The sequence below is a fragment of the Sorangium sp. So ce426 genome, from assembly GCF_051475585.1.
GTDB lineage: Bacteria > Myxococcota_A > Polyangia > Polyangiales > Polyangiaceae > Sorangium > Sorangium cellulosum_B.
Genome location: NZ_CP150341.1, coordinates 6,709,292 through 7,632,037, shown reverse-complemented (window position 1 = coordinate 7,632,037; position 922,746 = coordinate 6,709,292). Strand labels below are relative to the sequence as shown.

At 71.6% G+C, this 922,746-nt stretch carries 685 protein-coding genes, 1 tRNA gene and 4 pseudogenes (2 of these 690 only partly in view); 371 read left to right on the top strand and 319 right to left on the bottom strand.

Going from position 1 to position 922,746, the window contains the following annotated elements; genetic code table 11:
- Window positions 1-3,214 carry the 3' portion of an RHS repeat-associated core domain-containing protein gene (locus WMF44_RS28300; RefSeq protein WP_437293157.1) on the top strand. The gene continues 809 nt to the left of window position 1, outside the view, so the window shows 3,214 of its 4,023 coding nt (coding positions 810-4,023); its start codon lies off the left edge, out of view; the stop codon is at window positions 3,212-3,214.
- A 54-nt stretch (window positions 3,215-3,268) separates the two neighbouring features.
- Entirely contained in the window at window positions 3,269-4,594 is a 1,326-nt protein-coding gene (locus WMF44_RS28295) for a hypothetical protein (RefSeq protein ID WP_437293156.1), read from the top strand.
- A gap of 268 nt (window positions 4,595-4,862) precedes the next feature.
- Here the strand turns inward: WMF44_RS28295 and WMF44_RS28290 are convergent, their stop codons facing one another.
- The gene (locus tag WMF44_RS28290) at window positions 4,863-7,076 is read right to left on the bottom strand and encodes a hypothetical protein (RefSeq protein ID WP_437293155.1); all 2,214 of its coding nucleotides are present in this window, start codon (window positions 7,074-7,076) and stop codon (window positions 4,863-4,865) included.
- A gap of 184 nt (window positions 7,077-7,260) precedes the next feature.
- Window positions 7,261-8,148, bottom strand: a complete 888-nt coding sequence (locus tag WMF44_RS28285) for a glycine zipper family protein (protein WP_437293154.1) — start codon at window positions 8,146-8,148, stop codon at window positions 7,261-7,263.
- Between the two features lie 653 nt (window positions 8,149-8,801).
- On the opposite strand from WMF44_RS28285, the gene WMF44_RS28280 reads away from it, so the two are divergent.
- The gene (locus tag WMF44_RS28280) at window positions 8,802-10,082 is read left to right on the top strand and encodes a lipase family protein (protein WP_437293153.1); all 1,281 of its coding nucleotides are present in this window, start codon (window positions 8,802-8,804) and stop codon (window positions 10,080-10,082) included.
- 112 nt (window positions 10,083-10,194) lie between these two features.
- On the opposite strand, the gene WMF44_RS28275 is transcribed toward WMF44_RS28280, so the two are convergent.
- From WMF44_RS28275 to WMF44_RS28255, 5 genes are all read right to left on the bottom strand, one after another.
- Window positions 10,195-11,319 carry a radical SAM protein gene (locus tag WMF44_RS28275; RefSeq protein ID WP_437293152.1) on the bottom strand — a complete coding sequence of 375 codons (1,125 nt, stop codon included), beginning with the start codon at window positions 11,317-11,319 and terminating at the stop codon, window positions 10,195-10,197.
- Window positions 11,320-11,505: 186 nt separating this feature from the next.
- Entirely contained in the window at window positions 11,506-11,757 is a 252-nt protein-coding gene (locus WMF44_RS28270; RefSeq protein WP_437293151.1) for a hypothetical protein, read from the bottom strand.
- A 645-nt stretch (window positions 11,758-12,402) separates the two neighbouring features.
- Entirely contained in the window at window positions 12,403-13,368 is a 966-nt protein-coding gene (locus WMF44_RS28265) for a hypothetical protein (protein ID WP_437293150.1), read from the bottom strand.
- Window positions 13,365-14,636: a radical SAM protein gene (locus WMF44_RS28260; RefSeq protein ID WP_437293149.1), complete on the bottom strand. Its 1,272-nt coding sequence runs from the start codon at window positions 14,634-14,636 to the stop codon at window positions 13,365-13,367. The genes WMF44_RS28265 and WMF44_RS28260 overlap by 4 nt, the downstream gene beginning before the upstream one ends.
- A gap of 187 nt (window positions 14,637-14,823) precedes the next feature.
- Window positions 14,824-18,033, bottom strand: coding sequence for a Kelch repeat-containing protein (locus WMF44_RS28255; RefSeq protein ID WP_437293148.1), 3,210 nt, complete (start codon window positions 18,031-18,033; stop codon window positions 14,824-14,826).
- Window positions 18,034-18,235: 202 nt separating this feature from the next.
- Between WMF44_RS28255 and WMF44_RS28250 the strand changes: the two genes are divergently transcribed.
- Window positions 18,236-18,802: a hypothetical protein gene (locus WMF44_RS28250; protein ID WP_437293147.1), complete on the top strand. Its 567-nt coding sequence runs from the start codon at window positions 18,236-18,238 to the stop codon at window positions 18,800-18,802.
- A gap of 265 nt (window positions 18,803-19,067) precedes the next feature.
- On the opposite strand, the gene WMF44_RS28245 is transcribed toward WMF44_RS28250, so the two are convergent.
- Window positions 19,068-19,421, bottom strand: coding sequence for a BON domain-containing protein (locus WMF44_RS28245; protein ID WP_437301624.1), 354 nt, complete (start codon window positions 19,419-19,421; stop codon window positions 19,068-19,070).
- Window positions 19,422-19,568: 147 nt separating this feature from the next.
- Here WMF44_RS28245 and WMF44_RS28240 point away from each other — a divergent pair, with 147 nt between their 5' ends.
- Together WMF44_RS28240 and WMF44_RS28235 are read left to right on the top strand one after the other, a co-directional pair.
- Window positions 19,569-20,669, top strand: coding sequence for a hypothetical protein (locus tag WMF44_RS28240; protein ID WP_437301702.1), 1,101 nt, complete (start codon window positions 19,569-19,571; stop codon window positions 20,667-20,669).
- An 885-nt stretch (window positions 20,670-21,554) separates the two neighbouring features.
- Window positions 21,555-22,877, top strand: a complete 1,323-nt coding sequence (locus WMF44_RS28235) for a DUF5690 family protein (RefSeq protein WP_437293146.1) — start codon at window positions 21,555-21,557, stop codon at window positions 22,875-22,877.
- A gap of 100 nt (window positions 22,878-22,977) precedes the next feature.
- Here WMF44_RS28235 and WMF44_RS28230 read toward each other — a convergent pair whose 3' ends face one another.
- Together WMF44_RS28230 and WMF44_RS28225 are read right to left on the bottom strand one after the other, a co-directional pair.
- Window positions 22,978-24,465 carry a hypothetical protein gene (locus tag WMF44_RS28230; RefSeq protein WP_437293145.1) on the bottom strand — a complete coding sequence of 496 codons (1,488 nt, stop codon included), beginning with the start codon at window positions 24,463-24,465 and terminating at the stop codon, window positions 22,978-22,980.
- A gap of 335 nt (window positions 24,466-24,800) precedes the next feature.
- Window positions 24,801-25,313 (bottom strand): hotdog fold domain-containing protein, encoded by a 513-nt coding sequence (locus WMF44_RS28225; RefSeq protein WP_437293144.1) that lies wholly within the window; start codon window positions 25,311-25,313, stop codon window positions 24,801-24,803.
- Window positions 25,314-25,635: 322 nt separating this feature from the next.
- Between WMF44_RS28225 and WMF44_RS28220 the strand changes: the two genes are divergently transcribed.
- Complete coding sequence (locus tag WMF44_RS28220) at window positions 25,636-27,045, top strand: RNA polymerase sigma factor (RefSeq protein WP_437293143.1); 1,410 nt, start codon at window positions 25,636-25,638, stop codon at window positions 27,043-27,045.
- 40 nt (window positions 27,046-27,085) lie between these two features.
- Here WMF44_RS28220 and WMF44_RS28215 read toward each other — a convergent pair whose 3' ends face one another.
- Genes WMF44_RS28215 through WMF44_RS28205 form a run of 3 tightly spaced genes read right to left on the bottom strand, consistent with a single transcriptional unit; the run spans window position 27,086 to window position 31,067 of the window.
- Window positions 27,086-29,347, bottom strand: coding sequence for a hypothetical protein (locus tag WMF44_RS28215; protein WP_437293142.1), 2,262 nt, complete (start codon window positions 29,345-29,347; stop codon window positions 27,086-27,088).
- Window positions 29,344-30,756: a hypothetical protein gene (locus WMF44_RS28210; RefSeq protein WP_437293141.1), complete on the bottom strand. Its 1,413-nt coding sequence runs from the start codon at window positions 30,754-30,756 to the stop codon at window positions 29,344-29,346. The genes WMF44_RS28215 and WMF44_RS28210 overlap by 4 nt, the downstream gene beginning before the upstream one ends.
- Window positions 30,753-31,067 carry a hypothetical protein gene (locus WMF44_RS28205; protein WP_012237857.1) on the bottom strand — a complete coding sequence of 105 codons (315 nt, stop codon included), beginning with the start codon at window positions 31,065-31,067 and terminating at the stop codon, window positions 30,753-30,755. The genes WMF44_RS28210 and WMF44_RS28205 overlap by 4 nt, the downstream gene beginning before the upstream one ends.
- Window positions 31,068-31,399: 332 nt before the next feature.
- On the opposite strand from WMF44_RS28205, the gene WMF44_RS28200 reads away from it, so the two are divergent.
- Window positions 31,400-33,238 carry a DUF2169 family type VI secretion system accessory protein gene (locus tag WMF44_RS28200; protein ID WP_437293140.1) on the top strand — a complete coding sequence of 613 codons (1,839 nt, stop codon included), beginning with the start codon at window positions 31,400-31,402 and terminating at the stop codon, window positions 33,236-33,238.
- Window positions 33,239-33,304: 66 nt separating this feature from the next.
- On the opposite strand, the gene WMF44_RS28195 is transcribed toward WMF44_RS28200, so the two are convergent.
- Genes WMF44_RS28195 through WMF44_RS28165 form a run of 7 tightly spaced genes read right to left on the bottom strand, consistent with a single transcriptional unit; the run spans window position 33,305 to window position 41,427 of the window.
- Window positions 33,305-33,904, bottom strand: a complete 600-nt coding sequence (locus WMF44_RS28195) for a DUF6484 domain-containing protein (RefSeq protein WP_437293139.1) — start codon at window positions 33,902-33,904, stop codon at window positions 33,305-33,307.
- Window positions 33,901-34,521 (bottom strand): hypothetical protein, encoded by a 621-nt coding sequence (locus WMF44_RS28190; RefSeq protein ID WP_437293138.1) that lies wholly within the window; start codon window positions 34,519-34,521, stop codon window positions 33,901-33,903. The genes WMF44_RS28195 and WMF44_RS28190 overlap by 4 nt, the downstream gene beginning before the upstream one ends.
- Window positions 34,522-34,543: 22 nt before the next feature.
- Window positions 34,544-35,788 carry a DUF4150 domain-containing protein gene (locus tag WMF44_RS28185; RefSeq protein ID WP_437293137.1) on the bottom strand — a complete coding sequence of 415 codons (1,245 nt, stop codon included), beginning with the start codon at window positions 35,786-35,788 and terminating at the stop codon, window positions 34,544-34,546.
- A gap of 2 nt (window positions 35,789-35,790) precedes the next feature.
- The gene (locus WMF44_RS28180; RefSeq protein ID WP_437293136.1) at window positions 35,791-36,903 is read right to left on the bottom strand and encodes a beta-ketoacyl synthase N-terminal-like domain-containing protein; all 1,113 of its coding nucleotides are present in this window, start codon (window positions 36,901-36,903) and stop codon (window positions 35,791-35,793) included.
- A gap of 33 nt (window positions 36,904-36,936) precedes the next feature.
- Window positions 36,937-37,938, bottom strand: coding sequence for a DUF2169 family type VI secretion system accessory protein (locus WMF44_RS28175; protein ID WP_437293135.1), 1,002 nt, complete (start codon window positions 37,936-37,938; stop codon window positions 36,937-36,939).
- Entirely contained in the window at window positions 37,922-39,229 is a 1,308-nt protein-coding gene (locus WMF44_RS28170) for a TIGR02270 family protein (protein ID WP_437293134.1), read from the bottom strand. Before WMF44_RS28170 ends, WMF44_RS28175 begins: the two co-directional genes overlap by 17 nt.
- A gap of 2 nt (window positions 39,230-39,231) precedes the next feature.
- Window positions 39,232-41,427: a type VI secretion system Vgr family protein gene (locus WMF44_RS28165; RefSeq protein ID WP_437293133.1), complete on the bottom strand. Its 2,196-nt coding sequence runs from the start codon at window positions 41,425-41,427 to the stop codon at window positions 39,232-39,234.
- Between the two features lie 531 nt (window positions 41,428-41,958).
- Between WMF44_RS28165 and WMF44_RS28160 the strand changes: the two genes are divergently transcribed.
- Together WMF44_RS28160 and WMF44_RS28155 are read left to right on the top strand one after the other, a co-directional pair.
- The gene (locus WMF44_RS28160; RefSeq protein WP_437293132.1) at window positions 41,959-45,456 is read left to right on the top strand and encodes a protein kinase domain-containing protein; all 3,498 of its coding nucleotides are present in this window, start codon (window positions 41,959-41,961) and stop codon (window positions 45,454-45,456) included.
- 128 nt (window positions 45,457-45,584) lie between these two features.
- Window positions 45,585-46,196, top strand: coding sequence for a hypothetical protein (locus tag WMF44_RS28155; RefSeq protein WP_437293131.1), 612 nt, complete (start codon window positions 45,585-45,587; stop codon window positions 46,194-46,196).
- A 107-nt stretch (window positions 46,197-46,303) separates the two neighbouring features.
- Here the strand turns inward: WMF44_RS28155 and WMF44_RS28150 are convergent, their stop codons facing one another.
- Window positions 46,304-47,284 (bottom strand): helix-turn-helix transcriptional regulator, encoded by a 981-nt coding sequence (locus tag WMF44_RS28150; protein WP_437293130.1) that lies wholly within the window; start codon window positions 47,282-47,284, stop codon window positions 46,304-46,306.
- A gap of 134 nt (window positions 47,285-47,418) precedes the next feature.
- On the opposite strand from WMF44_RS28150, the gene WMF44_RS28145 reads away from it, so the two are divergent.
- A complete protein-coding gene (locus WMF44_RS28145; RefSeq protein WP_437293129.1) occupies window positions 47,419-47,874 on the top strand; it encodes a GFA family protein in 456 nt (151 codons plus the stop codon).
- Window positions 47,875-47,940: 66 nt separating this feature from the next.
- Here WMF44_RS28145 and WMF44_RS28140 read toward each other — a convergent pair whose 3' ends face one another.
- From WMF44_RS28140 to WMF44_RS28120, 5 genes are all read right to left on the bottom strand, one after another.
- Window positions 47,941-49,878, bottom strand: coding sequence for a PAS domain-containing hybrid sensor histidine kinase/response regulator (locus WMF44_RS28140; protein ID WP_437293128.1), 1,938 nt, complete (start codon window positions 49,876-49,878; stop codon window positions 47,941-47,943).
- Between the two features lie 353 nt (window positions 49,879-50,231).
- Window positions 50,232-51,593, bottom strand: a complete 1,362-nt coding sequence (locus tag WMF44_RS28135) for an SGNH/GDSL hydrolase family protein (RefSeq protein WP_437293127.1) — start codon at window positions 51,591-51,593, stop codon at window positions 50,232-50,234.
- Between the two features lie 237 nt (window positions 51,594-51,830).
- Window positions 51,831-52,973 carry a hypothetical protein gene (locus WMF44_RS28130; RefSeq protein WP_437293126.1) on the bottom strand — a complete coding sequence of 381 codons (1,143 nt, stop codon included), beginning with the start codon at window positions 52,971-52,973 and terminating at the stop codon, window positions 51,831-51,833.
- A 148-nt stretch (window positions 52,974-53,121) separates the two neighbouring features.
- Window positions 53,122-53,817 carry a hypothetical protein gene (locus WMF44_RS28125; protein WP_437293125.1) on the bottom strand — a complete coding sequence of 232 codons (696 nt, stop codon included), beginning with the start codon at window positions 53,815-53,817 and terminating at the stop codon, window positions 53,122-53,124.
- Between the two features lie 50 nt (window positions 53,818-53,867).
- Window positions 53,868-55,466 carry a sigma factor-like helix-turn-helix DNA-binding protein gene (locus tag WMF44_RS28120; protein WP_437293124.1) on the bottom strand — a complete coding sequence of 533 codons (1,599 nt, stop codon included), beginning with the start codon at window positions 55,464-55,466 and terminating at the stop codon, window positions 53,868-53,870.
- A 2,106-nt stretch (window positions 55,467-57,572) separates the two neighbouring features.
- Here WMF44_RS28120 and WMF44_RS28115 point away from each other — a divergent pair.
- On the top strand, window positions 57,573-59,939 hold the full coding sequence (locus tag WMF44_RS28115; RefSeq protein ID WP_437293123.1) for a hypothetical protein: 2,367 nt from the start codon (window positions 57,573-57,575) through the stop codon (window positions 59,937-59,939).
- 145 nt (window positions 59,940-60,084) lie between these two features.
- Here the strand turns inward: WMF44_RS28115 and WMF44_RS28110 are convergent, their stop codons facing one another.
- From WMF44_RS28110 to WMF44_RS28085, 6 genes are all read right to left on the bottom strand, one after another.
- A complete protein-coding gene (locus WMF44_RS28110; RefSeq protein ID WP_437293122.1) occupies window positions 60,085-62,664 on the bottom strand; it encodes a formylglycine-generating enzyme family protein in 2,580 nt (859 codons plus the stop codon).
- Window positions 62,664-64,148 (bottom strand): PEGA domain-containing protein, encoded by a 1,485-nt coding sequence (locus tag WMF44_RS28105; protein ID WP_437293121.1) that lies wholly within the window; start codon window positions 64,146-64,148, stop codon window positions 62,664-62,666. The genes WMF44_RS28110 and WMF44_RS28105 overlap by 1 nt, the downstream gene beginning before the upstream one ends.
- 196 nt (window positions 64,149-64,344) lie before the next feature.
- Window positions 64,345-64,845: a hypothetical protein gene (locus tag WMF44_RS28100; RefSeq protein WP_437293120.1), complete on the bottom strand. Its 501-nt coding sequence runs from the start codon at window positions 64,843-64,845 to the stop codon at window positions 64,345-64,347.
- Between the two features lie 2 nt (window positions 64,846-64,847).
- Window positions 64,848-68,516 (bottom strand): NACHT and WD repeat domain-containing protein, encoded by a 3,669-nt coding sequence (locus WMF44_RS28095; protein WP_437293119.1) that lies wholly within the window; start codon window positions 68,514-68,516, stop codon window positions 64,848-64,850.
- Window positions 68,513-70,489 carry a CHAT domain-containing protein gene (locus WMF44_RS28090; RefSeq protein ID WP_437293118.1) on the bottom strand — a complete coding sequence of 659 codons (1,977 nt, stop codon included), beginning with the start codon at window positions 70,487-70,489 and terminating at the stop codon, window positions 68,513-68,515. The genes WMF44_RS28095 and WMF44_RS28090 overlap by 4 nt, the downstream gene beginning before the upstream one ends.
- A 36-nt stretch (window positions 70,490-70,525) precedes the next feature.
- Complete coding sequence (locus tag WMF44_RS28085) at window positions 70,526-70,726, bottom strand: hypothetical protein (protein WP_437293117.1); 201 nt, start codon at window positions 70,724-70,726, stop codon at window positions 70,526-70,528.
- Between the two features lie 803 nt (window positions 70,727-71,529).
- On the opposite strand from WMF44_RS28085, the gene WMF44_RS28080 reads away from it, so the two are divergent.
- Window positions 71,530-72,300: a Uma2 family endonuclease gene (locus WMF44_RS28080; RefSeq protein WP_437301623.1), complete on the top strand. Its 771-nt coding sequence runs from the start codon at window positions 71,530-71,532 to the stop codon at window positions 72,298-72,300.
- Between the two features lie 224 nt (window positions 72,301-72,524).
- Here WMF44_RS28080 and WMF44_RS28075 read toward each other — a convergent pair whose 3' ends face one another.
- Window positions 72,525-73,118, bottom strand: a complete 594-nt coding sequence (locus WMF44_RS28075; RefSeq protein WP_437301622.1) for a glucuronyl esterase domain-containing protein — start codon at window positions 73,116-73,118, stop codon at window positions 72,525-72,527.
- Window positions 73,119-73,675: 557 nt separating this feature from the next.
- Between WMF44_RS28075 and WMF44_RS28070 the strand changes: the two genes are divergently transcribed.
- Window positions 73,676-75,454 carry a DUF1592 domain-containing protein gene (locus tag WMF44_RS28070; protein WP_437293116.1) on the top strand — a complete coding sequence of 593 codons (1,779 nt, stop codon included), beginning with the start codon at window positions 73,676-73,678 and terminating at the stop codon, window positions 75,452-75,454.
- Window positions 75,451-77,064 carry a DUF1552 domain-containing protein gene (locus tag WMF44_RS28065; RefSeq protein WP_437293115.1) on the top strand — a complete coding sequence of 538 codons (1,614 nt, stop codon included), beginning with the start codon at window positions 75,451-75,453 and terminating at the stop codon, window positions 77,062-77,064. Before WMF44_RS28070 ends, WMF44_RS28065 begins: the two co-directional genes overlap by 4 nt.
- 99 nt (window positions 77,065-77,163) lie before the next feature.
- On the opposite strand, the gene WMF44_RS28060 is transcribed toward WMF44_RS28065, so the two are convergent.
- Both WMF44_RS28060 and WMF44_RS28055 read right to left on the bottom strand, forming a co-directional pair.
- Complete coding sequence (locus WMF44_RS28060; RefSeq protein WP_437293114.1) at window positions 77,164-82,299, bottom strand: AAA family ATPase; 5,136 nt, start codon at window positions 82,297-82,299, stop codon at window positions 77,164-77,166.
- Window positions 82,300-82,531: 232 nt separating this feature from the next.
- Window positions 82,532-83,113 carry a Uma2 family endonuclease gene (locus tag WMF44_RS28055; RefSeq protein ID WP_437293113.1) on the bottom strand — a complete coding sequence of 194 codons (582 nt, stop codon included), beginning with the start codon at window positions 83,111-83,113 and terminating at the stop codon, window positions 82,532-82,534.
- Window positions 83,114-83,239: 126 nt separating this feature from the next.
- On the opposite strand from WMF44_RS28055, the gene WMF44_RS28050 reads away from it, so the two are divergent.
- The 10 genes from WMF44_RS28050 to WMF44_RS28005 all read left to right on the top strand — a co-directional run bounded on the left by WMF44_RS28050 (window position 83,240) and on the right by WMF44_RS28005 (window position 98,416).
- Entirely contained in the window at window positions 83,240-87,823 is a 4,584-nt protein-coding gene (locus WMF44_RS28050) for an nSTAND1 domain-containing NTPase (RefSeq protein WP_437293112.1), read from the top strand.
- Window positions 87,824-87,973: 150 nt separating this feature from the next.
- Window positions 87,974-88,507 carry a hypothetical protein gene (locus WMF44_RS28045; RefSeq protein ID WP_437293111.1) on the top strand — a complete coding sequence of 178 codons (534 nt, stop codon included), beginning with the start codon at window positions 87,974-87,976 and terminating at the stop codon, window positions 88,505-88,507.
- On the top strand, window positions 88,488-88,865 hold the full coding sequence (locus WMF44_RS28040) for a hypothetical protein (RefSeq protein WP_437293110.1): 378 nt from the start codon (window positions 88,488-88,490) through the stop codon (window positions 88,863-88,865). Before WMF44_RS28045 ends, WMF44_RS28040 begins: the two co-directional genes overlap by 20 nt.
- Before the next feature lie 20 nt (window positions 88,866-88,885).
- Entirely contained in the window at window positions 88,886-91,369 is a 2,484-nt protein-coding gene (locus tag WMF44_RS28035) for a SpoIIE family protein phosphatase (protein WP_437293109.1), read from the top strand.
- A 177-nt stretch (window positions 91,370-91,546) separates the two neighbouring features.
- The gene (locus tag WMF44_RS28030; RefSeq protein ID WP_437293108.1) at window positions 91,547-92,002 is read left to right on the top strand and encodes a hypothetical protein; all 456 of its coding nucleotides are present in this window, start codon (window positions 91,547-91,549) and stop codon (window positions 92,000-92,002) included.
- Complete coding sequence (locus tag WMF44_RS28025; protein WP_437293107.1) at window positions 91,983-92,360, top strand: hypothetical protein; 378 nt, start codon at window positions 91,983-91,985, stop codon at window positions 92,358-92,360. The genes WMF44_RS28030 and WMF44_RS28025 overlap by 20 nt, the downstream gene beginning before the upstream one ends.
- A gap of 17 nt (window positions 92,361-92,377) precedes the next feature.
- Window positions 92,378-94,867, top strand: a complete 2,490-nt coding sequence (locus WMF44_RS28020) for a SpoIIE family protein phosphatase (protein WP_437293106.1) — start codon at window positions 92,378-92,380, stop codon at window positions 94,865-94,867.
- A gap of 288 nt (window positions 94,868-95,155) precedes the next feature.
- On the top strand, window positions 95,156-95,569 hold the full coding sequence (locus tag WMF44_RS28015; RefSeq protein ID WP_437293105.1) for a hypothetical protein: 414 nt from the start codon (window positions 95,156-95,158) through the stop codon (window positions 95,567-95,569).
- Window positions 95,550-95,927, top strand: coding sequence for a hypothetical protein (locus tag WMF44_RS28010; RefSeq protein WP_437293104.1), 378 nt, complete (start codon window positions 95,550-95,552; stop codon window positions 95,925-95,927). The genes WMF44_RS28015 and WMF44_RS28010 overlap by 20 nt, the downstream gene beginning before the upstream one ends.
- A gap of 20 nt (window positions 95,928-95,947) precedes the next feature.
- Window positions 95,948-98,416, top strand: coding sequence for a SpoIIE family protein phosphatase (locus WMF44_RS28005; protein ID WP_437293103.1), 2,469 nt, complete (start codon window positions 95,948-95,950; stop codon window positions 98,414-98,416).
- Window positions 98,417-98,800: 384 nt separating this feature from the next.
- Here WMF44_RS28005 and WMF44_RS28000 read toward each other — a convergent pair whose 3' ends face one another.
- Window positions 98,801-99,475 carry a hypothetical protein gene (locus WMF44_RS28000; protein ID WP_437293102.1) on the bottom strand — a complete coding sequence of 225 codons (675 nt, stop codon included), beginning with the start codon at window positions 99,473-99,475 and terminating at the stop codon, window positions 98,801-98,803.
- Window positions 99,476-99,544: 69 nt separating this feature from the next.
- Here WMF44_RS28000 and WMF44_RS27995 point away from each other — a divergent pair, with 69 nt between their 5' ends.
- Complete coding sequence (locus tag WMF44_RS27995) at window positions 99,545-101,527, top strand: ATP-binding cassette domain-containing protein (protein WP_437293101.1); 1,983 nt, start codon at window positions 99,545-99,547, stop codon at window positions 101,525-101,527.
- 1,065 nt (window positions 101,528-102,592) lie between these two features.
- Here WMF44_RS27995 and WMF44_RS27990 read toward each other — a convergent pair.
- A complete protein-coding gene (locus WMF44_RS27990; RefSeq protein WP_437293100.1) occupies window positions 102,593-103,198 on the bottom strand; it encodes a hypothetical protein in 606 nt (201 codons plus the stop codon).
- A gap of 533 nt (window positions 103,199-103,731) precedes the next feature.
- On the opposite strand from WMF44_RS27990, the gene WMF44_RS27985 reads away from it, so the two are divergent.
- Genes WMF44_RS27985 through WMF44_RS27975 form a run of 3 tightly spaced genes read left to right on the top strand, consistent with a single transcriptional unit; the run spans window position 103,732 to window position 107,292 of the window.
- Entirely contained in the window at window positions 103,732-104,682 is a 951-nt protein-coding gene (locus WMF44_RS27985) for a hypothetical protein (protein ID WP_437293099.1), read from the top strand.
- Window positions 104,679-105,518, top strand: coding sequence for a S8 family peptidase (locus WMF44_RS27980; protein ID WP_437293098.1), 840 nt, complete (start codon window positions 104,679-104,681; stop codon window positions 105,516-105,518). Before WMF44_RS27985 ends, WMF44_RS27980 begins: the two co-directional genes overlap by 4 nt.
- On the top strand, window positions 105,505-107,292 hold the full coding sequence (locus WMF44_RS27975; protein WP_437293097.1) for a hypothetical protein: 1,788 nt from the start codon (window positions 105,505-105,507) through the stop codon (window positions 107,290-107,292). The genes WMF44_RS27980 and WMF44_RS27975 overlap by 14 nt, the downstream gene beginning before the upstream one ends.
- Window positions 107,293-107,352: 60 nt before the next feature.
- Here WMF44_RS27975 and WMF44_RS27970 read toward each other — a convergent pair whose 3' ends face one another.
- On the bottom strand, window positions 107,353-108,273 hold the full coding sequence (locus WMF44_RS27970) for a transposase (RefSeq protein WP_437293096.1): 921 nt from the start codon (window positions 108,271-108,273) through the stop codon (window positions 107,353-107,355).
- Window positions 108,274-108,496: 223 nt separating this feature from the next.
- Complete coding sequence (locus WMF44_RS27965; RefSeq protein ID WP_437293095.1) at window positions 108,497-109,429, bottom strand: LysR family transcriptional regulator; 933 nt, start codon at window positions 109,427-109,429, stop codon at window positions 108,497-108,499.
- Window positions 109,430-109,553: 124 nt separating this feature from the next.
- Here WMF44_RS27965 and WMF44_RS27960 point away from each other — a divergent pair, with 124 nt between their 5' ends.
- Window positions 109,554-110,774 carry an Acg family FMN-binding oxidoreductase gene (locus WMF44_RS27960; protein ID WP_437293094.1) on the top strand — a complete coding sequence of 407 codons (1,221 nt, stop codon included), beginning with the start codon at window positions 109,554-109,556 and terminating at the stop codon, window positions 110,772-110,774.
- Between the two features lie 63 nt (window positions 110,775-110,837).
- On the opposite strand, the gene WMF44_RS27955 is transcribed toward WMF44_RS27960, so the two are convergent.
- Window positions 110,838-111,998, bottom strand: coding sequence for a lactonase family protein (locus tag WMF44_RS27955; protein WP_437293093.1), 1,161 nt, complete (start codon window positions 111,996-111,998; stop codon window positions 110,838-110,840).
- 818 nt (window positions 111,999-112,816) lie between these two features.
- Here WMF44_RS27955 and WMF44_RS27950 point away from each other — a divergent pair.
- From WMF44_RS27950 to WMF44_RS27940, 3 genes are all read left to right on the top strand, one after another.
- Entirely contained in the window at window positions 112,817-113,614 is a 798-nt protein-coding gene (locus WMF44_RS27950; RefSeq protein WP_437293092.1) for a sensor histidine kinase, read from the top strand.
- A gap of 511 nt (window positions 113,615-114,125) precedes the next feature.
- Entirely contained in the window at window positions 114,126-115,574 is a 1,449-nt protein-coding gene (locus WMF44_RS27945) for a hypothetical protein (protein WP_437293091.1), read from the top strand.
- A 65-nt stretch (window positions 115,575-115,639) separates the two neighbouring features.
- Window positions 115,640-117,133: a flavin monoamine oxidase family protein gene (locus tag WMF44_RS27940; protein ID WP_437293090.1), complete on the top strand. Its 1,494-nt coding sequence runs from the start codon at window positions 115,640-115,642 to the stop codon at window positions 117,131-117,133.
- Window positions 117,134-117,151: 18 nt separating this feature from the next.
- Here WMF44_RS27940 and WMF44_RS27935 read toward each other — a convergent pair whose 3' ends face one another.
- Both WMF44_RS27935 and WMF44_RS27930 read right to left on the bottom strand, forming a co-directional pair.
- Complete coding sequence (locus tag WMF44_RS27935) at window positions 117,152-119,002, bottom strand: sigma 54-interacting transcriptional regulator (protein WP_437293089.1); 1,851 nt, start codon at window positions 119,000-119,002, stop codon at window positions 117,152-117,154.
- A gap of 16 nt (window positions 119,003-119,018) precedes the next feature.
- Window positions 119,019-119,165 carry a hypothetical protein gene (locus WMF44_RS27930; protein ID WP_437293088.1) on the bottom strand — a complete coding sequence of 49 codons (147 nt, stop codon included), beginning with the start codon at window positions 119,163-119,165 and terminating at the stop codon, window positions 119,019-119,021.
- 15 nt (window positions 119,166-119,180) lie between these two features.
- On the opposite strand from WMF44_RS27930, the gene WMF44_RS27925 reads away from it, so the two are divergent.
- Together WMF44_RS27925 and WMF44_RS27920 are read left to right on the top strand one after the other, a co-directional pair.
- A complete protein-coding gene (locus WMF44_RS27925) occupies window positions 119,181-119,531 on the top strand; it encodes a hypothetical protein (RefSeq protein WP_437293087.1) in 351 nt (116 codons plus the stop codon).
- A gap of 30 nt (window positions 119,532-119,561) precedes the next feature.
- Window positions 119,562-120,734 carry an amidohydrolase family protein gene (locus WMF44_RS27920; protein ID WP_437293086.1) on the top strand — a complete coding sequence of 391 codons (1,173 nt, stop codon included), beginning with the start codon at window positions 119,562-119,564 and terminating at the stop codon, window positions 120,732-120,734.
- Window position 120,735: 1 nt separating this feature from the next.
- Here WMF44_RS27920 and WMF44_RS27915 read toward each other — a convergent pair whose 3' ends face one another.
- Window positions 120,736-121,080, bottom strand: coding sequence for a BMA_0021/BMA_0022 family TOMM bacteriocin (locus WMF44_RS27915; protein WP_437293085.1), 345 nt, complete (start codon window positions 121,078-121,080; stop codon window positions 120,736-120,738).
- A 256-nt stretch (window positions 121,081-121,336) separates the two neighbouring features.
- A complete protein-coding gene (locus WMF44_RS27910; RefSeq protein WP_437293084.1) occupies window positions 121,337-125,566 on the bottom strand; it encodes a TOMM system kinase/cyclase fusion protein in 4,230 nt (1,409 codons plus the stop codon).
- 560 nt (window positions 125,567-126,126) lie between these two features.
- Between WMF44_RS27910 and WMF44_RS27905 the strand changes: the two genes are divergently transcribed.
- Window positions 126,127-126,990: a hypothetical protein gene (locus WMF44_RS27905; protein WP_437293083.1), complete on the top strand. Its 864-nt coding sequence runs from the start codon at window positions 126,127-126,129 to the stop codon at window positions 126,988-126,990.
- Between the two features lie 259 nt (window positions 126,991-127,249).
- Here WMF44_RS27905 and WMF44_RS27900 read toward each other — a convergent pair whose 3' ends face one another.
- The 5 genes from WMF44_RS27900 to WMF44_RS27880 form a co-directional block, all read right to left on the bottom strand.
- A complete protein-coding gene (locus tag WMF44_RS27900) occupies window positions 127,250-130,024 on the bottom strand; it encodes a hypothetical protein (protein ID WP_437293082.1) in 2,775 nt (924 codons plus the stop codon).
- A 43-nt stretch (window positions 130,025-130,067) separates the two neighbouring features.
- Window positions 130,068-130,193 (bottom strand): hypothetical protein, encoded by a 126-nt coding sequence (locus WMF44_RS27895; protein WP_437293081.1) that lies wholly within the window; start codon window positions 130,191-130,193, stop codon window positions 130,068-130,070.
- 156 nt (window positions 130,194-130,349) lie between these two features.
- Window positions 130,350-131,804, bottom strand: a complete 1,455-nt coding sequence (locus tag WMF44_RS27890; RefSeq protein WP_437293080.1) for a HAMP domain-containing sensor histidine kinase — start codon at window positions 131,802-131,804, stop codon at window positions 130,350-130,352.
- A gap of 43 nt (window positions 131,805-131,847) precedes the next feature.
- Complete coding sequence (locus WMF44_RS27885; protein WP_437293079.1) at window positions 131,848-132,546, bottom strand: response regulator transcription factor; 699 nt, start codon at window positions 132,544-132,546, stop codon at window positions 131,848-131,850.
- A gap of 288 nt (window positions 132,547-132,834) precedes the next feature.
- Window positions 132,835-133,848, bottom strand: coding sequence for a hypothetical protein (locus WMF44_RS27880; protein ID WP_437293078.1), 1,014 nt, complete (start codon window positions 133,846-133,848; stop codon window positions 132,835-132,837).
- 71 nt (window positions 133,849-133,919) lie between these two features.
- On the opposite strand from WMF44_RS27880, the gene WMF44_RS27875 reads away from it, so the two are divergent.
- The gene (locus WMF44_RS27875; RefSeq protein ID WP_437293077.1) at window positions 133,920-134,213 is read left to right on the top strand and encodes a hypothetical protein; all 294 of its coding nucleotides are present in this window, start codon (window positions 133,920-133,922) and stop codon (window positions 134,211-134,213) included.
- 553 nt (window positions 134,214-134,766) lie between these two features.
- On the opposite strand, the gene WMF44_RS27870 is transcribed toward WMF44_RS27875, so the two are convergent.
- Complete coding sequence (locus WMF44_RS27870; RefSeq protein ID WP_437293076.1) at window positions 134,767-135,840, bottom strand: GDSL-type esterase/lipase family protein; 1,074 nt, start codon at window positions 135,838-135,840, stop codon at window positions 134,767-134,769.
- A gap of 930 nt (window positions 135,841-136,770) precedes the next feature.
- Here WMF44_RS27870 and WMF44_RS27865 point away from each other — a divergent pair.
- The 4 genes from WMF44_RS27865 to WMF44_RS27850 are packed head-to-tail and all read left to right on the top strand — an operon-like array spanning window position 136,771 to window position 140,697.
- Window positions 136,771-137,502 carry a sensor histidine kinase gene (locus WMF44_RS27865; RefSeq protein WP_437293075.1) on the top strand — a complete coding sequence of 244 codons (732 nt, stop codon included), beginning with the start codon at window positions 136,771-136,773 and terminating at the stop codon, window positions 137,500-137,502.
- On the top strand, window positions 137,499-138,398 hold the full coding sequence (locus WMF44_RS27860) for a hypothetical protein (protein WP_437293074.1): 900 nt from the start codon (window positions 137,499-137,501) through the stop codon (window positions 138,396-138,398). Before WMF44_RS27865 ends, WMF44_RS27860 begins: the two co-directional genes overlap by 4 nt.
- Window positions 138,395-139,930, top strand: coding sequence for a sensor histidine kinase (locus WMF44_RS27855; RefSeq protein ID WP_437293073.1), 1,536 nt, complete (start codon window positions 138,395-138,397; stop codon window positions 139,928-139,930). Before WMF44_RS27860 ends, WMF44_RS27855 begins: the two co-directional genes overlap by 4 nt.
- Window positions 139,931-139,944: 14 nt before the next feature.
- The gene (locus tag WMF44_RS27850) at window positions 139,945-140,697 is read left to right on the top strand and encodes a response regulator (RefSeq protein WP_437293072.1); all 753 of its coding nucleotides are present in this window, start codon (window positions 139,945-139,947) and stop codon (window positions 140,695-140,697) included.
- Window positions 140,698-140,712: 15 nt separating this feature from the next.
- Here WMF44_RS27850 and WMF44_RS27845 read toward each other — a convergent pair whose 3' ends face one another.
- The 3 genes from WMF44_RS27845 to WMF44_RS27835 all read right to left on the bottom strand — a co-directional run bounded on the left by WMF44_RS27845 (window position 140,713) and on the right by WMF44_RS27835 (window position 146,083).
- The gene (locus WMF44_RS27845) at window positions 140,713-144,657 is read right to left on the bottom strand and encodes a protein kinase domain-containing protein (RefSeq protein ID WP_437293071.1); all 3,945 of its coding nucleotides are present in this window, start codon (window positions 144,655-144,657) and stop codon (window positions 140,713-140,715) included.
- Window positions 144,658-144,758: 101 nt separating this feature from the next.
- Window positions 144,759-145,445, bottom strand: coding sequence for a GNAT family N-acetyltransferase (locus WMF44_RS27840; RefSeq protein WP_437293070.1), 687 nt, complete (start codon window positions 145,443-145,445; stop codon window positions 144,759-144,761).
- Window positions 145,446-145,546: 101 nt separating this feature from the next.
- Window positions 145,547-146,083, bottom strand: coding sequence for a GNAT family N-acetyltransferase (locus tag WMF44_RS27835; RefSeq protein ID WP_437293069.1), 537 nt, complete (start codon window positions 146,081-146,083; stop codon window positions 145,547-145,549).
- Between the two features lie 280 nt (window positions 146,084-146,363).
- On the opposite strand from WMF44_RS27835, the gene WMF44_RS27830 reads away from it, so the two are divergent.
- Window positions 146,364-146,804: a hypothetical protein gene (locus WMF44_RS27830; RefSeq protein ID WP_437293068.1), complete on the top strand. Its 441-nt coding sequence runs from the start codon at window positions 146,364-146,366 to the stop codon at window positions 146,802-146,804.
- Between the two features lie 55 nt (window positions 146,805-146,859).
- On the top strand, window positions 146,860-147,480 hold the full coding sequence (locus WMF44_RS27825; protein WP_437293067.1) for an antibiotic biosynthesis monooxygenase family protein: 621 nt from the start codon (window positions 146,860-146,862) through the stop codon (window positions 147,478-147,480).
- 80 nt (window positions 147,481-147,560) lie between these two features.
- Here the strand turns inward: WMF44_RS27825 and WMF44_RS27820 are convergent, their stop codons facing one another.
- On the bottom strand, window positions 147,561-148,421 hold the full coding sequence (locus WMF44_RS27820; RefSeq protein WP_437293066.1) for a PAS domain-containing protein: 861 nt from the start codon (window positions 148,419-148,421) through the stop codon (window positions 147,561-147,563).
- A 642-nt stretch (window positions 148,422-149,063) separates the two neighbouring features.
- Between WMF44_RS27820 and WMF44_RS27815 the strand changes: the two genes are divergently transcribed.
- The 11 genes from WMF44_RS27815 to WMF44_RS27765 all read left to right on the top strand — a co-directional run bounded on the left by WMF44_RS27815 (window position 149,064) and on the right by WMF44_RS27765 (window position 160,551).
- The gene (locus WMF44_RS27815) at window positions 149,064-150,305 is read left to right on the top strand and encodes an enolase C-terminal domain-like protein (protein WP_437293065.1); all 1,242 of its coding nucleotides are present in this window, start codon (window positions 149,064-149,066) and stop codon (window positions 150,303-150,305) included.
- Entirely contained in the window at window positions 150,302-151,420 is a 1,119-nt protein-coding gene (locus tag WMF44_RS27810) for a hypothetical protein (protein ID WP_437293064.1), read from the top strand. The genes WMF44_RS27815 and WMF44_RS27810 overlap by 4 nt, the downstream gene beginning before the upstream one ends.
- Window positions 151,417-152,190, top strand: a complete 774-nt coding sequence (locus tag WMF44_RS27805) for an SDR family NAD(P)-dependent oxidoreductase (protein ID WP_437293063.1) — start codon at window positions 151,417-151,419, stop codon at window positions 152,188-152,190. Before WMF44_RS27810 ends, WMF44_RS27805 begins: the two co-directional genes overlap by 4 nt.
- Window positions 152,187-153,851 (top strand): MFS transporter, encoded by a 1,665-nt coding sequence (locus tag WMF44_RS27800; protein ID WP_437293062.1) that lies wholly within the window; start codon window positions 152,187-152,189, stop codon window positions 153,849-153,851. Before WMF44_RS27805 ends, WMF44_RS27800 begins: the two co-directional genes overlap by 4 nt.
- Window positions 153,852-153,961: 110 nt before the next feature.
- Window positions 153,962-155,059 carry a PfkB family carbohydrate kinase gene (locus tag WMF44_RS27795; protein WP_437293061.1) on the top strand — a complete coding sequence of 366 codons (1,098 nt, stop codon included), beginning with the start codon at window positions 153,962-153,964 and terminating at the stop codon, window positions 155,057-155,059.
- Complete coding sequence (locus WMF44_RS27790) at window positions 155,056-155,697, top strand: bifunctional 4-hydroxy-2-oxoglutarate aldolase/2-dehydro-3-deoxy-phosphogluconate aldolase (protein ID WP_437293060.1); 642 nt, start codon at window positions 155,056-155,058, stop codon at window positions 155,695-155,697. The genes WMF44_RS27795 and WMF44_RS27790 overlap by 4 nt, the downstream gene beginning before the upstream one ends.
- Window positions 155,698-155,870: 173 nt before the next feature.
- Window positions 155,871-157,328 (top strand): hypothetical protein, encoded by a 1,458-nt coding sequence (locus WMF44_RS27785; protein WP_437293059.1) that lies wholly within the window; start codon window positions 155,871-155,873, stop codon window positions 157,326-157,328.
- Between the two features lie 119 nt (window positions 157,329-157,447).
- The gene (coaA, locus tag WMF44_RS27780) at window positions 157,448-158,374 is read left to right on the top strand and encodes a type I pantothenate kinase (RefSeq protein ID WP_437293058.1); all 927 of its coding nucleotides are present in this window, start codon (window positions 157,448-157,450) and stop codon (window positions 158,372-158,374) included.
- 21 nt (window positions 158,375-158,395) lie between these two features.
- Window positions 158,396-159,253, top strand: a complete 858-nt coding sequence (locus WMF44_RS27775; RefSeq protein ID WP_437293057.1) for a hypothetical protein — start codon at window positions 158,396-158,398, stop codon at window positions 159,251-159,253.
- Between the two features lie 215 nt (window positions 159,254-159,468).
- Window positions 159,469-159,918 carry a hypothetical protein gene (locus WMF44_RS27770; protein ID WP_437293056.1) on the top strand — a complete coding sequence of 150 codons (450 nt, stop codon included), beginning with the start codon at window positions 159,469-159,471 and terminating at the stop codon, window positions 159,916-159,918.
- Between the two features lie 45 nt (window positions 159,919-159,963).
- On the top strand, window positions 159,964-160,551 hold the full coding sequence (locus WMF44_RS27765; RefSeq protein ID WP_437293055.1) for a hypothetical protein: 588 nt from the start codon (window positions 159,964-159,966) through the stop codon (window positions 160,549-160,551).
- Window positions 160,552-160,614: 63 nt separating this feature from the next.
- Here WMF44_RS27765 and WMF44_RS27760 read toward each other — a convergent pair whose 3' ends face one another.
- Window positions 160,615-161,697 carry an AraC family transcriptional regulator gene (locus WMF44_RS27760; RefSeq protein ID WP_437293054.1) on the bottom strand — a complete coding sequence of 361 codons (1,083 nt, stop codon included), beginning with the start codon at window positions 161,695-161,697 and terminating at the stop codon, window positions 160,615-160,617.
- A 153-nt stretch (window positions 161,698-161,850) separates the two neighbouring features.
- Here WMF44_RS27760 and WMF44_RS27755 point away from each other — a divergent pair, with 153 nt between their 5' ends.
- Together WMF44_RS27755 and dauA are read left to right on the top strand one after the other, a co-directional pair.
- Window positions 161,851-162,003 carry a hypothetical protein gene (locus WMF44_RS27755; protein WP_437293053.1) on the top strand — a complete coding sequence of 51 codons (153 nt, stop codon included), beginning with the start codon at window positions 161,851-161,853 and terminating at the stop codon, window positions 162,001-162,003.
- Window positions 162,004-162,005: 2 nt separating this feature from the next.
- Complete coding sequence (dauA, locus tag WMF44_RS27750) at window positions 162,006-163,796, top strand: C4-dicarboxylic acid transporter DauA (RefSeq protein ID WP_437293052.1); 1,791 nt, start codon at window positions 162,006-162,008, stop codon at window positions 163,794-163,796.
- A gap of 81 nt (window positions 163,797-163,877) precedes the next feature.
- Here dauA and WMF44_RS27745 read toward each other — a convergent pair whose 3' ends face one another.
- Window positions 163,878-165,140 (bottom strand): RNA polymerase sigma factor, encoded by a 1,263-nt coding sequence (locus WMF44_RS27745; protein ID WP_437293051.1) that lies wholly within the window; start codon window positions 165,138-165,140, stop codon window positions 163,878-163,880.
- A complete protein-coding gene (locus WMF44_RS27740; protein ID WP_437293050.1) occupies window positions 165,140-165,532 on the bottom strand; it encodes a YciI family protein in 393 nt (130 codons plus the stop codon). Before WMF44_RS27740 ends, WMF44_RS27745 begins: the two co-directional genes overlap by 1 nt.
- A 510-nt stretch (window positions 165,533-166,042) precedes the next feature.
- On the opposite strand from WMF44_RS27740, the gene WMF44_RS27735 reads away from it, so the two are divergent.
- Window positions 166,043-166,975: a DUF2935 domain-containing protein gene (locus WMF44_RS27735; protein ID WP_437293049.1), complete on the top strand. Its 933-nt coding sequence runs from the start codon at window positions 166,043-166,045 to the stop codon at window positions 166,973-166,975.
- Window positions 166,976-167,410: 435 nt separating this feature from the next.
- Here WMF44_RS27735 and WMF44_RS27730 read toward each other — a convergent pair whose 3' ends face one another.
- Window positions 167,411-167,677, bottom strand: coding sequence for a DUF6289 family protein (locus tag WMF44_RS27730; RefSeq protein WP_437293048.1), 267 nt, complete (start codon window positions 167,675-167,677; stop codon window positions 167,411-167,413).
- Between the two features lie 368 nt (window positions 167,678-168,045).
- Here WMF44_RS27730 and WMF44_RS27725 point away from each other — a divergent pair, with 368 nt between their 5' ends.
- Window positions 168,046-171,957: an ATP-binding protein gene (locus tag WMF44_RS27725; RefSeq protein WP_437293047.1), complete on the top strand. Its 3,912-nt coding sequence runs from the start codon at window positions 168,046-168,048 to the stop codon at window positions 171,955-171,957.
- A gap of 20 nt (window positions 171,958-171,977) precedes the next feature.
- Here the strand turns inward: WMF44_RS27725 and WMF44_RS27720 are convergent, their stop codons facing one another.
- Together WMF44_RS27720 and WMF44_RS27715 are read right to left on the bottom strand one after the other, a co-directional pair.
- Window positions 171,978-172,394: a VOC family protein gene (locus WMF44_RS27720; protein ID WP_012237773.1), complete on the bottom strand. Its 417-nt coding sequence runs from the start codon at window positions 172,392-172,394 to the stop codon at window positions 171,978-171,980.
- A 165-nt stretch (window positions 172,395-172,559) separates the two neighbouring features.
- Window positions 172,560-173,510 (bottom strand): sigma-70 family RNA polymerase sigma factor, encoded by a 951-nt coding sequence (locus WMF44_RS27715; RefSeq protein WP_437293046.1) that lies wholly within the window; start codon window positions 173,508-173,510, stop codon window positions 172,560-172,562.
- Between the two features lie 297 nt (window positions 173,511-173,807).
- Between WMF44_RS27715 and WMF44_RS27710 the strand changes: the two genes are divergently transcribed.
- Together WMF44_RS27710 and WMF44_RS27705 are read left to right on the top strand one after the other, a co-directional pair.
- Window positions 173,808-175,583, top strand: coding sequence for a serine/threonine protein kinase (locus tag WMF44_RS27710; RefSeq protein WP_437293045.1), 1,776 nt, complete (start codon window positions 173,808-173,810; stop codon window positions 175,581-175,583).
- Window positions 175,584-176,114: 531 nt separating this feature from the next.
- The gene (locus tag WMF44_RS27705) at window positions 176,115-178,349 is read left to right on the top strand and encodes a penicillin-binding protein 1A (protein WP_437293044.1); all 2,235 of its coding nucleotides are present in this window, start codon (window positions 176,115-176,117) and stop codon (window positions 178,347-178,349) included.
- A 26-nt stretch (window positions 178,350-178,375) separates the two neighbouring features.
- On the opposite strand, the gene WMF44_RS27700 is transcribed toward WMF44_RS27705, so the two are convergent.
- The 7 genes from WMF44_RS27700 to WMF44_RS27670 form a co-directional block, all read right to left on the bottom strand.
- Entirely contained in the window at window positions 178,376-178,819 is a 444-nt protein-coding gene (locus WMF44_RS27700; protein WP_437293043.1) for a hypothetical protein, read from the bottom strand.
- 139 nt (window positions 178,820-178,958) lie between these two features.
- Window positions 178,959-179,870, bottom strand: a complete 912-nt coding sequence (locus tag WMF44_RS27695; RefSeq protein WP_437293042.1) for a hypothetical protein — start codon at window positions 179,868-179,870, stop codon at window positions 178,959-178,961.
- Between the two features lie 90 nt (window positions 179,871-179,960).
- Complete coding sequence (locus tag WMF44_RS27690) at window positions 179,961-180,944, bottom strand: hypothetical protein (protein ID WP_437293041.1); 984 nt, start codon at window positions 180,942-180,944, stop codon at window positions 179,961-179,963.
- A 203-nt stretch (window positions 180,945-181,147) separates the two neighbouring features.
- On the bottom strand, window positions 181,148-181,861 hold the full coding sequence (locus tag WMF44_RS27685; RefSeq protein ID WP_437293040.1) for a hypothetical protein: 714 nt from the start codon (window positions 181,859-181,861) through the stop codon (window positions 181,148-181,150).
- 446 nt (window positions 181,862-182,307) lie between these two features.
- Window positions 182,308-182,598: a hypothetical protein gene (locus WMF44_RS27680; protein ID WP_437293039.1), complete on the bottom strand. Its 291-nt coding sequence runs from the start codon at window positions 182,596-182,598 to the stop codon at window positions 182,308-182,310.
- A gap of 31 nt (window positions 182,599-182,629) precedes the next feature.
- Entirely contained in the window at window positions 182,630-183,445 is an 816-nt protein-coding gene (locus tag WMF44_RS27675; RefSeq protein WP_437301621.1) for an RNA polymerase sigma factor, read from the bottom strand.
- A gap of 246 nt (window positions 183,446-183,691) precedes the next feature.
- Window positions 183,692-184,699 carry an RNA polymerase sigma factor gene (locus WMF44_RS27670; RefSeq protein WP_437293038.1) on the bottom strand — a complete coding sequence of 336 codons (1,008 nt, stop codon included), beginning with the start codon at window positions 184,697-184,699 and terminating at the stop codon, window positions 183,692-183,694.
- Window positions 184,700-185,129: 430 nt separating this feature from the next.
- Between WMF44_RS27670 and WMF44_RS27665 the strand changes: the two genes are divergently transcribed.
- The 7 genes from WMF44_RS27665 to WMF44_RS27635 all read left to right on the top strand — a co-directional run bounded on the left by WMF44_RS27665 (window position 185,130) and on the right by WMF44_RS27635 (window position 193,975).
- The gene (locus tag WMF44_RS27665; protein WP_437293037.1) at window positions 185,130-186,221 is read left to right on the top strand and encodes a PEGA domain-containing protein; all 1,092 of its coding nucleotides are present in this window, start codon (window positions 185,130-185,132) and stop codon (window positions 186,219-186,221) included.
- A gap of 62 nt (window positions 186,222-186,283) precedes the next feature.
- Window positions 186,284-187,849 (top strand): hypothetical protein, encoded by a 1,566-nt coding sequence (locus tag WMF44_RS27660; RefSeq protein ID WP_437293036.1) that lies wholly within the window; start codon window positions 186,284-186,286, stop codon window positions 187,847-187,849.
- Between the two features lie 36 nt (window positions 187,850-187,885).
- Window positions 187,886-189,475 carry a hypothetical protein gene (locus tag WMF44_RS27655; RefSeq protein WP_437293035.1) on the top strand — a complete coding sequence of 530 codons (1,590 nt, stop codon included), beginning with the start codon at window positions 187,886-187,888 and terminating at the stop codon, window positions 189,473-189,475.
- An 882-nt stretch (window positions 189,476-190,357) separates the two neighbouring features.
- On the top strand, window positions 190,358-191,008 hold the full coding sequence (locus WMF44_RS27650; protein WP_437293034.1) for a hypothetical protein: 651 nt from the start codon (window positions 190,358-190,360) through the stop codon (window positions 191,006-191,008).
- Window positions 191,005-191,643: a hypothetical protein gene (locus WMF44_RS27645; RefSeq protein WP_437293033.1), complete on the top strand. Its 639-nt coding sequence runs from the start codon at window positions 191,005-191,007 to the stop codon at window positions 191,641-191,643. Before WMF44_RS27650 ends, WMF44_RS27645 begins: the two co-directional genes overlap by 4 nt.
- 517 nt (window positions 191,644-192,160) lie before the next feature.
- Window positions 192,161-192,739 carry a hypothetical protein gene (locus tag WMF44_RS27640; protein ID WP_437293032.1) on the top strand — a complete coding sequence of 193 codons (579 nt, stop codon included), beginning with the start codon at window positions 192,161-192,163 and terminating at the stop codon, window positions 192,737-192,739.
- Between the two features lie 252 nt (window positions 192,740-192,991).
- Window positions 192,992-193,975 carry a serine/threonine-protein kinase gene (locus tag WMF44_RS27635; protein ID WP_437293031.1) on the top strand — a complete coding sequence of 328 codons (984 nt, stop codon included), beginning with the start codon at window positions 192,992-192,994 and terminating at the stop codon, window positions 193,973-193,975.
- Window positions 193,976-194,110: 135 nt separating this feature from the next.
- On the opposite strand, the gene WMF44_RS27630 is transcribed toward WMF44_RS27635, so the two are convergent.
- Both WMF44_RS27630 and WMF44_RS27625 read right to left on the bottom strand, forming a co-directional pair.
- The gene (locus tag WMF44_RS27630; protein ID WP_437293030.1) at window positions 194,111-195,355 is read right to left on the bottom strand and encodes a serine/threonine-protein kinase; all 1,245 of its coding nucleotides are present in this window, start codon (window positions 195,353-195,355) and stop codon (window positions 194,111-194,113) included.
- Window positions 195,356-195,686: 331 nt separating this feature from the next.
- Complete coding sequence (locus tag WMF44_RS27625; protein WP_437293029.1) at window positions 195,687-197,210, bottom strand: serine/threonine protein kinase; 1,524 nt, start codon at window positions 197,208-197,210, stop codon at window positions 195,687-195,689.
- A gap of 269 nt (window positions 197,211-197,479) precedes the next feature.
- Between WMF44_RS27625 and WMF44_RS27620 the strand changes: the two genes are divergently transcribed.
- The 5 genes from WMF44_RS27620 to valS all read left to right on the top strand — a co-directional run bounded on the left by WMF44_RS27620 (window position 197,480) and on the right by valS (window position 204,620).
- Window positions 197,480-198,805, top strand: coding sequence for a flavohemoglobin expression-modulating QEGLA motif protein (locus tag WMF44_RS27620; RefSeq protein ID WP_437293028.1), 1,326 nt, complete (start codon window positions 197,480-197,482; stop codon window positions 198,803-198,805).
- 158 nt (window positions 198,806-198,963) lie between these two features.
- Window positions 198,964-199,644, top strand: a complete 681-nt coding sequence (locus WMF44_RS27615; RefSeq protein WP_437293027.1) for a hypothetical protein — start codon at window positions 198,964-198,966, stop codon at window positions 199,642-199,644.
- Between the two features lie 912 nt (window positions 199,645-200,556).
- The gene (locus tag WMF44_RS27610; protein ID WP_437293026.1) at window positions 200,557-200,766 is read left to right on the top strand and encodes a hypothetical protein; all 210 of its coding nucleotides are present in this window, start codon (window positions 200,557-200,559) and stop codon (window positions 200,764-200,766) included.
- A gap of 211 nt (window positions 200,767-200,977) precedes the next feature.
- Entirely contained in the window at window positions 200,978-201,712 is a 735-nt protein-coding gene (locus tag WMF44_RS27605) for a ferredoxin--NADP reductase (protein WP_437293025.1), read from the top strand.
- A gap of 202 nt (window positions 201,713-201,914) precedes the next feature.
- The gene (gene valS / locus WMF44_RS27600) at window positions 201,915-204,620 is read left to right on the top strand and encodes a valine--tRNA ligase (protein ID WP_437293024.1); all 2,706 of its coding nucleotides are present in this window, start codon (window positions 201,915-201,917) and stop codon (window positions 204,618-204,620) included.
- Between the two features lie 248 nt (window positions 204,621-204,868).
- Here valS and WMF44_RS27595 read toward each other — a convergent pair whose 3' ends face one another.
- On the bottom strand, window positions 204,869-206,086 hold the full coding sequence (locus WMF44_RS27595; RefSeq protein WP_437293023.1) for an ATP-binding protein: 1,218 nt from the start codon (window positions 206,084-206,086) through the stop codon (window positions 204,869-204,871).
- 100 nt (window positions 206,087-206,186) lie between these two features.
- On the opposite strand from WMF44_RS27595, the gene WMF44_RS27590 reads away from it, so the two are divergent.
- The gene (locus WMF44_RS27590) at window positions 206,187-206,582 is read left to right on the top strand and encodes a WD40 repeat domain-containing protein (protein ID WP_437293022.1); all 396 of its coding nucleotides are present in this window, start codon (window positions 206,187-206,189) and stop codon (window positions 206,580-206,582) included.
- Window positions 206,583-206,839: 257 nt separating this feature from the next.
- Here WMF44_RS27590 and WMF44_RS27585 read toward each other — a convergent pair whose 3' ends face one another.
- Both WMF44_RS27585 and WMF44_RS27580 read right to left on the bottom strand, forming a co-directional pair.
- Window positions 206,840-208,390 carry an ATP-binding protein gene (locus WMF44_RS27585; RefSeq protein WP_437293021.1) on the bottom strand — a complete coding sequence of 517 codons (1,551 nt, stop codon included), beginning with the start codon at window positions 208,388-208,390 and terminating at the stop codon, window positions 206,840-206,842.
- Window positions 208,391-208,403: 13 nt separating this feature from the next.
- A complete protein-coding gene (locus tag WMF44_RS27580) occupies window positions 208,404-208,547 on the bottom strand; it encodes a hypothetical protein (protein ID WP_437293020.1) in 144 nt (47 codons plus the stop codon).
- Window positions 208,548-208,867: 320 nt separating this feature from the next.
- Here WMF44_RS27580 and WMF44_RS27575 point away from each other — a divergent pair, with 320 nt between their 5' ends.
- Window positions 208,868-212,743: a protein kinase domain-containing protein gene (locus tag WMF44_RS27575; RefSeq protein ID WP_437293019.1), complete on the top strand. Its 3,876-nt coding sequence runs from the start codon at window positions 208,868-208,870 to the stop codon at window positions 212,741-212,743.
- Between the two features lie 61 nt (window positions 212,744-212,804).
- Here WMF44_RS27575 and WMF44_RS27570 read toward each other — a convergent pair whose 3' ends face one another.
- Window positions 212,805-213,596 (bottom strand): OmpA family protein, encoded by a 792-nt coding sequence (locus tag WMF44_RS27570; protein ID WP_437293018.1) that lies wholly within the window; start codon window positions 213,594-213,596, stop codon window positions 212,805-212,807.
- Between the two features lie 639 nt (window positions 213,597-214,235).
- Between WMF44_RS27570 and WMF44_RS27565 the strand changes: the two genes are divergently transcribed.
- From WMF44_RS27565 to alaS, 3 genes are all read left to right on the top strand, one after another.
- The gene (locus tag WMF44_RS27565; protein WP_437293017.1) at window positions 214,236-216,347 is read left to right on the top strand and encodes a TIGR04551 family protein; all 2,112 of its coding nucleotides are present in this window, start codon (window positions 214,236-214,238) and stop codon (window positions 216,345-216,347) included.
- Window positions 216,348-216,621: 274 nt separating this feature from the next.
- Window positions 216,622-217,461, top strand: a complete 840-nt coding sequence (locus WMF44_RS27560; RefSeq protein WP_437293016.1) for a HEAT repeat domain-containing protein — start codon at window positions 216,622-216,624, stop codon at window positions 217,459-217,461.
- Window positions 217,462-217,608: 147 nt separating this feature from the next.
- Window positions 217,609-220,365: an alanine--tRNA ligase gene (alaS, locus tag WMF44_RS27555; RefSeq protein ID WP_437293015.1), complete on the top strand. Its 2,757-nt coding sequence runs from the start codon at window positions 217,609-217,611 to the stop codon at window positions 220,363-220,365.
- A gap of 33 nt (window positions 220,366-220,398) precedes the next feature.
- Here the strand turns inward: alaS and WMF44_RS27550 are convergent, their stop codons facing one another.
- Window positions 220,399-220,797 carry a hypothetical protein gene (locus tag WMF44_RS27550; RefSeq protein WP_437293014.1) on the bottom strand — a complete coding sequence of 133 codons (399 nt, stop codon included), beginning with the start codon at window positions 220,795-220,797 and terminating at the stop codon, window positions 220,399-220,401.
- An 890-nt stretch (window positions 220,798-221,687) separates the two neighbouring features.
- Between WMF44_RS27550 and WMF44_RS27545 the strand changes: the two genes are divergently transcribed.
- From WMF44_RS27545 to WMF44_RS27535, 3 genes are all read left to right on the top strand, one after another.
- Entirely contained in the window at window positions 221,688-223,568 is a 1,881-nt protein-coding gene (locus tag WMF44_RS27545) for an HTH domain-containing protein (protein ID WP_437293013.1), read from the top strand.
- A gap of 198 nt (window positions 223,569-223,766) precedes the next feature.
- On the top strand, window positions 223,767-224,654 hold the full coding sequence (locus WMF44_RS27540) for a LolA family protein (RefSeq protein ID WP_437293012.1): 888 nt from the start codon (window positions 223,767-223,769) through the stop codon (window positions 224,652-224,654).
- A gap of 161 nt (window positions 224,655-224,815) precedes the next feature.
- Window positions 224,816-226,300, top strand: coding sequence for a protein kinase domain-containing protein (locus tag WMF44_RS27535; RefSeq protein ID WP_437293011.1), 1,485 nt, complete (start codon window positions 224,816-224,818; stop codon window positions 226,298-226,300).
- 30 nt (window positions 226,301-226,330) lie between these two features.
- Here WMF44_RS27535 and WMF44_RS27530 read toward each other — a convergent pair whose 3' ends face one another.
- Window positions 226,331-227,125 (bottom strand): glycerophosphodiester phosphodiesterase, encoded by a 795-nt coding sequence (locus WMF44_RS27530; RefSeq protein WP_437293010.1) that lies wholly within the window; start codon window positions 227,123-227,125, stop codon window positions 226,331-226,333.
- The gene (locus tag WMF44_RS27525; protein WP_437293009.1) at window positions 227,122-228,126 is read right to left on the bottom strand and encodes a hypothetical protein; all 1,005 of its coding nucleotides are present in this window, start codon (window positions 228,124-228,126) and stop codon (window positions 227,122-227,124) included. The genes WMF44_RS27530 and WMF44_RS27525 overlap by 4 nt, the downstream gene beginning before the upstream one ends.
- A gap of 79 nt (window positions 228,127-228,205) precedes the next feature.
- On the opposite strand from WMF44_RS27525, the gene WMF44_RS27520 reads away from it, so the two are divergent.
- The 5 genes from WMF44_RS27520 (at window position 228,206) to WMF44_RS27500 (ending at window position 235,891) form a co-directional block, all read left to right on the top strand.
- Window positions 228,206-228,955: a hypothetical protein gene (locus WMF44_RS27520; RefSeq protein ID WP_437293008.1), complete on the top strand. Its 750-nt coding sequence runs from the start codon at window positions 228,206-228,208 to the stop codon at window positions 228,953-228,955.
- A 96-nt stretch (window positions 228,956-229,051) separates the two neighbouring features.
- On the top strand, window positions 229,052-230,029 hold the full coding sequence (locus WMF44_RS27515) for a DNA-processing protein DprA (protein ID WP_437293007.1): 978 nt from the start codon (window positions 229,052-229,054) through the stop codon (window positions 230,027-230,029).
- A 128-nt stretch (window positions 230,030-230,157) separates the two neighbouring features.
- Entirely contained in the window at window positions 230,158-232,752 is a 2,595-nt protein-coding gene (gene topA / locus WMF44_RS27510) for a type I DNA topoisomerase (protein ID WP_437293006.1), read from the top strand.
- Between the two features lie 33 nt (window positions 232,753-232,785).
- The gene (gene trmFO, locus WMF44_RS27505) at window positions 232,786-234,240 is read left to right on the top strand and encodes a methylenetetrahydrofolate--tRNA-(uracil(54)-C(5))-methyltransferase (FADH(2)-oxidizing) TrmFO (protein ID WP_437293005.1); all 1,455 of its coding nucleotides are present in this window, start codon (window positions 232,786-232,788) and stop codon (window positions 234,238-234,240) included.
- A gap of 157 nt (window positions 234,241-234,397) precedes the next feature.
- Window positions 234,398-235,891: a DUF2330 domain-containing protein gene (locus WMF44_RS27500; protein WP_437293004.1), complete on the top strand. Its 1,494-nt coding sequence runs from the start codon at window positions 234,398-234,400 to the stop codon at window positions 235,889-235,891.
- Between the two features lie 143 nt (window positions 235,892-236,034).
- Here the strand turns inward: WMF44_RS27500 and WMF44_RS27495 are convergent, their stop codons facing one another.
- Complete coding sequence (locus tag WMF44_RS27495) at window positions 236,035-237,441, bottom strand: RNA polymerase sigma factor (protein WP_437301620.1); 1,407 nt, start codon at window positions 237,439-237,441, stop codon at window positions 236,035-236,037.
- Window positions 237,442-237,878: 437 nt separating this feature from the next.
- Window positions 237,879-238,325 (bottom strand): hypothetical protein, encoded by a 447-nt coding sequence (locus WMF44_RS27490; RefSeq protein WP_437293003.1) that lies wholly within the window; start codon window positions 238,323-238,325, stop codon window positions 237,879-237,881.
- A gap of 454 nt (window positions 238,326-238,779) precedes the next feature.
- On the opposite strand from WMF44_RS27490, the gene WMF44_RS27485 reads away from it, so the two are divergent.
- Window positions 238,780-239,988: a hypothetical protein gene (locus WMF44_RS27485; protein ID WP_437293002.1), complete on the top strand. Its 1,209-nt coding sequence runs from the start codon at window positions 238,780-238,782 to the stop codon at window positions 239,986-239,988.
- Between the two features lie 162 nt (window positions 239,989-240,150).
- On the opposite strand, the gene WMF44_RS27480 is transcribed toward WMF44_RS27485, so the two are convergent.
- The 3 genes from WMF44_RS27480 to WMF44_RS27470 form a co-directional block, all read right to left on the bottom strand.
- Window positions 240,151-241,251 carry a hypothetical protein gene (locus WMF44_RS27480; protein ID WP_437293001.1) on the bottom strand — a complete coding sequence of 367 codons (1,101 nt, stop codon included), beginning with the start codon at window positions 241,249-241,251 and terminating at the stop codon, window positions 240,151-240,153.
- 275 nt (window positions 241,252-241,526) lie between these two features.
- The gene (locus WMF44_RS27475; RefSeq protein WP_437293000.1) at window positions 241,527-242,012 is read right to left on the bottom strand and encodes a DUF421 domain-containing protein; all 486 of its coding nucleotides are present in this window, start codon (window positions 242,010-242,012) and stop codon (window positions 241,527-241,529) included.
- A 7-nt stretch (window positions 242,013-242,019) separates the two neighbouring features.
- Window positions 242,020-242,589 carry a hypothetical protein gene (locus tag WMF44_RS27470; RefSeq protein ID WP_437292999.1) on the bottom strand — a complete coding sequence of 190 codons (570 nt, stop codon included), beginning with the start codon at window positions 242,587-242,589 and terminating at the stop codon, window positions 242,020-242,022.
- A 390-nt stretch (window positions 242,590-242,979) separates the two neighbouring features.
- On the opposite strand from WMF44_RS27470, the gene WMF44_RS27465 reads away from it, so the two are divergent.
- Window positions 242,980-244,104: a phospholipase D-like domain-containing protein gene (locus WMF44_RS27465; protein WP_437292998.1), complete on the top strand. Its 1,125-nt coding sequence runs from the start codon at window positions 242,980-242,982 to the stop codon at window positions 244,102-244,104.
- A gap of 146 nt (window positions 244,105-244,250) precedes the next feature.
- Here WMF44_RS27465 and WMF44_RS27460 read toward each other — a convergent pair whose 3' ends face one another.
- The 4 genes from WMF44_RS27460 to WMF44_RS27445 form a co-directional block, all read right to left on the bottom strand.
- Window positions 244,251-246,221, bottom strand: a complete 1,971-nt coding sequence (locus WMF44_RS27460) for a serine/threonine-protein kinase (protein WP_437292997.1) — start codon at window positions 246,219-246,221, stop codon at window positions 244,251-244,253.
- 114 nt (window positions 246,222-246,335) lie between these two features.
- The gene (locus WMF44_RS27455; RefSeq protein WP_437301619.1) at window positions 246,336-246,779 is read right to left on the bottom strand and encodes a hypothetical protein; all 444 of its coding nucleotides are present in this window, start codon (window positions 246,777-246,779) and stop codon (window positions 246,336-246,338) included.
- Window positions 246,780-247,125: 346 nt separating this feature from the next.
- Window positions 247,126-252,156: a HAMP domain-containing protein gene (locus WMF44_RS27450; protein WP_437292996.1), complete on the bottom strand. Its 5,031-nt coding sequence runs from the start codon at window positions 252,154-252,156 to the stop codon at window positions 247,126-247,128.
- A gap of 533 nt (window positions 252,157-252,689) precedes the next feature.
- Window positions 252,690-253,286 carry a hypothetical protein gene (locus WMF44_RS27445; protein WP_437292995.1) on the bottom strand — a complete coding sequence of 199 codons (597 nt, stop codon included), beginning with the start codon at window positions 253,284-253,286 and terminating at the stop codon, window positions 252,690-252,692.
- Between the two features lie 412 nt (window positions 253,287-253,698).
- Between WMF44_RS27445 and WMF44_RS27440 the strand changes: the two genes are divergently transcribed.
- Both WMF44_RS27440 and WMF44_RS27435 read left to right on the top strand, forming a co-directional pair.
- Window positions 253,699-254,880, top strand: a complete 1,182-nt coding sequence (locus tag WMF44_RS27440) for a mechanosensitive ion channel family protein (protein WP_437292994.1) — start codon at window positions 253,699-253,701, stop codon at window positions 254,878-254,880.
- Window positions 254,881-255,184: 304 nt separating this feature from the next.
- Window positions 255,185-256,303: a CBS domain-containing protein gene (locus tag WMF44_RS27435; protein ID WP_437292993.1), complete on the top strand. Its 1,119-nt coding sequence runs from the start codon at window positions 255,185-255,187 to the stop codon at window positions 256,301-256,303.
- Window positions 256,304-256,501: 198 nt separating this feature from the next.
- Here the strand turns inward: WMF44_RS27435 and WMF44_RS27430 are convergent, their stop codons facing one another.
- The 4 genes from WMF44_RS27430 to WMF44_RS27415 all read right to left on the bottom strand — a co-directional run bounded on the left by WMF44_RS27430 (window position 256,502) and on the right by WMF44_RS27415 (window position 261,171).
- Window positions 256,502-257,050 carry a hypothetical protein gene (locus tag WMF44_RS27430; RefSeq protein WP_437292992.1) on the bottom strand — a complete coding sequence of 183 codons (549 nt, stop codon included), beginning with the start codon at window positions 257,048-257,050 and terminating at the stop codon, window positions 256,502-256,504.
- A 10-nt stretch (window positions 257,051-257,060) separates the two neighbouring features.
- A complete protein-coding gene (locus WMF44_RS27425; protein ID WP_437292991.1) occupies window positions 257,061-257,567 on the bottom strand; it encodes a YtxH domain-containing protein in 507 nt (168 codons plus the stop codon).
- 358 nt (window positions 257,568-257,925) lie between these two features.
- The gene (locus WMF44_RS27420) at window positions 257,926-258,498 is read right to left on the bottom strand and encodes an OmpA family protein (RefSeq protein ID WP_437292990.1); all 573 of its coding nucleotides are present in this window, start codon (window positions 258,496-258,498) and stop codon (window positions 257,926-257,928) included.
- Window positions 258,499-258,627: 129 nt separating this feature from the next.
- Window positions 258,628-261,171, bottom strand: a complete 2,544-nt coding sequence (locus WMF44_RS27415; RefSeq protein WP_437292989.1) for a PAS domain S-box protein — start codon at window positions 261,169-261,171, stop codon at window positions 258,628-258,630.
- A gap of 280 nt (window positions 261,172-261,451) precedes the next feature.
- On the opposite strand from WMF44_RS27415, the gene WMF44_RS27410 reads away from it, so the two are divergent.
- The gene (locus WMF44_RS27410) at window positions 261,452-261,958 is read left to right on the top strand and encodes a hypothetical protein (RefSeq protein ID WP_437292988.1); all 507 of its coding nucleotides are present in this window, start codon (window positions 261,452-261,454) and stop codon (window positions 261,956-261,958) included.
- Between the two features lie 16 nt (window positions 261,959-261,974).
- On the opposite strand, the gene mug is transcribed toward WMF44_RS27410, so the two are convergent.
- Window positions 261,975-262,487 (bottom strand): G/U mismatch-specific DNA glycosylase, encoded by a 513-nt coding sequence (gene mug, locus WMF44_RS27405; RefSeq protein ID WP_437301618.1) that lies wholly within the window; start codon window positions 262,485-262,487, stop codon window positions 261,975-261,977.
- 269 nt (window positions 262,488-262,756) lie between these two features.
- Between mug and WMF44_RS27400 the strand changes: the two genes are divergently transcribed.
- The 8 genes from WMF44_RS27400 to WMF44_RS27365 all read left to right on the top strand — a co-directional run bounded on the left by WMF44_RS27400 (window position 262,757) and on the right by WMF44_RS27365 (window position 279,319).
- Window positions 262,757-265,942, top strand: coding sequence for a hypothetical protein (locus WMF44_RS27400; RefSeq protein ID WP_437292987.1), 3,186 nt, complete (start codon window positions 262,757-262,759; stop codon window positions 265,940-265,942).
- A 161-nt stretch (window positions 265,943-266,103) separates the two neighbouring features.
- The gene (locus WMF44_RS27395; protein WP_437292986.1) at window positions 266,104-267,546 is read left to right on the top strand and encodes a sigma 54-interacting transcriptional regulator; all 1,443 of its coding nucleotides are present in this window, start codon (window positions 266,104-266,106) and stop codon (window positions 267,544-267,546) included.
- 127 nt (window positions 267,547-267,673) lie between these two features.
- Window positions 267,674-270,874 carry a hypothetical protein gene (locus WMF44_RS27390; protein WP_437292985.1) on the top strand — a complete coding sequence of 1,067 codons (3,201 nt, stop codon included), beginning with the start codon at window positions 267,674-267,676 and terminating at the stop codon, window positions 270,872-270,874.
- Between the two features lie 612 nt (window positions 270,875-271,486).
- Window positions 271,487-274,984 (top strand): hypothetical protein, encoded by a 3,498-nt coding sequence (locus WMF44_RS27385; RefSeq protein ID WP_437292984.1) that lies wholly within the window; start codon window positions 271,487-271,489, stop codon window positions 274,982-274,984.
- 70 nt (window positions 274,985-275,054) lie between these two features.
- Entirely contained in the window at window positions 275,055-275,657 is a 603-nt protein-coding gene (locus WMF44_RS27380; RefSeq protein ID WP_437292983.1) for a hypothetical protein, read from the top strand.
- Window positions 275,658-275,796: 139 nt separating this feature from the next.
- Window positions 275,797-276,720, top strand: coding sequence for an MYXO-CTERM sorting domain-containing protein (locus WMF44_RS27375; RefSeq protein WP_437292982.1), 924 nt, complete (start codon window positions 275,797-275,799; stop codon window positions 276,718-276,720).
- A gap of 235 nt (window positions 276,721-276,955) precedes the next feature.
- Complete coding sequence (locus WMF44_RS27370; protein WP_437292981.1) at window positions 276,956-278,425, top strand: alpha-amylase family glycosyl hydrolase; 1,470 nt, start codon at window positions 276,956-276,958, stop codon at window positions 278,423-278,425.
- Between the two features lie 45 nt (window positions 278,426-278,470).
- Window positions 278,471-279,319 carry a glutathione S-transferase family protein gene (locus tag WMF44_RS27365; RefSeq protein WP_437292980.1) on the top strand — a complete coding sequence of 283 codons (849 nt, stop codon included), beginning with the start codon at window positions 278,471-278,473 and terminating at the stop codon, window positions 279,317-279,319.
- A gap of 81 nt (window positions 279,320-279,400) precedes the next feature.
- On the opposite strand, the gene WMF44_RS27360 is transcribed toward WMF44_RS27365, so the two are convergent.
- Window positions 279,401-280,441 carry a phosphatase domain-containing protein gene (locus tag WMF44_RS27360; RefSeq protein ID WP_437292979.1) on the bottom strand — a complete coding sequence of 347 codons (1,041 nt, stop codon included), beginning with the start codon at window positions 280,439-280,441 and terminating at the stop codon, window positions 279,401-279,403.
- Window positions 280,442-280,976: 535 nt separating this feature from the next.
- On the opposite strand from WMF44_RS27360, the gene WMF44_RS27355 reads away from it, so the two are divergent.
- Both WMF44_RS27355 and thpR read left to right on the top strand, forming a co-directional pair.
- On the top strand, window positions 280,977-282,911 hold the full coding sequence (locus WMF44_RS27355) for a M2 family metallopeptidase (protein WP_437301617.1): 1,935 nt from the start codon (window positions 280,977-280,979) through the stop codon (window positions 282,909-282,911).
- A 27-nt stretch (window positions 282,912-282,938) separates the two neighbouring features.
- On the top strand, window positions 282,939-283,526 hold the full coding sequence (gene thpR, locus WMF44_RS27350) for an RNA 2',3'-cyclic phosphodiesterase (protein ID WP_437292978.1): 588 nt from the start codon (window positions 282,939-282,941) through the stop codon (window positions 283,524-283,526).
- A 64-nt stretch (window positions 283,527-283,590) separates the two neighbouring features.
- On the opposite strand, the gene WMF44_RS27345 is transcribed toward thpR, so the two are convergent.
- On the bottom strand, window positions 283,591-285,168 hold the full coding sequence (locus WMF44_RS27345; protein WP_437292977.1) for a sigma 54-interacting transcriptional regulator: 1,578 nt from the start codon (window positions 285,166-285,168) through the stop codon (window positions 283,591-283,593).
- 340 nt (window positions 285,169-285,508) lie between these two features.
- Between WMF44_RS27345 and WMF44_RS27340 the strand changes: the two genes are divergently transcribed.
- Complete coding sequence (locus tag WMF44_RS27340; RefSeq protein ID WP_437292976.1) at window positions 285,509-285,967, top strand: globin domain-containing protein; 459 nt, start codon at window positions 285,509-285,511, stop codon at window positions 285,965-285,967.
- Between the two features lie 47 nt (window positions 285,968-286,014).
- Here WMF44_RS27340 and WMF44_RS27335 read toward each other — a convergent pair whose 3' ends face one another.
- Both WMF44_RS27335 and pdxH read right to left on the bottom strand, forming a co-directional pair.
- Complete coding sequence (locus WMF44_RS27335) at window positions 286,015-286,428, bottom strand: secondary thiamine-phosphate synthase enzyme YjbQ (protein WP_437292975.1); 414 nt, start codon at window positions 286,426-286,428, stop codon at window positions 286,015-286,017.
- 64 nt (window positions 286,429-286,492) lie between these two features.
- Window positions 286,493-287,113 carry a pyridoxamine 5'-phosphate oxidase gene (gene pdxH, locus WMF44_RS27330; RefSeq protein WP_437292974.1) on the bottom strand — a complete coding sequence of 207 codons (621 nt, stop codon included), beginning with the start codon at window positions 287,111-287,113 and terminating at the stop codon, window positions 286,493-286,495.
- Between the two features lie 222 nt (window positions 287,114-287,335).
- Here pdxH and WMF44_RS27325 point away from each other — a divergent pair, with 222 nt between their 5' ends.
- The 9 genes from WMF44_RS27325 (at window position 287,336) to WMF44_RS27285 (ending at window position 300,350) form a co-directional block, all read left to right on the top strand.
- On the top strand, window positions 287,336-288,886 hold the full coding sequence (locus tag WMF44_RS27325; protein ID WP_437292973.1) for a protein kinase domain-containing protein: 1,551 nt from the start codon (window positions 287,336-287,338) through the stop codon (window positions 288,884-288,886).
- A 29-nt stretch (window positions 288,887-288,915) separates the two neighbouring features.
- Complete coding sequence (locus tag WMF44_RS27320) at window positions 288,916-290,073, top strand: hypothetical protein (RefSeq protein ID WP_437292972.1); 1,158 nt, start codon at window positions 288,916-288,918, stop codon at window positions 290,071-290,073.
- Between the two features lie 910 nt (window positions 290,074-290,983).
- Entirely contained in the window at window positions 290,984-292,483 is a 1,500-nt protein-coding gene (locus WMF44_RS27315) for a PQQ-dependent sugar dehydrogenase (protein ID WP_437292971.1), read from the top strand.
- A gap of 242 nt (window positions 292,484-292,725) precedes the next feature.
- On the top strand, window positions 292,726-292,917 hold the full coding sequence (locus WMF44_RS27310) for a hypothetical protein (RefSeq protein WP_437292970.1): 192 nt from the start codon (window positions 292,726-292,728) through the stop codon (window positions 292,915-292,917).
- Window positions 292,918-292,958: 41 nt separating this feature from the next.
- On the top strand, window positions 292,959-295,133 hold the full coding sequence (locus WMF44_RS27305) for a hypothetical protein (protein WP_437292969.1): 2,175 nt from the start codon (window positions 292,959-292,961) through the stop codon (window positions 295,131-295,133).
- Window positions 295,134-295,312: 179 nt separating this feature from the next.
- Window positions 295,313-296,821 carry an FAD-binding oxidoreductase gene (locus WMF44_RS27300; protein ID WP_437292968.1) on the top strand — a complete coding sequence of 503 codons (1,509 nt, stop codon included), beginning with the start codon at window positions 295,313-295,315 and terminating at the stop codon, window positions 296,819-296,821.
- A 4-nt stretch (window positions 296,822-296,825) separates the two neighbouring features.
- Window positions 296,826-297,365 (top strand): crossover junction endodeoxyribonuclease RuvC, encoded by a 540-nt coding sequence (gene ruvC / locus WMF44_RS27295; RefSeq protein ID WP_437292967.1) that lies wholly within the window; start codon window positions 296,826-296,828, stop codon window positions 297,363-297,365.
- Between the two features lie 284 nt (window positions 297,366-297,649).
- Window positions 297,650-298,348, top strand: a complete 699-nt coding sequence (locus WMF44_RS27290; protein ID WP_437292966.1) for a LolA family protein — start codon at window positions 297,650-297,652, stop codon at window positions 298,346-298,348.
- Between the two features lie 469 nt (window positions 298,349-298,817).
- A complete protein-coding gene (locus WMF44_RS27285) occupies window positions 298,818-300,350 on the top strand; it encodes a PrsW family glutamic-type intramembrane protease (RefSeq protein WP_437292965.1) in 1,533 nt (510 codons plus the stop codon).
- An 8-nt stretch (window positions 300,351-300,358) separates the two neighbouring features.
- Here the strand turns inward: WMF44_RS27285 and WMF44_RS27280 are convergent, their stop codons facing one another.
- Window positions 300,359-300,940, bottom strand: a complete 582-nt coding sequence (locus WMF44_RS27280) for a serine O-acetyltransferase (protein ID WP_437292964.1) — start codon at window positions 300,938-300,940, stop codon at window positions 300,359-300,361.
- A 266-nt stretch (window positions 300,941-301,206) separates the two neighbouring features.
- On the opposite strand from WMF44_RS27280, the gene WMF44_RS27275 reads away from it, so the two are divergent.
- The 7 genes from WMF44_RS27275 to WMF44_RS27245 all read left to right on the top strand — a co-directional run bounded on the left by WMF44_RS27275 (window position 301,207) and on the right by WMF44_RS27245 (window position 309,144).
- Window positions 301,207-301,914 (top strand): response regulator, encoded by a 708-nt coding sequence (locus WMF44_RS27275; protein WP_437292963.1) that lies wholly within the window; start codon window positions 301,207-301,209, stop codon window positions 301,912-301,914.
- Window positions 301,915-302,091: 177 nt separating this feature from the next.
- Complete coding sequence (locus WMF44_RS27270) at window positions 302,092-302,868, top strand: energy transducer TonB (protein WP_437292962.1); 777 nt, start codon at window positions 302,092-302,094, stop codon at window positions 302,866-302,868.
- 59 nt (window positions 302,869-302,927) lie between these two features.
- Complete coding sequence (locus tag WMF44_RS27265) at window positions 302,928-303,638, top strand: MotA/TolQ/ExbB proton channel family protein (RefSeq protein ID WP_437292961.1); 711 nt, start codon at window positions 302,928-302,930, stop codon at window positions 303,636-303,638.
- A complete protein-coding gene (locus WMF44_RS27260; protein WP_437292960.1) occupies window positions 303,589-304,050 on the top strand; it encodes an ExbD/TolR family protein in 462 nt (153 codons plus the stop codon). Before WMF44_RS27265 ends, WMF44_RS27260 begins: the two co-directional genes overlap by 50 nt.
- Window positions 304,051-304,054: 4 nt before the next feature.
- The gene (locus WMF44_RS27255) at window positions 304,055-304,501 is read left to right on the top strand and encodes an ExbD/TolR family protein (protein WP_437292959.1); all 447 of its coding nucleotides are present in this window, start codon (window positions 304,055-304,057) and stop codon (window positions 304,499-304,501) included.
- 237 nt (window positions 304,502-304,738) lie between these two features.
- Window positions 304,739-307,636 (top strand): carboxypeptidase regulatory-like domain-containing protein, encoded by a 2,898-nt coding sequence (locus tag WMF44_RS27250; RefSeq protein WP_437292958.1) that lies wholly within the window; start codon window positions 304,739-304,741, stop codon window positions 307,634-307,636.
- Between the two features lie 101 nt (window positions 307,637-307,737).
- Window positions 307,738-309,144, top strand: coding sequence for a hypothetical protein (locus tag WMF44_RS27245; protein WP_437292957.1), 1,407 nt, complete (start codon window positions 307,738-307,740; stop codon window positions 309,142-309,144).
- A 128-nt stretch (window positions 309,145-309,272) separates the two neighbouring features.
- Here the strand turns inward: WMF44_RS27245 and WMF44_RS27240 are convergent, their stop codons facing one another.
- Window positions 309,273-309,920, bottom strand: a complete 648-nt coding sequence (locus WMF44_RS27240; RefSeq protein ID WP_437292956.1) for a hypothetical protein — start codon at window positions 309,918-309,920, stop codon at window positions 309,273-309,275.
- Window positions 309,921-310,126: 206 nt separating this feature from the next.
- On the opposite strand from WMF44_RS27240, the gene WMF44_RS27235 reads away from it, so the two are divergent.
- Both WMF44_RS27235 and WMF44_RS27230 read left to right on the top strand, forming a co-directional pair.
- Window positions 310,127-311,515 carry a sigma 54-interacting transcriptional regulator gene (locus WMF44_RS27235; RefSeq protein ID WP_437292955.1) on the top strand — a complete coding sequence of 463 codons (1,389 nt, stop codon included), beginning with the start codon at window positions 310,127-310,129 and terminating at the stop codon, window positions 311,513-311,515.
- Between the two features lie 956 nt (window positions 311,516-312,471).
- Window positions 312,472-313,776: a GRAS family protein gene (locus WMF44_RS27230; RefSeq protein ID WP_437292954.1), complete on the top strand. Its 1,305-nt coding sequence runs from the start codon at window positions 312,472-312,474 to the stop codon at window positions 313,774-313,776.
- Window positions 313,777-313,849: 73 nt separating this feature from the next.
- Here the strand turns inward: WMF44_RS27230 and WMF44_RS27225 are convergent, their stop codons facing one another.
- Genes WMF44_RS27225 through gltB form a run of 3 tightly spaced genes read right to left on the bottom strand, consistent with a single transcriptional unit; the run spans window position 313,850 to window position 320,894 of the window.
- A complete protein-coding gene (locus tag WMF44_RS27225) occupies window positions 313,850-314,845 on the bottom strand; it encodes an MDR/zinc-dependent alcohol dehydrogenase-like family protein (RefSeq protein WP_437292953.1) in 996 nt (331 codons plus the stop codon).
- 9 nt (window positions 314,846-314,854) lie between these two features.
- Window positions 314,855-316,294 carry a glutamate synthase subunit beta gene (locus tag WMF44_RS27220; protein WP_437292952.1) on the bottom strand — a complete coding sequence of 480 codons (1,440 nt, stop codon included), beginning with the start codon at window positions 316,292-316,294 and terminating at the stop codon, window positions 314,855-314,857.
- Window positions 316,287-320,894 (bottom strand): glutamate synthase large subunit, encoded by a 4,608-nt coding sequence (gene gltB, locus WMF44_RS27215; RefSeq protein ID WP_437292951.1) that lies wholly within the window; start codon window positions 320,892-320,894, stop codon window positions 316,287-316,289. Before gltB ends, WMF44_RS27220 begins: the two co-directional genes overlap by 8 nt.
- Before the next feature lie 230 nt (window positions 320,895-321,124).
- Here gltB and WMF44_RS27210 point away from each other — a divergent pair, with 230 nt between their 5' ends.
- Window positions 321,125-321,967, top strand: a complete 843-nt coding sequence (locus WMF44_RS27210) for a metallophosphoesterase family protein (RefSeq protein WP_437292950.1) — start codon at window positions 321,125-321,127, stop codon at window positions 321,965-321,967.
- Window positions 321,968-322,708, top strand: a complete 741-nt coding sequence (locus WMF44_RS27205) for a 4'-phosphopantetheinyl transferase family protein (RefSeq protein ID WP_437292949.1) — start codon at window positions 321,968-321,970, stop codon at window positions 322,706-322,708.
- Between the two features lie 47 nt (window positions 322,709-322,755).
- On the opposite strand, the gene WMF44_RS27200 is transcribed toward WMF44_RS27205, so the two are convergent.
- A complete protein-coding gene (locus WMF44_RS27200; protein ID WP_437292948.1) occupies window positions 322,756-324,372 on the bottom strand; it encodes a metallophosphoesterase in 1,617 nt (538 codons plus the stop codon).
- Window positions 324,373-324,648: 276 nt separating this feature from the next.
- On the opposite strand from WMF44_RS27200, the gene WMF44_RS27195 reads away from it, so the two are divergent.
- The 5 genes from WMF44_RS27195 to WMF44_RS27175 all read left to right on the top strand — a co-directional run bounded on the left by WMF44_RS27195 (window position 324,649) and on the right by WMF44_RS27175 (window position 330,763).
- Window positions 324,649-325,887, top strand: coding sequence for a YncE family protein (locus tag WMF44_RS27195; RefSeq protein ID WP_437292947.1), 1,239 nt, complete (start codon window positions 324,649-324,651; stop codon window positions 325,885-325,887).
- Window positions 325,884-326,639, top strand: coding sequence for a c-type cytochrome (locus WMF44_RS27190; RefSeq protein ID WP_437292946.1), 756 nt, complete (start codon window positions 325,884-325,886; stop codon window positions 326,637-326,639). The genes WMF44_RS27195 and WMF44_RS27190 overlap by 4 nt, the downstream gene beginning before the upstream one ends.
- Window positions 326,636-327,262, top strand: coding sequence for an endonuclease III domain-containing protein (locus WMF44_RS27185; protein ID WP_437292945.1), 627 nt, complete (start codon window positions 326,636-326,638; stop codon window positions 327,260-327,262). The genes WMF44_RS27190 and WMF44_RS27185 overlap by 4 nt, the downstream gene beginning before the upstream one ends.
- A gap of 226 nt (window positions 327,263-327,488) precedes the next feature.
- Entirely contained in the window at window positions 327,489-328,550 is a 1,062-nt protein-coding gene (locus tag WMF44_RS27180) for a 3-oxoacyl-ACP synthase III family protein (protein ID WP_437292944.1), read from the top strand.
- A gap of 590 nt (window positions 328,551-329,140) precedes the next feature.
- Window positions 329,141-330,763 (top strand): protein kinase domain-containing protein, encoded by a 1,623-nt coding sequence (locus WMF44_RS27175; protein ID WP_437292943.1) that lies wholly within the window; start codon window positions 329,141-329,143, stop codon window positions 330,761-330,763.
- 241 nt (window positions 330,764-331,004) lie between these two features.
- On the opposite strand, the gene WMF44_RS27170 is transcribed toward WMF44_RS27175, so the two are convergent.
- On the bottom strand, window positions 331,005-331,874 hold the full coding sequence (locus WMF44_RS27170) for a BON domain-containing protein (protein WP_437292942.1): 870 nt from the start codon (window positions 331,872-331,874) through the stop codon (window positions 331,005-331,007).
- Between the two features lie 208 nt (window positions 331,875-332,082).
- On the opposite strand from WMF44_RS27170, the gene WMF44_RS27165 reads away from it, so the two are divergent.
- Together WMF44_RS27165 and WMF44_RS27160 are read left to right on the top strand one after the other, a co-directional pair.
- Entirely contained in the window at window positions 332,083-333,798 is a 1,716-nt protein-coding gene (locus tag WMF44_RS27165) for a MutS-related protein (RefSeq protein WP_437292941.1), read from the top strand.
- 49 nt (window positions 333,799-333,847) lie between these two features.
- Complete coding sequence (locus tag WMF44_RS27160) at window positions 333,848-334,831, top strand: aldo/keto reductase (RefSeq protein ID WP_437292940.1); 984 nt, start codon at window positions 333,848-333,850, stop codon at window positions 334,829-334,831.
- 28 nt (window positions 334,832-334,859) lie between these two features.
- Here the strand turns inward: WMF44_RS27160 and WMF44_RS27155 are convergent, their stop codons facing one another.
- A complete protein-coding gene (locus WMF44_RS27155; RefSeq protein WP_437292939.1) occupies window positions 334,860-335,219 on the bottom strand; it encodes a phage holin family protein in 360 nt (119 codons plus the stop codon).
- A 169-nt stretch (window positions 335,220-335,388) separates the two neighbouring features.
- Complete coding sequence (gene argG, locus WMF44_RS27150) at window positions 335,389-336,741, bottom strand: argininosuccinate synthase (protein ID WP_437274770.1); 1,353 nt, start codon at window positions 336,739-336,741, stop codon at window positions 335,389-335,391.
- Between the two features lie 224 nt (window positions 336,742-336,965).
- Here argG and WMF44_RS27145 point away from each other — a divergent pair, with 224 nt between their 5' ends.
- Window positions 336,966-337,793: a GNAT family N-acetyltransferase gene (locus WMF44_RS27145; protein WP_437292938.1), complete on the top strand. Its 828-nt coding sequence runs from the start codon at window positions 336,966-336,968 to the stop codon at window positions 337,791-337,793.
- Between the two features lie 255 nt (window positions 337,794-338,048).
- Here the strand turns inward: WMF44_RS27145 and WMF44_RS27140 are convergent, their stop codons facing one another.
- The 3 genes from WMF44_RS27140 to WMF44_RS27130 form a co-directional block, all read right to left on the bottom strand.
- Entirely contained in the window at window positions 338,049-340,262 is a 2,214-nt protein-coding gene (locus WMF44_RS27140; RefSeq protein ID WP_437292937.1) for an anthranilate synthase component I, read from the bottom strand.
- Between the two features lie 30 nt (window positions 340,263-340,292).
- Window positions 340,293-342,491 (bottom strand): chorismate-binding protein, encoded by a 2,199-nt coding sequence (locus tag WMF44_RS27135; protein WP_437292936.1) that lies wholly within the window; start codon window positions 342,489-342,491, stop codon window positions 340,293-340,295.
- 97 nt (window positions 342,492-342,588) lie between these two features.
- The gene (locus tag WMF44_RS27130; protein ID WP_437292935.1) at window positions 342,589-343,869 is read right to left on the bottom strand and encodes an isochorismate synthase; all 1,281 of its coding nucleotides are present in this window, start codon (window positions 343,867-343,869) and stop codon (window positions 342,589-342,591) included.
- A gap of 751 nt (window positions 343,870-344,620) precedes the next feature.
- On the opposite strand from WMF44_RS27130, the gene WMF44_RS27125 reads away from it, so the two are divergent.
- From WMF44_RS27125 to WMF44_RS27115, 3 genes are read left to right on the top strand one after another with little or no spacing between them, the layout of a single operon-like run.
- A complete protein-coding gene (locus WMF44_RS27125; RefSeq protein ID WP_437292934.1) occupies window positions 344,621-346,024 on the top strand; it encodes an ABC transporter substrate-binding protein in 1,404 nt (467 codons plus the stop codon).
- A 29-nt stretch (window positions 346,025-346,053) separates the two neighbouring features.
- Window positions 346,054-346,986: a carbohydrate ABC transporter permease gene (locus WMF44_RS27120; protein ID WP_437292933.1), complete on the top strand. Its 933-nt coding sequence runs from the start codon at window positions 346,054-346,056 to the stop codon at window positions 346,984-346,986.
- Between the two features lies 1 nt (window position 346,987).
- A complete protein-coding gene (locus tag WMF44_RS27115; RefSeq protein WP_437292932.1) occupies window positions 346,988-347,866 on the top strand; it encodes a carbohydrate ABC transporter permease in 879 nt (292 codons plus the stop codon).
- A gap of 37 nt (window positions 347,867-347,903) precedes the next feature.
- Here WMF44_RS27115 and WMF44_RS27110 read toward each other — a convergent pair whose 3' ends face one another.
- From WMF44_RS27110 to WMF44_RS27100, 3 genes are read right to left on the bottom strand one after another with little or no spacing between them, the layout of a single operon-like run.
- Window positions 347,904-348,440 carry a hypothetical protein gene (locus tag WMF44_RS27110; protein WP_437292931.1) on the bottom strand — a complete coding sequence of 179 codons (537 nt, stop codon included), beginning with the start codon at window positions 348,438-348,440 and terminating at the stop codon, window positions 347,904-347,906.
- Window positions 348,437-349,129, bottom strand: coding sequence for a DUF4166 domain-containing protein (locus tag WMF44_RS27105; protein WP_437292930.1), 693 nt, complete (start codon window positions 349,127-349,129; stop codon window positions 348,437-348,439). Before WMF44_RS27105 ends, WMF44_RS27110 begins: the two co-directional genes overlap by 4 nt.
- The gene (locus tag WMF44_RS27100) at window positions 349,129-349,506 is read right to left on the bottom strand and encodes a hypothetical protein (RefSeq protein ID WP_437292929.1); all 378 of its coding nucleotides are present in this window, start codon (window positions 349,504-349,506) and stop codon (window positions 349,129-349,131) included. Before WMF44_RS27100 ends, WMF44_RS27105 begins: the two co-directional genes overlap by 1 nt.
- Before the next feature lie 366 nt (window positions 349,507-349,872).
- Here WMF44_RS27100 and WMF44_RS27095 point away from each other — a divergent pair, with 366 nt between their 5' ends.
- The 5 genes from WMF44_RS27095 (at window position 349,873) to WMF44_RS27075 (ending at window position 356,110) form a co-directional block, all read left to right on the top strand.
- The gene (locus WMF44_RS27095; protein WP_437292928.1) at window positions 349,873-351,009 is read left to right on the top strand and encodes a hypothetical protein; all 1,137 of its coding nucleotides are present in this window, start codon (window positions 349,873-349,875) and stop codon (window positions 351,007-351,009) included.
- Between the two features lie 59 nt (window positions 351,010-351,068).
- A complete protein-coding gene (locus WMF44_RS27090; RefSeq protein WP_437292927.1) occupies window positions 351,069-351,728 on the top strand; it encodes an RNA polymerase sigma factor in 660 nt (219 codons plus the stop codon).
- Window positions 351,725-352,819, top strand: a complete 1,095-nt coding sequence (locus WMF44_RS27085; RefSeq protein ID WP_437292926.1) for a hypothetical protein — start codon at window positions 351,725-351,727, stop codon at window positions 352,817-352,819. Before WMF44_RS27090 ends, WMF44_RS27085 begins: the two co-directional genes overlap by 4 nt.
- Window positions 352,820-353,327: 508 nt before the next feature.
- Window positions 353,328-355,304 carry a hypothetical protein gene (locus tag WMF44_RS27080; RefSeq protein WP_437292925.1) on the top strand — a complete coding sequence of 659 codons (1,977 nt, stop codon included), beginning with the start codon at window positions 353,328-353,330 and terminating at the stop codon, window positions 355,302-355,304.
- 272 nt (window positions 355,305-355,576) lie between these two features.
- On the top strand, window positions 355,577-356,110 hold the full coding sequence (locus tag WMF44_RS27075; protein WP_437292924.1) for a hypothetical protein: 534 nt from the start codon (window positions 355,577-355,579) through the stop codon (window positions 356,108-356,110).
- On the opposite strand, the gene WMF44_RS27070 is transcribed toward WMF44_RS27075, so the two are convergent.
- The 3 genes from WMF44_RS27070 to WMF44_RS27060 form a co-directional block, all read right to left on the bottom strand.
- On the bottom strand, window positions 356,104-361,038 hold the full coding sequence (locus tag WMF44_RS27070) for a translocation/assembly module TamB domain-containing protein (protein ID WP_437292923.1): 4,935 nt from the start codon (window positions 361,036-361,038) through the stop codon (window positions 356,104-356,106). The genes WMF44_RS27075 and WMF44_RS27070 overlap by 7 nt on opposite strands.
- A gap of 5 nt (window positions 361,039-361,043) precedes the next feature.
- Window positions 361,044-361,361 carry a hypothetical protein gene (locus WMF44_RS27065; RefSeq protein ID WP_437292922.1) on the bottom strand — a complete coding sequence of 106 codons (318 nt, stop codon included), beginning with the start codon at window positions 361,359-361,361 and terminating at the stop codon, window positions 361,044-361,046.
- Window positions 361,362-361,427: 66 nt separating this feature from the next.
- Window positions 361,428-361,592 (bottom strand): DUF1328 family protein, encoded by a 165-nt coding sequence (locus WMF44_RS27060; RefSeq protein WP_012237660.1) that lies wholly within the window; start codon window positions 361,590-361,592, stop codon window positions 361,428-361,430.
- 418 nt (window positions 361,593-362,010) lie between these two features.
- Between WMF44_RS27060 and WMF44_RS27055 the strand changes: the two genes are divergently transcribed.
- Window positions 362,011-363,318, top strand: coding sequence for a DUF362 domain-containing protein (locus WMF44_RS27055; protein WP_437292921.1), 1,308 nt, complete (start codon window positions 362,011-362,013; stop codon window positions 363,316-363,318).
- 46 nt (window positions 363,319-363,364) lie between these two features.
- On the opposite strand, the gene WMF44_RS27050 is transcribed toward WMF44_RS27055, so the two are convergent.
- The 3 genes from WMF44_RS27050 to WMF44_RS27040 form a co-directional block, all read right to left on the bottom strand.
- Window positions 363,365-363,949: a Uma2 family endonuclease gene (locus tag WMF44_RS27050; protein ID WP_437292920.1), complete on the bottom strand. Its 585-nt coding sequence runs from the start codon at window positions 363,947-363,949 to the stop codon at window positions 363,365-363,367.
- 110 nt (window positions 363,950-364,059) lie between these two features.
- Window positions 364,060-364,458 (bottom strand): hypothetical protein, encoded by a 399-nt coding sequence (locus WMF44_RS27045; protein WP_437292919.1) that lies wholly within the window; start codon window positions 364,456-364,458, stop codon window positions 364,060-364,062.
- Between the two features lie 430 nt (window positions 364,459-364,888).
- Window positions 364,889-366,940 carry a B12-binding domain-containing radical SAM protein gene (locus tag WMF44_RS27040; protein ID WP_437292918.1) on the bottom strand — a complete coding sequence of 684 codons (2,052 nt, stop codon included), beginning with the start codon at window positions 366,938-366,940 and terminating at the stop codon, window positions 364,889-364,891.
- Window positions 366,941-367,072: 132 nt separating this feature from the next.
- Between WMF44_RS27040 and WMF44_RS27035 the strand changes: the two genes are divergently transcribed.
- The 8 genes from WMF44_RS27035 to WMF44_RS27000 all read left to right on the top strand — a co-directional run bounded on the left by WMF44_RS27035 (window position 367,073) and on the right by WMF44_RS27000 (window position 376,387).
- Complete coding sequence (locus WMF44_RS27035; RefSeq protein ID WP_437292917.1) at window positions 367,073-368,683, top strand: DUF2169 domain-containing protein; 1,611 nt, start codon at window positions 367,073-367,075, stop codon at window positions 368,681-368,683.
- Window positions 368,684-368,882: 199 nt separating this feature from the next.
- A complete protein-coding gene (locus WMF44_RS27030) occupies window positions 368,883-371,021 on the top strand; it encodes a type VI secretion system Vgr family protein (protein ID WP_437292916.1) in 2,139 nt (712 codons plus the stop codon).
- Between the two features lie 215 nt (window positions 371,022-371,236).
- Window positions 371,237-371,719, top strand: a complete 483-nt coding sequence (locus WMF44_RS27025) for a DUF6484 domain-containing protein (protein ID WP_437301616.1) — start codon at window positions 371,237-371,239, stop codon at window positions 371,717-371,719.
- Complete coding sequence (locus WMF44_RS27020) at window positions 371,716-372,960, top strand: TIGR02270 family protein (protein ID WP_437292915.1); 1,245 nt, start codon at window positions 371,716-371,718, stop codon at window positions 372,958-372,960. The genes WMF44_RS27025 and WMF44_RS27020 overlap by 4 nt, the downstream gene beginning before the upstream one ends.
- Window positions 372,961-373,166: 206 nt before the next feature.
- Window positions 373,167-374,204, top strand: a complete 1,038-nt coding sequence (locus WMF44_RS27015) for a beta-ketoacyl synthase N-terminal-like domain-containing protein (protein ID WP_437292914.1) — start codon at window positions 373,167-373,169, stop codon at window positions 374,202-374,204.
- A 20-nt stretch (window positions 374,205-374,224) separates the two neighbouring features.
- Complete coding sequence (locus WMF44_RS27010) at window positions 374,225-374,953, top strand: hypothetical protein (RefSeq protein WP_437292913.1); 729 nt, start codon at window positions 374,225-374,227, stop codon at window positions 374,951-374,953.
- A gap of 47 nt (window positions 374,954-375,000) precedes the next feature.
- Window positions 375,001-375,582, top strand: coding sequence for an imm11 family protein (locus WMF44_RS27005; protein ID WP_272093933.1), 582 nt, complete (start codon window positions 375,001-375,003; stop codon window positions 375,580-375,582).
- A gap of 1 nt (window position 375,583) precedes the next feature.
- A complete protein-coding gene (locus WMF44_RS27000) occupies window positions 375,584-376,387 on the top strand; it encodes an Imm49 family immunity protein (RefSeq protein WP_437292912.1) in 804 nt (267 codons plus the stop codon).
- Window positions 376,388-376,445: 58 nt separating this feature from the next.
- Here WMF44_RS27000 and WMF44_RS26995 read toward each other — a convergent pair whose 3' ends face one another.
- The 3 genes from WMF44_RS26995 to WMF44_RS26985 form a co-directional block, all read right to left on the bottom strand.
- Window positions 376,446-376,916: a DUF4150 domain-containing protein gene (locus WMF44_RS26995; protein WP_437292911.1), complete on the bottom strand. Its 471-nt coding sequence runs from the start codon at window positions 376,914-376,916 to the stop codon at window positions 376,446-376,448.
- Between the two features lie 25 nt (window positions 376,917-376,941).
- Window positions 376,942-378,024, bottom strand: a complete 1,083-nt coding sequence (locus WMF44_RS26990) for a DUF2169 family type VI secretion system accessory protein (protein WP_437292910.1) — start codon at window positions 378,022-378,024, stop codon at window positions 376,942-376,944.
- Between the two features lie 240 nt (window positions 378,025-378,264).
- Window positions 378,265-381,804: a thrombospondin type 3 repeat-containing protein gene (locus WMF44_RS26985; RefSeq protein ID WP_437292909.1), complete on the bottom strand. Its 3,540-nt coding sequence runs from the start codon at window positions 381,802-381,804 to the stop codon at window positions 378,265-378,267.
- A gap of 660 nt (window positions 381,805-382,464) precedes the next feature.
- Between WMF44_RS26985 and WMF44_RS26980 the strand changes: the two genes are divergently transcribed.
- From WMF44_RS26980 to WMF44_RS26940, 9 genes are all read left to right on the top strand, one after another.
- The gene (locus WMF44_RS26980) at window positions 382,465-383,499 is read left to right on the top strand and encodes a synaptic vesicle VAT-1 family membrane protein (RefSeq protein ID WP_437292908.1); all 1,035 of its coding nucleotides are present in this window, start codon (window positions 382,465-382,467) and stop codon (window positions 383,497-383,499) included.
- A gap of 414 nt (window positions 383,500-383,913) precedes the next feature.
- Window positions 383,914-385,395 carry a protein kinase domain-containing protein gene (locus WMF44_RS26975; protein WP_437301615.1) on the top strand — a complete coding sequence of 494 codons (1,482 nt, stop codon included), beginning with the start codon at window positions 383,914-383,916 and terminating at the stop codon, window positions 385,393-385,395.
- Between the two features lie 21 nt (window positions 385,396-385,416).
- Window positions 385,417-386,412, top strand: a complete 996-nt coding sequence (locus WMF44_RS26970; protein ID WP_437292907.1) for a hypothetical protein — start codon at window positions 385,417-385,419, stop codon at window positions 386,410-386,412.
- Window positions 386,413-386,432: 20 nt separating this feature from the next.
- A complete protein-coding gene (locus tag WMF44_RS26965) occupies window positions 386,433-388,298 on the top strand; it encodes an RCC1 domain-containing protein (protein WP_437292906.1) in 1,866 nt (621 codons plus the stop codon).
- 172 nt (window positions 388,299-388,470) lie between these two features.
- Window positions 388,471-389,415 carry an extracellular catalytic domain type 1 short-chain-length polyhydroxyalkanoate depolymerase gene (locus WMF44_RS26960; protein ID WP_437292905.1) on the top strand — a complete coding sequence of 315 codons (945 nt, stop codon included), beginning with the start codon at window positions 388,471-388,473 and terminating at the stop codon, window positions 389,413-389,415.
- A gap of 109 nt (window positions 389,416-389,524) precedes the next feature.
- A complete protein-coding gene (locus WMF44_RS26955; protein ID WP_437292904.1) occupies window positions 389,525-389,668 on the top strand; it encodes a hypothetical protein in 144 nt (47 codons plus the stop codon).
- Window positions 389,669-389,937: 269 nt separating this feature from the next.
- The gene (locus tag WMF44_RS26950) at window positions 389,938-390,891 is read left to right on the top strand and encodes a hypothetical protein (RefSeq protein WP_437292903.1); all 954 of its coding nucleotides are present in this window, start codon (window positions 389,938-389,940) and stop codon (window positions 390,889-390,891) included.
- 234 nt (window positions 390,892-391,125) lie between these two features.
- Entirely contained in the window at window positions 391,126-392,211 is a 1,086-nt protein-coding gene (locus WMF44_RS26945) for an AAA family ATPase (protein ID WP_437292902.1), read from the top strand.
- The gene (locus tag WMF44_RS26940) at window positions 392,208-393,008 is read left to right on the top strand and encodes a hypothetical protein (protein ID WP_437292901.1); all 801 of its coding nucleotides are present in this window, start codon (window positions 392,208-392,210) and stop codon (window positions 393,006-393,008) included. The genes WMF44_RS26945 and WMF44_RS26940 overlap by 4 nt, the downstream gene beginning before the upstream one ends.
- 30 nt (window positions 393,009-393,038) lie before the next feature.
- Here WMF44_RS26940 and WMF44_RS26935 read toward each other — a convergent pair whose 3' ends face one another.
- Together WMF44_RS26935 and WMF44_RS26930 are read right to left on the bottom strand one after the other, a co-directional pair.
- Window positions 393,039-393,773 carry a sigma-70 family RNA polymerase sigma factor gene (locus tag WMF44_RS26935; RefSeq protein WP_437292900.1) on the bottom strand — a complete coding sequence of 245 codons (735 nt, stop codon included), beginning with the start codon at window positions 393,771-393,773 and terminating at the stop codon, window positions 393,039-393,041.
- A complete protein-coding gene (locus WMF44_RS26930; protein ID WP_437292899.1) occupies window positions 393,770-394,078 on the bottom strand; it encodes a hypothetical protein in 309 nt (102 codons plus the stop codon). The genes WMF44_RS26935 and WMF44_RS26930 overlap by 4 nt, the downstream gene beginning before the upstream one ends.
- Before the next feature lie 169 nt (window positions 394,079-394,247).
- On the opposite strand from WMF44_RS26930, the gene WMF44_RS26925 reads away from it, so the two are divergent.
- Window positions 394,248-395,696: a serine/threonine-protein kinase gene (locus WMF44_RS26925; protein WP_437292898.1), complete on the top strand. Its 1,449-nt coding sequence runs from the start codon at window positions 394,248-394,250 to the stop codon at window positions 395,694-395,696.
- Between the two features lie 67 nt (window positions 395,697-395,763).
- Here WMF44_RS26925 and WMF44_RS26920 read toward each other — a convergent pair whose 3' ends face one another.
- From WMF44_RS26920 to WMF44_RS26900, 5 genes are all read right to left on the bottom strand, one after another.
- On the bottom strand, window positions 395,764-396,213 hold the full coding sequence (locus tag WMF44_RS26920; protein WP_437292897.1) for a DUF3368 domain-containing protein: 450 nt from the start codon (window positions 396,211-396,213) through the stop codon (window positions 395,764-395,766).
- Window positions 396,206-396,457, bottom strand: a complete 252-nt coding sequence (locus WMF44_RS26915; protein ID WP_012237643.1) for a UPF0175 family protein — start codon at window positions 396,455-396,457, stop codon at window positions 396,206-396,208. The genes WMF44_RS26920 and WMF44_RS26915 overlap by 8 nt, the downstream gene beginning before the upstream one ends.
- 365 nt (window positions 396,458-396,822) lie before the next feature.
- Window positions 396,823-396,894, bottom strand: a tRNA-Thr gene (locus WMF44_RS26910).
- Between the two features lie 48 nt (window positions 396,895-396,942).
- Entirely contained in the window at window positions 396,943-397,911 is a 969-nt protein-coding gene (locus tag WMF44_RS26905) for an alpha/beta fold hydrolase (protein WP_437292896.1), read from the bottom strand.
- Window positions 397,912-398,036: 125 nt separating this feature from the next.
- Window positions 398,037-398,813, bottom strand: a complete 777-nt coding sequence (locus tag WMF44_RS26900; RefSeq protein ID WP_437292895.1) for a peroxiredoxin — start codon at window positions 398,811-398,813, stop codon at window positions 398,037-398,039.
- Window positions 398,814-398,891: 78 nt separating this feature from the next.
- Here WMF44_RS26900 and deoC point away from each other — a divergent pair, with 78 nt between their 5' ends.
- The 3 genes from deoC to WMF44_RS26885 all read left to right on the top strand — a co-directional run bounded on the left by deoC (window position 398,892) and on the right by WMF44_RS26885 (window position 402,407).
- On the top strand, window positions 398,892-399,845 hold the full coding sequence (gene deoC, locus WMF44_RS26895; protein ID WP_437292894.1) for a deoxyribose-phosphate aldolase: 954 nt from the start codon (window positions 398,892-398,894) through the stop codon (window positions 399,843-399,845).
- A gap of 64 nt (window positions 399,846-399,909) precedes the next feature.
- Window positions 399,910-401,436 carry an aldehyde dehydrogenase family protein gene (locus WMF44_RS26890; RefSeq protein ID WP_437292893.1) on the top strand — a complete coding sequence of 509 codons (1,527 nt, stop codon included), beginning with the start codon at window positions 399,910-399,912 and terminating at the stop codon, window positions 401,434-401,436.
- A 131-nt stretch (window positions 401,437-401,567) separates the two neighbouring features.
- Window positions 401,568-402,407 carry an aldehyde dehydrogenase family protein gene (locus WMF44_RS26885; protein WP_437301614.1) on the top strand — a complete coding sequence of 280 codons (840 nt, stop codon included), beginning with the start codon at window positions 401,568-401,570 and terminating at the stop codon, window positions 402,405-402,407.
- Between the two features lie 76 nt (window positions 402,408-402,483).
- Here the strand turns inward: WMF44_RS26885 and fmt are convergent, their stop codons facing one another.
- Both fmt and WMF44_RS26875 read right to left on the bottom strand, forming a co-directional pair.
- Complete coding sequence (gene fmt / locus WMF44_RS26880; RefSeq protein ID WP_437292892.1) at window positions 402,484-403,419, bottom strand: methionyl-tRNA formyltransferase; 936 nt, start codon at window positions 403,417-403,419, stop codon at window positions 402,484-402,486.
- A 78-nt stretch (window positions 403,420-403,497) separates the two neighbouring features.
- Window positions 403,498-404,328: a formylglycine-generating enzyme family protein gene (locus WMF44_RS26875; protein ID WP_437292891.1), complete on the bottom strand. Its 831-nt coding sequence runs from the start codon at window positions 404,326-404,328 to the stop codon at window positions 403,498-403,500.
- A 463-nt stretch (window positions 404,329-404,791) separates the two neighbouring features.
- Between WMF44_RS26875 and lon the strand changes: the two genes are divergently transcribed.
- Both lon and WMF44_RS26865 read left to right on the top strand, forming a co-directional pair.
- Window positions 404,792-407,245, top strand: coding sequence for an endopeptidase La (gene lon, locus WMF44_RS26870; RefSeq protein ID WP_012237635.1), 2,454 nt, complete (start codon window positions 404,792-404,794; stop codon window positions 407,243-407,245).
- Between the two features lie 289 nt (window positions 407,246-407,534).
- Window positions 407,535-408,689 (top strand): FHA domain-containing protein, encoded by a 1,155-nt coding sequence (locus WMF44_RS26865; RefSeq protein ID WP_437292890.1) that lies wholly within the window; start codon window positions 407,535-407,537, stop codon window positions 408,687-408,689.
- Between the two features lie 13 nt (window positions 408,690-408,702).
- Here WMF44_RS26865 and WMF44_RS26860 read toward each other — a convergent pair whose 3' ends face one another.
- Both WMF44_RS26860 and WMF44_RS26855 read right to left on the bottom strand, forming a co-directional pair.
- Window positions 408,703-409,875, bottom strand: coding sequence for a hypothetical protein (locus WMF44_RS26860; protein WP_437292889.1), 1,173 nt, complete (start codon window positions 409,873-409,875; stop codon window positions 408,703-408,705).
- A 104-nt stretch (window positions 409,876-409,979) separates the two neighbouring features.
- On the bottom strand, window positions 409,980-410,690 hold the full coding sequence (locus WMF44_RS26855) for a hypothetical protein (RefSeq protein ID WP_437292888.1): 711 nt from the start codon (window positions 410,688-410,690) through the stop codon (window positions 409,980-409,982).
- A gap of 145 nt (window positions 410,691-410,835) precedes the next feature.
- On the opposite strand from WMF44_RS26855, the gene WMF44_RS26850 reads away from it, so the two are divergent.
- Window positions 410,836-411,543 (top strand): hypothetical protein, encoded by a 708-nt coding sequence (locus WMF44_RS26850; RefSeq protein WP_437292887.1) that lies wholly within the window; start codon window positions 410,836-410,838, stop codon window positions 411,541-411,543.
- A 65-nt stretch (window positions 411,544-411,608) separates the two neighbouring features.
- Here the strand turns inward: WMF44_RS26850 and tssG are convergent, their stop codons facing one another.
- The 5 genes from tssG to WMF44_RS26825 form a co-directional block, all read right to left on the bottom strand.
- The gene (gene tssG / locus WMF44_RS26845; protein ID WP_437292886.1) at window positions 411,609-412,742 is read right to left on the bottom strand and encodes a type VI secretion system baseplate subunit TssG; all 1,134 of its coding nucleotides are present in this window, start codon (window positions 412,740-412,742) and stop codon (window positions 411,609-411,611) included.
- The gene (gene tssF / locus WMF44_RS26840; RefSeq protein WP_437292885.1) at window positions 412,706-414,475 is read right to left on the bottom strand and encodes a type VI secretion system baseplate subunit TssF; all 1,770 of its coding nucleotides are present in this window, start codon (window positions 414,473-414,475) and stop codon (window positions 412,706-412,708) included. The genes tssG and tssF overlap by 37 nt, the downstream gene beginning before the upstream one ends.
- 73 nt (window positions 414,476-414,548) lie before the next feature.
- Window positions 414,549-414,968 carry a type VI secretion system baseplate subunit TssE gene (gene tssE / locus WMF44_RS26835; RefSeq protein WP_437292884.1) on the bottom strand — a complete coding sequence of 140 codons (420 nt, stop codon included), beginning with the start codon at window positions 414,966-414,968 and terminating at the stop codon, window positions 414,549-414,551.
- A gap of 46 nt (window positions 414,969-415,014) precedes the next feature.
- The gene (tssD, locus tag WMF44_RS26830) at window positions 415,015-415,500 is read right to left on the bottom strand and encodes a type VI secretion system tube protein TssD (protein ID WP_437292883.1); all 486 of its coding nucleotides are present in this window, start codon (window positions 415,498-415,500) and stop codon (window positions 415,015-415,017) included.
- A gap of 137 nt (window positions 415,501-415,637) precedes the next feature.
- Window positions 415,638-416,150 (bottom strand): Hcp family type VI secretion system effector, encoded by a 513-nt coding sequence (locus WMF44_RS26825; protein WP_437292882.1) that lies wholly within the window; start codon window positions 416,148-416,150, stop codon window positions 415,638-415,640.
- A gap of 536 nt (window positions 416,151-416,686) precedes the next feature.
- Between WMF44_RS26825 and WMF44_RS26820 the strand changes: the two genes are divergently transcribed.
- Window positions 416,687-417,604 carry a hypothetical protein gene (locus WMF44_RS26820; RefSeq protein WP_437292881.1) on the top strand — a complete coding sequence of 306 codons (918 nt, stop codon included), beginning with the start codon at window positions 416,687-416,689 and terminating at the stop codon, window positions 417,602-417,604.
- Between the two features lie 247 nt (window positions 417,605-417,851).
- Here WMF44_RS26820 and WMF44_RS26815 read toward each other — a convergent pair whose 3' ends face one another.
- Together WMF44_RS26815 and WMF44_RS26810 are read right to left on the bottom strand one after the other, a co-directional pair.
- A complete protein-coding gene (locus WMF44_RS26815) occupies window positions 417,852-418,544 on the bottom strand; it encodes a hypothetical protein (RefSeq protein WP_437292880.1) in 693 nt (230 codons plus the stop codon).
- 90 nt (window positions 418,545-418,634) lie between these two features.
- Window positions 418,635-419,927 (bottom strand): type VI secretion system-associated FHA domain protein, encoded by a 1,293-nt coding sequence (locus WMF44_RS26810; protein WP_437292879.1) that lies wholly within the window; start codon window positions 419,925-419,927, stop codon window positions 418,635-418,637.
- Window positions 419,928-420,151: 224 nt separating this feature from the next.
- On the opposite strand from WMF44_RS26810, the gene WMF44_RS26805 reads away from it, so the two are divergent.
- The 11 genes from WMF44_RS26805 to WMF44_RS26755 all read left to right on the top strand — a co-directional run bounded on the left by WMF44_RS26805 (window position 420,152) and on the right by WMF44_RS26755 (window position 437,714).
- Window positions 420,152-422,044 (top strand): transglycosylase SLT domain-containing protein, encoded by a 1,893-nt coding sequence (locus tag WMF44_RS26805; protein ID WP_437292878.1) that lies wholly within the window; start codon window positions 420,152-420,154, stop codon window positions 422,042-422,044.
- 36 nt (window positions 422,045-422,080) lie between these two features.
- A complete protein-coding gene (gene tssH / locus WMF44_RS26800) occupies window positions 422,081-424,786 on the top strand; it encodes a type VI secretion system ATPase TssH (protein ID WP_437292877.1) in 2,706 nt (901 codons plus the stop codon).
- Window positions 424,787-424,899: 113 nt separating this feature from the next.
- On the top strand, window positions 424,900-425,658 hold the full coding sequence (gene tssJ / locus WMF44_RS26795) for a type VI secretion system lipoprotein TssJ (protein ID WP_437292876.1): 759 nt from the start codon (window positions 424,900-424,902) through the stop codon (window positions 425,656-425,658).
- Window positions 425,659-425,839: 181 nt separating this feature from the next.
- On the top strand, window positions 425,840-427,201 hold the full coding sequence (gene tssK / locus WMF44_RS26790) for a type VI secretion system baseplate subunit TssK (protein WP_437292875.1): 1,362 nt from the start codon (window positions 425,840-425,842) through the stop codon (window positions 427,199-427,201).
- 34 nt (window positions 427,202-427,235) lie between these two features.
- Window positions 427,236-427,913: a DotU family type IV/VI secretion system protein gene (locus WMF44_RS26785; protein WP_437274698.1), complete on the top strand. Its 678-nt coding sequence runs from the start codon at window positions 427,236-427,238 to the stop codon at window positions 427,911-427,913.
- Window positions 427,914-427,954: 41 nt separating this feature from the next.
- Complete coding sequence (gene tssM, locus WMF44_RS26780; protein ID WP_437292874.1) at window positions 427,955-431,671, top strand: type VI secretion system membrane subunit TssM; 3,717 nt, start codon at window positions 427,955-427,957, stop codon at window positions 431,669-431,671.
- A 340-nt stretch (window positions 431,672-432,011) separates the two neighbouring features.
- Window positions 432,012-432,986 carry a type VI secretion system-associated protein TagF gene (tagF, locus tag WMF44_RS26775; RefSeq protein WP_437292873.1) on the top strand — a complete coding sequence of 325 codons (975 nt, stop codon included), beginning with the start codon at window positions 432,012-432,014 and terminating at the stop codon, window positions 432,984-432,986.
- 176 nt (window positions 432,987-433,162) lie between these two features.
- A complete protein-coding gene (gene tssA, locus WMF44_RS26770; protein WP_437292872.1) occupies window positions 433,163-434,842 on the top strand; it encodes a type VI secretion system protein TssA in 1,680 nt (559 codons plus the stop codon).
- A 148-nt stretch (window positions 434,843-434,990) separates the two neighbouring features.
- Complete coding sequence (gene tssB / locus WMF44_RS26765) at window positions 434,991-435,482, top strand: type VI secretion system contractile sheath small subunit (RefSeq protein ID WP_012237614.1); 492 nt, start codon at window positions 434,991-434,993, stop codon at window positions 435,480-435,482.
- 3 nt (window positions 435,483-435,485) lie between these two features.
- Complete coding sequence (gene tssC, locus WMF44_RS26760; RefSeq protein WP_437292871.1) at window positions 435,486-436,970, top strand: type VI secretion system contractile sheath large subunit; 1,485 nt, start codon at window positions 435,486-435,488, stop codon at window positions 436,968-436,970.
- Window positions 436,971-437,123: 153 nt separating this feature from the next.
- Complete coding sequence (locus WMF44_RS26755) at window positions 437,124-437,714, top strand: TIGR00730 family Rossman fold protein (RefSeq protein ID WP_437292870.1); 591 nt, start codon at window positions 437,124-437,126, stop codon at window positions 437,712-437,714.
- Window positions 437,715-437,748: 34 nt separating this feature from the next.
- Here WMF44_RS26755 and WMF44_RS26750 read toward each other — a convergent pair whose 3' ends face one another.
- Window positions 437,749-438,309, bottom strand: coding sequence for a helix-turn-helix domain-containing protein (locus WMF44_RS26750; RefSeq protein WP_437292869.1), 561 nt, complete (start codon window positions 438,307-438,309; stop codon window positions 437,749-437,751).
- A 90-nt stretch (window positions 438,310-438,399) separates the two neighbouring features.
- On the opposite strand from WMF44_RS26750, the gene WMF44_RS26745 reads away from it, so the two are divergent.
- The 5 genes from WMF44_RS26745 (at window position 438,400) to WMF44_RS26725 (ending at window position 442,945) form a co-directional block, all read left to right on the top strand.
- Window positions 438,400-439,212 carry an SDR family NAD(P)-dependent oxidoreductase gene (locus tag WMF44_RS26745; RefSeq protein WP_437292868.1) on the top strand — a complete coding sequence of 271 codons (813 nt, stop codon included), beginning with the start codon at window positions 438,400-438,402 and terminating at the stop codon, window positions 439,210-439,212.
- Window positions 439,209-440,234 (top strand): S-adenosylmethionine:tRNA ribosyltransferase-isomerase, encoded by a 1,026-nt coding sequence (locus WMF44_RS26740; protein ID WP_437292867.1) that lies wholly within the window; start codon window positions 439,209-439,211, stop codon window positions 440,232-440,234. The genes WMF44_RS26745 and WMF44_RS26740 overlap by 4 nt, the downstream gene beginning before the upstream one ends.
- A 213-nt stretch (window positions 440,235-440,447) precedes the next feature.
- On the top strand, window positions 440,448-441,005 hold the full coding sequence (locus tag WMF44_RS26735; RefSeq protein WP_437292866.1) for a chlorite dismutase family protein: 558 nt from the start codon (window positions 440,448-440,450) through the stop codon (window positions 441,003-441,005).
- Window positions 441,006-441,951: 946 nt separating this feature from the next.
- Entirely contained in the window at window positions 441,952-442,557 is a 606-nt protein-coding gene (locus WMF44_RS26730) for a hypothetical protein (protein WP_437292865.1), read from the top strand.
- A gap of 244 nt (window positions 442,558-442,801) precedes the next feature.
- Window positions 442,802-442,945: a hypothetical protein gene (locus WMF44_RS26725; RefSeq protein ID WP_437292864.1), complete on the top strand. Its 144-nt coding sequence runs from the start codon at window positions 442,802-442,804 to the stop codon at window positions 442,943-442,945.
- Between the two features lie 152 nt (window positions 442,946-443,097).
- On the opposite strand, the gene WMF44_RS26720 is transcribed toward WMF44_RS26725, so the two are convergent.
- Window positions 443,098-444,774, bottom strand: a complete 1,677-nt coding sequence (locus tag WMF44_RS26720; protein WP_437292863.1) for a hypothetical protein — start codon at window positions 444,772-444,774, stop codon at window positions 443,098-443,100.
- Between the two features lie 395 nt (window positions 444,775-445,169).
- Here WMF44_RS26720 and WMF44_RS26715 point away from each other — a divergent pair, with 395 nt between their 5' ends.
- From WMF44_RS26715 to WMF44_RS26705, 3 genes are all read left to right on the top strand, one after another.
- The gene (locus tag WMF44_RS26715) at window positions 445,170-445,817 is read left to right on the top strand and encodes a TetR/AcrR family transcriptional regulator (RefSeq protein ID WP_437292862.1); all 648 of its coding nucleotides are present in this window, start codon (window positions 445,170-445,172) and stop codon (window positions 445,815-445,817) included.
- An 86-nt stretch (window positions 445,818-445,903) separates the two neighbouring features.
- Entirely contained in the window at window positions 445,904-447,442 is a 1,539-nt protein-coding gene (locus WMF44_RS26710; RefSeq protein WP_437292861.1) for an FAD-dependent monooxygenase, read from the top strand.
- 47 nt (window positions 447,443-447,489) lie between these two features.
- Complete coding sequence (locus WMF44_RS26705; RefSeq protein ID WP_012237604.1) at window positions 447,490-447,891, top strand: group II truncated hemoglobin; 402 nt, start codon at window positions 447,490-447,492, stop codon at window positions 447,889-447,891.
- Between the two features lie 222 nt (window positions 447,892-448,113).
- Here WMF44_RS26705 and WMF44_RS26700 read toward each other — a convergent pair whose 3' ends face one another.
- Window positions 448,114-450,285 carry an OmpA family protein gene (locus WMF44_RS26700; protein WP_437292860.1) on the bottom strand — a complete coding sequence of 724 codons (2,172 nt, stop codon included), beginning with the start codon at window positions 450,283-450,285 and terminating at the stop codon, window positions 448,114-448,116.
- A 50-nt stretch (window positions 450,286-450,335) separates the two neighbouring features.
- Here WMF44_RS26700 and WMF44_RS26695 point away from each other — a divergent pair, with 50 nt between their 5' ends.
- The 3 genes from WMF44_RS26695 (at window position 450,336) to argC (ending at window position 452,771) form a co-directional block, all read left to right on the top strand.
- Complete coding sequence (locus tag WMF44_RS26695; protein WP_437292859.1) at window positions 450,336-450,530, top strand: hypothetical protein; 195 nt, start codon at window positions 450,336-450,338, stop codon at window positions 450,528-450,530.
- Window positions 450,531-450,853: 323 nt separating this feature from the next.
- On the top strand, window positions 450,854-451,513 hold the full coding sequence (locus WMF44_RS26690) for a glutathione S-transferase family protein (RefSeq protein WP_437292858.1): 660 nt from the start codon (window positions 450,854-450,856) through the stop codon (window positions 451,511-451,513).
- 307 nt (window positions 451,514-451,820) lie between these two features.
- Complete coding sequence (gene argC, locus WMF44_RS26685) at window positions 451,821-452,771, top strand: N-acetyl-gamma-glutamyl-phosphate reductase (RefSeq protein ID WP_437292857.1); 951 nt, start codon at window positions 451,821-451,823, stop codon at window positions 452,769-452,771.
- Window positions 452,772-452,823: 52 nt separating this feature from the next.
- On the opposite strand, the gene WMF44_RS26680 is transcribed toward argC, so the two are convergent.
- Window positions 452,824-453,792 (bottom strand): LysR family transcriptional regulator, encoded by a 969-nt coding sequence (locus WMF44_RS26680; protein ID WP_437292856.1) that lies wholly within the window; start codon window positions 453,790-453,792, stop codon window positions 452,824-452,826.
- 76 nt (window positions 453,793-453,868) lie between these two features.
- Between WMF44_RS26680 and WMF44_RS26675 the strand changes: the two genes are divergently transcribed.
- Together WMF44_RS26675 and WMF44_RS26670 are read left to right on the top strand one after the other, a co-directional pair.
- Entirely contained in the window at window positions 453,869-454,537 is a 669-nt protein-coding gene (locus WMF44_RS26675; protein WP_437292855.1) for a glutathione binding-like protein, read from the top strand.
- 134 nt (window positions 454,538-454,671) lie between these two features.
- On the top strand, window positions 454,672-456,234 hold the full coding sequence (locus tag WMF44_RS26670; protein WP_437292854.1) for a hypothetical protein: 1,563 nt from the start codon (window positions 454,672-454,674) through the stop codon (window positions 456,232-456,234).
- A 68-nt stretch (window positions 456,235-456,302) separates the two neighbouring features.
- Here WMF44_RS26670 and WMF44_RS26665 read toward each other — a convergent pair whose 3' ends face one another.
- Together WMF44_RS26665 and WMF44_RS26660 are read right to left on the bottom strand one after the other, a co-directional pair.
- A complete protein-coding gene (locus WMF44_RS26665; protein WP_437292853.1) occupies window positions 456,303-457,466 on the bottom strand; it encodes a PAS domain-containing protein in 1,164 nt (387 codons plus the stop codon).
- 227 nt (window positions 457,467-457,693) lie between these two features.
- Window positions 457,694-458,518, bottom strand: a complete 825-nt coding sequence (locus tag WMF44_RS26660) for a hypothetical protein (RefSeq protein ID WP_437292852.1) — start codon at window positions 458,516-458,518, stop codon at window positions 457,694-457,696.
- A 147-nt stretch (window positions 458,519-458,665) separates the two neighbouring features.
- Here WMF44_RS26660 and WMF44_RS26655 point away from each other — a divergent pair, with 147 nt between their 5' ends.
- Complete coding sequence (locus WMF44_RS26655) at window positions 458,666-459,568, top strand: nucleoside hydrolase (RefSeq protein WP_437292851.1); 903 nt, start codon at window positions 458,666-458,668, stop codon at window positions 459,566-459,568.
- 19 nt (window positions 459,569-459,587) lie between these two features.
- On the opposite strand, the gene WMF44_RS26650 is transcribed toward WMF44_RS26655, so the two are convergent.
- On the bottom strand, window positions 459,588-460,286 hold the full coding sequence (locus tag WMF44_RS26650; RefSeq protein WP_437292850.1) for a transcriptional regulator: 699 nt from the start codon (window positions 460,284-460,286) through the stop codon (window positions 459,588-459,590).
- Window positions 460,287-460,581: 295 nt separating this feature from the next.
- Here WMF44_RS26650 and WMF44_RS26645 point away from each other — a divergent pair, with 295 nt between their 5' ends.
- Window positions 460,582-461,448 (top strand): HEAT repeat domain-containing protein, encoded by an 867-nt coding sequence (locus tag WMF44_RS26645; RefSeq protein ID WP_437292849.1) that lies wholly within the window; start codon window positions 460,582-460,584, stop codon window positions 461,446-461,448.
- Here the strand turns inward: WMF44_RS26645 and WMF44_RS26640 are convergent.
- The gene (locus tag WMF44_RS26640; RefSeq protein WP_437292848.1) at window positions 461,445-462,278 is read right to left on the bottom strand and encodes a slipin family protein; all 834 of its coding nucleotides are present in this window, start codon (window positions 462,276-462,278) and stop codon (window positions 461,445-461,447) included. The two genes, WMF44_RS26645 and WMF44_RS26640, sit on opposite strands and share 4 nt — an antisense overlap.
- Before the next feature lie 547 nt (window positions 462,279-462,825).
- Here WMF44_RS26640 and WMF44_RS26635 point away from each other — a divergent pair.
- Window positions 462,826-465,657, top strand: coding sequence for a DEAD/DEAH box helicase family protein (locus tag WMF44_RS26635; protein ID WP_437292847.1), 2,832 nt, complete (start codon window positions 462,826-462,828; stop codon window positions 465,655-465,657).
- Window positions 465,658-465,676: 19 nt separating this feature from the next.
- On the opposite strand, the gene WMF44_RS26630 is transcribed toward WMF44_RS26635, so the two are convergent.
- The 4 genes from WMF44_RS26630 to WMF44_RS26615 form a co-directional block, all read right to left on the bottom strand.
- The gene (locus WMF44_RS26630) at window positions 465,677-466,444 is read right to left on the bottom strand and encodes a phosphotransferase enzyme family protein (protein ID WP_437292846.1); all 768 of its coding nucleotides are present in this window, start codon (window positions 466,442-466,444) and stop codon (window positions 465,677-465,679) included.
- A 113-nt stretch (window positions 466,445-466,557) separates the two neighbouring features.
- Window positions 466,558-468,567 carry a PAS domain-containing hybrid sensor histidine kinase/response regulator gene (locus WMF44_RS26625; RefSeq protein WP_437292845.1) on the bottom strand — a complete coding sequence of 670 codons (2,010 nt, stop codon included), beginning with the start codon at window positions 468,565-468,567 and terminating at the stop codon, window positions 466,558-466,560.
- Window positions 468,557-469,687, bottom strand: a complete 1,131-nt coding sequence (locus tag WMF44_RS26620; protein WP_437292844.1) for a hybrid sensor histidine kinase/response regulator — start codon at window positions 469,685-469,687, stop codon at window positions 468,557-468,559. Before WMF44_RS26620 ends, WMF44_RS26625 begins: the two co-directional genes overlap by 11 nt.
- Window positions 469,688-469,910: 223 nt before the next feature.
- Window positions 469,911-470,693 carry a hypothetical protein gene (locus WMF44_RS26615; RefSeq protein WP_437292843.1) on the bottom strand — a complete coding sequence of 261 codons (783 nt, stop codon included), beginning with the start codon at window positions 470,691-470,693 and terminating at the stop codon, window positions 469,911-469,913.
- A 294-nt stretch (window positions 470,694-470,987) separates the two neighbouring features.
- On the opposite strand from WMF44_RS26615, the gene WMF44_RS26610 reads away from it, so the two are divergent.
- From WMF44_RS26610 to WMF44_RS26600, 3 genes are read left to right on the top strand one after another with little or no spacing between them, the layout of a single operon-like run.
- The gene (locus WMF44_RS26610) at window positions 470,988-472,715 is read left to right on the top strand and encodes a serine/threonine-protein kinase (RefSeq protein WP_437292842.1); all 1,728 of its coding nucleotides are present in this window, start codon (window positions 470,988-470,990) and stop codon (window positions 472,713-472,715) included.
- Window positions 472,712-475,501, top strand: coding sequence for an FG-GAP repeat domain-containing protein (locus tag WMF44_RS26605; RefSeq protein WP_437292841.1), 2,790 nt, complete (start codon window positions 472,712-472,714; stop codon window positions 475,499-475,501). The genes WMF44_RS26610 and WMF44_RS26605 overlap by 4 nt, the downstream gene beginning before the upstream one ends.
- A complete protein-coding gene (locus tag WMF44_RS26600) occupies window positions 475,498-476,748 on the top strand; it encodes a PEGA domain-containing protein (protein ID WP_437292840.1) in 1,251 nt (416 codons plus the stop codon). Before WMF44_RS26605 ends, WMF44_RS26600 begins: the two co-directional genes overlap by 4 nt.
- Window positions 476,749-476,910: 162 nt before the next feature.
- Here WMF44_RS26600 and WMF44_RS26595 read toward each other — a convergent pair whose 3' ends face one another.
- Both WMF44_RS26595 and WMF44_RS26590 read right to left on the bottom strand, forming a co-directional pair.
- Complete coding sequence (locus tag WMF44_RS26595; protein WP_437301613.1) at window positions 476,911-483,282, bottom strand: DUF4215 domain-containing protein; 6,372 nt, start codon at window positions 483,280-483,282, stop codon at window positions 476,911-476,913.
- A 562-nt stretch (window positions 483,283-483,844) separates the two neighbouring features.
- Window positions 483,845-484,201, bottom strand: coding sequence for an SDR family NAD(P)-dependent oxidoreductase (locus WMF44_RS26590; protein WP_437301612.1), 357 nt, complete (start codon window positions 484,199-484,201; stop codon window positions 483,845-483,847).
- A 423-nt stretch (window positions 484,202-484,624) separates the two neighbouring features.
- On the opposite strand from WMF44_RS26590, the gene WMF44_RS26585 reads away from it, so the two are divergent.
- The 6 genes from WMF44_RS26585 (at window position 484,625) to cobT (ending at window position 491,776) form a co-directional block, all read left to right on the top strand.
- The gene (locus tag WMF44_RS26585; RefSeq protein ID WP_437292839.1) at window positions 484,625-484,876 is read left to right on the top strand and encodes a hypothetical protein; all 252 of its coding nucleotides are present in this window, start codon (window positions 484,625-484,627) and stop codon (window positions 484,874-484,876) included.
- A 136-nt stretch (window positions 484,877-485,012) separates the two neighbouring features.
- The gene (locus WMF44_RS26580) at window positions 485,013-486,284 is read left to right on the top strand and encodes a hypothetical protein (protein WP_437292838.1); all 1,272 of its coding nucleotides are present in this window, start codon (window positions 485,013-485,015) and stop codon (window positions 486,282-486,284) included.
- Entirely contained in the window at window positions 486,281-486,826 is a 546-nt protein-coding gene (locus WMF44_RS26575) for a glycine-rich domain-containing protein (RefSeq protein WP_437292837.1), read from the top strand. The genes WMF44_RS26580 and WMF44_RS26575 overlap by 4 nt, the downstream gene beginning before the upstream one ends.
- Window positions 486,823-488,034, top strand: coding sequence for an MFS transporter (locus WMF44_RS26570; RefSeq protein ID WP_437292836.1), 1,212 nt, complete (start codon window positions 486,823-486,825; stop codon window positions 488,032-488,034). Before WMF44_RS26575 ends, WMF44_RS26570 begins: the two co-directional genes overlap by 4 nt.
- A 64-nt stretch (window positions 488,035-488,098) precedes the next feature.
- The gene (locus tag WMF44_RS26565; protein WP_437292835.1) at window positions 488,099-489,742 is read left to right on the top strand and encodes a flavin-containing monooxygenase; all 1,644 of its coding nucleotides are present in this window, start codon (window positions 488,099-488,101) and stop codon (window positions 489,740-489,742) included.
- Window positions 489,743-489,928: 186 nt separating this feature from the next.
- Window positions 489,929-491,776, top strand: coding sequence for a nicotinate-nucleotide--dimethylbenzimidazole phosphoribosyltransferase (cobT, locus tag WMF44_RS26560; RefSeq protein WP_437292834.1), 1,848 nt, complete (start codon window positions 489,929-489,931; stop codon window positions 491,774-491,776).
- On the opposite strand, the gene WMF44_RS26555 is transcribed toward cobT, so the two are convergent.
- The 3 genes from WMF44_RS26555 to WMF44_RS26545 all read right to left on the bottom strand — a co-directional run bounded on the left by WMF44_RS26555 (window position 491,728) and on the right by WMF44_RS26545 (window position 495,052).
- Window positions 491,728-492,705, bottom strand: a complete 978-nt coding sequence (locus WMF44_RS26555) for a hypothetical protein (protein WP_437292833.1) — start codon at window positions 492,703-492,705, stop codon at window positions 491,728-491,730. The two genes, cobT and WMF44_RS26555, sit on opposite strands and share 49 nt — an antisense overlap.
- Window positions 492,706-492,986: 281 nt before the next feature.
- Window positions 492,987-493,160, bottom strand: a complete 174-nt coding sequence (locus WMF44_RS26550) for a hypothetical protein (RefSeq protein WP_437292832.1) — start codon at window positions 493,158-493,160, stop codon at window positions 492,987-492,989.
- On the bottom strand, window positions 493,154-495,052 hold the full coding sequence (locus WMF44_RS26545) for a c-type cytochrome (protein ID WP_437292831.1): 1,899 nt from the start codon (window positions 495,050-495,052) through the stop codon (window positions 493,154-493,156). Before WMF44_RS26545 ends, WMF44_RS26550 begins: the two co-directional genes overlap by 7 nt.
- Window positions 495,053-495,930: 878 nt before the next feature.
- Between WMF44_RS26545 and WMF44_RS26540 the strand changes: the two genes are divergently transcribed.
- The 4 genes from WMF44_RS26540 to WMF44_RS26525 all read left to right on the top strand — a co-directional run bounded on the left by WMF44_RS26540 (window position 495,931) and on the right by WMF44_RS26525 (window position 503,583).
- Entirely contained in the window at window positions 495,931-498,810 is a 2,880-nt protein-coding gene (locus WMF44_RS26540; protein WP_437292830.1) for a DNRLRE domain-containing protein, read from the top strand.
- Between the two features lie 236 nt (window positions 498,811-499,046).
- Entirely contained in the window at window positions 499,047-500,897 is a 1,851-nt protein-coding gene (gene asnB, locus WMF44_RS26535) for an asparagine synthase (glutamine-hydrolyzing) (RefSeq protein WP_437292829.1), read from the top strand.
- A gap of 909 nt (window positions 500,898-501,806) precedes the next feature.
- Window positions 501,807-502,472 carry a pectate lyase gene (locus WMF44_RS26530; protein ID WP_437301611.1) on the top strand — a complete coding sequence of 222 codons (666 nt, stop codon included), beginning with the start codon at window positions 501,807-501,809 and terminating at the stop codon, window positions 502,470-502,472.
- 286 nt (window positions 502,473-502,758) lie between these two features.
- Complete coding sequence (locus WMF44_RS26525) at window positions 502,759-503,583, top strand: YbhB/YbcL family Raf kinase inhibitor-like protein (protein WP_437292828.1); 825 nt, start codon at window positions 502,759-502,761, stop codon at window positions 503,581-503,583.
- A gap of 252 nt (window positions 503,584-503,835) precedes the next feature.
- Here WMF44_RS26525 and WMF44_RS26520 read toward each other — a convergent pair whose 3' ends face one another.
- Complete coding sequence (locus tag WMF44_RS26520; protein ID WP_437292827.1) at window positions 503,836-504,981, bottom strand: hypothetical protein; 1,146 nt, start codon at window positions 504,979-504,981, stop codon at window positions 503,836-503,838.
- A 72-nt stretch (window positions 504,982-505,053) separates the two neighbouring features.
- On the opposite strand from WMF44_RS26520, the gene WMF44_RS26515 reads away from it, so the two are divergent.
- The 7 genes from WMF44_RS26515 (at window position 505,054) to WMF44_RS26485 (ending at window position 515,513) form a co-directional block, all read left to right on the top strand.
- Window positions 505,054-505,848: an N-formylglutamate amidohydrolase gene (locus tag WMF44_RS26515; protein ID WP_437292826.1), complete on the top strand. Its 795-nt coding sequence runs from the start codon at window positions 505,054-505,056 to the stop codon at window positions 505,846-505,848.
- 285 nt (window positions 505,849-506,133) lie between these two features.
- Window positions 506,134-508,569: a type VI secretion system Vgr family protein gene (locus WMF44_RS26510; RefSeq protein WP_437292825.1), complete on the top strand. Its 2,436-nt coding sequence runs from the start codon at window positions 506,134-506,136 to the stop codon at window positions 508,567-508,569.
- 6 nt (window positions 508,570-508,575) lie between these two features.
- Complete coding sequence (locus WMF44_RS26505; RefSeq protein WP_437292824.1) at window positions 508,576-511,248, top strand: DUF2169 domain-containing protein; 2,673 nt, start codon at window positions 508,576-508,578, stop codon at window positions 511,246-511,248.
- Complete coding sequence (locus tag WMF44_RS26500; protein ID WP_437292823.1) at window positions 511,245-512,318, top strand: pentapeptide repeat-containing protein; 1,074 nt, start codon at window positions 511,245-511,247, stop codon at window positions 512,316-512,318. Before WMF44_RS26505 ends, WMF44_RS26500 begins: the two co-directional genes overlap by 4 nt.
- Window positions 512,319-512,510: 192 nt before the next feature.
- On the top strand, window positions 512,511-513,236 hold the full coding sequence (locus WMF44_RS26495) for a DUF3540 domain-containing protein (protein ID WP_437292822.1): 726 nt from the start codon (window positions 512,511-512,513) through the stop codon (window positions 513,234-513,236).
- 52 nt (window positions 513,237-513,288) lie between these two features.
- Window positions 513,289-513,681 (top strand): DUF4150 domain-containing protein, encoded by a 393-nt coding sequence (locus WMF44_RS26490; protein ID WP_012237562.1) that lies wholly within the window; start codon window positions 513,289-513,291, stop codon window positions 513,679-513,681.
- Window positions 513,678-515,513 carry a hypothetical protein gene (locus WMF44_RS26485; RefSeq protein ID WP_437292821.1) on the top strand — a complete coding sequence of 612 codons (1,836 nt, stop codon included), beginning with the start codon at window positions 513,678-513,680 and terminating at the stop codon, window positions 515,511-515,513. Before WMF44_RS26490 ends, WMF44_RS26485 begins: the two co-directional genes overlap by 4 nt.
- 184 nt (window positions 515,514-515,697) lie before the next feature.
- On the opposite strand, the gene WMF44_RS26480 is transcribed toward WMF44_RS26485, so the two are convergent.
- Both WMF44_RS26480 and WMF44_RS26475 read right to left on the bottom strand, forming a co-directional pair.
- The gene (locus tag WMF44_RS26480; protein ID WP_437292820.1) at window positions 515,698-516,402 is read right to left on the bottom strand and encodes a CTP synthase C-terminal region-related (seleno)protein; all 705 of its coding nucleotides are present in this window, start codon (window positions 516,400-516,402) and stop codon (window positions 515,698-515,700) included.
- Between the two features lie 7 nt (window positions 516,403-516,409).
- Window positions 516,410-518,569, bottom strand: coding sequence for a DUF6055 domain-containing protein (locus WMF44_RS26475; protein ID WP_437292819.1), 2,160 nt, complete (start codon window positions 518,567-518,569; stop codon window positions 516,410-516,412).
- 527 nt (window positions 518,570-519,096) lie between these two features.
- Here WMF44_RS26475 and WMF44_RS26470 point away from each other — a divergent pair.
- On the top strand, window positions 519,097-520,017 hold the full coding sequence (locus WMF44_RS26470) for a transposase (RefSeq protein ID WP_437292818.1): 921 nt from the start codon (window positions 519,097-519,099) through the stop codon (window positions 520,015-520,017).
- Window positions 520,018-520,411: 394 nt separating this feature from the next.
- Here the strand turns inward: WMF44_RS26470 and WMF44_RS26465 are convergent, their stop codons facing one another.
- From WMF44_RS26465 to WMF44_RS26435, 7 genes are all read right to left on the bottom strand, one after another.
- Complete coding sequence (locus tag WMF44_RS26465; RefSeq protein WP_437292817.1) at window positions 520,412-521,695, bottom strand: DUF6688 family protein; 1,284 nt, start codon at window positions 521,693-521,695, stop codon at window positions 520,412-520,414.
- Between the two features lie 348 nt (window positions 521,696-522,043).
- Window positions 522,044-524,026 carry a hypothetical protein gene (locus tag WMF44_RS26460; RefSeq protein WP_437292816.1) on the bottom strand — a complete coding sequence of 661 codons (1,983 nt, stop codon included), beginning with the start codon at window positions 524,024-524,026 and terminating at the stop codon, window positions 522,044-522,046.
- Between the two features lie 93 nt (window positions 524,027-524,119).
- Window positions 524,120-524,566 carry an NUDIX hydrolase gene (locus tag WMF44_RS26455; RefSeq protein ID WP_437292815.1) on the bottom strand — a complete coding sequence of 149 codons (447 nt, stop codon included), beginning with the start codon at window positions 524,564-524,566 and terminating at the stop codon, window positions 524,120-524,122.
- Window positions 524,567-524,596: 30 nt separating this feature from the next.
- Window positions 524,597-525,424: an ABC transporter ATP-binding protein gene (locus WMF44_RS26450; protein WP_437292814.1), complete on the bottom strand. Its 828-nt coding sequence runs from the start codon at window positions 525,422-525,424 to the stop codon at window positions 524,597-524,599.
- 4 nt (window positions 525,425-525,428) lie between these two features.
- The gene (locus tag WMF44_RS26445) at window positions 525,429-526,241 is read right to left on the bottom strand and encodes an ABC transporter permease subunit (RefSeq protein WP_437292813.1); all 813 of its coding nucleotides are present in this window, start codon (window positions 526,239-526,241) and stop codon (window positions 525,429-525,431) included.
- Window positions 526,238-527,269: a sulfonate ABC transporter substrate-binding protein gene (locus WMF44_RS26440; protein WP_437292812.1), complete on the bottom strand. Its 1,032-nt coding sequence runs from the start codon at window positions 527,267-527,269 to the stop codon at window positions 526,238-526,240. The genes WMF44_RS26445 and WMF44_RS26440 overlap by 4 nt, the downstream gene beginning before the upstream one ends.
- A gap of 178 nt (window positions 527,270-527,447) precedes the next feature.
- Window positions 527,448-527,612 carry a hypothetical protein gene (locus WMF44_RS26435; protein WP_437292811.1) on the bottom strand — a complete coding sequence of 55 codons (165 nt, stop codon included), beginning with the start codon at window positions 527,610-527,612 and terminating at the stop codon, window positions 527,448-527,450.
- Window positions 527,613-527,614: 2 nt separating this feature from the next.
- On the opposite strand from WMF44_RS26435, the gene ssuD reads away from it, so the two are divergent.
- The 4 genes from ssuD to WMF44_RS26415 all read left to right on the top strand — a co-directional run bounded on the left by ssuD (window position 527,615) and on the right by WMF44_RS26415 (window position 534,316).
- Window positions 527,615-528,754 (top strand): FMNH2-dependent alkanesulfonate monooxygenase, encoded by a 1,140-nt coding sequence (ssuD, locus tag WMF44_RS26430; RefSeq protein WP_437292810.1) that lies wholly within the window; start codon window positions 527,615-527,617, stop codon window positions 528,752-528,754.
- A gap of 810 nt (window positions 528,755-529,564) precedes the next feature.
- Window positions 529,565-531,169, top strand: coding sequence for a hypothetical protein (locus WMF44_RS26425; RefSeq protein WP_437292809.1), 1,605 nt, complete (start codon window positions 529,565-529,567; stop codon window positions 531,167-531,169).
- 56 nt (window positions 531,170-531,225) lie between these two features.
- On the top strand, window positions 531,226-533,319 hold the full coding sequence (locus WMF44_RS26420) for a hypothetical protein (protein WP_437292808.1): 2,094 nt from the start codon (window positions 531,226-531,228) through the stop codon (window positions 533,317-533,319).
- Window positions 533,320-533,497: 178 nt separating this feature from the next.
- A complete protein-coding gene (locus WMF44_RS26415) occupies window positions 533,498-534,316 on the top strand; it encodes a TetR/AcrR family transcriptional regulator (RefSeq protein ID WP_437292807.1) in 819 nt (272 codons plus the stop codon).
- Window positions 534,317-534,493: 177 nt separating this feature from the next.
- Here the strand turns inward: WMF44_RS26415 and WMF44_RS26410 are convergent, their stop codons facing one another.
- The 5 genes from WMF44_RS26410 to WMF44_RS26390 all read right to left on the bottom strand — a co-directional run bounded on the left by WMF44_RS26410 (window position 534,494) and on the right by WMF44_RS26390 (window position 542,317).
- Window positions 534,494-536,659, bottom strand: a complete 2,166-nt coding sequence (locus WMF44_RS26410) for a cytochrome-c peroxidase (protein ID WP_437301610.1) — start codon at window positions 536,657-536,659, stop codon at window positions 534,494-534,496.
- Window positions 536,660-537,313: 654 nt separating this feature from the next.
- The gene (locus tag WMF44_RS26405; protein ID WP_437292806.1) at window positions 537,314-538,984 is read right to left on the bottom strand and encodes a glycoside hydrolase family 5 protein; all 1,671 of its coding nucleotides are present in this window, start codon (window positions 538,982-538,984) and stop codon (window positions 537,314-537,316) included.
- 277 nt (window positions 538,985-539,261) lie between these two features.
- Entirely contained in the window at window positions 539,262-539,459 is a 198-nt protein-coding gene (locus WMF44_RS26400) for a hypothetical protein (protein ID WP_157906899.1), read from the bottom strand.
- Window positions 539,456-540,430, bottom strand: a complete 975-nt coding sequence (locus tag WMF44_RS26395) for a GAF domain-containing protein (protein WP_437292805.1) — start codon at window positions 540,428-540,430, stop codon at window positions 539,456-539,458. The genes WMF44_RS26400 and WMF44_RS26395 overlap by 4 nt, the downstream gene beginning before the upstream one ends.
- Window positions 540,431-540,583: 153 nt before the next feature.
- Window positions 540,584-542,317, bottom strand: coding sequence for a pectate lyase family protein (locus tag WMF44_RS26390; RefSeq protein ID WP_437292804.1), 1,734 nt, complete (start codon window positions 542,315-542,317; stop codon window positions 540,584-540,586).
- A 136-nt stretch (window positions 542,318-542,453) separates the two neighbouring features.
- Between WMF44_RS26390 and WMF44_RS26385 the strand changes: the two genes are divergently transcribed.
- Genes WMF44_RS26385 through WMF44_RS26375 form a run of 3 tightly spaced genes read left to right on the top strand, consistent with a single transcriptional unit; the run spans window position 542,454 to window position 545,428 of the window.
- Complete coding sequence (locus tag WMF44_RS26385; protein ID WP_437292803.1) at window positions 542,454-543,089, top strand: RNA polymerase sigma factor; 636 nt, start codon at window positions 542,454-542,456, stop codon at window positions 543,087-543,089.
- Window positions 543,086-544,405 carry a FecR domain-containing protein gene (locus tag WMF44_RS26380; RefSeq protein ID WP_437292802.1) on the top strand — a complete coding sequence of 440 codons (1,320 nt, stop codon included), beginning with the start codon at window positions 543,086-543,088 and terminating at the stop codon, window positions 544,403-544,405. Before WMF44_RS26385 ends, WMF44_RS26380 begins: the two co-directional genes overlap by 4 nt.
- 3 nt (window positions 544,406-544,408) lie before the next feature.
- Window positions 544,409-545,428: a hypothetical protein gene (locus WMF44_RS26375; RefSeq protein WP_437292801.1), complete on the top strand. Its 1,020-nt coding sequence runs from the start codon at window positions 544,409-544,411 to the stop codon at window positions 545,426-545,428.
- A gap of 36 nt (window positions 545,429-545,464) precedes the next feature.
- Here WMF44_RS26375 and WMF44_RS26370 read toward each other — a convergent pair whose 3' ends face one another.
- Complete coding sequence (locus tag WMF44_RS26370) at window positions 545,465-546,865, bottom strand: pectate lyase family protein (RefSeq protein WP_437292800.1); 1,401 nt, start codon at window positions 546,863-546,865, stop codon at window positions 545,465-545,467.
- Window positions 546,866-547,275: 410 nt separating this feature from the next.
- Between WMF44_RS26370 and WMF44_RS26365 the strand changes: the two genes are divergently transcribed.
- The gene (locus WMF44_RS26365) at window positions 547,276-548,064 is read left to right on the top strand and encodes an SDR family NAD(P)-dependent oxidoreductase (protein WP_437292799.1); all 789 of its coding nucleotides are present in this window, start codon (window positions 547,276-547,278) and stop codon (window positions 548,062-548,064) included.
- Window positions 548,065-548,124: 60 nt separating this feature from the next.
- On the opposite strand, the gene WMF44_RS26360 is transcribed toward WMF44_RS26365, so the two are convergent.
- The 3 genes from WMF44_RS26360 to WMF44_RS26350 form a co-directional block, all read right to left on the bottom strand.
- Entirely contained in the window at window positions 548,125-549,687 is a 1,563-nt protein-coding gene (locus WMF44_RS26360; RefSeq protein WP_437292798.1) for a DUF1552 domain-containing protein, read from the bottom strand.
- A gap of 64 nt (window positions 549,688-549,751) precedes the next feature.
- On the bottom strand, window positions 549,752-551,365 hold the full coding sequence (locus tag WMF44_RS26355; protein WP_437292797.1) for a DUF1592 domain-containing protein: 1,614 nt from the start codon (window positions 551,363-551,365) through the stop codon (window positions 549,752-549,754).
- 726 nt (window positions 551,366-552,091) lie between these two features.
- Window positions 552,092-553,693 carry a PAS domain-containing protein gene (locus WMF44_RS26350; RefSeq protein WP_437292796.1) on the bottom strand — a complete coding sequence of 534 codons (1,602 nt, stop codon included), beginning with the start codon at window positions 553,691-553,693 and terminating at the stop codon, window positions 552,092-552,094.
- Between the two features lie 640 nt (window positions 553,694-554,333).
- Between WMF44_RS26350 and WMF44_RS26345 the strand changes: the two genes are divergently transcribed.
- From WMF44_RS26345 to WMF44_RS26315, 7 genes are all read left to right on the top strand, one after another.
- Complete coding sequence (locus WMF44_RS26345) at window positions 554,334-555,533, top strand: MFS transporter (protein WP_437292795.1); 1,200 nt, start codon at window positions 554,334-554,336, stop codon at window positions 555,531-555,533.
- Between the two features lie 216 nt (window positions 555,534-555,749).
- A complete protein-coding gene (locus WMF44_RS26340) occupies window positions 555,750-556,976 on the top strand; it encodes a flavin-dependent oxidoreductase (protein WP_437292794.1) in 1,227 nt (408 codons plus the stop codon).
- A complete protein-coding gene (locus WMF44_RS26335) occupies window positions 556,973-557,419 on the top strand; it encodes a DUF3237 domain-containing protein (protein ID WP_437292793.1) in 447 nt (148 codons plus the stop codon). The genes WMF44_RS26340 and WMF44_RS26335 overlap by 4 nt, the downstream gene beginning before the upstream one ends.
- 57 nt (window positions 557,420-557,476) lie before the next feature.
- Complete coding sequence (locus WMF44_RS26330) at window positions 557,477-558,790, top strand: hypothetical protein (RefSeq protein ID WP_437292792.1); 1,314 nt, start codon at window positions 557,477-557,479, stop codon at window positions 558,788-558,790.
- A 291-nt stretch (window positions 558,791-559,081) separates the two neighbouring features.
- Window positions 559,082-560,059: a fumarylacetoacetate hydrolase family protein gene (locus WMF44_RS26325; protein WP_437292791.1), complete on the top strand. Its 978-nt coding sequence runs from the start codon at window positions 559,082-559,084 to the stop codon at window positions 560,057-560,059.
- A complete protein-coding gene (locus tag WMF44_RS26320) occupies window positions 560,056-561,207 on the top strand; it encodes a 4-hydroxyphenylpyruvate dioxygenase family protein (RefSeq protein ID WP_437292790.1) in 1,152 nt (383 codons plus the stop codon). Before WMF44_RS26325 ends, WMF44_RS26320 begins: the two co-directional genes overlap by 4 nt.
- Window positions 561,207-562,367 (top strand): homogentisate 1,2-dioxygenase, encoded by a 1,161-nt coding sequence (locus WMF44_RS26315; protein WP_437292789.1) that lies wholly within the window; start codon window positions 561,207-561,209, stop codon window positions 562,365-562,367. Before WMF44_RS26320 ends, WMF44_RS26315 begins: the two co-directional genes overlap by 1 nt.
- A gap of 89 nt (window positions 562,368-562,456) precedes the next feature.
- Here WMF44_RS26315 and WMF44_RS26310 read toward each other — a convergent pair whose 3' ends face one another.
- The 3 genes from WMF44_RS26310 to WMF44_RS26300 all read right to left on the bottom strand — a co-directional run bounded on the left by WMF44_RS26310 (window position 562,457) and on the right by WMF44_RS26300 (window position 565,353).
- Complete coding sequence (locus WMF44_RS26310) at window positions 562,457-564,049, bottom strand: serine/threonine-protein kinase (RefSeq protein WP_437292788.1); 1,593 nt, start codon at window positions 564,047-564,049, stop codon at window positions 562,457-562,459.
- Window positions 564,033-564,650, bottom strand: coding sequence for an ECF-type sigma factor (locus tag WMF44_RS26305; RefSeq protein ID WP_012237522.1), 618 nt, complete (start codon window positions 564,648-564,650; stop codon window positions 564,033-564,035). The genes WMF44_RS26310 and WMF44_RS26305 overlap by 17 nt, the downstream gene beginning before the upstream one ends.
- A 163-nt stretch (window positions 564,651-564,813) precedes the next feature.
- Entirely contained in the window at window positions 564,814-565,353 is a 540-nt protein-coding gene (locus WMF44_RS26300; RefSeq protein ID WP_437292787.1) for a MarR family winged helix-turn-helix transcriptional regulator, read from the bottom strand.
- Window positions 565,354-565,765: 412 nt separating this feature from the next.
- Between WMF44_RS26300 and WMF44_RS26295 the strand changes: the two genes are divergently transcribed.
- The 5 genes from WMF44_RS26295 (at window position 565,766) to WMF44_RS26275 (ending at window position 578,853) form a co-directional block, all read left to right on the top strand.
- Window positions 565,766-572,458, top strand: a complete 6,693-nt coding sequence (locus WMF44_RS26295; RefSeq protein WP_437292786.1) for an SDR family NAD(P)-dependent oxidoreductase — start codon at window positions 565,766-565,768, stop codon at window positions 572,456-572,458.
- Complete coding sequence (locus WMF44_RS26290; protein WP_437292785.1) at window positions 572,455-573,189, top strand: 4'-phosphopantetheinyl transferase superfamily protein; 735 nt, start codon at window positions 572,455-572,457, stop codon at window positions 573,187-573,189. Before WMF44_RS26295 ends, WMF44_RS26290 begins: the two co-directional genes overlap by 4 nt.
- A 30-nt stretch (window positions 573,190-573,219) precedes the next feature.
- Window positions 573,220-574,857, top strand: coding sequence for an SDR family oxidoreductase (locus WMF44_RS26285; protein ID WP_437292784.1), 1,638 nt, complete (start codon window positions 573,220-573,222; stop codon window positions 574,855-574,857).
- A gap of 94 nt (window positions 574,858-574,951) precedes the next feature.
- Window positions 574,952-576,418, top strand: a complete 1,467-nt coding sequence (locus WMF44_RS26280) for a cytochrome P450 (RefSeq protein WP_437292783.1) — start codon at window positions 574,952-574,954, stop codon at window positions 576,416-576,418.
- A 350-nt stretch (window positions 576,419-576,768) separates the two neighbouring features.
- On the top strand, window positions 576,769-578,853 hold the full coding sequence (locus tag WMF44_RS26275) for a TonB-dependent receptor (RefSeq protein WP_437292782.1): 2,085 nt from the start codon (window positions 576,769-576,771) through the stop codon (window positions 578,851-578,853).
- Window positions 578,854-578,992: 139 nt separating this feature from the next.
- On the opposite strand, the gene WMF44_RS26270 is transcribed toward WMF44_RS26275, so the two are convergent.
- The gene (locus WMF44_RS26270; RefSeq protein WP_437292781.1) at window positions 578,993-580,564 is read right to left on the bottom strand and encodes a glycoside hydrolase family 43 protein; all 1,572 of its coding nucleotides are present in this window, start codon (window positions 580,562-580,564) and stop codon (window positions 578,993-578,995) included.
- 386 nt (window positions 580,565-580,950) lie between these two features.
- Window positions 580,951-582,642 carry a 2-isopropylmalate synthase gene (leuA, locus tag WMF44_RS26265; protein WP_437292780.1) on the bottom strand — a complete coding sequence of 564 codons (1,692 nt, stop codon included), beginning with the start codon at window positions 582,640-582,642 and terminating at the stop codon, window positions 580,951-580,953.
- A 401-nt stretch (window positions 582,643-583,043) separates the two neighbouring features.
- Between leuA and WMF44_RS26260 the strand changes: the two genes are divergently transcribed.
- Window positions 583,044-583,622 (top strand): hypothetical protein, encoded by a 579-nt coding sequence (locus WMF44_RS26260; protein ID WP_437292779.1) that lies wholly within the window; start codon window positions 583,044-583,046, stop codon window positions 583,620-583,622.
- A gap of 268 nt (window positions 583,623-583,890) precedes the next feature.
- On the opposite strand, the gene WMF44_RS26255 is transcribed toward WMF44_RS26260, so the two are convergent.
- The gene (locus tag WMF44_RS26255; protein WP_437292778.1) at window positions 583,891-585,072 is read right to left on the bottom strand and encodes an LLM class flavin-dependent oxidoreductase; all 1,182 of its coding nucleotides are present in this window, start codon (window positions 585,070-585,072) and stop codon (window positions 583,891-583,893) included.
- 357 nt (window positions 585,073-585,429) lie between these two features.
- Between WMF44_RS26255 and WMF44_RS26250 the strand changes: the two genes are divergently transcribed.
- The 8 genes and pseudogenes from WMF44_RS26250 (at window position 585,430) to WMF44_RS26215 (ending at window position 597,071) form a co-directional block, all read left to right on the top strand.
- Window positions 585,430-586,149, top strand: a complete 720-nt coding sequence (locus tag WMF44_RS26250; protein WP_437292777.1) for a hypothetical protein — start codon at window positions 585,430-585,432, stop codon at window positions 586,147-586,149.
- Window positions 586,146-586,910 carry a hypothetical protein gene (locus WMF44_RS26245; protein ID WP_437292776.1) on the top strand — a complete coding sequence of 255 codons (765 nt, stop codon included), beginning with the start codon at window positions 586,146-586,148 and terminating at the stop codon, window positions 586,908-586,910. Before WMF44_RS26250 ends, WMF44_RS26245 begins: the two co-directional genes overlap by 4 nt.
- A complete protein-coding gene (locus tag WMF44_RS26240; protein WP_437292775.1) occupies window positions 586,907-587,629 on the top strand; it encodes a hypothetical protein in 723 nt (240 codons plus the stop codon). Before WMF44_RS26245 ends, WMF44_RS26240 begins: the two co-directional genes overlap by 4 nt.
- Window positions 587,626-588,330: a response regulator gene (locus WMF44_RS26235; protein ID WP_437292774.1), complete on the top strand. Its 705-nt coding sequence runs from the start codon at window positions 587,626-587,628 to the stop codon at window positions 588,328-588,330. The genes WMF44_RS26240 and WMF44_RS26235 overlap by 4 nt, the downstream gene beginning before the upstream one ends.
- Window positions 588,331-588,355: 25 nt before the next feature.
- A complete protein-coding gene (locus WMF44_RS26230) occupies window positions 588,356-589,900 on the top strand; it encodes an ATP-binding protein (RefSeq protein WP_437292773.1) in 1,545 nt (514 codons plus the stop codon).
- A 613-nt stretch (window positions 589,901-590,513) separates the two neighbouring features.
- A pseudogene (locus tag WMF44_RS26225) lies at window positions 590,514-590,714 on the top strand (DUF6531 domain-containing protein); the annotation flags it as partial.
- A 114-nt stretch (window positions 590,715-590,828) separates the two neighbouring features.
- Window positions 590,829-594,551: an RHS repeat-associated core domain-containing protein gene (locus tag WMF44_RS26220; RefSeq protein WP_437292772.1), complete on the top strand. Its 3,723-nt coding sequence runs from the start codon at window positions 590,829-590,831 to the stop codon at window positions 594,549-594,551.
- An 84-nt stretch (window positions 594,552-594,635) separates the two neighbouring features.
- Complete coding sequence (locus WMF44_RS26215; RefSeq protein WP_437292771.1) at window positions 594,636-597,071, top strand: hypothetical protein; 2,436 nt, start codon at window positions 594,636-594,638, stop codon at window positions 597,069-597,071.
- Window positions 597,072-597,093: 22 nt separating this feature from the next.
- Here WMF44_RS26215 and WMF44_RS26210 read toward each other — a convergent pair whose 3' ends face one another.
- A complete protein-coding gene (locus WMF44_RS26210; protein WP_437292770.1) occupies window positions 597,094-597,270 on the bottom strand; it encodes a hypothetical protein in 177 nt (58 codons plus the stop codon).
- 1,024 nt (window positions 597,271-598,294) lie between these two features.
- On the opposite strand from WMF44_RS26210, the gene WMF44_RS26205 reads away from it, so the two are divergent.
- The gene (locus tag WMF44_RS26205; RefSeq protein WP_437292769.1) at window positions 598,295-599,131 is read left to right on the top strand and encodes a hypothetical protein; all 837 of its coding nucleotides are present in this window, start codon (window positions 598,295-598,297) and stop codon (window positions 599,129-599,131) included.
- A gap of 704 nt (window positions 599,132-599,835) precedes the next feature.
- Here WMF44_RS26205 and WMF44_RS26200 read toward each other — a convergent pair.
- Both WMF44_RS26200 and WMF44_RS26195 read right to left on the bottom strand, forming a co-directional pair.
- Window positions 599,836-600,813 (bottom strand): hypothetical protein, encoded by a 978-nt coding sequence (locus tag WMF44_RS26200; protein WP_437292768.1) that lies wholly within the window; start codon window positions 600,811-600,813, stop codon window positions 599,836-599,838.
- A 140-nt stretch (window positions 600,814-600,953) separates the two neighbouring features.
- On the bottom strand, window positions 600,954-601,379 hold the full coding sequence (locus WMF44_RS26195) for a DUF6968 family protein (protein ID WP_437292767.1): 426 nt from the start codon (window positions 601,377-601,379) through the stop codon (window positions 600,954-600,956).
- A gap of 389 nt (window positions 601,380-601,768) precedes the next feature.
- On the opposite strand from WMF44_RS26195, the gene WMF44_RS26190 reads away from it, so the two are divergent.
- Complete coding sequence (locus tag WMF44_RS26190; RefSeq protein WP_437292766.1) at window positions 601,769-602,155, top strand: VOC family protein; 387 nt, start codon at window positions 601,769-601,771, stop codon at window positions 602,153-602,155.
- A gap of 174 nt (window positions 602,156-602,329) precedes the next feature.
- On the opposite strand, the gene WMF44_RS26185 is transcribed toward WMF44_RS26190, so the two are convergent.
- The 7 genes from WMF44_RS26185 to WMF44_RS26155 all read right to left on the bottom strand — a co-directional run bounded on the left by WMF44_RS26185 (window position 602,330) and on the right by WMF44_RS26155 (window position 612,420).
- Window positions 602,330-604,957, bottom strand: a complete 2,628-nt coding sequence (locus tag WMF44_RS26185; protein ID WP_437292765.1) for a galactose oxidase-like domain-containing protein — start codon at window positions 604,955-604,957, stop codon at window positions 602,330-602,332.
- Window positions 604,958-605,727: 770 nt separating this feature from the next.
- On the bottom strand, window positions 605,728-606,657 hold the full coding sequence (locus WMF44_RS26180; RefSeq protein ID WP_437292764.1) for an NAD-dependent epimerase/dehydratase family protein: 930 nt from the start codon (window positions 606,655-606,657) through the stop codon (window positions 605,728-605,730).
- On the bottom strand, window positions 606,654-607,721 hold the full coding sequence (gene rfbG / locus WMF44_RS26175; RefSeq protein WP_437292763.1) for a CDP-glucose 4,6-dehydratase: 1,068 nt from the start codon (window positions 607,719-607,721) through the stop codon (window positions 606,654-606,656). Before rfbG ends, WMF44_RS26180 begins: the two co-directional genes overlap by 4 nt.
- A 2-nt stretch (window positions 607,722-607,723) precedes the next feature.
- The gene (gene rfbF, locus WMF44_RS26170) at window positions 607,724-608,491 is read right to left on the bottom strand and encodes a glucose-1-phosphate cytidylyltransferase (protein WP_437292762.1); all 768 of its coding nucleotides are present in this window, start codon (window positions 608,489-608,491) and stop codon (window positions 607,724-607,726) included.
- Window positions 608,488-609,654, bottom strand: a complete 1,167-nt coding sequence (locus WMF44_RS26165) for a glycoside hydrolase family 26 protein (protein ID WP_437292761.1) — start codon at window positions 609,652-609,654, stop codon at window positions 608,488-608,490. Before WMF44_RS26165 ends, rfbF begins: the two co-directional genes overlap by 4 nt.
- Before the next feature lie 2 nt (window positions 609,655-609,656).
- Window positions 609,657-611,300: a glycosyltransferase family 2 protein gene (locus WMF44_RS26160; RefSeq protein ID WP_437292760.1), complete on the bottom strand. Its 1,644-nt coding sequence runs from the start codon at window positions 611,298-611,300 to the stop codon at window positions 609,657-609,659.
- Complete coding sequence (locus WMF44_RS26155; protein WP_437292759.1) at window positions 611,266-612,420, bottom strand: hypothetical protein; 1,155 nt, start codon at window positions 612,418-612,420, stop codon at window positions 611,266-611,268. The genes WMF44_RS26160 and WMF44_RS26155 overlap by 35 nt, the downstream gene beginning before the upstream one ends.
- Before the next feature lie 219 nt (window positions 612,421-612,639).
- Between WMF44_RS26155 and WMF44_RS26150 the strand changes: the two genes are divergently transcribed.
- From WMF44_RS26150 to WMF44_RS26140, 3 genes are read left to right on the top strand one after another with little or no spacing between them, the layout of a single operon-like run.
- Entirely contained in the window at window positions 612,640-613,314 is a 675-nt protein-coding gene (locus tag WMF44_RS26150; protein WP_437292758.1) for an RNA polymerase sigma factor, read from the top strand.
- Window positions 613,302-614,528 carry a FecR domain-containing protein gene (locus WMF44_RS26145; RefSeq protein ID WP_437292757.1) on the top strand — a complete coding sequence of 409 codons (1,227 nt, stop codon included), beginning with the start codon at window positions 613,302-613,304 and terminating at the stop codon, window positions 614,526-614,528. The genes WMF44_RS26150 and WMF44_RS26145 overlap by 13 nt, the downstream gene beginning before the upstream one ends.
- Window positions 614,518-615,678: a hypothetical protein gene (locus WMF44_RS26140; protein ID WP_437292756.1), complete on the top strand. Its 1,161-nt coding sequence runs from the start codon at window positions 614,518-614,520 to the stop codon at window positions 615,676-615,678. The genes WMF44_RS26145 and WMF44_RS26140 overlap by 11 nt, the downstream gene beginning before the upstream one ends.
- Before the next feature lie 400 nt (window positions 615,679-616,078).
- On the opposite strand, the gene WMF44_RS26135 is transcribed toward WMF44_RS26140, so the two are convergent.
- Window positions 616,079-617,413, bottom strand: a complete 1,335-nt coding sequence (locus WMF44_RS26135; RefSeq protein WP_437292755.1) for a CotH kinase family protein — start codon at window positions 617,411-617,413, stop codon at window positions 616,079-616,081.
- A gap of 439 nt (window positions 617,414-617,852) precedes the next feature.
- On the opposite strand from WMF44_RS26135, the gene WMF44_RS26130 reads away from it, so the two are divergent.
- From WMF44_RS26130 to WMF44_RS26120, 3 genes are all read left to right on the top strand, one after another.
- Entirely contained in the window at window positions 617,853-619,397 is a 1,545-nt protein-coding gene (locus tag WMF44_RS26130; RefSeq protein WP_437292754.1) for a dockerin, read from the top strand.
- Between the two features lie 118 nt (window positions 619,398-619,515).
- Window positions 619,516-620,091: a TetR/AcrR family transcriptional regulator gene (locus WMF44_RS26125; protein WP_437292753.1), complete on the top strand. Its 576-nt coding sequence runs from the start codon at window positions 619,516-619,518 to the stop codon at window positions 620,089-620,091.
- Complete coding sequence (locus WMF44_RS26120; RefSeq protein WP_437292752.1) at window positions 620,088-621,164, top strand: MBL fold metallo-hydrolase; 1,077 nt, start codon at window positions 620,088-620,090, stop codon at window positions 621,162-621,164. The genes WMF44_RS26125 and WMF44_RS26120 overlap by 4 nt, the downstream gene beginning before the upstream one ends.
- 39 nt (window positions 621,165-621,203) lie before the next feature.
- Here the strand turns inward: WMF44_RS26120 and WMF44_RS26115 are convergent, their stop codons facing one another.
- Window positions 621,204-621,596, bottom strand: a complete 393-nt coding sequence (locus tag WMF44_RS26115) for an MAPEG family protein (protein ID WP_437292751.1) — start codon at window positions 621,594-621,596, stop codon at window positions 621,204-621,206.
- 269 nt (window positions 621,597-621,865) lie between these two features.
- Between WMF44_RS26115 and WMF44_RS26110 the strand changes: the two genes are divergently transcribed.
- The 4 genes from WMF44_RS26110 to WMF44_RS26095 all read left to right on the top strand — a co-directional run bounded on the left by WMF44_RS26110 (window position 621,866) and on the right by WMF44_RS26095 (window position 624,630).
- On the top strand, window positions 621,866-622,348 hold the full coding sequence (locus WMF44_RS26110) for a DUF1348 family protein (protein ID WP_437292750.1): 483 nt from the start codon (window positions 621,866-621,868) through the stop codon (window positions 622,346-622,348).
- Window positions 622,348-623,049 (top strand): class I SAM-dependent methyltransferase, encoded by a 702-nt coding sequence (locus WMF44_RS26105; RefSeq protein ID WP_437292749.1) that lies wholly within the window; start codon window positions 622,348-622,350, stop codon window positions 623,047-623,049. Before WMF44_RS26110 ends, WMF44_RS26105 begins: the two co-directional genes overlap by 1 nt.
- 94 nt (window positions 623,050-623,143) lie before the next feature.
- On the top strand, window positions 623,144-623,632 hold the full coding sequence (locus tag WMF44_RS26100) for a hypothetical protein (RefSeq protein ID WP_437292748.1): 489 nt from the start codon (window positions 623,144-623,146) through the stop codon (window positions 623,630-623,632).
- Between the two features lie 38 nt (window positions 623,633-623,670).
- On the top strand, window positions 623,671-624,630 hold the full coding sequence (locus WMF44_RS26095; protein WP_437292747.1) for a phosphotransferase enzyme family protein: 960 nt from the start codon (window positions 623,671-623,673) through the stop codon (window positions 624,628-624,630).
- Window positions 624,631-624,658: 28 nt separating this feature from the next.
- Here the strand turns inward: WMF44_RS26095 and WMF44_RS26090 are convergent, their stop codons facing one another.
- Complete coding sequence (locus WMF44_RS26090) at window positions 624,659-625,861, bottom strand: acyl-CoA dehydrogenase family protein (protein ID WP_437292746.1); 1,203 nt, start codon at window positions 625,859-625,861, stop codon at window positions 624,659-624,661.
- A gap of 373 nt (window positions 625,862-626,234) precedes the next feature.
- Here WMF44_RS26090 and WMF44_RS26085 point away from each other — a divergent pair, with 373 nt between their 5' ends.
- The 3 genes from WMF44_RS26085 (at window position 626,235) to WMF44_RS26075 (ending at window position 628,526) form a co-directional block, all read left to right on the top strand.
- A complete protein-coding gene (locus WMF44_RS26085; protein ID WP_437292745.1) occupies window positions 626,235-626,813 on the top strand; it encodes a TetR/AcrR family transcriptional regulator in 579 nt (192 codons plus the stop codon).
- 52 nt (window positions 626,814-626,865) lie between these two features.
- On the top strand, window positions 626,866-627,729 hold the full coding sequence (locus WMF44_RS26080) for a phosphatase PAP2 family protein (RefSeq protein ID WP_437292744.1): 864 nt from the start codon (window positions 626,866-626,868) through the stop codon (window positions 627,727-627,729).
- Window positions 627,730-628,016: 287 nt separating this feature from the next.
- Window positions 628,017-628,526, top strand: coding sequence for a hypothetical protein (locus WMF44_RS26075; RefSeq protein ID WP_437292743.1), 510 nt, complete (start codon window positions 628,017-628,019; stop codon window positions 628,524-628,526).
- Window positions 628,527-628,749: 223 nt separating this feature from the next.
- On the opposite strand, the gene WMF44_RS26070 is transcribed toward WMF44_RS26075, so the two are convergent.
- Together WMF44_RS26070 and WMF44_RS26065 are read right to left on the bottom strand one after the other, a co-directional pair.
- On the bottom strand, window positions 628,750-630,195 hold the full coding sequence (locus WMF44_RS26070; RefSeq protein ID WP_437292742.1) for an NAD(P)/FAD-dependent oxidoreductase: 1,446 nt from the start codon (window positions 630,193-630,195) through the stop codon (window positions 628,750-628,752).
- Between the two features lie 593 nt (window positions 630,196-630,788).
- A complete protein-coding gene (locus WMF44_RS26065) occupies window positions 630,789-632,714 on the bottom strand; it encodes a type VI secretion system contractile sheath domain-containing protein (RefSeq protein WP_437292741.1) in 1,926 nt (641 codons plus the stop codon).
- Between the two features lie 56 nt (window positions 632,715-632,770).
- Between WMF44_RS26065 and WMF44_RS26060 the strand changes: the two genes are divergently transcribed.
- The 5 genes from WMF44_RS26060 to WMF44_RS26040 all read left to right on the top strand — a co-directional run bounded on the left by WMF44_RS26060 (window position 632,771) and on the right by WMF44_RS26040 (window position 638,555).
- Complete coding sequence (locus tag WMF44_RS26060; RefSeq protein ID WP_437292740.1) at window positions 632,771-634,183, top strand: homoserine dehydrogenase; 1,413 nt, start codon at window positions 632,771-632,773, stop codon at window positions 634,181-634,183.
- Window positions 634,180-635,109 carry a glutamate racemase gene (gene murI / locus WMF44_RS26055; RefSeq protein ID WP_437292739.1) on the top strand — a complete coding sequence of 310 codons (930 nt, stop codon included), beginning with the start codon at window positions 634,180-634,182 and terminating at the stop codon, window positions 635,107-635,109. Before WMF44_RS26060 ends, murI begins: the two co-directional genes overlap by 4 nt.
- A 52-nt stretch (window positions 635,110-635,161) precedes the next feature.
- The gene (gene aroC / locus WMF44_RS26050; protein WP_437292738.1) at window positions 635,162-636,346 is read left to right on the top strand and encodes a chorismate synthase; all 1,185 of its coding nucleotides are present in this window, start codon (window positions 635,162-635,164) and stop codon (window positions 636,344-636,346) included.
- 5 nt (window positions 636,347-636,351) lie between these two features.
- The gene (aroB, locus tag WMF44_RS26045; RefSeq protein ID WP_437292737.1) at window positions 636,352-637,962 is read left to right on the top strand and encodes a 3-dehydroquinate synthase; all 1,611 of its coding nucleotides are present in this window, start codon (window positions 636,352-636,354) and stop codon (window positions 637,960-637,962) included.
- A 209-nt stretch (window positions 637,963-638,171) separates the two neighbouring features.
- Window positions 638,172-638,555 carry a response regulator transcription factor gene (locus WMF44_RS26040; protein WP_437292736.1) on the top strand — a complete coding sequence of 128 codons (384 nt, stop codon included), beginning with the start codon at window positions 638,172-638,174 and terminating at the stop codon, window positions 638,553-638,555.
- 447 nt (window positions 638,556-639,002) lie between these two features.
- Here WMF44_RS26040 and WMF44_RS26035 read toward each other — a convergent pair whose 3' ends face one another.
- Window positions 639,003-639,749, bottom strand: coding sequence for a TenA family transcriptional regulator (locus WMF44_RS26035; RefSeq protein WP_437292735.1), 747 nt, complete (start codon window positions 639,747-639,749; stop codon window positions 639,003-639,005).
- 295 nt (window positions 639,750-640,044) lie between these two features.
- Window positions 640,045-640,650, bottom strand: coding sequence for a hypothetical protein (locus WMF44_RS26030; protein ID WP_012237471.1), 606 nt, complete (start codon window positions 640,648-640,650; stop codon window positions 640,045-640,047).
- Between the two features lie 505 nt (window positions 640,651-641,155).
- Here WMF44_RS26030 and WMF44_RS26025 point away from each other — a divergent pair.
- Entirely contained in the window at window positions 641,156-641,932 is a 777-nt protein-coding gene (locus WMF44_RS26025) for a chlorite dismutase family protein (RefSeq protein WP_437292734.1), read from the top strand.
- Between the two features lie 15 nt (window positions 641,933-641,947).
- On the opposite strand, the gene WMF44_RS26020 is transcribed toward WMF44_RS26025, so the two are convergent.
- The 5 genes from WMF44_RS26020 to WMF44_RS26000 all read right to left on the bottom strand — a co-directional run bounded on the left by WMF44_RS26020 (window position 641,948) and on the right by WMF44_RS26000 (window position 649,559).
- Window positions 641,948-643,723 carry a phospho-sugar mutase gene (locus WMF44_RS26020; protein ID WP_437292733.1) on the bottom strand — a complete coding sequence of 592 codons (1,776 nt, stop codon included), beginning with the start codon at window positions 643,721-643,723 and terminating at the stop codon, window positions 641,948-641,950.
- Between the two features lie 183 nt (window positions 643,724-643,906).
- Complete coding sequence (locus WMF44_RS26015; protein WP_437292732.1) at window positions 643,907-645,307, bottom strand: acetyl-CoA carboxylase biotin carboxylase subunit; 1,401 nt, start codon at window positions 645,305-645,307, stop codon at window positions 643,907-643,909.
- A gap of 117 nt (window positions 645,308-645,424) precedes the next feature.
- Window positions 645,425-646,594: a 23S rRNA (adenine(2503)-C(2))-methyltransferase RlmN gene (gene rlmN / locus WMF44_RS26010; protein WP_437292731.1), complete on the bottom strand. Its 1,170-nt coding sequence runs from the start codon at window positions 646,592-646,594 to the stop codon at window positions 645,425-645,427.
- 65 nt (window positions 646,595-646,659) lie between these two features.
- Window positions 646,660-647,811: a CgeB family protein gene (locus WMF44_RS26005; protein WP_437292730.1), complete on the bottom strand. Its 1,152-nt coding sequence runs from the start codon at window positions 647,809-647,811 to the stop codon at window positions 646,660-646,662.
- A gap of 857 nt (window positions 647,812-648,668) precedes the next feature.
- Window positions 648,669-649,559: a serine/threonine-protein kinase gene (locus WMF44_RS26000; RefSeq protein WP_437292729.1), complete on the bottom strand. Its 891-nt coding sequence runs from the start codon at window positions 649,557-649,559 to the stop codon at window positions 648,669-648,671.
- 723 nt (window positions 649,560-650,282) lie between these two features.
- On the opposite strand from WMF44_RS26000, the gene WMF44_RS25995 reads away from it, so the two are divergent.
- Window positions 650,283-654,143 (top strand): serine/threonine-protein kinase, encoded by a 3,861-nt coding sequence (locus WMF44_RS25995; protein WP_437292728.1) that lies wholly within the window; start codon window positions 650,283-650,285, stop codon window positions 654,141-654,143.
- A gap of 13 nt (window positions 654,144-654,156) precedes the next feature.
- Here WMF44_RS25995 and WMF44_RS25990 read toward each other — a convergent pair whose 3' ends face one another.
- The 6 genes from WMF44_RS25990 to WMF44_RS25965 form a co-directional block, all read right to left on the bottom strand.
- On the bottom strand, window positions 654,157-654,438 hold the full coding sequence (locus WMF44_RS25990; protein WP_437292727.1) for a pyrimidine/purine nucleoside phosphorylase: 282 nt from the start codon (window positions 654,436-654,438) through the stop codon (window positions 654,157-654,159).
- A gap of 131 nt (window positions 654,439-654,569) precedes the next feature.
- A complete protein-coding gene (locus WMF44_RS25985; protein WP_437292726.1) occupies window positions 654,570-655,418 on the bottom strand; it encodes a hypothetical protein in 849 nt (282 codons plus the stop codon).
- 577 nt (window positions 655,419-655,995) lie between these two features.
- Window positions 655,996-656,814, bottom strand: a complete 819-nt coding sequence (locus WMF44_RS25980; protein WP_437292725.1) for a hypothetical protein — start codon at window positions 656,812-656,814, stop codon at window positions 655,996-655,998.
- Window positions 656,815-656,816: 2 nt separating this feature from the next.
- Window positions 656,817-658,037, bottom strand: a complete 1,221-nt coding sequence (locus WMF44_RS25975; protein WP_437292724.1) for an AAA family ATPase — start codon at window positions 658,035-658,037, stop codon at window positions 656,817-656,819.
- Between the two features lie 111 nt (window positions 658,038-658,148).
- On the bottom strand, window positions 658,149-659,504 hold the full coding sequence (locus tag WMF44_RS25970) for an ATP-binding protein (RefSeq protein ID WP_437292723.1): 1,356 nt from the start codon (window positions 659,502-659,504) through the stop codon (window positions 658,149-658,151).
- A gap of 25 nt (window positions 659,505-659,529) precedes the next feature.
- Window positions 659,530-660,276, bottom strand: a complete 747-nt coding sequence (locus WMF44_RS25965) for a response regulator transcription factor (protein WP_437292722.1) — start codon at window positions 660,274-660,276, stop codon at window positions 659,530-659,532.
- A gap of 116 nt (window positions 660,277-660,392) precedes the next feature.
- On the opposite strand from WMF44_RS25965, the gene WMF44_RS25960 reads away from it, so the two are divergent.
- The 13 genes from WMF44_RS25960 to WMF44_RS25900 all read left to right on the top strand — a co-directional run bounded on the left by WMF44_RS25960 (window position 660,393) and on the right by WMF44_RS25900 (window position 674,728).
- Window positions 660,393-661,910 (top strand): TolC family protein, encoded by a 1,518-nt coding sequence (locus WMF44_RS25960; protein ID WP_437292721.1) that lies wholly within the window; start codon window positions 660,393-660,395, stop codon window positions 661,908-661,910.
- A complete protein-coding gene (locus WMF44_RS25955; protein ID WP_437292720.1) occupies window positions 661,907-663,157 on the top strand; it encodes an efflux RND transporter periplasmic adaptor subunit in 1,251 nt (416 codons plus the stop codon). The genes WMF44_RS25960 and WMF44_RS25955 overlap by 4 nt, the downstream gene beginning before the upstream one ends.
- A gap of 1 nt (window position 663,158) precedes the next feature.
- Entirely contained in the window at window positions 663,159-663,890 is a 732-nt protein-coding gene (locus WMF44_RS25950; protein ID WP_437292719.1) for an ABC transporter ATP-binding protein, read from the top strand.
- The gene (locus WMF44_RS25945) at window positions 663,884-665,086 is read left to right on the top strand and encodes an ABC transporter permease (protein ID WP_437292718.1); all 1,203 of its coding nucleotides are present in this window, start codon (window positions 663,884-663,886) and stop codon (window positions 665,084-665,086) included. The genes WMF44_RS25950 and WMF44_RS25945 overlap by 7 nt, the downstream gene beginning before the upstream one ends.
- A gap of 331 nt (window positions 665,087-665,417) precedes the next feature.
- Entirely contained in the window at window positions 665,418-665,906 is a 489-nt protein-coding gene (locus tag WMF44_RS25940; protein WP_437292717.1) for a hypothetical protein, read from the top strand.
- 103 nt (window positions 665,907-666,009) lie between these two features.
- The gene (locus WMF44_RS25935) at window positions 666,010-666,735 is read left to right on the top strand and encodes a zf-TFIIB domain-containing protein (protein ID WP_437292716.1); all 726 of its coding nucleotides are present in this window, start codon (window positions 666,010-666,012) and stop codon (window positions 666,733-666,735) included.
- Between the two features lie 99 nt (window positions 666,736-666,834).
- On the top strand, window positions 666,835-667,989 hold the full coding sequence (locus WMF44_RS25930) for a PAS domain-containing protein (protein ID WP_437292715.1): 1,155 nt from the start codon (window positions 666,835-666,837) through the stop codon (window positions 667,987-667,989).
- 122 nt (window positions 667,990-668,111) lie between these two features.
- Window positions 668,112-668,819, top strand: a complete 708-nt coding sequence (locus WMF44_RS25925; protein WP_437292714.1) for an SDR family NAD(P)-dependent oxidoreductase — start codon at window positions 668,112-668,114, stop codon at window positions 668,817-668,819.
- A 104-nt stretch (window positions 668,820-668,923) separates the two neighbouring features.
- Complete coding sequence (locus WMF44_RS25920; RefSeq protein WP_437292713.1) at window positions 668,924-669,571, top strand: hypothetical protein; 648 nt, start codon at window positions 668,924-668,926, stop codon at window positions 669,569-669,571.
- Window positions 669,572-669,928: 357 nt separating this feature from the next.
- Window positions 669,929-671,221, top strand: a complete 1,293-nt coding sequence (locus WMF44_RS25915) for a pectate lyase family protein (RefSeq protein WP_437292712.1) — start codon at window positions 669,929-669,931, stop codon at window positions 671,219-671,221.
- A gap of 107 nt (window positions 671,222-671,328) precedes the next feature.
- Complete coding sequence (locus WMF44_RS25910; RefSeq protein ID WP_437292711.1) at window positions 671,329-672,399, top strand: FecR domain-containing protein; 1,071 nt, start codon at window positions 671,329-671,331, stop codon at window positions 672,397-672,399.
- Window positions 672,399-673,439: a hypothetical protein gene (locus tag WMF44_RS25905; RefSeq protein ID WP_437292710.1), complete on the top strand. Its 1,041-nt coding sequence runs from the start codon at window positions 672,399-672,401 to the stop codon at window positions 673,437-673,439. The genes WMF44_RS25910 and WMF44_RS25905 overlap by 1 nt, the downstream gene beginning before the upstream one ends.
- Before the next feature lie 53 nt (window positions 673,440-673,492).
- Window positions 673,493-674,728: an RCC1 domain-containing protein gene (locus WMF44_RS25900; protein WP_437292709.1), complete on the top strand. Its 1,236-nt coding sequence runs from the start codon at window positions 673,493-673,495 to the stop codon at window positions 674,726-674,728.
- Between the two features lie 6 nt (window positions 674,729-674,734).
- Here the strand turns inward: WMF44_RS25900 and WMF44_RS25895 are convergent, their stop codons facing one another.
- Window positions 674,735-675,358 carry an RNA polymerase sigma factor gene (locus WMF44_RS25895; RefSeq protein WP_437292708.1) on the bottom strand — a complete coding sequence of 208 codons (624 nt, stop codon included), beginning with the start codon at window positions 675,356-675,358 and terminating at the stop codon, window positions 674,735-674,737.
- A 399-nt stretch (window positions 675,359-675,757) separates the two neighbouring features.
- Here WMF44_RS25895 and WMF44_RS25890 point away from each other — a divergent pair, with 399 nt between their 5' ends.
- Window positions 675,758-676,246: an FHA domain-containing protein gene (locus WMF44_RS25890; protein WP_437292707.1), complete on the top strand. Its 489-nt coding sequence runs from the start codon at window positions 675,758-675,760 to the stop codon at window positions 676,244-676,246.
- Between the two features lie 80 nt (window positions 676,247-676,326).
- Here the strand turns inward: WMF44_RS25890 and WMF44_RS25885 are convergent, their stop codons facing one another.
- Window positions 676,327-677,367 (bottom strand): hypothetical protein, encoded by a 1,041-nt coding sequence (locus tag WMF44_RS25885; RefSeq protein ID WP_437292706.1) that lies wholly within the window; start codon window positions 677,365-677,367, stop codon window positions 676,327-676,329.
- A 422-nt stretch (window positions 677,368-677,789) separates the two neighbouring features.
- Between WMF44_RS25885 and WMF44_RS25880 the strand changes: the two genes are divergently transcribed.
- Window positions 677,790-678,575: a hypothetical protein gene (locus tag WMF44_RS25880; protein WP_437292705.1), complete on the top strand. Its 786-nt coding sequence runs from the start codon at window positions 677,790-677,792 to the stop codon at window positions 678,573-678,575.
- Window positions 678,576-678,580: 5 nt separating this feature from the next.
- A complete protein-coding gene (locus WMF44_RS25875; protein WP_437292704.1) occupies window positions 678,581-680,041 on the top strand; it encodes a hypothetical protein in 1,461 nt (486 codons plus the stop codon).
- Here WMF44_RS25875 and WMF44_RS25870 read toward each other — a convergent pair.
- A complete protein-coding gene (locus tag WMF44_RS25870) occupies window positions 680,002-681,648 on the bottom strand; it encodes a ferritin-like domain-containing protein (protein ID WP_437292703.1) in 1,647 nt (548 codons plus the stop codon). The two genes, WMF44_RS25875 and WMF44_RS25870, sit on opposite strands and share 40 nt — an antisense overlap.
- Window positions 681,649-681,749: 101 nt before the next feature.
- Here WMF44_RS25870 and WMF44_RS25865 point away from each other — a divergent pair, with 101 nt between their 5' ends.
- The 3 genes from WMF44_RS25865 to WMF44_RS25855 all read left to right on the top strand — a co-directional run bounded on the left by WMF44_RS25865 (window position 681,750) and on the right by WMF44_RS25855 (window position 686,510).
- Window positions 681,750-683,048 carry a flavin-dependent oxidoreductase gene (locus tag WMF44_RS25865; protein WP_437292702.1) on the top strand — a complete coding sequence of 433 codons (1,299 nt, stop codon included), beginning with the start codon at window positions 681,750-681,752 and terminating at the stop codon, window positions 683,046-683,048.
- A gap of 944 nt (window positions 683,049-683,992) precedes the next feature.
- Complete coding sequence (locus WMF44_RS25860) at window positions 683,993-685,171, top strand: cytochrome P450 (RefSeq protein WP_437292701.1); 1,179 nt, start codon at window positions 683,993-683,995, stop codon at window positions 685,169-685,171.
- Between the two features lie 418 nt (window positions 685,172-685,589).
- Window positions 685,590-686,510 (top strand): transposase, encoded by a 921-nt coding sequence (locus tag WMF44_RS25855; RefSeq protein WP_437292700.1) that lies wholly within the window; start codon window positions 685,590-685,592, stop codon window positions 686,508-686,510.
- Window positions 686,511-686,822: 312 nt separating this feature from the next.
- Here the strand turns inward: WMF44_RS25855 and WMF44_RS25850 are convergent, their stop codons facing one another.
- The gene (locus tag WMF44_RS25850; RefSeq protein ID WP_437292699.1) at window positions 686,823-688,064 is read right to left on the bottom strand and encodes a hypothetical protein; all 1,242 of its coding nucleotides are present in this window, start codon (window positions 688,062-688,064) and stop codon (window positions 686,823-686,825) included.
- Window positions 688,065-688,239: 175 nt separating this feature from the next.
- Between WMF44_RS25850 and mazG the strand changes: the two genes are divergently transcribed.
- From mazG to WMF44_RS25810, 8 genes are all read left to right on the top strand, one after another.
- On the top strand, window positions 688,240-689,094 hold the full coding sequence (gene mazG / locus WMF44_RS25845) for a nucleoside triphosphate pyrophosphohydrolase (RefSeq protein WP_012237435.1): 855 nt from the start codon (window positions 688,240-688,242) through the stop codon (window positions 689,092-689,094).
- Window positions 689,095-689,546: 452 nt separating this feature from the next.
- Entirely contained in the window at window positions 689,547-689,942 is a 396-nt protein-coding gene (locus WMF44_RS25840) for a hypothetical protein (protein WP_437292698.1), read from the top strand.
- A 79-nt stretch (window positions 689,943-690,021) separates the two neighbouring features.
- Window positions 690,022-691,998 (top strand): proton-conducting transporter transmembrane domain-containing protein, encoded by a 1,977-nt coding sequence (locus WMF44_RS25835; protein ID WP_437292697.1) that lies wholly within the window; start codon window positions 690,022-690,024, stop codon window positions 691,996-691,998.
- The gene (locus tag WMF44_RS25830) at window positions 691,995-692,918 is read left to right on the top strand and encodes a respiratory chain complex I subunit 1 family protein (protein WP_437292696.1); all 924 of its coding nucleotides are present in this window, start codon (window positions 691,995-691,997) and stop codon (window positions 692,916-692,918) included. The genes WMF44_RS25835 and WMF44_RS25830 overlap by 4 nt, the downstream gene beginning before the upstream one ends.
- An 8-nt stretch (window positions 692,919-692,926) precedes the next feature.
- On the top strand, window positions 692,927-693,547 hold the full coding sequence (locus WMF44_RS25825; protein ID WP_437292695.1) for a hypothetical protein: 621 nt from the start codon (window positions 692,927-692,929) through the stop codon (window positions 693,545-693,547).
- Window positions 693,544-694,980, top strand: coding sequence for a proton-conducting transporter transmembrane domain-containing protein (locus tag WMF44_RS25820; protein WP_437292694.1), 1,437 nt, complete (start codon window positions 693,544-693,546; stop codon window positions 694,978-694,980). Before WMF44_RS25825 ends, WMF44_RS25820 begins: the two co-directional genes overlap by 4 nt.
- Window positions 694,977-696,449: a hydrogenase gene (locus WMF44_RS25815; RefSeq protein WP_437292693.1), complete on the top strand. Its 1,473-nt coding sequence runs from the start codon at window positions 694,977-694,979 to the stop codon at window positions 696,447-696,449. Before WMF44_RS25820 ends, WMF44_RS25815 begins: the two co-directional genes overlap by 4 nt.
- Window positions 696,446-697,198 carry an NADH:ubiquinone oxidoreductase gene (locus WMF44_RS25810; protein ID WP_437292692.1) on the top strand — a complete coding sequence of 251 codons (753 nt, stop codon included), beginning with the start codon at window positions 696,446-696,448 and terminating at the stop codon, window positions 697,196-697,198. The genes WMF44_RS25815 and WMF44_RS25810 overlap by 4 nt, the downstream gene beginning before the upstream one ends.
- Window positions 697,199-697,231: 33 nt before the next feature.
- Here WMF44_RS25810 and WMF44_RS25805 read toward each other — a convergent pair whose 3' ends face one another.
- Both WMF44_RS25805 and WMF44_RS25800 read right to left on the bottom strand, forming a co-directional pair.
- On the bottom strand, window positions 697,232-697,972 hold the full coding sequence (locus WMF44_RS25805) for a hypothetical protein (RefSeq protein WP_437292691.1): 741 nt from the start codon (window positions 697,970-697,972) through the stop codon (window positions 697,232-697,234).
- Between the two features lie 18 nt (window positions 697,973-697,990).
- Window positions 697,991-699,781 carry a phosphoenolpyruvate carboxykinase (GTP) gene (locus tag WMF44_RS25800; protein WP_437292690.1) on the bottom strand — a complete coding sequence of 597 codons (1,791 nt, stop codon included), beginning with the start codon at window positions 699,779-699,781 and terminating at the stop codon, window positions 697,991-697,993.
- Between the two features lie 152 nt (window positions 699,782-699,933).
- Here WMF44_RS25800 and WMF44_RS25795 point away from each other — a divergent pair, with 152 nt between their 5' ends.
- Window positions 699,934-701,007, top strand: coding sequence for a sigma-54 interaction domain-containing protein (locus tag WMF44_RS25795; protein WP_437292689.1), 1,074 nt, complete (start codon window positions 699,934-699,936; stop codon window positions 701,005-701,007).
- Between the two features lie 103 nt (window positions 701,008-701,110).
- Here the strand turns inward: WMF44_RS25795 and WMF44_RS25790 are convergent, their stop codons facing one another.
- Complete coding sequence (locus tag WMF44_RS25790) at window positions 701,111-701,416, bottom strand: hypothetical protein (protein ID WP_437292688.1); 306 nt, start codon at window positions 701,414-701,416, stop codon at window positions 701,111-701,113.
- Here WMF44_RS25790 and WMF44_RS25785 point away from each other — a divergent pair.
- Both WMF44_RS25785 and WMF44_RS25780 read left to right on the top strand, forming a co-directional pair.
- Window positions 701,399-702,766, top strand: a complete 1,368-nt coding sequence (locus WMF44_RS25785) for a proton-conducting transporter transmembrane domain-containing protein (protein WP_437292687.1) — start codon at window positions 701,399-701,401, stop codon at window positions 702,764-702,766. The genes WMF44_RS25790 and WMF44_RS25785 overlap by 18 nt on opposite strands.
- Window positions 702,763-704,310, top strand: a complete 1,548-nt coding sequence (locus WMF44_RS25780; protein ID WP_437292686.1) for a complex I subunit 4 family protein — start codon at window positions 702,763-702,765, stop codon at window positions 704,308-704,310. The genes WMF44_RS25785 and WMF44_RS25780 overlap by 4 nt, the downstream gene beginning before the upstream one ends.
- A 50-nt stretch (window positions 704,311-704,360) precedes the next feature.
- Here WMF44_RS25780 and cysK read toward each other — a convergent pair whose 3' ends face one another.
- Together cysK and WMF44_RS25770 are read right to left on the bottom strand one after the other, a co-directional pair.
- Window positions 704,361-705,356 carry a cysteine synthase A gene (gene cysK / locus WMF44_RS25775; RefSeq protein WP_437292685.1) on the bottom strand — a complete coding sequence of 332 codons (996 nt, stop codon included), beginning with the start codon at window positions 705,354-705,356 and terminating at the stop codon, window positions 704,361-704,363.
- A gap of 78 nt (window positions 705,357-705,434) precedes the next feature.
- The gene (locus tag WMF44_RS25770) at window positions 705,435-706,295 is read right to left on the bottom strand and encodes an endonuclease/exonuclease/phosphatase family protein (protein ID WP_437292684.1); all 861 of its coding nucleotides are present in this window, start codon (window positions 706,293-706,295) and stop codon (window positions 705,435-705,437) included.
- A gap of 179 nt (window positions 706,296-706,474) precedes the next feature.
- Here WMF44_RS25770 and WMF44_RS25765 point away from each other — a divergent pair, with 179 nt between their 5' ends.
- The 3 genes from WMF44_RS25765 (at window position 706,475) to WMF44_RS25755 (ending at window position 709,231) form a co-directional block, all read left to right on the top strand.
- Window positions 706,475-706,837 carry a hypothetical protein gene (locus tag WMF44_RS25765; RefSeq protein WP_437292683.1) on the top strand — a complete coding sequence of 121 codons (363 nt, stop codon included), beginning with the start codon at window positions 706,475-706,477 and terminating at the stop codon, window positions 706,835-706,837.
- A 172-nt stretch (window positions 706,838-707,009) separates the two neighbouring features.
- Window positions 707,010-708,008 carry an SDR family NAD(P)-dependent oxidoreductase gene (locus WMF44_RS25760; protein ID WP_437292682.1) on the top strand — a complete coding sequence of 333 codons (999 nt, stop codon included), beginning with the start codon at window positions 707,010-707,012 and terminating at the stop codon, window positions 708,006-708,008.
- 77 nt (window positions 708,009-708,085) lie between these two features.
- On the top strand, window positions 708,086-709,231 hold the full coding sequence (locus WMF44_RS25755) for a DegT/DnrJ/EryC1/StrS family aminotransferase (protein WP_437292681.1): 1,146 nt from the start codon (window positions 708,086-708,088) through the stop codon (window positions 709,229-709,231).
- On the opposite strand, the gene WMF44_RS25750 is transcribed toward WMF44_RS25755, so the two are convergent.
- The gene (locus tag WMF44_RS25750) at window positions 709,220-709,930 is read right to left on the bottom strand and encodes a nucleotidyltransferase family protein (RefSeq protein WP_437292680.1); all 711 of its coding nucleotides are present in this window, start codon (window positions 709,928-709,930) and stop codon (window positions 709,220-709,222) included. The genes WMF44_RS25755 and WMF44_RS25750 overlap by 12 nt on opposite strands.
- A 189-nt stretch (window positions 709,931-710,119) precedes the next feature.
- On the opposite strand from WMF44_RS25750, the gene WMF44_RS25745 reads away from it, so the two are divergent.
- Complete coding sequence (locus WMF44_RS25745; protein ID WP_437292679.1) at window positions 710,120-710,470, top strand: hypothetical protein; 351 nt, start codon at window positions 710,120-710,122, stop codon at window positions 710,468-710,470.
- A gap of 10 nt (window positions 710,471-710,480) precedes the next feature.
- Complete coding sequence (locus WMF44_RS25740; protein WP_012237412.1) at window positions 710,481-710,849, top strand: hypothetical protein; 369 nt, start codon at window positions 710,481-710,483, stop codon at window positions 710,847-710,849.
- A 27-nt stretch (window positions 710,850-710,876) separates the two neighbouring features.
- Here the strand turns inward: WMF44_RS25740 and WMF44_RS25735 are convergent, their stop codons facing one another.
- Window positions 710,877-711,614 (bottom strand): tetratricopeptide repeat protein, encoded by a 738-nt coding sequence (locus WMF44_RS25735; RefSeq protein WP_437292678.1) that lies wholly within the window; start codon window positions 711,612-711,614, stop codon window positions 710,877-710,879.
- A 153-nt stretch (window positions 711,615-711,767) separates the two neighbouring features.
- Here WMF44_RS25735 and WMF44_RS25730 point away from each other — a divergent pair, with 153 nt between their 5' ends.
- From WMF44_RS25730 to WMF44_RS25720, 3 genes are all read left to right on the top strand, one after another.
- Entirely contained in the window at window positions 711,768-712,184 is a 417-nt protein-coding gene (locus WMF44_RS25730; protein WP_437292677.1) for a tellurite resistance TerB family protein, read from the top strand.
- A 175-nt stretch (window positions 712,185-712,359) separates the two neighbouring features.
- Entirely contained in the window at window positions 712,360-713,175 is an 816-nt protein-coding gene (locus tag WMF44_RS25725; protein ID WP_157907782.1) for a protein kinase domain-containing protein, read from the top strand.
- A 48-nt stretch (window positions 713,176-713,223) separates the two neighbouring features.
- Window positions 713,224-714,339 carry a pyridoxal-phosphate-dependent aminotransferase family protein gene (locus WMF44_RS25720; protein WP_437292676.1) on the top strand — a complete coding sequence of 372 codons (1,116 nt, stop codon included), beginning with the start codon at window positions 713,224-713,226 and terminating at the stop codon, window positions 714,337-714,339.
- An 84-nt stretch (window positions 714,340-714,423) separates the two neighbouring features.
- On the opposite strand, the gene WMF44_RS25715 is transcribed toward WMF44_RS25720, so the two are convergent.
- Window positions 714,424-715,011 carry an FKBP-type peptidyl-prolyl cis-trans isomerase gene (locus WMF44_RS25715; protein ID WP_437292675.1) on the bottom strand — a complete coding sequence of 196 codons (588 nt, stop codon included), beginning with the start codon at window positions 715,009-715,011 and terminating at the stop codon, window positions 714,424-714,426.
- A gap of 122 nt (window positions 715,012-715,133) precedes the next feature.
- Here WMF44_RS25715 and WMF44_RS25710 point away from each other — a divergent pair, with 122 nt between their 5' ends.
- The 5 genes from WMF44_RS25710 to WMF44_RS25690 all read left to right on the top strand — a co-directional run bounded on the left by WMF44_RS25710 (window position 715,134) and on the right by WMF44_RS25690 (window position 721,050).
- A complete protein-coding gene (locus WMF44_RS25710) occupies window positions 715,134-716,981 on the top strand; it encodes a hypothetical protein (protein ID WP_437292674.1) in 1,848 nt (615 codons plus the stop codon).
- Between the two features lie 15 nt (window positions 716,982-716,996).
- The gene (locus WMF44_RS25705) at window positions 716,997-718,034 is read left to right on the top strand and encodes a matrixin family metalloprotease (RefSeq protein ID WP_437292673.1); all 1,038 of its coding nucleotides are present in this window, start codon (window positions 716,997-716,999) and stop codon (window positions 718,032-718,034) included.
- On the top strand, window positions 717,973-719,280 hold the full coding sequence (locus WMF44_RS25700; RefSeq protein ID WP_437292672.1) for a hypothetical protein: 1,308 nt from the start codon (window positions 717,973-717,975) through the stop codon (window positions 719,278-719,280). Before WMF44_RS25705 ends, WMF44_RS25700 begins: the two co-directional genes overlap by 62 nt.
- 196 nt (window positions 719,281-719,476) lie before the next feature.
- A complete protein-coding gene (locus WMF44_RS25695; protein ID WP_437292671.1) occupies window positions 719,477-720,109 on the top strand; it encodes a TetR/AcrR family transcriptional regulator in 633 nt (210 codons plus the stop codon).
- Window positions 720,106-721,050, top strand: a complete 945-nt coding sequence (locus tag WMF44_RS25690; protein WP_437292670.1) for an alpha/beta fold hydrolase — start codon at window positions 720,106-720,108, stop codon at window positions 721,048-721,050. The genes WMF44_RS25695 and WMF44_RS25690 overlap by 4 nt, the downstream gene beginning before the upstream one ends.
- Window positions 721,051-721,080: 30 nt before the next feature.
- Here WMF44_RS25690 and WMF44_RS25685 read toward each other — a convergent pair whose 3' ends face one another.
- Genes WMF44_RS25685 through WMF44_RS25675 form a run of 3 tightly spaced genes read right to left on the bottom strand, consistent with a single transcriptional unit; the run spans window position 721,081 to window position 723,763 of the window.
- Entirely contained in the window at window positions 721,081-722,010 is a 930-nt protein-coding gene (locus WMF44_RS25685) for an aldo/keto reductase (RefSeq protein ID WP_437292669.1), read from the bottom strand.
- A gap of 57 nt (window positions 722,011-722,067) precedes the next feature.
- Complete coding sequence (locus WMF44_RS25680) at window positions 722,068-722,901, bottom strand: ABC transporter permease (RefSeq protein WP_437292668.1); 834 nt, start codon at window positions 722,899-722,901, stop codon at window positions 722,068-722,070.
- On the bottom strand, window positions 722,894-723,763 hold the full coding sequence (locus WMF44_RS25675) for an ABC transporter ATP-binding protein (protein ID WP_437292667.1): 870 nt from the start codon (window positions 723,761-723,763) through the stop codon (window positions 722,894-722,896). The genes WMF44_RS25680 and WMF44_RS25675 overlap by 8 nt, the downstream gene beginning before the upstream one ends.
- 262 nt (window positions 723,764-724,025) lie before the next feature.
- Here WMF44_RS25675 and WMF44_RS25670 point away from each other — a divergent pair, with 262 nt between their 5' ends.
- Entirely contained in the window at window positions 724,026-725,252 is a 1,227-nt protein-coding gene (locus WMF44_RS25670) for a PAS domain S-box protein (protein WP_437292666.1), read from the top strand.
- A 65-nt stretch (window positions 725,253-725,317) separates the two neighbouring features.
- Here the strand turns inward: WMF44_RS25670 and WMF44_RS25665 are convergent, their stop codons facing one another.
- From WMF44_RS25665 to WMF44_RS25655, 3 genes and pseudogenes are all read right to left on the bottom strand, one after another.
- A complete protein-coding gene (locus WMF44_RS25665; RefSeq protein ID WP_437292665.1) occupies window positions 725,318-725,554 on the bottom strand; it encodes a hypothetical protein in 237 nt (78 codons plus the stop codon).
- A gap of 547 nt (window positions 725,555-726,101) precedes the next feature.
- Window positions 726,102-728,147, bottom strand: a complete 2,046-nt coding sequence (locus WMF44_RS25660) for an OPT family oligopeptide transporter (RefSeq protein ID WP_437292664.1) — start codon at window positions 728,145-728,147, stop codon at window positions 726,102-726,104.
- A gap of 216 nt (window positions 728,148-728,363) precedes the next feature.
- Window positions 728,364-728,690 (bottom strand): annotated as a pseudogene (locus WMF44_RS25655) (type 1 glutamine amidotransferase domain-containing protein); the annotation flags it as partial.
- On the opposite strand from WMF44_RS25655, the gene WMF44_RS25650 reads away from it, so the two are divergent.
- Window positions 728,689-729,057, top strand: a complete 369-nt coding sequence (locus WMF44_RS25650; protein WP_437292663.1) for a LysR substrate-binding domain-containing protein — start codon at window positions 728,689-728,691, stop codon at window positions 729,055-729,057. The pseudogene WMF44_RS25655 and the gene WMF44_RS25650 overlap by 2 nt on opposite strands.
- Before the next feature lie 277 nt (window positions 729,058-729,334).
- Here the strand turns inward: WMF44_RS25650 and WMF44_RS25645 are convergent, their stop codons facing one another.
- Complete coding sequence (locus WMF44_RS25645) at window positions 729,335-730,108, bottom strand: hypothetical protein (RefSeq protein WP_437292662.1); 774 nt, start codon at window positions 730,106-730,108, stop codon at window positions 729,335-729,337.
- A 132-nt stretch (window positions 730,109-730,240) separates the two neighbouring features.
- Window positions 730,241-730,906 carry a hypothetical protein gene (locus WMF44_RS25640; RefSeq protein WP_437292661.1) on the bottom strand — a complete coding sequence of 222 codons (666 nt, stop codon included), beginning with the start codon at window positions 730,904-730,906 and terminating at the stop codon, window positions 730,241-730,243.
- Window positions 730,907-731,076: 170 nt separating this feature from the next.
- Here WMF44_RS25640 and WMF44_RS25635 point away from each other — a divergent pair, with 170 nt between their 5' ends.
- On the top strand, window positions 731,077-732,534 hold the full coding sequence (locus tag WMF44_RS25635; protein ID WP_437292660.1) for a thioredoxin family protein: 1,458 nt from the start codon (window positions 731,077-731,079) through the stop codon (window positions 732,532-732,534).
- Window positions 732,535-732,616: 82 nt separating this feature from the next.
- Here WMF44_RS25635 and WMF44_RS25630 read toward each other — a convergent pair whose 3' ends face one another.
- Window positions 732,617-733,462 carry an aldo/keto reductase gene (locus WMF44_RS25630; RefSeq protein ID WP_437292659.1) on the bottom strand — a complete coding sequence of 282 codons (846 nt, stop codon included), beginning with the start codon at window positions 733,460-733,462 and terminating at the stop codon, window positions 732,617-732,619.
- Between the two features lie 351 nt (window positions 733,463-733,813).
- Here WMF44_RS25630 and WMF44_RS25625 point away from each other — a divergent pair, with 351 nt between their 5' ends.
- Window positions 733,814-734,695, top strand: coding sequence for an SCE4755 family polysaccharide monooxygenase-like protein (locus WMF44_RS25625; protein WP_437292658.1), 882 nt, complete (start codon window positions 733,814-733,816; stop codon window positions 734,693-734,695).
- A gap of 19 nt (window positions 734,696-734,714) precedes the next feature.
- On the opposite strand, the gene WMF44_RS25620 is transcribed toward WMF44_RS25625, so the two are convergent.
- Window positions 734,715-735,620, bottom strand: a complete 906-nt coding sequence (locus WMF44_RS25620; RefSeq protein ID WP_437292657.1) for a PP2C family protein-serine/threonine phosphatase — start codon at window positions 735,618-735,620, stop codon at window positions 734,715-734,717.
- 84 nt (window positions 735,621-735,704) lie between these two features.
- On the opposite strand from WMF44_RS25620, the gene WMF44_RS25615 reads away from it, so the two are divergent.
- A complete protein-coding gene (locus WMF44_RS25615) occupies window positions 735,705-736,589 on the top strand; it encodes a phosphotransferase family protein (RefSeq protein WP_437292656.1) in 885 nt (294 codons plus the stop codon).
- A 186-nt stretch (window positions 736,590-736,775) separates the two neighbouring features.
- Window positions 736,776-737,279, top strand: coding sequence for a DUF4351 domain-containing protein (locus tag WMF44_RS25610; protein ID WP_437292655.1), 504 nt, complete (start codon window positions 736,776-736,778; stop codon window positions 737,277-737,279).
- Window positions 737,280-737,477: 198 nt separating this feature from the next.
- Here the strand turns inward: WMF44_RS25610 and WMF44_RS25605 are convergent, their stop codons facing one another.
- The 8 genes from WMF44_RS25605 to WMF44_RS25570 all read right to left on the bottom strand — a co-directional run bounded on the left by WMF44_RS25605 (window position 737,478) and on the right by WMF44_RS25570 (window position 744,575).
- Window positions 737,478-738,095 (bottom strand): glutathione S-transferase family protein, encoded by a 618-nt coding sequence (locus tag WMF44_RS25605; RefSeq protein WP_437292654.1) that lies wholly within the window; start codon window positions 738,093-738,095, stop codon window positions 737,478-737,480.
- Between the two features lie 123 nt (window positions 738,096-738,218).
- A complete protein-coding gene (locus WMF44_RS25600; protein WP_437292653.1) occupies window positions 738,219-738,983 on the bottom strand; it encodes a YkgJ family cysteine cluster protein in 765 nt (254 codons plus the stop codon).
- A 7-nt stretch (window positions 738,984-738,990) separates the two neighbouring features.
- On the bottom strand, window positions 738,991-739,674 hold the full coding sequence (gene ung / locus WMF44_RS25595; RefSeq protein WP_437292652.1) for a uracil-DNA glycosylase: 684 nt from the start codon (window positions 739,672-739,674) through the stop codon (window positions 738,991-738,993).
- A gap of 7 nt (window positions 739,675-739,681) precedes the next feature.
- Window positions 739,682-740,314: an endonuclease III gene (gene nth, locus WMF44_RS25590; RefSeq protein WP_437292651.1), complete on the bottom strand. Its 633-nt coding sequence runs from the start codon at window positions 740,312-740,314 to the stop codon at window positions 739,682-739,684.
- 134 nt (window positions 740,315-740,448) lie between these two features.
- Window positions 740,449-742,125, bottom strand: a complete 1,677-nt coding sequence (locus WMF44_RS25585; protein ID WP_437292650.1) for a hypothetical protein — start codon at window positions 742,123-742,125, stop codon at window positions 740,449-740,451.
- A 187-nt stretch (window positions 742,126-742,312) separates the two neighbouring features.
- Complete coding sequence (locus WMF44_RS25580; RefSeq protein WP_437292649.1) at window positions 742,313-743,455, bottom strand: penicillin-binding transpeptidase domain-containing protein; 1,143 nt, start codon at window positions 743,453-743,455, stop codon at window positions 742,313-742,315.
- A 137-nt stretch (window positions 743,456-743,592) separates the two neighbouring features.
- Window positions 743,593-743,937, bottom strand: coding sequence for a VOC family protein (locus WMF44_RS25575; RefSeq protein WP_437292648.1), 345 nt, complete (start codon window positions 743,935-743,937; stop codon window positions 743,593-743,595).
- A 29-nt stretch (window positions 743,938-743,966) separates the two neighbouring features.
- Entirely contained in the window at window positions 743,967-744,575 is a 609-nt protein-coding gene (locus tag WMF44_RS25570) for a YdeI/OmpD-associated family protein (protein ID WP_437292647.1), read from the bottom strand.
- 137 nt (window positions 744,576-744,712) lie between these two features.
- On the opposite strand from WMF44_RS25570, the gene WMF44_RS25565 reads away from it, so the two are divergent.
- Window positions 744,713-745,036, top strand: coding sequence for a hypothetical protein (locus tag WMF44_RS25565; RefSeq protein WP_437301701.1), 324 nt, complete (start codon window positions 744,713-744,715; stop codon window positions 745,034-745,036).
- On the opposite strand, the gene WMF44_RS25560 is transcribed toward WMF44_RS25565, so the two are convergent.
- From WMF44_RS25560 to WMF44_RS25540, 5 genes are all read right to left on the bottom strand, one after another.
- Entirely contained in the window at window positions 744,964-745,191 is a 228-nt protein-coding gene (locus WMF44_RS25560; RefSeq protein ID WP_437301609.1) for an addiction module protein, read from the bottom strand. The genes WMF44_RS25565 and WMF44_RS25560 overlap by 73 nt on opposite strands.
- A gap of 387 nt (window positions 745,192-745,578) precedes the next feature.
- Complete coding sequence (locus WMF44_RS25555) at window positions 745,579-746,112, bottom strand: hypothetical protein (protein WP_437292646.1); 534 nt, start codon at window positions 746,110-746,112, stop codon at window positions 745,579-745,581.
- Window positions 746,113-746,241: 129 nt separating this feature from the next.
- Window positions 746,242-747,051, bottom strand: a complete 810-nt coding sequence (locus WMF44_RS25550) for a hypothetical protein (RefSeq protein WP_437292645.1) — start codon at window positions 747,049-747,051, stop codon at window positions 746,242-746,244.
- A 92-nt stretch (window positions 747,052-747,143) separates the two neighbouring features.
- The gene (locus WMF44_RS25545; RefSeq protein WP_437292644.1) at window positions 747,144-747,599 is read right to left on the bottom strand and encodes an HNH endonuclease; all 456 of its coding nucleotides are present in this window, start codon (window positions 747,597-747,599) and stop codon (window positions 747,144-747,146) included.
- The gene (locus tag WMF44_RS25540; protein ID WP_437292643.1) at window positions 747,562-747,963 is read right to left on the bottom strand and encodes a hypothetical protein; all 402 of its coding nucleotides are present in this window, start codon (window positions 747,961-747,963) and stop codon (window positions 747,562-747,564) included. The genes WMF44_RS25545 and WMF44_RS25540 overlap by 38 nt, the downstream gene beginning before the upstream one ends.
- A gap of 316 nt (window positions 747,964-748,279) precedes the next feature.
- Here WMF44_RS25540 and WMF44_RS25535 point away from each other — a divergent pair, with 316 nt between their 5' ends.
- Together WMF44_RS25535 and WMF44_RS25530 are read left to right on the top strand one after the other, a co-directional pair.
- Entirely contained in the window at window positions 748,280-748,786 is a 507-nt protein-coding gene (locus WMF44_RS25535; protein ID WP_437292642.1) for a hypothetical protein, read from the top strand.
- A gap of 327 nt (window positions 748,787-749,113) precedes the next feature.
- Window positions 749,114-749,968 carry a hypothetical protein gene (locus WMF44_RS25530; protein WP_437292641.1) on the top strand — a complete coding sequence of 285 codons (855 nt, stop codon included), beginning with the start codon at window positions 749,114-749,116 and terminating at the stop codon, window positions 749,966-749,968.
- A gap of 78 nt (window positions 749,969-750,046) precedes the next feature.
- Here WMF44_RS25530 and WMF44_RS25525 read toward each other — a convergent pair whose 3' ends face one another.
- Window positions 750,047-750,871, bottom strand: a complete 825-nt coding sequence (locus tag WMF44_RS25525) for a hypothetical protein (RefSeq protein ID WP_437292640.1) — start codon at window positions 750,869-750,871, stop codon at window positions 750,047-750,049.
- 382 nt (window positions 750,872-751,253) lie between these two features.
- On the opposite strand from WMF44_RS25525, the gene WMF44_RS25520 reads away from it, so the two are divergent.
- From WMF44_RS25520 to WMF44_RS25510, 3 genes are all read left to right on the top strand, one after another.
- A complete protein-coding gene (locus tag WMF44_RS25520; RefSeq protein WP_437292639.1) occupies window positions 751,254-751,829 on the top strand; it encodes a hypothetical protein in 576 nt (191 codons plus the stop codon).
- A gap of 109 nt (window positions 751,830-751,938) precedes the next feature.
- Entirely contained in the window at window positions 751,939-752,334 is a 396-nt protein-coding gene (locus WMF44_RS25515) for a hypothetical protein (RefSeq protein ID WP_437292638.1), read from the top strand.
- Between the two features lie 96 nt (window positions 752,335-752,430).
- On the top strand, window positions 752,431-752,925 hold the full coding sequence (locus tag WMF44_RS25510; protein WP_437292637.1) for a hypothetical protein: 495 nt from the start codon (window positions 752,431-752,433) through the stop codon (window positions 752,923-752,925).
- Window positions 752,926-752,982: 57 nt separating this feature from the next.
- On the opposite strand, the gene WMF44_RS25505 is transcribed toward WMF44_RS25510, so the two are convergent.
- Window positions 752,983-753,531 (bottom strand): EF-hand domain-containing protein, encoded by a 549-nt coding sequence (locus WMF44_RS25505; protein ID WP_437292636.1) that lies wholly within the window; start codon window positions 753,529-753,531, stop codon window positions 752,983-752,985.
- Between the two features lie 291 nt (window positions 753,532-753,822).
- Between WMF44_RS25505 and WMF44_RS25500 the strand changes: the two genes are divergently transcribed.
- Window positions 753,823-754,245, top strand: coding sequence for an ADP-ribosylation/crystallin J1 (locus tag WMF44_RS25500; RefSeq protein ID WP_437292635.1), 423 nt, complete (start codon window positions 753,823-753,825; stop codon window positions 754,243-754,245).
- Between the two features lie 87 nt (window positions 754,246-754,332).
- On the opposite strand, the gene WMF44_RS25495 is transcribed toward WMF44_RS25500, so the two are convergent.
- On the bottom strand, window positions 754,333-756,642 hold the full coding sequence (locus tag WMF44_RS25495) for a hypothetical protein (RefSeq protein WP_437292634.1): 2,310 nt from the start codon (window positions 756,640-756,642) through the stop codon (window positions 754,333-754,335).
- 844 nt (window positions 756,643-757,486) lie between these two features.
- On the opposite strand from WMF44_RS25495, the gene WMF44_RS25490 reads away from it, so the two are divergent.
- Together WMF44_RS25490 and WMF44_RS25485 are read left to right on the top strand one after the other, a co-directional pair.
- On the top strand, window positions 757,487-759,361 hold the full coding sequence (locus WMF44_RS25490; protein ID WP_437292633.1) for a N,N-dimethylformamidase beta subunit family domain-containing protein: 1,875 nt from the start codon (window positions 757,487-757,489) through the stop codon (window positions 759,359-759,361).
- Window positions 759,362-759,513: 152 nt separating this feature from the next.
- Window positions 759,514-760,497: an aldo/keto reductase gene (locus WMF44_RS25485; RefSeq protein WP_437292632.1), complete on the top strand. Its 984-nt coding sequence runs from the start codon at window positions 759,514-759,516 to the stop codon at window positions 760,495-760,497.
- 55 nt (window positions 760,498-760,552) lie between these two features.
- Here WMF44_RS25485 and WMF44_RS25480 read toward each other — a convergent pair whose 3' ends face one another.
- The 5 genes from WMF44_RS25480 to WMF44_RS25460 form a co-directional block, all read right to left on the bottom strand.
- On the bottom strand, window positions 760,553-761,509 hold the full coding sequence (locus tag WMF44_RS25480) for a hypothetical protein (protein ID WP_437292631.1): 957 nt from the start codon (window positions 761,507-761,509) through the stop codon (window positions 760,553-760,555).
- 464 nt (window positions 761,510-761,973) lie between these two features.
- Window positions 761,974-763,650: a tetratricopeptide repeat protein gene (locus WMF44_RS25475; protein ID WP_437292630.1), complete on the bottom strand. Its 1,677-nt coding sequence runs from the start codon at window positions 763,648-763,650 to the stop codon at window positions 761,974-761,976.
- On the bottom strand, window positions 763,560-764,060 hold the full coding sequence (locus tag WMF44_RS25470) for a hypothetical protein (protein WP_437292629.1): 501 nt from the start codon (window positions 764,058-764,060) through the stop codon (window positions 763,560-763,562). Before WMF44_RS25470 ends, WMF44_RS25475 begins: the two co-directional genes overlap by 91 nt.
- 400 nt (window positions 764,061-764,460) lie before the next feature.
- The gene (locus WMF44_RS25465; protein ID WP_437292628.1) at window positions 764,461-764,745 is read right to left on the bottom strand and encodes a hypothetical protein; all 285 of its coding nucleotides are present in this window, start codon (window positions 764,743-764,745) and stop codon (window positions 764,461-764,463) included.
- A gap of 69 nt (window positions 764,746-764,814) precedes the next feature.
- On the bottom strand, window positions 764,815-765,606 hold the full coding sequence (locus WMF44_RS25460; RefSeq protein ID WP_437292627.1) for a hypothetical protein: 792 nt from the start codon (window positions 765,604-765,606) through the stop codon (window positions 764,815-764,817).
- 161 nt (window positions 765,607-765,767) lie between these two features.
- Between WMF44_RS25460 and WMF44_RS25455 the strand changes: the two genes are divergently transcribed.
- Complete coding sequence (locus WMF44_RS25455) at window positions 765,768-766,250, top strand: hypothetical protein (protein ID WP_437292626.1); 483 nt, start codon at window positions 765,768-765,770, stop codon at window positions 766,248-766,250.
- Window positions 766,251-766,753: 503 nt separating this feature from the next.
- On the opposite strand, the gene WMF44_RS25450 is transcribed toward WMF44_RS25455, so the two are convergent.
- On the bottom strand, window positions 766,754-767,017 hold the full coding sequence (locus WMF44_RS25450) for a hypothetical protein (protein WP_437292625.1): 264 nt from the start codon (window positions 767,015-767,017) through the stop codon (window positions 766,754-766,756).
- 59 nt (window positions 767,018-767,076) lie between these two features.
- Window positions 767,077-767,826: a hypothetical protein gene (locus tag WMF44_RS25445; RefSeq protein ID WP_437292624.1), complete on the bottom strand. Its 750-nt coding sequence runs from the start codon at window positions 767,824-767,826 to the stop codon at window positions 767,077-767,079.
- Window positions 767,827-768,463: 637 nt separating this feature from the next.
- On the opposite strand from WMF44_RS25445, the gene WMF44_RS25440 reads away from it, so the two are divergent.
- The 3 genes from WMF44_RS25440 to WMF44_RS25430 all read left to right on the top strand — a co-directional run bounded on the left by WMF44_RS25440 (window position 768,464) and on the right by WMF44_RS25430 (window position 774,215).
- Window positions 768,464-769,390, top strand: coding sequence for a PAS domain S-box protein (locus WMF44_RS25440; protein WP_437292623.1), 927 nt, complete (start codon window positions 768,464-768,466; stop codon window positions 769,388-769,390).
- An 80-nt stretch (window positions 769,391-769,470) separates the two neighbouring features.
- Window positions 769,471-771,012, top strand: coding sequence for an NCS1 family nucleobase:cation symporter-1 (locus WMF44_RS25435; protein WP_437292622.1), 1,542 nt, complete (start codon window positions 769,471-769,473; stop codon window positions 771,010-771,012).
- A gap of 422 nt (window positions 771,013-771,434) precedes the next feature.
- Window positions 771,435-774,215, top strand: coding sequence for a YncE family protein (locus WMF44_RS25430; protein WP_437292621.1), 2,781 nt, complete (start codon window positions 771,435-771,437; stop codon window positions 774,213-774,215).
- Window positions 774,216-774,258: 43 nt separating this feature from the next.
- Here WMF44_RS25430 and WMF44_RS25425 read toward each other — a convergent pair whose 3' ends face one another.
- The 6 genes from WMF44_RS25425 to WMF44_RS25400 form a co-directional block, all read right to left on the bottom strand.
- The gene (locus WMF44_RS25425; protein WP_437292620.1) at window positions 774,259-775,227 is read right to left on the bottom strand and encodes a DUF6602 domain-containing protein; all 969 of its coding nucleotides are present in this window, start codon (window positions 775,225-775,227) and stop codon (window positions 774,259-774,261) included.
- A gap of 7 nt (window positions 775,228-775,234) precedes the next feature.
- A complete protein-coding gene (locus tag WMF44_RS25420; protein ID WP_437292619.1) occupies window positions 775,235-776,506 on the bottom strand; it encodes a vWA domain-containing protein in 1,272 nt (423 codons plus the stop codon).
- A complete protein-coding gene (locus WMF44_RS25415) occupies window positions 776,503-777,861 on the bottom strand; it encodes an AAA family ATPase (protein ID WP_437292618.1) in 1,359 nt (452 codons plus the stop codon). Before WMF44_RS25415 ends, WMF44_RS25420 begins: the two co-directional genes overlap by 4 nt.
- A gap of 193 nt (window positions 777,862-778,054) precedes the next feature.
- Window positions 778,055-778,657: a hypothetical protein gene (locus WMF44_RS25410; RefSeq protein ID WP_437292617.1), complete on the bottom strand. Its 603-nt coding sequence runs from the start codon at window positions 778,655-778,657 to the stop codon at window positions 778,055-778,057.
- Window positions 778,658-778,989: 332 nt separating this feature from the next.
- A complete protein-coding gene (locus WMF44_RS25405; RefSeq protein ID WP_437292616.1) occupies window positions 778,990-779,979 on the bottom strand; it encodes a hypothetical protein in 990 nt (329 codons plus the stop codon).
- Between the two features lie 120 nt (window positions 779,980-780,099).
- Window positions 780,100-781,158: a hypothetical protein gene (locus WMF44_RS25400; RefSeq protein ID WP_437292615.1), complete on the bottom strand. Its 1,059-nt coding sequence runs from the start codon at window positions 781,156-781,158 to the stop codon at window positions 780,100-780,102.
- 587 nt (window positions 781,159-781,745) lie between these two features.
- On the opposite strand from WMF44_RS25400, the gene WMF44_RS25395 reads away from it, so the two are divergent.
- Together WMF44_RS25395 and WMF44_RS25390 are read left to right on the top strand one after the other, a co-directional pair.
- The gene (locus tag WMF44_RS25395; RefSeq protein WP_437292614.1) at window positions 781,746-782,333 is read left to right on the top strand and encodes a DUF3995 domain-containing protein; all 588 of its coding nucleotides are present in this window, start codon (window positions 781,746-781,748) and stop codon (window positions 782,331-782,333) included.
- Between the two features lie 5 nt (window positions 782,334-782,338).
- Complete coding sequence (locus tag WMF44_RS25390) at window positions 782,339-782,932, top strand: TetR/AcrR family transcriptional regulator (RefSeq protein ID WP_437292613.1); 594 nt, start codon at window positions 782,339-782,341, stop codon at window positions 782,930-782,932.
- Between the two features lie 21 nt (window positions 782,933-782,953).
- Here WMF44_RS25390 and WMF44_RS25385 read toward each other — a convergent pair whose 3' ends face one another.
- Together WMF44_RS25385 and WMF44_RS25380 are read right to left on the bottom strand one after the other, a co-directional pair.
- Window positions 782,954-783,652: a hypothetical protein gene (locus WMF44_RS25385; RefSeq protein ID WP_437292612.1), complete on the bottom strand. Its 699-nt coding sequence runs from the start codon at window positions 783,650-783,652 to the stop codon at window positions 782,954-782,956.
- Window positions 783,653-783,668: 16 nt separating this feature from the next.
- Window positions 783,669-784,145 carry a MarR family winged helix-turn-helix transcriptional regulator gene (locus WMF44_RS25380; RefSeq protein WP_437292611.1) on the bottom strand — a complete coding sequence of 159 codons (477 nt, stop codon included), beginning with the start codon at window positions 784,143-784,145 and terminating at the stop codon, window positions 783,669-783,671.
- A 514-nt stretch (window positions 784,146-784,659) separates the two neighbouring features.
- Here WMF44_RS25380 and WMF44_RS25375 point away from each other — a divergent pair.
- Complete coding sequence (locus tag WMF44_RS25375) at window positions 784,660-786,750, top strand: TonB-dependent receptor plug domain-containing protein (RefSeq protein WP_437292610.1); 2,091 nt, start codon at window positions 784,660-784,662, stop codon at window positions 786,748-786,750.
- A gap of 73 nt (window positions 786,751-786,823) precedes the next feature.
- Here WMF44_RS25375 and WMF44_RS25370 read toward each other — a convergent pair whose 3' ends face one another.
- Both WMF44_RS25370 and WMF44_RS25365 read right to left on the bottom strand, forming a co-directional pair.
- A complete protein-coding gene (locus WMF44_RS25370) occupies window positions 786,824-787,459 on the bottom strand; it encodes an NUDIX hydrolase (RefSeq protein ID WP_437292609.1) in 636 nt (211 codons plus the stop codon).
- 163 nt (window positions 787,460-787,622) lie between these two features.
- Window positions 787,623-789,296, bottom strand: a complete 1,674-nt coding sequence (locus WMF44_RS25365) for a carboxylesterase/lipase family protein (RefSeq protein WP_437292608.1) — start codon at window positions 789,294-789,296, stop codon at window positions 787,623-787,625.
- Window positions 789,297-789,609: 313 nt separating this feature from the next.
- Between WMF44_RS25365 and WMF44_RS25360 the strand changes: the two genes are divergently transcribed.
- Complete coding sequence (locus WMF44_RS25360) at window positions 789,610-789,861, top strand: hypothetical protein (protein ID WP_437292607.1); 252 nt, start codon at window positions 789,610-789,612, stop codon at window positions 789,859-789,861.
- Window positions 789,862-789,913: 52 nt separating this feature from the next.
- Here the strand turns inward: WMF44_RS25360 and WMF44_RS25355 are convergent, their stop codons facing one another.
- The 4 genes from WMF44_RS25355 to WMF44_RS25340 all read right to left on the bottom strand — a co-directional run bounded on the left by WMF44_RS25355 (window position 789,914) and on the right by WMF44_RS25340 (window position 794,825).
- Window positions 789,914-791,728, bottom strand: coding sequence for a carboxypeptidase-like regulatory domain-containing protein (locus tag WMF44_RS25355; RefSeq protein ID WP_437292606.1), 1,815 nt, complete (start codon window positions 791,726-791,728; stop codon window positions 789,914-789,916).
- A 287-nt stretch (window positions 791,729-792,015) separates the two neighbouring features.
- Window positions 792,016-793,290 carry a sulfate reduction electron transfer complex DsrMKJOP subunit DsrP gene (gene dsrP / locus WMF44_RS25350; protein ID WP_437292605.1) on the bottom strand — a complete coding sequence of 425 codons (1,275 nt, stop codon included), beginning with the start codon at window positions 793,288-793,290 and terminating at the stop codon, window positions 792,016-792,018.
- 15 nt (window positions 793,291-793,305) lie between these two features.
- Complete coding sequence (locus WMF44_RS25345; RefSeq protein ID WP_437292604.1) at window positions 793,306-794,208, bottom strand: 4Fe-4S dicluster domain-containing protein; 903 nt, start codon at window positions 794,206-794,208, stop codon at window positions 793,306-793,308.
- Window positions 794,205-794,825, bottom strand: a complete 621-nt coding sequence (locus WMF44_RS25340; protein ID WP_437292603.1) for a hypothetical protein — start codon at window positions 794,823-794,825, stop codon at window positions 794,205-794,207. The genes WMF44_RS25345 and WMF44_RS25340 overlap by 4 nt, the downstream gene beginning before the upstream one ends.
- Before the next feature lie 276 nt (window positions 794,826-795,101).
- Here WMF44_RS25340 and WMF44_RS25335 point away from each other — a divergent pair, with 276 nt between their 5' ends.
- From WMF44_RS25335 to WMF44_RS25315, 5 genes are all read left to right on the top strand, one after another.
- On the top strand, window positions 795,102-795,344 hold the full coding sequence (locus WMF44_RS25335) for a hypothetical protein (protein ID WP_437292602.1): 243 nt from the start codon (window positions 795,102-795,104) through the stop codon (window positions 795,342-795,344).
- On the top strand, window positions 795,341-797,764 hold the full coding sequence (locus tag WMF44_RS25330; protein WP_437292601.1) for a molybdopterin-dependent oxidoreductase: 2,424 nt from the start codon (window positions 795,341-795,343) through the stop codon (window positions 797,762-797,764). The genes WMF44_RS25335 and WMF44_RS25330 overlap by 4 nt, the downstream gene beginning before the upstream one ends.
- A complete protein-coding gene (locus WMF44_RS25325) occupies window positions 797,761-798,534 on the top strand; it encodes a nitrate reductase cytochrome c-type subunit (protein WP_437292600.1) in 774 nt (257 codons plus the stop codon). Before WMF44_RS25330 ends, WMF44_RS25325 begins: the two co-directional genes overlap by 4 nt.
- Window positions 798,531-798,887 (top strand): hypothetical protein, encoded by a 357-nt coding sequence (locus WMF44_RS25320; protein WP_437292599.1) that lies wholly within the window; start codon window positions 798,531-798,533, stop codon window positions 798,885-798,887. Before WMF44_RS25325 ends, WMF44_RS25320 begins: the two co-directional genes overlap by 4 nt.
- A gap of 591 nt (window positions 798,888-799,478) precedes the next feature.
- Complete coding sequence (locus WMF44_RS25315) at window positions 799,479-800,744, top strand: GNAT family N-acetyltransferase (RefSeq protein ID WP_437292598.1); 1,266 nt, start codon at window positions 799,479-799,481, stop codon at window positions 800,742-800,744.
- 78 nt (window positions 800,745-800,822) lie between these two features.
- Here the strand turns inward: WMF44_RS25315 and manA are convergent, their stop codons facing one another.
- Window positions 800,823-802,043: a mannose-6-phosphate isomerase, class I gene (gene manA / locus WMF44_RS25310; RefSeq protein ID WP_437292597.1), complete on the bottom strand. Its 1,221-nt coding sequence runs from the start codon at window positions 802,041-802,043 to the stop codon at window positions 800,823-800,825.
- Between the two features lie 105 nt (window positions 802,044-802,148).
- Between manA and WMF44_RS25305 the strand changes: the two genes are divergently transcribed.
- Window positions 802,149-802,781 (top strand): MmcQ/YjbR family DNA-binding protein, encoded by a 633-nt coding sequence (locus WMF44_RS25305; protein WP_437292596.1) that lies wholly within the window; start codon window positions 802,149-802,151, stop codon window positions 802,779-802,781.
- Window positions 802,782-803,003: 222 nt separating this feature from the next.
- Window positions 803,004-804,035 (top strand): endonuclease/exonuclease/phosphatase family protein, encoded by a 1,032-nt coding sequence (locus WMF44_RS25300; protein WP_437292595.1) that lies wholly within the window; start codon window positions 803,004-803,006, stop codon window positions 804,033-804,035.
- 46 nt (window positions 804,036-804,081) lie between these two features.
- On the opposite strand, the gene WMF44_RS25295 is transcribed toward WMF44_RS25300, so the two are convergent.
- From WMF44_RS25295 to WMF44_RS25270, 6 genes are all read right to left on the bottom strand, one after another.
- Window positions 804,082-804,714, bottom strand: a complete 633-nt coding sequence (locus WMF44_RS25295) for a DUF6151 family protein (RefSeq protein ID WP_437292594.1) — start codon at window positions 804,712-804,714, stop codon at window positions 804,082-804,084.
- 48 nt (window positions 804,715-804,762) lie between these two features.
- Window positions 804,763-806,133, bottom strand: a complete 1,371-nt coding sequence (locus tag WMF44_RS25290) for an endo-1,4-beta-xylanase (RefSeq protein WP_437292593.1) — start codon at window positions 806,131-806,133, stop codon at window positions 804,763-804,765.
- Window positions 806,134-806,672: 539 nt separating this feature from the next.
- Window positions 806,673-807,737, bottom strand: a complete 1,065-nt coding sequence (locus WMF44_RS25285) for an SUMF1/EgtB/PvdO family nonheme iron enzyme (RefSeq protein WP_437292592.1) — start codon at window positions 807,735-807,737, stop codon at window positions 806,673-806,675.
- A gap of 411 nt (window positions 807,738-808,148) precedes the next feature.
- Window positions 808,149-808,535 (bottom strand): VOC family protein, encoded by a 387-nt coding sequence (locus WMF44_RS25280; RefSeq protein WP_437292591.1) that lies wholly within the window; start codon window positions 808,533-808,535, stop codon window positions 808,149-808,151.
- A 97-nt stretch (window positions 808,536-808,632) separates the two neighbouring features.
- Window positions 808,633-809,325: a DUF4956 domain-containing protein gene (locus tag WMF44_RS25275; RefSeq protein WP_437292590.1), complete on the bottom strand. Its 693-nt coding sequence runs from the start codon at window positions 809,323-809,325 to the stop codon at window positions 808,633-808,635.
- A complete protein-coding gene (locus WMF44_RS25270; RefSeq protein WP_437292589.1) occupies window positions 809,322-810,119 on the bottom strand; it encodes a polyphosphate polymerase domain-containing protein in 798 nt (265 codons plus the stop codon). The genes WMF44_RS25275 and WMF44_RS25270 overlap by 4 nt, the downstream gene beginning before the upstream one ends.
- A gap of 501 nt (window positions 810,120-810,620) precedes the next feature.
- Between WMF44_RS25270 and WMF44_RS25265 the strand changes: the two genes are divergently transcribed.
- Window positions 810,621-813,044 (top strand): substrate-binding domain-containing protein, encoded by a 2,424-nt coding sequence (locus WMF44_RS25265; RefSeq protein ID WP_437292588.1) that lies wholly within the window; start codon window positions 810,621-810,623, stop codon window positions 813,042-813,044.
- A 34-nt stretch (window positions 813,045-813,078) separates the two neighbouring features.
- On the opposite strand, the gene WMF44_RS25260 is transcribed toward WMF44_RS25265, so the two are convergent.
- The 5 genes from WMF44_RS25260 to WMF44_RS25240 all read right to left on the bottom strand — a co-directional run bounded on the left by WMF44_RS25260 (window position 813,079) and on the right by WMF44_RS25240 (window position 817,984).
- Window positions 813,079-814,155 carry a hypothetical protein gene (locus WMF44_RS25260; RefSeq protein WP_437292587.1) on the bottom strand — a complete coding sequence of 359 codons (1,077 nt, stop codon included), beginning with the start codon at window positions 814,153-814,155 and terminating at the stop codon, window positions 813,079-813,081.
- Window positions 814,156-814,347: 192 nt separating this feature from the next.
- Entirely contained in the window at window positions 814,348-815,364 is a 1,017-nt protein-coding gene (locus WMF44_RS25255) for a hypothetical protein (RefSeq protein ID WP_437292586.1), read from the bottom strand.
- 276 nt (window positions 815,365-815,640) lie between these two features.
- Window positions 815,641-816,096: a hypothetical protein gene (locus WMF44_RS25250; RefSeq protein WP_437292585.1), complete on the bottom strand. Its 456-nt coding sequence runs from the start codon at window positions 816,094-816,096 to the stop codon at window positions 815,641-815,643.
- Between the two features lie 728 nt (window positions 816,097-816,824).
- Window positions 816,825-817,649: an SDR family oxidoreductase gene (locus WMF44_RS25245; protein ID WP_437292584.1), complete on the bottom strand. Its 825-nt coding sequence runs from the start codon at window positions 817,647-817,649 to the stop codon at window positions 816,825-816,827.
- A gap of 68 nt (window positions 817,650-817,717) precedes the next feature.
- Entirely contained in the window at window positions 817,718-817,984 is a 267-nt protein-coding gene (locus WMF44_RS25240) for a hypothetical protein (RefSeq protein WP_437292583.1), read from the bottom strand.
- Window positions 817,985-818,300: 316 nt separating this feature from the next.
- Here WMF44_RS25240 and WMF44_RS25235 point away from each other — a divergent pair, with 316 nt between their 5' ends.
- The gene (locus WMF44_RS25235) at window positions 818,301-822,188 is read left to right on the top strand and encodes a serine/threonine-protein kinase (RefSeq protein WP_437292582.1); all 3,888 of its coding nucleotides are present in this window, start codon (window positions 818,301-818,303) and stop codon (window positions 822,186-822,188) included.
- An 18-nt stretch (window positions 822,189-822,206) separates the two neighbouring features.
- On the opposite strand, the gene WMF44_RS25230 is transcribed toward WMF44_RS25235, so the two are convergent.
- Window positions 822,207-823,148 (bottom strand): hypothetical protein, encoded by a 942-nt coding sequence (locus WMF44_RS25230; RefSeq protein WP_437292581.1) that lies wholly within the window; start codon window positions 823,146-823,148, stop codon window positions 822,207-822,209.
- Between the two features lie 352 nt (window positions 823,149-823,500).
- On the opposite strand from WMF44_RS25230, the gene WMF44_RS25225 reads away from it, so the two are divergent.
- The 3 genes from WMF44_RS25225 to WMF44_RS25215 all read left to right on the top strand — a co-directional run bounded on the left by WMF44_RS25225 (window position 823,501) and on the right by WMF44_RS25215 (window position 826,271).
- Window positions 823,501-824,289 carry an SDR family NAD(P)-dependent oxidoreductase gene (locus tag WMF44_RS25225; protein WP_437292580.1) on the top strand — a complete coding sequence of 263 codons (789 nt, stop codon included), beginning with the start codon at window positions 823,501-823,503 and terminating at the stop codon, window positions 824,287-824,289.
- Between the two features lie 132 nt (window positions 824,290-824,421).
- Entirely contained in the window at window positions 824,422-825,804 is a 1,383-nt protein-coding gene (locus WMF44_RS25220; RefSeq protein WP_437292579.1) for an MFS transporter, read from the top strand.
- Window positions 825,805-825,905: 101 nt separating this feature from the next.
- A complete protein-coding gene (locus WMF44_RS25215; RefSeq protein ID WP_437292578.1) occupies window positions 825,906-826,271 on the top strand; it encodes a hypothetical protein in 366 nt (121 codons plus the stop codon).
- A gap of 45 nt (window positions 826,272-826,316) precedes the next feature.
- On the opposite strand, the gene WMF44_RS25210 is transcribed toward WMF44_RS25215, so the two are convergent.
- Window positions 826,317-827,111, bottom strand: a complete 795-nt coding sequence (locus WMF44_RS25210; RefSeq protein ID WP_437292577.1) for a hypothetical protein — start codon at window positions 827,109-827,111, stop codon at window positions 826,317-826,319.
- A 238-nt stretch (window positions 827,112-827,349) separates the two neighbouring features.
- On the opposite strand from WMF44_RS25210, the gene WMF44_RS25205 reads away from it, so the two are divergent.
- Window positions 827,350-827,868, top strand: a complete 519-nt coding sequence (locus WMF44_RS25205) for a DUF2243 domain-containing protein (protein WP_437292576.1) — start codon at window positions 827,350-827,352, stop codon at window positions 827,866-827,868.
- Here the strand turns inward: WMF44_RS25205 and WMF44_RS25200 are convergent.
- The 3 genes from WMF44_RS25200 to WMF44_RS25190 form a co-directional block, all read right to left on the bottom strand.
- Window positions 827,842-828,675: a hypothetical protein gene (locus tag WMF44_RS25200; RefSeq protein ID WP_437292575.1), complete on the bottom strand. Its 834-nt coding sequence runs from the start codon at window positions 828,673-828,675 to the stop codon at window positions 827,842-827,844. The genes WMF44_RS25205 and WMF44_RS25200 overlap by 27 nt on opposite strands.
- Before the next feature lie 159 nt (window positions 828,676-828,834).
- On the bottom strand, window positions 828,835-829,320 hold the full coding sequence (ybaK, locus tag WMF44_RS25195) for a Cys-tRNA(Pro) deacylase (RefSeq protein ID WP_437292574.1): 486 nt from the start codon (window positions 829,318-829,320) through the stop codon (window positions 828,835-828,837).
- A 174-nt stretch (window positions 829,321-829,494) separates the two neighbouring features.
- Window positions 829,495-830,415 (bottom strand): hypothetical protein, encoded by a 921-nt coding sequence (locus tag WMF44_RS25190; protein WP_437292573.1) that lies wholly within the window; start codon window positions 830,413-830,415, stop codon window positions 829,495-829,497.
- Between the two features lie 419 nt (window positions 830,416-830,834).
- Here WMF44_RS25190 and WMF44_RS25185 point away from each other — a divergent pair, with 419 nt between their 5' ends.
- The 3 genes from WMF44_RS25185 (at window position 830,835) to WMF44_RS25175 (ending at window position 834,766) form a co-directional block, all read left to right on the top strand.
- Complete coding sequence (locus tag WMF44_RS25185; protein ID WP_437292572.1) at window positions 830,835-832,475, top strand: di-heme-cytochrome C peroxidase; 1,641 nt, start codon at window positions 830,835-830,837, stop codon at window positions 832,473-832,475.
- 190 nt (window positions 832,476-832,665) lie between these two features.
- The gene (locus WMF44_RS25180) at window positions 832,666-833,181 is read left to right on the top strand and encodes a hypothetical protein (protein ID WP_437292571.1); all 516 of its coding nucleotides are present in this window, start codon (window positions 832,666-832,668) and stop codon (window positions 833,179-833,181) included.
- 268 nt (window positions 833,182-833,449) lie between these two features.
- A complete protein-coding gene (locus WMF44_RS25175) occupies window positions 833,450-834,766 on the top strand; it encodes a patatin-like phospholipase family protein (protein ID WP_437292570.1) in 1,317 nt (438 codons plus the stop codon).
- A 105-nt stretch (window positions 834,767-834,871) separates the two neighbouring features.
- On the opposite strand, the gene WMF44_RS25170 is transcribed toward WMF44_RS25175, so the two are convergent.
- The 5 genes from WMF44_RS25170 to WMF44_RS25150 form a co-directional block, all read right to left on the bottom strand.
- On the bottom strand, window positions 834,872-835,105 hold the full coding sequence (locus WMF44_RS25170; RefSeq protein WP_437292569.1) for a hypothetical protein: 234 nt from the start codon (window positions 835,103-835,105) through the stop codon (window positions 834,872-834,874).
- Window positions 835,106-835,215: 110 nt separating this feature from the next.
- Window positions 835,216-837,087, bottom strand: a complete 1,872-nt coding sequence (locus tag WMF44_RS25165; RefSeq protein ID WP_437292568.1) for a DUF885 domain-containing protein — start codon at window positions 837,085-837,087, stop codon at window positions 835,216-835,218.
- A 73-nt stretch (window positions 837,088-837,160) separates the two neighbouring features.
- Window positions 837,161-837,475 carry a rhodanese-like domain-containing protein gene (locus WMF44_RS25160; protein ID WP_272093559.1) on the bottom strand — a complete coding sequence of 105 codons (315 nt, stop codon included), beginning with the start codon at window positions 837,473-837,475 and terminating at the stop codon, window positions 837,161-837,163.
- A gap of 188 nt (window positions 837,476-837,663) precedes the next feature.
- Window positions 837,664-839,652 carry a family 2A encapsulin nanocompartment cargo protein cysteine desulfurase gene (locus tag WMF44_RS25155; protein WP_437292567.1) on the bottom strand — a complete coding sequence of 663 codons (1,989 nt, stop codon included), beginning with the start codon at window positions 839,650-839,652 and terminating at the stop codon, window positions 837,664-837,666.
- A complete protein-coding gene (locus WMF44_RS25150) occupies window positions 839,639-840,535 on the bottom strand; it encodes a family 2A encapsulin nanocompartment shell protein (protein WP_437292566.1) in 897 nt (298 codons plus the stop codon). The genes WMF44_RS25155 and WMF44_RS25150 overlap by 14 nt, the downstream gene beginning before the upstream one ends.
- A gap of 199 nt (window positions 840,536-840,734) precedes the next feature.
- Between WMF44_RS25150 and WMF44_RS25145 the strand changes: the two are divergent.
- The 5 genes and pseudogenes from WMF44_RS25145 to WMF44_RS25125 form a co-directional block, all read left to right on the top strand.
- A pseudogene (locus WMF44_RS25145) lies at window positions 840,735-841,007 on the top strand (pyridoxal-phosphate dependent enzyme); the annotation flags it as partial.
- Complete coding sequence (gene epsC / locus WMF44_RS25140) at window positions 840,991-841,848, top strand: serine O-acetyltransferase EpsC (protein ID WP_437292565.1); 858 nt, start codon at window positions 840,991-840,993, stop codon at window positions 841,846-841,848. The pseudogene WMF44_RS25145 and the gene epsC, both read left to right, overlap by 17 nt.
- 109 nt (window positions 841,849-841,957) lie before the next feature.
- The gene (locus WMF44_RS25135) at window positions 841,958-842,380 is read left to right on the top strand and encodes a hypothetical protein (protein WP_437292564.1); all 423 of its coding nucleotides are present in this window, start codon (window positions 841,958-841,960) and stop codon (window positions 842,378-842,380) included.
- A gap of 129 nt (window positions 842,381-842,509) precedes the next feature.
- Entirely contained in the window at window positions 842,510-843,226 is a 717-nt protein-coding gene (locus WMF44_RS25130) for an SDR family NAD(P)-dependent oxidoreductase (protein WP_437292563.1), read from the top strand.
- A gap of 99 nt (window positions 843,227-843,325) precedes the next feature.
- Window positions 843,326-844,036: an HPP family protein gene (locus tag WMF44_RS25125; RefSeq protein WP_437292562.1), complete on the top strand. Its 711-nt coding sequence runs from the start codon at window positions 843,326-843,328 to the stop codon at window positions 844,034-844,036.
- A 141-nt stretch (window positions 844,037-844,177) separates the two neighbouring features.
- Here WMF44_RS25125 and WMF44_RS25120 read toward each other — a convergent pair whose 3' ends face one another.
- From WMF44_RS25120 to WMF44_RS25105, 4 genes are all read right to left on the bottom strand, one after another.
- The gene (locus WMF44_RS25120) at window positions 844,178-845,359 is read right to left on the bottom strand and encodes a hypothetical protein (RefSeq protein WP_437292561.1); all 1,182 of its coding nucleotides are present in this window, start codon (window positions 845,357-845,359) and stop codon (window positions 844,178-844,180) included.
- Window positions 845,347-846,882, bottom strand: a complete 1,536-nt coding sequence (locus tag WMF44_RS25115) for a hypothetical protein (RefSeq protein ID WP_437292560.1) — start codon at window positions 846,880-846,882, stop codon at window positions 845,347-845,349. The genes WMF44_RS25120 and WMF44_RS25115 overlap by 13 nt, the downstream gene beginning before the upstream one ends.
- Before the next feature lie 121 nt (window positions 846,883-847,003).
- Entirely contained in the window at window positions 847,004-848,332 is a 1,329-nt protein-coding gene (locus WMF44_RS25110) for a cytochrome P450 (RefSeq protein WP_437292559.1), read from the bottom strand.
- A gap of 31 nt (window positions 848,333-848,363) precedes the next feature.
- Window positions 848,364-849,554: a PAS domain S-box protein gene (locus tag WMF44_RS25105; protein WP_437292558.1), complete on the bottom strand. Its 1,191-nt coding sequence runs from the start codon at window positions 849,552-849,554 to the stop codon at window positions 848,364-848,366.
- A gap of 518 nt (window positions 849,555-850,072) precedes the next feature.
- On the opposite strand from WMF44_RS25105, the gene WMF44_RS25100 reads away from it, so the two are divergent.
- Window positions 850,073-851,299 carry a cytochrome P450 gene (locus WMF44_RS25100; RefSeq protein WP_437292557.1) on the top strand — a complete coding sequence of 409 codons (1,227 nt, stop codon included), beginning with the start codon at window positions 850,073-850,075 and terminating at the stop codon, window positions 851,297-851,299.
- A gap of 10 nt (window positions 851,300-851,309) precedes the next feature.
- On the opposite strand, the gene WMF44_RS25095 is transcribed toward WMF44_RS25100, so the two are convergent.
- From WMF44_RS25095 to WMF44_RS25070, 6 genes and pseudogenes are all read right to left on the bottom strand, one after another.
- Window positions 851,310-851,669: a roadblock/LC7 domain-containing protein gene (locus WMF44_RS25095; RefSeq protein ID WP_437301608.1), complete on the bottom strand. Its 360-nt coding sequence runs from the start codon at window positions 851,667-851,669 to the stop codon at window positions 851,310-851,312.
- A 222-nt stretch (window positions 851,670-851,891) separates the two neighbouring features.
- Window positions 851,892-852,566: pseudogene (locus WMF44_RS25090) on the bottom strand (response regulator); the annotation flags it as partial.
- Window positions 852,567-852,863: 297 nt separating this feature from the next.
- A complete protein-coding gene (locus tag WMF44_RS25085) occupies window positions 852,864-854,270 on the bottom strand; it encodes a sigma-54-dependent transcriptional regulator (protein WP_437292556.1) in 1,407 nt (468 codons plus the stop codon).
- Window positions 854,267-855,454, bottom strand: a complete 1,188-nt coding sequence (locus tag WMF44_RS25080) for a sensor histidine kinase (RefSeq protein WP_437292555.1) — start codon at window positions 855,452-855,454, stop codon at window positions 854,267-854,269. Before WMF44_RS25080 ends, WMF44_RS25085 begins: the two co-directional genes overlap by 4 nt.
- Window positions 855,455-855,721: 267 nt before the next feature.
- Complete coding sequence (locus WMF44_RS25075; RefSeq protein ID WP_437292554.1) at window positions 855,722-856,381, bottom strand: carbonic anhydrase; 660 nt, start codon at window positions 856,379-856,381, stop codon at window positions 855,722-855,724.
- A gap of 112 nt (window positions 856,382-856,493) precedes the next feature.
- Window positions 856,494-860,465 carry a M36 family metallopeptidase gene (locus WMF44_RS25070; protein WP_437292553.1) on the bottom strand — a complete coding sequence of 1,324 codons (3,972 nt, stop codon included), beginning with the start codon at window positions 860,463-860,465 and terminating at the stop codon, window positions 856,494-856,496.
- A gap of 821 nt (window positions 860,466-861,286) precedes the next feature.
- Between WMF44_RS25070 and WMF44_RS25065 the strand changes: the two genes are divergently transcribed.
- On the top strand, window positions 861,287-862,234 hold the full coding sequence (locus WMF44_RS25065; RefSeq protein ID WP_437292552.1) for a diacylglycerol/polyprenol kinase family protein: 948 nt from the start codon (window positions 861,287-861,289) through the stop codon (window positions 862,232-862,234).
- Between the two features lie 2 nt (window positions 862,235-862,236).
- Here WMF44_RS25065 and WMF44_RS25060 read toward each other — a convergent pair whose 3' ends face one another.
- Both WMF44_RS25060 and WMF44_RS25055 read right to left on the bottom strand, forming a co-directional pair.
- The gene (locus WMF44_RS25060) at window positions 862,237-862,890 is read right to left on the bottom strand and encodes an HD domain-containing protein (RefSeq protein WP_437292551.1); all 654 of its coding nucleotides are present in this window, start codon (window positions 862,888-862,890) and stop codon (window positions 862,237-862,239) included.
- 206 nt (window positions 862,891-863,096) lie between these two features.
- Window positions 863,097-864,209 (bottom strand): DNA alkylation repair protein, encoded by a 1,113-nt coding sequence (locus tag WMF44_RS25055; protein ID WP_437292550.1) that lies wholly within the window; start codon window positions 864,207-864,209, stop codon window positions 863,097-863,099.
- A gap of 101 nt (window positions 864,210-864,310) precedes the next feature.
- On the opposite strand from WMF44_RS25055, the gene WMF44_RS25050 reads away from it, so the two are divergent.
- Entirely contained in the window at window positions 864,311-865,048 is a 738-nt protein-coding gene (locus WMF44_RS25050) for a helix-turn-helix transcriptional regulator (protein WP_437292549.1), read from the top strand.
- A gap of 212 nt (window positions 865,049-865,260) precedes the next feature.
- On the opposite strand, the gene WMF44_RS25045 is transcribed toward WMF44_RS25050, so the two are convergent.
- The 3 genes from WMF44_RS25045 to WMF44_RS25035 all read right to left on the bottom strand — a co-directional run bounded on the left by WMF44_RS25045 (window position 865,261) and on the right by WMF44_RS25035 (window position 867,669).
- Window positions 865,261-865,692: a nuclear transport factor 2 family protein gene (locus tag WMF44_RS25045; protein WP_437292548.1), complete on the bottom strand. Its 432-nt coding sequence runs from the start codon at window positions 865,690-865,692 to the stop codon at window positions 865,261-865,263.
- A gap of 208 nt (window positions 865,693-865,900) precedes the next feature.
- Window positions 865,901-866,764, bottom strand: a complete 864-nt coding sequence (locus WMF44_RS25040; RefSeq protein ID WP_437292547.1) for a mechanosensitive ion channel family protein — start codon at window positions 866,762-866,764, stop codon at window positions 865,901-865,903.
- A 311-nt stretch (window positions 866,765-867,075) separates the two neighbouring features.
- Entirely contained in the window at window positions 867,076-867,669 is a 594-nt protein-coding gene (locus WMF44_RS25035; protein ID WP_437292546.1) for a hypothetical protein, read from the bottom strand.
- 97 nt (window positions 867,670-867,766) lie between these two features.
- On the opposite strand from WMF44_RS25035, the gene WMF44_RS25030 reads away from it, so the two are divergent.
- The 3 genes from WMF44_RS25030 to WMF44_RS25020 all read left to right on the top strand — a co-directional run bounded on the left by WMF44_RS25030 (window position 867,767) and on the right by WMF44_RS25020 (window position 869,970).
- Entirely contained in the window at window positions 867,767-868,378 is a 612-nt protein-coding gene (locus WMF44_RS25030; RefSeq protein WP_437292545.1) for a Crp/Fnr family transcriptional regulator, read from the top strand.
- A gap of 45 nt (window positions 868,379-868,423) precedes the next feature.
- Window positions 868,424-869,395, top strand: coding sequence for a type 1 glutamine amidotransferase domain-containing protein (locus WMF44_RS25025; protein WP_437292544.1), 972 nt, complete (start codon window positions 868,424-868,426; stop codon window positions 869,393-869,395).
- 284 nt (window positions 869,396-869,679) lie between these two features.
- Entirely contained in the window at window positions 869,680-869,970 is a 291-nt protein-coding gene (locus WMF44_RS25020) for a hypothetical protein (RefSeq protein ID WP_437292543.1), read from the top strand.
- Window positions 869,971-870,399: 429 nt separating this feature from the next.
- On the opposite strand, the gene WMF44_RS25015 is transcribed toward WMF44_RS25020, so the two are convergent.
- Together WMF44_RS25015 and WMF44_RS25010 are read right to left on the bottom strand one after the other, a co-directional pair.
- Window positions 870,400-872,409 carry a DUF4139 domain-containing protein gene (locus tag WMF44_RS25015; RefSeq protein WP_437292542.1) on the bottom strand — a complete coding sequence of 670 codons (2,010 nt, stop codon included), beginning with the start codon at window positions 872,407-872,409 and terminating at the stop codon, window positions 870,400-870,402.
- Between the two features lie 113 nt (window positions 872,410-872,522).
- Window positions 872,523-873,005, bottom strand: a complete 483-nt coding sequence (locus WMF44_RS25010) for a peroxiredoxin (RefSeq protein ID WP_012237250.1) — start codon at window positions 873,003-873,005, stop codon at window positions 872,523-872,525.
- Window positions 873,006-873,186: 181 nt separating this feature from the next.
- Here WMF44_RS25010 and WMF44_RS25005 point away from each other — a divergent pair, with 181 nt between their 5' ends.
- Window positions 873,187-874,344: a hypothetical protein gene (locus tag WMF44_RS25005; RefSeq protein WP_437292541.1), complete on the top strand. Its 1,158-nt coding sequence runs from the start codon at window positions 873,187-873,189 to the stop codon at window positions 874,342-874,344.
- A gap of 69 nt (window positions 874,345-874,413) precedes the next feature.
- Here the strand turns inward: WMF44_RS25005 and WMF44_RS25000 are convergent, their stop codons facing one another.
- Entirely contained in the window at window positions 874,414-874,899 is a 486-nt protein-coding gene (locus WMF44_RS25000; protein WP_437292540.1) for a hypothetical protein, read from the bottom strand.
- Window positions 874,900-875,233: 334 nt separating this feature from the next.
- A complete protein-coding gene (locus tag WMF44_RS24995; protein ID WP_437292539.1) occupies window positions 875,234-876,760 on the bottom strand; it encodes a serine/threonine-protein kinase in 1,527 nt (508 codons plus the stop codon).
- A gap of 181 nt (window positions 876,761-876,941) precedes the next feature.
- On the opposite strand from WMF44_RS24995, the gene WMF44_RS24990 reads away from it, so the two are divergent.
- From WMF44_RS24990 to WMF44_RS24975, 4 genes are all read left to right on the top strand, one after another.
- Window positions 876,942-879,674, top strand: coding sequence for a protein kinase domain-containing protein (locus tag WMF44_RS24990; RefSeq protein ID WP_437292538.1), 2,733 nt, complete (start codon window positions 876,942-876,944; stop codon window positions 879,672-879,674).
- Between the two features lie 44 nt (window positions 879,675-879,718).
- Window positions 879,719-880,816 (top strand): serine/threonine-protein kinase, encoded by a 1,098-nt coding sequence (locus WMF44_RS24985; protein ID WP_437292537.1) that lies wholly within the window; start codon window positions 879,719-879,721, stop codon window positions 880,814-880,816.
- Window positions 880,817-881,421: 605 nt separating this feature from the next.
- Window positions 881,422-882,951: a DUF1592 domain-containing protein gene (locus WMF44_RS24980; protein WP_437292536.1), complete on the top strand. Its 1,530-nt coding sequence runs from the start codon at window positions 881,422-881,424 to the stop codon at window positions 882,949-882,951.
- Entirely contained in the window at window positions 882,951-884,327 is a 1,377-nt protein-coding gene (locus WMF44_RS24975; protein ID WP_437292535.1) for a DUF1552 domain-containing protein, read from the top strand. Before WMF44_RS24980 ends, WMF44_RS24975 begins: the two co-directional genes overlap by 1 nt.
- Window positions 884,328-884,436: 109 nt before the next feature.
- Here the strand turns inward: WMF44_RS24975 and WMF44_RS24970 are convergent, their stop codons facing one another.
- The 7 genes from WMF44_RS24970 to WMF44_RS24940 form a co-directional block, all read right to left on the bottom strand.
- A complete protein-coding gene (locus tag WMF44_RS24970) occupies window positions 884,437-885,525 on the bottom strand; it encodes an SGNH/GDSL hydrolase family protein (RefSeq protein ID WP_437292534.1) in 1,089 nt (362 codons plus the stop codon).
- Between the two features lie 276 nt (window positions 885,526-885,801).
- Window positions 885,802-885,939 carry a hypothetical protein gene (locus WMF44_RS24965; protein ID WP_437292533.1) on the bottom strand — a complete coding sequence of 46 codons (138 nt, stop codon included), beginning with the start codon at window positions 885,937-885,939 and terminating at the stop codon, window positions 885,802-885,804.
- A 16-nt stretch (window positions 885,940-885,955) separates the two neighbouring features.
- Window positions 885,956-887,437 (bottom strand): PAS domain-containing protein, encoded by a 1,482-nt coding sequence (locus tag WMF44_RS24960; RefSeq protein ID WP_437292532.1) that lies wholly within the window; start codon window positions 887,435-887,437, stop codon window positions 885,956-885,958.
- A 305-nt stretch (window positions 887,438-887,742) separates the two neighbouring features.
- Window positions 887,743-889,191, bottom strand: a complete 1,449-nt coding sequence (locus WMF44_RS24955) for a DUF1552 domain-containing protein (protein ID WP_437292531.1) — start codon at window positions 889,189-889,191, stop codon at window positions 887,743-887,745.
- Complete coding sequence (locus WMF44_RS24950) at window positions 889,188-890,864, bottom strand: DUF1592 domain-containing protein (protein ID WP_437292530.1); 1,677 nt, start codon at window positions 890,862-890,864, stop codon at window positions 889,188-889,190. Before WMF44_RS24950 ends, WMF44_RS24955 begins: the two co-directional genes overlap by 4 nt.
- A gap of 171 nt (window positions 890,865-891,035) precedes the next feature.
- Window positions 891,036-892,220, bottom strand: coding sequence for an alpha/beta hydrolase family esterase (locus WMF44_RS24945; protein WP_437292529.1), 1,185 nt, complete (start codon window positions 892,218-892,220; stop codon window positions 891,036-891,038).
- A 126-nt stretch (window positions 892,221-892,346) separates the two neighbouring features.
- Window positions 892,347-893,132, bottom strand: coding sequence for an alpha/beta hydrolase family esterase (locus WMF44_RS24940; protein WP_437292528.1), 786 nt, complete (start codon window positions 893,130-893,132; stop codon window positions 892,347-892,349).
- A 1,051-nt stretch (window positions 893,133-894,183) separates the two neighbouring features.
- Between WMF44_RS24940 and WMF44_RS24935 the strand changes: the two genes are divergently transcribed.
- From WMF44_RS24935 to WMF44_RS24915, 5 genes are all read left to right on the top strand, one after another.
- Complete coding sequence (locus WMF44_RS24935) at window positions 894,184-895,326, top strand: hypothetical protein (protein ID WP_437292527.1); 1,143 nt, start codon at window positions 894,184-894,186, stop codon at window positions 895,324-895,326.
- 373 nt (window positions 895,327-895,699) lie between these two features.
- Window positions 895,700-897,394: a DUF1592 domain-containing protein gene (locus WMF44_RS24930; RefSeq protein ID WP_437292526.1), complete on the top strand. Its 1,695-nt coding sequence runs from the start codon at window positions 895,700-895,702 to the stop codon at window positions 897,392-897,394.
- Window positions 897,391-898,767: a DUF1552 domain-containing protein gene (locus tag WMF44_RS24925; RefSeq protein WP_437292525.1), complete on the top strand. Its 1,377-nt coding sequence runs from the start codon at window positions 897,391-897,393 to the stop codon at window positions 898,765-898,767. The genes WMF44_RS24930 and WMF44_RS24925 overlap by 4 nt, the downstream gene beginning before the upstream one ends.
- A 100-nt stretch (window positions 898,768-898,867) precedes the next feature.
- A complete protein-coding gene (locus WMF44_RS24920) occupies window positions 898,868-900,082 on the top strand; it encodes an endo-1,4-beta-xylanase (RefSeq protein WP_437292524.1) in 1,215 nt (404 codons plus the stop codon).
- A 412-nt stretch (window positions 900,083-900,494) separates the two neighbouring features.
- Complete coding sequence (locus tag WMF44_RS24915; RefSeq protein ID WP_437292523.1) at window positions 900,495-901,673, top strand: family 16 glycosylhydrolase; 1,179 nt, start codon at window positions 900,495-900,497, stop codon at window positions 901,671-901,673.
- Window positions 901,674-901,762: 89 nt separating this feature from the next.
- Here WMF44_RS24915 and WMF44_RS24910 read toward each other — a convergent pair whose 3' ends face one another.
- Window positions 901,763-902,803, bottom strand: coding sequence for a Gfo/Idh/MocA family protein (locus WMF44_RS24910; RefSeq protein ID WP_437292522.1), 1,041 nt, complete (start codon window positions 902,801-902,803; stop codon window positions 901,763-901,765).
- Window positions 902,804-904,058: 1,255 nt separating this feature from the next.
- Between WMF44_RS24910 and WMF44_RS24905 the strand changes: the two genes are divergently transcribed.
- Both WMF44_RS24905 and WMF44_RS24900 read left to right on the top strand, forming a co-directional pair.
- The gene (locus WMF44_RS24905; RefSeq protein WP_437292521.1) at window positions 904,059-905,759 is read left to right on the top strand and encodes a DUF1592 domain-containing protein; all 1,701 of its coding nucleotides are present in this window, start codon (window positions 904,059-904,061) and stop codon (window positions 905,757-905,759) included.
- 14 nt (window positions 905,760-905,773) lie between these two features.
- Window positions 905,774-907,150 (top strand): DUF1552 domain-containing protein, encoded by a 1,377-nt coding sequence (locus tag WMF44_RS24900; protein WP_437292520.1) that lies wholly within the window; start codon window positions 905,774-905,776, stop codon window positions 907,148-907,150.
- Window positions 907,151-907,303: 153 nt separating this feature from the next.
- Here the strand turns inward: WMF44_RS24900 and WMF44_RS24895 are convergent, their stop codons facing one another.
- The 3 genes from WMF44_RS24895 to WMF44_RS24885 all read right to left on the bottom strand — a co-directional run bounded on the left by WMF44_RS24895 (window position 907,304) and on the right by WMF44_RS24885 (window position 911,566).
- Window positions 907,304-907,837, bottom strand: a complete 534-nt coding sequence (locus WMF44_RS24895; RefSeq protein WP_437292519.1) for a hypothetical protein — start codon at window positions 907,835-907,837, stop codon at window positions 907,304-907,306.
- Window positions 907,838-908,281: 444 nt separating this feature from the next.
- A complete protein-coding gene (locus WMF44_RS24890; protein WP_437292518.1) occupies window positions 908,282-909,895 on the bottom strand; it encodes a non-reducing end alpha-L-arabinofuranosidase family hydrolase in 1,614 nt (537 codons plus the stop codon).
- Window positions 909,896-910,069: 174 nt separating this feature from the next.
- Window positions 910,070-911,566 (bottom strand): endo-1,4-beta-xylanase, encoded by a 1,497-nt coding sequence (locus tag WMF44_RS24885; RefSeq protein ID WP_437292517.1) that lies wholly within the window; start codon window positions 911,564-911,566, stop codon window positions 910,070-910,072.
- Window positions 911,567-912,541: 975 nt separating this feature from the next.
- Here WMF44_RS24885 and WMF44_RS24880 point away from each other — a divergent pair.
- From WMF44_RS24880 to WMF44_RS24870, 3 genes are all read left to right on the top strand, one after another.
- Complete coding sequence (locus WMF44_RS24880) at window positions 912,542-913,336, top strand: hypothetical protein (protein ID WP_437292516.1); 795 nt, start codon at window positions 912,542-912,544, stop codon at window positions 913,334-913,336.
- Between the two features lie 110 nt (window positions 913,337-913,446).
- The gene (locus tag WMF44_RS24875) at window positions 913,447-914,568 is read left to right on the top strand and encodes a hypothetical protein (protein WP_437292515.1); all 1,122 of its coding nucleotides are present in this window, start codon (window positions 913,447-913,449) and stop codon (window positions 914,566-914,568) included.
- Window positions 914,569-914,756: 188 nt separating this feature from the next.
- Complete coding sequence (locus tag WMF44_RS24870) at window positions 914,757-916,190, top strand: sigma 54-interacting transcriptional regulator (protein WP_437292514.1); 1,434 nt, start codon at window positions 914,757-914,759, stop codon at window positions 916,188-916,190.
- Window positions 916,191-916,245: 55 nt separating this feature from the next.
- Here the strand turns inward: WMF44_RS24870 and WMF44_RS24865 are convergent, their stop codons facing one another.
- Window positions 916,246-917,976, bottom strand: coding sequence for a hypothetical protein (locus tag WMF44_RS24865; RefSeq protein ID WP_437292513.1), 1,731 nt, complete (start codon window positions 917,974-917,976; stop codon window positions 916,246-916,248).
- A gap of 49 nt (window positions 917,977-918,025) precedes the next feature.
- Complete coding sequence (locus WMF44_RS24860) at window positions 918,026-922,048, bottom strand: protein kinase domain-containing protein (RefSeq protein ID WP_437292512.1); 4,023 nt, start codon at window positions 922,046-922,048, stop codon at window positions 918,026-918,028.
- A gap of 28 nt (window positions 922,049-922,076) precedes the next feature.
- Here WMF44_RS24860 and WMF44_RS24855 point away from each other — a divergent pair, with 28 nt between their 5' ends.
- Window positions 922,077-922,746, top strand: the 5' portion of a protein-coding gene (locus WMF44_RS24855; protein ID WP_437292511.1) for a serine/threonine-protein kinase. The gene runs 812 nt beyond the window's last position; the window shows 670 of its 1,482 coding nt (coding positions 1-670); it begins with the start codon at window positions 922,077-922,079; its stop codon lies beyond the right edge, outside the window.

Here is a 922,746-nt window from a genome sequence, read left to right as displayed (position 1 = left end):
CGCGCGCGGCGACCTCGTCGCGGCCGAGGACGCCGCGGGGCGCGCGCAGCGCTTCGCCTACGACGAGGACCATCGCCTGGTGCGGCGGGAAGAGCCCGGCGGTCTCGTGGCGGAGTTTCGCTACAAGGACAGGCGCTGCTTCGAGGCGTGGTGTCACCGCGAGGGCAACGACGCGCTCGACGATGGCGTGCGGGGGACCTTGAGCGACGGTTCGCCGGCGAAGGGGTTCCTGCACGTCAAGATCGACCACCACGACGGCGCGCTCACGGAGGTGGTCACCTCGCGCGCCATCCGGCGGATCGACGGCAACGCCTTCGGCAAGCTCGACAGGATGGTCTGGGGTGCTGGCGGCGGCGTGCACATGTTCGGCTACGACGACACCGGTGCGCTGTGCGGGTACCAGGACGCCCTGGGGCAGGTCTTCCGCTGGGAGCGCGACGCCGACGGGCGGCTGCTGGCGGAGGTCGATCCGGCGGCGAACAGGACCGCCTACGAGCACGACGCGCGCGGGCTCGTCTCGGCCATGACGGACGCGCTCGGCGGCACCGCGCGCTACGATCGCGACGCGCGCGGCGATGTGGTGGCCGTCTACGACGACATGGGGTTCGTCGTCGGATTCGCCTACGACACGCGCGGCCTGCTGATCGGCGCGACCCTGCCGAACGGCGGTGAGACGCGGATGGAGTACGACGCGCTCGCGAACCGCGTCCGCGTCGTCGAGCCCGACGGCGCCGAGCGGCGCATCCGCCACGACTTCCTCGGCCGGGTGATGGGTTTCGTGGACGAGCGCGGGCACGAGACCCGCTTCGCTTACGACGCCTGCGGCAGGCTCGCCGCCGTGTTCGGGCCGAGCGGCGCGGTGACGCGCTACGACTTCGACGTCGATGGCAACCTGGCGAGGATCAGCGACGCCGACGGGCGCACGACCACGCTGCGCTGGGGCGGCTTCCGCGTCGTCACCGAGCTCGTGCGGCCCGACGGGAGCAAGGTGCACTACCGCTACGACCGCGAGCAGGACCTGGTGCGCATCGTCAACGAGGCCGGCGAGGAGCACAGGATCGAACGTGACGCCGAGGGGCGCATCACCGGCGAGCGGACCTTCGACGGGCGGGAGATCCGGTACAGGCTCGATATGCTGGGCAGGATCGTCCGGAGGCAGTGTGGCTCCGAGAGCGTCGACCTCGAGTATGACCCACTCGGCAGGCTCGTGAAGCGGAGCACCTCCGACGGGCGCGCGGACGTGTTCGAGTACGATCCGCTCGGCCGGATCGAGCGCGCGATCAGCGGCGACATCGAGTGCGAGTACACCTACGACCGGCGGGGGCGGGTGACGACCGAGGTGACGCGGCGGGGCGCCGAGGTGCTCGCGGCGTTCGCGTGGACCTACGATGCCATGGGCAAGGCCACCTCCGTGCGCGGGCCGGGCGGCGAGATGAGCGTGCAGCGCGACGTCAGAGGGCGGCCTGTGGCCGTACAGATCGGCGAGGAGAGCGCGCCGCTGCGCCTCGCCTACGACGCGCGCGGCTTCGAGGTCGAGCGGCTCTTGCCGGGCGGCGGCGCGATCGCGACCGAGGTCAACGCGGAGGGGTTGATGGAGCGGCAGCGCGTGCTCGGCATGCCTACGGTGCCGCGCATCGGTCCGGGGGAGCCCGCCTGGGTCGGGCCGCTGCCGTCGCGTGAGACGTGGCGCAGGACGTACGCCTGGTCGCCTGCGGGGCTGCTCCGCGCTGACGAGGACCTCGGGGGCAAGGTGGGAGAGCTGCTCCGCGATGCGAACGGCCGCGTCGTCGAGCGGCGCAAGGGGGGCAAGATCGCTGAGCGGTTCCGCTTCACCGCGGCGGGAGAGATGGAGCGGGCCGGCGAGCAGCGGACGTACGCGCCTGGGGGGCAGTTGACGGCGCGCACCGCGGGACAAGAGACCGTGCGGTACGAGTACAGCGAGCGCGGCGATGTGGTGCGTAAGCGCGTGAGCGAACTGGACGGCCAAGGCGAGGTGCGGAGCGAGCGCGTGTGGACCTACGCCTGGAGCGGCGACGGGCGGCTCATCGAGGCGCGGACCCCGGAGGGGAGGGCGATCTCGTTCGCTTATGACGCCTTCGGCCGCAGGATCGAGAAGCGCGTGGCGCGGCTCGGGAGGACCGAGCGCGTGACCCGATATGCCTGGCGCGGCGATGTCGTGGTGTACGAGCGTTGTGAGCGAGCGCCGCACGGAGAGGCCCCCGTCGTGGAGGAGCGGAGCTACGTCACGCTGCCGGAGAGCGCGCTGCCGCTCGCGCAGAGGGACGGCGCCGCAAGGGCGCTCAGGTACTTCGTACACGGGGTGAACGGGTTTCCGGAGGCGATGGTCGGGGGCGATGGGAGCGTTGCGGCGGAGATCGAGACCGGGCTGTACGGCGACGTGCCGGTCGAGCAGGCGGGGATCACGTCGCTCCGGTTTCCGGGGCAGTACGCCGACGAGGAGACGGGGCTCAACTACAACTGGCACAGGTACTACGACCCGGAGACGGGCGTTTACCTGAGCCCGGAGCCGATCGGGATCGGGGGAGGGCTCAAGGCGTATGCGTATGTTGACAATTTCACGATAGATTGGGTCGATTTCAACGGCCTGGCGCGGATGGAGTGCACCATCACGCGGACGGATGGCTCGACGATAACGGCACCAAGCCGTGGGCGGCGCCGGAGCGATCTCCACCCTGCTGTTCAGGCGGCGCTGCCCCCATCGAACGCTCGCGGCCACGACGCGAACGTCCAGCCACAGGACTGCGCAGAGCCGCAGGCGCTGAGCGCCCATCTTGAGGACTGGGAGAACAGAACCGGCCTATCGTGCCGGCCAGGTGATCCAGACTGGAAGCAGCACCTGCGAAGAGCGATGGGTGAGATCAACCAGAACGACGGCATCGCCTCATCCATGGCCGGAGTCCCACGCGCGTCGTGCCCCAATTGCTCACAGACGATCCCCCGCCTTTACGCGCTTGCCGGGGTGAACCCGCCGAACGGCGTGATCGCGCCCGGGTACGGGAGTCAGGAACGCAGTGGGACTCAGACAAGGACCACCAGACCCACGAGTGGCTTCCTCTCCGACCACGGCAACCGTGCTGCCTCCAGCTTCAACGATCCACGCAACCGCGGCGGGACTCCAGGACAGGCGCCCGGACGCAGCGGGCTCGGCACCTGGACATACGACGAAGAGCGCGGATTCTGGCATCGTCATTGAACCGCTGAGCGCGCCCTCGGCGCTCGCCCACAAAGGCTCTGAGGAACCTATGCCATGGCAAATCCTAGCATGAGAGCAGAGCAACGAGACCCACTCCCCGCGGGAGAATTCGAGTTCAACCTGGTCGAACCGAGCACCTCTCAGCACGCAACGCTGCGCATTCTCGGCCACACCTTCGGGCAGAGCCTCGCGGGCGGCGGCATTCATGAAACCAAGCATAATGTATACGACAGCGCGATCGCGGCGGTGACGGTGTTCGAGCATCACGTAACGAAGCTCCTCGCATCAGGCTTCCGCCATCCCCTGACGCCCCCTTCATCCTACACTGACGTCGAGTCGCTCATCGACGATGAGCCTGAAGAGCCCACAGGTTACCTGCTTCTCGCGGAGCTGCTCCGTGCGTCAGGAGACCCGCGGGGCGAACTCATTGAAATTGAAGCTGCACGCCTTCGAGCGGACACACCGGATCTGCGCAAGCGTGAGGATGAACTACTGCGGGCACACGGGGGCCGCCTCTTTGGTGCCCTCGAGGATGTCCAGCACGCTCTTCCAGGCACCTTCTCGTACGAGCATTTCCTTGGGTTCGTTCGCGAGGCGACCGTGGCGGACGCCGACGCTGTTGCCCTTGCGGACGGATTTGAATCACTGCTGCTGCGCGCCGATCCACGCGACCTCGGCTTCGATCCCCGCGTCGAGCCGCCTGCACCCCACACGTACGCCATCCACGCGCTTCGCCGCTTGCTGCACCATCCTGCCGGACGCTTCATCCGCCGTCTGCGCATCGAGGTCCACGCGGAGCTCGATCCGTTCGTTTCTTTCCTCATGGAGCACGGCCGTATCGACCGCGTCTCGCACCTGAGCGTTACATCGCGAGCCGGAGGCGCGCTTGGACCCTCGTTGCCTGGATTGCTGGCCCTTGCCTGCTACGCCCGAGCGCTCGGCGGCTTGACCGCATCGCCGCTACCCCAGCTCGAGCGTGTCACGGTCCGCTGGGAAGCGGCGGGACTGTCCTCGGTTCTGGCTGCACTCAGCCCTGACCGCCTCCCGGCGCTTCAGCACCTCGCGTTGTGGGACGCTCCGCTCGACGCGAAGTCAACGAGCGCCCTGCTCGACGAGCCGATCCTGGCACAGATCGGGAGCCTCGATCTCTGGTCACAAATCACGCCCCGACGCGGCATGTATGAGGCGCTGCTCGCGAGGCGGAGGGATCTGGCTCATTTGGAGCGGCTCGTCCTCGCGCGTCATGGCGCACCCGCCGATCTCGTCGCTCAGTTTGCCGACTGGCCGGCCGTGATCTGGACGGACCGGACCCGCGCTGGCCTTGAAGAAGCGGATCGAGAGGCGATCGCCGGTTTCCCTCTCGGAGGAGTCCTCTTTTAGCTTCGTGAGGCCACGATGATTTCGAGAAGCTCGTTTCACCGTGGCCTCGGAGGGCACCTCGTCCCCTCGCACGTTCGGGAGCGATTCGCCGATTGGCCCGCCGTCGAATTGGTGAGTCGCGATCGCCGTGAGGTCATCGCGCTCGACATCGCCGCCTCCAGCTGGGCACGGGCACTCCGCCGATTCCCAAGAGGATCAATTCTGAGACTGCGGTGCGCCGAGCACCGAAAACGTCGGGGTGGGCCCGTATCCGAAGCGGGAGCGCCGCTCAGGCGCGCGGGCCGCGCAGCTTCGCGAGCTCGTCGATGCCGAGCTCACGCGCCTTCTGGGCGAGCGCCTCGATCTTCTTCTTCCCGTCGGCGTCGGCGCTCGGCAAGAGCGACGTCAGGAGCCCCGACAGCGTGCCGTCCGAGGGCTTTGCCCCGGGCGCGACGAGCTGCTTCAGGTCCTCCGTGACGCTCGCGTTGCCGTTCAGGTAGTCGCCGGCCAGGGCGCGCACCGTCGCGCTCTGGTCGACGAGCCCGTCGACCGACTGGCCCAGGGTGACCGCCTTGACGAAGCGATCGAAGAACGCACCGTCGCCGCCGACGATGTTGATCTTCGCGTGCTCGAACGCCCCGTGCAGGATCTCGGCCTGCGCCTTGGCGATCTCGGCCCGGATGCGCAGCGACTCGAGCTCCACCGCCCGCTCCTTCTCGAGCCGGAGGCGGAACTCCTCGTGCTCGCGCCCGACGCCGTCGAGCGCCTTCATCGCCGCCGCCTTCTCCGCCGTGCCGGCCGCCTCGGCCAGGAGCCGCTGCTTGATCGCGGTCGCCTCGGCGAGGCCCGTCTTCTCCAGCGCGAGCGCCTCGGCCTCGCGCGTCCGCGCGGCCGCGAGCCCCTTCTGCTCGATGCCCGCCGCCTCGGCGAGCAGCCGCTCCTTCGCGACCGTCGCCTCGGCGCGCCCCTGCTTCTCGATCGCCATCGCCTCGGCCTCCTTGACCATCACCCGCGCGAGGCCCTGCTTCTCCTCGCCGGCGGCGGCGGCGTTCATCTTCTCGAGCGCCACGCGCGCCTCGGCGAACCCCTGCTTCTCGATCGCCTGCGCGTCGGCCTCCTTCACCCGGATGCGCGCCAGCCCCTCGGCCGCGGACTCGGCCTGCAGGCCCTCGGCGAGGCGGATCTTCGCGCGCGCGGCCTTGTCGCTCACCTCGAGCTCGGCGTCGGCCGTGATGAGCTTCTCGCGCGCCCGGAACTTCGCCGCCTCCTCGCTCGCCTCGGCGCCCTTGAGCTGCTTGACGAGCTGCTCCTGCGCCTCGGCCTCCGCGTTGATGCGCGTCACGTCCTTGAGGCGCGTCGCCTCGGCCACCGCGCGCACGTCCTTGATGCGCTCCTCCTCCTCGGCCACCGTCTTGTCGACCGCGATCCGCGCCCGGACCACGTCGGCGATGTCCTTCCTCTGGAGCTCGAGCTCCTTCTCGCGCGCGATCTGCTGGAGCGTCACGTCGCGCTCGCGGCTCACGATCTCGAGCTGACGCGCCTTCTCGACGCGCTCGGTCTCGACCGCGACCTCCCGCTCCTTGTTCTTCTGGGCGACCGAGACGCCGCGCTCCTTCGCCTCGCGGGCGACGAAGGCCTCCTCGTCGTTCTTCTCCTGGAGGAGCAACGTCTTCTTGCGCTCGTCGCTCACGATGCGCGCGGCCTCGTTCTGCTCGCGCGCCTGCGCCACCGCGATCTCCTTCGCCTTCTTCGCCTCGGCCTCGGCCCGGCGCTGCTCGAAGCGGAAGATGGCCTCGTCGGAGTTCAGGTTCTGGCTGCCGATCTCCATCCGCTCCTTCTGGCGGAGCTCGTTCGTCAGCACGTTCTGCGTGACCGTGAGCTCGGTGATCTTCCGGATGCCCTCGGCATCCATGATGTTGTCCTTGTCGAGCAGCTCGATGGGCGTCTGCTCCAGGTAGTCGATCGCCGCGTCGGCCAGCACGAACCCGCTCAGGTCCTTGCCGATGACGTCGATGATGTCGTCCTTGAACTTCTGCCGCTCCTTGTAGAGGTCCTCGAAGTTCAGGCGCTTGCCGACCGTCTTGAGCGCCTCGGAGAACTTCGCGGCGAAGAGCTGCTCGAGCGTCTCGGGGTTCGACGCGCGGACGCAGCCGATGGTCCGCGCGACCGTGCGCACGTCGTCCTGCGTCTTGTTCACCTGCACGAAGAAGGTGACCTTGATGTCCGCGCGGATGTTGTCCTTGCAGATGAGGCCTTCCTTGCCGCGCCGGTCGATCTCGATCGTCTTGACCGAGATATCCATGTACTCGGCGCGGTGGATGATCGGCAGCACCAGCGTCCCGGTGAAGGTGACGATGGGGTCCTGGCCTCTCGTGTTGATGATCAGCGCCTTGCCCTGATCCACCTGGCGGTAGAACTTGGCGTACATCACCAGCATCCCGAGGGCGACGAAGGCGAGGACGCCGACGAGGACGATGATTAAGGGGACGGTCACAGGGGGCACGCGGAGCTCCTTCGCGTTTCGGTGGAGGGGAGGGCGCCGGCCCCCGCGTTCACGTCGGTGAGGGTCGGACGGCCAGGCCCGCTCAGAGCCGGGTCGGGGGCCGAATGATGCCCCCTCGGGGGATGAGCGTACACGAAACAGCCCGCCCGACAGCGGCGTTCAGCGGCGGCGCCCGCGCCGGCGTTCAGCCGCGGCGCTGCCGCTCGTCCGCTGCGCGCGCCGCGGGCGCGTCGTCCTCCTCGACGCCGGCCAGGCGCGCTTCCACGCGGGACGCACCCCGCTCGGCCAGGGGAGGGGGAGGGCCGAGCAGGGCGTCGAGCGGCTCGACGCTGAAGATCTCTCGGTCCGGGTCCCAGCTCACGAGCAGCGCGCGGTCGCCCCGGCGGAGCGCGCCTTCTGTGTCGCACCGGACGTCGAGGATGTGGCTCGCCCCGCCCTCGTCGATCGTCGCCTGGCCGAAGCGCTCGTCGACGCGCCCGGTGGAGATGACGCACACGCGGCCCACGAGATCCTTCTTCGACTGGCCGTGCCGGGTCACGAACAGCGGGCCGAGCGGCCGCACCGCGAGCGAGGTCGAGAGCACGGCCGCGACGAGCGAGCCGGCGAGCACCGCGACGCCGAGCGCCCAGCGAGGCAGCCCCCAGCCGAGCCAGAGCGGCTCGACGAGCACCGTCGACAGGGCGCTCGTGAACCAGCCGAACGCCGCGATCAGCGTCAGCGACACGGTCGCCGGCACGCGGTGGAGCTGGAGCGCGGCGAGGAGCGAGCCGGCGTCTTGCGCGACGCCGGCCCCGTCCGCCGTGCCCGCGCCCTCGAGCGAGCCCTTGACGGCGCCCTCGAGCGAGCCCTTGGCGGCGCCTTCGAGGGCGCCCTTCGCGGCACCTTCGAGCGCGCCCTTGGCGGCGCCTTCGAGCCCGCCGAGGTCGGGGGCAGCGTGGCCGTGCGCGCCGCCGAGCAGGTCGAGGTCGACCGCGCCCAGGAGGACGAACAGCCAGTAGATGAGCGCGAGCGCGAGCGCGACCGTGAAGATCACGGCAGGGAACGCGAGCGATGCGGCGAGCACCTCGGCCATAGACAGACGCGGGCAGGACGCGGCGCCCGCGACCGGCGTCTCCGATAGGATCACAAGGAGGGGACGGAGGGGGCCAAATTCGGCCGCACAGGGTGTTGCCGAAAAGGCTTGACATGCCTGGGTGGGCGCTCGATCGCGGAGCGCAGCGTGGGAGCGCTGAGCGCCGCGCAGACGCCCGGGGCGCGGCCAAGCCGACCTGCCAGGGAGCCGCTTCGTCCAAGGGGGCGCTTTGCGACCCGAGGCGTGCGCGGCGATCCACCCTGGTATGCTTGAATCCCTCTGGCGTCTCTTTCCTCCATATCCTGCGAGGACGCTCGATCTTCTGGCCCGGGTTTTCACCTATTCTCGTCGGAAGACCTGGCAGGCTGTTTGCGGGCCTCCGCCGTGCTCGGGTGGTTGCAGAGGGGGGAGGCGGTGGTAGTTTGAGGTGTGCGATCGACCCGCTCCGGTGTTGGTGGGCGCGGGGCGCGACGTCGGCGCAAAGGTTACGCTGCGGGTCGAACCAGCTCACGATGAGCGCTGGTGATGGAGGCGCGGCTCACGCCAACCGGACTCTGAGCGACGACACGCGCGCGTCCCCGGCCGGAGGCGCGTGCTCGTCGCAGCTTCCATAGCGAACGCCGGCCGAATGGCGATGAGGAGCGAGGTGAGCCATGACAGGCAAGGATTTGTGGCCAGATCATGACATGTCGAGCAGCGCCGACGGCATCCGGATCGCTGAAACACTTCAGCGTGCAATCGCTCTCTTTCCGGAGGAGTGGGCGGCTGCAGCGGCACGTGTGAGAGCCGGTGCCCTCGTCGACGACCTCGTGAACGTGAGTCCAGGTGCATACGACCACACTGCTTCATCTCTTCTCGCTGCCGCGTCGGCATGGGCATACTCGGACAACGAGGAAGTCATCAGAATGATGGAACGCCGCGGATTCTCGAATGTCTGTGTCACGGTCAAGTTCAATAATCAGGGCTTTCTCATGGATTCGCTTGCGCACTTCGCCCTGAGCAGGGATGGGCGGGTGGGAATCCTCGTTTTTCGTGGATCGCAGCTGCAGCCTCTGACCAACTGGTTGGCCAATATCAATATGAAGACGGAGGCGTTCTATGCCGCCGGACGTGTGCACGGAGGCTTCCATCGCGGCATACTCTCGGTGTGGTCACGTGTAAAACACTACCTTGTCGCTGCCCAAAGCGGTGAATCAATCTGTCGAGCATCGGAGCGCGATGCGATAAACAAGCGCTGCGCTCAGGAGTCCTCGGCGGAGGATGTCTGTGTGTCCTGTGGCGAGGATTCGGGCTTGTCGAAGCAAGCTGCCGAATTTCGCAGAAAGACGAGACTGTGGTCCATGGTGGGGGCGCTCGAGGACGCGCTCCGGTTCAAGATGGAGGCGCTCTACATCACCGGCCACAGCCTGGGCGGCGCGCTCGCCGTCCTCGCGGCGGCGCTGATCTACTCGGACGAGAAGCTCCGTGAGTTGCGGCCGCTGTTGCGCGGAATCTACACATTCGGCCAACCGATGGTCGGCGACCGGGCTTTTGCCACGAAGTTCCAGAGGGAGTTCGGGGACAGGCTCTTCCGGCACGTTTATCGCCGAGACGTCATACCGCACTTGCCACCGCGCTCGGCAGGGGTCTTTGAGCACTTCGGTCAGGAGTACAGCTCTTCGGTAGAAGGCTGGATCAACAAAAGGGGGCCGACCGCGGGCCAGGTGCGCATTGGGGGGGTCGCCATGCTCGGCAGCGCTCTTTCCTGGCTCGAGGAGCAGTTCTCCCCTCGCGGCCTGCTCCCCGACCTCGGACCCGTGGAATGGCTCGCGAAGAAGATCGTTCCTCCCTTACTGCGTGAACCGCTCCTGCTTGGCTATTCGCTGGGCGATCATATGCCAATCAACTACCTCCGCGCCTCCCGTGGACCCGTCCCTGGCAGCGAGTTCTTGTGAGTGAGCGCCTTCGTCAGGGCCCGCTATGATCATGGTCGAGCGGGCGCTGGCTTGCCTTTGTATGCCGGCTCCGGGCGCGGCAGGACTCCGTCGTCGGCGTGGATCCTTCCCCTCAGGGATGGACCCTGCTCGGACGGACCGTCGCGATCATCTCGGGGGGCAGCGACTCGATGACGCGCTGACGGATATGGCGAATGAGCTTCTGCAGGTCATCGCAGTAGACGGAGGGGTTGTCGAACCGCCGCTCCCGGCTGAAGCGATGCGGCATGTATCCGCCTCCGCACACGTCCCGCAGATCGCAGGCGTGGCACGTCTCGCAGAGCGCCGTGACGCCGCCCTGCATCGCGCGAACGATCGGCGAGCGACGCGCGTCGTCGAACTCGTTGCGCAGCACGTTGATGCCCAGCTTGGTGAGCCCGTGCTCGCAGCACTTGAACGCGTCGGTCGGCTCGATGCTGCCGTCGGTCTCCACGATGATCGCCCCGGCAGGTCTTCCGCCGATGTTGTCGGTGCTCATCGGATGCCCGAACAAGAGGCGCAGGATGTTCTCGAAATACCGCACGTGTCGATCGGGCCGATTCTGCTCGAACCAGAGGTCGAACAGCTCGATCATCCAGTCCCCGTACGGCATCGCCCCCGTCGGCGGCCGATTCTCATGGTTCGCGTGTGGGAGGTTGATCTCCATGCCCGGGACGTCGAGGAACTGCCACAGCTCGAACATCTCCCGAGGTGGGATGTCCGTGTTGATCACAGCGAGCACGTTCGCGAAGATCCTGGGCCCCCTCGGGTGCGCTTGGAGGCTCCGGATGGCCGCCACGACGTTGTCGAACGACCCGGCGCCCTGGTGGTCCACTCGGTGGCGGTCATGAAAGCGCTTCGGGCCGTCGATGCTGAGGCCCACGTTGATGGACAGATCCGCGAGGAGATCGATCCACTCGTCGTCGATCAGCACACCGTTGGTCTGGACGCTGAAGTGTGAGCGAACGTCGGCCCCCTCCAGCGCGCCCCTGACTTGTTCAACCCACCCGCGGAAGCGGCGCTTGCCGAGCAAGAGCGGTTCCCCGCCGTGCAGGATGACGTGAACGGTCGGAACGTCGTGTCGGGCCGTGTGCGATATGATGCGCCTCGACAACGCCGCCGTGACGTCCTCGCGCATCACCGCGGGTTGGGACACGTACGTCCGATCCGCCAGGTTATACATGTAGCAATAGCTGCAGTTGAGGTTGCAGCGGCTCACCACCTTCACCACATACGTCGATATGGGGACGGCGTGAGATCGATCGGTTGCGATAGGCAGTCTCACGACGGGGGCCATCCAGGCGCTCTCCGTGATCAGTGCGGTTGCGAGGAAGGGGGCTCCGGACAGCAGCCCGCGCCGATCCCGACCTCAGAGAGGGCATGTTTCCTCGGAACGCCGCTGTCGCTAGCCCTCCGGAAGTACGCCGGGCCTCGGCGCGGAGCCGAAGTCAGTCCACTCGCTGAGGGTGAGCGAGTCGTGTCGCCTCTGCCCCTCGCGCAGGGCTGCGACCGACAGCACCGCGGACCTTACGGCCTCTTTCCCGATCTTCCGGATGTGTTCCGGATCGGCGTTCAGAGCGGTAAGGTCTATCTCCTTGAATTCGTCGCCACACGGCTCTGCCGCCGCGTGCAAAGATTCATTCATGTCCTTGTTCATCGTCAACTCCAGATCTCGTACACCCGGCACGCCCATCGGGCGCGGGAGCACCTCATGGTAAGCTTGTGCTACTCGCAGCCACTCGCAATGGGGTGGCAGCGTGGACCAGATCTGGATTCCGAGGTGTAACGGGTCCTCCTGGCGACGCTGGCGCGAGGCTCCGGGAAGCCCAGCCCCGCGCGGGTGCATGGCTCTTCGTGCGACCCGCCGAGCGGGGGCGGACTCGTCGCGGTGGGCATCGACTTCTCCCCGGATGACACGGCGCTGGTATCCGACTATCTCTGGCGCCCCGCCGTGCCGAGCACCACGTCCATCTGCTCCATATGCCGATGAGCCGGTTCCCCATCGTGGTGGACACGCTGCGCCAGGCGGCGCCGCTCAAGCTCTACATTGATGTCGATCGCGGCGGCGGGCGTGCCCGACGCCGCGAAGAGCTCCGTCGATGCCGTCGCCGCGAAGCTTTGGCGTCTGCTCCACCTCGTCGTCACAGTACCTGCCGCTAGCGATGAGCGCGCGACCGTTCGGGAAAAGTGTTGATGAGCGCCAGCTCCTCTCCATTCGCATCGAGGGGAGCGACGACCCCGTGCGGCCCTCATGAAGGGCGACGCCAAATCAACAACGTACCGATGCCTCGAACGCCGTGGCTCAGCGAGCTCCTTGGCTTTCGAGGCTCGAGAGCACGCTGAGGTCCTCGGGCCCACCGAAGACCGGCGCCGGCACGCCGAGGATCCCGAGCTCGAGCAGTTCCCCGAACGACCTCGCCGAGATCGCGAAGTAGCCGTTGCACCGGGAAGCTCTCAGATCGGGCCTCGCGCTCGTCAGCGCGTCGAGGCTGCGCGCGCGCTCGCCCAGGATCGCGCCGACCTCCCGCGGACGCGAGGCATGTTCGGTGAGCGCCGCGTAGCCGATGCGGACCCGCGGCTCGTCCTTCGGCAGCTTCGCGAAGGCGTCGCGCGCCTCCTTCTGAAAACGCTCGGGCACGATGCAGAGCCCCGCGTGATCCGGGATGAGCCAGCCCTTCGACAGCGAGGCGAGGAGGATCGCGCTCCCGTCGTCGAGCAGCGCCCGAGCTTGCTCCGTCGGCGGCGTCGCATAGGCCGAATCGAGGATCAGCATGCGCCGCTCGTCCGCGCGCGCCCAGCGCCGGAGCTGGGCCGCTTCGGGCGGCGACAGGTGCGAGCCCCACGGCTTCAGGGGCTCGCAGATCAACACCGCGTCGAGCCCGTCGAGGACAGGTAACCCGAGGCGCGCATTCCACGGGACGACGGTCGCTCCCGCCTCGGCCGCGAGCTGCTGGTAGACGGGGTAGACGTCGGCGGGGACGCCGACGCGCGCTTCCCGCTTCGCGAGGAGCTCGAACAACGCGCGAAGCGAGCGACGGATACCGTGGCTGACCTGCGTGCGCGGCTTGAGCGCCTGCGGGAGATCGAGGTGCGCGAGGAACCGCTCCGCGAGGTGACAGCGATACGGTGCCTCCGGGTGCGTCGAGGGCGCGATGGCCGGGAAGAGACGGGCGAGGCTCCTGTAAAGGTTGAGCTCCGAGAGATCGACGAGCGAAGGACGCGTGGCCCTGAGCTCCGCGCGGCGCGCGAGAAACGCTTCGTGCTTCATAACGTGGAGCTCGGATCTTCCAGGGAGGCGAGGCAGGACCCGTCAGCCATCACGTTCCACGAGCGGACAATGCCATGAGTCCGTTCCCAGCCGACCGATGGCTCGGTGTAGGCGGCCACGCGGAGCACGCGGCCTCCCAGGGTTCCTTCGAAGACCGGGCTCCCCCAGGGGAGCTCCGCGCATCGCTCGAAGCCGAGGTCCGCGAGCGCGTGGAGCACGAGCGAGAGAGGCACCTGGTTTGCCTCGCAATACCGGTTGGCCGCGCTCGGCGCCCACGGGTTCTCCGAGAGGCTCGAGATGTAGAGCTCCTTGAAGCACACCTCCTGAAACCCCTCTCCGGCGCTCCGTTCGAGGTAGGCGCGCACCTTCGCGGCGTCGTCGACGCCGCCGCGCTGGAGCACGCAGATGGCCCGCGTGCGGAGGCCCGGTGCGCCCCCCAGCGCGCCGGAGTCGACCTCGATCCCCATGATGCGCGCGTCGTCTTCGCGCGTCACGCCGTGCCGGCTCACCGCGAGGGTGGTGAGCCCTGCGTCCCGGAGCCCTTCGACCTGCGCGAGGTCGAGGCGCGCGCCGTTCGTGATGAGGAGGGTCTTCGGGAAGAGCTCGGACAGGCCACGAACGAGCGCGCGGAGCCGTTCGGGCTCGAGCAACGTCGGCTCGCCGCCGCCGGTGATGACGGCGCGCTCGGCGCCGCGCTCCTTCGCGCGCCTCGCCCAGTCGAGGTAGCGCGCCAGCGTGGCGCTCCGCTGGCGCGCGAGATCGGAGGCGCTCGCCTTCGAGAAGCAGAACGCACAACGCGCCTGGCAGGCATTCGCGACGGGCAGCACCGAGATGCTCCGTGGCCGGCATCTCGCCCAGTCGATGAGGCCGGCGTCATCGAGGCGAAAGGCCTCCGCGGTGATCTCCTCGTGCCGGGTGGGCACGAGGGCGCCACGCGCATCGACCCACGCCACGCCGCTCAACGGGATCTCGCTCGACGGCCAGCGCCAGCCGACGCCCGTGCCCGTCACGTCGTTCGGGCGCATCGCGTCGGGCCCGACGGGGAGCCGCGCCCGCAGCGCGACGACGCGATCCTTCGGCCGCCCGAGCCTCGTCACGAGCCTCCGCGCCTTGTCGAGCCCGGGCGCAAAGGGCTCGTCTTCCTTCAGCATGTAGAAAGCGTCGGGGAAGGTCGACTCGCGGATCAACGCCTTCGAGTAACACATCCCGTAGCGATCGAAGCCCCGCAGCCAGTTCGACAGCGGAATGAAGGCAACGAAGGGGACCATGGACGACATGGTCGATGAGTCACCGAGTCGAGTCAACCGGGCTCGCGGGGGCGGACGCGAGGCCCACGGCGCTGCGGGCGCACGCCCGCCGTCGGCCATCGCCATCCGCCTGGCTCTTGCGAGGACGAAACGATTTGCGGGAGTGGGGACGAGCTACAGTGCGATTTGCGCACGTGCTCTCGAGAGCTCAGGCGGCGCGGCGGGGCCTTGCGAGGCGCCGGCGCAGCCGCGTGGCGGCGAGCGCCCCGAGGGCGAGCAGCCAGGCCGGTGCGTCCTGAGGGCCGTTCGCCGTGCGGAAGGCGCAGCCTCCTGCTGCGCTCGGGAGCTCACCGCCGCCGCTGCTCTGCGTGCCCGTCGCGCCGGCGCCGGTGGTCGTGGAGTCATCGCCGCCCGCGCTGGTCGTGGTGGATGTGGCGCCTCCTTGATGGCTGGTGTCACCGCCTTGGCCGCCTGTGGCTGTGCCGCCAGCGCCACCCTCGCCGCCAGCGCCCCCGTCGCCGCCGCCGTGGCCGCCTGCACCGCCGCTGCCGCTCACGGCCCCGCCGCCTTCGCCCGTGGTGCCGCCGCCGGCGCCGTCGCTGCCGCCCCCCGCGCCAGCGCTCTCGCTCCCGCCTCCGCCCGGCACGCAGGCGCCGCTCTGGCACATCCCGGGCGACGCCGGCTGCGCTGCGACATAGAGCCACGCATTGTCGAGACGTTGATGCCCCGAACTGCCGCCGGCGATCAGGATACGGCCGTCGTGGAGCCGCTCCATCACGGCGCTCTGAGCCCTCACGTCCAGCGCCGGCGCGAGCGTCCAGGTGTCGCTCGCTGGGTCGTAGATCTCGGCCGTGAAGGCACCGTCTTTGGCTCTGGAGGGGGACGGGAGGCCCGTCACCAGGACCCTGCCATCGGGGAGGAGCGCTGCGCGGGGGGAGTCCCGTGGCTCGACCATCTCTCCGGTCGGGGTCCACGTGTCGCTCGCCGGATCGTAGATCTCGGCCGGCTTCATGTTGGCTCCGGTGTTTCCTACTCGTCCCCCGCTGACGAGCACCCGGCCGTCCAGAAGCAGCGTTGCCGCGTGGCGGCGGCGCCTCCACTGCATCGAGGCGACGCTTGTCCACGTGTCGGTCGCCGCGTCGTAGATCTCCGCGCTCACCTCCAGGGATTGCCTGTCTCCGCCCGTGACGAGGACCCTGCCGTCCTGCAGCAAGGTCGCCGCGGCGTTGCTTCGCGGAACGTTCATGGGCGCTGCCAGGGTCCACGTGTCGGTGGCGGAGTCGTAGATCTCGACCTTTTCTCCGCCGCCGTCGACGTTGCCGTCGCCGCTGGCGACGAGCACCCGGCCGTCCGCGAGCGGCGTGACCGTCGCGTCGGCCATAGAGCGCGACACGATGGTGGGCGCGGCCGGCGTCCACACGCCCGTCGCAGGGTCGAATCGCACCGTCTGCGAGGGGCGCCGGAGCGGGCCATCGGCGATCCCCAGGGCCGTCCCGTCCGGAAGCGATACCAGCCTCGTCGGGCGCCTCGGCGCGTTCAGCTTCTCGGGGGGCTGCCACGAGCCCGTGCTCGGGTCATAGCGGAGCCAGACATCGCCCGCACGCGGCGGATTCCCTGTCTCGCCGAACCCGATCATGAGGAGCGTCCCATCCTGGAGCAGCGTGGCCGCAGGCAGGTTGAGGAGGACGCCCATCCGCCCCGTCGCCTGCCAGCTCTCGGCGGAGCCCGGGAAATCGCAGAGCGCACCGTCCGGCTTCGCGGACGCGGGCGCCGCACACCCCGCCGCGGGGTCGCACACCGGCGCTTCATGGCAGTCATCGACGGGCAGGCACACCGCGAGGCTCGACCCCACGCAGGCCCCGCCCACGCAAGCGCTCGCCGCGGAGCACACGTCGCCGTCGCTGCACGGCGTCCCGTCCGGCGCGGCCGCGCCGTCGACGCACGCGCCCGCCTCGCAAACACCCCCGACGACGCACGCGTCCGTGTCGTCGCAGGCGACGCCCGTGAGGGGGGTGCAGACGCCATCCTGCGATGCGCCCGAGGCCGCCGCGCAGGCGTCGCAGGGGCCGGCGCAGGCCGCCTCGCAGCAGACCGAGTCCACGCAGAAGCCGCTCCCGCAGTCGCTGTCGGCGTCGCAGGTCTCGCCGAGCGGCGAGCGCTCGCGGAAGAGCACGGCAGACGCCGTGGCGGTCGCGGCGTCGACGTAGCCGCCGGCGATCAGCACGCTGCCGTCGTTGAGCCGCGTCGAGGAATGGTAGGCGCGCGCCATGGTCACGGGCGGCGCGAGGTCGAGGCTCGACCAGGAGAGGGTCGCCTCATCGAAGAGCGCCTGGATCGCATAGAAAGGAACGACGGACGCTGTCGAGCCCGCGGGCCTGCAGGGCTCCGCGCCTCCGGTCAACAGCACCTTTCCGCTCGGGAGCAGCGAGGTGCGCATCCCCTGGATACCCGAGGAGTCCTGCCCGCACGGGCTCGATGCCGGAGCATACGGTCCCGGGGTCGGCTCCCAGCGGTCGTCCTGCGGCAGGTAGAGCTGCGAGAAGGCGTGAATCTCCGGGGCCGGGCCGGCGGGGAGGGTGCCTCCGACGACCAGGACCCCGCCGCCCGGGAGCGTCGTCGCGCCGGGATACGCAAGCTCGGTCGTCGGCTTCACGGCGCCCAGCTCCCAGGTCCAGAGCTGGGTCTCCAGGTCATAGAGGCTGCAGCCGCTTCCGGCCACCATCACGCGGCCGTCCTGGAGCAGGGTCGCGCTCACAGGCTGGGGCCTGTAAGGCAGCCTCACCCACCGGTCCACGGCGTCGCAGTGCGGAAGGTCCGTCCAGCCGCGCGACTCCGGGTCGTAGATGGCTGCGTTCTGGTAATAGTGCAGCACGAACTGGCCATCGAACTCGTCGTAGACGTCTTGCCAGGCCAGCCCGACGAGCACCGGCCTGCCGCCGGCGAGCATCATCGAGGGCGCGGGGTGCGCTATCGGCAGCGGCCCTGCAGGCGTCCAGGTGTCGCTCATCGGGTCGTAGATCTCGGCCGAAGACAGGGAGGTTCCCTGCGCCTGTGCGTTCATCATCCTGCCGCCGGCCACGAGGACATGGCCGTCTGGCAGCAGGATGGCCGCGTGTCCGCTGCGGGCCTGGAGGAGCGGCGCCGCGGGCGACCATGTCCCGGTCGCCGGGTCGTAGATCTCGACTGCGTTGAGGCTCATCGCCTCTCTCGTCGTGTAGGGCGGTCCGTCCAGCTCCGGGTATCCACCCGCGACGAGCACCCTGCCGTCCTGGAGCACCGTGGCTGTGTGCTCGCCCCGCGGGGTGATCATCGGCGACACGCTCTCCCAGGACGGCGCGCTGGCCGCCGACGCGACGCCCGCGCAAAGTGTCACGAACCCGCAGGCAGCGGCGCTCCCCAGCCTTCCGATCGATCTCATGTCCCGATGACCTCCGCGGCCTTCTGTTGCTCGCGGTGGCGCGAAGATTCAGGGCGTGGAGGACGCGCTCCGCACGCTGCCCGATGTGCCGTCGATACAGCAGCAATCGGCTCACCCTGGCGCAGTCTCATCGTCTCGCGCTCGGAAATCCACGATTTGTGCTGGCACATCAGGCTGGCACATCCGTTGCTGAAGGGGCGGCATGAAGACCTTTGTCCGATGGCTCATTCCCCTCGCGCTCCTTCCTGTGTTCGCCTGCTCCGACGCGGTCGAGCAGCCTTCCGGCGGAGGTTCGGGGGGCGGCACGCCCGACGAGCCCCAGTCCTCCAGCGTATCGAGCGGCGCTGGCGACACGCCCGAGGAGACCACGTCGTCCAGCGCCTCGACCGGTGGCGACGCCCCCGTCGCGTGTGATTTCTCAGGAGGGGGCGCGCCGCCGGGGGCGCGCTGCGCGAACGAGGGCGAGCTTTGCGACTACGCCTGCTCCCCCTGCAGCGTCACCTGCACCGACGGCGTGTGGGTCGAGCACTGCACCGCATGTCCCGATACGGCGCCCGAGAACGAAACGGACTGCAGTTCCTACTACGGCGTGGGGCCGTGCAGCTACAAGCGCGAGTGTGGCACAGTGAGTGCCACTTGCGACGGACCGACCGGGTTGTGGGTGGTCAGCTGCGGTGACGAGAGCGACGGGAGTGGCGGGGGCAACGAAGGCGGTGGGGGCAATGCAGGCGGCGGCGGCGAGGACACCCACGGCGGCTGCGGCGGATAGAACGACAAACGGGTTGAAACCCCGAGAAAAGCAGGAATTTCACAGGGAGACGGGGAGGCGGGGAGCGAGAGACGGCAAGAGGGAGAAATTCATTTTCTTTCTTCCTCCCCGCCTCCTCGCCTCCCTGTGAAAATTCTCCGGGTTTCAACATGATCGCTGTTCTAGGCGTGGCCGCGGCGGCTCCCGCCGCCACGTGTGCCGCGCGCTCGGCCTGCGATCGACCGCCGCGCGGCGGCCCGCCCGCCTCGGCCCTTCGCGCCGGCGCTCAGGAGGCGTTCCGGCGCGACTCGTTGTTCTTCGTCTCCGGGGGTGACGTCGCGCCGATGGAGGTCGCGGAGCCCGCCGTGACGCCGCTCGTGCTCGCGGCCGCGCGCTCGCTCGACGACGACCCCGCGCTCGTCCTCGCCTCGCCCTGCTGCTGCTCGCGGTAGAGCCGGATCTCGTTCCGCACGTCGACCACGCCCGAGATCCGCTCGGCGAGCGCCTCCAGCTGGTGCTTCACGCGACGCTCGCGGACGGTCCCGGAGAGGATGACCTCGCCGCTCTGCACCTTCACCTCGACGTCGCTCGCGTCGAGGTCCGGCTGATCGGAGATCTGATCGCAGATGTCCTCGCGGATCCGCTCGTCCGAGCGCTTGTACCCCTTGGGCGGGCGACCACGCGAGCCGCCGGGCCCGCCGCCCTGTCGAACGGTCTGGAGGAAGCTGCGGCCGCCTGAGGCCTGTCCGCCGGATCCCTGTCCGCCGTAGGGCCGAGGGGAAGGGCCTTGATCGCCGTCGAAGGACGACTCGTGGCCTTCGTACCCGCGTTGCTGTCCTGGCCGCTCGTTCCAGCCGCGCTCGTCGTCGGCCCACTGCCGGAGGCCGCCGCGGGCTCCGTATCCTTCGTGCTGGACTCCGCCCAGGCCTCCCTGGCGACCGAAGCCGCCCTGGCCGCCACCAGATCCACCCTGGCCACCGAATCCACCCTGGCCTCCGAGGCCGCCCTCACCGCCCTGGCCGCCGCCGAAGTGGCCCTGTCCGCCGAAGCCGCCCTGGCCAACCTGTCCGCCGAAGCCGCCCTGGCCACCGAAATAGCCCTGACCGGCGCCATAACCGCCCTGGCCGCCGCCGAAGCCACCCTGTCCGCCGAAGTGCCCCTGTCCGCCGAAACCACCCTGTTCGCCCAAGCGGCCCTGTCCGCCGAAGCGGCCCTGTCTGCCCTCATCGCCATAGGCGCCCTGGCCACCGGCGAATCCGCCCTGGCCGCGGCCGGATCCCTCTCCGCCGTGGCCGCCGAAGTGGCCCTGTCCACCGAAGCCGCCCTGGCCGCCACCGAAGCCGCCCTGGCCGCCGCCGAATCCGCCCTGGCCGCCGCCGTGACCGCCTTGGCCGCCGCCGAAGCCGCCTTGGCCGCCGTAGCCGCCCTGGCCGCCGCCGAAGTGACCTTGGCCGCCGTGACCGCCCTGGCCGCCACCGAAGCCGCCCTGGCCGCCGCCGAAGCCGCCTTGGCCGCCGCCGTGGCCGCGCCTGGCGTCAAGATCGTCGCGACCTCCTCGCTGGAAGTCATCACGCTGGCCGCCCCAGTCCTCACGCCGGGCGTCCTCGCGCTGCCCCCAGGCGCGATCCTGTCGGACCTCCCAGCCGCGTTCGCCGCCCTGGCCGCGCCAGCTCGGGTCGCCCTCGCCGTCGCGCTCGCCCTCGTGGCCGCGTCCGACAGACTCTCGCTGATCGGGGCGACCGCGGAGATCATCGTGACCTCCGCGGGAATGGCGCCGATCGTCTCGCTGGAGGACTTGCTCGTAGTTGCCACGATGCCCGTAACTAGCATCCCCGCTCGCTCCGCGCTCGCCACGATATCGCTCATCGCCCCGCTGACCCGGGGTTGACCCAAACCGCTCGTCGTCGCGCCCCGGCGCATCGTTATGTTCCTCGTCGATCCATCCCTGACGATTCGGCATGACTCCTCCGCCTTTCTTGCGAGGAGAGCGACACGGCAGCGAAACTGGGCCGCTCCTCTCCGGTGATCCAGCCGACGCTCGGTCTACATTCGGGCGACGCACGAGCGTGCGGGAGGACAGCCGTATCGGGCCGCCGGTCGTGCGTGCCTGTCCGGCGCCGCGTGGGCTGAAGATCCAGGGCCCCGACGCCCCGGCGCGATCCGTCATCGCACATCGCAAGGGGTGTTCCAGGACGGCGAGGGCGGTATTTCGCTCCGTTTTCAGGGAGATTTCGCCCCGTCAGGCCCGCTGCGAGGCGCGATGCGCCCCATGCCGGAGCGACCAAATCGTCTCACAGAGACGTTGTGCCACAGTGACGACATCATGACTTAGGGCTTCCCCTGAGGGTGACCCGGGAGCCGACGGACGAGCTCACATGACTTTCCGGGCCGCGCGCCGGCGTCGCTCGCCGATGTGTCGACTTCAGGCCATCCGATCTCGACCATCACTGCGCGGATGAGCCCGCTTCATCGATCGCCGATGAGCTTCCTCGAACGCCGCACGCCCGCGGGCGCCCCATGAGGGGCGCGAGAGACGAAGAGCGAGGACCGGAGCGACGAGGGGCGAGCCGCGACACGAGCCGGGAGAAGAATGAGCAGGGCGGAAGGCGAAAAATGCGACCATCGCGGCATACCGGCCGGACGCTCTGCAGGCCACGGCGAGATCCGCGGTTCGCGTGTTCGTGTGCGGGCGGCAGTCCGGCCCGCTCCTCACCGAAAAACCATGCGCGCGCCGCGCGGCCGCGATTACCCTCGCGCCTTCCTCGGAGCTCCCATGCCGGCCCAGCAGCGAAGCGTGACGAAATGGCTCGAGCGAGCCCCTGCGCCGGTGTTCACGGCCTTCGCCGTGATCGCCGCGTTCTCGACCTACTTCTGCATGTACGCCTTCCGCAAGCCGTTCGCGGTGGGCTCCTACAAGGGGATGGTCGCGCTGCCGCTGCTGCCCGCGCTCGATCTGAAGAGCCTCTACATCATCGCCCAGGTGCTCGGGTACTGCGCCTCCAAGTTCCTTGGCATCAAGATCGTCTCCGAGATGCCGCCCGAGCGGCGCGCGCTCGCCATCCTCGCGTGCATCGGGGTGAGCGAGGTCGCGCTCGTCCTGTTCGCGCTCGCGCCTGCGCCGTACGCCGCCGTCTTCCTGGCGCTGAACGGCCTGCCCCTCGGCATGGTCTGGGGGCTCGTCTTCGGCTTCCTCGAGGGGCGCCGCGTGAGCGATCTGCTCGGCGCCGGCCTCTGCGCCAGCTTCATCGTCGCGAGCGGCTTCGTAAAGACCGTTGGCAAAGTCACGCTCGGCTGGGGGGTCCCGGAGGTGTGGATGCCCGCGGTGACGGGGGCCCTCTTCTTCCCGCCGCTGCTCCTCTCGGTGTGGATGCTCGCGCAGATCCCGCCGCCCTCGGTGGACGACGAGGCGCTCCGGACCCGGCGCGCGCCCATGGACCGCGCCGCGCGGCGCGCGTTCGTCCTCGCGAACGCGGGCGGGCTCGCGACCCTCGTCCTCGGCTACGTCGTCCTCACCGCTTACCGCGATTTCCGGGACAACTTCGCCCGCGAGATCTGGGACGCCCTCGGCTACACCGACCAGCCGGCCATCCTGACGACGGCCGAGATCCCCGTGGCGATCGGCGCGCTCCTCTCGGTCGCGGTGATGATCGGCATCCGCAACAACCGCGCGGCGCTCGCCGCGATCCACGGCGTCATGGTCGCCGGGGCGGCGCTCGCGGGGCTGAGCACCGCGCTCTACCAGGCGGGCGTCATCGGCCCCGTCGCCTGGATGATCAGCGTCGGGCTCGGGCTCTACGTGGGGTACGTCCCGTACAACTGCGTCCTCTTCGACCGGCTCATCGCGGCCGTGGGCTCGGTGGCGACGGCGGGATTCCTGATCACCGCGGCCGACGCCTTCGGCTACCTCGGGAGCGTGGCGCTCCTGCTCTACAAGAGCTTTGGCCAGGCGAAGCGCTCGTGGCTCGAGTTCTTCCTCGGCTTCAGCTACGCGACAGCGCTCGTCTGCGGGGCCCTGTTCACCGCGTCCGCGGCGTACTTCTGGCTGCGCACCCGCGGCCCGTCCGCCGCCGCGCGGCCGGCGGCGCTCGACGCCTGACGCGCCGCGCGCCACGCGCCACGCGCCACGCGCCACCAACTACCGGCCGTGCGCGCGAGCCATGGGGGGCGCGTGGCGCCGGCGAGGTGGCGGGAAGGGCTCAGTTGATCGGCGGGATCTCGGTCTTGCAGCCGACCTGGAGCTGGACCTGCCCGCCCGCCTGGAAGTGGGTGCACGTCGCGGGGCACATCACGATCTTCGTCGGCGTGCCGCCGGTCGCGGGGTCGACGTCGTAGTACCAGCCGCCGGCGGTCGCGTCGCAGCGCGCCTCGGTGGCCACGTAGAAGATGGTCGACGGGTCGGCGCCCTCCGGCGGCGTGTGCTGGACGTTGAGCGTGCCGTAATCGAGCGTCTGCCCGGCGGACGGCGCCGGGACCTGGTACTCGCACGCGAGGCTCGTCCCGCGGATCTCGCTGAGCGCGTCGAGGAACGCCTGCGTCACGTCGGAGCTCGTGTCGATGAAGTAGGCCGACGTCGTCCCGCCGCCCTCGGCGATGCGGTTCATCGTGGCCTGGGCGCCGTCGTCGTCCCTGCCGAAGACGCCGATGACGAAGGTCGAGATGCTCGGCGAGCCGCCCAGCCCCTCGGCCGCGATCTCCGCGATGCCGTCGGCGGACGTGGGGTTGCACTCGGTGGGCATCCCGTCGGTGGCGAGCACGGTGACGACCCTGTGGGTCGGGTTCGCCTGGGCGTGGGCCCGGGCCTGGGCGATCGCGCCGGACAGGGCGCCGGCGGTGGGCGTGCCTCCGTCGGGAAATGTCCGGTCGATCGACCCGATGAGCTCGTCGGCCCAGGCGGCGTCGAGCGGCGCGATCGAGACGGCGGGCGTCGCGTAGTCCTCGGTGACGCACGAGTACGGATGCGCGCAGGAGCTCCGGGTCACCTTGTTGCACGTGCCCGCGCGGTTGGGACAGCGCTCGCCGATGTCGCCGCAGACGATGTTGCTGTTCTGGGAGCATACGCCGATGTCGATGCACGCGTCGTCGTCCGGGCAGTCCGCGTCGGTGACGCAGACCTGGATGCCCGTGCGGGCGTCGAACGAGCTGCGACAGGCCCGGAGCGCGCACGGCCCGCTGACGCCGCACTCCTCGTGGGTCCTGCAGCTCATGGGCTGGCCGGCGTTCAGCAGAGGGAAGTACTGGAGCCCGACGCCGAGCCCCTCCGACTTGGGGTCGGTGAAGAAGGCCTCGAGCGCGTCGGTCACGGCGGTCCACTTGGTGCCGCCCGTCGCGAGCCGATCTCTCATCGACCCCGACGAGTCGAGCATGATGTAGAGGTCGAGCGGCACGAGCTCCGCCGTCTTCGTCTCCCCGGCGCACGACGCCTCGCCGCCGGCGCCCTCGCCGGCGCCGCTGCTTGGCCCGGTGGTGATCTCTCCAGGCCCGTCGGTGCCAACTCCGGTGCTCGTCGCTCCGCCTGTTCCCGGGCCGTTCCCCGTGCCATTCCCCGGGCCTGTCCCCGAGCTGGCCCCGGCGCCCGCTCCGCCGGCTCCGCCGGCGGAGACCGAGCCGTCGGCCCCCCCGCACGCCGCGAAGATCACGCTGATCCCCGTCGCGGCGAGCGCCACCATCGCTGACCGGTTCCTCATGAGAAGAATCGAAACACCCTGGAAGCGCTTTGTCGAGCGTGTTGACTCGAACCCTCTGTCCGCGCTCTGGCGCGGTGTGGGGCGGGGTGAGACGCTGCAGGGGAGGTCAGGCGACAGCTGAGCTCCCCGTGTGCTCGCGGGCACAGGATTGCTCCGAAGCACAGGATTGCTCCGGCCAGCAAGGTGCTTTGGAGCACACGTCTGCTCCGGAGCTTAGGGCTCCGCCGCAGCGCAGCGTGCTTTGGAGTACAGGGGGGCTCCGGCGCGTGGCGCTTTGCCGGACTGCAGGGGTCGGGAGCGCCGGGGGGCTCGGTAAGGGCGGCGCGGCGCCGAGCTCAGGGGTGCTTCTTCGGACCGACGAGGCTGCGGAGGACGGCGCGGGCGACCTCGGCCCCCGTCGCGTCGCGCAGGCTCACCGGGATATCGTACTCCCTGCGCTCGCTGGTCTCCGGGAGAGGGCACTCGCAGACGGCGCGGATCGTCCCGCGGGCCTTCTTCACGTACTCGATCGAGAGGCCCGCGACGATGAACCGGGCGTCGTCGGGCAGCGCGTAGGACAGCGCCGTGTTGCCGGTGAGCTCGGCGAGGTTGACGAGCGCGACGGCGTGCACCGAGCGGAGGTGGTTGCGCAGCCCCGGCCGGTCGCGCATCGACACCTCCGCGCGCCCCCGCTCGAGGACCTCGACCTCGGCGCGGATCGTCCCCGTGTACGGGGCCATCGCGCCGATGAGCCGGCTGAACAGGCGCTTGCCCCCCGGCAGGGGGCTCAGCTTGTCCCAGACGTCGCGGATGGTGTTGCGGCGCGAGCTCGCCGCGATCGATGCGAGAGAGAAGTCGGTGAGCTTCATGCGCTGGATCCGCGGAGCGGGGGCGCAGCCTGCCTCGAGTCGCGCGCGGGCGCACCCGGAATCCCCGGCGAGCCGGTGCGTCCCGGCGCCTCCTCGCGCCGCAACCTGGGTGCGGTACGACCCATTCGCCGCATGAATTATTCTACAGAATGCTATTCTATAATCGGATGGATCCGGAGCGCCATTGCGCCCCGTTTTCGCGAGGATTCTGCGGGATTTCCGGCCTCCTGGCGCCCGTGAGCAGCCGTCCGGCCCCCCGTCCGTCGCGCGCGGCCTGCTTCGGGCGGCAATCTCCCGTCCGTGCCCGGAACTGGACTTGTGTATGACAAGACCTCGACGTCCGGGCCAAGGCGGCCCACCTGAAAAAGAGCGCGCTTTCGAGCTTCTCTTTCGTGAGCAAACCTCCGCGCTCGTAGGGCGCTGGCTGACGGGGCTGGGGGTCCCGCTGCGTGATCGCAAGGACCTCGCGCAGGAGGTCCTGTTCGCGGCGTACCTCAGCTTCGACAGATACAACCCCGAGATCTCCCGGCCCGAGCGCTGGCTGAACAGGATCACGGTCCACACGGCCTCGCACTACCTGCAGCGGGCCCAGCACCGCTACGAAGAGCTCGTGCCCGACGACGAGCTCCCTCCCCTCATCGACCCCGCCAAGACCTCGGAAGAGCTGCTGATCTCGGATCAGGAGCGGCTCGTCGTGCTGGAGCTCATGCAGAAGCTCGACGCCGATGCGCACTGGATCCTGGTCGGGCACGATCTCCACTGCACCTCGATGGCGGATCTCGCGCAGCAGCGCGGCATCCCGCTGTCCACCGCGTACAAGTGGCGCGCGCGCGCCATGCGCCTGTTCCACGACATCCTGCTGAAGCGCCGGCGCGAGGACCGGAAGAGGGAGGGCTCTCGCCTCGTGCTGCCCCTGGATCTGGCGGCGATCCTCGCCACCGCGCGGATCTCGCCGCGCGTGCCCGACGACGTCCGGATCTCGATCCTCCGCGGCGTGCAGGAGTCGGTGGGGGCGCTCAAGGCGGGCAGCGCCGGGAACGCCGCCGGGGGCGTCGGCCAGGCGCTGAGCGACGCCGCGACGTGGCTCAAGGGCCTCGTGAAGCTCGTCCAGCTGCCGACCCTGAGCGTGGCCGCGCCCGTCGCGGCCACGGCGGCGGCGGCCACGGGGGCGGCCTGGCTCGCGCTCCAGGCCCCGGAGCCGCCGCCTCCGCAGGAGGTGAGGCACGTCGCGCCCGCGCTCGTCGCCGCCATGCCGCCGCGCCGGCCCGCCGAGCCGGCGGCGCCGCGCGTCGAGCCGCCGTCGCCGCCGGCGGCCCCGGCGCCCGTCGCCGCCATGCCGCCGCGGCGGAGCCCCCCGGCCCAGCGGCGCGCGCGCGTGCCGCCGCCTGACCGGGGGGAGCGCGCGCCGGCGCCGGTCGCCGCCGAGACGATCGAGAAGCTCAAGATCGAGATCGACGGGCCCGGCAGCAATCACGACATCGCCCTGTTCGACGCGGTCACCAAGGCGCTGCAGGCGCGCGATCCGGACCGGGCGATCGCGGCGCTCCAGCGCTACGAGCGCGAGATGCCGAACACCCTCTTCGCGTCGGAGCGCAAGGTGCTCTGGATCCGGGCGTTCGTGATCGCGAGGCGTTACCCGGAGGCGCGCGCCCTGCTCGAGGAGGCGCGGCTCGATACAGCGATCCAGCGGCAGGCGATCGAGGAGCTGGACACGATATTGAACCCCCGGTGAGCGGGCGGCCGGGCCGCCGCGCGCCCCGCGCCGCGGCGGCTCAGTCGCCGGCGTAGGTGCCGAAGCTCGCCCGGCCGCTCGTGGAGACCTGCGGGGCGGCCTGGCCCACCTGCACGACCGCGGACACGAACGCGGCGGGCTTGAGCCCCTCGTCGGGCCCGGCCTCGTTGGTGATGTACTCCAGCCCGAGCCCCGCCAGGAAGCCGAACGACGTGGTGTTGCCGCCCGAGCCGAGGATGGGGATCGTCGGGGCGACGCCGACGTAGCCGAGGAGGCCGACCCGCCCCTCGCCGAGCGTCTGCACGAAGCCGCCGAGCTGCGCCGCGATCGGGAAGGCCCGGCGCTCCACCGGGTCGTAGCGGTCGATCGCGAGCGCGACGCCGACGGCGCTGAGCACGCTGCGCGTGACGAGGGGCTTCTCCACCCACGGCGCGCGGGTGACCTGCAGCGTCGCCAGCATCGCCGGGACGGTGAGGTACGCGCGGAAGCAGGTCCCCGCGGCCTCGAGCGTCTGGAAGTTGTCCTCGCCGCACAGCGGGACCGAGTGGATCGCCACCGATCCCACGAGGCGCCGGGCGCGCTCCGGCTCGCCGGGCTCGCTCGAGCGCAGCGAGCTCGCGACGCGGCCCGCGTCGGAGACGAGCACCACCTTGCCCTGCGGGCTCAGCGGATCGCTGTAGACGGCCAGCCGGAGCCGCGCGTCCCCGTCGAAGTCCTCGGCGAGCGGCGGGAGCGGGAACTCCGCGCTGCTCGGCGTGACGATCCACGTGCCGTTCTGGAGGAGCTCGATCGGCGTGCCGCTCCGCATCTGATCGGTGCGCGTCAGCGAGACGTGGAGCGCGAGCGGCGCCACGAGCCGGTGCTTGGCCTGGCCCGTCAGCCGGATCCGGCAGTTGCCCAGCCGGAGCGGCGCCGGCGAGATGACGACCGCGCCGTGCGCGAGCGGCTGCGGCCCGGGGCGCGATGGATCGACGTCGGGCGCCCGGCGAGGAGGCGGCAGCCCGGCTGGCGGCTGGGCCTTCGCCGGAGGCGGGGCCTGCTTCGCCGCGCCGGCCTGCGCCGTCGGACCGGCCTGCGCCGCCGTCGGAGGCCGCTGGCCGGCGCCTGCGCCGCCCTGGAGCTGTCCATTCGCGCGCGCAGGTCCCCGGCCCGCCGGCGGGGCAGGGGACGCCCCACGCGGCCCGGGCGGACGGGCGCTCCCGGGCGGCGGGAGGCTCCCGGCGTCGGCGCGGGGCGCGATCGGCGTGGGGCCGCAGTCGACCTTCAGGTCGTCGGCGAGCGGATCGGGGAAGAGGAGCCGCGCGGGGTTCGACTCGACGAGGTTCTCGAGCGGCGGGACGGTGACCCGGTACGTCGCGTTGACGACGTTGGCCGCCGCGGGCGCGTGGAGGTTGAAGGCGGTGACCCGGAGCCAGCCGCCGCCCGGGAAGACGCGGAGGACCTTGCCATCGGGGCGCCCGCAGCCGCCCGAGGCGACCTCGAGGACCGGCACAGTGAACGTGCGCTGGAACGGCTGCACACGGGCGTTGCCGCAGCTGTCGACGATGGCGAGGTAGTGGAAATCGGCCATCTCCGACTGCTTCGGCCACTGCATGCCCAGCGTGAGCTCGCCCGCGTCGGCCGGCGGCGGCTCGGGCCGGCCGTCGCGGCAGACGTCCACGCGATCGGGCGATAGCGGCGATAGCGGCGCCGGCGCGGCGGGCGCGCCCACGGGAGACCGCGGGGCGTCGGCGACCGGGCGGTAGGCGCAGACGTGCCGGTACGAGCGGCGGCCGAGCAGCACCGGGTCGAAATCGAGCAGGCGCTGGCCGTCCTCGGTGAGCCGCCCCCACACCGTGAGCGGCAGGGGAAGCGTCGGGGTCTGGAGCTTGATCGAGCGCAGCATCTGGTCGCCGATCGGGCTCTGCCCGGGGTCGCCGGTCTGCGCGGCGCAGCCGCCGCCGCTGCACAGCCAGCGGCCGCCGCGGCGCGCGGCCTCGATCGGGACCGGATCGGTGTCGCGGACGCTCATCCAGACGCGGCGCGCGTCCGGGAAGATCTCGGGCCCGCCGGCCGACGACGCGGCGCTGGCCGTGCCCGCCGGCGCGCGCACGACCTGCAGGCTGCCGCCGAAGTCGGCGGGGACGGCCATCGGCCCCGCGTCGGTCGGGCGCCTCAGGGTGGTGGCCGGCTCCGGCGTCTCCTCTCCGGTCTCCCCGGTGTCCGTCTCGGGATCGTCCTGCGCCGGCGCGGTGGCGGGCGCGGCGATCGCGAGCGCGAGCGCCACGGCCGACAGGAACGTGGCGGATCTGCGTGCGCTCACGGCGAGCCTCCCCCTCCGGCGCCCGGCTCGGGCTCCGGCTCAGTCTCCGTTTCGGTGTCCTCTTCGGCGTCCTCTTCCGGCTTTTGCTCCGGCGTGACGGTGACGGGCTCGGACGAGCACTCGGGGCTCGCGAGCAGGCGGGGCGTCACACGGAGCGTCGTCGTCCCCGGCGCGACAGCGACGCCCTGGATGATCGTCGCCTCGCTGTCCTCGCCGCGCAGGGTCACCGACGCCCCGCCGAGCGCGATCACCTGGTCGTCGCCGACGGTGAGGTCGACGGGGACGGCGATGCGCACGCGCTCGGCGTTGTAGGCGCTCACCTCGAAGAGATCGCCGGGCGTCCCCGCGGCGACGACGCTCCGGAGGGCGCGCACGCGGAGCAGGCGCGGCTCGGGGTCGACGGTGAGCGAGGGGATCGGGTCGAGCGCCTTCTGCCCCGAGCTCACGGCGATCTTCACCTCGCCGCCGAGGTCGCTGAAGCACAGGATGAAGGGCGGGCTCTCCCCGGTCGCGCCGAGCAGCACGCGCAGGCGCGAGGTCCGCTCGAGGCAATCGGGGGTGAGCGAGAGGGCGGCCTCGCTGTGCAGCGACTCGATGATCACGGGCGCGTGCTCGACGACGCCCGGCGCGTTCAGGGGAGGCGACGCGCGGACGCGCGCCTCGCGCGCCCGGATCGCGCCCGGCCGCCAGGTGGCGCCGAGATCGTCCGGAAGGGGGCCGATCGTGCACATGAGGGGGACGTAGGTCGCGAGCACCCGGTCGCTGTCGCCGAGGCCTCCCGCGATGAGCGCGAAGTTGGCGGCGTCCTCCGGCAAGCCCGCGGGGAGGATCGTGATCGGGAGCTCCTCGGTGCGGTCGGCCCACGAGACGACGAGCCGCGCCTCGCCGGACCAGTCGCCCTCCGAGGCGGCCGTGAAGCGGGCGTAGCCCTGGGTTCCGGCGGTGCAGCGGAACGCGCCGTCCTTCACGCCGCACGAGGCCCCGGCTTCCTGGTCGCGTTCCACGGGGTGCAGCGCGAGCGCCTCGCTCGGGACGGCGCGGACCTCGACGTAGCCGCCGTACGCCGGCTCGTTCGCCTCGGTGAGCTTGAGCGAGACCGCGGTCCGCCAGGGGCTCTGGCGGGGCAGCACCGGCTTGCCCGCCTCGTCGAGCGTGTCGGCGGCGAACAGCGGCCCGGCGACGTCGGCGCGGAGCTCGACCTGCCCGCTCCCGGCGAGGGGATAGCCGCGCTCGATGCAGGCCGGGGCGAGCGAGGCGAGGAGGAGCGCGCCGGCGGCCGCCGCGAGGAGCGGCGCGCCCGGCAGGCGTGGGCGCCGCAGGCCGCGCGGGCGAGCTTTCGCGTGGAGCGCGCGTGGAGCGCGAAGTGCGCGCGGGCAGGAGCGGGGCACGGCCGGCCGGGGCGCGCTCACTTCTGGTAGATCTCGGTGTACTCGGTCCCGAGCGGGTGGCGGTGCCAGGCGTAGGCGCTCTGCGGGAACCCGCTCTCGTCGGTGTAGTCGCAAGGGCCGAGCTCCCACTCGGTGTGCCAGACGCTCGCGCCCGTCGCGGGGTCGACGGACATCCCGTGGGCTGTGACGTCGCTCTCCGGCTCGGCGGGGTCGTGCACGACGCGCGTGGCCTCGTCGAGGTAACGCTCGAGGACCGCGACCGGGATGCGCGCCACGCGCTTGCCGGGCATCGGGATGAGGAACACGTCGCTCTTGTCAACGGTGCTGGTCATGGAGCTCTCTCCTGGAACGCGGGGCGCCGTCGGGAGGCCGCCGAGCGCCGGTTTCCGGCCCGCGCGCCGCGCTGGAGCGGGACCTGGGGAGCTGGAGCTGGCGCGCGGCGCTGTCCGTTCACGCTCGCCCGAGGATACCCGCTTCGGACAGCGCGCGGGAGCGCTTCGCGCGGCGCGGGGCCGGTCGGCACGCTGGAGGGCGCTGCTCGGCTTTCTCAGGCTGCGCTGTCGATGGCGCCTCGCCTCGTCCGGTGTCCGGCGCTGCCGGTTTTGGAGATTGACCGGAGAAGGAGACGGCGCAAAAGATCGCGGGTCCTTCTCCTTTGCGCCCCATGGACGTGATCGCCTACGACCCGTTCCGCGCGAGCTCCGTGCTCTGGCGGCCGAGGAGCGACGCATGGACGCTCACCGTGGTATGCAGGGCGACCTTCGCGCTCGTCCCGGGGGTGTCGCGGATCCTCGGCGCCAGCGACGCCAGCGGCGGCGACGCGGGCGAGGCGCCGGTCGATGAGCTCGGGCGCATCGTCGTCGCGAGCGCGCTCGCCCCCGCGAAGCGCTGGCCAGAGGTGCTCCTCGTGGGCCACGCGCGCGCGCCCGAGGGCGCTCCCGTGACGTCGCTCGTGGCGCGGCTCGCCGTCGGCGAGGTGGACAAGGCGCTCTGGGTGTTCGGCGACCGCTTCCTCACGCCGGACGGCACGGTCACGGGCCCCACGCGTTTCGTCGAGATGCCGCTCCGCTGGGAGCGCGCCGCGGGCGGGCCGGGCACCGCGAACCCCGTCGGCGTTCGAACCGGATCGAGCGCGGTCGCCGACCCGTGGGGCCGCGTCGCGCTGCCGAACCTCGTCCCGGTCGGGTTGCCCCTCGCGCACGACCGCGACGTGCCTCCCGTCGGCTTCGGGCCGATCGCGCCGACCTGGCCCGGGCGCGCGGCCCTCCTGCACCGCCACGCGGCGACGTGGGATCCTGCGCGGTGGAGCGAGCGGCCGCTCCCGGACGATTTCGACATTGCCTACTTCAACGCCGCGCCGCCGGATCAGCGGCTGCGGGAGCTCGCGGGCGACGAGCGCATCGCGCTGGAGAACCTCCACCCCCGTTTCGCGCGGCTCGTGACGAGCCTGCAGGTGGCCGCGCCGCGCGCGACCGCGACGTTGGACAGCGGCTGGTCGCAGGACGTGCGCATGCGGTGCGACACGCTCATCCTCGACGCGGATCGCGGGACCGCGATGCTCATGTGGCGCGGGCACGTCGCGCTCGATCACCCGCAGCAGGCGGGCGTCGTCCGGATCGCTCCGGAGCTGGGCGCTTTCGCGGAGACGGCGATGCCCAGCGTCAGGCAGCAGGCGGCCTTGCCGTTCCGGTCGGCCGCAGACGACGCGCCGGCCAGCGGCGCCGCGGCGGCAGCCGTCGTGACGCCGAGCTGGGAGCCGCCCAGCGGCGCCGCGCTGGCGGCTCCGGCCGGTGAGCCGAGCTGGGAGCCGGCCAGCGGCGCCGCGGCGGCGGCTCCGGCCGGTGAGCCGAGCTGGGAGCCGGCCAGCGGCGCCGCGCTGGCGGCTCCGGCCGGTGAGCCGAGCTGGGAGCCGGCGGATGGCGCTGTGGTCGCGGCTCCGGCCGGGGGGTCGGCCGCGCGCCAGGCCATCGCGGACGACGACCCCCTCGACGGTGTCGCGGTGAGCGCGGCCGGTGCGCCCACCGGCGCGTCGCAGGGGGCGCTCCTGCCGTGCGCGGGCGCGGCGGCGCCGCTGCCGCCGTGCGACGCGTACCCGATCGAGCGGTGCGCGAGGATCGCGGCCGAGCTCGCGTGGCGGCCGGACGCCGCGGAAGAGATCCTCTCGGCGGCGGGGCTGTCGCAGGAGGCATGGCAAGGGCTCCACGCGCGCTGGCTCGACGAGATCGAGGCCGAAGGGGCGCGCGGCAAGCGGAACCTGCTGTCGGCCTACGACGCGGCGTACGTGGCGCAGCTCGAAGCGGTGCGGGGCGCCATCGCGGTCGAGGAGCACGCGCGGCTCGTCGTCGCCGCGGAGCGGGGGGCGGCGGCGGAGGCGCTGCGCGAGCTCCGGCTCCCCGCGGACGCGCTCATGCGGATCCGCCGCGCGTGGATCGCGAAGAGCGCGGCTGATCCAGCGTTCGGGGCGCGGTCGCGGCGGGCGATCACGGCCGAGCGCGAGCGTTGATCGAGGCTCCGGGCGGGGCGCGCGGAGGCCTGCGAGCGGCGGCCGCCGCCGGCGCTGGGCGGGAGCTCAGTTGATCTCGACCGAGCCGCCCTGGATCCGGTTCACGCCCGTGGCGCGGCTCGATACGTAGGCGCCGCGCAGCAGGATCTTCCCGGCGCGCGTGAGCGTGATGCTGGCCTCGCCGCACTGGAGGACGATCTCGCGCTCGGCCGTGAGGACGAGCCGCTCCCCGTCGCGGGTGACCTGCAGGCTGGCCGCCGCGCCCGTCGCGGCGGCGTCGTCCGGCGCAGCGGCGTCGCCCGGCGTGGCTGCCGTGGCGCCGGGCGGGCTCGCGGCAGCGGCGGAGCGCGCCGCGCCGAGCCCCTCCGCCATCCTGCCGAGGATCACCGGGCGCGACGGATCCCCCTCCTCGAACAGGAGCGCGACCTCGGCGCCCGGGACCAGCGAGCTCGGCCCGGCGAGGGCGCGCGCCGCGACCCCCTCGGGCGTCCCCGGGAAGGCGACGCGCACGCCGTCCAGGGCCTCGATCACGCGGCCGATCACGATGCCCTCGATGCGTTCCCGGGGGGGCGGGAGGAGCACGAGCTCGAGCAGCTCTTCGCCTTCATCCGCCGGGGCGTCCGCCGCGGCCGGCGGTCCACCCTTCTCTGCCTTCGCCTGGCTCATGGCGCGTCCTCCTCCGCTCGCCGTCTCCAGATGATCTCGCTACCGGTGTCCGCTACCTCCGCGATCGCGCGCTCCACGAGCGGGGCGTTCTCGATGCGCACCCGCACGAGGCTCGTCGGCGCGGGCGTCGGCTCTCCCGGGACTTCCGCCGATCCCGACCGCTCTACCTCGATCAGCACCTCGTCGTCCCCGTAGATCCACTTGCCCACGAGGATCAGGGCATCGATGGGCGTGTCGGGGTCGGCGAGCTCCGCGCTGATCGCACCCGCCGCCGTGCCCAGGCCCGGCACGCGCCTCCAGCCCGCCCGGCCCACGAGGGCCGCGACCTGCTCGCTCACCCGCGCCGCCTCGGCGTCCGAGAGCGGCCCGACGTGGGGGCAGATGCGCGCGCTCGTCAGCTTGCCCGCCACGAAGCGGAGCGCGACGAGCGCCGCCTCAGGCAAGTCGAAGCCGCCGGGCGCCCGCGCGTGGACGCAGCGGACGACCTCGGTGACAGCGACGAGATCGATGGCGTGGAGCTCGACGAGGCGGGGAAACGGGTAGCTCGATTCGGCGAGGAGCGCTTCGACGCCCTCGCCGAGGGTGAACCGGACGGTAGGGGGCTCACCGGGGCTCATGCGCGCGATCCTCTCCAGCCTCTCACGGCAGCACGGTCCCCACCGGCGGTACGGGGTAGTTGGGCGGCGACGACGTGAGGACCTGTTTGCCTTCCAGCTTCAAGAACTCCACGCTCATCCATTTCGGCCATTTCTCTTGGAGCTTGTCGAACGCCTGGGAGACGCGTATCGCCATGTCGATACGGTCCTGCACGTCGATGATATTCCCATTGAAGGGCACCTTGGGGCCGCCGCCGCAGCTCGCGGACAGGTATACGTCCGGGTTCTTCGCGCCGAACAGCCGACCGACGACCAGGTCGTTTCCGACCTTGTTCCCGATGAGCGCGCTCACGAAGAGGGGATCGTTCTTCATGACGTTCTGGAGCGTCACCGCCTGCTCCTGGGTCGCGACCAGCAAGGTCGCCTTCTCGATGCTCGCCTTGTCGCCCTTCGCGAACAGGTTGAACGCCTGCTTCATCTCTGGCGTCATGCCGCCGGCGGCCGCGCACCGCTGCAGCGCGTCGTTCCCGTACTTCGCGTAGAACAGGAACTGCGGGTAGATGTCCCTGAAAATCGCCTTGTTGCCGGCCGCGAGCCCGCGCAGCACGGCCCTCGCCGCCTCCCTGATACCGGCTTTGACCTCGCCGAGCCCCAGGTTGTCCCTGTAGAGCTCCACGGCCTCTTTCATGCCGCACCCGGCCTCCTTGGAGACGAAGGCGCCCATGCCCGCCCACTTGAGCTCGGGGTGCTCTCTGTAGATCTTCGCGTACGCCGCGGTGATGTGCTTGTTGCGCAAGATCGGATTGCGGTCCCCGCCCCGGCGCAGGACGTCGTCCACCTCCTTGCGCACCTGCTTCCACATGGCAGCGCAGTCGGCGTTGCCGCCGACCGGCGGCTGCTGCTCCCCGGCGCAATTGAACGTGTTGCCGTGGTTGTGGAGCATCTTGTCGGTGAGCCGACAGGCCGCGTGCCCCTCGATCTTCACGTCGGCCGAGAAGGTGAGCCAGCTGGCCTCCTTCATGAAGGTGCCGCTCACCACGCCGCCCATCGTGCCCGGCTCGTCGCCCGTGCTCGTGGCGAAGATCGATGGTCTGTGCGCGATCGAGTTGCCCCCGTCCGCGAACACCGTCCCGGTCCCGCCCGCGAGGTCCGCCGAATAAGCGATGTTCGGGTACGGGACGGGCACGCCCGGCGGGGTCAGGCACACGTCCGGCGCGGTCGCGACGGAGATCCCGTCGCTGCCGCGGTGGCAGAGCGAGAGGCCGTTGACGTTGATCGTGACCGGCATGGTTACTCCCTCCCGACGCAGCGGTGCTCGAGGAGCGCGGCGGAGCGCGCGCCGCCGTCGGCGCTCGTCCACACGAGGGCGCGGGGCCCCCGCGCGGCGCCGCGCGCGGCGGCGTGCGCCGACAGCGCGAGGTAGAGCGGGCCGGACGCCGCGCCGACGTCCCCCCACGCGAGCGCGGGCGCGGTGATGCGGCCCGGCTCGGCCAGGCGGCGGGCCACGCGCGGGATCGAGAAGCCCGCCTCGTCGCCGCGCCACCGCTCGCCGTTCAGGTCGCACACGACCTCGTCGACGACCGCGCGCTCGCCGAGCGGCGCGAGCGCGGCCCGGAGCGCGGCGGTCAGGCCCGCGCCGAGCGACGGGGTCTCGGCGCGCGGCGCGACCTCCTCGCGCGCCGTCGCGGCCGCGAGCACGGCCGCGGCGGGGGCGATCGCCCGCTGCTCGGCGAGCGCCCGGGACGCGACCACGCAGAACCCCGCGCCCTCCCCGGCGACGAGCCCCCACCGATTGCGCTCGGATTTCAGCTGCTCCCGCTCGTGGAGCCAGGCGAGCGTGCTCGCGGCGAGGTACGAGTCGACGCCGCCCACGAGGCACACCTCGGCCGCCCCCGCCTCGATCCGCTGGACCGCGTGTGCGAGCGCCGCGAGGCCGGCGGCGTGATCGAGCGGGAACGGCTCGACGGCCGCGGACACGCCCCTCGCGGCGAGCGCCGCGGCGACGCGCGCGCTCACGGCGGCGACCGCGTCGTCGGGCAGGCCGGGGCGCGGGGACGGGACGCCGAGCAGCACGGGCACGGCGGCGCCCGGCGCCACGGGCAGGCCCGCGGCCACCTCGTCGAGCGCGCGGGCGGCGAGCGCCGCGAGGCGGACCGTCACGGGCGGCTCGTCCGCGGGGCGCCACGACGGGAGGTAGGGCGCGGCCGCGATCGTGAAGGCGTGCCGGCCGGCGACGGGGGCGTGCTCGCAGAGCGAGAAGTGCGACACCGAGGCGCGCGCGGCGGCGCAGGAGCCGACCGCCGACGGGGCCGACGCGGTGCAGCCGCCGAAGCCGAGGATCACGGCCGACGGCGCGGCGGGCGCGGCCACGGCCGGGGGCGCAGCGGTCACGGTCACGGTCACGGCGCCGCCTCCGCGCGGCGATCTCCGCCGCGATCAGACATACGTCTTCTCCCAGATGCGGGTGTGCTCGAGGCGGTGCTCCTTGCCGTGGCAGGGCAGCGCCGTGTGCCACACGAGGATCACGCGGCGCGCGTCCGGCTCGATGATCACCGTGTGCAGGCGGGCCCGGTGCTCCGCCGCCTCCCGGCCGAAGGACGTGCGAAAGCACGGCCTCGTCCTCGGCAGCCGGAACCGGAGCAGCCCGCCGGGGGTGAGGTGCAGCAGATCCACCGGCGTCCCCTCGCGCAGGAAGCCCGGGACCCGCTGATCCGCGGGCGCCCCGAAGAAGAAGAGATCGTCGAAGTCGGCCGGCAGGAGCGGCATGCGCTCCTCCTCCCATGCGCGGTCGAAGGTGCCGGCGAGCGCGCGGCGCGGCGCCCAGCCGCGCGCGAGGGGGCCGAAGCCTGCGGGCGTGGGGCGATCCTTCGCCGACGAGATCGGCGCGCCGGGGTCCTCGATGTTCGGCGCCGGCCGCCCGAGGAGGCGCTGGGCGCGCTCCGCGAAGCCCACGCCGGCCGGGTTGCGCGGCTCGCGCGCCGAGGTCTCGGGGTCGGCGCCGCCGAAGGCGCGCTCGTAGCGGATCGGCATCTCCACGAACGGCTCCGGCTCCGACGGGACGACGCCGAGGACACCGCGGCGGTAGGTGCGATCGCCGACGACGACGAGCCGCTTTGCGATCGGCCCGCAGCGCAAGCCCACCTCGACGCGCGCCGCGGGCTTGCCGTTCGGCGCGTGGGCGCGGCCGTGGACGAGGACGTCCGTGCCCGGCTTCGTCAGGACGAGATCGGCGTCGTAGCGCAGGCTCGACCGGTCCGGGTCGCCGAAGTGGAGCGGCGCCAGGGCGACCGGCTCCTGCGCGTCGGCGACCTCGGTCGTGCCGTCGTCGCGGATCGCGAACGTCCCCTTGACCGCGACCAGCCACACCTCGGCGCCGCGCCGGTCGCGGGCGAAGCAGCGCTCCGCGGCGTACGGCGTGTGGTTAACGAGCTGCCACACGGGGGGCCTCGTCGGGGCGTCCGGCGGGGCGGAGCGCCCGCGCCTGGCGGAAGGATGGACCGCGGACCTCGAACAGGGCGCGCCCAGGCTCCAGCGCGGCGAGGTCGAGGGCCGCGCCCGCGCGGAGCGCCTGCGGGACGCGCGCCGCGTGCGCCGGGTCGAAGAGCGCGTCGTGGAGCGCGGCGCGGTCGATCGGCCGGCCGAGCCGGTGCCGCGCCCCCTGGTCGAAGCGCCCCGCGAGGTCGGCCCAGCGGGCGCGGAGCTTCCCCGCGTCGGGCCACGCGAGCCGCGCGTCCGGGTCCATGCCGACGTCGCGCTCCCACGGATCGTCGGTGGGGCCCGCCCGGAAGCCGGGCGGAGGCACCGCGGCGAGCTCGCCCCTGGCCACGTCGACGCCCGTGATCGCCGAGAAGGCCCAGCCCGCGAGGCGCGCGAGGTCGGGCCGGTCCGCGAGCGCGAGGATCCACGGCACGGCGCGCGCGTCGCCCCACGCGGCCGCCGCCGCGAGCGCGCGCCGCTCGCCCCCCGCGGCGGCGATCTCGCGGATGAGCGCCTCGGCCTCGCCGGGCGGGAGCACCCGGACAGCGAGCTCGAGCGCGCGCTCCGCGAGCTCGGCCTCGCCCGCGCGCGCGAGCGCCGGGAGGGCGCGCCGGCACCGCGGATCACCGAGCAGGGCGCCCGACCACGCCGCCCACGCGCGGCACCCGGCGTCCGGGTCGTCGAGCGCGTCGCGCAGCGCGCCGGTGAGGTCGCGCCGGCAGAGCTCGCCCGCGGCGCGCAGCGCGGCGGCCCGCAGCCGGGGATCGCCTGCGAGGGTCGCCCGCGGGAGCGCGTCGCCGGGATCGCGCCGGTGCGCGCGCTGGGCGTGGAGCCGGAGCAGGGCCAGCGGCGCGTCCGCGCGGCCGCCGGCGGGCTCGGCCGTGACCGCGTCCGCGTCGGACCAGGGGGCCCAGCCGAGCGCCGCAACGACGTCGCGCTCTCCGCCGGCCACGCCAGGGCCGAGCCCGGCGCGCTCGGCGGCGTCGCGGAGGAGCGGGGCGCTCCGCAGGCGGATCGCGAGGAAAGCCTCGACGAAGCGGCCCCCCGCGCGGCGCGCCGCGCCGGCCGCGTCATCGCCGCCCTCCGCCGCGAGGAGCAGGCCGTCGAGGTGCGCCTCGAGGCGCTCGTCGAGCGGCGCGAGCTGCGCGAGGCCGTGCGTCCGGGATCGCGCGGCGCGCGACCGCTGCGCCCGGAGGAACATCGCGGCGTCGGCGTGGGTCTCCAGCACGTCGGGCAGGGAGATCGGCGCCATCGTCAGTTGATGTTGACGGTGCCCCCCTGCACCTTGACCGTGCCGCCGGCCTCGACGAGCACCGGCCCGCTCGCCTTGATCGCGACGTCGCCGGCGGTGATCGTGACGTTGCCGGCGGCGTCGACGTGGATCGCGCTGGCGCCGCAGGTGAGGTCGTAGGCGTCGCCGACCTGCACGAGCATCGTCTTGCCGGCGGTGACCTCGTAGCGCTGGCCGACCGTGAGCGCCTTGGCGCTGCCGACCGACTCGGAGGAGCTGATCCCGACGGTCTCGGCCTTGGAGAGCGCGACCTCCACGCTCATGCTCTTGCCCACGCTCATGGAAGCGTCGGCGCCGATCTGGACGCCCTGGCTGCCGCCGACCTGCGAGGTCCTGTTCATGCCGACCACCTGGCTCTGGTTGCCGGCGATGTCCGCGTCCTCGTTGCCGCCGATCGTCTTCGAGCGGTTGTTGCGGATCGTCACCGACTCGTCGTTGCCGACCGAGCGGGAGCGGTCCCCGCCGACCACGCGCGACTCGTCGCGGCCGACGTGCACGGTCTCGTCGTTGCCGACGTTGCGGCTCCGGTCGTGGCCGACGGTGAGCGTGTCGTCGTGGCCGACCTGCTTCACGCGGTCGTTGCCGATCCTGACCGTCTCGTCGTGCTTGACGAGCTTGTCGAGGTCGCGCTCCGCCTGCATCCGGAGGAGCTCCCTGCCGGCGGCGTCCTCGAACATGAGCTCGTTGTAGCCGCCGGTGCCGGTGGTCGAGTTGGTCTTGATGCCGCTCTGCGTCTTGTTGTCCGGCAGCCTGTACGGCGTCTGCTGGAGGCGCGTGTAGACGCGGCCGACGATGACCGGCCGGTCCGGATCGGCGCCGAGGAAGTCGACGATCACCTCCTGGCCGACGCGCGGCAGGTTGGTGCCCCCGTAGCCGGCGCCGCCCCAGGGTTGGCTCACGGGGATCCAGCACGACGAGCCGTCGTCCATCGTGCTCTCCCGGTCCCAGTGGAAGTGCACGCGCACGCGGCCGAACTCGTCGACGTGGATCTCCTCGCCCGGCGGACCGACCACGGTGGCGCTCTCCACGCCGACGGCCTTCGGCTTCGGCGTGGAGAGCGGCGGCCGGTAGGGGGCCTCGGCGCTCACGGCGGTGCACGCGTGGCCCCACTCGCCCGAGCTGGTGCCCGAGAGCCGCGACGCGACGACGAGCAGGGGGCGCTCGGGGCCGAGCTCGCGCTTCGGGTGATCGAGGAAGGAGAGGACGGCCCCCGGCGCGGGATCGAGGGCGTTCGTGTCGAACGAGACGGTGCGCGCAGACGCGCGCTTCGCCTGGAGGCGGCGCGCCGCGAGCGCGGCGCCCTCGCCCTCGTCCGCCCGGTATCTGCCCTTGTCGTCCGCGGCCGGGGTGCTCTCGCCGGCGCCGCCCTCGTAGACGAACGCGCCGGGCACGTAGTGGAACCGCTCGAGCCTCTCCTCGACGTCGGACGAGGCCGCGGCGCTGGCGATGAGCGGGTAGGTGGGAGGCCGCCGGTGATCGACGTCGCGCACCGTGTACCTGCCGGGGCGCAGCGCCCGGCCGATGCGGACCTCGGTGACGTGCTCGGCGTCGGCAGCGGTGGGGTGATCGCGGAACGCGATCGGCGCGCGCCGCGGGTTCGTCTGGGGGGCGTCGTCGAGGACGAGCTGGCTCTCCCCGTCCTCGGCGTCGAAATAGAAGCTCACGCCCGCGTCCTCGAGCATGCGGCAGAGAAAGGTGTAATCGCTCTCGCCGTACTGGACGCGATACTTGCGCTTCCTGTAGGTGTCTCTCAGCTTGAGCTTCGGTGAGACCCCCCAATCGCCGAGGAGCGCGAGCGCGATGTCGACCTCGGACATGAGCTGGAACATGCGGTGATTGCGCCGCTGGCTCGAGAGCCACAGCGCGGGCACGAGCGAGAGCTGATACGTGGACACGCCGCGCTCCTCGACCGCGGTCTGCTGGAGATCCTTGCAGACACCGGTCCACGCGCGGGTGTGCCGGCCGCGGACTACGAACCTCATCGGCTGGCCGACCACGGACTCGAAGTCGATGTCAGGGTTCTCGGAGACGGCGGTCAGGGAGACCTCGAAGAGGGACGAGATGCGCTCGTCGACCTGGAAGCGCCGCACGTCGAGCGCGTCGCCGGATGCGATGGTCGCTTCGAGGTTGACGAGGTCACGCGGGGGCGCAAGGGCCATGGGTCGCTCCGTGTCCCGGCCACACGCTCGCTCGGGCCGAGGCAGCGGATGCTACTGGGCCGCGCGGCAGGGGACAAGCTCATCCGTCCCGGAGGGACGCGAGCAGCTGGTACCCGACGCACCGACGAGCGAGGAGGCCCCGGCGATGCGCCGCGCGAGGGGGCGCTCCGCGCGGCGCGGGCGCGCAGGGCCGAAACGGTCCAGTCCTCCCGGGGCCGGAGGCGCCGTGACCGGACCCGCCATGGGAAAAGAAGGCATCATTCGATGATCTCCTCGAGAAGGGATCTGTCAGCGGCGCTGCTGTGGATATCGCTCGTCCGGTGGCGCCCACCGCCAGGGCGAATCGTGTTGTTCAATGTCATGGACATGCCCTCTCCTCCCGCAGGCGCGCCCCGCGAAAGCATCGCCCGGACGCCTCGCGCCGAGACATCGACGCAGAGCGGAGGCCGCCGGCGGCGCGGGCATCGGCGCCCTCTGTGGTAAGCTGCCCGCGCCGCGGCCCCCCGAGCTCGTCCCGGTCGCGGCCGCCTCATGTTCTCTCCGGATTGCCCGCTCGTCCTTGGTGGCCGCTACCGTCTCCTGAGCGAGATCGGCCGCGGCGGCGCGGGCGTTGTGTACATGGCCGACGACCTCGACGGAGGCGGCCATGTCGCGGTGAAGGTCCTGCTCCGGACACACGCGGCCGGCACGGCGGCGGCCTCCCGGTTCGAGCGCGAGATCCGGGCCATGCGGCTCCTCGACGCGCCCGGGTTCGTGCGCATGCTCGACGCCGGCTTCGCCCGCGAGCTCGACGACGCCCCTTTCCTGGTGATGGAGCTGCTCCGGGGCCACGACCTCGAGCAGATCGTCACCACCCAGGGCAGGCGCTCGCCCGGCGAGGTGCAGCGCTGGCTCGGCGAGGTCGCCGAGACCCTCGAGCTCGCCCACGCGCGGGGCCTCTCCCACCGCGATCTCAAGCCCGCGAACCTCTTCCTCGCGATCGGCGACGACGGGCAGGAGCGCGTGAAGATCCTCGATCTCGGCCTGGTCAAGGCGGTCGAGCCGGGCGCGCTCGGCGCGTCGGGCGGGATCACCGCCACCGGCACGGCGATCGGCACGCCCATCTACATGGCCCCCGAGCAGGCGCGAGGGCGCTCGGACCAGATCGGCCCCGCGGCGGACGTGTGGGCGATCGGCCTCATCGCCGTCCGCCTCCTGACCGGCGACATCTACTGGACCGCGAACAGCATGGCCGAGCTGATGGCGGCGCTCCTCGTGATGCGGCTCTACCCGCCGTCGACGCGCTGGCGGTGGCTCCCGCCCGCGTTCGACGCGTGGTTCTTGCGGTCGTGCGACCGCGACCCGGCCGGGCGTTTCCCTTCGGTCCGCCAGCAGAGCCTCGCGCTGCGGGCAGCGCTCGAGGGCTCCTCGGCGGCCGTCGAGCCGCCCGGCGCCGGCGGGCCGGCGCCGCCCGGGGGTGGCGTGCCCGCGGGCATGCTCAGCACCGACACCATCGAGCTCGCGGGCACGGTCGAGGCCCCGCCCCAGGCGCGCCCCGGCGGCGCGCACCGCGACTCGGACCGGTTCTTACCGCCGCCCGGCCTCCACGGCACCTCACCGCCCGGCGTCCACGGCACCTCACCGCCCGGCCTCCACGGCACTTCACCGCCCGGCCTCCACGGCACTTCACCGCTCGGCCCCCACGGCACCTCGCCGGCCGGCACCTCGCTGCCGCTCGGCTCCTACGGCGCGCCGCCGCTCGGCACCTCGCCGCCGCCGCCCGGCTCCTACAGCACGCCGCCGCTCGGCCTGTTCGGCTCGCCGGAGGCCGAGCGGCCGCGCCACAACCTGCCGGTCCAGCGCACGCCGTTCGTGGGCCGCGCCCGCGAGCGCGCCGAGATCGCCGCGCTCCTGCTCGACCCCGAGGCCGGCCTGCTCACGCTCACCGGCGTCGGCGGCACCGGCAAGACCCGGCTCGCGCTCCAGGTCGCCGAGGAGCTCGTCCCCGCGTTCCCCGGCGGCGTCTGCTTCGTGCCCCTCGCGTCGCTGCGCGAGGCGGCGCTTGTGCCCTCGGCGATCGCGCAGGCGCTCTGCCTCGGCGAGGGCGGCGCGCGGCCGGATCTCGAGCGCGTGGTCCAGTTCCTCCGCGACCGCCGCCTGCTGCTCTTGCTCGACAACCTGGAGCACCTGACGGCCGCGGCGCCGGCGATCGCGCACCTCGCCGCGAGCTGCCCGCACCTCTCGCTCCTCGTGACGAGCCGCGCCGCGCTGAACCTCTCGGGCGAGCGGCGCTACGTCGTGCCGCCGCTGGAGGTGCCGGAGCCGCGCGACGTCACGGTGGACGCCGCGCTGGCGAGCTCGGCGGTGAGCCTGTTCTGCCGCCGGGCCGCCGCGATCAAGCCCGGCTTCCAGCTCGGCCCCGACAACGCCGCGGAGATCGTGGAGATCTGCGCGCGCCTCGACGGCCTGCCGCTCGCGATCGAGCTCGCCGCGTCGCGCCTCCGGGTCCTCACCCCCGCGGCGCTGCTCTCGCGCTTCGGCGACCGCGGTGCCGCCGGGCGCTCCTCCGCGCCCGCGGGCTCGTTCCGCCTGCTCACGGGCGGCGCGCGCGATCTGCCCGAGCGCCAGCAGACCATGCGCGCCGCCATCGACTGGAGCTACGGCCTCCTCGATCCGGAGGAGCAGCTGGCCTTCCGCACGCTCGCCGTGTTCGCGGGCGGCTTCTCGCTGGCCATGGCGGACCAGATGTGCGCCTCCCGCGATCCGGCGCTCGACACGCTCGGGATCCTCGAGTCGCTGATCGACAAGAGCCTCGTGCTCCAGGTCGCGGGCGAGGAGCCGCGGTTCCAGATGCTCACGATCCTCCGCGAGTACGGCCTCGATCGGCTCGTGGAGGAGGGCGCCGCCGAGGCGTGCAACCGGCGCTTCGTCGAGCTGTCGCTGGAGCTCGCCGATCGCGCGGCCGAGGCGCTCTGCGGGCCCGAGCAGGCCGCGTGGCTCGCGGCGCTCGATCTCGAGCACGACAACCTCCGCCTCGCCCTGGAGCTCGCGCTCGCGGGGGCCGACGCGGGCGCCGCGGTGCGCCTCGCCGCCGCGCTCTCGCGGTTCTGGTACATCCACGGGCACTACCAGGAGGGCCGCGCGTGGCTCGGCCGGGCGCTCGCGGGCGCCGCGGGCGTCGCGCCCGAGCACGTGGCCTCGGCGCTCCGGGGCGCGGGGAGGCTCGCGCTCCTCCAGTGCGACTACCGCGAGGCGCGCGCGCTGCTCGAGCGGGGCGCGACGCTCTACCGCGAGCTCGGGGACGAGGGCGGGCTCGCCTCGGTGATCCAGATCCTCGGGAGCGTCGCCCGCGAGCAGGGCGACTACGAGCGCGCGCTCGCGCTGCACGGCGAGAGCCTCGCGCTGGCCACGCGCCGCGGCGACACGCTCGAGGCGGCGCGCGCGCTCGGCTACTCGGGCTTCGCGGCGTGGCTCTCGGGCGACACCGCGCGCGCGGAGGGCGCGTGCCGCCTCGCCCTGCCGGAGCTCCGCCGCGCGGGCGATCGCGAGGGGACCGCGACGGCGCTGCTCTACCTCGGCTGCGCGGCGTTCTACCGCGGGGATCTCGGCGACGCGGCACGCCTCTGCGAGGAGAGCGAGGGCCTGTCGCGGCAGGTGAAATTCAAGGAGGGGATCGCCTGGACGAGCAACATCCTGGGCCTCATCGCCATCGAGCGCGGCGATCTCGCCCTCGCGGAGCGGCGCCTGCGGGCGAGCCTGCGGCTGCACCGGGAGCTCGGCGATCTCTGGCGCTCCGCGAGCGTGCTGGAGGCGCTGGCGTGCGCGGCGGTGCGGGCGGGGAAGGCGGAGCGCGGCGCGCGCCTGCTCGGCGGCGCCGCGGCGCTCCGCGAGGCCATCGGCACGCCGGTGCCGCCCATCGAGCGGCCGGCGCTCGAGGCGTGCGTCGAGGCCGCGCGCGCGGCGCTGGGGGAGGCGGTCGACGATGCGCGCTTCCTCGAGGGCCGGGGCGCCGGGCTCGACGCGACGATCGCGGCGGCGCTCTCGGAGTGAGCCTGTTCGCGTCGCGTGAGGGAACAGGTCTTCAACATGAGTGAACGGGGCGGATCGAGCAGGATTCTGCGCCCTGGAAACGGTGCGGTTCGCTTCCGTCGTGGAGCGCGCCGTGCTCGATGGTGGATATGAAGAGCGCACGATGGGTGTTCGCAGGGTTGATGGGGGTGATGTCGGCCTTGCCCGCATGCTCCGATGACACGCAGGGAGGCCCGGGCGGCAGCGCGGGAGAGGGCGGCGGGGCGGGGGGATTCACGGTCACCGGACCGATCACGGGGGAGGCGGCTCCAGAGGGCGCCGTGGTGGCCGTCGTCTGGATCGTGAGCTCGTCCAGCCCCGACTACGGCTTCAACTTCGGCGAGGGGAGCCTCTCCGGCGCGACGTTCACCGTCGGCTTCGGGTCGGCGCCGCCGCGCGAGGCGCTCAACAGCAACGGTGTCGGCATGGGCTTCGTCATGCTCCTCGCGCCGGGCACCCAGGTGCCCGGGGGCGAGATCGACGCCGACGTGCTCGATACAGCGCTCCTTGGGGTGAGCTCGCGGCACGTCATCGTCTGGCGTGACGACTCCGGCCAGGGGTTCGACTGGTCCGAGAGCTTCCCGGCCGGGTTCGGCTGCGGCAAGTGCGTCGCGGCGCCGCCAGGCGAGGGGTTCGACGTCTACGAGCCAGTCGACTGCTCCGAAGTGGAAGTCCAGGTCGCCTCGGACCCGGATTCGCTCGAGTTCTGCAACTGGACCTGACGTCGCGACCCCGAGGCATCCACTCGAATTCTTCGGAAAATTCACAGGGAGGCAGGGAGACGGGGAGGAAAATAGTCAAAATACTCCCTGTCTCCTCGCCTCCCTGTTCAATTCTCTCGCTGCCCCGCTCCGCTCCGCCCCGCGGCCCGGCCGAGGCGCTCGGCCAGGCGGCGGAGCTCGTCGATGAGCTCCTCGGGCTCGTGCACCTCGAACTCGAACCCCATGAACCCGAGGTGGAACGCGAGCGCGTCGAGGCTCCCGCCGCCGGTGTGGACAACGCAGCGGTCCGGCGCCAGCGCCTCGATGCGCCCCGCCACGCCCGAGAGGCGCTCCGAGACGGCCTGCGCGGGGGCGTGTACGGTCACGCGCGCGCGGATCGGGTAGGCGTCCGTGGAGACCGACTTCGACACGTAGGCGGCCACGTCCTCCGCGGGCAGCGGGCGCGGCTTGAAGCGGCCCGCGGCCTTCGGCCTGCCCTGGATGCGATCGACGCGGAACGTCCGCCAGGCGTCTCGCTGGAGATCGTACGCGAGCAGGTACCAGCGCCGGCTCGTGTGCACGAGCCGGTACGGCTCGACGGCGCGCGTGCTCGCGGCGCCGCTGTGGCTGCTGTAGTCGAAGCGCAGGACCTCGGCGTCGCGGCACGCGTTCGCCATGGCGGCGAGCGCGTCCGCGTCGACGGTGGGGCTGCCGTCGCCCAGCCGCACGCTCACGGCGCCCAGCGCGGTCACCTTGCGCCGGAGCCGCTTGGGGAGCACCTGCTCGAGCTTCCCGAGCGCGCGGACCGACGCCTCCTCCAGCCCCCTCACGGGCCCGGTCGCCGCCGCGCGCAGCCCCACGGCGACGGCGACGGCCTCGTCGTCCTCGAGCGGCAGCGGCGGCAGCTCCTTCCCGGCGCCGAGCTGGTATCCGCCGCCGATGCCGGTGGCCGCGTGGACGGGGTACCCGAGGCTCCGGAGCCTGTCCACGTCGCGCCGGACGCTGCGCTCGGTGATCGCGAGCTCGCGGGCCAGCTCGCCGCCCGTCCAGAAGCGCCGGGATTGCAGCAGCGACAAGAGCTTCAGCAGCCGCGCGGACGTCTGGACCATGTGCCGCCTGTCTCCTTGCGGACCGAATCTGTCCGCAATCCAGTCTAGCTTCCTCTCATCCCGCGGGCGAGGCGCCCGAAGGCGCGTCTCGACGAGCCCTACGGCCCCCGCCCCCATCCCTGGAGCCACCGCCCATGAGCAACGCCGCTTCCGAGCACACAACGACCACCGCCGGCATCCGGACCTACAAGGGCAGCTGCGCTTGCCGCGCCGTCCGCTTCGAGGCCGACTTCGACCCGAGCGCCGGGACGACGCAGTGCAACTGCACGATCTGCACGAAGACGAGGTGGTGGGGCACCATCGTGAAGCCGAGCGCCTTCCGCCTGCTCGCCGGCGAGGAGGTCCTCGGCGACTACTCGCGGCACGAGTCCGGCCATGCCCGGTTCTGCAAGACGTGCGGTATCCGCGTCTTCGGGCACGGAAACATCCCGGAGCTCGGCGGGGAGTTCTGCTCCGTGAACCTGAACTGCCTCGACGACGCGGATCTCACGGGCGTCCCGGTGGTGTACCTCGACGGGCGCCACGACACCTGGGCACAGATCGGCGCCACGACGTACGTGGATCCGTTCTCCGCCGCAAAGGTGGCTTGAGCCGGGGCGCGCCGCGGCTCGGCCTCGCCGCTGCGATGGCGACGGCGCTCCCGGCGTGAGCGGCGCTCAGCGCCCCCCGGCGTCGTCGGGGAGGCCGTCGAGCAGCGGGACGAGCACCCTGGCGTCGATCGGCTTGACGAGGTGCAGCCGGAAGCCCGCCGCGTCGCTGCTGCGCTTGTCGCTGTCCTGGCCGTAACCGCTGAGGGCGATCAGGATCGGCGGGGCGTCCTGGAGGCGCATGTGGAGCTCGCGCCCGAGCGTGTAGCCGTCCATCACGGGCAAGCCGATGTCGAGGATGGCGATCTGGGGCCGGAAGGCGTCCACGAGCGACAGCGCGCGTGACGCGTCGTGAGCGATGCGCACCTCGTGGCCGCTCTTGCTCAACATCTCCGCGATCAGCTCGGCGCCGTCTCGGTTGTCGTCCACGACCAGGACGCGCCGGCGCCGCGTCTGCGGCGGCCGCGATGGAGGCGAGCGCGCCTCGGGCGCCGCCGAGGGCGGGGCCGCCGCCGCTGGAAGACGCACCGTGAACTCGCTGCCTCGACCGACGCCGGCGCTGTTCGCGCTCACGACGCCCCCGTGCATCATCGTCAGCGTTCGCACGAGGGACAGCCCGAGGCCGAGCCCGCCCAGGGCTCGGTCCGAGCCACGTTCCCCTTGCACGAACATCTCGAACACGTGGGGCAGCAGGCTCGAGTCGATGCCCTCGCCGTCGTCCCGGACGCGCAGCACGACATCGCCGCCCTCGCGGCGGGCGGTCACCTCGATGTGGCCTCCGGGCGGGGTGTAGCGCGCGGCGTTCGTGAGCAGGTTGTTGACCACCTGGGTGAGGCGGACCTCGTCGCCCTCGATCGCGAGGCCCTCGGTGGGCACCGACAGGGTGAGCTCGTGTCTTCGCTGGGCCAGGAGCGGCTCCGTCGCCTCGACCGCCTGCTCCACGACCCTCGCCAGCTCGAGCCACTTCTTCGAGAGCGTGACCTTGCCGCGCGCCACCCGCGCGACGTCGAGCAGGTCGTCGACGAGCCGTATCAGGTGCTGTGCCTGGCGCGCGATCACCTCGCGTTCGCGCGGCGTCGCGACGTTGCCGCGCAGCTCCATCAGCTGGACCGCCGTGAGGATGGGGGCGAGCGGATTGCGGAGCTCGTGGGACAGGAGCGCCAGAAACTCGTCCTTCTGGCGCGCCACCTCGTGGAGCCGAGCCTCTGTCTCCTTGAGCCGCGTCACGTCGACGAGCGCGCTGATCGCGCCGCGCGGCTCGCCGCTCGGCTCGCGCAGCGCCACCGCCCCGCCGTACAGGTGGATCGCGCGCCCGTCCGGGAACTCGAGCACGATCTCGTGGGGCGTCACCTCGTCGCCGCGCGCCGCCCGCTGGAGGGGCAGCTCCCCCGGGGGCAGGCTCACGCCGTCGACGAGCACCTTGAAGCCGCGGTCGTCTACCGCGTCGTTTCCCGCGCCCAGGGCCGTCCGTGCCAGGTTCTGCCCCGGATCGCTCCCGAGGAGCGCGTGCAAGGCGCGGTTGCCGTGCAGCTCCTTGCAGCCCGGGTCGCGGGCGACGAGCACCGCGGCCGGGACGGCATCCATCAGCACCGCGAGCTCGTCTGCGCGCGCTCGCGCGAGCGCTTCGGCCTCCTTTTGATCATGCATGTCGAACACGGCGGCCACCCATCGCGTGATCTTGCCGTCGTCGCCACGAATCGGCACCACCCGGCCGAGGTGGAAGCGATAGACGCCCGCCCGGGTGCGGAGCCGGTATTGCATCTCGCAGGTGCTGGAGGTGGAGAGGGCCTCGGCGAAGCACCGCTGCACGTGCGCCCGATCGTCGGGGTGCACGGCGGCGAGCGCGCCCTTGTCCCGGAGCGACTCCTCGCGGCCGAGGCCGGTGAGCTCCGTCCATCGATCGTTGACCCAATCCAGGCGTCCCTCGGCGTCGCACGTCCAGATGATCTGAGGCAGCGCGTTGGCGAGCTTCCTGTAGTCCCCTTGATCGCCGTCGTCAGAGCTCATCTTCCCTCGCCTTCCTCGACGCGTGGGACCGGCCTTTCACGCCCGGATGACCTCCGACCAGGACAATCTCGTTCGTCTCGGGCGGCTTGATCGGCGCGCGGACGGGCATGATAAAGTCACTTATCATTGATGAGGCCGACAGACAATCATCGCATCTTCGATGCTCGCCCCGTCGAACGCACGGGCGCACGGGTGCGCGGGGGCTCGAATGCGAGCGCTGCGGGGGGATCTGGGACGCGCACCTCGGGCGGATTCGCCGCGCTCGGCGTGGCAGCGGAGGACGGCGGCGAGCGACGAGCCACCGCGAGCGCCGCGGGGCGCGCGCGATCGCGGTGGATCGCCGCCGCCCTTGGTTACGGGGAGGTCGCTTTGACGACGGCGTTGATGATCGCGTCCAGGTCCACGGCGTTCGCCATCGCCTGATACCCGGCGTCGTTCGGGTGCAGCTTGTCCGCGTCGTAGGCCGGGAGCAGGCGGCTCGGATCGGCCGGATCGCGCAGGGCCTTGTCGAAGTCGACCACCCCGTCGAAGGCGCCGCCCGTGCGGATCCAGGTGTTCAGCTTCTGCCGCTCCTGCTCGCCCTTGGCGGTCCCGTAGTCACCTTTGTAGGTGCCGTTCGAGCCGGCGAACGGCACCAGGGTGCCGCCGTAGATCTTGAGCCCGGCGGCGCGGGCAGACTGGATGATCTGCTGGATCGCCGGGATCAGATCCGCGGCCTTGGCGGAGCGGTCGCCGATGTCGTTGATCCCTGCCAGCAGGATGATCGCGCGGGCGCCGGGCTGGGTCAGCACGTCGCGCGCGAGGCGGGCAGGGACCGGATACCCGAACTGGAGCTGGGGACGGACGGTGAGCAGCTCGTTCCCGATGATCCCGGCGTTCGCCACGGCGAGGGTCGGCCCCTTCCGGCTGGCGAGGCGCTGCGCGAGGTAATCGGGGTAGCGATGGTTGTCGTTCTTTGTCGACAGGTATCCATCCGTGATCGAATCACCGAGCGTGATCAGGGTGCCGACGACGTCCGGCGAGGCCTTGACGTCGACGCCGGACACCGCCATCCAGCACGAGATCTTCCGTGTGAACTGCTTGTCGGCGCCGTTCCCTGTCCGGTTGCCCGGAGCGAGGAAGTTGTCCTGTGCCGCAAAGTAGTGTTGCGTGATCGGCCCGGTCTTGCCCGGAAGGTAGACGTTCACCGCCAGCGCCTGCAGCGGCTGGACCTTCAGCGCCACGGGGTCGCTCACCGCCTCGCCGCCCGCGGCGATGAGGATCGAGGTCTGGCCTCCGAAGCGCAGCGGCAGGGAGCTCCCCGCGACCGTGGCGGCTCCACCGGCCGAGAGCGCGACCGACGCCGAGCCCACCTTGAGCGGCTCGCTGCCGCCGGCGTTGGAGATGCGCACGCGCACCGAGCTCCCGCCGGCGCTCACGCGGACGATGTTCCGGACCGTCTGTTCGGCGAGGCCGACGTCCGACGGACAATCCTGCGAGTTGAACGTGCCGCCGGGCGTCGGGCTGCTGTGCCATCCGGCGACCCATCGCCCCTCGGGCGCCTTGTCCGCGGCCAGCGCGGGGCGCCCCGGCGCGCTGGTGAGCAGCGCGATCGCCGCGGCGAGGAGGGGAGCTCGTCGTGAGCGACCGTGCCTCGGCTCGGGCCGCGCGGACGAGGAGCGCCGGGCGTCGCGGCGCGTTGAGGTGACTGCGTTATATCTCGGTGAATTATCCATCGGTCCTATCCCGGTTGTTCGCTTGGAGCCGTGGAGCGTGGAGAACGCTCACGAAGTCTCAATCCTCACGGCCTCACGGCGTCCATCGTATGTATTCCCGATCCATGGCTCCAGGTGTCACACACTTCGCAGCACGTCGGCGCCCCCGCCGACCCTCTCGCCGGGCGCAGGGTCACCGTGCGAATCCACGCCCTGCTCGACGATGCTTCGCGCTTCAGATTTCCGGGAACGCCCCGCTCAGGCCGTGCAGCAGAAGGTCGATGGCGCGCTCGCCTGGAGCTCGCCCACGGGCTCGCCGCCGTGCGGCGCGCACGCGCCCGGCTCGACATCCGCGATCAGGGCCGACTTGCTCCCCAGGCCGACGCCCGGAGGCGTCACGACGCAGAACGGGACGCTGGAGCTGACGAGGCTCGACGCGAGCAGGTCCGTGCAGGCGGCGTCGCGGAACACGGACGCCATGAGGGTGCATGAGGCGCCGGTCGGGTCGCCGCAGCCGCAGGGGGTGCACTCGCGGCCGTCGATCACGTCCTCGAAGAAGACGTGCCTGACGGCGTACCCCTCCGGACAGCTAGCGCCGTCGCCCTCGTGGTAGACGCAGGTCAGGAAGCCCGACGGCGCCGCTGGCACGCACGTCGTCGCGTCCTCGCACGCGCTGTACGCGCCGGCGAGGCACGCCCTGGCCCGCGTCGCCCACGGATCCAGAATGGGGACGGGCGGCGGGGCGTCGGTGCGCGGTGTGCACGCGCCTGTCGTGACCGAGGGCGCCGCGATCGTGAGCGACTGCACGCAGGGCTCGCCGTCGCAGCGCTGATCCTCGGGGATCGGGTTCGCCGCGGTGCACGCGCCGTCCCAGCCGTCGGGCGCGGCGAAGGAGGTCATCACGGCGCCCGGCTCGTCGCCGGGGCACGAGGCGGACGAGGACGCGGCCCAGCCGGTGGGGAGCGCGCACGAGGCCTCGGGCGGATCACACGCGCAGTTTGCGCAGTCGAGCGGCGGCTGCTGGAGATCGGCGAAGCCTTCGTAGCCGAGCGTCGGTGCGTCGGCGGGGCAGTCGGGGACGGCTTCGGCTGGGCCGAACCAGAGCAGCGCCGGGCCGAACCAGCCGAGCGGCGCAGGCGGGGTGCACTGGCCGGAGCACAGCGAGCTGTGCATGTCGCCGCCGGCGCCGCCCTGTCCGCCGGCGCCGCCCTCACCGCCGGCGGCGCCCTGGCCGCCGGCGCCGCCTTCACCGCCGGCGGCGCCCTGGCTGCCGGTGGTGGCCCCCGAGCAATAACCCAGCTCCTTCTCTTTGGGTGAGCAGGGGCCCGTGATGATGGTGGGCCCTACCTCGCAGCCAGCGATGAGCAGCAGCCCTGGAAGGACGAATCGTGCCGTGCGCATGGCTGAAACCTTACTTGAACGCCATTCTCCAGCACAAGGCCGATGACGTGTGACGATTCTCATGAACACCATTCCCTGAAGCGAGAGGAATTTCTCTTTCCGTTTCAATTTGTCGGCGCGTTCTGCAGCGTTCACTGTCGAATCACGCTCAGAAGCTCGCCTGTAGACCGACGCCGAGTGCCACGGTGACAGCAGGAGCGCTCCAGACAGGGCGCTCGGGCTCAGGATCGCCTGGGTGGCGAAGGATGGCGGCGGGGGTCACGGGATGAACGACATCCGTGTGTGCTCGGGCTGAACAATTTTCTGAGAGAGGCCACTCGATACTCGCCCGTGCACCGAATCCGGCGCGGAGATTCAGCCGTGATGTCGTGTTGAGCGGAACAGCGGCGACCGTATGGCGTACGCCGAGCTCGGCGAGGCCGCACGCGAACAAGCTCCGGCGGTCCAGACAGAAGACGACATCCGTCGTGAGGGTGGAGACCGACATGGCGGTGACGAGCACCTTGCAGTCGTCGCGCGCGCTGAACCCGTCGGCCCAGCGTCCGTGACCGTCGCCATCGCGGAGGAACAGCGATGCGGCGAGCTTGCCGTGCCGGCGCTCGATGGATGCCGTCATCGTGAACGGAGCCTCCGCATCATAGGGGTCGACCCCGCCCATCGCCCGGGCCGTCTCCGCGCGCAGGAACGGCTCGTCCGGGCAATCCTCGGCGCCTGGCCCGCGGATGAACTCGATCCGCACCCGGAGCGGCGTGGGCGTGGGCTCGGCACGGACCGGCGTGACGCCAACCACGGACATTGCGCCCGCGGCCATCGAGGCGAGCGCCGCGCGGGCCGCCCGCTTCATGCTCGTGCTCTCGTCGTGCGATGTCCGGCGCACGTGCATCGTCCGTGCGGTCACGGAAGCTTCTGCCCCGCCGCGCCGCCGGCCGGCGTCGCCTGCGCCGCCACCGCCTTCGTTCGCAGGCGCTCGCGCATCAGCTTGAGCTGCCCCTCGGGGAACCGTCGCTCGTGGGCGGCGATGCGCTCCAGCGCGGTCGCCCTGTCGCCTTGCAACAGCGCCTGCCTGGCGGCGTCGAGCAGCTGCAGCTCGTCGGCGAGCGGCTCTCGATCCTGGTCGGAGGGAGCGCGCTGCTCCGGCGCGGCGGGCTTGCGCTGGCGGAAGGCATTTGCCGGCGCGGGCGTGGGTGCACGAGGGGGTGGAGCTGCCTTATCCGAGATCGCGTCGGATCGCGGTGCATCGGCGCGCGGTGCATCGGATCGCGGCGCATCGGAGCGCGGAGCGTCGGATCGCGGCGCGTCGGAGCGCGGCCGCCCATCGGGACCGGTCTCCGGTCGCGCATCGGGGGGGACGGCACGCAAGCGGAGGAACGGTGTCGCGATCGGGCCCAGGCGGTGGGCCCAGAGGGCACGCGCCGGCGTGAGCGCGGCGAACAGCGCGGCGCCGCCGACGCCTGCCGTCGCCAACGCCAGCGCCAGGCCGATGAACCGGGCGAGCGCCGGGCGCAAAAACCGACCGAGCGGGCGCGCGCGGCGAGCGGCGCGCCCGGGTCGATCCGCGAGGTCCTGGCGTCCGAGATCGCTCGGGGGCTCGGGACGGGTCGCGGGTGGGTTCGCATCGATCCTGGCGGGCGCGCCGGAGTGGGCGGCCGGCGACGCGACGGCGGAGCGCGAGGAGGTGAGGGAGAGGGAGACGAGCGGGAACATGATCAGGCCGGAGCGGAGCGCGTGCTGCTCCTCGGCGCGCAGGCGCTTCACGGCGGTGCGGTAGTCTTCGCGCGCGAGGCGCAGCCGGCTTGCAGCGGTGTTCTCGTTGAGCCCGAGGGAGCGCGCGATGTCGCGCACCGGGACCTCGACCACATCGGCCAAGATCAGGATGGCGCGCCGTTCGGGTGCGATCGTCGCCAGCAGCCGGGTCGCGATCGCGATCCGCTGGTTCGTGGCGATGCGCTGCTCGCTGCTCGGCGCGACGCTGGTGCCCTCGAAGTACGCCTCATCCGCGAGGCCCACCGGCACCTCGAGGCGCCGGTAGGCGCGCTCCAGATGGCGCCGGACCTTTCGCCAGGCGATCCCGAAGAGCCAGCTGGACTCGGCTCGCCAGCGCGGGCCGAGGCCGTGCGGGCGCGATGGCCGAGGGGGATTGCGCGGCGCCGGCGGAGGGAGCGACGCGGGGTCGTCCTGCTCCTGCTGCTCCTGGGTGGTGTCCGCGGCGGCAGCTGCCACGGCGGACGCGAGGTACTGGAGAAGCGGCGAGGCGGCCGGCGGCGGTGCGGCAGAGCCGCCCGCCGGGGCGGGATAGGCAGGGTTGTACCGGCGGAGGCTCGTGTAGGCGCCGAGGAGGACCTCCTGGGACAGGTCGTCGATGTCGTTCTCGGCGACGCCGAGGTAGCGGAGCATCCCCGGGAGGACGTGGACGGCGGTCGCGTGCATGGACGTCCAGGTGCTGTGCTGGACGAGGTCGTCGGGAGGGGGCGGGAGGGGAGAGAGAAGGCTCATGCATGGAATTGCGGGGATTTCTCGGGATCGTCACAAAATCGACGGGGGCTGGCACCGAGGGGTGGGGCGGGAGCGTGGCCGATGGTGGCAGGAGGTCGGAGCGGTGCGGGGCGCTGGGCGGCGCGGGCGCGCAGGGGGGTCGGGGTGACCTGCTCGGGCGTCATGGCCGGCGGGCTCGACCATGGCAGGAAGGGCGACGCTTCGTGTTCGGGGCCCTCGACGCCGAGCGGAGACGCGGCGGAGCGGGGGCGATGCGTCGATTGTCGATGAGGCCGACGACCATTCTTCCGTCGGGCCGCCTTTCAGCGGTGGAAAGGGCCGAGCGCCTCTATGATGTCGCCTCGCGGGCTGGTGAGCTTCAATGAGGCCGCCGCCTTTCAGCGGCGGAGAGGACCACCAACCCCACCGCTGCCCCACAGCAGGCATCGCTTCAATGGGGTCGCCGCCTTTCAGCGGCGGAGAGGTGGACCAGAGGCGACACGAACCTCCTCTACCCTGGCCGGCATCAATGGGGCCGCCGCCTTTCAGCGGCGGAGAGGGAGCAGACATCGGCGCGGAGGCATCGGATGAATACGCTTCAATGGGGCCGCCGCCTTTCAGCGGCGGAGAGCGGAGCGCTCGCGCGCAGGACGCGCGACCTGCTGGCGCTTCAATGGGGCCGCCGCCTTTCAGCGGCGGAGAGCCGCATCGAGGGTAGAGGCTAGAGCGACAAACGGGTTGAAACCACAAGAAAGAGCAGGAATTTTCACGGGGAGGCGGGGAGCGAGAGACGGCAAGAGGGAGAAATTCATTTTCTTCTTCCTCCCCGCCTCCCCGCCTCCCTGTGAAAATTCTCCGGGTTTCAACGTCGGTGCTCTAGATGCTCTCCCGGCTGAGCTTCAATGGGGCCGCCGCCTTTCAGCGGCGGAGAGAGGTCTCCCAGACATACCTGACGTTTCGCGTACTTGTAACCCGGTTCGCGAGAGGTTCCGGTTCCACCCCTCGCTCCGGCCACCGGGGATCCCTCCGCGGGCCCCCGGACATCTCGAAGACCATCGTCTTTTCAAATACCTGGCGGCCTTGCGAGCGACTCCCGGGTTTTTCGCGTCACTCCACCGCTCGCAACCGGTGCTCCGGCCGTCTTCTACCACCTCCGTTCCCTCCCTCGGCTCTTCCGTCCTGCCCGGCGACCCTGCCGCTCCATCCCGGTCTCCGCCGCTCTCGGTCAGAAGTGTTACCAGGGCTCCGCTCGTACAACTGCGCAGCCCCGCCGTTTGTCCTGCGCAGCCTCGGCGCCCTCCTTCGCAGCCTCGCCGTCCCTCCTTCGCAGCCTCGGCGCCCTCCTTCGCAGCCTCGCCGTCCCTCCTTCGCAGCCTCGGCGCCCTCCTTCGCAGCCTCGCCGTCCCTCCTTCGCAGCCCCGCCGTCCCCCCTGCGCAGCCTCGGCGCCCTCCTTCGCAGCCCCGTCGACCCTCCTGCGCAGCCTCGTCGTCCCTCCTGCGCAGTCCCGCCGTCCCTCCTGCGCAGCCTCGGCGCCCTCCTGCGCGGCCCCTGTGGTGTCCTACGTTACGTTCGGCCCGGTCCAGCGCGGCCCCCGAGCCCCTCCTGTGCGCCCCTGTGGGGGTCCTTCGGGACCATCGTTCGGCTCCTGCGCAGCCCCGGTCGCCCTCCTGCGTCACCTCGGGCGCCGTTTCGCGTGCCCTCTGTCCATGGTGCGGTTCCGCGTGAATGCCGAGCGAGCGGCAGCGGCCGGGAGTCCACCGCGCCGCCGAGCTCGACGTCGGACTTTCCGAAGATCGGAAGGTCGGATGTGTCGGGCTCCCCTTGGCGTCCTTGGGGGCTTGGTGGTTTTTCTGCTGATCCGCGGGCGACTTCCCGCAGTAGAGCTAGCCGCCTCCCTGTCGTCCCGCGGACCATGCCGCGCGAGCGCCGGCGGGCGGGTGACGCCGGCGAGGGCAGCCGAGCCGCGGGCGGCGCGCGGTAGCGCTCGACGAATGCGCTGCTGCGCTCGTGGAATGCTCCACAGCGCATTTGCGTTGAATTTGCCGCGCCGCAGTGCGGTAATCGGCCGAGGGGCCCCCGGATGCTCGGGTGACGCGGCTCGCGGGCACCACCATGGACAGGGACGCGTGACGGGCGGACGAGACAGCGGCGGGGACCTTCCGGCGGGCGAGAGCGTCCCGCCCGCGCCCGTCGAGGCGGGTGGCCCCGAGGGCGCGCCGGGGGCCGAGCTGCGGTCGGTCGCGGCGGGCGGCGCCACGCTCTGGCTCACGCAGGCGCCCGGGTTCTCGCTGTGGCGCGGCGAGGTGGCCGCGCCGGATCGGCTGCGGATCGAGGGGCGCGACGGCTACCTCCACGAGCTCCGGCTCGAGCCGGTCGGCGCGCTGCGGCTCGGTCGCGTGGAGCGCGTGGGCGACGAGCGCAACGAGCTCGTCTACCCCGACGTGGCGTCGCGGCTCGCGGCCTCGCTGCGCCACGACGGCGTGCGCTGGTGGCTGCGCCGCCGCGAGGAGTGCAGCGTGCCCGTGCAGGTCGGCGCGCGGCACCTCGCGCGCGGGGAGGAGTCGCCGCTCGTGCACGGCACCTTCGTCTGCGTCGGCGGCATGCGCGCGACGTTTTTCGACCGCCGCTACGCCGCGCTGTCGGTCCCCGCCGGCGCGGTGGACCCGGCGACGGGCCTGCTCGCGCGCGCCGGGCTGGAGCAGGAGTGCGCGTCGCTGCTCGCGCGGAAGGGCCAGGGCGCGCTCGTCCTGCTGCGGCCGATCGAGGCGGGCGCGCCCTCGCGCGCGGCGGCCGCGCTGGTCGCGGTGCACCGGCTGTGGCCGGATCTGCCTGTCGGCGACGCGGACGGCACGGCGGTGGTGCTCGTGCGGGGCGGCGCCGCGGAGGCGGCCGCCGCGGCCCGGCAGGCCCTGGAGGCCGCCGAGGCCGCGGGGCTCGGGGCGTTCGCGTGCGGCTACTTCACGATCGCCGGCGAGGCGGACGTCGCCGGCCGCGAGGTCGAGCTCGGCCTGCACGCGATCGCGTCGCTCGCGGCGGAGCGCGAGCGGGGCGCGTCGCTCGCGGCGGAGCGCGAGCGCGGCGCGGCGGGCGCGAACGGCGCGTCCACCCCCGTGGCGGAGCTCCGCGACGGCACGGCCAGCGCGCGTTTCGCCGCGCCGTTCGAGGTGATCGAGGCGTCGCGGAGCGGGCGCCGGGCGACGGTCCTGTTCGGCATCGAGGAGCAGAGCGCGCTCGGCGGCGTCGGGCCGCACGTCATCGGGGCGCTCGCGCAGGAGCTCGCGGCGGTCGTCGCGACCCACGCGGGCGCCGGCGCGCTGATCGCGCCGCTCGCGCCCGGCGTGGTCGCCGCGTGTGTGCCCCGCAAGGCGGATCCTGCGGTGATGGCGAGCGCGGTGCAGTGCGACTGGCACGGCCGGCCGCCCATCCTCGACGGGAGGGTCGAGCACGCGCGGACCCTGTCGTGGGAGCTCCTGCACGACGCCGACGCGGGCGCGCGGGCGGCGGAGATCTCGCGCGAGTGCGGCGATCCGCACGGGGTGCTCTCGGCGCTGAGTGGCGGCCTGCCCTATCCCATCGCGGGGCGGGTGCGGGCGGCGATCGGGGCGTCGAGCGCGATCGAGCGGGTGAAGATGCTGTTCGACGTGCTCGAGGGCACGTGGCGCTTCATCGCGACGGTGCTCGTCTCGGCCTTCTTCAGCGGCGGCAGCGCGCCCCCGACCTCCGCGCGCGGCGGCGTCCCGAGCGGGCCGGGCGTGGGCGGGGGGAGCGCGGGCGCGAGCGGGCCGGGCGCGGGCGGGGCGCCTCCCGGGTGGAGCGCGCTCCTCGACTTCCACGGCCGCACGCGCACGCGCGACGGCCTGGCGCTCGGCGCGTGGCGCGAGCTCGCGCGCACGGCCGCGCGGGCGTTCGGCGATCGCGACGATCCGATCGGCTCGATGGCGAGGGAGGTGCTCGACGTCAAGCTGTCGCACAACCAGACGTTCGAGACGCTCTCGAACCTGATGCAGGCCGAGCGCAACCAGTTCGCGCACGGCCACTACACCGAGGCGCGGGCGGCCGCGGATCTGCCCGACTTCGAGCAGATGACGCGCGCGCTCCTGCGGGCGCAGCGGCCGCTCTGCGCGTGGACGCTGGTGACGGTCGAGAAGACGGAGCCGGACCTCTACGGCGATCTCCAGACGGTGGAGTTCATCGATCACACGGGCCCGTACGCGTCCGGGACGCGGCGGCGCATCGGCCTGAACTCCCCTGTTCGCCTGTCGAACGTGGTCTATCTGGCCCGCTTCCGAGAGGGGCTGATGCTGCCGCTCGAGCCGATGGTGCGGCGGCTCGCGCCGGACGATCGGTTCGATCTCTACTGGATGGATCACCTGCCGCGGCCGGGGACGTGCCATATGAGCGCGGTCGTCGCGGGCCGGGCGGTGAAGGCCCCCTGCGATCCGCGGAGGATGCCGCCGGCCCTGAGGGCGCTGGTCGACACGGCGGGCGGATGAGGGGGCGGGGAGAGAGCTAGAGGGGTGGGTGGGGGCGCGTCCACCCGGAGGGAGCTCTCCTGAGGTCGGGAAGGCGGGCAGAGGGATCGTGCCTGCTTCCCGCCTTCAGGGGTCGATCGGAGCGCGCGGAATCATGCAGCGTGACTCACGGCGTCCTTGCGCATCGGGCACCGATGTAGTCCCCACGCCATCCCGGGGAGTCGTTGGAGCGCTCGGACGAATGCAAGTTGGATTCAATATCTGTCCAGCTACCGCCCCGGCGCACCCGATGCAATCCGTTGCTGGTGTTGGCGCAGTCGTTGCATGCTCCCACGACATAGGGATCATATCTATCCAGGACCCACTCCCACACGCCTCCCGCTAGATCCGCATGTTCCCACTTCCCGTCACCCTTCGGCGATCTCACGCCCACCTTCAAAATGTCCTCCCCGCCGCATGTCCAGCCTACTCCCTGCCCGCTGCAGTTGTGCACTGCATAGCTCTGATCGATCGTGACCGAGCTCGGCGGCACCGACCACGGATACTCCCTCTGCTCGCTCCCCCCTGCCGCCGCGTAGTTCCACTCTGCCTCCGTCGGCAGCCTCCCACCATCCCACGCACAGAAGGCGAACGCCTCGAACCAGGTGATGCAGTTCATCGGCCTGTTCTCGTTGTCACCTGCTGCGTCCGTCCACATGTCATATCTATAGCATTTCAGATTGGCTTCCAGCTCCGCTCGATCCGCGGGCAGCTCCCAGTCCCACTCGGGCTGCCAGCCGCTCCCCGCTATCCCTGGGTGCGCTCCTGCTCCCTCTACAGGCTTGCTCGCCGGGTAGGCCTCGACGAACTTGCGAAACCGGCCCACGGTGATCTCATATCGGTCCAGTCGAAAATCACTCACCGTCGCGGGGTGCGCCCCCATGTTGGACCGCTGGTATGAGCCTCCCAGCACCACAGGGCTGAGGCAGCAGTTCTCATTGTCCATCGGCCCGCACGTCGCGGCCAGGCCCTCGCAGCTCGGCCCTGGACACGAACCTGACTCGCACGCCGTGTCGCACTCAGACCGGTCCTTCCAGTGTCCTCTCTCATCGCACGTCTGTGGCGTGTTGCCCGAGCACCTCGCGTCCCCGAGCGCGCACTCGCCCTCGCAGACGCCGTTGATGCATGTCTGGGATTCGCACTCCGCCTCGGCGGTCAGGTCACCGGTGGGGCCGCACGTATACGGGGCATTGCCGAAACACCACACGTCGACCCCGGGCGCGCACGACACCACGCACTCGCCACCGTGACAATGTGTCGGGCCGCCGCACAGCGGCTGGCTCTCCCACGCTCCACCGCGGCACTCCTGCGGCACGTTGCTCGCGCAGCGCTTCTGCCCCGCCGCACAGACGCCCGCGCACCCATCCACGTCGGCGGTGTCGCACGTCTGGTTGACGGTGGAGCACCACCTCTCAATCTGCCACTGCCCGTGCGTGTCGCAGAGCTGCAGCGTATTGTCGTCGTCTTCGCATCGCTTCTGCCCCGCCGCGCACACGCCCACGCAGCCGTCTTCTTCGTCGTCGGCGTCGCAGGTTTGATCGACGCATGCCGGCTGGATTTGCCATTGCCCATCCGGGCCGCATGTATGCAGCGCATTGTCCTCGCAGCGCTTCTGCCCCGCTGCACATACGCCCGTGCACCCATCTGCGTCGGTGACGCTACATGTCTGGTTGACGGTGGAGCACCACATCTCGCCTCGCCACTGCCCGCGCTCATCGCAGAGCTGCAGCGCGTTGTTGTCGGCGTCGCAGCGCTTCTGGCCCGCCGCGCACACGCCCACGCACCCGTCTTCGTCTTCGCCAGTGATATCGCAGGTCTGGTCGACACACGCCGCCTGTGCCTGCCACTGCCCATCCAGGCCGCAGGTGTGCAGCGCATTGTCCTCGCAGCGCGTCCGGCCCGCCGCGCACACGCCCACGCACCCGCCCTCGGCGGCGACGCTGCATGTCATGTCGTCGCTCGAGCACGACCGCTCGTCTTGCCACCGCCCGTGCTCATCGCAGAGCTGCAGCGTATTGATGCTGTCTTCGCAACGCTTCTGACCCTTCGCGCACACGCCCACGCACCCGCCTCCTCCGTCGTCGGCGTCGCAGGTCTGGCCGACGCATGCCGGCTGTGCTTGCCACTGCCCATCCAGGCCACATATGCGCAGCGCGTTGTCCTCGCACCGCTTTTCGCCGTTCACGCACACGCCCACGCACCCATCCTCGTTGGTGGCGTCGCATGTCTGGTCGGAGCACGCCTTCTCGTCCTGCCACTGGCCGTCCGCGTCGCAGCGCTGCAACGTGTTGTCGTCGCACCGCTTCTGCCCGGCCGCGCACACGCCGATGCACGCGCCCAGCTCGGCGCTGCACGTCTTGTCGACGCACGCCGCCTTGCTCTCCCACAGCCCGAGATCGCTGCACACCTGGGGCACCTCGCCCGCGCACCGCGTCGCTCGTGGCGCGCACTCGCCGACGCACGCTCCCGCCGCGCTGTCGCACACCTGATCGACACAGTCCGGCTGGCTCTCCCAGCTGCCGTCCGCGCCGCACACCTGCGGTGTATTGCTGTCCAGGCACCTGCGCGCACCGGCGCTGGGGCAGCCCGCGGCGTCGAAATCCTCGATTCCCAGCACCGAATTGCAGCCGAGGACCGCGGCGCTGCAGCCGAACACCGCCGCCACCGCGACGCCGGTCCGCGCGTACCGTGCTCGTAGCTTGCCCATCAGAACCTCCCTTCGATCTCGAACCGCCCAAGCCCCACGCCCGCACGCCACGCCACGCCGCCCGATGCCTTCGCGCCGCCGCCGGGGCGCCGCTCGTCCCCGCCGGGCTGCAGCACGAACAGCGCCGTCGTCCCCGCCGCCACGCCGACGGCCCCTACCACAAGACCCACCGTCGCCAGCGTCCCCAGGTCGCCTGCCTCGTCCAGCTTCTGCCGCTCCGACTGCGGGCACGAGGTGCCGCCGCACCGAGCTCGGACCTCGCCCACTTCCTTGAGCGCCAGGCCTCCGGTCACCGCGAGCAGCCCGAACCCCAGCGTCCCCACCCCGTAGCCCACCCCCGCCGCAATGTTCCTCGTCCTGCGTTGCGCGTCCGGATCCGGCTCGTGCTCCAGCACCACCTGCACTTCCCGCTGCTTGCGCCGCTCCAGCCGCACCGCTTGCTTCGCGAGCAGGAAGCCCGCTGCGCGCACCTCGACGGCATGCTCACCCAGCGGGAGCCGCCCCTCCCAGGGCGTGCGCCCCACGACCTTGCCGTCGATGTTCACGTGCGCCCCGCTGGGCGTCGACTCGACCCGTAGCGACGCGTCGACGTCCTGCGCGCTCAGGACCACGGGCGTCACCTCATACAGCTTCACGGTCGCCGTCTGCACCGGCGACTCCATCTTCGCGCCCTCGCGCGCCGCCTCCGCGCCGCCAGCGCCCGCCTCCGGCGCCGTGCACTCTGCGAGCGCCTGGAGCCCCACGAAGCCGCGCAGCTGCACCCTGTGCTCGCCAGGCTCCACGAGGCCCTCCCATGGCGTCACGCCGAGCCGCTGCCCGTCGATCTCCACCTCCAGCGCCCACCCGTGCTTCTCGCTCACCGAGAGGCGCCCCTTCCTCGACGGGGCGCGCAGCTCCACCACGCTCTTCTGCCCGGGCTTGACCTCTGCGGTTGCGGCGATGGGCTCGAATCCGTCCTTCTTGACGCTGATCTGGCGCGTGCCTGTGGGCACACGCAGCGGCGCCAATAGCGGCAGTGTGGCGCGCTCTTTCTCGTCGATGAGCAGGCGCGCGCCGACGGGCGTGTCGCCGGTGAGCTCGAGTGTACCAACGCGCTTCCGGAGGTCCTCCACGCCCCTCCTGACATCGTCCATGAGGTTGGACGGGAGCTTGGGCTCCAGCAGGACCTTCTCGTACAGGTCCAGCGACTCGTTGTACCTCTCGAGCTGCCTCAGCGTGGAAGCGAGCGCCGTCATCGCGCTCATCGTCTTCTCTTGCGACAGCGACTTGACGTATTCGTCGTGCGCCTTGAGCCACTCCTTGTCAGCGAAGTACTGGTCCCCCTGCTCGAAGTGCACTTTCGCCAGCTTCGACGCTGTCGGGTCGCGCGGCTGCGCGGCGCCGGGAGCGCTGGACGGTGGAGTCTGCGCCTCCGCTCTCCCGATCGACAGCGCCAGGGCGATCGTGGATCCAAAGACCACCCGCCTGGCAACACGAACTTTCATGTCCTATCTCCATCCGGGCTTCCCATCGCCCGCGGCAGCTTCACGTCATGTCGTCCCGCTGCATGCGGCGGGAGGAGCGTCGCTGCTCGACCCGCGAGGTGCCTCGTCCGTCCGGCGCTTCGAAAGAACAGCCCAGCCAGCTGTTGAGCCTCTCGAAATCTGACGGCTCGAGCGATCGGGCAGAGGGATGAGCCCGTCATTTGCTCGCGCCATCGCCGGGATCCTCGGACCACCGAACCCGGATCGGCTCCCACTGCGCCTTCTTCTCGGCCTTGCGCGCCACCGGCGGGGGCGGCGCGTTCAGGTCCAGGAACATCGGCGAACTATCAGCATCCCCGATCAACACGGTCTTTTCTTCCATGCGCTTCGCCCCCTTGAAAACGCGGACTTTGCGACTATCACCCTTCTTGCCGACCAGCTCGATGATGCCGTTGGTCCGCCGCGCCGGCTGACCGTCGACCTCTACCGATGCATCGCCGGGCACGACGACCAGCGCGACCCGGCGCTCATCCGACGCGAGCGGCCTGTGCTGCGATCGCGTCGCCGTCGTGTGAAACATGGAGCTCTCCCGGGGACCTGCGTCGCCCAGAGCGGTGCTGGACGCCGCCCTCCCGGCGGCGCTGCGGTGGTCGATCGATTCGCAGGCCGTGAGGCCCATCAGCATGCCTCCGGTCCATGCAACCATGCGCATCACCATCCTCATTGTCTTTGAACCTCCGTGAACAAAGGGGCTCGCAGGTGCTCTCGCTCGCACGTGGCATACCGCTCTCGCGCCATGTCTGCGGTATCGCCGAGATAGATGGCCCTCATCTCCGGAGGGAGGCAGTCCGCATTGGCGTCCTTCAAACCCTGTCGCAACGAACCCGTGTCGATCGTCCAGGTGCGCGTCGTGTTGTCGGCCGTGACGACGAGCAGCCTCCGGCCGTCGTCCAGGAACGCCATGGCCAGGGCAGGCGCCGGGACCTCGAGCTCGACGGGCTCACCCGTCCCATCGGCGCGCCACAGGCGCACTCCCCCCTTCAGCGACGAGGTGGCGATGCGCGCGGCATCCGGGCTCCAGACGGCGTGCAGCACCGGGCTCCCGTGCGAGAGCGGTACCGTGGGCGCGCCGCTGTCCGCGTCCCAGACCTGGGCGGTGTCGTCCTCCGAGGCGGTGACGACGCGCGTCCCGTCGGGGCTCCATGCCGCCGCGTGGATGGCGCCCTCGTGTCCCGTGAGCACGATGGGCTTGCCCTGGCCGTCGGCGCGCCAGATGCGCGCCGTGTGATCCCTGGACGTGGTCACGACGCGCTTGCCGTCGCGGTCCCACGCCGCCGAGGTGAGGCCGTCGATGTGCTCTGCCAGCCGCAACGGTTCGCCCGATCCGTCGACGCGATGGATGAACGCGACCTTGTCGTCGGAGACGGTGACCACGTGCGTCCCGTCCGGGCTGAAGACAGCCGCGCGCACCGCGGCCTGATGACGGGGAAGCTCCACGGGCGCGCCCACACCGTCCACCCGGACGATGCGCGCCGTCCCGTCGAACGAAGCGACGGCGACCCGGGCGCCATCGGGGCTCAAGGATGCATTCATGACCCATGCCTTGTCGGCCTGGACCGGGGTGGAGGCCGAGCCTCGGCCCACGATGACGACCTTCGGCTCGCCGGTCTCGTCTGCACCAAAGAGGCGCACTGTCCCGTCGTCGTAGGCCGAGAGAACGACGCCGCCGGCGCCGATGGACGCCGAATGGTAGAACCCCTGTCGCTCCCGCGGCAGCGATGCGAGCCGCGCCGGGCGCCAGATCCTGGCCGTCGCGTCGAGCGAGCGCCCGCCTTCGTCGCCGGTGAGCACCCGCTTGCCATCGGGGCTCCATGCCGCCGAGAGGACCGGCGCTCCATGCCCGCTCATCACAAGCGGCACACCCCCCTGTGCGGGCCAGACGCGCACCGTTTGGTCGAGCGAGGTGGTGGCCAGGTACCTCCCATCGGGTCGAAACGCCACGAACGTCACGTCATGGCTGTGCCCGGAGAGGACGACCGCCTCGCCCTTGCCGTCGGCGCTCCACACGCGAGCCGTATCGTCGTTCGAGGTGGTGGCGACGCGCTTGCCGTCGGCGCTCCACGCGGCATGGAGAACGGCGCCATCGTGTCCCTTGAGCACGATCGGCCTGGCAGCGCGCGACACGTCAAAGATGCGCGCGGTCTTGTCGCTCGACGTTGTCACAAGGCGCGTCCCGTCGGGGCTCAGGGCAGCGAAGTTCACCGCTGCGTTGTGGTCGTTGAAGACGAGCGGCGTCGCCGGGGCGTCGGTGCTCCACAGCTTCGCCATCCCGTCCTGCGACACGGTGAGCACGCGCTTGCCGTCCGGATGGAGCGCCACGACCGTGAGCGGCCCGGTGTGGTCCTTGAATTCCACGGCGCCGCCCGCGTCGTCGGCGTTCAACACCCGCGCGATGACTTCCGAGGGCCTGTCGGGCGATGCGGGCGACACGGAGGCCACGACCACCCGTTTGCCATCGCCGCTGAAGGCCGCCGCCGTGACACGCCGGCGGGGGGCCTCTGCGGCCGATGGAGCCGACACAAGCTCCACGGTGCTGCCCGAACCGTCGGCGTTCCAGACCCGCGCCGCCCCGTCCTCTGAGCCTGTGAGCACCCGCTGGTCGTCCGGGCTGAACGAGGCGACGGTGATCGGTGCGTCGTGGCGCGCGACCACCACCGGATCGCCTGTGCCATCTGCGTTCCACACCCGCGCGATGTTGTCGGCCGAGGCGGTCAGGACGCGCTTGCCGTCGCTGCTCCATGCGGCTGCCCTGAGCGCCTCCTTGTGTCCACGAAGGGTCACCTCGAGCGTGTTCGTGGCGAGGATCTCGCTCGCGAGCGCGACCCAGCCGCGCGCCTCATCGGGCTTCCGCACGCGGGGCAAGAGCTCCGTCGCCCACGCGATCTGGCCGCGGCTCTTGAGCTCGCGGGAGCCGGCGAGCAGCCGCGCGTCGTGCGCCTCGGTCTCCTTCGCCTCGGCGATCTCGGCCGCCTTCGATGCCGCCTTTTCCGCCTCGATCGCCTTGCTCGTGGCCTTCACGGCGCTGTCTCGCTGCTTGAGCGCCCACACCCCCAGCCCCCCCGTGCCCGCCGCCACTGCGAGCGCCGCGAGCGCGACGATCGTCCAGAAGCGCCGCTCCGCCCGGGCCTTGGCGAGCCGCGCCTCGGCCTCGGCGCGCTCGCGAAAGCGCTCCGCCTCCTGCGCCTCCTCGCGCCGCCGCTCCTCCTCGTCCCGCTCACGCTGCTTTCGCTGCTCGTGGACCCTGCTCGCCAACCAGTCGTGACCGATCTCGAAGTACCTGCTGCCTGAATGCGCCTGGGCGTGGAGGATCGCCGCGTCTTCCAGCGCGCGCAGGATCGTCTTGAGCTTCTCCTCGGGCACGTACCCGAGGAGCTCCTTCTCGGTGCGCAGCGTCCGGCTGCCGTCCGCCGTGACGAGCTGATCCTCGAGCAGCCGCCGCGCCTCCGGCGCGAGCGGCCCGAGATCCTCGAGCGTCGCGTCGAAGTACCGTCGCAGGATCGACTCGGCCTCGAACACGCCCTCAGCGCCGCCCTGGGCGCGCTCCTGGAACAGCGCGCGGCACACGATCTGCGCGTAAACCGCCTGGATCTCCGCCGCGTCGGACGCGCTCCCGTCGGGCGCCCGCACCTCCCTCATGAGCCCGCGGAGGTGCTCCTCGTCCCAGCGCTGCGGTGGCTGCCCCTCGGCCGCCGCGCGGCACACCGCCTTGACCATCTCGCCCACCGTCATCGGCCCGAGCCGGAACCCGTGCGCGAGCAGCTCCTTGCGATCTCGCGCGCGATCCCGGAACCGTCCCAGGTAGTCCTCCCGCAACGACAGCACGATCTGCAAGCCCTGGATCGGCGCTCGCGCGAGCCGGTGCACGCCGTCGATCAGCGCCTCGGCGTCGGCCTCGGCGCGCTCTGCGAAGAGCAGCTGCTCGATCTGGTCCAGGTAGATCAGGATCGGCTGCTCGCTCCGGCGCTCGGCGAGGAGCATCGCTTGGTCGAGCGCTTCGATGGGCGGGACGTCCTGAGGGACCACGCCGAGCTCCAGGCCTTCGAAGACGGCGCGCGTGAGCCACGGGAGGGGCGCCTCGCTCGACGGCCACCCGTCGACGCGCACCACCTGGAAGTCGTGGGTCTCCTGCAGCCGGGGGACCACCCCCGCCTGCATCAGCGACGACTTGCCGGCCCCCGACGGCCCGTACAGGGTGGTCGACGGGTGGGCCAGGATCTGGTGCGTGAGCTTCGCCACGAGCGCGTCGCGGCCGAAGAAGCGATCGCGATCCGCGGCGCGGTACGGCTGCGCGCCGGGGAACGGGTTCACGCTCTCCTGAGGATCGCTCACGCGCCGTCCTCCCCTCCGAATGCCTCGGCGAGGTCCTCCATGGAGGCCTCGATGACATCGTCGAGGCCCTCGTTCTTGCCCGGTAGACCCGACCCCTTCTTCCAGAGCTCCCGCTCCGCGTCCTCGGGATCGATCACCGCGAGGCTGCCGCGCGGAACGCCCCGCGGATAGAGGCGGTGGAGCAGGAGCCGGTGGTGCCCGGTGACGACCGACATGCCGAGGAGCAGCGCGGGTCGATAGCTCAGCGTGCTCAGGATCGCGTTCGCCAGGTCGCGCGGGAGCGCGCCGTCGAGATCGCGGAGGCTGAGCTGGTAGTCGTCCTCTGTCAGGAGAGGCCGCGCGAACACGTGCTCGGGCGTGTAGCCGCCGTAGGGCCGAAAGAGAACGATCTCCTGCTCTGGGTCGATCGTCTCGGGTGGCGCGTCGAGCTCCTCCCAATCCGTGCCGCCCGCCTCGCGGCACAGCAAAATCAGGCCCTGGTCCCCCTGGTGGAGCACATAGATCGTGCGCCGCGGGTGCTTCTCAGCCACGGCCTGCTCGAGCCACGGGTGACGCAGCAGCGTCGTGTGCACGCCCGGACCGACGGCGCGCGCCAGCGCCTCGATGAACGGCGGGGGCGGCGCGCCGCCGCGGAACGTCTTCTGAAATTCGGCGTCGAGCTTCGGCACCCCGCGGTGGAGCGCAACCCGTTGGGCGAGCGAGCTCATCGACAGCCCAGGCGCCGCCGGGGCCGCCGCCTTGGCGAGCTCCTTGTGGAGCTTGTCGCGGAAGCCCGAGATCAGGGGGCGCTGCCCTCGGAAGCGATCGCCGAGCAGCAGCGAGAAGGGTTTCCCGAGCATCCGCCCGAGCGCCGGATCGATCCCGCGGGTGACCGGCGTCGCGTGGGTGAGCGGCGCGGGCGGCACGATCTTGCGCCCTTTGAAGTCGAAGATCACGCTGTCGGGGCCGCGGAGGTACACGACCGGCGAGAACGCCTCGGCGCTGCCGTCGAAGGCGACGAGGAGCGCCCGCCGGGCTTCGTTCATGCTGAAGGCAACATCGCCTTTGTTCTGGGAGCCGGCCGCGAGCGCGCGGTAGAGCTCCGCCGAGCACGCGCGCGCCACGTCGGCCTTCACCGGCCAGAGGTGGGCGACGACCGCGTCCACGCCGGTCCGGGCCAGGATCTCCGCGGCGGAGGCGAACGCTGACGGCCGGGCTCCCTCGCACGCCTCGAGGACGATGAGCCGGAGATAGCTGCGGAGGCTCGCCTGGATCTGCTGAGCGAGCAGCTCCGCGGGCACCCAGCGCGCGTCGCCGTCCTCGTCGGCGAACTGCAGGACGGGGACGCCATGGTGCTGGCCGCCGTGCCCGACGAAATGGAGCACGTGCGGGATCGGCTCGCGGCGGAGCCGATCGAAGAGGGCGGATGCGCGCGCAGCCGGCCCCACGAGCGGATCGAGCCACTCCATCTCGCCCGTATCGATCCGCTCGCCGAGCGCGCTCCGGAGCGCGTCGAGGCCCGCGCCGCCGAGCGGCGCGACCGCGAGCACGCGGAGCGCGCCGCGCACCGCGCGGGGCTGCCAGGGTTCGCTCGTCGTCACGCCGCGCACGGGCAGCAGCGCCGGCGAGCTGGCCCAGAACCCCATGGCCTCGCCGGGTCTGCAGAGCGCCTCCCAGGGCACACCCTGGAGCTTCGGATCGAGGAGCCAGAGCCGTACGAGCAGCGGATTGCCCGGCGCCGCGGCGAGCCCGGTCCGCAGCGGGTCGAGGCCGCGGAGCACGGCGCGATGGAGAGCCTGCGCCGCATCGAGCAGGCCCGCGTCGAGAGGCCGCGCGTTTGCGGCGGCGGCACGCACGCCGTCAGCGAAGCGGGCGATCGCATCGACATCGAAGTCGGAGCCCAGGCCGTTGGGGGCGGTCCTGTCTTCGTGGCTCCAGCGCGTGCTCGCGCGCACCTCGGCTCCAGCGCTGGCGAGGTCAATCTCCATGCGCATGCAGGGCACCTTGCAGTCTGGGCATGACAGCGGATGCTACACCAACAGGTGGTGTGCGTGCGGGGCTTCGCGTGCCGCTGGCAGCACCTCCCGCAGAACCTGGCGCTTGCCGAGCCATTTCCGGAGGTTCAGCGTTGCAGTCTGCGATGGGGAGGCCGAGCCGAAAAAATCGATTGCGCTTTCGCGCGAGCCGCGCGGGGATAGCGCGTTGCGAGCGAGCGCGACGCCGATCTGCATTGGCTCGCGCTGGCGGTGCCCGGTCGCCTTCCGTCCGCGGTTCGGCAGTCAACGCGGCCGGAGGAGCACGAGCCTGCGGGATCCGCGGGGGGGGCTCGGTGCGTAGGTGGCCTCGGCCTCCGTGGGAGCCTTGAGCCGGTCGCGGCGTGGGCGGACGAAACGGGCGAGACAGCTTGGCGTGCTCTCGTCTCGAGGGCGGCAGGCAGATCGTTCGAGGGCGGCACGCAGATCGTCCCCGCACATCTCAGCGGCCCCCGCCGCTGCCGGCCGGGTGGCAAGGGCGACTCATTCATGGGCGGCGCGGAGCAGCACGCGCTGGTCTCCGACGGGGCGAGACCCCTGCTGCGTTCGCGCTGGCGTTCAGCCCGACCGCGCCGAACCAGCTCTTCGTGGCGCTCGCCGACAGGCAGGTGAAGTTGCCTGCGCCCGGCGTGGCTGATTATGCGCTGCGGGGCGCCGGATGCGGCGTACCGGCGTCCGCCGCGTCTGTTCCTCTAGCGGTCTCCCTCCTCCCGTCGCGCGGTTTCGCCCGGCTCCCCTCTCGCGTCTCTCGTGCGCGTGCTCCTGCGCGCGCGGGTCTACCATCTACACGCGGCAACAGCCCACCGGATGCTCTCCGGTCCCCCTCGGATGCCCGACCGTATCCTGCGCCGACGTGCTGCTCTCTCTCGTTGAGGCCGCCATCGGGCCTAGTTGCCTGTCACACAGCAAAAGGCGTTCATCGAGGGAAATGGACCTCGACATGGCTCGTTCTTTCGCGACACAGATTCTGAACGGGCTCCCGCGTCTGAGCGTCGCCGAGGCTGTCGGCTGGCGTTGGTACTGGATCACGTCGACACGATAGACCATGTCCGGGTCGTTCCAGCAGCCCCAGGTGTGCACCCCGGATCCGCCATAGGCACACTGCCCCTGGGTCACGCTCCGGAGTCGGAAGCCGGCGCCGGCGCTATCCGCTGTACCTCATCCTCAAGCGCGAGCTCGCGCACACGGCGACCCTCGGCTCAGACCAGTTCGTCTACTGGGACCCGACGACATCGAAGAAGCGCCTCGCCCCCGACGCCTTCGTCCGGCTGGGTATGCCTCATCGGACCTTCCGCACCTGGAAGATCTGGCTGCACTTGGCGCCTGACCTCGGGGTCGAGATCGTGAGCGACTCGGACGAGGGCGAGCCCGCCTGGGACGAGAAGCTCGAGCGCTACCGCGCCGCGGGCATCCCGGAGGTCGTGCGCTTCGATCCCGAGGATCGAGAGCGACCGATCCGCGTCTGGGACGCCCTGGAGGGCGATCTCGTGGAGCGGGCGTCCGACGACCCCGACCTGCGCGCTTGCGAGACGCTGGGCCTCTGGTGGACCGTCGTGCAAGACCCGTCGCTCGGCCCGATGCTCCGGCTGGCGCGCGACCGCGAAGGCCACGATCTGCTGCCGACGCCGGACGAGGCGGAGAGCAAGGCGCGCGAGGCGGAGAGCAAGGCGCGCGAGGCGAACGACAAGCTGCAGGCCGAGGTGCAGGCGCTGCGGGCAGAGCTGGCGCAAGCCCGAGGGAAGCGGAAGACGCGGCGACGCTCGCCGGGATGAGGCGCTCGCTTACGGTCGAACGCTGCCTCGCGCCTCATGTGGCGCGCGCTCTGTCCCGCCGCACGACGGCGGAGCATTCCCTTGATGTCAACTGTGAGCAGCTTTCGGTCGGGCATTGATCTCCGTCCGACGGCGATTCGCGCCGTCATTGGAAGAAACCCGTCTCAGATACCTACCGCGGCGTCCCGAGCTGGCCCCGTGGCCCTGACGGGTGAGCTCTGGGGTCACTGGAGCGTCGTCACCTTGTTGCCGAAGTTCGCGCCGAAGCTCTCCCGGAACCACGGCTGCTCACCGGTCGCATGGGAGAGGGTCTGCACGTTCTCCCCGGCGTCCTTCCCCGCCAGTGAGACGCGCCAGCTCGCCGAGCCGCCGGCGCCCGACTCCTGCGGGATCGTCAGCACGATGCGCTCGTCGAACGCTCCCGCCGTGAGAGCCCCCTTTCCATCCCGCGAACAACCCGTCACGGCGATGCGCCTCGGATCGATGTTGGCCGCCGGGGTCTTCTCCAGCGCGTCGATGATCCGGCTGATGCCCCAGGCCCACGCGATCATCGAGCTGGCCGGGTGGTCCTCGCCGTAGAGGTCATAGAAGATCCCCGTCCCACGCGTGCCGCCGCCGCCCTGGGCGCCCATGTCGTTGTTGTTGAAGATGGCCGTCGCGACGCCGCTCTGGCTGAACACGCTCGCGTCCAGGGTCAGGCTGCCAAAGCCATGGAGACTGATGAGGAGCGGAATCGGAGCGGAGGGCGCCCCGGCAGGCCGGTTGATGTCGACGGAGAAGGAGACGCTCTTCGAGCCCTCGTTGACGCCGACCGTCAGCTCGTTCCCCCGAAAGCTCCCCCGTCACGTCATCCTTGGACACCGCGGGCTTCGGTCCGGACTCGTACTCCTCGACCTGCGCCTTGATCTCGGCGCGCCGACATGCCCATTCCGACTTCTTCGTGATGCGCGATCCATCTAGCATCGTGAACGGATCTTGATGAGTTTCGTGGACAGGGAAAGATGCCGCGTCGGGCAACGTCGGCGCGGGGCAGCTCACGCGCCGAGAGCGTGTCCGGCCGCTCCTGCGCAGGCGTGGTCCGGTTCGCGCGAAGAGCGCATTGGGTCGCGTGGCGCTGTCCGCTGTACGTCGATGTCCATGTGAGCGTTCACAATGATATGCCACTCTCACGCAATAATTGCTGTATCACAAGAGAAGCCGAAATTTTACTCACGCGCCTCGCCCCAGCGCCTTGTAAACCAGCGGATTTGCCGGGCGAAAGCAAACTTGCGCCAAGACGAAAATACGAGAAAACTCGTGATCTGCGACCCGCGACAAGGCATCCTGATGTCTGGGCTATGCCCGATGTGCGAGCCCCTCGGACGAGGTGAGTTCTATGAACACGTGGGCGAGACGGTTCATCGTTCCTGTGCTGCTCACGGCGAGTTATGCAGCCATGGGCGGTTGCACCGCGATGATAGGCGGCGACGACCCTGAGGCGAGCAGCGGCTCTGGCGACGGGCCTGGGAGCGGGTCTGGCGACGGGCCTGGGAGCGGGTCTGGCAACGGGCCTGGCAGCGGGTCTGGCAGCGGAAGCGGCGCCGGAGGGGGCGGCCCTGGCGTCGAGCCGACGGTATGCGTGCCGGGCGTCCCGCAAACGTCGGCGCTGCCGCGCCTGACGAGGACGCAATACGACAACACGATTCGCGATCTGGTCGGCATCGAGAACCAGCCGTCGTCGATGCTCGCTCCGGACGGGGTCGGGAGCGTCGATCAGCGCGCGTGGGACGGGTACAAGACCGCCGCGGCGACGGTGGCGGCGGCGGTGATGGCAGACGCGAGGGCGCGCGCCAAGACCATCCCGTGCACGCCAGCAGGCGACGGCACCGCGTGCGCGAACCAGCTCATCGATACGCTGGGACGGCGCGCCTTCCGGCGACCGCTCACCGAGGAGGAGCGAGGGCTCTTCCAGGCCCTCTACGCCCGCCGCCAGGCGCTCACGCCGACCGGCTCGTTCGAGGACGGCGCCCAGCTGATCATCGAAGGGTTCTTGCTCTCGCCCTCCTTCCTGATGCGCGCAGAGATCAGCGAGAAGCCCGAGGGCGAGTACTTCGTGCTGAACAGCCACGAGGTGGCGTCGCGCCTCTCGTACCTGATCTGGGGAACCATGCCGGACGACGAGCTCTTCGCCGCCGCAGACGCCGACGCGCTGCAGACGCCGGAGCAGATCCTCGCGCAGGCACAGCGAATGCTGGCGGATCCCAAGAGCCGCGGGATGGTCAAGGCCTTCCACGAGCTCTACCTCCACATGGGCCCCGGCACGCGCTGGTCGGACATCCAGCGTGATCCGGCCGCCTTCCCGGACTTCAACGCGTCGATGATCCCGCTCTTGTCGGAGGAGACCGATCGCTTCATCGAGCACGTGGTCTTCGACAAGGCCGGGACGTTCCAGGATCTGGTCACCACGCCGGTGGGCTTCGTCAACGCCTCCCTGGCGCCGCTCTATGACCTGGATCCTGCAGAGTTCAACGGCGCGGAGCTCGTGCCTGTCGAGCTCGACCCGACGCAGCGCTCTGGCCTCTTCACCCGCCTGGGCTTCCTTGTGTCGCACTCGGGGTACGACCGGACGTCGCCCATCCTGCGCGGGGCGTTCTTGCAGAAGGAGGTCCTCTGCGCGGACATCCCGCCGCCGCCGCCGATGGTGGAGGGCACGCCGCTGCCCACGGACGCGAACCTCACGACCAACCGTGCCCGGGTCGACGCGCAGACGGCGGGAGACTCCTGCGCGTTCTGCCATCACACGTACATCAACCCAGCGGGCTTCGCGCTCGAGGCGTACGACGCCGTGGGCGCCTTCCAGCAGACCGAATCGTTCTCTGGCGCGCCCATCGACACGCGGGTGGACGTCGGCGTGGGCGAGGACGTCGTGGCGGTCGACGGCCCGGTGGCGCTCTCCGAGGCCATCGCGAGCTCCCCGGCCGCGCACACGTGCTACGTGCGAAAGTGGGTCTCGTTCGCCTACCAGCGCGAGCTGAACAACGAGGACTCGTGCACCGTGGACGAGCTGACCGCCAAGCTCACCCAGGGCGGCTACACGGTGCTCGACCTCATCGCAGACCTCACACAGAGCCAATCGTTCCGAGTTCGTGCCCTGCAGGCGGAGGTGGAGCCGTGAACCGAAGACTGTTCCTGCGCGGAATTGGCGGCGCGGCGCTCGCCGTCCCCTTCTTGAATTCGCTCGGCCGCTCGGCGCGAGCGCAGGAGGCGCCGTCGCCGCGCCGCCTCGTGATCTTCTACACCAACAACGGTTGCCTGACGAACCGCTGGTTCCCGACGGGGATCGAGAACGGGGCCGGGGCCGTCACCGCGGCGTCCCTGGAGACGACGCAGGCGGACGGGAAGCCCCGGACCCTCGCCGCGCTCGCGCCCTTCGCGGCGAAGCTGCTCTTCCCGCGCGGGCTCGCGATGCCGCTGAACGGCTTCAACAACAAGGTGGACGGCACGGCTTATTTCGATCCCCACGATCAGGGCATGGGCAGCAAGCTGACCTGCGCGCCCCTCGATCCCGCCGGCGATCACTGGGCGCTGTCGCACTCGCTCGATCACGAGATCGCGCAGCGCTTCAACCCGGGCACCAACAAGGTCCCGCTCGTGCTCTCCGTCGGCAATGCCTTCACGAACGTCAAGGGCATCGTGTCGTACTCGGCGCCAAAGACGCCGTACGCGCCCGTGACCAACGCGCGCACGGTGTACAGCAGCCTGACCGGGCTCTTCGTGAGCGGCTCCGAGACCGAAGCGGATTATCGCGTGGCTCGCGGCGAGAGCATCATCGATCTGGTGAGCCGCGACCTGAACGCCTACAAGGCCCGCAAGATGAGCGGCGCCGATCGGAAGAAGATCGACGACTGGCTCTCCCTGCTCCGCGAGACGGAGCAGCGGGTCATCCCCTCTGCTTGCACAGCGGAGTCGGCGACCGCCCTCGGCGTCACGGACGCCGCCCTCACCGAGGCGGGATACCCCGCCCGCGGCGGCGGCTTCCCCAACAACGAGAAGGTGTACACCCTGGGCAGCGAGATGATGATCCGCCTCATCGCCCTCACGATGATGTGCGACAACAACCGTTCCATCGTGCTCCAGTGGCCGGGCTTCGTGACGTTCAAGTGGGACGGCATCGCGCACACCCATGATCATCACGGGCTCTCGCACCGGAACGGGAGCGCCGCCGTCGGAGGCCAGTGCGTGAGCGGCGTCATCGAGCAGATCCACGAGATCGACCGCTGGTATGCGGGGCGCTTCGCCAAGCTGGTGAAGACCATCGACAGCATCGAGGAGGGGGGCGGCACCATGCTCGACAACTCCGCGGTCATGTGGCTGCCGGAGCTCGCCGACGGCAACGCGCACAACAACAACAACCTGCCCATCGTGATCGCCGGCGGCGCCGGCGGTTACCTCAAGCAGGGCGTCTCGGTGAACGTCGCGGGCGGGAAGCTCGAGGCAGGCAACAGCGAAGCCACCTGCTCGAGCGGCACGGAGGGCGAGGACAACAGCGGCAACACCGGCTCGTCGGGCGGAACCGTCCCGCTGAACAAGCTCTACACGACGTTGATCAACGCGCTCGGCGCCGGGATGCCCGACTGGCGTCCGGTCGATCGCTTCGGCGTCTCGGATGCGGTCGCGGTTGGCTTCGGTGGCAGCGGGCCGTCGTTCACCACCGACGGCGCAGGCAAGGTCACCGACGGGCCTGGCATCAGCAACCCGGGGGAGCTCGACGCCATCAAGGCGTGAGGCGACCGAAAGCCGCCGCAGTCCCGGGCCTGCGCGTGCACGAGAGCGCCGTCGGCGCTCTCCGACTTCCACGATCGGTTCGAGCGTGACCGCCCGACCTCACCTCGCCGGCGGGCGCGCGCGGGCTGGCCCCGAGGGCAGCGGCGCGCTCATCCCGGTCGACTGGCCGGCGCGGCGGAGCGCATAGGCGATACCGCTCTGAAGGGTGCCCATGGTGACGATGGACTTCAGCTCGATGTCCAGGCCCACCATCGCCTGGGCGACCTCGGCGCGCGTGCCGGTGAGCACGGCCTCCGTGCCGAGCAGCCGCAGCGCGTTGGCGGTCCCCACGAGCGTCTGCGCGATCTGGGTATCGATGTGCTTCATCCCGGTGATGTCCAGGATCACGACGCGCGCCTGGTGGCGCTGGGCGCCGTCGAGCGCGACCTCCAGCACCTGGGCCGCCCGCGCGGCGTCCATGGTGCCGATGAGCGGCATCACCATGATCCGGTCGGTGATCGGGATGAGCGGCGTCGAGAGCTCCGCCAGCCTCGTCTGCTGCGCCTCGAACATCTGCCGCTGCAGCGCGGCCCGCTCCCGCTCCGCCTGCTCGCGCTGCGTGAGCTCGATCTTCAGGCGCTCGTTGCTCGCGCTGAGCTGGGCGTTGGAGCGCTGGAGCTCCTCGGTGCGCTGCGCGACCTCGGCCTCGAGCCGCCGGTTGGCGTTCTGGACCTGCTCCTTCACCTCCCGCATGCCCGAGAGGAGCAGCGCATTTTCAATGGATATCGCGGCCTGGGACGACAACAGGCCGAGCAGCTCGACGCGGCTCGCGTTGAACGCCCTGCTCGCGGCGTTGTTCTCCAGATAAAGGACGCCGTTCATGCGGCCCTGGTGGAGCAGCGGAAGGCACAGGACGGATCGCGTGCCCTGCCCGAGGATGCACGGATCGTCGGAGAACCGGGCGTCGGCGCTGGCGTCGTCGAGGACCAGCGGCTCGCGGGTGCGAGCGACGAACAGCGCCACCTTGTGCGGCAGGTCGGGGCGCGTATCGAGCGGCTCGCTCGGCCCGAGCGCGAGCGTCCCGGGCTCGACCCCGAAGGTCGCCTCGACGAAGAGCCGCCCGTCCCGCTCCAGGACGAGCGCCCCCCGCTGCGCGCCGGAGTTCCCGAGCACGAGCGTCACGAGGCGCTCGATCACCCGCTCGAGCTCCGTCTCGCCGGCGATGCCCTGCACGGCGCGCACGATCAGCGCGGCGTCCCGCAGGTTGCCGACCGTCGTCCGGCCGAGGATGGTCCCCGCGTGCGCCGGGCCCGACGTCGCCGAGGGGATGGACGAGATCGGCACGCTGTCGCCCGAAGAGGGCAGCAGCGCGGCGTGATCGCGCGCGAGCGCGTCCGCCTTGGCCGTCGCTCCCCAGTGCCGGTAGCCGAGGTACGCGTCCGCCATGTACGCGCGCGCCACCTTCGTCCTGCCCTCGTGGAGGTGCAGCTTCGCGCACAGCTCGTTCGCGAGCGCCTCGTCGTGAGGAAACCCGTTCTCCCGGGCCAGGGAGATCGCCCGGTCGTAAAGGCCCATGGCCTCGAGCTGGTCGCCGGCGACGCGCGCCTCCTCGGCCTGGATGAGCAGCAGCAGGTGCTGGAAGTTCATGGGGGCGCTCGCCGCGAGGCCCGCGATCCGCTCCTTGTGGCGGGCGATGGTCTGCGCGCGGCGCTCCGCCTCTTCGGGCGACGCCGCGGCGGGCAGCCCGAGGAACGCCATGCAAGTGTAGAAATGCAGCTTCGTCGGTTGATACAAACCGAGCATGCCGGCGCCGTAGGCCTCGGCGTCCGCGGCGTGCGCCGAGGCCCTCTCGCAATCGCCGTACAGATAGGGGAGCTGCAGCTTGAGCAGCGCGTAAAAGAAGAGGCCCGTGATCAAGTTCCTCTCTTGGAGGCGCGCGACGAACTCGTCCTCGTCGAACTGGTCGTCGCTCAGGCTGTCGGGGGCCCGCGTCCGCCCCTGCAGGCTCGCGATCGCCTGCCTCATGAGCGTCATCACGGCCGTGCCGCTGACATCCGCGGTTCGCCGCAACACGACGAGGCCTCGCTCCACCTCCTCGCGCAGCTCCTCGAGCGGATAGCCCGCGGTGAACATGTTGCTTGTCACGCAGTTCCACAAGTTGCTGAGGTGGGGGAAGTCGCCCGATTCCAGCAGCCCTTGCCGCGCCTGCATGAAGCGAGAAATGCCGTCGCGCACGTCGTGGAACAGGTGGGAATACGTGGCGAAGATGAAGCTCACCCTGGCGGCCAGAGCGGCGTTCGAGAACCTGTCGCTCAAGGTGATGGCGAGGCGGCCGAACGCATGGCCGTCCGCGGGCCGCCCCTGCAAGACCGCGAGCAGGAACCCGTACGAGGTGTACGCGAGGGCGGACACGTCGGCGTGGCCGTACCGCAGGGAGATGTTGACCTGCTTGAGGACGAACAGCGGGTAAAGCTCCGGCCTCAGGCAGAAGACCGGCCCCATCATATCGCTGATGAGCTGGACGAGCGCCCTTTGCTCCGGGTTGTCCATCACCGGCGCGTCGATCAGGTCTTCTATGCGCCGGCCTGCCAGGTTCGCGTCCACCTCTGCAAGCTCGGCCCCGACGCGCGCCTCTAGCTCCGCCTCGCTGCTCGGCAGCGTGAAGCCGAGGGCGCCGGTGCCCTCGCCGCCCAGGCGCACCGCGTCCGCGAGGTTCCCCAGCGTCACGTGGAGCAGCACGCGAAGGCTGTAGATCTGCGCCCGCTCCACGTTCGACCGCGCCCGGGGCATGAGGGACGTGAAGAGCTCCTCGGCCCGCTCGGGCGCGCCGCTCAGGTACACGCACTCCGCGTTCTCGCGGCTGAGCGCGAAGCAGAGCTCCTCGTGGCGCTCCCAGCGCGCGTCCCCGAGGAGCTCGAGCCCCGCGCTGAAGTGGTCTGCGGCCGCCTGATAGGCTGTCCTGAGCTTGGCAGCCCTGCCCGCCCGCTGGTTGAGCCGGGCCAGGGCCAGCCGCTCGGCCTCGCCGGTGATGCCCCGCGCGCCCAGGTTCAGGTGGCGGACGATCTCGATCAGGTCCTCGTCCGGCGGCGTCTCGCCGGCCCGCGCCCAGAGCAGCCGGCCGATCGAAAGGTGCAGCGCTTCCCTGCGCGAGGGCTCGACCAGCGAGTAGGCCGCGTGGCGCACCCGGTCGTGCAGGAACCGGTACGATACCTTGATCTCCTGGGGGGCCGAGGGCTCGGTGTCCGCGCTCTCGTCGAAGAAGCGATAAGCGCTGTCACGCGGCACGATCAGGCCCCCGCGCAGCGCGTCCCACAGGTCGGCGGCCGTCGCGGCGGGCGATTTCTCGTGGACGGCCGCCAGCGTGGTGAGATCGAACGTGTGGCCCAGGCACGCGGCGAGCTTCAGCGCGCGCTGCGTCGCCGGCGGGAGCCGGTGCAGCCTGTCGAGCATGAGGTCGACCACGTTGTCCGCGGCGACCGCCTCCCGGACGCGCGCCTCGTCCCATGCCCAGGCTTCCGTGGGCGCGTCGAACCACAGCGCCCCCGCGTCGTGGAGCACGCCGAGGAGCTGGCCCAGGAAGAAGGGGTTGCCCTCGGTCTTCTCGAAGACCAGCGTCGCGAGCGGCGCGACAGCGTGCGGCCGCGCGCTCAGCGTGTCGGCGACGATCTGCGTGACCGTCGGCATGTCGAGGGGCTTGAGCGTGAGCTCGGCGATGGCCACGCCCGACTTGCGAAGCTCACCCAGCGTCGCGTGCAGCGGGTGGGCGGCGTCCACCTCGTTGTCCCGATAGGCGCCGATGATCAGGAGGTGGTTGCCCTCCACGTCCGTGAGGAGGCGGTCGAGGATCCTGAGCGACGCCGGATCGGCCCACTGCAGATCGTCGAGGAAGAGGGTCAGCGGGTGGGTCGGCGCAGCGAAGACCCGCAGGAAGCGCTGCACCAGCAGATCGAAGCGGTTCCTCGCCTCGGTCGGCCCGAGCTCCGGCACGGCCGGCTGAGGCCCGAGGATCAGCTCGAGCTCCGGGATCAGCTCGATGAGGAGCTGCCCGTTCGCGCCGACCGCGGCGAGCAGCTTGCGTCTCCACTCCTCGACGGCCGCCGCCGACTCCGTCAGCACCTGCCGGATGAGCTCGCGGAAGGCCTGCGCCACCGACGCGAGCGCGACATCCCGGTTGATCGGATCGAACTTCCCTCTCGCGAAATACCCCCCGTGACGGGCGATGGGCTTGTGGATCTCGTTCACCAGCGTGGTCTTGCCGACGCCGGAGTAGCCCGAGATGAGCACCAGCCCGGCCGCGCCCCGGCGAGCCCGCTGAAAGGCGGACAGGAGCACGTTCACCTCGTGATCCCGGCCATAGAGCCGCTGAGGAACGCGCAGATCCAGCGGCCGGTCGTGCTGGCCCAGCGGGAACGGATCGGCGCGGCCCGTCGCCTCCCACCGCCGGAGGCACTCTTCCAGGTCGAGCTTGACCCCGCGGGCGCTCTGGTACCGATCCTCCGGCATCTTGGCCAGGAGCTTCACGATCACGTCCGACAGCGCGCGGGGCACCCCCGGCGCGCGCTCGTGCGGCGGCGTCGGCATGCGCGCCATGTGGCTGTGGATGAGCGCGGTGGGATCGCCCTCCTGGAAGGGGAGGGCCCCTGTCAGCATCTCGTAGAGCGTGACGCCGAACGAGTAGAGATCGGCGCGCAGATCCACGCTCCGGTTCATGCGGCCAGTCTGCTCAGGGGCGATATACGACAAGGTGCCCTCGAGCGCGTCCGGCGGGAGCGTCTCGGGGGTCTCCCGCGAGAGGCGCGCCGCGATGCCGAAATCGACGAGCCGCGGGCTCTGCGTCTTCTCGTCGATCAGGATGTTGTGCGGCTTGATGTCCTTGTGAATGATCCGGAGTCCGTGGAGCGTGTCGAGGGTGCCGGCGAGCGCGATGGCGGTGCGGAGCGCCGTGCCCACGTCGAGCCTGTGCGCCCTCAGGACGGCGTGCAGCGAGGAGGGGCCGAGGTCCTCCATGATGAGCGCGAGGCCTCTGCCGCACTTCTCGATGGCGTGCGCCTTGACGACGCCGGCCACCTCGCCCGCGTCCCGAAGGATGGCGAACTCGCGCCGCAGCCGCGCGAGATCCCTGGCGGTCGGGAACTCGGACCGAGGCATCTTGACCGCGACCGGCGCGCCGTCCTCGTTCCGTCGGCCGCGGTACAGCACGGTCTCGGAGCCTTCGTATACCCTCTCGAACAGCGTATGACCTGACAGATCGATCATTGCAGCAAGACCCCGTATTCCGCGTCAGCCATCCAAAGGAGCGTGACGCCCCCCACACATCAGCTCGAGCTCCCGCCGTCCCCCGTCGGACAGAGACCCGCCCGCCGGCAGAATACGCGGCAAGGCATGGAAGTCCAGCCTGGCGGCGCTCAGCGCTTCTCGCGACCTCGGGGCGACTCCCCGCTACAGCGCTGGTGGATCGGCTCGATGCGGTGTCGCTGAAACCGTGGATTCAGAGGTTGGTGGCCGCGAGCACGCCCCGATACACGTCGTCCACGCCGATCTCGCACCCCACCGACGACAGCGCAGCCCGAGCGCCGGGGCCGTAGACGCGGAGCACCCAGCTCCCGTCGGCCTGGCGCGCGAACACCTCGATGCGAGGCGCCTTCTGTGACGCCAGGACGACCTCTCGGATCGACGCCACGGTCTGGTAATGCGCGAACTTGTCGCCGCGATCGTACGCCTCGCTCGAGTCGGAGAGCACCTCGATCACGAGGACTGGGTTCAGGAGGGTGTCGCGCCGCTCGTCCTCGAACTCGGGGCGGCCGCAGACGACCGAGCCGTCCGGGTAGACGTAGCGATCCGCGGCGGGGATCTTGATGCGCATGTCGGAGTTGAGCGCCACGCTTCCGCGCTCGCCCAGCGCGTTGCCGAGCAGTCGGCCGATGTTCGCGGCGATGGCGCTGTGCTCGAACGTGCCGCCGGACATCGCGAAGAGCTCGCCGCCGGCGTACTCGTGCCTCGCCTCCGATGCGCGCTCGAGATCGAGGTACTCTTCCGGCGAGAGCTTCCTTCGCGGCGCCGCTTCTCCCATGTGCGGCAGTGTCGCGCGCCGGGCTTCCGATGTCCACGCGCAGCCGGGCGGACCGCCGCGGCGCCGGGGACCGCGGTGAGCGCGACCGTCCACCTCTCGCCGCGCCGGTGATACCGTCGTCTCGCGATGGACCGCACGCTCGTCGACGAGGGGAGCTCCTCCCGCGATCCGGGCCCGGTGCCCATGCCCGCGGGCGGGCTCGCGCACGCCCCCGGCGACGTGCTCGACCGCCGCTACCGGCTCCGCGTCCGCCTCGGCCGCGGCGGCTTCGGCGACGTGTGGCGCGCCGAGGAGCTCCTGCCCGACGGCGCGCCGTTCCGCGAGGTCGCCCTCAAGCTGCTCGTCTCGGACTTCGCCGACGCCGCCGACTGGGCCGACGAGGCCAAGCTCCTCGCCTCGTTCCGCCACCCGTCGCTCGTCACCGTCTACGCCGCCGGCATCCTGCACGGCGCGCCGAGGACCCCGTTCGTCTCGATGGAGCTCCTCGAGGGCCGGAACCTCGCCGACCTGATCCGCTTCCGCCGCCGCATCCCCTGGCGCCGCGTCGTCGCCTGGGCCCGCGACGTCGCCGGCGCGCTCGACGTCATCCACGCGCGCGGCGTCGTCCACCTCGACCTCAAGCCCGCCAACCTGTTCCTCACCCAGGACGGCGCGCTCAAGGTCCTCGACTTCGGCATCTCGCGGCGCGCGGGCGCCCCCGTCTCCCGCGCCCCCGCCGTCGCCGTCGGCGGCGGTCATGACAGCGGCGGCGGCGACCTCGGCACGGCGGCCTTCCTCGCCGAGCGCGACGTCTACGCCTCCACGCGCCGCGCCTTCGCCGGCGCGGACAGCCCCGCCGCCGCGCGCAACGTCATCGGAACGCCGGGCTTCATGGCGCCGGAGGTGCTCGAGATGGCCGAGCCCACCGCCGCCACCGACGCCTATGCCCTCGCCGTCTGCATCGCGCAGCTCGCCACCGGGCGCCTCCCGCACGCCGTGCCCGACGAGCCGGACGACTGCTCCGACCCCGCGAGCGTCTCCGCCTGGTGGACCGAGCTCCGCGCCGCGACCCTGCGCGGCACCATGCGCGACCTCGAGCGCGACCCCGCGCGGCTGCCGCGCGGCCTCGTCGCGCTCCTCCAGCGGCTCCTGTCCGTCGATCCAGCGCACCGGCGCGTCGCGCCAGGGAAGCTGACGCAGCTGATCGACGAGGTCTGGGAGCGGCCCCACGGCGTCCCCGATCGGCCCTACAGGGGCCTCGCGGCGCTCTCGTCCACCGACGAGGGGCTCCTGTTCGGGCGCGACGACGACACCGCGCGCCTCGGGCGCGAGCTCGAGTTCGAGCCGTGCGTCGTGCTCCAGGGGCCGCGCGGATCGGGCAAGAGCTCGCTCGCCTCCGCGGGGCTCGTGCCCCACCTCGCGCGCCGCCACGTCGACCAGAAGGACGACTGGATCGAGGCGCGCCTCACCCCGGGCGACGACCCCGACGGCGCCCTCGCCCGCGCGCTCGCCGCCGTCTCGCCGGAGCTCGAGGCTGCGGACCTCGACGCCCTCACCAGGTTCTGCATGGCGTCCGCCGTCGGCGTCGCGCTGATCGTCGACCCGATCGCGCCCCTCGGCGACGGGCGCCTCGCCGCCCTCGTGGGCGCGCTCGCGACCGGCGAGCCGCGGCGAGGCCTCCGGCTCATCGGCGTGCTCGACGAGGCCGACGACCGCACCGCGGCCCTCCTCGCCACCCCGGCCGGCGAGGGCCTCCGGGCCGCGCTGCGCTACGTGGGGCTGCCCGCCGCCGCCGCCGTGAAGGACCTCGTCGCGGGCCCGGCGAAGCTCGCCGGCGCCGAGGTGCGCGGGCTCGCCCAGGTCGCGGCCGAGGCGCAGCGCGAGCTCCGGCGCGGCGGCGCGGCGCTCTCGTTCATCGCGCTCGCCCTCGCCGAGTGGTGGGAGCGCGCGCGCGCCCTTCGCGGCGCGCTGAGCGGCGAGGCCTGGCAGGAGCTCGGCGGCGTGCGCGGCGCCCTCGCGCGGCACGCCGACGCCGCCCTCGCCGCCCTCGCCCCGGAGGACCGCGCGATCGCCGACGAGGCGCTGCTCCGGCTCGGCGCGATGGACGGGTCGCGCGTCCGCTGGCTCGAGGCGGAGCTCGCCGAGGCCGTCGCCGCGCCGCCCGACGATGTCGACCGCGTCCTCGGCGCCCTCGAGCGCGCGCGCCTCCTCGTCCGCCGCGACAGGTCCGTGGAGCTCGCCCACGAGTCGCTCGTCTCGAGCTGGCCGCACGCCGCCGCCACCCGCGCGCTGCACATGGAGCGGCTCATCCTGCTCGAGCGGCTCCGCGAGGCCGCCGACGTGTGGGATCGCTCCGGCGAGAGCCCCGATCTCCTCCTGCGCCGCGACCTGCTCGAGCAGGTGCAGAAGAGCGCGGCCCTCGCTTCGCGGCTGCCGCGGCGCGAGCAGGCGCTCGTGCGGGAGAGCCTCCGGCGCGCCCGCGCCCAGCGCGCCAAGAACATCGGCGCGGCCCTGGCGCTCGGGCTCACCGTCGCCTCGGGGTTCGTGGCCGAGCGGTGGGTCGCGGCGCGCCAGGCGCAGGCCGAGGCCAAGGCGCGCGAGGCCGAGGAGCGCGCCGAGCTCGCCGAGCTCATCGGCAAGGCGCGCCGCACGGAGGACCCGTACCACCGCGCCGCGTGGATCGCCGCGGCCCTCGCGCGGCGCGCGGACGACGCGGCGCTGCCGCTCGATCTCGCGTCGGCCGCGGTGGGCCTGCCGCGCGCGCGCTTCCTAACCGTCGACGGCGTGGTGGGGCCGGCGCTGCCGTGGGACGATCGGTGGGTCATCGCCGGCGGCCCCGGGGGCTCGCTGCTCGTCGCCGACCTGCGCCCGCCCGACCCGGAGGTCATCGACGACGTGGCGCTCGACGCCGATCCCGAGAGCATCGAGCGCGCCAAATCGCCGCGCGTCCTCGCGCTGCGGCCGCACGACGCCCCGCACGTGGAGCGCGTGCCGTTCGCGTTCGACACGGCGCTCGCGACCCGCTCGGTCACCGGCGAGGTCCGCGTCTTCCGGCTGCGGGAGGGCGGCACCGTCGCGCTGGCCGCTGTCGCGCCGGTGCGCTGCAGCAGCGCCGTCCACGCGGCCGAGGCGGCGCCCGTCCTCGCTTGCTCGACCGACGGCGGGATCGCGCGCTGGGACATGCGGCGCGGCGGCGGCGCCGAGGCGGTCGATCGGCACCCGTTCCGCGGCAACGTGCTCGGCGTCTCGCCCGACGGCGCGCACGTGGCGGCGGTGCTCGGGCGCAGGGCGCTGCTCTGGGGGCCCGGCGGCGGCGCGGGCGCCGAGATCACCCTGGGCGCGCCCGCCGTGCTCGGCCGCTTCAGCCCGCGCGATCCCGTGATCGCGCTCGTGCAGCAGAGCAGGACGTCGATCTACGCCCTCGACCGGCCCGAGGCGCCGCTCTTCGAGCTCGACACGGATCCGGCGCCCGCGTCGGCGCGCTGGGACGCGGGCGGGCTCGATCTGGGCGTGTGCGGCGGCGGCGGCAGCGTCTGGCACTACCTCCGGAAGGGCGGCCGCGCCGCGGGCGATCCGCCGCCCGAGGGCTCGCCGTGCGAGGCGACCCCGGGCAAGGGCGCGCCGCGGCCGCTGCGCGCGCGCGGCGAGGTGGCCGACATCGCCGAGCGCGACGTCGGCCCGCACGCGCTCCTCGGCGGGTGGCGGCTGCCGGACCGGCGCGTGCTCACGCGCGATCTCGTCCTGTTCAGCCCGGGCGCGCCCGCCGCGGAGCGCCTCCTCGGCTTCGAGGGGCTCGACCCGGAGGGGAGCCCCGAGGTGCGCGGCGCGGCCGCCTCGGCCGCGGCCGCGCTGCGGCGCGGGGGCGTCGTCGCCTTCGAGCTCGGCGGCGAGGTGCGCCTGTACGACGAGGCCTCGCGGCGCCGCACGGCCGCGCGGCGGGGCCACCTCTTGCGCGCCTGCGACGACGGCCGGCTCATGGCGTACCGGCGGGACGAGGGGGTGTGGACGCTGTTCGACGCGACGACCGGCGCGACGGTGGAGGTGGTGCCCAGGGCGCCGGCGCTCGTGCTCGGCGTCGACGCCGCCTGCCGGACGCTGTTCACGCAGGAGCTCGACGGAAACGTCGTCGCGACGTCGCTCCGCGACCTGTCGTCCCGCACGATCGCGGTGACCGACGGCTATGTCTACGAGGCGCGCCCGAGCGCCGCGCGCGGCGACGTCGGCCCCGGGCTGTGGCTTTCGTTCAGCTCGGGCGCGCTGGCGCGCATCGACGAGGCGCGGGGCGAGGTGCGGGTCCTCGGGTACGCCACGCCGCGCGCGACCGCGATCGCGGACGGCCCCCTGCCGGGGGACGCGGCCTTCGCGGACGCGACGGGCGTCGTCGTGATCCGCCGCGCCGGCCTCACGGAGCGGGTGCTCGAGGGCGTGAGCGGGGCGGAGTGGGAGGACATCGCCGCCGCGCCCGACGGCAAGACGTTGCTGCTCTCGTCGGCGGACCGGATTGCGGCGCTCGACCTGGAGCGGCACGAGATCGTCGGCGCCATGCCGTCCGAAGGCCGCGAGCGGCTCGCGCCGTGGGACGCCGACGGCTCGGTGCTCTCATGGTCCTTCGGCCGCGTGGGCGGGGCGACCGGCCTCGTGGTGCCCCGGGGGCTGCCGCTCGCCCAGCGCGTGGGAGAGGCGGTGTCGAACCTGAGGGCCCAGGGCGAGCGGCTCGTCCCGCGGCTATGAGGCCGCGGTCGACGCGCCAGGTCAAAGTCAAAGCCAAAGCCAAAGCCCGCCGTCGCGCCGTATTGTAGGGCCTGCCCTCACCCGCGCGCTCGCGACCGCGCTCGCGCGAGAGCAGAAGGCGTTGGCTCCGCTGCGGGAACGACGTAGGCTGTGGCAATCGTGCCCGCGTCCGAACCGAACCTGAATGCATCACTTTTCCTGTGCATCACGTTCTTCCCGAGCGACCGCCTGGCGACCGCGGTGCTGCGGCTCGTGTCCAGTTTCTGCGGGATGATCCTGGACGACGCGAACGTGAGCTCGCGGTTCTACATGGCCGCGCACGAGCTCGCCGAGAACATCACCAAGTATTCGACGGGCCCCAAGGTCAGCCTGGAGCTCGCGCTGGAGGAGGCCGGGAGCTCCTGTATCCTGAAGATCCGCGCGCGGAACGAGGCCTCTGCCGATCGCCTGCGCGAGGTGGAGAGGCGGCTGCTCGAGCTGAAGACGACGAGCGATCCGGTGAAGCACTACGACGAGCTTATCCATGAGACGGCGATGGTAGACGGGGTGTCGGGGCTCGGCCTCGCGCGGGTGCGCGCGGAGGGCGGGCTCGACGTGGACTACAAGATCGAGGGGAACGAGCTGACGATCATCGCGCACGCGCCGGTTGGGAGATGGAGGGGAGATGAGCAGCTTGAGGGTTGAGTCCGTCGTCACGGACAGCTTCGGGATCGAGCCGACCCTGAGGGAGGACACCCTCAGCGTCAAGCTCACCGGCACGGGCGACATGGCGGCGGCCGCGCCGCTCGGCTCCTACTGCAAGGCCCTCCAGGCGGAGGTGGTGCGCCTCTCCGTGAGCGCCGTGGAGTTCGACGTAAGGTCTCTTTACTTTTTGAACTCGAGCTGCCTGAAGGCGTTCATCGGCTTCATCTGCGGGCTCGCGGGCCTGGGGCTGAAGTGCAAGGTGCAGTTCCTCACGGACGCGAGGCTGGGGTGGCAGCGGCGGAGCCTGACGGCGCTCGAGCGCATGTCCCCCGAGCTGGTCTCCATCGCGGACGCCTGAGGCGAGGACTGCAGGGCACGATGAAGAAGCGCCGGACGATCGCCCTCCTCATGGACTACGTACGAGGCGAGTACCAGTCCGAGGTGCGCTTCGGGGTCGAGCGCGCCGCCGAGGCGCACGACGTCAATCTCATCATCGCCTTCGGCGAGACGCTCGCGCTGCCCGGGGCGGCCAGCACGGCCCAGAACAGCATGTATCACCTCATCGGCGCGGAGACGGTCGACGGCATCATCGTCGCCTCGACGACGCTCTGCCATCACGTCGGCACCGAGGGGATGAAGCGGTTCTGCCGGTCCTACGCGCCGCTGCCGATCTGCAGCCTCGGGATGGCGATCGACGGCATCCCGAGCCTCCTGGTCGACAACGGCCTCGGGCTCGATCTCTCGGTCGGACACCTCGTCGACGGCCACGGGTGCCAGCGCGTCGCGTACATCGGCGGGCCGCCGAGCAACGAGGAGGCGGAGGTCCGCGCCGACGCCTACCGGAGGGCGCTCGCGGACCGCTCGCTCCGCGCCGACGAGCGCCTCGTCGCGTTCGGCGGCTTCACGATCGACACGGGGCGCGCCGCGATGCGGGAGATCATCGGGCGCGGGGCCGCGTTCGACGCCGTTGTCGCCGCCAACGACAACATGGCGCTCGGGGCCATCGAGGAGCTCAAGGCGCACGGCCTGAGCGTCCCGAAGGACCTCCCCGTGTGCGGCTTCGACGACGCCGTCATCGCGCGCTTCGCGAAGCCGTCGCTGTCCACCATCCGCCAGCCCATCAAGCGCATCGGCGCGCGCGCCGTGGACATGATCGTGCGCATGATCGAGGGCGAGCCGGTCCCCGAGTACAACCTGTTCCCGGTCGAGCTCACGCTGCGCGAGTCCTGCGGCTGCGGGTACCAGGTGGAGCCCGCGGGCGCGCCTCCGAGCAAGGCGTGGAGCGCGCCGCTCCCGTCCGCTGGCCAGCGGGACAATCTGGAGCGCCTGCTCGAGAAGAGCGTCGCGATCCCCGCCGGGTCGCTCGACGGCTGGGCCCGCCTGCTCCTGTCGGCGCTGGAGGAGGAGCTCGCGGGGACCGAGGGCCGCTTCCTGCGCGCTGTCGAGTCGCTCCTCGACGCGGCGGGGCGCGAGGGCGCGATCCTCGAGCACTTCCAGGGCATGATCACGCTGCTCCGCGAGCAGTTCCGCCGGGGTAACGGGGCCCTCCGGGACGCGGTCCTCGACGAGGCGCTCGAGCGGATCTGGCACGCCTCGCGGATCGTCATCGGGAGCGCGTCCGTGCGCGCCGAGGGGCAGCAGCGGCTCAACGTGGAGCTCGCGTCGCTCTACCTGAGCTGGAGCGCGCGGAGCTTCTCGACCTGCCTGAGCCTGCCCATCCTGCGGCGCATGATGGCGTCGGAGCTGCCGCGGATGCAGTTCTCGCGGGTCGCGGTGTCGCTCTATGACACCGCGCACGACCCGCAGCGCACCACCATGAAGGCGCTCTTCCTGATGGAGGACGGCCGCGAGCTGGAGCCGCCGGCGGAGAGCTTCCCGGCGCGCCGCCTCGCGCCCGAAGGGTTCCTGGGAGGCCGGGAGCGCACGAGCATGATCGCGCTCCCCGTCGCGTTCGGCGACGAGGAGAAGTTCGGTGTCGCGGTGCTCAACAGCGGCGCGAACGAGATGGTCTATGACGCCCTGCGCCTCCAGATCGGCTCGGCGGTCAAGGCCGCGGCGCTGCACTGGGAGGTCGTGCGGCAGGTGGAGCTGCGCGAGCGGCTGGAGCAGGAGAAGGTCCGCCAGGAGAGCGTCGTCGCGGCGCGCATCCAGACGACGCTGGTGCCGGCGCAGCTCTCGGTCGAGGGCCTCGAGCTCTCCGCCGTCATGAAGCCGGCCGCGGAGGTCGGCGGCGATTACTACGACGTGCTCGCGACGGACGAGGGCGGTTGGCTCGGGATCGGCGACGTCGCGGGGCACGGGCTCGCTGCGGGGCTCGTGATGCTGATGATCCAGAGCATGATCTCGGCCCTGACGCGCAACGACCCCCGCGCCAGCCCCGGGGACATCCTCTCTGCGGTGAACGGGGCGGTGTACGAGAACGTCCGCAGTCGGCTGAAGCGGGACGAGCACGCGACGCTGCTCCTCTTGCGGTACGAGCGGAGCGGGCGGGTGACGTTCGCGGGGGCGCACGACGACATCATCGTGTGCCGCGCGCGCACCCGCCGCTGCGTGTGCATCCCGAGCTCGGGCGTCTGGATCGGCGCGCTGCCCGCCATTGACGCGATGACGCGAGACGCCGAGTTCGTCCTGGAGGACGGGGACGTGCTCGTGCTCTACAGCGACGGGGTGACGGAGGCGCGCAACGCGCACCACGAGCAGTTCGGCCTCGAGCGGCTGTGCTCCACCATCGAGTCCTCCCAGAGCGCGCCCGCCGAGGCGATCCGGGACCGGATCCTCGGCGAGGTCGAGGGCTGGTGCCCGAGCCCCGATGACGACATCACGGTGGTCGTGGCGAGGTACAGCGCGCCTCGAACACTGTAACTGTGGCAACTGTGGCCCGAGGCCGCCCGCTTTCCTACATGAGCGCTATCGTCGGTGTCAGCAGAAGGGATTGGATCCGGGTTGAGAACCACGTACGCTGCGCCAATCGTGTCAGTGTCCGAACCGAGTCCGAACGGGTCACTGTTTCTATGCATCTCGTTCCATCCGAGCGAGCGTATGGCCAACAGCGTGCTTCGGCTGGTGTCCAGCTTCTGCAGCATGGTGCTGGACGACGCCAACGTGAGCTCGCGGTTCTACATGGCCGCGCACGAGCTCGCCGAGAACATCATCAAGTACTCCTCGGGCCCCAAGGTCAGCCTCGAGCTCGCGCTGGAGGAGCGCGAGAGCTCCTGCGTCATGAAGATCTCCGCGCGGAACGAGGCGTCGCCGGAGCGGCTGCGCGAGGTGGAGAGGCGGCTCTTCGAGCTGAAGGCGGCGAGCGATCCTGTGAAGCACTATGACGAACTCATCTGTGAGACGGCGATGGTAGAAGGGGTGTCGGGGCTCGGCCTCGCGCGGGTGCGCGCGGAGGGCGGGCTCGACGTGGACTACACGATCCAGGGCAACGAGCTGACGATCATCGCGCACGCGCCGGTGGGGAGGTGGAGGGTCGATGAGCAGCTTAAGGGTTGAGCCCGTCGTCACGGACAGCTTCGGGATCGAGCCGGCCCTGAGGGACGACACCCTCATCGTCAAGCTCACCGGCACGGGCGACATGGCGGCGGTCGCGCCGCTCGGTCTGCTGCTCAAGGACCTCCACGCCGAGGCGGCGCGCCTCCGCGTGAGCGCCATCGAGTTCGACGTGAGGGCCCTTTACTTCCTGAACTCGAGCTGCCTGAAGGCGTTCATCAGCTTCATCGCCGGCGTCGCGAGCCAGGGGCCGAAGTGCAAGGTGGAGTTCCTCACCGACGCGAGGCTCGGCTGGCAGCGGCGGAGCCTGACGGCCATCGAGCGCATGTCTCCGGAGCTCGTCTCCATCGCCGATACCTGACGCGAGAGCCGCGGGAGATGAGCGAGAAGCGCCGGACGATCGCCTTCCTGATGGACTATGTCGGGGGAGACTACCAGTCCGAGGTGCGCTTCGGCATCGAGCGCGCCGCGGAGGCCCACGACGTCAATCTCGTGATCGCCTTCGGAGAGACGCTCGCGCTGCCCGGCGAGGGGGGGGCGGCTCAGAACAGCGTCTATCAGCTCATCGGCCCGGAGACGGTCGACGGCATCATCGTCGCCTCGGCGACCCTCTGCCATCACATCGGCATCGAGGGGATGCGCGAGTTCTTCCGGGCTTACGCGCCGCTGCCCGTCTTCAGCATCGGGATGGCGATCGACGGTATCCCGAGCCTCATCGTGAACAACGGCCTCGGGATCGAGCTCTCGGTCGGGCACATGATCGACGTCCACGGGCGCCGGAACATCGCGTACGTCGGCGGACCGTCCAACAACGAGGAGGCCAGGGCGCGCGCCGACGCCTACTGGGCGGCGCTCGCGGCGCGCGGCCTCCCGCTCGACGAGCGCCTCTTCGCGGCGGGCGCGTTCACGATCGACAGCGGCCGCGTCGCGGTGCGCGACATCCTGGACCGCGGGGTCGAGGTCGACGCCGTGGTCGCCGCCAACGACAAGATGGCCCTCGGCGTGATCGAGCTGCTCGCGGAGCGGGGGCTCCGCGCCCCGCAGGACATCCTCGTGTCCGGCTTCGACGACGCCTTCATCGCGCGCTTCTCCAAGCCGTCGCTCACCACCGTTCGCCAGCCCATGAAGCGGCTCGGGGCCCAGGCGGTGGACACGATGATGCGCATGCTCGACGGCGAGGTCGTCGAGGACGTGGCGCTCCTCGACGTCGAGCTCACGTGCCGTGAGTCGTGCGGCTGCCGGGTCCAGGCGAGCGCCTCGCTCGCGCCGTCGGCCTCGACGCCGCGCGACGGGGCGTCCCTGATCGCGGCGCGGCGGGAGTCGCTGGAGACCGCGCTCAGGAGGAGCGTGGCCATCCCGACGGGCTCGCTCGATGGCTGGCCTGGCGAGCTCCTGTCGGCGCTGGAGGACGAGCTCGCGGGGCGGGAGCACCGCTTCCGGCACGCGCTCGAGGCGCTGCTCGACGCGGCGGGGCGCGCGGGCGCGATCCTCGATCACTTCCAGGGCGTGATCGACGTGCTCCGGGAGCGGCTCGGCCGGCCGCCGTCGGGCGGCGGGGGCGTCGCTCTCTACGACGCCCTCGAGCGGCTCTGGCACGTGTCGCGCATGGTCATTTCGAGCGCGTCGATGCGCGTCGAGGGGGAGCGGCGGCTGACCGTGGAGCTCGCGGCGACGTACCTCAGCTGGAGCGCGCGGAGCTTCTCGACGTGCCTGAGCCTGCCCGGCCTGAAGCGCGTGCTCGCGTCGGAGCTGCCGGTCCTCGGGATATCGCGGGCCGCTGTGTCGCTGTATGACGACGCTCCCGAGGCGCAACGAGGTGTCATGCGGTCGCTCTTCCTGATGGAGGACGGCCGCGAGGTGGACCCGCCGGCGGCGAGCTTCCCGGCGCGGCGCCTCGCGCCCGACGGGTTCCTTGGAGGCCGGGAGCGCACGACCATGATCGCGCTTCCGGTCGCGTTCGGCGACGAGGAGAAGTTCGGTGTCGCCGTGTTCAGCAGCGGCGCGCACGAGCTGATCTACGACGCGCTCCGCCTCCAGATCGGCTCCGCGACCAAGGCCGCGGCGCTGCACCGGGAGATGGTCCGCCAGGTGGAGGCGCGCGAGCGGCTGGAGCAGGAGAGGGTCCGCCAGGAGAGCGTCGTCGCGGCGCGCATCCAGACGACGCTGGTCCCGGAGCGGCTGTCGGTCGCGGGGCTCTCGCTCTGCGCCGTCATGAAGCCGGCCGCCGAGGTGGGCGGCGACTACTACGACGTGCTCGCGACCGCCGACGGCGGCTGGCTCGGGATCGGCGACGTGGCGGGGCACGGGCTCGCGGCGGGGCTCGTGATGCTGATGATCCAGAGCATGGTCTCGGCGCTGACGCGCAGGGACCCGAGGGCGAGCCCCGCCAGGGTGATCTCGGCCATCAACGCGGCGCTGTACGAGAACGTCCGCGGCCGCCTGAAGCGGGACGAGCACGCGACGCTGCTCCTGCTCCGGTACGAGCGGAGCGGGCGGGTGACGTTCGCCGGGGCGCACGACGACATCCTCGTGTGCCGCGCCAAGACCCGCCGCTGCGTGTGCATCCCGAGCTCGGGCGTCTGGATCGGCACGCTGCCATCCATCAACGAATTGACGCGAGACGCCGAGTTCGTCCTGGAGGACGGCGACGTCCTCGTGCTCTACAGCGATGGAGTGACCGAGGCGCGCGACGCCCACCATGAGCAGTTCGGCCTCGAGCGGCTCTGCACCACCATCGAGGCCGTGCAGACCGAATCCGTCGTGGTCATTCGTGACAGGATCCTGAAGGAGGTCGAGGGGTGGTGCCCGAGCCCCGACGACGATATCACGGTCGTCGTGGCGAGGTACCGCGCCCCCCGGCAGCCCTGATGCATCGGTCGAGGCGCGGCGGCGCGCCGGCGAAGCGGCGAGCGCCGTGGTCGAGAGGGACACCGTGAACGGGAACGGCGCGCCGGGGCGCTCGCGATCGTTCGCTCGCCTACATGGGCACACGGCCGATCAAGGGGGATTGGATCCGGTGCAAGAATTACGTACGCTGCGTGAACCGTGTTAGCTTCCGGACTGAGCCAGGACGCTTCACCGTTCTTGTGCATCACGTTTTTCCCGAGTGAACGGATGGCTAGCGCGGTGTTACGGCTGGTGTCCAGCTTCTGTGGGATGGTGCTGGACGATGAGAGTGAGAGCTCGCGGTTCTACATGGCCGCGCACGAGCTCGTCGAGAACCTCATCAAGTACTCGTCCGGCCCGGAGGTCAGCCTCGAGCTCGCGCTGGAGGGGGGCGAGGGCGCGCGGGTGCTCGTGATCCGCGCGCGGAACGAGGCGTCGCCGGAGCGGCTGCGCGAGGTGGAGCGGCGGCTCTCCGCGCTGAGGTCGGCGAGCGATCCTGTGAGGCACTATGACGAGCTCATCCGTGAGACGGCGATGGTAGAAGGGGTATCGGGGCTCGGCCTCGCGCGGGTGCGCGCGGAGGGCGGGCTCGACGTGGACTGCACGATCGAGGGGAGCAGGCTGACGATCATCGCGCAGGCGCCGGTTGCGGGATGGAGGGGAGATGAGCGGTTTACGGGTTGAGCCTGTCGTCACGGACAGCTTCGGGATCGAGCCGACCCTGAGGGACGACACCCTCGGCGTCAAGCTCACCGGCACGGGCGACATGGCGGCGGCGGCGCCGCTCGGCCTTTGCCTCAAGGCCCTCCAGGGAGAGGTCATGCGCCTCTCCATCAGCGCGGTGCAGTTCGATATAAGGGCTCTTTACTTTCTCAACTCGAGCTGCCTGAAGGCGTTCATCAGCTTCATCTGCGGGCTCGCGGGCCAGGGGCTGAAGTGCAAGGTGCAGTTCCGCACGGACGCGCGGCTAGGATGGCAAAGACGGAGCCTGGCGGCGCTCGAGCGCATGTCTCCGGAGCTGGTCTCGATCGAGGACACCTGACCGGAGAGCCGCAGGACAAGATGAAGAAGCGCCGGACGATCGCCCTCGTGATGGACTATGTGCGCGGCGAGTACCAATCCGCGCTGCGGATCGGGGTCGAGCGCGCCGCCGAGGCGCACGACGTCAACCTCGTGATCGCCGTCGGGGAGACGCTCTCCGCCCACGGCCCCTCCGAGGCCGCCCAGAACAGCATCTACCGCCTCGTCAGCGCGGAGGCGGTCGACGGCATCGTTGTCGCGTCGGCGACGCTGTGCAATTTCGTCGGCGCCGAGGGGGTGCAGCGCTTCTGCCTGGACTACGCGCCGATGCCCCTGTGCAGCATCGGGATCCCGCTGGAGGGCATCCCGAGCATCGTCGTGGACAACGGCCTCGGGATCGAGATGGCGGCCGGCCACCTGCTCGACGATCACGCGTGCCGGCGCGTCGCGTACATCGGCGGGCCGGTCAACAACGGGGAGGCGAGGATCCGCGCCGACGCGTTCCGCAAGGCGCTCGCCGCGCGCGCGATCCCGTACGACGAGCGCCTCGTCGCGAGCGGCCAGTTCACGATCGAGACGGGCCGCACCGCGATGGCCGAGATCCTGGACCGCGGGGTCGAGATCGACGCCGTCGTCGCGGCGAACGACAACATGGCCCTCGGCGCGATCGAGCTCCTGAAGGCGCGGGGCCTCCACGTGCCGAGGGACATCCTTGTGTGCGGCTTCGACGACGTGGGCGTGGCGCGCTACGCGAAGCCGTCCTTGACGACGGTTCGCCAGCCGATCAAGCGGCTCGGGGAGATCGCGCTCGAGACGGTCGTGCGCATGCTCGACGGCGAGCCCGTCCCGGAACGGAACATGCAGCAGATCGAGCTGACGCGGCGCGAATCCTGCGGCTGCGCGTACCAGGCGATCGCGATGCGGCCGCTCACGAACCCGCCGCGCGTCGGGGCGATGTCGCTCGGCGGCCGGCGCGACGAGCTGGAGCGCGCGCTCGAGCAGGCCGTGGGGATCCCGGCCGCGTCGCTCGACGGCTGGGCCGGCGGGCTCCTGTCGGCGCTGGAGGAGGAGCTCGACGGACACGACGGGTGCTTCCTGCACGTGCTGGAGCGCGTCCTCGACACGGCCGGGCGCGAGGGGGTGTTCCTCGATCTGTTCCAGGGCGTGGTGACGCTCCTGCGCGCGCGGCTCCGGCGGCCGGTCGAGGAGGGGGGCGACGCCGCCGTGAACGAGGCCCTGGAGCAGCTGTGGCATGCGTGCCGCGTCCTCATCGGGAGCGCGTCCGTGCGCGTGGAGGGGCGGCAGCGCCTCGACGTCGAGGTCGCCTCGATCGACCTGAGCTGGAGCGGGCGGTGGTTCTCGACGTGCCTGAGCTTGCCCCTCTTCCAGCGCATGCTGGCCTCGGAGATGCCCAGGCTGCACTTCACGCGCGCCGCGGTCTCGCTCTACGACGACGCCCAGCGAGCCACCATGAAGACGCTGTTCCTGATGGAGGACGGCCACGCGGTGACGCCGCCGACCGAGGGCTTCCCGTCGCGCACCCTGGCCCCTCCCGGGTTCCTGAGCCCGAGCGAGCGCACGAGCGTCGTCGTGATGCCGCTCACGTTCGGTGAGACCGAGTATTTCGGGGTGATGGCGCTGAACAGCGGCATGAACGAGATGGTCTACGACGCGCTGCGGCTCCAGATCGGCTCCGCGGTGAAGACGGTGGCGCTGCACCGGGAGATGGTGCGTCAGGTGGAGCTGCGCGAGCGGCTGGAGCAGGAGAGCGAGCGGCAGGAGACGGCGCTCGCGGCGCGCCTCCAGACGACGCTGGTGCCGGAGCAGCTGCACATCGAGGGGCTGGAGCTCTCGGCGGCCATGACGCCGGCGGCCGAGGTGGGCGGCGACTACTACGACGTCATCGCGACGCCCGAGGGGGGGTGGCTCGGGATCGGCGACGTTGCGGGGCACGGGCTCGCTGCGGGGCTCGTGATGCTGATGATCCAGAGCATGGTGTCGGCGCTGACGAGCAGGGACCCGGGCGCGAGCCCGAGCGAGCTGCTCGCGGCGCTCAACAAGGCGCTCTACAAGAACGTGCGCGGCCGCCTGAAGCGGGACGAGCACGCGACGCTGCTCCTGCTCCGGTACGAGCGGGGCGGGCGGGTGACGTTCGCCGGGGCGCACGACGACATCATCGTGTGCTCGGCGCGCACGCGGCGGTGCGTGTGCATCCCGAGCTCGGGCGTCTGGATCGGCGTGTTGCCCGTCATCGACGAGGTGACACGGGACGCCCAGTTCGTCCTGGAGGACGGGGACGTGCTCGTGCTCTACAGCGACGGGGTGACGGAGGCGCGCAACGCGCACCGCGAGCAGTTCGGGCTGGAGCGGCTCTGCACCGCCATCGAGGCCGCGCAGACCGCGCCGGTCGAGGCGATCCGCGACAGGATCCTGAGGGAGGTCGAGGGGTGGTGCCCGAGCCCGGACGACGACATCACGGTCGTCGTGGCGCGGTACCGCGCGCCGGCGTAGCGCCCGAGGCTGGTTACCGTCGCGACCCAACCTGGGTGGGCAGCCCGGACGGCCCAACCCGGCCGGCCCAACCTGGGTGGGCAGCCCGGATGGCCCAACCTGGGTGGGTGGCCGCGGATGACCCAACCCGGGTGGGGAGGCGCGGATGGCCCAACCTGGGTGGGTGGCCGCGGATGACCCAACCCGGGTGGGTAGGCGCGGATGACCCAACCTGGGTGGGTGGCCGCGGATGGCCCAACCTGGGTGGGTGGCCGCGGATGGCCCAACCCGGGTGGGTAGGCGCGGATGACCCAACCCGGGTGGGTAGGCGCGGATGACCCAACCCGGGTGGGTAGGCGCGGATGGCCCAACCCGGGTGGGTAGGCCGGCCAGGCCCGCTCCGGCTCAGTCGACCGAAGGCACGGTGGCGTCGACCCGGGTTGGGAGCCCGCGCGCGCCTGCGGGCGCGCGGAACGCTGCGCCCGACAGCTCCCGCCGCATGCAGGTGGCCGCCTCGTCGTAGCGGGGGTCGGACGCACTCCCGATGATCGTCGGCACCACGATATAGCCCTCGGCGTCGACGTTGAACTCCACCCGGATGGCGTCAGGCGGCAGCAGGCTCCCGCCCGGGCCGCGGCAGCGCTGCACGAGGTCCCAGTAGAGCTGCGCCCGCGCCGCCTTCTCGATCGCCGGGCTCGACATGTTGGCCTGCACCATGGGCGCGCCGATCTCGACGCGCGAGCGGGGGGCAGGGGTGGGGGCGGGCGCCGGCTCCGGCGGGGGCGCGGAAGGCGCCGGGAGGCCGGTGCTCGTGCCGATCTTCGCGACGCTCACGCCATCGGCCGGCCCGGGGGCGGCCTCCCGCGCGGCGGCGAGGATCTCCTCGAGCGCATCCGGCTCGACGGACCCCACCGCCGGCGCGCTGTCCGTCCGGAGGCGGGCGCCGCGGTCGTCCAGCGACGCGGCGGCGCCGCGCGCCCAGGGGGTGAGCGCCCCGGCGTCGGCCCCCGCCGGCGGCGCGGGCGGCGGGCGCTCGCAGGCCGCGAGCAGCGGGAGCAGGGCCACGAGCGCGGTGCGCACGAGGAGAGGGTCGATCGAATGCGCGTCGCGCGCAACAGCGCCGGCAGTGTACCGTGGCATCGCACGTCGATGCGCGCGCTCCTCGCGATCCTGCGGATCGGTCTTCGCTCGCTGCGCGAGGGGAGCGTGTCGCCCATGTCGTCGTCATCGGGAGGCTCGCGAGGCGGCTCTTCCAGCGCCGCCGCGCGCCTCGCCCTCGTCGTGGCGCTGTCGTCGCTCGCGGGCGCGCTGTCCGGCCTGCTCCCGGCGATGGCCGGCGTGGCCATCGGCGCCGTCTCCGGACGCGAGGCGCCGCCCTCGGGCGGCATCGGCGGCGCGCTCGCCCGGCTGCTCGCCGGCGCACCGCCGGCGGCCGTGGTCCTCGCAGCGCTCGGCGCCACGCTCGTGTCCGCCTCCCTGGCGGTGCTCTCGGGCCGGAAGAGCTCGGAGCTCGGCGGCGACCTCACCGCCGCGCTCCGCGTCGCGCTCTTCCGGGCGGCGCTCTCCGCCTCGCCCCGCGACGTGGACGCCGCCGGGCGCGCGCTCATCGCGGCGCAGGCGGCGGGGCCCGCGCCGCGGCCGCCGAGCGCCGGGCCCGCGCCGCCCGTCCGGGGCGCGGAGGTCGTGCGGCTCGCGATCGCGCGGGACGCCGGCCTCGTCGCCGATTTCGCGATCGCCGTCGCGACCGGCTTGCCCCAGGCGCTCGCGACGCTCGCCGTCCTCGCCGGGTCGCTGGTCTCGAGCGGCATGGCGCTCGTCCTTGCGGGCGGCGCGGCGCTGTTCGCGGCCTCGCGCCTCGCGGCCGACCGGGCCTCGGGCCGCGTGGCGCGCGCGATGCGGGAGATGCAGCACGCCGACACGGCCGTCTTCGGCGCGGTGGGCGAGGCGCTTTCGGGAGCGGAGGACCTCCGCCTGCTCGGCGCGCGCGCCCAGGCCGAGGGAGAGCTCGCCGCGGCCGCGCGCCGGGTCGCGGACGCGCGCCGCCGCTTCGGCCAGGCGCTCGCCGTCTCCGGCCAGATCAAGGGCACGCTCGCCGCGCTCTCGCCGCTCGTCATCGTCGCCGCGCTCGCGGCCTCTCGCGGGGTCGCCGGCGCGGGTCAGGTCGGAGAGCTCCTGCTCGTGGTGCCGCTGCTGATGGCGCGCCTCGAGGCGCTCGACGCCCTCCGCGCCGGCTTCATCGAGCGCGCCTCCCTGCTGCGCGCGACGCTCGCGCTGCTGCGCCTGCCCGAGCACCCGCCGCGCCCCTCCGGCGGCCTCGCGGTGCAGCTGGACGGCGAGGCGAGGCGCCCCCTGTCGATCGCCTTCGAGGGGGTCACGTTCACGCCGCCGGGCGCGAGCCGCCCCGTCCTCGATGGCGTGTCGCTCTCGATCCCCGCCGGAGCGGTCGTCGGCGTCTGCGGTCGCTCCGGCAGCGGCAAGTCGATGCTCCTGCGCCTGCTCCTGCGCCTCGACGAGCCGTCGTCGGGCGCGATCGCCGTGGGTGGCGTGGATCTGCGGCAGATCCCGCCCGAGGAGCTCCCGCGGCTGTTCGGCGTGGTGGGGCAATCGACGCGGCTGTTCGAGCGGAGCATCGCGGACAACCTGGCGCTCGGCCTCGATCCCGCGCCCACGGAGGAGCGCATGCGCGAGGCGCTCCGCCGGGTGGAGCTCGACGAGCTCGCAGGCGCGCCGCCGGCGGGGGGCGAGGCGCGGCCTGCGCGCGGCCTCGCGACGGAGGTGCGCGCCTCACCGCCGAGCCTGTCGGGCGGTGAGGCGCGGCGGCTGCTGCTCGCGCGGGTGCTGCTGCGCGAGCCGCGGGTCTTCGTGCTGGACGAGCCGGAGGCGGGCCTGCCGGGCGCCACAGCCGAGGCGGTCCTCCGCACGGCGTGCGAGGTCGCCGCCGGGCGCACGGCCATCGTCGTGACCCACGCGCCGCACCTCCTCAGGTCGACGTTCAACGTGCTGCTCGACGGCGGTCGGGTCGCGGCGGTGGGCACGCACGAATCCCTCCGCGAGAGCTCGCCGCTCTACCGGTCGCTCCTGGCCGAGGCGCTGCAGCGAGCGCCTGCTCCCGCGAGGCCGGCTTCGGGCTGACCCAGGGAGGTCGTGGCTCTCGAAGCGGCGCTGCGGCAGGAAGAGCATGGACTGTTCATAAATGTTGAGAAGGATTCGATGGATAGCCAGGGAGCGGTTCGTCGACAGCTCCTTGACCGCGAGCGGCCCAAGGAGATCGACGGAGCCGAGATCCTGCCTGCGAAACGGCCTGTTCCACGGGGTCTTCGGCGAGAGGTCGGCCGGTAGATCGAAGGCGGGGGAGGAGAGATACTGTTGAATCGAGTGCATCGCTTCGCTTTCTTGGCGTTCGTCTGGCCGCGAGCGTGGCGGTCGTGCGGGGACCGACGCACGAGCCCGAGCGGGGCTCGCAGCGCCACCGTGCTCGGCGCAATTGGGCGGGGTCGTCGCCCTCAGGCTCGGCGCGCGAGTGCAATCCACAGACCATGCCCGCACGGAAGGTCGGAGCGGCTTGAATCTGACCGAGGCGCGCACCCCTGGAGCGGGCAGCGGGAGAGCCTCCGCGCGGTCATGGCGCTCGGCAGGGCTTCTGCGCGCAGGGGTCTTGCTCGATCGAGCAACGGTTGGAGACGATGCGGGCAGACTGGACGACGCTTCTCGGGCTCGTGCGCTGAGCACCAGCGCTTCGAGCGACACACGAGCTGCCTATCGGCCGGGCGCATCGGGACGCCCACGGACAGCGCCCGTGCCGCGCCTTTTCAGCTGGGTAACGGGCTCATCACGGGCGCGGTGTTTCGCGTAGAAGGCCGCGCCGGCTCGTCGGATCCACACGTGGGCCGCGTGTGCTGTCCTGCCGAGTCCGGCATCAGCGCCGCTCTTGTTCATGAGGCGGCCTCCATGGTTGTGCGTCAGGTGTCTATTGAGAAGTAGTATTTATAAAGCGGCTGCCGCCGACGAGCGCGACGGCAGCGACGAGGAGCAGGAGGCGACAGGTGAGGCCGCAAGGCGGTTCAGCTCAGGGCGCGCCGCGGGCCGTGCGGATCGAGGGATAGAGGGCGCTCGCCTGACGGGGCTCCGCTGCCGTGCAGATTGGCCGCTCGTCCGGATATCATGGTTGGAAGGGGTCGTGCGCTCGCCTGCGCGGCCTCATCGGTCGCCGGGGCCGCTCGCTCTCACGGTCTGGTTGGCGATCTGCTCGGTATCGCTGCCGGGGCGGAGCGCCTCCTCCGGCACGTCCGCCGGTACATCGGGGGGGCGGCCTGCGAGCCCTCGCGCGAGGCAGACGAGGATGGAAGCGGTCCCCCAGGCGAGCGCGAACGCGACGCCTGCGTCGACGATCGCGCGGTACGGCGGGGGCATCTGCCGGACGAGCACGATGAGCGCCACGATGCCCGCGATGAGCACCCATGTCGCGATCAGCCGGCGGCGCGTCGTGTGAAAGAGCGCCATGCAGTAGAGCGGCGCCAGCGCCACGTGCAGCGGACGACGGTGGTCCGCGAGGTGGAGCGCGCGCGCGACTACCCGCGGCGAGAAGCGCTGCTGAAAGCCGCGATACCCCTCGAAATAGGCGATCGCGACCGTCCAGACCCCAAGCAGGACGAGCTGGCCTGTCGTGAGATCGTGGGCTGTCAGGATGCGAACCGCCGTGGCCCCGAGGCGGTAGATGGCCTCGACCAGGACGGCCACGACGCCGAGGACACCCCAGAGGACGACGGCGAGACGGCGCTGCTGCTCGCGGGTGGACGAGCTCATCGGACCCGCGCCGGATCGAGGGGCCTCGCGGCCGCGGGGCGCGAGCCGTCTGCCGCGTACGGGGGCGATCGCTTCGGACGGTGCGCAAGGCAGCCGAATCGCGGCATGTCGTCGCATGCTAGGAGAGGTTCGGAGCACGTCAACCGGAACCTCAGCCGGCAGGAGACCGCCTGTGGCACCTGCGCCGGCAGCGCTGCACCGGGCCTCTGCCGGCTGTCGGCGCGCCGGCATCGCGCCGGCGGCATCGCCGGCATCGCCGGCATCGACCCGGGTTGGGGGCGCGAGGCGACCCGGGTTGGGGGCGCGAGGCGACCCGGGTTGGGGGCGCGAGGCGACCCGGGTTGGGGGCGCGAGGCGACCCGGGTTGGGGGCGCGAGGCGACCCGGGTTGGGCGACCGGTGGGCGACCGGGGTTGGGCGCGCGCGCGGCGACCGGGGTTGGGCGCGCGCGCGGAGCGGCTCGGCGGGGAGCGGCTCGGCGCGGGCGTCATTGCGGTTCGCTCGAGGGCCCTCCGGCGGTAGCATCGGCGGCCCATGCCGCTCGCCGCCCGCTCCGCGCCGGGTGTCCCGCCCGCCCCGGCGCGGGCCCTCCCGCCCCACCCGCACGCGTTGCGCTCGCCGCTCGCGCCCTTCACGGCGCGCCTGCGCGACCTGCTCTCGACCGTCGAGTCGGCGGCGCTCCTCGGCGCGGTGGAGGCGCGGGTGCGCGGGCTCGGGGAGCACCTGCGCTTCGCGTGCCTCGCGATGCCGTGCTCGGAGGCGCTCGTCGCGCTCGAGATGGAAACGCTCGGGCGGCTCACGGTCCCCGTCGTCGCTGACGCTGTCGGCTTCCGCGCCCCGGGCGCGGAGCTGCCGCCGAGCGGTACCCCGTTCGCGTACCTGCTCGGTGGCGGCGGCGGGCACGCGGTGGAGCTGTCCGACGGCGACCCGATGATCGCGCCGCTCCGGCCGCTCCTGGCCGCCGCGCCGGCGTCCGCGATCTTCGTGCCCATCCGCATCGGCGCAGCGACCGTGGGCGGCGCCGCGCTGTTCTCGCACGAGGCGCCCCTCGGCGGGCGGGAGCTCGACCTGGCCGAGCGGCTGGCCGAGGTCCTCGCGCTCACCGTGGAGTCGTTCCGCACCGAGCGCGTCGTCTTCGAGCTCTTCGCGCGCGCGATGCCGGACCTGCTCGCGCAGGCGCCAGGCCAGCCGGCGGCGGGGCCGGGCGGGCGCGCAGCGTCGGGCGCGGAACCCCCCATCCCGGAAGGGGCGGCCCCGCCGCCGACCTCGCTCCGCGCCGCGCTGGAGCGGCACATCCACGCGCTGCGCCTCACGCCCGAGTACCGCCGCCGCCTGGAGCTCGCCGCGGTGGTGGGCAGGCTCGCCGAGCGCGGCGAGGCGGAGGCCCGCCTGGCCCTCGATCTCCTCGCGCGGATCGACGCCTACGCGAGCGGCGCCGGCGATGCTGGGGAGCCCGCCTCCGCAGGGGAGGGGAGCTCCGCGTGACCACGGCTTCTCCCGCAGGACCGGGCGGCGAGCTCCACGGCGCGCCACGCCCGGGCGCGCGAAGCGGCGCCGGCGTGCGCGTCGCGCTGATCGACTCCGGCGTCGATGCCTCGCACCCCGCGCTGCGCGCAGCGGCGCTGCGGCACGTCGCCCTGGTCCAGCGCGGCGCTGGCGGCGGCGCGTACGGGGTCGCGCCGTGCGCTCCGGGAGATCTCAGCGGGCACGGGACGGCGTGCGCGGGCATCGTCCACCGCATGGCGCCCGCGGCCGAGATCACGAGCGTCCGCGCGCTCGGCGATGACGGGCGGTGCTCGCGTGACGGGCTCGTCGCCGCGCTGCGCTTCTGCGTCCGCGAGCGATTCTCCGTGGTCAACCTGAGCCTCGGCATCGACATCCCGAAGAACGCGCCGCTCCGCCCGGGCGACTACCGCTCGCTGGTCGAGCTCTACGAGGTCGCGGACGCCGCCTACACCGCGGAGGTCGTGCTCGTGGCCGCCGGCCCGAACGCGGCGGCGTTCCGCACCTATCCAGGCCGCTTCAAGTCGCTGATTGGCGTCGGCAGAGGGGACTTCCAGGACCCGGAGGCGCTCCGGAGCGAGCTCACGCTCGACCACGAGATCCTCGCGCCCGGTGACGACGTGCTCGCGCCCGCGCCCGGCGGCGGCGAGCGGCGCTGGACCGGTACGTCGTTCGCTGCGCCCCACGTGACCGCGCACGTCGCGCGGATCCGCGCCGCCTGGCCGGAGCTCTCGATCGAGGCGGTGAAGGCGGCGCTGCACGGGCTCGCGCGCGGGGCGCGCGGCGAGGGGGTGGAGGAGCGCGGTGCTCCCGCTTGATCCGATCGACAGCGTGTCGCCGCTGTCACGGCTGCTGCGGAGCGCGCCGGGCGCGGAGGTCCGCGCCGAGCTCGACCGCATCGAGGGGCTCCTCGGTGTCGGCCGCGATCCTGCGGCGGCGGTGCTCGAGGGCGGGCCGCTCGTCGCGGCGGCGCTCGGCTTCGGGCGCGGCGCGCTCGCGTTGCGTGAGGGGGCGCTGGACGCGGCCGTGCTGCACCTCGAGGGCGCTGTCGCCGCGTTCGACCGAGGAGGGGCCGCCGAGGCCCGGGACCTCGCGCGGTGCGAGGCGGCGCTCGCGCGCTTGCGCCGCGACGTCCGAGCGGCCTGTGCGTCCGCCATCGAGGAGCTCGACGCCATCGCGGCCGCAGGCGATCCAGGACGCCGCGCCGCGGTCGTCGCCGTCCATTACCGCGGTACGGCCGAGCGGCTCCTCGGCGACGCGGCGGCTGCGCAGCGCACGCTGCTGTCGGCGCTGCGCCGCTCGGAGCCGTTCCTCGGCGAGCGCGCGCAGATCCTGAACTCGCTCGGCACGCTCTATGTGACCCTCGGCGCGCACGGCGCGGCCGAGGCGCTGCTCGAGCACGCGGCCGAGCTCCACCGCCGCCGGGGCGACTCCGTAGGCGAGGCGATCGCCTGCGGCCAGCTCGGCGCGGCGGCGCTCGGCCTCGGCGCGCTGGAGCGCGCCCGAGCCCCGCTCCAGCGACAGGAGTGGCTGTGCGCGCGTCTCGGCGACGCCTTCGGCCGGGCGCGCGCACTCACGTTCCTCTCCGAGCTAGCGCTCGAGCTCGGCCGCGCCGACGATGCCCTCGCGCTCGCGACTTCCGCCCGCGACATTGCCGAGCACGCCGCGCCGCCGCTCCGAACCTGGGTCGCTTACGCATCGCGGGCGATCGGGCGCGCGCGGCGGGATCTCGGCGATCCGGGTGCGGCGGCGGCGCTGGATGAGGCGGGCGCGCTCTTTCGCGCGCTCGGCCTTCCGCTCGGCGAGGCGCTCGCCGCCTGGGATCGCGCCTCGACCGAGGCGCTCGCGCTCGCGGAGCCAGCGGACTGGTTCTCCGCTGCCTGGTCGCTCGGCTCCCTGGGTCTGTCCTCGCGGGTCGCGCAGCTCCTTCGGGAGCGTCTGGAAATCGAGCAAGCCGCGCCGCTGCCAGAGAGGGGAGGGCCGGCGCCGGACGGCGAGGCCTGCGAGCGGGCGCTTGCCGCGGCGGCGCAGACCTCGCCTCACGTGGCGATGCAGCGCGAGGTCGAGCTCGTTTACGATCGTCCCGACCACCTTGCCGCGATCGCCGCTCGCCGGACGGCGGCTCAGCGCAACCTCGGTCGGCTCGCGGCGTTGACGCTCGCCCGGCCGGGGCTCATCGTCGCCGCGATCGCGGCATCACCCCTCGGTGCCCGTGGCCGCGCGCTCCCCCCCGAGCGCGCGATGGCGGTCTGCGTGGCCGACCTGCCCGGCCTCACGGTATGGATCTGGCCGGCGGCTGCCACGCCAGCCACCATCGGCAACGATCTAGCCGTGCTGCGCGCGACGCTGGGCGAGCCGCTGCGTGCAGCGCTGGCGTTCGCGCCTGCAGGGCGCGTGCTGTGTCCGCCGTTCGCGGGCGACACTGGCGCGGAGCTCGATGCGGTCGAGCTCGTTGGTCTGATGGCGCTGCCCGCCGTGCTCGCGCCGGGCGAGCTTCGCCTAGATCCGCAGCTCGGCTGGGACGGCGACGCTCGTGCGAGCGTGGAGGCACTGGGATTCGTCGTCACGAACAACCCGTGCCACCCAGGTTGACCCGAGAGCGGCGCGCGCTACCTCACCCAGGTTGTCCCTGCCCTTTTACCCTCAAAGTACCTACATCGCGAGCACAACATCGGCCATATTGGCGCCGTGAAACGTGCACATCCACCACGTCCCTGCCGGGAATACCACGCTGCGCACGCCGGCACGCCACCGCTCGAGCGCCGCGCGGTACAAGGCGCGAAACCCGCGTACAGTGGCACGAGCCGCGCGCCACGCGTCACCCTGCTTCCGGCCGACAGCAAACGTCGGATTGACAGCGCGCGGCGCCTCGAGGCTCGTGATGCGCTCATGGGGCGAGACCTTGCCGGCTTGTTCGGCGCCGAGGAAGCGGCCCCCTCGCTGCTTCACCTCCGCTTGCGCCTGCAATTCTTGCCTCTCGAGCTCGGCGGCGATGGCGTGGCGAAAGTCCTCCGCGCTGTCATGCTCGATGGTCGGCGGCAGCGTGAGTGACAGCGTTGCTTCCTCCGGCCACTGTGGATTTTTGGGGTTGAAGTATGCGGCGGGACGCGCCGCGCACAACACGCCCCGGCCGATCTCGCCCACCTTCACCTTGGCGCCCGGCCACTCATGCGCATGAGGGACGAGTCCAGCGGCCACAGGGTTTGCGAGGACATAGGCGATCTTCTCCACCACCGCCGCGTGTGTCAGCAACCGCACCACGCTCGTGGCCTCATGATCCCATACCGGCCCTTCCCACGCGCGGAGCACCTTCGTGCCGAGCGCGACGATGCGATGGAAGAACTGCAGGAAGCGCGGCAGGACGCCGTTCACGTCGGTCACGACGAGGTGCAGGTGCGTCGACATCGCGCAATGCGCGTGGACCTCGATGCCGTAGCGGTGGGTCGAGACCGCGAGGGCGTAGACCAAGAGCTGAGTGATGGCTGCGTCGGGCCGGAAGAGGAGATGCCGGCGCAGGACGCGACGGGTGATCAGGTAGGTTGCGCCGGGCGCGATCTGGCGGGGCTGGCTCATGGTCGGGCAGAATTCCAAGAGCCGTGCCGGCGATCGTGGTGAACGATCTCAAGTACTTACCAAGTACTTACCCATGCCTGCGGGTGGCGGCGCCATGGCGGACCGTGCTCCGTCACCCGGCGGGTCGGGTCAACCTGGGTGGGTCGGGTTTCCCCGGTCAACCTGGGTCGGATCAACCTGGTTGCAGGTCAGCCTGGGTGGGTCAGGTCCTGGTTGGGTCAGGTCAACCTGGTTGGGTCGCGCCCGCGCGGATCGCGCCCGCGCGGATCGCCTTGCTGAGCCAGGAGCGCAGCCAGCGATGGCCTGGATCGTCGTGCACGCGCTCGTGCCAGACAGCCGAAGATCGGTCCACGCCGAGCTCGACGGGGGGCCGGGCCGCGCGTAGGCCGAAGGGCGTCGACACCGCCGCGAGCGTCGCTGGACACGTCACCACGAGGTCCGAGGCCGCGATCAGGAAAGGCACCGTCACGAAGTGCTGGACCTGCGCGACGATCCGCCGCCGCCGCCCACGCGCTTCCAGCGCGCGATCGACAAGGCTGCCCGGCATGCCGTGCGGAGCGATGAGCACGTGCCCGAGCTCCAGGTAGCGCTCCAGGGTCAGCCGCCGTGACGCTGCGGGGTGGTCCCTGCGCATCAGCGTCACGAATCCCTCCTCCGGCAAGCGCAGCTGTCGTGACGACGGGGGCACGAGGAACTCCGGGACGAACGCGAGATCCGCCGTTCCCCGCTCGAGCCGCCTCACAAAGTCCGCTTCGGCGCGGTCGACCTGCACCGTGATGTACGGTGCCTCGCGCGCCAGCAGGGGCAAGAGCCGCGGCAGCGCTACCGCCTCCAGCAGGTCGTTGCCGAGCAGCACGAAGCGGCGCTCGGACGTCGCTGGGTCGAACGGCGCGCCGGCCTGGACCGCCGCGCGCAAGCTCGCGAGCGCCTGTGCCAGCGGATCGGCGAGCGCCTCGGCGCGCGGCGTGAGGGCCAGCAGCGGCCGCCCCGGAGCGAGCAGCGCATCGCCGAAGAACTCGCGCAGCCGCCCGAGCCGCTGGCTCGCAGCCGACTGCGTGATGCCGAGCCGCTTCGCCGCGCGCGTCACGTGCCGCTCGCGCAGCAGCACGTCAAGCGCGAGCAGGAGGTTCAGGTCGTCGGGGAGCGCCTCGAGCATTAGACACACTGATACATCATATTAGAGCGATTTCCTGTACTAATCGTTCGAGCCGCCTCAATCTCTGCGCATGGCCGTCGCTCGCGGAGCCCGGTCACACGTCCTCTGGAGGATGGAGCGCATCATGGAGAGGAAACTCAAGGTCTCGCGGCGGCGCCTGCTGGAAGGCGTCGCGACGCTCGCCGTGGCCGCGGGAGCGGGCTGGTACGCTGCTGGCCGGGGTGTGTTCGACGATCGGACGGGCGAGCCGTTCGCCCCTTGGACCGCGTTCCGCGGGCAGCGCGGCGGCGAGCTCGCCGAGCTCGTGCGCGCGGCGGTGCTCGCCGCGAGCCCGCACAACACGCAACCCTGGCTGTTCGAGGTCCACCCGGATCGCATCGACGTGCTCTCGGACAGGTCTCGATCGCTCGGCACGATGGATCCGTTCCTGCGCGAGATGCACATCGGGCTCGGTTGCGCGATAGAGAACCTGGCGCTCGCGGCGGGTTCGATGGGATGGGCCCCCCGCGTCGAACTCGAAGCCGGCCCTCTGCCGGGCTCCGACCCGGAGGGATCTCGCGCTCGCGAGCGCGCGGCGCCGCGGGCGATCCGGGTGGCGAGCGTCCGTATCGAGCCAGGCGCAGCGGCGTCCCCGCTGGCGGAGGTCATCGCACGGCGACACACGAACCGCGGCCCGTACAAGGCGCAGCGCGTACCTGGCTCGGCGCTCCAGGAGCTCTCGCGCCTGAGCGAAGCGGGCTCCGATGGTGAGGTCGTCTGGCTGGAGCACCCCGATCAGCGCGAGAGCTTCGCCGCTCACACGCTGCGCGCCACCGAGACCATCGTCCGCGACGCGGCGATGGTGCGGGACAGCGACGCGTGGTTCCGGCTGGCGCCGGAGGCGGTACCGAGCCATAGGGACGGGCTGACCCTCGATGTGATGGGGCTCGGCCCGCTGCTCACCGCGGCCGTCAAGCTGCTGCCGCGTCCGTCGGCGGAACAGATGCACGACGACTGGCTCCGCGTCACCCGCGAGGTCCACCTCGCCGGCGATCCCGCCATCGGCGTCATCACGGTCCGCGACCGCTACGACCTGGGCGCGACGCTCCGCGCCGGGCGCCTGTGGCAACGCATGCATCTCTGGGCGACCGCGCGCGGCATCGCGATGCACCCGCTGAACCAGGTGCCGGAGGTCATCGACCGGGAGCGTATGCTCGGACGAGCGCCGGCGATGGAGCGCTCGTTCACCGAGGCGCTGGGTCCAGGCGACCGGCAGCTCACCTTCGCGTTCCGGCTGGGCTTTCCGGAGCGAGAGGGCGTGTGCGGCCCGCGCCGCGCCGCGGAGGAGGTGATCCGCGCCGCGTGAGCGCCGCGCCCCGGCTGGCGTGCTGACCGAGCGCGGCGAACCCTGGACGCGGAGGAACGACCGTCACCGCACGGCGATGCCCTGGGCGCCGCCGCCGGGCGTCAATCCACCCGCCTCCCCGCGTGGGATCAGGCTGCCGTCGCGGCTCACCTGGAACGCCGCGATCGTCCCGGTGCCCGCGTTGAGGGTGTACAGAAACCGGCCGTCGCGCGTCATCGCGAGGTCGATCGGCGCCGTTCCGGTGGGGAACGAGGCGGACACGCCGTCGTCGAGCAGCGTCAGCGCGCCCCGGGCGTCGACCTGGAGCCCGGAGAGCGTGTTGCTGCCCGTGTTGGCCGTGAAGACATAGCGGCTCCCAGGGGCGCCGGTGATCCAGCAGGTCGCCCGCTGGAAGGTGTCGACCGTGTCGCTGATGACAGCGAGGCTCCCGTCGTGCCCGATTTTATACGAGGACACCACGCTCGTGTCGCCGGTCGCGGGCACGCCGTCGCCGCCGACCTCCGCCACGATGAGGTGGCCGCGACGATCGAAGGCGAAATCGAACGGGACAAGGCCCCTGGAGATCGTCGTGACCGGCGCGTCGCTGGGCAGTCCGCGGCCGCTCATGGGGAACACGTGGAGCTGATTGGACCCCTTGCCCGCCACGACCAGCGCCTCGCCGTCGGGAGAGAAGCCGATCTGACCCGGCGTGGCGCCGAGCGACGGCGGCGTCGTGCCGCCGAGGCCGAGGCCGCGGTTCGATCCGTCGAGCGGGACGAGCTCGCCGCACGGGTTCACTTCAAAGCCGGCGATGTTGCCTTCGCCACCCACGTTGAGGACATAGAGCAGGTCGCCGTGCGAGGCGACGCTCACCGGGAAGTCGCCGCCCGAGTCGACCACATCGAGCAGCGTCAGGCCGCGCGGGCCGACGCGGAACATCGACACCTCGCTGCTGCCCGCGTTCACGGCGAACAGGAGCTTCCCGTCCTCGCTGAGGACGAGCGAGCCCTGGGATCCGAGCGCGTTGATCGGCCGGGTCGGCGCGCCGAGCCCTCCGGTCGCGTACGTGCCGGCGTACGAGAGCGAGCCGTCCGCCGCCCGGTCATACGCCATCACGGCGTTGCCGTCTCCGGCATTGGTCATGACGAAGATCTGGCCGTGCCGGTGGGCGCCGCTGCCGTGCGCCATGGCGTCGCCGGGCGCGCCCGCCGCGAAGAGACCGAAGCTCAGGGCCGTGATGCTCATCGTGCTGCGAAACATGAGAAAGCTCCTGGAGAATGGCGCCGCGAACCCAGCGGCGCGGGCTTGTCGGTGCGTCGATCGTCGAGGCGCATCTCCGTCGTGGCGACGGGCACGGCGCGCCCCGAGCTCGCGGGCGCGCGGCTCTGCGCGCTCCGCCGAGCGGGTTCATCCGCTGCTACGCGGAAGCCCCTCCGCGGTTTCGCTGCCGTCGACCGGTCCGCTCCGGCGCGCCTCAGCCCTTCACTCGAGCGTCGATCCGCCTGCGGCAGCCTGGTCGGCGTGCGTGCGTGGCCCTGCCTTGCGTGACGAGGGACCGATGACGTCTCCGCTGGCCTCGCCCAACCTGCAGATCGCCCAACCTCAGATCGCCCAACCTGGGTCGGGTTGCCTGCCGGATCGCCCAACCTGGGTCGGGTTGCCCAACCTGGGGTCGGGTCGCAGTCGTCCGGGTCGGATCGCCGCCGGATCGCCCAACCTGGGTCGGGTCGCGCTCGTCCCAACCTGGGTCGGGTCCGCCGGGGTCGGGTCCGCCGGGTCGGGTCCGCCCCGGTCCGCCCCCGGGTCAGGTCGCTGCCCCCGCTGCCCCAATCTGGGTCAGGCCGCTCCCCAACCTGGGTCGGGTCGCTGGTCGGGTCGCTCACGGCTTCTTGCGTACCTGAGCAACCGTTCGCCGGGCGCCACGGCACCCCCGCCCTCGGCGGCCCGGATCCAGCGCGAGGTGCCGCGGAAACCGCGCTTCCCCCAGGGCGATGACGCGTGGCATCGCCGATGCTTCGGACGCGATCGCGAAAATCCATCCACTCTCCAACGGGAGTTGAACCATGTCCGTCTCGAACGCCCCGCTCACTGGAACCCCCGAAGCTCGCCGGCCCGCCCGCGGCTGCGAGCCCGACGCAGGCGCCAGTGTTCGGGACGAGTTCCTCACGCTCGCGTCGCACGAGCTCCTGACGCCGCTGACCTCGCTCAAGTTGCAGGTCCAGCGGATGAAGCGGCTGAGCGAGCAACGGGCGGAGGACGGGTCAACGTGGGTCGCCTCGCTCGAGGTCGTCGGCCGGCAGGTCAACCGGCTCACCCGGCTCTGCGATGACATGCTCCAGGCGATCCGGCTCCGATCAGGCCCGCTCGATCCCGAGCGCGAGACCGTCGATCTCGGGGCGCTCGTCCGGGAGGTGATCGCCGAGCTCTCGGTGGAGCTCCGCTCCCCGTCCTCCACGATCTCCATCGACGCCCCGGAGGGCGTCGTCGGCCGCTGGGATCGGGAGCAGATGGGACGCCTCGTGTTCCATCTCGTCAAGAACGCCATCCAGTTCGGCGCGGGCCGGCCGATATCCATCGAGGTGAAGGCCTGTCCCGGCGGAGCGGAGCTCCTCGTCCGCGATCGCGGCGCGGGCATCGCGGAGGAGGACCAGGCCCGCATCTTCAGGTGCTTCGAGCGCGCGGGCGGCGTTGTGCACTTCGGCGGCCTCGGGCTCGGGCTCTACATCGCGCGCGAGATCGTGCGCGCTCACGGCGGAACCATCAGCGTGGAGAGCTCGCCGGGCTGCGGCTCGACGTTCATGATCGAGCTTCCCCTCGAGCCCGAGCCCGCCAGTCGCGCCGCCATCTCGCTCGCTCCCTGACACCGTCGCTCCCTGAGACGTCCTCCCACACGCCGTCTCCCTCCCCATCCCCTCGTCGAGCGCGCGCCCACACCGCGAGGCGCCGCGCATCCCCCACCATCGACGTGAGCTCATCGGTCGCGCGCGTCGCGCGCGTCGCGCGCGTCGCGCGCGGCGCGCCCGACGCCCGCCGCAGCGCAGGCACGCGCCCGCGCGACTTGTCCGCTCGCCGCGAGATCTCGTGATCTCCCGCCTCGCAGAGGACGCCATCACCCGTCGACAACGGGGCGTGCCCTCCCTGGCACGCAATCCATTGCTCGATCGTGTAGCGGTCCGCGCGCTCATCCCCGCTCGCGCGGCCAGCGCCCCGATATCCCCGTGAATCTGCGCGAGCTCCGCCGGCACGAGGTGTGCTCTGGCTCACGTGAGAGCTAGGGCCAGATAGGCAATCCGCGTTCGACGAATGCTCGATCGAAGCGGAGCCGATCGATCGATGGGGCGTCGTCGTGGCGCCCGCGTCGCAGGGAGAACCATGAAGATCGAAGCGACCAGCGACCTCATCCGCATTGTGCTCGGCAAAGGTCACCCCACCATCGTCTCGGAGGCCGCGAAGAGCACCGAGGCTCACGGCGCGCGTCATTCCATGAGCGCGCGACCCGCCGGCCTCGCGGAGCTCGACGGGGAGAGGGCGGCTTCCGGCCGCCCCGCCGCCCCTCGCTACCAGAGCGCCGTGACCCAGCCGGCCGCCGGCCTCGCCAAGGCGCCGGAGCTCCTCGCCGCGAAGCAGCGCGTGCTGTCCGGCAGCAGGCTACCTGCGGCCTCGGTCCGCTTCGCCGGGCCTGCAGAGATCGACGTCTTCCTCGGCGAGCTCGATCAGGCGATCCGTCCTTTCGAGGACTGCTTGCGGAAGGCAGGGGCCCGACACGGCGACAGGGCCGCCCAGCTCAAGGCCATCATCAAGAAGGCCTCGATCCAGACCAGCAAGACCCGGTTCGAGTGCCCCCGCGACATGGCCGAGTTCGACGCCAGGCTCGAGCGGATCGTGCGGACGGGTGAGCCCATCGTGCTGGCCATGCCGGAGGGCGGCGGCAAGGTGCCAGTGCCGCTCAAGACAGGCAGGTTCGGCCGGGGGCCCGATTTCGCGGAGTTCCTCGGCATCAAGATGCGAGCGGCGCTGGCGCGCGTCCTGCGCGAGTTCCACCCTGGCGGCGCCCACGTGGTGGTCGTGCCGGATACGTGCCTTCACACCCGCGACATGGGCTTCTGCGCGGACGAGGTCCGGAGCCACCTCGAGCAGCTCTGGCGCGATCTACCCCGCCTCGGCGTCCGTGACGAGGTGATCGTCGCCGATACCCTCGCGTACCTGCCCGCGGACTGGGGCAGCGTCGTCGAGCGCAGCGCCGCGGAGGTGGTCGCCTCGATCGCGGAGGATGAAGCGGTGAGGGAGGCGGCCGCCGCCCAGTCGAGATCGCTGATGTTCATCAAGGACTGCGGCCTCTCCGACGAGGACGAAGCGGTGCTGTTCTATGCCGCCGTGGCCGGGCACCCGGACGGGATCCCCACCGCGCTCGCCGCCCAGGCCAGGGCCTTCCAGGCGGCGACGGACGAGGTGACGCCCCTCTACATGGCCATCAACCATCATGGCATCCGGGGCCTCGGCCTGATCGAGCGGGTGGTCGACGGGCTCGGCTTCTCGAGCGCCAGCTACCTCCGCGCGAGCGTCCACGCCAAGCCCGGCTGTCCGCGGCCCGCCCTCAGCGTCTTCCATGCCCTGGCGCCGGTCGCCCTCTTGCCGATGCACGCCCTCGGCGTGCGCGTGATCGAAGAGACGCCTCGCTGGGGGCTCTCGTTCGATGTCGTCGGACGGATGCGCGGCTGGCAGGCCGTCTGCGAGGCGACCACCGGGCGCTTCCTGTTCTATGAAACCACGCAGGAAGGCGCGGAGATGGGCGGCGCCTGTGCCGAGCGGGCAGCCGCGTGACAGCGCCGCGGAGGCCGGCGGGGGCGCCTGCCTCACCCCCTGTCCAGGAACCGAGGAGGACGCGCGTGCAAGAGTTCAATACGATCGTGGTCGGCGCCGGCATCACCGGCCTCTACTGCAGCTTTCGCCTCGCCCGGCGGGACCCCGGCCGCACCGTCGGGCTCTTCGAAGCCTCGGAGCGGTTCGGGGGCCGGATCGAGACGGTCGAGCTCGATGGTTTCCTCGCCGAGTGCGGCCCCATGCGCTTCGAGAAGCGCCGGCAGCGCCTGCTGATGGGGCTGCTCGACGAGCTCGGCCTGAAGACCAGGCCGTTCACCGCGTACGCGGCCGAGCCCGCCCAGGGGCCGCGGTTCTCCCTCGCCCCCGACGAGGCCGGACCCGCTCATCGCCCCCACACGACGCTCGAGCTGATGAAGCTCGGTATCCTGAGGATCTTGAGGGACACCCCGTGGGCGAGCCCCGGCAACCCGGACGACCCCAGGGACGCGAAGCACCGGGAATGGCTGAGGCGCCTCGCGGAGGACGATTATGCCAGCATGCGCCGCGGCGCCAGGCTGGGAGGCGCCTTCCTCCACGAACAGGGGTTCTGGAACGCGCTGAGCGACGTCCTCAGCCACGGGGCCGTGCTCGCGATCCGCGATCAGGGCACGTTCTTCCACCTGATTCCCGAGAACCCCAACGCCATGGACTGGATCGTCTTCTGGCTTCGCGCGCTGTCCAGCGAGGGGGAGGGGGACGCCTCGCTCGTCAGCATCGAAGGCGGCTCCCGGGCGCTGCCCCTCGCCCTGGTGCGGGAGCTCGAGCGGCGCCCCGAGCAGGTCGCCATCCACCTTCGCCACGCGCTCACGTCGCTCGCGGCGGCGGAAGGAGGGAAGATCCGCCTGCAGTTCGCCCGCGGCGCGGAGACGGTGGAGGCCGTCGCGAAGCACGTGATCCTCGCCTTGCCCCGCAGCCCCCTGATGCGGCTCGCCGGCTGCTTCTCCCGGGAGATCCAGCGGGATCTCGACGCGGTCTTCGGGTTTCCGCTCCTCAAGTGCTTCCTGGTCACGGACGCGCCGTGGTGGACGGCGCGCACGCCGCCCCACAGGAACGCGTCGCTGATGCCCGCCAGGGAGGTCCATACCACCTACCGCGAGAGCGACGGCAAGGGCATGATCATGCTCTACACCGATCGACCGGCCACGGAGTTCTGGAAGGTCTATGTCCAGGGCGAGGCCCACGATCGCGCGGAGATCGACGGCAGCGAGGCGCTGAAGCGGCAGCTCCTGAAATACCTCGGCGTGGATCTCCAGGACCCGGCCGGGCGGCAGCGCGCCGCCGGCGCCGTGACGACCTGGGCCATCCGGGACTGGAGCCGGGAGCCCTACGGGGCGGGGGCCCATACCTGGCGGCCAGGCGTCAGGTCGTGGGAGGTCCTCGAGAGGCTGAGGGCGTTCGACCTCCCCGGCAGCAACGCGCCTGTCGGCAACGTCCATGTCTGTGGCGAGGCCTACTGCGATTATCAAGGGATCGAGGGCGCGCTCCGCTCGGCCGAGAGCGCGCTCCAGACCGTGCCCTGATCGTCGATGCGGCGCGCGCTACGGCTCCCGCGGGGGCGCGTACCCGAGCCGCTTGATGCCGAGCGCCTTGAGCTTGTACACGAGCGTGCGCAGCGGCATGCCCAGCGCGCGCGCCGCCTCCGTCTGGTTCCCGCTCGCCTTGCGGAGCGCCTCGACGATCAGCTCGGCCTCGCAGCGCTGCAGCCGCGTCTTCAGGTAGTCCCCGCCCGGGGCCGCGGCGGTGAGCTCTCCGACCTGGTACGGCAGCTCCCCCTCCGCCGGCTCGGAGGAGGGCGCCGCCCGGGCGCGCTCAGGCAGATCCTCCTCGGCGATCCACTCGCCCTCGGCGATGACCACGGCCCGCTCGATCGCGTTCCGCAGCTCCCGCGCGTTCCCCGGCCAGGAGTACGCCCGGAGCCGCGCGAGCGACTCGGCGTCGAAGCCGCGGATCGCCCGGCCGTTCGCCTGGTTCGCCTGGTCGAGGAAGCGCAGCGCGAGCGGCTCGATGTCCTCCGGGCGCGCCCGGAGCGGCGGGATCGTCATCGTCATCGTGTTCAGGCGGTAGAACAGATCGCTGCGGAACGCGCCGGACGCGCACATCGCCTCGACGTCGCGGTGGGTCGCCGCGACGACGCGCGCGTCGACGTCGATCGGCTTGTTCGAGCCGACGCGGGTCACCTGCCGCGTCTCGAGGACGCGCAGGAGCGCGGCCTGCACCGCGGCCGGCAGCTCGCCGATCTCGTCGAGGAAGACCGTCCCGCCGTCCGCCGCCTCGAACACCCCTCGCTGCTGCTGCCACGCCCCGGTGAACGCGCCGCGCTCGTGGCCGAAGAGCGTGCTCTCGACGAGCTGCTGCGGGATCGCCCCGCAGTTGACGCACACCATCGGCTTGCCGCTCCGCGGGCCGCTGTCGTGGATCGCCCGCGCCACGACCTCCTTGCCCGTCCCCGTCTCGCCCAGCAAGAGGACCGGGATCGACGAGCGCGAGACCCGCTTGACGATCTCGAAGACGCGGCGCATCGCCGAGCTCACGACGACCGGCTCGAAATTGCAGGCGCCCGGGCCGCTCTTCCAGGTCCCGCCCGGCGCCGAGCGCACCGGCTGCTCCACCGTCGCGCTGCGCACGGCGCTCCAGCACCGATCGAGCAGCTCCTCCGCCACGGTCCCCGCGTCGGGGAACGTCGCGAACCCCGCGAGCACGACGGGCGACCCGCCCCCGGGCGGCGCGGCGAGCGCGCGCGCCACGTCGAGCGCCACCTCCGTCCCGGCCTCGAGCAGCAGCGCCGCCACCACGTCCGAGCTGTAGAGCGCGATCCGGTCGACGGGGCGCAGCAGCGCCCGCACGCGCGGGAACAGGTGGCTCACGTGGGCGCCGGGCTGGCGGGCGACCCGGGCCATCACGACGGCGAAGCTCCGCCCGAAGTACCGCGCGCGCTTCACCTCCTCCTCGAGGGCGACGCGGAGCTGCTCGTGGCTCATCAGCCCTGGCAGCTCGTCCTCGGCCGCCGTGATCGAGCGGACGGCGACAACGACCTTGCCGAGGATCACCTCCTCCCCCGGCTTCACCTCGCCTCGCGTGATGCGCTCGCCGCCGAGCCAGGTGCCGTTGGTCGAGCGCAGATCCTCGATGACGACCTTGTCGCCGGACTGGGTGAAGCGGGCGTGCTCGCGCGAGAGGCTGACGTCGCCGATCTGGACCTGCGACGGCGGCGCCCGGCCGATCACGACCGGCACGCCCGGGCTCAGCACGGCGCGCTCGGCGCCGTCGCGGTGGTAGACGAGCAGGGCGACGCGTCGATCGTCCTGCCTGACCCCCTGGATCGCATCGATGAAGCTGCTGGACAGCGGCGTTGTCTCCGGGCCGATGTCCGTCTCGCGAATGACTGCCACGCTGTTCACCCCCTTCTCACACGACCTCGCCCCCGGGCTCGCGCGCCCCCGCGGCGTGCACCGGCGAGCCCGCCCGCCCGCGCTCCAGGCAGGCGCTCGCTGACGCTGAATTGCGCACCAGCACGGGCGTCTCCGGCGGGCGGCGACGCACCAGCTTGTCCATCAGAATCCGGTGTTCATGAAGCGCATCCCACGCATCCCGCGCCTCCAACGCGTCCAATGCACCCGGCGCACCTTGCAATTCAAGCACCACCTGGGCGTCGAGCTCGCTGGTGACAAGGAGACCGTGTTCCTGATCGGCGAGCGCGAGCGCACCATGCTCCGCGGCCGTGTCGTTCACCTCGTGGGGCCGCCGCTCGACGGCCGGCGGACGGCGGACGAGCTCGTCGCCGCGCTCGACGAGAGGGAGAAATTAACGCAAAGGCGCAAAGACGCAAAGACGCAAAAAAGAATCAATGATTTGTATTTTGCGTCTTTGCGTCTTTGCGTTGAACTCTCTCTCTCTCCGGAACCCTGGCCGGATGTCTGACCTGCGGCACCAGACCAGAGGAGATGTCCCGTGCGCGACGGCTATCGCATCCTCGACGCGGATCGTCACGTGATCGAGCCGCTCGATCTGTGGAAGACCCACCTCGAGCCGGAGCTCCGCGCTCACGCGCCGTACCTCGCGTACGCCGGCGACGGCGAGCCCCTGGCCGACCGCGTGGCGCACCTCGGGCCGGAGGGGCTGCTCCGGCTCCCCCCGCAGCCGATGGTGGATGGCCGGCCGGTCCATCACCGGATGAGCGCGCGGACCTGGCGCGCGATCGCCGCCGCCGGCCGCCGGCGGCTCGGGGCGCTCGCGTCGCTCGGGCGGCTCGATCAGCCGCAAGCGCAGCTCGACGACATGGATCGCGAGGGCATCGACGTGGCGTTCCTCTACCCGACGCTCGCGCTGGCGCTCCTCGGCATGACCCCGCTGGAGCCCGCCCTGGCGAGCGCGCTCGCCAGGGCGTACAATACCTGGTTACGGGGCTTCTGCGATCACGACCCCTCGCGCCTCCGTGGCGTGGCCCTGATGAGCCCGCACGATCCGGCGCAGATGGTGCTCGAGCTCGCGCGCGCGGCCGCGCTCGGCTTCCGCGCCGTCGTGCTCCGGCCGAACCCCGTCGCGGGGCGGACGCTGGGCGACCCTGCTTATGAGGCGTTCTGGGCCGAGTGCGAGCGGCGCTCGATCGCCGTCGCCATCCACGAGGGCACACACGCCTCCTTGCCCGCAGCCGGCGCCGATCGCTTCCGCAGCCGCTTCGCCCTGCACGCCTGCTCGCACCCGATGGAGCAGATGATGGCCTTGCTCGCGCTGATCGAGGGCGGCGTGCTCGAGCGCCACCCCGGCCTGCGGGTGGCCTTCCTCGAGGCCGGCTGCGGGTGGCTGCCTTACTGGCTCTGGCGCCTCGACGAGATCGAGTACCGGGGCCTGGCCGAGGAGGTCGCGCCGCACATCCGCCGCGAGCCGTCCGCGTACTTCCGCCGCCAGTGCTTCATCGAGATCGAGCCGGACGAGCCGTGCCTGGAGCAGGCGATCCCATGGCTCGGCGAGGACAGGGCGATCTTCGGGACGGACTTCCCCCACATCGATCACGACGCAGGCATGGTGGAGCGGGCGCTCGCGCTCCGCGGCAAGCTCCCAGGAGAGAGCCTCCGCAAGATCCTCTGGGACAACGCCGCCAGCTTCTACGGCGTCGAGGGTTGACTCAGCAGATGATGCAAGACGAGCCGGGGTCGCTCGTGAGCTCGGCCAGCGCGACGGGCTGATCCTTCAGCTCCGGCGCTGGTGGGATACAGAGTGTGATGGCGCCCGCCGACGGGTCCCAGCCCCTGCGCTGCTCGCAGAAGCGCAGCGCGTCGCCGCCCGGCGAGCCTGGCTCCCGCGCCTCGCGGATGGTGAGGTCGATCCCCGGCGGCAACGCATAGCCGCAGCGAGCCATCAAGTACCCCCGCGGGTCGCTCTTCAACCGATCGCGCTGCGTCGGATCTTCCCAGCAGAGCGCGACGGCGCGCAACCAGGCTCCTTCCAGCCCCAGGAGCCGTTCCTCCATCGCTCCTCGCTCGTGCAGGAGGCGCGCCTCCTCGTCGAGATGCGCGGGAGCACCGTCGGTTTCCGCGATCCTGGACATGTATTTGAATGATTGATGGGAAAACATGGCCACCTCCAATCGCCGGTGCCGCAGGCCCTGGCATGGGATATGGATCTCATTGAACCGGCGCCGCGCGTCGTCGAGCCCTTCGCGCATCCAATGCAAATGAACGCAGATCCAGATGCGCTGAAAGCGACCGAGGTGCCGCCGCGGCAGATCAATCGGTCACTTCCTGGAGCAGCGCTCGCGCCCTGGCAAAATCGGGAAGATCGGCGCACTCCACAGGCCAGTCGGTGAGCTGCCTCAGCAGGGGACGCGCCTCGTCGCGTCGGGCCTGCTGCACGAGCATCTGGCAGAGCGCCAGCGTCGAGCGCAGCTCGAACGTCCTCGCGCCCTGCTCCCGCGCGACGGCGATCGATCGCCGCAAGCACCGCTCGCTCTCCTGATCCGCGTCGGCGCCCAAGGCGTGAAGAGACAGCCCCTTCAGGCGGTAGAGCTCCGCGACGTAGTACACGTCCCCCGACTCCTCGGCGAGCAGCAGGCAGCCCGCGAGCTGCTCCACCGCGGCCTCGTGTTGCCCGCGCTCGGCCTCGAGCTCTGCCACGAGAGAGAGCCAGTACGGTAGGCCGCTCTGCTGGCCGCCGTCCCGGATCGTCTCGATGTGCTGCCTCAGCTGCTCGAGGTCTCGCTGCGTCCAGCAGCGCAGGGCCCAGCAGTGGGCCGTGACCCAGAGCTGATGATGCTCCGTCAGCTGGAGGAGGGAGTCGAGCATCGCGGAGACCTGCTCCCGTTCGCGGGCATAGTGGTAGACGCCGGCCAGGTGGAGCAGCGCCATCCCGAGGCTGTTCAGGTGATCGAGCTCGCGCGCCCACGCCACCGCGGCCTGCCCGTGGGCGAGCGCCTGAGCTGGACAGCCCATCAGGTAGAGCACCACCGCGAGCGTGTACTGGGCCCACACCTTGACGTCGACGCCGGAGAAGAACGCGTGCTCCCGATGTGCCTGAGGGTCGTAGAGCGCGATGCCGCCATCGAGTTGCTGGCGGGCGTCTGAGAGCTTTCCTTCGAAGAACGAGCACTGTCCCAGCAGCACCATCGACGAGACCAGCTGCGCGGCGTCCTGCGACCGCCTGGCCAGGTCGAGCCACCGCTCCGCTGTCGCCCGCGCCTCGCGGCGATGGCTCCGCATGTGGTGGTACCAGAACATCGCCCAGAGCGTCGGCGGGGTCATCGAGCTCTCCCCGAGCTCGTCGCTCAGCTCCTCGCAGCGGTGGACCGCCGCCTCGAGCTCCCTCGGCATGTACCCGCGCCGGCGTACGAGCGCCAGGATCAGCAGGCTGTTCAGGCGCAGCTCCGCCAGCGCGCGCTCCCGCGCGTCCGCGATCGCCGGCAGCCAGCCGAGCGCCTGCGTCACGTGGACGATCGCCTCGGTGTCGTCGGCGTTCGCGGGCCGCTTCAGCGCGCGCTCCGCCGCGATCTCCGCGTACGCGATCGCCCGCTCCAGCTGCTCGGCCGCCGCGTGGTGGTGCGCGAGCAGGTTGGGCCGCGCCGCGACGATCTCGGGGAAGCGCGCCTCGAGCGTCCGGGCGATGATCGCGTGCACCTTCCGCCGGCTCCGCTTCGAGAGCGACTCGTAGGCCGCGTCCCGGATGAGCACGTGCTTGAACTGGTACGTCGGGTTGCTCAGCCGCCGCTTCCTGTGGATGAGATCCGCGGCCATCAGCCGCTCGAGGTCCTCCTGGACCTGCTCCCCGCCGAGCGCGGACACGGCGCAGAGCACGTCCTGGCAGAACTCCCGGCCGAGCGCCGCGGCGATGCGGGCCGTCTCCTTGGCCCTGCCGAGCCGGTCGAGGCGCGCCACCAGGAGGCCCCGCAGCGTCGTGGGGATCGCGAGCTCCGAGAGCGGCTCGGCGAGGCGGTAGTGGTCCCCCTCCTCCACGAGCGCCCCGGACTCGAGCACCATCCGCGTCAGCTCCTCGACGTAGAGCGGGACGCCGTCGGTCCGGTCGACCACCTGCGAAAGCACGGGCCCAGGCAGGGCGCGGCCGCCGGCGAGGCGCGCCACCAGGTGCTCGACGTCCGACCGATCCAGGCGGCTCAGCTGGATCTGGAGCATGCCCGACATCGACCAGGGCGGCGAGAACTCGGGCCGCGCGGTGAAGACCGCCATCAGCCGCGCCGAGGGCACGTCGGCGATCATCACGCCCAGCCACTCGAGGGTCGTCGGATCGGCCCACTGCAGGTCCTCGACCATGAACAGGACGGGCTGCTCCTCGGCCATGTCGAAGAGCATCGTCACGAGCACGTTGAGCGTCCGCTCCTTCTGCCGCGGCGGCGGGTCCAGCGGGGCCGAGTAGCGCCCGTCCAGGGGGATCGACAGCAGCGCCGCCAGCAGCGGCACCATCTCCGGAAGGTCGAAGCCGCGGCGCGAGAGGAGCGCCTCGAGCCGGGCGAGCCGGCGCCCCGGCGCGTCGTCCCGGCCCGTCTCGATCAACCGCTCCAGGAGCTCGATCAACGGGTAGAGCGCGCTGCTCCGCTGATCGGGCACGCAGCGGCACTCCAGGCAGCTGTGCCGCTCGCCGTGGAGCCGCCGGACGAGCTCCCCGGTGAGGCGCGACTTGCCGATCCCGGGGCCGCCGGTGACGAGGATGCTCTGCCCGATGCCCTGCCGGACCTGGCCCCAGCGCTGGAGCAGGAGATCGAGCTCCTGGCTCCTCCCGATCGGCGGCTCGGTGTCGCGGCCGGCGATGTCCTGGTCCTGGGCCGGGGGAGGGATCTCCTGCCCCATGCGGTAGATCGCGAGCGGGCGCGCGACGGACGAGAGATCGGGCGGCGCCATCGGCTCGAGCGCGAACCGGCTCCGGAGCAGCCTGAAGGTCTCGCCGCTCACCACGATCGTGCCCGGCGCCGCGGCCGCGCTCAGCCGGGCGGCGATCTGCGGTGTCGTCCCGAGGTGCTGTGTGTACCGATGGAGCTGGCCGGCGACAACGAGGCCGGTGTGGAGCCCGATCCGGACCTCGAGCGCCACGCCCCGCGCCTCCGTGAGCCGCGCGCTGCGCGCCTCCACGTCCGCCACGACCTCGAGCGCCGCGCGGGCGGCGCGCCGGGCGTCGTCCTCCTGCGCGGAGGGATAGCCGAAGTGCAAGAGGATCTGATCCCCCAGCGCGCCCGCGAAGCGCCCCCGGTGGCGGCGGGCGATCTCGGCGCAGACGTCCTGTTGCTCGTCGAGCAGATCGTCGATCTCCTCGACGTCGGTTGTCTTCAGCCCCGGGCCCGAGGCCGTGAAGGTGCAGCAGACGACGGTGAGGGGCCGCCGCTCGCCGTCGGGTCGCTCCAGCGCCGGCGCCTCTGGCCCCGGCGGGGCCGGCGCGTCCACGCGCCGGGGCGTGGCCGGAGACGGCATCGTCTCGGCCGCCGCGTGGTCGCTCGGCGGCGCCCGGGGCTCCCGCGAGGGCGCGTCGATCGGCGCCGTCTCGCTCGCGACGACGCGCCACGGGCTCGCGTCCGCCGCGCCTCGTGTCGGGGCCGGCGGCGAGCGCGGCGCTCGCGCGGGCTCGACGAGGTCCTCGCGGCTCAGCGCGTCCACGTCGCAGGCCTCGAGCTCGCGCAGCAGGCTCGAGGCCGTGACGACGCGCGCGGCCATGTCCTTGAGGGTCGCGCGCCGGAGCAGGGCGCCGAGCGGGTGCCCGAGGAGCGCCGGGGGGATCGGGATCGGCTCGGGGCTGGCCTGCCGGAAGAGCACCTCTTGCAGCGATCTGCCGGTGATCGACGGCTTGCCGGTGAGGCACTCGAGGAAGACGAGCCCCCAGGCGTACAGGTCCGAACGCACGCTCACCGGCTGTCCGAGGAGCTGCTCCGGCGCCGCGTAGGCGGGCGTGCAGAGGATCTCGTTGCTCGGGGTGAGCTTGGGATCCACGCCCTCCATGGCCCCGGCGATGACCGCGCCGATGCCGAAGTCGAGCACCAGCGCGTTTCGCCGCGCCCCGGTCGAGACGATCATGATGTTGCTGGGCTTGAGGTCGCGGTGGACGACGTTCTGCGCGTGGGCGCAGCCGAGGGCGTCGAGGACCTGGAGCATCAGGTACCGCGCCTCGCGCGGATCGAGGGCGATCTCTTCGGCCAGCACCTCCGCCAGGTTCTGGCCGGGCACGAACTCGAAGATGGTGTAGAGGGTGCCGTCGTCCGTCTGTCCGGCGTCGATGAGCCGGACGATGTTGGGGTGGTGGAGCTGCGCGCAGAACCGCGCCTCCTGGTGGAAGCGGGCGCAGCGCCGCGCGACGTCGGCGGGCTTGCTGCCCCGGATCGGGTGCATGACCTTGATGGCCACGGTCTGTCCGGTGGCGAGCTGACGCCCCTTGTAGACGTCGGCGAAGCCGCTCTCGCGCAGCGCGGCGACGATCTCGTAGCGCTCCTGGAACACGGCGCCCGAGGCGATGGCGCTGCGGCTCATCCCATCTCCCTCCGCCGGGCGGCCCGGCGCGACCGGGGGAGCGGGCGTGATCGGGGAAGGGCGGCGCGCTGCGCCTGTCGGCCCGCCTCATCGATGAAGCGTCTGGACACACCGGCTGTCGATCTCGTCAGCACAGCTTGTCCGCGGCCGACCTCGCTGCTCACGTGGGTGCATATAGGGTGGAACTCCTTCGACGTCCGTCGATGCCGACCGGCTTCCGGCGCCTTCGGCGAAGAAACCCCCGGAAGACGCTCGCGCCCGGTCGGCTCCGTGGGGTGCGGCTCCGGAGGCGGGCAGACGTGCGCGGGCTCGACTCTCGCGGGGCGGCGGCCGAGCTCCGCCTGCATGTTCGCTTCGGCTACAATCTTCTATCGTGGCTGCTGTCGTGGCGACCGAGCAAGCCGCGGTGAACAGCGGCGAGTTGACCTCTGGCACGGCCGGTGAGAGGGCGGATACGCGGACTTCGTCGGCGCTCGACGCGCGCGGGGCGCCGAGAGCGTTCCTTGGGCGGTGAGCGACGATTCAATGCTTTTCAATCCTTTGTGGAAGGAGCACGAAACATGCTGAGGCAACTGGCGACCCACATCGTTTTGCTCGCGCTGGCGGCGGCTGGTCCGGTCGCGTGCGGGGGCTCGGGTGACAGCCCCGCGGACGCCGGCAGCGTCGCCAGCGGGAGCGGCGGCGAGGCCGCTTCCGGCGGACAGACCTCGGGAGGCGGCGCGACCGGCGGAGGCGGAGGCGGAGACGGTGGAACGGGCGGCAGCGCCTCGGGGAGCGGCGGCGCGGGCGCGGGCGAAGCGGGCGCGGGCGGCGCGGGTGACGGCGGCGCGGGTGATGGCGGCGCGGGCGCGGGCGGCGCAGGCACGGGCGGCGCGGGCGACGGCGGCGCGGGCGGCGCGGGCGGCGCGGACGGCGCGGGCGGCGGCTGCCCGGGGACGGGGGGAATCACCTACACGCTCGCGAAGGTCGCCTCGCCGACGGCGGAGCAGCAGTCTGCGTACGACAAGATCACGAGCGCGATGGACGAGGCGCTGTCGCACTACAACTGTCAAACGAGCATCGAGAAGCGCCTGTCGGTGTCCTACGTGCCGTCGGTCGCGACGGCGGACGGCAACGTCAATGGGTCCATCCGGTTCGGCGCGACGAGCTCCATGAACTACATCACCGCGATGCACGAGATCGGTCACACCCTGGGGGTCGGCAGCCGTGAGTTCGGCGCGCTGGTGGTGGACGGCGTCTTCACGGGCGAGGCGGCGACGCGCCAGCTCAGGGCCATCACGGGCAACGAGAGCGACGTCGTGCACGCGGACACGCAGCACTTCTGGCCGTACGGTCTCAACTACACGACCGAGGTCAAGTCGACGGACGATCTCGTGAACCACTGCAAGATCGTGGTCGCCATCCGCGAGGACATCGGGTTCTGACGGAGCGATTCCGCGGGGGTGAACCGGTGCGATCCGTCGGATCGCGAGAGCTCTCGCACCTGACGCATGAACGAACGTACCGGGGTCGTCGGACAGAGCCCAGCTCCGCCCGCCAGAAGTCCGGCCATCTCTGGCCGGACTTCTGCGCCGCTTCGCGGCGGCTTCGGGCGGGCGGCACTGGCTTTGTTTCCTCGGGCCTCCGCCCCGAACCCCAGCGCCGGCTTCGCGCCGCGGGCTCTGCCGATTCCAGGGCGACGCCTCAGTGAGCGCGGCTGGACGTCGCGCGCGCCGGGCCGACGCCACGGCAGTTGCCGGCGCAAAGCGTCGCCTGCAGGAAGTCTTCGCGGAGCTGCAGGTCGGTGGTGAGCAGGAACGGCGAGAGCCGGCCCGTGCCGTCCGAGCCCCCCGTGCGCAGCGGCGATACGTGGTAGAAGTTGTCGATCACCGGCGCCTCCGCTGCGTGACAACCGTTGCACGTCTGCTGGGCGAAGGCGTGGCGCACCTGCTCGCTGACCCCCGGGACCGTCCATTCGAAGTCCGCGTCCGACTCACCGCCGAGCATCCACCCAGGGACGATCGCGGTGCCAGCAAGGATCGCCGACGCGTTGCGGGAGACGTAGCTCGCAAGCTCCGCGGAGCGTTCGAACGCGAACGACTTGGCAGGCGTCTGCTTGGTGGTGGTGATCCGTAGGCGCGCCGGGCTGTCTGCGACCAGGTTGAACTCGCGCAGCTGCCAGGGGGAGAACAACGGATCGAGCAACTCGTTGGTGCGCAGCTGGCCGAGCGCGCTTCCGTTCACGCCGGCCAGGTTCGCGCCGCGCGCTGCGTACTGGTCGGTGATCATCTGCAGCCGCGCATTGTAGTTCTCGCCGAAGGGCAGCGTGCCGAGCGCGTGGAACCGCTGCGTCCACACCTCCCGCGACGCGCTCGCGGGCAGCTTGTACTCGAAAATGACGGTCATCGCCTGCGCGGATCCGCCCTGGTTCAGGCCGAAGACGAAGCGACCTTCACCCGCTCCGCCTCCCGAGGCGAGATCGATCCGGTTCACGATGGCGAGCAGCTTGAACGGGGATTGGCTGAGATCGATCTTGTTCGTCCCCGGGATCTTCGGCCATGAATCGATCAGCGCCATCACGTTCACCCGATCCTGGACGGGGTATTCATTGACGGTCCCCGCCGCGAACCCCTTGCTCAGCCAGCTCGCGACGAACTCCGACGGGTCCGCGCCCGGGGTCACCATCTGCTCCATGAGCCAGCGGAAGCTCCAGTGCCCGTTCTGCGCGCTGGAGGCGCGCACCGGATCGTTCACCACCGAGGGATTCACGATCATCAGCTCCTTGAACCGCGAGACGGTCTCCTCCGTGGTCCGGGCGCAGAACACGCCGGGGCCGATGGGATCGCAGGCGGCGCCGATGTCCCCCTGGAGCACCGTGTCCTCGAACAGCACGACCGGCGAGCTCGGGGTATCGCCGCTCCGGAGGTTGACCCGGTTCAGCCCGATGACCGGTGACGAGGAGGTGATCTCGACCCACCCGACCGAGCGTCCGTTGGCGGGATCCGAGGCCGGCAGCGAGAGCCACTCGGGATCGGCGCCCGAGCGCCACATGCCACGCCCGGCGATCTGCCGGGTGAAGAACGTCAGATCGCCCGAGCCGTCCACCTTGTGAATCCGGACGGTGATGGTCGCCGGGGAGCTGCTGGGGTTGTTGACGACCAGATCGGTCCACTGCGTGTATCCCGCCGTGCTCGGCCATTTCTTCAGGTAAAACGTCGCGAAGCTCTGGCTGCCGGTGGTCTGGACGAGCGGCTCGTCGTCGAACAGCTTGAAGGGCGAGCTGGCCGTGTTTCCGTCGCGGAACATCACCCGGTTGAGACCGAACACAGGCTGGCTCGCGGTGATCTCGGTCCAGCCGATGAGGCCGGCGGCGCTGGACCAGCTCGCGTCGCCGAAGGCGTTCCACCAGCCCATGGCCGGGATCGTCCTCGAGAACGAGGCGAGGTCCGGGAGGGTGCCGTCCGGCCGCCGCACGACGACGTTGATGGTCGTGGGCGTCGGGTTGGGATTGACGACGACGGGGTGTGACCACTGGGTGCTCGTCCCGCCCGCCGTCGAGCCCTTGAGGAAGAGGGGCGCGCGCAGGGTATGGGCGGCTCCGGCCTGGAAGCCGGAGTCATCGAGGAGGAGGGGCGACGCGTCGTACGTGGCGCCGCTGCGCTTCGCGAGCCGGCTGGAGGCGACGACCGGCGCGTCCGAGAGCACCTCGATCCAGCCGATAGCGCCGCCGTTGCCGGGGTCGGTGGGCGGGATGTTCAGCCACTCGGGTTTGCCGTAGGATGACCAGGAGCCCTTCGCGGGCACGGTGACGTTCCGGGTCGCGTGCACCCCGCTCCCGTCAATCTTGTGCACCCGCACCGTGACGTGCGCCGGCGCGGCGTTCGGGTTGTTCACGGTGACGTCCGTCCACTGGGTGACGCCGCTCATCCCCGTGGGCCAGTTTCGCAGGAAATAGGGAGAGAAGAGCCGCAGCGACGGGGAGTTCAGGAACGGAGCATCATTGAAGAGCGCGACCGGGGAGTTGAACGTCGTGCCCGTCCGCACGTCCAGCCGGTTGTTCGCCACCACGGGCACATCGGAGGTGAGCTCGATCCAGCCGGTCGAGCGATGGTTCACCGGATCTGTCTCCGTTGCGCCGAGCCAGTCTGGCTGGCCGTACGAGTTGTACCAGCCGCGCGCGGGAATCGTCTTCGAGAGCACGGCGAGCGTTCCGGTCCCGTCGTTGCGGTGGATGGTGAGCGTGACCGTGGCCGGGGTGGGGTTCGGGTTGTTGATGACGACGCTGGACCACTGCGTCCGTCCGTCGGTCGTCGGGACGTTCTTGAGGTAATCACCGGCGAACTGATGCGTGGAGCTGGCGATGGACTGTTGGGCGCTGCCGAGCGGCTCGTCCATCGTCCCGTCATCGTCGCCGCCTGCGCAGCCCGCGGCCAAAGCGAGCGCCCCGTACACGGCTGCTGTTCGTATGATCTTGAGCATGACTTCCTCTTTCGATGTTCGTTTTCAAGCGATCAGATGTGATTCATCCGTCTCGCGCGTCCGGCATACGCATGACGTCGAGCTTGCCGCTCGAGGTGCGCACGAGGCACGCCCGCGACGACTGGACCAGCGCCCTGGCCGACGCGTACCGGTCAGGAGCACAGACCACGAAGTTATCCGTCCGGTATCGATGGCCGCGCGTGCGCGCGTGACAGCCATCCCCTGGCGTGGCGTGGCCGGGGGGAGCCTCGCCCTCGGTGAGCGATCAAGCTAGGGTGCGACCTCTTCGACGCAGGAGAGGTTGCGCGACCGAGTTGAATGTACCTTAGCCGCGGCGTGAAACGTCGACGAGCTGGGTGTGTACGCCGTGTGAAAGCAGCGGGAGGCGGATGGTGAACATCGCTCCCTGCCCCGGTGGCGAGGCGACGGCGATGGATCCCCCGTGCGCCTCGACGATGGCCTTCGTGAGCGCGAGGCCGAGGCCGGTACCCCGGCCGCCGGGCCGGTCGGTGAAGAACCGGTCGAAGATCCGGTGCACGTTCTCGGGCGCGATCCCCGGCCCCGTGTCGCTCACCTCGATCTCGCACGCGCCCTCGACGGCGCGCACCCGGGTCACCACGGCGCCCCCCTCGCCGGCGAAGGAGACCGCGTTGTCGAGCAGATTGCGGAGCGCGACCTCGATCCGCCCAGCAATACCCAGGACCCTGGCGGGGGTAGCGTCAACCTCGAAGCGGAGGCCGGCGTGCCGCTCGTCGATGCGCATGGCATCGACCATCCCGCGGAGGAGCTCCGCGACGTCGATCTCGGCACGCTCCTCGTTGGGCAGGCCCGCCTCGGCGCGCGCGAGGTCGAGGAACTGGGTCACGAGCGCGTCCAGTCTGCGGCCACTCTCGAGCAGCGCACGGCCCAGGCGCTCCGCTCGCGACGCGGCGAGCGGCCCCCCGCGCATCGCGTCCGCGGCCGTGAGCACGACGGCGACCGGGCTCTTGAGCTCGTGCACGAGGTCTGTCATGAAGTCGTGATTGCGGCGATTTCGTTCGGCGATGGCAGCGAGGAGCGTGTTGAAAGCACCGGCGACATCGGCGATCTCCACAGGCCCGCGCAGATCGATGACCTCCCCCGACAGCGGCGTGCGGGCGCGTGAGAGCACCTGGTGCCGCAGCTCGTGGAGCGGCGCGATCATGCGCCGGACGAGCCAAGTCGCGACGAGGAAGCCGACCAGGAGCATGTATAAAGTATACTTGAGCACTGGATAGCGCACGTCGTAGAGCGCGAGGAACGCCAATCGCGCGCTTTTTTGCGAGAGCACTACCCGCGAGCCTCCTGGCCCCGCCGTCCGGATCGCCGTATGGCAGACGAGCAACGTGCCGTTGATCGTGCGAACGCAGCCATCGTCGCGGCCATCCGCGAGCGCACGACGGATCTCGGGACGCTCTGGAAGCGGCAGCGCTGCCTCCTCGTAGGTGCGCAGGGTCGGCGGGCCTTCGGGGCCCCAGAAGAGCTCGCCGATCCGGTCCCGGAGCGAGGTGGCGGGCTCATGATCGCAGTCCACGATCACGCGGCCGTCAGCGTCGATCACCCGAACGCGCACCTGGTTGTGAAGGGATGCCGCGTCGACCGCGGCGCGAAGCGCGCTCCCGTCGCGATCATCCATTTCCACGACGGCCTGGGCAGCCTCGGCGCCACGCAGGGCGCGCTCCTGGTTCCGGCGGATCGTCTCATCCGTACTGTCGAGGATCCTTGAAGCGAAGAAGAGCGCGGCGACGGGCAGCGCCAGCACGGTCAGGATCCCGGCGTAAGTCTGACGGCGTAGCGAACCCCTGCTAAGCACCAGGCTCCCTCCAGCGATAGCCCGCGCCGATGACGGTCTCGATGCGCTCGAACGCCGGGTCTATCACCTCGAGCTTGCGGCGCAGGCGCCGGACGTAGGTGTCGACGAGGCGTACGTCGACGGTGGAGTCGTCGCCGCGAGCAAGATCGAGGAGCCGATCACGCGAGAAGACCACGCCTGGCCGTGCCGCAAGCGCCTCGAGGAGCCGAAACTCGGTGAGCGTGACGGTGATCGGCGCGCCGCGGTAACGCGCTTCTAGCCGCTCCGGGTCGAGATCGAGCGCTCCGACTGCCACGACGCGGCGTGCGTTCGGCGAGCCCGCGCGGATCTCCTGCCGCCGGAGGAGAGCGTTGACGCGCGCGAGGAGCACCCGGGTGCTGAAGGGCTTGACCACGTAGTCGTCTGCTCCGAGTTCCAGGCCGAGCGCCTGGTCGATCTCGGCGTCGCGCGACGTGAGCAGGACGATCGGAACGAGGTTCTTGGCCTCGCGCAGGCGACGGCAGAGGCTGAAGCCGTCGAGGCGTGGCATGTTCACGTCGCTGATCACGAGATCCGGCACGTCGCGCTCGATGCGCCGGAGCCCATCGAGACCGTCGTGCGCCCGGAGGACCGCGTGCCCGGCGTCCTCGAACGCGAGCGAGAGCACGTCGACGAGCGCGGCGTCGTCCTCGATGAGAAGAATCCTTTTCATGGGTATCACAAGTCTCGCGAGGGCCTGAATCTCGTCCTCGCGGCGGGCCGGACGAGGTGACCCGAGGGTAACACGGCGTCCTGGTCGCTGAGGGCGCGCGCGCGGGACGCGACCGCATCGCGCCGCGTCCACCGCAGCCCGCCCTAGGTGCGGGGGCATCGCGGGCGCGAATTGCGGCGTGTCCTCGTGCGCCTCCTCCGAGGCCTCGGGTGCGGGCGCCCCCGGGCGAGCGCGCAGCGGGCGAGCACGCTGCGCGGCGAGCGCGCCCCCGGCGCAAGCGCGGGCGGGTCAGTACGTGAGCGAGGGCGTCGTGCAGCCCAGGCCGAAGGCGCCGATGGCTCCGCCCTCGACGACGGTCTGAACGAGGTTCGCGACCTGGTCTGCACCGCAGAAGGTGTCCGGGAACTCGCCGCCGCCGTCGCCGCCCACGCCGTCCGGCCACGTGACGGGGCCGATCTCGACGCGGAGATCGCCGGGAGGTCCCGTCACGAGGAGCGGCGCACAGGCGATGAAGAGGAGATCGAGGTACCTGCCGGATGAGCCGCTGAAGCCCACCACCACCTCGTTCTCCGGGCACACCATCTCCCAGGGCTCGGGGCCCTCGCTGCCCCGGAAAGGGGTCACGTCGCCGGGCATCGTGGTGATGGTGTACGGGCCGTCTCCCGTGAGCTCCAGGTGGCCGCACTGCGCCTGGATCTTGGCATGGATGAGCGACTCCCCCAGCGGTCCCAGGGACCCTCGAAACCCGAGGAGCACCTGGCTCTCCGGGCACCGGTCCATGGCAGGGGTGGCCGTACCGGGGCTGCCGCGCAGCTCGGTGTAGGTCTGCTCCACGACGTCGACGCCTGTCGGCGCCGGGCACGGCTCCCCGTTGCACGCGCCGCCGCCGCCCGCGCCGCCGCCGCCCGCGCCGCCCGCCGCGCCGCCGCCGCCCGCGCCGCCCGCCTCACCGCCGCCACCGCCCAGCCCGCCACCCCCATCGCCAGGCGGGGCGCCGCCTCCTCCGCTGGCGCCCACGCCGTCGAAGGTCAGGCTGCCGATACCCGAGATCGCATTGCATCCGGCGAGGACGAGACCGGAGATCAACGCGGAGAGGCCGAGCAGATGGCGCGTCACCGAGATCAAGTACCCGATCCGCGTCCGGACCGGTAGCTGCTCGCCCAAATGCCGCGCGGGCTGCTCGAGGAGATCCCGAAGGTCACGCATCGCGGGCATGCTGACAAGGATGTGCCGATAGACACGTGGGTCGTGCACGCGCACGCGCACGCGCACGAACACGCGCACGAACACGAACACGAACACGAATACGCGTTCGTGCCGTGTGATGGCCTGCCCCTTTCCCTTGTGGGGAGGCGTACATATGCGACGCTGGGGTGAACTTCACCGAATTCCCGGCCGGGTTGCCGCGATCATCAACACTCGGGGATGAGCGGCGAGAAACGATTCCCGAACAGATCCTCCTGCGTCTTCTCGAAGCAGCGGCAATAGGCCGCAGCTGGGGCTCGACGTCTCCAAAGGGTTTGGATTTTCTTCCCTACATGGAGGCTTCCCGAGGCTGCACAGCAGCAGTGACGGCCATGCGCAGGCGTCGAGCCATGGTGACGCAGGCCACCAGCTGGGCGCGCAAGGAAGCGCTCGAGCTGCACAGGAGCCCTGACATTGTATGATAGGACACCAAAATGCATGTGCAGGAGGGCTGCCGGGGCTGCGCAGGAGCCCTGCGATCCTGCGATAGGACGCCCAAATGGGTGCGCGGGAGGGTCGCCTGGGCTGCGCAGGAGGACGCCGAGGCCGCACAGGAGGCGGCCGGGGACCGCGCAGCAGGGCCGCCGGGGTTGCACAGGAGGGCGCCGAGGCCGCACAGGAGGCGGCTGGGGACCGCGCAGCAGGGCCGCCGGGGTTGCACAGGAGGACGCCGAGGCCGCACAGGAGGCGGCCGGGGACCGCGCAGCAGGGCCGCCGGGGTTGCGCAGGAGGAGGCCGAGGCTGCACAGGTGTACGAGCGGAGCCCTGGTAACACTTCTGACCGGGAGCTGCGGTGACACTTCCTTGAGCCACGGGGCCCTGCTCCGGGAGGACTGGAAACAGGGACCGGATCCTCGTCGACGCGACACGCTCGCCGCACGTTCTCGGACCGCCAGGATCGAACCACGAACCGCTCCCCGTTGTCGCGGTACACACGCGGCTCTCCTCATGATCCGGCGCGCGCGCCGGCGGGGATCACTCGAGGTACGCGGCCAGGCCGAGCTTCTGATCGCGCACCGCGCCGGCCATGACCTTCGCGATCTGCTCCGCGCCGGAGCGCGAGAAGTGCGTGTGATCATCGCAGAAGAACTCGCCCACGGGGCCGCTGGTCGTCGCGCTCACGTCGCCCCCGGGGACCGGGCAGAAGCCCAGGGAGCCGTAGAGCGCGACGCTGAGCTCGTGCAGGTCGATCACCGGCACGCCGTACTCCTTGCCCGCCTCGTGGGTCGCGGTCACGTAGCCGCCGCGCGTCCCCCGGGCCGTGCTCCCGCTGCAGGAGATCGCGCTCACGGGGGTCACGAACACGGGCTGGGCGCCTCGCTCCTCCGCGGCGCGGGCCATCATCCCGTAGCTCGACTTGAAGGCGTCGAGCCCCACGTGCCGATCGCACGTGCGCGAGCCGTCGTTGATGCCGAACTGGATGAACAGGTAATCGCCCCGCTTCATGCCGTCGAGCATCTGGACCCACCTGGCCTGCAGCACGGGCTCGCCGCTCGAGTCGCGCGCGAGCTCGCACTCCCCCGCGCTATCCATGGTGGTCTGCACGTTGTAGAGCCACGTCCGCACGCTGCGGCCGCCGACGGCGCTGTTCACCACGGTGACCCGGTCGTCGAAGAGCGCCGCGAACCGGCCGCCCCAGCCGGCCGGGCAGGGGGTCTGCCCGTTGGCGACCGTGGAGTCCCCCGCGATCCAGATCGTGATGTCCGGCAGCGGCCCCGCGCCGCCCGCGCCGCCCGCGCCCGCGCCGCCGCTGCCGCTCGGCCCACCTGAAGATCCCGCCGAGCCTCCCGAGCCGGCGGGCGCGTCGCCCCCGGCCCCCGCGCCGCCCGTGGAGCCGGCCGAGATCGCGCTGCTGCCCGCGCTCGCGCTCGATCTGCTCCCTTCCGGTTGCGAGCTCCCGCCCGCGCCGCCCGTCCCCCCGCCTCCGCCGGCGCCGCCCGCGCCGGTCTCCGGATCAGGGGAGCAGGCGGCGGTGAGCAACGCGAGGCAGGACACCCGGGCAAGCATCCGGCCGCGCGCGCGCGCGGCCGATCGAACGTTCCAGTCCATGAACATGCCTTTCCTCCAGTCACGACACGAGCATCAGCCCATCCACGCCGGATGGAGCTGGCCCGTCGCCTCCCGGTCCCGCAGGCCGCCAGGGCACGCTCGGTCGAGGAGCCGGGCCCGCGGCACGACGAGCGCGCACCGCCGCGGGCGCAGGGCGCGCCGCGAGCGGCAAGGCAACGCCGGCGAGGCGAGCGGCGGGGGCGACGGGGGGCGAGCACGGCTCGCGTCACTGTGTCGGGAACGGCTCCCAACCAATCACGGACAGGAGTTTTTTTTCGGATCTGCGTGCCGGGGTGCGCTCCGGAGCACACCCATCGCAAGTCTGAAGCAGTGGCGGAATCCAGGCCCAGGCGAGCGCCGGCGCGAGCGCGCCCGTCTGTCCACCCGCCGCACCGACGCCGCGCTCGTGGAGAGGAGACCCGCGGCGGTTCGTTCACGACACATGGCGATGTCCGGCGACGGATTGGCACAGTTGGCTGTGCTCCCAGGGCAATCACGCCGATGCAGGGCAGCGCAGCGCAAGGAGCATGAGGGCGGAAGGTGGACGGAAATCCGTTGAACGGAGATGTGCTGTGGAAGGTATTATTATGCCGTTGACTGACACAAACTTTGTCACGTATGTTTATCAAGGGTGACGCTGGTTGAGGGGTGGCGTCGCACCAAGCGTGTAGACGTGCAGACGTGACCGATGGCACGGATCGGCCAGGCGCGCTCTCGTGCGCCCGCGACGCAGCGGCGCGAGGCTCGGGTGCGCCATGGCCCCAGGGAGACGGCGCTTGTGTCAGTGTCTTTAAGAACTCATTCCAAGCTCTCTCACGGTCGAGGCGACGGCGGCCTCGGCGCGATGGTGCAGAGAAGGGTTCGAGTGCTGCTCGCTGGCGGCGACGGGCGAGCCGCGCTGCGCGCGAGGGCCGAGGAGGGTGGATCGGCATGAACAGCTGGGATCCCCTGGGTGCGGCGGAGCAGGCCGCGGTCGCGGACGAGATCCTGTCCGTGCTGCGTCACGACCTGCGCAACCGCTTTGCGATCGTCCGGAATGCGTCGTTCTACATCAAGCGGAAGGTCGCGCGAGACGCGGCCTACACGGCGGATCCGAGGATCGAGGAGTTCTTCGGGATCATCGAGGAGGAGGTGATCGCGGCGAGCGCGCGGCTCGAGGAGTCGGTCGACGCCGCGAGGCTCTTCACCCGCAGGAGCGTGTGCGTGAGCGCGGCGGGCTGCGTGCGCCGCGCGGCGGCGTGCGCGCGCATCGGCGCGTCCGGGGCCCGCATCGTCCTCTCGGCTCAGGACGGCGACGTCGAGGCGGACCCGATCGAGCTCGCCGTCGCGGTGCGGTGCCTGATCGAGAACGCCGTGGAGTCGACGCCGGGGGACGGCGTGGTCACGGTCCGGGGCACCTCGAGCGCCGCGCGGTACTGCATCGAGGTCACGGACGCGGCGACCGTCCCCTGCGAGTCGGACAGCGAGGCGATCCTGCGGCCGTTCTACACGACCAAGCCGGGTCACTCCGGCCTGGGGCTGAACATCGCGAGGCGGGTCGCCCGTCGCTACAGCGGGTCGCTCGCCGTCGAGCCCCGGGCACACGGCTCGTCGGTCGTCATCGCGCTGCCGCTCGCCGCCGCGCCGGTGCTCCGTGGCGCCGGATCGGAGCCGGCGCCGTGAGCGCGGGCGGTCCGCCCGCAGGGCGCGCGCCGGAGGCCCGGGAGCCAGCGGCCGGGCCCTCCGCGCGGCGGGCGCGCCCCCGGGCCTCGCTGGTCTCGCTCCTTATCGCGTCGACGGCGGCCGCGCCCGCGGAGCCGGAGCGGACGGAGGCAGAGGACGAACCGGCGCGGCCGCCGATCGAGGAGCTTTTCCTCGGCGAGACGGCCTTTCCGCAGGAGGCGCTCGAGCTGCAGATCACGAGCGCGCCGAGGTGGGAACGCGACGGGCGCCAGGTCGGCTTCCGCGTCCCGCTGCTGCTGGAGCTCGGGATCACCGATCGCCTGCAGCTCGGGGGAGAGCTCCCCCTGGAGCTCGCGCGCCAGGACAGCGGCGTCGTGGCCGGGCTCGGCTCTGTCGAGCTGGAGGCCCTGTACAACCTCGTCAACGAGCGGGGGCTCGGGCTCGCGCTGTCCGCGGGGCTCGGGGTCGGGCTCCCCGCCGGCGCGCGCGAGCTCGGCGCGCCGGGTTACGCGCTGGAGCCGTTCGTGAGCCTCGACAAGGCGATCGGGGGCGTGCACGTGGGCATCTCCGCGTCGGCCGAGATCCGGCTCCCGGCCGCCGGGAGCGACGCCACGGAGCTCAGCCCCGGCGCCTCGCTGGGCTTGATCCTGCCGCTCGGCGACGTGGTGCCGACCATCGAGCTCGCCGCCGAGATCGAAGACACGACGTCGCTGCTCCTCGCGCCCGGCGTGCTCTGGCACCCGGCGCCCGGCCTGGAGCTCGGCGCAGCGCTCGAGCTCGGCCTCGCGGGGGAGGCGCCCGACGCCGGGCTCATGCTCCTCGTCACGCGGGAGTTCGAGCTCGCGGGCGACGGCGACGACCACGCGAAGCACGCGAGCAGGAGCCGCTCCCCATGAGCATTCGAGCCACACTGGCCGCCATCTTCGGCGTCGCGCTGGCGGCGGTCCTCGTCGCCGGCGGCGCCTTCTACTTCGCCGTCGCGGAGATGCTCGTCTTTCAGCGGCGCGCCGAGGCGTCCTACGACGACCTGAAGCTGCACGTCACCCTCGCCAGCAACGCCAGCCGCTACATGAACGAGGCGGTCAAGTCGGTGCTCCACGGCAGCGTCAGCGAGGAGCTCACGAGCGCGGCCGAGGCCACGGAGCGCGATCTCGACGCCATCGAGGCGCGCAAGAGGGCGATGATCGCCGACGAGGAGATCAGGGAGAGCGACGAGGAATCGGCGGAGGAGATCGAGCACATCGGCTTCATGCGAGCGAGCTTCGAGCGCATCGTCGAAGGCGTGGCGGCCGCGACCCATGTCGAGCGCGAGCGCACGAACGAGCGGCACGAGATGCTCGTGCAGCTCTCCGACCGCGAGTACAAGGCGGGGTTCCTCCCGCACATCAGCGCGGCCGTGCGCGACGCGGAGCGCGACGTGGCCAGGATCCTCGACGACGAGCGCCACCTCCGGGCGCGGGTGGCGTTGCTCGGCGCGGCGGCGACCGGCGGCGCGCTGCTCGTCCTCGTCGTGCTGCTCGGGCGGCTCCTCCGCTCGGTGGACCGCGGCTTCAACTCGCTGATCGACGGCTCCCGGCGGATCGCCCAGGGAGATCTCGGGCTGCGCCTCTCGGTGCTCGACGAGCACGAGTTCGGTCGCATGAGCGCGGCGTTCAACGAGATGGCCTCCAGCCTCCGCGACGCCCAGGAGGCCAGGATGCGCATGGAGAAGCTCGCCGCGGTGGGGCAGCTCGCGGCGAGCGTCGGGCACGACCTGAGGAACCCGCTCGGCGCCGTCCGGAACGCGACCCATTACCTCAAGAAGCGGATTGCAGGGACCGAGCTCGGCGCGGAGCCCCGCGTGGCGCAGTTCCTCTCGATCATCGAGAAAGAGCTCGCGGCGTGCGCCAGGATCATCGGCAACCTGCTCGACTTCGCGCGCGAGCGGCGGCCGTGCTTCGCGGCGTGCGCGCTGAGGCCCCTCGTGGACGACGCCATCTCGGTCGTCGAGATCCCGCCGCGCGTGCGCGTCGACAACGACGTACCGGACACGCTCCCCGTCGTGGAGATCGACAAGGACCAGGTCCGGCAGGTGCTCGTGAACCTGATCCAGAACGCGGCCGAGGCGATCCCGGCCGAGCGCGAGGGGCGCGTGCGCATCGCCGCGGAGCGGACGGGCGACGGGGTGACGCTCTCGGTCGCCGACGACGGGACGGGCATCTCCGAGGAGACGCTCGCGCGGATCTTCGAGCCGCTGTTCAGCACCAAGCTGAAGGGGACGGGCCTCGGCCTGGCGATCAGCGCCGGGATCGTGGAGCGGCACGGCGGCACGATCGAGGCGACGAGCGCGCTCGGCGACGGCACGACCTTCGTCGTGCGGCTGCCGGTGCGCGAGGCGCCCGAGGCCGCGGAGCCAGCGCTGACGCCGACCGGAACCCAGGGCGTATGACGGGGGGGCAAGCCATGCAGGTGCAGGAGCCCGCGCAGCGGGGCAAGCGGGTGCTCGTGATCGACGACGAGGAGGGCATGCGCGTCACGCTCGCCGCCAGCCTCGAGCTCGAGGGCTACGAGGTGGTGGAGGCGAGGGACGGCATCCACGCGCTCGAGCTCGTCCGGCAGCAGGCGTTCACGCTGGTCATCAGCGACATCCGCATGCCCGGGCTCAACGGCGTCGAGACGTTCCGGGAGCTCAAGAGGATCCAGCCGGAGCTCACCGTCGTGCTGATGACCGCGTTCGCGCTCGAGAGGCTCATCGAGGAGGCGATCGCCGAGGGCGTGTACACGGTGATCCACAAGCCGTTCTCGATGGACCACCTCGCGCGCATCGTCGCCCGCGCGGTGGACTCGCCGGCCGTCCTCGTGGTGGACGACGTCCCGAAGGTCGCCGACTCGATCGTGGCGGTGCTCCGGGCCGCGGGGCTGTCGGCCCACGCCGTCCACGATGGGCGGGCCGCCGTCCAGCACGTCGTCGAGCGGGGCATCGACGTCTGCGTGCTCGATCTCGTGATGCCCGATCAGGACGGCGTGACGACGTGCGCGCAGATGCGGGGGCTGAAGAAGCGCGTCACGGTGATCGCCATGACCGGGCACGCGGTCCCGGAGATGGTCAGCGCGATCATGAGCAAGGGCGGGTACGCGTGCCTGCACAAGCCGTTCGACGCGCGCGAGCTCATCCACACGATCGCCCGCGCGCGCGGGGACGCGGCGCATGGATGAGCGCGCGCGCCCGCCTCACGCGGGCGAGCGCCCGGCCGGGGAGGGGATCTCGCCGAGCCACGCGCGCGCGAGCGAGAGCGTGCGGGCGTTGGCGGAGACGTCCTCGAGGAAGCCCCTCCTGAACGCGGGGTCGCCGATCCGGTCGGCGCGCGCGAGCAGATCGTCGCGCGCCGCGCGGAGGATCTCGCGGGCCTCCTCGACGTCGCCCTTCGCGCGGAGCGCCTGGGCGTAGAGCGCTGGGAGCGCCTCCTGACGAGGCGTGAAGACCACGCCGGCGCGCCGGTCCGCCGCGAGCGCCTCGCGGGCGAGCGCGGCCGCTTCCTCCGCGCGCCCCTGCCGGAGCCGGATCTCGGCCATCAAGGACAGGTGCGTCGCCTGGAGCGGCGGCATCAGCGCGGCCGGGTCCCCCACCGCGCGGAGCTCCTCCTCCGCCTCGACGAGCTCGCCCCGGAGGCAGCGCGCCTCGACGCGGAGCAGGCGCGTCGTCGCGCTGCGGCTCCTGGCGATGGGCGTCGTGGCTTCCCGCTGGAGCGCGGCGCCGGTTTGCTCGAGCGCCTCCGTGAGCCTCCGCCGCTCGAGGAGCGAGACGATCCGGAACGTCAGCGCGCGGCTCGAGACGAAGCCGGGCGCGCCCTCCGCGGCGAGCACGCGATCGAGGTGCTGCTCGGCGGCGTCGAAGGCGCCGAGCCACACGCAGTCCATGGCAGCGAGCACCGACGCCACGAGCCCGTAGAGGTGATGGCCGAGCGACTCGAAGTGCCGCACCACGGCGAGGTGCGCGTCGAGCGCCCCCCACGGGTCGCCCGCCGCCTGGCACAGCCAGGCGCCCCGCGCGATCCGGACGCAGATCTCGGCGTGACGATCGCCCGCGAGCGCCGTGGCGACGTCGCCCTCGAGCCGGCTCAGGTAGCGCTCGGCCAGATCGGGCCTCCCTTCCCACAGCAGGCAGAGGATGATCCGGCACGCGAGCTCCGCTCCCCGGAGATCGGCGGGGAGATCCGCTGGATCGAGCCGCGGGAGCAGCGCGTCGAGCGCCGCCCGGTCGTCGAAGCTCACGACGTAGCCCAGCGCGCCGATCAGGGCGCGCCGGTAGGTGTGACTGCCGGGGGCGGAGGCCTCGAGCGCCCGGAGCGCGGCCCTGTAGGCCTCGTCGTGGGCGTCGCTCCAGAGGAGGCCGTCCATCTGGCGCACATGGAGAGCGGCCAGCGTCTCTCCCGTGGCCCCGCAGTCGAGCCCCTTCTGCGCGCGCGCGAGCGCCGCGGGCACGTCGGCGCGGCGCAGCGCGAGCTCGGCCGCGCGCAGGTGCTGCTCCGCGGCGCGCGCGGGGTCGTCGCCCCGCGCGAAGTGGTCGGCCAGCACCATCGGATCCTGCTCGCCGGCCTCGATCAGCCACTCGCCGGCGAGCCGGTGGCCGAGCGCCCGGTCGCGATCCGTCAGCATCGCGTAGGCCGCCTCCCGCAAGAGCGGGTGGCAGAAGGCGATCTCCTCCTCGCCCGCGAACCGGGAGCTCGGCCGTCGCTCGATGATCTCGCGCTCGACCAGCTCGGCCCACGCGTCGCGCTCGCTCGTCCCCGGCGCACCGGCGCCGAGCAGCGCGCGCACGCCGCCCACCCAGGCGACCTCCCCGAAGACGCTCGCCGCCCGCAGCTGCCGCCGCGCCTCGGGCCCGAGCGCCGCGAGGCGCGCCTCCGCCATGCCCAGCACCGTCTCCGGCAGCGCGCCGCCGCGCCCCTCCGCCAGGGCCCGGATGAGCTCCTCGAGATAGAAGGCGTTGCCCCCGGCCCGCTGGACGAGCGCGGAGATCTCCCCGGGCGCGAGCTGCCTGCCCGCGCCGCCGAGCGCGCTCCGCACGAGCTGCTCGGCCGCGCGGGCGGGCAGCTCGCGCAACCGGAGCTCCGAGAGGCCCCGCTCGGCCCAGAGCCTCGGGAAGACCGCGTGAACCTCGGGCCGGGCGAAGGCGAGCAGCGCGTACGGCCGGTCGCCGAGCTCCCGCAGCGCCCGGTCGAAGATCCCCATCGAGGGCGCGTCCCCCCAGTGCAGGTCCTCGAGCACGACGAGCACGGGGCGCGCGGCCGTCACGGCGCGCGCGTAGTCGAGGTACGCGCGCTGGATCCCCTCGGCCATCAGCGCCGGGTTGTGCCGCGCGGCCCGCAGCGCCGGCAGATCCTCGTCGGGGAGGGGGGCGACGCCGAGCAGCTCGCCCAGGAACCCGCCCACCCGCAGCCCTCCCTCGCCAGAGAAGAGCGGCGCGAGGGCCTGCGCGAGCTTCCGTCGCCGCGCGTCGACGGCCTCGCCCGCGGCGATCCCGAGCGCGCCCCGCAGCGACCCGGCGAGCATCGCGAACGCGGCGCCCGTGCCGATCGAGTCGCCGCGGACGACGCTCAGGCTCACGTCGGGGTGGCGCTGGCGCAGCACCTCGACGGCCTCGTGGCGCAGGCGCGACTTGCCCATGCCCGCCGCGGCGGTCACCAGCGCCACCGCGGCGCGCCGCTCGGCGAAGCTCTCGTCGACGAGGTCGAGCAGGTGGCGCAGCTCCCGCTCGCGCCCGACGTGGGGGCTCGGCTTGCCCAGGAGCTTGCGCGGCCCCTCGCCGATCTCGCGCTCCGCCCTGAGCCAGGAGAGCCCGCCCCGCTCCACGACCTCGAAGCGCACGTCGAGCAGGGCGCGCGTCACCGCGTCGATGTGGACCCCCTCGCGCAGGCTCTCCGCGCGGCCGGTCGCGGCGGCCTCGTCGAGCAGGGCGGCCGCCCTGTCCAGCACCTCGCTGAGCGGCGATCGACCCGCCGGCTCGCCCCACCCCGTCACCAGCACGACCGCCGCGCCGGGGAGCTGCGCGCAGATCTCGAGCGCGCAGCGCGCCACGAGCGCCGCCTGGTCGGTCGCGCTGCCCGCGCTCACCACGAGCGTCACCACCATCCCGTCGCCGAGCTCTTCGACCTGCGCGCTCAGCGGCATGGCCGCGCGGCGCACGACGGCGAGCGTGTTCGGCGGTGACGCGTGCAGATCGAGCGACTCTGTCGACTCGAAGAACGAGGCTTGCGCCGGCCGGACCGCCACCATCGAGACCAGGCGCTTCTCGCCCGTGGTGATGACCGCGCCGGGAAGGGGGGCCGAGGACACCTTGCTCCTCGTCCAGGCGCCGAGCGTGTCCAGGGTGCGCGCCACGGCCGCGCCGTCCTCGGGCCGCGCCGAGGGATCCTTGGCCAGCATCTGCGCGACGAGCTCGTCGAGCGCGTGGGGCACGTCGGGCCGCAGCTCCCTCGCCCTCGGCGGCTCCTCCAGGAGCAGCTTCCACACGAGCGCCATCGGGTGTTGCTTGCGGAACGCCGGCTTCCCGGTGAGGCACTCGTAGAGCACGCATCCGAGCGAGAAGATGTCCGCGCGCGCGTCGAGGGTGTCCCGCTCGCCCCGCGCCTGCTCCGGCGCCATGTAGCCCAGCGTGCCCAGCACCGCCTCCGTCCGCGTCAGCCGCGTCGAGGCGTCCGCCAGCTGCGCGATGCCGAAGTCGAGGAGCTTGACCTTATCGAGCGCGCGTTCGACCAGGAAGAGGTTGCTGGGCTTGATGTCGCGGTGCACGATCCCGCGCGCGTGCGCCGCGCCGAGCGCGTCCGCCACCGTCCTCACGAGGGCGATCGACTCGTCGATGCGCAGCTCCTGCCGCGCCAGCCGATCCGAGAGGCTCTCGCCGGAGAGCCACTCCATCGCGAGGTACAGCTCCCCCGTCGGCGCCATGCCGTGCGTCGCGTAGCGCACGATGTGGGGGTGCTCCAGCCGGGAGAGCGTCTCTGCCTCGCGGAGAAAGCGCGCCTGCGCGCGCGCGTCCGCCGCCTTGCGCAGCAGCTTGACGGCGACCACCGTCCCGCTCGAGCGATCGAAGGCCCGGTAAACGGTGCCCATGCCTCCGGATCCGGCGATCTCCGCCAGCTCGAAGCGGCCGTCCAGCAGCCTGCCAGGCAGCATGCGCGTGAAGGATGCACTCTCCTCGGAGCGTGAGGCAAGGCGGACGAACGGTGCAAATGTGCCGTGGCACCCGCGCGGGGAGGCTGGGTCGCCTCGATGCGTCAGGTCTTCGGGTCGGCGCCCGATCCGCGCCGGAGCTGCTCCAGCAAGAGCGGCATCGCGCCGGTGCCGGCCGCGAGGAGGCGCTCGTCGAGCGCGGCCAGGCCGCAGCGGTACTCATAGACCCTGAGCTGCGCCTCGTTGTGAAAATACCTGAGGTTCAGGCCGGCGCCGGTGGCCGCGTCGATATCCATGGCGACGATGCGGAACCCTGCTTTCAGCTTGGCGATGATCACCGCGTTGTTGCAAGGGGCGTGCTCGCTGACCACGTAGTCGAAGCCGAGCTCTCGCGTGTAGGCGAGGACCCGGCGGAGGAACTCCCGGTACAGGCCGCGCCGGCGGTACTCGGGGTGGATGACCGAGTGCCACATGCGGTAGGTCTCCGCGTCCCGCTGGTGGCCCGCGAACATGGCCACGACCGCCTCCCCGTCGCGCACCGCCCAGAAGTCTGCGAGGGGGTGGGCCCCCTCCGACGCCGTGAGGCGGGAGCGGGCGCGCTCCCCCTCCTCGCCGGACAGCGCCCGGAGGTCGAAGAAGACCTCGGGCGGGAAATGGCGGAGCATCTCGGCTTTGTGCAGCGCCCAGTAGGCCTCGCCGTCGGCGAGGCGCTCGAGCGGGTAGAGGCCTCCGAGCGGCTCGCCGAAGTGCTTCTGTCGTAGCGGCACGACCCAGTCCCACGCGGTGCTCATGGCTCGAGCCCTATCATGGGGGCTCGCTCCACCCCAAGAGGCGTGTTCGCGGAGGCGCTCAGTCCGTTCAAAGGCCCGTGGACCGCGTTAAACAGGAGCCGTTACGAAGCGCTGTCGCCGCGATCGAGGTCGAGCCGCATGGCGCAGCGCTGCGTCGGGTCGAGGCCCTGGCGCGCCTCGTTCTCGAGGATCTCCGCGAGCCGCGGGGACGCCTCGGCCGGCGACAGCTCGCGGAAGCCCATGGAGGCGTAGAACGGCCCGTTCCAGGGGATGGTCCGGAAGGTGGTCAGGGTCAGCGCCTTCAGCCTCGCTGCCCGCGCCCACGCGATGACGTGGGCGAGCAGGCGTCGCCCCAGCCCTTGCCCCTGGCGGTCGAGGACGACGTCGAGCTCGCGGATGTGGAGCTCCTCGCCGGCCGCCTCGGCGCCCAGGAACGCGATCGGCTCGCCGGCGCCGTCGTCCATCACCCAGAGCGTCCCGGCCCGGAGCGCGCCGCGCCAGCCCTCCGCCGGCGTCACGTTCGCCAGGGCCTCGACGTCGAGGTCCGTCCGCCGGAACGCGTCGCTCGCCGAGCGCTCGATCTCGGGTAGGTGAGGCAGGTCGGGCTCGACGGCAGGTCGGATGAACGTTGATGCCATCGGGGCTGCGCAGGCTAGAGCAACGCTCACGTTGAAACCCGAAGAATTTTCACAGGGAGGCGGGGAGGCGGGGAGGAAGAAAAAATGAATTTCTTTCTCTTGCCGTCTCTCGCTCCCCGCCTCCCCGCCTCCCTGTGAAATTCCTGCTTTTTGGCCGCCGCGGACGAAAGAGCGGCGTCGATTGAACGTTCCGCGCGCGTCCGGGAACCGAGGTCCATCCAGTCACGCCGCGGCGCCCCCCACGGAGGGAGGCCCGAGGCGTGCTCGCAAGGAGCCCCAGATGACGCTCGTCTCCTCGGCCCGCGTGGCGCGGAGCTCCGCGCCGCGATCCGCCCGGCGCCGGCTCGTGAAGCCGCTCCTCGGCCTCACGGTCTTCGCGGCGCTCTTCCTCGTGCTCGCGTGGCGGCTCGACACGCCTTCTGTGGCCGCCGGGCCGCTCGACGCGGCGGCCGGGAACCCGCTCGGCCAGCTCTCCCGCGGCGCCGCCGACAGGGCGCCCATCGCCGGCCTCGTCGAGGAGCGACTCCCGGCTGGCTCGTACACCTATGTCGCCGTGCGCACCGGCGAGAGCCTCACATGGGCTGTCACCGTCGGCGACGCGCCGCCGCCCGGCACCCCGGTGCAGGTGCGGAGCATGGGTCGCAAGGCGAATTTCCACTCTCGACGCCTCGCGCGGACGTTCCCGGACCTCGTCTTCGGGATCGTCTCGCGCGCTGACTGAGCCCCCGACAACGGACAGAGCCTCCAGCAACGGACAGAGCAGAGAGGACATGACCATGACGACACGTGGATTCGACCAGATTCCGGGCGCGACGATCGCGCGATCCTCGGGCGCGCTCGCCGCCGCCGTCATCGCGGCGCTCGGCGCGATCCTGTCGGGGTGCAGCTCCGATTCCGGCGGGAAGACGACCGACGCTCCCCTTCCCGAGCTTCCCGAGTGCACGGGGGGCGTGCTCGAAGCCGATCTGGAGGCAGACCCGCTGAGCGGGCCCGGCGTCGATCCGGAGACCGGGAAGCTCCGGCCGCCTCCGGAGGGGTCGTCGTACGCGGTCAGCGCGACGTACGGGGTTCCACGGCCGGGCGACGCCGTGATGCAGCGATACGTGCAGATCTTCGGGGCGATCCAGGCGGAGCTCGCGTCGCAGCCCGGCCTCCTGGCCATTCAGCTGGGCCAGTCGCCGTCCTGCGGCTCCGGGCGCACGCTGGCCGTGTGGGCCTCGACCGACGCGATGTACGAGTTCGTCATGGGCCCGGCCCACCTCGCGGCGGTCAACGCCGCGGACGAGCTGCTCGAGCCCACCTATGTGGTCACCCACTGGGAGACGGCCGAGACCGATGGCATCACGCTGGCCGACTCGGTCAGTCGCATCCGGGCGCTCGACGCTCGTGCGCCATGAGCCGGCGCGGCGGCGGCCTCGCCTGCGCGCGCCGCCGACGCCCGCCCCGGCGCCCGAGCTCTGGGGGCGGGCCCCCGGGCTCAGCGGGCGGCCGCGCGCTGCGCGCTGAGGCGGCTCATCGCGTAGGCGAGCCCGCTCTGGAGCGTGCCTTGCGTGGTGATCCGGCCGAAGTCGATGCCCAGCCCGACCAGCGTCCTGGCGATCTCCGGGCCGATGCCCACCATCACGCTCCGGCAGCCGAGCAGCTCCGCCGCCTGCACGGCGCGCACCAGGTGGCGCGCCACGGCGGAGTCGATCACCGGCACGCCGGTGATGTCGAGGATCACGAACTCCGCGCGCCGCTGCCCGATGGCCGCGAGCAGGCTCTCCAGCGCCTGGGCCGCGCGCCGATCGCTCATCTCGCCGACCAGCGGGATGAGCAGGATCCCCTCCCAGACCTGGATGACCGGCATGGCCACCCGATCGAGCAGCTCCGCCTGCATCTGGATGATCGCGCGCTGCTCCCGGTTCTCGGCCGCCATCCGCTCGGCCTCCATGTGCCGCTGCTTCAGGTCGGTGATGTCCGTGATGAGCCCGCACAGGCCGACCACCTCCCCCTGAGCGTTCTTCATGGGGAACTTGCGGGTCCAGATCGTGCGCGCCACCCCGTCCGAGCCCGTGGCGCTCTCCTCGTTCTCGCTCGGCTCACCCGAGTTGAAGACGACGTCGTCGTAGCTCCAGAAGACCTCCGCCTGCTCCTTCGGCCAGTAGTCCGGGTCGCTGCGGCCGATCAGATCGTCGTAGCGCTGCCCGATCAACCTGCAGAAGCCCGGGTTGCAGGCGATCCAGCGATGTTGCCGATCCTTGACGAAGATGGGATCCGGGATGGTGTCGATCACCAGCTGGAGCAGCCCGAAGGTCTTCCAGTCCGAGACGTCGATACAGCGGAGTGTGAACGCCATTCAGCCAAGCCCATCTCCCCCGACCCCGACCAGCCTCCCTTTATCAGCCATCGTGGATGGCCATGCAAGGGCAGAAATGCGGCGGATCACCGCGGAGACCCGGAGACGTTCGCGCCGCTTCAGGGAGCGCCTGAGTGTGCCTCCCCTTGCTAACTGCCGCTACACGATGACGCGAGGGTTCGACGGGAGGCGCGCGCGAACTCGACTCTATAACGAGGATGCCGTGGTCGCCCTCCAGCGGTTCGCGGAGGAGCGCGGCATGAGAGGAGACGCGGCGCCTGGACAGCGAGCGGCGGTGAACCCCCAGCGTGGCTCCGGCGTGACAGCGCGGCGCGGCAGCGACCTCGGCGCGCCGCCCTCCCGGAGGTCCCCTGCGGCGTCGTCGACGAGCTCGAGCCCTCCGTCCAGATTCGACCGCGAGGTGTGATCAGGGCGACACCGCCCGGGAATTCATCGGGGCCGTACGGCAGGCCCCGCGCAAGCGAGGCCTCCACATGGAGAACCCGCCACCTCGCCGGTTCATTCCCCGCTTTCTGCACGAGGAAGATCGAGCGAGGCGCGTCGGAGGCAGGTGTCCCTGCCCGCTGGGATGCCTTTGTCGAGGCACATTGGACCGCTGGGGGCCCTGGAGTCCCGTCCCGCATGAAAATCGTCGACATCCGCGCCACCACCGTCACCGTGCCGCTAGAAGCGCCCCTGCGTCACGCCAACGGCTGTCACTGGGGTCGCTTCGTGCGCACGATCGTCGAGATCGAGGCGGATAACGGGCTGATCGGCCTCGGTGAGATGGGCGGCGGCGGCGAGTCGGCCGAGGCCGTGTTCCGGGCGATGAAGGGCTACCTCGTCGGCCACGATCCCGCCCGCCTCGAGGAGATGCGGTTCAAGATCGCGAACCCGACGGCCTCTCTTTATAACAACCGCACCCAGGTCCTCGCCGCGCTGGAGTTCGCGTGCCTCGACCTGCTCGGGCAGGCCTTCGGCGTGCCGGTCCACGATCTCCTCGGCGGCAAGCTGCAGGACGAGGTGCCGTTCGCGTCCTACCTCTTCTTCCGCTACCCGAACGCCGACGGGTCAGGCGAGGTGCGGACGCCAGCGCAGCTCGTCGAGCAGGCGAAGGCGCTGAAGAAGACGCACGGGTTCACCTCGCACAAGCTCAAGGGCGGGGTTTTCCACCCGGACTACGAGCTCGAGTGTTACCGCGCGGTCGCCGCCGCCGTGGGCGAGGATCGCGTCCGCTTCGATCCGAACGCGGTCTGGTCGACGGAGCAGGGAATCCGCTTCGGGCAGGCGATCGAGGACCTGAACAACGACTACCTCGAGGACCCCGTCTTCGGCCTCCACGCGATGCGGCGCACCCGCGAGAAGGTGCGGATGCCGCTCGCGACGAACACCGTGGTCGTGGGCTTCGAGCAGCTCGCCGCGAACGTCCTCGACACGGCGGTCGACGTCATCCTGCTCGACACGACGTTCTGGGGCGGCATCCGGCCGTGCGTGAAGGCGGCGGGGATCTGCGAGACGTTCGGCCTCGGCGTCGCCGTCCACTCCTCGGGCGAGCTCGGCGTGCAGCTCGCGACGATGCTGCACCTCGGCGCCGTCATCCCGAACCTCTCGTTCGCCGCCGACGCGCACTATCACCACCTGCGCGACGACGTGATCCAGGGCGGCCCGCTCCCGTACCGGAACGGCCGTATCCGCGTCCCCGCTGGTCCCGGCCTGGGCGTCCGCCTCGATCGCGAGAAGCTCGCTCACTACGCCGAGGAGTACCGCCGGCTGGGCTCCTATCCGTACGACAAGGACCCGCTGCGGCCGGCCTGGTGCGCGACCGTGCCGAACGACCGCTGGGCCGATCCGAAGGACGACCGAACCCCCGAGGTGCCGAGATGACCCTCGCCGAGCGCGTGGCCGCGGCCGTCGACGCCGCGCCCATCATCGATCTTCACACCCACCTCTTCGCGCCCCAGTTCCCCGCGCTGAACCTCTGGGGCGTCGACGAGCTCCTCACGTACCATTACCTCGTCGCCGAGACCCTGCGCGCCGAGCCGAAGGTCACGCCCGAGGTGTTCTTCGCGCTCGACAAGAAGGCGCAGGCCGATCTCGTGTGGGCGTCGCTCTTCGTCCGCCGATCGCCGCTGTCCGAGGCCACCGCGGGCGTGGCGACGGTGCTCGCCGCGTTCGGGCTCGACCCCGCCGCGCCGGATCTGCGCGAGGCCCGCGCCTTCTTCGCCGAGCGCCGGGTCGAGGATCACCTGGAGGACGTGCTGCGGCTCTCGGGCGTCAGCGCGCTCGCGATGACGAACGATCCGACCGACCCGGTGGAGCGCGCGATCTGGGACGCGGGCGCCACGCCCGATCCTCGGTTCTACACGGCGCTGCGCCTCGATCGGCTCATCCACGCGGCCGATCTCGCGCCCGAGCTCGAGCGGTGGATCGCCCGCATGCGGCCGCGCTACCTGGCGATCTCGGTCAACGAGGTCTCGGCGCCGCCCCGGGCCGTGCTGGACGCGTGCCGCGATCACGGGCTGCCGTTCGCCATGATGATCGGCGTCCGGCGCGCGGTGAACCCCCGCCTCGGCGTGGCCGGCGACGGGGTGAGCACGGTCGACCTGACCCCGCTCGAGCGGCTCGCTCACGAGAACCCCGACGTGCGCTTCCTCGTCACGACGCTCGCGCGCGAGAACACGCACCCCCTCTGCGTCGTGGCGCGCAAGTTCGCCAACGTCCTGCCGTTCGGCTGCTGGTGGTTCATGAACAACCCGAGCCTCATCGAGGAGACGACGATGATGCGCCTGGAGATGCTCGGGCCGACCTTCGTGCCGCAGCACTCCGACGCGCGCGTCCTCGATCAGCTGATCTACAAGTGGCGCCACTCGCGGCGGTCGATCGCCTCGGCGCTGACCCGGCGCTACGGGGCGATGCCCGTCCCGCCGACCGACGCGCAGATCGAGCGCGACGCGCGGGCGCTCCTCGGGGGCATCGCGAAGGAGTGGCTGGGATCATGACGAGCCGCTTCGACATCTCGGGCCGCACGGCCGTCGTGGTCGGTGGCACCTCCGGTATCGGGCGCGCGATCGCCCTCGGCCTCGCCGAGGCGGGCGCCCACACCGTGGCCACGGGCACCCGCGCGGACCGCGTGCAGGCGGTCGCCGCCGAGATCCGCGAGCGGGGCGTCCGCTCGATCGAGGCGGCGTGCGACGTCGGCGATCGCGCGACGCTCGACGCCCTGCGCGACCGCGTGATCGAGGCGTTCGGCGGCGTCGACATCCTCGTCAACTGCGCCGGTCGGACCTTCCGGAAGCCCACTGTCGATGTGGGAGAGGCCGAGTGGGGCGGCCTGCTCGACACGAACGTCACCGGCATGCTGCGCGCCTGCCAGGCCTTTCATGGCCCGCTGAAGGACAGCGGCCGGGGCCGCATCGTCAACATCGCCTCGCTGTCGAGCTTCGTCGCGTTCCACGAGGTCGCGGCCTACGGGGCGTCGAAGGCGGCCGTGCTGGCGCTCACCCGGAGCCTCGGCGCCGAGTGGGCGAAGCACGGTATCCGGGCGAACGCGCTCGTGCCGGGCGTGTTCGTGACGGACCTCAACCGGGCCCTCCTCAACGGCACGGGGCGCGGGCAGGAGCTTCTCGCTCGCACGCCGCTCGGCCGCTTCGGCGACACGCAGGAGCTGGTCGGCGCGGCCCTCTTTCTCTGCTCTGACGCGGTGAGCTTCATCACCGGTACGAGCATCACAGTCGACGGTGGATTCCTCGCCTCCGGGGTGAACCAATGACCGCAGCGTCTCCCGTGGCCCCGGCGACCGCCGGCGTCATGTCCCGCACGCGCTGGACCATCTGCGCGCTCCTCTTCTTCGCGACGACGATCAACTACCTCGATCGGCAGCTGTTCTCCCTGCTGATCCCGTTCTTCGAGAACGAGCTGCGCCTCGGGCCGACGGACCTCGCGCTCATCAACGTGAGCTTCCTGCTCGCCTACGGCTTCGGCATGGTGTTCGTCGGCCGCTGGATCGACCGCGTCGGGCCGCGCAAGGGGCTCAGCGTGACGTTCCTGCTCTGGAACATCGCCTCGGCCGGCCACGCCATCGTCGGCAGCTTCGCCGGCTTCGCCGGTATCCGCTTCCTGCTCGGGGTCGGCGAGGCCGGCAACTTCCCGGCCGCCGTCCGCACCGTGGCCGAGTGGTTCCCCAAGAAGGAGAGGGCGCTCGCGACCGGGCTGTTCAACTGCGGCTCGAACGTCGGCGCCATCCTGGCCCCGCTCCTGGCGGTGCGCATCGCGGAGGCCTACGGATGGCGGACCTGCTTCCTCATCCTGGGCGGCGTCGGCGTCGTGTGGATCTTCTTCTGGACGCGCCTTTATCGGCGGCCCGAGGAGCACCCGAAGGTGTCGCCCGAGGAGCTCGCGCACATCCGCTCCGACCCGAAGGAGGCGACAGAGTCCCTCGGCGTCGGCGAGGTGTTCGGGATGCGGCCCGTCTACGCGGTCGCGGCGGCGAAGTTCTTCACCGACGCGCCGTGGTGGTTCTACCTCACCTGGCTACCGAAGTTCCTTGTCAGCGAGTTCAACCTGAAGCCGACCTTCATGGCCTACGCCATCCCCGTCGTGTTCCTCGTGGCGGACGGCGGCGCGATCGGCGGCGGCTGGCTGTCCTCCAGGCTCATCGCGAGCGGCCGCTCGGTCGGCACGGCGCGGAAGCTCGCGATGCTCGCGTGCGCGCTCTCCGCGGTGCCGGTCATGTCCGTCGGGCTGCTCGTCGATGTCCCGAGCGTCGCGGGCATCCCCACGATCTACGTCGCTGTCGCGATCCTGTCGATCGCCGCGGCGGCGCACCAGGGCTGGAGCAGCAACCTCTACACGCTCGTCTCGGACGCCCTCCCGCGCCCGGCGATGGCCACGGTGGTCGGCGTCATGACCGCGTTCGGCGTCGTCGGCGGGGCGCTCTTCCAGATCTTCGTCGGCTGGGCGCTCACGGCCACGGGCTCGTACGTCCTGCCGTTCCTGCTCGCGGGGACGCTGTACCTCGTCGGCCTGCTGGCGCTGCACCTCATCCTGCCGCGCGTCGAGCCGGTCGCGCCGAAGCGGCGCGTGCCGAACGCGGCGGTCGTCGCCGGCGGCCTGGTGATGCTCGCCAGCATCGCGGGGCTGCAATTCGCCCTCAACCGCCCTGCGTACACCTCGGTCGACCAGTACCGGGCGACGCGGCCGGCCCAGCTGAAAGCGACGGGCGCGCCGGTCGAGGGCCCCGCCGCCCACGTGGGCTGGATGGACGCGCGCTGGTACTTCTGGCCGACGGACGCGGGGACCAAGGCGGAGCTCGTCAAGTTCGACCGCGATGGGCGGCCCATCGTCGAGGGGAAGGGCGCAGCCGCCAAGGGCTACACAGGCCCGTCCGCCGCGGAGGTCGAGTCGTCCCGCGCGCCAGGAGGCGATCGGTAATCACCGCCATCGGCCCGTCTCATCGCGATACCCGCGATGGAGGCGGCCCCTTGAACCCTGCCTGTCCACCAGCTCTTCCGCCTCACGGCCTGCACCACTGCAAGGTAGCCATGTCCTTCACGCTCCGTGATCCTTCCACCTGCCGCTGGGATCTCGTGTCCCTCGGCGAGGTCATGCTGCGCCTCGATCCCGGCGACGGGCGGATCTCCACCGCCCGCAGCTTCCACGCCTGGGAGGGAGGCGGCGAGTACAACGTCGCCCGCGGCCTGCGCCGCTGTTTCCGGCTCAGGTCGGCCATCGTGACCGCCCTCGCGGACAACCCCGTCGGCCGCCTGCTCGAAGATCTGATGCTGCAGGGCGGCGTGGATCTCACGCACGTCCGCTGGGCGACGCACGACGGCGTGGGGCGCCTCGTGCGCAACGGCCTGAACTTCACCGAGCGGGGCTTCGGCATTCGCGGGGCGGTGGGCCTCTCGGACCGTGGCCACACGGCCGCGTCTCAGCTGAAGCCCGGCGAGATCGACTGGGATACGATCTTCGGCGCCCAGGGCGCGCGGTGGTTCCATACCGGCGGTATCTTCGCCGCGCTCTCCGAGACCACGCCTGCCGTGGCGAAGGAGGCGATGGAGGCGGCCAGGCGGCACGGCGTCGTCGTCTCCTACGATCTCAACTACCGCCCGTCGCTCTGGAAATCGATCGGTGGTCAGGCCCGCGCGCAGGAGGTCAATCGAGCGCTCGCGCCGTACGTCGATGTGATGCTGGGCAACGAGGAGGATTTCACGGCTGCCCTGGGCTTCGAGGTCGAGGGCGTCGACGAGGGGCACGCCAACCTGCGCGTCGGCGCGTTCGAGGGCATGATCGAGCGCGTCCTCTCGGTGTTCCCGAACATCCAGGCGGTGGCGACGACGCTCCGCGTGGCGACCTCGGCGACGCGCAACGACTGGAGCGCGGTGCTGTACGAGGGCGGCCAGCTCTACAGGGCGCCCGAGCGCAAGGACCTGGAGATCTTCGATCGCGTGGGCGGCGGCGACTCGTTCGCCTCGGGGCTCATCTACGGCTTCTTGATGGGCAAGGGGCCGCAGTGGGCGGTCGATTGCGGCGCGGCGCACGGGGCGCTCGCGATGACGACGCCCGGCGACACGACGATGGCGACCCTCGATGAAGTGCTCAAGGCGATGAAGATGGGCACGGCCCGGGTGGACCGATGAACAAGCAATCCGTGCTCGAGTGGATCGCGCGCGGGCGCATCGTCCCTGTTGTGCGCGCCGGCTCGGCCGGCGAGGCGCTGCAGGCGGTCGAGGCCCTCCTCGAGGGGGGGATCGACGTGCTCGAGGTCACGATGACCGTGCCCGGCGCGGTGGAGGTCGTGCGCGAGGTCGCCGCGCGCCACGGCGAGCGGGCGCTGGTCGGCGCGGGGACGGTGCTCGACGCCCGCACCGCCGAGGCGTGCGTCGAGGCCGGGGCGCGCTTCGTTGTCAGCCCCGCGCTCGACGAGGCGACGGTGAGGGCGTGCGTCGCGATGAACGTCGTCCACGCTCCCGGCGCGCTCACGCCCACCGAGGTCGTGGCGGCGCACCGGGCGGGCGGAGATGTCGTGAAGGTGTTCCCCTGCGATGCCCTCGGCGGCGCCTCGTACCTCAAATCGCTCAAGGCGCCTCTGCCCCATATCCCGCTCATGCCCACGGGCGGCGTGACGCTGGAGAACGTGGGCACTTTCTTCGCGGCGGGCGCGGTGGCGGTCGGCGTCGGCGGTAACCTCGTGGATCTCAAGCTCCTGCGCGACGGGCGGCGCGACGAGCTCGTCGCCCGCGCCCGCGCGTTCTGCGACGCGGGCCGCGCGCCCTGAGGGAGCGCGCAGGAGGCGCGCCCGCCGTTCACCCTGTCGATTCCAGCGGCTCCCCGGGGGGAGACGGCCGTGGTGCGCGCGCTGCGCGGTGCGACGTAAAACGTAGTTAAAACCAATAGTTGCGGCGTTTGCAGGGGATTCCTGGCGCCATGGATAACCCAGGGGCTTCGAACATGAATCAATCGAAGATTGCGAACCTAGTCGGTGCGTCGATTTTCTTCGTGGCGGCGGTCGCGCACGCCCAGACCCCCCCGCCGGCGCCGGACGCGGCCGCTCCGCAGGCCGCTGCGCCGGCCACGCCGGCGGACGCGCAGGCGCCGGCCACGCCGCCTGCGGAGGTGGCGGCTCCGGCGGCGCCGCCGGCGGAGGCCGTCAAGCCGGCCTCCAAGGATCCTGTTCCGGTGACCTCCAAGTGGAAGGCCACGATCTACGGGATGGCGGAGTTCGACATCATGCACGACACCACCGAGAGCTTCGGGGAGTCGGTGGGGGCCACGGTCATCCAGCGCGAGGACACCTACGCCGGCTCGCACGGCCGCACGCACTTCACGGCGCGTAACTCCAGGTTCGGCGTCAGGGTGAACGCGCCCGAGGTGTCCGGGATCAAGACAACGGCCGTGCTGGAGCTCGACTTCTTCGGCAATCAGCCGCCCACCGTCTCCGAGGCCTCGCTGGTGAGCAGCGGCACCTTCCGCTTGCGTCAGGCCCACATCAAGGTCGAGTCGGACTACGTCGACCTGCTGATCGGACAGGGCTATCACCTGTTCGGGTGGCAGCCGTTCTTCTTCCCGGCCACGACGTCCTTCTTCCCGGTGATGAACCAGGTCTTCGGGCGGATGCCGCAGCTGCGCGTCGGCCACAACTTCAAGTCGGACGCCGCCAACGTGGAGATCGCCGCTGCCGTCCTCAAGCCGCCGCAGCGCGACTCCGAGGTGCCTGACATGCAGGCGGGGTTGCGCATCGGGATCAACGGCTGGAAGGGAATCCACACGCTCGGCGCCGGCGGGATGTTGCACGATCCGCTGTCGATCGGCGTCTCGGGCGTGTTCCGCCATCTCAGGGTCAACGAGCACTCCGCGACCCCGCTCGAGCTGCGCTCGGCCAACGGCTACGGGCTCTCGGTCGACGCGATGGTCCCGATCATCCCGGCCGAGGCGCTGGACGACGCCGGGAACGCGCTGACGTTGACCGGCTCGTTCTTCTCTGGCACGGGCATCGCGGACATCGTCGGCGTCGCGAGCAACGTGCCGCACCCGCCGCTCCCTGACGGAGCCGTCTATACACCGAACATCGACAACGGCCTCGTCGTGTTCGACGCGAACAACAACCTGAAGACGATCGGCTGGACGGGGTTCATGGTCGGGCTCCAGTACTATCTGCCGCCCTCGGGGCGCTTCTCCGTCTCCGGCAACTACACCCAGGGCTCGAACGACCGTGTGACCGAGGAGAACGGCTACCGCGATCTCCGCACGGCCTACCACAAGTCGCGCTACATCGACGGCAACCTGTTCGCCGACATCACGCCGGCCATCCGCGCGGGCCTCTCGTTCCAGTACTCGGAGCAGACCTTCGCGGACGGCGTGACCGCGACCAACGAGCGCATCAAGCTGTCCCTCTACAGCTTCTTCTGAGCGACGGCGGCGGGCGACCCGACCCGGGTCGAGGCGAGCCGACCCGGGTCGAGCGACGATCCTCGGCGAGAAAGCTCCGGATCGAGCGGCCTGGAGCGTACTATCGCTCCCGACCGACCATGGATGCCGTCACGACCTACGAGGTCTTCTCCGCCGCGCAGTGGGCCGGCCTGCGCGCGGCCACGCCGCTGCCCCTCACCGAGGCCGACCTGATGGTCCTTCGGGGCCTCAACGAGCGGCTCTCGCTCGACGAGGTCGCGACGATCTACCTGCCGCTCTCGCGGCTGCTCAACCTGCACGTCGGCGCGGCGCAGCAGCTCCGCCGCGTGAAGGACACCTTCCTCGGCCGCCCCGCCGGGCGGCGGCCTTTCGTGATCGGCATCGCGGGCTCGGTCGCGGTGGGCAAGAGCACGACGGCGCGCGTGCTGCAGGCGCTGCTCGCGCGGTGGCCCGACCACCCGCGGGTCGATCTGGTGACCACCGACGGCTTCCTGTACCCCAACGCGGTGCTCGCGTCGCGCGCTGGCCTGCACCGCAAGGGCTTTCCCGAGAGCTATGATCTGCGGCGGCTCGTGCAGTTCCTCGCCGACCTGGAGGCCGGCGTCGAAGCGATCGACGTGCCGGTGTACTCGCACGCCACCTACGACGTGCTCGCCGGGATGGCGCAGACCGTGAGGCAGCCCGACATCGTGATCCTCGAGGGGCTGAACGTCCTGCAGGGCCCCGACCGCGCCGCGGCGATCGCCGTCAGCGACTTCTTTGACCTCGGGATCTACGTCCATGCGGACGAGGCCGACCTGGAACGATGGTACATCGAGCGCTTCCTCACGCTGCGGGCGACGGCGTTCCGCGATCCGTCGTCCTATTTCCATCGCTATGCCGCGATGGGCGACGACGAGGCGCGCGCGTTCGCGCTCCAGATCTGGCGCACGATCAACGGCCCCAACCTCACCGAGAACATCCTGCCGACGCGCGCGCGCGCCGACGTCGTGCTCGAGAAGGGGCCTGACCACGCGGTGCGCGCCGTGCATCTCCGCCGACTCTGACCCGAGAGGAGGATTGTTGCCATGGACTGGAAAGAGAGCTGTCGCTCCCGCCTTCGTGAGCACCTCGACGCGCACGGTGACATCGCTCCGCCGTGGGAGCGCTTCCCCGACTACGAGCGCTACACGATCGGCTGGCGCATGGGCTCCGGTGAAGACTGGCTGGGGATGTGGGGGGTCTTTCTCGAACAGCTCGCGCCGGACCGCGAAACACGCGTCGCCTACCTGCGGCGCCACCCTCCGGCGCCGATCACCTGGGCAGAGGCCGTTCACAAGGTCTTGCACCCGACGGAGGAACGGGCAGATGACGAGGACGGCGACGAGGAGGACGGCGACGAGGAGGAGGACCCGAGCGCGGCGGCCTCGCGTCGATCGGCGCTCCTGGAGCAGGGGTTCATCGCGGTCGACGTCTCCTTCACCATCTGGCTCAGCCAGCAGGACGGCGTGCGCTGGCCATGGGAATCGTACGAGACGCCCGAGAAGGCGGCCCGCTACAACACCCGCGAGCTCTGGTTCTGGTCGCGCCAGGTCGCCGAGCTCCGGAGAGGCGACGGGTGGACGCCCCCCGCCGTGCCGGAGGGTTGGCGAGCGTGCGCGACCGCGCTCGCGAGCGGCGACGCAGAGCCGATCGCGCCTCGCGACGGGCTCCTTTCGCTGGCTCGGCTGCTCTGCGCCGGGCACGTCAAGGCGCCCTGGCAGCTCGGCCTCAAGCTCGCCGACTTCGCCGATTCATTTGACGACGACATGGGTTACGTCGACGCGTTTCGCCTGTGGGGAATGTCCGCCTTCGACGACGCCTACCAGCTGCGTCGCTACCTCGAGGCCACCCGAGTTCCGCCGGGCTGGGAGGCCTGGATCGCGGAACAGTTCCCCGTGGATTGAGCGGCGGGACCGGTCTTGCCGACTCGACCCGGGTCAGCCGACGCAACCTGGGTCAGGTCGCCACACCGGCCGACGCCGCCTGGGTCGGATGACCTCCGGGGCCGGGTGGGCGCCCAACCTGGGTCGGGTCGGCGGCCGGCGGCGTGGCCGAGCGGGCCAACAACTTGGCCGTACGGGCAAAGGCCGGCGCCGGCCGCGGCGCGTAGCTTCCCGGCATGCTGCTCGCTGCTCATCGCACCTCGCGCTTCCTCCAGACCCGCGCCCTCGTGGCCGCCGCCCTGCTGGTCGGGCTCGTGGCCGCCGGCGGCTCGCTCGTAGTCCACGCCGCTGCGCATCCTCGGGCGCACGCTGACCGGGACGTCGCGGGAGACGCGCCGCCCGGCAGCCCGCTAGGCGACCTGTCGAGATCCCTCGGCGACCTCGCGCCCGTGGTCGGCGTCGTCGAGGAGCGGCTCGCGGCAGGGAGTTACACCTACCTCGCCGTGCGGCCGGACGGCGGCAGCCCGATGTGGGCCGTGACCCTCGGCGGCGGACAGCCGGTGGGCGCGCGCGTCTCGGTCAGGAGCTTCGGCAGGCGCACGGAGTTCGTGTCTCGCCGCCTGCAGCGGACCTTCCCCGTCCTCGTCTTCGGCGTGGTCTCGCCCGCGCGCGCGGACGAGCGCTGATTCGCACCCGACACCATCACCTTCTTTCCTGTCATGAGGTCCATCATGTCTCGAACCGACTTTTCTCTCTCTCGCGTCGCGCTCGTCCCGCTCCTCGTCGCGGTCGCCGCCTTCGTCCCGGCGTGCGGCGCGGACGACGGGACACCGAGCAACACGAACGGCGGCTCCGGCACACAGACCGCCGCCTCCGAGTTCACGTGCACGGATGACGATCTGCAGAGCGCCCCGTTCGGCGGGCCCGGGTTCGCGGACGGCGCGCTCACGGGCGCCGCGCAGGACTCCTATGTCGTCTCGTCGACCCTGCTCTGGCTCAAGACCGACGAGGCGGCGCAGCAGAGGTTCGGCGAGGTGATGGGGCCCATCCTCGCCCAGCTGCCCGCGCAGGAAGGGCTGATCGGCTTCACGCTCGGAACGTCGGCGAAGTGCGGCTATGCGAGGACGATCACGGTGTGGAAGGACGAAGAGGCGATGGGGAAGTTCGTGATGTCGGACGCCCACCTCTCGGCGATGAGCGCGGCGAGCGCTGTCAGCGTCCACGGCGTCGTGACCCAGTGGACCGTCGGCGCGGGGGATCTCCCGCTGTCGTGGGAAGCGGCGAGAGAGAAGGTCGCCGCCGCCGAGATATCGTATTGAGGCCGGGCGCGCTGGACGGCCGCGGCCCGAGGCCCCGGGCCGGGCGGGCCATCGCCCCGGCGGTCAGCCGTCGTCCGCCGCGCGGGCCACGCCCGCCGCGGCGCGGCGCCCCGGGGCGCCGCGCGCCTCCTCACGGAACCGGCCGGGCGTCCTCCCGGACCAGCGCTTGAAGGCCCGCGCGAAGGCCGTCACCTCCGAGAACCCCAGCAGAAAGGCGATCTCCGACATCGACGTGTCGCTCTCGCGGAGCAGCTCCTCGGCGGTCTGACGGCGCACCTCGCCGACGATCTGCCGCAGCGTCGTCCCCTCGTCCTCGAGGTGCCGCCGCAGCGTGCGCTCGCTCGTCCCGAGCCGCCGCGCGACGGCGGCCGCCGACGGCTCGCCCGAGGCGAGGAGGTGCGCGATGACGTCACGCACCCGATCGGACATGGGCGACGCGCCGGCGACGCGACGGCGGCGCAGCTCCTCCGCGTGCTGGTGGAAGAACGCGCTCAGGGCCGGGTTCGCGTCGCGAGGCACGAGGTCCAGCAACGCCGCTGGGAAGGCAAAGCCATCACGGGGCGCGTCGAACTCGACAGGGCACCGGAAGAAGTCCCGGTGCGTGGCGAGATCGCGCGGCGCGGCGTGCCGGAAGCTGACCCGGAGCGGCGAGAACTCGACGCCAGCGCACTGGCGGAAGCAACGGACGTGAATCGCCAGGCTGCACTCGGTCGCGACGCGCGCGCCCAGCGTGAAGCGGGGCGAGCGGTGCAGCTCCGCGAACGGCGCGTCCCGGTCCGTCGTTGTATCGGTCACCCAGCGCGGTGTATCCGCCAGGAGCACCATGTAGCGGTCGACACGGTCGAGCGACTCACGGGCGCTCGTGCTCGTCATGACCGCGAAGCCCATGACATGCATCTCCTCCATGCGCGTCTGCGCGGCGAGGCGGATGGGCGCCCCGGGATCGTCGAGCGCGCGTACCACGTGCGCCCACAGCGCGTCGAACGACGTCACCGGCAAGCGGCTGTCCGCGTCGGTCAGCGACTCGGCGGAGACGCCGGCGACCTCGAGAAGATCGCTGCGGCGGAGGCCGCGAGAGGCGGCATACGAGATCACCCGGCCGGCGAGGGCCGTGGACACCGTGGGCCGCGACGGAGAAGACGGCATGCCCGAGCGAGTCTATCATCCGCCGTGGACCGCGAGATGAGCGGGGTGGGCAGGGTGAGCACTGCGGCTCGCCGAGCGCCCGTGATACGGCACGACGGCGACGGGCTCGATGGCCGCGTCAAGTTGTCGTTATATCCGGTACACAAGAAATTCATGGCGACGATTCGTCGTAAACACGGTTCGAGCCCGCGCTCCGACGTGAAACGGCGCGCATCGAGCGACCAACAGAGGACATCGCCGCGTGGCACCGATGTTGCTCAGTATCCGATGTTGCTCGACATCCACGAGCATCCGATGGAGGTATGACGATGTCGTTCCGATCCGAGCGCGTCGCTGCGATCGACCGGCCAGGCCAGGGCCGCGAAGCGCCCCGGCCGCCCACCTCGCAGCCTGCTCCGGCGCGGTATCGGATCCCGGTGGCGTCGGCGCTCCGGCGCTGCCTTGCCAAGGGGTACGGCCTCGGGGATCTCCAGGCCGACCTCCTGGCGGGCACCGTCGTCGGCGTCGTGGCGCTCCCTCTCTCCATGGCCCTCGCCATCGCGGTGGGGGCTCCTCCTCAGCACGGGCTCTACACGGCGATCGTGGCCGGCGCGCTCGTGGCGCTGCTGGGCGGCTGCAAGTTCCAGGTCACCGGCCCGACGGCGGCGTTCGTGGTGATCCTCGCGCCCATCGTGGCGGAGCACGGGCTGTCCGGGCTGATGACGGCGGGGCTCCTGGCCGGCGTGCTGCTCGTGATCATGGGGCTCGCGCGGCTCGGCCGGCTCATCGAGTACATCCCGTACCCGGTGACCACGGGCTTCACCGCCGGGATCGCCACCGTGATCGCGACGCTCCAGGTGAAGGACGTCCTGGGCCTCCAGGCCGGGCCGCTCCCGGAGCACTACACCGCCAAGGTGGCGGCCTTGTGGGCCGCGCGCGGGACGGCCGACCTCTTCGAGCTTGCCGTCGCCGCATCGACGCTCGCCCTGCTCTTGCTCGTCCCCCGCGTCATCAAGAAGGTGCCGGCGCCCCTCATCGCCATCACCGTCGTGTCGCTCGCCGTGGCGGCCGTCGACGCGGTTTACCCCGCGTTCTCCGTGGCGACGATCGGCAGCCGCTTTCGCTCCACCGCCTTCGGCGTGGAGATCGCCGGCATCCCGTCGATCCTCCCGACGCCCTCGCTGCCGTGGGGTGATGGGCTCTCGCTCGAGCTCGTGAGGGAGCTGCTCCCCGCCGCCTTCGCGATCGCCATGCTCGGCGCCATCGAATCGCTGCTGTCGGCGGTCATCGCCGACGGCATGACAGGGACCAAGCACGATCCGGACTCGGAGCTCATCGGCCTCGGTATCGGGAACATCGTCGCGCCGATCTTCGGCGGCATCGCGGCGACCGGAGCGCTCGCGCGGACGGCCACGAACATCCGGGCTGGCGCGCGCTCTCCGATCGCGTCCGCGACCCACGCCGTGGTCGTCCTCCTGTCGATCGTCGTCTTCGCCCCGCTCGTGGCCTACGTCCCCATGGCGTCGCTGGCGGCGCTGCTGCTGCTCGTCGCGTGGAACATGTCCGAGCTCCACCATTTCATCCGCATCGTGAGGCTCGCGCCGAGGAGCGATGTGTTCGTGCTCCTGACCTGTTATGGGCTCACCGTCCTCCTCGACATGGTGATCGCCGTGTCGGCCGGCGTGATCCTCGCCGCCATCCTCTTCATGCGCCGGATGGCCGAGCTGACAGGGAGCCGGACGGTGCTGGACGCCGCCGGCGGATCGAGCGAAGTCGAGCTCCCGAGGCGGGTCGCCCTCTACGAGATCAACGGCCCGCTGTTCTTCGGCGCCGCCCAGAACGCGATGGCGGCGCTGCACGCCATCCGCGGGGACAGCTACGAGGTGATGATCCTCGACCTCGGCAAGGTGCCGTTCATCGACAGCACGGGGTTCGTCGCCCTCGAGAACGCGCTCGACGGGCTCGCGCGGCGCCAGAAGGCGGTGATCCTGGCCGGTCCGCTGCCCAGGCCGCGCGAGATCTTCGACAAGGCGCGCCTCCTGGAGCGGTACCAGCGCATGTACGTCGCGGAGGATCTGGCGGCGGCGCTCCGCCTCGCCGGCGAGCTGGTGAGCGGCTGAGCGCTCGCCGCCGGCAGGTCCGCTGTACCGCTCCTCTCTCGCCGGACACCGCTGCGGCCTCTGCGCGCGCCGCGCGGCTCGCTACTTCAGCGCGTCGCTCAGCCGGGCCGCCTGCGTCGCCAGGTAGCTCTGCTCCGGGATGCTCGTCGTGCGGCTGGCCGCGCGCCTGTAGTGCGCGATCGCCGCCTCGTGATCGCCGGCCCGCTCCAGGAGGTGCGCGCGGGCGGCGTCGAGGCGGTGATGACCCGAGAGGCGCGCGTCGGCGTCGAGCGCGTCCAGCAGATCGAGCCCCGCCCGGGGGCCGTGCACCATGGCGGTCGCGATCGCGTGGCTGAGCGCCACCATCGGGTTGTCGGACATCCGCATCAGCACGCCGTACAGCGCCAGGATCTGCGGCCAGTCCGTGTCCTCGGCCCGCGCTGCCTCGTCGTGCACCGCCGCGATCGCGGCTTGCAGCTGGTAGGCGCCGACCGAGCCCCTGGACAGCGCCGCCGTGACGAGCGCGACGCCCTCGGCGATCGCGCGCTGATCCCACAGGCCCCGATCCTGCTCCGCGAGCGGGATCAGCTCGCCCAGAGGCCCTGTCCGCGCCGCGCGCCGCGCGTCGGTCAGGAGCATGAGCGCGAGGAGGCCCGCGACCTCGCCGTCGTCCGGGAGGAGCGCGTGCACGGCGCGCGTCAGGCGGATCGCCTCGCCCGACAGATCGTCGCGGTGCAGCGCGGGGCCGGAGCTCGAGGTGTAGCCCTCGTTGAAGATCAGGTAGAGCACGTGCAGGACGGCGCCGAGGCGCGCTGTGCGCGCCTCGGGCGTCGGCCGCTCGAAGGGCACGCCGGACGCCTTGATGCTCTGCTTCGCCCGGCTGATCCGCTGCGCCATGGTCGCCTCCGGGACCAGGAACGCCCTTGCGATCTCGGCCGTCGTCAGGCCGCCGACGGCGCGCAGGGTCAGCGCGATCGCGGACGGCGTGGACAGCGCGGGGTGGCAGCACATGAACAGCAAGGTGAGCGTGTCGTCCTCGAGCGCCGCCTCGTCGCTGTCGGCGGCGAGGGCGATCTGCAGCTCGGGCGGCACGAGGCTGACCACGATCGCCTCGCGGCGGCGGCGCGCCGCCTCGCTCCGGACGTGATCGGCGATGCGCCGCGACGCCACGTGGATCAGCCAGGCGCGCGGCTCGTCGGGCACGCCCTCGCGCGGCCACTGCGAGGCCGCCGCGATCAGCGCCTCCTGGACCGCGTCCTCCGCGGCGCCGAAATCTCGGAATCGCCGCATGACGGCGCCGAGCACCTGCGGCGCGAGATCGCGCAGCAGGCGCTCGGCCGTGGCGCCCTGGGACGGAGAGGTCACTAGAGATCGCGGGGCGGCGCGCTCATCACCTCGCGCACCTCGATCCCCATGTTGAGCGGCGCGCCGCCGGGGCCGGGCGCGGCGGACGCTTGCGCGGCGATCTCGTACGCGCGCTCGGGGCTCTCTACCTCCACGATCCAGTAGCCGGCGAGGAACTCCTTGGTCTCCGGGAACACCCCGTCGGTGATCGGCGCGCCGTCCTTGCCAGCGCGCACGAGCTTGGCCTGGTCGGGCCCCGCCAGGCCCTCGGCCGCCACGAGCTCGCCCGACGCGCTGAGCTTCCTGTGGAAGCTCTTCATGAACGCGATGTGCGCCTGGAAGTCCTTCTGCTGCCAGTTGGCGACCTGGTACGGCCCCCCGCTCGGGGTGTTCATCATCAGGATGTACTTCATGATCGGCTCCTTCTCTTCGCTGTCGCCCCGGGATCGGGCGCGCGTTCGTGGGGTTGTCGGAGCCGAGGGCGGGTCCTCGACATCCCGGGCGACGATAGCGAAAAAATCCGAACCCCGACACAAGGGACGGCCGCGTGTGGGTGTAGGTACGCCTGCGGCGCCAGCGGGAGTGTGCAGGTCCGTCGTCGCGAGCGTGTGTCCTCCGCGGTGCGATGTGCTCCGTGGTCGCAGGTAGTCGGCGGAGGAGGGGAGATGTGCGTCGTCTTCGCAGGTCGCCGATCGCAGGGCGGCCCATCACGGGCGGATTCCGCGGATGACGTCCGGCGCGCCCCCACGCGACCTCTCTGCTGACGAAGCGCTCGGGCGTGGTGATTCCGCGCGTCGCCGGCCGTCGTGATCGGTGAAGCGCGCGCCGGCGGACCGCCCTGCGAGTCGACTCTTTGGCTCAGGCGCGGGACATGCACCCTCGCGCTCCGATTCTCACGGATGCATGAACCTGGAGGAGCGTCGATGGAGAAGCGTGTTCCGCAAGGGAAACTTGGACGCCGGCAATTCGCCGGCGGCGCGATGGCCACCGCGGGGGTCTCGCTGCTCGCCACACCGAGCCTCGCGCAGCCCGACAAGAGCTACGCGGTCTGCGAGTCGATCGCGCCCCTCGCCCTCCCGGCAGGGGCCGCCTATACGCCCGGCATCTCGGTCGACCGGCGCTCGAGGAAGCCGGTCTTCCTGCCCGCCCCAGGCGCCGGCTATGCAGCGCACGCCGTCTCGGAGGTCCTCTTCTGGACGGACCAGATGATGGAACATGCGTTCTTCATCGCGCTGCTCATGCCCGGCGACCACCTCCGCGGGCCCCGGGACGAGGCGCGGCAGTACCAGAACCTCTTCGCCAGGCACTTCCTCGCGGCGCGCGACCGGGGGTATGGCGATTACGGGATCTCCTCGCTCCTCACCTCGACGCGGTCGAGCGTCCAGCGCTTCATCGAGTACAAGCGCCGCATGCAGCGCGCGCAGGAGAGCGGCTCGCTCCGGAGCCTCGTCTGGCCGCTCTTCTTCGACCACATCGCGCGGGAGGCCGAGCGCTTCGTCGCCCGGCTGGATCGGCTCGCGTACGGCGACATCGCGCTCCAGAGCGACGAGGTCTCGGCGTTCTGGACGACGATCATGGCGGATCACCTCGAGTTCATCGCGCACCTGCTCGACCCGCAGGAGCGCGCGCTCATCGACCAGGCGACCGCGCGCGCCGGGCAGATGTACCAGGCGCACGCGTTCCGCGTCGACAGCGGGCAGCTCGCGACGATGGCCGACGAGGTCATCGATTTCAAGTCGGCCGCGGAGCAGGGCATCGAGACGGGGCAGATCAAGAGCATCATCGATCCGACGCTCGCCGATCACGTGCTCCGCGAGGCGGTGAGGTTCTCCGACGAGGTCAGGCGCGCCCTGTGAGGCCCTGGGCGCCGCGCGGCGGGGGCGAGCCTGGCCCCTCCTCCTGCTCGCCGCGCGACGCCTGTACAGCGGCCCCGCGCCGGGATACTCCTGGTCGCGGGCCCGGCGGAGCTCTCCGCCGAGCCCGCGGCGCAGAGGCCGTGTCGGAGGGATGGCCGCCTCTGGCGCAGGCAGACCTCGAGCTCGATCGCTCACCACGCACGCCGATTCCGAGCGCGATCCAGGCTGTGCCGTACAGCCATCGAGAAGAACGGTTCTTGTTCATGCCGACCTGAAGCATCCCCCAGAATTTCGGGAAATTCACAGGGAGGCGGGGAGACGGGGAGAAAAATCCAACCAATCTCCCCGTCTCCCTGTTCAATTCCTCTCGCAAGCTGAACGATCGTGGCCGGCGATCGCCATCGAGCCGGCCGCGCGGTCACCGGGGCGCCGCCCTCAGCGAGGAGGCGGGGTGCAGGTGAAGCACCCGCCGCACTCGTAGTGCTGCGTCGTGGTGCCCCACGCGATCCGGTTGTTGCAGCAGTCGCGGCCGTACTGGCCGACGACGGTGGTGTAGCTCTCGTCGCTGTAATAGGTGCAGTTTCCCCCGGGCGCCGCCTCGCTCGAGGGGACCAGCAGGGCAGTGGTTCCCAACATCGCGGTGCCTGCCGTCAGGGCAGCGAAGAAGTAACGAACGCGGGCAGCAGGACTGAGACGGCGCATGGACGCTCCTCTTGTAATGGGGGGCCTGTTTCGGCCTCCGAAGCTATGTGAAGCAGCTTAGACCGCTCGCTCGGCTCGAGCAAGCGCTCCGGCCGGAGTGGGCTTTGCGGAGCTCTGCAAAGTTTCATTCGGCGGTGGGAGGCGGCGAGCTCATGTGCGCGCTTCACGAGGGCAAGAGAGGCATCCTGCCCCGAGGCCGGCTGAGTGATTGCGGTGTCAAGGAAATTCAGCCGCCCCGATGGGGCTTGGGCCGGCGTATCGACGCGGTACGCATCGAGAGGGTCGTTGAGGCGAGCAAGCGAGCGTCCCCAGCGTGACGGCGCCGAGGATGGCTGGACTCGGCCGTGGTAAAAAAGCAGGTGTTCCCCATGACGAGACAGCTCACCGGCCAGCGCGACCGCGTCGAGGAGCGGACCGGCGCGGGCCGCGTCGAGGAAGCGAGCGCCGGGGCCGGGCCGGATCCGGCCTGCGGCGCGCTCGCGGGCGGCGGGGAGATGGGGGCGCTGATACGCTCGATCGACTGGTCGCAGACGGCGCTGGGCCCGGTCGAGGCATGGCCCGAGTCGCTGCGGACCGCGCTGTCCATCCTGCTCTCGTCCGAACACCCCATGTTCCTCTGGTGGGGTCGGGAGCTCATCCAGTTTTACAACGACGCCTACCGCCCGATCCTCGGGTCCAAGAAGCACCCGGCCGCCATGGGCCAGGCGGGCCGCGAGTGCTGGAAGGAGATCTGGGACATCCTCGGGCCGATGCTCGAGAAGGCCTTCGCGGGAGAGGCCACCTACGTCCGCGATGGCCTGCTCGCCCTCGATCGGCACGGCTTCATGGAGGAGTGCTACTTCAGCTACGGTCAGAGCCCCCTCCGGGACGAGAGCGGCGCCGTCGCGGGCATCCTCGTCGCGTGCTCCGAGAGCACGGGGTACATCCTCGGCCAGCGGCGGCTGCAGGTCCTCGGGGCGCTGGCGGCGAGGGCGGCGGACGCGAGGAGCGTTCATGAGGTCTGCCGGGTGATGATGGAGACCCTGGCGCAGGACGGGCGCGACGTGCCCTTCGCCCTGCTCTATCTCGTCGACGATGACGGCGCGCACGCCCGCCTCGCGGGGACCGCGGGGCTCGACCCGGACCACGCGGCGGCGCCGGCCACGGTGGGCCTCGGCGCGGCGGCCGGCGCGGTGTGGCCGCTGCATCGCGCCCTGCGCGAGGACGTGGAGGTGGAGCTGTCGGCGCTGCCCGCGCGCGTCGGCCCCCTTCCGGGAGGGCCGTGGCCGGAGGCCGCGCGCCAGGCGGTGGTGCTGCCGCTCCCCCGCGCCGGCGCCGGAGGCCGACCGGCCGGCTTCCTCGTCGCGGGCGTAAGCCCCCGGCTGGTGCTGGACGACGACTACCGCCGCTTCCTGCGGCTCCTGGCCGGCCACGGCGCGGCGGCCCTGCAGAACGCCCGGGCCAGCGAGGAGGAGCGGCGCAGGCTGGACGCGCTCGCCGAGCTCGACCGCGCCAAGACGGCGTTCTTCAGCAACATCAGCCACGAGTTCCGCACGCCGCTCACGCTGATCCTGGGCCCCGTCGAGGACGGCCTCTCGGACGCCGAGCACCCCTTGCCCGCGCCGCAGCGCGACCGCCTCGCGATCGTCTACCGCAACAGCCTCCGGCTCCTCCGGCTCGTCAACACGCTGCTCGACTTCTCGCGCATCGAGGCGGGCCGCATCCGGGCCAGCTACCAGCCTACCGATCTCGGCTCCTTCACCGCGGAGCTCGCGAGCTCGTTCCGCTCGCTCATGGATCGGGCCGGCCTCGCCCTCACGGTGGAGTGCCCGCCCCTCTCCGAGCCGGCCTACGTCGACCGCGAGCTCTGGGAGAAGATCGTGCTCAACCTCGTCTCGAACGCCTTCAAGTTCACGTTTTCGGGGGGCGTCCGGGTGACGCTGGAGGAGGCCGGGGGGCGGATCGTCCTGGCGGTCGAGGACACGGGCACCGGCATTCCGGAGGAGGAGCTGCCGCGCGTGTTCGATCGGTTCTACCGCGTCGAGGGGGCCAGGGGCCGCAGCTACGAGGGCAGCGGCATCGGCCTCGCCCTGGTGCGGGAGCTCGCGAAGCTCCACGGCGGCAACGTGGCCGTGGAGAGCCGCCTCGGCGCGGGCAGCCGCTTCTCGGTCGCCATCCCGCTCGGGAAGGCGCACCTGCCCGCGGATCGCATCGACCTCGCCCCCGCGCCGGCCGCGGAGGGGCGCGGCGCGGCCCCCTTCCTCGACGAGGCCGCGCAGTGGGAACGCGACGAGCGGGCTCCGGATGCCCTGCCGGCGGAGCGGCGCCCGGCCCCGAAGCAGCCGGGGCACATCCTCGTCGCGGACGACAACGCGGACATGCGCGATTACGTGCAGCGGCTGCTCCTCGACGAGCGGTGGACGGTCGAGGCCGTGGCCGACGGTCAGGCCGCGCTGGAGAGCGCCCGCGCCCACGTCCCGGACCTCGTGCTCACCGACGTGATGATGCCGCGGCTCGACGGCTTCGGCCTGCTCAAGGCGCTGCGCGCCGACGAGCGCACCCGCGGCGTCGCCGTGATGATGCTCTCCGCGCGCGCGGGCGAGGAGGTGCGCGTCGACAGCCTCGGGGCCGGCGCCGACGACTTCCTCGTGAAGCCGTTCTCCGCGCGGGAGCTCCTCGCGCGGGTCCGCATCCACGTGGAGCTCGCGCGCCGGCGGCGGGAAGCCGAGGGGCAGCGCCAGTACCTGAACGACCTCTTCATGCAGGCCCCGGGGCCCATCGCGATCCTCCGCGGGCCGGAGCACGTCTTCGAGGTGGTCAATCCGCTCTACCAGCAGCTCGTCGGCGGGCGAGCGCAGGTGGGCAAGCCCATCCTGGCCGCCCTGCCCGAGCTCGCGGGGCAATCCATCCTGGATCTCCTGGACACCGTGACCCGCACCGGTGAGCCCTACGTGGGAAGGGAGCTCGCCGTGCGGCTCGATCGCAAGGGCGACGGCACGACGGAGGAGCGCTTCTTCAACTTCGTCTTCCAGCCGATGCGCGACCGCGACGGGGCGATCGAGGGCATCTTCGTGTTCGCCTTCGAGGTGACCGACCAGGTGAGCGCCCGCCGGCGCGTGGAGGCGCTCGTCGAGGCGCTGAGGCTCGCCGATCAGCGCAAGGACGAGTTCCTCGCGATGCTCGCGCACGAGCTCAGAAACCCCCTGGCCGCCATCAGCCTGTCGCTCACGCTGCTCGGCGATCTCGCGGGCGAGGCGCCCAGATCGGCGCGCTACCGCGAGATCGCCCGGCGGCAGGTGGGCAACCTGGTGCGCCTTGTGGACGATCTGCTCGACGTGTCGCGCATCACGCGCGGCACGGTGGAGCTGCGCCTGGAGGACGTCGATCTCGCGGCGGCGGTGCGGAACGCCGCCGCCGCGGTGAGCCCGGCCGTGGAGGCGCGGCGCCACGCGCTCTCGGTCGAGGTCGGGCCGGGGGACTTCGGCATGCGGGCCGACGCCACGCGGCTGGAGCAGGTGGTCACGAACCTCCTGACGAACGCCGCGAAGTACACGCCGCCGGAGGGAGCCATCTCGGTGCGGCTGACCCGCGAGGCGGCGGGCGCCGCGCCCGAGGCCGTGCTGCGGGTGCGCGACACGGGCCGCGGCATCCCGGCGGCGATGCTCGAGCGGGTGTTCGAGCTCTTCACGCAGGTCGATCAGACCATCGACCGCAGCACGGGCGGCCTGGGCCTCGGGCTCACGCTGGTGCGGCGGCTGGTGGAGATGCACGGCGGCAGCGTCGTCGCGGAGAGCGCCGGACCGGGCCTGGGCAGCGAGTTCATCGTGCGCCTTCCGCTCGGCCGGGGCGCGGCGCCGCAGCTCGCGCCCGGCGCGGCGCCCCCGCTCGCGCCCGGCGCCGAGCCGCCCGCCGCCCCGCCGCCGGCGGAGGCCGCCGAGCGGCGCCGGGTGCTCGTCGTGGAGGACGTGGAGGACGTGCGCCGGGTGATGAGCGAGTTCATCGAGGCGCTGGGGCACGAGGTGACGGTGGCGGTGGACGGGCTGGACGGCGTGACGAAGCTCCTGGAGCTGCGCCCCGAGGTGGCCTTCATCGACATCGGCCTGCCGGACATCGATGGCCACGAGGTCGCCCGCCGGGCGCGGGCCGCGCCCGGGGGCGGCGCGCTCTGCCTTGTGGCGATCTCGGGCTACGGTGGACCCGAGGACCAGGCCAGGTCGAGGCAGGCCGGCTTCGACCTGCACCTCACGAAGCCCGTGGGCGGCGCGACGCTGCGTCAGGTGCTCGCCGAGCGGCGCGCGTGAGCGAGCGCGCGCCGGCAGGGCTACGACTGGATCGCCTCGGGGGCCATCCAGACGACCTCCCAGTGGTGACCATCGATGTCGTAGAAGCTCCAGCCGTACATGAAGCCGTGATCCTGCGGATCCATGGCGTGCGACCCGCCCGCCGCGATCGCCTTCTTCACGATCTCGTCGACCTCGGCCCGGCTGCTGCACGAGAGCGCGAACATCCCCTCCGTGTGCGTGCGCGTGTTGCAGATCTCCCGCTTCGTGAAGCCCTTGAAGAACGGCTCCGTGAGGAGCATCACGAAGGCTTCCTGGCTGACGATCATGCAGGCGGCGTTGTTGTCCGTGAACTGCGGGTTGAACTCGAAGCCGAGCTTCGCGAAGAACTCCATCGACCGCTTCAGGTCGCTGACGGCCAGGTTGACGAAGATCTTGCGGGCGCTGTTCGTTGTCATGGTCCTCTTCTCCTGTTCGAGCATGGATGCCGGGTGATGCCGGCCACGATCGCGGTCATGCGGGCCGTCGTGCCGGAGTTCACCCCATAGACCCCCGCCTGCGCGGGGACTCATCGGTCGACCGGAAAAAAAAGATCGCCGCCCCGATCCGGCTGGGCGCGGGGGCTACGCGGGGAGCTCGAGCGGCAGGCCGAACCGCGGGAAGATCGTCTCGGTGTCGAGGAAGGACGTCATGCCGGTGATGCGGTCCTCCGCGAGATCGAGCACGATGAGCGCCCAGGCCCGGTGGCCGCCCTCCGGCGCCGGGCGGTACTGGGCGAACGCCGGCGAGCCGCAGGCGGCCGTCGGCACGAGCCGCGACCCGCGGCAGCCCGCGCCCGGGCCCAGCAGCCACGCGCGGATGGCGTCGGGGCCGCGGAGCCAGAGGGTGAAAGGCGGCATCGACAGGGTCGCGTCCTCGTGCAGCAGCGCCGCGAGCCGGTCCACGTCGTACTGCTCGAAGGCGGTGACGTAGCGGTCGAGCAAGGCGGACTGCGGCTCCGGCAGCGTGGCGCGCACGTCGTCGAGATCGCGGCTCGCGAGCGTCGCCCGCGCGCGCTGGAGCGCGCTGTTGATCGCGGCGACCGAGGTGCTGAGGCTGTCGGCGACCTCCGCGGCGGACCACCCGAGCACCTCCGTGAGCAGGAGCGCGGCGCGCTGCTTCGGCGGCAGGTGCTGGAGCGCCGCGACGAACGCGAGGCGGATGCTCTGGCGGAGCACCACCCGCTCCGCGGCGTCGATGTCCGCCGGGAGGGCGTGCGCGTCGGGGACGGGCTCCAGCCAGTGCGTGCGCGGGCGCGTCTGGAGCTCGTCGTCCACGGTGCCGACCGGGCCTTCCTCGATGGGGCGCGCTCGGCGCGCGCGATCGGCCCGCGCGTCGAGGCAGACGTTCGTCGCGATGCGGTACAGCCAGGTGCGCAGCGACGACCGCCCGTCGAACTTGTCGAGGCTCCGCCAGGCGCGCACCATGGTCTCCTGGACGGCGTCGTCGGCGTCGACCACGGAGCCGAGCATCCTGTAGCAGTGCCCGGTGAGCGCCGAGCGGTGTTCCTCGAGCTGATCCACGCTCCCCGACATCGCGGCGACGGTACCACCGGTCTTCGGGCGGATCCACGGTCACGCTCCCTCGCCGCGCGACACGCGCGCCTCGGGCAGGGCGCTGGTCTCGACCCGGGCACTTTTTGTCGGCCTGGTCGGCCTGAGGCCGCGCTCGGCCGGCGACGCACCAGGGACGGCACGCCGCGGGTCGCGCGGTCACGACGAGGTCGCGCGGCCACGGCGCCACGGCCAATCGGCTAGGATGGGCGACGGTCAGGGCGGCGCTGGCGCGCCGCGAGGGCTCCGTTCGGCAAACTGGCAACCTTGAACCCGGATATGGACGACCAGGAACTGCAGCGCAGAGTCGGCGCCGTGTTGTGCGGGAAATGGACGATCGAGCGGCTGCTCGGCTCGGGCGGGATGGCGGCCGTCTACGTCGGCGTGCACAAGATCGGGCGGCGAGATGCCATCAAGATCCTCCACCCCGAGATCGCGCGCATGCCCGAGCTGCGTGCGCGGTTCGATCAGGAAGCGCAAGCCGTCAATCGATTCGTCCATCCCGGCGCGGTGGAAATACGCGATATCGACGCGACGGCGGACGGCTGCCCGTTCCTCGTCATGGAGCTGCTCGACGGTGAGTCGCTCGCCGGGTACGCCAGGCGCCTCGGCAGGATGGACATGGCCGAGCTGCTGGCCATGGTGGACGGGCTGCTGGACGTGCTGGCAGCGGCCCACGCGCACGGCATCATCCACCGCGACATCAAGCCAGACAACCTGTTCCGCCTCCGCGACGGGCGCCTGAAGGTGCTCGACTTCGGCGTCGCCCGTGTCAGGCAGGCCGCGGCCGACTACGTTCGGACGCGCACGGGAACGACGCTCGGCACGGTCGCCTACATGCCACCGGAGCAAGTCAGAGGCGACGAGATCGACGCGCGTGCCGACCTGTTCGCTGTCGGAGCGACGATGTTCCGTCTGATCACGAAGCGGCGCATCCATGACGCGAGCTCTGACACCGATCTGGTCGTCAAGATGGCCACGCTGCCTGCGCCGCCGCTCGCGAGCGTCGCTCCGGAGACCCCGCCGTGGGTGTGTGCCATCGTCGATCGCGCGCTCGCGTTCGATCGAGGCGAGCGCTACCCGAGCGCGACGGTCATGCAGCAGGACGTGCGCGCGGTCCTGGCCGGTCAGCCGCCCGCTTTTGCTCTGCGGTTCGGCGCGGCCGGGCTTCCCGCCCCCGCGGCGGATCCGCTCAGCACCGCCACGACGGTGTGGATACCCCAGGGGCTCGCCCCTTCCTCGGCCGTACCGGTGCGCGCCGCGGGCGCCGGTGGTCTGCATCCCGCCCCGCCGCCGGCGGGTGGCATGGGGAGCGTCCTCCGCGATGTCTCCATCGCCAGCGCCCCGAATACCCCGAGCGCGCAGGGCGCCCCGGGCGGCGGATCGGCCGTCGCTCCGGCTCGCGCCCCCTCACCGGCGGCATCGGTGTTCACCCAGGCGACGCAGTGGACGCCGACCACGGTACGTGGACGGAGGCTGCGATGGGCCGTGCTGGCGTTCCCGCTGCTCGCCGCAGGCGTGCTCGCCGCCGTATATCTGCGTGCGGTGAACGTCGAGCCCGACGCGAGATCGCCGGGGGCGACCGGCGCGCAGCGACCGGCGGCCTCACCGCCCGCCAAGGTTCCCGGCGGTCCGGCGGCGGATCGCCTCCTGGCGAAGGCTCCGGAGCCCGGCCCCGAGAAGAAGGGCGACACGAGAGCTCGCCTCCCTGACTCACCGAGCCCCGGCCCCGAGCAGGGGCGCGGCGCGTCGCAGCGGGCCAGCTGTATGCAGACAAACGACTGCGATCACGTGTGTGATGAAGCGTGCCAGATTGCTTGTCAGGACGGGACCGTCTGCGACATCGGGGCGCGCCGGGACGCGCTGGTCAACTGCATGGGATCGGGGATGCACAAGATCTGGTGCGAGGGCGATTGCTCGGTCAATTGCATGACGAGCGCTCCCTGTCTGGTGTACTGCACGCCTGGATCCGATTGCGTCATCGGCACGTGTCTCGGGCAGATAGAAGCCTGTCCTGGCAACGTCATCGCGTGCGGGGCCCCATGCCCCGACTGATCGTCGCGTCGCGCTCATGCGCTGCTCTCATGGCGTCTGCGAGGAGGGCGCCGCGGCACGCGCGCTCGGCCCGCACCGCGGAGGAGTTGGATGGACATGGACCGGTTCGGCCGTCGTGACGACCTCGCGTCCCCCTCGCCGCGCGGCGAGGATCCCCGCCGTGACGATGCGGCGGTGGGGGAGCCCGCGACACAGCTCTGGGTGCGCTCGCCGCAGGCCACCCCGCCGATCCCCGAAGAGGGGGCTCGCCAGGCCGGACCGGAGCGACCGACGCTACCGTGGTCGCCGCCGCCCGGGGGCGGCGCCGCACGGTCGTCGCCGGCCGATGCCTCCGCCCAGCCGGCCGTACAAGGCGCGCTGCCGGCGCGGCGGCTCGCGAGGGCCGCTGGTCGGATCGCATCGGCGCTGGGTGCTCTGTCGAGCGCGATCGAGCGCGCCGTGGCGGCCCGCCGGGCGCGGGAGCAGGGGCATCCGCGCCCGCGAAAGGTCCAGTGGAAACGACGCTTGCGGCGATGGGCGTGGCGCATCGCGATGGCCGCTTCGACGCTGCTGGGCCTCGGTCTGCTGATGTTTGCGGGGCTCCTCTGGTACTACGGCCACGACCTGCCGCGGACCTCGGAGCTGAGGAGCTATCGTCCGCCGGAGGTCACGCGCATCCTCGCGCGCGACGGGACACCGCTCGCGGAGCTCTTCGTCGAGCGACGCACCGTCGTCCCGATCTCGGCGGTGCCGGCGAGCATGAGGCTCGCCGTTCTGGCCGCGGAGGACGCGAACTTCTACAAGCACGAGGGGCTGAACTACCTCGGCATCCTGCGGGCGCTCCTCGTGAACCTGCGGTCCGCGCAGGCCCGCCAGGGAGGCAGCACGATCACCCAGCAGGTGATCAAGAACGTGCTCCTCACGCCGGAGCGCACCTTCGCGCGCAAGATCCGTGAGCTCATCCTCGCGCGCCGCATCGAACAGGAGCTCACGAAGGACGAGATCCTGGAGCTTTATCTCAACGACATCTATTTCGGGCACGGGCGTTACGGCGTCGAGGAAGCCGCGCGGTACTACTTCGGGAAGAGCGTTCGAGACGTGCAGCTCGCCGAAGCGGCCCTGCTCGCAGGCCTGGTCAAGGGGCCCAGCATCTACTCTCCGCGCGTGGACCTCGCCCGCGCCGAGGAGCGGCGCAGCTACGTGCTCCAGCAGCTGGGCGACAAAAAGTTCGTATCGCGCGCCGACGTGGACGCCGCCGCTCGCCAGAAGATCGCCCTGGCTCCCCCGCCGGAACACGCTTCCGAGCTGGCGCCCGAGGTCGTCGCCGAGGTCGAGCGCGCGCTGGTCGCCGCGGTCGGCCCGCAGGCCAACCGTGGCGGGTACACCGTGACGACCACGATCGATCCGGCGCTGCAGAGGGCCGCGAGAGCGGCGGTGCGCAGCAATCTCGACGCGTACGCCGCGCGCCGCGGGCTCATCGCCCCGCTGAAGCGTGGCAAGGGAGATCCTGCCCCCTTCGAAGGAACGCCCACGCAGGGCAGCGAGCGCGTCTACCACGGCGTGGTCACGAAGGCCGACGACGCGGCAGGCACGCTCACCGTGCGCGTGGGCACGGCGCAGGGCGTCGTGAAGCTGGAGCGAGCGGCGCGCTACAATCCACGCAACCTGCCCCCGAGCCAGTTCGCCGAGATCGGCAAGGTCGTGCGCGTCACCTTTGTCGGCGGCGACCCGCGCAGCGGACGGCTGGAGCTCGCGCTCGGGCCCCAGAGCGCGCTCGTCGCCCTCGACGTCCGGACGGCCGAGGTGCTCGCGGTCGTCGGCGGCTACGACGCGGTGCGCGGCGCCCTCAACCGGGCAAGGTCGGCGCGCCGCCAGCCTGCATCGACGTTCAAGGCGATCGTGTACAGCTACGGGATCCAGACGCGGGCATTCTCCGCGGCGTCCATCCTCGAGACCGATCCAGCCGCGCTCGGCGGGAAATACAGGCCCGACAACTACGACGAGAGCGACGGACAGGCGCCGCGCCGGCTGCGCGAAGCGTTCGCCCAGAGCGTCAATGTTGCCGCCGTATGGGTCCTCGATCGGCTCGGGCCGGCCAAGGTCGCCGAGTGGGCGCGATCGCTCGGAGTCACGTCGAAGCTCGGCGCGGACCTGTCGTTGGCGCTCGGCGCATACGAGGTGACGCCGTTCGAGATGGTCGGTGCGTTCAACGTGTTCGCCGCGGGCGGCACGTACCGCGATCCAGCGCTCATTCGCAGCATCATCGGCCCGGGCGGCCAGCCGCTGCCGCTGCCCGCCGCGGCGCCGGCGCGCCGGGTGATGGGCGAAGCCGAGGCGTACATCACGACGAGCCTCCTGCGTTCCGTCGTCGACTCGGGGACAGCCAAGCGCGCGCGATCCATGAGCACGCCGGTCGCGGGCAAGACGGGCACCTCGAACGCCGCGAAAGACGCGTGGTTCGTGGGTTACTCGACCGACATCGCGTGCGCCGTCTGGACGGGCTACGATGACGCCGTCCCGCTCGGCGCCGGCGAGACGGGCGGCGCGACCTCCCTGCCGGCCTTCATCGCGTTCATGCAGGACGCACACAAGGCGAGACCGCGCACCGACTTCGCCGCGCCGCCGGACGGGCTCGTGCGCGTGCTGATCGACGCGACGACCGGTCAACTCGCGCTGCCGGGCGCCGCGGGGGCGATCGAGGAGGTGTTCCTTGCAGGCACCGAGCCGGCGGCGTACGCCGAGCTTCCGTCGAGCGGCGAGGTACCCCGCATCATGTGGCCATTTTGAGCCTCGGTCAGCTCGGGGGCTGCCTGCTACACCCCGTCTGTCGTACACACCGCGCCGGGCTCGCAGTGGACCACGCAGTCTCCCGAGCCGGGGCACCGCACGTCGCAGTCGCCCTTGCAGACCACATCACAGTCGCCCGACCCGGTGCAGTCCACGGTCGAGCCATGGCCGACCGTGAGCGTACAGTTGCCCGAGCCGGTGCAGGCGATGTCGCAGTCAGGGCCGCAGTCGAAGTCGCAGCTCCCGGAGCCGGCGCACTGGAGACCGCACTCGGCGGTGCAGAAGATCGCGCAGTCGCCGGACGAGGGGCAAATGCATTCGGCGCCGTTGCACTCGCACGTCGGGCCCTCGTTGGGATCGCCGACCGTGCAGTCGTCGGCGGGGTCATCGCCGCATGCGGCGATTCCGCCCCAGAGGAGGGCGAGGAGCGACAGAGCGACGACGTGGTGGGTACGAATGTGCTGGCGCATGGGTCCTCCGATCGGGGTGGATGAATGCAGGGGCGGAACCGACGGCGTCCCCCGAGCTTTGGTGGAGCGGCGAGCTCCTCGCGTCGTGTGGTCATCTGGAGTCCTGGTCAACTCGGGGCCGCGGGCCGCGTTGCCGCGGTCAGTCGCACACGACGGGTGGCAGAGCTTCCAGCGGCGCGACACCGTAGTTGTCGAGCAGCGTCGCGTTGCTCGACGGCACCACCGTCTCACTACAAAACACGTTTCGTACGAACGCCCCCGCGTTGCCCGTGATGCTGACATTGCCCCGGACGAGCGAGAAGCTGATCCCGAAATTGTTGCCTCTCGAGGTGAGATCGCCCGTGATCGTCAGGCCTCGCAGCCGTACCTCCTCGCCTGCCGCCGTGATGCTGCCGTCGATGACCACCGCGCGATCGAGGAAATCCTCGCCGTAGAGGAGCGTGCCCTTCCCGGTGATCGTGATGCTGCCGACGTACGTACCCGGGCGCAGCACGACGACCCGATCGTCCTCGGCCAGGTGACCTTCGATGTCTGCCAGGGGCACCGACGGATCGAGGAAGATGGCGCCCGATGCCTCGCTGACAGCGTAGCGGATGGGCGTGTTGTCGAAGAAGGCCGCAGCCGACCCGGAGAACGCGACAGGCGCATCCACGACATCGCCCTCTGCCTGGACCGTATGCGCGAGGCTGGCTCCCGAGACATCGAGCTCGATGCCGCCGGGCGCCACGCCCACGACCGCGACGCCGTCCGCTGTGACGTCGCTGTCGCCCGGCCTGGCGGTCACCGTGAGCCCATCGCGCGCGTCCCCGAGCTCGTCGGGAACTCCCGTCGTGTGGGGCGTGTTCACCACCGGGTTGACGATCGCCACGATCGCCGTGGCGCCCGCCGCGACGTCGACATCATCCGGGGTTCCCGTCGCGTCATCACCGCCGCAGCTGACGGAGCCGATGCACGCGAGCGCGAACAGGGCTCGTCGTGCAGAGAGGGCGCGCGACGGGATCGTGCCGCCGAAGCCAGCTTTCTCCTCACATGCGTCGTTTTGGCCAGTCATGGCGAGATGTCCCTCCGGGTGAAGACCTTCACTGCGTGATCGCGGGAACGTGGATCGTGAAGCGGGCCGCGGCGCGGCGCGCTTTCATCATCACTTCCAGCGCCACTTGCCCTTGCCCTTCCACTTGCCCTTTCCCTTGCGGACGACGATGACCCGGCGGCCGTCGTCGTCATCGTCGTCGTGCACCACCACGGTCGGCTTGACGTTGACCTTCACGGCCCACGTGGTGGCCACCAGGATGCCGATCACGGGCGCGCTCGCGCCGACCACGATCACCGAGCCTGGGTGGTAGTTGCAGAGGACCACGTGCGTGCGCCCGCCGTCCTTGAGCACCACCGTGATCTTGGTCGGGTTGACCTTCACCTTCAGCTTGCCCGTGAAGTAGAGCCGATCGGGGCCGGGCGCGAGCACGAGCACGTCCGGGCCCGACGCCGTCTGGATCGCGAGCTTGATCTCGCGCTGGCCGATCGGGACCGGCTTGAGGTCGAGATCCAGCACGTACACGCGCACGTCGCCCGTCGCCTTGTCCGCGACGATCTCCACGATGTCGTCCCCGACGGGCTGGAGCACGCCCCCGTTCGGCCCCTTCTTCCCCTCGACCTTGATCGCCTGGCTCTCCTTCGCGCTCTCCTGGAGCTCCCGGGTTCCGCCGCGCGGCACGTGCAGCGCCCCCTTGAACGGCTCACCGTTGACCTTGAGCTCGTAGCCGACCTCCGTGAGCTCGTCCTCGAGCGGCGGGATCTTGGCGACCAGGACTCCCCCCGCCTTGGGCTCCGGCACGAGCTCTGCCGTCGCGGGGGCTCCCTCCTTGCCAGGCACCTTGACCGTGAGGTTGCCCGACACGCCCTCCTCGATGGGCTTGCCATCGCGGTCCTTGACGAGCGCCGTCACCTTCCCATCCGGGGCTACCGTCATGACGACCGAGCCGGGCTCGTGCTGCTCCGTCAGCGCCCAGTTGTCCTCGATGCTCTCCGCCGTGATCTGCGGCGGCTTGCTGCAGGCAGGCGAGGCGAGCGCCATGGAGGCGACCGCGAGCGAGAAGAGCACGGAGCGGAGACAACGTTGGATTCGCATACAACCCTCTCTGGCGACACCTTGAAGGCCTGATCGCCTCACACCTGCTTGCGCGTCACGGACCAGATGAAACCGTCGTACCAGAAGTGCAGCAGGGCGACGCGGGAGCAGGAAGAACGCCCAGTCATACCAGCGGCTGACGATGTACGCTTCGCTGCCCGGTGAGGCGAGGAGCGCAGGAGACGCGGGCTCGGCTCGGGCGCTCATGCCGCACGCTCGACCGCCGCGGGCCGCGGCTCCGGAGCTGCCTGCGAGAAGCCGATCGTCCACCCCTGCACGCCGAGATGGTCGACGAGCGAGAGCAGGAAGAGATTCACGCCGAGCATCTCCATCGACTCCTCGACGAAATCGATGAGCCCATAGACGAGGTTGTTGCTCCCGGCCTGTTCGGTCCAGTACCCGAGCGGCAGCTCGAGGACGAGCGCGCCGGTGACATAGATGCAGCCCGAGAGCAAGAACCGGTTCCTGGTGCCGCGCGGGAGGTGCGCGAGGAACCTGAGGTACGCGACCGCGAACGCCGCCACCACGACGGCCGCCGGGATCACCCAGCTGAAGTAGAGGACCCCGCCCAGATCGAACCAGGAGCTCGCCGCTTCATGGATCTGCACGACCTCGTCGAACGAGATGTAGAGGAACGCGGCGGCGAGCCCCCACCAGTGCTTCACGAACCGGCCCTCGCGGCGGGCACCGGCGGCGATCGCCGCGAGGGTGAGAGCGCACGTGAACAGCAGACACGATGTGTACCACGTGGGCACGTTGTGCTCGTAGCTCAGCGAGAGCAGCGGGACGACGCCGCTGCGGCTCCTCAAATTGAGGATCGGCTTGAGCACCTCGACGGCGAGCCCGGCGCTCGCGACGGCCGCCAACAAGGCGAACAGCGCGACCTGCAGCCTGGCTCTGGCGAGGGTGATCTGCATCGACAAGGAACAGCTACACGACTGCGTGAGTCGCGGTCAATGTGCCTAGCACCGGTGTTGCAGCGCAGGTGCGCCCATGGCGAACGGGCTCAAGCGCGCTCGCACGCCTTCGCGAGGCCATCAACGGCACAACACCGCTTGCGCAAGAGTGACACCGTTGTTCGTCCTCACGGTAGCCGCTACCCCGCCGTGCTGGCCGCCATCGTGGCCAGGTATACGGGCGCAAAGCACAACGTCAGGCACGCTGGCGGCAACGCAAATCGCAGGTACATGAGCGCACATCGCCCCCCCATGCAGGGATTGTCTGAAGGAGCAGTCGCATCGCCGCTCATCGACGGCTCAACAATCGGCAGCTCGGCCGCCCGCCGGCGGTGTCTCCTGTGCGGGTGACCGCCGCTCTGCTGCGGCTCTGGATGGTGCAGAGGGGGGCGGAGACCGCTGTCGTACTAGGCGACAGGCGACGCGCCGTTGGGCGCTGGGCCGGACACCGCCGCGCCGGGCGGTGCAGCGCCGGACACCGCCGGTGCCGCCGTGTCCCGCGGCACGACCGGAGGCGCGGCGCCCGGCGACGCCGGCGGGCCAGCAGGGGCGCCGTCCTCCGGCGCCTCGGCGGTATCGCTCGACGACGCGGCGCGACCGCCGCGGCCCTTGTACAGCGACGGCGCGATCGTGTCGGCGTCCCCCTCGTTCCATCGGAGGTAGGCGATGGCCCGGCGTGTCTGATCGTAGGCGTGCACGAGCAGCGCGAGCCTGTCCAGCTGCCTGCCGCTAACCGGATCCGGTTTCCCGGGGCTGCCCAGCTGCCTGCCGGCAATCCGGTCCGGTTTCGCGAGGCTGCTCTTTCTCTCGCTGCTTCACCTTGCCACCCGGTCGCGTGTGAACCCGAGGCTTCGTGGTGCGCTCCTCCTCCGCAGCGAGGCGCCTCGCGAGCGCTTCCTGCGCGCCGTGGAGCGCTCTCGTGCGCCACTTGTACGCCGTGCTGAGGGGCACGTCTCTCGTCTCGGCGATGTCTCTCATGGGGATCTCGTAGAGGTCGCGCTGGACCAGCACCGAACGCAGCTCGAACGGCAGCTCCCGGACGAGTGATCTCAGCAGGCGCCGCCGCTCCGCTGTGAGCAGGAGCTCGAGGGCGGTCGCGCTCTCGCCGGCCTCGCTCAGCTCCACGGGATCCGTGATGACCTCGTGCCGCCGAGAAGCCTTCGCGTGGTAACGTGCAGCCAGGTTCACCGCGAGGCCGTTCAGCCACCGCCCGATCGGGCCACGCGAGGGGTCATAGTTGCCGAAGCTCATGACAGCCGCCAGGAAGACATCCTGGCTCAGGTCGTGCCGATCGCGCTCGGGCACACGGAGCCGCGCGAGCCACCGGCGAACGCGCCGAATCGTTTCTCCCTGAAGGAGGCATTGGAACGCATGAGCCCGAGACGGGCTCGTGGCAGGCTTCACCTCGTTCCTCCGGGGTCCCGGCTGCGCTGCCGTCCGCTGCGCGGTGCGAGGCGCGCCGGATGCGCTCGAACGAACCGACCTGTCGTGCCGCGCCGGAGGAGCCGCCCCCTCGGCGAAGACGTGTGTTCTGATGGAATGCATCATCACCCCTCGCGAGGGCGGCGCCAGGAGCTCCATGGCTCGCCTCCAGGTGAAATGTGAATGCTCCGCGCGAACGCTCGTCCGCGCGCGGACACGATCGCTCCTCTGCGGGCGTCGCTCGGCGCGCGACGCCCTCTCAGGAGGCGCTCAATCCGCTACGACGAAGGCCGCGAACCACGGTGGTCCAGCGCCGCCTCCGTGACGAAGGCGCACGTCGTGTGCGCAGCGATGCCTATGGCGCGGTCATCACCTGAGCCCGGCCAGCTGCGCCTCGCGTTCACCCGCCAGGCGACCGCGCGGGAATCTCCGCCCGTGCTCCTCCAGCAGGCGTCGCGCCTCGACGAGCGACACGACATCACCGGCCGCCATGGCCGTCCGTGCGCGGGCGATCAGCTCCTGCTCGCGGGAGCTGATCCTCGGGCGGCGCTGCGCCGCTCGCCAGCCTGTCGGCGTGGCGGGGACGGCACCGGCCGTCACCACCCCATCCAGCGCCGGAGGGGCCATCACCGCCCCGTCCAGCGCACCGCTCACGCGCGCCGGCTCGGCGGGGTCCCGCGCGGCCTGTCCGGTCGCTGGCTCGGTCGTCCTCCTGGAGAGCAGGGGGGTCAAGCAGGGGCGGAGAGGCTCGACGGGCTTCATCGGTCCCACGGCCAGCGCGCCGAGCGCCGCGGCGCAGGCGACGGCGAAGCCTCGGGCCATCCAGCGCGCGGGAGCGCCTCGCCGCCAGGAACACCGCTCCAGGAGCCAGGGCGGGAACAGCGCGGCGCGCAGCCGGCGAGCGCCGCGGCCTCGTTGCCTCGCTTCCCAGCGGGCCGCCGCCTCTTCGAACTCCTCCCAGGCCCGGCGCAGCCGACTTCGTGCCGTCTCCAGCGGGATCTCCTGCTCTCGGGCGACGTCGGCGATCGGCCGCTCCAGGAGCTCGCACGCGATGAAAACCCCGCGGCACCGCTCGCCGATCTTCTCGATGAGCTGCCGCACCAGCGCCGCCTCCTGGCGAGCGATGGCGTGATCCTCGGGGCTCTCTCGCTCGTCGCAGAGCGCCGCCTCGTCGAGGCCCGTGAGCGCTTCCTCGCGCCTGCGCGACGCCCGCCGGTGATCGCGGGCCGTGTTCAGGACGACGCTGTCGCACCACGCGCTCGGGTTCCTTGCCGATCGGGCCTGCTCCCGCCGCTCCCAGAGCCGCACCATCGCGTCTTGCGCGACGTCATCGCGGTCCCGCTCGGGCACGCCAGCGTAGCTGATGAGCGATCTCACGCGGGCGGGTACAGGGCAGGTCGGCGTTGGTCGGTCCACGCTCCAGCAGACGATCCTAGCCCGGCCCGACGGTCAAAAAATCGACCGAGCCCTCGCAAGAGGCGCGGCGAGTGGCTCCACGGCGGGCGATCCCGAAGAGACGAGCCGGCGCTCGGTGAGGTCTCCTCCGCCGCCACACCTCCGCCCGCTTCGGATCTCAACGGATGCCGAGCAGGCGTGGGTGCGATGCTCGTTCCGTCCCCAAGGCGCTCCGAGCGGAGCCACGCATTGCATCATCATTGCTGAAATTCTCGTGCATCCGGTGGCTTGAGGACGATTTCTGATCATCGTGAGCTCACTGGACCACGAGGCGAAACTACGAGGCGGCTCGGCGGTCGTGGGGGAACCTGCGCGTTGACATGGGCTTGCGTGCAGGAGTATCCAGCGTGGCGTGCGCCATGCGCTCCTCTCCGTCTTGCCGTGCGTCTTTCTCGGCGTCGTCGCGGTGCTGGAGGGCGTGGCGAGCGCGCAGGCTCCCCATGGGCTTGCGGGGCCGCAGGAGACATCGACCGCGGAGGATCTGCTGCGCCGTGCTCGGCAGGCGCGCGACGCCAGGCGATGGGGCGAGGCCGAGGCGGCGTACGAGGCGGCGCTGAAGGCGGCCGACGCGGCGTGGACGACCGACGCGGAGCGCGCCGAGATCGCCGCGGAGCTCGGCCTGTGCGAGCTCGCGCTGGGCAGCTATCGAGACGCGGCAGACCACCTGGCGCAGAGCTTGAGACACCGCGGCGCGCTCCGCAGCCCGCTGGCGGAGCGGGCCGAAGAAGGATTGCTGAAGGCCGAGCGCCGGGTGGTGACGCTCTACCTGGGTGTGAGTCCACCGGACGCCGAGGTCTTCGTCGATGGCAAGGCGCTGGGTCGACGGGCGCCGACGTACGAGCTGTTCCTGGAGCCGGGGCAGCACACCGTGCGGGCGCGGCTGGACGGCCACGGCGAGGCGGTGGGCGCGTTCGACGGGCAGGCGGGCAAGACCAGCTCGCTGACCCTGAAGCTGCCTCGCGCGCCGGAGCGCGGCGCGCCGGGGGCGGCAGGCGCCGGCCCGGCGCGGCCGGCGGCCCCGTCGCCTCCTCCGGCAGCGCGGCGGGCGCTTCCGCTGACAGAGCTGCGGATCGGGGGCGCGGTGCTGGCGACGGCCGCGGTGGCGGCCGGCACGGTGTTCCTGCTGCGGGCCCATGTGATCGATGACGATGCCGCCGAGCGCGAGGTGGCGCTCCGCCGGCAAGGCTGGACGCCGACGACATGCTGGTGGCCGAACGCGCCCTCGGCGTGTGTGGAGATCCGCGACGACGTGGCGGAGCGGGATCTGTTCGCCACGCTTGGCAACGTGGCGCTGGCGACTGGCGCGGTGTTCGGGATCGCGACGGCGGGCTCCTTCCTTGCAGAGAAGTGGATCCTCGACGAGACGCCGGTCCGCGGGCGCGTGAAGGTGGTGCCGAGCACGACGGGAATGCAGGCCGGGTTCGTCCTTCAGGGCGTGTGGTGAGGCGAAGCGGAGCGATGGGGATGCGCGGGGGGCGACGTCGAGGAAGGCTGCGTTCGATCGCGATGATCGCGCTCGGCTGCGCGAGCGCCGCGGGGGGCGCCGGGTGTTATTATGCCGAGGATTGCGCGAGGACGTTCACGTGCCATCCGCTTCCCGGCGAGATGCCGCCCGTCCTGCCGGCGTCGCCGTGTGACGGCGATCCCGCGACGAGCCCGGCGAAGGACGGGTGCGGGGTGTTCGTCGCGCGGCGCGGGGACGACGCGAGCGACGGGACGAGGGAAGCGCCCGTCAGGACGCTGCGGCGCGCGGTGGAGCAGGCATCGAAGCCCGGGGGGACGCGGCGGGTGTACGCGTGCGCGGAGGACTTCGAGGAGGCGGTCACGCTGCCATCGGGCGTCGCGATCTGGGGCGGCCGGGACTGCGCCACGGCGGCGTGGACCTGGGGCGGCAAGGACCGCCTCACCGAGATCGCGCCGGGACCGGAGCGGGTGCCGCTCGTCGTGGAGGCGCGCGAGGAGAGCATGACGTCGGCGGTGTTCGGCGTGCGGCTCGTGGCGGCGGACGCGACGCGGCCGAGCGGGTCGGCCATCGGGATGATCGTGCGGGAGGGCGCCGCGGTGGACGTGGTGTCGAGCGAGATCCTGGCGGGGAACGGGGCCGATGGGGCGGATGGGGAGAGCGCTCCGCAAGCATGGCGGGCGCCGGACGGGGCGCCTGGCCATCCGGGCGCGCCCGGGTGCCTGGCGGACTGGACCGAGGGCGCTCCACCGGCGGTGACCGTGTGCGAGGACGGCATGAGGTCGATCGGCGGCGCGGGCGGTGATGGCGACGTCGATGCGGGCGGCGATGGCGAGCCAGGCGCACCGGCTCCGGGGCCGGGCTCGATGGAGGACGGCGAAGGGGAAACGGGCGGGCCGATGACCTGCACATCCGGCGAGAAGGGCGGCGCTGGGGAGGCCGGCGCGCACGGGGTCGGCGGCGGGACGGGCGTGGACGAGCCGCTCAAGTACGGAAGCATCAGCGCGCGCGGCTGGCAGGGTTTCTCGGGGCGGGACGGCCAGAACGGCGGGATCGGCCAGGGGGGCGGCGGCGGGGGCGGCGTCGGAACGAACGGGCAGTGCCGCCCTGTGGATCCGCAAGGCGGACCATCCGGCGGCTCGGGCGGGGGCGGCGGCTGCGGGGGGCGCGGTGGCCGAGGTGGCGGCTACGGAGGCGGTAGCTTCGGGATCATCGCCCTGCATGCGCACGTCCTGGTGGACAAGACCGCCATCATCACCGGCAATGGGGGTCGCGGCGGCCACGGAGGGCAGGGGCAGGAGGGAGGCCGGGGCAGAGCGGGCGGCGCCGCGGGAGCGAACTCCACCGGCACCAGCTACTCTGCCTGTGCAGGAGGGCCTGGCGGCGCTGGAGGCGACGGCGGTCATGGCGGCGGAGGGCTTGGAGGCGTGTCCATCGTCATTGCACGCGTGGACAGCAGCGTTGACCTCACGGAGAGCGCGATGTGGGCCTGGGGAGAAGCCGGTGCTGGTGGCGTCGGAGGCGATCCGACCATGAAAGAAGCCTGGGGGGAGCCCGGCACGATTGCCCAGCTCTGGGACTTCCCCGAGCTGGTCGTGCCGCCCCAATGAGATGGCTCACGCGGGGATGAACAGGAAACGAAGAACATGAAGTTCACAGCCACTGCATGGGTCCTTCTGCTGTCCTCTCCCGCCGCCCTGGGGTGTGAAGCGGAGACGTCCACCCCGCCGTGCGCGGAGGGCGGCACCTGCGACGCAGACCCCTCGGCCGAGCCCTCGGAGGAGACGTGTCTCGAGAGCCTCGCCGCGCGGCGCGTGCAAGACCGCTGCGGGGTGTTCGTGAGCGCTCTCTGGGGGGACGACGGCAATCCCGGCACGAAGGAGGAGCCGGTGAAGACGCTCGCCCATGCGATCGCGATCGCGCCGCGCGCACGGGGGCGGGTGATCGTCTGCAACGAGAATTACTTCGAGGCCATCACCCTGCCCTCGGGCATTGACCTGTTGGGTGGCTACGATTGCTTCGGGACCAGGCCATGGTGGAAGCACCACACGGAGAGGATGACCAACTTCTTGGTAACGCTCCGACCACCGTTGGACAACGCCGTCCCGATCACCGTGGTAGCAGCGCAGGGCGACGGCGAGGTGGCGAACGACGGCGTATCCACGATCGTGGACATGAATGTGCTGCAGGAGTGGAGATTGGGGCTGGGCCTCTCGTCCATCGCGATGAGGCTCCGGCCGGGCGCGGTCGTGGAGGTGCTCCGGAGCGTGATCCAGGCGGACGGTGCCGAGAAAGGCGAAGACGGCGAGGACGCGGGGTACTTTGCCCCACCGGCATCGTACGGGGAGATCGGCGCGATCGGCAGGGACGCTTGCTCGGCAGCGACGGTGGCCGGCGCGCCCGCCGTAAGGACCGTGTGCGGCGATCTGGTCTCGACGGGCGGCAAAGGGGGCGATGGCTATCCTGATCGCGGCGGCGATGCAGCGGACGGCAAGCCGCTGCCGACCCCGAATCCCGGGGACGCGGGCCTGGGCGGCGTGGGCGCAAAGGACGGCGCCACATGCGATGACGGCCGCCGTGGAGAAGACGGCGCGGCGGGCGCGCCAGGCGCCGCTGGCCAGGGTGGACGCCTCACGGAGGCCGGTTGGGAAGGCGTGCCGGGCAGCCAGGGCGGCACGGGAGCGCCCGGCCAGGGGGGCGGCGGCGGCGGCGGGGCGCCGGGCGGTCGGAGCGCCTGCGGCAACGCGGCGCTGGGCGGCGCGTCGGGCGGCTCGGGCGGTGGTGGCGGGTGCGGCGGCACGGGCGGCAAGGGCGGCGGCGGGGGCGGCGCGAGCATCGCGATCTTCGCCCATGCGGGCAGCAAGCTGACCCTCCGGGAAACGCGCGTCATCACGGGCAGGGGCGGCGCCGGAGGCAGGGGGGGCGAAGGCCAGATGGGCGGGCAAGGCGTGCAAGGAGGCCCGCCGGGGCTGGATCCGCCCATGCTCGGCGAACACGCCTGCCGAGGCGGCTACGGCGGCTGGGGCGGCAAGGGCGGCTACGGCGGCGGGGGCTCCGGCGGGCCCTCGATCGGCATCGCCTATGCCGACGACGAGCAGCTCACCCTGGATCGCGTCACGTTCGAGATCGGCCCAGGGGGCCCGGGCGGCATCGCGGATGTGGACGACGAGACGCGCGACACGGCGAACCGAGGCAGCGACGGCTTCTCCGCCGAGACGATGCGCTTCTCGCCATAGCGATCCACCTGCGTCCAGGCGCGCTGCCGTCGCCACCTCGACAACGACGCCGAGATCCGTCCAGACGGTCACCAGCGCGGACGCCGCGGCCCTGGGGGCGTCGACGCACTCCGGCGAGCGCGCGCCGCGCGTACTCCGCCCAGGAGCGCAAACCTACTTTGGGAGTACGGGCACGGGGCGGGATGGCATCGCAAGGACATTTGCGTGTCCCAGATCACTACTGACGCCGCGCTTCAGCGAGAAAACCATAGCCAAGTTCGGAATGGACAAGGCGATCCATCTGCGTTTTGTGATTCACATCACTCACCATGCCTGTTCTGCGGTGCCGCTCGCCAGGACAGCGCCCGCGTCGGGTCCGGATGCAACGCCGCTTCCCTGGACGCGAGCGACCCGCGCATGGGCCATGCATCGCCGCCCGTCACGCGTGCGGGGCGCGGGACGTGAGCTTGCCCCCCAAAGGAGATTCGCATGAAGCGATTCGTTTTGCGCGCTGTGGTGCTCATGTTTGCTCTTTGCTCAATCGGAGGAAAGGAATGCACTCCCGGCATCGGAGCTTCTAGTCAAAACTCGGGCCTGCCTTTCTGTCATTCGGACCCGCCCATCTTCTGCGCCGCATATTGCTCTGGTTATGATAGCGTCACATTCAGGCCCGAGTGCTCGGACATCGGCGCCGACACGCTGGAGATCCTATTCGAGCTAAAGGTAATGAGTCTCTATCAGGAGCAACTAAACCAGGACATTCACCTGTGCACCCCAAGCCGATCCATTCACGTTCGTGACGCCGTGCCAGGTTGGCATCATTCCCCAGGAGTGGCCAAATCAGGACCATGAAGTTTGCCAGCCTGTACCCCCAGGCTGTCCGTTGTAGCCGTGAGATGCGCCATGACAATTCGTAGCTCGGTTGCACTCATACTCATTGCCGGCGTTGTCGGCGTCTTCATCGGACGCGCCGTGCCGCACGATGCACCAAACGCCCAAGCGGCGCCGAGCACATCATCCGCGCCTTCGGCCGCGACGCCTGCCGGCCATGACTGCAAGGCTGAACGCGCCGAAGTCGCATCGACCAAAGCGCAACTGGCTATCTGCATGGCATTCGATACGCGTTTTTTCGAGGCTGAACCGTCCGGCGTTCCCGAGCTATCCGAACCCACAGACCCGCAACGCAGGTCGAGAGCCGAGGAGATCCAGCGGAATCGCAAGCTCTTGAAGACCTATCCCGAGGCCGTGATCGTGCAACACCATGACGGGAGGACCGGTGTCTATCGATCCGACGAATGGCCCATCGACGGTGATGGAGTAATCGTCGCGAGAAAGTTACCAAGTGGAGACATCGGATGGTATTCTGGGCCCGATGCCGGACCACGTTCGGATCCTGCCGCATTCCACATCTTCTCCGCGTCGTCCGATTTCATGGAGCCCATCATCGAGACTGCGCCGGACGGAACGATCATGGTAAATGGCGAGCCCGCTGATCCTGTCGTGCAGCGCATGGTTGGCGGAAGGGTCAAGCCGAAGCAGGGAGATGCACCATGACGATTCATCGCTACATCGCCCTTGCGCTCGCACTCATGGCCGGCATCGCCGGCGCCGTCATCGGATACGAAGTGCCGCGCAATGCACCTAGAGCCCAAACGGTCGCGAGCGCATCACCCGCGCCTGACACGGCGCCCGCCGTCCATGACTGCAACGCTGAACGCACTGAGCTTGCCTCCACGAAGGTGCAACTGGCTATCTGCATGGCCACCAGCACACGGGCTCCCGCGACCGCGCCGCATGACGTCCCTGACGCATCTACCCCCAATCCTCAAGAATTTGAGTCTCCAGAGGTCAAGCGCAATCGTGAGCTGTTGGAGAGCGATGCCGAGGCTGTGATCGTCCGGCGCACGGATGGAACGATCGGCATCTATGAACCCGATGAATGGCCGGCCGACGGCGACGGACTGATTATTGGGCGAAAGTTTCCTGATCGACAGATCGGATGGTACTCCAGACCAGTTGCCGGGCCGCGTTCGGACGCTGCCGCATTCGGGCAACCCATTCCCCCAATCTTCCGGGGGACATCTATCGAGCTTGAGCCAGATGGAAAGATCTCAGTACGTGGAAAGCCTCCGCCGCCTTGGGTGACGCGCATGCTCGGCGGAAATGTTGATGAGCCGGCCGGAAACTGACTCTGAGGGCCAGGTGTCGCGTGGAGGCGTCGCCGCCGCACGCGTGAACAGCAGCGTTCACCGCACGGAGAGCGCTACCTGGACCTCCGGAGAAGCCGGCGCTGGTGGGCTCGGCGGCGGCGGCGATCCGAACGACAAGACAGCCAGGGAAATGAGCAGTCGGACCGCCTTCCTCTGGGATTTCCTTCCCCGCGCTGATTGTCCACGGGGTGATCGGAGCGATCGGCAAGGACGCTTGCTCGGCAGCAACCGTGGCCGGCGCGCCCGCCGTGACGACCGTGTGCGGCGACCTGGTGTCGACGGGCGGCAAAGGGGGCGACGGGACCCAGGACAGTGGTGGCGATGCCGAGGACGGCAAGCCGCTGCCGCCCCCGAACCCCAGGGATGCGGGCCTGGGCGGGGTGGGCGCGAAGGACGGCGCCCCGTGCGCGGATGGCCGTCGTGGGGATGACGGTGCGCCGGACGCGCCCGGCGCTGGCGGCCAGGGGGGCGCCTCACCGAGGCCGGGTGGGAAGGCGTGCCCGGCCGCCAGAGCGGCACGGGAGCGCCCGGCCAGGGGGGCGGGGGCGGCGGCGCGCCGGGCGGCCGGAGCGCCTGCGGCAACGCGGCGCTGGGCGGCGCGTCGGGCGGCTCGGGCGGCGGCGGCGGCTGCGGCGGCACGGGCGGCCGCGGCTGCGGCGCGGGCGGCGCGAGCATCGCGATCTTCGCCCACGCGGGCAGCAGACTGGCCCTGCGGGAAACGCGCGTCATCACGGGCCGGGGCGGCGCCGGAGGCAGGGGGGGTGAAGGCCGGACGGGCGGGCAAGGCGTGCAAGGAGGCCCGCCGGGGCGGGCGCCGGACCTGGGCGGCGAACACGCCTGCCGAGGCGGCTACGGCGGCTGGGGCGGCACGGGTGGCTACGGCGGCGGGGGCTCCGGCGGGCCCTCGATTGGCATCGCGTATGCCGATGACGAGCAACTCACCCTGGATCGCGTCACGTTCGAGATCGGCCCGGAGGGTTTGGGCGGCATCGCGGATGTGCTCGACGAGACGCGCGACAAGGCGAACCGAGGCAGCGACGGCTTCTCCGTCGAGATGATGCGCTTCTCGCGGTAGGTTCGCGCGCGGGAGCGCGGCGACCGGTTCCCCTGCCCGATCGGGAGAAGGGACGGCCTCTCGGGTGGAAGCGAGCGCCGCTTCCCGCTGCCCCAGGTTCGCCGCCCGAGGAGCCGTCGATGCCGGACACGGTGCGCTGCGGGGTCGTGCGTGACGGCGTTTGGACGAGCTCAGCGTGGTGTAGACAATGTCACACGGTCGAGTGAGCTCGTCGGAGCTGGTGGCCTTTCGCGCTCGCTCCTGGTGAACGGGATGGTACCCTCCGCCCGCTCGATGGACGACGAGGAGCTCGCGGCGCGGCGTATCGGCACCCAGATCGGGACCTGGACGGTGGAGCGCGTGCTCGGGGGCGGCGGGATGGCGAGCGTCTTCCTTGGCCGGCGCGCTGACGGCCAGGTCGCGGCGGTGAAGGTCCTGCACCCGTCGCTGAGCCAGATCGAGGAGCTCCGGAAGCGCTTCCTGCGCGAGGGCCCGATCGGCAGCGCCCTGGCGGCTGTCGGCCCGCTCTGCGAGGGGTTGCCGCTCGTGCTGGAGTCGGGCATCGCGGAGGACGGCGCCGCTTACCTTGCGATGGAGGTGCTCGAGGGCGAGACGGTCTTCGACCACATGGCCCGCGTGGGGACGCTCGCGGTGGGCTATGTGCTGGCGCTCGCCGAGCGGGTCCTCGATGTGCTGGTCGTGGCGCACGCGCACGGCGTCGTTCACCGGGACATCAAGCCCGAGAACCTGCATATCGGGAGCGATGGGCGGGTGAAGGTGCTCGATTTCGGGATCGCCCGCGTGCTCGATCCGCTTCCTTTCGGGATGGGGGAGCTGCCGGAGAAGACGGCCACGAAGACGGGCGTGGCGCTCGGCACGTGCGAGTACATGGCGCCGGAGCAGGCGAGGGGGATGGTCCGCGAGATCGACGGCCGGACCGACGTCTTCGGCCTGGGCGCCACGATGTTTCGGCTGCTCTCCGGTCGCGCGATCCACGGCCACGTGGCCGAGGCGCGCCTGCTCATCGCCGCGGCGACGGCGCGGGCGCCGTCGCTCGCGCAGTGCGCGCCGGACGTGCCCTCGGAGGTGTGCGACGTCGTGGATCGCGCCCTCGCGTTCGACAAGGTCGAGCGTTACCCGGACGCAGCGACGATGCGCGCCGACGTCCGCGCGGTGCGTGCGGGCCGCCTGCCGCCGTACGTCGTGGCCGTCGAGGAAGGGCGGATCCCGGCGGGGGCCCCGCTTCCTCGTCGCTGAGGGAGCCCACCTCGCGAAGGGCGCCGTGCGCGGCCGTGGCGCGCATCAGCGGCGGGGAGACCGAACCGACGCGGCTCATGGAGCTGCCGTCGAGCGACGAGCCTGCTCCCTCGATGTGGCCTTTCCACGTCTCTGTCAGCTGAGCAGGATGGCGATCAAGAGCGCGACGCTGAGCGAGAGCGATACGACGATGGACGCGATGAGCCACGGCCGCATCGCCGGCGAGGTCCACCTGGACGCGAGCGGTGTCGCGCTCGTCTGGCGCCCCGGAGCGCCGGGCTGCATCGCAACGGTCGGCTCGAGCTGCCTCGGCGCGCCCTCCATCGCCGCGATGGCCCCGTCGATGGCCGCGATCACATTCGTAGCCGTCGGATAGCGCTGGATCGGGTCTCGCTGGACGAGCCGCATCACGAGCGCCTCCACGTCGGGGCGGATACCCGATCCCGGAGCACGCTGGCGGAGCGGGGGCGCATCTTCGAGGAGCCGCTTCCGGAAGGAAGATTGGCCGTCGCTCGCGTCGAACGGGCTTCTCCCGGACAGCATTTCGTACATGATGATTCCAAGCGCATAAAGATCTGCGCGAGCATCGACGGCATCCATGCCGCGCACGGCCTCCGGCGCGAGATAACTGAGCGTGCCGAGGACCTGGTCGGCGGCGGTGAGGTCCTGGCCTTTGAGCGCGGCCTCGCGGCTTTCGGTGGACAGGAGCTCCACATTCACCTTGGCGAGGCCGAAATCGATGAGCTTCACCTGATCACGGGCGCCGAGGAGGATGTTCTGCGGCTTCACGTCGCGGTGCACGATCCCCTTCGCGTGCACCGCCTCCAGAGCCGACGCGATCTGCCGCGCGATGTGGAGCGCGCGTCGCGCGGGGAGCGGCGCCGAGGCGATCACGTCCTGGAGCGGGGTGCCCTCGACATACTCGAGGACGAGAAAATGCGATCGATCCGCGAGCTGGCCGAAGTCGCTTGCCGAGACCACGTTCGGATGCTGGATATGCGCTCCCGCGATCGCCTCGCGCTCGAACCGCGCCACGATCTGGGGGAGGTTCCGGGCGCCCGGCTGGAGTACTTTGATCGCGACCTGCTTGCGGAGGTGCACCTGCTCGCCGCGGTACACGGCGCCCATGCCGCCTTCCCCGATGAGCTCGTGGACGCGGTACCGCTCCGAGATCAAGCTCCCGATCAGCGCTGGCGCTCTGTCGTCTGAGCGCACCAGCGTCGGTGCGTCGTCCGACCACGGCCGCGCCGCGGTCTCGATTTCTTCCACCAGCGCCGAGCTTGTGAGCTCGACGACGGATGCGTCGCGTTGTCTCCCGAGCATCGGCACCGTGACGTCGTCGGTGCTCGAGCGCTCCTTGGGTGGGATTGTCCCTGGCATGCCGGGGAGTGTACACGCACAGAGGTGCTGAGAGCGGAGGAACCGCACCGCCGTCCGAGCGGACATCACGCTTAATCCACGCATCGCACGGGAAAACTGTGCAGTTTCGCGATGTTCGTGGATCTGGATCCATGCACCGGTATCAGCCTACAAGGATGTCCACAGTGCATCGAGCCGTGGCTCGCTGGTCGCCGCCCGCATCGCCGGAACCTCCAGCCCCGCCCCGAAGGCGCGATGAAGACGTCGGTGGCCAGCGATCGAAGAGCTGGGCGGCGGCGTGCTCTTCGGCACGCCGGCACGGTACGAGACAAGGCCGCCGCACCTCACAAAGCTATTGCCATTGAAGCTGGGAGGGGTGGTAGGCTTTGAGGCCGTCAATCGGGATGGGCCCGTCGGGGGTGCCGCTGCACACTTTGACGCCCTCGTCATTCGTGCGTACTGGATAGGCGTGTTTCAGCTTCGACGTGACGCAGAATGGATATTTCCCGTCTTTGATGAGGAGGCGATACTTGCTATCGGAGGCGGGCCGGCGCGTCGGTGGGGGGGCAGCGGTCGAGGATGGCGTGGATGGCGTGGATGGCGTGGATGGCGTGGATGGCGTGGATGGCGTGGATGGCGTGGATGGCGTGGATGGCGTGCTGGTAGTGGAAGACGTGGCCATCGTGCGAGCGCTGCCGCTCGCCTTGTCCTCTTGCGATGTCTCATCGTCCGCGCTCTCACGAGCGTCTTCGGCGGGGGCTCGCGAACGAACAACGAAGAAGACAGCGGCGAGGCAAACGGCGACGGCAAGCGAGCCGATCACTGCAATGATCAAGAATGGCGGATTCGAGCTCGCTCGTGGGCTGGTCGCAGCAGATCGAGGCGGCACCGGCACGACCATCGGCGCCTGCATCGCTTGGCCGGGAGCAGGAGCGACCATCGTCGGGCCATCGACGCTGATTGGAGACGACGCGTCGGCTCGGAACGACACCGGGGCTGGCGCGTGAGGGGTAGCCTTGGCGCCCAGGACCCGCTCGATGTCTTCGCGCATGGCGCGGGCCGTCGGATAGCGGCACGACAGATCGAAAGCGAGCGCGCGATCAACGATGGCGCAGACCTCTGGGCTGACAGAGGGGGCAACGGTGCGCAGGGCCGGCGCATGCTGCGTCGCCATCTTGATGAGGAGCTCGCTCTCCGTGGAGCCCTCGTGCACATGGCGTTTTGTCAGGATTCGAAACATCGTCGCGCCAACGGCGAAGACGTCGGTCCGCCCGTCGATCTGGCCACCCGTGATCTGTTCGGGCGACATGTAAGGTGTAGTCCCGAGCACCGCGCCGGTGCGTGTATGAACATTGGAGCCGCCCTGCTTCATCCGAGCGATCCCGAAGTCGAGGACCTTGACGCCGCCTGAAGAGGTCAAAAATAGATTGTCAGGCTTGATGTCTCGATGGACGATGCCGAGCCCGTGCGCGACGTCGAGCACCTCGAGCACGGTCGAGACGATGCGGAGCAGCTCGCGCTCCTCGATGCCGCCGGAGCCGCGGGCGCGCTTGCCGAGCGAGTCACCGTCGAGCAGCTCCATCACCAGGAACGGCGAGCCATCTTCGCTCGTATCGATGTCGAGGACATTGACGGCCGCGGGGTGGCCGAGCTGGTTTACCGCGAGCGCCTCTTGCTCGAACCTGGCTCGAAGCTCCTTCGAGACCGCGATCTCCGGATGGAGGATCTTGATCGCGCAGCGCCGGCCGATCCTGTGTGTCGCCTCGTAAACCGCGGCCATCCCGCCGACGCCGATGAGCGAATCGATGCGCCATTTGCCCCGGAGGACCGTCCCGATGCGTGCTGTACAGTGTGCTAGCTGGGGATCATCATTCATCGAGGTTCAGGCTCCAATGTATCCCGGAGGCGAGGAGCTGAACAACATGCTCGGCGTGGCCACGGGGAGCGCCGGCGCACGCCCTCGCGCTTGTCTCCCCGGCACAGGCCTGCTGGTTGCCGACAACACGTTGCCGGAGGCCTCCGGGGGCGCTTCGGCGCGCAACCGCTGCGCACGGGCGATCTCGGCAGAGCCCGCGGGCGCTGGCGAGCCGCGAGCGCCCGCGCCGGCGGCTTCCCGCGCCCCGCGGTTCGCGCGAGCATGGGGCCATGAGCATCGACCGCGCCGTGCTGGAGCAGCTCGATCGGGTCGGCGCCCGCCTCTCCGAGGGCAAGGCGCTCCGGCTGCTCGAGGACATCGCCTGGCCTCGCGAGGTCGAGGAGCGCTTCTTCGCCGCCGGCGAGGATCGCCTCCCCGAGATCGAGCGCCGCGTGGATCGCGACGGGCTCGCGCGGCGCATCGCCGAGCTGCGCGAGCTGCTCGGCTCGATCGACGGCGACGCGCCCGCGCTCGACTGGCTGCGGGACAACGTCCGCGCGCAGATCCAGGCCGCGGAGCTGCTCGAGGCGGCGGGGACCCGCGAGTTCTCCGAGCGGTCGCGGGCGCTCTACGGCGGCGCGCGCTCGCGGTTCTTCGGCGGCGAGGTCCGCAACATCGACCTCGCCGAGCACCTCACCGCGCGCCTGCGCGTCCACGGCTGGGACGAGGCCAGCGATCCCGACGAGGCGCCGCTCGACGCCGGCGCGCTCCGGGAGCTGCTCGCCGCCCGCGTCGCCGCGCGGAGGCCGCCGCTCGACATCGAGATCGTGCTCGACCCGAGGATCACGGCCAAGGTGGTGGCGGGCATGAGCCGCGTCCGCATCCGCCCCGAGGCCACGTTCGCGTCCTGGGAGGCCGAGGGGCTGTGGCACCACGAGGTGGAGACGCACGCGCTCACCGCGCACAACGGCGCGGCGCAGCCGCGGTGCGCGTTCCTGCGGTCGGGCGGCCCGCGCACGACGCGCACGCAGGAGGGGCTCGCGATCTTCGCCGAGCTGTACAGCCGCTCGCTCTCCATCGGCCGTCTCACCCGGCTCGCCGAGCGGGTGCGGCTCGTGGACATGGCCGAGCAGGGCGCGAGCTTCCTCGATCTCTACCGGTACCTGCGCGAGCGCGGCGCCGGGCGCCGCGACGCCTATTTCGACGCCCAGCGCGTCTGCCGCGGCGGGCTCGTCGAGGGCGGCGCGCCCTTCACGAAGGACGCCTGTTATCTGGCCGGCCTGCTCGAGGTCTACGCCTTCCTGGCCGCGGTCCTGCGCGGCGGCCTGCGCGACGAGGTGGAGCTGCTCGTCTGCGGCCGGATCGCGCTCGACGACATCGCTGTCCTGGCGGAGCTGCGCGCGGCCGGCGTGCTGGAGCGGCCGCGCTACCTGCCGGGCTGGCTGCGCGCCTGGCAGACGCTGCTGCCCTACTTCGCGTTCACCTCGTTCATGGATGGCATCGACCTCGGCCCGGTGGAGCGGCACTTCCAGGAGCTGCTCCGCGTGGCCGCCGAGGCGCGGCCGGTCGGGGACGGGGAGGGGAGCAAGCGTCGCGGCCGGCCGCGGGAGAGGTGAGCGCGCCGCGATCGCGGGCGCAAACCGGACGAGCGGGACAAGGCGGATGTCCCTGCGCCACGGTTGAGGTATGCCGCTCGCTGATGGGACGAGTCCATTCTTGCTTCGCGCATCCCAGCGCGCCCCCGGCGCGCGCGTCTTCCACTGCCGCGACCGCGGTGCGCCGCCGCCTCGTCGCGTTGGCGCTCGCCCTTGCCGGCGCGGCGCTCGCGTCGAGCGCGGCCGCGCAGGCGCCGGCGGAGGGCGCGGAGCGCGCGCCGCCCCCGCAGCTCGCGCCCTCCGCGCCCCCTGCCGCGCCGGCCGCGGAGGAGCTCCCGCCGCAGGCCATGTGGGAGGCGACGGTCGCTGCGTACGAGGCGAGGATCGAGGCGCTCAAGCACGAGGCGGACGCCGTCCACGATTTTGTTGAAGACGAAGACATGCGAGACGCCCGGGGGCGCCAGATCGAGCTGGAGATCGAGGCGACGAAGAGAGAGCTCCGCAACTTCATGGAGCGGACGACCGAGCGGAACAGCACGGTCATGATGGTCTCGGGGATCGTCCTCGCGGGCCTCGGAGCAGCCGCCCTCGTCACCGGCGCCGTGCTGATCACCGCGAAACACGACGAGGGCGCCACGAAGCACCGTGACACGTACACGGTGGCCGTGGCGACGGCGGCCGGGGGCGTGGCCGCCGTTGGCGTCGGCCTGCCGCTCTACGTGATCGGCAAGAAGCGGGTGCTGCGGCAGGGGCTCGATATGCGCGGGCTGGCCGCCGCGCGCCTCCTCGTCGGTCCGGGCGCCGTCGGCGGGTCGCCTGGAGCGATCCCCCTCGGCGTGGGGCTGCGCTTGACGTTCTGAGCGGTGGCTCGGCGCGCCCGTGCGAGCTCCTGCCGCTCGTGGAGCGGGGGGGAGAAGCAGACGTTGAATGAGGAGAGGAACGCTCCGCGAGGACAGCGCTCCTCCACAGACACAGAACGTGGGTGGTGGGGGAATTCCCCCACCCTGCCGGAATGACCGCCAAGAGACGCCAAGAGACGCCAAAAGACGCCAAGAAAACACAAAAATTTTGGCGTCTCTTGGCGTCTTTTGGCGGTTCAAAAGACCCCATTCTCGGCCGAAGCACCCCACCACCAGAAAATGCTGGGCGATCTCGGGCTCCGGTGCTAGCGTTGCTCTCGACGCGTCGCCCGCGTCAATCATGGACACTTCCCTCTGATACCACCGCTCCGTCACGCGGCCCCGAGGGGTGAGCGCCTGTTGCCCAGGTAGGCACGGCGCCCTTCTGTTGCCGCGCGTGAGCAGCCACGACAGCCGCCCGCGGAACCCCGCGCGAGCGTGGTCGTGTGCTCGCGGGGACGGAGCGTGGCCGACATGCGAACGAGTCCGATGCGCTGGAGGTCGCTGACCTCGCGGGCGCAGCCCCTCGCTCGCTGGCCGCTCGCGCGAAGCACCGAGCCGGATGGTTCGTGGCGCGGCGGGCCGACTCGCCATCTCTCCTGACGGCGAGGCGCTGAGGCGCCTTGCCAGGGGGCGTGTGGTGAGGCGGACCGCCCTGCCCCGGCGATGCGTGGAGGTGCGTCCATCGCGCGAGAGCGCCAGTCGAGCGGCCTTTGGGCGGCGTCCGGAGCCAGCGTCCGTCGCGGCATCGGTGTGCCTGCAATCCGGGGTCGTACGATGAATGGAGGGTGTATGAGAGCTGGTTCTTCGAAGGGTTCGTTCAGCCTTGCTGCTCTTTCTGCCGTGGTGATGTGTGATCGAATGGAGGATTCCATGACCGAGCGACCCGCCCATCTCCCCGAGCGCGCGCTGGAGCTCGGCTCGGCCAAGACGCCCGAGCGGCGCCCGCCGCAGACGGGGCATGTCCCCGCGCCGAAGCCCGCGCATCGGGAGCCGCGCCCGCCGAGCAAGCTCCCGAACCAGGACCGCTCCCGGCCGGCGCTGAACATCCCGCAGCGCCGCCGCATGGGTGTGCAGCGGTAGATCCGCTGCCGCCCCGGCGCCGGGGCGCCGCGAACGGGCGGCGCTCCGGCCGTGCGCGCCGGCGGCGTGGAGCCGGAAGGCCTAGACTTCCGCGACTCCACGCCGTCCGGCTGCGTCATGGCGGCTCCGATCGTGATTGGGCCAGGGCGCAGCCTGCGGTAAGACCTCGCCACCCGCGCGGCCTCGCCGCCGAGGCCGCAGGGGTCCCACCATGATCCAAGCCGAACCGTTCGAAGCCCGCCTCGCCGCCGTCCGGCCTCTCAGCCCCTTCGTGCGAGAGCTCTCGTTCGAGCGCGCTGACGGCAGGGCGTTCCTGTTCGAGGCCGGGCAATGGGTCAACCTCGTCCTCCCGCTCCCGGGCGGCGAGGTGAAGCGCGCCTACTCGATCGCTTCTGCTCCCGACGGCTCGCCTCGCTTCGATCTGGCGGTCACCCGCGTGGAGGGCGGGGCCGGCTCGGAGTACCTGCACCGGCTGGAGCCCGGCGCGACGCTCCGCGCCGTCGGCCCGCACGGGCTCTTCACGCGCGATCCCGGGGATTCCGCGCCTTCCTTGTTCGTCGCCACCGGCACGGGCGTCACGCCGCTCCGGAGCATGCTGCATGCGTCGCTGCGCGCCGGGGCGGCCGCGCACCTGTGGATCCTGTTCGGCGCGCGCTTCGAGGAGGACATCATCTACCGCGACGAGCTCGAGGCGCTCGCGCGCGGCTCGGACCGGATCCGCTACGAGATCACGCTCTCGCGCGGCGGCCCGTCCTGGTCGGGCCGCCGCGGCTACGTGCAGGCGCACGTGCCCGAGCTCTACCGGGAGCTGGCCGGGGCGAGCGGGGATCCGGCCCCGCACGTCTTCATCTGCGGCCTCGATCGGATGGTCTCGTCCGTGCGCGAGCTCGCCCGCGGCGAGCTCGGCGTCCCCCGCAAGCACGTCCACGTCGAGCGCTACGACTGAGCCGCCGTCCCGGCGAGCGCGTCCGCGTCGAGCGCCGCGGCGGAGCCGCCGGCCTCGCCAGGACGGAGCCGCCGATCTCGAGCGGGCGCGAGCGCGGATCGCCCTCCGGTGACGCGGCGCGCCTTGAGCGTTACCCTGGGTACGACGTAGGATGCGCGCCCCCGCGGGCGGTACCTGCGGGGTCAGTTCTGCAGGTGATCACGTGACGACCAAGAAGACGTTCCGCACCATCGATCCAGCGACGCTCCCGAAGCACTTCGACTCGCCCGTCGCCGAGCAGCGCCTGGCCGACGCGTGGGAGGCCGACGGGACGTACCGTTATGACCCCTCGCGCCCCCGCGAGGAGACCTTCGTGGTCGACACGCCTCCGCCGACCGCCTCGGGCTCGCTGCACATCGGCCACGTCTTCAGCTACACGCACACGGACGTCATCGTCCGGCAGCGCCGGATGCTCGGCTTCAACATCTTCTATCCCATGGGCTGGGACGACAACGGCCTGCCCACCGAGCGGCGCGTGCAGAACTATTTCCACGTCCGCACGGACGTGCGCACGCCGTACGAGCGCGGCCTCTCGCTGCCGCAGGCGGCGCCGGAGGCGCTCAAGAAGGAGCAGCCGCGCATCGTGTCGCGGCCGAACTTCATCGAGCTCTGCCACAAGGTCACGCGCGAGGACGAGCAGGTCTTCAAGGCGCTCTTCCGCCGGGTGGGCCTCTCGGTCGACTGGCAGTACGAGTATGCCACCATCGATGATCACTGCCGCAGGACGGCGCAGCTGTCGTTCCTGGATCTGCACGAGAAGGGCCACCTCTACTCGGTCTTCGCGCCCACGATGTGGGACGTCGATTTCCAGACCGCGGTCGCCCAGGCGGAGGTGGAGGATCGCCCGCAGTCCGGCGCGTTCCACGACATCGCGTTCGCGGTGGAGGGCACGGGCGAGCAGCTCGTGATCGCCACGACGCGCCCGGAGCTCCTGGCGGCCTGCGTGGGCGTGACGGCGCACCCCGAGGATCCGCGGTATCAGCACCTCTTTGGCAAGACGGCGCTCACGCCGATCTTCCGCGCGCCGGTGCCCATCTTCCCGAGCACGCTCGTGGATCGCGAGAAGGGCACGGGCATCCTGATGGTCTGCACCTTCGGCGACGCGACGGACGTGATCTGGTGGCGGGAGCAGAAGCTCCCTCTCCGGCAGATGCTCGGCAAGAACGGCCGACTCCTCCCGGTGACGTTCGGGGAGGGCGACTTTCAGAGCCGCGATCCGGCCGCCGCGAACGCCGCGTATGCCCCGCTCCAGGGCAAGGGGGTGAAGCAGGCGCGCACGGCCGTCGTCGAGCTCCTCCGCCGCGAGGAGCACGCGGCGGTGCCCGGCACAGGCCCGGCGCTGCGGGGCGAGCCGAAGCCGATCGAGCGGGCGGTGAAGTTCTTCGAGAAGGGCGATCAGCCGCTCGAGTTCGTGCCCACGCGGCAGTGGTTCGTCCGGCTCGCCGACAAGAAGGAAAAGCTCCTCGAGCTCGGCGACAAGATCCAGTGGCACCCGGATTTCATGCGCCTCAGGTACCGCAACTGGACCGAGGGGCTCCAGGGCGACTGGTGCATCAGCCGCCAGCGTTATTTCGGCGTGCAGTTCCCGGTCTGGTATCCGCTCGACGCCGAGGGCAACCCGGATCACGGTAGGCCGCTGCTCGCGACGCGCGAGGTGCTCCCGGTCGATCCGACGGTCGACGTGCCGCCCGGGTACGACGCGTCCCAGCGGGACAAGCCGGGCGGCTTCACGGCGGAGTCCGACGTGTTCGACACGTGGTTCACGAGCTCGCTCACGCCGCAGATCAGCTCGCACTGGGGGCTCGACGAGGGGCGCCACGCGCGGCTGTTCCCGGCCGATCTGCGCCCGCAGGCGCACGACATCATCCGGACGTGGGCGTTCTACACGATCGCGAAGGCGATGCTGCACGAGGCGTCGGTGCCGTGGCGTCACATCGCGATCTCGGGGTGGATCCTCGACCCCGATCGCAAGAAGATGTCGAAGAGCAAGGGCAACGTCGTGACGCCGATGCACCTGCTCGACAACTACTCGTCGGACGCGGTCCGCTACTGGTCGGCGAGCGCGCGGCTCGGCACGGACACGGCGTTTGACGAGAAGGTGCTGAAGATCGGCAAGCGCCTCGTCACGAAGATCTGGAATGCGGGCAAGTACGTGCTCAGCCAGTCGGCGGAGGTCCATCCGGTCTCCGAGGAGCTGGATCGGGCGTTTTTGCACAAGCTGTCGGCGGTGGTGGCGGACGCGTCGCGCTCGTTCGAGGCGCAGGAGTTCGCGGCGGCGCTCGAGCGGACGGAGGATTTCTTCTGGCGCTGGTTCACCGACGCTTACCTGGAGCTGGCCAAGGCGCGGGCGCGCGGCGAGGGCGGCGCTGGCGAGGCGGCGCGGGGCTCGGCCGTGGCTGCGCTGCGGCTCGGGCTCTCGGTGCTGCTGCGGCTGTTTGCGCCGGTGCTCCCGTACATCACCGACGAGGTCTGGGCCTGGGTGTACGCGGAGGAGACGGGGCAGCGGTCGATCCACCGGGCGAAGTGGCCGTCGGCGGGGGATTTCGCGGAGGTCGCGGCGCCGGCGGACGCGGGGCTCCTGGAGCTGGCGGCCGCGGCGATGGCGGCGGTCAACAAGCGGAAGAGCGAGCTCGGCGCGAGCGTGGGGCGCGTGGTGACGGATCTGGCGTTCGGCGCGAACGCGGCGACGCTGGCGCGGCTCGGGCCGGCGCTGGGGGACGTGCTCGCGGCGGTGCGGGCAGGGGGGGCGCACGAGCTCGTGGAGCGGGCGGAGCTCGCGGATGGTGAGGTCCAGGTGGTGCGCTGCGAGCTGGAGGTGACGGCCGCGGCGGCGGCCGGGGCGGGGGAGGCTGCGGCGGCCACGGAGTAGCCCGGATCGAGGTAGTCGCCCGGCCCTCGCGGAGGGAGCCCGCCGCGCGGCGCGCTCCCTCCACGAGGGCCTACGGCTTTGCTGAAGGGGGAGGGGCTCCCGCGAGGTGACCGGCGCGTGCCGCGCGCGTCATCCGGTCCCGCGCGGCCGGCGTCGGGTTGGAAGGCACGTCGAGAGCGTCCCGGGACAGGCCCTGAAAGACGAGCCCGCTCAGGCGCGGCTCACGACAACCTCGCGGCCGGCAGGGGTCAACGCGTGTTCGCGGCACGTGCGCTCGGCGATGGGAGGCTGTCCCGAGCGCTGGTTGAAGAGGATGAGCCATCGAGCAGGCGATCGGCGTCGAGGCGGCCGTCCTGGGTGAGCCAGGTCGCCGGGATGCGCGGCAGCGAGTCGCGCACCCCGCTCGCGAGCTCACGGACGATGATCTCACGGTAGATGGGGTTGGCGATGACGAGACCGCCTTCCGCCGTTCGGCGCACGAGGCCCAGGTCGACCGCGAAGCGCCGGTCGTCTTCAGGGACGTCGCCCAGGGTGGTGCCGGCGAGCATGGGCTCGATCACGGCGCGGATGCGCGGCTGGCGCAGCCGGTCCACCAGGCTGTCGAGGTGTGTGTCCTGCCGCTCGATGAGGATCTCCCTGGCGCGATCGACGTCCGCGGCCGTGATGGGCAGCGCGCGATCCTTGACCAGGACATCGACGAGCTGGCGGGCGAGCGCGTTCACGAGCCATGGCTGACCCTGGGTGAGCTCGAAGGCCCGGTCCACGGCGTCCGGACGGAAGACCTGGCCGGTTTCGGCCGTGTGCTGGGCGTAGAGCGCCGCGACCTCGTCGTGCGTGAAGTTGCGCAGGGTGAGGGACTCGACCTTGATGTTGAAGGGGCTCGACGTCCCGAGCCTGTCGCTGCCGCCGGACGTGACCTTGTAGTCGCGCACATCGCGCAGGCCGACGAGCGCGAGCGCGTGCGGGAAGTCACTCGGGCGATCGGGATAGCCGCTGCGGATCTGGCGCAGCAGGGAGACGAGCGTCGCGTCGCGCAGGGCGTCGGCCTCATCGAGGAAGACGACGAGCGGACGCGGCGCAGCCTTGGCCCAGGCGCGCAGGGCCGCTCCGATGCGCTGGCCGGGGGGGGCATCGGGGAACGGTGGCGGCCGCAGATCGGCCGGGAGCTGCGAGCCGGCGGTGCCGCGCCATTCGGCGAGCATCGCGAGCTCGGCTGCGCCAGGGTCGTCGGGGAAGGGAGCGCCGATCTCCGCCGAGACGAGGACCGCCACATAGCGCCCTTCGGCCGTGAGATCCCGGGCGAGCGTACGCAGCGAGGTCGTCTTTCCGATCTGCCGCGGCGCGTGCAGGACGAAGTAGGCTTTGCGATCGATGAGCTCGCGCACCCCGGGCAGGCGCTCCTCGGCCGGGAGCATGTAGTGATCGGCCGGATTGCAGGGGCCTGCCGTGTTGAACCAGCGGTGCATCGCGGCGGTGAGCCTAAGGGCGGCGGCGCCGGGTGACCAGCGCGGCGACGCCGGTCGCGTTCGCCCGGCGGCGAACCTCGATGGGATAGGATGCGTGGCAATGTCGAACGGGCGATTCGGAAGCGGCGCGGCGGGGCTGGGTGCGATCGCCCTGGCGGCGGCGATCGGCGGCTGCAGCGGCGCGCCGCCGGCGCAGCCGCAGCCGACGCAGCTCACGCCGGCCGCCCCTCCGGAGGCCTGGCCGCCGCCGGGAGCGCGGCTGGCGAAGCCGGAGGGGCACCTCGCGAAGGTCAACTGCCTGGCGTTCTCGCCGGACGGTCGGCAGATCGTGTCCGGGGGCGAGGATCGGGTGCTGCTCGTCTGGGATGTGGCGACCGGCCAGGTCGTCCAGCGGCTGGAGGGGGTGTGGCTACGAGCGCGCATCGAAATTCCGGATCCGACTCGGTGGTTGAAGTCGAGGCCAAGCGAGGCGCGCACCGCAGAGCCTGGGTGCTGACCACGTAGCCATCAGGACATGCCAGGCGGCCATCAGGACATGCCAGGCGGCCATCAGGACACACCCGTGCCCGTCAGGACATGCCACGCGCTCGTCAGGACATGCCACGCGCTCGTCAGGACACCGCGCGCGTTCCTCTGCGCGTGATTCGGCGCAGCACGGTGAGTGCCGTGCGCATCCTCTGGCCCCGCGGCCGGCGTCGGGGCCGGAAGGCACACCGAGGGCGTCCCGGGACAGCTCCTGAAAGACGAGCCCGCTCAGGCGCGGATCACGACGACCTCGCGGCCGGCGGGGGTCGACGCGTGCTCGCGGCGCGTGCGCTCGGCGATGGGAGGCTGTCCCGAGCGCTGGTCGAAGAGGATGAGCCACCCGCGCTGGAGCCCCAGCCCGGCGAGGTACTCGTCCAGCTGGGCAAGCCCTTCGCCAAGGGGATCCGGGCGGCCGTCTCGCCAGACCTTGAGCTCGATGGCGAGCGTCTCACCCGCATACTGAACGCAGAGATCCATCCTGCCCCGGCCGATGGCGTACTCGCGATCGATGGTGCCGCCGCCGTTCACGACGCGGTGGAGGAAGGCCATGACCACGAGGTGCGGCGCGATCTCGTGGTACGGCGCCGCGCCGAGGAGCGGCTCGCCGTGCTGGCGCCAGAAGGAGAGAAAGGCGTCGAGCAGGCGGTCGGCGTCGAGGCGGCCGTCCTGGGTGAGCCACGTGGCCTTGATCCGAGGGAGAGACGCCCGGATCGGGAACGCGAGCTCGCGGACGACGATCTCGCGATAGATGGGGTTGGCGACGTCGAGGCCGCCCTCCGCGGTCATGCGCACGAGGCCGAGGTCGATCGCGAACCGAAGGTCGTCGGGGGGCACGCTGGGCAACGCGGTGCCGGCGAGCATGGGCTCGATCACGGCGCGGATGCGCGGATCGCGCAGCCGATCCACCAGGCTGTCGAGGTGCGTGTCTTGACGCTCGATGAGGATCTCCTTGGCGCGATCGACGTCCGCAGGCGTGATGGGCTGTGCGCGGTCCTTGACGAGGACCTCGACGAGCTGGCGGGCGAGCGCGTTGACGAGCCACGGCTGGCCCTGGGTGAGCTCGAACGCGCGGTCCACGGCGTCCGGCTGGAAGACCTGCCCGGTCTCGGCGGTGTGCTGGGCGTAGAGCGCTGCGACCTCGTCGCGGGTGAAGTTGCGCAGCGTGAGCGACTCGACCTTGATGTTGAAAGCGCTCGATGTGCCGAGCCGGTCGCTGCCGCCGGACGCGACCTTGTAGTCGCGCACGTCGCGCAGGCCGACGAGGGCGAGCGCGTGCGGGAAGTCACGCGGACGGCTCGCATACCCGCTGCGGATCTGGCGCAGCAGGGAGACGAGCGCCGCGTCGCGCAGGGCATCGGCCTCGTCGAGGAAGACAACGAGCGGCCGCGGCGCGGCCTGGGCCCAGGCGCCCAACGCGGCCCCGATACGCTGTCCCGGAGGCGCCTCGGGAAAAGGTGGCGGCCGGAGGGCGACGGGGAGCTGCCAGTCGGCGAGGCGGCGCCACTCCGCGAGCATGGCGAGCTCGGCCGCGCCGGGGTCGTCCGGGAACGGTGCGCCGACCTCCGCCGAGACGAGGACGGCCACGTAGCGCCCTTCCGCCGTGAGATCCTGGGCGAGCGTACGAAGCGAGGTCGTCTTTCCGATCTGCCGCGGGGCATGCAGGACGAAGCAGGCCTTGCGATCGACGAGATCACGCACCGCGGGCGAGCGCTCCTCGGCCGGGAGCATGTAGTGATCGGCCGGGTCGCAGGGACCTGCGGTGTTGAACCAGCGGGGCATCGCGGAGGTGAGCCTATGGGGGGCGGCGCTGGCTGGCCAGCGCGGCGATGTCGGCCGCGTTCGCCCGGCGGCGGCGCCACAGCGAGCGCACCGGCGTCGTCACAGCGGCCAGCGTCGGCAGCGACGCCGCCGAGACGCCGCGCGGGGGCGTGTTCACGCAGGCGCTCGTCGGGGCCTGGACCGACCCGGCGGCCGTGGATCCCGAAGGAGCCCGTGCGTATCGGCGTGTACGCGGTCGACAAGACGTCGTCGCGAATGCCCCCGGACGCCCGGGCACCGGAACGCGCTGTCGTCGCGAATGTCCCCGGGCGCCCGAGCACCAGAGCGCGTTGTGGTCGCGCTACGACCCAGGTGCCCGAGACCGGCCACACGCCGGGGTGATCGTGGTGTAGATTACATCTGGCTCCCGACAGGGTACCGTGATCCTGCGGGTGAGGGCCGTCGCTGGAGGCCCTTGTGAACGACATCGCAGACGCAATGCGCGATTTGGACGTGGTCGAGGATCGGTTCGAGATCGAGCGGTTCGCCGGTTCGGGCGGGATGGGGGAGGTCTATCGCGCGCGTGACCGGCGGTCGGGGGAGGCGGTCGCGCTCAAGGTGCTGCACAGCGCGAGCGCGGGCGATCTGCGGCGGTTCGCGCGGGAGGCGAAGGCGCTCGTCACGCTCCGGCTGCCAGGGGTGGTGCGGTACGTGGCGCACGGGACGACGGGCGCAGGGCAGCCGTACCTCGCGATGGAGTGGCTGGAGGGCGTGACGCTGGAGCAGAGGCTCGCTCAAGGGCCGCTCTCGATGGCGGAGAGCGTGACGCTGGCGGCGCAGGTGGCGACGACGCTGGGCGCGGTGCACCAGCAGGGCATCGTCCACCGCGACCTGAAGCCGAGCAACCTGATGCTGGTGGGCGGCGCGGTGGAGCGAGCGACGCTGCTCGACTTCGGCATCGCGCGCGAGCTCTGGCACACGCAGAGCCTGACGGCGCCCGGAGCGATCCTTGGGACGCCCGGGTACATGGCCCCCGAGCAGGTGAGCGGCGAGGCGCCGGTGGACGCCCGCGCGGATGTGTTCTCGCTGGGGTGCATCCTGTTCGAGTGCCTCGCGGGGCGCCGGCCGTTCGTGGGCGACAACCTGCTGTCGCTGCTCGTGAAGGTCGTGCTGGAAGAGCCGCCGCGGCTCGGGGAGCTGCGCGACGGCATCCCCGAGCCGCTCGAGCGCCTCGTGGGCCGGATGCTGTCGAAGCCGGCGGAGCACCGGCCGCGCGACGGCGCCGCCGTCGCGGCGGAGCTGGCCGTCTTCGCCGGTGAGGGGCTCGCCGCAGGAGGGAGCGCGATCGCGGCGCGGCGCGCGTCCAGCGAGGAGATCACGACGTCGGAGCGGCGGGTGATGTGCGTCATCCTGGCCGCGCATGGCAGCGAGGAGACCGACGCGACGCTGGCGGAGGCCGATGGGGTCGCGCAGGCGCAGGCGCTGCGGGACATCGCGGCGCGCCACGGTGGGAGGCTCGAGGTCCTGCGGTCGAAGTGGCTGCTCGTCGCGCTGTCGGGGGCCGAGTCTCCGACGGACCTCGCGGTGCGAGCGGCCCATTGCGCGCTGGCGCTCCGGACCGTGGTCGGGGGCGTGCCCATGTCGGTCGCGACGGGGCTTGCGGAGATCGAGGGGAGGCTGCCTGTGGGTGAGCTGGTCGAGCGGGTGGCGCAGCAGCTCGTGGGGCGCGACGGCCCGCCGTCCGGGGGGATCCGGCTCGACAGCGCGACGGCGAGCCTGCTCGCGAGCCGCTTCGATACGGCGCGAGGGCCCGAAGGATGCTGGCTGCGCGGCCGGAAGGAGGAGCCGGACACGGTGCCGAGGCTGCTGGGGAAGCCGACGCCGTGCGTGGGGCGCGAGCGAGAGCTCTCGCAGCTCGCGGCCGAGTGGCGTCATTGCGTGGACGAGCCGACCGCGAGCGCGGTGGTCGTCGTGGGGGCCGCGGGCATGGGCAAGTCGCGCCTCGCCTGGGAGTTCCTGCGCGCCATCAAGGAGCGGCGCGAGGCCGCCGAGGTGTGGATCGGCAGGGCCGATCCGATGGCGGCCGGCTCGGCGTTCGGCCTCGTCGCCCAGGCGCTGCGCCGCGCCATGGGGCTGCTCGACGGCGAGGCGCTGGACGTGCGGCGGAGCAAGGTGCTGGCGCGGGTAGAGCGGCTCGACGGGCTGGGGAGCAAGGGGCCGCACGTGGCGGCGTTCCTCGGCGAGCTGGTGGGGGCGCCCTTCCCCGACGAGGGCGATGTGCAGCTGCAGGCGGCGCGGCAGAGCCCGGTGCTGATGGGCGACCGCATCCGCGAGGCGTTCGAGGACCTCATCCGGGCCGAGTGCGAGCGGCAGCCGGTGCTGCTGGTGCTGGAGGATCTGCACTGGGGCGACCTGCCGACGGTGCGGCTGATCGGCGCGGCGCTGCAGCACGCGAGGGACCTGCCGCTGCTGGTGCTGGCGCTGGCGCGCCCCGAGGTGGACGAGCTGTTTCCGGAGCTGTGGCGCCAGCAGGTCGGGCTTCGGCTGCGGCTGGCGGCGCTGCCCCGGCGCGCGAGCGAGCGGCTGGTGCGGGAGGTGCTGGGCGAGGGCGTGAGCGCGGCGCAGGTGGACGAGCTGCTGGCGCGGGCCGAGGGCAACGCGTTCGTGCTGGAGGAGCAGCTCCGCGCGGTGGCCGAGGGGCGGGGCGAGGGGATGCCGGAGACGGCGCTGGCGATGGTGCAGGCGCGGCTGGAGGCGCTGGGCGTGGAGGAGCGGCGGGTGCTGCGCGCGGCGAGCGTGTTCGGCGAGACGTCGTGGGAAGGCGCGGTGGCTGCGCTGGTCGGCGGCGCGCCGGTGGCGCAGCCGCTGGCGGAGCTGGGGCGGCGGGAGCTCTTGGTGCGGCGGCGCGAGGCGCGGATCGCGGGCGAGGTGGAATACGAGTTCCGGCACGCGCTGGTGCGGGAGGCGGCCTACGGCATGCTGACCGAGCGCGACCGCCGCGTCGGGCACGGCCTTGCGGGCGACTGGCTGGCGCGCGCCGGCGGGGCGGACGCGACGGTGCTGGCGGAGCACTTCGAGCTCGGCGGGGCGCCGGCGCGGGCGGCGGAGGCGTACCTGCGCGCGGCGGAGCAGGCGCTCCGGGGCGGCGATCTGGACGCGGCGATAGCGCGGGTCGACCGGGGCATCGGCTGCGGCGCGGCCGGGGACGCCGCCGGCAGGCTGCGCTGGGTCCAGGCGGAGGCTCACGTGTGGCGCGGCGAGCTCGCGCTGTCCGCGGAGCGGGGGAGCGAGGCGCTGGGCCTTGTGGAGCGGGGCTCGGCCGCGTGGTTCTCGGCCATCATCCCCCTGGTATGGGCCACGTCCAAGCTGGGTCGGCTGGACGAGGTGGAACGCTGGACGACCGAGGCGGTGGGCGTGGCCGCCTCCGGCGACGCGCAGAGCGCGAAGCTGCGCTGCCTGTCCGTGGGCGCGGGCGCGCTGGCGCTGGGGGGGCGGTACGCCGAAGGCGCCGCGTTGCTCGATGTGGTGCAGCGCGCCCTCGCGAGCTCGGAGACGAGGGATCTCGAGGTGGTCGCGAATCTCCACGACGCGCGCGCGGCCTATGAGATGTGCAGAGGCGACCTGGGCTCCTGTGCCGCCAGCCAGGAAGCCGCGTTGCTCGCCTTCGAGCAGGCCGGCGATCATCGCAACGCGCTCAGCGCCAGGGCGAGCCTGGGCGCCGTGTGCATGGAGCTCGGCGACTTCGAGACGGCGCAGTCGATGCTGCGGGCAGCCCTGGAGGCGGCCGACCGGATGCACCTGGACGAGCTGAAGGTCTCTGCACAGGCCAACCTCGCGCAGGTCCTCGGGTACCGTGGTCAGCTCGCCGAGGGGCGGGCGCTCGCCGAGGAGGCGGTCGCGTCGAGCCAGGGAGCGGGCATGGTGCGCACGGAGCTCTTCGCTCGCTGCTACCTTGCGAAGATCGCCCTCGCCATGGGCGATCTCGAGGCCGCCGAGCGCGAGGCGCGCGGGGCCATCGCGCTCTTCGAGAGCGCGCCGACGCTGGGCGTGCAGGCATTTTCCATCCTCGCGCGCGTGCTGCTCGGGCTCGGGCGCATCGACGAGGCGACGCAGGCTGCGGCCGAGGCGAGCGCGCGGCTCTCGGAGTTCGGCACGCTGGAAGAGGGGGAATCGCTCGTCCGCCTGGCCCATGTCGAGGCGCTCGCCGCGAGCGGGAGGCGCGCCGAGGCCGAGGCAGCGATCGCGTCGGCCAGGACGGCGCTGCTCGCGCGCGCCGGGCAGCTCAGCGATCCGGCCTGGCGCGAGCGCTTCCTCCGCGACGTGCCGGACAACGCCCGCACGCTCGATCTCGCGCGGCAGTGGCTCGGCGGCTGAGCCCGCGGCGCACGAAGCGGCACGCCGGTGCCGGCGCCACGGGCCCCTCGCTCGCCGGCGCTTACTTCGTGGCGAGCTTCGTCAGGTCGAGCATTTCGTCGACGTCCGGCAGCACGATCAGGTCGCACCGGCGGTTCTTCTGCTTGCCGGCCGGCGTGTTGTTGCTCGCGATGGGGTCCGTGTCCGCGAACCCGGCTGCGCTCCAGTGCCTCGTCGGCAGCTGGCCCTCCTTGCCGATCAGGAACAGCAGCACGGCCCGGGCGCGCATCAGCGACAGCCCCCAGTTGTCCTGGAACGGGCCGCTCTTGTAGCGCTGGCTGTCGGTGTGCCCGGCGACCTGGTAGTCGCGGTCCACGAGCGACTTGTCGCCCCGGATGACGTCCGAGATCTTCTTCAGGATCTGCTGGCCGTCCTTGCTCAGCGTGTCCTTGCCCGAGTCGAACAGGACGTCTCCGGGCAGCGAGATGACCATCCGGTTCCTGCGGACCTGGACCTCCAGGCCGAGCTTGACGAGCTCCTCGAGCTTCTTCCGGAGCAGGTCGAACCGCGCCTGGATCGCCTCGAGCTGCTTCGCGCGCGCCTTGTACTCGGCCAGCGCCTTCTCGCGGTCCTCCAGCGTCGAGCTCATCTTCGAGATGTCGGCGCCCTGGTCCGCGAGCTTCTTCTCGAGCTCCTCGACGCGCTGCTTCGCGTCGGCGAGCTCCTTCTCGAGCTCGGCCTCCCTCTTCTGGCTCCGGTTCTGGAGCTGGTTGTACTTGTCGAGCTGCGATTTCCACTCCTGCTCGGAGTGGCCGCAGCCCGCGGCGAGCAGCGACGACAGCGCGAGGGGTAGTGCAATGAGTGTCCGGTTCATGAGCGCTTTCTCCATGGCTCCGTCGGCGGGAGCGGGATGCTGCGGGCGAGAGCGTCGCTCAGCTCGGGCGAGAGATCCAGAGGGGAGGACGGCGAGATCCGCCCGTCCGCGCGGCCGTGCGCTGCAGGTGAGGCGGGATCGGGGCTCCGGCGGCGCAGGTGAGAGCGGCGACGGCGCGGCCGGCGACGGCGCTGGCGCGAGCGAGGTGGCCCCGACCGAGGTTGAGGTGGACCCGACCGAGGTTGGGCGGCCCCGACCGAGGTTGAGGCGGACCCGACCGAGGTTGAGGCGGACCCGCCACCCCGACCGAGGTTGAGGTGGCCCCGCCAGCCGTCCCTGCCAGCCGACCGGGGTTGAGGTGGCCGGCGGCCCCTGCTCCGATGCGTCCCGGGTGTGTATCCGTGACCGGGTTCCAGGGCCCGGGGCCGAGCGGTGCCTTGACCACACAGGCCGGGCGTGAGACATCGGCCCCCGGCCTCCGGGCCACCGAGAGCTCGGATCTTCAACCTCTTCCTGCGCGCGGGGCGAAAACGCGCGAACGAAACCAAGCAGATGCCCATCTCGTCGCGGTCTCCGGGTACGTCGTGCCGCCCTGGCTCCCCTCGCCGTCGCCTCCGGTCGGGCCTCGCGCTCGCGCTCGTGCTGGGCGCGTCTTCCGCGTCCGCCCAGCCGGCACGCCGGCCGGCGCAGCCGCCGGCGGCCCCAGCGCAGCCGCCCGCCGGGCAGGCGGGCACCCCCGCAGCGCAGCCGGCCGCGCCGGCCCAGCCCGGCGCAGCGCCGCCCGCCGCGCCGGCCCAGCCCGGCGCGGCGCCTGCGCAGCCCGGCGCGGCGCCGGACGGCGCCGAGACGCCCGAACCCCCGGCGGCGCGCCAGCCGCTCCTGCCGCCAGCCGACACGGCCGCTCCCTCCGCGCCGCAGCCGGCCACGCCGGCGGCCTCGGAGGCGCCCGCTGCCGCTGCGGCGGCCGAGCAGCCCGAGCGGCAGGCGATCCAGGCGGAGATCGGCGCCCGGCCCAGCGAGGTCTACGCCGAGGACTGGTGGTCCCACGCGCGACCGACGTTCGAGTTCCACGGCTACTACCGGCTCCGTTGGGAGCTCTTCAACAGCTTCGCCCTCGGCCGCACCGGCCTCCGTAATGAGGCGCTCTGGCCGCAGCCGGCCGACAACTCCTACACGGGGCACGTGCTCGAGCGCTGCAACCCGAGCGAGACCACGAGCGGCGGCACGCGCTCGTTCGACTCGTGCAAGAACGACACCCAGGCCGGCGCGAACATGCGGTTCCGCCTCAATCCCGAGCTGCACATCAGCGACAACCTGCGCATCCTCACTCAGGTCGATCTCCTCGACAACGTGGTGCTCGGCTCGACCCCGGACGGCTACGCGAACCAGCCGGCGGCGGGCGGCGGCTACCAGGTCGCCCGCCGGGGCGGCTACTCGCCGCTCGGGGCCTTCTCCAGCACCCAGTGGGCGCCCAGCGCCGGCATCAACTCGACGAAGGACTCGATCTCCGTCAAGCGGGTCTGGGGAGAGTACATGACCCCCGTCGGTCTCCTCCGCTTCGGCCGCATGCCGAACCACTGGGGCCTCGGTATGGTGGCGAACAGCGGTGACGGGTACGACTCAGACTACCAGTCGACCGTCGATCGGCTGATGTTCGTCACGGGCATCAAGAAATACGACATCTACTTCGCCGGTGCGTGGGACTGGGCCAACGAGGGCGCGACGAGCGCGTCGATCCAGGACCTCGAGGGCCAGCCGTACGACCTCGCCCAGTCCGATGACGTCGATCAGTACGTGTTCGTCGCCGTCCGCCGCAAGAATCCCGAGCTCCAGAAGCTCGAGCTCGCCCGCGGCAACATGGTCATGAACGGCGGCGTCTACTTCGCTTACCGGCAGCAGACGCTGGCGAACGACATCACCGCCGGCGACACCAACGACGACCTGTCCGCGTCGCTCGGCCAGAGCGCCGACAACGTCGCGGCGGGGTACGTGCATCGGGGTGCGGAGATGATCATCCCCGACGTGTGGTTCCAGCTCCTTTACAAGAAGTTCCGCTTCGAGCTCGAGGCGGCGATGATCTACGGATCCCTCGATCTGCGCGGGCAGGACGAGAGCGATTATGCGAACGTCCTCTCGCCGAAGGACACCGGCTGGGGCGTCCGGCAGTTCGGGCTCGCCACGCAGGCCGAGCTCACCGAGATGGAGGGCCGGCTGCGCGTCCACTTCGGCTTCGGGTACGCGACCGGCGACGACGACGTGCCCGCCCTCGAGCCGCGAGGGACGGAGCTCGGGGCCATGGATCCCCAGAACTCGACCGATCGCACCTACTCGACATTCCGCTTCCACCCCGATTACCGGGTCGACCAGATCCTCTTCAGGAACATCCTCTCTCGGGTCCAGGGCGCCTATTATTTCCGGCCTGGCGTCGACTGGGACTTCGCCCGCGACAAGAACGGCCAGCGCGCCGGCCTCGGCGCCGCGGCCATCTGGAGCCGCGCCTCCGAGTTCCTCCAGGCTCCCGGCAACTCCCGGGATCTCGGCATCGAGCTGAACGCGCAGCTGTACTTCCAGTCCAAGGACGGGACGCTCAACGACGACCCCGACAAGATGGGCGGCTTCTACACGGCGGTGCAGTACGGCGTGCTGTTTCCTCTCGGCGGGCTCGGCCAGCTCAGGGGTGAAGAAACGGTCCAGAAGATCGATCTCGAGACCGCACAGACGGTGCGCTGGTATCTCGGTATCCTCTTCTGAGCCGAAGCCGCCCGGCGCTCAGCCAGCCTCGCGCGTCGCCGCGTGTCTGGAAATGAGCGCTGGGGGCGGCGAAGCCGCGCCAAACGGTGCGAAACGGCGACGTCGTCGCTCTCGTCACGAGTCCTGCATGAGCCATCCGGGGCCAAACAGCCCTTGATCTCGCGACCGTCCTGGCCAAGGATAAGGATTGTCTGGACGCCAGGCGCGTCGCGATACTTCCGTGGCTCACCGAGGAGAACGGGTGGCGCAAGCCGCCGTTCTCCGGAGGGACGTGATGGTTCGTCGTCTCCTCATTGCGATGTTCTTGGCGGCGTCGATGGTGCTCGGGTCGACCGCCCTGTCCGTCGCCCAGGACGCAGACACGTCCGCTTTTCGCGACATCGCGGTCGGCAAGGACTACCGGCTCCGTGTCGCGGCGGCCCTGTCGCTCAGCAGGTCGAAGAGCCCCGGCGCGCGGCCAGCCCTCGAGAAGGCGCTCAGGGATCCACACCCGGCGGTGCGCGCGTCGGCCGCGGCGGCGCTCGGCGCGATGGGCAATCCCGCGGCCGTCCCGGCGCTCAAGGCGGCGCTCAACCTCGAGCCTGCCCCCAACCTGAAGCGCCCGATCGCGGCCGCCATCGAGAAGCTGTCGCGCTCGTCGCCCAAGGCGCGCTTCCTGGTCAGCCTGGGCAAGTTCGAGAACCGCTCCGGCGTGAAGGACGCGAAGCTCGGACCGCAGCTCAAGCAGCAGACGCGCAACCGCGTGGCGCAGTTCGCCGACATCGAGATCGTGGCCGACGGCACGGACCTGGCTGCGGAGGGCAAGAGCCGCAAGCTGCCGGCCTTCACGCTGGACGGCTCGGTCACGCACCTGAGCAAGCGCCATGGGGCGGACGGGGTCGGCTTCGCCGCCAAGGTCGAGTACGTGATCCGCGAGATGCCGAGCCAGACGCTGAAGGGCTCGATGACCGGCTCGGCCCAGGCGCTCGCCGAGGCGAAGCGCGCCCAGGGCCTGAGGGAGCTCGCCCAGCTGCAGAGCGACGCCGTCGCGGGCGCGATCGAGAGCGCGCTCCATCGGGCGCCGCTCGCCCTCGAGGCCGCCTCCGGCAGCAGCGTCGTCGCCTCCGGCCGCTGACCCGGCGGTCCGGCCTCGCCGGCGTGGGCCGGCGCGCACCGGCCCGGCGCAAACCGGCCCGGCGCGCGCGTCTTCCGCGGCGGGCGTCGCGGGCGCGTCGAGCAGGCGGAAGCCGCTCTCCGGTCGTGCTAGACCGCGCGTCCTCCTATGTCCATCGCAACGCCTGCCAGCTCCGACCTGCTCCGCCGCACATTCCTCGAGTTCTTCGCCCAGCGCGGGCACGAGATCGTCCCGAGCGCGCCGCTCGTGCCCCAGAACGATCCGACGCTGATGTTCGTGAACGCGGGCATGGTGCAGTTCAAGGACGTCTTCACGGGCAAGGACAGGCGCCCGTACCAGCGCGCCACCTCGAGCCAGAAGTGCATCCGGATCAGCGGCAAGCACAACGATCTCGAGAACGTCGGCGTCACCGCGCGCCACCAGACGTTCTTCGAGATGCTCGGCAACTTCAGCTTTGGCGACTACTTCAAGGAAGACGCGATCGCCTTCGCCTGGGAGCTCCTGACGAAGGTCTACGATATCTCGCCGTCGCGGCTCGTCGTCACCATCTACAACGGCGAGGGGGGCTTCCCGGCCGACGACGAGGCCGCGGCGATCTGGCGCAAGGTCACGGGCTTCGGCGACGACCGGATCCTCCGGCTCGGCCTGGCCGACAACTTCTGGACGATGGGTGACGTCGGCCCGTGCGGCCCCTGCTCGGAGATCCACTTCTTCCACGGGAAGGAGCCCGATGTCGCGCGCTTCGGCGAGGAGCCGCGCATCGACGGCACGGGCTGGACCGAGATCTGGAACAACGTGTTCATGCAGTACGACCGCGTCGAGAAGGACGGCCCGCTCGTGCCGCTGCCGGCACCGAGCATCGACACCGGCATGGGCCTGGAGCGGCTCGCGAGCGTGCTCCAGGGCGTGACGTCGAACTACGACACGGACCTGCTCCGCGGGCTCGTCGACAAGGCCGCCGAGCTCAGCGGCAAGCCGTACACGGGGGGCAGCGCCGACGACGACGTGTCGATGCGGGTCATCGCGGATCACGCGCGGACGGCCGCGTTCCTGATCGCCGAAGGGGTGATGCCCGAGAAGCAGCGGCGCGAGTACGTGCTCCGCCGGGTGATGCGCCGCGCGATCCGCCACGGGCACCGGCTCGGGATCGATCGGCCGTTCCTTCACGAGGTCGCGCTCGAGGTGGTCCGCCGGATGGGCGAGACGTACCCCGAGCTCCGCGACCGGCGAGAGCTCATCGCCCGCGTCACCGAGGACGAGGAGGTCCGCTTCCGCTCCACGCTGAAGCGCGGGATGAAGATCCTCGACGAGCGCTTCGACGAGATGCGCTCGTCCGGCGAGCGGACGCTCCCGGCCGCCGCTGCGGCCGATCTCTACACCACCTACGGCTTCCCGCTCGATCTGACCCAGGTCATCTGCGCCGAGTCGAACTTCGACGTCGACGTCCAGGGGGTCGAGGCGATCATCAAGGGCGCCGGCGAGGCGGACGAGGCGGACGGCCCGATCGATCCGACCTCCGCGGTGGACCCCGCGCACCGCGAGGCCCGCGCCAAGCTCGCGCAGCCGGTGGTGTTCACGGGCTACGAGCACGAGGAGGGCGACAGCGAGGTCGTCGCGATCGTCCGGGTCGAGGTCCAGGGCGAAGGCGACCGGGCGCGCAAGGTCCGTGCGCTTGTCGAGCGCGCGGAGGCGGGGGCGACGGTCGAGATCGTCGTGCGCGAGACGCCGTTCTACGCCGAGTCGGGCGGTCAGGTCGGCGACGTCGGCGAGGCGACGGCGGACGGGGCGCGCGTCGAGGTGAAGGACACGAAGAAGCCGCTCGCCGGGCTGGTCGTGCACGAGGGCGTGGTCAGCGAGGGGGCGATCGCCGTGGGGCAGCGCGTCCACCTGGCGGTGGACCACGCGGCGCGGTCGGCGACGCGGCGCAACCACTCGGCCACGCACGTCCTGCACTGGGCGCTGCGCAAGGTGCTCGGCGAGCACGCGCAGCAGAAGGGCTCGCGGGTCGGCCCGGACGTCCTCCGCTTCGACTTCACGCACAACCGGCCCCTCACCCGCGAGGAGATCGCGCGGATTGAGGATCTGGTGAACGAGAAGGTCCTGACGAACGCGAAGGTGACGACCGAGATCCTGCCGATGGACGAGGCGCGGCGGCGGGGCGCGATGGCGATCTTCGAGGAGAAGTACGGCGACACGGTGCGGATGCTCACGATGACACCCGAGGTGGTGGAGCTCTGCGGCGGCACGCACGCGTGCGCGCTGGGGGACATCGGGCTGTTCAAGATCACGAGCGAGGGCGGCGTGGCCGCGGGCGTGCGACGGATCCTTGCGTCGACCGGCCTGAACGCGCTCGCGTATGCGCGGGACGTCGAGGCCGAGCTCGCCCGGGCGCGCCAGGTCGCGAAGGCGCAGGGCGGCGATCTCGCCGAGAAGATCGGGAAGATCGTGGCGCACGAGCGGGAGCTCGAGAAGAAGGTCGCCGAGCTCGAGCGCCGGATCCTGGAGGGTGCGGGCCCCGCGCAGGGCGGCGGCGGCATCGACGCGATGCTGGACGGCGCCCGGGACATCGGCGGGATCAAGGTGCTCGCGCGCCGGGTGCCGGACGGCACGAACCCGGGCGCGCTGCGCGATCTCGCGGAGAAGCTGCGCGACAAGCTCGGCGATCGCTCGGCGGTGCTGCTCGGCGCGGCCGTGGGCGACAAGGCGCAGCTCGCCGTGATGCTCTCGAAGTCGGCCACCGAGCGGCTCAAGGCCGGCGAGCTCATCAAGCCGATCGCCCGCATCGTGGGCGGCTCCGGCGGCGGCCGCCCGGACATGGCGCAGGCCGGCGGGACCGACGTGGCGCAGCTCGACGCGGCGATCGCGGCGCTCTACACCGAGGTCGAGCGGGCGCTCGCGTCGTAACGCGCGCTGCCTGCGCCCTGCCGGGACAGCGGTTCAGGCGTCACGCCACTTGGTGCGGGCGAGCGGGAGCAGCTTCGGGGCTTTCCCGCCCCGCGCGGGGCGCGCCGGCAGCCGCGCTGGCTCGCCCGGCGCGGCCGCCCGGGGCCGCGCGCCTCGGCCGTGAGCGCCGATGGTCGCGCGGACGATCGGCGGCAGGAACACGGACTCCAGATCGACGCGCGCGAGCGCGGCCGCGACCGTGGCGATGCGATCCGGCAGCGAAGCGTTGGCGTCGACCAGGATGATCCGCCGGCCGAGCACCGTGCAGAGCCCGCCCCGCGGATTGCGCGCGTCCGACAGGTGCGGATCGAACGCTTCCATCCTGACGGCGATGCCGACCTTGTCCGCCGCCAGGGTGAGCTCGTCGAGCAACCGCGAAAGCTCCACCCACACAGCGTAACCCTCCTGTCCGGCAGATGGCAAAGCGCAAAAGCGCTGTTGTCCGCGCCGCGCCGCGCCGCGCCGCGCCACCGCTGGCCGGGCGAGCTGCGGCCGTGACGACCGCGCGCCGACCGGGGTGCGCCGTCCGGGAGCGCCCGTCCACGCGTAGTTACGCGTGGTTACGCGTGGTTACGCGTGATTGCGCGTGATTGCGCATGGTTACGCATGAACACGCGCGGTCACGCATGAACACGCGCGCTCATGTACGGTGATGCCCGGTCCGTCCAGCGCGCTTCGACCAATCGCTTCCTCCATCATCGCATAGCGCTCCTCGGCCGCGCGGCGGTGGTGCTGTCGTGCGGCGATGCGGTGAGTCGAGGGAGAGCCTTCGACTCCTGGACTCCCGGACCTGTCGTCGCACTCGACACTTCGCCTCAACAGATCAACCCATCGACTCCTCTTCTCCCGTGGTCTTCTCCCGCGCTCCGGACTGGCCGACATCCGCTCACGAGCCACATCGATGCTCGTCCAGGGGGCCCGCGCGCGCCGTTGACTGCGCGCCGCGCGTTCATCGTTCATCCAGCCTGCCGTCGCCGGCCGCCGCGCGCTCGCCTCGGCGCGGCGCCCGGTCGATCCGGGCATCGCGCCGCCCGGCCCCCGGTTCCGTGCCCTAGAGGTCGGCCAGCGGCTTCTCTTGAGCCGGATCGCGCGTCCCGTTGACCGCCGTTTCCGAGCATGCTACGAGCAGGCCGTTCCGCGCGTCGTGGCCGAGTGGGAGCGAATGTGCGTTTCCCGGCTGCGGTGGGGTATCCCGCGCGCTTCGTCAGCCACTTTGGACGGGGCGGCCGCGATGGGGACGACGAGGGCGCCCGCCGGGCGGCGCGCCCGAAGGGCGAACAAAGATGACGTTCACGGATGCAGCCGCCGAGGTGCTTCGCCTCATCGGTAGACCGCTTCACTATAAAGAGATCACCGATATCGCGATCGAGAAGAACCTCCTTAGCCATGTTGGAAAGAGCCCAGAGGTGACGATGGGCGCCCGCCTGGCGGCGACGTTGAAGAAGGACACGGCGGACAACCCCCTGGTGCGCGTGAAGCCGGGCGTGTTCGCGCTGCGCGAGTGGGACGAGAAGACCATCAAGTCCGGGCTCGACGGCAAGAAGGCGAAGCGCGGCGGAAAGCCCGAGGCGGCCAAGGCGCGCAAGGACGAGGAGCAGCCGACCCTGTTCGACGCGGGCGCCGACGACGACGCGGCGGAAGAGAGCGAGCTTGGCGCTCCCGCGGAGATCGAGGCGGAGAGCGGCGCGGTCGAGGTCGAGGTCGGCGCCGCGGACGCGGCGGCGCAGGCCGCGCCTGCGATCGACGATGAGGACGAGGACGACGAGAAGGTCGCCGCCGGCGCGACGAGCGCGGCCGGGCTGAACGGCGTGGAGATCGCGGCAGCGCGCGAGCCCGTGCCGCCGCCGACGCCGTCGTCCCCGCGCGCCGCGAGCACGTACATCGACGAGGAAGAGGGCGAGCTCGACGACGCGGAGCCGCCGGGCCCGGACGAGGCGATGCGGGCCGAGGCCGTCGCCGGCGCCGCGGAGCTCTTCGACGAAGAGGACGACGACGATCAGCCGATCCTCGGCGGCGAGGACCGCGCGACGCCCGGCTCGTCGGGCGAGCAGGGCGAGGGCCGTCGCCGCCGCCGCCGTCGCCGCCGCGGCCGCGGGACCGCGGAGGCCAACCCGAGCACCGGTGGCCTGCCTTCCTACGTCGCGACGCCGGTGTTCGAGGCGCGGCGCGAGAACGGCCGCGAGCCGCCGCGCTCCGACCGGACCGAGCGCTTCGATCGTCCCGAGCGAGGCGAGCGCACCGACCGGGTCGAGCGCACCGACCGGGCCGAGCGCATCGACCGCGCGGAACGCCCCGACAGCTTCGGCGCCGAGCCCGTCTACCGCGGTCCGCAGGTCATCGAGCTCACGGGCGGCGAAGGGCACGCGCTCGACGACCTCGCCGGCCGGGATCTCGCCGATGCGGTCGCGGGCATCCTCTCGACCTTCGATCGGAACGCGGGCGCGGTCTCGCTCCGGCAGATCGCGGAGACGGCGCAGCGCCGCGGCCGCCTCGCCGGCGACGTGCAGCTCGTGCAGTCCCAGGTCGCGGCCGCCGTGCGCGCCGACAACGCGCGCCGCACCGCCGCGGGGCAGCGGCCCCGCTTCCGCTTCGCCGGCGGCAGGATCGCGCTGACGGACTGGCTGTTGCCGGGCGACCTGGCGCGGCTGGAGCAGGAAGCGCTCGCCGCGGTGGAGCGCTACCGCGACGCCGCGCGGCGCGCCTTCGTGCGCAAGCTCTCCGAGCTCCCGGGCCATGCCTTCGTCGAGATCTGCGTCCTCGCCCTCGAGCGCATCGGCATCGGCCAGCTGCGCGCGGTGCGCCGCGCCGGGGCGCCGGGCGGCGAGAGCCACTTCTCCGGCGCGCTCCGCACGGCGGGTGACGAGATCAAGCTCGCGCTGGTCATCCGGCGGGACGGCCGCGAGGTCGGCCGCGAGCGGGTCACCGAGCTGCGCGGCTCGCTCCACCACTACGGCCCCGCGACCGCCGGCTGGATCCTGACCGCCGGTCAGATGCTCTCCGGTGCGCGCGAAGAGGCCGCGATCGTGGGGACCGCGCCCATCTCCCTCTTCGATGGGCTCGCTGTGGCTCGCCTCTGCGAGGACAACGACGTCGCCGTCCTCCGCGCCCGCCTCCCGGTCGCGATCCCCGACGTCGATCTGCTCGAGGCGCTCCGGGCGTCCTGATCCCGCTCGCGCGCGTCCGGCCGGGGGCTCGCCCCGGGCCGGACGCGCGGCCCTCCTCGTCGCCGTCTTCCGGGCCCTCGGCCCTCGCTCGACACCCCTCCTCCACGGCCACGCCCCTCGCGCCGCTCCGCCGGCGGATGAACTCGGCGCCGCTTCCGCGGTTGACGGGCTCGGCGATCCTTGCCAGCGTCCGCGCCCATGCGCCATCGCGCGATCGCCTGGGCCGCGCCCCTCGCCGTGCTCGTGACCGGCTGTGCCTCCGTGGATCCGCCCGCGTCCCGGTTCCCGACCGCCGACGCGGCGCTCGACCGGATGAAGGCCACCTATGCCTGCGTGAACGGCGTCCAGGGCACCGCCAAGGTCGACCATTTCTCGCGCCAGGGGCGGCTCCGCGGGGACATGTACATCCTCGCGGTCAATCCGGATCGGGTGCGCTTCGACGTGGTGAGCCCGTTCGGCGCGACGCTCTTCACGCTCACGTCGAATGGCACCCAGTTCCAGATGCTCGATGTCGGGGAGAAGCAGCTCCTGCACGGGCCCGCGAGCGCGTGCAACCTGGCGCGGCTCACCCGGGTGCCCATCCCCGGGCACGCCCTCGTCTCGCTGCTCCGCGGCGAGGCGCCGGTGCTCGCTCACGAGCCGCGCGGCGCCTCGATCGCCTGGGACGGCGATGGGTTCTACCGCGTGCTGATCCAGGGCTCCCGCGACGCGGTGGAGGAGATCCACCTCGAGCCGCACCCCCGCGACTTTCTCGCGCCGTGGAGCCAGCAGCGCCTGCGCGTCCGCGAGGTCCGTGTCGCGCAGCGCGGGACAGACCTCTATCACGTGGAGCTGAGCCATCACGCGGCCATCCGCACCGCGCCGCCGCGCGTCGATCCGGAGGGGATCGACGATCCGATCCCGCCGAGCGGCGGCGCCTGCCTGGCCGAGATCCCCCGCTCGATCCGCATGCGGGTGCCCAACACCGAGGACGACGTGATCTTTCAGTACAAGGAGGCGAAGTGGAATCCGCCCATCATCTCGGGGGCGTTCACCCAGCCGGTCCCGGGCGGCGTCGTCCGCCGTCATGTCGACTGCCAGGACTAAGGTGCTCTGAGCAGGCGCGTTCAGGCGGCTCCTGAAAGGACAATGGCCATCACGGCTGGCGCCCGCTGGCTCGTGGCAGCGCTCGCCTGATGGCGTGGACGCCGCTCGCTCGAACGTCTAGACAGACGAATTCCACCTCGCCGTGGCCGGAGGAGTCGGCGATGGACGTCGAGCCGGGAACGATCGTCGGCGACAAGTACCGCCTGGAAGGGCCGCTCTCGCGGGGCGGGATGGGCTCGGTGTGGCTGGCCCGGCACCTCCAGCTGGGGGCGCCGGCGGCGATCAAGTTCATGGATCCGGAGCACGCGGCCTCGCCGGAGTTCCGCGCGCGCTTCTACCGCGAGGCGCGGACCGCGGCGAACCTCGGTAGCCCGCACGTGGTGAGCGTGCAGGACTACGGGATCTGGAGGGCTGTCCCGTACCTCGTCATGGAGCTGCTCCGGGGCGAGGATCTCAGCCGTCGCCTGAGGCGGGTCCGCCGCCTCTCCCTCGCCGAGGCGGCGCGCATCGCGGTCCAGACCGGCAAGGCGCTGCGCCGCGCGCACGAGTCCGGGCTCGTCCACCGCGACCTCAAGCCAGGCAACCTGTTCCTCTCGCGCGTCGATGAGGACGAGGAGATCGTCAAGATCCTCGACTTCGGCATCGCCAAGCAGCTCACCGGCAAGCTCCTCACCGACGAGACCACGAGGACCGGCGAGCTTTTGGGCTCGCCGTTCTACATGAGCCCGGAGCAGGCGCGCGGCGACAGGAACCTCGACGCGCGGAGCGACCTGTGGTCGCTCGGGGTGATCCTCTTCCGCGCGGTGACGGGCAAGCTGCCGTTCGAGGGCGACGTGCTCGGCGCGGTCCTGTCGCGCATCCTCGTCGAGCCGATCCCGCTCGCGACGCACCTCGCGCCCGACGTGCCGGCCGATCTCGACGTCTTCTTCCTGCGCGCCCTCTCGCGCGACAGGGCTCAGCGGTTCCAGTCGGCGCAGGAGATGGTGCACGCCTTCGTCGTCGCGATGGGCGATCCGGGCATCCCGCTGCCCGTGCCCTCGACGCCGGCGCCCGTGACGTCGCGGCCGGCGCCCGTGACGTCGCGCACGGGGACGCTGCTCGGGCTGTCGCCGGGCGGCACCGGCGCGCTGGAGGGCTCAGGGGAGCTCGCCCCGCTCTCCCGACCCGGGGACCAGGGCCCGCGCTCGCTGCAGGACACGCTCGCCTCGCTGGCCGATCCGTCCCAGCCCGGCACGCTGACGGCGGCAGCGGCCGGCGAGGTGCGCGCGGACCGCAGGCCTCACGCGAGCGCGACGCTCCGCTGGCTCGTGGCGTGCGGCGCGCTGTCCGCGATCAGCGCGACGGTCGCGGTTACGGCGCTGCGGCCCGTCGGCGTGGAGGGCGCCGCGCCCTACCACGTGGCCGCGCCGATCGAGCCCGAGAGCGTGAGCTCGGCTGCGCCGCCTCTGGAGGTGGTCCGCGCATCGACCCCGGTGATGGCACGCGTGCCCCTGGCCGAGGACGTGCCCGCCGCGGACGCCGCGCGGCGGGCGGCCACGGCGGAGCCGGCGGCGTCCGCCGAGCGAAAGGCCCCGCCGGCTCCGTCGGCCCCGCGCCGGGGCCCGCGCCGCTCGCGCGAGATCATCGACCCCTGGCAGCGAAGGTAGCGCGCGGCCGCGCCTGTCCGACGAAGCCGGCTACGCGAGCGCGTCGCGGATGCGGCGCGGCGCGTCCGTGATGAGCCCGTCGACGCCGAGCGCCGCGAGGTCCTGCGCTTCCCGCGGGTCGTTCACGGTCCACACGTTGATCACGCGGCCCTGCCGCTTCAGGAGCGCGATGCGCTCCGGGGACGCGATCGTCCGCTCGATGTGCGCGGCGAGCGCGCCGAGCGCCGGCGCGAGGCGCACGGCCGTGTCGTGGTAGCGGCTCCGGTGCACGAGGAGCGCGCGCGGGACGGCGGGCACCAGGGCGCCGAAGGAGGCGATCATGACAGGATCGAACGACGAGACGAGCAAGGCGTGGCGCGGATCCCAGGCGCGCACGAGCCGCGCGGTCGCGAGCACGACGGCGGTGCGATCGGGCACGTCCCGCTTCATCTCGATGTTGACGGCGAGCCGAAGGCCGCGCGCGAACGCGAGCACCTCGGACAGGAGCGGCACCCGGTCGCCGCGGAGGTCGACCCGCCGGAGCTCCTCCCAGGGGAGCGCCGCGGCGGCGCGCGGGTCCGCGCCCCCGGTCACCCGCGCGAGGTCCGGGTCGTGCAGCGCCACGAGCTCGCCCGAGCCGCACACCCGCACGTCGAGCTCGATCCCGTCGGCCCCCTGCGCCGCGGCTTGCTCGAAGGCGGCGAGGGTGTTCTCCGCGGGGGCGCCCTCGCCGCGCACGCCCCGGTGCCCGAAGAGGAGCGGCGCGCGCGTGGCCGCCGCGCGTGATGACGCTGCCCGCCCCGTCTCGCGCGCGCTCCTGCGGAAGCGCTGCTCGGCCCAGGTCACCGCGCGGGCTCCCCGTCGAGCTCCTCGGCGACGGCGCGGGCCGCCTCGCGCGCGCGCTCGAGCGCGGAGAGCGGGAAGGACGCCGCGCCGACCGCCGGGTGCCCGCCCCCCTCGTAGCGGCGGCAGATGGGGGCGATGTCGCGATCGCGGGGGACGCCGCACCAGGGGTTGTAGCCGACCGAGAGCTTGTAGTGCTGCTTCTGCCGGGAGAGCGTGACCGAGTACACGCAGTCCGGGTACATCGCGTACGTCATGAACTTGCCGACCGCCTCGAGCGGCGCGTCGGAGAGGTCGACGAGCACCACGCGGCCGAGCTTCCGCGCGCCGCGCTCGATGCGCGTGACGAACGTCTGCCGCGAGACGGAGAGCGGACGCCAGAGCTCCTGGATGTCCGCCTCGCGCGCCACCTCGCTCACCGGCCGCTCGACGAGCCGGGGCACCACGGAGGCGAGGAACGGCCCGTCGCCGTGGTGCTCCACCACGGAGGCGAGCTGCATGATCGGCTCCTCCCGGCTCACGGCGGCCTCAGCCGAGGGGAAGCGCGCGGTGTCGATGAGGTCGGCCCACCGGATGAGCTCATCGGCGCCGGCCATCTCGACGCCGAAGTGATCGCGGGCGACGTCCGCGATGAGCTTCGTGCACGAGCCGTAGGCGGCGTCGTAGAAGACCTGAGGCGCGTCGCCCGCGACCTTCGCGCGCGACGCGCCGGCGAGCGCCGCGTCGCGCTCCTCGTCCGATCCGAACCCGGTGACGTGGTGGTCGAAGTACCACGTCAGCTTCTTCGTCGGCGTGTAGCGGAAGTCGAGGATCGCGTTCTCGTCGCCGTCGAGCCACGAAGGCGGGATCATCGTCATGCCCGGGCCGTACCCGCAGGAGCGGTACCGCAGCGCGAGCGGCTCGCCGGGGCGGAGCGCCTGCATCAGGCGGGTGAACAGCGCCGCGCTCGCCATGCCGTCGAAGCAGTGACCATGCGTCGCGACGACGATGTCCCTGGGTTTCATCGGGCGAGTGGGTAGCACGACCCACGGCCGGCCGCTCGCAGACCGAGCGCGGCGCGGCGGTTCTGGTAGGCTCCGCGCGGTGCGGCGCGCGCTCGCTCTCGTCGAACTCCGTCCGTTCGGGCCGGCGCGCCGCCTGCTCGCTGCGTCGCTCGCGCTCGCCGTGTCGGCGTGCGGCGGAGAGCGCGCCGAGCTCCTGCGCCCTAGCCCGCCGCCTCCGCCGGCCTCCTCGCCCGCGCCCGACGCGCCGCGGAACCCGCCGCCTCCGCGCGACGCGCCCGGGCCGGACCCGGAGGCGTCGCGCCTGTTCCTGAGCCGCGCGGCGGAGCAGCGGCCCGCGGCGAGCGCGCCGGTGCCGCGCGTGACGGCGCTCGCGCTCGCCAACACCGCGCGCGGGGAGGCGAGGGGCATGGAGCCGCTCGGCGACGTCGCGTCGCTCGCCATCGAGGAAGGGGAGAGCGCCGCGATCCCCGTGCGCGTCCCGCGCGGTGTTGACGAGTGCGCGGTGTTCATCGCGCAGGGCGGGCTCGGCGTGATCGAGGTCGACCTCTTCGTCACGAAGGGCGCGCCGCCCGCGCTCGAGATCGTCGCCCAGGACGCGGATCGCGGGCCTGTCGCGGTGATCGGCGGCCGGGGAGCGTGTTTCTCGGCGCCCGGCGCCGCGCCGCTCGCCGTGGAGCTCCACGCGCAGGTGCGGCGCGGCGCGGGCGTCGTGCTCGTCCAGGGCTTCCGCGGCGCGCGCCCGGCCCCGCCGCCCGGCGCCGCGCCGCCCGGCGCGACCCCGCCTGACACGGCGCCGCCGAGCGCCGCGCCTCGCGCGCCGCCCCGGTAGCGCGGCGACCGCGCAGGGAGCGGGCGGCCGCGCGCTCCTCGCGCCGCGATCCTCATTTCGCGCAACTCGTCCCGGGCGTCGGTCGACACGCCGCGTATGGCGTCGATCGAGATCCAGCCCGCAGATCCCTCCTACCCCGCGCAGCTCTGGGCCCTCGTGACGGAGACCGAGGCCGCGCCGCCGACGCTCTACCTCCGCGGCGCGCTCCCGGCGTGCCCGGGCGTCGCGATCGTCGGGACGCGCGCCGCGAGCGACGAGGCGCTCCGGTTCACCCGCGCGCTCGCCGCGGCGCTCGGCGAGGCGGGCTTCTCGATCTGGTCGGGCGGCGCGCGCGGCGTCGACGCGGCCGCGCACGAGGGCGCGCTCGACGCGCGCGCGCCGACGGTCGTCGTCGGCGGCGGCGGCCACGCGCGCCCGTACCCGCGCGAGCACGCGGCGCTGTTCGCGCGCGTCCTCGCCGCGGGCGGCGCGCTGCTCGCGCGCGTCCCCGACGACACGCCGCCGCTGCCGGCGCTGTTCCTCCAGCGCAACGCGGTCCTCGCCGCGCTCACGCTCGCGACCGTCGTGGTCGAGGCGGGGGTCGAGAGCGGCGCCCGCTCCGCCGCCGCCGCGGCCCGCCGCCTCGGCCGCCACCTCTGCGTCGTCCCCCACGCCCCGTGGAGCCCGCGCGGCGTGGGCTGCGCGCTGGAGCTCGTCTCCGGCGCGCGCCCCATCACGCGCGCGGCCGACGTCATCGACGTCCTCGGCGGGCAGGCGCCGCCGCCCCGCGCCCGACGCCGCGCGCGGCGCTCGGCGCGCAACAGGTCGCCCGGCGGGGGCACGCTGCCGCTCCCGGAGGCCGCCTTCGGGGCGCGGACGGGCGTTTTGCCCGAGGAAAATGGGCCACCTCCGTCGATGAGCGCGGCCGAGCGCGCCGTCCTCGACGCCCTGGACGCCCGGCCGGCGCACGTGGATGAGGTCTGCGAGAGGACGGGGCTTCCGCCCAGACGCGCCGTGGAGGCACTCTTGACGTTGACGCTCCAGGCCGTAGTAGTAGAGGGGCCCGCCGGGTTGTTTCGGCGGGCTCTTCGTTGAAGGGGCGCGCCGGCTCACCCTGCCCAGTGCGGTTTCCGGGTGGCCGCCTCCTCGCGGGGGGGCCTCCCTCGCACCGAAGGGCGCCCTTCAATCCTCACAAGCCCGATCTCGTTGCTCAGAAGGTGGTGATGGCCAAGACGCTCGTCATCGTGGAGTCGCCGGCGAAGGCGAAGACCATCAAGAAATATCTCGGCAACGGGTACGAGGTGTTCGCCTCGAAGGGGCACGTCAAGGACCTGCCCAAGAAGCAGAACGCCGTCGACGTGCAGAACGATTTTGCCGAGACCTACGAGGTCATCGAGGGCAAGGAGAAGGTCCTGGAGGAGCTGAAGTCCGCCGCGAAGAAGGCGGACGAGGTGCTCCTGGCGACCGACCCCGATCGCGAAGGGGAGGCGATCGCGTTCCACATCTCGGAGGAGATCAAGAACCCGAAGCTGAAGGTGGCGCGGGTCGAGTTCCACGAGATCACGAAGAAGGGGGTCGACCACGGCGTCCACAACCCCCGCAAGCTCGACGAGAACCTGTACGACGCGCAGCGGGCGCGGCGCGTGCTCGATCGCATCGTCGGCTACGACGTGTCGGCGCTCGTCTGGTCGAAGCTCGCGTTCGGCCTGTCGGCGGGGCGGGTGCAGTCGGTCGCGCTGCGGCTCATCGTGGACCGCGAGCGCGAGGTCGAGGCGTTCGTCCCGGAGGAGTACTGGAACATCGCGGTCGGCCTCGGCGCGGCGAGCCCGCCGCAGCGCGCCCCGTTCGTGGCGAAGCTCGCCTCCGCCGACGGCAAGAAGCTCGAGGTGACGAACGGCGAGGTCGCCGGGAAGGTGCGCGCCGATCTCGAGACCGCGCGCTACAAGGTGGCGAAGGTCGTGCGGCGCGAGCAGAAGCGCAACCCGCCCGCGCCGTACACCACCTCGAAGCTCCAGCAGGACGCGACGAACTACCTGCACTTCGGCGCCAAGCGGACGATGCAGATCGCCCAGGCGCTCTACGAGGGCATCGACCTCAAGCGCGACGGCGGCCCGGTCGGCCTCATCACGTACATGCGTACCGACTCGACGCGCGTCAGCGACGACGCGATCGCCGAGGTGCGCGGCGTGGTCGCGAAGCGGTACGGCAAGGAGTTCGTCCCCGAGCGCCCGAACGTCTACAAGTCGAAGAAGAACGCGCAGGACGCGCACGAGGCGATCCGGCCGACGAGCGTCGAGATCCACCCGGACTCGATCAAGAAGCACCTCAAGGACGAGCAGTACAAGCTGTACAAGCTCATCTGGAACCGCTTCGTCGCCTCGCAGATGACCCCGGCGGTGTACGACCGCACGACGCTCGAGATCGACGTCGCGCCGACGGTCGCGGCGCCCGCGTACCGGAGCTACCTCGCCCGGGCGACAGGGCGGATCCTCAAGTTCGCCGGCTGGCTGCAGGTGACCGAGGGCCAGCAGGAGTTCGCCGGCGAGGAGGAGAGCGCAGGCGCCGCCGCGGAGGGCGGCGCCGCCGCGCCGGCGCCCGAGGCGACCGCCGCCGAGGCGGAGCGCGCGGCGCCGGGGCCCTCGGCCGAGGAGGACTCGGAGGCGCTCCTGCCCGACATGAAGGAGGGCGAGGCGCTCTCCGTGTCGCCCCCGGGGGTCATCACCGACCAGAAGTTCACGCAGCCGCCGCCCCGCTACAACGAGGGCTCGCTCGTGCGCGAGCTGGAGAAGCGCGGCATCGGCCGCCCGTCGACGTACGCCGAGATCATCAGCAAGGTGCAGCAGCGCGCGTACGTCGAGAAGCGGGACGGCGGCGCGTTCCAGCCGACGCTCCTCGGGAAGTTCGTGGTCGACGGCCTCGTCCGGTCGAACCTCGACATCATGGATCCGAACTTCACGGCGCAGATGGAGGAGGAGCTCGACGCCGTCGGTGCCGGCAGCCTGAAGCGCGAGCAACTGCTCAAGAGCTTCTACAAGAAGTTCAGGGAGCAGCTCGACAAGTCGAAGAAGCTCGCGCCGTGGAAGCCCGAGGCCGAGAAGACCGACATCGTCTGCGACGAGTGCGGGTCGATGATGCTCAAGAAGTGGGGCAAGAACGGCTGGTTCTTGAGCTGCGAGCGCTACCCGAAGTGCAAGGCGACGCGCGACCTGTCCGACGCGCGGGGGACCGCCGCCGTCCGCGAGACCGACATCTCGTGCGACAAGTGCGGGAAGCCGATGATCATCAAGACGGGCCGCTTCGGCGACTTCCTGTCGTGCACCGGGTACCCGGCCTGCAAGAACACGCGCCCGGTCCCGCTCGGCGTCGCGTGCCCGAGCTGCGGCGGCGATCTCATCGAGATCCGGCCGCGCAAGAAGGGCGGGCGCACCTTCTACGGCTGCTCCAACTGGAACGCCGAGCAGAAGTGCGAGTTCAAGCTCTGGCAGAAGCCGGTGCCGGTCCCGTGCCCGCAGTGCGGCGCGAAGTTCGTCACGCGCACCGCCGGCAAGAAGGCGATGCTCGTCTGCGCGACGAAGGACTGCGGCTTCAAGCAGGAGATCGTCGAGGGGGAAGGGGAGGACGGCGCCGCCGACGGCACCGCCACCCCGGACGCCGCGGCGGTCGTCGCGAGCGCCGCCCCGGCGCCGGCCGCCCGGCCCGCGCCGGCGGAGCCCACGCCAGCCGGCCGGCCCGAGGCCGCGCCAGAGGGCGCTGGCGCGGCCCAGGGGGCCGCCGAAAAGCCGGCGCGGGCCGTGCGCGCCCGCCGCACGGCGAGCTAAGAAGCCCGCGAGACCCCCACCCTGGTGAGCTGTATGAACGGAGCGGAGAGCCCGCACGACGTCGTCGTCGTCGTCGGGGGCGGCCTGGCCGGTTGCGAGGCGGCGTACCAGCTCGCGCAGCGCGGGCTGCGCGTGCGCCTCGTCGAGATGAAACCTCACCGGCGCACGCCTGCGCAGACGAGCGATCGGCTGGCCGAGCTCGTGTGCTCGAACTCGCTGCGCGGCGCCGCGCTGAGCAACGCGGTGGGGCTCCTCAAGGAAGAGCTCCGGCGCGTGGGCTCGCTCGCCTTGCGGTGCGCCGACGAGACCTCGGTGCCGGCCGGCGGCGCGCTGGCGGTCGACCGCGAGCGGTTCGCCGAGGCGATGACGCGGGCGATCGAGGCCCACCCCCGGATCACCGTCGAGCACCGGGAGGTGACGGAGATCCCCGCCGAGCGGCCCGTGATCCTCGCGACGGGGCCGCTCACCTCCGACGCCCTCGCGGCGAGCCTCGCCGCAGCCGTCGGCGCCGAGCACCTCGCCTACTACGACGCGATCGCGCCGATCGTCAGCGCCGACTCGATCGACTGGTCGCGCGTGTGGAAGCAGTCGCGCTACGGCAAGGGGGGCGCCGTCCGCGGCGACCGGGGCGCGCAGCGGGAGCAAACCGCGCCGCCGGACCGGGCCGCGCAGCGGGAGCAAACCGCGCCGCCGGAGGACGCGGCCGAGCGCCGCGACGACGCCGAGGCCGGCGACGAGGCGTACGTGAACTGCCCCTTCGACGAGGCGCAGTACAAGGCGTTCGTCCAGGCCCTCGTCGCGTCGGAGAAGGTGGAGGCCCGCGCCTTCGAGGAGGTGCGCTACTTCGAGGGGTGCCTGCCCTGCGAGGTGATGGCGGCGCGCGGCGAGCAGACGCTCTCGTTCGGGCCGATGAAGCCGGTGGGGCTCACCGATCCGCGCACCGGCCGGCGCCCCTACGCGGTGCTCCAGCTGCGCCCGGAGGACGAGGCGGCGACGGCGTACAACCTGGTCGGGTTCCAGACGCGCATGAAGTACGCAGAGCAGCTGCGGGTGTTCCGGATGGTGCCCGGCCTCGAGGAGGCCGAGTTCCTCCGCATGGGCTCCGTGCACCGCAACACCTTCGTCGACGCGCCGGCGCTCCTCGGCCCCGCGATGGAGCTCCGCGCGCTGCCGGGCGTGCACCTGGCCGGCCAGATCGCGGGCGTCGAGGGCTACGTGGAGAGCGCCGCGGCGGGGTTCGTGTGCGCCGTCCTCCTCGCGCAGCAGCTGCGGAACGAGCCGCTCCGGCCGCCGCCGCCCACGACGGCGCTCGGCGGCATCCTCACGCACCTCGGCCGGAAGCAGCCCACGTATCAGCCGTCCAACATCACCTGGGCGCACATCGCGCCGCTCGATCCAGCGCACGGCAAGCTGCGCAAGCGCGCCCGCTACGAGGTGATGGCCGAGCGCGCCCTCCGCGACCTCGACGCGTGGTGGGCCGCGGGCTGACGGCGGCTCGCGGCGCTCCCGCATGGCGCGCGGCGCGCCAATCGTGCCCGGGCTGCCCGCCGCGCGCGGGCTTGGATAGCCTGGCGGTGGTGCGCCGCGCGCCGCCCGCGCGCCTCGAGAGCCCGCCCGCGCGGACCCGCGCCCATGGAGGTAGCCGATGAAACTTCGCTTGTTCGCGCTCCTTGCGCTCGCCGTTCCTTCCGCGACGCTCCTGTCATCACCGCGCGAGGCGCTCGCCTGCGGCGGGTGCTTCGCCCCGCCCACCGAGACGACGGTCGTCAACGCGCACCGGATGGTGCTCTCCGTGTCGCCCGTCCAGTCGGTGCTCTGGGATCAGATCCAGTACTCCGGCGATCCGAGCGCGTTCGGGTGGGTGCTCCCGGTGAAGCGCGGAGCGATCCTCGAGGAAGGCTCGGACGCCTGGTTCGAGACGCTCGAGGCGGCCACGTCGGTGCGCATCACCGCGCCGAGCTCCACCTGCGCCCGCAGCGGCGGGGGCTGCGGCTCGACCCTCGGCTCCGCGGACGCGGCGGGGGAGGCGTTCGGCGGCGGCGATCACGTCACCGTGCTCCACCGCGGCACCGTCGGTCCGTACGACACCGTGACGCTCGCGACCGACACGCCCGGCGTGCTGAACGCGTGGTTCGACAGGAACGGCTTCAACGTGGACGAGTCGACGCAGCCGATCATCGACGCCTATGTCGACGAGGGCTTCGACTTCATCGCCATCAGGCTCCAGCCGGGCAAGGACGTGAAGGAGATGACGCCGGTGCGGGTCGTCACGCCGGGGGCGAACGCCGCGCTCCCGCTCCGGATGGTCGCCGCCGGGACGGGCGCGAACGTCGCGATCACCCTCTTCACCATCAGCGAGGCGCGGCTCGCCCCCGAGGGGTTCGCGGCCGCGGCCGTCCCCATCGACCTCCTCGCGTGGGACTTCGCCTCGCAGGAGTCGAACTACGGCGTGCTCCGCGAGAAGGCGATCGCGGCGGCCGACGGCGGCCGCGCGTTCCTCACCTCCTACGCGCAGCAGGGGTCGCTGTTCTCGCCCGTCTCGAGCCCCGGGGCGCCGTTCGGCGTGCGCTACACGACGAGCGGCTCGACCACCCCGGTCGACACGATCGCCGCCGCGTTCGCCCAGCAGGGGTTCGCCAACGGCGAGACCGGCGAGGTCCAGGACGCCGCGTGCGCCGTGCGCTTCGCCGAGATCGCGACAGAGAGCCGCGCCGTGGCGAACCCGTGCCCGGCCGGCGTCCCGCTGTCGGATCCGAGCTGCGGGGAGGTCGCCGCAGGCCAGATCGACGCGCGCGAGCTCGCGTGCGGGGCGCTCGACGACCTCGCGATCGCGATGGTCGGCCTGCACCCGAAGGACGTCTGGCTGACGCGTCTCGAGGCGAACCTGCCGCGCGCCGCGCTCGACACGGACCTCGTCCTGAGCCCCGCGCCGCAGGAGCGGGTCGACAACTGGCTGCGCGCCCGCGTCAGCGTCCACGCCGACGTGCTCTGCGGCGGGGCGACCCCGGTCCTCGACGGCGATCGCCCCTCGCGGACCCGCGGGCAGGGCACGCTCGTCGGCATGACGCTCGGCGCCCTCGCCCTCGCGGCGGCGATCGCCCGGCGCGGCGCGCGCCGCCTCGCCTCCCGCCCGGCCTGACCGGCGTCTCTCGGCGTCGCGTTCGCGCCGTTCTTCGACGTCGAGCGGCTGCGCGACCTGCAGCGTGAGCAGGGCGGCGCCGGATCGAGGCGCTGAGGAGCGAGGCAGCGCCGGCGTTCGCCGGGCGCGGCGTGCCTGGGTCCTCACCGGCCGTTCATGGCCGCGTCGATGGCGCGGAGAAACATGCTGTCAGGGAAGGCCGCGCGGAACCGCTCGGCTCGCGCGTCGGCGTCGGCGCGCCGCCCGGCCTCGATGAGGGCCTGGATGGCCAGCGCCTCGCGCTGCTCGGCTCTCGGGCTGCGCGGATGGTTCCGTGCGTGCAGGGCCAGCACGTCGAGCGCTCCTGTCGCGTTCCCTTCGCTGAGCGCAAGGACGGCGCTGCTGAGCAAGGCGCTCTCCTCGGTCGCGTCGTGCTCGCCGGGCGGGGCGGCCTTGCGAGAGGGGGCGCGTGACGGCGCCGCGGCCGCCACGTCCACGGCCCCCGGGGGCCCGGCGTCCATGACGGCGTCGGCCACGACGAGCCCGCCCGCGGCGCGCTCGCCGACGGCGTCGGCCACGACGAGCCCGCCCGTGGCGCGCCCGCCGCGCCCTGCCCCGGTGCGCTCGGCTCGGTCGGACGCGGCGCCTTCGTCCTCGGCGCTGATGGACACCACCTCGGCGCTGACGGACACCGCTGGCGCCGCGGCAGGCGGCGCGAACGCGGCATAGACCACGACGGCGCCCGTCCCGGCTCCCCCGAGGAACAGCGCCACGCCTGCCTTGATGAGCCTGGATCGCGCGATCGTGACGACCGGCGGCGTGCGCTTCTCCCCGGTAGCGCCGGCGGCCTCCACCGCGTTCCCGGGACGGCGCTGGTGGGACGACGAGGCGCCTGCATGGGGCTGCGCCGCAGGGCCGCCGTGGAGGCCGTCCGTGCCGCGGGCGAGCCCTCCGGTCGAGGCGAGCGACCGCTGAAGCCGCGCCCACAGCGGTCCGGCGAGCTCCTGCGAAACGCCGATCCGGACCCTGCTTGCGTCGAGCAGCATGGGCCTGTCGGCCAGGGTGAACGGCACCAGGGCGAAGCGCAGGCCGCGAAGGCCGAGCGCGTCCGGGTCCCGTGCGGAGAGCCGTTTGACCGCGGCCGTGAACTCGTTGCGGGCGCGCCTCAGCCGATCCCATGCCGTGTTCACGGAGATCTGGAGTGCCTGGGCGATATCGTGCATGTCGCAGCCATCGAGGTCGTAGAGCACGAACACCGCACGTCGTTCCTTCTCGATGTGCTGGATGAGCTCGCGGACGATGCGCTGGGTCTCGGCCTGCGCGACCCGGCGCTCCGCGTCGAGCCCGGGGTCCGCGAGCTCGACGGGCTCGGCGCCGTCGAACTCGAGCAGCTCCCGCTGGTTCCGCGCGAGCTCCCGGTGGCGGAGGGCGACGTGCGCGCTGATGCCCGCGACCCACGATTTGAGCGACCGGCGAGGCACATGGTCCTCGAGGCGCCGGTGAACGACGAGAAACACCTCGTGAGCGACATCGTGAAGATCCCGAGACGCGACGCCGAGCCTCCAGAGCACTGCGAGGACGTACGGGAACAAGGTCTGGTAGACCTCCTCGAACGAGGGCTTCGGGGAAGACCCGATGGCGGGCGCAGAATCACGACCGGGTGCGGTGGCGGGCTCCGGCGCGGGCGCGAGCGCCGCCTCTGGAGCGGGTGCAGGTGCCGCCGCCGGGGCGGGCGGAGGGGCGAGGGCGGGCGCAGGAGGGGACGCGGGGCGTGGTCGGGGTTCTTTCATGGATAGGTAGTCCGGCGAGGCGGCCCGGCTCGTTGCGAAATCGTACAAGGGCTCGACGCGACCGGCCGAGCGGGCCCGAGCGGGGACCGAGAGGAGGCCTCGCCCCGGCGCCGGTGTCACCGAGCGGCGCCCGCACTGAAACCGCAGCCTCGATGAGGCGAGCCTTTCGGCCAGCGCCCTCCTGGCACGACGCAGCCGGCTTGCGGCGGAGTTGGGGTTCATGCGGCGCTTTCGTGCCCAGGCCACGAGGCTGAGGCGCCCGGCCGCCGCGAGGAGGATATCGCGATGGCCCCTGGGCAGCGCGGCGACCTCGCGGAGCGCGGCGCGGGCGAGGAGCGCTCCTTCATCTCGACGTGCGCCTGGCCGGCGGGCGCGAGGGGCGCGCCGAGCAGGATCTCGCAACGAACATGGGCCCTGTCCCGGTAATGGGACACCTGGTGCCAGACGACGCCGTGCAACCAGGCGCGCAGCGCGTGGCGCGGGTGCCGCAGCGGGTCCGGGCGGTACCTGCGCGCTCGGATGGCTTTCCAGGCGCCGAGGAGCACCGTCTGGAGGAGATCGTCTCGATCGCGGGCGGGAACGTGGAGGGCGCGGAGCAGGAGGGCGACGAACGGCCGCTCGGCCCAGAGGACCTCGATCGAGGGTGAGGCTACCGGGTGGAGCACCGCTTTCGGCGCGCTGCGTGCGCGACGGCGCGTCCGGGCTCCCGGCGCATCGGTGGACGGGCGGCGGGCTTCCCGCCGGGGAGGGATCGGCAATGGGGTCTTCATCGGAGCGGAGTCCGGGACTGCCCCGCTTCTCGTTGCACAATCGACGGGCCAGCGTACCCGGGGGTGCCAGAGCGCGCGTTCTGGGGGCAGGCGGGGGACGGGTGCACGACGAGGACAGGTCGACCCCTCGCGAAGGGGCGATGTGCGCTGTCGGCTGGCGAAAAAATGAGAAAAATATCTCGCTCTACGTAATGCGATCGAACGTGGGTGGTCTGCCCGGGGTTGGTCTGGCGGCGCCCTTGGGTTCCCTGGTAACGTGGCCGCACTTACGGCGGCGCGCCGTCAGCGGCGCCGCAGATCATGAGGAGCGGCGATGGCGACGCGGGCGCGACGTTGGCAGCGTGAGATCGTGGCGGTTTGTTGTGCGAGCGCGCTCGGGCTCGGTGTCGCGTCCAGCGGGTGCGGGACGCCGACGACGTACTTCTGCCCCTGGGATGAGGATGAAGGACCCAAGGGAACGCCTTGTGAAGCGACGGAGCCCCCCGATGCCGGCGGAGCTGGCGGGTGTGGCGGCGGTGGCGGCGATGGCGGCGATGCCTGCGCGGCCGAGGACGACACGGACGCCGCCATCGCGTCCGATTTCGGCGATCTGATCCCGTCAGTAGAGGTCTGCGCAGGGCAGTGCGTACCGAAGGAGCCGCTCGGGTGGTCCGAGCCGGCGCTGCTCTGGATCGGCTCTCCTGATGCCGTGCCGAGCTGCCCTGCGACCGCTCCGAGCGTCGGCTACGAGGGCTACGCGGATTTCGCGGCTCCAGCCCCGCACCAGTGCCCCGCCTGCGCGTGCGACCCGCCGGAGGCGACATGCGAGGTGCCGGCGGAATGGAGCGCCTACGCCAGCTTCCCTTGCGGCGGCCCCGAGGCTCCCGCGATCTCATTCGCTGCCCCGGAGGGGTGGGACGGGACCTGCACCTCAGCGAATGCCGTCGAGGCCGGACGGACCTGCGATGGCGCCCCGTGCGTGCAGTCGCTCGCGATCCAGGCGCCTCGCGTCGTCTCCGCAGGTTGCGCACCGAGGGTCGCCGAGGTGCCAGAGAGCCCCGACGAGTTCGCGACGACGGGGAGCTTCGCGATCGTCGCCCGGGCGTGCACCGGAAACGCGTCCCCCCCGTGCGCGGATCCGGGCATGACCTGCACGCCGGCACCGCCGAGCGGTGACGCCGCGCCGCCGGAGGGGTTTCTCACGTGCATCCACCACGAGGGAGAGCAGGACTGCCCCGCCACGTACCCGGACCGATACGTTTTCTATGCCGGCGTCGAGGACACCCGCGGCTGCGCTCCTTGCGGCCGCACGGAGCCCACCGGAGCGACCTGCAGCGTCCTGGCCTCCGCGTTCAGCGACGAAGGGTGCTCGCAGCTCGTTGCGGCCCAGGTGATCACGGCCGCCGCCCCCGACTGCGGGACGGTCGCGACCGGCACGGCGCTCGGAAGCAAGTCGGTGAGCGTCGTCAGCCTTGACCCCGGACGATGCGAAGCGTTCGGCGGCGAGCCGGTCGGCAGCATCGCGCCGACCGCGGCGGCGACGTTCTGCTGTCATCGCACCAGCGCTGTACCGGCCTGAGTCGACGGCTCGTTCCGCATGGGACGCGGCAGCAACCTCTCACGGAGGTGGCAGGCCGCGAAGGACGCGCCTGCGACCCCAGCGCGCCGCACGCGCTCGCAACCCCCGCATGGAAATCGCTCCCGCGCGCGCGTCCGATGCTTCGCGAAACCGCACGAAGGTTTAGAAGAAAGCGATCAGACGGAGCGCCACGGCCTCCGAGATGGGCGCGGCGGACCACCCTTCGCCATCGATTGGCCGAAAGTGCGGCCGAAGCATGTTGACCAAGAGGTCTCCGCTGAGCTGCCCGGCGAGGCGAGCCGAAAGCGGCGCCTCCAGCCCCGCACGAAACCCGAGCGCTGCGTAGGGCACTGCGCGCTCTCTGGCGGTGCTTTCCCTGACGTGCCACACCCCGCCTGCCGTGGCGAGGGCGCAGCCGAAGAACCAGTCCGCGTGGCCGCAGGGAACCAGCGAGCCGCCCAGCCCCGACACCTCAATGATCCTCCCGTGGTAGGGCTCAGTGTCGATCGGAAGATCCCCGCGGGCCTCCAGCGAGAGCGAGAACCTCTCCCAGCGGAGACCGGCGACCCCCGAGAACCCGACCGCCACGGAGGGCGCCACGCCGGCGCCGAGCAGGACCCCGGCGCCCACCTGAAGGCGAGGGCGCTCCGGCGGCGGCCCCGGGCGCGGAGCGAGTCGGGCTGGCGCAGCGACGGGGCGGGGCGGCTCCGAGGCCGGCGCCTCGGGCGGCGCGTCCGGTGGGGTGGGTCGAGCGGCCTCCCCCGGCGCCGGCGGAGGCGACGCTGCGTGGGGCGGCGCGCTCGGCGAGACGGATGGAGCGGCCTCCCCCGGCGCCGTCGGGGTCGGCGGCCCTGAGGGCGGCGTGGGAGCGCCCCCCGGTGCAGGCCGTGGTGGCAGGAACGGGCGCATGAAGATGCTGAGGGAGAGGCCGATGTGCTGCACGAGCACGCCGCAGACCGGGTTCGAGAGCTCCTGGCGGCCGAGCTCCCGGCCATCGCGGTCATGGAGCACGATCTCTCCCTGGAACACCGTCCCCTTGCGCTGGACGACGACCTCGATGTGCCGCGCACCGTCGTGAACGAACGGGTCGACCCCGGCGAGCTGGCTGGCGACGATCGCCCGGAGGCTCGGCTCCTCGAGGCACCCCTCGGCGCCAGGCCCCCGCGTGTAGGACAGCCGCGCGCCGCGCTGCGCGCCCTGCGCGAGCGCCGCGGGCGCCGCCAGGAAGAGCGAGGCGGCGAGCGACAGCACGGCGCGATTCATCCTCCGGATCCGGTTGCGGGCGAGCGCGAGGCGGACATGAGCGGAGCTCCCTCCTCTGTACTATTTACGATGTCCGGCAAGGTCCTCCGGATCGTTGCGAAATCGTGCGCCGGAGCCGAAGAAAGAACGAGCCGGCGAGGCGCCGTCCGTGCGCCGATTCGGCCGGAGGCCCCGGCCGCCGCGCCGGGCTGAGAGCCTCCGCGGCGCCGGGCGCCCGCGCCGCTCACCCCCTCGGACAGCAGCCGCCCGCGCCTCCCGCCCGGCCTGACCGCCGCTCACACGCCTTCGTCCCGCGTCCTGGCCGGGGAGACGGGCAGGCCGTGGCCCTGCTCCGGGACGATGGTGAGAGCGCCGTCCGCCTCCAGGATGGCCCATCGCACCTGGGAGAAGCGCTCCAGCCCGCTCTTGTGCATCTCGGACAGGATCTCCTCCGGCTGGATCCGCTCGCGATTGCACGCCTCCTCCAGGATACGGCCCTTCGCGACCAGCACCGTGGGCGAGCCGTCGATGACCTCGGACGCCTTCGGGAAGAGGTGCGTCAGGAGGGACGTCAGGAACACGAGCACGAGGACGGTGGACACGCCCGCGAGCGCGTTCGCGAGCGACGCCTCGCGCACGAGAGCCTGAGAGACGATCTCGGGGATCAGCATGAGCGTGACGAGCTCGAACGGCGACATCGAGCTGAGCTCGCGCTTGCCGAGCACGCGGAACGCGGCGGCGAGGAACACATAAACGAAGGCGACGCGGGCGACGGTCTCCATGGTGATCTCACGGGAAGATGAACGTGCGGAGCGGCACGTGGACGCCGCGCTCCTCACCGCACGACAGGGTCGCGTTGCCCGAGGCGAGCCAGCTGCGCTCGCCGCGGAGCTCGACGTCGATCCGGCGGCGCTCGCCGGGCGCGAGGTCGCCCAGCGCGAAGCGCCCGAACGCCGCCTCCAGAGGCGTTGTGTGGTGCTCCTCGAAGCTGTCCAGGTACGCCTCGTCGATCGTGAGGGCGGCCGCCCGGCAGGGTTCGCCCGCCGTGTTCTCCACGTCGAACGTGACCCGCTCTATGTCGCGGAAGCGCATCCGCTCGGGGTAGGCGACGCGCAGCGTGAGCCCCTGCGCCGTCGCCTCGCGCGTCCCCCGCGCGTGCATGAACAAGGCGCTCGCGGCCACGCAGGCGAGCGCGAGCGCGCCGATCGCGTGCAGAGGATCCAGGGCGAGCCGGCGCCGCAGGGGCGGCGCGGACGGCGGTGTGGGCTCGGGCTCGGACGGCGCCCGGCGTGACCTGGTGCGCGTCCGGGCGGGCCGAGGAGCGGAGAGCTCGCGGGCGGCGGGGATCATCGCGCCCACGCCGTTCAAGACTGGTGCCGCGGCCCGCTCGCGCCCGCGCGGCCCGCTCGCGCCCGCGCGGCCCGCTCGCGAGGGCGGCCGCTGCGCCGGAGAGGCCGCTTGCCCCGCAGGCGCCGCGGACGGCGCCGTGGGCGTGGCGCTTTGCCACGTGGTGAGCCTCCTGTTGCTGACTTCCCCGCGCGATCGCGCCCTGGCAATGTGGCACACGGGCTGCTTGAGCCACGGCGGTGAGGGCGCGCGGGCCCCTGTGGCAATCGAGCTGCAGCCGCCCGGCGTTCGGGACTCGACATGACCTGCTCGGCGCCGACGTTTCCTGGCTCCAGGGCGGACTCCAGCACCGGTCGCGCTGGGGCAGGGGGCGCTCTCCACACGACGCGCCTCCTCCCCGGGATGAAATGGGTGCTCGAGTCGCTCCTCGACGACATCGCGCTCGCCCGGGAGCGGATATGGATCTCCACGTACATCTACCGCAACGATCTCATGGGTCGTCGCTTCGCCGACGCCTTCGCGAGCGCCGCGCGGCGCGGCGTGGATGTCCGGCTCCTGTACGACGCGCTCGGCAGCCACACGACGCCGGCGGCGTTCTTCGAGGACATGCGGGCTCGCGGCATCCGCGCCCGCGCCTACAGGCCGCTGGGCGCCGTGCTCCGCGGGGGCGCCCTGTTCCCTCGGGAGCACTCGCGCATCGTGGTGATCGACGGCGCCGGGTACGTCGGCGGCGCTGCGTGGGCCGACGAGTGGCTGCCGCGCGACGAGGGCGGCGACGGATGGCACGAGGTCTGTAGCCGGGTGATGGGGCCCTGCGTGACCGACATGGCGCGGGCGTTCGAGTGCCGCTGGATGCTCGCCGACGAGCTCGCGGGGCGCTCCTTCGATTACTGGACGGGCGGCGTCTACGGCGACGTGGAGTTCATCACCGACGCGCCCGCGCCGCCCGCGGTCATCTACGCGCGCCACCTCGCGCGGGTGCGCGCGGCGAGGCGGCGGGTGTGGATCGAGAACGCGTACTTCTGCCCTCCGCGCGGGCTCGAGCGCGAGCTCATCGACGCCGCGCGCCGCGGGATCGACGTGAAGATCATCGTGCCGCGCGACTCCGACCTCCCGGCCATCCGCCACGCGAGCCTCGCGCGGTACACCTCATGGCTGGAGAACGGGCTCCAGATCCACGAGTTCCTCCCGTCGATGCTCCACGCGAAGTTCGCGGTGATCGACGACGACTGGGCGACGGTGGGGACCTTCAACGCGAACCCGACGAGCCTGAGGTGGGTGAGCGAGGCGAACCTCATCGTCAAGCAGCCCGCCTTCGTGAGGGACGCGGCCCGCCTGTTCGAGCAGGACCTCGGGCGGAGCGAGGCTGTACGCCTCGACAACCTGCCCAGGCAGGGCCTCTTCGCGCAGGCGCGCAACGCGCTGTGGAGCTTCGGCCTCGACCTGGTGGAGCCTCGCTATGCGGGCGCGGGCGCGCTCCACGAGGCCGAGCGCGAGGGCGGGTTCCTGCGGGCGCTCGGCGTCTAGAGCGCCCATCTCATCGATCCACCGAGAGATGAACCGCCAAGCGCGCCAAGGACGCCAAGAAGAGGATAAAAATCCTGGCATCCTTGGCGTCCTTGGCAGTTCGAAACTCTGCCCTGTTCAGGCGGTTTCAACCGGTGTCCGAGGCGCTACGGCGCCGCTGGAGCGCTCGAAGAGCCCTCCGCTGCGCCGGCGTCCGCCGCCGGCGGCCCCTCCTCGGTGGTCGCCGGATGGTGGACGCCCGGCTCCTTCTCGGCCGTCCCGGCGTCATCGTAGACCTCCACGGGGCTCGTCGGCGCCTCGGCGGCCGGCGCCGGCGGGCAGGCCGCTTCCCCGCCTTCCCGGCCTTCGCCAGCCGGACAGTCGGCGCTCCCTGGCCCCTGCGCCGAGCCGGCGGCGACCGGCTGCGCAGTCGAGGCCGGCGCCTCCGCGCCCGCGCTGGGCCCGGACGACCCGGGCGGCGCGCTCGCCGCCGGCGCCGGCGGCTTCCCTGTCGCGGCTGGCGTGCTCGCCGCCAGCGCCGCGATCGCGGCCCGCGTGGCGGCCGCGGCCGGCGCCTGAGGCGCGGGGGCCGCGGCCTTCAGCGCGCGCGCCGGGCGCGGCGTCGTGGGCCCGGTCGGCGGCGCCGCGCTCCCGTGCGCCACGCCGGCCGGAGGGGAGCTCACCTCGAGCGCTGGCTGCGCCGGAGACGGCGCCGCGGCCACCCTCGCCACGGGCTGGACCGGCAGCGCCGGCGTCGACCCGCCCGCGCGACCGGCCTTGCCCAGCGCGACGCTCCACACCGCCGCTCCCGCCAGGGCCACGAGCCCGGCCGCCGCGACGCCACGGAGCGGAAAGCGCTCCCGCCACGACGACCGCGGCGACGGAGGCGCCGCCCCCGGCAGATTCACCATCGCGGTCGCCTCGGACCACGCGCGCTCCCCGCTCTCCTCGATCCCCTTGCGCTCCGCCGCCCCCGGCGCGCCGTGACCCGCCGCCGCCCCCGGCGCGCCGTGACCCGCCGCGGCCGTCGCGGGCAGCGGCAGCTCCAGGGAGTCGTCCGCGCGGCGCGAGTGCAGCGTCGGCGCGGAGCTCACCGCATCCAGCCGCGGCGACGGCGACGGGATCTGGCTGGACCGCTCGTCCAGCCATTGCGCGCGGAGCGACGCGCCGCACACGTCCTCCGAGACTCCCCTCGAGACAAGCCACGTCGCGAGCGCGCTGCCCAGCTCGCGCATGCTCCCCCAGCGATCCGCCGGATCCTTGCGCAGCCCGCGCTCGATGATCGACCACAGCGCCGGATCCGAGCCGCACCGCTCGACGAGCGAGCGCACCGGATCCTGGATGATCGCGCGCAGCGTCCCGAACCCGTTCTCCCCCGCATACGGCGTCTCACCCGCGATCACCTCGTACAGCATCGTGCAGAGCGCCCAGACGTCCGCGCGATGATCGATGTGGCCTTGCCCGAGCGCCTGCTCCGGCGGCATGTACTGCGGAGTCCCGATCACGGCCGCGCCCGTCGATCCGGACTCGGGCTCGGTCCACGTCACCTTCGCGATCCCGAAATCGACGACCTTGGGCCTTATCCGCCCGTCGCCCTGATTCGCGAGCATCACGTTGTCCGGCTTGAGATCCCGGTGGACGACGCCCCGCTCGTGGGCCGCGTGCATCGCGCTCGCGACCGGCAGCACGATCGCGACCGCCACCTCGGGGGCGAGCCGGCGCTCGCGGCAGAGCACGTCCCGGAGGGCCTCGCCCTCCAGGAGCTCCATCACGATGTACGGGGTGCCGCCCGCGGTCTTGCCGAGATCGAAGACACGCACGATCCCGGGGTGGCTGAGCTTCGCCGCGGCCCGCGCCTCGCGCAGCAGGCGCTCGGCGATCGCGGGAGAGCGCATCTCCGGCCGCAGCACCTTGATGGCCACATTGGCCTCGAGCGCCGTGTTCGTGGCGACCCAGACAGACCCCATCGCGCCCTCTCCCGCTTTGCGGAGGAGCTGGTATTTCTCGCCCACCACCGTGCCCACCTCGAAGCATTCCCCTGAGGTGTGCTCGAACGCCTGGGTCATGTTGCTCGACATGCGCTCTCCTGCCGTCTGCTCCGGCCATCCGCCGCTCGCCACGCGCCGAGTCTGGAGCATCGCGTGTGCCAGGCGAACCGCTCGGGGAGCTCCTGAAACCCTGCACGGGCGCGTCAGCGGCAGCGCGCCTCAGCGAGGCAAGTTGCCACGTGCCTCCCGCCTTCCCGCGACCGCTCAGATGAAGCTGTCGTAAGGACGCCGCTGCGAGCTCTCGCTCCGGACGTCCTCGGCGCCGGCATACTCGAGGATCAATTCCAGGATCTCTGCGTCTCGCTCGGAGGAAGCATTTACGCCCACGAGGATCGCGCCTTGTCGTAGGCCGCTGTCGTAGATGCTCGCCCGGCGCTCGGGAATGCCGGCGCTCACGAGCGCGTCGACGAGCCCGCCGGCCGCGCCGCCCGCGCAAGCTCCGGCGAGCGCGGCCCCGATGGGCCCCGCCGCCACGAGCCCCAGGCCAGGGAACACCACGCCCGCGCCGAGCACCACGAGCGCGGTCGAGGCCGCCCCCGCCGCCCCGCCGAGGCCCGCCGCCGCGCCCGCGGCTCCGTCCACGGCGCGATGGTCGCGCCCCGCGCTCATGACAAGGCTGATGGCGTCACGCGTGTATCCGCAGCTCATCACGCGCTCAACCGACCTCTCGGCGTCCGACCACGTCCTGACAAGACCGGTCACCAGCTTTGGCCTCACCTACAGCTCCTTTCCCGATGAACGTCCTCGCGCGCGCGCCCTGCCTGTATTCTGGAAACCCACATCGCCACAGAAGGCGACAGCAGGCGGCATGCCAAATGAAAATGCGGAAAATGCTCGGTACTCTGCGCAGTCGATCCCCCGTGGGCCGCGCAAGAGCTTGCGCAGGTGCGCCACACTGAGGCGTCGTTGCAGCGCGGACGAAACTGCCGGACGTGCTCGGGGGCGATCGCGGGGCGTTGTGTGGAGAGCGGCGGTGACGGGAGATGGAGCGAGCTCAGCGATGCAGCCAGATGCGGAGCTGCGCCAGCAGCTGCTCCGTGTCGACAGGCTTCGAGGTGTAGTCGGTCGCGCCCGCCTCCAGGCACTTCTCCCGATCGCCTTTCATCGCCCTCGCCGTGACGGCGATGATCGGTAGCGTCTGGAATGCCGGCTGTTTGCGGATTGCGCGGATCGTGTCGTATCCGTCCATCTCCGGCATCATGATGTCCATGAGCACGACGTCGATCCCGCTCGTGCTCCCCAGGAGCTCGATGGCGGCCTTCCCCGTCTCGGCGGTGAGGGGGGTCATCCCGTAGCTCTCGAGGACGGTCTTCAGCGCATAGATGTTGCGGAAATCGTCGTCGACGATCAGCGCACACTTGCCGGCGAGCGCGGAGGTCGACTCGTGGAGCTGCTCCACGATGAGCCGCGCCGGCCCCGGCAGATCCGAGAGCCGGCGGTGCAGCGCGAGCGTAATCTCGTCGAGCAGGCGCTCTCTCGACTGGACGTGCTTCACGGGCAGCTTCTGCGCCAGCCGGGAGAGCTGCGCCTCGTCCTCCCCGGCGACGCCGGCCGGCGCGTACACGATGGCCGTGAGATCCGCGAAGCGCCCCGCGCGATCGAGGCGCTCGATGAGCTCGAGGCCGGGCATGTCCGGCAGGCGCAGGTCGATCACGATCGCGTCGAACGCCTCGCGATCGAGCGCGTCGAGCGCCTCCTCGGCCGTCGCCGCGCTGGCGACCGTGACCGCCTCGTCCCCGAGCAGCTCGGTCACCGGGGCGAAGGAGGCCTCGTCCGGCGCGACGACGAGCAGCCGGCGCCGCGGCGAGCCGATCAGCCCGGCGAGCCGCGCGAACGCCTCGTCGAGCGCCGTCCTGCTGCTGAGCGGCTTGTTGAGCAGGCCCACCGCGCCCATCCGCCGCGCGCGGCTCCGCTCCTCCTCCGTCTCTGTCGTGATCACCTGGACCGGGATGTGCCGCGCCGAGAGATCCCGCTTCAGGCAGTCGAGCACGCGCCACCCGTCGACGTCGGGCATGTTGATGTCCAGCGTGATCGCCGCGGGCTGGATCTCTCGCACCAGCGCGAGCGCTGTCGCGCTGCGGAGCGCGACGACCGCCTTGAAGCCGTGCTCCCGCGCGACATCCACGAGGAAGCGGGCGAACACGGTGTCGTTCTCCACGATCAGGATCGCGCGGTCGCCGGGGCGGACGCTCTCGCTGTCGTCGATGATCTGGACGTCCGCGCTCGCGGACGTGCGATCCGACGGCCGGCTGCTGTGGACGGCATCCTCGATGGACGGCGGCGCGTCGAGGACGTGAGTCGGCTGCCGCCGCGCCGCCCGCACGGGCCGGAAGGTGCGCGGCAGGTAGAGCGTGAACGTGCTGCCGCGGCCGGGCGCGCTGACCAGCGTGAGATCGCCGCCGAGCATCCCCGCGATCTCCCGGCTGATCGCGAGCCCGAGCCCGGTGCCGCCGTACTTGCGGCTGGTGCTCCCGTCCGCCTGCTGGAACGCCTCGAAGACGATCTGCTGCTTGTCCGGCGCGATCCCGATCCCCGTGTCATGGACGGAGAGGGCGATCACCACATCGGCCCGGCTGAGCACTTCGTTCTCACGGCTCCAGCCGCCGCGGGCCACTGTCACCTCCAGGACCACCTTGCCGCGCTCGGTGAACTTGAAGGCGTTGGAGAGCAGGTTCTTGATCACCTGCTGGAGCCGCTTCGCGTCGGTGAACATCGACGCCGGCAGCGTCGACGAGAAGGAGAGCTCGAAATCGAGCTTCTTCGCCTCGGCGACGTGCCGGAACGTGCGGCGCACGTAGTCCGAGAGGTCCGTGAAGCTGATCTCCCCGACGTCGACGACGACGGTGCCCGACTCGATCTTCGTGAGATCGAGGATGTCGTTGATGAGCCCCAGCAGATCGGTGCCTGACGCGTGGATCGTCTTCGCGTACTCGACCTGCCTCGCGGTGAGGTTCTGGTCGTTGTTCCTGGAGAGCTGGTCCGACAGGATGAGGAGGCTGTTCAGCGGGGTCCTGAGCTCATGGGACATGTTGGCCATGAACTCCGACTTGTACTTGGACGTGAGGGCGAGCTGGCGCGCCTTCTCCTCCAGGGCCTGGCGGGCCTGCTCGACCTCGTGGTTCTTCCGCTCGACCTCCACGTTCTGCTCCGCCAGGAGGCGCGCCTTCTCGCCGAGCGCGGCGTTCGTCTCCTGGAGCTCCTCCTGCTGGCTCTGGAGCTCGCGCGCCAGCGACTGGGACTGCTTGAGCAGGTCCTCGGTGCGCATGTTGGCCTCGATCGTGTTGAGCACGATGCCGATCGACTCGGTGAGCTGATCGAGGAACGCCTGGTGGGTCGGGCTGAAGCGCTCGAGCGACGCGAGCTCGATGACGGCCTTCACCTGCCCCTCGAAGAGCACCGGCATCACGATGATGTTGACCGGGGGCGCGTCGCCGAGGCCGCTCGTGATCGTGATGTAATCGGGGGGCGCGTTGACGAGGAGGATCTTCTCCTTCTCGAGGGCGCACTGCCCGACGAGCCCCTCGCCCAGCTTGAACTGGTTGTCGACGTGCTTGCGCTCCTTGAACGCGTAGCTCGCGAGCAGCTTCAGGACGGGCTCCTCGCCGGAGGCATCCATGATGTAAAAGACGCCCTGCTGCGCCGTCACGACGGTGGCGAGCTCGGACAGGATCCTCCGGCCGACGGTGAGCAGATCCTTCTGCCCCTGGAGCATGCGCGAGAACTTGGCGAGGTTGCTCTTGAGCCAGTCCGTCTCGCTGTTCTTCAGCGTCGTGTCCTTGAGGTTCCGGATCATCTCGTTGATGTTGTCCTTCAGCGCGGCGACCTCGCCCTGCGCCTCGACCTTGATGGACCGGGTGAGATCGCCCTTGGTCACGGCGGTGGCGACCTCGGCGATCGCGCGCACCTGCGTGGTGAGGTTCGCCGCGAGCTGGTTCACGTTGTCGGTGAGGTCCTTCCACGTGCCGGCCGCGCCGGGCACGCTCGCCTGCCCGCCGAGCTTGCCCTCGACGCCGACCTCGCGCGCCACCGTCGTCACCTGATCCGCGAACGTCGCGAGCGTCTCGATCATGCCGTTGATCGTGTCCGCGAGCGCGGCGATCTCCCCCTTGGCGTCGACGACCAGCTTGCGCTTGAGATCGCCGTTGGCGACCGCGGTCACGACCTTGGCGATGCCGCGCACCTGGTTCGTCAGGTTGCCGGCCATCGAGTTCACGTTGTCGGTGAGGTCCTTCCAGGTGCCGGCGACGCCGCGGACGTCGGCCTGCCCGCCGAGCTTTCCCTCGGTGCCGACCTCGCGGGCGACGCGGGTGACCTCGGAGGCGAAGGAGCGGAGCTGATCGACCATCGTGTTGATTGTGTTCTTGAGCTCCAGGATCTCTCCCTTCACGTCGACCGTGATCTTCTCGGAGAGATCGCCGTTGGCGACGGCGGTCGTGACGGCGGCGATGTTGCGCACCTGGGAGGTGAGGTTGCCTGCCATCGAGTTCACGGAGTCGGTGAGGTCCTTCCAGGTGCCAGCGACGCCGCGGACGTCGGCCTGCCCGCCGAGCTTTCCCTCGGTGCCGACCTCGCGGGCGACGCGGGTGACCTCGGAGGCGAAGGAGTTGAGCTGGTCGACCATCGTGTTGATGGTGTTCTTGAGCTCCAGGATCTCGCCCTTGACGTCGACGGTGATCTTCTTCGAGAGATCGCCCTTGGCGACGGCGGTGGTGACGGTCGCGATGTTGCGCACCTGGGCCGTGAGGTTCGACGCCATCGAGTTGACGGAGTCGGTGAGGTCCTTCCAGGTGCCAGCGACGCCGCGGACGTCGGCCTGCCCGCCGAGCTTTCCCTCGGTGCCGACCTCGCGGGCGACGCGGGTGACCTCGGAGGCGAAGGAGTTGAGCTGATCGACCATCGTGTTGATGGTGTTCTTGAGCTCAAGGATCTCGCCCTTGACGTCGACGGTGATCTTCTTCGAGAGATCGCCGTTGGCGACGGCGGTCGTGACGGCGGCGATGTTGCGCACCTGGGAGGTGAGGTTGCCTGCCATCGAGTTGACGGAGTCGGTGAGGTCCTTCCAGGTGCCGGCGACGCCGCGGACGTCGGCCTGCCCGCCGAGCTTTCCCTCGGTGCCGACCTCGCGGGCGACGCGGGTGACCTCGGAGGCGAAGGAGCGGAGCTGATCGACCATCGTGTTGATGGTGTCCTTGAGCTCCAGGATCTCGCCCTTGACGTCGACGGTGATCTTCTTCGAGAGATCGCCCGTGGCGACGGCGGTCGTGACGGCGGCGATGTTGCGCACCTGGGAGGTGAGGTTGCCTGCCATCGAGTTCACGGAGTCGGTGAGGTCCTTCCAGCTGCCGGCGACGCCGCGGACGTCGGCCTGCCCGCCGAGCTTGCCCTCGGTGCCGACCTCGCGGGCCACGCGGATGACCTCGGAGGCGAAGGAGCCGAGCTGCTCGACCATCGTGTTGACGGTCTTGGCGGTCCGGAGGAACTCGCCGTCGAGCGGCCTGCCGTCCACCTCGAGGGCCATCGTCTGCGAGAGATCGCCCTTGGCCACGGCGCCGATGACGCGCGCCGTCTCGGCGGTGGGGTGGACGAGATCGCCGATCAGCGCGTTGATGCACGCGATCTCGTCGGCCCATGCGCCGCTCACCTCGCCGATGAAGGCGCGCTGGGAGAGCTTGCCCTCCTTGCCCACCGCGCGGCTCAGGCGGGCGAGCTCCTTCGCGAGCTTCTCGTTGCGCTCGACGACATCGTTGAACGTATCGGCGATCTTCCCGTCGAGCCCGAGCCAGTGGACGGGCAGCCGCACCGAGAAATCGCCCTTCTTCAGGCCCGTCAGCGACATCAGCAGCGTCCGACGGTCGAGCTCGTCGCTCTCGAGCGGCGCGGCGGCGCGGGGGCGCTCGGCCGGGCGGGCCTTCCTCGCGCGCGCGGCGCCGTCCTGCAGCCCATCCCCGGACGCGGCCTTCTTGCTCTTGCCATTGGCGGCTCTCGCCTTGCGGGCCGCCTTGTCGAGGTCGCTTCGCTGCTCCATGCCGCTGTTCTCCTGGTCCCGCCTGTTGACAGGACCGATCGGTCAGTAAGTCGGTCAGTAAGAAAAATGAGCGCGCGCCCCGGGCGCGGAGGGGCCCAGGGGCGCTCTGGGCCGTCGGAGCCGGTGCCCCGGCGTGATCCCAGGGCGCCGCGCGAGAGGACGGCAGGAGGACAGGCCCTCTCGCCTGGATGGCGGACTCATCCGTAGAGGCTGCGATGGGGCTCTCTGCAGCCGAGGAGCGGGGCCCTCGCTGAAAGGCCGCGAGGCGGCCGTCGGGGCCCCCTCGGGTTCAGGCTTCATGGCACGTCGGCCATGCGCTTCTGCTCCCACCGCGCAGCAGCATGGGCTCGTATTACTAGCAGGCGCTCGGCCGGGCAAGCTTCGCGCCACGCGCAGCACGCAGCGCGCGCGCACGGCGCGCAAGGCGCGCGCGCCCGCGGCGCGCGGTCGGCAGAGCGCGCGCGTGAAGCCGCGGCGGGACACCGGCGGAAGCGGCCCCCCGCGCCGGCGGGGCGGCCCTCCGAGCCGGCGCCTCAGGCCACGTCGGACTTGGGCGTGCGGCGCCTCGTCGGGAGATCGCTCGGCTTGTTGCGCGGCGTGATGATGCTGTAACGCCCTGCCTCTCCCACCCTCTCATGGACGCCCGACTCCATGGCATCTCTCGCGGTCCTGAGCGGCGGCAGCCATCGCGACACGTTCGCGAGGCACGAGGTGCGCTCGGGAAAGGGAGAGTGACGGGGGGGCGGCCTCTCCGTCGCTCCGCGGAGCGGCCGCTCCGACGCCGCGTCGTGCGCCCGCTCTTCGGCGGCTTCAACCGGCCGCTCCGGTGGCCCGTCAACCGGCCGTTCCGCGGCGGTGTCGTACGGCCGTTCCGCGGCGGCGTCGCACGGACGCTCCGGGGTCGCGCTGTGCGTCCGCTCCGGGGGGGACCCGTGCGGCGGCGCGAACGGGGCGGCGCTCTGCGCTGGGAGCGTGCCGGAGGACGCGCGCCGCTTCGCGGTGGTCGCGGCGATCCGGTGCCGGAGATCCTCGACGTGCCTCGCGAGCCGCTCGGTCTCCTGCGTGAGCCGCGTGAAATCCTCCTCGGTGAGCCGAGTGAAATCATCGACCTGGCTTCTGCGCTCTGACATAAACGATCCCTTTGCCGCGTCTCTTCAGCCGATCTCGACGCGCCGTCGGCTCCGCTGCACCTCCCGTTGCGTTTGCACACCGCATGCCGCGCCGCTCGGGTCGGTCGCACGCACCCGGCGCGGGTCGAGCGACGCTGGCGCGGATCGCCGCAATGGGGCGCGCCGGCCTCCATCCGTCCTCGCGAGCTCTCGTCGGCGAGCGGCGGAGATAGGGCTGGACGCGCGGGGGAGGGGTCCGCGGCACGCCGTGTGCCGTGGGGACGCCGCACACACGATGGATGAGCCCGGCGCGCCTCGCTTGGTAAGGGCCCTCTCCGCCGCTCTCCAGAGCGCGGCGGGGAGGCCCGTGTCCCCGGGGCTCCAGGCCACGGAGGCGCGCGCGACGCTGGTGCGCTGGTGAAGGAGTGGACGCATGCAGAGCTCGAACTTTGAATCGCTCGGCGCCCGGCTGGGGATCCCGGGGGATGGAGTGTGGCCGTGGGTGATCGTCGCGGCGAGCGTTCCGGTCGGCTTCGGGCTCGCTCGCATCGCCGCGGGCGTCTTCCGGCGCGCCGGTTCGGTCGTCGCGCGGCGGACCGCGACGCCGTGGGACGAAAAGACACTCGACGCGGCAATCGGCCCCGTGACCCTTTGTCTCGGGGTCGTCCTGACAGCGGGCCTCGCCAAGCTCACGCGGCTCGGCCAGGGCCTCGTGACCGATCTGCGCTCGCTGCTCTCGGCGCTGTTCATCGGCGGGGTGGCGTGGCTCCTTCTGCGCATCGTGGGGATCCTCACCGAGGTGCTGGACGCGCGCGCCTTGCGTCACCTCGAGGAGGGGAGCGAGTCGTCCCGCGGGCTCCGCACCCAGGCGCGCGTTCTCGAGCGGGTCGCGCGGGTGCTCATCGTGATCGTGGCGAGCGCGCTCGTGCTCCTGAACTTCGAGGCGGTGAGGAACGTCGGCGTCTCGTTGCTGGCGTCGGCTGGCATCGCGGGCGTCGTGCTCGGCCTCGCGGCGCAGAAGCCGGTCGGCGCGATCCTGTCGGGCCTCCACATCCTGTTCACCCGCCCCATCGACCTCGGCGACAAGGTCGTTGTGGACGGTGAGTTCGGGACGATCGAGGAGATCCGGCTGACCCACGTGGTCGTGAAGATCTGGGACGAGCGGCGGCTCATCGTCCCGACGGCGAGGCTCCTGGACCAGTCGTTTCAGAACTGGACGAAGCACGGGGCGGCGAAGCTGGGCACCGTCGAGATCTACGTGGATTACCGGACCCCGGTGGACGCCCTGCGGCGGCATTTCGAGTCGCTCCTCCCGAGCAGCGCGCTCTGGGACGAGCGCGTGAAGGCCGTTCAGGTCACGAAGGTGACGGAGCGCACGATCGAGGTGCGTCTCCTCGTCTCGGCGCGCGATCCTGGGCAGCTGTTCGATCTGCGGTGCTGGCTTCGCGAGCAGATGCTCCGCTGGGTCCAGGAGCAGGAGGGCGGCGCGTACCTGCCGCAGGAGCGTTTGACCCGGAGCGCCTCTCTCTCGGAAGCGGCAGAGGGTCGTGGTCCGGCCTCGGGCCGCGCGCGCCGGGCTGGAGCGGGCGACAGGCTGCCCGATGTGGCGCCGTGACGGTGTGCGCCCACCATGTAGCGGAACGCCACACCGCGGCATTCAGGCGACGTGTGATGAGCCCGGCATTCGCTGCGTCCCCCGGAATGGCTCCGCGCGCCGCTCCCTCGCAGGTGAGGCGCAGGAAATCGGCATGTGATTTGCAGTAAAATCAGAAAGATCTGGGACAAATGCCCGTCCGCCGAGCCGTTGTCGAGCGCGCGACGAGGTGTTCGCCACGCCCCGGGGGGAGGGGGCAGTGGCACGTCGGAACTGCGCCTCTCGCCATGTGCAGGTGCCTGCGGGAACCCAGGAGCAAGACACCATGAAGTCGGTCATCAGGATCACGCGGCTCGGCGGTGTTGATGTGTTTGTGCATGCGGCGTTCGGCCTGCTGCTCCCGATCGGGGCGCTCCAGTGGGGAGCGCGGCACGGCTGGAGCGGCGCGCTCTTCGGCTGCGCGCTGGGCGCGGCGCTGCTCGGGTGCGTGGGGCTCCAGGCGCTCGTGCAGGGGATCGTGGCCAGGCAGCTGGGGCTGAGGCTGCGGGAGATCCAGCTCTCGCCGCTCGGCCCGATCGTCAGCCGCTCGCGTCCTGCTGTGGGACGGGCGCAGGGCGGCGCGCTCGGCCTTGCGGCGAACGTGGCCCTCGCGGCGCTCTTCGCGCTGGCCGTCGAGGCCGAGCGCGGGGTGGGCGAGCTCGGGTGGATCTCGGCCCTTCAGGCCGCCGAGGCGCCCTCGCGCGAGGCCGCGATCGTGTGGATCGCCAGCGCGAACCTTGGGATCGCCCTGCTCGGCCTGCTGCCGGCGTTGCCGCTCGCGGGGGGGCGCGCGCTGCGCGAGGCGCTCTCGCCGCTCACCGGCGCCTGGCTCGCGACGTCGATGACGGCGGCGCTCGGGCAAGCGGCGGCGGCGGTGCTGTTCTTTATGGGCCTGTTCGGCGGCCAGCTCGTCGTGGCCGCGCTGTCGGCGCTCCTCTTCGTGGAGGCGCGGCGGGAGTGGAGCGCGGCGCAGGCGGTGATGGCGCCCGTGGCGCCGCCCGAAGAGCCTCCGAGCGAGGGCAGGGCGGTCCAGCTGTGGCCTGGCGAGCTCGTGGGCGACGCCGCGCGGCGGATCCTCGCGAGCCAGGAGCCGGACTTCCCGGTCGTCTACGAGGACCGCGTGATCGGGGTCGTGACGCGCACGGACGTCATGTGCGCGCTGGCCGCCGGCCAGGAGGGGTCGTTCATCGCGTGGATCATGCGCTGCGACGTGCCCCGGGTGGAGGCGGACGTGTCGCTCGACGAGGTGGGGCGGCAGATGATCGAGAAGAACACGCCGGTGGTCGCCGTCTTCGACGGAGAGAGCTACCTCGGGCTCGTCAAGCACTCGGACATCGCGGGCGCGCTCACGCGCGGGGGCCGGCTCGGCAGGATTCACCTGGCTCTTCAGGTCGGCTCGGCATAAGCGTTAACCAAGCTTCCCGCCGCGTCCTCCCACAGCCGAACGTTCACGTAAACGTTCACGTTGGTGACCGATGGGGGCTCGGCGGGATTCCCGCCCTCCGGGATCGGGAGCGAGCGTGGTTCCGGACTCAACGACGCTCGAGCAAAGCGCCCCGCCAACCCGGAGAGGGGGCGGGGCGCTTGTCGGCAACCGCGAAGCTCAATCGCCTCGAACGAAATTGAGCTTGAAGGAGACCACGAGCACGAGCGCGTCCTGACTGATGCGGCGCTTGCCCCAGGCGACCCCGATGTGCAGCCCCTCGATCGGATCGAGGTTGGAGGGGAGCCCCACGGTGTGCGTCAGCGTCTTCGTGAAGTTCCACTCAGGCCGCTTGTTCGCGAGCGCCGCGTTGACCGCCTTCATGACGGTGTGATCGAGGATCGAGGGGATCCCCCGGATGTCCGCCTCCTCGAGCTCGACGTTGAACGCCAGGACACTCCCCTTGTTCCTCTCGATGATCTCGGGGCAAATCAGCACCTTGAGCTCATCGAGCCGGATGGTGGGGTTGACGCCCGCGATGGACCACTGGAGCTCCGCCGGGCAGGTGACCCGCAAGCCCAGGTCGTCGGCCAGGGCAATCTCGGTCGCCTTGCCCAGGTACAGCCAGCGATCGGTCGACTCGTCGTCGTCCAGGTGGATCTTCACCGGGAGGAACTCGCCCAGGATCTGCGCGAGATCCTCCCGCGTGATGATGGCTTCGAGCCACACGGCCAGCGCCTCAGCTCAGGTGATGGCCGCTCTCGCCGCCGTGGGACAGCCCAGCTCCCTCGATGCCGTAATGCGAGTTCGCGGAGCCCGCGTCGGACGGCGCGACCGCGCCCTTCACCGCGTCGACCGCGCTGCCGACCTTGTCCTGGACCTTGCGCTCGGCCTGCTCGACCCCGCGGGTCGCCTGGCGCTTCAGGCCGTCGAGGCGGGTCAGGAGCTCGCGGCGCAGCGCCTCGCCCGACGTCGGCGAGAGCAGCAGGGCCACGCCCGCGCCCACCGCGAGGCCGGCGCCGAAGAGGCCGAGCGCCGTGAGCGGGCTCCGCTTGCGCGAGAGCCCGACCCAGCCGAGCACGTCGTCGAAGCCGAGCGCCCCGACCGTGGCGGCGACGCCGGCGACCGCCTTCGCGACGTCGAACGCCGTCGTCTTGGCCGCCGTCGCGGCGACGCCCGCGCCGGTAGCCGCCGACTCAACCACACCCTTCGCAGTCCCCACCGCGCTGTTCATTCGGTTCGTCATGGCTCTTGTCTCCTCGTGACGGACACGACATCCGCCGGTTCGTGTCAGGAAACCATTGCAGGGCCCGGACCAACCGAGAGCTTGCGCCCCGAGCGCCTGTCCCCGGGGCCGCGGAGCGCCGCCGTGGCGCTCGCGTGACGAAACGCCACAGCTGTCGTGACGCGCCTCGGGCGCAACACGCGCCGTGAGACGGGCGCCGGTGAACCAAGGGCCGCGGCGCGCGGCGCCGTCGCCAACGGAAGAGATGGACTTGGAGGAGGAGAGCCGCCCTGCCGAGAGGGAGAGAGCCAGCTGCAGCGCCGCTCCGGCAGGGCTCCGAGCCGCGTCCGCCGAGCGGGCGAGCGGGCGAGCGCGCGCGTCACCGGGGGGCATGGGCGACGCCGATCAGCGCGACGTCGACCCTGCGATCATAGCCATAGGAGTACATCGGTTGAGCTCCGACCGCCCCTGCGGCGCCCGTCGCGCGCGTCGTGATGCGATCCGCAGGGATGCCCTCCCTCACGAGGATCTCCTTCACCCGCGCGGCGCGGCGGAGCGAGAGCTCCTGGTTGTACGCCGGGGTGCCGCGCGGATCGGCGCGGCCGACGAGCTCTATCCTCGCGCCCTTCAGGCTCGATGAGCGCAGGCAGTCGACGAGCGCCCGGAGCTCCACGTGCTCCTGCGGGAGCGGCTCGGAGGCGTCGAAGGCGAAGCTCGTCTTGGGAAGGCGGCAGACATCGGCGATGTCGGCCCCGAGGGTGAGGCCGATGAAGCGATCTTCGCCTTCCCTGAGATCGGGCCATTCGACCTTGTAGACTCCATCCGGGCCCGGGCTCGGCAACCTCGGCTCGGGCCGAGCCTGCTGCGGGGGTGGCGCCGCGGCGCACGCGGTGAACAGCGAGAGCGCAAGCGCGCCCAGGCAGAGCCTGGGCAGGTTGGACATCGACAGCATGGGAACCCTCCTTTCGAGGTCGGCCGCGACAAGCCGCCTTGTGTTTGGAGGAGGTCGTTCAAGCTCCGTGCCTGTCCGGCGATCGAGGCGTGTCGCCGCGCGCCACGCCCCGCGCTCGAGGCGGGCTCATCAGGGGGATGAAGGCTCCCTGGCCTCGATCTTGGGCCAGGTGAACCGGAAGGTGGCGCCGGCGCCGACGGCGGACTCGACCCAGGCGCGCCCGCCCTTGCTCTGGACGATCTTCTGCACGACCGACAGGCCGATGCCGGTGCCCTCGACCTTGTCGCGCGCCTTCAGCGTCTGAAAGATGCCCCAGATGCGGTCGTGGTACTCGGGCGCGATGCCCGCCCCGTTGTCGGAGACCGAGAACTCCCAGAACGGCCCGGCGTCGCGCGCGCTGATCCGGACCTCCGGATCGGCGCCCCCGGCGTGCTTCAGCGCGTTGCCGATCAGGTTCAGGAACGTTTGCTGGAGCGGCGCGCGCTCGGTGACGAGGACGGGCATGTCGGGGGCGATCTCCACGAGCGTCTCCGGCGGGGGCGCGAGCAGCTCGATGACCTCCCGGAGGAGCTTGCCGACGTCGATCGCCTCGGGCTTCTCGCGGGCGCGGCCCGCCCGCGAGTAGCTCAGGATCCCGTCGATGAGGTTCTCGAGCCGGTGGACGCGCCCGCGCAGCAGATCGAGCTGCTTGCGGCTCTCCGCCGTCATCTTGTCGTTCAGGTCCTCCTCGATCCACTGCGAGAGGTTGGCGATGCCCCTGAGCGGCGCCTTGAGGTCGTGGCTCGTGACGTACGCGAACTGATCGAGCTCCTTGTTGCTGCGCTCCAGCGCCTGGACGAGCCGCTGCCGCTCCTCCTCGGCGCGCTTCTGATCGTCGATGTCCGTGTACGTGCCGAACCAGCGGACGATGCGGCCCGATCCGTCGCGCGCGGCGACCGCCCGGCCGATGAACCAGCGGTACACGCCGTCCGCGCGCCGGAGGCGGCACTGGCTCTCGTACGGCTCGCCCGTGCGGAGCGCCTCCCGGAAGGCCTCGATCGCGCGCTCGTGCTCGTCGGGGTGGATGATCCGGCTCCAGCCCTCGCCGCCGGTGTCCTCCGCGGTGAGCCCCGTGTAGTCGTACCAGCGCCGGTTGAAGTACTCGTGATGACCGTCCGGGCGGTTCGTCCACACGAGCTGCGGCATCGTCTCGGCGAGCAGCCGGAACTGCGCCTCGCTGTGCTTCAGCTCCTCCGCGAGCGTCTCGACCTCCTTGCGCACGGTGACCTCGCGCTCGAAGAGGAGGGCGTTGTCGACGCTGAGGGCGGCGCGCCGGGCGAGCTCCTCGGCGAACTGCACGTCGACCTTCGTGTAGTGCCGGCCCGACTCGGCGTGCGCGAGCGTGATCGCGCCGAGGACGCGGCCGCGCGCCGCCAGCGGCACGACAAGGTACGACCGGAGGCCGAGCTCGCGCGCCATCCGGAGGTGCTCCTCGTCCCGCGCGTTCTCGACGAGCAGGGAGTCCGAGAAATCGGAGGCCCACTCGGCCTCGCCCGTCCGGAGCACCTTCGGCACACCGCGGCTCGCCGCGGGATCGACAGGATAGCTCTGCTCGATCTGGCGGATGAGCTCCGCCTTCTGCGGGTCGGTGTGCAGGACGGCGACGCGCTGGATCGCGCCGTCCTGGCCCTGGATGTCCACGGCGCACCAGTCGGCGAGCAGCGGAACGACGAGCCGGGCGAGCTGCCCGAGCGTCTCGCGGAAGTCGAGCGAGGACGAGAGGATCTCGCCCGCGCCGGCGAGGAGGCTGACGTTGGCCTCGGCGCGCTTGCGCTCGCTGATGTCGAGCACGTAGGTGAGGTTGCGCCGCTGCGTCTCGATGCGGGCGGACCCGACGAGGACAGCGACGCGCTTGCCGTCCTTGCGGATGTACTCCTTCTCGAACTGCCTCGTGACGCCGTGGAGGCTCAGCTCGTTGACCGCGTCGTGGTGGACGTGCTCGTACTCCGGCGGGGAGAGCTCCTGCCAGCTGAGCCGCCCCGCCTTGAGGTCCTCGCGGGTGTAGCCGATCATCGAGAGGAAACAGTCGTTCGCCTCGATGACGCGCCCCTCGTAGTCGCTGAAGAGCAGGCCCATCATGCTGGTGTCCATGATGCGCCGGAACACCTCGTCGCTCGCCTGGCGCTCCAGCTGGCGGAGCGCGGCCTCCTGCCGCTTGATCTGCTCGGCCCTCCGGTGCAGCTCGACGAAGACCGCCACCTTCGCGCGGAGGATGTCGGGATTGAACGGCTTGACGACATAATCGACCGCGCCCTCGCGGTAGCCGCGATACCGTCGGTCCTCGTCCTCCGGCAGCCCCGAGATGAAGATGATCGGCGTGTGCCTCGCCCGATCGAGCCCCCTCACGCGGGCGGCCGTCTCGAAGCCGTCGATTCCGCGCATCTTCACGTCCATGAGGATCAGCGCGAACTCCTCGCGGTTGAGGTGCTCCAGCGCCTCCTCGCCGGATTGCGCGGTGACGAGCCGCTGGCGCAGCGGATCGAGCACGGCCTCGAGGGCGAGGAGGTTCGCGCGGTGATCGTCGACGAGCAGGATGCTCGCCACCGGCTCGGACGGAGCGGACGGGAGGGGAGCGCCCGGCTGGACCGAGGACCTCACCTGAAGCGGGCTCAGCCCTGGCTTTCGGTCGGGCATGACGAAGACGGTTAACGGCGCCCGGACCTTCTGGCAAGCGAAAGCGGCGCTCGCGCGGCGAGGGCCATTCTCCTGCTCCAAGCAGGTATCTCCGGCTCGCCGCGGCACCTCCAGCGCGCAGCGACGAGGCCGCGCGGGATCGGGCTCCGCGCGCCACGCTGTGGCGATCCGTCACGCGCGCCGAACGGAGCGGACCGTCGTGGATGCGGCGCCGCGACGCCGCGGCCGGCAGCGCATGGCTGGCATGGGGCCTGCTGGACGTGCCGCAGAGGGAGCACGTATGCGATTCGGACTCAAGCTGGCTTCATTCGTTGGAGCGCTCGTGGGCGCGCTGCTGCCGTCGCCGGCGGCGGCGGCCGACGGAGCGGGGCTCTTCGCGCTCCCGCCGAGCCGGCTCGACGCGGCGGACGGCGCGGGGATGCCGACCTCCGAGCCGCCTGCGATGTCCGGAGGGACGTTCGTCGAGCTGATGGCGCGCGCGGTGATGGCCGTGCTGTCGCCGCCTCCGTCGGAGCTCCGCGTGGCGCCCCTCGTGGGCCGAGGTGGCGGCGGAGGGCTCCGCCTCGTCCTGCCCGTGTGCGAGGACGGCTGCTCGCGCTACGCGTCCCGCGCCGTCTTCCTCGTCGCGCAGAGCGCGCCCGACTCGCCGTTTGCGTGGCTCGCCGCGGTGGGTCACCGCGGCGGGCGATCGCCCGAGGGGCCGCCCGGCCTCGCGGCCGTCCGGGAAGAGGCCCGCCGCGCGCGCGCGAAGGTGCCTCAGGAGGAGGCGAGCGCGCTGCCCGAGTAGGCGCCCGCTCACCGCGTCACCGCGTGGCCCGGGTCGACGTGGCCGCCTCGTGGAGGGCGCGGAACATCGCAGCGAGCCTGTCCGGCTGGTAGCTGGCGTTGAGCCCGCTGGGGTTCGGAAGCACCCAGAGCCGCGTTGCGCCGAGCGTCTCTGTCTGGGGGCCGGGCACGGCGCGGGGCCTGCCGAACGCGCCTCGATAGGCGCCAATCCCGAGCACGGCGAGGAAGCGAGGGCGGTAGCGTCGCACCGTGGCCTCGAGCCGCCGCCCGCCCGCGGCGAGCTCCTCGGCGGACAGCTCGTCCGCCGATGCTGTCGCGCGCTCGACCACGTTGGTGATCCCGTACCCCAGCTCGAGCAGCTCGCGCTCCTCGGACGGGGAGAGCACGCGATCGGTGAACCCGCCGGCGTGCAGCGCCGGCCAGAACCGGTTGCCGGGGCGGGCGAAGTTGTGCCCGACGGCGGCGGTGTAGAGGCCCGGGTTGATGCCGCAGAAGAGGACGTCGAGGTCCGGGGCGATGACGTCCGGCACCGTCTTGCCGGCGGCGGCGAGGAGCTCGTCGCGGGTGGGTCGTCGGGGGCGGGGAGGGGAGTGCACAGGCTTTCCGGGCGGGCGCAGGGCGCCGCGGCTGCAGCTTACGACGCCGCTGCGCGAAGGCGCGCGGGCGCCGAGGGCGAGGAGCGCGGGCGCCGGGGACGACGGGCGCGAACGCCGGGGGTGAGGGCGTGGGGGGCGAGGACGTGGATCGGCGCTGGACGGGGGCGCGACAACGGATACCGTCGTGCTTTCCCCGGATGCTGGTGCGCTCGCTCGCTCTGATCTCGGCTCTCCTCGCGGCCGCCTGCGCGCGTGCGCCCGAGCCGAGCCCGGCGAGCGGCGCGGGGGCTCGGGCCGCGCGTGCGCCGGGCGCGACCGGCTCCGCCAGCGCTGCCCCGGCGGGGGCGCGCTATTTCCAGGCGCTCTCCGAGGGCGTGTTCCGGGCAACGCACGACGGACCGGCCGCGGCCGTCGCGGCGCGCGTCGTCATGGAGGGCGCGCGGCTCGAGCTCGGCGGAGACGGGCGCGTCGCCGCGGCGGCGTGGGAGGCCGATCTGTGGGCGTCCGGCGAGCCGGTCGTCGGATCACTCGCGATCGCGCCCCACCTCGGCGGGGGCTTCCTGCACTGGACCCGGCGCAGGGCGTTCCGCTCGCGCGGCTTCACGGGGCCGCTCGCGGAGGTGGCGCTCGGCGGCGGCGGCGCGGTGCGGGGCGCCCGCAACGGCCTGCGAGGCGTCGTTGTCTTCACGGAGCAGGGGCCGCGGGAGCTCCTGCCGGGCGAGGATCGGGGCCGGGCGCTCGACACGCCGGCCATCCACGATCTGGCCGCGCTGGACGCCGCGCGGGCGGCGCGCCTCGACGTCTTCGGCCGCGCCGCGACGACGGCGGACGGCGGCAGGACGTGGATCGACGCCGGCCAGCGGCTCGGGCTCGCCGTGCGCGCCCTGAGCGTCGCCCCGGACGCGCTCTCGCTCGACACGGCGCTCGGGCGCGTGGCCGTCCTCCCGGACGGCTCGCTCGGCCGGCCCGACGGCGATCCCCGCGCGATCTGGCAGCCGAGCGGGTCGTTCCAGCTGCTCTTCGCGGGCGCCCAGGCCGCCTCGCGCGACGCCCCCGTCCTCGACGATCTCGCGCCGCTCGCGGCGGCCGTCTCCGCGGGCGCGCTCTTGCCCGACGGGACAGCGCTCGCGGTGTTCGACGGCGGCGTCGCGCGGATCGACGTGAGCACGGGCGCGGTGCGCGAGCGATTCTCCGGCTGGCTCCCGGACGGGCTGGGCTGCGCGCCGGTGCCCGCGAAGGACGGGCCGCTCTTCCTCTGCGCGTGGGACGATTACGACGGCTACGGCAGCTACGTCCTGCGCTCCGAGCGCGGCGAGGCGCCGCGGATGGAGCGCGCCTTCAGCGACGAGGGGTTCTTCGTGGCCGACGATGGCGGCGCGCTCGGCTACGTCGGCGGCTGCGCGGCGTCGCCGCGGGTCGCCAGCGACGAGGAGCGAGATCGCCGCTACGGCGAGGTCGTGATCCACCCGAAGATCTGCGTGCGGCGCGGCCCGGACGACTGGGTCGAGCATGCGGTCGAGCTCGGCGAGTCGCAGGCGCTCGTCGGCTGGGCGCCGCGCCGCGACGGGAGCGCGATCGCGCTGCTGAGGGGCGAGCGCGACGCGCGGCTGCCACCGCCCGCCGGGGCGCCGCGGGGCCGCGACGAGGGGGGCGCGCGGGTCGTGCAGCTCCGCGGGCACCTCCCCGGCTGGTACTGGACGCCGCCCCTGCGCGACGGGACACGGGCGCTCGTCGACAGGCGCTTCCGCGCGCGCGAGGACGGCGGGGTCGACGGGTGGCTGTCGTCGGTCGAGTGGCCCGATCCCGTCGGGCAGGGGAGCCTGGGCGTCACGATAGCGGACGACGGGACGGTCTCGCCGCACGCCCTGCCGCCGGATCCGGCGGGGATGGTGGTGACGGGCGACAACGGCGTGCTCGTCACGGCCGGCGCGGAGCTCTACGAGACGCTCGATCACGGCCGCACGTGGCGCGCCGCAGGGCGCTCGCCGGTGCCCCCGCCGTCGTTCCAGGGCGGGTGCTCCGCGCTCGGCTGTGCGTTGAGCGGCGTGGTGCGGCTCGGCTGGGGCGCGGGCGAGCCGTCGCCGGCCATCGCCGCCGCGCCGGGTCCCGGCTGCGGGGCGGCGGAGGCCGGCCGCGCGGGCGGCGCCGGGGCGGGCGCGGCGGCTTGCCCGGGCGGCGCCGGCCGGATCGACGGGCCGCCGGAGGCGCTGCCGTCGCTCTCCTGTGCGCCGATCGAGCTGCCGGCGCTGCGCCCGCGCGCCGCGCCCGAGGCTGGCTCGGAGCGATGGGCCGTGCCGACGCCGTATGGCGAGACGCTCGAGGTCGTCGCCGACGCGCCGGCGCCTGGGCGCGCCGCGCGGCCGGCCGAGGAGGCGCCGCCCGCCGAGGAGGCCGCGCCCGAGGAGGCGCCGCCGAGCGGCGCGGCGCCGGGCAAGGGCGGCGGGGCGCCGGGAAAGGGAGGCCCGAAGGTCGCGGCGGTCCGGACGCACAGCGTGCTCTACCTGCCGCCGTTCGATCTGCGCGGCGAGGCGCTGCGGCTGAACGCGACCGAGCTCGCGCTGCGCGGCGGGCACGGCGGGAGGCGCGGCGCGTCGATGCCGCTGCTCGCCGCGAGCGGCGAGGTCGGGCTGCTCGTCCTCGCCGAGGGGGGCGAGCTGCTGCTCGGCCCGCAGGGCGCGCTGGCGCTCCCGGCGTTCGAGCCGCGCCGAGGTTACGCGGACACCGCGCCGGGGCGGGCCCCGGGTCTCCTGCTCGGTCCTGGCCGCGCGCTCGTGCTCGGCGAGCTCCGGCGCCGCGTGGCCGTCGAGGAGCACACGCCGGAGCCCCGGCGGCCTGCGCGCCTCGTGGCGCTCGACCGCGAGGAGCTCCGGGGCCGGCCGATGACCCTCGCGTGGCGCGACGACGGCGAGGCCGGCGTGCTGGTGCTCGACGGCGCGGCCCTCGAGATCGCGGGCGCGGCGGTGCTGGACCGCATGGGGGGGACCGCGGGCGAGGTGGCCGCGCTCGCGCCCTGGGCGACGCTGACCGCCGCCAGCGACGCGCGCTGCCGCGCCCAGAGGGGCGCGTGGCGCGCGCTCGTGGCGCTCGATCCGGAGCGCGCGCTGCGCCTCGACAGGAGGGCGCTGCCCGCGATCGCGCTCGGGAACCAGGGCCTCGCGCTGGTGCGCTGGGGGCGCGAGCGCGTCTGCCTCGACGCGCTGCACCTCGCGGCCTCCGACTCGAGGCGGCGCGGTGAGCGCGCGGAGGACGCGGCGCTGATCGCGCGGTGGACGGCCGCGCGGGGGCAGGGGGGCGGCGCCGGCGCCGGCGCAGGACAAGGCGCGCTGCGAGCGCAGGCGACGACGCAGCGCCTCGTGTGCTCCGTGGGCGCGCGGCCCGAGGACGGCTGAGGCGCGGCGTGGATGTGGGTCTGCCGCTCCGAAGACCCCCCGCGAGCACGATCGGCTCGGACGAATGATGCGCCCGGCGGACGGATAGGTTGGTACCATCACCATTTCCAATGCACGGCGACGGGACAGAACGGTCGAAGGACATCGATAGTACAGCGTCAATGCAATTTCGTGCTCCGTTCTCTCGGCAGACCAGCGCCGGGGCGGGGCTCGTGTTGCTCTACGCCGACAACTACGAGCAATTCCGTCCTGCGTACCCCGTGCTCGAGCAGGGCTCGGTCCTCGGCCGCGATCCGACAGCGGATGTGTCCGTGCCGACGCGGAGCGCTTCGCGCCATCATGCCCGGATCGAGCGGCGGGGCGGCGTCTGGCGGCTGACCGACCTCGGCGGCCGCAACGGCACGCTCTGCAACGGCGCGTTCGTCACGGAGGCGCCCATCGCGCACCTCGACCAGGTCCGGGTGGGCGACGCCATCTTCAAGTTCGTCGAGCGCGACGTCGAGAGCTACGCCCGCTACCGCATCGACGGGGCTTACGTCGAGGCGCCGGGCTCGCAGGAGGGGCCGCCGAGCTTCTCGATGGGGCGGATCGTGGGCGGCTACCAGACCCGGACGCTCGCCCGCAGCCTGTACGAGATCGCGCGCAGCGAGCTCTCGGTGCTGATCCGCGGCGAGAGCGGGACGGGAAAGGAGATCTTCGCCCAGCAGCTCCACGACTGGAGCGGCCGGCGCGGCCCGTTCCTGGCCGTCAACTGCGCCGCCATCCCCGCCGCCCTCGTCGAGGGGGAGCTCTTCGGGCACCGGCGCGGCGCGTTCTCGGGCGCCGACCGCGACAGGGCGGGCATCCTCCGCGCGGCCCACGAGGGCACGCTCTTCCTCGACGAGATCGGGGACATGCCGGCGGAAGCCCAGGCGAAGCTCCTCCGGGTGATCCAGTCGAAAGAGTTCACGCCGCTCGGCGGGACGCAGGCCGAGCGGATCGACGTGCGGATCGTCGCCGCCACGCACCGCGATCTCGACAAGCTCCAGCAGACGGGCGCCTTCCGCGCCGATCTGTTCGGTCGCCTGAACGAGCACAGCGTGACCCTGCCCCCCCTCCGCGAGCGCAAGGAAGACATGTTCTTGCTCTGCACCGCGCTCGCGGCGCGCCACGGCCGGTCCGAGATCCGGCCCAGCATGGTCTCCATGACGGCCCTGCTCCACCACGATTTCCCCTACAATGTGCGGGAGCTCGAGGCGCTCCTGAAGCGCTGGGCCGCCGCGGATCGCGGCGCCGAGTTCGGCATCCAGGATCTCAGCGACAGCATCCGCGATCGGATGAAGACGTACGGGGCCCGGGGCGCTGCCCTCGCGAGCCCGCTCGCGGAGGACGCCCGCGCCACGGTCTACCCGCAGTACGACGAGGAGCCCGCGGAGGACGGAGCGTCCGCGCCGGGCGGGCCGCTGCCGCCGAGGACCGCCCCGGAGGAGAGCGTGCTCCGGGATCTCCTGGCGAGGCACCAGGGGAACGTCGCCGCCGTGGCGCGCGTGCTGGGGAGGGATCGCGTGCAGGTGCACCGCTGGATGAGGCGGTACAACCTCAAGCCCGACACGTTTCGCGGGTAGCACGCGCTCGAGGCCGCGCAGAGCGGCTACACTCGCGCCGAACGGGAAGGACACGCGCTGAGCGGCCTGCCCTCGATCGCGCCGAGCACCGCACGGGATGGATCCTGCCCGCCTGAGACTGGATGTCGTGGCTCCTCTCCTCGCCGCGCTCGCGCTCGCGGCGTGCGGCGCGGCCGAGCCGGCGGCCGCGCCGCACGGCGCGCTCGAACCGCCTCCCCGCGCCCCCTCGACCGTCGCGCTCGGCCCGGCCCGGTACGTCGCGCAGCCGTACTTCGGCCTCGTCGAGCGCGTGGTCATCGACGGCCGGGAGGTCGACAGGGCGATCGTCAACGGCCAGCGCGCCGAGCTGCACGGCCTCGATCGGCTCGATCCGCTGGGCGCGGACCGCGTGGTGCTCGCCGGCGGCGCGGCGTTCCCCGCGTGGGCCCGGCCCGGCGGGCGCGCAGCCGGCGTCGCGCGCGTCGCGCCCGCCGCGCGCTACCTGTTCTGGAGCGGCGGCGACATCTACGCCGCCGAGAGCTTCGGCGGGGAGCTCCGCAAGCTCGCGACCCTGCCGGGCGACGTCGCCAGCGCGTTCCCATGGCTCGACGGCATCGGGCTGCTCACGGCGGCCGGGAGCTTCGTCGTCCAGGGCGCGAGCGGCGCGCTGCGGCCGCTCGGCGCGCCGTCCCTCGTCGCGGCCGCGGCGGCCAGCGAGCGCCGCGCGCTCGTCCTGACCGTCTTCGGGCGCGCGCTCCTCACGCTCGACGCGGGCGCTTCGTACCGCGACGTCACGGCGGAGCTCGGCGACGCGATCGCGCTCGACGTCCGCGGCGAGGAGATCGTCGCCTCGCTGGCCTTCGGCCTCGAGCGCGCCGTCGAGCCGAGCGGTCGCCTCGGCGAGCCCCGCGCGCGGCGCGCGCCGCCGGAGGCCGGCGTCGATCCGGGGTGGCTCGGCCGCGCGCCCTTCCAGCAGCTCGCGGAGGCCGTCGCCTCGGGCCTGCCGCTCGCCGACGGCGGGGCCGCGCTCGCCGTGGACGGCCTCATCGGCCGCGTCGACCTCGCCACCGGCCGCGCCTCGTCCGTCGCGCCGCTCCCGCCCGGCAGCGGCGAGTGCGCGCCGTTCCGCGCGGGCGACGCGCTGCTCGCTGTCTGCGCCGGCCCGGAGCGCGCGAGCGTCGTCGACCTCTCCAGCGACGCGCGCGCGCTCCGCGTCGAGCGCTCGTTCGAGCTCCTGCCCGAGCCGGCGCGGGAGACCGATCGCTTCGTCGGCGTCGACGGCGAGGCGCTCGGTTACGTGGGGCCGTGCGAGGGGCGGCCGACGCCGCGGATCGATCTCCGCGCGCTCTCTCAACAAGGGGCGCTCGGCGGCGACGCGACGCAACAGAGCGCGGTGTTCTGCGTGCGGCGCGGGCCGGGGGACTGGGTCGAGCACCGCCTCGACGCGGCGGACGCGAGCGACGTCCTCGCGTGGATCCCGCGCCGCGGCGGGGGCGCGGTCGCGCTCATCGCGCGCCCCGGCACGTTCCTGCCGGACGGCGAGCGCGTCGAGGTGCGCGGCGCGCTGCGCGTCGTGCGGCTCGCGCGGGGCGAGCCGCCGCTCCTCTGGCCTCCGTACGGTGAAGAGCAGGCGGAGCTGCTCTCGCGCGCGCTCGCCGCGCGCGCGGACGGCGCCATCGAGGGCTGGCTCCCCGTGCACGGCTACGCGGCCGATCCCGCGCCGATCACGATCGACCCCGCCGGCCGGCTGCGCCGCCGCGCCGTGCCGGCGCGCGCGCGCTCGATCGCGGCGTCGGGCCCCTTCGCGCTCGCCGAGACCGAGGACGGCGAGCTCTTCGAGACGATCGATCGAGGGCAGCGGTGGGCGCCCGTCGCGCCGCCGCCGGGCGGCGGGGCCGCGCGCCTCGACGCCTGCTCGGCGGTGGGCTGCAGCCTCGGCACGTTCCTCCGGCTCGGGTGGGCGTCGGCCCCGCGCTCCGGCGGCGGCGGCGGCGCCGGAGGCCGCGCCGCGTCGCCGCCCGGCGCGGCCCTTTCGGAGCCGCCCCTCGCGCGGCCCGCGCCGGATCGCGACAGGGCGGCGCGGCCTCCGGCGCCGCCGCCCCTCGCGCGGCTCGCCTGCAGCTTCGCGGGGCCGCTCGACGCCGCGCGCGTGCCGGAGTCGTCCGGGTTCGGCGCCGTCGCCGCGCCGCCCTCGCGCATGGCGGGCACGCTGCGGCTCGGCACCCTCGGGATGCTGGCGCTGCCGTCGTTCAACGTCGGCCAGCCGGGCAGCGTCGGCCCGTCGGGCGGCGGCGGCCTGCCGGGCCCCTCCTTTGCCGACGCGGAGCTCGCGTGGATCGCGCCGCTCGACCTGCGCGCCGAGATCCACCGCGCCACCGTGCCGCTCACGAGCGCCGGGCTGCTCCAGCTCGCGTACCGGCCGTACGAGGCGCCGATCGGGCTCGTCATCGATCGCGAGGGGCGCGTGGTCCCGGTCGCGGCCGGCCCGGCGGAGGCGTGCCTCGCCGGCCTGCTGGACGCCGCGCGCGTCACGCGGCCGGTCGGCGGCTGCGCCCCCCAGCCCGCGATCGGCGTCGATCTCGGCGATCGCGCGGTGTTCCTGAGCCCGCGGCACGACGGCCTCGCGGTGAGCTCGGTCGACCTCCGCGGCGCGCGCGGCGAGGCTCCTCTCGCGCGGCCCGCGGGCGGCGGGCCGCCTCCGGCGATCCGGGAGCTCCACGTGCAGCGCACCGCGCGCGCGGCGGCGGCGCAGCGGGCGCGCTTCGCCTTCGGCGCGGGCGCTCGCGCGGGCGCGCCCGTCTTCGTGGCGGTCGCCGGAGACGGCGGCGCGGTGCTCTCGGTGGTCGACCCCGTGCTCGGCACCCTGGGGCCCGAGGAAGCGCTCGCCCCGCTCGGCGCGCTCGGCGCGGGCGGCGACCCCGCCTGCGCGCCGCGCGCCTTCGATGCGCGCGTGGTCCTGTCGTTCGACACGGAGATCGGCCTCGTGCCCGGCGCGCTGCCGGGGATCACCGCGGCCGGGACGGCCGGCGTCGCGGTGATCCGGTGGTCGCGCGAGCGCGCGTGCCTCGACGCCGTCGAGCTCGTCGTGCGCGACGAGCGCTACGAGGGCGGCCTCGGCTTCTACGAGCCGCCCGGCGTCGTGAAGAAGCTCATCGCGCGCTTCGCGGGGCCGACGCCCGCGGCGCCGCTCGGCGCGTACGCGAAGGGAGGGCGCGGCGGGCCGAGCCCCGCGGCGGCGCGGCGGAGCGAGCCGGTCGAGCGCGCCGGGGGAGGCACCCTCGCGCTCGTGCTGCAGGGCCAGGAGATCCGGCAGCCGGTCGAGTGCAAGGCGGTCGTGAGGGGGCCCTGAGCAGTCTCTGCGCTCTCCAGCGTGGCCTCCGCGCCCCTGCTGTGCGGCCCTGGCGCCCCTGCTGCGCAGCCTCGGCGCCCTCCAGCGCGGCCTCCGCGCCTCTGCTGTGCGGCCCTGGCGCCCCTGCTGCGCAGCCTCGGCGCCCTCCAGCGTGGCCTCCGCGCCCCCGCTGCGCGGCCCTGGCGCCCCTGCTGCGCAGCCTCGGCGCCCTCCAGCGTGGCCTCCGCGCCCCTCCTGTGCACCCCCTTGTGTGTCCTGCGTCACGATCGCGTGGGTCCAGCGCGGCCCTGGCGCCCCTCCTGCGGCGTCTCAGCGGTCTCCAGCGCGGCCCTGGCGCCCCTCCTGCGCACCCCTCCCCAGAGCGACAAGCGGGTTGAAGCCACGAGAAAAAGCAGGAATTTCACAGGGAGACGGGGAGGCGGGGAGCGAGAGACGGCAAGAGGGAGAAATTCATTTCTTCTTCCTCCCCGCCTCCCTGTGAAAATTCTCCGGGTTTCAACGTGAATCGGTGTCCTGGGAGCCATGGAGGATGCTGAAAGCCTTCCTCATCCTCTGAGATCGACACCTCGCTGCCCGCTCCGGTGTGCTTTGGGATCGTCTACAGTGCCCTGCGTGGTCCCCTGGGAGGGCGACGGAGGCGCAGGTCATGGAACGGCAGACCGGACCCGGAACGACGTTCGCCCCGGACCTCATCCGCACCACGACGGCCGCCGGCGTGCTCTGCTGAAGCCGCGGCGATCGCTCCTCCGCCTCGCGACGCTCGCCGCTGCGATCCCGTCCCGCGCAGGCGTCCTCCTCGGGCTCGCCCTCGCCGCTGCCTGCAGCGCAGCCCCGGAGCGCCCTCCGCGGCCTGCGCAGCCTCCGGCCGCGGCGCTCGCCGACCCGCTATCGCTCTCTCCCGCGCGCTACGTCCTCACCGAGGACATCGGCGTCCTCCTCGACGCCGCCGCCGGGGCCGACGAACGCGCGCCCGCGCCCCGCCCGGAGCCCGCGCTCTTCGAAGGGCGCCGCGTTCGCCTCGACGGGGGCGTCGTGCTCGCCGACGCCCCTGCGGCCGAGCTGCTCCGCGGGTTCCGGTCGATCCCGGCGCGCCTCGGGGGCGGGTTCCTCCTGTGGTCCGAGGGCCGCGTCTACCGCGCCGCCGACTTCCTCGGCGAGCTCGCGCCCATCGCCGACGTCGGCGCCCCCGGCGGCGCGCGGCCGTACCTCGACGCGATCCTGCTGCGCAGCGATCGGGGGCTCCTCGAGATCGATCCCTCCACGCTCGCCGTTCGCCGCTTCGGCGCCGCGGGCGTCGTCGACGCGGTGGCCGTCGACGCGCGCCGCGCGGCGCGCCTCGACCTGTTCGGCCGCGCCTCGGTCACCCTGGACGGGGGCGCCACCTGGATCGACGTGCTCGAGACGCGCGGGCTCGCCACGTCGCTCCTCGAGGAGCAGGACGGCGGCAGAGCGGTCGCGCTCCTGGCTCCGCTCGGCGGCGCCACGCTCCACGTGAGCGCTGCCGGCCTCGCACCCGCGCTGCCCCCTCCGCCGCGGGCCGGGCCGAGCGCCTCGCTCTCGCTCCCGCCTGCGCGGGACCCCACGCTCGGCGCCTCCTCGGTCCGCGCGCTGGCCCCGGCAGGGCTCGCGCTTGCCGCGGCCACCGGCGCGCTCCTCCCTGGCGGCCGGTTGCTCGTCGCTCGCGACGGCGTCCTCGCCGTGTTCGCGGCGGCGACCGCCCAGCCCCTCGCGGAGGCGGCGATCGAGAGCCTCGACCCGAGTTATGCGCGCTGCCAGCCGTTCCGCTCGGGCGACGACGTCTTGCTCGCGTGCGCGCACGAGGGCGCCCAGGTGCTCCGGCTCGAGACGACGCTCTCCGCGCCACAGCTGGAGGCCACGTTCCCGCCCCGCGGCCGAGGCCTCGATCCGATCGCGAGCCCGCACGGCGCGTTCGTCGGCGACGATCGCGGACGCCTCGCCTTCCTCGGCCGGTGCGGCAGCGTCCCCCCTGGGCTCCACGACTTTCCGGAGAGCCCGGGAGGCGCCGGCCCGACGGACGACGAGGCGCCATGGCCCCCGCGCTTCGCGCGGCTTTCGCCGGACGAGCCGCGAGAGGACGCCGCGAGCCGCGAGCCCGCAGACGAAGGCGTCACGCGCGTGTGTGTGCGCGTCGGCGGCGGCCGCTGGGTCGAGCGCCGGATCGAGGGCGAGGACGCCGACCGCCTCTACCGCTGGATCGTCGGCGAGCGCGGGACCGTCACCGCGCTCGTGCTGGAGGCGCCGGAGGGGCCGCGGCCGCGGCCGCGGCCGCGGCACTCCGAGGAGGAGGAGGACGAGGAATCTGACGAGGAAGTGCGCCGGCCCTCCGAGGGCGAGGAGGAGGACGGCGCGCCGCGGAGGTCACCTCCCGGCTCCCCCGCGCGCGGGCGCGAACGTCCCGCGGGCCCGCCCGAGGGCGTCCGCGTGGTCCGCGTGCGCGATCGCGACCCGGCGCTCGCGGGCGGCGCCTTCCCGGCGCTCGCGGGCGGCGTCTTCGCGGGGGCCGCCGACGCCTCATCGCCGCCGCGCCTCATCGACACCGATTTCTGGGAGGACGACGACGGCGCCGCGCGCGGCTGGCTGCACCTGCCCGAGGAGGCCTATGGCGTCTCGCCCGCCCGCGAGGCGCTGCCGGAGGCGGGCTCTCTCTCTCGCGCCCGTCGAGCGGAGCGGCTGCTCTCGCGCCGCCGCGGCGGCCGCATCGCCGGCCTGCGCATCGACGCGCGCGGCGGTGTCACCGTCTTTCCCCTCCCGGCCGGCGTCCAGAACGTCGTCGTCGGCGGGCGGTTCGCGCTCGCCGCCACCGGCGACGACCCGCCGGCCTTCTTCGAGTCGACCGACGGCGGCCGCTCGTGGCGCCCGGCCGAGGGGCCGCCCGCACGCCAGATCGAGCCTCCATTCGACGAGGGCGCCCCCTTCGCCTGCTCCCCGATCGGCTGCGCGATGGGTGAGCACGGCCTCGTCCGCCTCGGCTGGGGCGGCCCTCCGCCCTCGCCGCGCGGCGCGCCGCCGCCCTTCGCTCCCGCGGTGAACCCAGCGCTCCGCGCCGCTCCTCCGCCGCTCGTCTCCTGCCGCCTCGACGACGACCCCTCGTCCTTCCCGCCGCCGTCGGCCGCCCCGGCGCCGCCCCCCTCGGGTCGCCGCGCTCCCCGGGGCACGCCCGTGGCAGGGGGCGTGCCCGCGACGGCCCGCCTGGCCGGCGGCGCGCCCCCTGTCGTCTCGCTGTCGAGCGCCCCGTCCTCGCCCCTGGGCGCGCTCCGCGACGGCACCTTCACCGCGAGCGTGCTCCTGCCGTTCGCGCGCGCCGGAGCGCCGCGCCGCCTGTCGCTCCGCGACGGCTCGCTCGGCGCCGCGTCCGGCGACGTCGTCCCCGTGCTGCTCGCGCCAGGCGCCAGGGCGCCCGCGGATCTGCTGCTGCTCTTCGACGCGAGCGGGCCGCACGGGCGGCGCGGCCTCCGCGTGCGCGCGGGCGCCGAGCCCCCGGCGCTCCTGCCGTTCGACAACGCCGGCACGATCGCCGCCGCGGTCGAGCTGCCGGGCGGCGAGCTGCTCGCCCTCGACGCCGGGAGGCGCAGCTTACTCGTCGCCGTGCGGCAGGGCACCTTCCCGGCCTTCGGGCTCGCGCGTGTCCCCGAGCTCGCGGGCGCCCGCCTCACCCTGGGCCGCCGGCTCGACGCCCCTGGCGTCGCCCTCATCGGCTACTCCGTCGCTTCGGGGGAGGTGGTCGCGGGGCCGATCGACGTCGCCCGTGGCCAGGTCGGCCCGATCGAGCCGCTCGGGACCCTCGCGTCGCTCGCGGCGATGGGCGCCGGCGGCTGCGGCGGCGCGCGGCCGTCGCACCGGTTCATCGCCGAGCTGCCCGCCACGCTGCGGGTGGCGTCGAGGAGCGGGGCGCCGCTGTTCGAGGGGGACGCCCCCGCGTCCGCGCTGCTCTCCGGCGGCCGCGGCGCCCTGTGCGTCGAGGCGATCGAGATCCGCGCCGCGGCCCGGGGCGGGCTGGACCTCGGCGTGGTCTTCGGCCCCGACGGCGCCGCCGCGCTCCGCGACGGCGGGGGCGGCGGCGCCGTGAGACTCCGCTGCGAGCTGATGTGAAACCCGCCATGACGGGCGGCGAGCATCCGGAGATTCCGCGTCGGCGGGCCTCCCGTGCTAGGGTCCGCCAATGCCCGCCCTTCGATCCTTGGCCCTGCCGATCGCGGTGGCCGCGTCGATGCTCGCGCTGAACGCATGCTCTGAGCGGCCCACCAACTTCCCCGATCGCGACGGTGTCATCGCCGCCCAGGCCGAGTGGTGCGCCGCGCTCGCCAAGCTCCAGCGCGCCGGTTCTTCCTGGGAGCACCTCAACGCGTGCAAGGCCGCCTACCCGACCTCGTCGCCAACGTACCTCCGCGCGATGACGAGCTGCTTCTCGCGCCGCATGGAAGCCGCCGCCGAGAGCTCGCCGGACCGGAGCCAGATCATCCTGGAGTGCAACGACGAGGTGGCCGTCAAGCTCAACCCGGACGAGCCCGCGGCGGCGCCGGTCATCGAGTCCCGCTGCGCGCGCATGGCCCGCTGCGAGAGGGTGCCCGTCCCCGCGTGCAAGAGCGCGTTCAGCAAGCTCGAGGCGGCCCAGCGCGCGATGTTCACCACCATCTACAACGCCTCCGGCCGCTACGAGATCATCGACTGCCTCGAGAACGCGAGCTGCACCGACAACGAGGAGGCGGGCCGCCAGGCCTGTTACAAGCCCACCTCCGACGCGCTGCTCTGGTTCCCCGACTGAGCCCCGCGCGCCGGCGGTCGCCGCCTCGTCCACGCTGGCGGTGATCTTCTCGTCCACGCTGCCAGCCCTCTCGTCGTCCGCGCCGGACGCCCCATCGTCCGCGGCTCGTTTCCACGAAATCCCTGGTAGCGTGCCGCGTATGCGAACCGCCCGATCTCGAACCGGTCCCCTGTCTCAGCTCGGCGCGCGGCGTCCGCGCGCCGAGCGTCCTCACGCCCGCCCCGCCGCGACCCAGCCCGGCGCGGCGCGCCGCCTCTTCCTCGCCGCGCGCGTGGTCGCCGCCGCGCTCGCGCTGATCGGGGCGTGGCTGCCCGCGAGCGCCGCGCACGCGGCGGGCACCGTCACCATCGTCGACCGCTCGCCCAAGGAGGACAGCGGCCGATGGAAGCTGAAGATGACGATGAACTACGGAGGGATGCCCCACCTCGGGCACATCCCGATGCTGTTCTCGTTCACGCCGACGGTGCACTACGAGCGAGCGCTCACCGACAAGTCGCCCGAGACCCCGGTCCTCGTCCGCATCCCGCTCCAGAACCAGCAGTCGATCAACGAGAGCATGGACGTCGGCTTCTCCGACAGCAGCGGCAAGGTCTATGCGATCACCAAGTTCGACTTCGTCCTCCGGCGCGATCGGGGCTTCGAGGCCGGCGAGTACGAGCTCGTGATCAAGCGCGCGAGCGACGGCGTGCAGATGGGGCAGAAGCAGAAGATCACCCTGCAGGGCGAGAACCCCGTCATCGATCGCCGCGCGATCGTCTTCAGCGGCGAGAAGAAAAAGAAGGACGAGAAGACGGACAAGGCCGAGGCCGAGAAGAGCGACGAGCCCGCCAAGGAAGAGGCGCCCGAGGGCGCGCCCGAGGAGGGCGCCGCCGAGGCGGAGGCGCCCGTCGACGACGCGCCGCCGGCCGAGGCGCCGCCGCCGGTGGAGCCCAAGCAGGGCGGCTGCGGCTGCCGGCTCTCGCCCGACGAGGCCGCGACGCCCCTCGCCCTGCCGCTCGTCGCCCTCGGCGCGGCCGCCGCGCTCGCGCGAAGGCGCGGCGAGCGCCGCGCGCGCCGCGCCTGACGGCGCCCGCGCCGCGAGCGCCGCGCGCGCCGCGCCTGACGGCGCCCGCGCCGCGAGCGCCCGGGATCGAGCGAGGCCGCCTCTGTGCTGGACGTTGCGCGCGTGGCCTCGGCCGGCCGCGCCTGCAGCTCATCGTGATCCCGCTTGCAGGGACCACCCGAGCGCGCAGACAATCCCCGGCCGACGCCCGCTGTCCGCGACTCCCTCGCGGGCCCCGCCGTCCCCAATCCAATCGATGAGCTCCCTAGTCCCTGCCCACCAGCACCCCCTGCTGTACGCGATCTTCGTGCGTGTCTGGCTCCACGAGCTCTCGCGCGCCGCCAAGGCCAGGGTGACGCTCGCCAGCGTGCCCGACGCGGCGCTCGACCGGCTCGCCGCGCTCGGGGTCGACTACGTGCACCTGATGGGCGTCTGGTCGCTCGGCGAGGAGGGCCCGCGCCGCTCGCTCACGGATCCCGACCTGCGCGCCGAGTACGACCGCGTGCTGCCGGACTGGACCGAGGCCGACGTGGCCGGCTCCCCGTTCGCTGTCGCGCGCTACGAGGTGAACCCCGCGTTCGGCGGCGACGCCGGCCTCGCGGATCTGCGCCGGCGCCTCGCGGCGCGGGGCATCGGGGTCATCCTCGACTTCGTGCCCAACCACGTCGCGCGCGATCACCACTGGGTGGCGGAGAAGCCCGAGCTCTTCATCGCCGGCGACGACGGCGCCCCGCTCAGCGGGCGCGATCCCTACATCCCGCCGTGGCCCGACACGGCCCAGCTCGACTACCGCCTCGCGGCGACGCGCGCCGCGTCCGTCGAGGCGCTCCGCGGCGTCGCGTCGCGCTGCGACGGCGTCCGCTGCGACATGGCGATGCTGGTGCTCGACGACGTCTTCCGGCGCACGTGGTCCAAGCGCCCGCCGGCGGAGCGAAAGGCCGAGGCCGCCGGCGAGTTCTGGGCCGAGGCCATCGACGCCGTCCGCCGCGACCACCCGAGCTTCGTCTTCATCGCCGAGGCGTTCTGGGACCTCGAGTGGCGCCTGCAGATGCTCGGGTTCGACTACACGTTCGACAAGAGCCTTTACGATCGGCTGAGCCACGCCTCCGCGTCGTCGGTCCGCGGCCACCTCGCGGCGACGCCCGACTACCAGCGGCGGAGCGTCCGCTTCATCGAGCACCACGACGAGCCGCGCATCGCGGCCGTGCTCCCGCCGGATCGGCGCCGGGCCGCCGAGTTCATCGCGGCGACGGTGCCCGGGATGCGGTTCATCCACCACGGCCAGCTCGAGGGGCGGACGGTGCGCGCCTCGCTGCACCTCGCCCGCGCCCCCGAGGAGCCGGTCGATCAGGCCTGCCTCGCCTTCCACGAGCGGCTGCTCGCGGCCGTGCGCCGCCCCATCCTGCGCACCGGGAGCTTCGCCACGCTCACCGCGCGCGGGCCGGGCGCCGACGCGTTCGTCGCCTACCGGTGGGAGCCGCTCCCGGCCTGCGGCGCGCCCCGGAGCGCGGCGCCCCTCGTGGCCGTGATCAACTTCGCCCCGTCGCGCAGCGGGTGCCGCATCCCGCTCGACATCGCCGGCATCGCCGGCCGCAAGGTCCTGCTCGCCGACCTCATGACCGGCAACGAGCACCCGCGCGACGGCGACGAGCTCGTCGATCTGTCGCGCGGCCTCGGCGTCGAGCTCCCCGCGTACGGCATCCACCTCTTCGAGATCCGGCGCTGAGGCGCGCCTCGCGCCCGCGTCGCCCGGGGCCCTTGGAAATTCTTTATGCCTGATCCTGGCGCGCGCGCGCCCCTCCGCCTCATCACCATTCCCTGGAGCCACTTCTGCGAGAAGGCGCGGTGGGCGCTCGATCGCGCCGGCGCGCGGTACAGGGAGGACGCCTACCTCCCGCTCGCCCACGCGCTCCCTTCGCTGAGGGCCGGCGGGCGCCGCTCCGTCCCGGTGCTCGTCTCGCCGGCGGGCGTGCTCGGCGACTCGACCGACATCCTGCGCTACGCCGACACGCTCGTGCCGCCGGAGCGCGCGCTCTTCTTCCAGCTCCAGGGTGCCCGCGAGCCCGACGCGGCCCGCGCCGAGGTCGAGGCGCTCGAGCAGCGCTTCGACGTCGACCTCGGCCCCGCGATCCGCCGCGTCGCGTACTTTCACCTCCTGCCCGACGCGGAGGGCGCGTTCGCCTTCATGGGCGGATCGTTCCGCTCGCTCGATGGCGCTGGCGCGGCGCCGCCGTGGTGGTTCGGGCGGGGCACCTTCCGCGCTTACTACCCGGTCGCGCGGGCGGTCATGAAGCGCGTCATGCGCATCGACGCCGCCGCCGCCGAGCGCTCGCGAGGCAAGCTCCGCGCGGTCTTCGACGCGGTGAACGAACGCCTGCGCGATGGGCGCCCGTACCTCGTCGGAGACCGCTTTTCGGCCGCGGATCTCACCTTCGCCGCGCTCGCCGCGCCGCTGCTCGCGCCCGAGCACCACCCGTCGCCGCTGCCGCCGCCCTCCGAGCTGCCGTCCGAGCTCCGCGCGCTCGCCGAAGGGCTCCGCGGCGAGCCGGCCGGCGCCTTCGCCCTGCGCATGTACCGCGAGCACCGGCGCGCGAAACCTGAGCGAAGCGCCGGCGGGTGACGCTCGACGCCGCCCGGCCGCGTGCCGGCGCTCACGCGAGCGGCGCGCTCACGCGAGCGCGCGCTCACGCGAGCGGCGCGCTCACGCGAGCGCCGGCACGCCCGCGAGGAGATCCCGCGCCCCGGGCCCTGCCTTCAGCGGGTCGCGGTGCGCGCCGAAGTGCCGCGCGTGATCCCGGACCGCGCCGATCGCCGCCTCGGGGGAGAGGCCGTGCCGGGCGCGCAGCCACGCTGCCAGCACGACGCCCGCGCGGCCCGCGCCGGACGCGCAGTGCACGACGGCGGGCGCGCCGCTGGACTCGGCGCGCCTGAGCGCGTCGAGCGCGCGCTCCAGCGCGTCGGGCGAGGGGAGCGCGCCCCCGTCGAGCGGCACGTGCGTCACCCGGAGGAACTCGCGCTGGTAGCGGCCGAGGAGCGGGATCCGGTGGAGCGCCAGCTCTCCCTCGTCGAGCAGGCAGAGCACCTCGCGCATCCCGTGCCGCGCCATGAAGGCGAGCCACGCCTCGACGGGCGCGTCGCTCGGATCCGCGTGCGCCGCCGGGCTCGGCGGCGCGACGACGGACGAGCGGATCCCGGAAGCCGACCAGCTCGCCATCCCGAAGCCGGGCCGCTCCGCGCCGTGGACGATCCGGTCGAGCGGCGACGCGGGCGCGAAGTTGAAGGGCGCCGGCGTCGCCTGCTCGTGCGCGCTGCGGTAGAACAGCTCGAACTCCGCGACCGACACCTCGAGCTCGGGGTCGTCGATGGAGCCTGGCCGCACGCGCCGCACCTCGGCGATGGCCTCGGACGCCGATCTGCCCAGCGACACGAGGCGGCACGCCAGGACGACCCCGGTGCGCCCGACGCCGCCCTCCCCGTGAACGGCGATCGGCCGCGGCGCCCGGCCGAGGAACGCCACGGCGCGGAGGAGGTCCACGCCCGGGATGCGCGTGAAGTCGGCGAGCGGGCAATGCAGGTGGATGAGCGGGCCCACCGCCGCGGGCGGCGGCGCCCGACGCGAGAGCGACACCAGGCTGCGGAAGCCGAGCTCCGCGAGCTCCTCGACCGCCTGGGGCGCGTGGGGATAGGCCATGCCGGCGAGCTCGCCGGGGATCACGAACGAGAAATTTTCGAGCTCACTCATGGCCGTCGCTCGGTGCACAGGAGGTCGTGGCGCGCGCCTCGGGGTGGGGCATCCGTCTGCACCTCACCTCGAGATCGCAGCTCGTCGCAGCGCTTCGCCGCCTCGCGCTGCGAGGCGACCGGGAGCGGCTGCTCCGGGCCGTCGGGCGGCGGCCGCTCGTCCGTCCTGCGGGCGAGCGGGGCGCCGGGCGGGCGGCGGCGGCGAGGCCGAGGACCGCCGGGAGCGTGGGCCTGGGCGCAAGGGCATTCCTCATGGTGGGGGAGCATTGTAACGGCAGTTCACCGCCGCATGGCAGCCGTCACCGCGGGGTGGTTCGTCCAGGTCACGCCGACCCGTGCGAATCGCGGACGGTACGGGTGAATCGCGGACGGTGCGGGTGACTCGCGGAGGGTGCGGGTGAATCCGGAGGGGCGGCGCGGCGGGGTCGCGCCCCGACGATCACACGTCGCTCCTGGTTCCCTCGGCACGGTCCGGCGTGTATGAAGGGCCCGTGGTCCGCTTTGCCCTCGCCCGGACGGCCATCGCGCGTCCGCTGATGCTCGTCGCGCTCGGGCTGGGCGCGGCGTGCAGCGGCGCCGCTCCGCCGGCGGCGGCGACAGCGCCGCCGCGCCAGGGGGAGGAGGCGCCCGCGACCCCGGCGCCCGCGGAGGCCGCCCCCCCGCAGGCGGCGCCGCCCGGCCCGGCCGAGGCGGAGGCCTTCGTGGCCGCCGTCGACCGGGAGCTGCGCCGGCTGCGGATCCAGTCCGCGCGCGCGTCCTGGGTCAACCAGACCTACCTCACGGACGACACCGACGCGCTCGCCGCCTCCGCCGAGGAGGCGAGCATGGAGTACCTGAGCCGCACGATGAAGGCGGCGGCGCGCTTCGACGGGCTCGCGTTGCCCGCGGACGTCGCCCGCCAGCTTTCGCTCCTCAAGATCTCGACCTCCCTCCCGGCGCCGAGCGACCCGGCGGAGCGCGCCGAGCTCGCCGCGCTCTCGGTCGAGATGACGAGCCTGTACGGCAAGGGCAAGCACTGCCCGAAGGCCAGGCCAGGGCGGGCGGCGACCGCGGGCTTGGGCGCGGCGCGCGCCGCGCGCGCGGGCGCCGGGGCCGAGCCGAAGTGCCTCGCGCTCGACGAGCTCTCCAGCCTCCTGAAGACCAGCCGCGACTGGGACGAGCTGCTCGATGCATGGGCGGGCTGGCACGCGATCGCCCCGCCGCTCCGGCCGAAGTTCGAGCGTTACGTCGCCCTCGGCAACAAGGGGGCGGCGGAGCTCGGCCTCCCGGACGTCGGCGCGCTCTGGCGAGCCGGATACGACATGTCCCCCGACGCGTTCGAGGCCGAGACCGAGCGGCTCTGGGGCAAAGTGAAGCCGCTCTACGACGAGCTGCACTGCTATGTGCGCGCGAGGCTGCGCGCGATCCATGGCAAGGACAGGATCGGCGAGAAGGCCCCGATCCCGGCGCACCTCCTCGGCAACATGTGGGCGCAGGAGTGGTCGAACGTCTACGGGCTCATGGAGCCGTACAAGGGCCAGCCCTCGCTCGACGTGACGCGGAAGATCAAGGCGAAGAAGCTCGACGAGAAGCAGATGGTCGCGCTCGGCGAGCGGTTCTTCACCTCGCTCGGGTTCGACCCGCTGCCTGCGACCTTCTGGGAGCGATCGCTGCTCAAGAAGCCGGCCGACCGCGAGGTCGTCTGCCACGCGAACGCCTGGGACGTGGGCGACCGGGGCGATCTCCGCCTCAAGATGTGCGTCGAGCCGAGCGAGGAGGATCTCATCACGATCCACCACGAGCTCGGGCACGTCTACTACTTCCACCAGTACTACAAGCTCCCGATCCTGTTCCAGTCGGGCGCCAACGAGGGCTTCCACGAGGGGATCGGGGACACGCTGGCCCTCTCCGTGACGCCGCGCTACCTGAGGTCGCTGGGGCTGCTCGACAGGGTGTCCGAGGACGAGAAGGGGGTCATCAACTTCCTCTTCAAGAAGGCGCTCGACAAGATCGCGTTCCTCCCGTTCGGCAAGCTCATCGACCAGTGGCGGTGGGATGTCTTCTCGGGCAGGACGAAGCCGGCCGACTACAACGCGGCGTGGTGGGCGCTGCGGCTGAAGTACCAGGGCGTCGCGCCGCCGGTGCAGCGCAGCGAGGCCGATTTCGACCCGGGGGCGAAGTACCACGTTGCGGCGGGCGTCCCGTACATGCGCTACTTCCTCGCGCACATCTACCAGTTCCAGTTCCACCGCGCGCTGTGCAAGACGGCCGGGCACACGGGGCCGCTCCACGCGTGCTCGATCCACGGCAGCGCGGCCGCGGGCGAGAAGCTGCGCGCCATGCTCTCGCTCGGCGCGAGCCGCCCGTGGCAGGAGGCGATGCGGGCGGTGACGGGGGAGACCGCGGCCGATCCGGGCGCCATGCTGGAGTACTTCGAGCCGCTCCGGAGGTGGCTCAAGGAGCAGAACAAGGGTGAAGTCTGTGGGTGGTAATTGAGCGTGGGTGAGCGTAGGTGAGCTGTGCGCGTCTTCGTCGCCGTTGATCCGGGAGCCGAGCTCCTCGCCAAGGTCGGAGATCTCCTGCGGGAGATCTCGCCGCGGGCTCCGTCCGCCAAGTGGGTGGAGCCTGCTGGGCTGCATATCACGCTCGCCTTCATGGGCGAGATCGGAGAGGAGCGCCTGCCGCTCGTCATCGCTGCTGCCGGGAGCGTCGCCGCGTTCCACAGGCCGCTCACGTTGCGCATCGAGAAGGGCGGCGCGTTCGGAACGCGGCGTCGCCCGCGCGTGCTCTGGCTCGGCGTGGGCGGCGCTGTCGGCGCCCTCACCGCGATCCACCGCGACCTGGAGCAGACGCTCTCGATGTCGACGGGCTACGTCCCCGAGGACCGGCCGTTCGAGCCGCACCTCACGCTCGCCCGCTCGCGCGATCCGCGCGGCGATCCGGCGCTCGACGCCTGCGCTCAGGCGGTAGGCAACGTCGACTTCGGCGAGACGCGGGTCCAGGAGATCATCGTCTACCAGAGCGAGCTGACCCCGAAGGGGGCGCGCTACACGGCGCTCGCGCGCGTGCCGCTCGAGGGGATCGGCGCCCCCGAGCCGGCGCGCTGAGCGTCGTCCTCCGTGGAGGCGCTGCGCTCCGTCCTTCGAGAGGACGGCGTCTCGCTCGGGCTCCTCAGCGCTTGCGCGGCCCGGCCGGGGGGATGAGCCCGAGGCGCACCGCCTCCTTGTAGGCGAACGATCGGCTCAGCCCGAGCAGCCGTCCGGCCGTCGCCGCGTTGCCGCCCGCTGCCCGGAACGCTCGGGCGAACGCCTCGCGGCGGGCCCTCTCGAGCGCCTCTGCCAGGAGCTCCACGGGCTGCTCCAGCGGCGCGTCCGCGAGCCGCAGCCGCTCGCCGGGGAGCTCGATCCGCGGGGCGAGCGAGCGCTCCTGCGCGCCGCCGTCGATCGCGTCGAGATCCTCGCGCCGCACGACGAGCGCCCTGCCGGCCGCGCTCTTGCCGTCCGCGATCGTCCGGCGAAGCACGGCGCGCTCCACGGCGTTCTTCAGCTCGCGGACGTTGCCCGGCCACGCTCCCTGGGCGAGCGCGCCCAGCGCCGGCTCGGTGAAGCCGACCCCCGCCGCGCCGAGCTCGGCCGCGAGCCCTGCGGCGAAGCGCTCGCAGAGGGCGGGGATGTCCTCGCGCCGCTCGCGCAGGGGCGGCACGCAGATCGGGTAGACCCAGAGCCGGTGGAACAGATCGGCGCGAAAGCGCCCCTCGGCGACCTCCCGCCGGAGATCGCGGTTCGTGGCCGCGACGACCCGCGCGTCGACGCGGCGCGCCCGGTCCTCGCCCACGGGCTGGATCTCCCCCTCCTGCAGCGCGCGCAGGAGCTGCGCCTGCGCCGAGAGCGGGAGCTCGCCGATCTCGTCGAGGAAGATCGTCCCGCCGTGCGCCGCCTCGAACCTGCCGGCGCGCGCGGCCGTGGCGCCGGTGAACGCGCCTCTCCTGTGGCCGAAGAGCTCCGACTCGACCAGCTGCGCGGGGATCGCCGCGCAGTTGACGATCACGAGCGCCCGGCTCGCCCGGGGTGATCGCTCGTGCAGCGCGCGGGCGACGAGCTCTTTCCCCACGCCCGTCTCGCCCGTGACGAGCACCGGCACCGACAGCGGGGCGAGCACCGCGATCTCGCGCTCGATCCGCAGCATCCCGGCCGAGCGGCTCGCAGGCGCCGGGCCGATCGACGCCGAGCCGATCGCGCGGCGCGCCTCCGGGCCGGCGTCGAGCAGCACGGCGCCGGCGTCGAGCCGCAGCGCGCCGGCGCAGAGCCCCGCGAACACGCGCGCGTCCTCGTCGCGCAGGCCGCGGAGGCCGTGGGGATCGCAGGCGTCGAGCGTGAGCAGCCCGGCGAGGCGGCCCTGCACGTGCAGCGGCACGGCCATGCAGGCGTGGATCGGGTGGATCTCTCCCGGGCTGCCGAGCAGCCAGCCGCTGTAGGGGTCGGGCTCGCTCGGGTCGAGGAAGCGGATCGGGCCGGCCGCCTGCGTCGCCCTGCGGAGCCGCGGGTGCTCCGCGGGCCGGAAGCTCATCCCCAGGGCGGCCGGCGACAGCCCGATCTGCGCGGCGACGCCGACCGAGCCGTCCTCCGCCGCCGTGAGCACCGAGAGCGCGTCCGCCGCCGACACCCGCGCGAGCGCGCGCAGGATCCGCTGCAGCGCCTCGTCGCGGGCGGGCGCTTCGGACAGGCTGAGCACGGCGTCGAGCAGGGTCACGCGGGTTCCTCGAGGAGACGGAGGCGGCGGAGGTTTCCTGTCGGAGACTCCGGCAGGAAACACCGTGGGGTGCAGCGGAGCAAGGCGCGCGGCGGGGCGGCGCGCGGGTGGGCGCGCGGGTGGACGCCGCCGGCGCGGCCGCGCTCGGCAGCCGGCCGGGTTTCCTGCGGGAAACCGCCGCAGGTCGCCGGGCGCGCCGGCCCGGCGAGGATCGACGCGATCGGCGGAGAAACGCCCCTGGCACAGCCCGTGCGAACGCGTTCGGCCAGCGCGTGCCGACGGGCGAATCGATCGCCGAGGACGGCTAGCACGGGCACCTCGCCCGGCCTGGAGGTTTGTCATGGGATTGAATGTTGGCTTGCTGCGGGAGAGCTTCGAGCTCGTGATCGAGAGGGCGCCCAACCTCACGCACCGTTTCTACGGGATCCTGTTCTCTCGGTATCCGCAGGTGAAGCCGCTCTTCGGGCGCAATAGCCAGGAGCAGCAGGAGAAGATGCTCACGGAGGCGCTCGCCGCGGTCATCGACCGGCTGGAGGACGCGTCGTGGCTCGAGGAGAAGCTCATGGCGATGGGGGCGAAGCACGTCGACTACGGCGTCACGGACGCGATGTACCCCTGGGTCGCCGACGCGTTGATCTCCGCGATGGCCGAGGTCGCGGCCGCGGACTGGTCCCCGGCGCACAAGGAGGCCTGGACCGACGCGCTCGGCGCGATCGCCTCGCTCATGCAGCGCGGGGCGAGGGAGTACGGCGCCGCGAGGCCCCACGCGCCGCAACCCGCGGCGCCCGCGGGCGGCTAGGGAGACGAGCGCCCTCGACCCTGTCGCCAGCGCGCCGGCCGGCGGCGTCACTCTCCCATCGCCTTCACGACGACGCGCTTGCGCCGGCCGCCATCGAACTCCGCGTAGAAGATCTGCTGCCAGGGCCCGAGATCGAGCTTCCCCGCGGTGATGGGCACGATCACCTGGTGGTGCACGAGGATCGATTTGAGGTGGGCGTCGCCGTTGTCCTCGCCGGTCCTGTGGTGCTTGTAGTCGGGCCCCTCGGGGGCGAGCTGCTGGAGCCACGCCCAGATGTCCTCCCAGAGGCCCGGCTCGTGGTCGTTCACGAACACGCCGGCGGTGATGTGCATGGCGCTCACGAGGACCATGCCCTCCCGGATGCCGCTGGCGGTGACGACGGCCGCGACGCGCTCGGTGACGTTGATGAGCTCGCGCCTGGCCTTCGTCTCGAAGTAGAAATAGTCGGTCTTCGATTTCATGGCTTCTCCCCGGCGCGGGTCACGGGGCGTGACGGAGCGCGCCTGATCGACGATCGCGCCGCGCTCAGGGGTAGAGCCGCTCGACGCGCCAGCCGTCGCCGTGGCGGACGTACACGACGCGGTCGTGCAGGCGGTTCTCCTGGCCGTACCAGAACTCGACGCGCTCCGGCACCACCCGGTAGCCGCCCCAGAACTCCGGCCGAGGCACCGGCCGGCCCTCGAAGCGGCGCTCGATCTCGCGCACCCGATCGAGGAGCGCCTCGCGCGAGGGCAGCGGCGCGCTCTGCCGGGACGCCCAGGCGCCGATCTGGCTGCCCCGCCCGCGGGTCTCGAAGTAGGCGTCCGACTCCGCGTCGCTGACCCGCTCGATCCGCCCCTCGACGCGGATCTGCTCCGCGGCCTTCGCCCAGTGGATGCACAGCGCGGCGAACGGGTTCGCCGCGAGATCCATCGACTTGCGGCTCTCGTAGTTGGTGAAGAACACGAACCCGCGATCGTCGATGCCCTTCAGCAGCACCATCCGCGCCGAGGGGCGCCCGGACGCGTCCGCCGTGGCCAGCGTCATGGCGGTCGCGTCGGTCGGTTCGGTGGTTTGCCGCTGCTCGAGGAGCTCGCGCGCGAGGACGAACGGTTCGGTCGGCTCGGTGATCATGGTGAAGCGGTGCTCATGGTGAAATTGCGTCATGCATATACAAGCAGAGCGCGCCGCTGGCGAACCCGCGATGCGAGCAATGCGCGCAATCTCGGATGGCTGCGTGGCAGCGTGGCAGCGTGGCAGCGTGGCTGCGTGGCCGGGTGGCTATGGCGGCGCGGCGGTTTCCCTCGCCCCTCGCTGATTTCCGGGAAAGCTCGCGTTGTCGCGCCCGCGCCGTTTTGATACTAGCGGAGGGGCGGAGCGAGGGCGTGCATGGTCGTACCGGTGAGCGTGGGGGACGTCCTCGCGGAGAAATACGAGGTCGAGCGCGTCCTCGGTGAAGGCGGGATGGGCGTGGTCGTCGCCGCCCGCCATCTCCTGCTCGGCGAGCGGGTGGCCATCAAGTTCCTGCGGCCCCAGGCCCGCGAGCGCGCGGACCTCGTCGCCCGCTTCCTGCGCGAGGGGCAGGTCGCGGCGCGCATCCGGAGCGAGCACGTGACGCGCGTGTACGACGTCGGCACGCTCGCGCGCGGCGAGCCTTACCTCGTCATGGAGTACCTCGAGGGGACCGACCTGAAGGCCGTCCTGCGCGATCGCGGGCCGCTCCCGAGCGCGCTCGCCTGCGACTACCTGCTCCAGGCGTGCGACGCGCTCGCGGAGGCGCACGCGCTCGGCATCATCCATCGGGACCTGAAGCCGGGCAACCTGTTCCTGACCCAGCGGGCCGACGGCAGCCCGCTCATCAAGGTCATCGACTTCGGCATCTCCAAGATGGCCCTCGCGGCGGAGGCGACCGGGCCCAAGGCGCACGACATGACCGAGAGCTCGACGATGCTGGGCTCGCCGTTCTACATGGCGCCCGAGCAGATGGTCTCCTCGAAGAGCGTCGACGCGCGGGCCGACGTCTGGTCGATGGGCGCCATGCTCTATCAGCTGCTCACGGGCGCCGTCCCCTTCCGGGGCGACTCCGCGATGGCCATCTACGACCGCATCCTGGAGGGGCCGCCGCGGATCGACGCGCAGCGGCCCGACGTGCCCGAGCGCCTCGGCTGGGTGGTCCAGCGCTGCCTCCAGAAGAGCCCTGCCGATCGCTTCGGCAACATCGCCGAGCTCGCCGCCGAGCTCGCTCGGTTCGCGCCGCCGCACGCGCAGCACCTGGCCGATCGCGCCGCGCGGGTGCTGCAGATCCGCCTCGACGCGGGCGCCGAGGCGGGCCGCGCGCCCGGGCCGCCCCGGCGCTCGAGCTCCACGTCGCCTGGGCCCGCCGGCGGGACGCCGTCGTCCAGCGACCCGGATGGAAAGGGCGTGGCGGCCGGCTCCGCGTGGTCTGGCGCGCCCACGGCGCTCCTCTCGGACGGCGCGGCGACGGATCGCTCCTGGGGCGGCACGCGCGCCTCGTCGGGCCAGGGCGGCGGGGCGCGCACCCTGGGGATCGCGGCGGCCCTCACGGCCGCGCTCGTGGGCGCCGCGGGGCTCGCGTGGCTCGTGTGGTTCGCGCTCCGCGTCCCCGCGTCGGGTGGGGCGCCGCTCGCCGCGTCGGCGCCCTCGGAGGCGCCGCTGGCGCCGGAGGCACCCTCGCGCGACGCGGCGGTGCCCGCGGCCGATCTGGCGGCGGGCAAGGCGGCCGAGCTCCTCGACGGCGGCCCTGCGCCGCCGCCTGAAGCGCCCGTGTCCGAGGTCGCGACCGCGCGCCCGGCCGCGAGCGGGCCTGCGGCGCCGCGGCCGCCGGCGTCGTCGAAGGGCGCGCGGCCGTCGGGGCGGACCCCGCCGCCGACCCGCCCCACATCGACCGCGCCGCAAGACCTCTTTTCCGATCCGCGATGACATCCCGTGAGCCCAGGAGAGGTGCCGTCTTGCTTTGCCATCGTCGTCTCTCGAGCCCCTGTCCGGAGTCCGGCTGCCCTGCTGCGGTCTCCCGCGCCCCGCTTTCCGGGGCCGGCCGCCGTCGAGCGGTAGCGCTCCTGTCGGCGCTCGCTGCGCTCGCCTCGCTCGCGCCGGCCGCGCGCGCCGCCGAGCCGACCCGGGAGGAGCGCGCCGCCGCTGTCGCGCTGTTCGACGAGGGCCGCGCGCTGATGGCCGCGGGGAAGCACGCCGAGGCCTGTCCGAAGCTCGCCGAGAGCCATGCGATCGACCCCGGCGTCGGCACCCTCTTCAACCTCTCCGACTGCTACGAGCGCACCGGCAAGATCGCGACGGCGTGGATCGGCTTTCGCGACGTCGCGGCCGCCTCGCTCTCTGCCGGGCAGACGGAGCGCGAGCGGGTGGCGCGCGCCCGGGCCGCCGCGCTCGAGCCGCGGCTCTCCCGCCTGCAGATCGTGGTCCCGCCGGCGGCGTCGATCGCGGGGCTGGGCCTCACGCGGGACGGGGTCGCCGTGGGCAGGGCGCTCTGGGGGACGGCGGTGCCGCTCGACCCGGGTGAGCATCGGATCGCCGCCTCCGCGCCCGGGTACGAGCCCTGGGAGGTGAAGGTCGCGATCGACAAGCCGGGCGTGGTGACCGTCACGGTGCCGGCGCTCGAGCGCGCCACGGAGCCGGCCTCCGCCTCGGGATCGGGCGGCGCGTCGGCGCCGGCGGTCGCGCCGCCGCCTCCTGTCCGTCCGCCGGCGAGCGACCCGTCCTCGGCGCAGGGCGGGAGCATCCGCAAGCCGCTCGGCATCGTCGGGGTCGGGCTCGGCGTGGTCGGGCTCGGCGTCGGCACGGCGCTCGGCTTCATGGCGAAATCGACGTTCGACAAGGCCACCGAGGGCGGCCATTGCGACGAGGCGGGCCGCTGCGTCGATCAGACGGGCCTCGATCTGCGCGACGACGCGGTGGCGAAGGGCAACATCGGGACGGCGGTGTTCATCGCGGGCGCGGCCTTCGCCGTGGGCGGGGCGATCCTCTGGATCACCGCGCCGTCTGCGCCTGACGCCGCGGCGTCAGCGCGCGGCCGCGGGCCGACGGCCGACGCCCCCTGGAGCGCGCGCGTCGGCCTGGGCCCCGGGAGCGTGTGGATCGCGGGCACGCTCTGAGCGGAGCGCCACAGGAGCAGGAGCGGGCGTCGTCGCAGCGGGGGAGCTCGCGGGACGCCCCACGACGTCCGGCGTCGGGCCGGGTGAGCCGATTGGCACCGACGGCAGAGGAGAGCCGGAGTGAGCGAGGCGTCCGGAGATACCCGCGTTCAGCGCGGCGCCCCGATTGACACGGAGCCGCTCTCCGACATGGCGCCGTGCGGCGAGCTGACCGATGATGCCGAGTCGGCCGGCATCGATTGCGGTGCACGGGTGAAACACAGCACGTCTCTCCGCCGGGCTCGTCCGGCGCGGTGAGCCAGGCGCCGTCGCGCCATGGCGCGGCGCGGCTGGCCTGCTGGTGACGCCGCGCGCTGCCGGCGAGCGCCGGCGGCGCGGGCGTGGTGAGCGATGATCCGTCGCAGGCGATGATCAGAAGGGTCCTGGACGGGAATATAGCCCCGGCCCCGAGCGGACCTCGGGGACTCGCACGTACCGCTCTGTTTCAAATATCCATCTCGACGAGTGAGCAGCGCATCGATGGCCCACGTCCGCGTGCGCCAGGCGCATTTCATCTGAACGGCTGATCAAATCATGGGCAATGCTGCTCGACGCCGGTCGAGTGGCGCTGTTCTCCCATGGCTCGATTGCGGTGGCGACCAGGCGAGCGAGCCTGTCGAATGCCCTTGAGCCCACACGCCCTGGGGAGGCGCGCGCCGCCGGCGTCTCCGAGCTCGCATCGAGCAAACGTGCGCCGTCGGCCGGCCAGGCGAGCGCGTGTTGACGTCCTGCAGGCATGATCCGTCACCTGCTCACCCCCGGCTCCGATGTCCTGTTCTTTCGCCCGGCGATAGTTCATGAGTGCGCCACGGCGCCTGTCATGTATAGAATGCGTCTCATGACGAAACAGCGTTCAACCTTGGCTTTGTGGATGACCTTCGCGCTGGGTGGCGGCGCGTGTCTCGCGCTGGGCGCCGGTGCGTGCAGCGACGACGGGGCGACCAGCTCTGGCGACGCCGTGACGAGCGGGGGGAACCAGGGCTCCTCCGGTGGGCAGACGGGGACGGGGGCCGGCGCTGGCTCCGCCTCAAGCTCCGGCGCGGGCGCCGGCTCTGGTTCCGGCGCAGGCGCTGGTTCCGGCTCCGGCTCCGGCACCGGCGGCGGCAGCAGCACCACGTCGTCGTCCGGGACCACCACGGGAGAGGGCGGCTCCGGCGCCGGCGGCGGCGACCCGGTGGAGTGCAATGCCAGCGCGGCGCCCGACGTCGGGAAGCTGGCGCTCGCTCCCGTCGTCACCGGCGTGGACAGGCTGGTTTACGCGGCTCAGCCGAAGGGGTCGAGCGACTGGTATCTCGTGCTGCAGACCGGGCAGATCCGCGTGTTCTCCGGCGGCCAGCTCCGCAGCGGGGCCTTCCTCGACGTGAGCAATCAGATCACGCTCGGCTCCGGGCCCTTCGACGACGAGCGCGGGCTCATCAGCATGGCGTTCCCGCCCGACTACGCGACGAGCGGCAAGTTCTACATCATGATGACGGCGACCACGGGCACGAACATGAACCGTGACATGGTGGTCGAGTACAAGCGGTCCAGCGATCCTTACGTGGCGGATGCAAATTCGGCGAAGACGATCGTGCGGCTCGACGCGTCCGCGGTGAACCACAACGGCGGCCATATCGCGTTCGGGCCCGACGGCATGCTCTACGTCGGCACGGGCGACGGGGGCGGCTCCTGCAACAGCGACAAGCCTGGCGGGTCGCAGGACCCGGCGTCGCTGTTCGGCAAGATCCTGCGCCTCGATCCGAATGCTGCCGAGCCGTACGCCGCGGCCGGCAATCCCTTGGACGGCGCGGCCTCGCGGACCTGGCACTATGGTCTGCGCAACCCGTATACCTTCACCTTCGACCGGGGGACGGGCGACCTCTTCATCGGCGATGTCGGCCAGGATGGCTACGAGGAGGTCGACTACGTTCCTGCCGGCACCTCGGGGCTGAACTTCGGCTGGCCGAAGTGGGAAGGCACCCACGCGGATACCTGCCAGGGGCGCACCATGCGCGCGGGCGATACGCACACCCCGCCCATCGCCGACATGGATCGGCGGCAGAGCGCGACAGGGCCGTACCGCGACTACAAGTCGGTCGTCAGCGGGTTCGTGTACCGGGGCAGCCAGGTGCCGCAGCTCCGGGGCGTCTACCTGTTCGGCGACTACACCGGCGGGAAAATGGGCGCGCTCATGCAGTGCGGGGCGCAGACGTCGCCCATCACGATCATCAACAAGAACCCCGATCCGAACGCGCCGAACGCTCCGGCGTTCACGCGTCAGGGCAGCCTGCCGACCTTCAACGCGCTCACCGCGATCGTCGAGGACAACGACGGCGAGCAATACTTCGTCGCGAACCGCAACAGCCTGGTGAAGATCGTTCCCGGGACCTGACCAGGCCGCCCAGGGCGCGGGCGCCGGAATCTCGCGCCCGGCCCTGGATCCGGCGCGCGAGCTCCCGCACGGCTCCTGCACGTTCTTGCACGCGGGCGGCCACGCGCGCCCGCTGCCTCCTCCGCGCAGCCAACCCCGCGCAGCCGCCGTCGCGCCGCCTCCGATGGCGGCGGACGGCGCGCCCCCCTTCCGAGCGCCCAGCGGATGTGCTTCGCTTGCCCCGCTCGTTCAGGAGGAGTCCCATGAAGAATGTCTTGACAGTGCTTGTGGCGCTCGGCGCGATGTGTCTCTTCGGCTGCGAGGGCAAGCCCCAGGCGACGCCCGAGGCGAAGCCCGCGGCCACGACCGAGGCGGCGAAGCCCGCGCCCAAGGGCGAGCCCGAGAAGGCGGCGCCGGCCGAGACCGCGAAGCCGGCGAGCACCGGCGGCTGGTGATCGGCGCGGCGGCGCGGCCCGCTGCACCGCGGCGCGGGCGCATGGCCGCGGTCCGCCTCGCGCTTGCGCTCTCGCTCGGCCTGGCCGCCGTGGCGTGCGACGGCCGCCCTGCGCCCCCGGTCCACGGCGGTGCGCCCGATCCGGACCCGCTCGAGCCGCTGCGGCGCTTCGAGGCGGCGCGCCGCGCGGAGGCCGATTTCTCCCGCGCACCCGGCTCCGACCGGCTGTTCGGGCCCGACCCGATCGCGCTCCGCCCCGTGGATCCGCTGGGCCGCCCCGCCGCGCCGGGCGCGCCCGCGCTGCTCTCTCCGCTCCGCGGCCGCGACGCGCTCGTCCTGCTCGACGCGTCGCTTCGCGAGCTCTCCCGCGCCCCCGCGCCGGCCTCGCCGACAGGGGTCGCGGTCACGCCCACCGGCGAGGTCTTCGCGAGCGGCGAGGCGTCTCCCTCGCTCTTCCGCTACGCCGTCCGCGGTGCCTCGCTCGAGCCCGCGGGGCGCATCGAGCTCGCGGGCCTCCACGGCGTCCGCGACGTCGCCGCCGGCCCCGAGGGCCTCCTTTACGCGCTCGACGAGCGCGCCGGCACGCTCGTCACGCTGCGCCCTGGTCGCACCGGCGCGGACGGGCGCATCGAGGTCGAGCGCTGGGACGAGCCGATCGGCGCTGGCCCGTTCCGCGTCGTGCGCCTCCCGCATCACCTGATCGTCGATTGCCTCCTCGACCAGACGCTCGTCGTGCTCCCGGTCGGCGCCGACGGCCGCCCGCTCGCGGGCGGCGCGGCGCGCGTCCGCCACGACGGCCCGATCTGGAGCTTCGACGCGCTCGAGACGGGCGGCGCCGGGGGCGGGCTCCTTCTCGCGGCCGGCGGGGTCGAGGATCACCCGCTCGACCGGACCGGCGGCTCGTTCGGGTACATCGACTCATTCGTCTTCCTCTACCGCGTCGCCGCCGGCGCCCGGCCCGAGGTGACGCGGCTCTCGGCCGTCAACGTCTCGGAGCTCGGCGTGCTCACCCCGAAGGCCGTCGCGCTCTCGGCGATCCCTGGATCGAGCGGCGTGCGCGTGATCGCGACCGGCTATGGCGGCGATCGCCGGGCCGAGCTCCTCTTCCGCGCCACGGACGCCGGGCTCGCGAGCGCGCCGGAGGTCTCCACCCGCCCGCTTTCCCCCGGCGTGGCCGCCGTGGCCGCGCTCGGCGGCGGCGCCTTCGCCTATGCGAACCCGTTGCTCGACGCGTGGCTGCTCGACGCGGGCGACGGCGCGGTCGTGAAGCAGCCGGTCCTGGACGGCGGCGAGGACGCCCGCTCCGACGAGATCCGCCTCGGCGAGGCGCTCTTCTTCACCTCGCTGATGGCCCCGTGGAACAAGGCCGACGGCCCGCTCAGCCGGTTCACGTGCGAGACGTGCCACTTCGAGGGCTACGTCGACGGCCGCACGCACCACACGGGTCGAGGCGACGTGCGCGCCACGACCAAGCCGCTGCTCGGCCTGTTCAACAACCGCCCCCACTTCTCCCGCGCCCTCGATCCGGATCTCACCGCGGTGGCGGACAACGAGTTCCGCGTCGCCGGCGCGCTGAGCGGCCACGACCCATGGTTCTCGATCTCGAGCGAGGCCGCGCCGTGGCTCGCCGATCTCGGGCTCGCCGACGCCGGGCGCGCCGCGCGGCCGCCCGAGGCGCTCCGCCGCGCGCTCATGAGCTTCCTCATGGCGTTCTCGCACCGCGCGAACCCCGCCGTCCTCGGCCGGACGAGCTTCACCCCGCTCGAGCGCGGCGGCGCCCGGGTGTTCCGGGACCGCTGCGCCCGCTGCCACGCGCCGGTGCTCCGCAGCGACGACCCCGGCTCCGCGGCCCCGTTCGAGCGCTGGGAGGCGCTCGTGCTCGCGCCCGAGGGCCCGATCGTGTGGGGGAGGGCCGGCTACGAGAAGACCGGCGTCGTGCCGTACGTGCACGAGGACGGCGCGCGGGTACCGTCGCTCCGGCGGCTCTACAAGAAGCGGCCCTACTTCACGAACGGCTCCGCGAAGACGCTGCGCGATGTGCTCGAGCGGGCGCGCTTCGAGGACACGGGCGGCCGCGCCGCCGGCGATCACCGCAGCACGGCCGCTGCCGCTGCGCCGGGCGCCTTCTTCCACGACGGCGCGCCCGCGGGCGAGGGCCTCGTCGCGCTGGACGCCGGCGCGATCGAGGCGCTCCTCGCCTTCCTCGATCTGCTCTGATCGCGCGGCGCGCCCGCTCGCCCGCGGGCAGGCAGACCGCGGGCACGCCGCGCGGAGCGCGCGTGTCCGCGTGCGCCCCGCGTGCACCCCGCGTGCACCCGATTCCGGCTGCGGCCAGCCCTGAGCCCGCCCGCGCGGATCCCCCAGCATCGCCGCGCGATCCGCGGTAAATGGGGGAGATGCGACAGCACCCCACGTTCCCCCGCCCGTCGGCGTCGGCCATCGACAAGGCGCGCCGGCTCCTCGAGCGCGCGCTCGGCCCGTCGAAGGTCATCACGTCGGCCGACGGGTGCGCGGCCTACGCGGGCGACGAGTCCGATCAGCCGCCGGTGAGCCCGGATGCGGTCGTGCTCGCGTCCTCGGCCGCCGACATCGAGAAGGCGGTGCGGGCGGCGAGCGAGGCGGAGGTGCCGGTCGTGCCGCGCGCCGCTGGCAGCGGCAAGTCGGGCGGCGCGGTGCCGGTCGGGGGCGGGATCGTCATCGCCACGATCGGCATGAGCTCCATCAAGGAGATCAGCCGCGAGGAGCAGATCGCGGTCGTCGAGCCGGGCGTCATCCTCGCCGACCTGCACGCGGCGGTCGAGGCCGAGGGGCTCTTCTACCCGCCCGATCCGAACTCGCTCAAGATGTGCGCGCTCGGCGGCAACATCGCCGAGAACGCGGCCGGCCCGCGCGCCTTCAAGTACGGCGTCACGCGCGAGTACGTGCTCGGGCTCGACGCGATCCTCATCGACGGCACGCGCCTCCGCACCGGCCGGCGCACCGTGAAGGGCGTGACGGGGTACGACGTCACCGCGCTGCTCGTCGGCAGCGAGGGCACGCTGGCGATCACGACGGAGGCGACGCTCCGGCTCATCGCGAAGCCCCCGTCGGTCATGACGCTGCTCTGCCTGTTCCCGGACGTGCGCGCCAGCGGGCGCGCGGTGAGCGCCCTGGTCGCCGCCGGCGTCGTCCCGCGCTGCCTCGAGCTGCTCGATCGCCCCACGCTCGACGCGGTGCGCGCGCGCGGCGTCGGGGTCGACGAGCGCGCGGGCGCGATGCTGATCATCGAGGTCGACGGCGAGCCCGCGGACTGCGAGGTCCAGGCCGAGCGGGTGGGGGAGGTCTGCATGGATGCCGGGGCGCTCGACGTGCTCGTCGCGCAGGACGAGGCGCAGCGCGAGCGGCTCTGGGAGGCGCGCCGCCAGCTCTCGCCCACGACGCGCGCCATGGCGCGCTACAAGATCTCGGAGGACGTCGTGGTCCCGCGCGACAAGATCCCGGCGTTGCTCGACGAGGTCGCGGAGATCTCGGCGGCGACGGGCGTCCGCATGCTGACGTACGGCCACGCCGGGGACGGCAACCTCCACGTCAACCTGCTCTGGAACGACCCGGACCTCGTCCCCCAGGTGGAGACGGCGCTGTCGCGCCTGTTCCGCGCCGTGATCGGCATGCGCGGCACGCTGAGCGGCGAGCACGGCATCGGGACGTCGAAGGCGGACTTCCTCGCGCTCGAGCAGTCGCCGGAGCTCATCGCGATCGAGCGCAAGATCAAGGCGCTGTTCGACCCGAAGGGCCTGCTCAACCCGCACAAGATCTTCCCGCGGCGGACGCTCGAGGCGGCCGAGCGGGGCGATCGCGACGGGGGGGCCGAGCGCGCGCCGGGCTTCCCGGCCCACGTCGTGGCGCCCTCGCACGGGGCCTGCTGAGCCGATGCGGGTCCTCGGCATCGACCCCGGCTCGCGCCACCTCGGGTGGGGCCTGCTCGTGCGGCAGGGCACGCGCATCGAGCACGTCGCGCACGGCGTCATCGACATCGACACGAGCGGGACGTTCGCCGCCCGGCTCGTGGAGATCGACGACGAGCTCGGCAAGGTGATCGCGTCGCTCGCGCCCGACGCGGCCGCGGTGGAGAGCCTGTTCTTCGCCAAGGACGCGCAGAGCGCGGCGAAGCTCGGCCACGCGCGCGGGGTCGTGCTGCTGCGGCTGGCGCGCGCGGGCGTGCCGATCTCGGAGTATCCGCCGGCGCTGGTGAAGCGGACCATCGTCGGCCGGGGCGCGGCCGAGAAGGCGCAGGTCGCGCAGGTGATGACCGCGGTCCTGCGCCTCGCCGCGCCCCCGCGGCCGGACGCCGCCGACGCGCTGGCCATCGCGATGACCCACCTCAGCGCCGCTGGCTTCGCGGCCGCGCTGGCGGCGTCGGGCGCGCCCGTCCCGCGCCGCGCCCGGCCGCGACGGGCGCGCCTCGGGTGAGCGTGGGCCGACGCGGCTCCCTGGTTGCGCATGGGGACGCCGGGGAGGCGCCTCGGCTGACCGCTGACCGGGGGCCGGCGGGGGCGGTCCTGGCGCACATCCCGTGTGCTATGGAGCCTGCATCGGACGCTCCCGCGCCGCGTCCAACATGAAAATGTGCGGCGCGCCCCGGCTTCAGCGAGGGTGCGGCTGCCAGGGCACGGAACCGGCGGTGCATCGCCGGCGCCCCCGTCGCCGACGGGCGGGGGCGAGACGCCTCTGGACATCAAAGGAGATCGGGAAGGATGACGCGAACCTCACTCAACCGCCTCGCCGCCGCGTGCCTCATCGGGCTGACGGCGCCCCTCACGGTCGTGCTCGCGACGCTCGCGACCGCCGGCGAGTCCCAGGCCGCGGGTCCCACCGCCGAAGAGCTCGGCAGGCGCGTCCAGCAGTTCTACGACTCCACGAAGACCTTCAAGGCGAGCTTCACCCAGACCTACACGATCAAGGTCCAGGACGTGAAGAAGGTCTCCACCGGCAAGGTGACCTTCGAGAAGCCGGGCAAGATGAGCTGGATCTACGACGCGCCGAACGGAAACCGGGTCGTCTCCGACGGCGTCACGATCAAGGTCTACGAGAAGGACAACGAGCAGATGTTCGAGACCCCGGTGAAGGGCTCTCAGTATCCGGCGGCGCTCGCGTTCTTGATGGGCAAGGGGCAGCTCACGAAGGATTTCTCGCTGCGCCTGCTCGATCCTGCGCAGATGAAGTTCGAGGGCGGCTATGTCCTCGAGGGGACGCCGAAGGAGGCGACCCCTGCGTATCAGAAGATGCTCCTCTACGTGGACGCGCAGACCAACCAGGTCCGCCGCGTGCTGATCCTCGACGCGCAGGGCAACCGGAACCGGTTCGATTTCTCGTCGCCGGTCGTGAATCAGCCGGTCGGGAAGACCGAGTTCGATTTCACGCCTCCGCCGGGCACGCGCGTCGTCCGCCCCTGACGTTCTCCCGCCACGTTCCCGGCGCGGAGGAGCCGCTGCCGCGTTACCCCGCCGACCCCCGACAGCTCGTGGAACCCGTGGAAGCGGAGCGTCACAGCCTCCGCGCTCTTCGCCGGCAGCGCGCCGTGGCGAAGCTGCTGGGATATATGCCCGGCGCGTCCCCGCCGTGGTAGAAATATTCCGTGATACTTCGATCCCACGGGCGTGAGCGACAGCTCCGAGGCTGGCGTCGCCCGCCGCGGATCGTCACCGCTGCTTTCGGCTCCACGCGCGCGGCGGGGATTCGCCTCGGCTGAACGGTCACCCGCTGTCACGAGGCTTTCGCGAGAGCGCTCGATCCATGAACAATCCCCACGGACATCGTCCCGATTCCCCCGGCGTGCCGCAACAACCCCGGCCGGCGGAGCGCTTGAGCGAGCGCGCGCAGGGCCCTTCGGGGTATCCGGCGCAAGGTGCGGGGCAGAGCTCCATGGGGCAACCGCCGCATGGGCAGCAGGGCCACGGGCAGGCGCCGCAGGGGTACGCGCACGCGCAGCCAGCGCAGGGCTACGGGCAGGGGCACGCGTATCCGCAGGGGCCGCAGGGCTATGCGCACGGACCGCAGGGGCACGCGTATCCGCAGGGGCCGCAGGGCTATGCGCAAGGGCCGCAGGGCTATGCGCAAGGGCCGCAGGGGCACGCGTATTCGCAAGGGCCGCAGGGGCACGCGTATTCGCAAGGGCCGCAGGGGCACGCGTATTCGCAAGGGCCGCAGGGGCACGCGTATTCGCAGGGGCCGCAAGGGCACGCGTATTCGCAGGGGCCGCAGGGCTACGCGCGGGGGCCGCAGGGTCACGCGTATGCGCATCACCACGCGGGCTACCCGGCGGCCGCTCGGAGGTTCGACCCCGACCGGCGGCTGCGCATCGCCGGGCTGTGGCTGTGGGCCATCGGCCTCATCGCGGGCGCGGTCCTCAACGTGCTCTTCACGCTCCTCGGCGTCATCGAGTCCGGGGGGAGCATGCTGAGCGCCATGCTCGTCGGGGCGCTCTTCGCGTTCCCACCGCTCGTCCTCTACCTGTTCGTCCCGATGATCATCGATCGGTACGATCCCGAGCCGTGGTGGTGCCTGCTGATGGCGTTCCTCTGGGGCGCGCTCGCGGCGACCGGCTTCTCGATCCTGATCAACACGGGCGTCCACATCGGCGTCTCGAGCAACTTCGGCGAGCCGGCCGGCGAGCTCGTCAGCGCGTCGGTCAGCGCGCCGTTCGCAGAGGAGCTCTTCAAGGGGCTCGGCGTGTTCGGCTTCTTCTACTTCCTGCGCCGGGAGTTCGATGGGATCGTCGACGGCATCATCTACGCCACGTTCTGCGCGCTCGGCTTCGCCGCGGTGGAGAACGTGCTCTATTACGCGCGCGCCTCGATGCAGGGCAGCGACGTCCTCGCCGGCACGTTCGTCCTGCGGGGCGTCTTCACGCCCTGGCTCCACCCGCTGTTCACGTCGATGACCGGCATCGGCTTCGGGCTCGCCCGAGAGTCGTCGAAGACGTGGGTGCGCGCGGCGGCCCCGATCGGCGGCTACCTGCTCGGCGTCGCGCTGCACGCGGTGTGGAACTTCCTCCCCACCGCCCTGGGGCGCGCGATGGGGGACATCTTCATGCCGTGGCTCCTGCTCTGGTTGTGCTTCGTCGCGTCGTTCTTCGGGATCATCGTGGCGCTCGTGATCCGCAAGGGCTGGGTGATCCGGGATCATCTGCGCGACGAGGTCGCGCTCGGCATGCTCACCCAGGACGAGCTCGAGCTCGTCTGCTCGCCGATCGGCCGGCTCCGGTGCACCCTAGGCTGGCGCGGCGCCACAGGGCGGAGCTTCATCCGCGCCGGCGCGCGGCTCGCGCTCAGCAAGTGGCACACGGCGCGCGCGCTGCAGGGCCGGAACCGCACCCTGAGCGCCGATTTCATCGGCCCGCTCCGGCAAGAGATCGCAGAGCTCAGGCAAGAGCTCCTCGCCCGGGCGCCTCGATAGAGCGCCGGTCAGCTCTGCGAGCTGTTCGTCCCGTCCGCGGCCGGGCGCGCGGCGGGCTGGGCGGCGCGGTCCTCGCGCCGCTGCACGGGCTTCGCGGGGATGCCCACGACCGTGGTGTTCGGCGCGACATCGTGCACGACCACGGCATTGGCGCCGATCCTGGCGCCGTCACCGACCGTGACCCCGCCGACGATCTTCGCCCCCGCGCCGATGAAGAGGTCGCTCCCGAGCACCGGTGTCTGCCGCCGATCGGCGCCGATGGTCACCTGGTGCTCGATGAGCACGTTCGATCCGCCGCGGACGTTGCCATTGATGACAACGCCGTTCGAGTGGATGAGCACGAACCCGGGCCCGAAGTCCGCGCCGCGCCCGATCACGCAGCCGCCGGCCAGGTTGGTCGCCTTGTTGAGCACCATCTCGAGCACCGGCATCCGGTGGGCCCGCGCGGCCTGCGTGAACCTGTAGAGGACCATCGCCGCCGTGCCGTCGGTCGCCAGCGTCTTCAGGATGGTCGGCAGTGGATCGCTGCCGTAGCACCATGTGGCCTTCTGGCGCACGTCGGCCGCGATGAGTCGCAAAGTCCGCAGCATCCCGGCGAGACTAGCGCATCTCGCCCCGCCCGTGCGACCTTTCGCCGCGCGCCTGCGGGGCACCTCGTCTGTCTCGTCTCGTCTCGTCGCGCCGCGCCGCGCCGCGCCGCGCCCGCGTGACCTTTCGCCGTGCCTGCGCTCCCCTACCACATCCCGCCGTGCGTCCGCCGCGCCTGCGTGCCCGTGCGGTCTTTTCGGGGCCGCACCGCCCTGTTGCGATCCGGTCATCGGTCCGTCACATCGCTCGGGTACACGCGCTCTTCACCATGGCGCGGATTTTGGTCATCGAGGACGAGCCGGCGCTCCAGAAGGTGCTCGATTACAACCTCAGGCAAGCCGGGCATGAGGTGCTTCTCGCGGGGCAGGGCGGTGAAGGGGTCCGGCTGGCCGTGGACCAGCGGCCCGATCTCGTCTTGCTGGATCTCATGCTGCCCGACATCCCGGGGACCGAGGTGTGCCGTGCTCTCCAGCAGAGCGATGGCACCCAGCGGATCCCCCTGATGATCGTGTCGGCGCGCGGGGACGAGGTCGACCGCATCGTCGGCTTCGAGCTCGGCGCCATCGACTACGTCGTCAAACCGTTCAGCGTGCGGGAGCTCGTGCTGCGCGTGCAAGCCGTGCTCCGCCGCGCGAAGTCCTCCGGAGAGGGAGAGCGGAGCATCGAGTTCGGGTGCCTGCGGATCGACGAGGGCGCTCACCGCGTGTGGGTCGAGCGCGAGGAGATCGAGCTGACGCTCCTCGAGTTCAAGCTCCTCGTCGCGCTGTACGAGGCGCGCGAGCGCGTGCAGACGCGCACCGCGCTCCTCGACGGCGTGTGGGGCATCGACGTGAGCATCACGACGAGGACCGTGGACACCCACGTCAAGCGGCTTCGCGACAAGCTGCGCCGCGCCGGCGATTACATCCAGACCGTCCGCGGCATCGGCTATCGATTCGCCGCTTCGCCCGACCTCCCCGAGAGCCGCAGCGCCTGAGCGCCCGGCCGGGCGAGCACGACAATCGTTGCCCCGCCGTCACCGGGCCGCAACGGCAGCCAGTGTACCGTGCAGACGGTGATTCACATGCTGGGCGACATCGTTGAAGCGTGCAGGTCCCTCTCATGAGGTCAGGTGGAGCTCTGGTGTCGTCGCCGGCGTGTGCCGGGAGCCTCGATGTATCTTGAAACGTGGAATGCAGGGGAGGCCGATCCTGAGCGGGCAAAGCGCCTCGCGATCGGGGTTGCGGCAGGGCTGCTGCTGTTCGCGGCCATCGGGCTCGCCGCCGCCCGCCTGAGCGGCGCGATCGCGCATCCTCCGCCCGAAGAGGATGTCGTCGAGGTGAAGCTCGCCACCCAGGTCCCCGAGGCGCCCCCCGTCGCCCCGGCGCCCGCGCCCGCGCCCCCGCCGCCGGCGGCGGAGGCTCCGGCGCCTCGCCCCGCGGCGCCCAGACGCCCGGCGCTCGTCGCGCCGACCGCCGTGCCCAGCGAGGCGCCGGCGGAGGCGGACCCGAGCCAGGCCAAGGCGAGCGACGACGACACCTACGGAGAGCCTGGAGGCGTACCGGGCGGCGTGCCCGGCGGGGTCCCCGGCGGCACGGGGACGGCCGCCGTGGCTGCGCCCGCGCCGCCGCCACCGCCGCCTCCTCCTCCGCAGCCGAAAGGGCCGATTCACCTCCCCGAGAACGCCACGCCGCCTGTCGCGCTCTCCAATTCCCTCCCTCCCATCCCCGAGGGGGCGCGGAGCGCGGGCATAGAAGCCACCGTGGTCGTCAGGTTCGTGGTGACCGAGACCGGCGAGGTCACGAACGTGACCATCGTCCGCGGCCATCCGCTGTTTAACGACGTGGTGCTCGCGACAGTGAAGACGTGGCGCTACCGGCCGGCGATCCACGAGGGGAGGCCGGTGTCGACCTTCAAGACGGTCCGGATCCCGTTCAAGGCGAAGAGATGACGTCGAGCGCGCGGCCGCGGACGCGGCCTCTCGCGCGAGGAACGAAGGAGGTTGTAACCATGATGCAGTTTGATCTCGGGCACATCTGGGCGACCATGGGGCTTTTGAGCAAGCTCGTCGCGTTCGCCCTCGTGCTCATGGCGCTGGCGAGCGTCGCCGTCGTGGTGGAGCGGCTCATCGCGCTCGCGCGTCAGGCGTCGGAGACCCGGCGCTTCGCGAGGGAGGCGCGCCCCGTGATGGAGGCCTGGGACACCGCGCGGCTCGTCTCGATCGCCGACGGTTATGGACGCTCCGCGCTGGCCCGGCTCGTCGGTGCGGCCGTGCGCCGCTTCCAGCGCGCCGTCGAGGCCGGCGACGGCGGCGTGCCGCCGGTGGAGCTCGCGCGCCGCGAGGTGTCGCGGCGCCGGGAGGCGATCTCCGCCGACCTGCGCCGCGGCCTGTCGGTGCTCGCGACGGTCGGCTCGGTGGCCCCGTTCGTCGGGCTGCTCGGCACCGTCATCGGCATCATCACGGCCTTCCAGACCATCGCCTCGACCGGCTCGGGCGGCCTCGGCGCCGTGAGCGCCGGCATCGCCGAGGCGCTCATCGTCACCGCGCTCGGGCTCGGGGTCGCCATCCCGGCGGTGCTTTGCTTCAACTACCTCACCACCCGGATCGCCGCGGTGGAGCTCGCGCTCGAGCGCAGCGCGGGTGAGCTCATCGACGAGATGGAGAACGAACATGGGCGTTCGAGCGGAGAGCGGTCGCTCGGGTCGGCAGCAGCCGCCTGAGCCGGAGATCAACGTCACGCCGCTCGTCGACGTGGTGCTCGTGCTCCTCATCATCTTCATGGTGATCGCGCCCCAGATGGAGCACGGCGAGCGGGTCGAGCTCCCGGCGGTGTTTCAGCCGGATCCGAAGTCGAAATCGAAGCTCGATCCGATCTACGTGACGATCACCGGCGCAGGCACCATGTTCCTCGAGAAGGAGGCCGTCGCCGACCTCGGCGCGCTCGGCGAGCGGCTGCGGGCCATCCGCGCCGCCGAGCCGGAGCGCCGGGTGGTCATCAAGGGCGACTCCTCGGTGCGGTACGGCCGCGTCCGGGAGGCCTTCGCGCTGTGCCAGGAGGTCGGGTTCGCCGGGATCTCGCTGCAGGTGAGCCAGCGGGGCGGCGGGGCGTCCGCGGCGCCGGAGGAGGGATAGCGCCGTGGGGATGAGCGTTCCGCAGGGCGGAGGCAGCGGAGGGAAGACGCGCGGCGTCGCGCCGAGCATGAACGTGACGCCGCTCGTCGACGTGGTGCTCGTACTCCTCATCATCTTCATGGTCGTGACGCCGCTGCTCGCCAAGCAGCTCTGGCTGAACCTGCCCAAGAAGGACGACACCGCGAAGCTCGCGCCGCCTCCCATCGACGCCGACAAGCCCGTGGTGCTCACGGTGGATCAGCGCGGCGTCCTCCGCATCAACCAGGCCGAGGTGCAGCGCGGCGAGCTGAAGGAGCGGCTCGCGCGCATCTTCGCGGCGCGCTCGGACAACGTTCTTTACTTCGACGCGGATGACGAGGCCGTCTACGCGGTCGCCGTGGAGGCCATGGACGCCGCGCGCATGGGCGGGGCCAAGACGATCGCCGTCCTGACGGAGAAGCCCGCGCGCTGAGCCAGGGCAGAGGCCCGATGAGGTGAAGTCGAGGCGCGCGGGAGCCGCCGCCGCGTCGCTCGAGCGCGCGGGCGCGGCGGGGTGCACGGGAGAGGGCGCGAGGTGGCCCTCCGCTCTCCTCATCAGACGGGCGCGCGTGCGCCCGGCCATCGAATCGAGAGTCGCGCCCGGGCTCGGAGCGCGCGAAGGGACAGGTGCATGAGTCGCAGAAGGATCTCGGGGGTAGTCGCAGCGCTGGTGACACCGCTTTGCTGGGGGGCCACGGCCCTCGCGCAGGGCGACCCCGGAGCCGCCGCGCCGCAGCCAGACGGCGCGGCGCCTCAGGCCGGCGGTCCTGCGGCGGAGGACGTCGCGGGGCTCGACGAGCCGAGCCCGTCGCGCCCGCCGCCCGCGGGGAAAGGCGTGGTGTGGGGCGTCGTCACCGACACCGCCACGAAAGAGCCCTTGCTCGACGCCCAGGTGTCCGTCGTGGGGACGAAGCTCAAGGCGATCGCGGACCTCGACGGGCGGTATCGCCTGGAACTCCCGCCGGGCACCCATCAGCTGCGCGTCTGGTACGAGGCGCACAAGCCGCAGCGCGTGCAGGACGTACGTGTGACGGCCGGGCAGGTGGTCCAGGTCGATGTCGGCCTCGATCCCGATCAGCAGACAGAGGAGGTCATCGAGGTCGAGTTCGAGCCGGAGCGGGCGAGCGTCGCGGCGCAGCTGCTCATCCGGAAGAACGCGGCCCACGTGGGCGACGCCGTGGGCGCGAAGGAGATCGCGAGGACACCCGATCGCAACGCCGCCGAGGCCGCGAAGCGCATCGTCGGCGCGACCGTTGTCGACAACAGGTACGTCTACGTCCGCGGCCTGGGAGAGCGCTACACGAACGCGCTCCTGAACGGCGCCCCCCTGCCGAGCCCCGAGCCCGACCGGCAGGCCGTCCCGCTGGACCTCTTCCCGTCGCTGGTCCTCAGCGACATCACCGTCGTGAAGACGTTCACGCCCGATCTCCCCGGCGACTTCGCGGGCGGCTCGGTCCAGGTCAACACGCGCGAGCTCCCGACGAAGTTCCTCTTCCAGGCATCGCTGTCGCTCGGGCTGAACAGCCAGGCGACGTTCCGCGATCGCCTGACCTACGCCGGATCGGGCACCGACTGGCTCGGGATCGACGGCGGTGTGCGCGCGCTTCCCAGCGAGATCCCCGACTACAAGGTGGTGCGGCTCGGCTCCAAGCCGGGCGGTGGCACCATCACGAGGGACGAGATGACGGCCTATGGGCGGGCGATCAACTCGTCGATGGTGACGACGCGGTCGTTCACCCCGCCGAACGGGAGCGGCAGCGTGGTCGTCGGCGACACCCTGAAGCTCGGCGGCGAGCAGCGCCTCGGTTACATCGCCACCCTGAGCTATGGCCGGAAGTTCGCTCCGCGCGCTGAAGAGCGCACGAGGAAATTCGATCCCGATCCTCTGGGCGGCGAGCCCGTACCCAACGCCGACACCAGCACCGGGAGCATCCGTGACCAGGTGTCCTGGGGCGCGTTCGCCAGCGCCACCTACAACCCGGATCAGAACCACAAGGTGACGATCACCGGGCTCCACAGCCGCTCGTCCGAGGACCTGGCCAGCGAGATCAGCGGGAACCCTCTGGACGGCAGCAGCGCGTTTCGCGACACACAGCAGCGGTTCATCTCCCGCGCCCTCACCTTGGGTCAGCTCCAGGGAGAGCACCGCTTCGGAGCGCTGGACGGCGGTACCCTCGATTGGAAGGCGTCCATCTCCGGCGCGTCCTCGGACGAGCCCGATACGAGGGAGACCGTCTACATCAGGGACGATACGAGCGGAGCCTTCTCGTGGGACGAGGGCACGCTGAGCGGCGCCCACTTCTTCAGCGACATGACCGACGTGAACTACGGCGGGCAGCTCTCCTATACCCAGCCTCTCGTCCGTGGGGACACTCCGACCCGGCTGAAGCTGGGCGGTCTGTTCAACCTCCGAGAGCGCGAGTTCAACGCGCGCCGGTTCCGGTTCAAGCAGCGTCCGGGCTCGGATCCGACGATCTTCCGCCAGGAGCCGGGTCAGCTGTTCTCGGACGAGAACATCGGTACGGCGCTCGAGCTGGAGGAGATCACGCGCGAGACCGACTCCTACACGGCGAACAGCGATCTCTACGCCGGTTACGTGATGACGGACGCCGCCATCACACGATGGCTCCGCGCGGTGCTCGGCGCCCGGATCGAGGCCTCCACGCTGTCGCTTAGGGCGTTCGACAGGTACTCCCCGGCAAGCCCGGAGATCAAGGAAGAGAGCGACAAGGTCGATCTCTTGCCTGCGGCCAACGTAATCGTCAAGGCGAGCTCGATCTCGAATGTCAGGCTCGGCGTATCCAGGACGCTGGCGCGACCCCAGCTCCGCGAGCTCAGCCCGACCTTGTATCAGGAGGGATACAGCGGGATGGAGGCGAAAGGCAATCCGGAGCTCGGGCGGACGAGCGTCGTGAACGTTGATCTCCGCTTCGAGATCTTCCCGACGGCCGGCGAGGTGGCGGCGGTCAGCATCTTTTACAAGCACTTCCAGGATCCGATCGAGGAGATCATCGTCCCGAACAGCGGCAGGGGCAGGCTCAGCTACGTGAACGGAGAAGCCGGTTATGTCGCCGGGATCGAGCTCGAGCTCAGGAAGGGCCTGGGCTTCATCACCCCGCTCCTGAAGGAGGTCACGGCGCTCGGAAACCTCACGTTCGTGCAGTCGGAAGTGACGATCGATCCCGATGACAACGAGGGAGGGGTCACCATCGAGAGCACCCCGACGCACCCTCTTCAGGGGCAATCCCCCTTCGTGGTGAACCTGGGGCTCGACTACGCCAGAGAGTCGACCGGCACGAGCGCCCGGCTCCTCTACAACGTGTTCGGCGCCCGGCTCAAGCGGGTGGGTCGCAACGGGCTGAAGGACGAGTACGAGCAGCCGCGGCACCAGATCGACCTGACCGTGGCCCAGCGCCTCGGCGAGCACGTCGAGCTGAAGCTGGCCGGTGAGAACCTCATCGATGCGCCCGTCCGCGTCACCCAGGGGAAAGCGGACGATGAGGACAAGATCGTCAGCCAGTACAGTGTCGGAACGACTGTGACGTTGAGCGCAGCGTTCACCTACTGAGCACCTGCCATTGAATCGTCACGCCGCGCTCGTCACGAGTTTTCCTACATGCGCCATGTTGGGGGAGGAGGTAGAATAAATTGCGTACATTCAAATTGGGCTTGGTTTGCGCCTCGGCGCTCTCCGTCGCGGCGTTCGCCGCGTGCGGCGATGACGACTCGGTCTCCCCGACCTCGACAAGCACCTCGTCCGCGAGCAGCTCCGCCAGCGGCGGTGACGGTGGTGGTGGCGGCGAGGGCGGCGGTGGCGAAGGCGGCGGTGGTGGCGACGTCAGCGCCGATTGCTCCTCCCCGGTGGAGGTCAGCGAGGCGATCACCGCCAGCACGACGTGGACCGCCGACAAGTGCTACCTCATGAAGGGGATCCTCTTTGTCGAGCGCGGCGCGACCCTGACCATCGAGCCCGGCACGAAGATCATGGGCGAGAAGGTGAGCCTCGCCACGCTCGTCGTGAAGCCCGGCGCCAAGATCAACGCCAAGGGCACGGCGAGCAAGCCCATCGTGCTCACGAGCCAGGGCGAGGAGGGCGATCGCGCCGCTGGCGACTGGGGCGGCGTCATCCTGCTCGGCGAGGCGCCCGTCAACGTCGAAGGCGGCAAGGCCAGCGTCGAGGGCATCACCGGCGAAGGCACGGAGTACGGCGGCGACAAGCCCGCGGACAGCAGCGGTGTCCTCGAGTACGTGCGCATCGAGTACAGCGGGATCCTCCTCTCCCAGGACAACGAGGTCAACGGCCTCACCTTCGCCGGCGTGGGCTCCGGGACGACCGTCGATCACGTGATGGTGCACCACACGCTCGACGATTGCTTCGAGTTCTTCGGCGGCACCGTCAACGCGAAGCACCTCATCTGCGCGCAGAACGGCGACGACGGCTTCGACTTCGACCTCGGCTACACCGGCAAGCTCCAGTTCCTCGCGCTCCAGCAGGACCCGTCCGTGGCCGACGAGACGAACGGCTTCGAGGGCGACAACGACGCCGACTCGTCGGCCAACACGCCCCTCAGCGAGCCGACGATCTACAACGCGACCCTGTGCGGCAAGAACAAGGAGGTCGACAAGCAGCAGTACGGCATGCTGCTCCGCCGCTCGACGAAGGCCCACGTCTTCAACACCATCGTGACCGGCTTCGAGGCGGGGGTGGATCTCCGGAACGAGCTCACCGAGGTCGAGCTCGCGAGCTCGATCTTCTTCGGCAACATCGAGGCGAACATCGCCTACGAAGAGACCGACACCGAGGCGGCGACCGAGTCGAAGCTCGACGACGACGACGACGCTGGCACGGACGAGGTCGCGTGGTTCGAGGGCGAGGCGACCAACAGCACCGAGGATCCTGGGCTCGCCGACTGCTTCGCCGCCACGCCCGACTTCCGGCCCGAGGCCACGCTCACCGAGAACGCGGCGACCCCGCCGGATGACGGCTTCTTCGACCCGGAGGCGAGCTACATCGGCGCCTTCAAGGCCGATGACACCTGGGCGACGGGCGCCTGGGTCTCGTTCGACGCGAACTGACGCGGCGCCGTCCGCGTCGGCCCTCCGCGATGCGGCGGGCGGACAGGATCCGTGGCGAGAGAAATGACGAAGGCCGGCTCTTCAGCCGGCCTTTATCGTCTCTGGTGTCACGACTCCGCCGCAGGCGCTCAGCGCACCCGCGGCGTGAACCCGGACACACTGCTGCGATGCTCGCTGCATACGCCTCGCGCGTCCGCGGTCTCCTTGAATGACACCCTTCCGCACACCTCGCAGATGCACAGGTGTGCGCGATAGAACTCCCGGTCGAGCAGGATGTCGGCGGCGAGCAAACTGAGCACAATGTCGCCGAGGAAGTCGATCTCGCGCGGCGAAGCGACCCAGACGGGACGGCCGCCGACCGCCGCCCGGCGGACCCTGCCCCCGTAGATCGCCGCGTTCAGGAATCGATCGTCGGCGACGGGCGCGATCAGCCCCCGGAGGGCCGTGATGACGCGCCCGCGGGCCTTGTGGATGAGCTCCTCGAGGTTGCTGCCGCCGTCGGCCCGGGGATCGAGCATGACGGGCGTTGCGCCGGGCTCGCGCACGATCTGGGGGCGCTTCATCAGGCCCGGGGTCACGAGGTGGTCCACGAACCACTCCTGGAGGTCCTTGGGCGTCCACTCGGACGCCGGCCACTCCAGGAACTCGAGAGCGCCGCGGAGGCCGCTGATGCTCTGGAGGCCGGGGTGGGTGGGGAGGCTCGGCAGGGTGCGGGATGTGTGCAGACGCCGGGACGAGCGGCGGCTCGCCTCCTCGATGTTGCGGCCGGATCCCATGTTCACCTCGAGGGCAGACCCCCGGTCCCGATGGATGCGAGCTCTTGCAGAGGCCACCATGCCGAGGGAACAAGCACAACTTGTGCCGAACCTGGCGAACGGGGCGACCTGGATTTGCTGGGAGTTCTGCCCAGAGAGCCTTCGCAGGCCGTTGGGATGGCCGGCCACTGGCCGGCCAGGTTCTTCAACGGGTAAGATTGTGCCCGATGGACCACTCCACCGTCCGCGTCTCGGTTTCACCGGAGCCCTCGGTCGCCGAGCCTGTCCCCGGCATCGTGCTGATCTTCTCGGGGGATCAGCCGCGCTGCGCTCCCATCCCGCTGGATCGTGGCTCCGTGGTGGTGGGTCGCGGAGGCGTCGGCGGCGTGCCGCTCATGGACGACTCGCTCATGTCGCGGCGACACGCCCGCATCGCGTACGACGGCGGCGCCTGGACCGTGGAGGACCTCGGCAGCACCAACGGGACGTCGGTCAACGGCGAGCCCATCCGCGGCGAGGTGCGGAGGGACGCGATCCAGGTCGTCGGCGCGGGGACGTCGGTGTTCCTCGCGCTCAGCGACATCCGGAGCTTCGCGCGCGGGGGCGTGCGCCTCGAAAAGGAGAGCGTCCTCGGGCCGAGGCTGCAGCTGATTTACGACACGATCATCCGCGCCGCGGCCGGGGGAGACAGCCTCCTCGTGACGGGCGAGAGCGGCACGGGCAAAGAGCTCGCGGCGCGCGCCTACCACGAGGCGGGCCCGCAGGCGCGCGGCCCGTTCGTCGCCGTCAACTGCGCGGCCATCCCGGAGGGCCTGGCGGAGCGGCTCCTCTTCGGCGCCAGGCGCGGCGCTTACTCCGGCGCGACGCACGACACCGACGGCTATGTGCAGGCCGCCCACGGAGGCACGCTCTTCCTCGACGAGGTGGCGGAGCTCGACGCGGCCGTCCAGGCGAAGCTGCTGCGGACGATCGACACCCGGCAGGTCCTCGAGCTCGGCGCGGTCGCGCCTCGCCCGGTGCAGATCCGGATCTGCGCGGCGACACACGACCTCCGCGCCCGCGTCGCCCAGGGCCGCTTCCGGGATGATCTCTACTACCGTATCGGCCGGCCCGAGGTCCGGCTCCCGCCCCTCCGCGAGCGGACCGAGGAGATCCCGTGGCTGTTCGCGCAATGCGCAAAGGCGGTCGGCGCGGCCGCTCAAAGCGCGCCGCCCGCGATTCACCATTCGATGATCATCGCGTGCGCGATGCGCCGATGGCCGGGGAATCTGCGCGAGTTCGTCGGCGAGGCGCGGCGCGCCGTGACGCGCGCGCTCGACGAGGGGCGGCGCACGGTCGAGGCCAAGGATCTGGATCCGCTCGCCGGCGTCGGGCTGAGCCCGGAGGCGGTCGAGCCGCAGGCCCGGCCGACGGCGAGCGATGTTCGACCGGCGCGCGCAGGCCAGGCGCCGCCCGAAGACGAGATCGCCGAGGCGCTTCGCCTCGAGCGAGGCAATGTGTCTCGCGCGGCCATCCGGCTCGGAGTGCACAGGAATCGAATTCGACGCTGGCTCGAGAAGAATGGCGTCGATCGCTCCCACTTCGCCGAGGGAAGCGACGTGTCCGATAACGACTGAACCGCTGGCGCCCGCCGTCGCATGCACAGGTGCAGGAGTGCGTCAATGGTGCCGCCGCGTCGCCGGAGAGCGCTCGTCCTCCGGCTGCGTTGCGATGACGAAGTCGCTCCCGGCGTAGGCTGCTGAGCCCGATGGGGCGGTCGTTCCATACATCACCTCCAGCAAACGCTCTGCTCTTTCCGAAGGCCTGAAGGCCGTCGCGGCGCTGTTTCTCGGGCAGGGGAGCGCCCGATCGTCGCAGGGTTGCCTCCATCTGGCGACGCAACGTGGGCTCGATCGACCGAACGGCCATGTATAGGGACTTTACAGAGCTGATTATGCGGGTTGTAATGTGGTGTGTAAGCCCCGTCTCCAGCGAGGTGCTGTCACGACCACGGTCAACTCAACGAGTCCGGCGCGTGCTCGCCAGGTCGGAGCCCACGATGCGCCCTGAAGAGACCATCGGTGAAGTGTTCCGTGGCCCGTGCGTCGCGCGCGGCCTGCGCCATCGAGGCCGCGCTCCTCGCGATCCGCGCGCGCCGCGGCCGGCGGGGCTTCCGCCTGCGGCGCGATCACGCGCGCCTCGCGGGACGCCTACGAGTGCCTACGTCTGTCGCCAGAAGACAGGCTCGGACGGCGCGCGGAACACGAGGACGGGGGCGCGACGCACAATGACGATCTTGGACTTGACCGGGCGGGCGGCTTCATCGATGTACAAAGAGTTGTCTGTCGGGTCTCCCTGCGAGCTCAGGTCGCGTCACGGGTGGGCGCCGCGCTTCGCGGCCTCGCCGCGGGCGCGCGGCCGCCGAGCGCCTGCCCCTTGCTCGCCGTCGGGCTCTCCCTCAGCGACATGTGCAAACATTGAAACCCCTGGCTCCTGCGAGGTGGTCGACGTCATGCGTTCTCGCCTGAAATCGGCTGCCCGCGGAGAGCCCAGCCAGGACGGCGGGCTGCCTGGTTGAACAGCCCTGGACACCATGAACGCGATCCGTAGACACGAATCGGCCGAAGAGGCGCCTCTTAGCCTGCGAGCGCACATCGAGGGGCCCACCAGCTCGACCGCGTCCAGCCCAGGGCAGCAGCCGAGCTCGGGGACCCGCCAAACCCACTCGCGTCGCCGCCCGTTCCTGAGCCGCCTCCTGGCGGCGGGCGAGGCGATCGACGCGGGGGATACCGAGCGCGCGAGGGCCCTCATCGAGGGCATCCTGCGGGCCGAGCCCGATACGGGGGACGCGTCCGAGCGCATCTCTGGCGTGTTTGGCCGGGCGCTGCTCGCCCGCCTGGACGGAGATCGCTCCGGCGACGGGAATCTGTACCTGCGCAGCGCCGGGCCGCGGGACATGCTCGCGGCGTTTCAGCTGCTCGTCCACGCGACGCCGCTCATCCGGTTCGGCTACCTCAGCGCGAACGCGGCCATCGTCGAGGCGTTCCAGGACGAAGGGGAGATCCATGTCATCGACATCGGCGTTGGCGGCGGTACGCAGTGGCCATTCCTGCTACACCGGCTGGCGACGCGGCCCGGCGGCCCGCCGCGGGTCCGGCTGACCGGCATCGATCTGCCGTGCCGGGGCCCCGATCCCGAGCAGCGGTTGCGCTGGGCGGGCGCGTTCATCGGGGGGTGGGCGGAGCGGCTGAAGGTCCCCTTCGAGTTCCACGGCGTCGCGTCCTCGGTGGAGCGCGTCGACTGGAGCCGTATCGCGTCCCGCTCCACGGCGCCCATCGCGGTCAATGCGGCGTTCGCATTGCACCACGTGCCGGATGCCTCGGTGCACGCCACCGCGAACCGCGACACCATCCTCACGAGGATCCGCGCGCTGTCGCCGCGCGTGCTGACGCTCGTCGAGCCGGATGTGGAGCACAACGCACATCAATTCCTCCCGAGGCTGTCGGAGGCGATCGGCCACTACTACGCGGTATTCCAGGCGCTCGAGGCGCTGCTCCCGCCGCACATCGCCGCGCGGGAGACCATCGAGCAGGTCTTCTTCGGGCAGGAGGTGATGAACGTGGTGGTGGGCGAGGGGGCCGCGCGGGTCGAGCGGCACGAGCGCCGGGGCGCCTGGCAGCGCCGCCTCCGCATGAACGGCTTCGAGCCGCTCCGCGTCTCGCCGCACGAGTCGCTGGTCCGCGGAGCGCTCCGCCTGAGCCAGGGGTTCGACGTCCGGAGCGACGAGCCCGCGCTCCTGCTCATGCGCAACGGCGTGTCCATCGTGGCCGCGTCGGCGTGGCGTCCGCGGCAGCTCCCGCCGCCATCGCGGTTCATGTCCGGCCTGTTCCGCCGCTAGGAGCGCCGCACAGCGCAGGTGCGCCCATAACGCACGACCGGACGAGCTGACCGAGCTGACCAGCGCGCGGAGCTCAGCGGGTGACGAGCACCTTGAGGGCGCCGGGCGCCGCGGCGGCCGTCAGCGCCTCTGCGGCGCGCTCCAGCGGGAGTCGCGCCGACACGAGGGAGCGGACGTCGACGGCCCGGGCCTCGAGGGCGCGCAGCGCTGGCCCGAACAGCCCGCAGCGCGACCCGACGACGGTGATCTCGTTGATGACGAGCTCCGCGAGGTGGACGCTGGAGAGCCCGGCCACCGTGCTCTTGAGCACGAGCGTGCCCCTGGGCCGGGTCGCGCGGACGGCCCGCACGAACCCCTCGGCGGTGCCTGTGGCCTCGACCACCAGCTCAGCCGGATCTCCGGCCCAGGCGCCCAGAGGCGGCGAGGCACCGGCGTCGGGCTGGCCCGAGGGCCCCGGGCGAACGAGCTCGGTCGCGATGCCCTGCGCGCGCAGCAGGGCGAGCTTCTCCTCGTGTTTGCCGACCGCGAGGACGCGGGCGCCAGCCTGGTGGAGGACCTGCGCGATGAGCAGGCCGAGCTTGCCGTCGCCGAACACGAGCGCCGACGCGCCCGGCGACACGCGCACCTGCTCCAGGATCGCGAACGCCGCCGCGAGCGGCTCCGCGAACACCGCCTCCTCGTCGTCGACCCCGTCGGCCACGGCGTGGAGGTTCGCCACGGGCACCGCGACGCGCTCCGCCAGCGCGCCGTCGGCGCCGACGATGCCCATGACCGTGCGCGTCGGGCAGTGCCTGCCCAGCCCGCGCGCGCAGCTCTCGCAGCGGCCGCATGCGAAGTTGATCTCGCCCACCACGCGGCGGCCGAGCCAGGCGGCCGGGCCCTCCACGACATCGCCGACGAACTCGTGCCCGAGCGTGCCGCGGAAGCCCATGTAACCTTGGATGATCTCGAGATCCGTGTTGCAGATCCCGGCGCACCGCACCTCGACCACGGCCATGCCGGCCGTGGTCGAGGGGGGGTCGCGGTCGATGACGCGCGCGGCCGTTCCGTCCCAGACCAGCGCTCGCACGGTCGAGCTCTAGCCCGCCGCAAGCGCCAGCCGGCGCTTCGCCGGCTGCATCAGGTACGCGTCGACCGCGTCCGCGGCCTTGCGCCCCTCGGCGATGGCCCAGACGACGAGGCTCTGTCCGCGCGACATGTCGCCGGCGGCGAAGACGCCCTCCACGCTGGTGCGCCCGCCGTGGGCCTTCACGTTGCCGCGCTGGTCCATCTCGACGCCGAGCTGCTCGAGCAGCCCCTCGCGCTCGGAGCCGACGAAGCCCATCGCGAGCAGGACGAGCTCGCACGGGATCTCGAACTCGCTCCCCGGGACCGGCGCGAACTTCCCGCCTTCCAGCTTCACCCGCGTCGCCTGGAGCGCGCGGACGTGGCCGTGCTCGTCCCCGAGGAACGCGGTGGTCGACACCGACCAGTCGCGCTCGCCGCCCTCCTCGTGGGAGGACGAGGTGCGGAGGATGAGCGGCCACGCGGGCCACGGGTTCGTCAGCGAGCGCTGCTCGGGGGGGCGGGGGAGGAGCTCGAGCTGCGTCACGTGCGCCGCGCGGTGGCGGTGGCTCGTGCCGAGGCAGTCGGAGCCGGTGTCGCCGCCGCCGATGACGACCACCCGCTTGTCCGTGGCGAAGATCGCCTCGCTGTCGGGGATCACGTCGCCGGCGACCCGCTTGTTCTGCTGGGTCAGGAAATCCATCGCGAAGTGGACGCCCTTCAGCTCCCGGCCGGGCACCGGCAGGTCGCGCGGCCGGCGCGCCCCGCCGCACAGCACGACGGCGTCGTACTGCTCGCGCAGGGCGTCGCCGGTGATGTCGACGCCGCAGTGGACGCCCGTGCGGAACGTCACCCCCTCGGCCTGCATCTGCTCCATGCGCCGGTCGATGAGGTGCTTCTCCATCTTGAAGTCGGGGATGCCGTACCGGAGCAGGCCGCCGATGCGGTCGTCGCGCTCGAAGAGCGTCACGTCGTGGCCCTTGCGCGCGAGCTGCTGGGCAGCAGCGAGCCCGGCGGGCCCCGAGCCGACCACCGCGACCTTCTTGCCCGTGCGCTGCTTCGCGATGACCGGCACAACCAGGTTCCGGTCGAACGCGCGATCCGCGATCGCGCGCTCGACGTTCTTGATGGTGACCGGCTTGCTCTCGATGTTCAGAACGCACCCCGCCTCGCAAGGCGCGGGGCACACGCGCCCGGTGAACTCGGGGAAGTTGTTCGTCGCGTCGAGCGACGCGATCGCCTCGGGGAGGCGATCGCGGAACATGTGATCGTTCCAGTCGGGGATCAGGTTCCCGAGCGGACACCCGTCGTGACAGAACGGGATGCCGCAGTCCATGCACCGCGCTGCCTGATCGCGCAGCTCGGCGTCGGGGACCGGGAGCTCGAACTCCTGCCAGTCGTTCAAACGCTCGGAGACGGGCCGCTTCTTGATGTCGACCCGCTGGATCTCGAGGAAGCCTCGTACCTTACCCATGGGCGGCCGACCTCTCTCCCGTGCTCAGGGGACCCGCGTTGGCGGGGATGTAACGTCCAGTGGAAACATAGGGGGTGGAAGGAGAAAGGAGAGACACGAGCCTGTCGGACCCGTCCGCTCCGTTCGTCGCGGGCGACGCCGCGGCCTCCAGGGCGCGGCGGTACTCGCTCGGGACGACCTTCACGAACTTCGACAGGACGGCCTGCCAGGACTCGAGCAGCTCGATCGCCTTCCGGCTGCCCGTGCGCCGCACGTGCTCCTCGAGCAGCGCCCGCACCGACTCGGCGTCGGCGGCGGTCATCGTCTCGAGCTGCACCATCTCCTTGTTGCAGCGCGCCTCGAAGAGCGCGTCCTCGTCGAAGACGTAGGCGAGCCCGCCGCTCATGCCGGCCCCGAAGTTGCGGCCGGTGGTGCCGAGGATGATCACGGTGCCGCCCGTCATGTACTCGCAGCCGTGGTCGCCCACGCCCTCGACGACGGTGGTGGCCCCGCTGTTCCGGACCGCGAAGCGCTCGCCCGCGCGGCCGTTGAAGAACGCGCGGCCGCCCGTCGCGCCGTACAGCACGACGTTGCCCACGATGACCTGATCGTCCGGCCGGAACGGCGCTTCGCGCGGCGGCCGCACCGCGACCACGCCGCCCGAGAGGCCCTTGCCGACGTAGTCGTTCGCGTCGCCTTCGAGCTCGAGGGTCATGCCCCGCGAGGCGAAGGCGCCGAAGCTCTGGCCCGCGCTGCCGGCGCACTTGACCACGATGCTGTCCTCGGGGAGCCCGGCGCTGCCGTGGCGGCGCGCGATCTCGCCGCTCAGCATCGCGCCGAGCGTCCGATCCGAGTTCTTGACGCGGGTCTCGATGACGACGGGCGCCCCGCCGTCGATCGTCGCGCGCGCCTTCTCGATGAGCTTGAGGTCGAGCACCCGGTCGAGCTTGTGGTCCTGCAGCTCCACGCAGTGGGTCGGGCTCGTGAGCGCCTCCTTCGGGCGGTACAGCACCTCGGAGCAGTCGATCTTCCTCGCCTTCGGGTGGAGCCCGGCGCTCCGCTGCACGATGCAGTCGGAGCGCCCGACCATCTCGGTCAGCGTGCGGAAGCCCAGGCGCGCCATGATCTGCCGGAGCTCCTCGGCCACGTAGAAGAAGAAGTTGATGACGTGCTCCGGCGCGCCCGTGAACTTCTTGCGGAGCTCGGGGTCCTGCGTGGCGATGCCGACCGGGCAGGTGTTGAGGTGGCACTTGCGCATCATGATGCAGCCGGTCGCGACCAGCGGCGCCGTGGAGAAGCCGAACTCCTCGGCGCCGAGCAGCGCGGCGAACGCGACGTCGCGGCCCGTCATCAGCTTGCCGTCGGTCTGCACGATGGCGCGGCCGCGGAGCCCGTTCATCACGAGCACCTGGTGCGCCTCGGCGAGGCCGAGCTCCCACGCGACGCCCGCGTGGTGGATCGACGTAAGCGGGGAGGCGCCGGTGCCGCCCGAGTCGCCGCTGATCAGCACCACGTCGGCGTGCGCCTTCACGACGCCCGCGGCGATCGTGCCGACGCCCGCCTCGGCGACGAGCTTCACGCTGATGCGCGCCTTCGAGTTGATGTTCTTCAGGTCGAAGATGAGCTGCGCGAGATCCTCGATCGAGTAGATGTCGTGGTGCGGCGGCGGCGAGATGAGCGTCACGCCGGGCGTCGAGTGGCGCACCTTCGCGATCACCGCGTCGACCTTGTGGCCCGGGAGTTGGCCGCCCTCGCCGGGCTTGGCCCCCTGCGCCATCTTGATCTGCAGCTCGTCGGCGTTCACGAGGTACTCGGCCGTGACGCCGAACCGCGCCGAGGCGACCTGCTTCACCGCGCTCCGCTTCGAGTCGCCGTTCGGCAGCCGGAGGAAGCGCACCGGGTCCTCGCCGCCCTCGCCGGTGTTCGACCGCGCGCCGATCCGGTTCATCGCGATCGCGAGCGTCTCGTGCGCCTCCTTCGAGATGCTCCCGAAGGACATGGCGCCCGTGGCGAAGCGCTTCACGATCGAGGCGGCGGGCTCGACCTCCTCGATCGGCACCGGCGGGCCCGCGGGCCTGAAGTCCCACAGGCCGCGGAGCGACATCGGGTGCTCCTGCTGCTCGTTGATGATGGAGGCGTACTCGGCGTAGCTCTTCGCGTCGTCGAGGCGGACCGCCCGCTGGAGCGACGCGATCGACTGCGGCGTCCAGAGGTGCCGCTCGCCGGACACGCGGAAGTGGTGGTGGCCGCCGACGTCGAGGTGCGCGCGCGCCCGCTCGCCGTAGGCCGCGTGGTGGCGCGCGAGCGCCTCCTCCGCGATCTCGCGCAGCCCGACGCCGCGGACGCGCGACGCCGTGCCGGTGAAGTACGCGTCGATGACGAGCTGATCGATGCCGATCGCCTCGAAGATCTGCGCGCCCTGGTAGCTGGAGAGCGCGCTGATCCCCATCTTCGACATGATCTTCAGGATGCCCTTCTTGAGCCCCTTCACGTACCGCGAGCCCGCCGCGGTCGGCGAGAGGTCGGCGCCGAGGGTCTTGTCGCGGCACATCGCCGCGATCGACTCGAACGCGAGGTACGGGTTCACCGCGCCGGCGCCGTAGCCGATGAGCAGCGCGATGTGGCCGACCTCGCGCGCCTCGCCGGTCTCGACGATGATGCCCGCGCGCGTGCGCGCCCCCTCGTTGATGAGGTGGTGGTGCACGGCGCCCACCGCGAGCAGGCTCGGGATGGGGGCGAGCGTCTCGTCGATGCCGCGGTCGCTGAGGATGAGGATGCTCGCGCCGTCGGCGATCGCGCGGCTCGCGTCCTTGCAGAGCTTCGCGAGCGCGGCGCGCAGGTTGTCCTCCGGGTCGCCGTCGACCGGGAAGTACATGGGCAGCGTGGCCGCGCGGAAGTCGGGGAAGACGTTCTTCCGCAGCTTCGACAGGTCGTCCTGCGTGAGGATCGGGTGCGGCAGCTCGAGCATCCGGCACTGGCGGGGCGTCTCCTCGAGGAGGTTGCCCTCGCCGCCGACGCAGCTCACGAGCGACATCACGATCTCCTCGCGGAGCGGGTCGATCGGCGGGTTCGTGACCTGCGCGAACAGCTGCTTGAAGTAGCGGAAGAGCAGCTGGGGCTTCTCGGAGAGCACGGCGAGCGGGATGTCGATGCCCATCGAGCCCACCGGCTCCTCGCCGAGGGTGGCCATCGGCCCGAGGATCATCCGCAGGTCCTCCTCGGTGTAGCCGAACGCCTGCTGCAGGCCCCGGAGGTCCGCGTGCGGGATGGTGTAGAGGCTCGGCACGTCCTCGAGGGCGCGCAGATCGATCTTGTTCTCGGCGACCCACGCCGCGTAGGGCTTCTGCGTCGCGACGCGGCGCTTGATCTCGTCGTCGCTGACGACGCGACCCTCGGTCGTGTCGACGAGGAACATCTTGCCCGGCTGGAGGCGCCCCTTCTGGATCACGCGCGCCGGCTCGATGTCGAGGACGCCGAACTCGCTCGCGAGCACGACGAGCCCGTCGCTCGTCACGACGTACTTCGCGGGGCGCAGCCCGTTCCGGTCGAGCGTCGCGCCGATCAGCCGTCCGTCCGTGAAGCACAGCGCCGCGGGGCCGTCCCACGGCTCGATCAGACAGCCGTGGTACTCGTAGAACGCCTTCTTCTCGGCCGACATGTCCGGGTCGAGCGCCCAGGCCTCGGGCACGAGCATCATCATCACGTGGGGCAGCGAGCGGCCGCTCGCGAGCAGGAAGTCGACCACGTTGTCGAGCGCGGACGAGTCGGAGCCGCCCGGGCGGATGATCGGCTTGAAGTCCTCGATCGCGTTCGCGAAGACATCGCTCTTCAGCAGCGCCTCGCGCGCCGACATCCACGCGGTGTTGCCGCGCACGGTGTTGATCTCGCCGTTGTGCGCGATGACCCGGTACGGGTGCGCGCGCTCCCACGTGGGGAAGGTGTTCGTGGAGAAGCGCGAGTGCACCATCGCGAGCCGCGACACGGTGCGCTTGTCGGACAGATCGGGGTAGAACGCCGCGACCTGCTCCGCGAGCATCAGGCCCTTGTAGACGACCGTCCGCGACGAGCACGACGTGATGTAGAAGTCGTCGGCGTTGGCGGCGCGGCCGGCGCGCTTGCGGATCGCATACAGGACCTGCTCGAAGGACTGGCGCGGCGCGACCCTGCCGATGAACAGCTGGCGGATCGCGGGGCGCGAGTCACGCGCGGTCGGGCCGATCGCCGCGTCGTCGATGGGGACGTCGCGCCAGCCGAGGACGCGCTGTCCGTGGTGCACGACCGCGGCCTCGAGGATCGCCTCGCACTGGCGGCGCCGCGACGGGAGCTGGGAGAAGAACGCCGTCGCGACGGCGTAGTCGCCGGGAGCAGGCAGCGCGATGCCAAGGGCGGCCAGGGACGTGGCGTACAGCTCGTGCGGGATCTGGAGGAGGACGCCCGCGCCATCGCCGGTGCAGGGGTCGCAGCCAGCGGCGCCGCGATGGGTTAGATTTTCGAGGATCTCGAGCGCTTGGCAAACGACCTCGTGCGTCGCTTCACGGCGGAGCGTGGCGACGAATCCGAGACCGCATGCGTCGTGTTCGAAAGCCGGATCGTAAAGACCTTGTCGTTGGGGCAGAGGCATGGTGCTGACTTCACACGCGCGTAGCACAGATGGCACAAGGATTGGAGCCCTAGTTTAATGCGGCGCGCCAGGAGCCGCGGAACCGGGCCCAAAATGGGGGAGGGCAGTCGCCTTGCCCCGGGGACCGCTCCGCCCGGCGGCGGCGCTCGGCAGTGGACGCCCGTCGTCGGCCGTGGTGTGGGTGGGGGCGGCCGGCTCGCCGGTCCGGCCCCCGGCGGCGCGGTATTCGGATGAAGCTCTTCGCACTCAGCGATCTCCACGTCGGGTATGCGGAGAACCGGTGGGCCATCGAGCGCATGACGCCGCGGCCGAGCGACTGGCTCATCCTCGCCGGTGATCTCGGGGAGACGGAGCAGCACCTCATCTACGTCCTCGAGACCCTGGGTCCGCGGTTCAAGCGGCTCGTGTGGACGCCGGGCAACCACGAGCTCTATACGATGCCGAGTGAGCGCGGCGGCCCGCGCGGCCAGGCCCGGTACGAGCGGCTGGTCGAGCTGTGTCGGAGCCGCGGCGTGCTCACGCCGGAGGACCCCTACGCGATCTGGGACGGCGAGGGCGGACCGCACGTGCTGGCGCCGATGTTCCTGCTCTACGACTACAGCTTCCGGCCGGACGGCGTGCCCGAGCGCGACGCGGTGGCGTGGGCGATGGAGAGCGGCGTCCTCTGCAGCGACGAGGAGCTGCTCGACCCGGCCCCCTACGCGAGCCGGCCCGCGTGGTGCCGGGCCCGCCTCGCCGCGACGGAGGCCCGCCTCGGCGCGATCGAGGGGCGCCCCACGGTGCTCATCAACCACTTCCCGCTGCGCGAAGAGCTCGTGCGGCTGCGGCACATCCCGCGTTTCTCGATCTGGTGCGGGACGCGGCGCACGCACGACTGGCACACGCGGTTCCGCGCGCGGGTGGTCGTGTCAGGGCACCTCCACATCCCCCGCACCGACTGGATCGACGGTGTTCGTTTCGAGGAGGTGTCGTTCGGATACCCGCGCCAGCGGCCCGTCGAGCGCAGCGCCGACAGCTGTCTTCGGGAGATCCTGCCGGGCCCTGCAGGCGCGGCGCCGCCGAGGATGATGTAGATGCTCACGATCGGCCCCGGCGCCGCGCACCTCTGGTACGTCTTCTGCGACTCGGCTCGCGACGAGGCGTTGCTCGAGGCGTACCACCGGCTGATGGCGCCTGACGAGGCGGCGCAGCAGGCGCGCTTCCTGTTCGCCGAGAACCGGCACGAGTACCTGCTCACCCGCGCCCTCGTGCGCACGGTCCTCTCGAAGTACGCGAACGTCGCGCCCGAGGCGTGGTCGTTCGTCCGGAACGAGTTCGGCCGCCCGCAGATCGCCGGACCTCCGGGCGTGCCGCCGATCCGGTTCAACCTGTCGAACACGCGGGGGCTGATCGCCTGCCTGGTCGCGCTGGATCGCGACGTGGGCGTCGACGTCGAGGACACCGAGCGCGCGAGCGGCGCGGTGGACATCGCCGATCGCTTCTTCTCGCCGGGCGAGGTGAGGGCGCTGCGCGCGCTGCCGCCGGAGAGGCAGCGCGCGCGCTTCTTCGAGTACTGGACGCTCAAGGAGTCGTACATCAAGGCGCGCGGGATGGGGCTCGCGATCCCGCTCGATCAGTTCTCGTTCCACCTGGACGATGGCCCTTCGATCGGCATCTCGTTCGATCCTCGGCTCGGCGACGACCGCTCGGCCTGGCAGTTCGCGCTCTACCAGCCCTCGGCGCGGCACACGATGGCCGCCGCGATCCGCAGCGGGGGCGGACCCCCGCTGTCGATCGAGCTGCGGGAGACGGTGCCGCTGCGCGACGGCGGATGAGCGACGGCCGGGGCCGCCCGCGCGAGGCCGGCGCGCGGCGCGCGAGGTCAGTCGGGCCGCGCGATCGAGAGCTCGACGTTGCGCCACGAGGGCTCTCCGCGGCCGTCGTCGCCGAAGCCGGAGGTGACGTCCACGACGGCCCGGCGGCGCCCTTCGGCGGCGATCGGGTCGTCGTCGACGGCGTAGTCGAGGGCGGCGCCCCGGATGGCGAGGAAGCCGTTGTCCTCGTCCCAGATCTCGATGACGCGGACCTGATGGGGGTAGTCGGCGAGCGCTGAGGTCTCGAGCTCCCAGTACGCGTGCCCGCCGGCTGGAGAGACCCGGGTCACCCGGTGCACGTGGGTGTGTCCGGCGAGGTGGAGCAGGACGTTGTCGTAGCCGCCGACGAGCGACTGCCACGCATCGACGTCGATCGCGCCGGGCACGGCGGGGGTGCCCGTCGCGGCGAAGGAGCCGTCCCCGAGCGAGCGCGACGCGTGGTGGGACGTGAGGATGACCCACCTGCGCTCGCGCTTCGCGCGGTCGAGCGCGGGACGGATGAACCGATCGACGTCGTCCTGGAGGATCACGCCGTTCGGCCCGCCCGTCTCGGCGGCCGTATCGAGCACGATGACGCGAAGGGGGGTGTCCTTCATGTCGAACTCGTAGAACGCCTTGCCGTACGCGCGCTCGTCGGGCCCGATCCCGTGCCCGTCGCCGGTCGCCGCGACCCGATCGAGCACCTCGGGGCGGCTCAGGAGCGCTCTCCTCGGGTCGGGGACGACCTCGCCCGTGATCACCGGAGCGCCGGGGAGAGACCAGTCGCGCGTCCCGCCGTCCGACCAGCTCCCCGTCGCGAGCTCGGCGCGCGTGTGCACCGGGAAGTTCCCCTGGTGCAGGACATCGTGGTTGCCGGTCACCCATCGCCAGGGCACGAGCAGCCCCTCGGCGAAGAACGGATCCTTGGGATCGTTGTCGGGGCCTGGCTCGGGATCGTCGTCAGCGCCCGAGTCGCACTCGACGCGCTCGGCGCCGTCGAGGATGGCCGAGAACCACGCGATCTCGTTCGTCTGCGCGCTGTCGGCGTTGTCGCCGCCGAGCAGGACGAAGTCGATCGGCGCGCTGCGATGGAGCGCGTTGATCGTGCGGACGGCGGCGTTGAGGATCCGGCACTCGTGCCCTTCCTGCGGGCGGAACGCCGACGCGAACACGCCGGGCGAGTCGAAGATCGCCAGCCGAGCGGGCGACTCGTCGTCCGCGAGCTGGGTGTCGGCGAGGTGGACGAACCTCGTCAGGAGCGTCGGCCGCTCGCCGCGCGGCGGTGGAGGGGTGTCGTCGAGCGTCGCCGGGGCGAGCGGCTGCCCCGGCCCGCCCTCGAGCTCGCCGTAGCCCTCCGCGAGCATCTGCTCGATCTCCGCCGGGACCGCGGGGTTCCTGTCCGGCGGATCGGCCACCGCGGCGCGCGGCGCCCAGGTGCGAGCGGTCGTCAGCGGCGCGCCGCTGAGCGCTGGCAGCGGGACCGGCGCAGGGAGCGGCGCCGGAGCGATGGACTCCTCCCCGGCGCACGCCGCGAGCGCGAGGGACGCAAGGAAGAAGCGCGCCGCGGGGCGACCTGGGCGCGCTCGCGCGATCCTCCGCCGACCGGGCTCCCATGTTGCGATGCCCACCGCTCGTGTCTGGCTCATCGCTTCCTTACATGACAACACCACAGCGCCCGATCAAGAAATGTTCACTCGAGCGGTAGCGCTGCCGTTGGGGGCCGGCGCCGACCGAGGAAGAGAGAGCGCAGAACGCGCGTAGTACGTCCCACATCGCGCCGCGCGGCGGCGGACGTCGGCCGAGCGTCACGTCGAGGCGTACGAGCGAGCCGAGCCATGGTAGGGCGGAGCCGCCGGCCGGCGCGCCGGCGGCTGCTAGGATGCGGCGCGTCCGAGCCGGAGGCGCTCGTCTCGAGGTCATCTATGGTCATTTCGCGATTCCTGGGTTGCGCGCTCGCGGCGGCGATGCTGGTGAGCTGCAGCGATCCCGAGCCCGTCATCGAATACCGCTACAGGGCCTACGAAGGCGACGCGTATCCGGACCGACTCCCCGAGATCACGATTCCGGAGGGCGGGATGGGGCTCGTGAGCGATAGCCTCTCCGATACGATCTCTCTCGTCTCGCTCGCGACCGGGGAGCGGTTCGGCGTCCACCCCGTGGGCCGCGATCCCGTGACGATCGACGGGCCTCACCATGTGGCCGTGGACGCCGAGGGCGGCGCCGTCTACGTCGCGCTGTCGTACCCTGACATCGCCGGCGCGATCGGCCCCCACGCGGTGCACGGCGGGAGCGTGGTGGCGGGCTACGTCCAGAAGCTCGCGCTCGACGATCTGCGCATCCTCGGGCAGGTGCGCGTCGAGGCCAACCCGGGCGATATCGTGATCTCGGAGGACGGCAAGCGCGTGGTCGTCTCTCATTTCGATCTGAAACGCGTGCTCGACAACCCGGGCGACGCCGAGGCGGCGCGCTCGTCCCTCGCGGTGATCGATCCCGAGGAGGTCCTGCTCTCGGGGTCGCCCGAGCCGGAGTTCATCCCGGTCTGCATGGCCGCCCACGGAATCGCCCTCTCGCGCCCGGACGGCGCCCGCGCCTACGTCGCTTGTTACGGTGAGGACGTGCTCGCGATCGTCGACCTGACGGACCCTTCCGCCGAGGTGAAGCGCGTGCCGGTGGGGTCCACCTCCAGCCCGTCGCCCCATGCCAACAACTACGGGCCCTACGCCGCCGTCATGTCGCCCGATGGGAAGACCATCGCCGTGAGCAGCACGGAGAGCAGGGACGTGCGCTTCTTCGACGTCGCGTCGGAGACGTTCGACGATTCCCGGAAGATCCTCACGATCGGCGCGCCCTACTTCCCCGCGTGGACCCCCGACGGGAGCGCCATCTATGTGCCGACCCAGGTGCCCGACACCATCGTGAGGATCGGCGTGACCGCGGACGACGACGGCGTCGTCACCCGGAACATCGCCGACGAATGCATGCGGCCGCACCTCGCGCAGCTCGACGAGGAGCACGGGCTCTTCCTCGTCTGCGAGGGCGACAGGAGCGCGACGCCCGGCAGGGTGCTCCGGCTCGATCCAGAGACGCTGGAGACGCTCAGCGACACGGAGGTGGGCCTCTATCCCGACGGGCTCGTGCGCGTCGCGCCGGAGGCGCCGTGAGGGCGCCCGTCAGCCTTGCGGCCGCGCTCGCGTGCGCGGCGCTCCTCTGCGGCTGTCCGGGTGATCCCGAGACGAAGGTCGTCGACGCGACGGCCGTCGACCACGGCGCGGCGCTCTTCCGGGACCCGTCGATCGCGGAGACGCGCTTCAATCGCTATTCCTGCGCGACGTGCCATGAAGCTGTCGCCGGCGACGCGGGCGACGCCATGCTCCCGGGCGCCCCGCTGGCCGGCGCCGTCGAGCGCCCGCATTACTGGGGCGGGCAAGAGGTCGAGCTCCTCGGCGCGATCAACCATTGCCTCTATTACTTCATGACGAAGGACCTGCCCTGGACGGCGGACGACGACGCCGCGCAGGCGATCTATGCCTACCTGGAGTCGCTGCCCGGCGATGCAGGCGCGGCCGAGGCCGTCCCCTTCACGCCGGTCTACGAGCTGAGCCAGATCCCGGCTGGCGACGCGGCCGCGGGCGGGCGCATCCACGAGCGCGCCTGCGCCTCGTGCCACGGGCGCGCCCATTCGGGGGAAGGCCGGCTCGTGGCGCGGGCGCCGGCGCTGCCCGACAAGACGCTGGAGGAGCACCCGCTCGGCGAGTACACGGAGGCCGACCGGCGGCTGGTCTTCATCGAGAAGGTCCGGCACGGCGGGTTCGTCGGCTACGGCGGGCAGATGCCGCCTTTCTCGCGCGAGGTCCTCTCCGATGAAGAGCTCGGCGATCTGCTCTCGTTCTACGGGCTGCCCTGGCCGCCGTGAAGCGCGCCGAGAAAGCCGCGAGGATCGCCGAGATCCTCGACCGATTGTACCCGGCCCCGCCCATTCCGCTGGCCCACGACGATCCGTATTCGCTGCTCGTCGCGGTGATGCTCAGCGCCCAGACGACGGACAAGATGGTCAACGCGGTGATACCGGCGCTCCTCGCGCGCGCCCGGACGCCCGCGGCCATGGCGGCGGTGCCCACCGAGGAGATCGCCCAGCTCATCCGGAGGATCGGGTTCGCGCCCACCAAGGCGCGGCACCTGAAGGCGCTGAGCGAGCGGATCGCGACCGAGCACGGCGGCGTCGTCCCCGCCTCGTTCGAGGCCCTGGAGGCCCTCCCGGGGGTCGGTCACAAGACGGCCTCGGTGGTCATGGCGCAGGCCTTCGGCCACCCCGCCTTCCCGGTCGATACCCACATTCACCGGCTCGCGTTCCGCTGGGGGCTGTCGTCCGGAAGGGACGTCGTCGAGACGGAGCGCGACCTGAAGCGCACGTTCCCGCCCGAGCAGTGGAACAAGCTCCACCTGCAGCTCATCTACTTCGGCCGCGAGCACTGCCCGGCGCTGCGCCACGACATGACCGGCTGCCCCATCTGCAGCTGGGCCGCCCGCCGACGATGATCGCGGCGCCCGGCGGCCGCCGACGACGGGGGCGGGTACAACGCCGCCGGAGCGGCTGGCAGGCTATCGAGGCGGCGCGTTTCCGTCAAGCAGGGTGCAACGTCCCGGCGAGCTCATGAGCGTGACCACCGCCCGCCGCGCTGCGGCGCGAGGCGGCCGGGCGCGGTCGTGTGCGGGTGTGCGGTTCCCGGTCGCGGCGCGCCTGCGGTTCAGGTAAGGCACTTCTGTGACAAAGATTGGATTTGAGATCATCGGGACGGGCCACTACGTGCCCGGAGAACCTGTCACCAACGACGACCTCGCGCGGGTGATCACGACCTCCGACGAGTGGATTTACCAGCGCTCCGGTATCCGCCAGCGCCATTACGCGCCGGACGGCGTGGGGGTGAGCGATCTCGCGTGCGAAGCGGCGAAGCGCGCGATCGAGTCGGCGCGCATCGCGCCGTCGGAGATCGATTACATCCTCTTTGCCACGATGACGCCGGACTATATTTTCCCTGGCTCCGGGGCGCTGCTCGGCGCGAAGCTGGGCATTCCGGGCGTCCCCGCGCTCGACATCCGGCAGCAGTGTGCCGCGATGCTGTTCGGCCTCCAGACGATCGACGGGCTGATCCAGACCGGGGCCGCCAAGACCATCCTGTTCGTGGGCGCAGAGGCGCACGCCGGCTTCATGCCCTGGGAGGACTGGGGAGCGCTCGACCCGAAGAATGGCCGCTCCGCGACGCCGGAGGCGCGGGCGCACGCCGACCGCCACCGGAACCTCGCCGTCCTGTTCGGGGACGGGTCGGGGGCGCTCGTCCTCCGCGCGACCGATCGCGACGCGGGCCTGCGCGGCAACAAGATCTGCTCCGATGGACGCTTCGCCGAGCTCCTCTTCGTGCCGGGCGGCGGCTTCCGCTCGCGCCCGTACTGGAAGCCGACGTCGTTCGACGAGGATCTGCATATCCCCCGCATGGATGGCCGCGAGCTCTTCAAGTTCGCGGTGACCAAGCTCCCGGCGACGGCGCGGGAGCTCTGCGCCTCTCAGGGCCTCGCGATCGAGCAGATCGACGTGTTCCTGGCGCACCAGGCGAACGGCCGGATCAACGAGCACATTCGCAAGGACCTCGGCGTGCCCGTCGAGAAGCTCCCGAGCAACATCGATCGATTCGGCAACACGAGCGGCGCCACCGTGCCCATCCTCATCGACGAGGAGATGCGCGCCGGAAGGGTGAAGAAAGGGCAGCTCGCCATGGTGCTCGCGCTCGGGACCGGCGTCCACTGGGGCTGCGCGCTCTGGAAGCTCTGAGCGGCTGAGCGGCGGCGCCTCGCTCGCAGGCGTCACCGTGCTCATCGTCATCGTCATCGGGCCGCGCCGGTTGCGCGTGGCGTATTGCGTCCGGCGCGGAACGTCGCGGAAATTTCGTGCGATCGTGTCGCGACGGATTGCACGTGGCGTATCCCTTGTTACGTTTCCATCAACGCCCGCAGCAGACCCCGTGTTTGCAATGCGATCGACCTTGCGCGGGCGCTACCGGGAAGGGAGTCACCTCAGGGCTCGGCGGCACGGCCCCTCCCCGGCCAGCGGCGAATTGCGCACGAAGCACCCAACGCGCAGCAGGTAACGCGCAGCAGGTAACGCGCAGCAGGTAACGCGCAGCAGCCAAAGCGCAGCGCGGGACCTACGTGCGGGGGTGCGGTGTTCGTGAATGCTCGTGTGTGCGTGTGTTTGGATGTCGTCTCTTGCCGCTCTTGCTCATACGATTGTAGGCCATTCACTTCATTGGAGCATGTTTTCCTTGATGGCGAGGACGCAAACTCTTCGCATTGACTCGGACGCACAATTATCGGATTTTGCACACTGAGGTGAGTGTGATCGGAGAACACGGAGCGTCGATCTTGAGAGACACACCGACCCAGCTTGGGCTCGGCCGGTATCGTCCCATCGCGAAGCTCGGCCGCGGCGGGATGGCGGACGTCTTCCTCGCGATGGCTCACGGGCCCGCCTCGGTGAACAAGCTGGTCGTCGTCAAGCGTCTCCGCAGCTCCGGGGACGAGGAGGATCGCCAGGTCCTCATGTTCATGGACGAGGCCAAGCTCTCGGCGCGCATGAACCACCCGAATGTCGTCCAGACCTACGAGGTCGGCAGCGATCGGGACGGCTACTTCATTGTGATGGAGTACCTGGAGGGCCAGCCGCTGAAGCGCGTCATGAAGGCGGCTGTCGAGCGGGAGTCCGGCACGGGCGGGCTCGTCCGCGGCACGTGGATCCGGATCGTGGCCGAGGTGCTGCGCGGGCTCCATTACGCGCATGAGCTCTGCGATTTCGACGGTCGGCCTCTCGGCATCGTGCATCGCGACGTCTCGCCGCACAACATCTTCATCACGTACGACGGCGCGGTGAAGCTCGTGGATTTCGGCGTGGCCAAGGCCGCCGTCAACGCCTCCAGCACCGAGAGCGGGACCTTCAAGGGCAAGCTGACGTATATGGCGCCCGAGCAGGTCACGGCGGGCAAGACGGTGGACCGCCGGGCGGACATCTTCGCGGTCGGCGTCGTGCTCTGGGAGCTCCTCGCCGGGCGGCGGCTGTTCGAGGGCGATCAGATCACCGTGATGCACCAGCTCCTGCTGGGGAAGATACCGCGGCTCTCCACCGTCGTTCCGGGCATCCCCATCGCGCTCGATCAGATCACCGCGAGGGCCCTCGATCGCGAGCCATCGAGGCGCTTCGCGACGGCGCAGGAGATGTGCGATGTGCTCGAGAACTACCTTCAGTGGTCGGGCGAGGACGTCCGCAGCGAGTTCCTCGGCGCCTGCATGCGGGGGATCTTCGCCGAGAGCCGGGCCTCCATACGCCAGCAGATCAAGGCGCAGATCGAGCGGGTGGCCAGCGCGTCGCTGCTGAGCGACGCCTCCAGCCAGGTGACGATGAGCGGCATCGGCGTCGCGATGGCTCCCTCGGGCTCCGGCTCGGGCAGCAGGCTGCCCTATGTCGGGGAGTCCAGCCGGTCGGGCGTCGAGCGCGTGTCGGGCTTCGAGCGGGCGTCGGGCGTCGAGCGGCCCAGGACCCCCGTGAGCGACTCGGTGAGCCTGCGAGCGACAACGTCGGGGCCCGTGTCGGCCTCGAAGCGCGGCTACCTCATCGGCGCGTCCGCCCTGACCGCGCTGGTCGCGCTGGTCGGTGGCGCGGTTCAACTCGCGAACCAGCACGCGCCCGCCCTCGATGCTCCTGCGGCCGTGGTCGCCTCGCGCGGCGCCGAGGCCGGGGAGACCGTCGAGAAGAAGCCCGAGGAGGGCCCCAGGGCGAGCGTGACGATCGCGAGCGATCCGCCCGACGCGACCGTGAGCTGGAAGGGAAAGACGCTCGGCAAGACGCCGCTCAAGACCGAGCTGCCCGTGGGCACGCAGGTCGTCGTCGTCTCGAGGTCCGACTGCTTCGATGAGACGCTCATGCTGGCGCTCTCACCCGCGGAGGCCGTGGAGCGCTCCGTAAAGCTCCGCCCCAAAAACTTCACCCACTAGAGCGGCGGGCACCCGCTTCGGATACGGGCCCACCTCGGCGTTTTCGGTGCTCAGCGCACGGGAGTGCGCTTCCGCGCCGAAAACGCCGATCTGGGCCCGTCTCCTGTGCGGGTGACCGCCGCTCTGCTGCGGCTCGGGATGGGGCAGAGGGGGGGCGGAAGGCGGGTGATCCGGGGGGCATCCGCTCGGCGGCGACCGGGGGCACCGCCTTGACCGCGGCCAGGTCGACGGCCTCAGGGCGTCATGAGCCGTGACGGATGTAGGAGATCACCTTGGTGACGCCATCGGCGTCCAGGGCCTCCTTCACCGCCTCGGTCGCCTCCTTCACGCTGGCGACGGTGCCTTGCAGCGTGACCACGCCGTCGCGCACCGTGACGTGCAGCTTCTTCACCGCGTCATGATCGCTCTCCGCGAGCTTGCCGCCGACCGCGTTGCGGAGCGTCTCGTCGGACGGGCGCGCGCCGGTCCGCTTCGCCTCCTTCGTGGCGATGACCGAGCCGTCACGGCCGAAGGTGACCTGATAGTCGTTGTCCTTCGCTGCCTGCGTCCACTCGTCGCGCGTCATCGCGGCGGCATTTCCCTCTTGCTTCTTGGCTCCCTCGGCCTGGCCCTGTTGCGGGGGCTGCGGCGCGGCCTTGTCCTTGGGAGCGGCAGGCGGCGCCGACTGCGGGCGCGCGCCCTGGTCGTCCTTGAGCGCGCCGGTCTGCTCGCCGACCCTGTTCATCTGGTCGCCGACATCGCGGCCCGCCTGGCGCCCGCGCTCGGCGAGCTGCTCGGCCTTCTCGCGCGTCTCCTGGCCGAGCTGCTGGCCCTCCCGGGCGAGCTGCTCTGCCTTGTCACCCGCGCGCCCGGCCTGCTCTCGCGCCTCCTTGCCGAGCTCCTTGCCCTCCTGGGCGAGCTGCTCCGCCTTTTCGCCCACGCGCCCGGCCTGCTCGCGCAGGTCTTTGCCGGGCGTCTGGTCCGGGCCCGGAGGCGGTTCGCCTCTCCTGATCGTCTGGTCACCGGGCTCGCGGACCGCTCCTTCAGCTCTCTCGCTCTCGCTCCTGCAGGCCGTGCCGGCGAGCGCGAGCGCGAGGACGGTTGGGCCGGAGAACCAGCGTATTCTGCTCATCGTGCAGCGATAGCTCATGGTGCATCTCCGGGCGCACACCGAGGCAGACGTCGTGCCAGGAACTCGGTCGTTCCCGGCCGCCCGGGAACAACGGCGCGCCGCGCGTGTCGACGGGGGCATGCCGAGACCCTCCCTGGCCACCGCGCAGCGGCGGCACCGGACACCGGACGAGCGCTCCGGCCCGACGCATCGTAGTAGGCTCGAGGTCGTGAGCGCGGCGCCGCCGGAACCCGTCCTGCCTGACGCCCCGCCAGGACAGCGCTCCGCGCCCGATCTCCTCTCGCACCGGCCGGCGCTCCGGGTCGACGCGCGGGCGGTCAAGGAGTCGCTGGCGTTCGCGTTCGCGGGCGGCGCGCCCGCGGGGGCGTTCGATCGGCACGTCGAGTCGGCCTCGCTGCCCGCGTCGACGTGGGATCCCGCCCGCTTCGCGCAGCACGTCTTCCTGCGCGAGCTCATCGTGGGCTGCCTCCCTTTCACGAGCGAAGGCCGCACGTACATCCCGAGCCCGGCGCTGCTGGGCCGCGCCCTCTCCCAGCCGCCGAGCGATCGCGACACCGTCGAGCTCCGGCGCGCGATCTTCCGGGAGCTCACCGGGTCGGAGGCGCAGCGCCGCGATCTCGAGCGCGCTTACGCGGCGCTGCGCCGCTGGGTGCGCCAGATCGAGACGATCCCCATCTCCCGCGGCGAGGGCAGCCGGCGCCGGCTGGACATCCTCGCCGCCGCCAAGGACGCGTTCGACGCGCTCGCCGGTGGGTTCGCGGGCGCTCGCTCGGGCCTGTCGCGGCTCTCGGCGTTCGGCGCGGCCGTGCGCGAGGGCGAGGGGTACCGCCGCCTCGCGGATCTGCTCGCGTACGACGAGGAGATCGCGACGCTGGACGTCCGGATCCGCGTCGGCTCCGACGGCCATGTCCGCGATCTGCGCGCCCTGTCGATCCGCGAGAACAGCGAGAACCGCTTCCACCAGTCGCCGCTCGGGCGCCTGGTCACGAAGCTCGTGATGCTGTGGAGGGGGTACCGGTTCAGCGACGACGAGCTGCTCGCCCGCCACGTCAACAGCGTGTTCGACGGCATCGAGGACGATCTCGTCGCGCTCGTCCAGCTGCTCGGAGATCTCGAGTTCTACCTCGCCGGCCTCGCGCTGCGCGACCGCGCCCGCGCGGCCGGGCTCTCCGTCTGTCTGCCCGAGCTCGCCTCGCCGGGCTCGTCGGGCGGCGCGCACGGCGCGCGCGGCGGGAGCCCTGGGCGCGAGCTCAAGGGGCTGTTCAACCCGCTGCTCCTGGCGAGCTCGGCGAGCACGGTCCCGTGCGACATCGCGACCGATCACCACGACGCGACCGTCATCGTGACCGGGCCGAACTCGGGGGGGAAGACCCGGCTGCTCGAGGCGCTCTCGCTGGCCCAGATGATGGGGCAGGCGGGCTTCTTCGTGCCGGCCGCGGAGGCGCGCCTCTCACCGTGCCACGGGCTCTTCGTGTCGCTGATCGAGCAGGCGCAGGCCGATCAGAGCGAGGGCCGCCTCGGGATGGAGCTGCTCCGCATCAGGTCGCTGTTCGAGGCGATGCAGGTCGGCGACATGGTGGTGCTCGACGAGCTCTGCTCGGGCACGAACCCGTCGGAGGGCGAGGAGATCTTCCAGCTCGTGATCTCGCTCCTCTCGGAGCTCCGCCCTCAGGCCTTCATCACGACGCACTTCCTCGAGCTCGCGGCGCGGCTCGAGCGGGAGCGACCGGTCGATCGGCTCGTGTTCCTGCAGGTCGAGCTCGACGCGCAGCAGTGGCCGACATACCAGTTCGTCGACGGGGTAGCCCGGACCTCGCTCGCGCACCGGACGGCGGCGCGGCTCGGGGTCACGCGCGAGGAGCTCGTCGCGCTCGTCGAGCGCAGCAAGCGCGCGCACCGCCGCCGCGGGGCCGAGCCCGCCTGAGCGCGGCCACGCTCGCCGTGGCGGGGGAAATCTGGTTGTATGCGCCGCCATGGAGTATCGATCTCTTGGCAGGACGGGCTTCCGCGTCTCCTCGGTGAGCTTCGGGGCCTGGGCGATCGGGGGCACCTGGGGCGACGTCGACGACAAGGAGTCGCTCGCGGCGTTGCACCGGGCCGTCGATCGAGGCGTGAATTTCTTCGACACCGCGGACGTGTACGGGGACGGCCGGAGCGAGCGGCTGCTCGCGCGGCTCAGGCGCGAGCGGCGCGAGGAGATCGTCGTCGCGACGAAGGCGGGCCGGCGCCTGAGCCCGCACACGGCGGCAGGCTACACCGAGGGGAACCTCACGGCCTTCATCGAGCGCAGCCTGAAGAACCTCGAGACGGACGCGCTCGACCTCGTCCAGCTGCACTGCCCGCCGACGGACGTCTACTACCGGCCCGAGGTGTTCGACGCCCTCGATGGGCTCGTGAAGGCAGGCAAGATCCGGTTTTACGGCGTCAGCGTCGAGCGGGTGGAAGAGGCGCTCAAGGCCATCGAGTACCCCGGCGTGCAGTCGGTGCAGATCATCTACAACGTCCTCCGGCAGCGCCCGGCCGAGCTCTTCTTCCCCGAGGCGAAGCGCCGGCAGGTCGGGGTCCTGGCGCGACTGCCGCTCTCCTCGGGGCTGCTCACCGGGAAGATGAGCGCGGCGACCCGGTTCGCGGCCGACGATCACCGCAATTTCAACCGCGAGGGCGCCGCGTTCGACAAGGGCGAGACGTTCTCGGGCGTCGACTACAACCTGGGCCTCGAGGTCGTCGACGAGCTCCGCCCGCTCGTGCCCGCCGGCGTGAGCATGGGCGCGTGGACGATGCGCTGGATCCTGATGCAGGACGCGGTGACGTGCGTGATCCCCGGCGCGAAGCGGCCCGAGCAGGTGGACGAGAACGCGAGCGCGGCGGACCTTCTGCCCGTGCCAGAGGAGACGATGGCGAAGATCCGCGAGATCTACGACCGGCGGCTCCGGCCTCGGGTTCACCAGCTCTGGTAGACGCCGCCCGGGCGAGGGCTGCGAAGGCTCACAAGATGCGCGGCAACAGCCATCCTGCGAACGAGATGAGGGCCGCCGTGCCGAAGAGCGGCCCTAGCCCCCGGATCTCGAAATCGTCGATGAGCTTGTCGGTGACGTAGATCAGCACCGAGTTCACGACGAGGCCGAAGAAGAGATACGCAAGGCCCAGCGTGAGGATGGCGGCGGGCAGGAGCGCCACCGCGACCAGGAACTTCACGAGCCAGCCGAGCAGCAGGTTGAGGACGGTGAACACGGCGGCGACGACGAGCGCCGTCTGGGTCTTTCGGATCCGCACGCCGGGCAGGATCTTCGTTCCGACGAGGACCGCGAGGCCCGCGGCGAGTGCCTGGATGATGAGCGCCTTCATGACCACCTCCCTGGGCCGGCACCGCTCGGGCGGGCCGGCGTTCGCACCTTCCTCGTGACCCAGGCAGGTGCCGGGCGCAACCTCGTCCGGCGCGGCGCGGCGCGGCGCGGCGCGGCGTGAGCGGAGCCGGGGCGCGGCCTCCGCTCAGCCTCAGCGGCGCCGCCCCGGCTCATTCCTTCGGCTTGTCGCCGCCGAGCAGCTCGCCGATGGCGGGGGCGCCGCCCGGGCCGAGGGCCTGCGTGCTCTCGATGAGGTGGATCAGGAACTGGCGGTTGTCCGTCACCGAGAGGTTCTGGAGCTCGAGCGCGCCGATGCGGTCCTCGGGGGTGAAATAGGCCTCCTCGACCTTCTCCATCGAGAGCTTGTGCGGCGCATAGGCCATGTAGTCGGCGCGCGTGTTCAAGATGTTGTAGTCGTCGCCGCGGCGCAGCTCGAGCGTCACCTCGCCGGTCACGCCGGGGGCGATCCAGCGCGAGAGCGCGTCCTTCAGCATCATGGCCTCGGGGTCGTACCACTTGCCCTCGTAGAGCAGACGCCCGAGGCGCCTGCCCTGGGTGAAGTACACGTCGAGGGTGTTCTCGTTGTGAATGGCGGACAGGAGCCGCTCGTAGACGGCGTGGAGCAGGGCCATGCCCGGCGCCTCGTAGATGCCGCGGCTCTTCGCGTCGATCACCCGGTTCTCGATCTGGTCGCTCATGCCGAGCCCGTGGCGCCCGCCGATCCGGTTGCACTCGACGAACAGCTCGAACAGGGAGCCGAAGCGCTTGCCGTTGATCGTCGTCGGGACGCCGCGCTCGAACCCGAGGGTCACCGTCTCGGCCTCGATGGCGACCTCCGGCCGGAAGGAGGCGACGCCCATGATGGGCTGGACGATCTTGATGCCGGTGTTCAGGTGCTCGAGGTCCTTCGCTTCGTGCGTCGCGCCGAGCACGTTGGCGTCGGTGCTGTACGCCTTCTCCGTCCCCATGCGGTAGGGCAGCCCGTGGCGCTCGAGGTACTCGCTCATCTCCTTGCGCCCGCCGAGCTCTCCCACGAACCTCGGATCGAGCCAGGGCTTGTAGATCTTGAGCGAGGGGTCGACGAAGATGCCGTAACGGTAGAACCGCTGGATGTCGTTGCCCTTGTGCGTGCTGCCGTCGCCGAAGACGTGGACGTCGTCGTCGCGCATCGCGCGGACGATCGCGGTCGTGGTCACCGCGCGGCCGAGCGGCGTGGTGTTGAAGTACTTCTTGCCGCCCGTCGAGAGGTGGAAGGCGCCGCACTGGATGGCGAGGATGCCCTCGCGGACGAGCGCCTCGCGACAGTCCACCAGCTTGGCGGAGACCGCGCCGTGCTGCAGGGCGATCGGCGGGATGTCGCCGGGGGAGTCCTCGTCCGGCTGCGCCAGATCGGCGGTGTACGCGTGCACCTTGAGCCCGTTGCGCGAGAGCCACGCCACCGCGCAGCGCGTGTCGAGGCCGCCCGAGAACGCGATGCCGAGGTGGGTGCCCGCCGGGGGGAGTGAACGGAAGATCCTGCTCATGGCGGCGCAGCATAATCGCAACGCCCGCGACCGCGCGAGCGGAGATCGCGGGGCGGCGGAGGCGCCTGACGGCGCGTGTGCGCGACGTCAGAGGCTCCGCCCGCTCCGCCGGGGCGGCGCTGCCGCGCGCTGGCTTGCACGAAACGGCGCAGACCGGGCCTCATCGGACTAGGATGGAGGACACCGTGTCGCGCGAGCCCTGCTCGCAAACGAGGTGCACGTCCATGCCGAAGCTGTCGTACGCCGAGATCGCCCGGATCGAGGAGCGCCGGCTGGCGGTCAGCATCGCCGCCGTGGTCGCCTGCGCGGAGCCCATCGCGGGCGGGTGGATGGCCTTTGATGGAGAGGGCTCCTGGGGAAACTTCGCTGTCGGGCTCGGGCTCGATGGGCCTGTCTCCGGCGAGGATCTCGATCACCTCGTGGCGTTCTACGCGGCGCGCGGCGCGGAGCCGCAGATACAGGTCTGCCCCTTCGCGCACGGATCGCTGGTGCGCGGCCTCGCCGAACGAGGGTTCGTGCTGCGCGAGTTCGAGAACGTGCTGGCGCGCGAGCTCGCGCCGGACGAGGACCTCCGCGCGCTGGCGTCGTATGGTGGCCCCGGGGAGCTGGAGATCGTGCGCATCGATCCGGGCGACGAGGCGCAGGTCCGGGTGTTCATCGAGATCGCGACGAGCGGCTTCCGGCCCGCGGACGCGCCGATCTCGCCGGTGCTCTTCGAGATCACGCGCCGCGTGGTCGCGCACCCCGGATGCGACTCGTACCTGGCGCTCGTGAACGGCGAGCCCGCCGGCGGCGGCAGCGTGGAGATCTCCGGCGAGGGCGCCGCGCTCTTCGGCGCCTCGGTGCTCCCCCGGTTTCGCGAGCGCGGCGTCCAGCAGGCGCTCATCGCCCGCCGCCTGGAGCGGGTGCGCGAGCAGGGTCGCCTGCTGGCGTGCATCAGCGCGAGCCCCGGTATCCCCACGGAGCGCAACGCGATGCGGCTCGGCTTCTTCATGGCGTACAGCAAGGGGATCTTCACGCGGCGGACCGAGAGCCCAGAGACGCCTGCCTGAGCCGCTCCCGGGCGCCCCGGGCCTCGTCGGCGGCGGCGCACAGTTCGCACATTTCAGGTGTGCAGCGCTGCTCGTGCAGAACCGAAATGAACGCCCAGGACATCCATGCGAAATGCCCGACCCTGACGGAAGTGCGCCATGGCACGCCTCATGCTGATATTCTGGTTCAGCGCCGCTGGCGTGGCCTTTCCCCCCCCGAGGCCCCGGCGGCGCTTTTTCATTTCGCCGCCAGCGCCCCGCTTCACCGATCGACCGTCACCGCCCGCCGCTCCGCTGCAGCTCGGTGACCGCGTTCCTCACGAGCCGGAGCCCCACGTTGTCGTCCTGCGACAGGATCGACTCCGGATGGAACTGGACGGCCGCGACGGGCAGCTCCGTGTGCTCGATCGCCATCACGACTCCATCCTCGGTCTCGGCCGTGATCTTCAGCGACGCGGGGAGCGCGTCGCGCAACGCGTAGAGCGAGTGGTAGCGACCCGCGCGGAACTCGCGCGGCAGCCCCTCGAAGAGGCGCCCGCCGAGCACGCGCACCTGCGAGGCCTTGCCGTGCATCGGGTAGTCGAGGACGCCGAGCTTGCCGCCGAAGTGCTCGACCATCCCCTGCAGGCCGAGGCAGACGCCGAAGACGGGTAGCCGGCGCTGGAGCAGCGCCGCGAGCGTGCCCGAGAGATCGAAATCGCTCGGCGTGCCGGGGCCGGGCGAGAGCACAACGAGGTCGGGAGCGTAGGCGTCGAGCTCCTCGTGAGGGAAGCCGGCGCGGAGCGTCATCACCTCGGCGCCCGTCTGCCGGAGGTAGTTGGCCAGCGTGTGCACGAAGGAGTCCTGGTGATCCACGAGGAGGACCTTGCGCGTGCCGCCAGGCACCGGGTGGATGGCCGCCGGGGGCGGCGTGGCGATGCCGCGAGGCCTCCGGATCGCGTCGAGGAGCGCCGACGCCTTCACCTGGGTCTCGCGCTCCTCCTCGTCGGGATCGGAGTCGAAGAGCAGCGTCGCGCCGACCCGGACCTGGGCCACGCCGTCCTTGACCCGGATCGTGCGCAGCGTGAGCCCCGTGTTCATGCTGCCGTCGAAGCCGACGATGCCGACCGCCGCCCCGTACCAGGCGCGCGGCGAGCGCTCGTGATCCTCGATGAACTGCATGGCCCAGGCCTTCGGCGCCCCCGTGACCGTGACCGCCCACGTGTGCGCCAGGAACGCGTCGAGCGCGTCGAAGCCGTCGCGCAGGCGGCCCTCGATGTGATCGACCGTGTGGATCAGCCGCGAGTACATCTCGATCTGCCGGCGCCCGATCACCCGGACGCTCCCCGGGACGCAGATGCGGGACTTGTCGTTGCGATCGACGTCGGTGCACATCGTGAGCTCCGACTCGTCCTTCGCGGACGCGAGCAGGCGCGCGATCTGCGCGGCGTCGGCGAGCGGGTCGCTGCCGCGCGGGATCGTGCCCGAGATGGGGCAGGTCTCGACGCGATTGCCCTCGACGCGGACGTACATCTCCGGCGAGGCGCCGATCAGGTACTCGGCGTTGCCGAGGTTCATCAAAAAGCCGTAGGGCGCCGGGTTGCGCTCGCGCAGGCGGTAGAACAGCTCGGTGGGCGCGACCGGGCACGGCTCGTAGAGCGTCTGCCCCGGGACGACCTCGAAGAGATCGCCCCGCTTGAAGGACTCGCGCGCCACCCGGACGAGCTCGGCGTACTCGCCCGGCGCGTACTCGTTCTGGGGCGCGCGGTCGGCGCCGACGTAGGCGTGCGTCGCGCCCTCGCGCGGCAGCCCTTCGGTCGAGCGATCGCCGAACTTCAGCTCGTAGCGCGTGCGCGTCGCGCGCTCGCGGCGGTGGTCGACGGCGACGATCTCGTCGGGGAGGTAGAGGACGAGATCCCGCTGATCCGCCGGGCGCTCCAGGCGGAGGCGGATGGGCTCGAACTGGAAGGCGAGATCGTACGCGAACGCGCCGTAGAGCCCGAAGAGCGGGTCGCCGGGGACCCCGAAGAGCTCGATGAGCCGGCGCAGCACCGAGAAGATGGACGGCTGCCGGCTGCGCAGCTCCTCCGGCACCCGCTCGCCCGGCGGCCGGACCGCGCCGACCACCTCGTCGCCGCGCCGCTCGAGGGCCGCGACCGCGTCGAGATCACGGAGGGCCTCGTCGATGGCCGGCAGCAGCACGCGCCCGCGCTCGTTCAGCGCGGTGAACCGGAAGTCGCGGCCCCGGGAGACGAGCACGAGCGGCGGATCGACGAAGCCGATGTCCCAGCGCGTGTACCGGCCCGGGACCTCGTAGCTGGACGCCAGGACCACGCCGAGGTGGCTGTCGAGCGCCTCGACGATGGGCTGGATGGCGCCGTCGACGGCGAGGTCCTCGACCGTCCGCCGCACCGCGACGCCCCTCCGCGTAATGTTGCTCTCTCGTTTCACGACCGCGTCTCCTTCTGTGCGATGAGTATACGCGGTGCGGCATGCGCGCCGTACCGGCATCTTGCCGCGTGCACGTCTGCGTCGGGCGCGTCATCCGCGCAGCGCGCTCGTCGCGCGCACTTCTTGCGCGGACGCCCGGCCTCCGTCCGCGGCTCGCTCCGCGAGGTAGATGGCGCGGAGCAGGGGGAAGCTCTTGACGAGGACCTCCTCGTACTCGGCCTCCGCGCTCGACTCCGCGACCACCGCGCCGCCGCTGCCGAAGCTGAGCGCCCGGCCGTCGGCGATGAGGGTCCGTATGGCGATGTTCATGTCCATGGGGCCCTCGTACGCGAGGTACCCGATCGAGCCCGTGTACACGCCCCGCGTGCGCCGCTCCAGCGCGTCGATGATCGAGATCGTCCGATGCTTCGGCGCGCCGGTGATGGACCCGCCGGGGAAGCACGCCTCGAGCGCGTCGAGCGCGCCCTTCCCCTCGCGCAGCGCGCCCGTGACCACCGAGGAGAGCTGGAGCAGGGTCGCGTGCTCCGTGATCCGCTGGAGCGCCTCGACGTCGATCGAGCCCATGGCGCAGACGCGGCTGAGGTCGTTGCGGACGAGGTCGGTGATCATGAGGAGCTCGGAGCGGTCCTTGTCGCTGGTCGCGAGATCGCGGCGCAGGGCCAGGGTCTCTTCCTCGGTGGCGCCCTTCGGTCGCGTCCCCTTGATGGGCTCGCTGCGCACCCGCCGCTCCCGGTCGACCGCCAGGAACCGCTCCGGCGACGACGAGAGCACCGCGCCCTCCGGCATCCTGAGGAACGCCGAGAACTGCGCGGGGTTCGTGCGGCGCAGGACGCGGTAGAGGGCGAACGGATCGAGCGAGGTCCGCACGTGGAACTCGTTCGTGAGGCACACCTCGTACGTCTCGCCCTCGCGGATCTCGCGGAGGATGGCCTCGATGGCGTCGAGGTGCTCCCGTCGCGACAGGCGCGGCGCGTGCGCGATCCGGTCGGCGAAGCCCTCCGGGACGGGCGGCAGGAGCGGCTCCGAGAGCGCCGGGAGGCCCTGGAGGCGCGCCGCGATCTCGTCCAGCCACGGTCCGGACGGGGGCGACGCAGGCTCCTCGGCGTCGAGCGCGTCGATCGCGTCGATCGCGCACGCGTACACCGCGCGCTCGACGTGGTCGAAGGCCAGGATCCGCCGCGCGATCATCATCGCGCTGTCCGGGAGCGCGCGGCGCGGGTGAGCGGACGCGCCGAAGCCGAGGTGCTCCTTGAGCTCGTAGCCGAGGTAGCCCACGAGGCCACCGGTGAAGTGGAAGGGCAGGCCGCTCGGATCGAGCGATATCGAGGCGAGCTCCCGCCGGAGCGCGACGAACGGGCTCCCCTCGGACGTGGTCGGGGTGAAGGCGTCCCCGGGGCCGCCGGCGCTCCACCGCGTCACGGCGGCGCCGCGGCTCTCGATCGCCTCGGTCGCGCTCCCCATGAACGAGAAGCGCCCGTCCCGGCCGGTCGCGCTCGAATCGAGCCAGAACGCGTAAGGGGCCGCGGCGAAGAGCCCGGCGAAGGCCCGCTCGGGATCGACCCACGGGAGCCGGAGGTGACGCACGCGCCCGCGTCGCCGCGCGCCCGCCGGCGCGCCCGGCGCGCAACCGCCCGGCGCGCCTGCGGAGAGGCCCGGCGCGCGCGCGATCCGGCGGAGCGCCGCGCCTCTCCGGTCGCGCGGCGTGTTCATGGCGATATTCCTGAAGTTGCTGATGATCCTCTTGCCGTGCTCGGTGCCGATCGACTCGGGGTGGAACTGCACGCCGTAGAACGGCCGGTCCTTGATCTTCAGGGCCATGATGAGCCCGTCGCCGCGCGTGCGCGCGGTCACCTGGATCTCCGCCGGCAGCTCGCCGTCGCCGACGATGAGCGAGTGGTAGCGCACCACCTGGAACGGGCTGGGCACGCCCTCGAAGAGCCCGGCGCCGTCGTGCTCGATCTCCACGATCTTGCCGTGCATGACCCGCGGGGCGTGCTGGACGCGCCCGCCGAAGCGCGCGGCGAGCCCCTGGTGGCCAAGGCAGACGCCGAGGATTGGCGTCCCGGCGAGGGCCTCGATCACCTCGGCGCAGACGCCGAAATCGGCCCGGCGCTCCGGGCGGCCGGGGCCGGGCGAGATGACGATGCTGTCGAGCTCCAGGCCCTCGATCTCGGCGAGCGAGAGGCTGTCGTTCTTGACGATGATCGGCTCCTCGCCGCTCACCTCCCAGAGGTACTGCCCGAGGATGTGGGTGTACGAGTCGTAGTTGTCGATGAGGAGTGTCTTCACGGCGAAGCTCGCCTCGGGGCCCGCATCGAGGCGGTCGATGCAGGCGAGCCGGCGCGGATCCCGGCTCGGGTGAGGCGCCCCGGCGGCGGGCGCGGCATCAGGGGCGGATGATGGCCGCGAGCATGGCCTGGAGCTTGAGCTGCGTCTCGACCAGCTCGGCCTCCGGGTTCGAGCCCGCGACGACCCCGACGCCCGCGACCATCCGCGCGCGCGCGCCGTCGACCGTGGCGCTGCGGATGCCGATGAACCAGTCGCCGTCGCCGCGGGCGTCGACCCAGCCCACGAGCCCCGCGTAGAGCCCGCGCCGGATGCCCTCGTGCGCGCCCAGCCAGGCCTCCGCCGCCTCGCGCGGCGTGCCGCACACGGCGGGCGTCGGGTGGAGCCGCGCGGCGAGCGTGAGGGCGTCCGGCGCCGCCTCCGCGAGCTGGCCGTGGATCGGGGTGCCGAGGTGCATCACGTTGCGCAGGCTCAGGATCGACGGCTCGCTGGGGACCTCGAGCGACGCGCACTCGGGCGCGAGCGCGGCGGCCACGGCGTCGACCACGAAGCGGTGCTCGCGCTGGTCCTTGGCCGAGCGCCGCAGGACCTCGGCGAACCGGCGGTCGGCGTCGACGTCGGCGGAGACCGCGTAGGTGCCGGCGAGCGGGTGCGAGGAGACGGCGCGCCCGCGGCGCGAGAGCAGGAGCTCGGGGCTCGCGCCGAGGAAGCCGTCGACGTGGAAGATCGCGCACGAGGGGTAGAGCGCGGTCAGGCGGCGCAGGACCTCCTCGACGACGATGGGGCGGTTCGCCTCGACGTCGACCGCGCGGGCCAGCACGACCTTGGAGAGGGCGCCCTGCTGGATGTCGGCCACCGCGCGCGCGACGCGCCCGCACCACTCCTCGTGCGGGAGCGCCGAGCGGAGCGTGAAGCTGTCGGGCGAGCGCCGGTGGCCCTCGGCCCGCTCCAGGTGCGGCGCCGGGGCGGCGCCCTCGCCGATGGTCGTGACCCACGCGGTGCCGTCGGGGGCCGCGCCGACGATCTGGGCCGGCACGACGAGCGCGGCCGGCTCGGTCCGGTCGAACGGCAGGGCGCCGAGCGCCACCGGGCCGCAGCCCGGGCGTCCCACGGCGTCGGCGGCCTCGATCGACGCGAGCGCCTCCTTGATCCACCCCACGCCGCCCTCGATGCCGTGCGGCAGCTCCAGGCGGGCGGCGACCCCGTGCGCGACCAGCTGGGTGCCCGGGTGCAGCCAGACGCGCGCGCCGTCTCCCATGAGCGACGAGACGCCGCCGGGCAGCTTCGCGAGCGTGTCGGCGTCGAGCCGGAAGGTGCGGGCGACGAGCCGCGCCGCCTGGCGGGGGGCGTCGGCCGAGGAGGAGAACGTCAGGGGAGTCATGCACCGCCGTGCGCAGGCCGGTTCGGGCTCGTCCTGCTCGGCAGGACCAGCCTGGAGCCAGCAGGCCACGAGCCCGCGGCACCGTGCCGGATCGCGAGCGCCGGCCACGCAGCATCGGCTCTACCGCCTCCGGAAAGGCTCCGCAAGCGCAAAGCAGCCCACGTTCGGGGCGCGTGCGACGCGCGCCTACCGCTGAATTGCCGCTGAAATTGCGCTTCGAGGCGAGGTGGTGGCGTCGGCGCGCGCGCACGCACGTATTGCGCGCGTTGCGTCCGCGCGACGCAGGCGCATCGCGTTTCGTCTCACCTCATCTCGCCGCCAGCGCGCGTCGTGTCGCGTCTCGCGGCCAGCGCTGCTGTCTCGTCTCACCTCGCCGCCAGCGCGCGTCGCGTCTCCGCGCGGCACATCGCGCTTCGCGCTTCGCGCCGCGCGCCTTCGCGACGCGCTGTGTGCGGCGCGCCGCGCGCCGTCTGCTGCGCTGCCAGCGAGCAGAGCAGTGCCGAGCAGCGAGCAGCGAGCAGAGCAGTGCCGAGCAGCGCGCGCTCCGTCCCGTCTGTGATCGACGGCTCTTTCCTGGGCTTTTTACCCCTGCAGAGGTGGCGCGATCGCTTGCCCCCGAGCGCGCATCTGGTCGATGCTGCCGCGGGCACTCGCCCTTCGCGGCGCGGGCGTGAGCGGCGCGTCTCGATAGCCCTGCCGGCCACCGGGAATGCGAAAACTCTCCAGAACAGAGCTCAGAAAGGATCCTGCGATGGACCCCACTCGGCAGCATCATCTCCGCGCATGGCGAACCGCAGCGCTGCTCCTCTTCGTCGTCGGGCTGTGCGCCTGCCGCGGAGACAAGAGCCCGCCTGCCCGCGAGAACCCCCCTGCCGCCGCCGCCACGACGGCGGCCGCGGTGTCGGAGGCGCCGGGCGACAAGGCGATCAAGGCGCAGCCCCCCGCCGTGCCGAACGCCGCCGAGGCGAAGCGGTACGCCGGCAGCAAGCTCAAGTATTACAGCGAGCCGGTGGGCGTGGGCGCCGAGCTCGACAGGGTGATGATCCAGCAGTTCCAGAAGGACACCGGCATCGAGGTGACGATCATCCCCCGTCCCAAGGACGCGACCGAGACCTACTCCGTCTACCAGCGCCTCTTCCAGGCGCAGTCCGGGGACATCGACGTCATGATGCTGGACGTCATCTGGCCCGGCGCCTTCGCGCAGAACCTCGTCGATCTGAGCGAGAAGCTCGGCGAGGCGGCGAAGCAGCACATCGAGAGCATCGTCCAGAACAACACGGTCGACGGCAAGCTCGTGGCGATGCCGTGGTTCACCGACTTCGGGCTGCTCTATTACCGCACCGATCTTCTGGAGAAGTACGGCTATCAGAAGCCGCCGGAGACGTGGGACGAGCTGGAGCAGATGGCGAAGAAGATCCAGGACGGCGAGCGGGCGGCGAGCCCGAACTTCCTCGGCTTCGTCTGGCAGGGCAAGGCCTACGAGGGGCTGACCTGCAACGCGCTGGAGTGGATCGCCTCCCACGGCGGCGGCGCGATCATCGAGGAGGGCAAGATCACCGTGAACAACCCGGGAGCCCAGAAGGCGCTCGCGCGCGCCAGGGGCTGGGTGGGCTCGATCTCCTCCGCCGGCGTGACGAGCTACGAGGAAGAGGACGCGCGCAACGCGTTCCAGGGCGGCAACGCCGCCTTCATGCGCAACTGGCCTTATGCCTACGCGGCGGGCAACGCCGAGCGGTCGCCGATCAAGGGCAAGTTCGCGGCGGGCCCGCTGCCGCACGAGCCCGGACAGAAGAGCGCGGGCACCATCGGCGGATGGCAGCTCGCGGTGTCGAAGTTCTCGCCGAACAAGGACGCGGCGATCGAGCTCGTCCGCTACATGACGAGCCCCGAGGCGCAGCGGTTCCGCGCGACCGCGGGCTCCTTCCTCCCGACGATCCGAGCGGTGCAGCAGGACCCGGAGGTGGTGAAGTCGCTGCCCTTCCTGGCGAGCGCGAAGGACATCGCGCTCGTGCCGCGCCCCTCGAACAGCACCGGCGCCCGGTACAACGAGGCGTCGATCGCCTTCTTCCAGGGGGTGAGCCAGGTCCTGCAGGGCAAGGAGCCGAAGGCGGTGCTCGGGCAGGTGGAGCAGCGGCTCACGCGCGCGCTTCGCTGACACCGCACGCTCGCGAGAACGGATATCCCATGAGCATGCCGGCGAACCCAGCGGCCACGAGCGCGGCGGCCCCTCTAGACCACCTATCGCTCGACGCGCGGCGACGGCGGCGCGCCTGGCTGTTCCTCCTGCCGACGCTCTCGGTCGTCGCGTTCATCGCCCTCTATCCCCTCGCCGAGACGTTCTACCTGAGCTTCACGAACGCGCGCCTCGGCGCCGGGGAGCCGGCCAGGATCATCGGGGCGCAGAACTACGTCGATCTCGTGCAGGACAGCTACTTCCACGACGCGGTCCTGCTCACGGTGCTCTTCACGGTCGTCACCGTGCTCGGCGAGCTCGCCCTCGGGCTCGGCGTCGCGCTCGTCGTCAACTCCCGCTTCAAGGGGCGCTCGGCGGTGCGCGCAGCCATGCTCATCCCCTGGGCCATACCGACCGTCATCTCGGCCCAGATGTGGAAGTGGATGTACAACGACGTCTACGGCGTCTTCAACGACCTGCTCGTCAACCAGCTCGGCGTCCTGGACCGCAACATCGCCTTCGTCGCCGATCCTGCGGTGTCGTTCTGGGCCGTGGCGCTCATCGACGTCTGGAAGACGACGCCGTTCATGGCGCTCCTCCTCCTCGCCGGGCTGCAGCTCATCCCGCACGATCTCTACGAGGCCGCGCGGGTCGACGGCGCGACGGCGCTCCAGCAGTTCACCCGGATCACGCTGCCGCTCCTCAGGCCCGCGATGCTGGTCGCGCTCATCTTCCGCACGCTCGACGCGCTCCGGGTGTTCGACGTCTTCTTCGTCATGTTCGGCAACCGGCCGGACATGCAGACCATGGCGACGTACGCCCAGCAGACCCTCGTCAGCGTCTCGAACATCGGCTACGGCTCGGCGATCTCCGTCGCGCTCTTCCTCATCATCGCGGTGTTCATCACGATCTATCTCGCGGTGTTCCGCGCCGAGGAGGTGTGAGATGAGCGGCGCGTCGCGGGGCGCAGGGCGGCGCCGTTCGCTGGGACAGGGCGCCTTGCGGGCCCTGCTCTACCTGATCGTCGCCGCGGTGCTCGTGTTCACCGTCTTCCCGTTCGTCTGGGCGTTCGTCTCCTCCATCAAGCCCGACGACGAGCTCTTCACGACCCCGGTCCGCTACTGGCCCGGCCGCGCGACGCTCGACAACTACCGCCTCGTGCTGGCGAACGGCGAGTTCCAGACGGCGCTCCTGAACAGCGTGATCGTCGCCGTCTCGGTCACCGCGGTGTCGCTCGCCGTCGGCTCGCTGGCCGCCTACGCGCTGGGGAGGTTCCGCTTCCGAGGGCGCAGCCTCGTGCTCTACGTGGTCCTGGGGATGACCATCTTTCCGCAGATCGCCGTGCTCGGCGCCCTGTTCCAGATGATCAACTTCTTCAAGCTGTACAACCAGCTCCCCGCGCTGATCCTGACGTACCTCATCTTCACGCTCCCCTTCACGGTGTGGGTGCTCACCGGCTTCATGAAGGCGATCCCGCGCGAGATCGAGGAGGCGGCCTACGTCGACGGCGCGACGCACTGGCAGGTGTTCACCCGGGTCATGCTGCCGCTCTCGGTCCCCGGGATGGCGACGACGGGCATCCTCGCCTTCATCGCCGCCTGGAACGAGTTCCTGTTCGCGCTCTCCTTCACCCAGACGCCGGACAAGCGCACCGTGACCTACGCGATCCAGGCGTTCTCGACGACGAGCAGCGGGCTCTACGAGATCCCCTGGGGGCAGACCATGGCGGCCTCCATCGTCGTGACGGTGCCGCTCGTGGTGCTGACGCTTGTCTTCCAGCGGCGGATCCTCGCGGGGCTCACGGCGGGCGCGGTGAAGGGCTGACGGCGCGTCAGGCGGCGCGCGCGGCGCGGGCGCCGGCTCACGCGCGCCCCCACGGGAAGCGCAGCCAGCGAGGCCCGCAGGCGGCGCCGAGGTCGCGCAGCCCCGAGAGCAGCACGCCTGCGGCCATGAGCGGCAGGATCACGCGGAGCGAGAGCGGCGCGTCCCAGCGGGAAAAGCCGGTGGGGCCGCGCGCCCAGCGCCAGATCTCGGGGACGAGGTGGGCGAGCGCGCCGCCGTAAATGATGCCCATCACGGCGTGCATCACCCGCTCCCCCGGGTAGACGCCGCCGAGCGGCCGCCGGACCGTGTCCTCGACGACGAAATCGCGGAGCGTGATCGCGATCTCCGCGAGGAGCAGCGCCGCGAGCGCCCACGCGGCGAGCCCCTCCCAGCGCACGAACGGCAAGGAGGCGAAGAGCACCGCGTACAGGAGATCGCGCGCACCGTGGAGGACGAGCTCGGGCGCCGTGCCCGGCACGCCGCCGGGCAGGCGCGCCCGCCACTCGTGGTAATAGAGCGTGTCGAAGGCGCCGAGCGCGCCCTGCACGGCGAGGAGCACGAGCGCCGTGATCATGCGTGGGGCTCCGGCGCTGACAGCGCGGTCGATTCCGGCGTGGGCCCGCCGGCGCGAGCAGGGGGCACCTCGCCGCCCGCCTCGTTCGCCACGCGCCCCTCGTACGCGACGAGCAGCCCGGCGACCGGCGCGAAGATCCGCACGTCGACGTGGACCTCGTCCTGGAGCGGCCCGGCCCGCCCCTCGATCCGCGGGGCGAGCCACCGGGGCAGCGGCAGGCCGAGGCGGCGGAGCCCGAGCGTCGACCGCACCTGCTCGAACACGAGCGCGCCGCCCTCGGCGCGGAGCCGGAACCAGCACTGGACGAGGCCGAGCCCCTCCACCAGGAGATCACCCGCGCGCCACTGCGAGGAGAAGAGCGGGCGAACCCCGAAGGTGCGGAGCCACCGCTCGCCGTCGCCCGCCGGCTCGACGGCGAGCGTCACGGCCACGTCCTCGGCCGCCTCCGGCATGCGCAGCAGGCCGGCGACCAGGCGCGCCGCGAGCCCCCGGCCGCGCCGCACGCGGAAGCGGCCGCGGGCGCGCACGCCGCCCGCGTGGAGGCGCTGCACCGGCGGCGCGAGCGCGGCCCACGCGGCGCCGAGGAGGGCAGGGTAGAGCGCAGGCGCTGGAACACCCCGCGCCGCGCTCGAGCAGGGCGCGGGAGCTCCCCGGGGTCGACTGTCAGGCGCCCCGGCGGAGCCGCGCATCAGGCGTCCTCTGGGAGCATCTCCCGCGGCACCGCAGGGCTCCTCGGGGCGACGGCCGCATCGGCGAGATCGCGGATCTTGACGATGATCGCGTCGTCCGAGTCGCTCCGCGCCTCCTCGCAGTACGACCGGATCTGCCAGAGCAGCTTGCGGGTGCGCCGCAGCTCGAAGACGAGCCATCGGGTCTCCGGCTTCGCCTCCTGGGGGTGGCGCTCCAGCTCGACCTCGATCTCGCGGATGCGCTCCTCGATCTGCTCTCCGGTCGGGAGGATGCGGCCGTTTCCGTGACAGTCCTTGCACAGATAGGGGCCGGAGTCCGTGTTGATCTCGCCTTCGCCATAACAGCTCGCGCACGTCACCAGCTCGTAGGAGTTCATGCGGCGCACTCTATCCGATCCCGTGCCGTGCTCGCGACCGGCGTCGCCGTCGTTCGATCGGCCGCTCGGTCGCGCCACGGGCGGCGGCGTCGTGCCCTCCGGCGTGGCAGGCGGCGACGCCTCCGCCATGGAACGCGCGCCGTCGCGACCGGCGTCGCCCGCAGGCGCCGGGGGCCTGGCCGTCTGGAGGTCTCGCGCTCGCGGCGATTTCGCCCAAGGCCACAGCGCTCTGCGCGTCCTAATTCCGCTTGCGCCGTTCCTTGCGGTAATGGGAGGCATCCTGTGACCTGCCCTCATCCCTCGCGTCGAGGCGCGCTGTGCGTCCTGGCCGTGTGCGCCTTTTCCCTCGGTTGGCCGAGCGTCGTCGTGGCTGCCCCGCTCCCGCGGCTCGCGGTCCAGCGGGCGCCCGCTGCGGCCGACTGCCCGGACGCGCCGTCGCTCGCAGCCGCGGTCGAACGGGTGATGGAGAGGCGGGCTCTCGACCCCGTGAGCACCGCCGGCCCGCCCACCGGCGCCGGCGCCCCTACCGGCGGCACGGCGAACGCGGGCGGCGCTCCTTCTGGCGACCCGTCAACGAACGCGCGGAGCGCCCCTCCTGGCGACACGCCGGCGAACGCGGGCGGCGCCCTGGCGAGCGCGAACGGGGCGACCGAGCTCGAGGTCCGCTTTCTCCACGACGGCGCCACGTACACCGCCGTCCTTCAGGCAGGTGGTCGCACCCGGCAGCTCTCGTCCGAGGTGGGGGCGTCCTGCGGCGAGCTCGTCGAGGCGGTGGCGCTGACCCTCGCCATCCTGCTCGACAGCGATCCGCCTGCGCCGGCCCCTGTAGCGCCCGCGCCCGCGCCGTCCCCTGTCGCGCCTGCGCCGGCCCCTGTCGCGCCCGCGCTGGCTCCTGCCGCGCCCGCGCGGGCGCCTGTCGTGCCGGCGCCGCCGCCTCCTCCGCCTCGGGCGGCGCGCGGGGACGTCTCGATGGAGCTCGGCGCCGCGCAGACCATGGGCATGCTCGATCCCTTCCGGGCGGCCGCGATCGCCGATGTTTCCCTGCGGCGCCGCGGGTGGTCCGCAGGCGTCGGCGGGGTATGGCTGCCCCCCCAGGACACCGAGCTCGCGCCGGGCGTCGTCTCCCTCGGGCTCGGCGCCGCCACGGCGCGCGGCTGCGCCACGATCGCCGGCGATCTCGACGGCCTCCGGCTCTCGGCCTGCGCGGCGGCGGTGCTGGGCGCCGTTTACGGCTCCGGCAAGGGGTTCGCCCCGGACCGCGAGGCCTCCGCTCCCTGGTTCGCCCTCGGCGGCTCGGCCGTCGCGGAAGGGACCCTCCTCGGCTCCAGCGCGCTGGGCTGGTCCGCGCGCGCGACGCTGCTCGCGCCGGTCGCGCGGGCGCGCTTCACGGTCGAGCGCCGCGCGGGCGGCGAGGCCGGCACGCCCCTGACGCAGGACGTGGCGCTCGACCCCTCCCCGGTGGGGCTGCTCGTCGGCCTGAGCGCCCGCGTGTCGATTTTTTGATGGCGAGCCACGCGACCCGCCACGGAGGTGATGGGCATGGCGAGAAGCGGCAGGACAGGATGACCTTCGGAGAGGTCTATGCGCAGCACTTCCGGTTCGTGTGGCGGTCGCTGCGACGCCTCGGCGTGCCCGAGAGCGACGTCGCCGACGCGGTCCAGGACGTGTTCCTGGTCGTCCATCGGCGGTTGCCCGAATTTGAGGGTAAGTCCAAAATTACGACCTGGCTCTACAGCATCTGCTTTCACGCCGCCCGTGACCGGCGCAAGCTCGCGCATATGAGGCGGCGCGCTCACGACGACGAGCCGCTGCTCGACTGCGCCGATGACCGGGCCGACGTCGGCGCGGAGGCGGAGCGGCGGCAGGCGATCACGCTGCTCGAGGCGATCCTCGACGAGCTGCCCCTCGAGCAGCGCGCCGTGTTCACGCTCTTCGAGCTCGACGGCATGGGCGGCGAGGAGGTCGCCGATCTGCTCGACGTCCCGCTGGGGACCGTCTACTCGCGCCTCCGCCTCGCCCGCGACGCGTTTCGCCGCGCCGTCGCGCGCCTGAAGGCGCGCGACGAGTTCCACGTGGGCGGGCCCCGGGTCATGCGGTCGCAGCCCGTGTTGAAGGCGGCCGTCGAGGCAGCGCCGGTGCCCGAGGGGCATCCCTCGGTCGTGCTTCCGCTGCCGGAGGTGGAGCGGCAACCCGTCTGGAAGCGCGCGGGAGGGGAGCGATGAGCGATCCGGTGCGCTGGCTCGACGCCGAGGCGAACGCGCTCGCGATGGAGCGCGAGCTCCTGCGAGCAGCGCCGTCGGCGGACCCGCCCGACGGGGCGCAGGAGCGGGTGTGGGCCGCGATGGCCGCGCAGATCGGCCTCGCCGGAGCCGCCGGGCTCGGAGGGGCTCAAGGCGCCGCGGGAGGGGCGCTCCCGGTGAACGTGGGTGGCGCGGCGAGCGCGGGCGCTGGCGAGATCGCCGCGGCCGTGTCCGCGGGCAAGGTGGCGTCCGCAGCGGCGGGCGCCGGCGCTGCCGGCGCGACGGTCACCGGCGGCGTGGCCGCAGCGGCGGGCGCTGCGGGTATCCTGAAGGCGATGCTGTTCGGCGCCGCCTGCGGGGGCCTGATCGTCGCCGGCTATGTCGTCGTGGCTCCGTCGAGCGAGGCGCCGCCGGCTCGGATCGTCGAGGCCGCGGAGGCCGTCGCGGCACCGGTATCCGCGCCGGTTTCGCCGCCGGAGGGCCAGGGGCCTGCCGCGCAGGCCGAGCCGGCACCTGCCGAGCCGCCGCCTGTCGAGCTGGCGCCGCCTGCCGAGCCGCCGCCGGTCGAGGCGCCGCTGCGATCCAGGCCGCTTCCGCCGGCCGAGCCGCCGCTGCCGGACAGGCCCCCCGCGCGGACCGGCCCCCGCGCGGCCACGAGACCCGCGAGCCCGGGCGCGCCGCTATCGGAGCGCGCCGCGAGCGCGCGGCCCGCGGCCGGGACGGACGTCCTCGAAGCGGCGCCCGCGCCGGAAGCCATTGGCGCGGAGCTCGGCGCGGAGGGCGCGTCCAGCCCGGGGTTGCGGGAGAGCCGGCTGCGCGAGGAGCTGACGCTCCTCGGCGACGCGCGCGCGGCGCTCCGGCGCGGCGACGCCTCCGGCGCGCTGAGGATCGCCGAGCAGGCGCGGCTCCGCTTCCCCGGCGGCGCGCTGGCGCAGGAGCGCGAGGCGCTCACCATCGAGGCGCTCTGGCAGAGCGGCGATCGCGCGGCGGCCGCGCAGCGCGCGTCGGCGTTCCTCCTCGCTTATCCGTCGAGCCCGCACATCCCTCGCCTCCGCTCCTTCACCACTCACTAAGACCGAGGGGCAGAAGTCCTGACAGGGATCTGCCTCGCGACCCGCGAGAGTTCAACGCAAAGGCGCCAAGACGCAAAGACGCAAAAATTCACGAGAATTTGTTCTTTCTTTTGCGCATTTGCATTGAACTCTCTCTCCGGACTTCTGGTGGGTGGCATTTGAGCGAAGCGCTCTCGCTTCGGAGACGGATCCATCGCGACGCTTTCGGCGCTCAGCGCGCTTGAGCGCGCTTCCGCGCCGGAAACGCCGCTCCGGGCCTGTCTCCTGTGCGGGAGCGCCCCGCTCTGCGATCTGCGGGGGGCGATCCGGGGGAGGGGCGGGAAGGGGGGCTGTCCGCGGCATTTGGGGCCAGGTGTTTTTTTGAAATGGGAAGCAGGGCGGGCGTCCCTTCACGTTCGGTCACTGCCGGTGTTGGACGGCGCGTCATGGCACCGCGCAAGGAGGAATTATGTCTTCGAGACTATCAAGAACACTCTCACCCTTTCTCGTCCTGAGCGCCGTCTCGCTCGTGGCATGTCAAGTCGAGCTCTCCCTCGGCGGGGCCGGCGACAGCTCCACCACCAGCTCGGGAGTCGGCGGCAGCGACGGTCCCGGGGGCAGCGGCGGCAGCGACGGTCCCGGGGGCAGCGGCGGCAGCGACGGTCCCGGGGGCAGCGGCGGCAGCGATGGTACCGGGGTGGGCGGGGGTGACTCCGGCACGGGCGCAGGCGGCTGGATTCCCCCGCAGTTCACGCCGGACAAGGTCGATCTCCTCTTCGTGGTCGACAACTCCGCCTCGATGTCGGACAAGCAGGAAGTGATGCGCCTGGCGCTCGCCGACTTCGTCGACGGCTTGACCAACCCGCTCTGCGTGGATCCGACCGGCGTTGCTCCGGGCGTCCAGCCCGCGAGCGGGTTGAGCGCATGCCCCGCAGGCACATTGCGCGTGCGCACTCCGGTGCAGGACATGCACATCGGTGTCATCAGCAGCAGCCTCGGCGGCCACGGGTCGAGCACCTGCCAGGCGCAGACGTCGCCTTCGAACGTCGACATGGCCCGCCTCCTCGCGCGCTCTGAGGCGTCGAGCGAGAACGATCTGCCGACCTACCAGGACAAGGGGTTCCTCGTGTGGGACCCGGCCGGAAGCCACGTCCCCGCGGGAGACTCCGATCCGGTGGCGCTCGCCGGAAAGCTCAGCGATATCGTGCAAGGGGTCGGGCAAGCAGGGTGCGGCTACGAGGCGCCGCTCGAGAGCTTCTATCGCTTCCTCGTCGATCCCGAGCCGTATGGGACGATCGGTCTCGTGAACGAAAGCGCCGTACCGGCAGGGCTCGACACGACGCTCCTGGCGCAGCGGAAGGCCTTTCTCCGGCCGGACTCGCTCCTGCTCATCGTGATGCTCTCCGACGAGAACGATTGCTCGATCAGGGAGGAAGGCAAGAACTACCTCGTCGCCGAGACGGGAGCGGGCTTCAGGATGTGGCGGCCGCGGAGCGAGTGCGCCACCAACCCGAACGATCCGTGCTGCAGGAACTGCTCCCAGAGACAGGACGGTTGCCCCAGCGATCCGGTCTGCACCGGCCCCGATGGCAACGCCGCCAGGCTCTCCGCGGCGGAAGACCCGGTGAACAGCCGGTGCTGGGACCAGAAGCGCCGCTTCGGGTTTGACTTCCTCTACCCGGTCGATCGGTACACCCGGGCGCTCACGGAGCCCATGGTGGCGTCGAGGAGCGGAGAGCTCGTGCCGAACCCGATCTTCTCGGATCTGGACCCGAGCGACGACAACACCCGGACCCGAGGGCCGCAGCACATCGTGTTCACCGGCATCGTCGGCGTCCCGTGGCAGGACCTCGCGCGCCAGAACGCGCTCGGCGAGCCCGATCTCCTGGACGGCCTGAACCAGCTCGGCCAGCCGGTCGGCGGGCTCAAGAACGCCGCCGAGCTCGCCGATCCGCCGTCCGGGACGACCCTCAGCAGCACCTGGGGAGCCATCCTCGGCGATCCGGCGAACTACATCCCGCCCGCGGATCCGCTCATGGTCGAGTCGGCGGCGCCCCGCTCGGGCGTGAACCCGATCACCGGTGACGCGACCGTCCACCCGAGCAACGCGGGCTGGAACCCGATCAACGGCCGCGAGTACACGATCCCGCCGGGGAGCACTGGAGATCTCCAGTACGCCTGCATCTTCCCCCTCGCCGAGGAGCGCGTTTGCGAGGGGAGTGCCCAGTCGTGCGATTGCAGGTCGATCGCCGGCACGCCCAGCGACAACCCGCTGTGCAGGCCCGAAGGCACGAACGACCCGGCCGACCCCGGGGCGCGGTCCACGACGCAGGACCACGCCAAGGCCTACCCCGGCCTCCGTGAGCTGCAGCTGATCCGGAGCCTCGGGGAGCGCGGGGTCGCCGGCTCGATCTGCCCGGCGCAGCTGGCCGACACCACGTCGGCTGACTACGGCTATCGGCCGATCATGAACGCCGTGCTCGACCGGCTCTCCACCGCGCTCTGACGCGTCGGCGCCCCCGTCGACGCGGCCCGCCCAGGGGCGGCGCGCGGAATGCATACAACGCATACGCCGCCCCTGGGCTCGCGGAGGAGACGACTTCCGCGCGCTCCCGCGGATCCTCCCGTCAAGCCGCTGGCACAACCGCGACACAGCAAGACACCGCGATCGCGGTGCCCGCGCCGAAAACCGCGCGCTCCGCCCGAATTGCGTCCGCTTCCCGTGGCACCGAAGCTGCTTCATGGTGGGGTTCGGACAAACGCAACGCGGAGGTTCTGATGCGCCACAAAGGGATGGCTCTCTTGCTGATCGTGATCGGGCTCGTGGGCTGCCACAGGGACGGCGGCGGCGACACCGGAGGGCCGCCGGATCCGCCCGGATCAGAGACCTGCGGCGGGTTCCTCGGGACCCCCTGTCCCGACGGGCTCGCCTGCGTCGACGATCCGGGCGACGACTGCGACCCCGAGCACGGCGGCGCGGACTGTCCCGGCGTGTGCGTCGAGGACCCGCCGACGACGATGTGCGGGGGATTCGCGGGTTTCCCGTGTCCCGACGGGCTCGAGTGCGTCGACGATCCGAGCGACGACTGCGACCCGGAGCGCGGCGGGGCGGACTGCGGCGGCATCTGCGTGGAACCGACGCCCAAGCCGCCGTTTTGCGGGGGGTTCGCGGGGATCGAGTGCCCCGAGGGGCTCGTGTGCATCGACGATCCGAGCGACGACTGCGACCCGAAGCACGGCGGGGCGGACTGCGGCGGCATCTGCGTGGTGCCTGACGAACGGGCGCGCCCGCTGCGCGACGGCGCTCAGTAGCGGTGCTTCCAGAGCAGGTCGAGGCTCGTCGCCGGGTTCGCGCCGGTGGCCATCGCCGCCCGCAGGGACCAGTCCCGGCGGAAGCGCCACTCGAGGCTCACCTCGGTGCGCGCCTGCGCGCCGGTGTTGCCGCCCCCGGACCCCGGCCCCTGTCCTTGCCCCGTCGGCCCCGCCTCGTAGGTCGCGCTCGCGGTCACCTGCTGCCCGAGCTGGTAGCCCACGGTCGTCTTCAGCGCGCCTTCTTCGGTCGTGCCCAGCCTCGTCTCGAAGTTCCGGAGCGGACCGATGCTCTGGAGGATCATGTTGAGCTGCGCGGACGCGAGCCCCGTCCCCACGCTGGCCGCGACCCCGCCGGCGGCGCTGCCGCCGCCCGACGCGGGCTGCTCGGACGTGCCGCCCGCCAGCGTCCCTTCCGCGAACTCCCTGCCGAGCAGGAGCTCGGCGATCACCTCGTTCTCCGGGCGCGGCGGCTCCGAACGGAAGGTGATCTTGTCCTCGGTGATCGGGTTGAGCTGCCCCACATAGTCGATGAAGATGCGCGTCCCCTCCGGCGTGTCGTGGAACGCCCTCACGTTCAGGAACGGGTTCGAGGGATCCCCCTGCAGGGCGACCACGCCAGGCTCGATCTCGAACTCCTTGCCGAGCACCTCGAGCCTGCCCGACACGATGTTCACGTTGCCCCGGATCTCGGTCTCTCCCGCGACCTTGATGCGGAGGGGGTGCGCCCGATCCCCCGACAGCGAGGCCCGCACCATGTCGCCCTCGACGCCGATCCTGCCGAGGTGGACCTCCACGGCGATCGGCGTGCCGCCCTCGCTCTCCTCCGCCTGCTCCGGCGGCTCGGCCGGGGCTCGCCGCGCCTCGTAGTCCTCCTGGCTGAGCGGCGCCGACGTCGTGATGGTCGGGTTCTCGCCGAGCGGCTGCACGCTCCGCCCGATCGTGGGCGGCAGCGTCAGATCGAGCGAGGGCACGTCGACGCGGACGGCGATCTCCTCGGCCCGCTTCTCCGCCGCGAGCGCCACCCGGCCGCGCACCTCGCCCATCGGGACGCCCTCCAGCGTGATCGGGAGGGCCCGGCCGCTGGGGATCGAGAGCTCGGCGCGGGCGTTCCGGAACGCGAGCCCTTCCATCTGGAGGGTCGCGCTCCCGCGCACCTGGCCGTTGCCTGCGTCGGCGCGGAGGTCGTCGACGCGGAGCTCGCCGGAGGGGCTCGCGGCGACGCGGAACGAGGCGTTCTCGAACGGCTGGCCGATCGTGGCCACCTGGACGACGCCGCCCTCGAGGCGCATCTCGCCGGAGAAGCCCGCCTGCGCGCCGAGCCCGAGCCGCACCTCGCCGTCGAGCGTGCCGTCGAGCCGGTTCACCGAGCCCTGCACGAACGGCTCCAGCGCCGTCAGGCGGAAGCGATCGACAGCGAGCGACACCGAGGCGTTCCGATCGTCGGTGAGCGTCGGGATCGCGTTCGCCTCCCACACCATGGGCGCCTGGGCCCTGGCCTCGAGCCGGCCGCCGTCGCGCCCCTCGAGCCGCACGCTGGCCACGGCCGCGGTGCGCCCCGCGCCGCCCGGCGGCGCGATGTCGAGCGACGCCTCGGCGGTCTCGTACCGCGCGTCGGGGCCGAGCGTGAGGCCCGGGACCTGGAGGTGCGCCCTGACCTCGGGCGCGGCCTCGAACAGCCCGCGCACGGAGATCTCGCCGCGCGCCTCGCCGCCGATCTGCATGTCGGCGAGGACGGGCACCTCCGCGAGCGGCAGATCCGCGATCTTCGCCTCGAGGCTGCCGTCGCTGAAGCGCCGAGCGGAAGGGGCCCCGCCGAGGAGGGCGGCGGCGTCCGCGCCGAGCTTCGCCTTCGCCGTCATGTACGTGATCGGTCCGCGGAACGCGTACGCGTCGAGCGCGGCTTCGCGCCCGTCATAGACGAGCAGCGTGTCGAGCCGGACCTTGCCGAAGAGCGAGGGGCCGGCCGTGCCGCTCACGTTCACCGCCGTCGCGCGGGCCACGAGCCGGGGCTCGGCGAGCTTCCCCGCGAAGTACACGTCGAGCCCCGCGGAGCCGGAGAGCACCGGCGTCCGCTTCCCGAGGGCGGCCAGCTCGGTGAGATCGTTGAGCCGGCGGCGCGGCACGCGGAGGTGCGCGGCGATCGACGCCCGCGGGAGCGCGGCGGCCGGATCGGCGAGGAGCGCCGGCAGATCGGCGTCGAGCGCGGCCGAGAGCTCCGCCACGAGCTGGCGATCGAACACCGACAGCGTGACGTGGGCGTCGCCGGTCTCCGCGTCGAGATCCCCCGCGATCCGCGCGTCGAGCTTCCTCGACACCCACGCCGGCGCGCCCGTCTGCGCGTCGATCGGCCCGGCCGCGCGCAGGCCCTCCGTGCGGACAAGGAGGCTCCGCACCGACGGGAGCCGCTCTCCCGCCTCGCGCGCCACCGCGAGGCGCGCGGTGAGCCGGCCCGAGAGCTCGCTCAGCGCGAGCTGGACCGGCGACACCTGCGCCAGGCACCCGAGCTGCCACGCGTCGGCGTCCATGCGGGCCGAGCCGGTGACGGTCTGCCAGGTGCGCGCCGAGAGGAGCGGCCCGCGCAGCCTCGCCGCGCTCCCGTCGACCAGCACGCGCGCGATGGCGCCGTGGCACACCGGCGGGGGTGGCGCCTTCTGCTGCGACGCCGCGTCGAAGGCCGTGGTCAACGTCGGGTCGGGCGTCGCGCCCCGGCGCTGGGCCTCCTGCCCCTGCGCGGGCGGCGGCTCGGGCGGCGCGAGCAGCCGGACCAGGCCGTCCGCCTTCAGCGCCTCCCCGTCGAGGCGCGCCGTCACGTTCATCGAGAGCCGCGGCGCCACGCCCGGCGCCGAGCCGTCCTCGAGCTCGATCTGGAAGCGCCCCGCGCGGCGCGCCCCCCGGCCGTGCACCGACACGTCGAGGTTGGCGAGGCCTCCTATCCCGAGCGGCGCGCCGGTGATGTCGGCGATGCGCGCGAGGTCGATCGCGGTGCCGCGGAGGTCTCCTTCGATCTCGTCCCCGGCGAGCGAGAGGCTCCCCTCGATCTCCCCCACGCCGTCGCCGCGCAGCGCGAGCCCGCGGAGGGCGATCCCGCGGTCCCACGCGACGCGGGCGGCCTGCGCTGTCACCTCGTCCTCCCCGCGCGCCACCTCGACGCGGAGCTGCCGCGCCTCGCTCCGCGGCAGATCGAGGCGGGCGGAGGCCGTGATCCGGCGCTCCGCGCTGGCCAGCGACACGCGGACGCGCGGCGCCGTGACGGGCCCCGCGGCGCTCGCCGCCACGCTGCGGAACGCGTACTGCTGGGCGCGGAGGTCGGCGCCGCGGAACACGCCGTCGATCGTGAGCTTGTCGAGCGGCCCCCTGGCCTTGGCCCGGACCTCGCCGCGCCCGAGCTTCAGATCGGACCCGACGCGGAGCCCGGCGACGCGCACGGTCGCCTCGGCGTCGAGCGCCTCGTCCCTGAGCGATCCCTCGACGTGGAGCGCGGCGCTGCCGTGGATGCCGCGCGGGACGCGCTGCACCGCGCCGAGCGACGGGATCTCGCTCTGCGCCTCGAACCTGAGCGCCCCGTCCTTCGAGCGGGCGACGCTGGCCTCGATGGGCGCGCCGGGCTCGTGGATCGTCGCCGCGGCCCGCAGCGCGCCGCGCTCGAGCGTCGCGCGCGCCTCCGTCGCCGGCACGCGCTGCCCCGCGACGACGAACGGCTCCGTCCTGGCCTCGGCGACGATGCGCGGCCCGCCCTCCTCGTCGAGGTGGATCTCCCCGCGGGCCTCCGCGCTCACCCGCGCGGCGGGCGCCGCCCCGACGAAGGCGCGCGGGTCGAGCTCCGAGATCCGCACCTCGGCCGTGATGCGCTTCGGATCGAGCGCGTCGAGCCGGGCGCTGGCGGTGACCTCGCCGGTCACGGCGTCGCTCGCGACGAGCGGATCGAGGACCGCGACGCGCGCCGTGACGGCCAGGTCCGAGAGCGCTCCGTCGGCCGTCACCAGCACCGAGAGCGGCCGGGCGAGCGGCGCGCTCGGATCGATCGCGAGGGCCGCCTCGGGCGTCACGCGCGCGGACGAGACCCGCGCCGTGAGGCGCTCGTCCTTCAAGGTCCCCTCGGCCGTGAGCGGGATCGCGCCGACGCTCCCTTCGAGCTTCGCGGTGAGCTCCATCGGCGCGTCCGCGGGCACGCTGACGCTCCCTTCGATCCTTGTCGCCTCGACCGGGACCGGCAGCAGGCGCCGCTCCGTGATGCGCACGCGCTCGAGCGCGTACCGGCTCCGGTCCGCGACGACGACGCCGCCGGCGAGATCCTCGATCGTCGCGTCGATGGGGCTCCCTGGCGCGACGGTGCCGTGGACCGCCGCGCGATCGAGCACGACGCGCGACAGCTCGAGGCGGAGCGGCCGCGCAGGCTCGGCGGGCGGCTCCTCCGGCGGCTCCGACGGCGTCGGCGTGAACGCCTCGGCCAGGGTGAGCGCGCCTTGCTCGTCCTGCTCGAGCAGCACGTCCGCGTCCGCGATCCGGACGAGCGGGATCGTGACGGCGAGGTCGCCGTCGCCGAGGAGGAGCTCCCTGGCGATCGACAGCGCGTTGAAGTCCGCGTGGACGCCGCTGACGCGCAGGAGCTCGGTTCCGTTCGGGTGGCTCACCGTCACCCTGGAGATGTCGGCGGTGAAGAGGCCGAGGCGGTCGACGTGCTCGATCTCGATCCGCCCCTCGAGGCTGGACCGCAGGGTATCGTTGACGAGCTGCCTTGTCAGGTTGCGGGTCGACCCGGCGTTCAGGTGGATGACGGCGCCGACCGCCGCCGCAGCGACGAAGACGCCGCCCAGGCCGATCACACTGGCCGACACCGCGGCCGCGCGGGCCAGCGCCCGGCGAAAGCGGCCTTGCCGGCGCGGGACGCCGGTGCCGGGCGCGGGAGGGCGGGCGGGAGTCTCTGGCATATCGCCTAGGGACCGCTCCGGGCGCGCGGGAAATCGTGGCCGGGGACCTCGTGAGGCGGCGGCGCCGGGATCTCCTGCGTGTGCGCGGGCGCAGGCACCTCGGGCTGGTGCCTCGTCCCCGGATCTCCTCCGGGCTGTGGCGTCCCCGGGAGCTGGATCTCCCGGTCCGGCGACGTGCGACCAGGCGAGCCGGGGGTCGCTGGCGGCGCCGGCGTTTCGCCGGGGGGGCTCGCCGCCGGCTGCGGCGCGCCGGGCTTCCAGGGTTCACCGTTCGGCGAGATGTCCGGCGCGCTGTTCGACGCGCTGTCCAACGTGCTGTCCAACGTAGCGTTCCTCTCACCGTTCCGCGGTTGCGACGCGTTCTTCATGGCCTCCACCCTGTCTCCGGATCATGCCGGCATGCGGCGCCCGAGCGCGAGCGAAATCACGGCGAGCACCAGGAACGCGACGAACAGGATCTTCGCGATCGACGCGGCGCTGGCGGCGATCCCGCCGAAGCCGAAGATTGCGGCGATGATCGCGATGATGAAGAAGGTGACAGTCCAGCCGAGCATGATGTCCTCCAAAGGGGGTCTCAGGGGTCGATCCGTTGTCTTCGTGGGGACGACCTCAACGTGGTTCCTGACGGCGGCTGTTCGCCGCGGTTCCTTGCTGTTCCCTGACGTGGCCAGTTGCAGCCCCCGTGCCGCCCGGCGGCAGAGGCCGTCGGCCGGCGCGCTCTCGGCGGCGCGAGGCGGGCAGCGTCGAGATCGGCCCAGCCGCTTCCGTCCGGGCGCGCGCGCGGCGCCTCGCGCCTGGGGCAAGATGCCTCGATCGTGACAGGGTGGACCTGCGCGGCGGGGCGCGGGCGTCGGGCGAGCGCGCGCCTGCGCCGCGCTGCTCCATGCCGGCAGCGTCTGCACGGAGGCTCCACGCGGACGCCCCGCAACTTCCCGGAACGGGCGACTCTGGACGGGTTATAAGGGCCCCGCCATGCCGAAATCGAAGGTCGCTGTGATCCGCACGTCGCCTGTGACGGTGCTCTCGGACTACCACCGGCTGATGAACCTGGCCGGTTACCAGGATGTGGTCGCCAAGGACGCCGACACGGCGCTCAAGGTGAACATCTCCTGGCACTTCTTCTACCCGAGCTCATCCACGACGCCCTGGCAGCTCGAGGGGGTCATCCGGGCGATGACGCAGGACGGGTACTCGAAGGACCTGATCCACGCCTGCCACAACCGCACGGTCGTCATCGACGCCCACCTCGGCGAGCGCGAGAACAAGCAGATCGACGTCGTGCAGGCGCACGGCCTGCGCAACGTCCACCTCTACGAAGGGGAGGAGTGGATCCCGATCGGGGACGCGGTCGGCGATCTGCGGAAGAAGTTCCTCTGTCTGAACGAGGTGTACCCGAAGGGGTTCTCGATCCCGAAGCGCTTCATCGGGGAGAACATCATCCACCTGCCGACGGTGAAGACCCACATCTTCACGACGACGACGGGCGCGATGAAGAACGCGTTCGGCGGCCTCCTGAACGAGCACCGGCACTGGACGCACCCGGTGATCCACGAGACGCTCGTGGATCTGCTGATGATCCAGAAGAAGATCCACCGCGGGGTCTTCGCGGTGATGGACGGGACGTTCGCGGGGGACGGCCCGGGGCCGCGCTGCATGGTGCCGCACGTGAAGAACGTGCTGCTCGCGTCCTCGGACCAGGTGGCGATCGACGCCGTGGCGGCGAAGCTGATGGGGTTCGATCCGCTGCGCGATCTCAAGTTCGTGCGGCTGGCGCACGACCTCGGCCTCGGGACGGGCGACGTGCGCGACATCGAGCTCGTGGGCGACGTGGACGCGGCGAACGAGCAGTGGAACTTCGATGGACCCTTCAAGGAGATGACGTTCGCCTCGCGCAACCAGCACCGCATCTACTGGGGTCCCCTGAAGAAGCCGATCGAGTGGTCGCTCAAGACGTGGCTCGCCCCCTGGGCCTACGTGGCGTCGGTCACGTATCACGACATGTTCTGGTACCCGCGCTACGCGAAGGAGAAGATGGCCCCCGTGCTGGAGAGCCCCTGGGGGCGCCTCTTCGCGAACTGGGGCAAGGTGCAGCCCGACGCGGCGGGGCAGGGCTACCCGGAGGTCGGCGAGGCGAGCCACGAGCTCGTCCGGAGCGGGGTGAAGCACTTCCTGGAGGGCATGCGCCTCGTGGGGATGGCGGTCGCGGAGTCGCCGGAGATCATGGTCCGCAAGCGGGCGCGCGCGCAGGCGGCCAGCGGGGGCGGGGCGGCGGCGGTGTAGTCCTGGAGCGGCGGCTCCGCGCCGGCCGAGCGCCGAGCGGAGCCGCTCAACCGCTCGTGGGCCGAGCGAAGACCTTGAGGTAGAGCTCGTCCACTGCCAGATCGCAGCCGATCGACGCGATCTGGAGCCGCTCGCCCGGCCCGAGCACGCGGAGCAGCCAGGTCCCGTCCGGCTGGCGACGGAAGTGCTCGACCTCCACCTGCTTCTGGGACAGCAGGATGTAATCGGCGATGGATGGAATGCCCCGATACAGGGCGAATTTGCCGCCGCGGTCGTAGCTCTCCGAGGAGTCGGAGAGCACCTCGAAGACGGCTGTGGGGTTGAGCAGGGTGTCGCGGTGTTCGTCCTCGAACAGGGGCTGGCCGCAGACGACCGAGGCGTCCGGGTAGACGTAGCGGCCCGTCGTCACGTTCTTGATCCGCAGGTCGGACGCGTGCGCCTCGCAGGGACGCGCTCGCAGCGCGCCGCGGAGCTCACCCACCACGTTGGCCGCGATGAGGCTGTGCTCGCGCGTGCCGCCCGACATCGCGAACACCTCGCCGCCAGCGTACTCGTGCTTCACCTCGGAGGAGCGCTCGAGCGCGAGGTACTCCTCCGGGGACAGCTTCGCCTGGGGCGCCTTCTGGGCCATGCCGGGTTCTACCATGCCCTCCCGAGGGCAGGCGGCCGGCGGGAGCGGAGCGGCGGCGGTATAGCGCCGGGTGGGCGGCCCCAGGCGCCGCCCGCGACCCGCCGCGCCTTTCAGCCGACGCCGCCGCCCATGGCCGTGCCGTCCGAACGATAACACGCGTAATAATAGCCGAGCTGCCCCGGTACCCCCCGCTCCGTGTAGCTCGCCGTCAGGTAGTACGTCATCGCCCAGCCCCACTGGCCGAGCGAGTACGAGTAGCCGTAGGACCAGCTCCCGCTCGTCGAGTCGACGTAGAACTTCGAGACGCCGTTGAGCGGACCGCTGTACATCGTGCCGATCGTCGCTCCGCCGGGCTGGTTGCGGAGCGTGAGGGACTGGGCGCAGGCGGCGTTCACCGCGCCCTTCGTCTCCGCCTGCTCGGCGACGGCGGTCTGCTCGTCGACCTCCGCGTCGTCCCCCAGCTCCGACGAGGAGTCCGCATCGACGACGCACCCCGTCAGCGCGAACACCGAACCCAGGATTGCGAATGCATTGAAACTTTTCATTCTATGATGCCTTTGAACTCCACCGCGCGACGACCCGCACGCGGCTTCCCCAAGCAAGCGCGCCGAAGGCGCATGTCCTATCGACTCCCGGAGCCTCCTCCTGTGCTTCGCTGGCTCGGGGGCTCGGGGGCGACGGACCTCCAACGAAGGAATTTAACCGATCGTGAAGGCTTGTGGGAAGCCCATTTGATCCGTCGTTGATGCATCGATGATGCATCGATTCATCGCGTGTGCGACGACAGGCCGCTTTCACCTCACGTCGGACGACATCGCCGTCGCGGCGCGCGGCCACGCAAGCAAGCCACCCATGCCATCGTCCGCGGATCCGCGCCTCGATGCGCGACGGCGAGCCATCGCGTGATGCGTCGATCGCCGTTCCTGTGCGGATCGAGGCTCAGCGTGCCGCGCTGGTCGCGTGCGACGGCCGTCGCCCCGACGTCACGGCCGGCGCGGCGCCCGCGACGAACCTGACGCGCACCGGCCTCGGCCGGAGCGGCGGCAACGACCGGGCGAGCCGCTCGTAGGCGTCGCGCCCCACGCGCCGCTCCTCGTGGACGAGCGTCGCCCAGATCTCCGCCTCGCGCGCCTCCGCGTGCTCGGCGGCGCGCGGATCGAAGCGCAGCCCGCGCTCGATGGCGCTGGCTCCGGGGATGCCGTCGTCGGGGCGGCGCGCCGCGCGATCGCGGAAGACGCCGGGGCCGAAGCGGTCGTACTGGAGGATCGTGTGCGCGGTCGACACGGCGCCGGCCCACGGATAGCTGCGCAACGTCCAGCCGCGCGACAGGTCGGAGAGCCGCGCGTCGACGTCGGCGCGCTCGGCGTCGGTCTTCCACGGCTCCCGCGGGACGAAGAACAGGCCGAGCCCGAGCTCGTCGCCCTCGAGCGCGAACACCTCGTCGATCCCGAAGCGCTCCGGGGTCTGCGCGACGAGCGAGCCGTGCGTCAGCCCGAACTCGCCGACGATGTAGACCGCGAGCGCCTCCCGCCGCGCGCGCAGGAAGTCGAGCGTCTCGACGGCCTCGGCGTGCGTCTCGGTGGGGAAGTCCGTGAAGCACATCGCCTCGGCGGCCACGCCCGCGGACGCGAGGTGGTCGATGACGTCGGAGACGACCTCGACGGGCGCGCCCTTGTCGATGAGGCCGAGGACGCGCGGCGACGCGGACTCGACGCCGAGCGCGCACGCGACGGCGCCCGCGCGGCGCAGCACGTCCGCGCGCTCCCTGGTCAGGTACTTCTCCGGCTTGAGGTCGGTGGCCCACCGCACGTCGAGGCCGGCGTCGAGGATCGCCTGCGCCATCTTCACGAGCGTCTTCGGCGCGACCGAGTCCTGCGACAGGTAGAAGTGGCGCGTGCCGTGCCGCGCGCCGAGGGCCGCGAGGTGCGCCACGATGGTCTCGACGGCGCGCTCGCGGTACGCCGCCGTGCCGACCTCCGCGAGCCCGTAATGGCAGAAGGTGCATTTGCCCCAGTAGCAGCCCCGCGTCGGGTCGTACGGGAGCACGAGCGCCGGCGCGAGGTACGCCTCGAGGGGGAGCCCACTGAAGTCGGGCGCGGGGAGCGCCTTCAGGTCCTCCATGCCGTGACCGGGCGTCCAGCGCGCGCCCATCAGGCGATCGCGCGCGACGACGTTCGGCACGTCCCGGAGCGGCCGGCCCTCGTCGAGCGCGCGCGCGAGCGCGAGGAGGGTGTGCTCGCCCTCGAACAGGCATGCCGAGTCGAACGGGCCGAGCGCGCGCGCGAGCCGCTCGCCCGACAGCCGGAGGAGCAGCTGCGTGACGCCGGGGCCGCCGCACGTGACGTGCGCGCCGGGCAGCGCCTCCTTGATCTTGCGCGCGAACGCGTACGCGGGCTGGAGCTGGCCCGGGAAGCACACGGAGAGGCCCACGATGTCGGCGCGCGCGTCGCGGAGCCGGGGCACGAGCGTCTGCTGCACCCAGGCGTCGAAGGGGTCGTGCTCCGGCCGGCTCGACCGGGCGATCTCGTCCATCGACGTGAGGCCGAACGGCGTGCGGTACGCCGTGAAGTCGAGCTTGAGCGGGTGGTGCGTGGCGGACACGACGCCGAGCGCCGCGTCGAGCGTCGCGACCGCGCGGGCGTAGGCGTCCGGATCGTAGAAGGCGTCAGGGGAGCGGAGCGTGGCCTTGGCGAGGTCCACCGCCTCCGGGACGGCGTGCGCGTCGCCGCGCGCGCGGGCGAGGGCGACGTACTCGAGCTGCTCGGCGTGCGGGAGCGCGGGGCGGCGGTCGAGCTCCCCGAGGCGCGCCTCGAGGCGGTCGCGGAGGTCGGCCATGCGCTGCGCCGTGAGGAGCGCGTCGAAGGCCTCGACGTTCGCGTCGACGGGCAGGACCTCCACGCCGTTCGCGCGGAGGAAGCCGGTCAGCATCGGCACCGCGAGATACGGGGCCGTGGGATCGCAGGTCGGCGGGTAAACGAGCGCGATGCGCATCGGGGCGGCGGTCTAGCACAGGGCTGGAGGAGCGTCCGGCCCGGGCGTCCGGCCTCACGGCGCGGCGCGGCGAGGGGCTCGGGCGCGTCCGACGGCGCGTATCCCTGCATCCGCGGTGGTATCTTCTCCGCCATGTCGCACGCGTCGATGTCTGCGTCCGGCCAGCGAGTCGCCATCACCCCGCTCGGCCCGGCCGTCGCTGCGACGGTCTCCTGGCGTCTTCGCGGCCGGCTCCATGTCACCGTCGTCGTGAAGGCGACGTTCGCGCTCGTCCCCGAGGGGCGCATGTCGCTCGTCGCCCCGGAACCGATCGCGGCGGAGGAGCAGCCGGATCCTTCTGGTCAGCGGCTCCAGATCGCGAGCGATCTCGCGCCGTACCTCGATCCGTGCGGTGTCGTGGTGACCGGCCATGCAGAGCTGCCGCCGGGCTTCTCGTCGCCGCACGCCATGGTCCGGCTCACGGTCGTGCAGGACGGCCAGGTCCGCATCGACAAGCACGCTCAGCTCGACGGCTCCGCGCGCGTCGGGCCAGCCCGTTGCCACGTCCGTATCGACGGCCTGGGGCCGCTTCCCCGCACATCACCGCTGCGCAGCCGGCTGCTCGGCGCGGTCGACGCGCGTCGCGTTCACGGCTCGCTGCTCGACATCCCCGAGGGGCTCGACTGGAGCTACTTCCAGGCGGCGCCCATGGATCAGCGCATCCCGGCGCTGCGCGGCGACGAGTGGATCGTGCTCGGCGGCATGATCGCGCAGCGGCCGAAGCTCCGGACGCAGCTGCCCGAGGCGCGCGGCGTCGCGCGGCTGTACCGCCAGAAGCTCGCCGCGCCGCGCGCCGGGGAGCCGATCCCGCTCCGCGCCGACGCGGTGCACGTCGACGTGGATCGGCGGCGCTGCGCTGTGGTGTGGCGAGGCCATGCGCCCGTCGAGGAGGCGGAGATCCAGTCGCTGCGCGTGCTCGCGGGTGTGGAGCTCCCGGCGCAGCCGATCGCGTGGGCCGATCCGTTCGCCGCCGGCAGCGCGCCCGCTGCGCGCGCGGCGCCCTCGGGATCGGCCGCGCAGCAGAACCCCAGGGCCAGCACGCTCGACGGCACCAACCAGCTCAGCCCCGAGGACGCGGCCAGGCTGGTCGCGGCGGCGGCGACGCCGTTCAGCGCGACGCGAAGGCCCACGCCGGCGGCGTTGCAGCCGGCCGCCGCCCCGCAGGCTGCGGCCGCCGCGCCGGCGCGGCCCGGCGGCGTCCGCGATCTGCTCGGGGAGACGGACGCGCTCGATCCCGAGGACGCGGCCAGGCTGGTGGCCGCCGGGGCGATGCCGTTCAGCGCGACGCGAGGGCCTTCGGAGCCCGCGCGCTCGGCGACGCCGGCGACGTGGCAGCCGGCCGTCGCCCCGCGCGCGGCAGCCGTCGCGCCGGCGCGGCCCGGCGGCGTTCGCGATCCGCTCGCGCAGACGACCTCACTCGAGCCCGAGGACGCGGCGAGGGCGATTGCCTCCGCCGCGACGCCGTTCGACGCGCGCCGGGCTCCGATCGCCGCGCCTGCCGGGCCTCCGCGCCAGGCAGCGTCATCCAGCGCGCCTCCAGCGCCCCCTTCGCTTCTCTCGCCAGCGCCTCTCGTCGCCGCGCAGGTCCCTGCGGCGCCGCCCATCGTGCACCCGCAGCGCCTCGGCGATGCGGGCGCCTTGCCGGAGGCGCTCGGCGCTCAGTTCCTTGCCGCGATGGCCGAGGCAGGGCTGCTTCACGGCTAGCACCCCCCGGGACTGCCGAGGCCGCGCCGCTCCGGCGCGCGCCCGTCGCCGCGCCAACGTCGCGTTCGGCTGTCCCGGCGCGCCTCAGGCATCGAGCTCAGCCGTCCATTGCGGTCGAGCGGTCGCAGCATGTAGGATGACTCCGGTTGAATGCTGCCCGCGGTCTGTCCGCGCACGCGCTCCGAACAGGGGAGAGTCCATGCACTCGTTTCAGGTCGACGGACTGGAGCACGAGCTCCGTGTGACGCGGTTCGAGGGGCGCGAGGGCATCTCCGAGCTCTTCCATTTCGATGTGCTGGTCGCTTGCGCGGACAGGGACATCGCGTTCGCGGACGTCGTGGGCAAGACGGCGCTGCTCACCTGGCAGGTCGGCGAGCTGCCGAGGCACCTTCACGGTGTCGTCGCGAGCTTCGAGCAAGGTGAGGAGGGCAAGCGGGTCACGGCGTATCACGCCACGATCGTGCCCGACGTCTCCCGCCTCAAGCACCGCAGGAACAGCCGGATCTTCCAGGCGCTCTCCACCCCGGAGATCATCGAAAAGGTCCTGGGCGCGGCCGGGATCGCGAGCAAGGGGTATCGCTTCGTGCTGAGCGGCGCCTATCGCCCGCGGGAGTACTGCGTGCAGTACCGGGAGAGCGACTTCGCCTTCGTGTCGCGCCTGCTCGAGGAGGAGGGCATCTGTTATTACTTCGAGCACGACGAGGGCGGCCACGTGCTCGTGTTCTCCGACGGTGCGTCGGGGCACGGGCCGATCGCGGGGGAGAGCACCGTCGTGTTCCGGCCGCCGCTCGGCGCGCTCCACCAGAGCGAGCACGTCTCCCGCTTCCGTTATGCCGAGCGGGTGCGCTCCGGGAAGGTGACGCTGCGCGACTACAACTTCAAGAAGCCCAGCTTGTCGCTCGAGAGCAACGCCCAGGCCGAGGCGGACGACGATCTCGAGGTCTACGACTATCCTGGGGACTACGACGCGCCCGGCGCGGGATCGAGCATCGCCAAGATCCGGCTCGAGCAGCTCCAGACCTCACGCAAGACCGGCAGCGGCGAGGGCGTCTGCCCGCGCTTCGTTCCTGGCCAGACCTTCACGCTCGCGGAGCACGCGCGCGACGATTTCAACCGGGAGTATCTGCTGGTGTCCGTGCGCCATGAGGGCCACGAGCCCGTGGTGGACGCTGTCCCCGAGGGCGACGCCGCGGCCTACCGGAACGAGTTCCATGTCGTGCCGTCCGACGTCCCCTTCCGTCCGCAGTCGGTGACGCCTTGGCCGACGATCAAGGGGATCCAGACAGCGATCGTCGTCGGTCCTGCTGGCGAGGAGGTCTATACGGACGAGCATGGCCGCATCAAGGTCCAGTTCCACTGGGATCGGGAGGGCAAGAAGGACGCCCAGAGCTCGTGCTGGATCCGCGTGAGCCAGATCTGGGCGGGCTCCGCGTGGGGCGCGGTGTTCCTGCCGCGCATCGGCCACGAGGTGGTCGTCGACTTCCTCGAGGGCGATCCGGACCGGCCGCTCGTGGTGGGGAGCGTCTATCATGGCACCAACGTGCCGCCGTACGCGCTCCCTGCGGAGAAGACGAAGAGCACCCTCAAGTCGAGCAGCTCGAAGGGCGGCGGGGGGTCCAACGAGCTCCGGTTCGAGGACAAGAAGGGCTCGGAGGAGATCTTCCTGCACGGCCAGAAGGACTGGAACATCGCGATCGAGCACGACAAGAAGCAGTGGATCGGGAACGACGAGGCGCTCGAGGTGGACCACGACCGGAGCAAGGTGGTGGGGAACGACCAGAGCGAGCAGATCGGCGGCAACAAGAGCATCGACGTCGCGAAGAGCCATACGGAGAGCATCGGCGAGGACGAGACCCTCTCGGTCGGGGGGAGCCGCTCGGTCACCGTGGAGGGGGATCACACCGAGTCGGTCGGGGGGAGCCAGTCGATCGACGTGGGCAAGAGCCAGAGCGCGTCGATCGGCAAGAACAAGAGCGAGACGGTGGGCGGCTCGAGCTCGGAGAGCGTCTCCAAGGGGAAGTCGACGAGCGTGGACGAGGGCTACACCGTGACGGTGGGCAAGGACATGACGGTGACGATCGGGAAGAGCGCGAAGGAGGAGGTGAAGGAGAAGAAGACGATGATCATCGGCGAGAAGCTCTCGATCCAGTGCGGGGACGCCACGATCACGGTCGAGAAGAACGGGAACGTGACGGTGCAGGGGAAGAAGATCACGGTGAAGGGCGAGGGGCCGATCCGGGTCGAGGGGAAGAAGCTCGACGTGAAGAGCGAGGGGGCGGTGAACGTCGAGGCGTCGGGGAACGTGAAGATCAAGGGGAGCAACGTGGGGGTGAACTGAGGCGGATGGGGGGATCTCGGGCGCTTCGGGGATGGGGGGAGCGGAGGAGCTGGGCAATGAGAGACGACGGGCGGGCACCGGCGGCGGAGCCGAGCGGCGAGGTGATCCTGATCGAGGAGGCCGAAGGGGAGGCGGCGGCAGCCGGCGGGGAGGTGGCGGACGAGGGCGGGGGAGAAGCGGGAGCGAGCGAGGGAGCGGAGGGGCTCCTCGAGCTGGTGGTCGCGGCGCACGAGGAGCGTGTCCGGGCCGAGGCGGAGAAGGCCGGGCCGATCGAGGGCGTCGTTGTCGGGCGGATCGTGGGGTTCGCGCAGAGCGGTGAGCCGCTCGTCGAGGCGGCTGTCCTGGGAGAGGGGGCGCGCGGGGGGATCGCTGCGCGGGCGATGACGGCGCTCGGGCCCGAGGACGAGGGGCGGGAGGTGGCGCTCCTGTTCGAGGGCGGGCGGCGCGACAGGCCTGTGGTGATGGGGCGGATGCACGTGGCGGGGGAGAGCGCGAGCGCGGCGGTGCGCGACGGGGCGACGGCGACCGCGGACGGCGAGCGGCTTGTGTTCACCGCGGAGAAGGAGATCGTGCTCCAGTGCGGGAAGGCCAGCATCACGCTGACGCGCGCCGGGAAGATCTTGATTCGTGGGGCGTATCTGCTGGCCCGGTCCTCCGGCGTGAACCGGATCCAGGGCGGCTCGGTGCAGATCAATTGATCTCGACGATCGAGGTCGAGATCTTCGGGCAGCACGCCTCGGAGGCGGCGTTCCTGTGGTCGTACAGGGACGCTGCGGTGGTGGATCCGCTCTACGATTTGCAGAGCCTCGGTGAGCTGGACGAGCGGCTGGAGGCGCATGTCGACGGGCTGCGGCTGGCGGGTGATGCGGGGTGGGAGATCTGCAAGGACGCCATCGACGAGGAGGAGCCCGGGAGTCTGTTTGCGCCCATGGTGCTCGCCGTGGAGCGGCGGGATCTGCGGGGCATCGCCGGGGTGCTCGACGTGGGCGGGAGCGTGCCGGCGCTGTCGCGGGCGATCGTGTCGGCGCTGGGGTGGGTGAGTTTTGACAAGGTGCGGGGGATCCTTCCGGGGCTGCTCTCGCACCGGGTCGGGCCGGAGCTGCACCGCATCGGGATCGCGGGGTGCGCGGTCCAGCGGCAGGACCCGGGGGCGGCTTTGGGATACGCGGTGATGGCGAGCGACCTGCGCCTGAGGGCGCGGGCGCTGCGCGCCGTGGGGGAGCTCGGGCGGGGGGATCTGCTGGGCGAGGTGCGCGGAGCGCTGGGCAGCGAGGACGAGGCGTGCCGGTTTGCAGCGGCGTGGTCGGCGGCGTTGCTCGGCGATGCGGCGGCGCTGAGGGTGCTCGGGACAATCTCGGATCGTGGCGGGCCGTTCGCGGAGAGGGCTTGCGCGATGGCGATGCGGAAGATGGATCCGGGGGTGGCGTCCACATGGCTGCGCGCGATCGCCGGGACGATGCGGGGGGCGCGCGTGGCGCTCGCGGGGGCGGCGGCGCTCGGGGATCCGGCGCTGATGCCGTGGATCATCGAGTGCATGGGGACGCCCGAGCTTGCGCGGGTGGCGGGCGGGGCGTTCACGATGATCACCGGGGTGGACCTCGAGGCGGCGAAGCTGCGGGGGGCGCGGCCGCCGGGGTTTCAGGCCGGGCCGAGCGATGATCCAGAAGACGAGGACGTGGCGATGGATCCGGACGAGAGCCTCTCGTGGCCGGACAGGGAGAAGATCGCGACGTGGTGGGGCAGCCGGGGGAAGGAGCTGAAGCGGGGAACGCGGTACCTGCTGGGGAGGCCGATGGCGGTGGAGTGGATGGGCGAGGTGCTGCAGAGGGGGAGCCAGCCGGCGAGGGGGGCGGCTGCGGTGGAGCTGGGCTTGGGCAGCGCGGGGCCGGGCATGGTCGAGGTGCGTGCGCCGGCGCGATGCCGTCGGCGGGAGCCGTAGCCAGCGAGGCTCTCGATGACCCTCGTTGACGCTCTCCGGTCGATACCCTCGGATGAACGAGGCGTTGCTCATCCGTGACGCACGCAAGCGGCGCCATCGGCTTCGGGATCACGGCACTGGGAATGGTCAGCGCGCTAGGCCGTGATGTGGAGACCTCATGCGCCGCCGCCCGGGCCGGGCTCAGCGCTGCTTCCGAGCTGACGGTCATGGACTTCCGGACCCAGGCGCTCTTCGGCTCGGAGACCCTCGACGGGCCGCCGATCGTGTTCGGCCACGTCGTCAGGGAGGTGGCCGAGGGGTTTGCTGGGCCTGGCAAGGCCCTTGTCCTTGGTGCGGCGGCGCTCCAGAATCTGATGCGGCGCAGGGGCCTGTCGCATCGCGAGCTTCGCCACACCGGGCTGGTCGTCAACCTATCCGATGCGGCGGTGCAGGACGCCGACGCGCGCGGCAGCTCTTCCGACGTCCACGGGGCCTCTCCCTCCGCCGCATGGCGAGCCCGCACGGCGTCCTTGGCGCAGCGGCTCGCGGACATGGCCGAGATGCCCATTCCAGGCCAGCTTCAGGCCGTGCGCCACGCCGGCAACGCAGGCATGTCGCTCGCGGTAGCGGACGCGATGACCATGATCCGGGATGGAAGAGCCGAGCGCTGCCTCGTCGGAGGCGTCGACTCGCGCGTGGAGCCGGGGTTCCTCAAGGCGGCTGCCCGCCTGAGGTTGCTCCGGACCAACGAGAACCCGGTTGGCCTGGTCCCTGGCGAGGGGGCGGCGTTCTTCCTCATCGAGCCGATCGATTCACGCCGGGCCCCCACCGCTCCCACAGGCGCTCCGCTCGCCTTCATCGAGTCCGCGGTGTCCGCCGGCGATCCAGTCGGTCTGCTGTCCGAGGCCACCCCGAACGGGGACGCGCTCGCCCGGGCCGTGCTCGGGTCGCTCTCGCCGAGGCACGTCGTCGAGCGGCCGATGTCGGCATGGCTCATCGGAGACCTGAACGGCACCGAACGGCGAGCCATGGAGTGGGGCGGCGCCCTGATGCGGGTGCGCGAAAAGATCGACATCGGCGGCCTGTCCTGCTGGTTCCCGGCGACGTCGTTTGGAGATACGGGGGCGGCGAGCGCAGCGATGGCCCTATGCATGGCAGCGCGGGCGTTCGAGCGAGGCTATGCGCCCGCGCGAAGATGCGTGATCTGGATGTCCTCGGAAGGCGGCGCCAAGGGCGCTGTCGTGCTGCACGGCGGCTCGGGCTGACTGCGCGAAAGAGGTGGAGCGTGAGCAACAGGCATATGGAGGAGGCCAACGGCTGGAAGTTCAAGCGCCACCGCGACGGCGACAAGCACGAGAAAAATTGCTCCGACGGGTACTACCGCACGCTGACCATCCGCGACGGGACGGAGAAAACCAGGGGGGAACGGCGGGTCACCGAGATCCACCACGTGCTCTGCGTGCATGCCTGCTCGGACGAGACATTCCCGCCCACCTTCACCCAGGAGAGGATCGGCTTCATCCACAAATTGCTTGCGATCACCGACTGGGACATCAACGGATCCGGCAACAATATCGGTCTTCCGAAGAAGTGGGCCTATGTTCTCGATCCTGGCAACACGACACAGTGGGGCGGGTTGCCGTGCCACCAGGTAGATCACGACATCTATCTTGATGCGCTCGAGCTGTGGATGGCCGAGAACGTATGGGACAAGATCGAGGAGAATAAGCAGCAAAAAAAATGTGAGAAAATGGCCCCCGAGTCTGTCAAGGAGTTGTTCGAGTGCGGGAGCATCGAATGGAAAAAGTTCTTGAAGAAGAGAGGCACGGATCACGGCGGCACCAAGGCGTGCCTCGATTACTGCCTCACCGGGTCGAACGACCCAGCCAAGGAGAGCGTATGGCACATACCGTTCTCTATGGCATGTCCGGAGAGTGACGTACGACGCCGCGTCAAGCCGCCGGCGGGGGCCTCGGTGGCAAGGAAGCACCTCCTGGCTGCTGCGGTTAAGTAGAGTCGAATAGCTGCCGGGATGTCGCAAAGAAAGGAGTGGATGAACGTATGAGCTTCTTGCTGTGGAGGCCGGGGCGAAACATCGACGGTATCTGCAAGATCCTGGACGTGGAGGGGGTGGAGGACGCCTTCGAGCTAGCGCAGGGGGTGTCTCGGGCCACCGGCTGGCCCAAGGACGCGCGCTGCCGGATGGACCCTCGCAAGCCGAAGGACATCGCACTGGCGGATAGCCTGCTCGGAGCGAAGCGCCTGGTCGTCTCCGGGCGGGTGAAGAAGGCGCTCGAAGACGCCGAGGTCAGCAACGTCGAGCTCTTGCCGATCGCGATCATCAACCACAAGGGCCACACCGCATCGGCTGACTATTTCATCGTCAACCCGCAGGACGTCTGCGACTGTATCGATGTGGCGCAGTCGGGCGTCAAGTGGAACGCGCTCGATCCCGATTCGATCTGCGCCTGCGACTCGCTCGTGCTCAGGCAAGACGTGGTGCCCGCTTCGTACAAGGTGTTCCGCCTCCACAAGTGGCGGAACCTGGTTGTGATTCGCCGGGAGCTGGCTGATTCCATGCTGGCGCAGGGGCTTTCCGGGCTGAGCTTCATCGAGCCCTCCAAGTACACAGGGCTCGGCTGAGATGGATATTGCCGACGTTCATGCGGAGCTGGTCTCCGAGATTCATTACAACATGCTCTGCGTCGGCAAGGCGCCCATTGCAGAACTCGGCGATATCTTTGATGAGCTCGCCGCTCAATTCGGAGCTCTCGGGATCTGTCACCTGCTCGAGTTCGCGGATGTCGGCGAGTTTCGTACGAACCTGATCCGCAGCGGGCATTCACGGCGGTACTTCTTGCGGCGCTCGCGCGCGGAGGGCAACGTGCGCGACAGGCACCTGGCGCTCAACCGGACGAACTCCGTCCTCGACGCCGTCGTCGCCGGCGACCTCGCGCTAGCGCGCCAGATCGCGGACGAGTCAACCGAAGTGTGGAATCCCGATTGGGAATACGAGGATGACCATTGCTTCTTCCTGCTGCTTCACAGGATGCTGCAGAACCCGGGTACCTCCCCACCGCCCGATGCACCGGTGCTCCTGACGCGCTTCGAGCGCTCCCTGGAAAATCGGCGATCGCCGCGGTATGACGTATGTCGATCGCTGGTGGCACGGGACTCGGAGGGGTTCGAAGCGTCGGTATCGGCGCTGCTGGAGGAGGAGGCGGGGAGGAACGACGAGGCTCGTGATTCAGCGGCTGTGCACGAGGGTGACGTCGTGTACTGGCCGCGCAGTTATCTCTCCCTCGAGGGCCTGGCGCTCATCAAAATCGCCGAGCTTCTGGGCATGAAGGTGAGCGGCGAGCTGGCCCGCTGCCCCAGGATCGCGCGTCTGCCCTGGGCCAGTCACTCCGTCGAGGATCTCTTCGCGGCGATCGAGGGCCTGCCCTGACGTGTCCGTGCGGCCCAAGAGGCCGCCGTGCACGTGCACAGCGGGCTCGGCCGCTATTTCAGAATTCCTTTTCGCACGCGGCGCACACCCGCTTCGGCGCCTGCCCTGCTGGCAGGATCACCACCACCGGCCCCTGCATCACCGGGAACGGCGGCGTGTTCTTGTCGTTGTGCAGCATCAGGTCGAACGCCCTCGCCACGTTCTTCCCCTCGAACTTCACGTCGAACGAGAAGTTCACGAACTCCGCCTTCCCCTTGGTCTTGCTCGACACGATCCCGCCGAGCGAGCCGGCCTCGTCCCCGGTGCTCGTGCTGAAGTTCGAGTCCTTGACGCAGACCGACTCCCCGTCGCACTTCACCTTCTTCGTGCCCTTGGCCGTGTCGCCGCTCTTGGCGATGTTCGGGTAGGGGATCGGCAGGGGCGGCGCGGGCGGCGCCGGGGTCTTGCAGACGTCCGGGAATGCGATCGTGATCCCGCTGCTCTTCGCGTGGACCACTGACATCATGTTCACGCCTACGGTCACGCCCATCGCCATCTCCTCAATAGGCCAGCGTTCACTGAGGCCGAGCCGGCTCACGGGACCATCCCGAGGGGACCTGTCTCCGGACAGCGCCCAGATCTTCCTCGATCGCGATCGTGCGCACGTCGTGCGGTCCGTCCCGCAGCACGACGTGCCCTCGGTACAGCAGCAGCACCCGATCAGCATCGGTGTCCACGACCACCGTATCGAGCCGGAGCTCCACGGAGGCGTCGTCCTGCCGCACCAGCCCTACCCGGCACCTCGGCGCGCTGAGCCCTGGCAGCCGGAACGAGAGCCTCCCGAACGGCGACGCGTTCTCCACCAGCACCGGCTCGTCGCCCCGCAGGTATCCCGGCGCGACGAGCCCCCTCGACGCCGCGTTGAAGAAGCGCCGGTCGAAGTCCTTTGGCAGGAGCGGCATCCGCTCCTTCGACCATGCCTCGTCGTAGGTGCCGGCCAGCGCGGCCCGAGGCTGCCAGCCCGGCGAGACGAACCCGAGCCCCGCCGGCGCGACCACCTGACCATAGCGCTGGAGGGGGTCGTTCGGATCCTCGATGTTTGGTAGCCGGAGCCCCTCTTCGCTCGCCGCGTTCGGCGCACGGAAGCCGATTCCCACGGGGTTCCTCGGCTCGAGCGTGTGCTTCGCCGGATCCGGGTGGCTCCGGTCCCAGCCACCGAAGGCGTGCTCGTAGTTGAGCGGGACGCGATCGAACGGCCGCGGCCGCGAGGGAACGAGCCCCCCCGGGCTCTGCACCCACGCCCGATCGCCGACGACCCGCACGGCCTTCCCGACCGGTCCGACGCGGAACGCCACCTGGAGCTCCGGGACAGCATGGCGCGGCACCTGGGCGTGGCCGAGCAGGACCACGTCCGTAGCGGGCTTGAAGAAGGCGAACGCCGGCTCGATCTTGTAGCTCGACGTGGCGGCGTCGGCCCCCCACAGCTCGCCTGCGAGGCTCGGGGGCAGCTGTTGCTCGGCGCGCTCGAGGCCGCGCAGGGCGTGCAGCGTGAAGGTCGCCTGCACCAGCACGACGAGGAGCGGGCGGTTCTCTTCATCGGCGAGGAAGACCGGCTCGATGGCAAACGGCGTCGTGTTGTCGATCGCAGGATGCCCCACGGATGGCAGCATCTCCGATCCGCCAGAGCGGCGCAATGGCCTCAGCGCGCCGTCCTCACCGCTCCCGCCGCTCTCCTCACCGCACCACCCGGGGCGCGGCGCCGCAGCTGCCGACGACGACCGGTATCTGCATCATGCTCTCATCGGCGTCTGCTGTAGCGGTGCTCCCCCGGGCCGCCGCAACTCGCCACGCGGGCGGGACGCTCCTTCGGCTCGGAGGGTACCTTCGCGGGCCATAGCTCAGCGCCGTGATAGCGGAGAGGACGAACGCACAGTCTTGACAAGACGTCGGCGTGCGGCGAGCAGCAGCCCCAGCAACACGCCGACCTCGCCGCTGCCTCCCGACGGGGCGCCGCCCATGGCGCAGCCGTTGCCGTGCACTCGAAGGTGATCGCGAGGCTCAGGGCTCATGCCAGGCGCACCGCCAGCGTCCTGGCCGCTCGCTTCGCCGCCTCCGGTGCCTCCGCCGATGCTGCTGCTGACGCCCGTGGAACCATCGTTCGCGCCCTCGCCGCCGGTTCCCGCGTTGGAACTGCTGTCCTCGCCCCCGGAGCCGTTGCCAGGGATCTGGTCGATTAGGCAGGTGCCGGCAAAGCACTCCCCGCGCTGGTCCCCAACGACGCAGGGGGTACGTTCGAGCTTCGGGACGGGTGCGCAGGCCCCCGTGCGAGGGTTGCACCACCCGGCGACGCACACCGCCACGTCGAGGCAGGTGACGGCGGCGCCGCTGAGGCAGACACCGTCCTGGCAGGTGTCGCCCCGGGTGCAGAGGTCGCCATCATCACAGGCGGCGCCGTCGGGCCTTGGGGGGCTCGCGCAGTCGCAGGCGTCCCCGCGACCGTCCCCGTTCGCATCGGCCTGGGCGGGGTTCGGGAGCGTTGGGCAGTTGTCGGTCGGGTCGGGCACGCCGTCGCCGTCGGTGTCGAGGGTGCAGACGCCACCGAGGCACTGGGCGCTCAGGCACTCGTTGGCCGCCGTGCACGCGGCACCGAGCGGCTTCTTCGGCGAGCAGGTGCCGGAGGCGCAGTACGCCTCGGGCACGCACGCGGCATCGTCGGCGCACGTCGTGGGGCAGGTGGCCTCCGCGCATAGGAAGAGGCCGCAGCTCTGGGAACCGCCATCCGTGCAGGTGCCGCGGCCGTCGCACTGATCGGGTAGCTCCAGCATGGCGCCGCTACAAGCTGACGGGCCGCAGAGGACACCGGCAGGCTTGAAAGGATAGGCGCACTGGCCGGTAGCAGGCTGGCAGATCCCAGGCTCGTGGCAGGCGCTGGGCGGCGCGCACACGACAGGGTTCGAGCCGACGCAGGCGCCTGACCGACAGGTGTCCGTCTGTGTGCAGGCGTTCCCATCATCGCAAGCGTCGCCGTCAGGCCTGGGAGGGCTCGCGCAGTCGCAGGCGTCCCCGCGGCCGTCCGCGTTCGCGTCGGCCTGGGCGGGGTTCGGGACCGTCGGGCAGTTGTCGATCGGGTCGGGCACGCCGTCGCCGTCGGTATCGAGGGAACAGATGGCGCCGATGCACTGGGCGTTCAGGCACTCGTTAGCCGCGGTGCATGGGGCACCGAGCGGCTTCTTCGGCGAGCACGTGCCGGCCGCGCAGTACGCCTCCGTGACGCACGCAGCGTCGCTGGCGCACGTCGTGGGGCAGGTAGCCTCCGCGCACAGGAAGACGCCGCAGCTCTGAGAACCGCCATCTGTGCAGGCGCCAAAGCCGTCGCACCGGTCAGGTAGTTCCAGCAGGGCGCCGCTACATGCGGCCGCGCCGCCGCAGGGGCTACCGGCGGGCTTGGCTGGATAGGCGCATTCGCCGGTAGCAGGCTCGCAGATGCCAGGTTCGTGGCAGGCGTTGGGCGGAGCGCAGGCGACAGGGGTCGAGCCGATGCAAGCACCCGCCTGGCAGGTGTCGGTTTGCGTACAGGCGTCCTCGTCATCGCATGGGCCTCCGCTGATGAGCGTACAGGCTCCATCAGACGACGCCCCGTTCACTGCCGCACAAGCGCTACACTGCTTCTCGCATGCAGTATTGCAGCAGACACCATCGACACAGTAGCCGCTGGCGCACTGGGATGCTGCGAGACATGGGTCCCCGAGTTGGTTCTTGATGATATATGGGTAGGCCGAGCCACGCTTTGATGCGCCGGAATAGTCATTGGGGCTACCCACGATCACGGTACGCTCTTCCATCGCTACAGAGGCGCCAAAACCTTGCTCATCAATTCCATCTGCAGGCGCTAATTTCTGCTGCTGCATCCAGTCAGTGCCACTACGCCTAAAGACATAAGCCGCTCCCGATGATACTTCATTAATACTATCGCTCCGCCGCGCTCCCACCACCACCATGTCCTGAGCGACCGCAACAGCCTCACCGAATCGGTCCGCTGCCTTCCCATCTTCAGGCAGGATCTTCTGCTGCTGGGTCCAGGTCCCAACGGATCGAACGAAGATGTACGCGGAACCCGATTCCGTTCCATTGTCGTCATCGAATGGCATTCCGATGACAGCGGTGTCTCCCGAGATCGCAATTGATCTGCCGTAGTTGTCCAATGGTGCGCCGTCGCGAGGAAGCAGCTTTTGCTGCTGAGCCCACGTAGAACCGGAGCGAACAAAAACATAGGCCGAGCCCGAGTCCGTGCCGTTGTCGTCGTCGTAAGGTGTTCCAACAATAGCCGTATGTCCTGAGACTGCGACTGCATACCCGAAGCCGTTTGCCACCGTTCCATCGCTGCGAATTAGCTCTTGCTGCTGGGTCCAGGTGGAGCCAGAGCGAACGAATACGTACGCCGCATTCAGGTCGGTGCCATCGCTGTCGCCGTAATGTGCGCCCACAACGACGGTGTCATCCGAGATCGCAACCGAGTAGCCTAAGGACCGAGCTTCCGTCCGATTTCTAGGAAGAAGTTGCTGCTGATGGGACCAAGTAGATCCCGAGCGGACGAAGATGTAAGCGGCGCCCACATCGGTAGCCTCATACGGAGCCCCAACAACTGCGGTATCCCCATCGATGTCAACTGCCCAGCCGAAGTAGTCGGATATGCCGGTGGGAAGTAATTTCTGCTGCTGAGTCCAAGTGGAACCGGAGCGAACGAAGATGTATGCGGAGCCCCCATATTCGCCATCGAAAAACGCCCCCACGATGGCCGTATCACCCGAGACCGCGACCGAGTTGCCGAAGTGTTGATTGCCAGTTGTCGTATCGCTGGCATATAGTTTCCCCTGCTGCATTGCGACCAGCGGATCGATCACGACCGGGTACACCGCCTCTGCATCCTGGATGCGGATCGTCAGGATCTGCTCCGCCACCTCCAGCCGCGCCGGCAGTTGCTGCCCCGCCGCATCATGCACGAACAATTCTCCGTAGCGCGCGATCCGCGCCCCTCCTGGCTCGCGCAACTCCACCGCGCCGCCCCCATCCACCGGCTGTGCTGGCACCGCGCCGGCTACCGACAGCTCGATCACCACCTCGTCCGGCTGCGTTCCGTCGCGGCAGTCCGGCGCCGCAGGCAGCGTAAACCCCTGTTCGAGGCCGAGCGGACCGTTCACGTACCACTCCACCAAGCCCACCCCCGCGGCCCCATCGCGGCGGTACTCCACGCGGTTCTTCTCGCCTCTGGGTTCGGCGGGGTCGACCGGACGCAGCGCGCCCGCGCACCCGTAGCGCGCGGTCGAGAGAGAGAAGCTCCAGTCCTCGTGCTCCAGCCGCACGCCTTTTGCCGTGAGCTCTACACCGAACCGTTGCATCGGGTTGTGGGCCCGCAGCCTGCCGCTTGCCTCCGGCGTCACGTGATACGCCGCCGGCGCCCCGGCCTGGACTGCCGCAATGTGCGCGGCGCGTAACCCGGGCGGCGCGGCATCGGTCCGCGCAGGCCGTCTGGGCCGTGGCGGCCGGGGCTCCGACATCGCTCCCGTGGCCTCCGCCGCGCGCTGTTCGCTCCCGGCGCCTGAGTCGACCTCCAGGCTGGCGCAACCCAGGCCCGCTGCATGAACTAAATCCACCACCAGCAGAGCAGCATGCCGCGCTCTCACGCAAAGCTTCTCCATTGTGATGCGGCGCACTATCTCAACAATTGCTCGTGGACGCAACAAGCGCCGCCTGCTGCACAGGAGATGTGCTGCGATCACTCTGATGCACTGTCCGCTCTGCGGAAAGGCGAACGTCTTCCGGCGCTCGATCGAGGAGGCACTCCGCCGTGGATGGTAGGTACCCTGGTCCACGCGGAGCGCCAGGCCACGCCGCGCCGGGCAGGTGTGGAGCGGTCGACGCGTGCCGCCTCTCGCCGTGGGACATGCGAGCCAGGTGCCCTTTCTTCGTCGAGCAGAACCCGCGAGAGCAGGAGCCCGCCGCTTCGCAGCGGCCTTCCCGCTCCGATCGGTGTACAACCGCCGTCGCCGCCTCCGCGGTGTCCGACCCGTGGCAAGGCCACATCCGTCAAGCAGGTCCGCATGCGCAAGATCGTCGTCCACGCCCCCGGCAGCCACGACAAGCTCCGCGTCGAGGAGCACCCCGATCCGACCCCCGCGCCCGGCGAGGTGCTCGTCGACGTGCGGGCGGCTGGCGTCAACTACGCCGACTGCGTCGTCCGCATGGGCCTTTACGAGTCGGCGAAGAAGTACGTCGGCTGGCCGATCACGCCCGGCTTCGAGTTTGCCGGCACCGTCGCCGCGCTCGGCGAGGGCGTCTCCGATGATTTCGCGCCCGGGGCGCCCGTCTTCGGCGTGACGCGCTTCGGCGGTTACGCCTCGCGCGTCGCGGTCCCGCGCCACCAGGTCTTCCCGCTGCCGGCGCGGCTCACGCCGGAGGAGGCGGCCGGCTTCCCGGCGGTGTTCATGACGGCGTACTACGCGCTCTTCGAGCTGGTGCGGCTGCGCCCGGGCATGTCTTTGCTTGTGCACTCGGCCGCCGGCGGCGTGGGCAGCGCGCTCGTGCAGCTCGGCAAGATCGCCGGCTGTCGGGTGGTCGGCGTGGTGGGCGCGGCGCACAAGGTCGAGACGGCGAGGCGTCTCGGCGCTGACGCGGTGATCGACAAGAGCAGCGAGCCGCTCTGGGCGGCGGCGGAGCGGCTCGCGCCCGAGGGCTACGACGTGGTGCTCGACGCGAACGGGGTCGAGACGCTGCGGCAGAGCTACCGGCACGTGGCCTCGGCCGGCAAGCTCGTCGTGTACGGATTCCACACGATGCTTCCGCGGCAGGGCGGGCGCCCGAGCTACCCGAAGCTCGCTGTCGACTTCCTCCGGATGCCGCGCTTCAACCCGCTCGATCTCTGCAACGACAACAAGAGCGTGCTGGCCTTCAACCTCTCGTATCTCTTCCACAGGACGGAGATCCTGCGCGAGGCCATGGATCGGCTCATCGGCTGGGTGGAGGAGGGGCGCCTCTCGGCGCCGCCCGTGAAGACGTTCCCGCTGGAGAGAGCCGGCGAGGCGCACCGGGCGATCGAGTCGGGCAGCACCGTGGGCAAGCTGGTGCTCACGCTGTAGGGCGGCGGCTGCCGGAGGGGGCGAGGGGCTGCCGGCTCCGCCGGCGTCGGATCGAGCTCGCGCGCACCTCGAGCGAACGCTTCTACGCGGCGTCGCGGCCGCGTGCGGTTGTCGTTGGAGCCCCGCAGCGTGGCGTCGGGAGGCGCGCGGGGCGGAGGATGAGAGTGTCGACGCCGGCACCGAAAGGCCATGAGCCATCTCGCCCAGAGCGGCTGTGGCGCGGCTTCGTCCAGGCCGGCGCAGGAGTCGAGCGTTTCTGGGGAAGACGGATGCGGACATTCGTTCTCGGAACACTCAATTTGAGAAAGGGGGCATGACTGGACATCTGCCCTTGCCCTGATAACGTAGTGCCGTCGCGTTGTGCTGCGGCGTATTCGTCGCTCGCAGTCCGAGGGGGGAGCGCGCTTGAGCGTCATGGAAGCGCTGATTTGTCCGGGGGCCCTGCTGCTCGGCAAATACCGTGTGGAGGGCGTCCTCGGGAAGGGGGGAATGGGGGTCGTCGTGGCGGCACGCCACGTCGATCTCGACGAGCTCCGCGCGATCAAGCTCCTGCTGCCCCAGACGCTTCGAGACGCGCACGCGAAGGAGCGATTCCTCCGTGAGGCGCGCGCGGCGGTTCGCGTCAGGGGCGAGCACGCGGTGCGTGTCCACGATATCGGGGAGCTGCCGACCGGCGAGCTGTTCATGGTGCTCGAGCTCCTTTCGGGCGCGGATCTGAAGCAGATCGTGCAGGCGCGCGGCCCGCTGCCTGTCGAGGAGGCCGCCACCTACGCGATCCATGCCTCGAAGGCGCTGGCCGAGGCGCACGCGCTCGGCATCGTCCACCGTGACATCAAGCCGGCCAACCTGTTCCTCACCCATCGGCCCGACGGCTCACCGTGCGTGAAGGTCCTCGATTTCGGCGTCTCGAAGCAGATTGCCTCGGACAACATGGAGCTCACGGCGACCGGCGCCTTGCTCGGCTCGCCACTCTGCATGTCCCCAGAGCAGATGGTGCGCACGAAGGAGGTCGACGCGCGGAGCGACATTTGGGCGATGGGGGTGTCTCTGTACGAGCTGGTCACGGGCACGCTACCTTTCCGGGCGGACACGTTGCCCGAGCTCGTCGGCCGCGTGCTCCAGGAGGATGCCGCTCCGCCGAGCCGGCTTCGCCCTGGCCTGCCCGCGGAGCTCGACGCCATCATCGCGCGCTGTCTCCAGAAGAAGCCCGAGCTTCGATACCAGCGCATCGAGGAGCTCTCTTCCGCGCTGGCCGCGCTCCCCGGCGGGGCGCAGAGAGGCCTTGTCTCGCGGCCGGACGTCGCATCGCAGCCCGCGCTCGTGCCGCCGGCGAGCCCGCCGGCTGCCGCCAGGCCGGCGAGCCCGCCGCAGACCGTCCCAGCGAGCGCGCCGCCGGCGCTCGTCGCAACGGGCTCCGCCTGGGGCCATACAGGTGTGCGCAGCCGGCCGACGGCCAGGCATCGGGCGCGTGTCCTCGCGGGCGCGGCGCTGGGCGTGGGCGCGCTCGTGGCCTGTGGTTTGTGGCTCGCTCTGCGCGCCGCGCCGGACGGTGTCGAAGCGCCAGCCGCCGCGCCGACGAGCTTGCCAGACGATGTGCCGCTGACTGGCGAGCCGCCGTTGGCTTCGAAGGCCAGCGAGGTCGCGCCGTCACGACCCGGGGAACTCGCGGCACCGTCATTATTTCTGCCGCCGGTGGCGACGACCGGAACGCCGTCATCTGCTGGGTCATCCACCGCTAAAGAGCGTCCCAAGGGCGCCGCCGCGAGCCTTCCAAGGCTGAAGCCGACGAGCTCGGGGCCAGTTGCAGGTAAACCTAGCATCCCCGTCCCGGAGAAGCCTCAAGCCCTGGAAGCAAGCCGCGCCCGGCCAACACCGACGCACGAACCTCTGCGCTGACACAACCCAGGAGAGCAGCTCATGACCCGCCTTGCGTGCCGCGTGCGATGGCCACGCGCGTTCGTCCTTTCTCTGTGCCTGCTCGCGCCCGTCGCGGCGCGGGCGCAGCCGGCCGCTCCCCAGAAGGAAGCCACCGTACAGGCGCTCTACGAACAGGCGACCTCCGAGATGGATGAGATGCGCTACGAGCGCGCGTGTCGTCGGATCGAGGAGGTGGTCCGCCTAGCGCCCGACGCGCTCGGCGCGAAGCTCACGCTCGGCGCATGTTACGAAGGCTGGGGCAAGCTCGCGAGCGCCTGGTCCCAGTATGTGTTGGTCGAGGGGGCGGCAACCAAGGTCGGGGACCTTGACCGCCAGATGAAGGCCGCCATCAAGGCAGCCGCGCTGAAGCCGAAGCTGGCGACGCTGACGATCGAGGTCCCCGCGTCCGTCCGGTCCATCCCCGGGCTGACGATCTCGCGCGATGGGTTGCCTGTCCGCGAGGCGCAGTGGTCCGTGCCGCTGCCGCTCGACGTCGGCCGGCATGAAATGGTCGTCAGCGGGAGAGGATACAAGACCAGGACGCAGCAGATCGAGATCGCGGCGGACGGGGAACGGGTCGCCGTGCCCATAGCGCCGCTTGAACCCCTGAGGCTCGCTGCGCCGGCTTCAGAACGGCCGTGGCAGCGCCCGGCGGCGATCGCCGCGATGGGGCTTGGCGGTGCAGGCCTCGCCGCGGGGGCGGTGCTCGGAGCGATGGCGATCGCGAGAAACCAGGAGAGCAACGACGGCCATTGCAGCGCGCAGGACCGCTGTGACCTGGCAGGGCTCGAGCTGCGCCAGCAGGCGGTGGGCCTCGGAAACGGATCGACGGTGGCGCTGGTCGCGGGCGGGCTCTTGGCGGCGGGAGGCGTGGTGCTGTTCGTGACGGCGCCGTTGCACGTGCAGCGCGACGAGCGCGCACAACCCAGCGGAGCCCAGTGGCGCGCCGAGATCGCGCTGCGTCCAGGCGGCGTGGCCGTTAAGGGGGGGTGGTGATGGGAGCGACGCGAGGAGGGATGCCGGGCGCGACCGTGGTGCTCGTCGCGGCGGTGAACTGCAATCAGGTGGCTGATATCCGTCGGGGTGATGAGGGATGTCTCACGGTCGCCGACTGCAAGGCCGGCGAGCCGGCATGTCGCACCGCCGTGGCGTGCCAGGAGGGCGTTTGCGTCTTCGAGGACGCCGTCGAGGGCAAGCCGCTGCCCGAGCAGACAGCCGGAGATTGCGCGCAGCTCGTGTGCGACGGCGCGGGCTCTGCCAAGCAGGTGCCGCTGCCCGCGGATGTGCCAGACGACCGGGATATCTGCACGATCGATGGGTGCGACGGGACGGCGCCCGTGCACACTCTGAGCGCCTCGGTGCCTTGTTACAACGGACCTGATGGGACGGAGGGCGTCGGGGTCTGCCGAGCGGGGCTCCAGCGGTGTGATGACCAGGGGAGGCCCGTGGGAAGCTGCGACGGCGAGGTGACGCCGCAGGCCGAGGTCTGCGACAGCGGCAGCGGTGACGAGGATTGCGACGGCGAAACGAACGAGAACGGCGAGGACTGCGCTTGCGGCGACGGATGGGTGTCCGCGGGAGTGGGAGAGGAGTGCGACGACGGCGGCACCATCGACGGCGACGGGTGCGCGGCGAGCTGCGTAAGGGAGAGGGTCGTCCAGATTGAGGCAGGCCAATACCATACATGCGCCGTATTGAACACCAGACGAATCAAGTGCTGGGGATGGAATAACAGCGGCCAGCTCGGGATAGGCGATGCAGTGAACCGCGGCGATGTGCACGGCCAGATGGGCAGCGCGCTGCCGGTAACGGACCTTGGCACAGATGCAAGGGTCGAATCGCTCGCCATGGGCGGCTCGCATACCTGCGCGCGGCTGACCAGCGGCGCAGTCAAGTGCTGGGGGGGCAGCCGCTTCGGCGCGCTCGGGCTCGGCGAGAACATCACCTTGCGCGGTGTCGATCCGAGCCAGATGGGTGATAACCTTGAGGTGGTGAATCTGGGCGGAGTAGCGGCTGCGATCGCCGCGGGAGGTGGTCACACCTGTGCGCTCGTGAGTGGCGACGTGACCCGATGCTGGGGCTGGAATGCGTTTGGGCAGCTCGGGCTCGGTGATGGAGAAAACCGGAGCGAGGCCAACGGCCTCCCCGTGAGCCTAGGTGGTGGCAAGGTGGCCCTCTCGTTCGCTTTGGGCGAGAGACATACCTGCGCACGGATGAACGGTGGCAGCGTCAAATGCTGGGGTTATAACGTAGATGGTCAGCTCGGGATCGGTGATACCGTTGGCCGTGGGGACGATCCGGACGAGATGGGCAATGGCCTTAGTATCGTTGATCTAGGGGGTGAGTCGACGCTAGCGATTTCGGCGGGACTCTATCACGCCTGCGCGCGGATGAGCGGTGGCAGCGTCAAGTGCTGGGGGCACAACGCACATGGTCAGCTCGGTATGGGCGACAGGATCTATCGCGGCACAGCCACGAGCCAAATGGGCGACAACCTCAGCGAGGTGAAGGTTGGCGAGGCCGTCACAGCGCTTGCCGCGGGCGGGCTTCACACCTGCGCGCTGCTCGCCAGCCGCCGCATCAAATGCTGGGGGGACAACGATTTCGGCCAGCTAGGTCTGGGCCACGTTGATCGCCGTGGTGACGATCCAGACGAGATGGGCGACGCGCTGCCGACGGTCGACCTCGGGGAGGGAGCGACGGCGGCGGCCATCACCGCTGGCGCATATCACACTTGCGCGCTGCTGACCGACGGACACGTCAAGTGCTGGGGGCGCAACCATTTCGGCCAGCTCGGACTGGGCGACGCGAAGCCCCGTGGCCACGAGCCCGGCACGATGGGCGATGCTCTCCCCGCGGTCGAGCTCTTCAAGAGCCCCTGACCCGTCCCTGGATCGCCCTCCGCGCGCCCGGCGACCCGAGACGCCCCGCAGCGGGGCACCGCGCTGGCTTCGCCGAGAGGCGTGCGTCCGGGGCTCCCGGCGCGTTTCATCCCGCTCTCTTGCCGGAGGTAGGTGAATGGATCCCATCGAGTGCAGGAAAGGATCTTCCTTGATGATCGTCGCCGCCGTCCTCGCTGGCTGCGGATCGCCGGAGCCCCTGGGGACGGCCGCGGAGCGCGCCGTGGCAGGCGAGCCGGGCAGCAGCCGCGAGCCGAGCCCGGCTGGAGACATCTGGATCCACGTGGCGAGCGGGGGCCGCGATCGCGCGGCCCTCCTGCACGTTCCGAGCTCTCTTCAGAACAAGAAGAAGCGCGCCCCGCTCGTGCTCGACTTTCATCACTTCAATGGCACGCCCGAGCGCGAAGCGGCGCTCTCCGGCCTCAGCGCGCTCGCGGACGAACGAAAGCTCCTGGTCGCCTATCCCGCGGGTATCGGCGGGAGCTGGAATGCAGGCCGGTGCTGCGGCCAGGCGTGGGAGGAAGGCGTCGACGACGTGGCCTTCACACGAGATCTGATCGACGCGATCTCCGCGGAGCACAGCGTCGACCCGAGCCGCATCTTCGTGACCGGCATGTCCGGTGGCGCGCTCATGGCGCACCGCCTCGGCTGCGAGCTCGCGGACAGGATCGCGGCGATCGCCCCGATCGCCGGCGTCCTGCACATGCCGCCGGAGACCTGCGAGCCGGTGCGCCCCATCTCCGTCCTGCATGTGCACGGGACCGCGGACTCCGTCATTCCCTACGGCGGAGGCCTGGGGCAGGTCCCGGTTCCGGTGCCGGGGAGCCTCGAGTTCATCTCCGTGGCCCAGAGCCTCGCCATCTGGCGCGATCGCGACGGCTGCGCCGATGTCTCGCACCGCACCTATGCGCATGGCGATACCACCTGCAGGGCGTGGTCGATCTGCGCTGACGAGGTCGAGGTCGAGCACTGCGCGGTCGAGGGGGGCGGGCACACGTGGCCCGGCGGAGGAGATCTGCCGCCGGTGTTCGGGCCGAAGAGCGAGACGTTCCACGCGAGCGAACGGCTGCTCGATTTCTTCGAGGAGCACCCGAGGTGACGGGCGAGCCCGCCGCACGGGAGCCTTCGCTCCGCGTCCCCGGCGCGGCGATGCGCGGCAGGGAGCCAGGCTGGGTCGCGTCGCGCCCCCGGAGAGGCTCCCGGGAGAGATGAACCTCTGGGCGGAGGCTGTCGAGAGGCTCCCGGGAGAGATGAACCTCTGGGCGGAGGCTGTCGAGAGGCTCCCGGGAGAGATGAACCTCTGGGCGGAGGCTGTCGAGAGTCCTGCGGGTCTCTTTTTCTCGTGTTGGTGAAACTTCGCGCAGGCAGGGCCCGTGCCCGACGGAGCCGCAAAGAAATCGACCGACCCAGGTCGATTGTCGTGACCCGATCGGGGTCGCGCTCCCGATTGATCTCCTCGACGGGACGGAAGGACGCCGGGCGACGGATCCCCTTCGCGCGACGCGCTCGGTCCCGGTGGCCTTGGTCCATCGTTCGCTCGCGCTGCCTGCGCGGCGCGGCGACGGCTCGGGTCGAACGCAACCAACTGCCTCCCTTTCGAGGAGATTTCAGGAGGAGAGATATGCCTGCTGTGACGAAGTCGAAGAAGCGCTCCGCGACCGCTGCCGCCTCTGGAGAGCCATCGTACGCTCCGCCCATTTACGACCCCGCGGCTGGTAAGAAGGCGCTCGAGGCGCTCGCCCCGGAGCTCGACCGCCTCGCCGAGGCCGAGCTCATCACTGTGAGGATCGATGTCGAGGCGGCCACGTACGCCGCCCTCGGCGTCGTCGGGTTCGTGTCCTCGCCCGACGTGCGCGCGCGCTTCGCGCGGCTGCCCCGGGAGGAGTTCGACGTCACGCACGTCGACGAGCTGGAGCTCGCGTGTTTCGCCGTGCTGCACGCGCTCGCGGAGGCCCGGGCCGCCGGCGCGCTCGAGACGGAGGCGCGGCTGCCGATCGCGCTGGTCACCGAGGGGCTGGAGGTCGAGGCGCGCATGCAGGCGCTGTGCGAGTACCAGCTCGCGGACGACCCTGCGATCAAGCCGGAGCTCGATCGGCTGCGGCCGGGCACCGGGCACCGCGACCTCGCGAACGATCTGCTCGGCTACGCGCGGATCTACGAGCTGCGCGCCGACGTCGTGAAGGCGGACGCGAAGCACTACCGGGCTGACGACGCGGCGCGCGCGCGGGAGCTGGCCGGGGCGATGATCCAGAAGCTCTCGACGGCGATGACGCCGAGGGCCCGGCAGGCCTTCGACCGGTACGTGCGGGTCTGGACGTTGCTCTGCCTGCGCTACGAGGAGGTGCGGGCGGCAGCGCTGTGGCTGTGGCGGAAGAGCTCGCGCACCCAGGAGCGGTTCCCGTCGTTGTTCGCGGTGGGCAGGCCCAACTCGGCCCGGTCGTCGAGGAAGGAGGCGCCGAAGGGAGGCGAGGGGGACGGGCGCGGTGATGGCGGAGGCGGCGGTGGGAGCGACAGCGGCGAGCAGCCGGGGGCGACGCCTGTCGTCCCGGAGCTCGTGACGGAGAGCCCTGGCTGAGCTGGCGCCGAGGCGCTGCGCTGCGCGCTCCCGGTCAGCGTGCAGCGCGGCGGCGAAGCGCCCCCGGGCCTCGGCCGAACCGCCGAAAATGACGCCCGGGCCTCCACAGGACAGGCTTCACCGGCTGGTCCCACGGGCGTACCTTTCCGCCTGCCCGTGGCGCCTGACGCGGCGGGCGGCCCCGGATGCCGCTGCTCTCCGGCCAGGGGAAGCTCGACCTGTAGGAATTTCCGCATGATCACGTCCGTTCGACTCCAGGAATTCAAGGGCCATCGGGACAGCACCGTCGCGCTCGGCCGGCTCACCGTGCTCGTCGGCCCGAACGGGTCCGGGAAGACGAGCGTGCTCGAGGCGCTCGCGCTTCAGAGCCGCCTCGTGCGCTACGCGCCCCGAAACTTGCTGACAGGTGATTGGTCGCCCGGGGATCTGCTTCGCCGGGGGACCAAAGAAGGGGCGATCGCGCTGACGTCACGGGGCACATGGGAGGACGAGGCATGGAGCTTCCGGACCGTGCTCTCGGAATCGTCGGTGCTCGTCGACTGGGAACGGACCGGCGATGCGCGGCAGTTCACCGCTGAAGGCCACCGCCCCCTCCGCGGTCAGGTGCCGCGGCTGGACGAGATCGTCGCACCCACGACCGTCTACAAGCTCAACGCGGAGCGCATCGCCGCCGCAGCGTACAGCGATGAGCTCGCGCCCACCGTCGGCTACGACGGGACCAACACCGCTGTCGCGCTCGCCGCAATCAAACTCGGCCACGACGAAGTGTTCGATCGTATCGAAGAGTCGCTCCGTCGGATCATTCCGAACGTGGAGCGGGTTCGCATCCGGCAGGCCAGGGTCAGACGCCCGAACCCAGAGCTGCCTCACAAGGCCGAGGACGTCGTCGGAAGCAAGGTGTACTTCGATTTTCGCGGAGCCCCTTCCGTCCCCGCGCACGCGGCGAGCGAGGGGACCCTCATCACGCTGGCGCTCCTGACCGTGCTTCATGGCCCGAACCGCCCGGAAGTCCTGCTCCTGGATGACTTCGCCGAGTCGCTCCACCCGCAGGCGCAGATGGAGCTGGTGCGGCTGGTCAGACGCCTGCTCGAGGAGTTCAGCGATCTCCAGATCGTCGCCACGACGCACTCGCCCTACATCCTCGACGAGCTCGACCCCTCCGAGATCTACGCCTTCGCGCTCCGCGACGACGGCACCGTCGCCCTCAAGCGCCTCTCCGAGCACCCGCAGGCGAAGGAGGTGAAAGGCACGCTCTCGGCGGGCCAGCTCTGGAGCATGGATCCAGAGCGAGACTGGGTGCTCGCCGAGAGCGCGCCGTGAAGCTCCTGGTCTTCTGTGAGGCCACCGCCGACTTCCTGACAGCGAGCGCTCTCGTGGACCGCGTGCTTCACGACGAGGGGCCCGCCTGGGTGAGCGACCTCCTGCGTTCCCACCCGGAGTCCATCCGTGAATGGGCGAGCGACGGCCACGGCAAGGAGTTCTTCGACATCCACAAACTCGAGGCGTACAGGCGAGGCCTCGGCAACGTGCGCTTCATGCCGGGGCATTTCGACGGAAAGCCGGGGGCGGCGGGCGCCCAGGCCGCGAGGAACGCATTCGCGATCGCGCGCGAGGTAGGGAAGCGGGATCCGCCGACCCGCCTGGGAGCGGTCTTCATCGTCTGGGACATGGATGATCAGGGGGAGCTCCGCCGGAAAGGGCTTGCTCAAGCCCGGACCGAGGCCTCGCGGTGGGCGTCTTTTCAAATCGTCCTCGGCTGCCCTGATCCGATGCGCGAGGCCTGGGTGCTCGCGGGGTTCGAGCCCGAGTCGGACGAAGAGCGCGCTCGCCTCGGCGAGCTTCGACGCGAGCTCGGCTTCTCCCCCTGCGACGAGGCGCACCAGCTCAACGCGAAGGACGAGCAGGCGAAGCGGAACCCGAAGAGGGTGCTCCACCGGCTCACGGGCGACGATCGCGAGCGCGAGGCGCGCTGCTTGACCGAAGCGCCGCTCGAGCGGTTGCGGGAGCGGGGGGCCGCCTCTGGGCTGCGCGCGTTTCTCGAGGAGGTGAAGGCGCGCGTCGTGCCGCTGTGCCAAGGGTCTCCTGCGAGCTCTCGGTATGCTCGACCGCAAGAATAGCGGCAGCGGGGAGACGCTCCGCCTGGCGCTCTACCCGGACGTCGCGCCAGCCAGCCCCACCCGATCCGGCGCGGCGGCGCCGCCCTGCGCGCGCTCCCGGTCCGCTCGCAGCGCGCCGGCGAACCGCTTCTGGGCCTCCGCGCTGCGCCGCTTGGCGGTCCGCTCCGAGCAGCCGAGCGCCGCGCCGATCGCCTGCCAGGTCCGCTCCTCGACGTGGCGGAGCACGAGGACGCGCCGCTCCTCGTCCGGGAGCCGCGACAGGGCGGCCTCCACCGCGCGGATGGCGCGGTCGTACGCGGCGCGGAGCCGCTCGCCCTCCTCGCCCTGCGCCGTCAGCGCGCGGCCGACGAGGCCGAGCACCGCGGCGGCCGCGACCTGGTCGGCCATCCCGTCGGCCTGCGCGGTCGTCTCGACGTCGCCGTCGGCGAGCACGTCGCTCGTGTCCTGCGCCGCCTCGGCGGCGTCGTAGCCGTCCTCGCGGGCGGCGCGCCAGTGCTTCGACTCCTGCTGCAGCGCGTCCGACAGCGCGCCGTCGACGCGCCGCCATGCGTAGACCTGGAAGGGGACGCCGCGGGCGGGATCGTAGCCGAGCGCGGCCTCGTGGAGCGCCTGGACCGCGGCGGAGCGGAGATCGTCGGCCACATAGTGCGCGCGCGTCCGCCGGAGGAAGTGACCGCAGAGCTTCTCGACGAGCGGCACGGCCTCCGCGACGAGCGCCTGCTGGTCGGGGCGGAGGGGCCTCCGCGGCCGGTCGCCGTGGCTCATCGGGCGCCGCCTTGTCCTCGGCCCTTGGCGGCGCCCGCCTTCGCGGCGAGCCGCTGCGCGGCCTCGGCCAGCGCCGCGGGCTCGCGCCGGTCGACCTCGCCGCTCGCGGCGGGCGGCGTGCGCGGGCGGAGCCGGTCGACGAGCGGGGCGGCGACGGGGTGCGTCGCGAGGAAGCGCGAGGTCAGCGCGCGCAGCGCCTCGAGATCCTCCGCGGGCAGGAGATCGGCGTACGGCGCGACGGCGTGGGCGACGCGGGCCTCGAGGGTCGGATCGCCGTCATCGGGGTCGGGGCGGGGGCTCGACATCGGGCTCCGGGGGCGCGCTGCCCGCTGGCGCTTCATGCGCTCGGCGCGCTTCGCGCGATGGACACCCGACGCTACCTTTCCCGGGGAGGGTCAACAAGGGCAGAGGAGCGAGGAGGGCCGGGGCGCTCTTTCGCCTATCGTCAGCTGCTGCGAGGTAGGGTGTCGCGAGGTGACGAGCGTCGATGAGCCGCTGAGCCCCGGGGCGCTGTTCCAGGGGCGCTTCCTGATCGATCGCCTCCTCGGACGCGGCGGGATGGGCGAGGTCTGGGCCGCCCTCGACACGGCGCTGGAGCGGCCGGTGGCGATCAAGATCATCCACCGTGCCCTCGCGGGGGAGGCGCGTTACGCCGAGCGCTTCCTCCGGGAGACGAAGCTCGCGGCGCGGGTCGCGCACCCGAACATCGTGCGGCTGTACGACGCCGGCAGGGCCGCGGACGGGCGGCTCTTCATGGTGATGGAGCGCGCCGCGGGCGTGCCGCTGCGGGAGATCATCGCAGGCGGCGCGCGGCTCGATCCGGTGCGCGCGCTCCATTACGCGATCCAGATCGCGGACGCGCTCTCGACGGCGCACGAGGCCGACCTCGTGCACCGCGACGTGAAGCCCGAGAACATCCTGGTGAGCGACGGCGTGCGCGCGCGGCTCGTCGACTTCGGCGTGGCGAAGGACGCGCGGGGCGTGGGCCTCGGGCTGACCGGGCAAGGCAGGGCGGTCGGGACGTCGCGCTACATGGCCCCGGAGCAGGTCGCCGGGGGCGCCGTGGACGCGCGCGCGGATCTGTATGCGCTCGGCGTGGTCACGTACGAGATGCTGGCGGGGGCGCACCCATACGCGGTGCTCGACGAGGCGTCGGGCATCGGGGAGACGGAGATCCTTGCGGCGCACGTGCACCTGGAAGCGATGCCCCTGCCGGAGGTGCTCCCGGGGTGTCCGGAGGCGCTCTGGACCGCGGTGGCCAGGTGCCTCGCCAAGAGGCCCGAAGCCCGGTTTGCGCGGGCGGCGGAGCTCGCGGCGGCGCTGCGCGAGGCGGCGGGGACCGCGGTGACGGCGGAGAGGGCCGTGGACGACGCGGGCGCGCGGCAGCTCCTGAGCGAGGCGGCGGACGCGGCAAGGGAGCGCGCGATCCGCGAGCGCGGGGGGGCGCCTCGGGGGGAGAGGGCGGGGAGCGCGGTGCGGCTGGTGGCGGCGCTGCCGGGGCAGGGGGTGATGCCGGGGAGCGCGGCGCCGGGCGCGGATGCGCGGAGCAGGCTGGCGATGGCGCAGCGGTTCAGGGTGGAGACGGCGTGGGGGCTGGGTGTGGCGAGGGTGGGTAGGGTGCCTCGGATCGGGGATGAAGCGGCCGCGGGGCCATTGCCTTCACTGGCGCTGCCGGCGGAGGGCAGAGCGGCGGGGACCGAGGGGGAGGGGCGCGGCCCGGTGGCAGGGGCGGCGGGAGCGCCGGAGACGGCCGCGCTGGGGAGCACGGAGATGTGGGAGGAGACGCCTGCTGGCGCCGGCGTGAGAGCGGCGACGAACGCGGCGCATTCCCGGACGAGGTGGGGGCTCGTCGTGGCCGCGGTGGCGGTGCTCGGTGTGGCGATGCTTCTTGCCGTTGTGGTGATTGGGCTCGTGAGGGGGTAAACAGCCGTCCGGGATCAGCCTGGGGGCTCGCCGGCGAGTTTCAGCACGCTCGCGCGCAGCGCCGGAGCTATCCGAAAACCGAGCGAAAACCGAGCGCTTGGAGCCGATCAAGACAGGGGCTCACGCGGTCGAGGAAGCCCCGCTGTTTTGCCCGTAGGAGCACGCCGAGCGTGCCGGTGAACGTCAGCCCGAGCATCGTCGCATAGCGGCGGGCCTGGCCATCGTCCAGGAGCAGAAGGCTCGCCGGGCGTCCGGCAGCGAGGGCCAGCACCTCGCGCTCTCCGGCGTCCAGATCGGCGACGAGTCGCAGGAGAGAGGCGTGCTCTACCTCCTCGACGGCGAGCCACGGGAGGTCCTCGACCCGTGGCACGGCGTGGCCAAGCCGCATGCCCTCACGGAGCTCATGGGCCACGGCCTTGGGGATGGTGATCCGCTGGTACAGGTCCGGAAGCAGCTCGAGCCGGTCGAGTTGGTGAAGGTACAGGAGCGGTGATGTATTGCAGAGCACGTCACGCATTATCGACATCCGCGCGCAGCTCCTCGTCGGTCATGCGAAAAGTGTCGACGCCGTAATCGGCCAGCTTCGCGAGGAACGAGACGCGAGGCACGCCTGCCAGGCGCGCCGCTGCACCAGAGGAGAGACGGCCCAGCTCGTAGAGCTTGATCGCCGCCGCCATGCGCAGCTCGCGCGTGACCTCGGACGGCGCCACGTGCAGGGCGAGCATGGCGTCATCGGGCAGGTCGAAGGAGATCGTGGTCATGCGTGGTCCTCCCACGCTCATCCTTGCCGCGGGGCGCAGCTATCGGCAAGCGCGCGGCGAGCTCGGCTGCATCAGCCGACAACGGCTACGCGGCCATGAGGGGTTCAGCCTGAACGGGTAACGCCGCCTGTAGGAGGCTGCCAGTTATCACCCTGAACAGGCGCAACTCCAGCACCGGGGCCCCGCGGGAGAGCTCGAGCCAGCGCTGGGTCAGCGTGACGCCAGACGATGACGCTCGCAGGGAAAGCTATGCGCATACCGGCGTGCCACCGCTCAACCGGCAAGAGCGAGATTCACCAGCACCATCGAGCGCCAGCGGTCTCCTGCTCACCTACAGGCGAGCGAACACACTGACATTCACTTTGAGCCACCTTCGAGATTTGAACTCGAGACCTACGGTTTACGAAACCGTTGCTCTACCACTGAGCTAAGGTGGCACGCCTCTCGTCGAGGAGGCGCGCAGATTACCCACTCGCCATGCCGAGTCAAGCTCTTTTATTTCCGTCCTCGAGCGAGCCGGTTCCGTTCGCTGCTGCGGCTGCGCCCGCTCCTCCCGCGCCTCGCGCTCCTCGCCTGATTCCCTGGCCCGCCGCGTCCCCGGCGTCTCCTCCCGCGGCGAAGAAGTCGCCCAGCCGCTCCGCCAGCTCCGCCGCCGCCGACCAGTGCATCATGTGCCCGGCCTCCGGCAGCTCGACGTGCTCCGCGCGCTTGAGCCTCGCCACCCGCTCCGCTTCGTCCTCCGGGTGCCACCCCGTCGGCCCGCCGCTCACGAGCAGCGTCGGGCACGCGATGCGCTCCAGGAACGTCATGAACGCCTCCACCTGGAACAGCAGCGGCGAGGTCGTCCGGTGCATCGGATCGTACGCCCACGCGAGCCCGCCGTCCGGCTCTTCCCGCGTGAGCAGCGGCGCGCGCGTCGCCAGCACGTCGCGCGGCACGCGCGGGTGGTTCGCCACGAGCCGCGCGATCGCGTCCTGCATCGACGAGAGCTTCCGCGGCGCGCGATCGAGCTCCGCCATCTGGCGCAGCCACGCCTCGACGCGCGCGACGGCCACCTCGGGGCCGCTCGCCGGCGGCCCCATGCCCTCGAGCAGCGCCAGGCGCTCGACGCGGCCGGGGCACGCGCCCGCGTAGTACACGGCGACCGCGCCGCCCATCGAGTGGCCCACCACGCCGAGGCGCGCCGGCGCGAGCGCGTCCACGAGCGCCGCGACGTCGGCGATGTAGTCGGGGAAGTAGTAGTAGCTGCCCGCGCCGACGCGGGCGCTCCGGCCGAACCCGCGCAGGTCCGGCGCGACGACGTCGTGCCCCGCCCGCGCGAGCGGCTCGGCCACGAGGTCCCACGTGCTCCCGGCGTCGAGGAAGCCGTGGAGCAGCAGCAGCGTGAGGCCCGTCGGCCGCGCGTGGTCGTCGCGGAAGCGATGGACGCAGAGAGCCAACCCGTTGGTGTTCAAAAATTCCGACGACCTACGCACCACGCGCGCGCTCCCGTCTGCAGATCTCCCGTCAGCCCTCCGCGCGGCCCGCGCGGTCAGCGCGCGTCCCGCCGGCGCTCCTGCGCCGCGTGCGCGCGCGGGCGTCACCGCCTCCCCGGCGGACCTTTCGCCGGGGGCGCCGCGGGGGCCGCCGGGGGCAGCATCGTCCCCGTCGCCACCGGAGCGGCCGTGGCCGGCTCCGCCGCGCCCGCAGGCGCCGCCGCGGGCGCCGCCGCGGGCGCCGCCCCGGTGGCGGCCGGCGCCGCGGTGTCCGGCGCGGCCGGCGCTGCGCTGCCCGGCGCCGCTGGCGCGACCGGGAGCGCGGCGCCCGTGAGCTGCGCGGCGTCCTTCAGCACCTCGTCCGCGTGCACCCCGGGATCCACGTCCGGATAGACCTTCGCGATCTTGCCGTCCGGATCGACGAGGAACGTCACGCGCGCCGTCGCGCCGAGCCGCATCGGCACGCCGAACGCCGTGGCCCACGCGTGATCGGTGTCGACGAGGATCGGGAACGGCAGCTTGTTCTCGGTCGCGAACTTCTCGTGCGACTCGCGGGTGTCGGACGACACGCCGAAGACCTGCACGTTGGCCTGCTTGAAGCGATCCCACGCGTCGCGGAACGCGCACGCCTCCGCGGTGCAGCCCGGCGTCCCGTCCTTCGGATAGAAGTACACGACCACGGCCCGACCCCGCTGGTCGGACAGCCGCTGGATCGCGCCGTGCTGATCCGCGGCGAACACGTCGGGCGCCGCCGCGCCGACCGGGATCAGCCCTTGTCCACCATCGGGTCGCTCGGCCGCGCCACACCCGAGCAGCGAGGCAAAGGCAAAGACGACAGCAAGTACGACAAAAACGACGGCAATCGGGAAGCGTCTCTTCATCAGAGCGCCACGTTAGCACGCACTCGGTAGGATCGATCGGACGCTTCTGGTACGTTCCCGCGCCAGGAGACGAGGCCGATGGCGATCTTCGGAAACGACAGCGGCGCCGCGCCCGGCGTGGTGCGCCAGGGCAGGGAGGTCACCTACCCCGATTTCTCTTCGCCCACCGTGGATAAGGTCATGGTCGAAGAGCGCGCAGCCGGGCTCGGCAAAAGGAGCATCAAAGGCCCCGCCAAGGTCGCCGGCCTCAAGCTCGCCATCTCGATGATGGACCTCACCACCCTGGAGGGGAAAGACTCCCCCGGAAAAGTTGAGCAGCTCTGTCAGAAGGCGCTTCGACCCCACGAGCGCGCGGACATCCCTTCCTGTGCGGCGGTGTGCGTCTATCCCAAGCTCGTCGCTGTGGCGAAGCGAGCGGTCTCGGGCTCGGCGGTCAAGGTGGCCAGTGTGGCGACCGCCTTCCCGAGCGGCCTCTCCACGCTCGCCGTCAAGCTCGCCGACGTCCGCCAGGCGGTCGAGCTCGGCGCCGACGAGATCGACATGGTGATCGACCGCGGCGCGATGCTCTCCGGCGAGTACGGCGCGGTGTACGACGAGATCGCCGCGACCAAGGAGGCGTGCGGGCACGCGCACCTCAAGGTGATCCTGGAGACGGGCGAGCTCGGGTCCTACGATCGCGTCCGCAAGGCGAGCCGCATCGCGATGCTCGCGGGCGCCGACTTCATCAAGACCTCGACCGGGAAGATCACGCCGGCGGCGACGCCCCCGGTGACGCTGGTGATGCTGGAGGCGATCCGCGATCACGCGCAGGCGACCGGGCGGCGCGTCGGGATGAAGCCGGCCGGCGGGATCCGCACCGCGAAGCAGGCGCTCCACTACCTCGTGCTGGTCAAGGAGACCCTCGGCGACGCCTGGCTCACGAGCGACCTGTTCCGCTTCGGCGCGTCGACGCTCCTCAACGACGTGCTCATGCAGCTCGAGAAGGAGCGGACGGGCGCCTACCAGAGCGGGGATCATTTCAGCAAGGACTGACCGCGCCGCGAGGGCGGGGCCGCGTCGGTGTTCAACGCGCGGCCGCGGGCGTAGAGTGCGCCGCATGAGCGACAACAGCACCGCCGCGGCTGGCGGCGACGGGGGCTCGCCCCGGGACGCGACCGCGGCGCGCGACGCGGCCGTCGTGTTCGGCGACGCCTGGCGCTACGCGCCGGCGCCCGAGGGGCGCGACCACGTGAAGATCGCGCCGCGGTACGAGCTCTTCATCGGCGGCGCGTGGCGCGCTCCGGCCTCGGGCCGCTACCTCGACAGCATCAGCCCGTCGACCGAGGAGAAGCTCTGCGAGTTCGCCGAGGCCTCGGAGCAGGACGTCGATCTCGCCGTGCAGGCGGCGCGGGCCGCGTACGAGAAGCACTGGTCGCGCATGCGCCCGCTCGATCGCGGCAAGTACCTCTACCGCGTCGCCCGGGCCCTCCAGGAGAAGGCGCGCGAGCTCGCCGTCGCCGAGTCGCTCGACGGGGGCAAGCCCATCAAGGAGTCCCGCGACGTCGATCTCCCGCTCGCGGCCGCGCATTTCTTCTACCACGCGGGCTGGGCGGACAAGCTCGAGCACGCCTTTCCCGGGCGCGATCCCCGGCCGCTCGGCGTCGCGGGCCAGGTGATCCCGTGGAACTTCCCGCTGCTCATGGCGGCGTGGAAGCTCGCCCCGGCGCTCGCGGCGGGCAACACGTGCGTCCTCAAGCCCGCCGAGACGACGCCGCTCACCGCGCTGCTCCTCGCGAAGATCATCGAGGAGGCCGATCTCCCGCCCGGCGTCGTCAACGTGGTCACGGGCGCCGGCGCGACCGGCGCCGCGGTCGTCGGCCACCCTGGCGTCGACAAGGTCGCGTTCACCGGATCGACCGAGGTCGGCAAGCGCATCCAGCGCGCGCTCGCCGGCACCGGGAAGCGGCTCACCCTCGAGCTCGGCGGCAAGGCCGCGAACATCGTGTTCGAGGACGCGCCGCTCGATCAGGCCGTCGAGGGGATCATCGGCGGCATCTTCTTCAACCAGGGCCACGTCTGCTGCGCGGGCTCGCGCCTCCTCGTCGAGGAGAGCGTCCACGACGCGCTCCTCTTCAAGCTGCGCGAGCGCATGGCGACCCTGCGCGTCGGCGATCCGCTCGACAAGAACACGGACGTGGGCGCCATCAACTCGCGGGCGCAGCTCGCGAAGATCGAGGAGCTCGTGGCGGCGGGGGAGCGCGAGGGGGCCGCGCGCTTCTCGGTGAGCTGCGCGCTCCCGCAGCGGGGCTACTGGTTCGCGCCGACGCTCTTCACGGGCGTCGCGCAGTCGCACCGGATCGCGCGCGAGGAGATCTTCGGCCCGGTGCTCTCGATCTTGACCTTCCGCACGCCCGAGGAGGCGATCGAGAAGGCGAACAACACGATGTACGGGCTGTCGGCGGGCGTCTGGACCGGCAAGGGCTCGAAGAGCTTCTGGGTCGCGCAGCGGCTCCGCGCCGGCGTCGTCTGGGCGAACACCTTCAACAAGTTCGATCCCAGCGCGCCGTTCGGCGGCTACAAGGAGAGCGGCTTCGGCCGCGAGGGCGGGCGCCAGGGGCTGCTCGCCTACCTCGAGGTGGACTGATGGCGCTCGGCGACAAGGACAGCGGCGGCGACGAGGGGTGCACGTCGATCGGGGAGTGCGCCGGCGCGGCCGCGCTCGACGCTCCTCCGGGCGAGGCGCGCGCGCGGGTCGGCGTGCGCAAGGCGTACAAGATGTTCGTCGGCGGCGCGTTCGTGCGCTCGGAGTCCGGGAGGTACACGCAGGTGCGCGATCACGGAGGCGCGGGCGCGGTCGAGAACATCCCGCGCGCCTCGCGCAAGGACGGGCGCGACGCCGTGCTCGCGGCGGCCGGCGCGCTCGGCGGGTGGTCGGCGCGCGCCGCGTACAACCGCGGGCAGATCCTCTACCGCCTCGCCGAGATGCTCGAGGCGCGGCGCGCGGAGCTCGCGGCCTCGCTCGAGCGCGGCGGGCAGGGCGCAGGCGCCGCCGAGCGCGAGGTCCTCGCGGCGATCGATCGCGCTGTCGCTTATGCGGGCTGGGCCGACAAGTACCAGAGCCTCTTCGCGAGCCTGAACCCCGTGTCCGGCCCGCACTTCACCTTCACCGTGCCCGAGCCGATGGGGGTCGTCGTCATCGCGGCGCCGCCGCGGCCGGCGCTGCTCGGCCTCGCGGGCGCTCTCCTGCCGGTGATCACCGCCGGCAACACCTGCGTCGTGCTCGCGAGCGAGGCGGATCCGCGCACGGCGCTCGTCTTCGGCGAGGCGCTCGCCACGAGCGATCTCCCGGGCGGCGTCGTCAACGTCCTCACCGGCCAGCTCGCGGAGGTGCTGCCGCACCTCGCCGCGCACATGGACGTCGCCGCGCTCGATCTGCACGGCGTGGACGCGGCGCTGGTGAAGCGCCTCGAGGAGGCGGCCGCGGCCAGCGTCAAGCGGGTGCGGGCCCGCTCGCTCGGCGAGGCGGAGTGGTTCGACGACAGGGCGGCGACGTCCCCCCGCTGGATCGAGCGGTTCGTCGAGATGAAGACGATCTGGCACCCGGCCGGGCCGTGACGCCGGCGGCGCTCGACGACCGGGCGCCGTGACGCGGGCGGCGCTCAACGACGGGGCGCCGTGACGCGGGCGGCGCTCATCGACCGAGCACCATCCCCGTCTGGAGCGTCCGCCCGGCGACGAGGTCCGCCGCCGCGAGCGGCTTCCGCCCCTCGACCTGGGCTCGCACGATCTGGATCGCGCCCGCGCCGCAGGCGACGATCACGACGCTGCGGCCGGCCATCACCACGGTCCCCGGCGGCGCGCCGGCCTGGTCGGCCTCGCTCTCGACATGCGCGGCCAGCACCTTGAGCGCCTTGCCGTCGATCGTCGTGAAGGCGCCTGGCCACGAGGTCATCCCCCGGATGTGATCGTGGATCTGCCGGGCGCTCCGCTCCCACCGGATGCGCCCGTCTTCCTTCTTCAGGAGCGCCGCGTGCGTCGCCGCCTCGTGGTCCTGCGGCGTCGGCGCGAGCTCGCCGTCCACCGCGCGGCGGAGATCCTCGCGCACGACGCGCGCGGCGAGCGCCCCGAGATCGATCGCGAGCTCGTCGGCGGTCGTGTCCGGGCCGATCGGCGTCCGGCGCACCGCGTAGACGGGCCCCGTGTCCATGCCCTCGTCCATCTGCATCAGCGAGATGCCCGTCTCGGCCTCGCCCCCGACGATCGCCCAGGTGATCGGCGCGGCGCCGCGGTAGCGCGGCAGGATCGACGCGTGCAGGTTCATGCAGCCGCGCCGCGGCGCCTCGAGCACCGCCTTCGGCAGGATGCGCCCGTAGGCGATCACCAGCGCGACGTCCGCTCCGGCGCCCGCGACCCACGCGGCGAACTCGGGCGTGCGGACCTTCTCGGGCTGCAGCACGGGCACGCCGAGCTCCAGCGCCTTCACCTTCACCGGCGGCGCCTTCAGCTCGAGCCCGCGGCCGGCCGGCCGATCCGGCTGACAGACGACGCCGACGACGTCCGCGATCGACGCGAGCGCCTCGAGCGACGGCACGGCGATGGCGGGGGTACCGAAGAACAGGGCGCGCACGCCCTGGCTTCTAGCAGGACCTGCGCCCGTCGTGCCGCCTTCTTCGCTCGCGGCGAGCGCCGCCGTGGAGGCTCGGCCTCAGGGGCCGGGCGCTCGCCCGCCGCGCTCGTCGTCCGCCGCGGGCGCCGCCGCGCCGCGCGAAGGGAGCGCCGAGCGCGGATCGGCGCAGCAGCGGAAGCCGGTCTCGTAGAACACGAACTTCGGATCGTGCGCGTCGTTCGTCCCGCGGCAGCCCGTCCACGGCTTGGCCCAGAAGCCGCCCATGAGCGCGCCTGGCCACCGGCGGCCGCGGCGCGAGGCGACCCACTCCTCGACGTTGCCCATCATGTCGAAGATGCCGAAGGTCGAGGCGCACCCGGGATGGGAGCCGCTCGGCGCGCCCTGCCAGAGCCGCTCGACCTCGCGCTGCGCCACCTCGCCGGAGGCGCCGAGCTTCCGCTCGTCGACCGGCCGCCAGGCCTTGCCGCTGTTGCAGACCGCCTTGTCCACGCGCCAGCCGTAGGCGAGGGGACGCCGCTCGGGGCCCTCGCACGCGAGCTCCCACTCCTGCTCGGCGCACACCCGCTTGCCGCGCGCGGCGCACCACGCGGTCGCCGTCTCGAACGACTGCATGACGAGCGGCTTCGCCCCCCGCTGGTTCGGCGCCTCGAACTGGTCCATGCACACGGAGATCTCGGTCGACGGCCCCTCCTCGGCCGTGATGTCCTCCCAGTACGCGAAGCAGTGGGTCGCCTTGCCGCTCTTGACCGGCTCCACGCAGACGTGCTGCACGTCGTCGCGGTGCGTGCCGGTGACGAGCCGCATGTCCGCCGGGCACGCCGGGCTGGGCCCTGGATCGAGCGACGGCGCCGCCGGAAGGCCGAGCATCGCGATCGCGAGCGCGCCGAGGCCGAGCAGGGGATCGATCATCGTTCAGCGAGGGCCAGGGTGTCGCTCCGTGCCGGGCGCAGCCTCGGCCTTGCCGCGCCGAGCGGCAAGGCCGACGCGCGCCTCCTCGGTGCGCGTCGTTGACCCGGCGACCCGGCCGCCGGGGATCCTGCGCCGCGTCGCGCGCGCGCGCGCCAGGCGGTGGTGATGACGAGCGTGACGAGCGAGCGCTGCAGGTCGGAGTCGGAGCCGACCACCCGCAGCGTATCCTCATTCAAAAAAATGGCCAGGGCTGTGGCACGCGGCATGCGCCGTGTCTATGGTGAGTTCCCGTAGCCTCGCGGGCTGTCTTCCACCAAGAGCTGCCAGCAGGGCTCCGCGTTGCACCATCCGCATCCGTCTGGATGCAAGCCAAGATGACCGGGGCGCGCGGTGGCCGCGCGGCCCGGCTGCGTGTTGATGAAGGGGTTTACCTCCCCCGGTCGGGTGCCTAGAGGAGATCGCCATGTCCGAGAAAAAGAACCCGCCGATGCCGCCGCGCTCCGAGGAAGAGGTCGTCTTCGGCGACGAGCTGCCGGTTCTGCCGATCCGCAATGCGGTGCTGTTCCCGGGCGCCGTCGCGCCCTTCGATGTCGGCCGCGAGAAGTCGGTCGCGCTGGTGGAGGATGTCGACAACCTCCCCGGCCCGGTCATCGCGATCTTCGCCCAGCGCGATCCGTCGACCGACGATCCCGGGGCGGAGGACCTGTACCCGATGGGCTGCGCCGCGCGCGTGCTGAAGGCGCTGAAGCACAGCTCGGGCAACTACTCGTTGATCTTGCAGGGCCTCACGCGGATCAGGCTCGATAGCGTCACGGCCCACACGCCGTACCTGCGCGCCAAGATCCGCCGCATGGACGAGCCGGCGACGGAGGACGTCGAGGCGGAGGCGCTGGCGATGAGCCTGCGCGACATCGCGAAGCAGGTCATCCAGCTGATGCCGGAGCTCCCGCGCGAGGCGGGCTCGCTCATCGACTCCATCCAGGCGCCCGGCGCGCTCGCCGATCTCGTCGCGGCGAACCTCGACGCTCCGGTCGAGGAGAAGGCGCAGCTCATCGAGACGATCGACGTCAAGGAGCGCATCCGCAAGGTGCTGCGGCTGCTCACGCGGCAGCTCGAGATCCTGAAGATGCGCGAGCGCATCAACTCCCAGATCAAGGAGGAGATGGGCAAGAACCAGCGCGAGTACGTGCTGCGCCAGCAGCTCAAGGCCATCAAGGAGGAGCTGGGCGAGGACGACGGCGATCAGGGCGATCTCGACGGGCTCGAGGATCGCATCGCGAAGGCGAACCTGCCGACCGAGGCGGAGACCGTCGCGAAGAAGCAGCTGAAGCGGCTGCGCACGATGCAGGTCGGGTCGGCCGAGTACACCGTGGTGCGGACGTACCTCGACTGGATCCTCGACGTGCCCTGGACGCAGTCGACGCAGGACAACCTCGACATCGGCAGCGTCCGCAAGGTGCTCGACGAGGACCACTACGGCCTGGAGAAGGTCAAGAAGCGCATCCTCGAGTACCTGGCGGTCCGCAAGCTGAAGCAGGACAAGAAGGGCCCGATCCTCTGCCTGCTCGGGCCTCCCGGCGTCGGCAAGACGTCGCTCGGCCGGAGCATCGCGCGCGCCCTCGGCCGCAAGTTCCACCGGGTCTCGCTCGGCGGCGTGCACGACGAGGCGGCGATCCGCGGCCACCGGCGCACCTACGTCGGCGCGCTCCCTGGCCAGATCATCCAGGGCATGAAGAAGTCGGGGACGATCAACCCGGTCTTCATGATGGATGAGGTCGACAAGATCGGGCACGACTTCCGCGGCGACCCGTCGGCGGCGCTGCTCGAGGTGCTCGATCCGGAGCAGAACAACACGTTCGCGGATCACTACCTGGAGATCCCGTACGACCTGTCGCACGTGATGTTCGTCGCGACCGCGAACGTGGCAGATCCGATCCCGCCGCCCCTCCGCGACCGCATGGAGATCCTCGAGATCCCTGGCTACACGCGGAAGGAGAAGCTCGCGATCGCGCGGCAGCACCTGCTCCCGAAGCAGCTGTCGGAGCACGGGCTCACGACCGAGCAGCTGGAGGTCACGGACAAGGCGCTGGAGGAGATCATCGATCACTACACGCGCGAGGCCGGCGTCCGGTCGCTCGAGCGGCAGATCGCGGGCGTCATCCGCGGCGTGGCGGTGAAGGTCGCCGAGGGCGACACGCAGAAGCGGCGCGTCGACAACGAGGACGACCTGCACGAGTTCCTCGGCCCGGCGAAGTACACGAGCGAGGTCGCGGAGCGCACCGCCGAGAGCGGCGTCGCGACGGGCCTCGCGTGGACGAGCGTCGGCGGCGAGATCCTCTTCATCGAGGCGACGCGGATGTACGGCACGGGCAAGCTCCAGCTGACCGGCCAGCTCGGCGACGTGATGAAGGAGTCGGCGCAGGCGGCGCTGTCGTTCGTGCGCAGCAACGCGTCGAGGTACAGCATCGCGAAGGACTTCCTCGAGAAGAGCGATCTGCACATCCACATCCCCGCCGGCGCGATGCCCAAGGACGGGCCGAGCGCGGGCGTGACGATGTTCACGGCGCTCGTCTCGCTCCTCACCGGGATCAAGGTCCGCCACGACGTCGCGATGACGGGCGAGATCACGCTCCGCGGCCGCGTGCTCCCGATCGGCGGCCTGAAGGAGAAGGTGCTGGCGGCGCACCGCGCCGGCATCAAGCGCATCATCGTCCCCGAGCGCAACCGGGCGGATCTCGAGGAGGTCCCGAAGGAGGTCGTGGACGAGCTGCAGTTCTTCTTCGTGAGCCGGATGGAGCAGGTCCTGGAGGCCGCGCTCGAGCGGCTGCCCGAGCCCGCGCCCGCGACCGAGGAGTCGAAGGACGGCGAGAAGAAGGAGATCGAGAAGTCGGAGAAGAGCTCGATCGCCAGCAACTGATGACGGCCGTCGCCAGCGATCGCTGAGCGACCTGTCTGCGAGGCGCCGCGCGGCTCGAACGCGCGGCGCCTTTTTTCGTGCTTCTTTCGTGATTCGTGAAGACGCCCGCGCGGCGGCGACGGACACGTCTCCCTCTCGGCGAGCTTGGCGCGCTCGCGTCGCAGCGCGTGGCAGCGGCGTCGCATGGCCTGCGCCGCGCGGCTTGAACGCGCGGCGTGCTCGCGCGCTCTCGCCAAAGCGCGGCTTTCACCTCGACGGATGTCAAGCGAATCGGTAGCCTCGAGTCCGCATGAGGCCGTGTCCGAACTGCGCGTGGATGCTCAAGGAGACCGACGCTGCCTGCTCGATGTGCGGTACGAGCGTGGCGGGCGCAGCGCCTGGAGCCTCTGTTCCGGTCGCGCCTCCGCCGGTGCAGGCGGGGGCTGGCGCCTATGCTCCGCCTGGCCCGCCTGGCTATCCAGGGCAGCCAGCCGTCTCGGGTTATGGCGGCGCGGCGTCGCCAGGCTACGCGGCGGGGGGCGCGCAGGGCGCCTATCCACCTCCTCCTCAGGCCTACGGGGTCGGGGGAGGCGGGCTCGCGGTGCCGGCATCGCCGGGGGGAGGCGTCGCCTTCTCGACGGGCGCGGAAGCTCCCTTCCCGGTCTCACCCTGGGCCCGAGCGGCGCCTTCCGCGGGGCTCACGTCGCAGCCGGCGTCTCCTCCGATGAACGCGCCGGGCGTCCCGCCGGTCCAGCCGGCGCTCGGGGCGCCGGGGCCGGGTATGGCGCCCGGCGCGTCGATGGGTGGCGCGATGGGGCAGCAGCCCGTGGCGCCGGCGCCGGTCTTCGGCGCGCCTCCACAGATGGTTGCGCCCCCGCCGATGGTCGTGCCGACGGGGGCGCCGGGGCTGGTCGCGCCGCCGATGGTGCAGCCGGGCGTGGTGGCGCCGCCGCCGATGGTGCAGCCGGGCGTGGTGGCGCCGCCGCCGATGGTGCAGGGGGGCGCGGTCGCGCCGCCGCAGATGGTGCAGGGCGGGGTGCCGGCGGTCGCTCAGGCCAGGGCGCCTGCGATCGTCGCGCCGCCGATCGTCCAGGGCGCGGTCTCGGGCGCGGTGCCGCAGGTGGCGGCGCAGCCCGCGCGTGTCCTCGTCGGCTTCATCGTGACGTTCCAGAACGATCCCGGAGGCAGCTTCTGGCCGATCTACAGCGGCCGGACGCAGGTGGGGCGCGCCGGGGCGGACCCGGCGACGGAGATCGGGCTCGCGGATGCGAGCGCCTCCTCACGGCACGCGTCGATCCACGCGGATCCGACGACGGGTCAGGTCTTCATCGAGGACGACGGCTCGCGCAACGGCACCTTCGTCAACGAGCAGCGCCTCGGGCAGGGCGAGCGCCGGCAGCTGCGCGACAACGACCGGCTGCGCCTCGGGAGCACGACGTTCGTGGTGAAGGTGCTGGTCGCCTGAGCGGAGAGCGAGGCTACTGGCCGCCGGCGCCGCCTGCACCGCCAGTACCATCTGCGCCGCCTGCGCCACCCGAGCCGCCGGCGCCACCAGCGCCGGTGCCTTCCGTGGGCGCTGTGCATTTGGAGAAGCCATCCACGACGAGGCACTCGAGCCCATCCGAGCAATCATCGCCGCCCCTGATACACGACTGCCCATCGCCGCACCGCTCTTTGCAGAGCGCGCCGCCGCAGTCGATGTCGGTCTCCGTGCCGTCCTTCACGCCATTGAAGCAAAGCGGGAGGGCCGCCGGGATCTCGCAATTGAAATATTCCACCACCTCAGCCGAGGGGGCCGCGTCGGAGCCCGCTCCACCATCGCCCCCGCCGCCAGTCCCCTCACCCTCCCCAGGCGCAATGATAGGTGGGTAGTGGATGCTGAAGGAAATGAAACCATTGTACTCATCGAGATCGTTGGGGTCCGCCTCCGGGGGGGGCTGTTTGCCCAGGCTCGTTTTGAGTATGGCCCTCGGAAGGAGCGCGTCGTAGCCGCCGCACTTCGTTTCGGCCTCGAGCCGGTTGAAGTGGTACTGCGTGCCCTCCGAGCAGCTCAGGTCGAGTGTTGCACGGCCTTCCGGCGTGACAACGGTCACTGCACCGCCGTCCACGTCGGCAGCCTCGTTGCCGCCCCCGCCAGTGGCGCCACCACCGCCGGCACTTGCGTTTTCGCATTGTGGGATGGTGACGGCACCGCCGCCACCACCGGCACCGCCGCTACCACCATCACCACCGGCACCGGTTCCATTCCCGGTCTGGACGCATGGATTGATGGCCACCGAGTAGCTGAACTCCCCCGAGTACGTGAAGGAGCCGCATTCCTGCGCCTGGTCGTCGAGGCGCTTGAATGCGATGCTCTTCGGAGGGAACGCAGCGATGTCGAGCGGCGGGTCGAAGACGACCTGACCTCCCTCCCTGAGGAAGCATATGTCGAGGGTTTCGCGGCTGGCGAACTGGCCGATGGGCCCGTTTCCTGCGCCAGGTGCACCGCACCGATTCACGACATCGGCATGAAAATCTGCGTAGCAGTTGCTGGTGTCTTCGAGGAACGCGCAGACGTCATCGAATTCCTCTGCGCAGCCGGGCACGGAGACGGCTGCGGTCACGGCGAGGATCGGAGCGACGGCGGCGGCGAGCAAGACGTAACGGCGCATGGGCGCAGTCTACGCGTTCTCCCCGAGCGTGGGCCACCTTCGCAGAGGTCTGCAGACGGCGCGCCGGCGGCGTGCGCCTCTACCCGGCGCGCCGCCAGCTCCCCTCACAGCTCGGCGTAGGGCCCGGGGACGACGTACGCGTCGTCGTTGGCCGCGTACGTGAAGACGCCCCAGCAGACGAGCTTGTACTTGATGGCGAACGCCATCGCCTCCCTCAGGCTCGCCTTCGGCGCGAGCACGGCGAGGTTCGAGCGGCGGACGCCCCACCAGCCTGGCCCGTGCTGCAGCACCGCGTCGTGGAGATCCTGCGTCGCGTGCTTGGCGTCCTCGAGCACCGCAAGGCGCAGCCGGATGAACGACTTGTCGCGCGCGGGGAAGTCGAACCAGTACAGGTTCGACCTCGCCAGCTTCGGGGTGATGCTCCCGGCGCCCTGCGCCGCGAGGAAGCGGCTGAGATCCTCGGGCGAGAGCTTCTGGGTGACCGGGTGCGTGTCGACGCCGCTGCACGTCTCGGGGCCGATCTTGAACTCGCCCAGCGCGAGCGGCGCCTCGGGGCCGTTCTCGGGAGTCAAGAGGTTCCGATCGATCGCGGGCAGGTCGTCCGGGTACTCCACGCCGGCGTCGATGCCGCTGCACGCAGGGGCCCCCAGCGCAAGCGCGAAGGCTGCCGCGAGCGCGGGGCGCCGGGGCGCGCGGCGGCCAGGCGCCGGACGCTCGTGGCCCTGGCTCGTGCGGGTGGAGGGGGGGCTCGGCGCGCTCGCCGCCGGTGCTCCGGCGGGCTCGCCCTTGCGACTCGGTTTGCTTTCGTTGGACATGTCTCTCTCACGGCACGGGGTACCGCCTCGATCGGCGGGCGCAGCGCTGCCCGGGCCGGGCAATCATTCAATGCCGGGCACCCCGAGGGCAAACTCCTCGGCGAACATTTGGCTGGCGTGCCCTCGCTGGCCTAGAGTTCCCCCGATGAGGCACCTCGGAATGCCGATGCTCGCGCACGTCCCCGCCTTCCGCGCCCGCCGTCCGCTCGCCGCCGGAGCGGGGCGCGCGGGCGTGGCCTGCGCCGCCGTGGCCGCGATCGCGCTGCTCGCCGGCTGCGGCGGCTCCCCGACCGCCCCCAAGCAGGACGACGTCTTCTACCTCCACGGCGCGGCCGGCTCCCTGAGCAAGGACTCTAGCTTCGAGGTGTACTTCCCGCCGCTCGACGCGCCGGCGACGGACCGGGTGCCGCGCCGGATAGGCGTGGGCCTCATGAACGGCGACGTCCGCATGAGCCGCCCGATGGACTGGAACGTCGGCGGCGCCGACTACACGCCCGAGCGCCGCTTCATCACGTACCAGTCCCCGCGGCAGTTCCTGTTCTCGATCTACGAGCGCATCGACAGCCCCGAGGATCCGTGGCCCGACGTGCTCAAGCGCTACGAGGCGGACCTCGAGGAGCAGGGCGCGGAGATCCTCTCCGGCCGCGCGCCCGTGGCCACGGCGAACACCCAGGGGCGCAGCTACCTCGTCAAGGCGAAGATCCCGTCGAAGCCCATCTCGGACGCCTTCGCCCACGAGATCCTGCTCCGGAGCCCCCGCCGCATCCTGCTCGTGCAGATCGTGCACCACGAGAACGTCGACGCGAACGCCGACGAGATCTCGGCCGCGCTGCAGAGCCTCACCGTTTACTGAACGCAGGGCGGGGCCGCGGCGCTCGCGCCTCCCGGCGGGCCCGCGGCGGCGGCGCTCGGCCTGGGTCACATCGGCGGGGGCTCGCCCCGATCGTCGTCGTCCTCGTCGTCGCCGCCCGCGAGGTGCTTGTCGTCGAGGGGGATCGTGATCACGAGCCGCTCCGCCGCAGAGCCGCCGATCCACGCGGTGCGCTTGAGCGTCGCGGCGCGCGGCGAGCCGAGCTGGAACCGCGGCGCCTCCTCCGTGTCCACGTGGATCTCGAGCATCACGTCGTGGATGCCCGGCGTGAACGTCTCGATGACGCCGCGGACCAGATCCTGCCGCCGACCCCCGGGCAAGAAGGAGAGGTACTCGTCGTAGCCCACCGGGCCGAGCACGACCTTGTAGCGGCCGGAGCCGTCGAACACGTAGCGCCCCAGGGTCAGGCTCTCGCCCAGCTGATGGTTCATCACGCCGAGCTTGTTCCTGAACGGCTTCTCGATCTTCGTCCAGTGGCCGACGAACTGCTCGATCTTCACGCCGATGTTGCCGAGCATCTCGGACAGCACCGTCTCCAGGTTCCTCGCCGAGCGCGACTTCGAGGCGAGGACCGACGCGTAGCGGAGGAAGAAGAAGCGATCGAGCGGCGTCTCGTAGCCGCGGAAGCCGTCGATGCCGACCGCGCAGAGCATCCGGCGCGAGAAGGGATCGGCGCCCTGCTTGCGGTACGTGACGGGCAGGCGGTACTTCGTCCACGCGCGGTAGAGCAGCGACAGGAGCCGGTGGTGGAAGACGTCGAGGAGCTCGCGGATCGGCTGCGGGCCGCCCTGGTAGTCGGCCTGCGCGATCTGCTCGATGAAGTACGCCGGCAGCGGCGACACCGAGCCGTACAGGGCGAGGAACGTGGTCGAGACGCGGGCGCGCTCCACGCCGTCGGCGGCCTTGACCGGCGCGAGCTCGCTCACGTCGCTCGAGGCGAAGATGAGCGAGGGGTCGCCGCGCAGCCGGATGCGCTCGTCCTGCACCGGCCCGAGCTGGCCCACCGGCGGCGCGGCAGGGAAGAGCCGCTCGAGCAGGTAGATGAGGCGGTAGTACGAGAAGCGTGGCGCGGTATCCGCGAAGCGCCGGAGCGTCTCCAGCGCGACGGGGTCGGCGCTCGCGGCGCCTCTCGGCGCAGCCGGCTTCAGATCAGCGTCAGGCTGCCGCTCTTCGGGTCCCATTTATGCACCACGCGTGTATTCGTGCCGGTGACCGTCAGCTGCGTGAACGAGTTCAGCGAGACGTAGGACCCGAGCATCTCGTTCAGGATGCTCGCGAACAGGTACATCTCGCCCTCGCCGACGAACCCGCCCTCGTCGAGCTCGACGTCGACCGCGACGCCGCGCACCGGCGCCCCTCGGTACAGCCGATCCGTCGGCCGCACCCGGATCGCCTTGATCGCGGCCAGGCGGAGCTGGTTCGCGCGCGCCGCCTGACGATCGATGATCGCCTGGAAATTGTAGAGATCGACCGTCGCCCGGAGCACCTCGAGCTCGGTGATCGAGCGGTAGCTCATCGCCATGTGGGCCAAGACGCGCCACTGCAGCTCGCGCCCGAGCGGCGGCGGGAGCGGCGCGGTGACGCCCGTGAGGTTGGTGAAGCTCGCCACGGCGGGTGAGGTCGCCGTCGGCACCCTGAGATCGCCGAGCTTCAGCTGCGCCGGCAGGCGGCGGTTCGTGCTCGTCGCCTCGATGCTGATCACGTCGAACTCGGGGAGGGCACCCGCGTCCTGCGGGGAGCCGAACGAGAGGTACATGTCGATGCCGTCGCCGATGGCGGCCGGGCGGAGGTGCGCCTGGTAGAAGATCGTCCGCGCGGCGGCCTCAGGATCGAGCTCGTGCTGGAAGCTGAAGAACGAGGGGATCTCGACGCGCTGGCTCGTGCGCCGGGCGATGCCGACGACCTTGTCGATGCTGTGGATCTCGAAGGCCGAGGGCGCCGCGCCCGCCGGGCGGCAGAGGTACTCGTGCTTCGTGGCCTCGGGCTTGATCGGATCGCTCGTGTGCTCGAACAGGTTCACGACCGGCGAGCAGAACAGCCGGATGTTCTCCTTGCCGAGCCGCGTCCCCGGCGGGAGCCCGTCCCTGAACTGCAGCAGGATCGCGAAGCGGTCGGAGATCCGCTCCGCCGAGAGCGCCTGCAGGCCGGTCACCTCGAAGAACGCGAACTTCTGCGGGAGCGTGAAGAACTCCTGCAGGAGCCGGAACCCCGGGTAGACCGTCTTCGGGTACGGGATCAGCGACTCTTCATCGGAGAAGCCGGTGAGCCGCACGGCGCGCGCCGGGAGCGACGCGATCGTCGTGTCGCGCCCCGCGGCGTCCACCGCGGCGAGCGCGACGGTGTCGACGTGCGCCCCGACCCAGAGGCGGAGGTCGTCCTGCAGCCTGCGCTCGCCGTGGATGTAGAAGCGCAGCGAGGAGAGCGACAGGCCCGACAGCGCGGCGCCGCCGGTCAGGCGGAGCTCGATGCGGAGCGTCTGCGCGAGCTGCGCGCCCGTGTCGACGCGCACGTCCTCCACCGCGAGCGGCACGAGCTCGACGTCCTGGGTCGTGCGGAACCGGCACGAGACGCCGTCGACCGGCACCGACCCGACCTCCGCGTGCCGAGCGACGACGAGCTTCTCGCGCACCACGTTCGGGAGCGGCGTGAACTCGATGATCGAGGTCGCCGGGATCTGGCGGAGGTAGTGCGGAAAGAGCAGCGACGCGACCGAGTGGATCACCTCGGGGAGCTCGTCGTCGAGCTTCTGGCGGATCTTGCCGGTCAGGAACGCGACGCCCTCGAGCAGGCGCTCGACGTCGGGGTCCCCGCCTTTCTCCGCGAGCATGGGCGCGATCCCGGGGTAGGCGGCCGCGAACTCGCGCCCCAGATCCCTCAGGTAGGTGAGCTCGTCCTGGTAGTACTTGTTGAACATCCTCTCGCCACCGCCAGTCGACCGCCGGGGCCGAAGGCTGTCAACCGCCGTGAGCCAGGCCGCCGGGCGGGGGCTACGTCATCCGGACGTTGCCGCTCTGATCCACTGCAGCGCCGAGCCGGAGCGCTTGGCGACGGCCATCGGGAAAGTGGATCTGCGCGGTGATCTCGAACTCGAGGACCATCGACTGGATCGCGTCGCTGCGCATGTGCCGGACCTGCACGTTCTTCAGCCGCGGCTCGTAGGTCTGGATGCAGTTCTTGAGCGAGCGCTGCACCAGGCCGATCGCCTCGGGGAACTCATGCAGCACCTCCGAGACCTCCATGAGGCCGTAGTCCGGGCAGGTCAGCGAGCTCCCCTGGCGGGTGTTCAGCATGTGCCCGAGGTGCGTCAGGATGGCCGACTCGAGGTCGTGATCCCGGTAGGTGTGCCGCTCCGTCGAGTGCGGGTCGGCCGCGTGCGCGATTCGGGTGAGGAGGGAGGCGCCGGCCACCGCGGGATCGTAGATCAGCTCGCCCCTCGAGCGGAAGCCCGCCCGCTCAGCGCGGGGTGAGCCAGTCGTCCTCCGCGGAGGCACCCCCGTCGTTCCAGGTCCAGACGACCTTCTGGTACGTGAACGCGACCTCCTCCTGCTCGGGCAGGCGCGATTGCCCCGGGTTCCTCACGTTGAGCATGTGGAACTGGATGCTCGAGATGTTCGCGTTCGTGAGCTGGACCGTGAAGACAGGCCTCTCGACGCCGATCGCGATCGACCTGTAGAACTGGAGCTCCCAGCGGGGGATGCTCTCGTTGTGGCTGAGAATGCTGAGGAGGAGCGGCGTGGACCGATCGAGGTCCTTCGTGACGATGAAGGGCTTGTGCATCCGCTTGCCCGTCGGGCGCCCGGTGACCGGGTCGCGCGGCCCCACCAGCGAGTGGAACACCTCGGTGACGAGGATGCTACCTTCTCGCCCCTTCTGGGTGACGGAGCCCCTGATTTCCCCTTGTCTTTCGCCGACGAGTCTGAGGTAGGCGCTGAGGGGCATGCCAACATTCTGAGCTTGCTGCGCGTGATGGCCATGCCTGATTTTGAGGAACCCCCTGATGCCCCAACGTCAGGACGACAAACGCAACCGGGCGACCCGAAGGTCGCCCGGTGCGACGAGACCTCAGCAGCTAGGTACTACCCCTGCGGCGTCTCCCAGTCGTCGTCCGCCTGACGCGCGCCGTCGCCGTCATCGAACGACCACTCGATCTTCTGGTACGTGAAGGAGACCCGCTCGTACTCCGGCCGATCCTTCGCGCCGTCCCCGCCGCGCGTGTTGTCCATGTGGAAGTCGATGCTCGCGACCGTCGCGTTCGTGAGCTTGACCGTGTAGTGGTTCTGCTCCTTGCCGACGTTCTTCGACGCCGCGGTGCCCGGCGTGTAGAACTTGAGCGTCCACTCCGAGATGCTCTCGTTGTTGACCAGGGCGTTGTAAAGAAGGGGGGTTGCCTTGTCGAGCTCCTTCGTGATCACGAAGGGCTTGTGCTGGCGCTTCCCGCTGGGCAGCCCGGTCGCCGGGTCACGCGGGCTCACGACCTGATGCTGCACCGAGATGACAGCGATCGACTTCTCGCGACCCTTCTGGGTGACCGAGCCATCGATCGGGCCCTGGGTAACGCCCTTCAAAACGAGGTGAGCTTGCAACGCCATGATCAAATGCCTCTTCCTTCAAGAACTCGCCGCCTGGGCTCAGTCTACGCCCCATTGCGCGCTGGCAGACGGTGCGCTCCGTCGGGACTAGGAGTTCAGAGACGCAGAGATAAGACTCTTATCGTATCTCTACCCCTGTTCGTCTCAGGGAGTCCAGAAGGTAACTCCCTCTTTGGGAGCGTCAAGACTTTTGTGTCCGGGAGCGGTGCGGGTTTCTTGGCATTCGGTTCGCTTTTGGTTGGGGTTTGGCTCGCGTCTGGTTCCTGAGGGCGCGCAATATTCCGTCGCGAAGCCATCGCTTCCATAAGAGGACGCGGGCGTGTCCATCGCGTTGCGGGCGTGTGGGGAACGTGACGACGCGCGGGGCGGCGGCGTGATCTGGCATGCGCGCGACCGCCGACCCGGAGAGAACGAGGCGGGCTGGCCGGCCAGAGCCGTTGGCCGGCCAGGGCCGTTGGCCGGCCAGCCCCGTTGGCCGGCCAGGGCGTTGGGTCGCGAACTCGCCTTGGCGACGCCTTGCATGATACGAAGAGCGCGTGAGCATCGTTCGCTTCGGCTCCGTCGTCGGCCTGGGGCTCGCCGCCGCCCTCGCGGGCTGCGGATCGTACCCAGAGCAGCCACACGGCGAGCTCCAGACACGCAAGCAGAATCCGATCCCGGTGTGCACGACCCAGCTGCCGCCTGCGAAGCGCGGGGCGGGCGGCAAAGCGGCCGTCCGCACCCTCGACCCAGACCAGTGGCTGAGCGTCGTCGTTCCCGGCTACAGCGAGGAACGGGGGATCGGGCCGACCGACGTCGACTGTACCGGCCACTACGTGTTCGCCAACGAGACCCTGCGCGGCGGCATCTCCAAGTCCGGCTGGCCGCGCAAGATCGACCCCGACGAGGTCGAGATCCGCTCCGGGCCGGAGGGGCTTCGCGCCGTGTGGGTGCGCGTCCTCAAGTTCGAGAACGGCGACGAGGGCGGCCTCGTCGCGCTCGTGCGAGCGGCCGGCGATCGCGCGGACGTCTACGGGGTCGGCAGCTTCCGCGCGCCCGCGAAGGGGACCAAGCTGTCCCCGGTGCGCCTCGGCAACGACAACCTCGTCGTGGCCGAGACGAAGGACTGCCCTGATCCCGACGACTGCCGACAACGAGCGCACTTCTACCTTGCGCGAAGGGGACGGCTGATCGAGGCGGCGTCCGTCGACCTGGAGCGGACGGCGGTGGTGCCCTCCGTCACCGAGCGCGGGCTCTACGCCCGCTACGCGCTGCGCACCGACGTCTCCTACAAGCCGAACGGCATTCAGCTGCTCGAGCAGGTGCGGGTGAAGATCGTGAAGCACGACGACGGCAACCGCGACAGCGACCGCGAGCTCCGCCGCGTCGAGTTCCAGCGATTCCTCCGGGTGGAGCGGGATACGATCTTCTCGTCGAACGATCCGCTCTGGGAGCGCGTCGTCGGCCAGGACTAGAGCGGCGGTCACCCGCTTCGGAGACGGGCCCATCTCGACGTTTTCGGTGCTCAGCGCACCTTCGTACGCTTGCGCGCCGAAAACGCCGATCTGGGCCCGTCTCCTGTGCGGGTGACCGCCGCTCTGCGACGCTCGTGCCAGGGGCGGGCGGAGACCGCTGGAGAATGGCGGCCGAGGCCAGGGGGCGCGGGGGACGGGCGGCCCCCTGGCTGCTCCAGCGAGCGGAGGGATGCCTGCGGAGAGGCGGCTACCAGCAGAACAGCGCGTTGCCGTAGCCGCAGTTCGGGCGCTGGAGCATCGCGTAGGCGGTGCCGACGGCGAGGCCGCTCAGGAAGCCGGTGACGCCGCCGATCGCGATCTGACCGGCGTTCTCGTGCGGCCGCGTGTCGCCGGGGGCGACGCCGCGGGCGATGGTGGTGACGACCGAGGCGGTGAGGGGGATGGCCACATTGCCGATGAAGGCGCCGGCGTTGAAGCGGCCAGACGAGTAGCGGAACGTGTCGACCACGAAGATGCCCGTGCCCGCGCCCGTCGCGCCCCAGGAGGCGAACGCGTGCGTCGACGGGCCGCCGAACGACTCGCAGCCCGAGTCGGACACCGCCGCCTTCGTCTCGTCGATCGAGCAGCCAGGGCGCGTCGACTCGAGCGCGTTCTTGATCGGCAGGTCCACGAGCAGCGTCAGCGCGGTCATCGTCATGGCGGGCGCCATGACCGAGAAATGCCAGCGCCCCTTCCAGCCGACCGTGGCCTCGGGATCGCTGTAATAGACACGCGGCATCAGGAAAACGACGGAGCTTCCCAGCACGAGGCTCACGTCCGAGACCGTGGCCCAGTTCTTATCGCGTTGGACCGTCGTCTGCGCGGCCGCCTCGCGCGGGGCGAGGAGGCACGCGGCGACGGCCAGACAACCTGCTGCTACGACTTTCTCCCTGATTCGCATGAACGGCGCCTCGCGTTCGGCCGCGCCTCCGGCGAAGATCGGCGAGCCCAAGGCGCGGCTCGCCGCGCGAAGCCCCGCCGTTGTGGGGCGCTAGCGTTTGTTCGGATTCCCAGAGCCGGGGAAGCGGACGATGCTCCGGCCTCCCGACTCGCCGGACGACCCATAGTCCTCTGCGGCGGTCGCAGCGTACGCCCGAGAGAACTGCTCGCCAAATATTTCCCGAAAGGTCTCCTTGTCCTCCCCCGAATAGTCGCCGTGGCGGCGCTCGTAGAGCTTCCAGAGCTCCTCGTACCTGTTCGAGAACAGCCCGCCTTTCTTGCCCGCGCGCTCGAGCTTCTCCTCGAGCGTCTTCGGGGAGAGCTTCACGAGCAGCGACCTCACGCCCCCCATCACGCCGTTCAGGAGCGCGATCTGGTGGCTCATGACATCCACGAAGATCTCGTGGAGGTGCCGCGCGGCGTCCGGGCCCCCGACCGGCGTGAGCAGGACCGTGCCGAGCTCCTTCGCGTCCTGCGCGTTCGCGACCTTGTCCGTCTCGGCGGAGCGATCGCGCGCCAGCACCTCGGCCTCGAACTCCTGATAGCCGTCGCGCAGGCTCACGAAGCACTTCAGGAAGACGTCCATCGTGTCGCGGAGCCGCCGCGCGAAGTTGACGATGCCAGCGACGTCGTCCGGGGGCTTCGCGCCGGGCGCGAGGGCGCCCGCGAGCTCGGAGAGCGCTGCGAACGCCGCGTTCGCGGGGGCCAGCTCGCCGAGCGTGCGGTAGTCCACGCCGTAGTACTGAGAGATCTTCTGAAAGTCCCGCTCCGCGAGCACGCTCGGGTGCTCCTCGCCGAGCCGGCGCAAGTAGCTCTGGCGCGCGTCGGGCGGGAGGCGCGCAAGGTGATCCCAGATCATCCGGTAGACCGCGGCCCACGCGGTCCGGTACGCCTCCAGGTACGGGACCACCTGACGCAGGTAGGGGTCTTCTCCGCCGGGAGCGGCGCGCTTCTGCGGGCTGATCAGCGCGGAGAGGTTGTCTCCGCCCGTGCCGAGCAGCGTGCCGTCGTTCGGGCTCTCGGACTTCAGCGGCGCCTCGATGATCGCGAGCCGGATCTGGATCGGGCCGATCGTGATCTCCGGCTGGCCGGTCACGTCCACCGAGGTGTCGCGCGCCAGCCGGTGCCCCGCGAACATCGTCCCGTTGGTGGAGCCGAGGTCGCGCACGAAGATCCGGCGATCGCGGACGTCCACCGCCGCATGGAACTGGGAGATGTAGGGCCGGTCGATGTGAAGGTCGTTCAGCTGATTCCTGCCGATCCGGACAGGGAAGCGCTCGAACGAAACGTCGAAGCTTTGGTTGGCCTGGGTGTCGGACACGCGGGCCGAGAGCGCCGCCGGCATGGGGGCAGACTAGCAGACCCGCTCCGCCGGACGGGAGTGCCTGACGTCCATCCGCACCCTACGGCCCGCCAGTCTGCGTGCAGCCCACCCAGAGGCCACGCCGAGGCCCGAGAGGGCGCCGAGGCCGGCCGAGAGGGCGCCGAGGCCGGCCCCCCAGCGGCGCGCCACGCCCGGCTCGCCCGGGCCGGCCGGTTTGTTGACCGGTTTGCCTACATGGTGCGACGTTGAACCACACACCAATGAGCCTCGTCCACAAGATCCCTCCCCTGGTCTCGGCCCTGGCGTTTGGCTACGGGGTCGGGATGGCGGCGCCCCAGTCGGCGATCACGTCGGTCCAGTCGGCGGTATCGACCTACCAGCTGGGGGCAGCGCGGGCCACGGCGCCGGTCGGGGCGCTCGCCGCGGCGCCGCCGCCGTACGCGGCGCCGGCGCGCGGGCTCGACGGCCCGGCAGCGCCGCCGGGGGGCGAGTCGCGGGAGCTGTGGCGGCTGCGCGAGGCGGCGGGGCGCGACGCGCGGGAGGGCGCCGCGTGCGAGCTCGATCGGCCGAGCTTCTCGCGGCCGCCGCGCGCGTTCTCGGCCGAAGGCAGCTACGCCGACGACGTGGACGACCTCGACTCGGCCGGCGCCGAGGCGCTCTCGAAGCTGCAGCTGCCCGACCTCCGGCTCTCCGTGTCGCGCCGCACCCTGAAGTACGTCCGCTTCTTCACGCGCACCGACCGCGGGCGGCAGATGTTCGAGACGTGGCTGAAGCGGAGCGGGCGCTACCAGGAGATGATCCAGGCCGAGCTCAGGGAACGACGGCTCCCGGAGGATCTCATCTGGGTGGCCATGATCGAGAGCGGCTTCGACCCGCGGGCGAAATCGCCCGTCGGCGCCGTGGGGCTCTGGCAGTTCATGCCCGCCACCGGCGCGGTCTACGGGCTCCAGCAGACGCGGCACCTCGACCAGCGGAAGAACCCGCGCCTCGCCACGCAGGCGGCGGCGCACCACCTGCGCGATCTCTACCTGCGCTTCGGCAGCTGGGACCTCGCGCTCGCGGCCTACAACATGGGCTACGAGCAGCTGCTCGACCGCATCGATCGCTACGGGACGTCCGACTTCAACGAGCTGGCGCGCCAGGAGGCGATCCCCTCGGAGACGGCCGCGTACGTGCCGAAGATCGGGGCGGCGGCGATCGTGGCGAACAACCTGGAGCGGTTCGGGTTCGATGAGGTCGCGGTGAGCCGGCCGATCGACGCCGCCGAGATCGCGGTGTCCCCGGGGACGCCGCTCAAGACGCTGGCGAAGGCCGCCGGCATCGGGACCTCGGCGCTGCGGAAGCTGAACCCCGACATCCTGGGGGACCGCGTGCCGCCCGGACGGGGAGACTACCTCGTGATGCTCCCGCCGGACACGCTCGCTCGAGCGCAGGCCGCCCTGCCCGCGATGCTCTCCACGGAGCTGAACTCCACGGACGACGCGTCGATCCTCGATCCGGTCGATCTGCTCGGCGGACGCGACTTCGCGCCGCGGAGGGGGAGCCGGGACGACGAGAGCCTGCTCTCGCTGCTCCCGAAGCCCGCGCGGAAGCGGACGGCCCAGACGGCGGACGCGGACGACGCCGGCCGGTCCGCGCTCGGCAAGCGGCGCTCGATGCGCGATCCCGTGGCCACGTCCTCGCTCGACGACGGCGCGGAGGGCTCGTCCGACGACGACGCGGTCGACGTCTCGCGCGCCCCGCTGCGGACGGGCGCCGCGCGCGGTCAGCCGCGGTCCGCGCGCGAGGTGATGCTCTACCGCGTCGCGCCCGGCGATACGCTGATCGGCGTGGCGCGGCAGTTCGTCATAGACGTCGAGGACGTCGCGCGCGATAACCGTATTGAGCCGGACCAGAAGCTCCGCGTCGGCGCCCTGCTCAAGCTGCGGATACGGCCCGACATGGTGGACCGCGTCGCGGCGGGCGAGCCGCTCGCCGCGCAGGAAAAGGACGCCAGCGCCCACGACGCAGCGCCGGCGCCGCGCGGCGGCGCGACCCGCGGGGGCGCCAAGCCGGCCGCGCGGGAGCGCGGAGACGCGGGCGGGGCCGAGGGCCGCGCCCCGGAGGCCGCGGAGAAGAAGCGCAAGGGGCGAGGCTGACGAGGCGCTTTCGGACGAGGGCGCGCCTCGGCTAGCATGCCGCGCATGCAGCTCGTCGACACCAAAGCCATCGTCAAGCGACTCACCAAGAACTGCACCTCTGCCCTCGAGGCGGCGATTGGCCAGTGTGTCAACGCGCGCCACTACGAGGTCACGCTCGAGCACCTGCTCCTCGCGCTGCTCGACGACGCGAACTCCGACATCGCGTTTCTCGTATCCCACTATGATCTCGACCCGTCGCACCTCCGCGCCGCGCTCCAGCGCAGCCTGGAAGAGCTGAGGAAGGGCAACGCCGGGAGGCCCGTGCTCTCGCCGACGATGCTCGAGTGGATGCAGGACGCCTATCTCGTCGGATCCATGGAGTACGGCTACCAGCGGGTCCGGAGCGGCGTGCTCTTCCAGCGCCTCGTCCAGCAGCCGACCCGGTACTCGGTGAGCAGCATCGGCGCGTATCTCGAGGGCATCTCGAAAGACGATCTCAAGAACAACCTCCCCAAGATCGTCTCCGGCTCCAAGGAGGAGGCGGAGGCCGCCGCGGCGGCGGCGGGCGCAGGCGCGCCCGGGGCCGGGAAGCTGCCGGCCGGGATGGCGAGCGCCGGGCCCGATTCGGCGCTGGCGAAGTTCTGCGTCGACTACACGGGGAAGGCGCGCGCGGGGCAGATCGATCCGATCTTCGGCCGCGAGCGGGAGATCCGGCAGGTCATCGATATCCTCGCGCGGCGGCGCAAGAACAACCCGATCATCGTCGGCGACGCGGGCGTCGGGAAGACGGCGCTCGTCGAGGGGCTCGCGCTGCTCATCGTCGAGAGCACGCCGGAGAACCCGAAGGTGCCGCCGCTCCTGCAGGGCGTCGACATCCTCGGGCTCGACATGGGGCTGCTCCAGGCAGGGGCCGGCGTGAAGGGCGAGTTCGAGAACCGGATGAAGCAGGTGATCGCCGAGGTGAAGGGGTCGTCGAAGCCGATCATCCTCTTCATCGACGAGGCGCACACGCTCATCGGCGCGGGCGGCCAGCAGGGCGGCGGCGACGCGGCCAACCTGCTCAAGCCGGCGCTCGCCCGCGGCGAGCTCCGGACGATCGCGGCCACGACGTGGAGCGAGTACAAGAAATACTTCGAGAAGGACGCGGCGCTGGAGCGGCGCTTCCAGCCGGTGAAGGTCGACGAGCCGAGCGAGCCGGCGGCCGTCGTCATGCTCCGGGGGCTCCGGCCGAAGTTCGAGGCGGCCCACAACGTCATCATCCAGGACGAGGCGGTGACCGCGGCCGTGCGGCTGTCGGCGCGCTACCTGACCGGCAGGCAGCTGCCGGACAAGGCGGTCGACCTGCTCGACACCTGCGCGGCCCGCGTGAAGGTCGCGCTGCAGCAGCGCCCCGCCGCGGTCGAGGACGCCGAGATCCTCATCGTGAACACAGAGACCGAGCTCAAGGCGCTCGAGCGGGATCGGGACAAGGGCGTCCACATCGATGAAGAGCGGGTCGCGGAGCTCAAGGACAAGCTCGCCAAGGCGAAGGCCGAGCTCGAGTCGGTGCGCGCCGACTACGCGAAGGAGACGGCGGGCACGCAGCGGGTCATCGACGCCCGCAAGAAGATGGACGAGGCCAAGACGACCGAGGAGCGGGACGCCGCGCGCCGCGACGTGGTGAAGGCCCTCGACGAGCTCAAGCAGAGCCAGGGCGAGGTGCCGCTGATCCGGCCGGACGTCGACGAGGCCATGGTCGCGAGCGTTGTCGCCGCGTGGACGGGCATCCCCGTCGGCAAGATGGTCCAGGACGACGTGAAGGCGCTCCTCGAGATGGAGGACCGGCTGACCCGGCGGATCAAGGGGCAGACGCACGGCATCGTGAGCATCTCGAAGGAGCTCCGGAGCGCGCGCGCGGGCCTGAAGCCGCTGAGCACGCCGCAGGGCGTGTTCCTGCTCGTGGGGCCCAGCGGCGTCGGCAAGACGGAGACCGCGCTCGGGATCGCCGACCTCATGTTCGGCGGCGAGCGGATGATGACGGTCATCAACATGTCCGAGTTCCAGGAGAAGCACACCGTCTCCCGGCTCATCGGCTCGCCCCCCGGCTACGTCGGCTACGGCGAGGGCGGCATGCTCACCGAGGCCGTGCGCCAGCGGCCCTACACGGTGGTGCTCCTCGACGAGGTCGAGAAGGCCGACCCCGACGTGATGAACCTGTTCTACCAGGTGTTCGACAAGGGCATGCTGAGCGACGGCGAGGGGCGGCTCGTCGACTTCAAGAACACGGTCATCATCCTGACGAGCAACCTCGCGACCGACAAGATCACGAACATGACGGTCGCCGCGCGGGAAGAAGACCCGTCGCGCCGCCTCGACGCGGACGGCGAGTTTATCAAGGAGATCGTCGAGTCGATCAAGCCGACGCTCTCCGCGCACTTCAAGCCGGCGCTGCTCGCGCGCATGACGACGGTGCCGTACCTGCCGATCTCGCCCGACGCGCTCGGCGAGATCACGCGGCTCAAGCTCGACGCGCTCGTCGACCGCCTGCGCAAGAGCCAGCGGATCGAGGCGTCGTACTCGGACGCGCTCGTCGAGACGATCGCGGCGCGCTGCACCGAGGTCGACACGGGGGCGCGCAACATCGACCATATCCTCCGGGCGTCGCTCCTGCCCCTGCTCTCGGTCGCCGTCCTCGAGAAGATGGCGGAGGGGCCGCTCCCCAAGCGGCTCCAGATCGGGGTCGACGCCGAAAAGAACTTCACGATCGCCTTCTCGGACTGAATCCGTTCTCGGACCGATCGACGCCGCTCGCACACCGAAAGTTGTACTGGCCGCGAGACTCCGCATAAATTGGGCGGAGCATGGTCCCGTTCGCCAAGCTCCTACAGCGTTCGATGTGGATCGGGGAGCCCCGTTCGCCCTCCCCCGCAGGGGAGGGCTCGGCGCGCCAGCCGGGGCCTCGGCGTCGGCCGGCGTCGCTCCTCCGCGGGGCGGCCCCGGCGAAGGTCGCGGCGGCCGTCGCCGCGGCGACCTTCGCCGCCTTCCTCGGGGCCGCGCTGCCCGCCGCGCTCTCGGGCTGCACGTCCGCCGCGCCGCCGCCCGCGGCCCCCGAGCCGTGCGACGTCCAGATCGTGACGCTCTCGATCTACGCGTCCGACAACATCAACCCCAACGAGAACGGGAACCCCCGGCCCGTGGTCGTGCGGCTCTACCAGCTGAAGAGCAGCGCGCGCATGGAGAACGCGACCTACGACCAGATCCTCCTCAAGGACAAGGAGACGCTCGAGGACGACCTCGCCAAGGTCGACGAGGTCGAGGTCTTCCCGAACGACCTCGTCGAGGTGAAGTTCGAGCGCCTGCCCGACGCGAGCCACCTCGTCGGCGCCGCCCTGTTCCACAGCCCGAAGGGCAACAGCTGGAAGACCTTCTACGAGTTCCCGCTCCCGCCCGGAGAGGCGCAGTGCGGCGGCCGCGAGCCCGACGCGGGTCCGCCCGTGGCCGATCCGCGGGTCGCGTTCTTCATCGACTCGACCAAGATCGACAACGGGGTCGAGTTCGACGAGTCGATGTTCCCCAACGCGAGCGCCGTTCGCCGGCTCAGCCTGCCGAAGAAGGTGGCCGCGCCGGAGGCGCCCGCCCGCTCGGGGAAGTGATCGCCGTGGCGCGCGCAGGTCGTCCTCCCAGCGGCAGTCCGCGCGGCGTGCGCGACGCGACCGCGCGGCCGTCGGCGACGACGAGCGGCCCGATGCGCGCAGCGCCGCGTCGGCGCTCCCCGCGCCTGACCCGCTTTCGCGACGCCGCGCACGGCACATCTGGTAAGACTGGACGGGCGACATGATTCACCCGCGCAAGCCGGTCTGGACCGAGGGGCTCTTCATGACCCCTCAGCACCTGCAGCAAACGGACGCCTACCACGAGACGCTGCTCCACGCGCGCCTCCATGCCGTCGTGGGCTACGACTGGGGCATCACGTCCGCCCAGTTCGATGAGCGCGCGCTCTCCGCCGGGCAGTTCAAGGTCGTCAAATGCCACGGCGTCTTCCCCGACGGCACGCCGTTCTTCATCGGCGATCGCGGCGAAGACCAGGTCGAGGCGCGGCCGCTCGAGGGCGCTTTCCCGGCCGCGTTGAAGACGCTCGACGTCTTCCTCGGCATCCCGAACCTGCGCGAGACCGCGGCGAACATCAGCCTGGACCCGGCGAAGGCGGGCCCCGCCCAGCGGTTCGTGGCCGCCCAGACGACGGTCCCGGACGTGAACTCCGGCCGCAACGAGCAGTCGGTCACCTGGGCCCGCACCAACCTGCGGCTCCTCTTCGGCACCGAGCCGCGCGACGCGTACCAGACCGTGCGCATCGCGCAGCTCGTCCGCGACAGCTCCGGCGCGATCGCGCTGCGGAAGAGCTTCATCCCGTCGGTCCTTCGCATCAACACGTCGGACCACATCATGTCCGGCCTCCGCCGCGTGCTCTCGGCGCTCGTCGGCAAGCAGAAGTCGCTCGTCGAGGGGCGGCGCATGCGCAACGCGGCGTCGGTCGACTTCCAGGCCTCCGACCTCACCAAGTTCTGGCTGCTCCACACCCTGAACTCGTACATCCCGATCGTGTCGCACCTCGTCGACCACGGCGGCGCGCACCCGGAGCAGTGTTATGTCGTCCTCGGCTCGCTCATCGGAGAGCTCTGCACCTTCGCGGCCACCGACAGCGATCCGACGACGATCCCCAAGTTCAACTACCTCGAGCTCGATGGCGTCCTCGACCCGATGTTCGACCGGGCCTACCGGCTCATCAACGAGGTTGTCACGGAGCAGTTCGTCATCGTGCCGCTCGAGAAGCGCGAGGACGGCATGTACCTCGGCAGGTTCGAGGACCCGAAGCTGCCCCGCAGCCACGAGATGTTCCTCGAGGCGAAGGGCACGGACGAGGGCACGCTGCGCGAGCGGCTCCCGCGCCTGCTCAAGATCGGCTCGTGGACGCAGATCGGCCACATCCTGCACTCCGCGACGCCCGGCGTGAACGTCGCCATCGAGTACCGGCCGCCGGGCGCCATCCCGGTCAAGCCGGGGCTCGTCTACCTCCGCGTCAACCAGAACGGCGATTACTGGAACGATATCCTCGGCTCTGGCACGATCGCTATCTACCAGCCGATCGAACCGCAAAAGGTCGATCTCCGGCTGATCGCCGTCCCGGCAGGAAAGTGAACGTGTCAGGCCGCCCCTTCCGGGTGAGGAGCCCATGAGCCTCTCGCAGACGATGTACTTTGTGTGCTCCGACGTGCTCTCGCTGATCCTGCAGCTCAGGAACTCGCGCGACCTCCCGGCGCCCGACATCCTCCAGCGGCGCGTCCTCGGCCTGTTCGACACGATGATGCAGAACGGCCGGGAGGCGCGCATCCCCGAGCAGGACATGATCGACGCGAAGTTCGCGCTCGCGGCCTTCGCCGACGAGGTGATCTTCAACTCGAACTGGCCGGGGAGGACGCAGTGGCTCCAGAACCCGCTGCAGTTCCAGTTCTTCCAGCTGAACACGGCCGGCGACGGGTTCTTCACGAACCTCGACAACCTCTACGGCCAGCGCGGGAGGAACCACGTCGCGCAAATCTACTTCCTCTGCTTGGCCCTCGGCTTCCAGGGGAAATATCGTCTGCGCCAGCAGGAGGGCCTCGGCGCCGTCATCGAGGGCGTGGGCAACCACGTCGCTGTCGCCGAGGGCGGCGGTGAGGCCCTCGCGCCGAACGCGGAGCGCAAGGACGGCGGCGCGAACGCGGTTCGCCGCGAGCTGCCCTACCTGGCCATCGCGCTCGGGCTGCTCGTGCTGGCCGTCCTCGTGGTCATCGTGCTCCGGCTCGTCGTGGCCTCGGACGCGGAGGGCGTGGCCGACCAGATCAAGAAGCTGATCAGCACGGGGACCTAGGCGACTCCGCCGTCCTCTGCTGTTCCCGAGGGAGACTTCCGATGTGGCTGTGGATCCTGAGCGCCCTGTTCCTCACCGCCGTGTGGGGAGTGTGGTTCATGCTGCGCCCGGCGGCAGGGGAGGGGGCCGAGGCGTTCCCGATCGAGATCCCGCTCGTGGCGACGGCGGTCGTCCTCGCCCTGCTCGTCGGGCTGGCGGTCTATCGGCGCATCCGCGCGGCGCGCGCCGCGCGGGCGCTCGAGAAGGCGATCGCGCAGCAGGCGCAGGAGCAGGTGATCAACGCGAAGCCGGAGCGGCGCGCGGAGATCCAGGAGCTCAACCGGCAGATGCAGGAGGGCATCGCCGCGCTCAAGGCCTCGAAGCTCGGCGGAGGCAAGCGGGGCGCTGACGCGCTCTACGTCCTCCCCTGGTACGTGATGGTCGGCCCGCCCGGGGCAGGCAAGACGACCGCCCTCCGGCACTCCGGGCTCGTGTTCCCGTACATCGACCCCGAGCGCACCGGCGTGCGCGGCGTCGGCGGCACCAGGAACTGCGAGTGGTGGTTCACGAACGAGGCGATCCTCCTCGACACCGCCGGCCGGTACACGACCGAGAGCGACGACCACGACGAGTGGATGGCGTTCCTCGAGACGCTGCTGCAGCACCGCGAGCACAAGCCGCTGAACGGCGTCATCGTCGCGGTGAGCCTGAGCGAGCTGCTCGACGCGAGCGACGAGCAGATCGATCAGACCGGCAAGAAGATCCGCGCGCGCATCGACGAGATGCAGCAGACGCTGCACATGGTCCTGCCGGTCTACGTGCTCTTCACGAAGAGCGACCTGGTGGCGGGCTTCACCGAGTACTTCGGCGACCTGAAGAAGAGCGAGCGCGCCCAGGCGTGGGGCGCCACCGTGCGGCTCGACGAGAACAAGGACGAGCCCGGGAAGATCTTCGATCGCGAGTTCGACGTGCTCGTCGAGAAGCTCCACGCGCGCCTGACGAAGCGGCTCATCGGCGAGCGCAGCCGCGAGGTGAAGGAGAAGAGCTACCAGTTCCCGCTCGAGTTCGCGGCGGTGAAGCGCAACCTGTCGGACTTCATCGCGGCGGCGTTCGCGCCCAAGGCGGGCGCGGCGCCCACGCCGATCCTGCGCGGGTTCTACTTCACGAGCGGCGTCCAGGAGGGGCGGCCGCTCGACCGCGTGGTCGGGGCGATGGGGCGCGCGTTTGGGCTCCGCGCCGGGCTCGGCGAGGGCGAGGAGGACGCGGCGGCCCCGAAGGAGTCGAAGAGCTTCTTCCTGCACGACGTCTTCACCAACGTCGTCTTCCCGGATCAGGACCTCGCCGCGCGCTCCGAGGCGGAGCTCCGGCGGCGGCGGATGCAGCGGATCCTGGTGGCGGCGGCCGCGGCGCTCGTGGCGCTGCTGTTCCTCCTGCCGGCGGTGATCTCGTACTTCAACAACAAGGGGCTCGTCGCCGAGACCCGGCGCATCTCGGACGAGATCGCGTTCGTGGACTGGTCGGGGCGGAGCGGCGCGCCGCCGAACGTGCGCGCGAACATCGACAAGCTCGATCGGCTGCAGGAGCACGTGGGGCGGCTCGACGGGTACGTCGAGAACACGCCGATCGAGTACGGCTGGTTCATGTTCCAGGGGGACAAGCTGTTCCCGCCGACGATGGGCCAGTACATCATGAGCTTGAAGCAGGGCTTCGTCAGCCCTGCGAAGGCGCAGCTCGAGGCGAAGCTCGAGAAGGTGCGCGAGGGGGAGTTCCTGGACGGCTACAACGCCCTGCGGAGCTACCTCCTGCTCGGCAAGGAGTACCAGGGCCACATGGATGAGCAGGCGGCGCGGTGGCAGACCGGGCGGCTCGTCCAGGTCTGGGCCGACACCCTGAAGCCGTTCACCGATCTGCCCGAGAGCGAGCTCAAGGAGCGGCTCACGCCGCACGTCGCCTACTACATCGACCTCGTGCGGCGGAAGAAGCTCGAGGCCGAGGAGCTGAACGAGCCGCTCGTCGCCCGGGCGCGCGCCGACCTGCTGCGGGTCGATCCGACGAAGCGCTACTACGATCAGTTTGTAACGAGCCTGATCGATCAGAAGTACGACGAGTCGGGGCCGAACACGCCGGAGAACCTGAAGTACCCGCCGGTGTCGCTCAACGAGATGTTCGCGGATCGGCCCGAGGTGCTGACCGTCGTCCACAGCGCGCAGAAGAACCGGGGCGGGACGTGGTTCGAGGTGCAGGGGCCCTACACGGCCAAGGGGCACGCGCAGGTGCTCGAGTCGCTGAAGGAGGGGAGGAAGAAGCTCGAGCGCGAGCTCTGGGTGCTCCCCCTGTCGAGCGACGAGAAGCGGCAGGGCGACCAGATCCAGAAGGAGCTCGACCGCGTCCGGCAGGACTACGACAACGCGTACATCGCGCAGTGGGAGGCGTTCTTCCGCGACATCCAGGTCGACGTCCCGAAGACGAACCGGGAGGCGATCCACGAGTTCAGGGTGCTCTCCACGCCCGACTGGCCCTACCGGCGGCTGCTCCAGCGGCTCTCGGACGAGACGCAGTTCGGGAAGGACGAGAAGCCGAGCCTGCTGACAGCGGACGGCGGCCTGCTCGACAGGGCCAAGGACATGATCGCGCAGAAGGTCGATCAGCGGACGGGCGTGCGGATCGACTCGATGCTCACGGGGAACCAGCGCCAGCACTACGATCCGGTGCCTGACAAGTTCGAGTCGATGGCCAGCTTCGGGGTGCCCCAGCCGCCGGCGGGCGAAGGGCAGCCGCCGCCGCCCCCGCCCAAGCTCGGCCAGTACGTGGGCCACCTCGAGCGGCTGGCAGGGGAGATGAGCGTCGTCGAGGACGGGCCGCCGGACGCGGACACCTCGAAGGCCACGGAGGCGTTCCAGGACGCGGTGAAGGAGACGCAGGGGCTGCTGCTCTCGATGGACCAGACCGGGCAGCGGCTGATGGAGCCGCTCCTCATGAACCCCCTCCGGCAGGCGTACAAGGCCGTCGTGCGGCGCGCGGGCGGCGCGGCGAGCGGGATCTGGGAGGTCGAGGTCTGGCCGCACTACCGCGACAAGATCAAGGACCGCTACCCGTTCAACCTCGCGTCGTCACGCGACGCCTCGCTCGAGGACGCGATGGCCTTCTTCAAGCCGAAGGACGGGGTGCTCTGGGGCTTCTACGAGACGTACCTCAAGGGCTTCCACTACCAGGTCGGGCACGAGTTCTTCCCGAAGGCGCACCTGTCGGGGCAGCCGCAGGCGGCGAAGCCGTTCACGCCGTTCAGCGCGAACCTGTACAACTGCCTGAGGCGCTCGAACGAGATCTCCGACGCGCTCTTCGGGAGCAGCGGCGGGGCGGAGCCGAAGGTCGTCTTCCACATCAACATGAAGACGGTCAGCCCGATCGTGAGCGAGGTGGTCTTCGAGGTCGACGGCCAGAAGAGGCTCTATCGCAACGAGAAGGAGTTCTGGCACACCTTCAACTGGCCGGGCGAAGGCGCGAAGGGGGCGAGGATCCAGGTGCGCGGCGCGGGGGGGCTCGACGAGGAGCTCGTGCGCGAAGGGCCGTGGGGGATCTTCCGGCTCTTCGAGGCCGGGACGACCACCGCCCAGAAGGACAACGACGAGCTGTTCACGGTGACCTGGCAGATGACGGCGCCGCCGGTGACCGTGACCATGGAGATCAGGCCGACCCGCGGGAACCACCCGTTCCCGACGAGCTTCTTCCGGGCGACCAACTGCCCTGCCAGCATCGGCGATCGCTTCGGTAAAGGGTGATCTAGGCAGCAACGGAGCCAGCGGGGGAGGGGGTGTCGTGCGGGGGGCCGGCGGGGACCCCCTCCCGCGAACTCGCGCCTTTTGGGAGGCTATTGCCGTGAGAACGGGGGGCCGAGACCGCGCGCGACCAGCTCCGGGGCGGGCCGGCGCTCGGGTTCGCGGGGCCCTCCCCCGCCGGCCCCCCGCACGACACCCCCTCCCCCGCTGGCTCTTTGTGAAAAGGGGGGAGAGGGGGAGAGAGGATCGTGGACGGGGGCGCGGCCCCCTCCCCGCACGCTCCCGCCGCAACCGGGAAGGTGGTAGCGCTCGGTGAGCAGTTCGTGGTTCACTCCCAGCAGTCATGTTCTGGCGCCGCAAGAAGGGCCCTGCCGCTCCGCCGCAGATCGGCTGCTTCGGCAAGCTTCCCGCCACGGGCGATTTCATCCGGCTGAACGCAGGTGGCGAAGAGCTCGCGGCCTTCGACCGCTGGCTGGGCGCGTCCATCGACTTCGCCCGGCGCGCCATGGGCGCCCATTTCGATGCGCACTACCAGACGGCCCTGGGCCTCTTCGTCTTCCACGGCGAACCGAAAGGCGACGAGCCGCCCACCCGCGGGCTCGTGGGCGCCTGGGCCGCCAGCGGCGATAACGCCGGGCGGCTCTACCCGATGGTGGTGTTCGGGTCCTACGATTACGATCAACTCGTCTCCGCCGGGCCGTCGCTCCCCATCACCCTGTTCCCCCTCCTCGCCGCCGCCCACGACGCCGCGACGAACGGCAGGACCCTGCCCGTCGACGCCTTCCTCCACCGCGTCTCCCAGATCGCGCCGCCGTCGCTCGACGACCCCGAATCGGCGCAGGCCGCCTACCGCGCATGGCTGAAGACCCAGCCGATGAAGGCGCTCTGGGACGCCGGCTTCGGCACCGACGCGAGCCGCTTCTGGGTGCTGCAGAACATCCTCGACTCGGTGGTCCCATTCCGCGGTCAGGAGCTCCCGAGGACAGGGCTCGCCCTCAGGCTGCCGCTCGGCGCAGGAGACGCCTACGCCGCCGCCGTGTGGATGGACATGACCCGCCGCCTGTCGAAATGGGGACGCACGCTGATGAACGCGTTCTGGACACCACAGCGCACCCTGCTCCTCCACCTCGGTACCCCCCACGTGGGCTCGTTCCGCGAGATGATCGCGCCCACCACCCAGGCCGAGCACATCGCCGACCTCTGCGGACCCCCACGCGTCGAGGAGCACGTTTCCCGACATGCGCTCGGGCCAGAGCTCGACGCGCTCGTCGCCCGGACCGATCTGTCGCTCGACAGCTTCCTGGAAGCCCTCGGCTGAGCCGATGCCCGCGCCGAAGGCACCCGCTCCACCCCGCGCACGGCCGCTCCGGGGCGCCGCCCGGCTCACCGCCGAAGTCGCCGTGCAGCGGTCGCGCAGTCGTCGTGCGGTCGCCGTCTGATTCGCCGTCTGATTCGCCGTCCACACCCGGGACGCCTTGATATCCTGCGCGCCCCATGGCCGCTGAAGACGCCGTCCAACAATCCAAAGAGCGGATCGAGGCGCTGTACGCGCCCATCAACGGCGGCGTCGGCGCCGACGTCACCTACGACGAGGCGTTCGAGGGCCTCAAGAACGAGGTCGACAAGCTGCAGTCGCTCGCGGGCGGCAAGGTCGACTGGGGGCGCATCGCGAGCGTCGCGGACGAGCTCCTGAGCGAGAAGTCCAAGGACTTCCGCGTCGCGCTCTACTACGGGGCGGCGAAGTCGCAGGTCGACAAGCTGCCCGGCCTGCTCGACGGGCTCGTGCTCGTGCAGGAGCTGAACAACGCGTTCTGGGACACCATGTATCCCGCGATCAAGCGGCCCAAGGCGCGCGGCAACCTGTGCGCCTGGTTCGGAGACCTCGCGGCAGGGACGCTCACCGGCATCACCGTCTCCGCCGCGGACCGCGACGTGGTGAACGCCATCGACCAGGTGAGCCGCGCGCTGGACGTCGACCTCGCCGACAAGCTCGGCGACGCGTACGGAGGGCTCGGCCCGCTCCGGAACGCGATCCGCAGCCTCGTCGCTAGCCTGCCCGCGGAGGCGCCGCCTCCGCCGCCGCCTCCTCCGCCCCCGCCGCCTCCTCCTCCGCGGGTCGAGCCGCCGAAGGCCGAAGCGCCGCCGGCGGTCACGGTTGCGGCCGCCGCGCCGCCGCCCCCGCCCGCGCCCGTCGCCGCCGCGGGCGATCCGGCGCTCAGCCTCGAGGCGATCGTCGACGAAGACTCCGCGCTCACCGCCCTCGGCAAGTGCTCGCCCCTGATGGCGCGCGCGGGCGACGCGCTGCGGGCGGCGGATCCGAAGCGGGCGTCCGCGTACCGCGTCCTCCGGGTCGGGCTCTGGGTCGACCTCCTCGACGATCCGGGCGCGTCGTCTCCGACGGGCAGCACGGCGATCCCGCCGCCGCCCGAGCACGTGCTGCAGACGCTCCCGGCGCTCACGACCCAGGGGGCGTTCGCCGATCTGCTGCAGGTCGCCGACGAGTACGCGCAGAGCTACCCCCTCTGGCTCGATCCGCACAGGTACGTCGCGAACGCGCTCGAGCAGCTCGGCGACGACTACGCCGACGCCAAGCGGGCGGTGCTCGTCGAGGTGGGCGCCCTGCTGCTCCGCGCGCCGCTCCTGCCGACCCTCAAGTTCAGCGACGGCACGCCGTTCGCGGACGGCGAGACGCAGGCGTGGCTCTCGTCCGAGGTCGCGGCCGCGCTCGGCGGCGCGGGGGCGAGCGGCGCCGCAGCCCCGGCGAGGCCCCGGAGCTACCTCGACAAGCCGCTCTCCGAGGCCCGAGGGCTCGTCGCGAACCAGCAGCCCATCGACGCGATGGCGCTCCTCGAGAAGGCCGCCGCCGCCGCGCCGACGGCGCTGGACCGCTTCCGCGTGAGGCTCGCGATGGCCCAGATCAACATCGAGCTGTCCCAGTTCCTCGTGGCGCGGGCGCAGCTCGAGGCGCTGGAGCACCTCGTCGACCACCACCGACTCACCACCTGGCAGCCGGATCTCTGCGCGGAGCTCTACGCCGCGCTCTACACGTGCTACCGGGTCCTGAACCAGGGCTACGAGGCCACCCCCGAGGCCAAGGCGAAGGAGACGCTCTGCTTCGAGCGCGTCTGCCAGCTCGACGCGGCGCTCGCCTTGAAGATGTCGCTGGGGGAGTGAGCCGGATGCCGGGGGGCAGGGGAGGCAGCGTGGCAAAGGCGGGGATGCGCGTCGCGCCGAGAAGCTTGCCCGAGGGGCGGGGGTTTTGTTCTATGCTCGTTCGGCCTGCGGGCGCTCCGCCCGCTGCTGACGGGGAAAGGAGCCTGCGATGAAAGAGGGATCGGTCGCGCCGAAAGAGCGCGTGAACATCACGTACAAGCCGGCCACCGGGAACGCGAAGGAGGACGTCGAGCTGCCGCTGAAGCTCCTGATGCTCGGCGACTACACGCAGCGGCCGGATCCGCGGCCCCTCGAGGACCGCAAGCCCATCAACGTGGACAAGGACAACTTCCAGAAGGTCATGAGCGAGCAGAAGCTTGCGCTCACCTTCAACGTGAAGGACGTCCTGTCCGAGCAGGAGAACAGCGAGCTCACGGTCAACCTCAAGTTCCGCCGCCTGAGCGACATGGAGCCCGAGGCGATCGCGAACCAGGTGCCGGAGCTCAAGAAGCTGCTCGATCTGCGCGCCGCGCTGACGGCCCTCAAGGGCCCGCTCGGAAACGAGAAGGCGTTCCGCAACAAGATTCAGCAGATCCTGAGCGACCCGGCTCAGCGCAACAAGATCGTGAGCGAGCTCGGGCTCGACAAGGAAGGGGAGTAAGCGATGGCGACGGAGACACAGGCCGCGGGGAGCGCGGGCGTCCAGACCCTCGAGGGGGGGTCGCTGCTCGACGAGATCCTCGCCGAGACGAAGATGACGCCCGGCGACGAGGGGTACGAGATCGCCAAGCGGGGCGTGCAGGCCTTCATCTCGGAGCTCGTCGCCCCGCGGCGCGAGGGCGAGAAGGTCGACAAGGCCTTCGTCGACGCGCTGATCGCGGAGATCGACGTCAAGCTGTCGCGGCAGATCGACGAGATCCTCCACAACCCGAGCTTCCAGAAGCTCGAGTCCGCGTGGCGCGGCCTCAAGTTCGTCATCGACCGGTGTGACTTCCGCGAGAACGTCAAGGTCGAGATGCTCAACTGCTCCAAGGATGACCTCCTCGCCGATTTCGAGGACGCCCCCGAGGTGCCGAAGAGCGGGCTCTACAAGATCGTCTACTCGGCCGAGTTCGGGCAGTTCGGCGGCAAGCCGGTCGGCGCGATCATCGCCAACTACGAGTTCGGCCCGGGCCCGCAGGACATCGCGCTCCTGCAGAAGTGCGCCGCGGTCGCGACGATGTCGCACGCGCCCTTCATCGCGGCGGCCGGGCCGCAGTTCTTCGGCCTGAAGGACTTCCAGGGGCTGCCCAACCTGAAGGACCTCAAGGCGCTCTTCGAGGGGCCGCAGTACACGAAGTGGAACGCGTTCCGCGAGACCGAGGACGCGCGCTACGTCGGGCTCGTGATGCCGCGCTTCCTGCTCCGCCTGCCCTTCGGCGCCAACACCGTCCCGGTGAAGGCGTTCAACTACGAGGAGGACGTGGTCGGCAAGCACGACGCGTACTGCTGGGGCAACGCGACGTACGCCTTCGCCACCCGGCTCGCCGACAGCTTCGCCAAGTACCGCTGGTGTCCGAACATCATCGGCCCCCAGGCGGGCGGCTCCGTGGAGAACCTGCCGCTCCACCAGTACGAGGCGATGGGCGAGATCCAGACGAAGGTGCCGACCGAGATCATGCTCACCGAGCGGCGCGAGTTCGAGCTCTCCGAGGAGGGCTTCATCGGGCTCACGTTCCGCAAGGACTCGGACAACGCCTGCTTCTTCTCGGCCAACTCCGCTCAGAAGGCGAAGTTCTTCGGGCAGAGCGACGAGGGCAGGGCGGCCGAGATGAACTACCGGCTCGGCACGCAGCTGCCGTACATGTTCATCATGTGCCGCATCGCGCACTACCTGAAGGTGCTGCAGCGCGAGCAGATCGGTACGTGGAAGGAGCGCGGCGATCTCGAGAAGGAGCTCAACGACTGGATCGGCCAGTACGTCGCCGATCAGGACGTCGTCTCCGCGGCGACCCGCGGGCGCAGGCCGCTCCGCAAGGCGCGCATCATCGTGACCGAGGTGCCGGGGAACGCCGGCTGGTACAAGGTCGACATGCAGGTGCGCCCGCACTTCAAGTACATGGGCGCCTTCTTCACGCTGAGCCTCGTCGGCAAGCTCGACAAGGAGTGACCCGCCGGCCACGGCACCGCCGCCGCGCGGGGGTGCCGGGCCGCGGCGCGGGGGCGCCAGGGCGCGCCGCCGGGGAGAAGGCTACTCTCCACGGCGCGCCGGCCCACCGCTCCCCGCTTGGACGAGCTCGCCGGCCGGCGTAGGCTCGGGCCCATGAGAACGCTCTCCAGGATCTGCGTTTACTGCGGGTCGAACCCCGGCGCGTCGCCGGCCTACCGCGAGGCGGCCGTGCGGCTCGGTGAGCTGCTCGCGGCGAGAGGGATCGGGCTCGTGTACGGCGGGGGCCGCGTCGGGCTCATGGGCGTGATCGCCGACGCGGTGCTCGCGCGCGGCGGTGAGGTGATCGGCGTCATCCCGGGGTTCCTCAACCAGCGGGAGATCGAGCACCGCGGGCTGACCGATCTCCGCGTGGTCGAGACGATGCACCAGCGCAAGGCGGAGATGGCCGCCCTCGCGGACGCGTTCATCGCCCTGCCGGGGGGCATCGGGACGCTGGAAGAGCTGTTCGAGGTGTGGACATGGACGCAGCTCGGCTCTCAGGACAAGCCGGTCGGGCTGCTCGACGTGGCGGGGTATTACCGCCCGCTGATCGCCTTTCTGGATCACGTCGTGGCCGAGCAGTTCATGAAGCCGGCCCACCGCGCCGTGCTGCAGGTCGCCGAGGAGGCGCCGGCCCTCCTGGATCTGCTCGCCGCGTGGCGCCCGGGCGCCGAGCCCAAGTGGATGACGCCCGGCGAGCGGTAGGCGCCGCGGCGCCGTGTGATCGCGCCGCTGCCCTTCAGAACACGCGCGCGAGGACCACGACCGAGTAGCCGACCGCCGGCTGCTTGCCGGGGTTGTGGTACGAGTGGCGCTGATCGCCGCGGAACACGGCGACGTCGCCGGAGCCGAGCGTGAACCGCTCTCCGCTGACCACGAGCTGGAGCTCCCCCGACTCGCACGTCAGGTACTCGCGGGTGCCCGGGGTGTGCGGGACGCCCGTCATCCGCCCGCCCGGGGGGATCGCGATGCGATCCATCTCCATGCCCGGGATCGGGTCCGGCAGGAGCTTGCGGACGAGCGCCTGCCCGGGCGAGCGCGTGGGGAGCGTGTCGCGCGCGTAGAGCTGGCACGTGGCGCGGGGCGCGGAGAGCATCTCCTCGATGGACACCTGGAGCGCGGCGGCGGCCCGGTGCAGCACGCCGAGCGTCGGGTTCGCCGCGCCGGACTCGAGGTGCGCCCAGGTCGCCCGCGGCACGCCGGCGAGCTTGGCCAGCTGCTGCTGCGTCAGCCCGCGCGCCTCGCGCAGCTGCTTGATGTTCTTCGCCAGCCGCCCCGCGAGCTCCGCGTCCTGGTCCATGCCCGGAGATTAGCACTCTTCCAGGATATTGGCGCCCGCTCCAACGAGAGAACCCGCGCGGCGTAGGCTGGTGTCGAGGAGGAAGGCACCATGAACGACGAATCGACCGGAAGCGAGGCGCTGATCCAGGCCGGAGCGAGCTCCCGCCCGTCGCTCGCCCGCGCCGCGCGGGGCGAGCGGTTCGCGCCACGGGCGGCGCTGGTCACCGGGGCGAGCCGCGGGCTCGGCGCCGCGCTCGCCAGGGAGCTCGCCCGGCGGGGCGCGAAGGTGGTCCTCGTGGCGCGCGAGCGCGCGCCGCTCGAGGCCGTCGCGGCCGAGATCGCCGCGCAGGGCGGGGAGGCGCACGCGCTCGCGGCGGACATCGGGGACAAGGGCCAGACGCACGCGATCGCCGGCGCGGCGGCGGCCCTTGTCGGGCCGATCGACCTGCTCATCCACAACGCGAGCACGCTCGGCAAGACGCCGCTGCCGATCCTGCTCGACACCGAGTGCGAGGATCTCGGGCGCGTGCTCGAGGTCAACGTGGTCGGGCCGTTCCGCCTGACGAAGGTGGTCGCCGGCGCGATGGCGCTGCGGCGGCGCGGGGTCGTCGTCCACGTCAGCTCGGACGCGGCGGTGAACGCCTATCCGCGGTGGGGCGCGTACGGCGCCTCGAAGGCGGCGCTCGATCACCTGAGCCGCACCTGGGCCGCCGAGCTCGAGGGGACGGGCGTCGCGTTCTACGCGGTGGACCCGGGCGAGATGAACACGCGGATGCACGCGGAGGCCATCCCCGACGCCGACCCGAGCACGCTGGCCGATCCAGCCGACGTGGCGAGGCGCATCGTCGCGCTCGTCGGCCGCGCCGGCGAGGTGCCGAGCGGCGCGCGCCTCGAGGCCGCGCGCCTCGAGGAGGCGCCATGAGCCCCGCCGTGTGGCCTCGCGAGAACCCGCTCGAGGAGCGGCTCCTCCACGTGGACCCGCGAGCGGGGCGCCTGCGCGACGCGCGCATCGCGGATCTGCCCGCGCTCCTCGAGCCGGGTGATCTCCTGGTCGTCAACGACGGCGCCACGCTGCCGGCGTCGCTCCACGGCGCGACCGAGCGCGGCGCGGCGGTCGAGGTGCGCCTCATCGGCGAGCTGTCCGAGGGGCGCTACGCGGCCCTGCTGTTCGGCGCCGGCGACTGGCACACGCGCACCGAGGAGCGCCCGGCGCCGCCCGCCCTCGGCCCGGGGGACGCGGTGACGTTCGGAGAGGACTTGTCGGCCGTGATCGAGCGCGTGCCTCCGGCCTCGCCGCGCCTCGTCGAGATCGCCTTTCGCGAGCGGGGCGCGCCGCTCTGGTCGGCGCTCTACCGGCGGGGGCGCCCGATCCAGTATGCGTACGTCGCGGCCCCGCTCGCGATCTGGCACACGCAGACGCGCTACGCGAGCCAGCCTCTCTGCGCCGAGCTCCCCTCGGCCGGCCGGCCGCTCGTCTGGGGGCTGCTGCTCGAGCTGATCCGCCGCGGCGTGCGCGTCGCCTCGCTCACGCACGCCGCCGGGATCTCGTCGGCGGGCGAGCCGGCCCTCGACGCCCTGCTGCCCTTGCCGGAGCGCTTCGACATCCCCGAAGAGACGGTGGCGGCGGTGCGCGAGGCCAAGGCGCGCGGGCGCCGCGTCATCGCGGTCGGCACGACGGTGACGCGCGCGCTCGAGGGCTGCGCTGCCCAGCACGGGGGTGAGCTCCAGGCCGGGCCGGGGGTCACCGACCTGGTCCTTCACCACGGCTTCCGGCCGAGGGTGGTCGACGGGCTCTTGACCGGCGTGCACGATCCGACAGAGAGCCACTTCCGGCTCCTCGAGGCGTTCGCGCCGGCCTCACTGCTCCACCGCGCGAACTCCTATGCCGAGGAGGCAGGGTATCTCTGTCACGAGTTCGGCGACTCCTATCTTGTCCTGAGCTGACGCGGGCGACGGAAAATCATCGCGCGGAAACCACGGCGAAACTCCTGTCCGCACATCATCGACCGCGTTGGGTGTCGTGCTCGGCCGGCGCGGCGAGCCCGAGCGCAGCCGCCTTCCCGGGCGCCCTCGTGACGAGAGGGCGTGTGGTAGGGCCGCCCCGCCGTCGCGGGTCGGTGGGATTCGTCCGGCGTTGCCGTCGCCTCGGAGCCATCCATGGAAGGAAATCCGGTTCGGGTCAGTTTCGTTGCAGGTTCCGCCGGGGAGTGGCGGGTCGAGAGGACGGTCCTGGTGCGAGGCGAGGAGCTGCCCGCGGCGCCGCGGCTGCAGCGCGTCGAGGGGAGCAGCTTCGTCGCGCCGCCGGGAGCGGCCTGGGTCCTGAACGGCGTGAGGAGCAACGAGCGCTACGTCGAGCTCGAGGAGAGAAGGCGCCTCGTCGCTGTCCAGGAGGACCTCGGCCGGGCGTCGAGCACGCAGGCGGCGCTGATCCCGCTCAGAAAATCGAAGGCGTGGTGGGCGCTCGCGCAGGACGAGCGGCGGGCCATCTTCGAGGCGAGGTCGCGCCATATCAAGATCGGGCTGGAGTACCTGCCGGCCGTGGCGAGGCGGCTCTACCACAGCCGGGATCTCGGCGGCCCGTTCGACTTCCTGACCTGGTTCGAGTTCGCCGAGGGCGACGCCGGCGCCTTCGACGAGCTCGTGGGCAGGCTGCGCGAGACCGAGGAGTGGTCCTACGTGGAGCGGGAGGTCGAGGTGCGGTTGTCGCGCGCATAATACGGCGTCGCCCAAAGACGAATTTGAAGTGGCGAACCCGTGCAATCCGTCGGTTGCTGCAGGATTTCGGGCCCTGACGACGAATCGCAGCCCCTCGGAAGCGACGGCCCCAACCCGAGCCCAACCGGCGAGCCCCGGATCGGGGAGCTGGCGCCGGCTCACCCGTCGCCTCGGGGAGCTGGCGCCGGCTCACCCGTCGCCTCGGGCTGCCGTGGTTGTCGAGCTTGCCAACACCCTGAGCCGCACCGTCGCCCTCGGGGCTCAGGTGGTGGGTCGTTCACAAGGCGATCCGTCGGCTGTTCGGGCCGCCGGTGGCACCGGAGGGGTGAGCAACCATGCGACGAGCGTCATCCTGCCATTGCCGATCTGGCGTGTCGCTAAAACGAAGCAGAGCTCGCCCTGCTTGAGCGCGTGGGGGAGCTCGCGATCCGCAGAGCGCTCTACGTACAGCGCGTTGTCCCGGACCGCGCCACCGGTCTGAAAGCGACGCCGCTGGGTCGAGCCGGACGAGCGAAGCGCGGAAGCCATGGGTGAATGGTCGCCCTCCCGAGGTGAGCTCGTCACCCAGCCGGACAACCGCTCCAAGGCGCTCACGGAGTACGTGCTGGTCGCAGGTTTCCGCCCATCTCCGGTCGCCGCCAGTCACCGATCGCCGATCGTTCTTCACCCTCCAGCTGCCGGACCCAGGTCGGGTCGCTGGACCTAGAGGGCGGACCGGACTCGGCCGACGGCACCGCTCCAGGGGTCTGCAACCTGAGCATGCGAACAGGATCAACGGGCGAACAAAATTGCTCAGAAAAAGATCGTGCTCTCGGACATTGATCTGGTAGATCGTCTTATATTCAGAGGATCAAGATCGTTAACGATCGTCAGATCGATCTTTCGTTGACGGACGAAGATCTTTTTGGTATGTCTAGAGGCACCTGATGGATGAGGAACGCGGCCCATGACGAGCACTCCGGAGCACCCGCTTCTCGGCCAGCTGTTCACCTTTCTGGAGAAGCTCGTGGCCGCCCGTGCGATGCCCAGCAACACGGCGCGCGTTCGGCGGACTGGGTTACGTCGATTTTTCCAGACCATCCGTGAGCTCGCGCCTGAGGTCTACGCCGAGGAGGATCCGCGCCGCCTCCAAGCCGAGCTCGATCGCATCGAGATGCTGTGGAAGGAGCGAGGGGACGAGAACCCGTCAACGATCGCTACCTACGCCTCGCGTACCCGGGCAACCCTGGCCGACTTCATCTACGAGCAAGAGGGGCCGAACGCCTTAGCGCAGCGCAGCGCGGCGGAGCCGCGGAGCGAGGTCGCTCGGCAAAGTGAGGCGGTACGGAGACCCCAAACGACCGGGCGCGCACCGGAATCCTTGTCCGTCGGGAACGTGCACTCGATCCCGATGGGCCCCGGTCGCCGGCCATTCATGTTCGTCGCACCGCACGACTTCGCGATTCAAGACGTGCGACGCATCGTGATGTATTTGCTCAGCATCTCGCCGGATTTCGACACGACGAGGCCGGCGCGCGATCAGATTTTTCCGAGCGGTGGAGGAAGCGAATGACCGTTCGGCACAAGAATTTCGCCAGGGGAAGCGCGGCGGCGCAGCACGCCGCAGCCCCTGAAAGGCGAGAGCCTCCGCGGGTACCAGCCGCGAAGGCCTCTGGGGTCACCGCCGCCCGACCGATGTGGACAGACCGGGAGCCCGCAACAACGCGCAGGATGCACCTCCGCGCGATCCTGGTCAAGTCCCGGCCTAAAGTGGGCGGCCTCTGCCAGCGCCTCGTGCGCGGAAGGAGGGCTCGACCATGTCGGAGCCGTTCCCCGCCCGGCCGGGATTTCGCTGGGTCTTCACGCCGTATTTCCGGCATTGGAGATCTGGCAAGATCCTCTGGGCGAAGAACTACGGACGGGAGGCCTGGTGCTTCCTCGTCCGGGTGAAGACCCGCTAAGGTAGCGGACGGGGCCGTCGGCTGCGCGACGGCTCCTCCTCTTTAGGAAAGCGGCCCGGAAGCCAGTAACCGCTGCGGATGCTTGTCGAGCAGACCAAGGAGTTCGCTCGCCCGATGCGCCACCCTGGAAGAGGTGCTCTATACTGTCGCAATCACTCGCAGACGTTCGTCGTCGTGTTGCACGTGGCCGGCGAGGTGCAGTTCGAGTCGTCGTTGCACTCGACGCACGTGCCAGCCGCGAGCCCGCTGCCGCACACCGTCTGGCCAGGCAGGCCGTCAGCGGTGCAGTCGGTGCCCGCCGGCGCCGTCGAGAAGTTCGGCATGGCCGGCGTGCCCGTGCACGTGGGGTCCGTCAAGCAGACGGTCGCTGACACCGGGGCATCGGTGACGTCTTCGTCCGTCGTGGTGCCACCGGCGCCGTTGCATACGCGCTGCTGGCAATCGCCCGGCGTCTGCCCGGACGGCACGACCGTGCCCGCTGCGTAGCGCTGGCAGGCGCCCGCACCGTCGCAGAACCCGTTGGTCCCGCATGACGCCGCGCCCGTGTCCGGGCACTCGTCGTCCGGATCGCCTCCGGCCGCGATGTAGCCGCAGACGCCGTCGGAGCCGCCGAGCTTCTTGGCCGCGGAGCACGCCTGGCAGGCGCCGGTGCACGCCGTGTTGCAACAGACGCCGTCGACGCAGCGCGCGCTCGCGCACTCGGCGTTGGTCGCGCAGGACGCGCCGTCCGGCTTGGCCGCGCAGGTGCCGCCGCTGCAGAAGCCCGTGGTGCAGTCGTCCGCGACGCCACACGTCTTCCCGACTCCGCACTTGTTGCAGGCCGGAGCGCCCTGGAAGGAGGCGCCGCCGCAGTCGATGTCGGTCTCGTTGCCGTTCTTGTCGGTGTCCATGCAGCTGGGCGTCGCGCACCTGCCGGCCGTGTTGCAGTAGCCGCTCGCGCAGTCCGAATCGAGCGCGCACTCCAAATCGTCGGCGCAGAGCGCGCAGCCGGAGCCGGCGTCGACGCCGCCGCAGTCGACGTCGGTCTCGCCGCCGTTCAGCGCGCCGTCGGTGCAAGACACGTCCACGCACCTGCGCGTGCCCATCGGATCGCAGACCTGGGGCGCGGTGCAGTCCGTGTCCGCGAGGCAGTCGACGCAGGCGCCGTTGCCGTCGCAGACCTTGCCGCCGGTGGTGCACCTCGTGCCAGCGGTCTTCGGTGTGCTGCCCGGAGAGCCGCCCGGGCACGTGCCGACGTTGCATTCGTCGTCGGCCGGCTTGTCGGTGTCGTCGCGGATCGACGTCGTGCCGCCGTCGCCGTCGCAGACCTGCTGCTTGCAGTCACCCGCCGCCTGGCCCGCCATCGTGGCGGTGCCGTCGGGCACGCTGGTCGTGCCGCAGCACCGTGCTTCGCACGTGGCCTTCACGCACTCCGTGGCCGGGGCCGGGCAGTCGCCGATCGTGTCGCACGGTGTCGCGCCGCCGGCGCACGTCATTGAGCCACCGGTGCCGTCGGAGCCACCGGAGCCGCCCGTGCCACCGGAGCCGCCCGTGCCGCCGGAGCCGCCCATGCCGCCGGAGCCGCCCATGCCGCCGGAGCCGCCCATGCCGCCGGAGCCGCCCGCGCCGCCGGTACCATCCGAGCCGCCGGTGTCTGACGACGAGCTGGCGCTGCTGCTCGTCGTCGTGCCGCCGCCGGAGCCACCGGTTCCGCCGGCGCCGCCAGCGCCGCTCGTGTCGGAGATCCGGCTGCGATCGACGGCGACGATGAGCTCGCAGCCGGTCACGTTCACCGTGAGCGCGCCCGCCGCGAGCACCAACGCAGGGAGGAACGTCGTTTTCTGGTTCATGCCAACAAGCACATTGGCCAGGGGCCAGACCTGACCTGGCGGCGAGCCTACAGCAAAAGGCACAAGGAATCGCCGGCTTTCTCTTGCGATTAGAATCGATAACGTCCCGCACCGCCCGCGGCCCAATCGCGCCTTGGCCGCGGCGCCGAGCTCCGAGTCAGGCGCGCCGCTCTGAAGCCTGAAGGGCGGCCGGCTGCGCCCACATCGGGCCACAGCGGAAGAGGACCCAGCTGCCCGGGAGGCATGGACCCAACGCGGGGCGACCGCTGACGCCCGAGGTGGGAGAGCCCGCGCCGGGCGCCCTGTTTCCACCGCTCGTTCCATCGCGCGAGGGGGACGCGGCCAGTGCGCGCTCTTGACCGCCGCTCGTTCATGAGTAAATAAACATTTACCTGATGCCGGGAGACGAGAAAAAGGAGACGCGGCGGGCGCTCCTCGACGCCGCCGCCGAGGAGTTCGCGCGGCACGGGCCCGACGGGGCCCGCGTGCACGCCATCGTGGGGCGCGCCGGGGTCAACGAGCGCATGATTTACCATCACTTCGGGAGCAAGGACGGCCTCTACCGCGCGGTCCTCGAGGACCAGTGGTCCGGCCTTATGGAGGGGTGGCGGCCGGCGCTCGAGGAATCGGCGGCGCTCGAGCCGCGCGAGGGCCTCTGGCACGCGTTCACCATGTTCTTCCGGCTGCTCCTCTCGCGCCCCCTGTGCATGCCGCTCGCGATGCACGAGGCGATGAGCGGCTGGCAGGCCGCGCCGCCCGCGACGCTCGCGATGCTGCCGTCGCAGCTGCGCGATCTCTACGAGCGAGGTCAAGCCAGCGGTGTGTTCCGGCGCGACTGCGAGTTCGAGCTCCTGTATTGCACCGCCGTGGGCGCGCTGGCCGGGATCGGCATCTTCGGGCCGCGCTTCTCGGACCTCCGGGCGCGCCTCTCGTGCGATCTCGAGCTCGCCGCGCGCCTCGGCGAGCAGACCGTGAGCCTCGTGCTGGATGGCGTGACCACGCCTGGATGGGGCGGCCGCGCGGGCACCGGAGAGGCCACGTGACGTGAGCCTCGTTCATCCCTCATCGCGCGCAGGTCGTCGCTGAACCATCGTTGTCAATCGATCGTTGCTCGACAAGGAGAACGCTTATGAACGTCGATGTCGTCATCGTGGGCGGCGGTCCGACCGGGTTGATGCTGGCCTGCGAGCTGCGGCTGGCCGGCGTGCGCCCCGTCGTGCTGGAGCGGCTTCCCGAGCCCACGGGGCTCTCCAAGGCGCTCGGCCTCGGCGGGCGCGCCGTGGAGATCCTCGACCACAGGGGCCTCCTCGATCGCTTCCGCGCGGAGCAGAGCGCCGCAGAAATGACGCGCTTCGTGCACTTCGGCGGGATACCGCTGGCCCTCGGCGGCGACCACGCGCGCGTCTCCAGGCGCTTCCTGAGCATCCATCAGGCGCGCATAGAGGCGCTGCTGGAAGAGCGGGCGCGCGAGCTGACGACGGAGATCCGTCGAGGTCACGAGCTCATCGCGCTGACTCAGGACGGGGAGGGCGCGACGGTCACCGTCCGAGGCCCGGACGGCGATTACCCGCTTCGGGCGCGCTTCGTGGTGGGGTGTGACGGCGGCCGCAGCGCCGTGCGCAAGCTGTCCGGGATCGGCTTTCCTGGACTCCCACCCTCCCGGCTCCTGCGCCTCGCCGACGTCACGCTGGCCGAGGGCGCGACGGAGGACGGGCACCTCGTCCTCTCCGGCGGGCGCCGCGTTCGGTTCGGGCTCGGCGGGATCGCCCTCGTTCCCCTGGGAGCGGGCGTGTTTCGCGTGGTCACGTCGGAGCCGTATCCGCCGGACTTCGACCGGGACGCGCCGATGACGCTCGACGAGCTGCAGGCCAGCATTCGCGCGGCGCTCGGCGAGGATCTGCCCGTCCGCGAGGTGCGGTGGTTGTCCCGGTTCACCGACGCGAGCCGCCAGGCGGAGACGTACCGCGCGGGCCGCGTGCTGCTCGTGGGCGACGCGGCGCACATCCATCTCCCCGCCGGCGGGCCAGGCCTCACCACCGGATTGCAGGATGCGGTCAACCTCGGCTGGAAGCTGGCCGCGGAGGTCCACGGCTGGGCGCCGCCGGGGCTCCTCGACACCTACCACGCGGAGCGGCACCCCGAGGGCAAGCGCGTGATCATGCACACCCGGGCGCAGGGCGCGCTGATGATGCGGGACGAGCGCGTCGCCGCGCTGCGTGAGCTGGTCGGCGAGCTGCTCAAGCACGAGCAGAGCCTGCGGTATGTCGTCGAGATGCTGGACGCGGCCGACGTCCGTTACGAGATGCCGACCGAGCCCGGCGAGCAGCACCCGCTGCTCGGGCGATGGGCGCCGGACGTTTCGGTGACCACGCAGAAGGGGGAGACGCGCGTCGCGCAGCTCATGCACGGGGCCAGGGGCGTGCTGCTCGACCTGACCGGCGGCGCCGCGCTCGGCGGCGTGGCCGCGCCCTGGGGCGATCGCGTGGACGTCGTGAGCGCGCGCTGCGCTGCGCTGCCGCGCCCCGCGGAGGCGCTGCTGATTCGCCCCGACGGCTACGTGGCCTGGGCGGCTGCGGCAGGTGAGCCCGAGGCCTCCGCCCATCGCCGGCTGCGCCGCGCGCTCGCTGCGTGGTTCGGCGCGGCCTGCGGCAGCTCCGCGGCGGCCTGAGCCAGCGGCGTGCAGCGCCGGCGCAAATCCGGTAGAGGGCATCGTTTATGGCCGAGCCGTCCGAGACCCCTTTCGATCTGCTGGGCGGCGAGCCGGCGGTGCGCCGGCTCGTCGAGCGCTTCTACGACCTCATGGGCCGCGACGAGCCGGCGCTCGCGCGCCTCCACGTCTGCGACGAGGGCGGCCAGGTCGCCCGGGAGAGCCGCGACCGATTCGCGCTCTTCCTGATCGGCTGGCTGGGCGGGCCGCAGGACTACATCGCCGCGCACGGCCACCCGCGGCTGCGGATGCGCCACGCGCGCGTCCCGGTCGACGTGGCGATGCGCGACGCCTGGATGCGCTGCATGCGGGCGGCCATGGCCGAGCTCGACGTGCCCGCGCCGCTCCGCGCCTTCCTCGACCAGCGCTTCGCCGAGGTGGCGGACTTCATGCGAAACCGTCCGGGCTGAGCGCCAGATCCGAGCGTCGGAAACTCCGCCAGAAAACCCGGTCGATGACGAGTGGCCGCCGGAAACAGCAGCAAATTTGATAGTTTTCGCATGTTTCGCCGCCGAGGGCAGCTCCGGTGTGGCCCGACGGGACGCTCTCCGCCGCTTCCCCAGCCCGAGCCGTGAGCGCGCTCGGGCTCGCTCCCCGTCGGCCGCGCGGTCTCCCCGATCGTCCGCCGGCGCTCACCGACCTTCGATGATCAGGTCGCGGAGCGTGTCGTCGAGCTCGGCGCGCGCCATGGCCACGTCCTCGATGCGCTGGGTGATCTTCGCGCCGATCTCCTCCGACTGTCGGGCCACCTCGGCGAGCCGGTCGAGCAGGGTTTGGCGGAGCTTGCCGGCCTGGGGCGTGCGCTCGATGGTCCTCAGGCTCTCGCGCAGCTCGGCCGCGCGGTCGATCAGCTCGGCGCGCCTCCGCCGGAGCGGGTCGAGCTCGTCGTTCGCCGCGTCGAGCGCGCGCCGGAGCGCGAGCGCGCGATCCAGCCTCGCGCGGAGCTCGGCCGGGAGGCTCGAGCCCTTCAGGTAGAGCGAGAGCCGCTCGCTGTCGGCCTGGACGAGCGGGATCTCGCGCTGAGACAGCCGCGTCTCCTCGACCACGACCTTCTGGGGCGCGCCGGGCGCGAGCTTCTTCTCGACGAGGCAGGCGTCCGGCGTCGCGTCCGTGCACCCCGGGAGGCCTTGCGGCTCGAACCCCGTCGCCCTCGCGTGGCGGATGAGCAATGTCTCCGGCACGTCCCGGCCGGGCCTCACATCATAGACCGTCACGCGCCGGTACCGATCCTCCACGCGCAGCGCGCCGCGGAACAGCGACACGACCCGCACCGGCACCTCCGTGGTCATGCTCGTCGCGCGCACCGCGGTCGAGCTGTCGATGGCGTACGGGATCGTCGCCCTCTGCCCGGGCAAAAGGCGCGTGAGCACACCCTCGCCCACGAAGGTCCCGCCGGAGAAGATCGACACGGATCCGGGCTGGAGACCGAGCGCGCTCCGGTTCTCGATCTGCGCTGCGCGGAAGGGGTGGGTCGCGCTCGCGGGCGCCGCGGGATCGGGGCGGAACAGGAGGACGTCCTCGCCCGCGACCGGGCGGTTGATGAGCGTGATCAGCGCCGACGACTTCTTCGGGAGCGTCACCGGGTTCGCGATCGCGTACCGGAAAGCCCCGGCCACGGCGTCCACGCTCGCCGCGCCCTCTGGCGCCTTCTCCATCGCCTCGGGCGTGACGGCCGGCGCCTCGCGCCCCGGGTTGGGGGTCTGCGCGTGCCTGACGTCCGTGGCGCGCAGGAGGACGCGGCGGTTGCGCTGCCGGGCTTCCTCGGTGTCGCTGGCGACGAGGGGCATCTCGGCGCCGCGCGAGCGCGTCACGAGCTCGGCCGTGACCCCGAGCTGGAGGAGCGCCGCGCGCACGGCCGCGGCGCGCCGGGCCGCGAGATCCGCCGCGCCGGCCTCGTCGGACGACGCATGCCCTTCGACCTCGAACGCGCGGAGGTGCGGGACGCTCTTGATCGTGCGCGCGATCTCCTCGATGAGCGGCCTCGCGCGCGGCGGGATGACGTCCGATCCCTTGTCGAAGGGCACGGGGGTCAGGATCTGGATCTCGCTGCTGGTGGCGCGGACGGCGTGCGGGCAGCCGTGCCGGTCGGGTTGCGGGCTCGCCGAGCCGGGTTCGCGCGGGCAGGCGTCCTCGTGGTCGAGCACGCCATCGCGGTCGGCGTCGGCCCCGGGCGAGCTCTCCGCGAGCACCGGGGCGAGCGCGCCGCCCTCGCCGTCGTAGACGCCCTTCAGCTCCGGCCTGTCGAGCATCGCCGGCGCGCGCAGGTTCGAGACGTAGGAGAGCGGCGCGCCCGTCGCGAGCGTCACGTTGACCTCGCTCCAGTCCTCGTCGCCGATGTTGCTGATGAGCGCCCAGGCCTGGAGGAGCGCCCGCTTCTCCTTCTGCCCCTTGGCTGGGAGGATCACGCGGTAGGTCGCCTTCCAGGCGGCGGTCGGCACCGCGTACGCGATCGACACGGGCCTCCTCGCGGCCGGTGAGAAGACGAGCTCGATCTCGGTGGGATCCTCGGGCCCGCCCGCCTGCCCGGAGCGCGGCAAGAGCGCGCTCACGGTGGAGGGCGTCTCGTTCGGCCCGAGGTCTTGCTCGACGACCACCATGCTCTTCAGCACGTCGTCGACCTCGCGCTCCCGGAACCGGAGCGTGAGCCGCTCGCCCGGCATGACGCCGGTGCGCTCGAAGTAACCGAGGCCGTTCTGGTAGAGGACGACGTTCCGCAGGCGGAGATCGACCGACGGCCCTTTCGCCAGCGGTCCGGCGCACGCGCTGAGGGCTAGCGAGAGCGCCGCGAGGAACGCGTGCTTCATGGGGGCGAGCTTTCTGTGAAGAAGTAGGTGGAGGCGCTGGTGCGCCGGCAGTGTACCCGACGCAGAGCGACGGCAAGCGGCCGAGCACGGCGGCGGCGCAGCAGCTCCCGGCTCGCCCGGCCGCCGCGAAGGCGCATACCGCGATCCCGGCGTCGTCCGCCTCGTACGAGGTCGTCGTGCTCGCGCCGCCGCTCACGGGATTCGCGACAGATTTGTTGCTCCCGGGGGCGCTGCCCCTGCGTTAAACCTTTCGTTGCCGGCGGACGGCGCGTGAGCACGCGACGCGCTCTCCGCGGAGCGGCACGAGCTCCCCTGGGTGAAGATCCGAAAGGAGCACGTCTTCGTGGGCCGAGCGGGCGCGCGTCGCTCCGCGATTTGTTCGAGAGACCGTCGTCACGCGGACGCTCACAAAAGTCCACGACGGCGCCCGGATTCGCCTGGTGCATGCCGGTTTCTGCGCGACGAAGAATGATTTTCGCTCGAGAGCACGAGCGAAGGATGGCCGAAGGTCGTCGGAGGATCGGCGCCATCTCCAAGGAACACAACTCCACCGAGGCAGAGAATTCAAATGGATAAGATCACCGTTACGGGATTGCCCTGGGCCCCGCCGTTCGCGCAGGGGCTTGTTCGCGACCTGCGGGTGCGCTGGGCGCTGGAGGAGGCCGGGCTTCCCTATGAGGTCAGGCTGATCGATGGCGAGGAGCGGGGCTCGCACGCATACCGTCAGAAGCACCCCTTCGGCATGGTGCCGGCCTTCGAGGCGGATGGTCGGGGGCTGTTTGAATCGGGCGCCATCGTACATCACATCGCTGCGGACTCCGAGGCTCTGATGCCCCCCGATCGGCACGACCGCGCCAACACGGTCGCCTGGATGTTCGCCGCGCTCGACACGGTTGATCCGCCGATCCAGGACCTCTTCGCGATGGACCTGCAGCACAGCGAAGAACAGTGGGCGAAGCTGCGGCGTCCCGCGGCTGTGGATGCGGTGAAAGTTCGGCTGGGCGCGCTCTCCGCTTGGCTCGACGGGCGCGACTACCTGGTCGATCGCTTCACCGCGGCGGACGTCCTGATGACGACCGTGCTGAGGTTCCTTCGCCACACAGACCTGGTGACCGAGTCTCCCGTGCTCGACGCCTACGTCAAGCGCTGTGAGGCGCGGCCAGCCTTCCAAAAGGCCTTGCGCGACCAGATGGCGGACTACGCTCGAAACGCTCCAGTCGCAGCCTGAGGCTGTGAACGGCCAAGCCCTTCGCTCCCCGTGGCGGGCTCGACGTTCGGTCCAAGCTTGCTCACCGGTGCAGCGCCGCCGGCGGCCCGAGCAACCGACCGGGCGAGGAGGCGTGCCGGACGCTGGGGCTGGGCGAGGCGGCCATGAAGAGCCGGTTGCACCGGGCGCGGCAGCTGGTGAGGGCGGAGGTCCTCCGGCGCGATGGCGCGCCCTCGCAGCCTGTGCGACGACGGCGTCGACGAGGCGTCGATGAGCGCACGCGAAGCGCTGGTCCCGAGGGCGCGCTCGGCGTATGGACACGGCCACCATGCATCGGGTGTTCATCGACGGACAGGAAGGTACGACGGGGCTCCAGATCCGCGAGCGGCTGCAGGGCCGCCGCGACCTCCAGCTGCTCGAGATCGACCCCGAGCGCCGCAAGGACCCGGCGGCGCGCCGCGCGCTGATCAACGAGGCGGATGTGCTCATCACGTGCCTGCCCGACGACGCCGCCCGCGAATCCATCGGGTGGATCGAGAACCCGAGGACGCGCGTCATCGATCCGAGCACCGCGCACCGCACGGGCGACGGGTGGGTGTACGGCTTCCCGGAGCTCCGCCCCGGCCAGCGCGAGGCCGTCCGCGGCGCGCGGCGCGTCGCCGTCCCCGGGTGCCACGCGACCGGGTTCCTCGCGCTCGTGGCGCCGCTCGTCGACCAGGGGCTCCTGCCCAGGGACGCCCGCGTGATCGCGCACTCGCTCACCGGCTACAGCGGCGGCGGGCGCAAGATGATCCAGGCCTACGAGCAGGCCGACGGGGCGCGCCGCGAGCAGCTCCGCGGCCCGCGCCCGTACGGGCTCACGCTGCAGCACAAACACCTGCCGGAGATGCGCGCCATCGCGGGCCTCGACAGGGCGCCGCTGTTCCAGCCGGTCGTGGGCGACTTCTACAAGGGCATGCTCGTCTCGGTGCCCCTGTTCGCGGACGCCCTGGCCCGGCCGGCGACGCCCGCCGCGGTCCACGAGCTCTACACGTCCCATTACGCCGGCGAGCCGTTCATCCGGGTGATGCCGCTCGGCGGCCAGGGCGCGCTGGACGACGGCTACCTCGGCGCGGTGGAGTGCAACGACACGAACCGGCTCGACGTGTTCGTGTTCGGCAAGCCGGACCAGATCCTCGTCGTGGCGCGCCTCGACAACCTCGGCAAGGGCGCCTCCGGCGCGGCGGTGCAGAACCTGAACCTGATGCTGGGCGCGCCGGAGGCCACCGGCCTCGACTGAGCGTCATCCGGGTCACCGGGTCACCGGGTCACCGGGTCACCGGGTCACCGGGTCACCCGGCGCGCGTGTAGAGCCGCGGCGCCGAGCTCTCGAGGGCGGCGATCAGCCGCTCCGCGGCGTCGGCCGACGCGCGCCGGAACGCGATCCGCCAGGGCCGGCGGAGCGGGCCCGACGAGAGCCGCTTGACCAGGAGGTCGCCGCTGCCGAGATAAGCTTCCGCCACCCATTCCGAGAGGGTCGCGATCCCCATCCCGGCGCGCGCCGCGTCGACCACGGCCTCCGTGAGCGGGAAGCGCAGGAGCTCGATCTTGGGCCGCTGCCGCCCGAAGACGGCGCTCATGAACCAGCGCGCCTCGGCCGGCGTCGCGTTCGGCGTGATCAGCGGGCCCTCACGGAGGTGGTCGCGCGTGAGCGACGCCCGCCCGGCGAGCGGGTGCGAGGTCGAGATCACGAAGACGACCTCGTCCGAGAAGAGGGGCCGCTCCACGAGCGCGCAGCCCGCCTCGCGGTCGGTCGGCAGGGACGACGTGGTGAGCAGCGCGACGTCGATGTCCCCCCGGACGAGCGCGGCGACCGGATCGTGGGTGTGCTCGACCGCGAGCACGATCTCGAGGCGGGGCAGCCTTCGCCGGAGGCTCGTCATCGCGGAGGGCAGCCAGCGGTACGCCGTGTAGCACTCGCACACGAGGCGGACGCGCGTCGTCGCGGCGACCGGCGCCGCGACCTCTCGCTCGAGCTCCCGGAGCTGCGCGAGGACGAGCCCGGCCCCCGCGATGAGCCGCTCGCCCGCGGCGGTCGGCGCGACCCCGCGCGCGGTGCGCTCGAAGAGGCGCGCGCCGGCGCGATCCTCCGCCTGGGCGAGCGCCCGGCTCACGGCGGACTGCGTGATGTGCATCGCCGAGGCGGCGCCGGCCGTGCTCCCGGCGGCCGCCAGCGAGAGGACGAGCTCCAGATCGCGGATCTCGAGCCGAGGCCGCGGCCCGATCGCGGGAGGCGCAGGGGAAGACGGTATGCGTGACACGCATAGACTCTATCACGACGATGCGTTGGACGCACAGCCCCGCGAGGCGCACCTTGGGCGCCGTCAGGAGGTTTTCATGAAGCTCTATTTCGCTCCGCTCGCATGTTCTCTCGCCACGCGCATCGCCTTGTACGAGGCCGGCGCGGAGGCCTCGTATGTGGAGGTCGACCTGAAGGCGCAGCGGACCGAGGGGGGCGCCGACTACCGTTCGATCCACCCGCTCGGGTTCGTCCCCGCGCTCGAGATCGAAGGAGGCGAGATCCTCGCCGAGAACGCGGCGATCCTCCAGCTCGTGGCGGATCGGTTCCCGCAGGCGGAGCTCGCGCCGCGGGATCCGCTCGGCCGGGCGCGCCTCCAGCAGTGGCTCGGCTTCATCGGGAGCGAGCTCCACAAGGCGGTCTACATGCCGCTCCTGGACAAGACCGCCTCGGCCGAGGTCAAGGCGTATGCGCTGGCCGGCGCGCCGCGCCGCCTCGGCTGGGTGGCGGATCGGCTCGAAGGGCGGGAGTTCCTCCTCGACCGTTTCTCGGTCGCCGACGCGTACCTCTTCGCGGTGCTCAACTGGTCCGTCGTCACGCCGATCGACCTGAAGTCCTGGCCGGCGCTCGCCGCGTACCATGCGCGCCTCCACGGACGTCCGAGCGTGGCGCGCGCCTTCGCCGAGGAGCGGGAGGGCTACTTCCGGGAGCAAGCGCGGCACGCGAAGGCCGCCGAGGCCGTCGCCGCGCCGGCGCCGAGCATCTGACCGGCCAATCGCCGCATGGCCGGCCAATGGCCGCATGGCCGGCCAGTCGCCGCATGGCCGATGGACGCGCGACGTCATGGAGCCCTCCCGAATCCAGCTTTTCACGCGCGATCGGCTCTGATACGACAGTCATCATGAGACACTTGCGACAACTCTTCGTATGTTCGGTCCTGGCCATTGCTGCGATCCCGGTCGGTTGCACGGCGGACGCGCCGGATGACGCCGCGCAGGAGTCCGAGGTCGGCTCGCTCAGCCTGGCCCTCGTCGGGAACAGCTCCTCGGGCACGACGTACCGCCTGTCCCAAGCGTGGTTCGATATCCACGGCCCGACGGCGCGGACCCTCTACGGAGGTGGCGACACGTCGGCGCTCACGGAGGTGCTGCCGGTCGGCCCCTATGACGTGATGCTCCGGCCGGGCTGGGTCCTCGAGCGGTGGACCGGCGGGGGTTACCAGCCCGTCTCGGCGTCCCTCACGTCGGCGAACCCGACGTGGGTCTACATCGGCGAAGGTGCGACGTCGACCGTGGCGTTCCAGTTCCGGGCAGACGGCGATGTCATCTCCGTCGGGCATGGAAGGCTCGACATCGTTATCGGCGTCGACGATACGACACCACTGCGGGAGGACACCGATTGGGCCTGCAGCAATGGCTACGATGACGACTTGGACGGCCTCGCGGATTGCGCCGATCCGGAGTGCCAGTGGAGGCCGTTCTGCGCGCCGCCGCGCGAGGACAACGAGTGGGCGTGCAGCAACGGCTACGACGACGACATGGACGGCCTCCCGGATTGCGCCGATCCGGAATGCCAGGTGTATCCGTTCTGCTCGCCGTGGCGCGAGGACACCGATTGGGCGTGCAGCAACGGCTCCGATGACGACGGGGACGGCCTCGCGGATTGCGCCGATCCGGAGTGCCAGTGGATGCCGTACTGCATGCCGGTGCGCGAGGACACCGACTGGACGTGCAGCAACGGCGCCGACGACGACGGGGACGGTCTCACGGATTGCGCCGATCTGGACTGCCAGTCGCAGCCGTACTGCATGCCGGTGCGCGAGGACACCGATTGGGCGTGCAGCAACGGCTCCGATGACGATGCGGACGGTCTCACGGATTGCTCCGATCCGGACTGCGTGTGGTTGCCCGTCTGCGCGATGCCGGGCCTCGTCATCGAGGACTTCGAGGACGGCGATTTCCACTTCTCCCCGCCGTACGCGGGCAGCGCCCCGCCGTTCACGGGGCCGTGGGTGACGTACGACGACGGGACCGTCCCGCCGGTCGACCTGTTGCCCGCTCCGGGGCCTTTCAGCTCGACGGCGCTCGCGGCGTACTCCCCTGGGGTGCCGTCCGTGTCGGGGGCTGGCGTGACGCTGGCCTTCGAGATGTGGCCCGTCGATGTGTCGTCGTTCCAGGGCATCCGCTTCCACATCCGTGGCCAGGGCACGCAGGTTCGCTTCGACGTCGGCACGCTCCTTACGACGCCTGAGGGCGGGCTCTGCTCGGCTTGCTACGACAGCCACGGTATCGACCTCTGGGTCGGCACGGAGTGGGTCACCGTCGAGCTGCGCTGGTGGGATCTGATTCAGCAGGGGTGGGGCACGCTGGTGCCGTTCGAGCCGTCGAGCGTCATGAACCTGAACTGGCGCACGCCCGTGGGACAGCCGCTGCGCATCGAGATCGACGACGTCCAGCTGTTCTGAGCTCGGTCGCCCAGGGAGCAGCGCCAGCGCCGGCGCTGCTCCCGGGCGCCTCGTCCTCCGCTTCCGTGTCAGGCGACGTCGCGGGGGGGCGGCGCCGGGCGCGCGGTCAAACGCCGCATGCAGTGCATCAGGCCGGCCCGCAGGTTGGCCTTGGTGACGATGGCGCTGAGGTCGAGCCCCAGCGCCACCATCGTCTGCGCCACCGTCGGGCGGATTCCGCAGATGATCCCCTCGGCGCCCAGCAGCTGGATGGCTCGCACGAGCTTGATCAGGTGATCGGCGACCTTCGTGTCCACCATCTGCACGCCGGTGAGGTCCAGGACCGCGAAGCGCGCGCCGCGGCTCGAGATCGCCTCGAGCAGGCTCTCCATCGCGTCGGCCGTCCTCGCGCTGTCGACGACGCCGATCATGGGCAGCGCCAGCACGCCGTCCCATACCTCGATGATCGGCGCCGCGAGCTCCCGGATGACCCGCTGCTGCGCCTCGATCACGTCGAGCTTCGTCTGGAGGGCCTGCTGCGCGCGCTGCCCCTCCGTCACGTCGAGCGAGAACCCGACGGCGGTGCTGACGTGCCCCCCTTCCTCCGCGAGGGGGACGATCCAGCTCTCCCATACACAGCCGTGCGTCTCGGCCAGCCCGTGCACCGGGTCACCGGCCAGCGCGCGCGTGACGGCGCCCCTGGCCTCGCCGTAGAGGTCAAAGATGTTCTCGCCGACGAGCTGTCCAGGTTGATGGCCGACGGCCTCCAGCCCCTTGCCTTCATGGTAGAGATACGTTCCGTCGGTATCGACGGCCCACATCGCTATCGGAAGCGTGTTGATCAAGGCGCGGAGCATCCTGTCCCGTGCCCTCAGCTCGGTCAGCTCGTCGAGCGCGCCGTCGCCGACCGGCGCGTCACGGAACGAGCCGTAGACCAGCCCATCCGAGCGCGCGCCGCGCACGACGCAGGCGAGCGGTCTGTAGCTGCGCTCCGCGCTCACGACGCGGCCGTGGACGTGAATGGGGGCCGTGCTCTCGCGCACTTGCTCCCACCTTCGGGTGAGCGCGCCGCGGTCCTCCGGGTGGAAGAGCTCGGTCAACGGGGTTCCTTGCGCGAGCGCGGGCCCGATCGTCTGGCCCAGCGCGTCGCTCCATCGCAGCAGCGCGCCGTCGCCTCCGGCGACGAACAGCATCTCCGTCGAGTGTGCGATAAAGTCATCCAGCGAGCTCAGTGCTCCGTTTGCGTCAGCCATCGTATTCCCCTCCGCAACCGGACAGGCATACCGGGATTGCGCATAACAAGGTAGATCGATGACCGCACGCGAATAGTAGGGTGCAATCCGCGACGCGCACGAAGGCATGGCCTTACTCCAATCGTCGGAGCGCACGAGGGGGACATACCGCCTCGGGCGACGCTCGCCGCGGGATCTCCGGCGATCCGTACGACCGGTACGTACCGGTTCGTCCGCGCCGGAGCGGCTCAGCCGCCGGCGTCGCGGGTAGGAATGCCGAGCAGATAGAGCTTCTTCGCTCTCCCGCCGATCACGCCCTTCTCCCATCTGTAATCTTCGTTCCGGAGCCCGCTCAACAGCTCATCGAGGTCATCGAGCGTGTAGGTCCTCGCGTTCGAGACCGCCCCGTCCCACGCGAAGCACAGCGGGATGATCGGCACGATATAGGTGAAGACGAGCTGCCGCACGGTCATGGGCCTCGCCAGGGGCGTGATGAGGAGGCACATCACGAAGTTGATCGGGAGGGCGAGCCACCCGAGGAACAGCGGATGACTGTTGTCGCTGATCTCGAAGATGCAGATGGGCTGCCTGCTCCTCTGGGCCGACTCCAGTATCTTCCTCGCGTCGTCCGGCCTCATGTGATGAAAGCTGCTGACCATGGTTCTGAGACCCGCGAGACCTGCGGCACCCGTGGAGCCAGCTATCTCGCCGTCGATCTTCGTGGCGTCCACCGGGCTCGTCCGGTAGGATACGTTGCTCCCTTTCTGGTCGTTGATGAGCTCCGCCGCTTCCATGCTCGGGTACAGGTCCGTGAGCGTCAGCTGGATGCCCTCGAACCCGGGCTTCTCGCGCAGCGTCCGCACGACGTCGATCATCGGCCCGCCGCTCCCGGAGCAGAGGTCGACGATGTTCGATGTGTTCGACTCCTTCAATGCCCTGGCGATCAGCTCGACCAGCGCCTCGCGCGTGCCCAGCGCCCTGTGCATGATCACGAGCAGGCGTGTCATGCAGGCCCGTAGCCACCCGGGAAACCAGCTGAAATCCTCTATCTCGAACAGGTGTATGCGCTTCATTCGCTCCTCGGGGTCGTGCCGCCTGACCGCGCGCTGCAGCGCGGGTCGAGCGCTGGCTCCGTCGGGCGGCCGGTCGTCTCTCCGGCTGCCCGCTCGGAACGAGACTATTCAATTTTGCTCTGCGGCGCGATGGCATGGAGGTGCGGCGTGAAGCGCATGATCTTCGAGATGGAGACCGCGGACCCGGATGATTTCATGACGCTGCTCTGGCTCGCCGATCACCCCGACGTCGAGCTGCTCGGCGTGCTCGTCACGCCCGGCTCCGAGGATCAGTGCCGGCTGGTCCGCTGGGGGCTGGATGGCTGCGGGCGGGCGGAGGTCCCGATCGGCGCGCTGCACGGCCCCGCGTGGTGGGCGACGAGCGAGGGCAAGAAGGCGCGGGTCTCCGGCTTCCACCAGGCGTGCTACGGCCCCGGCGTCCTGGAGCACCCGGCCGGCGAGGTCGCGGGCGGCCCCGCGCTGCTCGCCGAGCTGCTCCGCGACCCGGACGCCACGGTGCTCGTCGGGGCCGCGCCCAAGAACATCGGCAAGGCGTTCAGGGACGTCCCCGAGCTCCGGCTCGCTCGCTGGGTCCAGCAAGGCGGCTTCGCGGGCGACAACCTGGTCGCCGAGCCGCTCGAGAAGTTTCGCGGGCGCCTCACCTGCCCGAGCTATAACCCCGGCGGCGCGCCCCGGGAGACGCTCGCGCTGCTCGCCTCACCGCAGATCGGAGAGCGCAGGTTCGTCTCGAAGAACGTATGTCACGGGGTCGTCTACACCGAGGCCATGCGCGAGGCGCTGAGCCGCCGGGTCTCCGGGCGATCGCCGCGGAGCGGCCTGACGAGGATGATCGACGCGCTCGATCGGTACCTGGCAGACAAGGGCGTGGGCAAGGCGATGCACGATCTCGTGGCGGCCGCCTGCGCGCTCGACGAGCGCGTCTGCGACTTCGTCGAGGTCGAGATCTACCGCGAGAAGGGCGCGTGGGGGGCGCGCGCCATGGAGGGCACGAACACGCGGATCTCGGTCGGGTTCCACGAGGAGCGCTTCCTCGACGTGCTCGCGCGCTGAGCCGCCGGCGGAACCCGCCTCACCGGGCTGCGCAGGTCTTGCGGAGGGCGCGCGCCCTGTCGATGCACGCGGCGAGGGCGTCCTCGGGCGGCTCGTCCGGGCACGCGGCCTCGAAGGCGCGGATCGCGTCGCGGAGGCCCCCCGCGCCGCCGGCGCCGAGATCGAGCTTGTGCTTGCGATCCTCGTCGTCGTCGTCGCCGCCGACGAGCAGGAGCGTCCCGACGACCGCCCCCACGACGACGACGCCCGTGACGACGCCCGCCACGATCACGCCCGTCTTGCCGTCCACGTCCGGCGGCTCCGCGTCCGGGAGCGACGGCGTGCCCGCCGGGATCGGCTTGGCCTCGAGGCCCGCGGCGAGCGCGGTGGTGGCGATGCCGCCAGCGAGCCCGAGGCCGCCGATGACGAGGCTCGACAGCGTGAGCGCGCTCGGCCCCGCGTCCGCGCGCGCGCTCACGCTGGCTTCGATGCGCACCTGCGCCGCGTTGCACGCGGCGTAAGCGTCGAGGCGGTGGATCTCGAGCGATGCGCGGGGCGCGGTCTCGGGCGGCAGCTTCGCGGCGAGGATGATGTCGTCCGCCGATCGCCGGAACGTGAGCGGTGCAAGCGGCTCGGGGGCGGCCGCGGGCGGCGTGGAGGCCTTGCCGCAGCCGGCCAGTCCACACGCGATGAGCAAGAGCGTCGTGCAGGAGAGGGCATGATCGCGCCTTTGGGTCATACAGCCACGCTACGCCGAACGAGCGCGGTTTCGTCGAGCGAAATGGGCCTCGTCGCAGATCGGAACGACCGCCGGCGAGCGGGCTGAGCCTGGATGACAACGTGGTGTGGCCGACGCGCCGAGGAGCGGAAGGTGCGATATGCGCAGGCCTGTTGGCCGTCCCGAACGTGAGCTCCACCGCGTGTGTTAAGATACCCTCCCTGGCGGGCGGCCTCGTGCTCCGCGGGAAGAGGGCCGGTCACGGCGAGGGTCTTCGCAGGATGGGATTCGAGCAGGCGTCGCGCGAGGTCAGGAGATGAGCACGGCCGATCGCCGGCGACCGGCGGACGTCCTCGAGGCGCTCGTCCGGGAGCCGCAGCGTCGCGCGCTCTGGCACGCGTCGGCCAGAGCGCTCCTGCCGCCCCGCGGCGGTCCGGTGCCCGCGGAGCTCTCGGCCGAGCTTCTGGTGCGGGTCCTCGCCCTGCGACGTGTTGCGGAGGGGTACGACGAGAAGCTCCATGCACGTCTGGACGTCGCGCACCTGCGCGGACACCTGGCGCGCACGCTCGGGAGGATGGGCCGTCGCGCCGCCACCACGGTGCCGGCGCTCGTCGAGACGCTGCGTGAGCCGCTCGGGGAGCGGTGCTCGCCCATGTGCTGCTCGGCCTCGTCGGTGCGTCACGAGCAGATCCTCGCCCGGGTCAGCGTGCTCGATGCGCTGCGCCGGCTGGGCCCGGAGGCGGGGAGGAGCGTGCCGGCCGACGTCGTGGCGGAGCTCCTCGCGCCGGCGTCCCGCAGGATCGCCCTGAGCGCGGCGGAGCTCCTCGCGCGACATCCGGAGAGCGCGCTTCAGCACCGCGCGGCGCTGCTCGAGGCGCTCGAGCATCCGTACGCGCCCGTGGTCGAGGCGGCCGCGCGCGGGCTCTCGCGGGCGGCCCCGAGCGCCGCGCGCGAGGCGGTGCGTCCCCTGACGACGCTGCTCCGACACGAGCAGGGCGGCGTGCGGCGCGCCGCGATCCGGGCGCTCGTCGCGATGCGCCCGGGCGCGAGGGGAAGCGAGATCGCGCGGGCGGAGGAGCGCTTCGTGTGGCTCGCCGAGCGCGATCCGGACGCCGCCGTTCGGGTGGTGGCCCGCCGCGCTCTCAGGTCGCTCGAGGGCCCGTCGACGGTCGAAGCTGGCTAGGACTTCCGCTCGCCGCCGTCGCCGAGCATCCCCTCGGGCTTGAGCCCGATCACGAACTTCCCTCCGGCCTTCGCCATCTCCCCGAGCGCCTCGATCTCGCGCAGCTTGAGCAGCGCGGGGTTGTCGGCGACCGCCCGCGCCTCCTCGATCTGGGCCGTCAGCTTGAGCTGAATCCGCTCCTTCTCCGCCTCGGCCATGAGGCGCGTCTGTTGCATCGTCGCCTCGATCTTCTGGCGCGCGCGCTCGTTCTCCGCCTCGGCCTGGATACGGAGCGCCTCGGCGTCCTTGCGCGCCTGGATCACCTTGGCCTCGGCGCGCCGCTCGGTCTCGAGCACCTGATTCATGATCTCGCGGAGGTTGCCGGGGAAGACGAGGTCCTTCACGTCGGCGCGCACGATCTCCACGCCGTAGCGGGCGGCGGTGCCCTTCACGTCGTCGCGCACGGCGTCCGAGATCTCGTTCCGGTCGCTGAGGATCGCCTCGAGGCTCCGGCTCGCGAGGAAGCGCCGCGCGGCGAGCTGCACGTCCTCGTAGATGCGCTCCTCGTAGGAGGCGACGTTGTGGACCGCCGCGGGGGCGTCGGTGATCTTGAAGTACACGAGGAGGCTCACCCGGATCGCGACCTTGTCGGCGGTGAGGATCTCCTGCCCCTTGATGGTCAACGAGCGCTCGCGCATGTCGACGAGCGTCACCGTGCGGACGACGTCGTCGAACCACCCGCGCTTGAGCTGCGCCTTGCCGGGGGGCAGCACGGCCTTGAAGGCGCCGTCCTCGTAGAGGAGGCCGACGAACGACTGCTGGATGATGACCTCTGTCTTCGTCTTGCTCATGGCAGGTGGCGAGGAGGATGGGGGGACGCGCGGCACGGAGAGAGAGCGCCGGCGCCTACACACTGGCGATGTGCAGTACGGGCCTGGGAGGACGATGGCTTCTGATCTCTTGGAAGGAGACCGATCGCCCCAGCCCGCTACGGCCAGGTGGGCGCCGACCGCGACAGGTTACGCGGCCCGCCACGCAGCGCAAAGGCCCAGCCTGCGCGCCCCGCGCCCTCTGGAAGGTACGCCGCGCTCCTCGGGGGAAGCGGGATTGACATCGCTGCCGTTCGCCAGATAGCCTGAACAGGTTGGACGGACTTGGGTGGACTCATGGAACGGTAGTTCGGCCGGCGGATGGTTGGACGACGACCACCGGCTCGGGGGCCCGAACCATCGCGCGACAGGTGTGAGCGCGTCGCACGTCGCCTCGTGACCGACGTGATCCCACCGAGACCCCGACAAGGCACGCGGACGCCGAAAAGCCAGCCTGCGCGCCGGCAAGGATGCTCCGTGAGGTCTGGTGACGTGTTGTCGTGTCCGAACCTTCGAGAAGGTTGATCCAATGGGTGCCATCAGCGAATGGGATCGTGACTACAACCTCGTCGAGGCGAGGAAGCATCCGTCGAAGAAAGCCGAGGCGCCGCACCAGACGGAGGCCCTCGCGAGGCTCCGGGTGTGGTACGAGTCAGCGCCCACGCCCGATGCGGGAGGACTGCTCGTCCTTCCGACCGGAGGAGGCAAGACCTTCACGGCGGTGCGGTTCCTTTGCCGCAATCCGCTGAGCGATGGCTACAAGGTGCTGTGGCTCGCGCACACGCACCACCTCCTGGAACAAGCCCTGGATGGCTTTGGAAAGCGCAGCGACGGGGCCGAGGCGATGGAAGTCGGCTTGATTCACGAGCCGAAGGAGCGGCTGCGGGCGAGGGTCGTCTCGGGGACGCCGGGGCACAGCAAGATTGCAGCCGTCAAGCGCGATGACGACGTGGTGATCTGCACGCTGCAGACCGCCGTGCGCGCTCACCGCGAAAATCACGCTGCTCTGCGCGCGTTCCTGACCGCGGCGAAGGGGAAGCTGATGGTGGTGTTCGACGAGGCGCACCACGCGCCCGCCCCGTCGTACACCGAGTTCCTCCTCGCGCTGCGCGAGCAGGCGCCGAAGATGAAGCTGCTCGGGCTCACCGCGACCCCGATGTACAACGACAAGAGGGGAGAAGGCTGGCTGGCGAAGCTCTTCCCGCAGAGGATCCTGTTCGAGGTGAGCGCCTCCAAGCTCATGGCGATGGGCATCCTCGCCAAGCCGATCCCGATTCCATGCAGCACGAAGTTCGAGCCAAAGGTCGACGCCGGGCAACTTCAGCGGTGGCACGCGACCTTCCAGGATATGCCAGAAGAGATCATCACCCGGCTCGCGGAGAACCAGGAGCGTAACGACAAGATCTGGAAGACCTACGTCGACCGTCGCCAGGAGTTCGGGAAGACGATCATCTTTGCCGACCGGTGGTTCCAGTGCGACTACCTGCGCGAGAAGCTCCGCGCGCACGGCGTGCGCGCCGATGTCATGTACTCGCACGTCGAGGTGAAGCAGGGCTCTGTCGAGGCCCGAAATCAACAGTCGCGCGACAAGAACGCCGCCGTCCTGAAGAAGTTCCATGAAGGCAAGCTCGACGTGCTGATCAACGTGCGCATGCTGACGGAAGGCACCGACGTCCCCAACGTCCAGAGCGTCTTCCTCACGCGACAGACGACGAGCCCGATCCTGCTGCGCCAGATGGTCGGCCGCGCCCTCCGCGGGCCGAAGTTCGGTGGAACCTCCACAGCGAACATCGTCCTCTTCATGGACGAATGGCGCGAGGCCATCCAGTGGGCGCATTTCGATGACGTCTGGGGCACGGGCACCGACAGACCGAAGCCTGAGCCGAGAAAGAGAATGCCGCTCCAGCTGGTGTCGATCGCGCTGGTCCGGCAGCTCGCACGGTGGATCGAGCTCGGCGAGATCGCGCCGGCGTCGTTCCTCGAGATGCTGCCGCTCGGCTGGTACTTGCCCGAGTTCGACGTCGAGGTGTCGGGCTCCGAGGACACCGAACACGCGCGCCCGATGGTCCTTGTCTACGGAGACGAGAAGGAGCACTACGACGCGTTCCTTGTGCACGCGGCCAAGGCCGATCTCGGGCGCTTCGCGGATCCAGAGGTACAGTACGACGCCGTCGAGGCGCAGATGGAACGCTGGTGCAAGAAGTTCTTCGCCCACGCGGGCAAGTCCGCGAGCGGGCTCGGCATGAACCTGTTCCATCTGGTTCGACACCTCGCGCAGACGGGCGGGAAGCCTCCGCCGTTCTCCCCGTTCGAGCACCGCGAAGAGCACGATCTGACGCCGCTGGCGAAGGTCGCCGCGGCGGAAGACTGGGGGCCTGCGCGGACGCGGCAGCAGCTCGAGGCGATCTACATCGACGAGCGGCGCTTCTGGCGCGCGATGATCCCCACGTTCGATCTCTTCCGCGAGCAGTTCCGCATGCTGGTCGAAGCGGAGATCCAGCGCATGACGGGCGCAGGTGGCGCTCGTCGGGCGGGTGGCGTGATCGCGCCGGCTCAGCGGCTCGTCGATCAGGAGCCGTCCGAGCAGGTCAAGCGGGAGGTCATCCGTCGTGACGGGGAGCGCTGCCTCTGCTGCGGCGAGACGCGGCGAAAGAGGCTGCAGGTGGACCACATCATCTCGCTCTATCACGGCGGGACGAACGAGCCCCACAACCTGCAGACGCTGTGCTCCGTGTGCAACCGCGACAAAAGCATCAAGGAGATGCACTTCCGCAAGACAGAGACGACCCTGAAGTCGGCGCCACCGCTGAAGTTCCCGGCCGGATTCGACTCGGCGGAGCTCGACCAGCTCATGCTCGACATCCAGCGCACGATCAACATGTTCTACCAGTGCGCTGCGGTCGATGAAATCGAGATGAAGAGCAAGGGAGTCAAGCGCAGAGAGTGGCGCATCCGGCTGCGTTCGAACAATCCGCGTGCGTGGTTCGAAGGGCATATGGATGCCCTTTTTGGTCGGATTATCGAGGCGCAGAAGGACGGTCGAACCGAGCCAGTTCGCAGCATCGTTCTCGACGCCCCCGGACACGAGGACGGCTTCTGCGTCTACTCGAAACAGATCGGCGATATCCAACCTCTCCGCATTTCCGAGATCCGGCCGCGGATGTCGGTTGCGGTCTACTGGCCCTTGGGGCCGGGGGTGCCGAACGAGCCTCTCGCCGCCAAGGTGATTCGCGTCGACGCCCGGCGGAGAGAGGCACACGTCCGTGCGACGATCGGCCGCTTCGCGCGCGAGCTCACGAACGTGCCGTTCGATGCGCTGTTCGCCTCTCGCGCCGCGCTTCGCGAGGAGGAGCAGGAATGAACGCTCGCGCCCGGGTCCCTCACGCTGTGAATGCCCGCAGCAGCCGATCGCGCTGCGCCCGCAAATAGCGGATGTCCTCTTCGTACAGCGCAGGGTGCCCGGCCGCGATGTGCGCCTGGGACGCGACGTCGCCAGCCGCGGCATGCGCGCGCATGGAGGCGAGCAGCGCCGCGAGTCGGTCGGCCATGGTGTCGAGCAACAGGGGCCCTGGCGGGAGGCCATAAGCGCGGCAGAACCGAGCTGCGTGCCGCGCCTGGTCCTCGAGGCTGCCGGCGCTGTCCGGGTTGCTCGGCGCGTGCAGCGGCGCGAAACGGTAGACGGCATACGCCACGTCCCACACGCGCGGGCCCGGATGAGCGGTGTCGAAATCGATGAAGCCGACGACCCGGCCGCCGCGGACGACACAGTTGTACGGCGCGAGGTCGCCGTGACAGATCACCTCGGCCGGTGGGCGGGGCGGGAGCTGCCACCGGTCGTCCGATCCTGACACGAACGTCGCGCTCGCGTCGTGGAACCGGCGCAGCAGGATGGCGGCGGACGCGAGGAGCTCGGGCGTGCGCAGCTCGGCCGGGAGCGGGTTGTGTACCTCGCCATCGAGGTACGACAGCACCTCGTTCCCCTCGTCGTCGCGCCCGAGCGGCTCCGGCGCCGCGTCGAAGCCCGCCGCCCGGACGTGCCGCAGGAGCCGGTGGATGGCAGGCGTGGCCGCCGTCGCGGGCCGGTGGACCCTGTCGCCGCGCCGGCGCACGGTGTTGACGCCGCCCTTGAATACCTGCTCGTCGACCATGCAAAGCCCTCTCCGCCGGGGCGCCAGCTCCGCGGTGGCGGAGTCGGCCCCTGTTTCGTCGCTGGTTGCGGAAAAGCGGGTCTCCCCTGGTGCACCTCGACCGCCTCGGCGCGCTACGGCCGGAGGAGGAGCTCCTCGAGGACGGTGGTCAGCTCGTCGACCCTCACCGGCTTGGTCAGGTACCGATAGAACCCGGCCTGCTCGGCGCGGCGGGTATCCCGGGCCATCGCCGCCGCGCTGAGCGCGATCACGGGAATGTCGCGCGTCTCCGGCCACTCCTCGAGCTTGCGCATGGCCTCGTAGCCGCTCATCCCGGGGAGGTTGATATCCATGATGACGACCTCGGGCTGCCGCGAGCGCGCGAGCTCGATGCCGATCTCGGCGTTCGGCGCGGTGATCAGGTGGACGCGCTCGAACTCGGAGATGAGCTCCTCCATGAACGCGATGTTCGACGGGTTGTCTTCGACGTACAGGACCGAATGGCGGACGCCGCCGGGCCCGGCGAGCGGCGACGCCTCCAGGCGCGCATCCGCCTGCGCCGGGGCGGCGACCGCCGGCGGCTCCTGGTGCGCCGGAAGCTCGATCCAGAACTCGGACCCTTCGCCCGGTATGCTGGCGAAGCCGACGCCGCCGCCCATGAGCTCCGCGAGCCGCTTCGTGATGGCAAGGCCGATCCCGGTCCCCTCGATCGGCCCCGTCTCCTGCCCTGCGCGCTGGAAGGGCTGGAAGATCTTCGCGTGCTGCTCCTGGGGGATGCCGATGCCGTTGTCGATCACGCAGACTTTCACGACCCCGTCCTCGGGCAGCGACACCGCGATCGTGGCGCGGCCCCCCCTGCGGCCGTACTTGATCGCGTTCGAGCCGTAGTTCATGAGGATCTGCGCGAAGCGCGTGCGATCCGCCGTGATCTTCGGGAGGTCGGCGGGGAGGGGCGCGAGCGCGATCTCGATCCCGGCGCGCTGGGCCATCGGGTCGAGCGTCGTCTTCACCTCGATCAGCACCTCGGGGACGTTCACCGGCTCGATCGACACCGTGACGCGGCCCGCCTCGATGCGCGAGAGATCCAGGATGTCGTCGATGAGCTTGAGCAGGTGCTCGCCGCCCTTGAGGACGTGCTCTATCCGCTCCTTCTGCCGATCGGTGAGCGGCGTCTTCCTGTCGCGGTGCAAGAGCTGCGCGAAGCCGAGGATCGCGTTGAGCGGCGTGCGGAGCTCGTGGCTCATCGAGGCGAGGAACTCGCTCTTCGCGGAGCTCGCGGCCTCGGCGATGCCTCGCGCCTTGCGCAGCTCCTCCTCGCGATGCACGTCGCCGGTCATGTCCCAGAGGGTGCACACCGTCCCGCCCTCGGCCGTGCGGCGCTCGGTCGCGCGCAGGCTGCGCCCGTCGCTCGTGCAGAGATCCAGCGTGCCGTCCGGCTCCGCGTGGTAGGCGAGCATCCTCTCGCGGAAGGCGGCCGGAGGCTCGCCGCCGAGGGCGAACAGCCCCGCGGCGAGGCCCTCGCCGACGATCTCGTCATAGCTCCGCCCGATCATGGGGCCGCTCACCCGCGCGCCGAGCCAGTGCCGGTAGACGCTGTTGCAGAGCGCGAGCCGATCCTGCGCGTCGAACACGGCGAACGCGCCCTGGAAGCTCTCGACCGCGCTCCGCAGGAGGTCGCTCGTGCGCTGCGCCACGGCCTCCAGGCGCTTGCGGTCGCTGATGTCGCGGATGGCGCTCGAGAAGAGCGTGCCCCCCTCGGTCGTCAGCGGGCTGAGGCTGATCTCGACCGGGAACTCGCTGCCGTCCCTCCGGCGGCCGAACAGCTCCAGCCCCGACCCCATGGGGCGCGCCCTGGGCGCGGCGATGAACGCCGAGCGGTTCGCGACATGAGACCGCTGGAATCGCTCCGGGAGCAGGATCTCGATCGCCTGCCCGAGGAGCTCGCCGCGCGTGTAACCGAACATCCGCTCGGTCTGGACGTTGACGAACACGATACGTCCGTGCTCGTCGACGACCACCATGGCGTCGGGCGCCGCGTCAATGAGCAGGCGGAACGTGCCGTCGTCGAGCTGGCGAGCGCCAGGCCCATGGGGCGCCGGCTCGGGTGCTGACAGGCGTTCGACGGAGGAGATCTCATGGGTCATCGGGGAGCCTCACACAGAACACGGCGCCAGGGGCGTTGTCCTCGATCCGGATGTCGCCGCCGTGCGCCTCGACGGCCATCTTGCAGAACGCGAGCCCCAGGCCGCGGCCCGCGCGGTGGAGGGCCGGAGCGTCGCCTCCGAGCTGGACGAAGCGATCGAACACCTGCGCGCGCATCTCGGCGGGGATGCCCGGCCCCGCGTCCGCCACGCGGATCTCCACGTCAGCGCCGCGCTTCACGGCGCCCACGGTCACCGCCGTCCCGGCCGGGGCGTGGACGATCGCGTTCTCGAGGAGGTTCTCGAGCGTGCGGCGGAGCAGGTCCGGATCGGCCCGGACGGCGGGCACCTCGACGGCCTCGCGCAGCGAGAGCGATCGGGAGCTCGCGCGCAGGTCGAGCGCGGCGAACGTCTCGAGGACGAGCGCGCGGAGATCGACGCTCGTCCGCTCGGGGGCGAGCCTCCCCTCCTCGCTCTTGCTGATGTCGAGCAGGTTGTAGATGAGCCGCAGCAGGGCCCGCGCCTGGTCGCGGATGTGCCGCGCGGAGTCGCGCGCCTGCTCCGGGAGCGCGCGGTCCCGGAGCAGGAACTGCGCGTGCAGGTCCATGGTGCTCACCGGGTTCTTCAGATCGTGCACGACGAACGCCATGAGCCGCTCCTTCTGGAGCTGGAGGCGCATCAGCGCGTCGCGCTGCTGCCGGACGAGCTCGACGTGCTCGCGCAGCTCCGCGCCGAGCCGGCGCAGCCTCAGGGCGGCCTGGACCCGCACGAGCAGCTCCGACGGGCGGATCGGCTTCGTCAGGAAGTCGTCGCCGCCGGCGCGCAGCGCGCTGTCGAACGTGTCGACGTCGCGGAGCGCCGTCAAGAAGACGATCGGCGTGCTCGCGCCCTCGGGCAGGCCGCGGATCCGTGCGCACACGGCGAACCCGTCCATCCCCGGCATCCGCACGTCGAGCAGCACGCAATCCGGCTTGTGGCGCTGGAATTGCTCGATTCCCTCCTCGCCCGTGACGGCGAGCACGACCTCGTAGCCGTCGTCCTCGAGCGTGGCCTGGGCCAGAGCGCGGTTCTGTTCGTTGTCATCGACGACCAGCACCTTGGATCTCGGCTCGTGCTGTTCCATGCGGCCTCGGCTCCGGGCGCGAGGTTACATGAGCGGCAAGTGCCCTACCACAGCGTTCAGGTCATGGCGTCGACGTGTCGTTCGCGGGCAACCGCCTCACTGCGAGCGGGAAGCGCGAGGAGGAGAGACGCGAGGAGAAGGAGACGTAGCTGGACGCCCCTCGGTCCGCGGCGCTCGACGCTGGCGCTCACGAGGCAGAACAACGCATTCGGTTGCGACCCAATCAACGGACGACTGTCCTGGTGCGCGTCGCGCGCACCGCCAGCGCCGCGAGCAGCGCGCACAGCCACGCGACACCGTAAGCGGTCGCCGAGGACACCCGCGCGAGCCCGATGTGCAGCGCCACGAAGAAAGAGGCGAAGCCGAGCAGGCCACGCAAGAAGCCCGCGAGCAAGGCCACCGTGGCGGCCGCGCCGTGCCGGGGCAGGGTGAAGCACGGCAGGACGTTGCCGGTGATCGGGATCGCGAGCAGCAGCCCGCTGAAGCCCACCGGCGCGGCGCCAGCGCTGCGCACGATGCACCAGGCCATGGCCATCGCCGCGGCCACGCGGCAGGCGAGCTCGACGCGCGGAATGGCCACCACCGCGGGCGGCTCGCGCAGGCGTGACAAGGAGAGCGCGCCCAGGGCGGGCGACGCCAGCGCCGCGGCGCACGCGAGCAGCGGGGGCAGCCGCAGCGCGAGCAGCGCCGCGCCCACCGACAGGAACGCCGCGTTGGCCGCGAGCAGCGCCACGCCCCAGCGCCGCCCCCGCCGCGCGCACCAGGCGAAGGTGAGCACATGAACGATCGTGGCCGGGACGCACACCAGCGTCGCGAGCGCGATCGCGCCCGCGTGGGCGGGCGTCTCCTGCAGCAGCACGAAGCCCATGATCGGGCCCACGATCATGGGCAGCCCGGCGAGCGTGCCGCCCACCGCGTGGCCGAAGCGGCGCGCCGCCAGCGAGGAGAGCAGCACCGACGCGCCCACCAGCGCGAGCTTCAGCAGCACGAAGGCCCGCGCCTCCATCGATCGCGCCGCACGACACGCATGGCTCGCGGGGCCCTGTAGGGCCACGCCCCGTGTAAGACAATGCCAGAGGCTCTCCTGCTCGGCGCCTCGAGGTGGTCAGACCTCCGGCGCGCGCCTCGCGCCCCGCGGGGCCGCGAAGCCGGGCCTCGACGCGGGCGGCTCGGCGCCGAAAGGACGCCTCACGCTGCGCCCGCCCGCCGGAGGCCGGAGCACAGCGCGCCCGCCGGTTTGCGACGCTCGGTGGCTCTGGGCTGCGCCGGGCTCCCCGTGTACGCTCTCCGTGGCTTTCTCATGTCGACATGCCCTACGTGCCGAACCGAGCATGCGGACGGCGTCGCTGCCTGCGCGACGAACGTCGAGACGCTCGCGGCGGAGCCCGCGCCGCCTGGCGCCGATCCGGAGCTCGCGCCGGGAACGCCGGTCGGCGAGTACCGCGTCGAGGCCAAGATCGGGGCAGGGGGCTTCGGCACGGTCTACCGCGCGATCCACCCCGTCATCGGCAAGGCGGCGGCCATCAAGGTCCTGAGCCGCCAGTGCTCCGCGAACCCGCAGCTCGTCTCCCGCTTCGTCGCGGAGGCGCGGGCCGTGAACCAGATCAGGCACCGCAACATCATCGACATCTTCTCGTTCGGCGCCCTCGAGGACGGCCGGCACTACTACGTGATGGAGCTGCTCGAGGGGATGACCCTCGACGCCTACCGCCGCAAGCGCGGGCGCCTCCCGCCCGCCGAGGCGCTGCCCATCCTCGTCAAGATCGCGCGCGCGCTCGACGCGGCGCACGCGGCGGGCATCGCGCACCGCGACCTCAAGCCCGAGAACGTGTTCCTGGTCTTCGACGAGGACGGCGCGATCTTCCCGAAGCTGCTCGACTTCGGCATCGCCAAGCTGCTCGGCGAGTCGTCGAGCGCCGTGCACAAGACGCGGACGGGGCACCTGATCGGGACGCCGCTCTACATGTCCCCCGAGCAGTGCCGCGGCAAGAACGTCGATCACCGGACGGACATCTACTCGTTCGGGATCCTCGCGCACGAGCTGCTCGCCGGCGCGCCGCCGTTCGACGGCGAGAACGCGTTCGACCTCCTGATCAAGCACACGTCGGAGGCGGCGCCCCCTGTGTCGACCGTGGCGACGCACCTCTCGCCGGCGCTCGACGCGCCGCTCCTGCGGATGCTCGAGAAGGACCCCGCGAGCCGCCCGGCGTCGCTGCTCGAGGCGACCGTGGCGCTCGTGGAGGCCGCGCGCGGCGCGGGATACGAGCTGCCCGGCGGCCTCCTGCGGGCGAGCGACGCCGCCGTCGGGCGAGGCGCCGCCGCGCGGGATCGCGCGCGCGGCGCGGCCGTGGAGGCGCTGGACGCCGGGCTCGCGCCGACGCAGCGCGGCCCCGCCGCGGAAGCGAGCTCGGGGCTGCACGGGAACGAGACGTTGCTGCAGGGATCGCTGCCGAGCAACCTGGAGAGCAAGCCGGCCACGGCGTCGCGGCGGAGGGCGGCGCTCGCGGCGGTCGCCGTCCTCGGCATCGGCGCGGCCGCGGCGCTCACGCTGCACTTCGGGCACATGCAGATCGGCCACGGCGAGCCGGCGGCCGATGCCCCGCGCGCGCCCGCGTCGGCCGCGGCGATGCCGAGGACGGAGGCCGCGCTGGTCGCGCCGGTCCTGCCGGCTTCCGCCGCCGCCGCGGCCGCGCCGGAGTCGGCCGCGCCGTCTCCGCCGCTGGAGGCGACAGCCGCAGCCGCGGCGAGCGCCGACGCGGCGCCGCCCGACGTCGAGCTCCGGATCCAGGCGACGCCGAAGGAGCTCGAGGTATGGAGCGAGGGCAAGCTCGTCGGCAAGGCGCCGGGGCCGCTGCGCCTGCCGCGCGGGCGCGCCGTGAAGCTCACCTTCAAGGCGCCCGGGTACCAGGAGCAGGCGCAGGAGGTCCCGGCCGAGGCGGACGGCGCGATCACCGTGTCGTTGAAGAGGGTGGCGCCGACAACGAGGGGCGCCGTCAGGAAGGGCGACCTGGAAAACCCGTTCCAGTGAGCATGCGCGCGCGGCCCGGCTTCAGGCGATACGTGCGGGCGATCGGGGGGGCCGCGGCGCTGCTCGTCGCGGCCGCCGGCTCCGCCGGGTGCGTGGAGCTCGGCGAGATCTCCCCGGGCGTGTGCGGCAACGGCGTCATCGAGCCGTCGCGCAACGAGGACTGCGACTGCTTCGAGGCGCGCGAGCCCTGCGAGGTGACGACGCGGGATGCGCAGGGCGCCACCTCGACGAGCTGGTGCAACCCGCGCGGAAGCGAGAACGAGTGCCGCTTCGTGTGCAACGACGTGGACGCCGCGTGCCCGAGCGGGTGGGGCTGCGGGGTCGACGGCGTGTGCCGCGCTTCGACGGGCAATTTCAAGCCGCTCGGCGCCGCGCTGCCGCTCGGCGCGCAGCGGCTGATCACGGGTGATCTCGACGGCGACGGCCGCGGCGACCTCGTGGGCGTCGGCTCGACGAGCCTCGAGGCGCTCTATTTCGATGCGAACAGCACGGTGGGGACCCAGGTGTCGATCCCCTCGGCGGGGGACACGCCCGCGCTCGCGCGCCTCACCGACGACGAGACGACGGACATCGCGCTCAGCGTGGGGCCCGGCGTGGCGATCCTGAGCGGCGAGCCGGGCCGCACGTTCGCGCCGGTCCCCGTGCTCGCGTCGGTGTTTCCCCTGGGCTCGCTGCTCGGCGCGGCGTCCGAGACGACGACCCTCCGCGGCGCGCGGCTCTTGCCCGTCGGCAGCACGCGCGAGGACGGACAGACGTGGGTCGCCCTGGTCGTCGGGACCGACACGCGTGGGGCGGCGCCGGAGGATGTCATCGCCGTCGTGCAGGGGTCGGAGAGCGGCCAGCTGGCGTTCATCGATCGGCAGCGCGGGCTGCGCGACGTCGCCGGTCCGCTCGTGAGCGCGGAGCTCGGCGGCGGCCCGCTCCACGAGGTGGTCGTCGCCCTCGCGGACGACTCGGCCGTGCACATCTACTCGCCGGACGACGGCGCGCACACCGCGGTGGAGCTCCCGGCGGGCGCGCGGATCGCGGGCGCGGCCTTCCTCCGGGACGTGAGCGGCGACGGCGTCCTCGATCTGCTCGTGGGCGCCACGTGCGCGCAGCCTGACCCCCGCTTGCCCGCGGGCGCGCCTTGCTACGCGCTCGACGTCGCGGAGGGCGCAGGCGGCGGCGCGTTCGGCGCCATGGCGCCGTACGGCGATCTCTCGTACCCGGCGGGCGACATGAGCTCCGGGCGCTTGCCCGGCTTCGGGGCCCCCGTCGCGATCGGCGATCTCAACGGCGACGGGGTGATCGACATCGTGGACCCCGACGCCGTGAGGCTCGGAAAAGCTCGGCCGTCTCCTCCCTACCAGGTCGAGTTCGACCGGCTCGCGCCGGCGAACGGCCGGCGCTGGACCAGCGCGGTGATCGCAGACCTGACCGGCAACGGCGCGCCCGACGTCGTCGCCGGCTCCGCGGACGCGACGGATCTGACGTTCTTCAACGGCGTCCCCGGCGCAGAGGCCTCCGATTTCAAGCTCAACGAGCTCAAGATCCCGACGCTGGGCAACGTCTCGAGCTTCGTCGTGGGCGACTTCGACGGCGATCTCCTGCCGGATCTCTCGTTCGCCGAGAGCGCCGGGAGCTCGCTGTCGAGCGCGGACCACCCGACGCTGGCCGTCTGCTTCGGCCGGTACATGAAGGCGCCGGAGCCGCCGGTGCGGCTCGGCGCCTTCGAGGGGCTCCTCGACATCGCGGCGGTGCGGCTCCCCGAGCCGGACGACGCCGTGGACGACATCAGCGTGCTCTTCTCGCACGGCGGCGACGTCGCGTTCAGCCTCATCGAGGGCAGCAGCTCGCGGTCGCTGCTGCCGGCGCTACCGCTCGTCCGCCCGGGCGACGCGCGGCAGGCAGGCGAGCTGCGCGCCGTGAGGAGCATCGCCGGCCGCTTCGGGGGCGATCGGGCGGAGGTCGCGTCGCTGACGATCGCTCCTCCGAGCCCTGGCTCCTCCCGGGGCTCGGCCGAGCTCTGGCTCTTGCCGGCGGTCGACTCGGGCGTCATCGCCATGGTCGACGAGGTCAAGCACAGCGTCTCGCTCCCCGCGGAGCTCGTTCCCTCCCGGGAGCCCGCGTGGGCGCTGGATGGGGTCGCCGTCGATCTCGACGGCGATGGAACCGATGAGCTCGTCCTCTCGCTGCCGATCGAGGTCGCGGCGGAGGACGCGGCGGCGGAGCCGGGGACGCCGGCCCTGGCCGGCGCGGTCACCCTCGTGCGCCGCGGCGCGAGCGGCGCCTTCGAGGCGCCGGAGGCGGCCTTCTCGCCCGCGCCTCACACGCTGTACGCGGGGCTCCGCGCCGGCGACATGGACGGCGATGGCCACGCGGACGTCGTGGGCATCGCGTACGAGCTGGCGAAAGGGACGCGAACGATCACGGCGAGCCGGCTCGCCGTCTTCTGGAACACGGGCGAGGGCGCGCTCGACGCGCCGATCGAGCTCGAGGTGCCCGACCCCAGCCTCGTGGATCGGGCGAGCGACGTCACCAGCGCCGACTTCGCCCGCGTCGACGACGGGATGGGAAGGTCGCTCGTCGTGCTCACGCGCAGCGCGGCCTACGCGCTCGACGTGTGCGGCGACGGCGCGGCGGGCTGCCATGATCTCGCCCAGCTCCAGCTCCGCAAGCTGGACGGCATCCCCGGCGGCTCCGCGATCGCGACGTGCGACGTCCTCGGAGATGGGGTGGACGATCTCGCGGTGCTCAGCGACGGCGCGCTCCGCGTCCACGAAGGAGTGCCGATCCGCCGATGAAGACCTCGCTGTGCGTCGTGCTCATGGCCTTCGCGACGACCGCGCTCGCGCCGAGCGCGGCCTCGGCGGAGGAGGACATCGAGCAGGCGAAGGCGCTCTACAACGCCGGCGCCCAGGCCTACGCCGCGACACGGTACCGCGACGCGGTGCAGTCGTTCGAGGCGGCGTACAGGAAGGCGCCGCGCCCTGCCCTCCTGTTCTCGCTGGCCCAGGCCTACCGGCGCCTGTACGTGGTCGAGCAGAGCCCCGAGGCGCTGCGGGCCGCGATCGCGAACTACCGGCGCTACCTGGAGCAGGTCCCGCAGGGCGGGCGCCGCGCGGACGCGACCGAGGCCCTGAGCGAGCTCGGGGTGATCGCCGCGCGCCTCGAGGCGAGCGCTCCGTCGTCGCCCGCCGCGCCGGAGGCGGCGCCGCCCGACACAAGGCCGCGGACCCGCATCAACGTCACCTCGCCGACCGCGGGGGCCCGCGTATCCATCGACGGCGGCGCGCTGGCCGACGTGCCGCTGATGGCCGAGGTGCAGCCGGGCAAGCACCGGATCAAGATCACGGCCGACGGCCACGTCGACGAGGAGCGCGAGGTGGTCGCGATCGAGGGGGACATCCTCGGGATCGACCGGGAGCTGCGCGAGCGGCCGGCGCTCCTCCAGGTGAAGGGCCCCGTCGGCGCGCAGGTCACGCTGGACGGGCGCTTCGTCGGCACGACGCCGCTGCCGCTCCTCCAGGTCGCCCCGGGCAAGCGGTTCTTCGTCGCCACGAAGAACGGCCACCGGCCGTTCTCTCGCGAGCTGTCGCTCCGCCGCGGCGAGCGCCTCGTCATCGAGGTGGGCCTCACGAGCTCCTTCCAGCGGAAGATGTCCTATGGCCTCGTCGCGATGGGGGTCCTGTCCGCCGGCGTCGGCGTGCTGACGCTGGCCTCGGGCCTCGAGGAAGAGGACCAGGCGCGCGAGATCGCGGAGAAGCGCGCGGCGCAGGGGATCTCGGAGAAGGAGCTGGGCGACTACCGCGCTCACCTCGACACGCGCGACGAGCTCGCGAACGCGACCGTCGGCCTGTTCGGCACGGCCGCGGCGTTCGCCCTCGGCGGCTTCGTGTTCTACGCGTTCGACACGCCGAACCCGCCGCCGCTGCCCGCGCGCACGGACCCCGCGCCCGCGCGCACCGGCGGCCCGATGCTCGAGCTCTCGGCCGCGCCGATCCTCGGGCCGGGGCTCGGCGGGGTGGGGCTCGTCGGCCGGTTCTGGTGAAGGGACCGCAGCGCCCCGGGCCGCCGAGGGCGGCCATCGCGAGCTAGCGGCGGTATCTGGGAGGAGGTCGACCCGAGCGACGCGCGGCGCTGCGCCGGCGTCGCGGGCCCGCGGGGGAGGCGTCGAACGACGCCTTCGCCCCGCGTGCCCGCCTTCGCTCGATCAGTTGGGGAACCCGTCGAGCTGGCAGGTCAGGCTGCAGCCGTCGCCGCCCGTGCGGTTGCCGTCGTCGCACGCCTCGTAGGCGCTGTGCACCTTGCCGTCGCCGCAGTACGGGCCGTAGACGCAGCCCGGCGCGCACTTGCCGTAGCCGCCGGTGTTGTTGCCGTCGCCGTCGTCGCACTGCTCCGGGCCGTTGCGGATGCCGTCGCCGCAGCGCGGGCCGAGCTGGCAGCGCGGGCCGCACTGGCCGTAGCCGCCGTCGTTCTTGCCGTCGTCGCACTGCTCGCCGGGCTGGACCACGCCGTCGCCGCACTGCCCGCCGAGGCGGCAGTTGTTGCTGCAGCCCGTGGCCTCGTTCGGGGGATCGCACTGCTCGCCCCACTCCTCGTCGACCCGGCGGTCACCGCACTTCGCCGCCGGGCTGCAGTCGGGCATGCAGCTCCCGTAGAAGCCGTCGTTCACGCCGTCGTCGCAGGTCTCGGCGCCGTTGACGCGGCCGTCGCCGCAGTACGGCCCGTACTGGCAGAGGGCGTCGCAGCCGTCGTACTCGCCGCTGTTGTTGCCCTCGCCGAGATCGCAGTCCTCCTCCACGGGCTGGACGATGCCGTCACCGCAGCGCGGCCCGAAGACGCACGAGGGGCCGCACTTGCCGTACTCGCCGTCGTTGATCCCGTCGTCGCACTCCTCGCCGAACTGCGGCTGGATTACCCCGTCGCCGCAGTGCGCGCCGAGCCGGCAGCTCACGCAGTTCGGGTCGGTCGCGCTGTCGCACTCCTCGCCCCAGTCCGCGTCGACGCGGTTGTCGCCGCACCTCGGCGCCGGCGTGCAGCCCGGCGCGCAGGTGCCGTAGGTGCCGTCGTTCACGCCGTCGTCGCACGGCTCGGCGCCGTTCCTGATGCCGTCGCCGCAGTACGGCCCGTAGTCGCAGGTCGCGGTGCACCCGCCGTACCCGCCGGTGTTCTGCGCGCTGCCGAGATCGCAGTCCTCCTCGGTGGGCTGGACGATGCCGTCGCCGCAGCGCGGGCCGTGGAGGCACGCGGGGCCGCACTGGCCGTACCCGCCGTCGTTGACGCCGTCGTCGCACTCCTCGCCGAGGGCCGGCTGCGTGATCCCGTTGCCGCACTGCGCAGGGAGCCGGCAGCTCACGCAGCTCGGGTCAGCCGCGTTGTCGCACTCCTCGCCCCACTCGGTGTCGACGCGGTTGTCGCCGCACCTCGGCGCCGGCGTGCAGCTCGGGTTGCAGGTGCCGTAAGCGCCGTCGTTCACGCCGTCGTCGCACCCCTCGGCGCCGTTCCTGATGCCGTCGCCGCAGTACGGACCGTAGTTGCAGGTCGCGGTGCACCCGCCGTACCCGCCCGTGTTCTGCGCGCTGCCGAGGTCGCAGCGCTCTTCGTCGGGCTGGACGATGCCGTCGCCGCAGCGCGGGCCGTAGAGGCACGCGGCGCCGCACTGGCCGTACCCGCCGTCGTTGACGCCGTCGTCGCACTCCTCGCCGAGGGCCGGCTGCGTGATCCCGTTGCCGCATTGCGGGGGGAGCTGGCAGTTCAGGCAGTTCGGGTCGGCCGCGTTGTCGCACTCCTCGCCCCACTCGGTGTCGACGCGGTTGTCGCCGCACCTCGGGGCCAGCGTGCAGCTCTCGTTGCAGGTGCCGTAAGCGCCGTCGTTCACGCCGTCGTCGCACCCCTCGGCGCCGTTCCTGATGCCATCGCCGCAGTACGGACCGTAGTTGCAGGTCGCGGTGCACCCGCCGTACCCGCCGGTGTTCTGCCCGCTGCCGAGGTCGCAGCGCTCTTCGTCGGGCTGGACGATGCCGTCGCCGCAGCGCGGCCCGTAGAGGCACGAGAGCCCGCACTGGCCGTACCCGCCGTCGTTGACGCCGTCGTCGCACTCCTCGCCGAGGTCCCGCTGCGTGGTCCCGTCGCCGCAGTGCTCGCCGCGCTGGCAGCTCACGCAGTTCGAGTCGGCCGGGTCGTCGCACTCCTCACCCCAGTCGGCGTCGACGCGGTTGTCGCCGCACATCGGCGCCGGCGTGCAGTTCGGGTTGCAGGTGCCGTAGAAGCCGTCGTTGACGCCGTCATCGCACCCCTCGGCGCCGTTCCTCGTGCCGTCGCCGCAGGACGGCCCGATCTGGCACTCGCGCGTGCAGCCGCCGTAGCCGTTCGCCGTGTTGCCGGAGCCGAGGTCGCACGCCTCGTACGGCGCGTTGACCGCGCCGTCGCCGCACCGGGGCGGGGCCACGCACCCGGGCGCGCAGGCGTTCGAGGCGTTGGCGTACGTGCTGTTGTTGACCCCGTTGTCGCAGGTCTCCATGCCGTTCCTGACGCCGTCGCCGCAGTACGGCCCGAGCTGGCAGTTGTTGCACTGGCCGTAGCCCGTCCCGTTCTCGCTGCCGTCGTCGCACTCCTCGCCCGGCGTCACGACCGGCGGGTCGACCCCGCACTGCGGCGTGCACACCGACGTGCCGGCGCCGAAGCCCGACAGCGTGAGCTGGTAGTTCGACCCGGTGACGTGGCGCTCGGCCTGGAACACCGCGATCTCGTAGACCTTGCCCGGCTCGAGGTTCAGGTCGACGTCGTAGGTGGCGCCCCGGTTCGTGCAGCCGGCAGCGGCGGTGCACGGGGTCACGCGCGCGTCGCCGTTGTCCAGGATGGTCACGCTCTCCTGGAGCTGCCCGTGGATGCCGCCGATGTCCGCGGTCAGCGTGTTCTTGATGAACACCCAGACGTCGTCGTCACCGAAGAAGGTGAGCACCGGATCGGCCGCGGCGCCGTTCGGGTTGAACTGGAACCAGTACCGGACCTCGCTCGTGAAGTAGAAGTTGTGCCCCTGATCGCGCGCCCGCTCCAGCCCGGCGGAGACCAGGTTGTCGAGCACCGGATCGCCGTTCGTCTGGGTGCGATCCACGGGCCAGAACGGGTTCCGCTGGTACACGTACCTGGCGGCGTCCGGGCGCAGCTCGATGGTGGTGACGAGCGTCCTGTTGTACGTCTGGTTGTCCCGGTACCACCACTGGAAGTTGGTTTGCCCCGTGGTCCAGCCGTTGTTCGCGGTCGGCAGGAAGGGGCCGGCGCCGTAGGCATTCACGGGCTTGCCCGCGCTGTCGAGCGTCGGCAGGACGGTGTAGTCGGTCTGCCCGTTGCCCGTGATCTCGAAGTCGAAGTGCCCGATGCGGTTGTCCGCCAGGTTGGCGTCGCAGTCGGTGTTGTTCGAGCTGCTGTTGTTGCCCTCCGGGCACCAGCCGATGAAGTCGCGGATGACCATCGGCAGCCGCATCTCGGTGGGCTGAACGGCGCAGGTGTAGCCCGGCTCGATCGTGCACGTCGCGGAGCATCCGTCGCCGCTCACGGTGTTGCCGTCGTCGCACGCCTCGGTGGTGTCCCCGGGCAGGAGCATGCCGTCGCCGCACCTCGAGACGCACGCGCCGCCGCTGCAGTCCGGCTCGCCCTTGCAGTCCGGCGTGCAGCCGTCGCGCCAGTTGCCGTTGCCGTCGTCGCAGGCCTCGGTGCCCTCGCGGATGTTGTTGCCGCAGACGGAGAAGCCCGTGCAGTCCTGGGGCTCCCCGTCGTCGCAGACGCTGCCGGGCTCGATCCGGCAGGTCTCGTCGCAGCCGTCGTCCGAGAAGGGATTGCCGTCGTCGCACTGCTCGGCGCCGTTCTTGAACCCGTCGCCGCAGACGGTCTTGCAGGGGAACCCCACGCGCGAGCAATCCCACCCGTCCTCGATCGTCTGGCAATCGGCGCTGCAGCCGTCCCCGCTCGCCGGGGGCTGCTGCCCGTCGTCGCACACCTCGGTGCCGCCGATCTTGCCGTCGCCGCACACGGGCGGCGGCGGCGGGGTGCAGCGCCCGCCGCCCGGCGGGCACATCCAGCCGACCTCGATCTTGCACTGCGCGGTGCAGCCGTCGCCGCCGACAGGGGTCTCCCCGCCGCCGTCGTCGCACTGCTCGCCGAGCTGCACCGTGCCGTCGCCGCAATAGGTCCTCACGGTGCAGGGCTGGCCGGGCTTGCAGATGAAGCCCTCCTCGAGCCGGCAATCCGCCGTGCAGCCGTCGCCCGACACGGAGTCGCCGTCGTCGCACTCCTCGCCGTTGTTCACCCGCCCATCGCCGCACTGATAGACGAGGACGCAGGCCCTGCCCGGCTCGGGGCACACGTACGCCGGGTCCACCGCCTTGCAATCCGCGCTGCAGCCGTCGCCGCCCGCGGTGTTGCCGTCGTCGCAGAGCTCGCCGGGGTTCACGGCGCCATCGCCGCACCGGAACAGGAGCACGCAGGGCTGGCCCGGGGTCGGGCAGCTGTAGAAGGACTCCTGCCGGCACAGGCTCGAGCAGCCGTCGCCGCCCGCGGTGTTGCCGTCATCGCACTGCTCGCCGGTCTCCCTGAGGCCGTTGCCGCAGGCCGGCAGCCGCGCGCACGGCTGGCCCGGCCGGCTGCACTGATACCCCGGCTCGCGCATGCAGTCCGCGCTGCACCCGTCGCCGCTCACGGCGTTGCCGTCCTCGCACTGCTCGCCGTCGTTCACGCGGCCGTCGCCGCACCAGTAGTTGAGGGTGCAGGGCTGACCCGGCGTGGTGCACGTGTAGATCGGGTCCACCCCGCTGCAATCGGCGCTGCAGCCGTCGCCGCCCACGGTGTTGCCGTCGTCGCAGACCTCGCCCGGGCTGAGCACGCTGTCGCCGCACCGGATCAAGAACTCGCAGGGCTGGCCCGGGGTCGGGCAGCTGTAGAAGGACTCCTGCCGGCACAGGCTCGAGCAGCCGTCGCCGCCCGCGGTGTTGCCGTCATCGCACTGCTCGCCGGTCTCCCTGAGGCCGTTGCCGCAGGCCGGCGGCCGGGTGCACGGCTGACCGGGGCGGCTGCACTGATACCCCTCCTCGCGCATGCAGTCGGCGCTGCAGCCGTCGCCGCTCCGGGTGTTGCCGTCCTCGCACTGCTCGCCCTCGTTCACGCGGCCGTCACCGCACCAGTAGAGGCGGGTGCAGGGCTGACCCGGCCTGGGGCACGTGTAGATCGGCTCCACCGCGCTGCAGTCGGCGCTGCAGCCGTCGCCGCTCACCGTATTGCCGTCGTCGCAGACCTCGCCCGGGTTGATCGCGCCGTCGCCGCACCAGTAGAGGAGGGTGCAGGGCCGACCCGGGGTCGGGCAGGTGTAGAAGGACTCCTGCCGGCACAGGCTCGAGCAGCCGTCGCCGCCCGCGGTGTTGCCGTCGTCGCACTGCTCGCCGCTCTCCAGGGCGCCGTTGCCGCAGACCGGCAGGAGCTCGCACGGCTGCCCGGGCTTCGAGCACACGAAGCCGGGCTCGCGCATGCAGGTCGCGCTGCAGCCGTCGCCGGAGGCGGGCGGGTCGTCGCCGTCCTCGCACTGCTCGCCGTTGTTCACGCGCCCGTCGCCGCAGCGATAGAGGAGGATGCAGGGCTTCCCCGGCTCGGAGCACGCGTAAAGCGGGTCCAGCGTCTTGCAGTCGGCGCTGCAGCCGTCGCCGCCCTGGGCGTTGCCGTCGTCGCAGATCTCGCCCGGATCCACGGCGCCGTCGCCGCACCGGATCAGGAGCTCGCAGGGCTGCCCCGGGGTCGTGCAGACGTAGAAGGACTCCTGTCGGCACAGGCTCGAGCAGCCGTCGCCGCTCGCGGCGTTGCCGTCGTCGCAGTGCTCGCCGGCCTCCTTGACCCCGTTGCCGCAGACCGGCAGGCGCTCGCACGGCTGCCCGGGCTTCGGGCACACGAAGCCCGCCTCCCGCTTGCAGTCCGCGCCGCAGCCGTCGCCGGGCGTCTCGTTGCGGTCGTCGCACTCCTCGGAGCCGTTCACGCGGCCATCGCCGCAGTCGTAGAGCAGCGTGCACGGCTCGCCCGGCCTCGGACAGACGTACGAGGGGTCGACGACGATGCAGTCCGCGCTGCAGCCGTCGCCGTCAGCGGTGTTGCCGTCGTCGCAGAACTCGCCCGGATCGACCACGCCATCGCCGCAGGCGATGGTCAGCACGCACGGCTCGCCGGGCGTCGGACATGCACAGTAAGGCTCGATCTCGCACAGACCGGAACAGCAATCGCCGGGCAGGCTGTTGCCGTCGTCGCACGCCTCGCTGGCCTGGTTGATCTCGCCGTCGCCGCAGGCGGGCTCCTGGGGCAAGAGGCACTCGGGGGGCGGGTCGTCGACGGCGCAGGGATCGGGCCCGCCGCCGCTTCCGCCGCCGCCGGAGGCGACGCCAGAGCCGAAGTCACTGCCGCCGCCGCCGTCGCCGGAGCCGCTGGAGGTCACGCTTCCCGCGCCGCCTACGCCAGGATCGCCCGTGGTGGAGGGCGCGCCCCCTCCACAGGCGGCGACTATTTGCAGCAATCCCACGGTCAAAGCCAGATAAGACGTTCTCAACCTCACGACACACCTCGACGAACACGAGCGGCTGCGCTCGGGCAGGACCAGGACGAACACGAGCGGCTGCGCTCGGGCAGAAAGGCCGACGACCCGTCTCCAGGGTACCCCGGCCGCCCTTCGCACCCCTAGACGAAAATCACTTCATCCTGCGCCACTCCGCCACACCCGAAGGAGCGCCCGTTCGCGGCGGAGCCTGCGGAGCATCGCTGACGAATGACGCGCGTTGCGCGACGCAGCGACGGATGGACACGGTGTTTCATTTCAGCTGCTGGTGCACAGGCGCGCGAGCCAGGCTGGCAGCCCGGTTCGGTCTTGACAATCGCGCGGTGACGGGGCTCGGAGATGGTTTGTGTCCCAGGGAGGCGCGGAGATCGCCGCGCCCCGCGGATCCCGGCTGCCGCGCGCTATCCGCCGGCTCGCCTGAGCGCGCCGCCGAGGCCCATCCACGCGATGTACGCCCGCTGCACGTCCTCGGTCCTGCGGTTGATCTCCTCCGCGGCGCCGTTGCCCAGCGGGTCGAGCACGGTGCGCAGCGGCCGCTCCCCGGCCGGCAGCGCCGTGAGCTTCAGGATCGCGTCCGCGATCTGCTGCGGGTCTGCGCCACGGTGAACGCCTCGATCGGCCCCTGCGACAGGACGCCCGCGTTGTTGATCACGACGTCGACGCCGCCCGCCTCGTCGAGCACGCGCGCGACGCCCGCGTCGACCGAGGCGTCGCTCGTCACGTCGAGCTCGAACACGCGGAGCGCGAGCCCCTCGCGCGCGGCGAGCTCCGCGAGCTCGGACGCCGGCCCCGCGTTCTTCGACGTGGTCGCGCGCATCCCGGCGAAGACGCGGTGTCCCGCGCGGGCGAGGGTGACGGCGGTCGCGCGGCCGAAGCCGCTGCTGGATCCTGTGATGAGGGAACGGAGCTCTCGGGGCATTCTCACGCTCGCTTTCGAAAGGGGGAGCAAGGAGCGTGTCGCGCTGGACCCCTCCGGTGGAACCGGCGAACGGCGATCGTCGGGGTGCGCGGGACAATTTGCCACGCCCTCATCTGGGTATCGTCGCGACAGGATCGATTTCAATGCGAATTGCAGCGGTCGATTCGCAGGCTCGCGCGTGCGCGCGCCGAGATAGTTTCATTGGTCCTGGAGCGGCCGACTCGGTGGATGGCCGGGCGGCGCGATCCACCCACGGATTGCCTGCCTTGACCCCTTTGGGTTGAACCGTATAGTCAGCCAGACGGTCGGGCTGCCCACAAATCGTGTCTGCCGGACCGTCGAGCACACGGCCGTCGCCCTGCGCGGGTCGCGGACGTGTGCGCCGTGGTTGCATCGTCCACCATCACATCATCGGAGGTTCGAATGGAACACCTGATTCGGCAAATCGCCCAGGATCGTCTCTGGAAGCAGTGGATCGCGGCCAACACGTCCGGCGCGCCGACCCTCGACGCCGGCTGCATCTCGCGGAAGGAAGGCTGCATCTCGAAGAAGGCCGGCTGCATCTCGCGGAAGGAAGGCTGCATCTCGAAGAAGGCCGGCTGCATCTCGCGGAAGGAAGGCTGCATCTCGCGGAAGGAAGGCTGCATTTCGAAGAAGGCCGGCTGCATCAGCTGACGGAGCCGCCGGGGCCGCGGGCGAGGCGGCAGGACCATGGTCATCTGCCGTGGTCTTCTGCCTCGCTCGCGCGCGCCCGGACCGATGGGGGCTGCGCTTCTCGATGGCTGTTCAACCTTTTTCCTGGAGTCGACCGATGGACGCCCACGGACCGACGCTCGCGGCGATGATCGATCAGGTCAGGGACATCCCTATCTACCGACAGTCGATCGAGAAGGGCTCTTTCCCGATCCTGGACAAGCCGGAGATCGCAAGAGGCTTTCCGGACAACTGGATGACCCCGAGGCTCGCCGAGGCGCTGAAGGCCGGCGAGGCGGAGCTCGTGCTCTCGACCGGGACCAACCACGCGCGGATGCAGATCATCCGCCCGCCCTTCTTCCTTCTGAAGTCGTACTACCGCCTGTGGAGCGAGCACCCCGACATCGCGGTCACCTGGCATGAGGGCTGCCAGCGCGTCTCGATCACCACGGTGCTGGCGACCGAGCACGTGGCGCGGCTCGCCGCGAGGCGGCGCGGCGCCGATGCGTCGGCGCTCCCCAGCCTCGAGGAGCGCCGGCTCGACGAGCGGACGCTCTATGTCAACCAGCGGCTCGACCCGGGGCTCTGGGATCGCGGCGACGTCGAGCGCATGCTCGACGAGATGACCGCCGTCCGAGAGGCGCATCCGCGGCGTCTTTACCACCTCGACTGCGATGGCTACCACCTCGCTCACCTGGTGAAGAAGGCCATGGACATCGGAGCGTGGGAGCGCTTTCCGAGGCCGGCCAGCGTCGTTCACGCCTACGAGCTCACGCCGAGGAACGTGCGGCGGTTCCTGGCGGAGCACGTCGAGTGCCCGATCGTCGACCTGTTCGGCAGCACCGAGCTCGGATATCTGTATTACAGCGATCGTCACGGCCGCTACTGGCCTTACCTGGACCAGATGCACCTGGAGCTGATCCCTGTCGAGGAGGGCAGCGCGATCTACAGCCTCATCGTCTCGAGCGTGCGCAACCCCTGCATGCCGCTCATCCGCTATCGCTCGGGCGACTGCGCCGAGACGGTCGACGGCTCCCCCGATCCGCTCCGGATCCGCCGGTTCTGCGGGCGCGAGCGGGAGCTCTTCTGGGCCGAGGAGAGGGGACCGATCTCGCAGGCCGATCTCGATGACTGGATCGCCGTCTCCGCGCCGTCCGTCTTCGTCTATCAGCTCCACGCGGAGGGACAGCGGCGGGGCCGGTTGCTCTATACCACCTTCGACGGCGCGCCCGTCGGCCCGGCCGCGGCGCGCTCGCTGCGAGAGCGGATCTGGGAGGGTGCCGGCCTCGACTGCGTCCTCGAGCACCGCGCCCAAATCGCGATCGGCAAGTCCGGGAAGTACGCATGGCTGGTGCAGGGCGGCGAGGCCGCGGAGCGAGGTGGCTCGTGACGACGGAACGACCCAGGGTGACGGCCGCCGCGCTGAAGGCGCGGCTCGACGGCGCGTTCTTCTCCGGCGTGGTGCGCCATTTCGTGCGGACCACCGGCGAGGAGCCCGCCTATGTCGAGCGTCAGGTGCTCGAATGCCTGCGGTACCTCTACCTGATATCGCGCTATCCGGAGCCGCTGGCCGGGCTGTTCCTGCCGGTGGAGCAGGCGATCGACGAGGTCTGGCATTACCTGATCTTGCAGACGCGGGAGTACCGCGAGCTGTGCGAGGAGCGCCTCCCGGGGCGCTTCTTCATCCATCACCGCAGCCTGCCCTACGAGGACTATCAGGAGGCGCAGGCCAGCCGGGAGCAGGCGATCGAGGAGGCGCTGCGCTGGCTGCCGCTCTACCGCGACGAGTTCGGCCCCTTCGACGAGGGCGCGCTGCCTCACTGGACGATGGTGCGCTTCCTCCACGAGCGCCTGGGCCTCTCTCTCGAGGCGATCGCCGCGCTTGACGCGGGGAACGGGGCCGCCCTGCCTTCCGTGGAGGGCGTCCGTTGAGCCGTCAGGCTGTCGTGCCCGCGCCCGCGCCCGCCACGTCCGTCAACACGCTGGTCCTGCTGCTTTGCCAGGTCCTGGGGATCGCTTCTGTTGTGTCGGTCCAGTTCGCCGGCAGCGTGGTGGGTGAGCGGCTCGCGCGGGACATGCGGCTCGCGACGCTCCCGGTGGCCGTGCTCGTGCTGTCCTCGGCCCTGGGCACCTGGCCGGCCAGCCAGCTGATGCGCCGCTTCGGGCGCAAGCCCTGCTTCATCGCCGCGGCGCTCCTGTCCGCCGGCTGCCTCGCGCTCGCGGCGCGCGCGGTGGACCGCGCCGATCTCCCGCTGTTCTGCGCGGCGGTCTCCGGCGTCGGCCTGCACGGCGCCTTCGTGCAGCAATATCGCTTCGCGATCCTCGAAGGGCAGGAGAGCCACCGGGCGCCGCGCCTCTTGACCATGATCCAGCTCGCCAGCGCGCTCGGCGTCGTCCCTGGGATCTCGCTCTTCGGCCTGCTGGAAGGACGGACGTCGAGCGAGCTGCCCTCTGCCCTGCTCGTCCTCTCGGCGCTCCAGCTCGTCGCGGCGCTCGCGTTCGTGTCGTACCGGCCGCAGGAAGCGCGGGTCGCGGAGGCCTCCGCCGCGGCCGACGCGGGGGCTCCGGCGCTGTACTGGCCCATGGTGGCGATGGGCGCCGGCGCTTTCCTCGTGATGAGCCTGATCATGGTGCCGACGCCCCTCCAGATGTGCGGCGTCGAGCAGCGCTCGATCCGGCAGGCGGGCTGGGTGATCGAGGTGCACCTCCTGAGCATGTACCTGCCTTCGCTCTCGGTCGGCGCCCTCCTGCAGCGGATGTCGATCGCGGCGCTCCAGGGGCTCGGGCTGCTGTTCTTGCTCGCGGGGTTCGTGATCAGCCTGGCCCCAGGGTTCGGAGGGCACCTTGTCGGGCTCTCGCTTGTCGGGGTCGGGTGGTGTTATGTCTTCGTGACCGCGACGACCCTGGTCGCGCGCAGCCGGTCCGGCCCCGAGCGTTTCCGGGCGCAGGGCGTCAATGATCTGTGCGTGTTCACCGCCAGCGGCGCGGCGTCGCTCACGTCCGGCGCGCTCCTGTCGGCGCTGGGGTGGAGCGGCCTCGTGCACCTCGGGGTGGTGCTGGTCCTGAGCCTGATGGCGCTCGCCCTTCGCGTCCACCGCGCCCCACGCCCGGCGCCGGCGCAGGGCGGCGCGCGTCTCTGAAGCGATCGCGCGGGGCCTCGAGCGGCCTCCCGCGCACCCATGTCCGGAGAGGGAGGCGAACATCATGTCTGACGTGCAGTCGAATCGTTCAGGAGACACCCCGGCGCCTCTGGGCCGCGTCGACGCCGTCGTCGTCGGCGCCGGGTTCGCGGGTCTGTACATGCTCTACCGCCTGCGCCGGCTCGGCCTCTCGGTCCGCGTCTACGAGGCGGGCGGCGGGGTGGGCGGCACCTGGTACTGGAACCGCTACCCCGGCGCGCGCTGCGACATCGCGAGCATGGACTACTCCTATTCGTTCTCTCCCGAGCTCCAGCAGGAATGGACGTGGACCGAGCGATACGCCACGCAGCCGGAGATCCTGCGTTATCTCGAGCACGTCGCGGACAGGTTCGAGCTCCGCGCGCACATCCAGCTCCGGACGCGGGTGACCGCGGCCGCCTTCGACGAGGCGGCGGATCGGTGGGTGATCCGGACCGACGATGGCGCCAGCGTGTCCGCCGGGTTCTTGATCATGGCGACAGGCTGCCTGTCCGCCGCGAAGGTGCCCGACGTCGAGGGGCTCGAGGCATTCCGGGGCGAGCGATACCACACGAGCCACTGGCCGCACGGCGGCGTCGACTTCACCGGCAAGCGCGTCGGCGTCATCGGCACGGGCTCGTCCGGCGTCCAGGTCATCCCCGCCATTGCCGAGCAGGCGGCGCGCCTCTTCGTCTTCCAGCGGACCCCGTGCTTCAGCGTGCCAGCGCGCAACGCACCCCTGGAGGCAGCCTACGAATCGTGGATGAAGGCGAACTACGCGGAGCACCGGCAGAGGGCCCGCGAGACGCGCGCCGGGGTCATCATGGACGTCGACCCGCGGTCCGCGCTGGAGGTGCCGCCCGAGGAGCGGGAGCGCGCGTATCAGGCTCGCTGGGAGCAGGGCGGCACCGGCTTCCTCGCCACGTTCTCGGACGTGATGCGGTCCCGGGAGGCCAACGAGACAGCCGCCGAGTTCGTCCGTTCCCGGATCCGCGCGACGGTCCGCGACCCTGCCGTCGCCGAGGCGCTGTCGCCGAGGGGGTATCCGCTGGGCACCCGGCGGCTCTGCGTCGACACCGGTTATTACGAGACCTTCAACCGGGAGAACGTCACGCTCGTCGACGTCAAGGCGTCGCCCATCGAGGAGATCACGGAGACGGGGCTCCGGACGCGGAGCGCGGAGTACACGCTCGACAGCCTCGTGCTCGCCACGGGCTTCGATGCCATGACGGGCGCCCTGACCAGGATCGAGCTCCGCGGGAGGGGCGGCGAGCCGCTCACGGCGAGGTGGGCCGACGGCCCGCGCACGTACCTCGGCGTCGCCGTCGCCGGCTTCCCGAACCTGTTCACGATCACCGGGCCTGGGAGCCCGTCCGTGTTCAGCAATGCGATCGTCTCCATCGAGCAGCACGTGGAATGGATCGCGGACTGCATCGCGTACCTCCGAGAGCGAGGCTTCGCGTGCATCGAGGCCACCGCCGAGGCGGAGGAGGGGTGGGTCGCGCACGCCAGCGAGGTGGCCGGCGGCACGCTGTATCCGCTGGCCAGCTCCTGGTACGTCGGGGCGAACATCCCTGGCAAGCCGCGCGTCCTCATGCCCTATGCCGGGGGCGTCGGCGCCTACAGAAAGCGGTGCGAGGCGGTCGCGGCTCAGGGATATGAGGGGTTCTCCCTGTCGAGGGCAGGGTAGTTGCGGTCGACAGGGGTGGGCCCTCGTGATGGGCGCGATCGGCGCGGAGGCCGAGCGCGGCGGTCCCCGCTCGCCCAGCGCCCCGTCGGCGCGGCTCGCTGGCTCGAAGGAAGACGCGCGAGGGGGTCATCTGCAGCGCACGGCCGCCGGCTGCCCACCGCCTGGCAACTGTGGTAGCTGACCGCGGTGAACGCCACACATGAACCGTCGTACCTGGTCCCGGAGGCCGTCGCCGCCTTCGACGAGGGAGCGCGGCAGGCGGTCTACGACGTCATCGCCCTGCGGCGGGACGTGCGGCATTTCGAGCCGGGGCGCGCGCTCGACCGGGCCGTCCTGCGGCGCATCCTCGAGGCCGCCCACCTGGCGCCCAGCGTGGGGTTCTCCCAGCCCTGGGGCTTCGTCGTTGTGCGCGACGAGGCGCAGCGCGCGCGGATCCGCGAGAGCTTCCTTCGCTGCCGTCAGGCGGAGGCTGCCCGTTTTCCGGAGGGCCGGCGCGAGCAGTACCTCTCCTATCGCCTCGAGGGGATCCTCGAGGCGTCGCTCAACGTGTGCGTCGCGGTCGACTTGAGGCCGCGCGGGGAGGCGATCCTGGGCACCATCGTCCAGCCGGAGGCGGTGCGCGCGAGCGCGTGCTGCGCCGTGCAGAACCTCTGGCTCGCCGCGCGCGCCGAGGGCGTCGGCGTCGGCTGGGTCAGCATCGTGGAGCCCGCCGTCCTCCGCGCCGAGCTGCGTCTCCCGCCGGGCGTGGAGCCGATTGCGTATCTCTGCCTGGGCCACCCCGTCGCGTTCCGGCGGCGACCGATGCTGGAAGAGAGCGGCTGGCGAGCGCGGCGCGCGGTCGATGAGGTCGTCCACGAACATGGCATCTGGCAAGACCGCGACGACGCCGGCACGCCCGCGGCGGGCCGCGCGAGCGAGCCGCCGCGCTCATCGCTCCGCACGACGGCGATCTCACCGCTCGACGCCGCCGCCATGGAGGCCTCGCGTGCGCACCAGGCCACGCTCGGCCTGCCGGCGGGCAGCCTGGGGCGGCTCGGGCAGCTCGCGGCGTGGTGGGCCGGCGTGCGCGGCGAGCTCCCGCTCCCGCTGCCCGCGCCGGGGCTGGCCGTGTTCTGCGCGGACCACGGCGTCGTCGCGGAGGGCGTGAGCGCTCACCCCTCGTCGGCGACGACGGCGAGGCTCGCGAGCGTGATGGCCGGGGGCGCGGCGGTCTCCGCGCTGGCGGCGCGCCACGGCGTGCGGCTCGTCGCGGTCGACGTCGGCCTGTCGGGCGATCTCTCGGCGCTGCCGTGCGCGCCTGTCGTCCCGCTGGCGCCGCGGGTGGTGCGGCGTGGCACAGGCAACCTGCGGCGCGAGCCGGCGATGACGCGCGACGAGGCGGCATGCGCGATGGAGGCGGGGGCCGAGGCCGCCCGCGCGCTCGCCGCGGAGGGCGTCACGCTCGCGGGCGCCGGCGACATCGGCGTCGGCAACACGACCGCGGCGACAGCCGTCCTGTGCGCCCTCACGGGCGCGCCGCCGGCGAGCCTCGCGGGGCCGGGCGCCGGCCTCGACGCGGAGGGCGTCGCGCGCAAGGCCGGCGTCGTCGCCGACGCGCTCGCGCTTCACGCGCCCGATCCCACGGACCCTCTCGATGTGCTGGCGAAGGTCGGTGGGCTGGAGATCGCCGCGATGGCCGGCTTCGCGCTGGAGGCAGCGCGGCTGCGCATGGGCGTCGTCGTCGACGGGCTGACGGCGTGCACCGCGGCCCTCTGCGCCGTCAGGATGGCCCCAGCGCTCCGCCCATGGCTCCTCGCCGCGCACCGCTCGGCCGAGCCGGCGGCGGCCCTCGCGCTCACCGAGCTCGGGCTCGAGCCGTTCTTCGATCTCGGACTAGGGGCGGGCGAGGGGATCGGCGTCGTGCTCGGGTTGCACCTCGTCGGCACCTGCATCTCGATGTCGAGCGGGCTCCACCCTCGTCGCGAGCTCGCGCGCAGCTCCGGCGCTCACGGGGTCGTGGCCTCGGGCTCCGTCTCCGGCGCCGGCTCCTTGTAGAACGCCACGTCGTCGATCCACACGCTGAATTGACGGCTCGCCGCGAAGCGGAACTGGACGGCCCAGACCTGCGTCAGGTCGGCCGCGTCGAACGCCTGGCCCCAGCCGGACTGCTTGAGGCTGGCGAAGGGCACCTTGATTTGAGTCCAGCACTTCGTCAGCGTGACGGTCCTGGTGAAGTGATCGCTGCACCCGCCGTCAGCATCGGTGCAGATGCCGCCATCCTGCCAGGTCTGCGCGTCGACGACGTCCACGAGAACCTTGTTGTAGGAGCCTTCGTCGGCGTAGGCAAAGAAGGTGACGCCGCTGAACTCGGAGACGTTGTAGAGGCCCAGCTGGGACGACGAAGGGCTGTTCAGCTGGAAGCCGAAGAGGGCTCCCCAGCTCTCGAACAAGTCGTCGGCCACGACGTGCGCTGCCAGCGTGCTGTCGCCGCGCGGCGGTTCGAGGAGGCTCATCACGAACTGCTCGCCCACTCCGGGCGTTTGCGTCCCCTTGCCATCGTTCGCTACGAACCAGAGCCCTCGCCGTGGGTTCGTCTCATCTTCCACGTCGATGATGAAATGGTCGTCATCTTCCATGTCGTCGATCAACGACAGCTCCAGCGTGGGGTCGCCCAGCGGCGGCTCCGGGCATCCTGCCCCCTCTCCTCCACCTCCCGCATCCCCGCCGGCGCCGCCCTCGCCGCCAGCGCCCCCGCCTCCCGCGTTCGTGCCGCTGGTGCTGCCGGTTGTACCGCCCTCGCCGCCGGCGCCCCCGCCTCCCGTGTTCCCGCCTTCGCCGCCTTCGCCGCCAGCTCCCCCGCCTCCGGTGTTGCCCTGCGCGACCTCGTACAGCTTATCGAAGCCGAAGATCTGGGCACATCCAACCCCGAGCACCGCAATGAGGCACCCGCTGGTCCACCGCGCAAAAGCCAGCTTGCTGTTCATGGTCATGGAAGGGATCTCCGAGAAGCTTCAGCCAATCACGATAGGACGCTGCGTGCCAGAATGGAAGCGCGTCGGTCGCGACGCGAGCCGCCGCGGCGCGGGCTCGAGACAACGGTTTCAGGCCCCTCGCCGGCCCAGCGCTGCTCAGCCTGTCGAATCAAGGCAGCTCGACTGCGCCGAGCGACCGTTCCCTACATGAACTGTCGGCGTGAGGAAGCCTCCGCCATCGCCTGTCGGCGACTCGGTAGCTCTGGCGAGCTCCGTGGTGACAGCCCTGCGTGTCACGGCGCTGCGGGAGCGCCCTTCCCCGACCGCGCATTGGCCAGGTGGCGCTCGACCGGGGCGATGAGCTCGGCGTGATCGAGCGGCCTCGAGAGGCAATCCGCGGCTCCGCGATTCACGGCGTCGACGGCCGCCTTCACGGTGGCGTGGCCGTCATGAGCGCGAGTCAACACGCGCCTTCCGCGCGGCGGCCGCGGGCCGCGCCGGCGAGCGCGAGCCCGAGCAGCGCTGCCTGGACGAGGCATGTCTCGACCGCGGGGTAGATGCCGAGCGCGGTGAATCGAGGGAGCGGCAGCCGGTGGAGCGGCAGCAACCCGCAGAGCTGGAAGGCGGCCACGGCGCGGCCGGCGAGCGGGACGCACAGCAGACAGGCCAGCCATGCGGGAGGGCTCGCCCAGCGGTGCGCGGCCGCCCGGCTCGCGCGGGTGACCAGCGCCGCGCCGGCGGCGAGCAGCGCGAGCGTGAACAACACCCCGGCCACGGCGGGCGGCGCGACGGGGAGCGACACCCCGAGCGCGGCGTCGAGCGCCGAGAACGCCGCGCCGAAGCCGGCCAGCAGCGCGGCCGCGAACACGGCCGCTCGGCGGCCTTGCGACAGGCCGCCATGCAATGGATCGTGCGAGCTCACCTGCCGCGCGCCGCGCTGCCGGGCGAGCGCCGCCGCGCCGGCGAGCGCCGCGAGCGCGAGCGAGATCGTCGCGCCTGCCGTGAGCGTCCGCCAGAAGCCGGCCATGTGCCCGAGCGCCGCCGCGACCCACGCGGCGAGCGCGAGCAGCAGCGCCGCGCCCGACGCGACGTGGACGACTCGCCGGCTCCGTGACGACGCGACGGCGGCGAGCGCGGCGAGGAAGAGCGCCGCAGCGGCGAGCTCGCGCAGCGCCAAGCGGCTCGAGGCCTGGGCCACGAGCCGACCTTCCGCGCGCCCGGACCGCGCGAGCGCGACCTCGGCGTAGGTCGCGTCGCGCAGGAGCGTGGCCATGCCCGCGTCGAGCGTGTCTGTCGTCGCGCCTGCCGCGAGCGCCGCTCGGAGGGCGAAGGCGCCGTCGCCGAGGTCGTCCGCGAGCGCCTCCTTCACGGTGCGGACGCTCGCCTCGGCCACGTCGATGCCGTCGAGCTGGGCTGTGCTGAGCGCCTCCCGCGCGTCGACGAGCCTGCCCTCGCGCAGCGCGGCGCGCCCCCTGTCGAGCGCGGCGCGCGCGATGGAGAGGGGGTGTGACGCGGCCTCGCCGCCATAGGCGACGCGCCGTCGGAGCTCCGCGAGGAGCGCCGCGTGTCGCTCGGCGGGGATCCCGCGCGCGGAGAGCTCGGCGCGCAGGTCCGCGTCGGAGCGGACCGCGAGCTCGACCATGGAGTAGTCCGGCAGATCGAGCGGCCTCGGGCCTTCGCCGGGCTCGGGGTGGTGGAGGCCGGCGACGTGGAAGGCGAGGTCCCAGCGGTCGCGGGCGGAGAGAAAGGTGAACGGCACCATGGCCGTGCCGCTGACGCCGAATCGAACCGCGGACTCGACGCCGATGGGCGCGAGCTGCTCGGCGAGGATCGGGTCGTGGAAGTTCGCCGGGGGCGGGACCAGGCTCGCCGCGCGCCGGGTATCGGCGTGCCCCGTCGGGCCGTGGCAAGTGGCGCAGTTCTCCTGGTAGAGGGCCGCGCCGCGCGTCGCGTCGGGCCGCGAGAGCGGCGCCTCCGCCAGCCGGAAGGCGGACGCGACCCGGTCGCGCGCGCCCCTGGCCGCGACGGCGACGCGATCCGCGGCGACCTTCGCCTCGACGAGCTCGCGCACGCCGACGATGCCCTGCGCGAGGTCGCCCGCCCCGCTCTCGAGCGCGGACGGCTGGATGCGGGTGGCGACGTGGATCGCCTCGCCGAGCAGCGCCAGCTGCTCGTCATACTCGATGACGCTGGTGACGGCGCCGTTCGCGACGCTCCCGCCATAGTCCATGGCGACATAGCCGAGCACATGGACGAGGCGGCGCGCCTCGACCTCGGCCGGCTCCCCCGGATCCGCCAGCGCGGGGCGCTCGCCGAGGAGCAGGGCGGCGGCCATGGCGGCCGCGCTGACCGCCGCCATGGCGGTGAGCCCGGCCGTCGTTGCTCGCGGGCTACGCGCGAATCGCGGAAGTCGCGGAAGTCGCGGGAGGCGCGGGAGGCGCGGAAGTCGCGGGAGGCGCGGGGTGGAGCCGGCCCGCGCCGGCGATCCAGCGCGCACCCCCGTCGCGATCATGCGCCCGGGTCGCGCGCGGCGAATCAGAAATCGCGATGACACATATCCCTCATACAATCGAAAAAGAGTTCATGCTAGCTTCCCCCGATCGTGCAGCGACCCGCTGCTCGACGACAATGCTTTGAGGTCCTCATAATGATCCTGCCGCGTGGCGCTCGGGGGCGCCGCACCAGCTGGCCAGGGAGCAGAAAGGTTTTGCAAGACTGACCTACCGCCGTCGCGCGAGGCGGCCACGGGCGAAGGCCCCGGCGTCCATCCTCCGTGCGAGCGTCCGTGCCAGAGCAAGCGCACGCGACGTACGCGACTGAGCGCTGGGACGACGAGCGCCGACCGTCGGCGCCGGGCACGCATTCCGTGTTGGCCAGTGTTGGCGCGCTGGTTCGACAGTGGTGACGGAATTCTGTTGTGCTTTGAGCGCGCCCCGGCAATCGCTGCCCTCCGGCCCCACTCAGAGGCAGAGGCAGAGACAGAGACAGAGACAGAGGCAGAGACAGAGACCGGAGCGGCTTGCCGTCGGCGCGAGGCTCTCCGATTTAAGATGATCTCCCACCTGTATGTTCGGTAAGATGGTAGCAGCGCGTTCACGTCCGATGCGCTGATAGCGCACGGTATCAGGCGCGATGCGATCGCTGGCGTGACCGGCCGGGAAGGCGCTCGGCTCGCCGCACGGCGATCGTTTGTTGGAGGCAAGGCGGGATGAATCAGGAAGCTCGGAGGGTGAAGCAATGAAATTGAACCCCGGACATCTGGCCGCGGCGTCGGTGGCAGTGACGATCGCGTGGGCCGGCCAGGCGGCCGCCCAGTCGGTGATGAGGCAGCCCTATCTGCAGTCGTTGACGCCCAGCTCGGTCTACGTGGTGTGGACGACCGACGTGGGCACGGACAGCCGCGTGCGCTACGGGACCGATCCGGCGAATCTGACGCAGACGGTGGATCTCGGCGCGCTCGCGACCCAGCACGAGGTGCTCATCAGCGGGCTCACGCCGGACACCCGCTACTACTACAGCGTCGGTACGTCGAGCGCGGTGCTGGCCGGCGGCTCCTCCTCCTTCTACTTCGAGACGGCGCCGCCCGTGTCCACGCCGAAGAAGTTCCGGGCGTGGATCATCGGCGACACCGGCTACGGCGGCACGGCGCCCTGGGCGACGCGAGACGCGATGCTGAACGTCGTCGGCGCGTACCGCCCCAACCTGTTCCTGCACATGGGGGACATGGCGTACAACTTCGGCACCACCGAGGAGTTCACCAACGGCTTCTTCAATCAGTACGCGGAGATCCTTCGCAACACCGTCGTGTGGCCGACGTTCGGCAACCACGAGGGCCTGAGCTCCGACTCGGCGACGCAGACCGGTCCTTACTACACCGCCTACGTGCTCCCCACCGCCGGGGAGGCCGGCGGGGTCCCCTCCGGTACGGAGGCTTACTACTCGTACGACTACGCGAATGTCCACTTCGTCGTGTTCGACGGCTATGGCTCCTCGCGGTACTCGACCGGCGCGATGGCGGCCTGGCTCGCCGCCGATCTCGCCGCGACGGAACAGGACTGGATCATCGCGTACATGCACTTTCCGATGTACACGAAGGGCACGCACGACTCGGACGAGGACTGGCTGATCATCGAGCACCGGGAGTACCTCGCGCCCATCCTCGACGCGGGCGGGGTCGACCTGGTGCTCGCGGGCCATTCGCACAACTACGAGCGCTCGTTCCTCGTGGACGGCGCCTACGATACGCCGACCACGGCGGACGGGCACATCGTCGACGGGCGCGACGGCAAGCCGCTCGGCGACGGCCCCTACGTGAAGCTCCCTGGCAAAGGGAGCCACGAAGGGGCGGTCCATGTCGTCGCCGGCCACGGCACGTACGTGGGCGGCTCTGGAGGCCACCCGCTCATGTACTTCAACGAGGCGCAGAGCGGCTCGTGCCTCCTCGACGTCGAGGACAACCGGCTCACGGTGTCCAACGTTCGCTACGACGGCGTGATCAGCGATCGCTTCGCCATCGTGAAGGGAACGGCCCTCGACGTCGCGGCGCCCGACGGCGGGGAGCGCCTGCCGCCGGGCGGCATCTTCCCGATCCGCTGGGCGACCGTGGGGAACATCCCCACCGTCCGGATCGAGTACACGACCGACGACGGCGCGACCTGGACCACGATCACGAACAGCACCGCCAACACGGGCCGCTACAACTGGGTGGTTCCCTCCATCGACACGACGACGGCCCTCGTGCGCGTCTCCGACGCCGAGCACCCGCTGCTCTCCGACGAGAGCAACGCCGGCTTCACGATCCAGAGCCTCCCCCGCACGGCCGTCTACTTCGGCGATTACTGGGTTTACGACGACCTGGGCGTCGACCGGGGTACGGAGTGGCGGAGCCTCACGTTCGACGACTCGTCGTGGAAGGGAGGCTGGGGGCAGCTCGGCTACGGCGACGGCGGGGAGAGCACGGCCCTTTACCGGGCCACGCCGTCGTATCCCACGGCCTACTTCCGCAAGATCATCCCGATCGACGGGCCGGTCGCGCAGGCGACCATGAAGCTCATCCACGACGACGGCGTCGTCGTCTGGCTCAACGGCGCCCAGGTGGCATCGAAGCGCGTGACCGGCACGGCCTACGGTGACTATGCGTCCGCGGAGTCGCGCGACGACGAGCTCACCACGGTGACGCTCTCCCCGAGCTCTTTCGTGGTCGGAAGCAACATCCTCGCCGTGATGGTCAAGCAATCGGCCCCCAATTCGACCGATCTGTCCTTCGACATGGAGCTGACGCTCACCTATGCGCCACCCGGCAGCGGGAGCAGCAGCTCGAGCTCGTCCAGCAGCTCGAGCTCGTCCAGCACGAGCGCCTCGAGCACGAGCGCCTCGAGCACGACCAGCAGCACGAGCAGCAGCACGAGCGCCTCGAGCACGAGCGCCTCGAGCACGAGCGCCTCGAGCACGAGCGCCTCGAGCACGAGCGCCTCGAGCACGAGCAGCAGCACGAGCGCCTCGAGCACGAGCACGGGCAGCGTCATGATGAGCAGCGCGATGAGCGTGGGCAGCACCGGCGCGGGCGGCGCGGGCGGCGCCGGCTCTGGAGGCACGCCCGTCTGCAGGACCGTGCAGCGCGGCGTCTTCGGCACGGTCTGGGACGCGACGCTCTGGTCGGCCTCGCCGACCTACAAGGAAGGGTCGTACGTGTCGATCTATACGGGCGGAGCCGGCACCGGAGGCTTCCGTGCTGCGCTGGTCTGGTTCGACCTCTCGTTCATCCCCGCGGGCGCGCCGGTCTACTCGGCCACCTTGACGATGAATCAGGTGTACAAGTCGTCGGTCACCACCGTTCATCTCCACGAGGCCCTCGCGCCCTGGGGCGAGACGACCGTGAGCTGGTCCAGCTACAACCAGAGCTGGGAGCCGCTCAGCTTCGCGTCGATCGTCACCGTCAACGGCGCCGGCGATCGGACAGCCAACCTCACCGACCTGGTGCAGGACTGGGTGAACGGCGTCCTCCCGAATTACGGGTTCGTGATGGAAGAGGACGTGGCGGGGGCGTCGCAGTGGCGGGCCAGCGAAGACTCCACGCCGTCGCGCCGCCCGCGCCTCGAGGTCTGCTACGCAGAGTGACCGCGCGCGGCGACGCCCCGGCGGGCACCGCCGGCCAGCCTCGTCGCCCCCTGCGCGTCCACGATCTCCGCCCCATCCCTGGTGAGCGCTGAGCGCCGCGCTGGCCAGCTCGGTTGCGCGGCCCAGCCGCACTGTCTACGCTCGTCCGCCGAACAGCGAGTGATCCGCGTGCGCCGCGGCGGGCTGTCGAGGCCCGCCGCTTTCGCGCGATGGCGCTGAAAGGGAGGGGATCGTCCATGTGCGGCATTGCGGGATGGGTGGACTACGAGCGCGATCTGACGCTGGAGCGTGATGTCCTGCAGACGATGACAGCGACGATGAGGCTCCGCGGCCCGGACGACGAAGGGGTATGGCTCGCTCCGCGCGCCGCGCTCGGGCACCGCCGCCTCGCCATCATCGATCTCGACGGGGGCCGCCAGCCGATGATCGCCGACCAGGACGGCGCGCCGGTGGCCGTGCTCATCTACACGGGCGAGGTCTACAATTTCCGCGAGCTGCGCGGCGAGCTCGAGGCCCGGGGCCACCGCTTCAAGACGCACAGCGACACCGAGGTCGTGCTCCATGCGTATCTCGAGTGGGGCGCGGGCTTCCCCCGGCGGCTCAACGGAATGTTCGCCTTCGCCCTCTGGGACGTCCGCGCCGAGGAGCTGCTGCTCGTCCGGGATCGGCTGGGCATCAAGCCGCTGTTCTACCAGCGGATCGGCTCGGCGGTGCTCTTCGGCTCGGAGCCCAAGGCGATCCTCGCGAACCCGCTCGCGTCGCCGGTCGTCGACGCGAGCGGCCTGCGGGAGCTCCTCGCCTTCGTCAAGACGCCCGGAGCCTCCGTGTTCCGCGACATGCGCGAGGTCCGCCCAGGCCATGTCGTGCACGTGCGGAGGGATGGGATCTCCGAGCGCCGCTACTGGGCGCTCGAGGTAAGGCCGCACGAGGACGACCTGCAGGCCACGATCCGCGCGATCCGCGGGCTGCTCGAGGACACCGTGGCGCGACAGCTCATCTCCGATGTGCCCCTCTGCTCCCTCCTGTCGGGAGGGCTCGACTCGAGCGCGGTGACCGCCCTCGCGCAGCGGGCGCTCAGGGCGGAGGGCGCGGGGCCCGTGCGCTCCTTCTCCGTCGAGTTCGCGGGGCACGCCGAGCACTTCACGCCGGACGCGCTGCGGAGCACGCAGGACACGCCGTACGTCGCCGAGGTCGCGCGGCACGTCGGGTCGGACCACGCGGGGATCGTGCTCTCCGCAGCCCAGCTGGCCGACCCCGAGATCCGCGCCGCCGTGCTGCGCGCCCGGGATGTCCCGATCGCCTTCGGTGACCTGGATACTTCGCTGTACCTCCTCTTCCGCGCCATCCGGGAGCGCTCCACGGTGGCGCTCTCCGGCGAGTCGGCCGACGAGGTCTTCGGCGGATACCCCTGGTTCCACGACCCGGAGATGGTGGCGGCAGAGACGTTCCCCTGGCTCGCCATGCGCATGAAGATCCGGGGCGCGAGCGCCGCCGCTCAGCTGCTCGCCCCCGCGCTCCTCGCGCAGATCGACCTTCAGGGCCATGTCGCCGCGCGCTACCGGGAAGCCCTCGCCGAGGTCCCGCGCCTGCCGGGCGAGGACGGAGCGGAGCGGCGCATGCGGGAGATAGGTTATCTGCACCTGACGCGGTTCCTGCCGATCCTGCTCGACCGCAAGGATCGCATGAGCATGGCGACCGGCCTCGAGGTCCGGGTCCCGTTCTGCGACCACCGGCTCGTGGAGTACGTCTTCAACGCCCCCTGGTCGATGAAGACCTTCGACGGGCGCGAGAAGAGCCTGCTGCGCGCGGCGTCCGAGGATCTCCTGCCGCGCTCGGTGCTCGACCGTCGCAAGAGCCCGTATCCGACGACGCAGGATCCAGCGTATACGGAGCGGCTCCGAGGCCAGCTCGCGGGGCTCCTCGCCCGGAAGGACGCGCCGGTGCTGCCGCTCGTCGACGTGGCACGCGCCCGCGCCGTCGCCTCGGAGTCCGCAGGAGCGGTCGACGAGCTCGCCCGGTCGAGCATGCATCAGGTCCTCCTGCTCAACGACTGGCTGACTCGTTATCGGATCGAGCTGGCGCTCTGAGCCGCCGCGGCAGGCGCCGCCGACGAGCGCGACCGCTGCCGCGCCCGGAGGGCAGGCTCGCGCCGTCGAGCCGCCTGCGGGCTCATGTGTCAACCGCCGGTTGACGTCGTTGACGTCGGCCCATGACAGCGGCGAGCGTGCCTGTCCGCCGGAGCGGGTGAAACGCTGTCCTTCAGCGGAAAAATGCAATCATGGTGCCCTGATCTGCGGCCGCGGGTGACGGCGCGCCGTGGCCTGGGCATTGCTCTCGCGCCAAGACAAGACAAGACAAGACAAGACAAGAGAAGACAGGACAGGACATCTCGTAGACATCGCGAGGCCACGACGACCCGTGGGGGAGGGTATGCAGAGGGAGTGAAGGGTGGGGTCGTCGGTCGCGCGCAACGTTAACGATCGAGGGATAAAATCATGAGCTTGAAATTGACCTATGCTTTCGGTGCCCTGTTGTCGTTCGGCCTCGCCGGCTGCCTCGCGGCGGACGGCGCCGACCTGGATGTGGACGTGGACTCGGCGAGCGACGCGCTCAGCGCCGTCAGGATCGAGGCCGAGAACCAGAGCTGGTCCATCTCGTCGGGCGACAGGATCGAAGACAACGCGGACAACGTGAAGCTCCGCGCCAACCAGAGCGGGGACACCTTCAAGTTCTCCGCGTCGGTCGCGTCAGGCACATACAAGATCGTCCTTCGTTACGCCAAGCGGAACGTGTACGGCAAATACGAGCTCGCCGTGAAGGGATCGTCGGTGAAGTCCTTCGACGCTTATGGCTCCTCCACCGGTGACAGCTGGACGACAGCGACGCTCGGGGAGAAATCGCTCTCTGGCAATGTCGAGTTCGCGCTCACGTGCAAGGGCAAGAGCTCCTCGTCGTCGGGGTATGACCTGAAGGTCGACTACATCGAGCTCGTGCCGGTGGGCGGCGGCGACTCTGGCGGGAGCTCGGGCGGCGGGAGCTCGGGCGGCGGCACCACCACGGCGGGCAACGGCGGCGTCGTCAGCTCGACGATCATCGTGAAGGCGGGCGAGACGTTCGACGGCGGCGGCAAGCGGTACATCGCCGACAAGAACACGCTCGGGGACGGCAGCCAGGCCGAGGGCCAGAAGCCGGTGTTCAAGCTCGAGGACGGCGCGAAGCTGAAGAACGTGGTCCTCGGCGCGCCGGCGGCCGACGGCATTCACACGTACGGCAACGTCACGCTCGAGAACATCGTCTGGGAGGACATCGGCGAAGACGCCCTGACGGTCAAGAAGTCCGGCACCGTGGTGCTGAACGGCGGCTCCGCGAAGAACGGCGACGACAAGGTGTTCCAGATCAACGCGGCCAGCACCTTCAAGGTGTCGAATTTCACGGCGCAGAACGCCGGCAAGTTCATCCGGCAGAACGGGGGGACCGACTTCAAGGTCGACGTCTTCATCGACCGGTGCGACATCTCGAAGATGAAGGAGTCCATCTTCAGGACGGACAGCAGCAGCAGCAGCGTGACGATGACGAACACCCGCTACAGCGGCATCGGCAAGGCGCTCTTCATGGGCGTGAGCTCCTCGAAGATCACGACGTCCAACAACACGCAATATTGACCCAGCGGTTCTGCACATTTCCGCCAGGGCAGGAGCGTCCTCGCGGGCGCTCCTGCCCGCTCTTGCGCGGTGTCAAGGGTCAAGGGCCCTCCGCTCCGCCTCTTCCTCTCTGGCGAGCAGGCGAGAGACCTGGAGCGATGTGTCGCGCAGGGCGCGCTCATGTCAACGTTCACATTCTTCGATCACTCACTGTTCCGGGAAATGTACCGCTAAATTGCGGATCTTTGTCGCAAGGGGAGAAGCGACTGTCATCGCGATAGGAACGCCGGTGTGGCATCATGCGCCAATGCGTACCATCACGGATAGGCTCACACGTAGCGCTCGATACCTCGCCTTCGCGGCCCTGCCGTTCGCCATACTGAACTGCTCGAGCGGCGATCCCGATGAGTCCGGGAACGGCGGGAGCACCGCGGCGAGCACCAGCTCCCAGAGCGCCAGCAACAGCAACAGCAGCAGCAGCGCCGACAGCTCGAGCTCGAGCTCGAGCGGCGGCGACCCCACGACCACCACGACGTCGGGGGCCGGGGGCAGCGGAGAGGGTGGCGCGACGGGAGTCGGCGGGAGCGGAGAGGGCGGCTCCGGAGGGAGCGGCGGCGCGCCCTCCGAGGAGTTCGCGCTCGCGAGCACCAATCACGAGGAAGGCGCCAAGTTCGCCGACAAGTACACCTGCCAGACCGCCGGCTTCCAGAACAGCGTCATGCCGGAGCTCCACTGGACCCCGGGGCCTGCGGGCACGAAGAGCTACGCCATCACCTTCATCGATGTCACCCTGGCGCACGCGACGCCGTCGCAGCCCAACGGCTACCACTGGGTTCTGTACAACATTCCTGCCACCACCACCTCGCTGCCCGAGGGGTTCAAGCAGGCGGACGCGACGCAGCTCCGCGCCATGCAGAACTCGAACTACCTCGGGCCTTGCCCCAATTTCGGCTCCAGCAGCGGCACGAAGACCGACACCTACGAGTTCACGATCTACGCGCTCGCCGAGGAGTCGATCACGATCACGGGGACCGGCACGGCTGCAGTGAGGGACGCGGAGACCAAGCTCGAGGCGAAGAACCTGGGCAGCGCGAAGCTCACCGGCACGTCCAACGCCTTCTCGACTCGATGAAGCGGTAGCTGCTTTTGCGGTCCTGAAGCATCCTCTCGAATGTTTCGAGGAGATTCACAGGGAGGCGAGGAGGCGGGGAGTAGAATCCCATGAATCTCCCTGTCTCCAGGCCTCCCTGTTCACGTTTCTCGTCCCCAGAATGCCAACGAAATGAGAGGACTCGTCGGCTCTACAGCCTGACCCCGGGGTCGCATGTGCGATGTCTCGGTGACCGCCGGCGGACGCGCAGCGCCTGCCGAATCGAGGCGTCCGTCATCCAGAAGCGGGGTCCCGGCGGCGGCCCTCTGGACGCTTCGGGGCCTGCTGCGGGGCAGACAGGGGCTCCGCGAGCTTGCCGCTCCCCTGTTCGATCAGCTTCTTCTCGTACCAGGGACGTGTGGCCTGCGCGCGAGCGAGATAGGCGAGCGCGATGACGCCGAGGAGCGGCAAGGCGGCGTAGGCCACGGAATGGGCCGTCACGTCGGGGCCGATCGCGCTGGCTGAGCTCCACGAGGGGACATGACGCGCCTTCACCGTCTGGCCCTCGCGGAGCCGGGCGAACACGCCGTAGGACACCTCGTCGGAGAAGGCGGCGCCACGGTCGCCCCGCATCGTGACCTCGAAGCGGGTGTGGTCGCCGTCCTCCTTCTCCTGGAGCTGCGTCACCCGGACGTCCACCGTCTCGCCCAGCCAGCGGCGCGCGTGGAAGGCCGCGAACGCCATGTTGAACGCGAGCGACGCGACGGCCGCGGCGATGGCCCACCGCTTATGGAACGCCGCCCTGCGCGCGAACCGCTCGCCGAGAGGCTCGGACGAGAGGAGCATGCGGCCCCCGCGCGGGGGCGCGAGCAGGTATCCCTGCGCCTGCTCGCGGTACCCCTGGGCCTGCGCCTCGGGATCGGGCGCGCGCCGGAGCTCGCCTGTCGCGAAGACCCTCTCGCCTGGAATGAGCTCGGCCACGCGGACGCGCCGGGTGAGATCGACCCGGATCATGCCGTCGAGCGCGTCGACGAGCTGCACGTCCTCGCCCGGCTCGACCCGGATGCGCGCGCCCGACGCGTGGCGGAGATAGAAGGGGTGGACATGGACCTTGCGGCCGGTCTCGGCCCACTGGTGGGTCCAGACGCCGGAGGTCTCGGACTCGGACCCCTCCTGCTCGACCTCGACGCGCACCGCCACGTCCGCGCCTTGCTCCCGCTCGACGGTGCCCGCGACGACGGCCTCGCCGGGCGCGAGCGCGGCGCCGGGCATGAACGAGGCCTCGGCCCGCGCGGCGGCGCGGCGCTGCCGGCGCGAGAGCCGGAGCGCGAGCGCCGCGAGGACGAGCAAGCAGGCCGTCGCGACGCCTTCCACCAGGAGCGACGACAGCCCGGCGTCGAGATGGTATCGGCTCGCGAGCAGCCAGATCCGGGGTTCCATGGCCCGCCATGAGAGCGCAAACCGGCGCACCCGTGCGAAAAACCCGGCGCGCGCCTACCCTCCGGAGCAACGATGCCCGCCACGCCGCCCCCGTTCCGCGTTCACGAGCCTGACATGGCGGGGCCGATCGTCGTCGAGGTCCCGCACGCGAGCCTCGCCGTGGACGAGCTCGCGGCGCGCTTCACGCGCGTGCCGGAGCGCGCCCTCGCGGCCGACGCGGACGTCGCGGCGGACGCGCTCTTCGGCGGCGTCACGCTCGAGGGGGCCGCGCTCGTCGTCGCGACGGCGAGCCGCTTCGTCATCGACCTCAACACGGCCCCGCGCGTGCCCACGCCCTACGAGGACAAGCTCCCCTACGGGCTGCGGGAGGTGCGGCGGCGCTCCGCGAGCGGCGAGCAGTGGCTCGAGAGCCCACCACCCCGCGCGGAGGTCGAGCGCCGCGTCCGCGACGTGTTCGAGCCGTACCACGCGGAGATCGCCGCTCGCCTCGCCGACGCGCGCGCGCGTCACGGCGCCGCGATCCTCGTCTCCGGGCACACGTACCCCGACGTCATGTTCCCGGGCGCGGCCGACGTCGTGCTCGGGACCCGGCGCGGCGAGAGCGCGGCGGGCTGGGCGCGCGACGCGGTCGCCGAGGTCGCGCGCGCGCACGGCCTCTCGCTCGCGCACGACGATCCCTTCCCGGGCGGCCACGCGATCGAGCGGCACGCGCGCCGCGACGAGGGGGTCCACGCGCTCCAGATCGAGATCGCCCGCAGGCTCTACTGCGACGCGCGCACCCTCGCCCTCCGCCCCGACGATGTCGCGCGCCTTCGCGGCTTCACCCGCAGCGTCATCGCCGCGCTCGCGAGTGCAGCCGCGCGATAACGCGGCACGCACACGGTACGGCTGCAGCGCGCACACGGTGCGCGCGCAGGGCGCACACGGACGCGGCGCGCGCGCAGCGACGGCGCCGAACACGAGCGCAACGAGCTCGGCAGGCGCGCGCCGTCGAGCCCGCGCTGCTCGGCGAACGTCGCACAGGTGGGCGCTCGTCCCACCACCGGATCCGCTGTTCCACAGCACGCTCGTGGCGCATGCAGACGTTGACGCCGCGACGCGATGCACCGAGATTCCGCCCTCAACACCAGGCCAGGGATGGGGAGGCTCTCCATGCGCCCAGACGGTTTCTCGCTCTCGTGCTCGGCACTCGCCAGCGTTGCTTTCATCGGTTTCCGCGGTACCGAGCACGTCTCGCAGCCGTACGAGTTCGAGCTCTTCTTCTCCGTCCCGACGAGCACCGACGTGCGCAAGGCGGTGGGCGAGCGGGCGACGGTGCGCGCGAGCCGCGGCGACGGGAAGGACCCGCTCGTCGTGCACGGCGTCATCGCGAGCGTCCGCCTCTTGCACCAGAACGCGGAGCGGGCGCTGTACCAGGCGCTGCTCGTGCCGAAGCTCTGGTTCCTGCGCCACTTCTGGCGCAGCCACGTCTTCACGAACCAGCCCGTCAAGGAGTTCCTCTCCGCGACGCTCCAGAACGGCGGGCTCGCGGGCGGCGACTTCCGCTTCTCGATCAACGACGGCGACTACCCGGTCGAGGAGTTCGTCGCGCAGTACCGCGAGACGCACCTCGCGTTCTTTCACCGGTGGCTGGAGCGCGAGGGCCTCTACTACTTCTTCGAGCACCCGGAGGACGGGCCCGGTGAGGTGCTCGTCATCGTCGACGATCGCGGGCTGCACGACGACTTCCCGGGCGGCGGGGTCGTGCGCTACGTCCCGCTCTTCGGCGACGACGTGACCGCGCCGCCGGGCCTGCACCAGATCGAGCAGAACGTGCAGTGGCTGCCGAAGACGGTCACCATCGCCGACTACAACTACTCGAACCCGTCCGCGTCGGTGAAGGGCGAGAGCAGCATCACCGCGAACGGGGTGGGCGCGATCCGCGAGTACGGCTTCCGCGTCTTCGTGCAGAGCGACGCCGAGCGCCTGGCGCAGGTGCGCGCGCAGTCGATCGGCTGCCGCGAGGTGACCCTGCGCGGGAGCGGCGACGCGCTCGGGCCGCGGGCGGGGTACCGGTTCTCGCTGGACGATCAGCCCGCCGACATCGTCGACCAGTGGCTCGCGCTCGAGGTGCAGCACAGCGCGTCGATCGCCGGGATCACGCCCGAGGTCGCGCGGCTGACGGGGCTCTCGGCCAGGGACATCTACGCGATCAAGCTGCTGGCGATCCCGGCCGACGTGCAGTTCCGCGCGCCGCAGGCGACGCAGTGGCCGCGCATCTACGGGTTCGAGAACGCGATCGTCTGCGGCCCCGCCGACAGCCAGTACGCGCAGATCGACGCCGACGGCCGCTACCTCGTGCGCTTCGAGTTCGACACGAGCGGCCTGCCCGACGCGCGCATCTCGACGCGGGTGCGCATGATGCAGCCGCACGGCGGGACGACGGAGGGCTTCCATTTCCCGCTGCGCAAGGGCACCGAGGTGATGATCGCCTTCCTCGGCGGCGACCCGGACCGGCCCTTCATCGCCGGCGTCGTGCCCAACGCGCACCGGCCGAGCGTCGTCGCCGAGCGCAACCTCAGCCAGAACATCATCCGGACGGGGAGCGGCAACCAGCTCGTGCTCGAGGACGAGCAGGGCAAGGAGTTCATCTTCCTCCACACGCCGAACAACCGCACCGGCATCTACATGGGGACGCCGAGCGGCAACCACGGCTCGGTCTACACGGGCGACGGCGACACGCAGACCGGCACGTTCCTGTCCCCCGAGAACGCCGACCCGGCCATCGCCGGCAGCAGCCTCGTCGACGTCACGTTCAGCTACCTGGAGACGACGTGTGGGGACGGGGGCTCATGGATCGGCGGCGACTCCTGGGAGAACGTCAGCGGCAACAAGTTCAGCATGGTGGTCGGCAACCTCTGGGCGGGCGTCGGCGGGACGTACACGCTCCAGGTCACCGCCGAGGCGGAGGAGACCTACTACGCGACCCGCAAGACCACGATCAAGACGGGCCGCGAGGACACGGTCGAAGCCGGCGGGATGAAGCAGACCATCACCGACGGGATGACGCTGACCATCACGAGCGGCGGGATGAAGCACGACGTCCACGGCGTCTTCGAGCAGACGATCGAGCCGGAGGGCTCGTCGACGGTGACCGGGCCGTGGATGCACAAGGTCACGGCCGAGAACTTCGACGACTACAAGAGCTGGAAGACGGAGGTCGCCACCACCTGGAAAGGCCACTTCGGCGGCGACGTCGACCTGAAGTCCGACACGAACTTCCTGATCAAGGCGCCCAACGCGAAGATCACGGCCACCAACCTGAAGTGGGAGGTGCTCGGGCTGACGTTCGACCTCACCCCGAACAAGCACGAGCTCTACTTCTACAAGGGGGCGACCGGCGTCATCAAGACGGACCACGCCGCGCTCGCCCAGCAGGCCTACTTGCTCAAGCTCGAGACGTCGTTGATCAAGCTCGACTTCGCCGCGTTCGATAAGAAGGCCGTCGGCGCCAAGATGGATCAGTTCGGCACCTACCTGAAGCATCAGGCGGTCGCCCTGACCCTCGCGGGGCTCATCGCGTGGAACAGCGCCTTCACGAAGATCTGAGCGCAGATGCGAGTCGTCAAACCCCTCAAGGTCCCGGCGCTCACGCGCGTCGTCGAGGTCGCGCGGCGCCTCAGGTTCCACGTGGGCGCCATGATGGCGTTCCCCCTCGACGCGCCGCGCGCGCTCGTCGATGAGATGTCGTTCTGGCAGGCCGCGACGGCGGCGCTCGGGAGCATCCCGCTCGACGACGGCATCACGAAGGCGCGCGGCGAGCTGCTCGTCGCGGGCCGGTGCTACGCCCCGGAGGGCCGCCGCGTCGGCGCGTCGTTCGTCCGCGCGCGGCTCGGCTCCGTCGACAAGCGCCTGGCCGTGCTGGGCGACCGGCACTGGAGCGGCCACGGCTTCACGGAGCCGGAGCCGTTCTCGGAGATGCCCATCGACTGGGCGCGCGCGCTCGGCGGGCCGAAGGACGCGGCGAACCCGTACGGGAAGGGGATCGAGGAGGTCGAGCGCGGCGGGCAGCGCGTCCGGCCGCTGCCGAACGTGGAGCACTACGGCGCGCTGATCCGCTCGCCCGGCGACCGGCCAGGCCCGGCGTCCTTCCTCGCGATGGACGTGACGTTCGCCCAGCGCCGCGCCCGCGCGGGGACGTACGGCGCGGACTACGCCGAGAAGTGGGCGCCCGGCCTGCCGCCGGACGTCGATCCCGCCTTCTTCAACGTCGCGCCGAGCGATCAATGGCTCGCCGAGCCGCTCCGCGGCGACGAGGCGTTCCTCGTGGAGAACATGCACCCGACGCGCCCGCGCATCGAGGGCGCGCTCCCCGGCCTCGCCGCGCGCGTGCTCGTCACCCGCCGCGACGCGAGCGGGGAGGCGTTCCTGGAGCTGCCCGTCCGCTGCGACACGGTGTGGCTCTTCCCCTCGGCCAACCTCGGCGTCGTGATCTTCCACGGCTCGATGCCCGTGGCCGACGACGACGCCGGGGAGATCGTCGACCTCGTCGTCGCCTGCGAGGAGATCGGCCGCCCCCGGCCGATCGAGCACTACCGCGAGGCGCTCGCGCGGCGGATCGACAAGGACCGGGGCTCGATCGCGTCCCTCAGCGACAGCGATCTCATGCCGCCGCGCGAGTCGGGCGTCGCCGCGAACGTCGCCGGGATCGAGATGGTGCAGTGGCTCAAGAGCGAGAACCTCGCCGCGCAGAACCTGCGGCGCGGCGCGGAGCGGGAGCGCGAGCGCCGCCGCGAGGAGCTGCTCGCGGACGGCATCGACCCGGCGCGATTCGGCCTCGACGCGCCGCTGCCGGAGGAGGAAGCGCCTCCGCCGATCGACGATCTCGACGCGCTGGTGACGTACCTCGACGCGGCGTCGCGGAAGATGGAGGAGGAGAAGGAGAGGGCCGAGCGCCTGAAGAAGGAGGCCGAGGAGCGCATGAAGGCGCAGGCCGCCGAGATGGACGTGTCCGAGGAGGCGCTCCGCCGCGGCCAGACAGGGGAGGAGCCGCCGGGCGGCCCGCCGCGCTTCTCGGCCAAGGCGCAGCTCCAGCAGTACGCGGAGCTGGCCGAGGCGGCGCGCCTCGGCGGCGTGCCGAACCTCGAGCTGGAGGCGATGCTCGCGGATCCAGGGTTCCCCGAGCAGCTGCTCCGCCTCGAGCAGGCGGCGCGCGAGGGCTACCGCGGCTCGGCGCACCTGAGGTCCGCGGCCCTGCCGATGACCGCCGAGGCCTCGCAGATGGCGCGCGTCGTCGTCGACGCGGCGCGCGAGGCGGGCGAGCCGCTCGACGAGCGCGACCTCACCGGCGCGGACTTCCGCGGGGTCGACCTGCGGGGGATGCGCCTCGCGCGCGCGTTCCTCGAGGGGGCCGACCTGCGCGGCTGCGACCTCTCGGGCGCGGTGCTCGAGGGCGCGGTTCTCGCGAAGGCCGATCTCTCTGGCGCGAACCTCACGGGAGCGCGGCTCCGGGGCGCGAACCTGGGCAAGGCGAACCTCGAGGGCGCGGTGTTCGACGACGCCGATCTGACCGAGGCCGTCCTGATGGGCGCGAGGCTCGCCGGGGCGAGCCTGAAGCGGGCGAAGCTCGAGCGCGCCGACGCCCTCCAGGTGAGCTGGGCCGGCGTGGATCTCTCGGGCGCGGATCTCTCGCTCTGCTCGTTCCTCCAGGCGAGCTTCGCCGGGGCGAACCTCGCCGGGGTGAACCTCGAGCGGGCGATGCTCCTCGAGTGCTCGCTCGACGGCGCGGACTTCTCGGGCGCTCGGCTGCACAAGACGTCGCTGATGAGCTGCACCGGGGCGAAGGCGCGCTTCGCGGGGGCGCGCTTCTCCGAGGGGGTCGCCGTCCACAAGAGCGGCCTGCCGGAGGCCGATTTCCGCGACGCCGTGCTCGACAAGACCTGCTTCCGGACGACGGATCTGCGCGGCGCGCGGTTCGATCGAGCCCAGATGACGATGACCGATCTCTCCGAGGCGGACGCGACGGGCGCGACCTTCGACCGCGCCGTCATGAAGAACGCCCTCTTGATCCGGACGAACCTCGACGGCGCGTCGCTCCGCGGGTGCAACCTGACGGAGGCGATCCTCTCGAAATCGCGCCTGGCGGGGGCCGACTTCACGGGCGCGCAGCTCTGCCGGGCCGATTTCAGCCGCGCGCGCGGCGACAACCGGACGACGTTCGCCGAGGCGAGCGTCGAGTTCACCCGGTTCGACCGGCAGGCGGCGCCGGCTCCTGGAGGCGCGATATGAACCGCGACGAGGTGCTCGACAAGGTCCGCCACGGGGACCCGATCCAGGCCGTGGACATCTCCGGGCTCGACCTGACGGGCGCGGATCTCTCGGGCGCGGTGTTCGACCGGGTCCGCATGCCGCGCGCGATGCGGGGCGCGCTCGTCAAGGAGTCGACGTTCTCCGAGTGCGATCTGTCGGGCGTGGACGCGGCGGGCGTGGACCTGCACCTGACGACGTTCTTCCGGAGCCGCCTCGACGGGGCGACGCTCTCGGGGGCGAGGCTCGTCGGCGCGAGCTTCATCGAGTCGACGTTCGAGGGCGCGGCGCTGTCGGGCGCGGAGGCGCCCGTCGCGACCTGGACGACGTGCTCGCTCGAGCGCGCCTCGTTCGAGGGGGCGAACCTCGACCGGGCGAACCTCGTCGAGGTCAAGGCCGGCGGCGCGAACTTCTCTCGCGCGAACCTCGAGAAGGCGACGCTGTACAAGCTCGACCTGCGCACCGCGCTGCTCGACGGCGCGAACCTGACGCTCACGACGCTTGTCGAGGCGGCGCTGGGCGCGCGGGCGTTCCAGGGAACAAAGCTGTTCCGCACGCAGTTCATGCGCGGCAGCGTCGCTGGATCGAGCTTCGCGGGCTGCGACGCGACGCAGTGCAACTTCACCGGGGTCGACGTGTCCGACTGCGACTTCTCCGATGCGGTCCTGACGCAGGCGCTCTTCGGCGAGGCGAACGCGGCGAAGGCGCGGTTTTCGCGGGCGAAGCTGCAGAACGCCATCTTCGAGCGGGCCGCGCTCGCCGAGGCCGACTTCTCGGGGGCGGAGCTCGTCGAGGCGTACCTCGCCTTCGCGTCGTGCGCCGGCGCGCGCTTCGTCGGCGCGAAGCTCGCGTACGCGGACCTCTCGCACTGCGACCTCTCGGGCGCGGACTTCACGCAGGCGGCGATGTTCCGCACCAAGCTGCACCGCGCTCGCCGCGACGGGGCGAAGGTACCGGCGGGCGCAGGCTGGCTCGGCGACGACGAGAAGCTCGCCGCGCTCGAGGACTGGAAGCCGCGCCGCGGCGGCGAGCGCGATGGGCAGCACGCGTGACGGTGCCTGCTGCGCGGGCCGCGCGGAACCATGAGATACGAGACACGAGACACAAGACCGCAGCCACGACCCGTGAGACTCGGGGCGAGGCCGCGTTCCACGAACTTCATTGATTCCTGCCGTGAAATGGTTGAAACTAGCGTTGCGGCGCGCACGTCCTGACCGGGCGGATCCAGGCCGAGGAGACCCGAGATGCAGAGCATGGCGGCCCGCGAGCCCCTGACGGTGGCACACGACGACAGCGCGCAGGACGACCTCCTGGCCGCGGTGGATCTGCCGGCGATCGAGCGCTCGCCCTCGCCGCGACGCGTGCCGTCGCTGGAGACGGGCGTCGTCCGGGGCGCGGCGTCGGGGCTCGTGGTCGAGCTCGGCGGCGGGCCGGTCGCGGCGCGGCGCGCGAAGAGCTGCCTCGTCGCGCCGGACGCGGGGGATCGGGTGCTCTGCGCGGTGGACGGCGAGCAGGTCTTCGTCCTCGCGGTGCTGGAGGGCGAGGCGGGCGCGACGACGCGGATCGTCGCCGAGGGCGATATGAAGGTGCAGGCGACGGGGCGGCTCGGGCTCGGCGCCGGCGACCAGATCGAGATCGCCGCCGCCAGGGAGGTCGGGCTGTTCGCGGGCAAGCTCCAGGTCCGCGCGCAGGCGGCGGCGGCGGCGATCGAGGAGATCGGGCTCGTCGGCCGGTCGCTCGAGGCGCACCTCCAGAAGGCGGTCGTCGTCGCCGAGCGCATGGAGGCGCGCGCGGATCGGCTCGTCCAGCGCGCGAAGCAGGCGTTCCGCTTCGTCGAGGCGCTCGAGCAGGTGCGCGCGGGCGTCTTCGATCTCCGCGCGGAGGGCCTCGCGGCGGTGCGCGGGGAGAACACGATCGTCGCCGCGCGGACGCTCGCGAAGCTCGACGGCGAGCAGGTCAAGATCGGCTGAAGGGGCGCGCCGCGCGGGGCCGCGGGTGCCAGCAACGACGAGGGGTGAAGCGATGCTCGCGAAGACGACCGCAGGGGGGATGTGCCTGGCGTTCCCGGACGTGTGCCTGACCCCGACGCCGGCCCCGGTGCCGATCCCGTACCCGAACATCTCGCTCCATCCGATGAGCGTGCTCTTCGTGCCGAACGTGCTCGTCACGTGCGCGCCGGCGCACAACATGCTGACGGTCGCGCCGCTCACGATGGGGGACAACCCGGGCGTCGCGCTCGGCGTCGCGTCCGGGATGGTGATGGGCCCGTCGCGCAACGTGACCGCGGCCTTCACGGTGATCGTCGGCTGCGCGCCCATGACGCGCCTGACGAGCATCTCGATCCAGAACAGCACGAACGCGCCGGGCATGGCCATCGTACCGAGCGTCACCACCGTCCTCGTGCTCGCGCCGTGAGGGGCGCGAGCAAGGGGTCCGCCACGGATTCAGGGACGGCGCCGGAGAAGAGCGCGCTGACCGAGGCGCTCGCGAAGCTCGAGGCGGCGATGCGCAGGCCGACGGGCAGCAGCGCCGATCCGGATCGGCGCCGCGTGGCGGCCCGGCTCGCGGATCTCGCTCGATGCGAGGACGACGAGCTCACGGCGTTCGCCAGGCGGCACCTGCCCGGCCGCGCGGCGGACGAGGCGGCGCTGCGCGCCGCTCGAGAGATGCTCCTGGCGATCGGCCGCGTCCTCGGTCCGGAGGGCGAGAGCGCCGAGGCGCTGGCCGTGCTGAAGGACGCGCACGGGGCGCTCGACGAGCGGCTGGCGGAGGCGAAGCGGGCCGCGGCGCAGCGCGCGGCGGACGAGGCGGCGGCGCAGCGCGCGGCGGAGGAGGCCGCCGCGACGACGGGCGCGCCGGCGCTGGTCGAGGCGCATGGGCCGCTGTCTCGCCTGGGCGGAGGGCTGCCCTTCGTGCCGCCGAGCGTGGCGAAGTACGCAGCGGAGGAGGTCACCGCGACGACGAGCGCGCCGGCGCTGGTCGAGGCGCAGGGGCCGCTGTCTCGCCTGGGCGGAGGGCTGCCCTTCGTGCCGGCGGCAGCGCCGACGGCGGAGCCGATGCCCGCGCCGATGGCGGTGCTGGGGTCAACGGCGGTGCCAGGGCCGGCGCCGCTCGGTGTGCCCGCGCCGGCGCCGCTCGGTGTGCCCGCTCCGATGACGGTATCCGCGCCGGCACCGATGGCGGTACCTGTGGCCGTGCCCGCGCCGGTGGCCGTGCCCACGCCGGTGGCGGTGCCCGCATCGGTGGCCGCGCCCGCACCGGTGGCCGCGCCCGCACCGGTGGCCGCGCCCGCACCGGTGGCCGCGCCTGCACCGGTGGCCGCGCCCGAGCCCGAGCCCGCCCCGGCACCCGCGTCCACACCCGCCCCCCAATCCGTCACCCAGCCCGCGATCGTGCCTGTTCCCGCGCCTGCGTCGGTTCCTCGGACGGACCCGCCGGTGAGCGGCGCGGAGTCGAAGCCTCTGAGCAAGACGTTCCCCGATACGCCGCGGGTCATCGACTCCGCGCTGCCCTTCATCCCGGTGGCCTCCGAAGAGCGCCCTCGGCCGTCCGTCGCTCGTTTCGACTCGGCGCTGCCGTTTCAGCCCGTCGCCAGCCCCGATGGACAGCCGGTGCGCGAGCCTGGTCCGGCGCCCGCGCACCACTCCCCGGCGGTGCCGCTCCACGACGAGCGTCATTCCGTTGCGGCCACGCCGAGCGCGCAGGCCGCTGCCACGGCGAGCCCGCTGCCGGTCGCTGCGTCGAGCGCGCAGGCCGCTGCCACGGCGAGCTCGCTGCCGGTCGCTGCGTCGAGCGCGCAGGCCGCTGCCACGGCGAGCTCGCTGCCGGTCGCCGCGTCGAGCGTGCCGCCGGTCGCCACGCCGAGCGCGCCGCCGGCCGCCGCGCCGAGCGCGCCGCTGGTCGCCACGCCGAGCGCGCTGCCGGCCTCCGCGTCGGGCGCGCTGCCCGTCGCCACGCCGAGTGTCCCGCCCGCCTCCACGCCGGCCCCCGCGAGCGTGAGCGACCCGCTCAGCGTGCGCCCGCCACCCTCGCTCACGCTCAACCAGTACGCCGGCCTCGTCGTCGCGTGCGAGCTGTACCCCGCCTACGTGGAGAGCACGAACGCACGCTACGGGGTGCCGACCCCCGCGGCGCGCGCCGCCCTCGACGCCTTCTGGGCAGGCCGCTTCGCCGCAGATCCCGCGCTTGCCCAGCGCTGGCCCGAGCTCTGCGAGGCCGCGCGCAGGTACTTCCTGCAATCGCGCTGAACGCCGGCGCCGCACGCGCAGCGCCTCGCAGGAACACCTCGTGGAGCAGCGCCGCACCGGTACGCTGAAGCCGACCGAGGTTCGAAACCACAAGGCACCGGACGCCAGGAAGAGATCCAGAGCTCGGCGCCGGTGACGCTCTGGTGGATTTTTCCTTCGTTGAACGGTGTGCCGGCGCCAGCGTTCAGCCGGCGGTGCTCGAGCAGGCTCGGATGAGCTCGGCCACGAGCGGCGGCAGCCGACCGGCGAGCGCGGCGCGCTCCGGCTGGAACAGCGTGGCGACGAAGAACGGATGGCCGTCGAGCTCCACGGCGCGCACGTCGCCGGCGTCGTCCTCGGCGCCGATGCGCAGCGGGCCCGAGACCAGCGCGGCCTGGAACTCCGGGTTCAGGCCGTAGCGGCACCGATACCCTTCCGTGGCCTCGGGGCGGCCGTAGGCCCGCGCGATGCGGGTTCCGGCGTTGAAGCGGATCTTGCCGGTGGCCTCGACCAGCGAGCACGCGAGCGGCGCGATCACCGCGCGCTGCGCCTCTGGCGCGGTCTCCGCGTGCTCGGCGTCCGACCAGCCCAGCACATGGCGCGCGTACTCGACGACCGCGTGCTGGAAACCCCCGCAGGTGCCGAGGAACGGGCGCCGCTGCTCGCGGGCGAAGCGGATCGCGCGCAGCGCGCCATCCATGCTCCGGTACGGGCTCGCCGGAACGCACCACAGGGCGTCATAACGAGCCACCCGCGAGGCGTCGGTCACCTCCTCGGTCGGCACCCAGTCAAAGGAGAGCGGCGCGGATAGCGCCTCTCCCGCCAGCCGCAGCGCCACCGGGATGGCCCGGTGGGCCGTCACGGCGTCGTCGCGGTCACCGATGAGCCCAACATGAAGCATCGTCTGCATCGTGGCCTCAACGCCGCCAGGTGTACGGCGGTGCGACCGTCACCTCGGTGACCGTCGAGACGCCCGCCCAGTCGTCGGGGACGAACCCGTAGAACGTGTTGCTCGCCTTCGACGTGGCGACGAACTCGACATCCCCGAGCAGCGTTGCTGTCCCGGAGACGGACTGGCGATCGCCGAACCAGCCGAGCGGATAGAAGGTGGTCTGCACGTTCGCCGAGCCGCTCACGCTGAACCCGCGCGCCTGGATGCCCGAGCCGCGTTGCCCGACCAGGCTGAGCGCGCCGACACGGCCGCCGGAGATCACGCCGTTGACGATGGTCGCATGATCCTCGACGCGGACGTCGCCGCTCACCTCTCCGCCGAGGATGGTCGCGTAAGGACCGACGTGGACGCTCGACGGCGTGCCCGCGGGCGCGCAGCCGCCGCCGTTCGCGTGCCTCGTCGTGCCCCGCGGACACGCATCGAGCTGGCCGTCCTGAAACCCGGCGGGCCACGCGCCGTCGAGCTCCACCATGTACGGATAGCGATAGATCGACGGGTATGCCGGCCCATCCGAGGGGTTCGTCCAGACCAGCTTCTGGTATTCGGTCGGCGTCGCGACCACGACCAAGTAGACGTTCTCGCCGGGGCTGACGCAGAAGTCCATCTCGCCGCCGCTCCCCCGCTGCAGAGGGCTGTAGCGCGATGTGGTCAGCTCCGGGTCCGTCGCGACGAGGCCCCAGCGCCAGCCGGAGCCGGCGCCGGCCTGCGTCACGCCCCGGAACACGACGCGCACGCTGGTCGCGTCCGATTTCGGGTGCAGGCGCACGACATTGTAACCCCAGCGCTGCGGCGCCCAGTGATACGGCGAGACGAAGCGGCGATTCTGCGCCCAGTCTGCGTCGAGCGCCTCGAGCCGCGTGAGACGAAGGCGGCGATCGGTGCGGCCGTTCGACGTCATGTCGGCCTCGATCGAGCCGTATTTCCGTCGATATACGCCGGAGGGATCGCCTCCGTCCGTGGGCGGAGGGTCCTTGTAGTCCCAGGTGATGTTGTGCATCGCCCACTCGCCGAACTCGTCGTTGAGCCGCTCGATGTCCCAGCCACGGCTCAGCATGAGCTTCTGCCATGGGTCGCCCTGGCCGCGCGGCGCCTCGTGGGCCCACATGTCGTTGACGGCGCTGTAGCAGTGCTTGTCCTTCAGGAACTCGAAGAACTGCCAGTTGCAATACCGGTTCCGGGTGTTGCCATAGTAGAGGTGCGGCATGTTCGGCAGCATGTCCGAGCAGTGCACGTTGTCCCGCCATACCTGATGCGGCATCCAGTTCGCGTGGCTCTCGAAGATCCAGCAGCCGTCGCCGCCGCAATCGGGGAACGCCTGCGTCGTCGACTGCACGCCGTGCATGAACTCATGGGCGAGCCCCCACGGGTCGCGTGCGGCGTCGGGGCCGATCCACATCCCCATGTAATTGATGCCGTTGCGGCTCCACCCGCCGCCCCAGAGCGGGAAGCTGTTGTCGAAATGGACCGCGGCCTTCCACTTGTCCGCTGATTTGCAGTACGGCTCGGGGAAGAAGATGGGGCTGCCGAAGTACGCGCTCCAGATGCTCTCGAGCGTGTCCGCCGCCTCCTCCGCCTGGCTCAGGTTGATGTCCGTCCCCTCGGGCCAGTAGAAGGCGAAGTGCGCCGACTCGTGGCGCAGCGGCGCGCGCGTCTCGCCGCCGTCGCGCGGCGCCCTCCAGGTGCCTGCCGTGCAGCTGGCCGCCGTGGTCTGGCAGCTCGTCGCCCACGCCGTGCTCGTCGTGCCCTGCTCGCAGGCACCGGGGTTGCCGCCTGCAGCCCCGGTCGAGCCGCCGGTTCCCGCCGCCTCGGCCGTCGAGTCGGCGGTGCTGCCGGTGGCGCCGGCGCCGCCGGCGCTGCCGGTGCTGCCGGTGCTGCCGGTGCCGGCTGCGCCTGAGGTCGCCGTCGTGCCGCCGCCGGACCCCGATCCCGGAGCAGGTTCCTCCGGCGCCGGACCGCACGCAGCGAGGATCGCGGCGACAGCGAGCGTCGAGCCGTTCACGAGAAGCTGCTGGAACAATGTGCGAGTCGCGCGACGAACGCCCGCGGGGGTGCGGAATGTGTAAGTGAAGCTCTCACCGGCTGCGTGTTTGTGTAGCGCGGATGAGTCATAAGCTGGGTCGAGCATGCTGTATTCTCGTTCGGAGCGCGCTCTCCATGCAAAAGAAAACAAGGCCGGGGTGAGACCCGACCCAGGTTGGACCGATCCAGATCCGACCTCATCCACATCCAGACCAGACCCATCCAGACCTGACGCTGACCCATCCAACACAACACAGCTGACCCAGGTTGAGACCTGACCCAGGGTGACCACAGACCGACCCAGGTTGAGACCTGACCCAGGTGAGACCTGACCCAGGTTGGACCCGCAGACCGGACCCAGGTCGGAGACTCGACGCAGGTCGTCCCAAGACACGACTTACATTTGCTCCTAAATCTTAACCTATGTTGGGTTGAAGGGAGGGAGGGGAGAGGTTGGTGGAGGTGGCGGGGGATGGGCTGCGATGTCTAGATGTGGTGAATATAACATTCGCGGTGGAAGACGGCATGGCGGCCGCCACCTCTGGCGCAGTGATCGCCACCCGCGGGGCGTGGCAAGTGCTTGAAATGATTGACTACAATCTCTGGCACAGCGTTTGTTGATATGCACGGGCCATGAGCCACCCCCGCGAGATCTCGCCCGGCGCTACCTATATGATCACCCGTCGCGTCTTGCGTCGGCACCTGCTCTTGCGCCCCGACGCAGCGATCACCCAGCTCTTGGTCTACGCCCTCGCGGTCTCGGCTGGTCGCTTCGGGATCGAGGTACACGCGTTCTGCGCGATGTCAACGCATCTGCACCTGGTCGTGACCGACGTGAATGGCGTCCTGCCGCGTTTCTTGCAGTTCTTTCATCGCATTGTGGCGCTCGGGACCAAGGTGCTTCGCGCGTGGGAAGGGCCGGTATGGGACCACGAAGCCACGAGCGTTGTGCGCCTCCTGACGCGCGCTGCTGTCGTGGAGAAGATCGCCTACGTGCTCGCGAACCCTGTGGCCGCAGGCCTCGTCCGGCATGCGCGTGAGTGGCCCGGAGCGAAAGTCGATGTGAGAGAGCTCGGCTGCGGCGTGCTGCGTGCGGCGCGTCCTGTGGCGTATCTTGACCCGGAAAATCCACAGTGGCCCGAGGAAGTGATGCTGCCTCTCGCGCTGCCACCGGCGGTCGAGCAGGATGGCATCGATGACTTTCGGCACTTGGTCGCCGCCGCGCTCGAAGAACAGGAGGCGCTGGCCCATGCGGCGCTCCAGCGGCAAGGGCGTCGCTTCCTTGGTGCTGAGCGAGTCAGCAAGATCTCCCCGTACGAGCGCGTCACGAGCTTCGAGGCGCTGGGCGAACGCAATCCGACATTTGCGGTTGGTCGCGAGCAGGGTGATGTACGGCGAATCGCTGGTGCTGCGGTGCGGGCGTTTCGTGCGTCGTACCGCGCGGCGCTTGAACGGTGGCGCGCCGGGGTACGCGGTGTGGAGTTCCCGGCGGGAACCTGGTGGATGCGCACGTTTCACGGCGCCAGCGTGATGGACCTCAGACTCGTGGTGTAGATACCGCATGGCGCCGTTCTCAGCGATGCGAAAAGCGCGGGAGCGGGTTCGACGCGTTGCTGTCGTGTTGTGGAGAACGTCCGTCTGGAGAAGCCGGAGCGGGCGGAACGTTTGTCTGGTGCTGCGCGTACGCCCAAGAATGGGGTATGCCGGATCGAGCGCGTATGCGGCGATTGGTATGGTGACGTTAGATAGGTTCTGACTGACAGAGCGGGACGGTTATGGGCCGATAGGTGAGGCGAAGTGATTGAATCAACCCGGGGCAACCCATAGATTGCGGGCGCGCAGATCCGGTGGCCGACAACCCGGGTCGAGTTTCCTCTTGCGTACGCTTTCGCGATGATGGCTCAACCTGGGTCGGTCGGGTGGGGCGGGTCGGGCCGCTGGGTCGCTCTCACCTGTACATACGGTCGATCCGCTCTTCGGGGGCGCGCGGGTCGAGCAGAAGGAGCGTCAGGTAGAACGCCCACTCCAGCGGCTTCATCGCGAGATAGATGACATCGGCGGCCCAAGCGGCGCCGATGTATCGGCTCACGGGCAGCCCCATTCGGTCGTAGAGCTGGCGCGCCGCGCGGCCGAAGCGCGGCCAGCGCTCGTGCAGCAGATCCTCGAAGGCGTTGGCGATGGCGAGCTGGCGATTGACGAGGATCGGCGTGCCGCCCCGCCGTCCGAGCCGGATCGGGCGCACAAGCCAGGCGTGGCCGCGCGCAGCGACGGTGCATAAGTAGTGGCAATCACCGGGCAGCTTCACGATCGGGAGCTGCGACAGCGTGTACCCGCACGTGCGGGTGAAGACCTGGAGGGCGGCTGCCGGATGTCCCAGCCAAGCCGCGTGCAGGACGGCGTGAACCCCGAGCAGCAGCGGGGTAGCCGCGAGGGCGCGCCACAACGTGGGTCGGTGAATCGCGGGCGGCGGCGGCAGCGGGACTTGCGGCGGCCCTGTGCGATAGGCGGGATCGGCAGCGGCCAACGGAGCGGGCGCGTTGGCCTCGACGCCCCGCCTCAGGAGGCGCGCGCGCAGCTCGGCGGAATAGAAGACGACCGTGAACACTGGCGCGACGCACGGCAGGAGCAGCGGCGGCACGAGCAGGCCGGCCGCCACCCAGGGGCCGAAGTGCACCGCCAGGAGGACGTGGAGCGCGATTCCGACGATCAGCGCTGCATGGACGACGAGCTCTGCAGGGCCAGGCAGCGCTTCTTTCCGGCGCCGTGACACGACATAGGCGAGCGCGGTGAGGGCGTGCAGCGCGATCAGGCCGTGGACTTCCGGCTCGGCGAGCGGCCGGAACGCCGTGGTGCCGACGTCGCATGCCGGGACGGCGCACGTCCCGGGGGCATCGTGGCTGTATGCCAGGCCCCAGGCGGGCAGGAGGAGCAGCGTGAGCACCTCGGCCGCCACCTGGAAGGGGGCGCGCCCCCGGCGCCGTATCGCGTGGTATGTCCGCACGGTCAGGCCGATCCAACCCGCCAGCCCGAGTGCTCCGGCGACGAAGATCGCGCCATCGAGTTGGACCAGCATCGTCGCGCCGAAGAGCGGCGCTGCGAGCACCGGAACGCCGTAGCCGGTGGCCACCAACGCGGCGAGGGCGCCGTCTGTCAGCGAGAAGGGCTGCTCGGGCGGCGATTGCTGCGGCTCGGGCGGTGGCTGCTGCGGCTCGGGCGGTGACTGCTGCGGCATGCATCCACCATGCTAACGGCTCCAGTCTCAGGAGATCCATCCTGGGAGGTGGAGCGCGCGTCCTTCGCGAGCCACGTCGCACGTTGGAGAGTGAGCCGTGCTGGCTGCTCGCGCAGGGAACCCCGGTTGCGTCGAACGGATGCTGATAGGATCCAAGGGATCTGGCATGAGCCCGGACCGAAAGCGCCGTCTGCGCCCCGCAATCTCTGCCGAAGGGCGGCCGCTCCGGCGGTGGGGGGCGTCTACGGCGATCGCCATCGATCGCCCGTGACGATCGCCCGTGAGGTGGTTGGGTCGCGACGACGTGGTTGGGTCACGACGTGGTTGGGTCGCGACGCGGACGCCGCGCTAGCGCCCCGCGGGGTCGAGCGGGCGCCCCTCGGTCGGAGGCGTCGGCCCGGAGGACGTCTCCAGCACGAGCTCGCCGCCGTGGGTCAGCACGTGCCAGCGCGGATCCCGCGGCTCGGGCGGCAGAGGCCCCGGCATTCCCTTGACGTCCGGCGCAGGATTTGGACGCACGCGGAACCACACCTGCCCGTCCCGTATCTCCATCCGCGTCAGGTCCTGGTCGACCTCCACGTCGCGCGCCAGGGGGAGCGCCGGCTGCCCTAAGCGATCCAGCGTCACATCGAGGCGTTTGCCGGCCGAGGCCGCGGGCGAGCTCGCGAGAAGCGCCGCGCCGCCGGGAGCGGGAAGCGCCGCGACGCCGTCCGGCGCCGTGATCCGGCGCCACGCTTGCGGTGCGCCGAGCGGCAGCGGGCTTCGCACGAGCGCCTGCAGCGGCTCGCGCTGCAGGGCGCCTGCGGGCGGCGCCGACTGGAGCAGGAGCAGCGTGCCATCCGGTGCCGCGGCGATCCACTTGAGGGCCTCGGCCGGGGTCGCCTGGCTCCCCTCCGCGTGCCACGGACCTTGCGCGCCCCGCACGAAGAGGGTCGCGCTCCCGCTGCCTCCGCGGCAGATCAGCACGCCGACGCCGGCCGCGTTGTGCAGCGCGACCGGTTGCGGGCACCCCTCGGGCGCCGCGACGGGCGTCACGGTGCTCGCGATGTGGTCGACGACCGCGAACGTCGGTGGCCGCGTGACGTGCGCGGCGCAGGCGCTGCCGGGCGGTCGCGCGCTCGTCGGTTCGCAGATCCCGTCGCCGAACGTCGCGATCCGTGTGCGCGTCGGCTGTGGCAGCGGCGTGGCGCTTTCGAGCAGACAGAGCGCGCCTCCGCACGAGGCGCCGAGCACACCCATGAGTCCGAGACCGCCCACGACGCCGCCGCCGTCGCTCTTGCACGGCGGCTCCCGCCCGACCGCGGCGCCCCCGCGCGGGGGCGGCTCGGGCGCCGGCGGGGCGACGGCCGAGCGGAACGAGCCGGCCTCGATGGCGCGGATCGCGGGGGAGAGGTGCAGCGCGATGCCCAACGTGGGTCGGGCGTAAAGGCCAGCAGCGGCCCTGGTCCACGCCTGGCCGTCGCGGCTCAGCACGGCGGGGCAGCTCGCATCGCCGTTCCAGATCCAGGATCCCGCGCGCTCGATCGAGCGCGGCTGAAACGCGGATCGCTTCCAGGTTTTCCCGCGATCCAGCGAGAGGAACGAGTCTGGCGCCGCCGGCTGCTGGCCGCGCGCCGGCGCCTGGACCACGGCCGCGAGCACGCCGTCGGGTCGCACGAACACCGCGCGCACCGGCTTGCCGGGCGCGACGACGGCTGAGGTGAAGCTGCGGCCCTCGTCGGCGGAGACGCTGACACGCTCTCCCGCCGCGGCCGCGATGAGGGTACCGGCGGCGTCCCAGGTCGTCGCACCAGGCACGCTGCCGCGCGGCTCGAAGCCGTCCGGCCTCAGCGCACCGCGGACGCCGGCGGCGCGGTGGAGCACGCCCTCCGGCGTGGCCGCATAGAGCGCGTCGACCTGCGGTCCGGCGACGCCAACCCAGGTGAAGCGAGCGGGCAGCTTCAATGGGCCGACAACGCCGAGCTTCTCGTCGACCGCGAACGCCCCGCCCGCGGGATCGGCGCCGCCTCCCTTCGCCGCGAAGATCGCGACGCGCTCGCCGAGGGCGATCTCGCTGTGCTCGCGGAACGGGTCCCGAGCGGCCCTCGCCCGCTCCTTCTCTCCGAGGGGCGGCTCGACCCAGGTTGCCGGCGGGGCCGCGGCGATCGGCAATATCAGCGGGGCCGAGGGATCCACGGCCGGCGCGCCCGCGGCGCGCGCGGGCGCTTCCAGCGGGGCCGCGGGGATGGCGACCCAAGCCGGCGCGAGCGCCGCGGGGGCCGACCCGGCGGCGGGACCACACGAAGCGGCGAGAAGCGGGAGGGGGAGGAGCGCGAGCCGCGAAGCCGTCATGCAGGGAGGGTCTCCTGGTCCACCCTTACCAGGCTCCCCGACGAGGATCACCAGGCGGGCCCCCCGACAATCTCGCTGCCTGGAGCGACAGGCTCACGGCTCGGGCAGCACGTCGCGGAGAGCGGCGATCAGCTGGCCATGGTCTGCGATCAAGCGGGCAGCGGCGATCGACATGGGCAGCCAGTAGAGATCGAAGGCGATCGGCTCACGAGCACCGTCCGATCCATCCCGCTCGTGGTGTCTCCACCTCTCCGGGACGGGGGCCACGACCGGCAGGTGGAAGAAGTGGCGAAGGTGCATCTCTTCCTTCCCCATGCGTCGTGCGTCGAACTCCGACGTGCCGATGAACTCCACCGCCGAAAACGCGCCCAGCCCGGTCTCCTCCCGCGCCTCGCGGACCACGGCCGTATCAGGTGGTTCGCCTGGAAGGATCGTCCCGGCGGGCACCTGGAGGCCCGCCTCCGGGAAGTCCGCGTGCTCGAAGACCAGCAGTCTCCCTCCATTCGTGATGTAAGCGAACGCCTTTCCCACCACGCGCACAGCGGCCGCCCTCCCTCCGGAACCGCTCTATCATTCCCCCGCGTCGGCCAGGAGGGCCATCGGCACGGACAGCGACGCCGCCTCGCGCGCGCCGCGCCGTGACAGCCCCCCTTCTTCCGGAGATCTCCTGAAGATCGCGTCGAGGAGCACGCCAGCGAGGCGGCCGACCTCCGGCACCTCCCTGGCCCGGGGGCGCGGCAGATCCACCGCGACGCTCTCCACGACGCGCCCCTCATCGAACACCAGCACGCGATCTCCGAGCAGGACCGCCTCCTCCACGTCGTGCGTCACCAGGATGGCCGTGAAGCGGCGCTGCGCCCACAGCGACTCGACGAGGCGTTGCGCCCCGATCCGCGTCAGGGCGTCGAGCGCGCCGAACGGCTCGTCGAGCAGCAGCACCTTCGGGTCGTGCACGAGCGCGCGCGCGAGGGCGACCCGCTGCCGCTGACCTCCCGAGAGCACGCCCGGGTAGTCGTTCAGCCGATCTCCGAGCCCGACCCGGTCGAGCACGTCGCGCGCGCGCGCGTCGCGCCCTCTCGGCCCGCCGATGCACGTGTTCTCCAGCACCGTGCGCCAGGGCAGCAGCCGGGGCTCCTGGAAGACGACGCGCACGGCCTCGCGCGCCGCGACCTCCCTCGAGGCCAGGACGCGCGCCGCGCCGCGCGTCGGCTGCTCGAGGCCGCACAGGACGCGGAGCAGCGTGCTCTTGCCCGAGCCGCTCCGCCCGACGATCGTCACGAACTCGCCAGGGCGGATGTCGAGCGCGATGCCCGAGAGCGCCAGCCGGTCGCCGTACCGCTTGTCGACCTGCTCCAGCACGACGCGCGCGCCGGCGGTCTGATCGCCCGAACCGCTCATTCGCTCACCTCGCCTCGAGCCGCTGCAGCTGCGGCTGCCACGGCAGGAGCCGGCGCTCGAGCCACCGCGCCAGGGAGTCGGCCAGCTTGCCGAGGATGGCCCAGAGCACGATCGTGAGCACCAGGAGATCCATCTGCATGAACTCGCGGGCGTTCATCGCGACATAGCCCAGGCCCTGGCTCGCGCCGAGGGTCTCCGCGACGATGAGCACGAGCCACGAGAGCCCGAGCGCGAAGCGCAGACCCACGAGGATCGAGGGGAGCGCGCCCGGGAAGATGACCTCGCGGTAGAGCGCGAACCCCCGCACGTCGTAGACCTGCGCCATCTCGATGAGCTGCGGATCCACGCTGCGCACCCCGTGGAACGTGTTCAGGTAGACGGGGAACAGCACCGTGATCGCGACGATGAAGAGCTTCGCTGTCTCGCCGAGCCCGAACCACAGGATCACGAGCGGCACGAGCGCCAGCGCGGGGATCGCCCGGAGCATCTGCAGCGGCCCGTCGATGACCAGCTGCAGCGGGCGCGAGAGCCCCGTGCCGAGGCCGAGCGCGAGCCCGACGGCGGCGCCGACGACGAGCCCGCCGGCCGCCCGCAGCGCGCTCACGCCGAGGTGCGCGGGCAGATCGCCGCTCCTCGTGGCGTTCGACGCGGCCACGAGCACCTCGACGGGCGACGGCAGCAGGCTTTTCGGGATGATCTGCAGCCGCGACAGGACCTCCCAGAGGATCACGAGGGCCAGCGGGGCCAGCCAGGGCGCGATGCGCACGCCGAACCCGCGCGCCGCGCCGCCCCGGATCGGCGCTTCGCCGGCCGTCATCGCGCGCCTCCGACGATCGCGGCGCCCGGCAGGAGCGCCTCCTCGACGCGGATGTCGCGCGGGATGATCGCGAGCTTGTGGAACGTATCGGCGATCGCTTGCTGCCTTTGCACGATCTCGGGCGTGATCGGCAGGATCTGGAACGCGCGCCGGTGCTCGGACCGCAGGAACGCCTCGTACGAGATCCCCGAAGATCGCGCGAGGATCTGCGAGGCTTCCTCGCGGTGCCCGTCCTCCCAGGCGCTCAGGGCGCGGTACTCGTCGAACACGATCTGCAAGATCGCCGGCTGCTCTTCCGCGAACTCTCGCCGGACGACATAGAAGAGGCGGTTGTCGACGAGCCCCTCGCCGTCCTGGAGGACACGGGCCCCGGCGAGCTCGGCCGCTGCCAGGAAAGGATCCCAGATCACCCAGGCATCGACATTGCCACCCTCGAACGCGGTCCGCGCGTCGGCGGGCGCCAGGAAGACGACCTGGATGTCGTCCAGCGTCAGCCCGGCGCTCTCGAGGGCCCGAACCAGCAGGTAATGCACGTTGGAGCCGCGGTTGAGGGCGACGCGCTTGCCTTTCAAGGCCGCGAGCGTTCGGATCGGAGAGTCCTTCTTGACGACGATCGCCTCGGCCCTGGGCGCCGGCGCGTCGGTGGCGGCATAGATGAAGGGCACGCCGCCCGCCTGCGCGAACACAGGCGGCGTCTCGCCGACGTGGCCGACGTCCACGGCGCCCGCGCGCATCGCCTCGAGCAGCGGAGGACCGGCCTGAAACTCGACCCACTCGGCGCGGGCGTTCCTCGCCTCGAGCGCCTTCGTCAGGGCCTCCGCGCGCTCCTTGAGGAGAAACGGCGTGCCGATCTTCTGGTACCCCAGCCGGACCACCACCGCCGCCCGCGTGTCCTCGGCCGCCTGTCCGGCGTTCGCCGCGCCCACCTCGCCGCCGTCGCGGCCGCACCCGAGCAGCAACAAGCTCGAGAGAGCTGCGCAGCCCAGCAGCGCGGAGCGGATCGTCGTGAACGAGATGTACCTGCTCATGAGGGCTCTTTCGCCTCCTCTACAACCCACGTCAGCACGCAAGAATTCTATGTTCGATGCAAAATTGCATCTGTGACGGAGGCGAGGTGGTGAGTTTGGTCCAGCAGCCCCTGTGCCAGGTCGAGGCGCGGCGCTCCGCCGGGGAGGCCCCGTGGAGGAGCCGTCGATTGCTGCTTCATCAGCAGTCGATCCGCAGTTGGTGTTGCTGGGGCAGCAGCGGCGTCGTGGCGGCCTGCCCGGCGAGGTTCCTTGGCGCCGCGGGCTCGAGCGCGCGGCGGCGCGCGGTGCGGATCGTGCTCTCGCGCGCCTGACCCGGCGACCCACGGGCGAGGAGCTTCTCCATCGATGAACGTCTTCTGGTTTCTCCTAACGCACGGGGACGGCCGCTACCTTGGCACCGCCGAGGGCGCGCGCCCCGTCACGCTCCCTTATCTTCGTCAGATCGCGCAGGCCGCCGACGACCTCGGCTATCACGGCGTGCTGGTCCCCACCGGGCGATCGTGCGAGGACGCCTGGGCGGTCGCGTCGGCGATGATCCCGCTGACGCAGCGGCTTCGCTTCCTCGTCGCCGTGCGGCCGGGCGTCGTCTCGCCCACGTGGGCCGCCCGCATGGCGTCCACCGTCGATCGCCTGTCGGACGGCCGCCTGCTCGTCAACGTCGTGACCGGCGGCGATCCGGCGGAGTCCGAGGGGGACGGCGTCTTCCTGAAGCACGACGAGCGCTACGTCGTCACCGACGAGTTCCTCGGCATCTGGCGGCGCGTCATGGCCGGCGAGACGGTCGACTTCACGGGGCAGCACCTGCGCGTGAAGGGCGCGAAGATCTTGTTTCCGCCGCTCCAGGCGCCGCACCCGCCGCTCTACTTCGGGGGGTCGTCGCCCGCGGCGCACGCGCTCGCGGCGCGCCACGTCGACGTTTATCTGACCTGGGGAGAGCCTCCGGCCGCCGTGGCCGAGAAGATCGCGGACGTGCGCCGCCGCGCGGCCGCGGAGCAGCGCGCGGTGCGCTTCGGGATCCGCCTTCACGTCATCGTCCGCGAGACGGCCGAGGCGGCGTGGGCCGCCGCGAACGACCTGATCCGGCACCTCGACGACAGCACCATCGCAGCGGCGCAGCAGGCCTTCGGGCGCCTCGACTCCGAGGGGCAGCGGCGCATGGCGGCGCTGCACAAGGGGCGGCGCGACGCCCTCGAGGTGAGCCCGAACCTCTGGGCCGGCGTGGGCCTCGTGCGCGGCGGGGCCGGAACGGCGCTCGTGGGCGACGCGGAGACGGTCGCGCGCCGCATGAAGGAGTACGCGGAGCTCGGGATCGAGACGTTCATCCTGTCGGGGTACCCGCACCTCGAAGAGGCCTATCGGGTCGCCGAGCTGCTCTTCCCGCGGCTCCCCGTCGAGCGGAGGGCCGCAGGCGTCCGCCCGAACCTCACGGGGCCGTTCGGCGAGATCATCGCCAACGACATCGTCCCGCACCGATCGCAGAGCTGAGGCGGCCGATCCCCCCCGAGACGATCACCTTGTCAGATAGGCCTCCCAGGTTCCAGGCTCGGGAGCGCCCGGTCGATCCAGCTCGAGGCCCCTCGCGCCGTCAATGTCGGGTTCACTGCCGACGCCCTCGTCGTCCTCGCCGGAGCGTGGCTCCAGGCCAACCCGGGAGGGTTTCTGGATGCTGCGCCAGCGCCAGGCCAACCCGGGAGGGTCTCTGGATGCTGCGCTCGAACACCGGGTGGGCGCCGATGAAACTGCGCGTGGACCTGCGGTAGATCGCCCGGACCACCTCGGCGGCGATCCGATCGGGCTCGTCGACCAGGATCTCCGCTGACACGTGGGGGACGATGGGCGCGGCCATCTCCGGCTGGAAACGCAGGAGACGCAGGGGGGAGGTGGCGGAGAGCTCGCCGGCCACCGGTCCCCGAAGACGATCAGCGTCAAAAAATCGATGCCACGAGAATTTCCATGGCAGCGGTCCGGGACGGAACTACGGCGCCCCTTGTGCGGCGGATTCGTCCCGGAATCGATGAGGACGTTACGATTTCATGAAGGGCGACCGGGCCTGACCGCATCCAGTGAGCAGGAGCGGGTGCAATGAACCTGGCCCACGCAGGTCCCGCGGCTGGGGCTTGACGTCTCCGAAGCGACTGGACTCTCCCCCGGGCCCGCTCCCTTCGAAGGCGGCCTGGCGGCTCGTCACGTCGTGAGCCCCGAGCCTGCGCGTGGGTTCGATGTCTGGAGTCCGTGATTCCAGACACGCTCGCGTCCGCTGTTGTCACGCGCTTTTTCCGACATCACAGAGGCACAATGCGCAACGTTTTGTCCGCCCATCGCAGCGGGTTTCTTGTTCTCTGCCTCGCGCTCTCCGCCTGCAGCGCTGCGACGGAGGAGGGTGAGGCGGAGGAGGTCGAGTCGATCTCCGCCGTCCAGCAGCCGGCCATCGTCGGCGGCTTCAAGGTCGCGGCGATCTTCATCCGATTCAAGAACAGCCCGGCTCCGACCTACACCATCAATGACGTGCGGGACCGCCTCTTCAACGACCCGGATTCGGCCAACAACTTCTTCATTGAAGCCTCGTACGGAAAGATGAACCTGACCGGCCACATCAACCCCGACGGGGACTATTACGGCTGGTACACGATCAACGCGGAGATGCCCACGATCTGCGATCTCGGCCTGCACATGGCGCTGGGCAGGCAAGCGGCCGCGAACCTCGGGGGCTACGTGGAGGCCAACTACGATAACACGATGCACTTTTTCAACGGGTTTCCGTCGAGCTGTGCCGGCGCTTATTCCTCGGGGTCCCACACGTGGTATCCCAGCCCCACCGACGCTGGCACGTATGCGCACGAGCTGGGGCACAGCATGGGCCTGGTCCACGCCAATGTGCTGAATTGCGCCGACAGCGCTGGCAACTGGGCGCCGATGAGCACGACCTGCGCGCAGCCCAATCTGCCTTGGTGCGCCAACCCCGGTCAGCTCAACGCGGGGAACACGAGCTGCGTCCAAGATATGGGAGACTCGTTCAGCCCGGTGGGTGGGGGGTACATGCACTACAGTGCTCCGGAGAAGGCGCTGTTCGGCTGGTTCAATCCGGAGAACACGGCGACCGTGAGCGCGAGCGGGACCTCCATCGTCAGCGTCAAGCCGATCGAGGTCATCTCGACGGGCGTGCAGCGGCTCGTCATCCCCATCCCCGGCGGGGACGAGACGTACCAGGTCGAATATCGTCAGCCGATCGGCTTCGATCAATATCGTCAGTCCACCCCCGATAGGGTCGACGGGTTCACGGCAAACGCGCCGGTCGCTCGCGGGATCCTCGTGCACCGAGGCCCGCTGGAGGGGAGCCCGAAGGGCATCGTCAACATGACGCCCTCGTGGCCGATCATCGACTTCGCTCATCTTCAGGCAGACGCCTCGCGCGAGGCGCTCCCCTGGGGTCATACGTTCGTTGATCGCGACGCGGACCTCGCCATCTCGTTGCTCGGGGTCTCGCCGTCCGAGGCGACGGTCAAGGTGACCCGCGGCACGGCGTCGGCGCCGATCCCCGCCTGCGCCGGCGCGCCCAGCCACTGGTACCTGAAGTGTGGCGCGACCGGCGTGACCTCATGGAATGCAACGACCGAGCTCGCGGCGGCCGGCGGTGATGCCCTTGAGCTCACGTACCAGGTCAGCCAGACAATCGCGAACCAGAGCGGTGGAGACGCCTGCGTGCTCGTCCAGACGCACACGGCTGGGCAGTCGGATGCGTGCACGCAGTTCTGGAAGCCGGAGGGCGGCGCGCTGGCGTCGGGGGAGACGAAGACCCTCTCGCCCAATAGCGCCGTGTTCCACATCACCTATCCTGCGCCCGGGAGCTACAAGGCGTCCCTCAGCGCCAAGGGCGCGCTCAGCGTCACGCCCGCTCCCTGATCGCGGGCGCCCCTCGGGGGCGCGGCCCGTCACCGTGATCTTCTACAGGAGGTCTCATGTTGTTCAAGCATTCGAGTTCGAGCATTTCGGTGCGCTCATGGTCTGGTCCCGGCTCTGCCCGTGCGAGGCGGAGAACGCGAAACGCCGCGCTGGCCACGCTCGCCCTCCTTCCTGCCGCGTGCTCGGACTTCAGGCCGGAGGACGGCGGGCTGGCCGGGTCCGGTGAGCTGGCCGAGCTCGCGGAGAGCGAGATCGCCGCGGCCGCCCAGCAGCTCACGCTGCCGTTCCCGATCGATCCGCGGAAGTCACTCGTCGTCACGGACGTCGACATCGTGTCCAGCTTCACGCTGCAGACGGTGCTGCAGCAGCTGATCAACCAGTCGGGGGCCACGGGCCGGACGCCCCTCACGCTGTTCCGTCAGTTCATGGACACCCACCGGACAGCCGCGACAGCGACCTTCTTCTCCGCCCCGCACTGCGACGATGTGCCGGCCAACACCGCCGATATCTACCCCCCCGGCTCCTCGGCCCCGGCCGAGCAACCCACCGGCTCGATCAACGGGTGGCCGGTCCTCTGCCCGCGTACTGCGGACGAAGCCGCGAACGATCCTTTCGCCGACCCGAACGCCGACAGCGCGTACATGGCCACGACGCTCTCGAACCGCTTCGACCTCGCCCCGCCGGACGGCTCCAATTGCGGGGAGTACCGGATCGTCTTCGCGAGGCGCAGCGGCCGGACGGATGGCGGCAACTTCAATCGGAATTTCATCATCTTCGAGGGCCGGCTGCCGAACCCGAACCCGAGCCTCGGCCGGGAAGCTTGCCTCCCGGTCGTCCAGTTCTGGCTGAACCAGTCGGATCCCGCGAAGAGCGTGGCGACGCGGAGGATCGAGCTCTGGCAGTTCTACTTCCTGGGCCTGCCCGGGTTCGAGCCCGTCTTCCACATCGACCATTACGGGCACGCCGCGGGGCCCGACCGCGGCCAGATCCGAACCAACGAGTTCCTGAACGGCACGGGGTCGCCGGAAGCCTGGTCGCTCCGTGAGTTCAGGCTCGTCCACGGCACGAGCGGCAGCCCTTCGCTCAATATCGTCCCGTCCTTCGTCAAGGACAACCCGGGCGCGAGGCTCTTCTCGCCCGCCGCATCGAGCGACCCGCGGGTCACGGACTTCCGGCACAACATCTTTCCAGGCGCGGTGGAGCGGCTCGCGGCTGCCGACGACATCAACCGCTTCGGCTACCCGTCGGCCCTGCCCGATGCGATCAACGGGGGCGAGAGCCTGATGATCCCCCTCCAGAACAACTACTTGAACGCGCTCGGCACCGGGACGTCGACCCTCCGGACCAACATCGAGAACCAGCTGGCCGCCATGGGCAGCGACCTGTCCGGCACGCCCGGCAACCTGTCCGTCGACCAGATCGTCGGGCGCGCGCAGACCCTCGCGTGCTCGGGGTGCCACGAGCCGGCTGACCGTAATGGCGACCCGTCGAGCACCTTCGATGTAGGCCTGTCCGCTCCGTTTCCGAGCACCCTGGTCTTCACCCACACCTCCGAGAGGACGGAGCCTGTCGACCCGAGCAACCCGAGCGGTCCGCAGCGCTTCATGATCTCGCCGGCCCTCATCAACGTGTTCCTCCCGTTCCGCCAGCAGGTGATGACCGAGTACCTGCTCAACAACCCGATCCTCGGGTTCGAGACGCCGGGCGCGTGGACGTCGCCGGACGCCCAGCTCGCGACCCACACGGGCCGAGTGAGGGAGGGCATCTCGTCGCTGGAGATCAGGAGCTCGCTCTGGCAAAGCGAGATCATCAGCCCGATCTTCAGCACCTCGGGCCTCACGCCGGTTGGGGACAAGATCAAGGTCGATCTCTTCTTGCCCGTCGCCGTGCCGGCCCCGGCGAACAACGGCGCCCTCCAGGTGTTTATCGAGATCCCGTCCGCCAGCATCTCCCAGCTGTCGGTCGGGCTGGTCAGTCTCAACGGCCTCACCCGGGGCGCATTCAACACCGTCGCGTTCCCGCTCCCGACGCTCCCGGCGATCCAGGCCGCGCTCAACGCAGGGCCGAGCGACGTGAAGCTGAAGCTCAGGCTCACCGTGCCCCCCAACTCCGGCTCCTACTATCTGGACAACGTTCGATTCGAGGACTGATCCGCGTCGCGCTCTCGTGACGGGGCGCCCGGCTCGCGTCCCGTTCGGCGCTTCCGGCGGCCTCCGCTCAGGTCCGATCGAGGCGAGCGCGGAGCCGATTGACGCGCGGGAGGGCGAGGCGGCATGAGGGCGCGACGGCGATCGCGCGGTTGCGTGGTGGCCACCTCGGACGATGACGATGAAGACAGAGATGGCTCCTCCTCCGAAGACCGGCGGCAGGCGCAGCGCCGAAGGAAGGCAGCCGGCGGAAGGGAGGCGGAACGCCGGAGGCGAGCAGAAGGCCGAGGGGAGCCCGCGCCGCATGGGCCGGCCGCGCAAGGCGCCGCAGCGGAGCGATCTCGCGCCGCGGGAGCAGATTCTGCAGGTGGCGGGCCGGCTGTTCGCCGAGCGGGGGGTGGCCGAGGTGTCGATGCTGGAGGTCGCGCAGGCGGCGGGGCTCCGGCAGTCGTCGCTGTACTACTGGTTCCGGCGCAAGGAGCTGATCGTCGCGGAGATCCTGCAGCAGGTGAACCGGCTGCCGCTGTCGTACGCGCGGAGCCTCGAGGCGGCCGGCGAGACGGCGGACGTGCAGCTATGGCGCTTCGTGCGCTTCGACGTGCAGACGGTGTGCGGGTTTCCGCTGGAGATCACGGAGATCCACCGGTTCAGCGAGCGGGATCCGGCGGCGTTCGCGACGTACTGGGCCGAGCGGCGCGCGCTGACCGAGGCCGTGGCCGCGATGGTGGGGCGCGGGATGGGGGAGGGGAGGTTCCGCGAGGTGGACGCCTACCTGTGCGCGCTGACGGTGCTGGCGCAGGACGAGAGCGTGCAGAACTGGTGCCGTCCCGAGGGAGGAGCGCGCGTGCATCCGCTCGCGGCCAGCGACCCGGCGGCGCTGGGCTACGGGCCGGAGCAGATCGCGGAGCTCGTCGCGGATCAGACGGTGGGCGGGCTGCTGGTGCGGCCGTCGAGGCTCGCGGCGCTCCGGAAGAAGGCAGGGGGAGCCGACCCAGGTTGAGGGAGCGGACCCGACCCAGGTTGAGGCGACCCGACCCAGGTTGAGGCGACCCGACCCAGGTTGAGCGGAACCGGGCGACCCGACCCAGGTTGGGATCGCGCCCAGGTTGGGATCGCGCCGCCGACCCAGGTTGGGATCGCCGACCCAGGTTGGGATCGCCGGGGATCGCCGGGGCGCTCAGAGCGGGTTGAAAGGCGCAAGCCCAGGGAGGTCCTTCGGCCTGCGCCCCGCGGCACCGACCGCCGGCACCTCCTTGATCTTCTCGCGAGCACGCCCCGTGCCGTCATCCACCACGGTCCATTCATTCCAGAAGTGACCGTCGACGACGAACAGCTGCGGGTGATCGAACGGCGCCTCCTCGAACCGGACCCGCTCGTCCGTGAGCGTCGCCAGGAACGCCACGAGCGCCTTCTTCTCATCTTCCGTCAGCCCGAGCGGCTGAATGTTCGGAGCCAGGTTCGTCCCGTTGGTCCCAAACCCGGTGGTGTCACCGCCCTCCCGTTCTCGCCGGCCGCCGCCACGGTTGTAAAATTCGACGACTTGCCGCAGCGTCAGCGCGCCTCCGTTGTGGAAATAGGGGCCCGTCAGCTCGATGTTCCGGAGCGTCGGGACCTTGAAGGCGCCGTCGACCGCATCGCGCTCGCCCGATGCGATCGGCACCCCTGGTTCGACCTCGAACGACGCCGGGTTGATGCCGAATACGTCCGGGGCGCCCTCGCCCGTGGCGAGCAGCTTCCCTTGCCGCGCGAACGAGAACGGATGACCGAAGGGGTCGACCCCCCCGACGCCGATGTCCTCCTCGCTCGGTCGAACGCCAATGTTGTAGTAGCCCCTGTCGTACAGCGCGGCGCCGCCGTCCCCGACCCGCATCCGCGAGATCAAGCCGCCCACCTGCTCCTCGCGCTGCGGGCGGGTGGCGGCGCTGGTGAACTCGGGGCCATGGTGGCAGTTGATGCACCTGCCCTTGCCCTGGAAGATCGCGAGCCCCGCGCGCTCCTCGTCGCTCAGGGCGGCGCTGTCCCCGTCGGCGAAGCGATCGAACCGGCTGTTGTCGGACACGAGCGTGGCCTCGTAGAGCTGGATGGCGAGGCCAAAGAAGAGCGAGAAGTTCGCCTCCACGAGCGGCCGATCGCCGACGCGCTGATCCGACCGCCAGTACGCGTCCATGAAGGCCTCTTCGACGAGCTGCCCATAGGACGGAGCGAGCCCTTTTCCGCTCGAATCCCGGAGCTCACCGAGGATGCTGTCCGTGGGGTCCACGATCTGGAGAGCGAGCGGCCTGCGCGGCAAGAGCTTCGCGGCGACGTCAGCGTACGTCCTCCCCTCACACGACATCTCGAAGGGGTTGACCGGCGGGCCCACGGCCTGAGATGCGAGGCTCGAGTTCTCCAGGTCGACCCTCTCGCGGACCAGGACGCCATCGCGCACGGCGTGGACGGCGGCGTCCGGATCTCGCCTGCCGAACGGGTTCACTCCGTTGAAATGGTTGCTTGCGCGTCCGTCCCAGAAGTTGCGGAAGTTGAACACTGCGTTGATGACGGTGGGCGTCTGCCGCGGCTCGACGCGCCGCACGTTCACCCCTTGCACCTGGAAGACGTCCGGCAGCAGCGTGCAGTCGTCCTTCTCGCTCCCGGGCACGATGCCGTTGAATCGAGCGTGGAACACCCCCTGCGAAGAGATGACGTCATCGGCATCCGCGGGGAAGTCGCGGCGGAAGGTCCAGTCGCTCGCCACGAGCGCGTAGTTCGGTCCGCCCTTCCCGTCCGACCTCGTGGCTTCGAACCTCGTGCGCCGCTCGGGATCCTGGTTGTTGATACCCGGGTTGATCTGGTTTCGCTTGCGGTGGTCGGCGCCGGCGTGGAAGTGGCACGTCGCGCACGCCACGCCGTCGCTGCCGACCTGCATGTCCCAGAACAGCGCCTTTCCGAGGGCCACGGCCGTCTCCCTGCTCTTGACGTAGCGGGACAGGTCGCGCGGCTCCGGGACGGCGACGCCTCGGAGCGAGCCGACGGACGGCGGCGGAGTGGCTGGCGCGGGCGTCGCGCCGTCGTCCGGCGGATCCGACGGCGAGTCGCCGCTCCCGGGCGTGACCGGCGACGAAGCCCCGCCGTCCCCGAGCGACGAAGACCCGCCGTCCCCGAGCGATGCTGAGCCGCCGTCCCCGAGCGACGAAGCCCCGCCGCTCCCGAGCGACGAAGACGGTCCGGGCCTCCCGCATCCCGAGCACGGTGGCTCGCGTCCCTCGGGCCAGCAGCCGGCGGTTGACGATAGACCCATCAGGACGACGAGGATGCACGCCCCGATCTCGCCCGTGCGCGGGTCTTCAGAACGAGCTCTAACCATCACGAGGAAGCCTCCTTCGCTGCTGCGCGAGTGAATGACAGGCGGAGCGATCCAGCGTCCTCGCGGGACACCGCGGGTCGCCGGCATGTTCGTCCGACCTGCGATGAGCGGATGTCGCGAGCGCCGACGCTCGACGCGGTTCCGCCCGGCATCGTTCGAGTCTCTTCAAGTCATCCGATCTTCAGAAAGACAGCGCGTGTCCAGGGTGCGCATCGACGTCTCGTCCTGTCTCGTCTCGGCCGGGCGTCTCCCCGTGTCGCGAGCGCACCGGCTCGCGCGGGGGATTCGAGGGAGAAGACGACCTCTGTCGAGGACCGGACGAAGTGGGATGAAGGGACAGGACATATCCCTTCATCGCGCCGTCACCGCGCCGAGCAGGCGCGGCCGTGTGCGTCGCCGAAACCCTGACTCATCCACCGAGTTCGGGCAATGTCGTCGATGAGGAAGCGCGGGAGTGAGCCGATCGAGCGCGGATCGCCTGGTGAACGAGGCGAAGGCGAGAGGGCTAGACTCTGGTCTTCGAGGAGGCCTCGAAGGAACGGAAAGCGCGCCGCGGGAGCTTCGCTGTCCGCGCCCGAGGCGAGGTGGCGCCGCGCGACCGACCCGGGCGGAGCGCCCCCGGCCTCGACGGCGCCCCTCGGCGGGCTTCCCGCGTCAAGGCGCCTGGATCTTCTGCTTCACCCACCGCCCCGACTCGGTCAGCTGGCCATCCGACCACGGGCCGCCGGCGCTCGCGCCGGGCCTGAGCGCGGCGCAGGACTCGGCCTTGTCGACGATGGACCAGTTGAGCCAGCTGATGCTGTTGCCGGCCATGAAGTCGAGCCACCGCTGCGCCTCGGCGAGATCCAGCGCGCCGTCCCCGGTGGAAGCGCAGGTGCCCCACTCGGTGACGAACAGCGCGAGGCCCTTGGTCATCGCGGTCGTCGCCTTGGCGCGCAGCCAATCCTTGTGCGTCGCCGCATAGAAGTGGAGCGTGTAGGCGATGTTGTCGTGGCTCGTGATCGGGTTGTTGGCGGCGACGTCCACGTCCTGCGACCAGTTCGGCGACCCGACGATCACGAGGTTGTCGGAGCCGGCGCCGCGGATCTCCCGGATCACCTCCTCGGCATACGCCTTCACCTGCGCCCAGGTCTCGGTGTCGGGCTCGTTGAACACCTCGAAGATCACGGCGGGCTCATCGCCGTACTCCGCCGCCATCTCCCGGAAGAAGCGCTTCGCGGCCTCCTTGTTCTGGATGGCGTCATGATCATGCCAGTCGACGATCACGTAGATGCCTCTGGCGATGGCGGCGTCGACGATCGCCTTGACCTTCCGCTTCTCCGCGTCCGGGTTGTTGACGTAGCCGAGCCGCGATGTGTTGGCGGTCATCGCGGCGCGGACGACGGTCGCATCCCAGTCGTTCACGAGCGTGTCGACGGCGGACGTGTTGTAGAACTTCTCGCCCTCCCAGACGCTCCAGAACATGCTCATGCCCTTGAGCTGGAGCTCTTCGCCGTGCTCGTCGACGACGCGGTTGCCCCTCACCTTCAGGCGGCCGTGCCGCTCCACCGGCGTCCTCGCGAGGGGGCCCGTGCCGGTCGAGGTGGTCGAGCTCGTGCCGCTCGAGGCGGTGGTCGCGCTCGACGTCGAGGCATCGCCGCCACCCATGCCGCCGCCCGAGGAGGCCGACGAGGATGCTACGGCCGACGTCGAGGCATCGCCGCCGCCCGCGCCGCCGCTGCCGGACGAGGCCGATGAGGAGGCCACGGTCGACGTCGAGGCATCGCCGCCGCCCGTGCCACCGGCGCTGCTCGAGGAGGCCGACGAGGAGGCCACGGTCGACGTCGAAGCGCCGGTACCGCTCGAGGACGCCGACGAGGACGCGGCGGTCGACGCGTCATCGCCTCCTGTGCCGCCAGCGCCGCTCGTGCCGCCCGAGGAGGCCGACGAGGAGGCCACGGTCGACGCATCGTCGCCGCCGACGCCGCCTGAGCCGCCGTTTCCGGCCGCGCCGCCCGAGCCGCCATTGCCGCCTGAGCCGCCCGAGCCGCCGTTGCCGCCCGAGCCGCCATTGCCGCCCGAGCCGCCATTGCCACCGTTGCCGCCCGAGCCGCCGTTGCCGCCCGAGCCGCCGTTGCCGCCCGAGGAGGCCGACGCCGTCGTGTCGACGCCGCCGCCCGAGGAGGTCGACGCCGACGCCACGCTCGATGCGTCGCCGCCGCCTGATGCCGAGTCTTCCGACGGGCCGCCGCATGCGAGCAGCACCATCGCCGGCAAGGCGAGCTGCAGAAGACCGCGCGTCCACTTCGGCCCGGTGAACCGTCCGGGGGTCAAGTCATGGGTCATCGTAATTCTCCAAGGAAGGCGCCTTGCACGGCGCGCCCGGCCTCTATCGCGGGCGTCAAGCAAGGACATCGGCAAAGAAGGCAACCCACTGCATAGCAGGCCCGGCGCGACGGGTGAAGGTGAAAGTGGGAGAGCCACCGAGGCCTGCACGCGCGATCCACACGATTCGCGATCCACACGATTCGCGATCCGCGCGATCCCGCGCGGGATCACCCTTCACTCCACCCGTGGGCGTCTCTCTCGGAGCCTGACGGCGCGAGGGGCCGACGGCCCCTCCCTACGCGCGGCGAACGATGTCTTGCAGCGCGCTCTCCAGCCGGCGCTCGATGGCGGGGTCGTCGAGCGTCGGCGTGATCTCCTCGGGCACGACGCGCGCGCGCATGATGACCCGCGCATAGATGAACGCGTCGCGCGCGTTCGGAGGGTCCTTGTCGCCGAGACAGGAGCGGAGCAGCTGGTACGCTCGGCCTTTCACCACGCCTCCGCTGTTCGCGCGCGCTCGACGGTGGTGATGATCCGGCGCACCGCGGCGGTCGCGGTCTCGTGCGCCGCGAACGCGTCCCGCACGACGTGCGCTGCCCTCGCGGCGGCGCCCTCGTCGAGCGTGCCCTCGAGCACGCTCTCGGCGAGCCGGACGAGCGGGCTGATCTCGACCATGTCCCGCGTGAGGGACCGCGTCGCCTGGGCGAGCTCGGACGCCGCCTCGGCCGGAGCGGAGCGCGAGAGGGCCATGGCGTCGTCGGCCAGCTCGGCCGCGATCGCGAACATGTCCCGGTAGCAGTCGACCGCCGCGCGCAGATCGTCCGGGCCCGGCGCGAGCTGCGGCGCCTCCGGCAGCGTCGCCGCCGCGCGCTGCGCCTCGGCGATCACGGGAGCGATGGCCATGAGCGCGCGCTCCAGCGCGCGCGCGGTCTGCCCGAACCGGGCGAGGCGCTCCCGCGCGGTGCGGCTCGGCGGCGGCGTGTCGCTCTCCAGCGCCTCGAGCCGCGCGCCGGCCTCGGCGGCGATCCGATGGAGGCCCTCGACGACGCCGGGCTCGAACGTGCGCGGGACGAGGTCGATCACGCAGAGCGAACCGACCACGTGCCGTCGCACCCGCACCGGCACACCCGCGTACGCGCGGATGCCGTAACGCTCCACCAGCTCCTTGGGCACGCGCTCGTCGTGCACGGCGTCCTCGACAACGAGCGGCTTCTCGTGGCGCACCACGAGCTGGCAGAACGAGCTGCTCCGTGAGGTCGCGCAGCTGACGCCCAGGTCGGGCGGCAGGCCCCGGTGCGCGCGGAACAGCTGGATGTGTCGGACCACCAGGCTCACGAGCGCCATCGGCGCCCGGGCGAGCTCGGCCGCCCGCTCGACGCAGGCGTCCAGGATGGCGTCCGCGTCGTCGCGCAGCAGCACGTGGTGCAGCTCGGCGAGGCGCGCGGGATCGTTCAAATCGGCCATGGGGGTGTTCTTGCCGGGGCGACAGGGCGGGCTCAACCGCGAGCGCCGCCGTGCCTGCGCCCGGCTCACGACCTTACCGCAACCCGGCGCCTCGAGCTGCCCCCGCGGGCGCTTCATCGGCTCCGCGCTCCAGGAGACACGACCCCACCCTTTTTACTCGCGTGCGAGCGGCAGCGCCCAGGGCCCTCCGGCGCCGGCGCGAGAGATCACCTGGGGCAACGCGTCGCTCGCCCGCTCGGGCGTGTAGTCGTAGGGGGGCTCGAAGACGTCATCCGCTGGCTCCCCGTCTCCCCCCAGGTGAACGCCGCTCTCGTCGCGGTAGAGGTTCGAGCCAGGGACGGCCAGGAGGAGTCCCCGGCCCGTCCCGTCGCTGCAGTCCGAGCGCCGCGTCGCTGCCTCGGCGTTCTCGAACACGCTCGCCTCGAGCAGCACCTGCCCCTCACAGGCGGCGCCGACCGCCCAGTCCGAGATGTTCGAGAACACATTGTTGAAGAGGTGGGCGCGCGCTCGGGGGCCGGTGGCGAGGGGGGCGCGCGTCCTCACTTCATCGAAGCGACAGTGGTGCATCGTCACCTCGGCGTCGGTGATCGTGCAGGCCCAGCGCTCGCGGCCGCCGCACTCGGCCTCGTTGCTGCCGTCGAAATGGCCGTAGGAGAAGGTGACCCCGCTCGTGCCCGCGTGGACGTCGGCGAAGGCGTCGCCGATCCGCTGGATGGTCGTGTGATCGATCCAGACCCTGGAGGCTTGGGTCAGCGTGAACGCATCGCCCGCTTCGTGCACGTTCGAGTTCAGATCGTAGAGGGCGAGATTGCGGATGATCACGTTCTCGCTCTGGTTGAGATCCATGTTCACGCCCGGCAGCGCCGCGCCGCGGCCGAGCCCGACGACGGTCTTGTTGGAGCCGAACTGGAGGACGCGATGGTTCCGCGTCGCCCCGACGAGCGGACGCTCGCAGGTCGCATCCCCGGTGAGGACCTCTTGGAACGTCTTCTCGGGCTCCTCCGAGCAGGTGCTGGGACAGACCTCGATGTCCTGGACCTCCGATCCCGTGCGGCGGAAGTCGTAGAGGCCTTCGGCGAGCAAGATCACGGCCGGCTCGTCCGAGCGGGCGAGCGCCTCGAGCTCGGTCCAGCTCGAGACAAGCACGGGCGTCGCCCCCGCGCCCCCCGTGGTGCCCTCGCCAAAGCCGATCGCCTCGACCCGTATCACCTTGCGGAGGGCGATGGGCCCCCGCGTCCCCGGCGCGGGCCCGATCCAGCGCGCCTCCGTGCTCGCGGGGAACGCCGCCTCGGGATCGCAGCCCGGCAGATCGCCAGCGCTCCCCAGCTCGCGCGCCGCCGTCCAGCCGCTGTCGTCGTAGCCGGGCGCGGTCCAGTCTCCTTCCGGCGCTGTGCTCAGCTTCCAGTCGCTGCCGCTCCCATAACTGCGCTCGAGCTCGTCGAGGTGGATGAGCGCCGCGGGGGTCCCGACTGCGGCGTGAACGCTCACGGCGATCACGTTCTCTCCCGGCAACAAGGAGAGGGGCACGAAGATCGGAGCGCGCGCCGACTCGCTCGCGGCGATGAGATCCCCGTTGACGTGGACGCGGAAGGTATCGCGCGCCGTGATCGAGAGACCGGGGCCCTCGAGCGCGCCGTAGCTCGCGCTGACGAGCGGCGAACTCGCGAGCTCCTCTCCCTCTCCGAAGGCGGCCCCCGGAGGGAGCTCCGCCGCGGGCGGCTCGCCGTCGCAGGCGAGCTCCGTGAGCGTAGGAGAGCTGCCGCCGACACCCGCGTTCCCCGGGGGTCGGGTGGCCGTCTGGATGAGCTGATCCTCGCAGGAGAGCCCCCAGGCCAAGGCCGAGAGCGCGGCGACTCGGAGCAGCCAGGTGCGGCAGGAGAGGCGCATGGCGAACAGGGCAAAGCTGCGGGGCGACGCCCGGGAGCGCAACCCAAATGCTCCGAGTTGCCTGCTCCGATCCAGCGTCCTGGCGGCGGGCGAATTTTTCTGGAGGCTCGGGATGCCCCCAAGTAACTAGGAGCGAGTGGCTCAACCCACGCGCTCCGCCCCGCCGCCCGGACCCACCTTGGCCCGCTTCCCCGCCGACAGGCGGTCGGACGCGAGCTTGGTCGCTGGCGCCGCCGCTGGAGAGCGGGAGGCCCTCGCCGTCATCTGGGACAGGTACTCGGGTCTCGTGCGAGGTGTGCTGTATGGCGCCCTCGGTCCCGATACGATCCTCGAAGATCTGGTCCAGGAGGTCTTTCTCGGCCTGATCCAGGGGGCCGCGCGCATCCAGGACGGGGGGGCCCTCCGTGGCTATCTTGCGTCCATGGCGGCGCGGCAGGCAGCGCTCGAGATCCGGAAGCGCAAGATACGCCGCTGGGTGGGCCTTTCCCCGAGCGGAGAGCTCCCCGAGCGCGCCTTCGAGCGCGTCGACTTCGAGCATCGCGAGGTGCTCAGCGCCCTCCACCGTGTGCTCGACAGGCTGAGCACGCGCCGGCGCATGGCCTTCGTGCTGCGCCACGTGCAAGGCCTCGAGATGCTCGAGACGGCCGCGGCGCTCGGCGTGTCCGAGTCGACGGTGCGCCGTGAGCTCGAGAGCGCGCGCGCGTTCTTGCTCAAGGCGCGCGAGCCAGCCCTCCAGGAGTTCCTGTCCCGGTGTGAAGGACGTTGGCCATGAGCGAACCCGAACGACAGCTCGATCCCGTCGCGGCCCTCCTGCAGAGAGCCGCTCAGCTGAGCGAGCCGGAGCGCCGCGAGGCGCGCGCCGCCTTCCTGCGCCGCGTCGACGAGGCGCAGGCGCGCGCGAGCAAGGCGCGGGTGGTCGTTCGCTGGGTGGCTCCGCTCGCCCTCGCCGCGAGCGTGCTGATGGTCGTTTTCTTCTTCTGGCGAGCGGAGCGAGGTCTCGATTACGTCGTCGAGGGCGCGGTGAACGAGAGCGGCTATGTGCGCGTACCCGTCGATCACCCGGCCGCCATCACCTTTTCCGATCAGACGCGGATCCAGGCCGCGTCAGGGACGCGGCTTCGTATCGACGAGACCAGAAACGAGCGCGGCGCCCGCATCTCGGTCGAGCGCGGCCGGGTCGAAGCCGAGGTCACGCACACCGGGCACAGCGAGTGGCGCTTCGTCGCGGGTCCCTTCGTGGTCCGCGTGGTGGGCACGCGCTTCGAGCTCCTCTGGGACGCCGACCGCGAGCGGCTCGAGGTGATTCTGCGCGAGGGGGCGGTCGAGGTGGAGGGCTACGCCGGCTCTGGCGCCGTGAGCGTGCGCGCGGGGCAGCGCTTTGTGGGGGACGCTCAGGCGAGGACCCTGCACGTCAGCGACACGACGGCGCAAGCCCTCGACACGGCGGCGCAAGCCCCCGACACGGCGGCGCAAGGCCCCGACACGGCGGCGCAAGGCCCCGAGCCCGCGCCTCCGGCGGCGCAGGGACAGCTCGCCGAGGTCGCGGCACCGCCGCCGGAGCCCGCTGCTCCCCCGGCGCCGAGCTCCGCTGAAACCCCGGCGCCCCTGGTCGCCCCGCCGAGCACCAGACCGCCCTGGAGCAAGCTCGTTTCCCAGGGCGAGTTCCGGCGCGTCGTCCAGGAGGCCGCGGCGCGGGGCACGCAGAGCTGTCTCACCTCCTGCGATGCCGCCGACTTGAACGCTCTGGCCGACGCCGCTCGCTACGTGGGCCAGAACGAGCTCGCCGAGCAGGCCCTGCTCGCCCTGCGCGCGCGCTACGCATCGACCGCGGGGAGCCGCGCGGCCTTCTTGCTCGGGCGCCTTCACGAGAGCCGCGGTGCCGCCGCGCGCGCCAGGACCTGGTACGAGACGGCCCTCCGCGAGGCGCCGGGCGGCGCCTTTGCCGCCGAAGCGCTCGCGGGGAAGATGCGCGCGGTCCAGAGCCTCGAGGGACCGGCCGCCGCGCGCGCCGTGGCGCAAGAATACCTGCGCCTCTATCCGAGCGGGGTCCACGCCAAGACGGCTCGACAGCTCGCCGCTCAGCCCTGATCCATGGTCCGGCGAGCGCGAACGCTCCTCGTCCTGCTCCTGCTGCTCGTCTGCCCTCGACTGGCGTGGGCGCAGCGCGTGCTCGTCGTCCGACCGGACCCGCGCGACGCCACGCTCTTCGAGGCCTTCGGGCGGCTCTCCGCCGAGCTGAAGCTGCAGTCCTTCGAGGTCATCGTGCTCGGGAGCGCCGCGCGATCGCCCGGGGCCGAGGAGCTCGAGCGAGAGGCGCAGGAGAGCGAGGCCTTTGCGGCTGTTGCGCTGCGGCGCGACGGGAGCGGCACGGCGGCCGAGGTGTGCATCGTGGATCGGGTGACCGGCAAGACGACCACGCGAAAGCTCCTCATCGATCCCTCCAGCGATGGCCCGATGCTCCTCGCCGTGCGCGCCGTCGATCTGCTGCGTGCAAGCCTCCTCGAGCTGGGCCCGGGCCAGGCGCCCGCTCGGGATGTGCTCGGCGTCGAGGCCCAGCCGCCCGCCCCCGAGGTGCTCCGCTTCTCCCGGGAGCCGCCCCGCTTTCACGTGCGCACAGGAGGGCTCGTGCTCTTCACGCCTCCGGTGGGCGGCGGCGTCGGCGCGCAGATCGGGGCGCACACCCGCCTCGACGAGCGCTTCCGTCTCGGCCTGCTCCTCGGTGGTCCCCTCTTCGGCGCCGAGTTCCGCGCAGCAAGCGGCGCCGCCCGGGTGCGCCAGGAGCTCGCGCTCCTCCGGGCCAGCTGGAACCTCGGGCAAACAGGTGCCGGTCTTCACTGGGAATGGGGGCCGCTCCTTGGCGTCGGCGCCTACCACCTCCAGGCCACCGGCCATGTCGAGCCACCTCTCCAGGGGCGCAGCGAGGAGTTCTTCAGCTTCGCCGCGGACGCGGGGCTGAGCGTGCAGTACTTCTTTCATCCGAGCGTGGGCCTCGGCCTCGAGCTCACCTGCCTCACGCTCCTGCCGCGCCCCGTCATCGCCGTCGACGAGGAACGCACCGCTCCGCTCATCGCTCAAGCCCTGGGCACGCTCAGCCTGGGGGTCTCGTTCTGAGGGAGCATGGCGAGGCGCGCGTGCGTCCTCGAGGCGTCACGGGACGAGGGAGTTGATGTACTCCTCGAGGTTCGTCCAGCCGTCGCCGTCGCGGTCGCCATTGCGATCCTCCGGGTCGCGAGGATCGAGCGAGGCGGAGACCTCCCACGCATCGGTCATCCCGTCCTGATCCGTGTCCGCGGGCGCAGGGCCCCCCGGGATGTCTCCAACGGTGCTGGGGAGGCCGAGGCTCTTCTCGTCGCTGATCGTGGCGCCCTCGGCCCCGAGGGACGCGAGCTCGTCCATCACGAAATCGTCGACCGGGTCACGCCAGAGAGACGCCCCGGCGTGCTTCATCACGTGGTCGAAGGCGTCCTCCGCGCTCATCGCGGGCACGTCGGGGACCTCGACGCTCGGCGCCGTCTCCCAGGTCACCGAGCCGAAGTCCCCCTGGCCGAGCAGGCGGCCGTTCAGGACACCGTCCTTGTTGCTGTCGTACCAGTTGTCGGCGGCATGGAGGTGGTACTCGGGCGTGGGGCTGTCCAGGGTGCCGCCCTTCGTCTCCGGGCCGGGGATCAGCGTATTGCCGACCATCACCCCGTCCGAGCGCCCGCTCGTGTCGCCCAGGATGTACCCCGAGGCGACCCAGTTGTAGACGACGTTGTTGACGAACTGCAGCGTCCCGCGGGCCTTGGGGTTACGGGAATTGTTGTCGATGTACAAGGAACGGATGATCGACGTGCCGGTCGTGTTGACGATGCCGCCCGTGCTGTGGGTCTGGAGCCCCTGTGCGACGATCGAATCTTGAAGCGTGATGTTGTAGAGCTCCGCCCCGCTCTCCCGGTTCAGATCGAAGGTGCCGTCGCGCCCCCAGCTCAGGGAGCAATGGTCCCAGATCACGTCGTGCCCGCTCGCCATGGTGACGGTGTCCTTGCCGGAGTCGCCGATTTTGCCCATGCGAAACCGCACGTAACGAACGATCGTGTTCGACGCGCCGGAGAAGGACGTGCCGTTCCCGTACACGGTGATGCCGCCGCCGGGCGCGGTTTGCCCGGCGATCGTCTGGTTATTCTTGAACACCAGGCGGGAGTCGATCTTGATGACGCCGCCGACGTCGAAGACCACGGTGCGATTCGGCTGGCTGATGGCGTCCCGCAGGGAGCCGGGCCCCGCATCGTTCAGGTTGGTGACATGGTAGACGTCGCCGCCGCGGGCGCCGGTGGCCATCCGCCCGAAACCCTCGGCGCCAGGGAAGGCCCCGAACGCGACGGCGCCCGACCCGCCCGTCCCAGCGCCGCCGCCCACTCCCGCGCTCGGTGCGCCGCCGCCCGCGCCCGGGCCCGGCGCGCCGCCGCCCGCGCCCGGGCCCGGCGCGCCGCCGCCCGCGCCCGGGCCCGGCGCGCCGCCGCCCGCGCCCGGGCCCGGCGCGCCGCCGGCCCCTCCAGCGCCCGTCGTCACCCCGGAGGCGGCGTCGCTGCCCGATGCCTCTCCACCCGGCGTCGCTCCGCCAGCGCCAACAGGATCCGTCGAGGGAGCCCCGCCGCCCCCGGAGCCGTCGTGCGGCGCCCCAGAACACGCCCACGCGGCCGCACCCAGAGCACAAAGTGACAGCCAAGAGGTGCTCGCCCGGCCTGGCGGGCATCGCGCCCAGGTCTTCATGCGCCCGGAGTTGATCCAGCCCCTGCTCACCTTTCAGAAATCGTCACCCGCGGCGTGGCCGTCCTCCTTGCTGATCCTCCGCAATGAGCCCACAGCAAGCCAGGAGAACTCATCCGCAGCCCTGGAGATGCGGCGCAGGTCCCGCCCGCCATACGGTGTTTGGTGACCGGACGGCCCGGTCCACCTTGGAGAGGATGGCAGGGGACACCATGGGCACACTGAGCACTTCCAGACGGATCCTGGTCACCGGCGCGTCGCGCGGGATCGGACGCGCGGCCGCGCTCGCGCTCGGCAAGCAGGGGCACACGGTGGTGCTCGCCGCGCGCGACGAGCACGCGTTGAGGTCGCTCGCCGGCGAGATCGCTGGCGCGGGCGGGCGGGCCGAGGTCGTCCCGATGGATGTCACGGACGACGGGAGCGTCGAGCGCGGGATCGCGCGGCTCCTCGAGGCGGGGCCGTGCGACGTCGTGATCAACAACGCAGGTTCCTGCGACCAGACGGATTTCATGGCGCAGGACATGAGCGCGCGACGCGCCGAGATGGATCTCAATTACTGGGGTGCGGTGCGGGTGACGCGCGCGCTGCTGCCGTCGATGCTGGCGCGCCGCTCGGGCGTCATCGTGAACGTCTCGTCGTTGCTCGGGATCGTCGCTTCGCCGACGACGGCCAATTATTCGGCGACGAAGGCGGCGCTCGGCGCGTGGTCGCACGCGCTCCGAGGCGAGGTGGGCCGCTTCGGCATCAAGGTCGTCGTGTTCGTGGCGCCCCACACCGACACGGCGTGCGGCCGCGGCGCCCGCTTCGACGGCGTGGTGAGCTTGCCTGTCGAGTACACGGCGAAGGAGCTGCTCCGCGCCGTCGATCGGGCGCCCCGGCAATTTGCGGGGAGCCCCGTCTATCGGCTCCTCGTGCGGCTCGCCGGGTTTTTTCCGGCCTTCCTCGAGGCGCGGGTCGCCGCGTCGGCGCGGGCTCATCTGCTGCCTGGCTATGGGCCGTAGGAGCGAGCGCGGCGGTCTGTCCCGAGAGCCCCGGAGAGCCCGCTCGCGCCGGTCACCGCGCTACCGCAGGATCTCCTCGAGGAGCGCGTTCGGCACGCCGCGGCGATCCTCGCCGAACGACGAGACGCCCAGGCCGTAGTACTGGTTCATGATGGTGAACCACAGATCGCGGAGCTGGCGATCGCTGCCGAGGGCGTCGTAGGCGACGTGCGCGTCGTTCAAGAAGACGCCGTCGCCGCCGAGGAGCACGATGGGCAGGTCGTACCCGTCGTGGTCGTGCGACCGCATCTCGCTCATGTGCACCATGACGCAGTGATCGAGCACCGTGCCGTCGCCCTCGGGGATCGCGTCGAGCCGCTGCGCGAGCTGCGCGGTCTTCTGGGCGAGCCAGCAGTTGATCGCCGCGTAGTCGAGGTTGCTCTGCGCGATGATCTTGTACTGGCCGTCCTGGGTCGCGCGGTCCAGGTTGCCGGCGGCGTGCTGGGAGGAGTGGAAGTGCAGGCTGGCCTCTCTCCTGTACGCGAGCCCCACCTTGGCGCGGACGTCCTCCGGGATGCACCGGTACTCGAACTCGGAGCGCATGTCGTCGAGCATGTGGGTGATCACGCGCGTCACGTCGCATTGAATGGCCATGACGATGAGGTCGATCATGACCTGCGCGTGATCTTCGTGCTTGTACGGGCCGGCTCCCGTGTTGTCGTTCTCGTTGAGCCCCTCCGCCTGGCCCGGCGGCTCGGGGACGACGCCGGGCTGGCTGATCGGGCTGCAGCCAAGGCCCGTCGAGGGGGTCATCGTCGACTGGACGCGGGTCGCGTTCTTCTCGATCTCGCGCAGCGAGTCCAGGTATTGCTGGACGATCTTGCGATCGTCGGAGCCGACCCGGTTCATGAGCGAGTTCGCGTCCGCCAGCACGCCGTCGATGACGCTCTTCTCCATCGCCGCGCGGCGCTCCGCCTCGATCCTGGCCTCCTCGTCGCTCTGCCCTGGCATGGACCCCACCGCGCCCGCGCCGACGAGCGCGTCGAACACCGCCTTCGGGTTGACCGAGCGCTTCAGCGGCTCGCGCGGGCTCTTCCAGGAGAGGACCTGGTTGTAGGCGTAGCTGCGCTGGTCGAAGAAGCCGGGCTTGACGCCGAGCCCCGTCTGCAGCGACGGGATGCGGGTCGCCTGCTCCGGGCCTGCCTTCTGGACGATGAGCTGGTCGACCGAGACGCCGTTGCCCACCCACTCGCCGAGGTCCCGGCGCGCCTCCCTCCCCAGCTGATCGGCGTCCACGCAGGTCGAGAGCGCCGCGCCGAGGCGCGAGTGGGAAGGCTCGATGTAGGGGTGCTGCTCCGTGCTCCACGTGTAGTTGCCGAGGCGGCTTATCATGAGCATCTTCGACTTCACCGGCGCGAAGTGCTCGAGCACCCTCGGCAGCTTGAAATCGGCGCCCTTCAGCGTCTTTCCGAACGCCGGGGCCGTCTCCCACCAGTGATGGGGCGCCCCGTTCGGGAAGGTGCAGAGCACGAAGCGCTTCGGGGTGCCGGGCTCCCCGCCGCGCGCGCTGCGCGGCGCGAGGCTCTCGAGGAACGGCAGAGCCAGGCAGACGCCGGCGCCGCGCAACAAATTTCTGCGTGTCATCAAGCGTTTCATGTGCGCATCGCTCCTTCGTGCTTCGTCTTGTGCAGAAACAACGCGTGCGGCCTCACCGCGCCTTGTCCTTCGCTCGAAGGCGGAACGCCTCGCTGGTCACCACCTGCTTCACCAGATCCGCGATCGTGCCGCCGCCCCAGCGCGCGGCGATCTCCTTGATCCTGGTCCTGTCCCCGGCGCTCGGGCGCCGGCGCAGGGCATAGCTGAAGACCTGCTCGGAGGGGCAGGTCCCCGACCGGGCGGCCTCCACGAGCGCCGGCACGAGGCCGGAGATGTCCTCGAACGCTTCGCCCTCGTACACCCCCGTCGCGTCGATCGGGTCGCCGTTCGGGTACTGGGTCCGGTAGGCGCCGATCGGGTCGAAGTGCTCCAGGCTCAGCCCGATCGGGTCGAGCACGTCGTGGCAGCCCGCGCAGTCGGGCGACGCGCGGTGCTTCTCGAGCTCCTTGCGCACGTTGGTGACGCCGCCCTCCTCCCCGTCCGCAGCGCCGAGCTCCGGGATATCCACGTTGGCGGGCGGCACCATGGGCGCGCAGAAGAGCTGCTCCAGGATCGTCTTCGCGCGGGACGTCGGAGAGGTCCTGTCGGCGCGGGACGACAGCGTCAGGAACGCTGGGAGCGTGAGGAACCCTTCGCGCACGCCCTCGGGGTCGTTCGCATAGAGCGGCTCGATCAGCCGGCTCTCCGGGTGGGGCGCCGTGAGGAACTCCGACCACGGCCGCCCGCCGGTCGTGAAGCCGGCGAAGTACTCGTTGACCTGGTCGAGCATCGCGCCCTTCAGCTCATCGTCCCAGCTCGGGAACTGGGTCGTGTCGGCGTTGTGGCTGGGGAGCGTGCGCGTGCCGAGCCACTGGCCGTAGAAGTTCTGGAAGAAGGCGGCGCTCTTCGGGTCGGCCAGCATGCGGTCCACCTGCTGCCCGAGCTCGCCCTCGGTGACCAGCTGATCGCCCTCCGCCGCGTCGAAGAGCTCGTCGTCCGGGAGCGAGCTCCAGAGCAGGTAGGAGAGGCGCGACGCGACCTCGTAGCCGTTGAGGGCGCCCGGCGATCTCGCCGAGTCGGGGCCCAGCTCGATCCGGAGGAGGAAATGCGGCGACGTGAGCACGGTCCGGACGACGTGCTGCACCGCCTCGACGGGGGACATCTCGAGGGTGGTCCGCGCGTCGTCGTACTGCGCCGCGTACCGGTCGACCTCCGCCGCCTCGAGCGGGCGCCGGAACGCGCGCAGCCCGAAGCGCTCGATGATCTCGCGCGCGCACGCGTCGTCCGCGCCCTCTGCCGGGTCGCACACGAGGATCTTGGCGCGCTGCGCCTCGTCCGAGAACGCGTCCTCGGCGAGCGTCCTGGCGGCGTCGTAATACCCCTGCACCAGGACCTGCGAGAGGTTCGAGAGCGCATTTACGTTCGCGTCGAAGCCCTTCGCGCCGAAGGCCGGGAAGCCGTCCGCGGGCCTCAGGCTCGTTCCCAGGAGGTGGGCGACGGTGGAGTTGTACTCCGACGCTGTCATGTGGTGCAGCGGCATCCCGTCGATGGCGATGGCGGCGTCCTGCTCCGGAGTCTGCTCCGGAGGGCTATCGTCCCCGAGGGCGCCAGTGCACGAGATGCTCAGGAGGCACCCCCCGGCAGCGATCCAGGGACTCGCGAACACTCGGTCCAGTCTGAATGTCATTGTCGGCTCCCCGTGTGGAATCGGCAGTTCTCGTTTTGTGACCGGAGCACACGATCTTCGTGATCTTCACCCCGCGGGGCGCGCTCGTCTGGATCTACTGCTCCAAGCTCGCCCTTCGAGAGGAATCGCAATCCGCATGGGACATCTCCCCCTGTTCCTGGCTCGACCTCTCGAGAGCGCGGCATGGATAACCCCTTCAAAGGGCCCGGATTTCAACATGACGGCGCCGCGCGTCAGGGGCGGGGAGCGGGAGATATTTCTGACAAAGCGATGCTATATCAACAGATGAACAGCAGCTGCAATCGCTGCTGCACAAAGGTGCTGCTTGCCAGGGCTGCGATTCCAGCCGCGGGCAATTTGATTGAGCTCACCGTTGCCCGCGTCCGCGACGACCGAGCGAATCGACGCCGATGTCGATCGGCGACATCAAGGTCTCGGCGCGCGTGGCGACCCCTCCAGCGGGGAAGCGAAAGGATACCCGCAGACGCATATTGTGAACGCTCACATTCGCAGTGTCAACCCCTATCGGCGGGACCGCGGGGAGTTCCTCGAGCGCGAGGGAGGGCACGGCTGGCGGGGCTCCTCCGGAGCGCCGGTCCGAGAGGCGGCGCTCGGCGTGCATTGCTATCGAAACGGGGCAGCCGTGCTGGACCTGCTCGAGACGATTCGCGAGGAGGGGTGGGAGATCCCGGCTCGCACAGCCGTCCCGGCGTGGACGGCCGTCGCTCAGCGAAGGCCGGGCAGCGCGCGGAGGCAGACCTCGATGCCGGCGCGGAGGTTGCCATGTGTGGTGACGCCGGAGAGGTCGACCCCGATGCCGCACATGGATTGGGCGACGGCGGGCCCGATGCCGGTCAGGACGCCGCTCGCGCCGAGCAGGCGGATCGCGCGGACGATGCGGACGAGGTGGTCGGCCGTCGCGGCGTCGACGCTCTCGATGCCGGTGACGTCGATGATGGCGAAGCGAGCGCCTGTGCGCACGACCTCGTCGAGGAGCTTGCTTGTGACGTCGGCCGCGCGGGCGTCGTCGAGCGCGCCGATGAGGGGCACGGCGAGCACGCCCTGGGCGACCTGGAGGATGGGCGTGGACAGCGCGCGGATGAGCGCCTGCTGGCGCTGGATGACCGCGAGCTGATCGACGATGGCCTGCTTCTGCCGCTCGAGCTCGGCGATGGTCGCCGTCATGTGCTCCTCGTGCTCCCGCTGCGCCGTGATGTCCGTTCCAATGGCGAGGATGTGCGCCGTGCCGTCCTGCTCGACGAGAGGCACCTTGACGACGGACATCCACCGCGTCTTGCTGTTCGGGCGCGTGACGGGCTGAACCCTCGAGACCGGCTGCATGCGCGCGAGCACCTCCCGGTCCATCTCGCTGATGACGGAGAGCTCGGCGTGGGAGCGCGGCAGATCGTCAACGGTCTTTCCCACCGCGCCCTCCGCCGTGGTGTTGTACAGCTCGGCGTAGCTCTTGCTGACGAGCTTCATCTTGCCGTCCCGATCCTTGACCGTGACGACGATCGGGATGGTGTCGAGCACGAGGCGGATGAACTGCCGCTCGCGCTCGAGGGCGAGCTCTGCCTCCTTGAGCGCGGTGGTGTCGATCCGCAGGCCGACGAAGCCGCCGTCGGGGAGGCGGCCGCTCTTGAGGGCGATCCAGCGGTCCCCGAACCGCCGCACGTAGACGTCCCCGGGGCGGCGATGCTCCGCGAGGCGAGCGGCCACCCACTCCTCTTCGCCGAGGCCGCTGTGGAGGTGGATCCCGTTCCGGCAGCCCTCGCGGACGACATCTTCGAACGTAGTGCCCATCTGAAGGGCGGCGGCACATTCGGGGTAGAGCGATTTGTAAGCTGTGTTGAAGAAGCGGAGCCGCTCCTCCGCGTCGTAGATGACGAAGCCGACGTCGAGCGCCTCGACGGCCGCTTGCAGGCGCGCTCCTCGATCGCACGCCGCCCGCTCGGCCCGGCGTTGCTCGGTCACGTCGCGCAGCGCGAGGAGCACGGCGGCGCACGCGCCCGCAGGGTCGACGAGCGGGCTGAGGCTGCCTTCGGCGAGGACGACGCGCTCGTCCGCGAGGTGGAGGGTGAAGTCGGGCGGCAGGGCGCGCGGGGCGCGATCGCGGAGCACCTGCTCGAGCAGCGCGCCGAGGGGCGCATCGGGCCGCAGGACCTCATCGACGGGCCTCCCCCGCGCCGTCGCCCCGGGCGTGGAGGAGAGGCGCTCGGCGGCGGGGTTCAGCGCCAGGATCAGACCGCTTCCATCGAGCAAGAGCAGCGGGTCGACGCTGCAGGTGAAGGCGAGCGAGCAGAGATCAGCAGGAGCGTCGCTGGGCATCGGGAGGAGCGTAGATCAAGAGCTCCTCAGGGTGTCGGCCTCGGTGACCTCATGAGACGCATCGGCAGGCAGCGGAGCCGCTGGCCGAGCTCAGCCGAGGCTCGGTTTTGCGAACCGCCGGACGAGGGCCGCCGGCGCCGCGCCGCCTGGAGCACCGCGCGCCGCGGCACACCGGCAGGCCGCCTGGTATTGCCCGCCCATGCGCTCATACACTGTGTGATTTGTCCCTCTGTTCCTCTCCTCGTCGCCGAGCTCGCCTGGTCACTTGCGCTGTTCGCCTCACCATCGAGGCCATCGGGCAGAGCGGGACGGCGGCCGCGAGTCGGCGCAAGCGCGAGAGCGGATGGAGAGAGCGCCGCTCCACGCCCTTGACGAAGACGCGCGTCAACGATCCTGCAGCCATCGCGCCCTCCTCCGCCCGACCCCCGTCGCGGCAGCAAAATTCCTGTCGCCTGACAACGGCTCGCCTCGAGGCATAGGCGGGTATGCCTATGCCTCGAGCCAGAAGGCTCGGGTACGAAGTCGTTGCAGTCACCTCGGGTCCGTCACGCTTCACCAGCTACGTTCAAACACCGCATCGGTTCGGCTGCCGCCGGCTGCAACCATCCCGGGCAACGGGAACGAAACGGGAGGTTTCCCCATGGGCGCATCGCCCCCCCACGCGCCGCGCGGCGCCGTCACGCTGTCGCTGTGCTTCTTGATCGCGCTGCTGGAAGGGTTCGACATCCAGGCGGTCGGCGTGGCCGCCCCCCTGCTGATCCCCGCCTTGGGCCTGACGCCAGGGCAGGCGGGCGTCGTGTTCGGGGCCGGCATGGCCGGGCTGGTCTGCGGCGCGCTGGCCGGCGGCTGGATGGCCGACCGCATGGGCCGGAAGCCGCTGCTGATGCTGGCCGTCGGCGTCTTCGGCCTGTTCACGCTGGCCACCGTGGTGGCGGGAGGGCCGGTGTCGCTGGGCATCTACCGGCTCCTGGCCGGGGCAGGGCTGGGGGCGGCGATGCCCACCCTGGTGGCCATCGCCCTGGAGATCGCCCCGGCCGACCGGCGGACCCGCACCACCACGTTGATGTTCAGCGGCATGCCGGCCGGCGGCGCGCTGGCGGCGCTGTTCGCGGCCGGCTTCCTTGCGCAGTTCGGCTGGAAAAGCATCTTCGTGGTCGGCGGCGTGCTGCCGCTGCTGCTGCTGCCGGTCATGGCGTGGCTGATGCCCGACAGCCGCACCGCAGCGGCCAGCGGCGCTGAGCAGCCGGGCGGGGGGCAAGCGCTGTTCGGCCAGGGCCGGCTGCTTGTCACGCTGCTGGCCTGGTTCACCTTCGGCCTGACGCTGCTGGTGCTGTATCTGCTGCTGAACTGGCTGCCGTCGCTGGTGGCGGCCAAGGGCCTGGGCGGAACGGGGGGCGCTGGCGCCGCCTTCGCCTTCAATGTTGGCAGCGTGATCGGCTGCGGGGTCATCGGCATGCTGGTGGACCGGTTCGGGCCGCGCGTTCCCATCATCGCGGCCTATCCCGCCCTGGCCCTGTCGCTGTTCGGGCTGGCGGGGGCCGACAGCCTCCTTCCGGTGGTGGTGCTGGCCGGCCTGGCGGGGTTCTTCTTGCTGGGCGCGCAGTATTCGCTCTATGGCGTCATCCCGCTCTATTACCCGGCGCGGGCGCGCGGGCTGGCCACCGGCGCCTCCATCGCCGCCGGCCGGCTGGGTTCCATCGGCGGTCCGATGGTGGCGGGCCACCTGCTGGGGCAGGGCTGGGGTCCCGCCGGCGTGGCCATGGCCATGGTGCCCGTGGTCCTGTCGGCCGGGGTGGCGGCGGCGGTGATGACCATTCGTGGGCGTTATGCCGCTGATTGAGCAAAGGGCGGAGGCGATCCGCGCCCGGCCGCGCGCCGGGCGCCATCCGGGCGGCGGGGCCTTCGGCCTGCGCTGTCCCGAGGGTCGCCGCCCGCTGGATCGTTCGAGTGGACTGGCTGCTGCTGGCGCTGGCGGCGCTGCTCGTCGCGCGCTTCGCCCGCTCGGCGGCGGCTTCAACGAGGTGCGGCGTCATGCCGCATGTCTGCGGGAGGACTCATGCAGGTAATCGTCGCGGGCGCCGGGATCGGCGGCCTGGCCGCAGCTCTGGCGCTACACGCCTCGGGCCATGAGGTGACGGTGTTCGAGGCCGTGCCCACCATCCTGCCGCTCGGGGTCGGCATCAACCTCCTGCCCCACGCCGCCGAGGTGCTGGACGAGCTGGGCCTTGTCCAGGCCTTGATGGCCCACGGGGTGGCGACCCGCGAGCTTGTCTATTTCAACCGCTTCGGCCAGCGCATCTGGGGCGAGCCGCGCGGCCGCTTCGCGGGTCACGCCGCGCCGCAGATCTCCCTGCACCGCGGCGCCCTCCAAGGCGTGCTGTTCGACGCCGCCGTCGAGCGGCTGGGCACAGACCGGGTGATCTGCGATCGGCGCCTCCTGGCCCACGAAGAGGGCGAGGGCCGCATCGTCGCGCGCTTCGTCGACCGCGAGGGCGTGGTCAGGGCGGTTCCAGCCGATCTCCTGATCTGCGCCGACGGCATCCATTCGGCGGCGCGCGCCGGCCTCTATCCGGACGAGGGGCCGCCGGTCTACGGCGGTCGCATCCTGTGGCGGGCGACCAGCCTGGCGGCGCCCTTCCTCACCGGCGCCAGCATGATCATGGCCGGGCATCAGGACCAGAAGTTCGTCGCTTATCCCATCTCCCCACCGGGGCCGGACGGTCGCCAGACGATCAACTGGATCGCCGAGCTCACCGTCGCCGAGAGCCTGCGGCGGGAGGACTGGAACCGGCGGGGCGATCCCGCCGACTTCCTGCCCAGGTTCGAGGCCTGGCGCTTCGACTGGCTGGATGTGCCCGGCCTGATTCGGGGCGCCGAGGCGATCTACGAGTTCCCGCTGGTCGACCGCGATCCGCTGCCGCGCTGGAGCCATGGGCGCATGACGCTGCTGGGGGACGCCGCCCATCCGATGTATCCCATCGGCTCCAACGGGGCGAGTCAGGCCATCCTGGACGCCCGCGCCCTGGTCCGCGCGCTCGCCGCCCACGCCGATCCAGCGGAAGCGCTGGCCGCGTACGAGGCGCAGCGCCTGCCCGCCACCGCCGCCATCGTTGCGGCCAATCGCGGCAACGGCCCGGAGCAGTGCATGCAGATGGCCCAGGACCGCGCGCCCGACGGGTTCGAACGTATCGAGGACGTCTTCGCCCCGGGCGAGCTGGAGGCCATCGCCGCCCGCTACAAGGTGCTGACCGGGCTGAAGCGCGCCTCGGAGCCCCGCGCGTGAGCCCTCCTCTCATCCCTCTGATGACACTCGAGGTGGCGGTGGACCCGCCGGTCACCGTCAATCCGGGCTCGCCCGGCCGGCGCTTCATCCCGATCGTCGGCGGCACGGTGGCCGGCGGCCTCGAGGGGCGGGTGCTGCCGGGCGGCGACTGGCAGACGATCTGGGCCGACGGGCGGATGGAGATCTCCGCCCACTACATCCTCGACATCGCCGGCCATGGGACCGTGGAGATCCTCTCCGAAGGCGTCCGCGCCGGGCCGCCGGAGGTGCTGGCGGCGCTCGGGCGCGGCGAGGCCGTGGACCCCGGGCTCTACTACTTCCGCACCGCCATCCGCATGCGCACCTCGGCGCCAGGCCTCCTGCGGCTGAACGCCGTGCTGGCCCTGTCCGTGGGCGAGCGGCTGGCCGACCGGGTGCGGCTCACGGTGTACGAGATCGGCTAGGGGGCGCGAGCGCGGCTGAGAGCTTCAAGGCCTCGGATGGCCTGACACGGAGAACGCATGAGCACACAGACGAGAGCGGCGAGACGCCGGGGCGATATCGGCGCAGGGTTCTTGGCCGTCATCCTCGGCATCACCTCCTTCCATCGCTCGGCAGGGGCACAACCGCCGCCCGAGGCGCCGCCGGCGCCCCCGGGCGAGACTCCGCCGGATGCGGCCCCCGCCGCGGACGCGAGCGCGGCGCCGGCGCCGCCTGCGGAAGCCCTCGCCGGCGCGCCGGCGCCCGAGAGCGCTGCCGGGCCCGGCTCAGCCGCGACGGCACCGCCGGCGGAGAAGGAGCCATGGAAGAAGCCGATCAGCGTCGCGGCCTGGGCCCGCGTCGGAGGTCGCTTGCAGAACCCCGGCGCGCGCGAGAAGATGGACCGGCTGCTCGGGGACGGAGAGCTGGATCTGATGGTCTCGGGCGAGATCAACCGGTTCATCGGCCTGCAGGGCGCGTTCGTCGCTCAGTTCGGGCCGACCCCGACAGGGGGCAACATCACGGGCAGCGCGACCATCCGTGACGTCATCGCCAAGTTCCAGTTCCATGATCTGCTGAACGTCTGGATCGGCCGGATGATCGTGCCGTCGGATCGCTCCGCCTTCTCCGGGCCGTGGTCGATGGGGCCGTGGAACTATCCCGGGTTCTTCGAGCCCTATGCGCCGCCGATCGGGCCGAGACAGGGGCCTCTCGGGCGCAACGATGGGGTGACCGCCTGGGGCAAGGCGGCGGGCGGCCTGTTCAAGTATTACGTGGGGGCTTTCAACCTGCATGACTCGTCGGTGAGCCCGCTTTACACGGCCAGGCTCAACCTGAGCTTGCTCGACCCGGAGCCAGCCTATTACCAGAAGGCCACATACCTCGGGGAGAAGAGCATCCTCGCGCTCGGCGTGGCGGGTGAGGTGCAGAAGGAAGGTTCGGTCGAGTCGCTGCCGCCCCCTGCGGCGGGCGAGCCCGCGGGCGTCCCGCGCAAGGACACCTACGGCGAGGTCAACGCCGACCTCCTGTTCGAGAAGAACCTCGGCGCGTCGGGCACCCTCACGCTCGAGGGCGCGTTCTACAAGTACTTCGGCGACTTCGAGAGGTTCGACTATTCTTATTTTGCGCTCGCGAGCTACCTCACGCCGAGCAACGTCGGCGTCGGGAAGCTGCAGCCTCTGGTCCGACTGCAACAGGCGAAGCCGAAGAACGCCGACGCCTATCTGCTCATCGACGCCCAGATGGGCTACATCATCGAGGGGCACGCCGCGCGTGTCGCGCTCGGCTATCAAAGAAGCGATCTGTCGGGGGCGAAGGGGAACGCCCTGTTCCTCGGCGTCCAGCTGCAAAAGTGATCCCCAGGACGGTGGGGGTTCGCGCCCACGACCCGCGGCATGGGCGCGTATGCCTATGTCGCGAGCCAGGGGGATCGGGTACGAAATCGTCGCAATCACCTCCATGGCGCGCCGCGCGAGATCGTGGGGCGTCGTGAAACCATCCAATCCGGTGTTCATGCGGATCCGTTCAACCGGTTACCCGGTGCACAGCGCGCAAACGAGGACGAGCCCTGGCAGGCGCGACGGGGTTTCTGCTCGTCCGGCGGAGACGATGCCACTGCCGGGGCGCCACGGGGAGCTCGCACGCGCATGAAGCTCGCCTCTCTCCGCGGCCCCGGCCGCGATGGCACGCTCGTCGTCGTCCGCCGCGACGGCCTCGCCTACGCGCCTGCCGGCGAGGCCTTCCCCACGCTCCAGGCCGCGCTCGACGACTGGGAGCGCGCCGAGCCCGCGCTCCGCCGCATCGCCGACGAGATCGAGCGGGGCGGCGCGGCGGTGATCCCGCTCGCCGTGGAAGATCTCGCCGCGCCGCTGCCCCGCGCTTACGAGTGGGTCGACGGCTCGGCGTACATCCACCACATCGTGCTCGTGCGCAAGGCGCGCGGCGCGGAGCCCCCCGAGACGCTGACGACCGATCCGCTCGTGTACCAGGGCGGCTCCGGCGTCCTCCTCGGCCCGGCCGACGACATCGTCCTGCGCGACGAGGCCTGGGGCCTCGATTTCGAGGCCGAGGTCTGCGCCGTCCTCGGCGACACGCCGCAGGGCACGCGCCGCGAAGAGGCCCACCGGCACATCCGCCTCTTCCTGCTGGCCAACGACGTGACGCTGCGCAACCTCGTGCCCGCCGAGCTCGCGAAGGGGTTCGGGTTCTTCTGCTCCAAGCCCGCCACCGCGTTCTCGCCGTTCGCGATCACGCCCGACGAGCTCGGGGATGCATTCCGCGACGGGCGCGTGCACCTGCGGCTCCGCTCGACCTACAACGGCGCGCTCATCGGTGATCCCGAGGCCGGCCCGGAGATGCATTTCTCGTTCTTCGATCTCATCGAGCACATCGCCCGGACCCGCGGCTTCACGGCGGGGACGCTCCTCGGCAGCGGCACCGTCTCGAACCGGGATCCGGCGCGCGGCGTGTCGTGCCTGGCCGAGAAGCGCATGCTCGAGATCCTCGCGCACGGCGCGGCCACGACACCTTTCATGAAGCCAGGAGACACGATCATGATCGAGATGCTGAATCGCGCGGGAGAGAGCCTGTTCGGGCGCATCGCGCAGCGGGTGGTACCCGGATGAGCGCCAAGGTGGGGTCGATCGGCATCAAGCGCGTGGAGGCGCTGCACTACTACGTGCGCGACCTGGAGCGGAGCCGCAGGTTCTACACCGAGAAGCTCGATTTCCAGGAGATCGCCGCGAGCTCGCCGGAGCTCACGGCGGCGGCGGCGCAGCAGTCGGTCGTCTTCCAGGCCGGCGAGTGCGTCGTCGTCTGCTCGCAGCCGATCGCCGAGGGCGGGCGGGCGTGGCGCTACCTGCGCAAGCACCCCGACGGCGTGGGCACGGTCATCTTCGAGGTGGAGGACATCGATCGCGCCTTCCGGCTGCTCGACGGCCGCGGGGGCACGCCGATCGACGAGATCCACCGGGCGACGGACGAGGGCGGCGCGTTCGCGTCGTTCTCGATCACGACGCCGTTCGGCGACACCACCTTTCGCTTCGTGGAGCGGCGCGGATACCGTGCGCTGTTCCCCGGCTGCGTGGCCTACGACGCGCCGCGCGGCGGCGAGAACCGCTTCGGGATCGCCCGGTTCGATCACATCACCTCGAACTTCCAGACGATGGCGCCCGCCCTGCTCTGGATGGAGCACGTGCTCGGGCTCGAGCCGTTCTGGCAGATCGCGTTCCACACGAACGACGTCGCGAAGGACACGGACCACGGCTCGGGCCTGCGCTCGGCCGTGATGTGGGACCCGGCCTCGGGCGTGAAGTTCGCGAACAACGAGCCTTACCGGCCGCACTTCAAGAGCTCGCAGATCAACGTCTTCAACGAGGAGCACCGCGGCGACGGCGTGCAGCACGTGGCGCTCGCCGTCGACGACATCCTCGCCGCCGTGCGCGCGATGCGCGGCCGGGGCGTGGAGTTCATGCCGACCCCGGCCGCCTATTACGACATGCTGCCCGAGCGCCTGCAGCGGCTCGGCATCGGGCAGATCGACGAGGACGCGGCGGCGCTGCGCGAGCTCGAGGTGCTGGTCGACGGCGACGGCGCGAGGTCGTACCTCCTCCAGATCTTCCTCAAGGAGTCGTCGGGCACGCACCGCGATCCCGAGGCCGGGCCGTTCTTCTTCGAGCTCATCCAGCGCAAGGGGGACCGCGGCTTCGGCGCCGGCAATTTCCGGGCGCTGTTCGAGAGCATCGAGCGGCAGCAGAAGGCGGGGAGCGGCTGATGCTCGATCGCGTCGTCGCCGGGATCGTCCCGCCCAAGCACCACATCGCCCTGCGCAGCGAGGCGGGGGATCTCCGCTACGAGGAGTGCCTGACGCGGGCGGGCTTCGACGGCCCCTACACGATCGCCTACCACGAGCGCCGGCCGCACGAGCACCGGCTCGCGGAGGCCGCGCACGGCTTCGCGCTGCCGGTCGCCGCGCCGGCGCGCCCGCTCGCGAAGCGGCACTACCGGTCGCAGGATCTGCCGCGGCGGGGCGGGCCCGCCGTCGACTGCCGCGTGCCGCTGCTGTTCAACGACGACGTGGTGATCGGGCTCGTCCAGCCGGACGCGGCCGATCCGGTGTACTTCGCGAACGCGGACGCCGACGAGCTGTTCTTCGTCTTCCACGGGGGCGGCGTCCTGCGCACGATGCTCGGCGATCTCCGCTTCGAGCAGGACGACTACGTCGTCATCCCGAAGGGGCTCTTCTACCGCTTCCTCCCGGACGCCGCGCCCCAGCGGTGGCTGTCGATCGAGGCCGCGGACATCCACCTCCCGCGCAAGTGGCGCAACGAGGTCGGCCAGCTGCGGATGGACGCGCCGTACTCGCACCGCGATTTCCGGCGGCCCACGTTCGTCGGCCTGCTCGACGAGGGCCTCCGCGCGCTCGTCGTCAAGCGCGGCGGCGCCTTCCACGGCTTCACCCTCGAGCGCTCGCCGCTCGACGTCGTCGGCTGGGACGGGGCCGTGTACCCGTTCGCGTTCCCCATCCAGCGCTTCCAGGCGCGCGTCGGGCTCGTGCACCTGCCTCCGGACTGGCACGGGACGTTCGCCGCGCGCGGCGCCCTCGTCTGCAGCTTCGTGCCGCGCCCGGCCGACTTCCACCCGGAGGCGATCCCCTGCCCGTACCCCCACGCGTCGGTCGATTGCGACGAGTTCCTGTTCTACTGCCGCGGCAACTTCACCTCGCGCCGCGGCGTCGGCCCCGGCAGCATCTCGCACCATCCGGCCGGCGTCCCGCATGGGCCGCACCCAGGCGCGTACGAGGCGAGCCTCGGGGCCCGCGAGACGAGCGAGCTCGCGGTCATGCTCGACACGATCCGCCCGCTCTCGGCCACCGCGGCCGCGCTCGCGGTGGAGGACCCGGGCTACCAGGACAGCTTCATCGCGGGCCCATGATCGAGGTCAGGCGCCCGGCCGACGATCTTCTCGCTGGATTCCAGCGCGCGCCGGACGCCGTGAATCGATCAGCGACAGGCGACAGCGCGCTACTCGAGGTGCCACACCACGATGGCGATCGTCAGCGAGCCCAGCACGCCCGTGACGTAGATCGCGGCGGCGTGCTCCGGGAAGACCGCGGCGGCCGCCGCGCACGCCGCGCAGAGCGCGGCCGCTAGCCAGCTCGCCCTCGGCAGGCTCGGCGCGGCGGTCGCGTGGACGGCCGCGAAGAGGAGCAGGTTCGTCGCGAGCGCGCGCTCCACGGGCTCGTCCGTGATCACGGCGAGCGCCCGATGAAGGAGCATCGCGACGAGCAGCACCTTCACCACGTGGCCGATCCGCCGGTTCACCGCGCTCTTCGAGAGCGGGCGGCGGAAGACCCGGAGCAGCGTGAGCCCCGCGAGCGCCGTGACGCAGCCCATGGCGAAGAGGTCCACGGGGCGGACCACCGGGACGACGCGGCCGATACCCACCGTCGCCATCACCACGCCGAGGGCGCCGATCAGGAGGCCGAAGCGGATGCGCTCGCGCCTGGAGACGGTGAGATCGAACTCGGAGCTCCTCGCCAGCTCGTCGGCGAGGACGCCCAGCAGATCGTCGAGCCTCGGCCACCGCTCCTCCGGCCGCGCGCGGAGCCCGCGCGCGAGCGCGCCGCGGACCCGCGCGGGCACCTTCGAGCCGGCCGGCGCGGGCCTCAGGAGATCGCGCCGCGCCCCGTCGAGCCGCGCTCGGACGTCCTCGCCCTCGAACGGCGGCTCCCCGTAGAGCGCCTCGTAGAGCGTCGCGCAGAAGCTCCACTGATCGCTCCTCGCCGTCGCCGGCCTCCGCTCGGCCTGCTCGGGCGCCATGTACGCCGGCGTCCCCATGAACGCGCTCCCGGCCGTGAGCGGCGCGCGGAGCGCGTCCTCCCCGGGGATCTCGGCGCCGAGGCCCCCGCTGGAGAGGGGCCGGTCCTCCTCGACGTGGAGGCGCGCGAGCCCGAAATCGGCGATGCGCGCCCGGCCGTCCTTGCCGATCAGGATGTTGTCCGGCTTGACGTCGCGGTGGACGAGCCCCTCCTGGTGCGCCGCCGCGAGGCCGCGGCCCGCCTGGATCCCCGCGGCGAGCGCGGCCTCCCAGGCGCGGGGCTGCTCGCCGCGCAGGTCGCCGAGCGTCCGGCCGTCGACGAACTCCATCGCCACGAACACGCCCCGCTCGTGCTCGCCGATCTCGTAGATGGGGACGACGTTCGGGTGCGAGAGCCTGGCCATCACCTGCGCCTCGCGCACGAGGCGGGCCCGGTCGTCGGGATCGACCCTCCCCGGCGCGATGAGCTTGAGGGCGACGCGGCGGTCGAGCTCCGCGTCGTAGGCCGCGTAGACGACGCCCATCCCGCCCTGTCCGGCCTTGGCGAGCACCGTGAACCGCCCGATGCGCGCGCCGGGGCTCAGCGGTTCGTCGCGGCCGGGGAGGGCGACGGCGGCGCCTTTCAAGAAGCCGTCCGGCTGGGCGCCGTCGCTCCGGAGCAGGCTCCACACCTCCCGGAGGAGCTCCGGGCGGCCCGCGCACCGCGCCTCGAGGAACGCCCGGCGGTGCTCGTGGCGCTCATCGAGCGCCGCCTCGAAGAGCGCCTCTACCTCGCTCGGATCAAGGGGCGGGCTCATCTCCGCCGTGGAGCGCGCGGTAGAGCCACGCCTTGGCGAAGCGCCAGTCGCGCTCGACCGTGCGCGTCGTCACGCCCGAGAGCTCGGCGATCTCGTCCTCGGTCAGGCCCGCGAAGTAGCGCAGCATCACGATCTCGGCCTTGCGCGGGTGCTCCTGGCTCATCTTGCGCAGGGCCTCGTCGAGGGCGAGGAGGTCCTCGACGGGGAGATCGAGCGCGAGGGGCAGCTCGTGGAGGTCCTCCTCGGGGGCGCGCACCTGATCGCCGCCCCGCTTCCGGGCGGCCTTGTGGCGCGCGTAATCGACGAGGAGATCGCGCATGGCCTGGGAGGCGGCGCCGAAGAAATGGGCGCGGCTCTGGAAGCGGGCCTCGCCGTCCCGGAAGAGCTTCTCGTACGCCTCGTGGACGAGCGCGGTGGGGCCGAGGGTCTGCCCGGCGCGGAGGTGGCGGACGCGGGCCAGGGCGATCGTCTTGAGCTCGGCATAGACGGCGCGGAGCAGGGCGTCCGCGGCGTCCCTCTGGCCCTCCTGGGCGGCGTGCAGGAGGCCCGTGATGGCCTCGCCGGCGCTCGGTCCGGGGGCGCGTCGGTCGCTCGCGTTCATGGGGGCGCCTCGATCAGGCCGGAGCGTACACCAAGTGGCCGCGCCGACGAGCCCGACCGCGCGCTCCACGCCACGGCGGGCCGCGCGCCGCTCCGCCGCCCGATCGGCCGAGACGAGGCACGCCCGCCCCGCGGCCGGGCGCGGCCCCGCGGTGGCGGCGATCTCACGTCGCCTTGCGCTTGCCCGACCGTGCCTTCCGCTGCGTCGGCGCCCTCCGCTGCGTCCGCTCGGGGGCCGCCGCCTTCTCGGGCCGCGTGGCCAGGGCCACGACGCAGCCGAGCTCCTCGCGGAGCGCGTCGGCCCTGCTCTCGCCGAGCTGCTCGCGGACGTGCTTCTGCGTCCGCTCCCACAGCGGGAACGCCGCCTCGATCGCGCGCTCTCCCTGGCGCGTCAGGGAGATGATGCGGACGCGCGCGTCGCCGGGCGCCCGCGCCACGCGGAGCAGGCCCGCCTTCTCGAGCGGCACGAGGTTCCTCGTGAGCGTCGTGCGATCCATGACGAGCCCGTCCGCGAGCGCGCTGAGCTGCACGCCCTCGTCGCCGCAGGTCGCGACCGCGGCGAGCATCGTGAGCTGCGTCGACTGGAGCCCAGCCGCGCGCAGGCTGTCGTCGTAGAGCCGCGTCAGCGCGCGCGACGCGCGGCGGACACGCACGAGGGCGCACTGGCTCGCGATGATCTGGGCTGCGCGGGCAAAATCGGTCACCAGTGTATCTACACTATTTCGACCAGGTCCGTCAAATCGCGGCCAGGATCCCTGCTTGACATACGTTCAGGTGTGGCTACACCTATCTCGTCCTCGACGACGTGGATCCGCCTCGTCTGCTCGACCGCCTGCTCGGCGTCGGCGGTCCGGGCGGCCCCGGCGCGCGCTGGCCGATCCCTCGATCGATCGGTCATCCGTCGCCAGGGCCATGGCGGCGCCGAGGCGAGCACCGCGGCATCACCCGCGCGGCCGGGGGCCATGGGCCCGCGGCGCGCTCCGAGCATTTACGTGTAGGTACACTTATTCGAGCGGCCCGAGCGGCGCAGCGGTGAAAAGCGCACGAAACATCGGCTGGCACGCGGTGCCAGGCGTGCGTCGACGCGTGCGCGGGCGGGTCGCGTGGAGAGGATCTATGGGCGAGTTCTTCGTCGTTCCGTACTGCGTGAAGTTCGAGGACAGCATGGCCTATGGCAGCCATCACTACCTCACGAACTTCCGCTTCCAGTGCATCGCGCGCGAGACGCTCTACTTCGCCGAGGCCGCGGACGGCACGCTCCCGCACGAGGAGGATCGCGCCGCGATCCGGCTGCTCACCACCGAGGGGTACAGCCGGAACCTCGCGCCGGTGCGCGTGGGCGAGCGCGTCGCGATCTTCATGAGCCTCGGCGCCGTGACGCGCTCGAGCGCGTACGGCTACTTCCGCACGGTCCGCTTCGACGGCGAGCCCGTGGCGTGCGGCTACCAGCGCATCGTCGCCGTCTCCTCGGGGAGCGACGAGCTCGCGCCGCTGCCCAGGTCGGTGACGGCGCACGTCGGGGCCCTCGACGAGCGCGTGCCGCACCAGCGCTTCGTCGAGCTCTGCCTGCGCGGCGGCTCCGCGCTGCGCGAGCTCTTCCCCGAGCGCCTGCTCCGGCACGCCGCCGAGGTCGCGCGCGGGCCGCTCCACGAGGCGCGCCCGCACAGGGCGCGGTGGGGCGCGGAGACCGCGGCGGGCGGGGAGGCCGCGCAGGGGCGCTCCGGGGAGGCCGCGCGGGAGAGCGGCGGCGTCGCCGGCAAGATCGCGCTGCTCCTGCCGGGCCAGGGCTCGTTCGACCTCCGGCTCCTGCGAGCGCTCCACGCGCGCTTTGACGCCGCGCGCGAGGCCGTCGCCGCGGCCGAGCCCGCGGCGCGCGAGCTGCTCGGCGCCTCGCTCGCGGCGCTCGTGACCGCCGGCGAGGCGGAGGCGCGGGCCGCCCTGGAGGCGTGCGTCGATCTCGATCAGCTCGGGATCCTCGTCCAGGACCACGTCGCCGTCGCGCTGCTCCGGTCCGCCGGGCTCGAGCCGGACGTCGTGGCGGGGCACAGCCTCGGGGAGATCGCCGCGCTGGCCGCGGGCGGCGCGTTTCCCCTCGCGACGGCCGCCGAGGTCGTCTGCCGCCGGGTGCTCGCCCTCCGCGGCGCGCCGCCCGGCCGCATGCTCGCCGCCCACACCGGCGCGGAGCGCCTGCGCGACGAGGTGCATGCGCTCGGCCGGGACGACGTGTTCGTCGCGGTGGTGAACGCGGCCGATCAGGCGGTCGCGTCGGGCACGGCGGACGGCATCGCGGCGCTCGAGCGGCGGCTCACCGGCGCCGGCGTTCGCGCGACGGTGCTCGCGAGCCGCTACGCCTTCCACTCGCCGCTGCTCGCGCCGGCGGTCGGTCCGTTCGCGAGCGCCCTCGCGCGCGCCGGCGCGGCGCGGCCCGCGCTGGCCACGTACTCGCCGATCGATCGCGTCCACTACGGCGACGGACCGCTCGCGCCCGCGCGCCTGCTGCCGATGCACCTCGTGACGCCGCTCGACTTCGAGGCGGCCGTGCGCGACCTCCACGCGGCGGGGGTCCGCACCTTCGTCGAGTGCGGCGGCGGCGGCGCCCTGACCGCGCTCGCGCGGCGGAGCGCGCCGCCCGGGCCCGATCTGCGCGTGATCTCGACCTTCCGCGCCGGAGAGGACGTCGTGGCCGAGCACCGGCGCGTGATCGACGCGCTGCGCGCCGCGGGGCGCCCGCTCACGGCGGTCGCGCCGCTCCCGGAGGCGGAGCCGGACGGCCGCCGCCCGCGCGAGGCAGCGAGCCCCGCCGCCGCCGCGAGCCCGCGCGACGACGCCGCCTCCGCTGCGGGGGCGGCGCCGATCGCGATCGTGGGCATGGGCGCGGTGCTGCCGGGGGCCGGCGGCGTCGACGCCTACCTCGCGCAGCTGCTCGCGGGCACGTGCGGGATCGCCGACACCGGCGAGCGACACCCGGAGCTCGCGACCGACTTCCTGAACCGCGGCCGCGCCGCCGACAAGACCTACAGCCTGCTGGTCGGCACGGTCGACGCCCTCGGCCCGTACGCCGAGCAGACCGGCTACGACGCGGCCACGCTCGAGCGGCTGCCCAAGACGGCCCGCATGCTGGCGTGCGCGCTCGCCGAGGCCCGATCACACGCGGCCGCGCTCCGCGGCGGCGCGCCCCTGCGGATCGTGTGCCTCCTCGGGTCCACGGCCGACGGCTCGATCGAGCACGACGAGGCCACGCTGCTGCTCGGCGTCGAGCGCGCGCTCGACGGCGCCGCCGCGGACGAGGCGGCCCGCGCCGCCGTGATGGACGCGCTGGCGGCCGAGCTCGGGCTCGACGCCGGCCGGCGCGCGGCGTGCCGCGGCCACCTCGAGCCGCTCGCGCGCGTCGTGCGCGACGTGGTGGGGGAGGGCGCGCGCACCGTCCTCGTCGACGCGGCCTGCGCGTCGTCGATGCACGCGGTGCACCTGGGCGCCGCGATGCTCCGCCGCGGCCTCGCCGACGTCGTGATCGCCGGCGGCGCCTACCAGCCCGGCCCGACGAACGCGTGCCAGTTCTCGCAGTTCGGCGGGCTCTCGGCGACCGGCAGCCGCCCCTTCGACGCGTCCGCCGACGGCGTCGTGTTCGGCGAGGGCGCCGCGGTCGTCGTGCTCGAGCGGCTCGACGACGCCCGATCGCGGGGCGATCGCGTCGACGCCGTGCTCCTGGGCAGCGGCCTGTCGAGCGACGGCCCGAGCCCGTCGGTCACGGTGCCGCAGCGCCGCGGGCAGGCCCTGGCGATGCGGCGCGCCCACGCGCGGGCCGGCGTCGAGGCGCGGAGCGTCCAGTACGTCGAGGCGCACGCCACGGCGACGCCCGTCGGCGACGCCACCGAGTTCCAGGCGCTCGCCGAGGTGTTCGCGAGCGACGCCGGCGACGCGGGCGCCCCGCGCATCGCCCTGGGCAGCGTCAAGTCGCTGCTGGGCCACACGGGCTGGACCGCGGGCGTCGCGTCGCTCATCAAGGTCGTGCTCGCGATCCGCGAGCGCACGCTCTTCCCGCAGCACGGGTTCCAGGCGCCGAGCGCGCGCATCGATCTGGCGCGCTCGCCGTTCGCCATCCCGACGGCGGCCGCCCCCTGGAGCGCCGAGGGCGGAGCCCCGCTGCGCGCCGCGCTCGACAGCTTCGGCTTCGGCGGCACCAACGCGCACCTCGTCGTCGAGGAGCACCGCCCCGAGCGCCACCCCGCGCGCCCGCGCCCGCGCGACGGCGCCCGCGCCCTGTGCGTCGTCGGGCTCGGGTCCGTGTTCCCAGCCACAGGAGGCGCGACCGCGGGCGCCCCGTCGGACGTGCTCGCGTTCGACGAGGGCGCGCTCCGGCTGCCGGCCCGCGCGCCGGTCCTCCCGGACGCCCTCGAGGCGATGGACCCGACGCAGCTGCTCGCGGCGATGGCCGCGGAGGAGGCGCTCGCGGCGCTGCCCGCGCGCGAGCTCTGCGAGCGCATCGGCGTCGTCGTCGGCCACGAGGGCAAGACGCGCCGCGGCGCGCGCGCCAACGAGCGCATCTTCGCCGACCGCGTGGCGCGGGCGCTCCGGGCGCGCGGCGTCGGCCCCGCGCTGGCCTCCGCGACGGCCGACGCGCTCCGCGCGGGATCGCCCGCGACGGGGCCGTACACGCAGCCGGGCAACATGCCCAACGTCATCTCCGGGCGCGTCGCCAACGTCTTCGGCCTGCGCGGGCCGAACTTCGTCGTCGACACCTCGGCGACCTCGCTGCTCGACGCGCTCGCTGCCGCCGATCTCGTGCTCGACGAGGACTGCGACGTCGCGCTCGCGGGGGCCGTCAACGCCTTCAGCGACGACGTCGCGCGGGGCGCGTCCGCTACCTGTGACCCGCGGCCGGTCGGCGAGGCGGCGCTGCTCGTCGCGCTGTGCACCGAGGACACCGCCGCGCGCCACGCCTGGCCGGTGCTCGCTCGCCTGCGCCTCGTCGGCGGCGCGGCGGAGGGCGCCGCCGGCGCGGCGGGGCGCGGCCCCTCGGCCCGCGATCTCGCGGTCGGCGGATCGCGCGCGCGGCTGCGCGGGGCCGAGGGCGCCGTCGAGCTCCACGCGGCGATCCGCGGCGCGCGCGCGCACGGCGCCGCGCTGGTGCGCTGGCCGTCCGATCCCCGCGCCGTCCAGGTCACGCCTCCCGAGGCCGCGGCGGTCGCGCCGGCGCGAGCGGCCTCGGGCTTCGCGACGGGCACGCCGATCCACGGCTTCGTCCCCGAGATCGCCCCCGCGCCGGCGACGGGGCCGGCGGCGCGCGTCCCGTCCCGCGTCCTCTACGTCTGCACCGACGCGGCGCTCGCCATGGAGGTGCGGCGCGCCGCCCGCTCCGGCGAGGAGCGCGCGCGCGTCCTCGCGCTCGCCGTCGAGGAGGCGTCCGGCACGGCGGAGCCCGGGATCCCGCGCGACCTCGCGGCGCCTGGGGCCGAGGCGTCCGGCGGCGCGCCCTCGCTCGACGCCCGCGACGAGGCGCGGCTCGGCGCGTCGTTCGCGGCCCTGGCCCCCGATGACGTCGACGCGGTCGTCGTGCTCACCCGCGCCACGGACGCGCTCGCGTTCGTCGACGGCGCGCCGGGCTCGTACAGGCCGGCGCTGCGCGCGCTGTTCGGCGCTGCGCGCCGCTATTACGGCGCCATCGCGCGCGGCGAGGTGGCCTTCGCCGCCGTCGTCGCCTCCGCCGTGGACCTCCACGGGCGGCTCGCGCCGGTGAGCGGCGCCGTCGGCGGCTTCGTGAAGTCCCTGGCGCGCGAGCTCCCGGGCGGCGACGTGCGCGTCGTCCACACCGACGCGCGCGACGTCGCGGCCGCGCTCGGCGCGCTCTCCGAGGAGTGGCGGCGCGCCCGGCCCGCCGTTCCCGAGGAGGTGGTCGATCTCGGCGGCGCGCGGCACGCCGTGCAGCTCGCCCACGCCTCCGCGAGGCCGCGCGCGCGCGCCGTACCGCAGCTCGGCGCCGACTCGGTCGTGCTCGTGACGGGCGGCGCGCGCGGCATCACGGCGGAGCTCGTCGAGGGCCTGCTCGACCGCTTCGGCTGCCGCGCCGTGCTCCTCGGCCGCTCGCGGCTGGAGGACGCTCCGGCCCGCGCGCTCGCGATGACCGACGCGGCGTTCGACGCGTACGAGCGGGACTTCTATGCAGAGGCCCTGCGCGAGAGCCCGGGCCTGCGGATGGGCGTCCTGCGCGAGCGCTACGCGCGCCTCCGCGCGGCGCGCGAGGCGCACCGGGTCCTCGCCCAGCTGCGCGCCGGGGGCGCCGGTGGTCGCGTCGTCGACTACCACGCCGTCGACGTGACGCGCGGCGAGGACGTCGACCGCGCCGTCGCGGCGGTCGCGGCGGCGTACGGCCGGGTCGATCTGGTCGTGCACGGCGCCGGCATCCAGGTGTCGAGCCGGCTCACGTCGAAGCCGCTCGAGCTGTTCGAGCGGATCGTCGACACGAAGCTCGCCGGCCTCGCCCACCTCCGCCGCGCCCTCGCGCGCCACCTGCCCGACGCGCGCCCGCACGTCCACCTCGTCACCTCGGCGTTCAGCGTGCTCGGCAACGACGGGCAGCCGGACTACGGCGCCGCGAACGAGGCGATGAACCGCGCGGCCGCGTACTTCGCCGCCGAGGCGGGCGCGGGCCCGTGGTCGAGCATCGCGTGGCTCGGCTGGAACGGCGTCGGCATGACCGCCGGCTCCGAGTACAGCGCGCTCGGCGCGGCGCGCGGGCTCCGGGGCGTCGAGCCGGAGGAGGGGAGGCGGATCTTCCTCGACCTCGTCGCCGAGCCGCCCGCCGGCGCGGCGCATGTCCTGCTCGGCGACGGCGAGATCGAGCGCTTCGCCCCGCGCCTCGTCGCGGCGGATGCGGCGGTCGCGGCGGACGCGTCGGGGAGCGCGCCCGCGAGCGCGTGGACGCTCGATCCGCGCGTCGATCCGTGGCTCTCCGACCACCGCGCGCGCTCGAGCGCCGTCGCTGCCGGGGCCTTCCTCGTCGACCTGGCCGTCCGGCACGCGCTCGCGACCTCCGGCGGCGGCGCGCTCGTCCGCGAGGTCCGCGACGTGCGCTTCCTCGAGTTCCTGCGCCTCGCCGACGACGCGCCGCGCGACGTGCGCGCGGTGACGACCCGCCGCGAGCGCCTCGCCGGCGGCCGCGTCGCGTGCGCCGTCGAGGTGCGCGGCGACTTCGTGCACCGGTCGGGCGTGACCCTCCGCGCCGGCGTTGTCTTCGCGACCTGCGTGGTCGAGCTCGCCCCGATCCACGTCGGGCGCGATGGCCTCGCTTCGCGGCACGCCGGGCGGATCGACGGGCCCCTGGTCCGCGACCCCTACGCGAGCCCTGGCTCGCCGGTCCGGCACGCGGGCTGGTTCGATCACCTCGGCACCTTCGTGCTCGGCGCCGCGCTCAAGGAGGCCCGGTTCCGCCTCACGACCGACGGCGCCCTCGCAGGGCAGCGCGGGGCCGCCACGCCGTTCCTCCTGCTCGACGCGCTCCTGTCGCTGGGCACCCTGCGCCGCGACGAGGCGGGCGCGTTCCCGGTGTGCGCCGCGGGCGGCGTCGACCGGATCCGCTTCGGGACGGCGGCCAACGACCTCGCGCTCCGCGACGCGGGCGTCCCCGTCCGGCTCGTCGCCACGGCCCCGACCGCGGCGGGCGACCGCGTCCTCGGCGCGTGGGCGCAGGCGCTCGACCCCTCGGGCGGCGTGCTCCTGGAGGTCGAGGGGCTCGAGGGCCGCGTCGTGGGGCGCGTGGCCGCGGACGTCCGCCCGGCGGCGCAGGCGACGCTGACGCTGGGGGCGCCGTGACGCCGCCGCTCGCCATCGCGGTCGCGCGGGCGGACGCCGAGGCCGCGGCGCGCCTCGAGCCCTACCTGACGGCCGGCGAGCGCCGCGCGTGCGCCGCGCAGCGCGTCGCGGCCCGGCGGGCGCAGTCCGCGTGCGCGCGCGTCGCGGCGAAGTGGCTGCGCCTCGAGCTCGCCGCCGGCCGCGGCGCGCCGCTTGTCGCGCTGGACGCGGCCTCGCTCGAGGCGCACCCGCGCGCCGCCTACCTCGCCTGCGCGGTGACGGGGCCGTGCGGCCGTCGCCCGCGCTTCGAGGACGGCGCGTTCGCGCTGTCGCTCTCGCACGCGGGCGAGCTCGCGGCGGCCGCGGTCACCACGGCGCGCGCGGTCGGCGTCGACGTCGAGCGGGTCGAGGCGCGCGCGGCGAGCTTCGCCGACGAGCACTTCACCCCGCGCGAGCGCGAGGGCCTCGCGCGGGGCGCCGCGGCGGGCGCCCCGCGCGCCGCCCTCGAGACGTTGCTCTGGAGCGCCAAGGAGGCGCTCTACAAGACGGGGGCGCTCGCGCTGCCGGCGCGGTTCTCGTTCCGGGACATCGACGTCGCGTTCCCGCCGGGGGGCGCGCGCCTCGCGCAGCCCTCGATCCGCTCCTTCGCGCTGGGCGCGCGGGGCGGGCAGTTCTTCGGCCGGGCCGTGCTGACCGGTGCGTTCGCGCTCGTCGCGGCCGTCCCGCTCCCGCCGGCCGCCGCTCTCGGATGAATGGCACTCACCAAACACGAGGTTTCGACGATGCAATCTCATGATCTCCTCGACCACGTTCGCTCCGTCTTCGTGCGCATGACGCGTTACCCCGACGAGGTCGTCGTCGCCGACGCCGATCTGGAGCAGGACCTCGGCATCGACTCCGTGAAGCGCGGCGAGATCCTCGCGACGCTGCGCGCCGATTTCGGTCTCCCGAACGCCCTCAAGGCGGCGCCCGACGAGCTGCGCACGGTGGCCCGCGTCAGCGAGCTCCTGTCGCGAACGATCGCGGCCAGCGCGGAGGCCGGAGAGCACGCCAAGGGGCACGTGGAGACCGGAAGCCACGCCAATGGCCATGTCGAGGCCGGAGCGCACGCCAAGGGGCACGTGGAGACCGGAAGTCACGCCAATGGCCATGTCGAGGCCGGAGCGCACGCCAATGGCCACGTGGAAGCTGAAGGGCGCGCCAATGGCCATGTTGGGGCGGCGAAGCACGCCAATGGTCATGTGGAAGCCGGAGGGCATGCCAATGGCCACGTGGAGGCCGGAAGGCACGCCAATGGCCACGTGGAGGCCGGAAGGCACGCCAATGGCCACGTGGAGGCCGGAAGGCACGCCAATGGCCACGCGGGCGAGGCGCTCCATGTCGTGGTCCAGGCGCTCGCGGACGCGACCCGCCACCCGGTCGATCTGCTCGTCCCCGACGCGCGCCTCGAGGAGGACCTCGGGGTCGACCGCCGCCGGCGCGACGAGCTCCGCGCGCTCCTCTGGCAGCGCGGCGCCCAGCCGGGCGCGCTCGAGGTGGCGCTCGACGAGGCCCGCACGGTCGGCGATCTCGCGCGCCTCGTCGAATCCGCGCCGCCCGCGCAGGTCACCGCGGCGCGCGCGCCCGCGGCCTCCGCGGCGCAGCGGGCGCTCCCTGCCCCCGGGGTGGCGCTCGCGGGCAAGACGGTCCTCGTGACCGGATCGAGCCGCGGGCTGGGCCGCGCCATCGCCGCGAAGCTCGGGCGCGCCGGCGCGCGGGTCGTCGTCAACAGCTTCCACTCGCGGGACGACGGCGAGGCGGTCGCCGACGAGATCCGCGGGGCCGGCGGCGACGCGGTGCACGTCTGGGGCTCGGTCGCCAACCCCGCGCACATCGACAGGCTCTTCGACGCGATCGCGCGCGACGTCGGCGAGCTGGACCACTTCGTCAGCAACGCGTCGAACGGCCGCTTCGGCCCCCTCGAGCAGACGACCCCGGAGCACTGGGAGCTGGCCTTCCGCACGAACGTCATCGGCTACCACCTGTGCGCCATGCGCGCGGCGCGCCTGATGGAGCGCCACGGCGGCGGGCGGATCGTCGCGCTCTCGTCGAACGGCTCGTCGAGGTACCTCGAGCACTTCGGCGCCATGGGCGCCGTGAAGGCCGCGGTGGAGTCGCTCACGCGCGCGCTCGCCGTCGAGCTCGCCCCGCGCAACGTGCAGGTCAACTGCGTCTCCGCCGGGCCGATCTATGGCCATGTGACGAGCAACTACCCGGATCACGAGCGGATCCTCCCGTACTGGGAGTCGCGCACGCCGGGCGGCCGGCTCTGCACCGAGGACGACGTCGCCGAGGCCGTCCTGCTGCTGCTCTCGGACGGGGCGCGGAGGATCAACGGCGCGACGCTCACCGTCGACGGCGGAGGCTCGCTGTGCATCTGACCGCGCCGATGCGCGGCGCCGGGGTGCGCTCGGCGCGGGTCCGCGCGGAACAGCTCACGTCAGCTTCCTTGAAGCTCGCGAAGAAGGAGGAATCATGAGTGCCACGCTCGATCGGCAGCCCCCGGGCCCCGGCCCGCTCGCCAGCCTGCGGTACCTGGCGAATTTCAGGACCGGTGACATGCGTCATTACGAGGACCTCTTCGCGCGTTACGGCGACGTCGTGCGCCTGCGGGCGCCCGGGGCCGAGGACTTCGTCATGGCGTTTCACCCGAACGACATCGCGCACGTGCTTCGCGCGAACGTCCGGAACTACCCCAAGGGGAAGCGCTACCACGAGCTCGCGCCCGTGCTGGGCTGGGGCCTCGTGAACAGCGAGGGTGAGCTCTGGCGGCGCCAGCGCAGGCACGTGCAGCCCCAGTTCAACCACGCCAACACGCTCACGTTCGTCCCCCTCATCGTCGAGCACATGGAGGCGGCGCTCCGGCGCTGGGACGCCCAGCCGGGCGAGTTCGAGCGGGACATCAACGACGACATGATGGACGTGACGTTCGGCATCGCGGGCGAGGCGTTCTTCGGCGCCGCGCTGGAGGCCCACACGGACACCGTCCGCGAGGCGTTCAAATATGCGCTCTCGATCGCGCTCAAGCGGATGTACTCGCTGGTCAACCCGCCCCTGTCCTGGCCGCTGCCCAGCCACCTGCGCTTCCGCCGGGCCATGGACCGCGTGCACACCGTGATCGACGGCATCATCGACGGCTACCAGCGCGGCGCGGGCGGCGAGGACAACGTGCTCGTCCGCCTCATGAACTCCGTCGACCCCGAGACCGGCGCGAAGATGGACCGCGCGCAGCTGCGGGACGAGATCAAGACCATCCTGATGGTCGGGCACGAGACATCGAGCGTCACCGCCTCGTGGGCGCTGTACCAGGTCGCGCAGCACCCCGAGGTGTGCGCTCGCCTCACCGACGAGATCGATCGCGTCCTCGGCGGCCGGTCTCCGACGGCCAGGGACATCGAGTCGATGCCTTACCTCACCATGGTCTTCAACGAGTGCCTCCGGCTCCTGCCCTCCGTGCCGTTCATCCTCCGCAGCCCGCTGGAGGACGACGTCCTCGGCGGCTACAAGGTCGCCGCGGGGTCGACGGTGGCCATCGTCCCGTGGGTCACGCACCGGCACCCGGAGTTCTGGAGCGATCCGCTGGAGTTCAAGCCCGAGCGCTTCGCGAACCACCGTCGGAGCGCGGACGACAAGCTCGCCTTCATCCCCTTCGGCGCCGGCCAGCGGATCTGCCTGGGGGAGTTCATGGGGCAGCTCGAGGGCAAGATCATGGTCGCGATGGCGCTGCAGCGTTATCGGCTCCGGCTGGTCCCCGGCTTCGACCCGCGTTGCCGCGGGTTCATCTCGCTGCAGCCGGTGAACGGGATGCGCATGATCCTGAAGCGGCGGGAGCCGTCGAGCGCCGTACGCGCGGCGCCGGCGGGGCGGGAGGAGCCCGTGGTGACGGAGCCCGTGGCGGCCGCCATGAGAGCCCACGGCTGCCCGTACAGCGCCCGCGCCTGAGGGCCTGGGCCCGGTGCACCTGGCCGGCGGCGCGACCGCCCGGCCTCTCCTCTCTGGTGGAGCCCCCGCCATCATTTTTCTCTCGGTCCATGTCAGGCCCCGGGGAGCCGCGGCGAAGTAGCAGGCAGGCAGGCGGACGGCTCGGGACGAACCCCTGAGCGCTAGATCATGACGCGCGCTTCCCACGCTTCCCACGCTTCCCACCCAAGTTCCGGCCTCGTTGTCTGTATCATCGCCTCATGAGGCACCGCCGGGGACGGGGCTCGAGGGGATGGTCATCACGGCGGCTCGGGCCGACAGGACCGCTGGCCGTCGCCGTCCCGCTCCTCTGTGGCTCGCTGTGGCCGTCGGTGGCCCGCGCCGACAGCTACGAGCGGTGCGTCCGCGAGGCGGCGACCCAGGCCGAGATCGACGCCTGTGCCCCCAAGGACGAGCCCCTCGAGGTGAGGGTGCGGGCGAAGCCGCCGGCCCGGAGCGCCTCCGACGTCGAGGCGGACGCGCAGGTCCTCGCCGCGGCGCCGCACGGCTCGGGCGCCGACGTGCTGCGGGTCCTCCCGGGCGTCTTCATGAGCGATCGCGGCCTGCCCGGTCGCGCGCCGCGCCTGTCGCTGCGCGGCTTCGACGGCACCTCGGGTCAAGACGTCGAGATCTTCGCCGGCAACATCCCGATGAACCAGGTCTCGCACATCCGTGCTCCCGGATATGCCGACATGCGCCTCATCATGCCGGAGGTGGTCCGCTCCGTCCGGATCGCCAGCGGCCCGCACGATCCGAGGCAAGGCGATTTCGGCGTCGCCGGCTCGCTCCGCATGGATCTCGGCCTGGAGGCGCCGGGCTTCTGGTTGAAGGGGGGAGTCGGCTCGTTCGGGACGAGGCGTGTCCTCATCGCGTTTGCGCCCGAGCACGACGAGATGATGGACACGTTCGCGGCCTTCGAGACCGACGCCACGGACGGGCCGGGCGGCGTGCGCGGCGGCGAGCGCAGCTCCTTCGTCGGGCAGCTCGGCGGGGGCGAAAACCGGGTCCAGTTCCGCGCGACGGTGGCCATCGGCTCGGCGCGCTTCGACTTTCCCGGCTACCTGCCGCAGGGCCCCGTGGAGCGGGGCGCCGACCCCTACGCGGCGCAGCGGCCGCTCGGCCGCGATCGGACGTCGCAGGCGCTCGTCGGCTCCGATGTCCTCTGGAGCCTAGGCGAGGGCACGATGGGCATCGGCGGCTTCGCGGGCAAGACCAAGACGACGTTTCACCAGAACCTCACCGGGTACGCGCTCGACCAGCTCGCCGGCGAGCCGATCGTCCGGAGCGACGACAGCGAGATGGTGAACGACGCCGCGACCTTCGGCCTCACGGTGCTTTACCGCCATGGCGTCGAGATCACCTCGAAGCGCGATTCCATCGAGATGGGCGCCTACGCGCGCGTGGACACGGTCGACCAGACCGACACGCGCCTGTTCGAGGATGGCACGAGGAACGCCGCGCTCGTCGACGCGACGATCGACGCCACGAACGTGGCCGCGTATGCCGATCTCTCTCTCTACCCGATCAAGCGCGTGGTCGTCCGTGGCGGCGCGCGCCTCGACTCGCTCTCGTACGGCGTGCGGGATCGCACGAGCAACGCCGGGCTCGAGCGCACCGCGCAGGGCTTCGTCGTCTCGAGCAAGGCCATGGCCGACATCGCGGTCCGCGGCGGCGTACACCTCGTGGCGAGCTACGGCGAGGGGTTCCGTTCCCCGCAGGCGCGCGACCTCGACGAGGGCGAGCGCGTGCCGTTCACCAAGGTGCGCAGCGTCGAGGCGGGCGTCCGGCTCAAGGAGGGCAAGACCTTCCAGGGCTCGGCCGTGGGGTTCGGCTCGTGGCTCGGCAACGACCGTGTGTTCGACGCGGCGTCCCGGCAGCACGTCGAGGCGCCGCCGTCGGTGCGCGCCGGCGCGCAGGTCGTGATGAGCGCGCGCTCCGGCCCGTTCGGCGCGCACCTGAGCGGGACGTACACCCACGCTCGCTTCACCGGCTCCGACGCGCGCTTCGCGGAGGGCGACCCGGTGCCCAATGCGCCGGCGTTCGTCCTGCGCGACGACGTGTTCGCCTCGGGGGTCGTCGGCCGGCTCTCCGGCAAGGAGGTGACGGTCCGCGTGGGCGCCGGCGTCGAGGGCATGGCGGGTCGCTCCCTCCCGGGCGGGCGGGACGGCAAGGACGCTGTCAGCCTCGATGCCGTCGCAGCGGTCGGCTGGCGCGGCATGGAGCTCGCCCTGAACGGCACGAACCTCCTGGGCCTGCAGTATTACGACGCGCAGTACGTCTACGCCTCGAGCTTCGTGAAGGACAGCGCGCCCCCGCTGCCGTCGCCGCACGTGCTCGTCGCGGCGCCGACCGCGTGGATGCTGACGCTCCAGATCCACCTCCGTGGCAAGGAGCGCGAGCCGAGGCCAGGCCTATAGCAGCCCCTTTCAGCGGAGAAATTGAACAGGGAGGCGGGGAGTCAGGGAGTATTTGAAAAATTCCCTCCCCGTCTCCTCGCCTCCCTGTGAATTTCCGAAAAACTGAAGGGGATCCCTTAGGCTGTCCCCTGTGTGGACGTCACCCGATCTCGCGGTAGTCGAACCAGTCGAAGTCCGCGTGCAGGCGCGTGCCGGCCAGGTCCTGGCACGCCATCCCGACGAAATTGCCCGTGAACCCGCAGGGCACCGCGTGCTCGTCCGACAGGATCGACGCGTCGTGCTCCCACCCCACCGCGTGGTAGGTGACGCCATCCCGCGAGTAGAAGAACGATATCCGCTCGTCCTTGATCTCGAGCCGCAGGAAGATGTTCTCCACCCCGTCCAGCACGTACTCCTTCTCGACCGGGAACGTCAGGTTCCCGCGCTCGCACTTCATGAGCGAGAGGGCCTTCTCGGCGTGGTCCGCCCGTGAGACGTAGAGATAGTAGAACGAGTCCGTGCTGTAGAACGCGACGAGGCCCGCCATCTGCTGGAAGTGCTGAGGGGCGAACTGCATGCACGTCGTCGCTTGCACGTGTTTGGCCTGCTGGCGCCGCGCGACGAGGCTCTGCTCGAAGTTCGAGGTGATGCTCTCGCGCCCGATCAGGCGCAGGTACCCGGGTCGGGCGGCGAGGCTGCTCACGTCCGCCGGCCGCACGCGCGGCGACTGCCACTCGATGTCCAGCGCGGGCTTGTCGAAGTCGTCGCGCTCGGGTGTCTTCGGCCATTCGTGGCGAGCCAGGTTCGGCCCCTCGTAGACGTCCAGCGGAACCTGCCCGCCCGAGGTCAGCCGCGGCCACCCCTCGACCCAGGTGATCCCCTGGAGCGCCGTCTCGCGTCCCAGCGTCGACCGGCCATTCTTCAGCGGGCGGCGGCACAGGTGCGCGAACACCCACGAGCCGTCCTTGTTCTCCACGAAGCTGCCGTGACCGGCGCTCTGGAGCTGCAGCTCGGGGTGGGACGCGCTGGAGATGAGCGGATTGTTGGGCATGACCTCGTAAGGGCCGTGAATCGAGCGAGAGCGGGCCACCGTCGCGGCGTGCGTGATGAACGTGCCACCCTCCGCGGTGAGCAGGTAGTAGTAGCCATCTCGCTTGTAGAGGTGCGGCCCCTCCACGAGCCCGAGCGCCGTGCCCCGGAAGATGTTCTCCACCGGACCGACGAGCTTCTTCTCCTTCGGGCTGTACTCCTGGAGCAAGATCCCACCGAACGGGTTGTTGCCCGGCCGGTGATCCCACACCATGTTCACGAGCCACTTGCGGCCGTCGTCGTCGTGGAACAGCGAAGGATCGAACCCCGAGCTGTTCAGGTAGATGGGCTCCGACCACGGACCGGTGATGGAAGGCGCGGTGACCAGGTAGTTGTGGACGTCCTTGAACGCCCCCGCCCAGCGGCGCGAATTCGTGTAGATGAGGTGAAACAAGCCGTCCGCGTAGGTCAGGCACGGCGCCCAGATCCCGCCGGAGTTGGGGTTGCCGCGCATGTCCAGCTGCGAGTACCGCTCCAGCGGCCGCGCGACCACCCGCCAGTTGGCGAGGTCTTTCGAGTGGGAGATCTGGACGCCCGGGAACCACTCGAACGTCGAGGTCGCGATGTAATAATCGTCCCCCACGCGAACGATCGACGGATCGGGGTTGAACCCTCTCAGTGCCGGATTTTCCACCTTGCTCATTCACTCACCTTGATTGTCTCGTTGTGTTCCAGCGCAGCCAGTCCTGCTTCCAGAGCTCGACGGATACGCCCGGCACCGCAGGCGCTCCCTGCCCAGGTCCCACCGCTCGCGCGCTGGAGGAGGCACCGCAGGTGCGTGTCCACAGGCGGCTCGCGACGCGGCGCGAGCTCGGGATGCGGCGTGGGGGAGAAGGCATCATAAGGGAACGTGGCGTCTGCAACGTCGCCCCTGCTGGTTCCCGCGTCTGCCGTCTGTGGCCGCGCTGCCGGACCCGCCGGAGGAGCTCCGCCGTCGGCGCGCGAGGGTAGCACCGCGCGCGCGCGCGTCCAGGCGCTTCGTCTCGCCGCGCGGGCGCCTCCGGCGGGCTCTGGCGACCGCGCGCCCGCTCACTCCGCTGCCGCCGCGAGCTGCGCCGCATCCGCCGGCCGCGCGCGGTTCCACGCGGACGCCACGGCGGCGAGCGACGCCATGTCGGCGTCCCCGTGCGTCCCCGCGCCGAAGCTGCGCTTGCGCCCGACCGAGAGGGCCACATACGCCGCCGTCTCGTCGCCGGCGCTCCTCGGGAGCGCGTGCGCCGCGTGCTCGTCCACCGCGATCGCGATCCCCGCGTGGCGCGAGAGCGCGCTCGCGAGCGCCTCGGCGGGGCTGTCGCCGGCGGCGCTCAGCACGTGGGCGGCGCCCCGGAGCTGCACATGGAACTCGTGTCGTTCGTCCGCGCCCTGGCCGACGCGCCTGTGCCGGGTGACGCGGAGCGGCCCTGCGCGGTTCACGTACTCCCGCTCGAAGATCGCCAGGATCTCGGCCTTCTGCACCTCGCCCTCGGTCCGCTCCGCCCTGCGCTGCACGGCCTGGCTCACCTCGACGGCGAGCCCCCTCGGCAGCGCGTAGCCGTGGTCGTGCTCGAGCACGTAGGCCACGCCGCCCTTGCCCGACTGGCTGTTCACGCGGATCACCGCCTCGTAGCTGCGGCCGACGTCCTGCGGATCGATGGGCAGGTACGGCACCTCCCAGAGCGGGCTCCCGCCCTCGCGCAGCGCCTTGAACCCCTTCTTGATCGCGTCCTGGTGCGACCCGGAGAAGGCCGTGTACACGAGCTCGCCGACGTACGGGTGGCGCGGGTGGACCGGCAGGCGGTTGCAGTGCTCGACCGTCTCCTTGATCGCCTGGACGTCATGGATCTCGAGCTCGGGATCCACGCCCTGGGACATCAGGTTGAGCGCCAGCGTCACGACGTCGACGTTGCCCGTGCGCTCGCCGTTCCCGAACAGCGTGCCCTCGACGCGGTCGGCGCCCGCCATCACGGCGAGCTCCGCCGCGGCCACGGCGGTGCCTCGGTCGTTGTGCGGGTGCACGCTCAGCACGATGCAGTCGCGCTGCTTCAGGTTCCTGTGCATCCACTCGATCTGATCCGCGTACACGTTGGGCGTCGACATCTCGACGGTGGCGGGCAGGTTCAGGATGATCTTCCGTGATGGCGTGGGCTCCCAGACGTCCATCACGGCCTCGCAGATCTCCTTCGCGAAATCGAGCTCGGTGCCCGTGAAGCTCTCGGGGGAGTACTCCAGCGCGACCTCGGTCCCGGGCGACCGCGCCGCGAGCTCCTTCACGAGCCGGGCCCCGCGCACGGCGATCTCGGCGATGCCCGCGCGGTCCAGGCCGAACACCACGCGCCGCTGGAGCGTGGAGGTGGAGTTGTAGAGGTGGACGATGGCGCGGCGCGCCCCGCGGATGGCCTCGAAGGTGCGCTCGATCAGCTCGGCGCGCGCCTGGGTGAGCACCTGGATCGTCACGTCGTCCGGGATGAGCCCCTGGTCGATGATCCAGCGCACGAAGTCGAAGTCGGGCTGCGACGCGCTGGGGAAGCCCACCTCGATCTCCTTGAACCCCATGCGCACGAGCTCGTGCCACATGCGGAGCTTCCGCTCGAGGCCCATGGGCTCGACCAGGGCCTGGTTGCCGTCGCGCAGATCCACGCTGCACCAGCGCGGCGCCCGCTCGATCACGCGGCTGGGCCAGCGGCGATCGGGCAGGTGGATGGGCTGAAAGGGCTTGTACTTGTGGACAGGCATCGTGGACATGACGGGACTCCCTGAAAGCTAGCGATGGGAGTCGTCACGACACGACGACGAGACGGACGACCCCACCTGGACCAAGAGAACCGAGGGGGCCGTACTGCGAGGAGCGACGTCGATCAGCAGCGCGCGCAAAGGCCCCCGGGCCGTAGGCCTGGGCAGGGGCGTAGGGAGCGCGCGCGAGGGACGGACATCGATGTGCAGCCTAGCGAACATCCGCGCGCCTGTCCAGCGCGATGGTGGGTGTGGCGTTCAACACCGCCGGCGCGACGCTCTGCGCCTGCTCGGACCTGACCCGTCTCGTGTAGGCTCGTCTGTTGGGCGCTGCCGGCGCGAGGTCACGGGGCATGCGAGAGCGGGGGGCTGAAATGTGGAATCGAGGATCGGTTGAACGATGGTCGCTCGCCGTGGCGACCTGGCTTGTTGTCTCCTTCTCTGGCGCGGAGCACGCACGGGCGGACGACGGGGCACCGCCGGCTCCGCCGCTCGTGCAGGCGCAATCCCTGCCCGCGCCGCAGGCTCCTCCGCCTCCAGGCTTCCACGGCGGCCACGGCGCCCCACCCGCGGGCCCGAAGGTGCTTCCCTGGAGGGAGGGCGAGCCGGTGCCGCCCGGCTATCATCCGGAGACGCGCGTCCGCAAGGGGCTCGTGATCAGCGGCTCGATCGTCTTCGGCACCGTCTACCTGTTCACCGCGATCGGCGGCGGTGACGCGGTATACCGTGGCTCCCCTGGCTACGCGGCGCTGTTCGTGCCGTGCGCGGGCCCCTTCATCACCCTGGCCACGACCCGTCAGGACGACCTCGAGACCATGGCGCTCGTCCTCGACGGGCTCGTCCAGATCACGGGAGCCGCCCTGCTCATCCCCGGCCTCCTCGTGCCGCGAAGTGTGCTGGTCCGGAACGACGTCAGCCAGCCCTTCGTGCTGCCGGCGCCTGTGGCGCTCGGCCCGAGCAGCGCCGGGCTCGGCCTCGTCGGTCGGTTTTGATCGAGCGAGGCTGCTGCCTGCAGCCCCTGGAGGCTGCGGCCCACGCCGCTGCCGGCGCGCGCCTCTGACCGTGCAATCAGGCGTCTTTTCGACCTGTTTGCCGTCCCCGCCCAGTTTCCGCCCACCTCAGCTACATACCGAGCAGAGCGGCGGTCTCCCGCACAGGAGACGGGCCCAGATCGGCGTTTTCGGCGCGCAAGCGCACTTCAGTGCGCTGAGCACCGAAAACGTCGAGGTGGGCCCGTATCCGAAGCGGGTGACCGCCGCTCTAGGGGGTGTCGAACTCGGGGATGAGCTTGCCGATCTGGCGGATGCTGCTCATGACCTGCTCGTGCGACAGGCGCCCGACCTGCTGGAAGCTCAGCAGGCGATCGATGCCGAGGTCCTCGTAGAATTTGATCTTCTGCCGGCACGTCTCCGGGCTGCCGACGATGAGCGAGTTCTGCTCCTTCAGGGCGTCGAACACCTCCTCGTTCGGGACGTCCTCGTTCTGCATGATGCGGGCGAGGACGGCGTTGGCCTTGGTCTCGGCCGGCGTCTTCCCCGCGCGGTCGCGCAGGAGCTGGCCCACGAGGCCGCCGCCCGCCGGGTCCTTGGCCAGCGCCTGCTCCTCGGCGTGGGTCCGCAGGAAGTGCTCCTTCGCCTCGAAGAACGTGAAGGACCCGTTCGTGTACCACGCGGCCGCGGAGGCGGCGCCGTTCTCCATGGCCTGCTGGTCCGTCTCGGCGCAGTGAGCGAACGTGAAGAACCCGACCTGGTTGTTGATGAACGCGCCGACGGGCCGCTCACACCGGCGGATGGCCTCGCGGTAGATGCCGATCCACTCCTTCACCTGGTCGGGCGGCGCCCACAGCGTGACGCCGAGCGCGCCGACCCCGTTGCGCCCGGCCTGCTCGAACGAGGCCAGGCTCGAGCAGGCCTGCCAGAGGGGCGGGTGGGGCTTCTGGTACGGCTTCGGGAGGATGGGGACGTTGTTGATCTCGGCGTCCTCGCTCTTCCAGGAGAACCGCTCCTGCGTCCACATCTTCGGGATCATCTCGAACGCCTGCTGCATCTGATCGCGCGTCCGGTCCGGAGGGATGTTGAACGCGCGCCACTCCGGGATGGTCGAGCGGGCCAGGCCGAGCTCCAGGCGCCCGCCGCTCAGGTGATCGAGCATCGCCGCGCGCTCGGCGACGCGGATGGGGTGGTTGAACCGGAATGGCGACAGCACCGAGGAGTGCCCGAGCCGCATCGACGTCGTGTGCTGCGAGATCGCCGCGAGCATCACCTCCGGCGCCGACGAGTAGCTGAACTCCTCGGCCGTATGGTGCTCGACCTGCCACCAGCAGCCGTACCCGAGCCGATCGGCGAGCTTCGCCTGCTCGAGGGTGTTCATGATGATCCTGTGCTCGTGGTCCTCCGACCACGGACGGGGACTCTGCATCTCTGTGAACAGGTCGATCTTCATTACTTCCTCCCGCGCGATGGCTGCGCGCCAAGCATCGATCCGTCACGTACAAAACGGCAATGTGTGGTTTGGCGCACACCGATCTACATGTCGATGGATCACCGGAGTCGGGCGCTCAGAGGCTGTGATGTGCGTGTGGACCGTCGCGGGAGACCTCCCGTGGAGGGCTCCTCGGGCGCCGGCGGTCCCGGCCCCGGGGCGCTCCGGGGGCGCGCGCCGTCGCCACGTCTTCGCCACAACCTCTCCGCGTTTGTTCCTCGTCGGGCGCGCGGGTGCGCCTCACCCGGGGGGTACGCCCAGGGAGGTCTGCGGCGGTCGTGACCAGGCCGCGCAGCGCTCACCCCGAAGGAGGTCCACGTGCAGGTGCAAGCTACCTGTCTCCCCCTGACGTCATCGCTCGAGGCCGGCACGGACGCCGGCGCAAACGAGCCCGCGGCGCGTCGAGACGACGCTCCCGCGGCCCCCGTGCCCGGCCCCGCCGTGGAGCCCGCCGAAGGCGCCGGACACCGCGGCTGGACGGCCGCCCTCCTCGCGGAGCGGCCTTCGGCCTCGCTCCGCGAGGAGCTGTCCCGGTTCGGCGTCGGCGTCGGCCTCGCCTCGCTCTACGGGCTCTCGCTCGGCGCGCGGCACGGCGGCGTGTCGTTCGCTCACCACGCCGCCGGCGTCCCTGCGGCCATGGTCGCCGTCGCCTTCGTCGGCGTGCCGGCGCTCACGATCGTGCTGACCCTCTTCGACGCGCCGCTCGACCCGCCCCGCGCGCTGTCGGCGACGGCGCGCGCCGCCGCCGCGACGGGCCTCGTGCTCGGCGGCCTCGCGCCCGCCGCGGCGCTCTTCGTGGTGACGGGCGGGTCGGACCTGACGGCGGCCCTCATGGGGCTGCTCGGCCTCGCGGTGGGCGGCGTGGTCGGCGTCGGCGTCCTGCTGCGCGATCTCGGCGCGGCGCTCCGGCGCGACGGCGGTCTCGTCAGGCTCTCCGGGGCGACCGCGGCGCTCGTCGGGTTCGCTGTGTTCGCCGCGGTGCTCGCGCTGCGCGTGTGGGTGGAGACGCTCCCGATGCTGAAGGGGGGGGCCTCGTGAGCGCCTCCGTCGTGAGCCGTCTGCTCCGGGCGCCCGCCGAGGTGGCCGCGAGCTGCCGTGAAGACAGGGACATCCGCGCCATCGCGCTCGCGTCGCTCGGCGCCATCGCCCTCGGCTCGGCCGTATTCGGCGGCGTGGTCGGCAGCTTCCGCGGCAGGGAGCAGATCGTCTATGCGGCCATCAAGGTGCCGCTGGCGATGCTGATCACGCTCGCGATCTCGGCCCCGGCGCTCCACGCGTTCTCGGCCGTGCTCGGGCGCCCGTGGCCCATGCGGTCCGTCATCGCGCTCGCCCTCGCGTCGGCGGCCCGCTCGTCGCTCGTGCTGCTCGCGTTCGCGCCCGTGCTCTGGCTGGCCATCGACACGGGGCTCGGCTACCACGCGTCCTCGGTCGCCGCCTGGCTCGCCTACGCCGTCGCGGGCCTCGCGGCGGTCGGCGTGCTCGTGCGGGGTATCGGCGCGGGCCGGGGCCGCTGGCTCACCGCGGTCGCCTTCATGGCCGTCTTCTTCGCCGTCGGCGGTCAAGCCGCGTGGATCCTCCGGCCCTACCTCGGGCGGCCGAGCGAGAATGTGGTCCCCTTCCTGCGCGCCAGCGAGGGGAGCTTCTCCGACGCGCTCTTCCGGAGCTTCCGATCTGCGCGCGGGATCTATGACGACGACGGGCTTCCGCCCGATCCGGACGACCACGCGCACGGCCACCGCTACCCGTACGAGAACGAGGACGGCGGCGCGCGCGACGGCCTGACGGGGAGCGAGCGATGAGCCTGCGCGACCTGGCGGTCCTGTACCTGATCGCGGGGCTCGCGTGCGCTGTGGCGGTCTACCGCGGCGCGCGCCCTGACGGCCACGGCGCGCGCCGCCGCGCCGCCCTGTCCGCGGCCCTCTGCGTGCCGCTCTGGCCGATCTGGGCGCCCGTCGCGCTCACGGCGGGCCGCGGAGAGAGCGGTGGGGGCCCTGGCGGCGCCGCGGGCGAGGCCGCCGCGCGCGTCCTGGGCGCGCTGCGCGAGGGGGTCAGCGCGTGCGCTGGCACCGCGTTCGAGGCGCTCCTGTCGCGCGAGGCGGCCTCGCGGATCGAGGCCGAGGTGGCGCGCGCCGCCGCCCGCCACGCCGAGCTCGACGCGCTCTTGCGCCAGAGCGGCTTCGACGAGGGCGCCGCCGCGGCGCGCGTCGCGGAGATCGAGCGGGGCGGCGGCGGCGCGGGCGCGCGGTCGCTGGCGACGGCGCACCTGCACCTCGAGAACATCCGGCGCCTGCGGGCGATGCGCGACCGCGACGCCCGCGCCCTCGAGGAGCTCGCGGATCTCGTCCAGGCGCTGCGCACGCAGCTCGTGCTGGCGCGCTTCGCCGGGTCCTCGGTCGAGGGCGTCGGTGGTATCGTGTCCGAGGTCTGGGCGCGCGTGGAGGGCCTCGGCGCGGCGATCGACGCGCACGGCGCCGGAACGGACGGAACAGACGGAACAGTGGGACCGATCGCGACGTGAGCAAGCACATCCTGGTCGTCGACGATGAGGCGCGCATCCGCGAGGTGCTGCTCTACGCCCTGCAAAAGGAGGGGTACGCCGTGACGGCGGTGGCCGACGGGCGCGCCGCCGTCGAGGCGGCGGGGGCGGGCACGGTGGACCTCGTGGTGCTGGACGTGATGCTCCCGGAGCTCGACGGCCTCGAGGTGTGCCGGCGGCTGCGCGCCGGGAGCAGGACGCCGATCCTGTTCCTGTCGGCGCGCGCCGACGAGGTCGACCGCATCGTCGGCCTGGAGCTCGGCGGCGACGACTACCTCACGAAGCCGTTCTCGCCGCGGGAGCTCGTGGCGCGGGTGCGCGCGCTGCTCCGGCGGACCGAGGCGCCGCCTCCCGCGCCCGCGCCGGCGTCCGCCGGCGCGCGCGCCGCGGTCCTCCGCCACGGCCCGATCGAGGTCGACACCGAGCGTCACGAGGCGCGGTACCTCGGCCAGCCGGTGTCGCTCACGGCGACGGAGCTCGGCGTGCTCGGCGCGCTGCTGGAGCGGCCCGGGGTGGTGCTCTCGCGCGGGCAGCTCATGCAGCGCGCCTACCGCTACGACAACCTGATCACGGAGCGCACCATCGACACGCACGTCCGCCGGATCCGCGCGAAGTTCCGCGTGGTTGGCGGCGATCCGATCGCGACCGTGCACGGCGTCGGCTACAAGCTGCAGGGGGCGTAGCCGGGCCGCGATGCCTGGCCGCACGATGCGCACGATGATCGAGCGCCTGCGCTGGGAGCTCGGCCGGATCCGCGTCCGGCTGCTCGTCGTGAACCTGGTTGTACTGCTCGTGCCAGTGGCGGGGCTCGAGTTCGCGCGCCTCTACGAGCGGCAGCTGCTCGGCTCGCTGGAGCGCGACATGGCGAACCAGGCGGTCCTGGTAGCCGCGATGCTCGCGTCGGATCTCGACCGGGGTGTCGAGCTTGGCGCGCTCGATCACCGCCACGTCTTGACCCGGGCCGCGAGGCACACGCGCACGCGCGTCCGGATCCTCGACAGCGCGGGCGCGGTCGTCGTGGACTCGCACCAGAACGGCCCGCCCGAGGGGCCCGAGCCGGCGGTTCCGCGTCTCCTCTCGACGAGCGGCCGTGGACCTGGCTCGTCGGGCCTCGCGGATCTCGCCAGCGGGGTGCGCCATTTCGGCGAGAACGCGCGCGAGAGCTGGCCCGAGGTCGGGGACCGCTCGGAGGTGCGCGAGGCGCTCGCCGGGCGCCGCGCCGCATGGACGCGCGTGCGGGAGCGGCAGCCGGCGGTGTTCCTGTTCCTGGCCGAGCCGATCTGGCGGGGCGGCGAGGTGGTGGGCGCTGTCTACGTGGTGCGCTCGACGCAGCCGGTGCTGGTCGAGCTGCACAGGATCCGCTCGGGGCTCATCCGGGTGCTCGTCGTCGCGAGCCTGTTCACCGGCCTCGTCACGCTGGCGCTCGCGTGGTCGATCTCGAGGCCGCTCGGCAAGCTGTCGCGCGCGGCGAAGCGCGTCGCGGCCGGCGAGCGCGACGTCGTGGTGCCCGTGTCGGGGAGCGGCGAGATCCGCGAGCTCGGCGCGTCGTTCGCCGCGATGAACGAGCGGCTGGGGGCGCGGCTGCGGTACATCTCGGATTTCGCGGCCGATGTGGCGCACGAGTTCAAGTCGCCGCTGACGTCGATCCGGGGCGCCGCCGAGCTGCTCGACGAGGGGGCGGCGGACGATCTCGAGGCGCGGCGGCGCTTCCTGCGGAACATCGAGCTCGACGTGGCGCGGCTCGACCGGCTCGTGTCGAGGCTGCTGGAGCTGAGCCGGATCGAGGCCTCGAGCGAGGCGATGACGGTGCTCGATCTGGAGGCGCTCGTGGCGCGCGTGGTGGAGCGGCGCGCGAGCCCGGGGCAGCCGGTGGAGCTGCGGTACGAGATGCGGACGCGGCTGCTCCGGGCGCGGCAGACGGACCTGGAGACGGCGCTCTCGAACCTCGTCGACAACGCCGTGAAGTTCTCGCCGCCGGGGGAGCCGGTGGTGGTGACCGTCGAGGGCGGGGAGGGCCGGGAAGGGGAGCGGACGGCGAGGATCGCGGTGCGCGACCGGGGGCCGGGGGTGCCGCCGCAGCACCTGCCGAGGATCTTCGACAGGTTCTTCACGACCGACGAGGGCCGCGACGGGACGGGGCTGGGGCTGGCGATCGTGAAGAGCGTCGTCGAGGCGCACGGCGGGGCGGTGACCGTCGAGAGCGCGCCGGGGGAGGGCGCGAGCTTCGTGGTGGAGCTGCCGGTGCGGCAGTGAGGAGCGCGGGGAACGGATCCTCGTGCCGCGACGCGCGGACGCGCGTTCGCGAGCCGCATCCGGCGGCTTTCCCATTCCCGGTCGAGCCGATCCTGGGGCGGGGAGCGGCTCGACGCTGTCCACGTCGTTTGGTCCACGTGCCTGGCGCTCGTCTACAGCGGGGCGGGAACAGGGGCTAAGAAAGCCTCCCGGCGATACGCGGTTCGCACTCGACGGATCGAGACCGGACGCGTGCCAGTTCCGGACCGAGGATCCGCGGTGCGTGCAGCCTTGCGGCTCCGGCTTGCGCGCCGGCGGGTGGTTTGACGCACGGTGCGTGCTGCCGTAAGTGGGAGTGCATGCGCACGGCACCTGTCCCCAACATCCCTGCGATCCCTGGGATGAATCCCGGCGTTTTCGTCCTAGGCGGCGGCGGAGGCGGAGGGGGCAGCGGCGGCAAGGGCGGCAAGGGCGGCAAGGGCAACCAGAAGGCCAAGGGTAAGAACGGCGGCAAGGGCACGGGTGGCGGGGCAAGGGCGCGTGCGGGAATGGGACCGGTGATCCTAATGGCGGCTCATGCCCGAAGCACCACAAAGGCAAGAAGAGCGGCAAGGCCGCCAAGGGCGATCCGGTCGATGTCGTCACGGGAAACGTTTTCACGAATCCCGTGCTCGACGTCGATCTGCCGGGCCCGCTCCCGCTCGAAATCGCGCGCGCCTACTACTCGACGTCGACCGAGCGCGACGTCGGCCTCGGCTTAGGGTGGTGCCACTCGCTGGCGTGCGACGTCGAGATCGGCCGGCGATCCATCACAGTGTGGAGCGACCAGGGCCTCGGCCTGGAGTTCGACCTCATCGAGGAGGGCGAAGGCACGACAGGGCCCGAAGGGATGGTTCTCGTGCGCGGCGCAAAGGGCTTCGTGCTCGACACCGGTGAGGGCAGGTGGCTCGTGTTCGAGGCGCGCCATGAGGAGCGATGGCTCCTATCGGCCATCCGCGATACCTTCGACCAGACCATCTCACTCGTCTACGCCGGCGGGCGGCTCGCTGAGGTGCACGACTGCGTCGGCCGGGTCGTCAGGGTTCGCCGCGACCACGACGGCCGCATCGCCGCGTGGGAGCTGAAGAACGCGCCGGAACAGGCCCGCTGGGTCGCCCTCGGCCGCTTCGTCTACGACGAGCGCGGCAACCTGATCGAGGCGCGCGACGCGGAGGATTACGTCACCCGGTACGCCTACGACGAAGACCACTTCTTGCTCGCGCATACCTCGCCCGTCGGCCTCACCTTCCATTTCCGTTACGACGAGCAGAAGCGCTGCGTCGAGACGTGGGGAGCGTACGAAGGCGCCGAGGACAGGAGCCTCTCGGCCGACGTTCCCGCGCTCCTGGCCGACGGCGAGACCCGCGCGAAAGGCATCTATCATTGCAAGTTCATTTACGATGGGAACGGCTACTCCGAGGCGATTGATTCCATCACCGTTCATCGGTACTTCGGGAACGAGCACGGCAAGCTTGACAAGGCCGTCTCGGCTGGCGCGGTGGTCCAGCGCCGGTATGACGAGGGCGGGAATCTCGTCGCGTACACCGACTCGCTCGGCGCGACGACCCAGTGGAGGCTAGACCCCCGCGGCCGCGTGCTTCAGGAGATCGACCCGCTCGGCCGCTCGACCACTTACGAGCGCGATGCGGACGGGCACATCCGCCGGAGAGTCGACGCCGCTGGCGGAGTCACCAGCGTGGTGCGCTTTGCTGGAGGTATCGCCTGGACCGATCCGATCGGCGCGTCGTTCGAGAGCCGCTTCGGCAACCGTGGTCTCGTCGTGGAGACCATCGGTCCAAACGGGGGACGCACTCAGTACCGCCACGACAGCCACGGCAACCTGGTAGAGAAGGTCGACGCGCTCGGTCACGTCACCCGCTGGGCTTACGACTACTGGGGCCGGTGCACGGCCAAGCAGGACGCGACCGGTGCTACGTTTTACTACGCCTACAGCGTGCGGGGCGATCTGCTCTCCGAGCGCAAGCCGGACGGCAGCGTTGTCCGGTACGAGTACGACGGCATCCGGCAGCGGACGAGCGTGATGGGTGAGAACGGGCGCATCACACGCTATGTGCACGGCGGGTTCCGCAAGCTCTGCGAGATTCACGAGGCGGACGGGTCGACGACGCGGATGAAGTACGACCGGGAGGGCCGGCTTGTGGAGGTGATCAACCCGAAAGGAGAGGTCCACTCCATCAAGTTGAATCTAGCCGGCATGGTCCTCTCCGAGCGCACGTTCGACGGCCGGCAGCTGCATTACAAGTACGACTCCGAGGGCCGGCTCATCATGGCCGAGAACGGGCTCCGCCAGAAGACCTGGTACGAGTACGATCTGGCGGGCCAGCTCATCGAGCAACGCTACGACGATGATCGGGTAGAGAAATTCGAGTACGACGAGCTCGGTCGGGTTGTATGGGCGGAGGGGCCGAGCGGCGTATTCGAGTACAAGCGGAACGCGCTGGGATGGGTCGTGCGCGAGAGCCAGACGGTCAACGGGCAGACCGTCGTTGTGGACGTCGAGCGCGATCTCGTTGGGAACGTCGTACGGCGCTCGACGTCGCTCGGCCACTCCCTGGTCTGGGATCGCGACATCATGGGTCAGTGCACGCGCGCCGTGCTCGACGAACTCGAGGAGATTCAGCCGATCCACGATGTGCTCGGCCGCGAGGTCGCGCGCCTATTGCCCGCTGGCGGCCGGATCGACGCGGCCTACGACGAGCGCGATCGTCTCGTGCAGCGCCGCGTGACCACGTCGAGCAGACCCACGCTGGGGCAGCCTGCATGGCATGCCGCCCCAGCCGGAGCGCCGACCGTGGAGCAGGCGTACCGGTACTCTCCGGCTTCCGAGCTCCTGGAGGCGTACGATCGTGCCTACGGCTCGCGGCGCTTCGAGCACGACGCCGTGGGGCGTCTCGTCGCCGCCGGCACCGACGAGCGGAACATCGAGCGCTTCGCCTACGACGCAACCGGAAACCTGTATGAGCGGTATGGCGTCGAGCGGCAATACGGACAGGGCGATCGTCTCGTGCAGCGCGGTGGCAAGCGCTACACCTGGGACGACGACGCTCGCCTCGTTCAGGTGCGCGCTGCCGCGGGCGACGGCGAGCACACCGTCCGCTATTGCTGGGCAGCGAACGGCCTGCTCGAGGCCGTGGAGCGCTCAGACGGCGTGCGCATCACCTTCGCCTACGATCCGTTCGCCCGGCGGGTCCAGAAGACGGTGGTCCGTGTCTCGCCGGGCGCCCAGCCGTCCGTTGAATCGACCACGCGGTACGTATGGGACGGCGATGCGCTCGTGCACGAGATCACGCAGCGCATGCTTGGCCACGGCGCCCCGATCGTGGACGAGCGGACGTACTGCTACGACGACCGGGGCTTCCCGTGGGCGCACAAGGATGCGCGCGTCGAGCGTGGGCATCGAACGGCGAGCGGCTATTACCATTACCTGACCGACGATATCGGCACGCCGGAGAAGCTGGTGTCGTCCGACGGGTCGGTTGCCTGCGAGATCCGGCGGAGCGCCTGGGGACGGTTCGAGGTCGCGCCCGGCGCCGTCACGACCACACCGATCGGCTATCAGGGCCAGTATCACGATGAAGAGACCGGCCTGTTTTACAATCGGCACCGGTACTATGATCCCGAGGCTGGGCGCTACATCAGCGCCGATCCCGTGGGGCTGATCTCGGGCTTCAACGCGTTCGCCTACGCCGAGAATCAGCCCACGCGGTTCGTCGACCCGATGGGGCTGATGGCCAAGGCCAGGATCTGGGATCAACCGGGGGCGGACAAGAAGAAGGAGATATTGGGTTACTCCGAGGGCCAGACGCGGCCTCGGCGCGATCCGGACAAGCCGCGCGACCCGCAGCAGCAGCCCGTATATGACCCTGCAATTCAGGACGCCATTGACCAGGCAAAGGGCAAGTTCTCCGAGGTCGATCCGAACACGGACAAACGAAAAGATCCCTCCAAGGAGAAGCTTCGGAACACGGCGGGCAAGTGCGCCGAGATCGAGGCGCTCGACCGGCAAGCGAAGGAGATTCGAAGCGAGCTTCGGAAGAAAGCCGGGTGGGAGAAGCTTTCGAAAGAGGAACAGAACGCGCAGGTCCGTAACGAGCTCCGCGAGCAATACCGGAAGGGCGCGAAGATTCAGGCGTACGACAAGGATGGAAAACCGATTCCGCCGTGCAAGTTCTGCGCGCAAGTGTTCCGCGAGCTTGGCATTCACCCCGAAAATATCAATGCGGACCCGAACCAGGACAGGAAGACGAAGGGCCAGGAGCTGCCCAAGGCTACCGGCGGCGTGTATCACGCCGGTGCGCCGTGGGACGGCATGAAGGTGCATGGCACCGAGAGCCCCACAACCGGGCGGTCGGAGACGCCCGCCGTACCTCGCACCGACGGGGAGGGTAAGCAGATCACGCAGAGAGATCCAAGGACCGGAAAGAATCGGGGGGTGTATTATCCACCGGAAAACCCACCCTCCGGCGGCTACTCGCCTGAGGGACCGAAGGGCGCCTGGCCGGGGCCTGGCGGCGGTGGTGGCAGTGGTGGAGGGGCCGCCGGCGGCAACTCATTCTTCGACGATCAAGGCAACTACATCGGCCCGCGTGACAAGCACCAGCGGAAGAAGTAGGCGCGCGGGAGGCAACAGCCCATGGATATCTCGGCAGGCAAAGATATGCTGGCACGCTCGCTCGACGAGTGGCGTCTCGCGGATGTGTCATTCGAAGAGGCCGACTCCGAGCGCGCGCGCGCCGAGGCGATGCTGCGGCAGCTACGGGCGAGGGAGATCGTGGAGCGCACGTACTGGGCTGAGAACGATATCCCCTTCAGCCTGCGCGTGAAAGCGGTGGAAACCGGGCTGTGGAGCGCGGAGGAGGCGATCGACGGGCTCCGGCGCATCGACTTCGTGAGCCGTCACGTGTTCGTCTTTCACCACCTTCGGCTGTTTCCCGATGCCTCGCTTCGCGCCGTGCTCGCGCTCGTACGGCAGCCGCAGCCCGGCGATGGCCCGGAATGGTTCGCCGACGAGGCGGCGCTGGTCGCGGTCGCGGTGCGCCTCGCGCGCGCCGGGCAGCACGACGCGGCGCTCGACGCGATCCGCGCGCTGAGCGCGCGCCGCGGCGAGGCGCTGCGCTCGTGCGCGCCGTATCTATCCGAGGCGGCGATGGCGCGCGCCATCTCGGAGCTCGAGGCGTGGCTCCCCGAGGCGGAGCCGGTCGTGGCGTTCCTCGTGGGGTGCGATTCCCTGCCGCTCGTGCCGGCCCGAGATCGCGAGCGGGCGCGCGGCGAGATCGTCCGGCTGCGCGCGGCCCTGGAGGCCAAGGAGGCGGAAGACGGGCCGCGCTGGGGGTTCTCGGCGCGCAAGCGCGCCGCGGAGGCGTTCGCGGTCGCGGGTATGTTCGAGGCGTCGGAGGCCGAGTGCCGGGGGCTCGACAACGTCGATGATCTGCTGTCCGTGGCGCGCGAGCATCCGGGCGAGTCGCGCGCGCGGATCGCGCGGATCGCGCTGGAGCGCGCTCGAACGAGCCGGTACCTGGCTGCGGCGCTCGCGGACACGGTGTCGGTGTGCTCGGCGCTCGCGGACGAGGCGATCGCGTGCGCGCGCGGTGCGGCCAACCCGGTCACGGCGGCAGACGCCCTCCTGCGCGTCGCGGCGCACCTCGGAGAGCCGCGCGCGTCGGCGCTGTTCCACGAGTCGTTTCGCCGGATCGAGCCGCTCGGCGACGCCGCTTCGGACGCGATCGAGTGGATCGCGGACTGGGCCGCGGATCACGGGTCGTCGCTCACGGAGCGCGAGCGCGTGGTGCTGGGCGAGCGCGTGGCGCAGGCGATGAGGGAGGCCGAGGAGCGTGGGGCGACACCCCCCGTCGAAGCGGCGGAGTCGCGGCTCGGACGGCTGCTCTTCGGCCCGACGCACGCCGACAGGATCCGCACGGATCGAGGCTTTGAATCGGTACTGGAGTTCGCCGAGCACCACGCCACCGGCGACCACCTGACGCTCGTGATGGAGTTCGCGCGCTCGCTCAAGGGCGAGCGGCGCGCCCGGCTCGCCCGGGCGCTGCTCCAGAGCGGCGACGAGCTCTACGACTCCCCTGCATTCGCCGAGCTGTTCTCCGCCGAGGAGCAGCGCGAGCACCTGCGGGAGGTGCTCGTGCGCAGGGAGCGGCCGGCCGACGTGGAGATCCTCCACACGCTGGGGCGCGCCACGCAGCTCGCCACCGGAGCGCCCCGCGGCGTCCTCCTCCCGCTCTACCTCGACGAGGTGCGGGAGCGCGGCGGGCGCGTGCGGCTGAGGGGGCTCTTCACCGCGGCGTCGCTCGCCGAGGGCGACCATCGCGCGGCGCTCGTGGACGAGGTGCTGGCGGAGGTGGAGACGTGCGACCACCTCAGCGAGGAGGATCGTGTCGAGGCGATCGCCGCGGTGATGCCGCTGGTCCCGGCGGCGCGCGCCGTGGAGCTCGCCGGGCGGGTGCTCCACGCGGTCGCGGAAGGGCAGATCGGCAGGACGCAGGCAAGCCATCGGCTGATGGCTATTCCGGATCCGGTTTGGGCCGCGCTGCCGGCATCCCGGTGGGAGCCGGCGCTGCGCTGGGCGCTGGAGGAAGGGGCGGAGTTCTTCGATTGGACATCCTGGCGGCAGAAGACCTTGCCGCGCGAGGTGCGTGCGTTGCTCGAGGTGCATCCGTCGTCTTCACCCGCGTGTGAGGGCGAAGTAGAGGTATCGTCGAGCGTCGCCGAGCCCGACGCTGGGGGCGCGAGAGGAGAGCTGTCGCCCGAGCAGCGGCTCCGCCGGTGGGCCAGCGAGGCGGCGTCGCTGTCCGAGGCCGAGCGCACGGCCCTCGCGCCGGAGATCGACGCCGCCGTGCGCGCCATTCTCGCGGAGCCGGAGGCGAAGGACGGCGTGCTCTGCGACACGATGGCGAGCCTGCCGGGCGCCGCGCTCCGGGCGATCTGGTCGGCGCGCGCACGCGCCGACGCGTGGCGACGCACCATCGACATCAGCGATCCCGCCCTCTTCGCCTATCTCCCGTCGGAGCACTACCTCCACGCTGGGGCCGTCCTCCAGCTCATCTTGCGGCTCGGCGGCGCCTCGGCGCTCTGCGACTTCGGGCGCATGCTCGTCGGCCTTCGACACGAGTCCGCTGCTTGATGCCCCCGATCCGGAGGGCAGGTCAGGGCGCGGGTGGCTCGCGCACGCTCATGATCAGATCGATCGCGCCCTGCACCTGCGCCAGCCGCTCCGTGGGCGACAGGCTGAGCATCCAGCGGACGAGGGAGCGGTCCACGCCGTTCTCGTCGTAGGGGCTGTCGTCCCGCTCCTCGGCGGGAGGGTCCAGAGGCTCGGGCATGCTCGGAGCCTAGCATGCGTGGACTGGCGAGCTGCTGGCACCCTGCTTCGGGTCGACCTGCCCGGTTTCCAGTCGTCCACGAGCACAGAAACGAGTGCGTGAGCTGGGCGACGGACGACCCGAGGGCGGCCCACTTCTCGATAAGCGCCTGATGTCAAAGATAGAATACGGCACGAGGCTCGTCGATGCGGTTCATTGGAACTGCCCCTTCCTCCAGGCGGCAACCCGCGTCGCGGCCGCCTTCGAGCTCGGGCGGCGCCTTCATGCCGCGCGCTCGCGCCGCGCGCAGCGCCTGCGGCGCCCGCTCGACGCCGCCCGCTTCTTCCCTCGTCGTCCAGTTCGGGCGGCTTCGTGCGCTCGTGGGCTCGGTAGTCCTTGACCTCGATGAGCTTGGTGCGGGCGCGCATGACGAGAGGCGACGCACGGTAGCGGGACCCGGTTCGCCCAACAATGGCCGGTCACCGTGTCGGGAGGCTGACCAGCTCGACCAGCGCCGGCCTAGCGTCCGCCGCCCTGGTGCTCGTGCGCCTCGTGGTGCGTGGTCGATCAACCGCGCACCCGTCCGCCCGCCGCTGCGCGCCCCGGCGAGCTGTTCGCGACGGCCGAGGCGAAGGTCCGGTCGTCCAGGAGGATCGGCCACCCTCGACGCCGCGAGCTGCCGGAGCGCTGTGCACGACTTGAGCGACCACGACACCCGGGCTGGCCGCCCCGCCGAAGCCGCCTCCTCGTCTAGCCCTGGCCCCGCGGCTGGGCAGGGCGTACCTCGTCGCGCTCTCGCCGAGGAGTGCGCGTTGCCAGAACAGTGCCAACCACTCTATCCCCTCAACATCCCTCGACCTTCTCACCCTCTCTCCACCCGCCATCGCCCCCGCATAGCAGGAATTCGACACCGCACCTTCTTCTGCAAATCGCCCTCCCATCAAAATATCCCTGGACAACCCTCTTCATCTCATCGATAGCTCACGATGGCCCGTCTGGCATTCCAGCGCAATCCCGCGCTCGTGCCGCGGACGAGGGTGATCTCATGAGCAAATACACAGCATCGGAAGTGATCCAGCTCCCACGCTTCACGGCCGTGGGGGCGATGGCGCTCGGCGAGCAGCTGCTCACGGCGGCGAAGCCGGCCAAGAAGCAGCTCGTGAAGGGCGTCGCGCGGGTGCTCGGCGCGCTGGCCTTGCGCCACGACGAGCTCGCGTCGGCGCTGCGCGATCAGGTGTCGCTCTCGGAGGGAGGGGAGGCGAGCGAGGATGCCGTCCAGTGCGATCGAATCCTCGACGGTTGCTGGAGCGGCCTCCACGATTTCCTGACGGCGTTCACCAAGCTGCCGCCCGGCGCGCCCGAGGCCGCCGAGGCGAGCGCGCTGAAGGCAGCCATCTTCACCGGAGGGCTCAAGTTCCTCCAGCTCACGTATGTCCTGGAGTGGTCCGAGAGCGAGCTCCGGATGCAGCGCATCCGCAAGAGCGGCCTCGACGCGCGCATCGAGGCGCTCGGCGGCAAGCGCTTCCTCGCCGCGCTCGAGGCCGCGCACGCCGCGTACGGCAAGGCGCTCGGCGTCACCGCGCCCGCGGCCACGGCCGCGGCGGCGCCGCCCAGCGTGCGCGACGCGCTCGCCGCATTCACCGAGGCGCTGCGCGCCTACGTGATCAAGGTGCTGGGCTCCGTCGAGCCCGACGAGCCGGAGACGCAGGAGCTCGCCGACAGGCTGCTCGCGCCGCTCGCGAGCTGGAGCGTCGGGTCGAGCGGCCGCAGTGCATCCCGGAAGAACGACAAGCCCGAGGGCGACACCGCGGTGCCCGCCACGTCCGGCGTTCCCCTCCAGCCCAGCGCGCAGACGGCCGCGCCTGCGCCTGCCGATAGCTGATCCCGGCTGCCTGACGCGCACCGCCGGCGCCGCGGTCTCCTCCCGCCTCGTCTCCTCCTTGTGACCCCGTCCCGGGGCCAAGACCCCGCAGATCCCTCTGTACGCTCCGGACGGCGTGGCCGTCGCCGGCACCCGCCGGTGTCCCTCTCCGGCCTCCGGCCCATCCCGCGGCGGCCAGCGCCGCACCCTGTGCCGTCTCGGCCTCGATCTGTGCCATATCAGGGGGGTCCGACACTGGCTCAACCGCAATGCATTGCGACACACCGGGGTCCGGACCCCTCCGATGTGCTCCGGAGAGCGTCTCACCAGGGTCAAGTTGTGTCAAATATCGCTGTCCATCTCGTTCTTCTGTGCCATCGACCCCCGGATCCGCAGCGTATTGTGCCAGATGGAGGGGTCCGGACCCCTCCCGACCGCAATGAAGAGCGCTTGCCGGGGTGCCGGACCCCTCCCGACCGCAATGAAGAGCGCAGGCGGGGGCACCGGACCCTTCCGGATCGCAGCGCAGAGCGGTCGCTGGCTGCCCGCCGAGCGCCTGGGCGTCCGCGAGGTGCGACCCCGATCCCGAGGCCCGACCCAGGTTGAGGTACCCCGAGGTACCCCGCCCACCGAGGTTGAGGTATCGCCCCTGTCCACGAGAAGGTGATCAAGGGCTCATGGACCACGGTGGATCTGCGGCCCTTCTAGGAGCCGCGCTCACCCGCTCACCCAGGCTCCACGGGAACGAACGCCGCCCCCGACTGCAGCCACGCGGCGAAGTACGGCGCTGGCGCGCCGGCGCGCCGCAGCGCGAGCAAGAACGGTCCGTCGCACACGAGCTCGCGCCCACGGCGACGGCGGCTCTTCATGCCGAGGGCGAGCGCCTCGGACACGAGCCGCGCTCCGTGCTCGTCGACGTCGAGCTCCAGCGTCTGGAACGCGGCGACGAGAACGCGATCCCCCGGCACGATGGGCTTGCCGACGAGCTCGTCGAAGGACGCATCGACGCGCAGCGACACGACCGGGACCTGGAAGATGTCGTCGTCCTGCAGCGAGGTCTGCCCCCACAGACGAGCCCACCGGCCAGGCCCACGATCGACCGCGCCGAGCGCGTCGTGCGTCGCCTCCGCGAGCGTCGACCAGCCTTGACGGCGAGCGACGACGACCGACGCGCCGCCGCGGCCGCGGAGCTCGATGACGAAATCGCCCGGCGACTCGTAACGGTGTACGGTCGCGGCGCCCGCATAGGCGCTCGCCCCGGCGCCGCCCCAGTGGCCGAAGCACTGCACGCGGCCCCCCAGGAACGAGAGCCCCGCGGAGCGATCGCGGACAAAGGGCCGCTCGAATGCAACCCTGGTCCGCAGCAAGGCGAACGCCACGAGAGCGTGCGCCGGCACGCTCTGCGGCAAGAGCCGCGTCTGCGCATCGCCGAACCGGCGAGCCAGCTCGGCACGGATCGCAGCGACCGCCGCATCACCCTCTCCTGCGCAGGCGAATGACTCCGCCGAATCCACGGCGCCGGCGGCGACGGCAGCTGCGCGGCCCAGCGCCCGCGAGAGCTCCGTGGGCTCGACCAGCACGTCCTCGGATCCGAGCTGCCGCTGGAGCTCCGCCCACGCGAGCGCGAACGTCGCACAGTGGACGAGGTCACGGTCGATCGGCAGCGCGTGCTCGAGCGTCGGCGTCACAAGGGGGGCGGTCATGAGCTGCTCGCCGTGCACTGTACGTCGAGACCCGGGTTGAGCTACCGCCGCCGCCCACCGTCCCATCCGTACCTCCTGGTGCCGTCGGGGGGGTCGCGGACGCGGGGGAGCACCAACGGGAGCACCTGACCGAGCGAGCCTCAACGCTCGCGCTTCTTCCGTGCGCGCTCCTTGAGAACCGCAGCCACTATCTCGCCCACGCGCTCCGTTTCATCATCCACGAGCTTTTCAAGTCTGCGCTGAAACCAGAGCCCGAACGGACCATTTATAGGAAGCGGCAGCCCGATGTCTCCGGGCTCCTGACCCAGCCATGTGATCGGCAGCCCGGATTTCTCGATCGCGTGTCGCGCATACCGCATGGCACCTTGGATTGCCTGAATGGCGTCGACCCCTTCGACATACTGGATGTCCGGATCCAGCCCATCAAGAAAAACAGGGCACGTCCACGAGCCGCTCGGCGAGGCAGGTTGTATTGGTTCGCCGATCTTCAGGACGATCTCGCGCTCTGGTTCACCTTCGACGCCATACCGACGAACGGCTATGACCTTGTATTTTCGTCGAGCCACCCACGCAGGGTAGCTAAAACCCGTCGTCGAGGCCCGACCCAGGTTGAGGCACCGCCGCTGCCGCTCACCGGGGTTGATGTTCCCGATCTGGGTTGAGGTTCCCGATCTCGGCGCCGCCCGCGCAGCAACGCTCGCGCGCCGAGCTGGCTCGCCCACCGCCTCGCCCCGCCGAGCCCGCGCGGCGCCCTCCTCGACCGCCACGCCGGCGCGTCGACGCCTCGCGGGGTGTTGCCAGGTCGCGATCGCTTCGCTATCTTCTTGCTCGCCGAAAGAGGTAGGCCGGTTCAGGCGAGCCCCGGCCACTCCCATGACGGGAGCCCATGTCCCCTCCACCACGGAGTGAGGTCCCACGGCACCTGGACGCACGTGCGTCCTCCGTGGAGGCTCCCATGCAGCTCAATCACATCGATCTCCAGGTCCCCGACGTCCTCGAAGCGGCCGCGTTCTTCGAGCGGCACTTCCAGTTCGAGGTCCACGGCAACCGGCGCTCGCCGGCGATCGCCATCCTCACGGGGCCCGGCGACTTCACGCTCGTCCTCCAGCGCCGGCGCGAGGAGGATGGCCCTTATCCGGAGGGCTTCCACATCGGCTTCATCGTCGGCGACGTTGCCGCCGTGTACGACAAGCACGCGGCGATCGTCGCGGCGGGCGTCGACAGCGGCCCCGTGAGCGAGAACGGCCGCGGCGTGATGTTCTATTTCAAGGCGCCCGGCGACATCCTCATCGAGGTGGGCTGCCGGCGCCGCCCGCTTCCGGCAGCGCGCGCCGGCGGTTGACGGCGCCGCGCCGCCCGCTCCCGGCAGCGCGCGCCGACGGTTGACGGCGTCGCGCCGCCGGGACGCGCGGTGATCGACGCAGGGAGAGCCCGAGATCTCGCGGACATTCCGCCGCTTCCACCGCCGGCCCGCCGAGGTCGACGTTCCGGGCCTCCCCCCACGTGTCCGGGCCGGCTACTGCAGCTTGATGAACTTCGCGACCGACGGGACGCCCTGCGTCGAGACGACGAAGAGCATGTAGTAGCCAGGCGGCGCGACCTTGCCGTTCGGCGGAGCCGTGAGCGTCAGGGTGCTGCCCGACTGCCCGGTGATCGCGAGCTTGACGGCGCGCTGGCTCTGGTCGAATCCGTGCGTGACCGAGCCGGGAGACATGAGCATTGCGCTGCCGATGCCCGTGGCGGCCACCGCCGAGGACAACGTCACCGAGATGGACTGGCCGTACGACGCGGTCGAGGCCACCGACTGGATCACCGGGCGCGCGTTGCCGCTCAGGAGATAGGGGGGCGTGAAGATCTCGACCCGCCGCTCGGGCCATTTGTAGGGGAGCTCGTTGAAGGCGTGGTCCCGGCCCGCCGTGAGCACGCGCGCGTCGGGCAAGAGCAATGCGGTCGAGTGATAGAGCCGAGCCACGCGCATCGGACACATCTTGGTCCAGGTGTCATTGCTCGGGTTGTAGATCTCGGGCGTCATGACCGGCACCGTCGCGTGGTCGGACGAGCCTCGCGCGCTGCCTCCCACGACGAACACCTTGCCGTCCGGGAGCAGCACGGCGGTGTTCAGCACGCGCGCGTAGCTCATCGACGCCTTGTAGGTCCACGCCGGTGACGCCGCGCCGAGGTCGAGGAGCTCCGTGGTGGCCGTGGCGGGGATCGGGGTGTCGTTCGGGTCGCTCGTCGCCGCGTTCGAGACGGCCCCGCCTCCGCCGATGAGCATGACGCGCGCGCGGTAGCTGTCGGTCGGCGAGAGCGGCAAGAGCACCGAGCTCCCGTAACCGGGGTACGTGCGGGAGTTGGCGTACTGCGTCGTGTACTGCGTCGCGCTCCAGGTGTTGCTGCTCGTCGTCAGCAGCCGCGAGCCTCGGCCCGAGTGGACGAACACCTTGCCGTCCGGCAGCTGGTAGACGAACGGGTAGAGCTGTATCGGGCGCCCGTCGCTCGTGAACGGCTCCGGCACATCGTTCCGCGCGGAGAGGGTGCCCGCGGTGTTCAGCGTCTGCCAGCTGCTGTTCACCGGCTTGGTGCTCGAGATTCGCCCCGTCTTCGTCGTGCCGGAGATGGCCAGCACCGAGCCGCCGTCGAGGCGCGTGAGCGTGGGATACCAGCGCCCGAGGGTCATGTCCGTGAGCGAGGCCCACGTCGAGCTCGAGGGGTCGAACCGGTGCGAGCCCTTGACGTGGGGGTCATTATGGCCCCCCGCGACCCAGAGGCGGCCGTCGCTCAGAAACGCGTGGCCAGAGCAGAAGGCGTGCGGCTGCGTCCCGCTCGGCAAGGACGCCTGTCCCGTCGCCGGATCGAACACCTCGGAGTACCCCTGGTCCGAGTCATCCGTGAACCCGAAGAGCAGCACCTTGCCCGTCCGCAGGAGCGCCGCGTGGATGCCGATCGCCCCCGCGTAGAGCGGGTCGCTCCACTGCCCCTTCGTCGCGGGATCGCAGCACGGCTCACCTCCGAAGACCGAGCCCGCCCACACGGTGCTGCCGGAGGCGTCCTTGCCGTGCCTCACCCAGCCGCCGTTGTAATAGAAGGACGCCAGCGACCCATCGGCGCTCCGCCGGCCGACGACCTCCAGGTTGTCGTAATCGCTCCAGATCACGCCCGCGGCCGAGTACGCGTTGATCGGATCGACCCACGTGGCCGACGTCTTCCAGGGGTACGCGCTGTCGTCGTTGTCGCGGTAGTAGTGCCGCAAGCCGCCGCTCGAGAGCGGCACGACGAGCTCGAAATTCCCTTTGGTCCCGGACTTTCCCTGGATGAACTGATGCACCCCGGTCGCGGAGATCGCCTGGTTGTTGTCCACGCGGATCTCGGCCGGCGTCGTCCAGCTGCGGTCATCCCTGCGATACATGGAGTAGAGCGTCGATCCGGAGCGCGCGATCACCTCCAGGCGGTTCGTGCCGAAGTTGCTCTCGACCACGCTCACCGCGGAGTACGTTCGGCCCGTCGCGAACGTGGTGCCCGAGCTCCATGGATGGGACGCGACCGAGTTGTCGCGCCAGTAGTGGGCGAGGCCGCCGCTGGCGAGCGGCACCACGACCTCGAAATTGCCGGGCGATAGCTTGGCCTGCACGATCCCAGGCTGCCCGGTGACGCCCGTCGCGACCGTCGTCCCGCTCGACCAGTCCTTCGTGGATTGATTGCGGTAGTAGTGCACGAGGCTGCTGCCCTGCACGGCGATGACCTCGAGGTTCCCGCCGCTCGAGTTCTCGAGCATGCTGATCCCGTTCACGTCCGCCGAGCCCACCTTCTTCGGGCCGAACCAGGTCGGGGTCGACACGAGCGAGGTGGTCGCGTTGTTCCGGTAGTAAGCCGAAAACCCGCCACCCGTGTGCGGCACCACGAGCTCGAAGTTGGGGACCGTCCCGGTGCCGTCCGAGCCCTGAACGAACCCGATTCCGAACGTCGGGCTGCAGGTGCACCCGGCTCCGCTGCACACGAGCTCATCGCTCTCGGTATCCAGATTGAGCTCGTCCCCGTTCGTCCACTCGGCGCAAGCCGCGCCACCCAGCGCCAAGCCGCCGAGCGCCAGCAGCGTCCTCGGCCCACTCCTCCACCCACCGAGCAATCGCATCATCTTGCTGTTCATGTTCTCCTTACTGCTTCAGAGGGGCGGTGCCTCGGATGGACTCAAGCTCCAGAGCGAGCGACATCTTGACGTCCTGCGCGCTGATCGACGCTTCCTACCCCGTCTGGCGCGAGCATCGACGACGGTTGAAAGCTCACCTCATCCCGGGGCTCTTACGTCGGGCAGCGCTCACACATAGAATGCATTGTCAGGGACGGCAGAGCACCAACTTTTTTCGTGTTTTTGTGCTGGCGCAAGTTTGTTTCGGCCACGAAATTCCCATCAATGACGTGCTCTGGGGATCGATGCCACGGGCGTTGGGAGTCAGGTGGCATGCGGCTCCCTGGCGCTGCTGGGACGAGCTGTTGAGGCCTCCACCGCGTGATGGACCGCGACGAGCACGCCCAGCGGAGGAGGCACGCCCAGCCGAGCGCGGGTTTCTCCGAGTGGATGAGTGAACGTTCGCGGGACGGTGGGGATAGGCCGAGCTCGACGAGCGGAGCCAGGTTTACGACGACACGAAAGAGGGATCGGCTCTCTGGCAGGCCCTCCCCGCGCGGGATCTGCCTTGTCTCGTCTGCGCGTACAAAAGCGCTGTCCTCGGAGAATCGATGGGCTCGCGCAGGCGTGTGCGCGGGGATGCCGTCGCGCTGGCCGCCCAGGTGGATCCTCGGTTGCGACCGCCGCCGCGGCGAGTCGCATGCACCTGGTTTCTCGACGCCTTGCTGGTCATGGCCGCTCGCCCGTCCGATGCGACGGCGACGCGCCGTGGTTCGGCGCGCGGCCGGGGGTCACGCGACGGCGAGCGAGGCGGCGACGCCCGGGGAGAGCGGCGTGCGGGGGCTCCAGCTCGTGGCGGCCTGGAAGCGGCGGGGATCGCCGACCAGCCACGGGGGCTCGCGGGCGCGCGGCGGACGGGCGCCGAAATCGAGGAGCGACTCCGGCGCGCCGAGCTGCCGCGCGACCTCGAGGCAGACCTCGCGCACGCTCGTGGGGCGCCCCGAGCAGACGTTGTAGGCGGCGCCGGGCTCGAGCCCCGCGGTCGTCGCGCCGAGCAGCAGCGCCTCCACGACGTCCTCCACGAAGGTGAGATCGCGGCGCTGCGTGCCGGCGGTGAGGTCGACGCGCTCCCGCGCGCGGAGCCGCGCCCCGAGGTGCGGGATGAGGCGATGGGGCGCCTCGCCAGGGCCGTAGACGCCGAAGAGGCGGAGCGTCACGAGCGGCACCGACAGGGCCTGTGCCACGGCGCGCCCGTAGTCGTGGGCGGCTGCCTTGGCGGCGCCGTAGAGGTCCGAGGGGGCGCGCGGCGCGCCCTCGTCGACGAGCTGCCCCTCGACGACCGCGCTGTACTCCGAGCACGATCCCGTGAAGACGACCCGCGCCCCGCCCCAGCGGGCGGCGGCCTCCAGCGTCGCGACGAGGGCCGCGACGTTGCCCTCGAGGAGCACGCCCGGCGCGCGCTCTCCCGGGTTCACCCCGGCCGACGCCAGGTGGAAGACCGCGCCCGGCGGCTCGTCGCCGACCGCTTCGAGGAGCGCGTCCCGCGTCAGCCGATCGAGCGGGAGCCGCCGGAGCCGCTGGCGCGGCGAGAGGCGCGCCCACCCCGCCGATCGCGCCGGAGCGGTCGCGACGACGTCGCTCCCGCCGGCGAGGAGCCGCCGGACGAGCGCCGAGCCGATGAACCCGGTCGCGCCCGTGACCAGCGCCTTGCCGAGCCTCACGCGAGCCCCGTGGCGAGCCGGAGCTGCTCCTCGACGAGAGGCCGCGCGCGCCCGCGATCGTCGAGGTACCGCGCGTACCACGCGCTCGTGAGCTGGATGGCGCGATCGGTGTCGAGCAGCGGGCGCCAGCCGAGCCGGGACCGCGCCTTGCTGCAGTCGAGCCGCAGCGTGCCGGCCTCGTGGAGCCGCTCGCCGTCCGAGGGCTCGGCCAGCTCCAGCGAGCCCCGCCCGAGCTCGCGGACGATCGCCTCCGCGAGGACGCGCACCGTCCGCGGCTCGGCGTCGTCCGGGCCGAAGTTCCAGGCGCCGCTGTACCGCAGCGGATCGTCCCAGAGCCGGCGCGCGAGCAGGAGGTACCCCGAGAGCGGATCGACGACGTGCTGCCAGGGGCGCACGGCGCGCGGGTGCCGGATGCGCACGGCCTTGCCCGCGGCGACGCTGCGGACGATGTCCGGTACGATGCGGTCCTCGGCCCAGTCTCCCCCGCCGATGACGTTGCCGGCGCGGGCGGTCGCGAGCGCCACCTCCCGCCCGTAGAACGACTGCCGGTACGCCGCCGCGACGAGCTCGGCGCAGGCCTTGCTCGCGCTGTACGTGTCGTGGCCGCCGAGGGGATCGGTCTCGCGATAGCCCCAGACCCACTCGTGGTTCTCGTAACACTTGTCCGTCGTCACCACGAGGACGACCCGCACCGACGGGAGGCGCCGCGCCGCCTCGAGCACGTGCGCCGTCCCGAGGACGTTCGTCGAGAAGGTCTCCAGCGGCCGCGCGTACGACCTCCGGACGAGCGCCTGCGCCGCGAGGTGGAGCACGATCTCGGGCTCGGCCTCGCCCATCGCCCGCGCGAGGTGATCCGCGTCGCAGACGTCGCCGAGGATCGAGGTGATCCCGTCGTCGATCCGCGCGTCGGCGAAGAGGCTCGGCGCGCCCTCCGGCGGCAGCGAGTACCCGGTGACCTGCGCGCCGAGCAGGCGCAGCCAGGCGGTGAGCCAGGAGCCCTTGAACCCCGTGTGCCCGGTGACGAACACGCGGCGGCCCGCATAGAAGTCGAGGTGCTCGCTCATCGTCAGGCCCTCCAGGGCGCGCGCCCGTCGTCCCAGAGCCGCTCGAGGAGGCGCTTGTCGCGCAGGGTATCCATCGGCTGCCAGAAGCCCTCGTGCTGGTAGGCCATGAGCTGCCCGTCGCCGGCGAGCCGCTCGAGCGGCTCGCGCTCGAGCGGCGTCGCGTCGTCGCAGTCGAGGTACTCGAGTGCGCCGGGCTCGAAGACGAAGAAGCCGCCGTTGATCCAACCCGCCTCGGCCTGCGGCTTCTCGGTGAACGCCGCGACCTCGCTGCCCCGGAGATCGAGGACGCCGAACCGGGCCGGCGGGCGGACCGCGGTGATCGTGGCGAGCTTGCCGTGGGCGCGGTGGAAGGCGACGAGCTTCGCGAGATCGATGTCCCCGACCCCGTCGCCGTAGGTGACCATGAACGGCTCCCGCCCGAGCACGCCACTCAGCCGGCGGATGCGCCCGCCCGTCTGGGTGTGGAGCCCCGTGTCGATGAGCGTCACGCGCCAGCTCGGGCAGTGGACGCCGAGCGCGTCGATTTCACCGCTCCGCAGGTTTACCGTGAAGTCCGCGCGGCGCGTCCGGAGCCCGGCGAACCAGTCCTTGATGACGTCGCCCTTGTAGCCGCAGGCCACGACGAAGTCGTCGAAGCCGTACGCGGCGTACCTCTGCATGATGTGCCATAGGATGGGCTGGCCGCCGATCTCGACCATCGGCTTCGGCCGGTCGACGGTCTCTTCACTGAGACGGGTCCCGAGCCCGCCGGCGAGCAACACGGTCTTCATCGCTGGACCTCCTGTGCGTGGTTCTCCTGCGCCGCGAGCGCGCGGCGCACCGCGCCGGCGACCGCGGGGTCGTCGGCGAAGGCCCACGAGAGCGGCTCGTGGGTCACGGTCGCGTCGCTCGCGACGTGGAAGAACAAGAGCGCCTTCACCGCGGGGTGGCGCTCGGCGAAGCCCGTCAGGGCCTCCTCGTACCAGCGTGCGCGGTCCCCGCCGGCGGCGAGCGTGCCGAGCTCGGCGATCATCAGCGGCTTGCCGAGCGGCGCGAGGCGCTCGTAGTGCCGCGCGAAGAGCTCCTGGAACGAATACCACCTGGACCAGCGGACGGCGGTCCCGTAGTTGAGGACGCCCGTCGCGACCCAGTCGACCCACGCGCTTCCCGGGTAGTACTCCCAGTAGTTCTCGTACGAGACGCTCGGCGCCCAGACCCAGAGGACGTTCCCCGCCCCGGCGGCGCGGAAGCGCCCGACGACGTGCCGCCACGCGCGGATGAACTCCCGCGGGTCCGGGTTGTTCACCGGCCCCCAGGGGTAGCGGTAGCCGTCGTTCATCTCGTGCGCGAAGCGGAGGAGGATCGGGTGGCCGTGCTCCGCCGCCGCCTTCGCCCAGCTGTCGATGTAGGCGTCGTACGCGCCGCCGGCGATGTCGGTGAGGCCACCGTGGTCCGGCGTCGCCGCCGGGCGGAGCGAGAGGCGCGGGCGCTGGAACGCGCTGAGCCAGGGCTCCCACGTGATGACCGGCACCGAGCCCACGGCCCAGATGGCTCGCGCGGCCCGGCTCGGGAAGCGCTGCTCCGCGCCGTCTCCCCAGGCCGCGTAGATCTGCGTGAGGAGGAGCGTCTGGCCCACCGCCTCCTCGAGGGCGAGGTACCCGCCGACGTCGCCCGGCAGGCCCCCGTCGTGCGCGCCGTAGAGGAGGCGCGCCGGGGCGCGGAGCTCCGAGAGCTGGCGCGACGCGCGCTCCGCGGACACGCGGGCGAGCCGCGCGTCCCGCTCGGGATCGGCGATCCAGGAGAGCTCCGCCGAGGCCACCGCCGCGCTCGCCGTGCCGAAGAGCGACGAGAGCCAGAGCTCGGCGGGCGCGCGCCCGTAGGTCGAGGAGAGCACCGCGAGGGCGGCGCCTGTCGTGGCGGCCGCGGCCAGCGCGGCGCGGTGGGAGCGCTTCATGGTCATCCTCCTGGGGTGATCGTGGTGATCGTCGTGGTCGTGGCTCCGGGCGCGGGGAGCCGCTCCCAGGGGTCGGCGCGCGGCGCGCGGCGCGGCGCGCGCGCGGCCCAGGCGATCGCGCCGCTCATCGAGGCGGCCCCGAGCGCGCCGAAGACGAGCGTCGCCCAGTAGGACTCCGCGTCGCTCCAGCGCTCGGCGAGCCCGCGCGCGGAGGCCCGGAGCCAGAGGCTCGCGGCCGTCGTGGCGAGGAACGACACGACGACGAGCAGGTGCGGCCACGCGAGCGGCAGGAGCCGGCCGCCGAGCCCGCGCTTGGGCGTGGGCACGTAGCGGACGAGGCGCTTCGCGATCGCCAGGGCCACCCCGAGCGTGTAGATGGGAAAGGCGGCGAGCTTGAGGAGGAGGGCGCGCCAGTGGACGCCGCCCTCCGAGGCGCGGTCGCAGAACCACCGCTGCCCGTAGGCGTGGAGCGCGACCGCCGCCGCGGCGACGGGGGCGCCCGCGGCGACGAACCCCGCCGGATCCACGCGCATGGGCCAGAGGTCGCCCCAGAGCGCGAGGAGCGGCAGCGCGAGGTACGTCAGCGTGGCGGGGCCGGTGAGGTAGTACGTGCCGATGGCCACGTACGAGAGCCGCTGGCGCGCGCTCAGCCGGAAGAAGCGCGGCACGACCTCGGAGAAGAGCGCGTCGACCGCGCCGGTGGCCCACTTGAGCTGCTGGGCGAAGTACCCGCCGAGGTCGTCGGGGACGAGCCCGCGGCTCACGATCTCCGGGACGTAGACCGATCGCCACCCGGCCGCGTGCAACCGGACGGACGTCATGAGGTCCTCCGCGAGCCCCACGGCGTGCCCGCGGACGGACGCGAGCGCGGCGCGGCGAAAGGTGCAGTTGGCGCCGATGGCGACCGCGCAGCCGAGCCCGTGGAGCCCGAGCTGCATCGGCCCATAGAACCCGTAGGTCTGCTCGGCCGCGCCGCGGGCGATCGGGGAGTCGGCCTGGTTGTAGTAGCCCTGCGAGACCTGCACGAAGCCCACGCGCGGGTCGTCGAAGTGCCCGAGGACCCGGTCGAGGAACTCCGGGAACGCCAGGTGGTCCGGGTCGAGGACCAGGACGAAGTCCTCCGTGGTCCGCGCGAGGGCCGCGTTGATCTTGCCCGCCTTGGCGCCCGGGACGCCGTCCGAGTCGAGCCACACCGCGCCGTGCCGCTCGGCGAGGGCGCGGAAGCGCGGGTCGGCCGTGCCGTCGAGGAGGTAGGTGCGGTGCGGGTAGCGGACGCGGGCGAGCGCCGCGAGGGTCGCCTCGAACATCGCGAGGGGCTCGCCCGGCGCGGCCGTCGTGAAGACCGCGACCGAGAGCCCCGGGGGCGCCGGGCGGTGCTCGACGCGGTCCACCGCGAGGTACCCGATCCAGGCGAGGACGATGCGGCTGATGCCGTACCAGACCGCGATCGACAGCGCGACGAAGGCCGCGAGGTGGGCGACGTGGCGCTCCTGGAACCAGAAGCTCGCGAAGCCGGCGACGCCGACGAGCCCGAAGGCCACGAGCGCCCAGACGATGACGCGATCGACGAGCCGCACGGGCGCGGCCGACGACCACCGGAAGAGCTCCGGCTCAAAGAGGGAGCTCGAGACGGATCGCCGCGTCATGGACGTGGTAGTGGAGGTTCTGGTTGTGGTGGTAGGTGGCGCCCACGCGGGCGCCGCCGAGGTCGAGCGAGGCGCCCGCGCGGAGGTCGACGTGAGCGCTGTCGACGCGCGACGTGACGCCCCAGGCGAGCGCGGTCGGATCGAGCTCGCTCGCCTGCACGGCGACGTCGCCGCTCGCGTCGAAGCGGAGCTTGCCGAGCGAGAGCGCCGCGACGACGATGGGTCCGTGGCGGCGCAGGCCGAGGGGCGTGAAGTACGGCGAGTAGGTCCGCGTCGCGAGGGACCAGCGCGAGCGCGAGGTGTCGGCCCAGGCCGCCCCCCACCCGGCCTTGAGGCCGAGCGCGCCGCGCAGGACCGGCGCCACGGCCCAGCCGCAGGCGAGGACGCCGTCGTTGCCGTCGGAGTACCAGCGCCCCTCGCCGCGGAGCTCTCCGCTCCAGCCGCTCCAGTCGGTGACGGCGAGCGCGCCGCCCGCCGCGGCGACGAAGGCGTGCTCCCGGATCGCCGCGTGGGTGTCGAGGAGCTCGTCGCGGCGCGCCGAGGCGCGGAGCCGCAGCGGCGAGAGCCACCGCCCCTCGATCTCGCCGCTCCCCGACACCTGCGCGCTGCCGTCCGCCCAGACCCGCCCGAGCCCCGTCGCGCTGACGTCGAGGTCGGCCCGGGCCGGGCGGAACAGGAGCCCCACGAGCCCGCCCACAGCGTGGGCCGGCGTGGCGCGGCCGCGGGTCTCCGCCGTCGCGCCCGGGGCGCTCGGGTACCACAGACCGAGCGCGCGGAGCCGCAGCTGCAGGCCCGCGTTCGGCCAGAACGACAGCCCGGCGCCCTGCGACCAGCGGTCGAGCGGTTGCGTGTCGGCGAGGGCGCGGGTCTCGAGCTCGAGGCGCGGGGCCAGCGCCGCGTCGAGCTGGCCGCGCAGGATGCCGGCGTCGCGCGCCGCCTCGCTCCCCGGGGGGATCCGCGCGAGGAGGTCCTCGACCGCCGCGTGATCGGCGATCGCGAGCCGCTCCTGCGCCTCGGCGATGTGGCGCCAATCTCCGGGGAGCTGGGGCGGCGCGGCGCCGGCGGCGTCCGCGAGGGCGGCGGCGGCGACGAAGCAAGAAGCGAAGGCGGCGAGGTGCATGGCAGGGGAGGGGACGGCGCGTCCCGGTCGACCCCAAGGGACCGCCTCCGCCCCGGGACGGCTCACAGGAGCGAACCGAGACGATCCGTGAGCCGTCTCGGACCCCTGCCGGTCCCTTGACGGAGAGCCGTGCCCACCCGCATCGAAGCCGCCCCGCCCCGCCCCGCAGCGCCGCGCCACGGCCCGGCGACCTCGCAGCGTCCCGTCGAGGAGGCCGCCGTGCCTAGCGGATCTCGCTCGGCGCTGCCGCACCCCGCGAGCCGCGCCGGCGCCGCGCCGAGCGGCGGGCAGCTCGTCGCGCTGCCGGTGGAGCGCGACGACGCCGAGCTCCTCCGACGGCTCCAGCGCGGGGACCCCTGGGCGAAGGCGATGCTCTTCGAGCGCTACGGCGCCCTCGTCGAGCGCATCGCGCGCCGCATCCTCGGGACCGAGCGGCACACGACCTTCGAGGACGTCGTGCACGACGCCTTCGTGTCGGCCTACTCGAGCGTCCACCAGGTGAGCGACGCGGCGGCGCTGACGTCGTGGATGAGGTCGGTCGCCGTCCACACGGCGTGCAAGAGCATCCGCCAGCGCAAGGCCCGGAGCTGGCTGAGCTTCCTCTCACCGGAGGACCTCCCCGAGCTCCCGGCGCGCGGCGCCGACGCGGAGCTCCGGGAGGCTCATGATCGGACCTACCGGCTGCTCGAGTCCTTCCCGCTCGACGAGCGCGTGGCCTTCGCGCTGCGCTACATCGAAGGGATGGAGCTCACCGAGGCCGCGGCCGCCGGCGGCGTGTCGCTCGCGACGATCAAGCGGCGGATCGCCCGGGCCGAGGCGCGCTTCGTGAGCGCTGCCCGGCGAGACCCCGTGCTCGCAGCCTGGATCGAGGAGGGCGCGCGATGGACCCCGTGACACGACGCATCGAGGCCCTCGGGGCCGAGGTGGCCCGCACATCCGACGAGCGCGCCAGGCCGGCCGAGACGCTGGCCGCGGCCCGCGCGCGGCTCTTCGCCGCCGAGGTCGAGGCTCGGCCGCGCCGGGCGCGCTACCCGCTCTGGGCCGCGGCCGCCGCGCTGCTGCTCGCGGCGGGGGGCGCCGCGAGCTTCCGCGCGGCCTGGGCGCCCGAGCGCGGTCCCGGGCTCGCCGCCGCGCCGAGCGCGGCCCCCGCGGGCGAGCCGGCGCCGGGCGCGGGCGCGCGGGTCGAGGCGCGCGACGCGCCCGTCGCCTTCACCTTCGCCGAGGGGACCTCCGTGCGGCTCGACGCGGCGTCCGCGCTGCAGGTCCTCGCGACCGACGCGCGCGGCGCGGAGCTGCGCGTGGAGCGGGGCGCCGTGGACTTCCGCGTCGTCCACCGGAGCGACACGCGCTGGGTCGTCCACGCCGGGCCCTACGCGGTGCGCGTGACCGGGACGCGCTTCGCGGCGGGCTGGGCGCCCGAGGCGCGGCGCTTCACGCTCGCGCTCGCCGAGGGGAGCGTCGAGGTGACGGGCCCGGAGCTCGGGACGGCGCGGCTCTCGGCGGGCGATCGGCTCGACCTCACCGCGCCGAACGAGCCCGCGGCGAGCGACGCGTCCGCTGCCCCCTCGGCAGGCGCGAGCGCCGCGGCCGCGGCGCCGCCCGGGGACGGGGATCGCTCCGCGCGCGCGCCGGGGGCCGGCGGGACAGACGCCGCGCCGCGCTGGCAGTCCCTGGCGAGCGCGGGGCGCCACGAGGAGGCGCTCGCGGCGGTCGAGCGGCTGGGGATCGACGCCGTGCTCGCGCGGGCCGCGCCCGACGAGCTCCGGCTGCTCGCCGACGCCGCCCGCTACGCGGGGCGCCCGCACGCGGCGCGCGCCGCGCTGCTCGCCCTGCGCGCGCGGCACGGCGCGCGCGGCGACTCGGCGTTCCTCCTCGGCAAGCTCGCCGCAGATCAGCTCGGCGATTCCGCCGACGCGCTCGCCTGGTTCGACACGTACCTCCGCGAGGCGCCGGGGGGCGCGCTGCGCGAGCAGGCGCTCGGGCGGAGCCTGGAGCTCCAGCAACGGCGGGACCGGGAGGTCGCGCGCCGCGCGGCGCTCCGGTACCTCGCCGAGTACCCCCACGGCGCCTACGCGCCCCTCGCGCGCTCGCTCGCGGATGCGCGCTGAGCGCTACCCTGCGCGCCGCGCGGCCGCCGGTCTCCGCCTCGCCGCGGCGCTCGTGGCGCTGCCGGGCCTCCTCGGCGCGGCGCCGGACGCGGCGGGAGCCCCGGCCAGCGCCAGCGCGCCCGCGCGGGCCACGGTGTCCCTCTCCGGCGACCCGGCGGACGCGACGTTCCAGCGGATCCGCGACGAGCTCCGCGCGCTCGATGTGCGCATCACCACGGGTGACCCCGAGGACGCCGACGCGCGCGTCGTCGTCGCCCGCAAGCGCGCGACCATCACCCTCGCCGCGCGGCACGGGGGCGGCGAGCTCGACGTCGCGGTGCGCCGCGGCGAGGGCCCCGAGGTCCTCGCCCTGGCCGCCGTCGAGCTCCTTCGCGCCCGCCTCCTGCACCGCGACGTCTCCCGCCCTCCCTCGACCGGCGTCGCCGCTGCTGGCGGCCACGGTCACCCGCCCTCGGCGTCCAGCCCCGAGAGCGGGTCCGCCGCGCGTCCGGCGGCCTCTGCCGCGACGACCTCTCAGGCGTCTCCCGCTACCCGCGCGCTCGCTTCGAGCTCCACCTCGCCCGCCGATCAACCCTCCCAGCGCGCCGGCGGCGGTGCGCGGCCACGCACGCGCCTCGCCGCCTCGGTCGGCCCCACGCTGCTCGTCGCCTTCGGCGACGTCCCCGCGACGCCGGCGCTCTCGATCGGCGCGTCCGCGATCTTCCGCGGCTGGTACGTCGCGGTGGACGGGACCACGACGCTCGGCGGCACCTCCTGGAGCGTCCCCGGCGGGCGGATCGAGCACGGTGTCTCCTTCGTCGGCGCCGCGGCGGGCGGCGCGCATTCCTTCGCGAGCGGCCACGGCCTCGCGACGCTCGGGGCGGGCGCGTCCGTGCTGCGCCTCCATCACCAGACGCTCCTCGCGTCGCCGGTGTTCGACGGCGCCTCCGGCGCCGCGTGGGCGGCGGTTCCGCACGTCGAGGCGGCCGTGCGCTGGTATGTGCACGATCACGCGGGCTTTCGCCTCGGCGGCCTTGCCGGCGCCGCGCTTCCAGCCATCGATATCCCGTACCCCGAGCGCAGCGCCGGCAGCCCGGGCTCCGCCGCAGGCGCGACCCGCTACGGCCGCCCGCTCCTCGCCGTCTCGCTCTCCCTGGAGGCGCGCCTCTGACGGATCGAGGTGAGCGCTGGCGACCCGATCTCGTCCCTCGCGGAGGCCGCCACGGGCGGCGCTCACATCCCTGCCCCGAGTCTCCCGCGCCGGCCACTCCGCCGCCCGAGGCGCCAGGCGAGCCGCTCTCCTGGCCGGTCCCCGGGTCTCCGCCGCACCCGGTGAGACCCATCATCCCTGCGCAGACCGCCGCGCACCATGCACTGAGATCCATGCCGTACTCCCTCTCCTTCGGGCGCCGTGCCATTCCCATTCATGGCGCGGTCCGATGAAGTTCAATCGTCGAACGCTCGTGAACACGCGCGCGGTTCACTGGCTCCGGCGGCTCGCGAGGCCTGCCAGGCCGGCGGGCGCGCCAAAAGGTGCTGTTGGGTTGGGGTGGGTCAGCCTGGCCGTGCGCTCATTCGAGTTGTCGCCTCAGTTCCGGGAGGCGCTCTTGCCACCAGGCGCTCAGCGTGGAGACCGCGTCGGCGGCGCCGTCGGCGAGGGCGGGGTCGGCGTCGATGGGCGCAGCGGCAACGCTGAGGACGCGGTCGAGCTCGGCGTCCACGAAAGACGCGGTGATCTCTTCGTCGAGGATTTGCTGGACGATGGCGAGGTAGTCGGCTTCCCAGTGGCTGAAGAACGCGTCGGTGAAGGCGGTGGTGCCCCCGGGCACGCTGCCGTTGGTGATGTTCACCGAGGCCGACATGGTGGTGTCGAGATCCCAGGGGAAGTAGGTGCGCTTCCCGCCGACGGAGTCGTAATGGTAGTAGTTGTTGTCCTTGTAGAGCAGGCCGTCGGTGTTGCCGATGATGGCGTTGACGGCGCCCAGGCGATGCATCTGCGGGATGTCGGCGCGCGTGGGTAGCTGTTCGGCGAGCGTCGCGTCGTCAGGGCTGGCACAGCCGCCCTTCTTCAGGAAACAGTACCATGCCTCGTGGGGGTTCTCGACGCCGTCGCTCTCGTGCGTCTTCAAGCCGTCGCCGTCGCCGCCGGACTTCTTGTAGAGCCAGCCGTCGTCTTCGCCCAGCCGATCCTGAAGGAAACGTTTGTCGACCTGTTCGACATGCACGTACACCATCGCCGGGCCGCCGTTGACGCTGATCTTGGCCAACGCGCTGCGGCTGGCCATGACGCCCGCTGCGCGCATCAAGCGCCAGCCGAGATACTCCGCGATCACGTCGCGCGGCGTGGCATCATCCTGATTGGAGCCGGAGCTCGTGCCGTTGTCGAACCCCAGCTTCTTCAAGCCGTGGAAGGTCTGCTCGGCGACCGTCGAATTCAGGTCGACCTTGAGGCCCACCTTCGTGGCGCCTCCCGAGCGCTTGCGCTCGATGGCGACTTGCATGGGCGCACCGCCGTTGCAGCTGAATTCCCCGGGGGCGGAGAGCGAGAACGTGGTGTCGGCGAGGATGGCGGCGTAATCGTCGGGCGCCATCGTGATGGCGTACTCCAGCATCTGATCGGGATTGAACACGCCGGAGCAGCCGGTGTCCGTGTCCAGCGAGAATGTGCCGCCGCCGCCACCGACACCCGTGCCGCCACCGACACCCGTGCCGCCACCGACACCCGTGCCGCCACCGACACCCGTGCCGCCACCGATGCCGCCGCTGCCGGCACCGCTGCCGCCACTGCCGGCACCGCTGCCGCCGCCACCACCGACGCCCGTGCCGGCATCGCTGCCGTCGCTGCCGCAACCGACCATGGCGACGCTCGACGCCGCCATCATGATGAAGCCAAGAAATCGATTCATTTCATATACTCCTTCGAACGCATGCGCGGACAGGATCGCGCAGGATCGCGGCGCGTCCCGGTCGACCCAAGGGACCGCCTCCGCCCCCGGACGGCTCACAGGAATGAACCGAGACGATCCGTGAGCCGCCTCGGACCGCTGCCGGTCCTTTGACGGAGGGCTGTGCCCACTCGCATCGAAGCCCCCCCGCAGTGCGCGCCACGGTCCGGCAACCTTGCGGCGCCCGTGATGAGGCTCGTGAGGCCCTACCGAGGTTGACACCCCGGCCGAGCCTCCGACCGAGGTTGAGGTCCTCAAGAGGTCCCCATCAACTGAATCGGTTCAGTTTTTTCTGCGCCTCCGTGCTATGGCCGGTCATGGTTTCCACCACGCGGCCTGGCGATCGACGCTCCGGGCCGCGCGATCACCCGGCCCGCTCGTGCAGCGGCAAGGAGCCAACATGCGACAATCTTCGTTCTTGAGCCTCGGTTCGTCAGGCACGCTCGCTCTCCTCCTCGCGGCGTTCGGATGCGACTCGTCGGACGGGACGTCCTCTGGCGCCGGCGGTCAGGGCGCCGGCGGTCAGGGCGCGACGAGCAGCGCGAGCGGCTCCGGCGGCGCGGGCGGTCAGGGCGCGACAGGCAGCGCGAGCGGCTCCGGCGGCGCGGCGGGCACCGGCGGCGCCGGCGAAGGGGGCGGCGGCGCCGCAGGCACCGGCGGCGCTGGCGGCGCTGGCGAAGGGGGCGGCGGCGCGCCGCCGGCGCCGCTCTGGGACTGGAGCGGCATCGTCGGCACGGGACAGAGCCTCTCGGTCGGCGCGGAGGGCACGCCGCCCCGCACCACCACGCAGCGCTTTCACAACCTCAAGCTGTCCCTCGGGAACGCGAGCGTGCCCCCCTTCGATGCGGCGAACACGGCCCTCTCCCTGGTGCCGCTCGTCGAGCCGATCCGCGGGTTCGCGACGACCTACCCCAGCGCTTACCCGAAGAACATCTATGGCGAGACGCCGCACACGGCCATGGCCGACCAGATCTCGTCCCTCGCGGAGGCGTCCGCCGGCGGCGACCACGTCACGGTGCACACCGTCGTCGGCGAGAGCGGGCAGCCCATGAGCGTCCTCCGGAAGGGCGCCACCCAGACGGCCACGGGCGACACGTCGATGGGCCGCGCCTACGCGGCGACGCTGTTCGAGGCCGAGGCCATCGCGCGCCTCGCCAGGGAGGCCGGCAAGACGTATGGCGTCGGCGCCGTCGTGATCACGCACGGCGAGTCCGACGCCGGCAGCGCGACCTACGGGGATGAGCTGGTAAAGCTGTGGTCCGACTACAACCAGGATCTCCTCCGGATCACCGGCCAGTCGCGGAGCATTCCCCTGCTCGTGTCCCAGCAGAACTCGGTGCACACCGACGCCGGCACGCGGTCGACGTCGACGCAGGCGCAGTGGCGCGTGGGCGTGGATCACCCGGGTGATATCGTCTGCTCGGGTCCGAAGTACCAGTATCCGTATGCCGGCGATCACATCCACCTGAACGCGAACGGCTACCAGCAGCTCGGCGAGAAATTCGGCCAGATCTACTTCGAGAAGGTCGTCCTCGGGAAGGACTGGCAGCCGCTCCAGCCGACGCGCGTCGAGCGCAGCGGCGACGTCGTCACCGTGCACTTCCATGTCCCGGTGCCGCCGCTCGCCTGGGACAGCGCGCTGCCGTCTCCCCACCAGACCGCGTTCACGGAGTGGGCGCAGGGCCGCGGCTTCGAGCTCTGGAGCGGCAACACCCGGATCCCGATCAGCGGCGTGGAGATCTCCGGCGATTCGGTGCAGATCACCGCGCAAAACCTCCCCGCGTCGGGCGTGATGGTCGGCTACGCGATGACGACCGACGGGACGTCGATGACGGGCGGCACGATCCGCTGGGGTCAGCTGCGCGACTCCGACCCGTTCGTCGGCTCGACGACGGGCAAGGCCCAGCCGAACTACAGCGTGGCGTTCGAGATGAACGTCCCCTGACGGGTGGCTCCAGCGCGGCGTTCCGCGCGGCGTTCCGATCGGAGGGCCTGCGGGCGGCGGTCCGCAGGCGCCTCTCCGCGCGCTTGACAAGACAGACCTGTCTGTCTAGATCAGCGTCGTGCGGGACGCCAGGCGCCACATCCTCGAGGTCGCGGAGCGCCTCTTCTACGCCGAGGGGTACCGCGCCGTCGGCGTCGATCGCTTGATCGCCGAGGCGGACGTCGCCAAGGCCACCTTTTACCGCCACTTCCCGACGAAGGACGACCTGCTCGTGGCGGTGCTGGACGCGCGCGACGCGCGCTTTCGCGAGTGGCTTGCCGTGCGAGTCGAGGCGCTCGCGGACGATCCGCGGGACCGGCCGCTCGCGGTCTTCGACGCGCTCGCCGAGCTGTTCGCCGCGGACGACTTTCGCGGCTGCGCGTTCCTCAACACGATGGTCGAGGTCGCGAGCCGGAGCCACCCGGCGCACGAGGCCGCGCAGCGCCACAAGCAGCGGCTCATCGACTATTTCGATCGGCTCTTGCGCGAGGCCGGCGTGCCTTCGGCCAGCGCGATGGCGCCGCAGATCCTGCTGCTGATCGACGGCGCGATCGTGACCGCCGTCCGCGAGGGGGGACCGGGCGCCGCCGCGCGCGCGCGGTCCCTCGCCGAGAACCTCATCGCAACAGCGCGGCCAGGAAGGCGACGACGATGAACAGCATCACGGGTGTCCCGAGCAGGTGGAATGGACGTGCCGAGCAGCTCCCGCAGCCCGCCGGGGCCGAGCCCGGCGCAGGCGCGCCCTCGATGCGTCGCCCGCGCAGGCCGCGGGCGCCCGTGGGCTCGGCGGTCGCGGCGCTGCTCGCGCTCTCCCTGACGGCCTGTGCTTCGCCGGACCGCGGCGGCGCCAGCGCGCCGCCGGCCGGCGCGCCGGCCGCGATCGCGCCGCCGGCCGGCGAAGCCGCCGCGGCCGAGGCCTCGAGCGGGCGCCTCCAGTGGCGCGGCGGCCCGACGGCGATCCTCGAGCGCGACGGCCTCCGGCTGCTCACCGATCCCGTCCTCGGCCCGCGCGGGCCAGCGGCGTTCGTGCTCCCCAAGCACCCGTCGACCGGCGTCGAGAACGCGCCGGTCGCCCGCTATACCGATCCTCCTGCGGAGCCGCTCGGGCACCTCGACGTCATCCTCCTCAGCCACAACCATGCTGACCATTTCGACGCCGTCGCGAGGGAGACGCTCCCGAAGGACGTCACCTTCATCCTACCTCCCGACGCGGTCGGCGCGGCGCGCGCCGCCGGATTCACGAAGCTGACGCCGCTCGACTGGGACAACGAGGCCGTGCTCCCGACCCGCGCCGGCCGCCTGCGGATCCTCGCCGTGCCGGCGAACCACGCCCACGATGCGGCGCTCGACGCGACGCTCGGCAAGGGCAACGGCTATGTGCTCCGCTGGGAGGGCGCGGCGCCCTATTCGGTCTACTGGACCGGCGATTCGGTCTTCACCGAGCCGATGCGCGCGGTGGCGGCCCGCTTCGCGCCCATCGATCTCTGGCTCCCGCACCTCGGCGCGGTCGGCGTCGACGGCGCGCGGGGCCTCCGCACGATGGACGCGGAGGAGGCGGTCGCCGCCGCCGCGCTGCTCCGCGTCCGCCACGTGATCCCCATCCACCACACCACGTTCGCCCATTACCGCGAGCCCGTGACGGCGTTCACCCAGCGCGCCGCCTCGAAGAACCTGCCCGCGCAGGTCCACGTCCCGACGGACGGCGCGTGGATGCCCCTGCCGCGCTGAGCCTGCCGCGGCGCCCCCGCCGCGCCGGCGCTGCGGCGTTCAGACCAGCCACTTCAGGAGGAAGAGGCCCACGGTGGCGGCGAAGCCGATGATCCAGACAGCGGTCCGGGCAGAGGCCTTGTCGCCGATGTACATGACCAGATAGAGAACGCGCGCGGCGACGTGGGTGACGGCGAGGATGGCGCTCCAGCGAGCGTCGGCGCCCGCGAGGTGGGCCGTGAAGACGGCGGCGGCGAAGGGCGCAAACCCCTCGAAGGCGTTCTGGTGGGCGGCGAGGGCGCGGCGCCCGACGCCGGTGAGCTTGGCCTGCTGGTCGCGCGGGTTGCGGTTGTCCAGGCCCTCGGGCTGCTGTGCCTGCGCCCTGGCGACGAACAGGCGGGCCACGTAGATCAAGAGAAATGAGATGAAGACGCACGTCAACGGAATGGTCATCGGATCCCTCTCGAGCGCACAGGCTCCTCGGAGCGCGGAGCGACTCTAACGAGCTCCCGCCGCCGGCGCGAGCGCCAACCGTCGTGGCCGCTCAAACCGCGCCTGCGCCGGAGCGGGCAGGGCGGTCCCGCGGGGCGGCGCGCTCGAGCGACGGGCGCGCGCCGATGGCAGGGCGGGAGCGGCCGGTCCGCGGCACGGCCCTGGGGAGCTTCGCGTGAAAAGGGGTTGCCGGGGATGGGAGATTCGAGGAAGGTTCGTTCAGGTGCACCTTGAGCGAAGATCCTGTCGTGTCGCGCCCGCCGCTGCCGCCCTTCACCGCAGAGACCGCCGCCCGGAAAGCGCGGCTGGCGGAGGACGCCTGGAACAGCCGGGATCCCGCGCGCGTGGCTCAGGCCTACACGGTCGATAGCCGCTGGCGGAACCGGGCCGAGTTCTTCGAGGGGCGGGCGGCGATCGAGGCGTTTCTGCACCGCAAATGGCAGCGGGAGCTGGACTACCGCCTGATCAAGGAGGTCTGGGCGTTCACCGGGGACCGGATCGCGGTGCGCTTCGCCTATGAATGGCACGACGACAGCGGCAACTGGTACCGGTCCCACGGCAACGAGCAGTGGGAGTTCGATGCGCAGGGGCTGATGCGGCGGCGCGAGGCGAGCATCAATGACGTGCGGATCGCGACGGAGGAGCGGAAGTTCCACTGGCCGCTCGGGCGTCGACCCGACGAACATCCGGGGCTGAGCGAGCTCAGCTTGTGATGACGAGCGAGCTCATGTCCAGCTCTCCGGACAAGCCCGAGATCGCCACGGCCTACGATCGATGGGCCGCGACGTACGATGACGATGTCAACCGGACGCGCGAGCTGGCGGCCGAGGTCCTCCGGCAGCGCGGCCTGGCGCTGGCTGGCCGGGACGTGCTCGAGATCGGCTGCGGCACCGGGCGCAACACGCAGTGGCTCGACGAGCACGCGAGGAGCGTCCTCGCGCTGGATTTCTCCGAGGGGATGTTGCGTCGCGCGAGGGCCCGCGTGTCTTCTCCCCGCGTCCGGTTCGTACAGCACGACATCCGCGATCCCTGGCCCCTCGCGGAGGGCTCGTCGGACGTCGTGATTGCCATGCTCGTGCTGGAGCACATCGAGCACATCGACGCGGTCTTCGCCGAGGCTGCCCGCGTCTTGCGCGCGGGAGGAGAGCTCTTCCTGTGCGAGCTGCACCCCGTGCGACAGATGCGCGGGGGGCAGGCCAATTTCATCAACCCGGAGACGGGCCAGCCGGAGCGTGTGACAGCGTTCCTGCATGACGTGTCACAGTACGTGAACGGCGGCCTGGGGGCCGGGTTCGAGCTCGTTCACCTGGGTGAGTGGCGCGACGCAGAGGCCGCCAGGAGCGACCCGCCGCGGCTCCTGTCCGTGCAGCTCAGGCGCACTCCTCACTCGCCTGGCCAGCGGCTGAGTCCGTAGCACACAAATCTGCGCTCCGCTGTAGAGCCCATCGTTGCGTTCTGGATCGCCGTTCGGGTGACGTGGATTGGGCCATCGGTCTAGGATGGCCGCCATGAAGCTCTCGTCGCGCCGGCGCCGCCGCGCGCTCGCGTCCTCGTTCGTCGTCACGGTGGCCGGCGGCGCGGCGGGTTGTGGCACGGCTCAGCCGCCGTCCGATAACCCGCCGCGCCTGGATCTCACGCCGACGTATTCGTCGGGCGTGGAGGATGCGGTCGCGCCCAGCGACGCCGGGACGACGGAGACGCAGGACGCGGCGGCTCCGGAGACGTCACAGGACGCCGGGACGACGTCGGCGCTGGCCGCATCCAGTGCGCCCCACGGCGCAGGGGCGACGGCGGCGCAGGGCGAGGAGGAGCCGCTCCCGCCGCCCGCGCAGGGAGGGAAGGTGATCCGGGGCCCGGACGGCACGTGCAGGCAGTTTTTCCCGAACCCCTGCCCGCGGCCTCGGCCCTCTCGCGACGGAGGCCCTCCCGTGGTCGTCATGTGCAACCCGCCGCCGCCCCAGCGGGTCGCGTGCCCGCCGGAAGGCAGCCCGCCCTGAGCGCGGGGGTGCCCTCCGGAGCGGGCGATACGACTCCCGTGGATCCCGCACTCCTCGAGCACGCGTTTGCGCTCTACGGCTTCGATCCGGCGACCTGCCGGCACATCGGCGGCTTCGAGAGCCAGGTGTTCGAGGCGCGGCGGCGCGACGGTACCTTCGTCCTGAAGCTCGGGGATCCCGGGCGCAGGTCCCTGGACGCGGTCGAGGCGGAGTGCGAATGGCTGGAGTACCTGACAGCCAATGGCGTCCGCGCCGCCCCGGCGATCAGGGCCGCTGACGGCAGCTACGCAGCGTTGCTCGGCGGGGCCGGCCAGGCCGTCTGTGTGCGCGCGTACGCGAAGACGCCAGGCGCTCCGCTCTCTGCCGACGATCTGACGCCGGACGTGGCGACCGCCTGGGGGCGGCTCCTGGGGCGACTTCACGCCGCGACCAAGGTGTATGTTCCGCCGTCGGCGAGGCGGCGTCATGCGTGGCATGAGGACGGCGACTTCACCAGCGCGCGGGAGCTCTTGCCGGAGGACGAGCGCGACCCGATTGGCGGTCGGCTAGAGCGGCTCGTCGCGGAGCTCCGGGCCTTGCCGACGGACCGCGACGCCTTCGGCCTGGTGCACACCGACGCCCACTTCGGGAACGTGCTCAAGGACGGCGGCGCGCTGACGCTGATCGATTTCGACGACTGCGCCTACGAGTGGTTCGCGAGCGATCTCGGGATCGTCCTCTTCTATGTCGCGATCGACCCGCTCGGCCCCGGGCGGCCGCCCGAGCTCCTCCGGAGGTTCCGCGACAGGTTCCTGGACGGCTACGCCCGGGAGAACGCGCTCTCCGCGCGGTGGCTGGCGGAGATAAACCGGTTCATGAAGCTGCGCGAGCTCGTGCTCTACACGGCGATCCGCCGGGTCAGCCGGCGCGGGGCGCTGGACGCCTGGTGTCGCGCTTACCTGGAGCGCCACAAGCCGCGCATCCTCGGCGATCGGCCGGCGTGGCCGGAGCCTGGTTGAGCGCGCGTCGCTCAGCCGCCCTGTCGAGCTAACCCACCCCCCGAGGCGGCCGCGGCGCGAGCATCGGGTGCAGCTCGGCGAGCCCGAGCCGCGCGCGCCCCGCGAACTCGTAGGCGTCGTCGGTCGCGGCGATGTGCTGCGTCGCCGCGTGGATGTCCCGGAAGCACCGCTGCAGCGGGCTCGCCGCGTAGAGCGCGCCCCCGCCGCCGGCCCGGTAGGCGAAGCCCGTGACCTCCGCGGCGACGTCGGTCACAACCGTCTGGACGAGCCGGATCGCCGCCCAGTCCTCGATCGAGAGCGCCTCTCCAGCGCGCGCCTGGTCCCACATCCGCCCGAGCACGTCGAACGCATAGGCCCGCGCCGCCGCGAGCTTTGCCTCCGCGCGCCCGAGGTCCATGTGGAAGGCCGCGTGGCTGCCCAGCGCGAGCTGCGGCCACGCCTTCACGCGGCGCGGGGCGACCGCGGCGATCTCGTCGAGCGCGCGCCGCCCGACGCCGAGCGCGAAGCCGACGTGACCGGCCGCGAGCAGGGCAAGCAACGGCAGCGAAACCAGCGCGCCGCCGCGCCGCTGAGGCGCCGCCGGGAAGGGGCACGTCCGCGCCTCGGGCACGAGCGCGCCGTCGATCCGGTAATGGTCGCTCCCCGTGCCGCGCAGGCCGGCCACGTCCCACGTGTCCTCGATCACCACCTGCTCGCGCGGGACAGCGAGGCTGATCATCTCGGGCGGCCCCGCCGGAGGGGCCCCGCCCTCCGGGGCCACGACGGCGCAGGTGAACACCCACGACGCGTGCCGCACGCCGCTGCCGAAGGCCCAGCGGCCCTCGAGCGCGTACCCCCCGGAGGCGCGCCGCGCGAGGCCGGTCGGAATCTGGAGCCCCGCGAACGTCGGGAACGGCCCTGCGAACACCTGGCGGGCCCCCTCGTCCGGCAGGGTGCCCCCGGCGAGCGCGGCGAGCAGCGCGCTGATCATCAGCGACCACCCCGCCGACGCGTCCGCGCGCGCCATCGCCTCGAAGACCTCGACCTGCGTCAGCGGGTCGCTCTCGACGCCGCCGAGCGCGCGCGGCGCGGCCATCGCGAGCAGGCCGCTCGATTGCAGGGCGTCGACGACCGCGGGCGCGAGCGTGCGCAGCCGCTCGGACGCCTCGGCGTGGGCGGTCGCGACGCCGCGGACGCGCTCCACGGCGGTGAGGAGGCGTTCGCGCTCGGGGGATCGACGGGGCTCGGACATACGGGGCTCCTTTCCTGGATCAGGTGCAGCGCGCCAGCCATACCTGGCCGCCCGCGCGCCCGATGATGACAGTGACAACATGGGAAAGTTTCCGCTGCCTACATTTTCTTCGCGACGGCCTGCAGCTCCTGAGCTCGCGGCCCTGCGCCCCGCGGCTCGGTGGACCGCGGCCTTCGTGGTATCGTGCGCCTGCGCTGTGGCTTCCTCCGCAAGGCGCCGCCGTCCGCGCGCGCGCACCTCACCCGCAACCGCGTCGCGCTCTTCACCCGCGCCCGCGTCGCGCCCCTCACCCGCAACCGCGTCGCGCTCTTCACCCGCGCCCGCGTCGCGCCCCGTCGACCGGCCCTACCACCACGGCGACCTCCGGCGCGCCGTGCTGGAGGAGGCGCTCTCGCTCATCGAGGAGCAAGGGAACGCGAGCTTCACGCTGCGCGAGGTCGCGCGGCGCATCGGCGTCTCGCACGCCGCGCCTTACCGCCACTTCGCGGACAAGCGCGCCTTGATGACCGAGCTCGCCGTCCAGGCGAGCGCGGCGCTCGGCGCGCGGATCTCGGCCGCCCTCGCGGGCGCCGGGGGCGACCTCCGGGCGCGGTTCCTGGCCGCCGGCTTCGCCTACGTCGCCTTCGCGCTGGAGCACCCCGCGCCCTTCCACGTGATGTACTCCGGCGAGGTGGACGTGGGCGACCCGCGGGTCGCGGCGGCCACCGCGCAGAACCTGGGGGTGCTCCTCGGGTTCATCGAGGAGGCGCAGCGCGCCGGCGCGTTCCCGCCCGGCGATCCGTGGGCGCTCGCGGTCCCGATCTGGGCGATGCACCACGGCCTCGCGACCCTCGCGGCGTCGGGGGCCCTCTCCAAGGCCGGACCGACGGCGCTCCGGAACCTGGTCGACGACGCCCACGCGCGCCTGCTCGACGGGCTGCTCCTCGCCACGCCGGGGCCGTCGCGCGCCTGACGCCCGCGACGGATTTCCGTGCCCCTCCACCCCGGCTACGCTCGCGCCCCTCATGCGTGCCACCGCCGCGCTCGCGCTCTCCGCCTTCCTCGTCGCCGTCTCGTCCTCGCCGGCCGCTGCCGCCGACCCGTCCCCCGAGCTCACGTACCGACCCGAGATCGATCTGCCCATCACCGTCGTCGGCGGCGCCGCATGGATCGCGTCCGAGCTCGCCAAGAAGGGCCTCGCCCCCGGATCGTGCCGCTGGTGCACGGCCAACGCCCTCGACACGTCGATCCGCGACGCGCTGGTCTGGAGAGGCAACCCGAACACCGCTCATGATCTCAGCAACGTGACGGTCCTCGGCGTCGCGCCCGCCGCGGCGCTGGGCCTCACGGCGCTCGCCGCGTGGTACGACGGCCGCTCCGACAACATCGCCGCCGATCTCGTGATCGTCACCGAAGCGATGGTGGTGGCGATGAACACGAACCAGATCACCAAGTACATCGTCGGCCGCCAGCGGCCCTATGCCCACCACGACAACCCGGATGTGCTCCGCGCGGGCGAGGGCCCCTCGGGTCCGCTCCCGCACGACGACGATCTCTCGTTCTTCTCCGGCCACTCCACGGCTGCCTTCTCGCTCGCCGCCGCGAGCGGCACGGTCGCGTCGATGCGCGGCTATCGCGCGGCGCCGTGGGTATGGGCGAACGGAATGGCGATCGCCGCGCTCTCCGGCTACCTGCGCATCGCCGGCGATCGCCATTATTTCACCGATGTGCTCACGGGCGCCGTGTTCGGCGCCGCCTCCGGCGTGCTGATCCCGGCTCTGTTTCATGCCCCGCGCGCGGGCGTTGCAAGCTCTGGCACCCGGCGTTTTCGCCTCTCGCTCGCGCCGGCGGGCGGCGGCGCGGGCGTGGGCGTCGCCGGCGCCTTCTGAGCCGAGTAGGGCGATCTCGGCCATCGACAAGCGGCAGCGCCGCTCTCGGACGGCGTAAGTAAGCCGTGTTGACAAATCGATGGTTCATTTTTACAATACGCCTGTCAGCTAGGAATGCTGGTGCTCGGGCCGTCGTTGCTGGAGCGCTAGCTCATTACGTCGAATACGCCGTGCCGCCCTGGCGGCCATGGCGACGGCGAGCTGCGGTCCCGCAATGGGCACGCGCGCTTTCGCGGGCGCGTCTCGACGGGGATCCGCCAGCTCGGCCCCATGAAGGAGTCGACGACATGCATGTCGTTCACCATTCGTCACACACCCGGTGGATCGCGGGAGGCCTCGCCGCCCCGCTCCTCGCCCTCCTCGCAGGTTGCAGCGATCAAGCGCTCGGGGCGCCCGTGCCGGCGCCCGGCGCCGATCTGCCGCCGCGGTCCGCGCCCGGCGTGGGCCGGGAGCTGCCCCAGGGGAGCGCCGGTCAGGGCGAGCCCACGCTTCGGCCCGCCGCGACGGCGGCCGCGCAGCTGGAGCGCGACGAGCTGCTCCGGGAGGCCGGGCGGCTCGCGGAGATCAGGGCGGTGCTCGCGCGATCGCCGGAGGCGCCGCTCGCCCTGCTCGACGAGCACCGGGCCGAGTTCCCGGAGGGGCGCCTCGCGGCCGACCGGGAGATCGTCGCGATCGACGCGCTGCTGCGCAGCGGGCGCGCCGACCAGGCGCGCGCCCGCGCCGGGGAATTCCTCTCGCACTTCCCGGCGAGCCCCCACGCGGACCGGGTCCGCCGCCTGACCGGCGCCGCGCCATGAGACGATTCGATACCACCCGTCGTGGGTAAAAGGCGCGCACGTCTTGCCAGAACACGACGGCCAGGCAACGCCCTGCAGCCGCGCGGGGCGGCCCCCCGCCGGAGGAGGCCTGTCGACACGGCACCACGGCGCGTTCGTCCCGCCGATACCGGCCCTCGCCCGGCGCGGAGCCGTCGCCGTCGTCACGCGCCGGAGCGAAGCGGCGGACTCAGCTGTGCAGGCGTCATTCGGGCTGCCCTCGGTGGGCCGCGCCAGCCGCGGCCACCTCGGGCAGCGACCCTGACCGCCCCGCGCGAAGCACGCGCAGGATCAAGCGAGGATCCAGGAGCGCCTCCGGCCCGTCGAGCATGTGCAACGCGCGCACGAAGCGCACATAGACCTCGCGATCGACCTGCGCGGCCCGGTGCAGCATCCCGGTGTACCAGCGCATGATCGGCTGGAGGATCGGCCGCCGGCCCCTGGTCTCGGGGTAGGCGAGGTCTTCCCCCGTGGACATCCGCCACGGCAGGTCGACCGCCTTGGCCGCGGCCGCGTGGTAGCGGCGGGTGAGGCCCGCGATCGCGCCGCGCCCCGCGCGGCGGCGCTGCTCCTTGAGCGCGGCGTCGAGCGCCAGCGCCTGGAGGCAGGCCGACGTCATCCCCTGGCCGTAAACGGGGTTGAAGCTGGCGAGCGCGTCGCCCAGCACGGCGAGCCCCTCGGGCATCCGCGCCATCCGCTCGTAGTGCCGCCGGAGGTGCGCCGGGAACTTGGAGACGGCGACGTCCGTCACCGGCTCGGCCCCGAGCAGCGCCCGGTAGAGCGCGTCGTTGGGCAGGCCCCGGGCGAACTCCAGGAAGCCCTCGGGATCGGCGGGCGGGTGATCGCCGAACAGGCCCGCCAGCACCACGATCCAGCGCCCGCCCTCGATCGGCGCGATGCAGCCGAACCGCCGGCTGTCGGACGGCGAGCCGAGGACGTACAGCGACTTCCACGGGAGCTCCGCCGGATCCCGCGGCCGGTACTGACGGCTGGCGTACCCCACCCGGACCTGGATGGTCGACTCGTCGGGCCGCCGGTAGCCGAGCGCCTCGAGCCACGCCGGCGCGCGCGAGCCGCGCCCGCTGGCGTCCACCACGAGCTCCGCCGGCAGCCGCTCGATCTGGCCGCCCTCGTCGCGTTGCCGGAGCACGACGCCCGTGATCCGGGAGCGATCGCGAGACGCCGAGAGCTCCACCACCTCGCGCTCGTCCAGGCGCCGCACCCTCGGCAGCGCGAACGCGCGGCGGCGCACGTGCGCCTCGAGCAGCGGACGGGTCATGCACACGGTCCGCACCCCCGTCTCGAAGCGCGGCTTCCAGGCGCCGTGGTGGTGCCACGCCAGGCCGAGCCCGAAGTCGTACGCGATGGCTCCGTCCTGGAGCAAATCCCCGGTGAAGCCGGGGAACAGGTCGTTCAGGATCCGCTCTCCCTGGGCGAGCAGCCCGTGGAGCTGGCGAGCCTGGGGCACCCCCTTGCGGGCCTCGCGGAGGTCATCCGGGATGGCGTCGCGCTCGACGACGGCCACCTCGCCGAAATGGTCGGCGAGCACGCGGGCTGCGACCAGGCCCGCGATGCTCCCACCGATCACCACCGCCCTGCGGCCGGCGAACGGGCGATTGGAGCGGATGTCCTCCTGGGTGCAGGGCTTCATGAAGCCGCCAGGATTGCAATCCTCGGGCCGCCCCTGAGGACCGCAAGGCCGGCGCAATGCTCGCTGCGTGATGAGGCGCTCAACCCGCGTTGCGCGCGCTGCGCACATCGCGCGCGACCCGCGCGACGTGCCAGCGCCCGACTGAGCAGCTGCGCAACTACGCAACTCCACGCGCTCCGTCGAGATGAAAGCGACGATCACTCCCGCGCTCTTCGTCGCCATCAAAGATGGAGCTCCGGCGCGGCACGCGCGGAGAGGCCGTATCGAGGCGCCGCTCCCCCGCCGGCGGGTGGCCGCTCCGCGGCGGGTGTGAGAGAGAGCACCGCTCGCGATCCGGTCCTCGCGTCTTCGTGAGAGACGCTCGACGTGCATTGCAATGCCGCGCGCCCGGAGCCGCGCGACGTGACCCGTCGACCCCGCGATGGGCGCCGGGCTACTTCTTGCGGCAGCCGCAGTCGGACGTCGGCGCTTGCGGCGCCGCAGGCCGCTGGCACGTGGTCACGAGGGTGCTCAGGACAGCGAGGAGGATCGCTACGCGGAGCCGCATGCCGGCGATCCTCCCCCGCGCGCCGGGCGGCGTCAATCCGGGGCGCTCAGCCGAGCGGCATCTCGAGCGACACCTCGTCGAGCCCCACGCCGAGGAAGCGGCGCGGGCGCACCGTGACCGCGATCTGCGCGCCGCCCTCGCCGCGGCCCGCCTTGACGGTGAGTTCGATGCTGGCGGGCGGCGCGTTCTCGAACAGCGCCCAGAGGGCGCCCTCGACGACCGGCTGGACCTCCGCCGGGTCGCTGTCCGGGGGCAGCTTCGAGCACAGCGCGCGCAGGAACTGGACGACGCGCGCGACGAAGAGCTGATCGACGAGCGAGACGCGCTCGAGGCGCTCGTCCGGCTCGGCCGTCGGGCTGTCGTACGTGAGCTTCTCCGGCGGAACGTAGGCCGTCGGCGCGGCGAGGACGTACACCGCGTCGCTGTTCGGGGCCGACGCGAGCAGGAGCACGCCGCTCTTCGAGAGCTCGCGCTGGGTGTCCGTGGACACGAACGCCTCGGTCGGGATCGCGACGCCCTCGTCGCCCTCGTACGCGCCCTTGACCTCGTGCACCGGCAGATCTCCGAGCGTGCCGCCGCCCTTCGCGCCCGTGACGCGGCAGGGCCACCCCGTCTCGCGGAAGCTCCCCGCGATCAGCGCGCCGACGACGTACGCCGGCGAAATCCAGACGCGGCCGCCCTCATCGCCGGGCTGCTCGGCGATCGCCGCTTCCCGGATCCGGGAGGTCGACCGGTCGTACGGCATCCGGCCGAGCACGCGGTTCATCGCGATCGCGACCCACCGCGCGCCGTGCCGCGCCGCAGCGGAGCGCCACGGCGCGCGGTGCGGCGCCCGGAACAGCGCGGCCTTGTTGTCGAGCCGCTCGACGCCGCCGAGATCGTCGACCCCGAGCAGGCGCGCGTCGCCGTTCACCACGGCGGGGAGCGCGTGCGCCTCGGCGACGCGCGCGATCTCCTCGAGCCGCGCGAGCGACGCGGCGCTGCCGTCGATCGCGACGTCCACGATGGCGACCGACGCCGGCGGCTCGGAGCTCGCCGTCTGCGCGAGCACCCGCGCGAGCGCGCCGGCCGCCTCGTCCGGGCGCGCGCTGACGACGTCGAACCGGACGCCCTCCGCCGCCTTCGCGCGCTCCACGAGCAGGCTCAGCCCGCGCCACGCCTCCTCGAGGCGCCGCACCTCGGGGTGCTGCAGGATCGCGCCGAGCTGCGCGCCGATCGCGCGCTCGATCTGCGCGATCGCCTCCGCGGGCCGAGCGGGCTGGCCCGCGCGCGGGCGGGCGCTCGCCGCCACGGTCGCGATGAGCTCCGAGAACCGCCCCGCCTCCGCCGGCTTCTGATCGAGGCTGCCCGGCGTCGCGGGTGGGGGCGCCGCCTCGGCGCCCTCGCCCCCGCCGAGGTCGACCATCGAGAGCAGCGCGTCCACGTCCGAGCCGGGCGCGGGCGCGGGCGCCGCGGGCCGCTCCGCGGCGGGCGCGGAGCGGCCGGGCGAGGCGTCCCGGCGCTCCGGGACGAGGCCCAGGATGTCGCGCACCAGCGGGGAGCCGCCCCAGAGCCGATCGAGCTCGGCGCGCGCCTGGTCGAGCGTGGCCGAGCCGTCGCGCAGCCGATCCAGGACCCGGCGGCCGTCGAGCAGCGAGCGCAGCAGCGGCACCTCGGCGCACAGCGCGTCGGGCCGGAAGCTCTTCATCCCGGCGGGCGCGAGATCGACGCGCACCGCCCGGCCCGCCGCGAGCACGCTCGGCACCTCGATCGCGAGCCGTGGCCGGAGCATCGTGAAGAGGTTATCGAAGCGGCTCGCGTCGACGCGGATCGCGCCCGCGGGCGGGCTCGCGCCGGCGTTGTGCGGATCGCGCGGGGTGAGATCGGCGACGACGAGCACGCGCAGCGGGAGCAGCGGCCCCCGCTCCACGGCGCCTCCGTCCTCGCCCACGTGGAACCTGAACTCGTCGCCCAGAACGCCCTTTTCCGTCATGGCCAGCGCAGCATAGGCGTCACCTATCGGCGCGAGAAGCGCTAAGCTCCGCGCGCATGAAGACGGAAGGCGGTCCGCCCTTGAACTTGAACCCTGAACCTCACGCCGCCAGCGATCGCAGGCGCCTCCGCGGGGGTGCCCCGATCCAGATCGGGCTCCTGGGCTGCGGGACGGTCGGCGGCGGCGTCCTGCGCCTCCTGGCCGAGAACTCCGGCTACCTGGCGGAGCGCGCGGGCGTCCCCCTCGTCGTGAAGCGCGTGGTCGTGCGCGACCTCGAGAAGGAGCGCGTCGCCGCCCTGGATCGCGGCCTGCTCACCACGAACCCCGAGGAGGTCGTCGACGACCCCTCGATCGACGTCGTCGTCGAGGTGATGGGCGGCGAGACGCCCGCGCGCGCGCTGATCGAGCGCGCCATCGACCGCGGCAAGGGCGTGGTCACCGCGAACAAGCTGCTGCTCGCCGCCCACGGCCCCGCGCTCCTCGCGCGGGCCTCGGCGCGGCAGGTCGACCTCGCGTTCGAGGGGGCGGTCGGCGGCGGCATCCCGATCATCCGGACGCTCCGGGACGCGTTCGCGAGCGACTGGGTCGAGCGCGTCACCGCGATCCTGAACGGCACCTGCAACTACATCCTCACGCGCATGCGCGACACGGGCGCGTCGTTCGACGCCGCGCTGCGCGAGGCGCAGGAGCTTGGCTACGCCGAGGCCGAACCGTCGCTCGACGTCGACGGCCACGACGCCGCGCACAAGCTCATCGTCCTGGCGATGCTCGCCTTCGGGGCGCAGGTCGACAGCGCCGACGTGCACACCTCCGGGATCCGGAGCATCGAGGAGGCCGATCACCGCTACGCCGATCGGTTCGGCTACACCATCAAGCACCTGGCGATCGGCCGCGACCTCGGCGATTCCATCGAGCTGCGCGTGCATCCCACGCTGATCCCGAAGCAGAGCGTGCTCGCCAACGTCTCCGGCGTGCTCAACGCCGTGCTGCTCGAGGGGCGCGCCGTCGGCCCGTCGCTCGTCTACGGCCGCGGCGCCGGCGACCTGCCGACCGCGGTCAGCGTCGTCTCCGACATCCTCGACGTCGCGCGCTCGATCGCGTCGGGCGTCGCGGGCATGCAGGGCCGCGGCATGTCGATCAAGCCCCGCGCGGTCCGCCCGCTCGGCGAGATCGTCTCCCGGTACTACCTGCGCTTCGCGGTCGAGGACCGGCCCGGCGTCATGGGGCGCCTCGCCGGCGCGCTCGGCGACGCGGGCGTCAGCATCGAGCAGATCGTGCAGCAGGGGCCGACGAGCTCGGGCTCGGGCGCGGCGCCCGCGGACGAAGCGGCCGCTCGCCAGCCCGCGGTGGACGTCGTGCTCATCACGCACGACGCGCGGGAGGGGCTCGTGCGGAACGCGCTCGACGCGATCGCGCGCGAGCAGTTCCTCCGCGAGCCGGTGCACCTGTTCCGCATCGAGGAGCCGTGACGTCCCACGGCGACGCGCCGCTCGGCGTGTTCGACTCGGGCCTCGGCGGCCTCACGGTCGTGCGCGCGCTGCGCAGGCGCTGCCCGGCGGAGGACATCGTCTACCTGGGCGACACGGCGCGGGTCCCGTACGGCACGCGGTCGCCGGAGACGGTGGTCCGCTACGCGCTCGGCTGCGCGCGCGTGCTCATCGGCCGCGGCGTCAAGGCGATCGTCGTCGCGTGCAACACGGTGAGCGCCGTCGCGATCGACATGCTCCGGGTCGAGCTGGATCTGCCCGTCCTCGGGGTCATCCTGCCCGGCGCCCGCGCCGCCGTCGCCGCGTCGCGCGGCGCCACGATCGGCGTGCTCGGGACGGCCGGGACGATCGCGTCCGGCGCCTATCCCCGCGCCGTGGCGTCGCTCAGCACCCGCACCGAGGTCGCCGGCCAGGCGGCCCCGCTGCTCGTCTCGCTGGCGGAGGAGGGGTGGCTCGAGGGCGAGGTCCCGCGGCTCGTCGCGCGGCGGTACCTGGAGCCGCTCATCGGCGCGGGCGCCCGCTCGATCGTGCTCGGGTGCACGCACTTCCCGCTCCTCCGCGCCGCGATCGAGGCCGAGACGGCGTCGCTCGCCGGCGGCCCCCTGCCGATCGTGGACAGCGCCTCGGCGACCGCCGAGGAGGTGGCCTCGTTCCTCGCCGAGCGGGGGCTCGCGACCTCCCGGAGCACGCCGGGCGGCCTCTCGCTGCTCGTCACGGATCTGCCGAAGAGCTTCGCCTCCGTGGCGGCCAGGTTCCTCGGGGAGCCGGTCGTCGCGGACGGCGCCGTACGCCCCTCGACCCAGGCTGGCGCCGCTGTCCGCTCCCCGACCCAGGTTGGCGGAGACGCCACCGGCCGTTCTTCCCATTTTTCCGCCCAAGGCGTCGACGTGGAGCAGATCGACCTGTAATACGCAGCAAGCTTCGCCCGGGGCTCCGGGCGCGGAGGAGGTTTTCCACACGATGACGCAGCTCAGGTGGCTTTCGGCCGGCGAGTCGCACGGGCCGGAGCTCGTGGCGACCGTCGAGGGTATTCCGGCGGGCATGCCGCTCCTCGCGGAGGACATCGACGAGGATCTGGCGCGTCGCCAGCGCGGCTACGGGCGCGGCGGGCGGATGAAGATCGAGACCGATCGCGTCCGCCTCGTCGCCGGCGTGCGCGGCGGCGAGACGCTCGGCGGGCCCATCGCCATGGTGATCGAGAACCGCGATCACGCGAGCTGGGCCGGGCGGATGGGCCCCGAGCCGTTCCCCGAGCCGCCCGAGGCGCTGACCCGCCCGCGCCCTGGCCACGCGGATCTGGCCGGCGGCCTGAAGTACGCCCGGCGGGACCTGCGCGACGTGCTCGAGCGGGCGAGCGCGCGCGAGACCGCGGCGCGGGTCGCGGTGGGCGGCGTCTGCCGCAAGCTCCTCCGGTCCGTCGGCGTCGAGGTCTTCGCCCACGTCCTGTCGATCGGCCCGGTGGCGTCGCCGACCTCCGCCGCCTCGGGCGGGGGTGAGCTCCCGCTCGCCGAGCTCCGGGAGCGCGCCCGCGCCTCGGATCTCGCGTGCGTCGACGCCGCTGCCGCGCAGGCGATGCGCGACGCCATCCGCGAGGCCGCGCACCGGGGCGACACCCTCGGCGGCGTCTTCGAGGTGATCGCCACGGGCCTGCCGCCCGGGCTCGGGAGCCACGTGCAGTGGGACCGCAAGCTCGACGGACGGCTCGCGCAGGCGCTGATGAGCATCCAGGCGATCAAGGGCGTCGAGATCGGCATCGGCTTCGAGGCCGCGCGCATCTCGGGCTCCGAGGTGCACGACCCCATCGCCTACGATCAGGGGGCGCACGCGTTCACCCGCCCGTCGAACCGCGCCGGCGGCCTCGAGGGCGGCATCACGAACGGCATGCCGCTCATCTGCCGCGCCGCCATGAAGCCGATCGCGACGCTCAAGCGCGCGCTCCCGTCGGTCGACGTGCGCACCAAGGAGCAGTTCGACGCCGCCTTCGAGCGCAGCGACGTCTGCGCCGTCGCGGCCGCCTCGGTCGTCGGCGAGGCGATGGTGGCGATCACGCTCGCCGCCGCCCTTCTCGAGAAATTCGGCGGCGACAGCCTCACGGAGCTCTCGCGCAACGTCGACAGCTACCTCCAGCAGGTCCGCTCTTACTGAAGGCCATGGAACTCCCTTCCGACGCACCTCCGCTCCTGCTCACCGGCTTCATGGGGGCAGGCAAGTCCACCGTGGGCCGCATCGCCGCCGCGCGCACGGGGCTCCCGTTCCTCGATCTCGACGACGCCATCGTCGAGGAGGCCGGCGAGAGCGTCCCTTCGCTCTTCGCCACGCGCGGCGAGGCTGGCTTCCGCGCGCTGGAGGCGGCGACCCTGCGCCGGCTCCTCGGGGCGCGCGGCCCGCGCATCATCGCCCTCGGCGGCGGCGCCCTCGTCGATCCCGCGCTCCGCGCCGAGGCGCTCGAGCGCGGCTGCGTCGTCGCGCTCACCGCCACCCCGCGCACGATCGCGGCGCGCACGCCGAACGGCAACCGCCCGCTGCTCGACGGCGCGCCGGATCGTGAGGCGCGCATCCGGGAGCTCCTGGCCGCGCGCGCCCCCGTCTATGCCGAGGCCCACGCGCGCGTCGCGACCGACGGCGTCTCCCCCGCGGACGTCGCGGCGCGGGTCCTCCGCGCCTACGCGGATCGCCCGCTCTTCGTGCCGCTCGGCGACAAGAGCTACGCTGTGCGCATCGCCTCCGACGGGGCGGCGTCCACGGCGGACGCCATCGCCGCGCTGGCGCCGACCTCCGTCTTCGTCGTCACGGACGAGAACGTGAGCCGCCTCTGGGGCGCGCCGCTGCTCGCCGCGCTCGCGGCGCAGGGGACGCCGGCCGCGGCCGTCACGGTGCTCAAGCCCGGCGAGGAGCACAAGCGGCTCGCGGCCGTCGAGGCGGCGCTGACGGCGATGATCGACGCGGGCGCCGATCGCGGCGCGGTGGTGCTCGCGCAGGGTGGGGGTGTGGTGACCGACATCGGCGGGTTCGCTGCGTCCACGCTGCTGCGGGGTGTCCGCTGGGTCGCGGCGCCGACCACGCTCCTCGCGATGGTCGACGCCTCGGTCGGCGGCAAGACCGGGGTCGACCTCGGCCCCGCGAAGAACGCCGTCGGGACGTTCCACCAGCCGTCCGCGGTCGTCGCGAGCCCGGCGGCGCTCGCCACCGAGACCGACCGCGCCTACCGGAGCGGGCTCGCGGAGGTGGTGAAGTCGGCCTGCATCGGCGATCCCGAGCTGCTCACGCTGCTAGAGCGCGAGGCCGACCGCGTCCTCGCGCGCGACCCCGGCCTGCTCGCCGAGATCATCCGCCGCTCGATCGCCGTGAAGGCGGCCATCGTCGCCCGCGACGAGCGCGAGTCGGGCGACCGCGCCCTCCTGAACCTCGGCCACACGCTCGGGCACGCCCTCGAGGCCGAGGGGGGGTTCGTCCGGCTGGCGCACGGCGAGGCGGTGGCGCTCGGCATGGTCGCCATGTTCCGCGTCGGCTGCGCGCTGGGCGTGACCGATCGCGCGGCGGCCGACCGGGCGACCCGCTTGCTCGCGCGGCTCGGTCTGCCCACCCGGATCGAGGACGAGCCGGTCTCCGCCGCGCTGCGCTTCCTGTCGCTCGACAAGAAGCGCCGGGGCTCGTCGGTCCGGACGGTGCTGATGCGGGACATCGGCAGCACGTTCGTGGAGCCGATGCCGCTCGATCGCCTCGCCTCGCTCCTCGAGCGCGCGGCCGCCCGCGCGACCTGACCCTCGGGCGCCGAGCGGTGTGCCTGAGACAGCCCTGCTCCGGGCGAAACCCCTGCGTCGGCGCCGTACGCCCTCCTGGCTGAGCGCCTCCGGCGCAGACGGCGCGTGCGCTGTCGGTGAATAAAATCGATGTGTTTCCAACGTTCTTCGGAAAAAAATCCCGGCACACCGCCCGCATCGTCCGCTCCGCGCTATCTTTCTCGGCGCCGATGGTGACCGCGACGAAGAAGAGAATCCTGGTGGTGGAGGACGAGCAGGACACGGCGGCGATGATCGCCCGGTTCCTCGGCGACGAGTTCGACACCGTGGTCGCGACGAACGGGATCGATGGGCTCGCGCTGGCCCAGCAGGAGCCGTGGCCCGATCTGGTGATCGTGGACATCATGATGCCGAAGCTCGACGGGGTGAGCATGACGAAGCGGCTCCGCGAGCACGAGCCGACGCGCCGGGTGCCCATCATCTTCCTGACCGCCAAGTCGGATCCGATGGACGTCATCGCCGGCATCCAGGCGGGCGCGCGCCATTACATCACGAAGCCCTTCGTCCTCGACGATCTCAAGAAAAAGGTCCGCAAAGCCGTCTACGGCCGCTAGAGCGGCGGTCACTCGCTTCGGATACGGGCCCACCTCGGCGTTTTCGGTGCTCAGCGCACAGGAGTGCGCTTGCGCGCCGAAAACGCCGATCTGGGCCCGTCTCCTGTGCGAGAGACCGCCGCTCTGCCCCGGCGGACAGCGGGGCGGGGCGGGGCGGGGGGAAACCGCAGCAGGGGGCGGGACTGGCTGGGAGGCCCGCTGGTCATTGAGAAGGAGCTCAAAGAAGGCCGACTGGCGATCTTGGCATCTCCGAGGTCTCTCGCCTCGATCCGGTCCGTTTCTCGCGTGCTGCGTGGGGCCGCAGGGCAGGAATCCCGGCGGTCTCTACCGCCGTCGCGCGCCGGCGCCGCGGGGCGCTCGCCTTGGGTTCTATGAGGTTCTTCGGAGATGTCGTATCGCCGTTCGGGCTCGGCGCCGGTCGTGCGCGGCGCTGCCAGGGGGCCCGCGTCAGCTGCCGCCGCGGTGCGGGACGCTGCAGGCCCTGAACGCCTTCTCGAACAGCTCGAGCGAGCGGGAGATGCTCGAATGCACCCGGCGGATCTCCTCGGCGGAGGTGGTCGCGAGCTTCACGATCTCGAGCGCCTCGCGCGGGTGGGCGTCATCGTAGTTCGCATGCGCGGCGAGCCACGTCAGCGACTTGCTCCCCTCGCCATAGAGCTTCGTAAAGCTCGGCAGCACCACGCGAGAACACTCGCCGATGACCCCCTCGATCGCATAGTTCACCGCGCCGACCGCCTCCGCGAGCGAGCCGCGGTACGACACCGACCAGAGCCACTCGAAGAGCGACGCGATCTCCGGGCTCGGGCGGTGGCTCGTGATGTCCGAGGTGCTGTGCCCGTGCCACGCCGCCCAGTCGAGGTACCAGCGCACGTGCAGCGCCTCGACCCGGATGTTGCCGATGAGCCAGTCTCGCACCAGGGAGTCGCGCGGCGTCTGGCCATAGGTCGTCTTGGCGAGGCTGAGCCCCATGTACTTCGGGAACGCCTCGACCACGCAGAAGAACTCGCGGAGGAGCCCCTTCCACATCTCCTGATCGACCGGCTCCGTCATCGTCTGCGCGATCGGCGGCGTGTAGACCGCAGCCTTCCACTGGTCGGCCAGAGACTCGAGCATGTCCTCGACCCAGACCGGGTGCGGCGTCGCCTGAAGGCTGTCCTTGACTTCCTTGTGCCGCTGCGAGCGAGGTGACAGCATGAAATTACCTGTAGGGTTGCTGGGTCAATCTGCCTCGTGGCTGCCCGCCGGCCTCTACCCCACCGAACCCCCGCAGGCTGACCGGTCAGCGGCCGTCAGGAGACAATCCGCAGAGCAGGCACGATGCTGACCCCGAGCACGAAAGACGAGAGGGGCAGCGCGAGGACCTCACCATGGGAGGCTTCGCGTACATGTGTCCTGCCTGCATCCAGTCTGGATCAAGGTGAAGGAGCAAGTCAATAGGCAAACGAGGGCGCCGCCGCAACGACAAGAGGGCCGATCTCGCTCAGGTCGCTCACCATACGACCTCGGAGAGGCACTCCGTCGCGCCGCGAAACCGGCACCGCTGGTGGGTTACCTTGGGGGTGGATGCGCCGCACAGGAGGAGCGCCTGCTCGACCCAGCCGCAGACGCCCTCTCCGCAGTTCATCGCGGAGGGCCCCTCGTCGTCCCCGGTCGGGCCTGTGATGGTCAGCACCCACTCCCGCGGCTTCACCATGCGCGGGAAGACCTTCCCGGAGTCGAAGTAGCGCGACCAGAACATTCCAGTCCGGGCGACGATCGTGTCGGGCATGGCGATCGAGAGCGCGAACTTCAACACCGTATTGAGGTCGCGATCCGCGACATAGCGGGCAAACCGCTTGAGCTCAGCGGTTTGGTCGCTCGCAGTCCGCGCGTGCGTCCGCAAGGCGCGGTTCCAGACGCCGATCGGATACCAGCTGCTCGCGAGCAGCGGCTGAGAGAGTACGTCCCGGTCTGACTTGGGCAGCGACGTCACCAGGCGCTCCCATGCACCGGCGTCGCGGGTCGTCGTGACGAACGACCGGAGGTTGACCAGCAACGTTCCTTTGCATCTACCGGCGGGGATCGAGGTCTTGGTCTTCGTCTCGTGCGTCTTCATCGCGGCGAACCTACGGCGGGAAGGCCCCGGCGAAGCTGAGCCCGATCGGGGGCGCGGCGCACGTACCCTCGGGCGGGAAACCCTGCCCGGGAGCACATCGTCGGGGCAACTCCAGGAGTCGTGGTTGTACCTTGCAGGGGAGCGTGAGTCGGGCTCGATGGCAAGAGATGATTACGTGGGAGCAGCCGTGCGACACGAGCCGACGTGGCCCTGCGCAAGATCACGCCGGTTGTCCAGCTCTCCTTTCGACCCGAGACGCCAGACCCCCGGCGACCGCCGCAGACGTCAGCGCGCGCAATGGTGTGATGCGCATTACGCGATTTCGCGCCGCGCTCGTCGGTCGTCGTGGCCGTCGGCGGGCGCTCGTCGCGATGACGGGGGGCTCGCTGCGGCGACGGGCGCTCGCGGCAGGGGGCTGCGCGTCGCGGAGGTGCTGCGCGTCCGCCTGCGGAGGTGCTGCGCCTGGCAGTTGCCGTCCTCCCCGAACCTCGGTACCCCTACGCCCATGAGCGAACCCACCACGGGCCGGCCCGCCGCCGGCCACGCGGAGCCCGAGCTGCCGCACATCGACGTCGCCGAGCGGGGGGCGCCGCGCGACGGCCGGCCGCAGGTCATCGACGGCCGGCTGTTCATGCAGCTGCTCGTGTTCCGTTGCCCCGGCGACGCCGATCCGGCGGAGCTGACCCGCGCAGCCGGCCAGGCGCTCGCGTCGCAGCGCGTCGGCACCGTCGTCTACGAGGACATCAACGATCCGCGCGGGATCGCCGTGCTCACGTGGGCGGAGGACCCCGCCGTCTTCGTCCAGACCGTCCGCCCGGCGCTCAACCGCAGCGAGCTCCGGGCCCTGGAGCTCCGCCCCGATTTCACCATGCTGGGGCGCACGTACTCGACCGGCTACGAGCAGGATCTCGACTTCTGGCTGCTCCGGCGCCCGGCGGAGACCGTCTTGAACCCCGCCTGGCCGTGGGCGGTGTGGTACCCGCTCCGCCGCAGCGGCGCGTTCTCCAAGCTCGAGGGGCGCGAGCAAGGGAGCATCCTGCGCGAGCACGGCACCATCGGCAGGGCCTACGGCGCCCAGGACCTCGCCCACGACATCCGCCTCGCGTGCCACGGCCTCGACGCCCGCGACAACGAGTTCGTGATCGGGCTCGTCGGCAAGGAGCTCCACCCGCTCTCCCACATCGTGCAGACGATGCGGAAGACCCGCCAGACCTCGGAGTTCATCAGCCAGATGGGCCCGTTCTTCGTCGGCCGCGCCGCCTTCCGCAGCCCTGGCGGCTGACGGGGCCGCTCCCCCTCAGCCGATGCCGGCGAGGCCCGAGAACGCCAGGGCCAGGGCGTCGAGCCGCACCGCCGCGCGGGCCTCGGCGTCGCCCAGCGGCTCGTCCGCGGCGACCTCCTCGCGCACGTCGAAGTAGAACTTGATCTTCGGCTCCGTCCCGCTCGGGCGGGCGATGAGCCGGCTCCCGTCGTCGAGCTCGTACACGAGCACGTTGCTCGGAGGCAGCACGAGCGGCTCGACGAGGCCATCGCTCGTCGTGCGCGTGCGCGCCTCGAAATCGCGCCATGCCACCACGGGGACGCCGCCGATCGCGGCAGGCGGCCTCTTCCTCAGCGCGTCCATGATCGCCGCGATCTTCTCGAGGCCGTCGACGCCGCGCAGGGTGTACGAGCGCTGCGCGCTCATGTAGAGGCCGTACTTGCGGGTGATCGCCTGGAGCTCGTCGAGCAGGGTCCTGCCCTCGGCCTTGCGCACCGCCGCGAGCTCGGCGACCAGCGCCGCGGCGCTGATGCCGTCCTTGTCGCGCACGACCGGGCCGACGGTGTAGCCGAGCGCCTCCTCGAAGCCGAACACGAAGCGGGCGCCGGTCGAGCGCTCGATGTCCATCGCCCGGTTGGCGATCCACTTGAACCCGGTCAGGGTCTCCTCGTAGTGAACCCCGAGCGCCGCGGCGATGACGCCGAGCATCGGGGTCGAGACGCACGACGCCAGCACGAGCCGGCGCTCGTCCGCGCCCTGCGCGCGCCCCTCGGTGAGCAGGTAATGGCCGAGGAGCACGCCGACCTGGTTGCCCGTGAGCTGCACGTACTCGCCGTCAGGGCGCCTCACCGCCACGGCGAGCCGGTCGACGTCGGGATCGTTGGCGAGGACGAGGTCGGCGCCCTCCCGCTTCGCCAGGGCGAACGCCAGGTCCATGGCGCCCTTCTCCTCGGGGTTCGGGAACGCGACCGTGGGGAACGCGCCGTCCGGCTCGGCCTGCTCGGGCACGCTCGCCACGCGCGTGAAGCCGGCCTCGCAGAGCGCCTTTCGGACCAGGCGATCGCCGACGCCGTGGAGCGGCGTGTACACGATGCAGAGGTCGCGATCCCCGTCGCTCCGCACCGCGAGGCCGCGGATCGCGCCGAGGTAGCTCCGCTCCAGCTCCTCGGGGAAGTCGCGCACCAGCCCGAGCGTCCTCGCCTCGTCGAGGGGCATGCGGGGGACCTCATCCGCCGGCGGCGAGGCGTCGATCGCCGTCGCGATGCCGGTGTCGTGGGGTGGGATGATCTGCGCGGCGTTGTCCCAGTACACCTTGAAGCCGTTGTACTCGGGCGGGTTGTGGCTCGCCGTCACCATCACGCCCGCGGCCGCGCCGAGGTGGCCGACCGCGAACGCGGCGATCGGCGTGGGGCAGGGGACGGGCGAGAGGTGGCTCGGGATGCCCGCGGCGGCGAGGGCGCAGGCGGTGTCCTCCGCGAACTCTCGGCTCATCCGGCGGCCGTCGTAGCCGATGACGACGCCGGCGCTCCGCGCCTTGTCGCCGATCGTTTCGAGGAGGTGACGGGCGAGCCCCGCGGTCGTGCGGAGGATGACGGCGCGGTTCATCCGGCTCTCGCCGGCCCCGAGGACGCCGCGGATGCCCGCGGTGCCGAACTCCAGCGGGCCGGCGAAGCGCTCGGCGAGCTCGGCGCGGACGCCGTCCTCGCCCGCCCTGGCCGCGTCGATGAGCTGGCGCAGCTCGCTCTGGGTCTCCGGATCGGGGTCGTGGGCAAGCCAGCGTTCGGCGGGCTCGAGGACGAAGTCGTGGCTCACGCCTGGTATTTAGTTCATGCCGGCCGTGGTTTGCACCACGAGCGCGCGATTCAGCCGCGGGCGGTGACGGCCGCGCGCCGATCGCCGGCCCGCCGCCGACGTAGCCGGCGGCTCCAGCTCGGACCGCTCAGCCCGCCCGGACCGCTCAGTCCGCTCGGACCGCTCAGCCCGCTCGGCCGAGCGTCATCCGGCCTTCTTGCCGGCGGCGAGCGCCTCGGCGAAGCGCGTGTCGTACTGCCCGCCGCGGAAATCACCGTCCTGCAGGATCTGGCGGAGGAACGCGAGGTTGGTCGCGGCGGGCCCGACCGGACCGGTGAGCTCGATCGTCGTCTCGGCGAGCGCCCGGTCGAGGCGAGCGATCGCCTCGTCGCGCGTCGGGCCGTGGGCGACGATCTTGGCGAGCAGCGGGTCGTAGAACGGCGTCACCTCGAGCCCCTCGGCGACGCCTGTCTCGATCCGCAGGTCGTCGCCGGCGGCCGGCCAGCGGAGCGCTGTGATGCGGCCGGGCTGGGGGGCGAACTTCTTCGCCGGATCCTCCGCGTAGAGGCGCGCCTCGACGGCGTGGCCGCGGTAGGTGTGGTCCCGGACCTCCGGCGCGAGCGGCTCGCCCGACGCGATGCGGATCTGGTGCTCGACAAGGTCGAGCCCGGTGCACATCTCCGTGACGCAGTGCTCGACCTGGAGCCGCGCGTTCACCTCCAGGAAGAAGAGCTCGCCGCTCTCCGCCGCGACGAACTCGACGGTGCCCGCGCCGACGTAGCCGGCGGCCGTCACGACCCGGAGGGCGCTGTCGTGGAGCTCCTTCCGGCGGACCTCGCCCGCCGCTCCCTGGAAGAACGCGGCCGGCGACGGGGTCTCCTCGACGATCTTCTGGTGCCGGCGCTGCGCGCTGCACTCGCGCTCGCCGAGCGCGACGGCGCCGCCCTGCCCGTCGCAGAGCACCTGCACCTCGATGTGGCGCGGGCGCTCGATGTACCGCTCCATGTACACGCGCGGGTCCCCGAACGCCGCGCGGCCGCGGTCGGAGCACGCGGTGAGGGCGCGCGACAGCTTGCCTGGATCGGTGACGACCTGCATGCCGATGCCGCCGCCGCCGCCCGCGGCCTTGACGAGCAGCGGGAAGCCGATGCTCTCGGCGGCGCGCTGGGCGGCCTCGACGTCGGCGGGGTCGACCGGACCGCCCGTGCCCGGCGGCGGGAACACGCCGGCCCCGCGCGCGTGATCCCGCGCGAGGATCTTGTCGCCGAACGCGTGGAGCACCGTGGTCGGCGGACCGATGAACGTGACGCCGGCCTCGACGACGGCCTCGGCGAAGGCCTGGTTCTCGCTCAGCAGCCCGTACCCGGGGTGGATTCCGTCGGCGCCCGTCGCGCGGGCCGCCTCGATGATCGCATGGATGACCAGGTAGCTGTCCCGGACAGGCGGCGGCCCGATGCGCACCGCCTCGTCGGCCATCGCGACGTGCGGCGCGCTCGCGTCCGCGTCGGAGTACACGGCGACCGTCGCGATCCCGAGCCGTTTGCAGGTCCGGAGGACGCGGCAGGCGATCTCTCCACGGTTGGCGACGAGGATCTTCTTCAACACGGCCGACAGCTACGCCCCCGCGCGGCGGCGCGTCAAGCCACCCGCTGCGGGCGGCGCTCGCTCGCGCGCTCCCGGGGGGCGGCGCGCGCGAGCGTGCGAGCGTGCGAGCGTGCGATGTCAGCCGAGCGCCCGCCGCACCTTCGGCTTGGCCCCGAGCAGCACGAGCTGCCCGCAGGCCGCCGAGACGTCATCGCCGCGCCGGCGGCGAACGAAGCAGGAGTACCCCGCCTGGGTGAGCACCTCCTGGAACGCCGCCACGCGCTCCTGGGCGGGCGGGCCCAGCGAGGAGGCCTCGATCGGGTTCATCGGGATGAGGTTGATCTTCACCGGGAGCCCGCGCAGGAGCTTCGCCAGCCGCCGCGCCTCGGCGGGATCGTCGTTCTGCCCGGCGACCAGCGTGTATTCGATGGTGATGCGCCGGCGCCGCGGCAGCGGGTAAGCGCGCAGCGCCGCGAGCAGCTCGTCGAGCGGGTGCTTGCGGTTGATGGGCATCAGCGCCGAGCGCGTCTCGTCGTCCGCGGCGTGCAGCGAGATCGCCAGCGCGATCTGCCCGCCAAAATCCGCTCCGAGCCGCGCGATCTCGGGCACGAGGCCCGACGTGGACACCGTGACCCGCCGCGTCGAGAGGTTGATCCCTTCCGGGTGCGTGAGCAGGCGCAGCGAGCGAGCGGTCGCTTCGTAGTTGTGGAGCGGCTCGCCCATGCCCATGTACACGACGTTGCGGAGCTCCTCGCCCTCCTCGAGCATCGCCCGCCCGAGGAGCACCTGGCCCGCGATCTCCTCGGCCCCGAGGTGGCGCTTGAGCCCCGCCACGCCGCTCGCGCAGAAGCCGCACCCCATGGCGCAGCCGACCTGCGTCGAGATGCACTGGGTGACGCGGACGCGCGGCGCGGCGCCCGCCTCCGCGGCCGCATCGTCGTCCTCGTCGTCATCGAGCGCCGCCGCCGCGTCGGCGTCGAGCTGCGCGTGCGAGCCGGGGCCCGACACCGACGGGAGCAGGACGGTCTCGATGGTCGCGCCGTCGCGGAGGCGCAGGAGCAGCTTGCGCGTGCCGTCCTCGGAGCGATGAACCCGCTCGGGCGTCAGCACCTCGCCCAGCCCCTCCGCGGCGAGGTGCTCGCGCAGCCGCGCCGGGAGGTTCGTCATCGCGGCCGGATCGAGGACGCCGCGGCGATGGATCCACTGGAATACCTGCTTCGCCGTGAACGACCGCTCTCCGCGGGCGGCCAGCGAGGCCGACCATTCTTCAGGCAGCCGGGCGACAGGGTGAAGCGGCGTGGAGCGCACCTGCCTGGACTACTGCGCGCCGCCCCCAGCGGCAAGGGCAGCAGGCGGGCGACCAGGCCAGAGCGTCAGCCGCTCTGGCTCTCGACCTGGGGCGCCGTGAGCTGCCCGTCGCGCTCGCGGCGCGCGCGCGTCCGGCTGGCGGCCTCGAGCACCTCGCGGGTGTAGCGCTCGAACGCCTCGGCCCGGTGCATCGCCGTGTGCTCGGCGAAGACGCGCTGCCTCGCCCGCTGGCCCACCGTGAGGCGCTTGTCCTCCTTCATCTCCCTGAGCTTCCGGAGCACGTCCTCCGGCGAGCGCACGAGCAGGATCTCCTCGCCGGGCTGGAAGAACGTCTCGATACCCGGCCAGGTGTCGCTCAGGACAGGGGTCCCGCACGCGGCCGCCTCGAACAGGCGCGCGCTCGGCGACCACCCGGACTCGACCATCGCACGGCGGGTCAGGTTCAGCGTGAAGCGCTGGGAGTTGTAGAAGATGCGGTGCTCGTCCGGCGGGAGGTGCTCCGTCCGGGAGACGTTCTCCGGCCACGCGAGCGACGCCGGGTACTGCGCGCCCGCCACCGCGAAGCGCCCGCGGCGCATGCGCCGCGCCGGCTCGAGGAGGAGCCGCTCGACGGCCGCCTGCCGGTCGTCGCTGTAGGTCCCGAGGTAGCCGAGATCCCAGCGCATCGGCGCCGGCTGGGGATGGTACACGTCCGTGTCCGCCGAGCAGTAGAGCGCCCGCGCGCGCACCGCGCCGTGGCTGCGCTCCAGCCGCTCCAGCGTCGGGCCCCCCGTCGCCGACAGATAGAGATCATACCGCGGGATCAGCGCCGGCGTCAGGTACGCGTGATCCCCGTGCGCCAGCCGGCCCAGCGTGACGGGGGTGTCCAGATCGTAGAACGCGGCCTTTCCGCGGGCCTCCTCCGTGATCCATGCCCCGACCGTCGCCCCTTCCGGTACGAAGGAGCCGACGATCACGAGATCGGCTTCGCGCACGGCGCGTGAGAATCTATCGCGGAGCTCGGTAATGCTCGAGTACTGCTCGGTCGTGCCGTAAGGCGGGTTGGGCAGGTCGCGGTGCTGATCGTAGATGGGGAGGTTCCGCTCCAGAAAGAGCATCCGGTGGCCGCGCGACGCGAGCGCCCGGAGGAGCGCTCTGTACGTCGTGGCGTGGCCGTTGCCCCACGAAGACGTGATGGAGAGCCCCAGGAAGACATAGCGGTAGGTAGTTGTCGTCATAACGTGGTGGCGGCAAGGGTTGAGAGATCCCAGAGGGCGTGCCGGCCCGGAATGCGCCGGTCCCGAGGTACACCGCGGCGGCCCCGGAGAGGCGAAAGACGCCTCGCGGACACCTGCGCGACGTGCGCAACATGCGTAACACGCGCAAAACGAGCGGCACGCCGATCCAGTTGCCCTGGCGCCGCGCGAGAGGGCGCGGCGACGAGCGCACCCGGGATTAACATGCGTGCTCACCCTCTGCAATGCTGTGAGATGCAGTTTCTTGATCGAAGGTGCGTATTCCTCGTCAGACGCCGGGCGGTGAGGCCCGCCCTTTTCCCGTGACGACGAAGCGCGCGAAATCGCCGCTTGCTCCGGGATAACGCGGCTCGTTCGGGTAAAGCACCCGACGGCAACCGTCCTCGCATCGCAGAGGAACCGGCCTGTGCGGTAAACGCTGTTCAGAAGCGATGATGGTGAGAAAAAGAGGGGCGTTGTCGCAATGGTCGGTGACGGCTGCTGGTCGAACGGAGCGTCGACGGGGGAGCCCTGCTCCGGAACGCCGGGGCAGCGCTGGCGAAGCGCCGCCCAGGCCGGCGCGCGCTGTCGGACGCATACGCCGCGGAGCGACGGGGCCTGGGGACGCGGCCGGCGGCAGGGGATTCCGCCGTCCAGCCGAGCTCGACGGCGGACCGGCGGCCTCGGCCGGGCAGGGGCGCCTGGCCTCGCGGAGAAATCGGGCGGGGGAGCAGGAAGGCAGCAAGCGCGCTGCGCTGTCTGGGCGCCTTCCTGTCGGTGCGGGGACGCTGCGGTGGAATCGGCAGGCCGGGTGTCCAGCCTTCAGCGGCGGTGGGGCCGCGCGAGAGCCGTCGAGACGTTCAGGTGGTGTGGCTCAGCGCCTGCCAGCCCTGGATCACCTCGGCGATGCTCGCGAAGCGGCGGTCCGGGCTGTGCGCCAGCCCCCTGTTCACGAACACCTCGATCTCCCGGTCGACCGGCGGAGGCATCAGGCTGCCCAGGCGGCGCGGCGGCGTCCTCGTCTTGAGATCGGCGAGCATCATCAGATTGCGCGCGGCGTAGGGGAGCTCGCCGGTGAGCGCGTGAAAGATCACCGTCATGGCCGCATAGAGGTCGGCCCGGTGATCCACCGTCTTCCCCTTCGTGAGCTGCTCGGGCGGCGCGAACCTGAAATCACCGAGACACCGGCTCGGTAACGTCGGCGCCGCGTCGGAGAGCTCGGGAGGGAGCTTGCACGAGCCGAGATCCAGGAGCGTCAGCCGCTCGCCGTCAGGGCCCTGGTCGAGGAGCACGTTCGCGGAGCTGATGTCGCGGTGGATGATGCCAATCTCGTGCAGCTCGGCGATCGCCGACCAGAGCTGCTCGCCCAGCGGGTGAACGGCGCTGAACGGGAGCGGCCCCTGCCGGGCGATGCGCTCGCTGAGGAGCTCCCCCTCGCGCAGCTCGAACACGAGGAGAGGACCGTGCGCCGGGTCCTTGCCGCCGTCGACCGAGGGCAGTGTGTGCGGGCCCCGCAGCCGCTCGCACGCCACCGCCTCTCGCCGGAAGCGCGCCTCGGCCTCCTGCAGGGGCATGCGCTCTGGCGTGTTGAGCACGCCTCCCGGCTCCTGGCGCATCGGGGGTTCCCCGAGCACCTTGACCGCGACGCGCCGGCCGGTGCTCGCGTCCTCGGCGCTGAACACCTCACCGAGGCCTTCGCGGCGGAGATGACGTACCACGCGGTAGCGCTGGAGCAGAACGGTTCCGGGCACGATTGACAAGAGCGGCCTCCTTCGCTTGACAAAGGGGGTCCAGCGCGTTCCGGTCGCCTCCCCCCTCTCCCCAGACAAGCTCATTTATCACGCAGACGCGACAGAGGAAGCGCCGCGCGCAGCGTCACACGACGAAGGGCCCCGGCGCCTTGTTTTTTGTTTTCCGGCGCGCGCCGCTTCACGTCGGCCGCCCGTCGCACCCGAGGTCGCCTGGACGAAAAAGCCGCGGGGCACGGGACGGGGAAAACCGGGGCGCGCCCGCGGGACAGCGGGGCGCAGGCGGTCCGGGGAGCCGGGGCGCGGGCCGCCGGCCGAGGCGCGTCGCGGCGGCGGGAGCGGCCAGCGCCTGGGCCACCACGGCCGCGCCGGCACCAGCGGCCGGGCCGCGCCGGTGTGCCGCATTGCCCTCGTCGCGCGCCGCCGGAGCGCCGAGCGGGTGCCTCGCCGGAGCGCGCTCCGGTCGACGGCGGTGGAGCGCCGGACTGCCCTCGTGGCCGGGGCCGCCGGCGCTTCGACGCTGCAGAGTTGCCCCTCGCCGCGCTCTCTGGTGACGATGCGCACCGGAGCGCGGCAATCGGTGGTGTCGGTGGTGATTGCATGACAGCGGCGGCGCCTCGCGGCGCCCGCTTCCGGTGACACGCCCGTAACCCCGAACCGCTGGCCATTCAGGTGAACTTCGCGTAGCTCCCACACAGGGCGGACGATCCGGAGCGACGGCAGGCAATGCGAGCGGGAGACGTCATCGACGGCCGGTTCGAGATCATGGAGCTCGCGGGCGCCGGCGGCATGGGCCACGTCTTCCGCTCGCGCGACCTCAAGACCGGCGAGACCATCGCCCTCAAGGTCCTCCAGAACGCCGCCTCCCAGGACTCGAACCGCCTCGCGCGCGAGGCGCAGGCGCTCGCCACGCTGCGGGTGCCGGGGGTGGTGCGGTACATCTCGCACGGCCGCACCGAGCACGGCCACCCCTACCTCGCCATGGAGTGGCTCACCGGCGAGACCCTCTCCCAGCGCCTTGCCCGGCAGGCGTTCACCCTGGAGGAGAGCCTCAAGCTCGCCCGGCGCGTCGCGACCACCCTCGGCTCCGTGCACCGGCTCGGCGTCGTCCACCGCGATCTCAAGCCGAGCAACCTGCTCCTCGTCGGCGGCACCATCGATCGCATCACGCTCATCGATTTCGGCGTCGTCCGGCTGTCCGGCATCGACCAGCAGCTCACCATGCCCGGCGCCATCCTCGGCACCCCCGGCTACATGGCGCCGGAGCAGGCCCGCGGCGAGGCGCACGTCGACGCGCGCGCCGACGTCTTCGCGCTCGGCTGCCTGCTCTACAAGTGCATCTCGGGGCGCGCCCCGTTCCGCGGCGCGCGCGGGCTCGCCGTGCTCGTCAAGGTGCTGATCGAGGAGCCGCCGTCGCTCCGGTGGCTCCGCGACGACGTGCCCGAGGCGCTCGACGCGCTGGTCCAGCGGATGTTGTCGAAGTCACCCGAGGGGCGGCCGAGCGACGGCAACGCGGTCGCGATCGAGCTCGCCGGGCTCATGGATCCCGCGGCGATCTCCGTCCGCCCGCCCTCGATGTCCGTCCGCCCGCCGGAGCTCACCACCGGCGAGCGCAAGGTGATGTGCCTCGTCCTCGCGCGCGACGGCCTCTCCGCCGCCGATCCGTCCCCCTCCGAGGTCGACGAGCAGGCGCGCGCGCAGGCGCTCTCGACCACGGCGGCGCGCTACAAGGGCCAGCTCGAGCTCGTCGACGCGCGGCTGCCGCTCGTCGTGCTGTCCGGCGCGGGCGCGACGACCGATCTCGCGGCCCGGGCCGCCCGCTGCGCGCTCGCCGTCCAGGCGCTCCTCGGCGGCGCGCCGGTCGCGGTCGTCACGGGCAGGGCGGAGATCGCCTCGCGCATGCCGATCGGCGACCTCATCGACCGCGTGGTCCAGCTGCTCCCCGAGGGCCGAGCGACGTCCCGCGCGCCGGCGATCCGCATCGACGAGGTGACGGCGGGCCTGCTCGGCGCGCGGTTCGAGATCACGTCCGACGGGGGCGGCCCCTGGCTCCACGGCGCGCGCGAGGAGCCGGAGGCGCCGCCCCACGTGCTCGGCAAGGCGACGTCGTGCGTCGGGCGCGAGCGGGAGCTCGCGCTGATCCGGGACGAGCTCGCCCGCTGCATCGAGGAGTCGACCCCGAGCGTCGTGCTCGTCACGGGGCCGGCGGGCATCGGCAAGTCGCGGCTCCGCCACGAGCTCGTCCGCGCGATCCGGGAGGACGGCGAGCCGGTCGAGGTGTGGCTCGGCCAGGTGGATCCGATGAGCGCCGGGTCGGCCTTCGGCCTGCTCGCGCACGCGCTCCGCCGGGCGATCGGCCTCACGGACGCCGATCCCGTCGAGGAGCGGCGGCGCAAGGTGCGGGCGCGCGTCGAGCGGCACGCGGCGCTCGACGCCGCGCGGGTCGCGCCGTTCCTCGGGGAGCTCGTCGGCGCGCCGTTCCCGGACGACGACGTGCAGCTCCGGGCGGCGCGGCGCAACCCGATGCTCATGGGCGATCAGCTGCGCCTCGCCTGGGAGGACTTCCTGCGCGCCGAGTGCGCGGTGCAGCCGGTCCTCCTCGTGCTCGAGGACCTGCACTGGGGCGACCTGCCCACGGTCACGATGGTCGACGCCGCGCTCCGGAACCTGAAGGACCGGCCGTTCATGGTCATGGCGCTCGGCCGGCCCGAGGTGCACGAGCTCTTCCCGAAGCTGTGGGACGAGCGGCGCGGGCACAAGCTCCGCCTCGCGGGGATCTCGCGCCGGTCGAGCGAGCGGCTCGTGCGCCAGGTGCTCGGCGAGCGCGAGAGCCCGGCGCTCGTGGCGACGCTGGTCGAGCGCGCGGACGGCAACGCCTTCTACCTCGAGGAGCAGATCCGCGCGGCGGCGGCGGGCAAGGGCGTGGACCTGCCCGAGACGGTGCTGGCGATGGTGCAGGCGGAGCTCGACGCGCTCGACGTGGGCGCGCGGCGGGCGCTGCGGGCCGGGGCGATCTTCGGCGAGACCTTCTCGCGGGGCGGGGTCGCCGCGCTGGTCGGCCGGGCGGAGGTCGAGCCGCTGCTCGCCGAGCTCGAGGTGCGGGAGCTCATCGTCCGGCGCTCCGTGGAGGGCGCGCCGGAGGCGGCCGAGTACCGGTTCCGGCACGCGCTCGTGCGCGAGGCGGCGTACGGGATGCTGACCGATCACGATCGCCGCCTCGGCCACCGGCTCGCCGGCGAGTGGCTCGAGCGGACGGGCGTGGCGGATCCGATGGCCCTGGCCGAGCATTTCGAGCGCGGCGGCGAGCCGGCGCGGGCCGCGGCGGCGACCCTGCGCGCGGCCGAGCAGGCGCTGCTCGGGAGCGACCTGGGCGCGGCGATCGAGCGCGTCGAGCGCGGCATCGCGCGGGGCGCCTCGAAGGCGACGGCCGGGGCGCTGCGGCTCTGCCAGGCGGAGGCGCACCTCTGGCGGGGCGAGTTCGCGCTGGCGGAGCGGCGGGGGACCGAGGCCCTGGAGCGGCTCGCGCCCGGCTCGGCGCCGTGGTTCTCGGCGCTCACGCAGGTGATCCTCGCGGCCTCGAAGCGCGGCAACCACGACCAGGTCGAGGGCCTGCTGCGCCTGGCGCAGGGCACCGAGGCGCGGCGGTCGGCGCGCCCCGCGCGCAGCGTGTGCCTGTGCGCGGGCGCCGGGCGGCTCGTGTTCGGAGGGCGGTACCAGCTCGCGGACGAGCTGCTCGACGGGATCGAGCAGGACGCCGAGGAGACCGAGCAGGAGGTCGAGGTGCTGGCGCGGCTCCACGAGGCGCGCGCGTACCGGGCGATGGCGGTCGGCGATCCCGGCGCGTGCCTCGCGGGCTTCGAGGCGGCGCTCGCGGCGTTCGAGCACGCGGGCGATCGCCGCAACGCCTGCTGGGCGAGGAACAACCTGGGCTCCTGCTACGCGGAGCTCGGCGATTTCGAGGGCGCCGACGCGGCGCTGCGCGCGTCGCTCGCGGACGCGGAGCGGATGGGCCTGTCGGACGTCCGGCTCGGCGCGCTCCTCAACCTCGGTCCGGTGCTCGCGCAGCGGGGCCTCGTCGAGGAGGCGCGGCGGACGGCGGAGGAGGCGATCGCGACGTCCCAGCGCCTCGGCGACGCGCGCGGGGAGGGCGCCGGGCGGGCGTGCCTCGCGAGGATCATGCTCCAGGCGGGCGATCTCGAGGGGGCCGAGCGCGAGGCGCGCGCCGCGGTCGCGATCCTGTACGGCGCGCCGCCCTTGCGGGCCTTCGCGTACGCGGTGCTCGGGCGGGCGCTGCTCGACGCGGGGCAGGCGGTGGACGCGCTCGCGGCGACGACGGAGGCGCTCTGCCTGCTGGAGTCGATGGGGGCCGAGGTGGGCGAGTCGCTCGTGCGCCTCTCGCACGCCGAGGCGCTCTCGGCCTGCGGCCACCGGCGGGAGGCGATGATGGCGATCGCCTCGGCGCGGGAGCGCCTGATCGAGCGGGCGCGGAAGATCGGCGATCCGGTGTGGCGCGGGAAGTTCCTCGGCAACGTGCCGGATAACGTGGCCACGCTGGAGCTAGAGCGGCGCTGGCTCGATGAGGCCTAGGTCGCCGGCGCGCTCAGAGGAACTCGCAGAGGTAGCCGGTGGGCTGGGCGGCCCTGACGTCGAAGCCGCTCTTACCTGCCACCTCGAACGACGTCCCTGCCGGATAGGCGCGCCACTCCGTGGAGCCGTCGACGCGGATCGCGAGCTCGCCGGCGACGACCGTCATCCGCTCCGGCGCGTCGGTCGAGAAGTGGAACTCGCCGGTGTCGATGACACCCACCGTCTGCCGGCGCCCGTGGCGCTCGAAGCCGACGCTCTGGACGTTGCCGTTGAAGTAGCTGTTGTGCTTGAGCATGGCGCCCTCCTACCGCGTCCCGCCGCGAGAGACCAGCCCGGACGAGCCCGCTCGCGGTGGGGCGCGACAGGGCAGCTCGGCGTCTCCGTGTCTCCTGCCTTGCTCCCTTGCTCTCTCGCCGATCAGGGCAGCTAGCTCGCGTCGCCGCCCTCGCCTCCGTCCGGCGCTCCCGGCGCGGCTCCGCTCGGCTCGGTGGCGGGCGCCTCCGCGCCGTCCGGCGGCGCCTGCCCGGGCTTCCCGCCCGCGTAGCGCTTGCCTGCGCGGTCCGAGGCCCGGAGCACGGGCCCGCGGACGATCTCGACGTCGCGCGCCGGCGCGCGGGACATCTCGAGGTTGGAGAGCACGAGCGACACGATCTTGAACCACTGGCTGCGCGCGGCCTGGATCGTGGTCTTGCTGACGGGCGTGGTGGTCTCGGTCGCCTCGAGCTCCGCGCGGGCGCGCTCGAGCCCCTGGAGCTCCCGGCCCTTGGCGAGCCAGCGCTTCGTGACATCGAGCAGCGACGCCTTGCCGCGGGCGGGGACGGACTTGAGGAAGCCGGCGATCGCGGGCTCGTCCTCGAGGAGGCGGGCGATGCGCGTGGTGTTGCCCGCCTCGGCGAGCGGCGAGGCGTTGAGGATGGAAAGGCCGCCCGGGAAGAGCTTCTTCTGGACGACATCGCACTGCGCGGCGCCGGCGGCGTCGGCCGCGTCCTCGGCGAGGCAGAGCTCGCGGCGCGCGTCGATTCCGTAGGATACGGCCCTGGCGAGGTGGTCGTGGCACCGGTCGACCTCGGTGATCGAGTCGAGGAGCGCGCGCATCTTCGACGACGCGCCGCCGCTGCTCGGCTGGACCGCGACAACGCCCTCGTGGGCCTCCACGACCCGCGGGTGGAGCGGCGCGATCTCGGGGATCGACAGGAAGACCTTGCGATGCTTCGCGTCCTCGACCCACGGGGAGAGGAGCGCGACCATCTCGTCGAGATTCAGATGCTTCAGCATTGAGGAACACCTCCTGATGGGGTGATGCAAGCGATGCCTGAAGAGGCACCTCGGATGAGCAGCTAAGGGAAGTCCTGTCGTGACGTGCGTCAAGCGCGGCGCCGCGCGGGTTTCGTGCGGTGTTGGCGCATGTGTTGAACTATTGCAGGCACCTTGGAGCGTCCACGAGCGGCGGCGCGGGCATCGGGGATCTCTGCGTGGGCGCGGCGAGGTCGCGACGTGCTGGAACGGCCTCGGGAGGGGGGCAGGTCGATCTGAAATCGAGAGAGGCGGTCCGGACGCTGGCACGGCGAGGTCGCGACGTGGCGGGGCGGCCTCTGGAGGGGGGTGGGTCGATCCGAGATCGAAACGGCGACTCCCGAAGGCGGCGCGGAGAGGTCGCGACGTGGCGGGGCGGCCTCGGGAGGGGGGTGGGTCGATCCGAGACCGAGACGGGCGGCCTCGGAAGGCGGCGCGGCGAGGTCGCGACGTGGCGGGGCGGCCTCTGGAGGGGGGCGGGTCGATCCGAGATCGAGACGGGTGGCCTTTGGAGGGGGCCGGGTCGATCGGAGATCGCCTTGGATGGGTGCGACCGGGATCAGGAGCGGCCAGGGATCCTGGCGCTCGTGTCGTCTCCCTCTTGCGCGGACGGCCGCGGAGCACCCAGCTCGGCGCCGGCGTCGTCCTTCAAGGCAGCGTCCGCGAAGACGGGCACCAGGCGGGCCTCGACCTCGCTCAGGAAGGCGGCGAGGCCGTTGTCTCTGCCTCGCTGCCGCAGATGACCGAGGTCCGGCTCGGTCCAGCACCGCGCCTCACGCTCGTGCTCGCCTCCGGTGAGGCGATCGAGGACGCGCTTCGGGCTCTTCTTCGCCGTCTTGCTCGATGCGTCGAGCTCGTGCGATCGGGCGGTGGGGTCGAACCCGAGCTCCTGCCGGAGGGCGGCGAGCGATGCGCCCTCTGGCTTGCCCTTCGGAACGAAGCCGGCGAGCACCCAGCACTCTCGCATCGGGTGGGCGACGCCAAGGAGCACCTCGAAGGGCCAGTGAAACTCTCGCCGGGCCTGCTCCAGACCTTGCCGGCGCTCGGCTTCCTTGCCATCGCTGTCACGCACCAGAACGACAGCCTGGGGCTGCGGATCCCGCGCAATGAAACCACGGAGCACGAGCACGGCCGTACGAGCGTCCTCGAGCGCCGGCTTTCCGCCGAAGTGCCCATGCTTCCGCGGCACCGGATGGTGATGCACCGCGCTCCACGTGACGTAGGTCGCGCCGGCATCGAGCCCACAGAAGGTTCGAGCTCGCGCGAGGTGGCCCGTGAGCGCGGGGACCGCGTTCACGAGGACCCGATCGACGAGACCGGGCACCGTCCTCGCGTCATCCGGCCCTTCGACCACCATCCCGACGAGACGCGCGGCCACGCTCACTCGTGCGCCTGAGGTGCGCTCGCCCGCTGCGCGACCCAGTCCTCGCCGACGAAGCTCCAGAACTCGCCGGGGCGTGTCGTGTTCTTCCACCGGTCGAAATCGGGGTGATCGGCGAGCGGGGCGCACGCGGTGGAACCATCGGGCAAAAGCGCCGTGAGGAGCACGTCCTGGGCAGCGAAATGATCCAGCAGGTAGGGCGAGTGACTGGTGGCGATAATCTGGAGATCGGGCGTCATCTCCAGAATCTTCTGGATTTGCGAGACCAGCTCCTCCTGCGCGCGCGGGTGCAGCGCCTTGTCGATGTCGTCTAGGAGCAGCAGCCTGGGTTTGGGATCCATCCACAGCGCGGTCAGCAGGCCGATGACGAGCAAGGTGCCCTCGCTCGCGAGCGGCGCCGGGACGTCCGGAGCACCCTTGAAATCGAGCACGAGCTGCTGGCCCCAGTAGTCGCGCTCGACGGAGCGCTCGACCGCTTCGGCGCGGTCGATGCGGATTTTTTGGTATTCCTGTCGCTGCACCTTGGCGCGACGCGTGCGGATCCGTTCAAGGGTCGGAATCACACGGCACGCTGCCTCCTGGATTGACTGGAACGCCTCGGGGGTGCGCGTTGCCGCGTCCGCCAGCACCGAAGCCAGGTCGCTACCATCCGTCGCAAGGCGAGGCGCTTCTTCTTCGCTGTAGGACGGCGCCGCAAGCGCAAGGATGTCCAGCCGGAGCTTGCGCGCGGAGCCGAGTTCGCTCGCAAGTTCCGCCATCTCGGGGAGAGCATGTGCCCGCAGCGCGTTTTTCCTGGCTCGTTGTCGCTTCTGTTGCTGGTCGATCGGCCTGACGGGCAGCGCTCCCTCTTTTGTCTCGGAGGTCTCCTCGACGGCATCACCCCAGCGCCGAGCGACGGTCCCGTGCCACCTGGCGTCGCCGTTCACGTCGTCCTCCCACTCGACGACGATCCCAACCTCCGCGTTCACATCATGGAAGCTACCGGCAGCCGCGAGCTTCATGGGCCCGGCAGTGCCGCGGCTTTTCAGGTTCGAAGGGGCGAATGCTCCGTGCATGATCCGTGCGAGCGGAGTTCGCGTCGCCTGCGCCAGGTAGTGCAGGCCGTCGAGGATGCTCGTCTTGCCGGAACCGTTCGGCCCGACGATGACCATGAAGCGCCCGAGATGAGCATCAACCCTGCGCAGGGATTTGAAGTTGGTGAACGATACCTGCTGGATCATGGTTGTCGCCGCCTGCCACGTGCCGCGCCGCCGAGGTTCTTCGGGTACCGAGTGGGTATATACCCAAACGCTGGCGGAAGAGACGACCGAGCGGGTTCTGTTCTCCGCCCTTCAGCCCCCCGCGCCGACCGGCAGCCGCAGCGCGACCTCGAGGCCGCCGCCGTCCGCGTTCCTCGCCTCGACCTCGCCGCCGTGGATCCGCACCGCGCGGTGCGTGATGGCCAGCCCGATCCCCGTGCCGCCCGCGCCGCGCGCCCTGTGGTCGTCGACCCGGTAGAACGGCTTCCAGAGGTCCCCGAGCGCGCCCTCGGGGACGCCCGGGCCGCGGTCGCGGACGCGCACCTCGGCCGTCCCGCCGGAGCACTCGAGATCGACGCGGACCGCGGTGCCCGGCTCGGTGAAGCGCACCGCGTTGCGCACGACGTTCTCGATGGCGCGCCGGAGGAGCTCCTCGTTCCCGTCCAGCGAGCACGCGTCGCGCGCCCCGAGCTCGACCGAGCAACCTCGCTGCTCGGCCTCGAACGCGGCGTCCTCGACCAGCTGCTCCAGGAGCGCCGTGAGATCGACCCGCTCGGTGCGCTCCATGCCCCGGCCCGACTCCAGGCGGCTCAGCGTGAGCAGCTCGCCGATCATCCCGTTGAGCCGCTCCGTCTCCCGCTCGATCCGGTCGAACGCCGGCTCCACATCCGGCGGCGAGCGCCGGCGGACGAGCTCGAGCGCGATGTTGAGCCGCGCGAGCGGCGACCGGAGCTCGTGCGAGACGTCGCGAAGGAGCCGGCGCTGCGTCTCCAGGAGCTCGTCGATGCGCTCGGCCATCCGGTCCATGTCGCGCCCGAGCGCCAGCGTCTCGCCGTCCGCGCCCGCGAGCTTCTGCGCGACGCGCACCGAGAGATCGCCCGCGGCCATCCGCTGCGTGGCGCCGCGCAGGATGCGGATCGGACGGGACAGGTACCGCGCGAGGAGCACCGCGACGAGCCCGGTGACGGCGACGATCGCGAGGAGCCGCTGGGGCAACGTCTCCGGCACGATGAAGAACATCCACGGCGACCGGACGGGACCGGCCGCGACCGCGGCGAGCGCAGGGTCGCGGCGCAGGACGACCGCGACGAGCTCCCGCTCCTCGCCGACCTCGATGGCGATGCCGTCGGCCGAGCGCCTCGCCCTGTCTTCGACGAGCGGCGCGCCCTCGATGGGCTCGCCCATCACGAGCGCGCCGGCCCGGTAGACCGCGACGCGCTGATCCCGCGGATCGAGCGGCGCGAGGCCCTTCTCGCAGCCGGGGAGCCCGTCCCGCGCGCAGGCGAGCGCGCCCTCCGCCCGGAGCTCGACGCTGCGCGTGTTCAGGCGGCGGCGCAGCCCGCTCGGCTCGGCGGAGAACGCCCAGCCGTGGATCACCGCGAGCAGGCCGACGAGCAGCGCCATGGCGAGCCACAGCGAGACGAGGAGGCGCAAAAAGAGGCTCTTCACGGCCGCCCTCCGGGGACGAAGCGCTTCACGCGCGCTCCCGCGCGAGGATGTAGCCCGCGTTGCGGACCGTCTTGATGCGCTCGCCGCCGCCCGGCCCAGGCCCGAGCTTGCGGCGGAGGTTCGAGACGTGCATGTCGATGCCGCGGTCGTACGCCGCGAGCCGGCGTCCGAGGACGCGCCGCGCGAGATCCTCGCGCGAGACCACCGTCCCCGCCTGCCGGGCCAGGACCTCGAGCAGGTCGAACTCGGCCGTGGTGAGCCGGACCTCCTCGCCACGGACACGGACGCGCCGCGCGGCGGGGAGCACCTCGAGATCGTCGACCGTCAGCGCGCCCTGCGCCTCGGCGGTAGAAGGACCGGCCGCCGCGCCCGGCCCAGCCGCCGCGCCAGCGTGCGAGGCGCGCCGGTGGAGCGCCCGCACGCGGGCGACCAGCTCGCGCGGGTTGAACGGCTTCGGCAGGTAGTCGTCGGCGCCCATCTCGAGGCCGACGATGCGGTCGACGTCCTCGCCCCGCGCGGTGAGCATCAGGACGGGGACGCGTGAGCTCTGCCGCAGCCGCGTCAGGACCTCGAACCCGTTGAGCCCAGGCAGCATCACGTCGAGCACGACGAGCGTGAACGGCCTCTCCCTCTCCTCCTGCGCGCGCGCGAGGCCGGAGATCGCGTCGCGCGCGCTCTCCACCGCGTAACCCTCCTGACCGAGCAGCTCGGCCAGGAGCTCGCAGAGCTCGGCGTCGTCGTCGATGACCAGGATCTGGGGCGGATCCGCCATGTCGCGACTGTAGCGCGGCCGTCGCACCGCCGTGTAAGGCCTGGTCAAGAGGCGTCTTGACGAATCTTTACACGACCAGGACACCTCTTGAGACACTGCCCGTTAGCTTGCGGCGCATGACGTTCTCTCGCTCCGTTCCCTTGCCGTGGCTGGCGTCTCTCGCCCTCGCCGCCACGTGCTCGCTGAGCGTCGCGGCGCGCGCCGAGACGCTCACCGCCGAGGAGGCGGTCCGCCGCGCCGCCTCCCAGAACCCGTCCCTCCGCGCGGCGCTGCTCGAGGCCACCGCGGCGCGGCAGGCTGTCGCCGCCGAGGAAGGCGCCCGCAGGCCCACGCTCTCGGCCTCGGTCACCGGACAGTACCAGGAGTCCTACGGCAGGATCGCCGACGCCAACGGCGACGCCCCGGGCAACGGCGCCGGCGCGCTCCAGCGCTCTGGCGGCACGTCCGTCGCGTCGAACGCGGCGCTGCGGTACACGACCGACGTCGGGACGAGCCTCGAGGTGGGCGCGTCGGCGCGCTCGCCCGCGGACGGGACCCCGGGGCCGAACTACGGCGCGCAGGCGTACGTCTCGGCGCGGCAGCCGCTCCTGCGGGGGGCCGGGACCGACGCGGTCCTCGCGCCGTACGCGCAGGCGCAGGCGTCGGCCGTCGCCGCGGAGCAGGAGCGCGAGCTCGCGGCGAGCCAGAACGCGCTCGACGTGCTCGGGGCGTACTGGGAGCTCTGGTACGCGGAGCAGGCGATCCTCGTGCAGGAGCAGGCGCTCGCGGCCGCAGAGCGGCTGCGCGCCGACGCGAAGGCGCGCGCCGAGACCCTCGGCACCGGCACGAAGGTGGACGTCCTGCGCTTCTCGACCTCGGCCGCGTCGATCGCGGATTCGCTGTCGCAGGCGCGGGCGACGCGCGCGGCGCGGGCCATCGCGCTCGGGCGCGCGCTCGGCATGACCCCGGCGAGCGCGGCGTCGCTCGCCCCGACAGGCGCGCCGCCGTCGCTCGGGGCCCTGCCGTCGGCCGACGCGCTCGTGCGCGCGGCGAGCGAGCGGTCCCTGGAGCTCGCGGCCCTGCGCGCCGACCTCGACGCGCAGCGCGCGCGGGTGAGCGCGGCGGAGGACGCGGACCAGATCCGCCTCGACCTGTTCGCGACGGCCTCGATGGACGGGCAGTGGGTGCGCGACGGCCTGCCAGGGCTCTCGCTGCCCGGCGGCCGGCCAGCGTTCGGGGTGCTGGGCGGGATCGAGATCGAGCTGCCGCTCGGCGGCGGGCGGGCGTCCGCGGACGCGGCCCGCGCGCGGACGCAGCTCGCGGCCGCGGAGGCGCGGTACCAGGCGCGCGCCGAGGCGATCGCGGCCGACGTGAGCTCGCTGCGCGCGAGCCTCGAGGCCGCGGCCGAGCAGGTCGCGCTGGCCACCGAGACGGCGCGCATGGCGGGCGAGCTGGCCGAGGCCGAGCGCCAGCGGCTCTCGCTCGGGACCGCGACGTCGGCGGACGTGGTGCAGGCGGAGCAGACGCGGAGGGAGGCGGAGCTCCGCAGGCTGCGGGCGGCGGTGACGGAGCTGACGTCGCGCCTCCAGCTCGATCACGAGACGGGCGCGCTGCTCGTCCGCTTCGCGTCGGTGCTGCCCAGGAGGTCGTCATGAACAGGAACAAGAAGCGCTACCTGATGTCCGGCGTGGCCGCGTTGACCGTGGCGAGCTTCGCGATCGGCGGGTACGCCTGGTACAAGCAGCCGGCGAAGACCCCCGCCGGCCCGACCGTCGAGATCCGCCGCGGGAGCCTGACCGAGACCGCGGCCGCGTCCGGGAAGATCGAGCCCGACGTGCAGGTCGAGGTGAAGTCGCGCGCCCCGGGCCAGGTCATCGAGGTCCTCGTGAAGGAGGGCGATACGGTCGAGGCAGGGCAGCTCCTCGTGCGCCTGGACCCGACGGACGCGGAGCGCGATCTCGCCGCGGCGCGCGTGGCGCGCGACCGCGTGAAGGCCGATCTCGCCGCGGCGAACGCGTCGGTCGCGGTCGCCGAGCTCGAGCGCAAGAACAGCCAGGCGAGCCAGGAGGTCGCCGAGAAGAGCGCCGAGATGGGCCTCGGGTCGACGGACGCGGCCCGCACGGCGGCGCACTCGACGAAGGTCGCGGGCGCCAACATCACGCTGCGGCGGGCGCAGCTGAACGCGACCCAGGCGCAGCTCAAGACGGCCGAGCTGGCGGTGCAGGACGCCGAGCTGCGGCTCAAGGAGACGCAGATCTACGCGCCGATCGCCGGGACGGTGCTCGACGTGGCCGTGGAGAAGGGGACGCTCGTCTCGTCGGCGCTCACCAACGTGAGCGGCGGCAGCGCCGTGATGACGCTCGCCGATCTGTCGAACCTGCGCATCGTCGGCGCGATCGACGAGGCGCAGATCGGGCGCGTCGCGCCGGGGCAGCGGGTCGACATCCGCGTCGACGCCTACGGGGACCGGGTGTTCCAGGGCGTCGTCGACCGGGTGAGCCCGCTCGGCAAGGAGGTGTCGAGCGTCGTGACGTTCGACGTCGAGATCGTCGTCAAGGACAAGGACGCGTCGCTGCTCCGGTCGGGGATGAGCGCGGACGTGGAGATCGTGACCGCGGAGCAGAAGGACGTGCTGCTCGTGCCGCTCCTGGCCGTGCAGTCGCAGGGCAAGCGGCGGTTCGTGCGGCTCGCGAGCGGAGAGGAGCGGCCGATCCAGACCGGGGCGACGGACGGCTCGCGGATGGTCGTGACCGAGGGCCTGAGCGAGGGCGACGACGTGCTCGCGAGCGCGCCCGCCGCGAGCGCGGCGGGGCCGCAGGGGCAGGGGCAGCGGCAGGGCGGCGGCCAGAACCCGATGCGGGGGATGGGCATGGGGATGGGCGCCGGTCGAGGGGGGCGCTGAGATGGACGTCCCGGTCCTCGTGAGCGGGCTCTCGAAGGTGTACCACGCCGATCGCGAGGATCTCGCGGTGCGGGCGGTCGACCGGATCGGCTTCGAGGTGCGCCGGGGCGAGTCGGTCGCGATCATCGGGCCCTCCGGCTGCGGGAAGTCGAGCCTGCTGAACATCCTCGGGTGCCTGGATCGGCCGACGGAGGGCACGTACCGGCTCGGGGGGCGCAACGTGGCGGAGCTCGACGACGACGAGCTCGCGGCGCTCAGGAACCGCCACATCGGGTTCGTGTTCCAGAGCTTCAACCTGCTGCCGCGGATGACGGCGGCGGAGAACGTCGAGCTGCCGCTGCTCTACGGGGCGGTGAAGAACAGCCGCGCGCTCGCGGAGGGCGCGCTCGATCGCGTGGGGCTCGCGGCGCGCGCGCGGCACCTGCCGTCGGAGCTCTCCGGCGGGCAGCGGCAGCGCGTGGCGATCGCGCGGGCGATCGTGACGCGGCCGTCGATCCTGCTGTGCGACGAGCCGACGGGCGCGCTCGACAGCAAGACGGGGCGCGACGTGCTGGAGCTGCTCCTGTCGCTGAACGCGGACGGGACGACGCTGATCATGGTGACCCACGACCTCGGCGTGGCGCGGTCGCTCTCGCGCGCCATCCACATGAGGGACGGGCACATCGTGGCCGACGGGCCTTCGGCCGACGTGGTGTCGGCGTTCCACGCGGGCGAGATGGAGGCGGCATGCTGATCAAGGAGACGGCGAAGAGCGCGTGGCGCTCGCTCGCCTCGAACCGCCTGCGCACGCTGCTGACGATGCTCGGCATGATCATCGGGACGGCGGCGGTCGTGGCGGTGCTCGGGATCGGGGAGGGCGCGCGCAGCAGCGTCGAGGGGCGGATCCGGTCGCTCGGCGCGAACCTGCTGATGGTGCGCCCGGGGTCCGCGTCGGCGAGCGGGGTGCGGTCGGGCACGGTGAAGACGCTGACCGAGGACGACGCCGAGGCGCTCAAGGGGCTCGACGGCGTGGCGGCGGTCGCGCCGGAGCGGAGCGGCAGCGCGCAGCTGCGGTACATGGCGAGCAACCTGAACGCGTCCGTGACGGGGATCACGCCGGCGTACCTCGAGGTCCGCTCGCTGTCGGTGGCGAGCGGCGTCTCGTTCTCCGACCTGGACGAGCAGCAGCGGGCGCGCGTCGTCGTGCTCGGGGCAAATGTCGCGCGGCAGCTCTATCCGGGGGCCTCGCCGCTCGGGACGCGGCTCCAGATCAACGGGAATGCGTTCCGGGTGGTCGGGGTGCTGACGGAGAAGGGGTCGGGCATGGGGTCGCCGGACGACGGGGTGTTCGTGCCGCTGTCGACGCACCGGTCGGTGCTGTTCGGGCAGGATCACCTGTCGACGATCTCGCTGCAGCTGGCGAGCGAGGAGCGGTCCGACGCGGTGATCGCGCAGCTGGAGCAGCTGCTGCGCCTGCGCCACCGGCTGCGCGCGGATCAGGCGAGCGATTTCGAGGTGCGGTCGCAGGCCGAGATGCTGGCGACGATGGGGCAGATCACGGGCACCTTCACGATGCTGCTCGGCAGCGTGGCGGCGGTGTCGCTCATCGTGGGTGGCATCGGGATCATGAACATCATGCTTGTCTCGGTGCGGGAGCGGACGCGCGAGATCGGCGTGCGGATGGCGGTGGGGGCGCGGCGCGGGGACATCCTGCGGCAGTTCCTTGTCGAGGCGGTCGTCGTGTCGCTCGCGGGCGGCGTGGCCGGGGTGGGCCTGGGATACGGCGCGGCGGTGCTGCTGTCGCGGTTCGGGGAATGGGCCACCATCGTGCCGACGTACGCGGTCGGGCTGGCGCTCGGGGTGTCGATCCTCATCGGGATCACGTTCGGCGTGGGGCCGGCGAGGCGCGCGTCGAGGCTCGATCCGGTGGAGGCGCTGCGGTTCGAGTGAGCGGCAATGGGGGCGGCACGGGTTGAAGGCGCGAGTCTCGGGCGTGCGGGACGATCAACCAACATGACCAACACACATGACCGCCGGTCGTCGTCCCGAGAACCGAACTCGCTGGCCTGAATGAAGGAGGCTCGTTCCCGCCGCCCGCGCCCACCGCGAGGGAATGCAGACGCCGCTGGTTCTGGGCCGCACATCGGTCCACGCACACCCGAACCCACGCCGCTGCGCGGCGGTCCGTTCTGGCCGATCACGCAGCATTTGCCGGCGCAGCGCTGAGCTCGCCATTGCTTTTCAGTGCCGGCGCGCCGCCGGCTCGCTATCCTGTGGTGGGATGGATGTCCTGCTGCAGAACGACCACCTGACGGTCACCCTCGATCAGGAGATGTCGATCGTCCGCAGCACCCGCTCCGAGCTCCCCTATCCGTCACCCGACGATTTCATCCGGGTCCACTCCGACGCGCTCAAGGTCTACGAATCGCTGGATCGCTGGTGCCTCGGCCACCTGATCGACCTCCGCCGGGCTCCGATGAACAACGATCCGGCGTTCGAGGCCGCGACGATGCGCACGCGCAGCATGCTCGTCAGCGAGTTCACGTGCGTCGCCATCGTCGTGCGGACGGCGGTCGGCGCCCTCCAGGTGAACCGGCTCCTGCGTGAGGAGAACAACGACCATGTCGTCGTGCTTCAGGACGATGACGCCGCCGTGGGAGTTCTCCTCGAGGAGCTCGGAAAGCAGGTGCGCCGGTCCAGCGCGCCGCCGCACAGCCGCCCCCGGAGCTCCCATCCCCATCCCTGGATGCGCTCCGCCAGGCAGCGCTGAGCCCGATCATCCGTCCGGCGACGTGAAGGCGGCGCCGGCGCCAGGAGCGAGGGCGCCTGTCATCGCGCTTCTCGTGAGCGCTCCGGGCCTCTAGACTCCCAGGGTGCGCGCCGATCGCAGCCCGTGCCCGCGATGCGGCCTCCTGATCGACGCGGAGGGGCGCTGTTATCCGGGGTGCCAGGGGCCGCTCGCCACCGTGCGCTGCGGCGGCTGCTACCAGCTGAACCTCCCCGACGCGGAGCGCTGCGACGGGTGCGGGCACGAGCTCGGCCTGGAGCCCATCCCCGAGCCCGACGCGCTCCTCTGCGCCGATTGCGGCGTGCCCTTCTCGGCGTTCCGCGCCGCGGCCGGCCTCCTGCGCGACTGCGGCCGGTGCGGCGGCCAGCTCGTCGACCACGCGCTCTTGCGGGACCTCCTGGAGCGCCGGGAGAGCTATGGGACGAGCGCGCCGAGGCCGCCGCGGCAGCCGGAGCACGTCGACGTCCGCGTGCGCTACGTCCGGTGCCCGGCGTGCGGCCAGCGGATGAACCGCAAGAACTTCGCCGGCAAGAGCGGCATCATCGTCGACATCTGCAGGGAACACGGCACCTGGTTCGACCGGGGCGAGCTCCCGCAGCTCCTTGCCTTCGCCGCGTCGGGCGGCACCGCGCGGGCGAGGCAGCAGCAGATCGAGGAAGAGGCGCGGTCGCGCCGGGAAGCCGAGATCGCCAGGGAGGCGGCGCGTCGGGCGAGCGCCGTCGTGGCCGCCTCGTCCTGGGAATCCCGCTGGAACAACCGGCGGGCCGCCGTGCAGGAGCTGCTCGAGCTCCTGTGGCAGATCACCCGCTGAGCGTCCGCGCGCGCTGGCCGCACCGGTGAAGAGACGGGTGAAGAGACGTTAAGGGGCGTGCAGGACGGACGGGGGCGTCGTATGACGTGCCGCCACGACATGACGTCCCTCGACCAGCGCCTGTCGGCGCTCGATCTGTCCGTCCTGCCGACCTGGGTCTACGACCACGGCCGGCACCGGTTCCCCTGGGTGAACGCGAAGGCCCTCCAGTTCTGGCACGCGACGGATCGCGCCGAGCTGCTCTCCCGCGACCTCTCGGACCTGTCGCCGGCCGTCCGCGCGCGGCTCGACGGCTACCTGCGCGTCCTCGCGGAAGGGGAGACGGTGCTGGAAGACTGGACGCTCTACCCGCGCGGGACGCCCGCGACCGTGACGCTCCACGGGCAGCCGATCGACCTCGATGACGGGCGGCTCGCGATCCTGTTCCAGGCGCTCCCCCAGGCCGCCAGCGTCGGCGCCTCGATGGTGCGCGGCGTGGAGGCGGTCCGCCACTCGTCGGTGCTTGTCAGCCTCGTCGACCGGGAGGGGAAGGTGCTCTTCCACAACCCCGCGGCCCTGCGCGCCCTCGGCGACGCGCCGGCGATCGACGCGGCGTTCCCGGACGAGGGCGTGTGCGCGGCGGTCCGCGGCGCGATCGACGCCGAGGCGGCGTGGGCAGGGGAGGTGCGGGTCGTCACGACCGACGGCGAGCGGTGGCACCAGGTGGAGGCGCGCCCCACGACCGATCCCGTGACCGGCGCGCGCGCGGTGCTCGTGCAGCAGCTCGACGTCACGGCGCAGCGGCGCGCCGAGGGGCAGGTCGAGGAGCAGGGCCGGCTCATCGACCAGCTGAACCGCTCGCTCGCCCTCGTGGAGGAGCAACGGCGGCAGATCCTGAACCTCTCCGCGCCGATCCTCGACGTCGGCCGGGGCACGCTCGCGGTGCCGCTCATCGGGCGGCTCGACGCGGAGCGCGGCAGCGAGCTCGGAGAGCGGCTCCTCCCCGCGATCGTGGCGCAGCGGGCGTCCCATGTGGTCCTCGACGTCACCGGCGCGGAGGCGCTCGATCCGGACGGCGCCGCGGCCCTGGAGCGGCTGGCGCACGCGATCCAGCTGCTCGGCTCCAGGCCGATCCTCACCGGCGTCCGCCCGGAGGTCGCGCGCGCGCTCGTCGACGTCGACCTCGGCGAGGAGCTGCTCGTCCTGCGCAGCCTCGGCCGCGGCCTGGAGGTCAGCCGGAGGCGCGCGCGTGGAGGCGCGCGGCGCCGGGCGTAGGCGCCGGCGCGCGCGGCGCCGCCCGGAGCAGCGCCACCCGAAAGGGCGTCCCCGCGCGCCTGCGACCGCCGCAGCGCTTTTCGAGCTGCCAGGCCGGACGGCCTCTGCCATAAGAGGCCGCCATGACGCTTGAAATTCGTGGAAAGTGGGCGCTGGTCACCGGCGCGAGCCGGGGTATCGGAAAGCGGATCGCGCGCGGCCTCGCGGACCTCGGCTGCAACGTCGTCCTGCACAGCCGCGACGCGGCGCACACGCGCGAGCTCGAAGGGGAGCTCGCCGGCAAGGGGATCCGGGTGAGCGCCGTCTCGGGCGAGCTGTCGGATCAGGCGGCGGTCGACCGCATGCTGGACGACGCCATCGCGGCGTCGGGCGGGATCGACCTCCTGTTCAACAACGCCGCCATCATGACGCCGTTCCGCGCTTCGCACCTGCAGACGCCGGCGGACGATTACCGGCTCAGCTTCGAGGTGAACGTCATCAGCCCGATACGGATCACGTACCGGCTGCTGCCGACGATGCTGGAGCGGCGCTTCGGGCGAATCGTGCAGGTGACCTCCGGGATCCAGGATCAGCCCGAGCTGATGGCCTACGCGGCGTCGAAGGCCGCGCTCGACAAGTTCGTGCGCGACATGGCGCCCTCGCTCCGCGGCACGGGCGTGCTGATGAACCTCCTCGATCCGGGGTGGCTGCGGACCGATCTCGGCGGGCCGAAGGCGCCGAACGACGTCGAGTCGGTGCTGCCCGGGGCGCTCGTCCCGGCGCTGGTCGACGGCGAGGTCCACGGGGTGCTCTTCCGCGCGCAGGACTACGCGCGTCCCGCGGCGCGCTGACACGCGCGGGGCGTGCTTCTGACGTCCGCGCGCCCCGCGTGAATCGCGCCGGCTCGACAAGTTGTGCCGCGTCGCCGGTGCGCGTCTTGCTAGCGTCGTGGGAGATGAACGAGAGCTCGGGACCTGGGGCGGACACGACACCTCGCGCGGGCTGCGGCGCGGGGGAGGCTCCCACGGCGCGCGCGACGGCGGCCGTCGCGCGTGCGGTGCGATGGGGGCGCTGGGCGGCGCTCTTGCCGGTGCTGGCCTGCGCGTGCTCGCTGGAGGGGTTGTCCGCCGCGTGGGACGCCTCGCCGGCGGCCGCGGGAGGCGGGAGTAGCTCGTTCAGGATCAGGATCGAGGCCGAGGACTGCGAGCTCTCCGGCCGCTTCGAGCGCGTGGACGACCCGCTGGCGAGCGGCGGGACGTACGTGGCGGTCCCCGAGGAGGCGAATTGCGAGAGCGACCGGGTCGACTGCTCGTTCGACATCGGCGAGGCCGGCACGTACCAGATCAGGGCCAGGGTCGCCACGGGGCCCGACGAGAGCACGGACAACTCGTTCCTGGTCCGCGTGGACCATGAGCCGGAGCTCGGGACCAGGTACGACTTCAACGGGACCGAGTTCCACGAGGATTACGTTCACGACTCGAAGGACGCGACAGGGCTGCTGCTCAAGTTCGCGCTCGATCCAGGCATGCACATCGTCTCGTTCGGGTGCCGCGAGGACGCGGCGAGGCTCGACTGGGTCGAGCTCGTTCGAATCGGCCCCTGATCCCGGGAGGCGCCGCGGAGCCGAGCACGGGACCACGCCGCGGCGCTCGATATCGCGGGCATCGTACAGCGCCAGGGCTGATGACGCGGTGTTGCACGTGTCCACCGTGTCAACCGGTGGTTGACAGCCTCGGTCGCGGCGCCTGCCCGGGAGCTCCGGAGGAGAGCTGCGGCGCGGCAGAGATCCGTGCGGGAAATGCGGTGAAGCCGTGTGATCCTGACAGGGCTGGTTCGTTCTGAACTGATGGCATGTGTGTTGCTGTGAAGCTCCAGCGAACGGCTTGTGTGCTGTCCGGCGTCTCCGCCCGCGTCGCGCGAGCTGCTTGGCCTTGGCTCATCACGGAAAGGTGACTTGCTCATGAAGTGCGAATCTCGAGTCGCTTGGGCTGCGCTGCTCGCGCTCGGCATCCTCGGCGTTTCGGTGGTCGGGTGCGGCTCGGAGACGTCAGAGCCGGAAGACGACGCGGGGCAGCCGACGAGCAGCGGGAGCGCAGGCTCCACGGCGAGCGTCGGCGCCGCCGGGACCGGTGGGACCGGCGCGGGCAGCGGCGCTGGCAGCTCCAGCGGCGGGACCGGGGGCTCCGGCAGCGGCGAGGGCGGCTCCGGCAGCGGTGAGGGCGGCTCGGACGAAGGCACCGGCGGCTCCAGCAGCGGCGCGGGCGGCTCGGACGAAGGCACCGGCGGCTCCGGCAGCGGCGCGGGCGGCTCGGGCAGCGGCGCCGGCGGCGGCGACCCCGGCGCGGTCGACTTCAGGATCTACGGCTATGCCACGACCGGCGACGGCACCACCGGCGGCAAGGGCGGACAGGTCGTCTCCGTGAGCTCGCTCGACGCCCTGAGGAGGGAGGCCGCGAGGGACGGCGCCCTGATCATCCAGATCACCGGCAAGATCAGCGGTAGCGGCGACGACGTGGACGTCACCTCCGACAAGACGATCGTGGGGGTCGGGTCGAGCGGAGAGCTGGAGGGGATCGGGCTCAATCTGAGGAGGGCCTCCAACATCATCGTCCGCAACCTGAAGATTCACCACGTGCTGGCCAGCAGCGGCAACGGCGACGGCATCCACATGGACGAGAGCCACAACGTCTGGATCGACCACTGCGAGCTCTGGGCCGAGTCCCCCGCCGTGAACTCCGACAAGGACAAGTACGATGGCCTCATCGACGCGACCCACGAGTCCTCGAACATCACGATCTCGTGGAGCTACCTGCACGACCACTGGAAGGGCATGCTGGTCGGCTCGTCGGACAAGGACAACAGCGACCGCCGCATCACCTTCCATCACAACCGCTTCCGCAACGTGAACTCCCGCATCCCGAGCTACCGCGGCGGCAACGGGCACGTCTTCAACAACTACTTCGAGGACGTCCCCACGTCGGGGGTGAACTCGCGGGTCGGCGCCTGCCTGAGGGTGGAGGGCAATCACTTCTACAAGGTGAAGAACCCCATCACCACCCTGGACAGCCCGGCCGGCGGTACACACCGCATCGACAACGTGTTCGAGCAGACCACCGGGACGCAGGCGTCGGGTGAAGACTGCTCCTGGACCGCGCCGTACGAGTACCCGCTCGACCGCGCGGCCGCCGTCAAGGCGCTCGTCCTGGAGCACGCGGGCGTCGGCAAGACGGACCCGCTGGCGAACCTGCCCTGAGCGCCGCCGCCGCCGCGCCCCTCGTCCCGGCGGCTCCAGGCGGGAGCGCGGCCGAGCGCGCGTCCGCCGGCTGAGCCATTCCCGGCCCGTCGGGGTACATAGGGAGCATGAACCCCGAGCCGCCCCTCCGCGCCTGGGTGCGACCGCCCCTCACCCAGGGGAGCGTGGCGCGCCAGTGGCAGCGCATCGAGGAGCGGCTCGAGGCCCGGGGCGCTCGCCATGGCCGCCGGTGGCTCTGGGCCGGCTCGCTCGCCGGAGCGCTCGCCCTGGGGGCGGCCGCGCTGTGGGTGGGGGCGCGCGGCGGCTCGTCCAGCGCGCCGCCGGCCGCTGTCGCGGCGGTGGGCTCGGTGCTGTCCCTGGCGGACGGCTCGACGATCTCGCTCGACCAGGGCGCGGAGCTCGAGGTGCAGCGCGACGAGCCGCGCCACGTGGCGACCGCGCTGCGCTCGGGCGCGGCCCGCTTCGAGGTCGTCCCCGACGCCGCGCGGTCGTTCACCGTCGTGGCGCGCGGCGTGGAGGTCCGCGTCGTCGGCACCGAGTTCCGCGTGGCCGTCGACGGGGCGACGGAGGAGGTCACCGTCTCGGTGACGAAGGGGATCGTCGAGGTCCGTCACCCCGCGCGGCCCGACGACGTGAAGCGGCTGCACGCGGGCGAGTCGTGGTCGACGAGGCTCGAGCCCGCGAAGGCGGAGCCGCCCGCGGACGCGGTGCCCGCCCAGCCCCCGCCCGCCCAGCCGCTCGCCACGGGCGTCCCTGCCGCGCCAGCGCAGGGGGGCGCGGCGGCCGCGCCCTCCGCGCCGAGCGCCGACGCCGCGCAGAGGCTCTTCGAGGCGGCCAACCAGGCGCGGCGGGCAGGGGATCTCGCGCGCGCCGCGACGCTGTACCGGCAGCTCGTTGCGAGGCACCCCGGCGACGCGCGCGCGCAGATCGCGGCGCTCGAGCTCGGCCGCATCGAGATGGAGCGAGGCCAGGGCACGAACGCCGAGGACGCGCTCAAGACCGCCGCCTCGTCGGCGGCAGGCTCGTCGGTCCACGAAGATGCGCTCGCCCGCCTCGTCCGGCTCTACGATGGCCAGGGGAAACGAGCCGCGTGCGAAGAGGCCCGACGTCGCTACCTCACGACCTACCCGAGCGGCGTCCACGTCGCCGCCGTGAAGGCCGCCTGCGCGCCGCGGTGATGGCGGCGGGGCGCGGGCTCGTGCTCCCGGCCCTCCTCGCCGCCTCCGCCGGGGTCGCGCGCGCCGAGGGAGACGCCTGCGGCGGCGATGCGCCGCCGATCGCCGTGCTCGTCGAGGGCGCGACGCCGGAGCTCGAGCGCGCGATCTTCGTGGACCTGGCCGCCGAGCTCGCCCGCACCGACCTCTGCGCGCGGCTCGAGGCGGGCGCCTCGCCCGACGCGCGCGGCGCGGGGCGCGAGCGGGCGATCGCGCGCGTGACCATCCGCATCTCGCCGGAAGGCGTCGCCGCGGTCCACATCGACGATGCCGTGACCCAGAAGCGCCTCGAGCGCACGGTGGACGTGGCCGGGCTGAAGGACGACGGCCGCGCGCTCGCGCTCGCGATCGCCGCCGACGAGCTCCTCCGGGCGAGCTGGGTCGAGCCCACGCTGAGGCGGCGGGCCGCGATGGCGAGCGCCGCGCCGGCGCCGACGGCGGCGCCGGCGCCCGCGGGCGGGGTCCGCGAGGCGCCGGGCGCGGGCGGCGGAGCGGATCGGCGCGCGAACGAGATCGGCGTGCGCGCGACGGTGGCCGCGTACGGCGGCGGCCAGGTGCAGCTCGGGGGCGCGCTCTTCCTCCGCCGGGACGTGCTGCCCTGGCTCGCTGGCTCGGTGTTCGTGTACGCGCGCGAGGCGCTGCCCGCGTCCGCCGCGCTCGGGACGGTGCTCGGGCACGCCGCGGGCGGCGGCGCCTCGCTGTCGGCGTACGTCGCGCGGACGGGGCGCGCCCGGCTCGGCTTCGAGGCGGCCGTCGAGGTTGGCTACGTGCTGTTCGAGGGGCGCGCCGAGGAGGGCGCGTCGGCGTCGCGCTTCGGGGGGCCGAGCGCGTTCGGCGCGCTCGGCGTGACCGCGGACGTCGACGTGCGGCCCGTGCGCTTCGGCGCGAGCGTCGGCGCGCTCGCGCCCTTCATGAGGGTGGAGGCGCTCGCGGGCGACGCGGTCGTCACGAGCACGGGCGGCCCAGGCGTGCTCGCCGCGCTGGGCGCTGGGGTGGTGTTCTGACTCGGCGCTCGACGCGGCCGCGGGCGTGGCGCGCGATCGCCGTCGCCGTCGCCGTGGGGGCGTGCACCCAGAGCGGCGTCGTCCTCGAGGCGGGGCCGGGCGGCGCCGGCGCGGGCGGCGCCGGCGCCGCTGGAACAGCGGGTGCGGGCGGCGCCGGTGCAGCGGGCGCCGGCGCGGGCGGCGCTGCCGAGGACACCGTCCTGCGCGTCGACGGCCTCGTCGCGGGCCCGTACCACACGTGCGTCATCCAGGGCGGGCGGCTCTCCTGCTGGGGGGCCAACGACGCGGGGCAGCTCGGCGTCGGGGACACGGAGGACCGGACCACCCCGGCCGCGGTCGAGGGCGACGGCTGGGCCGAGAGCGCCATCGGCGAGCTCCACAGCTGCGCGAGGCGGCTCGACGGCAGCCTGTGGTGCTGGGGCGCGAACGGCGAGGGGCAGCTCGGGATCGGGTCCGCTGCCTCCCAGGTCACGCCGGCGTTGGTCAGCAGCGCGGCGCGGATGGCGCAGATCGGGAGCACGTACCTGCACACGTGCGGGGTGGACGTCGATGCGGCGCTCTGGTGCTGGGGCGACAACGAGGAGGGCCAGCTCGGCCTCGACGATCCCTTCCCCGAGGATGGCGTCGACCGCGACCAGCCCACGCGCGTCGGGTCGGCGAACGACTGGACGCTCGTCGACGGCGGCCAGGGCCACAGCTGCGGTATCCGCGCGCCGGGCCACCTCTACTGCTGGGGGCGCAACTCCAGGGGTGAGCTCGGCCTCGGCGACGACGCCGAGATACAGCTGCGCGATCCGCGCCGCGTCGGCGACGCCGCGGACTGGATCGACGTCCGCACCGGCCAGAACGGGGCCTGCGGGCTGCGCGACGCAGGACGCGGAGGCCACGAGGGCGCGCTGTACTGCTGGGGCGAGAACTCGTTCGGCGAGGCGGGCGTCGGGCACGAGGAGATCCTCCGGGCGCCGGCGCGCGTCGGCGCGCTCGACGACTGGGTGAGCTTCTCGATCGACACCTTCCACACGTGCGGCGTGCGCGCGAACGGCGAGCTCTACTGCTGGGGCTACAACCTGGAGGGCCAGCTCGGCCTGGGCGACATGAGCGATCACACGACGCCGGTGCGCGTCGGCGACGCCTCCGACTGGGCGTCGGTCGCGGCCGGGCGGCACCACACGTGCGCGCGGAAGCGCGACGGCGCGGTCCTGTGCGCCGGGCTCAACGATCGCGGCCAGCTCGGCGCCGGAGACCTCGATCGGCGCCTCGTCTTCACGCCGGTCGCGGGCGCGCCGTGAGCGCCGTCACGCGCCCGGCTTGCGCGGGCGCCCGGCCTGCGCCGAGAGGCGCTCCTCGGCGGCCGCGATGCGCCGCTTGACGGTCGCGAGCGACGCGCCCGTCGCCTCGGCGACCTCTTCCAGCGACATGCCCTCGACGCGCCGGAGCAGGAGGGCGACCCGCTCGGCGACCGGGAGCGCCTCGACCTGCGCGTAGAGCTGCCGCACCTCGACGGCGACGTCCTGCGGGCAGTCCGCGCCGACGACGTCGTCGAACGACACCTCCCCGCGGCGCGCGAGCCCGAGCCGCTCGGCGATGCGCTGGCGCCGCAGCTGCTTGTGCGTGAGCCGCACCGCCATCGAGGCGATCCACGAGGCGAAGGCCTGGGGGTTCTCGAGCTTGTGGAGGGAGACGAACGCCGTGAAGAACACGTCCTGCACCACGTCGTCGAGGTCCGCGCGGTTCGGGATCAGGCGCCAGAGGATCCCCGAGACGTACGGCACGTGCCGCAGGAAGAGGGCCTCCTGCGCCCAGCGCTCCCCCGCGCGCGCGGCCAGGACGAGCTCCGCGTCGGAGGGGCCCGCCTTGGCCGCGGGCGGCGCGCCTGGCGTCGTCGCGCTCCCGCGTGCGCTGGGCGGACTCTGGCTCACGACGGACGATATACAATAGGGGATCGTCGCCGGACGAACTGTGAGCTCAGGGGAGGGGCGTGGTGCGCCGCCTGACGCTTCCCGATCCGGAGAGCTTCCGGGAGGTCCCGTCGGCACGGGAGAAGCGGCGCGTCGCACGGCGGAGCTGCCCGCGCGGGAGCCGAGTGTGGCGAGCGCCGACGATGTAGTCCGTTCAGCGCCGGGGGTCGTCTCGAAGGTGTCTCGTGGCGTCCGGTGATTCCGTCGTCTCCTGATGTATAAGGGCCTATCGGGCCCCGCCGAATTGGGCGATGCGCCGCTCGGGGAGCTCGGCTCTCTCGAACGGCCCGGAACCTGGGGGAAGATCTCGTCATGTTGACCTTCGCGGCGCTTTGTGCTCAGAGCCGGGCGATTTCACGGATGGCGTTCGATCGGAAGTACCCGCACGCCTGGCTGCTCCGGGAGCTCGGCCCCGATGACCAACCTCCTCCGTCGTTCAAGACCCTCGTCGCCGGGACCTCGCCTGGCATGAGCGGCCAGCCGATCTCGTCCCGTCACCGGATCTCGTCGGGGATGATCGCCACGTCGCACGGCTGCGAGCTCCTGCCGGTGGCGAAGCGCCCCGAGAGCCCCTGGCAGGATCGCATCCTCATCGGGCGGGCGCTGAACAGCGATGTCGTGCTCCGCGACGCGTCCGTGTCCAAGGTCCACGCCCACATCTCGGTGCTGGTCGCGGACACCCCGATGCTCCACGCGAGAAAGAGCACCAACGGGACCTTCCTGAACGACCGGCTCCTGGCGCCGTCCGGGGACGGCGTGCCTCTCCGCAGCGGCGACATGCTCCAGCTCGGCAACGTCCTCTGCGAGTTCATCGTGAACGCCGATCTCTACCGGCTCGTCGCTCGCTGAGGGCGGGGCTTCCCCGCTGCTGCGCTCGCCCGTCGGATCGCCCGAGCCCTGACTGATGATCGCCGGCGCCGGCGCCGGGATCAGCTCCGCTCCGGGTGGGGCGCGCGGAAGAGCACCTCCACCGGGCCCGCGTGCGTCTCCACGACGTAGCTCGCCTCCACCGGGTCGCCGCCGCGGAACGCCCTCGTGACCTCCTTGCGCCGCTTCATCAGCTCGACCAGGCCGAGCGCGAGCGCCTCGGAGGCGGTGAGCTCCTTCGGCGTCGGCTTGCGGCCGATGAGGTCCTCGTCGACCATCGCGAGCGTGGGGTAGGCGTCCGGGTCGGCCAGCTCCCAGCGCTGCTCGGCGACCTCGGCGCGCAGCGCGGGGTGCAGGTCGCTCGCGCGATCGAAGCTCAGCGAGAAGAAGCTCGCCGGCAGCGACGCGGGCGGCGCGTCCGGGAGCTTGGCGGTCTCGGCCAGGTAGAGCGCGAACCCGCGCGCGCTCTCGAACAGGAGGACGCCGTGGCTCTGGCCAGCCTGCCCGACGACGCACAGCGCGAGATCGCGCGCGCCGAGCGACGGGATCGACAGCGCCATGATGTCGGCGTCGCTGGGCACCGCCTTCCAGGGCGTCACGCGGTAGAGCGCGGCCGCCGCGCGGAAGAACGAGGCCATCGCCGGCGCCTCGATGCCGCCCCCGAGGAAGCTCGGCGTCAGGCGGCCGTCCCGCGCGCCGAGGTGCGCCTCCAGGTCCTCGGCCACGACGTCGATCTCCGGCGTGGGCGCGACGCGGACCTCGACCTCCGGGCCGAGCCGCGCCCGCAGGGCCTCCGCGAGCGCCGGCGAGGCCACGCGCACGCGCTCGGGCAGCCGCGGCTTGCCCTCCAGGGGACCTCTGGCGGCGGCCTCGAAGCTGTCGACCGCGCCCGTCACGACGTCGCCGGGGCGCAGCGCGGCGCAGCTCAGGACGAAGCCGCGCTCGGTCATCCAGACGACCGCCTCGGGGCGGTACGCGTCGTCGCCCTCGTGCACGAACGCGCGCAGGGAGAAGAAGCCGCCGATCCACTCCTCGTCCCTGCGAGGCAGCGAGCGCGCGCTCTTCTTGGACCGCTTCTTCTTGGGGGCTGGCACGGAGGACATCAGGGCACCTGTTCGCGAGGGCGCTCCAGCCGGCACGCTCGACGACCTGGGAGCGAGGGCGAGACCGGAACCGAGAGGAACAGAGAGGAACCGCGAGGAACCAGAGGAACCGCGAGGAACCGCGAGGAACCGCGAGGAACCGAGAGCGGAACGCTAGCGCAAAGGCCGCGTGCGTCGAAGCGCGAACACGGCGCAACGGGCGCAACGGGCACGCAAGGGACGCGCAACGGGCACGCAAGGGACGCGCAAGGGGCACGCAAGGGGCACGCAAGGGACGCGCAAGGGGCACGCAAGGGACGCGGCGTGGCGGCTGGCGCGGGGGTCTTTCGTCTGGCGCTCGTCGCGGTGCCCTGTTATCGGTCATCGTGGTCCAGCGCGGGGACCTGAAGCAGGTGTCGCTCGCCGACCTTCCAGGGGACTCGATGCCTGAAGCGATCAGCAGAGGCTCCCGGCGCTCCGCAAAGGGTGTGGGGCGCGCGGGGCGAAGGGGGCTCGGTCAGCCCGCGCTCGGGCTCCTCGTGACGCTGGCCGCCTGCGCGCAGGCGGGCGTGGCACGGGCCGAGCAGACCGCCGCAGAGGTGTCCGAGGACGTGAAGGCGCTCCCGGTGACGCGCGACGGCGTGGCCGCGAAAGGGGCCAGCGCGGCCCGCCCTGTCGAGCCGGGGAAGCGCAAGGTCATCGCGGCTGCGCCCGCGAGGTACGCCCTCGCGCGCGACGTCGAGGTGACGCGGCCGGGAGAGGCCGTCGAGGTCCCCGTGAGGGCGCTCGCGCCCAGCGCGGCAGCGCAGGATCCCGCGCCTTCCACCGGCGACATCGAGCCGCGCAGGCCGACGCCTTACGACGCAAGGCCGGATCCGATCCACCGGAACCTGATGTGGGTGACGGGCGGGCTCACGCTGGCGGGCATCGCGCTCGGAAGCACCTTCGGTGGCCTGGCGATCTCCACGTGGGACAAGGTCGACGACGCGGCGAAGACGGCGTGCGCGAACCCGAGGCGTTACCGGGACTGCGCGCAGCCGGTGCCCGATCTGGCCAGCAAGGCGATGTCGTATGCGACAGTGTCCGATTTCTCCTTCATCGCCGCGAGCGTGGCGCTCGCCGGCACGGCCGTCCTCTGGCTGACGCTGCCCTCGGACGGGCCGCGCGCGGCCGCCCGCGTCCAGCTCGCTCCGGGCGTCGTCGGTGGCTCCGTCGTCGGGGCGTTCTGATGACGATGAGGCTCGAAAGGCGCGCTCGGCTGTGGCTGGCGAGCTCTCTCGTCGCGGCGAGCAGCGCGGGCTGCGCGGAGATCGTGGGCATTCAGCTCATCGACGAGCAAGGCGTCGGGGGCGGCTCGTTCAGCGAGCCCGGCTATACGTGCCAGTGGGCGATGTCTTTCGGTGGCGCCGAGACAACGCTCGGCGGGATCGCGGCCGACGAGGACGGCACGCTGTGGCTTGCGGGCGGCTTCAAGGGGGACCTCACCGTTGCCGGCGGCGCCCCGCTCACGGCGGGCGGCGCCGGCAAGGACGTCTTCGTGGCGCACCTCGCGCGGGACGGGAACCACGTGTGGAGCGAGCGCTTCGGGAACGCGGAGAACGACACAGCGACCCACGTCCACCAGGCGACCGCGATCGCGCTGGACGGCGGCAGCGTCTACGTGGCGGGCGACTTCACGGGCAGCCTGTCGTTCGGCGCGGACTGCGGGCTGCCCGAGGGCGCCGGCGACGCGTTCGTGGCGCGGCTCGACAAGAGCGATCCCGACGGGGTAGCGGCGTGCGTGACGCACGGGTCCAGCGGTCTTGACGAGGCGAAGGCGGTCGCGGCGGAGGGCGACCGCGTCTTCGTCCTGACGTCGCTCCAGGGCGGGCTGGACATCGGGTTCTCCAGCTACGATGCGCAGACCCTCCTGAACCCGTGCAGCGGCGTCTTTGCGGGCCGTGAGGGAGCGCGTCTCTGGCCTCGCGATCTCCGCGTGGCCTCCGGCGATGCCTTCGTGATCGCCGATTTCGAGGGCCGCGTGAGCGTGGGCTTCCCCGGCTTCGAGAGCGCGCTGCCGCCCGGCGGCGCGGCCTCGGACGGGATCGACGCGCTCCTGGCGTCGTTTCCGGCGTCGTGGATCTGCGATGGATGGAGCGCCGAGGGGGCGGACGTCTGGTATCGACACTACGCCGCTCTCCGCGGCGATCAGCGCACCAGCGCCGTGGCGATGCACGAGGCGGGCGTCGTCTTGACCGGCTCGTTCGAGGGGCAGATCGATCTCGCCGGAGAGATCGCCTCCACAGGAGAGGACGGCTTCGCCGCGCACCTCGACCGGAGCGGCGCTGCCACGTGGGCCAAGCAGCTCGGGGGCAGCGGGGCGCAATCGGCGCAGGTCGTCGGCGTCGACGAGCTCGGAAAGATCGTCGTGGCCGGGCATTTCGATCAGCAGATGAAGGTCGATGACGTCGAGATCGGCGGGGAGGCCGGCGAGGGGGACGCCTTCCTCGCGCGGCTCCGGGCCACGGACGGCGAGGTCGAGTGGCTGGACGCGCTCGGCGGCCCTGCGCTCCAGCGGATCCTGGCGCTCGCCGTCTCCGGGACGGACGTGTTCCTCGCAGGCACGTCCGGCGCCGACTTCGCGCTCCTGAACTGCCCTGTCGAGGCCGAGGACGGTCAGCTGTTCGTCGCCAAGCTGTCGGTCTCCTCGCGCTGACGGCCGTCCGCCGGGCGCGGGCGGCTGCGCTCGATGCCGCCGCCGCCGCGCGAGAGCAGCGCCCGCGCGCAGGGCGCGATGACCTGAGCGAGCGCGCGCTCCCGGATCGCGCGCCGGTGCTGCGGGGAGAGCACGCCGAAGCCGAGCAGCGGGCCGCCGTGGCTGGCCTCGCTCGGGGCGGGGAGCTCCGCGGAGGCCGCGGCGAGCTCGTCGATGATGGCGCTCGCGAGGGAAGGATCGCGGTCGAGGGCCCAGGCCGCGAACCGGAAGGCGAGCTCGGCGTGCCGCGTCTCGTCCTCGGCGATCTTCTCGAGCGCGCGCCGCACCGAGGGATCGGTCGCGTGGAGGGCGGCCTCGGCCGCTTCGATCGCGGCGATGGTCTCGCCGATGCACCCCTCGCGGAGGGTCGTCACGAGGATCTCGCGGGCGCCTTCGCCGCCGAGGGCGCCGTCGATGGCGAGCGGCCCTGGGCCGACGCCGCGGCCGGCGAACGCGCTGGCCAGCTCGAAGCACGTGCGCGCGTGGTCGGCCTCGTCGCCCATGGCCGCCTGCGCGGCACCGACGAGCGCCGGCGGCGCGCCGAGCGACAGGAGCTGCAGCGCGAAGCGCGCGAACGCGGCGATCGACGCGTGCTCGAGGAGGGCGGCGCGGGTCCAGTGCTCGGCGAGGGCCGCCCGTTGCTCGACGGACAGCTCTTCCAGGCGAGGCGGCGCGTCCGGAGCGGCGGTCCGCCAGTCGTCGCGCGCGGCGGGCTGCGCGGTGCGCACGACGCCTTCCACGAGGAACGGCCGGCCGATCGCGCAGATCTCCGCCGTGCAGGTGTGCCGCAGGGCCTCGAGCGAGCATTGCTCGTCCCCTGAGCAGTCCTGGTCGCTGGCGCACTCGTCGGCGGGCGTCTGGCACGCGAAGGCGGTCCCGCCGCATCCGGGGTGCAGGACGTAGCTGGAGCAGAGCAGCCTTCCGCAGTCCTGGTCGCTGGTGCACCGCGAGGGCACGCACCGCCCGACCGGATCGCCGCACAGGCAGATCTGTCCCTCGCCGCAGTCGGCGTCGGTCGTGCACCCGTACTGGCAGAAGCACCCTGGAGCCACCTCGCCTCCGGTCATGACGTCGCAGTAGCCGTGTGGCTGCTCGGTGCAGTCGGCGTCGGAGGTGCAGTTCCCCGTCGCGCCGCTCGGGTCCGCGCAGGCCTTGGCACGCGGGAGCGGGCTGGGACAGGTGACGACCTCCGCGCGGTGGATCCAGCCGTCGGCGCAGCGCACGTACCCGGTGTTCTGGTCCGCGACGATGATGGGCTCCGGATCGTCGCAAGCGAACGGAAACCCTTCCGGTGGCAGGCCTCCGGTGCTGCTGGAGGCGCCTTGGCCTGTGCTGCTGGAGGTGCCTTGGCCTGTGCTGCTGGAGGCGCCTTGGCCTGTGCTGCTGGAGGTGCCTTGGCCTGTGCTGCTGGAGGCGCCTTCACCTGTGCTGCTGGAGGCGCCTTCACCTGTGCCGCCGCCCGAGCCTTCACCGGACGTGACGTTTCCACCGCAGCTCAGCGCAGGCGCGATCGCCAGCACCGAGAGCAGCCTCGCACCCCAAGAGTCCATCGAGACGAGCAATCGCATGGTATGTCCCTCGTTCCAGGATCTTACCCGGGTTCGGCGCCGCGGTCGCGGGCGCCACGAGCGTCGTTGCCGCGTCCGGCGCGCCGTGCGAGCGTCGCGTGATGCGGGTGTTGATCGCGGGCGGGGGGATCGGCGGGCTGACGGCGGCCCTGAGCCTGCACGCGGCCGGCATCGATGCGTGTGTCGTGGAGGCCGCGCGAGAGATCAGGCCGCTCGGCGTCGGCATCAACCTCCTCCCTCACGCCGTGCGAGAGCTGACGGAGCTTGGCCTCGCAGACGCGCTGGTGGCGACAGGGATCCCGACCGCCGAGCTCGTGCACCACGATCGGTTCGGCGGTCGGATCTGGGGCCATCCGCGGGGTATCTCCGCCGGGTATCGCTGGCCACAGGTGTCGATCCACCGTGGTGAGCTCCAGTTGATGTTGCTCGCGGCGGTGCAGCGGCGCCTGGGGGCCTCCAGCGTGCGCGTCGGGCTGGCGGTGGAGAAGTTCGAGCAGACGACGTCCGAGGTGCAGGTCACGGTGCGGGATCGGCGGACCGGTGAGCGCGACGTGGTCCCTGCGGACGTGCTTGTCGGGGCCGACGGCATCCACTCCGTGGTTCGCGCGCAGCTCCACCCGGCGGAGGGGCCGCCCAGGTGGAACGGCATTCACATGTGGCGCGGCGTGACCGAGGGCGAGCCGTTCCTGGGGGGGCGCAGCATGATCATGGCCGGCAGCAACCTGGCCGCCAAGTTCGTCGCGTATCCCATCTCCCGCCGCGCGGAGCTCCGCGGCCGGGCCGCGATCAACTGGGTGGCGGAGGTGCGGCTGCACGAGGGGGCGGCGGTCGCGCCGGGGAGCTGGAACCGGCAAGGACGCCTGGAGGACGTGCTGCCCCACTTCGCGGCGTGGCGCTTCTCCTGGCTCGACATTCCGGCGCTCATCGCCGCGGCGCCCGTCATCTTCGAGTATCCCATGATCGATCGCGATCCGCTGCCGTGGTGGGGCGCTGGCCGGGTCACCCTGCTCGGCGACGCTGCACATCCCATGTACCCTGTCGGTTCCAACGGGGCCTCCCAGGCGATCCTCGATGCTCGCGTGCTGGCCTGGCACCTCGCCCAGACGAGCGCCCCCGAAGAGGCGCTCGCCGCCTATGAAGCTGCGCGCCGTCCGCCGACGAGCTCCCTCGTCCTCGCGAACCGAGCGATGGGCGCCGACCGGGTCCTCTCGATGGTGGAGCAGCGAGCGCCGGCGGGCTTCGCCCGGATCGAGGACGTGCTGAGCAGCGACGAGCTCGAGGCGATGGGTCGCAGCTACACGGAGATGATTGGAACCGACGTTGAGGAGCTCAACGCCCGGCCATCGTGGGGCGTCGGCGGGGGACGGGAGGCGCCGGGAGAGCGGAACGGCTCCAGCTGATCGGCGCGGTTCCGGCGAGCCGGTGGCCGAAGGCCGCCACGCTCCGATCGCAGCGCTGCAAGCTGCGATTCCACGACCGCAAGGTGTGCAGGAAAAGCATCTGAAATCAGGCAGGGGCGTCCTTGGCTCGCCTCCTGCAAGAGGCGCAAGCAGAGCGCCCGTGACGGTTTCCCCCCCACCGTCGAATGGGCGCTCTGTTTTTTTGTGCTCCTGCCATAGGCGCCGTGCGGGGGGGCAGGAGGAGTGTCTGGCTCGGCTCATGGGGCCTGGCGGACGTCCATGACGGATGCGCTCGCGCCTGCTGGCCGCTTCCGGCGCTTTCTCAAGGCAGACGATGGAATCTATCCATCCTCTCGGTGACCGGCCCGACGACGGCCGGGCTTCGATGCCATGATCGGTCACGGCGCCTTCGTCCGCGGTATCCGCCGCCTTCAACCCGGGTCGGGCAGAGCTCCCGCCGCCTTCAACCCGGGTCGGGTAGAGCTCCCGCCGCCTTCAACCCGGGTCGGGTAGAGCTCGGGCAGAGCTCACGCCGCCTTCAACCCGGGTCGGGTAGAGCTCCCGGGTCGGGTAGAGCTCCCGAGTTGAGCAGCTTTTCGTCGCCAGGGATTCGGCGAACCACCGTGGACGGATCTCGGCACGTTCGCGGCGTGTCACCGCCTGATCGAGCGCCATGAAGGCGCCGCTCTATGGCGTGCGTAGGGCGACCGTCATCAGCGTCGAGCGCCGCAGATCGCCGACAACAGCGACACAACCACGGCGACAGCGACACAACCACGGTGCGGGCGTGACCCAAGACCAGGCGGGGGCACCTACAGGGCCCGCACGCGAAGCCAACGTGGGAGAAGCGTCCGCAATAACCGCTCTTCCACACCTACGTCCCAGTCGAAGTCATGGCAAAGCGTCTTGATTCGTGTTTCGAGATGGAATACTAAGTTTTATGTATGCTGCCTCGTAAAAATCTATTTTCTTTCACATCGAAAGACCCCTCGGCGTTCGGGATCCATCTCGCCGCTGCGGCGAGGGAGCACTCCGTCTATTTCGACGAGGGACTCGGCGTGCCGGTCGTACTCCGCGGGGCCGATGTTGCCGCGGTGCTGCGCGACAGCGAGACCTTCAGCACCCGGGCCTACGACACCGGGATCATGAAAGGGACGCTCGTGACACTTGGCGGTGAGTCGCACACGCGCATGCGGCGGCTCTTCAACGCGGTCCTCTCCCCACGCGTGATCTCCCGCTACGAGGAGGCGACCGTGACCCCGGTGGCGCGCAGGGTCGTGGAACGGCTCGTGCGGAAGGAGCGGGCGGATCTTTTCGATGATTTTGCGATGTCGATGCCCATGGGCGTGACGAGCGCCCTCTTCGGGCTCCCGGAGGAGCGGATCGCCGAGAATGACGTGCTGATTCGCAAGATGATCCGCAGCGTCGTGATGCCGCAGGATCCCGTCGTCGTGGCCGAAGGACGGAGCGCCCACGCCGCGATGGAGGCGCAGCTCCGGGAGATCGCTGAGCGCGAGGTGGCGCACCCGAGCGATACGCTGCTCGGCGAGATCGCGCGGGCGATCGTCGCGGAGGGGCTGGGTGGTGTGGAGGCGTGCGAGGGGGTCGTGCTCACGTTGATCCTCGCCAGCTACGAGACGACCAGCTGGATGCTGGCCAACCTGCTCGTGGCGCTGCTCGCCCACCCCGACGCGATGAACCAGCTGCGTCAGCAACCTTCGCTCCTGCCGCAGGCCATCGAGGAGTCGACCCGCTGGTGCAACAGCGCGGCGGGCATCGTGCGGTTCGTCGAGCGTGAGGCGACGATCGGCGGCGAGACGCTGGCTGCGGGGACGATCCTCTACCTGTCGCTGATCGCTCGCCATTACGACGAGGAGATCTACCCGCGACCGGAGACCTTCGACATCCATCGACGACCCGTGGGGATGCTGAACTTCGGCGGCGGTCCGCACTACTGTGTCGGGGCGCCGCTTGCGCGGATGGAGGCGAGGATCGGCGTGTCCCTCCTGCTCGAGCGCTTTCCGGCGCTGCGGGCCGATCCGACCGTGCAACCGACGTTCTCAACGGCGCCGCGCGGCGCGGCCGCGTTCGGACCTGACCAGATTCCGGCGCTGCTCGTGTAATTTTCGCGACCCGACCCAGGTTGGCGGCGGCGGCGGCCCGCGGCGCGGCGCGGCCCGCGGCGCGGCGCGGCGGCCCGACCCCGCGGCGCGGCGGCCCGACCCAGGTTGGCGGCGGCGGCGGCCCGACCCAGGTTGGCGGCGGCGCGCGGCGGCCCGACCCAGGTTGACGCCGACCCGGGACCCGACCCGACCCGCGACCTAACCCCCGCGCGATCCGACCCAGGTTGGGCGGCGAGGACCGCGAGGACCCGACCCAGGTTGTGGACTCTGGATTCTGTGGACTCGACCCAGGTGGGGCGATCCGAGTGGCATGGCGGCCGCCACCCCTGGCGTAGGAGCCGCCACCTGCGGGGCGCCGCAATTCCTTGAAATGATTGACTGCGATCTCTGGCACAGCGTTTGTTGATGTGGACGGGCCATGAGCCACCCCCGCGAGATCGCGCCCGGCGCTACCTATATGATCACCCGTCGCGTCTTGCGTCGGCACCTGCTCTTTCGCCCCGACGCAGCCATCACCCAGCTCCTGGTCTACTCGCTCGCGGTCTCGGCCCCGCGCTTCGGAATCGAGGTTCACGCGTTCTGCGCGATGTCAACGCATCTGCACCTGGTCGTGACGGACGTGAATGGCGTCCTGCCGCGCTTCTTGCAGTTCTTTCATCGTATTGTGGCGCTCGGGACCAAGGTGCTTCGCGCATGGGAAGGATCGGTATGGGACCACGAAGCCACGAGCGTCGTGCGACTCTTGACGCGCGCTGCCGTGGTGGAAAAAATAGCGTACGTACTCGCAAACCCTGTAGCCGCTGGCCTCGTCCGGCATGCGCGTGAGTGGCCGGGGGCGAAAGTCGATGTGGGAGAGCTCGGCTGCGGCGTGCTGCGAGCGGCGCGTCCCGTGGCGTATCTGGACCCGGAAAATCCACAGTGGCCGGAGGAAGTGACGTTACCTCTCGCGTTGCCGCCGGCGGTAGAGCAGGACAGCGTCGATGACTTTCGCCACGAGGTTGCAGTCGAACTCAACGTACGGGAGGCGCAGGCCCATTCTGCGCTTCAGCAGCAGGGGCGCCGTTTTCTTGGTGCTGAGCGAGTCACCACGATCTCGCCGTACGAGCGCGTAACGAGCTTTGAGGCGCTGGGTGAACGCAATCCGACCTTTGCAGTCGGCCGCGAGCAGGGGGACGTACGACGAATCGCTGGCGCCGCTGTGCGGGCGTTTCGCGCGTCGTACCGCGCGGCGCTCGAGCGGTGGCGCGCCGGGGTACGCAGTGTGGTATTTCCGGCGGGGACGTGGTGGATGTGCACGTTCCACGGCGCCAGCACGAGGGACTTCGGGCTCACGGTGTAGATGTCGGGCGGCGAGCTCCACAGCGGTCCGGAATAGGAAGGGCGGCTCCGACGCGTCGTTGCCGTCGCATGGGAACATCCGTTTGGGGGAGCTGGCGCGGGCGGGCGAAGTGTTCATGGGGCGCTGCGCGCCCCTCACGAACGGGGGATGTGGTGTCGATCGCGGATGGATCAGCCCCGGGTGACGCCGATTGCGTTTGATCGGCGGACGCCGATATTTCACCGGTTGTTGGGACGATCTGGAGCGGCTCGTCGTGCAGAGAGCGCGCTTGGCATCCGTTGCGCCGGGTCGTTGCAGACAATGCCGTTGTGGTCAACCCGGGTCGCGCATCCGGCTTGTTCCGACTGTGGGCCCCGAGAAGGCCGCCGCGAAGCGGCGCCGGAAATCCGTATCCGCGATCAGCTTGTCGCGCAGCGTTCGGGACATCTCAACATGGTAGAATGGTGCGCCCATCTGACGCGACCAGCGTGCTTGCACGTTCGTGGCACCCCCCAACCTATCAATCTCCGTGGGGTAGGCGAGGACCTTTCCCTCGTTGATGATCGCCCGTAGAGGGGCGAGCAGTCGGTCCAACGCGGCGCCGTGCCCCACCGCGCTGGCGATAATGGCGGCATTCGGAGCCGAACGGTCTTGAAAGCCGTGCAGCTGCACGGTGGGCGTGCCGGGGAAGCTCTGGAGCAGCGCCCGGTGCACGGACAGGAAGAACGAACGCTCGGCGTGGGCTACGTCTGCGAAGGCGAGCGACGCAATCAGCCGCTCTCGGGAAGCACGGTTATCTCCACGAGCGCTGCCGCCGGTGCCCTGGGCGCCGTCCTGCGTGGTGTTGCCGTCGACGGCTTCATCACCGCCGTCCTCGCCACCAGCGCCTTCCGTGCTCTCGTCACCATCCGCGGTGTGACCCGGGTTGCGCCCGCCCCCGACAGCGGCACCCAGGTTGGGGCGCCCGGCACCCAGGTTGGGGCGCCCGCCTTCTGCGCCGTCTTCGTCCGCGCTGGCGTTGCGTGGGTTGGGACCCCCGCCGTACCGGTGCGACGTATTCACGAGCAGCGCGCGCGCCCGTTGCGCCTCGAAGATGGCCAGCGCGACGGGCAGCGTTCCCCGATCGAAGAACGTGTGCGGCGCCTCGACGATCAACGGCGCGGCCGCTCCTACGCGCAGCACGACCGCGGCTGCGCCGCGGCGGCGCGTGCCGTCCTCGGACAACACCCACAGGTCGCGCCCGCGGACCGCCCGTAGCGTGAACCCCGGTGGTGCGGCCGGCGGCGGCTGCCTGTTCTGCGCGGCGAGCCCTGCCGCCGCGATCCATGCGGCGTACGTCACCTCCTCCGCGTCGTCCGGCGGCTCCGCGATGAGGTGGCGCCCGCCCTTGCGCAGCGGGGTGATCTCCTCGTCCAGCACCTCCTGCTCGCCGCTGTTGACCAGGGCCGCCGTCACGGGCTCCTCCGCAGCTGCTCCCGGGTTCGGCGCCGTGCCCGGCGCGCTCCCGATACTCCGACACACCCCCTGCGAGCAGCCGGCGATCGCGAGCAGCACCACATAGCCTGCGCTCTTCATGGTCGTCCTCGTCGTCAGCGCCTCGATGCCCTCCTTACTTTTCTCATGCTACGGCCTCGGAAGCCAGGATGACGCTCTGCGATAGCGCGCCCTGCATCGTCTCCTCTTCCGCGTCCGCTTCCGCTTCCTCTGCCTCCGCTTCCGGAGCGGGGGCGGTTTGCGCTAGTAGCACTGCATGCCTCGTTCCTTCGAGCCCGTGAAGGCACCGCCGCTCCCCGAGCAGGTCGGTCGTACGTTTCCGCGCATGGTCGAGCTGATGCAGCGGCTCCTCGCACCCGACGGATGTCCTTGGGATCGCGAGCAGAGCTTCGCGACGCTCAGGCGCTACGTGCTCGAGGAGGCGTGCGAGGTCATCGATGCCATCGACGGCGGCGACCGTAAGGAGCTGTGCGCCGAGCTCGGCGATCTCTTGCTCCAGGTCGTCTTCCAGGCCGAGCTCGCCCGGGCCGAGGGGGCGTTCGGGCCGGACGATGTGATCGCTGCGATCTGCGAGAAGCTCGTGCGGCGCCACCCCCACGTGTTCGCGGACGAGAGCGCCGAGAACGCGGACGAGGTGCTTCAGAACTGGGAGCGCATCAAGGCGGACGAGCGGGCGAGGCAGGGGAAGGACCGCGGCGTGCTCGGCGGCGTTCCCCGCAGCCTGCCGGCGCTGACCCGGGCGCAGCGGGTCGGAGAGAAGGTCGCGCGCGTGGGTTTCGATTGGCCGGACGCGCGGGGCTCGCGCGCGAAGGTGGACGAGGAGCTCGGGGAGCTCGATCGGGCCCTCGATGGCGGCGATTCCGCCGCGATCGAGGAGGAACTCGGGGACGTGCTCTTCGCGCTCGGGAACCTGGCGCGCCACGCCGGCGTCGACGCGGAGGGGGCCCTGCGTCGGACGATCGACAAGTTTACCCGGCGCTTCGATCACGTCGAACGGCGGGTCATCGAGCGGCACGGGGGCTGGCCTGTCAAGGCGTCCCACGACACGCTCACGCTGGAGGAGCTCGACGGCTACTGGGACGAGGCCAAGCGCGCGGAGCGGCAGACCTGACCGTGGCGCGCGGACGGTCCTGGCGAGATGCGCGCCGGGGAGACGCCGGCAGCATCCGGCGTCACCCATGCGGCCTCTCCAGGCGGCCAATCCAGGTCGAGCGGCGCGCTCCGACGGCGTAGCAAGCGGCCAATCCAGGTCGAGCGGCGCGCTCCGACGGCGTAGCAAGCGGCCAATCCAGGTCGAGCGACGCGCTCCGACGGCGTCGAGACCGACGCGACGCTGCCTCCGCTGGCTGGCCCTCGGAGCGGTCAAGTAGGCGCCATCGCATCAAAATTCGGCCTGATCATGACGAAATTCACGTAATCCGTTCGCATTTGTCGCGTCAATCTGTCGTTTTGTGCCGCTGTTCTCCGAAAGGGTCGTCGGCTCTCCCATCGCGATAGGCGCGTCCTCAAGGTTCTTGCGCCTTTCACGAGGCGGCCCACGGCTTGCTAGACGCCCGGGCAGCCATGGCAAACCGCTCCTCCGCCAGGTTGCTCCACGTCGCCGTCGTCGCGGACAATCCGGAGACGATCGACGCGCTTCATGCCTACTTCAGCCAGGCCGGGGTTGCGTCGAACGGCAAAAGGACATTGAACGACGCGCACAGGATGGCGCCCGCGGCGACCGCCCTGGTCCTGTTCCCCGACGACTTCGATCCCGGCGACATCGTGACGTTCATCACGTCGCTGCGGAGCGCGCGACCGAAGCTCCTCATCCTCCTCGTGACGGGCACACCACAGTCCTTTCGCTCCGCGCTGGGGCCAGACGGCCATTCCTTGCCTCCCATGGTGCTGCCGAAGCCGGCGTTTGGCTGGACCATCCTCGACGCTCTTCGCGCGCACGCTCATTCGGAGTCCATATGACTGCTTCAATCATTCGGCGGAATTCACCTCCTGCCGGCGCGGCGCGACGCGCCAGCCGACGTCGCGAGAGGACAGCAAGGTGACGGGTTCTCTGCTCCTCAGCGTGCCCGTGCTGCTCGTCGGGGCGGCGCTCTCGCTGGGCCTGCGCTCGAACGGCGCGCGAGGCGCGGCCGCGATCGCCTCGCAAGCGCTGGCCGCCGCGCTCGTGCTCGCGAGGGCCGTCCCCATCCTCCGAGGCGGCGAGGCGCTGGAGATCGTGTGGCGCTGGCCGACGCCCATCGACAGCATGGCGTTCCGCGTCGACGCGCTCGGAGCGTTCTTCCTCGCGTGGTCCCTTCCGATGACGCTGCTCGGCACGATCTACGCCGTCGGATACCTCCGCCCCTACTTCGATCGAGGGAGGAACGGCGGCCCACACTTCGCTCTCTTGAACATGGTCGCGCTGTCCTTCGTGCTGATCTACTCGGTGCAGAACGCCCTCGTGTTCTTGCTGGGATGGGAGATCGCCGCCCTCGCAGCGTGGCTGCTCGTCATCTGGGATTACCGCAACCAGAAGATCCGCTTCGCCGGCTTCAACTATCTCATTTCAACCCATGTCGGGCTCTTCGTCCTCGTCGCGGCGTTCATGCTGCTCCACAGCAAGACCGACTCCATGGACCTCGCCGTGTTCGGCGAGTTCCTGTCGAGCCAGGACCCGGCGCGGGGGACGCTCTTCCTGCTCCTCGGGGTGTCGTTCGCGCTGAAATCCGCGTTCTTTCCGTTTCACACGTGGCTTCCCCGGGCCCACTCCGCGGCGCCGGCGCACATCTCGGCGCTCATGTCGGGCGTGATTCACAAGGCCGGCCTCTTCGCCTTTCTCCGCTTCACGCTGCTCATGGGACGACCCGACGAGTGGATGGGATGGAGCGTGCTCGGCTTCGGCGCGCTCTCCGCGTTCTTCGGCGTCCTCTCCACGTCGGCCGAGCGCGATCTGAAGCGCCTGCTCGGGTACTCGTCGACCGAGAACGTCGGCATCGCGGCGATGGGCCTCGGGGTGGGATACCTCGGATGGACCTGGGGAGTCCCCGCGCTGACCCTGTGCGGCTTCGGCGGCGGGCTCCTGCACATCCTGAATCACGCGCTGTTCAAGTGCCTCCTGTTCTACGCCGCTGGAGCGATCTACCGCGCTGCGCACACCGTCGATCTCGAGCGGCTCGGCGGGCTCGCGAAGCGCCTCCCGCGGACATCCGTCCTCTTCCTCATCGGATGCCTGGCCATCTCGGCGCTCCCGCCGCTCAACGGCTTCGTCAGCGAGCTCCTGATCTACGCCGGGCTCCTCGCGGGGCGCGCGCCTTCCAGTCAAGGCAGCGCGGTGACCATCGCTGCGGCGGCGGCGCTGGCCTTCGTCGGCGCGGTGAGCGCGCTGTCGATGACGCGGGCCTTCGGCCTCACCTTCCTCGGCGTGCCTCGGGAGCCAGGGCTCCACGTCGGCGAGGACGCGCCGGGTTCGATGCTCTGGCCCATGGTGGTTCACGCCGCGTTCGTGATCGCCATCGGCGTCGCTCCAGACCTGGGCATCGCAGCGATAGGCGCCGCGCTGAGGCTCTTTCCCATCGAGTCCAGCGCGAGCACGCTGCCAGCCCTGCTCACCCCGCTCGCATGGGCCAGCCGCGCGCTCGCCGGCGCCCTGCTCGTCGCCGGCGTGATCGGCTGGCGTCGAGGTCTGGCGGCGCGGCGGAGCGTCACATGGGGGTGCGGAACCACCGCCACCTCCTCTCGCATGCAGTACACGGGGAGCTCGTTCTCCGAGCAGTTCACGCGAATCTTCGCATCCTTCTTGCCGTCGCTTCGAAGGGAGCGGCTGCCCGAAGGGCCATTCCCGCAGCAGCCCGGCCATCTTTCAACACACCACGTCGACGCCGTCGAGCGACGCATGTTCGAGGTGCTCGGGCACGGAGAGAGCTTCATCGCTCAAGCGTTTGAGCGCATCCCAGAACAGCCGCGCTTCGCGTTCTCCGCAGGGTTCGTCGTGCTCGTCATCATCGGCGCGATGGTGATCGGAGGGGTCGGCCGATGATGCTCACCCGCCTCGCGAACGTCGCCGCGCTCGTCGTCATGCCGTTCGTCCTCACCGGTGTGATCAACCGCGTGAAGTCGCTGTGGTCCGGACGCAAGGGACCGCCGATCCTTCAGCTCGCCCATGACGTGAGGCGACTCTTCCGGAAATCGTCTGTCTACAGCACGACGACGACACCGATCTTCCGGATCGCGCCGTACGTGTTCCTCGCGACCGCGGTGGGCTCCGCCCTCATCGCGCCTCTCCTCGGTTCGACGCCCCTCGCGTCGTTCCAGCTCGATTTCGTGTGGTTCGCGTACGTGTGGGGGCTCGGCCGCGTCGCCGTCATGCTCGCCGCGCTCGACACGGGGAGCGCGTTCGAGGGGATGGGCGCAGCGCGGGAGGCCGTGTTCTCGTCGCTCCTCGAGCCTGCGCTGTTCCTCGTCACCGGCGCGCTGAGCTTCGTCGGGGGCCGACGTACCCTGCACGAGGCGCTGGCGCCGCACCTCCACGCCGGCGCATCCGCGTTCGTCTGGGGCGCCGCGGTCGTGGCGATGCTCATCGTGCTTCAGGTCGAGACGGCGCGCATGCCCGTCGACGACCCGACGACCCACCTCGAGCTCACGATGGTGCATGAGGTCATGATCCTCGACCACAGCGGCCCGGATCTCGCGTGCATCCACCTCGGCTCCGCGATCAAGCTCTTCGTCGGCGCGTCCATCGTCGCGACGCTCCTCAACCCGTGGGCGGGCTCCGGCGGCGCGGCCTGCGCCACCGCGAACCTCGCCTTGACCCTCGCGGCCGGCGTCGTGATTGGCACGATCGAATCCCTGGTAGCCCGGCTGAAGCTGCGCTCTGTTCCCCAGTACATCGTCGTCGCGCTCGCCGCTGGCGTCGTCGCGCTCCTCGCGACCGTGTGGCGGGCGGGGGCCCCCGAATGAGCCCTCTCTTGAATACGCTGCTCGGCGTGCTGCTCATCCCCCTGTTCGTCGCGACGTGGCGGACGAGCCTGCTCGGCCTGTCCTGTCAAGGGTTCTTGATGGCGTGGGTGGCGTACCGCCTGCATCCGGACCTCGACACCGTGAGCGACTGGGTCACCCTGGGCGATCTGGTCCTCCTGCGCGGGCTCGCCGCGCCGATCGCGCTCTACCGCGTGCTTCGATCGCAGAACGCGCCCAAGCGCAACGACGTCATCTCGCCGAACCTGCTCTCTTGGACGATCGCCCTCGGCATCGTCCTCCTCGCCTTCAACTTCTCCGAATCGCTCGTCCCCGAGCACGGAGAACGGCGAACGCTCGTCGCGGTGGCCGCGGCTGGGGTGCTGCTCGGCTTCCTGGTGCTATCGACGCAATCCGGTCCGTTCAGCCAGATGGTGGGCGTTCTTCGCATCGAGAACGCGATCGCCCTGTTCGAGCTCAGCGGTGCGCATGAGCATGACGCGCTCGCCATTCAGCTCGGTCAGGTCGCCGTCGTCGCGGTGACGATCGCGCTCTATCGCTGGTACCTCAAGATGCTCGGCGCGAGCACCGTCGCGCAGCCCGAGAGCCCTGTGGAGGGGCCCACGTTATGAGCTCGATCGCCCTCGTCCTGCTTCCTGCGCTGGCATCCGTGGCGCTCCTCGCGCGCGCCGCCCGCGAACGAGCCACGCTGGTCCTGGTCGGCGCTTCTGCGATCACCACCGCCCTCGCGATCATGGGAGCCGCGACGCCCCCCGACGTCCCGGGCCTCCTCGGGGGCTTCCTTCGCGTGGACGCGACTTCACGGCTCTTCATGACCGTCGTGGACTCGATCTTCCTCGGCATCTCCTTGTACGTCATGCATCGGGTGTACACGACCCCGGCGCTCCGCAAGGACATCGCGCGGTTCGTGTGGCTGGCTCTCTTGTTCCTGGCTGCAGCGAACGCGGCGCTGCTCGCGAATCACCTGGTGTTGCTCTGGATCGCGCTCGAGGCGACCACCCTCGCGGCCGCGCCCCTCATCGCGCGACCCGGCATCCCCGCGTCCCATCGGGCGTCATGGCGCTATCTGCTCTTTTCGTCCGTCGGGCTCGGCGTGCTCCTCGTCGGCTTCATCTGCCTCGGGCGCGGGCTCGAGGCCGGCGGCCAGGCTCCGACGTTCTTCCTCGATCGCCTCCTCGCGCTTCCCGCGCTCCCGGTGAACAGCTGGACGAAGCTCGGGGCCGCGCTGGCGCTCCTCGGGCTGGGCACCAAGCTCGGCCTCGCGCCGATGTACAGCTGGCTTCCGGAGGCCTACGACGAAGCCCCGCCGGCCGTCGCGGCGCTCCTCGGCGCCATCCAGTTCAACTGCGTCCTCGTCGCGCTCTTCCGCGTCGTTCAGGTGCTCCGACCGACCCATGCGGCGCTTCTGGCAGGCGAGCTCCTCACGATGGGCATCGTCTCGGTGGTCGTGTCGACGGTCGGCATCATTGCGACTCGCAACCTGAAGCGCCTCATCGCTTATGCGTCGATCAACCACGCCGGAGTGATCGCGATCGGCCTCGGCGTCGGCAAGTCGGCGTCCTACGGACTTCTGCTCTACGTCCTGAGCAACGCCTTCATCAAGGCGCTCCTCTTCCTCACGGCGGGCACGATCAAGGCTCACTATCACACCAAGGACACGCGCGCGATATCGGGCCTCATCGAGGACCTCCCGTACAGCGGTGGGTTCTTGATGGTAGGCACCTTCGCCCTGCTCGGCTTCCCCCCGTTCGGCAGCTTTCTCGGAGAGCTTCTGATCCTGTCTGCCCTCGTCGGCTCGGGGCAGATGCTCGTCTTCGCCGCCTTCTGCGTGCTGATCACGATGACGTTCGTGGCGACGGGACGAGCGGTGTTCCCGATGATCTGGGGTGAGCCCACGAGGCAGCGCAGCTGGCCTCGGCAGACGCTGCCGGTCGCGCTGCCCAAGCTCGGGTTCCTCGTCGCGCTGGTCGTGCTGGGCGTCTACATCCCGCCGCCCATCAACGCGCTGCTCGCACAGGTGGCTGGTTGCCTGGAGGGGCCGTGAGAGAGTCGACGACCGTCCACCAGGTCGCCGTGGGCGCCATCCCGAGGCTCGAGCCGGGGCCGTGGCGCGACGAGCTCTTGCAGCAGCTCCGCGCGGACATGCGTGTGGTCACGCTGTATGGCAGGCGCGACGTCGACCGTGTCGCGGTCACGGCGGTCCTTCAGGCGCCGGACCGCGCCCTGCACGTCTCGAGGACCGAGGTGGCCGCGGAGCGCGGGTACCACGAGATGACGACAGAGCATGCCGCGCTTCACTGCTTCGAGCGCGAGCTCCACGAGCAGACCGGCGTGCGGATCGCCGGACATCCGTGGCTCAAGCCGATCCGCTACGAGGGGCAGGAGCAGTCGGCGATGAGCTCGCACCCGTTCTACAAGATCGAAGGGAAGGAGGTGCACGAGGTCGCTGTCGGCCCCATCCATGCCGGGGTGATCGAGCCCGGCTCCTTTCGCTTCATGTGCCTGGGGGAGCAGGTGCATCACCTGGAGATCCATCTCGGTTATCAGCACCGCGGCGTCGAGCGCCGCCTCCTCGAGCGTGACCCGCGGAGCCTGACCCCGCTCATCGAGACCATCGCGGGAGATACAAGCGTCGCTCACGCATGGGCGCACTGTTCCGCCCTCGAGAGCCTCGCGGGATGCCGGCTGGACATCGAGGTCGAGCTCGCCAGGGCGGTCGCCCTCGAGCTCGAGCGGGTCGCGATGCACCTGTCGACGCTCGCCGGCATGGCGGCGGACGTCGGGTTTCTGCAGGGAGCGACGACGTACGGCCGACTCCGAACCACGGCGATCAACACGATGATGCGGCTCTGTGGCAGCCGCTTCGGCAAAGGAGCGCTACGCCCCGGTGGAGTCCGGATGCGGCTGCCGCCGGAGACGCTGCCTGACATCCGGGCGAACCTCGACCTGCTGCAAGCAGATCTGCCGATCATCAACGATTGCTTTCTCATGGCGCGAACGGTCCAGCACCGCCTGCGTTCCACGGGGACGTTGACGACCGCGCAAGCGCGGGAGCTCGGGCTCGTCGGGCTGGCCGCGCGCGCCTCGGGGATCGAGCTCGACGCGCGCCACCTCACGGAGCACGGGGCGTACAGCGTGGTGCCCATCCAGCCCGCCGTCTTGCCGGACGGCGACTGCTGGGCACGTGCGCGTATCCGCATCGCGGAGATCGAGGCGTCCCTGTCGTGGATGTCGGCCGTCATCGCGCTCTACGCGAACTGGGAGCGCCCGCGGCCATCGATCGGAGAGCTCGCGCCGAACCAGCTCGCCATCTCGGTCGTCGAGGGCTTTCGGGGAGAGGTCGTCCACTGCATCGAGACCGGCGCGCACGGTGAGGTGGTCCATTACAAGGTCCAGGATCCATCGCTCCGCAACTGGATGGGCCTCGCCCTCGCGGTGCGCGGCAACGAGATCTCGGACTTCCCGATCTGCAACAAGAGCTTCGACCTCTCCTACTGCGGGAACGATCTATGAGCATGTTCTTGTCGCTCCGTGTACGTGCCTCCCAGGGCACGCAGGCCATCGCGGATCTCCGCAAGGCAACGCCGACCGGGTTCCGCGGTCGCCCGAGGATCCGTCGCGACCCGTGCGCGGCCGATTGCAGCGCGTGCCGTGACGCGTGTCCGACCCAGGCCATCCGGCTGGCTCCGGTGACGCTCGATCTGGGCCGCTGCGTCTTCTGCGACGCCTGCGCGGAGGGCTGCCCCGAGGCGAAGATCGAGTTCACGCCGGAGCCGAGGATGGGCGGGAACGAGCCCTCTGATCTCACGGTCCGAGAGGGCGAGGAGGAGATCGTGCGGGTCCGCGCCTCCGCGGCGTTCTCGAGGTTGTTCGGGCGGTCTCTGAAGATGCGCCAGGTCTCGGCCGGCGGCTGCAACGCCTGTGAGCTCGAGCTGAACGCCGTCACCAACGTCAACTTCGATGTGCAGCGGTTCGGGATCGAGTGGGTGGCCTCTCCGCGGCACGCGGATGCGCTCGTCCTGACAGGCCCGCTCACGCGCACCATGAAGGAGGCGGTTCAGCTGGCCTGGGATGCGATGCCCGAGCCGCGGTTCATCGTCGCCGTGGGGGTCTGCGCCATCTCCGGGGGGCTCTACGACGGCGCCGCGGGCGTCGACCGCGGCTTCCTGGAGCGCGTCGGCCCTTCACTCTACGTCCCTGGATGTCCGCCGCACCCGCTCACCTTCGTGAACGCGATACTCGATCTGCTCGGGATCGCGTGACGCGCAGCGGCGCGTCACGCGTCGTCGTGGTGATCAGAGCTCGTCCGCAGGTAGGCCCGGACCGGCAGCCACGAGGCGCGCCTTTCGCCACATCCGCAGGACGTTTGGGAGCTCCCGATCGACGCGGACTTCGTCATAGCTGTCCGGCACCCGCCCGCCGAATCCGTTGTACGTCAGGAGATAGGTCCCGAGCGGCGCCTCGTTGAGGAGCTCTTCGGCGGCCGCGGTGTCGCGCTGGTATCGATCGACCCCCAGCTCGACGTCTTCATCGAGGTGGTCTTCTCGTCCGAAGAGATTCTCGCCGAACGGGTTGAAGAAGTAGTAGGCGTCCGCGCGAGGGACTTCCGCTCTCCCCAGGGCGGCCTCGACGAAACGAACGCGGTCCTCGATCTCGTAGACCCGCGCGAGGCCGCGCGCCGCCATGACCAGCCGAGATCGCTGCTCGATCCCCGTGAAGTGGCTGCGTCCCGCCAGCGCCGCCGCCACGCAGAACTTGCCGGCGCCCGACCCGACGTCGACGACGGTGCGCACGTCGTGTTCGTCCAGCCACTGGGCCGCGCGAACAGCGACCTCGATCGGCGTCCAGAACTGAGCGGAGACGCGGCGCAGCTCGTCGGGAAGGAAGCGGTCGAAGTCGTGATTTCGGGGGCTGCGCCCCGCTCGCAGCGCCTGCGCGACGGCGCCTGCCAGTGGTCCGGCCGCGCGGCCATCTATGGAGGAAATGTTTGTGTCGCGGCAGACGTTCGCCGCCGAAGTTTTGGTATGGTCTTCCACGAGTTCTCCCAGATCAGCTCAATGCAGCGAATCGTGCAGCCGCTTGACGAGCGATCGGTGCTCGGCCAGCAGCGCCGCGGGGAGTCGATCCGCGAACTTGCGAAGGAACTCGAGGACGCCGTCGGCTTCCCTCAACCACGCGCCGCTGTCGACCGCGAGCAGCTGGAAGAGCGCGTCTTTCGAGAGGTCCATCCCGGTCAGGTCGATTCCCCCTTCATGCGGAAGGAGGCCGATCGCGGACTCGCGCGCGGTCGCCGTGCCCTCGACACGCTCGAGAATCCACTTGAGGACGCGGATATTGTCGCCGAACCCGGGCCACAGGGGGCGCCCGTCGTCCCCCGTCCGGAACCAGTTGACATGAAAGATCTTCGGCGGACGACTGAGTCCCTTCCCAACGGCCATCCAGTGCGCAAAGTAATCGCCCATATTGTACCCGCAGAAGGGGAGCATCGCCATGGGATCGTTTCTGAGGACGCCCACAGCGCCGGTCGCCGCGGCGGTCGTCTCGCTCGCCATGGTCGCACCGACGTAGACGCCGTGACGAAAGCTCCGCGCTTCGTAGACGAGGGGGGCGAGCTTCGATCGGCGCCCCCCGAAGAGGATGGCCGAGATCGGCACCCCCGTGGCGAGATCGAAGGAGCCTGCCGCGCTGGGACACTGCCGCAGCGGGACGGTGAAGCGCGAGTTCGGATGCGCGGCAGGAGACGTCGCGGAGCCTTTCGTCCACTTCGCGCCGCGCCAATCCTCGATGACCTCGTGCTCGTCGAGCTGGGACATCCCCTCCCACCATACGCGACGGCCCGCGCGCAGCGCGACGTTCGTGAAGATCACATCGTGCGCGAGCGACTTCATCGCGTTCGGGTTGGTCTTGAGGCTGGTCCCTGGTGCGACGCCGAACATGCCGTTCTCCGGGTTGATGGCCCAGAGCCGTCCGTCGCTGCCAGGGTGCATCCAGCAAATATCGTCACCCACCGTCTCGACCTTCCACCCCGGGATCGAGGGGACGAGCATCGCCAGGTTGGTCTTGCCGCACGCGCTCGGGAAGGCAGCCGTGACGTAGTGCGTGCGCCCCTCGGGGCTCGTCAAGCCGAGGATGAGCATGTGCTCGGCGAGCCAGCCTTCCGCGCGCGCTTGCGCGCTCGCAATGCGCAGCGCGTGGCACTTCTTGCTGAGCAAGGCGTTGCCGCCATACCCCGAGCCGATGCTCCAGATCTCGAGGGTCTCGGGAAAATGGACGACGAAGCGCCTGTCCGGCGAGAGGTCCCCGAGGCTGTGGAGGCCACGAACGAAGCTCTCCGTGGCGCCGAGGTGACCGAGCGCCGCGCGGCCCATGCGGGTCATGATCCGGAGATTGAGAGCGACGTATGGGCTGTCGGTAAGCTCGACCCCGACGCGGCTGAAGGGCGAACCCGCGGGGCCCATCAGGTACGGCACAACGTACATCGTCCGGTCCTTCATCGCGCCTGCGAAGAGCGGCCATACGCGCGCCTGCGCCTCCTCTCGGCTCATCCAGTGGTTCGTGGGCCCCGCGTCCTCCTGTCGTCGCGTCGAGATGAAGGTGAGGTGCTCCGTCCTCGCGACGTCCGTTGGATCCGATCGATGCAGGAATGAACGAGGGTGGGTCCGTGGATCCAGCTCGATGAACGAACCGGAGAGCGCCATGTCGCGCTCGAGGGTGGCCTGCTCCTCCTCGCTCCCGTCGCACCAACGGATGCGTGCGGGGCGCGTGTGTTCGGCGATCGCCTGGACCCAGGCGCGGAGCGCGCGGTTCGTCGTGGGAGTTTCGTTCATGGTCTTGGTCTTGGTCACAGCAGAATCCGTGCCGGAGCAGGGGCTGGCCGCGCACCGCGCCAGGAGCGCTCGAAGCGGCGCGCTTTCTCGGCATTTCCAGGGCGAACAGCCGACGAATTTCGCCAGTCGAGGGGCGACGTGGATCGCGGGAGCCGATCTCGCGGTCGGGCTTGCAGGTTGCGACAAGATCGCCCACTATTTCTCGCGTGCGAGAGCGAAAACGACGACCTGACGTGGTGTTTGAGCCGATCATGCGCTCCCACGCCATGAAGAAGGCGGACCAGATCCTTCGCGCCGTCGCCGCGAAGGACGTCACCCTGACGCTGATCGGCGAGAGCGGCTCCGGCAAGGAGGTGCTGGCGAGACGCGCGCACGAGCTCTCGGAGCGCCGGCGGGGGCCGTTCGTGCCCATCAATTGCGCGGCCATCCCCGACGCGCTCTTCGAAAGCGAGCTCTTCGGTCACGAGCGCGGCGCGTTCACCGGGGCAAGCGAGCGAGCGAAGGGAAAAGTCGAAGCGGCCGAGCGGGGCACGCTCTTGCTCGACGAGATCGGTGATATGCCGATGCCGATGCAGGCGAAGCTCCTGCGATTCCTCGAAAATCGCCGGTACATGCGCGTCGGCGGCGCGACGAAGATCGACGCGGATGTCCGGTTGATGTTCGCCACGCTACGACCCCTCGATCAGGAGGTGCGCGCGGGTCGTTTTCGCGCCGACCTGTTCTATCGAATCCAGGGCATCACGCTCAATGTCCCCGCTTTGCGTGAGCGACGCGCGGACATCCAGCCCCTGCTGAATCAGTTCACCGCGCAGCACTCGGCGCGACACGGGGTCCGCCCGCCGAGGTTCAGCCGGCAGGCCAAGGCGCTGCTGCTCCGTTACGACTGGCCTGGCAACGTGCGCGAGCTCCGGAACGTCGTGGAGACGCTCTGCCTGCTCCGGGATGGGCGGCAGGTGCGCGTGGCCGATCTGCCCGAGAGCGTCCGTTCGCTGGCCGTGCCGGAAGAAGCCGCCGCGGGCGTGTCGCGCGCCAGCACCTCGCCCGCGCTCGACCTCGACGACGGGTTGGAGTCGCTCATCCAGCAGATCGTCGAGGCGGCGCTGGAGCGCGACGGGGGCGACAAGGTCAAGGCGGCGGCGCGACTTCGGATCAGCCTGAGGACGGTGCAACGCTACGTCGCAGCGGGGCGCGTGCGGGTGCCAAGCGGGCCTGTCCGTGGAGAGCAGAGGGCGGCGAAGAAATGAGCCGCGTCGGCCCGGCCGGCTGCCGACTACCGAGGTTGGGGCTGCCTGCAGGTCGCGGTAACGACCGGAGCCGACCAGGTCGCGGTAACATGTCTCGCTGGGCTCACTCGCGTTCAGCTATCAGAACGAAGCGCTCGCGCACGCGCGCCTCATTCGACTCGTGACGGACGTGGATCTCATACCGGCCCGGCTGAGCCACGGCCACGCCGAGCGGCGCGTCGCCGCGGTAGCTCGTCAGCCTGTGTGAGCAGCGCTCCTGCCGGCAGTGCTGCTCCAGCGATCCACCTTCGCCGTCGGGCAACCGCACGCGCACGTGCTCCGGCACCTTAAGCTGGACCACCGCCGGCTCGTCCGCGTGGCGGTGAGTCCACAGATCGAGGTGCGTCCACGCGTGCCCTTCGTCAGGCAAGGCGACGGCACGCTCCTCGGATCGCTCGATCGCCGGAGAGCACGCGCCCCTGTCGCCCGCCGCGAAGACGGCGACCGCCAGCGCGGCAAGCGCCGGGGCTGCGATGAACGCCCTCCACCCCCAGCTGTCGCTCGCCCGCTGCGAGCGCGCGCCGCCGGCCGCCGCCGGGCGCTCAGGTCGCTCGGGGAGCTTGCTCAGCGCGCGCTCGACGCGCTCTCTCCGGCGGCGGCCTTCGCCGCGCTCGGCGCCTACCTGCTGCTCCTTCGCACGCCGAGCGAGCGGGTCGTGTCGCGCGTCGTGCTCTCCACGCTCGCGCTCTCGCTCGCGGCCTCGCTGGCGATATGGCTCTCGGCCGTCACGGCGCCCTACGCGGTCGTCCCGGGGGCGCTCGGCCGCTGGTTCGAGCTCGGCGATTATGCGTTCGAGGTCGTCCTGCTCGTCGAGCGGCTGTCGGCGACGATGATGCTCCTCGTCTCGCTGATCGCGCTCCTGGTCGGCAGGTTCTCGGTGGCGTACCTGCACCGCAAGCCGGGCTTCGCGCGCTTCTTCCTGCTCCTCGCGCTGTTCTCGACGGGGATGCTGGGGCTCGTGTCGGCGGGCTCCGTCGACCTCCTCTTCGCCGGCTGGGAGCTCGTCGGCGCGACGAGCGTGCTGCTCGTGGCCTCCTTCCACGAGCGCGAGGCGCCGCCGCGGGCCGCGGTGCGGGTGTACATCACCTACCGGCTCTGCGACATCGGGCTGCTCGGGGGCGCGGTGCTCATGCACGACGTCGCCCGCTCCTCGCAGTGGGGCGAGGTGTTCGGCGGCTCGCCGTGGCCCGGGGGCGCCGCGCCGCTCGGGCCCGGCGCGGCCACGGCGCTCGCGCTGTGCCTGTTCCTCGCCGCGATGGGCAAGAGCGCGCAGCTTCCTCTGGGCAGCTGGCTGCCGCGGGCCATGGAGGAGCCGACGCCATCGAGCGCGCTCTTCTACGGCGCCATCTCGGTGCACGCCGGGGTGTACCAGCTGCTGCGCGCCCCCTCGGCGCTCCGCGACGCGCAGGACATCCGGGCCGCGCACGCCGGCGAGCCGCTGCCGCACCTCGGGCTCGCTGGCCGTCTCTTGCCGGCGGCGCTCGTGCGGCGCGCGTACTGGCTGTCGCTCGACCGCGGGCTGCAGGAGCGGCTGGTCGCGGCGCCGCTGATGCGCCTCGGGCGCCTGCTCGACCGGAGCGAGCGCCGCTGGGTGGCGGCGCTGAGCGGCTGGCCTGAGCGCACCCCCGCGGCGCCCGGCGACGAGGGCGCGCGCGGAGAGACAGAGATCGCGGCGGCCTTCCAGCCCCGCGCGCGCGACACGAAGAGGGCTCGCACGTGAACGCCTTTCCGCTCCTCGGGACGCTCGTCCTCACGCCCGCGATCGCGGCGCTGGTCGCCGCCCGGGCGCGCAGCGACGAGCGCGCGCGCCGCGTCGCCCTCATCGGCGCGGCGCTCACCCTGCTCCTCTCGCTGCTGCTGCTCGCGCTCTCCCACGCCGGCGTCGCGCTCACCGCCGGGGGGCCCACCCTGCCGCTCCTCGGCGCGCGCCTCCGCCTCGGCCTCGACGGCTTCACCATCACGTTGCTCCCGCTGCTCGGCTTCGTCCTGCTCGCCCTGCTCGCCGCGAGCCCGCGCGCCGCGATCGATCCGCCCAGCGCCGCCGCGCTGCTCGCCACCGGCAGCGCCATCCTCGGCGTGTTCTGCGCGGTCGATCTCGCGGTGCTCGCGGCCGCGTGGGTCGCCGCCCTCGTGCCGGTGGATCGCCTGGTCGCCAGGAAGGGCGCCGAGGACCCGCTCCTCCGGCGCACCTGCCGCATCTTCCTGCTGGGAGGCACGGCGCCGCTCGTCGTGGCGATCGGCGCCATCGCCGTGCTCGCCGCGCGCCAGGGCGCGGCCCTGCCGTTCGACGTCGAGGAGATCGCCCGCGCCGGCGTCCCCGAAGCATGGCAGTCGCCGCTGTTCGCGCTCGTCGGCATCGCCGTGCTGATGCGCATGGCCGCCGTGCCGTTCCACGGCTGGCTGCCGGTGCTGCTGGAGCGGGGGCCGCTCGGCGTGACCATCCTGCTCGCGCAGATGCAGGTCGGCGTCTGCGTGCTCGTCCGCGTGGGGGTGACGCTCCTGCCCGCGGGCTCGGCCGACGGCATGCCGATCCTCGCCGTGCTCGGCCTGATCAGCGCGCTGCACGGCGCGGTGCTCGCGCTGGTCCAGACCGATCTGCGCCGGCTGCTCGGCTACCTCGTGGCGAGCCAGAAGGGGCTCGTGCTCCTGGGGGTCGCCTCGCTGAGCCCGCAGAGCGTGAGCGGCGCGCTCCTGCAGAGCGTCGCCTTGTCGATCGCGATCACGGGGCTCGCGATGGTCGTCGGCGCGATCGAGGCGCGCGCCAGTACGGCGGACACGCGGGAGCTCGGCGGCCTCGTCGCCCGGACGCCCCGCATGGCCGCCTTTTTCTTCCTGCTCGCGTGCGCCATGATCGGGATGCCGGGGGCGCTCTCGTTCGTGAGCGAGGACCTGCTCCTGCATGGAATCTTGCACGCCCATCCCGTGCTCGCGGTGCTGGCGCTGACGGCGGCGGCGCTCAACGGGATCACGCTGTTCCGGGCGTTCCAGCGGACCTTCCTGGGGCCGCTCCGCCGCCACCTGAAGGGCGCCGCGCTGGAGGCGCTCGTGCTCCGCGAGCGAGCGTTCCTGCTCGCGCTGGTCGCGCTCACCCTGGTCCTGGGGGTGGCCCCGACGCGGCTGATCGCGATCCATGCGCCGGTGGTCGAGCGGGTCCTCCACGACGTGGCGCACGGCGCGCAGGCGCGCCTCGCGGCGGCGGCGAACCGCCGCTCCATCGACGCGGACGGCCGAGCGCCCCGCCGTGACGGACGAACGTCGCCCTGAGCCGCGTCCGGCGGATGGCGCGCGCTGCGCCCGCCGCCGCCGGGGGTGGCTCAGAGCAGGTAGCGCTCTCCCGAGTCGGGCAGCACGGTCACGATCGTCCCGCGCACCCTGCGCGCGATCTCCACGGCCGCGTGGACGTTGGCGCCGGAGCTCGGCCCGACGAGGAGCCCCTCCTCGCGGGCGAGCCGCCGCGCCATGCGCGAGGCGCCGGCCTCGGTCACCGTGAGGATCTCGTCGATGAGCGATCGCTCGAGGATCGCCGGGACGAAGCCGGGGCCGAGGCCCTGGATGCCGTGGGGGCCGGGGCCTCGCCCGGAGAGCACGGCGCTCTTCGCCGGCTCGACGGCGCAGATGCGGACAGCGCCGCCGAGCTGATCCCGGAGCACGCGCCCGCAGCCGGTCAGCGTGCCGCCGGTGCCCACGCCGACGACGAAGGCCGCGATGTCGCCGCCGGTCTGCGCGATGATCTCGAGGCCGGTGGCGCGCGCGTGGGCGCCGGGGTTCGCCGGGTTCTGGAACTGCTGGCTCATCCACCCGCCGGGGGTCGCCTCGCAGATCTCGATCGCGCGGGCGACCGCGCCGGCCATGCCCTGGCCCTCGGGCGTGAGGACGATCTCGGCGCCGTAAGCGCGGAGGACGTGCCGGCGCTCGACGCTCATGTCCTCGGGCATGACCACCACGCAGCGGTAGCCGCGCACGGCGGCGATCATCGCGAGGCTGATCCCCGTGTTGCCGCTCGTCGCCTCGACGATGGTCGACCCTCTCCTGAGGATCCCTTCGCGCTCGGCGCAGAGCACCATGCCGAGCGCCGCCCTGTCCTTGACGCTGCCGCCCGGGTTCATCGACTCGAGCTTGCCGTAGACGACGCCCCCGCCCTCGGGCGAGATCCGGGCAAGGCGGACGAGCGGCGTGCCGCCGATGAGCGACAGGGCGTCCGCAACGACCGGACCGACGCGGAGCGCGCCAGCAGGCGGAGGAGCCGAGCTCTCACCAGGCGCGTCGGGCGGACTCGGCGGTCCGTCGCCCGGTGCTCGAGGGGACGACATGCCGCCAGTGTACACGTGAACAGGGCATCCCCGGGCAACGTGCCGGAGCGCACGCCCCTCCAGGGGCGCCGGCCCGCTTTACATCGAGATCTCCGAGAGAACCCCGTAATGATCCGATGCGGCGACGCCGTTGCGGATCTCCTCGAAGACGACCCTCGACGAGAGCGGCTTGCCTCGCCCCTGCGCGTCCGGGCCGCGGACGAAGACGTAATCGATGCGGCGCGGGTACTCGTTCGTGATGGCCGCGAACGGGTTCCGCACGGGATCGAAGGTGAATCCGGGGCCCTTGCCCGTCTGGTCGAAGGTGTCGGCGAAGTACACGCTCTTCTGGTTCAGGGCGTGCAGCCCCTTCATGAACCGGATCTCCGTGGCCTCGGGCTGCGCGTTGAAGTCGCCGACGACGATGGGCGGCAGGCCCTCCATGGGCGCCTCGCGCATGACGATGTCGGCCACGGCCGCGACCTGCGCCTCGCGCACGGCGCCGTGGTGGAACTTCCAGTTGAGGTGGGTGACGAAGAACGGGATCGCGCCGTGGGGCGACCCGAGCTCGGCGAGCAGGATCGAGCGCTTCTCGTCGGTCTCACCCGTGGGCAGGGGGAACGCCTGGCTCCGCGCGATCGGCCAGCGCGACAGCACGGCGTTGCCGAAGAGCACGCCGCCGCCGAGGTCGTGCGCGGCGCCGAACGCGACCTCGTAGCCGAGCCCGTCCGCGATGCCGTCGGCCAGCGAGCGGCCCTCGTACGACAGCACCTCCTGGAGGCCGACCACGTCGGGATCGAGCTCGCGGAGACCCTCCCGGATGACCTCGAGGCGCGCCTCCCACGGGTCGTGGCGGTTCCAGATGTTCAGGCTGAGCACCCGGAGGGAGCTGCGAACACGGATGCCGGATCCGCCGTGCGGGGAGCCGCTGATCCCGGAGCCTTCTCGAGGACGTTCCATGCCGACGGGCTACGCCAGCTGCGCGCCCGGATCCAGCCGTGATACGAAGGGCCCGGCGCAGGCCGCTGCCCCTCCGGCGCGGAAGGGCGGCCTTGACCGGGAGAACCTGAATGATCACGTGTGCTCGTCGACGCGGGCGGCCAGGATCGGCCTCCTTCCGACCTCGGACCTCGCTCCGCATGACCGCGAGCTTCCTCCTGCTCGCGCTGGTCGCCGGTTGCGAGAGCAAGATGGATCCCAAGGAGTGCGACAAACTCCGCGGCGACGCCTTCGAGATGGTGAACAAGGCGCAGCACTGCAACACGGACGCCGACTGCCGTCAGAGCGAGTGGCCGGGCTGTGCGAAGCCCATCAGCAACGCGACCTTCGACAAGATCAAGCCCCTCTCGGAGAGCTACAAGACGGGCAAGTGCGAGGAGCCCAAGGTCGACTGCAAGCCCCCGCCGGACGCCTACTGCAAGCAGGGGCTCTGCGTGCACCGCGAGATCGGCACGCCGGAGGGGGCGGGCAACACGCCCGCCGACCAGATCCAGATCCAGTGATCCCCGCCACGCCGTCCGCCAGCGCGCCCCGCGGGCCGCTGCGCGGCGGCGCTGCCCGAGCGCGCCGCGCGCCGGCCCGCGCCGCGCGCGGGGCCGCGCTGCCGGGCGCAAACGGGCGCGCCGCCTCGGTACGCGCTTGACGCGCGAACCCGCAGGGGCCACGGACGCGGCCGTGAGCGAAGGCTTCTATCGCGGCAAGCGCGTCGTGGTGACCGGCGCCGGCGGGTTCATCGGCAGCCACCTCGTCGAGGCGCTGGTCCGGGAGGGCGCGCGCGTGAGGGCGCTCGTCCGGTACACCTCGGGCTCGCGGCGCGGGCACCTCGACCGGCTCCCCGAGGACGTGCTCGCGCAGGTCGAGGTCGCCCCCGGCAACGTGGAGGACGCGGGCGCGGTCCGGTCGCTCGTGCGCGGCGCCGACGTCGTGTTCCACCTCGCTGCCCTGATCGGGATCCCGTACTCGTACGTGGCCCCGCAGCAGTACGTGGCGACCAACGTGCAGGGCACGCTGAACGTCCTCGAGGCGGCGCGCGAGCACGGCGCGCGCGTGGTCCACACGTCGACGAGCGAGACCTACGGCACCGCGCGCTACACGCCCATCGACGAGGCGCACCCCCTGACCGGCCAGTCCCCGTACTCGGCCACGAAGATCGGCGCCGACAAGCTCGCCGAGAGCTATCACCTCTCGTTCGGCCTCGAGGTGGCGACCATCCGGCCGTTCAACACCTACGGCCCGCGGCAGTCGTCGCGCGCGATCATCCCGAGCGTGATGCAGCAGCTCGCCGCCGGCAGCGCCGTTCTCCGCCTCGGGAGCACCACGCCGGTGCGGGACCTCAACTTCGTGACCGACACCGTCGCCGGCTTCCTCCTCGTCGGATCGAGCGCGCGGGCCGTGGGGCAGACGCTCAACGTCGGGAGCGGGCGCGCCATCTCCATCGGCGATCTGGTCCGCCTCATCTTCGAGGTGACGGGCAAGCGCGCGGAGCTCGTGACGGACGAGGCCCGGGTGCGCCCCGACGCGAGCGAGGTCATGGTGCTGCTCGCCGATTTCCGTCGCGCCGCGGAGCTCGTCGGCTATGCGCCCCGCGTGCCGCTCGAGGAGGGGCTCGCGCGGACGTACGCCTATGTCGAGCGTCACCTCACCGATTACCGGCCGCGCGAGTACGCGATCTGACGCGCGCCGCCGCGCGGCCGGGGGCCGGCGCCTCGCGCGCCCTCTCCGCGGGGCGCCGGCTGGATGGATGGAAGGCCATGTGGAAGATACCTCTCAGCGATCTCTCGTTCGGGCCTGAAGAAGCCGAGGCCGCGCGGCAGGTCGTCGCGTCGGGCTGGTTGACGATGGGGGAGCGGACGGCGCAGTTCGAGCGGGCGCTCGGCGAGGCGCTCGGCACCCCGAGGGTGCTCGCCGTGACGAACTGCACCGCCGCGCTGCACCTCGCGTACACCGCGCTCTCCGTGGGCCCCGGCGACGAGGTCATCTGCCCGAGCCTCACGTTCGTGGCGACCGCCAACGCCGCGCTCCTGTGCGGGGCCAACGTGGTGCTCGCCGACATCGTCGGCGGCGACGACCTCAGCGTCGATCCCGCCGACATCGTCCGCAAGATCACCCCGAGGACGCGGGCGATCGCGGTCGTCCATTACGCCGGCTACCCTTGCGACATGGACGCCATCTGCGCGATCGCGGCCGAGCGGGGGCTCGCGGTGGTCGAGGACGCGGCGCACGCGCCGCTCGCGAGCTACCGGGGCAGGGCGCTCGGGACGCTGGGGGACGTCGGCTGCCTGAGCTTCTTCTCGAACAAGAACCTCGCGGTCGGCGAGGGGGGCGCCGTGATCGCGAGGGACGACGCGCTCCACGCGCGCATGCGGCTCCTCCGCGCGCACGGGATGACGACGCTCACCCTCGATCGGCACAAGGGGCACGCGTTCACCTATGACGTCGTGGACGCGGGCATGAACTACCGCATCGACGAGATCCGCAGCGCCATCGGCCTCGTGCAGCTCGGCCGGCTCGCGGCGGGCAACGCGCGTCGGCGCGCGCTCGCGGCGCGCTACCACGAGCGCCTCGCCGGGGCGCGGGGCCTCGGGCTGCCGTACCGCGACTTCTACGCGCGCGGGCTGGGGGAGAGCGCGCACCACCTCATGCCGGTGCTCCTGCCCGAGGGCACCTCGCGCGAGGCCGTGATGGAGGCCATGAAGGCGCGCGGGGTCCAGACGAGCGTGCACTACACGCCGATCCACCGCTTCTCGCACCACGGCGCCTCGGACCGGGTGCGCAAGGAGGGGCTCTCGCGGACGGACGCGATCGCGGGCCGCGAGCTCACGCTGCCGCTCCACCCGCGCATGGCCGACGCCGACGTCGACGCCGTGTGTGAGGCGCTCGCCGCGTCACTCCGGTAGGTACCGCTGCCGGTTCTTCTCGAACTCGTCCTGCGCCTCGGCGAAGTCGTCGCTCCTTCCGATGTCGAGCCAGTGGCCCCGGAAGGGGAAGGTGGCCACCGGCTCGCCGGCGCCGAGCAGCGCGTGCATCAGGTCGTCGAACCCGAACGGCCGGCCCTCGGGGATGAAGCGCAGCACGCCGCGGCTCATCGCGTAGATGCCCATGCTGACCCAGAACGTGTACGTCGGCTTCTCGCGGAAGCTGACGACGCGCCCGTCGGCGCCGAGGTCGAGCACCCCCAGGTCGATCTTCGAGGCGCGCTCGCAGACGGCGACGGTGAGCGGCGATCCGGTCGACTCGCCCGTCCGGTGGAGCGCCGAGAAGTCGAGATCGCTGAGGATGTCGCCGTTCATCACGAGGAAGCGCTCCGGCAGGTCCCGCTCGATGACCCGGAGCGGGCCCACGGTCCCGAGCGGCGCGTCCTCGCGCTGGTAGGCGATGCGCAGCCCGTATCGGCTCCCCTCGCCGACGACCGCCTCGATGAGCGCGGCCTGGTGGCCGACGCACATCACGACGTCGGTGACCCCCGCCCGCGCCAGCTGCCGGAGGAGGATCTCGACGATCGTGTGATCCCCGATCGGCATGAGCGGCTTCGGGATAAGGGCGGTGTAGGGGCGGAGCCGGGACCCTTTGCCGCCGGCGAGCACGACTGCCTTCATGCGATGACGTATACCCACGCGCTGCCCGGACGGGGGACCATTCAGCAGAATTTCACGCTCGCCCGGCCCGCGGCGTCCTCTCCGATTGACTCTCTTCGGGCTGCTCTATTACTGGTTGGAGAGCGTCCCGCGGCAGGTCAGCCCCGGCGTGGGGCGATTCACCCCTCACAGGCGACTTGGGCAGCAATCATGACGATGGTACCTCCGTCCCGTACCCCCGCCAGGAAGCGCCGGAAGCTCGGATATCGAGGCAGCGGCACCTTCGCCATGTGCAGCGCCGGCCCGCACCCGGGCGGTCCGCTCTTCCGGCAGCTGTGCACGCTCGCCGACCGCTTCAACGCGTGCGAGGGCGATCCGGCCGCGGCGCAGATCGGGAGCGTGCTCTCGCTGCTCGCCCTCTACGCGACCAAGCCGAACGACCGGGATTTCCGGTTGCCGTTCGGCTCCTTCGTCATGGATCTCGCCCTCGCCGACGAGGCGCGGACCCGGGCGCCGGGCGGCGGGCCCGTCCCGTACGGGCGCCCGCTGCTCGCTCGCTGACCTGGGCTTCATGAGCACGCGAGAGCTACCGACACGACCAGCGGGGCGCAGCAAGCGGACGGCGTCGGCCTCGGTGGTGCTCATCGTGAGCGCCAGCGAGCAGCTCGCGGAGCGTTGCCGGCGGCTGGTCTTCGTCGAAGGCGCCGACCTGCTCGCGTGCGATCTCGTGTCGCTGCGCGGCAGCGCGGCATGGCTGCACCCGCTGGCCATCGTGATGACGCAGGACGTGCGGGCGTTCGATCCGGAAGGGTTCATGGAGCTGTCGCGGCGCATCGGCGCCGAGCTCGTGGTGCTTCCCTCCGAGAACGTGTCGGACACACAGCTCACCGCGATGATCACGGCGGCGCTGGACATCGCCCAGCGCCGCCGTACCGACTGACGGCGAAGCGCGGCGGTCGAGGGCGCGTCAGTCGCGCGGCGGGAGGACGTCGCCGGACCGGCTCGCCCGCAGGCACCCCTCGTCGAGGCCCAGCTTGCACGCCTTCGTGAACAGCTCGACCGCCTTCCGGTCGTCGCGCTTCACGCCCTCGCCCTCCGCGTGGAGATGTCCGAGCTCGACGCAGGCGGGGGCGTTCCCGCGCTCGCAGACGCGCTGGAACAGCGCGGCCGCGCGCCCGGGATCGGCGCTCGCGCCCTGGCCGTGGAGGTAGGCCCTGCCTGCCGCGAGGCATCCGAGGTTCGCGCCCGCGTGGCATGCGCGCGCGTGCCAGTAGAGCGCCGCCTCGTCCGCCTCGCTCGCCCCGCCGGCGCCGCCCGCGCGCGCGAGCCGATCGTGGTAGGCGTCGCCGAGCCGCAGGCAGCCGCGCGCGCTCCCCTCCGCGCACGCCCTCTCGAACAGCGTCATCGCTCGCTCCACGTCGATCGAGACGATCGCTCCGCCCAGGTACATCGATCCCAGCGTCGCGCAGTCCTCGATCTGGTGGTCGGCGCAGCCGTTCGTACAGCCGACGAGATCGTCCGCCTCGCACGGCAGCCGCAGCGGCGGCGGGGCCGCCTCGGCGCTCGCCGCGGCTCGCGGTGTCGCCGCGCGCCCCTCGGGTGCAGGCCGGCCCGGATCGGCAGGGCGCCGCGCCGCGGTCGCGCTGCTGCAGCCGCAGAGGAAGAGCGCGCCGAGGAGCGACTGGGCGAGTTCGCGCACGTGCATGCTCGAACTCATGACACACAGGGAGCGCTCTCCCAATGCCGCCCCTCGGGCACTTTCAACCCCGCCGCGTTTGCCCCGGGCGCGCGGGGTAAGGGGAGCGCTCCAGGGCTGGTCCCGCGCCGGGCCTCGGTGTACACGGAGACGATGCCCCAGATGAGCCCTCCTCCGCTGCAAACGCTTGATGAGCCGAACCTCGAGGCGCTCGTCGAGCTGATGTTCCTCGCGGCGTTCGCCGACGGCGAGTTCAGCCCGGAGGAGAAGATCCATTTCGCCCGGAGCGTAGAGTCGCTCACGGATCGACGGATCCCGCAGAGCACCATGGACACGCTCCTCCAGACCGTGGTGGAGCAGCTCCACAAGGAGGGCCGCGCGGCCCGGCTCGCGTCGCTCAAGGAACGGCTCGCCAGCCCGCAGGCCCGAAAGGTCGCCTTCTTCCTGGCCGCTCAGGTCGTGGTCGCCGACGGGATCGTCAGGAGCAGCGAGCGCGAGCTCTTGCTCGACGTCGCCGCGGCGCTCGAGCTCGATCAGGCCGAGGCCGCGGAGATCGTGCGGAAGCTCGCCGCTTCATGAGCGGCCGGCCGCCCTCGGCGCGCCGCGCGCGGGGGGACAGGGGCGCCCCCTGCGCCGCGAACGCGGGCCGCTGCGCGGGGCGCGCGCGGCGGGGTGAACGGGCGCCGGCGTTTTCGGTTACGATGGCCTCGCCGTGACCTGGTCTTCCACTGGTAGTTTCCTGATCCCGTTTCCGGTGCCGGGATCAGCGCTGACCTCCACCCGGGGGACGTACGTGATCGGGGCGCTCATCGGCGACGGGCAGTATGGCTCGGTGTACGAGTGCAGCGGGCCGTTCGATCAGGTGTACGCCCTGAAGATGCTGCGGCCGGCGAACAAGCCCTACCAGGTCGTCAAGGAAGAGTGGTCGCGCGAGATGCTCCGCCTGGAGAGCTTCCGCCACCCGAACATCGTCTACATCCACGACGCGTTCGAGGTGAATTACCTGTTCTACCTGGCGCTCGAGCGGTGCGACACGAGCCTCCGGGCGCTGCTCGGCGCCCCGTTCCAGCCGCCGCTGCTCCTGGAGCTCGCGCGCCAGCTGCTGATGACGCTGCAGTACCTGCACGACAACGGCGTCGTGCACGCCGACCTGCACGCGGGCAACGTGCTCATCTCCCAGCTCGACCACAGGCCGCTCGTCAAGCTCACCGACTTCGGCGTGGCGCACCAGCTCGACGGCGTCACCCGCTGGTTCCGCCCGCAGGTCGCGAACCCGAAGATCCTCGTGCCGGAGCTCGTGACGGCGGGCTACACGACGACGCAGAGCGACCTCTACCAGCTCGGCCTGCTCATGTACCAGATGCACACCGGGCAGCCGGCCATCGACGTCAACGTCGCCTACGAGGAGATCACGCGGCAGATCGCCGAGGGCACCCCCCGGCAGAAGGCCGAGGCGCTCGGCACGCCGCTCAGCCAGGTGATCGCCAAGCTGCTGCGCCGCCGCGACGCCTACCGCTACCACTCCGCGCGCGATGTCTGGGACGATCTGCGCCAGCTCCGCTGGGCGTAGCGCGATCTCCGCTGCGCCCCGCGCGCGTTCCGGGCTAGATCTCGCGGCATGATCGCCGCCGAAACGCCACGCGTCGTCTCGCTCACGCCCGCGGTCTTCCACCTGCCGGACGCGGTGAACCAGGTCTCCCGCACCTACGGAGAGAGCCCGATCGTCCCGCGCGGCCCCCGGCTCCGGCCGCTGCTCGACCGGGCACGGCACGGCATCGTCGAGGCCCTCGGCGCGTCCAGCTACGAGGCCATCCTCCTCACGGGCTCGGGATCGACCTCCATGGCCGCCGTGCTCGGCTCCTGCTTGCGGCGCGACGAGCGGCTCCTCGTCGTCCGGAACGGCGCCTACGGCGACCGGATCTTCGAGTACGCCGCCACGCTCGGCCAGCCAGTCGTCGACATGTGCCTGCCCTACGGCGAGCGGCCGGACCTCGCGAAGATCGAGGCCATCCTGGCGGCGGACGAGGTCGACGCGGTGGCCATGGTCTACGGGGGCACGTCGACGTGCACGTTGAACCCCTTGCCCGAGGTGGGCGCGCTCGCCCGGAAGTACGGCAAGAAGCTCCTCGTCGACGGCATCAGCGCGCTCTTCGTCGAGCCGCTGGCCCTTGAGGGCTCGGGCATCGCCGCCGTCATGGGCTCGTGCAACAAGGGCCTGCACAGCCACCCGAACCTGACGGTGGCGCTGGTCCGGAAGGACCTGCTCGCCGAGATGGAGCGGATCCCCGCCCGCGTCCCGAGCCTGGAGCTCCACAAGACCTGGCGCGCCCAGCAGGGCGGCGCGCACCCCTACACGATCGACCCGATGAGCCTCTGCCAGGTGATCGCGGCGCTCGATCACCTCGCCGCCACCGGCGGCGTCGCCGGGCGTCACGCCGTGTACCAGGCGCGCTGCGCGATCCTGCGCCCCGGCTACGAGCGCCTCGGGCTGACGATCGCGCGCTGGGAGAACATGCCGCTCCAGTCGATCGGGACGGCGCTGCACATCCCGGCCGGGCGGACCTACGACCAGATGGCGAGCCGGCTCGCCAGCGAGCCGGTCGATGGGCACGTGTTCGAGATCTACGCCGCCCAGGGGAAGCTCTCGGACCGGCTGTTCCGGATCTTCCACATGGGTGAGTACCCGCTCGAGGCCTACGAGATCTTCCTCAAGGCGCTCGCGCGCGTCGTCTGAGCGCGGGGCCCGCGGCTCACGCCGCGCGGGGCCCGCGGCCCTCGTCGCGCGGCGGCCTGCGGCTCACTTCGCCTCCTTGGGCGCCTACTTCTTCTCGGCCGGCGCGGCGGGCTTGTCGCCCTTGGCCGCCTTGTCGCCCGCGGGCTTGGCCGCCTTGTCGGCCGTGGTCTTCCCGGCCTTGGCGTCCCCGGCCGCGTCCTTCGCCGCGTCGCCGACGCCGAGCAGCTCGATGTCGAAGACCAGCGTCGCCTTGGCCGGGATCTTCGGCGGGCTGCCCGTGTCGCCGTAGCCCAGCCGGGAGGGGATCGTGAGCTTGCGCTTGCCGCCCACCTTCATCCCGGCCACGCCCTGGTCCCAGCCCTTGATGACCTCCGACGCGCCGAGCGTGAACTCGAACGGCTCGCGGCCGACGGAGGAGTCGAACTCGGCGTTGTTCTTCAGCAGGCGCCCCGTGTAGTGGACGCGGACTTTGTCGCCGTCCTTCGCCTCCGGGCCGGTGCCCACGACGGTGTCTTCCTTGATGAGATCGGCGGGCTCCGGCTCGGCGGGCTTCACCACCGGCACGGCGCTGCCCGGCGGCAGATCCGGCTCGGGGACCTTCTCCTCGCAGCCCGCGACCGGGCCGAGGAGGACAGCGCAGGAGATGGCGATGACGATTTGGAGGGGCTTCATGGCGCCACGTCTTACGCACCCGGCGCTGGGCGATCAACGGTCACCCGACGCGCCCGGGGGCCTCCCGGCCGTCCGGGTTTCCGTTGCAGCGCTCCGGCCCGCGCGGTTAGGGTGCGGCCACCTTGGCCCGCGCGTTCTCCGTCGCTGCCCTGGCGATCGCCGAGGGGGGCGCCAATGCCGTTGGCGCGGTGCGCTTCACCTGCGCCGAGGCGGAGCTCGAGGTCGAGCTGGTCCGCGTGGCCGGCTACTCGGAGGGGTTCGCCCTTGGCGCCGTAGCGGCGCCGGTCCGCTTCGGGGTGCCCTACACCGCGATCCGCGGCCTCTTCCGGCGCGGCAAGGCGCTCTGCGTCGCGCTCGATCCGTCCGCGTGCTCGCCGCACAACTGCTTCGTCCTCGCGCGCTTCGAGGGCGATCTGCCCGGCGTGCCCGGCGTGACCTCGCCGGCGGCGATGGAGGCGATGGAGAGCGCCTACCGCGCGCGCCTCCACGCCCGCATGGCGAGCTGGATCGCGCCGGCGCCGCTCGGCGTGCTCGCGGCCGCCCTGTCCCCCGACTATCTCGCGAGCGGCCCGCTCGGGACCGCGTCGCTCGCGTGCCTCGTCGCGCTCGCGACCTGGCTCGCGTTGCGCTTCGTCGCGCGGCTCGCGACCTGGGGAGGGCCGCCCTCGGACCGCCTGCGCGACGCGCTCGTGGCGGAGATGTCGAGCCGCATGGGCTTCGCGTCGGAGCGGCTCGCGGCCTCGTCCCCCGGCTCGCCGGCCGCGCCCGTGTTCGCGCCCCGCCCGACGCCGCTCGGCGAGCGGCCGGGGCGCGAACAGAGGCGCGGCGTCGAGGAGGGGATCGACGCGCTCCCGCTCCGGGCCCGCGTGCTCGTGCCCGCGGCGCTCGCGGTGATCGGCATCGTGGCGACGATGGCGTTCGTGCAGCGGTTCGCGGCCCCCCGCGATCTGCCGCCGGCCGAGCGGCAGGCGGCGCGCGGCGTCGGGCAGGCGACCCGGGGAGCCACGGCCGCGCTCCTCGCGAGCGAGGCCCGGGAGCGCGCCGAGCCGTCGTTCCCGCACTGCCTCTGCGACCGCGCCGACTCGCCGCTCTGGCGGGCGGGGGTGCCGATCCTCAGCCTGCTCGGAGCGACGGGGCCGGACGACGGCGCCGGGGTGATCGCGCCGATCCTGCGGCGAGACCGCGCGGACGACGACGCGGAGAGCGAGGCCGGCGCGGGGCAGGGCGACGCCGCCGGGGAGCAGGGCGACGCCGGAGCGGAGCCGAGCGACGCGGGCCGGGCCGGCCGCGCGACGCGGCCGGCGCGCGGCCGCTACGACTTCGAGCTCGCGGTCGTGAACAACAGCGGCGCGCCCGTCAGCGACTTCCGCGTGCTGCTCACGTTCGCGCGGCGCGATCGCCGCGGCGAGCGCGCCGGCATCACCGAGCGCGGGCTGTTCTGGGAAGGCGCGCTCGGGCCGGGGCGCGCGGTGAAGTGGCACGTCGAGGCGCCCGGGACGGAGGTGAAGATCGAGCCGGGCGTGACGGGCATGCTCGACGGCGAGACCGGCGTGGCGTCGCCCGACGCCTTCTTCCAGCTGACGCGCGCGCGCTACCGCGTGGTGCGCATCCACGCGGCGATGATGCTCGCCTGGCTCCGCGACCCGCGCGCCCGCGACGCGCTCGTGGCGCTCCTGCCCGCCGCGCCCGCGGAGGAGGCGATGCTCGGCCGGATCCGGCGCGCGACGGCCGATGTCATCCCGTGCTCGGCCGCGGTCGTCGAGGGGCGGCTGCGCGCGTGCCTCTTCAACGGCGGCGTGAATCCGGTGCGCGGCGCGACGCTGCGCGAGGTCGCTGCGGGCGAGGGCAGCGCGCCGCGCTCCTGGCCCGTCGGGGCGACCCTTCCGGTGCACGAGGGGGTGGAGGTGACGCTGCCCCTCGAGGGGAGCGCGGCGCCCGAGGAGCTCGAGGTGGTCCCGCAGGAGCGATGAGCCGATGATGGGGGAATGAAGAGAGGCTTCAGGGCCGCGCTCGCCCTTGTCGCCCCGCTCGCCGCCGCGCTGGCGCAGCTCGCGGGGGCCCGCGAGGCCGCCGCGTGGGCGCCGCTCGATCTCGAGGTCGTCCCCCGCTGGCGCGCGCTGCCGGCCCGCTACCACATCAACGGGGCGACGATCCCGGGGCCGCTCTCCAGCTTCGCCGCCGCCAGCATCGAGGCCGGCTTCGCGGCCTGGTCGAGCCCCGGATGCACGGCGTGGGAGGCCGAGCTCCTCGGCGACACGGGGGACGGCTACGACTTCGACGACGGCAAGAGCGTATTTCTCTGGATCAGCGACGGCTGGCCTGGCGAGCTCGGGCGAGCCGACTCGGTCATCGCCGTCACGATGCCGGTCTGGGATGCCGACGGCGTCATCGGCGAGGCCGACATGATCTTCAACAACGTCGGCTTCTGCTGGAACGACACGGGCGAAGGAGACTGCATCGATGTTCGATCGATCGCCACGCACGAAGAGGGGCACTTCCTTGGCCTGGGCCACACGAGCGTGCGCGGCGCGACGATGCTGGGGTTCTACCCGGGCGGCACGTCGGCGCGCACGCTCGAGGACGACGACATCGAAGGGGTCTGCGCCCTCTACCCGATCGCCGGGATGAGCGCCGCGAGCTCGGGCGGCGGCGGCTCCGGCGCGGGCGCGACGGCGACCTCGGGCGGAGCGGGCGGCGCGGCGTCGGGGAGCGAGGACAGGCCGAAGAGCGGCAACGTGGACGAGGCCGAGGGCGACGCCGGTTGCTCCTGCTCGGGCGCTGGCCAGCCGCCGATCGCTCTCGGCGCCCTCCCGATGACGGCGCTCGGCGCGCTGCTGGCCTTCTGGCGCCGGAGCCTGCGCGAGCGGCAGCGATCGGGCGGGGCAGGAGAGCGCGCCCCCCGTGTTGTCGCGCGGACGGGTGCGCTTTACAACCCAGCGCAGCCGGGGCAAACGTCCCGCCATGCCCGAGCCGAGCACCGCAGCGTTCGAGGCGGAGGTCGCGCGTGCCCTCCGCTCCCTTGAGGCCGACAGCTCCGTTTCCGCCCTCGATCCGCTCGGCGATCCGGCCGGGGCGGCGCGCGTCCTCTTGGCGGAGGGCGGCGGCGCGCCGCTGATCCTCCGGGTGGCGCCCGAGCTTGGCGCGCTGCGGCGGGAGCAGGATACAGGCTTCGGCCCGGCGCCGCGGGACCCCGTATGGCTCCGGATCGAGCGCGGCGCGAGCGCCCTCCGGCTCGCGCCGCTGAGGCTCGCGGGCGCCCGCCACGCGCAGCCCGAGGCAGGCGGCGCGGGCGGGGCCGGGGAGGGCACGGCCGAGCTTCGCGAGGCGGTGGGCGTCCAGGTGATCTCGGAGCGGCGCCCATGCTGCGGCGCCCCCACGTGCGCGCACGAGCGGACGTACGTCGCCGCCTGGCTCGGGCTCGCCGCGCCCGCGCCTGCGCGCGCCACGGCGGCGCGGCGCCTGCTCGTCGCCGAGGCGCAGGATCTCGAGGCCGCGCGGGCGGAGGCGCTCGTCGAGGCGGTGGCGGCGCCGCTCGCGGCCGCGCTGGGCGTCCCGCTGGAGACGGCGCGGGGTACCGAGCCGCCCGGCGCCATCGCGCCGCGGCCCCTGCCGGAGCCTGCGCCGACTCCACTGCCAGCGCTGCCGGCCGCCGCGCTGTCGCGGTTCGCGATCCGGAGCGAGGGGGAGCTCCTCGTCTTGCGGGATTACGCGAGCCACGGCCCGCGCGGCTCCGCGGCCCGCAACGCGCTCATCGGGGCCGCGTTGCTGCTCGGCGCGCTCGCGCTCTGGATCCAGGTCATGCGGAGCGTCTCCGCGGGGGACAGCGGCATCGCCATCGGCGTCGGCAGCGCCGCCGTGCTGCTCTCGCTCGCGGGCTACGCCTTCCTGGGCGTCGCGAGGTTCTCGTCCCGTTATGCGGCGCGCTCCGCCCCGGTCGTGTCGTTCGGCCCGGGCCGCTTCGTCGTCGCCCCCTGGGTGAGCCGCACCGGCGCGATCGACCTGCGCCCCGAGGGCCGGCTGGGAGCGGCCATCTCTGCCGGGGAGGTCCGCGAGATCCGCGTGCTCCCGCGCGGCGACCGGTTCGCGGTCGAGATCGAGACCGACCACGGGCCCATCGACGCCCTCCTCACCGAGCGCGAGGACGTCGCGCGCTACTGGCGGGACGCGATGGATCGCGCCGTCGCCTCGGTGCGCCACGCCGGCGGCCCGTCCGCCAAGCAGCGCCTCCGGGCGCGCGCCCAGGCGCAGCAGGCCCCCGCGGCGGGCTGAGCCGTACCGGCGATCGCCGCCTGCGCGGGGGGATACGCAAAAAGATGTCCGACGGGCGTCCTCAACCGGCGTCCTCAACCTGGGTCGGATGCCCCTCAACCTGGGTCGGATGCCCCGATGCCCCACCACCGCAACCTGGGTCGGATGCCCCAATTCTCCTTGTGTGCCGCTCTTTCTCATGTAATGAACTCGTTCAGTGAACGCGTTCACTCAAAGACTCGGCCGGCGCGACGCTCAGAAAGACGCGACGCGCGCCCGGATCCTCGAGGCCGCGCGCGACCACTTCGAGCGCCACGGCTTCGAGGCCGCCAACGTCCGCGCTATCGCCGCGGACGCGGGCGTGGCCGCCGGCACGGTCCTCCTCCACTTCGCCGACAAGCGCGACCTTCTCCACGCCGCGCTGTTCGACGACCTCGCCGCCACCGCGGCCGAGGCCGTCCGCGACGAGGAGCCCGGCTCCCTCGAGCAGCGGCTCCACCGGCTCGGGGCCGCCTTCTTCGCGTACTACGCCCGCCGGCCGGCCCTCTCGAAGACGCTGCTCCGCGACGCGCTGTTCGCCGACCCGCCCTGGCAGGCTCGCTTCACCGAGCAGGTCGCCGCCGTGCACGGCCGCGTCGTCGAGCTCTTCAACGCCGCCCGCGCGCAGGGGGAGGTCGCCGACGACGCCGACCCCGCGCTCTTCGGCGTCGCCTTCTTCTCCTTCTACTACTTCGCGCTGATCGCCTGGGCCCAGGGCGCGCATCCGTCGCCCATCGCCCTGCTCGATCGGCTCGTCGCTCAGCACCTCTGCGGCCTCCGCCCCGCAGCCAACGTCAGGAGGGCTCGATGACGTCATCCATCATGTTCCGCAGTCCAGCGGCGCGCGCGCGCATCGCGGCGTGGTTCGACAGGTTCCACGAGAAGCTCCCGGTCCCGACCCGATCGCGCGAGATCTCCACCCGCTTCGGCGCCACGCACGTCCTCATCGCCGGCCCCGAGGACGCCCCGCCGCTCGTCTGCCTGCACGGCGCGCTCGCCAGCTCCGCGCACCTCATGCCCGAGCTCGGCCCGCTCCTCGCGCGCTACCGCCTCCACGTCGTCGACGTCATCGGCCAGTCCGTCAAGAGCGCCGACGTCCGCCTGCCGATCGACGGGCCCGCCTATGCCGAGTGGCTCACCGACGTCCTCGACGCGCTCGGCCTCGCCCGCACCCACCTCCTCGGCGTCAGCTGGGGCGGCTTCGCGGCCCTGCGCATGGCCCAGGTCGCGCCCGCCCGCATTGACAGGCTCGTCCTGATCGTGCCGGCGGCCCTGGTGTCGGGCTCGGCGTGGCAAGGCCTCACCCGCATCGCGATCCCGATGGCCCTCTACCGCGCCTTCCCCTCGGAAGAGCGCCTCGCGCGCCTCGTCTCCGGGCTCTTCTCCACGCACGACGACATGTGGTGCTCCTACTTCGGCGACGCCGTCCGCAGCTACCGGCTCGATTTCCGCCCCCCGCAGCTCGCCACGCCCGCGTCCCTCGCCGGGTTCACGCGGCCCGCGCTCGTGTTCGGCGCCGACGACGACGTGAGCTTCCCCGGCGCGAAGCTGCTCGCGCGCGCGAAGGAGCTCCTGCCCCACGCCGAGACCGAGCTGCTCGAGGGGTGCCGCCACTCGCCCCCCACCGACGACGCCTTCCGCGCGCGGCTCTGCGGGCGGATCTCGCGCTTCCTCGGCAGCGACCCCGCGCGCGACGCCGCCGACGTCGCGCCGCCCCCCGCGCCGCCCGGGCTCGCCGCGCCGGTCGCGTGATCGCGCCGCGCTCCCGCTGGCGAGCGCCCCTCAGTGCCCCGACACGTCGTCGACCTGCGCGAACGCCTCGATGAGGCGCTCGCGCGCCCGCGCCGACAGCGGCGGCGCCTCGATCGAGCGCACGTTCTCCAGGAGGTGCTTCACGCGGCTCGTCCCCGACAGGATCACGTGCGCCCCGGGCTCGTCCCTGCAGAAGCGGTACGCCGCGTCCGGGAGCGACGAGGCCTCCTCTCCTTCCAGGAGCCGGTCCAGCCCCTCGTCGCCGAGCTCGGGCGACACCTTGCCGCGCGCGGCCAGGTCCGCGAGCAGCTCCCGCAGCCGATCGGGCCGGCTCAGCGCGCGCCGGACCGCGAACATGATCAGCGTCCCGATGTCCTTCGCCCGCGTCAGCGGGAACACCCGCGCTCGCGCCGACTGGTTCAGGAGGTTGAACCCGACCATCACGACGTCCCACACATCGTCGCGGAGCGCCTGCTCGAGCGTCGCGTGCGCCGGATCGGCGGCGAACGCCTCCGTGATGCCGAGGAAGCGGATCTTCCCCTGCTCGCGCAGGCGCAGCAGCACGGGGACGATCCGCTCGCGCAGATCGGCGTACTGATCCGGCAGCACGCCGTGCAGATGGTAGACGTCGACGTGATCCGTGCCGAGCCGCTCGAGGCTCGCATGCAGCGACGACACGACGTCTTCCGGCCGCAGCGGCGCCTCGAGGCGCGTCGTCTTCTTCGTCGAGAGCACCACGCTGTCGCGCGGCACCTCGCGGAGCGCCTTGCCGATGAGCCCCTCGGTCCCGTACGCCTCCGCCGTGTCGATGAAGTTCACGCCGCGCTCGATGGCCGCACGGACGAGCCGGAGCGACTCGGCCTCCGCGATGCGCCCGGACCCGAGCCGGCTGTCGCCGCCCGCGCCCAGGCCGAGCACGCTGACCTCGAGGCCGGTCCGGCCCAGGATGATTCGATTCACGATGGTCCTCTCCCTCGATGAACGGTGATCGTCACGGCGCCCACGCCGGGCCAGGGCTCACTCCTTCGGGGCGACCTTCCACGACGTGAACCGCCGCTCGACGCGCATGAGCAGGTGATTGAACGTCAGCCCGAGCGCCGTGATGGTCAAGATGCCGACATACATGCTCGGGATCTGGAAATTGTATTGCGCGTAGATGATCAGGTATCCGAGCCCCGCCTTGGCCCCGATCATCTCCGCCGCGACGAGGACGAGCAGCGAGTACGCGCCCGCCAGGCGGATACCCACGAAGATCGTCGGGACCGCGGCCGGCAGGATGACCTTGCGGAACAGCTGGAGCGGCGACAGCCCCATCGTGCGCGCCGACTTGATGAGCAGCGGATCGACCCCGCGCACCCCGCTGATCGTGTTGAGCAGGATCGGCCAGGTGCACGAGTAGATGACGAGCGCGATCTTCGAGGACTCCCCGATCCCGAGCAGCAGCAGGAACACGGGCAGGAGCGCGAGCGCCGCGGTGTTGCGCAGCACCTCGAGCAGCGGATTGAGCGCGTCCGCCACGCCCTTGTACCACCCGATCGCGAGCCCGAGCGGCACGCCCACCGAGATCGCCAGCGTGAAGCCGACGAGGGAGCGCGACAGGCTTGCCTTGATGTGGCTCAGGAGCTGCCCGTTCTGGAGCAGCTGCCACCCCGACCCCAGCACCTCGGACAGCGGCGGAAGGAACGCCCCCTCCACGAGGCCCGCCCGCGGCGCCGTCTCCCACAGGGCGGCGACCGCGAGGAGGATCCCCGACCGCGCGATGGCGCGGCCGATCCACCGCGCCGCGTCACCCACGAGCTGCCCTTGCTGCGACTCCTCGGGCAGCGAAATCGATTGCTCCAGGCTAGCCATTGACCGCCACCACGCCCGCCACGGGGCGGCTCTCCGTCGCGCGCTTCTGCCGCTTGCTCCGCTCCTGCTCCTCGGCCTTCAGCACCTCTTCGCGCAGCAGCGTCCAGATCTCGTGCCGCAGCCGTCCGAACTCCGGAGTCGACCGCGCGTCCTCATAGCCCCGGATCTCCTCCGGGATATCGATCACCCGCTTCACCCGGCCGGGCCGGGACGTCATGATAGCGACCCGCTGCCCGAGGAACACCGCCTCGTCGATGCTGTGCGTGATGAACAGGATCGTCTTGCGCGACTTCTCCCAGATCCGGAGCAGCTCCGCCTGCAGCGACTCGCGCGTCTGCGCGTCCAGCGCCGCGAACGGCTCGTCCATCATCAGCACCTCCGGGTCGTAGGCGAGGCTCCTCGCGATGGCCACCCGCTGCTTCATGCCGCCCGACAGCTCGTGCGGATACCGATCCTCGAAGCCGGAGAGGCTGACCAGATCCAGGTAATCCTGGGCGATCTCCTTGCGCCGGCTCTCCGGGATGCCCTTGGCCTCGAGCCCGAACTCGACGTTCTCGCGCGCCGTCCGCCACGGGAACAGCGCGTACTGCTGGAACACGATCCCTCGATCGAGGGCCGGGCCCGTGATCGGCTTGCCGTCGAGCAGGAGCTTGCCGCTGCTCGGCTTCGACAGGCCGCCGAGCAGATCGATGAGCGTCGACTTGCCGCACCCGCTCGGCCCGACGAGGACCATCAGCTCGCCGGCCCTCACGTCGAGGTTGAGGTCCTCGATGGCCGTGAACCGCGCGCTCTCCTTGGCGCCCGCCGGCCCTTTGACGGCGAATGTCTTGCTCACATTGTGGAACTGGATCTTGTTGCTCATGGCTCCTCCTGCTCCCGAACCTCGATGAGGGGGGGCCCCTTCACGGACCGCCGTTGAGCACGCCCCGTACCAAGCGTGAGCCGGCTTCCTGGACGCAAATCCGCTATAACAGATGACGGCCTGCTGCTGGAGCAGCAGGCGCTTGCTCACGGAGTGTTGCTACAGCAACAATGGATCCGTCCTTACGAACCCAGGGCGGTCCGACGAAGACGAATGGCAGTTATTTCGACGTGCGCGAACGCCCAGGGTAAATTTCCACCCCATGACCGCCGCCACCACGTCCTGGGGAGAAATCGACGCCGAGAAACTCGCGGGCAAGCGCGCACGCCTCTTCGAGCGAGCGCCGGTCGCGATCGTCCAGTACGGCAAGGAGCTCACGATCGAGGACTGGAACGGCGCGGCCGAGCGCCTGCTCGGCCACGCGCGGATGGAGGCGCTCGGCCAGCGCGTGGACGCGCTCCTGCCGGCGTCCGGCAGCCCCGACGGGTGGCAGCAGCTCCTCGCGGAGGACGGGGCGGCCCCCCGGGTGTGGAGCCACGTCAGGAAGGACGGCGCCGTGGTGAGCGTCGAGTGGCGCCACGAGCGCATCCTCGACGAGCACGGAGAGATCATCGGCGTCGGCGTCTTCGGGCAGGACGTGACGGAGCGGACCGAGCAGGCCCATCGCCACCATCAGAGAGAGGTGATCCTGCAGGCCATCACGCAGTCGCTCCCGATCATCGTCTGGGCCATCGATCGCGAGGGGATCTTCACGTGCCACGAGGGCAAGGCGCTCGAGGGCATCGGGCTCCAGCAGGGCGCGCACATCGGCAAGAACGTGTTCGACCTCTACGCGAGCAACCCGCAGGGGTGCGAGGTGCTGCGGCGGGCGCTCGCGGGCGAAGCGAGCCATTCGGAGTCCCTGACGCACGGGGTGTTCTGGGACAACTGGGAGGTCCCCATGCGCGACGAGAAGGGCGAGGTGTTCTCGGTCGTCGGCTTCACGCTCGATATCAGCAAGCCGAAGAACACCGAGCAGGAGCTCCGGGCCAGGCTGGAGCTCATCGAGCGGCAACAGCGGGTCATCCGCGACCTGTCGACTCCCATCATCCAGGTGTGGGACGGCGTGCTGACCCTGCCGATGATCGGCGTGCTCGACAGCGCCAGGACAGCGGAGGTGATGGATACCCTGCTCGACGCGATCGTCCGCACGGGCTCGCGCTTCGCCATCCTCGATCTCACCGGCGTCGAGCTGGTCGACACGAAGACCGCGAGCTACCTCCTCGATCTCGTCGCCGCGATCAGGCTGCTCGGCGCCGAGGGCATCGTCGCGGGCATCCGCTCGAACGTCGCCCAGACCATCGTGAGCCTCGGGCTCGATCTGGCCAACATCACCACCCTCGGGAACCTCCGGGCGGCGCTCCAGTACTGCATCCGTCAGATGACCAAGGAGCGCGCGGCCGGCGCGGCGCACGCTTCGCTCCACGGCGCTGCTCCGCGGCCCGCGTGACAGCGCCGCGCGGGCGACCGCTCCGGCGCGGCGCTCGCTCGGCTCCCCTGCGCTCCCTCACGAGCTCAGGCCACGCGATCGATCGCCCCCTCCACGCCTTCCTGCTTGGAGCAGTGCGCACAGCAGTAGAACGCCCCGCCGGCCTCGATGCCGTGCCCCACGATGCGGCAGGCGCAGTGCGCGCACACGGGCGCGAGCTTGTGAATCGCGCACTCGAAGCAATCGAAGGTGTAGCTCGTGCCGCTCACCATGATCTGAAATGCCTTGTCGTAGCTGTTGCCGCAGCAGTCACACGTGTTCATGGAAACCTCTCGACGGTTAGGGGACGACGTTGCGCCGCGCGCCGAGCGCGGCCGGCCCTCGCGATCACCCCGGGCTCCTTGGGGGGCTGTCCCGGCGCCGGTGGGTCTTCGATCTCCGGAGAGCGCTCTCCGGGCGCTGGTGGAGGGGGCGGGGGATCCCGACGCGCCGGCTCGCCAGGATCGGGATCGCGCCGCGGGGGCTCGCGCGGCGCCGGATCCTCCGCCGGCGGACCCCGTCCGGGATCACCGACGGGCTCGGGGCTGGGCGTTCTTCGGGAGGGGGGCGCATTCACCGGCATGGACGGTTCTTTCCTCGCGCGTCCTTGGCTGACCTCGTGTTGACGCGGTGCAAACAAGGTTGCATGAACCGCGCCACGAGCGCCTCCGAGCGGAGCGGCTCGACAGCGCGACGTGCTGCGCCCGCGCGGTCCTGGTACGCGCTCTCCGCGGCCCTCCACGGCGCGCATTCCTGTCACAGTGAGGCGCGGCTGCATGGCTGGGGCCGGCGCGGCGAGCCGGATGGGCCCGCCCGCCGACCGCCGGCGCTTCATTTCGGGAGGAAATGAAGGATCTGCCCGAGCGCCTTGGTGAGGCTCTCGGCTTCCAGCACGTCGGGCAGCACGAGCACGCCGAGCACGCTGAGGCCGATGCCCATCAGCGAGCCTCCGGCGATCACGCCCGCGCAGATGGCCTCGGTGTTCTCCGCGGCGAGCGCGTACCAGGGCCGCGCGGGCGGCGCGTCCGAGCGCCCGCCCGGCGCCGTCTCGCTGAGCCGCGTCTCCTGCTCGCGCTTCTTGTGCCAGAGCGCGGCGCGCCGCTCGAGCAGCCAGAAGAGGAACGAGCCGAGGAACATCGACCAGATATCGGTGAAGTTGAGGATGAACGCGAGCCCCAGGGCGACCGCGGAGAGGGGGAATCGGTTCTTCGTGACCTGCCTCGTGATCTCGACGAGGAGCCCGACGATCGCCCCGACCACCACCGCGGACTTGGCCGTCGGGTGGAGGAAATCGAGCCCCTTCATCAGCACCTCGGCGACGGCCTTCCACGTGAGCGCGCTCGGGACCGGCAGCCGCTCCGTCCCGTAGCGGCCGATGTCGCCCTGGATGAGCACGAGGTACCAGATGGGCACCGACAGCACGAGCCCCGCGACCGTCCCGAGCACGTGCCCCATCGCCTGGTGGCGCGGCTTGCCGCCGAGCATGTAGCCCGGCTTGATATCCATCAGCAGGTTCGCCGTGTTGCTCGCGACCTCGGCGGTGATCCCGGCCGTCATCAGGTTCGTCGTGATGTTCTTCGGCGCGAGCGCGCCGTAGGTGAGCTGCGTCAGCTTGCCGAGCGCCCCGGTCGGGGTGATCGCCGTGATGGCCGTCGAGTTGACCGCGATGAGCGAGAAGATGAAGACGAGCGGGATCGCGAGCGCCCCGAGCCACCACGAGATCCCGAACCAGAGCTGCCCGAGCACCACGATCACCACGCCGACGATGGGTATGCCGATGATCGACAGCTTCACCGGGAGCTCGATGTCCGCGAGCACGTCGGTCGCTCCACCCTTCTTGGCGAGGCCCTTGAACGCGTCGATGATCACCTTTGGCTTGGAGAAGAAGGCGTAGAGAGAGGACGTCGTCATGCACGCGACGCCGCCCCACAGCGCCCAGAGGGTGATCGCGCCGAACCCGAAATGCCCGTTCTTCGGCAGGATGATCCCGCGCTCGATCAGCATCGGGGCGAGGATCCAGTAGTTGAGGATGCCGCCGAGGAGGAGCGACACGCCGGTCCGGATGCCCATCAGGCCGCCTGTGGCGACGAAGATGATGCTCGTGTCGAACCGGATGGTGAGCTCGTTCAGGGGGGTGCCGCGGATGGCCGGCGAGAGGCCCCAGCGCTTGAGCAGATCGGCGAAGCCCCCGCCATAGAGGAGCTCGTCGTAGTAATGGGGGATGTTCTTCAGCGCGAAGAGCGCGCGCATCACCTTGTCGTCGCGGAGGAGCTCGAGCGCGGCGCTCAGCAGGCCGCCGCCGAGGAGGAGCTTCGCCTTGAAGAGGCCCTCCTTCTCGTCGCTCTCGTGCAGCGCGTCCATCACGACGCCGGCGGCCATCCCCTCGGGGAAGGGCTGCTGCTCGTCGTTGATGAAGCGCTTCTTCATCGGGAAGGCGAAGAGCACGCCCAGGATGGCGAGGACGAACATCCAGATCATCGCCTGACCCATGGGGATGATCGTCGTCGTGACCATCGAGTAGGCCGCGAGGCTCGTGAAGAGCGGCGCGTTCATGTATCCGGCCGACGTCGCGATGGACTGCATCGCGTTGTTCTCGAGCACGGTCATGTCGCTGCCGAGGCCGAGCCTGGAGAGCACCTTGAAGAGCCCGAAGGCCAGGATCACGCTCGTGATCCCGACGCCGAGCGACCAGCCGGTGCGCGCGCCGATGTACAGGTTCGTGAGCGACAGGAACGCGCCGAGGAGCATGCCCGTGATCGCCGAGCGCCACGTGAGCTGGGGCATGTCGCCGCGGTAGACGTTCTTCAGCCACCATGCGTCCTTCTCTTCGAGCGACATGGTGTGAACCTGCTCTGGCGTGAGCTGTTTGATGGCCATTGCGCGGCGACCTCCTCGCACCTTGTACCATGGTGGGCGACGCGCCGTGCATCCGTTCGGAGAGCGCCGGCGGCGCAGATCTCGCCGATTCCCCGTTCGCCACAGCCTCCGCGCGCCCGTCGCCGATCCCGGCGAAGCCACGCTGCGACGGAATTGCTGGCCCCGTGTCACGGGCCTCGCGCCCGTCGCGCGGCGCGGAGGCGGGCAGAGGCTCCCTCAACGCGCCTCGGGGCGGAGCAGGCGGACCATCGCCTCGGCGACGCCCGCGGCCGACGCAGGGTTTTGCCCGGTCACCAGGCGCTCGGCGACGACGACCTGCTTCTGCCACGGCGCTGCAGGTTGGAAGAGCGCGCCGCGCTCGACGAGCCGATCCTGGAGCAGGAACGGCACCACGGCGTCGAGCTTCACCGCCCGTTCCTCTTCGTTCGTGAACGCGCTCACCGCCTTTCCGGCGACGAGGTGCTGTCCGGACGAGAGGCGCACGTTCACGAGCGCCGCGGGCCCGTGGCACACGGCGCCCACGACGCCGCCGCGCTCGTAGATGCTCGAGCGCTACCCCGGCATACGCGTCGATATCCACGTCGTGTTCCAGATGCCGCGCTCGGGTCGGGCGCTCCCGTGGGTCTTCCACCCCGGCCCGACCACGCTCGTCCCCGACGCCCACTACCGGTGCTCGGAGGACGTGCTCGGCATCATCGGCCTCGCGCGCGCCGGCGTCGGGCTCGTGCAGACGTACGACTTCCTCGTCGAGGACGACGTCGCGCGCGGCACGCTGGTGCAAGTGCTCGTGCCTTTCCGCGGCGCGAGCAGGCCGTTCTCGCTGATTCACCCGAAAGGCACCGTGCTGTCGCCCGCCGCCCGCGCGCTCAAGGCGTTCGTCATCGAGCGCGAGGCGGCGCGCGTGAAGTGAGGGCACGAGCGCGGCTCGCTGCGTCACCATCGCATACGCCAATCCGAGTCGAGCCGCCCGCGCGAACCGGGGTCGGGCCGTGTCAACCTCGGCTCGAGTCGGCGCCTATCATCCGATCCGAGAGGACCTCTTCGTGACCACCACGACGTGCGCCCTTCCCACCCTCATTGTCTGGGGTGACAGTGACCGCATCAGCACGCCCGACGTATGCCAACAGCTTCCAGGTGGCGAACGCGGGGCAGCTCGTCCAATCCCGCCTCCCACAGGTGTACCGACGTTATCGGTTTCTCGGGTAGCGCTGGCCTCTCCCGAGCTCCCCGGCGACCGCCGCCGCGGCCTCCGCCTCCGCCTCCGCCTGGACGGCGACGTCGTCCGGCGGCGGCGGCGCCTGAACCGCAGGGAACCGCGCGCCGAACACGCCGGCGCCCGCGGTGATCGGCTCCACGCGCTCGCTCGTGGTCCGCGCGTCGAACTCGACGATCCGGTTCACCGCGCGCTGCATGGCGATGGCGACGAACAGCCAGGTGATCGGGCCGGTAAAGAGCTGGAGGTACGGGATGACGCTCGCCACACACGCCGCGATGACCAGGCCCCGCGGCACGCCGTCGGGCATGCCCCGCAGGCGGCACTGCAGGTTCACGCGATCACAGAGCCGGAGGCCGTTCCAGAAGATCCAGTAGTAGTTGAAGTACGGGGCGAAGTGCAGGACGATGGCCTTCCCCATGGAGGGATCGTCGCGCTCGGCCCGGGGCAGCTGGGCGTGCATCGCGTTGAAGCGGATGAACGACACGATTCCGAACGTCATGACGTGCAGCAGCGCCGTGGCCCACACCGGAAACGCCTCGAGCTGATGCCGCGCGAGGGCGACCCGCTCGCCCGCGCCCAGCGCGGCCACGCCGCCCCGATAGCTGTTGGAGGCGACAGGCTGCCCGCCGACGCGCTGCGCCAGCAGGGCGTGACGCATGGCCTCGTTCTGTCGGCGCAGGCGCTCGTTCTCGGCCTGAACGTCGTCGAGCTTGCCCGCGAGCGCGTCTCGATCGGAACGGAACACGGGGCAAGTATAGCGCCGCGCCCGGGCCCAGCAGGCCGAAGCGGAGGGTCGAGCGAGTGATGAGGCCCCGATGGCCCGCGCGAGGCACGAGAGGGAGAGCCGTGGCGCTCTCGGCGCAGGGCAGATGGGGTATCAGTCGCTGTCTCGGCCGCTGCCTGTGAATCCGTCTTCCCGGCGGGCGAAGAGGACGTTGAACGTCGTGAGCGTCCCGTAACAGCCCGTGATGTACGCCTGGAGCTGGACCTTCTCCGCGTCGCTCAGCCCCTCGTGCCCGTTGATCTTCTGCTCCAGCACGCGCAGCTTGTCGCGGAGCATCACGATCTTGTGGAAGAACACGTCGAGCGGGATGCGCTTCTCGGCCGTGCCCTCCTTCCCGGGCCGGAGCACGATCTCCCCGCCTTCCCAGCGGCCGCCCAGCTCCGCGCGGCCGACGCCGAGCTCCTCGGACAGCACCTCGCGCAGCACACGGCGGAACTCGTCGATATCCATGTCGATGTCGATCTCCCTTGGCAGCGGCGAACGGAAGGGCTGCGGCGCCGCGCTCGTCCGGCGCTCGGGCGACGGGGCGCGCTCGGGCGCCCGCGGCCTGACGCCGGAGCCGCGCGGCTGGCCCGCCGCCCGGGGTGGCGGTGGCGGCGGAGGCGCGCCCTTGGCACGGTAGCGGGCGCACGTCGCTGTCGCCTTGATCGGCGGCGGGTACACCTCGAGGGCGCACTCGCCGACGCGGCCGCGCGCTGGATCGTCGTGCGCCCGGGTGAATGCCGCGCAGCTGCCGCACCGACCCGCGTAATCGTTCACTGCGGCGGGACTGTACCAGCTTTGCGGCCGTCGGGGAGCGCCTTGTCGACGCACGGAGGCGCCTGCCAGCGACGCCGCGATCCGGTCCCGGTGCCGCGCTCGGTCCCGGTGCCGCGCTCGCCTGTCGCAGCGAGGGCGAGCTCGCCGCGGTTCGGCTACCATGTCTGGCCGTGCGTGCCCCGGCCCTGCTCCCCGCCCTCGTCTCCGCCGCCGCCCTCGCTGCCTGCGCCGCCGAGCCGCCGCCACGCGCGCCGTCGCCTCCGGCCGCCGCGCCGTCGCCGCCAGCCGCGGCGCCCTCGCCAGCTGCCGGGCCGGAGCCGGCGGCCGCGCGGCCGCCGCTCGAGTTCATCCACGACGACGTGCCGCGGGCGCGCGAGAAGGCCCGGGCCGAGGGCAAGGCGCTGTTCGTCGATGCGTGGGCGCCGTGGTGCCACACGTGCCTGAGCATGAAGCACTACGTGCTGACCGATCCGTCGCTGCGCCCGTTCGCCGATCGGGTGGTGTTCGCGGACGTCGACACGGATCGACCGGAGAGCGCGCCGTTCCTGGAGCGGCACGAGGTGACGGTGTGGCCGACGTTCTTCGTCCTCGAGCCGGCGGGCGGCGAGGTGATCGGGCTCTGGCGGGGCGCCGCCTCGGTCGAGGAGCTGCGCGAGCTCATCCGCGAGGCGCTGCTCGCGATGGATTCGCAGGCTGCGTCGGCGCTGCCCGCGGACGATCCGAACCGCCTGCTTGTCGAGGCGAAGCGGGCCCACAGCGCGGGGGACCACGCCGCGGCGGTGTCCGCCTACCGGCGCGCCCTTGCCCGGGGCGGAGAGGCCTGGCCGCGGCGCAGCGAGGCGCTGCTCGGCCTCCTGGCGGCGCTCTACCGCAAGAAGGACGCCGCGGCGTGCGCGGAGCTCGGCAGCGCGCACGTCGGCGAGGTGAAGGGCGCGGCGCTGCCCGCCGATTTCGCGAGCATCCTGCTCTCCTGCGCGGCCGCGCTCCCCGGCGGCAAGGCCCAGCGGGCCGCGCGCGAGGCGGCGGTCGCCCGGCTGCGGTCGATCGTCGCGAGCCCGCCCGCGGACGCGAGCGCGGACGACAGGGCCGACGCGTGGGGCCTGCTCGCCGAGGGGCTCGAGGCGCTCGGCGACGCGGGCGGGGCCCGCGCTGCGAGCGAGTCGAAGCTCGCCGTGCTGGAGCGGGCCGCGAAGGAGGCGAAGACGCCCGAGGCGGCCGCCGCGTACGACTACGGGCGCGCCATGGCGTATATCGCGCTCGGCCGTGGCGAGGAGGCGATCGCGATGCTCTCGCAGCGCGAGGCGCAGATGCCCGCCTCGTACGAGCCGCCCGCGCGGCTCGCGCAGGTGCTCCACGCGATGGGCCGCGAGGCGGAGGCGCTCGCCGCGGTGGAGCGGGCCATCGGCCGCGCCTATGGCCCCCGCCGGCTGCGCTACCTGAAGCTCCGCGCGGAGATCCAGCAGCGGCTCGGGCGGGGCGCGGAGCAGATCGCCACGCTGCGCGAGGAGGTGGCCGGCTACGAGGCGCTCCCCAGGGGACACGCCAGCCAGGCGGCCCTGGACGACGCGCGGCGGCGGCTCGCCGAGGCGGAGAAGGCCCAGCGCGGCGGCGGTGTGAAGAAGCGCTGACGGCGGCGGCGTCTGGCGACCCCCGAAGAGCAGCGAGGACAGGCGTGCGTGGCTCACGTGCGCTGTATGCCACGCTCCCGCTTCACAGCGTCGGCAGCACGCCGCGATCCCGGCCGAGGGGGAAGGCCGTCTCGAGGCGGGCGATGTCCTCGCTGCTGAGGCGCAGATCGCCCGCGGCCGCGTTGTCGAGCGCGTGTGCGGCGTTCGCGGCCTTGGGGATCACGAAGACCGGCTGGCGGCGGAGCAGGAAGCGCAGCGCGACCTGCCACGGCGTCGCGCGGTGGGCGGCGGCGACGGACGCGAGCACCCTGCCCGCCGCGCTGTGCGGCGCCGGGAACCGGCCCGAGCCGAACGGGCTGTAGGCGACGACCGCGATGCCGTGCCGCTCGCAGAGCGGCAGCACCCGGTGCTCGATCGACCGCTCGAGCAGGTGATAGAGCACCTGGTTGCAGGCGATCTCGCGCGCTCCGGCGATGGTGATCGCCTTCGACAGCTCCGCCTGGTCGAAGTTGCTGACGCCGAAATACCGGATCTTGCCCTGGTCCCTCAGGTCCTTGAAGGCGCGGAACGTCTCCTCGAGCGGGTGCGTCCCGGGCCAGTGGAGGAGGTAGAGGTCGAGCCTGTCGGTGCGGAGCTGCTCCAGGCTTCGCTCGCACGCCGCGATCGTACCGGCGTAGCTCGCGTTGCTGGGCAGCACCTTGGAGGCGAGGAACACCTCGTCGCGGCGGCCGGCGATCGCCTTGCCGACGATCGCCTCGACCGCGCCCGAGCCGTACATCTCCGCCGTGTCGATGTGCGTCATGCCCGCGTCGATCCCCCGCCGGATGGCGTCGATGCAGGCCGCCTCATCGTCCATCTCCATCTGCCAGGTGCCCTGTCCGACGACCGGGATCGTGACGCCAGTAGAACCGAGTACGCGCTGCTCCATGATGATGAACCTCCGCTTTTGTCACCGGGGGCCGCACGCGCCGCCCCCGCCCCGCCGGCAGAGCCGGCGGGGCCCCCACGCGGTCCGTGCTGGCCTCCCTTCACGGAGAGCCGCATGGACACAGCAATTCTACCTGATCGGCGTTGCAGAGGCGCCCCTCCGCCCCGGGTGGGATCGCTGAATTCACCACGAAAAGCAAGCCCGAGCGCCTTCATCGGGCTGAGTCCGGCGGTTCGCGACGTCGGTCGCTGGCGCCATGCCCATAGAAAATTCCTTGCTTGAGGACGTCGCAGACAGACGATGAGCCGCTGTGTAGATTGCGCTGTCCGCGGGCTCCGAGGAGGTGGATCGATGCGTTGCATGCTGATGGGATCGTTCGTACTGGCCGCCGTGATGTCGTTCGCTGGCGTGAGCCGCGCGCACATCGACCTCACGTCCCCCGCGCCGAGGCACGCGGACGACCAGCAGAAGGTGGCGCCTTGCGGTGCTCGCGGCGATGCGCGGGGTGAGACCGTCACCGTGTTCGAGCCGGGTGAGACCATCACGGTGACGTGGAACGAGACGATCGATCACCCCGGGCATTTCCGGATCATGTTCGACGACGACGGCTTCGACGATTTCCCGGAGCCGACCGATGAGAACGATCTCTGCGAGCCGGGGGTGGACAAGGGCTGCCTGCTCGACGGCATCGCCGACAAGCGCGGAGGGTCGTATTCGGCGGAGGTCACGCTCCCGGACGTGGAGTGTGACAACTGCACGCTTCAGCTCATCCAGGTCATGACGGACAGGAGGCCGGCCACCCTCTACTACCGTTGTGCGGATCTGGTGCTCAAGTCCTCCGACCCTGGCGCCGCGACGAGCGCCGCGAGCTCCGGCGCCGGCACGGGCGGCGGCGCGACGGGCGCTGGCGGGGACGCGGCGACGAGCGCGAGCAGCAGCGCCACGGTGGGCGCGGGCGGAGACGCGACGACGGGCGCGGGCACGGGCGGGGGCGCAACGACAGGGGCGGGCGCGGGCACGGGCGGGGGCGCAACGACGGGCGCCGGCGTTGACGAGGGATCTGGCGCGGCGGAGGACGACGGCGGGTGCAGCTTCGGCGGCGCGGCGGGCGGGGCTCCGATCTCGGCGGGGCTCGGCGCGCTCGCCGCCCTCGCGCTCGCGGCGCGCGGGCGGAGGCGAGGCCGGCCGGCGCCGCGGCAGGACGCTGCCGGTCGCGGGCCGCGGCGCTCGTGATCGCGGGGCCGGCGCGCCGTCAGGAGCGGCGCGTCGGCCCTTCGGAGAACCTGGCGATCTCGACGATCTCCGTGGCGCGGTCGCTGGCCGGCGGGGCGAGCCAGGGGCCGTCGAACCGCGTGACCAGCGCGGTCACGTTGTCGCGGCCTCCGGCGGCGAGCGCGGCGTCGATCAGGGCGCTGGCGGCCGCCGCGGGGTCGGGGTGGGCGTCGAGCGTGGCGGCAATGTGTTGATCGTCGACGAGGTCGCTCAGCCCGTCGGTGCAGAGCAGCAGGGTGTCCTCGCGGCGGAGCTCGACGGCGGAGAGCGCGATCCTGAGGTGTTCGCGGAGCCCGAGCGCCTGGAGCATCACGCCCCTGTGCTCGAAGGTGGCGGCCTCTTCGGGCCGCAGCTTGCCGCTGTCGAGCAGCGACTGGAGGAGGGTCTGGTCGCGGGTGAGCTGGGTGAGGACGCCGCTGCGGAGGAGGTAGGCGCGGCTGTCGCCGACCTGCGCGAGCAGGAGGCGCTCATCGCAGAGCGCGGCCACGGTCGCCGTGGTGCCGCTGTTCCGGTGCTGTGAGCTCCGGCGGGCGTTGTCGCGGACGGCGCGCCCGGCCTCGCCGATCGCCTCGAGGAGGCTCCGCTCGAGGGCGTCGCTCGATCGGGGCGCGGAGCGGGTGAGGATGGCCTGGACGATGCGCGCGGCGAGCCGGCTCGCCGCGTCGGGGGACGACGCGCCGCCGGAGCCGTCGTAGACGCCGAGCGACAGGGCGAGCGGCGGCTCGACGGACGCCTGGGCGGCCGCGGGCCCATGGGCGAGCCCGCGCGCGAGATCGCTGATCAGGAAGGTATCCTCGTTGTGCTCGCGGCTGAGGCCCACGTCGGTCCGGGCCGCCACGGAGACCGCCGCGGCGTGTTCGGCGGCGGACGTGCGGTACACGGGCATGCGCGCATCGTACCGCGGGGGCGCCGTCCGAGGGAGGGCGCTCGACGCGCGGCGCGCCTCGTGCCTCAAATGAAGAGAGACCGCATGAGGCTGCTCCCCAACCCCGAGCGCGCGTGGGAGCGCGCCGCGCACGTCCATACCCTCGCGCGCGCCGAGATCGAGCGGCGGATCCCGCCGTTTACGGGCGAAGCGGAGGTGCTTTCCGGCGGGCACGCCAACGCGAACGTGCGCCTCGGCGCCGAGCGCGTGCTGCGGGTGTACCGCCGAGACGCCAGCGCGGCGCCGAAGGAGGCCAGCCTGCTCGCGCGGGGCTGGAGGTCGTTCCGCGTCCCGGCGGTCCTGTCGGCGGGTGACGATTTCCTCGTCCTCGGGCACGTCCCGCACGTTCCGCTCCAGGACACCGCGACGTGCGGCGCTGCGGTCGGGCGCGCGCTCGCGGAGATCCACGGCGTCGGCTACGACAGCGCGGGTTTCCTGGGGCCGGAGCTCGCCGTGTCCGGCCCGTTCGCCGACTGCATCGGCGCGCTGCGGGGTCATGTGGACGCGGTCCTCGACAGGCTGGCTCCGGCCCTGCGCGGCGAGCTGAGCGAGCGCGTGCGCGCGTTCCTCGACGCGAACACGGCGGCGCTGCGCGCGCTGGCGTCGGCGCCCGTGCTCCTCCACGGGGATTTCAAGGCGTCGAACCTGCACTGGCTGTCGTCGGGCGAGCTCCTCGTGCTCGACTGGGAGTTCGCGTACGCGGGACCGAGCCTGATGGACGTCGGCCAGCTCCTGCGCTGGAGCCCGGGGCCCGAGTTCATCGCGGCGTTCGCGGGCGCTTACCGCGAGAGCGCGCCGCTTCCCGAGGGGTTCGAGCGCTGGGCCGCGGCGTTCGACCTGTTCAACCTGGTGGGGCTCCTCGACGGGGCGGAGCCTGGCTCGCGCCGGGCGGCCGATGTCCGTGGCCGCATCCTTCAGACCACGGGGTAAACGAAGGCTGAGGTGGCTTGAAGGCGTCCAATCCGGATGGCTCGTTCATCCTCATTGACGGGCGCCGCAGCTTGAATAGTTGTTTTTCGTGATGAGCGCGGAGCTCCTCGCGTAAGGATGCTTGTCGCGGATCTTCCGCTCTATCTTGTGGTCCATTCACCGTGATGCGGTTAGGGTGCGACGCCGATGCACAACGGCGCTGACCAGTTCGCGAAGAACATTCTGCGCGAGGCGCTCGCCGATCTGGCGGCGATGCCGGAGGATTCCTGGGAGAGGAGCGTCGCCACGCCTCGCCTGGTACATTTCCAGCTCGGACTCGATGAGCAGGCGACGAGCGAGGAGGACGACGTGAGCGCAGAGATCCGGGCGTGGTTCGAGGATTACCAGCAAAAGCTGCGCAACGAAGGGCGCGACGAGGGGCTGAAGGAAGGGCGCGACGAGGGGCTGAAGGAAGGGCGCGACGAGGGGCTGAAGGAAGGGCGCGACGAGGGGCTGAAGGAAGGGCGCGACGAGGGGCTGAAGGAAGGGGGGCGCAACCTCCTGCTGCGGCAGCTCCGGGCCCGTTTCGGCGAGCTGCCCGCCGCCGTCGTCGCTCGCATCGATGCAGCCGACCTGGCCGAGCTCGAGCGGTGGGGCGAGCGGGTGCTCGGCGCGCGGACGCTCGACGAGGTGCTCCGCGCCCCGAGCTGAAGCGTTGAGGAGGGCCCGCCGCGCGTGGACGCCCGACAGCGCGGCCGCGCAGGGGCGGCAGTGATGCACCGGCGTCCCCGGCGTCCCCGGCGTCCCCGGCGTCCCCGGCGTCCCCGGCGTCCCCGGCGTCCCCGGCGTCGCCGACCACCCCGTCGCTCTCTGCGCAGAAGACGCCCGCTCAGGGCGGGCCGGCAGGCGTCAGGACGACGCCTTCACCCAGGCGGGACGCTCGCTGATCCGCTTCCACCACGCCCCGACGTTCGGCCGATCGGTGATGAGATCCCCGAGCTTCGACACAACGAGACACTGGAGGTACGGCATCCACGAGATGTCGGCCAGCGAGTAGCTCGAGCCCGCGAGGTACTCGTGGCCGGCCAGCGCCTTCTCGACCGCGTCGAGCGCCTTCGAGACCTCGGCCTTGGACGCATCGACGATCGCCTCGTCGCCTGGCTTGCCCTGCATCGGCAGGAAGACCCGCTGGAAGCAGATCTTGACCGCCGGGGTGGCGAAGTACGATTGCTCCACGCTGAGCCACTGATCCATGAGCGCCCTGGCCCTGAGCTCGGTCGGCGTCAGCGGAGCTCCCGGAAGCTTGTGATCGAGGTAACGCATGATCGCCCTCGACTCGTAGAGCGTGAAGTCCTCGTCCTCGAGCACCGGGATCACGCCGAAGGGGTGGCGCGCGAGGTAATCGGGCTGCTTGTGCGCGCCCTTCATCAGGTCGACGAGCACGAACTGCGCCTCCTGGCCCTTCTCGGCGAGCACCGTCAGGACCTTGCGCGTACACGTGCTCATGGGATGTCCGTAGATCTTCATCGTGTCTCCTGTCCTGTGTTTCGTCGCGAGGCGCCGACCGGCGGCGGCCTCCGCGGCGCGCTAGCCTAAACGGATTTCTCCGACCGCGATCGCCCAGATGGCGCGGCCGATCACGGCGCGCGGTCAGCCCTCGCGCCGCCGATCCTCCTGCCACTCGGCGTCGCGGGCCGCGGCGAAGACCGGGAGGCGCGCGAGCCACCGCTCGCCGGCGTTCGGGCGCTCGAGCGCGATGCGCAGGGCCGCGATCAGCTCCAGCGGCGCGGCGTCGAGGCCCTGCTCCTTCGCGGCCCAGCCCAGGCCGGCGAGGACGGCGTTGGCGACCTCGTAGCCCGGGCGGTGCATCGGCGCCGTGGGCACGGACGCGGGCGCGGCGAAGTGGCGCTCGCACGCGGCGGCGTCGAGGGAGCTCCAGCCCGCGCACACGATCGGGCGGACAGCGTGGATCGAGCAGGCGCCGCGCCCGTCGAGCAGCGGGCAGGGGACGCCGGCCTCGGCGCGTTCCAGGCGGGAGAGCCCGCGCGTCGCCGTGTCGGCGGCGCGGACGCGCTCCTCCAGCGCGGCGAGCTCCGCCTGGCTCCGCGTGGCGCGCAGGTGGGCCGCGATGCGGAGCACCTCCGGCGCCAGCACGAGCACCTTGCTGACGCAGCAGGTCGCGCAGCCGGCCCTGCAGGCGATGGGCCGAGCGGGCGGCTCGGCGGCGACCGACGCCCCCTGCAGCGCCTCCGCCCGCGCGAGCGCCGAGGCCGCGGCCGACACAGCGCCGGCCTCGGTGCGCGCGGCGAGCGACAGCGCGAGCGCGGCGCGCTCCCCGTCGGCGATCCCCTCGAGGACGGCGGGGGTGTACCGCGTCGCGGGGGCGAGCGGCAGGGAGCGCTTCCGCCGCGTCATCGCGGCGCTACGCGGTCTCCGGGAGCCGCCAGTCGATCTCGTCGGCGCCGCGGGCGCGGAGGGCGCTGTTGATGGTCGAGAACGGCTTGCTGCCGAAGAAGCCGCTCCTCGCCGACAGCGGCGAGGGGTGCGCCGCCTTGATGACCGTGTGGCGCTTCGCGTCGATGAGCTTCGCCTTCTTCTGCGCGTGGCCGCCCCAGAGCACGAACACCACCCCGTCGGGCCTGTCGTTGACCTTCTTGATGACGGCGTCGGTGAACGACTCCCAGCCCTGGTTCTTGTGGGAGTTCGGCGTGTGCGCCCGGACGGTGAGCACGGTGTTCAGCAGCAGCACGCCCTGGGTGGCCCACGTCGTGAGGCAGCCGTGGCGCGGGATCGTGAAGCCCGGCAGATCCGAGACCGCCTCCTTGTACATGTTGGCCAGCGACGGCGGCGGCGTCACGCCCGGGCGCACGGAGAAGCACAGCCCGTGGGCCTGCCCGTCGTCGTGGTACGGGTCCTGGCCGAGGAGCAGCACGCGGACGCTCTCGTACGGCGTGAGCTTGAACGCGGCGAAGACGTCCTCCTCTGCCGGAAACACCTGGTGCGCCTTCCGCTCGTCCTCGACGAAGCGCGCCAGCTTCTTGAAGTACGGCTGCTCGAGCTCTCCGGCGAGCACGCGCTCCCACGAGGCAGGTAGATCGATCTTCATCTCTCGCTCAGACCCCTTCCTTCGGACAGAACTCGCTCATCCGGCACTCCCCGCACTTCGGCTTCCTGGCGACGCAGGTGTAGCGGCCGTGCAGCACCAGCGCAGGGCCGAAGAACGTCCATTGGTCCTTCGGCACGATCTTCATCAGGTCTTCCTCGATCTGCTCGGGCTTCTCGCGCTTCGAGAGGCCGATGCGCCCGCTGAGGCGGGCGACGTGGGTGTCGACGATGATCCCCGAGGGGATGTCGAACGCCGTGTTGAGCACGACGTTCGCTGTCTTCCTGGCCACGCCCGGCAGCGTGGTGAGCTCGGCCATGGTCGCGGGCACCTCGCCGCCGAAGCGCGCGACGAGCTCCCTGCACGTGGCCTGCACCGTCTTCGTCTTCTGGCGGTAGAAGCCGGTCGGCTTGAGCTCTTCCTCGAGCTCCGCCGTGGGCGCGTCGGCGTACGCCTGCGCCGTCGGGTACTTCGGGAAGAGCGTGGCGGTCACCCGGTTGACGCGCTCGTCCGTGCACTGCGCGGCCAGGATGGTCGCGACGAGCAGATCGAGCGGCGTCTTCCAGTCGAGCTCGTAACGCGCGTCGGGGTGCTCCTTGCGCAGCTGCTCGAGGAGGAGGGGGATGCGGTCTCGGGCGTTCATGGGGGTCGTCGCAGCGTACCCCAGCCCCGGGCCGCCCGTCAGCGGGGCTCGGCCCCTCAGCGACGCCGGGCGACGAGGCTGTGCGCGGCGAGCGCGGGGCGTCGGCGCTCGCCTTCCCGAGCGGCCAGCGCCGCTCACGCCTTCTTGCCGAGCGCCACGTCGACGAGCACGTCGCCGAGCGGTGCTTCCAGGAGCAGGTGCACGCTCTCTCCTGCCGGCCTCCAGTGTACGATGGCGCGCGGCTCCACCTGGAAGCGCGCCGACGTCGTGATCGCCCCGCCGTCGATCCGGAGGACGGCGTGCTCTCCCGGCGCGTGCTCGACGAGCACGTAGAGCCCGTCATCGCCGGCTGCGAGGTGGATGGGTCGACCTTCGAGCTTGGCGGACCCGGAGCGCGCACCCTCCCAGGCGACGAGGTTGAGCCCCGGCGCGAACCACGCGAGCGCGCGTGTCGCTACCGCGCGCGGCAGTGGCGCCCCGGTCGCGCCGAGCTTCGCGTACGCTTCCTCCTCCTCTTCGTCAATCTCGAGGAAGACGGGCATTGGCTCCTGCGCTTCCGCCCGCTCTGCGCAGCGTCGCCGCGCGCGCTCCCAGCGCGCGCGCGCGACGCCGTAGGAAAGCGGCGAGCGCACGATGCGGGACCAGAGGCTGGGCTCGGTTGCGACGACCGGTCCCCCTGGCGTCGATACCTCGCAGACGCGGCCGTTTAGCAGGAAGAATGCCCGCCCGTTGCGCGCGAAGAGGGGGGTGTGCACGCCCGGGAGCTCGAACAGGATTTGCCCCTCGGGCGCGCCGGCGCTGAACCGGGTGATGGAGAGCCCGTCCAGCGCATCGACGTGATCGCCGTCTCGGCAAATCCGAGAGAGGCGACCGTGCTGCGCCGCCGCGAGGAGCCGTGTGCCCTCGGGAGCGGCCAGCGGAGCGGGAGCGAGCGCTGCCTCGAGAGCGCGGCTGCTCCCCTCGACCCCCGAGGTCCGCGCGGCCTCCCGCAGGGCCACCAGGGTTCCTGCGAGCCGCTCGCGTCGCCGCTTCTGATCCGCGCGGGTCGCGATTGTCTCCGCGACGAAGCGAGCCGCTCCGCGCCGCGCTGCGGCCGAGCTCAGCCCGGCGCGGATGGCGTCGTCCACCACGGCATCCCCGAGCACGCGGAGCAGCGCGAGCGGCACGGGATCGCTGTGCGGGGCGGCCGTCCAGGCGCCCGCGTCATGACCGAGCCATTCCAGCAGTTCCGTGGCCTGATCCAGAGGCGCCGGACGCGCTTTCCCCAGCACCGACAACGCCTCGACGGCTCCCCCGAGGCGGCCCGCTTCCGGGGCTGCGAGCGCCCCGCGGAGCGGCGCGAGATCTGGCGGAGCGCCCTCCGGCCAGCGGGGCCCTTCCGCCGCGCTCTCGGGCCCGGCGCCCGGCGTCCCACCCGGCGGCGCGAGACACCCCCGCTCGGCCAGCCAGCGCGCGAGTTTCTCCGGGCGCGCGAGCGGGGCGGCTGCGTTCCAGCCGGGATAGCCGACCGCGAGCCCGTGATGCAGCGTCAGCGTTGCGACGCGCTCGCCCTGGCCGATCAGCTCGAGCACCGGCGCCTCATGCCATGCACTCTCGGCCGGTGGCGCCCCGTCGCCGATCTGGAGCAGCGGCCGGAGCTCGGCGAGCGCGCTGCGGTCGACCCACGAGAGCGTCGGCGTGACGCTGCGCCCTGGCGCCGGCGGTCGCGCCAGCACGCGCCCGAAGCTGGCCCGCGAGAGCAGCGCGTCGATATCTGCCTGCCGGGGCAGCCCGCCAAAGGGGGATGGTACGCCCGCGAGACGAGGGCTCATGGCTTGAACGGGACGCCGCTGACCGATCCGGATGGCGTCACTCCGACGTAGTAGCCTTGATGCACGAAGGGGCCCTTGGGCGTGGGGCACATCTCGCCAGGACGATAGGGATACTGGGGGGGCTTCCCCCAGAATTTCCAGGAAGGTTTGTTGCGCCCATCGTGGGGTAGGGGATGGGCGACGGCCGTCAGCGACGCCGCGCGACGGGCCCCGCGCGCCTGCGGCCGAAGTAGATCTCGAGCAGCTCGCGCCCCACGAGGTTCGCCTTGGTGCGCCACGCGATGTCGTTGGCCAGCATCACGGAGACCGCGATCTCGGGTCGATCCGACGGCGCGAACGAGGCGAACCACGAGAACATCCGCGACGGCTTGCCGCCGACGAGCGTGCCGGTCTTGGCGGCGACGGGCATGGTGCCGAGGGCGCGGGTGCCGTCGGGCTTGCGGAACGCCTTGGCGCAGGTGCCCCGCCGCGTCGTGACCTCGAGCATCGACCGGAGGGTGCGCGCGACGTCGGCCCGCAGGCCGCGGCCGTCGGTGCTCCGCGGCGTGACGGCGCCCGCGTCCTCGCGGTCCTGCGCGCCCGGCGGCGCGAGCAGCGAGAGGCGGACGCGCTCGCCGTCGTTGGCGATCGTCTGCATCGCGAACAGGGCGCCGAGCGGGCTGAGGCGCCCGCTCCAGAAGCCCGCGGCGGCGCGGGCGAGGCCGAGCCCGGCGGCGGGGATGTTGGCGGTGCTCGGCGCGACGGGGATGTCGATGGGGACCTCGCCGTCGAAGCCGAGGTCGCGGGCCTTGTTGCGCAGGTCGTCGGCCGTGAGGTGCCGGCCTGCGAGGCGGGCGAAGACGCCGTTGATGCTGCGGCCGAGCGCCTCGCCGAAGACGGTGCACGTGGCGCCGCGGCCCTCCAGATCGGCCGCGGTGATCGCGCTCATGCCGCCCGTGTAGCAGACGGGCGTGGCGACGTTCACCTTGCGGCCCTCGAGCAGCGCCGCCGCGGTGACGATCTTGAAGAGGCTCGCGCTCGGGGCGAGCGGGGTGGCGACGTAGTCCCGGTCTCCGCGGCTCGCCCACACGAGGATGCGGCCGGTGCGCACGTCGGAGGCGACGATGGCGCCCTCGGGGGCGCCGGAGCGGGCGAGGAGGCGCTCGGCGGCGCGCTGGAGCTCGGGATCGAGCGTGAGGCGCACCTGCTTGCCCGACGCGCCGACCGTGGCGTGGACCGCGCCGGCCTCGACGTGGAGCTTTCGGACGCCCGGCGGCGCGGGAGATGCCGTCGCCGGCGCGATCCCGACGGCGATCGCGGCGGCGAGCGCGAGGAAGAGACGCGATCGCACCCCGCGGAGATGCCAGGCGGCGCGCGGGAGGGCCAAGTTCCGCGCGCTGGTCGCGACGGGTACCTCGTCGCCCACGGAGGAGGGGGGAGGGGTTCATGAGGAGCAGCGCGCGCTCCCCGGCTTTGCCCTGAAGCGGCTCAGCGTTCTTGTTCCAGGGCGATCCGATGGCCGTCGGGATCGATGACCGTCACGGGCGAGCTGCCCTCGGAGCCGATGGCGCCGACCACCGCGCCCAGCGCTCGGAGCGACTCCAGGATCCGATCGAGGTCGGAAACGACGAGCCCCAGGCGGAGGCCGGACGTCGGCCTGTCCGAGAGCGGATAGAGCTCGAGGATCATCCCACCCACGTTGCACGCGTAGTGCTTCGCTCCGTTGCCGTGCTGCTCTGGTGACAATCGCAGGCCAAGGCCTTCGTAGAACCGCCGCGAGCGCTCGAGGTCCGCGCACCGGAGGACCACGTAGGCAACACGTTGCACGCTCATTGGAAGGGATCCGCGCGCCCTGACCGAGGTCAGCGCCGCCCTTCCGGCACGATCGTTTCTCCTCGCGCCAGCATCTCCACCAGCGCCGCGATCTTCTTCGCGCGCCCGGCGGGCGTCTTCATGTTGTTTGTGCGAAACGCCAGCGCGAAGAGGTTCTGGCGCCCGAGGGTCTGGAACGTCTTGCGCGCCCGTGGGTTCGCCTCGATGGCCGCGCGAAGGTCGTCGGGGAGGGTGTCTCCGGTCGCGCGGCGGATGGGGGCGTAGGCGGCCTCCCAGCGGCCATCTGCCTTCGCGGCGTCGACCTGCCGCTGGCCGTGCGGGGTCATGCGGCCGGCTGCCGTCAGCCGAGCGACGTGCTCCCTGTTGATCTGGCTCCAGACGCTCCTCGCCTTGCGAGGGGTGTACCGCTGCAGAAACGAGACCTCGTCGAAGGTCTTCCGGATGCCGTCGATCCACCCCCAGCACAGGGCCACGTCCAGCGCCTGCGCGTAGGTCACCGTCGGCACGCCCGAGTCCTTCTTGTGAATCTTCAGCCACAGCTCGGTCTCGCGGGCGTGATTCGCGGCCATCCAGGCTTCGAAGGCCGCCTCGGTGGGGAAGCTCTTGATCTTGTCTGGGTTCGGAATGATCGGCGCCATGAAAAAGGTCCTGGTTGAAGCCTATCGATCAAGGATCCAAGGGAGCCGGCGCGCCGGGGGCACTGCACGTACCAGAGCTCTCCTACGCAGCTCGGTGCTTACAGCCGATCTTTCCACGCGTCCGGATGGCGGTGCAGATGAAGCACCGCTATCACGAGCACCAAGGGTTCTTCGAGTACGAAGAAGACGCCGTAAGGAAAGATTCGAACCAGTGCGCGACGAATGCCGGGCTCGATCTCAGGAAACTGGAGAGGATTCTCTATGGTACGGCGGATCGTGGCATCCACTTCAGACTCGAATCGGAATCCGAGATCGCGTCGCTCCCGCTCGTAGCGAAGCGCATCCTCAAAGATTTCAACCTCCGCTTCCTGGCGGATTTCAAGCCGTCTCATCGCTGCGCGGCGCGCAGGCGCGAGAGCAGGTCTCGGCGGGCCTCCTCCCACGAGCGGCTTGAACCCTGACCAGCTCGGTGCGCCGCCAGGCGTTCCGCGATGATCTCGCGATGCCACTCCAGGGCGGGAACTGCCTCAGGATGGAGCGCGACGCGGTCCCAGAGGGCCTGGACGTAATCAAGCTTCTCTGCGGGGGAGAGATCGTCGAAACCTGGAGGGGGCATCGCCGGGAGGGACATATCCGCAAATATACCGCAAACGCCACGGGAGATCACGCCCAGCGGGCCGTGCCTCACGCCAGGGTGTCCGCGGGCCATTTCTGTCCGCATTGTCCAACGATTCCAGAATCTTATGCGATGCCCGCGCCAGTCCGGGGCCGTGCCGGCCGAGAGGGCTCGGCCCCCACGCGCGGGTAGAGCAGAGACAACCCTGCACTCCGCGCACGGGACGGAGAGAGCGGTCGGGAGCATGATCGACGAGACCTCTCTCTGGCTGAGTTCTCCAGTCTAACGGCTGGCCGCCGCGCAGCGGGCCAGGCGGCCGAGTGAAGCGAGGCTGCCCGGATCATCGCGCATCAGCGGCTTGTTGGACGGTTGTTCCTCCCCTCGGCTCTATGCATGAGGCCTTTCCTCGTTGACGACCTCAAGCACATCGAACTCCTCGATCGACAACTCCACGAACTCTGCCAGCGGCTGCCAACCATTCGGGGCGGCCCCGCGTTGCCACGTGAACCGGGCAATCGCCTGCACGCCACCGCACACGGTGGCCTCAAGAACCACGCCGTCGAGAACTCCGACCTGCTCGAGCGGCCGACGGACGGGAACTTGCAGTTCCTCCAGCTTCTGGAGCAATCGCCATAGCGCTGCGGGCTTGGCTGCGACTTGATCGTAACCAACCACGAGATCGGCTCCCGCGCTGGTCGAGAGAGAGCGGAAGAGGTGCAGGTTGCCGACGTCGCCACGGATCTCGTAACATACGCCTGCTCGCCACGATGGACGACGAACGAATTGTGCCTGCAGGGAGCCCACGCCGGGAAATCCCCAGGTCATGTCGTGCGGAGCGCGCGGCGTGGCGACGGCGAGCTCGATCTCTTGGCGTCGCTCGTTTTCGAGACGCATCTGCCGGCGTTTCTTCTTCGGGCTCATGATTCGCTCTGGTATACACGCGCATCCGCCCAACAGCTACAGCTTCTGCCGCGCGTGGGTGCGCACAGGGCACCCACGCGTCGGTCACCAGCGCCATGTTGGGCGGCTTGTGTGGGGATTCGCCCGGTGTCACGTCGCCGTCTGCAGAAGAGCCTGGGTGCGGGACAAGACGCCATTTGCCAGGTCGCGTGCGCGTGCGAGGTTCCCGATCAGTTGAGCAAGCACGTTGACCGCCTCCTGGCGGACCGCATCGAGTTCGTAGGTCAGTTTCGGCAGTAGCCCAAAACTGTCTCGATACTGCTCAAGCGCTTCGGCTGCTTCCCCCAATCGGTCTCGATAGCCTTCGACCACTGCAGCGTTCGCTTCAAGAGTCTCACGAGATCGAGAAGGAGGCAGGCTGCCAAGGAGGTGCGTGATCCCACTCATGGATCCAAAAACCTCCTGAATAGATTGCGAGAAGCTCGGCAGCTGGGCGAATAGTGCGTTCTTCATGTCGGTCATAGCGCTTACAAAATTGTTGGTGATGCGCAGTCGCTCCTTGTTGGACATCCGCCGAAGCTCTTCGCCGCTCATGGTGGCGAGGCGTCGATTAAGAGAGCGCGTTTGCCCGTTGAAGAGCGCCATGGCAGACGCGATGTTCCTAGCACTTTCGAGCAGGATGCCGGTATGCCGGTCCAGCATTTCCCGGTGATCCAAAAGACAGTCTTCGGAGGCGATAAAGTCGGAGCTGATCAGAGGTACGATGACCGTGGCAGCGCTGAGTCGTTGCTGAATGGTCGAGTCGCGCTCGGCTCCCGGTTCAAGCAGTCCGTCGTGCCACGTTGAGATCAGCCCCTGGTACGTCAACGCTGCAAGGTGTGCCAGCAATTCGTCGCGAAGCGAACGATCCTCGTGCGCGGAGATCAGTACCACTTCAACTGGCGAAAAAATCATAGACATCCCGTTACGTAAAGCTTGCCCATCCAACGATTTTCCGGTCTGCCGGCGGCGCGCAGCGCCGCCGGCAGCAGCTCGTTGGGCGGCCTCAAGGCTCAATCCTCGGGCGGATGCCAACCCGCGATGACCCAGCCTCGCCGGGCTTCCACGAGCTCGGCGCGGTTCAGGCGCACCGCAGCGATCGTAGCTCGGCCAGTCGGCGTCTTGCCGATGATCAGAGATCCCTCCGTATTCCAGCCGAAATGATCCAGCCAGACCTGCTGTCGTGGGTTGAAGAGACGCACGACTTCCCCGGTGTGCGGGTCGGGAGCAGCGATTCGATTGCCCTTGTGATCGTTGCACATCGAGCATGCGAGCCAGAGGTTTTCTCTGGCAGTAGGCCCGCCCAGCGACTCAGGGATAATGTGGTCGATCTCCATCGGTGTGCCGATGATACGCGCCGAGGTCAGGCAATAACCGCAGCGATGGCGCGCCTCACCGGCGACCTGCTCACGCAGCGCCCTCCCGATGTAGCTACGGCTCATGTCCTTGGTGAAGCCCCGAGACGTCATGGCCTCGCTGCTTGAGCAGCGCGGCAGATCGGGAGCGAACCAGCATGATCCGCGTGTACTCCTTCATGAGCGTCGCGAGCGCCTCGATGTCCGACGCGGAGAGCCCCTCGCTCTGGCGCTTGATGTGCAGATCCTCGAGGTCTGCTGCCTTCTCCGGGGCGAGGCTCTGCCTGGCGGCCCGCCAGAGATCCTCGTCACCTAGCAGGTGCAGCGCGGCGATGGCCTCCGCCATGTCGACCGCCAGCTCGTCCGGTTCGTCAGGGAGGGAGGTTGCCACCGCGTCGACGAGCTCGGCCTCGACGGTTCGTTGCGTTTTCTGCGCGCGGCGAGCCAGGCGCTCGTACAGCGGCTCGGGCAGGTTCACGGTAACGGCTTGAACGGCCATATCCTAGTTTACGATGGGCCGTCGAGGCCAGCAAGCTCGGCGGTGCAAGGCGCAGCGTGACGCGCAACCGGCCGTTCTCCTCTGCCGTGCCATGATCGGTATCCTCGTCGGCCCAACACTGAGCCCGTGATGGCGAGGGAGATCCACGCGTGGCTAGGGTTCCCGCTGGAAGCTCCGGAATGCCGAGCGCGCGAGCCCACGGAAGGGATGCCCCGGTCTGACGGGCCCGCGTGCGGGAGGCCCGCCGCCGCGGCGGTCGTCGCCGAGCGCCGGGTCTGGTAGGGTGCGCGCAGAGGTGCCTGTGCTCAAGCTGCCGAAAGATCTCGTCGCCGATCCGCGCCATGACGCGGTGTCCGACCTCCTCACCAAGCACGCGGGTCTCTTGTGGGAGAGCGGTCGAAACCGGGTGGCGACGCTCCCGATGACCGACGCGCTGGCCGCGGAGCTCCGCGGCGCGCTCGCGGCCGAGCACGCCTGCCACGGCCTCGAGCTCATCGCCGACAAGCTCGCCAGCGAGCAGAAGGGGCTGGACGCCGCGGCCAGGCGAGCCCCGGAGAGCCCGCAGAACGCCCGCGCGTCGCGCATCCTCTTTCTCGCGAGCGACGGCAGCACCCGCTTCTATCGCGACTGCGACGCGCTCCTCTCCCGCTACCCGCAGCGCCTCCTGGCCTGCCGGCTCGAGATCGCCGGCGAAGCGCTGGGCGAGAAGCTCACCGGGAGCGCAAGGCTGATCCGGAGCGTGCTTGTCCTCGACAAGAGGGTCGCCGCCCGAGCGCTGCTCGCCCTGCTCCCGCCGGGCTGACATCCGACGCCGCCACGGCGCGCTCCAGCACCGCGCGTCCTCCGTCCACGCTGCGCTCGCGCGCCGTCAACACCGCCGGCGCGGCCTCCTGGAGAGGCACGCCTCTGCGCCTGGAGGTCCTGGCCTCCAGGCCACAGCCTCCACATCGGCGCCTGGAGCATTTTGGCAGAGCTGTTGGCGTGCTCCCTTCCCGGCGCTCGCTCCACGAGCGCCTCCTCAAGATCACCGCAAATCCACGCCCGTCGAGCCGGCACGCTGCGTGCTCAGCGTGCTCAGGGGGAAGGACAGTCAATCGATCCATCAATCCCCGACCGGAGAGAACCCGTCATGAAATCTACCGCATTCATCCTCAGCAGCCTCGTTGTCCCCTTCGCCCTCGTCGGATGCGTCTCGGACTCCGAACCTCACGACGAGGGGCTCATGGACGTCGAGGAGGCCGCCGCCTTCCCCGAGGCAGCCCGCGCCCCGGTGGAGGTGCAGCCGTCCGAAGGCATCGGCGCGCAGAACACGGCGCCGGCCGAGGACGCCCTCGCCCAGCAGGCGCCGAGCCCCGCCGGGAAGTCTGCCCCGGAGATCGTCGTCGGCTCCGGCGGCGCGCAGTCCCTCGTCCTCCTCCAGCTCCCGATCGTCAACCTGCTTATCAACCCCGGCTTCGAGAACGCGCAGGCCGGCATCCCGTCGGGCTTCATCGATCATGGCAGCGCCAACGCGTCCTGGTTCGCCGGCTGGGGCACCGCGGCGGACTCCTGGCCTGCAACGAGCAATGACCTGAACTACGGCGCCATCGCGACATGGCTCAAGACCGACGTCGTGCACACGGCCAACAAGCGCAGCCTCCTCGTGTCCGCGACGACGACCAACGGCGGCATCGCCCAGCAGTACTGGACCTCCGCAAGCCCGCCGCCGAACAACGCCTACCTGCGGTTCAGCGTCTGGGTCTATACAGTGACCGGGCAGGTGACGATAGGGCTCGGCAGCGGCGGGACGGGTTACACCACCAGGACCTCGACCCAGACCGGAAAGTGGGAGTACCTCCAGACCTGCGGCACGTCGTTCAACAACCAGGTCCTTATCTACACGATCGGCGGGCCGGCCGTTTACTACGTGGACGACGCCAACGTGTCGGCGACGCCTTCGCCCCTCCTCGACCAGTATTGCTCGCCCGGCGCCGTCGTCTTCTGAACCACGCCGCCGTCGCTCGGCGCGCACGTCGGGAGATCCGCACCGGGCGCACCGAACATGGGCTCCGCGCCGCATCGCTCAGTCGGTGCAGCACGGGGCCCCGCCGGGGGCGTCGCAGGTCGCCGGATCGTCGCTGCACGGCAGCCCCCAGGCCACGGTGGCGCCGAGGACGACCTCCACCTGCGCCGCGTGCTTCGTCGAGCCGTCGTCGTTGCGCGCCTCCGCCGCGAGGATCACGTGGGTCCCCTCCTCGAGCACGGCTTCCGGCTCCCACTGCCCTCCCGGGAGGAACGCGATGAGCCCGAACGCGTGCGGGAACTCCCCGGGGAGGAGCTCGACCATCCCCTCCTGCGGCACGCCAGGCGGGAACATGTCCCCGGTCGCAGGGTCCTTGACGCTGTACCGCACGCGGACCCTCGCGCCGCAATCGCTGCAGCCGACGGCGAACCAGAGATGATATCCGCCCTGGGGCCCGGCCATCACCGGGAGCGTGGCGCCCTCCTCGATGCTCTCGAAGCAGGTCTCGCCGGTCCCGATCTCGAACACAGCGGGGTCGTCCGGCAGGCGGCACCCGCCGCCACCGCCCGCCCCCGTGGAGCTTCCGCCGCCGCCTTCCCCCGTGGAGCTGCCGCCTTCGCCAGCGGAGCCGCCGGCGCCTTTCCCCGTGGAGCCGCCAGCGCCCGATCCATTCGAGCTTCCGGCGCCGCCGCCGCCCTCGCCGGTCGAGGTGCTGTCGACGCTCCCCTCGCTGGTGGAGCTACCGCCGCCGCCCTCGCCGGTGGAGCCGCCGCCCATCGCGTCCGCCTCGACGCTCGAGCCGCAGTGGAGACACAGCAGCGCGAGGGCGAGGGTGAGCACGGGAGTCGCTCGCCAGCGGGTCGATGCGCGAAGGAAAGATCTCATGGGGAGCACCTGGAACACGCGAGGGCGCTGTAAAGGGGAGAGCCGGAGCGCTCCCTCCTTCAGGCGCGATGTCCCGGAGGGCCGCGGCGGGCTCGACGCGAGCGTCCGCCCTGGCAGCTTTGGCAGCAACCGTTCCATCGCGCGCTCCGCGCAATCCAGGCGCTTTCCCGAGCGCGCTCGCCAGCGCGCTGCGCCACGTGTGCCAGGCGCAGACAGCCCTGGCACAGGGACCGGGCCCTCCCGACCCGGCCGGCGCGGCGTGCGCGCTGGAGAGGTGCGGCGAAGGCGCGCCCGGCCCCGGCGGGCGTCTTCGAGACCCACGCCGTGCCGTGGCGCGCTATGGTGTCGTCTCCCGGCCGGGGGTCGGGGTTCCTTGCCGCCCATGCCGACGACCCGCCTGTTGCACAGCGCCGAGATCCCCCAGGCCGACAACCTGGCCAACGTGCGGCGCGTGCTCGAGGCGCTCTCGGGCGGGGTGACCGAGAAGGAGCGGATCTCCGAGCAGACGGGCATCTCCCTGCGGCACGTCGGCTATGCGCTCGCCGCCGCCCGCGTCCTCGGCTGGCTCGGCGACGACGGCGCCTCGATCACGCCTGCGGCGCGCGAGCTCCTCGCCACCTCGTCCGGCTCTGCCGACGAGCGGACGCACCTCAGGCGCGCGATCTTCGCGTGCGAGGTCGTGAAGGAGGTCGCGCCGGATCTCTTCGAGTCCGCGGCGCCGACGCGGGAGGCGCTCGCGCGGCGCATCTTCCGCTTCACCGCGGGCATCGGGAAGGAGACGGCGCGCCGGCGCGCGCAGACCCTGCTCGCCTGGCGGAGCCAGGTGCTCGAGCGGCAGCTCCCGCTCTTCCCGAAGCGCCCGAGGAAGCGCGGCGCCGCGGCCGCAGCGAGCGCCGGCGAGGAGACAGCGCCGGGCGAGGGGACGGCCTCCGGCGAGGAGACGGCGCCGCGGCGCTGACCTCGCCGGATCCCGCTATTCCGGGTCGGGGAAGGCGCATAACCTGGGATCCTCGGCGCGCGGCGCCCAGCGAGACCGCGCCTGAACGCGCGCCGGGAAGGAAGAACGCATGAACCCTTATGCACCTCCGACTGCCTCCATCGAGCCTCACGCCGCGGACGTCGCGCAGATCAGCCCGGAGCAGCGCCTCGAGATCCAGAAGAAGCTGAGTCGCTACAGCAACTTGAGCCTCCTGTGCGGGGTGCCCGGGTTCCTTCTGCAATCGGTGGGGCGCGCGATGGACAACGCTGCCATCTCGCTCCTCGGCGTCGCCCTGTTCATCACCGCCCTCGTGTATTACGCGAAGATGCGCGGCCGGAGCGGCGCGTGGGGGATCGTGGGGGTGGTCACCTGCGTCGGCCTGGCGCTCCTCTACTTCCTGCCGAAGCACTGCCTGAACTGCGCGGCGAAGCACTCGTACCGAACGAAGGGTTGCGATCGCTGCGGCGCGCCGCTCGGCTCTTGAGCGGGCGCGCTCGGCGGCTCCCCGCCGCCGCGGCAGGCGGACCGCGGGCCTCGATCTCGGGCCCCTCGCGGCGCTGCGAGGGGTAGGATGCCGCCCATGAACCGCGTTTCCAGGAGGGTGACGGCCACGGTGATCGCGCTCGCGGGGGTCGCAGCCGGCTACGGGCTCCTGAGCTCGCGCGCTTCCGATCCGAAGACGCTCGTCGGCCGCGTCTGGATCGAGCGGCTCCCGAAGGGCGACACGGACCTCGTCGAGCTCGTCGTGCTGCTCGCCGACGAGCCGATCGGCGTCTTCCGGCGTTCGTCCCAGTACGAGGGCTCGTTTGCCCTGTTTCGTTACGAGCTCCGCGGCAACGACAAGGTGCAGCTGCTCTTCCCGCAGGACAAATCGAGGCACGAGGTCGCCTTCGATGCGCGGCCGTGTGATGTGAAGGGCTTCGACTACTGCCTCGATCTGAGCGGCGCTCCGCGGGGCGCCGCGAAGTACTACAGCCGGAAGGAATGGGAGATCGAGGGGAGCGACCTGCCGGCGCTGGAGAGCGCGCTGCGAGCGCTCGGTGATGAGCTGGTCCGGTCCGCGCCGGAGCCGTGAACGGAGCAGGTCGGCCACGGCTCGCCGGCCACGGCTCGCCGCGCGCTCGCCTCGGAGCTACCGCGCTGCCGGCGCCTTGCGCGCGGGGCGCGCCGCGCGCAGCTCGTCGGCGCTCACCTTGCCGTCGCGGTTCGCGTCCGCCGCCTTCACCCGCTCCCAGCGCTTGTCACCCACCTCGTCCCTGGTGAGGAAGCCGTCGCCGTTCTTGTCCTTCTTGGCGAAGCGCGCCTTCTGCTTCGCCGCCCGGTCCTTCATGCGCAGCTCGGCGTGCGCCTTGAGCTCCTCGGCCGACAGGGTGCCGTCGTTGTTCGTGTCGGCCTTGCCGAGCCGCTTCTGCGCCTTCTCGGGGAGCTCGGCGACGGTCAGCTTGCCGTCGCCGTTCTTGTCGAAGCGCTTGATGAGGCGGGCCGGGTCCTTCGGGCCGTGCTGGCGGCGGGCGTCCTTGCCCTGGCCCTGGTGCAGCGCCGGCTTGCCCCCCGTTCCGCCCGCGCCGTTCGCGGCGTAGGCCGCTCCGCCGCCGGCGAGGACGGCGGCCGCGAGAAAGCTGCCGAGGACGAGGCGACGGATCGCGCTGTGGGTCTTGTGGGAGAAGAGGGCGAGGGTCATGGGGGTCGTGCTCCTTGGTGCAAGGGCCAGCCTGTTCTTGCCGGCTTCTGTTCGTGAGACGCGCCCCGGGCCGCCCTCCCTACGCGCCCCTCGATCTTTTTTCAGCGGGCGCGGGTGTGCGCCACGGCTCCTCGCTCGGCCCCGGCCCGCCACCACCTGCCCGGGCGCAGGGGCCGCGCGCGGCCCGCCGGTGTGAGCCTCCGCGCGTCGCATCGAGGTCGCCGCGCCGGCTCCGGCAGGCGGACGCTGAGATCCACGTCCAGCGGGGGTATAAAGGAAGCGGAGACGACGATGATCTTGTACCGACCCGTGGGCCTCGCCGAGCTCCGGCTCATCGCGGAGGCCGGCTATCGCGCGTTCCCGCCGCGCCTGTCGCATCAGCCGATCTTCTATCCGGTGCTGACGGAGGAGTACGCGCGCAAGATCGCCCGCGACTGGAACACCGCCGATGAGACCTCCGGGTTCGCGGGGTGGGTGACGCGGTTCGAGGTCGAGGACGACTTTGCCCGCAGGTATCCTGTGCAGATCGCGGGCGGACGCTCCCACGAGGAGCTCTGGGTGCCCGCCGAGGAGCTGGAGGAGTTCAACCGGCATCTCGTCGGGACCATCGAGGTCACCGAGGTCTATTGCGGGCCGAAGTTTCAGGGAGACATCGATCCTGCGACCCGCCTCCCCCTCGGTTGGCTCCGCGACCCGCCCACGAAGGGAAGGTGAGGCCATGGAGCTCTTTGGCCTGCCCTTGCGGCCCGAGACGTAGCTCGAACGACCAGCCGCGTCCTGTTCCCGGTGGACGCGGACGGCCTACTCGCCGGGGCAGGCGATGAACAGCGTGGCCCCCTGCTGGGCTTCCCCTCCGCCGACGAACCGGATCTTGCGGCGCTCGTCCGCCCGGCAGTCGGCGACGATGGCCGGGTCGCCGCGACCGTTCGCCGGGTCGACGTAGCACCACCCGTGTACCGGCTCGCCGCCCGCCTCGACATCGTCGCTCGCGTCGTGCCTGCACGCCTCGCCCTCTGCGCCTGCGAGCTGCTCGATCTCGCACACGCAATCCCAGCCGGCGGCCGCTGCGATCGGATCGGCGAGCACCTCTTCCTTCGCCGCCGCGTGCTCCTCCGTGACGTCGGCGCGCGCCGGGATGTCAGCGCAGCTGCACGCGCCCTGGGAGTTGCGCGCCTCGAGGATCAGACAGGCGACCTCCCCTCCAGCGTCGGGCGTCAGCGTGCGCTGCAGGCACCGGCTGTCGAGCCCCGTCTTCAGACGCTCGATGACAGCGCCGATCGCCGGCCGGTAGCCGAAGTCGGCCGCGTTGGCGTCCGTGAGCTGGCGCGGGCACACCGAGCCGACGATGCCCTGGGGGCCGAGCTCCCGGATGAGCTGGAGCTCGCGGAGGCTCGGGTAGGCCTTCACCTTGATCTGCGTCGTCGACCTGGGTCCCGGATCCTCCTGGTCGTTCCCCGCTTCCGGCTCGCACAGCGGGTTGTCGGTCGCCTGACCCCCCACCGCTCTGCAGTCGCAGCTCTGAGCCTGCCCATCGCAGCGCTTCACCGCGTCCCTGGGGAGATCGAAGATGCAAGCGTACTGGAGGTCCCCCGTGCTCTCCGCCGGGATCGTGTACTCGCGGCCGTTGATGGCGTTCCAGCCGGTCTCCTCCGGCGGGACGATCGTGTCGCCGGTGATCGGGTTCGCGCCCGAGCGAGGCTTCATCGACTCGACCATGAAGGGATCCTTCGGCGCCTGGTACTTCGCGGGATCGCCGAGGATGAGCTCCCAGGTGCTGCCGTGGTCGCCCACCGGAGCGCTGAGCTCGTCGGCGTTCTTGAGCCCGCCGACCGGCTCGCCTTCCTGGTTGAGGCCGTTCAGCAGGTCGGGCTGGCCTTGCGCGTTCTGGCGCGCGATGTCCTGCCATGGCACGCCGACGATGCCGGCGAAGAAGACGAGCCCGGGATCGCGGATGCCGTAGTCGAGGTCGTCCGGGTTCAGATCGCTGAAGATCGGGTTCGGGACCAGCTCGCCCCTGCGGTTCGGGATCTCCGCCTCGGTGAAGGCGCGCCTGTAGCGGTCGATCGGATAGAGGAAGTTGAAGCCGAACCTGCGCTTCTGGTCCCAGCAGCGAGAGTTGATCGGGTCCTCCGCGGCGGTCAGCCTGGCCGCGTCGCCGTCCGGGCCTGTGCACGCCGGGTCCTCGGTGCAGCCCGTCTGATCCTGGCGGCACGACCTGCAGCACGTGTTGCCCGGGTCCTGGGCGCACTCGGCGCGCGGCCGCCACATCCGGAAGCCCGGCGCTGTCTCCGCGACGAGGTAGTCCATGCCCTCCTCGCGGATCGAGCAGTCGTTCTCGTCGGTGAGCATGAGGATCGCGAGGAGGGAGCTCGGCCGCAGGAAGTCGGCGCGCTGCTTCTTGACGACGGCATCCTCGCCGGAGACGACGATGTACTCGGTGGCCGGGTCGACGCTGATCGTCGCGTAGGGCTCCGGGTCGACGAGGAAGCGGTACACGCTCTCGAGCTGCGCCTCGAAGCCGCAGCCGGTCTGCCCCGTGCCCCTGACCATCGCGGTGAGCTGCCCGACCAGCGACGTGTCGTTGAGGTCGGCGTTCGAATCATTGGGGCCGATGTCCGCCTCGCCGTCGAGCGGATCCGGCGTCTCCGGCTCGCCGTCGAGCTTCTGATCCGGATCCCAGGCCAGGAAGCCCCGGTCGAGGTAGGTCGGGAGGTCGTTTGTGGTGGAGTTCTCGTCGCTGCGCGCGAGGAGGTGCGCCATGTCCACGTTCGAGGCGCTCGTCGTCCCCGGGCAGGCGCCCGACCCGTGGCCGCCGAGGCTCGAGCTGATGATGCCGATGTGAAGGTCCTTGATCGGCGCGAACTCACGCTCGTAGTCCTGCGGACAGGGCGTGATGGGCGAGGCGACCGTGGTCGGGGGCATCGCGCCGGCCTCGTGGATGCAGCGCGGGTTGACGAGACCGTGGACGAGGTCGGGGATCGCGATGGCGAGGACGTCCTGCTTGTCGGCCATCGAGCTCGAGTTGTCGATCGCCAGGAGGAGGTCGATCTTGTCGACCGAGCCCTGCACCAGCCGCTCGGGGTGCACCGTCGCCGGTCCTGGCTCCGACATGCCCCCTGCGCCACCCGTCCCTGGGCTCTGCCCACCGTCGCCCGGCTCCACGCGGATATTCTGCGCGCAGCCGCCAGGCGCAACCGTGGCAACGGCCCAGAGCCAGACCGCCGCCGCTGCTGCCCTGCTCCTGCCCCTCATGGCGCAGAGCCTCTGGCGGTGTGCTTCGCAAGTCAAGCGCTCCGCTCGGCGCGATCCTGCTGACGGGCTTCCTGGGCGGCGCCGTCGCGCACGCACGTGCGCGTCGACTGAGTCAGAGCAGGTCGCGCGGTCTGTGATGGAGGAGCGCCCGGCGTGCCGGGCGAGCACCCAAGGGACGATGCGATGCTTGATGCTGTGATGGTCACTGCGAGGTGCTACCGCTGATGGATGGGCCTCCGCCCTCCTGAGCGCGCGAGCTACGACGATTACACCCTCATGTGAATTGTGCAGTGTGACGGCTGTCTGAAGCCTCCGGCCAGAGTTTCATCTCTGCCGGGAGGGTGTCGACAGCTTCCGGCCAGAGTTTCATCTCTGCCGGGAGGGTGTCGACAGCTTCCGGCCAGAGTTTCATCTCTGCCGGGAGGGTGTCGACAGCTTCCGGCCAGAGCTTCATCTCTGCCGGGAAGGTGTCGGCACCCTCCGCCCGGTGGTCCGAGCGTGGTCTGTCGCCCGCGAGCGCGGCGGAGCGGGTGGCGGGGGAGGTTCCGCGATCGGGGCTTGACGTTTCCGAAATGCTTGGACTCCGTTCCACGGAACGGCCGTGATTCCTGGTGCGGTGATTCCGGGCGTGGCCGTCACCCCCCCGCACGCCCGACCGCGGCCCGCCCGTTGCTCCCGGGGGGAGCGGAAGGGCAGGAGGCTCATGGCTATCGACGCGTATACCGCGCGCAAATCGGTCATGCAGGGAGAGGCGCTCGGGTTTCACGTGAGCAACACCGCGGCAGATCCCGCGGTGCAGATGGCCATCGAGCGGATCGGGGCGCGCGCGTCGCTCGGCGCTTCTGTCAGGTTCTCCGCAGGCGCCCACGCGACGCCGCCGGACGCCTACGCGGTGGGCTGCGGCTGGCCCCGCGCCCATGAATGGCTCGTCCCTCCCGATTGGCCGAGCGGCGTCTATCTGGCCACCCTGAAGAACGCGGATGGCGAGGAGGCGTCGCTGCGCTTCGTGGTGAGAGCCCGCGCCCCTGGCGCGAGCATCCTCGTTTGCATCCCGTTCTTCACGGACCAGGCCTACAATGGCTGGGGTGGCAACCGGCTCTATCCATGGGCCTCGCCGGACCGCTCCAGGAGGGTGTCCTTCGAGCGCCCCGGCGGCACGGAAGCGAAGAGCGCGCTGCCGCTCGTGCGCTGGCTGGAGAGGGAGCAGATCGCTGTCGACTATTGCTCCAGCATGGACCTGCACGCGGAGCCCGACCTCTTGCGAGGTGTTCAGCTCCTCGTCAGCACGGGCCACGACGAGTACTGGTCCAGAGAGATGCGCGATGCGGTCGAGGCGTTCGTGCGCTCGGGCGGCAACGTGGCGTTCCTGAGCGGCAACACGTGCTACTGGCAGGTCCGCATCGAGGACCAGGGCCGCACGATGGTCTGCTACCGCGACGCCGTCGAGGATCCGCTGGCGGGGATCGACAACGATCGTGTGACCGTGCAATGGGCCAGCGCCCCCGTGGATCGCCCGGAGAACCACATGACGGGCGTGGGCTACCGGGTCGGCGCCGGCAACTGGCTCGACCCGGAGGCGCAGAAGGAGGCGGTCTACCGGGTGAATTTCCCCGAGCACTGGGTCTTCGACGGCACGGGGCTCGCGCTCGGAGATGCCTTCGGGAGAGGCTCGGTCGGCTACGAGACCGACGCGGCCGAACTCGTCGATGTCGACGGGATCGCGCGCGCGACCGGGCTGGGCGGCACGCCGCCGACGTTCGTGGTGCTGGCCGTCGCCGATCTCCGGCAATGGCGGGCGCAGGGGCAAGGCGGGCTCGCGACCATGGGCATCTACCGCCGCGGAGGCACGGTGTTCACGGCCGCGAGCGTCGACTGGGCGGCCCCGTTCGACAGGGGGACCGCTCCGGAGATCGAGCGCATCACGCGCAATGTGCTCGAGAAGCTCTCGCGCCGGTACCCCGAGCACGGCTGGCAGCGGGTGGGCAGCGCGCCGCGCATCGCGGCGATGACGGGCGCCGAGGGCCTCCTCTTCGCGGCCACCGAGGACGGCGCGCTGCTGTGGCGGGAGCCGTCGAGCCAGAACCTCCCCTGGAGGTCCGCGGGGGTGGCCCGCGGCGTCGTCGCCATGGCGTGCCCGGTCGAGGCCGAGGCGGAGCAGCCGATCGGGATCTTCCTTGTGACCGCCGACGGGCGCCTCTTCTTCCGCGACCCCCTGCGCGAGGAGGTCGTCTGGCGGCCGGTCGGCGCTGGGCCCGGTATCGTGGCGATGGCCACGACCCATTTCGATCTGTTCGCCGCGACGAGCGGCGGCCTCTTGCTCACGCGCCCCACGCGGGGCGGCGACGTCCCGTGGAAGCCCATCGGGCGCGCGGAGGGCGTTGTCGCCATGGCGGCGATCAACGGGAAGGTGTACTCGGTCACGGGGGAGGGGCGCCTCTCATGGCGGGCGCCGGTGCGCCACGAGAGCCCGTGGGTCTCGATCGGAGAGGCGAAGGACGTGCGCGCGCTCGCGGGCGCGCAGGGGAGGCTCTTCGCAGCGACGGGCACGGGCGCGCTGCTGGCGAGGGACGGTTTCTAAGGCTGCAGCGGGAACTTGCCCCGGATAGGCGGAAGACCGCCACGGCGGTTCGTCGCCGCGCCGCCGCGCCGGCTGCCTCTTGACTCCGGCCGCCCGCTACCTCTTACGGTGGCGTCCGCCGCCGCCTCTCCGCGGCGCCAAGGAGCCCAACCATGCACACACGCAAGCTCGGAACTCTCCAGGTCTCCGCCCTCGGCCTCGGCTGCATGGGCATGAGCGATTTCTACGGCGAGCGCGATGAGGCCGAGTCGAGCGCCACGATCCACCGCGCCATCGAGCTCGGCGTCACGCTGCTCGACACCGCGGACATGTATGGTCCCTTCACGAACGAGGAGCTCGTCGGCCGGGCCATCGCGGGCCGGCGCGATCGCGTCGTGCTCGCGACCAAGTGCGGCATCGTCCGCGACCCGAACGACGTCACGGTCCGCGGCATCAACGGCGCGCCGGAGTACATCCGCTCGGCGTGCGACGCGAGCCTGCGGCGCCTGCGCGTCGATGTGATCGATCTCTACCAGCTGCACCGCGTGGATCCGAGGACGCCCATCGAGGACAGCGTCGGCGCGATGGCGGACCTCGTGAAGGCCGGCAAGGTGCGCGCGATCGGCCTCTCGGAGGCGAGCTCGTCGACGCTCCGGCGCGCCCACGCCGTGCACCCGCTCGCGTCGGTGCAGACGGAGTACTCGCTCTGGACGCGTGATCCCGAGGACGACGTGCTCGCCACGTGCCGCGAGCTGGGCATCGGCTTCCTCGCGTACAGCCCCCTCGGCCGCGGCTTCCTCACGGGGCAGATCCGGCGCTTCGAGGATCTCGCGCCGGACGACTACCGCCGCATCTCGCCGCGATTCCAGGGCGAGAACTTCCAGCGGAACCTCGATCTCGTCGCGAAGGTCGAGGGCGTCGCGCGGGAGAAGGGCGTGAAGGCGTCGCAGCTCGCGCTCGCGTGGGTGCTCGCGCAAGGGGACTTCATCGTCCCGATCCCCGGCACGAAGCGCCGCAGCTACCTCGAGGAGAACGTCGCCGCGGCGGCGATCGAGCTGACCGAAAGCGATCTGCGGCGCCTCGACGCGGTGGTGCCGAAGGGCGCGGCCGTCGGCCTCCGCTATCCGGAGGCCGGCATGCAGTTCGTGAACCGGTGACCGAGGCAGCCTGAAGAGCGCGGCTCGGCCCGCGGCTGCGAGCGCCGAGGGAGGGCTACTGGCACGCGGTGGGCACGCTGCCCCAGTGGCTCTTGGCGACGACGAACCCGTCCGGGCCGGACGTCGAGTGTGAGCCGCACAGCCCATTGGCGTCCGAGATCACGGAGTCGATGCCGATGCCGTACTCCCAGTATTTGACCTCGAGGCTCGAGTCGTGGGTCGTGCCGCTTCGTGCCGGGATGGAGGGGACGAGGATGCCGCTCGACTCGTAGAACTCGAAGCCCTCGATCGAGATCGAGAGCGTCACGTTGCGCACCTGGCCGACGCAGGTCGTCCTGCACGTGGGGTAGCCGGCGGTGCTCTCCACCGTGAAGCCGGAAGGGCAGCCGGACGTATACGTGCAGTAGCCGGTGCATTTGACGGGCAGGGGCCCCGGCAGGTCGACGCACTCGTACTCTGCTCTGCCCTGGATCGTCTGGCGCCGGGTCTCGAACCCCCCTGACGTCACCGAGGTTCGGCTGCCGAGCTCTCGGTACAACACGTAGTCGTTCTTGAACGACTCGTCGTTCGTGCAGAGGCCGCCGTTGCAGTGGGCGACCGCGGCGAACAGCCCGGACTCATGGTCTTCCAGGAGATAGCGCTCCCCCGCGATCTCGACCGCACGGTCTTCACCACCCAGCTCGCCGATCAAGCTCGCCTTCGCCACGGCGATCTCGTCGGGCGAGCCGATCGACACGCCGGCCACCTTGATGGGCCGGCCGCCCTCGTCTCGTTCGACCGTCACCGGGCCCATCTCGAGCTCTTCGGCCCGCCTGGCGACCCACCCGAGCGCGTCGTGCTCGCTCGCGAAGCGCAGCCCGCCGTCAGCCGAGGGCTGGGCGAGAGGGGCGGCGTCGTCCACCTCGGTCGACGCGGCGGTGCAGCCCATCATGAACGCCGCGGCGAGCAGGGGCGCGGCTCGGTACGTTCGACGAGGCGTGTTGGCGAGAAGCCTGTGAGTTCTGTCGGTCATGGAGCGATCCTTTAATCACGCTCCGTGCCACGCCCGCGTCGAGGGCCCACGACCTGGCCAGGCGCTCCGGGGACGCGAGGCCGCGCGGCGCGAGCGCGGGGAGGCCTGCGCTGGTTTGCTCAAGTTGAGCAGGAACTCGCGCAATCGGGGCGGCGTTGCGCAGGAATGGCCAAGCGCGCGGGGCACAGCGGCGGGGACATCCGCGCGGCACGAAGGCGCGTTCCACTGGGCGCCAGCCCGTGCAGATCGCGCTCCGCTTCGGGCGGCGGGGTCATTGGACCGAAAGTGGGGTCTTTTGAACCGCCAAGCGCGCCACAAGACGCCAAGAAAAACACAAGAATCTTGGCGTCTTGTGGCGGCTTGGCGGTTCCATCATTCTGGCAGCGGGGGGTAAGTACACCACCACCGCCAGGAGCGTGCAGGTCTTCGCCCAGGAGGCGGGGTGGGCAGGGGCGAGGAGCTCGTCACGGGGCGTCGGGTGGGGAGGGCAGGGCGGAGAGGACAGCGGTGGCGAGCTCGAGCGCGTGGCGGTTCTGGGCGCGCTTGGCGAGGGGGATGGCGCGCGCGGCGGCGACACGGGCTTCGGTGGCTTGACCGAGGAGCGCGTGGGCGGCGGCGAGGTTGGTGAGGCCGTTGGAGAGAACGAAGGCATCGTCGATGGCCTCGTACAGCGCCAGCGCGGCCTCGTAGTGGGGCAGGGCGGCTGCGGGGTTCTCGCGGGTGAGCTCCACGTCGCCGCGTGCTTTCAGGACGTTTGCCTGTCCGAGGCGTGAGTCGACGAGGAGGTAGAGCTCCAGAGCGCGCTCGTAGTCGAGGAGAGCGCCGTCGAGGTCGTCTTTTCTTCGTCGGAGGTCGCCGCGTGCTTTCAGGACGTTTGCCTGTCCGAGGCGTGAGTCGACGAGGAGGTAGAGCTCCAGAGCGCGCTCGTAGTCGAGGAGAGCGCCGTCGAGGTCGTCTTTTCTTCGTCGGAGGTCGCCGCGTGCTTTCAGGACGTTTGCCTGTCCGAGGCGAGAGTCGACGAGGAGGTAGAGCTCCAGAGCGTGCTCGTAGTCGAGGAGAGCGCCGTCGAGGTCGTCCTTTCTTTGTCGGAGGTCGCCGCGTGCTCTCAGGACGTTTGCCTGTCCGAGGCGGTCTCCTGTGTGGTCGAACGAAACGAGCGCTCGCTCCAGATCCTGAAGGCTCGTCTCCTCATCGTCCGACGCTTCTGCGCGCTTCAAGAAGATGCGTCCGCAATCCGCGGCTCGCTCGAGTGCCTGGTACATCGCCAGCGCGCGACCATAGGCGGCCACGCCCTCGCGGGGGCTATATAGCCGCATGTCGACGTCCCCCCGCAGCTCCTCGCAGAGCGCCTCCTCGTAGGTGCCGTGCAACGATGCGAGGCCTCTCAGGATCGCGGCTCCCTCGGCAAGACGCGCTTCGGCGCTCCGTGGCTCTCCCTGAGAGAGGAGCTCCTGCGCATGACGCAGCAGCAACCGCCCGAGGTTCCTGTCATCCCCGACCTTCCGCGCCGCCTCGATCAGGCGCGGCGTCTCGTCGCGATCGCCCTCCGAGCTCCCCGGCATCGCCGTCGAGGAGGCTCGCTGCATGTCGTTCAGGCCGAGCAGCGGAATCCGGAACGTGAGATCGCGGATCGACCAGAGATCCGGCGCCTCCTCCCACGTCGCGTTCAGGAACGTCCGGAGCCCACACCAGACCAGCGTCTTCCCGAGCCGCTTCGCCAGCGTGTCGCGCTGCAAGTTGAGCCGGTTGAGGCCCTCGCGAACGTCGTCCGTCACGTCCCGCGGTCCGAGCACGACAACCACGTCCACCTCGCTCGCCGGCACGGCCAGCAAGGTCGCCGCGAATTCGACGCCCTGCCCCGGCGTCACCACAACGCGCGCTACCTTCGTGCCCGCCCGCTCGAACGACGCCGCGAGCTCGCGGCCGACGTCCATCGAAGGCACCTCTACCGGCGCGAGCACGAAGCCCTCGTGCAGCGCGAGCGCCGCGCGCAGCTCCGCGAAGTGCCCGAGGTAGGGCCGCGCGAACGGCGGCGCCTCCGCGGTCGGGCTCAGCCCCCGCTCGGCGCGATCGAGCTCGGCTTCGCCAGGCGCGCTCGGACTCTCGGATCCCGGCGCGCCATCGGATGCAGGTCGTACCATTCCTTCCCGTTCCTGTAGGCCAGCACGAGCCAGCGATCGAGCAGGCGGATGAACCGCGCCACCTCTCCGTCGTTGTCCAGCGGGACCGCGTTCGTCTTCGCGACCTCGACGAGCACGTCGATCTCGTCCCCGTAGAGCGCCATCGCGTAGTCCTGCGCGAGCCGGTCGATCTGCCGCTCGACCTGCTCGGGCGTCACCGGAAAGCCGCCGCCCGAGGTGAGCAGATTGCGCACGACGCGCAGGAGATCCCGCGGATAACCGCCCGTCGCGAGGAGGATGGGGTCGAGCACGCGCGACGGCTCGGCGCCGAAGATGCTCTCGAGATCGAGCCGCTTGCCGATGACCTCCGTCAAGCACGCGATGCCTTCCCGCACCGGCTCCTCTCCCCCGGGCATCGCGACCTTCACCATGGGCAGGACGAGCGGCTCGCCGTCGTAGGTCGCTCCGAGAGATGTCGATGTACTCTTCGAGATCGACGTAGACGACGTGGGTGGGCAGGTCCTTCGCCTCGTCGAGGCGCTGCTGGAGCCGGCGGAGCTCGGTGGTCTTCCCCGTCCCGGGGAACCCGGTGAAGAGCTGACAGGACTCCTCGGCGATGAGGACCGTCTGCTCCAGGAGGTCCACGCAGCTCGGCCCGATGCTGCCACGGGCCCGGTCGAGGGGGACGTACCGCTCGTCCGTCCCCGAGAGGGACTTGTTCGGATCGCAGGCGGCGTAGAAGCGCTTCAGATCTTCACGCGGGACCGTCATCGCGCGGCACGGTACCGCGGAGCGCACGCGGGCGCCAAGGAGGCCGCGGGAGGTCGCCCGTCAAGGCGTCCCAGGCAGAGGCGCGGGGAGCTCCGGCGGTCTCGCCTTTGGCCTGCGCGCTCCCCCGGCGCCGCGGCGTCGCGCGACGAGGGTGAGGCCGAAGAGGGAGACGGCGAGCCCGACATTGCCGGGCGGGTCGGCGCCGCCGCGGAAGCTGCACTGCGTGCCGTCGCCGGGGCAGCTGGGCCCGTCATCGCCGCCGCTGGAGGCAGAGACGCTGGACGGGCGCTTCGCGATGCCAGCGATCGAGCGAGCGGCGTCCGCAGCGTCGATCCGGGCGCTCACGCGCACGACGAGATCGCCGAGGCCACCTGGCCGCGCGGGGAACCGGAACGCCTGCTGTCCTGCTCGCGGCTACTTCGATGCAGCGACTTCCGCGCGCTCCCGCAGGCACGCCGCGAGCCTCGCCTCTTCGGGCACCCCGGGCAGCCGGAGGACGCGCAGGGGGCCCTCGGACGAGACCAGACCGGCGAGCGCCGGGTCGGTCATCACCTCAAGGAGATCGCGCTCCTCGCCGTCGACCGTGCACCGTCGCCGCACGAGGCGGACGACCTGCGAGTAGTCCACATGATCCGGATCGTGCGCGAGCCCGAGCGGTTGCCACAGCGTGTGCTGGCCGTGCCTGTGGGCCGCGCCCGGGTCGAACCAGCCGTAGTTGGCGGCCCGGTCGGGGCGGTCCGCGAGGCGGTTGGTCAGTACCCAGTGCTTGCCGACGTTCTCGATGAGCCCGGTCCTCCCCGCGACCTGCTCCTCGAGGCGGCGGTGGTGCTCCAGCATGCGCGAGGTGTTCGCCATCGAGGCGTCCGGGGCGCCGATGCACGGCGGGATCCGCACGGTGGCCTGCTCCCACACGAGGTCGCAGAGGCGCGTCGTCAGCATCGCGCACTCGAGCAGATCCGCGATTCGCTGGGCCGTCCGGGCCGAGGCGTTGACGCGGACGGAGTCCTCCGCGTCGCCGATGCGGAGCGCGTCGGCGCTCACGAGGAACGTCGCGCGGCGCTCGTCGAGCTGGCTGTACACAGGGACCCACGAGATCGGCGCCACGTGGCCGGCCTGCACCGCTTCGAGGATGGCCTCCTCGCGCGCGGCGCACGCGTGCTCTGGAAGGCCTGCGATGAAATCGGTGCCTCTCAGGACGTCTGTCATGCTCCCCCTCCCGCGAGCGCGACCACGGCGCTCGAGGTGGAAGCGTGAGCGGAAGCGGGCGCGGCAGGAAGAGGTTTCGCGCTCTCTCCTGCGGCGTGCCCATGGCCGCGCGCTCCTGCGCCGCTTTGCGCTGTCCGTCCGCCCGCCCTAAGCTCCGCCCCATGTCGCCCTCGGCGAGCCGCCTCTCCCCGCGTCCATCCCGCGCTTCCCGCTTCCTCCTCGCCGCCTGCGCCGCGCTCCTGGTCGCGCTGGCCGCCGGCTGCGGATCGAGCGCCGCCAGGGGGCCCGAAGCGGGCGCCGAGCTCGCGTCGATCGACGCGCGCCTGCGCGGCAGCTTCCGGCTCGTCCGGTTCGAGCCCGAGGTCCCGCTCGAGCCGATGCTCGCGTCGATGCTCGAGTTCCAGTACGCGCACCTGGTCGTCCGCTTCGACGGAAAGCGCATCCTCGCCGACTCGCCCGGCCTCCACGTGGACCGCGCCTATGAGATCCGCGATCCCGCGTGGGATCGGTTCAAGCTGGTCTCCTACGACGAGGCGGGGGTCGCCTACGAGGCGCTGTGCGAGTTCTCGGCCCAGGGAGAGCTCGTCGTTCATGCGCAGACGCCACCCTGGAAGGGCGTCGCCACGCTTCGGCGGGCGCAGTGAGCCTCTTTGGCAGACAAAATCGGACCGGCTCCCGTAATGCGCTGAATCGACTCGTCGGATGAGAAATTACGACGCGTCGGCGTAATGCTCCGGCGGTCCTTCCGCGCGCGCAGCTCGGCGTTATTGACCTTGCGTCACCGCCCCGGCGGCTCTAGTCCGTCGCGCACGGCCTGACTGTCGGCTCATGGCGAGTCGACTCCACAGGGGAGACCTCGTGTCGCAACGCGGTGAAGGCGCGTCGGGTGATCTGCTCGTCCGGCGCGCCCCAGGTGACGCCCAGGCGCTTCCGGTCCCGTCGCGCGGCCGGGCAGCGGTGGACGGAGCGGCGGTGGACGGAGCGGCGCGAGCGCTCCCGGCAGCGAGCGCCTCGCTCGCCGAGCTCGCCCAGATCGCGTCGCCCCAGCCTGCCTGGAAGGGCCGGCGGTCGGCTCGGCCCTGGCTCGCCGACCCCTACCTCGGTGAGCCGTTTGGCGCGCGCCTTCCTGCCGCTCCTGCCGTACCCGTCAACCAGGCCGACGAGCGCCCCGCGCCGGCTCGCGGGCGAGCCCGTCGACGTCGCGCCGCAGGTGCTTGATCTGCCGCGCGAGGCGGCCGACGCCCTCCTCCACCTGGATCCCGAGCTGCGCGACCTGCTGCTCCAGGCTGCGGAGGCGCTCCTCGTGCGCGGCGAGCGTCGGCGGTGTCTCCGGGCCTCCGAGCTCGTAGACCGTGGTGCGCGACACGCGCATCGTCTCCGGCTCCTTCGCGGTGGAGGGCGGCTGCGTCACCTCGCCCCCCGACCAGAGCCTCGCGGAAGCGCGCGGCGAGCGCCGGCGCCCGGGCGCGGTCACGTCGCCTTGAGGAACCTGCGGGCGCCTTCCCATACCGCACCTTCCAGCTCTGCTGCCATGTCCGGGCCCAGCGTCAGCGCGTGTCGCCCCGAGGCCACGAGGACGAGCTCCGTCGCGCGGAGGAGCGCGACGGACAGCCGCGCCACCGGTCCGCTCGGCGGATCGACGGACCACGCGACGGCCGTCTGGGTCAGCCGGTGCGAGCGCGCGATCGACGGCCTCGACTTGAGCCTGAGCGCCGGGATCGGCCTGTAGGCCCCTTCATCGATCACGAAGGTCGCCGTCACATCGACGCTCGCCACCTCGCCCCCTGGCCAGCCTGTCGCGATGCGGTGAAGCACCTTCGGCCACCCTCCGACGGCGCGGCTGGAGCCCTTGATCCGCTGCGGGATGGACCCTTCCGGCATCATCTCCCAGCGCAGCTTGAGGTGGGCGCTCGTCTCCTCCCCGGGGACCGGACGGAGATCTCCGTAGAGGTACAGGGGCTCCACCTCCGCGGTCGTCCCCGTCGGGAGCGCGTAGAAATAAGCGGAGTAGTCGACCTTCGTCCCGCTCTTCCCCGCACCCGGGATCGCCGACATGCCCGTGGCCTCGACGAACCTGCCCCACTCCCGCGGCGAGGCGCTGGCGCGGAGCACCGCCTCCAGCGAGTCGAGCGTGACGCCGCGCCCGCGCTTCCTCGACGCCGGCTCCGGCCCACCTCCGGCACTGCCCTTCACCCGCGCAGCACGTGCTGACACAGGCATGTGATACACGTGACCATTGTATCGACGGAGAAAAAATTATCAGTTAACGAAGACATTTTGTGATTTTGGTAGGTTGATGTATGTCTTTGTGGTTTGTTGGCGGTGGGTGCTTCCCTCGGGGAGCGACGCGCTCGCCATCTACGTTCGCTCCCGCGGTGGGGTCGGGGCCCGCGGGGGCGATGTGGCCTTCCGGTGGGTTCTCGTCGGGTCGCCGCGGAGTCGCCATGTCCGTCGAGGCGCGCTGTGCGCCTGTCAGCGCGGTGTTCGGTCCGCCGGTGAGCGCCACGCATCGAGCCATGACGTTCACGGCGCTTCCCGCGCGGCCCTGGGTGCCTGTCCTGCGGCGGGGCGACGGCTCATCCGGGCCCGTGGAGTCGTCGCGCCCTGAAGCGTACGCTCGCACACGGAACCCACCGCGAGATGCGTGGAGCAGGCAGCGGATCCGCTGCGTCAGGGTGCGTCGACGGGACAGGAGGACATGCGCTGTCGGAGGCGCTGCGCGTGCCTTCCTCGTGCTCGAAGTTCACCCGGCGGGGTCGTCCTTTGATAAGATAGCTAGGACGGACGTAACTGTCCACACGGCGCGCCAAGGAATCACCGGATCATGAATAACGGCGAAGCGGATGTTCTCGCTGCGATGCGAGCGGAATTGGAGGTGCTCCGCTGGCGCAACGCCGAGCTCGAGCGGGAGCTCGCCGAGAAGCAGCGCGTGGAGACCGCGCTGCGGGAGAGCGAGGCGCGCTACCGGGGCATCGTCGAGGACCAGACCGAGCTCATTTGCCGCTTTCGGATGGATGGCACGCTGACCTTCGTCAACGACATCTACTGCCGGTACTTCGAGAAGACGCGGGAGGAGCTTGTCGGCCACCGCTTCATGCCGATGGTCCCCGAGGAGGAGGGGCCGTACCTCGCCCGGCAGTTCGCGAAGCTCGGCCCCGAGAACCCGATCGTCCACACAGAGCACCGCGTCATCCTCCCGAACGGCGCGGTCCGCTGGTTGCACTGGACCAACCGCGCCCCGCTCGGCGAGGGGGGGTCGCTCGCCGAGTTCCAGGCGATCGGCGTCGACGTCACCGAGCGCCGGCACGCCGAGGACGAGGTGAGGCGCCTCAACGGCGAGCTCGAGCTGCGCGTGGCGGACAAGACGAAGCGGCTCGAGCAGATGGTCCGCGAGCTGTCGACCCCGCTCATGCCGGTGGCGGATCAGGTCATCGCGGTGCCGCTGATCGGCTTCCTCGACAGCGACCGCGCCGCCTCGACGCTCGAGACGGTGCTCAACGGGGTCGTCACGCACAGCGCCAGGACGGTGGTCCTCGACATCACCGGCGTGGGGGTCATCGACTCGCAGGTAGCCGACTCGCTCATCCGGCTGGCCAAGGCGGTGAACCTCCTCGGCTCCCAGGTGGTGCTCACCGGCATCCAGCCGCGGATCGCGCAGACGCTGGTCGCGCAGGGCGTCGGCGTGGGCGGCATCGTGACGCTCCGGACCCTGAAAGAGGGTATCGCGTTCGCCCTGCGGCGCGGGCTCACCGCCTCTCCACCTCCGGCCCGCCTGGGCAGCTAGCGCCGAGCCTCGGCGTGCGCCGGAGAGGGCGCGCCTGTCCACTATCCCGTCTCACGTGCGATCGTGTAGCCTCATCGACGATGGCGCACACGCAAACGACTGCTCAACCCGACGTGCATTCGGCTGCTCACGGCGCGAAGGCCAGCGAGGGCTTTCAGCAGACAGGAGGGGACATCGACTCGCGCTACATCAACGAGGATATCGCGCCCGTGCGCCTGGACCAGCGCAAATGGGGGATGAAGGACATCGCCGCGCTGTGGGTCTCCATGTGCGCCTGCACCCCGACGTACATGCTCGCCTCGGGCCTGATCGCCGAGGGGATGAGCTGGGGGCAGGCCGTCCTCACGATCCTCCTCGGCAACGTCATCGTGCTCATGCCCATGATCCTCAACGCGCACGCGGGCACGAAGTACGGCATCCCGTTCCCCGTCTACTGCCGGAGCGCCTTCGGCATCCGGGGGGCGAACGTGCCCGCGGTGCTGCGCGCCCTCGTGGCCTGCGGCTGGTTCGGGATCGGGACGTGGCTCGGCGGGTGGGCCATCTACAAGATCGCGGCGGTCTTCGCCCCGTCGATAGAGCAGATGCCGCCGACGCCGCTGGGCATCAACGTCGCGCAGCTCGCCTGCTTCCTGCTCTTCTGGGGCATCAACATCTGGATCATCCGCATGGGCATCGAGTCGATCCGGATCCTGCTGAACATCAAGGCGCCTCTCCTGATCGGCCTCGGCCTGGCGCTGCTCCTCTGGGCCTACAGCCGCGCCGGCGGGTTCGGCCCGATGCTCGAGAAGCCCTCGTCCTTCGGGGTGGGGCAGCCCAAGGAGGGCCAGTTCTGGGTCTTCTTCTTCCCGGCGCTCACGGCGATGGTCGGCTTCTGGGCGACCCTGGCCCTCAACATCCCGGACTTCACGCGCTACGCGCATTCGCAGCGCGATCAGGTCATCGGGCAGGCGATCGGCCTGCCGCCCACGATGGCGTTCTTCTCGTTCATCGGCGTCGCCGTCACCTCCGCCACGGTCGTCATCTACGGCGAGACGCTCTGGGATCCGGTCGTCGTCATCACCCGCTTCGAGAACCCGGTCGTCCTGATCATCTCGCTCGCGGCCCTCTGCATCGCCAACCTGGCGACCAACATCGCCGCGAACGTCGTGAGCCCGGCCAACGATTTCTCGAACCTCTGGCCGTCGCGGATCTCCTTCCGCACCGGCGGCCTCATCACCGGGATCATCGGGATCCTGATGCAGCCGTGGCGGCTCGTCAGCGACCCGACGGGGTACAATTTCACCTGGCTCGTCGGCTACTCCGCGCTGCTCGGCCCCCTCGGCGCGATCCTGATCGCGGAGTACTACGTCGTCCGCAGGACCAACCTCGATGTCACCCAGCTCTACAAGCGGGAAGGGATCTACTGGTACGCGGGCGGGTGGAACCCCATCGCGATCGTCGCCCTCGTCGCCGGCGTCGTGCCCAACTTGCCTGGCTTCCTCGGCACCATCCAGGTCGCGACGGTCTCCAAGGCATGGATGGATCTCTACAGCTACGCCTGGTTCACGGGCTTCGCCATCTCGTTCGTCGTCTACGTCGCCCTCTCGCTGATTCGCCGCCCGGCCAAGCTCGCCGCGGCCTGACCCTCATCGCCTCGCGCCGAGGCGCGCGACCCCACCGCCCGTCCAACTCGGCATCAGCGCCGCCGGCCGCGAACGCCGCACCTCCCCCGCGGCGCGCGCCCCCGCGGCGCCCTCTGCCTCGGGAGCGCCGCCGGCGCCTCGCCGGCGCGCCGCCCCGATGGGTCGCTCATTTTTTTTGTACGCGGGCATTCATCTCGTGATCAACGACGAGGCTCGCCAATGGCAACAACGTTGTTGTGGGTCGGGGCCCCACCGTGGGAGACCTGTGGTGTGTTGTGGAGCGCTCCTGCCGCCGAGGCGCTCCGCGCTTTAAAAGTGTCTTGCCAAACAACGTGGGTTGATTCCATCCGTCTGTCTCTTGCTCCGTGGGTGCCTTTCGATGGATCATGAAATGTCGCTCTTCTCCCGCCTTCGAGGTGCCCATGAACAAGATCGTCCTGTGGTCGCTCCCGGCTCTCGCCCTGGCCGCATGCGCTGAACACGGCACGCCTGTCGACGAAACCCCGGCCGTCGCGGGCGCCCCGATCACGGTCGCCGCCGCCCGGCCTTACTCCCTCTTCGAGAGCGGCCAGGTCCGCCCTCTCGCCCTCTCGCCCGACGGGTCGATGCTCTTCGCCGTCAACACGCCTGACAACCGGCTCGAGATCTTCAAGGTCAGGAGCGGCACGCTCGAGCACCGCGGCTCCGTCTCCGTGGGCCTGGAGCCGGTCGCCGTCGCGGCCCGCACCGACGACGAGGTCTGGGTCGTCAACCACCTCTCCGACAGTGTGAGCGTGGTCGACGTCTCGAGGCCGAGGAGGCCCCGCGTCGCGCGCACCCTCCTCGTGGGCGACGAGCCTCGCGATATCGTCTTTGCCGGCGCCGGCAAGAGCCGCGCCTTCATCACGACGGCGCACCGCGGCCAGAACAGCCCTGTGGATCCGGCGCTCACCACGCCGGGCGTCGGCCGCGCCGACGTCTGGGTCTTCTCGGCGGCGAGCCCGAGCCCCGCGCCGCTCAACATCATCACCCTCTTCAGCGACACGCCGCGCGCGCTCGCCGCCACGCCCGACGGCTCACGCGTCTATGCGGCGGCCTTCCACTCAGGAAACCGCACCACGGTGATCGAGACCAACGTGGTGAACCTGGGCCTCGGCCTGCCCCCGCCGACGACCAACGCCGCCGGGGTCGCGCAGCCCTCGGCGCCCCTCATCGTCAAATTCAACGGCACGCACTGGGTGGACGAGCTGAATCGATCCTGGGACGACAAGGTGAACCTCTCGTTGCCCGACAAGGACGTCTTCGTCATCGACGCCCTGGCCAGCCCGCCCGCGCCCGTCGAGGGGCCCGGGGGCGTGTTCCGGGGGGTCGGCACGGTCCTCTACAACATGGCCGTCAACCCGGTGAGCGGGCGCGTCTACGTGGCCAACACGGAGGCGTTCAACGAGAACCGCTTCGAGGGCCCCGGCGTCTTCGCCGGCCACACCGTGCGCGGCCGGTTCAACCACAACAACATCACGGTGATCGATCCCGCGACGGGCGGCGTCGCCCCGCGGCACCTGAACAAACACATCGACTACAGCACGTGCTGCGCGCCGGTCCCGAACGCCGAGAACCGCAAGAGCCTCGCGCTGCCCACGGGCATGGCCGTCTCCAGCAACGGGAAGAAGCTCTACGTCGCCGCGCTCGGCTCGGACAAGATCGGCGTCTTCAACACCGCGGCGCTGGAGGCGGACACCTTCGTGCCGAGGCTCGCGCGCCAGATCCCGGTCTCCGGCGGCGGGCCGACCGGCGTGGTGCTGGACGAGGCGCGCGGGCAGCTCTACGCCCTCACGCGCTTCGACAACTCCATCTCGATCATCGACGTCGGCGCCAGGGCCGAGATCGCGCACGTGCCCATGTACAGCCCCGAGCCGGAGAGCGTGGTCCGCGGCCGCCGCTTCCTCTACGACGCGTCGTTCACGTCGAGCCACGGCGACTCGGCGTGCGCGAGCTGCCATGTCTTCGGCGATCTCGACAGCCTGGCGTGGGACCTCGGCGACCCCGACGCGGTGAACACGCCGATGCCAGGCCCGTTCGTGCTCGATCCGGCCATCTTCGGCGCGCCCCGCGAGTTCGCCGCGCTCAAGGGGCCGATGACGACGCAGAGCCTGCGCGGGCTCGCCAACCACGGGCCGATGCACTGGCGCGGAGACCGCACCGGCGGGAACGACGCGCCGAGCGCGCAGCCGGACAGCGGCACCTTCGACGAGGACGCCGCGTTCAAGAAATTCAGCGTCGCCTTCGTCGGCCTGCTCGGGCGGAACGCGCCCATCCCCGCGGCGGACATGCAGGCGTTCACCGACTTCACCATGCAGATGATGTATCCGCCCAACCCCATCCGTCAGCTGGACAACTCGCTCACGGCCGATCAGGCGGCGGGCAAGGCCTTCTTCACCCTGCCGGCCAGCGAGGGAGGCGCGTGCGCCTCGTGCCACGTGCTCGATCCAGCGGCCAACGCCGAGCACGGGGTCGCGTTCCCCGGCTTCTTCGGGACCGACGGGCGTTACACGTTCGACTTCATCTTCCAGAGCTTCAAGGTCGCCCAGCTCCGCAACGTCTATCAGAAGGTGGGTATGTTCGGCATGGTGCAGAACCCGCGCTTCAACAACCGGAACTTCGAGTTCCAGGGCGATCAGATCCGCGGGTTCGGCTTTGGCCACGACGGGACGATGGATACGATCTTCCGCTTCCACGATCAGAACGGCTTCAACGAGGCGCCTGGGATCGCCGGCTTCCCGCCGGGCGCGGCGGGCGACGTGCTGCGCGGGCAGGTGACCGACTTCCTGCACGCCTTCGACAGCAACCTGGCGCCCATCGTGGGCCAGCAAGCGACGCTCGCCGGCGCGGGCGACACGGCCGCCGAGCTGCGGGTGGATCTCCTGATCGCGCGCGCCGGCGCGGGGGAGTGCGATCTGGTCGCGAAGGTCCGCAGGCACGGGAATGAGGAGGGCTTCCTCTATCAACAGGGCGCCGGCACATTCCTGCGGGACAGGGCGGCGAGCGCGGCGATCAGCGCGGCGGCGCTGCGCGCGATCGCGGGGCCGAACAAGGCGCTGACCTTCACGTGCGCGCCGCCGGGATCGGGGGTGCGGATGGCGCTCGACCGCGACAGCGATGGGGCGCTCGACGGCGACGAGGCGGACGCGGGGACCGACCCGGCCGATCCGGCGAGCGTGCCCTGAGCCCGCCGGCGCTCGCGTCACCGGCGCCGGAGGGCCGGCCAGATCAGGTGATGGTGAGTCGGACGCTCCCTGCCTCATCCTCCGCTCGCTGGAGCTGATGGGCGAGCATGCGCCTCCAGGGGATCTCCCCGAGGAGGATGTCGTCGATGGCCCAGGTGAGGTGCTCCATGGCGGCTCCCAGGGCCTTCATCCCGTTCATGAAGATGAGCTCCGTGTCGGGCGTGGTGAACGGCCGCGGCTCCAGGGCCCCCGCGGCGGCGATCGCGGGCGTCATCAGGACCGGGCCCGCGGCGATCACGTCGGGCAGGTGCTCGACGCGGGTGCCGGCCCGCCGGGCGGCGGCCACGCGCCGCTTCACCGCCTCCGCCGGGTTTCCCTCCAGGGCCTTGTCGACGCGGAGGTTCAGCGCCCAGATGGCCGCGTACCAGGGGTTGCGGATCGCCGGAAAGCCCCTGTCCCGCTGGATGGCCCCGTCCTCCAGCCAGATCCTCGGCGCGATCATCTCCAGCGGCACGGGGGCGCGCGTCAGCCGCTTCACCGCCGCCACCTGGCGACACGCCTTCACGACGGACTGCCCCTGGCTCTTCGCGGGCACCTTCGCCTGCGCATACAGCGTGTGCTTGACCTCGATGTACGCCAGGACGGCCTCGGCTGGCACGCGCTCCCGGATCGCGAGGTCGCCGCCCAGCCCGCGCAGCGTCGGGAAGCGGGCGGCGTCGTAGATGATGATGTCCTCGCCCTGCTTGTCCCCCGTGACATCCACCACCCAGCCGCGGCAGACGCCGGCGCGCTCGGGGAGGAACTTCCGGAGCGCATGGCACATCGCGATCTCCAGCTCGGGACCGAGCTCGAGGGTCGCGAGGGCGCGGAGCTTCCGGAACTCGTCTTCCAGGTGCTCGACGATCTCCTCGGACCAGCCGTCGTAGAACCCGCCGCGCGGCGGGGCCCCGCCGCCGCGCTTCGACGCGGCGATCCCTGGCCGCGTGGTCGTCTTCGCGCGCTTGCCTGCCATCGTCACGTCACCACCGCCGAGGCTTCCTCGCGAGCCACGCCCTGTCTCCCCACGGGCACGTGAAATCGAGCGGCTTCGTCAGGATCCAGAGCACCGGCAGCGGCGGCGGCGCCGGGGGCGTGGGCCCCGCGCCGTCCGTGAAATAGATCACGCCGGAGACCTTCCGCGCCGCCAGGAACTCCGGGGCGAACACCGGCCGCAGATCGGTCCCGCCGCGGCCGCCGACCTCGTCGAGCCGCCCGTCGAACGCGTACACGCGGCCGATCTCCACGTCGCACTCGACCACGGTGATGCGCGCCGACTCGCTCATCACCTGCAGCTGCCGGGCGATCTCCGAGAGCTCCTCGCGCCGCATGCTCATCGACGTGTCGATCGCGACGAGCACCGACGGCTTCGTGATCGCGCGGGGCGCGTACGTCCTGCCCGGGACCTCGCCGACGCGGCCCGGGAAGCGCCGGTTCGGGCGCGCGTAGGTGTGCACCGGCGCGCGCTCCCTCGCCACGAACATCCTGAGCGCGGTCTTCCAGTCGAGCGGGTGCGCGGGCGGGCCCAGCGCGTCCGTCAGCTCCTCGATGAGCCGCCCCGGCGTCTTGCCCGCGAGCAAGAGGCCGGGCACGTCCGCCGGATCGCCGTCGTCCGCGAGCGCGTCCGCCTCCTCGGCGGCGCGCAGCAGGAGCTGCCGCGTCTGCTCCACAGCGCCCGGCTCCCGCGAGGGGCGCCGGAGCACGCGGTGATCGTCGACGGCCTCGCCGCCGCGCTGCGGGAGCTTGCCCTCGCGCGCCGCGCTCACGAGCAGCTCGTAGCGCTCGAGCGTGCTCTGGCCGCCGCGCAGGCCGATCGGGGCGTAGGGCTGCCAGCGGATCGGATCGGGCAGCGGCTCCTCGATGTACTCGTTGGCCGACATCTCCAGGGCGAGGTCCATGAGCTCCGGCTCGTCCGCGCCCGCGAACTTGGGGTGGCACAGGTGCCCGAGCGCGACGTGGTGCACCTCGTGGAGGAGCACGCCCCGCAGGAACACGGGCTCGTTCATGAACGACTCCACGTTGACGTGGAGGAAGAAGCGGCCGTCGAACAGCGAGACGGCCATGCGCTTGACCGAGGGGTCCGCGACCGGCGCGAGCCGCGCGAGGATCGCCGCGTAGCAGGGGTACTTCTCCAGGAAGCCGGGATCGCGCACGAAGGCGTCGAGCCACGCGGCGAGCGCGTCCTCTGGCACCTCACGCACCTCGCGCACCTCGCGCACCTCGCGCACCTCGCCGCGCCCCGCTGTCTCGCTCATTGCGGCCGGACCGGCGTGACGCCGTGCTTCTTCAGCGTCCCCGCGAGCCGGAGGGCCCAGCGCTCCGGCAGCTGCGCGAGCAGCTGGCCCAGGCACACGCGCGCGACGTTGCTCCGCCGCACGTCGACGAGCTTCGCCTGCTGCGCGAGGTGCGCCGACAGCGCGGTCACGACGAGCCCCACGCGGTGCTGCCGCAGCGGATCGGCGCGCCACGCCAGCACCTTCTGCTCGGCGGCGCTGCCGGCGTAGTTCTGGAGCAGCTCCTCGGGGCGGACGTCGATGAGCTGCGTGGCCGTCGCGTTGCCGCCGAGCGCGTCCTGGAGCCGCTCGCGGTGGTCGCCCGGCAGGTCGGCGAGCAGCGCCTCGAACGCCCCCAGCGACAGCTTGCGCTGCGCCGCGAGCACGCCGACCTCCGGCCCCTCGAGCAGCGGCGCGAGCCGCGTCGTCACCTCGTCGAACCGGTCGGTCTCCCCGCGCTCGCGCGCCCCGCGCAGCACCTTGCCGGCCAGCGAGCTCGGCCCGTAATCGGCGAGCAGCGCGCGCAGATCGAACGGCAGCCGCGTCGACCAGGTGTCCTTCGACGCGAGCAGGAGCTCGACCCAGCTCGGGGGCAGGTACCCGCCCAGGGTGTCGCGCAGGAGCACGCCGTCCGCGAGCTCCTCGGGGCGGAGCGCGCTCAGCACGTGCGACGCATAGGTCCAGGTGCGCGGGGGCACGTCGTCCAGGATGCGCTCGTGCCCCTGCGCGAGGGCGATCACGCCCGGGTGGAGCCCGTTCACCTGCGCCCAGGCGAGCCACGACGCCCGGTCCGCGCGGACGTTCAGGTGGAGGAACCGCGCGCGGAGCGCGCGATCGAGGGGGGTCACCTGGTAATCGGCCGACTCGGGGTTGACGGCGGCGAAGCACACCCAGCCCGCGGGCAGCTCGTACTCGTGCAGCCGCCGGGCGCTGAGCAGCTGGAGCGCCGGCTGCTGGATGTACCGCTCCGCCCGGTTGAGCTCCTCGAGCATCAGGATGCCGGCGCCGTCCTGGGGCAGCACCGACGGCGCCGCGTAGCTGGTCCGGCCGTCCCGGATGACCGGCAGGCCCACGAGGTCGGGCGGCTCGAGCAGGCTCAGATCGAGCACGACGGTGGCGATGCCGAGCCGCTCGGCGAGCTGCCGGACGAGCTCGCTCTTGCCGATCCCCGTGGGTCCCTCGAGCAGCACCGCGCGGCGCGCGCGGTAGGCGAGCTCGAGCACAGCCTCGAGGCGCGGCCCGACCGGGATGGGCGCGGAGCGTCCCTCGAGGAGGTTCGGTGAAGTCGCCGGGGCCGGCCGGCCCGGCGCGTTGCCATCGGATCTGGGCTTCGTCACGGAGGAAGAGGGGGTGCCGCGCGAGGGCGCGAAGAAAGGACCGCCGAGGCCCGGGGCCCAGCCCTTCCGTACCCGACGGGCTTCCGGCGCGCTTCGTCTTTCTTGCCGGGTCGCCCCGAGCTCTAGCAGCCGCTGCGCGACCTGTCATTCACCACCGCCCACGCGACGGTGCGGGCGCGGGGCGACTGGGCGCTCAGGCGCCAAGGAGCAGCCCGAGGGCGGCCGCCAGCGTGGCGTCGCTCCACGAGGACAGCCCGCGGGGCAGGAGCACGGTCGCGTGATGAGGCTGGCCTTCGCAGCGACGCGACCCCTCGTAGGTGCGCCCCGTCCGCGTGAGCTCGTAGCTGCAGCGCCCGATCGTGCCCGTGAGCTGCCGCTCGTCCAGCCGGTAGTCGGAGAGGGCGCCGGCCAGGAGGCCCTGCGCGCGGAGCCCTGCCTCTGCCCGGGTCACCGAGAGCTCCAGCGGCATGGCGCCGACGATGCCGGCCGCGCGCTGGTCCGTCGCCGTGACGTTCACGGTCCGGTTGAACGCCACGCCCCGGACTGTCTGCCCGTCTCGCCCTCTGTCGGCGGCGTACACGCCGAGGTTCACGTCCGGCCCGACGACGCGTCCCGGCTCGATGTCGGCGCTGACGAGCTCGCCCCGGGCGGTCAGCAGGATGAACTCGTTCGGCCCCGCGGCGCGGAAGATGTCCTCGCGCGCCGGGGATTCCGCGCCCGGCGCCGTCCCGCACGCCGCGGCGAGCGACAGCGCGAGCGCGAGTAGCCAGTGACCGCGCCCGGAAAAAAGGTTCATCCGCATCGCAACACCTCGCCGCCCGATCGGGTGTGCCCGATCGGCCACGTGCAACGTGATGCCGGCGACGCCGGACCGGTAGACGCCTGTCCCGCCGGGAGCGCGCTTCCCGGCTCCGTCCCTGATGCCATCAAGGACCCCCCTGACGAGTCCGTCCTCCGTCCCAAGGCTCCTCCCATTCCGCCCACCTCATGCACCATGCCGATCAGAGCGGCGGTCGCCCGCACAGGAGACGGGCCCAGATCGGCGTTTTCGGCGCGGAAGCGTACTCTCGTACGCTGAGCACCGAAAACGTCGAGATGGGCCCGTATCCGAAGCGGGCGACCGTCGCTCTAGCGGGGGAGATCTAGGGGGGCACAGGTCGAGACGCCGGCGCCGACGATGCGGAAGCCGATGTTCGTCATGTAGTCCGTGTCGATCGAGCCGTCGGACGGGCGATAGCGGCTCACGTTGGTGGTGCGCGACGGGGACCCGAGCTCGCTCGGGGCGGTGTAGAAATAGAAGTCGCCACCCCAGAACGAGAACGCCCAGGCGCTGGGGGTCTCGATGCCCGGCAGGTCCGTGGCCTCGATGATCTCGCCGGTCTCCTTGTCGATCTCGGCGAGCTGCACCGGGGTGGTCGTGAAGAAGCCGAAGAGGCGTCCATCCCCGGTGCCGGTGAGCTCCGCCGAGATGTCGCGCATCGAGCCGCTGAACTCGCCGACCGGCGTCACGGACGGGCCGTCGATCCTCCCCAGCCCGATGCCCGGCGTGCCCGTGGCGCCCGCCACGAACAGCTCCTCGGTGTCCGGGCGCGAGAGGTCGCTCGAGAAGCCCATGCCGAGCCGGGCCCACCCGCCGGCGAGCGTGGCCCCGGAGGGCTCGCAGCTCGCGTCCTCGGTGCTGACCTTGAACAACGTCCCCTCGCTGTCGTCCGGCTCCACGTAGTTGACCCACGCCACCGCGTTGCGATCGATCGCCATCGAGTTCGGATCCATGCCGGTCCGGCACCCCAGGACACCAATCTTCGTGAACTCCTTGCGATCGGGCCTGAAGCTGTAGAGCTCGTTGTCCTGTGAGAGCACATACACGAGGGATGCTCGCTCGATGCACCCGTTGTCAGGGGCCCCACTCCCATTGCCCCCATTCCCGACGTCTCCGCTGTTCCCGCCGATATCGGTGCCGGAGCCAAACGGGTCGTCCCGGCCGCCCGCGCCGCTCCCTTCACCGCTCTCTCCGGCGCCCGCGGACGGGTCGGCCTCCGTCGCGGACGTGCCGCGGTTGGACGCGCTGCAACCGGCCGCGGCGAGCGCGATCCAGAAGCACCATCGTGCGATTCGCATATCCGCTCTCCCTTTCGCGTGATTCGCTCTTATAGCCGCGAAGCACGCGCACGGGTACACGAAGTCGCACCCTCGCTCAATAGGGCGTCCGGGTCGAACAGCCCTTGGCGGGCGGGGTCATCAGTAGATAGGGATGACCTCGTCTGACTGGCAGCAATAGTAGGCCAGGCTCTCCGGCGTCACCTGGCCCGTGGCGACTCCTCCGGTCGGGGCGCACCGGCCTGGGTCGTCCCTGATCCATCGCGCCTCCATGCTCTCGAGCCGCAGATCCGGCCCCGCGACGCACTTCGGCCCGGCCATCGTCACCGTCTCTGCGCCGAGGAGCTCGCGACAGCCGCCGTCCTCGTAGACCGACACGAGCGCGGCGCACGTGGCGTCCTCGAGCTGCTCGCACGCGCAAGGCGTGCAGCTGCGCGTGTCGTCGAAGCCCGCGGCGACCGCCAGCAGATCGGGATACGGCTCAGGGCACTCCGGCGTGTGCTGGAGGAGATAGCGGATGCACATCGTGAAGCCCCCGGACCGCTGCCTGGGGGCCGCGACACACATCGTCGAGGGATCTCTGCACTTGTTCTTGTCGGCCGCGCCGGTGCACGCGCGCACCCGGGTGCTCGCGGGGGCGGCCAGCTCGGGCGGCGCTCCTCCGGGATCGTGCGCCGGGGCGCACGCGCTCACGGTCGGCGCCGGGATGAGGAGCGCGCCGAGCTCGCCCGAGGTCGCCGCGGCCGGCGCCGTGCACGCGCCGCTCCACCCCTCGGGGGCGGCGAACGACGTGGACGCGCTCCCGTCGCACGTGGCCGAGGCGCTCCCCAGAAGGCCTGAAGGCAGCTCGCAGGAGGGCTTCGTGCAAAGGCACGTCGGACACGTGTGCTCGCCGCCGAACCCGCTGTAACCGTCGAACAGGAGATCCGGCGCCTCCACCGGGCACTCCGGTGGGGACGTCCCGCCTGTCGCGTCGCCCCTCCAGAGCAGGATGGGATCGTCGAACCCGAGCGACGGCGGCGGCGGCACGCACGCGCCGTCGCACACGGGGCACGGATCATTGCACTCGTGAGCATCCAGGCTGAAGCACGGCTCGTTGCACGAATAGATCTGGACAGCGCCGCCTTCCCAGCAGCCCGCGAAGCTGCCGGCGCCGGCGAGCGCGAGCGCGATGCCGAACGGGTCCTTCCTTCTCCTCATCGTGATGGTCCTTCTCTCGCGTGTCGCGTTTCGGCTCTTCGGCAGGGGGCACCGCGACGATCGCTCGGCGCTGCCCCAAGCCTCTCTCTTCCCGCTCCTTCACGCCGGCGAGGCGACCCGACCGGGGGCGCGCGGCGCCCTTGTCACTTCGGAGCCAAGGAGAGCTCGCACGCCTATTTCATACTTGGGCAGGCGAGGACAAGGAAGCCGAATCTGTCGTGAAGGCGCGATGACTCGAGTGTATATCGAATGTATTTTACGATAGGCCCCGAGAAGATCTCAGCATTTGTTGATCGCGCGCTTTTCGTGAGAATCTCACCGCGGAGGGTGGAAAGCACGGTGGCGCTGCCGCGCTGCCGGCGGGAATCGGGCCGCGCCGGGCGTGGCGGGCGGCGCGCGCAGGGAGGTGCGGGCAGTGCGCGCGGCGGCGGGCGAGGGCAACCTGAGCAGCCTAGGGCCTCGCGTGGCTCCGGAGCGTCCGTGGCGGAGCGCCACAGCGACGGTCCCTGTGCCGTGCGTTCAGGAGGAGCAGACGCTTGTCCAGGTCCAAACCATACCGTATGGTATTGTTTGAAGGTGAGGCCCTGATGGATTCACTTCTATCGAGCGCGGCGGTCGTCGCCGCGCTCATCGTGCTTGTCGCCGGCGTATCCCGGCTCGGGGCGCCGCGCCGGGTGTCTCCGTGGACGCTGCTCGGCCTGCTCGCGATCCTGTGCGCGGCCGGGGCGCTGGGCGTCGGGGTCCCACGGCGCGACGTGCTTGCCCTGGCGTCGGGCGGCGCCCTCGGGGGGCTCGCGGCGATCCACGTCTACTGGGGCCTGGGAGGCGCGTGGCCCGGGGATGCGCGGCACGAGAAGGTGGAGATGGTGGTCGGCTTGCCGAAGGGGAGTCCCTTTCCTTCCCTGGGCGCGTGTCTCGTCGTGGCGTGTCTCCTCGCGTCGTCCGCCGCGCTGGTGCTGGCCCAGCGGTACGGCGGCGGCGGTTCGCAGGCGCTGCTCCGGCTCGGCGCGTGGGCCGTCGCGCTGGTGCTCGGGGCGCGGGGCGTCGGCGGCTACCTCGACGCTCGCCTGCGGCCCGGCACGCGCGCGCTGCCGTATCACCGGCTGAACCGCCTCGTGTACTCGCCGCTCTCGCTCACCCTCGCGGCCGCCGTCGCGGGCGCCACGCTCGACTGACCCGCATGGCGCGCACCTCGAGGAACGACTGGCTCGACAAGGGGCTCGACGCGCTCCGCGACGGCGGCGAGGGCGCGCTGACGATCGACGGGCTCTGCGCGAGGCTCGGGCGAACGAAGGGCTCGTTCTATCACCACTTCGAGGACGTCGCGGCGTTCCTCGCGGCGCTCCTCGCTCGCTGGGAGGAGCGGCAGACGTCGGCGCCGATCCACCACGCCGAGGCGGGCGGGAGCGCCGAGCAGAAGCGGCAGCGGCTCTCCGCGGTCGTGCGCTCGCTCGACGGCCGGCTCGAGCTCGCCGTGCGGGCGTGGGCGCTCCGAGACGAGCGCGCCGCGGCCGTGCTCCGGCGCGTCGACGCGCGCCGCGTCGAGTACCTGGCGTCCCTGTACGCCTCCGAGGGGCGCGCGCGCGGCGCCGCCTTGCTGCTCGCGCGGCTGGAGTACGCGGCTTTCGTCGGCGCGCAGATGCTCTTCTCCGACCTCTCGGCCGAGGGCGCGCGCTCGCTGGGGCTCGCGCTCGATCGCGCGCTCGAGCTCCTGGCCAAGGACGAGCGTGTCGCGCGTCCGCCGGGCGCGGCGCGGAGGCGGCGAGCGACGTGAGGCCTGGCGGCGCGGGCGCGCCTATCGCTGCGACCGATCGAGCGCGTCCACCGCGTCGAGCTGAGGCCGGAGCAGGGCGCGCTCCTCGTCGGAGAGCGGCGCCTCGTCGATCTCGTCGCGCAGGGCGCGGGCGCGCGCCTGTTCACCCAGGGCGACAGCGAGCTCCAGCCGGGCGGCGAGGGCGCGGGCGCGCTCGAGCGGGTCGTCCGGCCCCTTCCGGGCGAGCGCCACGTCGAGGACCTTGGCGGCCGCGGCGTCGTCGTTCTTGAAGTCGCGCAGCCGCGCCGCCGCGCGCAGGGCCTTGCCCAGCCTCGAGTCCGAGCGCGATCCGGCGGCCCCCTCGTCGTCGTCCGGCGCGTCCCGCCGGATGAAGATCACCGAGTTGCCCGCGACGTCGACCACCGTGAAGCGGCTCTGCCCCTTCTTCATGCGCGAGATCCTGGGCAGGCCGGAGATCGGCAGCTTGCCGTACGCCCGCCGCAGCCCCTCCGCGAACGTCTCGTGGAGCTGCTCGACCTCGGGGACGATCACAAGGCACGTGCTGTACGCCTGTCTGGGATCCAGCCCCTTGAGGCCCATGAAGTGCAGGTGGACCTCCCCGCGGCGCGTCGCCGCATACACGTTCGGCGCTGTCTGCTGGTGGGTGACCTCGAAGCCCAGGGCGCCGTAGAACGCCAGGGTCTCGGGCAGCGACACGCACGGGAGCACGGGAATCGTCATCGCTCCGCTCATGGGATCACGCCTTTCGAGCGGGTCGCGCAGGCGACGCCGCGTCCTCTTCGAGCACGCGTCGGGCCTGTCGCAGCGCATCGAGGGTCGCGTGCAGGCTCGACAGGTCGAGCCGCTTGCCGATCCGATCTGCCCACGCGGCGTGGCGCGCCTCCACCTGCCGCAGGGCCTCGCGCCCTGCCGCCGTCATCGCGATGAGCTTGGCCGTGCGGTGGTGAGGGTTCTCGACATACTCGACGAACCCTTCGCGCTCGAGGGCGTCGGCTATCTGCTGCACGCCCTGGCGGGTCAGCCCCATCGTCCGAGCGACGTTCGAGACCGGCGCAGGGCCGTGGTCGACGACGCCGAGCACCTGCCAGCGCGCGCTCGTGAGCCCCGCCGGCCTGGCCAGGGCGTCCCCGGCCTCGAGCGCCAGACCATTCAAGCGGAACACCTCGAGCACCAGCTCGCTGAGCGCGGTCGCCTCCGCGGTGAGCCTCGTCATTGGAAGTAACCTGTCATATTGACAGCTACCTGTCAAATTGAGTGCTGTGCCGACGTCCTCGGCCTGGCTTGCATCTCAGGGAGCTCGGCGCGGCAGGGAGGCCCGGCGGGATGTTTCAAGGCGCGGATCCCATGCCATGTTTGAAAGCATAGATTTCAGAATCGAAAGATGTCGGGGGTGTCCTTAAGGGTAACCCCAGGAACAGAGAAGGGGAGAGCCTTGGCCCGTGTCCTGCTAAGCATGGAGGCCAGAGCGCCCGTGACGGCTTCCCCCCCGCCGTCGAATGGGCGCTCTGTTTTTTGTCTCCCCGGATCGGGTGAGGGGACGCGAGGGGACGCGCCGCCCGTCGATGGGGCCGACGGGCGCCTCGCGAGCGCGGAGACGCGTCCAGGGCGCGTGGGGGGCCGGGCGTGCATGGACTCCCTGGCTTCCGTCGAGCCGCTGGATTTGCTAATTCCGGGGCGCCACGGGGGAGGTTCTCCCGGCTGCCCGGCGGCGCATTTACGACATCCGCGTGAGATCCCCAGGCGCACTCTTCTCCCTCGCGCTCGCGGCCGCCGCCACCTTGCATGCGGGCGAGGCGCGCCCTCAACCTGCAGGCCGCCCGGCCGGTGAGCCGGCGGGAGCCGGTGAGCCGGCAGGAACCGAGGCGGCGCAGGCGCCCGGCGCGGCCCCGGCCGAGCCGCCGGCTCCCGTGGTCACCGAAGGACAGGCCGCCGCGCCCGCCGGGATCGAGGTCACCGTCGAGGGCAACCGGGCTCCGCCGGGTTCGGTCTCGCTCACGCGGCGCGACGTCCGCGAGCTGCCCGGCGCGCTCGGCGACCCCTACCGCGCCATCGAGATCCAGCCCGGCGTGACCTCCATCGCGAGCGGCATGCCGTACTACTACATCCGCGGCGCGCCGCCGGGGAACATCGGCTACTTCTTCAACGGCATCCAGGTCCCGCTCCTCTTTCACGTGGGCGCCGGCCCCAGCGTCATCCCGGCCGCGATGGTCCAGCGCGTCGAGATGCACCTCGGCCCCTATCCCGCGGACATCGGGCGGCTCGCGGGCGCGGCGATCGAGGCCGAGAGCGCGCCGCCGTCCGACGTCTGGCGCGGGGAGGGGAGCCTCCGGTTCGTCGACCTCGGCGGCGTCGTGGAGGGGCCGATGGACAGCGACACCCACGTCCTCGTGGGAGGGCGCTACGCCGCCGGCGCGGCGCTCACGTCGGCGCTCGTCCCGAGCGTCGACGTGGGCTACGCCGACTACCAGGGCCGGATGACGCACCGGCTCGGGCCGGAGGAGCGCATCACCGTGTTCGCCTTCGGCGCGTACGACTACCTCGCCAGCATCGGCGAGGAGGGCGGCGCCGAGGCGACCGACGTCCTCCTCGACAGCGACTTCCACCGCCTGGACATGCGCTACGACCGAGACGACGCCGCGTCGGGCGCGCGCGTCCGATCGGCGCTCACCCTCGGGCTCGACCGGTCGCGCGGGGTCGGCGTGGAGAGCGCCGAGGCGTGGAAGCTCAACGCGCGGATGAGCCTGGCCCGGCCCATCCTCGGCGGGCGCGCGCTCGTGCGGGTGGGCGTCGACGCCGCGGTCGACCGCTATGTGGTGACGCCGCGCCCCAGCTCTTCGGACGGCGAGCCCGGAGACGGCACGTCCACCGAGGAGGACACGCCCGCCGAGGGGACGGCCCAGCTCGACGAGAGCTTCCCCGAGCTCTTCCGCAGCCGGCTCGACCTCGCGCTGGGCGCGTGGGCCGACGCGCTGCTCGTGCTCGACGAGCGCTCGACGATCACGCCCGGCGTGCGCGTGGACCACTACACCTCGCTCGGCAAGAGCGCGCTCGCCGTCGACCCGAGGATCGTCGGCCGCTTCGGAATCGGCGACCACGTGCGGCTCATCCCGGCGTTCGGCCTCGCCTCGCAGCTGCCCGGCCTCGCCCCGCTGCCGGCGCTCCAGATCGGCGGCATCCCGGGGGGGCTGCAGCGCAGCCTGCAGTCGAGCTTCGGCGTCGAGGTCGACGCGGGCCCCGTCAACCTCAGCGCCACGGTGTTTCGACAGGCGACCTTCGGCCTGAGTGATCCGATCGGGACGGGCCGAGGCACGACCCTCAGCACGGAGCGCTTCCTCACGCGGAGCCTCGGCGACACGTACGGTCTGGAGCTCGGGGCGCGCGGGGCGCTCCGCCGCGACATGTTCTTCCTGGCGTCGTACACGCTGTCGCGCTCCACGCGCACGCGGGGCGGGTCGACGATCCCCTCCGCCTACGACCGGACGCACGTGGCGCACCTCGCGCTGCTCTACGACCTCGGCGGGGGCTGGCGCGCCGGGATCCGCCACGTCTTCTACACCGGCTTTCCCGCCGACGAGGCCGCCCCGGGCCGCCCCCCGAGCGAGCACCCGGATCGCGTCGCGCCGTTCTACCGGCTCGACATGCGCCTGTCGAAGCGCTGGGCGCTGGGCGCGCGGAGCTACCTCGGGCTCGTCTTCGACGTGCAGAACGCGACGCTGGCGAAGGAGGTGTTCGACGTGAGCTGCGATGACAGCGGGTGCACGCCGCGGAAGATCGGGCCCATCACGATGCCGGGGCTCGCGATCGAGGGCGGTTTCTGAGGGGAAGCCGAGGGGAACGGGGAACGCGGCCGGCGACGCCGCGGTAGACCGGCTGATCCGGCGGCCGCGGGAGCTACCGGTGGAGCACCTCGAAGAGCTGCTTCAGCATGAGGTACGTCAGCCCCCAGACGACCCGCTCGTCCACGAGCAGGCACGGGAGCTGGAGGACGTTTCCCTCGTGCGTGTACGCATAACGCGAGGTGCGCTCGCCGCGCGCGAGCGGCCCGAGCGGCGTCCAGAGCGCCTCGGCCACCTCGCCGCTCAGGGTGAGCTCCGGCGTGGAGCGCAGCGCGAAGACGAACGGGGCGACGATCATCCCGGCGCGCCGCCCGCGCGCGACCGCGGGGACCTCGGGCAGGCGCGCGAGCAGGGTCCCGTGCGCCGCGAGATCGATCCCCACCTCCTCCCGCGTCTCGCGGATCGCGGTGGCGAGCAGGCTCTCGTCCGCCGGCTCGCGCCGCCCGCCCGGGAGCGCCATGTGCCCCGACCAGGGATCGGCCGGGTGCTCGGCCCGGCGGATCAGGAGGAGCTCGGCCTCCCCGGGCTCCCGGCCCCCCGCAAGAGGATCGAACGCCGCGCCCAGAGGCCCCGCCGGCGCCCGCAAGATAGCGGCGACCGCGGCCTGGCGCTCCTGCGTGAGCAGGTCGAGCGCGGCCTCGCGCCCGTCGAGGCGGGCCATGATGGCGGCGAGGTCGTAGGAGGAGAGCACCGTGGTCAGGATAGCATAATATCTATCGCTATTTAGCGCGCGGCGGCGGCGGCGCTCGGGGATCGCGCTCGCGGCGGGCCCGGACTCAAGACTCAAGCCGCGCAGGCCGCTCGCCGGGCCTCGGCCATGGCGTGACGCGCCGCGGCCCTCCGCGCGAGCACCGTCAGGGCGCCGCCGTGGCGAAGGTGTCCCACGCGTCGCAGAGCTCTCCCTTCAGGCCGGCCTGCGGCGCGATGTCGAGACCGAGGGTGAGGCTCTCGTCCCCCTCCGCTTCATACCTCGGCCACGCGACGGCGCCCTCGCCGTTGGGGTCCCCGCTCGCCGCGTGGCGCGACCAGTACCCCATGATCTGCTGCGACATCTCGAGCTCACCGTCGGTCAGCGGCTCCGGCAACACCAGCGTCGGGTTGCCGAACACGAACTTGATCTCGGCAGAATGGAAGGCGCCGAGATCGCCGAGCAGCGAGCTCTCGGGCGCATAGGTGAAATGATAGAGATACGTCGCCGCTCCGCCGCCCGCGATCGCGCGCGCCGCCCGCCGCGTCGGGCACACGAACATCGAGTCGCCCAGCGCCGCGATCGCCGCCGCCTGCGCCGAGCCGTAGGTCTCGCTCGGGTAGAGCGCCACCACCTCCTCGCCGTGTCCCGGGGCGAGCGTCTCGGCGAACGCCTCGAACGCGGCGTCGTCGGCGATCGTCGCGGACTCGCCCCAGAGCGCGACGAAGAGCGTGCCCTCGTCCGCGTTGCTGCCGAGGATCGTCGGCACCTTCTCGAAGCTCCCGGCCTCGAGGAGCTTGCCCGGCGTGTCGGGGAGGTTCCACCCGTCGACGACAGGGAACCACGTCGGGCCGGCGCCCTGGAGGAAGGCCGCGCCCCGCGGCAGCGCGCTCATGATCTCCTCGTCCGACTTGCCGCGAAGGCACTCGAGGACGGAAGGCGCGTCGGCGCAGCCCAGCGCCTCGACGAGCTCTTTCCCCTGCGCGCTGGCCGTCGCCTCGTCTGCCGCGGAGTCGCACGGTCCGCTCTCGATGATGGCGGTCTGGAACAGGCCTTTGCTCCTGGGCGACACAAGGTGCATGCAGACGCTGATGCCGCCCGCGGACTCGCCGAACAGGGTGACCCTTCCAGGATCCCCGCCGAACGCGGCGATGTTGGCCTTGACCCATTCGAGCGCGGCGCGCTGGTCCTCCAGGCCGTACGCGCCCGTCGAGGGGTGATCGGGATCCTCCGACTTGAGCTCCGGGAGGGCGAGGAACCCGAGCGGGCCAAGGCGGTAGTTGAAGGTGACAACCACCGATCCGGTCGCCTCGGAGAGCGCCCGGCCGTCGTAATCGGCCTCCCCGCCGCTGCCGAGCTCGAAGCCGCCGCCATGGATCCAGACGAGGACGGGTAGGGACGAGGACGCCGGGCGCTCGGGCGCCCAGACGTTCAGGGTGAGGCAGTCCTCTCCCGAGCTCTCATTGAAGCCCGGGGTGAGCAGGTTCAGCTGCGAGCAGGGGATGCCCACCTCGACGGCAGCCCGCGGCTCGGTCCACGGCGCGTGCGGCGCGGGCGATCTCCAGCGCAGCTCCCCGACCGGCGGCGCGGCATACGGGATGCCCAGGAAGGCGCGCGTCGCGCCCACGAGCGCGCCCTCCACCGGACCCGCCTCCGTCTCGACGAGCGGCGCCGCCGCCTCGCCGCCCGAGCCACCGGCGCCGCCCGAGCCACCGGCGCCGCCCGAGCCACCGGCGCCGCCCGCGCCACCGGCGCCCTCCAGAGCCGGCTCGCTCGAGCCGCAGGCGGCAGCGAGCAGGCCAAGAAGAATGGTGTGCGACAATGAAGGTCGAATGGGCATGATCGTCTCCATCAAGAGCAAATCGTGAATGCAGGATCGTGGGAAAAGGAGAGCGCGGCGCCGAGGACGTAGGGGGCGATGAAGGCCGCCAGTCGGCGGAGCGACGTTCTGTGCACGCGGAATTCAACCATGAAGGGCGAGCGGTGGTGCTGGAATTTGACGTCGATGTCTGAGAAGCTCTCACGGTGACAGCTTCGTGCCGTGGGACAGGGCCACCTTGACATGGCGAAGGGCACGAACTCCTTCTGTGCCCATGGCAACTCATGGGAAAGACGGGATCGCGGGCGGCGCTGGGCGTCCAGGGGCTTCGGCGATGAGCCACAACCTCGTGCGCCTCGCGGACGGCCGCACGGTGCTCCACGTGATCAACCACGAGTACAGCGCAGGTGTGGTGGAGCAGGTAGGGGTGACGGCGAGCTTCCCCGTGGACGCGAGCCCGACGCAGGTCACTGTCGCGTCGATCGACTTCGAGGAAGATCGCGTGGTGCCCTTCTCGTACGAGGATGGCGTGGTCACGGCGGCGATCGGGGCGCTGCCGGCTTCCATCGCGATCGTCGCCGAGTGAGCGGGGCGGCGCCGCGGGCTCCGCTGTCCATGCCGGGACGCCTGGGGGGTCGTTACTGGCCTGTGACGTAGAAGACGCCGCGCAGATCCTCTGTCGCGGAGATGGCGCCCGGCTCGCCGCCCGGGGAGCGCCAGGAGGTCACGCGGAACTGATAGTACATGCCCGGATCGAGGGGACCGCCGTACTCGACCGAGACCTCGTCCACGCCGCTCGATCCCGGGATGCTCGGCCCAGCGCACGTCGGGTCGTCCCCGAGGCACCACACGAGGTCGCCATAGGCGTTGTAGACGACCACGGTATAGAAGTCCTCGCTGGCGTCGTCTCCCCACCGGAGCGTGGGCGCGGCCGTCACCGGCTCGGGATCCGTCGCGCCCGGGCCGATCAACGGCAGCGACTCGGTGATCTTGAACGAGGTCGGCAGCGAGACGTCCTCGCCGGGGCTCGGCATCTCCACGGTGACGAGCTGCGTGCCGGCGATGTTCGGATCGGGATCGCGGACGAGGCTGTCGTTCTCGAACGCGGCCAGCACCACGTATTTGCCCGCGGGCACGCCGGAGATGCTGAACTCGCCGCTCACGTCGGGCGGCCCGCTGAGCGGCGTGCGCAGCCCGCGCGGCACCTCCCCGCGGACGAAGGCGTCGTTGAACGTGGACGCGACGACGACCACGACGCTGGTGGTCGAACCGCCAGGAGCGTCGACGATGTTGAGCGTGCCAGTCAGGGTGCCGAGGGCGGCGTCCGAGCGCGCCAGATCCACGCCCGTCACCGCCGCGTCACCGACCTCCGCGGCCTTCGGATCGAGCGCGAGCCCCGCCGCGTAGCCGCTCACCGAGTAGCCGCCGGCCGGCACGTTGAAGATCGTGTAGGCGCCGCCGCGATCGGTCACCGCGCTGAACCCCTTGCCGCCCTCGTCCTCGGCCACGACGAGCACGCCGCCGGACTGCTCGTCCGCGAGCACCGCGCCCGAGATGCTCGGCAGCCCCCGCTCGTCCTCGGGCAGCGGGATCAGCGCGATATCCGTGAGCGCGGTCTCGATGCTCCACCCGTCGTCGCCCGACGTCGCCTCGCTCGAGGCGATCGGCAGGGCGGTGCGGAGCCCGCCCGGGAAGGGCTGGTGGTCCTGCGCGCTCGCCCGCAGCGTGAAGATCACGTCCCCGATCGGCGCGCCGTCCTCCGTGCGAGGCACCGGCACCTCGAGCACGTAATTCCCTGCGGCGTCGGTGGTCGTCACGTCCGTGATCGCGGTCGCCTGATCGTCGAGCGCGAGAACGAGCGCGCCCTCGATGCCCGCGGTGCTCTCGGAGTCGAAGACGCTCCCTCTCGCCAGCACGGGCGGATAACACGCATGGCCGCCTGCGACGAGCTCGGCGCAGGTGAGCCCGCCCGCGCACAGCGGGGCCTCCGGATCGCACGCGCCGCCTTCGGCGATGCCGCAGATTCCCCCGCCGTCTCGCGTCTTGCCGCAGACCGCGTCGTCGAGGCAGAGATCGGGGCCCGCTGGATCGCACGCGCCGCCAGGCGGGGTCTGGCAGGTTCCGTCAGCGCCGCACGTCGTGCCTTCTGCGCAGAAGTCCTTCGCGTCCCCGGCGCAGGGGCCTCCGAGCGGAACTCGGCATGTGCCGTCGTCGCCGCAGACGGCATCGCCCAGGCAATAGTCGGTGCCGCCCGCATCGCAGCCGGCGCCCGGCGGCGCATAACAGATGTGATCCTCGCCGCCGTCGGCGCACACGAGGCCGTTCGGGCAGCCGTCATCCGGAGCACATTCATCGCCGGCCTTCTCCGGGTCAGGCCCGCAGCCCAGCGCGACGAGCGGGAGAGCGATTGCGGCGGCCTGCGCGGCCAGACGAGCGTACTCGGCAACTTTCATTGAAGTGTCCTCCCTCTTGTAAGTTGAAATGCGACGCGGTCGCCAGCGAGGCTCAGCGCTCACTCGCCCGGGCAATCTGGATGACATGAGGAGATTGCCTCTCTCGCCCTGGGTGAACGAGCTGGCCAGCACATGCCCCCTGCAGTGCCCGGGCGATCCGTGGACGGCTCAGCTTTTATATTGTCCGAGGAAGTGCCACTTTCCGGGCCAACGACCACGCAGGCCGACACGCGCGCTCGCGCGACGCCAGAGGTGTGTCCGGCGGCGCGCTGAGGCACACAGCAGCGCTATTGCGCGAGCGGCGGCGCGTGCTCGTCCGTGCGGGGGGCGCCGGAGCGCGGCTCGACCGACATCTCGCCGGTGAGCACCGTCAGCGCGACCTTGATGGCGATCGTGAGCACCATGAACCCGACGGCCCAGATGCCCGCCGTGATCTTCCACTCGGCCATCGAGGGCACGTACTCGACGAGCTCGTGCAGGGTGCTCGGCACGAAGCCCGGGATGATGAGGCCCATGCCCTTCTCGATCCAGACGCCGGCGAAGGCGGCGACGCAGGCCGCGTTGAGGTAGGCGCGGCTCCCGCGGCTCGCCGGCAGGTGCAGGAGCGCCGCGGAGGCCACGTTCAGCGCGACCGCCGACCAGATCCACGGCACGAGCGCGCTCTTGCCGTGCAGGCCGAAGAACAGGTAGGTCACCGCGGCGCCGTGCGTGCCGCCGGTGTAGAGCGACGTGAAGAGCTCCGAGCCCAGCATGAACAGGTTGAGCAGGACGGTCACGCGGAGCACGGAGGTGAGCGTGCGGATCGGCCCGTCGCCCACGCGAAACCGGGTCAGCCGGGCGACGAGCTGGAGCAGCAGGATCACGAAGGCCGGGCCCGTGATGAAGGCGGAGGCGATGAAGCGGGGGGCGAGCAGCGCCGAGTTCCAGAAGGGGCGGCCGCCGAGGCCCGAGTAGAGGAACGCCGTCACCGTGTGGATCGACACCGCCCAGCCGATCGACAGGAACACGAACGGCAGATACCACTTCCTGTCCGGCTTCCTGCCCAGGTACCTCGTGTAGATGAGGTAACCCGAGATGTGCAGGTTGATGAACAGGTAGCCGTTCAGGACGATGACGTCCCAGGTCAGCATCGAGATCGGCCAGTTGAACCGCCCGAGTCCGGGCAAGATGTGCCAGAACCTGTCCGGGCGCCCCATGTCGGCCACGATGAACATGAGGCACACGACGATGGCGGCGATCGCGAGCAGCTCGCCGAGGATCACGACGTCGTGCATCTCGTGGTCGTCGTAGAGGTACGCCGGGATCACCATCATCACGGCGCCCGCCGCGAGCCCCACGCCGAAGGTGAAGTTCGCGATGTAAAGGCCCCACGAGACGTGGTCGCTCATGCCGGTGACCCGCATGCCCTCGGCGAGCTGGTGGGCCCAGGCGTTCGCGCCGACGAGGGCGATCGCCGTGAGCACGGTCATCCAGAGATAGAAGCGCCACGAGCCCTCGAAGCTCTGGCCGATGACCCGGAGCAGGAAGCGCGGGTAGGTGATGGCGTGTGTGTCCTTGCCCATCGTGGCTCCGCTCGCTCAGACGTCGAAGAAGTAGAAGAAGCGCGGCCGCGTGCCGAGCTCCTCCTTGAGGATGAAGATCCGCTTGTTCTCGAGCACCCAGCGGATCTCGCTCTTCGGATCCAGGAGGTTGCCGAAGACGCGCGCGCCCGTGGGGCAGGCCTCGAGGCAGGCCGGCATCCGGCCCTCGCGCGTCCGATGCAGGCAAAAGGTGCATTTCTCCACGACGCCCTGGGGCCGGATGCGGTTCGACAGGTAGCCCTGGTCCGGGTTGATCTCGTCCGCGGGCACCTCGGGCTTCGTCCAGTTGAAGCGCCGCGCGTGGTAGGGGCAGGCGGCCTCGCAGTAGCGGCAGCCGATGCACCAGGTGTAATCGACGGCGACGATGCCGTCGGGCTCCTTCCAGGTCGCCTGGACGGGGCAGACCTTCACGCAAGGCGCGTTGTCGCACTGCTGGCACTGCACCGGCAGGTAGTACTTGCCCTTCGCGGGCACGGCGTGCTCGTACGTCGCGTCGCCCTTCTCCATGTCGAAGCTGCCCTGGTCCATCTCGAGCACGCGAATGTAGGAGTTGTTCGTGCGCCGATCGTGGTTGTTCTCCACGTGGCACGCCTCCACGCACTTGCGGCAGCCGATGCACACGCTCAGGCTGAGCGCGTAGCCGAACTGCACCCCTTCCTGCGGGCGGATATCGCGGATCGTGACCTCGCGGCCGTACTCCTCGCGCGTCTCCCGCTCGAGGCGGTCGATGACCTCGGCGAGCTCTTCCCTCGTGAGCTCCTTGTAATGGCGCTGCAGGAACTGATCGAGCGAGAGGTCCTTGCTCCACGCGCGGAGCGGCTCCATCGCGTGGGCGAACGCGGAGGCGCCGAGGGTGGCTCCGAGCACCTTGAGCGCGACGCGCCTGGATGTCTGGGTCATCGGTGGGCTCCTTCTCCTGCGCCGCGCGCCTCCACGAAGCGGTCGCGCGGGGGCAGGACGGGCATCGACGGCTGGAACGCCGGCACGTGCGGATCGTGGCAGTCGACGCAGTGGTTGCGCACCCGCGCGCCGCCCGCGTAACTGCCGTTCATCCCGCCATGAGCCCCGTTCGCGTAGTCGCGGAGCTGGGGGCCGTGGCACTGGGCGCAGAGCTGCATGGCGTCGCGCATCGGGAGGAGCGCGCCATCGGCCTTGCGCAGCGTGTCCTGCTCGCCGATCACGTGGCACGAGGCGCAGCTCAGCCCGCCGTGCTCGAACCTCAGCCCGACGTGGAACTCGTCGAGCTCCGCCGTCGAGGTCGGCAGCGCGTCGGGCCTGCGGAGCGAGTGGCACGTCACGCACGCCGCGCGGATCGGCCGGCCCAGCGAGTCCCGCTTGTCCGTGGCGACACCGGAGAGCTTGTCAGGGCGGTGGATGCTCGCGGAGGCGATCGGCGTCGCGTCGAGCGCGGGGCGCAGCCCGAGCGGCTGGTCGCGATCCTGGCAGCCTGCAGCGTGCGCCACGCACAGGAGCCCCAGGAACGCGGCGGCCCCGGGAAGATGAAGAGAGGAGTGCACGGGTCGATTCACATCGCACGCCACGTGCCATCGCGCGCGTCCGGGGCGGCGCCGCGGCCCGCGGCTGGGCGCGGTGCAGGGAGCGCGTCCGGACGCACCGTTTGCGCTGCCCCGCGGTCCGCGCGCGCCAGGGATCTCCGGTGAGGCGCTGGGCGCAGGCCGCGATGGACGGGCGTCCCGGCGACGATCTCGCGTGGCGTGGACCTTGCGATGTCGTGATCCGACGCTCGACCCGCTCGATCACATCCACCCGATCAACCCCAGACAGGCGTTCCGATGCCCCTCAGTGCTCTTGTTATCACGCTCTCCGATGAGCCCAGCGCGCGAGCGCGGGCGTGTCGCTCGCTCGCCGCGGAGGCGGCGCTCTCGCTCGGCCCGCCGTGTGGTTCGAGGCTGCCCGCGATCGCCGAGACAGCGACCCTGCTCGCGGGGGAAGAGCTCGTGGAGCGGGTGTTCCGCACCGACGGGGTGGACTTCGTCGATGTGGTCTCGGTCGACTTCTCGGATCTGGAGCCATGATGGATCGCCGCGAGTTTCTGAGGTGCTCCGCGATGGGCGCGGCGACCGTGGCCGCCAGTCGGCTCGCGCTGGGCAAGGACGGCGTCGCCGCCGCCCAGGCGGCGCCCGGGGCGGGCACCGCCTCCGATGTGGTCTGGAACAAGGCGCCGTGCAGGTTCTGCGGCACCGGCTGCCACGTTCAGGTGGGCGTGCGAGGGGGCCGCGTTGTCGCGGTCGCGGGCGACCAGAGCGCGGACGTCAACAAGGGCCTGCTCTGCGTGAAGGGGTATCACGTCGGCCTCGCCCTCTACGGCAGAGATCGGCTCACGAAGCCGCTGCTCCGCAAGAACGGCAAGCTCGAGCCCATCGGCTGGGATGAGGCCATCGCGATCGTCGCGCGGCGCGCGATGCAGAACCCGGCGGGGTTCGCGCTCTACGGCAGCGGCCAGTGGACGATCCCCGAGGGGTACGCGGCGAACAAGCTCGTGAAGGCGGGGCTCGGGAACAACCAGATCGACCCGAACGCGCGCCTCTGCATGTCGTCCGCGGTGACAGGCTTCCTCTCCACCTACGGCGTGGACGAGCCGGCCGGCTGCTACGAGGATCTCGACAGGTGCGATGTCCTCCTCATGTGGGGGAACAACCCGGCCGAGATGCACCCCGTGCTCTTCTCGCGCGTCGTCGACCGGCGGTCGAGGGGCGAGCAGGTGCTCCTCATCGATCTCACGACGCGGCGCACCCGCACCTCGGCCTTCTGCCAGCACACGCTGGTTTTCAAGCCGAACACCGATCTCGCGATCGCGAACGGCATCGCGCACCTGCTCGTCGAGCGCGGGACGTTCGACCGGGCGTTCGTCGACAGGTTCTGCAACTTCCGCAAGCGGACCGAGCCCCCGACCCTCGACGGGCAGCCGATGAGCTTCGAGGAGTACAGGACGGCGCTCGCCGAGTACACGCCGGAGCGGGTGGAGGCGATCTCGGGCGTCGCCGCGAAGGACATCCGGATGCTGGCGGATCTCTTCGGGCGCCGCGATCTGAGGATCACGAGCCTCTGGTGCATGGGGATGAACCAGCACACCCGCGGCACCGCGATCAACGATCTGGTGCACGGCGTGCACCTGCTCAGCGGCCATTTCGGCAAGCCCGGCGACGCCCCGACCAGCCTGACGGGCCAGCCGTCGGCCTGCGGCACGGTGCGCGAGGTCGGCACGCTGGCCCACGGGCTCCCCGGCGGCCTCGTCGTCACGAACGCAGAGCACCGGAAAGAGGCCGAGCACCTCTGGAACCTGCCCGAGGGGCGGATCAACCCGAAGCCCGGCTACCACACGGTCGACCTCTGGAAGCGCTTCTCGACCCCGAAGGAGCAGGGGGGCGACATCGACACGATCTGGGTGATGGTGACCAATCCAGGCCAGTCGTTGCCGAACACGAACGAGCTCTTCGACGCGAGCCGCAAGATCCCGGGCAAGTTCCTGATCGTGTCCGACGTCTACCCGACGGCCACGGTGCGCGCCGCGGATCTCGTGTTGCCCTCGGCCATGTGGGTCGAGAAGAACGGGATGTTCGGCAACTCCGAGCGCCGCACGCAGCAGTGGTTCAAGATGGTCGAGCCGCCCGGCGAGGCGCGGGACGATGCATGGCAGATCATCGCCGTGGCGCGCAAGCTCCACGACATGGGCTTCGCCGGGATGAAGGACAAGGACGGCCGTTTCCTGTTCGACATCCGGAAGGGCGGCAAGGAGGTGCCGGTCTGGGACTCCAAGCATTACCACGACGTCAACGTCGACGAGCAGCTCTTCGAGGAGTACCGCGAGTTCAGCCGGTTCAAGCACAAGGACCTGGCGCCGTACCGCGAGTACGTCAAGGCGCGAGGCCTGCGCTGGCCCGTCGTCGAGCAGCCCGACGGCTCGTGGCGGGAGACGCGGTTCCGCTTCGCGAGGTTCGACGACCCTTATGCCACGAAGGCGGAGATCCAGTTTTACCACTCGGTGACCAAGGACGACCGGGCGCTCATCTGGTTTCACCCCTACGAGCCGCCGCCCGAGTCGCCCGACGCGGAGTATCCCTTCTGGCTGTGCACGGGCCGCGTCCTCGAGCACTGGCACACGGGGTCGCTCACCATGAGGATACCCCAGCTGCAGCGGGCGATGCCGCAGTCGTACCTGGAGATGAGCCGCGAGGACGCGCGGAGGCTCGGTGTCGGCGACGGCGAGGTCGTGATCCTGGAGAGCCGGCGCGGCGCGCTCGAGCTGCCTGTCTGGATCGAGGGCAGGGGCGCGCCGCCGCCTGGCACGGTGTTCGTGCCGTTCTTCGATGAGACCGTGATGGTGAACCGCGCGACGCTCGAGGCGCACGATCCGCTCTCGAAGCAGCCGGACTACAAGAAATGCGCGGTCAGGATCCGTCGCAAGCAGCAGGGCAAGCGGGGAGAGGCGCGATGAAGGACGCCCGCGGCCTGCACGTCGGCCTCGCCGCGATCGTCGCCGTCGCGGCGGCGGGCTACTTCTCGGGGGTCCGCGGCACGGAGCAGGGGGTCGCCGAGCTGCGCGGCGATCCCGCTCCGCCCTCGGCGAGCGTCGAGGCGCGCAGCTACGCCGACATGCGCGAGCGCGCGCACGGCCCGAACGCCGGCATGTACGAGGGCGCATTCGCACGGCTCGAGGCGGCGGACGCCGATCTCTACGCGCCTGTCGAGCCGTCGGAGGCCGATAGAGAGGCGGCGCTCGAGCGGCGCGCTTCCCGCCGCGCCTACGACGGCGCGCCGCCAACGATCCCGCATCGCATCGAGCAGCTCGGCGCCCCGGATTGCCTCTCGTGCCACGAGCGCGGGCTGCGCGTCGCGAACCTCACCGCGCCCAGGATGAGCCACCGTCGCTACGAGAGCTGCACGCAGTGCCATGTCGTCGGCGCCGACCCGAGGCCGCTCGCGGAGACGCCGCCTCCGCCCGACAACACCTTTGCTGGCATGCCGTCGCCGCGGCGAGGCGCCCGCGCCTACGAGGGCGCGCCGCCCACGATCCCGCACCCGACGCTGATGCGCTCGGAGTGCGCGAGCTGCCATGGCGTCCATGGCGCCCTGGGCATTCGCTCGACCCACCCTTACCGGCAGAGCTGCACCCAGTGCCACGCGCCTTCGGCCGAGCTGGATCAGCGCGCACCGAGGCCCCTCTCGGCGTGGCCGCCGCCGAGCGTGGGAGCGGACAGGCCATGAAGCTCCCCTCCAGGCATGAGACGGATGTCGCTCCCGAGATCCCGCTGCCTCCCTTGCAGGAGGCGGTGCTCGACGAGGCGACCCTCGATCAGCTCTTCTTCGACCTCGCCGAGGCCGCGGAGCTCGTCTCGGTGTCGCTCAAGGCCGGTGCGACCTCCCGCGCGGGGGATCTCCAGCGGGCCGGCAGCGCGGGCGGCGAGCTCGCCCTCGCCCGCCGCGCGCTCGGCGACGGGACCGCGCTCGGGGTGCAGATCCGTTATCGCTTCGCGGGCTCGGAGTGGTGGGACACGCTGCTCCGGGTGCCCTCCGGCGTGCGCCTCGTGCGCGTCCGGCTCGAGGACGCGCTCGGATAGCGCGCCGCGCACGCGTGGCGCCATCTCCCGATGAGCAGAGTCACCGGGGCGACCGCATGCCCTCTACAGTGCCCGCGCGATCTGCCGGCGGCTCACCTTTCGTAACTGGCTGAAGCCGATCCACGTCGTGGACGAATGAACATGCCGACCGAGCAGGCGCCCTCGGCCAATCCGCGCGCGGCGAGCGCCGCTCGCGAGGCGCGCAGCCGCCCGGACACGGGGTAGAACACCTCGGTTCGGCGCGGCTGCCCATGTCCTTGTCCTGGTTGGACAGCCCTGTGCCTTGGCTTTCCATTCGTTGGGTGATTCTCTTGTCAGCCAGCAAATCCACCGTATACTGATTGTGAGTCGCGCTCCTGCCGTCCGCCATGTCGTCCTGAGGCGTGTCGCAGCGCTCGTGTCGATTCGCCGGATAAGGCTCCGACCATTCCATGTCAGTTCTTGCGATGCCCTGGACGGCGCGCTCGCCGCTGGTGCTTGCGAGCTGAGCGGACATGGCGCTGAGGGGGAGCGCCGCTGCCGTCGCTCTGCTGCGAGGCCCGGCGGAGCGGCGGCGGACGGCGCGCGGGGTTGTGTGGAAGGGAGGGGGAGATGCTGCGGTTTCACCTGGTGACCGATGTCGCCGAGCTCGTCGCGATGCGTGGGGCGTGGGAAGAGCTGATGGGGCGGAGCGGCATGAACGAGCCGATGCTCACGCCGGACTGGATGCTCGCCTGGTGGCGCGTGTTCGGGGCGCAGGGCCGCTCGCTGCGCGCCGCGCTCTTCTTCGATGGGTCTCGCCTGGTCGGCTTCGCGCCGCTGCTGGAGCGCCGCTGCCGGCACCGCAGCGGCATCGTGTTCCGCCGGCTGGAGCTCATCGCCTCGGGGGAGGATCAGGCCGACGAGGTCTGCTCTTGCAACCTCGGTGTCATCGCCGAGCGGGGCGCCGAGGCCGACGTCACGCACGCGCTCGCCCGCGCGCTTACGGGCGCGGCGCTCGGGGCCTGGGACGAGCTCGTGATGCCGGCCATGCGCCCCGACGGCGCGCTCGCCGTGATCCTCTCGCGCGAGCTCCGGCGGCACGGCATCGACGCGCGGATCGAGGTCACGGACGCCTCGCCCTACATCCCGCTGCCGTCCAGCTGGGAGAAGTACCTGAGCGCGCTCTCCGCGTCGCGCCGCTACCTCGTGCGCCGCTCGACGCGCGATCTCGAGGCGTGGGCGGGCGGCACGCTGACGTTCGATCGGGCGAGGACGCGCGCGGAGCTCGAGCGCGCGCGCGAGATCCTGCTCCGCCTGCACGCCGAGCGCTGGTCGGCCGATGGGCGCGCCGGCGTGTTCGCCTCGCAGCGCTTCCGCGAGTTCCACGACGAGGTGATGCCTGCGATGTTCGAGCGCGGCGCCCTCGATCTCGCGTGGCTCTCGGCGCGCGGCGAGCCCATCGCGGCGCTCTATAACCTTGTCTGGAACAACAAGATCTATTTCTACCAGTGCGGGCGCAGGGTCGACCTGCCGAAGGGGCTCCGGCCGGGGACCGTGATCCACGCCTTTGCCATCCGCGCTGCGATCGCGGAGGGGCGGCGCGAGTACGATTTTCTGGACAGCCCTTGCCAGTACAAGCTGGCCCTCTCGCTATCGGCGCGGCCGCTCATCGAGCTCCGGGCCGCGCGCCCCTCGGTGAACGACAGCGCCCGCCGCGCCGCCGAGCTCGCCGCGCACGAGCTCCGCGCGCTGAAGCGGCGCGTCCTCGCGACGTGGCGCGCCGCAGCCGGGTCGCTCGCGCGCGGGCCCGCGGATGGGCAGGAGACCCCGCGCGGCGAGCCCGCAGTCGCCCAGGGAGATCCCGCCATCGGGAACATGGGAAGAACAGCTCAATGATCTCCCCACCTTCATGGAAGCTCTCGCCGGGGAAATGCGACCGCTGCCCGGCGTCGCGGCGCGTCTCTCGAGGTGGCCTCAGAGGCCGACGGTGGCCCGGAAGAGCTGGCCGTGTCCCTCGATGGCGTAGCTCCCCGACGAGAACGGGACGAAGATCGAGCCCCCCTGGCGGAGCTCGCGGGCAGCGCCGCGCGCGTCGACCAGCGAGGCCTGTCCCCGGGTGCAGAGGACGATCTCGGGGCCTCGGCGGTCATCGGTCCTCCAGGGGACCGCGGCGTCGAGGTCGATGCGGGAGAGCCGGAACTCCGGCGCTGGGGTGTCATAAAAGGACTCCACGCCCACCTGGCGCGGCACGACGGGCTCGACACGCCACGGCGCGAAATCGAGGACGCGAACGAGCTCGTCGACGTTGACGCGCTTCGGCGTGAGCCCGCCGCGCAGCACGTTGTCGGAGCTCGCCATGATCTCGATCCCGACCCCTTGCACATAGGCGTGCAGACGGCGCGGCGGCAGGTACAGGGCCTCGCCCGGCTCGAGGTGCACGTCGTTGAGCAGGAGCGCGATCACGACGCCGACGTCGCCCGGGTAGAGCTCGTGCAGGCGGAGCGCCCAGCCAGCGGCCCGCGCGAGCCATCCGCCCGCCTGGGCGCGTGCGCGGCACGCCTCGACCACCGAGGACACGAGCTCTCGCCGGGCGGCCGGTTCGAGCGCGAGCAGGCCCTGGACGAGCCGCGCGACCGCGGCCGCGTCGATCACATCGGCGCCGCGCGGGACGAGCGCGTCCCCTGGGCCTCGGGCGAGGAGCCCGAAGACCTCCGGCAGCGCGGTGGCCGGCCGGAAACCGCAGAGGGCGTCGAACGGGGTGAGCGCGCAGATGAGCTCGGGTTTGTGGTGCGGGTCGCGGTAGGTGCGCTCGGGGGCGTCGACCGGGACGCCGGCGGCGTTCTCCGCGTCGAACCCGCGCCGCGCCTGCGCTTCGTCCGGGTGTGCCTGCAGCGACAGCGGCTGGTCGGCCGCGAGCACCTTGAGCAGAAAGGGGAGCCGAGCGCCGAAGCGTTCGCGCGTCGGTCCGCCGAGGAAGGCGTCGGCGTGCCTGGAGATGGCGTCGATCAGGCGCTCTCGACCCCCGTCGAGCTCGATGCACGAGGAGGCCGCCGGGTGGGCTCCCATCCAGAGCTCGGCTTGCGGTTTGTCGGAGGGGCGCTGTCCGAGCAGCGTCGCGATGGCGTCCCGGGAGCCCCAGGCGTACTCCTGAACACGGTTCTCGAGCGAAAACATGGGGATAGCGTGCTCCTGCAAGGCGTCACCCTACCTCATGGCACCGGAGAAATCAGCTCTTGAGCGGGCTGTGAGGAGGCGCCGTTCCGGCTTTACGAGGTCGTGCGGGCGCTCTACGCTCGCCGGATGACGATGCGCCAGGACGACGCGAGGTTCACGCCCATCCTTGGAAGGCTGCGCGACGCCGCGCTGGCCTATCCCGAGGCGGTGGAGGAGTTCCCCTGGGGCGACCGTGTCGCCAAGGTGCGCGGGAAGATCTTCGTCTTCCTCAACACCCACGAAGGGAAGCTCCATGTCACGGCCAAGCTCCCGCAGTCGGGCGAGGCCGCGCTCATGCTGCCGTTCGCGGAGCCCACGGGGTACAACCTCGGCAAGAGCGGCTGGGTGACGGCGCGCTTCGGCCCGAAGGATCGCGTGCCCGAGGCGATGCTGCTCGAGTGGATCGAGGAGAGCTATCGCGCTGTGGCGCCGAAGCGGGCGTTGCAATTGCTGGATGGGGCGGCGCTGGCCTTGGGGAACGCGGGGAAGGCTGCGGCGAAGAAGGGGACTCCCGCCAAGAAGGCGGCGGCGGAGCAGGGGTCTCCCGCCAAGAAGGCGGCGGCGAAGAAGGGGTCTCCCGCCAAGAAGGCTGCGGCGGAGAAGGGGTCTCCCGCCAAGGAGGCGGCGGCGAAGAAGGGGTCTCCCGCCAAGGAGGCGGCGGCGAAGAAGGGGTCTCCCGCCAAGAAGGCGGTGGAGAAGGAGAGCCGGCGAAGTCCATAACGCTTGTGAACGCGGCGGCGCCAGCGGACGCGGCCCGCGAGCCCGGCCGGTGAGGCTGAGTGCGTTCGCCGCCGCCCCCGCGCGTCGAGACGGACTCTACACGCCGACGGAGGAACATCGATGCGCCACCGCGAGCCATCCAGGGATGCGTCGACCGAGCCACAACCGCAACCCGAAAGGCCTCCTTCTTCCCCACCGCGCTGGCGCCGGCTGCGGTTCTTCGTGCTCGCCGTCGCCGTGCTCTACCTCCTCGCGGTCGCGTCGATCTGGCTCGCCCTGCCCATTGTGGGCGACCGGTGGTGGCCAGGGACGCTCTTTCTCTTCGGCCCGCGCCAGATCGTCGCCCTCCCTCTCCTCGTGATCGTGCCCGCCGCGCTCCTCGTGCAGCGCCGCGCTCTCCTCCCGGCGGCGCTGGCATCGGCGATCGTCGCCGGACCGATCCTCGGTTTCACGCTCTCGCTCCGCGCCCTCTCAGGAGCCGCCGACGGCGCCGATCTGCGCGTCGCCTCCTTCAACACGGGGAGCCGCGCCATGAACATCGATCGACTCAAGGGCTTCGTGGCCGAGACCCGGCCCGACGTGCTCGCGCTGCAGGAGTGCTCGGCGCCGGAGCCGGAGCTGAGCGCAGCGTTCCCGGGGTGGTCCGTCCACGTCGAGCAGGGGATGTGCCTTGTGAGCCGGCACCCTCTCCTCAAGGTCGAGTCCAGGGATCGTCGCGACGTCTGGGATAAAGGCGGCCACGGCGCGATCCTCCGCTACGCCATCGCGCTGCCGGACGCGCCACAGCCGAGCTCAGGGCAGCCGCGCGGGACCCGTGTCTTCAGCCTGCTCAACCTGCACCTGGAGACGCCCCGCGAGGCGATCGAGGCGCTGATGCACGGCCTGTGGAAGCAGGCAGCGGAGCACGACCGCGTCATCGCATTGCGTGTCTGGGAGTCCGAGCTCGCACGGCAGTGGGTCGACGAGGCGCCCTATCCGGTCGTCATCGCCGGCGACTTCAACATGCCGGTCGACAGCGCCATCTACCGGCGCTTCTGGGCAGGCTTCGAGAACGCGTTCTCGCGCGCCGGCCTGGGGTTCGGCGCGACGAAGCGCACGCGCTGGTTCGGCGTCCGCATCGACCACGTGCTCGCCGGGCCTGGCTGGACGACCGAGCGCGCGTGGATCGGCCCGGATCTCGGCTCGGATCACCTCCCCATCGTCGCCGATCTGCGCTGGAGCGGCACCCCGCGCGAAGGGCGGGCGGAGCGCTAGCGCGGCGTCGCCGCGAGGACGAGCGGGGGCGGTTCGAGCCGGCCCGTCATGCGCGCGCGGGGCGCGGGCCGCACAGCGGGCGCAGCGCCTCGCGCTCGGCCGCGGACAGCACCGTGATGGGGTACTTCGGCTTGCCGCTCGCGCGATCGAAGAACGGATGCGGCCACGCCTTGCCGCGCAGCTTCCAGCCGAGCAGCTTCCGGGCCACGTGCGCGAGGAAGCGCACGCTCGGCCTCAGCGACCCGGGCGGCGGCTCGCCGATGGCGAACTTGCCCAGGATCGCGCCGCGCGGCGCGCCGAAGATCTCGTCGCACGGGCGCGCGCTCGGGGCTTGCTGGAACAGCTCGGTGGTGATGCCGATGAACGGCAGTCGCGGCGTCAACGTGTTGCCGAGCGGCGTCTTGCAGCAGCTCGCGTACCAGCGATAGAGGCCCTTGGGCGCCAGCCGCGCGGCGACGACGAACTCGTCGCCGCGGTCGAAGGAGACCGCCGAAGGAGCCACCTGCACGATGTCCGTGCCGCCCTGCTCATCGAGCAGGTCGGCGCGGCCGAGGTGGTGCAAGAACGCCTGACAGTCGTCGCAGTAGCAGACGGCGCGGTTCACCGCGTCCGGCGATGCACCGCGCAGCCATCCGTGGACCTTTCCGCAGCGACACTGGAGCTCGACGTCTCTGGACATTCGGCTCGCATAGCACGGCTCGACGCGCGCCGCGCGCGCTTCTCATCGTCAGCGGTCGAGGAAGTCCATCAGCCAGGTCATGGCCGGCCGCATGGTGCCGTTCGACTGCTGGAGGCCCGTGTTGGCCCTCCAGGTGGAGCCTACGATGTAACCCCACAGCGTGATGCCGGGGACGGACGGGTGATTCCAGAACATCGTGAACTGTTCCTGCATCACCCGGCGCTGCTCCTCGTCGTTCGCGATGCCGATGTCGTACTCGGTGATGTACACGGGCTTGCCCAGCGACGCGAGCTTGTCGATGTACCCTTTCACCGTGCTCGTGTTGAGCTTGTATGCGTCGTGGGCCTGCGCGCCGAGCGCGTCGACGGGGGCGCCCGCGTTGATCACCGCCCTCGCGATCCGCATGAAGTTCTGGTGATCACCCTCGTACTCGATGTTGTTGTAGTCGTTGAGGATCAGCTTCGCGTTCGGACAGAACTCGCGAGCCCACTTGAAGGAGTTGACGATCCAGTCATAGCCGCTGGCGCCGTCGCCGCCGATGCCGTTCTTGTAAGAGGGCGTCGTGTGGGGCGGCGGCTCGTTGACGACGTCGATGTACTTGGTGTCGGGGTAGCGCGTGCAGAACGACCGCATCCAGTCCCTCACGGCCGCCTGCTGGTCCGACCCGGAGAGGCCCGCGAGCCAGTCCGGCTGCTGGCTGCCCCACACGAAGGTGTGCTGCTTGAACGGGATGCCGTTGTCCTTCGCGTACTTGTAGATCGCGTCGAGCTGCCTCCAGTCTTTCTGGCCGCGCGTCCTCTCGACGGAGCCCCACTTGCCCTCGTTCTCGGGCGTGATCTGGTTCCAGTAGTTCGCGAAGCCGGTGCGCACGGCGCCATTCGTCGTGATGTTGCCCACGAACTTCGCTCCGGTCGGGGTGCCGCCTCCGGAGCCGCCGGAGCCGCCTGAACCGCCCCCGCCACCGGAGCCGCCTGAACCGCCCCCGCCGCTGCTCGCCGAGGAGCTCGAGCTGCTGCTGCTCGCCGAGGAGCTCGAGCTGCTGCTGCTCGATGAGGAAGCGCTCGTGCCGGTGCTCGAGCCTCCATTGCCCTTGACCGAGACGATCGTGGGGCTCCCGGTGCCGCTCGCGCAGAACCCCCATGACGTCGAACGGCCTGCAGCGACCGAACCGTTGTAGCTCTCGTTGGTGACGTTCATCTGCCCGCCGGACGTCGTGTAGCGCGCGTTCCACAGGCTGGTCACCGTGGCGCCGTTGAGCCCGACGACCAGACCCCAGGACGTGGCCGGGCCGTTGCTCGTGTTCGTCACCGTCACGTTCGCGCAGTACCCGCCGGTCCATTGCGACTGGAACGCGAGCTCGGCCTTCATCGTGTTGTCCGGGCTGCTCAACCCCGACTCGAGGGCGTCGCTGTCCTCCAAGTCAGCAGGCTCCATGGCGCAGGCGACCAGGCAGCACGCGAACGAAAAGGAGACAGGGCCAAGTAAGCGATTGATACGCATAAGGTCCTCCATGATCCGGCCGGCCGAGCCGCAGGGTTGTGCTCAAAGCGAATAAGTAAAATAGAGTTGCGCCTGCGAGCCCTGCCGCCCATCGGGTCGAATTTGTAAGATTGCGGCCGGAGCGATACGCGATCGACAACGGCCGTTGCACGATCACACCGTGACTGTCGAAGCAAGGTTTACACATGCCATGCGCGGCGCGAGGCGATGCCGAGCATGGCATATGACTTAAGCATGCAACTGGGAACCGATGTCAAGCGCTCCGCGCGATCGGTTTCCTGATACAGTCACGTTGCATTCACTGGGCCGCGACGGAACGACGTGCGTGCCGTCCGCCCTCCTGAAGCTGCGACGAGGATTCGATGGCCGAGCTGTGCGCTCAGGGGGATACCGTTGCTCCCGCGGCCTGCGGGCGCGAGGTCAGAAGCCCGGGCGGATGTGTGGCCCGCGGGCCGCGCTCACCCCGCGGGGTGTGTCTCGGCGTCCGCGCAGCAGCGGAAGCCGACCTCGTAGCCGTAGTCGTCTTCCTTGTGAAAGGTCGTCATCGGGCGGCACTGGCTCCGGATCGGACCCCACCATCCGCCCTTGAGCCCGCTGCGGTAAGGGGCCTTCTGATCGGTGCGCACCACCCACTCGTTGACGTTGCCGTTCAGGTCGAAGACGCCCGCCCACGAGGCGCACTCCGCGCGCCCGCCGGCCGGCTCGCGGCCGTCCAGGCGCGCGAGCTCGGCGGCGCATCGCGCGTTCTGCTGGCACGCTGCGTAGTGGAGCAGCCGCTGCGAGTGGTCTGGAAAGCGGTAGTCTCGGTCCTGATTGCACGTCTCGGCGTTCCGCTCGTAGCCGTAGACGTAAGGCAGCGATTCGGGGCCTTCGCAGGCGAAATTGAACTCGGCCTCGGTGCAGAGCCGCTTGCCCTCGGCCGCGCAGAGCCCTGCGGCTTGCTCCCACGAGGTCAGCGTGCGCGGCAGCGCGCCCGGGACATTCGGGTATTCGTACCGGTCCATGCAGAACGAGAGGTGCTCGGTCTTCTCGGCGACGCACCGCGACGGCTCGCGGAATCGCAAGCATCGGGCGGCAACCCCCGGCTCGCCGTGGCGCTTTGTCCATTCGGGATGGTACTCGAGGCACTCCTGCACCACGGCGCTGCAATACTCGCCCTCCACCCGCACCATCCCGTCGGGGCAGCCCTGGGTCGAGCCGGGCAGCGCGATCGGCACCTCGATCATCGCCGGCTGGTCCAGCGGCTCGTCGTTCTCCGCGGCCGGGGGCTCGGCCGGCAGCGGGTCCGTCATCTCCGCCTCCGTCGCCGGCGTCTCGACCGGCAGCGGGTCCGTCATCTCCGCCTCCGTCGCCGGCGTCTCGATCGGCAGCGGGTCGGACATCTCCGCCGACTGCTCGGGAATCTCGGCGTGCCGGGCGTCGCCTCCACCTCCGCCCCCGCTCCCGCCGCTGTCCGAGGGACCGGAGCAGCTCAAGGTCGCAACGCCGAGCAGTGTCAGTACCGTGAAACCCAGGATACGCACGTTGACCTCTTCCCACGTTTGGCTACATCAGCCTACAGATGTGGGCCAAAATTGATGCTGACCCGGGCTCGCCTCGATTTCTCGCGAGCGTCGGGAGCCATCCGGAGGCACTGCAAAATCTCGGCCTGCCTCCGCACCCCGGAAAGCCGGGCTACAGGGCTGTTGGCCGTGGCTTTGTCCCGTGGCGTGGCCGCCCGGTGGTCCAGGATGGCCGGCCAGCGCGGCCACCCCGGGCACATCGGCCAGCGCGCGAACTGCGCGCCCTGCGTCCTCTTGCGCGGCTGGCTGGTCGCCGGCCGCCGTGGGCGCTCCGCGGGAGTCCGCTCGATGGATGGGGCTAAGCTACGTTATGGTGAATACCACGAGGTAATGAGGTGCCCGTTGCGGGCGTCGAGGCCAGGGCCGCCGCGTCTACGCGGGGTTCCCCTCGTCGTCCCACGTGGAGAAGCCGTGCGCGTCCGGATGATGGGTCTTCACCACGCAGAAGCGCTGGCCGGTCGGCGCCTCGAGCACCCACCACGTCGAGGCCTGCGTGATCCGCTTGGCGCCGAGCCGCTCGAGGCGGCGCACCTCGGCTTCGACGTCGTCGGTCTCGATGTCGAGGTGAACGCGGCTCCCGTGCTTCACGCTCTGCACCTCGACCGAAAGATCGCGCGCAGACGCGTCCAGGCGGACGTAGGCCTCGCCATCCTGGCCGCGCGATCGCATGCCCAGGGCCGCGCTCCAGAAGCGGGCGGCGCCATCGAGATCATCGGTCCGGCAGTCGATGATGAACCCAGCCAGGCGACTCTTGTGCATGCGCTCTGCTAGCACGGCCACCACGCTGCGGCCGCGACCCGATGCGCCCAGGTGAGATTGCTGCCCACGCACCAGTCGATGGGGTGCGTCGCCGTGGTCAGAGGTCCAGCGTCGGCTCCTGGAGCATCAGGCTCACGTCCGCCACGCCGGGCAACGCCTGCAGGCTCGTCACGAGGCCGGCCCGCATGTCGGGGTGGCGAACGCGGATCTGGTAGGCGTGCTCCATGACCGTGCCCTGCGCCGCCTCGCGCAGGGTCACGAGCGAGAAGGTGCCGCAGTGCTCGCGGAGGATGCCCGCGATCGGGCCGGAGATCTCCGCGCCGGCCTGGCCGGCCGGCGCCACGAACCGGAGCAGCCCGTCCGGCTGCCGGCGCGACCCGTAGCCGGTGACGTGGAGCAAGAGCGTCGCGACGCCGAACATCGCCGCCCCCGCGATCGCCGCGCCGTAGGCCCGCGCGCCGCTCGCCATGCCGATGGTGAGCGACGCGAAGACGAACACGACGTCGCGCGGGTCGCGCATCGTGGTGCGGAACCGGATCGCGGAGACACCCCCCGCGATCCCGATGCCGGCCGCGATGTTGTTGCCGACGGCGAGCATGAGCGTGCACGTGATGATGCTGCCGAGCGCCATGCTCTGGACGACCGTCCGGGAGTACGAGAGGCCGCGGAACGTGAGCATGTAGACGCCGGCGATGCCCTGCGTGAGCCCGAAGGCGACGAGCAGGGCGACGAGCGCGTCGCGCCACTCGACGGCCTCGCCGTGCGAGAGCGCTGCAAGCCAGTCCATCATTGCCACCCTGCGACCCGGGCCGCCCGCACCTCCGGGAGCATCAGCTGCGCGGTGACGCTGTAGCAGTACTTGGAGAACGAGTGCCGGACGAGGTCGAGGCGCCGCACGAGCGCCACCATCCACGCAGGCGGCCTGCGCTCGAACTTGAGCTCGAGGACGCAGACGGGCTCCGGCGTCTGCGTCTGGACGGGGTGATCGACCGGGCGCCACCCCCCGTCGGTGGCGTCGAGATCCAGCGTCTCCCTGCGCTGACAGACGATCTTCCGGTCGAACGTCAGGCGCGCGTAGCTGTCGAGGGTGCTCTCGTACGCCTCGCGCTCATAGTCGACAAGGAGCATCGGCCTGAGGTCGTGGCGGTGGAACGCGCCGATGAACTTCTCCGCGCCCTTCCGCGCGTTCGGCGCGAGCCGATCGAGCGAGGGGGGGCGGCCGGGCGCGAGCAGATCGCGCCACTCGCTCGCTGGCACCGCCGCGCGCGACTTGATGATCACATCCTGGACGCGCCGCTTGACCTCCAGGAAGGCCGGGCTGGTCTTCCCGGGATAGGTGCGCACCCGCAGCTTGAAGCGGTCGCGCTGCTCGCGGGCGTTGGCCCAGTAGAGGTCGAACCCGCGGGTGTCGAGGTAGAGCGACCGGATGCGGTACACGCCGCCCGGGCCGGCGTACCGGTCCAGCCGGCCGATCGCGCAGGCGGTGGCCCGGATCGCCGGGACCAGACGCTCCGGTACCAGGTATTTGAACTCGTATCGTTCGATGACGTCCAGGACTCTCGCCTCCTCGGTCGTCAAGGGCAAGCGCGCCGCGCAGCTGCGCGTCGCAAAGTTGTTACGGTAACCGCGCAATAATGACACAAATTTCGCCGGCGTCCGCAAGCGGAATCCATGACCGCTTCCCGAGATCTTTGCGCTTTCCCTGCAACCTGCGCGCCTGCGGCTGCGCCGCGGGGGGAGCGCCCGGCGCGGCTCGGGGCCCGCGCCGGCGCTGCTCCTTGCCGTGGGCCGACAGGGCTCGGGGTCGGCGCCAGCGGGGGCCTTCGGCTGCCGGGGTGACGCGGGCCGGCGCGCTCCCCGGCATCGGCCCGCGCCGCGCGCGAGCGGAGGTCGCTGCCTGTTTGTGCCACGAGCGCCCAGCTCGTGATCGCACCGTCATGAGTCGATGTCGTGAGCGGCTCCTCGCGAGGTGCGCCGCCTCTCGGCCGCGCAGCCGCTTCCGATCCCCGATTGACCCGATCGATCGATCACGCGCGAAGTTGTTGAAGGCCGCCTGGATCCAGGCGAGATCGTCGAACGATCCGCATGCGTCAGGTACCCGACCTCCTCGCCGTCCTCCAGCAGATCGTGCGGCGGGCCATGGCCGTCGTGCCGCACGCGCCGCGCGGGAGCCTGCTGCTGCGCGAGGGCGACCGCCTCGTGGCCCGAGCGCTTGTCGGGTTCGACGCGGTGCCTGGGGTCTCCTCGCGCGTTCCGGTCGGCGCGGAGGTCGAGGGGGGCGCGCCCGGCGCGGCGGCGCCCTCCGACGGCGCGCACGCGAGCCGCATCGTCGATGCGCGGGCGTGGTACCGGACGTACCTGCCTTTCGCGCTCGAGGCGGGCTGCGGCGTCCCCGAAGGCGCCGGGGTGCTGGTCGCGCCCATCCAGCTGTGCGGCGAGCCGGCCGGCTATCTCGCCATCGAGCTGGCCACCATGGAGTCTCCGGGCGAGGAGCGCCGCGCCACGATCGAGGTCCTCGCGGGCACGGCCGGAGATGCGCTGGAGCGGCACAGGCTCTATGACGACAAGGCGAGCGCGGCGCAGGAGATCCGCCTGTTCGAGCGGCTGCTCCACGCGGTGGGCACGACGCTCGCGCTGCACGACCTCATCGAGACCATCGCGCACGGCATCAAGAGCGTGCAGCTCGATCCGAGCTGGGACACGGTGGAGATCTGGCTGATCGAGGAGGACCGTGTCGGGGACGGCCCCGGGCTCGCGCGGGGCGACCTCTGCGCCCGCGTCTACCGGGCTCCGGCGTCGGAGCCGACGACCTACTTCCAGAACGTCCGCGCCGGCGCGGACAGCGCCGCGCGGCCCCTCGGCGTCTCCATCGACTGGCGGACCGGCCACGGCGGCGAAGGCGACGGCTCTCAGCGCGCCCTGCTCGATGAGGCGATCGACCGGCGCATGTCCGGCATCATCGTTGCGCCCAGCAACCCCGAGAGCGCGGAGGACGCGTTCCGGCGGGCGGCCGAGAGGGACATCCCGGTCGTCGTGATCGACACGCCCCCGCTCCCGGGCAGCCGGGCGCCGCTCTACATCGGGACGGACAACGTGGCGTCGGGCAGGTTGGCGGCCGAGGTGATGAAGCGGCTGCTCCCGGGCGGCGGCGTCGTCGCGTCCCTCGGCGCCGTGGGGCTCGCGCTGAACATCCGCGAGCGCGTCGATGGCTTCTGGGCGGCGGCGCTCGGATCGAACCTGACGGTGCTGCCGACGATCCCGTGCGACTGGGATCAGGAGACCGGGACGAGGCTCGCCACGGTGGCGCTGGAGGGGCGGCCCGACGTCGCGGGCGCCTTCGGCGCCGCGGCGGACAACGGGCCGTCCTGGGGCCGCGCGGCGCGAGCCCTCGGCAGGGCCGGAGATCTCAAGGTCGTCGGCTTCGATCTCGTCGCCCGTACGGTCGCCCTGCTCCGGCAGGGGGCGATCCACGCGACGATCGTCCAGCGCGAGGACGACATGGGCTTCCGCGCCATCGAGACGATCCACCGGATGATCACGCGCGGCGTCGGGCCGACCCTCGCCGAGCTGCCGCCTTCCCGCGTCCTTCACACCCGCGTCGATTGCGTCACCCTCGAGCAGACGCCGTGGTCCACGACGCTGAGCGATTACCTCTCTCTCGAGGCCGCCCGCCGGGCCGCGGCCGGGAACGGCGGTCGGATCGCGCCCGTCACCCCTGCGATCGAGGTCATGATGATCGGGCTCCCGCCCCCCTCGAGCTCCGTGGTCGAGGACCAGGTCTCGATCCCGGCGCGCTCGCTCGTGCGCCGCGCGATCGCGGCGGGCCGCCCGGTCGTGATCGACCCCGCCGAGGAGGGCGTGGACGCCGCCCTGCCTGCCGCGCACGACGGCGCGCGCACGGCCATCGCGGTGCCGCTGCAAGGCCGCGGCGACGTCCTCGGCGCCCTCGTCCTGAGCAGCGCTCGCAGGGAGGCGTGCGGCGCGTGCGACGTGGCGTTCCTGGTCCGCGTCGCCGGCACGGTGGCGATCGGCGTCGAGAACGCCCGCCTGCTCCGCCGCGCCTCCGCGCGGAGCGAGGAGCTCGAGCGCGCGAACCTGCAGCAAGCGGCGATGCTCCAGACGATCCGCGAGCTCTCGAGCCCCGTGGTGCCCATCGCGGACGGCATCCTCGTGATGCCCGTCGTGGGCGTCATGGATGCCCAGCGCTCCAGCGACTTCATCGCGTCGATGCTCCGCGAGATCGACGCGACGCGCGCGCACGTCGTGCTGATCGACGTCACCGGCATGGCGTTCGTCGACGCGACGGCGGCGTCCCGGCTCGTCGAGGCGGCGCAGGCGGCCGCGCTGCTCGGCGCCGAGGCGGTGCTCGTCGGCATCCGGCCGGAGGCCGCGCAGATGATGGTCCGGCAAGGCCTGGACGTCGGCTCGATGGTGACGCACGCCAACCTGGCGAGCGGCTTCCGCCATGCGCTCTCGAGGGTGCGCCGCCGCGAGGCGAAGCGCGGCTGACCGCGCGGCGGCTACTCTCCTGCCCGCGGCGCGATCACCCGGGGCACGCCGCGGCGCAAGCCGCGCCGCCGCAGTCGACGCCGGCCTCGTCGCCGTTCTTCACGCCGTCGGTGCATGTGGGCTCCTCGCAGACGCCGCTCCAGCACACGCGGCTCAGGCAGTCTGCGCCGGTCTCGCAGCCCCCGCCTGGCGGGCAGCGCGGGCAATATTGCTTGCCGCAGTCGACGCCGGCCTCACGGCCGTTCTTCACGCCATCGCTGCACGTCGGGATCATGCAGCTTCCGTTCGTGCACACGCCGCTCTCACAGTCCGTGGCGGCCTCGCAGCGCTCGCCCGATGGGCAGGGACGGCATGAACCGCCGCAGTCCAATCCTGTCTCGCGGAGCCCCTCATCTCGTGCGCCGTTCACGCAGTGCTCCGGCACGCACCAGACACCATCACACGCGAGCCCGCCAGGGCACAGCGGCGTCGGGTCTGTGTCCACGCACTGCACGCACGCGCCCTCATGGCATCGTCCGGCGCCCGAGGCGGGACATGCGACACCATCCAACAGGAGATGTCGCGGCTCGTCGATGTCGCAGGCGTCGAGGGTGCACTGGTTGCCGTCGTCGTAAGGGTCGACGGCCGCCACGCTGACCACGCGGCCGTCGGCCGTGCACTCCTCGACCTTGCAGTCGCCGCGGATCTGCGAGGCGATCGGGCCCCGCTCGATCTCCACGACGCACGCGCCGTCCACGCACCTTCCCACGCCGCACCGCGGGTCCGGCGGGCCCGCGCAGTCCGCGTCGTCCTCGCAGCCCCCCGGCGGAACCGGCACCCCCGAGCCCGAGCACTCCTCCGTGCCCTCGGCGCACTCGTCGCAGGTCCGGCACTCCTCGAAGCAGTTCGGCGTGTCGTCATCGCGCGCGCAGCAGATGACCTTCCCCGGCTCGCCACACTCGCAGTGCTCGTTGACGCAGATCGTGCCCGGCACATTCTGCTGGTCCGACTGGCAGTGGTCCGTCGTCGCGCACCTTCCACCCACGTAGGGCCCATCGCCGCAGGCAAAGAAGGTCGCCGAGGTGATGAGAAAGAGCAGAGCAGCAGCACAACGCGCGATGGGTCTACCCATGCGTCCAGTCCTCCGGCACGAGGCTGTGGCGCCGGCACCCAGGCGGCCCCAATCCGCCGAGGTGTCGTTTGCCAGGTCGTCTCGGGGCGCAGTATGCCGCGGTCAGGCGGCCGCCGTCACGCAAGTTTTCGCAAGATCGCGCAGCGTGCGAAGCGGCCTTCGCTCAGAGCAGGCGCAAGTTCGAAGCGCACATCAAAACGTGCTCGTCAACGTAAGCCCCTTGGCTGACACCGTGATCTCTGCCGGCCCGCGCGGATAGAACGTGTAACCGAGCGTGGCGGCCAGGACGGCCCCTCCCGCGATGAGGCCGGCGAGGCCCACGCCCCGGTAAGCGATCGCGTCGTCGTAGGCCGACGCCGACTGCTGGCAAATCGGCCGGGTCAGCCGGAAGCAACGGTTCGGCCCTGCGGAGAGCGCAGCGGTGTCGCCCGCGTCGTCCTTCTTCTCCGCGCCGACGAGCATCACGCCGCCGATCGCCGCCAGGGTGGCGGAGAGCCCGAAGCCCCCGGCGACGAGCTCCGGCCGCGGCCCGGGCCGGGGAGGCGGCGGAGCGAGGGGGGAGACACGGGGGCCGGGGGGCGGCGCCGGCGCGCCTGCGGGCGCGGCCGAGGGGCCTGGGAGCGGCGCAGGGACGCCGGCGGGCCGGGCGGCGAACGTGAGCACGACTTCCCGCGCCTCGCCGCGCGGCACGTCGATATCGGCCGTCGCGACGTTGCCGTCCAGCACGGCGCGCACCACGTGGTGGCCGGGGGCGACGGGGATGGGCTTGTCGCCCTCGAGCTCGGCGGGCGCGCCGTCGATCGTGATCTTCGAGCCCGCGGGGGCGATCACGTGGAGCTCGCCGGCGAGCTGCCGCGCGCGGGCCAGGTCGCTGAGCCGCGACGCGACGAGCGCGCGCTCCGCGGGCGTCCTGGGCGCGCGCATGATCTCCTGGCATAGCGACAGCCAGCGCACGGCGGCCGGCGCGTCGCCGAGCCGGAGCGACAGCGCCCCGATGTTGCACGCGGCGACCTGGGCGCGCTCCAGCCGCCAGACCGCCATCCACAGGTCGCGCGAGTCGGCGAGCCGATCCTCGCGAGCGGCCGCGTTCGCCTGCGCCATGAGCCGGGCGACCGCCTCCGGAGGGGCCTCGGCGCGACCCTCCGCCGCGCCGGCCAGCAGGGCGATGCACAGCGGGAGCGCGGCGACGCGGCGTGTGTTCCTTAACACGGGTGCGGATCTCCTTGGCCGAGCCTCGGTCTGAAGGGCCGCTCCGGAGCGAGGGCCCCGGGCGACGGCCCCACGTACCAGAAGGAGGCTGTCGGTGGAAGCCCCGGAAGCCGCCGGGATGCCGGGGGGGCAGGCGATGAGGGCTGGCCAGGCGCGAGCTCGGTGCGCTGTGGCGGAGCGCGCCAGATCTCTTGCCGGGATCGAGGGCTGATAGCCCGGCGATGCTTTACGATGTCCGTGTCGATGCCTGGCGCGAGGTGGGGCGAGCGGGCAGCCCTACTTGACGAACACCAGTAGCTTCTTGACGCCGTCGACGTCGAACACCTTGACCGCGACGACATCGCTGACGTCGACGTCGTTGTTGCTGAGGACGTCGCCGACCTTGATCCCGTTGGCGACGTCGACATCCTCCAGCACGTTTTGCAGGTTGAGGATCTGGAGGTTCACGATGAGGTTGTTCAGCGTCTTGTTCACGTTCACGAGCTGGTCGCCCGTGAGGATGTCATCGAGGTACACGATCTTGATGCTGTCGACGTCGATGACCTCGTCATTCAGATCCAGGACATCCGTGATCAGGACAGGGATGGCCACGAGCGCGGCGGTCAAGTTGCCGTAGTCCGGAAAGTCGGAGGCGGACGGGACGTCATAGCTCGCCAGCGCGGTGGTCGACACGCCGAGAGCGACGAGAGCAGCGCCAACGCCCGAGAGAACGCGAGACTTGAGAGGCTTCATCTTGTATGTCCTCGAAAATTGGGTTTTCGGTTTGCTGCTATTTTTTGCTCAGAGCGCGGCGCGCCGGTCTGTCATCTGCCTGTCACTGTGCTGTTCAGCCGATCGTATCGTCGGGCGGCTCGGCACCCTCCGATGCGCGCCTGTTTCGAATTAGCTCCGGTGCTCACGCGCTCTGCTGAAGACCATTTCGTCCTCGTGTCGCCGCTTATTCACGCGTGATGCCAGGTGTAAGTTCAATGGCAGTGTCTGGAATTGTCGAGAAATTCAGCTGTGTTGTTGATTTGTGTGGCCCAGGTGACAATCGTGCCTCACCAGGCTGTGACAGCGAGACAATCGGCTACGCGATGCCGGCGGCCTCTGGGCATGGCGCGCGTCAGGCGTTGTTGAGCTCGATGCTTGACGAGCTCATCCTTCAGCGCTCGACATGATGAAAGCAGGCCGCGTGTCGATGGGGCCGCCGGCGCGAGCGGCTCGTGCGGTCTGAAGATGCGGCTCGCTCCCAGGCAGCGGCCGAGGCGAGGATGCGCGCGTCCTCGGGCACGTTCTCGAGGTAGCCCCGGTGGCGCTCGGGGTCCTCGATCTTTCCTTGCCGCGCGTGAGAGCAAGAGGTCGCGGGCCTCGATCAACACGGCCCACGCTCGGACGCCGTCACCCATCGCGTGCAGATCTCTCGCGGCGCGGGGAGGACCTCAGGCGGCGAGCCCCGCCCTTCTATCGCTCTCCCGCGCTCAGCCCACCGCAGGCCCGGCCTTCCGCTGCGCGCTGTCGCAGACCCAGCGGACCACCCCGGGAACGACCCCCTGCGCGATCGCGCTCACCCGCGAGCCCACGTCGGGGTAGATCTCGAACCGCCCGCGCGCCATGCCGTCGGCCATGCTGCGCGCCACGGCGTCCGGCTCGAGCGTCTTCACGTTGCCCGCGATGGCCTTCGTCTCCGCCGGCTTGTACTGGTTCTCGAACGCCAGCTGCGGAGTGTCGGTGTCGGGCGGCATGCACACGCTCACCCGCACGCCGTGAGGCCACATCTCCGCGCGCAGCGCCTGCGAGAAGCCGATCAGCGCGAACTTGCTCGCCGCGTACGGCGTGTAACCGTAGATGCCGATCACGCCCGCGAGCGACGAGACGTTGAGCACATGGCCGCTGCCGCGCGCCGCCATCGCAGGGAGCACCGCCTTGCACAGGTGCACCGCGCCAAAGAAGTTCACGTCCATCATGCCCCGGAACTGATCCATCGGCAGCTCGAGGAAGCGCCCCGGCATCACCACGCCCGCGTTGTTCACGAGGTGATCGATCGGCCGGTCGGCGAGCCGCGACTCCATCGCCCGCGCCACGTCGTCCGCCCGGCTGATGTCGAGCTCCAGGACGTCGACCCGCGCGGACGGGTGCTCGCGCCGGATGCCCACGGCGGCCTCGTCGAGGAGGGCGCGGCGGCGCGCCACCAGCGTCACCGCGGCGCCGTACCCCGCGACGAGCCTCGCGAACGACAGCCCGATGCCGCTCGAACCGCCGGTGATGAGAACGCTCTTGCCCTGGAAATAAGTTCGGGTGTCCATCGGCGGCCGAACCTACCCCAGGACCGCCCGAGGCGCGAGGCGCTCGTGCAGGCCCGCGGCGGCGCGCCTCATGACGGCTGCGAAAGCTCGACGTCGGGGTTCGCTCTCCCCGATACGCCATTGGCCAGCTTCGAACCGCCCATCGCGCTCGCCCACGCCCTCACCTTCCGGCTCACGGCGGTCTTCGCGCTGCTCAGATAGTTTCTCGCCTCACCGCTGTACAGGCCGGCGGCGAACACCGCTGCGAGGCTCGCCGCCGCGGCCACCGGCTGGAGGGCTCTCCGGCCGAGCTTGTTGAGCTTCCTCTTTTGCTTCTTCGAGAGCTTCGCCTTCATGATCCCATCAGCTCAGCAGGGGTCGTGCCATGGCGATCGAGGCCGAAGCGCGGTGACGAGCGCAATGCGCCCCGGTGACACGCGCCCCGCAAACAGGACGTTTTGCCTCGGTGTGGTGGAAATGCGCCTTCCCATGGGGAATGCCGCCCGCGTTACGACCAGCGATGTTGGGAAGCTCACAGCCTGGGCGGACTTGCGGCCGCCAGCGGGCGGCCTCGTCCGGCCGCTGCGGGCGGAGCCGCTGGCGATCGGGGCCGAGTTCGTTTACTCCGTTGTAAGCAGGCTCATGCGAGGTCTCAGGTAAGGCGGGGACGAGATGCGCGTGGGAGACGTCATCGACCGTCGCTTCCTGATCGAGCGCCTCGCCAGCTCGGGCGGGATGGGGGACGTCTACCGCGCCTGCGATCTGGTCACGAACGAGCCGGTGGCGCTGAAGGTCCTGCAGCGTCGGGGGCTCCAGGAGGCGATCCGGTTCGCGCGCGAGGTCGAGGCGCTCGAGGCGCTCACCGCGCTGCGGCACCCGGGCATCGTGCGCTACATCGCGCACGGCGCGACCGACGCGGGGCAGCCCTACCTCGCGATGGAGTGGCTCGCCGGCGAGACGCTGACCGAGCGGCTCACCCGCAGCTCGCTCACGATCGCCGAGAGCATCGCGCTCGCGTCGCGCATCGCGTCGACGCTCGGCGTCGTGCACCGCGCCGGCATCGTCCACCGCGACCTCAAGCCGAGCAACCTGCTCCTCGTGGGCGGCGCGATCGAGGGGGTCACGCTCATCGACTTCGGCGTGGTGCGCCTCGGCGCCATGGACCGGCACCTCACCATGCCCGGGACGATGCTCGGCACCCCGGGCTACATGGCGCCGGAGCAGGCCCGCAGCGAGCCGAACATCGACCCCCGCGCCGACGTCTTCTCGCTCGGCTGCGTGCTCTTCAAGTGCCTCACCGGGCGCTCGGCGTTCCAGGGCGCCGACGGGCTCTCGGTGCTCATCAAGGTCATCCTCGAGGAGCCGCCGCGGCTCCGGGAGCTGCGCGGGGACATCCCCGAGGCGCTCGACGACCTCGTCGCGCGCATGCTCGCGAAGCCGCCGAAGGACCGGCCCCGCGACGGCGACGCGGTCGCGGCGGAGCTGCTGGCGCTCGACGACGCGGGCGCCGGCGCCGCGAGCAGCCGCCCGTCGAACACCCTGCGCGGGGGCGAGATCACCACGAACGAGCGCAAGATGATGTGCCTCGTGCTCGCGCGCGACGCGAGCGGCGACGCCGAGGCGACGCGCTCGCAGGAGGAGGACCTGGAGCGCAGCAAGGCGCTCATCGCCGTCGCCGAGCGCTACCAGGGCGAGCTCGAGATCCTGGAGTCGCGCTCGCCGCTCATCGTGCTCACCGCCGGCGGCGCCCCGACCGACCTCGCGGCGCAGTCCGCCCGCTGCGCGCTCGCGCTGAACGCGCTGCTCGGCAGCGTGCCGGTCGCGCTCGTCACAGGCCGCGCGGAGATGTCCGCGCGGCTGCCGGTCGGCGAGCTCATCGACCGCGCGGTCCACCTGCTGCCGCCCGCGCACGCGCCCGCCGGCGCCGGCGCCGACGCCGTCTGCATGGACGAGGTGACCGCGGGGCTGCTCGGCGCCCGGTTCGACGTGACCCGCGACGCGGGCCGCCTCCGCCTGCACGGCGAGCGCGAGGAGCTCGCCTCCACGCCGCCCCTGCTCGGCAAGCCGACGCCCTGCGTCGGGCGCGACCGCGAGCTCGCGCTGCTGGAGGCGGCGTTCTCGCACTGCGTCGAGGAGTCGACGCCGAGCGCCGTGCTCGTGACCGCCCCCGCGGGCGCGGGGAAATCCCGCCTGCGCTCCGAGCTGATCCGGCGGCTCCGCGACCGCGGCGAGGACCTGGAGGTGTGGATCGGGCGCGGCGACCCGATGAGCGCCGGCTCGGCCTTCGCGCTGCTCGCCCCGGCGCTGCGGCGCGCGATCGGCCTCTTCGAGGGCGAGCCCATGGAGGCGCGGCAGCGCAAGCTCCGCGCGCGCGTCGCGCGGTACGGCCACGCCGAGTCGGCGCGCACCGCGGCGTTCCTCGGGGAGCTCGTCGGCGTGCCGTTCCCCGACGGCGACAGCGTGCAGCTGATGGCGGCGCGGCGCAGCCCCGTGCTGATGAGCGACCAGATCCGCGTCGCCTGGGAGGAGCTCCTCAGGGCCGAGTGCTCGGCGAGGCCCGTGCTGCTCGTGCTCGAGGACCTGCACTGGGGCGATCTGCCGAGCGTGCTGCTCGTCGACTCGGCGCTCCGCAACCTCGGCGATCAGCGGCTGATGGTGCTCGCGCTCGGCCGGCCAGAGGTGCGGGAGCTCTTCCCGAAGCTCTGGGCGGGGCGCGGCGTCCACGAGGTGCAGCTGTCGGGGCTGCCGCGGCGCGCGAGCGAGCGGCTGGTGCGCCAGGTGCTCGGCGAGGACGTCGCGCCGGAGCTCCTCGCGATGATCGTCGACCGCGCCGACGGCAACGCGTTCTACCTGGAGGAGCAGCTCCGCGCGGTGGCCGACGGCAAGGGCGCCGACCTGCCCGAGACGGTGGTGGCGATGGTGCAGGCGCGCATCGAGGCGCTCGACATCGAGGCGCGGCGGGCGCTGCGGGCGGCGAGCGTCTTCGGGCAGACGTTCTGGCAGGGCGGGGTGTCGGCGCTCGTGGGCGGGGCGCAGGTCGCGCCGAAGCTGGTCGAGCTGGAGCAGCGCGAGGTGATCTCCCGGCGCGGCGAGGGCAGCCTCCCCGGCGAGGTGGAGTACGGCTTCCAGCACGCGATCGTGCGGGAGGCGGCCTACGGGATGCTGACGGACGGCGACCGGCGGCTCGGGCACCGGCTCGCCGGCGAGTGGCTGTCGCGCGCGGGCGCGGGCGCGGTGGACGCGATGGCGCTCGGCGAGCACTTCGAGCGCGGCGGCGAGCTGTCGCGGGCCGCGGCCGCGTACTGCCGCGCGGCGGAGCAGGCGCTGCGGGCGCAGGACCTCGCCGCGGCGATCGAGCGCGCCGAGCGCGGCGTCGCGTGCGGCCCGAACGCGCAGGCGCTCGGCGCGCTGCGCCTCGTGGAGGCCGAGGCGCACGTCTGGCGCGGGGAGCTCGCGCTCGCGGAGCAGCGCGGGACCGAGGCGGTGGACCGGCTGCCCGCCGGCTCCGCGGCGTGGTTCTCGGCGATCAAGCACGTCGCCATGGCCGCGGGCAAGCTGGGCGGCTTCGAGCGGGTGGAGCGCTGGATGAGCGCGGCGCAGGCCGCCGAGGCGGAGGCGGAGGGCGCGCTCGTGGCGAAGCACATGTGCCTCGGCGAGGGGGCGCAGCTGCTCGTGTTCGGGGGGCGCTACGCGTTCGCGGACGCGCTGATCGAGGCGATCGAGGGCGACGGGACGGATCTCGCGGAGCGGGAGGTCGAGGTGGTGGCGCGGCTGCATGCGGCGCGGTCGGCCCGGGCGCTCGTGAGCGGCGATCCCAGCGCGTGCCTCGCGGGGCTGTCCGCGGCGCTCGCGGCGTTCGAGCGCGCGGGCGACCGGGGCAACGCGTGCGCGTTCCGCATGAACGTCGGGTACATGCACGCGGAGCTCGGGGATTTTGCGGGCGCGGAGGAGGTGCTGCGCAGCGCGCTCTCGGGCGCGGAGCGGATGGGGTTGCACGATCTCGCGGTCGCGACGCTCAGCAATCTGGGGCACGTCCTCGGCTACCGGGGGCGGATCGAGGAGGCGGAGCGGACCGAGCGCGAGGCGATCGCCCTGTCGCAGCGGCTCGGGGATCCGCGCACGGAGGGGAGCGCGCGGACGTACCTCGCGCGGATCGCGCTGCTCGCGCGGGACTTCGAGGGGGCGGAGCAGGAGGCGAGGGCGGCGGCGGAGATCCTGCAGAGCGCGCCGCCGCTGCGCGCGGCGGCCGTGGCGGCGAGGGCGAGGGCGCTGCTCGGCCTGGGGAGGTTCGACGAGGCGCTGTCGGCGGCGGGGGAGGCGTTCTCGATGCTGAACGCGATCGGGGCGATCGAGGAGGGGGAGTCCGCGGTGAGGAACGTCTACGCGGAGGCGCTGGCGGCGAACGGGATGGAGGCGGACTGCGCGGCGGCGATCGCGGCGGCGAGGGAGAGGTTGATGGAAAGGGCGGGGAAGATCAGCGATCCGGTGTGGAGGGAGCGGTTCCTCACGATCCCGGAGAACCAGCGGACGCTGGAGATGGCCGAGCGGTGGGCGGGATAGGAGGGACGGACGGGGGGCTCAGCCCTCGCGGGGCTCGGCCGGCAGGCCGGCGTTCTTGCGGAGGGTGGCGATCAGGCGGTCCATCGCCTCGCGGTAGGTCTTCTGGGCCGCGGCGATGCGCTCCTCCATCGTCTCGTCGATCTGCTTCGCCTGGGTCGCGGACGAGTCGAGCATCGCCTTGCTGCGCCCGAGCTCCTCGATGCGCGCCTCCGACGCCTTCTTCTCCTCGTCGGTGCGGCTGCCAGAGGACTGGAATGCTCGCTCCGCCTGGACCGCCTCGTCGATCGACTTCTTGATGGTCTCGATCTCCTCGAGCATCCGGCGGAGCCGGAGCTTGTGCTCGACCATGTCGATGTGGACGACGTAGCTCACGAAGCTCACGGCGTCGGCCTGCTTCTCGAGCGTCGCGGCGTTCTCCTTGCCGAGCGAGGCGCGGTAGCGCTCGAGGCGGCGGTGCGCCTCGCTGCGCTCGCGGACGTACTTCTCGAGCTGGCGCTCGACGCCCTCCTCGAGCGCGTGCGCCGTGGCCCCGGTGACGTCGACGTCGCACCCCTTCTGCTTGACGACGTACTGCGCGGCGCCGCTCACCTTGCGGGTGAGGTCCTCCTTGTTGTCGTTGAAGAACGCCACCGCGCCGTCGACGGCGCGCACGCGCTCCACGTAGTCGTAGCTCCGGCCCGCCGCGTCCGCCTGCTCGATGACGTCGAGGACCTGCTTCCAGTCCGGCTTCTTGAGCTGGTCGGGATAGCCCGCGAACTGCTCTGTAGCGCGCTTCGCGAGGTCCACGCGCTCGCCGAACGACGTCGCCGTGGCCTGTAGCTCGGCCGGGTAGCGCTCCGCGTAGCCGCTCTGCGAGGCCGACGACGCGATCTCGGGCTCCGGCTTGGGGGCGCTGCAGCCGAGCGCGAAGAGCTGGCCGGCCAGGAAGAGCGCGCCGGCGATAAGGTACGGTCGGTTCATGGACGCTGGCCTATAGCCCATCTCCGCCCTGGCCGCGCGTGCTCCGCGCCGACGCCACCTCGGTCAAGGGTCACGTGACCCACATCCGCGCAGCCCGGCGCAATCAGGGCGACGCACGCGCGACACCACGGCACAAGGAGCCATGTTGCGCGTCGTGTGCGCGTCGTGTTGAAACGCGGAGAACGCCGGAATCGCTTCCCTTTCGTACCCGCCCTTGGCATCGTCACGGGCCCGCTCTGCGCGTTCAGTTTGCGTTCCAGACGGTCGAGGACGGTTGTTCCTTCACTCTGCATTTCACAAGCGCCGGCGCCTGTCACGGAGGCGCCGGCCACCTTCGCGAGGGATGTGAGGCATGGGAGCTCTGAAAGACAAGGTCGTCATCGTCACGGGCGCGAGCTCGGGCATCGGCAGGGCGACGGCCGTCGCGCTGGCCGCCGAGGGCGCCAAGGTCGTCGCGAGCGCGCGGCGCGAGGCGCAAGGGCGCGAGCTCGTCGCGGCCGTCAAGGATCGCGGCGGGGAGATCACCTGGGTCACCGCCGACATGCGGGTCGAGGGCGACGTCGAGGCGCTCGTGAAGGCCACGGTGTCCACCTACGGGCGCCTCGACTGCAGCTTCAACAACGCCGGAGCCGGCTTCTTGGTGCCGCTCGCCGACATGTCCAACGCCGACTACGACCTGGTCATGGACACGAACCTCCGCGGCGTCTTCTGGTGCATGAAGTACCAGCTCAAAGCCATGCTCGCGAGCGGCGGGGGCTCGATCGTCAACTGCGCGTCGGTGGCCACGTCGCGCTTCTTCCCCGGGCTCGCGATCTACGCTGCATCCAAGGCCGGCCTCGTCGCGCTCACGCGCACCGCCGCGGTCGAGTACGCGCAGAAGGGGATCCGCATCAACGCGGTGAGCCCCGGCGTCGTCGAGTCGGAGATGTCGACGGCCGGCTGGCGCCTCGACGATCCCCAGGGCCGCGCCTTCGCCGCGTCGCTCCACGCCATGAACCGCGTCGGCGGGCCCCACGAGGTAGCCGCGCTCGTCACCTTCCTCTTCAGCGACAAGGCCTCGTTCATCACCGGCCAGGAGGTCGCCGTCGATGGCGGCCTCCTCTCGGCGGCGTGGCCCGCCAACTACGCGGGCGGGGGCTGATCCGCGCGCCGCTGCTGCGCCCGGGGGAGCGCGCCGCGGCGGAGCCCGGCCGGAGGCCGCGCGCCTCACCCCGCCGCGCTCGGATCCTCCGAATCGCCGGTTCCCGAGCCTCCTGCGCCCCATACTTCGGCCATGGGTCAGCCTGAAGCGGAGCCGCCCCCCGCGGCGGGTCGTGGTGAGCACCCGGCGGCCTCTGCCCCGTCGCTGTTGCGCGCGCTCCGCCACCGGAACTACCAGCTCTTCTTCGCCGGCCAGCTCGTCTCGCTGGTCGGCACCTGGATGCAGTCGGTCGCCCAGTCGTGGCTCGTCTACCGGCTGACGGGCTCGTCGCTGCTGCTCGGCGCCGTCGGGTTCGCGACGCAGATCCCCGTCTTCCTGCTCGCCCCGATCGGCGGCACGGTGGCCGACCGGCGGAGCCGCCACCGCATCCTGCTCGCCACGCAGTCCGCCGCGATGGCGCTCGCCTTCGGGCTCGGCGCGCTCACCCTGAGCGGGCACGTCCAGGTCCCGCACATCCTCGGGTTCAGCGTGCTCCTCGGCGTCGTGAACGCGTTCGACATCCCGACGCGGCAGGCGTTCGTCGTCGAGATGGTGGGCAGGGAGGACCTCGCCAACGCCATCGCGCTCAACTCCTCGATGTTCAACGGCGCGCGGATCCTCGGCCCGGCGGTGGCGGGCATCCTCGTCGGCGCGATCGGCGAGGGGTGGTGCTTCGTCGCGAACGGGGTGAGCTTCCTTGCCGTGCTCGGGAGCCTCCTGGCGATGCGCGTCGCGCCCCGTCCGGCCGCGGCCGGGCGCGGCTCCGCGTTCGCCCATACGGCCGAGGGCTTCCGGTTCGTCGCGCGCACCAGGGCCATCCGCGCGCTCCTCCTCCTGCTCGGGGTCGTGAGCGTCACCGCGATGCCGTACGCGGTGCTGATGCCGATCTTCGCCGATCGGATCCTGCGCGGCGGGGCGCAGGGGCTCGGCATCCTGATGGGCGCGTCGGGCGTCGGGGCGCTGCTCGGCGCGCTCGTCCTCGCCAGCCGGAGGCGGCTCCGGGGCCTCGGCCGCTGGGTCGCCGCGGCCTGCGCGGGGTTCGGGGTGGCGCTCGGGCTGTTCGCGCTGTCGCGGTCGTTCTGGCTCTCGGCGCTCCTGCTCGTGCCCGTCGGCTTCTCGATGATGGTGCAGATGGCGGGGTCGAACACGCTCGTGCAGGCGATGGTGCCGGACGCGCTCCGCGGGCGCGTCATGGCGGTCTACGCGATGATGTTCATGGGGATGGCCCCGCTCGGCGCGCTGCTCGCCGGCTGGCTCGCGGGCAAGATCGGCGCGCCCGCGACCGTGGCCTCGGGCGGCGTGTGCTGCGTCGCCGCGGCGGCGGTGTTCGCCGCCAGGCTCCCCGGGCTGCGGCAGCAGGCGCGGGAGCTGATCATCGCCCAGCAGATGGCCGCCGGGACGCCCTCGGAGCAGCTCACCCAGCCGGTCGCGGCGGGGGCCGCCTCGGAGGCGCAGGGCGCGGCGCGGCCGGCGTGAGCGGGCGGGGCCGGCGCGGTCCGGCACCTCGCATGCACGCCGCGGGTCGAGGCGGGCGTGTGTGCGGTCGACGCACTGCGCGCCGGGCGAGGGAGGGGATCATGGGGCAAAAGGCCAAGCAGCGGTCCGAGGCGCAGGCGCAGGCGCAGAAGAACGCGCGGTTCGACGAGGTCGATCAATCGAAGGGGATCTTCCGGCTCGACGGGCCGCACCCCAAGGACGCCGAGCTCCGCGCGCCGGGCTCGCTCGGCGGCGGGCCGTACGAGGAGTCGGGCCGCGGCGGCCCCGCGGGCTCGCTCGAGCTGCGGGAGACCGGCGCCGATGCCACGGCCGCGGGCGCGGCGGCCCCGCCCGAGGAAGAGCCGCCGCCGGAGAGCGGCGCGACCGAGCAGGTGCAGCCGAGAGGCGCGTTGCCCCAGCACGAGGAGCCGGGCGCGAAGGAGCGCAAGGCCGCCGGGCAGAGATAGCGGGGCGCGGCGCCCCGGCGGCGCTCGCGCCGGCGCCTCGCGCGCTCACCGCGGGGCGACGGCGCTCGCGACGCCGAGGGCGACGTATTTGCCGACGGTGCCGGCCACGCCCATCGTGTCGCGGAAGCCCTTCATGAGCCGGCTGGGCAAGACCAGGTCGTCGAGCAGGAAGCCGCCGAGCGCCGACAGCGCGCCCGTGAGCGCGCCGCCGCGCCGCCCCGCCGCGTCGAGCGCTTTCTCGTAGCCGATGCCCCACACGAGCAGGCCCCCGGCGAGCGCCGCGATCCCTGCGGGCGTGGCGATCGGATCGAACCGGTCCTTCGCGCGCCGCCCTCCGAGGCCGACCGCCGCCGCCATGGCGTTCATGGCGGCCCAGGGCGAGCCGCGCTTGAGGGTGGACGCTGCCATCATCGTGCACATCGTCGCTGCCGTCAGCACAACGCCGGTCCGCAGCCCGCGCGTGACGATCTCGCTCATCCGGATCGCCTGCTGAGGGCGCTGCGCCGCTGCGCGAGGCGTCGCCCAGGGAGACCCGGGCGTCGCCGCGGGCGGCAGGGCGGTCGCCTCGGGCGGCAGCGCCGTTGCCTCGGGCGGCGAGGCGATCGGCGCGGCGGCCACCGAGGCGGCTTCGGGCGGCGGGGACGTCGCCTGGAGAGGTGAAGTCACCCCCTCGGAAGGCGGGACCAGCGCCTCGGGCTGATCCGGCTCCGCGCCCTCCCGGCGGCCGACATGGAGGTAATCCTCGCGGCCGTCATGGTACGTGTAGGGGACCGGCCTGGGACCCTGGTGCTCCGGCTCCGCCGTTCCTGCGGCGCGTTCCGGGTTCATTCGATTGTCCATCTGGCACCTTTCAGCGATTTCTGCGGATACGTGGGTTCCTCTCCCCGGCATGTGCCAACTCCGTGCCAGGTCCGAGCTGGCCAGTCCATCGAGTCGGGGCGCCGTCGGTTCGTGGCCGGCGAGAGCGCCGCGGTCCGACGGCGGCGACCCGGTCGCTCCGCCGGCCCGACCGATCCGTCCTCCGCCGCCCGACGGCTGTGGTTTGCCGCTCGCATGGGGGCGCGCTCAGGAGGATTTCATGAGCACAGCCCGCCCGCTGGAGAGCACCACCGCCACGAGGACATCACGCGCCGTGAAGACGGCGGGGGTGATCTTCGGCATGGGCGCAGGTGGCCTGATCGACGGCATCCTGTTTCATCAGCTCCTGCAGTGGCATCATCTGATCTGCTTCAGCTGCCATCCAGGCGCGACCATCGACGATGTGAGGCGGAACATCTTCGCCGACGGTCTGTTCGGCGTTGTCGCATTGGGCCTCACCGTGGCAGGTGTCATCAAGCTCTGGAGCGCCCTGCGCGCGGGCGGAGCCGAGCTCCCCGGACGGATGCTCCCGGGCGCCGCCGCCATGGGCTGGGGGCTGTTCAACCTGGTCGAGGGGGTGATCGATCATCACCTCTTGCAGATCCACCATGTCCGTCCGGGTCCGGGGCAGGTCGGCTGGGACGTGGCCTTCCTCGCGTCCGGTGTCCTGCTGATGCTGGTCGGCCGGCGCCTGATGCGCGAGGCGCCCGCGTCAGCGGCCGCGCCGGCTCGGACCTGAGTCGCCCCCGCGCCAGGCCAGCTGGACCAGGCGGTGCAGCAGCGACAGCGACGGCGCCTGAGGGCCTGCCTCGAGCGACGGAAACGCGCTCGTCAGCTGGGCCGCGGCGAACGGCGTCTTCCTGGCGATGAGCAGCTCGCAGCGGCCGTTGAACACCGCGGGGTCCCGGGGCGAGGCGGGGGGGGCCAGCGAGAGCGCCTCCGGGAGCTCGGCGACGGCCCGCCTCAGGTCGTCGAGCTCCTCGATCGCGAGGCGCCGCTCGTGCGGCGCTTCTGCGCCGTCGCCGCCCGCGCGCAGCAGCGCGTGCCCGCTGGCCTGCGAGCGGAACGGGCCGTCCGAGGACGGGGACAGCGAGAGCTCGACCTTGACCCAGCGGCGCCCTCCGCCGGCCGGCGCGATGCCCTCGAGGACGAGCAGCCAGTCGGGGGCCGCGGGCCGGCGCGCCAGCGCGCGCCTCGCCCAGCGGCGCTGCGCTCCTGGCCCGACCCACGGCGAGAGCCCCGCGTGCCACGCGCGGAACGCGAGCTCATCGCGGTACGCCGCGCCCGGGAGCCACCCCCTGGCCACGCCGATCGACTCCCAGACCGCGAGCCCGGCCGCGAGCGCCGGACCCACGCTGATGCACTGGACCAGCCCCGGAATGCAGGCGCCGGCCGCCGCGAGCACGGCGCCTCCGGCCGCCGTCGAGGCGGCGAGCTGGACCGCGCCGAGCCCGAGCTCCCACGGCTTGCAGCCCCGGCACCGCTGCCGCAGCTCGGCGGTGCTCAGCTCGCTCGGATCGCGCAGGTCGCATGCCGCTCTGGTCATAGTCCTCGTCGCCGCCGGGCGCCGGACCGGAGGCGAGCTCTGCCATCATACCGCGGATCCCGCGGCGCGCGCGTTCAATCCGCGTCGCCGCCTGGCGACGGGTCAATCCGCGTCGCCGCCTGGCGACGGGTCAATCCGCGTCGCCGCCTGGCGACGGGTTCAATCCGCGTCGCCGTCAGGCGACGCGATGGCGCCGACCTTCGCCCTGGTCGCGCGCAGATAATCGCCGGGAGCGATGAGGATCTGCGTGCCGCGCACGCCGGCCGAGACGGAGACGACCTCGAAGAGCTCGATCGTCTCGTCTGCATAGACGGGATAGGCCTTCTTCGCGCCCAGCGCCGTGACCCCGCCGCGCACGTAACCGGTGAGCGGCTGGACCTCCTTCAGCGACACCGTGTCGACCTTCCGGTCGCCGGTGAGCCTGGCCATCGCCTTCAGATCGAGCTGGGCGTTGCCCGGCACCACCGCGAAGCAGACGCCGTGGCGATCGCCGCGCGCCACCAGCGTCTTCCACACCTGCTCTGGCGGCAGGCCGATCTTCCTGGCCACGGTGCCCGCGGTCAGGTCGCTCGGGTCGACCTCGTAGGTGCGCAGCTCGTACGGGATGCCGAGGCTGTCGAGGATGCGCGCGGCGTTGGTCTTCATGGGAATGGGCCGGCCCATGTTATACCCGAACCGGCTCCGGTTCGGGTTCTGCTCGGTCCTCGCGCGCCTCGACGTCGAGGCCGACTACGCCGCGGTCGAGGGCGCCTTCCTGCGGGAGGCGGGGTTGCTCGGGTAGGCGCCGCTCGGGTAGGCGGCCGGGCGCGGGGCGCCGGCTCAGCGCGGGCGCCGGTCGTGGAAGAGGAGCATCTCGATGGTGCCGGCCTCGCGGAGCCAGGGCTGGTCGTGCGGCCCCGGCAGGACGCGGAGGGTGTGGGGGATGGACCGCTTCGCGAGCTGCGCGGCCAGGGCGGCGTTCGCGTCGCGGAACGGGTCTCCCTCGCTGGTGAGCAGGTGGAGGTCGCGCGGGCCCGTCGCGGCGACGGCCCTGGCGAGCCGGTCGGCGTAGGCAGGGGCGCGGTGGGCGCTGATGGCGGACTGCACGCCGCCGAGGGCCCCGAAGAGCTCGGGCCGGCGGAGGAACACCTCGATCCCGATGAAGCCGCCGAGGGAGCAGCCGTCGAGCGAGGTGCGGGCCGCGTCGTCGAACGCGGGCGCCTCGGCGCGGGCGCGGGGGACGACCACCTCCGCGAGCCAGCGCGCGTAGCCGTCGAGCGCCGCGGAGGGGTTCGGGGCCTTGTGGACGTTGGGCGTGAAGGGGCACGCGATCGCGAGGCCGCGGAACGGCCGCGCCGCGAGCGCGGCGTTGACCTCGGCGAGCCGCGCGTCAGTCCAGTCCTTCCGGCGCGAGGTGCGGCCGACCGGCGGGCGGCGCAGCCGCTCATAGGCCGACCCGAGGCCGTACCGCTCCAGCCACGCGAAGGCGCCGAGGCGCTCGTCGCCGGTCTCGCCGAGGCCGTGGAGGAGCACGAGCAGCGGCACGCGCTCGCCCGGGGCGAGGTGCTTCGGGGCGAGCAGCGTGAACCGCCTGCCGAGCGCGCGATCGCCGGGGACCTGGAGGTCGCGGACGTCGAAGGCGGGCGGGGAAGCGGCGGGCGGCGGCGAGGGCGGCGCTGCGCCGGCGGGGTCGGCGAGGGCGGCGCGCGGGGCGAGGGCGGCGGCGCACACGGCCAGGAAGGGGCGCCGGTGGAGGAGCATGCGCGGAGTGTCGCAGCTCCGCGGCCGTCAGTCAGCCCGCACCCGCGCTCCGAGGCGCGCGGCGCCTGCGAGCGGCGTCCGGGCGCTGCGCTGCGGGGGCGGTGGCCGTTCGGGATCTGACGCCAGGTCGACGAGCCCAGAGTCTCTGGGAAGTTGCTCTTCCAACGCATGTCCAAGGCACCGAGCAACGGAGTCGCCCCTTCGCTGTCCGCGGCTTGACTCGGCTGTGTGTGGTCGTAGGCTCCCTGCGAAATTGCCGCGCCGCTGCGCGCTGTTCTGGGTGGATCGCGGCGACGCGCTGATGGATCCATACCGTGCTCGAGAGAGCCGGTCAGCGGAAACGAGCTATCGAAGGCTTCGGACCTGCGGTGTTGGCGAACGCGGGCGTCGCCACCGGACTTGTCGAAGGGGGGACGGTCATGTGGATTCAGACGGGGGCGATCGCGCTCGCGGCGGTCGCGGCGGCCGGCTGCGCGCACGCGAAGGGCGGCCGGGGCGCGGGCGATGTCGTGTACCTCGACCAGGGATGGGGCGATGAGGAGCGCCGGATCTTCTACCGCGCCTCCCAGGGTGCCAGGCTGATCCCGCTCGGGTGGTTCCTTGCGCTCGAGCGGGAAGACGGCGCCGAACGGTTCGCCGCGAGCGACTATGTGGCGCGCTATCGCTTCATCGACGATCCGGACGCGAAGAACAACCCGGAGCGCCTCCCGGTGGGGTTCGCCAGGGACGTCGACCCCCCGACGCGCGAGGTGTACGTCGGGTTCACGTGCGCGACTTGCCACACCCGCCAGATCTCCTACCGTGGAGCGAGGATCCGGATCGACGGCGGCCCGGCGACGATCGACGTGGTCGCCTTCACCGACGCGATCTTCGGCGCGCTCGACCGCACGCTGGAGACGCCGGAGAAGCTGGATCGCTTCGCGAGGACGGTCCTCAAGGACCGTTACGGCGAGGACTCCACGCGCGCCTTGCGAGCGCAGATGGAAGAGAGGCTGGAGGTGGTCCGCCTACAAGCGTTCACCCGGGGCGCGGCCGGGCCCCACGCCGCCGTTGACGGGTTTGGCAGGCTGGACGCGCTCGGGCGCGCCGGCAACCTGCTGTTCGGTCCTCTCAGTCCGGAGAACCTCCGCGCGGCCAACGCGCCGGTCGACTATCCTCACCTCTGGGATGCGCCGAGCTACGACTGGGTCCAATGGAACGGATCCATCATGCAGCCGATGGGGCGCAACATCGGGGAGGCCCTGGGGGTGGGCACGCACACGCGGCTCGACCCCACGCCACAGGGGGCGAGGGTGCAGCTCCAGTCGAGCATCCGGGTGGACAACCTGCACCTGATCGAGCAGCAGGTCGAGAAGCTCCGCGCGCCGCGCTGGCCAGAGCACCTGCTCGGCAGCATCGACCGGGAGCGGGCGGCACGCGGCGGGCGTCTCTACAGGATGCACTGTGCGAGCTGTCATGACCCTGGGTGGACTCCACCGGATGAACACGGCAAGCGCTTCCGGCGAGCGATGATGTCCCCGCTCGAGTTGATCGGCACCGATCCGACACACGCCGTGAATTTCAACGAGCGCACGGCGGATCTGGGGACGCTCGGGCTCGGGGAGATGGGGATGGCGCAGGCGCTGGAGTTCGGCACGTCGGCGATCCGCGAGCTGAAGTACGAGGAGTACGGCCTGTCGGCGGAGCAACGGCTTGTGTGGAATGGGTATCGCCCGAACCGGTGGCGCGCGCCGCGCGCGTACAAGGCGCGGGAGCTCAACGGGATCTGGGCCACAGCGCCGTATCTTCACAATGGCTCCGTCCCTAACCTGTACGAGCTGCTCCTGCCGGCGGACCGGCGTTCGAAGAGGTTCTACCTCGGCAGTGCGGAGTTCGACCCGAAGCACGTCGGCCTCCAGGTGAAGCCCTTTCAGGGAGGGTTCGAGCTCGCGACGGACATCCCCGGAAACTCGAACGCCGGGCACGAATACCGCGACGGGCAGCGCGGAAACGGCGTCATCGGGCCCGCGCTGACCGAGCAGGAGCGCTGGGATCTGGTCGAGTACCTGAAGACGCTGTGACGGGCGCGCGCCTGGCGAGGTGCGCCGAGCGATGGCGGCGCGGGGGGAGCGCCGGCCTGCTGGTCTGCCAGAGCGGGCTCGATGGTCGCCGTGGAGGAGGTCCAGGGCTGGCAGGTGCTGACAGGAAATGCCCGAGGCGCGCGCGGCGGGGTGGACGCGCCGGGGGCGCAGCGGGTACACCGATGCGCCCATGGACACGACGCACGACGCAACGGACGACGAGGTTGGGCAGACGCGCCCGATCCGCCCTGAAGATCAGGACCCCAAGCTGTGGAAGGGGAACGGGTGGACGGCGCGGGTGATCAAGAACGAGGACGACGACGGGTGGGCAGTCGAGATGACATGCGACGGCCAGAGCGAGCCCTCGCTGGTGGGGCCGTGGACGATGGGGCGTGACAAGAAGAACCCGAAGCCCCTCGACGCCAGCGCCTTCGCTACCTTGGTGAAGACGGCGAACGAGGTCCTCTCGCGGCACGTCCAGCAACGCCGGGCGCAGCTGCACCGGAGCGTGACGACGGTCGTCGGGGGCGGCGCCCGGATGCGGGTGGACCTCGACATCGTACCCGACGAGGACGATCCCCATGCCATCCTCACGGGGCGAGACGCGGCAGGAGAGACCGTCAGGCGGTCGAGGGTGCCCCCGGACTTCAAGCTCACCGCCGAGAGCGCGCGGACGTGGCTCGAAGAGGGCGTTCCCGAGCCGTGACGGGCGCGTAGCCGGCGATGGCCGGGTGAGAAGGCACGATCGACGGATTGACCTCCTTCAGGCACGCCCACGCGCGTGGCTTTCGCCGAGGCGATCTGCCGGGCACGGACGAGAGCGCGGACTTCAAGGAATCATGGCTTCGCTACCACAGCCACCCTCACCGTGGTAGCTTTTTACAGTGGGGCCTACGCCGTCTCCGCGGCGCGGGCGTTGGCTTTCGTTCCGTGGGGAGCGCTCGCGCGCGCTGTCAGGAAGGGGATGGAACGTCATGTCAGATCAAGACAATCGGGTTGCAGAGCCGTTGGTGAGCAGAAAAACGCCTGAGCCTCCGGTCGCCATCGTGTTGACCGGCGCGGGGGCCCGCGGCGCATACGAGGCCGGCTTCGTCTCCAGGCTGCTGCCCGAGCTCGGGAAGACCCGACCGACGATCCTGATCGGCACCAGCGCCGGCGCCATCAACGCCGCCCTGATCGCGTCGCTGGCCGCCAGGACCCCGGAGGAGGCCGGCGCCGAGCTCGTCGAGCGCTGGCAACGCATCCACAAAGAGATGGTCCTCGGTCCTGTCTGGCTCTCCTTGGTTCGCGCCGGCCTGGATTACGCCGCCGGCTTGCTGTTCGGCACGGACGGCCCCACGAGCTTGCTCGACACGAGACCGCTGCGGAGAAACCTCGCGAACCGGACCCTGATCGACTGGGATGTCATCAGCGACAACCTGCAAGTCAACCCCAAGTACTGCGGGCGCGGCGGGAGGGTGGACGGCAACAAGCCCATGGTCGATGTGCTCGCGGTTGCCACGACGGAGTCCGGGTCGGGGCGAACCAAAATATTCTACCAGATGGGCACCAACAGCCGTGCGAAAATACCGCAGAACGACGACGATCGGGCCATCGACTACGTCCCTACCCAGCTGTCCTCGGACCACGTGCTGGCGTCGGCCGCGATCCCGGTCCTGTTCCCTCCGACCCGGATCGGCTCGTCGGCTCGCGGCCGCTTCTACGTCGACGGCGGCGTGCGCCTCAACGCGCCGCTGCGGCCCGCGATCGATTTCGGCGCCAAGGGCATCATCGTCGTCTCGACGGACTCCCGGCGATATGGCGCCTCCGCAGCGGTGAACATCCACGAGTGGCCAACGCTGCAGGATCACGTATTGCAGATGATGCGCGTGATCACCTCCGATCGCATGATCGAGGAGGTCCGCAAGCAGCTGGAAGCGAACGAGACATCCGGGGAGACCCCCATCCCGATCATCTTCGGCGGCCCATCAGGGCAAGAAGACGTCGGCTCCGTGGCGGCGAGAGCTCTGGAGGACATCCTGCGTGGCACGCGCAAGCTAGAGCATCACGACCTCGCCCTGCTTTACTGGCTCACCTCCGTGAGCCCGCACAGCCGTCCCGATGTGCTCAGCTATGTGCTGTTCAACGAGATCTTCATCAGCGACGCGTTGCGGGCGGGCATTCAAGACGCCGATGAGTTCATCGAAGACGCCTACACGTTCAGCGTAGGCGGCTCGGACGAGGCGAAGCTCTGGAATGCGCTGCAGAAGAGGCACGACGAGAAGATGAACCGTCCGCGGTCATGCCCGTGAGCGTTCGCCGCCTGCACGCCATGGTTGAATCCGCTGGATATCGTCCGGAGCGCCTGCTGCATCGCGCGGTGCGTGAGGCCGCCGGCAGCCGCCATGCCGCGGCGCTCAGCCCGGGTGGATCGGCGTCCAGGCCGGCGGGTCGCTCGCCGGGAACGACTCGTCCGACGCCTCGTCCACCGGCTCCCACGCCTCGCGCTGCGAGAGCGACCCCCCGCGATCGAGCGGCGTCTGCGGGCTCCGCTCCTCGCGCGTCTTCGCCCTCGTCGCCTCGGGGCCGGCCGCGGCGCCTTCCGGCGATTCCGGCTGTCGCTCCGCTGCCTTCTTCTCGTTCGTTCCCATGCGTCACCCTCCGGCGCTCCCGTGCCCGACACGACAGGTGGAGCCGGCGAGGCGTGCCGCAAGGGGGACCCCGCGCTGGATCGCGACCGCTCTCGCTCGCTCCTCCCCGCTCAGCGCGCCGGCTGATCCTCGACGAACCGCTCGAGCACGGCCTTGCGCAGCAGCTCCGGCGGCAGGATCCCCTGGGCGAGCACGAAATCGTGAAATCGCTGCGCGTCGAAGCGGGGGCCCATCATGGACTCGACCTCTTCCCGGAGCTCCATCAGCCGGGTGAACCCGTAGAAATACGATGTCGCCTGTCCCGGCGCGCGGAACGTGTAGCGCTCCACCTCGGACCGAGCGAACGGCGCCGACAGCACCACCTCCTGCTCCAGGAAGGCGCGCGCGGCCGCGGGCGTGATCTTGCCGGCCTGGAGCTCCGGGTCCAGGAAGGCGCGCGCGGCCCGCAGCAGGCGGAATTGCAGCGAGACGAGCTGACCCTCGGGCGGCATGAACGGGAACACGAGCGCCTCGGAGTACAGCCCCCACCCCTCGGCGTTGGCGCTGTTCATCGCGAAGACCGCCCGGGCGATCGAGACGCCGCGCTCGACGAGCGAGGCGAACTGGAGCTCGTGTCCGGGGCGCGCCTCGTGGGCGGTGAGCGTCCACGACGCCGCTGCATGGGTGAAGTCATCGACCTTCTGCAGCTCGTCCGCGGCGCCGAGAGGGCCCGGGAGGCTGAGCGGCAACACGAACTCCCCCACCTCCCCCTGGTTGCCGATCAGCCGCGGCGGCCGCATGTGCGGCGCTGGCGTCTCGGCGCTCTCGGCGGCGGTGCCGAGCCGGATGCGCGCAGGCCGCTCGGGCAGCGTGACGAGGCGCTCTTTCCTGATGATGTCCTCTATCTGGGCCAGCCGCGCCTTGTAATGCGGCAAGATGGCCTCGCCCACCAGCTGCTCTTTCTTCAGGGCGCGGATCACGTCGCGGTAATCCGCGCCTGGCAGCTCGCGCGTCCTGGCGACCGATCTCGAGAGCTCCTGCATCCGCGCCGTCAGATCCTCGAAGGCGGCGTGGGCCAGGGGCGCGAGCTCGGCGGGCGGCAGATCGACGCCGTACGACTCGAGCGCGAACGCATAGAGCGGCCGCGGCAACGCGAAGTCGGTCCGCGCCCGGGGGAGCACGTCGCTGCGCAGCGCCGCGTCGTACGCCTCGAGCTGGCGGTTCAGCGCCGCGAGCGGCTCGTCATGGCCGCTGATGCCGTATTTCCTGAACAGCTCACCGATGCCCTCCCGCACGCGGGCGTTCGTGGCGAGGTGCCGCTCTATCTCCATCCTGGGCGGGGCGAGCAATCCGGGCTTCTCGAGGTCCTGGAGGAGCCTGGCCATGGCCTGCTCGGCGATGGGCACGTAGCCCGCCTCCAGGCCGGCATAACGCCGGAGGCGCGTGCGGGCCGCAGCTCGCCGCGCCGGGGATACCCGGTCGTCCAGCAGGCTCGAGATGCCGTCGAACACGAGCCCCGTGACGTGCACGTAGGTGACGCTGTACTTCTCCTCGAGCTCCGAGCTCTGAACGGCCCGGTCCGCGGCGTCCAGCAAGATCTGCAGATCTTCGGCGACCGCCGGGTCCTTCTCGGTCTCTCGCCGTTTCTGGAGCTCCACGATGGCCGCGCGGAAGGCCGCGCGTTTCTGCGCCTCGACCCCGGGCGAGAGGTCCGCGATCTCCCGGTCCGCGCGCTCGATCCCCAGCGCTCCGGCGCGCTCCGGCGAGAACCGGACGAGCACGTCGAGGAGGACCTTTGCGTGCTCGTTGCTGCGCTCGACCCAGGCCGGGGGTCGCCGGGCCGCGGCAGGCGCCGAGCGCGCGGCGGGCGCGGTGCTCGTGGCCGCCGAGGGCGGCGGCGAGGGCAGGGGAGCCGGCGCGGCGGCAGGAGGCGGGGCGCCTCGGGCGCACGCAGCGGCGAACAGGGGGACGAGGAGGGAGGTGCGAAGTGCGCGCAGGGCCATGCCGCACATCTTGCGACGGCGCCGCCGCGCGCCAGCCGCGACGCGGAGCAAATGCGGCCGGCGTGAGCCCAGCTCAGCTGTGCTCGAGCGGAAGCCCCGCCTTCACCCAGCCGCTCGTGCCGCCATCCAGGTTGTAGAGCTGGTTGAACCCGAGCCGCTCGGCGAGCTTCGCCGCCGTCAGGCTGCGGGCGCCCTTCGCGCACACGAACACCACCCTATCGCGCGGCAGGGCCCGCTGCGGATCCGCTCTCAGCTGATCGAGGGGCACCAGCCGCGCGTGCGGCACGTGGCCGACCGACCACTCGCGTGGCTCACGCACATCCACAACGTCCACCTCCCCGCTCTTGATGAGCTCGTCCGCGTCCCTGGGCGATATCGTCTGGATCATTCGTCCATTATAACGGACGCGTCCGACAGTGGCAACCCGGGGGACACAAGTTCGCCGTCGAGACGAAAACCTTCGAAATCCCGTGTGCACCGCCTGTTTCGAGGATCCAGCCAGGGGGTTGGGCGGCGTGGGCGGCTGGCAGGGAGCCCGGCGGCGTCCGTCTCAGCGGACAGCCGCCGGGCGGCCAGTCAGCGGGACCTCCCGATCTGGATCCTATGCAGCGCGTCAACCAGCGCGTCGATGTCCTCGCAGGTGTTGTAGGGGGCGAGCGACGCGCGCACGGTGCTCTCCAGGCCGAAGCGGCGCAGGATGGGCTGCGCGCAGTGGTGGCCCGAGCGCACCGCGATGCCCTCCCGGTCGAGCGCCCCGCCCACGTCCTCGGTGCGCTGCCCATCGAGGACGAAGGAGAGCACGCCCGCCTTGTCGGCCGCGGTGCCGATGAGCCGCAGCCCGGGCACGGTCGCGAGGGCGTGGGTGGCGTAGTGGAGCAGCTCGTGCTCGTAGCGGCCGATGTTCTCGATCCCGATCCGCGTCACGTAGTCGAGCGCGGCCCCGAGGCCGACCGCGTCCGCGATGTTGCCGGTGCCGGCCTCGAAGCGCGCGGGCGGCGGGTGGTAGATCGTCCGCTCGAAGGTGACGTCCGCGATCATGTTGCCGCCGCCCTGCCAGGGCGGCATCGCGTCGAGCACCTCGCTCTTGCCGAAGACGGCGCCGATGCCCGTGGGGCCGAACACCTTGTGGCCCGAGAACACGTAGAAGTCGCAGTCGAGGAGCTGCACGTCCGCGCGCATGTGGGACACCGCTTGCGCGCCGTCCACGACCACGCGCGCGCCGTGCCGGTGCGCCATCGCCACCATCTCGCGGGCGGGCGTGATGGTGCCGAGCGCGTTCGAGACCTGCGTGATCGAGACGAGGCGCGTCCGCGGGCCGAGCAGCTTCTCGTACTCCTCGAGGATCACCTGGCCCCGGTCGTCCACCGGAGCGACACGGAGCCTTGCGCCCTTCTCGGAGCAGAGCTGCTGCCACGGCACGATGTTGGCGTGGTGCTCGAGCCACGTGATGACGATCTCGTCGCCCGGGCCCACGTTCCTCCGGCCCCAGCTCTGGGCGATCAGGTTGAGCCCCTCGGTGGTGCCGCGCACGAACACGATCTCGCGCGTGGACGGGGCGTTGATGAAGCGGCGCGTCGCCTCGCGCGCCGCCTCGTACGCGTCCGTCGCGCGGGCCGCGAGCGCGTGCGCCGCGCGGTGGATGTTGGAGTTCTCGTGCTCGTAGAAGTACGAGAGACGATCGATGACGGCCCGGGGCTTCTGGGTCGTCGCCGCGTTGTCGAGCCAGACGAGCCGCTTGTTGTGGACCCGCTCCTCGAGGATGGGGAAGTCGCGGCGGATCGCGTGGGGGTCCAGGATGCCGGCCGAGCCGCTCACGCCGCGGACCAGCGCCGGATCCACGGCGCGGATCTCGTGCGCTTCGACCTGGGGAGGGCCGACAGGCGACTCGATGCCCAGCGCGGACGCGCCGGGCACGAAGTACGGGTCGGCGTCGCGGCCCACGAGATCGCCCAGCACCGGGATGCGGAGCACCTCGTCGGCCGCTCCCAGGCTCAGCGGATCGGAGCCCACGAGCGGGACGCGGACGAAGCCGGCGCGCACCGTCGCGTCCGGCAGCGCCACGTCGCCGGGGAAGGCGGGCGTCGCGCCGGAAGAAGCGAGGACCGCGCCGGGAGCCGGCAGTGCGGCGCCGGAATAGGGCGGGACAGAGCCGGAATAGGCGGGGACAGAGCCGGAGTAGGCGGGGACAGAGCCGGAGTAGGCAGGGGCTGACCCGGGGTAGACGGGGGCCGCCGCCGCGGACGGCCCCGGTACAGGGGACGGCGCCGCGCCAGCCACCGCCAGGTGCGGGACGGGTGACTGCGACGGCGCGGCGCCAGGCAGCGGGGCCGCCTGCGCCGCCGCCCCCTGATTCAACGGCGCGCCGAGCATCTCGTTCGCGATCTGCGCGATCACCGCGGCCAGCGAGGCGGGGTCGAAGCCAGGGCCGGCGGGCGCCGGCGCGGGAGCGCCGCCCGGCGCCGAGAGCGGCACGTTCAAGGGCGCGATCCCAGAGCTCCCCACGGCGTGAGTCACCTGCAGCAGCGCAGCCTGGAGATCCGCTGTCTGGATCTCACTTGTACTCATAGTAGCTGTCCACCTGGACGCCCTCGAGCACGCCGAGCGCATCTTCGGTCAGAACCGCCGCCGAGCAATAGAGGGACGCGAGGTACGAGGCAGCCCCGAGCTGGTTGATGCCCATGAAGCGGATCGACAGGCTCGGGCTCACCTCGCCCTGGATCCCCGGCTGGAACAGGCCCACGACACCGCGCTTCTTCTCGCCGGTGCGGACCAGCAGGATATCGGTCTTGTTGCCCGCGAGGTGCAGCTTGTCGGTGGGGATGAGCGGGAGGCCGCGCCACGTGAGGAACGGCGAGCCGAACAGGGTCACCGTGGGCGGCGGAACGCCGCGCTTCGTGCATTCGCGACCGAACGCCGCGATGGCGCGCGGGTGCGCCAGGAAAAAGGCGGGCTCCTTCCACACCTTCGTGATCAGCTCATCGAGATCGTCCGGCGTGGGGCCAGCGCCGCGCGGCTTGACCCGCATGCTCTCATGCACGCTGTTCAGCAGGCCGTAGTTGCCGTTGTTGATCAGCTCGTCCTCTTGCTTCTCCTTGAGCTTCTCGACGAGGACGGTGAGCTGCTCCTTCACCTGATCCATCGGGCTGCGGAACAGGTCGGAGATCCGGGTGTGCACCTGGATCGTCGTGGTCACCGTGTTGAGCACGAACTCGCGCGGCTGCTCTTCATAGTGGATGCGCGCGGTGGGCAGCTCGGCCGCGTCATCCGGGCTGCAATCGACCGCGAAATCGTTATCGACGACCCGGTTGAGGCGGTACACGCCTGCTTCGACGGGCGTCCAGGGGAGCAGCTGCACGAGCCAACGCGGGGTGGAGCCGGCCCACTGGGGCGGAGTCTTGCTCGTGTTGGCGTGTTGCCTTGCGGCGCGCTCGCCAAGGTGATGGCGCACCGGCCCCGAGCCGCCGGCGCGCCACCGACGCGCCACGACGACTGAGCGGCGACGGCGTTGGCGGGCACAAGGTGCTTGGCGGGCTTTGTCCGTTATGTTAGATGAATATCCGCTGGTAATCAAGCGCGGCGTTCGCTGCCCGCTCGACGTCCTCCGACCTCGAGGACGCGGAGGCATGCCGTCGCACCCCAGAGGGCCCATGTCGAACGTCACACGCGGCCGGTTCGAAGACAGCGCAGAATCCATCGGCCGCACGCCGCTCGTGCGCCTCCGTCGCGTCGTCGACGGCGCGGGCGCGCTCGTGCTCGCGAAGATCGAGGGCCGCAACCGGGCGTACTCCGTCAAGTGCCGTCTCGGCGCGGCGCTCGTGTGGGACGCCGAGGAGCGGGGGCTGCTCGGTCCGGGGAAGGAGATCGTCGAGCCGACGAGCGGCAACACGGGCATCGCGCTGGCCTTTGTCGCGGCGGCGCGGCTATCAGCTCGGGCGGCAGGCGCTGCCGTCGCGCGAGGTGCTCGTCGGCATCGCGCGCGATCTGCGCGCCGTGTTCTTCCCGGCGCACTTCGGGCCCGCGGATCTCACCGAGGAGGGGACGGACTACTTCGTCGGGCACACGCTCGACGCGGCGCTGCTCGCGCTGCACGAGCAGGTCCGGAGGGGCCTTGGCTTCCCGAGGGAGCTCGACGCCCGCGAGGCCGCCCGCCGCGAGGGCCGCGCCGCCGAGATCGTGCGCGACTTCGCCGCGGGCCTCCCCGCGGTGCAGGAGCTGCTCGAGACCGACGTGCGCGCGGCGTTCGAGGGCGACCCGGCGGTGACCAGCATCGACGAGGCGGTGTTCTGCTATCCGGGCATCACCGCGATCATGCACCACCGGATCGCGCACCTGCTCTACACGCTCGGCGTACCGCTCATCCCGCGCATCCTCTCCGAGATCGCGCACGCCGACACCGGCATCGACATCCACCCCGGCGCCGAGATCGGGGCGAGCTTCTTCATCGATCACGGGACGGGCGTCGTCATCGGCGAGACGTGCCGTATCGGCGAGCGCGTGCGCCTCTACCAGGGCGTCACGCTCGGCGCGAAGAGCTTCCCGCGCGACGCGAGCGGCAACCCCATCAAGGGGATCGACCGCCACCCCATCGTCGAGGACCAGGTGGTGGTGTACGCCGGCGCGACGATCCTCGGGCGCATCACCATCGGCCGCGGATCGAGCATCGGCGGCAACGTGTGGCTCACGCGCAGCGTCCCGCCGAACAGCCGTATCAGCCAGGCCCAGGTGCGGAGCGACGTCTTCGAGGACGGCGGCGGCATCTGACGGGGGGCCGAGCGCGCCGTCACGGCGCGCTCGGCGCGGGCGAGATCCCGCTCGTGCCCGGCGCCGGCGCGGTGTATGAGCGCCGGCCTTCCGCCGAGGCCGCCCCGCGATGATCCCCCGCCGCCGCCTGCACCGCGCCGTCTTCGCGCTGGCTGCCCTCTACAACGCCTGCTGGGGGCTCTACGCCGCCGCCGACCCGCAGTGGCTCTTTCGCTTCGCGGGCATGGAACCCCTCAATCACCCGCAGATCTTCGCCTGTCTGGGGATGGTCGTCGGGGTGTACGCCATCCTCTACGCGGAGGTCGCGCGCGCGCCCGAGCGCGGGTTCCTCCTTGCGGGCGTCGGGCTGCTCGGCAAGGTGCTCGGGCCGATCGGCCTCGCGGCTCTGCTCGTCACCGGGCAGTGGCCGCCTCGGTCCGCCGTCCTCTGCTTGACGAACGATCTCGTCTGGTGGATCCCCTTCGGCCTGTACCTCCACGACGCGTGGCCGTTCTTCGTGCGGCAGTGGAGGGATGCGCCGGGGAGCCCGTAGCGCCTCCGGGGGGCTGACCTCCGGGCCGAGCCGGGGACGAGCTCGGCCGGCATGTGTCGTTCGCGCGGGTCAGGGCGGCTACACTGCCGCGGTTCGCCGGCGCGAGGGCCGGCGGGAGGGTGCGCGTTCATGAGCTCGAACAAGGCAGCGGTCGTCGTCGGCGTCGGCCCCGGACTCGGGGCCGCTGTGTCGAGGCGCTTCGCGCGCGAGGGGTTCTCCGTCGGCCTCATGGCCCGGACGGCCGCCGCGTGCGAGGCCGTGCAGCGGGAGATCGAGGGAGCCGGAGGGCGCGCCTTGAGCGTCCCGGGGGACGCCACCGACGCGGCCTCCGTCGCGGCGGCCTTCGCGCGCGTGGAGGCGTCGCTCGGGCCGGTCGAGGTGCTGATCTACAACGCCAGCGCCTTCCGCGTGGCGGGCGCGCTGGAGCTCACGCCGCGAGAGCTCGAGGACGACTGGAAGATCAGCTGCCTCGGCGGCTTCGTGAGCGCGCAGGCGGCGCTGCCCGGCATGCTCGAGCGCGGCCGGGGGACGATCCTCTTCACGGGCGCCACCGCCTCGCTCCGCGGCGGAGCCCGCTTCGCGGCCCTGGCCGTGGGCAAGTTCGGCCTGCGCGCCGTCGCGCAGTCGCTCGCGCGCGAGCTCGGCCCGCGCGGCATCCACGTGGCGCACGTCGTCATCGACGGGCTGATCGACACCCCGCGGGTGCGCGCGATGGTGCCCGGGAGGAAGGCCGACACCCTGCTATCGCCGGAGGCGCTGGCGGAGACCTATTTCCAGCTCCACGCCCAGGCGCCGAGCGCCTGGACCCACGAGATCGACGTGCGCCCGTCGGTGGAGAAGTTCTGATATCGTGGCGAGCTGGCCGTGGCGCCCGCCGGCGAGCGTGCAGCCGCGGACGCGGGCGCGCGCCGCGTGGAGGCGCGGCGCGCTCGCAAGGAACGAAGGATGACAGAGAGAGACAGGCAATCGACCCCCGCGGCGACGGAGCTGTGGGGAAACGGGCGCGGTTACGGCCCGATCTCGCCGCGGCACCCGCTCGGCGGCGAGATGACGGACGTGGTGCGCGGCATCTTCACGCGCCTCAGGCTCCCGTGGCTCCTCCAGCGCTACTCCAAGATACCCGTGCTCGCGGTCTTCAGCTGCGTGAACGGGTTCGTGAGCATCGGCCTGATGGCGGCCCTCGCCGTGGTGACGAAGTCGCCCTTCGTCTTTCCGTCGCTCGGGCCAACTGCCTTCCTGTTCTTTTACACTCCCACGGCGGCGTCGGCCGCGCCGCGCACCACCATCGTTGGGCACAGCATCGGCATCGCGGTCGCGTACATGAGCCTGCTCATCACCGGGCTCACGCACGCAGGTCCGGCGACCGCGACCGGGGTGACCCTGCCGCGCGCCATCGCCGCGGCGCTCTCGCTGGGGCTCACGGCCGGCCTCATGGTGCTCGCCCGCGCGCCGCACCCTCCCGCGGGCGCGACGACGCTCATCGTCTCGCTGGGCATCCTGTCCCGGCCTCCGATGCTCCTCGTGCTCCTCGGCGGGGTCGTGCTGCTCACGCTCCAGGCCATCCTCATCAATCGCCTCGCCGGCGTCGACTACCCGCTGTGGGCCCCGCGGCAGGCGCGCCCGGAGCAGGATCCGCCGCCGCCTCCTCCTCCTTAAGAGCCAAGGGCCTCCCGTCGCCGAGCGGTTGAGGCGCCAAGGGCGCCAAGAACACCTCGAAGACTCTGGGTCCTTGACCTCCTTGGTAATTGGGCGGTTCCATCCAGCGCTCCGCCGGGCGGCGCGCCCGGCGCCGCGGCGTCACTCCGCGAGCGCAGCGTCGCCCAGCGTGTTCACGTAGCCCGACTCGATGATCCTTTTAAGGAGCATCAGGAACACGCCCGCGTCGCGCCAGCACTCCGCCGGCAGGCTCGCCACGCCGCCGCGCACGACGTCGACGAACCGCTCGACGACGCGGTTATCCCCGGCGCTGTCGTCGGCGGCGAGGTCGCGCAGCGTCGCCGCGATGACGTCCTCGTCATCGACGCCGACGAACCGCAGGGTGGCCTCGACGAGCCTCCGGTTCGGATGGTTGAAGAGGTTGAGATCGAACCGGCCCCGGGGGCCCGAGCGCCGATCGACGTCCTGATCTCCCACGTCGTCGAAGATGCGCGAAGCCGCGTCGGCGAATCGCTCGCACACGCGCCTGACCGCCGGGGAGGCCAGCACCTGTCCTGTCGTGGGGAGCTCGGGGCGCGCGCTCCGGTAGAGGCTGTAGACGACGGCGACCGTGCCGGCCGTTTGGATGCTCCCGATCGCATGCGCGACGAAATCGTCGGCGTGGTCGTCCCAGAACGCACCCTCTTCGCGCTCGAGATAACGCTGGCTGAGCTGCCGCATGGCGGAGCCATGGCTCAAGAAGCCGGCGACGGGCGACTCGATGAGCGCGCCCGCGTCCTCGGGAGAGCTCAGGCGACGCAGCAGGCGCGCCACCTCCGCCAGAGGTCGAGCGCGCGCCGCGACGAGGGCAGGATCGGGGCGCGGCGCCCCGGCCGCGTCGAGCTCGCTCCGGAGGACGGCGGACGCCAGCCGCTTCGCGTCGTTCGACGCGGGAACGTGCAGGCGCGGCGCGTGAACCTCGATGAACCGGTGCGTCGCGACCACCATCGCCAGGTCCCCGTCGTCCATCAGGCCGTCGAACAGGAACAGGAGCCCAAATACGATGGAGACCTCGGCGAGGCGCTCGACCTCCTCGATCTCGATCGCGATCGCGGCGCAGAACGCGGTCGCCTTGGGGCCGATCTGGCGCACGACGCGCTCGACGTGCTCCGGATCGAGATCGGGTAAGGCGCCCTGGACGATCGGGCGGAACCTCTCGAGAAAACACGCGTGGACGGCGCGCATCCTCTCGGAGAGCGCGCGCCGGCCGACGGCGGTCGGGTAGGAGTCGCCGAAGACGTGGCTTTGCCACGTCCTTTCCATCAGATCGTCTAGCTTTCCCATGACGGTTGCGACACGAGGAGGGCGCCGAGGATCCACGCGCGGTCCACCCGCGCCGGGCAATACAGCTCCTTGCCGATCCAGCGGAGATCTTCCTGGCCGGCGCCGACGTCATGGTTCGATATCAGCCAGTCGCGCCCCCGTCGCCAGGCGCCCCGCGCCATCGATTCGAGCTCGCGGTTCCTCCGGGCGGCGCGGAGCGCGAGCACGGCGTACGCCGTCTCTGCCGCGGTGGGCGCGCCGCCGGCTCCCCAGCCGCCGTCGCCGCGCTGGGCGCGCAGCAGCGCCTCCATACCCCGCTTCACGGCGGGCAGCTGCCCCTCGTGCGAGAGGGCGAGGATGACCTGGCTTGTCGTGTAGAGCCAGGAGCTGTGCCATTTGTCGCCAACCCACCGTCCGTCCGGCTGCTGACGCTCGAGGAGGTACCGCGCCGGCTCCGACGCCTCCTCCCCGCGGGACGCGAGGGCGTGCATCGCGTGGGCGTTGGTCGTGAGCGAGGGTTGCAGCTCGTTCGCATACGTGATGAACATGCCGCCTCGCTCGAAGCGCCGCAGCGCCTCGATGGCGCGGGGCGCCGCGAGCTCTCCCAGCGTGGCGATGACCGTCGAGGTGATGTCGCCGTCCTGCGTGAACGCGTCGCTCATGCCGATGCCCTCGGGGCGAAGCGCGGCGCCGAGGTCGAGCAGCTGCAGCCGCGCCACGTCGCCCAGCCGGGGATGGTCGAGGAGATCGAAGGCCCGAAGCGCGTACAGGACCCAGGCCTGCTCGAATCGGCCGATGGGCCACACCGTGGGGACGACGCCGGGGATCCCGACCTCGGTCGCGTCGCTCGCTCGAAGCAGGTACTCGCGCGCCGCCGCTCGTGCGGCCGCGAGGCCGACCTTGTCCCGGGACGCGTGAAGCCAGGCGGCCGTTGCCGCGGGGCTGTGCCCGACGCCGCCGCTCACGTCGAGGAGGTCGGGCGAGGGGCCGCTCCCCCAGCCCTCCCACGAGTGCGACGCCGCGCTGCCGGCCCCCGGCCGGGCCTTGCCGATCAAGGCCCGGCGCCGCTCGCCGAGCGCGATGAGCGCCCTGTACGGGCCCCAATCGACGCCGAGGCCGAGCGAGGAGGCCCGGTCGAGCAGCCTGGGCATGAGCAGCTCCAGCCCGACAGGGATGTCGTCCGGCAAGGACGTCCCCCAGTGCGCCGCCTGGTCGCGCAGGAACGCGAGGCCCCCCTCGCAGGCGCGGCGCACCTGCGGCATGAGCTCGCGGTAGGGATGGAGAGCCACGAGCGACGCCAGCGTCGGGAGATCGCGCGCGCGTGGGACCGACGAGAGCCCCCAGCCCCCATCCGACCGCTGCTGATCCAGGAGCCATGGGATGATGCTCGCCCTGGCATCGGGAAAGACATCGAACATCAGCACGGTGGCGGTGTCGTACACCGACGGGCTGACGAGACCCCCGCCTCGCCCGAGCTCCGCCACGAGCTCGCGAAGGACGGCCAGAGCGTGATCGGAAGGACTCGAATGTGGTGAGGTGTTCATGTGCTGATCCACCCGGTGAGGGCCGGTTGCCGCCGGCGACCGTGTTCATGGTGAGCGGCGTCGCCCCGCCGGCGATCGCGGTCGATGGCTCGATGCGTCGGGGGGCTCGGGCTCTTCCCGTTCAGCACCGGCGAAAGGCGACCCGTGTCGCGGCCGTCGGGTGCCCGGTCGGGAAGTACACGTGCTTCGGTGAAGCGCCCTCCAAGTGTGGAACGACCCCGGCGCGGCGCAACGCCCGGACGAGGATGAACTGAAGCTGGAGCGCCTCGATGCAAGCGACGTTGTATCCAAGACAGAAGTGCGGCCCCCCGCCGAACGCGGCCAGCTCCAGCGGACCTGGTGGGTTCGCGCGATCTCTCCAGCGGCTCGGATCGAAGCGGTCGGGGTCCGGGAACAGCGATGAATCATAACCGAACTGCGCGGGGCTGAGGGCCAGCGGCGTATGTCGAGGGATGCGTCTGCCGTTCAGCGTGATCGTCTCGGTGACCGTCCGGGGAATGAACCAGACCGGCGTGTACATCCGCAGGACTTCCCGGAAGATGGCGTTGGCGACGGGGAGCCGGTCCGCCTCTCTCGCGGACATGGGCACGGGCGCGTCCGGCGCGGCCGCGTGCTCGTCGCAGAGCGCGCTCCACACCTCGCTCCGGCGCGACAGGACGATGACGATCCAGGCCAGGATGGAGGCGCTTGTCTCGTGTCCGGCGAGCAATATCGCGCGAAGGTTGTCGACGATGCCTTGGTCCGACAGGGGCTCGCCCTCGTCGTCGCGAGCATTCGAGAGCATCTCGACGAGAGAGCCCGCGGCGCCGCCCCCGCGAGCGAGCGCAAGGAGCTTCCGCAGGCGGTCGTCTATCCAGGCGCGCGCGCGATCCGAGCGGTACGCGGGCATGCCCGGCAGACGGCCCGGGATGGGGTAAACACCCAGGAACAGCTCGCGATAGGCCCGGCTCCAGGCGCGCACGTCCCCTGTCGGGACGCCGCAGATGCGAAGGATGATGTCGAGGGTCAGATCCCGCATGGCGGGATGGACCGCGAAGCTCTCTCGCTGGAGCCAGGCATCGATGTTCGCGGCGATCGCGGAGGCGATGGAGGCGGCGGCCTTCCTGGCGAACCCCTGCGGGGAGAACGAGGGGTTGATGGCCGAGCGCATGTGCCGGTGCAGGGGCCCGTCCTGCGCGGCCATCGAGCGGCCCACGATCCCCTCGAGGTGCTCCGGATGGTCCATGACCACCTCGGGCGCGCGCAGGAGATCGAGGGCGTCGGCTCCGACATAGAAGAGCCGGCGTTGCGCGAACCCGAGGTTGACCCAGAAGAGCGGGCCCAGCGCGCTCCTGCTGCGGCGCAGCAGGCCGATGGCGTCCCGGTAAAGGACGGGCAGGTGACCGAGCACCGGCAGCTCTCCGGCCGCGGTGGGGAAGCTGTCTTGGTCGGTTCGACCCAGGGAGAGCATGACGCGCGAGCAGGAGGGGAGGGGCCGCGGGTCAGCGGCCCGAGGGGCCGTTCGCCGCCGGCGTCGACGCGGGCTGGCGCATCTGGTTGATGCAGAACATGATTCCAGCCCGCAGGTTCGACCGCGTGACCATGCTGTTCAGATCGAGGCCCAGCTCGACGATCGTCTGCGCGACCGACGGCCTGATGCCGCAGATGATCCCGCCCGCGCCGAGGAGCCGGATGGCGTTCACGAGCTTGATCAGGTGATTCGCGACCTGCGTGTCCACCATCTCGACGCCCGTGAGATCCAGGATGGCATACCGCGCGCTGGTGCGGACGATCTCGTCGAGCAGGTTCTGCATGACGTCGGCCGTCCTCGCGCTGTCGACGACGCCGACCATCGGCAGCGCGACCACGCCGTCCCAGACCTGGATGATGGGCGTCGAGAGCTTGCCGATGACCTCCTGCTGCTTCTGGATCTGAAGCAGCCGCAGCCGGAGCTCCTCTTCCGCTCTCTTCGCCTCCGAGACATCGAGCGAGAGCCCGATCACGGACTCGACGTTTCCGAGCGGACTCTGGATCGGCACCATCCAGTTCTCCCAGAACGAATTGTTGGTGGGGACGTGGCTCATCGAATGGGAGGGAGACCCGCGGAGCGCCCTCCTCACGTTCTCCGTGCCTTCGGGAGCGTTGGCGAAGACGTCGAAGAGGTTCGTCCCGACGAGCTGCCCCCGCTTGAGGCCGAGCCCCGCCAGGCCCCTCCCGTCGTGGCGGGTGATGACGCCCGCCGCGTCGCATGACCAGACGATGACAGGGAGGTTGTCGGAGAGGGCGCGGAGCATGTCCGCGTCCTCTCCCTTCCCCGGCTCGGCAACGGGGTGATCGTCGGCGCCGGACGCCGCGTGCAGCGAGCCGTAGACCGCCTGGCCGTGCGGCGCTCTGCGCAGCACGCAGGAGAAGGACGCATACACGTTCCCGGCCGTCATCACCCGCCCGCGGAGCTCGACGGCCCCGGTCGCCTCCAGGAGCCCGGACCACTTCGCCCGGGCCGCCTCCCGGTCGTCGTCGTGGAAGAGCTGGAAGAACGCCGTCCCCGGCGTGGCCGCGTGCCCGACCGTGCGGCCGAATGACTCGCTCCAGTGCGACAGCGTGCCGTCGACATTCGCTACGAACAGCGCCTCGGGGGAGTAGAGATAGGCTGCCTCCCACGTGTCGCGTGAACTCGTGTAATGCTGTGTCATGACGAATGTTGCCCTCCCCCAAGCCCGATTCAGGCCTCCTACCGGTGCTCACCTCGTTCGTAGGGGCCGTGGATCGCGCATGTACTTTGACCAAGAATCGGCGTCAGCGGACTCACCCCTCTCAGGACCCGCGAGCGCGATGACGAGCGCCCGGAGATGTCCAAATGCTTCGATCCCAGCGAGGGTTCCAGCTTGCATTGCGAGATTACAAGCCGCACATCTCCGGCTGAGGCCGGGTAGATCCGGAACTCGCGCTAAGGCCATTCCCGATGTGTGATCGAGATCGGCGTCCAGGATGCTGTTCAATCCGTTCGGCCCGGAACGCCGCGAGGCGAGGGGGTCGGGCGAGATGCGAAGACTGCGCTCCTCATGACGGTGATCGGACGTTGATCGCGCGGATGCCGCCCGGAGCTCCATGGGGTCACCTATGCTGTCGTCACGCCAGGGAAAGGACTTGACTTCCACGAACCGCTTGGATGTGCTGTCCGGCAGCGCGGCCGCGCCGCTCTGAGCTCGACATGGAAACCGAGACCGCCCCGAGCCCCTCGCCCGAGCAGATCGACCTCTCCGCGCCTTCGGTGATAGCCGATCCTTACCCCGCGTACCGCGCGCTGCGCGGGCGATCTCCGGTGCTCTATGCGCGCGTGCCCGCGGGCGGCGCCGCGGGCCTCGGCGAGCCAATCCGGTCCTACGCGCTCCTGCGCCACGCGGAGGTGCTCGCCGCGCTGCGGGATCCCCAGACGTTCTCGTCGAACGTCACCGAGAAGATCCGTGTCTTGCCGCGGATCACGCTGCTGCACGACGATCCGCCCCGGCACACCCACCTCCGCAGGCTCGTCAGCCGGACGTTCACGCCGCGGCGCATCGCGGAGCTCGAGCCGTGGATTGGCCGCCTCGCCGCCTCGCTGCTCGAGGCGACGGGCGACGGGCCGTCAGACCTCATGGGCGCCTACGCGATGCCCCTGCCGATGATGGTGATCGCCACCCTGCTCGGTATCCCGGCGGAGCGCTATGTGCAATTTCGGAGCTGGTCCGAGTCCGTGATGTCCTACAGCGGTATCCCGGCGGAGGAGCGCGCGAGCCGCGGCAAGGCGATGGTCGACTTCTTCGCGGAGGAGCTCGAGGCGCGGCGGCGCGCGCCGTCAGGCGATCTCATCTCGGCGCTCGTCGAGGCCGAGATCGACGGCGCGCGCCTCGACACGCCCGAGGCGGTCGGCTTCTGCGTCGGCCTGCTCGTCGCCGGCAACGACACAACGACGAACCTCATCGGCAACATGGCGCACCTCCTGTCCGAGCGGCCCGAGCTCTACCGGCGCGCGCAGCAGGATCGGAGCCTCGTGGAGCCGATCATCGAGGAGACGCTGCGCCATTCGAGCCCGGTGCAGCGCCTCCTGCGCGTCGCCACGCGGCCGGTGGAGGTGAGCGGCGTGATGATACCGGCCGGGCACCTGGTCGACGTCGTGTTCGGCGCGGCGAACCGGGATCCGGCCGTCTTCGAGGAGCCGGACGCGTTCCGGCTCGACCGGCCTCCGGCGGAGCACCTGGCGTTCGGACAGGGGACCCATTTCTGCATCGGCGCGGCGCTGGCGCGGATGGAGGCGCGGATCGCCCTGAACGCGCTCCTCGACTGCTATGCGTCCATCACGCCCGGCGAGGCGCCTCCGCTGCGGCAGACGCGGGCGATGATGCCGCTCGGGTTCGAGTCGCTCCCGCTCGTCCTGCGCCGGAGCCGCATCAACCCCTGATCTCGGAGCGCTAGAGCGTGAGCTCTCTCTCGATCTCCGCCAGCGTGATCCTCGCCATCGCCAGGTTGGCCCGCGCGCGGTCGAGGGCCACGTAGAAGAAGAGCGATTGCTTGCTCCGCAGCGGCCTTAACAGGTGATATTGCTTGGAGAGCGAGATCAGGATGTCCTCGATGTCGTCCTTCAGGTTGAGGTTGCGGATCGCCTTGCGCTTGGCCCTCACCACCTCGGTGTTGCTCGCGCCGGCGATCTCGAGGTTGAGCGAGCCGCCGCCCTCCTGGCCGAGCAGCATCCCGCTCTCGGAGTCGACGAGCGCTGCGCCGACAAAGCCGTCGATGCTGTTCAACCTGCTGAGGCATTGCTTGATGTCCATGGGTTCCTCCTGCGTTGACAAGGTCTCGTCGTCCCAGATCATGTCGATAATCAAGTGATCGCCGCCATGGCTCGCGGGCGGCGCCGCTCCGACGCGCATCGTCGGCGGGCCCGTGGCCGAATGTCCCTCCTGTGCGCCGGCGCCCGGCGTCGTGGCGAGGCTCCACCCGGCCTTGGAGGCCGGTCCGGTCGAGGACTCCAGCGTGCGCCGGCGCTCGTCGATGAGCCGGCAGCTCTCCATGATGAGCTCGGTCCAGCTGGCGTGGATCGTCTGCTCGGGCGCCTTCAGCCCGAGCTGCATGGTGAACTCGCCCCCGCTCCAGAGCATGACCTGGTAGAAGGCGTCGACGCCGGCCGCCGTGGAGGTCGACGCGTGGACGATCCTCCCGCGCTCGAACCAGATCCGCCCCTCGCCCGTCCGGTGGCGGACCCGGAGCACGCCGGTCGCGTTGGACAGGGCGTAGAGCTGCACGATGTCGGGGAGCGTCTGGACCGAGATGGCCCCGGAGAAGCCGACCCGCTTCCGCTCCAGCACCTCATCGACGCTCCGAAGGAAGCGCTCGAACTCGAACGGCTTCTCGAGGTACTCGATCGATCCCCGCATCGCGACCTCCCGGTGGATATCGGCGGTCGGATAGGCCGTCATGACGATCACCGGCAGCGCCGGCAGGAGCTTGCGCGCAGCCATGATGAGCTCGAGCCCGTGCATCCCCTGCATGCAGATGTCGGTGATCAGGAGATCGACCGGCCCCGAATCGAAGAGCCGGAGCGCCGCGTGCCCGTCCGTCACCGACTCCACCGCATAGCCGGGTCGCTGCTTGATGATGCGGTTGGACAGCGACCAGACCAGCGCCTCCTCGTCATCGACGAGGATGATGCGCAGCTTCGCGTCGTCCATCGGTTCGTCGCTCATCGCTTCGGACTCCATCGGATGGCTCGCGCCTGCGCTTCCGTCGAACAGGTCAAGCAGGCGCCGTGCCGCGCGTCGCCGCCGCGCCGAGGCGCTGTATCCGCGGACAATCACGGAGCCGCGGCGGGCAGGCCGTGACCGGCGGTCACGCGCGTACCGGCTCGGCGCGGACCAGCCGGTCAATCGCGGACCATGGCGGCCGCCGCGAACCACCGGAGCGCGAGCGCGCGCGCCTCCGCGCGGCGCGGACGTCGCTGGGACAGCGCCGAGCCACCCGCGCGGGGCTCAGGTGCTCGCCGCGCTCCGTTCCTGGTCCGTGAGGTAGAGTCGCAGGTGTCGCCGCAGGCAGACTCGGGTGATGCCGAGGGCGCCGGCGGTGCGCGTCACGTTGCCGCTGTGCGCGGCATAGACCGAGAGGATGTGACGACGGACGGCCGCTTCGAGCGACAACGTGGAGTCGGCCGCGGGCGCCACGGCGGCGGGAGGGAGCGACATGGCGCCGGCGGCGGACGGCGCAGGGGGCGCGGGCGCGGCGGCGCCGATCTCCGGCGGCAGGTGCTCGACGTCGATGACGCCGCCGCGCGCGAGCACGAGCGCGCGCTCGATGACGTTCCGGAGCTCGCGGACATTGCCGGGCCAGCCGTAGAGCTCCAGCAGCGCGACCGCGCGCGGCGTGATCGTCGTCGCGCGGAGCCCCATCTCGGCCCCGAGCGCCGCTATCCAGTGCACGACCAGCCTGCGGACGTCGCCGGTGCGGTGCCGGAGCGCCGGCAGCGACAGCTGGAACACGCCGAGGCGGAAATAGAGATCCTCCCGGAACGTCCCCGCCGCCACCATCGCTTGCAGATCGCGGTTCGTCGCCGAGACGACGCGCACGTCGGTCAGGAGCTCCCGTTGCCCGCCGACCCTGCGGAACGGGTGACCCTCGAGGACGCGCAGGAGCTTCGGCTGGAGCTCGAGGGGGAACTCGCCGATCTCGTCGAGGAACAGCGTCCCGCGGTGGGCCAGCTCGAACAGCCCCTGCCGCGACGAGCGCGCGTCGGTGAACGCCCCGGCCTCGTGGCCGAAGAGCTCGGACTCGAGGATCTGCGCCGGGAGGCAGGCCGCGTTGACGGTCACGAACGGGCCGGCGGAGCGCGGGCTCGACGCGTGGAGGAGGCGCGCGACGAGCTCCTTTCCGGTGCCCGACTCCCCCGTGATCAACACCGAGGCGCGCGAGCGCTCGGCGAGGAGGTGGAGCTCGTCGAGCACGCGCGTCCACGCCGGGGAGGCCCCCACGAGGCCTCGGTCCTGGATGGCCTGCCTCGCCTGCTGCACCTCGCGGCGCAGGGCCGACTCCTCGCCGGCGCGGGCGACCGCGCGCAAGAGCTCCTCCCGCTCGAAGGGCTTGACCAGGTAATCGGCGGCGCCCGCGCGCAGCGCGCCCACGGCCGCGCGCGCGTCGTCGCGGCCCGTCAGGACGACGACGCGGCAGCTCGGATCGGCGCCGAGGAGCGCGGTCAGGACCGCGGCGCCCTCCGCGTCCGGCAGCCCGAGGTCGAGGACGACGACGTCGACGGTCGCTTGCGTCGCGATGGCGAGCGCCTCGCGCGCCGTCGCCGCCATGTACATCCCGCTCGCCTGCTTCTCCAGCGCCCGGGAGATCGCGTGTCGCACGTCATCGTCGTCATCGACGACGAGGAGCCGCGTCATCCAGTCCCCGGCAGCTCGATGGAGAAGACGCTGCCGCGCCCCACCGTCGACCGGATCCGGACCCTCCCCTGGTTCTCGCGGAGCAGCTTGAGGGCGATCGAGAGGCCGAGCCCGGTCCCCCGCGCCTTGCGCGTGAAGAAGGGGTTGAATATCTGGCTCAGGATGTCGTGCGGTATCCCCGGCCCATCGTCCTCGATGTCGACGTAGACCCGCCCGCCGCGGCCGATCGATGGCTCGCCGTCCTCGGGCGGTCCATCGTGGATGCGGACCCGGACCTGATCCGCGCTGCCGGCGGCCTCGATCGCGTTCTCGAGCAGGATGACGAGCACTTGCACCATCTGGTGCTCGTCGATGACGACGGTGGGGGCCTCGGCGTCGCACGAGACCCGGATAGGACCGCCGGGCGTCGTGCGCAGGCGGGCGCCGAGCAGATCCAGGGCGCTCGCCACGAGCAGGCTTGCGTCGTGCTCCTTGCGGATGGGCCGCTCGGGCTGCACGAGGCGGAGCGAGCTGCGCACGAGCCGCTCGATGCGGGCGATGAGGCCGCTGAGGCGCGAGATGTCCCGGCCCCACTGCTCCTCGGCCGCGGGCTCTGCCGAGAGATCCTCGACGATGGACTTCAGCGCCGCGAGCGGGTTGCGGACCTCGTGCGCGAAGCCGGCGATCATCTGGCCCATCGCGGCGAGCTGGTCGCTCGACGGTCCGCCCGCGGCGCCGGCGCCGTCCGCGGGCGATATCAGGCACAGATAACGGAGCGGGCCGCGCCCCGACAGGCGCCGGACCGTCAGCGTGGTCGGCCGGGGCGTGCCGTGCTCGTTCCAGAGCTCGAGGTTGTAGGTGTGCACGCCTCCGTCGCGGTTGCTGAGCTCTTCGCGGAGGCTGCAGCTGAAGTTCAGCACCGCCTGGGCGGGCTGCCCTTCCCAGCCGTACAGCCCGAGCCGGAGCAGATCCCGCGCCCTCTCGTTCGCCACGATCACGAGCTCGGCGTCGTCCAGCCCGAGGATCGGAGCAGGGATGTCTTCGACTCCGACCCTGTACCCGTGGACGTAATTGGCCGGCTGACCCGATATCGCGCCTTTCATGAGCGCGTTCAGCACGGTCATCCCCGAGTCGACCGTTATCTCCCGCGGCGTCGCGTCCGGGTGCTCAGGCGGTGATACGCAGGCACGTTCGGTGAAGTGCATCAGGCCCCCCCTCCTGCACGTTCAGATTCCTGCGGACGGACTCGCTGGGACCGCCCTCGTCGATGCTGGAGAGGTCATGGTACGCCTCCGTTCTGGGCTTGAAAAGAGAGAACAATCCGGCGGATTCGTGTGCTTATGTCCGCGGCGGCGCTCATGTGCTCTCGGCCGGACTCGCCTGGACGATGGCCTGCAACATCGACGGAACGCTCGACTCGCCTCATGCGCCGAGGCGCCGACTGGCGTGCGGCGACGAGGCGCGCCGGCTCGTCACGCGCGCGGGAGGAACGTCACCTTGCCGGTCTCGAGGGCGTACTCGGCGCCCACGATCAGCATGCCTTCCTCGGTGCACAGCCGCTCGAGGAGCCGGCTGCCGTGCCGGAGGTGATCACACGAGTTGCGCACGTTGGCGCGCACCGCCTCGCGCAGGAGAAAGCTCCTGTCGGCGTCGCGGCCGGCGGCGCTCACCACCGTCTCGACGGGAGCTCGGCAGCGCTCGACGATATCGCGGATGTTGTCGGTGACGGGGCCGCCGTTGTCCTCGTGGAGCAGCTCGCACAGCGTGGCGTCGATGGCGCCGCAACGCGAGTGGCCCATCACCACGGCAAGGCGGGTCCCGAAGGCGGCGGCGGCGAACTCCACGCTGCCCACGAGCGAGGGCGCCACCACGTTGCCCGCGACCCGGATGACGAACAGGTCCCCGAGCCCCTGGTCGAAGATGAGCTCCGACGGCGCCCGCGAGTCCGAGCAGCTGAGGATGATGGCGAAGGGCTGCTGCCCCTCCACGAGGGCGGCCCGCGCCCGCTGTCCCATCATGACGTGCTCGCCGCGGATGTTGTCCACGAAGCGCCGGTTGCCCTCGATCAGGCGTTCCAGCGCCTGGTCGGCCGTCACGACGGGAGAGGCGGGCGGAGCGTTGCTGAGTCCCATGCTTACCGGCCACCGTGGGGGACCGGGCCGCGGGCGTCAATGGGTGAAACTTACGCCTCCCATGTCAGCTGCCGGGCTCATCGCTCATGGTTCATGGTTCATGGTTCATGGCTCATGGCTCATCGCTCACCCGGCGCCGCCTCCTCGCGAACGCCGCGAGCGCCGCGGCGGCACCGAGCGCGGCCATCGGCCCGCGCGGCGCGCCCCCCGGGATCGCGCACCCGCAGCCTTCGCCTCCAGCTTCCGGCTCCTTCGCCGGATCGACCACCACGCTGACCTGGTCGGTCGCCTCCAGGATCCCGTCGCTGACCGTCACCTCGAACGACAGGGCCGTCGTCGCGGCGACCTCGGGCGCCACGAAGGTCGCCCGCGCGCCCTCGCCGATCAGCTCGACCGCGGGCCCCGCCGTCTGCACCCAGGAGAACGTCAGCGCGTCCTCCTCGGGGTCCGAGCTCCCCGAGGCGTCGAGCGTCACGAGCTCGCCGATCGCGACCGCCTGGTCCACCCCCGCGTCGGCCACGGGCCCGCCCTGGCAGGAGGCGGTGTCCTCGACCACCGTCGCGAACGGCTTGTTCTTCAGGCCCGCGAACCCGATGTCGTCGAGCTCCCAGCCGGCGTCGCCCGCGGCCGCGTCCGTGCCGACGCGGAACCGCACCTGCACCGTCTCCCCGGCGAACGTGGTCCCCAGGTCGATCGCCACGTGGTCGACCTCGGGCCACGAGGGGCTCTGGCCGACGAAGGCCCTCCGCCTGCCCAGCGGATTGCCCGACTCGGCGGTGACCCTCCCGCTGTAGCCGGGCTGCGCGCGACCCCCGATGTCCCGCCATGTCGCGCCGCCGTCGGCGCTGAGCTCGACCACCGCGCCGTCCCAGGACGTCTCGTCGCTCGTCTCGAACCGGTGCCGGTGCGCGAACGTCAGCACGAAGCGCTCGGACTCGCTGACCTCCAGGGCCGGCGACACGAGCGCCGTGTCGGACACGCTCCCGAGGTTGACGCCGCGCCACACGCGGTTCGGCGCGGTGCCCTCCGCGCGCGACCAGACGAGCTCGCTGGAGAGCCCCTCGACGCGCCAGGTCGTGCGCTGCGCCTCCACGTCGTCGACCGCCGAGGACCCCGGCAGCTCGTCGAAGTTCACGCGGCGCACCAGCGCCTCCACCCGCACCGGCGTGCACGCCGCGGCGCTCTTCAGCGTCAGGCCGAGCTCGAGGTCCTCGGCGGGCGCCACGGTCCGGTCGAGCTTCACCGCCACGGTCGCGGTCCCGGTCGCGAACGGCGCGATGTCGCCGAACGACGCGCGCGCGCCGTCCGGGAACGTCACCCCGGCGGAAGGCACCTCGATGGACGCCACCGCCCCGGTCAGGGGCGCCGCGCCGCGGTTGACGATCTCGATCGTGATCGTGCCGGACTCCTCCGCGTCGAGCAGCCCGTCGCGGTCGCAGGAGCCGGCGCTGTCGTCGAGCTCCGCCCGGACCAGCGAGATCTCGGGCTGGACGCTGAAGCTCTCCACGACGCCGGAGAAATCGCGCGAGTCGGCGCGCGGGGACACGGCGCACGTGCCGGCGCCGCGCCGGGCGAACGCCTCCGCCATCGCCAGGAAGTCGCCCTGATCGCTGGCGAGCGCGGCCGCGAGCAGGGCGTCGCGCTGCTCGGTGAACGTCGGGCTCACCGGCGCGAGCTGCATGCCGGCCACCACGTAATCGCTCATCCGCCGCCGGGTCTGCTCGAACGCGCGCGGCGGGGTCAGGCCGCTGCCGTGCCGGATCAGCCCGACGTAGGCCTCGAACAGCATGCTCGCCCAGACCTCTCCGGCGTTGTGCTCCTCGGAGTTGTCGGAGGACGAGCCGTTGAGCGGGTGGTCGGGGAGGCGGGCGCCCTCCGAGATGTGCTTGAACGTCAGCCCGTTCCTCGTGAAGTCGACGGAGTAGGGGGCGCGGCGGATGCCGAAGTAGCTGTCGCCGAGCGCCGCGCTCCCGTAGCTCGAGAGCGGGAAGACGCCGTCGAGGTCGTCGCCGTCGCGCAGCGCCATGTGCAGGGCGATGAAGTCGCCCCACCCCTCGCTCTGCGCGCCGCACATCTTCGTGCCGCAGGCGACCTGGCGGAGGTGGATGTAGTGGCCCCACTCGTGCGCCACGATGCTGTTGTCGATCGTGCCGTCGCGCTCGACGCCGGGCTCGCGGGTCATGGTGACCGTGAGCGGCGCGTCCGCGGCGGCGAGCGCCGCCTTGAGCGCGCTGCCGTCCTCGTGCGAGACGCTCTGGGCGGGGGTCGTCACCTCGGGGGCCTCGCCGGACAGCCGCGGGGCCCCGTCGCTCTCGCGGCTGTTGGCGATGATCACGCCGATGGCGCCCGCCGCCTGCGCGCTCTCTGCCTTCTCGGCGAAGGTGCACCCGCCCCGGTCGACGAGGGCGATCTTGCCGGCCACGTCGCTCGTGATCGGCCCGCACGCGTCGCCGCGGGGCTCGACGCCGTCGAGGGCGAGGGCGAGCTCGCCGGTGACCTCGTAGCGCCGCGGCCCGAACAGGGCGGTGTTCGACGCGTAGCTGGCGTTCTGCGGCGTGACGCTCAGCGAGCGCTGATCCGGCCCGGACCACAGGTACATCTGCATCCGGGGCGACGCGCCGTCGTACGTCGCGTCCATGTTCGCGTTGTCGCGGCTGCCGCCGGTCGCGTCGTCCTGCGCCTCCGCGAGCAGCGGATCGCCGTCGAGGCCGCCCCGACCGAGGTTGTCGCGCTGGGCGTTGCCCGCGGCCTCGGTGAAGCCGGAGTCGTAGTACCAGTCATGGAGCCAGTTCGTGACGTAGAAGATCTGGGTGACGGCCGCCATGGTCTGCTCGGGCGTGGCGAGCGGCTCGGCGAGCGGGTCATAGATGTGGTCGAACGAGCCCGGCCCCGAGAGCGCCGCGCGGAGATCGCCGCTGGAGAACCCGTCGGGCGCGTTGTGGTCCGCGTAGGCGTCGACGTTGTTGCCGCGGGTCGAGGTCGCGCCGGCCGGCAGCCACGGATCGGCCCCGCCGTCGAGGTTCGTGTTGAAGCCATCGATGGAGATGAGGCTCGGCGCGACGAACCGAGGGACGTGGCCGTCGGGCCGCCCGGTCGGGTGCGGCGACAGATCCGCGAGGGGGCCGTCGAGCGGCCTGTGATCGCCCCCTTCCTCCGCCCAGACCCGGTAATCGAACGCGGCGTGGGACAGGTTCTCCCGGGAGAGCAGCTGCCCGTCGCCGGCCCCGAACACCCAGGCGTACGCCGAGGAGCTCGTGCCGCCGGCGTCGCCCGAGACGAGCTCGACGAAGTAGCCGGCGACGAGCCGGTCGGGCAGGGGAAAGAGCACCTTCCTGACCCGCGCCGGCTGCGTGAAGCGCAGGCCCCCGGCGCGCTGGCGCGCGTGATCGGTGTCCGCGATGTCGAAGAGCCGATACCCGCCCTTCGCCTCGCCGAGCTCGCGGAGGTCGGCCGTCTTGACGTCGATGCTGTGCGCGTCGCGCAGGGCGCGGACGACCGCCTGCGCCGGCGAGCCGGAGAACGCCCGGCCGCGGAGCGAGCCGGCCGCCGGCGAGGCGGCGCCGGGCGAAAGGGGGACGGCCGACGCGTGGAGGTTGCCCGCGAGGGCGACGAGCCCGAGGTCGCGCTTCATGAGCACCTTCAGCCCGCTCCGGAAGACCGGGATCCCGTCGACGTCCTGGCCCAGCGTCACGACGATGCCGCCGCGCCCGGTGTCGTGGATGTGGCGCACAACGGCCGTGTCGAGCGCGGCCTGCGGAAGACCGTAGAGGCGCGCGTACCGCTGCGCGTACCACCGGGCCGCGGCCTCGGGCGTCGCGTGGGTCGCGGCCGGCGGGCGGTGGCCCGGGGCCGTCGCCCACACGAAGGTGGGCACCCCGCGCTGCGGATCGGTCGACGCCACGACGGCGCCCGGCGTCGACGCGCGCTCGTCGACGTCGATGACGCGCGCGCGGCGCGCCGCGCGGACGGGCGGCGCGGGTGGGGCCTTGAAGTAGGCATCGTAGTCCGGGCGCTCCCGCGCGTGGGCGATGGGGCCTGCGAGCAGCGCGAGCGACAGCGCGGTGTACCGAACTGAGACCTTCATGTTCCTCGATTCTCCGACTCCGAGCGGACGACGCATGACCGGCCGCGCGCGGGTAGGCCGCGCGCTTCCTCCCCGGGCGCCTCGCGCCCACCCGTCGAATCCGCGGCGCGAGGCAACCTAGCCCCAGCGTGCGCGCAGGGAAAGCGCGACGGCTCTCGCTCCGTCCGGCGTCGTAAGGCGCCTCTCATGCGATTTCGTCCGGGCGCTCCCGAGAGCGCGAGTCACGCGGCGCCGGGACCAGGATGGAATAGAGAAGCACTCCTTGCTGGCGCATTGCATGAATCCATGAATTGCCGTGTCATGTGTCCTCGCGAGGCGAGCCGAGCGGTTCCCTCGGTCGCCGCCGGGTGGGCAGGAGGGTGGTTGTCGCGCCCGCGAGCGGTTGTCGCGCCCGCGAGCGGTTGTCGCGCCCGCGAGTGGTTGTCGCGCCCGCGAGTGGTTGTCGCGCCCGCGAGTGGTTGTCGCGCCCGCGAGTGGTTGTCGCGCCCGCGAGCGGTTGTCGCGCCCGCGAGTGGTTGTCGCGCCCGCGAGCGGCGCCGGGACCCGGACGGCGTCGGGTCGGCTCGCGCGGCGCGTCGTGCAGGGCCGGCTCGCGGGGGGGCGGGCTCGCGCGGCGCGTCGTGCGGCGCCGGCTCACGGGGTGCGGGCTCGCGCGGCGCGTCGTGCAGGGCCGGCTCATGCGGTGCGAGCTCGTGTGGTGCGGACTCATGCAGGGCTGGCGCCGCGAGCCAGCTCACGTGCGGGGTGCCGGTATGACGAAGCGCTGACATGGCGCCCGACCCCCGGCGATTATCTTCGCAAAACCCAACGTGATTCACGCCTTGCACATCGAGACCAAGCTCGTCTCCGAAGAGCTCTGCGTACTGTTGCGTCAGGTCGATCCCGCCGTCTTCGTCTTCCATGACGAACCCGAGGTTCGCGCCCGGGTCGAGCGGGTGGCGTCGCGGCTCCGCGAGCTCGTCGTGGCGGCCGAGCGCGACGATGCCGGGGGCACGATCGAGCGGCTCCGCGAGCGGCTCCGCGTGCTGCTCGCGGCGGTCGAGCGGGCGACCCCGACCGGAACACCCTCGCCCAAGGCGGCGTGGATTGCGTTCCAGCGAGAGGTGCAGCCTGCCTACGAGTCGCTGCTGCTGACGCTCCGCGGCGTGGTCGGCGCGCCGCCGAGCGTCAGGCCGACGAACCATGCGCGCAGCCTGTGGCACGTGGGCATGGGGCTCCTGGTGCTCGGGCTGATCCAGCTGCTGCCGGAGCGCGGCTGGCTCGTGGCCGCGAGCGGCGCGTTCGTCGTGGCGGTGTGGTCGATGGAGATCGCCCGCCGGGTCAGCGAGCGGGTCAATGAGCGGCTGATGGGGGTCTTCCGGCTCGTGGCGCACCCGCACGAGCGCTACCGGGTGAACTCGTCGACCTGGTACGTGACAGCGCTCTTCTTGCTGGCGCTGTTCGGGACGCGGCTGAGCCAGTCGCTCGCCGTGGTGGTGCTGGCGGTGGCCGACCCGGCGGCGGCCCTCATCGGCCGCCGCTTCGGCCGCACGCGGCTGCGCGACGGCCGCTCGCTGGAGGGCACGCTCGCCTTCTTCGTGGCGGGCGCGCTGAGCGCCCTCGCCGTGATGTGGGCGCTCGGCCCGGCGTCGCTCTCCTCGCGGCTCCTCCTGGCCGCCGTCGCGGGCCTTGCCGGGGCGGCGACCGAGCTGTTCTCCACGCGGATGGACGACAACTTCACGATCCCGGTGGCCGTGGCGGCCGCGGTGACGGTCGCGGGCGCGGGCTGACGTCAGCTCGCGTCAGCCGCCATCTCGCCGCCGATCTCCAGCGCGAGGCGAGCGAGGTACTGTCTCATGAACTCCGCGCGTCGCGCGCCCTCGCGGCGCCCTGCGGCCGTCGTGAGGCTCTCGGCGGTCTTGAACAGCTTCACGTGGAAGTGGTCGATCGCGTTCACCCGGTCGTCCCACGGCCTCCGCTCGGCGAACGGATCCCCTGGATCGTAGAACCGCACGCCGAGCAGGCCGCCCACGGCGAAGCAGCGGGCGATCCCGATCGCCCCCAGGCCGTCGAGGCGGTCGGCGTCCTGGACCACCCTGGCCTCGAGGGTCGTCGGCGCGATCCCCGCGCTGTAGCTGTGGCTCTCGATGGCGTGGGCGATGTCGGGGAGGAACGCCTCGGGGTACTCCACGCTCCGCAGGAAGCAGAGCGCCTCCTCCGCGGAGAGCCGCGACGCCTGGGAGCGCCTGGGGTCGTTCTTGGGGACGTTGACGAGATCGTGCAGCCACGCCGCGGGGACGACGATCTCGAGCCTTGCCCCTTCGTCCGCCGCGAGCGCCTTGGCCGTGGCGACGACCCTCGCGAAATGCGCCAGATCATGGGCCGGATCCTTGCCGAGGTCGGTCTCCTCGAGCTTCTTTGCGAAGAGCGCTTCCCAGTCCTTCATCTCCCGCCTCATAGACGCGGACCCCGACCCGCGCAACGGCTCTGCGCGGCGCCCGCGCCTTCAGGGACGCCACCTCCCTTCGCTCTGAAGCATCCTCTCTACTTTCTTGTTCGGGAAAATTTACAGGGAGACGGGGAGACGGGGAGTAAAATCCCACAAATCTCCCCGTCTCCCCGCCTCCCTGTTCACTCTCTTTCTTCGCTCGGTCACCGGCGCACATCGAAGTGCCCGAGGGGGTGCGCCACGCCGTTGACCATCACATCGATGCTGTGGCGACCGGGATAGTGACGGCGGGTCGTCATCTCCTCGAAGGAGACCTTGCCGGTGATCTCGGCTCGACCCGACGGCGGCAGGACGAGCTTCCGCAGCTTGAAGACCTTTGGCCGCGTCGAGCCGTTCGCCTTCACGAAGTGCACGGCGCAGTCGACGACGAGCTCCTGGTCGCGCGGCGCCGTCGACGCGAGCTCGAACGAGAAGCGTAGCTCTCCGCCGAGCCTCACCGATCGCGGGGACAGCGCCGCCGAGGCGATCGCGACGCTCGGCGCCGCGCCGAAGCCGAGCGCGTCGAGCGCGCCGCGATCACCCTTCTTGACGAGCGAGCGCAGCGCGTGGCGCACGATCCATTGCCGCCCGGGCGGCGCGCCCTCGAGCCAGCGCCGGCAGAGGCTCGCCGCGATGTCCGGGTGGTCCTTGCCGATGTCATTGATGTTGTTGGCGACGGAGCGCTGCACGTAGCGCTCCGGATCGTCCTTCAGGAGCTCGAGCAGCTCGATGACCGGGCCTGGATCCTGCTGGAAGGCGCGGAGCCGCGGGGCCCACGGCAGCCGCGGGCGCGTCCCCTCGGAGACGAGCCGCCGGACATGGACGTTCGGGTCGGCGGCCCACGCGCGGAGCCGGCGGAGCGTCGCGTCGGGGTACCTCGTCAGGAACGCGCGGATGCTGAACTCGGCGGAGAACCGCTTCGTCAGCTCGACTTGCGCTGTCATCGCCTCCTCGAAGTGATCGAGACCGCGCTTCGCCACATAGAACACGTGCGGCATGTACTGCAGCGGCGCGAGGCCGAACGCGTCGCTCCGATCGAGCTCGGGCCCGAGCGAGGCGACGATCACGCGAGCGGCCTCCGGAAAGGGCTGCGGCAGGTGGTGGTGCATGACGTCCGCGATGTGGGAGGCGCGGCCCGTGAGCTCCAGATCGGAGAGGCCGGTCAGGCAGTCGCGGGCGAAGCCCCGCTCGTCGAGGCCAGGGTGCGCCGAGCTGAGGTTGCGGGAGATCGAGCGGACGCACCGCTCGTCGAAGAGGTCCTTCAGCCGGTCGGCCATGGGTACCTGCCGGTGAGGACGCCGAGGCCGATTGGCCAGGTGTTCGCCACGTTGGACATGGGCGTTGACTAGCGCGAGACCCTGACAGATTCTGTCACCATATGTCGCGCGCCGTCCGGGTCATGGAGCTCTCCGACCTGCTTCGCGCGCGGGGAGCGACGACGGTCGGTGAGCTGGCCGCGACGCTCGGGGTCAGCGCCCGCACCGTGCGCAGGGATCTCGCGACGCTGAGGGAGCGCGGCCTCGACATCGAGGGCGAGGCCGGCCCCGGCGGGGGGATCCGGCTCGACGCGGGCCGGGGCGTCACCGCCGTGCACCTCTCGGTCGCCGAGATCGTGACGCTCTGGCTCTCCGCGCGCCTCTCCCAGGCCGCGAGCGACCTTCCGTGGAGCGACGCCGCCAGCTCCGCCCTGGCCAAGCTGCTCAGCAGCCTTCCTCCTGAACGAGCGCGGGAGCTGCGCGCCCTCTGCCGCAGGGTCATCGTCGGCGATCCGGCGAGCGAGCCAGTGCGCACCGGCGCCGGGGCGCCCCCTGCAGAGCTGGTGAGGCTCTTCGAGGAGTCGTTCTCCGCCGGCGTCGGTCTCGGGTTCGACTACCGCGACCGCGAGGGGAGGACGTCGAGGCGACGCGTGGAGCCGCACGGCCTCCTGATCCAGAGCCCCGTCTGGTACGTGCTCGCCCTGGACACGGGGAAGAACGAGCCGCGAATGTTCAGGATGGATCGCATCTCGACGCCCCGCGTCCTGCGGGAGATCGCGTTTCGTCCGAGCGCCCACGTCATCTGGGCGCTCTTGCCGGAGGAGTGCGCGTGGCGGCCGCTCCTCGGCGAACGACCATGAAGCTCGGCCAAAACGGACGGACATCCGTCAGGCTCCGGCGCTGTGCCCACCACGCTTCGATCGAGCGGAGCCCGGGAGTCAGGGTGTCGGATGGTCGCGCATCGGCGCTGGCGGATGGCTTAGGTTGGATACCGAATTCTGGCGACCCAGCTTCCACGAGGCGTCCTGGGAGAACGCGAACAGCCGCATCTACCACGGCCCCGGCCAGCCTCTCAGTTCATGAGCCGGGAGCGAGCGGGCGCCCACCGCTCGGGCCGCGGCGCGGAGAGCGGGCCCGCGTGGTGGTGGACCATCTTCCATTGCCCGTCCTCGAGGACGAACACGTTGGTTGCGCACAGGTGTGCGGGCTCATCGCCGTTCGCCTCGTAACACGTGACGAAGGCGAAGTCCCCGAAGAGGTGCGCCGAGGCGCCCTGGCAGCGCATGCGCAGGGGCGAGGTCTGGCGCAAGAGCTGGCTCCAGCTCTCGAGCACGCTGGCGCGCCCCGAGAGCGCCTCCATGCCGGGATGGGCGCAGGCCAGGGGCGCCCGCTCGGCCCACACCCGGCACATCGCCTGGTAATCCCCGGCGCGGAACGCCTCGTAAAAGGCCTCATTTGCGGCCAGGACAAGCCGTTCCGCCGCGACGCGCTCCTCGACGCTCATGCAGCGACCATGCTCCCCGGCCAGCGCGGGCGCAAGGGCCTCGACGGCGTCGTCTCGGCGCCTCGCCCGCTCGACCCCGCGCCCGGGCTGCCTGGGACGGGCCCTTGCTCCGCTGGTGGAAGGACGAGCTGTGTCCGGTTCATCCGCTTGATGCAGGGCATCCCGGCCGCGCGCGGGGGCAGGGCGCGCGCGGCCGATCGGCGGAGCGTCAGGCCGTCGGGTGGATCTCCGAGCCTGCGGCGCGGTGGGGAGGCGCCGCCGCGAGCTGGTTGATGTGCACGTGCTGGCTCGGGACGGGGAGCCCCATCTTGCCGAGCTCCTCGCGGATGATCTTGGTCGTGGCGAAGTAGACGTCCCAGTAATGATCGGTGTGGCAGAAGGGCCGGACGGCCAGCACGGGCCCGGCGAGGGTGAAATCCAGGATCTCGACGCTGGGCGCAGGGGTCTTCGCGACGTTGGGGATGAGCGCGAGGTGCGTCTTGAGCCGGGCGATCGCCGCCTCGTGATCCGCGCCGTGGGCGAGCTGCGCGGTGCAGTCGACGCGGCGGACCGGGTTCGTGCTGAAGTTCTGGATCGTGTCGCTGAAGATCTTGTTGTTGCCCACGATGGTGCGGACGTTGTCGGGCGTATCGAGGGTGGTCGCGAACAGGCCGATCGAGTGGACGGTGCCTGTCACGCCGCCGGCCGTCACGAAATCCCCGGTCTTGAAGGGGCGCAGGAGGACCATGAAGATGCCGGCCGCGAGGTTCGACAGGAGGCCGGACCATGCCATGCCGACGGCGATGCCGATCGCGGCGAGCAGGCTGGCGAAGGTGGTCGTCTCGACGCCGAAGACGCTGAGCACGGCGATGACGAGCAGGATGTTCAGCAGCACGGACGCCGCCGACTCCAGGTAATGAGCCAGCGTCGTGTCGAGCTTCTTCAGCGCGGAGCTGCGCTGCATCATCGACAGGAGCCCCCGGACGATCATGCGGCCGATGATCCAGACCAGGATCGCGCCCACGATCTTCCCGCCGACGCTCACCCCGAGCGCTACCCCCATGTCCACGTACCGCTGAACCCTCTCGTCCATCTCAAGCCTCCTGGCGACGTATGCGCCGCTCGCGGGGGCCCCCGTGCAAGGCGCATGCGCGACGCGCCTTGCTGGATCTGCCCCCCGGCGGCCAGCTTTATCACACCGGCGGGCCGCACCGCGAGGGGCGCGACCGAGATTTTCTAGCCTCAGCGCTGCGGCCTGCGGACATCAGGCGGCTGCGGAGCGGATACCTCGTTGTAGCGAAGGAGCAACGGGCGGCGCGGCCGATCGCGGCGTGCGGAGAGCGGACGCGGGCCAGCGGCGTGGGCGGAGAACGGCGTGGCCGGCGTACGGGGCTGTGAACCGGCTCAATGAAGACTGTGTCCAAAGGCTCTCGGGTTGATCGGGAACTTCAAGCCAATGACCAGCCCGTACTCCGTGCCGTAAGAAGGCATCGTCGCGCCAGCTCTCCCGTCGAACGGAAGGGCGAGTCGAAAGCCCGCGTAGGCGATGGGGATCGCGATGAAGGGGACGATCTGCGCCCCATACGTCCGGGCGTTCGACCGGCCCGCGCCCTCGGTGTACATCGAGAGCTCGGCGCCGACCGGGCCGAACCCACCCTGGAAGCCGAGCGCCAACCTCTCGTGGACCGGTCGGTCGGCGACGAGCTGCGCCTGCACCACGGCGCCTATCCAGGCAAACGAGCGCTGTCCGTACCACGCGAGGCTCCCCTCCACGCCGGCGCCCACGGCGTCATCGGCGTTCTCGCGGCCAGTATAGCTGAAGAGGCCGCCCACGCTCACGACCGGGTCGCCAGGGCGCCCCACGTTGGGCCAGCCTTCCGCGGGATACACCGCGGGGGGAGGGCCCCCCGCCGGGGGCACGCCGTCCGCCTGCGCCGATGCAGCGCCGACGAGAAGGCAAGCGCCGACAAGGACCGCTGTGACCGCCGACTGGTTCATGCACCTGTGATCTAGCCCATGCGACTCGGCCCGTCACGATGCAGGCGCGGGCGAGCGGTAGACGCGCTCCGGGAGCGCCGTGCTAGGCTCTCCTGCCATGGTGCAGCTCTCGCGCGCGGAGCAGGTGGCGGCGCTCGCGCGCATGATCGCCGCGCTCGACGCCCGGCCGGCGCCGCATTTCGACGCCTTCGCGGCCCTGTTTCACGGCAAGAGCCTCAGGAAGGGCGAGGCGTTCGTGCGGGCGGGCGAGGCGAGCGACTCGGTGGCGCTCGTCAACTCCGGCATCGCGAGGATGTTTTACACGCGGAGCGATGGGAAGGAGTTCAACAAGGGGTTCGTCTCCGCGCCGGACTTCATGTCGGTGCTGGAGGCGCTGATCACCAGGGAGCCCGCCCGGCTGACGATCCAGGCGCTGACGCCGATGCAGCTCTTCGTCGCGCCCTACTCGCGGCTGAGCGAGCTCTGTGAGCGCGACATCTACTGGGAGCGGGTGAGCCGCCGGATCGTCGAGCGGGTGTACCTGAAGAAGGTGCGCCGCGAGGCGTCGCTGCTGATGGATCCGGCCGCCGAGCGCTATCGCGCGTTCCTCGCAGAGCACGGGGCCGTGGCGCGCCGCGTGCCCGACTACCACATCGCCGCCTATCTCGGCATCACACCCGAGGCTTTGAGCCGCCTGAAGCGCGCCGTGACCAGGACCGCTGCTTCTTGATCTGGATCAAGGTGCGGGCTCGTTCCGCTGGTCATGGTCTCCCGCATGACGACGGAACGAACGAAGCGAGACGGCGAGCGCCCGGCGACGGAACCCACGCGCGGCCCGGGGCGCCGCAGAGCGCCGCGGGGCGCGGCCCGAAGGACGGCGCTGATCGCGGGCCTCGCGGTCGTGCTCGCCGGCTCGGCGCTTGTCGCGTGCGGCGCGGCCGCGCCGAGGCTCCACCCCGTGTTCCCCGAGCGTCCGGTGGCAGAGAAACCCAGAGGAAAGATCCTGTTCGTCCTCAGCGCCGCGCGAGAGCAGACGCTCGCCGACAGCTCGAAGCGCGCGACCGGCACCTTCCTCGGCGAGTTCTACGAGCCGTACCTGGCCCTCACCGGCGCGGGGCACGAGGTCGTGTTCGCGACCGACGGGGGCGCTGCCCCGGCGATCGACCCGGAGAGCCTCGACGAGCGGTACTGGGGAGACGGAGCGCGGCGCTCGCAAGCGCAGCGCTTCGTCGAGCGCGCCCCGGAGGTCCGCGCGCCGCTCAGCCTCAAGGCGGCGCGCGCCGCGGCCGACTCGTTCGACGGCATCGTCGTTCCCGGCGGACAGGGCGTCATGGTCGACCTGCTCGACAACGCGGATCTGCACGCGCTGCTCGCTCACTTTGGCGCGAAACACCAGCCCGTGGGGCTCATCTGCCACGCGCCGGCGGTGCTCACCCGCATGCGGCAGCCGCATCCGCTCAGCGGTCGGACGGTGACGTCGGTCTCGTCGTTCGAGGAGTTTTATATCGAGACCTTCGTGATGGGGGCCGACGCCCAGGTCCGGGGCATCGGCGAGCAGCTCGAGGATCACGGTTACGAGCACGAGGCCGCATTCCCCGGGAGCGCCTACGCGCAGCGGGATTGCAACCTCGTGACCAGCCAGAATCCGTTCTCCACCGATCGGTTCAGCGCGCTTTATCTGGAGGCCCTGGCCGACTACCGGCGCGGCGCCCGCTGCGCCGAGGGGGCCCGCGAGGGCCACCGATAGGCCTGCTCGGCGGAGCGAGGGCCATGGGATTTCCCTGGCCCGTTCGGCCCGCGGCGCTACGACGTGAGCGACAGTCCGCGCACGTGCTCGGCGAGCGCCCGCTCCGCGCTGCCCACCGCCTCCCGCCCGCCCGGGAGCTTCGCCGACGCCCCCCCGCGGAAAACGGCGCCTCCCCCGATGCCGCCGCATGGCCGCCTTCGCGAGGACGACGGGCGCATGTTCAGTATCGACGCGCCACGCGCGCCGGGTTGCAATCGCGGCGAATTCACAGAGGGGTGACGAAGATGCTCATCGACGAGCGACCGAGCCATTATCAGGGCGACCTTTCGTGGGACAGCCTCAAGCAGCTCATTGAAGGTTACGACGACAACGAATTCCAGGGTCTCGTGCAGGGGCCGGTGGGCTACGCTATCAAGGTCGTACGCGGAGCGCACGACGGGAGTTTTTATCCGTCTTACGGGTCGAACTACTATTTCAGTTTCACGGCCACCCACGCGCTTGGCGAGAGCGGCACTCATCACGCGATCCTGGACTCGAGCGGAACCAAGATCCTGGGAATCGAGCCGCCGCTGTGACGGAACGATCTCTGCCGCACACCGAGGGGGCCCGTCCAGCCCGAGCCATCACGCGTGAACTGCGGTGACCTCAGCGTAGCATCCCCAGCTCTTTTCCAGACACCATGATGGGGGTGCTCAGGAGGTCGCCAGGGCGGCGCAGGAGCAGCTCGTTTGTGAGACAGGACACCGATGGGGGTGCGGAGGAGGGGAGCGGAGGCCGCGCAGGCGGGCGCCGGGCCCGCGCAGGAGCAGTGCCGAGCCTGCGGAGGAGGGGAGCGGAGGCCGCGCAGGAGGGCGCCGGGCCCGCGCAGGAGCAGTGCCGAGCCTGCGCAGGAGGGGAGCGGAGGCCGCGCAGGAGGGCGCCGGGCCCGCGCAGCAGGGCTCCGAGGGCCGGGCAGCTCGGCACGACCCCCGCGCAGCCGGGGACGATCTCGGTCGACTCCAGAGCTACGTCGTGAGCGACAGGCCGCGCACGTACTCGGCGAGCGCCCGCTCCGCGCTGGCCACCGCCTCCCGCGCGCCCGGGAGCTTCGCCGACACCGCCGCGATCCGGTCTTCCTGCTCGCTGAGCGTCTTGAGGTAGCGCTCGTGGAGCGCGCTCCCCGGGGGCACGACCTTGAGGTTGTCGCGCACGCGCCCCTGCTCGGCGCGGAGCGCCTCGATCTCGGACTTGAGGGCCGAGAGCGCGCGCTGCCTCTCGGCGAGCGCGGCCCTGAGCTCCGCGAGCCGCGCGAGCGCCGCGCGCAGCGCCTCGGGGATCTCGCGCGACGACAGGACCACCTCGATCTGCTCGTCGGAGAGGCCCGTGAGCGCCACCGTGTGCGAGATGGGCTGCTCCAGCGCCACGGTCACGCGCGCCGTCTCGCCCGCGGCGACCTCGCGCCGGACGCGGTAGCGATCGCGCGTCGCCTCGACGCCTTCCGTGGGCTCGGCGAGGTCCCAGCCGGCGATGCGCGGGTGCTCGATGAGCAGGACGCGCGGCTCGCGCGCCGCGCCCGCGATCGTGTAGACCGTCACCTTGCGGGCGGTCCTGACGATCTCGAGCATGCCGCCCTGGATCTTGGCGCGCGAGAACACCTCCTCGCCCCGCTCCTCGCGGTCGATTCGCACCTTCCGGTCCACGGCGAAGCTCACGATCCGCGATTCGCCCGGCGGCAGCGGCGAGAGGCGCGCGTCGCCGACGTAGGTGACGACCCCCCGGCCCGAGCGCTCGAAGACCGTGATCGCGCCGGCCGGGAGGGTCGTGTCGCCGTCGTTCCTCAGGCGGACCGAGGCGAGCGGGCTGCGCGCGCTCGCCTCGGGCTGATAGAGCCACAGCCGCTCTGCCGGGATCTCGCGCTGGATGATCGGGAGGAGCGCCGTCTGGCCGCTCGCGATCGTGAGCGGCGCGGGGAAGTGGAACACGACCTGCGTCGCCGCCTCCGCGGGCTCCGGCTCGACCTTCTCGGCGGGCACGGTGACCGCCGCGGCGGGCGCGCGGGCCTCGTCGGCGCCCCCGCCGGCGCGGTGGCCCATGCGCCGCGCCGCCCTGGCCGCGAGCCCCGCGGCGCCCTCGTCGAGCCGCGGCAGCACGCGCTCGGCGACGTCGACGGGCACCTCCGGCCGGGCCACGTAATAGATCTCGTAGAGCGCCTGGCGGAACGTCACCGGGTCCCCCGACACCAGGGTGAAATCCACGTTCTGCCAGTCGCTGCCGCTCTGGTTCTCGACGACGGCCCACCCGGCGAGCGCCCCGGTCTTCGTCTGCGCGTCCTCCGGCACCGTGAGCCGATACGTCGTCTTCCAGAGCGGCACCTCGATGACGTAGGCCACACGGACCACCCGCTCGCCCTCGCCGGCCGTGCGCACGACGAGCTCGCGGCGGTTGCGCTCCCGCCGGATCGAGAGCCCGACCAGCGCCGCGCCGACCTGCTGCCGCAGCCGCTCCTCGACGAGCTCCACGCTCTCGAGCTCCTCCAGGACGACCTGCTTCAGCGCGCCCTCCGACATCAGCGAGAGCCGGTGCCGGTCCTCCGAGCCGCCGTGCGGCAGCGCCGCCTGCGCCGTTGTGACCGCGACGATCCGCCCGGCGATGGCCCCTTGCGCCCCTCGCGTCCGCACCTCGGCGCCGCGGAGCGCGTTCAGCAGGGCGGCCTCGGACTCGAGCGCGTCCTCGTCGAACGGGAGCTCGCGGAACAGATCGCGCAGCGGCTCCCTCCCGGGAAGCGTGATATTCCCTATCACGCCGCGATCGTCATAGACGACGATGCTCTTCAATACATCGTCGACCTGATCGAGCCGCACCTCGAGCCGGAGCTCGGCGTCGCCGCGCACGCGCGCCTCGTGCTCGAAATATCCGACTCCGCCCGTCGAGAGCACCACCCGCCTCAGCAGCAGCGTGTCCGGCGCGGCCCCCGATCGGGCCGGATCCATCGCGGCGGCCCGCAGCGTCGCTGTGGTCCTCAATCCATGGTTCATCGTCGCCTCCCCCGGCGGAGGCGTGCGATGGCCCCGCCCTGGGGGTCCATAACGCCCCTCCGGGGGGCGTCAACGACGGTGGCTCGCCGGGAGATCGGGCGCGGCGCCGCGCGTCAGCCGCGCCGCGAGGCCTCGAGCTGCTTCACGACCGCGAGCGCCTCGTCGACGTGGCGGGTCGCGCGGAGCTGGGAGGAGAAGGCATGTCGAACGATGCCGTCGCGATCGATGACGAACGTCACGCGGCCCGGGAGGAGGCCAAAGAGCGACTTGACGCCGTAGCGCGCGGCGGTCTCCCCGCCAGGGTCGCTGAGCAGCGTCATGGGCAGGCGGTATTTGTCGGCGAACTGCTGGTGAGACCCCGCCGAGTCGGCGCTCACGCCGAGGACCTCGGCGCCCGCCTCCGCGAACGCATCGTAATGGTCGCGGAACGCGCACGACTCCGCCGTGCATCCCGGGGTGTCGTCCTTGGGATAGAAGAACAGGACAACGGTCTTCTTGCCCCGGAAGTCGGAGAGCTTGACCGTCTCCCGCTTCTGCGATTGCAGGCTGAAATCAGGCGCTGTCTCGCCGACGGACAGGGTGGATTTTCCGAGCATGGCGTCTCCTCTACCCGATGCGCCGCGCCGCGTCCAAGGCCCCCGCGGAGCGCGGCGGCTCGCCTGCCGTGACGGCCGCCTGCGCCCCGGATCAGGAAGAACTTGAGGAAGCGGTCATGATGGCGCGCCGGGCGCGACGGACGCCGGCGCGGGCCGGAGATCGGGTTACCCTGAGCGCCCCATGGCCACCACGTTCGCTGCGTTGATCTTTCGACCCGCCGACATCCCGGACCGCGCGCTGTCCCAGGGCTTTGCCGTGGCGCTCGGTGGCTGGGACGTCGCCTCGCCGCGCCTGTTCATCGCGCCGCTCCCCGGCGTGCCCGGGCACGCGGCCGCGTTCTACTCGAGCGGCGAGCCCGCCAGCGGCGGGGACGACGAGCTCGACCACCTCGCCGAGCTCTTCGAGGACGAGCTCTCTCCGCCCGTCGCCGTGCTCGACGCGGCCGCCGAGCTCGGCCACCCCGGCGCGACGGTCTTCGCGCTCGTGTTCTCGGAGGACGTCGTCCACGACGACGGCTGGCGCTTCGAGGCGAGCGGGTTCGTCCGCCACTTCGTGAGGGAAGGGGACGAGGGCGTCGAGGCCGGCGTGGAGGCGCCCGACCGGAGCGACCTCGTCGAGGTCGACGTCGACCTGCCGGAGGGCGCGACAGCGGCGGAGGAGCGCGAGGCCATGGACCGGGCGATCCGGCCGCACCGCGGCTCGACGTTCCTCGCGGCCGAGCTGGGCGCCCCGGTGCTGGGCGCGCTCATGGGCGGCCTCTTCGCGCCCGAGCGCCGCGTCCAGGTGCACCTCGTCGCGCCGGGGCCGGGGTCGATCGCCGACGAGGTCGCGCGGCTCAACCGGGTGCTCCGCCGCGACGACGGCCGCGGCGCGCCCGCGTCCCCGCCGCCCGTCCGCGGCGTCGCCCCGCCGGCGACGTACGCGGCGTTCGTGCGCGCGTACGACTGGGCCGATCCGGCGGATCCGGAGGACCTCTACCGCGAGCTCGCGATCGGCGCCGTCGAGGGCACGCTGCGCTTCCTCCGCGAGGGCGAGCTCCTCGCCCACGATCGCGAGCCGGGCTGGGAGGCGGCGGCGGCGCGACAGCTCTACCCGATCGCGCGGCTCTCGGGCTCGGCGCTCGGCGGCGGCGCGGCCCAGCGGTCGGTCGTCGCGCTCGGGGCCGACGGCGAGCAGCTCTGGGTCGTCCGCGGCGGCACGAGCGCGGCGCTGGCCGGCCCGACGTTCGGCGAGCTGCTGCGCTACCTCTCGCTGGGCTGGTCGCGCAGGAGCGACGCGGAGGAAGACCTCATCGGCGCGCTGATGCTGCGCGCGCGGCTCAGGTCGCTCGGGGGTTGAGCCCGCGCCCCGGCGCGGGATCCGCCTGCCGGGGTGAGGCGCTTTGCCTCGCGACGCGCGCGCCTCGGCTCAAAACGACGTGTCGTACGCGTGGTGCCGGTGGGCTTCCGTGTGGAACGACGTCATGTGCGGGTCGTCCAGGACCAGGTGGAGCAGGCCGACGTCGCGCTCGCTGCGCGCGAAGACGCTCACGAGGATCCCGCCCTGCCGGACGCCGGCCTCGTAGCGTTCCGCCCAGTGCCTCGGGACGCCCGCGGTGAGGAGGATCTCGCGCAGGCCGCCCGTGATCCCGGCGCCGACCGCGCTGGCCACGACAGCGGCCAGCGGCCCGGCGACCACGAACCCGAGGTCGGGGACCACGACGCTCATCGAGACAGCGGCGCCGAACGTGCTCGACGGCGGCGCCACGTCCGGGCTCGGAAAGCACCTGTCGCGTGTCGCCTCGGTCATCAGCAGGCTGACCTCCTGTCGTGTGTAGCCGCAGTCGATGATGCGTTCCGCCGCGGCTTCCGCGTCGTCGTGCGTCTGCACCAGGCCAATTACGAGCTTCTCCATGGAAGAGACCTCCTTCGCGTTGAGCGCGTCCTCGCTCTGGGCCCCGGCGACGGATACCGCACGCTCTGTGCCAATCCGAAATTCTCACGCCTCGGTGCGTTCGCGCCGATTTCTCTGCCCCTTCCGCTGGAGGAGCGAGGCGGGATGTCGCAGTGCGCCCCGTGGGCCTCACCTTCCGATGTCGACATCGCCCGTGCCAGCGCGGTTGATTCCATCTTTTGCTGTCGAGCCGCGCGGGCGCCCCATTTCGACGGGCTCCGTCTGACCAGGTCGTGCGAAGGCCGCGTACATCGGCGCCCGGGGCGGCCGGTGCGCGGTGAGGCCGGAGGCCGCGTCAGAAGCCGATCGTGTCCTCGATCGGCGCGGGCGGCTTCGTCCCCGTCGGGCGGCCCGTCGATGTCTCCCGCGGCGTGGCGCGGCCGCGCCCCTCCGAGGTGCCGCGCGGCGCCGCCGTCGCGCCCGGCCTCCCTGCCGCGCCGGTGCGGGCAGCGCCCGCCGGCTGCGCGGTCGCCGCCGTGGCCGCCGGCTGCGCGGTCGCCGCCGTGGCCGCCGGCTGCGCGGTCTCGGCCGCGGGCGTCGCGCTCGCCGGCTCTGCCGGCACCGGCGCGGCGGCGCTCGCTGGCGCCGGCACCACCGGCTGCGCCGGGACGGGCGCGGCCTGCCGGGCCGGCGCCTCCGACGAGGGGGTCACCTCGGCCGTGGGCGACGGCTTCGTGGCCAGGAACACGACCGCCGCCACCAGCGCTCCGAACGCGAGCGCGGCCGCCAGGATGGCCGGCGCCCACCTCCGGGCCCCGTCCGTCCCCGAGGTCGCCATGCCGGCGAGCGTCCGCCCCGGCGCGCCGTCCGTCGAGAGCCGCGCGCCCGGCGCCGACGACGGCGGCGTGCCGGTCGTCGAGAGCCGCGCGCCCGGCGCCGGCGGCAGCGGCGTCGGCTCCCCGAACAGCACCGGCTGCGACGCGCTCCCGTGGAGGGCTCGCTCCCCCGCGGACGAGGGCTCGGTCGTGAACGCCGTTCGCGCGATCCCGAGGACCGCGCGCTCCAGCGCCTCCGCCATCTGCCGCGCCGACGCGAAGCGCGCCGCCGGATCGTGCGCCAGCGCCTTCTTCATCCAGGCGTCGATCGCCGGAGAGAGCTCCGGCCTCACCTCGCTCGGCGGCGTGAAGATCCCGGTGTGCAGCACCACCGACAGCGCGCCCAGCGTCTCGCCCCGGAACGGGACCTGCGCGGTGAGCGCGTGGTAAGCGACCACCGCGAGCCCCCAGAGATCCGCGCGGAAGTCGACGTGCTTCGCGCTGAGCAGCTGCTCGGGGCTCATGTAGAGCGGCGTGCCCAGCACGCTCCCGGTCGACGTCATGCCGAGCTCGCCCTGGACCCGCTTGGCCACGCCGAAATCGAGCACCTTCACGAACAGCTCGCCCTCGACGTCGAGCAGGAAGATGTTGTCCGGCTTGATGTCGCGGTGGACGATCCCGACCTGGTGCGCCCGGCCGAGCGCCTTGGCCGTCTGCGACACGATCGCCGTGACCTCGACGGGCGGCAGCGCGCCCAGCCGCTGCATGCGGCTCTTGAGGTCCTCGCCCTCGAGCAGCTCCATCACGATGAACGGCACCCCGTCCGGCGTGACGCCGTGGTCGAAGACCTGCGCGACGTGCGGGCTCTTGATCTGCGCGGCCGCCATCGCCTCCCGCCGGAAGCGCTCCACGAAGCCCGTCTGGTCCGCGTAGGCCGGCGCCATGAACTTCACCGCCACCTGCGTCCCGAGCGCGAGGTGATCGGCCACCCACACGCTCCCCATCGCCCCCTTCCCGAGCTCGCGCGCCAGCCTGAGCGTGCTCGTCACCTGCTGTCCGGGGTTCATCGGGGGTCCCTCTTCCAGATCGGCCGAGTCGACGACCCTGGAGGGGCGTCCTGTGCGCGCGACGCAGCCCTCTGGGTGTCGGAGCGTGTCGGCGCGCACAGCGTACAACAAACACCCTGGACCGTCACCACCGAGCGCTCGCGCCGCGCACCTGACGGGAGCTCTCGGATAAGCTGGCACCATGCGCGAGGGCACGCTGGTCGCAGGCCGGTTCGAGGTGCACCGCCTTGCCGGCGCCGGCGGGATGGGCACGGTCTACCGGGCGCTCGATCAGCTGACCGGGCGCCCCGTCGCGCTCAAGGTCGCGCCCCCGGAGCTCGCCGCCCGCTTCCGGCGCGAGGCGCGCATGCTCGAGGCCGTGCAGCACCCGCTCATCGTGCAGCACATCGCGCACGGCACGGGCGACGACGGCGCCCTGTGGCTCGCGATGGAGTGGCTCGAGGGCGTCACGCTCGACGCGCGCCTAGAGGAGGGGGCGCTCCCCGTGGCCGACGCGCTGCTCGTCGCGCACCAGATCGCGGAGGCGCTCGCCTCGATCCACGCGATCGGGATCACGCACCGCGATCTCAAGCCGAGCAACGTGCTCCTGCGCGACGGCAGGGTCGACGGCGTGGTCCTGCTCGACTTCGGCGTCGCCCGGGCGGCGGCGTCGACCTCGCTCGTCACGGAGGCCAGCTCGCTCGTCGGCTCGCTCGGCTACGTCGCGCCCGAGCAGGCGCGCGGCGACGTCGAGGTCGACGCGCGCGCCGACGTCTTCGGGCTCGGCGTCCTGCTCTTCGAGTGCCTCGCCGGGCAGCGCCCCTTCGCGGCCGACGACCCGCTCGCCGAGGTGTGCCGCATCCTCCTCGAGGAGGCGCCGCGCCTCGTCGAGCGGCGCCCGGACGCGCCGCCCTTCCTCGACGAGCTCGCCGCGCGCCTCCTGGCCAAGGATCCGGCGGCGCGCCCCGCGGACGGCCGCGCGGCGGCGGCCGCGCTCGCGGACGCGCGCGCCCTGCTCGCGCGCGCGTCCAGCGCGGGCGCGGACGGCGCGCCGGCGTCGGTCACCGACGACGAGCGGCGGCTCGTCAGCGTCGTCCTGGTCGATCTTGGCGCCGCCGACCCGGAGCCGGCGAGCGATCGCGGCGTCGAGCGGATCGTCGGGGACCTCGCCGAGGCGTTCGGCGGCGACCGCGTGCGGCTCCCGGGCGGCACGCGCATGGTGCTCCTTTCCTCGCAGACCGACGAGGTGTTCTCCGGCCGCGGCGGCGCCGGCACGATGGCCGCCTTCGACCTCGCGGCGCGCGCCGCGCAGTGCGCGCTCGCGCTGAAGGCGCGCCTGCCCGGGCGCCCTGTCGCGCTCGCCACGGGCCGCGCGCAGGTGGGCGAGCGCCTGCCCGCGGGCGACGTCATCGACCGCGCGGTCGCCCGCCTCCGCGAGGCCGAGGGCGACGTGCGCATCGACGAGGTCACCGCGGGGCTCGCGGCGCCGCGCTTCGAGGTGATCGGCGACGGCCCCTCGTTCCTGCTGAAGGGCGAGCGCGACGGCACCGAGCCCGAGCGCACGCTCTTCGGCCGCGTCACCTCGTTCGTCGGGCGCGACCGCGAGCTCGCGACGCTGCTCGGCCTCTTCGAGCAGAGCGCCGACGAGCCCGTGGCGCGCGCCGCGCTCGTCCTCGGCGAGGCCGGCATCGGCAAGACGCGCCTCCGCTGCGAGCTCATCCGCGCCGTGCGCGAGCGCGACGCGCGCGCGTCGGTCTACGTGGCGCGGGGCGACCCCCTCGGCTCGGGCGCGCCGTTCGGCATGCTGGGCGAGATCGTCCTCGCGGCCGCCGGCTGCCTGCCCGGCGAGGCGCTCGAGGCGCGCCGCGCCAAGATCCGCGAGCACGTCGCGCGGGCCCTGCCCGCGCCGGCCGACGACGCCCCGCGCGTCGCCTGGTACCTCGGCGAGATCGCGGGCACGCCGTTCGACGACCCCGACGCCGAGCTGCGCGCCGCCCGCGGGGACGCGGTCGCCCTGAGCGATCAGGCCCGCCGCGCCGTGCTCGAGTGGCTCGCCGCGCGCTCGGGCGAGGGGCCGGTCGTCGTGGCGCTCGAGGACATGCACTGGAGCGATCACGCCTCGGTCTCGGTGCTGGACGAGGCGCTCCAGGCGCTCTCGGATCGCCCGCTCCTCGTGCTCGGCTTCGCGCGCCACAGCGTGATGGAGACGTTCCCCGGCCTCTGGGGCTCGCGCGGCGTGCAGCACATCAAGCTCGGCGCGCTCAGCCAGCGCGCGGCCGAGCGCCTCGTCCGCAGCGTGTTCGGCGAGGAGCTCGCGCTGCCCGAGGTGGCGCGGCTCGTCGAGCACGCCGACGGCCACCCCTTCTTCCTCGAGGAGCTCATGCGCGCGCGCGCGGAGGGCCGGAGCGACATGCCGCCCACGGTCGTGGCCCTGATGCACGCGCGCATCGAGGCGCTGCCGGCCGAGGCGCGGCGCACGCTGCGGGCGGCGAGCCTGTTCGGCGGCAGCTTCTGGCCGGAGGGCGTGCGGCAGCTGCTCGGCGCCGGCACCTCGGCCGAGTCGCTCGACCGCTGGCTCAAGAGCCTGCTCTCGGAGGAGCTCGTCGCCCGGCGCGGCGTCTCGCGCTACCCGGGGCACGACGAGCTCACGTTCCGTCACGCCCTCGTGCGCGACGCCGCCTACGGGATGCTCACGGACGGCGATCGCGCCGCCGGCCACCGGGCCGCGGCGCGCTGGCTGCGCTCGGTGGGCGAGACCGACGAGCGGGTGTTGGCCGAGCACGCCGAGCGCGGCGGCGACGCCCCCACGGACGGCGAGGGCCTCGTCGCCCGCGGCCCTGCGCAGGATCGCGGCGGAGGAGGAGGAGGGCAGGGGCGCCCCCCGGAGCGCAAATCCGAGCGTGAACGGAGCGAAGCGCAGGGGGGCCAAGGTTGATGAACAACCATTGACGTGATAACCCGCCGCCCGGAGCAGTGAGCATGGATTCTTCTGACCTGGGCGCCGTCGGTCCTTACGAGCTGCTGTTGCAGCTGGCCAGGGGCGGCTCGGCCGAGGTCTTCATCGCGCGTCGCGCCCGCGCTGCAGGCGGAGGGGACGCGGGCGGCGCGGGTCCGGAGCGCGGGTCGCTCGTGGCGGTGAAGCGGATCCGGGCCGATCTGCGCTACGAGTCGAGCTATGCGTCCATGCTCTTCGACGAGGCGGGCATCGCGTCACGCGTCGCGAGCCCCCATTTCGTTCCCGTCCTCGATTACGGCCTCGACGAGGGCGCGCCGTACATCGTCATGGAGCTCGTCGTGGGGGTCACGCTCAAGCACCTCACCCGGGCTCCCGAGGCGCTCGGGGTCGGCGACGCGATCGAGCTCATCGCGCAGGCCGCCGAGGGGCTGCACGCGGCGCACGAGGCGCGCGACAGCGCGGGGGAGCTGCTCCAGGTGATCCACCGGGACGTCTCGCCCTCCAACATCCTTGTCGGCGTCGACGGCCGGGCGTCCATCTGCGATCTCGGGCTCGCGTATGCCCTGCGCCGCACGACGCGGACGAAGACCGGGATGGTGAAGGGGAAGCTGAGCTATTTCTCGCCGGAGCAGGCGAACGCGAGGCCGCTGGATCGGCGCTCGGACGTGTTCTCGCTCGGGGTCGTGGCGTGGGAGGTGCTGGCGAGCAGGCGGCTGTTCGCCGGCGGCAACATGGTCTCGACCCTCCACGCCGTCCTGGAGCGCGAGGTGCCGCCGCTCTCGAGCGAGCGCGAGGGCGTGGGCCAGGCCGTCACGGCCGCCGTCGCGCGGGCGATCGAGCGCGATCGCGACGCGCGCTGGCCGACGGCGGCCGATTTCGCGCGGGCGCTCCGGGCCGCCGCCGGGGAGGAGGGGCACGCGGCGTCGCGCGACGCCATCGGCGCGCGGGTCGCCGAGGTGCTCCCGCCGCCGCTGAAGCCGCTCGCGCCGTCCTACGTCTCGGGCGGGCCGCGCGTCACGGAGGAGATCGTCGCTGCCTTGCAGTCGATGCGCGCGGCGGGGCCGGTGGGCGAGGGGGAATCGGGCGGGCTCCTGGAACAGCGGCAGTCCTCGCGCGGCTGAGCGCGCTGCTGCGGTTCCGGCGTCCGCTCCTGTTGACGCGGCGCTTCGGAGGAGCTCCGCCGACCTTATCCTCCCTCGGGCTGGCGGACGCGCGCGGGCCGATCGATAGGCGTTGACATCCTGCATGTGAGCGTTCACATTGCGGGGGTATCCTTTCGCTTTGCTCTGGGTGGGTCGCCATGCGCATTGCGCGCTTCGTGGTCGGGTATCGGGTCGATCCTGGTGCCGGTTACGTTCGTTCGGTCGTCGCGCAGACGATCGTCGAACGATGGTGATCGGCGTTTCGCCAGGCGTGAGCCACCAGAGGACGCGACAGACATCGATTGTTCCACGATCGTCGTGAAAAATCATTGGTATTGCTCACGCAGCGTGCCCACAGCGGGCGAAGAGAGAGAACCATGGTTAGGCCCTCAGATCATGAGCAGGCGCGTCCTCTCCTAGGCGCCCGGTCAGCCGTCTCGATCGCGTTGATCGTGGCCAGCGGCTGCACGGGAGACCTGGGCGGGTTTCGCTCCGACGATTCCGATTCCACCACGACAGACCCGCCGCCCACCACCTCGACGGGCACGGGCCCGACGGACCCGGCCGCTTGCGAGGACGGCGCGGTGTACCCCGGGCGAGCCCCGCTGCGGCGGCTGACGCGCTTCGAGTACAACCAGACCGTCCGCGACCTCCTGGGCGACACGACGGATCCAGGCTATTCGCTTCCGAGCGAGGATGTCGGGAACGGCTTCGGCAATGACGCGGACACGCTGTCGGTCTCGAGCCTGCTCGCCGGGCAGCTGGGCACCGTCGCGGAGGGCGTCGCCAAGCGCGCGACCGCCACCCCGGAGGCGCTCGCGAAGCTCGACCCTTGCGCGAGCAGCGTGACGAGGGAGAGCGAGGAGGTGTGCGCGCGCACGATCATCGAGCGGATCGCGCCGCTCGCTTACCGGAGGCCGCTCGCCGACGGCGAGGCGGACGAGCTCCTCACGCTGTACAGCGCCGGCCGGACGGACGCCACGTTCGACGTCGGCATCGCGACGGTGATCGAGGGGCTGCTCCAATCGCCGGATTTCCTCTACCGCATCGAGTTCGGCACACCCGACCCGGAGCGCCCCGAGCTCCGCCGGCCCACGGGCGACGAGATGGCGACGCGCCTATCGTACCTGCTCTGGGGCACGATGCCCGACGAGGAGCTGCGCACCGCGGCGCGAGCAGGTGAGCTCTCGACCAGGGAAGGCGTGCGCGCTCATGCCGAGCGCATGCTCGAGGATCCTCGGTCCCGGGCCACCGTCCGGTACTTCTTCGACAACCTGCTCCCCATCAGCAGCCTCGCGGATCTCGAGCGAAAAGCGGAGTCGTTCCCGACCTTCTCGCGGAAGATCGGCTCGCTCATGCACGAAGAGACGCAGCGATTGCTCGCGCACGAGATCTTCGAGGAGAACGGCACCTGGGCGTCCATCTTGACGGCCCCGTACACGTTCATGAACGGGCCCCTCGCGGAGTTCTACGGCGTCCCCGGCGTGACGGGCGACGAGTTCCAGCGGGTGGAGCTCGACACGACCCAGCGCCTCGGGCTCCTTACGCAGGCCGGTATGATGGCCGGGACGACGCACTCGAACAACACGAACCCCGTGGTCCGCGGCGCGTTCGTGCTCGACAAGCTGATGTGCCAGAAGATCCCGCTCCCCACCGGCGACATCCTGGAGCGGGTGAAGCCGCCGGATCCGTACACCGGCGCGACGGCGCGGGAGCGCTTCAGCCAGCACAGCAAGGACCCTGTCTGCGCGGGGTGCCACCAGTTCATGGATCCGGTCGGGTTCGCGCTCGAGAACTACGACGCGGTCGGGCTGTTCCGCACGACGGAGAACGACGTCCCGATCGACGCGAGCGGCGGGGTCCCGGGCACGGACATCAAGGTGAGCGGGCCGATCGAGCTGGTGCAGGGGCTCGCCCAGACCGAGGCGGTGCAGAGCTGCTTCGCGACGCGCTGGGCCGAGTACGGCTATGGTCTCACGCTTCGCGCCGGGGACGCTTGCACCAAGAAGGCTGTCACGGACGCCTTCAAGGCGTCCGGATACAATGTAAAGCAGCTCCTGATCGAGCTCACGCAGACGGATGCTTTCCACTACATGGCTGCCCAGGAGGAGTGATGGTTATGTCGAACTTTCGTTTGAGCCGACGTGCCGTGCTGCGCGGCGCTGGCGCCATCGCCATCGCGCTCCCCTGGCTGGAGATCATGGGCACCGAGCGCACGGCGAGCGCGCAAGCCGCCCCCGCCAAGCGTTTCCTCTCCGTCTACACGCCGGGCGGGACCGTGATCAACCGCTGGCGGCCGACCGGCACCGAGACGAACTTCACCCTGGGGCCCATCCTGTCGCCGCTCGCGCCGGTGCAGGACAAGCTGCTCGTCGTCGACGGCCTCGACATGAAGAGCGCGGTCGGTGAGCAGCACCAGGCCGGGATCATCGCCTGGCTCTCGGGCACGACCCAGGCCCCGAACGGCGGCTACGGGGGCGGACCGTCCATCGATCAGGTGATCGCTTCCCGGATCTCCGCCGGTAAAAAGGCCAAGGCGAGCATCGAGATCGCGGTGCGCTGGGCGACGGGCAAGTCCCACGGCCTGCTGTCACCGATGAACGCCGCGAATTTCGAGAGCGCCGCGCCGTTCAGGCCGATCCCGCCGCGCCTCGATCCGACGGAGATCTTCACCGATCTCTTCGGCACGCTGGATCCCAGCGCCGGCAACGATGCCGCCCGCCGGCTCGCGCGCAAGAAATCGATCCTCGACTTCCTCGACGGGCGCTACTCCGCCCTGTCCTCGCGGCTCGGCGCCGCCGACGCGCAGAAGATCGACCAGCACCTGACGAAGATCCGCGAGATCGAGAAGGGCCTCAGCAGCGTCCCGGTCGAGACGAGCGCCTGCAAGGCGCCGGAGAGGGTCGACACGTCCGACTACAACCCGCGCACCGGGCTGAACTCCTCCGACAACGGCTCGATCAAGGACACCTCGACCGACGCGGCGATCCCCAAGGTCGGCAAGCTCCTGATGGATATGCTGGTGATGTCGTTCGCCTGCGACATGACCGCGGTCGGCACGCTGCAGTGGAGCGACACCGAGGCGAAGCACACCTTCCCCTGGCTGAACCTGACCGAGCACCACCATTTCTACCAGCACGACGGCGGCTTCAGGCCAAACGAGTGCGAGCTCATCTGCAACTGGTATTCGAAGCAGCACCTCTATCTGCTGCAGGAGATGGCGAAGGTCGACATGGGTGGACACTCGCTGCTCGACGAGAGCGTCGTCTTCTTCGGGTCCGAGCTCTCGGATCCGCCGAGCCACAACAAGTCGAACATGCCGTTCCTGCTGGCCGGCGGCGGCGGAGGCCTGCGCACTGGACGCTGGGTCCGGTACCCCAACCTCCCGCACAACAACCTGCTCGTCTCGATCTTGAACCTGTTCGGCGACAGCCGAACGACGTTCGGCGACCCGAGGTTCTGCACCGGGCCGCTCACGAACCTGACGTAGCCGTCACAAGGGCGGAACGCCGGCCGGCGCGAGCTCAACGACGCCGGCCGGCGGTATCCTGTCCGGGAGCTCCGCTGTCGGAAATCCGGCGTGCGTTCGCCTTTCGATTTCAGCGGAGGTACGGGTTCAACGCCTGGAACCAGACCTCGGCCATGCGGTTATACCCTGCCTGGTTCGGGTGGAGATTGTCGGCGAAGAGGGACTGCTTGTAGTTCGGGTCGTTGGTGAACGCTGTGTACATGTCCACCAGCACGATGTGCTGCCCCTTGCTGACGCGCGTCGAAACCAGGTCGGGCATGGCCGCGTTGTAGGCCTTGATGGCGTTGTTCGTGCCGTCCGTTCTCGACGGCACGATCTGCGCGAGCACCACGAGGATGTTCGGTTCACGCGTGAAAATCGAGTCGAGCAGCTTGCCCAGGCGATTCGGTGCGTCCGCAACGTTGATGTTACCGTTGATGTCGTTCGTTCCGATCATCAACGTAACGATGTTGGGCTTGTAATTCGGAATGCTGGTGTCTACGAGCTTCGCGATGCCGTTGTTGCCCTCGATCGTCCAGCCGCCGTGACCCTCGTGGTTCCTCGGGAACGTCACTCCGTCCACCGTGGGCACGCTGTAGTCATTGGCGGAACCGACGAAGGTGATGTCGCGGCTCGCTTCGAGCGCGAGGTGGAACAGCGGGGCGCGGTAGCCGCCGGCGACGTTGAAACCCTGCGTGATTGAATCGCCGAAGGGCATGATCTTGCAGGGGCCGCTCGCCGGGCAGGGCTGGAATGCCGGGCCGCCGCCCGCGCCGGCGCTGCCCCCTGCACCTCCGTCGCCCCCGGTACCTCCGACACCGTCGGATGCGCCGCCCATGCCACCCGAGCCCGCTCCGCCGGCGCCCCCGGTGCCGCCGGCGCCCCCGGTGCCGCCGTCGCCGCCCGAGCCTGCCGAGCCGCTCGTGGCGACTCCCCCTCCAGCGCTCCCGCTGGTCACGCCGCCGCTCGTCACCCCCCCGCTGGTCGCGCCCGTCGTAGCGCTTGCGTCGGCTCCGGAGCTGGTCGACGTCGCTCCTTCCGGATCATCGGAACACCCGCTGAGCATCGCCACCAGCGCGGCAGTCCCCACCAGCGTGGCCCACGTCGAGCGGCGCGGTCTCCGGATCTCCGCATCGTTCCGCTCGCGCGACCCACACAGCGAACCATTCTCTCGAACCATACGCATCGCATTCCTCCGTCCCACGCACGCCGAAGCGGAGAGCCGCAGGATGCGAGCTCCGCTGCGCCGTCGGGATGATCGACCGAGAGCCGCCGAAACGACACGCGACGCCCTCGCGACCTCGCCGTTGCTCGCGTCCGCGACGACCAGGCGAATGGAATCGGCGCAGAGGGCGAGCCCGAGCCCAGGGACGAAGGGCCGGCGCGCACGACGGCCTGTTCAGGGCAACGCGAAAGGAAACCCCGAGGCGCACTGTGAGCGTTCACACTGCTGGTGTCAAAGGAAATGGACCGGCGCGCGGCCTTCGAGCACGGCGGTCACGCCCGGCGTGCGCGCGAGCGTCGCGGCGAGCTCGTCGCCGGATCGCGCGCGGGAGGCGCCGGGCAGGGGAGGGGCCTCCGGCCCCTTTGCCATGCGGCCAGGGCGCGCTTCACCGGGCGACGCGCGGGCGCTCCGTGGGCCGGAGCGCGTACGCGATGCCGCTCTGCAAGGTGCCCATCGTGACGATGCCGGTGAGGTCCGCGCCGAGCTCGATCAGGGCGCGCGCCACCTCGGGGCGGATGCCCGTGAGCACCACGCGCGCGCCGAGCATCTGGGCGGCGCGCGCGGTCCGCGTCAGCGCATCGGCGATGAGCGTGTCGACGGCGCGAACGCCGGTGATGTCCAGGATCGCGGTGTGGGCGCGCTGGCTGCCGATCCCGGTGAGCAGCGTCTCCATGATCTGCCCCGCGCGCGCGCCGTCCACCGTCCCGACGAGCGGCATGGCCAGGACGCCGTCGGCGAGCGGGATGAGCGGCGTCGACAGCTCCCGGAGCGCGTCCTGCTGCGCGGCGATGATCTGCTCCTGCAGCGCGGCCCGCTCCGCCTCCGCGCGCCTCAGGTCGGTGTCCTCTCGCACGACGCCGCCGACGCCGACCAGCTCGCCGCGCTCGTTGCGAACCGGGAACTTGGCCGTGAAGAAATAGAATTTCTCGCTGCCGTAGTCCAGGACCTCCTGGTACCGCATGGCCTGGCCGCTCTCGAACACCTCCCGTTCCTTCGCCACGATCCGGTCGGCGACGCCGGGCGGCGTGGCGCCGAACTCATGCTCGTCCTTGCCGAGGAACTCGATGGCGTGCCGCCCGAGGGCCCGCGCATAATGGCGGTTGAGGAACACGTAGCGACCCTCCGCGTCCTTGATGAACATGACGTTCGGCGAGTTGTCCACGAGCTGCACGAGCATCTGATAGCGTTCGTGCAGCAGGCGCTCCCTCTGCCGCGGATCGTCGCCTTCATCCACGATGGCCGCGATCTCCCGGACGTCGCCTCGCTCGTCGCGCAGCACGGCGTAGGTCCACCGGCAGGTGATCTCGTTTCCCTCTCTCGTCCTGCTCGCGCTCGTGGTCGTCGCGAAGAGGCTCTCGCCAGGATCGTGGTTGAACGCCTCCACCTCCTCTGGCGACACCGGATCCGCGGCCACGAGCTCTTCGATCCGGCGGCCCATGGCCTCGCCCTCGCTCCAGCCGAAGAGGTACCCCGCGGCGTCGTTCCAGCGCGTCACGGTGCCGTCCTGGCGCCAGTGGATCAGCGCCGGCACCTGCGTGGCGCCCAGAGCGAACGGAGCGTCGAGGTACGCCGCCGCCGCGCTGACCAACCCTCTCTCGCGCCCGAGCTCGTCGCGCCGACTGGCCAGCTCATTCTCCAGCTGCTCGATGCGCGCGCGCAGCGCCCAGCACTCTGCCTTGTAGTCGATCTCGCCATCGATCTCGCCATCGATGCGCGCGGGCACCCCGCCCGGCGCGGGGCGCCCGTCGAGCTTGTAGGGCCCCCCCGCCGCGCTCCCTGCTTCCGAGTCGAGGTCCCCTCCGGACACCCCGCCCGCGTCCGCGCCCCCGAACGGCCCGCATACCCGCTCGCCCCCGTCGCGACCCATGCTCGCTCCTCCGCGCGCTGATCGACGAGCGCGCCGCCCGTAGTCTACTGGTTCCGCAAGTCGATCTCGCCGGAAAGTGAAGGCCCGCCGCGAGGCGCACCTGCCGCCCCCCGCGGCGGCGATGGCCCAGCGACGAGCGCCTGCACCCCCGCGACGGGCCTGTCGTCGAGCCGCCGGAGCGCGTCAATACGGGTGCAGCCGATCCGGCTTGAGCTCAAGTGTGTGAACGAACACATTCTCCAGGGCCACCGCTCCGGCCTGGCCCGGGACTGGGGTCGTCATGAGCCCCGGTGGCGTGATGCCGCTCAGGCGAGCATGCCGTCGATGGGCCCGGAGCCCTTGCCCTCGCCGAAGTTCTCCGTCCACTCGGTCTTGTCCCGAACGGCGGCGGCGATGAGGCCGTTGAAGAGCCGGTTGTTCGTGACGCCTCCGGCGTCGATGTAAGCACCCTGCTTCAGGTAGCCACCGCCGTCCCCGGCGATGATCGTCGGAACGTTCTGGAAGCTGTGCGACGGGCCGTCCGACACGTGGTTCGTCCACATGAGGATGGACTTGTCGAACAGGCCGCGCGCCTTGAACTGATCGAGGCCGTGGAGCAGCGTCTGCATGCGGACCACGTCGATCTCGGCGTGCGCTTGCTCGGCCGTCGGGTTGCTGCCCGAAGAGGCGTCCGACTGCACACGATGGCTGATGTGGTGGAAGGGCCACCCGAGCTTCTCGTTCGACGGCACCGCATACTTCGTCTGATCCGTGCCGTCGCCGTGCTGCAGCGTCGCCACGCGGTTGAAGTTGCAGGCGAACGCCAGCGCCACGAGCTCGAGGTGGAGCTTCGCGACGTCTTCTATCATGCCGTTCGTCTTGAACGCGAAGCCGCTCTTGAGCGCGTCGAGCTCCGACGTCGAGAGGCCCGCCTGGCTGCAGGTCCCGGCGGCCATCTCGCCCATCGTGACCTCGGCGTCGCGGATGGCGTCGAAATGCTGCTGGAGGCGGTGCTTGTCCGCGGAGCTCAGCGCCGACATGCGCATCAGGCTGTTCAGCTCCTCGCGCACGAAGTCGTTCGCGCTCTTGCGGCTGCGGATGAGCTCCTCGGCGACCTGCGCGCCGCTGCCGCCGCTGCTGCTGCCACCGCCGCTGCTCGTCAGGCCGACGAGCTTGGAATAGAGCGTGTACGGGTTGTCGTCCGCGGAGCGCACCTGTCCGGAGCCGCCGCCCTTGAACGAGATGCGCTCGGCGATGTACCCGTTCCTGAGGTTGCCGGCGTAGAGCGTGAGCGGATCGGCTCCGCCCTCGTTCACCAGCTTGGCGACGACCACGTCAGCGGACACGCCGGTAGAGGCGACGGTCCTGCCGCCGCCCTGCGCCGGGCGCGCGGTGAGCGACTGACTCAGACCCTGCGCGTGGCCGCAGTTGGTGGGCCCATTCATCGGGAAGTTGATACCGCGGATGAACAGCAGGTTCGAGGCGTGAGGCGCGAGCACGTGCGTCGCCTTGTCCGTCATGGCGGCGAGCCCTTCGGTCGTGAGCTGGCCCGTCTTGTCCGGGAAGAACTTCTTGCCCACCACGCCGCACGCCGCCACGATGTAGAGGCTGAACACGGGCGGGCTGTCCGCGGCCCAGGCGGAGCGCGCCGGCAGACCCTCGAGGAACGGAAGGGCGATGGCGACGCCGCCCGCGCGCAGGAACGCGCGCCGGTTCATGCCGCGCCGGTGCGCCGTGCTCGGAGGAGCGAGGTTCATTGCGATCTTGGGGTTCACAGCGTACCTCCCATGCGAGTCCGGAATGCTTCCTTCTTCACGAGCTCGAGCATAATCGCCTTCACCGAGCCGCTGGCGCCGCGGCTCACCTCGGCGAGCGTCTCGACGAGCGGCAGGTCCGACGGGACGACGTCGCGCTGGAGCGCGAAGCTCGCGAGCTTCTTCGCGTAGCAGAGGTGAGCCTGCTCGCCCTCCGCCATGTGGTGCATCAGCTCGCCGGCGTCGGCGAACGACTTGTCCCCTTCGGAGAACGTGTAGACACCGCTGCTGTCGATCGGCAAGCCTCCGTTCTCCTCGTCCCGATATATCCCCATGCCGTCGAAGTGCTCGAAGGCGAAGCCGACGGGGTTGATGAGCTGGTTGTGGCACGCGCCGCCGCAGGCGGAGGTGAGCCGCGTGATGCGCTGGCGGTTCGTCTGCCCGGGCTCGAGCGGCGGGACCGGCGGAATGTTGGGGGCCGGCGCGCCGAGCGGCGTGCACAGCACGTCGAGGTTGATGCTGACGCCGCGGTGGATCGAGTCCGACTCCTCGTTCAGAGCGTTCAGCGTCAGGTAAGGGAGCTGCGAGAAGAAGCCGACGCGATCGGGGCCGAGGTCTCGCTCCGCGACGCGGCTCCCGCTCGGCGAAAGGCCGTAGAGGCTCGCCATCCCCGGCCCCACGAAGCCCTTGGTGGACGTGAGGATCTCCTTGACGCCGAGACCCTCGGTGAAGATCTTGTCGAAGAACAGGTACGCGCTCTCCTCGTACTCCGCGTTCAACGATTCGTCGTAGCTCGGCACGCCGAGCTTGCTGATCGTGGAGTAGCGATCGAAGTGGAGCAGCTCGCGATGGAAGTACCGCATGCCCTCCACCGCGGAGGGCTCCTCCAGCATGGTCTCGGCGACCGCGGCGATCGCCTCCGGCGTCGTGAGCGTGGGCGCCTTGTCGAGCAGCTCGTCGCTCGGCGCGGCGTCGCGCAGCCAGAGCGACAGCTTCGCCGCGATCTCGTAACCATCGAGCGGCTTGCGATCCTGGCCGAGCTCCGTGCGGTAGAGGAAGTGCGGCGACTGGAGCATCGTCCGGAGCACGAGCTCGGCGCCCTTGGCGAACGCGCTCTTCGAGCCCGACATCGCCGTTCCGGTCTCGAAGAGATCCGTGTACCTGGCGATCTCGTCGTCCGTCAGCGGACGGCGATACGCACGGCGCCCCACGGTCTCGATGAAGCCGGCGGCGTCCGTACCCGGGTAAACATCGGCGAGCGCCTCCGCCGAAGCCGTCACCTCCTCGGCGAGCGCCTCCGCCGCCGATTGGTACTCGCCCCACAAGCGCTGGTTCACGCTCAGCAGGTGCTCGTTGTTCGTGAAGTCCGTCGTGCCGGAGACGGGCTTCTCGAACCCGTCGGACAGCGACGGAGGCGCGGCGAGGTTCAGGACCACCTGGACGCTGCGCGCCCACTGCGAGTTCGTGAGCCGCACGAACCGGTGGTACTGCGGCCCACCCGGCATGTCGATGCCGCGCGCCACCCCGCCGGTGACTGGGCCGTTCACGTCCGGCGGCGCCGGGTCGCCGCTGTCCTCCGGATCGCCCAGGGCGCCCGTGCATCCCGCGAGCAGCAGCGCGGTGACGCAGAGCCCCGCGCCCAGCGCCCGCCTGCCGCGTGGCAAGCCGGTCATGAAAAAAGACGGTGGGGTCATGATTGCCTCCTGACCAAGCTCGGGTGACGAATCAGCTATTCAGCCCAGTTGCAATGCAGCCATCATCCAGTAACGGTCTTGTCCATCCGAAAGTCGACGATCCATGCATCGAAGAGATCACGTTCAGTCCACCGCCTGCGAGAGGCCGCGTTCCCTCACGGCCTGCGCGGCTCACTTGAGCGACTGGAAGAAGCGCCAGGCTCGCCCGCCCGCGCCGGACGGTACGTTGTGGCCGCCGGGGTGCGTGCAGTACACGACCGGCTGGCCCTCCTTGCAGCCCTGGTACTCGACGCACGAGTCGCCGAAGCTCGACCGCATCGTGGTCGCCTGGCAGCCGTTCCGGCCGCGCCAGAAGTCTCGGGTCGCCTGTCCCAGCTGGGGGGTCACGGTCCCGTCGGTGTCGCCTTGCGTTTGAATCAGCGCGTGCGCGGCGCTGGCGTCGCTGCACGTGGGCTGGGATCCGTTGGGGCCCCACCCGGCGACCGGGGCGAGGCCGCGGAACACGGAGGCGCGCTGGCAGCCGAGCGTGTTCGTCATGAAACCACCTTGGCTGAACCCGACCGCGAAGACGCGCTTCGTGTCCACGCAGTAGTTCGTCTTGGCGTGCTCCAGCATGGCATCGAAGAACGCCAGGTCGGCCGTCATGCGCGCCTGATTGGCGTTGGGCGGCGGACCGCCCCAGTTGGAGTCTGCAGTGCCCCACTGCGATTCGGTGCTCGGCGGCGTGGATTGCCCGTTCGCCGGCAAGCCCTGCGGGTAGATGAGCAGCGCCTGGTTGTTGGTCTCCTGGATGAGCTGGAATCCGCTGTTGTCGTGAGCGGCCCACACGTTGTTCATGTTCAGGCCGTGGATACCGAAGACCAGCGGCAGCGGCTTGCTCGGGTCGTAGTTCTCCGGCACGTGCATCAGGTAGTAGCGCGTCACCCCGCCGACCATCAGCGTCTGCTGCGTGCGAGGGTTGGGGCGCGTCACGGCCTTGCCGCAGCCCACCGAGCCGCCGTCGCCAGGGTTCATCGAGCCGCCGGCGCCCGTCGAGCCGCCGTCGCCGGCGCCTGTCGAGCCGCCGTCGCCAGCGCCCGTCGAGCCGCCATCGCCGGCGCCCGTCGAACCGCCGGTGCCGGTGCCGGACGAGTCGCCGCCCGTGCCGGAAGAGCTGCTCGTGCTCGCGGCCGTGCCCGCGCCGCTGCTGGACGTTCCGCCCGACGTCGCTCCCGAGGTGGGGCCGCTGCTCGTGGATGCGCCAGAGGAGCCGCCAGCGCCGGGGTCGACGGGATCCGCCTCCGAGCCGCATGCGGCCAGCGCCGCCGCCACGCCCACGGTGAAGAGAACGTTCAGTCCAAACACAGATCGACTCATAAGGACACCACCTCGATAGCTTCTGCTCGCCGGGGGCTCGGGCGATCGCGGGTCGTTCGCCACGCCCCCCCTCGGCTGGTTGATACGGGCGTCATGCACCGGGCGCCGCCGGGCCAATCATGATCCTCAATAGGTCGAGAACAGGCTCCAGAGGAACTTGGGCGCGAACGCGGGCCAACCATGATTGGTGTTCTGGTAGTTCGGGTCCCCGTGCTGGCACCAGTAGACCGGATAGCCCTCGTCGCAGCCCTGAGCCAGGACGCAGTTCGAGAGATCGTCCGTGTACCCGTCGACCGGCGTCGTGCCCGCCTCGCAGTGGTTCAGCGCGGTATAGAAGTCGCGCGTCTTCGGGCCGTTGTCCGTCCCGACCACGGAGTCGCGCTTTCCGTGGATCACGACCGCCGTGACCTGCCCGGTACACTTCCGGGTGCCGGCGTTGAGCGGGTACTGCTGCACGTTCTTGGTGGCGCACGGGCCCACCGCGCGCAGCTTGTCCGCGTGCTCGCAGCCGAGGATGCTCGAGAAGTCGCCGCCCGAGCTCTCGCCCGCCGCGAACACGCGGGCCTTGTCGATGCAGAGGTTGCCCGTGATCTGATCGTAGAACGGCTGAAAGAAGGAGACGTCGTTCGCCCCCCAGCCCGAGCTGGAGTTGGCCGGGTGAGGGTAGACCCGGATCCAGGCTTCCTTGGGGCCGGTCGCCTCGAAGCCCGCGTTCTGCTCTGCCCAGCTGATCGGGTTGCCCGTCGGGTTGAACATGATCATCACCGGATACGGCTTGCTGGCGTCGTAGTTGGTCGGCAGCTTCACGTAGTACTGGTGACCCGATACGGTGAGCGGGCTCTGCGCGCTGCCCGTCTGCGGATTGGCCTTGCCGCAACCCGTGCTCGGCTGCGGGGGGACCTTGCCTTCCATCGATCCGCCCTCACCGCCCGCCCCTGGCGAACCGCCGCTTCCGCTCGTTCCTCCTTCACCGCCCGCTCCACCCGCGGACGTGCTGCCGTCGCCGGTCGTGGCGCCGCCGCTGGTCGTGGCGCTGCTGCTGGTCGTGGTGCTGCCGCTGCTGCCCGAGACGGCGGCCCCGCCCGTCCCGGCGTGAGGGTCGTCGCCTGACGAGCTCGCGCCGTCATCGGCGCCACCCCCGCAAGCCGAGAGAGCGCAAGAGCCGGCCAGCGCCGCGAACAATGTGGCTCGAACGAGTGTAGATCGGTTCGTCATTCGAATACCCAGGCGCAATTTTTCCCCCACCGGCGGCGTTCCACGAGGCGCGCCCGCAGCGTGAGGTCGTTTCCAGTTGATTGAAGGACCCGAGTCCGACGGCTGAGCCGGGATTCAGCGAGGTGGTGCGACTTTGATGTAAACAAGCCGTCTCGCTGGATTTCCGCTCGCCGCGCTCACGACAAGGCATTCATTGTGATCGTTCACATGATCGATGTCAACTCTTGTCGACGAAACCGCGGAGTTCCTCGATCCCGAGGGAGGACAGGGCTGACGCGGCTCCTCCGACGAAGCGGCGCGTCAATCGGGGCACCGGGTCGCGGGACGCCATCTCCGCGATTGGGGCCATCGGACGGTGTGGGACCTCACCTGGTCGCGCAACTGGCTCGAAGCCGACCAGAGCACTCGGGATCGAGGAGAGCCGCGCGCTGGTCAATTTTGTTTGACGCCCTGAATGTGATCGTTCACGGTGCGCCCTCGGGGGTCCTGCTGCTGACATCGTATTTGCGCAGGCACACGAGCCGCGATGGCGAATCGATGGTCCAGCGGAGCGGATCGAGGCATCGCGCCGGGGGCCGCCGGACGCTGCGGGCGCCAGCAGCTCGCTCGTGATGTGAACCTGGTTGGTGTCAGTGCATTTTTCTGCGATTCGTGAATGAGCCATCGAGTCGCGCGCCAAGGGGCCTCGGAGAACCACGAGCGCTCGGCAGCGCGCCCAGAACGGGCTGATCTCGTCCCTGGAGTGAGCATGACGACGCGTCGATTCCTTTCGTCACTGGCCTCTATCGGCTGCGCGCTGTCGCTTGCAGCCTGCGGGAGCGAGGATGCCGGCGGCGGCGCCGCCGCCTCCAGCGGCCAAGGTGGGGGCGGCGCCAGCGCGCCTGGCGCCGCCTCTAGCGGCCCCGGCGGGGGCTCTCCTGGAGGCGCCTCGGCCAGCGCGGGCGGCCCAGCGGGCGCCGGCACGGGCGGCGAATCGTCCAGCGGCGGGACGGCGGCGGCCGGCGGCGAGGGCGGCGCCGCAGGGGAGGGCGGGGCGGGCGGGGCGGGCGGTTCAGACGAATTCGAGCCGGTGACCATCTGGTTCGGGACCACGCTCGATCCGCGCACCCAGGTGCTCGAGGCGCGGGCGCTCGCCGAGTCCGTCGCCGATCCCGGATCTCCGCAGTGGCGCGCCAAAGGCGACCAGCGCAGGACGTATCGCTTTCCAGAAGCGGGCGCGGACGTTCCTTACCGCGTCTGCGTCCCGAAGGGCTGGGACGGCACGTCGAAGCTGCCCCTCGTGATGTTCTTGCACGGCGCTTCGAACGACGAGAGCTCGTACCTGGATCAGAACAACAGGCAGATGGTGAATCTCGCCGACCAGCATGGCGTGCTCCTTGTCTCGCCGCTCGGCCATCAGGGCGCCTACGGCAACTTCCTGCGGCTGCCGGCCGTGTTCGGGCAACCCGAGGAGGCGGAGAAGCTCCTGGCCATGCGTACGCCCGAGCGAGAACGCGCGCAGGAGCTCAGCGAGAAGGACGTCATCAACGTCCTGGAGCTGGTGCTGAACGAGTACCCCATCGATCGCGGCGCGATGTTCCTCACCGGACACTCGATGGGGAGCGGCGGCACCTGGTACATCGGCGGTAAATACGCCGACTACTGGGCGGCTCTGGCGCCCATGTCCGGCCCCTTCGTCCAGGAGTCGGGCTATCCGTGGGACCGGCTGCTCGACGTGCCCATCTTCGTGACGGAAGGGACCGTCGGCACACCTTCCCTGACCGGCAGCCGGGCGCTGCGCGACTGGATGATGGCTGGCGGCTACACGATCACATACAAGGAAGTCGACGCGGACCATGCAGGCATGGTTCCGCTCGTGCTGCCCGACGTCTTCGACTTCTTCGACCGCTGACGACCTCCGCGCTCGTCGCGCGCCTTCACGTCGCTCGATGTACGCAACGGCGCTCTCAGCATGCGTGTCGCCGGCGGAAAGTTCCAGTCCTCACGGTCCCACGGCCAAGCCAGCGTCCTCGCTCGGGCCGGAGGAACCATGCGGGCGGGTCGATTGGGTTTGACATCGATCTTGTGATCGTTCACATTGCCTCGGAGCGGTATCCTTTTGTTTCGTCTTGGGTGGGCCGTCACGCGGACCGAGACCTTCGTCCTTGGATGGATGTCGGCACCGGCACCGCTCGCTCGGCGGTGCGCGCCGCGGGCGGCGGATCGGCGCTGAAGTGGCCGCCCGGTCGCCAGCGCTTTACCAGGAGAGAGAGGAGAGAGAGACGATGACCCCACCGTCTATTTCGATGATCCTCCTGCCACGCTGGAGGCGCGCGCTGGGCGCGCCGCTCTGCGCTGCGGCGGTCCTGCTCGCGGGGTGCACGGGCTCTCTGGGCGCCCACGAGGAGGGCGACGGCCCCTTGCCGGGCGGCGCGGCGGCGCCGCAGGTCGCCGAGCGCAGCATGTTTCCGCGGCTGAGCCACGCGCAGTGGGAGAACACGGTGCGCGATCTCCTGCGCCTCGACGACACGCCCGGCCTCTCGGCGTCCTTCACGAGCGATCCGCTCGGCGGGGTGTTCGACAACAACGAAGCTGCGCTCCTCGTGACGCCGGGCCTCTGGAGCGACTACCAGCGCGCCGCGGAGGAGCTCGCGGCGCTGGTGACCACCGACGAGGACAAGCTCGGTCGGATCGTGCCCGCCGACCTCCCGGTCGAGCCGGAGGCGCGGGCGCAGGCGTTCATCGAGCGGTTCGGCGAGCGGGCTTTCCGGCGCCCGCTCACGGCCGAGGAGCGGGACACGTATGTCGCGCTGTTCCGTCGCGGCGAGCAGCTCTTCGAGGGCGAGGAGCCGTTCGCGGCGGGCGTGCGCGCGGCGCTCGAGGCGTTTTTGCAGTCACCCCATTTCGTCTACCGGGTCGAGCGCGGCGCCGGGCCGGCGAAGGGCGGGCTCATCCCGCTGAGCGGCCACGAGATCGCGGCCAAGCTCTCGTACCTCTTCTGGAACTCGATGCCGTCCGACGCGCTCCTCGAGGCGGCGAAGGCGGGCGAGCTCTCGACCCGCGAGGCCGTCCGCGCGTACGCCGAGGGGATGCTCGACGACCTGCGCGCCCGCGAGGTCGTCCGCGCGTTCCATCGGCAGCTCTACGATTACGAGCAGTACCACGACCTCAACAAGGACAAGGCGCTCTACCCCGAGTTCGTCCCCGAGATGGGCGGCGACATGCAGCGCGAGGCGGAGCGCTTCGTGGATCATGTCGTCTTCGAGAGGGAGGGTGGCCTCACCGAGCTGCTCACCTCGCGCGCGGCGTTCGTGAACGACCGCCTCGCGGCGGTCTACGGCGTCGAGGGCGACTTCTCGGACGAGCTCGAGCAGGTGGAGCTCGACGAGGCCGAGCGCTCGGGGCTGCTCACGCGCCTCGGCTTCCTCGCGGCCAAGGCGACGGCGCGGCAGCCGGACTCGATCCACCGCGGCGTCTTCGTGAACCTCAGGATCCTCTGCGCCTCGCTGCCGCCGCCGCCCGACGACGCGACCTCGCTGCCGCCGGGCGAGCAGGCGACCAACCGCGAGCGCGTCGAGGCGCACACGGGCAAGGGGACGTGCGGCGCGTCGTGCCATGGGGCGCTCATCAACCCGGTGGGGTTCGCCTTCGAGCATTACGACGCGATCGGCAAATACCGCACGACCGACAACGGGATGCCGGTCAACTCCGCTGACACCTACACGCTCGGCGGCCAGCCGCGGAAGTACGCGGATGCCATCGAGTTCAGCCAGCTGCTCGCCGAGAGCCGCGAGGCGCACGCGTGCTACGCGGAGCGCTGGCTCGAGTTCGCCCACGGCCGCGACGCGGGCGTGAAGGACAAGACGTTCGTCGAGCAGCTCGGCGAGGCGTCGCGCGGCGGCTCCTCGACCAAGGAGCTCCTCCTCGAGATCGTCTCCTCCACGCCGTTCCTCGCTCGAGTTCCCGCGGAGGCGCCATGATCACCCGACGACGTGTGCTTCGAGGCCTGTTCGGCGTCACGGTCGCGCTCCCGTTCCTGGAGACCTTCGCGCCGCGGCGCGCCTCGGCCGGCACGGGGGACGTGCCGCCCTTCGCGATCTTCATGCGCCAGGCGAACGGCGTCGCGCAGGCGGCCGGCGACGAGCCCGAGATGTTCTGGCCCAGCGAGACAGGCGCGCTGACCGCCGCGTCGATGGAGCGGGACGGCGACCGCGCGGTCAGCGAGCTCAAGGACCACGCGAGCAAGCTCATCCTGCTGCGCGGCGTGGATTTCGCGTTCAAGGCCAACGGGTGCGGCCACTCCGGCGGCGGCAACCAGTGCCTCACGGCCGCGCGCGTGTCGGACCAGCCGGCGGGCAACGAGTCGCTCGCGATGGGCGAGTCGATCGACAACCGCATCGCGACCGAGCTCAACCCGGCGGGCGTCGAGCCGCTGACGCTCTACGCGGGCAGGATGTCCGGCTACATCAACGAGGTGCTCTCGTACCGCGGGCCGAAGCAGCTGCGCGCCGCCGAGCGCAACCCGGCCAACGCGTACAAGAAGCTCTTCGGGCTCGCCGACGTGGACACCGAGGTCCAGCAGTCGCTCGTCGAGCGCCGCACCAGCGTCAACGACCTGGTGCGCGGGGAGATGAAGGCGCTCATGAGCCGGAAGGACATCAGCAAGAGCGATCGCGAGCGGCTACAGCTCCACTTCGACAGCATCCGCGATCTCGAGGTCGCGCTCGCGTGCAAGCTCCCGGAGGAGCAGGTCGCCGAGATGGAGGCGATCTCGCCGAACGTCGGCAAATCCGAGAACGTGGAGGCCGTCACGCGGATGCAGATGGATATCATCGCGCTCGCGATGGCGTGCGGCGTCACGCGCGTGGCGACGCTCCAGGTGGGCGACGGCAACGACGGGACCGAGTACACGATCAACGGCGTCCGGCAGAAGAGCTACCACAAGATCTCCCACCGCATCGACAGCGACGGCACCTCGGGCCCGCCGATCGAGGGCGCTCAGGAGCTGCACCACCAGATCGACAGGATCCACGCGCGGCTCTTCAAGCACCTGCTCGACAGGCTCTCGTCGTACGAGCTCGGCTCGGGGACGCTCCTCGATCACGGCGTGGCGGTGTGGCTCAATGACAACGCGGACAAGTTCCACGGGTTCCGGAAGGTCCCTTACATCCTCGCCGGCGGTGCCGCGGGCTACCTGAAGACCGGCCAGTTCGTCGACGTGAAGATCACCAACAACAAGCTGCTCAACACGATCGGCGCGGCGGTCGGATGCACCAACAGCCAGGGAGGGCCGCTCGACGACTTCGGCGACGAGAGCCTCGAAGGCGGGCTCGTCGATCCGATCATCGCCTGAAGAGGCAAAGAGTCCAGACGTTTCGGAGGCCGAGCCGCGCCTGTCGGCTCGCCGCTCAAAGCATCGCGATCTTCAATCGCTCAACTTGCGGAAATCCAACATGAATAAGAACCGTTCTTCTCGATGGCTGCGCGGTACGACGTGGATCGCGCTCGGGGTCGCGGCTCTCGCTGCATGCGGCGATGGGGGCGACGGCGGTGGCGCGGGCGGCGAGGGAGGAGCTGGCAGCACGACCAGCGCCGGCACGACCAGCAACGGCACGACCAGCAACGGCACGACCGGCAACGGCACGACCGGCAACGGCACGACCGGCAGCAGCACGACCAGCAACGGCACGACAAGCGCCGGCACCGGCGGATCAAACGAAGGCGGCGGCGGTGCGGGCGCCTCGAGCAGCACGTCGAGCAGCACGTCGAGCAGCACGTCCGCCGGAGCCGGCGGCTCCGAGCCCACGGGGAAGTTCGTCGGCAACATCACGACGCGGGGCGCCGTGCGCGACGGCTTCGCGAATTACTGGAACCAGATCACGCCCGAGAACGAGGGCAAGTGGGGCGAGGTCGAGAAGAGCCGCGGGAACAAGGACTGGAGCAAGCTCGACAGGATCTACAAGTACGCGCAGGACAACAACATCATCTTCAAGCACCACGTCTTCGTGTGGGGCTCCCAGCAGCCCAGCTGGGTCGGGAACCTCCCCGGCAACGAGCAGCAGGCGGCCGTGCGGGACTGGATGAAGTCGTTCTGCGAGCGCTACCCCAAGACGAAGTACATCGACGTGGTCAACGAGCCGCCGCCCCACACCACGCCCTCGTACAAGAACGGCATCGGCGGCGACGGCGCCAGCGGCTGGGACTGGATCGTCAACTCCTTCAAGTGGGCCCGCGAGTTCTGCCCGAACGCGGTCCTGATCCTCAACGACTACAACAACATCGAGTACCAGAACGACCACAACAACTTCATGAAGATCGCGCGGGCGGTGATCGCAGCGGGCGCCCCGGTCGACGCCATCGGCGCGCAGGCCCACGACGCGTACAAGATCAACACCAACACGGTCAAGGGCTTCGTCGACCAGCTCGCCTCGCTGGGCAAGCCTGTTTACATCACCGAGTACGACATCGGCGAGGCGAACGACAACAGGCAGAAGCAGATCATGGAGGAGCAGTTCACGATGTACTGGAACCACCCCTCGGTCCAGGGCATCACCTTGTGGGGCTACATCGTCGGCACCACCTGGCGGGACAACACCGGCATCCAGTATGATGACAACAGGATGCGGCCGGCCATGCAGTGGCTGATGGACTTCCTGGATAGCCAGTGATCGATATCGCGCTGAAGAACAACGGCCGGGCGGCGCACACCCCCTCGCCGAAGGACAACGGCCAGCCGTCGACCTAGCGCGCCGATCACGTTAAAACCCGGAGAGTTTTCACAGGGAGGCGGGGAGGCGGGGAGGAAGAAGAAAATGAATTTCTCCCTCTCGCCGTCTCTCGCCCCCCGCCTCCCCGCCTCCCCGCCTCCCTGTGAAATTCCTGTTCTTTCTCGTGGTTTCAACCCGCCTGTCGCTCCGGGATCCTCGCGAGGTATTGGATTTCTTCGCGCAGCTCTGAGCTGAGGGTCGAGCGGCGCTCGGCGCGCTTCGCCGGAGAGCCGCCGGGCCGGGGAGCTCGAGGAGCCGGGCGGAGCGGATCCGCCGCGAATTGACGGTTGGTGCAATCATTGGAGGTTTGATCATGTTCACGAGAGTCCGCGCAGGTCTGATGCTCGCCGCTGCCTCGCTGGCGCTCGCGGTCAGCTCGACCGCGGCAGCGAAGCCGTACAAGGGCGCAGAGATTTACTCGGCCCAGAGCTATCTTCACGGTCGCATGGAGATGCGCATGCGCATGGTGCGCGGGAGCGGCATCCTGTCGACCTTCTTCACCTACAAGAACGGCTCCGAGATGTCCGGCGCGTTCTGGGAGGAGATCGACATCGAGGTCTTCGGGAAGAACGACGCCCGGAGCTGGCAGTCCAACATCATCACCGGGATGGGCACGAGGGTGACGTCGGAGGGGGTGCACGACGCGGGCGTCTCCCTCGCGGACGGCTATCACACCTACGCGCTGGAGTGGACGCCGGAGTACGTGGCCTGGAGCATCGACGGGCGAGAGATCAAGCGGTCGACTGGGGCGCAGGTGACCGCCCTGCAGAATGCCCAGTCCTTCCGCTTCAACACGTGGTCCTCGGATGCCACCGAATGGGTCGGACCGTTCGACGATTCCGTGCTCCCGGCGCACCAGTTCGTCAACTGGATCAAGTACTATCGCTACAACAACGGAAACTTCGAGCTCGCGTGGCAGGACGACTTCAACACCCTGGACAGCGCGCGATGGAGCAAAGCGGACTGGACGTTCGACGGGAACCGCGTGGACTTCGACCCGCAGAACGTGACGGTGAAGGACGGCACGCTGGTGCTGTCGCTGACCCGGGAGGGCCAGACCGGGTTCAACGGGAATGTGCCCCGCGATGAGGACACCGGGTCGGGCGCGGGCGGGGCGACGACCGCGGCCTCCTCCTCCTCCGCCACCGGCGCGGGCGGGGCGGAGACGGCGGCCAGCTCCTCTGGCAGCGGCGAGGGCGGGGCGGCGACGGCGGCCAGCTCGTCTGGCAGCGGCGAGGGCGGGGCGGCGACGGTGGCCAGCTCCTCCGGCAACGGCGTGGGCGCGGCGGGGACGGCGGCCAGCTCGTCCGGCAGCGGCAGCGCATCGGGCGAGGGCGGTGGGGTCGACGGAACCCCGCCGGACGGGGAGTCCTCCGACGAAGGTTGCGGGTGCGTCGCCGCCGGAGCCAGCTCCACGTCGAGCTCGTGGGCCGCGGCGCTCGCCGTGGGGCTCTCCGCCCTGGCGATGCGGCGGCGCCGCCCCCGCGGCTGATCTCCTCAGGATGCTCGAAGGCGCCGCGGGGCGGGGGCGTGCGCCCTCGCCGCCGCGGCCGTGACGCGGGCGGTCGCCCCGGGGCGTCGCTAGACCTTCTCCCAGCGCCTGCTCTCGGCGGAACGGAACAGCGCGTCGATGACCCGCATGTTGCCGACCGCGACGTCGATCGAATTCTCGACCGGGCTGCCCGTGCGGATGGCGCGCGAGAACGCCTCGCTCTGCAGCTGGTACTGGTCGGCGACGGGGAACGAGGTGACCTTGGCCGAGCTGCAGTCCAGCGTCGAGCCGTCATCGAGGAAGATCTTGCACGGCCGGTCGGCAGGCGCGTTGAACGGGATCTCGATCTCGATGCGGCCCTTCGTGCCGAGCGCGTTCACGCGCTGGTAGGCCACCGCCTGCGTGCTGCACGTGAACGTCAGGTGCGCGCCGCCGTAATCGAGCAGGCCCGAGGTCAAGCGATCGGTGCCGAACTCGGGATCGCGCTCGACGAGCACCATCGCCCGCACGGGCTCGCGCCCGAACAGCAAGCGCGACGTGTTCACCGCGTAACAGCCGATGTCGTAGAGCGCGCCGCCCCCGACCTGTTCCCTGTTGCGGATGTTGGTCGCGTCCCGGTTGAAATACGAGAACGCCGCCTGGACGCTGACCAGCTCGCCGATCCGGCCGCTTCGCACCCAGTCCCTGGCCTGCTGCCACTGCGGGTGATAGCGGACCATGAACGCCTCGGCGATCCGGTTGCCCGTCTCGTGCTGGACGTCGACGAGCGCCGCGGCGTCCTTGGCGCTGAGCGCGATCGGCTTCTCGCACAGGACGTGCTTGCCGGCGCGGGCCGCGCGCGCCGACCACTTCACGTGCAGGTGGTTGGGCAGCGGGATGTAGACGGCCTCGATCTCCGGATCGTCGAGCAGCTCGTCGTAGCTCCCGTACGCCTTCGGGATCCCGAGCGACTCCGCGGCGGCGCGCGCCTTGTCGATGTCGCGCGATGCCAGCGCGGCGACCTGGGTCAGGGGCCCTCGGCTCATGCTGGGCAGGCTGACCTTCAACGCGAAGTTGCTCGCCCCGAGGACGCCCCAGCGCACGGGGGTGATGGATTCGCTCGACTTCGGATCTTGCGCGGATGTGGACATGGACACCTTGCAGCGCGCGACGCTGGCGGCCGACGGCGCGTCTGAGAACGCTCGACGTGAATCGACCCGACGGGTCAGGCCAGGGGATGGAGGGAGAGCGCCCGCCCTGCGCGAGGAGCGGAGAGGGCGAGCGCAGGGCGCGGCGCCTCAGGAGGCGTCATCACGGTGCTTCGCCTCGTACTCCACCGTGCACAGAGCCGTCTTGATCCAGCCCCTGTATCGGACAGGCTCTCTGTCCTTTGTCGCCGCAGCTGAAATCCTTCCGTTCGGCGACGGATGCGGGGACGTCCCCCGTCCCGCCCGCGGCCCATGCTGCGCCCGCAAAGCCGCCCGCAAACCCGAAGGCAAAGCCAGTGCCGACGCTCATCATCACGGCCCCCATCAGCTTCACGCTCATCCACATCCGATGTCTCCTGATCAGGGAAGGGGCAAGCTCAGCCGCGCGATCGCAGCTCAGAGACGGATTGTGATCGTTCACATGATCGAGGTCAATCAAAATGGACCGGTGTGCAGCCATCCTCGGCCGCGGTCAATGCGTGGCGGCGGCCGGCGATGCGTGGCGGCGGCCGGCCGCGGCGCCCGCGTGAGCTGTCATACGAGCTTGGCTCGGTCGAGATCGTGGGTTCCGGGGAGCCCGGAGGGGGCTCTTGCGCTGCACCGGCTCGGCCTCGACCGGGATGCGCGCGGCTCTGGAGGACCCCGCCGGCGTCGTCCTCCCTCGGGATCGAGGGGGCCCGCGCGCCGGTCGATTGGCGTTGACTCCAGCCATGTGATCGTTCACATTGCGCTCAGGGGCTCCTTTTGCTTCGCCCTCGGTGGGGCGTCCTGCGCCGAGACCTTCGTCCTCTTGATCGGTCCCGGCGCCGATTCCGTTCGATCGGCCGTCGCTGAAGCGGTTGCCGATCATGGTGCTTGGTGTGTCGCCAGAGGTGATCACCAGAGGCCACGACATGCCTTGCTGATTCGATGGCTGTCGTGAACCCCTGGGTGCTGTTCACTGGAAATTTCTTGGGAGTCCGGCGAAGCGGCCGGATGGCAACTTCGGGGGCGGCGTGACCTGTGTTGCGGCGGGCTATGCTCAACCCCTCCTCGGGCGCAGCAGTGTCATCACACGGGCCCCGTCCTGTATCTGGTGCTCCGGGATCCATCACGCGGGGCGAGATGGGCTCCGTGATGCGAGCGCCTGCTCTGAGGCATGGTCGCGAGATGTGGGGCCCCGCGCGTCGTCACCCCCCTTGCATTATCGGAGAGCAAGATGAAGAAGCCGTCATGGCACGAGCTCCGTTTCTCGAGAGAAGTCGCCGCCGTTTGCGCGCTCGCGTTCGCTGCCGCGTGCACGGGCGCGCTGGGTGACCCGACGGAGGAGGGCCCTGGGGCGTCCTCTTCCTCCACCGGGGGAGATGAGCCGCCGACGACGGGCTCGAACCCGCCGCAGTTCCAGCCCGCGGCCGGGATGCTGCGCCGCTTGACGAGGACGCAGTTCCGCAACGCCGTGCGCGACATGCTGGGCGTCGAGGTCGATATCCATCAGCTCGACGCCGACAGCTGGAACGGGAACTTCGCGGTCATCGGCGCCGCGACCGTCGTGACCTCGGAGCGAGGCGTCGAGCAGTACCACGCGGCCATCGAGGGCGCCGTCGACGCGGTGTTCGCGGATCCCGCGAGGCGAGACCAGTTCATCGGCTGCGCGCCCAGCGGCGCGGAGGACGACGCTTGCGTGCGTGGTTTCATCGAGGCGCAGGGGCGCCGCGCGTGGCGCCGCCCGCTCGAGGCGACCGAGGTCAACCGGCTCGCGGCCGTCGCCGCGAAGGCCGCGGCCGAGCTCGAGAGCGCCGTCGAGGGGGCCCGCTGGGCGACGGTGGCGCTCTTCACGTCTCCGAACTTCCTGTATCGCCCGGAGCTCGGCGCTCCGAGCGCCGACGGATCGCTTCGCTTGACGGGCTACGAGATGGCGTCCCGGCTCGCGTTCCTCGTGTGGAACAGCCTGCCAGACCAGGAGCTGCTCGACCAGGCCGCGAGCGGGGCGCTCGGAACGGCGGAGGGGATCCGCGCGGCGGCGACGCGGCTGCTCGAGGCGCCCGCGGGGCGCGAGGCGGTCGGCGCCTTCGCCGAGGAGTACATGCGGCTCGATCGGATCAGCACGCAGGCAAAAGACACGGCGCTCTTTCCGGAGTACAGCCCCGCGCTGCGAGCGGCGATGGTCCGCGACATGCGAGGCACCTGGGAGGTCCTCGCGTTCGACGAGGGAGCGAGCGCGCTCGAGCTGTTCTCGACAACGAAGGTCGTCGTCAACACCGACCTCGCCCAGCTCTACGGTCTCGACACGGCCGGCCTCGGCTCGGACGCCTTCGAGGTCCGCTCGTTGCCCGCGGACGGCCCGCGCATCGGGATCCTCAGCAAAGCGGGCTTCCTCTCGCAGTTCGCGAACCAGAAGGAGGGCTCTCCCACCTTGCGCGGCAAGTTCATGCGCGACGCCCTCATGTGCACGCCCATCCCGCCGCCCCCTGGCGACGTCGCCCTCGAGCTCCCGGAGCCGCCCGCGGACAAGCCCCTGACGAAGCGTCAGCGGCTCGAGATCCACCGGACCGAGCCCGCCTGCGCCGGCTGCCATTCGTTCATGGACCCGCTGGGCCTGCCGCTCGAGACCTTCGACGCGATCGGCCGCTTCCGCACGACCGACCACGGCCTGCCGATCGACCCGAGCGGCGAGTTCGACGGCGTGCCGGTCGCGGACGCGCGCGCGCTCGGCGTGACCCTCAGCTCGAACGCCTCGGTCGCTGAGTGCCTCGTCCGCAAGTACTACACGTATGCAGCAGGTCACGAGGAGAGAAAGGTGGACAGGCGCGTGCTGGACGCGCTGACCGCCTCGTTCGAAGGGTCGGGGTACAGGCTGCGCGAGCTGGTCCTCGACGTCGTGACGAACGCCGCTTTCTCGTCCGTCGCCCCCCAACCCTGATTGCAGGTACCCCCATGACGAACAAAGTTTTGAACCGACGAACTGTTCTCCGGGGCATGCTGGCGACGGGCGCCGCCGTCACCATCCCGCTCCCCTTGCTGGAGATCATGCTGAACGAGAGCGGCACGGCGCACGCTCAGACGAAGACGCCTGTGTCGCCGCTCTACGTCACGTGGTTCTTCGGGAACGGCACGCTGCCCGGTCGCTGGAAGCCGACGCGCACGGGCTCCGGTCAGGCCTGGGCGCTCAGCCCCGAGCTGGAGCCCCTCGCGGACCTCAAGTCGTATCTCACGGTGATCAGCGGCCTCGAGAACAAGCTCGTGGTCTCCGGCGTCGAGCACCCCACGGGGTCGGCGGGGGCCACGACCGGCGCGCCGCTCAGCGGGAACGCCGTGCGGGCCGCGTCCATCGATCAGGTCGTCGCGAACGCCATCTCGGAGGGGGCGCCGTACCGCTCCCTCGAGGTGGGATTGACGCCGGCGACGCCGGGCGGCCCTCAGGACTCGCTGCACACGGTCTCGCACAGGGGGCCGAACGCGCGCAACAACCCGGAGTTCGATCCGAAGGCCGTGTTCAATCGATTGTTCATGAACGGCTTGCCCGAGCCCACCGACGACGGCGCGGAGCGGGCCGCGAAGCTCGCGAACGTCCGGAAGAGCGTGCTCGACTCCGTCCTGCAGGACGGCGCGAGCCTGAAGCAGCGGCTCGGGGCGGCCGACAGGCATCGTATCGAGGAGCACCTCGAGTCGATCCGGGCCATCGAGCAGCGCCTCGAGACCATGCCGTCCGGCGGCGGCGCGACGGCGGCGTGCAAGAGCCCGACGGCCCCCACCGCCGGCAAGGACTCACAGAGCGAGGCGCCCCCTGCGGTGAACGCCGCCATGGTCGAGCTCTCGGCGCTCGCGCTCGCCTGCGAGAGGACCCGCGTGCTCTCGTTCATGTTCTCGCTGCCCGCCGCGCACGTCTACTACCGGCACCTCGCGCAGGACATGAACGACGACTTCCACGACACCATCTGCCACGGAGATGCCGGGGATCAATCGAGCCAGCCTCGCGTCGACAAGGGCGTGATGTACACGATGCGCTGCCTGAACGAGTTCTTGACGAAGCTCAAGAACACGCCTCACGGCAGCTCGAACCTGCTCGACAGCTCGCTCGTGTACGTCACGTCCGACACCGCGTGGGGCAAGGTGCACACGAGGACGGAATGGCCGGTGCTCTTCGCCGGGAAGGCCGGAGGGAGGCTGCGCGGCGATGAGCACCGCAACTTCCCCGGCGACAACCTGAGCAAGGCGCTCCTGACGATCGCCCAGGTCATGGGCTTGAACGTGACGGAGATCGGCGTCGACGCGGGGCGGGTCACGTCGCCGCTCGCTGGCATCCAGGTCTGACCGCGGCGCCGCCGCGTCTGGAAGAGGCGCTCGGCAGGCGCTCGCCGCCTGCCGGCGCCGCCCCATCGTCCCCGGATCGAGGACAACCCACCTCGCGGTGTCAGCGTGACGGAGGGCTCGTTCGACGTGCCGTTCGTCAGAGGCGAGTGAGGCTCACCGGCACGGGAAGGCGTTGAAGCGGCCGCAAACGGACAGGTCGGTGCGGCCAGCGCCCACGGATAGATCCCACGCGATCGCCGAAGGCGCCCCGACGTAGGGCTCGATCGTGAGCGTGCCGGTGACGAGATCGGGCTGCAAGCCCCTGGCGGCCATCGCCACGCCGTGCGGCGTCTCGACGCCGAGCGTGAACGTTCCCGGTTGCCCGTCCCACCTCACGATCCCGAACACGAGCACATCGTCCAAGACGTCCGGGGCGGGCAGACAGCCGGAGCCCCTCGGCGAGATCTCCACGAGGAGCGTCGAGCCGGCGGGCTCGCAATCGATGTGGCTGTAGACCCGATCGGGCGGCACCGTCCAACCGGGTGACGAGGACGAGCTGCTTGTGTCGCTGCCCCCGGCGCCTGGTGCTGACGTTCCGCCGTCGCCGCCGCCGCCGTCGCCCGCACCATGGCCGTCCTCAGGAACGATGACGGTGCTGTCACAGGCGCTCGTGAAGAGGAGCGCACCCAGGAGGACCACCCGCACCATGCGGGCCATGTCAACACGCGCGAAGGATCCCAGCGAGGGTCGCCCCGCAGGCTGTGGCTGTGGAGTGAAGGCGACGATTTCAATGCTTCTTCCAGAGGTGGTGGATCGCATAAGAAAATGCTCTGTCATCCGGAAAGCAAGCTCCCAGGGAAAGGAATGCGGGAAAGAGGGGTACCGCAAGGGCGCAAGGCGCGCAAGGGGCCAGAGACGAGAACCTCTCTTACCCGCCGCTCGCGCCCTTGCGGTTCGTCCTCTCTTCTGTTGATTTTCTCGGAATTCGACGTGAGCTGTTTTCAGCTGCGCCTGGTACCAGCGTCGCAGAGCGGCGGTCACCCGCACAGGAGACGGGTCCAGATCGGCGTTTTCGGCGCGGAAGCGCACTCCTGTGCGCTGAGCACCGAAAACGTCGAGATGGGCCCGTATCCGAAGCGGGTGCCCGCCGCTCTAGCGAGCCGGCTTCAACAGTCCGAGGCGGTACGGGAGCTGCGAGTATTCGCCGCCCGAGCTCGGGTTGCGTCCTTGGTACAGGAACTGCAGATTGCAGGTGTCGATCGTCGCGGTTTCGTCGTTGCCATCACGCACCAGCTCGCCATGGCTGACGTCGTCGCTCCAGTCCGCCACGCCCGGCGCGTAGGTGACGTTGTTTTGACCTGCGAAGGGGGCGTTCCAGCTATGCGCGAGCGGGGTCCACGCGCCGTCGAGGCGATCCGCGGTGAACGAGCGATAGAACCTGGCGCCCGTCGGGCCGATGGCCTCGATCAGGGTCAAATACTTGTTCATGCCCTTGATCTTGTACGTGGAGCTCCCCTCGAACAGGTTGTTGCGGTTCGAGTCCTGAAGGGCGATCGAGACCGGGCCGAACCCGTTCGGGAAGTTCTGCAGTGTGGTCTGGCTGCGGTACATCCGACCGTCGTCGCCGGTGAAGAAGAGGTAACAGTTGGCGCTGTCGCAGATCACCCAGTAATCGATCGGCAGGCTGGGCATGCCGGCGGGCGTGGACGCGAAGAAGTTCTGGGGCCTGGTCCACGTGTCCGGGCGGCTCGGGTCGCTGGTCGTGGAGAACTGCGGCGGCTGCGATTGATAGATGAGGTACCACTTGTTCTGAGGCCTGAAGAAGAACATCTGCGGCGCGCACCGGTAGCCGCTGAAGCCAGGCGTACGATCCATGTAGTAATGCGACGCGGACGCGGCCTGGGACCAGTCGGCGAAGTTCAGGTACGTCATCTGCCAGTTCCCGGCGGTGTTCGCCGTGGTGGCGTAGATGTGCCATCGATCGTTGAAGAAGGAGACCGTCGGATCCTTGATGGACACGATGTTGTGAGTCGCGTCGGACTTCGGGCTTACCAGCATGCCGCTCGACTGCCAGCGGAAGGTGGTGGGCAAGCCGCAACCTTCGCCGCCCCCGCTGCCCCCGCTGCCCCCGCTGCCCCCGCTGCCGCCGGTGCCCCCGCTGCCGCCGGTGCCGCCGGTGCCTCCCGTGCCGCCGGTGCCGGCGCCCGAGCTCACGGGCGTGATCCGGAATTGCTGGTTGGTCCCGCCGTTCGATGCCCATTGAATCACGGCGGTGCCGTCCGCGGTGCCGCGGCCGTAGACGTCCAGGGACTTGCCGCTGTTGCGTGCGGTGAGGCGGACGACGCCGCTGGCGACGTCCGTGAAGGACCACTGCTGGTTCTCCCCGCTCCAGCAGGAGTATTGCTGGATGCGGGCGCCGTCGCTGGTGGAGGCGCCCGCGACGTCCATGCAACGGTTGCTGTTGACGTTGCGGATGCGATAGTAGCCGCCGCCCGCGGATTCCATGCGGAACTGTTGCCGCGTCGAGCCGTTGCAGCTGGCGATCTGCATGGCCGCTGCGTCAGCGGTGCTGCCACCAGCCACCTCGACGCACTTTCCGCTCTGGACGCCGACGATCGTGTAGGTCGCCGCGGTGTCGATGGTGACGCTCTCGGCCAGCTCGTCGAGCTCGGGGCCGTCTTCATCGAGCTGCTCGGCGGAGACGCACGCGGCCGTGGCGGCGAGCGTCGTGAGCAGCGACCATCGTCTGAATCGGATTTTCATCATGATCCCCTCTGTTCAAAGGCATACGAAGCGGGAAGCAAGACACATGGGAAAGCGCCCGGGATCGGCCGCGCGGGCGCTGGCCTTGCGGGTCGACTCCGTCGACCTGCGACCGTGCCTGCGCGGCGATCTCCGGGCGCGTGGATCTCCGTGAAGGGCGCGTCGGCGCGCCCGGCGTCAGCGCCCCAGGTAGCTCATCAGCCAGGACATGGCGGGCCGCATCTGGCCGCTGCTGCTCATGAGCCCTGAGTTCGCCACCCACGTCTGGCCGCTGATGTACCCCCACAGCGTGATGCCTTTCACGCTCGGATGCTCGTAGAACATGGGGAACTGGCTCTGCATCACGTTGAGCTGCTGCGTGTCGTTCGCCAGGTTGATGTCGTACTCGGTGATATAGACCGGCAGGCCGGTGCCGGCGAGTCGGTCGAGGAAGCCCTTGACGGTGCTGGTGTTGAGCTTGTACGCGTCGTGAGCCTGAGCCCCGATGCCATCGATGGGAGCCCCTGCCGCCCGGATCCGATTGACGATGTTGAGCGTGTTCTGGTTGTCACTGCTGTACTCGATGTTGTTGTAGTCGTTGAGCAGCAGCTTGGCGTTCGGGCAGTACTGCCGCGCCCACTTGAACGCTTGCACGATCCAGTCGTACCCGCTCGACCCCGCGCCGCCGAGGGCGTTCATGTACGACGGGGTGGTGTGCGGGGGCGGCTCGTTCACGACGTCGATGATGGCGACGTCCGGGTAGCGCTGGCAGAACGCCTGGATCCACTCTTCTACCTCTGCGCGCTGCTCGCTCTGCGACAGATTGGCGATCCAGCCCGGCTGCTGGGCACCCCAGATCAGGGTGTGGCCCTTGTAGGGAATGCCCTTCTGGCGAGCGTAATCCCGGACTCGGTCCATGCCGGCCCAGTTCATGACGTCCCGCGTGGGTTCGACGGAGCCCCACTTGCCCTCGTTCTCCGGGCTGAGCTGGTTCCAGTACCGGGACAGATCCGCTCGCACCTGCCCGCCGGTTGTGATGTTGCCGACGAACTTGCCGCCGGTGCCGCCGCCACCACCACCACCGCCGCCGCCGCCGCCGGTGCCGCCGCTGCCCCCGGTGCCGCCGGTGCCCCCGGTGCCCGAGCTCACGGGCGTGATCCGGAATTGCTGGTTGGTCCCGCCGTTCGATGCCCATTGAATCACGGCGGTGCCGTCCGCGGTGCCGCGGCCGTAGACGTCCAGGGACTTGCCGCTGTTGCGTGCGGTGAGGCGGACGACGCCGCTGGCGACGTCCGTGAAGGACCACTGCTGGTTCTCCCCGCTCCAGCAGGAGTATTGCTGGATGCGGGCGCCGTCGCTGGTGGAGGCGCCCGCGACGTCCATGCAACGGTTGCTGTTGACGTTGCGGATGCGATAGTAGCCGCCGCCCGCGGATTCCATGCGGAACTGTTGCCGCGTCGAGCCGTTGCAGCTGGCGATCTGCATGGCCGCTGCGTCAGCGGTGCTGCCACCAGCCACCTCGACGCACTTTCCGCTCTGGACGCCGGTGATCGTGTAGGTCGCCGCGGTGTCGATGGTGACGCTCTCGGCCAGCTCTTCGAACTCGTAGCCGTCTTCATCGAGCTGCTCGGCGGAGATGCACGCGCTGAGCGCGATCGTCGTCAGCAAGGTCCATCGTTCAAATCGCATTCTCATAAGGTTCTCCTGTACTTAAGCGGGAATGTCGCGGTGGCGTGAAAGCGGCCCCTTCGACGCGTAGATGAGCTGTTGAGCTGGCGTCGCTCTCCCGTGGGGCCGGATCACATGGAAAGATGTTCTGTCAACATAGGGCAGCTCCCGCAGTCGGGGCTCGATGCCGAGGCGCCATCGGAACGTTCGGGCTCGCCGTCGCTCGCGCCCGTGACGACCGAGCGAGCGGGACCGATGCCGAGATCGATCGGCTGACGAAGATCTCAGTGCGCATGACTGCCTTTCCGAAGCGAAGCAAAAGAATACCGACGAGCGCCAATGTGAACGCTCACATCTCCGATGTCAATCGCGGAAGGCCGTTGAGGGGAGGCGGCTCCTTGGATTCACAGGTAAGTTGTTGATATGGTGTCGCTTTTTCGGGGACGCCGGAGTGCGTGGAAAAATGTTCTGTCGCTCCAGGGCAGCTTCCGCGGTTGGGACTTGACGTCTCCGGAGGGGCCGGGCTCCCCTCTCCGTCTCTCCACATTGGACTTCCTTCTCCCACATTGCGGGACGTGGTCGAGCCTACGCGGGCAGGGACGAGCTGCTGTTGCAGCTGGCCAAGGGCGGCGCGGGGCTGCGCCGGTTCACCCCTGTCACACCTGACACGTGCCACACCGGTCAGTGTGGCAGGCGCCAGGCCGCCGCGCGTGTGCGCTCCGGCGCTCCCAGGGGAGGGGGTGTCCTCTGGGCGGCAGGGGACAGCGCGCGAGATTCATCGGACACGGCCGCGTGTCGCGCGATATCTCGGCGCGTCATCGCTGCTGGCCCCGCTCTTGCGATGTGCTGCGGTGAAGGCCGTCGCGACGCGCTGACGAGCCGACACGCCCGCGGGTGGCCCGCGGGCGCGCCGGATCCGTCGTGTGCGAGGGGGGTTCGCGCGCCGGCCGCCGCGCGGGCGGGAGCCCGCGCTCAACCCACGTAGGACCGAGGAGAATGATCATGACCTTGAATTCGATGCTCCGTGTTGTCTCGATGGCTCGCACCGCCCGCCGCGCCGCGGCCCTCGCGCTGGGGCTCTGCGCCCTCGGCGGCTGCGCCGTGGGGCAGGAGCCGGCGGACGAGGCGGTCGAGGAGGGGCTCGCCCCGATCACGAGCCTGCAGCTCTCGAACGGCGCCGAGGTTCATTTCTACGAGCCGGAGGAGGGCCGCGTCCTGGCCTTCACCACCGGCGAGATCGACGAGTCCATGGAGCGGCTGGCCCCCGTCGCGCTCTACGAGGCGCTCTCGCGACAGGTCGCGCCGCCGGCGCTGATCGCGGCGCAGGAGCGCATGGACGCCGCCCGGCTCGCGGGCGGCGCGCGCCGCGCGCCGATCGCGCCCGGCGTGGACGTGATCGAGGAGGCGCAGCCGGCGCCGGCGCGGCGACCGAGCGCCGGAGAGGAGTTCGGGACCGCCGCGCAAGCCCTGACGGCGAGCGATTTCGTGGCGAGTTATTGCAACCCGAGCAGCGTCGATTTCGATTATTGCTGGACCGACAGCACCGTCAACCGCTCGGTCACGGTCAACGGCACCAGGTGGTATCACGCCCACGTGGACTCCACCTCGGGCACGGTCCAGATGGCGGTGTACTACAGGAACATGTGGGGCAACGATATCCTGGTCTTCGTCCGGACCGTCACGGCGACGGGGGGCGTGTTCTCGTACGAGACAGAGAACAACGATACGTACACGGTCGTCGTCTCGCAGGTGGACCCCGGCAACACCTATCATCTCTCGGTCCACGGCGATCAGTAGGCGGCGGCCCGCCGCGCCCTTCTGCGCGGCGAGCCGCCCGGGCGAGATCGGCCGCCCTCGGGCCGGTCTCGCCTGGGCGCACCCTCGCGGGGACGATACCCTGGGCGAGGATGGAGCCCATCTTCGTCCTGATGATCATCTCGGGGATCGCGGGGCTCGCGCGCTTCTTCGCGCACGCGCGCAACGACGCGCGGCGGGCGGCCGAGGCCCGCTGGCGGCTCGCGCGGCCCATGTGGCAGCGCGCGGCGGCCCTCGTCGGGGGGGAGTTCCGGTCGGGTCCGGGCCCATCGGGAGACCCGCGGATGCAGATCTCCGCGGCGCTCGACGGCGTCGCGCTCCTCGTCGACCACGACGTCGATCGCAGCGGCGCGGCCGTCGTGCGCTACAGCACCCGCATCACGGGCACGGTGAGCAACCCGTCGGGCCTCAGGCTCCGGGTCAACGAGAAGCAGCTCGACAGGTCGAGCGGCGGGGGCTTCCGGGCGCGGCGGGTGGACGCCGGCGACGCGGCGGACGACGGCGCCTTCGTCGTGCAGGCGAGCAGCCCGGCGCTCGCGCGCTGGTGGCTCACGCGGGAGCTGCGCGAGGCGCTCCGCGCGGCGGCCGAATACCAGCTCACGCTCGAGTCGCACCGGCTGACCGCGATCCGCGCCGGGCTGGAGGACGACGCCGAGAAGCTCGCGAGCGCCATCCGCGCCGCGGCGCTCGTCGCCGGCCGCGGCCGGGCGCTCGCGAAGGAGCTGCGGGCGCTGTCGCAACAGCTCGGCGGGCGCCTGCTGTCCGGCGCGGGGACCGCCTCGCCCGGAGGAGGCATGACCATCGAGCTCGAGCACCGCGGCCGGCGCCTCACCGTGGCGCTCGGCCGGGATGGAACGCGGGGGGCGTTCGGCACGCAGGTGCGCGTCGCCCGCGCCGCGTCCCCGTCGGAGCGGTTCATCGTGAGGCGCCGGCAGAGGCGCGGGCCGGACCCGGTGAACGCCGGGCAGCCCGACGACGGCGGCCTGTCGCGGGCGTACGAGGTGCAGGCCGACGCGCCGGACCGGGTGGCGTGGCGCCTGACCGACGAGGTGAAGCGCGAGATCGCCGCGCTCCGCCCGGCGGCCGTCGTGGGGGATGAGGCCGCGGTCAAGCTGGTGTTCGGCCGCATCGAGACGGGGCGCGACCGGATCGAGCGCGCGATCGCGATCGTCTCCTCCCTCGCGGCGCCCGCGCCGCAGGGGCCCTACCGCTGACGGCCCGGCGAGCCGCCCTGAAAGCTCGGGGCGCCGCGACAGGACGACCAGCGCGTGAGCTCCGCGCGCCTGAGCTTGCTCCACTGGCTGGCGGGGCGTGATAGATCGTGGGCCTGCGGCATGCAGCCTCGGGTCGATTCCCTGGCGCCTCCTCCGTGCGCGGCCTGCCAGGGGCGGAGAGGGGCAGGATGAGCGCGGGTCGGGACGAGCCGACGACGCTGGTCCGCACCCGGCGGCACGCCAGCTCCGCGGCCGAGCCGCGGCCGTTCCTCTTCCTCGTCTTGCAGTGCCAGCGGCCGATGGATCCGCCCGCGCGGCTGGCGCTCGACGGGGTCGACGAGGTGCGGTTCGGGCGAGGCCCGGTGCGGTCGATCGACCGGCGGACCGAGGCGGACCGGGCGCTGCTCGACGTGCGCCTCGAGGACGGCTGGGTGTCGTCCCGCCACGCGCGGATCACGCGCGACGGCGGCCAGCTCTGCCTGGAGGACCTCGGCTCGACGAACGGCACCTTCGTGAACGGGGTGCCACGGCGGAGCGCGACGCTCGCCGAGGGGGACCTGATCGAGCTCGGGCACACGTTCTTCCTGTTCCGCGAGGTCGCCGTGCCCGACGAGGCGGCGAGCGACGCGGTCCAGGCGGCGGATCAGCCGTTCGGCCTCGCCACCTTCTCGCCCGAGCTGGCCGAGCGCTTCGCCTCGCTCCGGGCCGTCGCGCCCGCGCCCATCCCCGTCGTCCTCCAGGGCGAGAGCGGCACCGGCAAGGAGGTCGTCGCGCGCGCCGTCCACGCGCTCTCGGGGCGGCCCGGCCCGTTCGTCGCCATCAACTGCGGCGCGCTGCCCGAGAGCCTCATCGAGTCCGAGCTGTTCGGCCACAAGAAGGGCGCCTTCTCCGGCGCCGCCGAGGACCGGCCCGGCCTCATCCGCGCGTCCGACCGCGGCACGCTCTTCCTCGACGAGATCGGCGATCTGCCCGCGGCGTCGCAGACGGCGTTCCTGCGCGTGCTGCAGGAGTCGGAGGTCGTCGCGGTGGGCGCGACGCGCCCCGTGAAGGTCGACCTCCGCGTGGTCGTTGCCACGCACCGCGACCTCCCGGCGATGGTCGAGCGCGGCGACTTCCGGGGCGATCTCTTCGCGCGCCTCTCGGGCTTCGTGCTCGAGCTGCCGCCCCTGCGCAGGCGCCGGGAGGATCTCGGGCTGCTCATCGCCGCGCTGCTCCGCCGCGCCGCCCCGGACCGGGCCGCGTCGATCTCGCTGGGCTGCGAGGCGGCGCGCGCGCTCCTCCTGCGCGAGTGGCGGCTCAACGTCCGAGAGCTGGAGAAGTGCCTGGCGACCGCGATCGTGCTCGCCGGCGGCGGCCGGGTGGAGCAGAGCCACCTGCCGCCGCCCGTCGTCGTGCCGCGGAGCAGCCACCCGCCCGAGGCCTCGAAGCCCGACGCCCAGCCCGCCGAGCGCCAGCGGCCCGCCGAGGAGGACCAGCAGCGGCGCGAGGCGCTCATCCGCCTCTTCCGCGAGCACCGCGGGAACGTCAGCGCCGTGGCGCGGGCGATGGGGAAGGGGAGAACGCAGATCCACCGGTGGATCGCGCGTTATGGCATCGAGCCTGGCGACTACAGGGACGGGTGAGCGCGCGATTGGGTGACGGCGCGGCCGCGCGACGGCGCGGCCGCGTGGCCGCCGCTCAGGGACAGTACTGCGCGCCGGCGGACAGCGGGCTTCCGGGCAACATCGGCGCGAACGGGGAGAACGGGAAGTCCCGGACGACATCCGAAGGGTGGTTGAGAAACACGGTGATCGGATGGCGCCATGTGCGCCCGCCGCCCTTGCACTGCTGGAAGTCCCTGTCGCCCTCCACGAGCCCCCCGTCGTCGACGGAGCACTGGTGGAGCGTCGGACACTCCGCGACGAGGAGCGATTCGTCGCAGGCGCCGACCGGGGTCGCGACGCAGTCGACGTCGCCCTCGGCGCCGGCGCAGAGGCGCTCCCCCACGTACGCGGCGTGATCGGTCCAGTATTCACCCGTGCAGGCGAAGGCGTGCTGATAGATGGCTTGCCCGGAGTCCTCCCCGGCGGTCGGAGCAGGGTGGAATTTGCCCTTCTCGTCCACTTCATTCATCCCCACCTGGAGCCGGGGGTGGAGGGGCTCATCGCCCCACAGGTTCCCGTAGAACGCGCCCTCGCGCCAGCCGAAGACATCGATCTCCGCCGCCGGATACACCGCGGGGCGGAACGTCGCCTCGTTGATGGAGATGGCGCCGGGCGGCGGCGGGGGGCTCGGCCGCGGGTGGCTCGCGACGCTGAAGCGGCGGCTCCTCTGGAGCACCGCGGCGACGCCTCCGCCCGGCGCCAGGAGGCCGGCGCGGCCGCTCGTCCGCGGGCCGCTCATGAGGCTGAAGTAGGCGCTTTGAGGGCAGACGAAGCGGAGCGCGGGCTCGGCGCGGCCGTCGCAGCGCACCTCGCTCGGATCGATGTGATCGGGTGAGTCGGCGTCGCAGCCCCGGACACCGCTGCAGACGCGAAGCACCGTATCGCTGGCGGGCAGCCCGGCGGCGCTCGCCGGGTCGTCGGCGCAGTCGGTCAGGGGCGCGTCCCCGGTCGCGATGAACACGGTCGAGCCCGGGGTGCACGAGCCGACGTCCTGGGCCGTCCATCCACAGTTGCGCGACGCGCCCTGGGAATCGATCGCGCACCGCCTGAAGCTCGAAATGGCGTCGCCGTCCTCCGTGTTCCTCACCACGCGGACGGAGGGCGCCGGCGTGAGGAGCCCCGGCCGGTGCTCCGGGAACGCCTGGCCTCGCAGCGAGACGGTGATCGAGCGGCCCATGGCGTTCACGAGCGAGAGCATGCACGCCGAGACGAGCTGCTGGCACTTCGGCCCCGCCTTGTCGACGGCCCAGACAGGGCAGATCCCGATCTTGCCGTCGAACGTGAATTCCTCGCCTGTCGACGTGTCGGTGTACGAGACGCTCTGGCCCTGCTCGAGGGCGCAGGCGACGAGGTAGTCCATCACCTCGCGCGTGGGCTCGTGGCGGAGCTGGTAGCGGAGCTCCGGGTACTTGCTGTCGTCGGCGTAGCTCGCGGTCGCGAGCGGGACGGTCACCATGACGGGATTGGCCCGCGGGTTCGCGATCAGCGCGTTGCGGGTGAGCGCCTCGGCGGAGAGGCCGTTGCCCCAGACGCCCTGCACCGCGTCCGCGATGGCCGCCACCAGATCGCTGGCCGACCCGCCGCTGGCCGACCAGCCGCTGGCCGGCCCGACGACCGACCCGCTCGATGAGCCGCTCCCCGCCGGCGCCGCGCGCGGCCGCCCGTCGAGCGGGGAGGCGTCGCCGCCCGCGACGGCGCAGCCCGCGCCCACGAGCGAGAGCCCGAAACACAGCGCAATCAACCCTCGTGTCCGGTAAATCTTCACGCGGTCAGATCCTTTCTTGTCTCTGCTCCGGGCGATACGACCGGTCGGTTCACGCGGCGCCGGTCGCTCCGGGCGTGAGCAGGGCGCGCTCGATCTCGTCGAACCGCTGCTGCCAGAAGCCCGCCGACGTCGCCCTCGCCTCGGCGAGGAACAGGCGCGCTTCGCCGCCCTCGCCCGCGCGGAGCGCCGAGAGGGCCGCGCTGTGGAGCGCCTCGGCGTGCTCGTGAAGGATCGCGGTCTGCCGCGCCTCGTCCACGAGCGCGCGCCATGCCGCAGCGTCGAACCGACCGGCTGCCCGGTCGTCCAGGGCCTGTTGCACCAGGCGTGCCAGCGTCCGGGCACACGGGGTGAGGTCGGGTTCGGGGAGGCTCGCGCGGGCCTCGGCCAGGTGGCGCGCCGCCTCGTCGTGCTCGCCCCGGGCGAGGTGGATGCGGGCGAGGAGGAGGACGTCGTCCGGCGAAGGGCGCTGGTTGAAATAACGCCGCTGGAGGTCGAGGCTGCGGCGCGCGAGCGGGAGGGCCTCGTCCGGCGCGCCCAGCCAGTACCGCAGCTCCGCCAGGTTCAGCGTGGCCCAGCGCTCGAGCTGGGCGTGGCCGAGCTCGCGGGCGAGGCGGACGGCCTCCCGCTGGTCCGCGACAGCGCGCCCTTCCTCCCGCCGCTTCACCCACATGAAGACGCGGTTGATGTACGCGGTGCACAGGTGGAAGACGTCGCCGGCGCGCAGGCAGGCCTCGACGACGGCCTCGGCGTGGCGCTCGGCCTCGTCGAGGCGGCGGGCCACCGACAGCGAGGCGACGAGCACGAGCCGGGCGATGACGTGCGCCTCGTGATCGCCGGCGGCGAGCGCGCCGCGGGCGGCCCGCTCCAGCTTGGGGATCCCCTCGTCGACGCGCTGGTCGCGGCAGTCCGAGCGGCCGCCCGCGAGCAGACAGCGCGCGTCGAGGCGAGCGTCGCCGAGGCCGGCGCAGAGCTCGGCGGCGCGCGTCGCGAGCGCCGCGGAGGCGGGGAAGTCCTCGAGCCAGTCGAGCGCGGTCGCCTCCTCGAGGAGGAGCTCGGCCGCGCCGGCCCGGTCGCCCGCGGCCTCGGCCAGCGCGCGGGCGGCGCGCAGATCGGCGAGCGACTCCTCGAAGCGCTGCAGGCGGTAGCGCGCGCGGCCTCGGCCCGCGAGCGCGCGGGCGCGGGCGCGGGTCGAGGCGTCGTCGCGCTCGAGGAGGCCGGCGAGGCGCAGGGCCGCGGTGAAGCGCTGCTCGGCCTCGACGACGTCGTGCCGGGCGAGCGCCTCGTCCGCGAGCTCGGCGTGCGCCGCCGCCGCGGCGGCCAGGTCTCCCGCGGCGGCCGCGTGGCGCGCGATCCGGGCGCGCGCCCCCGCGGCGCGCGGCGCGCCGAGGAGGCCCTGGAGGACGGCGGCGTGCAGCGCGCGGCGGCGGGCGGGCGGGATGCGCGCCTCGACGGCCTCGCGCAGGAGCGGGTGCCGGAAGGCGTAGCGCGGCGGCGACGCCGAGCGCACGACGAGCACGCCCGCCCTGGCGAGGCGCGCGAGGCCGACGCCCGGGTCCAGCGCGCCGGCCGGCGGCGGCGCGCCGGTGGCGCGATCCTGCGCCCGCAGGGCGGCCTCGAGGTCGGCCGGGGAGAGGTCGTCGCCGAGGATCGCCGCGCCCTCGAGCAGGTCGACGAGCGGCGGCGGCAGGGCCGCGAGCGCGCGCTCGGCGAGGCGCTCGCCGAGCGGCGCGGCCGACAGGGAGAGCAGCTCGTCCGGCGCGAGCGTCCAGCCCTCGCCGCCCCGGGCGCGCTGGATCGCGCCGCCGACGCGCAGGGCGCACGCCACCTCGACGAGGTCGCGCGGGACGCCGCGCGCCAGCGCGTGGAGGCGATCGAGCACGGCGCGGGGGACGAACTCGACGGGGCGGAGGCGGTCCTGGAGCAGCGCGCCCGCGGCCTCGGCGTCGAGCGGGCCGAGGTCGAGCGCCACGCGGCGGGCGGCGCGCTCCCCGAGCCCCGGACGGAGCGACGCGATCGAGGGCCGCGCGGCGAGCACGATCGCGAGGCGCGCCGCGCTGCCCTCGGCCGTGGCGAGCTCGATCGCGTCGAGCGCGGACGCGTCGGCGCGATCGGCGTCGTCGAGCAGCAGCGCGAGCGGCGCGGCGGCCGCGAGGGCGGCCGCGAGCGCGCGGGCCTCGGCGTGGCGGCGCGCGCCCGGCGCCCCGAGCAGCGGCGCGGCGGCCGGGTCTCCCGGGGCGAGCCGCCCAAGGGCGAGCCCGACGGCCGGCCAGGCGCGCGCGGCCTCCGCCGCGCCGAGCCGCTGGACGAGCGCCTCCTCGGCATCCGCGTCGCGCTCGCCGCTGGCCGGCAGAGCCAGGGCCGCGCGCAGGAGCGCGACGAGCGTCGCGCCGTTCTCGGCCGCCTCCGGCCGGAGGGCCGCCGCGGCGTGCACGGCCGCGCCGCCGGCGTGGAGCGCCGCCGCGAGCGCCCCGAGGAACCGGCTCTTTCCGTGCCCTTCCGCGCCGAGCGCGGTGACGAGCGCCGGCCCGCCGCCGGCGAGCGCCTCCTGCGCGGCGGCGAGGGCCGCGCAGAGCGCCGCGTCGCGGCCGCGCAGGGCGGTCTCGCCGGGCTCGTCGGGGGGCGCGTCGCGCGGAGAGGGTGGGGTGTCGTGCAGGCCGTCCGCGAGCGCGCGCCGCGCTTCGGCCGTGAGGATCGCCGGCGGCATGGCGTCCGCGTCGCCCGGGCCGGCGCCCCAGGTCTCCGCGTCCTCGAGCGCAGCGCCCGCGAGCGTGACGCCGCGCGTGCCCTCGCGCACCCGGAGCGGAGCCAGGTGGACCACGAGGGGCGGCTCCGCTGCGCCGGCCGCGGCGAGGCGCTGGGCCACCCGCGCCGCCGCGCGCACGCCGTCGCCCGGCGCGTCGGCGGCGGGGAAGGCGAGCACCATGCGCTCCCCGCGAAAGCGCGCCAGGATGCCGCCTTCGGCGCGGGCGATCTCGACGAGCGCGTCCGCGCGCTCCCGCGTGCGCAGGGCGAGCAGCGCCACCGCCCGGCGCGGGTCGGCGGTGGGAGCGGGCGCGCCGGAGGAAGCCGCGCGCCCTCGGGGCGGGGCGACGCGCGCTTCCAGCGACGCCGCGAGCGCGCGCGCCACGTCGCTCGCGCGGGCCGGGCGGGCCTCGGGATCCTTCGCGAGGCAGCGGAGGACCGCCTCGTCGGCGCCCTCGGGCAGCGGCGCGAGCGAGGAGGGCGGGTCGGGGCGGCGCGCCACGTGGGCCTGCCGCACCTCGGCCGCCTCGCCGACGAACGGCGGCCGGCCGGTGAGCAGCTCGAAGAGCATCGCGCCGAGCGCGTAGATGTCGGCGCGCGCGTCGACGGCGCGCGCGCCGAGGCACTGCTCCGGCGCCATGTACGCCGCCGTCCCGAGGATCGCGCCGGTCTGCGTCAGGTCGGGGCCGAGCGCCGCGCGCGCATCGCCGCCGGCGCGCGCCTGCGCGGCCAGGCCGAAGTCGATCAGCGCGACCTCCCCGCCCGGCCGAAGCCACACGTTCTCGGGCTTGAGATCGCGGTGCACAAGCCCGGCGTCGTGCGCCGCGTCCAGCGCGACCGAGAGCGCGCGCGCGATCGCCGACGCCTGCTCGAGCGGCATCGCGCCGGTGCCCGGCAGGTCCGCGAGGCAGCGCGCGAGCGAGCTGCCCTCGAGCCGCTCGAGCACGAGGAACGGGCCGAGCTCCCCCGAGCGCCCGCGGCCGAGCAGCGCGGGGGCCAGCGGCGGCGCGAGGCGGGCGAGCGCCGCGGCCTCCCGCTCGATCCGGCCGTCGTCTTGCCGGTCTTGCCGGCGCGCCACCTTGAGCGCCACGGCGCGGCCGTCGCCCTCGCGCGTCGCCGCGTAGACGCGCGCGAACCCGCCTTGCCCGAGCAGCCGCTCGACACGGAGCCCTTCGACGCGGAGCCCGGGCACCAGCGGCGACGGATCCCGATCGAGCGCCTCGAGCTCGCGCTCGTCGGCGCTCGTCGCCGGCGATGGGGCCAGAGGGTGCGCCGGGCACGCGGCGCCGGCCCGCGCTGGGAGGCGGCGATGGCACTCGGAGCAGCGCATGGGGCGCGAGTATACTGGGGTAGGTGCCATGCGGACGCCTGCCGAGCCCCACCAGGACGAGACAGCCGTCATCTCGGGCCGACAGCTGGAGCTCGAGGCGAGCGCCGCCGGCGACGCGCTCCCCGCCGGCGCGGTGGTCGGGGGTTACGTGCTCGACGACGTGCGGCTCGGAGGCGGCTTCGGCGTCGTGCACCGCGCCGTCCCGGTCGGGGGCGGCGCGCCGGTCGCCTTGAAGGTCCTCCGCCGCGGCCTGTCGCTCCTGCCGGCGATCCTCCGGCGCTTCCAGCGGGAGGCGGAGGTGCTCGCGCGGCTCAAGCACCCGGCGATCGTCGAGGTCCGCGGCGTGGGCGCCCTGGACGACGGCCGGCCGTACATCGCGATGGAGTGGGTCGAGGGCCGGAGCCTCGCGGCGGAGCTGAGCGCGCGGGGCGCCTTCTCGCTGCCCGAGGCGGTCGCGCTGCTCGAGGAGGTCGGCGGCGCGCTCGCCGCCGCGCACGCGATCGGCGTCGTGCACCGCGACGTGAAGGCCCAGAACGTCATGGTCTGCCCTGGCGCGGGCGGGCTCGGCGCGCCGGGCGTGAAGCTGGTCGACTTCGGCATCGCCAAGCTCCTCCGCCCGCGCGACGTCGATCGCGCGCGCGGCGCCAAGAGCAGCAGCCTGATCCTCGGCACGCCGCTCACGATGGCCCCGGAGCAGA

Coding starts and splice junctions, on each gene's coding strand:
- WMF44_RS25520 (WP_437292639.1), top strand. CDS start 751,254: ATGCCGACGACCCGCCTGTTGCACAGCGCCGAGATCCCCCAGGCCGAC.
- WMF44_RS25880 (WP_437292705.1), top strand. CDS start 677,790: ATGCCTGAAGCGATCAGCAGAGGCTCCCGGCGCTCCGCAAAGGGTGTG.
- WMF44_RS25485 (WP_437292632.1), top strand. CDS start 759,514: ATGCACACACGCAAGCTCGGAACTCTCCAGGTCTCCGCCCTCGGCCTC.
- WMF44_RS26915 (WP_012237643.1), bottom strand. CDS start 396,457: ATGACCACGATCTCCTTCGACCTGCCCGATGACGCCATGCTCGCCCTG.
- WMF44_RS27685 (WP_437293040.1), bottom strand. CDS start 181,861: ATGCAGATCACCCTCGCCAGAGCCAGGCTGCAGGTCGCGCTGTTCGCC.
- WMF44_RS26585 (WP_437292839.1), top strand. CDS start 484,625: ATGGAACACCTGATTCGGCAAATCGCCCAGGATCGTCTCTGGAAGCAG.
- WMF44_RS26670 (WP_437292854.1), top strand. CDS start 454,672: ATGAGACACTTGCGACAACTCTTCGTATGTTCGGTCCTGGCCATTGCT.
- WMF44_RS26935 (WP_437292900.1), bottom strand. CDS start 393,773: ATGAGCCACGGCGACCGGCCGCGGAGGCCCCTCCGCCCCGACCAGCAG.
- WMF44_RS24975 (WP_437292535.1), top strand. CDS start 882,951: ATGGTTATGTCGAACTTTCGTTTGAGCCGACGTGCCGTGCTGCGCGGC.
- WMF44_RS27585 (WP_437293021.1), bottom strand. CDS start 208,390: ATGCCCCGCTGGTTCAACACCGCAGGTCCCTGCGACCCGGCCGATCAC.
- WMF44_RS26365 (WP_437292799.1), top strand. CDS start 547,276: ATGGGCACACTGAGCACTTCCAGACGGATCCTGGTCACCGGCGCGTCG.
- WMF44_RS25515 (WP_437292638.1), top strand. CDS start 751,939: ATGAACCCTTATGCACCTCCGACTGCCTCCATCGAGCCTCACGCCGCG.
- WMF44_RS25705 (WP_437292673.1), top strand. CDS start 716,997: ATGAAGAGAGGCTTCAGGGCCGCGCTCGCCCTTGTCGCCCCGCTCGCC.
- WMF44_RS28190 (WP_437293138.1), bottom strand. CDS start 34,521: ATGAGCCCCGGTGAGCCCCCTACCGTCCGGTTCACCCTCGGCGAGGGC.
- WMF44_RS25120 (WP_437292561.1), bottom strand. CDS start 845,359: ATGGGAAAGCTAGACGATCTGATGGAAAGGACGTGGCAAAGCCACGTC.
- WMF44_RS25385 (WP_437292612.1), bottom strand. CDS start 783,652: ATGACGATTCCCGTGCTCCCGTGCGTGTCGCTGCCCGAGACCCTGGCG.
- WMF44_RS25675 (WP_437292667.1), bottom strand. CDS start 723,763: ATGAGCAACAAGATCCAGTTCCACAATGTGAGCAAGACATTCGCCGTC.
- WMF44_RS27515 (WP_437293007.1), top strand. CDS start 229,052: ATGGCGTCGATCGAGATCCAGCCCGCAGATCCCTCCTACCCCGCGCAG.
- ssuD (WP_437292810.1), top strand. CDS start 527,615: ATGAACGTCTTCTGGTTTCTCCTAACGCACGGGGACGGCCGCTACCTT.
- WMF44_RS26495 (WP_437292822.1), top strand. CDS start 512,511: ATGCAGAGCATGGCGGCCCGCGAGCCCCTGACGGTGGCACACGACGAC.
- WMF44_RS25405 (WP_437292616.1), bottom strand. CDS start 779,979: ATGCGAATCGCACGATGGTGCTTCTGGATCGCGCTCGCCGCGGCCGGT.
- WMF44_RS28055 (WP_437293113.1), bottom strand. CDS start 83,113: ATGGGAGAAGCGGCGCCGCGAAGGAAGCTCTCGCCGGAAGAGTACCTC.
- WMF44_RS26965 (WP_437292906.1), top strand. CDS start 386,433: ATGCCGGGCGCGACCGTGGTGCTCGTCGCGGCGGTGAACTGCAATCAG.
- WMF44_RS27365 (WP_437292980.1), top strand. CDS start 278,471: ATGCCTGATCCTGGCGCGCGCGCGCCCCTCCGCCTCATCACCATTCCC.
- WMF44_RS27055 (WP_437292921.1), top strand. CDS start 362,011: ATGCCGAAATCGAAGGTCGCTGTGATCCGCACGTCGCCTGTGACGGTG.
- WMF44_RS26815 (WP_437292880.1), bottom strand. CDS start 418,544: ATGCGAATCAGGGAGAAAGTCGTAGCAGCAGGTTGTCTGGCCGTCGCC.
- WMF44_RS27910 (WP_437293084.1), bottom strand. CDS start 125,566: ATGAGCCGCAGCGCCATCGCCTCGGGCGCCGTGTTCCAGGAGCGCTAC.
- WMF44_RS25330 (WP_437292601.1), top strand. CDS start 795,341: ATGATGGATCGCCGCGAGTTTCTGAGGTGCTCCGCGATGGGCGCGGCG.
- WMF44_RS26060 (WP_437292740.1), top strand. CDS start 632,771: ATGAAGACGGAAGGCGGTCCGCCCTTGAACTTGAACCCTGAACCTCAC.
- WMF44_RS25170 (WP_437292569.1), bottom strand. CDS start 835,105: ATGGGAACGAACGAGAAGAAGGCAGCGGAGCGACAGCCGGAATCGCCG.
- WMF44_RS27395 (WP_437292986.1), top strand. CDS start 266,104: ATGCAATTTCGTGCTCCGTTCTCTCGGCAGACCAGCGCCGGGGCGGGG.
- WMF44_RS26190 (WP_437292766.1), top strand. CDS start 601,769: ATGCAGCTCAATCACATCGATCTCCAGGTCCCCGACGTCCTCGAAGCG.
- WMF44_RS26040 (WP_437292736.1), top strand. CDS start 638,172: ATGGTGACCGCGACGAAGAAGAGAATCCTGGTGGTGGAGGACGAGCAG.
- WMF44_RS25865 (WP_437292702.1), top strand. CDS start 681,750: ATGCGGGTGTTGATCGCGGGCGGGGGGATCGGCGGGCTGACGGCGGCC.
- WMF44_RS27445 (WP_437292995.1), bottom strand. CDS start 253,286: ATGTCAGAGCGCAGAAGCCAGGTCGATGATTTCACTCGGCTCACCGAG.
- WMF44_RS26160 (WP_437292760.1), bottom strand. CDS start 611,300: ATGACGCGGCGATCCGTCTCGAGCTCCCTCTTTGAGCCGGAGCTCTTC.
- WMF44_RS26735 (WP_437292866.1), top strand. CDS start 440,448: ATGGAAGGAAATCCGGTTCGGGTCAGTTTCGTTGCAGGTTCCGCCGGG.
- WMF44_RS27990 (WP_437293100.1), bottom strand. CDS start 103,198: ATGAGCTCGTCCACCCGCGAGCAGCAGCGCCGTCTCGCCGTCGTCCTC.
- WMF44_RS27310 (WP_437292970.1), top strand. CDS start 292,726: ATGAAGAATGTCTTGACAGTGCTTGTGGCGCTCGGCGCGATGTGTCTC.
- WMF44_RS26155 (WP_437292759.1), bottom strand. CDS start 612,420: ATGCACCTCGCCGCCTTCGCTTCTTGCTTCGTCGCCGCCGCCGCCCTC.
- WMF44_RS25840 (WP_437292698.1), top strand. CDS start 689,547: ATGGCAAACCGCTCCTCCGCCAGGTTGCTCCACGTCGCCGTCGTCGCG.
- WMF44_RS25175 (WP_437292570.1), top strand. CDS start 833,450: ATGTCAGATCAAGACAATCGGGTTGCAGAGCCGTTGGTGAGCAGAAAA.
- WMF44_RS27815 (WP_437293065.1), top strand. CDS start 149,064: ATGAAAATCGTCGACATCCGCGCCACCACCGTCACCGTGCCGCTAGAA.
- WMF44_RS24940 (WP_437292528.1), bottom strand. CDS start 893,132: ATGGAAGGCAAGGTCCCCCCGCAGCCGAGCACGGGTTGCGGCAAGGCC.
- WMF44_RS24990 (WP_437292538.1), top strand. CDS start 876,942: ATGCGCGAGGGCACGCTGGTCGCAGGCCGGTTCGAGGTGCACCGCCTT.
- WMF44_RS25945 (WP_437292718.1), top strand. CDS start 663,884: ATGCTGATCAAGGAGACGGCGAAGAGCGCGTGGCGCTCGCTCGCCTCG.
- WMF44_RS25420 (WP_437292619.1), bottom strand. CDS start 776,506: ATGAGCGAGACAGCGGGGCGCGGCGAGGTGCGCGAGGTGCGCGAGGTG.
- WMF44_RS28260 (WP_437293149.1), bottom strand. CDS start 14,636: ATGGTCCCCTTCGTTGCCTTCATTCCGCTGTCGAACTGGCTGCGGGGC.
- WMF44_RS27590 (WP_437293022.1), top strand. CDS start 206,187: ATGTCGAACGGGCGATTCGGAAGCGGCGCGGCGGGGCTGGGTGCGATC.
- WMF44_RS27205 (WP_437292949.1), top strand. CDS start 321,968: ATGCTCACGATCGGCCCCGGCGCCGCGCACCTCTGGTACGTCTTCTGC.
- WMF44_RS27650 (WP_437293034.1), top strand. CDS start 190,358: ATGACAATTCGTAGCTCGGTTGCACTCATACTCATTGCCGGCGTTGTC.
- WMF44_RS25545 (WP_437292644.1), bottom strand. CDS start 747,599: ATGACGTCTCGGGGCTTCACCAAGGACATGAGCCGTAGCTACATCGGG.
- WMF44_RS25240 (WP_437292583.1), bottom strand. CDS start 817,984: ATGAAGGCGAAGCTCTCGAAGAAGCAAAAGAGGAAGCTCAACAAGCTC.
- WMF44_RS26865 (WP_437292890.1), top strand. CDS start 407,535: ATGAGGCCGTGTCCGAACTGCGCGTGGATGCTCAAGGAGACCGACGCT.
- WMF44_RS26635 (WP_437292847.1), top strand. CDS start 462,826: ATGGGTGCCATCAGCGAATGGGATCGTGACTACAACCTCGTCGAGGCG.
- WMF44_RS25235 (WP_437292582.1), top strand. CDS start 818,301: ATGCGCGTGGGAGACGTCATCGACCGTCGCTTCCTGATCGAGCGCCTC.
- WMF44_RS26230 (WP_437292773.1), top strand. CDS start 588,356: ATGCGCACGATGATCGAGCGCCTGCGCTGGGAGCTCGGCCGGATCCGC.
- WMF44_RS27005 (WP_272093933.1), top strand. CDS start 375,001: ATGAGCTTCTTGCTGTGGAGGCCGGGGCGAAACATCGACGGTATCTGC.
- WMF44_RS25395 (WP_437292614.1), top strand. CDS start 781,746: ATGGATTCACTTCTATCGAGCGCGGCGGTCGTCGCCGCGCTCATCGTG.
- WMF44_RS26615 (WP_437292843.1), bottom strand. CDS start 470,693: ATGGAGGCGCGGGCCTTCGTGCTGCTGAAGCTCGCGCTGGTGGGCGCG.
- WMF44_RS25335 (WP_437292602.1), top strand. CDS start 795,102: ATGCCCCTCAGTGCTCTTGTTATCACGCTCTCCGATGAGCCCAGCGCG.
- WMF44_RS25055 (WP_437292550.1), bottom strand. CDS start 864,209: ATGGCCGACCGGCTGAAGGACCTCTTCGACGAGCGGTGCGTCCGCTCG.
- WMF44_RS28090 (WP_437293118.1), bottom strand. CDS start 70,489: ATGCGCATGGAGATTGACCTCGCCAGCGCTGGAGCCGAGGTGCGCGCG.
- leuA (WP_437292780.1), bottom strand. CDS start 582,642: ATGTCCACGATGCCTGTCCACAAGTACAAGCCCTTTCAGCCCATCCAC.
- WMF44_RS28035 (WP_437293109.1), top strand. CDS start 88,886: ATGAAGAAGCGCCGGACGATCGCCCTCCTCATGGACTACGTACGAGGC.
- WMF44_RS27155 (WP_437292939.1), bottom strand. CDS start 335,219: ATGAAGGCGCTCATCATCCAGGCACTCGCCGCGGGCCTCGCGGTCCTC.
- WMF44_RS26415 (WP_437292807.1), top strand. CDS start 533,498: ATGAAGACAGAGATGGCTCCTCCTCCGAAGACCGGCGGCAGGCGCAGC.
- WMF44_RS26120 (WP_437292752.1), top strand. CDS start 620,088: ATGAACAGCATCACGGGTGTCCCGAGCAGGTGGAATGGACGTGCCGAG.
- WMF44_RS26420 (WP_437292808.1), top strand. CDS start 531,226: ATGTTGTTCAAGCATTCGAGTTCGAGCATTTCGGTGCGCTCATGGTCT.
- WMF44_RS25400 (WP_437292615.1), bottom strand. CDS start 781,158: ATGAGGAGAAGGAAGGACCCGTTCGGCATCGCGCTCGCGCTCGCCGGC.
- WMF44_RS27220 (WP_437292952.1), bottom strand. CDS start 316,294: ATGGGTAAGGTACGAGGCTTCCTCGAGATCCAGCGGGTCGACATCAAG.
- WMF44_RS25180 (WP_437292571.1), top strand. CDS start 832,666: ATGGACACGACGCACGACGCAACGGACGACGAGGTTGGGCAGACGCGC.
- ung (WP_437292652.1), bottom strand. CDS start 739,674: ATGAAGATCGATCTACCTGCCTCGTGGGAGCGCGTGCTCGCCGGAGAG.
- WMF44_RS26945 (WP_437292902.1), top strand. CDS start 391,126: ATGATCACGTCCGTTCGACTCCAGGAATTCAAGGGCCATCGGGACAGC.
- WMF44_RS27410 (WP_437292988.1), top strand. CDS start 261,452: ATGCGATTCGGACTCAAGCTGGCTTCATTCGTTGGAGCGCTCGTGGGC.
- cysK (WP_437292685.1), bottom strand. CDS start 705,356: ATGTCGTCCCCTCGAGCACCGGGCGACGGACCGCCGAGTCCGCCCGAC.
- WMF44_RS27905 (WP_437293083.1), top strand. CDS start 126,127: ATGCTGAGGCAACTGGCGACCCACATCGTTTTGCTCGCGCTGGCGGCG.
- WMF44_RS26955 (WP_437292904.1), top strand. CDS start 389,525: ATGAACCTCTGGGCGGAGGCTGTCGAGAGGCTCCCGGGAGAGATGAAC.
- WMF44_RS27300 (WP_437292968.1), top strand. CDS start 295,313: ATGCGACAGCACCCCACGTTCCCCCGCCCGTCGGCGTCGGCCATCGAC.
- WMF44_RS25445 (WP_437292624.1), bottom strand. CDS start 767,826: ATGCCTGTGTCAGCACGTGCTGCGCGGGTGAAGGGCAGTGCCGGAGGT.
- WMF44_RS25585 (WP_437292650.1), bottom strand. CDS start 742,125: ATGAGCCCTCGTCTCGCGGGCGTACCATCCCCCTTTGGCGGGCTGCCC.
- WMF44_RS25160 (WP_272093559.1), bottom strand. CDS start 837,475: ATGATCCAGACGATATCGCCCAGGGACGCGGACGAGCTCATCAAGAGC.
- WMF44_RS26705 (WP_012237604.1), top strand. CDS start 447,490: ATGGCCGAGCCGTCCGAGACCCCTTTCGATCTGCTGGGCGGCGAGCCG.
- WMF44_RS25885 (WP_437292706.1), bottom strand. CDS start 677,367: ATGTCCTCCGTGCCAGCCCCCAAGAAGAAGCGGTCCAAGAAGAGCGCG.
- WMF44_RS27475 (WP_437293000.1), bottom strand. CDS start 242,012: ATGGAGACCGTCGCCCGCGTCGCCTTCGTTTATGTGTTCCTCGCCGCC.
- WMF44_RS25155 (WP_437292567.1), bottom strand. CDS start 839,652: ATGAGTACAAGTGAGATCCAGACAGCGGATCTCCAGGCTGCGCTGCTG.
- WMF44_RS28185 (WP_437293137.1), bottom strand. CDS start 35,788: ATGCCGGTCACGATCAACGTCAACGGCCTCTCGCTCTGCCACCGCGGC.
- WMF44_RS27040 (WP_437292918.1), bottom strand. CDS start 366,940: ATGCGCATCGCGCTCGTTTACCCGCCGACCTGCGATCCCACGGCCCCG.
- WMF44_RS27735 (WP_437293049.1), top strand. CDS start 166,043: ATGGAGAAGCGTGTTCCGCAAGGGAAACTTGGACGCCGGCAATTCGCC.
- WMF44_RS24930 (WP_437292526.1), top strand. CDS start 895,700: ATGACCCCACCGTCTATTTCGATGATCCTCCTGCCACGCTGGAGGCGC.
- WMF44_RS25455 (WP_437292626.1), top strand. CDS start 765,768: ATGTCGCCCTCGGCGAGCCGCCTCTCCCCGCGTCCATCCCGCGCTTCC.
- WMF44_RS26920 (WP_437292897.1), bottom strand. CDS start 396,213: ATGCGTGACGTGCTCTGCAATACATCACCGCTCCTGTACCTTCACCAA.
- WMF44_RS26580 (WP_437292838.1), top strand. CDS start 485,013: ATGGACGCCCACGGACCGACGCTCGCGGCGATGATCGATCAGGTCAGG.
- WMF44_RS24915 (WP_437292523.1), top strand. CDS start 900,495: ATGTTCACGAGAGTCCGCGCAGGTCTGATGCTCGCCGCTGCCTCGCTG.
- WMF44_RS27275 (WP_437292963.1), top strand. CDS start 301,207: ATGGCGCGGATTTTGGTCATCGAGGACGAGCCGGCGCTCCAGAAGGTG.
- WMF44_RS28160 (WP_437293132.1), top strand. CDS start 41,959: ATGTTCTCTCCGGATTGCCCGCTCGTCCTTGGTGGCCGCTACCGTCTC.
- WMF44_RS26115 (WP_437292751.1), bottom strand. CDS start 621,596: ATGACCATTCCGTTGACGTGCGTCTTCATCTCATTTCTCTTGATCTAC.
- WMF44_RS24995 (WP_437292539.1), bottom strand. CDS start 876,760: ATGAACCCCGGACAGCAGGTGACGAGCACGCTCAGGCTGGCGCGCGAG.
- WMF44_RS28280 (WP_437293153.1), top strand. CDS start 8,802: ATGACAGGCAAGGATTTGTGGCCAGATCATGACATGTCGAGCAGCGCC.
- WMF44_RS28195 (WP_437293139.1), bottom strand. CDS start 33,904: ATGAGCCAGGCGAAGGCAGAGAAGGGTGGACCGCCGGCCGCGGCGGAC.
- WMF44_RS25475 (WP_437292630.1), bottom strand. CDS start 763,650: ATGGTACGACCTGCATCCGATGGCGCGCCGGGATCCGAGAGTCCGAGC.
- WMF44_RS27560 (WP_437293016.1), top strand. CDS start 216,622: ATGGTTCGTCGTCTCCTCATTGCGATGTTCTTGGCGGCGTCGATGGTG.
- WMF44_RS28250 (WP_437293147.1), top strand. CDS start 18,236: ATGAAGACCTTTGTCCGATGGCTCATTCCCCTCGCGCTCCTTCCTGTG.
- WMF44_RS25015 (WP_437292542.1), bottom strand. CDS start 872,409: ATGAACCATGGATTGAGGACCACAGCGACGCTGCGGGCCGCCGCGATG.
- WMF44_RS25345 (WP_437292604.1), bottom strand. CDS start 794,208: ATGACCCAGACATCCAGGCGCGTCGCGCTCAAGGTGCTCGGAGCCACC.
- WMF44_RS25305 (WP_437292596.1), top strand. CDS start 802,149: ATGACGATGCGCCAGGACGACGCGAGGTTCACGCCCATCCTTGGAAGG.
- WMF44_RS24870 (WP_437292514.1), top strand. CDS start 914,757: ATGAGCGCGGGTCGGGACGAGCCGACGACGCTGGTCCGCACCCGGCGG.
- WMF44_RS25530 (WP_437292641.1), top strand. CDS start 749,114: ATGAAATCTACCGCATTCATCCTCAGCAGCCTCGTTGTCCCCTTCGCC.
- WMF44_RS26390 (WP_437292804.1), bottom strand. CDS start 542,317: ATGCGCCTCTCCTGCCGCACCTGGCTGCTCCGAGTCGCCGCGCTCTCG.
- WMF44_RS27870 (WP_437293076.1), bottom strand. CDS start 135,840: ATGGACTGGAACGTTCGATCGGCCGCGCGCGCGCGCGGCCGGATGCTT.
- dsrP (WP_437292605.1), bottom strand. CDS start 793,290: ATGGGCAAGGACACACACGCCATCACCTACCCGCGCTTCCTGCTCCGG.
- WMF44_RS28110 (WP_437293122.1), bottom strand. CDS start 62,664: ATGGGCAAGCTACGAGCACGGTACGCGCGGACCGGCGTCGCGGTGGCG.
- tssG (WP_437292886.1), bottom strand. CDS start 412,742: ATGGGACCCGAAGAGCGGCAGCCTGACGCTGATCTGAAGCCGGCTGCG.
- WMF44_RS27335 (WP_437292975.1), bottom strand. CDS start 286,428: ATGAAATCGAAGACCGACTATTTCTACTTCGAGACGAAGGCCAGGCGC.
- WMF44_RS27425 (WP_437292991.1), bottom strand. CDS start 257,567: ATGACGAACCGAATGAACAGCGCGGTGGGGACTGCGAAGGGTGTGGTT.
- WMF44_RS24960 (WP_437292532.1), bottom strand. CDS start 887,437: ATGGGTCGCGACGGGGGCGAGCGGGTATGCGGGCCGTTCGGGGGCGCG.
- WMF44_RS27075 (WP_437292924.1), top strand. CDS start 355,577: ATGCGCCACAAAGGGATGGCTCTCTTGCTGATCGTGATCGGGCTCGTG.
- WMF44_RS25955 (WP_437292720.1), top strand. CDS start 661,907: ATGAACAGGAACAAGAAGCGCTACCTGATGTCCGGCGTGGCCGCGTTG.
- WMF44_RS25715 (WP_437292675.1), bottom strand. CDS start 715,011: ATGAAGCCCCTCCAAATCGTCATCGCCATCTCCTGCGCTGTCCTCCTC.
- WMF44_RS27160 (WP_437292940.1), top strand. CDS start 333,848: ATGGAGTATCGATCTCTTGGCAGGACGGGCTTCCGCGTCTCCTCGGTG.
- WMF44_RS27145 (WP_437292938.1), top strand. CDS start 336,966: ATGCCGAAGCTGTCGTACGCCGAGATCGCCCGGATCGAGGAGCGCCGG.
- WMF44_RS26270 (WP_437292781.1), bottom strand. CDS start 580,564: ATGAGCAAGGTGGAAAATCCGGCACTGAGAGGGTTCAACCCCGATCCG.
- WMF44_RS27700 (WP_437293043.1), bottom strand. CDS start 178,819: ATGCGCCAGCACATTCGTACCCACCACGTCGTCGCTCTGTCGCTCCTC.
- ybaK (WP_437292574.1), bottom strand. CDS start 829,320: ATGAAGACCAACGCCGCGCGCATCCTCGACAGCCTCGGCATCCCGTAC.
- WMF44_RS27105 (WP_437292930.1), bottom strand. CDS start 349,129: ATGCGCGGCTCCGCCGGGGCGCCTGACAGTCGACCCCGGGGAGCTCCC.
- WMF44_RS25605 (WP_437292654.1), bottom strand. CDS start 738,095: ATGAAGATCTACGGACATCCCATGAGCACGTGTACGCGCAAGGTCCTG.
- WMF44_RS25230 (WP_437292581.1), bottom strand. CDS start 823,148: ATGAACCGACCGTACCTTATCGCCGGCGCGCTCTTCCTGGCCGGCCAG.
- WMF44_RS27925 (WP_437293087.1), top strand. CDS start 119,181: ATGAAGCGCATCCCACGCATCCCGCGCCTCCAACGCGTCCAATGCACC.
- WMF44_RS25565 (WP_437301701.1), top strand. CDS start 744,713: ATGAAGCACCGCTATCACGAGCACCAAGGGTTCTTCGAGTACGAAGAA.
- WMF44_RS26100 (WP_437292748.1), top strand. CDS start 623,144: ATGAAGCTCTCGTCGCGCCGGCGCCGCCGCGCGCTCGCGTCCTCGTTC.
- WMF44_RS26205 (WP_437292769.1), top strand. CDS start 598,295: ATGAGCAAATACACAGCATCGGAAGTGATCCAGCTCCCACGCTTCACG.
- WMF44_RS26625 (WP_437292845.1), bottom strand. CDS start 468,567: ATGACCCATGAGATCTCCTCCGTCGAACGCCTGTCAGCACCCGAGCCG.
- WMF44_RS25380 (WP_437292611.1), bottom strand. CDS start 784,145: ATGACGAGGCTCACCGCGGAGGCGACCGCGCTCAGCGAGCTGGTGCTC.
- WMF44_RS27235 (WP_437292955.1), top strand. CDS start 310,127: ATGGACCACTCCACCGTCCGCGTCTCGGTTTCACCGGAGCCCTCGGTC.
- WMF44_RS28005 (WP_437293103.1), top strand. CDS start 95,948: ATGAAGAAGCGCCGGACGATCGCCCTCGTGATGGACTATGTGCGCGGC.
- WMF44_RS25275 (WP_437292590.1), bottom strand. CDS start 809,325: ATGATGGACTGGCTTGCAGCGCTCTCGCACGGCGAGGCCGTCGAGTGG.
- WMF44_RS27000 (WP_437292912.1), top strand. CDS start 375,584: ATGGATATTGCCGACGTTCATGCGGAGCTGGTCTCCGAGATTCATTAC.
- rfbF (WP_437292762.1), bottom strand. CDS start 608,491: ATGAAGACCGTGTTGCTCGCCGGCGGGCTCGGGACCCGTCTCAGTGAA.
- WMF44_RS28010 (WP_437293104.1), top strand. CDS start 95,550: ATGAGCGGTTTACGGGTTGAGCCTGTCGTCACGGACAGCTTCGGGATC.
- WMF44_RS26380 (WP_437292802.1), top strand. CDS start 543,086: ATGAGCGAACCCGAACGACAGCTCGATCCCGTCGCGGCCCTCCTGCAG.
- WMF44_RS27270 (WP_437292962.1), top strand. CDS start 302,092: ATGTATCTTGAAACGTGGAATGCAGGGGAGGCCGATCCTGAGCGGGCA.
- WMF44_RS27755 (WP_437293053.1), top strand. CDS start 161,851: ATGGCGACGATTCGTCGTAAACACGGTTCGAGCCCGCGCTCCGACGTG.
- WMF44_RS24920 (WP_437292524.1), top strand. CDS start 898,868: ATGAATAAGAACCGTTCTTCTCGATGGCTGCGCGGTACGACGTGGATC.
- WMF44_RS27070 (WP_437292923.1), bottom strand. CDS start 361,038: ATGCCAGAGACTCCCGCCCGCCCTCCCGCGCCCGGCACCGGCGTCCCG.
- WMF44_RS25425 (WP_437292620.1), bottom strand. CDS start 775,227: ATGGCAGGCAAGCGCGCGAAGACGACCACGCGGCCAGGGATCGCCGCG.
- WMF44_RS27340 (WP_437292976.1), top strand. CDS start 285,509: ATGGGATTGAATGTTGGCTTGCTGCGGGAGAGCTTCGAGCTCGTGATC.
- WMF44_RS26460 (WP_437292816.1), bottom strand. CDS start 524,026: ATGACGGCTTCGCGGCTCGCGCTCCTCCCCCTCCCGCTTCTCGCCGCT.
- argG (WP_437274770.1), bottom strand. CDS start 336,741: ATGAGCAGGATCTTCCGTTCACTCCCCCCGGCGGGCACCCACCTCGGC.
- WMF44_RS24965 (WP_437292533.1), bottom strand. CDS start 885,939: ATGGCAAAGGGGCCGGAGGCCCCTCCCCTGCCCGGCGCCTCCCGCGCG.
- WMF44_RS28105 (WP_437293121.1), bottom strand. CDS start 64,148: ATGAAAGTTCGTGTTGCCAGGCGGGTGGTCTTTGGATCCACGATCGCC.
- WMF44_RS25000 (WP_437292540.1), bottom strand. CDS start 874,899: ATGGAGAAGCTCGTAATTGGCCTGGTGCAGACGCACGACGACGCGGAA.
- WMF44_RS28200 (WP_437293140.1), top strand. CDS start 31,400: ATGGACGTGATCGCCTACGACCCGTTCCGCGCGAGCTCCGTGCTCTGG.
- WMF44_RS26740 (WP_437292867.1), top strand. CDS start 439,209: ATGAGCCCCGCCGTGTGGCCTCGCGAGAACCCGCTCGAGGAGCGGCTC.
- WMF44_RS27945 (WP_437293091.1), top strand. CDS start 114,126: ATGAAGATCGAAGCGACCAGCGACCTCATCCGCATTGTGCTCGGCAAA.
- WMF44_RS28270 (WP_437293151.1), bottom strand. CDS start 11,757: ATGAACAAGGACATGAATGAATCTTTGCACGCGGCGGCAGAGCCGTGT.
- WMF44_RS25030 (WP_437292545.1), top strand. CDS start 867,767: ATGGTGCAGCTCTCGCGCGCGGAGCAGGTGGCGGCGCTCGCGCGCATG.
- WMF44_RS26320 (WP_437292790.1), top strand. CDS start 560,056: ATGAGCGCCAAGGTGGGGTCGATCGGCATCAAGCGCGTGGAGGCGCTG.
- WMF44_RS26355 (WP_437292797.1), bottom strand. CDS start 551,365: ATGACATTCAGACTGGACCGAGTGTTCGCGAGTCCCTGGATCGCTGCC.
- WMF44_RS27130 (WP_437292935.1), bottom strand. CDS start 343,869: ATGACTCCCCTGACGTTCTCCTCCTCGGCCGACGCCCCCCGCCAGGCG.
- WMF44_RS27480 (WP_437293001.1), bottom strand. CDS start 241,251: ATGAATCGCGCCGTGCTGTCGCTCGCCGCCTCGCTCTTCCTGGCGGCG.
- trmFO (WP_437293005.1), top strand. CDS start 232,786: ATGAACGGAGCGGAGAGCCCGCACGACGTCGTCGTCGTCGTCGGGGGC.
- WMF44_RS25650 (WP_437292663.1), top strand. CDS start 728,689: ATGCTCGAGCGCTACCCCGGCATACGCGTCGATATCCACGTCGTGTTC.
- WMF44_RS27355 (WP_437301617.1), top strand. CDS start 280,977: ATGCTCGTCGCGCTCGGGCTGGGCGCGGCGTGCAGCGGCGCCGCTCCG.
- WMF44_RS25740 (WP_012237412.1), top strand. CDS start 710,481: ATGAGCACGCGAGAGCTACCGACACGACCAGCGGGGCGCAGCAAGCGG.
- WMF44_RS24950 (WP_437292530.1), bottom strand. CDS start 890,864: ATGACCCCACCGTCTTTTTTCATGACCGGCTTGCCACGCGGCAGGCGG.
- WMF44_RS26850 (WP_437292887.1), top strand. CDS start 410,836: ATGAGGCACCTCGGAATGCCGATGCTCGCGCACGTCCCCGCCTTCCGC.
- WMF44_RS28285 (WP_437293154.1), bottom strand. CDS start 8,148: ATGGCCGAGGTGCTCGCCGCATCGCTCGCGTTCCCTGCCGTGATCTTC.
- WMF44_RS27765 (WP_437293055.1), top strand. CDS start 159,964: ATGTCTCGAACCGACTTTTCTCTCTCTCGCGTCGCGCTCGTCCCGCTC.
- WMF44_RS25950 (WP_437292719.1), top strand. CDS start 663,159: ATGGACGTCCCGGTCCTCGTGAGCGGGCTCTCGAAGGTGTACCACGCC.
- WMF44_RS25940 (WP_437292717.1), top strand. CDS start 665,418: ATGGATGTCCTGCTGCAGAACGACCACCTGACGGTCACCCTCGATCAG.
- WMF44_RS26665 (WP_437292853.1), bottom strand. CDS start 457,466: ATGGCTGACGCAAACGGAGCACTGAGCTCGCTGGATGACTTTATCGCA.
- WMF44_RS26620 (WP_437292844.1), bottom strand. CDS start 469,687: ATGGAACAGCACGAGCCGAGATCCAAGGTGCTGGTCGTCGATGACAAC.
- WMF44_RS24935 (WP_437292527.1), top strand. CDS start 894,184: ATGACGACGCGTCGATTCCTTTCGTCACTGGCCTCTATCGGCTGCGCG.
- WMF44_RS25665 (WP_437292665.1), bottom strand. CDS start 725,554: ATGAACACGTGTGACTGCTGCGGCAACAGCTACGACAAGGCATTTCAG.
- WMF44_RS25110 (WP_437292559.1), bottom strand. CDS start 848,332: ATGCTCTCCCTGGGTCGAACCGACCAAGACAGCTTCCCCACCGCGGCC.
- WMF44_RS25200 (WP_437292575.1), bottom strand. CDS start 828,675: ATGACCAGAGCGGCATGCGACCTGCGCGATCCGAGCGAGCTGAGCACC.
- WMF44_RS25075 (WP_437292554.1), bottom strand. CDS start 856,381: ATGGGACTCAGCAACGCTCCGCCCGCCTCTCCCGTCGTGACGGCCGAC.
- WMF44_RS26240 (WP_437292775.1), top strand. CDS start 586,907: ATGAGCCTGCGCGACCTGGCGGTCCTGTACCTGATCGCGGGGCTCGCG.
- WMF44_RS25820 (WP_437292694.1), top strand. CDS start 693,544: ATGAGCTCGATCGCCCTCGTCCTGCTTCCTGCGCTGGCATCCGTGGCG.
- WMF44_RS26305 (WP_012237522.1), bottom strand. CDS start 564,650: ATGAACGCGAGCGACCGACGCGCCCCCGGACCGAGCGCCGGCGAGGCC.
- WMF44_RS26545 (WP_437292831.1), bottom strand. CDS start 495,052: ATGGCGGCGGTCAGCGCGGCCGCCATGGCCGCCGCCCTGCTCCTCGGC.
- WMF44_RS25925 (WP_437292714.1), top strand. CDS start 668,112: ATGACGCTTGAAATTCGTGGAAAGTGGGCGCTGGTCACCGGCGCGAGC.
- aroC (WP_437292738.1), top strand. CDS start 635,162: ATGACGCAGCTCAGGTGGCTTTCGGCCGGCGAGTCGCACGGGCCGGAG.
- WMF44_RS25210 (WP_437292577.1), bottom strand. CDS start 827,111: ATGGACAATCGAATGAACCCGGAACGCGCCGCAGGAACGGCGGAGCCG.
- WMF44_RS28135 (WP_437293127.1), bottom strand. CDS start 51,593: ATGGATAATTCACCGAGATATAACGCAGTCACCTCAACGCGCCGCGAC.
- WMF44_RS24925 (WP_437292525.1), top strand. CDS start 897,391: ATGATCACCCGACGACGTGTGCTTCGAGGCCTGTTCGGCGTCACGGTC.
- rfbG (WP_437292763.1), bottom strand. CDS start 607,721: ATGAGCGAGCACCTCGACTTCTATGCGGGCCGCCGCGTGTTCGTCACC.
- WMF44_RS26075 (WP_437292743.1), top strand. CDS start 628,017: ATGCATGTCGTTCACCATTCGTCACACACCCGGTGGATCGCGGGAGGC.
- WMF44_RS26315 (WP_437292789.1), top strand. CDS start 561,207: ATGCTCGATCGCGTCGTCGCCGGGATCGTCCCGCCCAAGCACCACATC.
- WMF44_RS27725 (WP_437293047.1), top strand. CDS start 168,046: ATGACGAGACAGCTCACCGGCCAGCGCGACCGCGTCGAGGAGCGGACC.
- WMF44_RS27930 (WP_437293088.1), bottom strand. CDS start 119,165: ATGGACAAGCTGGTGCGTCGCCGCCCGCCGGAGACGCCCGTGCTGGTG.
- WMF44_RS27120 (WP_437292933.1), top strand. CDS start 346,054: ATGAGCATGCCGGCGAACCCAGCGGCCACGAGCGCGGCGGCCCCTCTA.
- WMF44_RS25320 (WP_437292599.1), top strand. CDS start 798,531: ATGAAGCTCCCCTCCAGGCATGAGACGGATGTCGCTCCCGAGATCCCG.
- WMF44_RS26520 (WP_437292827.1), bottom strand. CDS start 504,981: ATGGAACCCCGGATCTGGCTGCTCGCGAGCCGATACCATCTCGACGCC.
- WMF44_RS27115 (WP_437292932.1), top strand. CDS start 346,988: ATGAGCGGCGCGTCGCGGGGCGCAGGGCGGCGCCGTTCGCTGGGACAG.
- WMF44_RS26785 (WP_437274698.1), top strand. CDS start 427,236: ATGAGCCTCTCGCAGACGATGTACTTTGTGTGCTCCGACGTGCTCTCG.
- WMF44_RS25680 (WP_437292668.1), bottom strand. CDS start 722,901: ATGGCTAGCCTGGAGCAATCGATTTCGCTGCCCGAGGAGTCGCAGCAA.
- WMF44_RS27440 (WP_437292994.1), top strand. CDS start 253,699: ATGCAGAGCTCGAACTTTGAATCGCTCGGCGCCCGGCTGGGGATCCCG.
- WMF44_RS27265 (WP_437292961.1), top strand. CDS start 302,928: ATGATGCAGTTTGATCTCGGGCACATCTGGGCGACCATGGGGCTTTTG.
- WMF44_RS26930 (WP_437292899.1), bottom strand. CDS start 394,078: ATGTCGAGCCCCCGCCCCGACCCCGATGACGGCGATCCGACCCTCGAG.
- alaS (WP_437293015.1), top strand. CDS start 217,609: ATGTCCATCGCAACGCCTGCCAGCTCCGACCTGCTCCGCCGCACATTC.
- WMF44_RS26860 (WP_437292889.1), bottom strand. CDS start 409,875: ATGCGCCGTTACGTCTTGCTCGCCGCCGCCGTCGCTCCGATCCTCGCC.
- WMF44_RS27900 (WP_437293082.1), bottom strand. CDS start 130,024: ATGCTCAAGATCATACGAACAGCAGCCGTGTACGGGGCGCTCGCTTTG.
- WMF44_RS26885 (WP_437301614.1), top strand. CDS start 401,568: ATGTTCGTCGGCGGCGCGTTCGTGCGCTCGGAGTCCGGGAGGTACACG.
- WMF44_RS27435 (WP_437292993.1), top strand. CDS start 255,185: ATGAAGTCGGTCATCAGGATCACGCGGCTCGGCGGTGTTGATGTGTTT.
- WMF44_RS24860 (WP_437292512.1), bottom strand. CDS start 922,048: ATGCGCTGCTCCGAGTGCCATCGCCGCCTCCCAGCGCGGGCCGGCGCC.
- WMF44_RS25905 (WP_437292710.1), top strand. CDS start 672,399: ATGGCGGCGGGGCGCGGGCTCGTGCTCCCGGCCCTCCTCGCCGCCTCC.
- WMF44_RS24885 (WP_437292517.1), bottom strand. CDS start 911,566: ATGAGAATGCGATTTGAACGATGGACCTTGCTGACGACGATCGCGCTC.
- WMF44_RS28220 (WP_437293143.1), top strand. CDS start 25,636: ATGACAAGACCTCGACGTCCGGGCCAAGGCGGCCCACCTGAAAAAGAG.
- argC (WP_437292857.1), top strand. CDS start 451,821: ATGCATCGGGTGTTCATCGACGGACAGGAAGGTACGACGGGGCTCCAG.
- WMF44_RS26440 (WP_437292812.1), bottom strand. CDS start 527,269: ATGAGCAGGTACATCTCGTTCACGACGATCCGCTCCGCGCTGCTGGGC.
- WMF44_RS26445 (WP_437292813.1), bottom strand. CDS start 526,241: ATGACGGCCGGCGAAGCGCCGATCCGGGGCGGCGCGGCGCGCGGGTTC.
- WMF44_RS27060 (WP_012237660.1), bottom strand. CDS start 361,592: ATGCTCGGCTGGACTGTCACCTTCTTCATCATCGCGATCATCGCCGCA.
- WMF44_RS27570 (WP_437293018.1), bottom strand. CDS start 213,596: ATGAACCGGACACTCATTGCACTACCCCTCGCGCTGTCGTCGCTGCTC.
- mazG (WP_012237435.1), top strand. CDS start 688,240: ATGCCTCGTTCCTTCGAGCCCGTGAAGGCACCGCCGCTCCCCGAGCAG.
- asnB (WP_437292829.1), top strand. CDS start 499,047: ATGTGCGGCATTGCGGGATGGGTGGACTACGAGCGCGATCTGACGCTG.
- WMF44_RS27660 (WP_437293036.1), top strand. CDS start 186,284: ATGATCGCGCTCGGCTGCGCGAGCGCCGCGGGGGGCGCCGGGTGTTAT.
- WMF44_RS26340 (WP_437292794.1), top strand. CDS start 555,750: ATGCAGGTAATCGTCGCGGGCGCCGGGATCGGCGGCCTGGCCGCAGCT.
- WMF44_RS25620 (WP_437292657.1), bottom strand. CDS start 735,620: ATGCCCGTGTACCGCACGTCCGCCGCCGAACACGCCGCGGCGGTCTCC.
- WMF44_RS26500 (WP_437292823.1), top strand. CDS start 511,245: ATGAACCGCGACGAGGTGCTCGACAAGGTCCGCCACGGGGACCCGATC.
- WMF44_RS27195 (WP_437292947.1), top strand. CDS start 324,649: ATGGTCATTTCGCGATTCCTGGGTTGCGCGCTCGCGGCGGCGATGCTG.
- WMF44_RS27140 (WP_437292937.1), bottom strand. CDS start 340,262: ATGCCGGTACGGCGCGCATGCCGCACCGCGTATACTCATCGCACAGAA.
- WMF44_RS24970 (WP_437292534.1), bottom strand. CDS start 885,525: ATGGTTCGAGAGAATGGTTCGCTGTGTGGGTCGCGCGAGCGGAACGAT.
- WMF44_RS26970 (WP_437292907.1), top strand. CDS start 385,417: ATGACCCGCCTTGCGTGCCGCGTGCGATGGCCACGCGCGTTCGTCCTT.
- WMF44_RS27970 (WP_437293096.1), bottom strand. CDS start 108,273: ATGAGCCAGCCCCGCCAGATCGCGCCCGGCGCAACCTACCTGATCACC.
- WMF44_RS28040 (WP_437293110.1), top strand. CDS start 88,488: ATGAGCAGCTTGAGGGTTGAGTCCGTCGTCACGGACAGCTTCGGGATC.
- WMF44_RS25165 (WP_437292568.1), bottom strand. CDS start 837,087: ATGGCCCTGCGCGCACTTCGCACCTCCCTCCTCGTCCCCCTGTTCGCC.
- WMF44_RS28225 (WP_437293144.1), bottom strand. CDS start 25,313: ATGAAGCTCACCGACTTCTCTCTCGCATCGATCGCGGCGAGCTCGCGC.
- WMF44_RS28165 (WP_437293133.1), bottom strand. CDS start 41,427: ATGGCCCTTGCGCCCCCGCGTGACCTCGTCAACCTCGAAGCGACCATC.
- WMF44_RS26035 (WP_437292735.1), bottom strand. CDS start 639,749: ATGCTGTCACCTCGCTCGCAGCGGCACAAGGAAGTCAAGGACAGCCTT.
- WMF44_RS25080 (WP_437292555.1), bottom strand. CDS start 855,454: ATGCACTTCACCGAACGTGCCTGCGTATCACCGCCTGAGCACCCGGAC.
- WMF44_RS26510 (WP_437292825.1), top strand. CDS start 506,134: ATGCGCCCAGACGGTTTCTCGCTCTCGTGCTCGGCACTCGCCAGCGTT.
- WMF44_RS25085 (WP_437292556.1), bottom strand. CDS start 854,270: ATGACGCGGCTCCTCGTCGTCGATGACGACGATGACGTGCGACACGCG.
- WMF44_RS25050 (WP_437292549.1), top strand. CDS start 864,311: ATGTCGCGCGCCGTCCGGGTCATGGAGCTCTCCGACCTGCTTCGCGCG.
- WMF44_RS25625 (WP_437292658.1), top strand. CDS start 733,814: ATGCGTTGCATGCTGATGGGATCGTTCGTACTGGCCGCCGTGATGTCG.
- WMF44_RS26405 (WP_437292806.1), bottom strand. CDS start 538,984: ATGACCCATGACTTGACCCCCGGACGGTTCACCGGGCCGAAGTGGACG.
- WMF44_RS27290 (WP_437292966.1), top strand. CDS start 297,650: ATGACGCGAACCTCACTCAACCGCCTCGCCGCCGCGTGCCTCATCGGG.
- WMF44_RS27375 (WP_437292982.1), top strand. CDS start 275,797: ATGCGAACCGCCCGATCTCGAACCGGTCCCCTGTCTCAGCTCGGCGCG.
- WMF44_RS27260 (WP_437292960.1), top strand. CDS start 303,589: ATGGGCGTTCGAGCGGAGAGCGGTCGCTCGGGTCGGCAGCAGCCGCCT.
- WMF44_RS25470 (WP_437292629.1), bottom strand. CDS start 764,060: ATGGTGAAGGTCGCGATGCCCGGGGGAGAGGAGCCGGTGCGGGAAGGC.
- WMF44_RS24880 (WP_437292516.1), top strand. CDS start 912,542: ATGACCTTGAATTCGATGCTCCGTGTTGTCTCGATGGCTCGCACCGCC.
- WMF44_RS27730 (WP_437293048.1), bottom strand. CDS start 167,677: ATGCGCCGTCTCAGTCCTGCTGCCCGCGTTCGTTACTTCTTCGCTGCC.
- WMF44_RS26070 (WP_437292742.1), bottom strand. CDS start 630,195: ATGAAGCCCTGCACCCAGGAGGACATCCGCTCCAATCGCCCGTTCGCC.
- WMF44_RS25575 (WP_437292648.1), bottom strand. CDS start 743,937: ATGAGCGTGCAACGTGTTGCCTACGTGGTCCTCCGGTGCGCGGACCTC.
- WMF44_RS27820 (WP_437293066.1), bottom strand. CDS start 148,421: ATGGCGTTCACACTCCGCTGTATCGACGTCTCGGACTGGAAGACCTTC.
- WMF44_RS26325 (WP_437292791.1), top strand. CDS start 559,082: ATGAAGCTCGCCTCTCTCCGCGGCCCCGGCCGCGATGGCACGCTCGTC.
- WMF44_RS24900 (WP_437292520.1), top strand. CDS start 905,774: ATGACGAACAAAGTTTTGAACCGACGAACTGTTCTCCGGGGCATGCTG.
- WMF44_RS25250 (WP_437292585.1), bottom strand. CDS start 816,096: ATGAAGCCTCTCAAGTCTCGCGTTCTCTCGGGCGTTGGCGCTGCTCTC.
- WMF44_RS27845 (WP_437293071.1), bottom strand. CDS start 144,657: ATGCTGCCTGGCAGGCTGCTGGACGGCCGCTTCGAGCTGGCGGAGATC.
- WMF44_RS27835 (WP_437293069.1), bottom strand. CDS start 146,083: ATGGCATCAACGTTCATCCGACCTGCCGTCGAGCCCGACCTGCCTCAC.
- tssC (WP_437292871.1), top strand. CDS start 435,486: ATGGCGACGGAGACACAGGCCGCGGGGAGCGCGGGCGTCCAGACCCTC.
- WMF44_RS27785 (WP_437293059.1), top strand. CDS start 155,871: ATGAATCAATCGAAGATTGCGAACCTAGTCGGTGCGTCGATTTTCTTC.
- WMF44_RS25615 (WP_437292656.1), top strand. CDS start 735,705: ATGAGGCTGCTCCCCAACCCCGAGCGCGCGTGGGAGCGCGCCGCGCAC.
- WMF44_RS25570 (WP_437292647.1), bottom strand. CDS start 744,575: ATGGCGCCGATCATTCCGAACCCAGACAAGATCAAGAGCTTCCCCACC.
- WMF44_RS27090 (WP_437292927.1), top strand. CDS start 351,069: ATGACCTTCGGAGAGGTCTATGCGCAGCACTTCCGGTTCGTGTGGCGG.
- WMF44_RS25730 (WP_437292677.1), top strand. CDS start 711,768: ATGAGCCCTCCTCCGCTGCAAACGCTTGATGAGCCGAACCTCGAGGCG.
- WMF44_RS28150 (WP_437293130.1), bottom strand. CDS start 47,284: ATGGTCCAGACGTCCGCGCGGCTGCTGAAGCTCTTGTCGCTGCTGCAA.
- WMF44_RS25365 (WP_437292608.1), bottom strand. CDS start 789,296: ATGCCCATTCGACCTTCATTGTCGCACACCATTCTTCTTGGCCTGCTC.
- WMF44_RS25890 (WP_437292707.1), top strand. CDS start 675,758: ATGGCGTTCGATCGGAAGTACCCGCACGCCTGGCTGCTCCGGGAGCTC.
- WMF44_RS26450 (WP_437292814.1), bottom strand. CDS start 525,424: ATGAGCGGTTCGGGCGATCAGACCGCCGGCGCGCGCGTCGTGCTGGAG.
- WMF44_RS27770 (WP_437293056.1), top strand. CDS start 159,469: ATGCTGCTCGCTGCTCATCGCACCTCGCGCTTCCTCCAGACCCGCGCC.
- WMF44_RS25190 (WP_437292573.1), bottom strand. CDS start 830,415: ATGCTCCTCCACCGGCGCCCCTTCCTGGCCGTGTGCGCCGCCGCCCTC.
- WMF44_RS25670 (WP_437292666.1), top strand. CDS start 724,026: ATGACCGCCGCCACCACGTCCTGGGGAGAAATCGACGCCGAGAAACTC.
- WMF44_RS27230 (WP_437292954.1), top strand. CDS start 312,472: ATGAACGCGATCCGTAGACACGAATCGGCCGAAGAGGCGCCTCTTAGC.
- WMF44_RS25045 (WP_437292548.1), bottom strand. CDS start 865,692: ATGAGCGTCGAGGAGCGCGTCGCGGCGGAACGGCTTGTCCTGGCCGCA.
- WMF44_RS26810 (WP_437292879.1), bottom strand. CDS start 419,927: ATGCCGGCGGCGCTCTCGGCCCGCGTGTCCGACACCCAGGCCAACCAA.
- WMF44_RS27415 (WP_437292989.1), bottom strand. CDS start 261,171: ATGCCCGACCGAAAGCCAGGGCTGAGCCCGCTTCAGGTGAGGTCCTCG.
- WMF44_RS27610 (WP_437293026.1), top strand. CDS start 200,557: ATGACCGAGCGACCCGCCCATCTCCCCGAGCGCGCGCTGGAGCTCGGC.
- WMF44_RS27830 (WP_437293068.1), top strand. CDS start 146,364: ATGACGCTCGTCTCCTCGGCCCGCGTGGCGCGGAGCTCCGCGCCGCGA.
- WMF44_RS25440 (WP_437292623.1), top strand. CDS start 768,464: ATGCGAGCGGAATTGGAGGTGCTCCGCTGGCGCAACGCCGAGCTCGAG.
- pdxH (WP_437292974.1), bottom strand. CDS start 287,113: ATGACGCAATTTCACCATGAGCACCGCTTCACCATGATCACCGAGCCG.
- WMF44_RS28100 (WP_437293120.1), bottom strand. CDS start 64,845: ATGGTGATGCGCATGGTTGCATGGACCGGAGGCATGCTGATGGGCCTC.
- WMF44_RS27865 (WP_437293075.1), top strand. CDS start 136,771: ATGAACAGCTGGGATCCCCTGGGTGCGGCGGAGCAGGCCGCGGTCGCG.
- WMF44_RS27360 (WP_437292979.1), bottom strand. CDS start 280,441: ATGAGTGAGCTCGAAAATTTCTCGTTCGTGATCCCCGGCGAGCTCGCC.
- WMF44_RS24985 (WP_437292537.1), top strand. CDS start 879,719: ATGGATTCTTCTGACCTGGGCGCCGTCGGTCCTTACGAGCTGCTGTTG.
- WMF44_RS25225 (WP_437292580.1), top strand. CDS start 823,501: ATGGGAGCTCTGAAAGACAAGGTCGTCATCGTCACGGGCGCGAGCTCG.
- WMF44_RS26715 (WP_437292862.1), top strand. CDS start 445,170: ATGCCGGGAGACGAGAAAAAGGAGACGCGGCGGGCGCTCCTCGACGCC.
- WMF44_RS26360 (WP_437292798.1), bottom strand. CDS start 549,687: ATGACACGCAGAAATTTGTTGCGCGGCGCCGGCGTCTGCCTGGCTCTG.
- WMF44_RS26975 (WP_437301615.1), top strand. CDS start 383,914: ATGGAAGCGCTGATTTGTCCGGGGGCCCTGCTGCTCGGCAAATACCGT.
- WMF44_RS27170 (WP_437292942.1), bottom strand. CDS start 331,874: ATGAGCAGAATACGCTGGTTCTCCGGCCCAACCGTCCTCGCGCTCGCG.
- WMF44_RS25735 (WP_437292678.1), bottom strand. CDS start 711,614: ATGCACGTGCGCGAACTCGCCCAGTCGCTCCTCGGCGCGCTCTTCCTC.
- WMF44_RS26610 (WP_437292842.1), top strand. CDS start 470,988: ATGTCGACATGCCCTACGTGCCGAACCGAGCATGCGGACGGCGTCGCT.
- WMF44_RS27285 (WP_437292965.1), top strand. CDS start 298,818: ATGGGGCAACCGCCGCATGGGCAGCAGGGCCACGGGCAGGCGCCGCAG.
- topA (WP_437293006.1), top strand. CDS start 230,158: ATGGCCAAGACGCTCGTCATCGTGGAGTCGCCGGCGAAGGCGAAGACC.
- WMF44_RS26745 (WP_437292868.1), top strand. CDS start 438,400: ATGAACGACGAATCGACCGGAAGCGAGGCGCTGATCCAGGCCGGAGCG.
- WMF44_RS25430 (WP_437292621.1), top strand. CDS start 771,435: ATGAACAAGATCGTCCTGTGGTCGCTCCCGGCTCTCGCCCTGGCCGCA.
- WMF44_RS26375 (WP_437292801.1), top strand. CDS start 544,409: ATGGTCCGGCGAGCGCGAACGCTCCTCGTCCTGCTCCTGCTGCTCGTC.
- WMF44_RS27695 (WP_437293042.1), bottom strand. CDS start 179,870: ATGACTGGCCAAAACGACGCATGTGAGGAGAAAGCTGGCTTCGGCGGC.
- WMF44_RS27840 (WP_437293070.1), bottom strand. CDS start 145,445: ATGAGCACCGCGTGGGACTGGGTCGTGCCGCTACGACAGAAGCACTTC.
- WMF44_RS28140 (WP_437293128.1), bottom strand. CDS start 49,878: ATGAGCTCTGACGACGGCGATCAAGGGGACTACAGGAAGCTCGCCAAC.
- WMF44_RS25070 (WP_437292553.1), bottom strand. CDS start 860,465: ATGAAGGTCTCAGTTCGGTACACCGCGCTGTCGCTCGCGCTGCTCGCA.
- WMF44_RS26555 (WP_437292833.1), bottom strand. CDS start 492,705: ATGAACAGCAAGCTGGCTTTTGCGCGGTGGACCAGCGGGTGCCTCATT.
- WMF44_RS28085 (WP_437293117.1), bottom strand. CDS start 70,726: ATGCAGATCGGCGTCGCGCTCGCTCGCAACGCGCTATCCCCGCGCGGC.
- WMF44_RS26875 (WP_437292891.1), bottom strand. CDS start 404,328: ATGATCGATCCCCTGCTCGGCCTCGGCGCGCTCGCGATCGCGATGCTC.
- WMF44_RS25855 (WP_437292700.1), top strand. CDS start 685,590: ATGAGCCACCCCCGCGAGATCGCGCCCGGCGCTACCTATATGATCACC.
- WMF44_RS26025 (WP_437292734.1), top strand. CDS start 641,156: ATGAGCGAACCCACCACGGGCCGGCCCGCCGCCGGCCACGCGGAGCCC.
- WMF44_RS25495 (WP_437292634.1), bottom strand. CDS start 756,642: ATGTCGGAGCCAGGACCGGCGACGGTGCACCCCGAGCGGCTGGTGCAG.
- WMF44_RS27420 (WP_437292990.1), bottom strand. CDS start 258,498: ATGCTGTCGATGTCCAACCTGCCCAGGCTCTGCCTGGGCGCGCTTGCG.
- WMF44_RS26720 (WP_437292863.1), bottom strand. CDS start 444,774: ATGAACCAGAAAACGACGTTCCTCCCTGCGTTGGTGCTCGCGGCGGGC.
- WMF44_RS28125 (WP_437293125.1), bottom strand. CDS start 53,817: ATGAAGCGGGCGGCCCGCGCGGCGCTCGCCTCGATGGCCGCGGGCGCA.
- WMF44_RS25860 (WP_437292701.1), top strand. CDS start 683,993: ATGCTGCCTCGTAAAAATCTATTTTCTTTCACATCGAAAGACCCCTCG.
- WMF44_RS27850 (WP_437293072.1), top strand. CDS start 139,945: ATGCAGGTGCAGGAGCCCGCGCAGCGGGGCAAGCGGGTGCTCGTGATC.
- WMF44_RS27085 (WP_437292926.1), top strand. CDS start 351,725: ATGAGCGATCCGGTGCGCTGGCTCGACGCCGAGGCGAACGCGCTCGCG.
- WMF44_RS24890 (WP_437292518.1), bottom strand. CDS start 909,895: ATGATGAAAATCCGATTCAGACGATGGTCGCTGCTCACGACGCTCGCC.
- WMF44_RS25505 (WP_437292636.1), bottom strand. CDS start 753,531: ATGACCCTCGCCCTCTTCTCCCACAAGACCCACAGCGCGATCCGTCGC.
- WMF44_RS25765 (WP_437292683.1), top strand. CDS start 706,475: ATGACCGCGAGCTTCCTCCTGCTCGCGCTGGTCGCCGGTTGCGAGAGC.
- WMF44_RS25410 (WP_437292617.1), bottom strand. CDS start 778,657: ATGAACCTTTTTTCCGGGCGCGGTCACTGGCTACTCGCGCTCGCGCTG.
- WMF44_RS26200 (WP_437292768.1), bottom strand. CDS start 600,813: ATGACCGCCCCCCTTGTGACGCCGACGCTCGAGCACGCGCTGCCGATC.
- WMF44_RS25500 (WP_437292635.1), top strand. CDS start 753,823: ATGATCTTGTACCGACCCGTGGGCCTCGCCGAGCTCCGGCTCATCGCG.
- WMF44_RS25035 (WP_437292546.1), bottom strand. CDS start 867,669: ATGAACCAGTCGGCGGTCACAGCGGTCCTTGTCGGCGCTTGCCTTCTC.
- WMF44_RS27645 (WP_437293033.1), top strand. CDS start 191,005: ATGACGATTCATCGCTACATCGCCCTTGCGCTCGCACTCATGGCCGGC.
- WMF44_RS25020 (WP_437292543.1), top strand. CDS start 869,680: ATGCTCATCGACGAGCGACCGAGCCATTATCAGGGCGACCTTTCGTGG.
- WMF44_RS25690 (WP_437292670.1), top strand. CDS start 720,106: ATGACGTCATCCATCATGTTCCGCAGTCCAGCGGCGCGCGCGCGCATC.
- WMF44_RS25600 (WP_437292653.1), bottom strand. CDS start 738,983: ATGACGCGGCGGAAGCGCTCCCTGCCGCTCGCCCCCGCGACGCGGTAC.
- WMF44_RS27240 (WP_437292956.1), bottom strand. CDS start 309,920: ATGGGATCCGGCCGCAACATCGAGGAGGCGAGCCGCCGCTCGTCCCGG.
- WMF44_RS24945 (WP_437292529.1), bottom strand. CDS start 892,220: ATGAGTCGATCTGTGTTTGGACTGAACGTTCTCTTCACCGTGGGCGTG.
- WMF44_RS27810 (WP_437293064.1), top strand. CDS start 150,302: ATGACCCTCGCCGAGCGCGTGGCCGCGGCCGTCGACGCCGCGCCCATC.
- WMF44_RS28070 (WP_437293116.1), top strand. CDS start 73,676: ATGAACACGTGGGCGAGACGGTTCATCGTTCCTGTGCTGCTCACGGCG.
- WMF44_RS25975 (WP_437292724.1), bottom strand. CDS start 658,037: ATGATCCAGCAGGTATCGTTCACCAACTTCAAATCCCTGCGCAGGGTT.
- WMF44_RS27500 (WP_437293004.1), top strand. CDS start 234,398: ATGAAACTTCGCTTGTTCGCGCTCCTTGCGCTCGCCGTTCCTTCCGCG.
- dauA (WP_437293052.1), top strand. CDS start 162,006: ATGTCGTTCCGATCCGAGCGCGTCGCTGCGATCGACCGGCCAGGCCAG.
- WMF44_RS25390 (WP_437292613.1), top strand. CDS start 782,339: ATGGCGCGCACCTCGAGGAACGACTGGCTCGACAAGGGGCTCGACGCG.
- WMF44_RS26295 (WP_437292786.1), top strand. CDS start 565,766: ATGGGCGAGTTCTTCGTCGTTCCGTACTGCGTGAAGTTCGAGGACAGC.
- WMF44_RS26515 (WP_437292826.1), top strand. CDS start 505,054: ATGCCCGCCACGCCGCCCCCGTTCCGCGTTCACGAGCCTGACATGGCG.
- WMF44_RS27035 (WP_437292917.1), top strand. CDS start 367,073: ATGTCGCACGCGTCGATGTCTGCGTCCGGCCAGCGAGTCGCCATCACC.
- WMF44_RS26080 (WP_437292744.1), top strand. CDS start 626,866: ATGCGTGCCACCGCCGCGCTCGCGCTCTCCGCCTTCCTCGTCGCCGTC.
- tssJ (WP_437292876.1), top strand. CDS start 424,900: ATGTGGATCGGGGAGCCCCGTTCGCCCTCCCCCGCAGGGGAGGGCTCG.
- WMF44_RS28205 (WP_012237857.1), bottom strand. CDS start 31,067: ATGACCAGCACCGTTGACAAGAGCGACGTGTTCCTCATCCCGATGCCC.
- WMF44_RS26005 (WP_437292730.1), bottom strand. CDS start 647,811: ATGACGACAACTACCTACCGCTATGTCTTCCTGGGGCTCTCCATCACG.
- WMF44_RS26950 (WP_437292903.1), top strand. CDS start 389,938: ATGCCTGCTGTGACGAAGTCGAAGAAGCGCTCCGCGACCGCTGCCGCC.
- WMF44_RS27525 (WP_437293009.1), bottom strand. CDS start 228,126: ATGAAACCCAGGGACATCGTCGTCGCGACGCATGGTCACTGCTTCGAC.
- WMF44_RS25910 (WP_437292711.1), top strand. CDS start 671,329: ATGAACCCCGAGCCGCCCCTCCGCGCCTGGGTGCGACCGCCCCTCACC.
- WMF44_RS27630 (WP_437293030.1), bottom strand. CDS start 195,355: ATGCCAGGGACAATCCCACCCAAGGAGCGCTCGAGCACCGACGACGTC.
- WMF44_RS25700 (WP_437292672.1), top strand. CDS start 717,973: ATGCCCGAGCCGAGCACCGCAGCGTTCGAGGCGGAGGTCGCGCGTGCC.
- WMF44_RS27675 (WP_437301621.1), bottom strand. CDS start 183,445: ATGCATTCCATCAGAACACACGTCTTCGCCGAGGGGGCGGCTCCTCCG.
- WMF44_RS26980 (WP_437292908.1), top strand. CDS start 382,465: ATGCGCAAGATCGTCGTCCACGCCCCCGGCAGCCACGACAAGCTCCGC.
- WMF44_RS25315 (WP_437292598.1), top strand. CDS start 799,479: ATGCTGCGGTTTCACCTGGTGACCGATGTCGCCGAGCTCGTCGCGATG.
- WMF44_RS28295 (WP_437293156.1), top strand. CDS start 3,269: ATGGCAAATCCTAGCATGAGAGCAGAGCAACGAGACCCACTCCCCGCG.
- WMF44_RS27625 (WP_437293029.1), bottom strand. CDS start 197,210: ATGAATGATGATCCCCAGCTAGCACACTGTACAGCACGCATCGGGACG.
- WMF44_RS27620 (WP_437293028.1), top strand. CDS start 197,480: ATGAGCATCGACCGCGCCGTGCTGGAGCAGCTCGATCGGGTCGGCGCC.
- WMF44_RS27315 (WP_437292971.1), top strand. CDS start 290,984: ATGACCTTCGCGCTGGGTGGCGGCGCGTGTCTCGCGCTGGGCGCCGGT.
- WMF44_RS25355 (WP_437292606.1), bottom strand. CDS start 791,728: ATGAAAGTTGCCGAGTACGCTCGTCTGGCCGCGCAGGCCGCCGCAATC.
- WMF44_RS26650 (WP_437292850.1), bottom strand. CDS start 460,286: ATGACCCAAAGGCGCGATCATGCCCTCTCCTGCACGACGCTCTTGCTC.
- WMF44_RS26140 (WP_437292756.1), top strand. CDS start 614,518: ATGCGCGCTGAGCGCTACCCTGCGCGCCGCGCGGCCGCCGGTCTCCGC.
- WMF44_RS25930 (WP_437292715.1), top strand. CDS start 666,835: ATGACGTCCCTCGACCAGCGCCTGTCGGCGCTCGATCTGTCCGTCCTG.
- WMF44_RS27110 (WP_437292931.1), bottom strand. CDS start 348,440: ATGATCACGGCGCTCGTGCTCCTCGCCGTGCAGGGCGCGCTCGGCGCC.
- tssM (WP_437292874.1), top strand. CDS start 427,955: ATGTGGCTGTGGATCCTGAGCGCCCTGTTCCTCACCGCCGTGTGGGGA.
- WMF44_RS25005 (WP_437292541.1), top strand. CDS start 873,187: ATGGCCACCACGTTCGCTGCGTTGATCTTTCGACCCGCCGACATCCCG.
- WMF44_RS25985 (WP_437292726.1), bottom strand. CDS start 655,418: ATGCTGAAGCATCTGAATCTCGACGAGATGGTCGCGCTCCTCTCCCCG.
- WMF44_RS26710 (WP_437292861.1), top strand. CDS start 445,904: ATGAACGTCGATGTCGTCATCGTGGGCGGCGGTCCGACCGGGTTGATG.
- WMF44_RS26675 (WP_437292855.1), top strand. CDS start 453,869: ATGAAGCTCTATTTCGCTCCGCTCGCATGTTCTCTCGCCACGCGCATC.
- WMF44_RS24895 (WP_437292519.1), bottom strand. CDS start 907,837: ATGGTGCGGGTGGTCCTCCTGGGTGCGCTCCTCTTCACGAGCGCCTGT.
- WMF44_RS26185 (WP_437292765.1), bottom strand. CDS start 604,957: ATGAACAGCAAGATGATGCGATTGCTCGGTGGGTGGAGGAGTGGGCCG.
- WMF44_RS25265 (WP_437292588.1), top strand. CDS start 810,621: ATGCGTCAGGTACCCGACCTCCTCGCCGTCCTCCAGCAGATCGTGCGG.
- WMF44_RS25830 (WP_437292696.1), top strand. CDS start 691,995: ATGATGCTCACCCGCCTCGCGAACGTCGCCGCGCTCGTCGTCATGCCG.
- WMF44_RS25185 (WP_437292572.1), top strand. CDS start 830,835: ATGTGGATTCAGACGGGGGCGATCGCGCTCGCGGCGGTCGCGGCGGCC.
- WMF44_RS27915 (WP_437293085.1), bottom strand. CDS start 121,080: ATGGAGGAACGGCTCCTGGGGCTGGAAGGAGCCTGGTTGCGCGCCGTC.
- WMF44_RS27125 (WP_437292934.1), top strand. CDS start 344,621: ATGGACCCCACTCGGCAGCATCATCTCCGCGCATGGCGAACCGCAGCG.
- WMF44_RS26855 (WP_437292888.1), bottom strand. CDS start 410,690: ATGTCCAACGAAAGCAAACCGAGTCGCAAGGGCGAGCCCGCCGGAGCA.
- WMF44_RS28030 (WP_437293108.1), top strand. CDS start 91,547: ATGGCCAACAGCGTGCTTCGGCTGGTGTCCAGCTTCTGCAGCATGGTG.
- WMF44_RS27545 (WP_437293013.1), top strand. CDS start 221,688: ATGACGTTCACGGATGCAGCCGCCGAGGTGCTTCGCCTCATCGGTAGA.
- WMF44_RS27030 (WP_437292916.1), top strand. CDS start 368,883: ATGCACTCGTTTCAGGTCGACGGACTGGAGCACGAGCTCCGTGTGACG.
- WMF44_RS27950 (WP_437293092.1), top strand. CDS start 112,817: ATGTCCGTCTCGAACGCCCCGCTCACTGGAACCCCCGAAGCTCGCCGG.
- WMF44_RS25870 (WP_437292703.1), bottom strand. CDS start 681,648: ATGCGATTGCTCGTCTCGATGGACTCTTGGGGTGCGAGGCTGCTCTCG.
- WMF44_RS25220 (WP_437292579.1), top strand. CDS start 824,422: ATGGGTCAGCCTGAAGCGGAGCCGCCCCCCGCGGCGGGTCGTGGTGAG.
- WMF44_RS26255 (WP_437292778.1), bottom strand. CDS start 585,072: ATGAAGATCGACCTGTTCACAGAGATGCAGAGTCCCCGTCCGTGGTCG.
- tssF (WP_437292885.1), bottom strand. CDS start 414,475: ATGTTCAACAAGTACTACCAGGACGAGCTCACCTACCTGAGGGATCTG.
- WMF44_RS26345 (WP_437292795.1), top strand. CDS start 554,334: ATGGGCGCATCGCCCCCCCACGCGCCGCGCGGCGCCGTCACGCTGTCG.
- WMF44_RS26480 (WP_437292820.1), bottom strand. CDS start 516,402: ATGCAGACGATGCTTCATGTTGGGCTCATCGGTGACCGCGACGACGCC.
- WMF44_RS25435 (WP_437292622.1), top strand. CDS start 769,471: ATGGCGCACACGCAAACGACTGCTCAACCCGACGTGCATTCGGCTGCT.
- WMF44_RS26590 (WP_437301612.1), bottom strand. CDS start 484,201: ATGCCCCGAGAGCTCCGTTCCCTCATCACAGGATCCAGCAGCGGCTTC.
- WMF44_RS27855 (WP_437293073.1), top strand. CDS start 138,395: ATGAGCATTCGAGCCACACTGGCCGCCATCTTCGGCGTCGCGCTGGCG.
- WMF44_RS26470 (WP_437292818.1), top strand. CDS start 519,097: ATGAGCCACCCCCGCGAGATCTCGCCCGGCGCTACCTATATGATCACC.
- WMF44_RS25915 (WP_437292712.1), top strand. CDS start 669,929: ATGAAGTGCGAATCTCGAGTCGCTTGGGCTGCGCTGCTCGCGCTCGGC.
- aroB (WP_437292737.1), top strand. CDS start 636,352: ATGGAACTCCCTTCCGACGCACCTCCGCTCCTGCTCACCGGCTTCATG.
- WMF44_RS25245 (WP_437292584.1), bottom strand. CDS start 817,649: ATGGACACCCGAACTTATTTCCAGGGCAAGAGCGTTCTCATCACCGGC.
- WMF44_RS24905 (WP_437292521.1), top strand. CDS start 904,059: ATGAAGAAGCCGTCATGGCACGAGCTCCGTTTCTCGAGAGAAGTCGCC.
- WMF44_RS27015 (WP_437292914.1), top strand. CDS start 373,167: ATGGACTTCCGGACCCAGGCGCTCTTCGGCTCGGAGACCCTCGACGGG.
- WMF44_RS27710 (WP_437293045.1), top strand. CDS start 173,808: ATGGACGACCAGGAACTGCAGCGCAGAGTCGGCGCCGTGTTGTGCGGG.
- WMF44_RS26645 (WP_437292849.1), top strand. CDS start 460,582: ATGAGCACGGCCGATCGCCGGCGACCGGCGGACGTCCTCGAGGCGCTC.
- tagF (WP_437292873.1), top strand. CDS start 432,012: ATGTTCTGGCGCCGCAAGAAGGGCCCTGCCGCTCCGCCGCAGATCGGC.
- WMF44_RS25260 (WP_437292587.1), bottom strand. CDS start 814,155: ATGGGTAGACCCATCGCGCGTTGTGCTGCTGCTCTGCTCTTTCTCATC.
- WMF44_RS25720 (WP_437292676.1), top strand. CDS start 713,224: ATGATCGCCGCCGAAACGCCACGCGTCGTCTCGCTCACGCCCGCGGTC.
- WMF44_RS25990 (WP_437292727.1), bottom strand. CDS start 654,438: ATGCTCAAGCACAACAGCTACTTCAACGGCAACGTCCAGAGCGTCGGC.
- WMF44_RS26540 (WP_437292830.1), top strand. CDS start 495,931: ATGAAATTGAACCCCGGACATCTGGCCGCGGCGTCGGTGGCAGTGACG.
- WMF44_RS28020 (WP_437293106.1), top strand. CDS start 92,378: ATGAGCGAGAAGCGCCGGACGATCGCCTTCCTGATGGACTATGTCGGG.
- WMF44_RS26995 (WP_437292911.1), bottom strand. CDS start 376,916: ATGGGCGTGACCGTAGGCGTGAACATGATGTCAGTGGTCCACGCGAAG.
- WMF44_RS27790 (WP_437293060.1), top strand. CDS start 155,056: ATGAACAAGCAATCCGTGCTCGAGTGGATCGCGCGCGGGCGCATCGTC.
- WMF44_RS25325 (WP_437292600.1), top strand. CDS start 797,761: ATGAAGGACGCCCGCGGCCTGCACGTCGGCCTCGCCGCGATCGTCGCC.
- WMF44_RS27720 (WP_012237773.1), bottom strand. CDS start 172,394: ATGACAACGAACAGCGCCCGCAAGATCTTCGTCAACCTGGCCGTCAGC.
- WMF44_RS27885 (WP_437293079.1), bottom strand. CDS start 132,546: ATGAAAAGGATTCTTCTCATCGAGGACGACGCCGCGCTCGTCGACGTG.
- WMF44_RS25555 (WP_437292646.1), bottom strand. CDS start 746,112: ATGAGCCCGAAGAAGAAACGCCGGCAGATGCGTCTCGAAAACGAGCGA.
- WMF44_RS25025 (WP_437292544.1), top strand. CDS start 868,424: ATGACGACGGAACGAACGAAGCGAGACGGCGAGCGCCCGGCGACGGAA.
- WMF44_RS25060 (WP_437292551.1), bottom strand. CDS start 862,890: ATGAAGGACTGGGAAGCGCTCTTCGCAAAGAAGCTCGAGGAGACCGAC.
- WMF44_RS25105 (WP_437292558.1), bottom strand. CDS start 849,554: ATGACACAGCATTACACGAGTTCACGCGACACGTGGGAGGCAGCCTAT.
- nth (WP_437292651.1), bottom strand. CDS start 740,314: ATGAACGCCCGAGACCGCATCCCCCTCCTCCTCGAGCAGCTGCGCAAG.
- WMF44_RS25560 (WP_437301609.1), bottom strand. CDS start 745,191: ATGCCCCCTCCAGGTTTCGACGATCTCTCCCCCGCAGAGAAGCTTGAT.
- WMF44_RS24910 (WP_437292522.1), bottom strand. CDS start 902,803: ATGTCCACATCCGCGCAAGATCCGAAGTCGAGCGAATCCATCACCCCC.
- WMF44_RS27595 (WP_437293023.1), bottom strand. CDS start 206,086: ATGCACCGCTGGTTCAACACGGCAGGCCCCTGCAATCCGGCCGATCAC.
- WMF44_RS27050 (WP_437292920.1), bottom strand. CDS start 363,949: ATGGCCCAGAAGGCGCCCCAGGCGAAGCTGTCCCCGGAGGAGTACCTC.
- WMF44_RS25205 (WP_437292576.1), top strand. CDS start 827,350: ATGAGCACAGCCCGCCCGCTGGAGAGCACCACCGCCACGAGGACATCA.
- WMF44_RS25525 (WP_437292640.1), bottom strand. CDS start 750,871: ATGAGATCTTTCCTTCGCGCATCGACCCGCTGGCGAGCGACTCCCGTG.
- WMF44_RS28265 (WP_437293150.1), bottom strand. CDS start 13,368: ATGAAGCACGAAGCGTTTCTCGCGCGCCGCGCGGAGCTCAGGGCCACG.
- WMF44_RS28255 (WP_437293148.1), bottom strand. CDS start 18,033: ATGAGATCGATCGGAAGGCTGGGGAGCGCCGCTGCCTGCGGGTTCGTG.
- WMF44_RS25295 (WP_437292594.1), bottom strand. CDS start 804,714: ATGTCCAGAGACGTCGAGCTCCAGTGTCGCTGCGGAAAGGTCCACGGA.
- WMF44_RS25920 (WP_437292713.1), top strand. CDS start 668,924: ATGAACGAGAGCTCGGGACCTGGGGCGGACACGACACCTCGCGCGGGC.
- WMF44_RS25100 (WP_437292557.1), top strand. CDS start 850,073: ATGGAAACCGAGACCGCCCCGAGCCCCTCGCCCGAGCAGATCGACCTC.
- WMF44_RS26490 (WP_012237562.1), top strand. CDS start 513,289: ATGCTCGCGAAGACGACCGCAGGGGGGATGTGCCTGGCGTTCCCGGAC.
- WMF44_RS27200 (WP_437292948.1), bottom strand. CDS start 324,372: ATGAGCCAGACACGAGCGGTGGGCATCGCAACATGGGAGCCCGGTCGG.
- WMF44_RS25115 (WP_437292560.1), bottom strand. CDS start 846,882: ATGAACACCTCACCACATTCGAGTCCTTCCGATCACGCTCTGGCCGTC.
- WMF44_RS27305 (WP_437292969.1), top strand. CDS start 292,959: ATGGCCGCGGTCCGCCTCGCGCTTGCGCTCTCGCTCGGCCTGGCCGCC.
- WMF44_RS28155 (WP_437293131.1), top strand. CDS start 45,585: ATGAAGAGCGCACGATGGGTGTTCGCAGGGTTGATGGGGGTGATGTCG.
- WMF44_RS26145 (WP_437292757.1), top strand. CDS start 613,302: ATGGACCCCGTGACACGACGCATCGAGGCCCTCGGGGCCGAGGTGGCC.
- WMF44_RS28145 (WP_437293129.1), top strand. CDS start 47,419: ATGAGCAACGCCGCTTCCGAGCACACAACGACCACCGCCGGCATCCGG.
- WMF44_RS26135 (WP_437292755.1), bottom strand. CDS start 617,413: ATGAATCGATTTCTTGGCTTCATCATGATGGCGGCGTCGAGCGTCGCC.
- WMF44_RS27370 (WP_437292981.1), top strand. CDS start 276,956: ATGAGCTCCCTAGTCCCTGCCCACCAGCACCCCCTGCTGTACGCGATC.
- lon (WP_012237635.1), top strand. CDS start 404,792: ATGTCCGAGAAAAAGAACCCGCCGATGCCGCCGCGCTCCGAGGAAGAG.
- WMF44_RS26165 (WP_437292761.1), bottom strand. CDS start 609,654: ATGAAGCGCTCCCACCGCGCCGCGCTGGCCGCGGCCGCCACGACAGGC.
- WMF44_RS27740 (WP_437293050.1), bottom strand. CDS start 165,532: ATGAAGTACATCCTGATGATGAACACCCCGAGCGGGGGGCCGTACCAG.
- WMF44_RS25850 (WP_437292699.1), bottom strand. CDS start 688,064: ATGAAGAGCGCAGGCTATGTGGTGCTGCTCGCGATCGCCGGCTGCTCG.
- WMF44_RS25360 (WP_437292607.1), top strand. CDS start 789,610: ATGAGCCACAACCTCGTGCGCCTCGCGGACGGCCGCACGGTGCTCCAC.
- WMF44_RS25280 (WP_437292591.1), bottom strand. CDS start 808,535: ATGCACAAGAGTCGCCTGGCTGGGTTCATCATCGACTGCCGGACCGAT.
- WMF44_RS27210 (WP_437292950.1), top strand. CDS start 321,125: ATGAAGCTCTTCGCACTCAGCGATCTCCACGTCGGGTATGCGGAGAAC.
- tssA (WP_437292872.1), top strand. CDS start 433,163: ATGGCCGCTGAAGACGCCGTCCAACAATCCAAAGAGCGGATCGAGGCG.
- WMF44_RS26395 (WP_437292805.1), bottom strand. CDS start 540,430: ATGGCCGATTTGAACGATCCCGCGCGCCTCGCCGAGCTGCACCACGTG.
- WMF44_RS28120 (WP_437293124.1), bottom strand. CDS start 55,466: ATGAGCCTTCTCTCTCCCCTCCCGCCCCCTCCCGACGACCTCGTCCAG.
- WMF44_RS25130 (WP_437292563.1), top strand. CDS start 842,510: ATGAGCTCGAACAAGGCAGCGGTCGTCGTCGGCGTCGGCCCCGGACTC.
- WMF44_RS26700 (WP_437292860.1), bottom strand. CDS start 450,285: ATGAAGCACGCGTTCCTCGCGGCGCTCTCGCTAGCCCTCAGCGCGTGC.
- WMF44_RS27575 (WP_437293019.1), top strand. CDS start 208,868: ATGCGCGATTTGGACGTGGTCGAGGATCGGTTCGAGATCGAGCGGTTC.
- WMF44_RS27540 (WP_437293012.1), top strand. CDS start 223,767: ATGCGCCATCGCGCGATCGCCTGGGCCGCGCCCCTCGCCGTGCTCGTG.
- WMF44_RS25010 (WP_012237250.1), bottom strand. CDS start 873,005: ATGCTCGGAAAATCCACCCTGTCCGTCGGCGAGACAGCGCCTGATTTC.
- WMF44_RS26890 (WP_437292893.1), top strand. CDS start 399,910: ATGAGCGACAACAGCACCGCCGCGGCTGGCGGCGACGGGGGCTCGCCC.
- WMF44_RS28025 (WP_437293107.1), top strand. CDS start 91,983: ATGAGCAGCTTAAGGGTTGAGCCCGTCGTCACGGACAGCTTCGGGATC.
- WMF44_RS27535 (WP_437293011.1), top strand. CDS start 224,816: ATGGACGTCGAGCCGGGAACGATCGTCGGCGACAAGTACCGCCTGGAA.
- WMF44_RS27380 (WP_437292983.1), top strand. CDS start 275,055: ATGCCCGCCCTTCGATCCTTGGCCCTGCCGATCGCGGTGGCCGCGTCG.
- WMF44_RS26690 (WP_437292858.1), top strand. CDS start 450,854: ATGGATAAGATCACCGTTACGGGATTGCCCTGGGCCCCGCCGTTCGCG.
- WMF44_RS25125 (WP_437292562.1), top strand. CDS start 843,326: ATGACAGAGAGAGACAGGCAATCGACCCCCGCGGCGACGGAGCTGTGG.
- WMF44_RS27985 (WP_437293099.1), top strand. CDS start 103,732: ATGCCGCTCGCCGCCCGCTCCGCGCCGGGTGTCCCGCCCGCCCCGGCG.
- WMF44_RS25660 (WP_437292664.1), bottom strand. CDS start 728,147: ATGGCCATCAAACAGCTCACGCCAGAGCAGGTTCACACCATGTCGCTC.
- WMF44_RS27280 (WP_437292964.1), bottom strand. CDS start 300,940: ATGCTGCGGACTTTGCGACTCATCGCGGCCGACGTGCGCCAGAAGGCC.
- gltB (WP_437292951.1), bottom strand. CDS start 320,894: ATGCCTCTGCCCCAACGACAAGGTCTTTACGATCCGGCTTTCGAACAC.
- WMF44_RS25095 (WP_437301608.1), bottom strand. CDS start 851,669: ATGGACATCAAGCAATGCCTCAGCAGGTTGAACAGCATCGACGGCTTT.
- WMF44_RS26755 (WP_437292870.1), top strand. CDS start 437,124: ATGAGAACGCTCTCCAGGATCTGCGTTTACTGCGGGTCGAACCCCGGC.
- WMF44_RS27450 (WP_437292996.1), bottom strand. CDS start 252,156: ATGGAGCAGCGAAGCGACCTCGACAAGGCGGCCCGCAAGGCGAGAGCC.
- WMF44_RS26465 (WP_437292817.1), bottom strand. CDS start 521,695: ATGCCGCAGCAGTCACCGCCCGAGCCGCAGCAGCCACCGCCCGAGCCG.
- WMF44_RS27455 (WP_437301619.1), bottom strand. CDS start 246,779: ATGAGCTGCGGATACACGCGTGACGCCATCAGCCTTGTCATGAGCGCG.
- WMF44_RS25750 (WP_437292680.1), bottom strand. CDS start 709,930: ATGAAGGCAGTCGTGCTCGCCGGCGGCAAAGGGTCCCGGCTCCGCCCC.
- WMF44_RS25550 (WP_437292645.1), bottom strand. CDS start 747,051: ATGTCTATGATTTTTTCGCCAGTTGAAGTGGTACTGATCTCCGCGCAC.
- WMF44_RS27995 (WP_437293101.1), top strand. CDS start 99,545: ATGCGCGCGCTCCTCGCGATCCTGCGGATCGGTCTTCGCTCGCTGCGC.
- WMF44_RS27795 (WP_437293061.1), top strand. CDS start 153,962: ATGTCCTTCACGCTCCGTGATCCTTCCACCTGCCGCTGGGATCTCGTG.
- ruvC (WP_437292967.1), top strand. CDS start 296,826: ATGCGGGTCCTCGGCATCGACCCCGGCTCGCGCCACCTCGGGTGGGGC.
- WMF44_RS28230 (WP_437293145.1), bottom strand. CDS start 24,465: ATGAGGAACCGGTCAGCGATGGTGGCGCTCGCCGCGACGGGGATCAGC.
- WMF44_RS26525 (WP_437292828.1), top strand. CDS start 502,759: ATGCGTACCATCACGGATAGGCTCACACGTAGCGCTCGATACCTCGCC.
- WMF44_RS27825 (WP_437293067.1), top strand. CDS start 146,860: ATGACGACACGTGGATTCGACCAGATTCCGGGCGCGACGATCGCGCGA.
- WMF44_RS26600 (WP_437292840.1), top strand. CDS start 475,498: ATGAAGACCTCGCTGTGCGTCGTGCTCATGGCCTTCGCGACGACCGCG.
- WMF44_RS26090 (WP_437292746.1), bottom strand. CDS start 625,861: ATGTCCGAGCCCCGTCGATCCCCCGAGCGCGAACGCCTCCTCACCGCC.
- WMF44_RS27705 (WP_437293044.1), top strand. CDS start 176,115: ATGGCCGCTTCGACGCTGCTGGGCCTCGGTCTGCTGATGTTTGCGGGG.
- WMF44_RS25460 (WP_437292627.1), bottom strand. CDS start 765,606: ATGACAGACGTCCTGAGAGGCACCGATTTCATCGCAGGCCTTCCAGAG.
- tssD (WP_437292883.1), bottom strand. CDS start 415,500: ATGCCCCTCAGCGCCTACCTCAGACTCGTCGGCGAAAGACAAGGGGAA.
- WMF44_RS28130 (WP_437293126.1), bottom strand. CDS start 52,973: ATGCGCACGGCACGATTCGTCCTTCCAGGGCTGCTGCTCATCGCTGGC.
- WMF44_RS26505 (WP_437292824.1), top strand. CDS start 508,576: ATGCGAGTCGTCAAACCCCTCAAGGTCCCGGCGCTCACGCGCGTCGTC.
- WMF44_RS25965 (WP_437292722.1), bottom strand. CDS start 660,276: ATGGCGGATCCGCCCCAGATCCTGGTCATCGACGACGACGCCGAGCTC.
- WMF44_RS26640 (WP_437292848.1), bottom strand. CDS start 462,278: ATGAGCAAGACGAAGACAGAGGTCATCATCCAGCAGTCGTTCGTCGGC.
- WMF44_RS26130 (WP_437292754.1), top strand. CDS start 617,853: ATGCGACAATCTTCGTTCTTGAGCCTCGGTTCGTCAGGCACGCTCGCT.
- WMF44_RS25215 (WP_437292578.1), top strand. CDS start 825,906: ATGGGGCAAAAGGCCAAGCAGCGGTCCGAGGCGCAGGCGCAGGCGCAG.
- WMF44_RS25040 (WP_437292547.1), bottom strand. CDS start 866,764: ATGGACGAGAGGGTTCAGCGGTACGTGGACATGGGGGTAGCGCTCGGG.
- WMF44_RS28170 (WP_437293134.1), bottom strand. CDS start 39,229: ATGGCGCCGATCTCCCTGCCCGACGTGCTGGAGACCCACGCCGACGCC.
- WMF44_RS26630 (WP_437292846.1), bottom strand. CDS start 466,444: ATGGTCGACGAGCAGGTATTCAAGGGCGGCGTCAACACCGTGCGCCGG.
- WMF44_RS26825 (WP_437292882.1), bottom strand. CDS start 416,150: ATGGCGTTGCAAGCTCACCTCGTTTTGAAGGGCGTTACCCAGGGCCCG.
- WMF44_RS25755 (WP_437292681.1), top strand. CDS start 708,086: ATGTGGAAGATACCTCTCAGCGATCTCTCGTTCGGGCCTGAAGAAGCC.
- tssH (WP_437292877.1), top strand. CDS start 422,081: ATGCCGCGCATGCAGCTCGTCGACACCAAAGCCATCGTCAAGCGACTC.
- WMF44_RS26285 (WP_437292784.1), top strand. CDS start 573,220: ATGCAATCTCATGATCTCCTCGACCACGTTCGCTCCGTCTTCGTGCGC.
- coaA (WP_437293058.1), top strand. CDS start 157,448: ATGGATGCCGTCACGACCTACGAGGTCTTCTCCGCCGCGCAGTGGGCC.
- WMF44_RS28050 (WP_437293112.1), top strand. CDS start 83,240: ATGGACCGCACGCTCGTCGACGAGGGGAGCTCCTCCCGCGATCCGGGC.
- WMF44_RS25135 (WP_437292564.1), top strand. CDS start 841,958: ATGATCCCCCGCCGCCGCCTGCACCGCGCCGTCTTCGCGCTGGCTGCC.
- WMF44_RS27805 (WP_437293063.1), top strand. CDS start 151,417: ATGACGAGCCGCTTCGACATCTCGGGCCGCACGGCCGTCGTGGTCGGT.
- WMF44_RS27960 (WP_437293094.1), top strand. CDS start 109,554: ATGGAGAGGAAACTCAAGGTCTCGCGGCGGCGCCTGCTGGAAGGCGTC.
- WMF44_RS26475 (WP_437292819.1), bottom strand. CDS start 518,569: ATGCTCGACCCAGCTTATGACTCATCCGCGCTACACAAACACGCAGCC.
- WMF44_RS25610 (WP_437292655.1), top strand. CDS start 736,776: ATGCACAACGGCGCTGACCAGTTCGCGAAGAACATTCTGCGCGAGGCG.
- WMF44_RS27655 (WP_437293035.1), top strand. CDS start 187,886: ATGAAGTTCACAGCCACTGCATGGGTCCTTCTGCTGTCCTCTCCCGCC.
- WMF44_RS27760 (WP_437293054.1), bottom strand. CDS start 161,697: ATGCCGTCTTCTCCGTCGCGGCCCACGGTGTCCACGGCCCTCGCCGGC.
- WMF44_RS27635 (WP_437293031.1), top strand. CDS start 192,992: ATGGTACCCTCCGCCCGCTCGATGGACGACGAGGAGCTCGCGGCGCGG.
- WMF44_RS27605 (WP_437293025.1), top strand. CDS start 200,978: ATGATCCAAGCCGAACCGTTCGAAGCCCGCCTCGCCGCCGTCCGGCCT.
- WMF44_RS25960 (WP_437292721.1), top strand. CDS start 660,393: ATGACGTTCTCTCGCTCCGTTCCCTTGCCGTGGCTGGCGTCTCTCGCC.
- WMF44_RS27690 (WP_437293041.1), bottom strand. CDS start 180,944: ATGCGAATCCAACGTTGTCTCCGCTCCGTGCTCTTCTCGCTCGCGGTC.
- WMF44_RS26065 (WP_437292741.1), bottom strand. CDS start 632,714: ATGACGGAAAAGGGCGTTCTGGGCGACGAGTTCAGGTTCCACGTGGGC.
- tssB (WP_012237614.1), top strand. CDS start 434,991: ATGAAAGAGGGATCGGTCGCGCCGAAAGAGCGCGTGAACATCACGTAC.
- WMF44_RS26350 (WP_437292796.1), bottom strand. CDS start 553,693: ATGCCCAGCGACGCTCCTGCTGATCTCTGCTCGCTCGCCTTCACCTGC.
- WMF44_RS27965 (WP_437293095.1), bottom strand. CDS start 109,429: ATGCTCGAGGCGCTCCCCGACGACCTGAACCTCCTGCTCGCGCTTGAC.
- WMF44_RS26410 (WP_437301610.1), bottom strand. CDS start 536,659: ATGGTTAGAGCTCGTTCTGAAGACCCGCGCACGGGCGAGATCGGGGCG.
- WMF44_RS25480 (WP_437292631.1), bottom strand. CDS start 761,509: ATGACCGACAGAACTCACAGGCTTCTCGCCAACACGCCTCGTCGAACG.
- WMF44_RS26425 (WP_437292809.1), top strand. CDS start 529,565: ATGCGCAACGTTTTGTCCGCCCATCGCAGCGGGTTTCTTGTTCTCTGC.
- WMF44_RS26280 (WP_437292783.1), top strand. CDS start 574,952: ATGAGTGCCACGCTCGATCGGCAGCCCCCGGGCCCCGGCCCGCTCGCC.
- WMF44_RS28235 (WP_437293146.1), top strand. CDS start 21,555: ATGCCGGCCCAGCAGCGAAGCGTGACGAAATGGCTCGAGCGAGCCCCT.
- WMF44_RS27955 (WP_437293093.1), bottom strand. CDS start 111,998: ATGAGCATCACGGCCCTGAGCTTCGGTCTCTTCGCGGCGGGCGCGCCC.
- WMF44_RS25995 (WP_437292728.1), top strand. CDS start 650,283: ATGCGAGCGGGAGACGTCATCGACGGCCGGTTCGAGATCATGGAGCTC.
- WMF44_RS26210 (WP_437292770.1), bottom strand. CDS start 597,270: ATGCCCGAGCCTCTGGACCCTCCCGCCGAGGAGCGGGACGACAGCCCC.
- WMF44_RS25810 (WP_437292692.1), top strand. CDS start 696,446: ATGAGCATGTTCTTGTCGCTCCGTGTACGTGCCTCCCAGGGCACGCAG.
- WMF44_RS27325 (WP_437292973.1), top strand. CDS start 287,336: ATGGTCGTACCGGTGAGCGTGGGGGACGTCCTCGCGGAGAAATACGAG.
- WMF44_RS25630 (WP_437292659.1), bottom strand. CDS start 733,462: ATGGAGCAGCGCGTACTCGGTTCTACTGGCGTCACGATCCCGGTCGTC.
- WMF44_RS25770 (WP_437292684.1), bottom strand. CDS start 706,295: ATGGAACGTCCTCGAGAAGGCTCCGGGATCAGCGGCTCCCCGCACGGC.
- WMF44_RS25490 (WP_437292633.1), top strand. CDS start 757,487: ATGGCTATCGACGCGTATACCGCGCGCAAATCGGTCATGCAGGGAGAG.
- WMF44_RS26310 (WP_437292788.1), bottom strand. CDS start 564,049: ATGAGCCCGCCCCTTGATCCGAGCGAGGTAGAGGCGCTCTTCGAGGCG.
- WMF44_RS28015 (WP_437293105.1), top strand. CDS start 95,156: ATGGTGCTGGACGATGAGAGTGAGAGCTCGCGGTTCTACATGGCCGCG.
- WMF44_RS26330 (WP_437292792.1), top strand. CDS start 557,477: ATGAGCACACAGACGAGAGCGGCGAGACGCCGGGGCGATATCGGCGCA.
- deoC (WP_437292894.1), top strand. CDS start 398,892: ATGGCGATCTTCGGAAACGACAGCGGCGCCGCGCCCGGCGTGGTGCGC.
- WMF44_RS26435 (WP_437292811.1), bottom strand. CDS start 527,612: ATGGAGAAGCTCCTCGCCCGTGGGTCGCCGGGTCAGGCGCGCGAGAGC.
- WMF44_RS26900 (WP_437292895.1), bottom strand. CDS start 398,813: ATGAAGAGACGCTTCCCGATTGCCGTCGTTTTTGTCGTACTTGCTGTC.
- WMF44_RS24875 (WP_437292515.1), top strand. CDS start 913,447: ATGGAGCCCATCTTCGTCCTGATGATCATCTCGGGGATCGCGGGGCTC.
- WMF44_RS26660 (WP_437292852.1), bottom strand. CDS start 458,518: ATGAAGCGCATACACCTGTTCGAGATAGAGGATTTCAGCTGGTTTCCC.
- WMF44_RS27800 (WP_437293062.1), top strand. CDS start 152,187: ATGACCGCAGCGTCTCCCGTGGCCCCGGCGACCGCCGGCGTCATGTCC.
- WMF44_RS25510 (WP_437292637.1), top strand. CDS start 752,431: ATGAACCGCGTTTCCAGGAGGGTGACGGCCACGGTGATCGCGCTCGCG.
- WMF44_RS25745 (WP_437292679.1), top strand. CDS start 710,120: ATGACGATGGTACCTCCGTCCCGTACCCCCGCCAGGAAGCGCCGGAAG.
- WMF44_RS26750 (WP_437292869.1), bottom strand. CDS start 438,309: ATGGACCAGGACGCGGAGCTCGCGGGGCGGCTGGCGAAGAACATCAAG.
- WMF44_RS27715 (WP_437293046.1), bottom strand. CDS start 173,510: ATGTCGGGGAGCGTGGATCAGCTCGAGGAACACCGCTCGGCGCTCACC.
- tssK (WP_437292875.1), top strand. CDS start 425,840: ATGATTCACCCGCGCAAGCCGGTCTGGACCGAGGGGCTCTTCATGACC.
- WMF44_RS27100 (WP_437292929.1), bottom strand. CDS start 349,506: ATGAACTCCTACGAGCTGGTGACGTGCGCGAGCTGTTATGGCGAAGGC.
- WMF44_RS26725 (WP_437292864.1), top strand. CDS start 442,802: ATGTCGGAGCCGTTCCCCGCCCGGCCGGGATTTCGCTGGGTCTTCACG.
- WMF44_RS26565 (WP_437292835.1), top strand. CDS start 488,099: ATGTCTGACGTGCAGTCGAATCGTTCAGGAGACACCCCGGCGCCTCTG.
- WMF44_RS26030 (WP_012237471.1), bottom strand. CDS start 640,650: ATGAAGACGCACGAGACGAAGACCAAGACCTCGATCCCCGCCGGTAGA.
- WMF44_RS27775 (WP_437293057.1), top strand. CDS start 158,396: ATGGACTGGAAAGAGAGCTGTCGCTCCCGCCTTCGTGAGCACCTCGAC.
- WMF44_RS26730 (WP_437292865.1), top strand. CDS start 441,952: ATGACGAGCACTCCGGAGCACCCGCTTCTCGGCCAGCTGTTCACCTTT.
- WMF44_RS27460 (WP_437292997.1), bottom strand. CDS start 246,221: ATGCTCCAGACTCGGCGCGTGGCGAGCGGCGGATGGCCGGAGCAGACG.
- WMF44_RS26960 (WP_437292905.1), top strand. CDS start 388,471: ATGATCGTCGCCGCCGTCCTCGCTGGCTGCGGATCGCCGGAGCCCCTG.
- WMF44_RS27465 (WP_437292998.1), top strand. CDS start 242,980: ATGAAATGGGTGCTCGAGTCGCTCCTCGACGACATCGCGCTCGCCCGG.
- WMF44_RS25875 (WP_437292704.1), top strand. CDS start 678,581: ATGAGGCTCGAAAGGCGCGCTCGGCTGTGGCTGGCGAGCTCTCTCGTC.
- WMF44_RS28060 (WP_437293114.1), bottom strand. CDS start 82,299: ATGATCGATCTGTCAGGTCATACGCTGTTCGAGAGGGTATACGAAGGC.
- WMF44_RS26105 (WP_437292749.1), top strand. CDS start 622,348: ATGACGAGCGAGCTCATGTCCAGCTCTCCGGACAAGCCCGAGATCGCC.